Consider the following 839,487-nt stretch of genomic DNA (forward strand, 5'->3'; position numbering starts at 1 on the left):
ATCGCCATTGGGGCCGACAAGCCGCTTTGCGAAACGTTGCAATGCAGGTAGATGCGCCTCTATTTCGGTGTGAACAGCCGTTGTAAATGCCATCGCGCCGCCGTTGCCAGCGCTGTCCTCGAAAGTTGCCATGAAACAGATCTCCTTCTGCGGGCATCAACGAGCACAGGGCCAGGTTGTTTCTGTACGATACCGCACGAAAGAACTGTGACGTTTGCCATCGGGGTTCTGGCCATGAAAACAAAAAGGCCGCACATTGGCGGCCTTTCAGGGGGAAGAAACCTTTCGCAACGGCGAAAGGTTCGTCCAAAGATCACGCTGCCTTGCGTGCGCTTTTCTTGTTGGCGCTACCTTCGCCAAGCGCCGTCAGTTTTTCGTCCGTGGCGATTTCTTCCTTCAGGGTCGCGTCCAATAAGGCAGCGGCCTCCTTCATACCGAGCTGCAACGCCCAGGCCTTCAACGTGCCGTAGCGGGCAATTTCATAATGCTCGACTGCCTGCGCCGACGAAATCAAGCCAGCATCAAGAGCGGGAGACCCCTTGAAATCCTCCATGATCTCTTCGCCTTCGGCGATGATGCCCTGGATTGCCTCACAGGTCTTGCCCCGGGCATTCTTACCCAGAAGTTCAAAGACCTGTTCAAGCCGCTCGATCTGGCCTTGGGTTTCTTCGCGATGATGAAGAAATGCGTTCCGGCCTTCTTCCGATTGGGCTGCGCGTGCCATTTTCGGCAAGGCCTTCAAGATTTGCTTCTCAGCAAAGTAGATGTCCTTAAGCGTGTCCAAGAACAGATCATTCAATGTTTTCTCAGCCATTTTTTCCTCCGGGGAATGGTGCAATTCCATGGCGTCTTTCCTGTGGCTTTCGTCTGGAACTGCGTGAAAAGTCGGGACGCTTTTTGAAGGCTCCCATGTAGGCCACCCTTCCCAAACCAGGGTTGCAACCTAAAAGTTCCCCGAAATATCAGGCAAGAAACCCGGCGGGTGAAATGGCACCGCAAATAGCCGTTCAACGCAATGGCACCGAAATATCCAACACCATCGTCTTTGCCACGGCGTGTTTAACCGGATTTGGGAACCCGAGCGCGCTTTCGCAGTTCAATATGAAACCAGGCACACCACAACATGCGCCCACACCAAGACCGCGCCTCAAAGACGGGCGCGCCCAAGGCCTTGGTGCCCAAGGCATCGGTGAATGTGGCAAGCCCAGGCGAATTAAGGAAAGGAACCGGATGGACAGGATTGCCGCACAGTATAGCGAAAAACCGGATACCGATGAGATGAAGGCAGCGGTTTTCACCGGGCCGGGACAGATCAACATCGTATCCAATACTCTGCCGCAACCCGGACGGAGCCAAGTACGAATCAGGCTGGAGGGCTGTGGTATCCTCGCTTGCGACCCTCTCTCTCGCGATGGACAAGAGCGAACGCTGACATCTGCCGAACCGGTAGGATTAGATGGCGAAGGATGGGGCGTTATCGACGCGATCGGTCCCAATGTCAGAAGCCTGTCGGTCGGAGACCGGGTGGCGTCACTTGTGCGGTCCGCTTATGCCAGCCACCATCTGTCGGATGCAGACAGTGTCATTTCCCTTCCCCCATTGCTGGATGGCATGCCGTTTCCAGGCAGGTCCCTGAGCCGAGCGATGAACGCCTTTCGCTGTAGCGATATCAAAGCCGGACAAAGGGTGGCCATTATCGGCATAGACTTTGTCGGCGCCCTTCTCGTCCAGCTCGCCTCAAGAGCCAAGGCGCATGTTACAGCCATTTCGCGCCGTCCAGCATCCTTGGCGGTGGCCAAGCGTATGGGAGCGGCAGAGGCATTTACCATAGACGAGCATGGTGCGGCGGACGATTCCGTGCGGATCATCGAAACCGTGCATGAGCTTACGGGCGGATATCTTTGCGACCGGGTAATCGACGTTACCGGCGAGAGCGGGCTGGTCGACCTGGCGGATAAATTGACCAACTCGGCAGGTCGCCTGATCATGGCCAGTCGCCAACAGTCCGACCCGCGCGGAGGAATTATACAGTCATGGAAAAAGCGCGAAGCCGCAGTAATCCAGACAGATAAACACAGTCACGGAATCGGCCCAGAAATCAGCCAGGAAATCTGCGTCGATGGCATGCTTGAAGCGGTGGCGGCAATCATGGACGGACGGCTCGATCCCACATCCCTTTATACCCATCGCTACCGATTGGAGGAGTTGGGTCAGGCGCTGATCGCCGCCCGCGACCAGCCGGATGGATTTATGAAAGCACTGGTGATCTATTGATGAGTGACAGAATTTTGAAAAATGGCCGCGCGGCTGAGGATCGCGCCGTTTCAGCATCGACGATCCTAGCCCAGCACAATGGCGGCCGAACTGGTGCGGAGACAGCCATGCCCATACGTAATCGTCTTCTCAACATGCTGGCGCCTGATGATCTCGCCGCTATCGCGCCCGCTCTCGAACCTGTCGATTTACCGCAAGGGCTGGTTTTGTCGCAGCCTCACGACATCGACCACTCCTGTTATTTCCCTCTCTCGGGCGTCGGCTCGACGGTGATCGTTTCTCCGACAGGCAACCAAAGCGAGGTCGGACTGTTTGGCCGCGAAGGCATGTCGCCCGCCTCTGCCCTGCTGGACAGTGACCGCAATCCCTGCCGGGTGATCATGCAGGTCGCAGGCACTGGGTTGCGCCTGGAAACAGGCCGATTGGTTGGCCTGATGGATAGCAGGCCAACCATGCGCCGCCTGCTGCTTCGATGGGCCTATGTGGTCAATATGCAAATGGCATTCACTGCCCAGTCAAACGCCATTCACTCTATCGATAAGCGGTTGGCACGCTGGATCCTGATGTGCCACGATCGGCTGGACAGGGATGAATTATCGCTGACTCATGAATTTCTGTCGATCATGCTGGCGGTGCGTCGCTCGAGCGTCACCGCCTCCTTGCATGTGTTGGAAGGCGAAAGATTGATTTATGCGGAGCGCAAGGAAATCCGCATTCGCGACAGAGCAGGTCTCGAAGCCTTTGCCGCCGATGCCTATGGCCCCGTGGAACGGGAATATCAACGGCTGTTAGGGCCTATGAGAGATCCACCGCTTGAGGTTTGACTGAGAGCATATCGGCGAGAAGACTGCGAAACGCCGATATGCTTTAACTGGAGGCCAGATTAGCGAGCGACTGTCGCAGGCGAGATCCGCGCAAAGGGCCCGGCAGCGCTGCAAACCAGACCATCCTCTGCAAATTGGATATCCGGCGCAGTTGCAAACAGCGATGCAAGGGCGGAGGTAACATAGCGTGTCCCATAGCCTTGCCGAGCCGGTGTACGGACAGGCGGTCCATTGCTCTCCTGCCAATGGAACTGGAAGGTCGGTTTCTCACTACCATCAACCTCCCAGCGAAGAGCAACGCGTCCCTCCGGGACCGACAGGGCGCCATATTTGATCGCATTGGTGATTAATTCATGCAGGCAAAGCGCCAGCGTCGTTCCGGCTTCACGACTGACAAGCAGATCACTACCGTCAACGGCAATCCGCTCGGTGCCATAGGGCGAAACGATCAGATCAACCACAGCCAAAAGCGAAACATCCTCGCCCCCGGCCTCAAAAACTGCCGTATGGACATTGGACAGCGCCAGCAGTCGCCCATTGAAATCCGTCGCAAGATCGTCAAGGCTTTCGGCACCGCGCCGTGTCATGCGAAAGATTGATGTCACCGTTGCCAGGATATTCTTGACCCGGTGATTAAGCTCCGCCCGCAGTTCCCGCTCCCGCTCGATGGAATCGCGCACCTGCCGCTGGCGCAAGCGCACCAGCAGGTTGGACTGGATGCCGCTGACCAGTTCCAGCGGCGCCACGGGACGTGTATAGAACAAAAGCCGCGCGCCCGGCCAGGCGGAAAGCAATTGGCTGCGGATACGTGTCAGGGGTGCGCCCCGCTCCAGAAGAACAATGATCGGCACTTCAGACCAGTTCGGCTGCCGGGTGAGATGCGCGGCGGTCAGGGCGACGATCTGCGGCGTCAGAGCTTCATGTGACACAATCACAATTCCCGGTGAAGCATCCAGCAACTGGGCGAAGCCCTTGGCCTCCATTACCGCCCGCACCTCGATCAGATGTTCGCGCAAAAGCGCGCCGACATAATCGGCATCCTTGCGAAACGGTGCGCAGACCAGCACCCAATCCAGCTCATCCTGGACCAGTTCCTCCTGGGGCGATAGCGATGTCATTTCGGATCAGGAAGCGGGTTATAGGAAACGACGCTGACGCTACCGCTTTCGATCAGCAGCTCTCGGACATCCAGATCATGGGGACCGTGGCGCTTCTTGACCACGGTGATGCTGCGCCGCAGCCGGCCTTCATGCTCCATGATTCTCAAGAGAAGCACGGTATCGCCGAGGAAGCTGACATCGACGTCAATGCCGACATTCTGACCTAAAAGCCCATGCTGAGCGACAATCAGCATGGTGAGGACACCGGATCTCGCAAGGTATTTCAGCAGGGACTGGATATCCCGCACCGCCTTTTCCCGATGCGGCAATGAATTCAGATAACCCGTCAGGCTGTCGATGACCACGACACGCACCTTGTTCTGAACGACGGCATCCTGGACAATCTGGCCGAACTCGCCGGGTGAGACTTCATTCGGGTTGAAATCACGCAGGATCAGTTTGCCATCCTTATGGAACTGCCGCAATTGCATGCCCAAGCCTTCAGACCGGCGGAAAAACGTTTCCAACCGCTCCTCGAACAGGAAGAGAGCGACGCTTTCACCGCGCTCAAGCGCTGCCGTTGCATAGAGCGACGACATGGTGGATTTGCCCGTTCCGGCCTGGCCGATGACCAGGGTCGTCGTTCCCGCCTCCTGCCCGCCGCCGAACATGTCATCCAACTCGCTCACGCCGGATTTGATCAATTGCGGCTTGGTCGCTTCTGTCGCCGTGCTGGGCATGATGCGTGGAAACACGACAACGCCTGCGCCTTCGCGGATCGCCATGTCATGATAACCGTCAGCAATCGGCACGCCGCGCATTTTAGACACCTCAATCCGGCGCCGGACACCGCCATACTCTTCCAGCGACTTGTCGAACCGGATGACGCCATGGGCCAGACCTTCGACCTCCTCGCCGCTGCGGTCAAGACCGGGCGACTGAGTGTCGAGAAGCAGCGCCACGACCTTTCGTTTTGACAGGAAGGACTTGAAGCCGATCAATTCCCGGCGGAAACGGGGGGAGTCGCCGGTGATCAACCGGATTTCCAGCAACGAATCATACACCAGGCGCTGCGGCTTATGCTCATCGATAGCAGCTTCTATCGCCTTGCGGGTTTCATCGAGCCGCAGGTCGGCGGTCATGAAAATGCTCTGCTCGTCGGCCTCGTCGATACTGCCTGTCGTCGAAAGTTCCTCGACATGAATACCGTCCAGCGTCCAGCCATGGGAAACCGCAATAGAGCGCAATTCGGCAGCACTTTGGGACAGCGTCACATAAAGACAGCTCTCGCCCGCTTCAACACCGGCCCGCAGGAACTGTATGGCTGCGGTGGTTTTACCCGATCCGGGAGCGCCTTGAAGCATGAACAGGTTCGGTAAGGGCAATCCGCCGCGGAGAATTTCGTCCAGTCCTGCGATGCCGGTACTGGCAACCGCAGCTTTTTTGCGTGGTGGCATATCTGTCTTCCATGACCATGCAGGCAAATGCATCGTTCAAAAGAGGGGGAATAATATCTCGATGCCGCATAGTTCCGTTAACCCGGGACGATTGCGGGAATTCTACGGCAGAATTTTTTAGCTTTAAGTCAATGTCCACCCTGATTCAAACCCGCCCTCAATGAGCGATGCGGGAACTTTATATTTGTCTTGTGCAAAATTTCAATAAAATCCGCAAAACCGGCCAATGAGGGGAACCATATCCGGGCGACAGCTTTCCCCGCTTGGCAGACCATTCAGGATGAACCATCTTTCAGGCGACCGCAGGCCGCATTTCAAGCCTCCAAAGCGGCGAGTGTTTGCGGCTTATCCAAAGCACCGGCTTGCGCTGTCTCGGACTGCCCTGACAGCGACGACTGTCCTAACCCTGGCTGGACCACAGCGAAGGAAAGATGGAAGCGAAGACCATCGGGCCGGAAATCGCTGCTGATCTTGGGAGACAGGCTGCGAGGGAAAGCACTGCGGATCAACCGCGACCCAAACCCTTCGACGCCGGGCCCTTTGAGACCATGGGGATCAGAACCTTGAAGAGTGGGATCAACAACCGGCGGCCCCTCTTCTTCCCGCCATTCCAGCTCGATCCGATCCTGCTCTTGCCGCCATTCTACCTTGACACGTCCATCGCGTTCGCGAAGAGACCCGTATTTCACGGCATTTGTGGCAAGTTCGTGCGCGATCAGCGATAGCGCGACAGCAGCCTCCGGCGGCAAGGTGCAGGCTGCCCCCTGGAGAACAATCCGCCTGTCACCCTCGCTATCGAAAGGTTGAAGCGCCCGCTCGAGGACATCGCGCAACCCGGCACTTTTCCAATCTTCCGACAAAAGGATATCATAGGCTCCCGCAAGGGCTGCAACGCGCCGGGCAAAAACGCCATTTTCCTGCGAGCGGTCCTTGAACGTCTGCCTTGCAATGGCCTGGATCATCGCCATCGTATTCTTGACACGGTGCGCCAACTCTCTGGCCACAAGTTTGCGGTTTTCTTCAGCGCGCGCTGCCTCACATCGGCGTGCTTCCAATTCGTCCAGAAGACTATCGACCGTGGCGCCAACCTGTCCCAATTCGCTGGAGCGCCCGGTCATCCCGGTTCTGGCCGCGAGATCCCCTTGGCGCCATCGCTGAAGAACGGCAACGATGTGAGTGATCGGGCCAAGGATTAAACGATTTCCGATAAAAAAGGCGGCAAGGAGAGCGAGACCTGCGCCCACAGCGATCATCGCCAATCCCAAGAGAGAGGCCCGATCAATCGGCGCGAAAGCCTGGTCCGCCGAAAATCCAGCGCTGACATAAAATGGATTGTCGGGTGAAACGGGAACATAACCCATAATCCGGCGTATTCCGTCCTGACCTACACGTTCCGTCGTGCCGGGTTGTTGGGCTTGAACCAGCGTGTGATAGGGCGGTAGAATCTGGGTGCCAACGAATTTTTCAGGCCCCGGGTTGCGGGCAAGCACGATACCGTTGCGGTCAGCAATGGTGATCCAACCGCCAGGCGGAAGGCCTCGCTGAACGATGCGCTGTTCCAGCCACTCAAGATGCACCGCCGTGGCCAGCACACCAACTGTCTCGGAGCCTCGCTTGATGGCCAGCGCCATTGGCACGATTGGTGCGTTCGAGATCCGGCTGACCGTGTAATTGCCAATCGACAACGCATCGGAACGAAGGGCTTGCCGAACATAGTCGCGATCGCTGAAGTCGCTGCCGACCTCCCAGCCCATATTGTCGCAGACCAGTTTGCCGTTGCGATCGAGAACGACGATATTGCGGACCTGCGTCACCCTGGCGGCTACCGATTTCAGCACGTTGGTACAGGCCTGTTTATCCTGACCGGCCACCACCGGAATAACCGCGGTGGCAATCAGCAGGGCCTTGACGCCTTCCACGACGCTTTTCACCTCGGACGCCGCCTGCCGGGCAGTTTCGAATACCTGACGATGAACTTCGGCATAGCGTTCGGCACGCGCACTCACTTCATTGTAAACCAGCATTCCCAATGCCGGTGACAACGCCGTCAAGACCACAGCGACCAGTCTCTTTTTCACGCCACCCCTCCCCACCCGCAAGAGATCAAGACGCTTTTCGGCCCATGTTTCGCACCAAGACCCGTATGCACAAAGGCCTGGCGAAACTGCACAACCGTCGCCCTCCAAGACACGACCGCGCCAAGCATCCCATGGGATGCACAGAACCCGCCGCCCTAATTCTATACTTGCTGCATGGCTTTCTCCTTGAGCCTTTCAGCCCAAGGAATCATGCAGCAGTTTATCGGGTATTCCCGCAGCGACAATAGAGGGTCAATGCATTTCCGTCACACTGGCAACAGAGCGCGATCCACATCATCGCCACTACAGCAAAACGACAGTCGGTCAGGTTCAATGTGAACCTGACCGACGAAAGCTTTTCTTGGTTTTGTTTGTCGTTTCGGGGAACCCGGACTTCAATTCACCCGACAACAGCTAGAGAATCGGCTTGCCACCTGTGACTGCGATGGTGGCGCCGGAAACATAGCTTGAAAGGGGGTCGGCCAGCATCACATAGGCCGTTGCAAGTTCAGCCGGTTGGCCCGGTCGTTTCATCGGCACCTGCTCGCCAAAGCTCGAGACCCGTTCCGGCGGCATGGTTGAAGGGATGAGTGGCGTCCAGATCGGGCCGGGCGCAACGGTATTGGCGCGGATACCTCTTTCCGCCAGAAGCTGGGCGAGGCCTGCCGTGAAATTCTGGATGGCGCCCTTGGTCGTTGCATAAGCCAGCAAAGTGGGGCTCGGCGTATCGGCGTTGATCGAGGCGGTATTGATAATCGCCGCACCGGGCTTCATATGCTTGACGGCAGCTTTCGTCAGATAGAACATTGCGTGGATATTGACCCTGAACGTCAATTCCCATTCCTCATCGCTGATATCCTCGATCTGCTCGAAAGTCTTTTGATGGGCGGCGTTGTTGACGAGAATATCGATACCGCCAAGCTCGGAAACCGCCTTGTCTATGATGAGACGGCAATGGTCGGCCTTTTGCAAATCGCCCGCCACCAGCACGGCCTTGCGACCCGCCTCTTCCACAAGGCGCTTGGTTTCCTCGGCATCCTCATGTTCGCTGAGATAGGAGAGCAGCACATCAGCACCCTCTCGGGCATAGGCCAGGGCCACAGCCCGCCCGATGCCACTATCAGCACCTGTTATTACCGCCTTCTTGCCGGCAAGCCGCCCCGAACCCTTATAGGTCGTTTCGCCGTGATCGGGCACGGGATCCATGTCGCGGGTCAGTCCCGGAATAGACTGTTGTTGCTTGGAAAAGGGTGGCGTCGGTTTATCGATCATCGGATCAGCTCTCATTTCTAAAGATTATTGCTGGATAGTCGAGGGCGCGCATCCAAGCCGCACTCTCAAAACCCCACAGTTTGCAAACAAAGAGAAAGCGCCACCGTTCCGAATTTTAATATTTCGTGACCTGAATAAACGCTACGGATATGGGCTGCCGAAAACATCGGACCCCAAATTTCCAAAGGCGACCGCCATCGCTTACTCATGCATTTGACGCATGGGTGGCGTGAGACCTTGTCTCTGTTAGGACGATGAAAGAACGCCTATATTCCAATCATCGAAACGACGCCGGAACCGAACAAAGGTTGCTGACGTCAGACAGTCCTCAGAAAGGGCATTATCATGAACGTAGCACGCTCCTTGAACAACTGGCGCAAGTATCGTCAGACCGTTTCCGAACTTGGCCGCATGACCAGCCGCGAGTTGCAGGATCTCGGCATTGAACGGAGTGACATCCGTCGCGTTGCCCGGGCCTCCGTTGCCGGTTGATCGATATCGACATTGCTGCTTGAACGACGCCCGCCGATGACGCGGGCGTTTTTGCGTCTGGGAATTGCTCTACGCAAACCGGTCCGATTTGGATCTCAAATCATTGCAAAATACCCATGCATTTAACGCATATCTGCACTGCAACAAAATGACTATGAATTGGGCATTTGTCGCGTATTATCTATCTCAACGAAGCGATGCATCCTCCTCCCGCAAAGCTTCGTCTCTCGGACGACCCACTCCTCCTCCCTAGGGGCGTCCGATGGAACGGTGGCACTCCTCCTCCCAGCCGCTGTTCACTCTTTTAAAAAGCCTGCCGCACCTCCTCCCGCGGCAGGCTTTTTTGTTTCTTCACTTCAATTCGACATTTTTCGCTCGATTGACTGAAAGTGCCAATGACCTCCATCAATTGGCATCTATTGCATAATTCTTTAAACCGGAATCGGTTTAGAGAGAAAATTATGCAACAAATATAGGGAGCTACAGCGAACCTTTGTGCGCCACATATGGCGCACGGTGCTGTAGCGTCGCCTCACCGCTTTGATGATCTCATCCGTTGACCGCCATCCACAACAGGTGGCGCGCCCCGCCGCGTTTACCGTTGGCGCGCACCTGGACTTCCTCGGTGACAAATCCTGCCTCCCGCAACCTGCGGGTAAAGGCGGCATCCGGTGCAGAAGACCAGACGGCCAGCACGCCTTTAGGCCGCAAGGCAGCTTTGGCGGCACGCAGTCCAGCGGCATTGTAGAGACTGTCATTGGAGGCGCGGGTCAATCCGTCCGGACCATTATCGACATCAAGCAGAATGGCGTCATAGGCGGCGCGCTTTGAGCGGATCAGCGCGCCAACATCGCCGACATGAATATCGACACGCGGATCATCGAGACTGCCCTTATGAACCTCCGCCATCGGCCCACGCGCCCAGGCGACCACAGCTGGCACCAATTCGGCCACGGTCACGCGGGCATCGGCTTGCAACACGCCGAGGGCTGCACGCAGGGTAAACCCCATGCCAAGCCCGCCGATCAGCAGGCTGGGCTTCTCGCAGGCCCTTATCTTCTCGCAGGCAAGCGTCGCCAGCGCCTCTTCCGAGCCGCTCAGCCGGCTGTTCATCAACTCGTTGGCGCCAAGCATGATCGAGAATTCCTGGCCCCGCTGCTTCAGGCGCAGGTCGCCGCCGCCATCGGGAATGGCGGCACTGTCAAGCTGTATCCAGGGAAGCATCGGGCCGTCTCTTTATCCTGTAAAAGCCGCCCAATAGCATAGCCACGCCCGCCAACCAAGGCGCAAAGCTTTTGCACGCCTGCCCTGCCTATCGGTTCACACCACCGTTTACCCGGTTTCCGGCATCGTCGAACAAATAGCAGCGTTTCGAGTCGATATGGATCGTCACCTTCTCGCCCTTGCGGATCGCCTGCTGGTCTTCCATCACCATGGCAATCGACTGACCGTCCTGCATGGACAAATAGAGAATGGTCTGCCCGCCCAGATGTTCGACCAGATCGACATGCGCCTCACCAAGGGTAATTTCGGCTGGACGCAGACTGAGATGTTCGGGCCGGACACCGACGCTGACCTTTTGCCCGACCTGTGCGCCAAGGCTTGTCCGTGCCATATCGACCGGCTTGCCGTTCAGCTCAACAGCGGTTCTGTCTCCGGCCTCCACCAGCCGGGTCTCGATGAAATTCATGCGCGGCGAACCGATGAAGCCGGCGACGAATTTATTTTTCGGGTTGTTATAGAGATCAAGCGGCGCACCAACCTGTTCGATATAGCCGCCTTTCAGCACCACAATCGTATCGGCCATGGTCATGGCCTCGACCTGGTCATGGGTCACATAGATCATGGTATTGCCGAGGCTCTGGTGGAGCTTGGCGATCTCGACACGCATCTGCACCCGCAATTCGGCATCGAGGTTAGACAGGGGCTCGTCGAACAGGAAGATATTTGGCTCGCGGACAATGGCCCGCCCGATGGCGACGCGCTGGCGCTGCCCGCCGGACAAAGCCTTGGGCTTTCGACCCAGCAGCGGCTGGATCTGCAAGATATCGGCAGCACGCTGGACGCGGGGCTCGATATCCTTCTTCTTCATGCCAGCCGTTTCCAGACCGAAGGCCAGATTTTTATAAACCGTCATATGCGGATAGAGCGCATAGGACTGAAAGACCATGGCAATGCCGCGCTTGGCCGCCGGCACTTCGTTCATCCGTTGCCCATCCAGCAGCAGAGTGCCACCGGAAATCGGCTCAAGCCCAGCGATCATCCGCAGCAGCGTGGATTTTCCGCAGCCGGACGGGCCAACAAACACCACGAATTCTCCTGGCGTGATCTCGAGATCCACGCCATGGATCACTTCAAGCGCGCCATACCGTTTGAAGACCTTTTGCAGGGTGACGCTTGTCGCCATCAGTTATGCCTCCAGCTGTCGTAATAGGCATTGTCGCTACCAACTGGGAAATGCACCTCCTGCTTATGAGTGGCGCTCCAATAGCAAGCGGTGAGAAATTCCAGCGAGCGGCGGGCATCTTCCGTCGTGACCGGCGTCGGCGTGTCATTGACCAGGCAGTCATGGAAAGCCTGCATCTGGCCGGAAAACAGCTGGGCCATCGGCACCCAACCCTCAAGCAGGGCGTCGATCTTCTGCCCGATCTCAGGATTGGCCGGAATGATCCGCCAGGGATCGCCGCCGGGATGGTAAGGCGCATGGCTGCTTTCGAAGGTCACATGTTCAAAGCACAGCTTCAGCCGCGAGGTTTCCTCCGCCGAACCCAACGTCGCCGACACGGTTGCCAAGGCACCGCTTGTCATTTCCAGGCTGAGGCTGACGCAGTCCTCCACTTCAATCGGATTGACGCGAGTAGCGACTCGGGCATAGAGCGAGGCGACCGGACCCAGAAGATAGCTCAACATATCGTTGATATGGATGGCATGGGTCATCAGCACGCCACCCAGTTCTGTCGCCCATTTGCCTCGCCACGGCACGGCGTAATAGTCCGACAGCCGCGTCCAATGGGTTTCTGACGTAGCGATATAGGCTTTGCCGGCCAGACCCGCCTCGATGATCCGGCGCGCCTTGTGGACGCCGTCGCCGTAACGGTACTGGAAAATCGGCATCAACCGGCCTTTGGCGGTCTTCTCATGGATCATCAACCGGTCGATTTCCGCAAGCGAGCCGACAAGTGGCTTTTCGCAGATCACATGCTTGCCCGCGTCCAACGCCCTAAAGATCAGCTCGTAATGGGTGGAGGGCGGCGTGCAGATATCAACAATGTCGATGGATGGATCGTTGAGCACGGCGTCGAAATCGTCGGTCCGGCCAGCAACGGAAAATTCCTCGCCAAACTGAGCCAGACGGGCGGGATCGAGATCGCAGATCGTCGCGACCCGGAACAGATCCGTGTTCGGCATATAGCCCTCACGGATATGACGGGCGCCGATACCAAGGCCAATGACGGCAACGTTGAAAATCTTAGACATTGCCAGCACCCTTCTGCTTTGCCGCATCCGCGAAAGCCTGGGCTTTCAGCGCCAGTTCCATGGCCTTGAAGCAATGCTCCTGGCCCATGGCTGTTTCGGTCCGATCCCGGATATCGGCCAGCAATTGCCGGCCATAGGGCCGCTCGGTTTTGCTGCAATCGATATAGCGCGTACCGGTTTTGTCGGTCAGGAACAGATGGTCGGCACCGGGGCGGCCCTCGATATCGAGGTATTTCCGAAGCTCTATTGTCCCTTCCGTGCCAATAATGAACAGCCGTCCATCACCCCAGGTCGGCAGGCCATCGGGGGTGAACCAATCGACCCTGATATAGCCGGTGGCCTTGCCGGTGGTCAGGTGAATATCGCCGTAATCCTCAAGGCCGGGCGTGTCGGGATTGGCGCGGTTCGCGGTGCTCGCCGACAGGATTTGCGCGTCTTTTGCGCCGGTGAAAAACAGGAATTGTTCGCATTGGTGCGAGGCGATGTCGATCAGCACCCCGCCATAGTGCGCCCGGTCGAAAAACCAATTGGGCCGATGCGGCTTGCGCAGCCGATGCGGACCAAGGCCGGTCGTGTGGATCACCTCGCCGATCATTCCGGCCTTGACCAGATTGCCTGCCTCCACTGTGCAGGCCGTCTCGAAATGTTCGGAATAGAGGATGGAAACGATCCGCTTCGTTTCCGCCTGGACCTTTCGCACCGCTTCCAATTGCTCAAACGTCGTCATGCCCGGCTTGTCCAGCATCACATCCTTGCCATGACGCATGGCGGCAATAGCGATCTCGGCGCGGTTGGCGGGAATGGCCGCCGACAGGATCAGGGCAATCGATGGATCTTCAAGGATCTGTCTGTGGTCGGCAACGCGGCGCGCCTGTGGGTAGCGTGCTGCAAAGGCCTGGGCCAATTCATCTTCTTCTGCAAAAAACGTCGAAAACTCCGCTCCGGCGTCCAGCATGAAAGCGATCTGGCCGAAAATATGATCATGATTGATGCCGATAACGGCAAAACGCAAGGCACTCATAGTCGCAAGCTCCTATTAGAAAATCATCTCAACGCTTCAGACCGGCCGTGGCGATACCGTCGATCAGCAAGCGTTGGCAAAACAGGAAAATCAGGAAAATCGGCACCAGCGACAGACTGGACATGGCAAACAGTCCGCTCCAGTCGGAACTGCCGGTCGAGTCCACGAAGGACCGCAACCCAAGCTGCACCGTGTAGGTATTGATATCGCTCAGATAGATCAGCGGACCGAAGAAATCATCCCAGCTCCAGATGAAGGAGAAAATCGCTGCCGTTGCCAAAACCGGCAGAGAGAGCGGCATCATAATCCGCCAATAGATCCGCCAGGGGCTGCACCCGTCCATCATTGCCGCCTCGTCCAGTTCGCGCGGAATTCCACGGAAGAACTGCACCATCAGGAAGATGAAAAACGCATCGACCGCCAGAAACTTCGGCACGACGAGCGGCAGGATGGTCTTCACCCATCCCATTTCGAGAAACAGGATATATTGGGGGATGAGCGTGACGTGATAGGGCAGCATCAGCGTCCCCAGCATCAGCGCAAACCAGATATTTCGGCCCCGAAACTCCAGGCGGGCAAAGGCGTAAGCCGCCAGCGAGCAGGAAAACAAATTGCCCACCACCGTCAGCACGGCAATGACCAGCGAGTTCCAGAAATAGGTGCCGAAACTGACCTGGGTGCTGAACCAGCCTCGCATATAGGCACTGAAATCCACTTTCGAAGGGATCAGCGAGGCCTGGCCGAAGATCTCGCTCTGATCCTTGATCGAGCCGGACAGCATCCACAACAGCGGATAGAGCATGACCAGCGAGGCTGCCGCCAGAACGATATGCAGGATAAGGGAGACCGGCCAGCGCCGTTTTTCCTGCGCATGGATGTCCGGGGAGGAAGCAAGTGCTGCATCAGTCATCGTAATGCACCCAATAGCGCGAGGACAGGAAGGAAAAGGCCGTGAACAGCGCTATGATGATCACCAGGATCCAGGCAAGCGCTGCCGCATACCCCATCCGGAAATAGCCAAAGGCTTCCTGGTAAAGGTAGAGCGTATAAAACAGCGTGGAATCGATCGGTCCACCGGTGCCCGACGAGATCACATAGGCGGGCGTAAAGGCCTTGAAGGCATCGATGGTCTGGACCACGGCATTGAAGAAGATCACCGGCGTCAGCAAAGGCAGGGTGATCTTGAAGAACATCCGCACTTTGGAAGCCCCATCCAGGCTGGCCGCCTCATACATATCGACCGGGATCTGTCGAAGGCCAGCCAGAAAGATGATCATCGGCGAGCCGAATTGCCAGACAGCCAGGATGACCAGCGTATAAAGAGAGTAGTCCGGATTGGAGATCCAGCTTGGCCCTTCGATGCCGAAGGTATTCCAAAGCAGCACGTTGACCGCACCGTCACCATCGAACAATTGCCGCCAGACCACAGCGATGGCGACGCTGGAGCCCAGAAGCGATGGCAGGTAGAAGACCGCCCGGTAGAGCGGCAGGCCACGAATGCCTTTATTGAGCAACAGGGCAACCAGCAGGGCGAAGGTCAGTTTCAGCGGCACCGACAGCACCACATAAACCAGCGTCACCCGCATGGAGGACATGAATTTTTCGTCAGCCGTGGCGATGCGGATGTAATTGTCCAGGCCGACGACATTAGGCGATTGCAGCAGATTGTAGTCGGTCAGCGACAGCCAGAAGGAAAACAGTGCCGGGCCGAGCGTGAGTACGAAAAAGCCGATGAACCAGGGCAGGAGAAATAGATAGCCCGGCGCATTGCGCGCCAGACTGGCCCTGAACGGCGACGGTGTCGAGATAGGCTGCATCACTGGCGCGGCACCAGAGGTGCCGGCCATTCCATCGCGAGTGGTGTTCACGGTTTCAACCCCGTTTCAGATTGGCAGCCGCCTGATCGACGAATTTCGCCGCGCCGTCTTCCGGCGAAAGTCGCCCAAAGCCGACTTCTTCGCCGATCTTCTTGATCAACATCTGGTTTTCACCCGCGCCATTTGGCGGCGGCGGCGGAAGCGGACCGACATGCGGCGTCAGCCGGGCGATATAGTCAAGAATTTCCTTGGACTGGTCGTTCAGCGTCGGCTCCAGGGCCTCGCGCATGGTCGTCGATGCCGGAATACCACGCTCGATCCCGAGTGCCAGCGCCGCATCCTTGTCCTCGACCAGGAAATTGACGAAATTGACAGCAGCATCCTTGTTGGCGGATGCGGCGGAGACCGAAATCAGCATAGAGGGCTTCAGATAATGCCCAGGCTTGCCACCCTTGGTTTCGGGATAGCTCATCAGCGTCAACGGGTCCTTGTTGACAGCCTGGAAGGCGATGAACTGATTTGAATTGACGAAGCCAACGGCCGCCTTGTTCAATGTCACCATATTATTTTCGACATTGAGCTGGTCGAGCGCCTGGATATCGGCGGGCACGCAGGCCTTGATTTTGCGCATCCAGGCCCAGAATTTGAACCATTCCGTTATATCGCCCTGGTCGAAACCAATGGTGCCATCCGCCGTATACAGCGCCTTGCCCCGCTGACGCAGCCAGCATTCCAGATTGCTTTCGCCGACGCTGCCGTCCTGCGTTCCATAAAAGCCCCGGCGCTTTTTGGCAGAAGACACCTTGGCGCAGGCCTCGCCGAATTCTTCCCAGGTCATGCCTTCATGCAGCATATCGACGCCGGTTTCCTGCCAGGCCGCCTTATTGACCAGGGCAGTAACGGAATTGACGCCGAGATTGACACCGTAAAGCTTGCCGCCAACTTTGCCTGCATCGATATTAGCGGCACCGAAATCGTCGATTTTCAGCGTTTTTCCCATATAGGGCGTCAGATCAAGCAGCGTACCGCGCCGCGCATATTCGAAAATATAGCGGTAATCCATCTGGATCAGGTCGGGCGCATTGCCGCCCGCCGTCTGAGTGGCCAGACGTGTCCAGTAATTGTCCCAGCCAAAAGACTCGCCATCGATGGCTGTGCCGCTGTTCTTGGCCTTATAGGCTTCGATGACCTTGAAGGTTCGGTCGTTGCGCTCCTTGGAGCCCCACCACAAAAACCGCAGGTTGGTGGCCGCTCTTGCGCCAACTGCACCCATGCAGATCAGCGGCATCGTCAGACCCATGCCAGCAAGCAGGGTTCGTCTGCTGAATTTTGTCATCATTCTGGTCTCCTCCCCAGTATCCAGATGAATTCAAATCGCTTGCGTTATGACCAGAACCTCCCTCCCGAGGTTACAGAACAGTCAACGCAAGGAAATGAAAAAATTTTCATGGCCTCTACTTATATACACTATCCAAGCTGCCGATATCTCCCGAAACACGGCATTTCTTATACAAATTGTCGATGTTTCCACCGCCTGTCAAGCCGTGAAAATTTCATGCCGACAAACAATCTCAGCATGACAACGGCAAATGATATGCTAGCATAGCAGTTAAGTCGGGTCGAAGGAAATGATTTTGCATCATCACCAAAAGAGTGGAGGCGGCCAGAAGCGCGCGAGCCCTTGGAGGGAGTGTTGCGCGCCGGATTCCTTGGCACTCTCGTGCAAAAAAACCGGCCCTGACACCATGATTGAGTCTTGAACAACCACGCAGCCCATGGAGGAGGTTTGTGGGCGCCCTGTCCGCCGGAGACGGCGTGATAGCGCCTGCAGGACACCAAGGCTGTAGCCAAGGAGGATGGCATGCAAGTCATACGCAAGAGACGCTTTGCTCTGGTCGGCGCCGGCCATCGGGGAACGACCATGTGGGGCCGCGATATTGTCGAGCGCTGGGGCGACCAGGTCGAGCTGGTGGCAATCTGCGACCTGAACGGATTGCGCGCCGAACAATCGCAAGCCCATATCGGCTCCTCGGTGCCGATCTACCTGGATTTCGACCAGATGCTGGCCGTTGAAAAGCCGGATCTGGTGATTGTCTGTACCCGTGACAGCACCCATGACGAGTTGATCGTCAAGGCCATGGAGGCGGGTGCCGACGTGATCAGCGAAAAGCCGATGACCACCACCGCCGCCAAGATCAAGCGCATCCTGCATGCCGAAAGGCGCACCGGGCGGCGGCTGGACGTCTCCTTCAACTATCGTTTTGCGCCGACCGCTGCCCGTATCAAGGAACTTTTAAATTCCGGCGTCATCGGCGATGTCACCTCGGTCGATTTTCATTGGTATCTCAACACCAGTCACGGTGCGGACTATTTCCGCCGCTGGCATGCCTATACCGAAAATTCCGGCAGCCTGTTCGTCCACAAGGCCACCCACCATTTCGATCTATTGAACTGGTATCTTGATTCAGATCCCGATCTTGTGTCCGCCTTTGCCGACCTGAAGCATTACGGGCGCAACGGACCGTTTCGTGGCGAGCGCTGTCGCACCTGTCCCCATGCGCAGCAATGCGATCATTATTTCGACATGCGCAAGGAACCTCTGCTGGAAGCGCTTTACGAAGCGCCATCCAAGCAAGATGGCTATGTCCGCGATGCCTGCGTCTACCGGGAGGATATCGACATTCCCGACACCATGGTCACCAATATCCGCTACAAGAACGGTGTCCATGTCTCCTATTCCCTCAATACCTATATGCCAATCGAGGGCCACCATATTGCCTTCAATGGCCACAAGGGGCGTATTGAGCTTCGCCAGTATGAAAAGCAGCCCTGGACCGAGCCGCCAGCCGATGAAATTGTGCTGATGCGCAATTTCGGCGAGGTCGAGCGCATCTGGGTGCCGCATTCCTCGGGCGGCCATTACGGCGGCGACGACCGGCTGCGCAATATGCTGCTGAAGCCCGGCATGAATGACGAATTGCGCCAGCGCGCTGGCGCAAGGGCTGGTGCCATGTCGGTTCTGTGCGGGATTGCCGCGCTGGAAAGCAGCCGCAGCGGCAAGCCCGTCACTGTTGCCGATGTCTGGGGTGAGGATGAAGGGATCGGCCTTCTGGAGCAGATGACTTAAAATCGATAGGACAAAGGCACCGCACGCCTCAGGCCAGCAGAACAACATCGGATACAGACGCCGCCATGAAAACCATACGAAAGCTCGATAGCCTGCTCGCCCGATTGGCCGATCTTATCTTTCAACCCATCGGTGTTTCGGTGCCACTGCGGTTTCGGGCGGCACATTATGACGAGCGAGCCATCGTGCTGAACGAAAGCCGCGAGCACTGGGTGGCAGTGACGCCTGACCATATCTGGGGCGAACCGGATGGCTATTACTGGTTCGGCGGCAACACCACCCTGCCCCAGGGCGTGGATGGGAAGCGGATCGTCGGACGCATCGAGGCGGCGTTTGGCAATGTCATGGGCCGCAGCGATCCGCAATGCCTGGTGCGGATCGATGGAACGATCACCCAGGGCGGCGATGCTAACCACCGCGAATTCCTGCTGTCACCGTCTGCCTATGCCGGTCAGAGTTTCGACATCCTTATCGAAGCGGGGACGATTGAGGATCGGCGGCAACTTGGCTTTGCCGTCAGCCTGCATCACCATGATCTGGAGGTGGAAGAGGCCTATTACGACATGCGCGTGCCGCTGGACGTGGCCCGCCTGCTGGCAGAAGACGACCCGCGCCGCCATTTCATATTGCGCACGCTGGATGATGCCATCAACGCCGTGGATTTTCGAAAGGGCAATGAGAACAGGTTCAAGGCCTCGCTTGCCACAGCGCGCACTATCACGGCGGCCATCTACAATGCCGTTGATTTCGAGGAAAAGCCGGTCGTGGTGGCAACCGGCCACACCCATATCGATGTCGCCTGGCTTTGGCGGGTGCGCGAAACCCGGCAGAAGATGGCGCGATCCATGGCAACCGCCCTTGCCCTGATGGAGGAGTTTCCCGACTACCGCTTCATGTATAACCAATGCGTGCTACTGGATTATCTGGCTGACGACTATCCGCAACTGTTCGAGCGTATCCGCGCCCATGTGACGACCGGGCGGTTTGAAATCGAAGGCGCGCTCTGGCTGGAGCCTGACGTTAATATCGCTGGTGGCGAGGCGCTGGTGCGCCACATCCTCTATGGCGTCGCCTATCATCGCAAGACCTTTGGTGTCGAGCCGCGCATGGTCTGGTTGCCGGACACGTTCGGCTATTCGGCAGCCCTACCGCAATTGATGCGCAAATCCGGCCTCGACAGTTTCGTCACCCATAAACTGTCCTGGAACGACACCAACCGGATGCCTGACGACAAGCTGTTCTGGCAGGGCATCGACGGCAGCAAGGTGGCAGCCTACTTCCTGACGACGCAGCCCTATGATTCCAAGCTGATCAACACCACCTACTGCCCCAACCTGAAGCCGACCCATGTAATGGGCACCTGGAAACGCCATGGCCAGCAGCGGCTGGGTAAGGAACTGTTCCTGGTCTATGGCCATGGCGATGGCGGCGGCGGCCCAACCCGCGAAATGCTCCAGAACATCCGCCGGATGGAGCGCGGCATACCCGGTTGCCCGAAGGTCGAGCACGGGCAGATGCGGCCTTTCTTCGAGCGCCTGATTGCTGACATGCAGGCCAATCCAGACAGCTATCCGACCTGGGTAGGCGAGCTTTACCTGGAATTCCATCGGGGAACGCTGACCTCCGTCGCCAAGAACAAGCGCTTTAACCGCAAAGCCGAAATCGCGCTTCGGGAATTGGAGACGCTGGCGGTGATGGCGGGGCGGCAGGCCGGTCATGCCTATCCCACACAGCAATTGCGCGACCTTTGGGACATTATCATGCTCAACCAGTTCCACGATATATTGCCGGGATCATCGATTGGCGCTGTCTATGAAGACAGTGACCGCGATTACGCCAGGCTATTTACTGAGGCGGAAGCCTTGCGAGCCGAACTCATGGCGCTATTGCCAACCCATGGCGGCGATGTCGTGTTGAATATGACCGGTCGCCACCGGGCCGGTCTGGCTCTGACCCACCAACCTCATGCCTCGGGTCAGACCCTGGTTCTGGCGGATGGATCGAAAACCCACGCCGTCCGGCTGGAAAACGTGCCGCCGCTGTCCTTGTCCGCCGCCCTGCCCTGCGGCCTGCTATCGCCCGGCGCCGTGGACGTAGAACCATTTCGGCTTGCCAACCGCTTTCTGGATGTGGTGTTCGACCCCAAAGGTCGCATCCTGTCGCTGCATGACAAGGCGAGAGACCGCCATGTCTTCAAGCGCGGCCACACTGCCAATCGCCTCCAGGCCTTCCGGGACATGCCAGCAGAATATGACGCGTGGGATATCGATAGCGATTTCGAAGACCAGAGTTTCGAGATCGATGATCTGGTCAGTGCCAAGATTGTCGAAACCGGGCCTTTGCGCGCAGCAATCCGGTTTGAATGGCGCTATGAGGCGTCACGCATTGTCCAGGTCGTTTCGCTGGAAACCGACAGCAGGAAGCTGGAATTCGATACGTTCATCGACTGGCATGAGCACAATACGCTGGTCAAAACCGGCTTCCCGATGGCGCTCAACACCGCGTCAATTGATGCGGAAATCCAGTTCGGCCATGTCCGCCGCGCCACGCACCGCAACACCTCCTGGGACCGCGCCCGGTTCGAATGCTCCATGCAGCGCTGGATTGATGTCAGCGAGCCGGATTTCGGCATCGCCTTCCTCAACGATTGCAAATATGGTTATGACGCAAAGGGCAGCGATATTCGCCTGACCCTGCTGCGCTCACCGACCTATCCTTGGCCGGATGCCGACCAGGGCGAGCATCGCCTGCGCTACGCCTTGCTGCTGCATGATGGCGACAAGGCCGTGGTGCATGAGGCCGCCGAAGATTTCAACATTCCATTACAGATCGTCGCGGCCGGACAGGCTAATGTTGTATCAGGAGATCAAGCGCCGCCACTGCTGTCGATAGAAACAGATGGCATTACGCTGGAGGCGGTGAAGCAGGCCGAGGCGGGCGATGGTTATATCGTCCGCCTCTGGGAAACCACCGGAAGCAAGCGCCACGCAAGGATTAAACTCGGCAACGGAATCACCCAGGCCGCTCTTGTCGATCTGCTTGAGGAAAATCCGGTGGCGATAGACATCAACGAAAAAGGGCTGGATCTTGCCTTCCAGCCCTTCGAAATTCTGACGCTGAAACTCTACAGATAGGTTGCTGCGTCAAACTCTAAAGCAAACCCTCAACGAGGGCTGGGATAGCGAGCTTCGTACCAGGACTTGAACAGCGCGTACTGATTTTCCAGATGGGCGCGCTGCGAGGAACTCAAAGCGTCGGTCTCGTTGAAATGCAGCGTATATTCGGTCTCGCCGTTCAGGACCATGAGATATTTATAGTGCAGCACCAGGTCCGGGCCTTCGTCATAGGTCGAAAGCACCATCAGCGCCTCTTCCAGCTCCTTGGCCTCGCGGCGTGCCCGTGGGTCGCCTTTGGCCGCCTCTTTGGAGAGGGCTAGCAGGTGCAGAACTTCTCTTGGCAGCGCATTGCCGATCCCGGTGATTGCGCCAGCCGCACCGCAATTGACGAAGCCGTGATAGACGCCAGTATCGACGCCGACCATCAGGATCAGGCCGTCATCGCCAGAGGTGATGTTTTCGGCCGCATAGGTCATATCGCCCTTGCCACCGAACTCCTTGAAACCAATCAGGTTGGAAAAGCGGGCGCGCAGCTGGAAGAACAGGTCGGCGCGCGTCGCAAAGCCATAATAGGGGCTGTTATAAATCACCGAGGGCAAATCCTTGCCCGCCTCCAGAACAGCGGAAAAATGGTCGCGCTGAGCGGCAATCGAAGAGCCGCGCGACAGAACCCGTGGAATGACCATCAACCCGCTTGCCCCGACTTTCGCCGCGTGAGCCGCATGGCTGACGGCGGAGCGGGTGTTGACCGCGCCGGTTCCGACCACGGTCGGCACACCAGCCTCAACCAGCCGACGCACGCCTTCCTGACGCTCTTCATCGGTCAATAGCGGCCAATCCCCCATCGAACCACAATAGACCACGCCCGACATGCCAAGAGCGACAAGCTCTTTGCCCTTGCGCACCAGCCCGTCGAAATCGGGGGTTCGGTCCGCTTTGCAAGGCGTCATCAGAGCGGGAATGCATCCCTTGAAAACCAGTTGGGTCATTGAACTCTCCCAGATTGACCGCAGGCAAAGACGCGGTTCGTCGCCGATGAAAGCGAACTATCATCTCCACGACTTTTTGTCGACAAATAAAATACAAGACATCAAGTCGCAGAAACTCTTCTCGTCCTGATATCGACTTCGGATTAAAGCTTGAGATTTGCGGTCTGGCGTCGATCAGCGGTAATATAGGAGCGGATCTGCCGCACGATTTGGTCGGCATGGGCGGTGGCCAGTGCATCGGAGCGATCAGCATCACGCTCGATGATTGCCTGGATCATGTCTTCATGCTCGGTGACATATTGCCTTGGCAGCACATCGTTGAAGGACGAATAATAGAGCCGGAGAATCCGGCGGCCCTCATCCAGCAATCGCGTGAAGAGATCCTCGTAATAGCGGTTTTTGCCGGCCTTCGCGATGGCGACGTGGAAATCCCGATTGCTGGCGATCATTGCCAGCACATCGCGCCTCTCGACTGCCTCCGCGAAAACCTCCTGGAACTGGCGGATCTGCTCGATATGATCAGGCGTATGATTGAGTGCTGCCAACCGTGTCGTCACCCGATACATCAAGGTCAGCGCATCGAAAAATTCCGAGAGGCCTAGAAAGTCGATGGAAGAGACAATTGTGGCGCGGTTGGTCAGCGTGGTGATCAGGCCTTCGGCCGCAAGCCGTACCAGTGCTTCGCGGATCGGCGTGCGCGACAAGGAAAAACGGTCGGACAGTTGCTGCTCATCGACAGGACTGCCGGGCGCCAGCGTCAACTCAATGATCTCATTGCGCAAAGTCTCATAGACTGTCGAGACTCCATAGCCACGCCTGTGGATTGGTTTTTCCGTGTCGACCGTTTTATCGTCCAAGAGCCTGTTCCCGATTGCTGCTGATTCATTCCAATCTATCATTTTCGCCGAAAAAAGCCCGAATTGCATTCGGTCCCACTTGATTTGCCAATCTCGCATCCAACTTTCTGGAAGAGTGCGACATGTCATCGTCTCGAAATTGCCAAGCTTGGCACTAAGATACATCAACATATTCGGTGCCTTATATTCGATGGCATTGGATGAGGTGTCCCAGGGGGAAGCGACACCAAGGGGGCTTGCAGCCATCAGGCTGCGGATTTTTCACGGATGGAAATGTCAACCGATAGGAGAAGCGCGTGACGATCAAGACGGTTGTCTGGGGTGAGAACATTCATGAGCACCTCAATGAAGTGGTGGGAAATCTTTATCCGGAAGGCATGCATACAACCATTGCCAAGGCTTTGAACCGCGACAGCGACATCGAGGCCACGACCGCAACCTTGCAGGAGCCCGAGCATGGCCTGAGCACTGAGCGCCTGGAGCAGACCGACGTGCTGATCTGGTGGGGCCACAAAGATCACGGCAGCGTCCGCGACGAGATTGTCGAGCGGGTTGTGGCCCGTGTTCACGAAGGCATGGGCCTGATCGTCCTGCATTCCGGCCATTTCGCCAAGCCGTTCAAACGGCTGATGGGGACGCCCTGCGCGTTGAAATGGCGTGAGGCCGGTGAGCGCGAGCGCGTCTGGACCGTCAATCCCGGCCATCCGATTGCAGCCGGCATACCAGAACAATTCGTGCTGGAAAACGAGGAAATGTACGGCGAGTTCTTTTCCGTACCCGAGCCTTTGGAAACCGTGTTCATCTCCTGGTTTTCCGGCGGCGAGATTTTTCGGTCCGGCCTGACCTGGCGGCGCGGCGCTGGCAACATTTTCTACTTCCGACCCGGCCACGAAACCTACCCGACCTATCATAACGAAACGATACAACAGGTGATCTCCAACGCGGTAAAATGGGCGTATAATCCGCGCCCGGCGCTGAAATCCATTCATGATGCCCCGAATGTGCCGGTCGAACAGGCACTTGAGCCGATAAAGGAACGGGGTCCGAAATTGCACAAGGCCGGGGAGGCCGGCTATCGATGAACAAGCCCGTCCGTATTCTCATTCTCGGCACCGGCGGCATGGCGAACCGTCATGCCATAGAATTCGCTACCAATAGTGACGCCCAACTGGTCGGCGCCGTCGATGTCGATATCGCCAAGGTGCGGGGCTTTGCGCTGCGCCATGATATCGCCAATACCTTCACCTCGCTGGAGGACGCGCTGGCCTGGGGTGAGTTCGATGCTGTGGCCAATGTCACCCCCGACCGGGTGCATTATCCGACGACCCTGCAATTAATCGCGGCAGGCAAGCATGTGTTCTGCGAAAAGCCGCTGGCGGAAAGCTTTGAAAAAGCCGATGAGATGGCCCGCAAAGCCAATGCCGCCGGGCTGGTCAACATGGTCAACCTGACCTATCGCAATGTCGCACCGGTGCAGAAGGCTCGGCAGATCGTCCAGGCTGGTGAGATCGGCAAGGTGCGCCACATCGAGGCCTCCTATTTGCAAAGCTGGCTGGTGTCCAAAGCCTGGGGCGACTGGGCGACGGAAGACCAATGGCTCTGGCGGCTGTCCACTAAGCACGGTTCGAATGGCGTGCTGGGCGATGTCGGCATCCATATTCTCGATTTCGCCGGTTATGGCGCAGCAACCGATGTCGAGCATATCTTCGCACGGTTGAAGACATTCGAGAAAGCGCCCGGCAACCGGATTGGCGATTACGATCTCGATGCCAATGACAGTTTCACCATGACGGCGGAATTCAGCAATGGCGCCATTGGTGTCATACATGCCTCGCGCTGGGCGACCGGCCACCTCAATGAATTGCGCCTGCGCATGCATGGCGACAAGGGAGCCTTGGAGGTCACCCACACCCCGACCGGCAATACATTGCGCGCCTGCTTAGGCGACGATGTGGAAAAAGGCGTATGGACGGAACTGGATGCTGGCACCGTTGCCACCAATTACCAACGCTTCGTTGCCGCGGTCCAGGAGGGCAAGACCCGCGAGCCCGACTTCCGCCACGCCGCGGACCTGCAAAAAGTGTTGGATCTGGCCATGGTGACCGAGTTGGAACGGCGCGAGCATTCCATTCGTCACACCGATACGACGCCATCACTGGCTGCGGTATCATCGGGTTGATCGTCTGGCTTTTGCGGCGGTCTGATGCTTGTCCTGACGTCCAGTCTTGCGAGTAAGGCTGGACGAAATCGAAATTGGCTCTTATAGAATGCCGTCATAACGAAAGATGCCCGTAGATACATGAATTTCTGCGTTTACCAAGATACTGGAGCGGAGATACAGGGCTATATTGTCCCTGACGGCTTTTCCGCGAAACCCTGCATTCGCGTCCGGCTGAATGACGAGGACAGGGAAACCGAAATCTTGCCGTGGGTTTACGTTGATGGCGCTCGTGCTCAAGGCGCCCACGAGACCGGAAATGTTGGCTTCGTTCTGAACGAAGATAACATTCCGGGTATCAGCACCGCGTCGAAGCTGGAGATTTACGATCCTGAAACACGGCTCATCATCTATCGGCGAGCCCAGCCAGAATATATTCCCAAAAAGGTCTTGAGAATCGAAACGGCCTATCTGCCTCACCGAGAACTGGATATTGGGGTGAAGCCCTATTTCCAGTTTTTCGAATGTGGTGTCGAACGTTTTGGTTTCGAAACCGTTCGCCAGATGCTGGAGATCATTCACCAGCCTTCGGTGTATGTTTCGGGCCGGATTCTGCTGAAAGCCTATCTGGTTTACATCGGCTACAATATCGACACGACAATGCTTGCCTTGCGTGACCCCTTCTATGAGTTGGCGACGCGCATAATCGTTTTCAGCCGATCCAACAAGCATGAGTTTTCCTTCGTTTCGCCGCGCGATAAATTGCTGTTCAAGCCGATCATGAACCTGTTTGAGGGCTTGGCCTTTCAGGATGAAGAGGCGGTTATCACGGCCATCCGCCACGCCCCGAAAGAAACCCTGAATCTACTGGCCTCCCCCTTTACCCATCAACTGGTTGCCGCAAACCCGACCGACGTCCCCTCTCTTGATGACGTCACCAAGGCCCTCGATGCTCTGTCGCAATTTACGGTTTTCGATCCCGGACAGGACGATACCAGTTACCCCAAGCTGATTGCGGCAACCCTGGGCGTGCCGGAAAATTTGGTGCAGATGAAACCACCCGTGGAGACCATCCATCAGCTGGCCGATGTGCTGCGAAAAATCAGCCGCGTCCAGCATCTCCTGGAAGTCGATCTTCTGCTTTACCATTTCATCCAGAGAGCGTGTAAAGATGCAACAGCCGCTTGAGCCGCGGAAACTCGGCTATCGCTCCCATAAAGTCTTCGCTGTCGCCCCGATGATCGACTGGACGGACACATTCTGCCGGCGGTTTCACCGTTTGCTGACCCGCCATGCGCTGCTCTATACGGAAATGATCGTTGCCGATGCCATTCTTCATGGCAAGCGGGAGCGCCTGCTGGCTTTTGATGCCAGCGAGCACCCGTTGGCACTGCAACTTGGCGGCTCCGATCCGCATAAGCTGGCAGAAGCCGTGCGGATTGCCAATGACTGGGGCTATGACGAAATCAACCTGAATGTTGGCTGTCCATCGGACCGGGTCCAGGCCGGAACCTTCGGCGCCTGCCTGATGCGCGAACCGCAAACCGTCGAGGCCTGTATCCAGGCGATGAAAGCGGCTTCCACCGTTCCCGTCACCGTCAAATGCCGGATCGGCATCGACGACCAGGAACCGGGTGACGTTCTGCCCGATTTCATCAAGCGGATGATCGGCGCTGGTGCGGACGCCCTGTGGATTCATGCACGCAAGGCCTGGCTTCAAGGACTTAGCCCGAAGGAAAACCGTGACATTCCGCCGCTGGATTATCCGCTGGTTCACCTGATGAAACAGGAGAACCCGAATGTCTTTCTTGGGATTAATGGCGGTATTACCGATCTGGATCAGGCCAGTGCGCATTTGCAGGTCATGGATGGTGTTATGGTCGGCCGTGCCGCCTATAACAACGCCACAATGCTGACCGAAGTCGATGCTCGCATTTATGGCGAACCCGTCAAGACTTCCAGCATGGACCTCGTTCGCGACACGATGATGGACTATGCCGCCCGCCATATCGCCGACGGCGGACGTCTGGTGCACCTGACTCGCCACATGGTCGGGCTGTTTCAAGGCTATGCCGGAGCACGGCGCTTTCGCCAGATCCTTTCGGCAGACGCACCCAAACCGGGGGCTGGCCCTGATGTGATCGCGGCGGCCTTTGCTGCGGTGGATATCGATGCTGGGCCTGTGCGGGCCGCCTGAAGTCTCACCTCAGATTTTTTGCGCGCTCCTCATCGAAGGGATGAAAACCAGACGCAATAAACGCAAAACGGCGCTCCTTGCGGAACGCCGTTCAAATTCATCCGCCGTGAAGGACGGAGGCGAAACAATCACGCAGCGCGGATGTTTACAGCCTTAGGGCCCTTGCCCATGCGGTCAGCTTCGGTGTCGAAGGTAACTTCCTGGCCATCACGAAGCGTCTGGATGCCAGCAGCCTGGAGAGCGGAAATGTGAACGAAAACGTCCTTCGCGCCGCCTTCCGGGGTGATGAAGCCGAAGCCCTTGTCCTGATTGAAGAATTTTACGGTGCCCTTGATGGCCATGGGAGAAGTCCTTATCCCTTGAGTTTTTAGTTTCGCCACGCCCGGCGGCGGCCGGATGAAGCATGCATCGTCCCTTCGCGAAGAGACAGGTCGGTAAGTCGCGATAACGGGGAAAAGACGTCTACCAGCGGAGGTTAAGCCCCCAAAGCCGAGCAACCCAGAAGATTAAGCGCGGAGATACAATCAGTCCAGTCTCCGGGATCATAAATACCCGAACGCGAAATTATCTACAGGAAATCGCTCAAAGCGGCAAGCATTTATGCGTTTTTTCTGCTGAAATACCCGCTGGAATAGCGGTTTCCATCGCGGCCATAATTGGGTTCAATAGACTACCCCTCAATATCTAGGGGCATTCATTCGCGGTCAGATCCAGGCGCATTCCGACATGTTTCCAAAGGCAGTCGGTGTGGTTGTTTGAGTCTGCCTTTTCGAGAAAAGTGGCGACCAGTTTTCTCTTACCCACCTCTAGCTACCCTCTTTTGTTTTGGGTCTTTCCTCTCGGACGGCCTCGACGATCCGATTGAAAAGGGTGAACCCGGTCAGATCCTCACAGGCGACCGAGAGCTTCGGCTGCCAATTGGGATAGCTGCTGCTGGTTCCCGGAATATTGGTCGGGTTTTCCTCGTCGGTAAGGTCGGCAAGCCTGACAGAGACCAGCATGGAGGCTGTTTTCGCCATGAACCGATGAGCCGCCACGACGCGCTCATGCAGATCCGGCTGTTCGACACCGTGATCTTGCAACTCTATCCCGGCCAACTCAAAGGCCCGTAGCAGGTCGGCTCGTTCCTGAATGCGGGCGGCCTGCTCCTGGAGTCTTGCCGCTTCCGGCACCAATCCATGGGCCGCGCGTGCTTCGATATCGGCACCGCGCCACCATCCCACCAACGTCTGGTGATCGTGGGTCGAGATGCAGGCAAGCGCCATAACCGGATATTTGTCCGGCGCAATAAAGCCGCGCTTGTCCCTTTCATAAGACAGAATGCGATAGGACAGGAGATTGGCATCCGCCATCTGCTGTCGTAACCCCGACGGCACCAGACCGAGATCCTCGCCAATGACCAGGCATTGGTTGCGCACGGAGGCTTCAGCAATCACACCCTGGATCTCGCGGGCGGGATAATCGACATAGGCCCCCTCCTCCGGCCCCATATCGGCTGGCACCAGGAACAATCGCTGAATGGCGGCGGCATGATCGATACGCACCGCACCCGCGTAGCGCATCGCGACATCGATCATCTGCCGATAGGGCGACCGGCGAGAAAAGGCGATCAAGGCCGGCTGCAAGGCGGCCAACCGCCAATCCTGGCCTTTGACCGCCCAGGGATCGGGTGGGCTGCCGATGCTGGCGCCGCGCAGATAGATATCCGGTTCGCTCCAGGTCGCCGAACCATCCAACGCTTCGCCGACCGCGAGGTCGAGGTAAAGGCCGATCCTCAAGCCCGCTTTGCGCGCTTGGGCAGCAACCATCTCCAGCTGCCGGTGCGCAACCCATTGAAGCCACACATGAAATGCGATCTCCTCGGCATTCTGGCTACGGAAGGCGCGAACGGAGGGATGATCGATATCCTGATACTCCGCAGGCCAGGACATCCAGCCTGCACCATGGCCACCTTCGCTCATCAACCGGGATAAAGCCTCGAAGAGACCGTGATTTTGGAGAGCATCACCGCTTTCATCGCAGAAACGCCTGAAATCGGCTCTGTCCTGATCTTCATTTCGCTCCAACCGTCTTGAACCGTCCCAGATCCGCCGCAGAACCTCAAGCTTCACACCGGCGACCGCTTTGTAATCGACAAGTTTGGATCGCCGTAAAGCGTCGAGCGTCTCTCTGTCGCTCATGCCTGGATGATAACCCGGCACCAGATCGACAGCGATATAAAGCGGGTTGAGAAAGCGCCGGTTGGATGGTTCATAGGGACTGCACCGGGCAGGGTCGGCCAGAAAAGGCGCGTGTAGCGGGTTGAGCCCGATAAAATCGGCACCTTGATCGGCGGCGAGCATCACCATGCTCTGCAAATCGGCAAAGTCGCCGATCCCCCAATTTCGTGCCGAGCGCAGTTCATAAAGCTGCAGGCTGATGCCCCAGACACGATCCCGAGCAAGGCAATCGGGCAGATAGCTGCGACCAGGCTCACCCGCTTCCACGTTGAGAGCCACCAACAACCGGCGTTTTGTGGCGTCTGAAATCGGAACTTCCGCCTGTTCTATTCCCGGTCTGGCGAGGTTGATCCCATGTTTCTTGGCAAGTCTGTTGATCATTGACGTCATGATTGGGTCCATCCTGAGCGATCGTTAGCGTCTGCGGCAGAGGCCTTGCCGCAGACAGCGTCGCGATGTGTGCAGTCACACCACCAACCCATCCTCAGGGTAACGGTTCCATCCGCCGGCAACGATTGTCAGCGCCGGAGGACCAAAGCGCTTCAACCAACGCCTGCAAAGGACCTCCCCCCGCCCTTCGCCTGCACTCTCAACGGCATATGTTTTATTGAATGGAACCACCTGCCGCGTGAGGTGTTTGGCCTTGGTAAACAAATTATGCGGGTGGACGATGACGCAATCACATTCTGCCGAACAACAAGACACCGCCCGGGATTCTTTCGCTCCCAGAGCACCAAAGATTTATTACGTCCATCCGCTGCTGCTGAAAGGCATGTCGGACTGGAACACCCTGTTTGAGCATGTCCGAGGACTCGGCTTTGATACGGTACTCAGTGCGCCGCCATTTTCGCGTGCATGGGGTGCGAGCCTATTCATATCCAAATCCTTCGACACTTTCGACCCCGCCCTGAACCTCCCAGGCAGCAGCGATGATCGCTTGCGAGAGTTAACCGAGGCCGCCCGGGCGCATGGCCTGGACTTGATGCTCGATCTGGTGATTGACCGGATTGCGACGGAAACACCGCCCGGGCAGGTTGCCGATCCAAGGATTTCTCCTTTTCATTCCGGTAGCCGCCCCGTTGATTTTACCAATAACGATGAAGCAACTCATCTGCTGGGTGAATGGCGCACGCGCATTGCACGGTTTACTGCTGCTGGCGTGGCTGGTTTCCGCTGTATCGGCATCGATGCCGCGCCCGCGTCCTTCTGGCGCGACCTGATTGCAGCCGGTCCATCGGCCCGGTTCTTCGCCTGGACGCCGGGTACGAGTTTCGAAGCGCGACGGGCCTTGCAAGGCACAGGCTTTGACGGCTGTTTCTCATCCTTTGCCTGGTGGAATCTAGAGGAGCCATGGTTTGCGGAGGAATACGCGCTGCAACGCGCCCTCGGCATTCAGATTGCTTTTCCCGAAGCCCCTTTTGCCCGGCGGATCGCCCACGGCACAGAAAGCCGTGAGATCATTGAGCGAAAGGCGATCCGCGCCCTGAACCTTGCCGCAGCGTTCGGCCCGTTGATGGTGCCGATGGGTTTCGAATTCGGGGTGAGCACGCCGCTCGATCCCATGCATGGCGATGGCCAAGGTATCAGGGGCCTGAAAGACCAGGGCAGTTTTGATCTGTCCGCCAGCATCCGCGCCCTCAATGATCAAGCCGGACAACGGCAGGTTTTTCTCGGAAAACCTTTGCGGATCGTTGCCAAAGCCGGTTCACCGGCTTGCGCTCTGGTCCAATCCGACCAGGAAGACCTTCGGTCGTCGCAGCGCATTCGGATCGTCGCCTTCAATCGCGATTTACGCACATCAGCGACCCTACCGCTCCATGCGCTGCACGAACTCGCCTCCGGCTTCCTGCCACTGAAGCTCGACCAAGGCCAAGCGCCGTCCGCGATCCTGGAAACAGGAAAAATCGGCCCGGGCGGGCTCTGCCTGCTCACCGGCGCACGGGCAGATGCCATCGTGTTCGAGCCTGCAACGACGGCAGGCGATGCCGCCGCCGCTCCCCGTCTGGCGATTGAAAATATCCAGCCCTCCGTGGATGACGGGCGTTTTCCCATCAAGCGCATTGTCGGCGACCGGATCACGGTTGAGGCCGATATTTTTGGGGATGGTCATGACCCGCTGTCTGCTGCCGTACTCTGGCGGCCCTGCGATCGGGATGACTGGACCGAAATCCGCATGGAACTGGTCGAAAACGACCGGTGGCGGGGTGAGTTTTCGTTGTCACGGCTCGGGCGGCATGAGTTTGTCGTCGAGGCCTGGCGCAATCCATTTGCTATTTTTCACTACGAGCTTTCCAAGAAGCATGAGGCACGGCTGGATCTGAAGCTGGAATTGCAGGAGGGCATCGCCCTTGTGCGAAAGGCTTTGGCAAGAGCCGATGGCCAACTGGCTTCAGAACTCGAACAACTAATCGCTCGTCTGGAACAGACCCCGGAACAGCAACGCGCCGACCTGTTGCTGCAAGCCGACACGTTCGCATTGATGGACCGCGCCGATGCCAGGCCTTTCCGGTTGCGCTCGCAGCCACTCCCTGTCGATGCGGAGCGGCTGGAGGCGGGTTTTGCCAGCTGGTACCAGCTTTTCCCCCGCTCACAAAGCGGCGACAAGGACCGTCACGGCACATTCGCCGATATCATCAAGCGCTTGCCGGCCATTCGTGCCATGGGTTTCGACGTGGTCTATTTCCCGCCGATCCACCCCATCGGCACGACCAACCGCAAGGGCCGCAACAATAGCCTGAAGGCAGGGCCGAACGATCCCGGCAGCCCCTATGCCATCGGCTCGCCGGATGGTGGCCATGACGCCATTCATCCACAGCTCGGCACATTTGAGGATTTCAGAACACTGGTTGCCGCTGCGCGCGATGAAGGGTTGGAGATTGCGCTCGATCTCGCCATCCAGGCCTCACCCGATCACCCATGGCTGACGCAGCATCCCGGCTGGTTCGATTGGCGTCCGGATGGCACGATCCGCTATGCGGAAAACCCGCCGAAGAAATACGAGGATATCGTCAACGTCGATTTCTATGCCAAGGACGCTGTTCCCGCGCTTTGGCAGGCCTTGCGCGACATTGTCGATATGTGGGTCGGTGAAGGCGTCAAACTGTTTCGCGTCGATAATCCGCACACCAAGCCGTTTCCGTTTTGGGAGTGGCTGATCGGCGATATCCGCGCCCGCCACCCGGAGGTGGTCTTCCTGTCGGAAGCCTTTACCAAGCCAAAGGTGATGTACAGGCTTGCCAAGATCGGCTTTTCGCAATCCTACACCTATTTCACCTGGCGCAATCTGCGGTGGGAACTTGAGCAATATATGCTCGAGCTGACGACGCAAGCGCCGAAGGAATTCTTCAGGCCGCATTTCTTCGTCAACACCCATGATATCAACCCGGATTTTCTGCAGAACGCGCCGCGCTCGGCGTTTCTGATCCGGGCGGGCCTGGCTGCGACACTTTCCGGGCTTTGGGGCGTCTATAACGGTTTTGAACTGTGCGAAGGCCGCCCGGATGCCAAGCGCAAGGAATATGCCGACAGCGAAAAATACGAGATCACCGCCTGGGATTGGGACCGGCCCGGCAATATCATTGCCGAGATTGCCATGCTGAACCGCATTCGCACCGAAAACGCGGCGCTGCATTCCCATCTCGGCCTGACGCTGCTGCCCTCTTCCAACGACCAGGTGATGTTTTTCGAAAAGGCCAGTCCGGGCCGCGAAAACGTCTTGCTCGTGGCAGTCAGCCTCGACCCGCACAATGACCAGACCAGCTCAATCGAGCTGCCTTTGTGGCGCTGGGGCCTGCCCGATAGCGGCAGTCTCGCGCTCGAGGATCTGGTGACAATGAGAAAATTCACGTGGACAGGCAAATGGCAGACGGTCGGCTTCAACCCGCATGTCCTGCCGTTCAGCATTTACCGCGTCAGGTGAGGAGATTTCCAATGGAACAGCAACAGCAGCAGGCCGAGACAGACCCGCTTTGGTATAAGGATGCAATTATCTATCAATTGCATATCAAGTCCTTTTACGATGGCAACGGCGATGGGATCGGCGACTTCAAGGGCTTGACGGAAAAGCTCGACCATATCGCCTCGCTTGGCATTACCGCCATCTGGGTTTTGCCGTTCTTTCCCTCGCCCCGGCGAGATGATGGCTATGACATTGCCGATTACGGCAATGTCAGCCCGGACTATGGCACGATGGACGATTTTCGGGCCTTCGTGGATGCCGCCCATGCCCGTGACATGCGCGTCATCATCGAATTGGTGATCAACCACACATCCGATCAGCATCCCTGGTTTGAGCGCGCCCGCAATGCGCCCGCCGGTTCGCCGGAACGGGATTTCTATGTCTGGTCAGACACCGATCAGAAATTTCCGGAAACCCGGATCATCTTTCTCGATACGGAAAAATCCAACTGGACCTGGGACCCGGTGGCTGGCGCCTACTACTGGCACCGCTTCTATTCCCATCAGCCGGATTTGAACTTCGACAATCCGGCTGTGCTGGACGAGTTGATCACGGTTATGCGCTTCTGGCTCGATACCGGCATTGATGCCTTCCGGCTCGACGCCATTCCCTACCTTGTCGAGCGCGAGGGGACCAATAACGAGAACCTGCCGGAAACCCATGCGATCCTGAAGAAGATCCGCGCGGCAATGGACGAAGGTCATCCAGGCAAGATGCTGTTGGCCGAGGCCAATCAATGGCCTGAAGATACCCAGGAATATTTCGGCGACGGTGACGAATGTCATATGGCCTTCCACTTCCCGCTGATGCCGCGCATGTATATGGCGATTGCCAAGGAGGATCGTTTTCCGATCACCGACATCATGCGGCAAACCCCTGAGATCCCCGATAATTGCCAATGGGCAATTTTCCTGCGCAATCACGACGAACTGACGCTGGAAATGGTCACAGACGCCGAGCGGGACTATCTGTGGAATACCTATGCCGCTGACCGCCGGGCGCGGATCAATCTCGGTATCCGCAGGCGTCTCGCACCACTGATGGAACGCGACCGCCGCCGCATCGAGTTGATGAACGCGCTGCTTCTGTCGATGCGCGGCACGCCGGTGATCTATTACGGCGACGAGATTGGTATGGGCGATAATATATATCTCGGTGACAGAGACGGGGTGCGCACACCGATGCAATGGTCCCCAGATCGCAATGGCGGGTTTTCCCGCGCCGACCCGGCCCGTCTGGTCCTGCCGCCGCTGATGGACCCTCTCTACGGCTATGAGGCAGTCAATGTTGAAGCACAGTCGGCTGACGCCCATTCTCTGCTGAACTGGAGCCGCCATATGCTGGCGCTCCGGCGTAAATTTACCGCGTTCGGACGCGGCACATTGCGGTTCCTGTCACCGGCCAACCGCAAGATCATCGCCTATCTGCGCGAATATGAGGGCGAAGTGCTGCTGTGCGTCGCCAATTTGTCGCGCCTGCCGCAGGCGGTCGAGCTGGATCTGTCCGAATTTGAAAAGCGGATTCCCATCGAACTGACTGGCATGTCGGCCTTTCCCCCAATCGGCCAGCTGACCTACCTGCTGACCCTGCCACCCTATGGTTTCTTCTGGTTCAAGCTGTCGGGCGAGACGGATGCGGATGGGCCAACCTGGCGCACCGAACCGCCAGAGCAATTGCCGGATTTTGTCACCATCGTCATGCGGCGCGAACTGCCGCAATTGCTGGACGAGGCAACCATCCAGAACACGATTTCGCGTGAAATCCTGCCTTCCTATCTTGCCAAGCGCCGCTGGTTTGCCTCCAAGGGCGAAAGGGTGAAGCGTGCCTCGCTGATCTCGACCATTCCGATGCCCTTCGGCAATGACCTGCTGCTGGGTGAGTTGGAAACCGAGTTGGAAGATCGTATTGAACGGTATTTTCTACCGTTCGCCATCGCCTGGGACGATGAAAACCCCCATGCGCTTGCCCAGCAATTGGCCTTTGCAAGAGTGCGCAAAGGACGGCGGGTGGGCTTTCTGACAGATGGCTTTGCCATGCAAAGCATGGCGCGTGGCGTCATCAGGGCTTTGCGCGAACGCTCCAGCATTTCCAGTAAAAGCGGCTCCATCGATTTCATCGGTACCGAGCAACTCGACGGCATGGACCTGTCTGAAGACATGCAGGTCAAATGGCTCTCGGCTGAACAATCCAACAGCTCGTTGATCATCGGCGATATGGCGATGATCAAGCTCATCCGTCATATCCATCAGGGCATCCACCCGGAAGTGGAAATGACCCGCCACCTGACGCGGCTTGGCTATGCCAACACTGCCCCGCTGCTGGGAGAGGTTGTCAGGGTTTCACCTGAAGATGAGCGCTCGACATTGATCATCATCCAGGGCGCCATCCGCAATCAAGGCGATGCCTGGACCTGGATGCTCGACACGCTCAGGCAAACGCTCGAACAAAGCATGGTTGCCGGTCAGGATGACGATGCCGAGCAAGAGCGGTTCAACCCGCTGTTCAATCAGGCCGCTGTGATCGGCAAACGGCTTGGCGAGTTGCATGTGGCACTGGCAAAGCCGACAGACGACCCGGCTTTCGCGCCGGTCGCAATGAGTGATGAGGATGTCTCCGTTTGGGCGCGTTCAGTCATGGCTCGCGTTGCCGACTGCCTGGACAGGGTGTCTGAGATGAGCCATCGCAGCGACAGTGATGGTCTCGACACTGAAACTATCAGGGTCAGCGCCATGCTGGCCGACCGCCGGGAACAGATCTTGAGCGCGGTTGGTACGCTGGCCGGTGTTGCCAGGGACACACTGATGATCCGCAACCACGGCGATTTCCATCTGGGCCAGATCCTGGTTGCCGAAGACGATGTCTATATCATTGATTTCGAAGGTGAACCGGCCCGCCCGCTCGCAGAACGGCGAGCAAAAACCAATCCGCTGCGCGATGTGGCCGGGCTGATCCGGTCCCTGAGCTATCTTGCCGCCTCGGCAGATACAGGTCGCGAGATCGTCGTTCAAGGCGACAGCGCAGCAAGAGCTGCGCTGGTCGAAGCCTTTCGCAAGAAGGCCGAGACGTATTTCCTCGACAGTTATTTCGCGGCGGTCGATGTGGAACCCGCGCTGGCTATGGATTCTGAAAAGCGTCGCAAAGTCCTCGACCTGTTCCTGCTGGAAAAGGCCGCCTATGAAATCGGCTATGAAGCCAGCAATCGGCCCGGCTGGATCGCCATTCCACTCGCTGGCTTTGCCGATATTGCCGCACGGCTGACGGAGAATTCCCTATGACGATTGCCACGAGCGACTTGCTATCCGGCATCGATGCCCAGGCGGTTCAAGCCCTGATCGACGGCAGGCACGGCGATCCCTTTTCCATTCTGGGACCGCATCGGGCGGATGGAGAAACGGTGGTCCGGGCGATTTTTCCGGGTGCGCTCGGCGTGGAAATGCTCGACAGAAACAGCAATGCCCCGGTAGGCCGGCTGAACCTGGTGCATCCGGGTGGCCTGTTTGCGGGAGAGCTTCGCTCCTCCTCGCGCTACCGGTTTCGGATCGAATGGCAGGGCGCAGTGCAGATTGCCGAAGACCCCTATGCCTTCGGCCTACTGCTGGGCGATATGGACCTGCATTTGATCGCCGAAGCCACCCATTACGATCTCGCCCGCACGCTGGGCGCCAACCCGAGAGAGATGGACGGGGTGGCAGGGGTAGGCTTTGCCGTTTGGGCGCCAACCGCACAGCGCGTCTCGGTGGTGGGTGATTTCAATTCCTGGGATGGGCGGCGCAACCCGATGCGCCTGCGCCAATCCGGCGGCATCTGGGAATTGTTCGTTCCGGGCCTCGGCCCCGGCGAGCGGTACAAATATGAATTGATCGACGCGCAAGGCAATGTCCTGCCGCAAAAGGCCGACCCGGTCGCCAAAGCCAGCGAAGCGGCACCGGGAACGGCATCCATCGTCGCGTCAAACACACCTTTCGCCTGGACGGACCAGGCCTGGATGACCCGGCAGAACGCCGATTCCGCCGCGCGTGAGCCGATCTCTATCTATGAAGTGCATCTCGGCTCATGGCTGCGGATCTCTGAAGATGGCAATCGCTGGCTCGACTGGGTGGAACTGAGCCAGCGGCTGGTGCCCTATGTCAAATCGATGAATTTCACCCATATCGAATTGCTACCGATCACCGAACATCCGTTTGGCGGCTCCTGGGGTTATCAGCCGCTTGGCCTGTTTTCCCCCACCGGACGCTATGGCACGCCGGAGGATTTGGCCTATTTCATCGACCGCTGCCATGCGAGCGGTGTCGGCGTCCTTCTCGATTGGGTACCAGCCCATTTTCCAACCGATGTCTGGGGCCTGGCGCGCTTCGATGGTAGCGCGCTTTATGAGCATGAAGATCCGCGCGAGGGCTTTCATCGGGACTGGAACACGCTGATCTACAATCTCGGTCGCAAGGAGGTGAAGGGCTTTCTGATTGCCAGCGCCTTCGAGTGGTTGGAGCATTTTCATATCGACGGCCTGCGGGTCGATGCTGTCGCCTCAATGCTGTACCGCGACTATAGCCGCAATGACGGCGAATGGATTCCCAATCAATTCGGCGGACGGGAAAACCTCGAATCCGTCGAATTCTTCAAGCATTTGAACAGCGTCGTTCACAGCCGTTGCCCGCATGCGCTAATGATTGCCGAGGAATCAACCGCCTGGCCCGGCGTGACCAAATCACCGGAAGATGGCGGCCTTGGCTTCGATTTCAAATGGAACATGGGCTGGATGCACGACAGCCTGTCCTACATCGAAGAAGATCCGGTCTATCGCAAATATCATCACGGCACGATGACCTTCAGCATGATCTATCAATATTCCGAGCGGTTTGTACTGCCGCTTTCCCATGATGAGGTCGTGCATGGCAAAGGCTCGTTGCTGGGGAAAATGCCCGGCGATCACTGGCAGAAGCTTGCCAATCTCAGGGCCTATTATGGGTTCATGTGGGCGCATCCCGGCAAAAAACTGGTTTTCATGGGCTGCGAGATCGGCCAGGATATCGAGTGGAACCACGATCAATCGATATCCTGGGATTTGCTGGACCGACCGGATCACGCTGGCATACAGAAACTGGTCGCCAAGCTGAACACACTGTATCAGCAGGAAAAGGCCCTGCAATTCAGCGATCTCGACCCATCAGGATTTGAATGGGCGATTGCCGACGATGCCGAAAATTCGGTCATTGCCATGCTGCGCTATGACGAGAACCGTGAGAGCTGCATTCTGGCGATTTCGAATTTCACCCCGATCTTGCGTCATGACTACCGTGTCGGCGTGCCAAGGCAGGGTCGCTGGATTGAAATCCTCAACAGCGATGCAAATGAGTTTGGAGGATCAGGACAAGGCAAGGGTGACGTCTCAGCAGAGCCTCATCCGGCACATGGCAGGGAATTTTCGATAAACCTAGCCCTGCCACCGCTGGCGACACTCTATCTGAAATGGGTGGCCTAGAGCATCGGACCGAAAAGTGGGAACCGGTTTTCGGATAAATCCGATGCGCAAACAAAAACTGAGAGCATCGGACCGATGCTCTCGTGACATCAATGCCGGTCATGGCGGCATTGATCGTGATCGGCCAGCACCTCAATCACCCGGCATTCGGCAATCGTGCCATGCGAACAGCCGGTGATCATCCGCTCCAGCTCGGTTTTCAATGCCTTTAGCCGGTCGATCCGTTCCTCGACATCGGCAAGCCGTTGTCTTGCAATCGAATCAGCCGGTGAGCAGGACTGACCCGGCTTATCCTGAAGGTCGAGCAGGGTGCGGATGGCATCGACCTCGAAGCCAAGCTCGCGGGCATGGCGAATGAAGGTCAGCCTCTGCAAATGGGCAGCGCTGTAAAGCCTGCGGTTTCCATCGGTGCGCGGCGGCTGCGGCACAAGGCCGACCTGTTCGTAATACCGGATCGTCGCAACCTTGACGCCACTGATCCGCGCCGCCTCGCCAATTGCAATAGTCATCAATTTTGCCCTTGCTCCTCTAGTCACTAGAGAATGTAGGATCGGTTCGACACAATGACAAGGACGAACCGATGGCAACCGAACAGACCACCCGTTTTCGCGTCGAGGGCATGGATTGCGCCTCCTGCGCGGCAAAAATCGACACGGCTGCACGCCGAGTGGCCGGTATTACCGATGTCCGGGTTTCGGTAACGGCGCAGACCATGGCAGTCGTCCACGACGGCGACGCCGATCTGGTCACGCTTGCCGATAGGGTGACCGGCCTTGGCTACAAGACCACCCGCCTCGCCGCCTCCGTCCCACAACACGATCATCAGCATGAGCACGCGCATGGCCAGGCCTGCACGGGCCATCATGATGGCGAAGCGCATGACCATAATCATGAAGAGCATAGTCACAAAGGACATGACCACGCTTCGCATGGCGGCAGCCTGCACAGCCATCAGCATGATGCCGAACCCATGACAGTCGCTTGGTGGCGCACGAAAAAGGCCCAGCTGGTCGCAACGAGCGGCATTGCTCTCGTTATTGCCATGCTCATCGGCCATTTCGTGCCTCCTCTCTCTTTCTGGGCTTTTCTGGTCGCCATCGCCATCGCCATCGTGCCAATTGCCCGCCGTGCGGCGATGGCCGCGCTGGCTGGCACGCCGTTTTCCATCGAAATGCTGATGACCATCGCCTCTATCGGCGCCATCATCATCGGCGCGACCGAGGAAGCGGCCACAGTGGTCTTCCTGTTTCTGGTCGGTGAATTACTTGAGGGCTTTGCGGCTGGGCGGGCGCGAGCCAGTATTCAAGGCCTGACCAAGCTGGTTCCCGATACGGCGCGGATCGAGCGGAATGGCCGCCTTGAAGACGTGGCTGCCGCAAGCCTGACACTCGGCACCATTGTCATCGTGCGGCCCGGCGACCGGGTTCCTGCCGATGGCGAGATTATCGATGGCACCAGCGCGATCAATGAAGCCCCTGTCACCGGAGAGAGCCTGCCGAAAACCAAGGGTGCCGGGGAAGGCGTTTTTGCCGGAACGGTGAATGGCGAAGGAACGCTTCGCGTCAAGGTGACGGCCACCGCCGCCGACAACACCATTGCCCGCGTTGTCCGTCTGGTCGAGGAAGCCCAGGAGAGCAAAGCGCCAACCGAGCGCTTCATCGACCGGTTTTCGCGCTACTACACACCCGCTGTAACGCTATTGGCCGCGCTGGTGGCAATCCTGCCGCCGCTGTTCTGGGATGGGGACTGGAGCCTCTGGCTCTACAAGGGGCTGGCAATCCTGCTGATCGGCTGCCCTTGCGCCCTGGTGATTTCGACACCCGCTGCCATTGCCGCCGGTCTTTCCGCCGGTGCACGTCGCGGCCTGCTGATGAAGGGCGGCGCGGTTCTCGAAAATGTCGGACGGATCACCGCCATCGCGCTCGACAAGACGGGAACACTAACGGAAGGCAAGCCGAAGGTGACGGATATCGTCGCTTTTGGCAGTGCCGCGGAAGAGACGGTGCTGGCCGGTGCGGCAGCCCTGGAAATGGGGTCGAGCCATCCGCTGGCCCGGGCGATTATCGAGGCCGCCACTGACCGCGCCATTTCCGTGCCAACGGCAACCGAGACCGGCGCTATCGCTGGCAAGGGCGTGCGCGGCACGGTGGGTGGCATCAGCCTCTTCCTCGGATCGGCCAGTGCCGCCGCCGAACTGGCCGCAGTGTCCGCTGAGATCGTCACCAGGATCGAAAAACTGAGTGCGGAAGGGAAATCTGTCTCTCTCCTGGTGAAGAACGGGTCAGTCACGGGGCTGATCGCGCTGCGCGACGAGCCGCGTCCCGATGCCCGCCAAGGATTGGACGCGTTGAAGGCTGCCGGTATTCGCCCGGTCATGCTGACCGGCGACAATGCCGCCACGGCCCGGGCCATCGCCACGCTGCTTGACATTGAGCCGCGTGCCGATCTGCTGCCGCAAGACAAGCAGGCTATCGTCCGCGACATGCAGGCGAAAGGCGAGCGGGTCGCCAAGGTCGGAGACGGCATCAACGACGCTCCGGCGCTTGCCGCCGCCGATATCGGCATCGCCATGGGCGGCGGAACGGATGTGGCATTGGAAACCGCCGATGCGGCCATTCTGCATGGAAGGGTGATGGACCTAGCCGACATGGTCATGCTGTCGCGGCAGGTGATGGGCAATATTCGCCAAAACATCACCATTGCCATCGGGCTGAAAGCCGTCTTCCTGGTGACGACAATCATCGGCATTACCGGTCTCTGGCCGGCGATCCTCGCCGATACCGGTGCCACCGTTCTCGTCACCGCCAACGCCATGCGCCTGTTGCGCTGGCGCGGCAGCACAAAGGCCGCCTGACGTGTTGAATGCGGAGTGACCGTCCGATACAAATCACCCCGATCTCAGCATTTCGTCACCCTCGGGTCCGTCCCGAGGGTCTGCCATCGATAAACAATCCATTGACATTACCAAATAAATTAATGTGCTTAGATGCTCGGCACAAGGCCGAAGCATGACGTCGAGGATAAATGCAGGCTTTGTCAGCAGTCTGACCCCGATATCCAAGAGATATCGGGGTCAGACTAGGATGGGTCTATGACAGCACCGAGCGTTTTATACATCACACGGCGCTGCAACACTTTCGATCTACTGAAAAATTCCAGCAGATCATTTTCTCTTTGTCCGCCAGCTCTCGGCATAGGTCTCGCGGGCCTGGCGCGCATAAGGTGTCGGAGAGATCCGCACGCGGATTTTCGCCTGCTTGTGTGGGCGCTCGGTGGAGGTCTTGCCGCTGCCGCCGTCCGGTTCACCCCAGATCAGCGTCAGAACATCGCCTTCCTTGACATCAGCATCGACAATGCCGAGCGACAGAATGCAGCGCTCATTATAGGAATAACCGCCAAACATTGACAGCCCCACCGTCTTGCCCGCGTCGTTGACGATCATGTCGGCGCTGGTTGAGGCGTAGTTCAGCACGGGGAAATCGATCCACTTGTAGCTGTCTTCGCCCGGACGGAAGGCAGAGGCGATCACCTCGACAACATCCTCGGCATTCCATTCGAAGGTGACTTTCTTGCGGTTGGTCTGGCCCTTGAACTTTTCAAGCGCCGCCTTGCCGATGAAATCATCCTTCTTCCAGCCGATGTAAAAATCATAGCCAAGCTCGAATGGATTGACGTAATAATCCTCGATATTGCTGGAAACGAAGCTGCCACCAATCGGACCATTGGCCTCATAGCTGTCGGCGCCCAACCATTGACGATAGTCAGCGAGCATGCCATCGCCGGTATAGATGCCCGGAAGCGGCGATGGAATCCAGCCGCTCTCCAGCGTGTTGGTAGAATAGGCGCGGCTGCCGCAGCGCACCAGATCGACATTGGCATCCTTTGCCGCTTCGAGAATGCAGGACAGGATGTAATTCTTGTCCTCATACGGCCCCCAGATTTCCAGACCCGGCGCGCCGGACATGCCATGGCGAAGCGCCTGCACCTTCTTGGAGCCGACATTGATCCAATCGACATGGAAAAACTTGATCTCCGGAACCGGCCCGCCATTGATCTTCTCGAAGATCTTCGGGGCTTCCGGCCCCTGGATCTGGTAGCGATAATGGGTGCGCAACACCCGTTCGCCTTCCGGACGCGACGGTGAACGCGGATCGTGCTTGAGGCGGACGTTCCATTTGCCATAGGCGGCGCAGAACATCAGCCAGTTCGAGGTCGGGGCGCGGCCCACCAGGATGAACTTGTCCTGTCGCTCGCGGAAGATAATGTGATCGCCGATCACATGACCGTTCGGCGTGACCGGAACGAAATGCTTGGCGCGGTTGAGATCGAAATTCGCAAAGGAATTGATGCCGTGATGGCTCAAAAATTTCTCCGCGTCCGGCCCTTCGACAATCAATTCATCCATGTGGTGGGATTGGTCGAACAGCACGGCGGAATTGCGCCAAGCCACTTGCTCGGAGCGCCAATTGCTGAATTCGGGTGTCACAACAGGGTATACATACATCCCGACCGGCGAATTGCGCAATCGGCCGACAATGTCGGGATTATCCTGCAAAATATCGTGGAGACTGCTCGCTGCCATCGTTTCCTCCCAAGGCGTTGTTCAGTGTGTATACATTGATGCCAGCCCGCGAGCAGAATGCAAGCCCGTTTCTGAAGCTTTTTTGTGGCCATCACGATTAACACACAACACTGCGCGAAACGGTCAGCGGCGAATAAGCGCCATGCCCGGGATCTTGTCGATCAATCCAGGCGCTTCCTTGAAAATGTAATCGAGATTCCGCCGCGCGGTCCTGGCATGTTCACGGGCGATAGCTTCCGCGCGCGCGCCCTCGCGGGCTGTGATGGCCTCGATCAGACCGCGATGCTGCTCCTGCGCCGACCGCAAGGAGCGGCGGAAAGCCGCAATATCCATCCGGTTGGGCAGGAAAGCGGAGGGCGAGGCGAAGGGCAAGGCGCAGGCCCGCTCCACCTCGCGGCGCATCACTTCGCTTGCGCAAAGGGCGGTCAATTGACGATGAAAAATTTCGTTGAGATCGGCATAGGCATCGAAGTCAACGTCATCGACATAGGGACCAAAACACTGATCCAGCTTAACAATTGTCTCAGAAATTGTAGCGAGCGCCTCCGCGTCGGCCCCACGCTCTGCGGCCAGCCTTGCTGCCGTCCCCTCCAAGACACCCCGCAACTCGATAGCATCAATAACATCATCATAACCAAACCGGCGCACCACAAAACCGCCATTCGGCAAGCGATCAAGCAGGCCCTCTTCGGCCAGCCGTGACAGGGCTTCGCGCACCGGCGTGCGGGAAATATCGAGTTCCTCCGCCAGCGACACCTCAAACAACCGCGTCCCGCCGGTGAGATGTCCGCTGATGATTTTTTCACGCAATTCAATCACCGCACGGCGGCCATGGGTGGCGGCGTCCACCAGTTTTACCGAGGATTTCGTGTCCTTCTGCATCCTGATAAAGCCCCTTTCCGAACCAATCACTTCCCCCGACCCGCTGCCGCGCAGCGGCAAGCAGCAGACGCAATTTTTCTAATTTAATGTATACATGGAAGAGCTGCAATGACGATCATATCAGTTCGCAACGGCAGATGTCTAAACAGCCGGACGGTGATCCAGGCTCTTCCCAGCTTTGGTTTTCGCGCCAAAGCGCGCCGACAGACGCGCAAAAATCAAATAGATGATCGGCGTGGTGTAGAGCGTGAGGGCCTGCGACACGATAAGGCCGCCGATGATCGTCACGCCGAGTGGTCGATGAAGATCGGCACCCGGACCGGTCGCCAGCACCAGCGGCAGTGCGCCCATGAAGGCGGCAAGCGTGGTCATCATGATCGGTCGAAACCGCCGCAGGCAGGCTTCGTGAATGGCATCCTGTGGCGACATGCCGTGCTGGCGTTCGGCTTCGAGCGCGAAATCCACCAGCATGATCCCGTTTTTCTTGACGATGCCGATCAACAGAATGATGCCGATAAAGGCGACGATGGTCAGTTCCGTGCCGCTGATCCACAGTGCCAGCAACGCGCCCAACCCGGCAGAAGGCAGCGTGGAAATGATCGTCAGGGGATGAATAAGGCTCTCATAGAGAATGCCCAGCACGATATAGACAGCCAGAAGGGCGGCGAGAATGAGCAGCGGCTGGCCGCCTGAGGAACTCGATGCATTGGCGGCGTCACCGGCAAATTCGGCATGCAGCGTATCGGGCAGATGCATGCCAGCAACGGCAGCCTTGACCGCATCATTGGCCTCGGACAGCGTGGTATCCGGCCCGACATTATAAGAAATCGTCACCGCCGGAAATTGCCCCTGATGATTAACGCCGATGGGGGCCAATGTCCGCTCGATTCTGGCAAAAGCGCTGAGCGGCACCTGCGTGCTGCCGTTTCCAGGCACGTAAATCTTCAGGACATGTTCCGGGTCCTTGGCGAAATCCAGATAGGTTTCAAGGATGACACGGTATTGGTTACGCTCTCCATAGACGATAGTGACCTGACGCTGGGCAAAGGCATTATTGAGCGCCGCATCGACCGCCGTCATCTTGACGCCAAGACGCGACGAGGCGGTGCGGTCAACGACGACATTGGCCTGGAGCCCGCTCGGTTGACGGTCGCTATTGACATCGGTCAGCAAGGGTTCCTGACGCAGACGCGCGAGGATGCGCGGCGCCCAGGCCACAAGTTCATCGTAATCGGCATCCCAAAGCGTGAATTGAAATTCCGAATCTGATGTCCGTGCGCCGACCCGGATATCGCTTGGCGAAAAGAACGAGGTATCGAGGCCGGGAATGATGGCAACCGCACGGCGCAGCCGCTCGATCACCACATCCGTTGCCTCTCGTTCATCCGGCGCTTTTAGCGCGATCAACATCTGGCCGCGATTGGCTGTTCCCAAAAAGCCGCCACCGACGGAAGCGCCAATGCTCTGCACCGCCGGATCGCGCTCGACGATGGCCAAGGCGCGCTTTTGCAATGCCAGCATGGCCGGATAGGATATGTCGCTGGCAGCTTGGCTATTGCCCATCACAAAACCGGTATCGTCGCGCGGCATAAAACCCTTTGGAACCTTAGCATAGAGAAAACCGGTCAGCACGATGCAGGCGATGGTGATGACCACCGCAAGAAAACGGTGATGCAGAACACCCTTCAGCGTACGGTCGTAAAAGGCAACGGTCCGCTCCAGGCTGTGTTCGATAGCGCGATCAAAGCGGCCCTGCCGGGCGTCGAGATCCCGCGCCTTGATCCGGTGGCCGCAGATCATCGGCGTCAGGGTCAGGGAGACCACGGTTGAAACGGCGATGGTGAAGGCAAGCGTCAGGGAGAAGGTCAGGAAGAATTTGCCGACAATGCCGCCCATGAAAAACAAGGGAATGAAGGCGGCCATCAATGAAATACTGATGGCGATCACCGTAAAGCCGATCTGCCGGGCACCCACGTGGGCCGCCTCAAGCGGCTTCATGCCTTTTTCGATATTGGCGTAAATCGTCTCGATCATCACAATCGCGTCGTCCACCACGAAGCCGCTGGCCACTGCCAGCGCCATCAACGACAGATTGTCGATGGACAGCCCCGTCAGCCACATGGCAGCAAATGCGCCTGCAAACGACAGCGGCACGGTTAAACCGGCAGCCAGCGTCGGGACCAACCGGCGCAAGAAGACGAAAACCACGGCCATGACCAGCGCCACCGTCGCCAGCAGGGTAAACTGCATATCCTCAACGCTGGCATGAATGGTCTTGGTACGGTCATTGAGGATATCGACTTCGATACCAGCCGGGATCAGTTGCTTCACTTCAGGAATGAGCGCCTTCACCGCATCGACCGTGGACATCACATTGGCATCCGCCGCCTTGGTGATATTGAGAAGAACGGCGGGCTTGCCATTGAACCAGGCATCGGAACGGCGGTTACGCACGCCGGGCTCCACGGTGGCGATATCGGCCAGCCGGACGGCGATGCCGTTGGAGGCATGGATGACAAGCTGGCCGTAATCTTCAGGCGTAATCAATTGCGCATTGACTGACAGCGGGTAGAAAGCCTGGCTTCCATCAATGGCACCAATCGGCGCAAGCGCATTGCCATTGACGATGGCAGTGCGCACATCATCCGCCGAAAGCCCGATGGCCGCCAGCCGATCCGGGTTGAGCCGAACGCGAACGGCGGGCTGGTCAGCGCCGCTGACCGAGACGTCGCCAACCCCTTCCACTTGCGAAATCCGCTGCACGACGACACTGTCAGCGGCATCGTATATGGCACTGGCGGGAATGGTATCGGAGGTCAAAGCCAGTGTCAGGATTGGCGATGCGGCAGGATTGGCCTTGCGCATGGACGGAAGCGACGGCAGGTCACTTGGCAGATCGCCGACAGCGGCATTGATGGCCGCCTGGACATCCTGGGCGGCGCTATCGACATTGCGGGAAAGGTCGAATTGCAAAAAGATATTGGTCGTGCCGAGCCCGCTGGTCGAGGTCATTTCGGTCACACCGGCAATCGCACCGAGATGGCGTTCCAGCGGTGCTGCAACGCTGGAGGCCATGCTTTCCGGATCGGCACCGGGGCGGCTGGCTGTCACCCTTATGGTGGGAAGATCGACGGCAGGCAGGCTTGCGACCGGCAGGAACCGGTAGGCGACCAACCCAAGCATCATCAGGCCGATGGCCAGCAAAGTGGTGCCAACCGGGCGGCTGATGAACAGGCTTGAGATATTCATACCGACCCTCCGCTCTCGGACGCCGCACGCTTTCCCTGCATCCTGGCGCGCACTCCATCCAGCGCCAGATAGATGACAGGCGTGGTATAGAGCGTCAGCAATTGGCTAAGCAGCAGGCCGCCGATGATCGAGATGCCGAGCGGGATGCGCAGTTCCGCGCCGGTTCCCTGGGCAAGCGCCAGCGGCAGCGCCCCGAACAGGGCCGCCAGCGTGGTCATCATGATGGGCCGAAAGCGCATAACGGCGGCCTTGATGATGGCATCGCGGGCGCTAAGCCCTTCCTTGCGCTCTGCGTCCAGCGCGAAATCGATCATCATGATCGCGTTTTTCTTGACGATCCCCATCAGCAAAACGATGCCGATCAAGGCGATAATCGACAAATCCTGACCAAACAGCATCAGCGCCAGCAGCGCCCCGACGCCCGCCGAAGGCAGCGTGGACAGAATGGTGATCGGGTGGATCGTGCTTTCATACAGCAGACCCAGCACGATATAGATGGTGACGATCGCCGCCAGAATCAGCCAGGGCTCGCCTGCCAGCGAGCGGTCGAATTCCTCGGTATCGCCGCTATAATGACGCTGGATGGAGGCGGGCATGCTGATGTCACGCTCAGCACTCTTGATGGCGGCAATCGCCTCGCTCAACGATGCGTGGCGGGCAAGATCGAAGCTGATGGTGACGGCGGGGAATTGATCATCGCGGCTGATCACCAGCGGTGCCGTAGTAAACTTGACCGATGCGACCGCATTCAGCGGCACGATGGCACCGCTCGTGCCTTTGACATAGAGTTTTTCCAGGGATTTCGGATCGCCCTGAAAGCGCTGCGCGGCCTCCAGAATGACGCGGTACTGGTTCGCCTGCCCGTAGATGGTGCTGATCTGGCGCTGGCCGAAGGCATCGTAGAGCGTATCGTTGATCGCCTGCATGGAGACGCCAAGGCGGGCTGCGGTCTCACGGTTGACGGTGATCGCCAGCCGCCCGCCGCCCATTTCCACTTCGGATGTGACATCGATCAGCAGCGGGTTCTGCTGTAGCCGCCGGGCCAGCCGGTCGGCCCAGTCGGCGACGGTCGCGGTATTGGTGCCGGTCAGGGTATATTGATAGGGCGCTCGGCTGGCCCGCGTGCTGATGGAAATATCGCGAATGCTCTGAAAGGTCGGATGGATACCAGGAATATCGGCAACGGAGGCCCGCAGCCGGTCGATCAATTCCGTCGCCGAGATGTCTCGCTGGTCGAGCGGCTTCAGCACGATACTGTAGCTTGCCGTGTTCAGCGTCAAGTTGGAGGCACTGGTGCCGATCACCGCAATGACGCTTTGCACCGCCGGATCGGCGCGCAGCCGGTTGCCGACAAGGGACTGGGTCTGCCTCATCGCGTCGAACGAGCTGGTCGGCTCGGTTTCCACGACGGCAGAAATCAGCCCGGTATCCTGCACCGGCAGGAAGCCCTTGGGGATGGTGACATAAAGCAGGCCGGTGATCACAAGCGTGATCCCCGTCAGCACCAGCATCAGCCAGCCGCGATTGACAGCCCAGACCACACTGCGCCGGTAGCCCTCGTTCATCCAGTCCATGCCCCGGTCCACCATGCCGAGCACGCCAGAATTGCGCTCCTTCGGCGCCCGCAGAATGCGCGCGCACATCATCGGCGTCAGCGTCAGCGAAATCACCGCCGAGACCACGACGGCAATGGTCAGTGTCAGGGCAAATTCGCGGAACATCCGCCCGACAATGCCGGTCATGAACAGCAGCGGAATGAAGACCGCGATCAGCGAGGCCGTCAACGAAATGATGGTGAAGCCGATTTCGCCCGCCCCCTTAAGGGCGGCCTGCATAGGGCTTTCACCCTCCTCGATGTGACGGGCGATATTTTCGATCATCACGATGGCGTCGTCCACCACGAAGCCAGTGCCGATGGTCAGCGCCATCAGCGACAGGTTGTCGAGGCTGAAGCCGGCAAAATAAATGATGCCAAAGGTGGCGATCAGCGACAGCGGCAGGGCGACGGCGGCAATAATCGTCGCGGTCAGCGTGCGCAGAAACAGAAACACCACGAGAATGACCAGCCCGACGCTGAGCGCCAGCGTCCATTGCACATCGTGAATGGAGGCGCGGATGGTGTCCGTCCTGTCGTTGACGATATCGAGCGAGACCCCGGCAGGAAGCGCCTGTTTCAGGCGCGGCAACTGCTTTCGGACATCCTCGACAGTCTGGATCACATTGGCGCCGGGCTGGCGCATGATATCGACGATGACTGCGGGATGACCCTGATACCAGGCACCGACGCGGCTGTTTTCCAGCCCTTCGACCACATCGGCGACATCGCGCAACCGGACAGGCGCGCTATTGCTGTAGGTGACGATGGTGTCGCGGTAGATTTCCGGGTCCTGGATCTGGTCATTGGCCGAGAGCGTGAAGGATTGATAGGTGCCGTCCACCGCCCCCTTGGCACCGGAGACATTGGCATTGGTAATCGCGGTACGCAGATCCTCAAGCGACATCCCATAGGAGGCAAGCCGGGTCAAATCGGCCTGGATGCGGATGGCTGGCCGCACGCCGCCTTGGACGCGCACATCGCCAACGCCGGAAACCTCACTCAGCCGCTGTGCCATGATCGTATCGGCAAAATCGCTCAGATCACGAATGGGATAGGTATCGGAATGCAGGGCAAGCGTGATGGTCGGCGTATCCGCCGGGTTCACTTTGGCATAGGTCGGCGGATAAGGCAGGGTTTTCGGCAGACTGCCGCTGGCCGAGTTGATTGCCGCCTGCACGTCCTGCGCAGCACCATCGATATCGCGGTCAAGGTTGAATTGTAGCGTCACCTGGCTGATGCCGAAGGCGCTGGAAGAGGTCATCGAAGCCAGTGCCGGGATCTGCCCCAAGGGCCTCTCCAGCGGTGCCGTCACCAGGGCCGCCATGGTCTCAGGGTCGGCGCCTGGCAATTGCGTGGTGACGCGGATCGTCGGAAAATCCACCTGCGGCAATGGGGCTACGGGCAGCGAGGCATACCCCAGCAATCCCCCCAGCAGGATGGCGATCCCCAGCAGCGAGGTGGCGACGGGGCGCGCGATGAAGGGGGTCGAAATACTCATTTCGCTGCGTCAGCCGGTGGGGCTGCGGTGGCGCCTGTGTCTTTTCCTTCTGCTGAAGACGGTTCCGCTTTGCTGTTCGATCCAGCCTGAGGTTTTTCACCGCCATTTTTCGGCGAGGCTGGGTCATGGGCGTTTGGCCGGGCCTGGCCATTGTTACGGTTGCCACCATGGCGTTGACGCGGCTTGTTGTCGTCCAGCGGCACGGCCATGTTGGCCGGATCGGCCTCCTGCGGTGTCGAAACCCGCACCAGCGCGCCATCCTGTAGCCGGGCGAAACCGGTCGTCACCACAGTCTCACCGGCATTGACCCCTTTGGCGATCACCGCCATCTGGTCGTCCTGCATGTCAACCGTGACCGCCTGGATCTTCACCGTCTGGTCGGGCTGGACAATATAAGCGTAGGTTCCCGCAGGACCGCGCTGGATGGCGGCGGACGGAACCGTCAGCACATTGTTCTTTGTCTCGACGAGAAGCCGGGCATTGACGAAGGCGCCAGGCCAGAGCCTTAAGTCTTCATTGGGGAATTCAGCCCGCAAGCGGACAGTGCCGGTGGTGGTATCCACCTGGTTATCGACCACCGTCAGCGTGCCGTTGGCAACGACCGTCTTGCCGTCATCGCCGAGGGCATCGACCGAAAGAGCGCCCCTGGCATTGGCGGTATTGACACGGGCCAGATCCTGCTGCGGAATGGAAAACACGATGGTGATCGGCTTTATCTGCGACAGGGTGACGATGCCGGTCGTATCACCGGTCGAGACGATATTGCCGACATCGACATTGCGAATGCCCGTGCGTCCATCCATCGGCGCCTTGATCACGGTATAATCCAGCTGAGCCTGGGCCGCCTCGATGGCTGCCTGGTCGGACTGTACCTGCGCCTTATATTGCGCCACCAGCGCCACCTGGTTGTCCAGTTGCTGCTGAGTGGTGGCGGAGTTGCCGATCAGGCGCTGCAAACGCTCCATTTCCAGAATGGCGTAGGTCAGTTGAGCCGAGTCCTGGGCCTTTTTGCCAATTGCTTCATCCAGTTGCGCCTTGTAGAGCGCGTCATCCAGCGTGGCGATCAACTCGCCCTTCTTCAGGTCCTGCCCCTCCTGAAAGCCAATTTTTGTGATTCGCCCACTGACTTGCGGCTGGATAACAACAGTGTTCAACGGTTTGACGCTGCCGACGCCCGTCACGTAAACGGGTACATCCGTCTGGTTCACCGGAGAGGCTACAACGGGAATCGCGAGATCGCGGCCCCGCTGCCGGTCGCCCTGGGGCTTGCCCAGCCAGCCTGCAGTGATCGCGGCAAATTGCGGTTGGCGGGCGGCGTAAGCCAGGCCGGCACCCACAACCACAAGGCCGACCAGGACGATCTTCGTCATTCTCTTCATAGGCATCGCTCACGCATTCTTCATGGCCCGTCATGGATGGTCCTTCGGGGATAGTCCATCCGGCAGCAATCCTGTCTTTTCCCACAGAAGGACAGAACCGGCTTCATAGCACTCGCTAATCAAACTGTCTTACGGGATAAAGACAAGCCAATCACATCTTTGAAAAGACGGGTTTATCGAGGACCTCATTCCAAATTTTGCGAAAACGGCAATGGCGTGAAAACGCCAAAGCCCGGAAGAGACTTCCGGGCTTTGGACCTGCTACACATTTCGGGCAATCAAGCGGCAATTCCCCAATCGCTGCAATTGCTGTGGGCAAACATCCGTTCGAGATTGAGAAAACAGATCATGCTCGCGCCCTGCACAATGATGCCATCGGAAAAATCTGTTCCGGTGCTGGTGGCTTGCGGCACGGGTTGCAGGCTGTCCGCGGGAACCGTCAAGATGTCGGACACGGCATCGACAAGCAGGCCGACGACCGCACTGTCCACTTCCGCAACGATGATGGCGCTGCGCTCATTGGCCACCATGCCCTGCATTCCCAATTTGACCGCGAGATCGACGATGGGAATGACCGTGCCGCGCAGGTTTATCACCCCGATGACCTCAGCAGGGGCATGCGGCAAGGATGTGGCCGGTGCCCAGCCGCGAATTTCGCGGATGGACGTAGTCTTGACGCAGAATTCCTGTCCATGCAGCCTGAAGGCTAGGATTTCAAGCGCATCCGCCTGGCTGGTCGAGGCCGTCCGCATCAAAATTCCTCCCAGTTATAGGCCTTGGCCGCTGTCTGGAGACCCATGGCGCGGGCCACCTGCCCCACCATCCGCCGGGCCGGAGACGCAACCGGGCGGTGCTGTTCATGCGCAGCAGCCGGCTTTTTGGATGTCCAGCCAGCAGCCGAAGAGGCAGGCATGGTCTGGGACCCGTCGAGGTGGAATTGCGAAATCAATTGACGCAACCGGCCCGCTTCCGATGCCAACGAAGAGCTGGCTGCCGTCGATTGCTCGACCATGGCGGCATTCTGCTGGGTCACCTGGTCCATCTGGTTGACGGCGGTGTTGACTTCGGCAAGGCCGACCGATTGTTCGCGTGACGACAGAGCAATGGCATCAAGCTGGCTGTTGATGGTAACGACGTGCGCTTCGATGGCCTTGAGTGCCTCTCCGGTCGCCCGCACCAGTGTCACACCATTGCTGACTTCACCGGCAGAATTGCGGATCAACTCTTTGATTTCCTTGGCGGCACCGGCAGAGCGCTGGGCAAGTTCGCGCACTTCCTGGGCGACGACCGCAAAGCCCTTACCAGCCTCCCCGGCGCGCGCTGCTTCCACGCCCGCATTCAAAGCGAGAAGATTGGTCTGGAAAGCAATTTCGTCGATGACGCCGATGATATTGGAAATCTGGTTGGACGATTGCTCGATCCGCTGCATGGCATCGACAGCGTTGGAGACGACAATGCCGGATTCGCGGGCCGACTGGTTGGCCTCGATCGCCACATGCCGGGCTTCTTCGGCGCGCTTGGAGGAATTGGCGACATTGGTGGTGATCTGGTCGAGGGCGGCGGCGGTTTCTTCCAGCGATGCGGCCTGCTGTTCGGTGCGCTTCGACAGATCTTCGGCAGCCTGGCTGATTTCCCGCGAACCGCTATCGATAGAGCTGGTGGCATTAGCAACCGCACCCAGCGTATCGGACAATTGTGCAACGGCAGCATTGAAGTCATTGCGAAGCGCTTCGAACTCGGTGGCGAACGGCTGGCTCAAACGGAAGCCGAGATCGCCATTCGACAGTCGCTTCAGGCCATCGGCGAGGCCAGACGTCGCCTCTGCCATTTCTTCCGCACGCTTGCGGTCCATTTCTGCAACACGAGCCCGTTCCGCCTCGCTGGAATTGCGCACGCTTTCTGCTTCCCGTTCCAGTTCCCGGGCACGCAGGCCGTTATCTTTGAACACTTGCACGGCCTTGGCCATCCCGCCAACTTCGTCACGGCGCTCGGTTCCCGCAACATCCACAGAGAGATCGCCACCGGCCAGAGTTTCCATCGTTGCCGCAACCTTACGGATCGGCAGGACAAGCCACGAGCGGATTGCGAAGAAGCCGATGGTCAGGACGAGTGCCAGACCGGCTACGATGCTGGCCACCGTGACCATAGCGGCATGGCTTGAGCTCACGGATAATGCATCACTTTTCTGATCGGTGGCATTGTTCAAATCATCCACCAATTGCACGGTTTTTGGTGTAATAACGCGAAACGCCGCCTGACACTCATTGATAAAGGCGGCTTGCGCGAGCGCCACGCCCTCTGGCGAATTGCTGGCATTGCCAAGAGCAATGGTATTGGCACAAGTATTGTCGATGATGCGCAGACTTTCCGTCTTGGCATCGGCAACATCACGGCGCTGGGGAACCGCAGCAATGGCAATATCCATGAATTTTACGAAAGCGGCTCGCGAGGACTGAAGGTCCTGCTGAGAAGCGGCTTTCTCTTTGTCGGAGCGAGCGATCGTCAGTTCCGCGATTGCCGAGCGTGCACCCTGCAAGGCCCGGTTGGCGCGCGATATCGCTGTCGCAGCGGCAGTATCCTGAGATATGAGGTCGCTATAGGATGTGTCGATATCCATAATGCGCGTTCCAGCATAGCCCGCAACGCCCAGTGCAAACACACCGAACAGCGCCATTATAGTTAAGAATTTACCAATGATTGGCAGGTTTTTCATCGCAAAAATCCAGTTTTGTTTCGTTTCTGGCGCGATAATTCGCCATGACCGATCTGGTTCCTGGGCAATTTTTCCTATACTTAATGATTTATGTATAAAATTGAGACGTATCTGTTATCGAAATAGTGTACTACATTATTTCTACTCGTTGATCGGGAAATACATGAATTTCGAATTTTTTGAAGCCAATAAAAACCTGAAATAAAATGTATTTCTTTTTTTAATTTTGCAGAAAAATGCGATAAAAATATTGAACTACAAATATATAAATCAAAAAATCAAGACGGCCTTGATGCAATGGAGCTGCGCTCGATAAGCTCGGTCGTCAGAATGACATGCCGAGCTGGGTGGTTTGCGCCTTTTATTCTTTCCATCAAATGGGCTGCTACGGTTTTTCCCATATGATAAACCGGCTGGCGGATAACGGTGATCGGTGGAGAGGTCACAGCAGTCCAGTCGGCATCATGAAAGGCGATCAGCGAAAGATCCCGCGGGATCGATAGACCGAGATGCCGGGCGACCTTGAAGACCTCCAAAGCGATCAGACTATCCGAGGCGATGATGGCACTTGGCCGGTGCGCCGATTGCAGCAGATCAAGCGCCAGCGCCTCACATTTTTCCCGGCCATTCGCCCCGAGACGCACGGCCTCCAGCGGCGATGGCAGTCCTGCGGCAGTGCAAACAGCGATAAAACCTTCAACACGATGCCGGACCGATGCTGTATGAAGGTCGTCAAGGCTTTTCATTCGGTGATCAGCCGTATCGCAAGCCGTGATATAAGCGATCTCACGGTGGCCATTGCGAATAAGGATTTCTGTCGCCTGTTGAGCCGCCTCACGGTCATCCGTCGTCACCGTGTCAACACCCAGCGCCGGAAGGGCGCGATCAAGCAGCACGAGGGGACAGCCCGATTGCCGGATCTCCTGCAAGTGCTCGAAATCCAGCGTGCTTGCAGCCGAGATAATCAGCCCATCGACCCGTTTTGCCAGCAACGCCCTGACCGCAGCCTTCTCCGCCGCAACATCTTCGCCGGAATTGGTGAGGATAACAGTATAACCTGCCATCCGGGCCACATCGGCAATGCCACGCACGGCGGAGCTGAAAAACGGATTTTCAATATCCCCGACCACAACACCAATGGTGCCGGAGCGGCCCGTTGTCATGCTACGGGCCAGCTCATTGGGTCGGTAGTCCAATGTGGCCGCAGCCTCCAGAACCAGCATCCGCACCTTGTCGCTGACGGTGCCATAGCCGCCCAATACGCGCGCGGCAGTGGCCTTAGAAACGCCTGCGGCTCTGGCCACGTCGGCAACGGTGGCGGATGACTTCCTGATCGGCGGCTGTTCCATGACATTAGCTCTATAAGGGATATTGACGGACGGTCAATGCGAATATAACAATTGTCAAACCAAAAGAGACCGGTCTCTTTGAAATAGAGACCGGTCTCATGTTCAATAACAAGAAAACGGCATGCGACAAGCATTTGCCGGATGGGTGGTTGCCGCCATTCATCCGGATGGGAAACCGTGCACACCCTCACAAGGACAGCGCGGCATATAAAATAATCACCAGAGCGGAGAACAACGACAATGAACATAACCAAAGCAATTTCACAGAAGGCGCGTGGCGCAATGATCGCGGCGGCGCTCGCCTGTGCCGGATTGATGGCGCAGCAGGCCGTTGCAGCTGACAATCCTTACGGGCTGATTGACCCAAAGGTCATTAGCGTCGGCACCATGGGCGATTCCAAGCCCTATACATTCATCACTTCCGATGGCCAGTTCACCGGCTTCGACATTGAACTCTTTCTCAATGTCGCGGAACGCATGGGCTTCAAGAAAGATCAGGTTGTCTTTACCGGTCAGGAATTTTCGGCCCTGATGCCATCCGTGGCCAATGGCCGTTTCGATGTGGCCGTGGCGGCCATTGGCACCACCGAGGCCCGCAAGAAAACCGTCGATTTTTCGGATGGTTATCTGGCCGGTTATCTCTCGGTGCTGACGCCGGACACGAAAATTACCGATGCCGCCGGCCTGAAAGGCAAGCGGTTGGGCGTGGTACAGGGCACGTTGCAGGAAATCTATGCGACCAAGAATTTCAAAGACACCGATCTCGTCAAATTCCCCGACAATAATTCCGCCGTCTCGGCCCTGAACAATGGGACAGTCGATGCCCATTTCCTCGATTATGAGGCCGCCAAGGACTATACGGATCGTTTCAAGGCACTGAAAATTGCCGTCAACATTCCAAGCTTCGATGCGCCTGCCGGTTTTGTGATCCGCAAGGGCAATGATGGGCTGCGCGAGGCCTTCAACAAGGGCCTGCACGCCGCCATGCAGGACGGAACCTGGAAGAAGCTCTACGAAAAATGGTTCCCCGGCTCGCCGATGCCTGCCGAATATCTTCCCAAGCCCTGAATGTGGCTTCACCCGGTTGGCCATGAGCGCCAGCCGGGTGGTTACAGGCACATGATCAACACTGGGAAGGACTTTTGAATGGAATGGCTTGAAACACTGCGTCGCAGTTTTCTCGACTGGGACGCGATGGCCGAAGTGCTGCCTGCCATGATTACGGTCGGCTTGAAAAATACCCTTATCCTCGCCTTCGCCTCCACCGTGATTGGCGTGGTGATTGGCATGATCCTCGCCATTATGGGTATTTCGCGCTCGCCGTGGCTGCGCATTCCGGCGCGGCTTTATACGGATATTTTTCGCGGTCTGCCTGCGATTGTGACGATTTTGTTGATCGGCCAGGGTTTTGCCCGCATTGCCCGCGAAATCTGGGGACCATCGCCCTATCCGCTTGGTATTCTGGCGCTGAGCCTGATTGCCGGTGCCTATATTGGCGAAATTTTTCGTTCCGGCATTCAAAGTGTCGATCGGGGCCAGTTGGAGGCCTGCCGGGCGTTGAGCATGAGCTATGGTCAGGGCATGCGGCTTATTATTGTGCCACAGGGCGTGCGCCGGGTGTTGCCGGCACTGGTCAATCAGTTCATCGGCAATGTGAAGGATTCCAGTCTCGTTTATTTTCTCGGTCTTTTGGCATCCGAGCGCGAAATTTTCCGCGTTGGGCAGGATCAGGCTGTTGTCACGGGCAATCTCTCGCCGCTGTTGTTGGCGGGCATATTCTATCTGGTCATTACCGTGCCGCTGACCCATCTGGTCAACACCATCGATACCCGGCTGCGGCTTGGGAAAAAGCCAGCTGCCGAAGCCATCAGCGGTCTTGCTGAAGTGAGCGAGTTGGAGAAGGCGGTGGATGGTGCAAATGCGCCTGTCAAGGAGATCACCTTTACAGGTGGCAGTCTGGATGTGCGCGAGCTGACCATGGCCTATGGCACGCTGGATGTGCTGAAGGGCGTTGATCTTACCGTTAAACCCGGCACGGTTACCTGCATTATTGGCCCATCCGGCTCTGGTAAATCGACGCTGCTGCGCTGCCTTAACCGGCTGGTGGAACCAAAAGGCGGCGATGTTCTGCTTGACGGCAGCAGCATTCTGGCGATGAAACCGGAAAAACTGCGCCGCAAGGTTGGCATGGTGTTCCAGCATTTCAACCTGTTTCCCGATCACTCGGCGCTCGACAACGTGATGCTGTCGCTGACCAAGATCAAAGGCATGTCGCGGCAGGAAGCCGAACGGATTGCGCTGGCACGATTGCGCGATGTTGGGCTGGAAAGCCGCAAACATCACCGCCCCGGCGGCCTCTCTGGCGGTCAACAGCAGCGGGTGGCCATTGCCCGGGCGCTGGCGATGGAGCCGGAGGTCATCCTGTTTGATGAAGTCACGTCGGCGCTTGATCCCGAATTGGTGAAAGGCGTGCTGAACCTGATGGCCGATCTGGGCGAGCGGGGCATGACCATGGTGGTCGTGACCCACGAAATGGGCTTTGCCCGCCGCGTCGCCGATCAGGTGATCTTTATGGATGAGGGCAAGGTGGTGGAAGCCGGTTCACCCGAGGCCATTTTTGACCATCCCCAAAGTGCGCGGTTGAAGCACTTTTTGGCGGAGGTTTTGTAAGTGATAAATAGAAGGCAGAAACAAGCATGAAAAAGCTCAGATGGGGCGTGCTGGGAGCCGCCAATATTGCCCTCAAGGCCGTTATCCCGGCCATTCAAGCGGGAGAAACCGGTGTTGTTGCGGCGATTGCTTCGCGCTCATTGGCTAGAGCGCAGAGTGTGGCGGCAGACCTTGGCATTGCCAAAGCCTATGGCAGCTATGAGGAATTGCTACGCGATCCCGATATTGATGCCATCTATAATCCGCTGCCCAACCACCTGCATATGCCGATGACGCTGGCTGCCATCCGGCACGGCAAGCCGGTGCTGTGTGAAAAGCCGATTGCCCTGACGGCAGAGGAAGCAGAGCAGATTGCTTCAGCTTCCAGCGCTTCCGGTGTGCTGGTGGCAGAGGCCTTCATGGTGCGCCACCATCCGCAATGGCTGAAGGTGCGCGATCTGGTGAACGCTGGGCGGATTGGCGAGGTGCGGAGCATCCAGACGATCTTCTCCTATTATCTCGATGATCCCGCCAATGTGCGAAACCAGAAAGATATTGGTGGCGGCGGACTTTATGATGTCGGCTGCTACGCCATCAACACTGCCCGCTTTGTGTTTGATGGTGAGCCGGAGCGTGTGATTGGCCTGTTTGATCAGGATGAGACATTCCAGACAGACAGGATGATGAGCGGCCTGGCGGAATTTTCAGCGGGTCGCCACCTCACGTTTACTTGCGCAACCCAGCTTTCCCTTTGCCAGAAGGTCACGGTGCTCGGCACCAAAGGCCGCATCGAAATTGCCATTCCCTTCAATGCACCAACCGATGCGCCCACCACCATCACAATTGATGATGGCCGTGACCTGACCGGTGGCGGCTGTGAAGTGATCGAGATTAGCGCTGCCAATCAATATGGCCTGCAATGCGATGCTTTTGCCCGTGCGGTGCTGGCGGGCGAGCCTTTGTCATCCGGGCTAGGCGATGCCGTGGCCAATATGAAGGTCATCGATGCGTTTTTCCGCTCAAAGGCAAGCAATGGCTGGGAAAAGCCCTGAACCAATTTAAATCCTGACGATTGAAGACTGAGAGAAAACCATGTCGAAAAACAAGATATCAAGCGCTGTCATTATCGGCGGCGGCATTTTTGGAACGTCCACGGCGGTGCAGCTTGTCCGCAAGGGCGTCAATGTCACCCTGATCAATGACGGACCGGTTGGAAATGGCGCGTCCGGACGGTCCTTGTCCTGGCTTAACTCATCGCGGATGCGCTCAGATCCCTACCACCGCCTGCGCATGGCGGGCATTGATCGTTACCGCACACTTGCTGAGCGCTTTCCAGGGGCCGATTGGCTGTCCTTCAAGGGTGGACTGACCTGGGACGCCGACGACGCCAGCAATGAGATTGATGCCGCCTATGACCATGAGGTCAGGCTCGCCTATGATGCCGTTCATCTGGCCGCAGACGAGGTCAAGGCTGTGACGCCTGGCGTCGATGCGGACGCGGTCACACCACAGGGCGCTATTTTCAACGCGGCCGAGGGTTGGGTGGATTTGCCTGCCCTGATCAAAATTCTCGTCGATGAATTTAAGGAGCGCGGTGGCACGCTCGTCACAGATGCCGGGGCGGCCAGCGTGATAATTGAAAACGGTCGCGCCGTTGGTGCTCGCGCAGCAAACGGTGCGACCTATCCTGCTGATGCGGTCCTAGTGGCAACGGGACCGTCTGTTCCCAAAATGGCCGCTGATGCAGGCCAGAAAATTGACGACGGCACACCGATTTCGCTGTTGGTCACCACCAAGCCTCTCGGCCTTCCCTTGACAGCCGTGCTGAACAGCCCCCGCATCGCTATTCGTCCCGGCCCGAACAACACGTTCGCACTGGATTCGGCATGGTCCGAGGAAGAAGTCGGCACTTTATCCGATGGCAGCTATCAGGTGAAGCAGGAAACTCTTGATGGTCTGCTGGCGGAGGCCTCCAAGGTGCTGGAAGGCAATCCGAAGCTCGAACTGGCCAGCTATGGCGTCGGCCGCAAACCCATTCCCGGCGACGGTGAACCGGTCCTTGGCGAATTGGCGGCCATTCCCGGCTACTTTGTTGCCTTCAGCCATAGCGGCGCAACGCTGGGCCTGATTGTCGGCGAACTTCTCGCCTATGAAATCGCCAGTGGCGAACGCCATCCGATGCTGGCCACGTTCCGGCCTGAGCGCTTCGCCTGACGCGAACGTCACGCCGCCGGTCCAAACCGGCGGCGGATGTCTTTGGCTGATTGTCTTACAGTCTGTTCAAGAATTGCTGTTGGCCTGGCGAAAATGGTGATTTCGAGAACCAGAACGCAGCGTACTTAATGTACGTGAGGACAAGCATTCCAGGAAAAGTGCGAAGCGGTTTTCCGTTTGGAAATGCGAATCAAGCAGGCAAGCGCAGAAATCGCCATTTGCAGACGGTCAGCGGCGATTATTGGATAGACTGTCAGCGCGTCACATATTTGCGCCAGGGATGCGCTTCCTTGAAGCCGAGCATCTCGCGGGCCTTTCGGTTGGAAATCGGTGCCTCATTCTCACCCATCTCCCGTAGAACCGGCGTGTCGGGGCAATATTTGGCGAGAAATTCACGAGTCGGCAGATCGGCGGTGATCGTGTCGTTGACGGCATTGAACACCTGGAAACCGAGGCCGTCCTTTTCGATGCACAAATGGACGATTTCGCCGAGGTCGCGGGCGTCGATATAGCTCCAGGCATTGCGCTTGCGCGACATTGGGTTGTCGAGATAGCCAGGGAAATTGGCATAGTCATGCGGCTCGATCACATTGCCAATCCGCAGCGCATAGATATCGGCCTTGTAACGCATGGCAAAAGCCCGGGCGGTCTTTTCATTGACCACCTTGGACAGCCCGTAGCTGTCCATCGGGTCGCTGTCATAGTCTTCGTCAAGCGGAAAGCTATGGAAATCCTTGTCGCCTTCGGCAAAACAGACGCCATAGGTGGTTTCGCTCGACGCAATAATCACCTTGCGCACGCCAAGCTTCATGGCCGCCTCGATGACATTATAAGTGCCGACGACATTGGCCGAAAAGGTAGAATTGTCAGGCTCGATCATCACCCGGGGAATGGCAGCGAAATGCACGACGGCGTCGGGCGCAGATGGCGGCGCGCCGTGGTCGTATCCATCAAAACCGAAATGCGTCGTCAGCGCGTTGAACACCTGGCCGCTATCGGTGATATCGGTGATCAGCGTATTGACGCCAGGGCAGTCGAGCGGCTTCAGATCAAGGTTGAGGATCGAATATCCCTTGGCTAGCAGATGCGGAACGGCATGGCGTCCAGCCTTGCCGGTGCCGCCCGTAAAGACGATACGCTTGTTCATAATCTCTCTCCCTTATTTTCGGACGCGGATGTGTTCCACACAGATGTGTCAGGACAACGATCTCCCGGCGTTTTCGGCGCACACGTTTATGCGCTCGTCGCCGGCGCGGCAATGCAGGCCAGATGAACCGTGGAGACCAGTTGCTCGGCCCCATAGGGCTTGGTGAGCACACGAGCATCCGCTTCATCGCGCACGCAAGACGCATCACCCGTGGCAAAGACAATGCCTGCCGCTGGCCGGATCTGCCTTGTTCTTGCGGCAAGGTCCCGACCCGACATGCCCGGCAGGTTAACATCTGTCACCAGCACGTCAATCGCCAGGGTTTCAAGCGCGGCCATTGCCTGTTCCGCGCTGCCGACATCGATCACCACAAAACCGGCATCCTGAAGAATTTCCGCCGTATCCATCCGGATCAGCGCATCATCCTCAACCAATAGGACCGTCAGCGGCGCGGTTATGTCAGGTGCAGCCACAGCCGGTTTCGGATCAGTGATCCGGCCTGTCAGCCGTTGACGCTGATTGGCCAGAACATGCCGAAATTTTCGCGCCAGCGCCTCTTTCGTATAAGGCTTGGACAAAAGCTCTACGCCCGCATCCAGTTTGCCGCCATGCACGATGGAATTCTCGGTATAGCCTGATGTGAACAGCACGGCGATATTGGGCAGGCGTTCGCGGGCCTTGCGGGCCAGTTCAGGGCTTTTCAGGGTACCCGGCATGATGACATCGGTAAACAGGATGTCGATGGGAATACCGCTTTCGATCACGCTCAGCGCACTGCTGGCATCGACGGCCTTCAATACCCGGTAGCCAAGATCCGACAAGAGCGCCACGACCGTGTCGCGAACAGCCTCGTCGTCCTCCACCACCAGCACGGTCTCGCTGCCTCCGGTGATCGGCCCGGTATCGACGGCAATTTCCACGTCTTCGGCCTGCATGGCGCGCGGCAGATAAAGCCGGATTGTCGTTCCCTGGCCAATCTCCGAATAGATCTTCACATGGCCGCCCGATTGTTTGACAAAGCCATAGACCATCGACAGGCCAAGGCCGGAGCCCTTACCTTCCGCCTTGGTCGAGAAAAACGGTTCGAATACCTTGTCGATGATCTCAGGCGCGATTCCCGACCCGGTATCGCTGACGGCCAGCATGACATATTGACCGGCGATGACCTCGTCATGCGCCATGGCGTAATCGTCATCCAGATGCACATTGGCAAGCTCGATGGTCAGCATGCCGACCCCATCCATGGCATCGCGGGCATTGATGGCCAGATTGAGAAGCGCGTTTTCGATCTGTGCCGGATCGATGAACGTATTCCACAACTCTCCTGGAAACACTGTTTCGAGCTTGATCGCCTCACCGACGGCGCGCCGCAGCATGTCATCCATAGCCTGGATAAAGCGGCTGATATTGACGACCTTCGGCTCCAGCGCCTGACGCCGGCCAAAGGCCAGCAACTGGCTGGCAAGTTTTGAGCCGCGCGACACTCCGGCCATGGCATTGGCTACCCGGGTTTCAGCACGCTCATTGCCCGCCACATCTTTCGACAACAGTTGCAGATTGCCGGAAATTACCTGCAACAGATTGTTGAAATCATGGGCGACACCGCCGGTCAGCTTACCAACCGTTTCCATTTTCTGCGCCTGCGCCAGCTTGGCCTCGGCTTGCCGCCGTTCGGCAATTTCCGCAACAACACGCGCTTCCAGCGTCTCATTCAGATGGCGCAATTGCTCTTCCGCCTGCTCGCGGTAACGCATCTGCCGCGCCAAGGTCTCTGCCTGCTGTCGCAATGTCTCTTCGGCGGCGCGCTGGTGGGTGATATCGGTGTGAACGCCGACCCATTCGATGATTTCACCCGCATTATCCAGAAGCGGCAGCGCCCGGATGGCAAACTGGCGCCAGACGCCATCGGCCCTCAGGACACGGTGCTCATGGATAAACATAGTTTTACTGTCAACCGCCGCCCGCCAGGCGCCAATGGTGGCGGTAACATCGTCCGGATGGACGGCATCGGACCAACCATAGCCCTGGTATTCCGCCATGGACTGGCCGGTCAACGCCGACCAGCCGGCCTGTTCTCCCTCCATCCGGCCATCGCGGCCATTGGTCCACAACACCCCGTGAACGGCGTCCATGGCGGTGCGGAACCGGCGATTGCTGATGATCAGGGCCGCTTCGCGCCGCGCATGCTCCTGCATATCGATGCACAGGATATGAACCCCCGGGATCGAGCCATCCGCCTCAACATGCGGGATATAGCGGATTTCCAGACGATGCTCCGCGCCGTTGCGCAGGAGGGTGGCTTGCGAGGTAAAGCTTTCACCCGCAAGGCCACGCTCAATAGAGGAGCGGCGGTTGGCATAGGACAAATCGCCAAGCAGTTCGCGCACATGACGCCCAACCACCCGCTCAGGCGCAATGCCGAACCAGTCTTGATAGGTGGCATTGACGAAACGATAGATGTGATCCCGGTCAACATAGGAAATCAACATGGGCACGGCATCCGTAACCCGCCTCAACTCCGCCTCGCGCTCAGCCAGCCGCCTCTCTACCGACAGACGCGCGCTGTTATCGACAATCGTACACATCACGCCACCGACCTTGGCGTCGGCATCGTAAACCGGAGTATAGAAAAGATCGAGAAACAGTCTTTCCGGTCCCGACCGGCGATTCAGCACAATCGGCTGATCCCGATACACCACCGTTTCGCCCCTGAAACCAGCCTCCAGAATACCACGGTTCCAATCCCAGACTTCCGGGAAGGCGGTGGCAACAGGCATGCCGAGCGCTATCGGGTGGCGATCCGCAGCAATGACACTATAGGCATCGTTATAAATCATGATGTGGTCTTTTCCCCACATCAATACAGTCGCAACCGGTGAATTGACCACATTGGCGACCGTTGCCCGCAACTCTCCCGACCACGAACACACCGACCCGAGACTGGAATTGCGCCAATCCCGCCCCCGGATCAGATCGCCGCAATTGCCGCCACCTTTTGGCCATTCCACGTCTTGCATGCCCATATCTTGCCCGCCTATGGGCGAGGCCGCGTTGCGCAGTCCGTCAAGAGCTGCGCACACCATGTCGTTTGCGTTGGCATAGGCGCCGGACGCAAGGCTGGCATGAATGAAACCCTCGAGTTCGGGGGTGAGCGAAACGTTACGCAGGGGGCGACTGATCATAGGATTTCGTGACATGCTAAACTACCTCTGTCAATCAATGTCGTCCCGCCTGTTCAGGCTTTTCTCATCTGTCGTAAAGGAGGAGGAAATTTTGCTGTCAGCCATGGTATTTTACCGCAAAACTTGCTTCGGTTTCAGGGAATTTTTGCCTTAGAATTTTCAGGCATTTTTTTTGCTCTTCCCCCGCGTCCGACATCGCCTTATGTAGTCGTCAGAGAACGTTGATAGCCCGGCACTCGTTGATAGAAAGCAAGCAAGATGATCGCTCCAGCCCGCTGCGGTGTCGCATTTTGACCGCCCCCTTGCTTGCAACGCTCGGCTGGTCGGAGTTTTTTGCAGACCAGATCGGCCCGGATGAATCGACACTGACGCCTTGGCGTATCGCCTCCGTTCACCGCGCCCGGGTCGAAGCGATCCATGCTGGCGGACACGGTGATCTCGGACTGCCTCCACACAGCAATACCGCCGATTTCGCGGTGGGAGACTGGGTGCTTGCCAATCCGGCAACCGGGGAATTCGTCCGCAGGCTGGAGCGCAAGACCGTGTTGCAGCGGCGCACGGAAGGCCGCAACGGCCAACAGCTTGCTGCGGCCAATGTCGATACGCTGTTTATCGTCACGTCCTGCAATGCCGATTTCAATCCGGCCCGGCTGGAGCGCTATCTGGTCATGGCCAACCAGTCCGGCGCCCATCCGGTACTGGTTTTGACCAAGGCCGATACGGTTGACGATGCTCAAAGGTTCGTCGATGAGGCAGCAGGGCTGCAACGCGACCTGCCCGTGGTCACGGTCAATGCTCGCGCCCCGGATGCCGCAGCAGCGCTTGCGCCCTGGTGCGGCATCGGCGAGACAGTCGCCCTTGTCGGCTCGTCGGGGGTTGGAAAATCGACGCTGGTCAACACATTAGCCGGTTTTAAAACGGGGGCCGATTTCGAAACGGGAACCGGTTCGGAAACGGGCCTGCCCCAGAAAACTGGCGGCATCCGCGAGCATGATGCCAAGGGACGTCATACAACGACGGCGCGATCTCTGCATGCCATCAGCGGTGGCGGCTGGGTCATCGACACGCCGGGAATTCGTACGCTCTATGTCAGCGACGTGACGGATGGGCTCGATACCTTGTTCAGCGAAATTACCGATCTTGCGCCGCAATGCCGTTTTCGCGACTGCACCCATGCCCATGAGCCCGGCTGCGCCGTGCAGGCGGCCATTGCCAAGGGCAAACTGGCACCTGAACGCCTGGATCGCTGGCGTATCCTGCTGACGGAAAGCCGCAAGAGGACGCCGGTGACAACCGGGCCACGTGGCAATAAAATCCCGCGCAAAGGAAAATAAGCCATTTCCGCGGTACCGGGAAATGCAGAAATGGTCTATTGGCCCGCTTAGACTAATCTCAGCATTGAAGTTCGCGACATTCATCGCCATATACAGCCCATCGGGGTAAAATACCGACCATGACCGCCACACTGCCGGTCTCTCGGTCCAGACGCCCACATTCTCCCTCTTCAGAATGTCACAGATTTCAACCCACACTCTGGCGCTGCGCCGGAGCAAGCAAGATCGGACACCCATCATGGCTGAGAAGAAAACCAACGAAACGACCGCGCAAAAGCCTTACGAGCCTGTTTCCTTTGCCAAGAAGCACCGGATATCGGTCGAGGATGCCCGCAGCATCATCGAAAAACACGGCGCCGACCGCAAGAATGCCGATAAGGAAGGCCGTCGCGTCAGCGTCTGATACCAGCCAGGTGTCACCACGACGCTGGCAATATGACATTGGCATTTGGCCTGGCGACCTCAAGCCCGCGACGCGGATTTGAGGTCGATGCCATCAACCGTGCTGGGTCTCCGGCGCCATCACCAGACTTGGCGGGGCCTGCACGTTAGCCTCGCCCCGCAGCCGCTTGCCGATATAATCCAGGGCGTTCTGCAAGCCATTCATGGTATAGGGCTTTTCAATAGCGCCCACCGCACCGACGAAATCCGGCGGTATCCGCCGAAGATTGCCGGTGACGAAAACATAGGGAATACCCCGCTCAGTCAAATGCCGCCCAACCTCGATCCCGGTTGGTCCATCGAGAAGATGAACATCGACAAAGGCGAAGTCCGGTTTTTCCCGGTCGATGATTTCAATAGCCTCAGCACGGCTCATCGCCTGTCCGACGACAGTGTGGCCAGCTGCCTCCACTTCCGCTTCAAGTTCGAGCGCAAGCAGGGTCTCGTCTTCGACGATCATGATTTCCAATTTTATGCTCCAGATCAGCTATCAACCATCAGGGTGACCCGCACGATGGTCTGGCGGCCCTCAGTCTTGCGTTCAAGTTTGGCATCAACCTGCCGAATGCAGGTTTCCAGCATCAGGCGTCCGAAGTCGTCATCCTCGCTATTGACCGGCACCGGATCAGCGGTATCGCGCACTTCGATGACGAAATGACCGTTCGGCTGGTTGACGGTCAGGTGGATTTCGCCGCCGCCATCGCTCAAGCCACGACGCACCGCATCGCCGATCAGCTCATTGACGATCAGCGCCAGAGGCGACGCTTTCACGGCGGGAACGAAGACCGGAGAAAGATCCATGGTGATATTGATATCGCCCCGTTTCAGCGCATTGACAATGTCAATCACCAGTTCGCGGGCAAAATCCGCGACATCGAAACGCCCGACATCGCTCGAGGTAAACAGCTTTCGCTGTACCGTGCTCAGCGCTTCGACGCGATTAAGCACAGAGCGCAAGGTATGGCGCACCGTGTCGTCCTTGGTCATCCTCGCCTGCAACTTGACGATGGAGGCAATCGTCAGGAGATTGTTCTTGACGCGGTGATCGACCTCATGGACGAGCGTGGTTTTTGCCTCCAGAGCATCGACAAGATCCTGCGTACGCTGGGCAACGGCTGCTTCCGCCTGCGATTTTGCCGAGGCCAGCTGCACTTCCTTGCTTTTCACATCGGTAAAATCGAGTTGCGAGGCAAAGAAATAAATCACTTCACCCGCACTATCGCGCACCGGGCTGATGAACAACGCGTTCCAGAACGTCGTGCCGTCCTTACGATAGTTGAGAATATTGACAGAGACGTCCCGCTCGGCCTCTATAGCCTTGCGGATCTGCAACACCGCTTTGGGGTCGCTGTCAGGGCCTTGCAGGAAGCGACAATTTCTGCCGATCAGATCGTCAGAAGCATAGCCCGTCAGCTCGCAAAACGCATGATTGGCAAAGATGATCGGATTGTCGGCCTGCCTGGGATCGGTAATGATCATCGGCATGCGGGTCGCCTTGAAGGCGGCGGCAAATGGATCTTCCGATGCATGCTCTGCCAGAAGTCTGCGCCCGGCGGCCTCGGCACCGCGTCTAGCTGAGCTGTCGGTCATAAAACTTCCTGTTGTCGTTAGGAACGCGAAACGAGAAGAAATCCTATATGTTCCATCTGTTAAAAATAAAATTGATGTCCTGACATCGCAGAAAGCACCGCAACAGGACCTGCATTTCCAATCTTGCAAATTCTATAAAAAATGCCCAGATAATGCCCTTATAAATCAGTGAATCTCCAGCCCAGCGGGCAAACGTCATGGAAAGTTTACCCTCTCCGCATATTCACATCCTGCTTTGTCCCCCCGGATGAAATGGACAAGAATTTCTCGGTAACGAAGGTGCAAGCGCATCTTCACTCTAAAAAATGCAACCCTCTCGGCAAATCCCGCCCGGTCCAGAATTTGAGCCGGCACGACAGAACAAGATCCATGCGCCAATTATTAAACGACGACCAGGCCGAGCAGCGGGAGAGACGGCGCCTTGAGGCGCTCAGGGCCTATGACGTGCTTGACACGCCGCGCGAGAAGGATTTTGACGATATTGCCGCCCTCGCCTCTCGGATCTGCGCAACACCGATTGCCGTCGTCAACCTGATTGATGACAGAAAACAATTCTTCAAGGCGGAAGTCGGCCTTGGCGTGCGCGAGACACCGTTCGACAGTTCCTTCTGCGCCAAGGCTATCCTGGAAGATGATTTCCTGATGATACCGGATGCCAGCAAGGATAGCCGGTTCAATTGCAATCCACTCGTCACCGGCGAACCCCATCTGCGGTTTTACGCAGGAGCCGTCCTGAAAACCGCCGATAATTTGCCCATCGGCACCGTCTGCGTACTGGGTTTTGAACCCAAGCAACTGGATGAACTTCAGCAGGACACGTTGAAGGTTCTGGCCCGACAGGTGATGGTGCAGCTGGAATTACGAAAGGCGCTGAAGGAAAAAGCGCGTGAGGCCGAGGTACAGCGCCGGTTGAGCGAGCGCAGGCTGGCGCGCGTCACGGCCATGGAACAACAGGACGAGCGCTCGCGAAGCGCCCAGGCTGCCGGTCGGGTCGGCACGTTCGAATTGGACATCGCCACCAATACCATGACAGTTTCCAGCGAGTTCTGCCGGGTCTTCGGCATTCCGGTACAGACGTCCTATCCGGCTTCGGCGATTGAGGATCTGGTGCATGAGGACGATCGTGGCCTGCGCTCAAATCCGGTCACCCGGCGAGACGGTTCGGCCAGCCCTGACGTGGATTATCGGATCATCCGTGCCGACGATGATGAATTGCGCTGGATTTCGCGGCGGGCGCGCTTCGTTCACAATGAAGCAGGCGAGATCACCCGCATGGTCGGCGTGGTCTTCGACACCACCGATGCCAAACTGAAAGAAGCGAAAAAGGCTGCATTGTTAAAGCTGGGAGACGAACTTCGCGCCGCCAGCACTGTGGAAGAGATCACCCGGAGCGCCGCCGCCATCCTGTCGGACGGCCTCGGTGTTGCCCGCGCAGGCTATGCCGTGGTGGATCGGACAGACAATAGCTTTGCAGTTGCCTTCGACTGGACATCCCAGGGCACTGTCTCGCTGGCGGGGCGCCATTCTCTCAAGAGATTTTCAGAAACAGTTGAACGCCTGGGCAAGGGGGAGACATTGTCGATCCCCAATGTCGCCTCAAGCGAATGGCTGACCACTGAAAGGGATGCCTATGCCTCCATCGGGGTTTCGTCGTTCATCAAGGTACCGATCCTCAAAGGCGGAAACCTCGTCGGTATTCTCTTTGCCCATGACGATAAGCCCCGGACATGGAGCCAGGACGAACTGGACTTTACGCGCGGCATTGCCGACAGAACCTATGCAGCCCTTGCCAAGGTTCAGGCAGAGGAAGAACAGGAACTTCTCAACCACGAACTGAGCCATCGGCTGAAAAATACGCTGGCCATGGTCCAGGCCATTGCCGGGCAAACATTGAAGGACGTCTCGGAAAAGGAAGCCGTCAACGCCTTCCTGGCGCGTCTTCATGCCCTGGGCGCCGCCCATGACGTTCTGCTGCGGCAAAACTGGTCAGCGGCAAAAATGCGCGATGTGATCGAGAAGGTGTTGGCATTGCATGCCGACGGCGACCGTATTTGTGTAGACGGCCCCGATCTGGCGCTTGGCCCGAAGGCCGGGCTCTCGCTATCGCTTCTGCTGCATGAACTGGCGACCAATGCCGTCAAATACGGTGCGCTTTCCAACGCTAGCGGCCGCGTTTCCGTCAAATGGTGGATCGCTGACAATGACGCCATTCCAACCCTGTCGATGACATGGACGGAAATCGGCGGGCCGACGGTGAGCGAACCGACCCGCAAGGGCTTCGGCTCGCGCCTGATCCGCATGGGACTGGCCGGAACAGGCAATGCCCATAAGGACTATAGGCCCTCCGGCCTGACGGCCACATTCCATGCACCGCTCACGACAATCCAGGAAACCGGAGACTAGAGTTTGTCTTGTTCAGATGGAACTTGAGAGGCTCTTGCCATCGTTTGTGTTTTCAGCGGAAACGGGAACAAATCCCCAGACATTCCCATCCCCAAAACGATGGCAGCATCCAGTCCTGACATCAACCATGCGGTTCGCCGGGATCATTGGCGCGGATATCGGCCAAGGCCTTGAGAGCGGATGTATTGCCGACATCTGATAGTGTCTGGAAGATCTGGCGCGCCTCACCGACATAACCGAGTTTCTGATAGGCATAGCCCCGCAACAAAAGCAGATCCTGCGGTTCGGGCATCAGGCGCGCGCGCTGGTCGAGCGCAATCAGCGCCTCACGGGCACGGCCAAGCTGGAACGCGCCCACAGCGCGGTCAGCCAGGATCGCCAATTGCAGCTCACGCGCCCGTTCCTTGCCAAGCGGCACGGACGCGGCAGCAGCAGCAGCTTTATCGGTCAACTTCAAGCGCAGCAGCGCCAGGCTCTTGCCATAGGCGGCATCCTGACGAAGCGGCAGGTCGCCGCCGCTGAATGCCCTGTCGAACGCCTCGACTGCCTCCATCGGACGCTTGAGATCCATCAGGCACCAGCCGCGCATCAAAGCCTCTGGCGGCGACAATTGTCCGGCAGGAAGGGTTGATGAGCAGCCAGACCGCCTGGTTCCGGTTTCTTGCTGCAAGACCACCATGGTCGGTCTTGAGCGTGTCTGGCTGACAACCCCGGACGGGGAACTCCCCATCTCGGCACCAGCCGATCGGTCGGCAGACCGCACCGCTTGTTTTTCCGCAAGCCGGTCTCTGGAAGGTCTGGTTTCGCCGACTGCGGCGATCCGGTCGGACTGGCCGGCCCATTTGGCCTTGATCTGCGCCACGCCGGTCTTGTCGCCCAGAGTGTCGAGGGAAAGGGCCAGACCATAGGCCGCAGGTTCATAGGTGGCATCCCAGGACAAAACCAGCCGAAACCAGTCCGCCGCCGTCGACATTTGTTGCAACGCTCTCGCATACCAGCCGAACTGCTCGGCTGCCGCCGCATTGCGGGCTGCAATGACGACAGGCGCCATACGGGACAACACGCCATTGTCGATGACCTTTGGCGGGTCCTGCGACAGCAATGCGGCAACCGCCGAAAGATAGACAGCCCTCGCCTGCTGATCGGTGCCGTAAAAGCGGAACATGGTATTTTCCGCCTCGCCCGGTGTGCCAAGCGCCACCTGCGTCAGGGCCAACCCTTGAGCCGCCGAGGCATTTGGCTCTTTTGCGTAGGAACGGTCAAACCACTCCTTCGCGGTGGCCATGTCGTTGCGGCGGTAATGATACCAGCCGAGCAGCAGGGCATCGCTGGCTTTTCCTTCGCGTTCGGCAGCCTTTTCCAACCGCTCCAGCTCAACGCCCGGCACGGCAATCGCGACATCCTGTCCGGCGCGCGCCACGATCTGGCGGGCAATATCGTCACGAATGCCGTCGAATTCCGGGTGCCCGTCAGCACTGGGCTGTTCGAGCTTCAGGAGGTCTTCAAGCAGAGCGGGCTGCAACAGAGTGCTTGCCTTCTGCATGGATGCCAGTCGCAATTGTGGGGTCCGGCAGGTTTTCAGCACATAGGCATAGACATCGCGGGCGCGTTCCGGCTTGCTCGTCCTGGCGAAAGCCTCGGCAACGCGCCACAAAACATCGACCTCCGTACAGGTCAGCAGTTCCGGCGCCCCCGAGGCCAATGAAATAACACTGTCGTAACGCTTCTCATCGGACGCCTTGACCAGGCTTTGGCGCGCCTCAGCCAGCCTCAGGCTTCCCAGCAATTCCTCCGGCGGCATCCAACCGGGTTCATTCTGCTGGCGCCCGGCAATGGCTTTGCGCACCTCATCATAGCGACCGTCGGCATAGGTCTGCCAGAGAGACTGTACGAAACTATCGACCCCGGTTGTGATGGACATTGGATTTTCCGGCGGCTGCCAGCCGGGATAAAGCATGCGCAGGCGGGAAATCTCAGCCTGCAACCGAACCGTATCTCCACGGGCCGCAAAGTAACGCAGCGCGCTCTCATCAACCGATGGGCGGCTGGCATCAACCGATGGACGACTGTTTTCGCCAGACCCTCCACCTTCGGCAGGCTTTGCCGGCGCAGCAGACTGTGGGCCAGCACCAGGGGCAAGCGGCGAACTGGCTCGGGTGGGCGCTAACTGGTCGGGCGCGCCGGCCTCTGCCAGCAATTGCACCGGCATGGTCCGCGGCGCGGGCAGGCGCTCGGACTTTCCAGACTGAACCTGCTCGCCAGCATCCTCGCCCTCACGGCCATCCTGGCCGGAGACCTGCGAATTTTTCGAAACACTCGCAAGATCCTCATGGCCCGGAAGAACCCCCACGGCACCCACGGCTCCGGCCGCAATCGCTATAAGCGCTATGAGTGATGTACGCATGAGAACTCCGTCCGCATTATCGGCCGAAATGCAAAGCCAATAAGATCTGACTTTTAACTGTTAGGGTAAAGAAATGGTTTATTTTGATCGGATCGGGAGGGAAGTCTTGCACTTTGAAAGGTTTTAAATTTCGTCAGTGCAATTTCTGGCGTAAGACGAGTCTATGATTCTAGACCGACCGATTCTAGCGGGACTGTTGCGGGGCACACTCTGCTCGCCCGCTCTTGTTCTTGTGGCTTTTCTGTCTGCCTGCGCTGGCAATCCGGTGCGGCTGAACGACGAAACGCGGGCGCTCTCTGCAGACCAAGCCATGCTTTTACCACCGCCTGGCGACTTCTCCATCGTCGGCGTCACGCAAAAGCGCTTCAGCAATGCGGTGCAGCAGGAAATTGCCCTGTCGACCAATTCGACGGTTCCGGGACAAAATGTCGTGCAGGTACGGTTTTACGGAACGGAAAATCCCAGTCGCTACGGCGATAACGCCCTCTCCTCGGCCTCATTGACCGACGCCCGGATCAATTCGGAAATGCGCGGCACCTTACCGGGCCTCGCCATGACCCGAGCGCCTTACGTGGTGCAGAATGATTTTGGGCCTTTCGGCTATGCGGTGGGCCGCTCAAGCGGTAACGACCTCTGCCTTTATGCCTGGCAGCAATTGCGCGCCCGGCAGGGCCAGCGTGGCCCCTTTGTCGATGGCGGAACCGTTCAGATTCGTATGCGCCTTTGCGACAAGTTGGCAAGCGAACAGCAGCTTCTGTCGCTGATGTATGGCTTTACCCTTGCCGGCACCGTCGATAGCCCTGGCTGGAACCCTTACGGCGGCCCTCCCCCGCTCGACGCCCGCCTGGGCGGCAGCAGCGCACCGATCTATCCTCCGGCAACGCCCATTCTGCCGGTCCCGGCAGCCTCAGCTGTCACTCAGTCTCAATATCCCACCGAGCGTCGCGCGCCGCGTCCGGCCCAGACAAACGCGGCGATATCACAGTCTGCCGCTCCTGGTTCCCTGACACCTAATCCCCGGCCATTACCAGCGGGTACGCAAAACACGATCGTTCCGTCACCCGGCCAGATCGGTGGCGCTCTCGGTGGCGCTCATGGAGCAATGCCTTCGCCAAACCGATCGGGCGCGACAAGCCCGTCCGCACAGACCGCAAGACCCGGTTCTGTCGTGCCATCGCCCGCATGCATGGGCGCAAACTCGGACCAATCTGGCTCGGCCCAATCTGGGGCAACCCAAGCTGGACAATGCCCATGAGCTGGATGGCGCCCATGAGCTGGATGGCGCCCATGAGCTTGGTGGCCATAAGCGAAAAATCCGCTACATCGCGTTGGCCACAACGCGTCCCCTTTGACCGGGATTTTGAGGATTAGACAATGGTGTTTTTGGTCCGCTTCCTGCTCTGGCTGATCTGCGCGGCGGCGATGCTGGCCCTGACATTTTTGCCCATCGACACCCGGACACAACTGGTGACGACATTCATCATTCTCATCATCGTCTCGGTGATGAGAATGATGCGGATCGAAGGACGCGGACGGATTGTTTTTCTCGCGCTCTCTACTGCTATTGTGCTGCGTTATGTCTATTGGCGCACCAGTAGTACCTTGCCGCCGGTCAACCAGCTTGAAAATTTCATCCCCGGCCTGCTTGTCTATCTGGCCGAGATGTACAGCGTCCTGATGCTGTTTCTCAGCCTGTTCGTGGTGTCCATGCCGCTGCCGCCACGCAAGCCTTTTCGCACGCTTGCCGCTGAAGAACTGCCAATCGTCGACATCTTCGTGCCAAGCTATAATGAAGACGAAGCCTTGCTGGCCAATACGCTGGCTGCGGCCCGCAATCTCGATTATCCGACTGACAAATTCACCGTTTGGCTGCTGGATGACGGTTCGACCGAGCAGAAGCGTCAATCCACCGACCTGCTGGCAGCAAAATTCGCCGAGCAACGTTATCATGCGCTCCAGGCGCTCTGTAGCCAGCTTGGCGTGCGCTATTTGACGCGCGAGCGCAACGAACATGCAAAGGCCGGTAATCTCAACAATGGTCTCGACCATTCCAGCGGAGAACTGATCGCCGTCTTCGACGCAGACCACGCTCCGGCCCGCAGCTTTCTCAAGGAAACCGTCGGCTATTTCGGGGATGACCCGCGTCTCTTTCTGGTCCAGACGCCACATTTCTTCATCAACCCGGACCCGGTAGAGCGAAACCTCAACACGTTCAACAAGATGCCGAGCGAGAACGAAATGTTCTACGGCATCATCCAGCGCGGCCTCGACAAATGGAACGCGGCATTTTTCTGCGGATCAGCCGCCGTGCTGCGCCGCGAGGCGCTACTTGAAACCAAAGGTTTCAGCGGCCTTTCCATCACCGAGGATTGCGAAACCGCGCTTGAGCTGCATTCGCGCGGCTGGAACAGTGTTTTCGTCGATATGCCGCTAATCGCCGGGCTGCAACCGGCCACCTTTGCCAGTTTTATCGGCCAGCGCAGCCGCTGGGCGCAGGGCATGATGCAGATCATGCGGTTCCGTTTTCCACCACTCAAGCGCGGCCTGACCCTGCCACAGCGGCTGTGCTACATGTCATCGACGATGTTCTGGCTGTTTCCCTTTCCCCGGGCGATCTTCCTGATGGCGCCGCTGTTCTACCTGTTTTTCGATCTGCAGATTTTCATGGGCTCGGGCGGCGAATTCATGGCCTATACCCTGTCCTACATGCTCGTGAACCTGATGGTTCAGAACTACCTCTATGGTTCCTTCCGCTGGCCATGGATTTCGGAGCTTTACGAATATGTGCAATCGATCCATCTGCTGCCGGCTATCCTCTCGGTAATGTGGGACCCACGGCGACCGACTTTCAAGGTCACCGCCAAGGATGAAAGCGTGACGGAAAGCCGTCTGTCTGAAATCAGTCGGCCGTTTTTCCTGATTTTCTTTATCCTGCTGCTTGCTTTTGCGGTGACGGTCTACAGGCTCTACAGCGATCCCTACAGGTTTGACGTGACACTGGTGGTCGGTGGCTGGAACCTGGTCAATCTGATCATGGCCGGATGCGCACTGGGCGTCGTCTCGGAGCGGGGAGAGCGACAGTCGTCGCGTCGTGTGCAGGTCAGCCGGCGCTGCGAGTTTTCCGTGGGTGGAAAAACCTATCCGGCAATGATCGATGATGTGTCGGTCAACGGTGCCAGCCTGCAAATTTTTACCCGTGACCGCGAAATCTTCAAGCGGGACACTTTGGCCGCCGTGACGTTTCAACCGCATGGTACAAACCAATGGGCCGAACTGCCTGTCAATATCCGTCATTTTCAGTTTAATGGTGACATCGTCTCAATCGGCTGCCGCTATCTCCCGGAAACCGTGCGCCATCATGAATTCATCGCTGATCTGATCTTTGCCAATGCCCAGCAGTGGAGCCTGTTTCAACAGTCGCGGCGGCGCAATCCTGGCCTTTTAGGAGGAGCCTGGATGTTCCTGCGCCTGTCTCTCACACAGACACTGCGTGGCCTGCATTATCTGCTCCTGCTGCTTTCTTCGAAAGCCAAAAACGACGCAAAGCAGGAGGGCGAACAGTGAAAACAGCTTTTGCCCTGATTTTGATGCTTTTGGCCGGCGCTGGGTCAGCACTTGCCCAGATGGCGCCTTTCGACATGAGCCCCGAAAGCAATACAATGCCGGGCGCGCCGATACCTGGCCTGCCCGCGACCAAGGCACCTGTTCCCGTCCCGACTACGCCTATCCCCGGCATTCCCCTGTCCAACCGCCCGGCACAACAGCAAAGCGAGAGCCTGTCACGCCGTTACCTGCTGACGACGCCGGTTCTCAAACTTCAAGGCGAACTGGCCCGGCAGGCGATGTCGATTTATCTGACACCGGAACAAGCCTCAGCCGATGCAAAGCTGGTGCTGAGTTATAGCAACGCGCTGGTGGTTGCGCCGGAAGCCTCCAACATTCTTATCACCATCAATGACACGCCGGTTCTAAACCTGCCGATCAGAGGCGGCCAATCTGCGCAGCAAAATACGATTTCCGTGCCGCGAGGCGTTCTTGTTCCGGGCTTTAACCGGATCGGTTTTGCCGCGGAGCAACGGCACCGCACTGACTGCACCATCCAATCCACCTATGAATTGTGGACGGAAGTGGATGCATCAAAAACCTATCTGACCTTTGCGGACCCTGACGCCAACGGCATGAAACGTCTCGACGATGTGCGCGCACTTGGTGTCGATGAAAAAGGCCGCAGCCATTTCACCATCGTTTCACCGGATCTCGAACAGCCATCTGCCACTCCCGCTTTGCTCCAGTTGGCCCAAGGCCTGTCACTGCTGAGCGGCGTGGCCAACGGCTCCTTCAGCTTCACGAAAACCATGCCAGCACGACCGGCACCCGGGGAGCTTGTGGTCGTGGCGGCCACCACATCGCAAATAGCGGGCCTGATCGGCATCAACAATACCGTAAACACAGACGCCAGAAAGCTCAACGGCACGATGGCCGGCTTCATGGCGCTTCCGGGCCGGCCAGGATTGTCGGTCCTCGCCTTCAGCGGCCCGGATTGGCGCGACATCAAGGCGATTGCCGATAACTTTGTCCAGTTTGCGCAAGACGGCGAGCGGCGGATGTTGAAAACCTCGGCCTGGCGCGGTGTCGATACACCTATTCTGGACAAGGCCGGGGCGCTGTCCTTTGCCGCACTCGGTCTTCCCGACCAGGAATTTTCAGGTCGCCGCTTTTCCACGGATTTCACGGTGGGCATGCCAGCCGATTTCTACGCCAACCATTATGGGACCGCGACCATATTGCTGGACGCCGCCTATTCGAGCAAGGTCTTGCCGGGTAGCCAGATCGTGGTGACGGTCAATGGTCATCTGGCGACCACCGTTCCGATCACGTCCAAGGGAGGCGCGGTTCTCCGGCATTATCCGATCCGAGTTACCCTGCGCCATTTTCATCCGGGCGTAAATGTCATCGGGCTGGAAGCCGTGATGATGACCCAGGAGGACAGCGTCTGCGCACCTGGTGAGACAGCGGACAAAACGGCGCGGTTTGCCTTGTTCGGCTCTTCGCAATTCATCATGCCACCGATCGCGCATCTGACTCAGGCCCCCGATCTTGCTGCAACAGCGGGTCTCGGCTTTCCCTTTGCGGCGGCAAAGACCCCGACAATGGTTGTTTTAGGCCGCAATGACGATGTGACACTGGCCGCCGCCGCAACCGTGCTTGGCAAATTTGCCGCATCGGCCCGGCAAACCCTTGCCCTCGAAATGGCGTCATCGCCCCCACGCTTTGCCGGTCGCAATGCGATTTTCATCGGAGCCGCACCGGACCTTCCTCCCCAGGCATTTGCCAATGTGCACCTGAAAGCCAAAGGCGCCGGAGATGGCGATCTCAGCACCGACGTAAAGCTCAAATCCTGGCGCGACAAAATCGATGCCGGCACGGTCATGGAATTTTTTTCCAGCGTCGACACCTGGATGAAAGAAACCTTCGATCTCAATCTGGCGACCGTCAGCCTGTGGCCGAGTGCCGAGGCCGCCTATACATTGCCCCAGGCATCCAGTGCATTTCTGTCCCAATCCGTCGATGCCGACGGTGCCATCCTGACGACATTCAGCGCCCCTGATCGCGCATTGTTACAAACAGGCGCCATTGATATGGCCGATCTTCGCAACTGGGCCGCGATCTCGGGCCGCGTCAGCGTTTACGATGCAAGGAAACAGGAGATCGTCGTCAATGAGCCAACCAGTGTCAGCCTGTTGTCTATGCAGCCCTTGAGCATCAGCAACATGCGATTGGTCGCGGCAAACTGGCTCTCCGGCAATTTCGTGATCTATGCAGGCGGGCTCGTCCTGTGTGCGATCCTGCTGGGACTTGCCACGAATGCGTTGATGGCGCGGCTGGGGCGCGGCCATGGCTCAGACAGGCATTAAACCTTTCGGAAATTCGTTACCCCCTTCTCGCCGCAATATCTTATGCTATCAATTTAACTGTCACTTCAAATCCACTTTTGCTTAAGGAAACAAGGAGGGAACCAGCAAGATTCTCGCAATGTCCTTGACCAGGCCTGTCCGACAGTTCAATGACATTACCGGACTGTAAACTTGCCACCGCTGTTCAACAGAGGTGCAATTCTGGACAGATGTATTGTCTTGCGTCACAAATCCTAGAGCTGCTGTAATTGCTGGTTGTCTGTCGGGCCTGCTGTTTTCTTTCCATAACAGCCATGCCGCCGACACGAGTGCCGATACGGACAGCCGCTGGACAGTCACGCTTGGAGGCGCGGTCGAACTGGCGCCCAGCTATCCCGGTTCCAAGCAATATACGTTCGGCGTCATTCCCTCCTTCGATATACGCAGGTTCGGAGAGCCCGAGGAAAACTCAGCCCCTGATGACAATCTAGATTATACGGTGTTCAGTGGGCATGGGTTTGAAGTGGGGCCGGTCGTTGGCTTTCGTGACAGCCGCTCCTCCAAATCGACCAATCTCGACGGGCTGAAAAACATCGAATTTGATATCGATGCCGGTGTCTTCGTCCAATACTGGATCAAGCCGGATGTCTGGCGTGTCCGCTCGGAAATCCGCCAGGCGCTGTCAAATGGCAGTGGATTGGTGGTCGATATCGGCTCGGACTGGTTTCAGCCGCTTTCGGAAAAATGGTTGCTGTCCGCCGGGCCGAGAGCCACCTTTGGCGACACATCCTACATGAACAAATATTTCGGCGTCTCCACAGCCGAGGCCAGCCGCAATGGCCGCATCAATGCTTTCGATGCGAGCGCCGGGATCAAATCCGTGGGCTTTACCGTCTCGGCTACCTATACGATTTCGCCAGATATGTCGGTGCAACTCTATAATCGCTTCGAGCGGCTGGTGGGCGATGCCGCCGATTCTCCTGTTACCTCTGAGCTCGGGACCAGAAACCAGAACACCATTGGAATTGCCTTCAACAAATCCTTCGATATTTCATTCTGAACGCAGCCTCAGGTCCCAGACTTCGACGCCGTCGCGATGCACCAGGCACCGGTCAGAATTGCCGCCGTGCCGATCAGTGTCAAGAGCGTGACCGGTTCGTCAAACATGAACCAGGCCATCGCCATGATCAGCACATAGCTGACAGCAGACAAGGGAAATGCCTTGCTGAGCGGCAAATCGGCCAGCACCGACATCCAGACGATAAAACAGACGATTTCCGCGACGACTGCGGCAAGAAACCAGTGCGACAGGAAGACATGTTCGAAAAACGCTGATCCATGCGCGGTATCGGCTTGATCTGCGCCAAGCTTCAAAAACATCTGCTGGGCCGTGTTGAGTAACGGCACGGCCAGCCATGACAGGCGAAGCAGTTTCATGCCTCACCCTCACTCATTTGAATTCCGCTCGCTTCATCTGCGGCGAAATAGGGCGCGATTAGGCGCAACAGACGTTGAACGACGGGATTGCGGTGGCGGAAATACATTTCATTCAGCGTTAGCCTGCTGCCCAGCCGTACCTTGTTGGTATAATAGGCCTGACCGCTTTGATAACGCGTCAATCCGTTCTTCAGGCAGTAGCCGATATTCTCAAACCAACTGAGATAATAGAGATTGTAGGGACGACCCGCCTTTTCATCCATGCAGAAAAACTTGTCGATTAGGGTATGATCGTTATGGACCATCAGGTTGGCGGCCAGTAGCTCGTCTCCGACAAAATAGAGAGTGCAGAACGACCGACCGGGCATAGTCCTCAAAATGCCTTCGAAATAGGCCGGCGTCAGCTCCTCGAACTGCCATTCGCTCCGGGTTCGCGTCTCGTTGTAAAGCTGCATGATCCGTGGCAGATGGTCACCGAATTGCGTGTGGTATTCGACCCTGACCTTTTCGCGCGCGCGCAACTTGCGGCGCATGTCCTTGCGCGTCGATGATGAGAGACGAGCAAAATAACTGTCCATATCGTTGAAATCGATGGCAAGCCAGGCAGTCGGCATACCGCCCAGCGGCGCATAGCCATGGCCCTTGATCACGCGGTCAATCCCGGCATCCACCGGCTGAGGAATGTCCTTCAATGCACCCAACACGCATTTGCGTGTCCGGGCGTAATCCTCAAAGCTGGTCAGCATGGCCTGAAACAGCATTTCATAACGGTCCGGCCTGACCGAGGGGTGAAAACCAAGATTGCCGGTCTCTGTACAAGGCGAGCCCAGGCAGGCGAGCGGCAAGGTCAGAAAACTCGGGAAGATGCGGCGCAGCCTGCCGATCATGGCCCGGACGCGGCCCGCCTCAAGCGTGGTGTCCAAAGCATAACGGGTGATGAAGGCCGGCATGGCCGCGACAAGATAACCGCCTTCATAGACCGTGGCGTAACACCATTCGAAACCCGATATCCCAGCGATTTCGACGGTCAGCAGGTAATCATAGGCTTCCGGCTCGCCCGGAAAGCACTGGTCCCAATCGTCGCGATCAATATCGGCAATAGAGGTTGCAATGCGAGTATCCAAACTGCGAGCCACATCAAGCATGACAGGGTTCGGTGTGACATTGATTGGAGCCGTGGATTTCACCGCCATGTTTTCGGGCATGTTACGCTCTGTTCGGTACATAATGAGCCTCGAAAAAATCAGCTGTCAGATCGGCGACGTGTCGATGCTGTCGGTCCATATGGATCATGTGATAGCTGTCCCGTAGCCAATGCAGTTCATGCGGCCCACCAAGATGGGACGAAATATATTGGGCATGGCTTGGGCTGCTGACATCGTCCTCAAGCGAATGAACGATCAGCGTCGGGGTCTGCATAGACGGCAGCCGGGATTTCAGCACCCGCCCGAGCTTGTCCATTTCCACCAATCCCTTACCAGGAAAACTCTCCAGCACGCCGTCACCACTCATGGCGGCAATCTTGTTGCGCAGCCGGTCGTCCTTGATGCCAAGCGAACGGGTTTCGTGAAACCTCAGCCGGTCCAGGAACGGGATCTTCGCCAGCCAGCGGATGTTGTGGGCCATGAAATTGTAATGGCGGGGAATGTCCCAGCCATCGTAATGAAAACAGGGCGAATAGATGGCCGCCGCCCGAAGGGTCAGCGGCTGGCGATCCGCCGCCATCAGCGCCAGCTTTCCACCGGCGCAGATACCAGCGGCAAACGCCGCATCGACCCGTGAGGCCAGAACCTGTCCGGCCTCCTCGACGCTCTCAAGCCAATCCTGCCAGCGCGTCTTGCGCAAAGCCGCTTCGTCCTTTCCATGCCCTGCCAGCAGCGGGGCATAGACTGAATATCCGCGCCGGTGCAATTGCCGGGCGACCAGCCGCATTTCCGCAGGTGCTCCTGTCAGACCGTGAACAAGAAGGATGCCGCTGCCATTGCTTCCTTCCTGAAAAAACGAGAGCGCATCGGTGCTCATCGCACACCCTCGCCTGGCATGGTCTCTTTGGCCAGGTTCTCCTTGGCAATGAAGCCGAGCGCGTGGCAGGTGCTGATCACATGAGTGCCGGCTTTTTCCTGTTCATCCTTGATCCGGTCATGCAGCAGCGGCAATTGCGTCCAGTGCGTTTTGGGCCGGTAATGATGTTCGGCGTGATAGCCGTTGCCGAACCACAGCCAGTTGTAGAAGCTTTTGTAACTGCTGACGCCCCAGGCAATCGGCTCATCCGGATCGCCATGCAGATGCTCGTAGTAACCATTGAGAGACGACAGGCAATTGCCGAGATAATAGAACGGCACGAGGAACAGCGTCGCCTTCCAATCATAGGCCAGGGCCGCCAGCGCGACGACAATGAAGCTGATCAGTTCGATCCGCCCCCACTTGGCTTCAAACGGTCGCTTGGCAGCGATAGCCCGATGGATTTCGCCCAGATCGTCCCGGAAAAAGCTCAGAAACGTGTAGGAAAACACATTTTCCGGCTCGCCGTTCTTGCCGTGCTTGTAAATCGACAGCAAATCAACGGTCTTGCCGCTCTCATCCGGCCGGTCGCTATTGCCGGAATGATGGCGCATATGGACCCAGTGATAATAGGTCTGAGAAAAGCCGATGGTGATCGATTCCAGCAGGCTGAAGGCATAATTCATCCAGCCCGGCTTGAAATAGGGCGTATGGATGAAGTTATGGGAAATGCTATTGATATTCCAGGAAATCGACAGCGCATAAATGCAGGCAAGCACAAAAGAAAGCCAGAGTGGCCGGCTCTCGAACCCGGCAATCAGATAGATGTTGAAGGCCAGATGCAGCAATGCTGCGGCGACAGACACACTATCCCATTTCGAATAGGCAAAAAGTTTCATAGTCCTGTTGCTCCGACACAGACCACACCGGCAGTCACAAGCGCGACCCCGACGGCATGGCGAAGGTTGATGGATTCCTTGAAGATCACCGCACCGGCAATCGTGATAGTGGCATAGCTCATCGCCATGATCGGAAAGGCGACGGACAGCGAGACACTGGCAAGCACCCGGCTCCAGGCAAGGAGTTCGACGAGCCAGAAGCAGATCCCGGCCCAGACGACGGGCCGCAGAACCATCTGTCTGGCATCGCCCACACCCGCCCCTTTTTTGAAGCAGATCTCACGGCCTGTCTCCGTCAGGATACAGAACAGGATCAGCGCCAGCATCGACAGATCGAGGCCTTGTTTCATCACATCTGCTCCCCGAAGATATCCAGCAACGCGAGGTTTGCGGCGCTGTTGATGGTGCAGATCTGCGGGCTGGGACATGTATGGCGGGGTTGATCGATCAGGATCTCGCCCTTTTTCAACATCCGGGTCCAGAGAGTGCCGCTATAATCGGGACGGGAATAATCCCCCGTTACATCGGCGCCGATAATCCGATGGCGCTCACCAATCGCGCTGATGATCGACAGGACATAGGGCATCTGCATTTGCCCCTGGTCCCAATTGGTCACCGCATCGCCCTGAACCAGAACATCCTTGTCCAGAGTGATGTAGACACAGTCGGTCTGAATACTGGCCAGCAGCCGGTCGATGAAATTCATCTCGCCGATCTCGGCGATGGTCTGCCAATAGAGATCACGGGCATGCTGCCTGTAGGATTGCCCGGAACCGTAACTGGCCTTCACCCGGCTAGGCGGATGCATATAGGGATAAAGCTCCAGCCGTCCGCTGGTCAGCAGGTCGAGATTTGCGCCCTTGCGCTCAGGCGTCTCCAGATCATTGCTACAAACGCCGATGGTGATGACTTTATCGACCTGCGGATTGGCAAGGGTGCGATTTACCCAGGAACCACAATGCATGCCGCCATCGAAATGCACCCAGTCGGGATGATTATCGATGTGAATGACGGTCACGCGCTCGCTGCGGCGTTCCAGGGCCTGGTCAATCAGCAGTGATGTGACATGATGAAAATCGCCCGACCCCATGAAGCAGAGGCGCGGTTCGGCAGACCCCTGCCGTCCCGCTTGGCTGATCTTCCGCCACAGCGTATCGAGCGCGGCTTGCCGCCCCCAAAGACGCACAGCCCTGCCGCTTTGCTGTTCTTTGAGTTCATGCGCGCCTGCCATTTTGCAGGTGCGCATGAACTCGGGCTGCAACTCCAGCGCGTCATCGAGATGAAGAAGCAGGAGTTGCACGGCTCTATCTCCGTGCAGCGCGGGTCAACAGCTGATCGAGCAGGGTGAGGGCCAGATCGATTTCGCTGTTGCTGATCATCAGGTTGGGAGCGAGCGTAATGACGTTCTTATGGTAGCCGCCGACATCGAGCACCAGACCATAGGTCTTGCCATCGACAACCATATCACCCTTCATGCCCTCGTCCGACATCCAGTCGAGCGTTGCCTTGTCGGGGGTAAACCCGTCCTCCTTGCAGACTTCCATCCGCAGGGCGAGGCCGAGACCATCGACGTCTCCGACGATGGCGTGACGCTTTTCGAGAACCTTCAGGCCATCGAGGAAGCGGGCGCCTTTTTCCATGACGCTGGCGCCAAAATCACCCTCGCCGACCATTTTCATGGTTTCCAGCGCAACGGCGGTGCCCATCGGATTGCTGGCGAAGGTCGAATGGGTCGAGCCGGGCGGGAAAATCGTCGGATTGATCATTTCCTCGCGCGCCCAGATGCCGGACAGCGGATTGAGACCATTGGTAATGGCCTTACCGAATACCAGAACATCAGGCGACACGCCGAAATGCTCGATCGACCACAGCTTGCCAGTGCGATAGACGCCCATCTGGATTTCATCGACGACCAGCAGGATGCCGTGGTCATCAAGCACTTTCTTCAATCCGGTGAAGAAATTCATCGGCGGAATGACATAGCCACCGGTACCCTGGATCGGCTCGACATAGAAAGCGGCATATTCGGATTTACCGGCCTTGGGGTCCCAGACGCCGTTATATTCGCTTTCGAACAGGCGGGCGAATTTCTGTACGCAGACCTCACCATATTCTTCCTTCGACATGCCCTTTGGGCCGCGGAAATGATAGGGAAACTCGATGAACTGGGCGCGGTCGCTGAAATGGCCGTAGCGGCGGCGGTAGCGATAGCTTGAGGTAATCGCGCTCGCGCCGAGCGTGCGGCCATGATAGCCGCCCTCAAAGGCGAACATCAGGCTTTTGCCACCGGTGAAATTGCGCACCAGCTTCAGCGAATCCTCGACAGCCTGTGAGCCGCCGACATTGAAATGCACCCGGCCCTTATGGCCAAACTTCTGCTCGGCATCGCGGGCAATCAGCGCGGCAAGCTCGACTTTTTCCCGGTGCAGATATTGAGATGCCACCTGCGGAAGCTGGTCGAGCTGACGATGGGCCGCATTGTTCAGCCGCTCGTTGCGATAGCCGAAATTGACGGCGGAATACCACATTTGCAGGTCGAGAAACGGCGTCTGGCTGGCATCGTAGACGAAGGAGCCTTCGCAGCCTTCGAAGAATTTCGGCTTATCCGTATAATGGACGGTGTCGCCATGAGAACAATAGAGGTTCTCGAGTTCTCTCAATTCGTCTTCCGAAGGTGAGACGACAGGTGGTTCGGCAATCTTGAGCGTTGCACGCATGCTCTTGTTTTCCCTAAGCTATTTTTGATGCAGGAACAGTGGTCACAGCAGCACCAGCCCCAATCGCCAGGGACTTGGTCTTCAAGGTCTTGAGTGCGGCTGTGATATCGGTGAAATCGCGGTAGGCGATGAAGGGGATCCGGTTTTCCTGGCAATGGACCGCCAGTTTGTATTTGGCGAAGATCAGCTTGGCGGCATGGCTGGAGACGCAGAAATCCGAGCGGCCATCGCCGATATAGATGTGATCCGCATCGCCGGAGCGGATGACGTTGCATTTGCAGACACCCGATCCGGTGACGCAGTTTTGGCTGGCAAAGGGATGGTCGAGGTCGAAAACCGTCGGGTTGCCGCAGGAGGGTTCCAGCATGCGGTTGGCAACCACTTCGATATCGTTGATGCCGTGATGGCTGAGAACACGGCGAATGAAATAATCGACACCGTCGCTGACAATGGTCAAACGAATATGGTTCTGGAGGCAGAACCGGCGGAATTCGGGAAAGCCAGCGTCGATTTCGACGTCGCCGAGAAACCGATCAATCTCATGGCGATAGGCTTGCAACAGACGGATCTGAGCCCGCATGCATTCAGCGGAATTGATCTCTCCCGCTTCCCATTGTTGTTCGATATCGGTCCATTCAGGCAGGGCGAACCGCTCCAGGACGAGGTCAGTGACGTCCTGTTTCGATATCGTGCCGTCAAAATCGCAGAAAGCTTGCATGGTGGTTCCTTCAATCTGTGAAAGAACCCTAGAACCGGGACCTGAAAGCTGGATTAGACGAAAATGAAGTGAAACTTAAATGTCGATTTTTTTTGCCAACCAGCCTCGGCGTGTCTTCGTTGACTTAAAAATTATGCTTTATAATCATTTACTTGCATCCTATGACTGCAACCCGCCGATCAAGCCGCAGTGAGCGTCCCCGCTGGCACAAGCAGGTCCATGCGCAAGCCATAGCCCCAGTCCGGCACACCCAATTCGATATCAACCGAAAGGCGGCCCGCAATTGCCGCAGCAATGGCAAGGCCAAGCCCGGTCCCCTCACGCTCTGTTGTCGGCAACCGGTAGAATTGCTGGAAAACCTTGTCGCGATGCTGAACAGGAATGCCCGGTCCGCTGTCATTGACTGAAACGCACCAGCAGTCCTCTTTGGACGTAATCATAACCTCGATTGCACCGGCATCCGGCGAATATTTGATGGCATTGTCAACGACATTGTCGATCATCATTCGCAACAAGGTGCTGTCAGTCGCCACCAATGCCTCTTCATCGCCAGAAAGCTCTACCTGCAAACGTCTGTCGTTGAAGATTGGTCCGAAATCCGCCAGCGCCTTGGCAACCAGATCGAAGAGATTGGTCTGTTGCAGGTTCAGAGGCTGGTGGCTAACGCGGGCCAGATTGAGCATCTGCTCGATCAGATGCATGGCTCGCTCATTGCTGGCGGTCAGATCCTTCATCAACGCCTGTCGCTCTTCTTCTGAATCGGACCGTTCGATCAATTGCAGCAGCAGTTTTATGCCAGCCTGCGGCGTACGCAATTGATGAGCGGCGAGATCGGCAAAGCGGCGCTCGAGCGTCAGGGATATGCGCAGCTTTTCCATGAACTGATTGAGCGAGCCGACCAGAGGAATGAGGTCGCGCGGCAAACCATCGGTGGAAATTGCCGAAAGATCGTCCGGCGTACGCGACCTGATCTGACGGACAAGCACCCGGATATGATTGAGGCCGTTATGAATGACGAACCACACAACAATGGCGATGGCCGGAACCAGGATCATCAATGGAAAGGACAGATTGAGAATGATATTGGCGACCAACCCGTCGCGCAGTGCCATTTTCTCGGCAACTTCAATGGTCACGGGAGAATTGGGAATGGGCAATGTATAAACCCGCCAAGCCTCACCGTTTAGCTTGAAATTGGAAAAGCCGCGTTTGAATTCCGGGACGGACTCGGGAAAGGAATTGCTGCTGACCATGACCAGATGCCCATTTCTCCAAGCCCGAAAGGCGTGAGCATCGGCGTAGTCGTCCGCATCCTCGTTCAGGGACAGCTGGTCGTCCATGTTGAAATCCAGATCTGGGATCTGGACGATCGGCTTGTCCTCATTCTTGGCCAGCGGATGGTTAAGCAGGACCCAAAGCGTGTTGGCGTCGTTGATCAACTCCGCATCATAGATATTTTCGATCTCGCGGTCGGCGCTTCGATATGCAAAGGCGCCGACCAGCGCAATTGTAATGATCAGTGTCGGCAGAATTCTCAGGAACAGTCTTTGACTGAGTGTCACGTGTCACCGCTCGACCATATAGCCGACGCCTCTGATGGATTTGATGAAATCGGCGCCCAATTTTTTGCGCAGACTGTAGATCGTCACTTCTATCGTATTGCTCTCAACCATGGCCGAAATATCGTAAAGAGCGTATTCGATATCGCTTTTGGTGACGTAGCGCCCAGCACGCTCCATCAGCAGCTTGAGCAGATGGAACTCCTTGCCAGCCACATGCAGGGGCGTGCCATTCTGGCGGGCGATCATCGCGGATGGGTCAAGCTCGACATTGCCGCAACGGATCAAGGTCTCGGTGCGCCCTTCATACCGGCGGGCAAGCGCTCGAACACGGGCCAGAAGCTCGTCCAGATCGAAAGGCTTGACCAGATAATCGTCGGCCCCTTCATCCAGCCCCTCGACCCGCGAGCGGATACTGTCGAGCGCCGTCAGCAGCAGAACAGGAACCTTGTTGCCGCTGGCACGCAAGGTTCGAACCACCTCGAAACCGCTGGCCTTCGGCAGGTTTACATCCAGAATAACAACGGCATAGTCATTATCCTGAATGGCCAGCAGCCCGGTTTCGCCATCCCGCATCAGGTCCACGCCATAGGCGTGTTTCTCAAAGGCCTTCTTCAGGGAAGAGCCCAGAATGACGTCGTCTTCGACCACCAGAATCCGCAATGCCGATACTCTCACATATGCTGTGCCCGGCACAGAAACGTCCAAACGTCCACTCCAGGCTAATCGCGCATTCTACTGCACAGTTTGTGCTGCAAATCGAGTCACATTTACGCAAGGAGCTGGATCGGCGCAGGGTCATCGTCTTTCGTGAGCCTTTCAGCGAACACCCGCCAGATCCAGTTCCGCGGCACGATGGCAACGCACGGCATTATCGCTGCCAGCTAGCGCCTCCAGCTGCGGCTCCACCTGGCGGCAAATGTCGGTGGCATAGGGACAGCGGGGATGAAAAACACAGCCGGAGGGCGGCTTGGCGGCATTGGGGATTTCACCCTTGAGGATGATCCGCTTCTTGGCGGCATTGGCGCGGGGATCGGGCTGCGGCACAGACGACAGCAAGGCCTCAGTATAGGGATGGCGCGGCCTGTCAAACAGGCTTGCCGTATCGGCAATTTCCACCAGCCTGCCCAGATACATGACGCCGACGCGGTTGGCGATATGCTCGACCATCGACAGGTCATGGGTGATGAACAGATAGGTCAGGCCGAACTGTTCCTGCAAATCCTGCATCAGGTTGACGACTTGGGCCGCGACCGAAACATCCAGCGCCGAAACTGCTTCGTCGGCGGCGATGAAACTGGGATTGACGGCAAGCGCCCGGGCAATGCCGATACGCTGGCGCTGACCGCCGGAAAAGGCATGCGGATAACGGCTCATGAATTCGGGGCGAAGACCAACGAGCTTTAATAACTCTGCCACCCGGTCCTCGATTTCCGATTTCGCCACCTTCTTGTTGATCAGCGGCTCACCGATAATTTCCAGCAGCCGCAGGCGCGGATTGAGCGATGAATACGGGTCCTGAAAGATCATCTGGACCTCGTCACGCAGCTCGCGCATCTCGGCATTACCCGCCTTGGCGATATCGATCAGCGAACTATTGCGGCGACGGAATGTCACCCGACCCTCCGTGACCGGAAAAGCCCGCAGCAGCAGCCGGGCGACAGTGGATTTGCCCGAGCCGCTTTCGCCGACCAGTCCCAGGGTCTCCCCTCTGCGCAATTGAAAACTGACATTCTCCACCGCACGCACGGCGCCGGTCTGTCGTCCGAGAAAGCCGGAATGGATCGGGAAATGTTTCTTCAGATCGGCGACATCCATCAGGAGGTCAGGTGCCATGGATAGCTCCGTCATCGCGCGGCACTCCCTGCTTGCATCGCTTCCGCAACAACATGACAACGGGCCATCCGCTCGTCATCAATCCGGGTGACGGCTGGGTATATCCGGCGACAGTCCCCATCCCTGGCAAGCCCGCATCTGGGATGAAACACGCAACCGTCGGGCAGGTTGAAGGGATCGGGGATCATGCCGGGAATGGTGTTCAGCCGGTGCTGTTTTGCGGCCCCAAGCCTTGGAATAGAATTGAGCAATGCCCGCGTATAGGGATGTTTCGGATCGTAGAAAATATCCTCCGTCCTGCCCGTCTCCACAACATTGCCGAGATACATCACCGACACCCGGTCAGCGATATCCGCAACCACACCGAAATTATGGGTGATGAAGATGATCGACATGCCAAGCTCTGCCCTCAACTCCTTCAGCAAATCAAGGATTTGCGCCTCGGTGGTGACGTCCAGAGCTGTCGTCGGCTCGTCGGCAATCAGCACCTGCGGGCGGCAGGCGAGCGCAATGGCGATCATGGCGCGCTGGCGCATGCCACCGGAAAGCTGGTGCGGATAGCTGCGCATCATCTCATCGATGCGCGGCAGCCGAACCATATCGAGCACTTCCCTGGCACGCTTTTCGGCATCCGCCTTGCTGCCTTGGCTGTGCAGCAGGATCGGCGTCATCACCTGATGGCCAATGGTATGGACCGGCGACAATGCCGTCATCGGCTCCTGAAAGATCATGCCGATCCGGCCACCGCGCAGGGCGCGCATGTCGCGGCCATTGCGATCCAGCTTGGCGATGTCGGTCGTCTTGCCGGGAACCCCATTGAACAGAATCTGGCCATCGGAGATCTTGCCGACCTTGGGCAGCAATTGCATGATGGCCCGCACCGTAATCGATTTTCCAGAACCACTTTCCCCAACGATGCCAAGCACTTCGCCCGGCATCAGTTTCAAGCTGACGCCATCGACTGCCCTGACCACGCCTTCTCTAACCTGAAAATGAACCTTGAGATTATCGATCTCGATAACAGGCTTTTCGTTCTCTGCGGGCATGTCTTCACTCATTTGCTATAGGGATCGGCTGCGTCGCGCAGGCCGTCACCAAGGAAATTGAAGGCTAGGACGACAATGACGATGGCCGCCCCCGGTGCCAGCAACCAGGGTGCCTGCGAGATTGTCCGCAGGTTTTGCGCCTCTTGCAGCAGCACACCCCAGCTGACCACCGGCGGACGCAGGCCAAGGCCAAGAAAGCTCAATGCCGTCTCCCCAAGGATCATGTCCGGCACGGAAAGGGTCAGCGCGGCGATGATATAGCTGGTCATCGAAGGCAGCATGTGCCGGGTGATGATCTTCGCTTCAGATGTCCCGCAAAACCGGGCGGCCAGCACGAAATCCTCGTTCTTTACCGACAGGAACCGGCCCCGTACGGTGCGGGCCACATAAGTCCAGCCGATCAGCGACAACAGCAGTGTCACGAGGAAATAGACAAACAGCGGGTCCCAGGTGATCGGCAGAGCTGCGGCAAGCCCCATCCACAGCGGGATGGTCGGAATACAGCGCAGAAACTCCATGCTCCGCTGGACGATATTGTCGGTGATCCCGCCGAAATAGCCCGAAATCGACCCCAATGTCAGCCCGAGAACGAAGCTGACGGCAACGCCAATCAACCCGACCGATAGCGAAATGCGCCCGCCATAGATCAGCCGCGACAGCACATCGCGTCCCAGCGTATCGGTGCCGAGCAGGTTGATCTTGTCCTGCCCCGCAGCACCAAACAGACGCAGGTTCCCCTCGATCAGGCCCCAGAATCGATAGGTCTGTCCCCGGACGAAAAATCGGATTGGCACGATCTTCGACGTATCCGGCTTGTACATCGGCTTCAAGGTTACGGGATCGCGGGTGCGGGTCGTCGCATAGACGAAGGGACCGTGGAAATTTCCTTCCTCGTCAAACAGATGCAGTGCCTGGGGCGGCAGCAATGTCGTACGGGCATTGCCCTGGAATGCATCATAGGGCGCCGTGAATTCGGCTAGTCCGGTGACCAGATAGGCCAGGATGAGGATAATCCCCGAAACCATCGCCACTTTATGGCGCTTGAAGCGCCACCACATCAATTGCCGGGGGCTGGCCTGGTAGAGTTTTTCCGCGCGCCCCGCCTCGGGTCGGGCCTCATCCATGTCGTTGAGCGTTACATTGGTCATGGTCTGCTCCTATCGGTAGCGGATGCGCGGATCGGAGATCGCCAGCAGGATATCGGACACAATGGTGCCGAGGATCGTGAAGACGCCGAGAATGAGGATGAAGCTTCCCGACAGATACATATCCTGGCTTTGCAGCGCGCGCAGCAGCAGCGGTCCGGTGGTCGGCAGGTTCAGGACCACGGATGTGATGACATCCCCGGAAATCAGCGCAGGCAGCGCCCAGCCGATTGTGGAAATGAACGGATTGAGCGCCACCCGCACCGGATAGCGCCAGATAACGCTCCATTCCGTCAGGCCCTGCGCCATCGCGGTTTCGACATAGGGCTTGTTCAGTTCGTCCAGCATATTGGCGCGCACAATGCGGATCAGGCCAGCCGCACCGCTGGTCGAAAGCACCAGCAGCGGAATCCACAGATGGCCAAGCATGTCGATGACCTTGGCAAGGCTCCAGGGCGCATCCTGCATCTGTGGCGAAAACAACCCGCCGACATTCATGCCCATCCAGGAATAGGCCAACCACATCAGGATCAGGGCCGAGAGGAATTCCGGAAAGCCTCGGCCGAGAAAGCCGAAAACGGTGAAGAAATAGTCAAGGAACGAGTATTGGCGTGCAGCCGCATAGACACCAATCGGGATGGCGATCACCCAGGTCAGCAACAGCGATGAAAAGGAGATTGCCAGCGTCAAGGCCAACCGGCCCCAAATCAGGTTTGAGACCGGCTGATTGTAGGTCAAGGAGGTGCCGAAATCGCCGTGCAGAACGATATTGCCGATCCACTGCGAATATTGCTCATACATCGGACGATCCAGTCCGAGTTGATGGCGCAACCGTTCCTCGGTGCCGTCAGGCGGGGTGTCGCCATTCGCCCGCATTTCCGCGACAAGCGCTGTGGCGTAATCACCCGGAGGCAGCTGGATGACCGTGAAGGCGGCGATGGAAACCAGGAACAGCATGGGAATGGCCCAGGCAAACCGGTTCAGGATATAGGATGTCATCGCGTCCTCTCGACAGTTGGCACCGTTCGGTCACGCCCCGGCGGAAAAACCCGGCAAGGCAGCGGCCTGCACAGGGCAGGCCACCGCTGCCCGATCACTTCTTGAAGTAGAGTTGGGCGGGAATGGCGTTGCCTTCATTGCGCAGCGCCTCTTCATTGGTCATCACATCGGGGAAATTGCCGATCTTGTTGCTGACCACGAAGGGCGTCACGGATTCGCCGACGATACCGATCATCCAGACATTAGCCTTCATCACATCGATCATCTCTTTCATGTGCTGATTGGCTTCGTCCATGGTCTTGGAGCTTGCCGCCGCCGTCCAGGCTGCAAATAGCTTGCGGATCGGATGGTCCTTCGGCGGTTCCGTGCCGCTCTTGCCATTGGAATTATACCATTCGAAATAGGCGTTGGCGTAGGATTCCCGGCCAAGCAGCAGGGTCGGATCGGCCTGCGGCATTAGCAAGCGGTCGGCATAGGCGGTGATAATGTCGAAATCGCCAGTCTTGATGTGCTGAAGGCTGGCGGTTTCATCGACGGAGCGGATCAGCCCTTCGATACCGATCTGCTGCCAGCCCTGGCGGATCACCTCGACCATCTCAGGCGGGATGTTCTCATCGATGGTCTGGATCACCAGGCTGAGTCGCTTGCCGTCCGGCCCGGTGCGGAACCCGTCGGCACCCTTTTTCAGGCCGATCTCATCCAGCAGCGTATTGGCGCGGTCCACGTCGAGAGCTGTCCATTTGGTCTCGAATTCCGGATCGTAATAGGGAGAGCTTTTGGCAGGCGCCGCTGCCCTTGGCACGGCCAGGCCGGAAAACACGGTTTCGTTGACCGCTTCACGATCGATGGAGATACTGAGCGCTTCACGGAACCGGATATCGTCGAACAGCTTGCGCTTCACCTCGTCCGTATCGTTGATATTGGGAATGATCGCCAGGTTTTCGCCGCTCTTCCAAGGGTGAACGGTGTAATTGCCAGCCTTTTCATTCTCTTTAAGCAGCGGGTAATCCCGCGCCTCGACAAACCGCGACTGGAAGTCGATCTGGCCCTGGACGATCATCAGGCCAACCGCCTGATGATCCTGAAAGAGCTTTGCTTCGATCCGGTCGATATAGGGAAGCTGGTTTCCGGCCTTGTCGGTTGCCCAGTAATAGGGATTACGCTCGAAAACAATGGTGCTGGCCGGTGGCGGCGTCACCACCTTCCAGGCGGTTACGACAGGCAGATCCGGGTTCAGCCACCAGGCCTGGATCACGCCCTTCAGATCCCAGAGCGCCCGCCAGTTGGGAACACCCTTGGCCTTGACGATGGCATCCAGCTCTGCCGGCGTGCTGTATTTCGGCAGAAATTTCTTCAGATAATGGGCTGGCTGGATAAAGCTTGGCTTGTCGAGGCCCGGCCATCCCGTCGATTGAACCGCCAGAACATAGGGAAACAGCGCATAAGGCTGGGCGAAGCTGACCTTGAACGTATGCGCATCGACAATATCAAGCTTCATCGGCTTGCCGCCGGAAAACAGGAAGCCGGGAGGGCTGGGATTGAGATCGGTATTGAGGAACAGATCCTCATACCAGAATTTCACATCTTCCGTTGTGACCGGCACGCCATCGGACCATTTCATGCCATCGAGCAGCGTGAAGGTAAATTCGGTGGAATCGGCATTGGCCGACCAGCTTTCAACGAAACGCTGCACCAGATCGACCTTGCCGTCGGACGATTGCTGCAACTTCAAGGCGCGTTCTTCAATCAGCTTGGTGGAACCCATGCGGTCGCCGATGCCGCTATAGGCGCGCCGGAGCGTGCCGCCATAGGTGCCGATCTCGTTATAAACAGGGATTATGGCGGGCTTCTTGGGAAGGCGCTGTTCGACCGGCGGGAGCTTGCCCGCATCGACCTGGCTCTTCAGCATCGGCGCCTCGCCGAACGCATAGGCATTGCTCAGCGACAGCATGACGCCAAACCCACCGCCAACCCATTTCAAAACGCTTTTCTGCATCGAACTTCCTCCTGATGGCCGCCGGTGAACGCAAGCTTTGGTTCACGCAATTGCACGGGCCGGTTTCACCTTGCTGTTCCCTTGCAGGTGAGACGGCGAATGATGGGAAATACAGCGCCATGCGGTCACCACATCCACAAAATCGCTGTAGCATTTTCTTTCGCCTGCATAATCTCCCGCTCGAATCCTGAAGACCCGACGCAATCATGCAGTATGTCATCGTCTTGTCCGGACACCTCCGCCAGGCAAAACCGGATCACAAACGCCCTGGAACTTCTTAATTGGTTCGTTGACATGACGAACGAAATAGGATTTGCCGTTATGTGTCAAGCGAATTCGTGGAGCGGCGTGAAAGCCCGCCAACCAGCGCGATTGCATTGGTCGGGTCGAGATTTGAGTGGCAACCAGGCGATGTCCTGCCTCTTAGCGAGAGAGACTTGACAGGGCAAATATCACCTCATAATAGTTCGTCAACACACCGAACAAAACAGGAAATGCAATTGTGCCCAACTCGGCGAAGCATTTGCTAACCACCGAAAGCTCCCGCGAAAACGCTAGGGGGCGTGACCGGGTCTCTGGCCGCAGCCTCGGCAATGGGTGGGTTATCGGCATCGACCTTGGCGGCACAAAAATTCTGGCCGGTATTGCCCGTACCCAGGAACAGATCATTGCCACACGCGAAGAGCCCACCCAGCACGGTGAAGATGCACCTGTTCTCGCGCAAATGGCAAGACTGATTACGGCTCTCCTGTCGGACGCCGGTGCGTTGGCGCAAGAGTTGGACAATGTCGTGATTGGCGTTCCGAGCGCCGTCGATCCTCAAACCGGCCTCTCGTCGCTTTCTCCCAATCTGGCTCTGCCGGTTGACCGTCCCCTCGCGGACCTGATGTCGCGCTTCGTTTCCTGCCCGGTGACGGTGGAAAATGATGTCAATCTCGCGGCCTATGGCGAAGCATGGGCAGGTGCGGGTCAAGGGCTTGGCTCACTTGTATTCGTTTCGTTCGGAACCGGCGTTGGCATGGGCATTGTCCTGGATGGAGAGCCCTGGCGTGGGGCGGCTGGCCGGGCTGGCGAAATTGCCTACCTGCCTGTGGGCGCGGCACCTCATGAGACAGCCCCCTTGTCGGAAAACGGACTTTACGAGGATGGCGTCGGCACCAGCGGCATCCGCCAAAGGTTCGCAACAGACGGCGAGACCGTTGCCGAACTGTTTTCGCTGGCACGATCAGGCAATAAACAGGCCCGGTCTGCTATCGATAGCGTGGCAAAACAGGCATCGATCGGTATCGCCGCCGTGCATGCGCTGCTGGACCCGGCAGTCACGGTGATTGGCGGCGGCATCGGCTCCCAGCCAGAATTCTTCACGCTTCTACAGGCGCATCTGCAACCCTTGCTGCCCTTCGAAAGCCCGTTGAAACAAAGCAAGCTCGGTGTGCAGGCAGGGATGATTGGCGCTGTGGCGCTGGCCTTGAAAAACCGCGTCCCGCATCCCGGACAATCCGATGCGAAAAACCTATAACAGACAGGGGAGAGACATGGATAAAGCCAAGGCAAAGGCACGGCCAGACGGACTTGTCGAAAGCGAATTGCCCCTGCAATTGGCGTTCATGGCACCGCGCCTGCAAGGTGATTTTCTGCCGGAAGGACGGCTTGAACTGTCACTCTGGGGTTGCGGCCGGATCGCAAACATCGCCCTTCACCCTTGGACCGGGCCGTTCATCTACGCGCCGAACCAAATGACTGGCAAAGACCATGGCCTCTATGTCGCCCAATCCGCCCCGGTCCTGGTGCTGACCGGCAGCCATTTAAAATCCGCACGCCCGGCCCGCCGCTGCGCCTGGTGGGGCACGCTGACCAAGCCGGAAAAAGTGACGCGCAGCGGGGCAAGGCGGATCATCCGTACACCATGGGGCGTGGCCATTGTCGAAGACAAAGGCGACGGCGTGATCGTCATTGCCGCAGGTGCCAGCGACGCGGAAGCCGAACGGGGCATGGCCCTGCCCGTTGAGACGATCATCGCCGAGAGCAAAGCGCATGTCACGCGCTGCGACCTGCTGCCCCAAGCCCCACCGTTGATGCGCAGCATGGCAATCCAGAGCGCCCACGCCTCGCTCTCCAGCATTCGCCGTGCCGAAGACGGTTCCTTTCTGGGGCTTGCCGCAGGCCAGGCCTATAGCGCCCCGACCCGCACCTATTACCGCGACGGCTACTGGACCTTGCAGGCCCTGCTGCATCTGGAACCGGAGGCCGTCCGTGGCCAGATCGACCTGCTGGCAACCGGTATCCAGCCCGATGGCGAAAGCCCGAGCGGCGTCATTCTGACCGGTCCGAAACAGGGCGAGGAGTGGGAGAAATTCCGCACGACGTCTGATGACTACAAGATGGAACATCTGCGGCGCACCGATTGGTGGAGCGATCATTTCGACAGTCCGCTGTTCTTCATCCTGACGATTGGCGATTATATCCGCACCACCGGCGACACAACCGTCCTTACCCGTCACTGGAAAACCATCGAAGCGATTTTCCGCCGCTATCAGGGCTTCGACACGGCTGGAAACGGCTTGCCCATCAAGCCACGGCACGACCGTGACTGGGCCGACAATGTCTATCGCCATGGCTATGTCGCCTATGATCTCGGGCTCTGGCTCGGCGCGCTGGATGCGATTGCTAAATTCGGCATTCATCAGGACGAGGCTTTGGCCAAAGAGGCAAAGCAGACGGCAATCACCGCCCGCGCATCGCTGGACGAAGCGCTTCTCACCCCCCATGGCTGGTATGCCGATTACGGCCTGAAAAGCGATTTCGTCGAAGATCACCTGACACTCGACAGCCTGACGCTCCTGCGGTTCGATGCCGTTTCGGATCAACGCGCCAAAACCGTGCTTGACCATGTCGCCGCCCTGCTGGAAACCCGCAACAATGCCCGCCAGCCCTATGGCGACTGGGGTGTGATGTGCGCCTGGCCGCCCTTCAAGCGACCCGCTGATACCCGCGCCAAGTCCGCCTTTGCCTATCGCTATCACAATGGGTCCGACTGGCCCTATCTTTCCGGTCTCTATGCCGAACAGCGGCTAAAATATGGGATGGATGGCTGGGATTATCCGATGCTGCGCTGGTGGCAGACCAGCCTTGAAAACGGCTGGATCGGCTCGGTCGAGTATTTCTCACCGCCCTTCGGGCGCGGTTCGCTGCTTCAGGGCTGGACCGGCATGCACGCCGCCGCCATCCTGCAATACAGACCGCAGGTTGAAGCGGCGATTGCCACTGGCCACATCGCCTGAGACGAGGAGCCATTTGCAATGGCTACTCGGGCTTATGGGGCTCCTATTGCCTTCTCCCAGGGCAGCTCTGAATAGCAGGATATATGTCGTCACGATAATATGCCTGCATCTATACGTTGACATCAAGTCGCATACTAACATATCACTATCTTCGGGAGCCCTTTCTGAGGGTGGAAATCTGGGAGGATATGTTGGTGACGATCAATAGAAGAACATTCATGGGCACGGCTGCTGGTGTGGCCGGGCTCGGCCTGTTGCCGCGTCTTGGCATAGCGGCCCCCAAACAACCGGCAAGTCCTGTCACGGTTACCGTCGCTGATGTGGCCGGCAATCTGGCGCTGACCCAGGGCATGTTTGAGAAATATGCCGCGGCAAAGCCGCAATGGGTGTCGCGCTTTGCCTTCACAAAGGCCCCGGCCCCGGAACTGCCATCAAAGCTCAAGGCGCAGCAGGCAGCCGGAAAAGTCGATATCGACCTGGTACTGACCGGTACGGATGCGCTGGCCGCTGGCCTTTCTCAAGGGCTTTGGGTCGATTTGTCCGCCCATAAGGCAGACCTGCCCGATCTTGAGAAAATTCTGCTGCCGCAGGCCTTCAAGATGCAGGCGCTGGCCCAGAACCAGGGCGTCGTCGTCACCTATTATCCGTCTGGGCCGTTGATCGAATATATGCCTGACAGGGTCAAGCAGGTGCCGGGCACTGCCGAGGAACTGCTGGCCTGGACAAAGGCCAATCCCAAGCGCTTCATGTACGCCCGCCCCGCCAATTCCGGCCCAGGCCGGACATTCCTGATGGGCCTTCCTTACCTGCTGGGTGATAAGGACCCGAAAGATCCGGTCAATGGCTGGGCCAAGACCTGGGATTACCTGAAGGCACTCGGCGAAAACGTCGAATATTACGGCACCGGCACCACGCAGGTGATGAAAGAGCTTGGTGAAGGTACCCGCGATATCGTCGTCACCACCACCGGCTGGGATATCAATCCCCGCGTGCTCGGCATTGTGCCGGAAGAAGCCAAGGTGGCGACCCTCAAAGGCTTCCATTGGGTCACCGACGCCCATTACGCCGTCATTCCGAAGGGTGTTTCGGAAGAAAAGCTCGCCGTCCTGCTGGATGTGATCAATTTCATTCTTCAGCCGCAGCAACAAGCGATTGCCTTTGATGATGGCTATTTCTATCCCGGCCCGGCGGTCAAGGATGTGACGATTTCCATGGCGCCCCAGAAGAGCCAGGACGCCATCGCCGAATTTGGCCGCAAGGAATATGACGGCTGGATCGCCAACAACCCGCTTGAAGTCCCGCTCGACCCGTCGAAAATCGTCGATGCCTTCCGCATCTGGGACGAAAAAATCGGCGCCGCCAAGGGCTGAGCTTTTGCCCCGCCGGGCCTTTGCCCCGCAGAGCCTTGGCGCGGCGGGGCCTATACGCAGTCTCTCACATATTTTTCCCTCGGATCTCCGGGTTCGGGGAAGCTTGCCTATGATTTTTCCGCAGACAGGAGAGTAACGTGGTCGCGCCAGCCCCCTTATCGACGCAGGCTGCCCAGCCCAAACAGGGGGCAAAGCTTGAGCTTGTCGCCCTTCGCCGCGCTTTCGGCGCCTACAAGGCGCTGGACGGTATTGATCTCGCCATCGAGCCGGGCGAATTCATCGCGCTGCTCGGCCCTTCCGGCTGCGGAAAATCCACGGCGCTGAACTGTATCGCCGGGCTTCTGCCGCTAACCGGTGGCGAAATCCGGATCGGCGGCCAGCGCATCGACCAGTTGGAGCCGGAAAAGCGCGGGTTTGGCATGGTCTTCCAAAGCTACGCCCTGTTTCCTCATATGACCGTGCGGCGCAATGTTGGCTTCGGCCTGTCCATGCAAGGCATCAAAGGCACGGAAGCCGACCGTCGCATCGAAGCAGCCCTCGATCTGGTGCGTCTCGGTTCGCAGGCGGATAAATTGCCGGGACAACTCTCCGGCGGCCAGCAGCAGCGTGTCGCCATTGCCCGCGCTATCGTCATCCGCCCGCCGGTCGTGCTGATGGATGAGCCGCTTTCCAACCTGGATGCCAAGCTGCGGCTGGAAATGCGCGCCGATATCCGCGCCATTCACGACCAGATCGGCTCCACGACCATCTACGTCACTCATGATCAGGACGAGGCGCTGTCGATGGCCGACCGGATCGTGGTGATGAGCCAGGGCCATATCCGCCAGATCGGCACGCCGGAAGATCTTTACATGCGCCCAAACCATGTCGATGTCGCCGATTTCATGGGCTTTCGCACCCGGATTGCCGGGCGGGTCACAGCCGTATCCGGTGATGAGGCCCAGATCGAAGCGGCGGGCGCAACCACTGTCGGCACCCCCCGCCAGCCGGTTCAGGTCGGCGATGCGGCTGTGCTCAGCGTCAGGCCCGAGGATATGATCGCCGTCCGGGATGGCAGCGGCATTCCAGTGACCGTCAAATCCATGGAATATCGTGGCAGAGCCTATTTTGGTGCCGCAGAAGCCAGCGACGGCGCAGAGGTTCATTTTCGCTCGGATATCTTGCTACCACGCGGCACCGTCACCAGCGTGCGTCCGGCAGAAGGCCGGGCGCTGATCTTTAAGGGGGATGCATGAGCCAGTCTTCCCTTCGTGTCTCGCTTGCAGCCAGGGGAATAGACGGCACGACGCTGCTGGTCCTGCCGGGCCTGCTGGTCATCCTCGCCTTGTTCATCTATCCGTTCATCTATGGTGTGATCGACTCGCTGACACCCACCGACGGCGCATGGTACACCAATTACGTCACCTTCTTCACCGATCCGTTTCAATACAAGACCATTTCCGCCACGCTTTGGCTGGCGCTGCCGGTCACGGTCGTGAATCTGGCGCTTGCCTTGCCGATTGCCTTCCGGGTGCGGCTGATGACACGCCAGCGTTTCCTGACCACCATTCTCGTGCTGCCGGTGACGCTCGGCACCGTCTTCATTGCGGACGGCCTGCTGACCTTTCTCGGCCCCCAAGGCTGGTTCAACCGCAGCCTGATCCTGATCGGCATTCTCGATACGCCAATCAAGCTCACCAACAATTACTGGGGCGTGTTTGCGTCGCTGCTGATTTCAGGCTTCCCCTTCGCCTTCCTGCTGACGCTCTCCTACGTCACCGGCATCGATCCGGCTATTGAACAGGCAGCGGCGACATTGGGGGCCAATGCCCGCAAGCGCTTCATGAGCGTGTTTTTGCCGCTGCTGGTGCCGGGTCTTGCCGTCACCTTCTGCCTGTCCTTCGTGCAGGCCTTCGCGGTGTTTCCGTCCGCCGTTCTGCTTGGCGCACCCGCCGGGCCAACGCGGGTGATCTCGATTGCTGCCTATCAGGCCGCTTTCGAGCAATATAATCATTCGCTGGGCTCGGCCATCGCCATCATCATGGGCGTTATCGAACTGGCAATCGTCGCGGCCATCCTGGCCTTGCGCTCCCTCTTCTATCGCGGCCCCGTCGCCGGAACGAAAGGCTAGATCATGATCCGCGATCAGGGCATCGGCTCAAAACTCTGGCGTATGGCCGTCTGGGCGCTCGCCGGGTTGTTCATTCTCAACCTCGTGGCGGTGATTGCATCCGTGGTGGTCAATTCCTTTGCCCGGCGCTGGCTGGGCACCTGGCTGCCGACCGGCTGGACGACGCGGTGGTATTCCGATGCCTGGAGCGAGTTTCAGCTATCCAGCGTCGTTGCCGTCACCTTCCAGATCACTTTTACGGTGGTGATCATTTCCGGCCTGCTCGGAGTGATGACCGCCTATGCGCTGGCGCGGCGGGATTTTCCCGGCAAAAAGCTGGTCATCCTCACATTCCTGCTGCCGCTTCTGGTGCCGCCGCTTACCTATGGCATTCCATTGGCAACGGTTCTCTATCAGGTCGGCCTTGGCGGGAGCTTCTGGGGCGTGGTGCTGATCAATCTCGTGCCGTCGCTGCCCTTCGTCATTCTAGTGATGATCCCCTTCATCGAGCAGATCGATCCACGCATCGAGGCCGCCGCGAAGGTCTTCGGCGCCGGTACCTGGAGCCTGTTTACCCGCATCCTGCTACCGCTACTGTTGCCGGGCATGCTGGCCGCCCTGCTGCTGGTGCTGGTGCGCACCATCGCCATGTTCGAGCTGACCTTCCTGATTGCCGGGCCGACGACGCAAACGCTGGTCGTCTCGCTCTACTATGCAGTCTTTGCGTCCGGGGTTCGCGCATCGCAATCCATTGATGCGATGGCGGTGGTCTATATGGTCACCACCCTGTTCTGGCTGGTCATTGCCCTGCAATTCGTTAGCCCGACGCAAATCGTCGCCAGAGCAAAACAGCAACCGACGGCGTGAAGCTTTCTACTGCGCCGTGCTAGACAGGCGACGCAGTAGATTAGCCTGTCATCAATCAGACGAAAAATCTTCACGCAAGCGTCATGGAAGCGTAGTCGAGCCATCACAAATGCCCGCTAGAAACCCCTAAATTTCCGGGGGTAAAGCGGAATTGTTTTCCTGAAAACGAGGCATTTGCGATGAAAAACTACGCTTTGAAAACCGTGCTGGCCGGCCTGCTGGCTGCCACGACGCTGGGGGCAGCACCGGCCATGGCCGAAAAGGTCAAGTTCGAATTCTGGCATGGCCTGAGCGGCGACCTTGGCGAGCGCGTCCAGGACGCCTGCCGCAAGTTCAACGACAGCCAGGCCAATTTCGAAATCGTCTGCACCTCTCAGAACGATTACGATACCACGCTGCAAAACACCATTGCCGCCTACCGCGCCAAGAAGCAGCCAGCCATTGCCCAGATCTACGATGCCGGCACGCTGGACCTGATGTTGTCCAAGGCCTTTATTCCAGCCAAGAAGCTGATGGCCGACAATGGCTACAAGATCGACTGGAACAATTATTTCGGCGGCATCGCCAATTACTACGCCACGGCTGGCGGCGAATTGCAGTCCTTCCCGTTCAACTCCTCGACCGCGATGTTCTATTATAATGTCAGCGCGTTTGAGAAGGCTGGCATCACCTTCAAGCCGGATACCTGGGAACATGTCGAGGAAGCAGCCCGCAAACTGAAGGCCGCTGGCTATGAATGCCCGCTGGGCTTCAATTTCGATCCATGGTCGATGCTGGAACAGTTTTCCGCCATCCATAACCAGCCAATCGCCACCAAGGCCAATGGCTATCAGGGTCTCGATTCCGAACTGGTGTTCAACAAGACCAAATTCGTCGATCATGTAAAATTCTTCAAGAAGATGCAGGATGAGAAGCTGTTCGTGGTCAAGACCAAGCAGCTCGGCATGGATGTCGTTCCGGCCTTCACCTCGCAGACTTGCCAGATGATCCAGTCGTCGATTGCCGACCACGGCACCGTCGGCAAGACACTGCCCGCTGACGTCAAATGGGATGTCGCCATGCTGCCGGTCTGGAAGGGTACGGAGCGCCAGAATTCGCTGGTGGGCGGTGCTTCGCTCTGGGTTCTCGCCGGTCGTCCGGAAGCCGAATACAAGGGGGCAGCCGCCTTCCTCAACTTCCTCGGTCAGCCGGATATGGTACAATGGTGGTCAACGGTCACAGGCTATATTCCTGTCACCAAGACCGGTTTCGATGCCATGAAAGCCAATGGTTTCTACGATAAGGCACCTTACAAGGGCCGCGAACTGGCCATTGCCAGCCTGACCTACACGCCGACATCCGATACCAGCCGCGGTATCCGCCTGGGTAGCTTCACCCAGATCCGCAAGGAAGTCTCGACCTCGTTTGAGGCGATCTTCATGCAGAATGCCGATGTGCAAACCCAGCTGGACCAGACGGTCGAGCGCGGCAATGCCATCCTGCGCCGCTTTGAGAAAACCTATGCCGGTCAGAAGCTGAACTAAGCCTCAGCTGCCCTTGCTCCCGGAAGCCTGCCGCATCGGCAGGCTTCCTCCTTCATTCCAGCATATTGGTCACGACATGGAACAACGCGCCGTTTTCAAGAACTGGTGGCTGCCTATCCTGTTTGCGCTGCCGCAGATCATTCTGATCATCCTGTTCTTCTACTGGCCAGTGGCTGCCGTGGTGAACTGGGCCTTCACCCTTGAGCCTCCATTTGGCGGTGCGGCGGAATTCGTTGGCTTTGCCAATTTCAGGGAAGCGCTGACCGATCCCTTTTACTGGAATTCGGTCACTGTCAGCTTGATCTTCGCGACACTCGGTCCTTTCTTCGCCATTCTGATCGGACTTGTGCTGGCGCTTGCCGTTGACCGGCAATTGCCAGGAACCGGCTTCTTTCGGTTTTTCTACATCCTGCCCTTCGCCATTGCCGGACCGGCTGCCGGTATCGCCTTCCGCTTTATCCTGGCGCCCGATCGCGGGCTGGCGGCTATGGTCAATTCCTTTTCTCCAGATCTCTGGAACCCGGCCAAATACGGCAGCCATGCGCTGGCGCTTGTTATCATCGTCTTCATCTGGAAATGGTCGGGCTATACATTCATTTTCCTGCTGGCCGGCCTTCAATCTGTACCGCGCGCGCTTAGTGAAGCGGCCGCCATGGACGGCGCCGGTCCCTTGCGCCGTGCCTTCGATGTGCAGGTGCCGCTGCTTGCGCCCACCCTGTTTTTTCTGCTCGTCACTATGATGACGGAAGGCTTCGTTGGTGCTGACACATTCGGCATCGTCCATTCGATGACCGGCGGCGGACCGAACCACGGCACCGAAGTCATGGTCTACCGGATCGTCGATGAGGCGTTCAAGGGTCTCAACTATTCCGGCGCATCGGCCCAAAGCATCATTCTGATCGGGCTGATCATGATCTGCACCTTCATCCAGTTCCGCTTCATCGAGAAGCGCGTGCATTACAAGTGAGGCCGGAATGATCCAGCGCACACCAATTGCCAATGCCTTCACCTATCTCATCATGGTCCTGGGCTTCCTGCTGCTGATCGGACCATTCATCGTGGTGATCGCTGGCGCCAGCCAGACAATGCCGCAGGTCAATGCCGTTCCCTTCAGCTTCCTGCCGCAAGGCGAGTTCCTGACCAATGCCAAACAGGCCTGGTCGCGGGCCGATCTCGGCACGGCAATGACCAACAGCCTGATTATGGCGGCCCTGGTGACGCTCGGAAAGGTCGCGCTGTCAGCCATGACCGCCTTTGCCATCGTGTTTTTCCGCACGCCGCTGAAACACGTGTTTTTCTGGGGCGTGTTCATCACCCTGATGCTGCCGCTCGAAGTCCGGGTCGTGCCGACCTATGCGGTGGCAGCCGATCTGTTGCAGCCGGTCAAATCCATCCTGTCCACGCTGTTTGGCATCGACATCAAGATCGAGTGGAACCTGCTCAACACCTATGCGGGCCTGACCCTGCCGCTGATCGCCACGGCAACCGGCACCTTTCTCTACCGGCAATTTTTCATGACTCTCCCCAATGAATTGGCCGAGGCGGCGCGCATGGACGGGTCCGGGCCGATCCGCTTCTTCTTTGAAATGCTACTGCCGCTTTCGCGCACCAACATGCTGGCGCTGACCACCATCATGTTCGTCTATGGCTGGAACCAGTATCTCTGGCCGCTGCTGATGGTGACCGATCCGAACTACAAGACGGTGATGATGTCGCTGCGCTCACTGCTGCCGTCCGATAACGGCATCCCCGACTGGAACGTAACCCTCGCTGGTTCCCTGATGATCATGGCCCCGCCGCTGGTTGTGGTTGCCGTGCTGCAACGCTGGTTCGTGCGCGGTCTGGTCTCCACGGAAAAGTGACGCTGAAAAGCGCCTGCAACAACAAGGTTCAAAGACAATGGCTGATATCGACATCCGCGCGGTGCGCAAAAGCTACGGCAAGACGCCAACCCTGCATGGCATAGATCTGCTGTTTGGATCAGGGGAATTCGTGGTCATTCTCGGTCCCTCCGGCTGTGGCAAATCCACGCTGCTGCGAATGATCGCCGGGCTCGAGGACATTACCTCAGGCGAAATCGCCATCGATGGCCGTGTCGTCAACACATTGGAACCACGCGAACGCGGTTGCGCCATGGTGTTTCAGAATTACGCGCTCTACCCGCATATGTCGGTGGCTGGCAATATCGGCTACGCCCTGAAAGTGGCGGGCGTTGCCAAAGCCGAGCGTGACCGGCGCATTACTGAGACCGCAAAAATCGTCGGCTTGCAGGATTATCTTGACCGTCGGCCCGCCGCTCTTTCCGGTGGCCAGCGCCAGCGTGTCGCCATGGCCCGCGCCATCATCCGCGAGCCGAAGGTGTTTCTGTTCGATGAACCACTGTCCAATCTCGACGCCAAGCTGCGCGTCACCATGCGCGCCGAAATCCGCAAACTGCACCAGCGTTTGTCAGCCACATCGGTTTTCGTGACCCATGACCAGGTGGAAGCGATGACACTTGCCGACCGGCTGGTGGTGATGAACCGTGGCCATGTGGAACAGGTCGGCAAACCACTCGACATCTATCATCGCCCGGCCACGACCTTCGTTGCCTCGTTTATCGGTTCACCAGCCATGAACCTCTTCGATGCCCGCGTCGAAGTGGAAACCTCCACCATTCGCATCAGTGGTGCAGCGGTCGAAATCGATCCGGTCGTCGCTCATGCGCTGAGAGGACGAGATGTGATCGTCGGTATCCGCCCGGAACAATGCCGTCTTGCCAGCCACGGCCAGGGCGTCCCGGCACTCATCGAATTCGTCGAAGAACTGGGCGTTGGCCGCGTCGTCCATTGCGAATTGGCTGGCCAGCCCTTTGCCATTGCTGTCCCCGAAGAAGCGCAGGTCTCGGCTGGTGACACGATCGGGCTGTTGCTGCCGCGGCAGCAATTGCACTTCTTTGACGCCGAGAGCCAGAAGCGGATCGACTTTTCTCCCGTGACGGGCGCGGCAAACAGCCTCGCCAACAGCCAAATACCATCGCATCAACCCTCTGGAGTTCTTTCATGACCGACATCATTTCCGCCATCGGCTTTTGCAATCGCACCGGCAAGGGCGACCTGACGACACTGGACGTCTCACTACGCGAAATCGCCGATTCCGGTGCGACGGCCTGCGAAATCGGCATTTATGGCGAAGAAATCATCTCCGGTGGCCGTATTATCGAAGATCGCACCCAGCGCGTCGCTGACATTGTCAGCCAATACAGCTTCAAGAAATTATCCTTGCACGGCCAGGTCAGCTCCAATTTCATGGACCGCGAGCATCTGCATCTGCAAAAGAACGTGGTTCGCGCCATGCTGGAACTGTGCGATCGTCTTGGCGCCGGCATTCTCGTCCATCATTCGGGTGCCGCCCAGCCGGTAGAAGGTGTTGACGGCGCGGATCTCGACAAGATGGAGCGCGAGGCCCTGTTGGAAATGGCCGATATCGCCAAGGGTTATGGCGTGCGCATCGCGCTTGAAAACATCTTCACCACCGAGACCGGCCAATATCGCCAGACGCCGAGCCAAGTGGCTGAAACGGTCAAGGCCATCGGCCATGACCATGTCGTCGCCCTGATTGATTTCTCCCATGCCTATATCGAATCCACCTTCAAGGGACTGGATTTCCGCGAGCAGCTGCGCGCCATGGCACCGGTGACCGGCCATCTTCACGTCCATGACAGCTTTGGCCTGCCCTATACGATGAAGGAATTCTTCCATAACGCGGAAGCAACGGCACTCGGCATCGGCGATCTGCATCTTCCGCTCGGCTGGGGCGATATCGCCTGGGACGAGATCTTTGCCGAACTCACCTTCCTGCCCGACACCATGCTGATCATGGAAATCGGCGCTGAACGCTTCCTCGACCAGCAGCCCCGCTGCCTGGACTGCGCCCGCGACCTGGCAAAGCTGGTGAACCTGCGCTGATCTGGTGACGACTGATAATGGTGCCGCGCTTGTCTAGGGCGCGGCGCTGTCCTCTCAATCCGGCACCGCCAGCCGATCCCATATCCGCACCAGATCGGCGACGGATTTGGCATTGAGTTTGCGCATCAACTGGGCGCGGCGAACCTTGACGGTGATTTCGCTGACACCGAGATCACCGGCAATCTGTTTGTTGAGACGCCCCTGAACAACCAGTTCCATCACCTCCCGCTCACCCGGCGTCAGCGTTTGCCATAACTCCCGCAAGCCGGAGGACAGATGATCCTGCCGTCGCTGCGCACGATCACTTTCGATGCCCTGCTGAATAGCGTCCAGCAGGTCCTGATCGCGGAACGGCTTGGTCAGAAACTCTATGGCACCGTTTTTCATCGCCTTGACCGACATGGGGATATCCCCATGACCGGTAATGAAGATCACCGGCAGCCGTATACCCAGTTTCGCCATCTGCTGGTGAAACTCAAGGCCACTCTGGCCGGGCATCCGCACGTCGAGCACCAGGCAGCCGGGCGCATCGGCAAGCGGCATTGCCATGAATTCCTGGATTGATCCATAGGCGCAAACCGCAAGGCCGACGGAGGCAAGCAGATCCTCCAATGCGGCGCGCACCGAGGCGTCATCATCGATCACATAGACAACCGGCTCATGTTCATCCTGTTGAGGTGGGTTGGCCATCATGCCTTATTCTCTTCGCTTAAGGGCAGACTGAATTGAACGACCGTCCCCATGCGATGCGCAGATGTCACGGAAATACGCCCCCCATGCGCCTCGATGATCGAACGGCTGATGGCAAGGCCGATGCCCATGCCACTTTCCTTGGTGGTCCAGAACGCTTCGAACAGATGATCCAGCGTCGATTGCTTCATGCCGGGACCTGAATCGGCAACGGCAAGCACGATCCTGTCATCGCCATCGACAAAGGTCGAGATTAAAAGCTCCCGCTTGAAACTGGGAACAGCCGCCATGGCTTCGATGGCATTGAGCAGGAGGTTGCCGATCACCTGCTGGATCTGGATACGGTCGGCCAGCACTGGCGGCAGATCTTCCGCAAGCGCCATCTCCAGCGCAATATTGTTGCGCTCGATCTCATGTTCGGCCAAGCCGATGGCTTCGGTCGTTGCCGCATTGAGGTCGAAGCTTTCCCGTTGCGGCGGTTCGCTTCTGGCCAGTCTGCGTACACGCACGATCACATCGCTGGCGCGTTTCACGTCGCTGGTAATTCGCTCCGCCGCCTGACGGGCACGATCCAGATTGGGCGGCGTATGATCAAGCCAGCGGCGACAGGCATCGGCGCTGGTGGCGACGGCAGCCAGCGGCTGATTGACTTCATGGGCGATGGAGGCGGTCAATTCACCCAGCCGCGTCAGCCGCGCCATGCGGGAAAACTGCGCCTGCGCATCGTAAATAGCCGCCTGGGCGGCAACGATTTTCAAGGCGAGATAGGTCGTCACCCCAATGGCGCAGGTGCTGATGCCGCAATTCAGCAGCCCGGATTCGAACGATCCGCGCCGGGTGAGAAACAAGCTTAGTACCGTCAGGCCAATGCAGATCATTGCCAGTGCGACGACGCCGCGCATCGACAGGAAGCCGATGGCGATCAGAATGACCGCGATATAGAAGACAGCAAAAGCGATCTCGAAATTGGTGATCGTATCGGCAGCAAAGATGCAGACCAGCAGGAACAGGATGAACACCGCCCTCAGCTTTGGCCGGTTCTGATGCTGCGAAAACAGAATGTGTTTCATCCTTCGGTGGCCATGGCTGTTTCTTTGCGCAAAAGGTAGACACCCTCTCGCAAAACATCGAGGGCCGGATCGGCCCAAACCAAATTACGCAGGAAAGCGCCGCAGCGACAGTCCCGCAGGGCTGAATATACAAAAGTATATCGAGCCTATGCCTAAGCCGTGCCTGGCTTTCCTTAAGCGCGGTGGCGTCAGATGTTCGGCCATTCTATAGGATTATCAGGCCCTTCGGGGATCTGCGGATCAATCATCCAGCCTGAAACTGGCCAGCCTGAAATTGCCCACCCCTACAATTTCAGCGTCATCCTTCATGGATACGCTTTGCGAAATATAGGCCCGTCCCATGATCCATCCAAAATTCGCTCCGCTTGCCACCCGCCGCTCCCATCTTCCGAACCATTGGGACCTGATGGCGCTGCTGTTGATCATCGGCGTCATCGTGCTGTTTGCCTATGGCGAGCGGGTGACGACTATTCCGCTGTCGGCGCTTGATGCCGCTCCGCTATCGCTCGATCCCACCAATCTGCCGATCTATGCATTGCGCACCATTCTGCGCATGCTGGCAGCCATCGTGTTTTCGCTGATCTTCACCTTGATCTACGCCTCGGTTGCCGCCAAAAGCCGGCGTGCGGAAATGGTGATGATCCCGGTCCTCGACATCCTGCAATCGGTGCCGATTCTCGGCTTTCTGACGTTTACCGTCACCTTCTTCCTCAACCTGTTTCCAGGACGTGTGATCGGTGCGGAACTGGCGGCGGTGTTTGCGATTTTCACCAGCCAGGCCTGGAACATGACCTTCAGCCTCTATCAGTCGATGCGTAGCCAGCCGAAGGACTTGGAAGAGGCGACCCGCAGCTTCCAGCTCAGTGGCTGGCAGCGGTTCTGGCGACTTGACGTGCCCTTCGCCATGCCCGGCCTGGTCTGGAACACCATGATGTCGATGTCCGGCGGCTGGTTCTTCGTCGTCGCCTCCGAGGCCATCACGGTGGGCAATACCACGGTTACTCTGCCGGGCATCGGTTCCTATGTTGCGCTGGCGATCAAGCAGCAAGACATTCTGGCGGTCTTCTATGCCGTCATCGCCATGCTCGCCGTCATCCTTCTCTATGACCAGTTGATGTTCCGTCCGCTGGTGGCCTGGGCCGACAAGTTCCGCTTCGAGACCACCGCCTCGGGCGTGGCTCCCAGTTCCTGGATGCTGGACCTGTTGCGCAAGGCCCGTGTTACCCGCCTGCTGCTCGCGCCTCTGAACTGGGTAGCCCGCCAACTCTGGACCTTACGCCTCCCCAAACTGCGGAGCACCGGTTCAAAAACTGCCAGCCCTGCCACCTCGCGTGTCATCGACGGAATCTGGATTGCCATCATTGCCGGTGCAGCAGCTTGGGCCGCCTATATCAGCTTCGACTACCTGCGGGCCAGCATCGGCTGGTCGGAAATACCGACCGTTATCCTCTATGGCTCTATCACCCTGCTGCGTGTCATCGTACTGATGGCCATCGCAACCGTGGTCTGGGTGCCGGTCGGCGTGTGGATCGGCCTGCGTCCGAAGCTCTCGGAAAAAGTCCAGCCGCTTGCGCAATTTTTGGCCGCCTTTCCAGCCAATATCGCCTTTCCGGTGTTCGTGGTGGTGATCGTGCATTTCGGTCTCGATGCCGATATCTGGCTGAGCCCGCTGATGATCCTTGGGACGCAATGGTACATCCTGTTCAATGTGATCGCCGGTGCCAGCGCCTTTCCAAGCGATCTCAAGGAAGCCGCCCGCAGTTTCCACATCACCGGCTGGCGCTGGTGGTTCAAGGTCATCCTGCCCGGTATCTTTCCCTATTACATCACCGGAGCGATCACGGCTTCGGGCGGCTCCTGGAATGCCAGCATCGTTGCGGAAGTGGCAAGCTGGGGCGATACCCAACTGACCACCCCCGGCCTTGGCTCCTACATCGCCAATGCGACAACGGCAGGCGATTTCCCACGGGTCGTGCTCGGCATCATCGTCATGTGTACCTTCGTGACGCTGTTCAACCGGCTGGTCTGGCGCCCGCTCTATGCCTATGGCGAAAGCCGCCTGCGCCTGGGTTAATGCCGTTCACCATCAATCGGGAATGTTTCGGCATTCCCAAACACCACAGACATAACACCACAGACATGATGTCATCCGACAAAAGGATTGTTCCCATGCTTGATCTTATCACCAAGAACCCGCTGATCGATATCGCCCAGGTCTCCCGTTCCTTTCCCAAGGCCAGCGGCAACGATGTTGTTGTGCTCGAAAATGTCGATCTCGCCATCAAGGAAGGCGAAATCGTCGGCTTGCTCGGCCGCTCTGGCTCCGGAAAATCGACACTGCTGCGCATCATTGCCGGCCTGCTGTCGCCGTCTTCGGGCAGCGCCCGCTATCGCGGCAGCGAAATCGACGGGCCACCGCCCGGCATCTCCATGGTCTTCCAGTCCTTTGCCCTGTTTCCCTGGCTAACAGTGCTCCAGAATGTCGAACTCGGCCTGGAGGCAAAGGGCGTAGACCGCACTGAGCGACGCTCGCTTGCCTTGGCCGCCATCGACCTGATCGGCCTCGATGGGTTTGAAAACGCATATCCGAAAGAGCTGTCCGGCGGCATGCGCCAGCGTGTCGGCTTTGCCCGCGCTCTTGTTGTCCACCCTGATCTGCTGTTGATGGACGAGCCATTTTCCGCCCTCGACGTGCTGACCGCCGAAACCCTGCGCACCGACATGATCGACCTGTGGATCGAAGGACGCCTGCCAATCAAATCCGTGTTGATCGTCACCCACAATATCGAGGAAGCGGTGCTGATGTGCGACCGCATCCTGGTGTTTTCCTCCAATCCGGGCCGGGTGGCGCGCGAATTGAAGGTCGATCTGCCGCATCCGCGCAACCGACTTGACCCGGTGTTCCGCCAGCTTGTCGATAGCATCTACGCGCTGATGACGGCGCGCGCCGAACCGCGCCTACCCAGCATGGACGGCATTCCCGGCACCGGCATGGGCATGGTGCTGGAGCCGGTTTCGACCAATATCCTGTCGGGCCTGATCGAGGCGCTCGCAGGTGCACCCTATCATGGCCGCGCCGATCTTCCGGTACTGGCCGGCCAGTTGCAACTGGAGGCAGATGAGCTGTTTCATCTTGGTGAAGCACTCCAGCTTTTGCGCTTTGCCCATCTGAGCGAAGGCGATCTGGTGCTGACCGAGGCCGGAACCCGCTTCGCCCATCTGGAAACCGATGCCCGCAAAAAACTGTTTGCCGAGCATCTGGTCAGCTACGTGCCTCTGATGGGCCTGATCCGCCGGGTTCTAGATGAGCGCCCAAGCCACACCGCACCGGCAGCGCGGTTCCGCAACGAGTTGGAGGATTACATGAGCGAATCCTACGCCGACGATACGTTGAAAACCATCGTCTCCTGGGCGCGTTATGCCGAATTGTTCGCCTATGACGAACGCACCGAAATGTTCAGCCTGGAAAACCCGGAATAGGCTGAACAGCCACGATTAGACATGCTGCGCCCGTGTCTTTTATGACGGCGGGCGCAGCAGGTTGGCATACGACGAAATTGTCTTACAGTCTGTTCAAGGATTGCTGTTGGCCTGGCGAAAATGGTGATTTCGAGAACCGGCGCGGAGCGTACTTAAAGTACGTGAGCCGAGGTAAGCGCAGAAATTGCCATTTGCAGACGGCCAGCGGCAATTCTTGGATAGACTGTTAACCCTCAGGGAAAATCGCCACGGCACGGCACCAGCCAGCCGACCCGCCCTTGATCTTCACAGGCAGGCAGGAGACGGTGAAGCCGGAACCCGGCAATTCCTCCAGCCGTGTCAGCTTTTCCATATGCAGGAAAATGCCTTCACGGGCGGCTTTATGGCCTTCCCAGATCAATCCTGCATCTCTGGTTTCCGCAAACCGTTTGGCAGTGACCGGAAAGGGCGCATCCCAGGACCAGGCGTCAGTTCCAGCAATATGAACGCCTTGCGCCATCAGCCAATGGGTGGCCTCACGCCCGATACCGCAGCCACGACCCAGGTAATCCGGTCGCCCATAGGCGGCACCAGCGGCGGTGTTGACCAGCACCACATCGAAAGGCTGAAGCGTATGACCGGCCACCGCCAAGGCTGACTGAAGATCGGCTGCCGTTGCGATAGAGCCATCCGGCAGATGGCGCAGATCCAGTTTGACGCCCGGACGGATGCACCAGTCGAGCGGCACTTCATCAATGGTCCAGGCACGCTCGCCATTATTCATCGTCGAGGCGAAATGCCAGGGCGCATCGAGATGTGTACCGGCATGGGCGGTCAGGTTCAACTGTTCGACTGCCCAGCCTTCCCCACCGGGAACATCGCCAATGTCGAGGCCGGGGAAGAAGCGCAAAACCTCTTCCGAGCCTTCCGCATGGTTCGTGTAGGTGATTTTGGGACCAAGGCCCGGCGGATCGGCAGGAATGTCGTTTTCGATAGCAACGGACAGATCGATAATCTTCATCATGACTCTCCTGAAATTGCGGCTTTGGCAAGCGCGTCGAGATCAGCATCGGCCTTGAAGCCCGCCGCCAACGCCGTGGCAGCATCAACCTGCGGCATCGCACCAAACAGGCGGCGAAGCGTCTCGTCCTCGCCCCATTCGACCAATGCGGTTTTGCCCACATGGCGGGCCACCGCAGCAGCCACGTCGCCGGTCGTTGCAAACAACACCGGCGGCTGGACAACGGTTACGGCACTATCCTTCAGCCCTGCGGCATGTAGCAGCATGTCCACCGCCGCCTGACGCGACACCCACCAGCAGGTGCTGCTGGCCGGAACCGGGCAGGCATAAGCCTCTCCGGCAGCGATCCGATGGAAAAGCTGGCTCATAAAGGCCGAACCATGCCCGCTGTCGGTCGCAGGCCGTGCGACAATGCCGGGAAACCGCAGACTGATGGCTGAAAGCGCACCGCGTCGCGTCATGTCGGACAGCAGAATTTCGGTCATCAACTTGTGGGCGCCATAGGTCAGTTGCGGCGCGGCAAGCGTCTGCTCCGTGACGGTTGCCGCTCCAAGCGCACCATAGACCGCGATGGAGGAGGCAAAAACCAGCCTCGCGCCGGGACGCCGAAGGGCTACGCCTTGCGCCAAAGCAATCGGCGCAAGCAGGTTTGCACCATGTCCCAGTGCCTGTTCCCGCTCGGCAAGTCCTCCGGGAACGCTGGCCAGATGGAAGACAAGATCGAAACCGGGTTCCAGCAATGTGTCCAGAAAGCCGGGATCGCCGAGATCGCCGACCAAGGCCTCAATCCCGTCAGGGACAGGTTGAGCAAAGGCTCGGTCGGTGACAACGATCCGCTTTGCCTGGTGAAGAGCGAACGGGAGACGAGCCACAAGCCCGCGCCCCAGAAAGCCATCAGCACCGGTGACAAGAATACGCATCAGGCCTTCACCACCGCCTGATCGATCACCCCGAAAGGCGTGCTTCCATTCGGCAGCCGAGCTTCCATCCGCACCTGATCACCCCAGGTCAGAAAGGGCGTGCGCGCCTTGCCTTCATCGAGAAGCTCGATCACCCGGATTTCGGAAATGCAGGATGAACCGGCGGCCCGATCTGCATTGGACACTGTGCCGGAACCCAGAATGGTTCCAGCCGACAAACGCCGGCTGCGGGCGCAATGAGCGATCAATTCACCGAAGGAGAAATGCATTTCGCCGCCATGAGCATCCCCGACCCGTCGTCCGTTGATCTCCACATGCAAAGCCAGACCCGTCCGACCGTTGGACCAATGCGGCCCGATCTCGTCCGGCGTGATGGCGACCGGTGCAAAGGCCGTCGATGGTTTGGCCTGGAGAAACCCGAAGCCCGCCCGCATTTCCCGCGGCCCAAGGGCGCGCAGCGACCAATCGTTGATCTGCACCAGCAGACGCACATGATCAATGGCATTTTCCGGTGCCACACCCATTGGCACATCGGCAAGAATAACGCCGAACTCGCCTTCCATGTCGATCAGCAGCGCGTCGTCGAGAAACTCCACGCCTGCCAGCGGCCCGCGGAAATCGTCGCTCGCCCCTTGATAGATCAAGGGCACTGTCTCGAAGTCCGGGTTAACCGGATTGTCGAAGGCCTTATCCATCAACCGGCCATGATTGAGGAAAGCCGACGCATCCAGCCATTGCGGCGCACGCGGCAAGGGTGCCAGACACCGTTCCGGCTGGAAGCTGGTGGCAAAAGGTTCGTTCCCTGCATTGAGCCGTTCATACAGCTCGAGAAGGCGGGGAGCGACGGCATCCCAATTCTCCAGCGCAGCAAGCAGGGACACTGCGATGCCAGTGGCCGGGACTGCTCGTTTCAGATCACGCGAAACGATCCAAAGTTGGCCGTCGCGGCTTCCATCGTGATAGGTTGCAAACTTCATGATGACCTCGTTCCTGCTGTTATTGGTGGCACCCGGCTATCATGGTCCGGCAAGACTTGCGGCGATGGCGGGATCGTAGACCCCTGCGACAAGGATGAAGAGCATCCGGCAGGGTTTACCGGACCGATTGGCCCAGGCATGATTGGTGCCACGCTGGATAACGACAGACCCCTGCTTCAAAAGCACGTCGCCATCATCAAGCACCAGGGTCATCTCTCCTTCAATGACAATGCCATAATCGACAGATTCCGTGCGATGCATCAGCGGATGGGGAGAATCTTCCTCCACCGTGGAGGCAGCTTTGTCGCCCAGTTGCTCGAAGGCCACGTTCATTCGTTCTGCACCGGTTTTCAAAAAATCCTCGGTATCCGGCGGAATATCGACGAAACGGATGCGCGTACCGCCAGCTGGAGGGGGAAGGATAAGGGGACCGATGGTTGGATCAGCCCCATTATCGATCCGCACAGGGCTTTCGCCAGTCTGCCAGACTTCGTGAAACAGGGTGCCGGGAATGGCATCGATTTCAACCACTTTGGGCAAAGGCCCGACTTCGCTGAGGATGGAGCGGCCATCACTCGCATGGCCGGTAACGATACGGATAATGTCAGGAAACTGTGTCATGCTGTTTTCGCCTTGGTAAAGAAGCCGATAGAGACCGCGCCGACCGCCACAGCCGTCACACCCAGCGCCGCGAAGCCAAAATTTTCGCCCAATGCGCCGCCGACAATGGGGCCAAGTGCGGCCCCCATCATCAGCATGGCCGGGGTCGCAGCAACGGCACGTCCGGTCGGATCGAGTTTTGCCAGGCGGCCGAACGCAAAGTTATGCGTGAAGATCTGCACGGAGACGAACAGGGAGGCCGCGACCGCCCAGACCGGAAAAACGGTGACCGAGGTCACGATGATTGCCAGAATGACCTGCACCGCCGGTCCAATCTGGGTGACAGTCGTGGCGGAAACGCGGGTCTGCAAAAAAGCCGCCAGTGGAGACGGCAATATGAAGTTGACGCAGCCCAGCGCGATGAGAACGGCCAGCACGCTCTCTGCGGAAAACCCACGCGATTTACCGATGACCTCAACGAAGGAAAATACCATGGATTGGTTGAAGGTCAGGATGCTGATGCCAAAGATTGTGAACCACATTGCCCGGCTAAAGGGCTTTTTCTCCGGCTCAACGGCATGGACGGGATTGCGAAACAAGAACGTAGAGGTAAGGGCGGCAATCACCATGATGCCCGTGAACACATAGAAGAGAACAGAACCGCCATAGACGATCAACAGCTGTGGTATGGCTGCCAGGAGAACAATGGCGAAAAGTCCAAGGGCTATGCCAGCCATGGCGAATAGCCGATGCGGATTGGTTGCCTGGCCGATCGTTCCATGCACCATGGAAAGAGCTGTCCCAACCGCGAAACCGGCAGTCAGATGCAAGAGGGCAAGAGGAAGCAAAGCCGTCTCTCTCGAGGCGCCAAAAAAAGCGGCAGCGGCAACGGCAAAAGCCATGGAGGCCCAGAGCCTCTGGTTCATCTGGTTGAAGCGGGGCGCGACAATGAGGCTCGCAACAACCGCACCAACCAGGAACAATGTGACGATCCCGCCTGCCTGTTGCGGGCTGAACCCGAAGCGTTCGACAAGCGCGCCAACCCAGACGGGAAGAGCAATCAAGTCAAGCATGCCCGAGAAGTGACCGATGACGAGAGCAATCGACCCGGCCACTCCAAATTTCTGTCCTGACATTCCATCTCCTCCGGTTCTTTTCATGCGCCGACAAAAGCATCCAATCTCCCAATCGGAACGCTGTCGAAAATATGTAAATAAAATCAATTATTTAAGTGATTTTAAAATCGAGTATCGACTACCATTTGCAATGATTTCTGGTGTCAGATCGCTTCCGCCAGGGTTTTCATCGAAACTGTCATGATCGAAGCGTGCTCTTCACGGCTGCCGCCATGGATCTCGATATCGGCCAGCCGGCCCGAATTCTCGACCACCATCCGACACCGCTCCCAGCGCCTTGCCTCGAAAGCGGCAAGCGCGCCATCGACATCGCTGCCCTTCACCAGTTCCTCGGCCAGCACCATGGCATCCTCGATACCGATACAGGCACCGGCGGCCAGATGCGGTGTCGTGGCATGAACGGCGTCGCCAATCAGAACCACCCGCCCCTGAAACCAAGGACGCGGCAGCAACATCTGCTCCAGTGGCCGGTAAATGATCCGATGCTCCGCCGACAATTGCTTGGCAATTGCTTGGATGATTGGCGAGCTGAAGCGCTCCATCAAGCCGCGCAGGGTATCGACGAAAAGCTCCGGAGCCACAAAGTCATTGGTGGGGCGATCTTCGGTCAGGAACAGATAGGCTTGGGTTTTGTTGACGCCATTCAAACCGACCTTGAGTTTCGGCCCCATCCACATGGTGATGGTTTCCAGCGCCTCCGGTCTCGGCAAAACTGCGCGCCAGACCGACTGGCCGATGAAGCGGGGCTTTGGCGCATGGGGAAACGTCTTGGAACGGACAGCGGAAAATAGCCCGTCCGCCCCAACGACAAGATCGAACCGGTCTGAACTGCCGTCGCTAAAGCTGACCTGTACTCCGTCTTCGCTCTGGACGATCTCGGTAAATGTCACGCCCAGGCGAACCTTGGTCGTGGAAGCCCGCACCGCCTCCGACAGGATTTTGGCAAGCGCCGGGCGCATGATGCCGCCGCCGCCGGGAATATCGTCGCCCGCCACCCGGGAGGTAGGCAATGTGAACAGCACGGCATCATCCGGCCCGCGCAACTGCACGCCGTCACTGGCATAACCCTCTTCCATGAAGCGATCCAGGAGGCCGAGTTGGCGCAGCACCCTGAGCGTCGAGCCGTGCAGGCTGATGCCTGCCCCATAGGAGCGCCATCCTGCATCGATCTCCACGAGATCGACCTCAAACCCCTCTCGCGACAGCTGAAGTGCCGCAGTCATTCCCGAAAAACCACCGCCAATAATCAGGATCTTCTTGATACCCGAATTCATGTTTACTCCTCCTCCGCAGTTACCAAAGCGAAAACCTCGCCTTCCTCACCCACTGCAATATTCACTCGTGTCAGTCCTTGCCCCAGGCAAGGGCCAAGCACACATTCTCCCGTCTCCAAATCGAACAAGGCGCCATGGGAATGGCAGGCGAGATGAGTTTTCTCGCCGTTGAAATAGGCATCCGTCTTCCAGGCCATCGGCGTTCCGCTGGAATAATGCGGGCAAGCATCGAGCCAGGCGTGGAGCTTGCCGTCACGTCTGACCACGATGATCTTGCGACGGAAGCCTTCAAGCGGGCCGAAGCCTTTAGCCTCGCCCTCGCCAACGGCATCCTGTCGGCAGAGGAACTGTCGGGATGGCATGGCGCTTTTCCATCATCTCAGGATTTAGCGCCGGGCGGTGGTCCGCCGCCGGGCATCCACTTCTCACGCATCTCGAACAACATGATCTGAGACGCCTCTGCACTGATCGGCACGTCGCGGCCCACCCAAGTCTCATCGTGCTTGTCCATGTCGGCGTCGTATTCGAAATGACAGCCTAGTGGACTGTTGAAATACCAGAACCAGTTCGATCCGAACTTATGACGGCCGGGACCCCAGAAACTCTGATAGCCCTTTTTAACGAAGCGCGTTCCCGCAACCATCAGCTCAGTCGGGCCACCCATATGGAAGGCAAGATGCTCACAGCCTTTCATGTAATCCGGCGTGCGAATGAAGAAGAGCGTGTGATGATCGTCATTTGCCTTGGGCCGCAGGAACGGACCTGCCCCGCTCAAGGTATCCGTGACGACGAAGCCGAGGCGATCACAATAAAACTCGGTTGCGATCTCAATATCGGGAACGAACAACACCACATGGCTGAGCGAGCGAGGCAGCGCCGGCATCTCTTCCCAAACGCCGATTTCGTTCGGTTTGCGCTGGGCGGGTGCGCCGGGAGCGTTGATCTTTTCCGCGGGCATATCAAGTTCCCGGCGGATCGACACCTGGAACTTGAGCTCGAAACCATGGGTATCCTTGACTTCGATCGAACCGTCAGACAGCCGCGTGACGCGGCGATCCTTGGACAGCTCGGCTTCGATCGCATCCAGATCTTCGGCTGTGCGCACGCCATAAACCTGCTGGCGCAGCATGTTCGAGGTCGGCAACGGCGGCGGCAAGGACGGATCGGACGTGTGGCGAACAATGACCCCCGTGCCGTCCAACGCTTCGAACATGCCGCCAGCATCCGTCACATCAATCGGCTTCAAGCCAAAAGCCGTGAGATATTCGCAGCTGGCGGCGACATTATCGACACCAAAGACAAGATAATCAGGTCCAATGATATTCATGGGACATTCCTTTCTTTCAGGACGTCTGGTCGTTGTTTTGCGGGGTTGGCTTAACCGGCGTGCAGAACATATTCGCGTGCAATGGTCAGGCTAAAACGGGTATCGTCGGGGCGAAGACTATTGATGGCGTCGCGGCAGGCTGTTGCGAAAGCGATGCCAGCGGCCTCATTCGGCAACCAGTATTCATCGATGGCGCCGAGCGGGCTGGGAAACAACGGTGTGTTGCGGCAATATCCAAGCAATCCGTGAGAGGATGTACCGGTGGCGTCCACAACAGCATTTGCAGCGAGCGTTTCACCGAACCAGGCCAGAAATACCTTGACCGCGCCCTCATGCGGATGCACCGGAATGATTGTCTCTTCAGAACAGGGAGTACCAATGAGGGTGGTATCATCGACCATTTCCGGCTCGTCGGGCTTGAGATTTTGCAGATAGAATGGCGTCTCGCGTGACGCCTTCAAGTCTGCGAGATCCTCAGCCCAGACCTCGGTGACGAAATCCACGCCAATTGCCAGAGCCTTGCCCTGCGGCTCACCGCCAAAATAGACACCATCGAAAGCATGGTTCTGAACATAGCGCTTTGGCGCGTTCACCGGATCATGCGCAATATAATCCAGCACGAGCTTGCCATGATAGTCCTTCATATGCGTGCGGTGTTCGGCGAGGGTCTGGCCCAGCCGCCGGCGGCCACAGATTAACAGTTTGATGGTCATGATTTTTTCCTGACTGCGATGCGTCCACCCAGCACCTCGGCTACCCAATCGGCGATATAAGCACCGGCATTTGCCGAATTGTCGAAGCTGGAATGCTGGATGCCTCCGGTACGCTCGTCGAAAATCTTCAGTTCGCGGTTGGGACTGTTGACCAGCTGGTCATAGGTGGCATGAGCCCATTGCAGGGGAATCTGGCTGTCTTTTTCACCGTGGGTGACCAGGAATGGAACACGAATCCGATCCAGAGTGCCATTGAGATGAACCTTTTCGGCAATCTCCATGAAGTCGTCCATGTCCTTGGCGCCCCAGACCCACATGACGTGGCTCCAGTAATGAGGAACGGGGAGATTACCTTCGCGGGCGAGGCGCTTTTTCTGAACATCGCGCCAATCGTGATTGGCACCCCACACCACGCCGCAGGCAAAGCGTGGTTCGAAGGCGACAGCGCGGGGACAATAGTAACCGCCAAGCGAAACACCTTCCATGCCAATCCGCTTGGCATCGATATCCGGCTGACCTTCCAGCCAATCGACCACACGGCTCGCCCAGTGCTCGCTGTCGTAGCGCGCCGTCAGTCCTTGCAGGCGAAGGGCTTCTCCCGTCCCTGGCTGATCGACGATCAGCGACGCGACACCGCGCTTGGCAAGCCACACCGGCAACCCGACCAAAAACTTCATTTCCTTGGTACTGTCGAGACCATTGACCTGGAGCAGAAGCGGCGCGGCACCTTCGACACCTTCGGCAGGTACGTAAAGAGCGGACAGATGCTTGCCTTCATAGGGAATCTCAACCCGGCGACAGGACGAGCCGGAAAGCTTCAAGCCCTTTTCGAACGCATCCAGAAAGCGCTTGTACAAGGCTACCCGGCCCTCAGAACTATGGGCAAGCAACCGTTCCGCGGTCAGCATGTAATTGGCGGCGCGGATCAGCTTGTCACCCGCAGAAATCAACCGGCCCTTGGCTTCGTCTTCCTCGGCGAGGGAAACCAGCTTGTCCGCCATCTTGATCCAGGTCTCGCGGAAAGCTTGTGTCCCGGCTGCGTCCGGCGCCTTGGCCGCCTCCTGCAACGGGGCGCACATTTCTTCGATCTCGCCCATCCGGGCACCCATCTCGATCGACAGATCGACAGACAGGTTCCAGACATAATTGGTCGGAAAATACTTAAACATCGGGTCTCCTCGAACTCGCCTCCTCGGGCGATTTAGGCGATGGGAGAACCGCGCTGCCAGCGTTAAGGCCAAGCAACGATATTTCCTCCCTGACCCAAGATGTACTGAAGAAAAACTCGTTTACAAAATTGCATTGATGAATGATTTGTATTTTTAAAATAAATACATGAATCGATTGACCCACCGATAATTTGTTTGGTTATTCGAGGGATTCCTTGGGAGGGGGACAATTATGCGCTTCAAGAATCTGGACCTTAATCTGCTGGTGGCGCTCGACACGCTGATCAGGGTTCGCAATGTCAGCCGTGCCGCAGACGAAATGTTCATCACCCAATCGGCGATGAGCAACGCACTTGGGCGCCTGCGCGATTATTTCGACGATCCGCTGCTGATTCAGGTCGGGCGATCCATGGAATTGTCGCCGCTCGCCGCCTCATTGGAATTGCCCTTGCGCGACATTATCGTGCGCATCGAGGCGGCCGTCGTTTCGACGCCGTCCTTCATTCCCCATGAATCGACACGCAGTATCAACCTCATCGTGTCTGACTATACCCTCAATACGATCATGCCGCCGTTTCTTCGGCAGGTGTCGGCGCTGGCCCCGGGTGTGCAAATCCATTTCCAACCACAACAAAATTATCCCCATCTCCTTCTCGAGCGCGGAGAAGCGGATCTATTGGTGGCGCCAAGCGATTTTTGCTCGACCAATCATCCATCGGAACCTTTCCTGGAAGACCAGATCTGTTGCGTGGTGGATGCGGACGGGCCGCTGGCACAAGGGCCTATGACAAAAAAGGATTTTCTTGAGGCCGGTCATGTGGTGATGCAGCCGCCGAATGGCGGAGAAACCTTTGCCCAGCGGGCTTGCGACAGGCTCGGCCTGAAGATCAAGGTGGAGGCTTCAACCTTTTCCTTTTCATCTCTGCCCTTCCTTATCCGTGGCTCGAAACGCATTGCCATGGTTCAGCGCAGCCTGGCGGAATGCATGCTCAATCTGGGCGGTATCCGCATCATGGACCCGCCTTTCCCTCTGCCACCATTACTACAGTGCCTGCAATGGCACAGCTATCGCACCCGCGATCCCGCACTGGTCTGGTTCCGATCCCAGATGCACGAGGCAGCAGCGAGAGTTCGTCAGGAAAAAATGGAGCCCGATCGGCATAAGGAGCATGACATCGTTTCCGGCTGATCGCTGTCGTCGAACCGTAAGAATAGAAGATAAACAGCGACGTGCCGCTGCGCCTCAGAAGCGCAACGGCACATCGTTTGCCTTACTCGGCCGCCATGCGCATCGGCCTGTCATTGTCCTGCTCATGGTCATCGTTGACATGCTGCACCAGCGGTCGATTGCTAGCCAGTTTGCGGATCAGCACGTAAAAGACCGGCGTCATGAAAATGCCGAAGACCGTCACGCCAATCATGCCGGAAAACACCGCAATACCCATGGCCGCACGCATTTCGGCCCCAGCACCGGTTGAGGTGACCAGCGGTACGACGCCCATGATGAAGGCCATGGATGTCATCAGGATCGGGCGCAGACGCAAGCGGCTGGCCTCGATAGCCGCCTGAACCGGGGTCCTGCCTTCAAATTCCAGCTCCCGGGCAAATTCGACGATCAGGATGGCGTTTTTGGCTGAGAGCCCGACAAGCACGATCAGGCCGATCTGGGTGAAGATGTTATTGTCTCCTCCGGTCAGCCAGATACCGGTCAGCGCCGCCAATACGCCCATCGGTACGATCATGATGATCGCCAAAGGCAGAGTCAGGCTTTCATATTGCGCGGCAAGCACGAGATAGACCAGCAGCAAAGCCAGTGGAAACACCAGGAAGCCTGAGCTTCCCGCCAGGATTTGCTGGTATGTCAGATCCGTCCATTCGTAGCCGATACCTTTTGGCAAGACATCCGCTGCGATCTTTTCAATTGCCGCCTGGGCCTGACCGGATGAGAATCCGGGGGCCGGACCCCCATTGATATCAGCAGCCAGAAAGCCGTTATAGCGGTTGGTGCGTTCCGGCCCCGTGGTCGGATCGACCCGCAGCAGCGCAGACAGCGGGATCATCTGGCCCGATGCGGAGCGAACCTTCAACTGACCAATATTGTCGGACGTGGCCCGAAATTTGGCATCGGCCTGGGCGCGAACGCTGTATGTGCGGCCAAAAGCATTGAAGTCATTGACATAGAGTGAACCCAGATAGATTTGCAGGGTCTGGAACACATCGGTAACGGAAACACCGAGCTGTTCGGCCTTGGCGCGATCAAGATCGGCATAGAGCTGCGGCACATTGATCTGGAAGCTGGAAAACAGGCCAGTCAGCGCCGGTGTCTGATAGGCCTTGGCCAGAAACGCTTTGGTGGCCTCGTCCAGCGCCTGATAGCCCAATCCAGCCCGGTCTTCCAATTGCAGCTTGAAACCGCCGGTCGTGCCGAGACCCTGGACGGGTGGCGGCGGGAACATGGCGATGAAAGCATCCTGAATGGAGGAAAACTTCTGGTTCAGCTGCATGGCAATCGCCCCACCGGACAGATCAGGCGTCTTGCGCTCGTCGAAATCCTTCAGGGTGACGAAGACAATGCCGGCATTGGAGGAATTGGTGAAACCATTGATCGACAGGCCCGGAAAGGCAATGGCGTGGGCCACGCCCGGCTGGGCAAGCGCAATGTCGCTCATCCGCTTGATCACATCTTCCGTACGGTCAAGGCTGGCCGCATCCGGCAACTGGGCAAAACCAATCAGATATTGCTTGTCCTGCGCCGGGACGAACCCGCCCGGAACAGCATTGAACAGGCCATAGGTGGCACCGGCCAGGGCCAGATAGACCACCATGACGATGCTTTTGCGTGAGAGAAGACCGCCGACGCTTTTTCCGTAAGCATTGGAGCCTGCGCCGAACACCCGGTTAAACCCTCGGAAAAACCAGCCAAGCATAAAGTCCAGGCCGCGTGTCAGCCGGTCCTTCGGTGCATGATGTCCCTTCAGAAGCAGAGCGGCAAGCGCCGGTGACAGGGTCAGCGAATTCAGCGCCGAGATCACGGTCGAGATGGCGATGGTCAAGGCGAACTGGCGGTAGAACTGGCCCGACAGACCGGAAATGAAGGCCAGCGGCACGAAGACCGCCACCAGAACCAGGGCGATGGCGATAATCGGCCCCGACACTTCCTTCATGGCACGGTAGGTCGCCTGACGGGGTGACAGGCCGTTTTCGATATTGCGCTCGACATTTTCGACAACGACGATGGCATCATCCACGACGATGCCGATGGCCAGAACCAGTCCGAACAGGCTGAGGGCGTTGATAGAAAAGCCGAAGGCATACATCACGGCAAATGTGCCGATGATCGACACCGGAACCGCGATCAGCGGAATGATCGACGCCCGCCAGGTCTGGAGGAAGAGGATGACGACCAGCACGACCAGCGCTACGGCTTCCAGCAGGGTATCGACGACTTTTTCGATGGAAGAGCGGACGAATTTGGTGGTGTCGTAGACGATTTCGTATTTCACGCCTTCTGGCATCGCCAATTGTAACTCATCCATCGTCCTCACCACTTCATCGGAAATGGTGATGGCATTGGAGCCGGGCGCTTGGAAAACAGGAATGGCGACTGCGGCCTTGCTGTCCAGCAGGGAGCGGAGCGCGTAATCGGAAGCGCCAAGCTCGACGCGGGCGACATCGCGCAATCGGGTGATCTGACCGTTTGCGCCACTCTTGACGATGATATTGCCAAAATCCTCTGGCGTTTGTAGCCGCCCCTGGGCGTTGACGTTCAATTGTACATCGACGCCCGGCAGGCTTGGCGAGCCACCGATGATCCCCGCGGCGGCCTGGACATTCTGGGCGCGGATGGCCGTGGTAATATCGCTGGCCGCCAAGCCATGTTCGGCCGCCTGCTGCGGATCGATCCAGATACGCATGGAATAATCGCCGGAGCCGAAGATCTGCACCTGACCGACGCCTGCAATCCGGGCGAGCCGGTCCTTGATGTTCAGGACGCCGTAATTGCGCAGATAGGTAATGTCATAGCGATTGTCTGGGGAGATCAGGTTGACGACCATCATCAGGTCGGGAGAGCTTTTCACCGTGGTCACGCCGAGGCTCTTGACCTCTTCCGGCAGACGCGGTTCGGCCTGAGATACCCGGTTCTGCACCAGTTGCTGGGCCTGATCGGGGTCAGTGCCGAGCTTGAAGGTCACGGTCAGCGTCATCACGCCGTCCGAGGTCGCCTGGCTCGACATGTAAAGCATGCCCTCGACGCCATTGATCTGCTCTTCGAGCGGCGTTGCCACGGTTTCGGCAATCACCTTCGGATTGGCACCGGGATAGGTGGCCCGCACGACAATCGACGGCGGCACGACATCGGGATATTCGGAAATCGGCAGCGACCGCATGCCGATCAACCCGGCCACGACGATCAATACCGACAGCACCCCGGCAAACACCGGTCGGTCAACAAAAAATCGGGAAATGTTCATTTCAAAGCCCTCTCCGGCGTGAAACAACTCCGCCCTCGGACAAAAGCGATGTTTCGTCCGGCAAACGGTGGATATGGATATGACAGTCCTGCCCGGCGGCCTTTGCTGCCGGGAGGATATTGGACCTGATCAGTGCTCGCACCTTGCGGTGCAAGGGCATCAGGTCGATGCAAAGGCTATGACTATTTCGACGCCGCGAGCTTTTCTTCCGGCTGCGGCGCAACAATCGCGCCTGGTTTGATGCGTTGCAGACCGTTGACGACGATCGTATCGCCAGCAGCAAGCCCGCTTTCAACCACACGCTGGCCTTCGGCCACGGCGCCCAACTGGATCTGGCGGTAATTGACCTTGTTATCGGCATCGACAACGAAAACGAATTTCTTGTCCTGATCGGTGCCAATCGCCCGTTCACTGACCAGGATCTTGTTTTCCGGCACAGGCTGGCCCATCCGCACCCGCACGAACTGGCCAGGAATAAGCCTGCCGCCCGGATTGTCGAACACGGCGCGCACGCCAATCGTACCGCTGGCGGCATCGACCTGGTTGTTGATCAATTGTAGCTTGCCTTTGATCGGCATGCCGTCATCGGCCAACGTGCCGATTTCGACAGGGATACGGTCGATGTCGGCCAAGGCGGCTCCAGTTTGTGGGAGCTGCGACAGAGCCTTGGCCACCAACTGCTCGCTGACATTGAAGCTGGCATAGATCGGATCGACAGACACCAGTGTGGTCAAGACGGAAGAAGAAGACCCCGAGGCCACCAGATTGCCTGCCGTAACCTCGAGCTTACCGACGCGACCCGAAACCGGGGCGCGCACCTGGGTATAATCCAGCTCCAGTTGAGCCGATTGCAGCTGGGCTCTGGCGGTTCCCATGGCAGCTTGAGCCTGGGTAAAGCTATTGCGGCGCTGATCCATATCGCTTTGCGAGATCGTGCTATTGCCCGATAGTTTCAAGCCGCGATCCAGTTCGATCCTGGCAAGATCGACCTTGGCTTCGGCTGAAGCGAACTGGCCTTCCGCCTGATCGACAGCGGCCTGATAAGGAGCGGGATCGATAGTGAACAGCAGATCGCCTGCCTTGACCAACGCGCCCTCACGAAAATGGACGGATTGGATGGCTCCGCCGACCCGTGGCCGCACATCGACCCGTTCAACGGCCTCGAGACGGCCGGAAAACAGCTCCCAATGGGTGAAATTCCGGCTGGAAACCTTGGAAACCGTGACCGGCACGGCAGGAGTCGATGCGGCCGCCGAGGCCGCCGTTGCAGCAGCACTCATCGGCAATTGAAGAACCACGGATACGGCTGAAATGGAAACAACAAGGCCCAGGCCGGCGCCCATAAGGGCCCAGCGTTGTTTTCTGGATGACATTGGCAATCTCCTTGCGGCCCCCACAGGCCGCCATTGTTCATTCAGGTTTCACGACATTCTAGCGAATGCTGATCTGTTTAACGAAGTCCTCGAACTGGCTTTCAAGCTCAGGCTCCCATGCCGATGCATGGATCTGTTGACTGCTATAGATGGATGACCAGCCCTTCCCCGAAGACAGGACATGGCGACAGGTTTTAACGCCCGCCTGTTTCAGGCTTTGCGCGAACGCAAGACTTTCATCACGCAGCGGATCGTCCTCTGCGCTCAAAACCAAAGCAGGCGCGACGCCTGCAAGGCGCGAACAGAGACAAGGTGCCGCATAGGGATGGCATCCTCCACCACTGAGATAGCGGCTCCAGCCTTCCGCCCAGCGCTCCCGCATGCCGATGGCTTCCGCTTCACGAATGGAAGCCGTCCCCATGAATGGATCGAGCAGCGGCGACAGCAGGATCTGGCCGTCGAGTTCGTTGGCGAAATGATCCCGTGCCTTCAGCGCGACGCTGGCGGCAATATTACCACCCGCCTCAACGCCTGCCAGCAACAGCAGCGATTTACGGTCGCCAAGCCCGGCACGCTTGTTGGCGAGATAGGAGAAAATCGAAAAGCCCACCTCAAGCGGACTTGGAAAGACCGGCCCAAGCGGCGCATTGTAGTCCGGCACCACCACGATAGCGCCGGTCCTCGCCAGACATGCCGCAACCGAACTGTCCACCACGCCGGATGCCATGAAGGCACCTGCGTGAAAGAACAACACGACCGGCGGCCCCTTGCCATATTCGGCACCCTGATAGACACGTGCGGACACCGGCCCGACGGCCAGTTTGTCCAGCACCATATCTTTCACTTGTACCGACATTGCTTAGACTTTCCTTAAGCCCCAACATTCGGGACCTCTGATTTTGCCTGGTCCGACCAGCGGCACCCGAGACGAGATATGATATGCACGCTTGCAATTTCATGTAAAATCTATTGTTATTCGCTAATTGGAACAAGCGGGCGTTTTCTTACTACACTGTTCGTATTTTCGAATAATAGTGCAACGCACATCAACAAGGCCAACTCCCATGGACCAGCTCTCGGCAATGCGCGCCTTTATTCGCGTGGTGGAAACCGGCAACTTTACCCGTGCGGCTGAGCGGCTTGATATGCCGAAGGCAACGGTCACCAATCTCATCCAGGGGTTGGAAGCCCATTTGCAGACCAAACTGCTCAACCGGACCACCCGTCGCGTCATGGTGACCACAGACGGGGCCTTGTATTATGAGAGAGCCGTCCAGATCGTTTCGGAACTGGCTGAGCTGGACGAAAGTCTTTCCAATGCGCAAAGCACACCCCGCGGACGTTTGCGTGTCGAAATGTCCGGCGCCTTTTCCGACTGGATTGTCGTGCCGTCGCTCTGCGACTTTCATCAGAAATTTCCAGATATGCACATCGATCTCGGCGTCAGCGACCGGATGGTCGATTATCTTGCCGAAAACGTCGATTGCGCCTTGCGGGCCGGGACGCCGTCCGATCAGTCACTGATCGCCAGACGGGTTTGCGACGTCGAAATGATCACCTGCGTCGCACCCCGATATATCGAAAAATTCGGCATCCCGGCCCATCCGCGCGAGCTGGAAAACCACCACTATTGCGTGAACTATTTCAGCAGCAACAATAGCCGGAAAATGCCCTTCAAGTTCAAAAAAGACAAGGAAGAGTTGGAGATCAGCGCCCGCTACATCGTTTCTGTCAACGATAGCCGCACCTACATGACCTGCGCCCAGAACGGCCTCGGTATTGCGCCAATTCCCCGGTTCATGGCCGCCAGCCTCCTTGCATCGGGCGAATTGGTGCAGGTGCTGGCGGATTGGAGGCGTGAGCCGCTTCCTCTCTATATCGTCTATCCGCCGAACCGGCATTTGAGCAACAAGGTCCGGGTCTTCGTTGATTGGCTGGTAAAACTTCTGCTCGAAGCCAGACTCAATGAGGGCTGAAACAACGACGTCATAGACCCCACAACCCTTTGAAAAGGAAACTATACAAAATCTATCGATATGATAATATCGTTTATTGCCCACCTGTTTGGCGGGTTCCGGCTCTCGTGAATCGGGAAGAGACGTCACTAGAGCGTTTCTGCTCTACATGTAATCGCAGTAACGCTCTAACTCTTTGTTTTTACGCATTTCCGAACGGAAAACCGGTCTCCACTTTTCCTGGAAATGCTCTGGTCCTGAATTTCGAAATCGAGACAAAAGGGAGATGCCGTCATGGGAACATTCTCGCCCGTTTTCGACCGACTGGCTAGACCAGTTGCCTTCATCAAAGCCGAAGACGAAGCCCTTGGCTGTGCGCATCTCCTGGCCGAAAGTGCAGTGTCGGCAGATGACGGGTCCTATGAAAAAGCAATCCTCGACCATCTGCTCAGGTCGGGGCTTCTCGGCATTTCCGTCTCGACCGATTATGGCGGGATCGACGTTTCGAATGTGTTGTTATCGACCATTTGCTGTGTTTTGGCAAAGGCTTGTCCCACATTGGGGGCCATGCTTGCGGGCCATTATAGTGCATTGGAGCTGTTGCGCAGCCATGGCAGCGAAGCGCAGAAATCCTATTTCTTTGCTGCCGCACTGGCAGGCATGCGTCTGGCACGCGTCAAAGCACCGTCTGCGGCAAGCCTGAAAGACAGGGGCCTGCACCTTTCCTATAACGGACTTGGCTGGTCATTGAATGGCACCGGCATGGCGTCACCGAACGCTACTTCTGCCGATTGGATCATGGTTTCCGTCCATGACCAGGTTGAAGAGCCAGCTCATCTGTTTTTTCCTGGGGGAACGGCGACGATGACGCCGATTGCCAATTCCCTTTCAGACAAAAGCCAGCCGGATCGAGGTGAGCCCGTGCTGTTTCGCGACCAGAGAGGCGAAAAGGACGCGCAATTGCAGACCCGTCGTCCGGCACAGGGGCCGGATGTGCCTCAGGCCATGGAGCTGCTTTTGCAGGCAGCGGTGGAACTGGGGAGAGGCAAAGCTGCATTCAGCCAATTGTTCGGAAGCCCGGTATTGGCCCCCTCTCATCTGCCTGATGACACGTTCGAACCCGATTTTGACCCATCAAAAACCGGCGCCATCGCCGATGCCGCCCTGCGATTGGCAACAGCCGAAGCCGTAATCGAGAAAGCCGCCAGCGCCATCGATGCCGCCCAGATCGGCACACAGGACCGTCATCGACATACCGCCTTCCTGATCGCATCGGCAGCCAATGCAGCCGCCGTAGAAGCCGCGACAATCGCTCAGTCGGTCGCAGCGGACCCACGCTTTGCACATGCAACCACGCCTCTCGGCGGCGTCGAGTTCCAAAGTGCTGAAGCCGCTATCATCGTTTCGCTTTTGCGCAAGGGCACACTTGGCTTGAGCGGTTTTTCAGATGATGATTCCAACGGATAACTTGCCGATGAATGCTGCCAGCAGTTTGCGTTAGAGCATTTCCGGACGCAACCCCGCTGCGCATTTTTGCTGAAAATGCTCTCGGAAAAGTGGACTCCGGTTTTCGTGAAAAGACAACTGAAACCTAGAGAAGTGAGAGCCCATCTACTTTCAGTCCAAATCTGATAGGCTCTCCCGTTTATAGCACATTATGTCGGCAGCATGTCGGCCTTGAAAGGTTTACGGGTCAAGGAATGCAAAAGACCGCCATTTTTTAGAATTTTCTTCTCATAATTTAATCTATTGAAATTATGGATTACTTTGACAAAAGAGCCGTGAGATTCCATTTTGACCGGCAGGAAAAGACAGCCAATTGGAGATTGCTCATGACGATCCTCACCATGCCGCGCAAGGACGCCAACGCTACGCCTTATCCGCAGCCGTCCGTCGATCCGGGTCTGCTGAAATCGGCCATGCGCCACGTCAGCGGCCAGGTTTCGGTGATCACGGCGGGCCAGGGGCCAGAGCGCACTGGTGCAACCGTGACCTCCGCCACCGCTTTGTCGGTCGATCCTCCAACGGTTATCGTCAATATCAACCGGACCTCTTCCAGCTATCCGGTGATCCGGAAATACGGTCATTTCGGCCTCAACATCCTTGCGAGCCATGACGAGCCTGTCGCCAATCGTTTTGCCGGCGTTGGGGGGCTGAAGGGAGAGGCCCGCTATGACGGGTCAAATTGGCTGGTCGGGCCGAGCGGCGCATCGCTGCTGGTCGGCGCGCTCGCCGCAATCGACTGCGAAGTGGAAGAGATCATCGACCGCCATAGCCATGGAATCATCATTGGCCGGGTCATTTCGATCCAGCTCGGCGAAGGCAGCCCGCTCGCCTACCAGAACGGCCGTTACGGCAATTTCACACCGATTTTGGGCTGACTTTGCGGCCAAGACAAAAAATCAGCCTGCCGGATTATTCAGATCCGGCAGGCTGATTTCTGTATTCGACGGACATGTTTCATACTAGAGGTCTGCCGTAGCGCTTTACATCTGCTGCATAATTTTAGCCATAAATCCAAGCCGATTTAAGGAATTATGCAGTAGCGCGCTTTTCCTGCTGCTCATCCTGCGTCAGTTCATTCAGGCTTGGCGTAGCGACGAATTGTTCCAGTGTCATATTGTCGAGAATAGCCGCGATGGCGTCCCGCACCTGGGTCATCGACCGCCGGACCTGACAGTTGACCGGATCGGCGCAATCGTCGCAAGCTTCAAAAGCGGTGCGGCTGGCACAACGGATCGGCGCAAGCGGCCCATCCAGCAGGCGAATGGCGTGGCCAATACGGATTTCGCTGGCGGGATGCGACAAGGAGTAACCGCCGCCCGGGCCTTTTTTCGACCGCAGGATGCCGCCATTGCGCAATTCGAGCAGAATGGTGTCGAGAAACTTCTTCGGAATGTTGTTTCTGAGCGCAATCTCGCTGATGAACGCTGTTTCACCCGGTCCAAGCTGAGCCAGATCCACCAGCGCTTTCAAACCGTATTTGCCTTTTTTCGTCAGCATGACTGTCTGCTTTCCCAACATTCCGGGCCGACAAATCTCGGCCCCATCCGCATTTCACCATGGCAATAAAGCCAAACTACAGCGTGAACTTTAAAAACATATAAAAATTATGTATTTCATATTCAAGCTTTGCCGCAAGGGATTGTGGCTGGCAAACGTCAGATCGACCGACGTTTCACCGCCGTTCGTTGCATGGAAGCATCAAAAAAGGCAACACCGCCCCGGCTTGAACCGGAGCGGCATGGCGCATGAGCGACAATTAAAGGGTCTCAGGAGCCGGAAACGACCCGGAAACCACCGGAATGGCCTCCGCCGGCAAAAACTTTCGAATCGGCGAAGTCGCTGTGTTTAATGTCGTTTTCATTCGACCTGCCCAGACCAAGCTTCGGAAACAGCAGTTCCGCCACACGGTAAGCTTCTTCGAGGTGCGGATAGCCGGAGCCGATCACCGTATCAATGCCGATGGCCTGATATTCCCGCAGGCGCTCCGCCACCGTTTCCGGCGAGCCGACCAGGGCCGTACCGGCCCCTGCCCGCACCAGCCCCACCCCGGCCCACAGATTGGGCGAGACTTCGAGTTTGTCACGCCGGCCATTGTGCAATTCCGTCATGCGGCGTTGGCCGACAGAATCGGACTCCTTGGCAAAGCGGGCCTGGGTTTCGCGGATGGTTTCATCCGACAGTTTCGAGATCAGCTTGTCTGCGGCGGCCCAGGCCTCTTCATCGGTTTCGCGGACGATAAAGTGCAGACGGATGCCAAAGGAGACATCCCGCCCGCTGCGGGCAGCGGCAGCACGCACGGCCTCGACCTTTTCCTTGACCTGCGCTGGCGGTTCGCCCCAGGTCAGGTATTTATCGACGCGACGGGCGGCAAAGTCGATCCCGGCGTCCGACGAGCCGCCGAAATAGAGCGGCGGACGCGGAGATTGCACCGGCGGGAAGCCCAGGCGCGCCCCTTCGGCGCGAATATATTTGCCATTCAGATCGGCATGGCCCTTGCCCAAAAGATCTTCCCAGACAGTGAAAAACTCGTCGGCATGGGCATAGCGTTCGTCATGGGAGACGAAAATACCGTCACCCGCCAATTCCGTCGGGCTGCCGCCGACAACGATATTCAGCAGCGTGCGGCCGTTCGAGACCCGGTCCAGGGCGACGGCCAACCGCGCGTAATAGGCGGGCGACGCCGTGCCGGGGCGAATGGCGACCAGAAATTTCAGTTTCTGCGTATGGGCAGCCAACGACGCCGCCGTGACGAAGGATTCCTCACAGGCGACCCCGGTTGGCAACAATACGCCGTAATAGCCGAGCCGGTCGACAGCGCTGGCAATCTCACGCAGGTAGCCGTGATCGACCGGGCGGGTCAGATCGTTGGAGCCGAGATAGGTGCCGTCACCCGACGTGGGGATGAACCAGAGAAAATCGATGGGCCGCGCATTTTGCGCATTGGTCGTTTTAGACATGGACAAGTCCTTTCATGGAAATGGTTCAGCTTGCCTTCGGGCGCCAGACGATCTCGGCAATCTTCAAAGGCTTCGGTAGAATTTGCAGGGCGTGAAATTCGTCGGCCAAGGCCTGCTGATAGGCGATGGCTTCATCGTTCAGGGTAGACACGCTGCCGAGATCGGCGCCGGGCCGGGTCAGCACGGTCTTTGTCGTGTCGCGCGGCACGCCAGTGATTTCGGCGAGCGCTGTAATCGTCTCATCCAGATGGCTCTGCGCCCAAACGCCGGTCTTGCGCAATTCATCGATAACATCGGTGATCACCTCCGGGTTTTTACTGGTGAAATCACCATTGCCGAAATAAAAGCTCCAGCTATCGACAATACCGCTGGCGGTCGTCAACACCCTGGCATTTGGATCGGTCTCGGCCACCGCAAAATAAGGGTCCCAGATTGCCCAGGCATCGACATTTCCAGATTTGAATGCCGCCCCCGCATCGGCAGGCGACAGATCCGCTGCCTTGACATCTGATGGCGTCAATCCCGCCGTTTTCAGCGCCTTGACCACGAAATTATGAGCGCTCGAACCGCGCTTGAAGGCAAGCTTCTTGCCCTTGAGATCGGCAATCGACTGGATGGGTGAATCCTTGTGCACAAGCAATGCCGTGCCGGAGGGTGCTCCCTTGTAGGTGCCAACATAAAGAAGATTGCCGCCCGCCGCCTGGGCAAACAGTGGCGGCACATCGCCTGTCGGACCAAAATCGAGCGCACCGGCCCCCAGCGCTTCCAGCAGCGGCGGGCCTGAGGTAAATTCAGCCCAGGTCACCGTGACGCCGCGCGCAGCCAGACGCTTTTCCAGCGCGCCCGTGCGCTTGGCCAGCGCCAGCACACCATTCTTCTGCCAACCGATGCGCAATGTCGTGATTGACGCCTGGGCGGTACGGATTGCCGGCAAGGCGAGGATGGTGCCGGCAGCGCCAAGCAAGCCAAGGGTCTGTCTGCGGTTGATCATCAGCGGTCTCTTTCTTTGGTCGGTCGCAATCGTCAGGCCTATATGATGATTTAGTCTATGGAATTTGTAAGCAATATTTTTCGCTTTATGGGCCGCTGCGGAAATTTCCTGCCGCCATTTCGCCGTCTCAAGGGGTCGGAATTTCGTCTCTTCCGAAGATGCAGAGACTGAAGTCAGCCACGGGGGTCGGTTTTCGCCAGCCCAGGTCCAACCCGCCAGACTAGGTCCAACCCGAATGAGGGCGTCATCGCCGCACGCTGCATCCCGGAAAACTGTCAAATGAGGAAAAATGTTTTCGCAGTTCGGGGAATATTGATCGATTTTATCTCCATTATTTCCATAGACTATATACTCTAACCTAAGGCGCCATCGCCCGGAATTGAGTTTTCAAGAGACGCACCATGACAGAATTGACCCGCCGCCTGTTCACGACCGGTGCCCTTGGCTCCCTTGCTTTATCCCTGACGCTTGGCGCTGCCTTCCGCGCGCGGGCAGAAGAACTGAGCGTCTTGAAAATCGGCTACCAGAAAACCGGCCTGCCGGTCATCGCACGCCAGCAGGGCGTGATCGAAGCCGCCCTCAAGTCGCAAGGAACCTCGGTATCCTGGGTGGAGTTCGCCGCCGGGCCGCCGCTGGTCGAGGCCTTGAATGTCGGCTCCGTCCATGTCGGTTGGACCGGAGATGCGCCACCGATTTTCGGTCAGGCATCCGGGGCAGCCATCGTCTATGCTGCGGCACTGCCGCCGAATGGCAAGGGCGAGGGCATCGTCGTCAAGGCCAGTTCCGGCATCAAGGATCTGGCCGGCCTCAAGGGCCGCAAGGTCGCGGTCGGAAAAGGTACCAGCGCCCATAACCTCGTTGTGGTTGCCCTGGAAAAGGCCGGGATCGGCTTTGACGAGATCACCCCGGTCTATCTGGGTCCGGCGGATGCGGCGGCGGCCTTTGCCAGCGACAAGGTGGACGCCTGGGCCGTCTGGGACCCGTTCCTGGCGATTGCCGAGACCCGATATGATCTGGTGACGCTCGCCCGCTCCAGCGAAGTGCTTGACGTCAAAACCTATTTTCTCGCCAATCGCGACTTTGCAGCAAGCCATCCCGACACATTGGCGACCGTATTGAAGGCGCTCACTGTTGCAGCGGAATGGTCCGCCAACAATCGCGATCAATTGGCCGCCGCCCTGCATGAGATTACCGGCGTGCCGCTCAACGCCCAGACTTTGGCCGCCAACCGGGCCGAGTTCGGCATTTTCAAGATTACCGACGAGATCGTGGCAACCCAGCAAGAGACGGCCGACCGTTTCTTCCGGCTTGGCCTGATCCCGAAGAAAATCAACATCAAAGACGCCGTGTGGGTTGCGCCAACCAATTGAAGACCTGGCCAACTGAAGACCCAGGCAACTGAAGATAATGATCCGGAGTTGAAGCGATGCAGAATTCAAACATCAGACAAGATGCCGGACATGCCCCCTCGCTGGCCCCCTCGCTGGGACTTGCATGGTTTGGGGCTGGCCTGTCACGACTGGCTGGCAACAGCATCGGCTGGGCGCTGCCTTTGCTGATCCTGATTGCCTGGGAAGCATCGTCGCGCGCCGGATTGTTGCAGCAAAACATCTTGCCGGCACCGTCTGCCGTCGCCGAAGCCTTCTGGCGCCTGACATTATCAGGCGAATTGCCAACCAATATCGGCGTCAGCACTGTACGGGCGTTGGCTGGCTTTGCGATTGGCGGCGGCATCGGTTTCGCACTCGGTCTGCTCAACGGCCTGTCGGCCCTTAGCCGGGGCATTACCGATACGACCTTGCAGATGGTGCGCAATATTCCCCATCTGGCACTGATCCCGCTGGTTATTCTTTGGTTCGGGATTGATGAAGAGGCCAAGCTCTTTCTTGTCGCGCTTGGCGTGTTTTTCCCGATCTATGTCAACACCCTGCTGGGCATCCAGAGCGTCGATCCGCAACTGGTGGAAATGGGCCGCCTTTACGGCATGAAGCCATACCGGCTTTTTCGCAAGGTTATCCTGCCGGGCGCCCTGCCCGCGATCTTTGCCGGACTGCGCTATGGTCTTGGCATCATGTGGCTGACGCTGATCGTGGCAGAAACCATCGCCGCATCTTCCGGCCTTGGTTACATGGCCATGCAGGCGCGTGAGTTCCTGCTGATCGACGTGGTTGTTCTTTCCATTCTCATCTATGCGCTGCTCGGCAAACTGGCGGATCTGCTTGCCCGTTTCCTGGAGCGCGTGTTCCTGCAATGGCATCCGGCCTACCAGACAGCGAGGTAAGACCCATGACCGCAACAACAGTGACACGGCTTCGGCCAATTCAGGAAGCACATCCTGCAACAAGACAGGAACAGGCATCCCAACCGGTGCTTGCCAGCGCCCGCCCAGCGTTTTCCTTCCGCAATGTCCGAAAGAGTTTTGGGACACAGACCGTGCTGGATGGCATAAACCTCGATGTCGCCGAAGGTGAGTTTCTGGCGATCATCGGCAAGAGCGGCTGCGGCAAAAGCACCCTGTTGCGGTTGCTGGCTGGGCTGGACAAACCAAGTTCCGGCGAACTTGTCCATCATGCCGACAAGAGCGATGCTGCCCGGGTTCGAATGATGTTTCAGGAGCCGCGCCTTCTTCCCTGGGCAAAGATCGATGACAACGTCGCCGTTGGACTGACCGGAATTGCCAAGGGCAAAGAAGCGCTTTCGGCGGCCCGCGCCCTGTTGGAAGAAGTCGGCCTTGGCGCACGGGCCAGCGAATGGCCCTCCGTTCTCTCAGGCGGCCAGAAACAGCGCGTCGCGCTTGCCCGCGCCTTGGCGGCGCATCCGCATATCCTGGCCCTTGATGAACCGCTGGGCGCGCTCGATGCGCTGACCCGGATCGAAATGCAGCAATTGCTGGAACGGATCTGGCAAAAGCAACGGTTCACCGCAGTGCTGGTCACCCATGACGTGTCGGAAGCCGTCGCCCTCGCCGACCGGATCGTCGTTATCGACGCCGGACGCATTGCGCTCGATCTCAAGGTTTCACTGCCACGCCCAAGGCGGCATGCCACAGCGGAATGCGCGGCAATCGAAGCACAGATATTGGAGAAACTGCTGGGAGACGCGGCCCAAGCGTGAGGAATACGCCAGCCCGGCATCAATGCGACCGGGCTGGCAACACAATGCTATCGCACTTCGACGCTATGGCTTACCATACTGCGGCTCATCATAAGGGTATTGGCGATACGATCTGCCACCAGTTCGGACTGGCGGGAGACTTCCGGAACGCCCATAAGCTCACCAAACGTACCGCGTGCCAGCGGGCCTGCAATAAACAAATCCGCTTGCGGTCGCCCATCAATACCAATGGCCTGACCGGTCTCATCACAGGCAATACCCAGCCCATAAGCATCGGCCTGGAGGTGGCCCGTGCTTTCCAGTGTCAACAACATCGATTGCGATTTCAGGACGCTGGCATGATCGGGACCTGTCGCCAGCACCACCCAGTCGAACAATTTCCGCTCCACCAGCCCGGTCGAGGCCACCACGAGATCAATAGCGATGGTCTCGATACCCCGCTCGATCTTGATCATCCGGCCTGAGGCAAGCGTCAGACTGCCTTCAGCCAACCTCTGCTGCCAAATGGCTTGTGCCTGGGGTGGCAGCCGGTAGCGATGCACGTCCCAAAGACGGCGGGCGTGGCGCAACAGCCGTTTTCTTTCCGTCGCATTGAGCCGCGCCCAGATGGTCTGACCCTGTTTACGCAGGGCGTCGGTCACCGCATGCCAGGTCACGCCATGGGCCTGCGCATCGGCCACCGCGCGCCGCACGGCTCGTAACAACGACCTTACCGAGCCACAATCATCCTCGCTGAACGAACAAGACCAGTCCTGGGGCTGAAGAGTATGGCCGCGAGACGACATGCCGCGCCTTGAAAAGGCGGTGATCTCGCCGCGATGGCCACGGACACTCAAACTGGCGACAATATCCGCTGCCGTCAGACCCATGCCCACGACAAGAACCCGATCCGTCGCACGGACACCGCAAAGGCTCTGGCCCGCGACGGGATTGGTAAGGAAGCGTGGATGGCCTTGCAGGGCTGATTGCAATGCCCGCGGCGCCTTGGGAGCCGGGTGGGTGGCTGCCATGACGACGATATCGGCCTCGATCCAGGCACCCAAATTGCCGGTCACCAACCAGCGGCTCCCGATCCGGGTCACGCTTTCCACCGTCTCCCGGATGTGCTGAATCCTACCCTCTTCAAGATAAGGCGCCATCCGCTCCGCCATGAAACGACCGAAGGCTTCACGGCGGGCAAACACCTGCGGGACATCACTGCCTGTGCATTCGACCTGCGCGTCAGGATCGTCCGCAAGCGCGCCAGATTGCCGTAACCACTCGGCAAAGGCGAGTGGCTCCCTAGCATCGGCTATCATCCGGTTTGCTTCAACATTGAGACGAAGTGCCGGATCTTCCGTGTCATAGGCAAGACCGGCCCCCAGCGTGGCTCTCGGCTCAAATACCAGAATTTGCAGATCCTCGTCCTGCCGCTCCGCCAGAAACCGCGCTACTGACGCGCCGGCAAACCCTCCACCGACAATAACGACTGTCTTGCGGGCGGGCGAAATGCTGCTTTTCGCTTGGTACGCCCCCAAGTGAGAAACCCCTGAAATAAACTGGAGCATGATGCCCTCCATCAAGCGGCCTTCAGGATAGCCATACAGGCATGCCCTGAGTGCCTGTTGAATTTGCCAGTCCTCGACTCCTGCCACTGCATATTGACTATAAAATATATAGATTTAAATTGAAAGATGTCCACTGGACCTATTTGCATCCAGGATAACACGACCTGTCCTTGTGGAAAAAAGAAGGTGTTAAGCGCCTATTTATGCAGCGCTTTTTCAACAACACACCATCTCAGGAGCGTATTGTAAACGGATGCTCCTAACCCTCACCTGCCATTCAGGCGTCATTATGCGGTCGCCCGTTTGGCCACCCTATCACCCCAAAGACCACATATCACGCGCAGAACGGATTTCGTCTGCGATCAGAGACGCGACAGAAGATCGGCCTTTTTGTCCTGATATTCCTTGTCGGTCAGGATGCCTCGGCCATGCAGGGCGGCGAGTTTCTCGATCTTGGCAAAGATCTCATCGTCACTGGCTGCCGGGGAAGCGGCTAGAGGCATGGGAGAAGTCCCTGCCGAAAATGCCTGGATTTCCGACGCAAAAGGCTCACCCGCTGGTTCTGGATCGTCAAAAACAGTGGCGACGGGTGGCATGACCGGCGCAGTCGTGGCCTCGCCTATCCCATTCGTAACGGGCGCAGCCGCACCGGGAGACACGACTTCAAGCTCTGATATCCGCACCAAACCGTATTGGGAGGTGAAGCTCAGCGTCTGGTCGCCGCCCTGTTGCTGGGAAAATCCGCCGATCTGGTGGTCTCTGGTATCATAGACTGTCGTGCGCCCGCCAATATCGATTGCCAGTCTGCGGCTTGACGGGAAAAACGCATAGCGCAAATTGTTCTGGGCACCGGTCGAAGCCGGAAAGCCAAGATCGGCTGGCCACCAGTTTGCCGCCGAAACACTGCCGGGGACGAAAAGACTGACGCCGCTCGAAAAGCTACCGAACCCGCCATTTCCCTGCGACTGTGATTGCGAGGATGAGGCATAGCCGGATGCAGGGCGGTGCAGATCGCTGGTTTGCAGCAACGTGGCGATATCCGAGCAAAGATTATCAACCCGGGCCTTCAGCCCGTTGTTGAACATATCGCCCACCATGGTCATGCCACCTTGCGACCATTGCCCCATGCCACCGAGGTCCGGGTGGTTGAACTGAGCCTGATAGCCATTGCCAGCCATCAGCGCCATCAGCAAATGTTCGACCGCCCCGAAGCTCACCCCATGGCGGGTGGCAATGTCGCTCAGACGCGCTTGGCCCTCGTCACTCAGTGTCGGCATAACGGCGTCCCTCGCGGTTGGCAGCGATCGGTGATTGTCAAGCTGCTGAGTGTGCCTAGCACGTGCCAGCCGGTGATCACAGGGGCTTTAAAGGACGGCGATATCATCTCTTGAAAAAAGCGCAAAAGCCCGGCCTAGCATTCAAGCCAGACCGGACCTAGACCACCCAGGATAACAGGTTATCCCAAGGTAACGCTGGTCGTTATCCCAAGGTAACACTGAGGCTGATTGGCACGGCGGCCAGAGCCTTGGAAACCGGGCATCCCGCCTTAGCCTGATTAGCAATATCCGTAAACCGGGCTTCATCGGCACCGGGCACCTTGCCCTTCAGGACGAGTTCGATGGCCGTGATGGCAAAACCGGCCTCCAGCTTTTCCAGGGTCACGTTGGCTTTGGTTTCGAGGCTTTCGGCGGTCAGTCCAGCCTCGCCCAGCATCATCGACAACGCCATGGTAAAGCAGGCTGCGTGGGCCGCACCGATCAGCTCCTCCGGGTTGCTGCCGGTGACGCCTTCAAAGCGGGTGTTGAACCCGTAAGGATAGGCATCCAAGGCGCCGCTCTGCGTTGAAACCTTGCCTTTTCCGTCTTTCAAACCACCGGACCACTGGGCCGAACCGTATTTTTCGATCTTCATGGCATTCTCCTTGTTCTATGCAAATAGGCCCAACTATGGGACTCCGCCGCTCCATTCATAAGCGGGCCATTGGCCGGGATGATGGGTTAACACCCCGGCGCAAGATCGGTTCCGCTATCCCTGAATGTCGATTGCAGTGAGTGAAGGCGTCACCAGCAGGGCGATATCTTTGCCGTCGAGCAGATCTGACACCAGCATCTGTTCACGATTGAACGACCGGCCCGACAGAATATTGTGCAACGGTCCCTGCACGCTCTCAGGCCAAACAATCCTGGTATCCGCCCAGAACGCCGCAGCAACCCTTGCCGTCTCAGGATCGATCCGGCCAAACACCAATCTTGGCGCGATGGTCAACGCGATATCATTGCCTTGTACCCGAGCGAAAGCGATGACGTTATCCCGGGCATGACCAGTGACCTCCAACGGCACGTAATCACCGTCAGCGAACAGGCTGGCATGGCGGCTGCGAAGGGCAAGCACCTCCCGGATCAGCCTTTGCTTGCGCTGAATGAAAGAGACGGGGCGCTCATTTGCGGGCGCACTCAGCTCGGCTGCCAGCGCATGATAATCGATGATGCGACGATTGTCCGGATCGACCAGACTGTCGTCTTTGCCCTCGGTTCCCTGATAAATATCCGGCACGCCCGGCGCCGTGAGCTTGATCAGCGTCTGGGAAAGACTGTTGACCTCGCCCGCCGCCATGAAGGGCCGAAGCGTATCACTGAAATCCGTCAGGAAGCTTCGGTTTTCCGGTGACACCAACTGTTCGGCATAGGTCCGAACCGCCTGTTCGAAAGCCTCGTTTGGCTCGGCCCAGTCCGTTCGCACCTTGGCCTCCCGAAGCGCTTTTTCAGTATAGGCCAGAAAGCGGTCGGTCAGCGTGGCAGGATCGGTAGCTTCGGTCGGCGCGAGCCAGATCCCCGCCAAAGCCTGGTACAGCATCCACTCCACATTCGGATCGGGCGCGGGACCGTCTAGTAAAGAGGTGAGATTGCCGCGATGCATCTGGCGCCAGCGGCTCACACCGTCGATCCAGGCATCCGCCCCTTCCGACAGAGTGTAGAGACGGGCGCGCGCATCCTCGCCACGCTTGGTATCATGGGTCGAGCTTGCAGTGAGACCATGCTTCTGGGTCTGCAAGCGCTCAGCCATAGCGGCGTGGAAGGCGCTCACACCACCCGGCGGATGGGCTGGTTCACCACCAACCTCGTTTGCGGCAATCAGGCGGTTGTAGCGGTAGAACAGCGTATCTTCCAACGCCTTAGCCATGACAGGACCGCTCAACTGCTGGAAACGGGTGCGGAACTCATCTGCCGCCTCCGCCTCGAACCCGCCGAGCAACAGGCGTTCGATAGCACCAAGCGCTCCCTCGTCCACGCCCCAGAGCCGAGCCTGCGCAACGACCTGTTCCAGGACGATTTTGTCCTGCGCATCAAGGCCACCGTGATAGCCATAAGTCCGGTAGACTGGGAAAGCGATCAGCAATTCCTGTATCGCCTTGCGCAACTCGTCTTCGCCGTGGCCGGTGCCAATCGATTGCGACAGCGCCACCAATCGGGTGACTTCACCCTTGAAATTGCGTTGAACCATCCGGGTCTTGGCATCCCGCAGGCCTTTGACATAGTCCGCAGCGCCTGCGTCGGTGTCGTTATAGGCCTGCTGAAGACGCTCCAGCCCGTCGCCATCGATGTAGAGCTGCGACAGGGCGGTGATGAACTCATAGCCCGTCGTGCCGGACACCGGCCAGCTCGACGCAATCACCTCGCCTGCCCCCAGAATTTTCTCGACAGTGATATAGGTCTGCGGCCCCGCCGCCTCGCGCAGGCGGTCGAGATAACCAGCCGGATCGGCCAACCCATCGACATGATCGATCCGCAATCCTTGAACCTGCCCTGACCGCACCAGATCGAGGATCAGCTGGTGGCTGTCTTCAAACACCTGCGGTTTTTCCACGCAGACACCCACCAGGCCGGTGACTTCGAAAAAGCGGCGATAACTCAGGCTTTCGGCGGCCTGTTTCCAATGTTGAAGCTGCCAATGCTGGGCATCGAGTAAAGCCCTGATTTTTTCAGGCGAGGCGAGCACCTCGGCCAAGGTCGCCCGGTCGGTCTTTTCAGAGACAAGCATCTGCTCAATGCTTTCGTCACTCAAGGGAATATGCGTTTCGAAATAGGCAAGACTAAACCGGTCAGCGTTATCATCCCGTATGATCGTCAGCTCACCATCGCCAAGCGCATCCTCAAGGGTCTTGCCAAGCACCGGTAACGTCAGCTTCCGGCTCCAGTCAATATCGAAATGCCCGGCATAGGCGCTACGGCTGCCATTGCGCAGCACGTCGTACCACCAGGCGTTTTCAACCGAAGCCGCCATATGGTTGGGAACGATATCGAGGATCAGACCGATATCCGCCTTTGCAAGCGCCGCGCACATCCGATCGAAACCGGCTTTCCCGCCAATGACCGGTTCGATCTCGTTGGCGTCCACCACATCATAGCCGTGGGTGGAGCCCGTGATGGCCGTGAAGATCGGGGATGCATAGAGATGGCTGATGCTCATCGATTTCAAATGGGGAATCAGATCGATAGCATGATCGAATGTAATGCCGTTTCGAAATTGCAGGCGGTAGGTCGCTGTTGGGATGGTCATGCTGCCCTCTTGATGGTGTTTGGCAGTAACACGGCTGGCCGCCATCGGTTCCACGCACTACCGACCAATAATGGCGGGGGAATTCCGATAAAGGCAGCATCCAATACCGGGAAGACGGAACACCGGAGCACTTTGGAAGTTAACGCCTCGGTTTGCCCGATCACGGATCGATATGCGCAGGAGACACGATGCAGGACATGACATTTGGCCCGGTTCTTTCCGACAACGGCACGATCTTCAGCCTTTGGGCGCCGCTTCAGGAAAAGGTTCTGCTGAAGATCGAGGAACAGGAGCCTTGTCCCATGACAGCCGGTGAAAATGGGTGGCACAGCGCCGAAGTGTCTGGGGTCGGGGCCGGATGCCGTTATAATTTCATCCTGGCAGATGGTCTTGCCGTTCCTGACCCCGCCTCACGATTCCAGCCCGACGATGTGCATGGGCCAAGCGAGGTCATCGACCCCACCTATGCCTGGCAGCAGACCCAATGGCAGGGACTACCCTGGGAAGAGATCGTCATCTATGAATTGCACGTTGGAAGTTTTACGCCCGCCGGGACGTTTACAGCGATCATCGAACGTCTGGACCACCTGAAAAACCTCGGCGTGACCGCGCTGCAACTCATGCCAATCAGCGACTTTCCAGGATGCTGGAACTGGGGCTATGACGGCGTATTGCCCTATGCGCCCGATAGCAGCTATGGCCGTCCTGAGGATCTGAAGCGGCTGGTGGACGAAGCCCATGCACGCGGCATCTGCATCTTTCTCGATGTGGTCTATAATCACTTCGGTCCTGATGGTAATTATCTGCCCGCCTATGCGCCAATCTTTACCGACAAGCACATCACGCCCTGGGGACCGGGTGTCAATTACGATGGCGACCAGTCGGAAGCCGTGCGTGAATTCGTCGTGCGCAATGCCATGTACTGGGTGGACGAGTTTCGGGTTGACGGACTGCGCTTCGACGCGGTTCACGCCATAGAAGACGAGCGCAAGCCCCATATCCTGCATGATATCGCCAGGCGGACACGCGCTTGCGCACCCGGACGCGCCGTGCATCTGATCGTCGAGAATGAAGACAACAATGTAGCCCTGCTCGAACGTAATGAAAATGGTGCGCCCATCCATTTCACCGCGCAGTGGAATGACGACATTCACCATGTCCTGCACATCACGGCCACCGGTGAAAATTTTGGCTATTATCAGGATTACGCAGACGACACCTCTAAGCTCGGTCGGGCGCTGGCAGAGGGCTTTGTCTACCAAGGCGAGCACATGCCCTATAGCGGGAAGGAAAGGGGCATGCCGAGCACCCACTTGCCACCGACCGCATTCATTTCCTTTATCCAGAACCATGACCAGATCGGCAATCGCGCCATGGGCGACAGGATGGCCGCATCGCAACCATCAGAGGCGTTGAAAGCACTGGCGGCGGTTTATCTGCTGGCCCCGCAGATCCCCATGCTGTTCATGGGAGAGGAATGGGGCGCCAAGACCCCGTTTCCGTTCTTTTGCGATTTCAACGAAGAGCTGAATGAAGCGGTAAGGCAGGGACGGCGCAAGGAATTGTCAAGGTTGCCCGGCTTCGATGCCGATGATGCATCCGACCCAACAGCACAGACAACATTCAACAGCGCCAAACTGTCATGGGAGCCAGACCAGCAAGACGCAGATATTTTGAAATTTTACCGCGAATTGCTGGCGTTGCGTAAACAGAAAATCACTCCTCTGCTTCGTGATACGTACGGCCATGTCGCCAGCCATAGCAGTCAGGGACCCGTGACAACTGTGCGCTGGACGTTCCGTGAACAGAAATTGACACTCACCGCCAATCTGTCTGCCGAGACTGTTAAAACCCCTGTAGTGGCAAGCGGCGAATGCTTCTTCACCTTCGGCCCCCAGCCAGACAACCAGCTCGGTCCCTGGACCGTTGCTTGGCATATCGAGCCTCGCTGAGGCAAAGCGTGTCTATGCCTATCTGGACTACAGCGCCGGGAAAAATATGGACCCGGCGCTGCATCTCAAGAAACCACCTCTCCTGATCGCATAAATATCTCCTTTACGAAGGTATCGAGTACAGAAAGAGTCTGTGCTGACGTCACTTTTCTGCACAATGATATAAGTCCGCAATCTATATTACATGGCGCGGACAGAAGGATTGTTACAGTCACCTCTCTCACCAGCTTCCCACTCCACATGAATTTAACGCATCGACGCGGCAGAACCGAATCTGGCCACCTCCAATTCAGGTCGAATGAAGACGAGGCCGGACGTGAAATGGTGCAGTTCCTTTCGCGCTTGAAACACCCAAACAGAGTGAATCAACATCAATTGATCTTTTGCAAATCATATTGCCTAAGTATGAACTAACTGGTACAAACATATTAACGACGGAGGTTGGGCGCGAGGAGAGAGCGCCACGACCCGCGGAAAATAAAGGGAACGTGCCCGCCTTATCGGCTTGCATGGGGAGCTTTAAAGCCTTGTCAGTCAGGGCTTAGACAATGCCTGGGAGGGAAAATGGGTTACACTCTCGACTTTTCGGTTGTGATCGAGCGTTTGCCGGAATTGATCCTGGCATGCCTCGCAACCATTGGTCTTGCCATCGCAGGCATGTCCATTGCCACCATCATTGGCATTTTCGGGGTTGTTGCGCGCCGGTCACCCTCGCGTATCCTCAGGGGCGCCACGATCGGTTTTGTCGAACTGATCCGAAATACGCCCTTCCTCGTCCAGATCTTCTTCATCTTCTTCGCCCTTCCGCAAATCGGCGTCCGGCTCAACCCGACCGTCACGGCAATTGTCGCTCTCGGCCTGAACGGCGGGGCCTATGCCATTGAGATCATTCGCGGCGGTGTGGACTCCATTGGCAAGGGGCAAGTGGAGGCGGGTCTTGCGCTCGGCCTGCACCGGGCGCAAATCCTGCGCCACATCATTCTCAAGCCAGCTTTACGCGCCGTCTACCCTTCGCTCACCAGCCAGTTCGTCATGCTGACGCTGACAACCTCGGTCTGTACGTCAATTGCAGCTTACGAATTAACGTCCGTTGCCCAGAAAATCGAAGCGGATACGTTCCGGTCCTTCGAGGTCTATTTCTCGATCACCCTGCTTTACCTGGTGATTTCCTCGCTGATGATGGGGGCTTTTGCGCTCATTTCCCGCATTTTCTTCAGTTACCCGGTAAAGTGAGGCAAAGACGATGGCTTCTATCGGACCCAATGAACTGTTCTTCCTGCTGCAAGGTTTGAAATGGACGCTGGCATTGACCGCCATCGGCTTTGTCGGCGGCGGATTCTTCGGTCTTTGCGTCGCTTTGGCCCGGGTGGCCGAGAACGCAGCTCTGCGCAAGGCGACCGCTGGCTATATCGCTGTCTTCCAAGGCACGCCGCTGCTGATGCAACTCTTCGTCGTCTATTACGGCGTTGCGTTGCTCGGTCTGGACGTGGATGCCTGGATCGCCGTCGCCATTGCCTTCACGCTGCATGCCAGCGCCTTCCTGGGCGATATCTGGCGCGGCGGCATTCAGGCGGTTCCCAAGGGACAGACGGAAGCCGCCAAGGCGCTCGGCCTGCATTACGGATCGATCATGAAGGACGTGGTGCTGCCGCAGGCTTTCAAAGTCTCCCTGCCCGCCACCATCGGGTTTCTGGTACAATTGATCAAAGGGACTTCGCTCGCCGCCATTGTCGGCTTCGTGGAACTGTCGCGGGCGGGGCAGATCGTCTCCAACCAGACATTCCGGCCGCTGACGGTCTTTGCCATCGTCGGCATCATCTATTTCCTGATTTGCTGGCCGCTTTCACTCTGGGGCGCCAGAAAAGAGAAACGGCTGCAAGCCGCCGCCCGGTAAGATTTACCAGACGACGTGTAGAAACCGGCTTTCCTCAATACAAAATCGAAAACAAGGAAAGCACAACAAAAGACGACATCAAGTTTGGTGCCAAGCACCACTCTCATCAGCTTTGTAAGGAGGAGCAAATGATGAAATCCACGACAACGACAATCAAGCGCCGCACAGCGCTCGCCCTCATCGCGGCAGCGGCGGCCATGCCGCTCGTCGCCCCCGCCACGGCCTTCGCCGGGACGCTGGAACAGGCCAAGGCCAAAGGCAAAGTGGTGATCGGCATTCAGGGCGACAATTCGCCTTGGGGCTTTGTCAATTCCAGCGGCGTGCAGGACGGTCTGGATGCCGATATCGGCAAGGCCTATGCAGACTATCTCGGCGTCAAGGCCGAATTCGTGCCGCTGGCCGTGGCAAACCGCATTCCAGCCCTGATGACCGGCAAGGTCGATATCCTGTTTGCAACAATGGGTATGACTGCCGACCGCGCCAAGACCATCCAGTTCTCCAAGCCCTATGCTGGCAACGTGCTGTCGGTCTACGGTCCGAAGGACAAGAAGATCGGAAGCTATGACGATCTGACCGGCGTTTCCGTCGGCGTGCCGAAATCCAGTGCCATGGATACCGCCATCACCGCTGGCGCAGGCAGCAAGGCCAGCATCCTGCGTTTCGATGATGACGCAGCAAACATCCAGGCTCTGGTTTCAGGTCAGGTCGAGGCTGTTGGTGGCAACCAGTTCTATGGCGATCGGCTGAACGCTGCCGCTGCGGGCAAGTATGAAACGAAGTTCGACCTCGTCACGCTCTATAACGGCGCGGGCATGCGTCCGGGCGAGAAGGACTGGAACGAAAGCATCAACAGCTTCATCGACAAGATCAAGGCCGATGGCCAACTGGCAAAGATCTACGCCAAGTGGATGAAGCGCGATGTTCCGGCATTCCCGGATTCGCTTCCGGACATCCCGTTCACCGCGAAGTGATGGAGAGGCTTCCATGCAACAATCCACCGCACAGGTTCCACTGATCGCACTTGAAGGCGTTGGAAAGTGGTATGGAGCCTACCACGCGCTGAAAGACATCAACCTGACAGTCCGCAAAGGCGAAAAAATCGTCCTTTGCGGGCCGTCCGGCTCCGGAAAATCGACATTGATCCGCTGCATAAACCATCTGGAGGAAATCCAGGAGGGCAAGATCACCGTCGAAGGCACCACGCTCACCAGCGCGAGCCGCACCATCGACGCAGTACGCCGCGAGGTTGGCATGGTGTTCCAGAGCTTCAACCTGTTTCCGCATATGACGATCCTGGAAAACTGCACCCTTGCCCCAATGCGGGTGAAGGGGCTTCAGAAGCCACAGGCCGAAGAGGTCGCCCGCAAATATCTGGATCGCGTTCACATTCTGGATCAGGCCGACAAATATCCCGCCCAGCTTTCCGGCGGTCAGCAGCAACGCGTCGCTATTGCGCGCGCACTTTGCATGGAACCGAAGGCGATGCTGTTCGATGAACCCACCTCGGCTCTTGACCCTGAAATGGTCAAGGAAGTGCTGGATACGATGATCGGTCTTGCCCGCGACGGTATGACGATGATCTGCGTCACCCATGAAATGGGCTTTGCCCGTCAGGTTGCAGATCGCGTTGTTTTCATGGCCTCCGCGCAGATCATCGAGGAAGGACCACCGGAAGAGTTCTTCCGCAATCCGCAGCATCAGCGCACCCGCACCTTCCTGGGCGAAATTCTCGCCCATCACTGAGCGGGACTGCCGCAGAGATAACGTAACAGGCAGGTAAGAGCTTTCACCAGACCGCCCAAGTGGACGCAATCATGACAGAAAAACCCATTCTTCACGTCGGCCTGATCGGCACCGATATCCAGCTCTCCAAATCCCCTGCCATGCATATGCGCGAAGGAGCGGCCCATGGGCTGGATTATCGCTACGAATTGATCGACATTCATGTGCGCAACCTGCCGGAAAGCGCACTGCCTGACCTGCTGGACGAGTGCCAGACACGCGGATTTGCTGGCACCAATATCACCCATCCCTTCAAACAGGCGGTCATTCCCTTTCTCGATGATCTCTCGGAAGATGCCCGGATGCTGGGCGCCGTGAATACGGTGGTCTTTCGAGATGGCAAGCGGATCGGCCATAATACCGACTGGTCAGGCTTCTACGAAAGCTTCCGGCGCGGCCTGCCGAATGCAGCGCTGAAGCGCGCCTTGCTGATCGGAGCAGGCGGTGCAGGCGTGGCCGTTGCCCATGCCGCGCTGAAATTGGGGATCGAACAGTTGGACATTTTCGACCAGGACCGGACAAGAGCCGAAGGGCTGGCAGCGGCACTCAATGACAGATTCAACGCGGGACGCGCCAATGCTGTCACCGATCCAAGCCAGTCCTTAGCCGAGGCCGATGGCCTTATTCATGCCACCCCGGTCGGCATGCCGGCTCATCCGGGACTGCCGGTCGCCGCGGATCTGATCGAGCCGCGCCATTGGGTTGCCGACATCGTCTATATGCCACTCGTCACCGAACTGATCGCAACGGCGCGCGACAAGGGCTGCCAAACACTGCCCGGCGGCGGGATGGCCGTGTTTCAGGCAGTCGGCGCTTTCCGTCTGTTCTGCGGCTACGAGCCAGATGCCGAGCGGATGAGCGCCCATTTCACTGAACTTTGTGTTTCGGAGGCAGCCGCATGAGCCTGTTTTTCATCCTGAACGGTCCAAACCTCAACCTTCTCGGCCAACGTCAGCCTGAGATTTACGGTCGCGAAACCCTTGTCGATGTCGAGGACAATTGCCGCGCGATTGCCGAGGCGGCAGGACATTCGATCTTTTTCGCGCAGAGCAACCGGGAATACGAGATCATCGACTGGGTCCACGAGGCACGCGGCAAGGCGGCTGGAATCGTCATCAATCCCGGTGCCTTCACCCATACGTCGGTGGCGATCCTCGATGCCCTCAACACCTTTGAGGCACCGGTCATCGAAGTGCATATTTCCAACATCCACAAGCGGGAGGTGTTCCGGCATCACTCCTACGTTTCAACACGGGCGGAGGGCGTCATCGCGGGACTGGGCATCGAGGGCTATGAAATGGCATTGCGCCATCTTATCAGCCGCGTTGCTCGATCGGGCTGATATGCTCGGCACGCAGCACATAGCGCAGCACCATGTCGGCCACGTGGCGCGACAAGGTCTCCTGGCCGTCCGCCGTGAACAGCGCATTGCCGAAAATGACGGAAAAGCTGGCCGCGTTCGACACATTGAAAAACGACAGCGCGCTGATCTGCCAGTGCAATTCAAGCGGGTCGATGCCCTGCCGGAACAGTCCCTGCTCCTGTCCGCGCCGCAAAACGCCGTGCAGGGCCTCGATTGCCGGTTGGTTGAGACCCCTGATCGTCTCGGACAATTGCATATGGCGACCGTGATGAATATTCTCGATGATCACCATACGGATGAAGGCAGGGTTGCGGCGGTGATGGTCGAAGGTAAACCGACAGAGCTTGTCGAGGGCGGCGATGGGATCGAGCCCTTCCAGCTCCAGGTCCATTTCTCCGCCGCGCACTTTGCCATAGGCTTCCTCCAGAACGCGCTGGTAAAGCCCTTCCTTGTCTCCGAAATAATAGTAGATCATCCGCTTGGACGTGCGGGTTCTGGCGGCAATCTCATCAATCCGCGCACCCGACAGGCCGTTTTGCGAAAACTCGTCCATCGCCACCGACAGAATGTCGCGGCGAACGCCTTCGGGATCCCGTTTGGCCGGGTCCCGTTTGCCAGACTCCCCTTTGGCCGGGCGAGCCTCTTTACCGTCTTGCGTGGTTGCGTCCCGTTTCATCATCCATCCGCCGCCAGGCCGCAGCGCCAGGCTCTACTTCTTAACCAAGCAGTACATAAAGCCGGAAAGGAAGCAATATGGCAAGCCCAGACAAAAGCGACCGGACGAGCACCCATGCCAGCACCCATTCACGCCCCGGGACAGTAACCATGCGGACATCGATTGCCACCGTATCGATCAGTGGGGAATTTCCGGAAAAGCTGGCAGCCATTGCCAAGGCTGGCTTTAGCGGCGTCGAAATTTTCGAAAACGACTTCCTGACTTATGACGCCTCGCCCCGGGATGTGGCGAAAATGGTCGCCGACCACGGCCTCGACATCACCCTGTTCCAACCCTTCCGCGATTTCGAAGGCATGCCGGAACTGCACCGCGCCCGCGCTTTCGAGCGGGCCGAGCGCAAATTCGAGATCATGGATGAGCTTGGCACCGACCTGATGCTGATCTGCTCAAATGTCTCGCCAATCTCGCTGGGCGGCATCGACCGGGCCGCCGCCGATTTCCAGGAACTGGGCGAACGCGCCGCAAAGCATGGCGTCCGCGTCGGCTACGAGGCGCTCGCCTGGGGCCGTCACGTCAACGATCACAGGGATGCCTGGGAAGTCGTCCGCCGGGCAAACCATGCCAATGTCGGCCTGATCCTCGACAGTTTTCACACCCTGTCGCGCAAGATCGATCCAAACTCGATCCGTTCGATTCCCGGCGACAAGATCTTCATCGTCCAACTGGCGGATGCGCCGCTTTTCGACATGGATCTGCTCTACTGGAGCCGCCATTTCCGCAATATGCCCTGCGAAGGCGATTTGCCGGTGGTCGATTTCATGCGCGCCGTGGCAGCCACAGGCTATACCGGGCCGCTATCCCTGGAGATTTTCAACGACCAGTTCCGAGGAGGATCACCGCGAGCCATTGCCGAGGACGGCCACCGCTCGCTGGTCTACCTCATGGACCAGGTCCAACGCCTCGAACCCGATATCCGGCTCAGCGCCCCTGCCATGCCAGCCCCTGTCGAAACCCAGGGCGTCGAATTCGTGGAATTTGCGACATCGGTCGAGGAAAAACAGGATCTGGCAGCATTCTTAGCGACGCTCGGCTTTTCGAAAACCGCGACCCATCGCAACAGGGATCTTGACCTCTACACCCAGGGCGACATCCGCATTCTCATCAACACCGATACGACGAACAACAGTTTTGCCGGCGCGTCCTACGCAATCCACGGAACCAGTGCCTACGCCTTCGGCATGAAGGTGGGGCACGCAGAGGACGCCTTGAAACGTGCCACGGCGTTGGGGGCAACCAGCTTCTCCGAACCACGCAAACCGGGCGAAGTACCCGTGCCCGCCATTCAAGGCGTGAGCAATGGCGTCATTTATTTCCTTGATGACACGCCTGCCCTGTCCGGCATCTGGAAACAGGAATTCAAAGACGTAGACGCCGATCAGGCTCCGGCAAATACCCGCCTGACCCGTATCGACCATCTCGCCCAGACAACCCGCTATGACGAGATGCTGACATGCCTGCTGTTTTACGGCTCGATCTTCGCCACGCGGCGCACGCCCATGGTCGATGTGGTCGATCCGGGCGGGCTGGTGCGCAGCCAGGCCATCGAAAGCAAGCCATATCCTCGTTTCAGGGTGACGTTGAACGGCGCGGATAACCGGAAAACCGTCGCCGGAAAGTTTCTCGAAGAAGGCTTCGGCACCAGCATCCAGCATATCGCCCTGGCGACCGACGATATCTTTGCGACGGCGCAGGCACTCTCAGCCTGCGGCTTCCAGGCGCTGACCATCTCGCGCAACTATTATGACGATCTGGAAGCCCGCTTCGGTCTGGAGCCGGATTTTGCCGATGCACTACGTTCGGCCAGCATCCTTTACGACCGCGACGACAATGGCGAGTATTTCCAGATCTACAGCCGCACCTTCGGTGAGGGCTTTTTCTTCGAAATCGTCGAGAGGCGCGGCGCCTATGGTGGTTATGGTGCGATGAACGCCCCGTTCCGTATAGCAGCACAAAGACGGCAACTGCGCCCGGATGGCGTTCCGAGATAACAATGACTGCCGTCATCGCAGACGATTTGTTCGCCTCAATCTGAACCGGACAGATCGTCTTTGCTCTTGTTTTTTTGCCTTTTCGGGAAAATCAGGCCCCGCTTTTCCTAAGGCAAACTTTAATGCGTCACGGCCAGCATATCCTCGATCTCGGTCCAATCCTGGAGCAAGCTTTCACGCGAACCGCTGACGCGGACCTGGCCGCGTTCGATAACCATGCCCTGTTCGGCGATTTCAAGCGCCAGTTTCGCATGCTGTTCAACGATGATCATCGACATTTCGCTTTCCTTGCGAAGCTTGATAAGCGCTTCAAGCAGCATATCGACAATAACCGGCGCTAAGCCCTCAAAAGGTTCATCCAGCAGGAGGCAGGTCGGTTGGCTCATCAACGCACGGCCTATCGCCAACATCTGCTGCTCTCCACCGGAAAGCTGGTTGCCACCATTTTTCCGCCGTTCTGCAAGACGGGGAAAAAGATCGTAGACCCGCTCCATCGTCCATCCTCGGCGAAGATCGGCGATGCGCAGGTTTTCCTCGACGCTCAAGGTGGCAAAAATCTGCCGCTCCTGCGGCACGAAGCCTATGCCAAGCCGGCAGCGTTGGCTGGGAGAAAGCCCGCCGATTTCCGCAGAGTTAAAACGAATGCTGCCTTCCTTGAGCGGCAAGCGCCCGGCAATGGTGCAGAGCAGTGTGGTTTTGCCAGCGCCATTGCGCCCAAGCAGCGCGAGCCCACCCCCCATGGGCAGGGTCAGGTCAATGCCATTGATAATGCGGGTCGGGCCGTAACCGCTGACGACATTTCGGATTTCGAGCAGGTCTGCGGTCATGAACGGTTCCCCAGATAAGCGGCACGGACATTGGCGTCATGGCGAATTTCCTCTGGCGTGCCACGCGCGATGATGGTTCCCTCGGCCAAGACCGTGATGTCCCGTGCAAAGCGGAAAACCAGCGGCATATCGTGCTCGATCAGCAAGACGGCAACATCGGCTGGCAATTCATCGAGAATAGTGAGGATCACCTCATGATCCGCCGCAGGCAGTCCAGCGGCAGGCTCATCCAGCAACAGCACTTTCGGGCGCAGGGCCATGGCGACCGCCAGTTCCACGAGGCGCTGCTGGCCATAGGCCAGATCGCGGACCGGAACATGGGGGACATTGGCAAGGCGCATACGGCTGGCGATCTCTTCTGCTTCCGCGACCACTTTTGCCGGGAAGCCATGATGCCCTGCCATCGAAAACCCAAAGCCTTCACGTTCGCCAATCGCAAGCGCGATATTTTCAAGGGCTGTGAAGGAGGTAAACAGATTGGTGACCTGGAAATTGCGCACCAATCCCAGCCCAACGCGCTTGTGCTGCGCCATGCCCTTGAGGTCGATACCATCGAGAAATATCGCCCCCTTGCGTGGGGTCAGCCTGCCGGTGATGAGATTGATCAGCGTCGTCTTGCCAGCACCGTTTGGCCCGATCAATGCGTGGCGTGCACCCTTCTCAAGCACGAGCGACACATTATTGGTGACCACCAGTCCACCGAATTGCAAGGTAAGGTTTTCAAGCTGCAAAGCGCTCATCGACCGATCCTTCCGCGCAGTTGAGCCAAAATCCGCGTAATGCCCCCTGGTGCGAACAGAACGAGCACCACGAGGATGATCCCCAGCCAGAGCTGCCACATGACAGGATTGTCTTTCGACAAGATGTCCTGGGCGATGAGGTAGACAGCAGGTCCAATAATCGCGCCGTAAAGCCGCCCTGAGCCACCAAGCGCCAACATCACCAGGATGGTTGCCGACAGTTCGAAACTCATATCCTTCAGGCCAACGAATTGATTGACCTGGGCTTGCAGGGCACCGGCGAGCCCGGCCAGCAAGCAGGAAATGACGAAGATCAGCAAGGTGCGCGGCCGGACCGCGATGCCGATGGCAGCGGCGCGACCGGGATTGTCGCGAATCGCCATGATCGACTGCCCGAAAGGCGAATGCACCAATCGGCGCACCCCAAGCCAGACAAGCAGAAAGACCAGGGCCGAGAACCAATAACCGACCTGGCCAAGCAGATCGAATTCGTAAAGGCCGAAAACCGGCCAGGTCTCCATGCCCACCAAGCCATCGACGCCACCGGTCAGCCAGGTCGCCTTGTTGGCGATCTCGCCAAACAGAAACACCGTACAAAGCGTCAGCATCAGCAAGGTGAAGCGTGCCGTGCGTAAAACAATGGCTCCAACGACCGCGCCCATCAGCCCGGCTGCCATTGCGCCGATCAACAGGCCGCTCAATGGCTCACCCCAACCGTATTTGGAGGCAATGCCGGTGGCATAGGCGCCAACCCCGAAAAAGGCGGCGTGGCCTAGGGTGACGATCCCGGCATAGCCGACCAGAAGATCGAGGGACAAGGCGAAGATAACGGTGATCAGGATTTGCGAACCGAGCGCGTAATAATCATCGCCAAGCAACGGCACCAGCACCAACGCAAGGACGATCAGGCCATCAGCCGGGTTGAACCCATGCTTGCGGCGCAAGAAGCCGGCAAACGTCGATGGTGGAGAGACAAAAGTGGAGCGATCTGACATTTTCAACTTTATACCCTTCCAAACAATCCGCGCGGCCTGACCAGCAGCAGAATGAAGACCAGGAGAAACAGCATGACGGTGCCGAAAGCTGGCACATAATAGGCCGAAACGGTTTGGACTGTGCCGACCAGAAGTGCTGCGACGAAAGAGCCCCGCAGCGTGCCAAGGCCAGCGACAGCCACGACGATTTGAACATAGACGAGAATATCAAAGGCATAGGACGGATTGAGCCCGAAGACATCCGCCCCCAGCATGCCGCCTAGGGCCGCGAGCGCGCCCCCAAAGGCGAAGGTCGCCATGAACACATGTTTGGTGCGAATGCCGATCGATTCCGCCATGCCCCGGTTTTCAACGGAGGCCCGGATGATGGCGCCGATCCGGCTGCGCTCAAGCACAAACAGAATGAATGCGGCAGTCATGATACCGATACCGATCACCACCAGCTTGTAGAGATAGAATGAGAAAGGCCCCACCGTCAGATTTTGCGCCAGAAACTCGGGAATGACGACGGGGCGCATCAACGGCCCGAAAAACAACCGCGCCAGCGCACCGACGATGAAGATCAATCCGATGCAGAAGAGAACCTGATCCAGCTCAGACCGACCGTAAAGCCGGGCATAGAGCAGCTTTTCCGCCACCGCCGCCAGGAGCGCAACAACAAGGGGAGCGCAGATCAACATGAGCGGCCAGGGCAGGCCCCAGGCGCTGATGGCGGTGGCCGCTATATAGCCACCGGCCATGGCGAAAACGCCGTGCGCCAGATTGACGAAACCCATCAGACCGAGGGTTACCGACAGGCCGACGGATATGAGGTAAAGCACGCTTGCATAGGCAAGCGACTGGAACGCAACTTCCACCAGTGTCATGACAAGCCTCCTCCCTGTCATCCGGCAATATTGCGGGATGACTCCGAGAGTCCGTCAGGTTCAAATCGAACCAGACGGACTCTCGTTTCCATTGTTTTCATTTGTCTTTTAGGGAAAACGGGTTCCAGTTCCCCAGACAAGCGCTAGCCGGACGTGCTGAGCGACCGGAGATCAGAGAGGATGCTCAACCTTCCAGGGGTCTTTGACGTCTGGAATAGTTTCGAGTTCCACATTGGCAAGCTCGCCGTTCTTCTCGCGCACTTCACGGATGTAGATATTCTGCACAATGTCGCGCGTCTCGGGGTCGATCGAAATTGGCCCACGCGGGCTTTGCTCTGCTTTGAAGGTCTTCATCGCGGCCATGGCACCGGCGGCATCGGAAGCACCCTTGGTGGCGGCAATAGCTGAGCAGATCAGATGCATGCCATCATAAGCGCCGACGGCCATATAATTGGGCCGGACGGGATTGAACGTATAGGCTTTCTTCCAGGCCTCAACAAAAGCGGTATTGGCGGGGCGATCACCGGCCATGCTATATTGGCCAGCGGTGATGACGCCGAGTGCTGCTGCGCCGATATTCGGCAATTCCTCGTCGCTTGTCAGGTCTCCCGGACCAATCAACTGAATGCCCGCGCCGCGCAGATCGGCTTCCTGATAGGCCCGCATGAACGCAGAGGCTTGCACACCGCCGGGATGGAATGCAAAGACCACATCCGGCTTCTCCTGCTTGGCTGCGAGCAGAAAGGGGACGAAATTTGTGCTCTGGATCGGCATTTTCACCGAGGCGACAATGCTTCCTCCCTTGGACGTGAAGCCTTTCGTAAACGCTTCCTCTGCATCGTGGCCAGGGGCAAAATCCGTGGTCAGCAGGTAGGCTCGCTTGAAACCGCGCTTGGCCGCCGCCCATTCGCCCAATGGCTGGTTCACCTGCCAATGGGTAAAGGCCGTGCGCACATACCAGGGCGCAAGCTGTGTGGTATTAGCGCCTGCCGCATTGAACAAGACGCAGGGCATCTTGGCCTTCATCAACAATGGAGCCACAGCATTGGCGTTGGGCGTCCACTGGAAGCCGCCAAGATATTGCACCTTGTCACGCGTCACCAGTTCTTGAACCAGTCGTTTGGCCACATCGGGATTGGCACCGCCGTCGTCGCGGATGACCAGTTCGACCGGAATATCCCCCAACACGGACTTACCCTCAGTCTCCAGGTAGAGTTTCGCCGCATTGGCCATGATTTGTCCGCTCGATGCGAACGGACCGGACATGGTCAGCACCAGCCCGATTTTGATCGGCTGGCTGGCGGCTCGTCCCTGCCCGGCCCAACCGGCCAATGGCGCAGCAGCCAGCAACCCAAGGGCACCTCGGCGTGTAAACTTCAGTTCGGTCATCATAGTGCTCCTCCACCAATGATCGTCAATTGTGCCTCCCCCTTTGGCTAGCCCTCGAAAAACGACAGCGCAAAAGGCACGACGCTGCCGACAAATCCGGAAAACAGACCCGATCGAAGGCAAAATTGTTCAATGAACTGATGATGCTAGATCGCGAGCCCTGCGCTGATAACGGCAAGGCATGTCCTGCAGATTTGGGCGTCGTCTTTTCTTATCGCCGCGAACTTCTTCTGACGTGTCTGACGACATTTCCCGATGTCCCAGGCTCTCCACGACGACAAGAACGATTATTATCAATTCCTGCGCTTTATCAAGTTTATTATCATAAAATCTAATAAAATTTCGTATTTAAAATTTTAATTATCATTTTATGATATTTTATAACTAACTGCGAAGATATGAAGAGCAGTATTCTTATTGCCTGAATTGGCGAACTTCTGCGGCAAACACCATGCTCTCCACACGGGCGCTCAACAACAGGCTGATGCGCCGGTATCTTGCAGATTGGCTCTCGAATAAACGCTAGTGCATCGATCCAAACGGAGGCCTCAGCCGAGTTTGGAAAAATCGATGCATAAACAAAAAATGAGTGCACGAAAGCATGAACGAAGTGAATGCGTCAGTGCACTAGGATGCCGCAGCCAAAGAGTTTTTTACTTCTGCCCGGATCACCGGGCGTGGACCAAGCATCCCCAGCTTTTCCACCAGATGCAGGGCATCAGCGATAGGCGTGGCTGCCGCTATATATCGGTCACGGCGCAGCAAAAGGACATGGCCAAGATAGGATTTCATCGGACCGGCGCTGAACAGTCGCCCAACATCCCGGTGAACCGGGAAAATGCCGTCAATGGGATTCATCCATTCAGGGGTCAAACCGACCACAGTTGCACCCGCCGCCTCCAGAGCCCTGATAACATCGATGGACAAAGCACGGTCAGGGAATTCATCAAAGACCAGAGCAACCGGTCCATCCGGCAAGACGCGGTCAAGCAATACGCGGTGCCGGTGGCTGTCTTCCACCACGGGCTGCGGCACGAGGCGACCCACCATGGTTTCCTTCTCCGGTCTGGAGTCGGGCCATAGAAGTCCCTGGCGAAAGCGTGGCTTTGGCTTGTAGCGCATTTGGGCGAAATAATCACGGACAGGCGGATAGAGCCCAAGGATACGAAAAGCGGCCCTCGTCAAAAGGGCCTTAATGCCATTTTCCGGCATCATCACCTGCCCCATGCGCAGCGCCAATGCTATCATTTCCCAGGCATGCGGACGCCGCTCAATCTCGTAGCTATCCAGGAAATCGGACGGCATATCGCCACGCAATGCTTCCGCCAGTTTCCAGGCCAGATTATGCGCATCACGCAGGCCGCTATTCATTCCCTGCCCCGCAAATGGAGGCGTCAAATGCGCGGCATCGCCGGCGAGAAAGATATTGCCGTCCCGCCAGCGATCAGCCAGACGGGCATGGAATGTATAGACCCGCACGCGGCGAAATTCACAATCCCGGTCAGGTCCAACACGCTCCAGAAGGCCACGGACAAAGGCCTCCTCAGTCGCGTCCTTCTCGTCCTCATTGGTATGCAGCATGAATTCGTAACGACGGATATTGTCCGGGCCGGGCAGCGATATACACGGGCGAGCAGGATCGCAATGGACCTGCGTATGACGAAAACGATTTTCCGTCCGTACCAGATCGACAATCAGCCAACGCTCCACAAAGGTGGAGCCGACAAGATGGACGCCGAGTTTTCCACGTGTTGGGGAACGTCCTCCGTCACTGGCGACCATATAGCGCGCCCGGATGACGCGGGTTCCTTTCGCCGCATGGGCGATTTCCACGGTAACGGAATCCGCAGTCTGGGAAAATGTTTGCATATCCCAGCCAAAAAACTGGATCACATTGGGATAACGGGCTAGCCCCTCGCGCAAAAGCGCTTCCAATTCCGGCTGTTGAAATGCATTGCGCTTGTCGAAACCATAATCGCGCGACGTCGGCTCCACGGTCAGAAACAACTCGCCGGCCGGCGAAAGATAACGTGAGCCATAGCCGCGCACCACGATTTTCTCTACCGCGTCCTCCAACCCGATAGCTTGCATGGTTCGCATCGACTCGTCGTCGATGGATACGGCACGCGGCTCCTGAACCGTGGTCAGGTTGCGCTCGACAAGCGCCACCGACACACCCATGCCGCCCAGAAGATTAGCCAGGGTCAGTCCGGTTGGACCCGCCCCGACAATGACGACCTCGACTTCGGTCTCAAGTTCCTCGGCGTTCATCAGGCCCTCCTCTCCACGCTGAATGTTACAGCGCCCGCATCGTGTTCTGTCTATTAAACTTCACTGCAACACCCTACAAATACAGAGTTTTTCGTCCCTGGGTCCGAATGAACCCAGGGCGCCATGCTGTAGATGGGTGGCGCAGTCCTCCCGCCCCGCGCCCCAGGGCCGTGCTGCTAAGGGCTGCGCTGTTCAGGGCTCCGTGCCGACAGCGTTGACCAGCAAACCAACGCCGGGAATATCCACTTCGAAAACATCCCCCGCCTTCATGAACAGGGGTGGCTCCCGGCGATCTCCAACACCACCTGGCGTGCCCGTGAGGATCACGTCGCCGGGCTGCAACGGCGTGAAGTGCGAGCAATAAGAAATCAGGGTGGCGATGGGGAAGATCAGATCGGCCAGTGTTGCATCCTGCATCACCTGACCATTGAGACGGCCGGTGATTTTCAACTTCGTGTAATCGCCAACTTCATCGGGGGTTACGAGCTGCGGTCCAAATGCACCGGTTGCCGGGAAATTCTTGCCCGGCGTGAATTGGAACGTATGCCGCTGCCAATCCCGGATGGTTGCATCGTTATAGCAGGTATAGCCAGCCACGTGATCGAGAGCATTTTCCTCGGCGATGTAGCGTCCGCCGCGACCGATGACGACAGCAAGTTCGGCTTCATAATCCAGATGATCCGATACACGGGGCTTCAGGATTGGCTGGCGATGAGCGATCTGAGTGTCAGCGAAACGGGTGAAGATCGTCGGATATTTGGCGTCGGGCCGCTTGGTTTCCGCACGATGGGTTTCATAGTTCAAACCGACGCAGAGGATTTTGCCGGCATCCGGCACAACGGGCAGAAGCGCGATATCAGCCTCAGTAAACTCTGCTCGCCGCCCGGAGATATAATCCTGAGCGCTCTCGAGCAGACCGGCTTCGATGGCTTGTTTCAGCGTGACGACATCGGCGGCGAGCCTGCCGGTGAGATCAACGATACCGTTGTCGACGCGAACGCCGAAACCGGCCCGGCCAAGCCGGGTGTAACTTAAAAATTGCATGTCACTAATTCCTAGAATTGGTCTTGGAAGTGAGATCTGACAACCGGATCACGAGCGAAGAATCGCTTCGCCCCATTTGTTGAGCGTGCGCGGATGCTGCGGCCAATCCATCGTGTCGCGATCGTAGATAACTTCCAGTTCAGCCGAGATCTCGATCCAATTGCCATCCGGATCCGTGATGAAAATGAAGAGATTGTTGCCAGGACCATGGCGACCGGGACCCCAGCTGAGCTGGATATCATGAGTTGCCAGATGATCGCACCAATCACGGATATAGTTCCATTCCCCAGCCTCGTAGGAATGGTGATCGACGCCAACGCGGCCCGGCGTATAGAAGCAGGCGATGGTGTGATGCTCGTGATTGGAGGTCGTGAAGGCGGTGGCAAGCCGGCCATCTTCATGCAGCACACGGTCTGTCAGCTGGAAACCCAGCTTGCCGACGTAAAAGTCGACAAACGCGGCCACATCCTCGGATGCATAGGTCAGATGCTGCGTTGGCCCCTGGATACCCTTGGCGCCCGGCTTGTCTGGCTTGGCCACACCGAAGCACACCATACGTCCGTCGGGATCGCGAACCGCGAATGCACCATCTTCAAAATAGGGCGAAGGGCTGGCCAGCACCGCAATGCCTTCGGCATCGACTCGGGCCCGCAGAAGCGCAAGCCCTTCGACATTGCGGCAAGCAAGTCCGGAATAAGCCAGCTTTTTGTCAGCTCCAGCAACGGCGATGAAGCGGCGCTTTGGCCCTTCACAAATCCACTCGTCTCCAACCTTTTCGAGCTTCATGTCCATGGCATCGGCATAGAACCGCGCCAGACGCTCAGGATTGGAGCTTTCGAATGCAACGTGATGCAGGTACGCACCTGCTTGAACGGCTGTGAATGCCATTTGATCCTCCCTGATGATGTTTTTATAAATTATCGTTTTTTGATAATTATTCAATACGGAAAATTGATAAAATAAAAAATTTGATAAATACACACCGTATGGCGCATGAACCCCATTCCTACGGGAATTGACGGAACGCAACCATGCACAGCTATCGGAAGACATCAAAGGAAACGTGCGGACGACAGAGACGTGACATTTGCTGTTCCAAAACGTCAATATCACCATTGATCAATGGGCACCTCAGCTGTTGGCCACAGGCGCCTCATCCATGCCCCGGCAAAGAGGGACATGCGGAAAAGTCATTGCAAAAAATTCACGCGACCAACGTGATCCAAGCCGACCTCCGTCGAACCCCATGTGGATCTTCCGCAAAACCGGCTCCACGTTTCCTAAGGCAAACTCTGGGTTTTCAGAGGCCACGCACCAGGCTATCGGGTGAGATTTCGGCGATAGAACGCGCGCCGGTCAGCGTCATGGCAACCCGCATTTCCTTGGCGAAGAGATCGAGCAGATTCTCCACGCCCGCCTGCCCGGCAGCGGCCAATGCATAGACGAAAGCGCGTCCGATCAACACGCCATCGGCTCCCTGCGCGATCATCCGCACGACATCCAGACCCGAGCGAATGCCGGAATCGGCAAGGATCGTCAGGTCACCTTTGACCGCAGCGGCAATGGCTGGCAAGGCACGGGCGGAAGACAGAACGCCGTCCAGCTGGCGCCCGCCATGGTTCGAGACGATAAGGCCATTAGCGCCGAAGCGCACGGCATCTTTCGCATCCTCCGGATCAAGAATGCCCTTGATGAGCATCGGTCCCTTCCAGAAATCCCGGATCCATTCGAGATCCTTCCAGCCAATCGAGGGGTCGAAATTTTCGCCGAGCCAGCCAACATAGTCGGCCAGATTGGTTTTTTGCTGTCGATAGGCCGAAACATTGCCAAGATCATGCGGCTTTCCCAACAGGCCGACATCGATAGCCCATGTGGGGTGCATGACGGCCTGGATAAGGCGGCGCGCAGAAGCATTCGGGCCGGACATGCCGGAATGGGCATCACGGTAGCGGGCGCCGGGTACAGGCATGTCAACGGTGAACACTAGCTTACGGATACCTGCCGCCCAGGCCCGCTCCAGCGCATTTTTCATAAAACCACGGTCCCGTAGCACGTAGAGCTGGAACCAGATGGGACGGTTGCTGGCCGCCTGCACCTCCTCGATCGGGCAGACGGATACCGTCGAAAGCGTCAGCGGAATGCCTTTTTTCTCCGCTGCGCGGGCTGCCTGCACTTCGCCGCGTCTTGCATACATCCCCGTCAGTCCCACGGGCGCGAGAATAACCGGCATAGACAGCTCTTCATCGAAAAGCGTCGTGGAAATTTCAACTGTGCCCACGCTTTTCAGCACCCGCTGACGCAGAGCCAGATCGGCAAGATCATCAATATTGCGGCGCATCGTGTGCTCGCTATAGGCGCCGCCATCGATGTAATGAAACAGAAAGGGCGGCAGGCGGCGGCGGGCCGCCTCGCGGTAATCAGTCGAGGACGAAATGATCATGATAGGTTTTCCCCTTGAAATTCGGGTCTTTGCAAAGCCTCTGAGGCTCGCTGCTCCCGCGCGCGGTTGTCCTCGATGACACGAAGGTTTTCCTCAACGAAGGCAAGGTGATCTGCCGCTGCCTTGCGGGCCTCATCCGGTCGACCGGCCAGGATGGTGTCCAGAATCAGGCCATGCTGGCGCTCTAACGCTGGCCCAAGGTCCGGCTGGCGATAGAACTGCATCAGGCTTTGCGCGATGCTGTGCTGTAAAAGCTCGGATAGTCCGGCGACAATCTGGCGCAGAACGACATTATGCGAGGCCTCTGCAATCGCCATGTGAAAAGCCGCATCAGCCCGCGCCTGGCTCTGCGGATTGCCGCCTTCCGTAGCGCTCATCGCTGCAAAGGCCACTGTCATCCGCTCCTTGTCCAGGTCCGTGGCCCGCAAGGCCGCGTAATAGGCAGCATCCGTATCGAGCGATTTGCGAATTTCCATCACATCGCGCCAATACCCCGCCTCGCCCTGAACCATCGGCAAAAGCGGTTTCAGCGCCCGTTCCAACGATTGGGCGGCGTCCTCAATGGCGACGAAAGTGCCCCCACCCCGACGGCTGACGACGATTCCACGGCTGATCAACTGCTGGATTGCCTCCCGAAGCCGCGACCGTGAGACGTCAAGCTCCGCCGCCAGGCTGCGCTCCGGCGGCAGACGATCTCCCGGACTGAGCTTGCGCTCAGCAATCATGGCTTCGATGCGCCCGATCAGCGACATTGGTAGAACCTTTTGTTTTATTGGTCGTACCAAAAATCTACGAATTAAGCAATATTCGGATTAATGCTCAAATATCACGATTTTTTCACTAATCGCTCATAAAATTGGTAGGACCAATTTTATGAGCGATCTCTTTAGAGGTCACGACTGCCCAATAAAAAAGCCCCTACAGCGTCATAGTCAAACGCTGTAGGGGCTTTGGCATGATTGGCTTGAAGCCTGGGTTAAAGGCCTTCGGCGATCTCGAAAGCAGCTGTGGTCTTGGCCTGGACATCGGCCACGGTAACCTCAGGCGCCAGTTCCACCAGTCGGAATGCTCCGGCACGATCAGACCGCACGAATACGCAGAGATCGGTAATGATCATGTCCACAACATTCAGCCCGGTCAGCGGCAGTGTGCATTCGGGAATGAACTTGGACTCGCCTGCCTTGGAGCAATGCTCCATGACCACGATGACCTTTTTGACACCGGCCACGAGATCCATCGCGCCGCCCATGCCCTTGACCATCTTGCCGGGAACCATCCAATTGGCAATATCGCCATTGGCCGAGACTTCCATCGCGCCCAGCACCGTCAGGTCGATGTGGCCGCCACGGATCATTGCAAAACTGTCGGCGGACGAAAAATAGCTGGATGACGGCAATTCGCTGATCGTCTGCTTGCCGGCATTGATCAAATCAGCATCCTCTTCACCCTCAAAGGGAAACGGCCCGATCCCCAGCATTCCGTTTTCGGATTGCAGCGTCACCTCGACACCAGGCGGAATATGATTTGCCACCAGCGTCGGAATGCCGATGCCAAGATTAACATAGAAACCGTCCTTGAGCTCTTTTGCGGCGCGTGCCGCCATCTCATCTCTGCTCCAGGACATCAGGCTGCTCCTCTTACTGTAACGGTGCGGAATTCGATCTTCTTGTCATAAGGCGAACCATTGATCATCCGCCGGACATAAATGCCAGGGAGATGGATGGCATCGGGATCAAGGCTTCCGACCGGCACGATCTCCTCGACCTCCGCAACACAGACCTTGCCGGATGTGGCCGCAGGCGCATTGAAATTGCGGGCTGTCTTGCGGAACATCAGATTGCCAGCCTCATCGGCGCGCCACCCCTTGATGATCGACAGATCGGCCCGGATGCCGCGCTCCAGCAGATAGACTTCGCCATCGAAAATATGCGTTTCCTTGCCCTCGGCCACCTGGGTGCCGACGCCGGTTCGCGTATAGAAGCCGGGAATGCCCGCGCCGCCAGCCCGCATGCGCTCGGCCAGCGTTCCCTGCGGGCAAAATTCGACTTCCAGTTCGCCGCTCAGAAATTGCCGCTCGAATTCCTTGTTTTCACCGACATACGAGGAAATCATCTTCTTGACCTGGCGGGTGCGCAGAAGTTTTCCAAGCCCATGCCCATCGACGCCGGCATTGTTTGAAGCAATCGTCAAATCCTTGACCCCGGACGCGACAATCGCATCAATCAGGCGTTCGGGAATGCCGCAAAGCCCGAAACCACCGGCGCAAATCGTCATGCCATCGAACAACAATCCGTCCAAGGCCGCGCTTGCGTCACCATATATTTTCTTCATCTGTATCTCCCGCCTGAATAATCAGTCCTGAAACCTGTTTGAGCTGGCGCCTCCAGAGTAACTTTAAACTGCATCACACTGCGTCCGGCAAGCGCAAAGCGGCGCACGGTGGAAAGAAACATCGTCAACATTGATCTCAAAAGTAGAAAAGCTTTCAACGTTAAATCAACGCACAGACCGTCTTGGTTTCCAAATAATTTTCCAGGCCTGGCGCGCCATTCTCATAACCCCAGCCGGATTGACGGTGTCCACCCTTCGGCAGTTCAGGTGAAAAATAGGAATGGCAATTGATCCAGATCGTCCCCACCTTGACCTGCGCCGCCAATCGGTGGGCCTGGGAAAGATCCCGGGTCCAAACACTACCCGCCAGCCCATAAGGGCTGTCATTCGCAAACGCTATGGCATCCTCGACATCGTCGAAGGGTGTTACCGCAACGACAGGACCGAAAATCTCCTCGCGCATCAACCGCATGTCGGGCCGCACGCCCGTTACCACGGTCGGCGCATAAAACGTGCCTGTTTCCCCTGTCTGGCTGCCACCCGCCGCGATTTCAGCACCCTCTGCCTTCCCCTCCGCCACATAGGCCGCCACACGGTCAGCCTGACGGCGATTGACCAGCGGCCCCAGATCAACGGCGGGATCAAGCCCATGACCCAGACGCAACGTGGAAGCGGCCTTTGCTAACCCTTCCACCACCTGTTCGCAAACCGAGCGATGGGCATAGACACGTGAGGCCGCAACGCAGACCTGACCGGAATTGCTAAAGATGCCGCCCGCAATGCCCTCGACGGTCAGGGCCATGTCGGCATCCGGCATGACGATCGCAGGCGATTTGCCGCCCAGTTCCAGCGTCAGCTTTTTCAGATTACCGGCAGCAGCAGTCACAATCAGCCTGCCGACCTCGGTCGATCCGGTGAAAGCCACCTTGTCAACATCGGGATGGGTGCACAGAGCCGCCCCCACCGTTTCGCCAAAGCCGGTGACGATATTGACCACGCCGTCAGGCAGACCCGCCTCCAGCATCAACTCGCCCAGCCGCAGCGCCGTCAGCGAGGTTTCTTCCGCCGGTTTTAGCACCACCGTGCAACCGGCGGCCAGCGCTGGCGCAAGCTTCATGGCCGCCATCAGCAGGGGCGAATTCCAGGGTGTGATTGCCGCGACCACGCCGACAGGCTCACGGGTGGTATAAGCAAAGATCTGCTTGCCCTGCGGCTGATAGCCGATAGAGGTCGGAATGGTGGTGCCGAGGATCTTGGTGCAGAACCCAGCAAAATAGCGGAACTGTTCGGCGCTGGCCGGAATTTCGGCAAACCGGCTGGTCCTGAAGCTCTTGCCTTGATCAAGGGTTTCGAGTTCCGCCAGTTCCTCCGCATGGGCATCGATCAACTCGGCGATTTTCCACAACAGCCTGCCCCGCTGGGAGGGTGTCAGCCCTTTCCATGCCTGAGAGGTGAGAGCGGCACGGGCGCTGGCCACGGCCTCGTCTACATCGGCAGCCGTTCCTTCGGCAAGCTCGGCAAGAACCTCGCCAGAGGCCGGATCGGCTGTCTCGAACCATTGCCGGGAACTGGCATCACGCCAGATGCCGCCGATCAGGATCTGCTTACGGCGACGGGCCAGAAAGGCTTTGGCGCCCTCGTTCTTCGGGCCGATAGGGTCGAGTGCCAGGGTCATGTCAGTCTCCGGAAATGGCGTGTGCGGCGCGAATGCGGCAAGCGGCGTTCAACGCCCCTCTGATGATCGAATGATAGCCGGTGCAGCGGCAGAGATTGCCCTCCAGATCGGCGCGAATGTCCTTTTCCGCAGCCTGCGGGTTGTCGGCAAACAAGGCCACCAGCGCCAGCGAAAAGCCCGGCGCGCAATAGCCACATTGAAAGGCGTTTTCCTCTGCCAGCCCGGCGCGCACCGCCTGTCCCAGTGGATGTGAGGCCAGCCCTTCCGCCGTCAAAATATCGGCACCGTCGATCTGCCAGGCCATCAGTAGGCAAGCATTGGCAAGCCTGCCATCCAACAGCACACTACAAGCGCCGCAGCGGCCAATGGCGCAGGCTAGCTTGGTGGCGGTCAGATGCAGCTTGTCACGCAGGATTTCGGTGAGCCCCGTCTCCGGCTGGCACTCCACAGCGACCCTCTGGCCATTCAGTGTGAAGCCCAGGTTCATGCCGTCACCGAGAGATGTGCGAGAAGCGTTTCCGGCACGACAGGCATGACCGGTGGCCAATAGCCGGTGGCAGCCGCAATAGCATTGGCAATTGCCGGTGTGACTGCACCGATACCGAGTTCGCCGACCCCGCGCGGACCAAGCGCGTCGCCGGGGTCGAGATCCTCAAGTGCAAAGACATGCAGACCGAGCGGGGCATCCTGAATGCCGGGCAGCATATAAGTGTCGAAATTGCCGGTCAGATAGGCGGCCTCCTGCATCGGGCAATCCTCCGTCAGCGTGAAACCCAGTCCTTGCACCGCACCGCCCTCCAATTGACCGAGATAAGCGGCAAGATCGATGATCGGTCCGGCGGCAGAATGCTGGTGAAGATCAAGCACCCGCACTTCTCCCGTCACCCGGCTGACCGCGACACGCGCCAGCGACGCGCCGAAGGCAAAGACAAAGCGGGCATTGGCATCCATATAATCGGTCTTTGGAAAATCAAACGCCACCGTGACGCTTGGCAAATCCTTCTCCGGCAAGCTTGCGGCGAGATCAGCATAGGACAGCAAAATTGTGCCGCTATGGCTGCCCGGCTCCGCAAATCCGCCGGGTGCCAGAACGAGTTGTGCAGGGTCGCAGCCAAGCAGTCCTGCCGCCGCACGGCACATCCGTGTGCGAAATTCAGGAGCGGCCAGCCGCACCGAGGCCCAAACGACATGGCTGCCACGCGAGGCGGTGGTGGAGCCGGAATCCGGGGCCAGCCGCGTATCGCCAGTCAGCGGGAGCACATCTTGGCGCGCGCAACCTAATTCTGCGGAAATGGCCGCGCAGATTGCCGGTAAAAGCCCCTGCCCCATTTCGTCCAGCCCGAATGCACCTTCGATAAAACCCTGCTTCGTTAGCGCAAGCCTCCCCGCCGCTGGATCGGGAATGACCGATCCGAGGCCATTGCCCTGATAATTCAGCGCCATGCCGGTGCCAATCATCCACTCCTGATCCACACCGCAGCCCTGCGGCTTGCGCCAAAGCACGGAGGCCGTGGCTGCGGCCAGCATTTCTTCCAGTCGTTCGCTGCTCGATACCACCTGTCCCAGAGTGCCGGGAGTACCGGGCTGTCGCAGATTGCGCCTGCGAATCTCCAAAGGCGAAAGGCCGCAAAGAGTTGCCAGCCTGTCCATCTGACACTCGACGGCAAATGTCATCTGGTTGGCGCCAAACCCGCGAAAAGCGCCGCAAAGTCCGTTATTGGTATAGGCGAGACGGCCCCGCGTGGTGATATTGCCCACCACATAAGGGCCGATGGCATGTTCAAGCGCCGTTTCCAGAACGCTCGGGCCAAGCGATGCATACGCCCCCGCATCCGCCACAAGATCAACCTGCTGGGCCAGTAGAATACCTTGCGCGTCGCAGGCGGTTTTCATGCGGATCTTCATCGGGTGGCGCTTCTGTCCTGCAAGCATGGACTCCGCCCGCGACAAATGAAGCCTGACAGGCCGCCTTGCCTTCAGCGCCAGAAGCGCCAGCACCGGCTGGACAGAAAGCTCATCCTTGCCGCCGAAAGCACCGCCGGTCGGCGACGTCACCATCCGGATATCGTCTTCGTCCAAGCCAAGGATACGCGACAATTGCAGCCGGTCACGCCCGCCATGCTGGCCGCCAGCACACATGTTCAGCCGCCCATCCGGCTCGACAAAGGCATAGCCACCCTCGGTCTCCATGAAGCCATGCATCTGGCGGGGCGTGATATAGGTTTCTTCGACGACATGGGCGGCCTTGGCGAAACCCTGGACACTATCGCCACGGGTAAAGAGAATTTCCCGCTGGAGATTACCGCTTTCGTGCACCTGTTCCGCCTGCGGCTCCAGAGCCGCTTCCATATCATCCACCACAGGCAGTGGTTCGTAGTGGACGTCGATCAGCGCCAGCGCCTTTTGCGCCGTCTCGTCATCGACGGCCGCCACCGCTGCGACCGGATCGCCACGATGGCGCACCGTGTCGAAACAGAGCGCTGGCTGGTCCTGCACCACGATGCCAAAAGCATTCAGCCCCGGCACGTCAAGATGGGTGACAACCGCGATAACGCCCGGCAGTGCTTCTGCCGCCGCCGTCTCGATGGACAGGATCCGCGCATGGGCAATTCCGGCGCGCAGGATGCGGCCGACCAGCATGCCCTCCTTCCGATAATCGGTCAGATAGGCCAGTTCGCCCCGGATCTTCTGCTCCACATCCGGGCGAATATGCCAGCGATCTGGCATCCGCAGGCGCTCCAACGCCAGTTCACCTTCGGGCGGGCGGGCAAAGGCAATGGGCGGAGCGAGAGAAGCGGATGGCGCACGACCCGGCAGAAATCCACCAAGCCCGAAACACAGCATATTCGCGGCAATCAAGCGCCGATAGGCACCGGAGCGAAATCCATCGCCCGGGGCCTGGATCGTCTCCATCAAGGCGTGATGAACCCCGACCCAATCGATTCCGTCCTCGGCAACCCCAGCCGCAAGCGCTTCGGCATCATAAAGGCGAGCGGGCGGCACGATGCCGCCGCCGACGGCAAACCGCGCAGCATCGATACCGCGCTGCCCCGCCCGAAGACGACCAGCGACATTGATGACGCTCGGGCTGAAGGCAGCCCTCAAGCCGATCTTGCGAAAAATGAAACGCTCCCCAGCCTCCTGCGGCGCAATCAGGATGGCCGTAAGGATTGCGCCTGGCTGCGGCGGGAGCGCCAACCACTCCACCAAGGATATGGTGATAGGGTCTGACAGGGCGGCAAATTCCAGGATGGCATCAAGCACCAGGAGAGCTGGCAAGAGACAACCAGTGCGCCCAGCGATATTGCCCCCTAGGGTCGCCAAAGTGCGCACCCCAGGACTGGCCACCAGCTTTACGGCAGCGTGCAACAAGGGCAGAGCCGTAACGATCTCCTGCGAAGCCAGGAGATCGGCAAGCCGTGTCATCGCACCGATGCGGACATGCCCCCCGACCTGCGCAATGCCCGACAGCTCTGGAGAAAGCCCCGCAAGGCTGATCATCCGCTCCGGCTTCGCCAGACCCTTTGCCCATTCCAGTTGCAACGCCGTTGCTCCGGCGACGATGCGCGCGCCCGGCTGCTGCGCCTCAGCGATCGCCAGCTCCAACGTCTCCGGGGCCAGTACCTCCATCAGGCGGCTCCTGCGGTCGTGCCGAAGCGAAGGCCTTTTTCCTTCAGCCAGCGGCGATAGGCAATGGAGGAGGAATCGGCCCTTGTCGGAATTTCAGCCCGCGGCTCCAGCGGCAGCAGTAAAGGACGCTGGTTTTCGACAATGATCCGATCCTGAAGGAAGATCACTTGCTCGAAATTGAGCAATGCCGTGTGCGGCGAGACGGCATCGACCAGATACATCACCGGCTGGGCGCGGCAAAGTCCGTCTTCCATCGGCTGGATGAACAGGGCAATCGCATCCAACCGGTTCGGCGATGTGGGACAGACCCGGTAGAGCATCACCACGAAGGGCGATGGCACCCGGTAGGTCAATTGGACGAAATCGCCATCGCTTTCGGTTGCGGCAATACGCGGCTGGAAAAAGGTGCAATTGGTCGCCCAGACCTCATCCACATCGCGGCGGATTTCAGACAGATAGTGCGGCACTTCGGTATGTGGTTCGGAGCCGAGAATATCGGTATGCACGAAGGGAAAATGCGCCATATCGAGGAAATTCTCGACGACGCGCAGGCCCGATGCCCGCATCGTCACCCAACCGCACAGCACGAACCGGCGATCCGCCTCTTCTGCTTCCACGATATCGACAATGTCCTTCCCCGGTGTGCCAAGCGTGGTAAACAGGCAACCGTATTTCACCTGGAACGGTAGGGCCGGTCCATAGCAGCCGTCCGCGCCCACCTCTCGCACCAGCGGCGCACCATTCGCACCCAGCCGGTATTCGATCTCCTGGCCCAGCAGCCTTGTCCTCACCGGCTGGGTCGTGACATCCCCGGCAGTGGCGATCGCATACCAATCGTCAAGCGCGACCCGGTCGGTCGTCTTCATTTGACACCCTCCGCTTCGCTGATCCATTGCTTGGTGCCGCCGCCGTTTTCGGCAAGCCATGCGGCGCGGCGGGCAAAATGTGAAGGTGCCATGCCATGGATATCGGCAATGATCGCCTTGACGTCACCGGTCTTCAGCACGCCATCTTCCACGATCACCTGACCATCCACCATGGTCATGGCGACATCACCGCCGCGCACCGCGTGGACGAGATTGTGCTGCACATTGAAATAGGGACCCTCGGCAAACAGTGGTGTCATGCGCGGCGTATTGGTGCGCACGGCAATGATATCGGCGCGCTTTCCAACTTCGATGGAGCCGATTTCATCCTCAAGACCGATAGCCTTGGCGCCGAGAATGGTCGCCATGCGCAGACATTGCCAGCTATCCATAGCGGCGGCATCGCGGTGGCGCAGTTTGCCGAGCAGGGATGCGGTCTTCATTTCCTCGAACATGTCGAAATTGTTGTTTTCCTTTTCGCCATCCGTGCCAAGACCGACCGGAATGCCAGCGGCCAGCATATCGGCAATCGGTGCAATGCCGGAGGCGAGCTTCATGTTCGACACCGGATTATGGGCGACCGAGACATTGTATCTGGCAATCAATTCGATTTCAGCCTCATCCAGCCAGACGGCATGGGCCAGCATGGTGCGCGGCGTCTCGAAGAAGCCGAGATCCTCCAGAACATGCATGGGGCGCTTGCCATAGGTGTCGATAAAGCCGCCAACCTCGACTTCCGCTTCCGAACAATGGGTGTGAAAGCCGGTGTTATACTGTTTGGCCATGGCGATAGCCCGCTGCTGGCCAGCCGCATCGGCATAAAACAGATGTTCCAGACCGACCCAGACATTGATGCGGCCTCCCGCCTTGCGGTGCCAGGTCTCAATCATCGCCGCATTGTTGTCGAGCGTTTCGAAATAATTGTAATCGGGATGCTCACCAACATACGGAACAGCAACAAGGCGCGTGCCGATGGACTGTGCGGCCCGGGCGCTGCCATCCATATAGCGCCACATATCGACAACAGTCGTCGTGCCAGACAATGCGGATTCGGCGTAGCACAGAAAGGACGCCGCCTCGGCTTCATGCGGCAGAAGCGCGCGGTGCATCGGGTTTATATGGATGGTCAGCCAGTCCCAGACCGGCAGATGTTCCGCCGTGCCGCGCAGGAAGCCGGAATGGGCATGGGCGTTGATCAGCCCCGGCATCAGCAGGGCGTTGTCGATCTTCTTGACCGGCAGAGCCGGATGGCTGGCCTTCACTGTCTCCAGCGAACCGACCGCCAGGATACGACCCTCTTCGATAGCGACCGCGCCATCAGGGATGACGCTGTTTTTCGCATCCATGGTCAACAGAGTGTCGGCGGTGACGATCATTGCGCTCGAAGTCATGCTCATCTCCAGGGTCTTCCTTCTGCCCTTCAGGGCAAGCAAATTTCACGCCGCCTGCATCAGAAAGGCGGCGGCACGCTCACCAATCATCGTCACCGGCGCATGAGTATTGCAGGTTGGAATGATGGGAATGACCGAGGCATCGGCAATCGTCAGCCCGGCAAGGCCATGCACCCGCAACCGGCTATCCACCACCGCCATCTCATCACTGCCCATCTTGGCCGTACCAACAGGATGAAAGAAAGTGGAACAGCCATTGCGGATGAAATCCCGAAGACCGTCTCTTGAAAGTTTTGCGTCCGGCGCGGCAAAGCCATCAAACAGCCCGGCAAAAGCCGGTGTCTGCGCCAGCGCCATCACCGTCTCGACGGCCAGAAGTGTCGCATCCAGATCGTCAGGGTCTGCGAAATAATTCGGCTGGATCTCCAGCGGACCAAGAGGGTCGGCAGACAGTAGGCGCAGATACCCGATGCTTTTCGAGCGCATCAAGCCTGCCCCCATCGAAAACACCGGGCCGGACATGTCGTAGAGCGCGCGTAGCGCAGGCGTAGCGCTATTGCCCTGCACGGGAAAGGCATGCACATCCGGTTGACCAAGATGGGCCGACGATTTCCAGTTCATCATCGTGCCGCCGCCATTGTCGAGCACATCGCCCAGCGGCATTTTCGACCGGCAGACCACGGCCTGCACCAACGGGTGATCCTGAAGATTGCGTCCGACGCCGGGAAGGGCATGGATGAGCGGAATGCCCAGCCGTTTCAATTCCTCGGGATCACCAATGCCCGACAACATCAACAGGCGCGGCGTATCGAAAGCGCCCGCCGCCAGCACCACCTGACTTTGGGCAAGCGTCTCAACTGTCTTGCCTTCCACCAGATGGCGAATGCCCGTGCAGCGACCCTTTTCAACCATCAGGCCGATCACCTGTGAACCGGTCAGCACAGTCAGGCGCGGATGATCGAGGATCGGATAGAGATAACCCTCAGCCGAACTCCAGCGCTTGCCATCGACAATATTGAAATTCGAGGGGCAGGCGCCCTCATTGCTCGGCCCGTTCGGATCGTCAATCACGGGAATGCCGAGATCGGCAGCACCCTCCATCATCGCCCGGGCCACCGGATGGAGTGTCTTGCTGGTCGTGATCTTCAGGGGACCACCAGCACCACGCCAGCGGCTTTCGCCCCCTTCCCAATCCTCGGCCTTCTTGAAGAATGGTAACACATCCTCAAAGGACCAGCACTCGCAACCGGCGGCCTGCCAGGCGTTATAGTCATTAGGATGGCCACGATACCACATCATCGCGTTGATCGCCGAGGAGCCGCCCAGCACTTTGCCACGCGGAATACCAATCGTATGGCCGTTGACGCGAGAGGTGGGCGTATAATCATAGCCCCAATCCCAGCGTCCGCGCCCCAACGGCACCCATTGGCGGGGATCGTCAATCTCGGCCCTGCCGATTCCCGGCTCGCCCGCCTCAATCAGCAGGACGGTCGCATCCGTGCCATCGATCAGGCGGCGCACCACCGGCAAGCCACCGGAGCCAGCGCCGACGACGATATAGTCATAGGCTTTTTGCAGCGAGCGTTGTGGCAAGAGGGGCCGTGCTTCAGTCATCGTATTGGACATGGGGACACCGGCCTCAATTGTGCTCGCTCGGCCCCATGATGACGATGCCTTCTGAGGCCTCGACATGGCGCACGAAAATATATTTGTCCTCGCGTCCATCCGAATGCTTGCGCTTGATGTCCGGCTGCACGGTGCCTGCCACCTTGGCAACCAACACATAGGGAACATCCGCCTTCAGTCCCGCCTCGCAATGGGCCTCGAACTCTTCCAGCGTGCGGGCAGTAAAGGCATTGTCGATCCCGGCGCCGCGAGCAATGGCGGCAATATCCACCCGCCCGAAAGCCGTGTGGGTCGGCGGCCCGCCAATCGACTGGTAGCACTCATTGTCCCAGACGACGATGAACAGGTTTTTCGGTTGTTCATTGCCAAGGGTGGCGAGAATGCCGAGGTTGAACATCATGCCGCCATCGGTATCGAGCGAGATGATCCGGCGATGCGGAAGCCCGGCTGCCAGCCCAAAGGCCTGCGGCGTGACGCAGCCAAGCTGCTGCTGGAACAGGCTGGCCTGGCGCATATGCGGGGCGGCGTTGTACCATTCATCAACGGAGGCCCCGAGCGACAGGATGACAAGCTCGTTTTCCAGCCGTGCGGCCAGCAGCTTCATGCAATCATATCGCTTCATCGGACGATGCTCCCGCCAAGGGCGATGGCCGAGTGGTAGTAGGCATTGTAGGACCAGTTATAGGCATCGATAATCGATTGCTCGATTTCGTCTTCCTCGCGCACCACCCGGTAGGGAATGCGCAACGCATTCAGCACCGGCTCCATGGTGATGCCATGGGGAATGGCCCACCAGTTGTTTTCGCCGAGTTCGCCGCGATAGCTCATCAGCATGACGACCGGAATACCAGCCCCCAGCCCCATGCGGGCCAGCGGTTCAACGGAAGCCCGCAGACCAGAATTTTCCATGACCAGCGCCGCCCGCTTGCCGGAGAGAAACACGCCACCGCAGATTGCCGCCCCCTCACCCTCATTGGTGACACGGATGGTGCGGATCTCAGGATCGGCATCGAGTGCCGGATACAATTCCTTGAACAGCGAGTCGGGCAGGTAGCAAACGACGCTGACCCCGGCTTTCTTGAGGCCGCTGATGACGGCATCGACGGATGATGGTTTCATGGTGATCCCTCGTTTCCGTATGAGGTTCGCAAACCGAAAGTGTTTCGAATAGACGGCATTTTTCGACGTAAGTGATGCGCAAAAGGCAACATGTTACGATAGGTCTCGCGGCACGTGTGCTGCCGCCTGGGCAAGCTGTTCGACCGATTGCTCCAGCAGCCGTCCCAGCGCCGAGGCCGCATCCGACATCTCCTTGGCGGAGCGCGACAGCAACAGCAGCTTGCGGTTCGGCAAGCGGCTATCGGAAAGCGGCACAAACACCAGTGACCCCTCGGCCAGTTCCTGTTCCACGCCGACCCGGGTCTGCAAGACAAGGCCGAGATTGCGCCTCGCCAATTCCACCATCAGGCCGATGGAGTTGGTGCGTGAGCGGTGCGAGAGATCCACCAGCGACCGGTTTAAAGCCTCCTCTACCGAAGCGCCCAGCGTCAGGCTGGCATCCGAGAGGATCACCCGCAGATTGGCGAGATCAAACAGCTTGATTTCCGTGCGCTTGGCCATGTCACTGTCCGGCAAGGCCAGAACACCGATTGGCAGCGAGACGCTGGCAATACGACGCACGGTGCGCGGTACGCGCACGTCGAAAAGAACGGCGAGATCGCATTCGCCCTCGGCCACGGCATTGGCCGCCTGCTGCGAGGCCATGACCTTGACATCAACGGTTATGGCCGGATGCCTACTCCAGAATGCCTCCAGCGCCGCTGGCAAAAGGCCCCGCGCCACGCTTTCCACCACAGCCACCGAGACGGTGCCTCGATGCAGCCCGTGCAGATCGTTGATTTCGGCGCAGGCGCGGCTGAGTTCCGACAGCGACGCTTTGGCGTGATACAGCAGCAGCTCACCGGCGCTGGTCAGTTTCAGGCGCTGGCGCACCCGGTCAAACAGCGGCGTGCCGATTTCCTCTTCCAATTGACGCAGGATGCGGCTGACGGAAGAGGGTGCCACATTGAGGGCAAGGGCTGCCTGGCGGATCGAGCCCAGCCGCGCCACCAGCTGGAAATAATGGATGCGCGTTGCAACCAGGCCCAGCCGGTAGGCATCCATCACGCAACCTCAAAGGGCGGCACGATCACCATTTGCGGCACCGTCACCAGCCCCTTGTCGGTCATGCGGATTTCCGGGATTACCGACAGCGGGATCAGGTTGAACCCCATATAGGGAATGGTGCAGCCTGCCTTTTCCCACTCCACTTTCAGCGCCTGGACTTCGGCTGCCACTTCATGCACCCGCTTGTCGGACATCAGGCCCGCCACCGGCAGCGGCACCATGGCCGTCACCGTGCCGTCCTGCACCACACAGACCCCGCCCTGATGCGATTCAATGGCGCGCAAAGCCACCTGCATATCGGCCTCATTGGTACCGGCGATGATGATATTGTGGCTGTCATGACCGACGGAAGAGGCAACGGCACCGCTTTTCAGCGCGAAATTGGAAAGAAGCGCATGCGCCACATTGCCCGGCGATTTGCCGTGCCGTTCGATCACCGTCACGAAGCACAGGCCGTGGCGGGCAAAATGCGTTTCCCAGTCATTGGCTGGTTCCAGCTCGATCTTTTCATGTCCCAGGATAATACCCGGCAATTCGGTGCGGATCGTGTTGGCGATGACTTTGCTACTTGGCAGGTCCGGGGTCAGCTTCACAACCTCTGGCAGCTTGACCGTGTGATAAGCAGCATCGGGATAGCGCCAGCGGTTGGAAAGGGCGGCATCGAGAACAGGAGTTATCTTTTTGTGGTCAACCACCAGTTCGCCGCCATACCAGGTGCTGACCGGTTCAAGATCGTCATTCAGGAGCACCAGATCGGCCCGGCGACCGCCGCCCAACCCGCCGATCTCCCCGTCCATGCCAAATCGCGTTGCGCCATGCAGTGAGCCCATGGCCCAGGCCTGCTCCCGGCTCATGCCCGCACGCCGTGCCTCGCGCACCACCCAGTCGAGGCCGAAGGCCAGCAGGTCCTCGGCGTCGCGGTCGTCGGTGCACACAGCGATGCGCTTATGCGAAGCGCCAAGCTCCGTCACCGTGCGGATCGCCTCCGGCAGCGAATGCCAGGGCGTGGTTGGCGGGCCACCGCGCAGGAAAAGCCAGATCCCCGCCTCCAGCAGATCATCGGCAATGTCGCGGTCGATGGCTTCATGCGTATCCGTGACGCCGGATGCGGCATAGGCCGAGACGAATTCACGGCCATAGACATGGCCCGAAACCGGCCTGCCCCGGGAAAGCGCTGCGGCCAGAATGGCATGGGCGCGCTCATCCCCCATGGTGACGGGGACGAAATCCATCTTCTCACCCAGCGCCACCGCTTCCGGCCATGTGTCGAACAGGGCGGCGATCTTTTCCGCTGTCAGATCCCCGCCTGCCGTTTCCAGCTCCGGCGAGGTTGCAGGCACGGTCGAGGGAACGGTGAGGAAAATCGATAGCGGCGCATGGCGGGCGTCTTCCAACATCGCCTCGACACCGGCGACATCCATGACATTGCCGATTTCGTGGCTGTCGCAGAAAATCGTCGTTGTGCCGTTGAGAAGGGCTGCCTCGGCATAGGCGCAGGCTGTGACCATGCTGGATTCAATATGGATATGCGGATCGACCAGACCCGGTGCAAGAATACCGCCCTGCGCGTCGTAGCGTGGCACGCCCGAAGATTTCGAGCTGCCAGCCGGTTTGACGGCAGCGATCCGTCCGCCTGTGAGCCAGATTTCCCTGTTCGGCAAAATACGCTCGGAATAGGTAGAGAGAACGCGGGCACCGGTTATCACCAGATCCGGCGCGGCTCGCCCGGACGCCACATCAGCCAAGTGCCGTGTCATGCCCGCCAGCGGGGCAATGGAAAATCGGGTTAAAGCCATCGGCATAAACTCCTCTGATGGACAGAATGGCTAAGACCCTGCTTGCGTCCTGCCGTCACAGTCTGTTCAAGAATTGCTGCTGGCCTGGCGAAAATGGTGATTTCGAGAACCGGAACGGAGCGTACTTAATGTACGTGAGTAGCGGAAGCGAAGAAATTGCCATTTGCAGACGGCCAGCGGCGATTATTGGATAGACTGTTAGTGGTAATCAGGTATGCCCGGCATGGTCCGAAAGCCAGCAACGGTGCGAAATCGCCTTATCCATCGCCGCAACGCTGGAAATTCATCGTGATCGATGCCGTAGTCGCGGCTGAGGGCAAAGCTTGGAAACAAGGCGAGATCGGCAATGGTCGGCCCTGCCCCAGCGAACCATTCGCAGCCATCCATCTGGCGCAGCGTCATATGGTCGTCCATGATCCGGAACGCGGCGCGCGAGGACGCTTTCAACACCTCAAAATCACCCGGTCCGCCAAACAGCGCCACCCGCCGGGCCGTGACAGCACAGCCGAGCGGCGCGGCTGAAAACAGCGTCCATTGCATGACGCCGCCAAAGATAGCCGGATCGAGCGGCAGCCATGTGCCGGAGGGATCATAGACCCTGGCCAGATGGGCAAGAATGGCCTGCGTGCCGTAAAGCACCTGCTCGCCATCCTTCAGCACCGGAAGCTCCCCCAGCGGATTGAGCGCCAGCATTGCCGGGGACTGTTCCTCCCGGCCCGGCACCATATCGATGGCGAGGGTTTCATAGGCTACATCAAGACAGGACAGCAGCAGACGCACCCGGTAGCAGTTCTCGTCCAGATCGTAATTGTAAAGCGTGATCGCAGACATCAGGCCACCTGTGCCAAGGCGGAAGGTGCCTCAAGTGTCAGGCGTAGCGCCTCTGCCCAGCGGGCAAGCGCCGGTCTCAATGCCGCAGACCCTGCATCTGTCACCAGATGGAGGGCAAGCCTTCCGGCGGAGATCACTTGAACTGCAATCGCAACACGTAGATCACCAGCCACAAGCCGCCAGGCGTTGGCAGTAAGAATCTCGAAACTTGCAGGCAGAATTCCTTCTTTGGTGGGGAGTTGCGCTTCCTTCAGCACATTCATGGCCTGTTGCATGGTACAATCGGCATAAAGGCTACGCACGCTTAAGCCCACACCAAGATCCGGGATGATGGTCACGTCGGCACGATCGGCAAGCGCTGCCCAGATCACGCCATTGCGCTCCTCGGCGGCATAGGTCGTCACCCGGATGGTCTTCGGTACATCCAGATCGGGATGGGCCGGGATATGGGTGCATTGTCCCGCCGTATCATAGGACCATCCGTGGTAGAGACAGGCAATATGGTCGCCCCGCACGAAGCCAAAGCTCATCCGCATGCCGCGATGCGGACAGCGGTCTTCCCAGACATGCACGGTCCCCTTGGCATCGCGCCAGACGACGATTTCCGCACCATCAACGACAGCACCAGCCGAGGTTCCCGGCTCGATAGATGAAGACAGTGCCACTGGCACCCATGCTGTTTCAATGCTCATGACCCCTTCACCTTTCAAAAACTCCCTGTCTCGCACTCTCAAACCTGTGCCGTCATGAAAGCCGCCGGACATCGCGCACGATGCAGTCGGTCGGGCCAAGGCTACAGGCCATTTCAAACATATCGACCAAGGCCTCCTGCCCGATGACGCAAACCGCAACGCGGCTTTCGCTGCAAGCCTCGACATCAATGCCGATATCGAGCCTGCCAGCGCGATGGCGGGCAAAGTTCAGGAAACTGTGGCAGTTAAAATCTCCCTCGAACACCAGATTAACCGTCAGGCTCATCGCGGATCCACCATTGCTGGCACAGCATGTATTGACTCAACCTCAGGCTCAATCCTGCGCAATATTTCGTCTCCGATTGACCGTTTCAAACGCATAAGATTAAATCTTGTGCATGCCTGATTTTTATTCAGTCTAACGTCAGGAGAAGCAGGCTTACAAGCATTTTTTTCAGCCAAGATGTTGCCTTTGACGCATCATCTTGATCGATTTTTTTCGACTATGCGGAACACCAGCGATTTGAAAAGGTCAAAGCCGATTGGAATGGGGTTGAACATCAGCGCGATGAACAACCCAGCATGGATGACCGCGTCCGACCAAGACCGATGCTGATATGGATACCGAAGTGTCGGTCGTTGAATTTCGCCATCTGGCACGGTTGTTGCGTCAGAAAGCACGGCAGGTGGATGCGGATCGCCGCGTTCCAACCGGTAGAGTTCGACAAAACCAGTTCAACAAAAACATATGGGGGTTCCAATGATCGACCTGCGCAGCCTTTCCCGTCGCGGTTTTCTCAACATGGCGGCAGCCGGCAGCGCCTCGCTGGCGCTTCCCGGCATGGTGCGCTCTGCCGCAGCCGCAAGTGCCCTGCCTGCTATAAAGGAAGAGAATGCTGTGATCGGCTTCGGCCATGTCGGCCCGGTGACGGATGAAGGCTGGACCTGGTCGCACCATCAGGGTGTTCTCGCCGTCAAGGAAAAGTTCCCTAAGCTGAAGAAGATCCTCGAAGTCGAGAACGTGCCCTATTCGGCGGATGCCACCCGCACCTATCGGCAATTCGTGTCGGAAGGCGCGAACATGATTTTCGATACGTCGTCTACCGGCGACTTCCTGCATGACGTGGTGCGCCGCGCCAAGGACACCGCCTTCATGGAATGCAATGGCCATGTGACGATGGACAATCTCGGCTGGTATTATATGGCCCATTGGTATCCAACCTATGTGGTCGGCGTTGCCGCCGGGCATCTGTCGAAAACCGGCAAGCTCGGTTACGTCGCCTCCTTCCCGGTTGCCTCGGTCTATGCCTCGACCAATGCCTTCCTGATGGGCGCACGCACCGTCAACCCCAATGCCACCTGCCAGACCATCACCATCAATTCCTGGTTCGATCCGCAGGCCGCCGCCCAGGCTGGCACCGCGCTGATCGACAATGGCTGTGATTTCCTGTTCGGCATCATGGATGAAGCCGCCTATCTCCAAGTGGCCGAAAAACGCGGCGTCTGGGCTGCGATGTGGAACACCGACATCCGCCGCTATGGCCCCAATTCCTACGTGTCCTCGATCATTATCGACTTCAAGGAGTTCTATATCGATCAGGTCCGCAAGCGGCTGGCAGGCGAATGGTCGCCTTCGGAAAGCATCTTCGCCATGGGCGCAGGCGTTGACCGCGATAGCTGGGGCGCCAAGGTTCCCGCCGAAGTCGGCAAGGCGGCAGACGATATACGCACGAAAATCCTCGGCGGCTGGTCGCCGTTTGTCGGCGAATTGAAGGACGCCAAGGGTGCGGTGCGGGTGGCCAAGGGCCAGAAGATGACCGAACTCGAGCTTTATAATTGGGATTGGTCGGTGGAAGGCGTCACGGGGCTTTAAGGCACCCGACGAAATATAGAGGCCGGGCGATGATGCCCGGCCCTTCGCAGTCTCTCATGCCGGTGTGCCGAGAATGAATGAACATCCTGCGAAATTTGCAGTGCCGACGGGGGCAGCCCCTATCGTCCAGTTGAAAGGCATTGCCAAATATTTCCCCGGCGTCATCGCCAATCGCGATGTCGATCTTGAGGTCATGCCTGGTGAGATCCATGCGCTGCTGGGGGAAAATGGCGCTGGCAAATCGACGCTGATGAATATCCTGACCGGCATTTATCAGCCGGATGCGGGCGAGATCATCATCGAGGGCTATGCAAGGCAATTTACCGGACCGCAACAGGCGATTGCCGCAGGCATTGGCATGATCCATCAGCATTTCAAGCTGGTGAATGCCTTCACCGTTGCGGAAAACATTCATCTCGGCTGGAGTGAGACACCCCGCCGTGCCTCGGCCCTAGTTCTGGAGGAACGCACCGCAGAGCTCGCAGCCAGGTTCAACCTTCAGGTCAAGCCTTCGGCGCGGATAACAGAGCTTTCGACCGGCGAACAGCAGCGAGTGGAAATCCTGCGGGTACTGGCCCGCAAGGCCCGTGTGCTGATCCTCGATGAGCCGACTGCCGTGCTCACACCGCTTGAGGCGCGTGAACTGTTCAAGGCCTTGCGCGATTTCGCCTCCACCGGCAATGCGGTGATCTTCATCTCCCATAAGCTGGATGAAGTGCTGGAAATTTCCGACCGGGTGACGATCCTGCGCGGCGGGCAAAAGGTCGGCACCGAGCTTTCCGCCGATTGCAGCCCGGCCAAGCTGGCACGGCTGATGGTTGGGCGCGATATCGTGCTGGCCGATATGCGGGGCCGTCCGCAAGGGGGCGCCGCGCTATCGTCTGCTCCTGTCATGCGGGTCAGCACAGTGACGGCGCTGGACGATAGCGGACGGCAGGCCTTGCACGATATTTCCCTTGATCTGCGTGCAGGCGAAATCCTCGGGATTGCCGGGGTGGCAGGCAATGGTCAGCGTGAACTGTCGCAGGTCCTGACCGGCACGCGGCCCATTGCCTCCGGCATGATCGAGATCGACGGCGAAGCGGTTGGCCACGCGAATGCCGCCGATTTCGTGCGGCGCGGCATCGGTCATATCCCGGAAGACCGGCTCCAAAGCGGCTTGGCACCGGGGCTGTCGATCACCGTCAATGCTGTGATGCGCGAATATGGCAAACCGCCAGTCACCGTTGGCGGGCTGTTTCGTCCCTCCGCCGCCAAGGCACTGGCCCGCAGCATCGCCAGCGTCGCAGAGGTCGCCATCCCGGATTTCGCCATGCCGATCCGCAATCTGTCCGGTGGCAACCAGCAAAGGCTGGTGGCGCGGCGTGAAATACGGATCGCCACGAAAATCCTGGTCGCCGCCTATCCGAGCCGAGGGCTGGATGTCGGGGCGATCAATACCATGCTGCGCTATATCGTTGACCTGCGCAATGCAGGCGCAGGTATCCTGCTGATCTCGGAGGAGCTTGAAGAATTGCTGAACCTCTCCGACCGCATCGCCGTGCTCTATGAGGGGCGGATCATGGGCATCGTCGAGAATGACAGCACCGATATCGAGCAGATCGGCCTGATGATGGGCGGGCGACAGCTTCAGCCGGGCCAGTTGGCAGGAGGCACGCAGCATGGCTAGTCTTCGCCTGCAACGCTTCCCTTCAGCAACGCCCACTGCCGCCCTTGGCGCACGCGTGGCGGCTATCGCGCTGGCGCTGTTGATCGCGGGCGTCATTCTGGCTATCGCGGGCAAAAGCCCTGTTAACCTTGGCATTCAGGTGGTTTCGTCCTCGCTCGGCTCCAGCTTCGGCCTGGAAGATCTCGGCCTTCTGGTTATCCCGCTGATCCTGACCGGCCTTTCCGTCACGGTCGCGCAACAGATCGGCGCCTGGAATATCGGGGCGGAAGGGCAATTTTACGCAGGTGCCTTCGCCGCAAGCGCCGTAGGCCTTTTTGTACCGCTGCCGGAAGGCTGGAGCCTGGTGGCGATGTTTTTCGCCGGAGCGGTTGGCGGAAGCGTCTGGATCGTCATTCCCGCCCTTGCCCGTGCCTATGCCAATGTCAACGAGCTGATCACCACGCTGCTGCTGAATTTCGTTGCTATCCTGATGGTCTATTACGTCTCCACGGATGCCTGGCGCGAACGCGGCGGCGTCGCCAATTCTGCCACGCCGCGCATCAAGGCCGAAATGCCGGAATTCTGGGGCCTCGTGCATTGGGGCCTGCCGATTGCCGTGCTTCTCGCGCTGGCCATGGCGGCGCTGCTGGCCTTTACCCGCTGGGGTTATGAGGTGCGGCTGATCGGCTCCAATCCGCACGCCGGAGACTATGCGGGCATTGCCGCCCGCCGCCATCTGATCACCGTCATGCTGCTATCGGGGGCAATCGCCGGTCTGGCGGGCATGTTGGAAGTGGCCGGAACAGTGCATCGTCTTCAAGGCGGTATTTCCAACAATTACGGTTATCTCGGTATCATGGTCGCGGTGCTGGCGCGGGGTTCGTGTATCGGGGTTATCTTTGCGGGCGCGCTGATGGCCTTCATTCTCAATTCGGGCATTATCCTGCAAACGCAGGGACTGACCACTTCGACCGTACTGGCAATCACCGGCCTCATCCTCTTCCTGACGGCCATCGGCGACGAGATCTCCCATTACCGCATCGTCCGCGACAAGACCTGAAAGGACCCGCAATGGAACTGTTGACCGGACTTCTGACCACCGCCTTTCTGGCTGGCGGCGTCTTGGCGCTGGCGGCCATGGGCGAAGTGCTGGCCGAGCGGGTCGGTGTCGTCAATCTCGGTGTCGAAGGGCTGATCGCCATGGGAGCGATCACCGCTGTTGCCACCGTCACCGCCTTTCCGTCGCCCATCCTCGGCTTTTTGGCGGCGCTTGCCGTCGGTGCCTTGTTCGGCGTGGTGTTTGCCTTGGCGACGGTAACGATCAGGGCCAATCAGGTGCTTTGCGGGCTGGCATTGACCTTGATCGGCACCGGCCTTGCCCAGACGATTGGTAAATCCTATTCCGGCATGCCGGTCCCGGCGACATTCCAGGGCATCAAGATGCCGATCCTCTCGGAGATCCCCATCCTCGGACCGGCCTTTTTCAGCCAGAATATTCTCGTCTACCTGATCTACATCATCCTGCCGCTGGGCCTGTCCTTTCTGATGTTTCGCACCCGCCACGGGCTCAACATGCGCGCCGTTGGCGAAAATCCGGCGGCTGCCGATGCGGCGGGCATTCCGGTCCATCGCATCCGCTTTGCCTATGTCTGCGCGGGCGCGGCGCTTGCCTCAGGTGCGGGCGCCTATCTGGTTCTGGCTTTCGTGCCATCCTGGTCGGATGGCGTGGTGGCCGGGCGTGGCTGGATCGCCGTGGCGCTGGTGATCTTTGCCGGATACCGGCCCATTCCAGCCGCTCTATCCGGCCTGCTGTTCGGCTTTATCACCGCGCTTGGCTTCGTTGGACAGGCGCGCGGCTGGCCGATTGCTCCGGCCTTTTTGTCGATGCTTCCCTATGCCGGAACCATCGCCTTCATTATCGTGCCTGTGATCGCCTGGCAGCGCATGCGCCGGTTGATGGCGGCACCCGCCGCCCTTGGCCTGCCCTATTACCGCAGCCTTCGTTGACCAAGGATGCAGGGAGAAACCCAATGATGGCAATCGACAAAACAAGCCTCGATCAATGGTATCCCATCGATACCGAAACGCTCATTCCCTATGGCACATCCGCAAACCGGCTGCTGGGCATCGACCTCGTCGTAACCCGCACCCAGAACGGTGACGTGACTGTGAAAGCGCAAGAAAACAAGCTGCCAATCCGGCGGCGCTACGGCTATATCTGGACAACGCTCGGCACCCCGGACAAGGAGATTTTCCCCATTGAGGAAGCCGATGAACCGGACCGCCGCATCGTGCCCTGCGGTGCTGTCACCGTGAAGGCATCAGGCCTGCGGATTGTTGAAAACTTTCTCGACATGGCGCATTTTCCCTTCGTCCATACCGATATTCTCGGCTCCGAACCGCATACGGAAGTCGAGCATTATAATGTGGAAATCCGCCGCGATGTCGATGAGGTCTGGGCGACCAACTGCCAATTCTTCCAGCCACAGGCCGCCCTTTCCGCCACGGACGGGTTGATGACCCACTATATCTACCGGGTGATGACGCCGTTCACGACGCTGCTCTACAAGACCTGTCCGAATTCCGACAGCCGGTGGGATGTGATCTGCCTGTTCGTGCAACCCCTTGACCCGGATCGCTGCCGCGCCCATCCGATCATGTATCTGATCGACGACCAATCAACCACTGCCTCGCTGATCCAGTTCCAGCAGCTGATTTTCCTGCAAGACCGGATCATCCTTGAAAACCAGCGCCCGGTTCTCTTGCCGATGGAGCCACGCTCGGAAATTCCCACCCGGGCTGACGCCACCTCCATCGCCTATCGCCGATGGCTGAAGGAAAAGGGCGTGACCTATGGCACCTCGCTAAAGGCCGTTGCATGACCAATACCACGCACCAGCCATGAGCGATTTCAGGAACAGGGTGCTGATCGCCAGCGGTTTTCATGCGCCGGTGGCTGACGAAATCGATGTATTGACGGATTGCCTGATCGCTATTGATGCGGAGGGCATGATCCTCTCTGTGCAGCGCCCCGGCGATGAAGGATACGGATTGGTAAAAGCCGAAGCCGACCGCCAGGGCCGGCTTTCACGCCTGCCCGCGGGTTGTCTGCTCCTGCCGGGGCTAGTGGATTGCCATGTGCATGCGCCACAATATCCGCAGCTTGGCACAGCGCTGGATGTGCCGCTCGAAACCTGGCTGCATGCCCATACCTTCCCGCTGGAAGCCCGCTATGCGGATTTGGCCTATGCAAGGCGCGTCTATGGCCTGCTGGTCGATGATCTGCTGGCCAATGGAACGACGACGGCGCTGTATTTCGCCACCATTCACCAGGATGCGACCCGCGTGCTGGTCGATACCTGCCTTGAAAAAGGCCAGCGCGCCCTGATCGGCAAGGTCGCCATGGACAATGCAGAGCAATGCCCGGACTATTACCGGGACGCCTCACCGGACGCGGCTTTGCAGGGGACACAAGCGCTGATTGACTATGTCAGCACTCATCCCGACAACACGGCCTCCCGTGTCTGGCCGGTGGTGACGCCACGGTTCATTCCGGCCTGCACGGATGCGACGCTGGAAGGCTTGGGTGCGATGGCGCGGGACTGCGGCTGCCATGTGCAGACCCATTGCTCGGAAAGCGATTGGGAACACGCCTATGTGCTATCGCGCCACGGCATGACGGATGCGATGAGCCTTGATCGCTTCGGCCTTCTCACCCGCCGCAGCATGCTTGCCCATGCCAATCTGCTGACTGCTGATGATATGGACCTGATCAAGCTGCGACAGGCAGCGGTTGCGCATTGCCCGCTCTCCAACGGCTATTTCGCCGGAGCGGTCTTTCCCCTGCGGGCTGCCCTGGAAAAGGGCCTGAATGTCGGGCTGGGCAGCGATATTTCCGGCGGACCGAGCGCCTCGCTTCTGGACAATATGCGCGCCGCCATTCTCGTTTCCCGCATGCTGGAAACCGGCGTCGATCCGGGCCTCCTGCCGGAAAAGCGCGCAAGCGGTGCCAAGGCCCGCATCGACTTTTGCCACGCCTTCCATATCGCCACCGCAGGCGGCGGCAAGGCATTGGATTTGCCTATCGGCCAATTTGCCCCGGGTTATCGCTTCGATGCAATCATTGTTGATCCGCAGGCCGCCCAAGGCACGCTGCGGTTCTGCGAGAGTGATGAAATGACTGAGACCCTGCTCCAGAAAATCGTCTTTACTGCATCGCGTGCCAATATCTCTGCCGTGTTTATCGACGGATGCAAGGTGGCCTGATCAGCACGGAAAAGCGGCGACATAGCTGCTGCTGGAACCGAATGGGTTCTCGATAGTTTAGCCTGCCGTGCGAGCGTCCACCCCTATTCAATCAGGGATGATGAGAGAGCACGCTCGGCAGTTTTACCCCGGAAAGACAAGAATGCCTGATATCGCCGAACAGGAAGCCGCCCAGGAGGCGCAGCCGTCCAACGCCATGTCGGAGGAAGACAAGCAGGATATCGGCGAGCGAGGGTCCGGGTCGGCCAAGGTGGTTCATGAAGTCGTTCGCCTGCAAGGCGACGAGGAACTGGGCCGCCCGCTTCAGTCCCTGCTTTTTTCAGGCTTCGCTGCCGGTGTGGCAATCTGTACATCGCTGCTGGCGGAGGCCTTTCTGCACGTGCGGCTTCCCGACATGCCTTGGCGGGAGCTGATCGTTTCCCTTGGCTATACGGTCGGCTTCGTGATCGTCATTCTGGGCAATCTGCAACTGTTTACCGAAACGACCGTTACCGCCGTGCTTCCTATCGCCGCCCACCCGACACGTCGCAACTTTTATCGGCTTCTTCGCCTATGGGTGACGGTCCTCGCGGCCAATCTGCTCGGAACATTTTTCATAGCAGTGCTCATGGAAAAACAACTGATAATCGGCGCTGAACAGCGGGAGGCGATACTGGATATTTCCAGAGCGATCCTTGGGCATGATTTTGCAACGACATTGCTGCTTGCCACGCCTGCGGGCTTTCTGATTGCCTCTATCGCGTGGATTCTCCCCAATGCCAAAGGCAATGAGTTCTGGGTCATCGTGATGATTACCTATACAGTCGCGCTCGGCGGATTCAGCCATGTCGTCGCCGGGTCCGGGGAGGCGTGGCTGCTGATGCTGGCGGGCGAAACAAGCGTCTGGGGTGCAATTGGCGGCTTTATCCTACCCACACTGATCGGCAATATCATCGGCGGCACCGGACTGTTCGCCGTTGTTGCCCATTGCCAGGTCCGCGATGAACTCAAGCCGGATTGATGTGGAAATCCGTTTTCAGGCAGGCAGGCGCATTTCGCTTGGAAGATCCTGCGGGGAAAACAGCGCATTGTGAAGCTGGTTGAGCGCGATGGCCACCGCGCCAACCAAGGTGGCGCGGGACGCAAGCGTGCTCGCCTCAAGCGAGATATTGCTGCGGGTCGAGGTTGCCAGCGCCTCCTTGACCATGCGCACCATCAACGGATTGCGACCGACATTGCCGCCGAGAATGATCTTACCCGGATCGAGCATGGCGTGAACCGAAACCACCAGCAAAGCGGCCAGCCGAGCGGTTTCCTGCACGGTCGCCAGCGCCTTTGCTTCACCGTTTTCGGCAGATTCGAGAATGTCACGCACAGTGAGACCCACGTCTCCGGGGTTGCCATAGCGCTCCAGAATGCCGCGGGCACCAATGGCGCATTCGAGTGCGCCGCGCTCCAGACTTTCCGAGTTGTACGGATCGGCTCCGAACGGTAGATAGCCGATTTCGCCTGCCGCTCCTTTAGCCCCGCGCATCAACTTGCCATTGAAGAGGACGCCAAGGCCAATACCGGTTCCCAGCGACACGAACGCAACCGAATCCAGACCGACGCCGCTGCCTTTCCAGCTTTCGCCAATCACCGCCGCATTGACATCGTTTTCGATGATCACATCGCAGCGGAAAATGCCCTGCAAGGCCTTGATCACATCGAGACTGCCAATTTCTGACAGGTTCGGCGCCAGCGAAAGCCGACCGGTTTCAGGATCGATGACGCCAGGCATGGCCACGGCGGCCAACAGAACCTTGCTGCGGGAAACCCTCGCCTTTTTAAGCGACGCTTCGACAATCCCGCTGACATGCGACAGAAGGGCCTCCCCACCACGCTCTCCGGCCGGCTTCTCGGCCTCCTGCACAATTGTCCCTGCAATATCGGCAATCGCCACCCGAATGGTCGTTGCACCGATATCCATACCGATGACAAAACCTGCATCCGGTGCGACTTCATAGGTCACGGCACTGCGCCCGACCTTGCCGGACACGATTCCCTTGACCCGGACCCAGCCCGCCGTCTCAAGTGTGCGGATAACCTCGGACATGGTCTGTTTCGACAATCCGGTCTTTTTTGCCAGATCGGCCCGCGAGGTCGGGCCTTGGTGCAGAAGGATGTCCATGGCGGCGCGAACGGAGATCTGGCGTAACATCGGCGGTGTGCTTGTCCACAGATTCATCCGCAATCACCTCATCCTATCGACAACAGACATGTTGAAATATTGATGGCACGTATCGCACGACCGGGTCACGGACGCAAATAGTTCGTCCCCATGACGAATTATCTCGCCCTGCCACAATTCGTCCTCACCCCGTTGATACGCGAGAACAGGAGCACGATCAATGCCACCGCAAATTGCCGGAGGAAAATGCAACCTGCACCAGCATAGGATTTTTTTATCGCCGCGATCGAGTTCCCCGTGTTCAAGACTTTTCTTGTCTTTCAAGCTTCTTTTGCGCGCAAAAAAATCGATAACACTTTATAGATGTTGGATATTTTGCCACTATCCGATTCCGGTTTCGCTTGTAATATGATAAGAGACACTGGTATTATGAGTTATAATAGACGTCCGGGAGGGACATGTGACGACCAATACTCTGCCTGCTAAAGCACATCTCGATTGGCTTTCCGATCCCAAGGTCTTTGCCGTCGGGCGGCTGCCTGCCCATTCCGACCATATCGTCTATCCCGATGAAGCCTCCGCCACGGCGGGCTCTGCCTCTCCGCTTCGCCAGAGCCTTGATGGCACCTGGAAGTTCCTCTCCGCCATATCAGCCGCTGAGCGCCCGGAAGGCTTCCACCATCCGGATTTCGACCGCAGCGGCTTCGGCGACATCACCGTACCCGGTGCCATGCAATTGCAGGGCCATGGCCGCCCGCAATATGTCAACACCCAATATCCCTGGGACGGCCATGAGGCGCTGGCGCTTGGGCAAGCTGCCGAGGCCAACCGGGTCGGCTGCTATGCCCGGACCTTCCAGCTTGACCCCGCCCTTGCCGGACAGCGGATCATTTTGACCTTCGAGGGCGTAGAGACCGCCTTCTATGTCTGGCTGAATGGCCGTTTTATCGGCTATGCCGAAGACAGTTTCACGCCCTCACGCTTCGATATTACCGACGCGCTGATTGACGGCGATAACCTGCTGGCCGTTGAGGTCTATCATCGGTCTTCCGGCGCCTGGCTTGAGGATCAGGATTTCTGGCGTCTGTCGGGCATCATGCGGCCTGTCCGGTTGGAAGCCTGGCGGAGCCTGCATATCCGCGATCTATTCGTCACCACAGATCTTGCCGATGATTTCAACAGTGGCTCCCTGCGCTTGCGGCTGGCCCTCGACCTGCCTGGTGCAGAGACGGCCAGCCTTGGCGTGACGCTGTACGATCCAAACGGCGAAACCGTGCTGTCCGCTGCCTTCGATGCCGCAGCCGAAATGGATATAGCGCTGCCCATCACCGCCCCGGATTTGTGGAGCGCCGAGACGCCGCATCTCTATCGCCTGCTGCTGGTCGTAAAGGACAGCAACGGCGCGACGGTCGAGGCCGTACCGCAACCGGTCGGCTTCCGCCGATTTGAAATGCGCGACGGGGTGATGCGTCTCAATGGCCAGCGCATCGTTTTCCGTGGTATCAACAGGCATGATTTCCATCCGCGCCGTGGACGCGCGTTGACGGTTGAGGACATGCTCTGGGATGTGCTGTTCTTCAAGCGCAACAATATCAATGCGGTGCGCACCAGCCATTATCCAAACCGCAGCGAGTTCTACGCGCTCTGCGACCAGAACGGCCTCTATGTCATCGATGAGGCCAATCTGGAAACCCATGGCACATGGTCGGTTGAGACCCTGGACCTGGACAAAGTCCTGCCCGGCGACCGCGACGAATGGCGACCCGCCGTGCTCGACCGCGCCGCCAATATGCTGGAACGCGACAAGAACCATCCTTGCGTGCTGATCTGGTCCTGCGGCAATGAGAGCTATGGCGGCAGCGTGATTGCCGATATGGCCGATTGGTTTAGGGACCGCGATCCCTCCCGCCTCGTCCATTACGAAGGCGTGTTCCACGACCGCCGCTTCGATGCGCGCTCCAGCGACATGGAAAGCCGGATGTATGCGCGCCCGCAGGACATCGAGGATTATCTGCGCAGCAATCCATCCAAGCCTTTTGTGTCCTGCGAATACACCCATGCGATGGGCAATTCCTGCGGTGGCATGCATCTCTATACCGACCTCACCTATCGTTATGATCAGTGCCAGGGCGGCTTTATCTGGGAATATATCGAACAGGCTCTCTACGGCACCCGCCCGGATGGCAGCGAAGGCCTGCTGTTTGGCGGCGATTTTGGCGACCGGCCAACCGATTACAGCTTCTGCTGCGACGGCATTATCACCGCTGACCGGCAATTGACCCCGAAAGTCCAGGAAATCAAGGCGCTTTACCAGCCTGTCCGGCTGGTGCCGGACGCGCACGGCGTCAAAGTCATCAACGACAACCTGTTCTTGAGCCTCGACGCTTTCTATCTCTCTTACAACCTGCTGAAGGATGGTGTTGCGGTGGCCGAAGGGCGGGCCGATATTGCGCTTGCGGCCCAGGAACAAACCTATCTGCGTCTGTCCGTGCCTGTCACACAGCAGCCGGGCGAATATGCCTTGCAATGCTCCCTGCGTGAACGCCATGACCGCGCCTGGGCGCCGGCTGACCACGAAGTGGCGTTTGGCGAACACATCTGGACGGTGGCAGGCGAAAAATCGAGCCCGGTTTCCCGCCCCCTCACCCGCGCCGAAGGCAGCTACAATCTCGGCATTTCCGATGGCCACAGCCGCACCTTGTTCTGCCGGCGCTTTGGCGGGCCGGTGTCGCTGGTCAATGCGGCGGGCGTGGAATTCCTGGAACGGCCACCCCTGCCGATCTTCTGGCGCGCGCCGACCGACAATGACCGGGGTGCAGGCTTCGGCTTCAAATTCGGCAGTTGGCGTCGCGCTAGCCTCGACCAGAAGCAGGCTTCCTATGCCTATCGTGACAGCGGGGCCGATTATCGCTTTGCCCTGCCTGATAGCAGCATGCAGGCCACGGTGTCCTACCGCTATGAAGAGGATGGCGCGATTGCCGTCACCGCCCATTGGCCGGGCGATGCCAGCCTGCCGTCGCTGCCGCTGTTCGGCCTGACGATTCCCATGCCCGCACGCTTCGACCGCTTCCGTTATTATGGCCTTGGACCGGAGGAAAATCACATCGACCGCGCCCATGGCGCACGTCTGGGCATTTACGAGCGCGCGGTGGCCGACAATGTCACGCCCTATGTCATCCCGCAGGAATCCGGCAACCGAACCGGCGTGCGCTGGACCGATCTGTTTGACGCTGAAGGCAACACACTGCGCTTCGAGGCGGTGGATATGCCGTTCGAGCTGGGCGTTTCGCCTTATACGGCTTTCCAGCTGGAAGCCGCGGCCCGGCCCTATGACCTGCCGCCAGCCAACCGCACCATCGTCACGCTGATGGCGAGGCAGATGGGTGTCGGCGGTGACGATAGCTGGGGCGCGCTGCCTCATCCTCAATACATGATCGAGCCGGGCGAGCCTTTGACGCTCACCTTCCGGATCAGAGTGATGGGGTGAGAAAGGGCAATTCGAGCTCCCGATAGGATGGCAACACTGCCTCGCTTAACCTGCCTGCCCGCACGATCACCCGATCGGTTTGCGGGCGGGCAATGACCTGGTCCATGCTCCAGGCCTCAAAGATCATCAGATCCGCAGGACGCCCGGCACCGATGGTTCCAGCGGAAAAACCGGTCATCGCGGCGGGTTGGGTGGTCGCCAGTGCCACGGCATCGTCATAGGGATGGTCGAGATGCAGAATGCGCACTGATTGGCGCCAGGTATCGACCATATCATGGTCGCCATAGGCAAAAAACGGATCGCGGCAATTGTCACCGGCAACCGCGACGCGGATACCGGCGGCGCGTAGCTCCTTGACCGGCGTGACACCCCGCCAGCGCGGGGTTATACCCTGCGCCCGGCCCTGCAAATACATGTTGACGGTTGGAAGCGTGACGATGGACATTCCGGCATCGACCAGAAGTGCGATCCGCTCGCGGATTTCCGCCTCACTGAACAAAGCCAGCGAACAGCAATGGCCGCAGGTGACGCGGCCCCCATAGCCGTGACGGATGGCGGCGCGGGCCACATGCGGCAGGGCGTCGGCCTTTTCGGCTTCGTCCACATGCAGGTCGATATCGAGATCACGCTCGCGGGCCAGCAGAAAAAGACTGTCGAGCAAAGCATCGATGTCATCGAGACCTCGACCATGAGTTCCGCCCGAGGCGCGGGTCACCCCGCCCAATAGCCCGCCCTGACGGGCAATCAAGTCGGCAAGCTGCTTTCCATGGTCGGTGCGATAGGCATCCAGCGGCACAAGGCCGACCGCCTGTAACGCGATACGCCCCGCCCAACGCGCCTGCACCTCATCAAATGCCGCCCAGGTGGTTTCCGCCTGCCCCGCATGGCTATCAAGATGGGTGCGGAGTGCGGCAACGCCATGCGCATCCGCGCAGGCGAGGCCGAATTCCATGCGCCGGACCAGGTCGTCGTGACGCCAATGGGCCTGCCGGTCGGCTGTCGTCGCCGCGCGGGCGCTGGGATGCGTGCCATCGGAGGCTGGCGCCCGGCTGATCGTATGGCCCTTGTCGAGATGCACATGCATGTCGATCATCAACGGCCAGAGATGGCGGCCTTCCAGATCGATACCATCGCCGGTCACGCCGCTTGCCGCGGGCAGCACGGCTGCAACACGTCCGTCGTCCAGCAGAATATCGACCAGAGCACAGCCGTCGCGGTCGAGAGCGCTGCCCGGCGGCAGGCCGTCCGCAAGACAGGCCGTTGGCACGCGGGCCTGACGGATAATAATGCGGCCATGGCCGGTGAAGCTGGAACGCGCCAGCGCGCGCGCGGAACTGTCAATCATGATCGATCTCGATAGGGCATAAGTCGAATTTCAAGGTGTAGGGGACGGCAACATCGTCGAACACCGCCGTCAGCGGCTGTCTTCCACCATGCGCAGCCGTTCCTGGGCGTAGTGCATGAAATGGCTGGCAGCAGGCGAGAGCGAACCGCGCGCCCGGTGAAGAATGTTCAGCCTTTGCAGTCCGGCAGACCCGGTCAGCGGAAGAAAGACCAGTTCTCCGCTTTGCAGTTCGCGGTCCACATCGACGCGGTTGAGAAAAGTGACATGCGGTGCGCCATGCACCAGCCGCTTCATCAATTCCATGGAATTGGTCTCGACAACAGGCGTCAATTGGGCCTGGGTTGGTGTCAGGTTTTCAACCACCTCCCGCAGCGACAGGCTCTTGTCAGCCAGCACCAGCGGATAGATCAGACAATCGGCGATCCGCACCGTCTTGCGCACCGCCAACGGATGGTCCGGCGCAACCACAGCGCCGAGCGGATGCATAAATTCCGCCGCGCGCTGCAAGCGATTATCCTCCGGCAGATTATAGGCCAGTGCCAGATCGGCCGCCCCTGAAGCGACCATGTCGCAAACCGCGGCGCGATCTCCGACCTTGATGCGCAGGCTGACCTGCGGAATATCGGCACGGTAAGCGGCAATGATGTCGGCAAGCCTGCCCGCCGCCAGCGTTGCCATGGTGGCGATCACCACCTCGCCTCGGCTGAGGCCACGCAGGGCCTTGATCTGCACCCGCATCGTGTCATGCGCTTTCAGCGTCTCGCGGATATGGGCAATCAGGATTTCCCCGGAACTGGTCAGCTTCAACCCACGCGACAACCGCTCGAAAATCGGTGCATCCAGTTCCTGCTCCAGGTCAAGGATATAGCGATTGATGGCAGAGGCAGCGACATTCAGTGTCTTTGCCGCCTTGCGGATCGAGCCCTGCCGGGCGACTTCGTCGATATAGCGCAAAGCGCGGCCATGAAGCATCAGCGTTCCCGTCGCAGAACAGGGGCGTTTGCCCCTGTCCGCTGTCTGTCTGGCCACGATGGCATCATGGCTCGCCGGGTTCAACATCATTTCCGGGCGAAGTTGGCGTTGATGCGCTGCGTCAGGTAATCTCCAGCGGTGATCGCCTCATATTTGCCGAGCGGACCCTGCATGACCGCATCGCGATTGGCCTGGCAGAAGAAGGGAAGCGACAGACGCCGGCCCAGATATTCGCCTGGACGCGGCATGCGGACGCGGTGAAGCGTCGATTGTAGCTGATCATCAGACCAGCGCATCAGCATGTCACCGATATTGCAGGTGATGTAGCCATTTTTCGGCGGTACATCTGTCCACTCGCCGGAGGCCGCATCCTTGCCGGGGCAGACCTGCAAGCCGCCCTCGCCTTCCTTCTGGTGCAGGATGGTCAGGCAATCGAAATCGGAATGGGCACCAGCCCGCCAGAACTCGAAATCCTCCGGCTTGGCATGTTCCATCGACATGTAATGGATCAGCCGCTGCGTCGATTGGTACTCACTGGAGGCCGGATCATGCGCCTTGGTGAAGAAGTCCTCGGCAAAACCCATCTTCAGGGCAAAGCAGGAGAGAATGCGCATGCCGAGTTCCCAATTCTGCCGCTCGAAGCGCAGCATTTTCTCCTTGAAATCAGGCAGTTCTTCTTCACTCGGCCACAGTCCGCCCATCATCGGGCGGGTAATCTGATAACTTTCCTTGTTATCCGGCGTGCCGGTGGAAGGACGCACCTGCGCCTTGAATTCCCATCCGGCATTGGTTCCCTTGGGCATCGGATACTGGGCTTTGACCTCGGCTGGCAATTCAAAGAAGGACCAGGCGGTCTCAAAAGCCGCGTCGATATCCTGCTGCGGGATACCGTGGTTATAGACCTGGAAAAACCCGATACCAACCGAGGCCTCCCACAATTGATCGGCGATCTCAGCCTTGCGATTGTCGAAATCGGCGAGATCAATGACAGGCACATCGCGCTCGACGGTCTTGCCGACGCCGCCAATGGTGGTTTCCTTGTTCAATTCGGCAAGGCTGTAGCTTTGCATGGTCATGGCAGTCTCCTTGAGGTTGGGCCGGATACCGGCCGTTGAGGAGCAATGTCCGGGCATGCCCGACTGCTTCTACTCCGAAAAGAACGGGGAATTTTCCCCCGGCAAAAGGCTTCAGCTGTTCTTCGGCAGGCTCCAGGGAAACAATAGTTTCTGTACGAGCAGCACCGCCTGAAACAGAATGAGCGACAGCGCCGCCAGCACGAACAATCCGGCCCAGGCCTGGGGCAGTTTGAACAGCGATGTCGAAAACTGGATGAAATAGCCGACACCCGCTTCGGACGCGCAGAATTCCGCAACCACCGCCCCGATGACCGCCAGCGTGATCGAGATTTTCAGCGCCGAGAAGATGTAAGGCACGGCAAAGGGCAGCCTGATCTGGGTGATTTCCCGAAAGGCGGGTGCCCGCAAGCTTCTGGAAAGCTCGATCAATTCCGGCGGTGTCGCGGCAAGCCCGGTCGCCGTCGAGACGACCAGCGGAAAGAAGGTGATGAGACAGGTGATCACCACCCGTGGCGCATCGCCCGCCCCCAGCACGACGATGATGATCGGTGCCACCGCCACAACCGGCGTTGACTGAATAACCACCAATAGCGGGTAGAGCGTCTTTGACAGAAGCGGTGAGCGCATCATGACGATGGCCAGCGGAATGGCGATGGCAATCGACAAGACATAGCCGATCATCGCCACCCGCAGCGTCGCCCACAGATGCAGGCCCCAGCGGTCGATTCCGATGGACGAAAACGCATTGAAAATCGAGGACGGCGATGGCAGCAGATAGGACGGAACAGCAAATAGCCGCACGGCCAATTCCCAAAACAGAATAACACCCACCAGCGAGACAAGGGCTGCAAGGCCCGGCAGGCCCATGAGCTTGGAGACAGTACTGCGCAACAGCAGACGTTGGCGAGTTCCAGCCACCGGCTCAGGCCGCCTGTCGCTTGAGGAGGAGGTCGCGGAGATAAGCGGTAAGGTCATGAATGGCTCTCTCGTTGGCTGTTTCGGGACCACGCGGACGGCCGACTGGCACGGCAATATCGGTCAGCACCGTGCCGGGACGGCCAGTCATCACCAGCACGCGGTCGGCCAGTAGTGCCGCCTCGTTGACGGAATGGGTGATGAACACCACCGTCTTTGGACGTTCGGTGAAAATTCGCAGCAGATCAAAGCCCATCACCTCGCGGGTCAGCGCATCGAGCGCCGAAAACGGCTCGTCCATCAAAAGGATATCCGGGTCCATCAGCAAGGCCCGCGCAATACCAACCCGTTGCTGCATGCCGCCGGACAATTCATCTGGAAGCCGGGAGGCAAAGCCCCCCAGGCCGACCATCCGCAACAACTCGCCTGCCCGCTGCCGCTCCTCGGCGCTCACCCTGCCGCGCTTGTGGCGGGCCGGAAACAGCACATTGTCCTCGACTGTCGCCCAGGGCAGCAGTGTCGGCTTCTGGAAAACGATGCCGATATCGTCGCGTGGTTCGGTCACCGGATGACCGAACACCTGGAGCGAACCGCTGCTGGGCGCTAAAAGCCCGGCGATCATCCGCAGCAAAGTGGACTTGCCGCAACCGGAGGGGCCAAGAATGGCTAGGAATTCGTGCCGCGCCACCTCGAAGCTGACATCGCGCAGCGCTTCCGTTTGTCCTGAGCGGGTCGAAAAGACCTGACCAAGCCGGTCAAAGCGGATTGCGGGTATCGTCATGCTCTTCACTCCGTTGGAATGAAGCTGCGGTTGACCACAGTTTCCGGGTCAAGCTTGGCCGGATCAATGGCTTGGGCGGCGGCAACCCGGCGCCAGGTTTCCGTCAGGCGCTTGGGCTCGAACACGCCCAAGCCATCCTTGTCCGTGACCTCGTTGAAGATCAGCGGCAGCGTGTCATTGATCGATCCCTTGACGTCTTCCGACCCCAGTTCCGGCACGACACTGGTGACGGAGGTGACGGCGGCATCAGGATTGGCGCGGGTGAATTGCACCGACTTCTTGTAGGCGTCGATGAAACGTTTGGCGACATCCGGGCGCTTGGCAAGGAAATCCTCGCTGGCGATCAAAGAGGCCGAATAAAGCTCCAGCCCGGCAGCCGACCACGGCAGCGCGACGATTTCCTTGCCCGCTTGGCGGGCCTGATTGGAATAGCGGGTGAAATCCGTCATCCAGGCAATGATCCCATCAGCATTGCCGGTCATCAGCATCGGACCGAGCGCGCCGGGATCGGCCTTGATCAGCTTGATCGCGGACGGATCGATGGACTGGTCCTTCAACACCAGCGGCAGATAGACATTGGACGAGGTAAACGGCGATGTGGCAATGGTCTTGCCCTTGACGTCGGCAACACTGGCGATAGAGCCACCCTTGATGACATAGAAGGCGTGCGGTCCCTTGTTGAACACCGACAGAACGCCAACAACCTTCACGCCTTCATTGGCACGGGCTGCCATTAAGGCGCCGATATCCGAAACACCAATATCGGAAGACCCCGCCGCCAGTTTCGAAATCGCCTCGGTCGAGCCTCGGCCAGAGGCAATGGTGACATCCAGCCCCGCGTCTCGACAGAAGCCCTGATGAATACAGACATAAATCGGCGCCTTGTCGCCACCCGGCAGCCAGTCCAGCTGAAACGTAACCTTGTCGGCGGCAAGGGCAGTCCCGGAGAAAAGGCCAAGAGTGAACAGCGTGGACGCAAGCTTACGACGAAACATGGGACATTTCTCCAAGGCTCAGTGTTCGATTTTCAAGGACGGCAGACAGGGGGAAGCATTGAACATGGCGGACGTGCGATGGCGCGCCCCGCGTCCAAAAGACAGGGTTGTGACGGTGGATTTTCGACAATTGATGACAAGAACAGCGACATGGAGGCATCTCTTCGACAGGGTTCACCGTCGAGCAATGCCCAGAGCCTCAGGCTCAGACCGCTTCTACTCGCGTCCAAACCATTTCATGCAAGCACGTATTCTGCAAGAGTTTTAAACAATGCATAAAGCTGCATATAAAATAGGCGAAACCCGCCTGTGTCGCTGACAGCCTCTCGGTTCGCAGACCCCGATCCTTATATTTCAACAGGCTGCGGCACGAACTTGCCACACGCGAAAAACCGGCATCGGTCAAAAAATAAGCGCTCTAATAAATAGAACACAACAAGCGGAAAATTCTTATCACACGCCCTCGAAATCCAGCCGCAAACCGGTCTGCGCATCATAAAGATGCACGGTCTGCGGATCGATCCGGACACCCAGCCGGTCGCCGGAGCGCAGGCCGCGCCCGCCCGAAACGACAATGGTTAATTCCGGCTCGGTTCTGGTCGTCACATAGGTTGACGATCCCGTCGATTCGACCAGCGCCACCTCGACGTCGAAAGCCCCTTCGCCAGGAGCCGTCAGCGACAGGTGTTCCGGCCGGAGGCCAAGCGTTAGTGGCTGGCCTGGCGCAAGGCCATCAGTCATTCCGGCGGCAAATGTCAGAATCTCCGCCTTCCCAACGAAATCAAGTTCCAGACCAAGCCCATCCGGCGAGACCCGCGCAGGAATGAAATTCATCGCCGGGGAACCGATGAAACCGGCAACGAAGCGGTTTGCAGGCCGGTCGTAAAGGTCCAGAGGACGCCCCTGCTGCTCGATCACGCCGTCGCGCATCACCACGACATGATCGGCCATGGTCATCGCCTCGACCTGATCGTGGGTGACATAGACAGAGGTGGCCTTCAACCGGTCATGCAGCAACCGGATCTCCTTGCGCATATGCACTCGGAGGGAGGCGTCGAGATTGGACAGCGGCTCATCGAACAGGAAGGCCTTGGGATTGCGGATGATCGCCCGGCTCATGGCAACGCGCTGGCGCTGACCGCCGGACAATTCACGCGGATAGCGTTTCAACAGCGGCATCAGCCCTGTTGTTGTCGCCACCGCCTCGGCGGCCTGGCGCGCCTCCGCCTTGCCCACCCCCTTGATGCGCAGGCTATAGGTCAGATTTTCCTCAACCGTCATATGCGGATAGAGCGCGTAGGACTGGAACACCATGGCAATGTCGCGCTTGCGCGGCGGCACATTGGTCATCAGGTTTCCAGCAATCTTCATTTCACCGGCGGAAATCTTTTCCAATCCGGCCAGTGACCGCAACAGTGTGGACTTGCCGCAGCCGGATGGGCCGACCAGGGCGACGAAACTGCCCTTTTCGATGGCGAGATTGATGTTCTTCAGGGCATGGAAAGCGCCATAATGCTTGTTGACGCCGTTCAATTCGATCTGGATGGTCATTTCAGGGCTCCCGAAGTGAGGCCGGAGACGATGCGGCGCTGTAAAAGAACGAAAATGGCGAGGATCGGCGTCACATAGATCGAGGCATAGGCCATGATCCCGTTCCATTCATTGGTATTGGGGCCCATGAAACTGTTCAGCCCGACGCTGGCCGGTTGCAGGTCCACCGATTGGATCATTGATTTGGAATAGACGAATTCCCCAAAGGCCTGCATGAAGATCAGGATGGCGCTGACGAGAATACCATTGCGGGCCAGCGGAAGGACGATGCTGAAAAACGCCCCGATCCGCGAATTGCCATCGACCATGGCTGCTTCCTCCAGCTCGATCGGCACCGTCATGAAGCTGGAACGCACCAGAACCACGAAGAACGGCATGCTTTTCGCCGCCACCGCCAGCATCACGGCAAAGCGCGGCGTGTTCAGCAGGCCAAGCTGCGAAAAGCCGACGAAAATCGGGGTAATCATCAGCGAGGCCGGTAGAACCTGGAGCATCAGGATCAGGAACAGCCCGGCATCGACCCAGCCATTGCGATAGCGTGCCAACACATAGGCGCAGCCGGTGCCGAGAACGCAGATAATGCTGACCGAACCCAGCGCAATCACGGTCGAATTCCACAGATAGCGGCCCATATTGCGGCTTTGCCAGACATCAGCATAGACGCCCCATTGCGGATCGTCCGGCCAGAAATGCGGCGGGGTGGCAAACATCGCCGAGCCGGTTTTCAGTGCTGTGACATACATCCAGTAGAGCGGAAAGAGATAGATCGCCGCCATGATGAGGGCGATGGCAAGCATCAGGCGGTTACGAACTGTTTCGCTCATCCTCGCACCTCATGACGTGTGGAGCGGACATAGACGAGCGATGCCAGAAGCACGAAGACGGTCATGATCACCGACACGGTCGCACCCTTGGCGAAGTCATATTGCCGGAAAGACAGGTCCCAGGCCCAATATTGCGCCACATTCGAGGCATTGGCCGGTCCGCCGGAGGTAATGGCGGCAAACAGGTCAAATTGCTGCAAGGTAAAGATCAACCCCAGCGACACCAGCGCACCGATAGACGAGCGCATCATCGGCAGGGTGATGGTAAAGAACCGTTGGAACACGGTCGCGCCATCCAGTTGCGCCGCTTCATAGAGATCCTTGGGAATGCCTGATAGCCCGACCGACAGCAGGATCATGTTGAAGGACGTGCCAAGCCAGATATTGGCGATAATCACCGCCCACAGCGCATAAGCCGGATCGGACCGCCAGAAGATATTGGCGCTGATCAGCCCGGTTTCGCGCAGCATATAATTGAACACGCCGAAATCGCCTGAGAGTATCCAGTTCCAAGTCGCGCCGACGACGAGGCCGGGCATGATCCATGACACCAGAAACAGACCGCGCAGCCAGGAGGAACCGGGAAATCCCACCCCGAAAAACAGCGCCAGACCAAAGCCCAGAAGGAATTGCCCGGCAATCGACGCCACGACGAAAATCGCCGTATTGGTGAAAATAGGCAGGGTTTCCGGCTGCGCCATCAGGTCGATATAGTTCTGAAAACCGACAAAGGGACGGGAGAAGGTTCCAAGGCTGAACATGTCAACCTCCTGAAAGCTCATCACAATATTATAGAGCAGCGGCAGACCCGACATGACCACAAGAAAGGCCAGCGGCACCCCGGCAAGACCGAAGTCAAAGCCACGCCCATCGACAATACTCGACATGATCCGTTTCATGAGACCTATTTCTCCATTCGGAGCGCCGTCCAGGAACCGCATTCTCACAGGAGAAATGCAGCCCCGGCCGGGAGGAAGGGATAGTCATGCCACCGCATTGACGGCGCATGGCATGATCGCTGGGTGGTCTTCACGCTCAACCCAAGGCGGCTTTGATCTTTTTCTGCGCCTGATCCAGCGCATCCTTGGGCGTCATCTGGCCGGTCAGTGCCGCCTGGATGGCATCCTGGATCGCCTTGGATATTTTTGGCCAGGCCGGATGCGGCCCGCGCGGCTTGGCATATTTCATCTGCTCCAGAAACACTTGCAGCGCCGCATCCTTCAAAGGCGAACCCGATGGCGGAATGGCGATGTCGGACCGGGCTGGCAACTGTCCGAAATTCTTGAACATATCCTTGTCCTGCGAGGCGAAGAATTCCAGAGCCTTGAAGGCTTCCGCCGGATGCTTGGTGCTGGAAAAGATTGCCCAGTTGAAGTCACCCATGCCGGAAGACCGTTCAGCGCCCGGGCTCGGCACCGGCAAGAGCGCGACGCCCCAGTCGAATTTGGCCTCTTTCAGCATCCGGTCCAGCTCCCAGGGACCCGAAATCGCCATGGCGGCATTGCCGGAATTAAACGTGCCGGTCGAATCCCACTGGCCGCGCGTTAGCGTATCCGGCGAGGCCAGTTTTTCGGTCATGATGGTTTTCCAGGTCTCCAGCGCCTTTACCGCGCCCGGAGCATTGATATGGTCATAACCGCCGCCACCCATCTGCGCCCAGGGCAGGAATTGGAACGTTCCCTCTTCACTTGCCTTGGCGGAAAACGCGAGGCCGTAGACATTCTTGGCCGGGTCGTTCAGCTTGCGGGCAGCGGCCAGAAGTTCGTCCCAGGTCTGCGGTGGCTTCAGTGGATCGAGACCCTTAGCCTTGAACATATCGCGGTTATAGTAGAGCGCGATGGTGTTGGTGGCTTTCGGCACGCCGAAATAGCGGTCTTTCCAGGTCACAGACGCCAACGGCCCCGGAAAATAGTTCGCGGGCTTGATCACATCCGACTTGGCGATCATGTCGGTTAGATCAAGGAACGCGCCGCGCGAGGCAAACAGCGCATGTTCCGGATTATCGACGGCGATGATGTCAGGTGCCTGTCCGGTTGAATAGGCGCGCATCGCTTCCGTCACGACATCGTCGAACTGAAGGAGCCGATACTCGATCTTGATGCCATTGTTGAGCGCGTTGAATTGCTTGACCAGATTGGGTGCCGGCTGGATATCCTTGTCGAGCGACCAGAGATTGAGTGTCACGTCGTCCGCCCGGGCGGTCGATGCAAGCGGACAAGCCGTGGCAAGAGCCAGCACAGCGATCAAGGCACGTCTGTTGATGATCATGGGTTTCCTCCTCCGTTTCTATCCCGGCCTCCAATCTCGCCCGGCACCTCCATGCCAGACGAAACCAAGACCTTATTCTATTTCAGCGAGGGATCGCCTCCGCCATAAGCCGCCATCTCGTCGATAAAATCGCCGCCACGCGCCTGTTTCAGATGGTTGAGGGCGTGAACCTGACCGGTCATTTCCAAGGCATCGCGGTAGACCGGATCATGCCAACCTTCGATATCGATAGAGCCGCTATAGCCAGCCAGCCGTAATTCGCTGATCACATTGGTCCAATTGCTGTCGCCAAAGCCCGGTGTGCGCATGAACACGAACGGCTCCCTGCCGAAAATGCCGTGTTCACGAATAACGTCCCAGCGAATGGTGGCGTCCTTGCCATGCACGTGAAAAATCTTGGATGCCCATTTGCGGATCTGCGGCAGGGGATCGATCAGATAAACCATCTGATGGCAGGGCTCCCATTCAAGGCCGATATTGTCATCCGGGGTCTCGTTGAACATCAACTCCCAGGCGTCAGGATTATGGGCGATATTCCAGTCGCCGCTCTGCCAGTTGCCGTCCATGGCGCAGTTTTCAAAGGCGATGCGAATGCCCTTGTCGGCAGCGCGCTTGGCCAACTCGCTCCAGATTTCGCGGTAGCGTGGCAGGCTGTCGGTCAACACCTTGCCTCGCAGCCGCCCGGTAAAGCCTGCAACGCAACTCGCACCGAAATGATGGGCATTATCGATACACTGTTTCCAACCTTCCAGCGTCTCAAAGTCGATGTCGGTTTCCTCAAGCGGATTGCCGAACATGCCGAGCGTTGAAATGGTAATATCGCGGTCGCCGATGGCATCGACGCAGCGCTTGCCAAGTTCGGCAAGGTTCTGACCTTTGGTCGTCTGCCAGAAAAACGGTTCGAAGCTTTCAAAGCCAAGACCAGCAATTTCCCGGATGCGGGTGGCCGCATCGCCGTTATTGCCGCTGATCATGGTGCCGATACGAATGGATTTTGCAGGATTGCTCACAGTCATGGTCCTTATAGCGAAGCTGAAATGTCGATACGCTTGCCGCTCTGCGCGCTTTCGATGGCGGCAAACACCATGGCAAGACTGTTGATATTGTCGAAACCGGCGGTCTCGGGCGGCTCGCCACCGGCAACCGCCGCAATGAAGCTTTCCAGCACGCTGGCATGGCCGTGCGTCTCGCCAGGTACAACATCATCGGAAACGTTTACGGTCGTATATCCACGCAACAGGCCGGGTTCGTCTGCGGCAATGGAGGCCTCAAACATCTCTTCCCCGTCCCAGGTCAACATGCCCCTGCTGCCGACCAGCCGCCACGCACTTTCCCAACTGGTCCTGCGCCCTTCAGCGCACCAGGAGCCGCGATAGGTGAAAACCACGTCGTCAGTGAACTCGAAGATCGCATTGGCGCTGGCGCCATGGGCATACCAGGAGCCATGCGGATTGCGCTCCACGCAATAGGCCGCCAGCGGCTGACGATTGGCAATGAAGCGCGCCGCATCGAAGGTGTGAATTGCCATGTCGAGCAGCAGGACATGCTCCATCTCATCCCGGAACCCGCCGAAATGCGGTGCCAGAAAGAAATCGCAATGCACCGCCGTCAACTCGCCGATCACACCGCTGTCCAGGAATTGCCGCATCCGGCGGACCCCTTGAATGAAGCGGCGGTTCTGCACGACGGCATGGATACGTCCGGTCTCAGCGGCCAGTTTAATCAGGGCCTTCGCCTCTTGCAGCGTATTGGCCATGGGCTTTTCGCTGAGCACGTGGCATCCGGCCTTCAGCGCGGTGGAGACGATATCGAAGCGGGCAGCCGGAATGACGACATCGAAGACCAGATCGGGGGCCGTCTGTTCGAGAACATCGGCAAGACTATTACCCGTCACCGCACCTTCCAGGCAGAATTCCTCTGCCAAGGCCTCGGCTGCCGAAACGTTCACGTCAACGAGCCCGACAACAGAAATTCGCTCGGCAAGCGAAGGCGTGTCGGCAATGGCCCGGAGCCAGCCCTTGGCCATAGCTCCGCACCCGCATAAAACGGCTTTGAATTGCAAGATATCCTCCCTTGCATCCCATCCGGTCGCTATCGCGCCAGACATGGTTCCAGTTTCCGGTAGGCCGAACCAGCAAACGCTCTTCCGGAAACCTCCCGCCGCGCAAACTCCTCTTTGCATCGGCTTCCGTAAACGTTTACGATACTAATCGTGGTTTTCGTCTCATGTCAATACGCGACGCTGTTATTGCACTCGGCAGCACGATAAACCGCATCAGGATCAAGGGAAAAACCGATTCCTGCTTGCGAAATTTTGCAGTACACCGGACAAGGCAGAGCATGAAATTTACAACCCGCTTGCTATTCATAGCGTCACTTGGTGACGTCGCTTCTGGGAGAGATTATCTGACATGAAGGGCATACATCAGCTTGCAAAACATCTCGACATCTCCATCGGGACGGTGTCGCGCGCGCTGAATGGACGCCCCGACGTCAACGCGGAAACGCGACGGCGGGTGCTGGAGGCCGCCGAGCAGCTGGGCTATGTCGCAAATCAGTCGGGTCGCAGCCTGCGTAAAGGAACGACTAATGTCATCGGACTGATGATCGAGTCCGGCAAGGACAATGTGGACAACAGCGACAACTTCTTTTTCGGTGTCATGGACGGTTTGCAGACGGTGTTTGCCCGGCACAATCTCGACCTCGTCCTGCTCCCCTGCCCCGCCGACGAAGACCCCCTGGAATATCTTCAGCGCATGGTCGCCCGCCGCCTGGTTGATGCGATGATCATTTCGGCTACGCAGCGGGTCGATAAGCGTATCGATCTGCTGATCAAGACGAAGATACCCTTTGTAAGCCTGGGCCGCAGCACATCCGGCGGCAGCCATACCTGGATCGACCTGGATTTTGCCGGTGTCGCCAATTCCGCCGTGGATCGACTGGTGTCGAAAGGTCACCGTCGCATCGCCATCGCCGCCCCCTGCACCGATATTAACCTCGGCACCGTGTTTACCGACGCCTATCAGGCCGCGCTGGAGCGCAATGACCTGACCTTCGATCCGGCCTTGGTCCTGCGGGCGAAATCCAGCGAAAGCGGTGGTTATAGCGTGGGCAGCGAGTTGCTGGCGCTCGATCCGCGCCCGACCGCAATCATCCTGATTTACGAACTCATGGCAATCGGCCTGTACCGGCGGCTGGCTGAGGCTGGCGTCATCCCTGGCCGGGACATCGCCGTTATCGGGTTTCGTGAAGCGCCCCGCGCCCGGTTTCTGCAACCCACTCTGACCTGCTACCGCCTTTCCCTGGAGGATCTTGGGGTGGAACTGGCCGAAACCTTGCTCGCCTCAATGCCGGATTATGCGGAAACATACAGAACCCATGCCCGCAATAGCCTCTGGCCGCTAGAACTGGTGCCGGGCGAAAGCGATGCCTTCGACCTGCTGACATAGGCGGGAAGACCATGCTTGGAGATCATCCTTGACCGGCGCCGCAAAAATCCTCCCCGCCTCGCTGGAATTACGCTTGAAATTGCTAAGTTAGCAGCGGCCAGAGGCAAGTTCTCTCTCGAACTGGCCTTGGTCGTTGACATACTCTACAACCTCAATAGATTTTGAAGTCTTAGGGGTTAAGGAGATCGCAATGTCCCGTTTTAGAACCGTGAAGATCATTGCCACGCTGGCGATAGCCGCAAGCCTCGCCATGCCCGCTGTTGCGGCCAATGTGACATTGCTGAACGTCAGCTACGACCCGACGCGCGAGTTGTACAAGGATTTCAATCCAGCCTTCGCCGCCTATTGGAAGCAGAAAACCGGCGATAGCGTTTCTGTGAGAATGTCGCATGGCGGTTCGGGCGCTCAGGCCCGCTCGGTTATCGACGGTCTTGAGGCCGACGTGGTGACGCTGGCGTTGGAAGCGGATATTTCCGCCATTGCCGAAAAGACCGGCAAGATCCCCGCCGACTGGAAAACCAAACTGCCAAGCAGCAGTTCGCCCTATACATCCACCATCGTCTTTCTGGTGCGCAAGGGCAATCCGAAAGGCATCAAGGACTGGGCCGACCTCACCAAGGACGGGATTGAGGTGATCACCCCCAATCCGAAAACCTCTGGCGGTGCCCGCTGGAACGTGCTGGCCGCCTGGGGCTGGGCGCTGAAGGCCAATAATGGCGATCAGCAGAAGGCCAAGGAATACCTCAGCGCTCTGTTCAAGCATGTGCCGGTGCTGGATACCGGTGCGCGCGGCTCTACCACCACCTTCGTGCAGCGCGGCATTGGCGATGTTCTGCTCGCCTGGGAAAACGAAGCCTTCCTGTCGATCGATGAACTCGGCCCCGACAAATTCGACATCATCGTGCCGTCCGTTTCGGTCAAGGCAGAACCGCCGGTCGCCGTCGTCGAGGGCAATGCCAAAGCCCATGGGACCGAAGAAGTCGCCAAGGCCTATCTCGATTATCTCTATTCCGACGCCGGGCAAAAGATCGCTGCAAAGCATTACTATCGCCCTGCAAAGCCGGAGCTGGCCGATCCTGCCGATTTGAAGCGGTTCCCGTCGGTTGATCTCGTCACCATCGAGGATTTCGGTGGCTGGGCAAAAGTACAACCGCAATTCTTCGCTGATGGTGGCCTGTTCGACCAGATCTACCAGCCCGGAAAATAAGTCAGCCAAGAAAGTAAGAAAAACAGAATGGCCCATAGTCCTGTTCAAGGCAGGTGGCAATTCCGTCAGCCGAGCGTTCTTCCCGGATTTGGGTTGACGTTCGGCTTTACGGTGTTTTACCTCGCCCTCATCGTTCTCATTCCCCTGTCCGGTCTGGTCTGGCGTTCCGCCGAATTGGGCTGGGCGGATTTCTGGCATATCGCGTCTGACCGCAGAACGCTTGGCGCCCTGAAGGTCAGCTTCGGCTCGGCCATCCTGGCGGCGATGCTCAATGTCGTATTCGGCGTGCTGGTCGCCTGGGTGCTGGTGCGCTACAATTTCTGGGGACGGCGGATCATCGACGCGATGGTCGATCTGCCTTTCGCGCTGCCAACCGCCGTTGCCGGTATCGCGCTTGCCTCGCTCTACGCGCCGAACGGTTGGATCGGCTCGCTTCTTGCACCGCTTGGTCTTAAAGTCGCCTATACCCAGGCTGGCATCGTCGTTGCCATGGTGTTTATCGGTCTGCCCTTCGTGGTGCGCACCGTGCAGCCGGTCATGGAAGAAATCGACCGCGACGTGGAGGAGGCCGCCGCCACGCTGGGTGCCAGTCGCTTCGCAACGATTTTCAAAGTGCTGCTGCCAGGCCTGGCACCGGCCATCATGACCGGCTTTGCCCTTGCACTGGCGCGTGGGGTCGGGGAATATGGATCGGTGATCTTCGTGGCCGGCAATGTCCCTTATGTATCTGAAATCGCACCGCTTCTCATCGTCATCCGGCTGGAGGAGTTCAACTATGCGGGCGCAACAGCCGTCGGTGCGGTGATGCTGGCGATTTCCTTCGCCATGCTTCTGTTGATCAATCTCATTCAGGCTGCAAGCCGGAGAAAATATGGCAATGACTGACCGCCGCTCCCCTACCTTTCATCGAGCGACGACCGAAACGCCCGTCGTCCAATGTCTGCTCATCCTCGTCTCGCTGCTATTCCTATTGCTGTTTCTCATGCTTCCGCTGGTGGCGGTGTTTTCCGAGGCATTCCGCAATGGCGCCAGCGCCTGGCTGGAAGCGCTTGTCGAACCAGATGCCCTCTCGGCCATGCGGTTGACGTTGCTGGTTGCGGTAATCGCCGTTCCCGCCAACGTGATCTTCGGGGTCGCGGCCGCGTGGGCGATTGCGAAATTCGAATTTCGCGGCAAGGCCTTCCTGATCACCCTGATCGACCTGCCATTTTCGGTGTCGCCGGTGATTTCAGGTCTGGTCTACGTGCTGCTGTTCGGCTCCAATAGTCTGCTTGGTCCATGGCTGCGCACGCATGGCGTCGAGATCCTGTTTGCCGTGCCGGGCATCGTACTGGCGACGATTTTTGTCACCTTCCCTTTCGTGGCGCGCGAACTGATCCCCGTCATGCAGGAACAAGGCACTGGTGATGAAGAGGCCGCGATCAGCCTCGGCGCCAGTGGCTGGCAGACCTTCTGGCGGGTCACTCTGCCGAATATCCGCTGGGGATTGCTCTACGGCGTGCTGCTGTGCAACGCCCGGGCCATGGGCGAATTCGGCGCGGTTTCGGTGGTATCAGGCCATATCCGGGGCGTGACCAATACCATGCCGCTGCATATTGAAATTCTCTATAACGAATATAACTTCGCCGCCGCCTTCGCGGTCGCTTCACTGCTGGCAGGGCTGGCATTGGTCACCCTCGTCCTCAAGACAACCATTGAACTGCGCTATGCCGACCAATTGTCGGCTGCCCGTGGGCATTGATCGGGAATTCGCTCATGGAACTCAATATTCGCAATATCCGCAAGGACTTCAACGCGACCGCCGCCCTCCACGAACTGTCGCTGGACATCCGTTCCGGCGAGTTGATCGCGCTTGTCGGCCCCTCCGGTTCGGGAAAAACCACCTTGCTGCGGCTGATCGCCGGGCTTGAACGGCCAAGCGCCGGCCAGATTTTCTTCGGCGACGACGATGCGTCGCGCAAGACCGTGCAGGAACGGCAAGTCGGCTTCGTGTTCCAGCACTATGCGCTGTTCAAGCATATGACCGTGCTGGAAAATGTCGGCTTCGGCCTCACCGTTCGGCCAAAGGCGTCGCGTCCGCCCAAGGCGGAAATCCGCAAACGGGCCTTGGAGCTGCTCGATTTCGTGCAGCTGTCGGGCCTTGAAAAGCGCTATCCCGCCCAACTTTCCGGTGGTCAGCGTCAGCGCGTCGCGTTGGCCCGCGCCATGGCAATCGAGCCAAAGGTGCTGCTGCTGGACGAGCCTTTCGGCGCTCTCGACGCCCAGGTCCGCAAGGATTTGCGGCGCTGGCTGCGGGAAATTCATGATCGCACCGGCCATACCACCGTATTCGTCACCCACGATCAGGAAGAGGCACTGGAACTTGCCGACCGCGTCGTGGTGATGAGCCAGGGCCGCATCGAGCAGGTCGGCACCGCCGACGACGTCTATGACAATCCGGCGGCCCCCTTCGTTCACCGCTTCATCGGTGAATCCTCGGCGCTGCCGGTGCGCATCGAATCCGGCGAGATCTGGCTTGATGACCGGCCGACCGGGCTTAAATCCGAAGGCAACGGCAATGCGACGCTGTTCTTCAGGCCGCAGGAAGTCGAGATTGTCGATGGGTGTGGCGGTTGCTTTGCCGGAACGGTGATCAGCAGCCGAAGACTGTCGGGAACCCGCCGTCTGGAACTGGAGCTTGGCGGCGCACGGCATCTGGCGGAAATCGACGTTCCCGTCGATCATCCCGCCGCCACCCGAACCGGGATATCCTTCCGCCCCAAACGCTGGAAAGTCTATCCGGCAAGCGCCTGACCCAGGCGTCACAAGGCATCAGCATCGTGCGGCAAACTGGAAACCGCACGATGCTGGAGGATGTTTACACATCTTCGCCTTGTATAAATTATCAATATCTCAAACACATGGAGAAAACCGGGCCGAAAGGCTCGGTCCCTCAAATTGCACGGGATTACACCCTGCATCTTCTTGCGGTGCCCTATCAGGAGCGATAAGCCAACAGGGCTTACAACTGATCGTCCTCCCAAGCGGACAGTTGTCAGTCGCGGTTGCCCGCAGCCAACACGCCGAAATTACGGTCAGGCTTTTTTGCGGAACAATCACGTTCTCCTCCGCGTTGCGGGCCGGCACTTGCGTATTCAAGCCGCAGCCACGGCCATCGCTCCGCCAGATCGTTAATCCATGCCGCAGTATTCCCGCTGCGCCGCATCAAGAAAAAAGAACCGAAAATGGCAGGAATTCAAACAGGCGCGTCGCAAACCGCGCACGCAGGAGCCAGCCGCTCCTATACCGGTCCGCTGATCGCGCTGACCTCTCTTTTCTTCCTCTGGGGCTTCATCACCTGCCTCAACGATATTCTCATACCGCATCTGAAAAACGTCTTTCAGCTGAATTACACACAGACCATGTTGATCCAGCTGTGCTTCTTCGGCGCTTATTTTATCGTTTCCTTGTCCGCAGGGGCCCTGGTCAAGCGCATCAGCTATAAATGGGGCATCGTCACGGGTCTCCTCGTTGCCGCCATCGGCTGCGCTTTGTTCATCCCCGCGGCAAGCCTGCGGGTCTATGGCCTGTTTCTCGGCGCGTTGTTCGTGCTGGCGGCAGGCGTCACCATTCTCCAGGTGGCGGCAAACCCCTATGTCACCGTGCTGGGCGCCCCTGAAACCGCTTCCAGCCGTCTCACCCTGACCCAGGCCTTCAATTCGCTGGGCACCACCGTTGCACCGATTTTCGGTGCCTTCCTAATTCTGTCTTCGGCAACGGCTGCCGTTGAAAACGCCACACCGGAGCAGATGGACGCCCTGCGCATGGCGGAAGCCGCAGCGGTCAAATTTCCGTATCTGATGCTGGCCATCGCCTTCCTCGTTCTTGCTGCCATTTTCGCGGCGCTGAAACTTCCGGCTGTAGAGGCCGAGGAAGATGCCAAATCCGGCGATGTTTCCGGCTCAGCCTGGGGCTATCGCCACCTGGTTCTCGGCGCAGTCGGCATTTTTCTTTATGTCGGCGCGGAAGTCAGCATTGGCAGCTTCCTGGTCAATTTCATGGCCGAACCCAGCATTGCCGGGCTGCCTGAACAGACGGCTGCCCATTACGTCTCCTATTTCTGGGGTGGCGCCATGATTGGGCGTTTCATCGGTTCCGCCGTGATGCGCTATATGGATGACGGCAAGGTTCTGGCCTTCAATGCGGTCGCCGCAGGCATCCTGCTGCTAGTGACAGTGCTGACAACAGGCCATGTCGCCATGTGGTGCGTGTTGTCGATTGGTTTCTTCAACTCGATCATGTTCCCGACCATTTTCAGCCTGGCGCTGAAGGGCCTGGGTCGCCATACCAGCCAGGGTTCCGGCATTCTTTGCCTCGCCATTGTCGGCGGCGCTTTGTTGCCCCTGGTACAGGGCGGGCTTGCCGATACGGTCGGCATCCACCTCGCCTTCCTGATGCCGATCCTCTGCTACGTCTATATCGCCTATTATGGCGCTTTAGGCTCCAGAACAGCTGCATAAACTGATGAGCCATTGCATGTCGCCGCGCGTCCCAGCGCGGCGACATGCCCATAAATTGCCTTTACGACGTGCGTTCCGGCATTGCCGAAGAGTGATGGGAGGAGATCAACCATTTTCCGCCATCATAGTCATAGGTGAAGGTGTAGCGGGCCGGAACCTTTGTGCCATCCCCCAGGGTGAACGTGTAGACGCCGGTATCGATGGCCGCGTTGCAGCCCAGCTTGATCGTCCGGTTATCGACCACGCCCTGAGGCTTCTTTTTCAGAAAATCGACAAAATACGCGCGGCGCTCTTCCTGCGTCAGCCTCGGCTGGTTCGACAGGGTCGCGAGGAGAACTGCGTCATCCTCATAATTCGCGACAACTTTATCCGGATCGAGCGTCGCAAGGGATGCATTCCAACGGTCAAACAACTTTTCCACCTGCTGCTGGGTCACTGGCGCGCATTCCTGTGCCATCGCGGGTGCGGCAAAAGACGATACCGCAAGACCGGCGGTTACACCGAATGCCAAAAGAATTTTCTGCATGAGACAGCTCCTTTATCAAGCCCGAGCCAAGCCCAACGCCGGTCGGTTGCTTAGAAAAGTGGCTATGAAGAAGAGCCGTTACGTCTGCCGCATGGTGTCGAAAGGATATGCCGAATGGCCTATGTAAACTGGTCCCATGATTTCTTATCTCTCCCCTCGGATACCTGAACGCGCCTTGATACAGGAGCATGATGACGAATGACGACCGCGACGGACCCGGAACACATTGCCTCTCCCATCCAGGAATTGCGGAAACTTTACCGGGAGGCGGAAGCCCGGGCCAGCCGGTTGCGTCTCATCGTCGAAACACGCGCCAGCCTTGATCAGTACCCTCTCCCCCGGGCGATCACTGATATCACCAGATTGATCGGCAGCTTTTGCGGCGGTGCGGCAATTCATTTGCGCGACCCAACAGATCAACACCAGACGATTGCCGATAACGCCATGGCCAGTAAGGATGGCCGGGTGCTCGTCATCTTCGAGGATCAGGCCATCGCAAGGATGGGCGACGAGGATAAAACCAGCCTTCAGATCGTCGCCGACCTTGTCGCCGCAGCCGTTTTCGCCGATGACAGAGAACAGGAGCGGGAAGCGCTGCTCCTGATGCTTGCCGAGCGCGAAAAGCAGCTTGCGCAATTGGTCGCCGCCATTCTCACCACACAGGAACGGGAGCGCGCCCATATTGCCTATGACCTGCATGATGGCGTGGCCCAGACCCTTGTCAGTCTGCTGCATCACTTACAGGCATTGGAAGCTGATCCGGGCTTGACAACGGTCCTTGCAAAAAGGGTCGATCAATGCAGCGAGATTGCCCGCATGGCGATCCAGGATATCCGCCACGCGATTGCCGACTTGCGGCCCGCCGAACTCGATGACCTTGGCCTGCCAGCCGCCATCAGTGGAAAGCTCGACACCGTCGATGAAATCGCCTGTCGGCTGGACAACCGGCTACCGGATGGCCGTCTGCCTCAAGCCATTGAGATCGTTCTTTATCGTGTCGCGCAGGAAGCGATCACCAATGCCAGGAAGCATGCGGGCTGCCAAAACCTGCGTCTGCAATTGCGGATCGATGCCGACCACCTCATCCTTGAGGCGAATGACGATGGCTGCGGTTTTCCCCTTTCCGCAGGGCAAGGCGAAAACAAACCCGTCCGTGGCTTCGGGATCGGTCTGTCGGCAATGCAAGAGCGACTATCGCTTGTCAATGGCACACTGGATATCATCAGCGCCCCCAATCAAGGCACAAGGCTGATTGCCCGGGTTCCTCTGACCGGCAAAGGCGAAAGCCGATGACCAAAGCGCGTATTCTGATTGCTGATGACCATGATCTGGCCCGATCCGGCATTATTTCGGTGCTGTCGGGTGCGCCGGACGTGGAGGTCGTGGCCGAAGCACGGGACGGCCTGGAAGCGATCGCGCTTGCCGCACAGTTTTTGCCTGACATCGCCTTGCTCGATGTCCGGATGACACCGATGGACGGGTTGGCGGCAGCGACAGAAATCCGCCGCGTATCTCCCTCGACGCGGATTATGATGCTGACGATGCATGACAGCCTTGACTATCTGGAGGCGGCGGTCAAGGCCGGAGCCAGTGGCTACGCGCTGAAGGATGTGCGGCGTGATACATTGCTGCGGATGATCCGGGCCGTTCTGGACGGCCAGGAATTTTTCGATACCGGATTGGTGCGGCGGATGCTGACCCGCGTATCGCGTACATCGCCAGCCGAGGACGCTATTTCTCAACTGACCACCCGTGAGCGGGAAATTTTACAGGAAGTGGCGCGGGGCGCGACCAACAAGGAAATCGCCCGCAGACTGTCCATCGCTCCGGGCACGGTCAAGGTTCATGTCGAGCGCATCATTGCGAAATTGCGGGTGGGCGATCGAACCCAGGCAGCGGTGCTGGCAGCCCAGGCCGGATTGGTTGAGGGTGAGGCATGATGACGGAGTTCCCGGCAAAGACGATGATCTCCGCCAACAGTCGCTTTCGCTTTCTCAACCAGCCTTTGGCCGTCAAAGGCCTGATCGTAATCGCATTGCCTCTGGCCTGTCTTCTCATTGCCCTCGGCTCCGTCTTTCTCGCTGACCGTGAAAGCCGAAAGGCAGAAAATTACGTGCGCGTCACCTTCGCCATTCAACAGGACATTCTGGAGCTGCACGCTTTGCTGGCCGAAGGTGCCTCCGGCGTGCGAGGATATCTTCTCACCCGCGATGAGACGTTTCTGGCCCCCTACAAGAAAGCCGTAACGGAATTGCCTGCGGTGTTTGCCGCAATGCGGCCACTGATCATTGATGCGGAACAGCTTGAGCGGCTGAACCGGATGGAGCCTCTGGTTGACAAAAAGCTGAAGGGTCTTGCCTCCCTGATGCAAGGTTCGGTTTCGAATAACCAGATTCCGGAAGCTTTGCGGCAGACATTGATTTCCAACAAAGCCTTCCTGGACGAATTGCGTCTTCAGATTGCCGAGATGCGGCTAAGGGAGGACGCCCTTCTGGCGCAACGAACGGCAAAGGCCGATGAAATCCGGGCGCTGTCGCAAAGAATTACCCTATTGGGCGCGATCGCTGGTGTCATCGGATGCATCGGTGCCATCGTCCTGATGTCGAAAGGCATTGTCCGGCGGGTCGATAGGCTGAAACAGGCCGCCAACCGCCTCGCCCAGGGCCAAAGCCTGAGACTGGCAGAACATGCAACGGACGAAATTGGCGAATTGTCGAGCGCCCTCGAAGAGGCAAGCCGCCTGCTGACGGCGCGCGAAGAGGCCCTGCGGGAAAGCGAGGAACGCTTCCGGCTGCTCGTCGATGGCGTCCATGACTATGGTATTTTCGGGCTGGATACCGATGGCACTGTGGTGAGCTGGAATGCCGGTGCAGAGCGTATCAAGGGGTATCGTGCGGACGAAATCATCGGCCAGCACTTTTCTCGCTTCTACCCTCTCGAGCATCGAGACACACGGCCGCTTCAGGAAATGGCGCAAGCCGCCGCTTTTGGCCGCGTCGAAGACGAAGGATGGCGGTTGCGCAAGGATGGCAGCCGCTTCTGGGCCAATGTGGTGATGACAGCTCTGCGCGATAAACAGGGCCAATTGCGGGGCTTTTCCAAGATTACCCGCGATGTAACGGACCGGAAACGAACCGAAGAGGCACTGCTGACGGCACGGCGCGACGCAGAACGGGCCAGCCAAGCCAAAAGCGAGTTTCTGTCGCGCATGAGCCATGAATTGCGCACGCCGCTGAATTCCGTTCTGGGCTTTGCACAGATCCTCGATATGGACATCGAAGATCGGGACATGCGCGAAAGTCTGGCGCAAATCCTCAGAGCTGGACGGCATCTGCTCAGCCTGATCGATGAAGTTCTCGATATCGCCCGGATCGAGGCGGGCCGCATGGAACTGTTGATAGAGCCGGTCGGATTGGACGATATCGTCACGGAAGCCATTGCCCTGGCGGCTCCCTTGGCCGAACCGAAGCGATTGACGATCAGAGTGGAGATAGAGGGAGCGGGCCAAACCATTGTCGCGGTGGATCGTCGCCGTTTTTTGCAAGTGCTACTGAACCTGCTTTCAAATGCGGTGAAATTCAACAGGGATGGTGGTGAGATCCGATTATCCGCTCAATTACTGACTAACACCATGATCGCAATTGATATTGCCGACACGGGCTGCGGAATTGCGGATGTGGATAGAGACCGGCTCTTCAAGCCGTTCGAGCGGCTCGGTGCCGACCGAAATGCAACGACCGGCACAGGCCTTGGCCTTGCCCTGTCGGTCAATCTGATGCAGGCCATGGATGGCGATCTTTTCTTGACCGAGAGTGACGCGACCGGCTCGGTGTTCTCCATCCATATTCCCGTGTCACACGCCCCTTACGCCGTAGCAGAGGCGGTGAAAACGGACGAGAAACGGGCAGTGGCAAGCGGACCGACAGGCAAAGCCACGGTCCTTTGCATTGAGGACAATCTTGTCAATCTCAACCTGATCGAGAACCTCGTAAGCCGCCGTTTAAAGACCAGGATCATTCCGGCCATGTTGGGTGGTCTCGGTCTGACGCTTGCCTTTGAGCACCGTCCCGATCTTGTTTTGCTCGATGTCGATCTGCCTGACATGAATGGGCTATCGGTGCTTGCCGCCTTGCGTTCAGATCCTCGGACGCAAACCACCCCGGTCGTTGTGATAAGCGCGGATGCCACGGAAAAAACACGCATGCTGGCGATGGAAAAAGGCGCAACGCATTACATGACCAAACCGCTGGATGTGCGTCGCCTGATGAAAACCCTGGATGAGGTTCTGACGTGAATTTTCCCTTCGACCTTGCCTCAGCGGCGCAGATACTGATCATCGATGACGAACCCGCCAATATTGCCCTGTTGGAAAGGCTTTTGCGGCGCGAGCGTTTCGACCGGATTGCATCGACCACCGACCCGCGCGAGGCCACCGCTCTTTTTACAAGGCACAAAGCCGATATTATCCTGCTCGATCTTCTGATGCCGCATCTGGATGGTTTTGCCCTGCTTGACCAATTCACGCGGCTGATCGGACCGGATGATTTCATCCCCATCCTTGTGCTGACAGCCGACGTGACAACAGAAACACGCCGCCGCGCCCTCTCCCTGGGCGCAAAGGACTTCCTGGTCAAGCCGATCGATACGGTGGAGACGGTTTTGCGTATCGTCAATCTTTTGGAAACGCGCTTTCTGTTCAAGGCGTTGAAGACGGCAACCCTGGAAAATCCGGCTACCCAGCCTAACGATTTTCCAGGGTTGAAATAGTCGCAAACAGACCCCGGATTATTTGGCCGGGCACGTCCATGTCAGATTGTGAAAATTATAATCCCAGCTTTGCATTGGCACAAATTTATAGCCAGAGATGCACTTGCTGAAGGCCACCTTCTGCACTTTCGTCAGCAAATTCACGTCCGGTGCCTTATCAGAAATCGCCTGCTGAATCTCCTTGTAGATCGCATTCTGCTTGGCACTGTCGGTGGTGGAGCGGGCCTCATCGATCAATTTATCGACCTCGGCATCCTGCAACCATTCCATTGAGGCCCATGTTCCCGCTGATTTGGAGTGATATTGCACGTAGAACACGCTATCCGGCGACGGATAGGTTGGGCCATAGAACACTTGCGTGGCCGCAGGCGTGGTTTCCGGCTTGGCGGCCAGTTCGGTGATGCGATTCCAGGGTTCGGGTTTGATGTCCACATCCACGCCGATCTGCTGTAAATTGGACTGCATCAGAAGTGCGATATCCTCTTCAAACGACAGGCCTGCCACGTAGGTCAGCGTCAGCTTGATCGGCTTTCCCGCGTATTTGGATTGGGCAAGTTCCTCCTTGGCCTTTTCAAGATCAAATTCGGGCGCTTTCAGCGTATCGAGATAGGCATCCTTGAACACCGGAGCCAGCGGCCCCGCCAGCGTGTCACCGGTCATGATCTGCGTCTGGATGGTTTTGTAATCGGTGGCATATTGCAAGGCGCGACGCACATGCACATCGTCTGTCGGCGTGGCTTTGGTGTTGAGTTTCAAATAAAAACCGGTGGCCGTTGGCGTGGTCTGCACCACATAACCGTCGGTTTTGGCCAAAGCATCATAGGTCTCGTTGGCTTGTGTGGTGGACGAAATACCCAATTGGCCTGATGTGGCAAGCGCCTTGACGGTTGCCTCGTCATTGGTCTGCACAAAGCGCACTTCATCAATCGGGTTTGTTGGCCAGCCCGCGTAATATTTTTCATAGCGGCTGATGACCATTTCCGAGCCGCGCTGCCAGCTGGACAGCACATAAGGCCCTGCCCCCATGGATTTTTCGCCAACAACATTCTCTCCCCAGGGCTGCTTGGAAGCGGCCTTGACGGCATCCTCGTTGATGACAAGCAGAAGCGGTGTGGTGGTCAGGAATGGCGCATAGACCTTATTGAGGGTGATGGTCACGGTGTGGGCATCCACCGCTTTCACATTGTCGGGGTTGATCAGCGTTGCAAATAGATAGGCCGGTCCCTTGTTGATCGCCAGCAGGCGCTGGACAGTATAGACGACATCCTTGGCCTCAACCGGAGAGCCATCCTGAAAACTTGCGTCCTTGCGCAGATGGAAGGTGTAGGTCAGGTTATCGCTGGACACATCCCAGCTCTCGGCCAGTTCCGGGATGATCTTGCCGGTGCTGTCCACGGTGGTCAGACCATCGTAAAGGTTAACAGCGGCCAGATACTGGGTGTAATCGGTGATCTTGGCCGGATCGATGGTGCCAAACACCTGCGTTACATTCATCACGGTGGAGGTTTTTGCCATGGCCACGTGTGGCGCGACAATGGCGGTTCCCATCGCCAAAACCACAGCAAGGTGCCTTAAAGTCTGTGTTGCGTTCATCTCATTCCCCTTTTTTTGACAGTTCGCTGTATTTTAAAAAATCATGCAGAGAGTGGCTTTGCGCTGTCGCCGTAGCCAAAATAGCCCGGCCCCGCGAGCGCCAGTCCTTCTGGCGTATGCCATTGCGGATCGGCGGGGATGCCGGTGAATTCCACCATCAAGCCGTAGCGCATCTGTTCGGTGGTGACAGGCAGGCCCATATCGGCATCAAGGGCGCAGATCAGGTCGGGCGTTGCCCAGACGGTTTCGCCATTTTCACCCTCGGCCAACAGAAACTCGTTTTGAAAATGCACGGCAAAACGCTGGCCTGCAAAGCGATCCACACCGCGCAAGATCAGCTTTCCACGGGCAAAGCCACCCGTTGTGGCGCGCTCCACATCCACCACGCGTCCGGTGAAGAGATGGGTTCCACCGAGTTTTTCCCGAAGCGCCGCTCCGGCATGGCGGGAGCGGGCACGTTCATTCAAAATGGTCTCGCCTATAGTACGGATCTGCGTCATCGTGCCATGCAACAGCGCCTGCTTCATCTGCTTGCCACTCATGGCATAGGCGGCAACCAACGCGGCACCACCCATTTGAATGGTCACGGCGCGGGCCATTTTCTCAGTCCACAAATTGGAAACGGCGGAAAACAACGAGGAATTGCCCTTGTCATCGGCCAAAACCAGCGGGCTTGCCGAGATCCCATGCAGGGTAAAACTCACCATCTGCAATTCCGGAAAAGCCCGGCCCATGCCATCACCATCCACCAAGGGGAGACCAGTCACAGCCGCGACCATATAGGGAATGGTGGAGTTCAACCCGCCCGCCTCAACGCAAAGAATGGCTCCGGCTTTGCGGCCTAAAAACTGCTCCAGCTCATGCAGGGCTTTCAGCACTTCCGCACCAGATGGCAGTTTTTCCAGCATCACGGTGGGCGCACCCATCATGAAGACGGAAATGCATAGGGTGTCGTCATCCACTTCATCTGCGGCAACCACTGTGACTGGCCCATGCTCGCGAAGGGCCGCTTGTGCCATCAGCTTGCCAATATAGGGATCGCCGCCGCCGCCCGTGCCGAGATAGGCACCGCCAAGGGCAATGGCCTCCAGATCATGTTCTTGCACCTGATAGGCCATGATCACGATCCTTTCATCGGGGTGTAGACAATGCCATCCAGCCCAAAAGCTTTGGGGCCAACCACATCCAGTGCTTCGCGTGAGCGCAACAGCCCATGGCACGGCAAGGCAACGATGGCGACGCGCTGGCCATAGCGCAGCATTTCGGTGGTGATGGCTTCGCCGCTATCCACATCCAGCACCAGGATCAGGTCCGGCACGCAGCATTCCATCTCACCATCGTGGAAGAACACCAGATTTTCATTCTGGATCAGCACCGAACCGGTTTCGCCATTGTGGGCATCAATGCCGGAAAGCTGCACTTCGCCGCGCACAAAACCGCCGCGCAAATGGCGTTTCAAATCGCTGATTTTACCGGTGAACAGCTTTTTGCCGTTCTCCTTTTTGCAAATGGCTTCAATCGGGTCATCATGGTTTTTCTGCGCAAGCCTGACCACCTGCCCAAGGCTGACGGCTTGCGTGTAGGAATTGGGAATGCCGAATTGCTTGACGAAAGCCCCGGTCATCGGCGCGGACGCCAATGTGGATGCCCCCCCTTGGGCCACCACGCAGGCCCGAGCCATGCGCTCGTGCCAAAGCTCTGACACCGCATGCTGGAACAGCACAACATTGCCATGCACATCGCACATGGCCGATGGCGTAGAGCTGTGGCCGTAGATGGAAAACGTGGTCATCTGCATTTCCGGGAAGGCCCGGCCCATGCCGTCGCAATCAATGACAGGAACACCGGTAAGAGCGGCCACGACCAATGGCTCCATGGAATTAGACCCACCGATTTCCTCGCAAGCGATGGCGTCAATGGTCATATCCAGATGCGCTTCCAGCGCGCGGATGCAGCGCAGACCCTCGCGGCCTTCACGCAAGCGCTCAATACCAACGACAGGCGCACCAATGCCACCCACGGAAACGCAAAGCGCATCATCATGGATTTTCTGATGTGGCAGAACCGAGAGTGTATAGCCCTCATCCAGCAATTGGCGGGCACGCAGCTTGCCAATATAGGGATTGCCACCGCCGCCTGTGCCCAGAATGCCAGCGCCGATTTCCAGCGAGGTCAGATCATCGCGGTCGAAAATCCAGAGGTCTTTCGGGTCAAAATAGTCTTTCGGGGAAATGATCGCGCTCATGCTTGCCCTCCCATCTCGCCCACGACTTTCACGTGGATGCGGGTGGCATTACCGGGCAGATAGGCCAGCGGCACATCTTCACGCTCAATCACCTGAATGGTGGTGGGATCAGCGCCCGCGGCAACGGCGTTTTTCGTGGCTTCCTCTTCGGCCTGCTTCAGGCACAACTCGCGAGTGAGGCCATTTTCAAGCGCAAAAACCCGGTCTACTTCGCCAGAAATCTGGGCAATGGCAGCACCAACGGCATTGGCAACGGAGAAGTTTTCTGGCCGGATGATCTGAAAATCACCCAGCTTATCCGGCATCAGAATAGAGCCGCCGCCAACGGCGATGACAGGGATTGGCTCTGGCGAGACCCGGCTGCGCTCAATGGCATTTTCCAGCATCTGATGGATACGGGCAAGCGCTGCCTTGGCAAGCTCTGGTGAGACATCAGCCACCTTGCTCTTATCGCCCACATCGGCGTGGCCAGCGGCCACAGCAATATCGGTGGCCGTCAGCGTTGCGCCGCCAAACACCTTGGCCTCAGAAGTGATGCGATAGCCCACCGATTGCGGACCAACCGTAACCGTTTCCGCTTCACCACGCACCAGCGAACCGCCGCCCAGACCAATGGAAAACACATCCGGCATACGGAAATTGGTGCGCACGCCGCCGACATCCACCACCGTTGCCGCCTGACGCGGAAAGCCCAGATGCAGCGCGCCGACATCCGAGGTCGTGCCGCCAATATCAACCACAATGGCTTCCTGCACCCCGGTGAGGAAGGCCGCACCGCGCATGGAATTGGTGGGGCCGGAGGCAAAGGTCAGAACCGGGAAATCCTTCACCGTCTCAGCCGCCATCAGCGTGCCGTCGTTCTGGGTGATGTGGAAGGGGCAAGTGAGACCAGCACTTTTCAGCGCTTCGCCAAAGGCCCGCACGGTTTTGTAAGCCAGTTCCAACAGGCTGGCGTTCATGATCGCCGCACTTTCGCGCTCCAGCAACCCGATGCGGCCAATGTCGGTGGACATGACCACGGGCAGGCCCGGGCAATGTTCCTGCAAGATCGCTTTGGTCCGCTGCTCCATCGCCGCATTGATCGGGCCGAACACGCAGGTGACGGCTGCGGCTTTGAGGTTGTTGGCGCGGATTTCACCGGCAATACGCTTGATCTCATCTTCATCCAGCGGCGAAATTTCGCGGCCATCAAATTCATAGCCGCCGCGCACCATATAGCCGTGCTTGCCCACCACGGGCTTCAGGTCTTCCGGCCAATCAATGGCAGGCGGCAAGCAGGCGGTGGCGGGCAGGCCGAGGCGGATGGCGGCAACCGGGGTCATATGCTTGCGCTCAATCACCGCATTGGTGAAATGGGTGGTGCCGATCATCACATTGGTCACAAGGCTGCGGTCAATGCCTGCGGCCTTGATGGCCCCTTCCATGGCCTCGACCACGCCGGTTGTAACGTCCTCCGACGTTGGAGCCTTGATACCGGACAGAACCTTGCCGCCCTGCATGACAACGGCATCCGTATTGGTGCCGCCCACATCTATTCCCAATCGGTACACGTGTGTTTTCCTTTCAACAACGGGTTCACAGTCCGGTGCTTTGCACCAGAAAGCGGCCTCGTTCCTCTTCACTAATGGTGGGTTTCAACGCCTCTTGCGTATCGGTCAGAACCGGAATGGCGGCAATCAGGGCGCGGGTGTAAGCGTGGTGGGCTGTCGTGAACACTTCGGCAGGCGTGCCCTGTTCAACGATTTCGCCCTTGTACATGATGACAATGCGCGAGCAGAAATTGCGCATCAAAGACAGATCATGAGAAATGATCACATAGGTCAGGCCAAGCTTTGCCCGCAGGTCTAACAGCAGCTCAATCACGGTTTTCTGCACCGAGACATCCAGCGCCGAGGTTGGCTCATCCAGAATGATGATCTGCGGATTGGCGGCCAAGGCGCGGGCAATCGCCACCCGTTGCTTTTGCCCGCCTGAGAGTTCATGCGGGTATTTTGAGACGAAATTGGCGGGCAGACGCACGAGGTCCAAAAGCTCGACCATGCGCGCTTTGCACTGGCCTTTATCAAGGCCCACATGGGCCAGCGGCACAGCCAAAATCTGCTCCACCGTGCGCTTCGGGTTAAGCGATGTGCCGGGATTTTGATAGACGATCTGGCTGAGGCGCAAAGCGCCATCTCTGGGCGTGCCGCGCACAACAATCTCGCCATCGCTGGGCTGCAACAGGTTCATCATCATCCGCGCCAGCGTGGTTTTGCCAGAGCCACTTTCTCCGGCAAGGCCAAAAATTTCGCCCTCATTGACCTGAAGATTGATGTTGTTGACCGCCAGATGGCCGCGCTTTGCGCCAAACAGCGCCCGCTTGGCATAGAGTTTACGCACATTGCTCAGGGTAATGATCGGGGCCTTGTCGCTGACCGGCTGATCAACCACACCCTCGCCATAGAGCGGCGGCACCGCCGCCATCAACTCACGCGTATAGGCTTGCTGCGGGGCCTGAAACACGGATTTCAACACCCCCTGTTCGACAATGCGGCCATGCTGCATAACGATCACCCGGTCCGCCGTCTGGCGCACCACGCCGAGATTGTGGGTGATCATCAGCAGCGACAGACCTTCTTCCGACACCAGCCGATTGATCAGCCGCAAGATTTCATCCTGCGTGGTCACATCCAGTGCCGTGCCCGGCTCGTCGGCAATCAACAGATCCGGCTGATGCAAAAGCGCCAGCGCGATCAACACCCTTTGACGCATGCCGCCCGACAGCTCAAATGGCCAGGCGTTGAACACCCGCTCCACATCGCCCAATTGCACCTTGCGCAACACCTCGAAAATCCGCTGTTTGCGGCCCTTCGGCGTGTCATAGATGCCCTGATTGCGATCGGCATAATGCATCACGTCTTCCAGATGCCGACCAATGCGAAACACCGGGTTGAAGGAGGACAGCGGGTCCTGCATGATGATGGAAAAGGCAGTACCTTTCAGCTTGTTGCGTTCACCGGATGGCAGGCTCAACAATTGCCGCCCGCGATAGGCTATCGAGCCCGCCTCCACCTTGGCATTGCTAGGCAACGTGCCAAGAATGGCCTTGGAGGTTACGGATTTGCCCGATCCGGTTTCGCCAATCAGCGCAACCCGCTCTCCGGCATCGATGGTGAAAGAGATGTCGTGCAACACACGGTTCACCCGGCCATAGCCAGAGAAGGCAACGGTCAAATCCTGCACGCGCAGCAAGGGATCAGCCATGGTCACGCCTCCACATCAAACATGTCGCGCAAGCCATCGCCCAGCAGGTTGAAGCCAAGGGTGGCGTAGAAAATCGCGCCACCAGGGGCCAGCACTTCCCACCATTTTTCCGGCAAAAACTGACGGCCATCGGCCACCATCGAGCCAAGGTCTGGCGTTGGCGGCTTCACCCCAAAACCGAGGAAGGACAGCGTTGCGCCAAAAAGGATGACAAAAGCCGCATCCAGTGTGGTCTTCACCGAAATCACGGCAATGCAATTGGGCAGGATTTCCCGAAACAGGATATGAATGGGGCCAGCACCGGCGAGACGCGCCGCCTCGATAAAATCTTCACCGGCAATGGACACCGTGACGCGGTAGACAAGCCGCGCATGCCAGGTCCACCACAAAAGCGTAATCGCAATCATCGCATTGATCAGGTTTGGCTCCAGCACGTTGCCAATCGCCAGCGCCATCACCAGCGGCGGAATGGCCAGCATGATATTGGTAAATCCGGTGATCAACCGCTCGGTCCAGCCGCCGAAATAGCCAGCGCACAGACCCAGTACCGCTCCAACAGGCACCGAAATTCCCAACACGCCAAACACCAGCAGCAATGAGACACGAAAGCCAAAAATGGTGCGGGTGAACAGATCGCGGCCCACCTTGTCGGTCCCAAACCAGTTGGTGAGGTTTGGCGGATTGTGGCGATGACGAAAATCGACAATAGAACCGATGTGACTGGGAAAGAGTGTGATCAGTGGTGCAACTACGGCCATCACGACCACTGAAATCACAATCAACGCGCCGATCAAGGCGGCAGGATTGCGGGAAAAGCGGTACCAGCTCATGTAACCGGCGGAGAGATCTTGTTCGCTCATCATTGGCCTCCCCGAAAACGCAGACGCGGATCAATCAGGCTGACAACCAGATCGATGACAAGATTGGCGAGGATGAAAAACAGGCCGGAAATCAGCACCACGGCCATCAGGGCGTTCAGGTCTTTTTGCAAAATGGCGTTGAGACCGTAAGACGCAAACCCGCCCCAGCCAAACACCATTTCCACCACAAAGGCATTGCCAATCAGCGAGGCAAATTCCAGCCCCATGATGGTCAGGGGCGCAACAGACGACAGCTTGAGCAGGTAACGAAAGGTCACAACATAATCCGGCACGCCAAAACTCAGCAGTGTCAACACATGGTCCTTGCGCTGATTTTCAATCATCGCCGAGCGCATGATGCGGGTAATCTGGCCAATGCCAGCCATGGCCAGTGCCAATGCGGGAAAAACCAGATGCTGAAGGGCATCGGTGAACACATCAAACCGGCCATGGATCAGGCTATCGACCAGTAGAAAGCCGGTTGGCCCGGCGGGGGCGTGTAGATCGAAATTCACCTGCCCCAACAAAGGCCAGCCCGGTAGAAAATTCGCGGCAAACAATTGCAGGCCGATGGCAAACAGAAAGGACGGCACCGTGACGCCAATCATCGAAAATAACCGCCCGATATTATCGATCCAGGTGTTGCGGTGGCGTGCGGTGATGACGCCAAGGGGAATGGCAATCAGCAGATCGAGAATGACCGTCACCACCACAAGCTCCAGCGTGGCGGGGAGAAATTCAACAACATCATGAATGACGGGACGATGTGACGACAGCGATTGGCCAAGATCACCTTGCAGGGCATTCGTGATGTAGCGGCCATATTGCACGAGGACAGGCTGATCGAGCCCCATTTCACGGGCAAGCGCCGTGACCTGTTCCAGCGATGCCGATGGCCCCAGCGCCATGCGGGCCGGATCGCCCGGCACCACGCGGGCCAGCGCAAAAATCATCAAAGACAGCACGAACAGCACCATGACAACGGAAAATACCCGCCTCACGATCTGCTCGACAATATGCAAAATCATCCCGCCATTCCCTCTTTGCGCCATGGTGGCTCGGAAGGACTGGCAAGAGCAATGTGGGCGAAGGATAGGTTTTTACAAAATAAGGATAGGTTTTAGGGCATTTCAAGCCATGATCGGAACCGCTTTGCGGGCGGTGCGCAAGACAAGGAGCTAAAGTATTTCAGCAGGGAACGATTAGCGCACCCAACCCAGCGCCCTCGCCGCCGCAATCGCCTCATGACGCCGGGAACAGCCAAGTTTGCGATAGAGATTTTTCAGATGAAATTTCACCGTAGGCTCCGAAATGCCGCTGTTGCGGGCAATCAGCTTGTTGGAGGCACCTTCCGCCAACATGGTCAGGATTTTCAGCTCCTGCTGGGTCAGCCGGGTTCGGGCCGCAGCAAGACTGTTGTGACGCCCCTTGTCCAGCCGCCTTAGGATGGCCCGCGCCGGGGTCGCCGCCATCACGAACTCGGACATGCGCTTGTCTTGCAGCAGGTGATCGAGAAACAGCCATTCCTCTGAAAGGGCCGTCAGTCCGCCATGGCTTGCGCAGCGTTCAAACACCTGTCGCAGCAGAGTGCGGGCTCTGGAATTTTGCTGCGTTTGCCGCAAGACGAAGGCCAGCCAGAGGGAAACCGCAATTTCCTGCCTGACCAGCAGATGCGGGTTGGTCAGCATCACCTCAAGCTTGCGGTCGAGATGGGGAAAGGCCGGACGCTCGTAGGAGATTTGCCGCAGCCAGCTCAAGGCCAGCGTAATCTCGTCTCTACCCGCCAGGCGGGCCAGAGCCTCCTGCGCACTTTCAATCCACACCCGATCAAACCCGGCCCGCAACGGCGCAAGCAGACGGGTCGCATCGCCCCAGCAATTGCCGCTTTGCAGGATCTGCGCCTTACGCACATCCAGCGAGAGACGAAACTGCCGATTCATCGGTTGGTAAACGCTCCAGCCATCGAGAAAGCGAAGAGCGACGCGGGTGGACATGTGGACGCTCAAGGCGTGGCTGCCGTAGTAGATGGCGACATCGGCCAGACTTGGCCATAACTCGCCCGCAATCATTGCGGCCATCTCTTCCTGCAAAAAGCCAAGCAGCACCGCTGGCTCGCCGTTTTCATAGGCCATGCAAGCTGTCACCAGGTCAAGAAAGCGACGATCTCCGGGACTGTCAAAGTCTGTTTTTGCCAGCATGTCCTCGGCAAGCCGCAGAGACTGGCCCATCCGGTTGAAATCAGAGGTCAAAAGGCTGAGCACCGATTGATGCAGCGCTATATAGAAGCACAGAATGGGACAATCCGCCTGCCGATAGGCCTTCATGGCCTTTGCGGCCATGCCATTTGCCTCTTCATAGCGCCGGAGCCGAAGGAAAAACTCCAGCATGGCATTGTAAAACGATCCACGCTGCTCCGGCTCGTCCAGGGGCAACTCCCCACCAATCTCAAACAGCGCTTCCAGCAATCTGTCGGTCGGCGTAACATCCTCGTAAATCAGCACCGTGATACGAAACAGCCTGACACGCAGGGAAAGCACGCTATCGCCCGAGAAAACGGCCATGACATTGCGCATTTCAACCCCGAAGCGCTGGACCAGAAATTGCATTGCCCATGCGACATCACCGGCTTTGATCATCAGAAAGGCGTGACTGATGGCCAGTTCTTCCGGCAGATCATCACAGCCCGCCTCAAGACCTGTCACCACCCGCAAGAACGCATCATGGCCCAGCCGATAATAGAGAAACCAGCCGCCTGCCTTGCAAAACAGGGACAGTGCGTCCTTGCCCTGACCGCACGCCAGCAACCGCAGGATCACCGCCTCCAGATTTCGCGGGTTGCAGCGTAAAGCCTGCGCCAGAACCCCGGATGGATCGGCAGCCCGTGACGGATCGGCAAGACGTCGGAGCATTTCTTGCTCCAGCGCGCCGGGCAAAGCGCTCTTGATTCTTTGGCAGGCTGCGGTGGCGGGATGGGCAAGCGGAGGCAGACGCATGGCAAGCCAGGACGGCCAACTCTCTCCACAGACCAGAAGCGCCGACATATCAGCATCATCCAGGCCAGCCAGACAGTCTTCGGCCAGAAACGTCGAAAGCCGGCTCTGTCCAGCAAGCGCATCCTGACACTCTATCCCCGGCGACAACAGGACCGGCCAGCCGGCACATCTGTCCCAATCACGTCTGCTCAATCCGCCCTGCGGCAGCAGAAGATCCTCACCATCAAGATCCAGCACCTGACCATAGAGGCGCAGCCGGTCCAGCCCGGGCAAGCTCTCGCCGGGGCGCAGGGCAATGGCATAGCGGTTTCCTTGCTCAAGCCGCGAAAGGTCAGGAGAGATGGTTGGGCGATCATAGACCGTCCACCGGGCGGCATCAGCCCCAAGCGCCGCGATCAGTGCCTGGAAAAGCCAGGTCTTGCCAAAGCCTGGGGGCGCAGTCACGACGATAACAGGGCAGATGTCATGGACAATGCGCGCGATCAGATCGCTTCGCGCAATCGGCGCATTGAGTGGTTGGGTCATGAATTTCGCATCATACTTCAACATCAGCGCTTACAGTCTGCCCAAGAGACCAAAACGCCATTATGACATTCTAATCACAGTATGACATATCAATCACCGGGCGGCCATGTTGGCAACGAGGTCGCTGAACCTTTCACCCTGAACGGCCACATGCATTCCGAGCAACCGTCTTGTCTCCTCGACATCGCCTTTGAAAAGCGCCTCGACAATCGCCCCATGTTCGGAAAATGACGTCGACAGGCGGTTGCGCACCCGCAATTGCAGCCGCCTGTAGGGTCGCAGGCGACGATGCAACTGGTTGCACTGCTCCTCCAGAAATTCGCTCCGGCTTGCCGCATAGATCGCCTTGTGAAAGGCTTCGTTGTCATAATAATAGCTATCGCTGTCGCCAGCGCCCGCGGAGATTTCACACCGCTTATGGGCCTCAAGAATGGCCTCTTTGGACTGCTCATCCAGCCGGCGGGCAGCAAGCGAACCAGCCAGACCTTCCAGTTCGGCCATGACCTCGAACATTTGATAGATACGGTGCGGCCCCGGATCGATGACGACGGCCCCACGGCGCGGACGGATCTCGATAAGGCCAATGGCGTTCAGCTGTATCAGCGCCTCGCGCACGGGTGTGCGCGACACGCCGAACCGGTTGGCCAGCAAGGTCTCATCCAAGCGGAGACCGGGCGCAAATTCATGAGACAAAATCGCATTTTCAATTTCGTCTCGCAGCCAACGCCCCGCGTTTTCAGACATGCATCTGGCCTCCATAATGCAATTTTTCCATTCTTGTATACAAGACTGTTGACACCGTGCACATTCTGGGCCAGCTTACATACCATATTGCGGTGGATATTGAATAGACAATGATAATAAAAGGGGCAGCGCGGGGGGCGCCGTCCTGATGATCGGAGGAATTTTGGATGGCCGGAACCTCTTTTCTCAGTGACCTGCTTTCGGGCGTCACCGAACGCGGTCGCGCGCTGTTGTTTTCGGGATCGAAGGCGCGCGACAGGGTCGTCGATACCGACATCGAAACCCTGTGCGAAATGCTGCTTTCAAGTCGCGGCGAAGCTTCAGGCATGGCAATCGCGGCGGAAATCCTGGATCGCTGGAGCCGTTTCAATGCCGCAGAGGCCGTCCAGTTTCTGCACATGCTGTCTGACCGTTTCGGCGCGGAAGCCGCAGCGCTCGACAAGGCGATAGACGCCTATCGGACCGACAAAAGCCCCATGGCCGTCATCGCGCTGCACAATGCAGCCGAACCGCGTCGGCAGGAGCTTTTACGCCGCCTCAACCTTGCGCCCAACGGCACGCAAAAGCTTGTCCGCATGCGCGAACGCCTGCTGGAAACCAAGGAGGATCGCGCCGATCTTGGCGCTGTCGATACCGATTTCGCCCATCTTTTCAGTTCTTGGTTCAACCGTGGCTTTCTGACGCTGCAACCCATAGACTGGACGACACCGGCGCATATCCTGGAAAAGATCATCAAATACGAGGCCGTACACGAGATTGCCGGCTGGGAAGAATTGCGGCGGCGGCTCGCACCGGCAGATCGGCGCTGCTTTGCCTTTTTCCATCCGCGCCTGCGGGATGACCCGCTCGTTTTCGTGGAAGTCGCGCTGACCCGTTCGATACCAAGCGCCATCGCCGATGTGCTGGACGAAAGCCGGGATCATATCGGCGCCGATACCGCAACGACTGCGGTCTTCTATTCGATTTCCAACTGCCAGGACGGGCTTCGCGGCATTTCCTTCGGAAACTTTCTCATCAAGCAGGTGGTGGAAGACCTGCGGCGGGATCTGCCCGGCCTCAAGGAATTCGTCACGCTCTCGCCGGTTCCGGGGTTTGCCCGCTGGATTTCGAAGATCAGGGATCCGAAATCCAGCTTCCCATTGTCGCAAGACGACCGCAACACGCTGGCTTTGCTGGATGATCCGACATGGCCTGAAGATAAGGCCAGAGCGGACGCTGTAGAGCGGATCTTGCTGCCACTCGCGGCGCGGTATTTTATCACGGAGAGAACGCCAGACAATCGTCCGGTGGATCCCGTTGCCCGCTTCCATCTTGGCAACGGCGCCAGACTGGAGCGGCTAAACTTTCTAGGCGACCGGTCAGTGAAGGCGATGCGGCAGGCGCATGGGCTGATGGTCAACTACCTCTACAAGCTGGAGGACATCGAGACCAATCATGAGGCCTTGGCACAGCGCGGAGAAGTGGCAGCATCGCCAGCCGTTAAAGCCTTGCAGGGAAAAATCGAGCTAGGCCTTCCTGAAAAAACCAAGGATATCAAAAAAGCGGAGAGCCTGTCCGGTTCTTAAACAAACTGGAGAGAGACCCGCACGCTGCTTGGAGCCAGGACGGATTTACGGTCCACGGCACAGACGGCGATCACCATGATCGGAGGAGTAGAGTCATATGAGCAACCATCTTTTTGATGCCATCAAAGCCGCAGCACGGCCCAGTTCACCATTCATTCTGATCAATGGCGGAAGGATCTGGACGTATGACGATGCGATTGCGCTTTCCGGACAGATTGCTGGCGCTATTGCCAAGCTCGGCATTCAGCCCGGCGACCGGATTGCCGTGCAGATCGAGAAAAGCCCGGAAGCGCTGATCCTTTACCTGGCGTGCCTTCGCGCCGGTGCGGTCTACCTGCCGCTGAACACGGCCTATACGCTTGCCGAACTGGACTATTTCATTGGCGATGCCGAGCCGAAGCTGGTGGTTGTCTCCTCCTCCGCGCTGGAACCCATCAGAAAAGTGGCTGCCCCCTATGGAGCGCATGTCGAAACGCTGAATGCGGACGGCTCAGGCTCGCTGATCGATCTTGCCCGCATAGAACCGACCGATTTCGCCAATGTCGCCCGCGCGCCCGACGATCTCGCCGCCATCCTTTATACGTCGGGAACGACCGGTCGCTCCAAGGGCGCGATGCTGACCCATGACAATCTCCTGTCGAATGCCTTGACCCTGCGCGATTTCTGGCGCGTCACAAGCGATGACCGGCTGATCCACGCCCTGCCGATTTTCCATACGCACGGGCTATTCGTCGCAACCAATGTGACCCTGCTGTCTGGCGCATCAATGATCCTGTTGCCAAAATTCGATCCCGACGAAGTGCTGTCATTGATGCCGAATGCCACACTTCTCATGGGCGTTCCGACCTTTTACGTGCGCCTCCTCCACAGCCAGAAGCTGGACCGGGAGATCACGGCCAATATACGCCTTTTCATCTCCGGTTCTGCACCGCTGCTGGCCGAGACCCATGTCGAATTCGGCAAGCGCACAGGCAAAGCGATCCTTGAGCGCTACGGCATGACCGAAACCAACATGAATACGTCCAACCCCTATGACGGAGACCGGGTTCCAGGCACAGTCGGCCTGCCGCTGCCGGGCGTGACCGTGCGCATCACCGATCCCGCAAATGGCACAATTTTGCCAGCGGGTGAAACAGGGTCCATCGAAATCAAGGGGCCGAATGTCTTCAAGGGCTATTGGCGGATGCCTGAAAAGACCGCTGCTGAATTCACCGCCGACGGTTTCTTCATCAGCGGAGATCTCGGCAAGATCGACGAGAACGGCTATGTCCATATTGTTGGACGTGGCAAGGATCTTGTGATCTCAGGCGGATACAATATCTATCCCAAGGAAGTCGAAAGCGAGATCGACCAGCTTGAGGGCGTCGTCGAAAGTGCTGTTATCGGCGTACCCCACCCGGATTTTGGCGAGGGCGTAACCGCCATTGTCATCTGCAAGCCGGGCGTCTCGCTGGATGAGAAGGCAATTCTCAATGCGCTTCAGGATCGGCTTGCCCGCTATAAGCAGCCCAAGCGCATTATTTTCCTGGAAGACCTTCCGCGCAATACGATGGGCAAGGTCCAGAAGAATGTTCTACGCCAGCAATATGCCGATCTTTACGCGGCAGCCTGATTAAACCTGGGAGCGCGCTCCAATTGCTCCCAGGTTAAGCCGCGTCATTTGGGAGGGGCGCGTGCAGAGATATCCAATCTGAATACACACACGCTGCCGGCGCTCATCACGCCGCAGGGAGGGGACCTATGAATATTGAAATCCTATCTATAGGGCTGTTGGTTGCGATCTTCATTATCGCTACGATTCAGCCAATCAATATGGGTGTTCTGGCCTTTGGCTGCACCTTCGTGCTGGGCTCGCTGATTATCGGCATGAAGCCCGCCGACATTTTTGCGGGTTTTCCCGCCGACCTGTTCCTCACACTGGTGGCCGTCACCTATCTCTTTGCTATCGCTCAGATTAACGGAACCATCGATTGGCTTGTGGAACGGTCTGTCCGGATGGTTCGCGGGCGGGTCGGGTGGATTCCCTGGGTGATGTTCCTCGTTGCTGCGATCATCACCGGATTCGGTGCGCTGGGTCCAGCCGCCGTTGCCATCCTCGCGCCTGTGGCACTCAGCTTTGCCGTTCAATACAGGATACATCCGGTTTTGATGGGCTTGATGGTCATTCACGGCGCACAGGCCGGTGGCTTCTCGCCGATCAGCATCTATGGCGGCATTACCAACCAGATCGTTGCCAAGGCAGGTCTTCCTTTTGCGCCGACCTCGCTGTTTCTCTCCAGCTTCTTCTTCAACCTGGCGATTGCCGTTCTCATCTTCTTCATTTTCGGCGGCCTTTCCATCCTGAAACAGAGATCCTCTGTCAAAGGCCCCCTGCCCGAACTTCATCCTGAAGGCATCTCGGCCTCTATAAAAGGCCACGGCGGCACGCCTGCAAAGCCGTTCCGTGAACATGCCTATGGTACCGCCGCAGACACGCAGTCAAAGGTGCGGCTGACGACCGAGAAGGTGACGACGCTTATTGGCCTTACCGCGCTCGGCGTCGGAGCCCTGGTCTTCAAGTTCAATGTTGGTCTGGTGGCAATCACCGTTGCGGTGCTGCTGGCTCTGCTTTCGCCCACAACGCAAAAGGCCGCCATCGACAAGGTCAGTTGGTCAACCGTGCTGCTGATTTCCGGCATCATCACCTATGTCGGCGTGATGGAAAAGGCAGGCACGATCGATTACGTCGCCCATGGCATCTCCAGCCTTGGCATGCCGCTGCTGGTAGCCTTGCTGCTGTGCTTCACCGGCGCCATCGTGTCGGCCTTCGCCTCATCGACAGCTTTGCTTGGGGCGATTATCCCGCTCGCCGTTCCCTTCCTGCTGCAAGGGCATATCAGCGCTGTCGGCGTGGTGGCGGCCATTGCGATCTCGACGACGATTGTCGATACCAGCCCGTTCTCCACCAATGGAGCCCTGGTCGTTGCCAATGCGCCAGATGACCAACGCGACAAGGTCATGCGCCAGATGCTGATCTACAGCGCACTTATCGCGCTGATCGGACCGGTCATCGCCTGGCTTGTCTTCGTCGTACCGGGTATTATTTAATGCAAAAACCGGGTGGAACGTATCAGCGTCCACCCGGATTGTTTTGGATTCTCTCGACTTGATTTCTTTGCCAGAAGGCAGGAGTCCTCCCTAGCGATCAACCTTCTCAGTGGGCGCAGGCAGAAGAACCTGGGCACTGGAACCGCTGGGGGCCATCAACTGCTTCAGCACATCGTCCGCCGATTGGCTGGAGCCACCGATGCCTGCTTCCCGCAGTTGGCGATCAAGATCGCTGCCATTTTCCAGCGCCGCCAGTTCCGCACCGGCCTCGATACGGCCTGCGGTGATTTCCTGGCGCTTCTTGATCCGTTCAAGGCTTTCCACCGCGCTGCCAAGACGGGTATTGATGCCCGACTGGCTATGTGAAATCGCCGATTGCGCCCGCAGCAGCGATTCATTTGCCTTCACATTTTCCACTTCGCGCTTCATCTGGGTAATGCGCGCCTCGGTGTCCTGGATGGTGCGCAGCATCTGTTGCTGGCGCGGCAGCAGACGGTTCAGTTCCTCTTCGTCGCGCTGGATCTCGCCGCGGATAGTGGCGATGCGCTGCGCAAGACCTTGAGCAAGGTCCATACGGCCGGCGTTGACGGCGGCGCGCGCGCTGTCGCTATCCTTCAGCTCTTTGGCGCGTGCCTCTTCCAGCCGGCGCATGACACTTTTGTTGGATGCCATGATCCCGGCCAAATCCGAACGTGCCCGGCGCAAGGACTGCTCGGCGTCCCGAAGTTCCTGATCCAGAATACGCATGGACTGACTATCGGCAGCAGCCTCTGCCACTTCGTTGACGCCGCCGCGAATGGCGGTGAAAATCTTTGCCCAGGTGCTCATGCCGCCATCTCCCCGTTCTTCCATTCGTCGATCATGACAGCTGCGTCCACCGCATTGGCAGCCAGAATAGCCACTTCCTCAACGACCGTTTCGGCCCGTGAGCGGGTCGAGAGCGAACCGAAAAGCTCATACCATTCCTCACCATCGATAATGGTAATGCCAAAACTGGACAGCGGCACGAATTTATGGGTTTTCAGAACCATGCGCTCGAAATCCGCGCGGTTCGGCACGTCATCACATGGCACCAAAACGATGCTGGCGAGAATATCGCGCTCGCCGCTGACGGCGACGAAGACATCCATGTCTCCCTTTTCCTTTAGCGTTACGCAGATCACGTCGCCGCTCTGGGGAACGGTCACATCGACATCGCCCAGCGCCTCGGGATCGGCTGCAAACAGACGGGTCAAGCTCGTCAAAGTCCAGGGTTCCAAACATTCCTCCATCGGTTGAAATTCTGAGCATTATCTGGGTATTCCGGCAGGCAGTTAAAAGCCTGTTATGCTAAATAGTTTGCGTGGAAAACGCCGTAAAGACAGGGGCTAAGTGATGACGTCTGTGCCCTTGCTGGTCTTTCCCTCTCCTTGTTTTCAAGGGCCGGTCTCCATCTTGCCGCTCAATCCTGCCGGTTTTCCACGACGATAGAATGATGGTCAAGGTTGCTCTTTTCAATCTTGATGCGATATTCACCGCAGCTATCGATTGTGCCTTATAGGAGATGCTTGATGTTGGGCTGGTTCAGCGGACGCAAGACGGAAAAGCCGATGCAAAAGGAACTCGGCCCGCTGGGTGCCGTGATCGGTGGTGCGCTCGATCTTGATTTCCTGTCACTGGAAGCCGACGCGCTGGGGGCTCAACCCGCGATGCCGCTACCTCAAAGCGGCGCTTTCATCATTGCCGCTTATGGCGAAGTCCGGCTCGATGCAGCATCGGTGCTGTCGCGCTATTACGATGAAAATCACCATATGATTCAGGTCATGTCCCCATCCGGCATGCCGGGCGATGGCATAGAAGATATCAGTTTCTACCGGCCCTGGGATAGCGTCGTGCCGGTCAGCCAGAGCGAATGGAACCGCTGGACAGGGCCATCAGGTATGATTGGCGCACCCTCTTACGATGCTGACGGTATCCTGTTTAACCGCTTCTGGGGCGAAGGTCCAGAGCGGGCCGAGACCGTTCAATTCGTCGAAGAGGTAGAGGATGGCGAGACCAGTCGCTCGATCCACCAATCCTGCATGCTGTATTACCGCCCCCTTGGGACCACACAGGAAATGCTGTTGATCAATGTGGAGCGGGATCTCGATCCCTCCCAGGCCCAGGCGGGCCGCTCTGTCGAATTTCTGATTGGCTATGGTATCGGTGCCGCCGATGTCCGTCGCGTCTGACCAAAATCTTTACCAAGGGGCATATGAATGCTGAATTACATGGCGGGACTTCCGGCTTTTCTGGGCTATTTCTTCATCGGCATTGCCGCCTATGGTGTTTTTGCCGCGATTTACACGCGCCTGACGCCTCATAAGGAAGTCGAATTGATCCGGGCAGGCAATCTGGCCGCCGTCACCGCATTTCTGGGCGCTCTCATGGGGTTCAGCCTGCCGCTTGCCTCGGCAGCCGCCAACTCCGTCAGCATCATCGACTATATTCTCTGGGCATTTATCGGCATTCTCGTGCAGATTTTCGCGTTTTTTATCGCCAATTTCACCATGAAGGATCTGCATGAGAAAATCACCGCCGGTGATATTGCCGCAGGCCTTTGGGGCGGTGGCATCGCGCTGATCATCGGCATTCTCAATGCTGCCTGCATGACCTATTGAGGAGGCCAGGATGCGCAGACGTTTAAGCGGGCGAACGCCCCCGATCCTCGCCCTTGGCACGATCGCCGCCTCCAGCCTGCTGCTCTCCGGCTGCGGCGAGGATGCGCCCACCGAGCGCACCTTCACCTCCGTCGATCAATGCATCTCTCAAGGGATGGACAGGCAAGTCTGCCAGACGGCTTATGACGACGCCGTCAAGGCCCATATGGCCAACGCACCGCGCTTTGATGGCATGGCCGCCTGCGAGGCCGAATTTGGCGCAAAACAATGCGTGCAGCAGACAGCGCCCAATACCGGTGGCACAGGTGGTGGGGGCAGCTTTTTCATGCCCTTCATGGCCGGATACCTGCTGTCTTCGACCATTAACAATATTGGCGACTATTATCGATACCAGCGGGAAGCGACGCAAGGCAGCAGCTATGGCGGAGGAGGCTATGGTGGAGGCAGCACGCCGATTTATCGCAACCGCAGCGGCCAGACCGTGACCATCAACAAAGGCCGCGACACGATCCTTGCTCCGTCAAGCCAAGGCTCCAAGCCCGCCAATGTTAATACCCGGACAGTAAGCCGCCAGGGCTTCGGGGGACGGTCCTCTTTCAGTTTCGGCGGCTGACATGAAGCGCATCACCATTGCGGAACGTTCCGATTGGCGCGATAAGGCGCGCGCCGTCGGTTTTGGTTTTCATGAAATGTATGGCGAGCCCTATTGGGTGGACGGTGCCGCCTATGTGTTTTCCCTGGAAGAGATTGAAACCCGCATAGAGACGCCAAGTCAGGAGCTGCACGATATGTGCATCGACCTGATCGGCGATATCGTCGGCAACGAGGAGGTCCTCGACCGGATGGCCATTCCAGACGATCTCCGCGACGTGGTCCGCAGATCTTGGCAACGCCAGGACCGACATCTCTATGGGCGTTTCGATCTTGCCTATGATGGCGAAGGCCCCGCCAAGCTGCTGGAATATAACGCCGATACGCCTACATCCGTCTTTGAGACCGCCTATTTCCAGTTCAATTGGCTCACCGATCAGCAGGCGCTTGGCGCGCTTCCAGCCGATGCCGACCAGTATAACCTGTTGCAGGAAAGCCTTGTGGAGGCATTCGAGCAGTTTCCGAAAAAGCCGATTTTCCATTTCGCGGCGATGACCGAGAATGAGGAAGATCGCGGCACCACGGTCTATCTGATGGATTGCGCCCTCCAGGCCGGGCACCGCGTCGAGCTTCTCGATATCGGCGATATCGGCATCGATGCAGAAGGGCGCTTTACGGATCTACAAGACCGGGTGATCGACCAGTGTTTCAAGCTCTACCCCTGGGAATTTATGCTGCGCGAGCCGTTTTCCCGGCAATTGGCACGGTCCGGCGATGTGTTTGTCGAACCCGCCTGGAAATCAATCTTGTCCAACAAGGGGCTGCTGCCGCTGCTGTGGCAGCGCCACCCCAACCACCCCAATCTATTGCCTAGCTTTTTTGCCGACGATCCCGCCGCCTCAAGTCTTGGCGACTACGTGCGAAAGCCGCTTCTGTCGCGCGAGGGCGAAAACGTCACGCTTTTCCAAGGTGGCACAGAATCTCTTGTCTCCCCAGGTGGTTACGGCGAGGAAGGATTTATCGTTCAAGCCTATGCGCCTCTGTTTAAGAGCGAGGCGGGCTTTGCCGTGCTCGGCAGCTGGATTGTCGGTGACAGAGCCTGCGCCCTTGGCATCCGCGAGGACAGATCCCGCATCACCGCCAATCTCTCGCGCTTTGTGCCGCATGTGATTGTCTGACATTTTCAGCGGATTTGTCCGAAATCCTATCATACCCTCGCTTCATCCCGCATAACCATGTGCCCAGGAGACACCAATTCATAGCGTCTTTTGGGCGGTTGATAGCCGAGCGGGCGCACCGGGCTTTTCAGCTCTTCGCTGTCCAGATCGCGCCGGATATTTCGGCGGGAAGGATCGGGCACCGGCACGGCTTTCATCAGCTTTCGGGTATAGGGATGTTGCGGATTGGAGAAGACAGCAGCTCTCGGGCCGATCTCGACGATTTCGCCGAGATACATCACAGCGACCCTATGGCTGACCCGCTCCACCACTGCCATGTCGTGGGAAATGAACAGAAAGGCGATTTTCAGGCTGGCTTGCAGATCCATTAGTAGATTGCAGACCTGCGCCTTGATGGACACGTCAAGCGCCGACACACTTTCATCGGCGACGATGACTTTCGGGTTCAGCGCCAGCGCCCTGGCAATGGCAATGCGCTGGCGCTGCCCGCCGGAAAATTCATGCGGATAGCGGTTGGCCATATCGGCGCTGAGGCCCACCCGCTCCATCAGGTCGGCAGCTTTGTCGCGCGCCTGCCGGTGCGTGGCAAGCCGGTGAGTGGTGATCGGCTCGGCCACCGAAGCACCCACCGTCATGCGTGGATTGAGGCTGGCGAAAGGGTCTTGAAAAATCATCTGAATGGAGCGGCGCATCCGGTTGATATCGGGGCCTCGCAGCGACAGAACATCGTAACCATCCAGTTGGACCGAGCCGCTGAGTGGATCGATCAACCGCATGACGGAACGTCCGGTGGTCGATTTTCCGCAGCCCGACTCTCCTACAAGCGATAGTGTTTCGCCCTGGAAAAGATCGAAGGAGACATTCTCCACGGCATGGATCACGCCGGTTTTTCTGCCGAACAACCCACCCTTGATGTCGAACCGCGTCACCAGATCCCGCACCTGGAGAACCGGCGTCAAGCCCCGCTCGACAGTATCGGCGACGACTGTGGGCTCCACCCGTTCGCCGGTCGCCATATCGACGACCGGAAAGCGCCGTGGCCAGGCGGCATCGCCCATTTCCCCCAGGCGTGGAACAGCAGAGAGCAGGGCGCGGGTATAGGGATGCCGGCCCTTGTGAAAAACATCGCTCGTCGTGCCGGTTTCCACCACATCACCGCGAAACATCACCATGGTGCGGTCAGCAATTTCGGCCACCACGCCCATGTCATGGGTGATGAACAGCACCGACATGCCCTCTTCCGCCTGCAATTGCTTGATGAGATCAAGGATCTGGCCCTGGATCGTCACGTCAAGGGCCGTGGTCGGCTCGTCGGCGATCAGGATTTTCGGTTTCAGCGCCAGCGCCATGGCGATCATCACCCGCTGGCGCATTCCGCCCGAAAATTGATGCGGATAATCATCAAACCGCGCCTTGGCATTGGGAATGCGAACCTTGTCCAGCAGGTGGATGGTCTGCGCCCGCGCCTCGCCTTTGGACAGACCTCCATGGGCAATCAAGGCCTCGGAAATCTGCCGGCCGATGGTGAAAATCGGATTGAGGCTGGTCATCGGCTCCTGAAAGATCATCGCCATGTCCCTGCCCCTCACAGCCTGCATGGCCTTGCGCGACACGGTCAGAAGATCGCGGCCCTCAAGAAGAACCTTGCCCGTCATCCGGCTGCTCTGTTCAGCCAGCAGCCGCATGATCGATAGCGATGTCACGCTTTTGCCCGAACCGCTCTCGCCGACAATGGCGAGCGTCTCGCCCGCCATCACATCGAAGGACACATCGCGGACCACGGTTTTCCAGCGTCCATCCACCAGAAACGCGGTATTCAGCCCCTGTACGGACAAGATCGGTGCAGGTGTTTGCGTTTTCATGACAGGTCCTCATTGGTGATCGGGTCTACAGCCCCAGGCGTGACTTATCGTCCAACCGCATAGGCCTGCATCAATCTGGGCGTGGCCGCTGCCCGCAACAGTCCATCGGCATCGCGCCGCGCAGCCGTCAACCGGCCAATAGACCATGGTTCGGCAACGGTCAGGGCATGGCCTCGTCTGGCCAGTTCGGCAATCGTCGCGTCCGGAAAATTCTTCTCCACCATCAGGCTGCCCGGCTCACGGGTGCGCGGATAAAACGATCCGGGGAAATGCGAAGTATGGAACAGCGGCTGATCGATGGCAGCCTGGAGATTGAAGCCATGATGAACATAGCGCAGGAAGAACGACAGCTGCCATTGGTCCTGCTGGTCGCCGCCCGGCGTGCCAAACGACAGGGTGGGACGGCCCTCATGCAACGCGATCGATGGCGTCAGTGTCGTGCGCGGGCGCTTGCCAGGTTGCAGTGAGGTGGGCAGTCCGGGTTTGAGCCAGAACATCTGCGCCCGTGAATTGAGACAGAAGCCCAGCCCCGGCACGATGGGCGAGGATTGCAGCCAGCCGCCGGATGGCGTGACGGAAACCATATTGCCGTCGCGGTCGATCACATCGATATGCACGGTGTCGCCGCGCTTTTCGCTCAAATGCGCCATGGTCGGTTCGAACACCGCCCCGGTTTTCGACGTGGCACCCAACATCTCCATGGTGCGGGTATATTGATCTTCAAAGCCCGCAACCCGGCCCGGCACCAGATCGAAAGACGCCGTCTCACCGATCAATGCGCGACGCTCAGCGGCATAGGCCTCGCTCAGCAAATGCTGCATCGGCACCGTGGCGAAGGCCGGATCGCCATAATAAATCTCCCGGTCGGCATAGGCCAGCTTCATGGCCTCGGTGACGGTGTGAACAAAATCCGGGCCATCGGAGGCCATGGCCGCAATATCGAAGCCTTTCAGGAGAGAAAGAGCCTGCAACAGCACCGGCCCCTGCCCCCATGGTCCGGTCTTGGCCACGGTCCAGCCATGATAGTCAAAGGTTTGCGGCTCCTCTATGGTCGCAGACCACTGCGCCATATCGTCAGCCGTCAGCACGCCTTTGTGGCACGCGCCACTCGCATCCATCACCGCCGTGGATTGGACATAGGCATCAATGCGTTCGGCGACGAAACCACGGTAGAAGGCGTCGCGCGCTGCTTCAATCTGCGCCTCGCGACCGGATTTGGCCTCAGCTTCCGCAATGATCCGCTTCCAGGTCTCGGCCAGAACCGGATTGGTAAACAGGCTATTCGGCTCCGGGGCGAAGCCGCCCGGCAACCAGGTCTGGTGCGAGGTTGGCCAATGCTGTTCGAAGAAGCTGCCAAGTCCCTTGATGGTGGCCGAAACTCTGGCCAGAACCGGATGGCCCTTTTCGGCATAATAAATGGCTGGTTCCAGCACGTCGCGCACGCTCATCGTGCCATAATCGCGCAGCATCAGCATCCAGCCGTCGAAGGCGCCGGGGATAACGGTTGCCAGCAGGCCATCGCCGGGAATGAGATCCAGCCCTTCCACCGTGTAATGCTGGATGGTGGCGCCCGCCGGTGCTGTCCCCTGGGCGCAAATGACCTCCACCTTGTCCTTGTTTTTCGAATAAATCACGGCTGGCATATCGCCGCCCGGACCGCACAGATGCGGCTCGACAACTTGCAGCACGAAACCGGTGGCGACGGCAGCATCGAAGGCGTTGCCGCCCTTTTCAAGTACGGCCATGCCGACGGCAGAGGCAATCCAGTGGGTGGAGGTAACAACGCCAAAGGTGCCGAGAATTTCAGGCCGGGTGGTAAAGTCAGTCATAGCATATATCCCAGAATTGAAATGATGATGTATCTTAGCTGTTTGCGTCAGGACGAGCGCGGATCGAGAACGTCACGCAGCCCGTCCCCCAGGAGATTGAACCCAATGACGACGAGAAAAATCGCACCGCCCGGCCAAATGGCCATCCACGGCGCCTGACTGAGAAAATTCTTGGCGACATTCAGCATCGAGCCCCAGCTGGGCGCTGGCGGCTGCTGTCCAAGCCCCAGAAAAGACAGGCTGGCTTCAGCGATGATCGCAGTGGCGACCGTCAGCGTTGCCTGCACCAGAACCGGCGCCAGGATATTGGGAAAGATGTAACGGCTCATGATCGCAACATGCCCAAGGCCAATGGAGCGGGCGCCCTCCACGTAATCTTCCGTCTTGACGGCCAAAACCTGACCTCGGCTCAACCGGATGAAAGTTGGCAGTGCCGAAAGCCCGATGGCGATCATCGCATTGGTCAGGCTTGGCCCAAGAAAGGCGGCAAGAGCGATGGCCATGATCAGAAAAGGCATTGCCAGGAAGGCCTCGGTGACGCGGGAAATCACCATATCGATCCAGCCGCCGAAATAACCGGAGAGGATGCCAAGCGGAACACCGAGGATGGTGGCAATCGCCACGGAGAAAATTCCTGCGGCCAGCGAAGCACGCGCCCCCCAGATCATCCTGGACATGATATCGCGGCCAAGGTCATCCGTGCCGAACGGGTGGGCCAGCGACGGTGCCTTGCGAATGGCTGACCAGCTCGACGCCAAGGGATCGGCAATGGGCAGCAACGGCGCCAGCAGCGCCACCGTAAGAAAGAACAGGATGATGCCAAGGCCAACCAATGCCGCCTTATTGGCTTTCAGTTTTCGCCAGCCTCTTCCGGATTGGTAGGACGGGGCGGTTGCGGCCTCACTCATGGCTGTCATAGGCTGGCCCTCATGCGAGGATTGAGAAGAAGATAGAGACAATCGGCCATCAGGTTCATGAGGATAAAGCCGATGGCAGTGCAGAGCACGACGCCCTGCACGACGGCATAGTCGCGATTGAACACCGCATCGACGATCAGCTTGCCAAAGCCGGGAATGGTGAAAATCTGCTCCGTCAACACCGCACCGGCCAGCAATTCGCCAAACAACAAGGCCGTCAGCGTGACAATGGGCAAAACGGCATTGCGAAAACTGTGCGACAGGATGACCGAACGTTCGGCCATGCCCTTGGCGCGGGCGGTGCGCACATAATCCGAACTGAGAACCCCCAGCATGGCGGATCGCGTGTGACGCATGATCGATGCCGCCAAGGCATTGCCCAGCACGAAAGACGGCATCAGCATGGTTTTCATCGACATCCATGGGTCGGAGAAGAACGGTTGATAGCCGGAGGCCGGCAGCCAACCAAGCCGGACCGAAACCAGAAGAATGAGCATGATGCCAAGCCAGAAATTCGGGATCGACAGACCAGACAGCGCCACCACGCTTGCCAGGTAATCGATCAGCGTATTCTTCTTGACCGCCGCCAGAATGCCGAGGGCGAGAGCAAAGATCATCGACATGATGGCCAGCTGGCAGGTGACGGGCAATTTCTCGCCGATCAATTCCAGCACGGGCTGGTTGGTTCGCAACGACATGCCGAGATCACCCTTCAGCGCGGCGCCAAGCCACATTACATATTGAACGGGCATCGCATCATTCAGGTGGTATTTCTCGCGCAGGCTTTCCATCACAGCGGGATCGCGGTCTTCTCCCGCCATGATCAGCACCGGATCTCCCGGCAGAAGCTTTTGCAGCGAAAAAACGAAGACAGAAATGATCAGCAGCGTCGGTATGGCCAGCAACAGACGCCGGGCAAGGAAAGTGGGCATGACGGTCTCCGCATGAATGAGGCGTTTGTGTCAGGCGGCGCAGCTGCCGCCTGACAAACATCGCTTCCGGGACAGGATCATCAGAGCGACAAGAAAGACTTCAATTGGCCTTATGCAGGTCCGTCAGGCGGATCATTCCATCCGGTGAAGGCACAAAGCCGGTGATCTTCTTGCTGGACGCCCAGAGCCAGGATTGATGACCGAGATAGATGATCGGCAGATCGTCGTTCAGGATTTCATCGGCCGCATCGTATTTCTGCTTGCGCACGGCTTCATCGGTGGACTGACGTGCTTCGTTCAACAGCGTATCGACGGCGGGATTGCAATATTTGGTATCGTTGATGCCACCCTTGCAGGTGACGAACTGATACAGATTGCCATCCGGGTCCACGCGCCCGGACCAATCCGAACGGCTGATCTGGTAATTTCCAGCCGTCTGCTCGTTAAGCATGGTGGCAAATTCCATCGTCTTCAGTGTCACGTCAAAACCTGCCTCAGCGACCATCGATTGCACGACCTGCATCATCTGTAACACCGTCGCGCTGTTGGAAACCTGCAACTCAATCGGCACCCGGTCAAATCCAGCGGCTTTGACCAGGGCTTTCGCCTTTTCGACATCGCGGGCAGGCACGGGAATCCGCTTATCATACCAAGGGCTAACCGGTGGAAAGGGCTGATTGCCCGCCAGAGCCGTCCCCTCAAAGACGATCTGGTTCAATGCTTCGCGATCAATGGCCAGCGAAAAGGCCTGCCGCAGGCGCTTGTCCTTGCCAAGCGGGTTATTGGCGCGAGGACCATTGCCGATATTAACATACATCGCCATGTAACCGACGCCGACCGCCTGTTCAAAGTCCAGCTTCCCATCGGACTTGATGGAGGCGGCATCGGTCGGCGCCACCCGCTCGATCATGTCGAGATCGCCGGAGCGCAGATTGGCGAGACGCACCGTGCTATCGACAATCGGCAGATAGGTGAGCTTGTTGATGAAGATCTGATCCTTGTTCCAGTAATCGGCAAATTTCTCCAGCACGATCCGGTCCTGCTGCACCCGCTCGACGAATTTGAACGGCCCGGCGCAGACCGGATGGCTTCCGAAATTAGCGCCCAGTTCCTTGGCGGCCTTGGGCGAGACGATCATCCCGGCCCGGTCGGACAATTGTGCCAGCAGGGTCGAATCGGGGGCCTTGAGGGTGAATTTCACCGTATCGCTGCCGATAGCCTCGACCTTTTCAACCGAGGCAAGCTCGCTCTTGCGGCGCGATTCCGGCATGGTCATGTTGCGCTGGATGGTGGCGACAACCGCTTCGGCATTGAAGGGTGTTTCGTCGTGAAATTTCACGCCCTGGCGCAGCGTCATGGTCAAAACCTTGCCGCCTTCGCTCCAGGCCCAGCCGGTGGCAAGCTGCGGGATGATTTTCAAGTCGGGCGAGACATCGACCAGTTTATCGCACATCGCCGTGTAGACAATACGCCCCACGAACGTGCGCGACTGCGCCGGATCGAGCACGTCAGGGTCTTCCGACAAGCCGATCTTCAGGTCAGCGGCCATCACAGGTGCGGCAAAAGCGGCGGTGACTAGCAGCGCGGTCAAAACTCTGTTCAGTTTCATGCCATTCCCCTCATTGTTGTTTTTATGCTGATGATAGGCAGTTCTTGGCCGTCATGCCTCTGCGACGTGGACGGCGGTATCGATCGAGGTAATGCGGATCAGGCTCTCTTGCAGGGTGAGAAGGTGGGTCCGCATGGCTTCGCCCGCTCCGATCGGGTCGCGCGATGCAATCCGGTCGATAATGGCGAGATGCTGGCCATGGGTGACTGGGCGGGTTTGGGCAAAAGCCCGCGCCTGTTCACGAATATTCTGCCAGGCCGGGTCCTGCCGCGTCCGGTTCATCACATCGAACAGCGCCAGGAAAAGGCTGTTGCCAGCGCATTGGGCAATCTTTCGATGCAGCGCCCCATCCCAAAGCTCCCGCCCATCGGCATCCTTGCTGGCGCCGATCTTTGCCACCAGATCATACATGGCCTGCACATCCACGGCATTGGCCCGCATAGCCGCCAACTGCGCCAGTTGCGGCTCAAGCCGGAGACGCACTTCCATGACTTCCAACGGATCGGTTCCAGCAACCAGGGCACCGACATAGTCATCAAATGCGTCAGGGCGCGCACCGGCAAACGTACCAGACCCCTGCCGCCGCCAGATAAGCCCTTCTGCTTCCAGAACCTCCAGGGCCCCGCGAACGGAACGGCGGCCCAGGCAAAGTTCCTCGCACAATGACCGCTCCGTCGGCAGTTTTTCCCCTGCACTGAACCGGCCGGAGCTCAGCAGTTCACGCAATTTGTTCAGCGCGAGATTGGAATTGTCGTGATCGTCAATCATGCATTGGTTCGAACCAATTGATAATTGGTTCATACTCAGACGAACAAAGAGATGAGTCAATCCGACTCTGCATATTTTTTCATGCTGCTTTTATTTTAGGCAGACAGATACTGTCCTTATCCCGGGCAAGGCTCCGTCGGCCCCTTGGCGGGTTGGGTAAACCATTTCGGCCCATCCGAGGTCATGTAAACGATGTCTTCCAGACGCAGGCCGAATTGTCCGGGCAGGACAATCATCGGCTCGCAGGAAAAGCACATTCCCGCTTCAAGACGAACAGTGTTGCCGCGCACGATATAGGGCTCCTCATGTCCCTCAAGGCCAAGACCATGGCCAGCGCGGTGGGGCAGTCCGGGAAGCTGGTAATCCGGGCCGAGGCCATAGCGGGTCAGCACCTCGCGGGCAGCATCATCCAGGCTACCACAGGTCACGCCAATCCGGGCCGCATCGAAAACAGCCTGCTGCGCTGCCCGCTCGATCTCCCAGATGCGAACAAACTCGGCAGTTGGCTCCTCCAGCATATAGGTGCGGGTGATGTCGGAGTTATAGCCATCAATGCGGCAGCCGGTATCCACCAGCACCACATCGCCCGGCTGGTAATATTGCTCACCATCCGCCCCATGCGGCAGGGACGTGGTCTCGCCAAAGGAGACGATGCAGAAGGTGGAGCCGTTGCTGGCGCCCAGCCGCCTGTGTTCGTCATCAATAAAGCGCACGACCTCCGAGGCGGCAATGCCGGGGCGGATCATGGCATGGGCTTTGCGCTGAACATCCAGCGTCAGGTTCATCGCATATTGGATGATGGCGATCTCGGTTGCGGACTTTCGAAGCCGCTGACCGCGCAGCAACGGCCCGCCATCGGTCAGCCGGTCTGCCGCGATTTCGCGCTTGAGCGCATTGTAGACGAAAAGCGGCACGGAATCGTCCACGGCAAGCGTGCTGCCGTGTGGCAGGAAAGACGCCACCAGCGCCGCACTGCTCTCGTCCTCTTCCCAGACCCTGATCTCGCCGGGAAGATGCGGCAATGTCTCCACCCGGCTGCGCTCAAAGCCCGGCACCACATAAACGAGATCGGATGCTGTAATCACCGCACCCACAAGCCGTTCGCTGCCATGCCAGACCAGCCCGGTGAAATAGCGCAGGCTCTCGGTGGAGCCGATCAGCACCGCGCCGATATCCTTTTCCGCCATGGTTTTCCGAAGGGTCTCCAGCCGGAGAACCCGCTCCTCCATGGATATTTTCGGGGCTGACAGGGGTGAGGACATGGTCTGTTTCCTTGGTATAATTTAAGCCCGGCCTTCTTCAACCGCATGACAGGCCACCTGGACGGTATCCGTCATGGTCATCAGTGGCATTTCCGCCTTGCAGCGATCATTGGCCAAGGCGCAGCGGGGATGAAAGGGACAGCCGGTTGGCGGATTGAGCGGGGACGGCATTTCACCAACCAGCTTGATCCGCTCGCCGCGTCGGTCAGGATCGGCAATCAGCGTCGCTGAGAGAAGGGCCTTGGTATAGGGATGGCGCGGATTGGTAAACAGCGCTTCCACCGGACCAAGTTCCACCGCATGGCCAAGATACATCACCACCACATCATCGGCAATGTGGCGCACCACGGCCAGATTGTGGGAAATGAACATCATGGTCAGGTTGAGCTGAGTTTTCAACCGCTTCAAAAGATTGAGGATTTGCGCCTGCACCGACACGTCGAGCGCCGAGGTTGGCTCATCACAGACCAGAAATTCCGGCTGGAGAATGAGGGCGCGGGCGATGCCAATGCGCTGGCGCTGGCCTCCGGAAAACTCATGCGGATAGCGGTCAGCGGCCTGCGGTGGAAGGCCTACCAGTTCCAGCATGTCGGCAACGGCCTTGCGGCGGCTGGCCTTGTCACCAATGCCATGGATGACAAGGCCTTCGGCAATGGAATCGCCAATCGGCAGCCGTGGATCAAGTGAGGAATAGGGGTCTTGAAAGACAATCTGGATGCGGCGGGAAGAAGCGAAGTCAACGCCCATGCCGGGTCCGGCAATCTGCTTGCCATCAAAGATGATTTCGCCTGCGGTCGGGGCAAACAGGCCCACCACGATACGGGCCAGCGTGGATTTTCCGCAGCCGCTTTCACCGACCACACCCAGCGTGCGCCCGCGCTCAATGGTCAGGCTCACATCGTTGACGGCGTTGACATAGCCTTTCACCCGCTGGAACGCCCCGCCAGTCACGGCGAAAGCCATTTTGATGCCGTTCATTTCGATCAGGGCGCTCATGCGGGCTGAACCTCTTGTTCGCCGGCAAGCGTGGCCGGTTCGGTCAGCCAGCATCGACAGTGATGGGCCTGGTTGATTTCAGTCAGTGCTGGAACATCGGTCAGACAGCGCGGCTCGTTGGCCTCGCGCCGTGCTGTGCAGCGCGGCGCGAACAGACAGCCCTGCGGCAGATGGGTCAATTGCGGCACGCGGCCCTCAATGACTTCCAGCATCTCAGGAGATTCGCCCAGCACTGGCACCGAGCGCAGCAAGGCTTGCGTATAGGGATGCTTTGGCGATTTGAACAGAGTTCTGACATCGGCAAGCTCCACCACCTGCCCTGCATACATCACGGCGACATGATCGGCCATTTCGGCGACAACGCCAAGATCATGGGTGATCAGAATGATGGCGGTGCCGAAATCACGCTGCAAATCCCGCATCAAATCCAATATTTGCGCCTGAATGGTCACATCCAGCGCGGTGGTCGGCTCATCGGCGATCAGCACTTCCGGCTGGCAGGCCAGCGCCATGGCAATCATCACCCGCTGCGCCATGCCACCAGACATTTCATGCGGATAGGCCTTCATGCGTCGCTGGGGATCGGGAATGCCAACGGCTTTCAGCATGGCGATTGCCGCCGCTTCGGCCTCCTGCTTGCCCATGTTTTTATGCAGGCGGTAGGCCTCGGCAATCTGCCGCCCCACGGTGTGGACCGGATTGAGCGAGGAGGACGGATCCTGAAAAATCATCGAAATCCGGTTGCCGCGCACCTTGCTGAGGTCCATCGGTGACATGCTGCGCAGATCAGTTCCATCCAGCAGCACTTCACCGCCGATGATCGTACCGGGATAAGGTACCAATCCCATGATGCTAAGGGACGTGATGGATTTGCCGCAGCCGCTTTCGCCAACAATACAAAGCGTTTGTCCGGCTTCCAGCTTGAGAGAAACCTTGTCCACCGCACGCGCAGTGCCGGATCGGGTTTGGAAATGGGTGGTGAGATCGCGGATCTCCAGAATAGGCCGGGTCATGCTGTCCTCACGTATGGAGCCGCGGATCGAGGGCATCGCGCAGCCCGTCTCCGAGAAGGTTGAAGCCAAGCACGGTCAGCATGATGGCAAGGCCGGGAAAGAACACCAGATGCGGCGCGGAGAAGATCTCGTTGCGGGCAGCCCCCAGCATCGTCCCCCATTCCGGCGTTGGCGGCTGTGCGCCAAGGCCAAGGAAGCTGAGACCGGCGGCATCGAGAATGGCGGTGGCGACCCCAAGCGTTGCCAGCACGACAATTGGCGTAATGGCATTGGGCAGCACTCTTTGAAACAGGATGCGCCATTTGCTGCCGCCCAGCACCCGTGTGGCGGCTACGAAATCAAAGGTTTTCACCGACAGCACACTGGCGCGGGTGACGCGGGCATAGGCAGGAACCGAGACGATGGAAATGGCCAGCAATGCATTACGAATGCCCGGCCCCAGAACCGCAACAATGGCAATGGCCAGCAGCAAAGACGGAAAACCGAGGATCACATCCATGATCCGCATGATGATATTGTCCACCCAGCCCCGGAAATACCCGGCAATCGCCCCCAGCAGCACGCCAAAGAACAGCGCGCAGGTAACGGTGGTGAGGCCAATAACCAGACTGACGCGCGTGCCATAGAGAATACGCGAGAAGGAATCGCGGGCATTGCCATCGATACCCATGATGTGCTGCGGACGGCTGGCGTCACATCCAAGCAGATGCACACAGGGCGGCTCGCGGCGCTTGACCTGCTCGACACCGATCAACACCTGATCGGGATCATAAGGAGCAAGCACTGGTGCGAAAATGGCAATCAGGATCAGCATGCCAATGATGAACAACCCGACCTGCCCGGAGCGCAGTCTGAGCAGCCGTCCCCAGGTTCGCCGCCATTGGGCGACCGGTTCACCAATCAGGCCATCTTCGAGAATGGCCTCTGCTGCACTGGCCGATACACTATTCAAGCGCGTCATGAACTGTCCTATTGTGGGCGAATGCGGGGATCGAGATAGGTGTAGGAAAGGTCCACCAGCAGGTTGATGGCCACGTAAGACACGGCAATCATCACCGTGAAGGCCTGCACGACAGGATAGTCCCGCGCAAAAATCGCCTCAACCAGCATACGCCCCACGCCGGACAGGCCAAAAACTGTTTCGGTCAACACGGCGCCACTGAGCAGGGCGCCCATTTGCAAGCCCAGAATGGTGACCACAGGCAACAACGCATTGCCCAGCGCATGTTCGCTGACCACACGTTTTTCCGGCACGCCCTTGGCGCGGGCGGTGCGGACATAATCACGCCCCAGCACATCCAGCAGCGAGGAGCGGGTCATGCGGGCAATCACCGCCATCGGAATGGTAGACAGCGCCATGACCGGCAAGATCATATGGCGTATGGCATCCCAGAACACCGTCCAATTGCCGGTGATCAAGGCGTTCAGAATATAAAAGTTGGAGAAGAATTCGAGCACCTTGCTCCAGCCGCTATCGGCCGCCAATTGCCAGTGCCAGACCTCGTAAAAGGGAATGGAATTGACCCCGGCGGAAAGCCGCCCGGATGGCGGCAGCCAGAAGGGCGTGCCGCGCAGCATCACCCCGAACAGATAGGCCAGCATCAGCCCCAGCCAGAACACCGGCATGGAAATACCGGCATTGGCAACGATCATCGTGCCGACATCGGCTGCTGAATTATGACGACGGGCAGCAATAACGCCAAGCCCGACACCGAGAATGGTCGCGGTGATCAGCGCCAGCATGGCAAGCTCGGCGGTCATCGGCAGGCGCTCGATAATGATCTGCGTCACAGGCCGCGAGAAGCGCACCGATGTGCCGAAATCACCCCGCAGCATATCGCCCATATAAATGAAAAACTGCGTTGGCAGCGGCTTATCGAAGCCATAGCGCGTGATGAAGGCGGCGCAGGTCTCGGCGGTGGCTTTTTCTCCCAGCATAGCCTTGCAGGGATCGCCAGGGATTAACCGGGCAAGCGCGAAGGTCACGATCAGAATGCCGAAAATCACCGGGATGGAAATCAGCAGGCGTTTGGCTGCATATCCAAGCATCGCAGGTCCTTATTACCAGATTTTACAGCGCCGTTTGGCTTGGTCAGGTGTCATCAACAGGCGGCTGCGCCAGGATACCCCCTCTGGCTTGCCGGGCATCTCCCCCTCAAGGGGGGATGCCCGGCAAGCCAGAGGGGGTAAGCGGCATATAAAAACGATCAAGCAAGGCGCCACAGGCCAGACATTTACGCCTAGCCCGAAGCGTCGAAATCCTCAGATTACTTCTTGGCGTTCATCAACCCGCCCCAGAGGGAGGAGAAATAGTCGAAGGAGCCGGTATTGCCGACATGGGCCGGATTGGATGCATCAATGCCCGCCGCCCAGGATACCACCACATCATTGGCGGTAAAATCAGAGCCGTCGGTGAATTTCACGCCGGTCCGCAGCTTGCAGGTCCAAACGGTCGAATCCCCATTGGCATCACAGCTGGTGGCCAGAGCGGGAACAATATCGCCGCTGTCTTTCGCGTAATCCAGCAGAGTTTCGGTGATTGGCGTGCAGGCGTTCAACGTTTCGCCATCCGTTTCATCGCCGCAATAGAGGCTGATCGGTTCGGCATTCTGCATGAAGACCAGCGTATCCTTGCCCGGATCAGAATCTTGCAGCCGTGGCGAGCCGAAGGGACGGACGATGGCATTCTTCAAGGTCGCACGCGCGGCATAGGCGGCAGCGCCATGGACAATCGGCACCATCGGCACATGCTGGCGAATTGCATCGTTGACAGCCGCATAGATTGGTTCCGCGGTCTTTGTCTCAGCAATCGTTCCGCCCTTGGTCAGCCCCTCGGTAATTTCCGGGAAGGTGGTGCCGAACATTTTCGATGTCTTGCCGAAGTGATAATCGAGGAAGTTGGTGACATGCGGATAGTCAGCCCCCCAACCCAGCAGATAGAGCCCATCGATCCGGCCAGCGGAGGTATCATCAATGAATTTACCCGATTCAATCGGAACCACTTCCGCGTCGATGCCGAGATTTTTCTTCAGCTGCGTCTGGAACTCGACGGCCACAACGCTTGGTTCCGGCAGATAAGCGCGGAACACATCTCGGTAGTAGATCTTGGTCTTGAACCCATTCGGGAATCCGGCATCGGCCAGCAGTTTTTTGGCCGCACTGGCATCAAACCCATACCAATCCTTGCCAGCGCAACCATTGGGCAGCGAACAGGGGGTGAAATGCGTGGCGACGACCGAACCCTTTGGATAGAAATTATCGACGATGCGCTGGCGATCGATGCCCATGGCAATCGCCTGACGCACCTTCTCATTCTCGAAGGGCTTGGCGGTGTTGACCATGCCGAGATAGAGAATGTTCGGGCTTTCCTGCGGCAGGAATTGCAGGTCCGCGTCGTTCTTGACGCTGTCGAAATCATCAGGGCTGATATTGGTGATTTCATCGACGGTGCCGGAGCGCAATTCGTTCAGGCGGCCCGCGCCGGACTGGTTCCAGCGAAACACCAGCTTGTCATAGGCTGGCTTGGCGCCCCAGTAGTTCTCGTTGCGGGTCATGGTGATGGAATCGCCGCGATTCCAACTTTCCAGCTTGAACGGCCCGGTGCCGATCGGATTTTCGAGCAGCTTTTTCTTCGGACCAGCCTCTTCGATATGCTTGGCGGGCTGGATGCCGAAGGGCACGAAGGCTGCCTTGGCTTTGAAGGCCGGATCAGGCGAGCACATGGAGAAGGTCACCGTGTGCTCGTCGGTCGCAATGATGGACTTGATCTTGCCACCATAGTTGCAATCAGGCGCCACAACGCTTCTGCCTTCAAAAGCAACAGCCGGGCTGGTGAGCAAAGCGGCAACCGACACGGCCACAGCTCCGCCGAATAGACGAAATTTCATGCCTTTAATCCCCAGTTTGTTTGTTCGCGCCTTTGCGGCACCCTCATTTTTTATGTGTGCGGATAAATTATTGTTTTCATTTCTTCCGCCGTATCCGCGACGATGAAATTCAGTTTTTGGAGTAGACCAAATGCCCCTTCGGTCGCCTTGACATTGTTCGTGGGCGGCATACTGCTAAGATGTCAGACCAATTGTCAAGCGGTCGGCAGGAGGAAGAAATATCAATGACGATGCGCACCGGAAACGCGCTGAACGACACCCAGCATATCGCCGCGCTGCCACCGCTGGACCGTGTCCAGCAGGTGAGTGGGGCCATGGTCGGCTATATCAACAAGGCCGGTCTCAAGCGTGGAGATCGCCTGCCAACGGAACGCGAACTGATGAACGCGCTCGGTGTTGGCCGTTCAACAGTGCGTGAAGTGATCGGGCGGTTTCAGGCCTTGGGCGTGGTGGAGACCCGAAAAGGCAGCGGAACCTATCTTTTGCAGCCCGTGAGTGCTGCCACGGTCCACATGCCCTTGATGCTGGAGACGGTGAATTTACGCGACGCTCTTTTGCAAACGCTGGAAGTGCGACGCGGCATTGAAGTCGAGGCCGGAGCCTTGGCTGCGATGCGCCGAACGGAAGAGGATTTGCGGATCATCGAGGAAAAGCTCGATGAAATGGAGCGGGTGCATCTGGCCAAGGGAACATCCGGCAAGGAAGATCTGGCTTTCCATGTGGCGATCTACGATGCCACGCATAACCCACTGTTCAAACAGCTTCTGGAGCAGATGCGCGAAGCCTTCGAGCGCTTCTGGACAAAGCCTTTCGACAGGCCGGACTTTGCCCGCCGCTCCTTCCCCTATCATCGCACCTTGTTCAGCGCCATTGCTGACCAGGACAGTGAAGGTGCGCGCCGTGAAACCCTCAAAATTCTTGCCGTGGTGGAAGAAGACATCAAGGAAATGTCCAAATGAGCGACGCTCTCGATTATCTGCAACAGGCATCGCTGATCACGGCGCATGATGAGGCCAATGCTTATGATGCGGTGGTGCCGCCGATTGTGCAGACGTCGCTGTTCACCTTCAGCGACTATGACGAGATGGTCGCGACCTATCGCGGTGAAAAACTTCGACCGGTTTATTCACGCGGGCTAAACCCCACCGTGCGGATTTTCGAGGAGATGCTAGCCAAACTGGAAGGCGCGGAAGATGCGCTGGCCTTTGCCAGTGGCATGGCGACGATATCCTCGACCGTCCTCAGCTTTGTCGAGCCGGGAGATCGGGTCGTTGCCGTTCGCCACCTCTATCCCGATGCCTACAGGTTCTTTGAGACCATGCTGAAGCGCATGCGCATCGAGGTGACTTATGTCGATGGCCGCGATGAGGATGCCGTGGCCAAGGCGCTTCCGGGCGCAAAGCTTCTCTATCTGGAAAGCCCCACCAGCTGGGTGATGGACGTCCATGATGTCGGCGCGCTGGCCGCTCTTGCCAAACAGCACGGCGTGTTGTCGGTGATTGACAACAGCTGGGCAAGCCCGGTTTTCCAGAAGCCATTATCGCTCGGCGTCGATCTCGTCCTGCATTCGGCCTCGAAATATCTCGGCGGTCACAGCGATGTTGTCGCCGGTGTGGTGGCGGGTCCCAAGGAACTGATCAATCGTATTCGCAATGAAACGCTGCCATATCTCGGCGGAAAACTATCTCCCTTCGATGCCTGGCTGCTGATCCGGGGTATGCGCACATTGCCGATCCGCATGAAGGCGCATGAGGCCTCGGCGCTGGAGATTGCCCATCGCTTGCAGGCGCTCGATATCGTCGAAAAAGTCTGCCATCCGGCGCTGAACAATGGTTTGCCGCCGGGCCTGCATGGCACGTCCGGGCTGTTTTCCTTCATCTTCAAGGATGTCATCCATATTCAAACCTTCTGCGATCATTTGCAGCTGTTCAAACTGGGCGTCAGTTGGGGTGGTCATGAAAGTCTCGTCGTCCCCGGCGATGTGGTGGCCAACCAGAAAGCGCCGCCGAGTTTCGCGGATGCCTTCGGCGTCGATCCGCTGTCTGTGCGTCTCCATGTCGGGCTTGAGGGGACCGAGGCACTGTGGAGCGATTTGCAGGCGGCGATGGCGGCGGCTCGAACAGACTGATCTTTTGCAAACACCCATCCCATAACCGACTGGAAATCTGCCCATGACCGATCTTGAAACCGTCCTCGCCCGGGTCGATGACAATCTGCCTTCCAGTCTGGAAACACTGTTCGATCTGGTGCGTATCCCCTCGATTTCCACCGATCCGGCCTACAGCCGGCATTGCCGCAAGGCTGCGGATTTCCTAGCGACCTATCTGACCGGACTGGGCTTTGCAGCATCCGTGCGCGACACGTCAGGCCATCCGATGGTGGTTGCTCATCATGAGGGCCAAACCGCGGATTGCCCGCATGTTCTGTTCTACGGCCATTACGATGTTCAGCCGGTCGACCCGCTCGCTTTGTGGCAGCACGACCCGTTCGACCCAGCCATTCGTGACGGTTCAACCGGAGAAAAGATCATCACCGGACGCGGTACTTCGGATGACAAGGGACAGCTCCTGACCTTCATCGAGGCTCTACGCGCCTTCAAGGAAACCAAGGGCGGACTGCCGGTGCGTGTGACCATTCTCTTCGAAGGCGAGGAGGAATCGGGATCGCCGTCGCTTCAGCCTTTTCTCGAGGCCAATGCCCAGGAGTTGAAGGCTGATTTTGCCATGGTCTGCGACACCGGCATGTGGGACACGCAAACACCGGCGATCTGCGCCAGCCTCCGCGGTCTGGTTGGCGAGGAAATCACCATCAAGGCCGCCAACCGTGACCTCCATTCGGGCGGATATGGTGGCGTCGCAGCCAATCCGTTGCATGTGCTGAGCGATATCATGGCTGGCCTGCATGATGAAACCGGTGCCGTGACCCTGCCCGGCTTTTACGATGGCGTTGAAGAAACACCGCCCGATATCAAGGCCGTCTGGGCAGATCTGGAGAAGACCCAACCCGCGTTCCTAACGGATATCGGTCTTTCCGTACCCTCCGGCGAAAAGGGCCGTAGCGTTCTGGAATTGCTCTGGGCCCGCCCGACCGCCGAGATCAACGGCATGTCCGGCGGCTATACTGGCAAGGGCTTCAAGACCGTGATTGCTGCCGAGGCCATGACCAAGGTATCCTTCCGTCTGGTGGGAAAACAGGACCCGCAAAAAATCCGCGACAGTTTTCGCGCCTATGTAACCTCAAAGTTACCTAGGGATTGCCGGGTTGAATTTCACGCCGAAGGAGCCTCGCCTGCCATTCAATTGCCCTATGACTCGCCGATCCTCGCTACGGCCAAGGCGGCTCTTTCACAGGAATGGCCAAAGCCCGCCATTGTTGTCGGCGGCGGCGGATCGATCCCGATTGTCGGCAGCTTTCAGTCCATGCTCGGCATGGACTCCTTGTTGGTAGGCTTTTCGCTGGACGATGACTGCGTTCACTCGCCCAATGAAAAATACAACCTCACCTCTTTTCACAAAGGCACCAGATCCTGGGTGCGGATCTTGCACGGCCTGAGCGATGAGGCGATCAACAGGCTGTAAAGCCACCGTCAATTGGGAGAGAGACACCGGTGATCATTGACGCCTCCTCACTCAACAAGAAGCGGATCGGCTTTGCGATGTCATCGACGGTCGCCCATCGTCCCAACGGCATTTTTTGCAGGAAGGGTTCGCCGATCTCCGGGCGGCCCCAATAAAATGCGGACATCTCCGTCATGACCACCGTGGGATTGACGCTATTGACCCGAATTTTGTATTTGCCAAGTTCAAGCGCGCTGACACGCGTGATACTATCCAGTGCCGCTTTGGAAGACGCATAGGAGACATGGCCCGGCAATGCCGCCAGTGCTGCCTGGCTCGAGACATTGACGATCGAGCCACCCTTGCCTTCTTTGATCATCGAGCGCGATGCGTATTTGGTGACGAGAAGCGCGCCTCTCACATTGATGGCAATGGCTTTGTCGAAGATAGAGATGTCGGTTTCCTGCGGGGTGGCGATTTCGCCACCAAAGCCACCACAGTTCACCACGCCCCACAACGGCAAATCCTCTACTGCCCTGCGAATTTCGTCCTCCGAAGTGAGATCGAAAATCAACGTCTCACAACCGGTCTGCGCGGCCAGCTTGTGAAGCTCGTCTCGTGACCTTCCGGTCGCATAGACCTTGGCCCCGGCGTCTTTCAGCTTCGTCACCGTCGCGCCGCCGATTCCACCGCTGGCACCGGTGACGAGGATTGCTTTCCCATCAAGTTCCCACATGAGTATAATCCCGCGTTGATTTGCTTGCTGACTTCTAGGATTACCCACCAATCATCAGCTTGACGATTTCGTCGTGGTTGGTATCGGCAATATTGCGCGTTCCAGCGACAACACCCCGTCTCAGGACAACGATACGGTCCGATACCGCGAATATGTCCTGCAAATTATGGGAGATGAAAATAACGCCCCGCCCTTGGGCTTTCAGCGACTTGATCAGCGCAACAACCTTACGCTGCTCCGGCACGCCCAGCGCTGCTGTCGGTTCGTCCATGATCAGGATCTTGGCATTCCAGTAAACGGCCCGACCGATTGCCACCGCCTGGCGCTGTCCGCCCGAAAAATTGCTGACCGGGGCATCCAATCGCTTCACGTGGAAGTCGAGGAGAGCCATCGTATCGGCTGCGGCCTTGGCCATCGCCTTGCGGTCGAGGACTGGAATAAAACCAAAAGCGCGTTTCATTGGCTCACGGCCGAGAAAAATATTGGCGCCAATGGACAGATTATCGGCAAGAGCCAAGTCCTGATAGATCGTCTCAATCCCTTTTTCCCGCGCATCCTGCGGCGAGGAAAAGGCAACCGGGGAGCCATCGATCAGAATTTCGCCCGACGTGGGCGAATAGACCCCGGAGATCGCCTTGATCATGGTGGTCTTTCCGGCGCCATTGTCTCCGGCCAAGGCCACGACTTCACCGGCACCGACAGTCAGCGAGCAATTATCAAGAGCTTTCACAGCGCCGAAATGCCGGGAAAAATTGCGGACTTCAAGAAGGGGTGCGACATTACTCAGCATGTTTGACTCCACTGAAGCGGCGTTGCGCCTGGTCGATAAGAACGGAAATGATGATGACGACGCCAACGGCAATGAATTGCCAGAATGGCTCAACATTCATGAAGACCAGGCCATACTGGATGACCGCGATGACCAGGGCTCCCGCCACCGTTCCGATGATTGTTCCCGAGCCTCCAAACAGGCTGGCACCGCCAATCACGACAGCGGCCACGCTGTCGAGAAGCAAGGGTTCCCCGGCCTGGGCAGCGCCTGCCGTGAAGCGCGCCGCATATAATGCGCCGCCAAGGCCCGCGCAGACCGAGGACAGGATATAAAGCCGCAAAATATGGCCTTTGATATCTATACCTGCCCGGCGAGAGGCCTGGGCATTGGCACCGATTGCATAATTATGCTGCCCAAACCGCGTCTGGCTGAGAATATAATGCATCAGCAACACGAAAACGGCGGTCACCAGAACGAGATAAGGGATACCTTCTATCCGTCCATTCCCAAGCGCTGCGAAATAGGAGTTTTTGACGGGTACCGTTGTTCCTCCGGCAAGAAGGAAAGCCGCTCCTCGGGCAACGCCAAACATGCCGAGCGTGCCGATAAAAGGAGGTACGTTGAGCCTGGAGATCAGCAGCCCGTTGATGATGCCTGGAATAGTCGCGGCGAGGATGGCGACGAGGATGCCGCATACCATCGCAGCCGGCAAGGGCATGAAAACCCCGAAATAATTGGTGGCGTGGGCAGCGACGACCGCCGCAAGCCCCATGATGAAACCCGCAGAAAGATCGATGCCGCCAGAGATGATGACGAAGGTCTGGCCGATTGCCAAAAGAAGGGGCGCAACGGCAAAGACCGCAACCGATTGCCAATTGAAGGGTGAACCAACGAACGTCCCTCCAAAATCTGTCTGCGCCCAAATCTCGAAGATCACAATAAGGGCAGCCAGAAAGACCCACGCCCGCAACTGAGCGATACGCTGCACGATCGTCTTGGTAACGTCGGCGTGGTCTGCCTGAGGTGCGACGGCGTGGGTGTTCTCGGGCGCCATGGTCTGGTTTTCCAGCATGAATTCCATCCTGAGTTCTGGTCAGCTATCAATGAAGGGACCTAGTGCACTGACGCATTCACTTCGTTCATGCTTGCGTGCACTAGACTTTTGTTTATGCAGCGATTTATCCAAACTCGCCTGAAGCCTCCGTTTGGATCGATGCACTAGCAAGCCTTATCCTGGCGTCCGATCAGCCGTGGCTGACGTTTTAACGAGGCCGTGGAGGTCTATTCAGCGTAGATGAACCGAGCGACGGCTGGATCCGTCACGTTGCTTTTGTTGATGACAGTAAAGCCAGTCCCAATCTTGGTTGGGATGGACTGCCCGGTCAGGTGCGCATAGGCGGAGATCACCCCGTAATACCCGATTTCCGCAGGATGCTGGGCGATTGCAAAATCGATAAGGCCGGATTTCAGATTATCCACCACTGACCCTGGCGCATCGAAAGCCACAACCTTGATTGTGCCGGATTGGCCAGCCTGCTGGACACCGTTCGCCGATCCAAGCCCGGAAAAGAGATTGGCACCAAATACCCCGGCCAAATCGGAATTGCGGGCGTAGACCGCCTGGAGCTGAGATGCAGCTTTGTTAGCGTCATTGTCATTGAACTGCGTTTCGAGAACCGTAATGCCGGGATGTTTGGCCATCTCGGATTTGAACCCTTGCTCTCGCTGGTCCGTCGTCGAAACTCCTGGCTTTACATTGGAGACGTAGACCTTGCCTTTGTCCCCAATGGCCGACGCCAGAGAGCGCGCTGCAATTTCGCCGCCTAGAACATTGTCCGATGCGATATAGGACAACGGAAAGTCCCCGTCCCCTGCGCCCGTTTGATAGTCACCGGTCCCGATGAATGTATCGACCGTGATCAGCGGAATGCCCGCATCCGCAGCCTTTTTCAACGGCTGCACCAGCTGTGTGGTATCGGTGGGTGCGATGAGAATGGCATCCGGCTTTTTCGCAATGACCGCATCAAGAACCGGAACCTGTGTCACAGGGTTGAAATCTGGAGCGCCTTGAAAAATAATTTGCGCGCCGATGGCAGCGGCGGCGGCTTCTGCGCCCTTATGCATCGTGATATAAAACGCATCGGTCGTCAGACCTGGAATCAGCGCAATTCTGAATTTTTTATTTTCGGCCTGAGCACGCGTAACCGCCAAAACAGCCGGTGCGGACAAGGCAAGCGCGGTCGCAGATTGAAGAAAACGCCGACGTTCCATGTTTCTCTCCTCCCAAATCGAAACAGTCATCTCCCGTGAATTAAGCACTCAATTCACGACAGCATCATCACGCCGTTTTCAGTCTGCCGTCAAGAAATTTTTTTCAGAAACTTATTTCTTTTTCGCTTTCGTTTGTTTTTCCTCGCCCTGAGAAGGCCCGTTCTGTTGGAGAAGATTGAGAATTGCGATGCAGGTATTGGCGTCGGTGACCAGGGAATTGATCATTCCGGAACGGACGGCGCCGATGATTCCAGCCGCTTTTTCAACGGTCGCGGCCACACCGATAGACAGTTTGGCCTTGCAAAGCTGCTGGCTGGATGCCGCAATCATTCGCTCCTCCCCATCCCAGGACAAAAGCTTGCCGTTGATATCGACATAGTGCCTGATAACGTCACCAACCGCGCCTCCAATGGCGCGCTCATTCACTGTCGCGGCACTCGCCTCAGGCGGATTGATAGCATGCGGCAACCCTATGCCGACAATCGCGCAATCCAGGCGATCCCAAAGTTTCGTCGTTTCCTGCACAAAGGCATCGGCAAGAAAGGCATCCTTCAATTCGGCGGAGGAGAGATAAGGCGCGTGCAGGAAATGGGCGCTTCCACCCAACTGATCGGCGGCCTGGCGGACAAATTCGCTAATCTGGAAATGCGGCGCTGATTGCTGGAGACCACCGTTCAACGCAACGGCGATAATGCCAGGAATACGCGGCAAGCCAGCGGCAATAACTTCACGTATGGCACGACCCCAACCGATACCGATGACCGACCCTGCGGCCAAGCCTTCTTCCTTGAGCAGATCGCCCAACGGTTTTGCCAGCGCACCCAGAACACCTGTCGATGGCGTATCGATCACCGCCGCCCTCTTCAGGGACAGCGCCTCAATCAATTCCTGGGTCAAACCGGCGGGCGAGACAAGGTCAAGCACCTCGATCTTGACGATCCCAAGCACCCTGGCCCGTTGAAGCAAACGGGAGACGGTCGCAGTCGAGATTCCAAGCTTGCGCGCGATCTCAACCTGAGACATGTCAGCTTCATAATGCAGCTTTGCGACCATATGCAATGTCGCCCGGGACGCCGTATCCTGTGAAGTTTGCGGAAGCAGCTTGCAATTCCTTTCTGAAATGTGTTACACGAAGCGGGAAGGCTACACTGAAACGGCTCCGGACTCAATGCAATACGGCGCCCTTCCCTGTGACTTCCCAGGCCCTATGACGTCCAAGGCCCTGCGACTTTCAAGGCATCATCAAATCACCTGACGCAGGAGGGCTCGCGCATGGCTAAAGCTTTGCGCTGTCCGCTTTTGCCTGCAATTTCTTTCGGAGTGGACACATGACGGCAATGACAACGGCAGAAAGACGCGGATACCATCAGATTTGCAACGGTAGCGGATCCATGATGGTTATTGCATGCGACCAGCGCGGCGGTATGCGATCCATTCTTGCCACGACCCCGGAAGAACAAGCGAAAATCGGCAATGATATTCTTGGAGAAACCAAGGCTGACATTGCACGCTATCTGGCCTCTCATGCCGGCTGCGTGCTTGTCGATCCGGTCTGCGCGGTGCCGGGGTTGATCGATAACGATATTCTTCCAAGGGATACAGCTCTTCTGATCGGCATCGATGCCTCCGGATGGGACACGTCGCCAGAAGGCTATCGCATTTCCAAGATGGTGGAAGGTGTCGATGCGCGGCGCGTTCGCGCTCTTGGCGCCACCGGTGGCAAAATCATGGTCTATCTGCGGATGGATACCCCGGCAGCCAATGTTGCAAACCTTGAAACCTTGAAGAGGACCATTGAGGATTTCGCCCGCGAGGACTTTCTTCTGGTCGTTGAATTCCTGACCTACCAGCTTGAAGGCGAAAGCCGTGAAGACTATCAGGCCAAGATTCCGCAGCTTATCGTCGAAGGTTCACGTGCCTGCCTGGAACTGGGCTCCAAAGTTCTGAAAATCCCTTATCCCGGCTCCGAAGAAGCCTGCGCCGAGGTCACGAAGGTGGCAGGCGATGTGCCTTGGGCCGTGCTATCGGCTGGCGTCGATCATGATACCTTCCTTCGCCAGGTCGAGGCTGCCATGAAGAACGGGGCCTCCGGCGTCATCGCTGGCCGCTCCCTTTGGAAAGACTGCATCGACCTCGACCGAAATATCTCGAAAGAGAAACTTTCGACAATTGCCGTGTCCCGATTGCATGATATTCAAGACATTATCGGGCGCTATCGCAACAAGCAGAGAGTTGCGGCGTAAGATCGGCGGATGTCATGTCTCTTCCATTGTTTTCTATCGGCATCGACGTCGGCGGAACCAACATGCGTGCGGCACAGATTTCGCCCGAAGGCGAAATCATCCGTAAGACGTCGGTTACAGGCAGCCGCGACCCCTCCAAGGCTGTCACTCTTATAAAGAGCCTGATCCATCAGATGGACGGCGACCGCGCCGCGGCGATTGGAATAGGAATACCCGGCCGTGTCGATGGCTGGACAGGAGAGATCATATCGGGTGGATTTCTGAATTTATCCGGCTGTGATCTCCAGTCTGAAATGTCAGCGACATCAGGTCGTCCGGTGACCGTTGCAAACGATTGCAGCATGGCCCTGATTGGCGAGGCCCGCGTGGGTGCTGCGCGGGGCATGAACAGTTCTGTCATGCTGACCATCGGAACCGGGATTGGCGGCGCCGTCATGGAAAATGGCCGGATCGTCAATGGCAGACGATGCGCTGGCCAATTGGGCCATCTTGTCGTCAATCTCCATGGCCAGCCATGTCCCTGCGGTCAACGCGGCTGTATTGAAACGGAATCCTCAGGAACCGCCTTGCAACGTCATCTCCGCGAGGCAGGCTACGCACCTGAAACACGATTTGAAGCCATCCTGGCTCTTGCGGAATCAGGAGATAAGGTTGCATTGCAGGTGATGACGGCATGGGCCGCCCCTCTGAAATCAGCCATAAACACGCTCTCCGCCGCCTTCGACCCGGACGTAGTTCTGCTAGGGGGAGGCATGGGTAAGGCAGCGTTAGCCGCCCTCAATTTTCTGCCTCGCAGCGAGACCTGGTATGAAGCGGATATAAGGGGAGCGCGCCTCGATGACGATGCCGGTGTCATCGGTTGCGGGCTGGCGGCCTTCGATCTCCTCAACGCCGATCATCATGGCAAACCTGCCCATGGCAAGAGACTGGTCATGGTAAACGGCGTACCCGCCTCCGGCAAAAGCGCGATCTCCCATAAAATCGCCGGTGAAACCGGCTGGCAGGTGTTGAGCCTGGATGAGATCAAAAACCCTTTTCTGGAATTGATTGACGATGTCGATCGCCCCTTCAATCGCCTCCTGGGACGCGCGAGCTACAAGTCGATTTTTTCCATCATCCGCGATGCCGCTCCGGGAACCACCTTCATCGTCGATGCCTGGTTTGGATTTCAGCCAGCAGATGTTCTGAAAGAGCATATCGCGATGGCTGGCATCACGCAGATCGTTGAACTCTGGTGCCACGCCCCCGCAGAAACGATAGGAGAGCGCTATAGATCAAGACTTGAAAACCGCCTTCCCGGACATCCCGGCGCCTCCTATATCCCGGAACTTATCGAACTCGCGCAGCGTGCGAAACCCATCGGGCTCGGTCCGGCTTTGAATATCGACACGACACAACCAAAGGACGCCAAAACCATCCTGGATTGGGTGGAGAATGCCTTTGAAAACCCCGAGGAACTATCCAGAACCGATTTCCTCTAAGGAACGGAAAAGCGCCCAAGCTATGAGCCTCTAAAAAGCGAGAGCATAAGAGACAATGGACTGAGCGCTTTATAAAATCATTTATTGATACAATAAAAATTATGAATTACCATTTTTATCATAAATCAATAATTGATATTGATTGACTGACGCTTTCGCCGTATTCTTCCCGCCGCAAAGAGATAGACCGCCTTCGTTTACCGCCATCCTATGCTGGCGGCATTGGCGTGGCGAAGGCGCGTAAAACCGGCAAGAGGAGGAGACGTCTTGCAACAGAATATTGGTCAGTCCGCATTCCAACCACAGGCCTATGAAGGGTTTTCCGGGCAGTATATTGCCGGTCGCTGGGTGGAAGGCACCGAGGGAAAGACCGCCGTTGATCGTAATCCTTACGATGATACGGTTGTGGCGGAAATCGCTCAGGCAAGTCTTGATGACCTCGATCGTGCCTTCGGTGCAGCCAAGGCTGCCCAAACCGAGTGGGCGCGGGTATTGCCGAGCGAGCGCGCAGCGGTGTTTCTGAGAGCGGTCTCGATTCTTGACGCCCGCAAGGAAGAAATCATTAGCTGGATTATTCGTGAATCCGGCAGTACACGCATCAAGGCTGGCATAGAATGGGGCGCAGTGCGCGCTGGCATGCTGGAAGCCGTCACCTTGCCCGCTGCCGCCCAGGGACATATCATTCCCGTCGATAAGCCCGGCAAGGAAGCACGGGTCTACAAAAAGCCCGTCGGCGTCGTCGGTGTTATCAGCCCGTGGAATTTTCCGCTGCATCTGTCGAACCGTTCTGTCGCGCCGGCGCTTGCACTTGGAAACGCCGTCGTTTTGAAACCGTCGAACGACACGCCGGTCACAGGCGGCCTTCTGTTGGCCAAGATCTATGAGGAAGCTGGCCTGCCAGCAGGCTTGGTCAATGTCGTGGTCGGTAGCTCGAGCGTGATCGGCGACGCTTTCTCGCGTCATCCGGTTCCTCGCGTCCTCACCTTTACCGGCTCCACGCCCGTCGGACGCCATATCGCCCAGGTGGCGGGTGAATCCTCCCTGCTGAAGCGTGTCGGCCTTGAGCTTGGCGGCAATGCACCGCTGGTGGTTCTCGATGATGCCGATCTGGAAAAGGCTGTTGGAGCAGCCCTGATCGGTCGCTTCATGCATCAGGGGCAAATCTGCATGAGCACGAACCGCATCATCGTCGATGCCTCGATTTATGACAACTTCGTCGAGGCTTTTACTGCTGCGGTAAAGACGATCAAATTCGGAAACCCGAACGAGCCGGATACCTTGATCGGCCCGCTTTGCAACGACAGCCAGCTGCGCAGCGTGACCGCAAGCATTGCGCGGGCGCGCGACAGCGGCTTCCGCGAATGCGTATCCGGTCCGATTGAGGGACGGGTGGTGGCACCGCATGTCTTTGCCGACGTGACCAACGATTCCGACTTCGCCCGCAATGAGATCTTCGGCCCGGTCGCACCGATCATCCGCGCTCAAGACGAAGCCCAGGCTTTGGCCTTCGCCAATGATACCGAATTTGGCCTTTCCAGCGCCGTCTTCACCCGTGACGAGGCCCGTGGATTGGCCTTTGCTCAGCAGATTGAAGCTGGAATGTCTCATATCAACGACATCACCATCCATGACTATCCGCATGTGATGTTTGGTGGAGAGAAAAACTCCGGTCTCGGACGCTTTAACGGCAAATGGGCCGTTGAAGAGTTCACAACGGATCATTTCATCTCGGTACAGCGTTAAGACGATAACGAAAACCGCACCGCTGGAGACAGCGGTGCGGTTTTCGGATTTAAAAAATGCGCGCAGAGAAAAACGACGATCCGCGATTTATCCTGGCCCGTGATTTATCCTGGAATGAGTGGCAGGAATTCGATCACGGTCCTTCGCAAATGGATGCTTGTCCGAGGATAGCCTCACCCACTTCGGCGCTATAGGCACGCAGTCCGTGATCATCGAGGCAGATGATCCGGTAGCAGGGATTGCCGCCGGTCCAGAGCGGGTCGGGCGCATCGAGATCGGTGATGAAGCGGTGCGCGCAGGCCTGGCCGGAACTGTAGCTGATACCCTCGGCGCTTGTGCCGGCAAGCGGCACGTGGATATGGCCGAACACAATATGACGTATCCCTGCGCTGTGAGCGCTGAGGCGGCGCATCAGCGCGCCATCGTCATGCAGACCGATCTTTTCGAAATGCCGGATACCGCAGTCCATCGGGCGATGATGGATGAAAACCGTGACGGACAAATCGCCAGCGCTTTCCAAGGTGGCATCGAGCCATGCAAGGCGGTCGGCACCATACATGCCGCCGATCACCCCTGCTTCGTGACTGTCGAGGAACAGGAGCCGTCCGAATTCCGTATCCCAAAAGGACTGGACATAACCATTGCTATCGGATGGCTGCCCCGGAAAAGCAGCCTGGAATTCCGGCCTGCGGTCATGGTTGCCCAGCATCAGGCGGATGTCGAAGGACACCGGCGCCAGAATGTCGCGCAGAAGTTCATAGGCCTCGGGATCACCGTGATTGCAGAGATCACCGGTCATCACCAGAAGATCTGCATCGGCATGCTTTTCAACAATGTCGCCCACTGCCGCACGCAGCTGCTTTTCAGGATCGACGCCGTTGACGACGATGCCCGAGGGCATAAGATGGGTATCGGTGATCTGAATGATCTTCATTATCCGTCTTTCTGGAAAATGGCTGCGGAGAACATTCCCCGCAGCCTTGCCGGTCTTCAAAGAGGACGATGCGCGAGCATCGTCAATGTCCTGAACGATTGGCCTATTTCAACAAGGCATTGGTCTGATCGACCATCTGCTTCAGGCCAACCTCCGGCGTCACTTCACCGCGCATGACCGTGCCGATAATGTCGCGCTGGGTGCGCCAGACGCGAACGGAATCGCCGCCTGGATAACCGGCCCAAGGCAAGGACCGATCTGCCTGGAGCGAGGCGGTCTTTACATTCGGATGCTCGGCATAATAGGGCGCCAGATAGTCGGCACCGGTGGCAAGCTTGTTGGTCGGCAGATAGCCGGTGATCCGCACGATGGTGTTCTGCGCCTCAGGACCGGTGATCCATTTCAGATATTTCCAGGCGGCGTCCTGCTTGGCCTTGTCCTGCGTCAGGATCACGGCTGAGTTGCCGCCCGTTGGCACGCCACCCTTTTCCGGGTTGTCCAGAGGGAAGGTGGCCGTCTTCAGCTTGAAACGGTCGCCCACCAGTCCTTCGATTGTTTGAACATGGGCCGGTGTCGAGAAGATGAAACCGGTGAGACCAGCACCGAATTGCTGGCGGGACTGGTCCCAGTCAAGCAGGGTCTGGCCGCCTTCGGTCACGAACTGGCGAACCATTTTCAGAGCATTGAGGCCAATCTCGTTGTCAAAAGCCACAGTCTTGGTCTTTTCGTTGACCAATGTGCCGCCCTGCTCGAGAACCAATGCCTGCCAAAGCCAGTCATCCGGCCAGCCATTGATGTCGTAGCCCATGCCGGAGATTTTCGGATCGAGCGCGTGGATCTTCTTGGCCAGCGCGATCAGTCCGGGAAAGGTTTTCGGCATATTGTCCGGATCGCCACCAGCCTTCTTTACCAGATCAGCATTGATATAGATGATTGGCGAGGAGGCATTGACCGGCAGGCCGTATTGCTTGCCATCGATCTGGCCGAGAGCGGCCATTTTCGGGCTGTAGTTCTTGTCGAGAAAGGCCTGGCCGCCTTCCGCCGCGATGAAGGGCGCCAGCTCAGTGATCTGGTTGCGGGGTGCCAGTGTGTGAACCAGCTCCGCGGTCAGGTTGAAGCCTGAGAAATAAACATCCGGCAGATTGCCGGTCACGGCGGCGCGAAGGACCTGTTGCTGACCCTCGTTATAGCCTGGAGCGGGCGCCAGAAAATTGATCTTTACATTGGGATTGTTCTTCATGAACGCATCGGCCAGCGGCTGATGGAATTTCGTGAAGCCCGGCAGATTGTAAAGCACGTTGAGCGTGACTTCGTCGGCAGCCAGCACGGGCGTGGAAAGCCCGGCAGCAGCCAGGCCCAAAGCCAGACCGCTCACCACGGTGCGTCGGTTGATTTTCATTGTCGTCTCCGAAAAGGTTGGGAGGAGGAGCATGTGAACGCCGTCACTTGACGCCGGTCATTGTGATACCCGCGATGAAGTGCCGTCGTGCCAGGAGGAAGCACAGCACCATCGGCGCGGTAATCAGTGTGGCGCCAGCCATCAGCGCACCGTAATTCGCGCCGGATTCAACATCCGCGAACAACAGCATGCCCAGAGGCGGCGGAGCCAGATTGGTGTCGGAAATCACGATCATCGGCCAATAGAGATCGTTCCAATGGGCAACCAGCGAAAAGACCGCAAAAGCGGCAAGCGACGGCAACGAGCCGCGCAAGACCAGGCCCCAGCAGATTTCCATCTCGGAAAAACCATCCATCCGCGCCGCCTCGATGATTTCATCGGGATAGCTGCGGAAGGATTGGTGGAACAGGAAGATTGCGAAAACCGACAGGAAGAAGGGCGCCATCATGGCGAAATAGGTGTTGAGGAGCTGGGCCTTCGCCAGTCCGACAAACAGCGGCAGAGCCAGCGCCTGGATCGGCACGCAGAGCGCGGCAATCACCAGCGTCAACAACAGTTTTCGCCCCGGAAAGCGAAGTTTAGCCAAAGCATAGGCTGCGGGAACCGCGGTTACGACCTGGACGAACAGGATGCCAAAACAGACGATGACCCCATTCAGCATGAAGCGGGCCATCGGCACCTGACTGGCGGCCCTTGCGTAGTTTTCCACGCCCTCGAATTTTTCCGGGATCGGCCAGAGGGAAACATTGAATATTTCCGATGGCGAACGGATCGAGGTCAAAACCATCCAGTAGAACGGCAAGAGCATAACGAAAGCGCCAGCGGCCAGGACAACATGCGGAAGATAGGTACGAAACCGGGTCATCAATAATGTACCTTCCGGTCCATATGCAGAGTCTGGCCAATCGACAGGATCAGGACGATGGCGAGGAAGAGCAGTGTCAAAGCTGCGGCGTAGCCGGTATTGGAATACTCGAACCCTTCGAGATAGAGATCGAACAGCAGGGTTTCCGAGCCGGACCGGCCCTTGGTCAGTACCGCCACTGTCTCGAAAACTTTGAAAGCCGAGATCGATGTTGTGACGACCACGAACAAGGTCGTTGGTCCCAGCATTGGCCAGGTGACGGTGAAAAACCGGTCGATGGAATTTTTGGCGCCGTCCAACCGCACCGCCTCATGTAGATCTTTAGGAATGGCCGTCAGCCCGGCAAGGAACAGCACCATGTTGAAGCCGAGAACCTGCCAGACACCAATCCATGCCATGGTTGGAATGAGCAGCATCGGATTGGACAGGAAGGCGACGGGCTCGAAGCCCAGCCATTTGATTGCCGCATTCACCGGCCCGAGTGAGGGGTGCAGTAGGAATTGCCAGACGGTTGCCATCGCCACGAGCGTCGCGGTAACCGGAAGGAAATAGGCGACTTCCCAGAAGGCCCGGCTGCGCTTGCGATTGTGCACCAACAGCGCCACGCCAAGCGCCAGGAACACGCCGAGAGGAATGACAATCACGGCATAGATCGCCGTATTGATCACCGCCCGAATAAAGACGGGATCGTGAAACGCCTTGATGAAATTGCCGAGCCCGACAAAGTGAATGGTGAGAGCACCGAGTTGGTAATCCGTGACAGAAAAGGCGGCCAGCACGAGCATCGGAACGATATAAATCGCCAGCAACAGCAAAACGGCCGGGGCCGCAAACAACAGACCACGGCGAACCATCCGGCGCTCGGCTGTTTGCCGGCTCGCACGAGGCTTAGCCGTAGGCACCATTGAGGGCGAGCCAGCAGTCATGCCGCCACCCGTTCACGAACAGAAACGGCGCAGCGCGTGCCATCTGCGCCAAACAGATGAGCCCGCTCAGGTGCAAAGCCAATGGTCATCAGACCATGTGCATCAGCACCAATAGCCTCTCTCGCGCCTTGCCGCATGGTCACCACGACCGTTTCATCATCAACAAGGCGGCAGGTTACGAACCGGTCGGCGCCATGGGTCTCGCTGCGCTGGACGCGCACGGCAAAGCCGTTGCCGCTTGCACGCAGATCTTGCGCCCTAAGATCTTGGACGCGCAGGTCTTCTGCCCGAAGCCCAAGCGTTGCCGGTCCGTCATCCTGCTCTGACGCCCGCAGGTCGAGGTCTTTTCCGAAAGCGGTAACCTGTCCCTGCATGCCGATCATGACAGGCAGAAGGTTGATCGATGGGGTGCCGATGAAGCGCGCCACCGTCAATGTCGCTGGGCGGTGGTACAGTTCATCGGGTGTACCCAATTGCTCGATCCGGCCCTCATGCATCAGCGCGACACGATCCGACATGGTCATGGCCTCGATCTGATCATGGGTGACATAGATGAAGGTAGCGCCAAGGCGGCGATGCAGGCCGACAAGTTCTTCGCGCATATGGGCACGAAGCTTGGCATCGAGATTGGAAAGTGGCTCATCCATCAAGAAGGCAGCAGGCGAACGCACCAGCGCCCGCGCCAATGCTACACGCTGCCGCTGACCACCCGAGAGCTGGGCCGGTCTGCGGTCCAGAAGATGCGCAATCTGCAATGTCTCCGCAGCCTCTTCAACGCTGCGCTTGATGTCCTTGACAATCTCGGAAGGCGCGACCAGACGCCCGATCAGCGGCAATCGACCCGCAAGCGACAAGCACCGCATCCGCAACGGCGTGGCGATGTTCTGCCGCACGGTCATGTGAGGATAGAGCGCATAGGACTGGAACACCATCGCCAGATTGCGGTCGCTCGGATCCATGTCGGTCACATCCGAATTATCGATCAGAACCTGACCGCGATCGGGCCGCTCCAATCCAGCGATGATCCGCAACAGGGTCGACTTGCCACAGCCGGACATGCCCACAAGCGACAGGAACTCGCCGGGATGCACCTCGAGATCAATATTCTTCAGAATATCATCAGCCGCGAAGCTTTTTCCAATTCCAGCCAGCTTTAGAGAATGTTGCATCATTATGCGCTCCTTCGACGGAGCGTGTAATGGGGCGGCATTATGACAGCCAAACAACGGATCTGCGAATGTTTAGTGAAAGGTCACGGCGCAATGACAATAAATATACTTATTGCTCACTCACGCTTTGAAACAGAAGAAACAAGCCGCCTGTATGACTTTGGGCAACCACAAATTAAATAATCGCTTAAATTGTATCCATCTCAACCACTCAAATTTCCGGAAAGGGTTTTGCTTACCCAACGCCTAGAATAAATGCGCTTTTGTAGTCACTTCTTTCATTGAAGAGAAAGCCTGTGGCGAGGTGGGTGTCATGAAAGGTTCACTCAAAGCCGCCAAAACTCCTTAACAAATATCAAATGTGAGGACCTTGAATGGCTGAATTAGCGCCTTCGAATTCGCCGCTCAACAGCGCGGGTCATCCCCTTGATCGGGCGCATGGATCGGGCAAGTGGTTCATGCCGGTGTTCGGCGTGGTACTGTTGGTCGGACTAGGCTATATCGGCTACGCTCTTGGCCAGGATCTGACCAGCACCGTCGCGGTTCCCTGGATATTTTTGGGGCTTGCGCTTCTGATCGCGCTCGGGTTTGAGTTCGTCAACGGCTTCCACGATACGGCCAATGCAGTCGCCACCGTGATCTACACACGCTCGATGCCCGCTGAATTTGCTGTCATGTGGTCAGGATTCTTCAATTTTCTCGGCGTTCTGACATCCAGCGGCGCCGTTGCCTTTGGCATCCTTTCCCTTTTGCCCGTAGAGTTGATCCTTCAGGTCGGCTCCGGCTCCGGCCTTGCCATGGTGTTTGCCCTGTTGATCGCTGCCATCGTCTGGAACCTTGGCACTTGGTATCTGGGCCTGCCCTCCTCCAGCTCACACACCCTGGTCGGCTCGATTATCGGCGTCGGTCTCGCCAATCAGTTTCTGGCACCAGCCGGTTCGGCAACGAGCGGGGTAGACTGGTCGCAAGCGACCAATATCGGCCTGTCCCTACTGGTCTCGCCTCTGATCGGCTTTGGCTTTTCCGCGATCCTGCTTTTGGCCATGAAGCTGTTCGTGAAGAACAAGGCGCTCTACCAGGAGCCGAAAACCAATCAGCCGCCGCCGCTCTGGATACGGGGCCTGCTGATCTTCACCTGTACCGGCGTCAGTTTTGCGCATGGATCGAACGACGGCCAGAAAGGCATGGGCCTGATCATGCTGATCCTGATCGGCCTGGTGCCGACGGCTTTCGCGCTCAATCGCACGCCGGATGTGAATTATCTCGAAGCCTATAAATCTTCCTCGGCGCAGGTTGAGACCGCGCTCGGCAAATATATCAAGCCGGGGGTGTCGTTCGTGGATGCAAAAGCAACCGTCGCGGAGGCTGTCAAATCCAAAACCTGGAGCGATGCCACCACGCTCGCGCTCCAACAATATATCCATGCGACCAGCGCGGAAGTCGCCGCTTTCCCAACGCTGGAAGCCGTTCCAAACCATCTGGTGCAAAATATCAGAAACGATATTTACCTGATCGGTGAGGCCTTGAAGCTGATCGACAAGCAGAAGCTGCTGCCGATGGAGGCAAGCGATCTTGCTGCCGTCAGCGCCTATCATAAGGCGGTCGATAATGCGACGAAGTTCATTCCGACCTGGGTGAAGGTTGCTGTCGCACTGGCGCTCGGCCTGGGAACGATGATCGGCTGGCGGCGCATCGTTGTCACGGTCGGTGAAAAGATCGGCAAGACCCATCTTACCTACGGCCAGGGAGCTGCGGCTGAAATCGTCGCCATGGTGACGATCGGAGCAGCCGACCATTTCGGCCTTCCGGTATCAACAACCCATGTCCTGTCATCAGGTGTCGCCGGTACAATGACCGCCAACGGTTCGGGCCTGCAATGGTCCACGGTCCGCAATATGCTGATGGCCTGGGTCTTGACACTCCCTGCCTCGATTGCCATCGCCTTTGTGCTTTACGTAGTCCTGCGCCAAGTGTTTTGAAGCCATCCCAAACAGAGAGAGCCAGGCACCATTTCTGGTGGTGACGGAATGCGACGCGGCAGATGTCCGCGTCGCATTGTGACCGGTTGCGGGCGAAAATAATGGAACCAACAGCTGCGTATTCAGTTCGCTTTTGTACATCAACAAAATCGCGGAGAGAATATGCCAAAGCAACGGTCCCAAAACCAAGGCAAGAATGCGGCTGCAATCTCGAATGAGGCCACCATCCACGATCAGAAACTCGTGCGCGGCAAGGGCGGCGAACTTCACCAGGTCGCTGACGGCGAACAGGTTTTGACGACGGCCCAGGGCGGGCCTGTCGCAGACGATCAGAACTCCCTTCGCATCGGGGATCGCGGTCCACTTGTCGTTGACGACTTCCATTTCAGAGAAAAGATTTTCCACTTCGACCATGAGCGCATTCCAGAGCGCGTCGTTCATGCGCGTGGCTACGGTGCCCACGGTTTCTTTGAAACCTACGAATCCCTGGCAGATTATACGCGAGCCGACGTGTTTCAGCGCCCCGGTGAAAAAACCCCTGTTTTCGTTCGGTTTTCGACGGTGGCGGGAAACAAGGGCTCAGCCGACCTTGCTCGCGACGTGCGCGGCTTTGCGGTGAAAATGTACACGAAGGAAGGCAACTGGGATCTGGTCGGTAACAATATCCCGGTTTTCTTCATCCAGGATGCCATCAAGTTTCCTGATCTTATCCACGCCGCAAAACAGGAGCCGGACCGGGCATTTCCCCAGGCACAAACCGCCCATGACAATTTCTGGGACTTCATTTCTCTGACGCCCGAGAGCATGAACATGATCATGTGGATCATGTCGGATCGGACAATCCCAAGATCATTGCGCTTTATGGAAGGTTTCGGCGTCCATACGTTCCGCTTCGCCAATGCCAATGACGAATCCACCTTCGTCAAGTTTCACTGGAAACCGAAGCTCGGCCTTCAATCGGTGGCCTGGAACGAAGCGGTCAAAATCAATGGCGCCGATCCGGATTACCATCGACGTGATCTGTGGCATTCAATCAAGTCTGGAAACTTTCCCGAATGGGAACTTCAGGTACAGCTGTTCGACCAGGAATTTGCCGACAGCTTTGATTTCGACGTGCTCGATCCGACAAAAATCATCCCGGAAGAAATCCTGCCGCCGAAGGCAATCGGTCGTCTGGTGCTGGATAGGATGCCGGACAATTTCTTTGCAGAGACCGAGCAAGTGGCATTCATGACCCAGAATGTTCCGCCGGGGATCGACTTCAGCAACGACCCTTTGTTGCAAGGCCGCAACTTCTCCTATCTCGACACCCAGCTGAAACGTCTGGGCGGACCGAATTTCACCCATCTGCCGATCAACGCACCAAAGTGTCCCTTCGCGCATTTCCAGCAGGATGGCCATATGGCGATGCGCAATCCGGTCGGCCGTGCGAATTATCAGCCGAACTCATTTGGCGAGGGACCGCGGGAATCGCCAACGCGCGGCTATCGTCACTTTCCTGCGGAAGAACAGGGTGCCAAGGCCCGCCTGCGCCCGGAAAGCTTCGCCGATCATTACAGCCAGGCCCGGCAATTCTATATAAGCCAAACGCCCCCGGAACAGCGCCACATTGCAGCCGCTCTTACTTTCGAGCTAAGCAAGGTGGAAATGTCTGTTATCCGGGAACGGATGGTGGCGCATCTGATGAATATCGATGAAACGCTCGCCAATACCGTGGCAGAAAAACTGGGCTTCAAAAGCATGCCCAAGCCGGCTGATGCTGCTGTGCCGACACGCGACGACCTTGAGCCGTCCCCTGCACTCAGCATCATCAAGCGAGGCCCCAAGCGCTTCGAAGGCCGCAAACTCGGCATCCTGATCACCGATGGCGTCGATGTGAAGCTCCTTAAGGCACTGACGGACGCTGTCACCGCGGCACAAGCCGAATTCGAGTTGATCGCACCAAAGGTCGGCGGCGTGACGGGTTCCGACGGCACCTGGATCGAAGCGCATCATATGATCGATGGAGGACCATCCGTCCTGTTTGACGCCGTGGCGCTTCTGACCTCTGATGCGGGCATGGCAGATCTTGTGAAGGAAGCAACGGCACGGGATTTCGTTGCCGACGCCTTCCAGCACTGCAAATTCATCGGTTATACCCAAAGCGCCATGCCCCTTTTGGAGAAGGCTGGCATAACCGAAGACCTCGATGAAGGCACCATTGGTCTTCCCGGTGAAGATGGTATTGCCGATTTCATCGAAAAGGTGGGCAAGCTTCGCGTCTGGGCGCGGGAGCCTTCTGTAAAACTCGGGAAAGCATCCGTGCCTCTGGACGATTGATCGGAAAAGTCCCATCTCCGCTCCCAAAATGAGCGTAACCGCTGATGTCAGCGGTTACGCCAAGCGAGAAACGGGTAGAATAACTTGGAAACCCATGATGGAGGGATGTGCCACGAGATAAATCACAATCGCGCCTTGCAATCTCGACGCAGAACCCCACTTCTATCCTGATGTCAGCCATTGTAAGGGCACTGTCATTTTCTGGGCGGCACGCACCCTGGCCCCAATAAAGGAGGACAACATGTCTTCCGACACACCTTTCAAGTCAATCGACCCTTTCAAGCCAATTGGCAACGTGCGCCTCGGCCTGACACCAACGGCTTCACAAAGCGCTTGCCTAAAATCTCTCACGACTAAACCGGGTCTGTGCCGAAACGTCACTCGCTTTATGTTGGCTCCATCTGCGCAAGGCGTTCGCTTTGTCGGTCATGATGGCATTCGATAAAACAGTTTCAGCCGCGCTACGGAACGGCCGGATTTCAGCTCCCAGATTGCAGCACACAGTCTATAGATGCGGCGCCTCCATTGTTGGAATTGCGCAACACGGTTCATGCCGTGCCGAACCCGCTGTGCCAGCTTGCTATTCTGTCAAGCCAGTTCAAGGAAGCCAGATCGATGTTTACCAGAACCAAGACACGCATCGTGCATTTCAAATGTCCCTTCACCTTTCCTGGCCTTGAGGGTACGCAGCCCGCCGGTGACTATCAGGTCAAGGATGATGAGGAACAGATTACTGGCATTTTTTGGCTCGCCTATCGGCGGGTGGCAACGCTGATCGAAATTGCCAAGGGATCGACAACAAGCCTTGTCGCCATCGACAATTTGGATCTGGACGCAACCATCGAGAAGGATCGGGCGACATCCATCACCGCAACTGGATATCCACGCCAAGTTCAAGAGGAACCGGAAAGATACTTACTGTTAACACCATCGCAGGCTCCCAGTCCAGGGACGAGCCGGCAGTCAACCCACCGGCGACGGCGTTCTGAAGGGAAACTCTGATGATCAAGACCAAGCGTATCGCATTTATCGGTAATTCGCTTCCAAGGCAGTGCGGGATCGCCACGTTCACCACCGACCTCAGCCACGCCATGTCCAATCCGGCAGAGGGTATAGAGACCAGCATCATCGCGATGACCGATGACAAGTTGAACTACGCCTATCCGGCCAACGTGGTGTTTGACGTCCGCGATGGTGAGATTGAGGACTATGTGACTGCGGCCCGTATCCTCAATAATGGAGATTACCGGGCCGTTTCCTTACAGCACGAGTTCGGCATCTTCGGTGGCCCGGACGGCGACTACATTCTCGCCCTGCTGTCCCATCTGCGAATTCCCGTCATCACGACATTTCACACCATCCTTGCCGAGCCGACGCCATCCCAGAAACGGGTGTTGCAGCAAGTCGCCGGGGCATCGAGCCGTGTCGTGGTCATGGCAGACAAGGGACGGGAGTTTCTCGAAAATGTCTATGGCGTGGATTCCGGCAAGATTGATGTCATCGCCCACGGCATTCCCGACAAAGCCTTCCACGACCCGGAGCTTGCCAAAGGCAAGATGGGCTATAGCGGACGGCAGGTCATTCTGACCTTTGGACTTCTTTCCCCCAACAAGGGTATCGAGGTGGTCATCGATGCCATGCCAGCCATTCTGAAAATGCAGCCCGACGCGCTGTATATCGTCCTTGGCGCAACGCATCCCACTCTGCTGCGCCGGGAGAAGGAGGCGTATCGCGACAGCCTGCGCATCCGCGCTGAACAGCTCGGCGTCGAACGATCCGTCGTGTTTCTCAATCAGTTCGTCGATGTGCCGACGCTCCTCGATTTCATCGCCATGTGCGATGTGTATGTCACGCCCTATCGTGATGAAGCGCAAATGACGTCGGGAACGCTCGCCTACAGTTTCGGCATGGGCAGCGCCGTGGTTTCGACCCCTTATTGGCACGCCCGTGAGCTTCTAGACGACCATCGCGGCATTCTTGTCCCGTTCAGCGATGCGCAGGCGACTGGCGAGGCAATTGCACGATTGCTGGGTGACGATCAGGCGCGTCAGGCGATGCGCAAGGCTGCTTATGAGACGGGCCGGTCGATGATCTGGCCGCAGATCGCATCGCTCTATCTGAAAAGCATCGAGACGGCCCGCGCAGCCTACCGACCGCGCCTGATCCGCGATCTCATAACGCAAAGCATGACCCGCCCGCAGCACGGCACCAATTTGAAACTCGGTCATTTCAATACCATGTGCGACGACACTGGCATCTTTCAGCATGCGGTCTTCTCCGTGCCGGACCGTGCGCATGGCTACTGCGTCGATGACAATGCGCGCGCGCTGATCCTTGCTTGCCATCTGGCGGGAGCCGGAGAAACCGGCATCCATGACGGCAGAACCGCCTCTTTCGCCAGCTTCATCCAGCATGCCTGGAATCCTGACCTGAAACAGTTTCGCAACTTCATGAGCTTTGACCGCCGGTGGCTGGAAGACAAAGGCTCCGAAGACAGCCATGGCCGAACGCTCTGGTCGCTCGGCATCTGCGCCTCCTCCGACAGCGACCGGCCGCGCCGTCGCTGGGCAGCGGCCCTGTTTGCCAAAGCGGCCCCTGTGGTCGAACATTTCCATTCGCCACGGGCCTGGGCCTTCACTCTGATCGGCCTCGATGCCTATTGCAGGGTCACGCCAGAGGACGACGCGGCAGCACAGCTGCGCACAGTACTTGCTGAGCGTCTGATGAGGCTAGAACGCCAGGTATCGACAGCCGACCGCCATTGGTTTGAAGAGGGGCTTTCCTATGAAAACGCCCGAATTCCGCAAGCCCTGATCGCCACAGGCATGGCAACCGGCTCGGACGAACTCATGGATACCGGCCTCAGAACGCTAGGCTGGCTCATGCAGCAGCAGACGGCTTCCGGTGGCCAGTTCAGGCCGGTCGGCACCGCTGGCTTTTTCGATGTGGGCGAAGCGCCCAAGCTCTTCGACCAGCAGCCGGTGGAAGCGACAGCCACAATTTCCGCCTGCCTTGCCGCCTATGATGCTACCCGCGACAAAACATGGCTAGAGGCCGCCACACGTACCTTTACCTGGTTTACCGGCAGCAACGATCACGGGGTTTCCCTTGTCGATCCGGAAACCGGCAGTTGCCGGGACGGACTGCATCCGGATCGAGCCAACGAAAACCGCGGAGCGGAATCCGTGCTCTGCTACTTGATCTCCTGCTTTGAAGTTGGCCGGGCATCCCGCCTGACGCATGCCGCACCGAAGCTGGCAGAGCTCCAGCAGCTTTCTTAAGCACTCTTCCAGCGCCAATCAAAAAAGGATCAGCCTTGCCCAATTCAAGTCTCCTCAATCGGCAGGCCCTCTATCTCCGGCCTGATCCCACCCGTGTCATCGTCCGGCCATTCAAGCCATCGACGGAACCACGACACCTGAACCCGCGCGATAAAAACCGGGCCAATGAAATTGTTGACCGTGTCCTGTCTCTCGATCCGACCGGTACGACTAACCAGTTGCGAGACATTCTCGATAATTTCGAAGGCCGGCACCGTAACCTATTACGGCAGTTCGAACTGCGCGCCGATGCGATGGAGGATGCTTTCTCCCAGCATGAAAGCTTCAGCCAGCAACAGAGACAATTGGTCGGCGCGTATTTCATGAACGAGTATTCGTTCGAATCCGCGGCCCTCTTCAATCCAAGCATCGTTGCGCATCCCGACCAGACCGGCATGACGCAAGGATGCTGCCGGGTGATCATCAGCCTGCGGGCGGTTGGCGAAGGACACATTTCCTCACTGACTTTCCGAACTGGTATGATTGATGATGAAGGAGCCGTCACCATCGATCCCCCGGTTCGTTTGGCGGGGCTGCCCCAGGTCCATGCCCATGACGGCTTGTCACCGGCAGGCTGCATCGGCATCAGCTTTGACAGCGAAAGCGATCTTAGCGAACGCGTGATCTTTCCGGTGACAGAAGCACAATCGAACGGGATAGAGGATGCCCGGTTCGTGGCTTTCGATGACGGCGGCAAGACCGTCTATTTTGCCACCTACACGGCCTATAGTGGTTCCTCGATCCGCTCAGAACTTCTGGAAACCCAGGATTTTCTGAATTTCACACTGACGCCACTGCGCGGTCCGGCAGCCCGCAACAAGGGCATGGCGCTTTTTCCTCGGCGCATCAACGGGCGCTTTGCGATGATTGCACGTCAGGACAGCGAAAATCTTTTTCTGCTGTATTCAGACGACCTGCATCACTGGGACGAGGGTCTTGTTCTGATGAAACCGGAATTCTCCTGGCAGTTCGTTCAGATCGGCAATTGCGGATCGCCCGTCGAAATCGATGAGGGATGGTTGCTCTTTACCCATGGGGTCGGCCCGATGCGCAGATATTCTATCGGCGTCACCCTTCTCGACAAGGAGGACCCCAGCATTATCTTAGCGCGCACAGTCGAGCCTTTGTTGCAACCGGAACCGACCGAACGTGAAGGCTATGTGCCCAATGTCGTCTATTCCTGCGGCGCCATGCGTCACGGCGATCTCATCGCCCTGCCTTATGCCGTATCGGACACCTACTCAAACTTCAGCACCGTGCAGATCAGCGCGCTCCTGAGTTCAATGCAGACCGTCGGGCAAACCGGGTGACGATCACCAATAATTCTTCACCCTTTGACGGGCGTCAAACGCAATAGGCGCCCCTCACTATCATCTTCGATAACCCACACCGCCCCATCAGGGGCGACCGCGACATCGCGGATGCGCGCCTCCATATCGAAGCGATCCGCCTCTTCTGCTCCACCAGCACCGTTGAATGTCACCCTGACCAAAGCCATGGATGCAAGGCCACCAATCAGGGCCGAGCCGCGCCATTGCGGAAACATCTGACCATTGTAGATCGCAAGCCCAGCCGGAGCGATCACCGGGTTCCAGTAAAGAGCCGGGGCGATAAACTCCGGCCTCGTCGAATGGCGCGGTATCCGCGTGCCGCTGTAATTGTCGCCATTCGACACCAGCGGCCAGCCATAATTGCCATTGGCTTTTATCAGATTGAGTTCATCGCCGCCCCGTGGTCCCATTTCATGCAGCCACAGTTTTCCATCAAGCCCGAAAGCAAGACCGTAGGGATTGCGATGACCAGTCGTAAAGGTTTGGGCTTTCACGCCGCCTTGATCCGCTTGTGGGTTATCCGCAGGCGTTGAGCCATCCAGATTAAGCCGCAGAATCTTGCCGCGCGCCTGGTTGGGGTCCTGTGCCGTATCCGGACGCATCCGGTCGCCGACCGTCAGGTAAAGATGCGTGCCATCAGGATCGAAAGCGATGATGCCGCCGGATTGCCCGCCACCGCCAGCTGGCGTCTGGCGCCAAATCACCGTCATGTCTTCCAGCGATGCACTTGTACCGGATGCGGCCAGCTTGGCGCGGGAGAGAACAAGGCTGCTGCCGGACGCTCCCGGTTCCGAATAGGTAAAATAGACCTCGCGGTTCTTTTGAAAACCGGGTGAAATGGCAATGTCGAGAAGACCGTTCTGGCCTTCGGCGGCCACGGCGGGGACATTTGCCACCGGGGTTTTCCGCCCGTTTTGAAGCACAAGAAAGATCAGGCCCGGCTTTTCTGTCACCAGCATTCGACCATCCGGCAGAAAGGCAATCGCCCATGGGGTGTCGAAGCGTGCGACCTCTTTGGCAGTGAAGGGTTTGGTCGAGGAGACAGGGTGATTGCCGGCATTGATGCTTTGTGCGTGAGCCGATGTGACCCATGCAGCCCAGACGATCATCACAGATAGAAACTTCATATCTCCTCCCCCTACAAAAGCGAAGATGCCAACGCATCCTCGCCTTGAAGAAGGCATTGCAAATATCTCAATTGCATCAGAAGCTTGAGATATTTGCAAAAAGAATACGAAATGCCATCTTTAATGACTCTTCGTAGGATGTAGTGCGTTATGGTTTGGATTAAACCAGACGGGTCCTAGTTTTCCGCAACGCAACGGTTTTCAATGCCCCCTAAGCCCTCCACCTCAACGCGGAGGACGTCGCCGGGCTTCAGAAATGTCTGGGTCGCAATTCCGACGTTTGATGGTGTCCCTGTGATAATGACGTCGCCGGGCTCCAATGTCATGACCGTCGATAAATAGACGATCTGGTCATAGATGTCGTAAATCATGTCGCCTGTCGATGAGCGCTGGCGCTCCTCTCCATTCAATGACAAGGTCAACGTGAGGTCATGCGGATCGGCAATTTCGTCATCCGTGGTGATCCAGGGGCCGATGGGGCCATGGGTATCGAATGATTTGCCCAATGTGTAGGTGGGCGAACGAAATTGCCAGTCGCGGGCAGTCACATCGTTTGCGACAAGATAGCCGGCGATCACACTCCGAGCATTGTCACGGCTCACATGGCGGCAACGTTTACCGATCACGAAACCAAGTTCTGCCTCGTAATCCACCATCTTTGAAACACCGGGCACGACGATGTCACCGTAAGGTCCGTTTATACAACTGACCTGTTTGTTGAACCACAATTGGCTTTCAGGGGTCTTGATACCCGCCGCAGCCGCTTCTTCGGCATGGGCCTGATAATTCATGCCGATGGCCAGGAATTTTTGTGGATCGGCAATCGGCGCTTCCAGCCGCACATCCGCAAGCAGGTAAGACGGATCTGTGACCGCTTCCAGCGCTGGCCGTAGTCTCGGATAGGCCTCCAAAAGCAGGCGCATCGAATGGCCATATTCTGGAACAACGGCCGTCAGATCGACGATACGCTGATTATCGATCTTGCCCAGACGGGTGACGCCGTCGATTGTGAATCTTGCCAATTTCATAAAAATATTCCCTGTCTAAGACGGATCGACTGCGCGCATTGAATTGACTGAAACTGCGATACCGGGGCCGGAAAAGGCCACCATTTGCACTTTCGTGACTTCAAGAATATCCAGATCGGCCATTCCATTGACGACATGCGCACTGAGCGGTAATTGTTCAAATGTCGCCCGGTGCCAAGCCACGCTGCCTTTTGCCGTCCAGCGTTTGAAATCGAAGCCATCGAAATTGATATTGCTGACCCTGCCGCCAGTCTCGGGCGGTGCTGCTGCGGTGGTCACATAAGCAATATCGGCACCCTCCCGTCCGCCGGGACTGGTGCGTGGTACATATTTATAATACATCGACGGACCATTATCCGCTCCGGGAAGTGCTGGCTCATTGCCAGCCTCAACCAGATCCGTCAGGGCGATATCGAAGAATTTAAAGCCCATCCAGGACGCAGAGCAGGTGGCGGTGCCTTGTGCCTTGTCGTGCTCGATTTCCGGAATGTCGGCAAACATCTTGGGAAAGCCAAGCTCATCTCGCCCGGTCATGATGGCGTCAGGCGCGCCTTCCCACAGGACGGGGCAGAAGGTGCCTTCAAGAGTCTCGGTCTTTCCGCGATAGGTAACGGGAAAATCAACCACGACAATCCCGTAGCCGCGACCCGCAAGCCAGTAGAGATTTTTGAACCATGCGCAGGATACCGTCACCAGGGGTTCGCCGCGCAGTTCCATGCCTGGCGGAAGCAATGCCTCCAGCTTTTCAGGCAAGGTTCTGTAGGTAACGGCCATCCATTCGGCGTTCATTCGGCCTGTCTCCTCGGCCGCCCACATGCCCCCGCCGGGCTTTTGGCGCGGTCCAGGAGCTGGTCCGAAGGACAGTGGCATTCGATACCGGAATGCAGGATTTAATGTAAAACTCATTTTTTAACCTCTCCCAGCCAGCCAGGACGCCGGCACGCCGTTAAATACCAAGTCTCGACGATATTGACCACATCCAGACCCTGAGAAAACTTCGAATATCTCAAATCTATCAAAGCCTTGAGATATTCAAGAGCGAAATACGAACTACCATTTTCAGTGATACTTCGCATAAATCTCAGCCAGAAAGCGCCGAAACGGCCTTCCCTGAAAAAATCTAGATGGTCGGATCGAAAGCGATCCCCGGACGCAGGAACGAAGGCGTGGGTGGCGTGCCCCAGAGATTGAGCCAGCGACCCGCCAACCCCTCCGAAATATCCCAGCTCCGCGGTTCATAGGTTGCATCATTGTCGATCCGATCGAGTTCGATGGAGTTCTCGACCAGGCATCCATGCGGATCGGCATAATAGGTGAAGACATTGCCACCCGCCCCGTGACGGCCCGGACCCCAGACCAGAGCGCGCTCTTTTCCGGCAAGATTGTCGGCGATCGTCTGAAGATCCTGGAGCGAATGCAAGTCGAAGGCATAGTGATGCAATCCGCTTTCGCCCGGCCCCATGGCGATGGTGTGATGGTAGCCGTCTTCGGCGCGGTACCAGCGCAAGGCACCGTCTTCCGTCATATCCGACAGCTTCAGACCCAGAACTTTGACGCAGAAATCCCCGTAGGCCGCAGTATCAGGTGCGAAGGAATTGATGTGCTCGATCCGGCGCGGACGGGCGCCCGGTGTGGAATAACTGTAGTGACGGGGCTGGTTGCGAGTGATTGGCGTATGGACTTCGAAAATCGTCCCGCCGGGTGCAACCAGACGAACAGCGCGGTCATAATGCTTGCCCAAAGGCCTGTCCGACAATATCTCCAGTCCATCGGATTTTGCGCGGCGATAGACCTCGTCTACGGCATCCGCATTGACAGCCTCCAGCCCGCAGGCAACTGCCTTTCCGTCGCCCTTGATATAGGTGACTTCGTGGTGGCGGTCGTTGCTGGAAAGATAGACGGTCTCGCCTTCGACTTCCGTGATCCTCAAGCCAACGACATCGCAAAGATCCTGTGCCGCGCCCAGAGGATCCGGCGAGGAGATGATCACGTGGCCCATTTGTCTGATAAGATAGGTCATGGCTTTCTCCACTTACTGTAGTGATTGGACGGATGGACGGCTCTCTATCCGCTTGAGATAGGCCTGGATGTTCGGCCAGGCCGCCAGATCGATGGCCTGTAGCTTTGCCCATCCGAGAATGACGAACGCATAGGCATCCGCGATCGAAAATGTTGCCCCGGCAAGATAATCGCTTAGCCCCAGACGGCGATCGAGAGTGCCGAAAACCCGCGGCAACAACGCCGTTTTGGTGATTTCGGCAAAGTCCGCTGGCGTATTCGGCCGCATCAGGGGGGTGAAGGTCTTGTGCAATTCGGTTGCCACGTAATTGGTCCATTCCAGCACGCGGTAGCGGGCAAGATCGCCGGGCGGTGGCAAAAGGCCGCTTTCCGGGGCCTGATCAGCCAGATATTGCAGGATGATCGCGCCTTCCGTCAGCACGTCGCCATCGTCGAGCACAAGGGCGGGAACCTGGCCCTTCGGGTTCACCTGAAGATAGCTCGTTCCATCCGGAAGCGTTTTCTCCCGAAGATTGACTGGAATGGAGGAGGCGGCGATACCGGTTTCCTGCAGAACGATGCGAGATGCCGTGGAGCAGGTGCCGGGCGTATGGTAGAGTTGCATGCTTTAATCCTGATGAATGGTGATCGATAGTTGCCGGTATGCTGCCTGCGATGACAGCATACCGCTATGCCGTCAGGGCTGTTTTGGGGGCGCGATCTTGTTCACGCCGCTCCAATGCTCCGCCAGACGCTCGTCTCGAAGCCGATAGGCATCGAAAACGAAATAGTCGTAGGTTTCGCCCGGCTTGTCGGGGTCTGGCTGCGGCAGATAGGCAGCGACCACGACCATGTCGCCTTCGGCCACCATGAAGGCGGGAGGGATGCGCATCTCCGCTGGCTCGGGGACTGGCCCGTTTGGAAATACTGATTGCACAAACCGTTCCAAACCTTCGCGACCGGTCGGAATATGGCGGCTATGCTGCTTATAATCCTCTGTGACGAAATCCTTGACGGCTGCCGGGTTTTGGCCATCGAACACCCGGCGGTAGAACTCCCGGACCAGATGTTTGTGGCGCTCAAGCTTGGCGTGGTCATGGCTCTTCGTGTCGTGCATGACGTCGATCTCCTGTCGATAAAGTGATTGTGAAAGGCCGCCGGTTCAGATCGAACCAGGCTCAAGGACCCTTGCGGGGGGAAAGACCGAGGCTGCCGCCCAGGTCGAAAGCCAATGCCGCGTAAATAACGACACCGTTCTTTTCTCTTCCGGTTGAGTAATCAGCCAGAATGGAATTGTTTGGATTGATGATATAGGCGGCACCAAAATCGAGAATCCCGTTGCCAAAGAAGCCTGTGCTCGCATGGACGTCGACCATGAACGTATCCTGCGGCTGTTTCTGATTAACACCAGAAAAGAACCGCCTGGCATTCTGTTCATACTGCGCGCGCTCTTCACTCAAGCGAATGTAGTGAACGGACGCACCGAGTGTTGCGAGCGGGTTTTCCTTCCAGAAGCCTGAATATTCGACACCGGCATAGGCCTCCCAGGGATAAGCCTGGCCATCGCCGAACGTATGGAACAGGCCGCCATAGACGGCGAGGTTTTCGGGAATAGGGCTACCGGACGGCTCACTCCACACCACCTTGCGAACCTGCCCGTAAACGCCGCTCGTTCCGCCGTCATGATTGACAATCCTGGTGTTGGCTCCAAAGGTCGGATTGCCCCAACCGCTATTGTAAAGTGCGTCTTCATACGAGGTGGACCGATGATAAGCGCCAACCTCGTATTTCAAAGGATTGGAATTCTGCATGAAGGTTTCGTCATGGCTGATATTGGCAATGGCGATATAGCCTTTGGCATCGCCGGTTCCCCAATCCCATCCATCACCATTCTGCCAATTGTCAGAATTGTCCTCGATGGCTCCAAACCCCAGCGTCGTGGTCTGATCGAGCCGATAGGCCAGTCTCCCTCCCCAGACAGACAGTGCTTCGCCTGGCATGTTGAGGGTGATTGCCGGCGTAGAGGGCACGCAGCCAATGCCGCCACAGAAGCCTTTTTTCATGAAATCGCGGTTCAGACCCATCCGCCCCGCTTCAACAGTCAGCCGATCGTTGAAAAGGTCGCCTTCAATGGTGAAACGGGTCAGATCGGTGTCCGAATTCACGATCGGGACGGGGAAAAAGGCATTCGAAAGATCAAACAGATAATTGTCGACATTTTGAGTCGGGGCGTTGATTGTCTCGACCAGATTGACCCGAAGATCCGGTGTCAGATTGCCGGTAACACCCAAGATGAACATCCCGTAATTGGCTGATGAGCCACCCGCAGCCCCAAAAGACGGCGCATTCTGATAGAAATCGACAAAATCGAGTTGAAGGTCGATACCGTTGTCATGCAGCGTTCTACCCACGCTGGCCAAGGGGCCGGAATAGACCGGACCGGGCATGCCTCCCTCGCCAGGTGGTGTGTCGCTTGACGGCAGCGCCGTATCGGCTGCTGCGGCCGGCAGCAAGGATGCAAGCAGCAAAGGCACTGCCAGCAGATTTAAAGTTCGCATTGTCACCCTCCCATTTTTATCATTTGTTATTCCGCTGCGATTGGACTGCCGGAGACCTCCTCTTTGTTTCCCCGGTTTTGCGGTGGTGATGCTGCAAGAATGGCAAAGAACGCGACCACGCAAAGGGTGATGATCGTGATAAACACCCATTCATATGTGCCGGTTTGATCGAAAACCGCCCCTGCCGACCCCGCGCCAATCGCAGCGCAGAGCGTCGATACCGGCATCATCGAACCCAGAATGGCGGAAAACGATGCCTTGCCAAAATAATTGCCCAGAAGAGCCATCAGGCAGACCTGCGAGGCACCGTAGCCAATGCCGGCAGGAAGCGCGTAGAGCAGGATGCCGGTAAAGCCAACGGGCTTGATGACCATGCAAAAGCCGAAAACAATCAATGCCATGCTGGCGGCTGAGATGAGCGATGGTGAAATACGATCACCCAGGAAACCAGCGGTCATATTGCCAATGAACGAGGCGACGATAATGACCGCGACGGCGTTAGCGGCTTCAGCAGGCGAATAGCCGATATCACGCAGATGCACCACGCCATGAGCCATCAGGAAAATCCAGGCGACCCCGGCAATGCTCATGTAAATCAGAATAAGCCAGTAAGCCTTGGTTCCCAGTGCTTCCCGAAGGGTCCAGTGGGTCGTGCTTTTGAATACCTTGCTGTTTTCGCGTGCGAAGGAAGGAGCAGGATTTCGGGAAATGTAATTTTCGACCCGCCGCTCATCGAGCGCTATATAGGCCGTTATCATCGCGATGAGCGCCGATCCGGCAATAAGCCACCAGGCTGTGCGCCAATCGCCTGATATCGCCATCAATCTTTCAAGCGCCGGTGGAGAAAAGAAACCGCCAATTTCGACTGCTGAAAATACGATGGAGACAGCCAAGGCCCGGCGGGCGTGAAACCATCTCGTTACGATTGTCTGGGCTGGCAGCATGCCGGCAATGCAGACGCCGGAACCGGCCAACAGACCAAAAGCCAAGGCATATTGCCAGCCATTATGCACGACAGTCGCCATGGCAACCGACCCCAGGAACAGCACAAGGCATCCGAAAGCAACCGTTGACCGATAACCGAATTTGCGGATCAACACCGCGACGACAGGGGCCTGAAAGCCCATCATCATCACGAAAAGCCCAAAACCCATACCGAAGACCGCTCGATCCATATTGAGATCGGTGATCATTCGGGCGTTGACGACGGCGGTACCGATACTTGGCACCGCCACGACCAGCAGCACGATTGCCCATAGCGCGCCCAGAACCTTCGCAGCCTGAAAACTGTATTCGAAACCTTTATTTGCCCGAAAATTGGCAGGGGCATGCGTCTTATTCGACTGCATAAAAAATCCTCCTCTTGTTAACCGTCGACGGGCCGCCTCCACAGCCCGCCTACAGCTCAAATCCGTCGCGGGCTAAGCGGCGCGATCAGGCAATCCACCTGCAAACATCGAAAATGGCGCAAGTCCCATCATCCGGCGCCCGAAAATCTCGGCTGTTGGCTCCAGCCTGACCGCCCCATGCAGCATTGCCACCCGGATATCGCGCACGAACCGTTGGAACGGATTGCTTTCATGCGCGGTTGCGGAGCCAATATTGAGTTGCAGGATGCTGACGGCATTGTCCAAGGTGTGCGCGGCGTAGACGTTTTCCATCATCGTCGCCTGTTCCAGCTCTTCCGAGACCTCGCGTCCTTCCGTTGCGTGGCGATCCAGAAGATCGGCGGCGCAAAGGGCAGTGGTTTCCGCCATCTTGATCATCGCATAGGCTTTTGCAGCACAGACCTGCGTTGATGCCATTTCGGCCACCCGGGGATAAGGCAGATTGAAGGGTTGCTGCTTTCTGGCCATGTCGATGTAGGATTCCAGCGCGCCACGAGCCATCCCCAGCACGATCGCCATGTGGGTGAGATTGGTCATGATCATCAGGCCACGGCCATCGAACTTGCTGGCAAAGCCCTGGAAACGCTTGCGTGTCCCATCCATGCGAACCGGGAAATCGGCCATATCCATAAAACGGTGATCGGGAACGAACTGCTCTTCGGTCACCGTCAGGCTATTGGAAGACGTGGCCTTCATGCCCATGACATGCCAGTTGTCGATGATTTTGACCTGCTCGGCCTTCAAAACCGCCATGGCGCGGCCCATGTGACCCGGCGCAACCTCATAATCAACGCCAACGGCAATCCATTTGGCATGTTTGCAACCGCTGCCGAAATGCCAGGAGCCGCTGACCATCCAGCCGCCCTCGACCCGCCGCGCCGAGCCAACCTTGGTGGCAAAAATCGATGCGCCGGCAGCCAGAGGGCCGACCCAATCGCGTCCATCCGCAAAGATTTCATTCACAGCCTGATCGGGAAACGCCAGGATATTGCGAAGGCCACCGGCGACAAATGCCATCCAGCCCGCCGCGCCATCGCCTCTGCCAAACTCGGTGACGATTTCGACCACGTCGCGCGCTCCAAGCGCATGCCCGCCAAAATCCGTTGGCAATGTAAGTTTGAACGCACCAATATCGCTCAAGGCTTTCAAACTTTCAGGCGCCAGAGCACCCAATTCCTCGCCTTCCTGGGCGTGTTTGCGCAACAGTGGCACCAATGCTGCGGCTTTGGCACGGATCTCACGGCCAACCTCAGTGCTATAAGGAGAGATGGGTGGATTGGGCAGTACATAGTCAAACTGCTTTGCGTTCATTTCCATGGGATTTCCTCACTTTAAAACAGGAATTTTCGAGTGCGCACGACCATGGCACTGGCGCAAGCACGCCATGCATACCATCGTGTACCGGATATTTTTGAGCGAATGTCTCCAAGCACGGCGACAGCCGGGTTCGGATCGATGCACTAAAGTCTGTTGTTTTCGTTTGTCTTTTCAGGAAAATTTGGCTTCACTTTTCCTGAAGCAAGTCTAGGCGGCAGCTCTAGGTGCCAAATCTAAGCGCCAAAACTAGACGAGGGCGCGCGGCTCGCAGATGTGAAAACGCCGATTAAACCATGCGACGGGTGTTGTGTCCCGCTCTACTGTCGATACATCGACAATACGGCCGATCAACAGTTGATGATCCCCTTCCGACTGGGCCCGCTCAAGGGCACAGTGAAAACACGTGTCGAATTCACTCAGAATCGGCACGCCGGATGGCGATAATTTAAAATCGATATCGCTGAACTTGTCAGCACGGCTGGACGCAAAGCGCATAGCAATATCCTGCTGCGGCTCAGCAACGACATGGACCGCGAAATGCCCATGGTCGAGGATGGCAGAAAGCGTTGTGGAACTTTGCGCCAAACCAAGCATGACGAGAGGGGGTGTGAATGACAAAGAGGTGAAACTGCTCACAGTTGCACCAACCATCTCACCGCCACAACCCTGGCTCGTCACGATGACAACGCCAGATGGAAGCTGGCCAAACGCGATCTTCAAATTATCAATATCAGGAAAATTTGCTGCTGATCCCTCCTCCGGATCATGCAGCTTCGCCGAACTCGAAACCATCGAATATCTCCTCCATATTCCTTAGAAGTATCTTAGCACTAAGATAACTTTCGTCAATTGAAAATGTTTGGAGGGGTCGCGTTCTTATGGCGCATTGCGTGAAGCGCCCGAAAACATTAAGAAGTTTAGGACGTCACAAAATGACGTGTTTTAGCCATGAGATAAAAGTGAAGCGCAATGCCACAAGCCGAAGGATTATTTTCGGACCTTATTAGTCAGTGGGAAGAGGATTTCCCGGGGGAAGACAGCAGTCCCATCGCGATTGCCATGAGGCTTCGGCATCTTTATCTCCTGGACCAGGCCTCCCTGGAGGAGGTGCTGGTGGCATTCGATATCGGCATCGGCGAAGTCGATGTTCTCACCCATCTTCGGCATCAATCCCCACCCTACCGGTTGCGACCAAGCGATCTTGCCGAACTTTGCATGGTCACGACCGGGGCGATAACAGGCCGTATCACCAGATTGGAAGACAAAGGGTTCGTCGAGCGCGTCCCGTCTCTGTCAGATAAACGCACGGTCTATGTACAAATGACCGAAAGCGGTGAAAAGCTGTTGCGAGAGACCCGGGTTCAGGTGGCCAGGTCCTCGCATTTTCTGGACGGCATTCGCAGCCTTTCCGCGCCTGAACGCACCCGCCTGGACCGGCTTCTTGCCAAATTGATCCAGGTTTTGTGACGCCCATCCTGTCAGAATGGGCGACAAACAAAGCTCGGAGCTATCAACGCATCCTCACGCCTTGAATAGTAGGCATCAGTGCAGCCGGAAATACGATCAGGATGGCAAGATCCTGAAGTCGGCCCCCTCAGGCAGAAGTTGTCCCCCATCGACAACGATGGTCGTGCCGGTCACGTAGCTTGCGTCATCAGAGGCAAGGAACAGAAATGCATTGGCCACATCCCGAGGGGACCCCAGACGCGCAAGCGGGATCGCGTCCTCCATATTCTTGATAAAGGCGGCACTTCGATGCAGCTGGATGGCCTCTGTCATGATGTTGCCCGGCTCGACACCGTTCACATTGATGCCATAGGACGAAAACTCCAGTGCCGCCGAGCGAATGAACCCGTTGATACCAGCCTTGCTTGCCGCATAATGGCCATGGCCCGGACTGGTGACATGCGGACCGGTGATCGAAGAGGTAAAGAGAATGCGCCCCGATCCTTGCGCCTTCATAGGCGCAAGTGCCGCCCGCGCGGCATTGAAACAGCCCCGCAGATTGACCGCCATCACCTGATCCCAATCATCCGGACTGGTATGCTCGATCAATTGCCAGGGATAGATGCCGGCATTCTGGACGATGATATCGATCCGACCATGGCGTTCCACAGTGAATTCAACGGCGGCAATCGCGTCCTCCATCCTGGCGATATCGGTGCGGATAAAATCGATGCCGAGTTCGTCGGCTGCGGCCTTGCCTTCCTCCGCATTGAAATCAGCGAGCACGAGTTTCGCGCCCTCCTCTTTGAAACGCACGGCAATCGCTTTGCCGATGCCGCGAGATGCACCGATCACCAGTGCGACCTTGTCTTTCAATCTGTCTGTCATGCGAGCCTCTGGCGGAGCCTTTGTTTGAACGTATCGAGAAGAACGGCTGCGAGCACCAGGAAACCATGAATGACCTGGGTATAATTCGCCGGCAGCCCCATCAGGTTGATGGCTGTATTGATGGAAGAGAGCAGCAGCACCCCGGCATAGACGCCCGGCAGAGCGCCGACGCCGCCCTTGAGGCTGACACCGCCAATCACCACCGCTGCAAAAGCATTGAACAGCAGACCAACGCCGAGATTGGCGGTCGCACCCGATGTGCGAACGGCCAGCAGCCAGCCGGCAAGACCGGCAATAGCACCGGCCATGACGAAGGCGATGATCAGATTGCGGGTGACGCGAATGCCAGCCCGAAAGGTTGCCGTCTCATTGCCGCCGATCATCACCAGATGGCGGCCAAACGGCGTCTTCGCCATCATCACCGAAAAGATCAGAAAGCAGGCGATAGCGATCCAGGCCGTCATCGGGATGCCGAGAAAGCGCTCGATGGCGAACCAGCGGATAGCAGGGGCGAGATCCTGGGCTGAGCGTCCGCCGGAAACGGCCAGCACGATGCCGCGCACCCAGATGAAGGAGGCGAGCGTGATGATGAAAGCGCTCATCTTCAGTTTGACGACGAGAACGCCGTTGATAAGCCCGATCAGTCCACCGATGGCGCAGGCCACCAACAGCGAGACCGGAATCATCAGCCATTCGGGGGAAAGCTTGATACCAAGCCCTATGCCTGCCGAGCAGAACAGAATGCCGACCGCCATGGCCGACAGTGCTGCGACCGACTCGACGGAGAGATCCATATGACCGGTGATGATCACCAGGGCGAGACCAATCGACATCACACCCAATACGCTCGATGCTTCGATGATATTGGTGAAGATACCGATCTGAAAATAGTTCGGGATCAGCATTGAGAACATGGCCAGCACCAGAATGAGCATGAACCAGACGAGATTGTCGAGGACGAATTCAAGAGTTTTGCGGGTATGAGGCGTCATGCGGCGCATCCGGATTGGAGAAGGGAAGTCCGGGGCCATCAGGCCCCGGAATGAAGGCCGTTCACTCGACGGATTTGATCGCAGCTGTCGGCGGCTTCAGATTTCCCCAAAAGGATGGGTTATCGACATTCTCTTTGGTGATGGCAGAGCCAGGGATCTTGATATTCGGTCCCCAGGTTTCCATGGTCACAACGCTCTTGAGACCGAGCACATCATAGTCTCCAGCCTTGATCGGCTTTTTGCCGACGACCTTGTCCATGAACATCGCAATGGCTGCTGCCTGTGCATAGAGCGGTTGCTCGACTTCGACATTCAGCCAGCCCTTACGGATCAGGTCGAGGCCAACGGGCGCACCGTTGGAACTCATCAACATCACGTCGCCCGGCTTCTTGCCGGCAGCCTCAAGCGAGGCAACGGCCGCGACCGAAAGATGGGCAGCATGCAGAAAGATCAGATCGATGTCAGGATTGGCAAGCATCTGGTCGGAAACGATTGTTCCGGCGGCACTGGCTTCCCACTGCACGGCGGGTACCGAGATAATTTTGACGCCGGGGAAGGCCTTCATTTTTTCCTCGAAACCCTTCTGGATATCGAGCGTGTAGGGATCGCCGGGATCACCGAGAACCTGAAGGATCTTCCCCTTCACATCGCCATATTTGCCCTTGAGCAAGCTGATCGCGTGGTCACCGGCGATATGGCCAATCTCGACCGTACCCGCAACCGAGGTGAAATCCGAGGGTGTCGATGTGATCTGCCGGTCGAATTCAACGACGGGAATGCCTGCGGCGCGTGCTGCCTCAATCGACGGCTTGAGCGCGTTAAAGTCTACGGCCGCAAGGATGATGGCTGCGGGTTTCAGCGCAATCACGTCATTCATCTGCGATTGCTGGGCGTCTGTCTTGTTGTCGGCATTGAGTGTTTTCATCTCATAGCCGACCTGACCCAGGAACATGCTCAGCGCGTTGACCGATCCGGTCTGGAATTCATCCAGCAAGGTCGGAACGAGGTAATAAACCATCCCTTTTGTTTGGGCGGCAGCCGATGTCCACGCCGCGAGGTTGAGCATCAGAATGCCCAGCAAGACCGTTAATAGTCGTTTCATTGGTTTCTCTCCAGTTCACCGGACCCCTTTTCATTGTTATTGGCTCACCGGTCCGGCTCCGGCGAGGGTTTGCCCTGTGATCATTTCGATCACTGCATCCGGGCTTGTCTGGCTGCGCTCCACATCACCGGCGACAACACCGTGGCGGATGACGACAATGCGATCTGCGACCTGAAAGGCCTGCTGCATGATATGGGTGATGATGACGACGCCGATGCCCTGGCTGGCGACATGACGGATCATGTCCAGCCCGCGCCGGGTCTGTTCGACGCCAAGCGCTGCAAACGGTTCGTCGAGCAAGACCAGCTTGCCACCCCAATGCACGAAGCGATTGAGCTCGATGGCCTGGCGCTGGCCGCCGGACAGGTGCTCGACCTTGGTGCGCATGGAGGAATACGGGTTCCCGCGCTGGCCAGCGCCTTGGCTGTAATGTCTTCCATGGCGCGTTCATCCAGGAAGGGAATGCCCGCCACCTTGCGGGTCAGCTCGCGGCCCATGAAGAAATTGCCGACCACATCGACATTGGTGCAGAGCGACAGGTCCTGATAGACGGTTTCGATACCGGCACCCTTGGCCTCGGCGGGCGTCTTTGCCTGAAAAGGCTCACCTTCGAACAGCATGCGTCCCGAGGTCGGCTGCAAGCCGCCCGAAATGATTTTCACCAGCGTCGATTTTCCCGCACCATTATCCCCGAGTAGGGCCACGACTTCGCCCTTGGCGATAGAGAAACTGATGCCCTTCAGGGCTTCGATTGCGCCGAAATTCATGCGGATATCGTCGAGGACGAGGAGGTTTTCGGTCATACGGCAATCCCTTTCTCTGAGGTTTCAAACATCTGACCGAAGCGCGGCGACAGAACACCGAAGACCGCGAGGGCCGCAGCCCCCCGCAGCGCCGAGCGCTGACAGTCGCTGGCGACAACAACCCGTGGGACGGTGCGGTTAGTGCGGGCGGAAATCGAGTTGGTGAGCCCCTCCCCAAGCGTCGCCAGCCGCTCGATCAGGGATTGCGGCGCAAGCCCGCCCAGCACGATGGTTTCCGGGTCGAACAGGTTTTCGATCGTGCGGATTGCGCTGCGGAAAATCGGCGCAATCACATCGACCCAATCCTCCTCAGACAAACCACTTCTCTTGAATGCATCAAGCGACAGATAGCGCTCCAGGCAGCCCTGGTTTCCGCAATGACACAACTCACCATCGGGAATGGCGGCGATATGGCCGATTTCACCGGCATTGCCCCAGGCTCCCCGCATGACGACACCGTCATGCATCATGGCACCACCCAGACCGACGCTGAAAAACAGATAGAAATAATCCGAAAACTGTTGTCCGAGACCATAAAGCTGCTCGCCCAAAGCAGCCGCTGCCATGTCGTTTTCCATGAAGGCTGGCAGATCCGTCGCATCGGCAAGCCGCTGACGGATATCGACATTCTTCCAGCCCGCCATGGTGGTCGGCCCAACGAAGCTCATGGAGTCCACATCGAACGGGCCAGGCAGGGCCAGACCGGCACCGAGCAACCGGCCCTGGCGCGGGCTTGCCTTCAGGTCTGCGACCATGTCGCCAATCAAGGCAAAAGCCTCGTCCGGCATGGCATTCGGCGCCGAGCGCTGGCGACTTTCGACCACTTCGCCACGAAGATTGACGAGTGCCGCTTCAATGCCGAGCGGCGTCAGGTGAATGCCGACAGCATGCCCACCTTCCGGGTTGATGGTCAGTGCCGATGGCGGAATCCCACGCCCCTTTGGTTTTTCCCGTACCGAAAGGAGAAGCCCCTGATCCTCAAGTTCGCGCACAATGGTGGAGACAGTCTGGACCGTCAGGCCCACCCGTTCGGCCACATCGCCGCGTGTTGTCGGCCCATGCAGCCGGATCGACTCCAGCACAATGCGCCGATTATACGGCCTTCCCGATTCCTGATTGGTGCCACGCAAAGCCATGTCAAAAGCCCCCTGGATGACAGAAGAGTGACACCGGTCATTTATTTAGTCAAATGGTTTTCAAAAAAGAATCTAGAGTCTTTCAGTTTCGGATTGAACCTGACAGACTCTCGCTTTTCTTGTTTTCGTTTGTCTTTGCGGGAGCATCAAAAAAAGAAAGCTGGCTTATGGATTGTCGCTGCGCGCGTCGAGCGCATCACGCAAACCATCGCCAATGAAGTTGAAGCTGGTGACGGCAAGCGTGATGGCGACACCCGGTACGATGGCGAGCCAAGGCGCACTTCCCAGATATTGCTGCGCACTGTTGAGCATATTGCCCCAACTCGGCAAGGGCGGCTGGATACCATAGCCGAGGAAGCTGACATAAGCTTCGAGCAGGATGGCGCGGGCCACCGTCAGCGTGGCGGCAACGATGATTGGACCGACCGCATTGGGCAGGAGTTCGTGGATCATGATATGGGTGTTGCGCAGCCCCAGCATACGGGCGGCCAGCACGAAATCGCGCTCGCGCAGCGAACGCACCTCCGCCTCCACAATCCGGGCAACTTCCATCCAGCATGTGACCGCGATGATGACCGTGATCATCAATGGGCTTGGCCTGATAAAGGCGGCAAGTGCCAGCAGCAAAAAGATCGACGGAAAGGACAGAAAGGCATCGACGAAGCGCATCAGCACCGTGCCAATCAATCCACCGCGATACCCCGCGACAACACCGACGACGGCACCGATAGCGGTGGACAACAGCATGGCGAAGAAACCAATCAACAGCGAAATACGCCCTGCATTGAACAACCTTGCGGCGATGTCACGCCCCAGCGGATCGGTGCCGAAGATGTGGGCGCCGGTCAGCGGCGGCGCAAAGCGGGCGCGCAGATCGATAAACAGCTCGTCATAGGGCAAAAGAGAGGGACCGGCCACACAGGCAAAGATCAACAGCGTGATCATCACCAGGCCGACAAGGGCGAGTTTGTGACGGAAGAACCGGCGTGCGACGCGGCTCCGCCACCAGCGCGAAGGCCGCGCGGGCGGGACCGGAGACGGAATAGCAATGGACATGGGCTTCTCCTTCGGTTCGCGACAGGGTTTCGTCAACCGAGCCGAATGCGGGGATCGACGAATGCGACCAGAAGATCGGCGACAAGGCTGCCGATCAGTGCGAAGACGGCTGTAAACATCAGCAGGCCCATCACGACCGGATAGTCATGATAACCGAGGCTGTCGAGAAACAGCCGTCCCATACCCGGCCAGGTAAACACCGTCTCGGTCACAAGCGCGCCGCCGAGCACGATGGGAAGCTGCATGCCGGCGAGCGTGATCATCGGCAGTAGCGCGTTGCCAACAACATGCTTCATCAGCACCCGTCTGGGCGATACGCCTTTTGCCTTGGCGGTGCGCACAAAATCCTGGTTGATCACCTCAAGCGTAGCAGACCGCATATAGCGGCTCCACACGGCGATATCGACCAGCGCCAGCACAAGGCTCGGCATGACCAGATGGATGGCATAATCGGACAAGGAGCCATTGCCGATCGTATACATGTTGCCAGCGGGTAACCATTTCAGCTTCAAGGCGAACACATAGATCGCCACAAGTCCGAACCAGAATGTCGGGATGGAAAGTGCCACCATCGCCCCGACAGTCGCCGCATAGTCGAAAAGGGAATAGCGACGGGTGGCGCCCTTGATACCGATCCAGACACCGAGAATGACGGCAATGACGGTCGATGTTCCCATCAAGAGCAGGGTGGCGAAGAAATGACTTGATATGATCGACAGCACCGGCTGCTGGTCACGGTAGGACTTCCCCCAGTCGCCTTGCAGCAGCCGCCAGACCCAGTCGAGATACTGGATTGGTAGCGGCCGGTCGAGACCCATCTGATGGGCGATCCGGTCCATTGCCTCGCGCGTCATGCCCGGCGTCAGCGCATATTGCGACAGCGGGCCGCCGGGCGCGAGATTGAGGATGGCAAATCCGATGATCGAAACGAGCAGCAGCAGAACGAGGCTCTGCATCAGCCGGTTAAAAAGATAGGAGAGCATAGGCAGGCTCCGCTTCATGGGTGAACGGGCTCAGGCATGCCGGACGCCTCGGCGTCCGGCGCACTACAGCGCCATGCGCCATATATGCGCAAAAAGGTTTGCTGTAGCTCCTTATATTTGTTGCATAATTTTCTCTTTAAACCGATTCCGATTTAAAGAATGATGCACTATGTCGTCAGGCCCAGCGCCAGGTGGCGACGTTCCAGGTGTCGATACGCACATTCACGTTGGGCGTCACGTTCTCGACGCCCTGCTTGTGGCCGCGCACGGTCGCATACTGGAACATTGGCAGGAGCGGCAGTTCCTTGCGCATGATCTCCTGGATCTTCAGGTAGACGGCCTTGCGCTCCTCCGGTACGAACAGCTCGCCGCCCTTGGTGAGCAGCTCGTCTACTTGCTGGTTGGAAAACTGCCAGGTGTTCTGGCCGGAACCGCCCTTGGCCGGGATGGCCGTGGAACGGAAGAAATTGGAGGTGTCAGGATCGGACCCCGTCAGGAAATCCAGGCCAACGATGACGGCGTCGAACTTTGACAGCGTCCAGTAATCGCCCCACATCACAGCGGGAGGCAGGTTGGAAATGGTCATTTCCACGCCGATATCCTTGAAGGACTGTTGCAGGAATTGCTGGACCTGTTCGCGGATATGGTTGCCCGCCGTCGTTGAGCAGGTGAAGGACAGTTTCACCCCACCCTTGGCGCGAATTCCGTCGTCCCCAGTCACCCAGCCAGCATCATCCAGCAGCTTCTTGGCCTTGGCGATGTCATATTCATGCTTCGGCAGGTCTGGATTGAAGTAGAAGGACTGCTGCGGCACATAGCTTTCGGTGGGGGTTGGCAGGCCGTAATAGAGCGCTTCGATAATCGACTGCTTGTCGATGGCGGCATACAGCGCCTCGCGCACCACCGCTTCCTTGAACTGTGGGCGCTCCATGTTGAAGGTGAAGGATTCAACCGTCGAACCCGGCACCACATTGACCACCTTGCCGTCCAGCCCCTTGGCTTCCTCGTAGTGATCGGGCGTGATCCACTGCAACCCGACCACATCAATATCGCCCGTCTTGAACTGGGTGTACATGACATTCAGATCGGGAACGTATTTGTAAATCAGCTTTTCGACATAGGGGCCGTCACCAAAATAATCCGGGTTGGCAGCCAGCAGGATATGATCTCCGGCGACCCGTTCAACCCATTTGAACGGACCAGTGCCAACAGGCGCGGTGTTGAACGGCGCATTGTTCGGATCGGCGCTGGCCGACAGAAGATGTTTCGGCGTGATGAAGGTCGAGGCGAGGATGGAGGGATAGGGCGCGAAGGGCTTGTCCATCCGCCAGGTGATTTCCGTGGGCGATACGACAGTCAGGTCGCGGACGAATTCATGGCCGGTTTTACGCCAACTGCGGAAATTTGCATCGACCAGCAGTTCGAGCGTTGCCTTGACGTCTTCAGCGGTGAACGGCTTGCCGTCATGCCATGTTACGCCATCGCGCAGCTTGATCTTCCACTTCAGGCCATCGGCTGAGATGCCGCCGTTTTCGACGCTCGGTACGTCCACGGCCAGTCCCGGAACGAATTTGCCGGCGGCATCAACGCTGAACAGCGTATCGAATATGCTGAAATGAATGCCTTCATCCACTTCGATATGAGGCATATGCGGATTGAAAACCGTCGGCTCCTGGGAAAAGCCGACAGTCAGCTGCCCCTTTATCGATTTGGTCGCGGCACTGGCCGCGCGAATGCCTATAAGCTCCGAGATTGGCAGCCCCGAGAGAAGCACGCCGGACGCTCCAAGCGCCATGAGGCCAAGCGTCTGACGACGCGTGGGATGCGGTATCGAATTGCGTTCCTTATCGGACATTGCATGTTCCCTTTTTTCTGGTGGTTATCGACCTTCATCCTGCTCGCTCTCTGCCGGAGCGATTTAATATGGCAAACCATTGAAAATGGTGCGCCGTATTGCATTTTCGAATATCTCAAGCCTCTGATGCATTTGAGATATTCGAAGTATGAAGGCGAGGATGCGTGAGCATCTTCGAAGCCTTCGCATAAGCCATGCCGCATTCAAAAGCCGCTGATCAGTTCGATTTTCGAGCCATCGCTAAAGCGGCTGAACCGGAAATCCTTGCGGTCAACAATCGGATTGCGTCCCGTGACGATATCGGCCATCAGCCGACCGGCAGCCGGTCCGATGCCAAAACCATGGCCGGAAAAGCCAGTGGCGACGTGAAAACCGGGAATGGCGTCGATGGCATCGATAACCGGAATGGCATCGGGCGTCACATCGATCATGCCGGCCCAGCGCTGCGAAATCTCCGCCTTTTCGAAGACGGGGAAGGCCTTCTTGAGCTGGGCCAGCGCACCGTCGGTCATCGCCTTTGATGGCACAGGGTCCAGCACGCGGTTGTATTCGAACGGGGACGCCTCATCCAGCGACCAGCGGCGCGGAATGCGCCATTCATCGAAGAACCGGCCCGTCAGCCGCAGATCGAGAGAACGCCATTCATGGCGCAGCGCGGGCAGGAAATTGCGCGCATACCGGAAAGAGGCTGGCACGATATCGACGATATTCTGAAAGCCGTTGGCAATCGTGTAGCCGCCATCCGACCGCTTGCGAATGGCAAAGCCGTTTGACCAGATCGCCTCCTCCGGGCCACCCTCCAGCGGTTTGGTGCGCAGCACGGAATTCATCACCTTCAACTGCGGAAGGTCGAGGCCGTTATTGCCGCAGAACAGGTTTGACCATGCACCGCCAGCCAGAACGACGGACTGGCAGGCAATCTCACCGCGCTCCGTCACCACACCAGACACCTTGCCGCCGGAAAGCTGAAGACCGCGCACCGCGCATTCGGTGAGGATAAAAGCGCCCCGGTCGCGGGCCGCCTCGGCAATGGCGGGTGCGGCCTTCTGCGGTTCGGCGCGGCAATCACCCGCTGTGTATAGCGCGCCTGCAATATTCATGTCGGAGCCTGGATATTTCTCCCGGAACTCCTTGGCGCTCAGCATCCGGCTTTCGATCTGGTAGCCGTCCAGATTGCTGTTCCAGCGCTCGTGTTCGGCAAATTCCTTCTCGGTGGCGCAGGTAAACACGATGCCCGAACGCTTGAAGCCGGTTTCCCGGCCCGTGCGGCGGTTGAGATCGGCCCAGATGCGCAGCGACTCGGCCATCAGCGGCACTTCGCGCGGATCGCGTCTCGAAATCCGAACCCAACCCCAGTTGCGGCTGGACTGTTCGTGGCCGATGCCGCCTTTTTCGCAGAGCGCCACTCTCAATCCCTGATCGGCGAGTTCAAGTGCGGTGGATGTGCCGATAATGCCGCCACCGATAACGACGACATCCACGTGGCTCGGCAGTTCCGCATCCCCGTGGACGGGAACGACATAGGGACCTGGCATGTCAAAAAGCTCCTCAAGCTGGCAGTTGTTGTTTGTCTTTTCAGAAAAATCGGCTTCCACTTTTCCTAAGGCAAACTCTAAACACCAATAATGCGCCGATAGGTACGCCCGAGTACCGAGATCAGCATCTGATGTTCTTCGTCGGTAATATCGGGAAAGAAATCCCGAGATTGTTTCACGACGAGGGGACGAACACGCTTTGCCAGCGCAGCACCCTTGGGCGTGATGAACAGGCCTTGGGCACGGTTGTCGTCGTCATCCACCTCGCGGCGCAGGAGTTCCTGCTCTTCCATCTGATCAACCAGCCGCACCATGGCAGAACGATCCTTCAGGATCAGTTGCGCGATGGCGGAGGACCGGATGCCTGGATGGCTATCGACCAACAACAGCGTGGTGATCTTGCCGGTCCCCTTGGCGACCTCGAGCTTACCAAGTTTCTGATCGAGATCGCGGGACACCGCCATGTTGATCGTACGGATGTAATAGCTGAGGACATTTTCCAGAACATCCAGTTCCACTGCCGCCATCTGGTCGCCCTGTCCCATTGTCATCAACAAAAACACCCCGACGCAGAGCTATCCAAGCGAAAGACACAATTAACCGATTTCCAGTTAACTACCGAAAACATAATTTTGTCAGCGCGTTGAATGCCGGATATGGACGAAAGAGTGTGGGGCCATTCTATCGTCTATTCTTTGCTTGAGAGGATTGAACGCCCATTAATGGACATTTGCAACTATTTTTTTGACATTGAAGATGCAAATTTACGCATCCGACAATACCGCCCAAAATATAGCCGCCCAGCCAGAAGACATACCCTTTCCTGCACGATTGGCAAGCAGACGCGCCTCGTTCAAAGACAGGCGTCCAAGGTCATTTCGAGCTGAATCCAGGTCAGGCCAATGTGGGAATTACACCATCACGGCAGGCTCCCATTCGGTTCCGGGAATAGCGGAAACCAGTTGGCGGGTATAATCATGGGTAGGGTTGCGGAAGATCTGCGAGGGTGGTCCGTATTCAACAATACGGCCCTTATACATCACCGCGATCTCATCGCAGATCTGGCTGGCGACGCGCAGATCATGGGTGATAAAGGCCATGGCCAGTTTCATTTCCTGTTGCACTTCCGTCAGAAGCTGAAGGATCTGCGCCTGGATCGAAACATCGAGCGCCGAAACGGCTTCATCCGCGACGATCAGCATGGGGTTGAACATCAATGCGCGGGCTATACCGATACGCTGGCGCTGACCGCCTGAAAACTCATGTGGATACCGATCATAGGCGCCTGCATCCAGGCCGACCCGCTCCAGAAGCCGCATCGCGCGTGTTCGCGCCTCGTGAATGGGCGTCGCCTGAGCCACTGGTCCGACGGTCAAAATCCGTCCGATGGTCTGGCGCGGATTGAGGGAGGCGAAAGGATCTTGAAAGATCATCTGGATATAGGGCCGCATCGGACGGAAAGCCTCTTCCGACAGGGGTGCAATATCACGGCCACCGAAGAGGATTTCGCCGGAATCGCTGTTCATCAGTTTGACGAGAAGACGGCCGAGCGATGATTTCCCCGACCCGGATTCCCCGACAATACCAAGTGTGCGGCCTTTGGCGATCGTGAAGGAGACATCATCGACCGCCTTGATCACCCGGCCCTTCGACAGGAAACCTGACCCTGTGCCATAGGTCTTGCAGAGATTGCGGGCCTCCAGAACAACAGGGGTATCCGCCTCATTCTCACGGTCGCTTGCGCGCATCCGGGGCACGGCCGCGATCAGCCGTTGCGTATAGGGATGATCAGGGCTTTTCAGCACCACGGAAGCCGGCCCTTGTTCGACGACATGCCCCTTTTCCATGACAATCACACGGTCGGCAATCTCGGCCACCACGCCGAAATCATGGGTGATGAACATCACACTCATCTGCTTGCGGCGCTGGATAGACGCGATCAGCTCAAGAATCTGCGCCTGCGTCGTCACGTCGAGGGCGGTGGTCGGCTCATCCGCGATCAACACCTTCGGTTCAAGCGCCAGCGCCATGGCAATCATCACGCGCTGTCGTTGACCACCGGACAATCGAAAGGGATATTGATGCTGCATCAGTTCCGGGTCCGGCAAGCCCACCTCGGTGATCAGGTCGAGAACACGCGCCCGGCGCTCCTGCTGCGTGCCAATACCGTGGGCTTCCATGACCTCGGCGATCTGATCGCCGACGGTCATCAAAGGGTTGAGCGCCGACAAAGGGTCCTGGAAAATCATCGAAACGATCCGGCCACGCAACGCGCGCAAGGCGGCAGCATCCGCCCCCACCAGTTCCTGGCCCTCCAGCACGATGCTGCCGGACACAATGTGCAAAGATGACGCCAGAAGTCCCATTGTGGCATTGGCCGTCACGGATTTGCCCGAGCCGGACTCGCCGATAATGCAGAGAATTTCTCCAGCCTTCAGATCGAAGGACATATCTTCCACCGCATATCGACGGTCCATGCCCGGCGGCAAGCCGACAGTCAATCCTTGCACGGACAGCAGCTTATCTGCCTCGCTTGCATCGTCTTGAACAGATTTCGGCATGAGTTACCCCTTATTGTTGCGCGTCACGTTCTTTTGAAAAGAGAGATGCAAGAAAGGTGCCGTAATACCGCAGGGGTCTCCAATCCCTTACATAGGGCTATGCGCCAAGACCCAATGGCCGGGCGAAACCGCCTCATAGGGATCACCATCACCATGGGTGGGCAGCGCGACTGACACACGTCGCTCGCCGCTACGGCGGCGGCCAAGGCGCGGAACGGCTTCAAGCAGGCTCTTCGTGTAAGGATGCTGGGCATTTTCAACAATCGCTTCGACCGGGCCATATTCCACGATACGACCATGATGCATCACGGCGACCCGGTCGCAGAGATACGCGACGACGGCCATGTCATGCGAGATGAACAGGTAGGAGAGAAAATTCTCTTTCTGCAAATCAGCCAGCAGGTCGAGAATCTGGGCCTGAATACTGACATCGAGGGCAGACACGGGTTCATCGGCAATCACCACCTGCGGCCCTGGCGCAAGCGCACGGGCAATGGCGATACGTTGGCGCTGGCCACCGGAAAACTCATGCGGATAGCGATCCGCATAATCCCGCTTGAGCCCGACTTTTTCCAGAAGATCCGCAACGCTCTCACCGATTTCTTTCCAATTGCCGACGCCAGTGGCGTAGATCCCCTCCCCGATCTGGCGACCGATCTTCAGTCTGGGATTGAGGGAGGAATACGGATCCTGAAAGATCATCTGACAATGGCGAAACGCCTCACGGCGCAAGAGCGCGGAAAGACCGGCAATATCGGTCCCGCCGATGCGGATCGTGCCTTTATCAGCGGTTTCAAGCCCGACGGCGATACGGCCCAGCGTCGATTTACCGGAACCGCTTTCGCCGATCACCCCGAGCGTTTCGCCGCGCCCAAGACTGAGAGAGACACCGTTGAGCGCCCTCACCTCTCGCCCGTTCGCGGAAAATACCTTGCGGATATTCTCAAGGGCCAGGATTGGTTCTGTCGTCATCTGGCATTGGCCTTTGTCTTGTCGCGGCGCTGCCGCATCGCCCGTTCGACGGTCAGATGCGAGGACAGGAACGCTTTGGTATAGTCATGCTGCGGCGCGGAGAGAATTTGCTCGACCGGGCCTGTTTCAACGATGCGCCCGCCGCGCATGACCGCCACACGATCCGCCGTTTCGGCAACGACACCAATGTCATGGGTGATCAGCAGAATGCCTGAGCCATGGCGCAGTTTGAGATCAACAAGCAGATCCAGCACCTGCGCCTGGACTGTCACGTCAAGCGCCGTGGTCGGCTCATCGGCAATCAGCACGCCGGGTTTCAGGGTCAGGGCGGCAGCAATCATCACGCGCTGGCGCATCCCGCCGGACAGTTGATGCGGATACTGGCCGAGAATACGCCGGGGTTCGGGAATGCGGACATCCTCAAGCGCGGCAATGGCGTGCTCCAGCGCCAGACGACGCGCAATGCCTTTATGGCGGATCAAGCCTTCACTCATCTGGCGGCCAATGGTCAGGACCGGATTAAGCGACGTCATCGGCTCCTGGAAGATCATGCCGATTTTGGCACCACGCACATCTTCCATGTCCCGACGTTGAAGCCCGGCAATATTCTGCCCATCGATCTCGATCGTGCCTGACATTGTCCCCGCCTCTGGCAGAAGACGCATGATCGACAGTGACGTCATGCTCTTGCCGCTGCCGGATTCCCCGACAAGGGCGAGGATCTCTCCCCGGGCAAGGTCGAACCCGACACCATCGACAGCGGCGAACGGCCCTTGTCTGGAGGGGAAGGCAACCTTGAGATCGCGGACTCGCAGATATGGTTGCGTCATGGCCTTGCCTTTCGGCGGGGGTCGATGAGGTCCCTGAGACTGTCACCGATCAGATTGAAGGAAAGCACGGTGAGGCAGATCGCCAATCCCGGAAAGATCAATATCCACGGGGCTTTGGTGATATAATTGCGCCCCGAGGCAAGAATAGCACCCCATTCCGGCGATGGCGGCTGAACTCCAAGCCCCAGAAACGAAAGCCCGGCGGCGGACAGGATGGCGGACGAAAATCCAAGTGTTGCCATGACGATCAGGCTTTGCACAATATTCGGCATGACATGGACGCGAACCAGCCGGGCGGACCGGGTGCCTGCAAGTCTGGCGGCCTCGATATAGGGTTTTGCCCGCTCGGCAGCCGCAAGGCCGTAGGCCACCCGCGCGTAAAAGGGAACGAGGCTGATCGCAATCGCCAGCGTTGCGTTCTCTATTCCCGGCCCGAGAAAAGCGACCAGCGCAAGGGCGATCAACGTATCGGGAAACGAGTAGAGCACATCGATAAGCCGCAGAAGCAAAGCCTCGACAACCCGGCCACCGAAAGCGGCGATCAGACCAATGAGACCGCCGATCACCAGACCGCTGACGACAGCGCTGAGGCCGATGCCAAGCGACAACCGTCCACCGAGCAGCACGCGGCTGAAAAGGTCGCGGCCAAATTCGTCGGTTCCGAAAAGATGCGCTGCCGATGGCGCCGACAACCGGGGCCCTGACGCCATCCTCATCGGATCAAACGGAGCAATATAGGATGACAGCAGAGAAAGCAGCACGATGACAAGTGCCAAGGCCAGCCCTATCGTCACACTGACAGGCAATCTGAGAGAGAACATGCTGCGTTTTGCTATGCTGGTCATCTTTGCCTCATGCGGGGATCAAGAAAGCCGTAGAGAATGTCGATCAGCATCGAAACGATAACCACCGAACTGGCGAAGACAACAATGAAGCCCTGGATCATCGGATAGTCACGCTCCAGCATGGCCTGGACGGCCAGGCGGCCGATGCCATTCCACGAAAAGACGTTCTCGATGATCACCTGACCGCCGAGAAGATAGGCAAAGACCAGCCCGACCACCGTGACAATACTGATCAGCGCCGGCTTCAGGGCATGAACCAAAAGCACCTGATACTCACGAAGCCCGCGCGCGCGGGCCGTGCGGATATAATCCTCGGCCAGGACCTCAACGAGGGCCGAGCGTGTCATGCGCGCCACCAGGGCGCAGTAGGTCAGACCCAGTGTCAGGGCGGGCAGGATGATGTTGCGCAAACCCGAACCTGCGACTGGCAACCAGCCGAGCTTCAGCGAGAAGACCTGAATCATGATCAACCCCAACCAGAATCCGGGGATGGAGACACCCAGAACCGCAATCACCATGACCGCCGTATCGGTCAGTTTTCCGCGGTGGATTGCCGCCAGAAAACCGAGCGGTATGCCAATGGCAAGGGCAACGCCGAGCCCTGAAACCGCCAGAGCAAAGGTGTTTGGCAGCCGCTGGAGAAGCAACCTTGCGACAGGTTCGTTGCCGCGGATTGTCATGCCAAGATCACCCTGGAAAACGTGCCAGGTATAGAGCCCCACCTGCTGCCATACGGGCAGGTCGAGCCCCAGCTTGGCCCGCATTTGCGCCATCGCTTGCGGACTTGCGGTTACGGATTGCGCCATCATCGCAGTGACCGGATCGCCAGGGACGATATGGATGAGAATGCCCGACAGGATAATGACAGACACAATCGTCGCCAGGGCAATGAGCAGCCGTTTGAAAATGAGAACAAGCATTGGAACCCGTCTGTATCGGAAGGCTGCCCCGGCCAGGCCGGAGCAGCGGCTCCCATTATGGCTTAACGCTCACGTCGTTGAAAAGCAGCGAGACCATGAAGCCCATCTTGAAGCCATCGACTTTCGATGTCGATGCCATCAACCAGCCCCAACCAGGCGACAGCAGCGGGATCGCATAGGCATTCTGCATCAGATATTTTTCAATATCATGGATCTTTGCGGCCCGTGCATCGCCTGAAAGCTTGCGCTGCTCGTCCAGCATGCCATCGAGGTCGGCATTGATGCCCATATTGACAAAGCCCGGACGTTTCCAAAGGAAATTGAGGTAGTCCGGATCGACACCCGACATGCCCATGGTCCAGACGGCAGGTTCGCCCTCGGTGCGTTCGTTGACGCCCTTCATATAGTCGAAATAAGCGGCCACTTCGCGGGTCTCGATCTCGGCCTGAACGCCGATGGCCGCAAGATCCTGCTGCATGATCTGGTGCATCTGGTCCCAGCCCGGCAGCTTGTGAACGAGAAGCTTCACCTTCAGCGGTTTTTCCGGCGTGTAGCCCGCCTTGGCCATCAAAGCCTTGGCGGCTTCGGGGTCAAATTTGACGCCCCAGCTGGCGCAAAGTGCCTCATCCGTCGAGAACAGGTTCGGTGCCACGGGGCAATTGGCGGTGTTGACGAGGCCTTCAAAGGCAATCGACGCATAGGCGTCGCGGTTCATTGCCATGCCGATTGCCTTGCGGATATCCGGGTTGTCGAGCGGCTTGATCTTCCAGGTGAAGGCGGCCAGCATTTGCTGGCCGGACAGCTCGGCTGCATAGACCTTGAAATTGCTGTCGGCCTTCAGGTCGGCGGCCTCTTCCAGAGACGGCTCGACCATATCGACTTCGCCTGAGCGCAAGGCGGCCATTCTGGCCACGGCTTCAGGAATGACCTTGAAGGTCAGCTTGTCGATATGCGGCTTGCCGGGATTTTCGATCAGTGGGTTGGCGTTCTGGTAATCGGCATTCGCCTCCAGCTGGATGCTGTCATTGCGGGTCCAGTTGACGAATTTGAACGGGCCGGTGCCAATCGGCTTGAATTCCTTGGCCGATGCCGAGGACGGGCAGATAAAACCCGCCTGGATGCTGGTCAGGAACGACGTGAAGGGACCATAGGGTTCGGACAGAGTGACTTTCAGCACCTTGCCCTCGACGCTGCTTTTGGTGATCGGACCCCAGGCCGAGAGGTTCGGATTGACGGTCGCGGGATCAAGCGCCCGATCCAGGCTGGCCTTGGCCGCCGCCGCATCAAACGTGCTGCCATCGTGGCATTTAATGCCATCGCGGATGGTGAAATCATAGGATTTGCCATCCGGCGCCATGCTCCAGGCACTGGCAAGGCCCGGATGAACGGAACCATCCTTGGCCATCGTCAGCAATGTATCGAAGATCAGGTTGGTGATCTGCAAGGACTGTGTCGTACTTGCCTTTTGCGGATCGAGGCCATCGGCATCGACAGAGCGCGCAACAGTCAGCTCGGCAGCGCTGGCTGAAAACCCGGTGAGAGCTGCGGCAAGTGCGACCACGGCAACGGTGCTGCGGGCAAGCGGAGATTTGTCTGGTTTGTGGTTCATGCATCGTTCCCTTTGTTTTGTATTTTTATGCGTTTCAGTTTCACGCGACCGAAATCTGTGGTCGCCGATTGCTCCATGGACGAGCGGCCTCCAACTGCGCGGCAAGTCTGAACAACAGACCTTCGCCAGTCGGTGCAGCCGCAAACTGAACACCAATCGGCAGGCCTTCGTCGTTCCAGACGAGCGGCACCGACATGGCCGGTGATCCATTGACGTTGAAAATATGCGTATAAGGCATCCACGACAGATAAAACGCATAGTGTCCGCGCATTGAGGTCGAAGCCGGAAAAGCCTCATGCGGAAGCGGTGGCTGGGCAAGCGTTGGCGACAGGAAGACATCAAAGGTTTCGAATGTCGAGGAGACGGCTGAGGCCACTTCATGCAGGCGCGTCGTGGCGATATTGACATCAACCGCGCCGATGCGGTTTCCAGCCTCGATCATGTCCCACAGCATCTGCGGAAAATCGTCCTGAGTCAGCTTGCGCCCGAGGACGCCTTCCTCAAGGCGCATATCGGTTGCGTATTCGGCAAGAATATAGGTCTCAAAAGCATCCCAGCCGTCATCAGGCAAGTCGATATCGAAAGGCTCGCAATGATGACCCAGGCTTTCAAGCAGCTTGACGGTCTCGGCGACCGCGGCCTTGCAATCGGCATGGGTTTGTGCGCCGTAGGGCGCCCTGGTCGAAACGGCAATTCTCAGCTTGCCGGGATCGCGTCCCACCTCGGCCGCGAATTGCCCGCCTGCGGGACTGTTGAAGAATTGCCCTCTATGCGGTCCGGCGGTCGCATCCAGAAGGGCGGCGCTGTCGCGGACGGAGCGGGTTAGCGCATGTTCCACCAGCATGCCCTGCCAGGTGCTTCCCGCAGGCGCAACCGGATTGCGGCCCCGGCTCGGCTTCATGCCGAAACATCCACAGACGGAGGATGGCACACGGATCGAACCGCCGCCGTCATTGCCATGTCCCATCGGCACGATGCCCGCGGCAACCGCCGCTGCGGTGCCACCGCTGGACGTCCCCGCAGTGCGACCCGGATTCCATGGATTATTGGTGACGCCATGCGCCCGCGAACGGGTCGTCCAGTCCATGGCAAGCTCCGGCACAGCCGTCTTGGCAAAGGTGACAAGCCCGGCCTTCTTGAAGCGACGCACCAATTCGCTGTCTTGCTGCGGCGTAACAGAGGCGCGAGGCGGCCATCCAGCACCCGTTGGCTGTCCAGCATAATGCGCGGTGAGGTCCTTCAGAACGAAAGGGACGCCTTTGAACGGGCCATCCTTCAGCTCTTCCTTTATGAAGCGGCGAGCCTCGTCTTCGAATGTTGCGACAATGGCATTCAATGCAGGATTGGTCGCCGCTACGCCGGCAAGCGCGGTCTCCAGCAGTTCGGTTGGCTGAACGTCTCCCTTTCTAACAAGCTCTGCCAATCCAGTCGCATCATAGGTTCGATATTCGCTTAACTGCAATTTTCCGGTCTCCAATGGCGAGTTGCCTAAAAATACGGCCAGCACTTATTTTTGGCATGATCCCGAAGGGTGAGATGTTAAAATTTTCCAATCTCACCCTAAAGAGTGATAGGCTCAGCGAACTCAATGATTTTCAGGGGGACCTGTGCAACGAACGCGCCTTTTAAACAGACGATCTGTGCCGCCCAGCGCTTCGACAGGCCTGATCGACCGTCCGCGCCTGACGCGACTGTCGCAGCTTCTCAGCAAACACCGGCTGGCGCTCGTCCATGCCCCGGCTGGCTCCGGCAAGACCACACTTCTGGCACAATGGCATCGGAGCCTGTCGGATGCCGGGTTTTCGACCGTCTGGTATTCGGCAAGCGAAGACGACAAAGATCCGTTAAATTTCGCCGAGGGCCTGCTCCAGGCACTTCAGCAATCGATCGCTGATAATCGCGATCATCTGCCCTCCCTTGATCGCGCCGACGCGCTGCAACGCTTGACGGCTCTGCTCACCGATCAATCCATCCGCCAGCCACTGGCTTTGTTTATCGACGATTACCACCTGGCCGAAGGCGGCGATGGTGGCGAGGCGATCAATACGATCCTCGCCAGCCGCTTGCCGAGCCTGACCGTCGTGCTCGCCAGTCGCAACCGGCCTGCCATACCCGTTGGCCGGTACCGGGCCAACGGCGAGATGATCGACATTGCCGTGGAAGACCTGCATTTCAGTGCGGAGGAGACCGAGGCGTTTTTTCGCACCGCCTCCAATGTCGCCTTAACGGCAGACGAAAGCCGCCAGATGCATGGTCATACCGAGGGTTGGGCGGTCGGCTTGCGGCTGGCAGCGCTCGTCACAGGGCGAGCGACGGGCAATTTCGTCGCCGCTGCGCCATCTGGAAGCCATCGCGCATTTGCCGACTATTTCCTGGAGGAAGTCATTGCCGGACTGCCTGCCGAGGTTTGCGACTTCCTCGCCAAGACCTCCCTCTTGGAAACGCTGAATGCCGACCTCTGCAACGCCGTGACCGGTCGGCTTGACGGGGACCGAATGCTGGCCTTCCTGGAGCAAAGCCAATTGTTTGTCGTTGAGCTTCCGGGAACGCAGCGTTGGTACAAATATCACCATCTGTTTCAGGAGTTTCTGCAAACCCGCCTTTATGGCGATGACCGGCCTGCTGTCGAAGGCATTCACGCCCGCGCCGCGCAATGGTTCATCGACAATGGGTCGCCCGTTGATGCCGTCCGTCACGCCTTTCTCGCGCGCCAGTCCAAATGGGCGGCGGAGCTGATCGAAACCTATTGCCTGTACGACTATCTCAGCCATGGCCGTTTCGACACCTATTCCCGCTGGATGCAGCAACTGCCCCGAGAGGCCCGCGAGGAAAGGCCGCTGCTGCTTTTTCTGCACGTGTGGCGATCCATCAACATGCGCCGCTTTCTGCAAGCCGAACAAACCCTTCAGACGATAGAGGTAGCGGCCAGCGACCCGAACAGTCCAGTGTCCGTCATCGCGGCCCGAACGGGTCTCGATATCAGCGGGCGGCTCCATCTCATGCGGGCGCTTATCGGTGCCTATGGCGGTGATTTCACAGGCGGAAGCTTTCACCTCTCTCAACTGGCCGGAAAAGAGCTTGACCGGCTGGCTTTCGGACAGGTCGATCTCGATTCCATTCACAGCTATTTCGCCTTCAATCTGGGCAAGCTCGATCTGGCGGAACGACTGACATGGCGGGCAAACGGCGTCTATGACGACATGGCCTGCCATTGGGGCGGGATTCATTCCCGCTGCATTGCCGCCATGTCCTACCTCGCCCGTGCGCTGTTTCAGGAAGCCCGGCATGTGATTATCGAAGCCCTGGCGATTGCCGAACAGAATTTCGGGGAACACTCCTACATGGTCGCCCTGCCCTCGGCGCTTTTAGGACTGATTGCCTATGACGACAATGACCTTGAAAAGGCCGAGCGCCTGTGGCGGCGGGCGATCCCGGCGGAAAAGGCAACGGATGTTTCCGGGCTGTGCGAACGGATCCTGATTGCCACAACCGGTCTCGTGCGGCTTCTCGATATAACTGGTCGGGTCGAAGAGGCAACGGCACTTCTGGTTCGTGCCAGCAGGAGAGCCTATGAGGCGGAAGATTTTCGCCTGGAATTTCAGCTCGGTATAGAGCGGGCCGACCGGGCGTTTCGTCTCAACAGCCCCGCAGAGGGCCGCCGCGAATGGGAACGGCTGTCCCTGCAATTGCCCGAGGCGCGCAACCGGTTTCCCTCTTCGGCCTGGCAGATATGGGACCCATTTCGCATTGTCGAGGCCAGAATCCTGTGCAATGCAGGGCAGATCGATGCGGCAGCGGAAAAGCTGCGGGTGCTTGCCGCAGGGGCGCGGCAGGAAGGCCGTATTCTGATGGCGCGACAGGCAGAGGCGCTCGCCACGGTTATCGCGCCCGCCCATGAGGCCGAGGGGACGCAGCCTGCGGATCTTCAGGATGACATCATGGCGACGCGGCGCATCTTGCGCGATTTCGTTTCACCCGTTGCCGCGTCTCCGAGCCCCAGCGGAGGGCAAAGGCAAGAGGCCCGTCTCAGTCTGCGTGGCTCCCTCACCGAGTTGACGCAGCGGGAAGACGACGTGCTGCAATTGATGCGGTGGGGGCTTTCCAACAGCGAAATCGCCACCAGGCTCGATATCAATTTGAATACCGTGAAATCGCACGCCAAGAACATTTTTGCCAAGCTCGGCGTGAAAAGCCGAACCCAAGCCGTTTTGAAGGCCCTCGAATAGTGGGTGAGATTGCCGCGAAGTGTCCTTTAGAAGCTTTGCTCGCGACGGCTGTGTCGCGCATAAACAATGGCTCAAAAGCCAAAACGCTCCAGTTTCCAGGTCAGCAACTGGCATAGAAAATGCTTTTCATCAAGTTACTCACCCCAAAGGAGTACGAGCATGTCAGAGCAGGCCTATGCAAATCTCGATATCCGTCTGATGCGCACTCTGCGCTTGCTGTTGACGGAATGCAGCGTATCGCGCACTGCCGATCTGCTGGGCCAGGCGCAGCCGACCGTCAGCCTTTCGCTGAAGCGGCTGCGCGATATTTTCCAGGATCCGCTGCTGGTGCGGTCCGGCAGCACGCTTGTGCCAACCGAGCGAGGGCTAGCGCTGCGCTCAGCCATGAATGATATTCTCGGTCGGATCGATACCCACCTGATCTCTCCGACTGCTTTTGATCCCGCCGTATCCGTTCGACATTTTCGCATTGTTGCCAGCAATTGTCTCGGCACCGTGTTCATGCCGCAATTGATCGGCGCGATCACCGATATGGCCCCCGGTATTTCCATCGATGCGTCACCAATGCCATCCCAGGAGGACCTGCTATCGGGACTGTCTGAGGGCCGGATCGATGCGGTGATCGGCAATTGGCCCCACCCGCCGGAGCACCTGCGCATCGCGCCAATGCTGAAGACCGATATCGTCTGCATGGTCAGATCCACGCACCGTTTTGCCCGCCGGGGCCGAGATCGCATCCGGCTTGATGAATATCTTGAGGAAAGCCATCTGTCACCGACGTCAGAACGTGACGCACAATTCAGCCCCATCGACGGACGCTTGCGTGATCTTGGCGTCAAGCGGCATATCCGCGCCACAGTGCCGGAATATTCCATCGCGCCCTACGTCCTTGCCCGCTCTGACCTCGTCTTCACCACGGGCAAGCACTTTGCTGAACAGGTGGCGCAAACCTTCCCCTTTGCGGTTCTGGACGCTCCGGTGGAATTGGGGCAGATGCATTTTTATACACTCTGGCACGACCGCAAACATCACGCGCCAGATCAGGCGTGGCTACGCCGGATGATCAAACACGCCTCAGCCGAAATGCAAGCACTCGACCGCGTTGGCCCCTTGCCTCTTCCACCGATGCACCACATGCAGCCCAGTTGGTAGCCAAGCTGACGCCCGCCCCATCACCAACAAAGGCAATAGACACTATAGCCTTTGCCTTATGGCCGTTTGGATCGAAAGTCCGCACACTGTCCTCATCGCAACAAGAACCGGATGGGGCTCCATGAAACGGACAGGTATCACACGGCGTGACGTGCTGGCGGGAATGGCGGCGGGTGCTGCCGCAGGGGTGGTTTCAAACGCGGGCATTGCACGCGCTGCGGTCTCCGACATGGTCTGGGCAACCTGGGACTCCAACGGCCATCCCGAATATGTCGCTGCCTTCGAAAAGGAAACCGGCGTCAAGGTCAAACTCTCCTATCTCTCCAGCGAAGATGCACAGTTTGCCGCGCTGAAAACCGGGGCCGCCGCCGATTGGGACATGATCAACCCCTCGCTGAACGGCAGCTGGCGCTATATCAAGGCCGGTCTGCTGAAGGAGCTGGACCTGTCGAAAATCCCCAATGCCAGCCTGATGTATGATGTGTTCAAATCCACGCCGAAGGTGATGGATGAGGCCGGCAAGACCTTTGCCATTCCCTATCTCTGGGGCCTGAACCCGATCGTCTACCGCAAGGACAAGTTCGACAAGGAGCCGGACTATACGACGCTCTTCGATGCGAAATATTCCGGCCAACTCGCCATGCGTGATTACGCCCTGGAATCCATCGCCATCGCCGGGTTGGTTGCCGGTGTGCCGCGTGACAAGGTGTTCGTCATGGAGGCCAAGGAACTGGCCGAGGCGAAAAAACTGCTGATTACCCAGAAGCCGCTGCTGCGCACCTACTGGCAGACCATCGGCGACCTCACCAATCTCTTTGCCACAGGTGAAGTCTCCTGCGCCTTCTCCTGGCGCGTACCCTATGACGAGCTACAGGCCAAGCTGCCAATGGGCATGGCCAAACCGAAGGCTGGCGTGATGGGCTGGTGCGATTGCTTCGGCATGCCTGCCAATCTTTCACCGGAAAAGACCGAGATCGGCTATAAATTCATCAATTATCTGCTCGGGCCGAGCTATTCCACCGATGTGGCCCGGATCGGCCATTATGCCACCACCTCCTCCGTAATCCGTGACAAGCTATCGCATGAGGAACAGGCAACGATCTTCGTTGACGATATGGACGTGATGAAATCCTTCATGTGGCCGGTGGCGCCGCCCAATTATTCCGACTGGCTGAAAATCTGGAACGAAGTCAAGGCGAGCTGAGGCATGACGCAGGCATGGGATACGACAGCAACGGACAAAAACGTCGGAACCGGTTTGCCGATGCTCTTGTCCGCAAGGGGCCTCGTCAAGTCCTATGGCCGCAACCGTGCGGTCGATGGCGTGGATCTGGACATTCCAGAGCGCGCCTTCACCACCTTTCTCGGCCCCTCTGGCTGCGGCAAGACGACGATCCTGCGGATGATCGGCGGTTTTGAAACTCCCGATGCCGGATCGCTGGTGCTCGACGGGCGCTCGCTCACCGGCGTGCCACCGGAGCGGCGACCGGTGAACACGGTGTTCCAGAATTATGCGCTGTTTCCGCATCTGACCGTGTTCGAGAATGTCGCCTTTTCGCTCACCCTGCGCCGTGGTGCGCAGGACCCGGCACCGCGTGTGAAGCGGGCGCTGGACGCCGTTCATATGGGCGAATTCACCAGCCGCTATCCGCATCAGCTATCCGGTGGCCAGCAGCAGCGGGTGGCCGTGGCCCGCGCCATCATCGCAGAGCCGCATCTGCTGCTGCTCGATGAGCCGCTTTCGGCACTGGATCGCAAGATGCGCGGGCATTTGCAGATCGAGCTGAAGGACCTGCAACGCCGCCTCGGCATTGCTTTCGTCTATGTCACCCATGACCAGGAAGAAGCCTTTGCGCTGTCAGATATCGTCGTGGTGATGAACAAGGGCAGGATCGCCCAGAAAGCCGACCCGGTCACGCTCTATGCCCGCCCGTCCGACACGTTCGTGGCAGATTTCATCGGGTCAGCCAGCCTGGTGGAGGGCGAGATCCTGGCGCTTGGCACAGAGACGGCAACCATCGGGACGCCGCTTGGAACCATCACCGCCCCCGCAATCCATGGTCTTGTGAAAGGTGAGCGCGCCGCCCTGGTGATCCGGCCTGAGCATTTACGGCTTGGCAACGCGGACGGTCAAGGCCTTGTTCTTTCCGCCGAGGTTCGGCATGTCGTCTTCAAGGGCGACCGCTACCTGATCGAAGCGGATATTTCCGGCGTGACGGTACGACTGATGGCAGACCGACCAGCGGAGCCGGGCTCGACAATCGCGATGACGCTCGATCCCGCTTCATGCTTCATCACGAGGCTTGCATCATGACGCTCGTTCTCAGCCGCGCCCATCTGGCGCTTCCCGTCTCACTGCTGCTGGTTCTGGGCTGTCTGTTGCCACTTCTATTGTTGGTGGCCTTCAGTCTGTTCACAGTGGATCTGGATGCTTTCGTCATGGTGCCGGGCCTTTCCCTGCACAGCTGGGGCCAGATGATGTCCAACCCGGTCTTTGCCCTGTTGATTGGCAAGGCGGTCCTGTCGGGGCTGGCAACGGCATTTCTGGCCGCAATTCTCGGCTATCCCGTCGCTCTTTCCATTGCCCGCCTGCCAACCGCCTGGAAAGGCATAGCCCAGATCGTGTTGTTGACGCCGCTTTATACCGGCGAAATCGTCCGCATCTATGCCTGGCGGGTGGTTCTCGGCTCCGAAGGGCTCGTGAATACGGTGCTGAAGGGGCTTGGCCTGGTCGATCAGCCCGTCAAATTCCTGCTGTTCTCGCCCTTCACCACCCATCTCGTCCTTCTCTATAATTGCCTACCCTTTATGGTGCTGCCAATCTGGATTTCGGCGGAATTGATTGATCGACGGTTGATCGAAGCGGCCCGCGACCTGGGTGCCCGCCCGTTCGATGCCTTCACAAGGGTGATCTTTCCGCTGACGGTGCCGGGCCTTGCTGTCGGCCTGCTGGCGGTCTTTGCGCTCGCCGCCGGTGACATGCTGACACCAAGCATGCTGGGCGGCACCTCCGGCGCAACCCCGATGGCGATGATCGACAACCTGTTCGGCACCGCCTTCGACTGGCCGCTTGCCTCTGCCTTGGCGTTGAGCCTGTTGATCGCGCTGTTTGCAACGGCAAGCGCTATGGCCTGGCTGCTGCTGCGGCTGAAAGGCGCGCGGGCTGTTCTTCAGGGAGGCTTGAAATGAACCGGCGGATCACCCTGACTCTTGGCCTCGCTGTCGGCTTCTTCTATCTGCCGATCATCGTTCTGGCACTGTTTTCCTTCAATGCATCCAGCCTGATGGCCTTTCCCTTAAGCGGCTTCACGCTGTCCTGGTACAAAGACCTGTTCAGCAATGCGACCTTTATCAACGGCTTCCTGACCAGTTTCCTGATCTCCCAGCCGGTCGGCATCCTGGCGGCCTTAATCGGACTTTGCGCGGCCCTGGCACTTGCCTCGCCCAGGCTGGCCTTTCGCCCGGTCTTTATCTTTCTGATCATCCTGCCGTTTCTGGTGCCGAAAACCGTATTGTCAATTGCCCAGGCCATGCTGATGAACTGGATAGGACTTGGGCGCGGAGCCGGCGCTCTTATCGCTGCGCAAACATTGATCGCCATCCCCTTTACCACCACCATCATTGCCGCCACCGTCATCCGCCTCGATAAACGGCTGGAAGATGCCGCCCGCGATCTGGGGGCCACCCCTTGGCAAAGCTTTCGCCGGATCGTGCTGCCGCAGTTGAAGGGTGCCATCGGTGCTGCCTATTCCATTGGCGTTATTCTATCGCTGGCCGATCTGACCATCTCGATGTTTCTCGCCGGTCGCACGCAGCCGCTCTCGTTGATTATCGCCTCGCAATTCCGGCGAGAGCTGAAGCCCGACCTCAATGCGATGCAGGTCGTGGTGCTTTTGCTGACAGCCGTGATCGTCATTGTCAGCGAGCTTTATCGCCGCAACCGGCACAAACACAGTATTTCAGGACCCTCAGACCATGCTTGACCCTCTCCCCGATGCCGTGGCCGCACTTGCTCGTTTAAAGGACGCAGCGAGGGCCGATCTTGCCGCCCTCGCCTATCCGGCGGCTCCCTGGCTTGCGCCACTGCCCATCTCGGCCCTATCCGTCTGCGATGTCGCCATCGTTGGCGGGGGACAGTCGGCGATCACCATAGCGGCGGCGCTGAAATGGGATGGGGTCCAGCAGATCCGCCTGTTCGACAGCGCCCCGGCTGGCTCGGAAGGACCATGGACCACCTTTGCCCGAATGGAAGAATTGCGCACCCCCAAAACGGCGGTGGGCAACGAATTCAACGTCGCCAATCTCTCGGTGCGTCGCTGGTTCGAAACCCGCTATGGCATTGAGGCCTGGCAGACGCTGGGCCGCATCCCCCGCACCGACTGGAAGGCCTATCTGGACTGGTATGCCGAGGTTTTCGACATTGCCATCACCAATGAGACCAGCGTTACGGACGTCTCGCCCGAAGGCGACCTGATGGCCGTCACCACTCTGCGGCAGGGACATGTCGAGCGCCATCTGGCGCGGGCCGTGGTTCTGGCCACCGGCTTTGACGGTGCCGGTGCCTGGCGGGTGCCACGCTTCATTTCCGACGCTTTGCCATCGCAGCGCTATGACCATACCAATGGACCGGTGGATTTTAAGCGTTTGAAGGGCAAGCGGATCGGCATTCTCGGTCACGGCGCTTCAGCTTTCGACAATGCCGTCACCGCACTGAACAGCGGTGCTGCCTCGGTCGATCTCTGCTTTCGCCGGACACGTCTGCCCCGCACCAATCCGCACCGTGCACTGGAAGCACCACCGCTTCTCAGTGGTTTCGGGGCGCTGTCCGACCAAACCCGCTGGCAAATCGCGCGGTTTTTCCGCAGCACAGACCAGCCGCCACCGGTGCGCGCCTTTGAGACAGCAATGGCGCTGCCGGGCTTTACCCTGCGCCCCGCCACACCGTGGCTGGAAGTGTGTGAAAAGGACGGCGCCGTCTCGGTGAAAACGCCCGATGGCATGCTGGTCTTCGATCACCTGTTGCTGGCAACCGGCATGGATGTCGATCTCTCAGCGCGCCCGGAACTGCAAACCCTGACACCAAAGGTTGCGCTTTGGGGTGAGCACTTCACGCCTCCCGCCGGAGAGGAAGACGCGCGCCTGTCGCAATTGCCCTATCTCGATCCCTATTATGCGTTCCTGCCGAAGGTGCCGGAAGACGGCTGGGTCAGCCGGGTCTTTGCCTTTAACAGCGCGAGTTTCATCAGCCACGGCCCGCATTCCACCTCGATCAGCGGCCATCGTTATGCATTGCCAAGGGTGGTGCGCGGCATCGAGCGCCGGCTGCTGCTGGATCAGGAAAACGCAATCTTGCCGGGGCTGGAGGCCTATTGCTCGCAGGACCTGCCGGTCAGTGATGATTTCGAAGCTGATATTGCTGCCCGAAATGCGGCACGGATGATGGAAAAAGCATCATGATCAGGTCTTTCTACTGGGTGGATCATTCAACCCAAGCCTTTACTGAGCGTGATCTCTCAAAAACCGTGGTGGTGCTTCCCATCGCCGCTGTCGAGCAACACGGCCCGCATCTGCCCGTCGATGTCGATTCGGCCATCAATGCCGAGATCATCCGGCGCACGGTGGAACGCTTGCAGCCGGACACCGATGTCCTGTTCCTGCCGCCCATGGCGGTGGGGAAATCCGACGAGCACATCGCCTTCCCCGGCACGCTGGCAATCTCCGGCGAGACCCTGCGGCAAGTCTGGCTGGATCTGGCCCGCAGCGTCAAGCGTGCGGGTGCCGCGAAATTGATCCTGTTCAATTCCCATGGCGGCCAGATGGCGCTGATGGACATCGTCTGCCGCGATATCCGTATCGAGCTTGGCATGTTGGCGGTTTCCTGTTCCTGGTTTCGCATCGCCCCGGTGGACGACCTGTTCTCACGCGACGAAATCGACCACGGCATCCATGGCGGCGACATCGAAACCAGCATAATACTGGCAATCGCGCCGGAGCGGGTGGCCATGGACAAAGCCGAGGATTTCATCCCCCTGACGGTGGCAATTGAGAAATCCGGCAGCATGCTGACAGCAGAAGGTGCCGTTGGTTTCGGCTGGCAGGCGCAGGATCTTCATCCAGCAGGCGTCTGCGGCAATGCCAGCAATGCAACCGCACAGAAGGGCCAGATCGTGCTTGATCGCGCCGCCGACGGACTTGTCAGCCTGATTGCCGCGACACAGGCCTTCGATCTCTCGCAACTTGTAGCGCAGACGCGCTTTTCGAACCTGTGCTGAGCGAGGAGAATACCATGATGGCACCAGCCAAAGCGGCGGAGGTCGAAGCACTGCTCGCCGAAATGCCCGCCTGGGGATCGGAATTTACCGGTACTTTCGCCAACCACGCGCCGATGGTGCTCTGCGCCCTGGCCGAAATTGGCGGCACACCGGCCCAGATGCGCCGTTTTTTCGACCATTATAAGGGTATCAAAAAACTGCTGCCCTTCGGCCAGCCATCCACGCCGCTCGATGCAACAACATGGCGCTCCGTTCTCGGCCAACGAGAGCGGGAGCCGGATCTGCGGCTGTTTTTTTCCGCTGAAGTCTCCCGGCTTGGAATAGAGGCAGCGCTCAAGCACTATCTGCCTGATCTGGCGCCAGGCGTGGCGGCAAGCGCCTTTCATGCCCTGATGCGCACGGCCTATGGCGTGTTGCGCCAAAACGAAGGTGATATCGCCATTGCGCTTGCCTATTGGGCGGCGACCTATCTGGCGCTGCCGCCAGCGACCGGCGCAAGCCCTGTTACAGACGATCCTGCCGAAGTGCTGCGCCGGGTCACACTGATCGCCCCCATGCACACGCTGACGCTTCATGATCTTCTGTGGCAGAATATGCGTGATGCCGCCGCCCTGCCGGATTTTGTTCCTGTTGTAGACTGGCTGGAAATTGGCCCCGATACGATGGAAAAGATGGCCGCTGTTGCCATCCGCTTATTTGCTGCCACTCAGCATTTTGCCGCTTTGCATGTGGTCACGGGCCTGCATTGGATACGCCTGCTCACCCCCACTTGCGATCGGCAGACCCGCGACACAATGCTGCGCGTGTTCTGGCAAGCGATTGCGGCGCTGATGCGGGAACTGGACTTTCCAACCCTACCGCCAGAGGAGGAGATCTCGCGCTGGCGCGCGCTGGCCGCCCCGGACTGGCCGGAGATTTTTGCAGCAGCAGCGGCCAGCTATGACGAACACGATATCAGCCTTGCCTATTCGGCAGCGCAGGAAATGACGATCTATGCAGACTCGCTTTACCGGGTGGCCGCGGCGCGGCGTCTCGGCCTGATTGGAGACTATCGGATATGATGCAGGCCATTGTGATGCCGGACAATTCCGGCGCAGACTGCATCATCGAGGCCGGCACCGTGCTGACCGGCATTGATGCCGGCACCGTGCTGACCGGCCTTGGCACGGATGGCAAAATGACCATGCGCCACGATGTCGGCATCCGCGTCGAGAAGGGCATGATCGCCCAGATCGGTCCGATGGAAGCGGTCGGCTATGGCAACGACCACCTGCCACGCTTTGGCTCGCGCCGGATGATCGCCATGCCGGGCCTGGTCAACGCGCACCACCATTTCGGTGTGACACCACTGATGCAGGGCGTGCCTTTTGCGCCGCTGGAACTATGGCTGCCGCAATTTCGCGCCATGCGCCGCATCGACCAGCGGCTGGATACGCTTTATTCAGCCATCGAAATGCTAGAGAGCGGCACGACCACCGTACAACACATCCATAGCGGCTTTTCCGGCACGCCGGACAGTTGGATGCAGACGGCAGAAGCAACCATCTCGGCCTATGGCGAAATCGGCATGCGGCTCGGCTATTGCTTCATGATCCGCGACCGCAATATTCTGTCCTACGAGCCGGATGCCCATATCTTGAGCCGTCTGCCCGCAACGGCGCGTGACTGGATTGCGCCGCAGCTGGCCGCTGCCGATATTCCGGTTCCCCGGCTGATGGAATTCTATACCGATCTGCGCGCCCGTTTCATGAAGGGTAGCCCACAGCATATCCGCATGAATCTTGCGCCCGCCAATCTGCACTGGTGCAGCGATGATGCCTTGCAGACGATTTTCGAGACGGCCAAGGCGGCAGGTGGAAATGTCCACATGCATCTTCTCGAAACCGAGCGGCAGGCGGAATTTGCCCGGCGCACCTATGGCCGCAGCGCCGTTCAGCATCTGCAAAAACTGCAATGTCTCGATGCCAATGTGACGCTTGGCCACGGCAACTGGATGAGCGGCGAGGATCTCGACATCATCGCTTCCTGCGGCTGTACCATCTGCCACAATGCCTCTTCCGGCCTCAGGCTCGGCAGCGGGATTGCGCCCGTCAACGAGATGCGACGACGCGGCATTCCGGTTGCCCTCGGCATAGACCAGTCGAATATTGCTGACGACCGCGACATGACACTGGAAATGAAACTGGTCTGGGCGTTGCATCGGGAAACCGGGCTTTGGAACGATAGGCCGGATGCGGGTGCCGTGTTGCAAATGGCCAGCGAACATGGTGCGGCCTCCGCCGGGTTCGGTGGATTTACGGGACGTCTGGAGCCTGGCTGGCAGGCCGATATCGTGCTGATGGACAAGGACCGCATCGCCCGCCCGGCTATCAATTCACGAACGCCACCCGTGGAAGCGCTGCTGCATCGCGGTGGGCGTCACGCCATAGAACAGGTCTTCGTCGGTGGGCGGCTGGTGGTGGATGGCGGTCGCGTGACGACCGTGGACCGCGATGCTGTCATGGCGGAAATCGCGGCTATTCTATCACACCCGGAAACGGATGCGGAACGGTATGCCTGGCAGGCGGTAGAAACCCTGCTGCCGCATCTCGAATCCAGCCTGCAACAGTTGGGCCTTGGGGCTGGTTATCGTCGTTACCGCTACAATTCAATGTCGGATCAGTAAACCGGCACGTAATCGCGTCCGCTATCGACAGACGCAGGGCGGCCTTCCAGAAACAACTCTCCAATGCGGGGCGCAGTGCGGGAAATCACCTTGCCGCCCTTGACCACAAAAAGGCGCGATGGCTTGAGGCGAAGGGCTTCAAACACGTCAGCGGCCTGCAACACCACGAGATCGGCCTTGCAGCCGACCTCTAAACCATAGCCTTCGAGACCCATGGTTTTTGCCGAATTGACGGTGAGGGCGTCGAAAATCTGTCTCTTGTCGTCCAGCCCGCCCATTTGTGCAACGTGGATGGCCATATGGCCCACCTCCAGCATGTCGGCCGATCCCATTGAATACCATGGATCCATGGTGCAATCCTGACCAAAGGAGACGTTCAGCCCTGCCGCCATCAGTTCGCGGACCCGCGTCATGCCACGACGTTTCGGATAGGTGTCGTGGCGGCCTTGGAGCATGATGTTGATCAGCGGGTTGGGGATGACGTTGATCCGGGCTTCCGCCATCAGCGGAATGAGCTTGGAGACGTAATAATTATCCATGGAATGCATGGAGGTGAGATGCGAACCTGCCACCCGGCCTTGCAGCCCATGGCGGATGGTTTCTGCAGCGAGCGTTTCGATATGGCGTGACATCGGATCGTCGGTTTCGTCGCAATGGATATCGACCGGCAAGCCCCGCTCGGCAGCAATGCGGCAGAGAGCTTCCAGCGACAGCCTTCCCTCCTCCATTGTCCGCTCGAAATGCGGAATACCGCCGACGATGTCGATGCCCATATCGAGTGCGCGGTTGAGCGAGGAAACGCCGCCTTCGGCGCGGTAATAGCCGTCCTGCGGAAAGGCCACGAGCTGCAATTGAATATAGGGCGCTACCCGTTCGCGCACCTCAATCAAGGCTTCTGCTGTGACCAGTCTTGGATCGGAGGTATCGACATGGCTGCGGATGAACAGCAGACCTTGGGAGACCGCGAGATCGCAGTAGCGCAGGGCGCGTTCAACCAGTGCCTCCTTCGTCAAAAGCGGCCGCAGCTCGCCCCAGAGCGCTATGCCTTCCAGCAATGTGCCGGACACATTCATGCGCGGCATGCCAAGTGACAGCGTTGCATCCATGTGAAAATGCGGATCGCAAAACGGTGGGCTGACGAGACGGCCCGTTGCATCGATCTCGTCGCCGCAGACTGCATCCAGCCCCTTTTCGATGGCAGTGATCTTTCCGCCGGAAAGGCCAATATCGAAACCCTGGCGGCCATCTGGCAGGTTGGCATTGCGGATGATGAGATCGAACATGGTGAGTTTCCTTGGTTCAGCGCTCGCCGCGCCGATAGGGTTGCATCAACGCTTGCGGCACGCGGGCGCGCCGCGCCATCACTGCAAGGGCTGCGATGGACAGGATGTAGGGGGTCATCAGAAACAGTTGGTAAGGCACGGCACCACCCAGCGCCGTTTGCAGGCGCAATTGAAAGCCATCGAAAAATGCAAAAAGCAGCGCACCCAGCAGCGCCCGGCCCGGTCGCCATGAGGAAAACACCACGAGTGCAATGCAGATCCAGCCGCGGCCCTGCACCATGGTCGGGAAAAAGCTGTTGAAGGCAGACAGCGTCAGAAAAGCGCCTGCCATGCCCATCAGGGCCGAGCCAGCAATCACGGCACCATAGCGCACCGCCATTGGGTTGATCCCTTGCGCTTCCGCTGCATGCGGGTTTTCACCTGTTATGCGGATGGCAAGGCCCAGTGGGGTGCGAAAGATGACATAGGCAAAAATGACAGCCAGCAGAATGGCGATATAAGTTGGCGGTGTCTGCACAAAAAAGGCAGGTCCGACAAAGGGCAGATCGCTGAGGCCCGGAATGGCAATTGGCTTGAACGGGATAATGGTTGGCGGTGAGCCTGCGACTGGAACCGCCAGACGGAAAGTGTAATAGCTGAAGCTGGAGGCAAACAGCGTGATCCCGAGGCCACAGACATGTTGGGATAGACCGAGCGTGACCGTCAAAAGCGCATGTAAAGCGCCGAAAACTCCACCTGCCAGTGCAGCGATCAGCAGGCCGGTCCACAGATCAGCGCCGTGATAGACGGATAGCCAGCCGATCATGGCACCGAATGTCATGATGCCTTCAATGCCGAGATTGAGCACGCCCGCCCGTTCGCATAGCAAAGCGCCGAGTGTGCCGAAAATCAACGGCGTTGCAATTCTCAAGACGGCAGCCCAGAGACCCGTTGAAGCAAGGATGTCCATCATGGCGCTCATCGGACAATCCTGTATTGGGTGAAAAACAGCGCGGTCAGCATGGTCAATAGCGAGAGCGCCACCGTCACATCGGCAATATAGCTGGGAATGCCCATGGCACGACTCATGCCGTCGGCACCCACGAACATGGTGGCCGTAAACAGCGCCGCCAGCACAACGCCGAGCGGATTGAGATTGGCGAGCATGGCCACCACAATGCCGGAATAGCCATAGCCGGGAGAGAGATCCGTGGTCACATAGCCCTTGACGCCCATGACTTCCACAGCACCTGCAAGCCCCGCAAGACCACCGGAAATGCAAGCAACAGCCACCAGCGTGCGGCCAAGCGGCACGCCAGCAAAAACGGCCCCTGCCGGGTTGAGACCCGCCGCCCGTGAGTGAATTCCAAACACTGTGCGCTGTTGAACAAAATGCAACACAAGCGCCAGCACCACGGCAATGACAAGGCCCAAATGCAGGCGTGAGCGCGCCAACAGCTTTGGCAGCATGGCAGCATCAGCCACCGATTGCGATTGCGGCCAACCGAAAGCCATCGGGTCTTTCAACACGGTATCAATCAGCATTGAGACAAACAGCACGGCAACGAAATTGAGCAGCAGGGTCGTCACCACCTCGTCCACGGAAAAACGCAGGCGCAGCCAAAGCGGCACGAGCAGCAAAACCATGCCCGCGAGCGCACCGAGGATAAGCAGGGCGGGAATCTGGATGGCAGGCGGAAAATCGCTCAATAGATGCGAACTTGCCGCCGCAACGGTGATGGCACCGAGATAAAGCTGGCCCTCGGCCCCAATGTTCCACAGCCGCGCCCGAAACGCCACTGCCGCCGAAAGACCTGTCAGCATCAGGGGCGTCGCGCGGGTGAGAGTCTCCGTGGTCGAGAGCCGCGAGCCGAACGCACCTATGACAATCCGCCAATAGGCTTCCAGAACCGGCGCACCCGCAATGGCAATAAGAATGCCTGAGATCGCCAACGCAGCGACAATGGCCATGATCGGCGTGGCGATGACAAGCACAAGAGGTCGATGTTCGCGTCGCTCAAACCGCATGGGACACCTCCGCCTGCCATTCGCCAGCCATCATCAGGCCGAGTTTGCGGGCATTGGCATCTTCGGCATTGATCGGCGGCGACAACCTGCCGCCGACAATGGCTTGAATGCGGTCGGCAAGCGCCATGACTTCGTCCAGATCCTCGGAAATCAGCAGCACGGCAGTTCCAGCCCGGCGGGCTTCGAGAATGCGCTCGTGCACGGAGGCAACGGCGCCTTCGTCCAGACCCCGCGCGGGTTGGGCGGCCAGAAGAATACGGGGGCGATTGATAAGGTTTCTGCCCAAAATGAGTTTCTGCATATTGCCGCCGGACAGCAGCCGGATGCGGCTGGCGGGCGTGCCGCCGCGCACATCGAATTGCTCGATGATGGTGCGGGCAAATTCCATCCCCGCCTTTCGATTAACAAGACCGTGCCGTGAAAAGGCCGGGAGCCGCTCAAGAATGGCATTTTCCCAGATCGCCATCTCGCCGATCACGCCTTCCTTGTTGCGGTCTTCGGGAATGCGGCCGATGCCTGCCGTCACGGCGTCCGCCACCGACAGGTTCTCCACCGGGGTGCCAAACAACAGAAGGTCGCCAGCCGTATGCGGCATAGTGCCGGAGAGCACTTGCGCCAAAACGCCCTGACCATTGCCGGAAACACCAATGATGCCAAGAACCTCGCCAGCCCGCAGCCGGAAATCGATGGCCTTCAGCACATCGACCCCGTCTTTGCGGACGGTCAGGTGTGCTGCTTCCAGAACAATATCACCCGGAGTGGAGACGTCACGCACGGGTCGGGTCACAGTGCGTCCCACCATCAGTTCGGCAAGCTCTGCCTTGCTGGTCTCGGCTGCCTTGCGCTCCGCCACCCGCCGTCCACCGCGCAGCACCACGATCCGGTCAGCGGCAGACATGACCTCATCGAGTTTGTGAGAAATGAAAATCAGCGAAAGGCCCTGTGCCGCCATATCTTTCAAGGTCGCAAACAGCATCTCCGCTTCAATCTGGGTCAGAACGGCAGTCGGTTCATCCAGCACCAGAATGCGGGCATCATTGTATAGCGCTTTGAGAATTTCGACCCGCTGCTGCTCACCCACCGAGAGATCGCCAAGACGCGCATCTGGATCAACTTTCAGGCCAAAGCGACTGGAAATGGCCATGAGCTTTTCCCGTGCCTGCGCACGCCGCGACCTCAGGGACCATAAACTTTCCGTGCCCGTTGTGACGTTTTCCAAAACGGTCAGGTTTGGGGCCAGTGAAAAATGCTGATGCACCATGCCAATGCCTGCCCGAATGGCAGCACGCGGCTTGCCGGGCGGCAATTCCTTGCCATCGACCAGAACCTTGCCGGAATCTGGCATGTAATGGCCAAACAGGATGCTCATCAAGGTGGTTTTTCCAGCCCCGTTTTCACCCAGTAGCGCCAGAATTTCGCCCTTCGCCAGTGACAGCGAAATGTCATCATTAGCGAGATTGCTGCCAAATCGTTTGCTGACACCCATAATGTCGAGCACGGGCACGGTCATGGCGTGAATCCAGCAATCGGAAATCTCTGCTGGAACCGTTGGTCACTCTCAAGGCGGGCCGCCAGTTGCAAAAGCAACAGCTCACTGCCCATCGGAGCCAGCATTTGCACCGGAAGCGGCAAGCCGGAAGCATCGCTTCCATAGGGCAGGGTAATGGCTGGGCATCCTGATGCATTGGCAAGGGCTGCGAGCGGCGCAAAGCGGGCCATGCGATCGAAATGCAGATCGGTATCACGATGATCGCTGGGGAAAGAGCCAATCGGCAAGGGTGCCGATGACAGCATCGGGCACAACAAACAATCGACATCGTCGAACAGCCGCCAGAGATCGCGGCTGACAAGCACCATGGCGTTAAGGCTGCGCCACAGATGGGCGGCGGGCAATGCCAGTCCGCGCTCAATGGTCGCCTGTGTCAGTGTTTCGGTCTTGGATGTATCAAGGTTGAATTTCGAAAACGTCTCGGCAAGATTGGCGCAGACGATATTGACAAAGGCATCGTTGCTTGCCGCCGCTGGCTGGGCGATTTGTGAAAAGGCAATGGGCACGAGCTGATGACCATCGGCTTCCAATGCCCGCCCTGCCTCATCAATGGCCACCAAGCGGTCACTGTCGGTGGCATATTGATCGCCCGTGTCGGTGAGAATGCCGATGCGCAAGCGGCCAGCCTTTGGCGGCGTGGGTGAAAATGGCGGGAATGGACCTTTCACATTGCCACTGAGCACAGAAAAGCTGGTTGCCGTGTCGCGCACGGATCGGGAAACGACCAGCTCACTGGCAATGCCGCCCAAATGATTGCCAAAGCTGGGGCCTGAGGGCATGGCCCCTCGGCTGGGTTTCAGGCCAACAAGGCCGCAGCAGGCGGCGGGCACGCGGATGGAGCCGCCCGCATCGGTGGCATGGGCAATGGCCACAATGCCAGCAGCAACAGCCGCCGCAGCCCCACCAGAAGATCCGCCAGCGGTGCGGGCGCGATCCAGCGGATTGCGGCAGATAGGCCCAATCTGGGGTTCGCTTGCCAGCGAAAGGCCAAATTCCGGGCTGGTGGTCAGGCCGAAAACGCAAAAACCTTTGCTGCGGAACCGCTCCGCCAGATCGGAGTCAACCAATCCGCCACGGCGCGCCATGAGCCTTGATCCCGCCACCACCGGAAAACCCGCAAACGGCCCGCCCAGATCCTTGGCAAGCGTTGGCACGCCTGCAAAGGCCATGGCAGAGCGCGGCTTGGCGTCTATCGGCAGGGCATCTATAGCCCCCGCCGCCTCAAGGCCCTTTTCCGCATCGATATAGGCAATGGCACCCAGATCGTTGAACGCCTCCGTGGCAGAGATGGAGGCCTGCATTGCCTCGGTGGCAGACAAGCGACCGTTTGCGATCGCTTGGGCCAGAGCAGTAGCATCAGCTTGCATGGTTGGCTTACTTTGGTTCGGTCATAATCTTTGGCACTTCAAACGTTCCGGCCTTAATCTCGGCGCGCTTGGCTTCCATTGCCGCTTCGGCATCAGCGGGTGCCACACCCTTGACGAAAACAATATCGCTGCCGCCTTCCTTCATCAGGCCATAGGCGGTGTAATCGCGCCCGGTGGGCTTGCCTGCTGCAACATCGGCCAGCGCGGCATTGAGGATCGGGCGGAAGTTCCACAGCGCGTTGGCAAACACCGTGTTGGGATAACGGGGGGTGTAATCAATCAACGAACCAACGGATTTGATACCGCGCTCCTTGGCGGCATCTGCCGTGCCAATGCGTTCGCCAAACAGGATGTCTGCGCCTGCATCAATCTGGGCAAGGCCCGCTTCGCGCGCTTTTGGCGGATCAAAGAACGTGCCGATGAAGGTCACAAGATGCTTGGCATTGGGATTGACGGCTTTTACGCCTGCGCCAAATGCATTGATCAGCATGTTGACTTCTGGGATCGGCATGGCACCGACAGAGCCGACGATGTTAGACTTGGTCATCTTGCCAGCCAGCATGCCCGCCAGATAGGCACCATCGAAATTCCATGTGCCGAAAACCCCGAAATTATCGCCAGATAGCTTGCCGCTGGAGCCCATGACAAAGGCCGTCTTCGGATAATCGGCGGCCACTTCGCGTGCCTGCTTTTCAACGGGAAAAGTTTCGCCAATGATCAATTTGGCATTCTGCTCGGCATATTCGCGCATTGCGCGCGGATAATCGGTGCCGGACACGCCTTCGGAAAACACATATTCAATCACGCCTTCCTTGGCGGCATCCTGCAAAGCCTTGTGCAGCACCGAGTTCCAGGCATTTTCCACCGGAGAACCATGAATGCCCGCCACCTTAATCGGCGCTGCCGCCCGCAAGGATGGCGCAAAGGCGCTGACACCCAGAGCCATGCTCGACGCCAGTACGGACCGACGCGAAATCAAAAACTGCTTACCCATTCTGAACCCCCTTTTTTTTACCATTTGGTAGAAATTGTTAAGGGTGGCCTAAAAATGTGTCAAGCACGTTGAGCGATTATAAAATAAGCAGATCAGCAGTTCTGCAACCGGACAGATATACTGCGCAAGACGACGGGACAACGAAACTTCAATCAGAAACTAGGGCAATAATTCTAACTTCCGCCGGGAAGAAAGCCTTCTGGCCGCATCAATGTCATTATCATTTGGAGCATAGCCCAACTTTGCCATCATCAAGGTGAAGGAAGACGACGCCTCCCCCTTCCAATGCAAGGTTCAACTGGGCTGCGGTGGCACGATGGAGATCGTGACGACAGTTTTCGTAATCTTTAATGGTGCTACGTGAGACACCCGCTCGCTCGGCAAGGTCCTGTTGCGTCCAATCCAGAAGGCCACGTGCCGCGCGACACAGCGCTGGTGTTAAAAACTTGGACTCGTTTCCTTGACCCATCGCCAAGTATCACCCATATTGATTGATATCCATCATATAGCGCAATAAAGCGCGGGTCGCTAGATGCCAATCCGTTGTGCGGCATAGGCATTCCGGGCTCGAATCAAAAAGGAACACAGCATTGGGATAACAGCTGGACCGTCTCTGCTCGTTGTTCTCCTGCTTCTGCCTTTCGTCGGAAGTCTCTTATCTGTATTTTTGCTGAATACGCCGTCTCGCCGCCTTCCGGCAGGCTCGGCCGCTATTGTCATGCTCATTTCGCTGGCGCTGACGGCAAGTCTCTATCCGGCGGTCGCCGATGGCGGCGTCGTAAAGTTCAACATGCCATGGCTGCCGCAGCTTGGTCTGGATTTCACGCTGCGGATGGATGGCCTGGCCTGGATCTTCACCATGCTGATCGCCGCCATCGGCTTTCTGGTCGTGCTCTATGCCCGCTATTATATGTCGGAAGAAGATCCTGTTCCCCGGTTCTTCTCCTTCCTGCTGGCCTTCATGGGCGCGATGCTTGGCATCGTGCTCTCGGGCAATGTTATCCTCCTGTCAGTCTTCTGGGAACTGACAAGCATATTTTCATTCCTGCTGATCAGCTATTGGCACAACAACCCCAATGCGCGCGACGGCGCCCGAATGGCGCTGACCATTACCGGGATCGGCGGTTTCTGCCTGTTGATCGGCCTTATTCTGCTCGGCAATATCGTCGGCAGCTATGATCTCGATACCATTCTCGATTCCGGCAATGTCATTCGCGAACATTCCCTTTATGTCCCCGCCCTGGTGTTCATATTGCTTGGCGCACTGACGAAAAGCGCCCAGTTTCCGTTTCATTTCTGGCTTCCCAACGCCATGGCCGCTCCAACCCCGGTTTCAGCCTTTCTCCATTCAGCGACCATGGTCAAAGCCGGGGTGTTTCTGCTGGTGCGTTTCTGGCCTGTGCTATCAGGCACCGATGAATGGTTCTGGATCGTCGGAGCCGCCGGGATCACAACTTTGTTGCTCGGTGCCTATTTTGCGATGTTCCAGCAGGATCTGAAAGGACTGTTGGCCTATTCGACCATCAGCCATCTCGGACTGATCACCACATTGCTCAGTCTTGGCAGTCCATTGGCGACGGTGGCGGCGATTTTCCATATGCTGAACCATGCGACCTTCAAGGCGTCGCTGTTCATGGCAGCAGGGATCATCGATCACGAGACGGGAACCCGTGACATGCGGCGGTTGAGCGGGCTGTTCCGGTTCATGCCGTTCACCGCAACGCTTGCCATCGTCGCCAGCGCGGCGATGGCGGGCGTTCCGCTTCTCAACGGCTTTCTGTCAAAGGAAATGTTCTTCGCCGAAGCTGTCGAGACCCATGCGGATTCGATCCTGGATACCATCCTGCCCTATGTCGCAACGCTTGCCAGTGCCTTCAGCGTCGCCTATTCGCTGCGGTTCATCCATACCGTATTCTTTGGCCCGCCTCCTCAGGACTTGCCCGTTGCCCGTCCACACGAGCCGCCGCGCTGGATGCGGTTTCCCGTCGAGTTTCTTGTGCTGGTCTGCCTTATCGTCGGTGTCATTCCGGCGATCTCGATCGGCCCTTTTCTTCACGTCGCCGTCGTCAGTGTTCTCCGGGCCGATACGCCGGAATACAGCCTGGCAATCTGGCATGGCGTCAATCTGCCCCTGGTGATGAGCATGATCGCCCTTGTCGGCGGCGGACTGATCTATTTCCTGTTGAAGGATTATCTCGCCCGGTGCCACGATGGTCCGCCGTTTTTTCGTAAATTCAAAGGCCAGCGCATTTTCGAGCGCGTTATCGTTGAAGTGTCCTGGCACTGGGCGCGTATCGCCGAACGTCGCCTCGGCACCCGCAAGCTACAGCCGCAACTTCGCTGGCTGGTAACAGTGGGTTTTGCAGCAGGAATGCTGCCTCTTTATATCAGAGGCTTCGAGGTTCGCCCGCTTGTCTATTCCGGTGCCGATCCGGTATTTGCAGCCCTTTGGGCCATCGGCATCTGCCTTGCCATCGGCACCGCCTATCTGGCCAAATACCACCGTCTCGCATCATTGGTGATGCTCGGTGGCGTCGGTCTTATCGTCTGCCTCACCTTCGTCTGGCTCTCGGCACCCGATCTGGCCATCACGCAATTGCTGGTCGAAATCGTCACCACAGTCCTCATCCTTCTCGGCCTGCGCTGGCTTCCCAAGCGATCCGAAGGACTTGGCGAGACCATGACCTTGAGCGCGCGCTTTCGCCGGTTTCGGGATTTCGCCCTTGCAGTTCTCTGCGGGGTCGCCATGTCGTTCACCGCCTATGCGGTGATGACCATGCCGGTTCCCGATGCCATCGCCAGCTATTTCCTGGAAAACGCCTATTCGCAGGGCGGTGGCCGCAATGTGGTCAATGTCATCCTGGTGGATTTCCGCGGTTTCGATACGCTGGGCGAGATTGCCGTTCTCGGGGTTGTAGCGCTGACGGTCTACGGGCTTCTGCGCCGCTTCCGCCCCGCAGAAGACAGCATGGGCATGCCGGAACAGCAGCAGGCGCAAAACCGCTTCGATGAGGAGCGGCCAGAGCGGTCAGCGGGCGATACGGTGCGCGATTATCTTCTGATCCCCTCGGTCATCATGCAATGGCTGTTTCCAGTTATCGTCACGTTGTCGGTTTACCTGTTCATGCGTGGACATGACCTGCCGGGCGGTGGTTTTTCTGCGGGGTTGACGCTGTCGATTGCGTTTCTGCTGCAATACCTGGCCGGTGGCACGCGCTGGGCGGAAGATCGTATCCGTATCCTGCCGCTGCGCTGGATGGGTGCAGGCCTGTTGACCGCCGTCGCCACTGGCATCGGTGCCTGGTTGCTCGGATATCCGTTCCTCACCTCGCATTCCCGCTATATCGATCTCCCGTTGATCGGCAAGATCCCGGCGGCAACGGCGCTGCTATTTGATCTCAGCGTGTTCGCCCTGGTGGTCGGCTCCACGGTTCTTATTCTCGTCGCTCTCGCGCATCAGTCCTTGCGCATCAATCGCCTGCGCATGATTGATGCCTCGAAATCGGAGGAAGGGTGATGGAGCTTGTTCTATCGATCGCCATCGGCGTCATGACCGGCTGCGGCGTCTGGCTCATCCTGCGACCGCGAACCTATCAGGTGATTGTTGGGCTTTCGCTGCTGTCCTATGCCGTGAACCTTTTCATCTTCGGTGTCGGTGGCGTCAAAGCGAACGTCCCTCCCATTCTCGGCGACGACGGGGCTGGCCATCTGGCGGACCCGGTGCCGCAAGCGCTGGTTCTGACGGCTATCGTCATCGGTTTTGCCACCACCGCCCTGTTTCTGGTGGTGCTGCTGGCCTCGCGTGGTCTGACGGGAAGCGACCATGTCGATGGGAGGAATGAACCGAAATGAATGGCTGGGCCCACCATCTGATCATTGCGCCCGTGCTGGTGCCATTGGTTGCCAGCGCAGTGCTTCTGCTTGTCGATGAGCGGCAAAGACTGACCAAGGCGATGATCAGCCTTGTCTCCGCGGTCATGCTGGCAGCCATCGCCATCATTCTGTTTCGCATCGAGAGCGGGCCGAACAGCTTTGAGAATGTCTATCTGGTCGGAAACTGGGCGGCGCCGTTCGGCATCGTGCTGGTTCTGGATGGTCTATCGGCCCTGATGCTGCTGCTGACGGCCTTGCTCGCCATCCCGGCTCTGGTGTTTTCCTTCGCCCGCTGGCATGCGGTCGGCGCCCATTTTCACAGCATGTTCCAACTGCTGCTGATGGGCGTAAACGGCGCTTTTCTGACAGGTGACCTCTTCAATCTCTTCGTGTTTTTCGAGGTGATGCTGGCCGCGTCCTATGGTCTCCTGCTGCATGGGTCCGGCCCCCTTCGGGTCAAGGCGGGGCTGCACTACATTGCCGTAAACCTGGTGGCCGCCCTGCTGTTTCTGATCGGCGTCAGCCTGATTTACGGCACGGCTGGCACCCTCAACATGGCTGATCTTGCGGCCCGCATTCCCGAAATGGAGCCGGATCGTCGCATGTTGATGGAGGCCGGCGCTGGCATATTGGGTGTCGTCTTCCTCATCAAGGCAGGCATGTGGCCGCTCTGCTTCTGGCTACCAACCGCCTATAGTGCGGCAGCGGCTCCCGTGGCCGGAATTTTTGCCATCATGAGCAAGCTCGGGATCTATGTCATCCTGCGGCTGACCATGCTGTTGTTCGCAGAAGGCCCGTCAGCTGGCTTCGGCGCGGGCGTGCTGCTCTATGGCGGCATGGCAACGCTTATTTTCGGGACGATTGGTGTCCTCGCCTCCCAGGCCCTTGGGCGGCTGGCCGGGTTTTCGGTTCTGGTGTCTTCGGGCACCTTGTTGATGGTGGTCGGGATCAATGACGGGGCCGTCTCCTCAGGAGCTCTGCTTTATCTTGTCAGTTCGACACTGACCATCAGCGCATTCTTCATGCTGATCGAGCTTGTCGAGCGCGGACAGGATGCCGGTGCCAATGTCCTTGCCGTGACGATGGATGCCTATGGCGATGCGGATGAGCAGGCGCCTTATGAGGAAGAAGGCGTCACGATGCCCGGCACCATGGCCATTCTCGGCATTTGTTTTGCGGCCTGCGGAATATTGCTCTCCGGCCTTCCGCCGCTGTCCGGCTTCATTGCCAAATTCGCCATGCTATCGGCAATGATGGGCACCGGTGCCATCGGTTCGCCGCCAACCATGGCGATCTGGGCGCTGATCGTCCTGGTCATCCTGTCGGGTATCGCCGCGCTGATTTCCATGACGCGCGCTGGCATCCGCACATTCTGGAGCTCGATCGAAGGCACTGTTCCGCGTGTCCTTGTTATCGAAATCGTTCCCGTAATGTTTCTGCTGGCGCTCACGCTCGCTCTCACTGTCCAGGCTGGGCCAGCGATGCACTATATGGACACCACGATCCGCGCATTGAGCAACCCGGCAAATTACATCGACGCGGTCCGCAATGCGACGCAAATTCCTGCTTTTAAAAACCTGCCCAACACCGGAAAGGACAGCGAGTAATGTTGCCCTATCCGGTTCTCACCCTATCGCTTGTTGTCATGTGGCTGCTGCTGAACGGCTTCACCCTTGGCCATTTGATCCTGGGCATATTCGTCGCTGTCTTCGCAGGCTGGGCCATGGCGTCGCTGCGTCCTGAAAAGCCGCACCTGAAAAAATGGTATCTTCTCCCCAAGCTGTTTCTTGTCGTGCTTTATGACATTGCCAAGTCGAACATGGCCGTGGCCGCCATTATCATCAGGAGCGGATCGCGACAGCATGATCCGGGATTTGTCATTATTCAGCTGGAGATCAAAAGCCAGTTCGCACTGGCCGTGCTGGCGGTCATCCTGACAAGCACCCCGGGTTCGGCCTGGCTTGAATATGATTCCAACGACAATTCCGTGCTTCTTCATGTGCTCGATATCAAAGACGAAACCATCTGGCGCGATATGATCAAGAACCGCTACGAAAAACTGCTATTGGAGATATTCGCATGAGCGCAATTATTCTCTTCAGCGCCGTCTCGCTTGCCCAATTGATGCTCGTGGCCTCCATGGCCATCGTGTCAGTGCGAATGTTCATCGGACCCCGCGCCCAAGACCGGATCATCGGTCTCGACACGTTCTACATCAATGCCATGCTGCTCCTGGTGACCTTCGGTGTCGGCACGGGCCGGGAGATTTATTTTGAAGCCGCCCTGGTGATCGGTATGTTGGGATTTGTCGCCTCCGTTGCCCTGGGTAAATTTCTGATGCGTGGGGAGGTGATCGAATGATCTATTCCGCAACAGATATTCCCGTTTGGGCCGCCATATGCGTAGCCTTTTTCCTGCTGGCTGGCGCAACGCTGGCGCTGATTGGCGCCATCGGATTTCTGCGCCTGCCAACATTCTATGAACGCATCCACGCGCCCACGCTTGGAACCAGCTGGGGCGTCGGCGGGATCATGCTTGGATCGATGATCTTTTTCTCAGTTGCATCGTCGCGCTTAGCGATCCATGAAATTCTGATCGGCATTCTCGTCACGGTCACAACGCCGATCACGCTGATGATGCTGGCCCGTGCGGCCCTTCACCGGGACCGGGTCGAGAGAAATGGAAATGTTCCCCCTAAACAGATTGCAAAGACTCAAGCGGAGTAAAACTCCGCTTTCCGGCCCTCATGTGGCGGCGAGTTGGCCGCCCACATCAACGGATACAGCCACCTGACCTTGCTGCATTTTCCAGAAATCACGGTCCAGCCAACGGCTTTCGGAGCGATAGAGGCTTTGCCGGCGGGTGTTATAGATTGCGCGAACACGCGCTAGTTCCTCGGCATAAGATGACAAGCCCGTCGCTGGAGAAGCAAGAATGCCCTCGGCGGCGGCTATTCCAGTGCGCAGGGCATTGAACAGGCCTTGACCTGCAATCGGATCAAAGGCCAGCGCGGCATCCCCGACAGCATACCAACCTTCACCGCATGGGGTGATGGCGTTAAGACTACGGGCATCACGGACAAAGACCGGCCCCGCCCATTCCAACGCCCCCAGACAGGAGGTCAGATGGGGTGCTTCGGTAAAAAGTGTAGCCCGGTAATCGGGAGATCGCCGCAGCCGCACAGCCTCCTGGGGCAATGTATGATAGCCAACGGCCCAAAAGCCATCGGCAAGTCGGCCCGCATAGATCCAGCCATCAGGCGTGGCCTCAATCAGCGTCCGCTCCAGATCAGCATTTTTTTGGGGTTTTGCAACTTGATACAGCGAGACCAGCGCCGTACCGCGTTGCTGCGCAACACCAAGCAGGCGGACAATCCGCGCCGAGCGCCCCGTCGCATCGATAATATAGGAAGCGCGGAGGATGCGCCCGTCATCAAGCCCGATCACCCACAACCCGTCTTGCCTTTTAATGCCGCTGACATTCGCCTTCCACCAGAAGCAACTGGCTTCAAGGCTCGCCTGCCGCAGATCGGCATCGAATTGGGCGCGGTCCAGGCGCAGACCAGGCCCATAGGGGTCACGCAAAGTATCGCTTGCCACCACATGCCCATCGCCCCAGACCGTCAGTCCACCGCCAACCCGTGCATGCTGCGGCCCCGGCACAGCAAGATCGGCAAGCCCCTGCTGAACCAAAAGCCTTTGCGCAGCACCCGGCAATGTTTCGCCCAGACGGGGCGCATGAGAACGCAGCCGGTCGAGCATGGCCACAGACCGGCCCGCGCGGGCAAGGTGACGGGCGGCAATGGCACCTGCCGGTCCCGCCCCGGCCACAACGACGTCAAACACAGCCCCGTCGCCCTGCGGCGAGGCTGTGAGAGTCTGGTCTTTAACGCTTTTGGACACGCACAGCTCGAAATGCTTCGAGTTGCTCGCGGCTTGCCCAACCGGCCTTCTCCAGCTTGGTCAGCGGCTGCGGTGCCTCTGCAAGCAAGCGAACCGCATGATCGGCGGCACGCTTGAGTTTGCTGACGGCCAATGTCTCGACATAGATATATTCAGGAAAATCAGGATCACCCTTGACGCCCGGCCGTGCCTCGACAATGCCAAGCTGCCCGAATTCAGCGATCATATCCATCATGACTTGCGCCGTATCGTGGTTCATGATCGCACGCAGCCAGTTGACGCGGCGGCTATAGGCCGCAATACGCTCCGCGCGCGGCAAAGTTTCATCAATGACCTTGTTGTAATCCTCCTCGCTCAACACCTGATTGGGTACGCGCGCCGCCCAGAACGTTGGCAAATAAGGATCAAATTCAGGATCATAACCCGAGCGGCAGAAGGCCGTATCGCCCTGCCAGGGGATTGCCATCCACCGGGTAATGCCGCCCGGCGGCTGATCGTAGAGCGGCCCGCCGACCTTTTCCACCAGAATGGGCGTCATGGTCGTTCCATAATCCGGCTCCGGAGTACCTGCTGGACGCAGACGGATGCGGAAGGGCGCAGAATACAGGCTGGCGTGGCGCATTGGCCAGGTCATCTCGCAGCCCGGGTGGAATGTATCGGAGAGGCAATAATGCAAGGCGGCCTTATCCAGCATATGCGGTTGCCCCGGAAGAGGAACCTCTTCAATCTTCGAGACCGGCTTTATCGCCTCCGGCCAATCGTCAATGAAGCTGCCCTCCACCCATTTACGCAGAATGGCTTCTTGCAGACCCGTCATGGTCAGCATGTTGCCGGGGCCAGTTTCCGAGAAACTGCCGAAGGCGTCGCCATAGATCCAAGGCTGCACATGCGGCCATTGCACAGGCTCGGCAACAATAGGCGCGGACGGGCGGAAGCCGTTGAACAGCGTGCGGCGCAACTCGCCATAGGGGTCATCGCCCTCCCTCAATCCTGCCGGTTTCTGCGACAGCTTGGCAAGCAGATCAGGATTATTGAAATCCAGCGGGCAGCCCTTGCCGAAATAAGCAGCAAAGCCCTTGTTGACCCATTGCAGATTGCTGAGGCGCTGCAATATCGGCAGGATGTCCGTCGAGAAGGATGGTTCACTCGGCATCGGCATCCAGCCTGCCTGAACCGACACATCACACATCAGGTCATACATCGTACGCCAGCTGATAATATCGGGCGCGTAATTCGGCGGTGCGACCACCACCCAGGCCGATTCGACCGGGATCGGCTGACCATTGATGGAAATCTCCGCCATCACAGGGCCGTCGGACGTATCGTCATACCAATCATTGGCATTGTTAAAACTTGGCGGGTTATCCGGATCATAGACCGGGGCATTGGTTGGCGAGGCCGATTTACCATGCCCGCCCAGGAAGATCAGCCGTCCTTCTTCATCCGTCCGCAGTTCACCCAGCGGCACGACAACCGGCTCGGCAGCTGCCGCCTTGAAGGTGCCAGTGTCGAAAGCATAGGCCGGGCCAGACACACCGCGGCCTGAAATACTGCGGGGGCCGGGATCAATGGCGAGTGTCGAACGATCCATGACTTTGGGATTGCGCAGGGGAAAGGCATTGTCAGGCGCATTGATTGCCTCTGGAATATCCAGAGCATACTGGAACTGGTACCATTGCGCTTTGCGATTGGCGACATGCACGGTCCAATGGATATCGGCATTGTCGCTGGTCAGTTCGCTCACGACGTCGCCGGCAGCATTATAGCCATAGATACGGAACCGAGCGGCCTGCCGCTTGATGGCGCCCGTCTTGTCTCGGTAAAATGATGGCGGCGGTGCATTTTCAGGCGGCGCATCGGTGACTTCGGGACCGATGAAATATTCGGTTTTGGCATCACCAATCCGGGCTATACCAATGGCGGGATGGATTGCGGCACGCACAATGACCGTGTCTGTGCCTTTTGGCGCAGTACTCTCCGCAGATGCTTTCATGTGATCCATGGCGCTTTCCTCCTCAATTGCCAATAAATTACATCCATAAGAAGAATATTTCAAAAATAATCAACTAAAAGTTATCGTTACTGCGAATGGCTGACCTCCGTCAGTTCACCTCAACTCCCTTGGGTTTGCCTTAGGACAGTGGAATCTGGTTTTCCCGAAAAGACAAACGAAAACAAGAGAGGCTAGAGTCTGTCTGGTTCAATCTGAACCTGACGGACTCTAGTAAAAAGTGCTGACATCCATCTGTCATCTCAGAGGATCACAGAGCCAGCCAAATAACAGCTCTCTACGGCCTGTAAATTCATGCCTGACCCTGCAACCGGTGCTGTTTCAAAACAGACCAGAGAGCATATCGTGAACCGAGGCTGACCATCCGCAGCCAGGCTCAGCTCACAATTCTGCCTCTCCGACTAGCGTCAAAACTTCCGCGACAATCCAACCTTCGCACCGACCGATTTTTCGCCCTCGCCTTCGATGTTGAATAGAAGGCTGCCTTCAATCGCCCAAGCCTCAGTGGTTTGCAGTGACGCGCCAGCCGTGACCGATCCGAATAAACCGGACCCGTCGAGGCCAGAAAAGCCGGTGGTGATACCAAGTTTTGGCGTCATGGTTGAGCCGCTTGCAAGTGTAAAGGAACGGGCAACTTCAGCGCCGAGGCTCACCCTGAACTGCTCCGAGGTAAACCCGTCGAGGTCGATCGTGTCGCCCGAACTGTTTTTCACGGCGTAATCATCGACGGTTTCGGAAAAATAAACCGCTCTTAGCTTCGGCGTCACCACGGTCGCTTCGTCCAAAGACCATTTTCCCTTGATGGACGTATCCAACATCCAGCGCTGGGTATCGAAATTGCCGTCCCAGAGCTGGGTATCGATGGTGTTTGAGGACCCGCCATACAGCAGGCTCGCATCCCAGAACACGCCTTTGGTGACTTCGAAAGAGGTATAGGGGCCAGCCAGCCAGCCATTGCCGGTCAACATGGCATCTTCATCCGTCGGGTCCGTCATCCGGTCGTAGTGAAACGAAAGACCCAGCAGCGCCTTGTCGGTTAGCAGATAGTCGGCCCCCATGTTGATCATGGCAAAGCTGCCCCACTTGCTGCCATTGGTGTCCTTGTCGTTATGAGCCAGAACAGCACCATCAATCCAGATATTGAACGGTGAAGAATAGCCGCCAGCAACGCCGTCGGCACTATCACGGGCCGATTCCATCTGTGCAAGACTGGTGGAAAAACCGAACGTCATTCCTTGCGTAGACGGAGACATCCTGGTTGTCACCGGGGTCGTCGCCCTGGCCATCCGGCCCCGTTCCATCAGACCGGGCACTTTGATCGCGGAGGAGATCATGTTTTGACGGGTCTGTACGAAGCTGTGTACAAGGTTGTCGATATCCGTCGCGACTTGCTCTGCATTATAGTTGATGTTGTAGATGACGGTGCCCGTGTTGGAATTTCCAAGCGAACTTGCAAGGCGGTAGGCGATACGGGCCTGGCCCGAATAGGCCGGATTCGGAGTGAATTTCAAATACCAGCCGACAGGTGAAGCTGACGAGACGGCTGCAAGCTCACCTTGAATAAGGGTTGCCGTCCCTGCCTCGGGTGGCTCAACGGAGACAATATCGGCCTCGGTAAACGGACCTCCGGTAGCGTCTTTGTTGAGATAGACATTATTCGGCGTGGCGCCTGCGGGAACGTCGACAACATGATCCGCCACGGTCACCGCGCGCGTGGTCACTTTGACGGTATAGCTTGCAGTGCCAGTCGTACCATTGCTGTCACGAGCCTGGATGGCAAAGGAATAATCGCCTTCCGTACCCGCATCGAGCGGTCCATTGAGCGCGCCGGTCGAGATATTCAGCACCATGCCTTTCGGCAGGCTTCCAGAGGAAAGGCTGTAGATCAGCGATCCCGTTCCCCCTGTTGCTGAGATCTGCTGGCTATAAGCCTCGCCCGCCATAGCTTCTTTCAGCGCTCCGCCAGTTGGCGAGAAGGCGATGGATGCGGCTGCGTTCACCGTCAGCGTATAGTTGCCCGAGCCATGATTGGCGGGTGACGCGCTATCGGTGACCGTCACGGCGATAGCATAGCTTCCAGCCGTCGTCGGTGTTCCGGTGATTGTTCCGGTACTTGTATCAAGGGCGAGGCCATCCGGCAGGCCGGTTCCAGAGTAGGTATAAGGAGCGGTACCACTCGTTGTCGTCACGGACTGGCTATAGGCAGTGCCCACCGTTGCTGTGGTGAGAGCCCCTGACGACGGAGAGAGGCTCAGCGTGACTGATGGCTCCGTGACGGCAAGCGAATAACTGACCGATCCTGTAGCGCCGTTGGCATCCGTAGCGGTGATGGTAAAGCTGGTATTGGCAGCGGTCGTCGGCGTGCCGGAAATCGCCCCGGTCGATGTGTTGAGGCTCATGCCAGCAGGAAGTGTCCCTGATGTAACCGCATAGGTATAGGGCGATGTTCCGCCAGAAGCCGTGACCGTCTCGCTATAGGCTGTTCCAACAGTGGCCGCTGTCAAAGTGCCGGAGGCTGGTGACAGGGTGAAGGCCGGGGCTGTAATGGTGACGGTCACCGTGGCCGGAGAGGATGTTCCGGTGGCATTAGTGGCAGTATAGGTAAAGCTGTCGGAGCCGGAATAGCCAGCCGTCGGCGTATAGATAAAGTTGGTGCCGGATACCGTTGCAGCCCCATGGCTTGGCGAGGAGGCAATGGTGACCGCCGTCGCAGCACCGCCGGTAATGGAGGGAGCCAGAACGTTATCCGAAGAGTTTGCCGTCACCGTTGCCGTCAGGGCGTTGGCGATCGGCGCTGCTGCATTAATGGTGATGGAATAAGATGCCGTGACCGTTGCACCATAGGCATCGGAAACTTTAACCGTGAAGTTACTCGTTCCGGCCGCCGACGGCGTGCCGGAAAGAATCCTGGCAGAGGCGCCACCGCTTGACGTTATGGACAGGCCAGCTGGCAAAGATCCCGACAGGAATTCGTAATCATACGGCTCTGCGCCACCGGATACTGCGACGGTTTGGCTGTAGGCAGCACCCACCGTGCCTGCTGCAAGGGTACCAGCCGAGGGCGAGAGGACCAAGGTTGGCGCCGTAACCGTGATGGTCACGGTAGCTGGCGAGGATGTTCCGGTGGCATTGGTGGCAGTGTAGGTAAAACTGTCGGAACCGGAATAGCCAGCTGTGGGCGTATAGGTGATCGACGTGCCAGAGGCCGAGGCCGTTCCATGCGATGCCACTGAAGCGACCGCAACGGACGAAGCCGTGCCGCCGGTCATGTTGAGAGTGATCACGTTGGCCGACGAATTGGCCGCAACTGTTTCGGAGACGGCGTTGGCAACCGGGGCCTGGAGAACGGCAGACGGGGTGACCGAGTTCGAAGCAACCGAGGCCGAACCGGTTCCGGCACTGTTGGTCGCGGTGACGGTAAACGTATAGGCCGTGCCATTGGTCAGGCCGGTCACGGTGATCGGGCTTGCTGATCCGCTTGCAGTCGCCCCACCCGGGCTTGCCGTCACGGTATAGCTTGTAATGGACGCGCCACCATCGTTGGCCGGGGCGGTAAACGAAACGGTCGCCTGGGCATCACCGGCAGACGCCGTCCCAATCGTCGGCGCGCCGGGAACGTCTGCTGCCACAGCAAGCGAATAGCTCGCCGATCCTGTCGCGCTATTGGCATCGGTAGCGGTTATGGTGAAGCTGGTATTGGCAGCGGTCGTTGGTGTGCCGGAAATCGCCCCGGTCGATGTGTTGAGGCTCATGCCAGCAGGAAGTGTCCCTGATGTAACCGCATAGGTATAGGGCGATGTTCCGCCCGAAGCGGTGACCGTCTCGCTATAGGCTGTTCCAACAGTGGCCGCTGTCAAAGTGCCGGAGGCTGGTGACAGGGTGAAGGCCGGAGCCGTTACCGTTATGGTCACCGTGGCCGGAGAGGATGTTCCCGTAGCATTGGTAGCAGTGTAGGTAAAACTGTCGGAACCGGAATAGCCCGCTGTGGGTGTATAGGTGATCGACGTGCCGGAGGCCGAGGCCGTACCATGTGACGCGGGCGTGGCAATGGCAACGGAAGAGGCCGCACCGCCGGTCATGTTCAGTGTGATCGGGTTATTCGACGAGTTCGCACTGACCGTGTCGCTGACCGCGTTAGCAATGGGAGCCTGGAGTGATGCCCCCGGCGTGACCGAATTCGATGCCGTTGAAGCCGTCCCGGTTCCGGCACTGTTGGTCGCGGTGACGGTAAACGTATAGGCCGTGCCATTGGTGAGGCCAGTCACGGTGATCGGGCTTGCTGATCCGCTTGCAGTCGCTCCCCCCGGACTTGCCGTCACGGTATAGCTTGTAATGGAGGCGCCACCATCGTTGGCCGGGGCGTTAAACGAAACGGTCGCCTGGGCATCACCGGCAGATGCCGACCCAATCGTCGGCGCGCCTGGAACGTCTGCTGCCACAGCAAGCGAATAGCTCGCCGATCCTGTCGCGCTATTGGCATCGGTAGCGGTTATGGTGAAGCTGGTATTGGCAGCGGTCGTTGGTGTGCCGGAAATCGCCCCGGTCGATGTGTTGAGGCTCATGCCAGCAGGAAGTGTCCCTGATGTAACCGCATAGGTATAGGGCGATGTTCCGCCAGAAGCCGTGACCGTCTCGCTATAGGCTGTTCCAACAGTTGCCCCAGTCAAAGTGCCGGAGGCCGGGGAAAAAGTGAAGGTTGGCGCTGTTGGGGTGACAGCGCTCGTTGCTGCCGAAGCCGTCCCGGTTCCGACGCTGTTGGTCGCGGTGACCGTGAATGTATAGGCTGTACCATTGGTGAGACCAGTCACGGTGATCGGACTTGCCGATCCGGTTCCCGTCGCTCCACCCGGACTTGCCGTCACGGTATAGCTTGTAATGGACGCACCGCCATTGCTGGCCGGAGCGGTGAAGGACACGGTGGCCTGGCTGTTTCCAGCTGTAGCCGTTCCAATCGTCGGCGCACCAGGAAGGCCTGCGGCCACGGCAAGCGAATAGCTCGCCGATCCTGTCGCGCTATTGGCATCGGTAGCGGTTATGGTGAAGCTGGTATTGGCAGCGGTCGTTGGTGTGCCGGAAATCGCCCCGGTCGATGTGTTGAGGCTCATGCCAGCAGGAAGTGTCCCTGATGTAACCGCATAGGTATAGGGCGATGTTCCGCCAGAAGCCGTGACCGTCTCGCTATAGGCTGTTCCAACAGTTGCCCCAGTCAAAGTGCCGGAGGCCGGGGAAAAAGTGAAGGTTGGCGCTGTTGGGGTGACAGCGCTCGTTGCTGCCGAAGCCGTCCCGGTTCCGGCACTGTTGGTTGCGGTCACAGTAAACGTATAGGCCGTGCCATTGGTGAGACCAGTCACGGTGATCGGGCTTGCCGATCCGGTTCCCGTCGCTCCACCAGGACTTGCCGTCACGGTATAGCTTGTAATGGACGCACCGCCATTGCTGGCCGGAGCGGTGAAGGACACGGTGGCCTGGCTGTTTCCAGCTGTAGCCGTTCCAATCGTCGGCGCACCAGGAAGGCCTGCGGCCACGGCGAGGGAATAACTTGCCGAGCTCGTCGCGCTATTGGCATCCGTGGCTGAGATGGTGAAGCTAGCGCTTTCCACGCTTAACGGCGTGCCGGAGATCTCGCCGGTCGTCGTGTTGAGGCTCAATCCGTTGGGAAGCGTGCCAGCGGTGACGGCATAGGTGTAGGGCGAAGTTCCGCCTGAAGCAGTGACTGTCTGACTATAGGCCGTCCCCACAGTTGCCGCTGTCAACGCGCCGGAGGCCGGGGAGAAGGTAAAGGTTGGCGCTGTCGGCGTGACCGCGCTCGTTGCTGCCGAAGCCGCACCGGTTCCAACACTGTTGGTGGCGGTGACTGTGAATGTATAGGCCGTACCATTGGTCAGGCCGGTCACTGTGATCGGGCTTGCCGAGCCGGTTGCCGTCGCGCCACCCGGACTTGCCGTTACGGTATAGCTGGTGATCGCCGCACCGCCATCGCTCGCCGGGGCAGTGAAGGACACTGTGGCCTGGCTGTTGCCAGATGTGGCGGTTCCGATTGTCGGGGCACCGGGAGACGTCGGCGCGCTTGCATAACAGGCAGCGCTGAATGTGAGCGTGTTGTAATTGGAAGGGCTAGCCGAGTTATCTTGAGTGACATCAAGGATAATCTGCAGATTATCTACCGAAGCGCTGGCTGTAAAATTGCCAGATTTATTAATATTTCCACCAAGATTACTCTCATTGACAAGAAGATTATTATAGTTGTCGCTGTATATCACAATTGCTGATGAGGTGCCGCCAGCTGCTGTTCCAGTGGTCGAAAAGCTCCAGGAGATATACTCGCCAGCGGTCAAATTTTGATAATCGGGGGAAAAGTTGTCGGTGTTGGTGAGATAGCGTGGCGAACTGAAGTCTGAATTGACCTGACTGCATGCCGACGAAAGAGCGGCACTCGCCGACGTTGTGAAACTCAAACTGGTGATCAGGATGGTGAGGAATCCGATGATAGCGCTGACAACAGGACCAGCCGATCGCTCGAGCCGGGTCCATGCCAACGTCTTTGTAGCTGCCAGAAAATGCGCGACACCAAACGATTTACTGAATTGCATTCTTCTCTAAACCCCAGCTCGCCCAAGGCAGCGATGATCGATCGTGTCGTCTTGCCGACCGAAAATACGCCGCCCTTGAAACGAGCGCCCACCACAAGGCGCCCGTCATTCGAGCATTATTCGAGCCATAGTTGAATGACAATATCCGCAGATGAAAAGCATCACTCTCATCCATTGTTTTCTTTTAACTGTGACTAAAACACATCGCCCTAAACGCCTGGGTAGAGCATTCAGTACAGGCAGGCATCATGAGAAATGTGAAATTTACCCTGACAGGCCTTCCCAAAAAATTGAAACAATATAATTTACTAAGTTATGGTTGAGAAATATGTTCTGACCTCATGAACCCGAATCAGTTCTCGATTCGCAATGTTCCGAGCCCCGTGGAGGATTATTATGGATGCGTTTCTTGCGACTATCTTGCCGGTCGGCTTCAATTATGCACCTGACGGCTGGCTCATGTGCTGGGGTCAAAAACTAACGGTAAATCAATACAATGCCGTCTATTCACTTATTTCAAATTTCTACGGCGGCGACCAGCAAACTTATTTCAACCTGCCGGACCTGCGCGGTCAAATGCCCATCGGATATGGACAACGTACGCCCACCAGCCCGAATTATGCGATCGGCAACAAAGGCGGAAATGATACCGTTTCGTTGAATTCAAGCCAAATTCCGGCCCATACCCATGCGGCTGTCTTTACACCCACTGGCAACGCCACGGTGAATATACCAGCGCAGACAGGAACGCAGACTGCAACCATGAAGGCAAGCCCAGTTGCGGGAACTTCCCAGTTGCCAACGGCGGGTTCTGCCCTTGCTGGTGGAAATACGGCAGCCACAAGGATCTACGGCGCTGCTTCAACGACACCAGTCACTCTCGATAGTAGCAGCGTTACCATTTCCGGAAATGCGCCGACGGCGGCTCAGAGCATTGCCACCAATGCGATCACAGGCGGAGCTGTTACGGTGCAGCCATTTGGCACCGGTGCTGCTATCGACGCCAGGTCTCCTTACCTGGCGATCAATTTCATTTTCTGCGTTCAAGGCCTCTACCCGGTTCGTCCATGACTGGTCTCATTCTGGATGCAGCAAAATTCACGCCCTATATCGGGGACGATTTCACACTGACCGCGCAGGAGACAGTGATCAACGCGGTGTTGGCCAAGGTTGTCGAATACCCAGCCAGCACCGCACCGGGAGCAGCGCGAACGGCTTTCAGCCTTTTTCTCTGCGTCCAGCATAACGCGTTTCCTGACATTCAAAGCGGAGACTACGCTATCGAGCATCGCAGTCTGGATAAGATCGGGCTTGCGTATATTGAGCGTATCCTCAGCCCGCAGCCCGACGTCATCCGTTTGGAAGTTGCATTCAATTGATGGCCGCGTTGAGTTGGATGAGACATATATGAATGGTTTTACCGGCTCTTTCGCATTCGGAAACGGTTTGAATTTACGTCTGGTTCGAGCGAGTGATCAGGACCTCATTTTCAAACTGTTTATCGAAACCCGCCCATGGCTCGCATGGGCGGAAGGAAAACCCGATTTCATTCGTGATCTCTATGAGCAACAATTCAAGACCCTGCGGGCTGGTGCTGAAAGCGTCTATCCCGATCATCTCGACTTCATCATTGAGCGACTTGGTTCCGCAGTCGGACGCACCATCATCGACCTTGGATATGCAGATTGGCGGATTTCCGAGTTGCAGGTTTTAAAGCAAGCCCGAGGTAGCGGAATAGGCTCCAATGTCATCAGAGGATTGCAGGCGGCAGCCATAAAAGGCAATATTCCGTTGACGCTTTCAACGCCGGTCTTCGGTTCGAATGGTTTTCCGATTTACCAGCGGCTCGGTTTTCAGGTCGTCCAGGCTCAGCCGCCAATGATTCACATGGCATGGTTTCCTCCTGGTCATCCCAATCGAAGGGAAATGTCGCAAGGCAATGGCCTCGGCGGCTAGCGTCGGTCAAGTTCAGAGTGAACCGGCCATGATCTGATTTTTCGTGTTGACGATGCAATCAATCATCCAGCCAACCATCAAAATCTGTGCAAGCGGCGAATAATTCCAAAAACCTGGTAACATTTCGCGACACTCCCGTCCCTACGAGATCTTGTGATCTTAGGTGCGTGACGAGATCACGATAGAACACTACCCTCTCTGCTGGAATTTCTCCCAAGGCATTTCGTCCGGCAGCCCGCAACAGGTAGTATTCCTCGACTATCTGCCGAAACGGCTGGGACATAGCCTCCGAATATCCGACTGCAAGGCCCGCCAAACGGCTATCCTCACAGAATAGATGCCCCATCGTCACGTCGAGATATGCCAGAAGCTCAGGCGACCAATCATCGGGAATATGTTTCGTTTCGATCAGATTTTGCAAATGGGCCCGTAGAAACTCTGCATAGGTCGCACAGGAAAGCAGCTTGGGAAACCAGGTGCGATTGTTACCGCCGGACTGCACTTGATAGGCGGGGAACGCAATATCGAAACCTTTGGCCACGTTCATCTGAACGGTCTCGATGTCAATCTGCTTGGCTTTGGCAGTGACGACAACGTAGCCTCCAGGATAGGCGACGGGCGAAGGGACGGCGATGTTGACGAGACCATCCAGTTCAACCCGCCCGGCGACATGCATGTGGCCGCTGAAATGCCATCGAATCCCGGCGCATGCAAGGCGGCGGCTGGTTTCCGGCGATGGCATGCGCTTCGACCAGTCCGGCGTGCTCGCCGCCCGCACGTCACTGCCTTCTCCTGTCAATGCCAAGGCCAAGGCCGGGTAGTGAGAAAAGGCCAGCAAGGTCTTGCCCAAACGGTTGGCGCGCTCAGTCACATCCTTTATCCATGTCAGGAGAGAGGGACGTTCCGCCAGAACATGATCCCATGCGGCATCCGCCCTCACCTGCCAGGTATCGCCAATTTTGTGAAAAACATTGGCGTCCAGCATCAAAAGCCAGAGCCCTTCCTGCGGCTCGACAAGATAAGAGGCGTCACAGTTCAGGTCGTCGCCGCTAGACAACTGGCGGAGTGCAAGGTCCTCCAGACCGTCATGAGGCGTCTCCCAATGGAGAATGGTCTCGGGACGCGTGACGCCGTAGAGTGCCATGGCCGCCACGGCCTCAGCCATCGACATGCCACGCATCCCCGGGCAGACAATTGCGGGTGCAGGCGCACGATCATCGCTTGTTACCATTAGCGGTTCCAGCCCATCGGCCTGTGTCAGCAGCTTGGCGAGATGACGCGGCGCTGGTCCGTAGCAATCATGATTGCCGAAGGTGGCGAAAAACCGCAGGCCATGTCTGTCTTCGTAGTCGGAAAGAATCCGTTTAACGGCTGCAACCGCGCCGACCTGACCATCATCGGAATAATCGCCAAGAAGTACGACATCACGGATACCGCGCCGGACGATATCGTCCAACACGGCAAGAAAGGCGGCATGGCTCTCATTGAACACGCGGGTTGACGCCATGGTGTCCGCCAGCGTGCGAAGGGCAAGTCCGCCGCCCTCCTCCACCATGCCATACCCGCCGTACAGATCATGCAGATGGACATCGGCGACAACTGCGATCTGCATCAGGCGGCGGCTTCCACATGGTCGCAACGGGCAGCATTAAACAGATCCGGACGGTCGAGATTGATGTAATCGACACCGGCTTTGGCGATTTCGCGGTGAATGGCCATCTCGTCCCCTGCGTAATAGATCATCACCTCAAGCCCGGCTTTGCGGCACGCTTCGAGTAAACCTGGCCGCCGCATGTGTTCAACAGTCATCTCGATGATCTTGGCGTGATGCACCGCACCGACCAGAGACGGCGACTTGGCAATATCAAGCGTCATCATCTTACGGAATTCCGGCGCAATCAATTGCAGATCGCGGCGCATGTCTTCGGAAAACGAAAAATAAAACGTGTCGCCCACCATGCCAAGGCTTCGCACCAGTGCCACCACTTTGGCTGGATCGCAATATTTCAGCTCGATATAGACACCGGCGCGGCCACGCAGGTGCTGGAGATAGGCATCAAGCCTTGGCACGACCGCGCCCTTGAATGCAGGGGAGAACCAGCTTCCGGCGTCCAGCGCATCGATTTCGTCCGACGTTGCATGGCCAATGGGGCCGGTGCCATTGGTGGTTCGGTCCAAGGTTTCATCGTGGAAAACATAGAGTACACCATCGGCACTCTCGCGCACATCAAGCTCGATGTAATCGGCGCCCTGCTGAAGGGCGAGGTCGGCAGCTGCGAAGGTATTTTCCGGCGCAAACTGGTTGGCCCCGCGATGGGATACGATCTTGGTCATTGAAAAATCCTGTCAGTTTGCTGGTTCTAATGTTTTCACGAGCCTATCGGAGTGATGCAAAAGCTTGGCGTAGAGATCAACAATGCGGTTGCCGGAGGCGTCGAACAACAGCGTGTGTTCCGGCTTGCAGACAATGCCAACCCTGGCGCCGGGTGCATGGCGCACGGCTTCTCCATATTCCAGCGCATGGATGACGCCAGCGGGCGTGTCGATCATGTAGAACACTTCGCGGCCCATCGGCTCCACGCTGATAATCTCCCCACTGAGCAGTGCATCCGCATGGGAAACAAGGGTGATGTCTTCAGGTCGCAGGCCAAGCGTCACCTCTCCATCACGCTCTCCAGTCAGGGTGACGGATGCCTCGCCAATCCGCACTTGACATCCATTGGCATGGCCCTTGAGAAGGTTCATCGGCGGCGTGCCGATAAAGCCTGCCACGAACAGATTGCTCGGACGCCGATAGAGATCATCCGGCGTACCAACCTGGGCGATCTCGCCATTGTTCATGCAGATGATCCGGTCGGCCATGGTGATCGCCTCGATCTGGTCATGGGTGACGATCAGCGTGGTAAAGCCGAGCCGCTTCTGTATGCTTTTCAACTCAGCCCGCATGGTGATGCGCAGGGTGGCGTCAAGATTGGAAAGCGGCTCATCGAGCAAAAGGATATTCGGTTCCTTCACCAGCGCCCGCGCCAAGGCGACGCGCTGCTGCTGGCCGCCGGACAGCTGCGAGGGACGGCGATCAAGCAGCGCGCTGATCTGCACCAGGTTTGCTGCCTCTTCGACACGTCTGGCAATCTCGTCCTTGCGCATGGTTTTGAAGCGAAGTGGAAAGGCGATATTGTCGCGCACCGTCAGGTTCGGATAGAGCGCGTAGGACTGAAAGACGATGCCGACATTGCGGTCGCGCGCATCGACGCGGTTGACATTGTGTCCGTCGAAACCGATCTGCCCAGACGTCGGCGCATAAAGACCGGCGAGCAGAAACAGCGTGGTCGATTTTCCGCAGCCGGAGGGCCCGAGAATGGCGACGAGTTCGCCATCCTCGATCATCAGGCTCATCGGTTTCAGGACCTGGGTCTCGCCCCAGCTTTTGGTGATATTGTCGAGAGTGATCTTGGCCATGTCGGTTATCCTTTGATCCCGCCGAAGCTCATTTGCGTGATGTACTTCTGCGTGAAAATGTAGAGGACCAGGACGGGCAGAAGATAGACGATGCCGACGGCAGCAATCATGCCGTAATCCGCCCCCATATGGTCCTGGGCGACGAAGAACAGGTAAAGGCTCATCGTCATCTGGTTCTTTTCGATCAACAGCGTCTGGACGAAGACATATTCCTCCCAGCCACGCAGAAAGGTAAATGTGGCAACAGCAATCAGGCCGCTGCGGATCTGTGGCAGGATCACCATGCGAAATGCCTGGAAGCGCGTTGCACCATCCGTCACGGCGCTCATCTCGATGTCCCATGGCACGCCGTCGAAAAACCCTTTGAGGACAAAGATCGCAAACGGCAGTTCAAGCGCACTCAACACCAGCACGACACCCACCAAATTGTTGAGCAGGCCCATATAGTAGAGCTGGATGAAGATCGCGACCGTGAGCGCCAGTGCCGGAAAAGCGTGCAGCAGAAGCAGGCCGCGCAGAATGTTTTCACGGCCCGCGAAAGCGAACCGCGACAGCGCATAGGCGGCTGGGGTGGCGACGAGTGTGACGATTGCCGTCTGGGAAATCGCAAACACCAGCGACGTGCCAAGCGCCGACCAGATCGATGGCATCAGGTCCATGCGGTTGGTGCCGATTTTGGCAATGTCAGGGTTCCACAGAAAGCGGTAATTGTCGAAACTCAGATGCGGGACGAGGAAAATAGCCGACAGAATGACGATCACCATGGCAAGCACAGCCCAGTTGATGGCAGGCCTACGCAGCCGATCCGCCAGCAGCGCCAGCGCAATCGCGCCGAGATAACCGACCCCGGCGATGGCCGTACTGTGCCAAAGAACCAGCCGGCTAACAGCGCCATCGGACGAGGTGAGCGATTTCACCAACAGCCAGAGATAGGGCAGCAGGATTGGGATGGAGACAATCGTCAGGAAGAGGATGAGCGCCGACAGAAAACCGGCACGATTGACAATGCCCCGACGTTCGAGACGTGCCCAATCGGTGGACGGCATGGTATCGGTCTGGACCAGCGACATCACAAGACCTCGATCTTTGGAGCGGCAAAGGTGGAGCGCATATTGGAGACACGCCATTGCACCAGGGTCACGGCGATACCGATGACCATCAGGCCCAGCGCCAGCGCCGCACCATAGGCATAGGCGCCGCTTTCGAAGGCGCGCCGATAAATGTAGAGCGCATAGGGTGTGGAATCGTAGAGCGGGCCACCACCGGTGATCAGCAGGATATATTCATAGGTCGTCATCAGGGAGAGTGCCTGGTAGATGGTGATGAAGCGGATCGGCTGCGAGAGCGCTGGCACCACGACATGGCGCAGAACGCCCCACTCGCTGGCACCATCGACACGTGCCGCATGGGCGAGGTGTGAAGGGATCGAGCGGATCGACGAGGTCAGGATGACCATCGCAAAGGAAGCCCCGACAGCGCCATTTGCCAGAATGACCAGCAGCAGCGGAAAATCATTGCGCAAATTGACCGGTGGCAGGCCGAATGCGCCCGTCACCTGGTTGAGCAGCCCTAAAGGCGTTGGATCGGCGATCCATATCCACAAGATCCCGTAGAGCACAGCCGGGCTCATGCGTGGCAAAAGCCATAGCCCGCGAAAGAAATTACCCAGCCGATCGGGGATCGCGGTCGAGGTCATCGCCAAAAGCGCGCCGAGGCCAACATTGAAGATGAAAAGGGTGACCGTGACGTAGATCAGCGTTGTCAGCAGCACCATGGGGATCCGCGCATCACGCTGCACGATCCGCTCGAAGTTCTGCAATGTGAAATGGCCGACTCGCAGGTTCGACCCCATGTCCGTAAAGGCGATCACCGCGTTGACCAGGATCGGCGCCAGAAAAAACACGGCAAGCAGCGCGATTGCCGGCGCGAGGTAAAGAATTGGCCGAGCCGGTCGATGCGCTCGAAGCTGGAATTGGGACATTATGGACTACCAATGAGAATGAAATGTGCCGCCCGATGAAGAGACGGGCGGCACGCAGCAGGGCCGAGTTTAGTTGCTGGCGGTATCGCGGATTTCAACGTCCGAGCCGAATTGCGTTTCAAGTTCGTCGGCAATGAACTCAACGGCATCGGCCGCCTTCATTTTTCCGGTTTCCACGGCCTGCAAGCCGCTGAACAAGATCTTGTTGTAGCTGCCGAACTGGGTGTGGTTCGGCACGAACCCAGCGTGAGCCATCATCGGCGATGCCGCCGACAGAACCCAATTGTCCTTGTATTTCGGCATTGCCGTCTGGGCGTTGCTAATTGCTGTATGGTAGGAAGTGACAGCATGCTGGTTGTTGAAATACGGCAATGTCGCAAGCGCTACGAGATCAGCGGCAATGTCAGCATTCTTGCTCTTGGCATTGACGGTATAAAGCAGCGGATGGGAAAGATTGGCGGGCTTGCCGCCCTTTTCTGCAGCCGGGGCCGGAATCCAGCCGATCTTGTGGAAATAGCCGTCGCGATCCGTCGGCCAGGTGGCACCGTTCATCTCACCCAATTGCCAGGCAACCGCCCAGACGCCCTGATGGAAGATGAAAGCCTTTTCCTGCTTGAAGGCGCCCTGGATCGCATCCCAGCTCATTGCTGTGTTATCGACAGGGGTGACGCCTTGCTTGGCATTGCGCTCGTACCAGCCGAGAGCCTTGGTCATTTCCGCTTTCGGAAACACCAGCTTGCCGGTTTTCTCATCCAGGAATTTGACGCCATAGGACTGGAAGACCATCAGATAATCGATGCCGACATTGGGGCGATGCAACATGCCGTATTGAGCAGCCTTGGCATCGACCACTTCCTTGGAGAGCGCCGTCAGATCATCAAGCGTGAATTCGCCAGCCTCGACCTTGGCGGGCAAGCCTTCGATAAAGGCCTCATCCTTGCCGATCTTGCGCAGCATGTCCTTGTTATAGAAGAACATACGGATCTCGGCATCCTGCGGTATGCCATAGATCTTGCCATCATTGCCCTTGGCGGCCTTCCACAGCACTGGCAGGATGTCGCCATAGACCCATGGGGCAGCGGCAATCCTCTCGTCCATCGGCAGCGCGTCGCCATCCTCGGCGAATTTGCTGATCCATTCATGCGGCACGACATAGATGTCCGGCCCCTGACCGACTGCAAATGCCTTCAGCGTATCGAGGGCGAGGTCGTCCCAGCCTTTAACGGTGCTGTTATTGGCTTCGATGACAATATGTTTATCGACGCCCGCCGCCTTGAACTGCTTGTTCATGATGTCTGCGGCGGCTTCGATATTGGTGATGCGCGCGGGAGCCGTCTTATCGGCCAGCGTCGAAAGCTTGATCTTGATGTCTTCTGCATGCGCCCATCCGGTGGCAAGCGCAGAAATCGCCACGGTGGCGAGAAGGGCGAGGCATTTGGTCATGGCTATTGATCCAGTTGGTGATGATTATTTAATTAACTTGCTTAAGTAACTGATTTATGACATCGCCGGATCAGTGATGGAGAGGGACCGAATCCGGTGCTGAGAAGACAACGGCCTTTGCACGGCATCGGCACCACGCAAGCGGCGGTGCTGAAACACTTGCGGCGAAACGGCATTGCATCGCGTGCAGAACTCGCGGAATTGTGCGGCGTGACCCAGGCTGCCGTCAGCATGATGACCCGTGACTTGATCGCGCGCGGCATCGTTATCCAGGGAGCCAGACGGCAAAGCCAGCGCGGGGCGCCTCACATCGACCTCATGCTCGCCGGAAACATCGGATATGCGCTTGGGGTGCATGCCAACAGCTATTCGCTGACAGTGACGTTGCTCGATTTTTGCGGCAACCGGATTGGCGAACAGCAGCTTGAAGGGCCTTACGACAGATTTTCCGACATTCAGACGGCGATCAAATCGCTCAAAACCGACTTGCTGACATCAAACGGCATTGATGAAGGCCTGCTGATCGGCGCCGCTGTGGCCATGCCAACCCGTTTCCGTCACGGCACTGCCTTCCTCGATCTCGCGGAGGAAGTCGTTTCCTGGGCAGGCTCAGATCTTGCCTCGACCCTGAGAGAGACACTTGACTGTCCGGTGATGATTGAAAACGACGCCAATGCTGCGGCCATGGGCGAGCTTGCCTTGGGCAATGCCAGCGGACACGATAATTTTGCCTATCTTTACCTGTCCGAGGGCATTGGCAGCGGCATCATCATTGACAAGGAACTTTATCGCGGCAATCTTGGAAATGCTGGCGAAGTGGGCGCGCTTCGCGCGCGCGGATTATCGCGCCCCTCTTTTGACGACTTGGCAGCCTGGTGCAAAGAGCATCAGGGAAACATCCCGAAAGGCCGGTCTTGCGACCAATGGACGGCATATCTGCAAGCAAACCCGACAGTTCTTGATGCGTGGCTGAGGAAAGCCGGACCGGAATTAGCCACGCTCGCCTTTATGGTGACAGCCGTTCTTGCGCCATCGGCGATCTATATCGGTGGAACACTGCCCAGACTGGTAAGGGAAAAGCTAGCACCATGGCTTGATTTCTCAACATCGAATCCGTTCGATGGAGCGCGGGTCATTCAACCTGATATCCTCATCCCGCAAATCTCAGCGGTCGATGCCGTCGCGTTTGGCGCCGCAGCTATGATCCTTCATAGCGTGCCGGGCAATCCGGGTCTCTGATCTCTTTCCAAATTTGGAGAGAGCCCAGAAGGCATCGAGACCCAAGGCGATGGGAAAATAAAAACCGCCCGGAGCTGCCTCCGGGCGGATTGCTGTCATTGGATTATTTTCAGTTCGGCAAGGCGTAAGCGATGACGTAATCGCCACGATCGGTCGACTGGCGCGCGCCGCCTGCCGAGATCACCACATATTGTTTGCCGGTCTTGGGCGATTTGAAGGTCATCGGGCCACCCTGGCTACCGACCGGCAACCGGGCTTTCCAGACTTCTTCACCAGTCGCAGCACTATAGGCACGCAGATAATAGTCCTGGGTGCCAGCAATGAACACAAGACCACCCTGCGTGGCAAGCGTGCCACCTAGTGTTGGCATGCCGATCGGAATGGGCAGGCCCATCTTGATGCCAAGCGGCCCCTGGTCCATGACGGTACCAACCGGCACCTGCCAGACGATCTTCTGGGTTTTCATATCCACCGCTGTCAGCGTACCAAACGGCGGCTTCTGGCAGGGAATGCCTGCGGCGGAGAGGAAGCGATCCTTGAGAACCGCATAAGGCGTCCCCTTCATCGGCACCAGGCCCATGCCGGTATTGACGCTTTCGCCGCCATTTGACGTCTTGGTCGTGGGTGCCGCTTCCTGCATTTTCACCCAAAGACCGACGCGCATGTCGTTCACGAAAATCAGGTTATGGACCGGATCAGTGGAAAGACCACCCCAGTTCATCCCACCGAGCGAGCCGGGGAATGCCAGCGAGGTATCTGTGCCGGGAGCCGTATAGAGGCCTTCATAGCGCATGGATTTGAAGGCAATACGGCACATCAGTTGGTCGAAGGGTGTTGCACCCCACATGTCGGACTCGGTGAAGGGACCGGTACCGATCTGCGGCATGCCGACCGATAAAGGCTGCGTGAGAGAGTAAGGCTCGTTCGGAATGTTTGCCGCCTTGACCGGGATCTCCTTGACCTCCGTCAGCGGCTGGCCGGTTTGCCGGTCGAGAACGTAAAGCTGACCGGCCTTGGTGCCGAAAACCAGGGCCGGAACCTTTGTGCCATCCGCCTTCGGGAAATCGATGAAGGACGGCTGCATCGGCACGTCGAAATCCCAGAGGTCGTTGTGAACGGTCTGGTAGACCCATTTTTCACGGCCCGTGGTGGCATCGAGTGCCAGCATGGAAGCACCATATTTATGATCGAGCGGTGTGCGGGTCGTGCCGTAAAGATCAACCGAAGGGCTGCCAACCGGCATGAACACCGTATTAGAGGCCGGATCGTAGGACATCGCCGCCCAGACATTCGGCGTCGAGCGCGTATAGGTTTGGCCTGGAGGCGGCAGCTTGGTGATCTCAGGATTGCCGGGATCAAACGCCCAGCGCAATTCACCGGTGACGGCATCGAAACCGCGCATGACACCGCCTGGCATATCGACCTGGACGTTGTCAGCAATACGGCCACCGACCACGACAGTGGTTCCGGCAAGCGTGGGTGCCGATGTCAGCACATATTGCGGATCGGGCGCATCGCCCATGCCGATCTTCAGATCGACACGGCCATTGGTGCCGAAATCAGGGCAAAACGCGCCGGTATCCGCATCGAGTGCAATCAATTGAGCCTGGATCGTGTTCATCAGGATACGGCGTTCGCAAAGCGCGCCCGGAGCAACAGTCACCGCAGAGACAGGTGTGGAGCCAGGAACCGTAGGCTGATCCAGCGGACGGGTCGCGTCGATAGGCAAGACCGCGGCACCGCATCCACACCGACGACTTGGCGTTGATTTCAGCCTTCCAAAGCTGCTTGCCGCTATCGATATCGACGGCGATGACGTTGTTATGGGGGGTGCAGAGAAACAGCTTTTCGCCGACCTGCAACGGAGTTTCCTGATCTTCCGCGCCGTTGTTGCCGGGGCTGATCGGGGTATCGCCGGTATGATAGGTCCAGGCGACCGTCAGAGCTTTGACATTATCGACATTGATCTGGTCGAGCGCGGCAAAGCGGCTCCCGCCTGATGTATTGCCGTAATGTTCCCAGTTCTTCTGTTCATTTGCCGGATCGACCGGTACACGAGCAATCGGAGTGCCGGTAAAAGGCACGGAAGGATGGGGCATGAACATGCCGGCCACACCGCCTGCGGACGCCAAGGCCAGAACTGCCGCAAGCGTGAGTGAACCGGCGTAGCCGGGTGCCAGGCCGCGCGCCTTGCGCAGAAGCGGCAGCGACAGCAGCACCACGGTGGAGCCGATGCCGAAGGCCAATAGGCGCGAGATCAGCGGCCAGAAATCAAGACCGGCATCCCAGATCGCCCAGACGGCGGTCAACAGCGTGACGATGACGAACAGCACCGCGCCGAGCGGGCGCCGCATCAAAACCAGCAGGCCGGACAGGACCACGGCAATACCGGTGATGATGAAATACCAGCTACCGCCGAGTGTGATCAGTCGGTAGCCACCGATGGCAAGACATAAACCGGCGAGAACGAGCACCGTACCCAAAAGGATCAGCCAGAGTTTGGCAACCGCCGAGAGGGCGCCTTTTTGTTGGACCATCGTATTTCAGCTCCTTGAAAGGTTGGTCGGATCGACAGTCAACGGATCGCATGAGGTTTCGCCAGATCGACACGAGCCCGAACGCCTTCTATGGTTGGATTTCCGGGGACACTGCCCTCCCGTCACAGGGTTCGCCGGAGGCATGTCTGCCTGCCCCGCTTATCCTTCGTCCGCGCCTTTTTGACAAGAGACAACAAACTGCGCATGGAAAAGTCATCGCTATAGCGGACGAAACCGTTCCTCATGTTCGAATTAACCGATGTTCTCGTTGCAACACCGGGCCTTGCTCCTGTAAGCGACGGAGATCAGATAACATTCACTTCAGGAGCAGGGTCCGTGGCTGGCGATAACGACGATTACATTTATGATGAAGCGACCGGCGAATGGCGCCCCGCCTCCGAAGTGGCAGCCGCTGCCGCTCAGGCATCGGAGGTCCGTGATGCCTCCGGCAACATCTTGCAGGATGGCGATTCCGTCACCCTCATCAAGGATCTGAAGGTCAAGGGCGCTGGCCAGACGCTGAAACAGGGCACCGTCATCAAGTCGATCCGCCTCACAGACAATCCGGAAGAGATCGATTGCCGTCATGACGCGATCAAGGGACTGGTGCTGCGGACGGAATTCGTCAAGAAGCGTTGATGATCGGCGGGCCGGGCGAAAACCCGGCCCGCATTCCCGGGGCAGCAGCCCTGGACGCCGGGCCAAGCGCCGGATATTCGCCAAAAAAATCTCAGAATGAGCGACGGAATTGCGTTTCTCCCGCGTTGAAGATCCATCGATTGAGCTGTCCTATCTCATCTTCGGGAGAAAATTTGATCCACCTCACCTTGATGCTTCCCAGGTCCTTGCGCATTTTGACCTCCAATGAGGCAAAACAGAGCAACCGTGTCCGCGGAACTGCCCGGGTTGCGGTGGATGGGTTGCGGTGAAAAGGACATGACCGACGATCCCGATGAAGAGTTGGTCAAGCAAGTTGCGGCGGGCGATCAGGCTGCGATGCGGACCATGGTGGCGCGCAAACTGCCGCGTTTTCTGGCGCTTGCCAATCGCATGCTCGCTGACCCGGCGGAGGCGGAGGATGTGGCGCAGGAAACCTTTCTGCGCATCTGGAAACATGCCGGAGGCTGGCGGCAGGGCCGTGCCCGCTTCGATACCTGGGCGCACCGCGTAGCAATCAACCTTTGCTACGACCGGCTGCGCAAGCGGCGTGACGTGCTGATGGCCGAGCCGCCGGATCGGATGGACGACGCGCCTCTGCCGGATGCCGGACTGACGGGACATGAAACAGACAGCCAGCGGGTCACCGAGGCTTTGCAGGCGCTCGCGCCCCGGCAACGGGAAGCAATCGTTCTGGTTTACTACCAGGACATGTCGAACCTGGAGGCAGCCAATGTGATGCAGATCAGTGTCGATGCGCTGGAAAGCCTTTTGGCGCGTGGACGACGGTCTTTGCAGAAGATGTTGACCGCAGACGGCCTGACCAGCGACGGGATGAACGGAGATGGGATGAACGGAGATGGGAATGAGTGACGACAGCAAGCAAAGCATGGATGCGGAGCGGTTTCGCGCGCTTGTCGAAGCCTATGGTGGCGACCGCAAACGCTGGCCCGAAGACCGGCGCGGGGCGGCTGACATCTTTGCCGCAACCGAAGCCGGTCGCGCCATGGTGGGAGAGGCGTCCCGCTTGGATGCGTTTCTCGCCCTTTCGGCCCCACCCTCTGCGTCCGCTGCCCTGACAGGCCGCATCCTGCAATCGGCAGACAAGCGCGTCACACTGCGCCGTAGGCTGCATCGCTGGCTGGTCGGCGCGGGGCTTCTCGGCGTCGGCCTTGCGGGCGGCCTGACCGGTGCGCTGGCGGTTGCAATAGTTGCACCGCCCACCCAGATCCCGATGATTGATACCGCGACCGCGTTTGGCAATATCATGACCGAAGGCGAAATTGCCCAGGAGATACGATGACGGAAAACGGTTTCAAGCGGCTGGCCATCGGCCTTCTGGTGCTCAACACCTTCCTGATCTGCGCCCTTGCCGGTGCCGGGTTTTTCTATCTCTATGACACTGCCACGATCCCGCCTTCGCGTCTGCCGCTGGCGGGCGAGCAGCTTCCGTCAAAATTGCGCGGTGAGTTTCAGAAGGCCCTGAACGATGCGCGCCGTGATGTGCGCTCCACCGGACTTGAAGCGCGCCAAGCGCGTGTCGAGGCCGCCGCCCTGATGGGCAAGCCGGATCTCGACGGTGTGGCGCTGGCCGATGCGCTAAAACGCGCCCGCGAGGCCGAATATGCGGTGCGAGCCGCCACCGAGCAGAAGGCGATCGATTTTGTAGCCAGCCTTTCGGTCGATGAACGACGCCGTCTGGCGGATGGATTGATCCAGCGGGAGGCACCCCGGCCTGCCACGAAATGATCATATTTCAAAAGCGACGGATTTGAACCTATAGCGACGTTGAAAGGCCGATGATGAAACGGAGTTCATATCGGCCATGTCCAATTCCAACGATGTCGATGCCGCATTGGCGCTCTGGCGCTTCGGCCTTGGCGCTGCGGATGGCGGGATCACCGCCATCAAGGATGCCCCCCGCGATCTTTTGAAGGAAGAGATCACAGAGCTTGCTGTGCCAACGCCCGTCGGCGCGCAATTGCGCTCCAGTTCCGATCTCCTGGTGGCGCTTTACGAATACCAAAAACAGGTCAAAGCCGAACGCGACAAACAACCCGCAGCCGGTGCAATGGCGGGCGCGGCCATGGCCGGCGCGAATACGATGCAGGGCGCAGGCGGCCCGCCCCGAGCTTCCGGCATGCAAGGCAATGCTATGCAGGGCAATGGCATGCAGGCGGGTGCCATGCCGCCCCAGTCGCAACCCCAACCGCAGGCCCAAGCTCAGGTCCAGGCCCAACCCCAGTCCATGGACAAAAAGCCGGATATGCCGGTTTCCAAGCGTCCCTATTTTCCGCAGCAGATCCTGCTTGCGGAGGCCGATGCCCGTTTCAACGGAACGATCCACCAACCGTTGATCGGCTTTGGCGAACGGCTGGCGATGTTCTGGGCTAACCATTTTTCGGTGGCGATCAGCAAGGGTGGCGAAGTGCATATTCTGGCCGGAGCTTTCGAGCGGGAGGCCATCCGTCCCCATGTCTTTGGGAAGTTCGAAGAGATGCTGCTGGCGGTCGAAACCCATCCGGCCATGCTGGTTTTCCTCGATAACCAGCAATCGATTGGCCCGACCTCGCCCGCCAACAAGAATGGCAAGCGGGGCCTCAATGAAAATCTTGCCCGTGAGATCATGGAGCTGCACACGCTCGGCGTCGATGGCGGCTATAATCAGGCAGATGTGACGTCGCTGGCGCGGATCATTACCGGCTGGACATTCTACCGCGATGAAAAACGCCCAGGCCCACAGGGCAAATTCATCTTTAACGCCAATGCCCATGAACCGGGCGACCACACGATGATGGGAATGACCTATGCCGAGGGCAATGTGGAACAGGGCCGCACCGCCTTGCGCGACCTCGCCCGCCACCCGGCAACCGCCAGACATATCGCCACAAAACTTGTCCGGTATTTCGTCGCTGACCAACCGCCCCCGGCCCTGGTGGCGAAACTGGCCGCCGCCTATACCAAGTCGCAGGGCGATCTCTCAGCTGTCTATACTGCCCTTATCGATGCCGACGAAGCCTGGAACCCGACGCTGACGAAAATGCGCATGCCGCAGGATTATGTGGCGGCGATGCTGCGCTGCAGCGGGATCAGGCCGAAGCCGGAGCAGATCATTTCCATGCTGAATGCGCTTGGCCAACCGCTGTGGAACCCCGCCGGTCCCAACGGTTTTTCCGACGTTACCGATGCCTGGGCATCGTCGGAATCGCTGGCGACCCGCATCGATGCGGCAAATCTCTTTGCCCATCAGATCCAGGGCCAGATCGATCCGCGTGCCTTTGCCGGTGACCGGCTGGGACCCCTTCTCGCCGCCGATACATTGCAGGCGATTTCCCGGGCGGAAACCCGACCCCAGGGCCTGTCGATTGCTTTCCTTTCCCCCGAATTTCAGAGGCGCTGAACCATGCTGTGCGAAAACCTCTCCCCCACCCGCCGCGCCGTCCTTGGCACATCCGGCGCCTTGTTTGCCTGGGCCTTCATGCCCCGCTTTGCCCATGCGGCTGGCGGACGCGATCCCCGCTTCGTCACCATCATCCTGCGCGGGGCGCTGGATGGGCTGACCGCCGTGCCGCCCATCGGCGATCCCGATTATGAAGGCCTTCGCCAGTCGATCGCGCTGAGGCTGGATGGCGACAAGCCGGTGCTGCCGCTCGACGGCTTTTTCGGATTGCATCCCTCGATGCCGAATTTCCAACGCCTGTTCCGCGCCAATCAGGCCGCCGTAGTCCATGCCAGTGCCACCGCCTACCGTGAACGCTCGCATTTCGATGGACAGGATGTGCTCGAATCCGGCTTTCCGACGCCGGGACATGTTGAAACCGGCTGGATGAACCGTATGCTGGAGGGCTTGCCAGCCGGGGACAAGATCGCTCCTGGTGCGGCAGAACGCGTGCAGGGGCTTTCCGTCGGGGCAACCTCGCCCCTCGTCATTCGTGGCAAGGCACCTGTACTCGGCTGGGCGCCGTCCGTGCTCAGGCCCGCAGATGGCGATCTCGCGCTGCGCCTGATGGATCTTTATGGCCGTACGGACCCGATGCTCTCGAAGCTTCTGATTGAAGGCATCCAGACCGGAAAGATCGCATCCGGCCTCGACATGAAGTCGAAAGGTGGCCCCGGCGACCCGAACGGCATGGAGCAAATGGCCCGCGGCGCGGCCCGGTTGCTGGCCCAACCGGATGGTCCGCGTGTCGCAGCCCTGGCTTTTGAGGGATGGGATACCCACGCGCAGGAAATCGACCGGTTGGCAAAGCTTCTGGCTGGGCTCGACAAGTCTATTGCCGCTTTCGAACAGGAACTTGGACCGGCGTGGAAGGATACGGCGATCATCGTTGCAACGGAATTCGGTCGCACAGCACGCATCAACGGCACTGACGGAACCGACCACGGCACCGGCACGACTGCCTTCCTCGCTGGCGGTGCCGTGCGGGGTGGCCGCGTCATCACTGACTGGCCGGGGCTGAAGCAGAACCAACTGTTTGAAGGCCGGGATCTGGCCGCCACCACCGACATCCGCGCCGTGATCAAAGGCATGGCGGTCGATCTTCTTGGTGCCAGTGCGGGTCATCTGGCCAGTGTTGTGTTTCCAGGCTCGGACAGTGTTCAGCCGATGAAGGGCTTAATCGTCTAACGGCAGAGATGTCAGGCACGAGAGTGTGGCAGGAACCCTTTGACGTTTCGATAGGAGGATTCATTTTCAATGAATCTTCCTAGTCCTCATTCCGTCATCAACAAAACGGCTCACCAGTTCAAATACTGAATATTCAATCCGTTGGCGTCGAATTTCTTTCTTTTCCTGGAGGAACTATTAATGGCAAACGCCCGTGTCGCCCGCATTAAAATCGGCAGATCATCTAAGCTGTCCGTGTAGGCCGCAGTCCATCTCCCCTGAAATCCAATGCCGCCAAGCGCTATGCATTTTCTTCCATGGCGACAATGATCGCTGAGAACCCAGCCACCGAGAACGCGGTGTAATCCCGATCCAACCACCTGAATACGACTGTCGATGTACGCTGCAAACGGCGCAGCAATCCACAGCGGCGCTCCGGTTGCGACGGCCACTCGACTGCCTTGGTTCAAATAATGCCGAAGCTCGGCCAGGCCTTTCTCATGCCAGGCTAGCCTTGGCTGTTTGCCTGCGTTAACCCTGTCGGCAAAACGCACGAAAGAGACTTTCAAGGCATATTCGGAAAGTCCGAACGTGGCGATCCAGAGAAAGACCGAGGTTCCCCAACGCCGCAGCGGCGGAAACACAATCAATGGACCGGCGAAAGGCAATGCCAATGCCGCCAGCACAAAGCGCCAGCCTGATTGACCCACCCGCTCCAGAATCCAGGCGGCGGTTGAATCCCAGTCGAGCAATGTTTCATCAAGATCGAAAACCGCGGACTCGATGTCTTGCATCAGGATGCATTACCTCATTGTTGATCTGTCGGCCTTGATGGCCGATGCAGTATTCGTCCAGTGATGAGGCACTCGAAAACCGCCTATCAGGTCGATATCGGTTGCGTATGTCCGATCTCGTGTAGGGCTGGCATCGACTTGCCCAAAATCCAGAGCATCAGAGGCTTGGGCAGAATATGGGCCAGCCGGATTAACCAGCGCATCGTGAAAGGGAATAGATAATCCGCCTTCTCATTCCTCAGCGCATACAGAATGTGGTCAACGGCCTTGTCCGCCGAAATCTCAAGGGGCGCCGGCATCCCATCACCAGCCGTTGCCTCGGTGGCGACAAACCCCGGATAAACGGTGGTGAACTTGATGCCATAGCGGGCAAATTCGACGCGGCAGGTGTCGATGAGCAGCATAGCCGCTCCCTTGGCTGCTGAATAAGGGCCTTGAAGCGGCACGCCGAGCAAGCCTGCGAGCGAATTGGTATGGGCGACATAACCCCCGCCCTGTCGCATCATCTGCTTCAAAACCGGGAAGAGATAATTGACCACGACATCGTAATTCAAACGCATGCAGGCGTTGACGTCACTGGCGCTCATCAGCCGCATATCCAGGGCTGGCGCACCACCAGCATTCAGATAGATCATGTCGATCCGGCCATAGTGATCGATCACCGTTTTCACCACCTCGGCGGCGGCCGCCGCATCGGTTGCATCAGCCGCAATGGCGAGGCAATCGCCACCGGCGCTGCTGATATCCTCGGACAATTCGATGAGCATCGGCTCGCGCCGCGCCGTAACGATCACCTTGGCACCCTCGCCTGCAAGCCGCAGGGCAAGCAGCCGCCCCATGCCGGAGGAAGCCCCGACGATCAGAATAATTTTTCCTGAAAAATGCATGATTGATCTCCTGCCTGATAACTGCATCATTCCTTAAATCGGCTTCGGCTTGGGAAATTATGCCATCGCGCCACGCTGTTGCGCCCAACCGTGATAATGATCCGCCATCGTCTGCTCGAATGGCCGGTAGGCGATGCCCAACTCAGATTGGCTGCGCCTGTTATCGAGAGCAAAGCGAATGCCGAGATGGTTCGTCATATATGCCTGCGTCAGGCCAAACAGCGGCCCGATCAGCCGAACCACCAGATTGGGGATCTGCCAGGAGGGCAACAGATAGGGCTTGGGGTGAACCCGGCGTGCGTATCCGGCGATTTCCAGGAAGGTCCGGGTATGGTTTTCCGCGAGAATATAACGCCCCTTTGCGTCCGGGTTCAGCGCCGCCCGGATATGCGCCTGCGCCACGTCGCGAACATCCACACATGCGAGGCTGAGATCCGGCATGCCGTAGAAAAAATATCCCTTGAACATCTCGTCCAGCAGAAAGAGCGAGCCGGATTCAGAAGCAGGCGTCAAGGAAGGGCCGAGGATCATGCCTGGATTGATGGTTGTCAGGCTCCAGCGGCTTTGCTCACCCTGGATTTTCCAGGCTTCCTTTTCCGCCAGAACCTTGGAATAATGGTATGGATTGTTTTGAACATTGCTCGACGTATTGAAATACTCCTCGGCAACCGTGTTATTCTTCATCGACCGGACATCGATATAATCGCCAAAGATGGCGCCAATCGTCGATGTCATCACCACGCGCCGGACACTTTCGGTTCTGTTGACGCTGCCAAGAACATTGCGGGTGCCTTGAAGGGCTGGCTCCACCATTTCGCGCTGCCCATCCTTGATTTTTTCCGGCAGCTTGAAAGGCGATGCGACGTGGAAAACAATCGCGCAGCCAGCCATTGCGGCATCGAAAGAACCAGGGGTCAGAAGGTCGGCCTCATAGAGCGTCAACTTCCCCGGAAAGCGAGCCTGCATATCGGTCAACGGCTTGATCTTGGCCACATTGCGCAGGCTCCTGACCGTGGCATGCACAGCGGCATCCATTTCAAGAAGCTGGAGAATGAGATGGCAGGCAACAAATCCGCTCCCGCCCGTGACGAGCATGGTGTCTTGCATTCTGAACCCCTGTTTTTTTATGGGACTGATCGTAACAGATGGAAGAAACGGTTCGAAATATGCGGATACCGGCTTGGCCTGAGCTGATCAAAAAATGACCCCAAAAGATCCTATGCTGATATCCGGCGATGCAAAAAGATAGCTTCCACGCAGCAATCGCACCATTGGCCTGCCGCCCACCAAGGTTGGAAAGGCGCTGTCGCGCTTTAGTCAGTATCCAGCCTTCATGATTGATCGTTCCCCGCGAAGATGCCGAGCTGCGGCCTCTTTCTGATCTTTCTTCAAACGGCCATTGGCAATGAACCTGATGAGCCATGGGATATGCTTGACCTTGACCGTGGCACTGTGCGCAAGAATGAAGCATTCGGCACATTTTTCCAGGATCTCGATATTCAGCAGCAGGCGCTCAAGCCCCATGCCGAAGCACAGCGCCATGTCATCAAGGCAATAGGCGTTAGCGCCGTTCGACAAGGCCTTCGTCGGGTCATCGGTCGAGCACATGCCTAAACGTTTTGCCTCAAGGCCGAGGTGACGGATCTGCTCATCGAACACCGCCGGCAGGGAAAGGTCGAGGCGCGCCAGTGCAAATGTCCAGGTCAACCCGCCTGAGGCAATGGCACCCACATCCGGCCGCGCCCGGTAGATGCGATGATGCAAGTCCCCCGGTATCGCGGAAAGGCCCGGTGTCGCGGAAAGGCTTGTCCATTCGAATGCATCCGGCACGTCCTGTCCAGAGTTGATGCGGACACTCACAAAGGCATTTTGTTCGGGAATCCGCTGCGACAGCATATCGCCCGGTTTGAGAAGCCCTTTTCCCGCAAGGCGTGCCGCCGCCCGGCCAAGAGCCTCTTCGATATAGGCATTATTGACTTTCATAAGCATGTCACACCAAACGGAAAACGGTTTCAAAACGCTCAAGGGCATCGTCGATCACCTCATCGGTGTCCGCCATACTGGTATAGATGCGGCTTCCCGCCAGGGTTAGAATGCCATGCGCCATATAGGCCGCCCCCATCTCTTCCATCAGGTGTTTACGGGGATTGGCCTCGCGCATCAGCTTGATCGGGTTGCGCATGCTCATCAACAGCACGGCGGACGTCTGCAGATGAACGATGGAGCCCATATTATAGACCACATAGGGAAGGCCGAGCCGGTTGAGGATCTCCTTCAAGCCCTTGGCCAGCCGGTCGCCAGCTCGTCCGGCAACAACCGGCGCATTGGTGCGCGCCATCTCCTCGATCGCATAGTAACCAGCAACGCAAGACAGCGGATTGGCCGAAAGCGTGCCGCCGACAAAGGCGCGCTTACTCGAGGTGCCGATACCCCCGACCAGGGTCATCATGATGTCCTTGCGACCGCCGATCCCGCCTGCCATCAGATACCCCCCGGTGAGGCACTTGCCGAACACGGTGATATCGGGCGTCACGTTGAAATAGCCTTGCGCACCGCCCATGCCGACACGAAAACCGGTGACGACCTCATCGAAGATCAGCAACGCGCCGAATTCGTCGCAGAGTTTGCGAACTTCGCGGTTGTATTCGGGCGTCACAGGCCGCGTGCCGCTTTCCGGCCCAAGAGGCTCGAGGATGACCGCTGCCGTGCCGCCGCGAATACGGTTCAGCATCAGCTTGCGCCGGAGCGTGCCGATCTCATTGGGGAAGACTTCCTGAGTATAACCCGTGACACCTTTCGGAATGCCCGTAGCTTCGCGCCGGCCGGTGCCAGGCACGCGCATGCCGTAGACCATCTGGTCGCTCCAGCCATGATAGTCGCCGCCAACCTTGATCACCCATTTTTTGCCGGTATGGGCGCGGGCTAAGCGGATAGCACCCATGCAGGCTTCCGTGCCGGAACCGAGCATGCGGAACATTTCGATACCAGGCATAAATTTACGGATGATCTCGGCGAGCTTGAATTCGTATTCGTGAAGGAGGCCAGTCACCGGACCGCATTCGTCGATCAGTTGATGCACTTTTTCGCGCACCGGCAGATAGTTGGAGCCAAGCAATGTCGGTCCGCCCGCCTGCAGAAAGTCAGTATAGCGATTGCCGTCCGCATCCCACATATAAGCGCCATCGACCTTGGTGGCCGCTATGGGAAACGGATAATTGAAGGCGAGATTATGCTGGACCCCACCCGGAATAACCTCCGCCGCCCGTGCAGCCCAGGCCTTGGAGGTCTGGCATTTCTGTTCGAAATAATCGAGCACCTTGGGCATATTGGCCTTGGAAATACCTTTGGGAGGCTGCTTGAGCAGGGCGTTCAGCCGGTCCATGAGGTCTTTGTTATCTGGCCAGGCACTGATGCTGTAGGAAAGTTCAGAGTTACGAGCTGCCATGTTCATTTCAAGCTCCCTTGGTCTCAGCCTTGTCCAGAACGTTCAGAATGAGCGCCTGGAGTTGCCGATCGAGGTTGACGTGTTTGTTGATGCGTTCGCGCAGGTGGGCGGCGGCGGCGGCTTCGATCTTGCGGATCATGCCCGCAGCGGTCTTGAGATCGGCCCCCGCACAGATGACGCCGTGACTGGCCAGAAGATATGCAAAGATGTCGGGCCGCAGGGACTTCGCAAAAATCTTTGCCAGCATTCCCGTGCCCGACGGCCTATAGGGAATAAGCGCGACGTGAGGACCAAGTGCCCCAAGATCGCTTCCCCTTGGCCAGGGCAGAATTTCATGCAGCAAGGCGACAGCGCTTGCGATCGGTTGATGTGTATGAACACTGGCATGACGGTTAGGATGCATAAGGAGCATCCTGGCATGCAGTCCTTTTTCAATGGTCGGCGTCTTGTCACCCTCGACAATGTCAAGGGTCTCGATATCGAGGATCACCACGTCTTTAGCCTCAACCGTGTAGTAGTCGGAGGCCGAGGGGGTGACCGCCATGAATTTTCTATCGACACGGACGCCGATATTGCCGCCGGTTCCGGCAAAATAGCCATTATCCGCGAAATAGCGGCACATATCGGCAATCTCCTGCCGCTGGGCCATGAATTTAGCCATGAATCTTGCCCTTTGATCCGTTTAGACGTTTGTAAAGCGGCGCCAGGCGCCGATGGAGTTCCGTGAAGATACCGAAGCGCTCGTCATAGAGCCGCTGCGTCGCCGGATCAGGATCGTAGACCCGGTCGATCACCACATGGCGTGCGACGTCATCGAACTGGATGAGGCCGAGTCCCACAGCCCCGATGAAGGCCGCACCGCGTGCATTGGCTTTCATCGGATCATGTGGCTGGCGGATCTGGACACCCAGAACATCCGCAAAGATCTGGCACCAGGCGGGCGACATTGCGCCGCCGCCGATCATGGTGATTGCCTCAGGCCTGCGGCCAAGAAAGCGGGAGACCGGCTTCATCATCCAACGTGTATTGAGCGCCACGCCTTCGAAGACCGCTCTCACAAGGGTTTCGCGGTTATGCTCCATGCTCATGTTGAAGATCCCGGCCCGAAGGGTCGGGTCATCCACCGGGCAGCGTTCGCCGAAAAGCCAGGGCAGATACATCATGCCAGCCGCTCCGGCAGGTGTGCGGGCGGCAATCTCATCGAGAAGCCTGTAAGTATCAGGCGTCGGTTCGGAATCGATCAGGCCATCGTCATGGAAGACAATGCGGTCCTTCAGGAAGGCGATATTGCTCGCACCGCTCGATTGCATGGCGATCATCAGGTATTTCGATGGTACCGGACAAGGAACCGATGTGATCTGGTCCATGACACTGGTTTTCTTAAAAGGCACATGGGCCGAGATCCAGGACGATGACCCCATGTAGAGATGGGCGTCATAATCGGCCAGCGTTCCAGCGCCGATCGCGGCGGCGGAATTGTCGATAGCACCGGCGACAACCGGCGTTTTCGACGACAGACCCAACAGATCGGCAACCGAAGGCAACAGGGTTCCAACGACATCCGTACATCTGATGAGATCGGGAAATTTCCACTTGTCGATGCCGCTGGCACCGATCAACCCGTCGTCGTAGCGGATATGATTGACATCGCGGTTATCGGTTACCCAGGAAGTAAGAATGGAATCCTGCGTGGCGCAAAACCGGCCCGTCAGACGCAGATTGAAGAAATCGAGAACGTTGAGAAACTTGTAGGTCTTCTCGTAAATGTCAGGAAAAGCATCGCGGATCAGCAGCATGTGGCCCGCTGGGTCCTTGCCGGACAGGGCCGGAGCGCCGCCACACAGCCTCAACCATTTCTGCAACTTGATCGCGTCATAGCCTGCGACCTTCATTGCCCCGCGCATTTCCTTCTTCAGGTAGCGGGCGCCGCGCATGTCGAGCCAGATAATCGCGTTCATCAGCACATTGCCATCACGGTCAACGGCAACGGTTCCCTCCCCTTGCGTGGATGAGCAGATCGCGACGATATTCTGACGCAATGCAGCACTCTGGTGAAGCACGTCCTGGCTTGCCTCGATGAAGGCGCTCCACCACTGTGAGGGGTCCTGCTCTGCCCCGATCGTATCGATTACCTGGAGCGGCACCGACCGGAATGCCCAGGCAACCACGTGTCCGGTAATCGACACCAATCCGACTTTGCAGCCACTGGTGCCAAGATCGATCGATAAAACATATTGGTCAGACTTGGCCATCTATCGCCGTGCATGCAGCCTGGATATAGTCCAGGTCGCTCCCCATTTTTATTGGATATTGCACGTATGATAGGGGAGAAAACCGCCATTTGCGTAGCGGTGAAGCTGTCCTTTGAGGGGTCTTTACCGGTCAAATAGGCGATAGATCCGCACGAAGCGCACCGGGCGTGGTACCTGTCCAACGGCGGAAGGCGCGCCGGAAATTATGAGGGTCCGAAAATCCGACCGCAAATGCGATCTGCTCGACAGACATGTTCCTGTTGCCCAACAGTTCGAGCGTGCGGTTCTTGCGAAGATCGTCCAGAAGCGATTGGAAGGAAACCCCGCTTTCGGCAAGTCTGCGACGCAAGGTGCGCTCGCTCATGCCAAGCGCACGGGCCACCTTGGAAATATGCGTGCGGTTGTGCAGCTTCTGTCGCAGGACCCTTTCGACGGATTCGATGATTTCAGCCGCCTCGCGGCTTCGGGCGCGGTTATAGGCCATGAATTCAAGAAGCTGGCGATGGCTAAGAGGATCGGATGTCAGGAGCGGCTGCTTGTACCAGGCGGCATCATAGATGAACGCATTTTCCATCTGGCCAAATCGAACCGGACAGCCGAAAACCCGTTGATATGCTTCCGTATGCGCTGGCGCAGGATAAGCAAAATCGACCCGGACCGGCTTGAAGCCCTCCCCGACAAGGCCGTGGGCGACCCCCATGAAACTGGCAAAAGCCTCTTCCACCAGGAAAACATAGATGTCGGGATCGTGAAAACGGCTCGCCGCCGTGACGACGACACCCTCCGGGCTTTCCCTGGTGTCGAATTCCAACATGCTGCCGGTATCTTTTTGCAGATCAAGGCCAAGCTTGACCGCGTCACCCACAGTCGCTGCTGTCACCATCACATAACCGACCAGGCCAACAGAGGTAATCTTTTCGCGAATCCCGGTCTCCAATCCAAGCGCCTTGCCCTTGGTCATTTTCATGGCCCGCAGGATGACTTCGCGTCCCTGGCGAAACGAAATCCGGCAGGCCGGGTCTGAGAGATCCTCCATGGGAATGCCAAGACCTGCCGTTAATCGCGAGGCATCGAGACCAAAATCCGTAAGCGTCATGACGAGGCTGCGGATGAGAAAAACCGGGATATTGGCCGTCATATAACGCGCATCGACTGTCTTCATCGGACCCCCCTTAAACGTATCCTTCACGTCCATTTCCGCGACGACAGCCACGCAGGAATCCTGCTCGATTCTCCTCTAAAAGAGCCGGTTCCTCCCAAAAATAGCAGGGATTATGCGATATTTGCCCTTACCGTACAATAATCATTTGCTGGCGGCTGGCTGTTGTGGCCGCGTGCAGCGGCTGCGCGGAACATGAAATACAAAGACACCAGCATGACCGCAGTCAATGCCGGGGAGCCTCCGGGAGATTAGATTGGCCGGATATGACACCACAGTGTCCCCGAATTCCCTTGTGATGCAGCCTCACCCTCCTATTCTGAGCTTCACCGCGCTCTTCAAGGGCCGGACAATAATAACAGGCGGAACAATGGGTATGCGTAAAGCAACCCGACCTCACTGGCCCGACCTCTCTGGGGAGCACCCTCCGTGAGGGCCAAACTCTCTGGGAGAATGACGATGCTTTTGTGGATACTCGGCCTGAGTGCTGCCTATGCGGTCGCGCTGAATGGGACAATGGTCATGCCCGTCGTCGTTCTGTCGATGAGCAAACTGACGGGCTATAACGAAGCAATGGCGACAATCGTCGCCAGCGCCGAACTCGCTGGCATTGCGTTTTACGGAATATTCCTACCCAAACTGGCCCTCAGATCGTGGAAAGCGGTGGCGATTGGCGGCATTGTCGCGGTCATGGCTGGCGAAGCACTCAGTTTCTGGCTGCAAAACCCTTACAGCCTTGGCGCGGCACGATTTGCGACCGGCCTGGGAGAAGGTGCCTTGTTCAGCCTGGTTTCGATGAGCCTCGCCTCGCTTGCCAATGCCGAACGATACTGGGGCGCGCTTAGTCTGATTGGCGGAACCGCCATGGGACTGCTGCTTTTCGTGGTGTCACTCATGCCACCGGACGAAGCGGGAGCGCCGGTTTTTCTGATGCTGGGCGCGTTCACTGCCATTATGGCGCCGTTCCTTCTTTTCGTCGCCAGGCGTTCGTCACGGCTTCCTGTGGCAACCCATCATGCCAAACTCAACAATGGGAAAATGCTGCTTGCAATGATGGTTGTATTTCTCGTTTATGGAGTGCAGGCGGCGCAATGGGCAGTCTGCGGCTATGTGGGGGAAAAAGTGGGGCTCAGCAATGGTGAAGTTGGCTTCTATCTCGCCTTATCATCGCTGGTGGGCTTCCTGGGTGCGGTCATTCCCTCCTTCACGCATGACAAGGCCAAGAGACTGCCAGCCGTGCTGCTGGGATTTCTGATCATGGCGATGTCGATCTATTTCCTGTTCACCGTTCTAACACCCCTGGTTTTCGTCATCACACAGGTTCTGGTGAATATCGGTTTCTATATCGTGACCCCGTTCATCACGGGTATACTGACCGAAAACGACCCCGATGGGTCGGTGATGTCACGAACGCTGGTTGTCGCCATCGTGGGGGCTACGCTGGGAACCGCAATTGCCGGGCCAATCTTTGAAGGCTACGATTCAAGCCTTTTTGCTTGGTCCTGCCTCCTACCCCTGGCCATCGCGGCGATCTTTGCCGCATTGATCTTTGGGCATCTGCACCGCAGCTTTCCAGCAACTGTCGCCAATAAATAAATAGCGGAGTGAACCTTGTTCGATATGACCATTGAAACTCTCCCGCTTATTCTGGAACGCCAGCGTCAATCCTTCCAGCATGACATTTCTCCGTCACTGCCCCTGCGCCGCGACCGTCTGAACCGGATCGGCCGGTTGTTGAAGGAGAACCGGCAAGCGCTGTGCGATGTGGTTTCACGCGATTTTGGTCATAGATCCCATCATGAAACGGTGCAGTTGGAAATCGCTCCGCTGATGGGCGCGCTGCGCCATACCCGATCCCATCTGCGCCAATGGATGAAGCCCGAACGCCGAGGGCGCTCGATTGAGTTTCTCCAGCTTGCAAATTGGGTTCAATACCAACCGCTCGGGGTGATTGGTATTATGGTGCCGTGGAACTATCCGCTTCTCCTGGCGCTTGGGCCGCTCATCGACATTCTGGCTGCCGGAAACCGGGCGATGATCAAGCCATCGGAATTGCTGCCGGAAACCTCGGCTCTGCTTTCCACGCTTGTCGAGGCTTATTTCAGCCCTGAGGAGGTTACCGTTATCCAAGGAGGGGTGGAGATTGCCGCAGCCTTTTCTGCCCTGCCGTTCGACCATCTTATTTTCACCGGCTCAACGGCAGTCGGTCGCAAGGTTATGGCGTCAGCGGCTGTTAATCTTACACCACTCACCCTGGAACTCGGTGGCAAGTCGCCCGCACTCATCGCCCCGGATTATCCAATTGCCGATGCGGCCCGTGACATCGCCTTTGGAAAGCTGATGAACGCGGGCCAGACTTGCATTGCACCGGACTATGTTCTGGTCGAGAAATCAAAACTTGGAGACCTTGCATCCGCGCTGATCTCTCAGGCAGAGGCTTTTTATCCACAACATGCGGGGCCACAACACGCGGGGCAGGAACAGTATTCAAGCCTTGTCGGCGCTCGAGCGCATGAACGGTTGCTCAAAGGCATTGAGGAATGCCGCACCCGTGGAGCCAAACTCATTACTGCTGATATCGCCATGCCCTCTCAAGGGCGCGTGATCGCACCCACGCTGGTAATCGACCCGCCTGCGGATTGCTTGCTGATGGAGGAAGAAATCTTCGGGCCAATCCTGCCCCTTATTCCCTATGAGGGTTTTGACACAGCGTTGAAATTTGTCCGCGAGCGCCCGCGCCCTCTGGCGCTCTACATCTTCACGGGAAACCGGGCAACCGAGAAAAAAGCACTGTCGAACACGATTTCCGGCAATGTCACTATCAACGGTACCCTTCTGCATATCGCTCAAAACGACCTGCCCTTTGGCGGTATCGGGCCAAGCGGCATGGGGGCCTATCATGGCCATGAGGGCTTCAAGCGTTTTTCGCACGCCCGCGGCATTGCGAAAGTCCGTCTTTTCAATCCCGCACGCCTCGCCATGCCTCCTTACGGACGGCTGGCACAATTTCTGGCCAGGTTCATGGTGCGTGACTAATATGAAGAGTCATTTTCCATCATTTTCGTGTCATGCCGGTGAGTATAGGGTCCACTGCGGCACACTTCTGCGTAAGCTATCGGTTTCCTTGAAGACTGATGATGACCTTGCCGCGTCATTGGTTGGAGCAAGCGTCTGAACCCAATACCAGACAAGCAGCATCGTCCTGCCCGTTAGGTAAGACTTGGCCCCATATGACACCAATATGACCAGGTTTTCCCTTGATGGAAACGAGGTCCAATTTATCGTCGTTAAATTGGGGAACCGCCATATGCTGAGCAATTTCAGTTCGCTTTGACGAGGGAGAAAGCAACGAATTACCGGTCCTTGATATGTTGCAGTTCGGCCATCCCTCCTCTGGAGGAAGCGACCTGTTTAAAGACATGAATCGAGACAGGCACCGAATGAATAGCACCCTAAACAGTACCAAGGGTGATCGATACTGAGAATGCAGGCAAGCATCAAACCGAAAACTGGGAAATAATAATTTCGGGAAATCGATGTCGTCGATGCTACATAAAAAAGGGAACGAAATGAGCAAGCAATATTCTTGGCAAGCACCTCAATTTGCGCTGGCAATGTGGGTAGGTGCACTATCGTTTGCGCCTTGCGTTGCAGTCGCGGGCGGCTTCAGCAGAGGTGAGGCCGATACTGATATTCTCTTCACCGATGGAAACTATAGTTTACGCACCGGAGCAATATATGTTTCACCAAGCCGCTCATTTTCAACCCTGAACGGCGCCCGTGCCTCTGATAAAGCCTATTCGGATGAGTTTTGGATACCAAGCGTCGCCGTCAAGGCAACGCTTGGTTCCGGTATTGCCTGCGCTTTGACATATACGCAACCATTTGGCGCTTCTGCCACATATGGAAGCCAGGCGCAGAACGCTGAATTTACAACGGCTTCGAGCCAGGGATTGGCACTCGTTAATCCCACCTCAAAAATGCAGTTTTCGACGGATGAATACGGTGCAACCTGCGATGTGCGGGTGGACGCCGGGCCGGGCCGCTTTTACATGATCGGCGGCGTCTTTGTGGAAAGCTTCGAATACAAGGAAAACACCCTTTACGGTAACATTCGGCTGAAGGATGACGGTGCGTTAGGCTACCGAGTGGGCGCCGCTTACGACATTCCCGAATATGCCATGCGCTTCCAGCTCATGTACCGGTCGCAAGTCTCGCATGATGCGGAAGGGACATTCACGCCCTCAGCGCTGGCCGCCGCCGCCGGGGTGACAGACACGGCATCTGCTAACGGAACCGGAACCCTGCCGCAGTCGATCAAGCTCTCTGCCCAGACCGGCGTAGCGCCGGGTTGGCTGGTTTACGGTTCCTTGACCTGGACAGACTGGAGCGTTCTTCAAAACTTCAGATATGACGTCACCGGGCTTGGCACAAGCAACAAGGCCTTCAACTACAAGGACGGCTACACGGTGCAGATTGGTGTTGGTCATGAATTTACAGAAAAACTCTCTGGAACGGTCAACGTGACCTGGGATGAAGGCGTCGGAACCGGAGCAGATATAACCACCGACACTTGGTCCCTCGGACTGGGCGCAGAGTACAAAACCAAATTCGGTAAATTCGATCTCGGAACCTCCGTCTCTTACCTCACTGCCGGTTCACAGAGCGTCAGCGCCGGAGCGACTTATGACGCAACCGCCAAGCATGATTGGGCGGTCGCCGTTGGATTGGGGTATCTGATCGAATTCTGAGCATGTCAATGGTCGCTCGGAATAGAACCCAAGTCTGAAAGGATCACAAACCTCTTCCGTCAACCCGGCGGAAGAGTGGGCCAGGTTTCGATAATCCGGCCTTTGGAAAGAACGTGAATTCCATCGAAATGTTGCAGCACCGCCTCGCTCTGCGTCGGGCGAAAGAAAGCAAAATCATCAGGTTTCAAGGTGCTTTCGTAAGGCAGAGCCATCATTTGCTGATTGGATGAAAGCCCCCAGATCTTGTTTTCCCGCATGCCTTTGGGAAAAACCGGTTTGGCCATCCACTTGCCGCCATAAAGAAAACACCCCTTGCGCGGGAAAAGGCCGATAGCCTGCATTAGACTTGTCAGCAACGGAGGCCCCGGCAGGCGAACCTCCTCCACTTTCAACACAGGCGTGGCAATAAAGACGGCAGGCTGCACAGCCTCAAGAGACGGCATATCGAAATCCGTCGGCTTCAGGAAAGCCGAGCCCACGGAAACTTCATTCGCGGCACCGGCATCATGATAGGAAAGCGCAGTTTTACTGCCACCCGTATTGGCGATGGCGCACGTGCCATGCGGAAATACCGAAACAAATGCCCTGATGCGGGATATGACTTTCTCCCTTTCCGCAGCGCCTCCAATGAGGTGAGCAACCTCCGGGATATGCGCCTCATAGCCAACAAGACCCTCTATTCTCAATTCCTTTTGCTGAATGGCACGTGCGCAGATGGCAGCCAGCGCATCAGGCGTTTCGAACCCACCGCGATGCATGCCGGTATCCGTCTCAAAAGCGATTCTGATTGTTTGTCCAGCTTCGCGCGCCAGTGCCGCATATTGGTCAAGCCGGTCCGGGCTATCGATCAGAAACACCGTGCGTCGCAGAAGATCCTCGACCAGATACGGAGAAGCGAGCCGCATCCATGCCGCAAGCGCTCTTGTCGGGAGCGGTTTCCCGTAAAGAATTTCTGCCTTCGGGAAAGCCTCCAATACAGCACAGGTCATCGGCAGATGGAAACTCATCAGTCGCATCGTTCCGGCTTGTGTCAGAATGCGCTCAAGCAATGGGATCGATGACAGAGATTTATCAACGACCCGTAAGCCAAGATCCGGCGCGAGACCGCCCGCAATCGTGGCAATATTTGCATCGAGCCTGTCTCTGTCAACCACAAGTACCGGACGAAACAATTCGGCTTGAGAAAGCGCTTCGGAGAGCATCCGGAAATAGTCGGCTTCAGCCATTATCGAACCCCAAGCAGCGTCGCCATGTAAGGCGAGATAAAGCGATTTTCTGGATCTATTTCTGATCTGATCTCCATTGCATCTTTAAATCGCGGATAGATGCCGACCAGATCGGCAGCCCGCAGGTTATGCAATTTACCCCAATGTGGTCGCCCACCCCGCTTGCGGAACACAGCCTCCGCAGCAAGGAAGAACGCTGCCGGATTTTCACCGATGCCGTGATGAATGGCTATGGAACACGTGTCACGCTTGTAGAAGGGACTGAGCCAGAATTCGTCCCCTTTGACGCTGCGGACTTCAATGGGAAAGTAGATTTCCGGAAAGCGCTTCTCAATCAGTTCGATGATCTCCGCCAGAGCCCCCGCTCCCTCCTCAAACGGCAGATGATATTCCATTTCGTTGAACTTGGTCTGGCGGTCGGTGACATAGACCTTCATCCACTCACCCACGGCTTCCTCATCGGAAAGTTTCGCCATGGCATTGCCGATCAATTTGCGTCGCAAGCCGGGAAACCACCGCAGAAAGGTTCTGAGTTTCTTCAGCGTCGCAAGACCGTCTTCGTCCTCCGAGGTCACTTGAAAATCACCAGGCTCGTCAGTGATATCCAGTGTCTGAAAAAGCGCATGATTGGCAAAGGGAACAAAGAAAACCTCCGCCGATCGATGGGCTGACATCAGGGTTTCGAAGTTTTCAAGCGTATTACCGATCGACAGCATTGTCCGCTTGCGGCGCAGATTATAAGCCGGGACATTCTGAAAGGTAACGGCAGTCAAGGCTCCGAAACTACCAAGCGTCACGCCGGTCGCATGGATCATCTCGTCATCGCGTCCGGCTGTAAATTCCCGGTGCGTGCCGCGACCATCAATGAACTGCATGCCTTTCAGCAGGGTGTGATAAGCCCCCAGACCCAGGCCCGAGCCATGCGTTGCCGTACCAAGGGCGCCGGCGACAGACTGCTTGTCGATATCGCCCATGTTAGGCAGTGCTTGACCGATCCCGGCGAGCAATTCTGTGAGACTGCCAAGCTTCGTCCCTGCTCCAATCGTTGCTGTCAGAGCGTCACTGTCATGATCGATCAAACCGGATAGAGCCGACAGATCGACAATTGTTCCAGGTGTCGAGACAAGCGGCGTAAATGAATGGCCCGAGCCAACGAGCCTTAGCGGTCCCGGCGCCGATCGGATCACGTCCTGTAGCTCTTCCTTGGTCCTGGGACGAAGAATTGCTTTCAGTTTGGTCTCCACGCTGCCCGACCAATTACTCCAAGACAGATTGTCGCCTGGAATCATCGTAACCTCCCCTGTTTATAAGAGTCCTCTTTGGCCACGCCGATAGGCAAGCCTTGAGGCCATAGTCATGCAACTCCAATCATTTTCGCTTTCTCGCTATGCATCGGCATGCCATTTATTATGGTAATTGAGAAAAGCTGACACTATGTCAATTTTTACTTTGGCGTATGTCACAAATTTGTCAACTCGAAAGCGGAGCACGCCATGACGAGCGACCAAAAGGCATTGCGGAGGCAGCCCCGCCAGGAACGCAGCAGAGACCGTATTGACGATATCCTTTCGGCAGCAATGGAGCTCATTGGTGAAAAAGGCAGCGCCGCTGTCACCATGCGCGGCATTGCCACTGCAAGCGACATGTCTCTGGCGACGGTCTATCATTACTTTCCAAACAGAACCGCAGTCATCGCTACGCTTTTCGAGCGATATTCAAAGGGAACGCGCGAAGTCATCGATACGGCTCTTCAGGATATCAAGGATGCGTCTGGTATTGGCGATGCTGCCGAAATGATCGTTGATTTTTACTATAACCGCCTTCGGGGCGATCCAGCCGTGCAGGACCTGCTGGATGCCATTCATGCCGACAAAGCGCTTCATGATCTCGATATCGAGGAAACCCATAAGCAAGCCGATCAGTTCAGTCGGAGCACAGAGGCCTTTCTGGCGGAAAGTTGCAGGCAGGAATATGCGCGCGCCGTCTATTTGCTGTTCCAGCTCGCCAGCGCTGCAATTCGTTTGGCTTTGCATGAGAGTGAAGAAAAAGGCGCCGTGATCATTGATGATTATCGACGTCTTATTCGTGGCCGGTTCAGCCAATTCGAACAGCTATAAGATCTGGAATGGGTCGGCCCTTCTGCGTTTTGACAGCAAACTGCCGGACACCAAAGGGTGGACAATGTCTATGTCGGAGCACCCATAGCCTCACCAGTAAACGCTCGGCACCGCGCTGTTTTCACGAGGGCCAACGCCGGCAAAAAGCGCTTGACATTTCTGTACTGTACCGTTTAGATCAGTTTCGGAGGGATTGATCTAAAAAGCGCCTTTGGGTGCGATCAATCAAAGGAGGAGTTCAAATGTCCACACAGTCGCGCAATATGCGCCCTATGCTTGGTAAGCCGTGCGATGTCCGGCGATGCCCTTCAGCTGAAATGCCAGTCGACCGGATTGAACCGCAACGTCCGCGAAAAGCCTAGGACAAATCATTACCCACTATTCCGACGCCGTGTCACGGTGAGCGGATTTGTGCGCCGACTTAGATGTCGTCATTGCGCTTTAGCGCCTTACAATACCAGAAATAAAGGACCCAAGACAGTGAGCGGATTCACAATTGTCAACGGCATCGCTGAGATCAGCGATCCTGCTATCTACACGAACTGGCTTGACAACGAAGAGTTTAAAGCCGCAGTCGCGGCGGATCCATCGCCAGAGCGCACAGCGATCAAGCGCTTGCTGATCGAGTTTGAAGCCGATCTTTCCCGGATCGTCCGCGACAATGTCGTGAAAGAGCGGGTCGTTGAGGTGATGACGAAATACATCGCCGAGGACTACATCCAGCACGACCCGAATGCATTCGGCCATGGCCGTGAAAAACTCATCGAGCAGTTCCGATTGGTGCCGATAGCCGGCTCGACTCCGCCGCCCGTGGTGAGCGTCATTCTCGACGGAGAGGTCGGTTGCCTCATGATGCGCGAACTCGCGCCGGATCCGGTCGTGCCGGGTGCGGTTTACGAGTGGAACATCCTGACTGTCTTCCGGGTCCACAACGGCAAGATCGCGGAACATTGGAGCACCTTCCGCAAGGTCGTCCCCGGTCAAAACCCGATGGGGAACTGAGAATGTCGAAACCGATCGCAGCCCGAATCTAAGGACGCCTTGTGCCTGGGGTTGCAGACATCGCCGATGAGAGTTTGCCTTAGGAAAAGTGAAGCCCGATTTTTCCGAAAAGACAAACGAAAACAAGAGAACCGAGAGCTTGTTCGGTTCAATATGAACTTGACAGACACTCGTAAAGTGGAGCAACCGATGACCTTGCAAAACAAACCACCTTTAGGGGGTCTTCCTCCGGAGTTTCCACCGCAGGCAGGCGGCCCTCCTCACCAGCCGAAGTTCCCGGACTCGCCGTATCTCAGCGACGTTGGGCGTCGGATACGCGACGACATCCTCGATATGCTACCGCTGTTGCGCAAACATGCGGCTGAGAGCGAACAGCTCGGCGCGCTTGCGCCAGCGACACTAGCGGCTGTCGATCGCTCCGGTGCCTTCAAGATCACCATCCCGGTCGAGCTTGGAGGCTATGCACTGGGCGCACGCGATTCTGCGGAAATCGTCAAAGCGCTCGGCCAGGGCGATGCTTCCGCCGGTTGGCTGGTTATCGTCTCGAGCGCAGCCCGAAACGCTCTGGGTTTCGATCCAAAGGCCCGCGACGAAGTCTTCGCCAGCATCCAAGACTGGGTTGGGCCAATCATGTTTGGTGCCACCGTCTTTGCGCCGAAGGTTGGCGATGGCCGCAAGGTCGACGGTGGCTACATGGTGAAGGGGAAATGGTCCTTCGGCAGCGGTTGCAAACATGCCGCCTGGGGAGCAGTCGGTTTCGAATATGACGACGCGGCAAGCGGCGCACGGCTGCGCGCCATGGGTATCCTGTCACGCGACCAATATGAAATCGTCGATGACTGGCATGTCATGGGCCTGCAAGCGACAAATTCAAACAGCGTCCGGGCCGAGCAGGAGATTTTTGTTCCCGACTACCGCGTCGTTCACACCAATGATCTGCCGCGGGTCATGGACTCATTGAAGGGAAAATATTCCGGGGTAGCCTTCAAGCACAGCCCGATTGGCGGCATGGTCGCCATGACATGCACCTTCGCGGCCCTGGCGGTCGGTATCGCGCAAGGTGCCCTCGACTCTTTCCTCGAACAGGCAAAGAAGCGACCACCCTTCAACCTTCCCTATAAGACGATGTCGGAAATGGCCTCGATCCAAATGGTTGCCGGTAAGGCGCGCGCCGTCATCAACGGAGCGAACGCCGTGCTCTGGCGCCACGCCGACGAAATCGACCGGCGTGCGATTGCAGGCGAAGACTTCTTCCCCTGGAACGAACCCGAGATCACCATGGACCTCGTCCACCAGATCCATGAATGCCTGCGCGTGGTGGACGGGCTCCTACTCGCACTTGGATCGTCCGCTGTCGTCCTCAGCAATCCGTTGCAACGCGCCTTGCGCGATATCCATGTGCTGGCGACGCATGGTGCGTTCCGGATCGATCCAATGGCAGAAATCAACGGACGCGACATGTTCGGTCTCGAACCTTTCCCGATGATTGCCGCCCTGAGTTCACCTCCTCCGGGCTCACCTCCTACCGGTAAGGGTCCATCGCATATGCCTCCTGCGGGCATGACACCTCCAGCAGGCATGGCCCCACCACCAGGCATGGCGCCCCCACCAGGCATGACACCCGCGCGAGGTTAAGCCTCCCTACCGGTCGCCATCATCAATTTCGGATAGCGCGGTTATCACCGTCGGCGTCCGCCTTCACTGAGTTCAAGGAGTTCCGATGTCTCAAACGGATCTATCTATGGCGAAGGGGATTCCCACTACGCCCTATTCAAGTGGAACAATGCCGGCGCGCGATGGCGCTCCGCCGAAAATCAGCTGGAAACAGTATATCGCCGACTTCGTAAAGGCCCCCAGCCGAGCAAAGGCCGCACTTGTCGGCAGTCTTCTTCTTGTGGCCATGGGGCCGGCTGGCCTCTCGGCACTCACTCCCTTCGTGGTGCCCGCATTCGCGATGAAAACCGGGACGCCGCTGCCGGAAGCCATGCTGATGTTTGTTGCTTTGCCGCTGATTATCGGTCCGCTCGTCCTGCCTTTCGCCGGACAATGGGTCGATCGGTTGGGTGCACGACGTGTCGCTCTTCCCGGGATCGTCCTCTACGCGCTTGTCACGGCGATCATACCACTTGCTGCGGGCAAGCTCTGGCTGATGGGAATACTTCTCGTTCTCGCGTCGATTTTTGGATTCGGGTCCAGTTTGGGTATAGCGTTCAAGGTGATTTCCGAGTGGTTCCCCAAGCATCGGGGCGTCGGTTTCGGTCTTATCGGGGTCGCATCCAGCCTGTTCAGCGCCATCTTTTCTCCCCTGTTCCAATGGCTCGTAAACGGCAATGCGCCGGTGTCACTACCAATGATGCCGGGCATGAGCACTGAAGCCCCATCCAAATCCGCCGCGGTAGTGGCGGCCATCGACCCCGGCATATATGCCGGGCTTGGCTGGAACGGCGCCTATTACGTGATCGCAATCGCGATCGCCGTCATCGGCATCCCCGCCGCCTTTTGGCTTATCTCCGAACCGAAGGTGAGTACGACTGCGGAAGTGCCGAAGACCGTGGATGTCAATCTGCCCGGCGTCCCGTTCAAGGAGGCAATTCCGACGCGCGCCTGGATCTCGATCACGCTGTTCATCGCATTCGCCGCCGCAGGGCCGATTGCCATGCGCCAGAACGCAGTGGATTTCTATGGCCAGACCGGCATCGATCCGGCGACCGTGTCTCTCGCGCTGTCCTTGTGCTTCAGCACGTCGGTTATCGGGCTGCTCGCCGCCGGAGCCGTGCTGGACCGGGCAAACCATCCATGGGTGGTCGCGGTTCTCCTGGCGACAGTGCCGATCGGTCTGGCACTTGCCCTCGTCAATAGCGGCAATCCTGCGCTTCTCTACCTTTCCATGGCGCTTCTCGGCTTCGCAACCGGCGCAGAATCCACTCTCGGTCCGACATTGATCGCCAGGTATTTCGGACTGAAGTCCTTCGCCGCCTTGCAAGGTCTCAGCCTCGCAATCACCTCCCCGGCCCTGGCACTGGCCCCATTCCTCGTCAGTGTGGTCAAGACAAGTTCGGGCAGCTACGTCGGTCCACTGCTGATGCTGACTGGGATAGCCCTGGTCGCGGTCATTCTCGCCGCCATGCTGCCGAGATACCCGAAACCATGGGTGCTCCATCAGCCCTCGGCAGACACAGCTCCCGACCGGTCAACAGCGGCGACCTCATAACCCTAGTGCATCGATCCAAACGGAGGCTTCAGCCGAGTTTGGAAAAATCGATGCATAAACAAAAAATGAGTGCACGAAAGCATGAACGAAGTGAATGCGTCAGTGCACTAGCATTTTTGGTTTGACCCGAAAGGGCGTTGTTGAGACGGGATGGGTGGCTCGATTTGCCTGAAGAACGAGTGTCTTTCTCCCGCATCATTCGTTAAATCGGGCCAACCCAGCAGCAGGACTTGTTACATAATACCAGGAGTCATTGAAATTGACTCCTGGTATTCCTTTGAAAAGGTCTCACGCCGCTGATAGAATTGAGCTATTTTCAATATCCTCATGACTGAAAATGTGGTAGGGTCTTCAATGCTTTGGTATCACGCCACTTTTGCAAGGGGCATCATGTTGCGGTCGAAATAGATCAGCGGCAGCTTGTCCTTGTCACCGGATGCGACATGGACATTGCAGATGAAGATCGTGTGCGTGCCTGACTGCATCGTTTCATGCACAGAACAGGTGAAATGCGCACAGGCACCGCGAAGCGATGGTTGCCCACATTCATCCTCTGTCCATTCTCCAATGTCGAAGCGCTTTTCCTGAGTGACCTTGCCAGCAAAAGCCATTGCGATCTCCTGCTGATCGGTGGCAAGGATGTTCAGCGTTAGCCTGCCATTCTGGAGCAAGAACGGATGTGCCGAGGCGGTCCCGTTCACGCAGACCAGCAATCGTGGCGGATCCTGGCATACCGAACAGGCGGCGGTTACGGTCAAACCGGCCCGACCGGCGGGACCGCTGGTTGTGACCACTTTTACGGCTGCGGCCATCATAGCCATTGCGTCCTTAAACTGCGCGTCGTCCGCAGTCACCCTATGGATTGTTTTACACATTCTATCCCTCCAGATTTGACAAAGCGGGGAGCCGGGCTTGGTCAGGCTCCCCTGCGACATTATTCAGCTGCAACCTGAGTGGATTGGGAAAACGCACCGCGATGTGCGGCACCCGGATGGTTGTCTGGAAGGCGCGGGCCGTGACCGAACAGTTTTTGCCGCAAAGGACCTTCGGCATAGTCACGCTGGGCAAGGCCACGGTCCTGCAAGACCGGCGTGACGTGATCGATGAAATCGATGTAGGTGTCGGGATGCAATTGGCAGATCATGTTGATGCCATCAATGCCCGCATCCTGCCAAAGCGCCAATTCGTCAGCGATACTTTCCGGCGTGCCGACAATGCGGCAATTGTAGGAAAGCGCGTTTGCCACTTCCTTGACGGTGGCCTTTTCGCCATTGGGCTTGCCCATCTCGATCATGCGTGCGTAACCTTGCAGGCCATCGAGACCGGACTCATCGACCGGCTTGTCCGGGTCGAGATTGGAGAGATCGACACCCATGTCGCGGCTGACATGCGCGGCAAGGCCTTCATAGCTGACCCATTCGTCAATCTCCGCAGCCTTTCGCTCCGCCTCTTCCATCGTGCTGCCGACGACAAAGGACAGGCCTTGAATGAACTTCAGGTCTTCGGCACCGCGCCCCACCTGCGCCGCCACCGCCTTGGTGCCAGCAATCCCGATCCGGGCACCGTCTACATTCGGATAGAGAACGAAAGTTCCTTCCGCATGCTGCGCCGCGAACTGGCTGCCACGCTTGGAGGCGCCCGCTTGGTAAAGCATCGGCGTCCGTTGCGGAGAAGGGCTGACCAGATGCGGCCCCTGCACCTTGTAGCGGTCTCCGACATGGTTGATGCGATGCACTTTGGTATGATCGCTGAACACGCCGCTTTCACGGTCCGCGATCATCGCGCCGTCCTCCCAAGACCCTTCCCAGAGCTTGTAGAGAACGGACATATATTCGTCCGCCCAGTCATAGCGCTGGTCATGCGGAACAATCTTGTCATAGCCGAAATTGCGGGCGGCATTGTCTGTCACGCTTGTGACAATGTTCCAGCCGATGCGGCCGCCGCTGATATGGTCGAGGGTCGAGGCCTTTTTTGCAAACGCGAAAGGATGCTCGGACAGGATCGAACTGGTGAAAACGAGACCAAGGTTTTTCGTCACCCCTGCAAGGGCCGCGCACAAGGTGAAGGTATCGTTGCAAGGCATATGGAGGCCTTGCTGGAAATAAGCATCCCACTTGCCATCATAGGCCGGATCGATGCCGAGAATATCCGCGAAGAACATCGCGTCAAATCGCCCCTCTTCGAGTTTCATTGCCAGCTTGGACCAGGTCTCGAACTCATTGAAGTGAGCAAGTTGATTGTTCGGATGTCGCCATGTCCCGTGGTAGATGTGCGAGGGAACATTCATCGTGAAGCAATTGAAAATAAGCCGTTTGCGCATGTCTGCTGCTCCTGTTGATCTTTGTTGCTCCTCCCAGGACAAAGACTATGAGACAGGTCGGCTTGCGTCTTGGCTGACAGTGAACACCGACTATGCTGACCGTGCAGGGAGGCCACCAGCCTTTGGAATTCGCAGCGCTGCCGTTTGCCTGAGCGTGCCCAAAGTTCACCGTCGCCTCTCTTAAGCGCTCCACGAGATGATTGGCATGATAATTGCTTTAAATTCGGGAATAGTGCCCCGGAGGCGATTACATGGCAGTCTGGAACGCGAACGAAATGCCGGAGCGGGACCGCTTTCCCTATTGGCGGGAGGTTCTGTGCGAAGCCTATATTGCCCTCAATCCCATTCTTGAGGGCGAGCAGCGCTTCAAGGGAGAAGTTCGGGCCAATCTTCTCGATTGCATCAACGTGACAACCATTTCGTCAAGCCGGCAGAAGATACATCGCAGACGTCTGGATATCAGCCGTATGCCGCACGAAGTCTACTTTCTCAATCTTCAGGTCAAGGGACAGTGCCGGATGATGCAAGGATCGCGGGAAGCGCTGCTGGAGCCGGGTGATTTTTCGCTTGTGGATTCAACCGAGCCTTATCTCAACGATTACTGTAGCGATGACTGGACCCAATATTCCTTCCGCATCCCGCGAGCCATGCTGAAACCATTGCTGAAACAGGCAGACAAGCAGACGGCAATCCGCTTTACCAATGCGCATCCCATAGCGTCCGTTGCCATCGACTATCTGAAATCCGTCGCGCAGAATGCGGAACACATTGGGACTGCCTCGACGCCGATTGCAAATCACATCGTCGATCTCGTCGCCATGGCGGCAGGCGTATCCACGACCGAAGAAGACCGCGCCCGTGGGACACTCAGATCGCAACTTTCACGGTCGGTTATTCAGTTTATCGGCGCGCATGCCGCAGACCCCACACTGACCCCCGCCAAAGCGGCACAGCACTTCAAAATATCGGTCCGCTACGTCCACCGTCTTCTTGAGGAAAGCGGCGAGACCTTTAGCCGCCTGCTGCTCAAGCGGCGGCTGGAGCGATGTGCCGACGATCTACGTGCTGAGACCGCTATTTCGATTAGTGAGATAGCGTTCCGGTGGGGCTTCAACGACCTTTCGCACTTCAGTAAAACCTTCAGGCACCATTTCGGAGTGCCTCCTCGCGACTATCGGGGTCAGTAGGCGGCGCTTACGGCACCGCCTACTGGCCGAAACAATCGACAATGGCGCCCCTCCGGTTCACTGAACCAAAAGCAGACATCACTTGGTTGGGTGATCTGTCCAGGACGGTGGAGCACCAACGACACCAGACAGAACGCCACCGAGACCCGGCGCCCGCCCAAACACCTCACACGCCGCATATTTAGGCTTTCCACCCAGCTGCGACTTCATTTTTTGGCCTGAGGGCAAGGAAAGGTCCAAACCAGAGGGCTTGCGGCCTTTTACGAGTATCTCTGAGAACTGGCTGGCAAATGAAGATGCAAGGCCATAGGCGTCACCGACTTCTGAAACACGCGCAGTATTGGTGATGGAATTTGCACCGCGGGACCAGACGATGGCCGCTCGTTGTTCCCCTTTTGAATCAACCGCTTCCGCCTCGACAGCCAGGCCTCCCAGTCCGATCGGCAGACGCGGGACACCCACGGGAAGAACAAAGGAGGTTCCTAATGTGACTGCGGTCGATAGGCCCGCCACGGCTTTGCTGGTCGGGACTATGTCGGTTATCACAGCGTGAACAGTGAGATCAGCCGCCTCTCCGGGACCAACAACCCGGTATTTATCACTGAGATCGATACACATAGCGCGATCCAGAGCATTTGAGACCAACCTGTCATTCCCGGCGTCATGGAGCCTCGAAGAGGCCAGAGGCGACAACCGTGTGGGAGCAATGGAAACCGTTTGCGCCGCCACTATAGCCGGGGTATCCGCGAAACTGCGCGATTTGCTCAAGCGACCATCAACAGGCCCCAAGCCTTTATAGGATGACAGCGTACCGGACTGGGTGAGCGGGACGGAGCTACACCCAGCCAATGCCAGCACAAGAAGGAGGCCCGCCACCGTCCCTTTTGCTGAATGTCCATGGCAAACAGGTGAGTTGGGAGCTTTGCTATCGGCAAGGTATGTCTGCATTTTCGTGACTTTCATGGAATGGATAGCAGGGGAATGGATGGTTTTTCGAAATTGTGTTTCCGGCAGGTGTCGGGCAACCGTCTTCACGGTTGAACCTCCGCTTTGCCGTCCGGGTCAGTTTTCGCTCGCGACTTTTGTTCGGCATTCAGCAACAACGACATCGCACAAGGCAGCAGCGTCAGGGTCAGCATAGTTGCCACCGCAAGCCCGCCAATGATCGCAAAGGCCATGGGGCCCCAGAAAATCTCGGCAGCAATCGGGATCATGCCGAGAATGGCGGCACAGGCGGTTAGAACAATCGGACGGGCGCGATGGATCGAGGCCGCGATGATGGCGTCTTTGGGCGATTGGCCAAGCGCGACGTTCTGGTCAATCTCCTGAATGAGGATAACGGCGTTGCGAATGATCATCCCGGACAAGGCGATGACACCGAGTTGCGCAACAAAGCCCATGGGCGTGCCGGTCGGCCACATAGCTGCAACCACGCCAATGAGACCAAAAGGCGCCATCAACACAGCCAAGGCCATTCTGGAAAAGCTCTGCATCTGGACCATCAACAGAACTGCAATAGCAAACAGCATCACAGGAATAACGGCGTAGATTGACGAATTGCCTTTCTCGGATTCCTCCGTGATGCCGCCTGCAATGATGGAGTACCCCATGGGAAGCTCCGCGCGCAGAGCATTAAGCTGGGCATCGGCCTGCATGGCGACGGTGGCGGCCAGGGCATTCTTTTGAACGTCAGCCTGAACAATAATCATCGGCTTTCCTTGCTGGCGCCAGATGATCGGGTCTTCCATCCCATAGGCGACCGAAGCGACTTGCCGAAGCGGCACATAGTTTCCATCGCCGGTGCGCAGTTCCAGATTGCCGATGGTCGGTACCGAGTTACGGTCAGCCTCAACCCCTTTGACCATGACATCAACGAGTTTGTCTTTGTCGCGAACCGTGGTGACTTTCGACCCCGAGAAGACCGCCGCAATCTCACTGGCGATCGATTCCGAACTCATGCCCAAGGCACGGGCCTCGATCTGGTTCACCTTGATCGTCACACTTTTCTGCGGTTCTCCCGCCGTGAGATTGACGTCACGGGTATCTGGATTTTGACCGATGATCGCAGCGACTTTTGCCGACAGGGCGCGGACCTGCTGATAATCCGGCCCCGAAACCCGAAACTTCAGCGGCCATCCGACGGGAGGACCGAGTTCAAGAGGGGAAACGCGTGTGACGAGATCGGAAAAACGCTCATTGAGCACAGCTTCGATCTTGCGGCGGACGGCCTCCCGTTTTTCAACGCTTTTGGCGACGACGACTGTTTCCGTGACATTGTCGTTGTCGAGTTGCAGATCCATCGGCAGGTAAAAGCGAATAGAGCCTGAACCGACATAGGTGATGAAATGATCGATGTCGCGGTCGGTTCGCAAGATCGCTTCCAATTCGCGCGCACGGATGTCTGTCGCGGCCCGCGATGCATTTTGCGCAAGCGTGAGACTGACCAGCAGTTCCGGTCTGTCGGAAGCCGGGAAGAACTGCTGCTTCAATTGCCCAAGCCCAGCAAGAGACAGGACAAAAGCGCCAATCGCAAACAGGATTGTCAACCACCGATGCTGAAGGTTCCAGCCCAGTATTTTGCGATAGGCGGCCATGATCATACCCGTCTTCTTATGGGTATGCGCGAGGCTGCGGGGCAATATCCAGGTGCCAAGGATCGGCGAAAACAGCACCGCAACGATCCAGGATGACGACAGAGCAATCAGGATCACCATGAACAAGGAGAAGGTATATTCTCCAGCACTTGAGGCGGCAAAACCCACCGGAATGAAGCCGGCGATCATCACCAATGTGCCGGTCAGCATCGGAAATGCCGTGGTCTCATAGGCATGGGTTGCCGCAACCAGACGCGACCTGCCCTTTTCAAGGCAGGAAACCATGCTTTCGACGGTGATCATCGCATCATCGACCAGAAGGCCCAACGCGATGATCAAAGCACCCAGCGAAATTCGCTGAAGTCCAACGCCGGTCAGCTCCATGCCAAGGAATGTCAGAGCAAGAACGAGAGGAATGGACGCCGTGATAACCAACCCGGCCCTTGCCCCCAAGGATATAAAGGAAACGGCCAGCACGATGACGATCGCCTCCACCAGAACCTTCATGAAGCCGTTGACGGCATCTTTCACAACAGTCGACTGATCCGCGACCTGGATCATCTCGATCCCGTAAGGGAGCTTGGAGGCAAGCGCCTGCATGCGATCTTTCAAGGCCTCGCCGAAGGTGAGGAGATTTCCATCCTTCGCCATCGAAACGGCCAGAGCAATGACCTCCTTTCCGTTGACGCGCACCGAGGCGGCGGGCGGATCGGTGATCGTGCGGGAGATCGTCGCGATGGAGTCGAGCCGGAAATATCGGCTGCCAAGCTTTAAGGTGATGTCTTTCAGGCTGTCTTCGGAGGCAAATGCTCCGGTGACGCGAACCGAGATCTTTTCTTCACTGGTCTGAACGGTTCCAATCGGATTGACGGAATTCTGGGCACGGATGGCTTCGATTGCGCTGGACGGATCGATGTCCAGGCTAGCAAGTTTGCTCTGCGAGAATTCGATGACGATCTGCTCGTCCTGCGCACCGAGAATGTTGACTTTGCCGATGTCAGGCAGGGACAGGATTTCACTGCGGATTGCCTCCACGCGGTCACGCAGTTCGCGTTGACTAAAGCCCTCCGCACGAAACGCATAAATGCTTCCATACGTATCGCCGAATTCATCGTCGAAAGCTGGTCCTTCGACCCCCTCCGGCAATGTCGAGGAAATGTCCGCCATTTTTTTGCGAACCGTGTACCAGATGCCCTCGACCTCGCTGGGCGGGGTGTCATCACGCAGGTTGACCATGATGACCGACTGGCCGGGCCTCGTATAGCTTTGCGTATAATCGAGATGTGGCGTCTCCGAGAGCTTCTTTTCGAGCTTGTCGGTCAGCAGATTGACGGTGTCGGCTGCACTGGCGCCTGGCCAGCGGGCACCGACAACCATCGTCTTAATGGTGAAGGGTGGATCTTCGTTGCGCGAGAGCTTTTGATAGCTGAGGATGCCACTGATGACTGCGGCAAGCATCAGGAAGATGACAAGCGATTGATGGTCGAGCGCCCATTTCGACAAATTGAAACGGGGACGCGACTGGGATGATTGTTCGCTCACGATTGCGCTCCCTTCTCAAGGGTGACCGCCTCGCCGTCACGCAATTTGGTGACACCAGCCGTGGCGACGATGTCGCCATCGGCCAGTCCTTCTGAAATGAGCATGTTGTTTTCGCCATATCGTTCGATCTTGACCAGGCGAGCCTGGAGTGTCCCGGTTTTCGGCAGGTAGACGAAAACCGCCTGGTCCTGCCCCCGGCTGGTCAGTGCAGATGCCGGAACCTTGAAAAGACGCTTTGGCGAAAGGGTGACTTTGCCGGCAACCGCGGCGCCCAGAGGCGCGCCGCCCAACGTCCCATCCAGCGTGACTTTGACCCGGTAGGTCCGCGTCGCCGTGTCAGCGGAAGGCGTGACTTCACGAACCTTTCCTTTGGCGGTAAGGGTCGGATTGGACAGGAGACTGACCTCCACATCGCTATCGTTCAGATTTTCGATCAACATCTGTTCCGGCACGTCGAAGACGGCATCAAGTTCAGTGTCGGAGCTGAGGGTCAGGACCGTTTGCCCCGTGGTCACGACCTGACCCACATTGATGGAGACGCCTGAAACGACCCCGTCTCGTCCCGCTTTCAGATCCGTATAGGAAAGGTTCTGTTGTGCGCTCGCCAAAGTCGCATTGGCGACTTCAAGCTTTGACTTCGCCGCTTGCAGATTGGCATCGCTCTGCTGGACCTGGGCGCGCGACACCGCATTCTTGGCGATGAGGTTCCAGTTGCGGGCCGCGTTAACATCCGCCAGCGTCAAATCCGATTTTGCCGCATCGACTTGCGCGGATGCGGACGCGACATTGATCAAGGCTGGCGTCTTTTCTACCGTTGCAAGCACATCGTCTTTTTTGACGGATGATCCCGTCTCGACGCGAAAAGCCACCAGTCCATCGATCCTGAAGCTCATCGGCGTTTCATAACGTGGACGGATCTCGCCGGTCTGGCGAAAGACTTCCCCGATAAGCTCCGATTTGACTGTGACCCCTTTAATGGCGCGAGGTGTCTTTGGCGTGCTGGCTTCATCCGAACAGGCGGTTAGAAACACGGCAAGAACGCCTGTGGTACATAGGATCATTCGTCTCAGCATGAGCACTCCAGTGTTTGCTGGCGTGCCTCCGGTAAAAGAGGCAGCAGATTGACTGCCGTTCTCTCCCACATGGATGATCGGTTGGGTGTTTCATTCTGTTAAGTTTTGTTAAAGACCTGCTGTCAGCTCCGGTCGAGTACAACAAATCTTAATATATAAGACGTCCGAAGCCGGAAATGATTATGGTAAGAGAATGCCTTGAAGGGGAAGCGACCCTTTTTACAAGCGACAGTGGATAAGCGATGTCAGATGCGCCCAAGATCCTGATTGTAGAAGATGACGAGCAGATCGCCGGCATGGTCCGCGATAGCCTCAACGAGCAAGGAATGCTCGTTGAGGTCGCTTCAGATGGCGCCGCCATGGACGCCAAGATGCGCGCACTGGAATTCGATCTCGTCGTCCTCGATGTGATGCTGCCTGGAGAGGACGGGTTTAGCATCTGCCGCCGGCTTCGAGGCAGCGGCGATATTCCCATCCTGATGTTGACCTCGGTGAGCAGCGATATCGACCGTGTCGTCGGTCTGGAAATCGGCGCGGACGACTATGTCACAAAGCCTTTCGTTCTCCGGGAGTTGACCGCACGGATCAAAGGTCTTCTCAGGCGCTCCAGAGTGACCTCTCAGCGGCCAGACAGTTTACGGAAAAGCTTTTTCCGCTTCGATGGATGGCAGGTCGATCCGGCTCGGCGGCAGCTTCATGATCCAAGCCATGCGCGCGTTGCGATGACGACCCATGAATTCGATCTGCTGCTGGCTTTCTGCCAAAATCCTGGACGGGTGCTGACCAGGGAGCAGTTGCTGAGCGCGACCCATGCGGGCTTGGCAGGCCCGATTGAACGCAGCATCGATGTGCATATCAGTCGCTTGCGACAGAAGATCGAAAAAGACCCGCGTGATCCAGCGCTTTTAAAAACCGTTCGCTTGGGTGGCTATGTCTTCACCGCCACTGTGGAAGAGGTTCATGTTTAGCAATCTCCGTGCGGTACCAAGAACCCTTCGTGGCCAGATCACCGTTATCATTCTCTTGGCATTGGTCACTGTCATCGCGACCGGCAGGGCATTGGAAAATGTTGCGAAGAATGACTACGCCATCCCCAATCTGGAAAACACCGCCACACAGGTCAGAACCCTCTCGCTTCTGTTAGCTAAGGCCTCTCCTGAAGAACGCACCTCCATTCTAACCAATGCGCAACGCGCAGGCTTGGAGGTCTCGCTTCAACCGATATCGCTGGCAGACAAGTTCAAGACCTCCTCGGAGTTCCAGGGCTTTGCCGAGACATTCGTTGATTTTCTGTTTCCGCCTGATGGAGAGCCGCCCCTTGGCGGCTGGCGCGCTTTTTTGGATGGCCGTCGTGTGTTTGCCGAGAAAGTGGATGACCGGACAATGCTTGTATTTTTCGGTCTTCCCGATACGATTCTGACGACTTCGTTTCTCAGTCAAACGACATATTACTTTATCGCCGTGGTCGTCTTGATCGCCTTTTTCTTTGCCTTTGCGATCAGGGCGGTAACCGAGCCGATCAAGAGAATATCCGAGGCTGCAATAAAATCGGATATCAACACTAGCTCCCAGATCTTCGAGGAACGCGGCACGGTTGAGATCCTGTCGCTGGCCCGTGCCCTAAACGGTATGCGAAACCGTATTCGCATCATGGTGGACGGCCGGACCCGAATGCTGCGGGGGATTAGCCATGATGTTCGCACTCCCTTGACGCGGCTCAGATTGCGCTCGGAGCGCATGGAGGCCGGTGCCTTGCGGGAAGCCCTGCTGACGGATATCGACCATATCGATGATCTTCTGACCGAAAGCCTGAACTATCTCCGGGACGATTTTGCAACCGAGAGCATTGAACGCGTTGACGTTGCGAGCATTCTGCAAACCGTTTGCAGTGACTTTTCAGACATAGGCTTCGATGTCGAATATCAGGGGCCGAACAAGCTGATCGCCAACTGCCGACCGCTCTCAATCATGCGGGCAGTCACCAACCTTTGCGACAATGCAACCAAGTTTGGAAAGACCATCCTCGTCAAACTACAGGTCAATGGAACGGTTTTTTCGATCTTGGTGATCGATGACGGACCAGGCATTCCCAAAGATCTCAGAGAAAAAGTTTTCGAACCGTTTTTCAAAGGAGATGCTTCCCGCAGCAAACGCGCCGGTTTTGGCCTCGGCCTGTCGATTGTCGCAGATATAGCACATGCCCATCAGAGCAAAATTACCCTGCTGTCCAATCACCCGACGGGCCTTATTGTACGGATCGACATACCCCAGCTCGCGCTTTAGGGACGTCGTGAGATACGTGATACGGAATGGTATTGGAAATGCCCCTTCTTACCGTATGGTGAAGGGCTTTTCCTCAATGGGTCTGGCGTGCGCTCCGCGTATGGCTGTGATCCAGCGCAGACCCAACCGCTTGCGTGCCATCTTCATTACGGGCCTGTCATCCCAGTTCCGGCGCAATTTTGGTGACAAAATCCTGTAGAATCTGCCGGTATTCGCCCTGCTCGAACTCATAGGGCAGTTCCAGACGCAGCTCCGTCACCTCGCTCAGGATCGGGTCGGCATGGAGCCATTCGAGAATATCGTCGGAACTGCCAACCAGATCACGCGGGAAAAGCGTACGGCGCTCCCCATTCGGGTGCAGCGTTCGCTCCAGACGCCCAGCGGCAAAATCGAGATATTTGCGCCGGGTCGGTGCATCGGCACTGTCGAGCGGCACGATCACCCGGCCTAGCGCCACCCGGCTAGCACTCCCGCCTGCTGCACGGTAAAGACTGAGTTGCCGGGCCTGCGCCTCATAGAAATTGTCGGTGTCCTCACCGGACGTGACATTGCCGATCAGCAGGTTGAGACCGTTGCTGCCTGCCCATCTGGCCGAAGCGATGGAACCGCCGCCATACCAGATCCGGTCGATCAACCCTTTCGCATGCGGTTGCAGCCGGGGGCGCTGCAGACCGAACGGCGTTTTCAGCCTTGTATCTTCGCCGCCAAGATAGTCGCTGCGCAGATTGTCGATCAATCGCAAAACACGGTTATGGGAAAAATCATAGGTCGTCCAATCGCCATCGAACACCTTTTTGCCGATCAGTTCAAGATGGGCGGGCAGGCCAGCGCTGACGCCGATATTCAACCGGCCAGCGGAGAGCACATCAGCAAGCGCCAGATCTTCCGCCAGCCGAAAAGGACTTTCATAGCCCAGCGGAATGACCGCCGTACCAATCTCGATCCGGCGGGTCCGCTGACTGGCGGCAGCCAGGAAAACCGCAGCAGAGGAAATACCCGGCTCCAGATGGCGATGGCGCACCCAGGCCGAGTCGAAGCCGAGGTGCTCGCCGAATTCAAACAGGTTCAGCGTGGTTTCCAGACCGGACAATGGGTCCCTTTCCGGATAATTACCCGGGATCAGGAAACCGATATGATTGATCGCAATGGCCATGGAGCGGTCCTTTTACGCGAGAGAAATGAGCGCCGCAGGCGCTTCAATAGCTTGGCAGGCCAGGCGGATTGACCTGCGATTGCGTCAGTCCTTCCTGGGAAAGACCCCAGCGCGACAATGCTGCCTGATATGTCCCGCCCGCAATCAAGTCGTTGATGGCAACGGCGATCGGTTCCGCCAGACCACTGCCCTTGCGGGTGGTTACGCCGACATCTGCCGTCAACGGCCAGCCAGCATTGACGGTACCCACCAGCCGCTTGCGGTGCAGCGTTGCCGCCTGCCAGGCCTGCATAGCGTTGGGTCCGAAATTAGCATCGGCCCGGCCCGATTGCAGCGCCAGATCGGCGGCAGCCTCGTCATCGTAATATTGCAGTTCCAGCGGTTTCAGGCCGTTTGCCCTGTTCTGCTTGTCCCATTCCAGAAGAATGCGCTCCTGGATCGTGCCGGAGGCGACGATGATCCGCAAGCCGGCGACATCCTTCTGCTCCTTCAGCGCTGTGATCGGGCTGTCGTTCTTGACGTAAAAGCCATGCAACCCGTACCGGTAGGTGGAGAAGTCGAATTTCTGTTTGCGCTGCTCGGTGACACCGACATTGGAGATAACCGCATCATATTTGCCAGAGGCTAGTCCCAGCGGCCAATCCGCCCAGGCAACCGAAACCAGGTCCAGCTTCAGACCAAGGCTTTCCGCCACCAGAAGGGCAAGATCTGGATCGAAGCCAACCACCGTGCTGGCATCAGTTGCATAGGCCGCAATCGGCGGAGAACCGACTGCAACGGCAACTGTCAGGGTTCCAGGGGAGACGAATTTATAATTCGACGGAAGAGCGGCTACGGCCTTTGCATCCCGGTCTACATGCAGGCGGCCCGGCTGCTGCGGCGACAGATCGAAGGGTTCGGCCAAGACCGGCGAAACCGCTTGCAGAAAGAGCATCAAGGCGGCAAGAGTCCGGCTTACCCGCCGCATGGCATTGTGCATGGAAACCTCCTGAAAAAATATGGGGCGGAGCTGATGACCGCCCCAAAGCTGTAGAGGTTACGAACCGCTCTTCGGCAGGCCAGGCGGGTTGGTGCGGCTTTCCGGAATGGCTTCCGCCGTCAGGTTCCAGCGCTTCAGCACTTCACCATATTTGCCGTCTTTGATCAGGGCGTTGGTGGCAATGGTCAAGGCATCGGCAAGTCCCGCATCCTTGCGGGTCACGGTGGCGATATCCGCCGTCAACGGCCAGCCGCCATTGACATTGCCGACCAGCCGCGTGTTGCCCTTGATCAGCGAACCGTAGGCCTGGCTGGCATTGGTGTTGAACCGCACATCGGCACGTCCCGACTGGAGCGCCAGATCGCTCGCGGCGCTATCCTCGTAATATTGCACCTCGATCGGTTTCAGGCCGGCGGCGACATTCTGGCGATCCCAATCCAGAATTATCTTTTCCTGGTTGGTGCCGGATGAGGTGATCAGCTTCAGGCCCGCGACATCCTTCGGCTCCTTGATGTCGGTAATTGGGCTGTTCTTGGCGACGTAAAAGCCCAGCAAGTCACGACGATAGGTGGAGAAATCGTACTTCTCCTTGCGCTGCTCCGTCACGGTGACGTTGCTGATCACCGCATCGTATTTGCCAGAAGCGATGCCGAGCGGCCAATCCGCCCAGGCGACCGGGACAATTTCAAGCTCTAATCCCAGTGAATCCGCCAGCAATTGGGCAAGATCCGGGTCAGCCCCAAGAATCGTTTTGGCATCGGAAGCATAAGTAACGACCGGCGGATCGAAAGGGCTGACAGCCACCGTGAATTTGCCTGGTGTGGTGAATTTGAACCCGGGCTTGATCGCTGCAATCGCCGCCTGATTTTTCTCGGCCCGCACCCGGTTCGATATGTCAGGGCTCAGATCGAATTTATCGGCGGCAAAGGCGCTGTTTGCCGCAAATGCCGTGAATGCCGCCAGTGCCAGGCCCGGCAGGATTTTCCGAAATGTCATGCTGCTCTCCAGTCAGAAATGAGGTTGATGAGTTTGAGTTTCAGTGCGAACGCTCACAACACCTTGGCCAGGAATTCCTGGGTGCGCGGGTGAGCGGCATGGCTGAAGATCCGTTCCGGGGTATCGACTTCCAGCACACGTCCGCCTTCCATGAAGACGACCGTATCGGCGACTTCACGGGCAAAGCCGATTTCATGCGTGACGATCACCAGCGTCGTACCGGTGCGCGCCAGTTCCTTGATCACGTCAAGCACTTCTCCCACCAATTCAGGGTCAAGTGCTGAGGTCGGCTCGTCGAACAGCAGAACCTTGGGCTTCAGCGCCAGCGCCCGGGCAATCGCCACACGCTGCTGCTGGCCGCCGGACAATTGCCGGGGATAGGCATGGATCTTGTCGCTGAGGCCGACACGGGCCAGCAGGTCCTGGGCCAGCAGAATGGCCTCGTCGCGCGGCAGGCCAAGCACGGCAATCGGTGCTTCGATCAGGTTTTCAAGCACCGTCAGATGTGGGAAGAGATTGAAGCTCTGGAACACCATGCCGATCTCGACGCGGCGTTTCAGGATGTCCTTCTCCTTCAACTCGTAAAGCACATTGCCGCGTCTGTTATAACCGACCAGTTCGCCATCAACGGAGATGAAGCCGTGATCGACACGCTCCAGATGGTTGATGCTGCGCAAAAGCGTCGATTTGCCAGAGCCTGAAGGGCCAAGAATTGCCGTGACGCTTCCGGCTTTCAGCGTCAGATCGACACCATCCAGAACCTTGAGATGGCCAAAACTTTTCGACACATTCTGGATGCGCACCACGCCACCCTGGCGAAGCGCTGTCAAATCCTTGAGGGCAGACCGGCGATTGGCCGCCACCGCTGGCACCGTCGATACCCTACGCCCGAAAAAAGACCGGAATGGCAGGGGCTTCGGATTGCGCAGGGCACCTTTGGAAAAATGCCGCTCGATATAGTGCTGGGCGACCGAAAGCACGGTCATGATCACCAGATACCAGGCCGTGGCGACCATCAGCAGCGGAATGACTTCCAGATTGCGGCGATAGATGACCTGCACGGTATAGAACAATTCCGGCAGCGCCAGCACATAAACAATGGAGGTGGCCTTGGCCAGGCCAATGATCTCATTGAAACCGGTCGGTAGGATGGTGCGCATCGCCTGGGGCAACACAATCCTGAAGGCCTGACGACGGCGCGGCAGGCCAAGAGCAGCCGCCGCCTCCAACTGCCCCTGATCGACCGAGAGAATGCCGCCGCGAACGATCTCGGCAAAGAAAGCCGACTGATTGAGCGTCAACCCGATAAAGGCGGCGGCAAATGGCGTCAGCAATTGTACGGTCGGGTAATCCACCAGCACCTGGCCGGTAAAGGGTACGGCAATGTGAATGGTTTCATAGAGATAGCCGAGATTATTGAGCACCAGCAGCAGTACGATCATCGGGATGGAGCGCAGCAGCCAGATATAGCCCCAGGACAGGCCAGACAGCAGCGGTGAGCGCGATACCCGGGCCAGTGCCAGCGCGGTCCCCAGGACCGAGCCGCTGATGGTCGCCAGCACAGTCAGCAATAGGGTCCGGCCCAACCCAGCCAGAACCGGCTCCGCAAAGAACCATTGCGCAAAAACGCTCCAGCCCCAGCGTGGATTGGTAAAGGTGGAATAGAGCCCGGCAATGATGACAACAGCCGCAAACACCGTGCCGATGATCCTGGCAGGGTAGCGGGCAGGAACGATCTTCAACCGTGAAAGATCATGGGGTTGATCGCTGGCGACATCCACATGCCGGATGCCTGGAAAGTCCGAAGTGAGAGCCATGACGCCATCCTTTCTGAAGAGGGTGGGCTGAAAGGTTGAGAAGAACTATACGGAGACCGCACGGCGCTCCGGGCGAAGCTGCGGCTTTTCATCGCCTGCCACGAGATGGCGGATGTCCTTCTCGAAAGGCAGTGTCCGATGGATTTCGGGATCGACCGCCGGATCGAACAGGGCGCTATAGCCATTCTTCAGGTAGAGCCCGACCGCCTCCGGCTGGCGAAAACCGGTGGTGAGGTAGATGCGTTCATAGCCCTGCCGCGCTGCCTGGGCTTCCAGTTCTTCCAGTACGATGCGTGCAAGCCCCTGGCACCGATAATCGGGATGGGTCCAGATGCGTTTGAACTCGGCGGTGGTCTCGTCATAGAACTTGAAGGCACCCCCGCTGATCGGCTGGCCATCGCGCAGCAGCAACAGGAAAGTGCCGAACGGCGGCTGAAAAGCTTCCGCAGGATAGCGGTTGATTTCCTCTAGCGCGCCCTCCGCGCTGAAAAACGTCCCGTAGCGGCTGTCATATTCACGGATCAGATCGTCGATCAGCGGCTTGGCCAAGGGATCGAGCGGCGAGGTGTAAACGAATGTATCGGTCATGGCGGTGCACATCCTCTAGAGAGTGGCGGTCGAAACCGGGGATGACAGGTAGCTTTCCACCAGCCGCACCCAGTAGTGAGCGGCGGGCAGAATGATCTCGTCGTTGAAGTCATAGGACGCGCTGTGCAGCGGAGCGCTGTCACCATTGCCGACGAACAGATAGCTGCCGGGCCGCGCCTGCAGCAGAAAAGCAAAGTCCTCGCTTGCGGTGCGCGGTTTGAAATCGGCAATCACCCTGTCATCACCGAAGGTTTGCACCGCCACCTGGCGGGCAAAGGCGGTTTCATCGGCATGATTGAGAACGGGCGGAAAACCGAAGCGATAATCGACCTCTGCCCTCGCCCCGAAGCTTTCGGCCTGGGCACGCGCCAGTGCCGGGATGCGTTCGCTGAGCTGTTGCCTGACATCTTCGCTGAACGTGCGCACCGTCAGCTTCAACTCGACACTTTCGGGAATGACATTGGACGCCGAACCGCCATGGATCGAGCCAACGGTAATTACCGCCATTTCACGCGGATCGACATTGCGCGATACGATGCTTTGTAGGGCGGTGATCAACGAGGCCGACGCCAGTACTGGATCGACGCCCCGATGCGGTTCCGCCCCATGGCCACCCTTGCCGACCACGGTGATATGGGCCTGATCGACGGAGGCCATGGCGGGACCCGGCACGAAACCGAAATGACCGGCGGGAACATCCGGCCAATTGTGCAGGCCAAACACTGCATCGACGGGAAAGCGCTCGAACAAGCCCTCGGCCAGCAGTTTTTTCGCGCCCGCGCCGATCTCTTCGGCGGGCTGAAAAATCAGCCGTACCGTGCCATCGAATTCACTTGTCTCGGCCAGATAGCGGGCCGCCGCAACCAGGATGGCGGTATGCCCATCATGGCCGCAGGCATGCATGACGCCTTTGGTGCGGCTGGCATGGGCAAGCCCTGTCGCTTCTTGAATGGGCAAGGCGTCCATATCAGCGCGAAGACCGATAATACGGCTACCACTCCCCTTTTTCAGGCTGGCGACGATACCCGTTCCGGCAATGCCATGCTCCACTTGATAGCCAAAGGAGGCCAGATGGGAGACGACCAAATTGCTGGTGCGCTTTTCCTGAAAGGCCAATTCCGGATTTTGATGGAGTTCCCGCCGAAAGGCGATGATCTCATTCAAATAGGTACGGATCTTCCTTGCCGCCCGGTCTTGGACCAGGGGACTGTCAATGGCGATGTTCATGGTTGCTTTCAGCCGATGCGCTTAGGCGCTGGCTGCCCTTGTTGTCTGGTCATCAGTCTTGGCCAAATAGCGGCTTTCACGGAAAGGCAGGCCGAGATGATCGCGCAACGTGTCACCCTGTAGAGGGCGATCAAAATAGCCCCGCGCTTCAAGACGTGGCAGCACATGCGCGACAAAGTCATCCAGTCCTTCCGTGATGACCGGAAAGCCCAGAATGAACCCATCGGCAGCACCGCCATCGACCCAGCGGATGATCTCATCAGCAATCCGGTCGGGTGTTCCGACAAAGGTGCTGCGCGGCGTTGCGGCCTCCAGCGCCACGTCGCGCAAGGTCTGGCCCTTTTCTCTGGCGTTTTTCTTGATCTTGTCGGTGGTGGAGCGGAAACTGTTCTTGCCGAGATCACCAAGCTCCGGGAAAGGCTCATCCAGCGGATACTGGCGGAAATCATGATGATCGAAGAACCGGCCCAAAAACAGCAATGCTTCTTCAATCGTCACCAAGGCGCTGATGGCCCGATATTTTTCATCCGCTTCTTCCTGCGTTGCACCAACAATCGGCCCGATGCCGGGGAAAATCAGCACATCGCTGGCGCTACGGCCTTGGGCAATGGCGCTCTGCTTGACTTGCTTGGCAAAGGCCTGCCCTTCTTCGAAACTCGCACCATTGGTAAAGACGGCATCGGCATGTTTGCCCGCCAGATGAATGCCTGAATCCGAAGACCCAGCCTGAAACACCACCGGTTGACCCTGCCGGGAACGGCCAATATTGAGCGGCCCCTCGACGCGGAAGAAGCGGCCCTTATGGTCCAGCCGGTGCAGCTTTTCCCGGTCAAAGAATGCACCCGTATCGCGGTCGCGCACGAAGGCATCATCGTCCCAGCTGTCCCACAATCCCTTGACCACGTCCAGATATTCCTCGGCAATCTGGTAGCGCAGCGAATGCTCGGGATGTTCGCGGCTGTAATTGCGGCCAGAGCCTTCCAGCGGCGTTGTCACCGCATTCCATCCGGCCCGTCCGCCGCTGATATGATCGATAGAGGCAAATTGCCGGGCGACGGTAAACGGGTCCGAATAGGACGTGGAAATCGTCCCAACCAGCCCGATTTTCGAGGTGGAAGCGGCCAGCGCCGAGAGAATGGCAATCGGTTCGAACCGGTTGAGAAAATGCGGAATGGAATGCTCGTTGATATACAGTCCGTCAGCGACAAAGGCGAAGGCGAGGCCTGCGGCTTCCGCCTTGCGGGCCGTCTCCACATAAAAGGAAAAGTTGACGCTGGCGTCAGCGGGAACGCTTGGATGTTTCCAGGCATTCATGTGACCGCCCGGACCGTGCAACATCACGCCAAAATTGATGGATTTCTTGCTCATGGGAACATCTTTCTCTAAAATCAGGCGGCAAGAGACAGGCGCGAACCAGCAATCAACTCAATGGCATTCAGCCGAAGAGCCGACTGCGGAACGGGGATGTCGATGATGAATTCGCTCACTCCAAGCGTGGCATGAAGGGCATCGAGCTCCTTGCGGACTTGCTCGCCCGTGCCTGCCAGAACATGCGGGTTTTTTTCTTCAACCCGGTAATCCGACACGCCGGACTGACGAGCAAACTCGGCGGCCTGTTCGGGATTACCGACATTGACGCTTTGACCATTGGCCAGAATCACCTTGAAGATCTTGATGTCAGCGACGAGGCTTCTCGCCGTCTCTTCCGCGTCGGTCGCCAAAGCGGCCAGAGCCAGAACGGGAACTTTGCCACCGGTTTCACGACGATAAACATCGAAGGTCTCCTGCAGATTGTGCTGGTCGCCATTCAAATGACCGGCGAAAACCAGCGTCCAGCCTTTTGCCGCAGCCAGCTTTGCGCTCGCGACACTGGCACCAAGCAGGAAACGCTCTGCCGGAACGGGCGGCACCGGCGTTGCCAGCAAGGCATTGGCAGCAGCGGCATCCGCCAGCAGATAGCGGTTCAAATCCTCAAGCTGTTCCTCGAAATCGGCAGGGGCAGCCGCTTTCCGACCGGCTTGCAGGGCATGGGTGGCGTAGGGAAATCCACCCGGCGCCTTGCCGACACCCAGATCAACCCGGCCCGGCGCCAGCGCCGCCAGCAGGTTGAAGGTTTCTGCAACCTTATAGGCGCTGTAATGCTGAAGCATGACCCCGCCGGAACCGATTCTGAGCCGCGACGTCCTGGCCAGGAGATAGGCAATCAGCGCCTCTGGCGCCGAACTGGCAAGCGCCGGCAGGTTGTGATGTTCCGCAAGCCAGAAGCGCCGATAGCCAAGGTCTTCGGCGCGCAAGGCAAGAGCGACCGTGGCTTTCAAGGCATCAGCGGCGACTGCACCCGGTTCGACCGGGCTTTTGTCAAGCAGGCTAAGGGCATAGGTCATGGTAGATCGTCAGCTCCAATTCTTATTTATCCATTAAATAGGTAGATTTAATGTTTTATAAGAAATGGTTTTTCATTTTTTCCCGTGATGGTGGAAAATTGCAAGGCAAAAGGAGGATGTGGAAAACCGGACAAGAGAGACGACAGGCGGCACTGAATGTGTTGAGGGCCAAAGCTCCGCCATGGAGGTGCTGGTGAAAGCCGCTGGCAAGTTTCCAAATTCAACAGAGAACCGATCACGTTGGCTCGCTCGTTACCGATGTGAGCACGACCGTTGGGCCAAATCACTCGGCATCCGATACTGGCATCGGCTGGAACAGGATTTAATCGGTACGGTACAATCGTCATTAGCAATCAGACCGGTCTACAGGGCAAACAAATTGTCACCCATTCTTATAACGGCAATTCTGCTGCTAGTGCATCGATCCAAACGGAGGCTTCAGCCGAGTTTGGATTGATGCATAAACAAAAAATGAGTGCACGAAAGCATGAACGAAGTGAATGCGTGGGTGCACGAGAGTCTGTCAGGTTTAGATTGACCGGCCATTCCTCTTTGTATCGTTGGCCGCTCCGGGCAATCACCATCGATTGGCAAGTCTGTCACCCGGCACGCTGATACAGTCTATCTCGTTGGCGGGGCCGCTGTACTTTCCCGAATATGCAAGCTGACCGATATTTCCCGGGATTGAGGCGAGGCTATCTCGCCTCCAAGACACAGAACGAGTTGTTCTGCGGCAATGCGACCGATTTCCTTATTATCGACAAACATCGTGGTAAGTGCCGGAGACAGTCGGGACGAGAGTTCCAGATCGTCGAAACCCGTCACCGAAAAATCGCCGGGAACGCTTGCTCCCATCTGTGCCAGGCCCATCAGCACGCCGAGTGCCAGAGTATCGTTTCCACAAATGATCGCAGTCGGACGGATGTCCGTTGGCTCTTGCGCGAGCCGCTTGGCGCTTTCGATGCCAAAATCCAGACTGGCCTTGTCGCTGATCAAATGATCGGGCGAAAGTTCCAATCCTGCTGCGCTAAGAGCAGTTGTGATGCCACTGAGGCGCGCGACCACGCGGTCATTATTGTCTTTGGGCTGCATGACGACAGCGATGCGTCGATGGCCAAGGCCTAGAAGATAATCGGTCATCCGGGCAAAAGCTGCGGCATTGTCGAAGCCCACCATGGCATGCGAGGCACGCTGTCGATAGGCATAGGTCAGCACATAGGGAATGCCGAGATTGTCCAGATTGTCGTAGAGCGCCTGAGGATGGGATTCGCCAGCCAGCGCCAGCGCCTCCACACCGCGCTCGATCATGGCTTTCGCCTGCTGGAAACCCAGTTCAGGATCGTAATTCGAACAGGCGATGAGAAGGTTCAATCCGTGTTCAGCAAACACCCGCTGCATTGCACCGACCTGATGGGAGAAGATTTCATTGTCCAGCGTTGGGATGATGACGCCGGCAATATGGGTGCGATTCGATGCCAAAGCCCGGCCCGCAGCATTGGGAACCCAACCCAGGGCCTTGGCGGTTGAGAAAATGCGCTCGCGTGTTTCAGGAGAAACCCTTTCGGGCGTGTTGAACGCACGAGAAACCGTGGCTGTCGAAACGCAAGCCCGGCGCGCAACCTCCTCCAGCCTTGCCCTGCCGCTGCCTTCACGGGTGCGTTTCACAGGCGATCCAGGCTGCTCGGGCGTTCCAGTCATTACGTCTTCCACTTATACCAAGCGTCGAAGATGCTCCCGCATCCTCACCTTGAAGGCATTACCGTATATCGTTTCGGGAAAGTCGGTTTCCACTTTTCCTTTGGAAACTCTAGCTTGAAAAACATCCGCCTGAAATGCCACCGCATCTGAAGGTGGCGCAATACTAACCGATTTAAAGTTGAACGCCGGTCTTTTGGAGCAAAAAGCCCGTTGACAGATTTTTGAAATAATCTCATGTAAGCGCTTACATACAGTCGCGGGGAGGAGCTTGCGATTGCCATGGGGGAGATCTTTCAATCCCCACAGCACGGTAATCCAAAGGCGACGCCGGATACTCCAACCGCAACGGACATCCAAGGAGGAGAGACGTCATGAGCACCATTGTCAGTTCCGAGCCCTCGGCCCCGCTGGGGTCGATCCAAGCCAAGGCACCGCCGCGTGTCCGGCGCATGCAGATCACCTCGCTTTGCCTGCTGGTGGTGGCTGGCGTCATCAATTACATGGATCGTGGGACGCTGGCGGTTGCCAATCATCGGATCACCGAAGACATGGGTTTGACCCTCGGTGAAATGGGCCTCCTGCTCTCGGCATTTTCCTGGAGCTATGCGCTGGCGCAGCTTCCGGTGGGAGCAATGGTTGACCGTCTTGGACCACGTCGCCTTTTGGGTTTCGGTCTGGTGTTCTGGTCGCTGGCCCAGGCTGCCGGAGGTTTTGTCACGTCCTTTACCCAGTTTATCCTGAGCCGTATCGGTTTGGGCATTGGTGAAGCGCCGCAATTTCCGTCGGCTGCCCGGGTTGTCAGCAACTGGTTCCCGGTGAGTAAGCGCGGCGTGCCAACAGGCATCTTCAATTCAGCCTCTCCACTGGGCACAGCTATCGCGCCTCTGCTCCTGACACAGCTTCTGATCGTTCTGGATTGGCGCTGGGTCTTCATCATCACCGGTGCCGCTGGCCTAGTCATGGCCGCACTCTGGTTCCTGTTCTATCGCGATCCAAAGGACATGGGGCTGACCGCTGCGGAGCGCTCGTACCTCTCTTCGGAAACGGAAGAAAAGCAGCAGAAGGTGACACTTGCCGATTGGGGCCAGCTGTTTTCCTATCGCGCCACCTGGGGCATGATCCTTGGCTATTTCGGCAATGTCTATCTCAATTGGGTCTATCTCAGCTGGTTGCCTTCCTATCTGGTCAATGAACGGCACATGAGCCTTGCCCGCACCGGTTTCATGGCCTCTGTGCCGTTCTTCTGCGGCTTTATCGGCTGCCTCGTGGCTGGCTGGCTGTCGGACAAGATCATTAAGAAAACCGAGGCTTCACCGGTCCGTGGTCGTCGCATTCCTGTTGTCATCGCCATGCTCGGCATGGCTGCCTTCACCGTGCCTGCGGCGCTGGTTGCCGACAACAACATCGCGATTTTCTGCATTTCCGTGGTGATCTTCCTCACCAATGCCGCCTCTGCCTGCTCATGGGCGCTGGTAACTGCTGTTGCCCCGAAAAACCGGGTGGCATCGCTGGGGTCGCTACAAAATTTCGGCGGCTTCCTGGGTGGCTCGCTGGCTCCGATCGCAACGGGTTTCATTGCGGAATACTCGTCTTTCGTACCCGCCTTGCTCACCGGAGCTGCCATCGCATTCGTTGGTGCCGCCAGCTACTTCTTCCTGGTTCGTGAACCGATGGACCAGTCATGAGGCCAACCGCTTTTCCCTGACATACCGCTTTCCGGGAGATCCCGGAAAGCGCATTCGAAATCCAATAACGGACATTGATGATGACCAGCAAAGCTCAATCTATCCAAGGCATTATTCCCGTCATGCTCACGCCTTTTCTTGAGGATGGGCAGATCGATTACCCCGGTCTGGAACGCCTCATCGAATGGTATGTCGCCAATGGCTCCGGGGCCTTGTTCGCAGTGTGCCAGTCCAGCGAAATGATGTTCTTGTCGCTGGATGAGCGTGTGGCGCTGGGCCGTTTCGTGGTGGAAAAGGCGGCGGGCCGACTTCCGGTCGTTGTATCCGGTCATATCAGCGACGATCTGGACAAGCAGATTGAGGAATTGCAGGCCATGAGCCGGGTTGGCGCAGATGGGCTAATCCTCGTGACCAACCATCTCGACCCCAAGAAAGAAGGCACAGCTGTCTTCAAGGCAACGCTGGAGAAGCTGCTGTCCGTGCTGCCGGAGGACCTGCCGCTTGGTCTTTACGAATGCCCGGCCCCCTATCGCCGTTTGCTAAGTGATGAAGAGCTGACCTATTGCGCCCATACTGGTCGTTTCATCATGCTCAAGGATGTCAGCTGCGATCTTGATACGGTCAAGCGTCGCCTCGAACTGACCAAAGGCACACCGCTGAAAATCCTCAATGCCAATGCGGCCATTGCCTGGGATGCGATGAAGGCTGGCGTGCCGGGCTTCAACGGCGTTTTCACCAATTTCCACCCCGATCTTTACAACTGGCTGTGGCGTGAGGGTGAAAAGCATCCACAACTCGCTGAAGAGCTGGCCACCTTCCTGGTGCTGTCGGCTGTTTCGGAAGCTCTCGGCTATCCGGCGCTTGCCAAGCTTTACCACCAGCGGATTGGCACCTTTGACAGCATTCGCTGCCGGGTGATCGATTATGACATTCGGGAGCGCTTCTGGGCACTGGATGCCGTGCTGGACAAAATTATCGACGGTACGAAGCATTTCCGCAACCGGATCGCCAAACTCTGAGGCGAGTGCCGTCATCGAGATCAGAAGCGCCAAACGCGTTCTGATCTCGGCTTCAACCCGCATTCCCTATTATTTCAGGAGATTTCCCATGATCACCGGCTCTCTTCATCATTGGCAATTTTACCGCGCCACTTTGCCGGCCTGTATCATCAGCGCCATAGAGGCCGTCACGGCTCTCGATCTGCCCAACCTGCCCACGGGACGACATGAGATCGACGGCGAGGACATTTTCCTGCTGATCCAGGAACTATCGACCAAACCGGCCAACCAGCTTCGGCCAGAGGCTCATCGCCGCTATATCGATATCCAAATCCTGCTTGAGGGACGGGAAGCCTATGGCGTAGCCTTTCCCGACCCTCACCTTGTTCCGATTGACGACCGACTGGAGACGCAGGATATCGCCTTTTATCCCGCACGACCCAGTGAGTATTCTGTGGAGCTTAGCGCCGACGATTTCATCGTGTTCTTCCCGGGAGAGTTTCACCGTCCTTGCTGCGAGATCGGAGCCCCCTCGGCGATCCGCAAAGCAGTCATCAAGGTCGATGCCAGGCTGCTGGCGTCTCATTAACTTTTTCAATGATCCAAGCGGATGATAGAGCCATAGCGCGCAGGCTATAATTTCGTCGCAAAGGCACCGCTTGCGCGACAGCGTCTTATACCAAGTCTCGAAGATGCTGACGCATCCTCGACTTGAAAAATTGAAAATACCTCAAATGCATCAGAGGCTTGAGATATTTTCAAAGGGAATACGAAGAGTCATTTTCAATGATTCTTCGTATTAGACGCCTGTCAGGTTCGCGCTCAACCAGACAGGCTTTATTGGTTAATTAAAGCGGCCTTACCAATTGCTTGCCGGATCAGGAAACGCGATTGGAGTAGTAGAGTCCGAAATTCAAAGCCAGCATGACCAGCAAAATTCCGATCGCCACCACAATAAAATAGCCGATCCTTTTAAGAGCACTCCAAGGTTTGTTCTTTCGACTGAAAGCTGCAAAACCAGCAGCGCCGAGTGAGATACCGAGAATGGCGGGGAGTGACAGCATTTTCATCATCTTTCTTCATTTCTAGCACCGGTTTGGTTTTATTCAGTACACAAACCAACTAACTGGAGCATGCTGTCCGCAGCCTGCCGAATGCCGACGTGCAAACGCTATCTGTCCATAGGTGTGAAGTCCCCCGATCCCCCCTGTCGTGCTCAATAACGCGGTGGGTGGAAAGCGGCAAACGGAAATTTCAGCCGAACGCATCTCGCTACGAACAACCAATTCTGATCACGTTGGTTGCAAAAGAACTGAGCAGTTTTAACATAACGCCGCTGATAGGTTTTGCTTATCGTGCCTATCAATAAATCCAACTTAAATTTAACATCGACCTCCTCTATGAAGAGGCTAGGGATAATTTCCGTCAGGCCCTTTATGCCATTTCCCGGTGAAAATCGGGCGAACCGTCATACGAGAGCACATAATCGAGATTATGAAATTGAACGGTCGACGGAAGATGCCCCTGAATGGATGACGTATTAGGATATCAAGGGAGAATCCTATGGATACCAAGGTTGAAACTGCTGGAAAATGTCCGGTTGCGCACGGGCCAGCTGGCGCGAAGGGTCGGGGCAACCGCGATTGGTGGCCTGAACAGCTCGATGTGCAGATCCTTCATCAAAAGAACAAGATCGCCGACCCGATGGGTCCTGACTTCGACTATGCCGAAGAATTCAAGAAGCTCGACTATGAAGCCCTGAAGAGTGATCTTCATGCGCTGATGACCGATTCTCAGGATTGGTGGCCAGCCGACTTCGGCCATTACGGCGGCCTCTTCGTCCGCATGGCATGGCACAGCGCCGGCACCTATCGCATCACCGATGGCCGCGGCGGCGCAGGTGCCGGGCAGCAGCGTTTCGCGCCGCTCAACAGCTGGCCGGACAATGCCAATCTGGACAAGGCACGTCGTCTGCTCTGGCCGATCAAGCAGAAATACGGCAACAAGATTTCCTGGGCCGATCTCTTCGTTCTGACCGGCAACGTTGCGCTGGAATCCATGGGCTTCAAGACCTTTGGTTTCGCTGGCGGCCGTGCTGACACATGGGAACCAGAAGAACTGTTCTGGGGCCCGGAAGGCACATGGTTGGGTGATGAACGCTACAGTGGCGAACGCCAGCTGTCCGAGCCGCTCGGCGCCGTGCAGATGGGCCTTATCTATGTCAACCCGGAAGGCCCCAATGGCAATCCGGATCCGATCGCTGCGGCCCGTGACATTCGCGAAACGTTTAGCCGTATGGCAATGAACGACGAGGAAACCGTCGCGTTGATCGCCGGCGGTCACACATTCGGAAAGACGCATGGCGCGGGCGACCCGTCTTTGATCGGTGCCGAGCCGGAAGGCGGCGCGCTTGAAGATCAGGGCCTCGGCTGGAAAAGCAAATTCGGCACTGGCTTTGGTGCCGACACGATCACCGGCGGCCCTGAAGTCACCTGGACACAGACCCCGACTCGCTGGAGCAATTTCTTCTTCGAAAACCTCTTCAACTTCGAATGGGAACTGACAAAAAGCCCGGCTGGCGCCCATCAGTGGAAGGCCAAGAACGCCGAAGCTTCCATCCCGGATGCCCACGATCCGTCCAAAAAGCATCTTCCAACCATGCTGACGACAGACCTGTCGTTGCGTTTCGATCCGGCTTACGAAAAGATCTCGCGCCGCTTCCTGGAAAACCCCGATCAGTTCGCTGATGCTTTCGCCCGCGCCTGGTTCAAACTGACCCACCGCGACATGGGGCCAAAGGTTCGTTATGTCGGTCCGGAAGTGCCGTCAGAAGATCTCATCTGGCAGGATGTCATTCCTCCCGTCGATCATCCGCTTGTCGACGATAGGGATGTGGCCGATCTGAAAGCCAAGGTTCTGGCTTCCGGTCTTTCGGTGCAGGAACTGGTTTCGACGGCATGGGCATCGGCTTCGACCTTCCGGGGTTCTGACAAGCGCGGCGGCGCCAATGGCGCCCGTATCCGTCTTGCGCCGCAGAAGGACTGGGACGTCAACCACCCTGCGCAGCTTACCAAGGTCCTTGGCGTTTTCGAAGGGATCCAGCAGGAATTTAATGCTGCGCAATCCGGGGGTAAAAAGATTTCCCTGGCCGATCTGATCGTGCTTGCCGGTGCCGCAGGCGTTGAGAAAGCAGCCAAGGCTGGCGGTCACGATGTTATCGTGCCGTTTACACCCGGCCGGACAGATGCGTCGCAGGAGCAGACCGATGTCGCCTCCTTCAATGCATTGAAGCCACGCGCCGATGCTTTCCGCAACTATTTGAGCGGGCATCAATTCATGAAGCCGGAAGAAGCACTTGTCGACCGTGCACAGCTTCTGACCCTGACAGCACCTGAAATGACCGTTCTCATCGGTGGTCTGCGCGTGTTGAAGGCCGGCCAGCCGGAACATGGTGTTCTCACACGCAATCCCGAGACGCTGACGAATGATTTCTTCGTCAACCTGCTCGACATGCGCACACAGTGGGCGCCGGTTGCAGGCAAAGAGGGCGTTTATGAAGGACGAGATCGCAAGAGTGGCGAACTGCTTTGGACCGGGACGCGCGTGGATCTGATCTTCGGATCGCACTCGCAGCTTCGCGCCTTGGCGGAAGTCTATGCGCAGTCGGATATCAAGGAAAAGTTCGTCAAAGACTTCGTTGCGGCCTGGACGAAAGTGATGAACGCCGATCGTTTCGATCTGGTCTGATCGATGACATCGATGGGACGCGGCATCTGCCGCGTCCTGTCAGTTTGATGGCATCCCCTGCCGACCTCGCGGCAATGCCGCCTTGGCGAAATACAGCGCCTTATCGCCTTACCCTTTGTATCCCCTTCACATTCAAAGCCAGGCGCACCGTTTACTGCCGCGCCGAGTGGAGGCGTATTGCTGAGCCGGAAAGGCCTTTGCAACAATTTTCTCCAGTTACCCGAAATTGACCATCGGCGGATGAAGTCGCACTGGCAACCGGGCACACCATCCTCGATAAGCTACACTTTAGCGGTACAGCAACGCAGCAGGTTACGTCGCCATTGAATCCTGATTGCACTAAGGGTTAAACAGGGATAGCGCCATGCCTGTTGGGCAAGAGACGACACCAAAGCGGATATTGTAGAGTCAACCAAACGGAAAAATGATTTGAAATCCAACGGTTTTATCCGGCTTTTCGGCATGCGCAACGACGCTTCGTTCGATACCGAGCGGGCGCAGGCGATCATGCGCATTGCCGTCATCTTTATCATCGTTGCCTACGTCATGCCTCTGGTTGCAAATGGTGCAACGCCTCCCGAAGCGCGCAGTTTTTATTGGCTGTTTTCGATCTACATCCCCTATTCCTTCTTGCTGCTCCTGTGGATCGTTCTGCGGCCAGGCGTCAACGTGCTGCGGCGAACCATCGTGACGCTGCTCGATTATGCGTTCACGACATTTGCGATGTCCGTCGGCGGGGCGCCACTTTTTCCGATTGCAGCGCTTGTCGTCTGGCACACGGTTGTCAGCGGCTTACGTTTCGGCCCCAAGCATTTGCTCCCAGCGACGGCATTAGCGTTGAGTTCTTTCGCAATCGCCACCTATTTCAATGTCTATTGGCAGCAGAACCCTTATGTCGTGCTGACATTCATAATGATGGCAATCCTCGCGCCGTCCTACACATTGGCATTCTTGCTTCGACTTCAAAGTGCCTATGCCGCCGAGCAGGAAGCAAACCTGTCGAAATCGCGGTTCCTTGCCCATGCAAGCCATGATCTTCGCCAGCCGATCCACGCCATCAGCCTGTTTACGGCTTGCCTGCGCGACGCAGGGCTGAAACAGGAAGAACTGGCGATGGTCGACAATATCGACCGGTCGCTGCAAAGCGTGTCACGGCTCTTCAAATCCTTGCTCGACATTTCCACCCTGGATAGTGGCAAACTGATCCCACAGATGGAAACGGTGTCCATTGCCGATATCCTCAACGAGGTTGTCGATCAGAATATGGAGGCCGCGCAAAAAGCCGGATCACAGTTACGGCTCGTCAATTGCACGCATTTTGTTGCGGTTGATCGGTCGCTGCTGAATACGATTCTGCAAAATATCCTGAGCAACGCGATTAAATATGCCGGGGGCCGTAAAATCCTGATCGGCTGCCGCCGCAGGGGCGGCAGCCTGACCATTCAGGTCTATGACCAAGGCCCCGGCATTGCGCCAGAGCATCACCTTCGCATATTTGAGGAGTTTTATCAGGTCCGTGAGCGTGGCGACAAGGATGTCGACGGGGTCGGCCTGGGCTTGGCAATCGTCAAGCGCCTCGGCACCCTGATGGGGTTGCAGGTCTCATTAAAGTCGGTCGTCGGAGCGGGAACGGCGATCTCCGTGTCGGGGTTGAAGATTGCCGTCCCCATGAAAGTTTTGAGCGCGGAGCAGATAACCTCGCCCGTTGCCAATCCGGCTCATGGCCTGCGCGTGCTGCTAGTTGAAGACGATGAGGCCGTGCTGCTGGCCACAGCCAGTCTGCTGCGCAAATGGGGGTGTACGGTTCAGGCAGAAACAGCGATACCCTCCGTGCTGCACCATTGCGATCTGCTGATAACGGATTTTGACCTCGGCGGACGCATGACCGGCACGGAATGTATCGCGAGGGTGCGCCAGCTTGCCGGTTGGAAGGTTCCGGCTGTGGTGATGACGGGACACGCTCCGTCAAGAGTGATCGAGGATATCGCCGACAGTGACATACCGATCCTCTCGAAGCCGGTTCGCCCCGCTGAGCTTCGCTCGGCAATCCTGCTACCTGGAATCGGAGTTCCGCTCCGATGAGCCAGAAGAGGTCGGCACCAATCCCATGGCAATCCCCTTGGTCACGGCTCCGGCGCGGGTCGCCACGCCAAGTGCGCGGAAGATAGCCGAGACATGGATGCGAACCGTAAAAGGGGAAATACCAAGAATGATGGCGATCTCCTTATTGGTCCGGCCCTCGGCAAGGAGGTGCAAAACATCGAGTTGGCGTTGGCTTAGCGCCGGGCTGGCATAACTGGCAAGGGCATTCGTCGATACCGGCACCTGAACAACGACGTCACCTTCGCGAACCGCCCGCAGGATTTCCTTTATCTCATCCGGCAGGGCTGCTTTATTGATGAACCCGTTGATCCCGGCATTCATGACGGTATCGACCAAAGCTTTGTCGCTGGCCATGGTGACCACGACAATCGACGCCAGGCGAAATTCTTCGCGAAGCGCGCGCAAATTCGATACGATGTTGTTTCCCTCAAAAAACAGGTCCAGGATGAACATGCTGGGCGGGAAAGGATTGGCTCTTGCAATTTCAAGAGCGGCGTCGAGAGTATCGGTGGACGCAATTTTTGAATGCGGCAAAAGCTGCCGAACCAAAGCGAAAATGCCCTCCCGGAATATCGGGTGATCATCAGCGATAATAATGAATTCGTCAGTCATATAAATTTATGATCCGCTTCATCTCCATGTACACCAGGGCTTGAAGATGCTTGCGCATCCTCGCCTTAAAGGCATTGCCAATATCTCAAATGCATCAGGTACTTGAGATATTTGCAAAGGGAATACGAAGTGTCATTTTCGATGACTCTTCGCATTACACAACGCGTATCGCTGAATGTCCATTCCTGTCGGATGAAAACAGCCGGGCGTGTCCTTTGTATCATATGCGACACCTTCATTTCGACAGAACAGCGATCCTGTCGAGCCCGCTTGCCAGACCTTTCAAGGAAATCGTGAACGGAACCTCTGCACCGCCGCCATATGCGTAAGCAATGAGTTTTAACGATTTACCACTTTTCAATGCGTTAGCCCCCTTATCTGTAAAGGTCAGGGATACGAGGCAGCCGGAGGGAAGGCATGTCGAGAACCGCGAGGACTTGCCAGGTGGCGTATCGTCTATCGCAAATGCGACCCCCTTATCCAGGTCCAGCCCAAAAGGCAGAACCAGCGAACCCTTTATGCTCTTGTCGGCGGCAGGCGTGAGTTCGATGCCAAGAACCTGCTGGCCATTTTGCTGCACCTGTCGTTGAAATGTCGAGCAGACACGGCTTTCGTTGCGCTTCGAGCAGGCAACCGTCCAGTCCTCATAGGTTTCGGAAAGCGAAGACGGAGCATTGGGGCGACCATTGCTGTCTTGTGAAAAAGCGACGGTGGACGCCATAGCAGCGGCCACCATGATCGCGACAATTTTGGCGATCTTCATCAGAAACGGACATCCAGCTTTGCGTTGATGCTGTTTGAGGTTTCATTGCTACCGAATTCACCGGAATAGCCAATGCCGATCGTGGCGGTATCGCTGAGCCCGACATCGAGCCCGAGTTCGACAACGGCCGCATCCTTGGTCAGCGGCGTGCCGGAGACGACGTAGCTCTGGCTACCGACAAATGCCAGGCGTGAGGTTGGGTCTGTGTCACCAAAAGCGTGCTGCCAGCCAAGCATGCCTCTGGCTTTTGCGATATAGCCGCCCAGCATGAAATCGGAAGACGCGCGCAAGCCAAGGGTCGTCAGTGTCGTGTCCAGGCTGTCGCTCGGGCTCGACAAGGCCGCAATCCCACCACGCTCATTAAAGCCGTCTCTCTGAACATTAACATGGGTAAGGTTGGCAAATGGCTCGAAAGCCACGGTGCTGACATCAATGCGATAACCAAGTTCACCAAAGGCCTGGAAGCTGCCAGCGTCGTAATCAGCTTTCAGATGGTCGTTGAAACCGGAGAATGCCACGGATCGATTGGTCGAGACCTGATGCCAGGTATAGGTAAGGCCTGAGCGGAAGGACAATTCACCATATTGCGCTCCGGCATACATGCCGAGATGATAGTTATCGCTATGGCCAAAGGATGAGCGGTCATTGGCATCGAAGCTGGACCGGCTATAGCCGCCGACAGCACCCAATCTCCAATCGGCGGAGACTGGAATGTCGAGACCCGCCACGAAACCGCCGGTGGACGAACTCAGGTCTGCGGCATTGCCATTGCCGTCGATGCTGTTCCATGCGCCGAAGCCTTGGCCCCAGGCCGTAAAGAGCGGCATGTCCTTGTAAGCCGTGTCGAATTTGGTATCACCGTCCGCATAGGCCATGACCGGCGCCGAACGAGCCCCGACCGTATTGAACGATGCCCGCATCCGATCATTGACCGAATTGCGCAGCAGTGTGCTGCTGGTGACCAAGGTTCCCAGGGCAGACGCATGGACTTCGCCTGATAGTGCTTCAAAGGCATGCCGCGCTTCTTCTGCGCTTAACGGCAAGAGGCTGTTATAGAGCGCAAGCGACTGCCCGCTCTGCTGCAAGGTGTTCAAAGCCCGGGCCACATTACGCTGGTTGCCGGTTACGGCAACGGAATCGAACAGGCCAGGCGAAGGATTTGGCGTCGGCTCCGGCGTTGGGGTTGGCTCTGGCGTCGGGGTCGGGGTCGGCTCAGGGGTCGGCGTTGGGGTTGGCTCCGGTGTCGGTTCCGGCGTGGGTGTCGGTGTTGTGGTGTTTTTGACCGCGATTGTCAGGTCAACTTCATTGGTTTTTTGAGTTAAGGCAACATCCAGAAATGCGGATTTGGAAATCGCCTGGGCAAACTGCCCCTGGATGCCGCCAGCCGATGACAGGATCGTATAGGTCTGGCCATCCTGATAGCTGGTTGCTGCGTCGAGAGCCGTGACCTGCACGGACACGTTTTGGCCAATTAGCGTTTTGCCACCAGAATCCGAGGTCTGCCAAACGCCGTCAACAATATTTCCATTGGCTGTCTTGAGTGTCTCCACAGACACCCTATCGCTTTGGCCGTTGCCAGCGACGTCCACCGCATAATTCGCACCATCATTGAAAGCAAGTTGACCGCGCACCACCATGCTTCCAATTGGATTGCCGCTGTCCCCAGGCGAAAGCGTTGCACCCGTATCAATAAAAGTGGTTCCTACAGTGCCATTGCCCGCCAGAGTTCCATAGACTCCTTTGGAAAGCCCTCTATAATCACGGATATAGTCTCCCCAAACTTGAACTGAACTCGTGTAGAATTCTGTTCCCATATAGTTGGTGACGAGACTGCCCGTTTCGCCGCCGATGACGAGCGTGCCATTTTTAACCCAGAACTGATTGCTCGATGGAAGTGTAGTACTATCGGGCGCGACCTTGGTGCCAAGATCGCCCTTGATCGTGAGCTTACTGCCGCCATCCACGATCACGCCGCCGGAAACATTATCACGAGCGCTGAATTCGGTGAGATCGCCGCTGACAGTGGTATTCCCTGCGAGGCTGGCAATGGACCCATTACCGGTGAGTTTGTTGGAGAGTAGATAGCCACTATCGGTGTGATTGAAGACGATACGCGCTGTTTCCGTCTTTCCGAAATCGATAACGGCTTCAGAGTTGATGCTCCCGGCTGCCCGGGTGTCGATAGCAACGGGATCTGCCCCAAGCTTTGTATTGTCGACGCGTCCGCCAAAGATCAGAAACGCATCCTTCGTCATCTTGATGGTGTTGGCAACGTTCAGCTTGCTCCCGTCCGCAACGACGAGCCTGCCATCCAGGTCGATCTTGTCCGTCACCGTCATTGTCGTGTTGGCGCCAGAACTCAGCACTTCGCCTGAGGAGCCTACATCAAGGTATTTCGTTTGAAACGTCGCACCGTCGCTAACCGTGAGCGCACCATTGGCATAGGCATTGCCGCTATTGATCCAGCTCGTGCCAGCGCCGCGAATATTCATATTCGCGACACCGTCGGTATCTGAGATGTTAAAACCGGCTGAATTCGTCGAAACGGTAGCGCCATTCTCCACGGTAAAGAAAGAGGAAGGCCTCGATGCTAAAGTGGCGTCTGCGTCCAGGCTAGAATTTGCTGAAAAGCTATCGGCGGAAAGGATTGAGCCGGCACCGGACACAGTCAGATAGCCGCGCGAGTTCACCCCTGAAGCCAATGTAATTTCTCTGGCATCAACCTTAGCGCCGTTCAACACATTCAGCGTCCCAACCCCTCCGAACGGGCAATTAATCGAGAGGCAGTTTCCTCCGATTGTCAGCGTGTTACCCAGCACCGCATTTGTGCGCACCACCGTCAGTTCGGAGCCCGCGCCAGACACAGTAACGGTTCCCTCAGAGGTGTCGGAACTGCCGATCATCGCGTCTGAACCGACCGATACCTTTGCGCCATTGGTAATTGTCGCGCTGACACCCTTATTGTTCAATCCGATGATCATGTCGCCGGTGATAACCTGGTTGGTCGTCCACTCGACGCTACCACTGTCCAGTATATAGTTGACCTGTTGTGCCAGGCTCACGCCTGAACACGATACGACAACGGTTAGCGTGAGAGATGATAAGGCAAGAGGCTTCGAAAGTCTTGGAACGACACTGGCTAATATGCTTCTCTGTACTAGAATTGCATTACTGTAATTCTTACTGAATTCTTTGATCATCGTGTCGCCCCGTATTCCAGTGAATATTTGCAAGCAACATTGTTTTCCACAATAACAATATTGCCCATATTATTTGTCGACATGTCTATGTCGCATTCAGCACAGAAACGGGGCAGAGGCCATTAGTGCAGATGTGCTATACGCGACATCGAACTTCGCAGAGCGATCAACCTCTCCACGTTTGCGCCTGTATCGGAGCCGTATTCTTGAGGTTTGGAGCCGGTGGGAAGGGGTCGGTTTTATACCAAGGCTCTGACATGCTGACGCATCCTCGCCTTGAAGGCATTGCAAATCTCTCAAATGCATCAGTCGCTTGAGATATTTGCAAAAGGAATACGAAGAGTCATTTCAATGACTCTTCGTATTAGACCTTAAAACGAACCTGAAAGACCCCGGCACGCCTTGGGCTATGCATTGATAAACTGGTCTTCGCAGGCGCGTGATGAGCTTTATTGAGCGCCCTCATTTCTCTTCACCCATTGAGAGAGGAAAAAAACCAAGCTACAGGCGCATCAATTGAATAATTAAAATCTATAACATCGATAGATTAAGAATGATAAATCTTTCCCTGATTTCCATGCTCGTTTAGCTTGTTGTTACAGCTTCTCACCAATCAAGGCAGGAATGCACCGTGACCATCGCAGCGACAAAGCGTGCCACCTGTTTGCGCTCGCAATCAAAATAACCTCCGCAAATGAGGCTGTCCGTCAGTCCCAACATAAGACGCCACCCGACCAGGACCTATTTCATGATCAAACATTCCGATTCTCTGGCTCTTTCTCGACGCAGGTTGCTGCTTGCCGGTTCAGCAATTCTCTCTGCCATGCTTGTGGAATCGGCTAGCTTGAAGCCCGCCCATAGCGCGGGCAAGCCGCATGACGGCGGCGATATTACATTTCTGATCGACTCTCTGGGCAATACCTGGATACCCAACAACAGCGCGATCTCCAGCTTTCAGGGGCATGTCTGGGGCCACGTGGCCGACAAGCTCGTCTATGTCGATGCCGATGGCAAAGTGAGCCCGTGGATTGCCGAGCGCTGGGACCAGAATGAAGGTGCCACCGAGTTCACCCTCCACCTCAAAACGGGCGTGACCTTTTCCGATGGTACCCCGCTCGATGCAGCCGCTGTCGTTGCAAATCTCGACATCTGGTATGCAGGCCGCAAGAGCGAAGGTATCAACCCGATCGGTCTTTTTCCCAAGACCTATGATCATGCAGAGGCGATTGATCCCTCCACAGTGAAAGTCTTTTTCAAAAAACCGACGCTCGGCTTCATTCCGACCCTCGGCTATCACGGCTCGATCCTGATTTCCCCCAAGACCATCAGCCAACCGGCGACCCAGCAGGCAGACCTTGGCAAGACCTTTGGCAGCGGCCCCTATGTGGTTGAAGCCTGGAAGGAAGGCGATTTCGTCAAACTGGTGAAGCGCAAGGATTACAATTGGGGACCGGCCGCTGTTGGCCATACCGGACCGGCGTTTCTGGAGAGCATCACCTACAAGCTGGTCGCCGAACCATCGCTTCGGGTTGCGGCGGTTCAGTCCGGGCAGGCCGATATTGCCTATAATGCCTCGCCCCAGGAGTTGAAGTCACTCAAGGACGAGGGCTTCACCGTTGCCACGCCACGCTATCTCGGGTTCGTCAATGGCTGGGCGGTGAATACCAAGCTCGAGCCCTATAACGATGTCAGGGTGCGCCAAGCCCTTCAGTCTGGCATCGATCGCCAGGAAATCATCGACACCGTCTATACATCGGATTGGAAGCTGGCGACCTCGTTCATCCAGAGCAATGTGCCGGGCGCAACCGACCAGAGCACGCTTTTGGCCTACGACTCCGCCAGGGCGGAAAAGCTGCTGAATGACGCAGGCTGGACGAAAGGCGCCGACGGCATCCGCGCCAAGGATGGAAAGCCGCTTCTGCTGACGCTTTACTCCAACCCCTATCTTGCCACGTCGAAGGCGGTGGATGAACTGATCGCCCAACAGCTCGGCAAGATCGGTTGGAAGGTCAATATCCGCGCGTATGACGTGGTGACCTTCACCGAAAAGGTCAAATTCGCAGGCCCTGCGGTCCCGGCCTATGAAGTTACCCGCAGCTTTATCGATGCCGGCACCGTGGCCAGCATTCTGACCGATGCCAATAATGGCGAGAACTGGTTCGCGCTGGACCAGAGCGACCAGAAAATCAATGAGCTGCGCGATAAAATTGCCGGCGCCCCTTCGTTAGAGGTGCGTGACCCGCTGCTAAACGAGCTACAGAAATACGTCATCGAGCAAGGGTATTTCATCCCTCGCACCCAGATCGTTCAGCGCATTTATGTCCAGTCCCCGAAGCTTTCGGGTGAGGTCTATAACGGCATTGCCTATGCCAGCTACTACACTGCAAAAATCAGCCAATAACCTGCAATGTGAGGAGGTCTCAGTATGCGCAACGCCTACTTGACATACGCTGCAAAACGGCTGACCCAGGCTTTTGTGGTCATTTTGCTGGCCTATGTCTTTACATTCGTGGTGGTCAGCATTCTGCCGGGTGATCCGATCACCTCCGTCCTGCGTGATCCGCAAAACGGCTTCACCGAGGCGGAGATCGCCGAAATCATCGCCGCCCAGGGATTGGACAAGCCGATTTCCGTCCAGTTGTGGACCTCACTCTCTCACTTCGTCACCGGCGATTTCGGCCTGTCGATGCGCTCCAGCCGCCCGGTGACGGCGCTGATTGCCGAAGTGCTGCCCTCAACGCTGATCCTTGCATCGACGGCCCTTGCCTTCGCGCTTGTCCTGGCGCTGCTGATTGCCTACGGCACGCAGTTCCTGCCAAAACGGTTCGGACAGGGCCTGCTGCGGGGCTTTCCCTCCCTGTTTCTATCGGTCCCCAATTTCGTCATCGGGCTGGCCCTGATCCATATTTTCGGCTTCCAGCTGGGCATTTTCCGGGTCATTGAACCGGATAGTGTCTGGGCAACCCTGTTTGCGTCAATTGCACTCGCCATTCCCGTCTCGGCCCAGATCGCAGAAGTCCTGATTGCCAACCTCGATCATGAGGCGAGCCAGGACTATGCCACTGTGGCGCGGGGTCGAGGTCTTTCCCAAGCGCAGCTGTTTTTCAAACACCTGGTGAAGCCCTCATCATTGCCGGTAGTGACAGTGATCGCCCTGACCGTCGGGGAATTGCTGGGTGGTTCGTTGATAACCGAAACGGTCTTCGGGCGAACGGGCATCGGCAGTCTGGTGCAGCGCTCGGTCACAACCCAGGACCTGCCTGTTCTTCAGGCGGTCGTATCGCTGGCGGCGGTTGCCTTCGTGCTCGTCAACCTGATCGCAGACCTTGTCTATCCCCTGCTTGACCCGCGTGTGAAACTGCTTGGCGTCCAACCGTCTCGCACGCCCGCTGAGGACACAAGCTCTACTGAAACCTCCCGTGCGGTGACGATATGACGATCGCTTTTTCCTCCTCGAATGGTGGTATGCAGGCAGCCAAAAAATGGTCGGCAGTCCACATGCCGCCAACGGTGTTCATCTCGTTTGCCATCATTGCCCTGGTGATCGCATGGGCGCTCGCCCCCGGCTTGTTCACAAGCCATAGCCCCGTCATCGGCGTTCCCGCTCAAAAACTGCTGGCACCCAGCGCCCAGCATTGGTTCGGCACAGACCAGCTCGGGCGCGACCTTTACACGCGCGTCGTCTATGGCACGGCGTCTTCGGTGACCAGTGCGCTGATCGCGGTTGTCATTGGCGTTGTCGTCGGTGGCCTCATTGGCCTTCTGGCCGGCTTTCTCGGTGGCTGGGTCGATATCGTGCTGGCGCGCCTGGTCGATATGCTGCTGGCGATCCCCAGCTTCCTGCTGGCGATTATCGTCGTCACCGCACTCGGCTTCACCACCACCAATGCCGCCATCGCGACCGGCGTCTCCGCCGTGGCGGTCTTTGCCCGGGTGATGCGGGCAGAGGTGATTAAAACCCGGCAAGCGACCTTCGTCGAGGCGTCGTTTCTGCTGGGTGGGTCACGCTGGTATATCCTTCTGCGCCACGTGTTTCCAAATGCTTCACGGTCGCTTCTGACGCTTGCCGTCCTGCAATTTGGTCTTTCCATTCTGGTGATCGCCGGTCTTGCCTTCCTCGGCTATGGCGATCCGCCACCCGCCTCGGACTGGGGTCTGCTGATTTCAATCGGCAAGGATTATCTCAAATGGCCGTGGCTGGTTTATGCACCTGCGTTCGCCGTGATCGCAACCGTCCTCTCCGTCAACAGGATCAGCCGATGGCTCCGCAAGACAGACTGAACACCACCCTCCCCGGCCTTGGAGCTTTTCCTCAATTGCGACAGCCATCCGCTCCGCTGCTAAGGGTGGAAGACCTGTCGGTATCCTACGGGGCTCGCCAAGTCGTGACGGCTGTCGGGTTCGAGCTGGATCGCGGCAAGAGCCTTGCGTTGATTGGAGAATCCGGCTCGGGCAAATCAACCATCGCGCGGGCCATTCTGAGGCTATTACCCCAAGGCGGACATGCGACGGGAAAAATCGAGTTTAAAGACCAGAACATCTTAAGCCTTGCCGAGCGTCAGTTCCGGCCTCTGCGGGGGCGCGCTATCGGCTTTGTTCCGCAAGATCCCGGCAACGCGCTCAACCCCGTGCGCACCATCGGCGCGCAAGCCATGGAAGCGGCGGCCCTTCTTGGCGAACAGGACAAAGCCATCCGCAAGGCGCTGATCCTGGAAACATTCGCGGAGGTCGGCCTCGACAAGCCGGGTCGCGTCTACGATTCCTATCCGCATCAACTGTCAGGCGGCATGCTTCAACGCGTTCTGATCGGCCTTGCCGTACTGCCGCGCCCGGCCCTTCTGGTGGCGGACGAGCCGACCTCCGCACTGGATGTAACAATCCAGAAGCGCATCCTCGACCTTTTGACGCGGCTTCAGCAGGATCTGGATATCAGCCTTCTGCTGATTACCCATGATCTGGCAATCGCTTCGGAGCGGGCAGATCAACTGGTCGTGCTGAAGGATGGCGTTGTGCAGGAGGCGGGCAATACCCAGACTGTCTTTGCCGCACCGGCTTCGGCCTATGCCAGAAAGCTGCATGCCGATGTTCCCGCCCTCAATCCTGACCGCTATGCCAAGCTGCGTGATAGCGGGTTTCGTAACATCGAGAATGCTGCAGGCGTTGATGCCAAGATCGAGGTCAAAGGTGTGACAAAGACCTTCACGGTCGATGGCAAATCCCTGACAGCTGTCGATAATGTAACATTCTCCGTACCATCAGGCACTACACACGCGCTGGTTGGTGAATCCGGCTCTGGCAAGACAACGACGATCCGGCTGCTTCTGGGCCTTGAGGAACCCGATAGCGGCCATATCTCGGTCGCCGGTGAGCAGTTTTCAAGCCGTAATCCCCAGTCCAGACGAGCCGTTTGGCGCCATCTTCAACTCGTCTACCAGAACCCGTTCACCTCCCTCGATCCCACCTGGAAAATCGAGAATCTGGTACGCGAGCCGCTGGACCGGTTCAAGATTGGCACTGCGCGGGAGCGAAGCGAGCGGGTGCGCGAAGCCTTGTCCAATGTCGGGCTTGGCGAGCATCTGCTTGGCCGCAAGCCGGGCGCACTGTCCGGTGGCCAGCGTCAGCGCGTCGCCATTGCCCGATCGCTGGTTTTAAAGCCTGATGTTATCGTGCTGGATGAGCCGACTTCAGCGCTCGACGTCAGTGTCCAGGCCGATATTGTTGACGTGCTGTTGACGCTACAGGCCAATCTGGGTCTGACCTATGTGTTCGTTTCCCACGATCTCGCCCTGGTGCGCCAGCTGGCCCATACCGTCTCGGTCATGCATCGCGGACGCATCGTTGAGCACGGCACCGTCAAAGCCGTCTTCGACACACCTCGCCAGTCCTATACCCGTTCGCTGCTGGCTTCGATCCCCTCAGGTAGCACCCACGCGACGCGCTCGGGTGCCCGCGCTGTTTTCAAACAGGACGAACTCGCGTGATCGCAGTTGGCCAGGACAGGACCTCAGCATCACTTTCGCCAAAGACTCAAAACCAAATGGAGTATGCACAGAATGGCTGCCGAATTCATTAGCGCAAGTTTCGCCAACGGATCGAATGATCTTCGCCCCATCCCCGATGCGCCGGTGGACCCCGATTTCCTGCAACGCTACGCGCGTGCGCTGGACGATTACGGTTTCAACTACACTTTGATCCCGTATTCTTCCGCTTCCTTCGATCCTTTCACGCTGGGCGCGACCATTCTGGCCCACACGAAGAAAATCAAGATCATTGTCGCCCTTCGTCCGAACACCGTCTACCCGACCGTTGCGGCGAAATCGCTGGCAACACTGGACCAGTTGAGCGGCGGCCGTGTTGTGGTCCATTTCATCGCCGGCGGCAGTGATGAGGAGCAGGCCCGCGAGGGTGATTTTCTGACCAAGGAGCAACGCTATGAGCGCCAGGAAGAATATATCCGCATTCTGCGTCTGGCCTGGACCTCGACAGAACCCTTCGATTTCGATGGGAAATACTACCAGTTCAAACAGTTCCGCAGTGCCGTGCGCCCGACCAACGGCCTGATCCCGATCTCGCTCGGTGGCTCGTCGGATGCTGCCTATCGGATCGGCGGCTCGTTATGCGATATTTTTGGCCTTTGGGGCGAGCCTTTGGCAGAAACCAAACAACAGATCGACCGCATCTATGCGGAGGCCGCCAGGGCCGGACGCAAGGACCGCCCGCGAATCTGGGTCACATTCCGTCCGATCATTGCCGAAACGGACGAACTGGCCTGGCAGAAAGCGCACCGCATTCTCGACACACTGAACGAAAACCGCGAAAAAGGCTTCAGCAGGACACCCTTGTCCGCACCGCCTCCAGCCAATGTCGGCTCACAACGTCTTCTGGATATTGCCAAACGTGGCGATGTTCACGACCGGGCTCTCTGGTATCCGACAGTGACGGCCACCAACGCCAGCGGCGCAACCACCGCTTTGGTCGGTTCGCCTCGCACCATCGCCGATTCCATACTTGACTATATCGACCTTGGCGCCGATCTGATCTCGATCCGTGGGTATGACAACTACAATGATGCCGTGGATTATGGGCGCTACGTCCTACCGCTGGTCCGCGACGGCATCCGTGAACGCGAAGAAGCAAAGAAGAAGGCCGCCGCATGATGAGCGTCACCCGGCGGCTTTATGGACAGACATTCAAAAGGCTTCAAAACCATGGCCCATGATCAAACCCTGCTCGACGCAACCGTACGGATCGTTGCAGAGGCAGCGCCGGATGCCGACCGCAGCGGACAGTTTCCCTGGGCAGGCATTCGTGCTGTTCACGAAAGTGGACTTCTCGAAAGCACCGTTGCGACGCGATATGGCGGCCAGGGTGGGACGCTCTACGATGCCGCACATATTCTGGCGGCTCTTGGCCGTGGCGATCCATCGGTTGCTCTGATCAGCGCCATGACGATCTTCAATCACCTCGGCCAAGCCTCAAGAAACCATTGGCCTGAAGATCTCTATCAACGGCTCCTTGCCGAGGCAAAACAGCGCCCCTTGCTGCTCAACGCTGCCCGGGTCGAGCCGGAGCTTGGATCGCCAGCCCGTGGCGGCCTGCCGGCAACACGTGCCCGCCGCACCTCGACAGGCTGGTCGATCACTGGTCGTAAGCGTTTCGTAACGGGTGCGCATGGCCTCACGCATTTCCTGGTCTGGGCGCATACGGACGAAACGCCAACCCGCGTCGGAACCTTTATTGTGCCGAATGGACTGCCCGGCATAAGCGTCATCGAAAACTGGAACAGCCTCGGCATGCGGGCGACAGGCTCGCATGATGTTGACTATAGCGATGTCGAAATCCCTCTCGAAAATGTTCTGGATCTGACTGGTACAGAAACCGCCCAGCAGGATAATCGCGGCCACGCGGCGATTACACTTGCGCTGACAGCGATCTATCTTGGGGTTGCCGAAGCGGCACAAGCCGCCTTCAATCACTTCGTCCATGCGCGTGTTCCGAGCAATCTGGGCCATCCCATCGCCCGTACCGAGCGGTTCATAACGCTATCAGGCGAAATCGACCTGCTGGTCGGCGGCGCCCGCCAGATTATCTTCGATGCGCTTCTGTCCGGCCAAGACGATGCGGAACGCCTGATGCGTGCCAGACTTATCGCTGGCCGCCAGGTGCGAAGCGCCGTGGAAATTGCCGTGCGTGGCATCGGCAATCCCGGCCTTAATGCCGATATCGGGCTGGAGCGCCAGTTCCGTGACATTCAGGCTGTACTTGTTCATGCTCCACAGGAAGATACGTCCCTGTCGATCCTTGGCCATGCAGCGTTTGATCGCTGGCAGCGCCAGGAAGCAACACCGACAAAGCCTGCTGTAAAACAATCCGTCCTGAAAATCGCCTGATAGCGAGTCATACGAAGGTCATTGAAAATGACCCTTCGTATGACACTTCCAAATATCTCAAGCCTTTGATGCATTTGAGATATTCGAAACGCCTTCAAGGCGAAAATGCCTTGGTATAACCTTTCTCCATCACGACAACAGATTTGGTCGGGATACGCCCAGATGATCACGCAAGGTCACGCCGCTATAGTCTGTGCGGAAAAGGCCGCGTTCCTGAAGGATCGGCACGACCAGACGGGTGAAATCCTCCAGACCCTCCGGGAAGAAAGGCGGCATGATGTTGAAGCCGTCGGCGGCGCGTGTTTCAAACCATTGCTGCATACGGTCGGCGATATCTTCGGGCGTGCCGAGCACGATATGATGTCCCCGCCCGGCAGCAACCCGCAGGGCCAGTTGCCTTATGGTCAGATTCTCCCGCCGGGCCAACGCGGTCAGCAGTTCGGCGCGGCTGCGCAGCTGGTCGGAAATCGGCAGGTCCGGCAGCGGACCGTCAGGATCGTAATCGGCAAGGCTATGGCCGATCCGCTCCTCAAGCAGCGGCATGGCGCTTTTCAGTTCTGTCCATTGGTCGAGTTCGGCCAGCTTGTCGGCAGCCTCCCTTGCCGTGCGACCGATGACCGGCAGGAAGCCCGGCATGACAGCAACATCGTCGGGATGCCTGCCAAACCCGGTGACACGATCCTTGAGGCTTTTGTAGAAAGCCTGCGCTTCATCGAGGCTTTGCTGGGCCGTGAACACCACATCAGCGGTCCGGGCCGCGAGATCCTGTCCCGGACCGGATGAGCCAGCCTGAATCAGAATCGGATGGCCCTGCGGCGACCGGGGAATATTGAGTGGACCCTTGACCGAGAAATATTTGCCCGTGTGGTCGAGGAGATGCACCTTGTTGGGATCGGCATAAATGCCGTTCTGCTTGTCCTTGATGAAGGCATCATCATCCCAGCTGTCCCAAAGGCCGCGCACCACATCGACGAATTCTTCGGCGACGGCGTAGCGTTCGTCATGGCCGGGATGGGATTTGGAAAAATTATTGGCGGTCCGGGCATAGGATGTGGTGACGATATTCCAAGCGGCCCGCCCCTGGCTCAGGTGGTCAATGGAGGAAAAGGCGCGGGCAACATGGTAGGGCTCGCCATAGGTGGTCGAAGCGGTTGCGGCAAGACCGATCTTTTCGGTCACCATGGCAAGTGCCGCCAAAAGGGTCAGCGGTTCGAACCGGGCGATGGTCGAGGGATGCGCATCGACGCCACTCGTCAGCCCGTCAGCCAGGAACACCATGTCGAATTTTGCCTGTTCGGCGAGCTGCGAGACGCGGCGCAGCAGGTCAAAATTTTCGCTGCCGGCTTCCGCATTCGGATGCCGCCAGCCGGAGACATGGTGGCCAGCCCCTTGCAGGAACAGGCCGAGGTGAATTTCTCTCTTGCGGGTCATGGCACAGTCTTTCATCACGTGTGGGGCTGGCGTCATTTACGGTTATTGGAGACGTCCTGGTTGAGAAGGGCAAGCAGGCGGCGCAGATCGGCACTGCTGCTCATATCCCGGACGAGCGAAGGGATTTCGGCAAAGGAGGCATCCGCCCCAGTCGCCTCGCGGAATTTGTCGGCTGGATCGGCAAGCCCCGGCAGGCCGTCGAACCGGCGCTGGATGGTACCGCCATCTTTCAGCACGATATCGAGGATCACAAATCGCGTCGTCGGATCACTCGACATCCGGGGAGCACTCTCCTGATGCAGACGACCGGCGCGGGCAGCGAGGGCCATCAGCCTTGGCTCCACAGGTCGCTCATCGAAATGGTCGAGCCGCAGGGCTCCATCAATCAGGCAGGCGGCAAAAACATATTCTGGGCTGAAGCGCGCCTCAATCCCATTCGTCGGCTTGGTAACGACGAGTGCGGCATCGGCACCGGGCGGATAGGTGAAGGTGATCCTATCGATGGCGTCAGCGGCAAGGCCCTCGCGATGCAGGTCTATGCCGAGGGATGCGACCGGATGGCTGGCCGTGCAGCAAGGATAGGCTTTCAGCGTCAGGCCCGGCGAAACGATCTGCCAGGGCGCACCCCAGTTCTCAACCACGGTTTCCGGATGCCCTGCCCCGAAGGCATAGGCAGAATGAAAGCCAACCGGATTGTCTAGAAAATCAGGCGCCCCCCCGAAACCCGCCGAGGCCAGCCGCGCCGCCAGCAGGCCGGAGCGCGCCGCCATGCCGGCATGATAGGGCTTGGCGTCGAAACCGAACTGCAATCTGAGCCCGGAGGATTGCGTTGCGGCAAGGCCAAGCGCCACCGCTGTTTCTTCCGGCGATGCCTGCGTCACATGGCAGATCGCCGCCGCCGCACCCACCGTGCCGAGGGTCGCCGTAGCGTGGAAGCCGTTTTCGTAATGCCGGGCACCGAGCGACAAGCCCAGCCGCGCCATGGCCTCCAGCCCGACAACATAGGATGCGACCATTGCGTCGGCGGTAAAATCGCGCTCCTCAGCCAGGGCAAGCAATGCCGGAACGATCACGGTCGTCGGATGGCCGCGCACGCTGGAATGCACATCGTCATAGTCAAGCACATGACCCGCATAGGCGTTGACGACAGCCGCAACCAGCGGATCGACGCGGCGCGCGCTGCCGATCAGGATGGCATCGCCGCCGATTTTCCCGCCGAGTGCGGTCGAGACGATAGCCGTTGTCCGCTCCCCTGCGCCAGCAATCGCACAGGCCAGAAAATCAATGATCGCGGTGCGGGCCGCTGCCATGGCCGCATTGTCGCGGGCGGGTTCAGATTGCACAATTGCCCGCGCGAAAGCGCTGGTCAGTGGCGCGGCTGTGGTCGTCGTCATGGCAGCTCCTATATGCCTTCGCCTTCGCGCACCGTACCCCGGCCCGACAACCCACCGACGAACTGGCGGATGCGCGGATTATCGCTCTTATGGAAGATCTCTTCCGGCGAGCCTTGTCCGACGATGCGGCCATTCTCTGTGAATACCACGATGTCGCTGATCTCTTCGGCAAAGCGCATTTCATGGGTGACGAGAATGCTGGTCATGCCATCGCGGATCAGGTCACGGATCACCCACAAGACCTCGCCGACGGTTTCAGGATCGAGGGCCGACGTAACCTCGTCGAACAGCACGAGATCGGGTTTCATCGCCAGCGCCCGGGCAATCGCCACGCGCTGCTGCTGCCCACCGGAGAGCTGGCCCGGATAAGCATCAGCCTTTTCGCCAAGCCGCACCTTGTCCAGCAATTCGCGCGCAACCTTTTCCGCTTCGCGTCTTGCAGTCCCCAAGATGCGGGTCGGTGCAAGCATGATATTGTCGAGCACCGTCAGGTGTGGAAAGAGATTATATTGCTGGAAGACGATGCCGACCCGTTTGCGCAGCGCGATACGTTCGCTTTCCTTGGTCAACTGGTCCACGCGGGTCCCCGCCACGGTGATGCGACCGCTTTGGGCCGTCACCAGCGCGTTGATGCAGCGCAGGATGGTGGATTTGCCCGAGCCGGACGGACCGATGATCGACACGGCATCGCCCTTGTTGACCGTCAGGTCGATGCCCTTCAGCACCTGCGTCTGGCCGAAGGACAGGTGCACGTCTTCCAAGCGGACGATGGCATTGTCGGTATTTGCAATCATTCTCTCAAATCCTCAGGCCGCCTTGAAACGGCGCTCCAGGCGGCGGGTCAGGCCGGCGATCGGGTAGCAAAGCGCGAAGAAGGCGGCCATCACCACGACATAGGCAATGACGGTAAAATCAAGCCGGCGTACGGATGTGCTGGCATCGGTGGCGGCATGGAGAAGTTCATGAACGCCGACCAGCGAGGCCAGCGACGTCCCCATGGTGATCGAGGCAAGCACATTCATCCATGGCGGCAGCGACCGGCGCAGGCATTGCGGCAGGATGATCCAGCGCAGCGCCTGCCAGCGCGAAAAGCCCAGGCCTTGTGCCGCCTCCCATTGCGCGGTCGGAATGGACAGGATGGCACCACGGGTGATTTCGGCGATATAGGCGCTTGCCGGGATGGCGAGACCGACCATGGCTTTCACCCAATCGGGAAAGGATAGATAATTGCCAAAGACGATGATCTCGAAAGGAAAGATATAGGTTGTCGCAAAGATCAGCACCAGATGCGGCGCATTGCGAAACACCTGCACATAGACCGCAGCCGGGTAGCGGACCAGCCGGAATGGCACCATTTGCAGCATGCCGAGCAGGATGCCCAGCACGCTTCCCAGCGTCATCGCCGACAGGCTGATGACGATGTTCATCGCAAAGCCGGAGCCGAGATAAGGAAGCCATTGCACCAGTTCACGGCCAAGCGACAGATCGGCCAATGCCCAGATAAGGATTGCTAGCGGCAAGGCGACAAGAGCTATATTGCGCAGCGCGGGGCTGCGGCCCGCATGGTTGTGAAGCATTGGCGACATCATAGCCCATATCCCGGAATGGCGAGCTTGCGCTCGACCCAAAGGCCGACGCGGGCGACGACCAGATTGATGAGGCTGAAGAAGGCCAGGATAACGATCATCAGTTCTATGACATTGTCACGCTGCGTCCAGACCATGATCGACGCATAGGTGATTTCGCTGACGGCAATCGCATTGCCGACCGTCGTCAGCTTGACGAGATTGATCAGGTTATTGACAATGGCCGGTAGCGAAGCCCGAAAGGCGAGCGGCACCTCGACATAGCGCAGAATCTGGAACTGGCTGAAGCCAATGCCGCGAGCCGCCTCGATGGTCGAGGCCGGTACAGCTTCAATCCCGGCGCGGATCGCTTCGCAATGCAAGGCCGCCACATGCAGGCCCACCACCGCAACCACCCAGAAAAACGGCGTCAGCGGATTGTTCTGCGCGCCGCCGACAAGATTGGACACAACCGTGTTCAACACCAGAAAGCTGAACATCAACTGCACCAGCGTCGGCGTATTGCGGGTCACCTCCACAAATGCCCGCACCGGCGCGGAAAGCCATGACCTTCCCGATGTCAGGCAGGCGGCAAACAATAGACCAAACAGCAAACTGACGGGAATGAGCAAAGCCACCAGATAAAGCGTGGTCAAAAAACCCTCCCGCCAGATCTGCGCCTCATATCCCGTTGCCAGGAACTCAAAATTAAGCCCGATACTGCCCGTCAGACGGACGAACAGATCGGTGAGATTGATATCCTGCATGTGTCTCTACCGTTGCGCCGCTGATACAACGAGTCTTGTACCATAAGTCTTGGAAAATGACGCGCCGTATTTGGTGTTCGAATATCCCAAGCCGTTGATGGATTTGAGATATTCGAAATCTGTTGAAAGCAAAGATGTGGTACACATCTTCCGGCCTTCGTCTTACTTGGTCGCAGCGAGTGCCTTGTGTTCCTGCTCGAGATAGTCGGTATTCAGCAGGCGGCTGGACTTGGCGAAATCGAGCAGTTTGCCGGAAACATGCAGTTTTTTAACGGCGTTGTCGAGGGCGGCCTGGGTATCCTTCTCGCCCTTGCGCAGCCAGATGACCGAGTCCGAAGGAACCAGTTCGGTTGGGAACGGAATAGCATAATCCTTCCATTCCTCCGGGCGATCCTGCAACAACAGCCCTACAGTTGCGCCGACATGCACGGCCGCCACGCAATTGCCGCCTTGCAACGCCAGCAGCGATTCCGGCTGGCTCGGCAGCGCCTTGACGATGGCACCATATTCCTCGATCAGCGGCTGGGTATAGTTGGAGCCCTGCGAGACGCAAACCGGTTTGCCCTTCAGGTCCGCCCAATCCTTCAGGCCGCTATCCTTGCGCACCACGGCAGCACCACCGCTGCGATCATAAGGCGTCGGCACAAAATCCAGCACCTTGGCACGGTCTTCGGTATACTGCATATTGGCGATCAGGATATCAACTTTGCCCTGCTGGAGAAACTGCACGCGGTTGGGCGGCGTGACCGTCACCGTCTCCAGCTTGACGCCGAGATCATCAGCCAGTGCCTGGGCAATATCGACGTTAAAGCCTTTCTGCTCCTGGCTTTTCGGATCGATATAACCAAAAGGTGCGCCAGACAGGATAACACCGACAGTCAGCTTGCCACGTCCCTTGATGCGGTCAAGCGTGGCATCCGCCGAGGCTTGGGTTGCGACGAGGGCGGATATCGAGAGAACAAAACCGAAGATTGTCTTGGTCATGGTGGCGGCAAGCATGGCGAGGCTCCTTATTTTGGCGACACCGTATTAAAGAGCCGCAACGATCACGAGCAATGGTGTTCCTCCATACCCAGCCTTCAAGGATCGGTCTACCGGAGATTACGACTAAAGTAGAATTTTCTTCATGCCTGGCTGGCCTCCCGTCCCTCGCCGCATCCCCTTCCTGTTAATCTTGAGGCGACAGCAACAAAGGCAGCAATTGCTTTCCCTGCCGTTCGATTTCCGCAAGATAGGGGGTATCGGACAGAATGAAGTGGCTGATCCCGAGATCGCGATAACGACTGAGCGCGCGGGCGACATCCTGTGCGGAGCCGACGAGCCATGTCGTTCCAGCCCCGCCGCCGCCGAATTTTCCCGGCGCCGTATAAAGGTTTTCGTCCAGAACGTCGCCTCGGGAATGAAGATCTAGAAGCCGCATTTGTCCGATCGCCACGTCCCGCTTGTGGTCATGCCAGCCAGCGCCGCTGGTTTTCGCCATTTCCGCCACTTTGGCCTCAGCATCGGCCCACGCTTGCTCCGTTGTGTCACGAACGAGGGTGGTAATCCTGAGACCGAATTCCAAGGGCGGAAGATCGCGGTCCAATGTCCGGCTGAGCGCCTTCAATCGGTCGATCCGTTCCCGAACCCCGTCAAGCGGCTCTCCCCAGAAAAGCTGAACATCCGCTTGGCCGGCGGCGACATGTTCCGCCGCTTCCGATGCGCCACCGAAATAGAGCTTGGGATGCGGGCGTCCTTTCCTTGGCCTGATCCGTGGCTCCACCGTGGAATTCGCAACACGGAAATGCGTGCCTTCGAAGCTGACATTCTCTTCGGTCCATAGCCGGCGCACCAGCCGCATGAATTCTGCTGTGCGGGCGTAGCGATGGGCAGAATCGCCTTCGCTATCGCCATAGGCAGCAAGATCGTCCTTGCCCGAAACCACATTGACGCGGACGCGACCATTGCTCAAATGATCCAGCGTTGCGGCTGCGGAGGCGAAATTGGCCGGTTTCCAATAGCCGGGCCGAATAGCGATCAACGGTTCGAACCGGGTCGTGCGTGCGGCCAGTGACGTTGCCACTGTAAACGTATCGGGCCGCCCCCAACCGGTACCGATCAAGGCGCCCGCCCAGCCATGGGCCTCCAAGGCTTTGGCATGAGCAGTCAAGCTATCAAGGCTGTTATGATCCTCGCCAGCGATATCACCGCGATGACCTGCCTTGACGTCGTTGGGGATATACCAGAGAAATTCCGTCTTACTGGTCATGCGCCCATCCGGTTTTCCAACATACGCGGTTCAAAAGCGCCGCCCATTGGCTGGCGACTGTGTTTACGATCACGGTGTTTGCGATCACGACGGGCGCGCCGTCTTAGAACTCAAGGCCAGCACAGAGAAAATCAGCAGGCCCGTTGCAACCTGTTGCCAGTAGAAATTCAAGCCTGATAGCAGCAACCCGTTCGAGACGAGGCCAAGCAGCAGAACGCCGAGCACCGTGCCAATCACATTGGGCCGACGCAGCGGATGGAGCGTGGTGCCGATAAAGGTCGCGCCAATGGCATTCAACAGGAAGGCGTTGCCGGATGACGGAATGTAGACATTGACCGTTGCCGTCAAAAGAATGCCAGCAATTGCGGCAATCAGCCCGGCCAGAATATAGGCGCTCGCAACAACTGAGGCGACAGACAGGCCGGAATAGCGCGCCACGCTGGCTTGGGTGCCGATGGCCGTCAGAGCCCGCCCGAAGCGGGTCATTGACAATAGCACGGCAGTCAAAACAATCAGCAGGAACGTGACGACCAGCGGCACGGGTATGCCGAGCAATTGTCCATGGCCGATGAACGAAAAGCCTGACGGAATGGCGGCTTGGGACAGATAGACCGGATTGCCGCCATTGGTGAGCAATTGCTGCACGCTGCGGCCGATGAACAGCGTTCCAAGCGTTGCCAGAAACGGCGAGATGCCAATTGCTGAAATCAACAGGCCATTCAAGGCACCGACCAGTCCGCCGGCGAAGATTGCCGCCAGCACCGCGAGGCCGACGGGCACACCACCCAGCACCAGCGAGACGAAGGTGAAACTGGCAAAATCCACCGCCGTTGCAACCGAAAGATCGATGCCGCCGGAGGCGACGGCAAAGGTCATCGCAATCGACACGATGGCGAGCAAGGCGACATTATTGACCAGCACACTCATCAGGTTAGCACCGGTCAGGAAACTTGGCGCCACCGTTGAAAATATCGCAATCACCGCGAGGATAGCGAGGATTAGCGCATAACGCGCCAAATATCCGATCCGCAGGTGACCGGACGCCAAAGCCCCAGCCGTCTGCGTTTTGGTGTTAACCGTTGACATGATGATCCTACCTCCTGCGCAGCAAAGTGGTGGCCGAGACGACCAGAAGGATCAGCGCGCCCTGGACGCCAGCCACCAATGTGCTCGACAGATTGAGCAGTTGAAATCCATTGATCAGCACACCGACAAAAATCGCCGAAACCAGCGTGCCGGGAATGGTCGGCACCAGCCGCCGTGAAAAGACAGAGCCTAGCAGAGTGGTTACCACGACGGGCAGCAAGATATCGCCAGCACCGGTGGAACTGCCGCTGAGATAAGACGTATTGAGGATGCCAGCGATACCGCCCAGCAGACCGGCGGCGATGAAGGCACCTGCCGTCAGGGTTTTAACCCTGAGGCCCGCCGCCCTTGCGGCTTCCGGAAATTCACCGACCGCGTAAAGCCTCAAACCCAGCGCGGTATATTGGACGACAGCTCCAACCAGCAAGGCCGCTCCCAGCAGGATATAGGCCAGCACAGGCAGGCCAAACGGCCCCGTGGCTGAAAGCGCCGAGAGAAAATCGGTTGATGCCGGAATGACAGTGTTTTGGGTCAGCACCAGTTCGAGACCCGCCACCACATTCATCACCGCAAGCGTTGCCAGAAGCGGCACAATACCGACAATGACCACAGCCAAGGCATTGACAAGACCGATGATCAATCCGGTGGCCAGCGCCCCCAAAACGGCAACACCATCGCTCCATCCCAGCTGCACAAGACTGGCATAGACCGCAGCACTAAGGCCCATATTGGCGGCCAGCGACAGATCGATCCCGCCCGTCACAACATTCGAACCGCCCGCAGTGATCACCACCGTCAGCCCGAAGGCCAGCACCCCGAGAATGGCCGACTGCGCAAGAACATTGCCCAGATTGCCGAGGCTAAAGAAGAAGGGAGCCGTCAGCGAAAAGAACAGGAAGACGCCAAGGATTCCGAGGATGGACCCGGTCCGCAGCAGCCAGGCAGCCCCCCACGCAGCACCCTTGCGGGGCTGGGCAAAGTCGCGCGCCTCGGAAGAGCCGTTTTGACGTGTGCCGGTGGGTATAGGCGACCTCAAGTCAATCGAAACGGAATTGACATCAACCGACATGGCGCAATCCTTCCCCCAAGCCCGTTGCGGCATCCGACCCCGTTGTGGCGGCGAAAACGGCGTCCGCTGTCGTCTGGCTCGATGTCAGTTCTGCCGTGATCCGGCCCCGGAAAAACACCAGAATCAGGTCGGTTATGCCAACCAGTTCCGGCAGGTCGGACGACAGGATGATGACGCCTGCGCCCTTTTCGACCAGCTCGCCGATCAGCTGGTAAATTTCGACTTTCGCGCCGATATCGACGCCAACAGTCGGCTCGTCCAGAAGATAGATTTCCGATTGACGGCTCAGCCATTTTGCAATCGCCACCTTCTGTTGATTGCCACCGGACAGCGTTCGTACCGGCGCATCGCGGCCTGCCGTCTTGATCTGCAATTGCCCGATCAGCCTGTCCACTGCATTCTTTTCAAGACCGGTCTTCAGAAAACCCGCCCTCGAAAAACGGTCGAGACTGGCAAGCGTGATGTTTTCCGCCACCGTGAGATCAAGGGCTACGCCGTTGCCGCGCCGGTCTTCCGGAACAAGCGCCAGATTGCGCGACACGGCTTGACGTGGGCTGTCGAATGACACCGCTGTCTCGCCCGTTTGAATGGTACCCGAGCCTGCTGTTTCCAGACCAAACAGTGTCTGCAACAGTTCCTTGGCACCGGAGCCTAAAAGACCGGTGATACCGAGCACTTCGCCCCGGTGCAGGCTGAAGGACACGTCCTCATACTGGCCTTCGGCTGTCAAGCCACGAACGTCCAGCAGGCGCTCGCCCTTGGCGACGACCGGTTTTGGAAACATCTCGGCAATATCGCGCTCCACCATCAGGGTTGCAATCTGTTTTGCCGAAAGACCGGCAAGCGAGCGGCTGGCAACGACCTCACCATTGCGCAGCACGGTCACGTCGTCGCAAAGCGCTTCGATTTCGGCCAGGTAATGCGAGATATAAACGATCGTCACCCCCTCATCACGCAACCGCCGGATCAGGGAAAACAGCATGTCGGCCTCGCGCCGCACCAGCGCCGCCGTCGGCTCGTCGAACACCAGCACCTTGGGCTTGGCCAGCAGCGCGCGTGTGATCTGCACGATCTGCTTTTGCGCGGTGGTCAACTCGCCGATCAATGCATTGGTCGGCAGGCTCAGGCCGAAATAGTCCTGCAAAATCGCCTGCGCCTGGCGTTTCATCGCGCGCCGGTCCAGAAATGGCGTGCCGGCAATCTTCGGTTCGCGCCCCAGAAACAAGGCCTCGCCAACCGTGAAGGACGGGACCAGAAGGCGATCCTGATGAATGAAATGGATGCCAAGCTTTTCGACCAGCGGCGGTGTCAGATCCTGTATTGCGACCCCGTCGATCTTGATCGTTCCGTCATCCTGCCGGTGAAGACCGGCGAGAATCTTGATCAGGGTCGATTTTCCCGCACCATTCTGGCCGACAAGCCCATGGATCGTTCCAGCGCGAATGCCAAACGATACCTCGGCCAGCGCTGTTGCTCCGCCAAACCGTTTGGAAATGCCATGAAAGCGGATTGCATCGCCCTCCGCAGGCTGTCTCTCACGCATAAAAATGTCCTTCGCAAAGCCGCTTGTCGCCCCCGGCATAAGCTGTGGCGTTCCAACACCCTGCCTTGGCGATCAGCCGATCCCGAGCTTCTTGGTGACCTCGTTGACAGTCTGCTTGTTGGCCAGCAGGGCTGGCACATAGCTCTCACGCGGCAAGGTCTTGCCGGACAGCAGCAGCGCCACATTCTGAATGGCCTGGCGACCGAGTTCGGCGGGCTGTTGGGCAACATCTGCAGCGGCAGGCGAGGCCGGGTCCGCCACCAGTTGCAACACTTCAGGGCTGCCATCGACGCCGTAGGTCTTGATTTCCGTGCGCCCGGCTGCCGCCAGCGCCTGGGTTGCCCCCAATTGCGGAATATCCCAGGCGGACCAGATGGCTTTGATCGAGCCTTTTTCCGGATATTTGTTGAGAATGGCGGTGACCTGGGCGAATGCCTCCTGCACGGTATTGGGGATGACGTCGCGCAGTTCCGGCTGGATAATCTTGACCTTCGGGAAATACTTGATGACGTTAACAAGCTGGTCATAGCGGATGGCGCAGGGCGTCACGCCATAAAAGCCATTGAAAACCACGACATTGCCTTCACCGCCAATGTCAGAGACCAGTTGCAGGGCCAGATCCTTGCCGATACCCCAATTGTCGGAGGTCGAATTGTTCAGCGAATGGCTGGAGCCGACATCAATGGTCAGAACCGGAATGCCAGCGTCGCGCGCCCGTTTCAGCCAGGGGTCGATAACCGTCAAGGTGCCGAGCAATTGCACGATGGCATCCGGCTTTTGCGCGATCAGGGTTTGGAGTTGAGCCACCAGCTTGCCATCGCTACGGCCCGCATCGACGGCAAGAGGTTCGCCGCCCAGACGCTTCACTTCGGCAATCTGGGCATTATAGGCCTGGAGGTCAAAGAAATGGTCGGTCCCTGCCGTGCTGATGCCGATCCGTTTGCCCTTCAGGCTGAGAGCTTCATCTGCTGCATGGGCAGCATTGACACCAAGCAGGCTTGCCCCCGCAACTGCTGCGCCAGCAAAGGCCGCGAGCTTGATGAGCTGACGCCGTCCAATTTCAGTGTTGAATTCGTCGTCCGACATGTCGTCTTCTCCGGTTGTCTAGTTTTTCTATAGAGTAAGATTATTTGCTGTTTGGCCGAGAAAGGATTTTGCGTCTTGATAAACCAAGTGGGAAAAACAGACCCAATCAGCACCGAAATGGCGCAGCGATCATCCCAGCCAGCTTTTCGCTCAGACGTTAAGAGGCAGCAGACGACCGGCTCTTCCCTCAGGCGCAATTTCTAAGCGGTGTCGAAAGAAGGGAAGAATATTTCTCTACTTAATCGATGGATTATTCCATCATGCAACCGTCACAGAGGCCAAAGGCATAGCAAAAATCCAGGGCGGTGACTGGCGGAAATTCAACACAGGACGGGAGTTACAGATGAGCAGCAAACCATTGCATCCAGAAACGCTGGCCCTTCATGCCGGCTGGCGCGCCGACCCGACGACGGGGGCTGTCGCCGTTCCGATCTATCAGACCACGTCTTTTCAGTTCCGAGATACGGAGCATGCGGCCAATCTGTTTGCCCTGAAAGAGCTGGGTAATATCTATAGCCGCATCGGCAACCCAACGGTGGATGTGCTTGAGCAGCGCATTGCAGCAATCGAAGGCGGCGTTGCGGCATTGGCGCTTGCCTCCGGTCAGGCGGCGTCTGCCTTTGCGATCCAGAACCTTGCCAAAGTCGGCGACAATATCGTCAGCTCCACCGATCTCTATGGCGGCACATGGAACCTGTTTGCCAACACGCTGAAAGATCAGGGCATTGAGGTTCGTTTTGTTGATCCGACAGACCCGGAAAACTTCCGCCGCGCCACAGATGAGCGCACCCGCGCCTATTATGCAGAGACCCTGCCCAACCCGAAACTGACCGTTTTCCCGATTGCCGAAGTGGCAAGCATTGGCCGCGAATTCGGCATTCCGCTGATTGTGGACAATACCGCAGCCCCCTTGCTGGCGCGGCCCTTTGATCATGGCGCTGCTGTGGTTGTTTATTCCTCCACCAAATATCTTGGCGGCCACGGCACGTCCATTGGCGGCTTGATCGTTGATGGCGGCAATTTCGACTGGGAAGCCCACAAAGAGCGCCAGCCAGCCTTGAACACACCAGACCCAAGCTACCACGGCGCCGTCTGGACGGAAGCCACCAAGCCGCTTGGTCCTATTGCCTATATCATCAAGGCGCGTGTGACCCTGCTGCGTGATCTTGGGGCTGCACTCTCACCCTTCAACGCCTTCCAGCTGTTGCAAGGCATTGAAACCCTGCCGCTTCGCATTGAGCGCCACGTTAAAAACGCCGCAGCCGTTGCAGACTATCTGGCCAAGCGGCCAGAAATTGCCAAGGTGATCTATCCATCCCAGCAGAGCGGCGTATGGCGTGAGCGGGCCGATAAGTATCTCAAGGGTGGTTACGGCGGTCTTGTCGGCTTTGAGCTGAAAGACGGGCTGGACGCTGGACGCCAGTTCATCGACGGGCTCGAATTGCTCTATCACGTTGCCAATATTGGTGATGCCCGCAGCCTCGCCATTCATCCGGCCTCGACCACCCACTCCCAGCTGACCGCCGAAGAACAGGCCGCAAGTGGCGTTTCGCCGGGCTATGTGCGCCTTTCCATCGGCATTGAGCATATCGATGACATCATCGCCGATATCCAACGTGGTCTCAATGCGGCATCTTCTGGCGTGCAGAACAGCAAGGCAGCCTGATCAAACATGGAAAACGGAAGCACCGCGAGGTGCTTCCGTTTTTGTCTGCGCAGAGCCTGCTTGGGAGGGAGGTGCTCAAAAAGCAGCAGACGGAATCCAGCTTGCCGTGACAGCAGAGCTTGTCGAGAAGCTTGGAATTTTCTTGGCCAAGTCTTCGATGCTCTTGACGTTGGCATCCCGCAATTGCTTTTGCGTCACCAGAACCGGATCGACAATAATCTGATGCGGCACCGTTTCGCCGGCAATCTGCAAGGCGGCAGCGCGAATGGACACGGCACCCACCACAGCTGGATTGGTGGCAGCGGTTGCAACCCACGGGCTGCCATCCTCAACAATTTCCTGAATGTCAGCGGTGGAAATATCCGCCGAATAGATTTTCAACTTGGCGCTGATGCCCAGATCGGCGGCAGCGAGTTTGACGCCACGGGCGAACTCATCATAAGGCGCAAACACCACGGAAATATCCGGGTTGGCCCGGAAAACCGCTTTGGCCTGATCGGCGGTGGAGGTGGCCGTGATGTCGCTGACCGTGCCGAAACGTGCTTTTTCAACAATGCCGCTGTTGGCAGCTTTCACCTTGTCCCAGATTTCATTGCGGCGATCCAAGGGTGCAAAACCAGCGACATAGGCATATCCAGCATTGAAACTTTTGCCATTGTCCTTGATCGCCTGATCCAGCGTCAGTTCGGCCAGTTTGTGGTCGGATTGTTCCACCTGCGGGATTTTCGGATTGTTCAGGTTCACATCGAAAGCCACGACCTTTATGCCCTTGTCGAGCGCCTGCTGGACGACATCGCTGAGCGATTCCGGCAGGCCGTGGTCAATGACAATGCCTTTCACGCCGAGATTAATGGCCTGTAAAATCTGTTCGCGCTGCTCGGTAGCATCCTGACGACCGGGGAAAATCCGCAGATCAACCCCCAGCGCCTTGGCCTGCGCCTGTGCGCCCGCCTGATAGGCCTGAAAGAAATCGCCAGCGGAAATATAACTAATCAGCGCCAGCTTGACGCCGCCTTGGTCAAACGGCGCAGGTGCGCCAGCAATGCCAGCCGCAACAGCCGAGTGCGTTAAAACCAAAGGTGAAAGAGCGGTGAATGCCAGAAGGCGCAGGATCGATGTCATCGGGTTCCCCATGTTGAACAAAGGCCACCAATCGGGCCACATGGGGATTATTATCAATAAAATCTACCGTTTATAGATTTTTAAAACGTGAAATTCCGGTCAAGAATAGATTTCTTTGCCCTTTGTGCCGCATTCTTCGGTTATTTTATCCGCGGAGTTTGCGATGACGGCTGCTCCAGCAATTGTTGATAAATGCCAGTTCTGATCGCGCTATGCGACAGTATAATGATCGGCACACCACAGCAGGCATCGTTCGGCCCACCTGTTATGCAAATTTATTCTATATATTAAATGATGTTTGAAACTGCCATTCTTGCTGGCGGTCACCAAGGGTTTATCACCTGATCAACACAATTGGTGAGCCCACAATGCCCCTTCTTGACGTCAAAGACATCTCCCGCTCCTTCGGCTCGACCAAGGCCTTGATCGACGCATCGCTGGTCATTGAGCCGGGCGAGATTGTTGCACTGATGGGCGCAAACGGGGCCGGAAAATCTACGCTGGTAAAAATTCTCTCCGGTGTGCAATCGGCGGATTCCGGCAGTATTTTACTAAACGGTCAGCCTTTTGCCCCGCAAAGCCCGGCAGACGCCGGCAAATTTGGCGTGGTGACGGTTCACCAATCCACGGACGTGGTGGGCATTCCCGGCTTGAGCGTGGCCGATGCGCTGCTGCTCAATCACTATGTCGATGGTCGTCAGCCGTTTTTTCTTTCAACCAAAAGCGTGCGGCGTGAGGCAGCGCGCATTTTGAGTGATGCGGGTTTCAACCTGCCTCTCGATCGCGATTTTGCTGATCTGGGTGCTGCGGATCGGCAAATGGTGGCCATTGCACGCGCCCTTGCCAACAAGGCTGAATTGTTGATTTTGGATGAGCCAACCGCCAGCCTCTCAACGCAGGAAGCGGAACGCCTCTATGCCATTCTCCTGGGCTTGAAAGCGCGTGGCATCGCCATTCTCTATATCTCGCATCGCACGGCCGATCTGGCCGCCCTTGCCGACCGCGTGGTTATTCTCCGAGGCGGGCGCAATGTCGGGTCGCTCCGTCGCCCGATTGATTTCGATGCGGCGCTTGAGACCATGATTGGCCGCGCATTGAACACGGCGCGCCCGGATCGACGCACAGAATTTGGCAAAACCGTGCTGGATCTGCGTGGCATTCGACTACTGAACAGCAGCAAACCCTTTGATCTCACCGTGCGCGAGGGTGAAGTGGTGGCCATAACAGGCGTGCTGGGCGCGGGCAAAAGCAGGCTGCTATCAGCATTGTTTGGAGCGGGGCAATTTGCGGCAGGTAAAGCCGTTGTGGATGGCAAGCCCTATGCCCCCAAAAGCCCGGCAGAGGCTATTGCCGCCGGAGTCGCGCTTGTTGCGGAAGATCGCCACCGTTCGGCCCTGATGCCTGCCGATTGGCCGGGTGAAAGCGTGGCAGCCACCATCAGCCTGCCGCATCTCAAGCGCTGGTATCCTTCGGGTTTTCTGGCGTCGGATGCTGAACGGGTGAAGGCAAAGGCTGCCATTTCCCGGCTTGGCATCAAGGCGGCAGGACCAGATGCTTCCGTCTGGTCTCTGTCAGGCGGAAACCAGCAAAAGACGGTGATTGCCCGCTGGGAAGTGGAGCAAAGCCGCCTGCTATTGCTGGATGAGCCGTTTCAGGGCGTCGATGTCGGGGCCCGGCAAGATATTATCACCACCATTCGCAGCCACGCGGATCGCGCAACCCTGATTGCCACCTCGGATTTCGAGGAAGCACAGGAAGTAGCCGACCGTATTTTGCTGATTGATCAACATACTCTGATTGAGCTGACGCCTTCGGCTGCCTCAACCCATCACCACAAGGAAATCGCCTGATGACGACGGTGAATGACATTCCCAAAGAGACGCTGGCCCAAACGCATGATCGCCAAAGCGTGGCAAGTCTTGTGCGGGAAACCATCCGGCGCGGTGCGGTCTTCATTTTGCTGGCGGGATTGATTGTGATCTTCAGCCTTGCCCAGCCCGCCTTTATCAATATCAACAACCTGATGAGCATTTTGCAAGCGGTTGCCGTGGTGGCTATCATTGGGGCAGGCGTGACCGTGACGCTGGCGATTGGCGGCTTTGATCTCTCCGTGGGTGCGGTGGCAGCCTCCAGCGTGATGGCATCCAGCTATGCGATGATTGTGCTGGGGTTGAATGCCTATCAAACCGTGCCGCTGGTGCTGGCCTTTGGCGCGTTGATTGGCTTTGCGAATGCGTTTTTGATCGTCAAGCTCAAGGTGCCAGACCTTCTCGCCACGCTGGCGATGATGTTTCTTCTGTCCGGTCTGCAATTGATCCCGACCGCAGGGCGTTCCATTTCGGTCGGTCTCATTCTGCCCAATGGAACGACTGCAACGGGCAAATATGATCCGCTGTTTCTGACCATCGGTCGCTCCAGCCTGTTTGGCCTGATCCCCTTCCCGGTCGTTCTGTTGGCCATTGTGGCCCTGACGCTGTTTATCCTGACTGAGCGCACCCGTCTTGGTCGGCTGCTGTTTGCCACTGGCGGCAATGAGGTGGCAACACGTTTGGCCGGAGCCAATACGGCAAAGATCAAAACCTTCGCCTATGTGCTCTCCGGTACGCTGGCGGCCTTTGGCGGCATTATCGTGGCGGCGCGGGTTGGCAGGGGTGACGTCTCCTCCGGTGCCTCGCTGCTGATGGACTCGGTTGCAGCCTCACTCATCGGCTTTGCCGTGCTGGGCCTGCGCCGTCCCAACGTGCTGGGCACCATCATTGGTGCGGTGTTTGTTGGCATTTTGCTCAATGGCCTGACCATGCTCAACGCGCCCTATTACACCCAGGATTTCGTCAAGGGTTTCGTGCTGGTTGGCGCCCTTGCCCTCACCTATGGCGTCAGCCGCGCCCGCACATAAACATCGACCTTCTCATCTGAATGGAACCAACATGATCAAGTCTCTTCGCACCCTTGGCGCAGTTCTTCTGGCCGGATCGATTTTTGCCACCACGGCCTCAGCCGCTGGCATTGCGGGTGCGCCCGCCCCGTTTGATAAGAAAACGGTCAACATCGCCGTTGTCAGCTATCTCGGCGGCGGTGATTGGCTGCAAGCCTTTGAGGCAGGCGTCAAGCGGCAGGCCGATGCACTGGGCATTAACCTCACGGTTTCGCAGGCCCGCAATGACAATGATGCAGAACGCGCGCTGATTGAGCAGGCCATCAACCTGAAGGTCGATGGTATCATCATCAACAATGGCCGCCCGGAAGTGTTGCAGGACGTGGCCCAAAAGGCGCTGGATGCAGGCATCAAGGTGGTGGCCTATGATGTGAACCTCGACAATCCCAACATTCCGCAAATTGAGCAGAGCGATGCCGATATGGCCAAGCTGGTGCTGGATCAGGCGGTGAAGGACAAGGGCGATGGCTTCAACGGTGGTGCAATCTATGTCGCCGGGTTTGCGCCGCTGGATCGCCGCTATGCGGTGTGGAAAGACTATGTGGCCAAGCATAATCTGAAGGAAAAGGCCGTCTGGGGCGTGGTCAATGACACGGTTCCGGCCACCGTTGCCGACCAGACCAAGGCTGTGCTGCGCGCCAACCCAGACATTTCGGTGATTTTTACCCCATGGGATGAATTCGCCAAAGACGCAAAGCTGGCAATTGACGAGCTTGGCCTATCCAGCAAGGTCAAAATCTATGGTGTCGATATTTCCACTGCCGATATTCAGTTGATGATTGAGCCAGACAGCGCCTGGGTGGCAACCGCTGCCACCAATGCTGCCGTGGTTGGTGAGGTTTCGGTGCGGGCCGTTTCGCTTGGCATTGCAGGGCAAAACCCCGGCCATTCGGTGTTGCTCAAGCCCACGCTGATCACCCGCGATGATCTGGTGAACAACAAGATCGGGTCGATTGAGGAATTGCAGCAGAAATTCCCGGCGTTTTTGAAGAGCGATGCCGCGACGGCTGCGTGGATTCCATCAACCGTCAAGTAATGCCGCAAGCCGACTGAAAGAGAGAAGCCCAATGACCACCATAGACCTGCCAAAGCCAGACTTTGCCCGCAATATGAAACTGATCGGCCATAACGATATTGGCGGACGCGGCGATGGGCTACAATTGATGGTGCATCATGGCCATGCCTATGTGGCGCATCCTTGGTCGCAGGGCTTCTCCATCATCGATGTGCGTGATCCGAAACATCCGAAAACCGTGAACTATGTGCAGGCCCCCGCCAACACATGGAACATCCATCTGCAAACCCACGGCGATCTGCTGTTGGTGATCAATGCGCTGGATTTGTTTGCCGACGTGGAGAGTTTTACCGATGAAAAGGCCTATTACACCCAATCGGTCGGTGAAACGGTCGCTGCCAGCAAGCGCGAACGGGCGTGGACGGCGGGCATGACCGTCTATGACATTTCCGCGCCAGCCGCCCCGCGCAAAATCGGCCAATTGGACGTGGATGGCGTGGGCTTTCATCGGCTCTGGTATGTTGGTGGGCGTTATGCCTATGCATCGGCGCTGCTGGATGGTTTTTCCGATTATATATTCGTCACCATCGACATGGCCGACCCCACCAAGCCAGAACTGGTTGGCCGCTGGTGGCTGCCGGGCATGAACACGGCAGCAGGCGAAAGCCGCACATGGGCAGATGGCAAGCGTTATGCCCTTCACCACGCGCTGGTGCATGGCGACACCGCCTATGCCTGCTGGCGCGATGGTGGACTGACACTTCTCGACATCAAGGACCATGTAGCCCCCAAATTGATCAAGCACCACAATTGGTCCCCACCCTATGGCGGCGGCACGCATTCGCCTTTGCCACTACCGGGGCGTGATCTGCTGGTGGTGGCCGATGAAGCGGTGTTGGATAATGAAGAAGATGGCCGTAAGCACACATGGGTGTTTGATATCCGCGTGCCGGAAAATCCGATCAGCATTTCCACCTTTCCGATTCCGAATGAGATCGATTACACCCAGAAAGGCGGCCATTTTGGCCCGCATAACCTGCATGAAAACCGGCCCGGCTCGTTTGTGTCAGACACGCTGATTTTCGCCACCTGGCAAAATGCGGGGATTCGCGCTTTTGATATTTCCGATCCATACCATCCGGTGGAAACCGGCGCTCTGGTGCCTGCCGCCCCAACCACGATGACCGACCGCAGACCCGGTCGCCCCAAGGTTATCCAGTCGGCCGATGTGTTTGTGGATGCCAATGGCCTGATTTACGCCACCGATTACAATGCGGGGCTGGAGATTATTGAATATAGTGGGTGACAAAATGTGCGGATTGATGACGCCCCAATCCATCCTCGACGTCATGCTCGGCCCTGTGCCGAGCATCTGCCACATTCAATTTAGCAATCAAGATCAGTGACATAATCGCAGGAAGCAGACCCTCGGGACAGGCCCGAGGGTGACGTTGAGTATGACGACTGGTCCGATCTGCCCTTACACCACTTGATCGTGGGAAGGTTTTTCCCAGAGGTTGATTCCACCTTCGACGGCGTAGCGATCAATCTCGGCCAGTTCTTCGGCTGTGAAGGAGAGATTGTTCAACGCATCAACATTTTCCTGAATCTGCCGTGCAGAACTGGCTCCAATCAGCGCCGATGTCACGCGCGGATCACGCAGCACCCAGGCAATCGCCAACTGCGCCAGCGATTGACCACGGCGGGCGGCAATTTCATTCAAGGCGCGGGCGCGAACAATGTTTTCTTCCTTCAAATGCTCGGGCCGCAGGAAATCCCCGCCGGGGCGGTTGACGCGTGCATCTTCTGGAATGCCGTTGAGGTATTTGTTGGTCAGAAGGCCTTGTGCCAGTGGCGTAAACGCAATGATCCCCGCACCAACATCATCGGCAGCATCAATCAGATCCTTTTCAATCCAGCGGTTGAACAGGTTATAGGCAGGCTGATTGATCAAAAGCGGCACCTGCCGCTCTTTCAAAAGCGCAGCAATCTCGCGGGTCTTGGTGCCGGAGTAGGATGAGATACCAACATAGAGCGCCTTGCCCTGACGCACGGCCTGCGCCAAGGCATCGGCGGTTTCTTCCAAAGGCGTTTCGGCATCATAGCGGTGGGAGTAGAAGATATCGACATAATCAACACCCAACCGCGTCAGGCTCTGATCTAGGCTGGAGAGCAGCGCCTTTTTCGAGCCACCGCCGCGACCATAAGGCCCCGGCCACATATCCCAGCCTGCCTTGGTGGAAATAATCAGCTCATCGCGCAGACCTGCAAAATCCTCGCGCAGGATGCGGCCAAAATTGATCTCGGCGCTGCCTGCCGGTGGGCCGTAATTGTTGGCGAGATCGAAATGGGTAATGCCCAGATCGAAGGCCTTGAACAGAATGGAGCGCTGGGTTTCCACAGGCGTGGTATCACCAAAATTATGCCAGAGGCCAAAGGAAAGCGCTGGCAATTTCAGCCCACTTCGGCCTGTGCGGCGAAAATGGGCGTTATCATAGCGCTTGGGATCAGGCTGATAGGTCATTTTATGGTTTCCTATGGTCAAGAAAAAGCCGGGCGCAGGAAGATGCACCCGGCGGATAGAAAATCTGAACGTCAGATGGCCCCGTGGCGCGGGGGCAGCTGATCATTCAGGTAGAAATTGCCGATATGGTGATATTTCCAGCGCACCGGATCATGCAGCGAATGGGTGCGGGCATTGCGCCAATAGCGATCCAGCCCATAAGCCTCCAACGTGGAGCGCGCACCGCCAAGCTCGATCAGCTTGGTGGCGGCCAATTGCGCCACTTCCGTGCCCAATGCTTTCACTTCGGCCACGGCAATCGAGGCTTCCGCCACGGTTTGCGCGATGGGATTGGCCGTTGCAATATCCAGAATGCGCCCGGCCCGCGCCAACAGCGCATCGGCGGCATGCACACGGATGGAGACATCACCCACGGCATGGATGGTGTGTGGGTCTTCATAGCCATGCTCAATACTCAGTTCGAAAAACGGCCTTGCATGGGCGCGGACATAGGAAATGGTTTCGGCCAAAGCACCCCGTGCAATGCCCACTTGCACCGCCGAATGGATGATCTGGGCAAACGGCCCCATTGCTGTTGGCTGTTCAAAAAGTTCATCATGATCCACCACCTGAAACGGGGTGATTTCCACATCATCAAAGGTCACCGTGCCGCTGCCGGTGGAGCGTTGTCCAAAGGAGGTCCAGTCATCCACCAGATCAAGGCCCGGTGTGGCGCGATCAATAAACACCAGATGCACGCGGCCATTCGGCCCCTTTGCTACCGCGACAATGATATGGGCAAACAACGATCCAGTGGCATAGAATTTTTGCCCGTTTAACAGCAGCTTACCATCGCGTTCCGCAAAATGTGTCTTGTAATCCACCGGGGTTTTGGTGCCGATTTCGGTAAAGGCATTGCCCAGCCGATCCCCATTGAGAACCCGCTGAAAATAATAGGCCTTCTGTTCATCGGAACCAGACAGCCGCAGCGCTTCCACCATATAGAAATGGTTTTGCGGAATCTGCCCAATGGAGGAATCTGCTGCCGAGATGATCGCCGTCACCTCCGCCAGTGTCACCGTTGAGACACCAGCGCCGCCATAGGCCTTTGGCACCGTAATGGCCCAAAGGCCGCTTTGCGAAAAGCGCTCAATCTCGGCCACGGGCAAACGCCGCTGCCGATCACGCTCTGCTGCGCCCACGGCAAAGTCACGCGCCAATTCCTTGGCAATTGCAATGGCCTCAGCATCATCCTTGATCACATGCGCCTTGATCCGGCGTGGCGGAATATGGGGCGCTGGGCGGCCAGCCGTGAGAGCCGCCTGACGGTGGAGTGTACGATCTGTCGTGCTCATCAGCCTGCCTCAGTTCCACGCATGGCGCGGTGGATGCTCGCCATTCAGGTAATAATTGCCAACGTGATAGAATTTCCAACGCACCGGATCATGCAAAGTATGCACCCGCGCATTGCGCCAATGGCGATCCAGACCATGTTCCGCCAATGTCGAGCGGGTTCCGGCCAGTTCAAACAGTTTGTTGGTGGCGAGAATGGCAATCTCGGTGGTCAGCACCTTGGATTCGCCGGTCTTGATGGTTGCTTCAGAGACCGTGTCCAGCGTGGTATTGGCCCGTGCGGCATCAATGCTGCGTCCGGCAATCTCCAGCAAAGCTTCTGCCGCATGCAGGCGGATTTTCAAATCACCAATGGCGGCGATGGTGAACAGGTCTTCGCTAGCCTTTTGCTTGCCGCTATCAATCCACGGACGGCTCAGGGTTTTGACAAACGTGATCGTGTCATCAATCGCCCCACGGGCGATGCCCGCATCAATGGCCGATTGGATGATTTGCGACACAGGACCACCGACGGTGGGATGCTCAAACGAGGTGACTTTCAAAGCCCGCACCTTCGGCACCCGCACATTTTCGATCTTCACCGAGCCAGAGGCCGTGGTGCGCTGACCAAAGCTGGACCAATTGTTGGTCACGGTCAGGCCGGGTGCATCGCGGTCGGCAAACACCAGATAGCCTTGCCCGGTTTCGTCAACACCAACAATTGGCACCACATGCGAGAGAAGGGCTCCGGTGGTGTAGAATTTCTCGCCATTGACGATCACGTCATCGCCGTCATGCACCACCTTGGTTTCAAAATCGGCAACGGTCTTGCTCTTCAATTCAGAAAACGCATTGCCGTAGCGCAAGCCCTGCAAAGCCCAGCCGAAAAACAATTGTTTCTGCTCTTCGGTGCCATCGAGATCAACGGTTGCGACAATGGCCAAATGGTTTTGCGTTACCTGCGCAATGGCCGGATCGGCGCTCGCAATGGTTGAAATCACCTTGGCAAGCGTGGCATAGGACACTTCCGGCCCGCCATAGGCCTTTGGCACGTTGATGCTCCACAGCCCGCTTTGGGAATATTCATCCAGCTCAGTAATCGGCAACAGTCCTTCGCGGTCACGCAAGGCAGCATTGACCTTGAAGCGCTCGGCCAGCCGCTTTGCAATCTCAATCGCCTCGGCATCGGATTGCACAATATGGGCTGGCACGGCTGGGCGCGGGCGCGGCGCTACCGGATCGCTGGAATTAACGCGCGGGTGAACGGTGTAGTCGATCTTGGTGTCAGTAACGGTACCCATAATCGTGCCTCGTTGCTTGAAATTGGGATGAGAATTTAGCTGGCATTGGCCAGCGGAGCCTTTTGGGCGCGTTTGAACGCCTCAATATCGCGGTATTGATCGGCGGGATGGTTTTGCGGCAAATACGGCCCTTGGCCGAACAGCTTTTCGCGCAGCGTTCCCGGCTTGTAGGCGGTGGGATAGGCTCCGCGCTTTTGCAGTTCTGGCACAATGTAGGTGACCACATCCTCAAAGCTGCCGGGCGTGACGGCATAGGCAATGTTGAAGCCATCCACATCGGTGTCATTCACCCATTCTTGCAAAATATCGGCTACCTGATCGGGTGCACCGACAAACACCGGACCCAACCCGCCAATGCCGCCGAATTTTGCCAGTTCTTCAATGGTCCAGGATTTGTCGCCCCCTGCGATATGTTCCACAAACGAATGGATGGCGTTGGTCTCGACCTTCTGGATCACATCGGTTGGGGCATATTGGCCAAAATCAATACCGCTCCAGCCGGACATGAACACCAACGCTCCATCGTAAGAGACATATTGTTTGTAGTCTTCGAACTTGGCCTTGGCTTTCGCCTCACTCTCATCGGTGATGATGGTGATCAGCGTGTAGATCTTGAGGGCATTCGGATCACGCCCTGCGGCAGCAGCCTGCTGGCGAATCTCGGCCACATAGGCTTTCAGAACCGATTTGGTGGGTGCGGCCACAAACACGCATTCCGCATGCTCTGCCGCAAATTTCTTGCCCGGACCAGAGGCCCCTGCCTGATACAGCACCGGGGTGCGTTGCGGTGAAGGTTCGGTCAAACCATAACCGGGCACATCGAAATGCTTGCCCTTATGGCCGATTTCATGAACCTTGGCCGGATCAGTAAAAACCCGCCCCTTCGGGTCACGGATGATAGCTCCCTCTTCCCAGCTGCCTTCCAGCAGTTTGTAGATCACCTCAAGATATTCATTGGCAATCTCATAGCGATTGTCGTGGCGCTTCAGGCCGGCTTGGCCGACGTTTTTCGCACCGCTTTCGAGGTAGGACGTCACAATGTTCCACCCTACGCGGCCCTTGCTGTGATGGTCCGCTGTCGCAAGCCTGCGGGCAAACGTAAAGGGGTGCTCAAACGAGGTTGATGCGGTAATGCCAATGCCCAGATGCTCGGTGGCCAAAGCGATGGGTGCCGCCAGTTGCAACGGATCATTGACCGGAATTTGCGCAGCCTGCTGGATGGCGTGGAAATTGGAGCCTTTGTAAACGTCATAATAGCCAATGACATCGGCAATGAAGATGCCATCAAAAATCCCACGCTCCAGGGTACGCGCCAAATTCTGCCAATAATCCAGATCCTTATAGGTATAAGACCGGTCATCCGGATGCGCCCACAATCCAGGCGATTGGTGTCCGACGCAATTCATATCGAAGGCGTTGAAGTGAATTGTCCTGGTCATCGGCGCCGTCCTTTGCTGCAAACATGCCGAGGCAGCATCGCAGACATTGACGGTTATTGAAGTTAATCTATGTTTTTTATGCACTAAATGAAGGTATGTTTTTCTCTCTGGCTTACCCATTGAGAAAAACATGATTCCGATACAGCGAACTCGTCATGGGCGTTGAGGAAAGCCTTCAGGTGCCAAGCCTTCAGACAGCAAACAACGCCCGGCATAAAAGTTCTGGCCGCAACGTCGTAGCGCTACCTGTCCGTGTGGCGATAACAGCCGCCGGCATGACGGGCGGGAAGCCGGTTGCCTTCACCAAACAGCCGATGGCGCAAGGAGCCGTCACCATAGCTGGTCTTGTAAGCGCCCCTGCTTTGCAATTCCGGCACCACAAACTCGATAAAATCCTCGTAGCTTTCCGGCGTCACGGTGCGGGTGAGATTGAAACCATCGATATCGCCTTCATCGATCCAGGACATCAGCTCCTCTGCCACTTCGCCAGGCGAACCGGTGATCAGCGGATAGCGTCCACCGATGGAAAGCTCGTTCAGCAATTGCCGCTTGGTCCAACCCTTCTGTTTGGCAAGCTGCGTGACGGACTGGATGGCGTTGGTGGGGCCGTACTGGATAGGATCATCAAGCTCGTAGCGGGAGAGATCGATGCCGCTTCCGGCCGAAAAATGCGCCAGGCCCGCTTCCGGGCTGGCATAGCGGCGATAATCCGCCAGCTTGTCGGCGGCGGCTTCCCGACTTTTGTCGGTCACCACAGTAACACCGAGAAAGATCTTGATATCATCAGGACGACGCCCTGCGGCAATCACCTCTTCCCGCAGAGCTTGGGAGGTTTTACGCGCCGCGGCCTTGTCAGTGGCACCGATAAACACGCATTCGGCGTGGCGCGCGGCAAATTTCCGCCCCCGGCCCGATGTGCCGGCCTGATAGAGTACCGGCGTACGCTGGATAGAGGGCTCACTCAGATGGTAGCCCTCGGACTGGTAATAGGGCCCTTTGTGCTGCACCTTGTGAACCTTGGCAGGATCGGCATATATCCGTGCCTGTTTGTCGAGGCGCACGGCCCCCTCCTCCCAACTACTTTCCCAAAGCTTATACAGCAGGTCCATATAGTCATCGGCCTGGTCATAGCGGGCGTCATGCTCTGTCATGCCGGTCTTGCCCAATGCCTTGGCGGCGCTGTCGAGATAGCCGGTGACGATATTCCAGCCGATACGGCCCGAGGTGAGATGATCGAGCGTCGAGATTTTCCGGGCAAAGGTATAGGGCGCCTCAACACTGGTATTCACGGTAATGCCGAAGCCAAGATTGTCGGTCACAGCAGCCATGCCAGATACCAGCAACATCGGATCGTTGACTGGTAGCTGGATCGATTCCCGCAATGTCAGGTCGGCCGAGTTCTGGTAAATATCGTAGACCCCGACAATATCGGCGAGAAACAGCCCATCGAACAGACCACGCTCCAGTGTGCGGGCCAGATCAGTCCAGTAGCGCAGAGATTTATAGTCATGCGAACGGTCGCGCGGATGCGCCCAGAGCCCGTGATTGATATGCCCCACGCAATTCATGTTGAAGGCATTGAGGATGATCTGTTTTCTGGGAGACATATTGAACATTCACCCGGATGAATTGAGGTTAAAAATTATCCCGCTCGCAGGCGGCCAGCGATGAAATCGCCAAGAAACTTGTAGCAAGAAGATGGTGCGGGTCACAATGACAATGAGTGAAATCACAACTGCCGATCGAACTGCTGATCAAATGATGAGACACTTTACATACATGCAAAACTCACGCCACTGGCCGCTTTGAGGCCTCTATACCCGAGCGAATGGCGAGACTGGCAATTTTATACGGAAAGACGTCATAAAAAGCCTGATGGCGTTAACCGCAGTTTATCCAAATTGGCTTTCAATGAGTTGAAATTTGCAACCATTGGAACTTACCATGACGCTCTCCATCAGAAATGTGCTCATTAGCGTTTTCGCCCTGCTCAGCCTCATGCTGAATGTGCTGGTTGGAAATTCCATGCTGTCTTCGTACCGCACCTATCAGGTCAATGCCGAAGTTTCGGAACTGACCGGTTTTGACAAGGCGTTGTTCAAGGCGCTTTTGGCATTTCGCAGCGAGCGCGGCGACAGCGCGTCCGCCCTGTCGATCTCCATTGCCGATGGCGCTGGCTCCGTCCAATCGGTGCAGAAAAACCGGGCGGTTGTCGATGCTGGTATGAATGAGGCAAAAGCAATCGCTGGAGCGATCACGGCTACCGAATTGTCGGCGCCGATCGCAACGGTGTTGGCCACTTATGAAAAAGTCGCGACCTATCGCCAAACTATCGATGCCGAACTGGCAAAGCCGCTCGAGGCTCGCGACGCAAGCATCACCAAGGCGTCAATGGATCTGGGCGGAACGTTCCTGGCAGATCTTGAAAAGGCGTCCGAGGCTGCGGAAGGCCGCATGCGCACGCTCGACGCGGCGTTGATGCCTATGATCCAGATGCGCGCCTATGCATGGTCGACCCGTGCCCTTGGCGGCGGAAGCGCCCTGATCCTCAACAACGCCGTGACCTCTGGCCAGCAGATTTCGGCTGAGAACCAGGTCAAACTGGCCGCGGGAGACGCCAATGTCGCCTATGCGTGGAAAGCTGTTCGGGTGCTCGTCGATCATAAGGATACGCCCCAGGCCATCAAGGATGGTTTCAAGATCGCCGATGCAGCGTATTTTACCGGTGACTACGCTAAGATGCGCGCCGACGTCATTGCCAAACTGAGTGCGGGCGAAAAGTCGCCGCTGACAATCGATCAATGGAGAGCGCCGACCACGGCTGCCCTGGGGAAGGTTGCGGATATCGCATCGCTTGCCATGGATACGCTGAACGCCAATGCCGTAACTGCCAAGTCAACAGCGCTGACCCATACATTGTCGTTCCTGGCGCTCTTCCTGTTGGTACTGGCGCTCGGCATCATCGGCTTGGCCGTCATCGTCCGCAAGGTCATTCGCCCGATCGGCGCGTTGACACGTTGTATGGGCGCATTGGCCGACGGCGACCTGTCGGTTGTCGTTCCCGGCGCCAAACGCCGGGACGAAATGGGCGAAATGGCGCGTTCCGTGGAAGTGTTCCAGATTGCAGCCATCCGCAACAAGGAGCTAGAGGCCAACGCCGAGGAAAACCGCAGGATCGCCGAGCGCGATCGCATCGAGACGCAGCGCCGTATAGAAGAGGAGGCCGAGGAGCGACTGACCCGCGCCACCGGCGCGCTGGCAAGCGGTCTGCAGAAACTTGCCTCCGGTGATATGCTCTGTGAGATTTCCGAGGAGTTTGCGCCGCGCTTCGAGGAACTGCGCCAGGACTTCAACGCCTCCGTCAGCCAGTTGCGCACCACACTTCTGGCCGTCGGTGGCTCTGCCCTGGCCGTGTCGGGTGGCAGCAGCGAAATCTCGCATGCATCGGACGACCTGGCCAAGCGAACCGAGCAGCAGGCTGCTTCGCTCGAAGAGACCGCCGCAGCCCTTGAGGAAATCACCGCCAATGTGAGAGCGACCTCGAAGCGAACCGGCGAAGCCCGCGATCTGGTGCGTGATACCAAAAGCCGTGCCGAGCAATCGGGTGTCGTCGTCAATAATGCTGTCACAGCAATGGAGCGCATTGAACACGCCTCCCGCCAGATCGGCCAGATCATTGGCGTGATTGATGAGATTGCCTTCCAGACCAATCTACTGGCATTGAATGCCGGGGTGGAAGCCGCCCGCGCCGGTGAAGCAGGTAAGGGCTTTGCCGTCGTCGCCCAGGAAGTCCGTGAACTGGCGCAACGTTCGGCCAATGCCGCCAAGGAAATCAAATCGCTGGTCTCCAATTCGGAAGTCGCCGTCAGCGAAGGCGTCAAACTGGTCAACGATACCGGCGAAGGGTTGACGGCGATCGCCAGCCTCGTCCAATCGATCAATCAGCATATGGATGCAATCGCCACGGCAGCGCAGGAACAGTCCGTCGGCCTTGGCGAAGTCAATACCGCTGTCAACCACATGGACCAGGCGACGCAGAAGAATGCGGCCATGGTCGAGGAAATGAACGCGGCCGGCGCTGGCCTGGCGCAGGAGAGCGGCAAACTGGCCGAATTGCTCGGCCAGTTCCGCACAGGAGATAACCGTCAGGCCGGACACGCGCCCACTGGCCGAGCCCCTGCCAGACCTGCAACTCGGCCCGCCACACCATCGCGCCAGACCTATGCCACTCAGGGCAATGCTGCGCTGAAGGGCGAGAGTTGGGAAGAGTTCTGAGGACGGCTCTGTTTACAATGGACACCGTCCTGATGCTGTCCAGTTGGTGAGCGCGTTTCACGCCTGACAGAAATGGTATAGATGCCCGCTGAAACGCCGCCGAACACGCGGAAACCGTGTCAGCGGGCATCGATGATGCAGCGCAAACACCTTAAACCCCGCCTGAGCGAAAGCCTCGCTTCGACATTCTGTTTCAGAGGCCTTCGGTTTACGATACCCGTCAGACGCGCTCATATGACATGGTCATTCGCAAGCTGATTGTTCTGCCCGAGATAAAAGGATTTCACATCGTCTCGCTCGCGGATCTCGCGGGCAGTGCCCGTCAGCACATCCTTTCCATTTTCGAGAATGGTAGCGCGGTGGGCATAGGTGAGAGCAATCGCTGAATTTTGGTCGGCGACGAGAATGGATAGCCCCTCCTCCCGGTTCAATCGGCGCAGGGTACGAAATATGTCCTGCACCACGATGGGGGCAAGACCCATGGACGGCTCGTCAAGAACAAGCAGACGGGGACGCGACATCAGAGCCCGGCCAACCGCCGTCATTTGTTGCTCGCCACCGGAGGTGAGGCCCGACAGTGTCCAGCGTTTTTCTTTCAGTCGGGGAAAGAGCCCATAGATACGCTCGAGATCATTGGCGATTTCCGCCCGCGAACTGCTGCGTCCCAAACCACCGCATGTCAGATTTTCCTCGACGGACAGGCTATGGAAGCAATGGCGCCCTTCCAATACCTGTACAAGGCCGGCGCGCACCAGCGCCGCCGGGCTTGTTTTGGTGACATCTACGCCGTCAAAATGGATAGACCCGGCATTGATCTGTCCGCGCTCTGCCGAAAGAAGGTTTGACACCGCCTTCAGCACCGTCGTCTTACCCGCTCCATTCGCGCCCAAAAGGGCTAGAATCTCGCCCCGCGCAAGCGAAAAGCTGACACCATGCAAAGCGGTGATAGCATGATTGTAGGTGGCTTGCAGCCCATCCACCTGCAACAATCTAGCGTCTTTCATGGGATCGATTCCTCGTTGTTCTGGCAAAAAATTGCCCCGTCACGGCGTCACTTCAATTGAGCGCTGAACCGCGAAATCAGCCCATCTCGTTGTCGATGGGCTGATTTTCCAAGGCAAATATCTCAAGTCCATCAGATGCTTGAACTATTTGCAAAAGGACCAGGAACTGACATCTTCAGTCCCTGTTGGTGTTAATTGGTAACGCCATCCGCATCGGCAGCCGTGCGGATCTTGATGCCTTTATCCTTGGCATAAGCCTCGGAGGACTTTTCAATGATCGGCCGCAGCAACGCCCAATCCGGTGCAATCCAATCAGACACGACGTTCCATTTCTTGCCGTCCCATTGCTGGAAGGTCACATAACCATTGCCCTCGTGATTGTCCCAGGTGACATTGATGGAGTGAAACAGGTCTTTGGCGCCAAGTTCCTCAACGCGCTTCTGGTCCAGTTGCAAATGCTCGAAGCCCCAGCGTACTTCGTCGCCGGTCAGCGTGCGCTTGCCGAATTTTGCCTGCGCGATGCGGATCGCCTCGACATTCAGGATGCCATTGACGATACCCAGGTTGTGATAGACGGAGCCGATGCGTTTTTTGTCTTCCAGGTTGCCCTTGCCACTATCATAAAGCGTCTTGACGATTTCCTTGACGACTGGATACTCGGCACCGGACGCCTGGGTGGTGATGGCGGTATAGCCTTTGGCGGCATCGCCTGCCGGGATCACATCTTCTTCAGAATTGGACCAGACATTGCCAATGATATGGTCCACCGGAAAGCCGGTTTTGGCAGCTGTTTTCAGGGCCACCGGGTTCATCACGCCCCAACCGCGCAACACGACGTAATCAGGTTTGGCGCGACGAATGGTGAGCCATTGGGCTTGTTGTTCGTTGCCGGGATGCGGCACCTCGATCTGCTGGACATCAAAACCGTATTTCTTGGCCAGCAATTCATAGATCGGAATGGTTTCCTTGCCATAAGGCGAGCCGTGATAGAGAACCACGATCTTCTTGCCCTTCAGGTTTTCGATCCCGCCCAGCTTGGAGCCAATATAGTTCACGATACCGGAGGTTTCGCTGTAGGGATTGAGCAACAAGGGGAAAACATAGGGAAATACGCGGCCATCGGTGGAATCCGTACGACCGTGGTTGATGGTGATCAACGGTGTCTTGTCGGCGGTAATGCGGTCGATCATCGCATAGGCGATGCCCACGGATAACGGGTTCCAGGCGGCGACGTTCGGATTGCTTTTCAGGCGCTCATAGGCTTCGACGCCACGTTCGACCTCGTATTGGGTTTCGGCCTCCGACCAGGTGAGCTTGACGCCATTGACGCCGCCATCCCGGGTGTTGATCAGGTTGAGATAGTCGATAAACCCGCCAAAGAAACCGGTTCCACCTGCGGCATAGGGACCGACGCGGTAGCTCTGCAAGGGAAAATACTGCTCATCGGCATGCGCTACGGGAAGCGCGACACTCAACGAGATGCCGATCACCAATGCCGTGGCCTTGAATTTCGAAAGAATGCTCATGCTTGGATACACTCCTGGTATTGCCCGGTGCGATGCGCATCGGACGTGTTCATGGATGATGGATGGATTGCGGATAAACGGCGTGCGGAGAGAGAGAGCCGGATCAGGCTGGCCAAACCGGCACGCCGAAGCGTTTTCGGATCCTGTCGATAAGGGCGGCAAGCCCATCTGGCTCAAGGATCAAGAAAAGAATGATGAGTGCGCCGAGCACGATACGCTGCGTCATATCGAGCACGCCGCTATCGAACAGGTCACCAAAGACGAAGGCCCCAACCCGCGACAGCACCACCGGAAACACCACGATCAGGGCCGCCCCGAAAAAGGCACCGCGCAGCGAGGCCAGACCGCCAATGATGATGATGAACAACACCTGGAATGAGCGATCCAGGTTAAAACCCGCCGGTTCGACGGTGCGCAGATAGGCAAAGGCCCAGAGCACACCGGCGATACCAATGATGAAAGACGACACGGCAAAGGCCAGAAGCTTGGTGCGTAACACCGGAACGCCGATAATGCGCGCCGCCGTTTCGTTATCTCGCACCGCGATGAAATTGCGACCCGTTTGAGAAATCACCAGCCGATGAGCGAGAAAGGTGACGAGTGTAACGATGATCAGCGCAAAATAGTAGCGCCCGACCGGCCCCTCGAAGGTAAAACCGGCAAGCGTCAGCGGCGGCGCATCGATGACACCCGAAGCGCTATCGTTGGAAAACCAGCTGAATTTCGTCAACGCCCACTGGACGAAGAACTGTGCAGCAAGGGTGGAAACCGCGAGATAGAAGCCGCGCAGCCTAAGGCTTGGCAAGCCGAAGACAATGCCAATGGCCGCAGCGGATAGACCCGCGAGCAGGATGCTGACGATAAGCGGCAGGGAACCAGCCCGCAGGTCAAAATTGAAGCAGGCAAACGCGCCAACCGCCATGAAGGCCGCGCTGCCAAGCGACACCTGGCCTGCATAACCGGTCAGCAGATTGAGCCCGACCCCTGCGAGGCTAAGGGCCAGAAAGGGCAGCAGGATACCATCGAACAGGTAGCTCGTGCCGATCACTGGAAGAATGCCATAGGCCACCAAAAGCACCAGCAGGGTGGCGACAGAGATCGGCATCGCTTTTGCTGGCGTGATCCTCGCAGGCGTCACGTTGGGCGAAACAGCAGACATGGATCAAACCCTTTCCACGAGCTTTTGGCCGAAAAGACCGGAGGGGCGCACAAGTAAAAACAGCAGGGCAATCACATAGGCGAACCACCCTTCAATCCCCCCGCCAAAATAGGCCCCGATATAGACTTCGGCCAATTTCTCAGAAGCGCCAATCAGCAGCCCGCCGATAATCGCCCCCAGGATGGAATCAAAACCGCCCAGCACCAGCACAGGCAGTGCTTTCAGCACGATCAAGGATAAGGAAAACTGCACGCCGGAGCGCGCGCCCCACAAGAGCCCAGCAACCAGCGCCACAAGCCCGGCGGCGGCCCACACACTTGCCCAGATCCAGGGAAGTTTCAGGCCAACGGCTAGTGCCGCAAACGGATCATCGGCGACCGCACGAAAACCAAGCCCAATGCGGGTATAGCGAAAGAACACGGACAGGACGACAACAAGCCCAAAGGCAACGACCGCTGCGAAAATATCGAACTTGCTGATAAACACACCCGCGATATCGAAAGGAACATCTTCAATGCCCAGATCAAGCCCATGCACCTGCGTGCCCCAGAGCAGTTGGGCTGCTCCTTCAATCATGTAGGACAGGCCAAGCGTGGCCATGAACATGGTAATCGGCGGCTTGTTGGTGAGCGGACGAAGGACCGTCCGCTCAATGCCAATGCCGAGCAGGATCATGATGGCGAAGGTAACCAGGAAGGCGAGCGGAAAACCAAACCCGCGCTCTGTGAGGCTGACGAAGGTCAGCGCTGCAAACAGCAGCATGGCACCCTGTGCAAAGTTCAAAACACCCGATGTCTTGTAAATCAGCACGAAACCGATTGCCACGAGCGAATACATCACGCCGGACAGCAATCCGCCGACAAGCACTTCGGTAAAAAACAACCCGTCAAAATCGGCCATCAAATGCCATCTCCGTCTTCATTCTCTGGTGCAACACCGAGATAGGCATCAATGACTTTCTGGTCAGCGGAAATTTCCGCTGGTGTGCCATCGGCAATTTTCCGCCCGTAATCCAGCACCGCCACATGGTCGGAAAGGCCCATAACGACGCCAATATCGTGCTCGATCAACACCACAGTGGTGCCAAATTCATCCCGTGCGGCGCGCACATAATGCGCCATTTCGTTTTTCTCGGTGGCTGTCATGCCAGCCATTGGTTCGTCCAGCAGCAAGATGTCGGGCTCTGCGACCAGGGCACGGGCAAGCTCCACCCGCTTTTGAAGACCGTAAGGCAAAGTACCCGCAAGGCGATCCCTGAGGTCGGTGAGATGCAGAAAATCGAGAATTGCCACCGATTTGTCGCGGGCATCCTTATGCTCACGGGCAGCCCTGCCATAGCCGATGATCTGCTCCACAAAACTGGATCTATTGCGGTAAACGCGGCCCGCCATGACATTGTCCAGAACACTCAACCCCTTGAACAGGGCGAGGTTTTGAAAGGTTCGGGCAATACCAAGCTGCGCGAACCTCTGGGTCGGCACGCGGCTGAAATGGAGTTCGCCGATGGAAACGCGGCCGTGATCCGGCTGATAGAGACCGCTGATCACGTTAATGATGGAGCTCTTACCAGCACCATTCGGGCCGATAATGGCGCGGATCTCACCTTTGCTCACCTTCAGATCAATATCGCTGAGCGCTATAACGCCTCCAAAAGACAGAGTGACCCCAGAGAGGGCCAAGGCATTTGAGGAAGCCTTTGCACTGTTGACCGCAGCCACATCATCCACCGATGCGCTCAGATCAGCCAAGAAAATGGCACCAGATCGGGCCGCCTGCATAGCAATCGTCATGTTGTAAGCCCTCCTCATCTCCAGATCGCTGCGCCCAAAGAGCGATTTACTGTGCTTGTCTGGTCTCAGAGTCTGTCTGGTTCATATTGAACCTAACGGACTCTCAGTTCTCTTGTTTTCGTTTGTCTTTTCGGCAAACCCAGGTTCCACTTTCCCCTGACAAACTTTGGCGCACAGCAAACGTTTCCGTGCCGTCCGATGTCTCCAGATCTTATGGAGGCGGCATTTGGCCGGTTTGATAAAGTCCCTTCAGAACGCACCCGTGCAGGATGTACACTTGGCGAAATGACAGACGTTTCCTGCTGTCTGCGAGCGGCACAAACCGACATGATGCAAGCCGAACAACCGCGTTGATCCGATTTTCACCATTCAATAGAGCCGCAATAGATACATCCGCACATCAATCAAAAGCCTGTTTCGCACCCAGAAAGAAACCGGTCTTTATTTAAGGTCAGAACCAACACTTATTGAGGTTAATTAGAAACACAGCATACGAAGCGCGTGGAAAACAAAATATATTTTCATTTTCCTATACTTTTGACTGCCGACGCCCCCTTTTCAATTCCGTACTTGTTCAGCGCGATTATTTATCTATAATTTCCATAGATTTTAAAGGTTTTATTTTCTAATTTTTGCGCTTAGCGAAGAATGACCGTTGGGCTGAACGCGCCACCAAACGCGCTATAATCTAAGCTGGAAACCGATGCGCCTTGTCACGAGATTTCGCAAAATCCACTGAAGGCGTTGAGATCAAATCCATACATATCAACGCGAATGGCAAGGTGCCCGTTGATCGCATAGCCCAAATCGCCTGTATCCAGGTTTTTTTAAGAAAGGCACATCATCGGGATGATCGGCGAAAGTGGCTTGATCCGCGCAATATCAAATTGCAATCGAGAGTGCGCGTGCGTATGTCCGGAACATTGTCTTGTGTTAACCGCGACAAAACATAAGCGCTGATCGATTGCGCTATTTTTTCAATAGGTTGAGCGATGGCGGTCACTCCGTCATCATAGAGGCGAAACAGTTCCACATCATCGAAACTGACGATGGCGATGTCTTCCGGCATCCTTGCCCGGTGTTCCCGGACCCATTCCAGAATGCCGTAGGTCATTTTATAATTGGCGGAGAAGACCGCTGTTGGCGGCTCAGCCAGCGCCATGAATTTCTGAATGGCAGAATATCCGCCTTCTTCGGTCCAGTCGCCGGAATGCAGGTAGGAAGGGTTGAAAGGAATCCTGCCCTCTTCCAGGGCCTGCTGATAGCCATTCAGGCGCTGCAATCCCGATGATGTATCCAATGTGCCAAAGGCCGTGGCGATCCGTGTATGACCGAGATCGATCAGATGGCGGACAGCACGGTAGGATGCCTTGGCATTTTCGACGAACACGCGATCAACGCGCAACCCCATGATATCATTATTGTAGACGGTTACCGGAATACCGCGTTCCACGAATCTCTCGACTTCATTGGGAATGTCTCCATGTCCCGCAAGAATGAGCGCATCGACATTCTGCCCAGCAAAATAGGAGAGGGATTCACTCAGCAGCCTGATGTCACCATCATGGCAATAGGTCAGCAGCGTTCTGCCGCTCTGACGAAACAAGCGCGCCAGATGATTGAGGAGCTGGGCATGAAACTCATCCAGCTCCGGCGTCAAAAAGCCAATCACATCGGTCTTGTCGCTTTTCATCGCCCGCGCGGCGGCACTGCGTTGAAAAGACAGGGCCTCAATGGCCCGCTCAATTTCGGCGCGGTTGCCATTGCGCACCGTTTGCCCATTGAGATATCGGGACACCGTGCCGATGGCCACACCTGCGGCCTCGGCCACATCGTGGATGGTTGCCTGTTTTCGCTTGCCGGTTATTTCCACAGGCCCTCTCCGCAGCTCCAGTCTTGGCCCTGGCAAGGACACACGAGCAATCGTCTCACATCATTTGGGCACCACGCCGTCAATCACAATCGCACGGTGAATGGAAAGGCCTGGCAGATCAACCGTGATTGCGCCATCTGCTTGTTTTTTCCAAGCAAATGTCTCACCTGAAATCGCATCATAGACCGATGATGGCGTCCCAGGCAGCCGGACCGTGAAGGATAACGGCCCGATGGAGGGAATATCCTCGATCATCTCCATGGGTCTTGCTGTCGGCTGCCAATTGATCCGCACCGACTGACCGCGGATCTGTGGGATGCCGCAGAGAAGGTGAACTATGCTGCGATTTTCATGGGCCTGTACCGTCAGCGTCGCACGGCCTGCGGATGGCAAAGTGGTTTCCAGCATCCGCCCCGGCATTAGCCGTTCGATCAGCGCATCGACCAGATATTTGTAGAGAGGCTGCCCCATGGCGCGGTAAAGTGCAAAGACCGGATAGGCGATGGTGCCTACCTTGCCATGCACTGCGCAGGCCACGCCAATAGCATCCGCCTCAGGATCATCTGGCGTATGCTGATGCGAGCAGAAATGGTTGAAGGCACGATTGAAATAGGGCGGCCTTATGCTTGCCAGAACAGTGGCGCCCGCCGCTTGCAGTTTTTCGGCCTCGGCATAGACCACGAAGGGGCTTGCCGGCAGGCGCGCATCGGTCAATGCTTCGGTGATCTGCGCATAGGATGGCTCGAAGGCGATGTTTTCGCCTGTGAGTGTCAGGCCCGTCTCAAAGGCAAAAGCGCCGGTATTCGGTGTGCGGCCAGACTGGCCGGAAATGAGGACCGCGCCACCCGAGGCGAGATAGGCATCGAATTTTGCCTTTAAGGCAGCATCCACCGGGATCGTATCGGGTAAGATAATCAGGCGATGGCGGGAAAAATCCATCTCCGGGTCGATGACGTCGAAACATCTATGCAATTCCAGCAGCATCTGCACCGCACCGTCATCGCTATCGCGCACACGCTCCACACCGTCCCGATGGAAATATTCGGTGGCGAGAATGGCGATGTCAGAGACCTGTTCCGCACCCTCCAGAAAGGGTTCAAGAGCAGCGATCCGGCGAAAGGCCGGGGCGATGCTGCGATAGGTATCGGCATTGATCCGGCCATTGGGATGGAGCTGATCGCCAACCAGGCATTTAGACCCAAGCGCCACCATCATGGCACATTCATATTCCAGCGCATCGGGATGTTTGAATCCGCCGAATTCGCCCCAACTGGTGTGGAATTTGCCGGTATGACTGACAAAATCCAGGCCAAGCCGCGCCGCATAGCGGGCGCTGGAGGGAAAGTGATTATAGCCCCAACCGCCCGTGGGCAGGCTTTCCAGTTCAAGATGGGTGTAAGGCGCGAAACGGTCTTTGCCATATTTGTTGATATGGCCGCTGTTGTAAAAGATCCGCGCCTGCGGAAATTCGCGCCGCAGAACGGTGCTCATTTCCTCGCGGAACTGCGCATTGACGGCCTCGTCATTGGCCAGCCGATCCACCTTGTTCAGCGGGTCGAGATTGAGGCGTGCCATGCGCGCAAGACAGGCAGTGCAGACGCAATCCGGCGTCTGGATAATGTCGAAGAACAGCCCGGCAGTCGGATAAAGCGTCAGAACCTCTCTGGCTTCGGCCATCAAGTAGCTACGAAAATCATCTTGGTTGAGGCACAAGGTGTGCCAGGCCGCGCTTAACTGGTTCTGGGCCGAACGATCATGGTCATCGGCATGGTCAAGATGATTATTGGCCTTCATCACCCGCCATTCGGGATGCAGGCGGGCAGTCCGCTCATCCCACTGCACCGAGAGATAGATGGGCGTTTCAATATCAGCAGCGTTGCAGGCGGCAATCATCTCCCCCAGCAGATCGGGGCGAGACAGATTGGGATGCGGCGCACCCACCTTGGTCGGATAATAGGACCAGCCATGGTGGCATTTGGCAAACAGCGTGATGGAATTGACATGCGATTGCTTCAGCGTGTCAACGAACGCTTCAGCGTCAAACTGGCTGCCAATGCCCGGAATATGCTCGGATGTGTGAAAATCGAGATGAATTTGACGATAGCGCAATGGACGCAATGAATTCTGCGACATGATGGCTCCTTTTCTCCGGCACGAAAGCCGCGAAAATCCTGTTAGAACACCTGAAAATGGATGGTGAAATATCTGCTATCGACTTTCCCAAACCTCGCCTTCCCTAAGTTGAACCTCAAGGACATCAGCAGGTTGGCGGATGGTGAGTGGCCCGGAGTGGCCAGCCGTGATGCGGAGTGAAGACAGTTTTCCTGCTTGCCAGCTGAGATCAACCGTGTGACCGCCACGGATGCGCACCCCCTTCAGGCTGCCACTTGACCATTGTTCCGGCAAAGCAGGCAGAAGGCGAAGCTCGCCGGGGCGCGATTGTACCAGCATTTCCACAATCCCAGCCGCTCCCCCAAAATTTCCGTCGATCTGGAAAGGCGGATGGGCGTCCATGAGGTTCGGATAGGTGCGCTCCGGCGTCAAAAGCTTGGTCAGAACCTGGGCAGCCCGATGGCCATTACCCAGTCTGGCCCAAAGGTTCAGCCGCCAGCCAATGCCCCAGCCCGTTGCATCATCACCGCGCCGCTCCAGAACAATCTGTGCGGCCTTAGCCAGTTCAGGCGTTTCCAATGGGTCGATTTGCAGGCTCGGATAAAGCCCATAGAGATGAGAGACATGGCGATGCTGCTGCTCTGGCGCGTCCAGATCCCAGTCGTCCATCCATTCCTGCAATTGACCTCCTTTGCCGATACGGTCTTCCGGCAGGCGGGCACGGGTGGCGACCGCTGCTGTACGAAGCTCGCCGTCCCGGCCAAGCGTGGCGCTGGCATCCGCGAATGCCTCAAACAAATCGCGGAGAATCTGGTTGTCCATGGCCGGTGCGGCGCAGAGTGAAGAACCAAAAGGATGGGAGTTTTCCGGCGACAGGGATGGGCAAGTGCCGAGGTAATTGCTATCAGGCAGGGCTACCAGCGTATCCAGCGCAAATTCCACCGCCCCCTTGATCAAAGGATAGATGCGCTCCAGCACGGCGCGATCCGGATTGAAGCGATAGTGATCATAAAGCTGGGCGCAGAGCCAGGCACCGCCCATCGGCCAGAGACCCCAATGGGGTCCATCAATCGGGCCAGTAGCACGCCAGATATCGGTGTTATGGTGCAAAACCCAGCCGCGTGCGCCGTAATGGGCCTTGGCCATCTCGCGGCCGGTGTCGGCCACATCTTCCACCAACTCCACCAGCGGCAAAAAGGTCTCGGACAGATTGGCAACATCGGCCAACCAGTAATTCATCTCCAGATTGATGTTGACGGTATATTTACTGCCCCAGGCTGGCAGAATATCTTCATTCCAAATGCCCTGGAGATTGGCGGCCTGCGTGCCGGGTCTGGAACAGGAAATGGCAAGGTAGCGGCCATACTGCAAATAGAGCGCGGCCAGTGAGGGATCATTGCCTTCGGCATAGGCGGCAACGCGCTTGTCGGTGGGAAGCGTTGGCACGGGCTTATCACCGAGGGAAATTTGCATCCGGTCAAACAGGCGGCGATGCTCTATGACATGCGCTTCCAGCAGCGCCTCATAGGGCAGCATAGCCGCTGCATCCAGACGTGCTTTGATCTGCGCCTGCGGATCACCATCGACATTCCTGTAGTTTTGAAAGCTGGTGCCTGCATCGATTAGCAACACGACGCTGGACGCTTCACGCACCCGAATGGTTTCCTCGCCAATATCGACAAAGCCCCCCTCGGACAGCACCCGCACCCGGAAAGCGAAGCGCAACGCGCTATCAATGCCGTTTTGCCGACGATTACGCCCGTCATAGCCAAGGGTGGCATCGGCGATATCAATCGGATCGCCATTTTGCGGGCTGCTCAGCATCACCGTCATCGACAAGGCACCGGGCTGATCCACGGCAATGCGGCAAACAATCACGTCCTGAATGGCGCTGGCAAACACATCGCGGCGAAAATGCACGCCGTGGCAATCATATTGCGTGATAGCAACAGCCGTTTCCAGATCAAGCGAGCGGCGATAGTTGGTGACGGTCATATCATGATGCAGGTCGAGCCAGACATCGCCAATCGGCTGATAGGAGGTCTGTCGATCCGGCTTGGCCATGGCCCCTTCATAGGCCTTGCGGTCTGCCTCCTGATACCGTCCGGCAAGGATCAGATTACGCACCTCAGGCAAGGCAGCGCGGGCATCGGGATTGATCGGCTGGTAAGGGCCACCGCTCCAGAATGTGCTCTCATTGATCTGAAGGCGTTCATTCCAGGCATCTCCGAACACCATGGCCCCCAGCCGACCATTGCCAACGGGAAGGGCCTCGGTCCAGACAGATGCGGCACGGTCGTACCAGAGTTCATTATCGCTCATGATTAGAAATCCCATTGAAAATATTAGCTGAATGACGTGTCACCGAAGGCGCGCACCGGTGGCCGGATCAAACAGCAGGGCCTTGGACGGATGAAAGCCGGTGTGGATCGTATCGCCGGTCTGCACGGACCGGTCGCCCTTCAGATCAACCGTCAGGGCGTCTTCGCCCCGCATATTGCTGTAGCCGTAGGAAACGCCGCCAAGGCTCTCCACCATGTCCACCCGCAGGTCGAACTGGGCTGATCCGTCAGAGGAAAAATTCTCTGGCCGCATGCCAATGGAAATCTTTGCGCCGGGGGCAAGATCCGCACCCAGTGCAAGCTCGAATTCCACGTCCTTGAACTCGCTGAGCTTGACGCGGATTGCCGCTGTGCTGCGCGCCACCACATGACCCGTCAGAAAATTCATGCGCGGCGAGCCGATGAAACCGGCCACGAACATGTTGTCGGGGTCGTCATAAAGGTTGATCGGCGTACCAATCTGCTCGACATTGCCCGCCCGCAACACCACGATCCGATCAGCCAAGGTCATGGCTTCCACCTGATCGTGGGTGACGTAAATCATGGTTGACGCCAGTGACCGATGCAGTTCGGCAATCTCAAGCCGCATCTTCACCCGCAATTCGGCATCGAGATTGGAGAGCGGTTCATCGAACAGGAACACATTGGGATCGCGCACGATGGCCCGCCCGATGGCCACCCGCTGGCGCTGGCCACCAGACAAGGCCGCTGGCTTGCGCCCCAGAAGCGGTGTGATGTGCAAACGGTTTGCCGCCTGTTCCACCCGCCGTCCGATGTCGGCGCTTTTCATGCCCGCCATGCGCAGTGGAAAACCGATATTGTTGCGCACGGTCATATGCGGATAGAGGGCGTAATTCTGAAACACCATGGCCACACCGCGCTCGGTGGGCGTGGCATCGTTGATGCGTTGACCATCGATGAGAATGTCGCCGCTAGTGATCGGCTCAAGCCCGGCAATCATCCGCAGCAGGGTGGATTTGCCACAGCCGGATGGCCCCACAAAGACGGTCAGGGAGCCGTCTTCAAGGTCAAGATCAATGTCATCAATAACCTTCAAGGCACCGTAGCGCTTAGCCACACCTTTGAGTTCAACGGTTGCCATATGATTTCTCCTCCCGATGGCCAGTTTTTGGCCGGGACATGAACACTGTGGATGACACGATCATTCCTTGCCTCCCGAGCGATTGCGGGCGTCTGCCGCGAAGAAGCGCTGAAACACGATGAAGACCACCAGAGGCACCGCCATGGTGACGATGGCCGCCACCGATTGTTGATCTAGGTTGGGCTCAAACGAGCCTGCGATGCGGGCCAACAGCACCGTCAGCGGCACATCGGAGCGCAGATACAGCATGGGCAGCAGCATGGAATTCCAGCACCACAGAAATTGCAGAATGCCCACAGTTGCCATGGGTGTGAGGGAATTGGGTAGAACGACATAAAGAAAGGTGCGGATCGGCGTACAGCCATCAATTTTTGAGGCCTCGATCAATTCACGTGGAAATTCCGCCAGAAAGCTCTGCACCAGAAAGATCGACCAGGCGAAAGACAGCCCGACAAAGGGAATAAGCACGGCCCAGACATTGTCGATCATGTGCAGATCACGCCAGAGCGTAAACAGCGGAATGATCACCACCTGCTGCGGCAAAACGAAAGAATTGACGATAACCAGCAACAGAATGCGCCGTCCGGGAAACTTGAGAAACTGAAAGGCATAGGCCGCAGCCGGTGCCAGAAGAACCGTCAACAACGTCGCAAGCCCTGTCAGTTTCAGGGATGACAAAAAGGCGGGCGCCAGCGGATACTTTGTCCAGACCGTCTGCCAGGCCTCCAGCGTGAAGCGCAGGGTGTGCAGTGACCACCAGCCACCAACGGCAATATCACCGGCAGGCCGGATTGAGGTCAGAACCAACCCGACCACGGGCACAATCCAGAGAATGGCCAAAAGACCGACGAGAACCGGAATCCAGAGAGGAGCACGGGCGTTCATGTCGCCTCCTTGGTGCGCTGACGCAGCAATGGGATCGAGACGAACAGCACGACGGCCAGCAACACGACGGTGGCTGCCGCGCCATAGCCAAGCTTGAACTGCATCATCGATTCCCGAAACATGAAATAGCCAACCGTCTCGGTGGAGCGCACCGGACCGCCGCCCGTCATAACGAAGATCATGTCAAAGGCCCGCAAACTGCCGAGAAGATTGATGAAAACTGCCACTTTCAGCCCCGGCAGCGACAAGGGCAAAATGATGTGGCGCATGATGGAGAGCGGCTTGGCCCCATCAATATAGGCCGCTTCCTTGATGCTTTTGGGGATGGTCTGGATCGAGGCAAAGCAGGTCATCAGCGGCAAGCCCACTTGGGTCCAGGCATAGGCAATCACCAGACATGCGAGGGCCGTGGACGTATCGCCCAGCCACGCGCGGGTCAGGTTTTCCAGACCGAGCGTGTTCAAGACGGCATTCAGCAAGCCGCTTTCTCCCGGCCGGTAGATGCCGAGCCAGATGAAGCCACTGACGGCCTCGGCAATGCCATAGGCGCAGAAGATCATCACACGAAACGGCAATGTGGTGCGCGGGGCCAGCGAACACAGCACCGCCAGACCCCAGCCGATGCCCACGGACAGGGCTGTTGTGCCGACCGTCCAGACGATGGTGGTGATCACAGCCACCCGAAAACTGGCATCCGCCAGCAGGTTTGCGTAGTTGGAAAGCCCGACCCATTTTGCTGGGGCAAGACCGCGAATATCGAAAAACGATAGACGGATCGTATCGATCAACGGATAGACGACAGCGCACAGAAACAACAGCACCATCGGTGCCAGCAGGACGAGAGCCGCTCCCCCATCCGTCTGGAAGAAGCGCCGGCTGGCGCTCCCTCCCGTCCGTGGCAGATCGCTGATGGCCCGCATCAATACGATCCCTTTGCCTTGGCCTCGATCGCCGCCGTCACCCTGTCGATATTGGCATCGCTGGGATCGCCCAGAAATTTCTGAAGCTGAATGCGATACTCATCCGCCAGATCGCCGGGCAGGCCATCACCCAGCACGAAGGCCGTATCCGCCCCGGTCACAAAGGTATTGGACGCCTGAATGGCAGGGCTATAAAGTGCAACATCAACCGCTTTGGAGGAGGATGCTAACCCGCCCTTGGCAATGATGTTGGCACCTTCACGGCTTATGGTGAAGTCCATGAAGGCATCAGCAGCCTCGCTATTGCCGCCGGATGCCAATGCGACAAACTCCTTGGCATCGACACTGGCGGCAGTGTCATGCCCCTGCCCTGTGGCGGGAAACTGGAAAAGGCCAAACTGATCCGGCGCAAGTTTGTAGACGGTCTCGGCGCGGTTGTTGATCCACATTCCCATCTGGAAGAAGCCTGCTTTGCGCTCTTTCAAAACCCGGTCGGAAGCGTTGTCCCACTCTGTTCCAAGCATTGTGGAGGCATCGCCGCAGCAACCGGCGCTCAACAGCTCGCGCCATTTGCGAAGGGCCGCCTTGACGCGATCATCGGTCCAGGGGATCTCGTGGGCCACCAGCTTGCGCGAAAGATCCGCACCGCCCTCGCGTAAGATGAGGGTTTCAAACACTTCGGCATGCGCCCAGGTCTTGGCAGGGACGGCCATTGGCACCACACCGGCACTCTTCAGCTTGGCGATAGTGTCCAGAAATTGCGCCCAATCCTTAGGCGGCGTGGCAATTCCTGCCTTTTTGAAGGTTCCGGTATCATACCAAAGACCGCTACGGTCGCCATAAGTGAAGGTAACGCCGTAGAGTTGGCCGGAGACAGAGCCAAGATCCTTCCAGCTGTTGTCAAGTCGCTCTCCCCATTTCATGGCGGAATAGGCATCATCCAGCGGGCGCAAAAGGCCGGCGGTGACAAGTTCTGTGCGGAAAGCAGGCCACGTATTGATCATCAGATCGGCCTTTTCGCCGCCCATCAACGAAGTGCGAAGCCCGCCACGCGGATCGCCAGACCATGTCACCGGCACTTCCTTGATTTTTACATCCGGATATTTGGCCATGAAGGCTTTTTCCAGATTTTGGATCACCTCAAGGTCAGACCCCGCCATCCATTGCAGGATGACCAGATCGCCTTTGGGCTGGGCGAGCACCGAACCGCTTGAGGCCAATGCAAGAGTAAATGCTGCCAAAGTGAGACGCGCGCAGCGTGACGCATCCCCGGCGATAGCCGTGAAACTGGTAGTCATCATAGGGGCTCCTCCTCCCGTTATGACGCCATACTGTCATCTAAAATGAAACGATGTCAACTAAATTGACTCTGCCGAAGACAACTGGTGAACTCAGGCAAGGCTTGGGCAAAGCCAAGCTGTCCAATTTCATGGCTTATTTGTTTATTTTTCAATATTTTGAAGCAGAACAGGCGAGCCGAGAGATCATACTGCCAGTCAACTCTCCAACCATCGCCGTCGTGATGCCGTCAGATGCGCATACATTGCAGCCTGTGCTGCGAGCGGGTCTCGCGCTTCCAGCGCAGTCAGAATTGCCTCATGCTCGATCAGCGCCAGTGACCAGGTTTCGGGCGTCTCAAAACGGCCCCGTATATGGTCCGAGATAGGACTATGGCGTTCGTCAAAGAGATTGGCGACGATCTCCGCCAGAACCGAATTGCCCGATTGTTCGGCGATGGTCAGATGAAACTGGCGGTCCTGATCGATCGGCTTGTGACCCTCGGCAATCTCCTGACGCATCTCTTCGACAATCCCGGCAAGCGCCGCAAAAACCGCATCGGTCATTGCGGCAGCGGCCTTAACGATAACGGCACTTTCAATGACGGCACGCGCCTGCATCAACTCTGTCGGGCTCTCCCCCAATGAGCGCCCCGCGACGGCGGACTTGCTGGCGGATAAGACATAAATACCCGACCCCATACGAATCTCGATGGTTCCGTCAATTTCCAGCGCAATCAACGCCTCGCGCAAGGACGGTCGCGAGACCCCAAGGGTTTGCGCCAGCTCACGTTCCGGTGGCAGCCGCGACCCTGCCGGATAAGGGCCGCTTTGGATCAGATGCCGAACTTGATCAGCAATCTGTTGGTAAAGACGTTTGGGCAATGTCATTTTGGTCAGTCCAATTTAGAGAATTTCATCAATAAAACGATATTTATCCGAGATATTGCCACGCATGCAAGCACGAAAGAATAATTGGCTTGACCAATTATTGCGGCATGCCCTATGTCTGTTTATTGAAAGTCTGGGAGGCTTTCACGAACTGGAGGACATCGCGATGGGAGGAGTGTCGCTTGCCGCTGGCGAGTGCAAACCCGCGCCGCTGCTTTTAAAACTGGAGGGCGTCACCAAGGAATTCCCTGGTGTGAAGGCCCTGCAGGACGTCAGCCTTGATGTCAGGGCCGGTGAAGTCCATGCGGTTTGCGGAGAGAATGGAGCCGGAAAATCCACGCTGATGAAGATCATCAGCGGCGTCTACCAGAGAGACGCTGGCAACATGATCTACAAGGGCGAGACGGTTCATTTCACCTCCACATTGCAGTCGGAAGCAGCCGGAATTGCCATCATCCATCAGGAACTCAACCTTGTTCCGCATCTCTCCGTTGCCGAAAACATCTATCTTGCGCGGGAACCACGGCTAAGTTTTTTGGGTGGGGACTTCATGGTCAACAGGCGCACGCTGCGCCAGGACGCCAAGCGATGCCTGGACCGGCTGGGGGTCGATATCAATCCCGATGCGCAAGTGCGCACGCTCTCCGTCGCGCAGCGGCAGATGGTCGAGATTGCCAAAGCCCTTTCGCTCAACGCCTCCGTTCTCATCATGGATGAACCGACCTCCTCGCTGACGCAACAGGAAGCCCAGCTTCTGTTTCGCGTCATCCGTGACCTGAAACGCGAGGGAACCGGTATCATCTACATCTCACACCGGCTCGACGAAATGGCAGAGATCGTTGACCGTGTCACGGTGCTGCGCGATGGGCGCTACATCTCGACGGATGATTTCGATGCGATCACCGTGGACTATATCGTCGCCCGCATGGTGGGCCGCTCGCTGGAAGAGAAATTCCCGGCACCGACCCGTTCGCCAAGCAATGACACCATCTTTTCCGTTTCGGGTCTTACCCGCCATGGCGTTTTCTCCGATATCGGCTTTGAACTGCGCCGCGGCGAAATTCTAGGCTTTGCAGGATTGATGGGTGCAGGCCGGACGGAAGTGGCCCGCGCGATCTTCGGAGCCGATCCGTTCGACAGCGGATCAATCCTGCTCGAAGGCCGGCCCCTTTCGATTTCCGACCCGCGTTCGGCCATTGACGCAGGGCTTGCCTATCTTTCCGAGGACCGCAAGGCGGGAGGTCTGGCCGTCAAGATGCCGGTCGATGCCAATCTGATGATGGCCAACATGGAGGCCGTCTCCAATCCTTTCGGCGTGATCGACAAGGAACTACACCGCCAGTCGAGCCAGCACTATGTCGATCTGCTCAATATCAAAACGCCCAGCTTGAACCAACCCGTCCGCCTGCTGTCGGGCGGCAACCAGCAGAAGATCATTATTGGCAAGTGGCTGTTCCGGCAGCCGAAGATCATGTTCTTTGATGAGCCGACGCGAGGCATTGATGTGGGTGCCAAGCTCGCCATCTACCGGCTGATGGATGAGCTTGCCGCCAAAGGCATCGGCATCATTCTGATCAGTTCCGAGCTTCCAGAAATCCTCGGACTATCGGACCGCGTTGCGGTTTTCCACGAAGGCCGCATCACCGCAACACTGACGACGCGCGAGACGTCGCAAGAAGAGATCATGCTGTATGCCTCCGGCCGTGTCCGGGAGCGCGCGCGAGGAATGACCCATGGCTGAGATCATCACCGACAAGCCACCGCAGGCGGACCAGAAAAAGGGCCAGACAAAAGGACTGAGCGACCGGCAGAAGGATATCATACAGAAATTTGCAGCGCTTGGCTGCCTGGTCGTTCTGGCCGCCGTGTTTGCTCTTACATCCAATGCCTTCCTGAGCGTCAACAACGGCATGACGATTGCGCTTCAGGTAACGTCGATTGCCTTTCTCGGCATCGGGGCAACCTATGTCATCATCACCGGGGGCATTGATCTTTCGGTCGGCTCCGTGCTGGCGCTGGCCGGGGTGGTCGCCGCCCTTGCCGTCAAGGAACTCGGCGCGCCGGTGTGGATCGGCATGTTGCTCGGCGTTCTCACCGGCACGGCCTGCGGCGTCATCAATGGCCTGGTGATTACCAGGCTGAAGCTGCCGCCGTTCATTGCCACCCTTGGCATGATGCTGATTGCACGGGGCGTAGCGCTGCAAATTACCGGCGCACGGGCGGTCTCAGGCCTTGGGGAATCCTTCGGCGTTCTGGGCAACGGCTCGCTGCTGCGCTTTGAAAGCATCGACGATCAAGGATTTCCGCTGGTCAGCTTTCCGGGCATTCCCTATCCCGTGGTACTGATGGTCATCATTGCCGTGGCCGCAGCCTTCGTGCTGAACCGAACCGTGCTTGGCCGGCATATCTATGCCACCGGCTCGAATGCGGACGCCGCCCAGCTTTCAGGCGTCAATGTCGCCCGCGTCACCGCCTTCACCTATATCGTTTCCGGCACGCTGGCCGGTCTCACCGGCTGCGTGCTGATGTCTCGTCTCGTCACCGCCCAGCCGAATGAAGGCGTGGCCTATGAGCTGGATGCAATCGCTTCGGCAGTGATAGGCGGAACCTCGCTGATTGGCGGTGTCGGCACGATTTCCGGAACCTTCATCGGCGCCTTTGTCATCGGCATCCTGCGCAATGGCCTGAACATGAACGGCGTCTCCGCCTTCACCCAGCAGATCATTATAGGCCTGGTCATTCTCGGCACCGTCTGGATCGACCAGATCCGCAATCGAAAATAATACCCGCCGTCAGGCGGGGACAGAACGAACATGGGAAGGGAGGAGCCTTCCCCCGCATCGGTCCCCGGCAGGGCCCGTCACACTGAGGAGGAAAAATATGCGTAAACTAGCCTTGGCCCTTGCGGCTTCAGTCTTTACACTGTCGGGCGCGCTCACCGCTTCGGCGGGCGAAATCGCCGTGATCGTCAAGACCGTCAACTCCACCTTCTGGCAGAACGTCCAGAAGGGCGCGGATGCCGCGATTGGCAAGCAGAAGGCGCACACGATGACCTTCCAGGGTCCGGCTGCGGAATCCGCCATTGCCGATCAAGTCAACATGGTCGAAAACGCCGTGAACCGGAAGGTCGATGCCATCCTGCTTGCGCCATCCGACCCGGACGCACTGGTTCCGGCGGTGAAGAAGGCCTGGGAAGCCCGCATTCCCGTCGTCATCATTGACTCGATGCTCTCGAAGGATGCCGAGAAATATTACCAGGCCTTCCTGGCAACGGACAACAAGGCCGCCGGCGAACTGGCGGCCAAGGCGATGATCCAGAAGGTCGGAACCGAAGGCAAGATCGCCGTGATGTCGTATGTTGCAGGTGCCGGTTCCGAAATCGGCCGTGTTGGCGGTTTTACCGACTATATCAAGGCCAACTCGAAACTCCAGATCGTCGGTCCCTACTATTCGCAGTCGCAAATGGCGACCGCATTGAACCAGACGACCGACGTTCTTGCTGCCAATGCCGATCTGAAGGGCATTTTCGGAGCCAATGAACCTACTGCCATCGGCATGGGCCGGGCGATCAAACAGGCTGGCAAGACTGGCAAGCTCGTCGCTATCGGCTTTGACGGCAACCAGGACCTTCAGGAATTCGTCAAGGACGGCACGCTGGAAGCCACCGTCGTCCAGGGTTCCTATCAGATGGGTGAAAAGGGCGTGGATACGCTTTTGAAGCTTCTCTCGAAGGAAAAGGTCGAAAAATTCATCGATACCGGCGTCGTGGTCGTCACCAAGCAGAACATCGACAAGCCAGAAGCCAAGAACGTTCTTTACTAATGTAATTGCGGCACGCGGGTTTCTCCCGCGTGCCGTTTCCCCGGATTTTCCAGTGTATAGGCAGGACAATGCAGGTCAACGACAGGCGCACGCTGCGCAATCGCGATGTTTCCTTCACGGTGATGGGTCTGGGCTGTGCGCAGATGGGCAATCTCTATCGCTGGACGAGTTATCAGGAAGCGCTCGGGGCCTTCGATGCCGCCTGGGATGCGGGCATTCGTTACTTCGATACCGCACCCTTCTATGGCTACACCCGCTCCGAACGCAGGCTCGGAACGATGCTGACCGAGCATGAGCGCGCAGACTACGTGCTCTCCACCAAGGTGGGCCGCGTGATGGTCCCCGATGAGACCGTCGGACCAGAGGAAGACACCTATATTCAGCCCCTGCCCTTCCGTCCGGTCTACGATTACACCTATGACTCCATTCTGAAATCCTTTGAAGCAAGCCAGCAGCGCACGGGCGTGCTGAAGCCTGACATTCTCTATGTCCACGACATCGGCCAGATGACGCATGGTGACAAGCACGGGCATTATTGGGAACAGTTGACCAAGGGCGGCGGTTTCAAGGCGCTCGGTCAATTGCGCGACGCTGGCCTCGTCAAGGCCATCGGCCTCGGTGTCAATGAGTGGCAGGCGGTCTGGGATGCCATGGATGCCTTCGATATCGATGTCGCCATGCTGGCCGGGCGCTATACGCTGCTGGAACAGGACAGCCTGACGCTGCTTGACCGGGCGGAAAAAGCCAATGTTGGGATCGTCGTGGCCGGGGTCTTTAATTCGGGCCTGCTGGCGGGAAACCGCAAGTTCAACTATGCCGAGGCACCCGCCGACATTCTTGCCCGCGTCGCCGAAATCGAAGCGGCATGTGCCGCTGAAGGCGTTTCGCTACAGGCGGCGGCCTTGAATTTTCCGCTGCTGCATCCCGCCGTCGTCTCCGTGGTATCCGGCGTCCGCAACGCCGAGCAGATCAGTGCCAACGTCGCCTGGATGCAGGAAGACGTCCCCTCCTCCGTGTGGCGATCCCTGAAGGACAAGGGCATTATCGCCGATGGCGTCCCAATCGGAGCGTGACCATGATCATCGATGCCCATCAGCATTTCTGGCTCATGAAAAACCGGCAAGGCCAATGGCCTCCGCCGGAGCTTGCCGCCATCTACCGGGACTTCGGGACCGTAGACTTAGAGCCGCAACTGTCAGCGACGGGCGTTGGGGGAACGGTTCTGGTTCAATCACTGCCGAGCATCGATGACACGCAATTCCTGCTGGATCTGGCGCAACACCATGATTTCATTCTCGGCGTGGTGGGCTGGATTGACCTGAAGGCGGCGGATGCGGCCACTCTCATCACGGAACTGGCGACCTATCCAAAGCTGAAGGGCCTGCGCCCGATGGTGCAGGATATTGCCGAGGATGACTGGATCGACGATCCCGCACTCGACCCGGCCATCGGGGCGATGCTGGCGTCAGATCTCACCTTCGATGCTCTGGTTCTGCCCCGCCATCTCGCACCATTGGAGAGGTTTGCGCGCCGTCATCCCGCTCTGCCTATCGTCATTGATCACGGTGCAAAACCCGTCATCGCGCAAGGGCTCTACAGCGACTGGCGCACGGCCATGACACGGCTTGCCGATCTGGAAAACATCTCCTGCAAACTGTCCGGCCTGCTGACCGAAGCCGGTTCGCAGCAGCCCGAAGCCATTCGCCCCTATGCCGAAACGATCCTCGAACTTTTCGGGGCGGACCGGGTGATGTGGGGCAGCGACTGGCCGGTACTGAACCTCGTCAGCGATTACCAAAGCTGGTTTGCCCAGGCCCGGGCCATCGTGCCGGAAGCCACCCATGATCGGGTGTTTTGTGAAAATGCCCGCCGCTTCTATGGCCTTTGAGGGACTCATAATACCAAGTCTCGAAGATGCTCACGCATCCTCGACTTGAAAAAGTTTCGAATATCTCAAATGCATCAAGGGCTTGAGATATTCGAAAGTGGTATACGAAGAGTCATTTTCAATGACTCTTCGTATAATGACCCGTTTTTAAGTGAGCAGAAGAAGGCACCAATGCTTGTTTCAATTTGCAGGCCCGGCTCGAAAGCGCATCATCGCTTTGCAGACCTGCCCGAGAGGCTGATATGACCCGCATTACCAATCTACATGTTTTCGACCTGCGCTTTCCGACATCCGCAAGCCTCGACGGCTCCGATGCCATGAACCCGGACCCGGATTATTCGGCAGCCTACGTGGTCCTCGAAACGGATGAGCCGGGCCTGGAAGGCCATGGACTCACCTTCACCATTGGCCGCGGCAACGATATCTGCTGTATGGCAATCAAGGCCATGCGCCATCTGGTGGTGGGCGTGGATCTCGCAGAAGTGCGCGCAGCACCTGGCCAGTTCTGGCGAAAGCTGACCGGCGATAGCCAGTTGCGGTGGATCGGACCTGATAAGGGTGCCATGCATCTGGCAACAGGCGCTGTCGTCAATGCCTTCTGGGATGCCATGGCAAAGCAGGCCGGTCTGCCGGTTTGGCGGTTCGTATCGACCATGTCGCCGGAGGAAATCGCCGACATCGTCGATTATCGCTATCTCACCGATGCACTGACCCGTGAGGAAGCTGTCGATATCCTGCGCAAGGCGGAAGACGGCAAGGGGGACCGCATCGCGCTTCTCAAAAAGCAAGGCTATCCCTGCTACACAACCTCGGCCGGATGGCTGGGATATGACGATGACAAGCTGCGCCGTCTGGCACAGGACGCCATCGACCAGGGTTTCAATCATATCAAGATGAAGGTTGGACGTGATCTCGAGGACGACATTCGTCGCCTGACGATTGCCCGCGAGGTGATCGGGCCGGACCGTTATCTGATGGTCGATGCCAATCAGGTCTGGGAAGTCGGACAGGCCATCGACTGGATGAAAAAGCTCGCCTTTGCCAAACCTTTTTTCATCGAGGAGCCAACCAGCCCGGACGATGTGGCAGGGCACCGCAAGATCCGCGATGCCATTGCGCCGATCAAGGTCGCAACCGGCGAGATGTGCCAGAACCGCATCATGTTCAAGCAATTCATCACCGAGGGGGCGATCGACATCGTGCAAATCGATTCCTGCCGGATGGGCGGGCTCAACGAAGTTCTGGCCGTGCTGTTGCTGGCTGCGAAATACGAAAAGCCCGTCTGGCCACATGCTGGTGGCGTCGGGCTGTGTGAATATGTCCAGCATCTTTCGATGATCGACTACATCGCGGTCTCCGGCAGCAGAGAGGGCCGCGTGATCGAATATGTAGACCATCTGCACGAGCACTTCATCGATCCCTGCGTCATCCAGAACGCCGCCTACATGCCACCGTCCCGTCCCGGCTTTTCCATCGAGATGAAGCCGGAATCGATTGCTGGCTATACGTTCCCCACGCCAAAGGCAGTCTGACGCGTCAGCTTCCCAACACGCGACCCGTCATCCACTGAATAAAGGACATCCTGATGAAAGCGCTCATCTGCGAAGAACCCGGCCGCCTCTCCCTTATCGAGCGCGCGCCGCCACCGCGTGCAGAAAACGAGGTTCTCGTGCGCATCCGCCATGTCGGTATCTGTGGCACGGATTTTCACATCTATGCGGGCAAGCATCCCTTCCTGGAATATCCTCGCGTCATGGGACATGAATTGTCGGGAACGGTTGCGGAGGCGCCCGCAGGCAGCCGGCTGAAGACCGGGGATGCCGTCTATATTGTCCCCTATCTGTCCTGCGGTGCCTGCCATGCCTGCCGCAAGGGTTTGTCGAATGCCTGCCAGAATATCCGGGTTCTTGGCGTTCACTGTGATGGCGGCATGGCCGAATATGTGAGCGTGCCAGAAGAAAACGTCGTACCAACGGGTGGCATTTCACTCGCTGACGCCGCGATGATCGAGTTTCTGGCCATCGGGGCTCATGGTGTCAAACGCGGTAACATCGGACACGAGGATCGTGTTCTCGTCACCGGTTCCGGGCCGATCGGCATGTCGGCAATCATCTTTGCCAAGGCAAGAGGCGCGCATGTGACTGTTATGGATACCCGCGAGGATCGCCTGGCCTTTGCCGTGGATCGCCTCATGGCGGATCAATCGCTGTTTGCCGATACTTCCGCCGAGGCCGAAGTCGAGCGGATGACGGGTGGCGATGGTTTCGATGTGGTGATCGATGCCACCGGCAATGCCATTCCGATGCAGCGCGGTTTCAATTTCCTCGCCCACGGCGCACGCTACGTCCTGCTCTCCGTCGTTCGTCAGGACATCACCTTCTCTGATCCGGAATTCCACAAGCGCGAGGCAACGCTGATTGCCAGCCGCAATGCCCAACCCGACGATTTTGCCGAAGTCGTCCGCCAGATTGAGGCTGGCAAGGTGCCGACGCGGGCTTTGAACACCCATACCGGCCACCTTGATGATGGCGTCAAGCTTTTTAAGGAATGGTCCCAGCCTCAAGCCGGTGTGATCAAGGCCATCCTGGAGATTGGCTAGGTTCAGTGATTGGCAATTCGGGAGAAAGACCGCACTTGAACCTGCCTGTTCTTTCGTGTCCTACACTCAACAAAATCCGTTGAGCTTAAGGATTTTATGGGCGTCGATCGAAGCCTGAAGCTTATCCTCGGAGTTTCGATCGCCGTTATTTGCATCCGGATGATGCATTTTGAGCTTCTGCTTATAGCGGCTTCTGATCTCTTCCGGCGTTGCATCCGGCGAAAGGCCAAGGGTCTCGAAAGCCTTTGCTTCCAGCACCTTGAGCTTACGACGCTGAGTATCCAATTTTTCCGCCTGGCGCTGTGCAGCGCTTTTACGTGCGTTTGTCGCCTTTGCAGAGCCGGAGCGGGCCGTAGAAGGGAGCGGAATTTCCGACGGCTTATTGACGCTGGTCCCCCACGTCTGCAGCTTGCCGCTCGCCGCATCCTTCTGATAGCGCGCCGTTACAGGGTCGGAGAGATTCGGTGCGAAATTGTAACCTTTGGTGTAGGTTTTCACATGATCGGCACAGAACAGCAGATAGAGGCCCTCGGCAATTTGGCCGACAGGAGCGCGATGCGTTCCAGCCTTGTCGCAGCCATCCCATTGGCATTTCGGGCCTGTCGATCCACGGTCTGGAGCAGGCTTTTTACGTGTCGACCGGAGGCCAACAAAAATCTTTGAATCAGAGGTCATGCTGCCTTATATGGCTTTACCGCTGCGGTCGGCAAGGAATTTGGACAAGGGTGCTTTACAGAAAATGCGTCAGCCGTCACGATTGGTTGACCAGTCAAGATAAGCGGCACTTCATCAGGTTATTGGACGGAACCTTTGGCGGCTGGAAGTGCAAGCACCGCACGCAGGCCAGTCGGGTCAATCCGCTCCAGTTCAAACGATCCCCCATAGAGACCGGCCATTTCCGTTACAATCGTCAGACCAAAACCATCGCCAGGAACCCGTTCGTCTTCCCGAACCCCAGGCAGTAGAACTGTATGGAGACGCTCCAACGGGATGCCGGGGCCATCGTCTTCGACGCTGATCCTCACCATGGGTCCATCCCGCTCAGCAAGAACTGAAACATGCTCCGATGCCCACTTGAAGGCGTTGTCGATCAGGTTGCCCAACATCTCCTCGACATCCTTGTCGTCGCAGGCGACACACAATCCATCCGCCACTTCGGTTTGAAAGGTGATGCCACGATCCGCATGGATCAGGCTGATCGCGCCATAGACGTCGGCAATTGACTGAGCCACATTGGTGCGCGCAACCGAAGCCGCCGATGCCATCACCCGACGGGCGGCACTGAGATGGTGCTTGATCCTGTTGTCTATTTTAGCGACGAGGTCGCGCAGCGAACCGTCCTGATCGTTGCCGCTATCAAGCGCCAGCAGCAGGCTGGCGACGGGTGTCTTCAATCCGTGCGCCAGATTGGCAAATTGAATGCGTGTTGCGGCCAGTCTCTCGTCATTGGCCTCAATCAACGCATTGGTCTTTGATGCCAGTGGCGCGAGTTCGATGATGGGCATATCGGGAAGCCGAGACCTTTCTCCACGATTGATGGCGTCGATGTCGGCTGCCATCGATGTGAGGGGGCGAAGGCCAAAGCGGATCTGCCAGAGCGTGCCGATCATCAGCACAGCGCCCAACAGCAGCATGCTGGGTGCCAGCCACAGCAAAGCGCGAATAGCGGGATCGGCGAGCGCTGCTTGAGGCGCGGACACTGTAATCGTCATGATGGCGCCACCGACATCACGGGTGCTCTGACGCAAATAGAGCGTTCGCCCATGGTCATGACCCTCTCCAGGGGTCGGCGTGGCGGTGATCATCTGGAAGAAATCTTGGCTTAGTGGCGGAGTGTCTATGGTTCCACCCAACAGCGAACGTGAGGTGAGCTGCTGCCCCATGCTCTCGATCTGCCAATACCAGCCTGATCCGGGGCGATCGAACGGCGGTGCGTCCAGCGGTGTGGAAAGCGTGAGCCTACCGCCTTTATCCCGCACCACCGCACTGGCTAGCGCGCTGATCTGGGTATCGAGGCGCTGATCGATCTGCTCGCGGATGACGGTTTTGAGCGCCAACCACAGAACGGCAGACGCCACCACGAGGGCCAAAGTCACGAAGATGCCGGAAAAAATCAGCAGTCGTCCGGCAATTGATCTGGGGCGGTTGAGCGTAGGAAATGTCATGGTTGCACTGGCGCTGTCAGCATATAGCCCCGACCGCGGACGGTCTCGATAATGTCAGAACCAAGCTTCTTGCGCAGCCTTGCGATGATGACTTCGATGGAGTTGGAATCCACCTCAGCGTCTCCGTCGTAAACCCGCTCATTCAACTCGCGCCGATCAACAACCATCTCCTTTCGGAGCATGAGGCACGATAATACCCGCCATTCCAGCGCAGTCAGTTTGACTGGAAGCCCATTCAGCTCAAACGTGCCGAGTTGAGCATCAAACATCAGCGCGCCACAGCAAATGCGCGAAGAAGCATGGCCGGTTGCGCGGCGAACCAAGGCCCGCAGCCTCAGCACCAGCTCTTCGATTTTGAACGGCTTTGCAAGGAAGTCGTCGGCACCGGCCTTGAAGCTCGATACCTTGTCCGGCCAGCCGTCACGCGCCGTCAGGACAAGAACAGGGAGATTGCGTTCGCTTTCGCGCCACCCCTTTAGAACCGTGACGCCATCGATCTTCGGTAACCCGAGATCAAGCACGGCAATATCGAACAACTCGGTCAGTCCGGCATGGAGCGCGTCCTCGCCATTGCGGGCGATGTCGACCACGAAGTTCTCCGACCTCAGCGCAGTGGCGATCCGGCCACTCAGGTCTTCATCGTCTTCGACGAGCAGTACGCGCATGAGAACTAACTTTCATTTGTAGGAGAAGAGCCAGACTTATCGAAAATGGCTGAACTGAATCTGAACCAGAAGGTTCAGCGGGGTAACGGCAGATGGAGCGTAGATTGCCCTGGAGTTTGTCAGGGGAAGTGGAAACCGGTTTTCCTGAAAAGACAAACGAGCACGACAGACCCTAGTGCATCGATCCAAACGGAGGCATCAGCCGAGTTTGGAAAAATCGATGCATAAACAAAAAATGAGTGCACGAAAGCATGAACGAAGTGAATGCGTCAGTGCACTAAACCATTTCCAACACAGTATGCAGCGGTTTTGCAGTTGGAAATGCTCTGGTCAATCACCAAGGAGAATGAACGATGACGGTCGAACATCCCAGCGACGAGCATCCGGAAAAGGCTGGCAGGCCTGCTCCTCCGCACGAGCGACGAAAACGATACTGGATGACGCTTCCTGCAATCGCCGTGGCGCTCGCCATCGGCGCGGTTGGAGGTGCCGGTGCCATGAAGCTGGTGCACCCCGCTCCCGAAATGGCCCCCTTGTCTCCTGTTGCTATCTCAACGATGCCGACATCAAGCCTGGTCACCATCAAGGGAAAAGTTGTCGATATTTATGGCAACAAGTTCATCCTGCAGGACGACAGCGGCAAGGCCCTGGTCGAAACCGGTCCTGCTGGAGACAGTGGCGACCTTGTCACGAAGGATGACGTCGTGACCATCCAGGGTCGGTTCGACGACGGTTTCGTGCGTGCGAGTTACCTGGTCGATAGCAGCGGGAAAACCGCGGCTCTTGGTCCTCCCGGTCCGCCGCCCCATAGGGCGTTCGGTGACTTTGCTCATAGACCTGCCCCCTGAGCAATTTGAACCAAAACTGGTTTGTCACGTTAAGTGATGGGCTTTCCACCCCACCAAAGGATAGAACCTATGAAACGATACATTCTTTCCGCCGTCGCTCTTGCTGCCCTTGCCAGCACCGCATTTGCCCAGCAGCCCCCAGCACCACCACCGCCGCCGCCAGCCCCGCCCATTGCAGGCGGCATGGCTCCCGACGCCGATGTCGCACCACCACCACCACCACCGCCAGCGGGCATGCCCGGTGGACCGGAAGAGCGTGCAGGACCTCCTCCACGTGGCCCAGAAGGCCCGATGGGTCCCCATGGCCATCGCCCACCACCGCCGCCAGCACCCTCAAAGGCAGCGCATTTCCGGGTCGAGGATGGCGACACCAGAATTGATATCAAATGTGCTGACGACGAGCCGATGAAGGCCTGTGCCGATATCCTGCTTCAGGTTATTGATCGGTTGAACGGCCCTGCGCATCCCTAAGCATTTAGAATCCTTGTTGTCGCACGGTTCGGTAGCCGTGCGACAACAAGCCCCGACAAAACTGGTAAAACCGACTGCGCCTCATCATTGGCTCAGGTCAGGCCTATGAAATCAAGCCGGTTTTGTCTCGGCCTCAACAACGCTCTTCACCATGCTCGAGTACATTCCGGTCGTCCGGAACTCGGTCGGACTGGCGCCGAAATGCCGCCTGAAAACCTTGGAGAAATAGTTCGGCTCTTCGAAGCCGCACATCGTTGATATCTCCTTTACGGAGAGATGCGAGCCTTTTGTCAGCAGTTTGACTGCTCTTTTCAGACGTTTGTGTAGCACGAATTCCGCTGGCGGCATGCCTTCGCTCGCAGCAAAGACCCGTGAGAAATGGGCCCGACTGAGACCAGACACTGCCGCCAGTTGCTCAACGGAGAGAGACTGATCCAGATTGGCCGAGATATGATCGATCACATGCTGCATTGTGCGATATTCTGCGCTCAAGGCCGGGTGTGAGCCGAAAACATCGTCATAAAGCGCCATGGCCGCCTCATAGGCGATTGCCGAGGCCCGCCCCGGCGTGTCCGCGCCTCCGGCAATGAGACGTTGGCTGCAATCGGCAAGATGCTCGACGGTCTGCTGGTTCAGGTTGAGAATAGGTCCCATGGCCGTGAGGATCGCGTTATGGATTCGCAGCGCTTCCTCGCCATTCATCGAAATCCAGAAGAACTCCCAGCGTCCTCCGGGCTCCAGCCAATATCGATGATTATGCGGCACCACGAGCAGCAATGTCTGGCCCGGCGTGACCCGATAGATGCTGTTTTCATAGCGCAGGTTTCCAGCACCCGAGATCGTGTATTGAAGAACGGTAAACGGTGTTTGCCCACGCTTCCTGCCATCCCAGTCATAGGTGGCATCGCTGCGCACTTCATAGCCTGTGCTGGTGGGCATTGTATGCAGGCTATGGCGGCCCCGAGGCAGCGAAACGGTGCGCATGATCGGCCCAGCGTCAATCATCATCTTTAGCACAGAATTACCCATGAAAGCATAATACCTCTCTGGTGGTCTGAACGATTTTACAGATAATGCCGATCAAGAGGAAAATATACATTGATCCTAGCAATATTCGCAAGGAATGCGACCGGCACTTGACGGGACGCTTCATTCCGCCTGTGCGAATCAATTTTACCCTCTCGGGACAAAACGGTCTAACACATGTGGAGGAGCATTGTATGAGCAGCTTCAAGATCGCCATCATCGGGGCTGGTAGCGTCGGCTTTACCAAGAAACTTTTCACCGACCTTTTGAGTGTGCCGGAGTTTCACGATGTGGAATTTGCGCTCACCGATATCAGCCAGCACAATCTTGATATGATCAAGACAATTCTGGACCGGATTGTCGAGGCAAACAGGCTTCCTGCCAAGGTGACGGCGTCTACGGATCGCCGCGATGCCATTTCGGGTGCGCGCTATATTATCAGCTGCGTGCGCGTCGGCGGTCTTGGGGCCTATGCCGATGATATCAGAATTCCGCTGAAATATGGTGTCGATCAATGTGTGGGCGATACGATTTGCGCCGGCGGCATTCTCTATGGCCAGCGCAATATTCCGGTCATCCTGGATTTCTGCAAGGATATCCGTGAACTGGCCGAGCCGGGAGCAAAATTCCTCAACTATGCCAACCCCATGGCGATGAATACCTGGGCGGCGATTGACTATGGCAAGGTCGATACGATCGGGCTTTGCCACGGTGTGCAGCATGGTGCAGAGCAGATCGCCGAGATTTTGGGTGCCGGTCCGGGCGAGCTGGATTACATTTGCTCCGGCATTAATCACCAGACATGGTTTGTCGATGTGCGCCTCAAGGGCCGCAAGATTGGCAAGCAGGAGCTGATCGATGCCTTTGAGGCCCATCCGGTGTTCTCGCAGCAGGAAAAACTGCGTATCGATGTCTTGAAACGCTTCGGGGTCTATTCAACCGAGAGCAACGGCCATCTGTCGGAATATCTGCCTTGGTATCGCAAGCGGCCTGAAGAGATTACCCGTTGGATTGATATGTCCGACTGGATTCACGGCGAAACCGGCGGTTATCTGCGCTATTCCACTGAGACCCGCAACTGGTTTGAAACCGAGTTTCCGCAGTTTCTGGAAAGTGCGGGCAAGCCGCTGGACCCCGCCAAGCGCTCCAATGAACATGCCAGCCATATTCTGGAAGCACTGGAAACCGGGCGGGTTTATCGCGGCCATTTCAATGTGAAAAACAATGGCATCATCACCAATCTGCCGTTGGATGCGATTATTGAATCGCCCGGATTTGTGGATCGCTTCGGCATCAATATGGTGGCGGGCATAACCTTGCCGGAGGCCTGTGCGGCCACCTGCATTTCGTCAATCAATGTGCAGCGCATGTCGGTCCATGCCGCCATTTCGGGGGATATTGATCTGTTGAAACTGGCGGTGCTGCATGATCCGCTGGTGGGGGCGATCTGCACGCCGGAAGAAGTGTGGCAAATGGTGGATGAGATGGTGGTTGCCCAGGCTGAATGGCTACCGCAATATGCCCATGCCATTCCTGAAGCCAAAGAACGGCTGAGCCGAGGTACCGTCAAGACCCGCGATTGGAAGGGCGTTGCCCGGCGCGATGTGCGTTCCATTGATGAATTGAGGGCCGAAAAGGAAGCGACAAAGCTGAAGGCCACAAGCTGATCCAGACATAGACATGTCATCCGGTTTCTGAGGAGGGGCCGGATGACATGACCCGCGAGGGAGCGCCGCGCATTTTGCGGCACAGCTATAAGAAGTGAGGAGGGAACAACCATCATGAAAAGCGTCACCCATACCGCAAAGACTGCTGCCCTGTTGCTGGGCGTGTCGGCTTTTGCTGTTGCAGCCTTTGCGTCTGAGCCCACCGTCGTGCCCGAGGCTCCTCCCTTTCCGGGACAAGGCAAGATCACCTATGTGCCGCGGGATTCCATTGAGGAGTTCAAGGCTCTTCCGAGTTACAGCGAGCCGGATTGGGTGACAGAAAAATTCGTCAAAACTGGTAAACTGCCACCGGTGAAGGAGCGCCTACCGAAAGAGCCACTGGTGTTCAAGACCGGCAATATGCCCGATGGCATCGGTGTCTATGGCGATACCTTGCGCCACGTGATTGGTGGCAGGCCCGAGGGCTGGAACTATTCAGCGGGCCAGACCCAAGGCTGGGGTGGTATCGACATTGCCATGTCGGAATGCCTGACGCGTACAGCTCCGCTGTTTCAGGTGAAGGCCGATGATGTTGAGCCTTTGCCCAATCTCGCCAAGAGCTGGGATTGGTCGGCGGATGGACACAAGTTGACCATGCATCTGATTGAGGGCGCAAAATGGTCGGATGGCGTGCCGTTCACCTCCGATGATGTGATGTTCTACTGGAATGACAATGTTCTGGACAGAAATGTCACGCCCTTGAACGGCGCAACGCCCGAAACCTTTGGTGAAGGCACGACACTGAAGGCCATTGATGATTATACCGTCGAATGGACCTTCAAAGAGGCATTTCCGCGGCAATATCTGTTCGCCATGGCTTACGGAACATTCTGCCCCGGCCCTGCCCATATTCTCAAAACCAAACACCCCAAATATGCCAAGGACTTCACCTATGATCAGTATAAAAACGGCTTTCCGCCTGAATATATGAACATTCCGGTGATGGGGGCCTGGGTACCATTGTCCTATCGTTCTGATGATATGATCGTGCTGCGCCGCAATCCCTATTACTGGAAGGTGGATGAGCAGGGGCATCAACTGCCCTATATCAATGAGCTGCATTACAAGCTCTCCACATGGGCCGACCGCGATGTGCAGGCGATTGCTGGCTCCGGCGACCTGTCCAATCTTGAGCAGCCGGAGAATTTTGTCGAAAGCCTGAAGCGGGCAGCGCAGCCATCTGCCCCTTCCCGCCTTGCCTTTGGCGCGCGTCTGATTGGCTATAATCTGCGGCTCAACTATTCGGCCAATGGCTGGGGTGATCCCGATGCGCGTGGCCAGGCCGTGCGCGAGCTGAACCGCAATCCCGATTTCCGCAAAGCCATTACCATGGCACTGGATCGTAAGAAGATCGGGGAATCGCTGGTCAAGGGACCGTTCACCGCCATTTATCCGGGCGGATTGTCGTCAGGAACGAGCTTTTATGATCGCCAGTCAACGATCTATTATCCCTTCGATCTGGCCGGTGCCAAGGTGTTGTTGGCCAAGGCCGGGCTGAAGGATACCGATGGCGACGGCTTCGTCAATTTCCCGGCGGGCGTGGCGGGTGGTCAGGATGTGCAGATCGTTCTTCTGTCCACCTCAGACTATGGAACCGATCGCAATCTTGCCGAAGGCGTGATTGGCCAGATGGAAAAGCTTGGCCTAAAAGTGGTGTTGAACTCAATGGATGGTGTCAAACGTGATCAGGCCAATTTTGGCGGCCGGTTCGACTGGATGGTCCGCCGCAATGATCCCGACATGACATCCGTGGTGCAAAACACCGCGCAATTGGCGCCGACCGGGCCACGCACCAGCGGGCATCACCGCGCGGGGAAGGACGGCACGGTTGATCTGATGCCCTATGAGAAGCAGCTGGTTGCCATCGTCAACAGGTTCATCTCGTCTCAGGACAATGTTGAGCGACGGGATTTGATGAAACAATATCAGAAAATTGCCACCGAAAACGTCGATACCATCGGACTGACGGAATATCCGGGTGCGCTGATCATCAACAAGCGGTTCTCCAACGTTCCGGTGGGTGCGCCGATTTTCATGTTCAACTGGGCGGAAGACACCATTATCCGCGAACGCATGTTTGTGACCGCCGACAAGCAGGGTGATTTTGAGCTGTTCAAAAACCAGCTTCCCGGCAAACCCGGTGAAAACAAACCTCTCAACTGATCAGCAGCGCTTCAGCCTGTGACTGTTTCGCAGGCTGAAGACACCCCTCTGAAACATTGGAGAGTGTGTTCCCATGTTCCGATTTCTGCTTGTGCGCATTGCTTCTGCCATACCTGTGCTGTTTGTTCTCAGCGTTGTGACCTTTGCCATCATCAAGGCCCCTCCGGGGGATTACAGCGACTACATCCGTTCCCAGATGATCAATCAAGGCGGCGCATCGTTTGAAGCCGCCGATGCGCAGGCGCAGGCCTATAAAATTGCCAATGGGTTGGATAAACCGATCCCCATCCAATACATCAACTGGATCACCGGCATCGTCACCCGGGGCGATTTTGGCCATAGCCTGTTCTACAACAAACCTGTGTCGGAAGTGGTGGGCGAGCGCTTGCCCCGGACATTGGCGCTGGCGCTTGTCTGCCATATCCTTGCCTCCATCATTGGCATCACCTTCGGCATACTGGCAGCAACCCGGCAATATACCTGGGTGGATAGCCTGCTCTCCGGCATCTCGTTTCTCGGCATGACCGTGCCACGCTTTTTGATGGCGCTGATCATCGTCTACATCATGGTGTTCCATTTCAATGCTACGGAAATCAACAGCTTCAACTCTGCCAAATATGGTGGAGCGCCATGGTCCTTTGCCAAATTCCTCGACCTCTTGCAGCATGTATGGCCGGTGATTGCCATCGCCACCTTTGGCGGGCTGGCCTATAATATGCGGGTCATGCGCGGCAATCTGCTGGATACGCTGAACGCGCAATATGTCGAAACCGCCCGCGCCAAAGGCCTGAGCGAGCGACAGGTGATCTTGCGCCATGCGGTGCCAAATGCGCTGCATCCGCTGATCATGTATCAGGGCGTCGTGCTGCCCTATATGCTCACCGGCGAGATTGAAACCGCGATTATTTTTGCCCTGCCCACCGTTGGCCCGGCCATTGTTGGCTCCATGTGGGTGGGCGATGTCTATGTCACGGCAACCTTCATGCTGGTTTTGTCGGCCACGTTGATTGTGGGCAATATCATTGCCGACATGCTGCTCGCACTCCTTGATCCACGGGTAAGATTGGGCGGAGGAGCGCACGCATGAAAGCCGATGTTCAAACCGTAGCCATGTCCTCTCCCGCCAATAATTCACACAGCAACGAAACCTATCTGGCGCTGGTCTGGCGGCGTCTTCGGCGATCGTGGACTGGGATGATGGGCCTTGTGCTCGTCTGCCTGCTGATGCTGATGGTGGTATTTGCCGAGTTTTTCGCTCCCGTTGATCCGAAGCTGACCGGCACAGCCTTTGCGCCACCGCAGACCATCAGCATCACCGACCAAGAGGGCAATTTCGTATGGCCCCGCACTTATCCACTGGGAGAAAGCACGGCGTTTGACCCTATTACCTTCCAACCCATTTCTGGGCTGGACTTTGAAAACCCCGTCAACCTTGGCTTTTTCGTCAAGGGTTTCAGCTATAAACTGTTCGGTCTTTTGCCCACTGATCGCCATTTCTTCGGTGCAACGGATGGCACACCAGTGAATTTTCTTGGCACCGATAAATTTGGCCGCGATGTGCTGTCACGTATCTTTTACGGCTCCCGCGTGTCGTTGATGATTGCCTTGACGGTGGTGTCTATTGTCACCGTGGTGGGTACAACGGTCGGCATGGTCTCTGGCTATTATGGTGGCCAGTTCGATACCTGGATGCAGCGTTTTGTGGAGCTGGTTCTGGCCTTTCCGCAATTGCCGCTTTATCTGGCACTGACGTCGCTGATCCCGGTGACCGCTCCCACCAATGTGTTTCTGGGCTTTGTCATCATCGTCATGTCCGCACTGGGCTGGGCGCAGATGTCGCGCGAAGTGCGCGGCAAAACACTGGCGCTGGCGCGCATTGATTATGTGCGGGCTGCCATGGCCATCGGGGCCACGGATCGGCGCATCATTCTGCAGCATATTTTTCCCAATGTGATGAGCCATGTCATCGTGTCCGTCACACTGGCCATTCCAAGCGTAGTTCTGCTGGAATCCTTCCTTGGCTTTCTGGGTTTTGCGGTCAAGCCGCCGCTGATTTCCTGGGGCCTGATGTTGCAGGATACCTCGACCTATTCCGTCATTGGGTCCTATCCGTGGATCCTGTCTCCCGTGGCCTTCGTGCTGATCACCGTCTTTGCGTTCAATGCGCTGGGTGATGGGTTGCGCGATGCCGTTGACCCCTATTGAGGAGGCCAAGTCATGGCAAACACCACCAATGCATTGGCACCTGATCAGAGGCACGATCACACCAGCCTTTTCGGCACGCCGATTATCGATGCCCGCCAACTGGCCGTTTCCTTCAAGGTGGAAGGTGGCACAGTCGAGGCGGTCAAGAACGTCTCCTTCCAACTCTACCGGGGCGAAACCATTGCCGTTGTTGGCGAATCCGGCTCTGGTAAGTCGGTCACGGCCCGCAGCATCATGGGGCTGTTGACCAAGCGCGCCACCTTGTCGGCTCGTTCCAGCATTGCCTATGACGGGCAAAACATCCTGAAATTCTCGGATCGTCAGCGCCGGGCGCTGCGTGGCAATCGCATCTCGATGATTTTTCAAGAGCCGATGAGCTCGCTCAATCCGGTCTACACCATTGGCGCACAGATCGTGGAAGCCATCCGCGTGCACCAGAAAATGAGCAGCAAACAGGCTTTTGCGCGCGCATTGGAGCTGTTGCGTCAGGTGCAAATCCCGGAGCCGGAGGCCCGCCTCAACCAATATCCGCATCAATTGTCCGGCGGTCAGCGCCAGCGCATCATGATTGCCATGGCACTGGCCAACAACCCGGATGTGCTGATTGCCGATGAGCCAACCACGGCGCTGGACGTGACCGTGCAGGCGCAGATTCTCAACCTGATCCGCGATTTGCAAAAAAAGCTTGGCATGGCGGTGATCCTGATCACCCACGATCTCACCGTTGTTCGGCAATTCTCGGATTATGTCTACGTGATGCAAAACGGCGAGGTGAAGGAGCACAACACCACAACGGCGCTGTTTGACCATCCGCAGCATCCCTACACCCGCCATCTGCTAGCATCGGAACCCAAGGGCATGGCCAATCCCATGCCGATTGACTCCGCCATCATTCTGGAAGGCCGCGATGTGCGTGTGTCTTTCATGCTCAAGCATGGCGGTTTTTTCAAGCCGCAACTAAAAGAGCTGGTGGCCGTGAACAGCCTTTCCATCACCCTGCACCGCCATGAAACACTGGGTCTGGTGGGCGAGAGTGGTTCCGGCAAAACCACCTTTGGCCAAGCCCTCGTGAAACTCATGAGTGTTGATAGCGGCAAGATCCTGTTTGACGGCCAAGCGATAGAGAACAACAGCCGCGAACAGATGCGGCCTTTGCGCTCCCGTATGCAGGTGGTGTTTCAAGACCCGTTTTCTTCACTCAACCCGCGCATGTCGGTGGGCCAGATCATTGAGGAAGGCCTGACTGTCAACACTATTGGCGCAAGCCGCAGTGAGCGGCTGGACCGCGTGCGCGAGGCGCTGATCAGCGCCGGAATGCCCGGCAACATCCTGTCGCGGTTTCCGCATGAATTTTCCGGCGGCCAACGCCAGCGGATTGCCATTGCGCGGGCGGTGGCGCTCGAGCCGGAATTCATCCTGCTGGATGAGCCGACATCGGCGCTCGATCTCTCCGTTCAGGCCCAGATTATCGACCTGTTGCGCAAGCTTCAGGATGAGAAGGGCCTGAGCTATCTCTTCATTTCCCATGATCTCAAGGTTGTCCGCGCGCTTTGCCACCGGGTTGCGGTGATGCAGCACGGGCAGATCGTCGAGCAAGGACCTGTTGAGGACATTCTCAGCCATCCCAAAACCGCCTACACCCAGCGGCTCGTCAGAGCTGCTTTCAACGTCGCCACATAATCCCTAAGACAGCGAGACCCCATCATGACAAAACAGCCCAAAATCACCTTCATTGGTGCCGGTTCCACCGTGTTCATGAAGAATATCATCGGCGACGTTCTGCAACGTCCGGCACTATCAGGCGCGCGGATCGCGCTGATGGATATCAATCCACAGCGTCTGGAAGAAAGCGAAGTTGTTGCCAGAAAGCTGATTTCCACCTTTGGCGCATCCGCCACGGTTGAGACCTTTGCCGTTCAGCGCAAAGCGCTGGAGGGGGCCAACTTCGTGGTCATCGCCTTTCAAATCGGCGGTTATGAGCCTTGCACCGTCACCGATTTCGAGGTGCCGAAGAAATACGGTCTGCGCCAGACCATTGCCGATACACTGGGTGTTGGCGGTATCATGCGCGGTTTGCGCACCGTGCCGCATCTGTGGCGCATTTGCGAGGACATGATGCAAGTCTGCCCGCAGGCCATCATGCTGCAATATGTCAACCCGATGGCCATCAACACCTGGGCGATTGCCGAGAAATATCCGGCGATCAAACAGGTTGGCCTGTGCCACTCCGTTCAGGGTACGGCTATGGAACTGGCAGAGGATCTGTCCATTCCCTATGAGGACATCCGCTATCGCTCTGCTGGCATCAATCACATGGCGTTTTACCTCAATTTCGAGCACCGCCAGCCGGATGGCTCCTACCGTGATCTCTATCCCGATCTGCTGCGCGGCTATCGTGAGGGCCGCGCGCCGAAGCCCACCTGGAACCCTCGCTGCCCCAACAACGTGCGCTATGAAATGCTGACGCGCCTTGGCTATTTCGTCACCGAAAGCTCGGAGCATTTTGCCGAATACACGCCCTATTTCATCAAGGAAGGCCGTGAGGACCTGATTGAGAAATTCGGCATTCCGCTGGATGAATATCCCAAGCGCTGCATTGAGCAGGTCGAGCGATGGAAAGATCAGGCAGCCGCCTATCGTTCCGCAGACAAGATCGAGGTCAAACCATCGAAGGAATATGCCTCCTCGATCATCAATTCGGTCTGGACGGGTGAGCCTTCGGTGATTTACGGCAACCTACGTAACAACGGCTGCATCACCTCGCTACCGGACAATTGCGCCGTGGAAGTGCCCTGCCTTGTCGATGACAACGGCATTCAGCCCACCACCATCGGCGCCCTGCCGCCGCAGCTCACAGCCCTGATGCGCACCAACATCAACGTACAGGAACTGACGGTGGCCGCCTTGATCAGCGAAAACCCCGAACATCTCTATCACGCCGCGATGATGGACCCGCATACGGCAGCCGAACTCGACCTCGACCAGATCTGGTCATTGACGACCGACCTGTTGAAGGCTCACGATCAGTGGATTCCGCAATGGGCCCGCATCGGAGGGGTGGCGTAATGACGACAACCTGTCAGGTTCAGATTGAACCTGACAGACTCGAGGGAAAACCAGTGTCCACTTTTCGCTGGTGCGATCGTTCAATTCTGTCTCATCGGCGCTGATACGGGCAAACGATGACACATCGTTTTGCGCTCGCGTCAGATCACGGCGAGATAGCCGTGATCTCAAGCTCTTGATCACCAAGACTGACGAAATCACCGACAGCCTTGCCCATAAGCGCCCTTGCCACCGGGGAGACATAGGAGATCGATCCCGCTTTCGGATCTGCTTCATCTTCGCCGACGATACGATAGGTTTGGACGCGTCCATCATCACGGGTGAACGTCGCGGTCGTCCCAAAAACAACACTATCAGCGGTGATCGGATCGGGCATGACCTGAGCCGTGTGAACCCTCTCTTCAAGGTAGTTCAAATCCCGAAAAGGGCCGGCCATCTGCCGACGCCGTTCATTGACGTCTTCAATTGCCCGCGCGGCATCATAGGCGTCACGTGCTTGCACACGTTGCCGCTCCAGCGCTTTTAGTCCCGATTCCGTCACAAGATTCGGATGTGGGGAAATCGGACGCTCGGGCAGTAGCGTTTCAGCTGCTGTTTCCGCACTGTCTTCCTTGGTAAATGCAACACTCATATTCGATCTCTATTCAGACTTTTCGACGCCTACAGTTTAATGTCGCCCTTCAAGGCATTGACAACCAGTGCGAACGCCACGGACACCGGCGCTTTGAGCGAACGGCAATCATCGTACGGGATAGTGTAGCATGACGCACGGTGTGCTCGTAGCGCCCACAGCAGAAAACTATCGCTGTTGCAGGAAACCTTGAAGGCGCGCATCACCCCGACGATCGTGTAATACGATGGAAAAACTGTGGGCTGCCCATCTCATTGGGCGTTAATCCCACCGGTAGGCGAGCATGCACAACCGGAAAAGTCGCCGCGTTCGCGTTAATCATCGCGACGCGGTTGTCGCCGAGACCCTCTCCATTATTTCAATAATCGCAATTAAATCTCAATTAATAATGCAATTGTTGGCAAGGATGTTTGGCGGCAATATGCCCTCATCAGACGAACAAAGGGGTCTGACGATACAGAAACAAGATCGCAGGACGCGAACATGGCCGACACCACTCTTCTTTCCCTGACACGTCGTGGCGTCCTGCTTTCCGGATCGGCCGTCGCCGCAACCGCGCTCACCAACACCTCAACCGAAGGAAACAAGACCATGGGTACCATTACCACCAAGGACGGCGTTGAAATCTTCTACAAGGATTGGGGCTCGAAGGATGCTCAGCCGATTGTATTTCATCATGGCTGGCCGCTGTCATCCGATGACTGGGACGCACAGATGCTGTTCTTCCTCGCCAACGGTTACCGCGTGATTGCACATGACCGGCGCGGCCACGGCCGCTCGGCGCAGGTTTCCGATGGCCATGACATGGACCATTATGCAGTTGATGCCTTTGCGGTCGTTGAAGCCCTCGACATCAAGAACGCCGTCCATATCGGTCACTCCACCGGCGGAGGCGAAGTCGCCCGGTATGTGGCCAAGCATGGCCAGCCAGCCGGTCGCGTCGCCAAGGCGGTTCTCGTGTCTGCCGTCCCGCCGCTGATGCTGAAGACTGACGCCAATCCCGAAGGCCTGCCGATGGAGGTTTTCGACGGTTTCCGCTCAGCACTGGCTGCCAACCGCGCGCAGTTCTTCCGCGACGTCCCCGCCGGTCCATTCTATGGCTTCAACCGTGACGGCGCCAAAGTCCAGGAGGGCGTGATCCAGAATTGGTGGCGTCAGGGTATGATGGGCAGCGCCAAGGCGCATTACGACGGCATCAAGGCTTTCTCTGAAACCGACCAGACCGAGGATCTGAAGACGATAACCGTCCCGACTCTCGTCCTGCATGGCGAGGACGATCAGATCGTGCCCATTGCCGATGCAGCACTGAAAGCTATCAAGCTGCTGAAGAATGGTACGCTCAAGACCTATCCCGGCTTCTCGCACGGTATGCTGACCGTCAATGCCGACGTGCTCAACGCCGACCTGCTGGCTTTTGTGAAGTCCTGATCCAAAGGCGTGGCCGCGGTGAAAAGCCGCCGCGGCCACGCTTCTCTTGTTGTCGTTTGTCTTTCGGGAAGGTCGGGTTCCACTTTTCCCAAGGCAAACTCTCATCACTCGTCAGAATGCGGATTGATACGATGATGCAGTTAACGCCCGAGCTTGTTGCCCTGACCATCAGAGGCGTCCGCGACGACGGCCCGGAGCCCGGCTGGACACCCCTTAAGGAAGCTGAACTTGATGAACTCGTCGACAGGATTGAAAAAGAGGCAGGCGGCGATCCTCTGCTGGTTTTTGCTTACGGCTCGCTGATCTGGAATCCCGAATTCGAACCAGCCAGTCGCCAACGCGCCACCGCTTACGGATGGCACAGGTCGTTTTCCCTCAAAATCGAGCGCTGGCGTGCCACCAGCACACAGCCCGGATTGATGCTGGCCCTGGAGCGCGGTGGACAGTGCGATGGTATTGTCTTCGAGCTGTCGGCTGAACGATGCCGCCTGGATCTGCGCGCCCTCGTTGCTCGGGAGATCAAGTATCGGGAGGTGAGGAGCATGGTCCGTTGGGTTTACGTGAAAACGGCAAACGGTGTTCAACGCGCCCTGACATTCTGGGCAAGCACCAGCCGGCTTGGACTAACCAAACCCTTGCCGGACGAGCAGTCAGCGTCCTTGATAGCCAGCGCCTGCGGCCAGGGCGGCTCATGCGCCGAGTATCTCCACAAGACCATTATCGACCTTCAGGCCGAAGGGATCCGTGACCGCAATCTCTGGCGTTTGCAAGCGCTGGTCGCTGCGGAAATAACGGCGCGGCACAGGGCCATCCCACAGTAAGGCCTGTCACAGAGAGAGCAGGAGATACGTCCCCAGATCTTCGACAGGGGATCCCTCAATTGAGCGTAACCATTTGAGCGGCAACCTGCTCCTCGAAAAATTTAGAGAAAGACGCGATCCGCGGTGGTAGAGCCTGATAGGGCGGATAATAAAGCGTCAGCCATAGATCGGGCGGCGACCACCCTCGCAAGACGTGAACCAGGCGCCCTGTTTTCAAATGTTCCGAAACATGAAATCCTGGCAGCATCGCCACCCCGGCGCCATCTGCCGCCATATCAGCCAGAACTTCTCCACTGTTGGCGCTGAACGCCCCTCCGGCTGAAATCGTCATGCTTGATCCGCCGTCCGACAGAACCCAGTTTTCCCGCCGACTCTCGCCGCTATAGGCAAGGCAATCGTCGGGTGTCAGTTCGCCAGGATGCCGCATATCGACGAATTTGCTTGCCGGTGCTGCCACAAGAATACGCGGCACGATGTGGATCTTCCGCCAGATGGTGAACTTATCCGATGGCTGCGAGGAGATGCGGATCGCAAGGTCATAATCGTCGTCAACAATGTTCACCAGGCCATCCGACAAGGAAATCTCAAAGCTCATTTTTGGATAGAGCGTCCTGAATCCAGAAAGGATCGGCGGCAGCATGGCCTTGCCGAACCAGGTTGGAACGCTGATCCGCAACCGTCCCTCATCACTCTTGTTTGCGTTCCTGATATCGCGCCGCGCACTATCCAAGGCGGCCACCGCTGGCTGGACCTGAGCGGCAAAAATAGCGCCATCTGTCGTCAGGGCAACCTGACGGGTCGTTCGAACGAAGAGCTGGACGCCAAGATCACGTTCCAAGGCAGCTATTGCCCGGCTCACGGCGGCTGGTGTCATGTCGAGTTCGCGGGCGACCTGCGCAAAATTCCGCTTTTCGGCAGCCAGCAGAAACACTTTCAGCGCTTTATAGTCATTCATCTCGATTATTTCAAAATAGACATCTTATTCCGAATAAATATTGTAATTCTGCACACCAATCAATCCATTCGCCACGAAGAGCCCGGTGTGACCGAACCGGCTAGGAATTTGTCTCTCTCGTCCTGCGTGTCTCAAGCGCCGCGACCATGACCACCGAACGAAGCTCTGCCGGTCGCACGGGCTTTGACAGGATTGGAATATCAGCCGATCCCAGGTCCTCTCTGACCCGCCCCTCGTCATGGCCACTCATCACCACTGCGGGCATCTGCCGGCCGATCAGGTCCTGGACGATCTGGATGCATTCCGTGCCGGTGACGCCACCGCCGAGATCAAAATCGGTGATCAACAGGTCAAAATCCCCCACATGCCCGGGTATTGTCGCCTCGGCCTGGACGTGGCATCCCCATTTTCGCAACAGGCTTGCCGTGGCAATCAATACGGCCTCGTCGTCTTCCACCAGCAATATGCGCAGCCCATTGATGGCCGCCGGATAGTGTCCCGCCGCCAAGGGCGATTGCGACCATTCTTGTTTATGCGTGATACGCAAATTGCCGAGCGTGACGCTGGTTCCCTTGCCTGGATCCGACTTCAAATCCACATCAATGTCGAGCAGGCGACCGAGACGCCGCACGATCGGAAGACCAAGGCCAACCCCATCAATGTCCTTGTCGCCACGCTCACGCACCTGATAGAATTCCTCAAACACCCTGGATTGATGGTCCCGGGGAATACCGGGTCCTTGATCGCAGATCTGAACGGCCAGCCGGCCACCACGATGCCGGCAGCCAATGACGACATCGCGTCCCGCCGCATATTTGATGGCGTTGTTGACGATGTTTTGCACCATGGTGGTCAAAAGAGCCCTGTCTATCTCCACAACCGCGCTGCAACTGACCGTCCGCAATGTAATGCCGCTCTGCTGCGCCGCTTCCCGGTTCTGTCGCAACACGTCATCGATCACTTCGGCAATTGCAATCCTCTCATATTTCGGAGTAACCCTACCACTATCCAGGGTCGAAATATCCAGCAGCGACTTGAACAGGCGCGATACGCTCTGGAGCGATCGGTCGATATTTTCAACCATTTGCAGTTCTTTCGGCTGCAGGTTGGCATCGCGCAGACAAGCAGTGAACAAACTGATGGCATGGATCGGTTGCCGAAGGTCATGGCTCGCTTGCGCCAGGAACCGCGATTTCGACAAGCTGGCCTCCTGGGCAATTTCATAGGCTTTGCGCAATCGTCCAAGCAAAGCATAGATATAGGCGGGTACGAGGACGGTCGTGGCCACCAACGTGAGGACCATGAACGGATTTTCGCGCCAATAGGCATTGAAGTAAGTGATAATGCCAATCCCGGCGAGCGTGGCTGCCGTTGAAATTTTGAGATATGCTGGTCCAAAGCGCAGACCGTTGCCGACTGTCACCCACAACATGATGGCAAACAGCGGCAGAAACGTTTGACCTCCAACGGCAATGGTAAAGGTCAGAGCACCAAGGTCATGGGTAATGGTAATAGCGCGGCGCACTCTGTTTTCGCCGGGCCAACGTGCTATCCACCAGTATGCCGCAAGAGAAAACAGAAAATAATAGCTGAGAAGAGGCACGACGCTCCATGCCTCGACCGGTGTCGCTCCGATTATTATCGCTGGCAGAACGTAACTGATTGCCCCGGTGACAATAATAATACGAACCAGCGCTTGCGCCTTCTCCGTATCAAACTCTTCATCCGCTCGACCACTACGCACCGGCGCCTTGATACGAAAGGCAGTCTTCATCACGTTGCGAAAGTCGATCATGTGCCGTTACCCGTTCATCGACAAGGCCTTACCCCGGTTCGCACGGAAACGATCATCTGGCTAGTAGCACATATGGACTGTGGATCGGAACAAGCGTTGCTCCAAATGCTGCGCACGAGTCCGTCAAGCTCTAAAGTAAAGGGATGAGAAGAGCCATTTTTCATTGGCCCTTCTCATAACAAGCTGGGGCGAGCGAGCTATTCAGCAGGCGAAAATCATGCCTGTCATGAGACCCTCGCCAAGCAAAACACCAGCGCCGAAACGCTCACAAACACTGTCGGACAAGCTCAACTCGACATCAGGCAATGTCAGGCAAGCCACCGATCAGTTTATCGAGCGTGATCGGATAGTGCCGCACCCGAACGCCCGTCGCGTTGTAGATGGCATTGGCGATTGCCGCAGAGACACCACAGAGCCCGAGTTCCCCGATACCCTTTGCCTTCATCGGCGATGACATCGGATCGGTTTCGTCCATGAAGATAACCTCCTGAGGCGGAATGTCCGCATGAACCGGGACCTCATATCCGGCAAGGTCGTGATTGACGAAAAAGCCTCGCTTTGCATCGACCACCAGTTCTTCCGACAGGGCGCCTCCGGCTCCCATGGTCATTGCACCGATCACCTGGCTGCGCGCCGTAATCGGATTGAGGATACGACCAGCCGCGCACACCGCCAACATGCGCCGAATGCGTGTTTCGCCAGTGGCGACATCGACGCCAACCTCGACAAAATGCGCACCGAAGGTGGATTGCTGATGCGTCTTGGTGAGATCGCCCCACTCCATCGTATCTTCGCCGACCAGACCGTCAGGGCCAGCGGCCTCGGCAAGGAGAACCGACCGGTTTCCAGCTTTGACGACACCATCCTCGAAGACAATATCATCGGAATTGAACCCAAGTTTTTGGGTAATGGCCTCACGAAGCTTGACGCACGCCGCATAAACGCCCGATGTCGCCGAATTGGCCCCGAACTGGCCACCGGAACCCGCCGAAATCGGGAACCGAGAGTCTCCGAGATGCACGGCGACTTTATCGACATCAACGCCCATCATTTCCGCGGCGGTCTGGGCGATGATCGTGTAACTGCCGGTTCCGATATCGGTCATGTCGGTCTCGACTGTAACAACGCCCTGGTTATCGAGTTTGACCCGAGCGCCGGAAGGAAGGACCATGTTGTCGCGGAACGCGGCGGCGACGCCCATCCCGATCAACCAATTGCCCTGCCTGCGAGATCCGGCCTTCGGTCGATTATCCCAACCAAAGCGATCGGCACCGCGCTTCAGACAACCAATCAGGTCCCGATGCGAGAATGGGCGCTCGGGATTTTCCGGGTCGACCTGGGTGTCATTGGCGATGCGAAACGCGATCGGGTCCATGCCAACCTTTTCGGCCATTTCATCCACGGCAATTTCCAGCGCCATCAGGCCGGGCGCCTCGCCAGGAGCCCGCATGGCGTTGCCCTCTGGAAGATCGAGGGTCGCAAGACGCATGGCCGTCATCCGGTTTGCGCCGGCATAAAGAAGCCGCGTTTGATTGACCGCCACCTCAGGACCACCTCCGGCAAGATCGCCTGACCAGCTCTCATGCGCGATGGCAGTGATCTTTCCGTCCCGCTCAGCGCCGATGCGGATGCGCTGGATCGTTGCCGGACGGTGGGTGGTGTTATTGATCACCAATGGACGCGGCAGGGCGACTTTGACAGGTCGTTTCGCCGCCCTTGCCGCGAAGGCGGCCAAGACAGCGTCGGCCCGGAGAAACAGCTTGCCGCCGAATCCGCCGCCGATAAACGGCGACATCAAGTGGATCTTCTCCTTGTCAACGCCGAGGGTTGTGGCGAGATCAGAGCGCCACCAATCGATCATCTGGCTGGATGTCCACACGGTCACCTCATCACCATCCCACGCGGCGATCGAAGCATGCGGTTCCATCATCGCATGAGATTGGTCAGGCGTTGTATAGGATTGCTCGATGGTGACTGGAGCGGATCGGAAGGATGTTTCAAAATCGCCGACTGCCGTGTCGGGCTTTTGGGACTCATCCGGCTTTTTGGCCGTCTCTCGCGCCGCACTGAGATCAAATGTCCCCTTCTCCTCATCATAGTCCACTTTGATCAGTGCAGCAGCAGCCCGCGCCTGCTCGAAAGTCTCCGCGACCACGACGGCGATTGCCTGATGATAATGCTGAACTTCATCGCCACCGAACAGGTTTGCAGTATTGAACTTGCCCTTCTCGCGCTTACCGACATCCAGAGTTGTCACCACAGAAATCACGCCATCAGCTTTCCTGGCTGCTGTTACATCCATGGCTTTGATCCGGCCTTTGGCAATCGCTGCCCCAACCGGGTAGCCATAGGCATAACGCGTGTTTGGATCCCGCCACTCATAGGCATACATCGCCCGACCGGTTGTCTTCAATTGACCATCGATGCGGTGAATCGGCTGACCGACGACCTTGAGGCGGTCGATTGGATTGGTTGTTGCAGGTGTATCGAACTTCATGGGTCACCCCCTTGCTTCGGAAAGGACAGCGCCAAGCGTACGCTCGACAAGATCGACCTTGAACCGGTTCTGTTCAGTCGGACGGGCATCGGCGAGAATGGCTTTCGCCGCATCGCGCGCGCCTCTTGGCAGTTCCGCTTCCGCGGCTTCGATCCGCCAGGGCTTATGAGCGACACCACCGACGGCAACACGCCCCGTACCATCCGCTTGAATGACAGCGCCGACTGAAATCAGCGCAAACGCATAGGACGCCCGGTCCCTGACCTTTCGATAGATATGCTTTCCGCCGATCGGTGGTGGAAGCAGGACGGCGGTCACGAATTCGCCGCGCTCCAATACGCTTTCGATATGCGGGGTCTCTCCCGGAAGACGATGGAAATCAGCAATCGGAATAGATCGGCGGCTGCCATCTGCTTTTACTGTTTCAATGGTCGCATCGAGTGCCCGCATGGCGATTGCCATATCGCTAGGATGGGTGGCGATGCAGGCATCACTCACCCCGACAACCCCATGTTGACGGCTGAAACCGCCAATGGCCGAGCAGCCGCTGCCCGGCTGACGCTTGTTGCACGGCTGGTTCGGATCATAGAAATACGGACAGCGGGTGCGCTGCAACAGGTTACCGGCCGTGGTCGCCTTATTGCGAAGCTGGCCGGAGGCACCGGCAACCAGGGCTCGTGACAACAGTCCATAGTCGCGGCGAACAGTCGTGTGCGCGGCAAGATCGGTGTTTCGCACGAGGGCACCGATGCGCAGACCGCCGTCATCAGTGGATTCGATTTTATCGAGACCAAGTCCATTGACATCAATGATATGGGTTGGCGTTTCGATCTCGAGTTTCATCAGATCGAGCAGGTTGGTGCCGCCAGCGATAAACCTGGCGTCTGGGTTGGCAGCAGCCGTCTTCACTGCCGCCTCGATCGAGGGCGCGCGCTCAAAGGTGAAAGCTTTCATGCCTTGATCCCTCCAACTTCAGAAATGGCATCGATAATGTTGGAATAGGCGCCACATCGACAGATATTTCCGCTCATCCGCTCGCGGATTTCGATGGCTGTCAATTGTGCAGGCCCGTTAAGGTCGGACGTCACGTGACTCGGGATATTCGTCTTGATTTCCTCAAGCACCGCTATGGAGGAACAGATTTGGCCGGGCGTACAGTAGCCACACTGAAAACCATCATGCTTGACGAAGGCTGCCTGCATTGGATGAAGGTGGCCAGGCTGACCGAGGCCTTCGATCGTGGTGATCTCGTCGCCCTCATGCATAACGGCCAGCGTCAAACAGGCATTGATCCGCCGACCATCGACCATGACGGTGCACGCTCCGCATTGACCATGGTCACAGCCCTTTTTCGTGCCCGTAAGATCCAGGTGCTCCCGTAGAGCGTCGAGAAGGGTCGTGCGGTTATCGACCTCAATCTCACGGCGCGCTCCATTGACGTTTAGCGTCACAGGTGTCGTTAATTTCATCTTGTCTCCTGCAGGCTGTGCTGCCACGCTCCTTTCGCCGGCTCCTGTGACCACGGCCGCTACAGCCGATGAGATAAGAAGATCCCGGCGGGAAAGATCCATTTGGTTGCTGTTCGACATGTCCGCTCCCCTTTGCGGTGACGTGGAATGAGGTCAAGACCACAGAACTCTTGCGTCATTTTCTAACGTAGGGTTGCGGACTTTCACGATGAGGTGCTGTTCACGAAATGAACTTGTCGCTCCGTTTCCTAAATGGAGGTCCGGCAGGATAGTTCCCGCGATGGCGATATGAATGCAACGCCAAGGCGCATGCCACGAATGTGGTCAGGTCGGTTGGAGCGCCGTGCGGTTTATAAAACGCACGGCGCTCCAACGTCCATCAATTGCAGATAAACTCATAGGGCCTGAGGTCCCTGAATGTCTTCCTCGCCAAAAACTCTAGGCATCAATGATCGGCCTGCGGCAAGCGTGACATGGCAGGGCGCTGAAGACGTCATGGTAACACACGAGATCAAACAGCTTGTCTGCCGTTCGATACCACAATCTATAACTCGATGGTTGTCACTTCAAATTGCGTCAAGATAGCCGGGCCAAAGGCAGTTGAAAGCGCCACGTCCGTGGCATCCCGTCCGATGGCCATGAGGATGCGGCCGATCCGGGGCTTGTTGTGTCGGGCATCAACCGTATGCCAGCGACCGCCGAGATAGACTTCAAACCATGCACTGAAATCCATCGGGTTCGGATCATCAGGCACGCCGATATCCCCCAGATACCCGGTGCAATAACGCGCCGGAATATTCATGCAACGGCATAGCGTAATCGCAAGATGCGCAAAATCGCGGCAAACGCCGGTTCGATCGGTAAAACCTCCGAAAGCCGTGCGGAGAAGATCAGCCTTCTGATAGTTGAAGGTGATGTGATTGTGGACGAAATCCAGGATCGCCTTCACCCGCGGCCAGCCCAAAGGGGTAAAGGAAAAGGTCTTCCAGGCGAAATCGGACAGACGATCCGTATCGCAATACCGGCTGCCGAGCAGAAAGACGAGCACCTCATCTGGAAGATCCTTGATGTCATGCTGCCACGCATTCTCAGGCACCGGATCTGGAAGACCGCCATCATAGATCTCGAATTCCGTAGAAATCGTCGTCAGTCCCGGCGGTGCGACGATGCGGCTACAAGCATTACCAAAGCCATCGAAATAACCCCAAGCCTCAATCGGCCGGTCGAAACTCAGGACCTGATCCTGCAGAAGATCGGTGCGACGGGATGGATGGATATTGAGCACCAGCAGCATAGCCGTCTCTTGCTGGCATTCGTAACCTATGCGAAATCCCGCGCGTATTTTCATGATGAATAGGCATCCTTTGATAAAAAACTTCGGACATGCGGGCTGCGAATGTTCGTTAAGGCAGCAAACGCTCAGGCGACCGAGCTGTTCCATCTATGCTGCAGTATCGCTCAGCTCATCGGTTGTAACGTTGACCTGGACGGACATCGTGTCGAAATCCGACGCGTCGCCATCGTAGCTTCCGGAAAGCGGCACCGCTTGTTTTGGGTCACGCGCCACACCGACACGGATAAGATCGCGGTTTCCGACAATCCCGTTGGTGGGATCGAATTCCACCCATCCGGCACCGGGAAGATAGACCTGGCACCAGGCATGGGTGGAGCCACCGCCAAGCTTGGTTGAGCCGTCGCGGTCGGGTACATAGATATAGCCTGTAACGAAACGGGCAGCGAGCCCGAGCGACCGAGCCGCCTCCATCATCAGCAGCGCAAAATCACGGCACGTGCCACGGCGAAGCCGGAGCGTCTCAAGCGGCGTCTGCGTTCCATGCTCCAAGCGCCGAGCGTAGATGAAACTCTCGTGGATCGCATAACAAAGGGTCATCAACAGGCGACCAGTTTCGGTCGGCTGACCGATCCGCACGAACTGCCGTGTCCATCTGCCAACCTCATCGTCTGGATCCGCAAAATGCCGTTTGATTGTCCGTTCCAGGTCAACCACTTCCTCCGGATCATATGCGAAAGGGTAGTGGAGAGCTTCTGCATCGATCTGCAGATCCATTTCAACCTGCTGGGTATGGTCCAGGCGGATATTTGTCCCAAAGCAGAGTTCCCGCGCCTTGCCGGTAAACCCCACCAGCGCAACGCAATTGCCAAACACATCATGGATCCACCTGACATAATCGGGTTTTGGACTGACATCCAGATGAGAACTCAGAAGTGTCTGGTCAAAACTGTCCCGCGGCCGGAACATCAATCTGTGCTCACCGAATTCGACCGGTCTCTTATACCGATATGAGGTAATATGCCGGACAGAAAATATCGTCATTCAATCGCCAAACTGGAGTAGCAATGGCACAGAATATCGTGGAAAGCAGCACGACTGCTGTAACACGCCCATCGTCTTATCCAGGCATTAGACTCCACCAACGGCTTTGCTGCAACGGATATTCCTGAGATACGGCGTGTTTGCGCGTCTTTGATGTTTGATGCAAACAGGAGGCGAGCGGCTGAGACCATCCAAAGTCAACGGCTGTCGGGGCGCTTGGCGATCGAAAGGAGATCAGGAGCTGTCTGGATACAGTCCCTTCCCGCCGCCTTGGCTGCATAAAGCGCCGCGTCAGCCTGCAGAAGGAGGTCCGTCTTGCGCAGGCCCGGCATCGATTTCAGATTGGCGGCACCGACGCTCACTGTGACGATGCGCTTTTCGCTTCCAACATGCTCGATGGCCAGAGTACGCACGGCTGTACAAACAAGCCGAGCGACTGCCTCGGTTTCGGATATTGATGCGTTCGGCAACACGACGGTCAATTCCTCCCCACCATATCGCGCCACAATGCTTCCCGCAAATGACCTGGACGTCGCATGAACCGTGTTGGCGACAATCTGAAGACATTTATCCCCGGCGGGATGGCCATAGGTGTCGTTATAAGCCTTGAACCAATCGACATCGATAAGAAGAAGGCCAATATTGGCGCCCTGATCCTTGGCTCGGTCAAAAGCTTGATCCATGGACGCTTCCAAACCACGGCGGTTCATCAAACCAGTCAATTCGTCCGTATCGGCCAACGCCGACAAGCGATCGTTCAACTCGTGCAACCGCGCTTCTCGTTGGCAATGAAGAGTGATATCCGCGTAAACGATCATCGCCTCTCCCTCGCCTGTGATACGTGTTCTTGCCTCAATTGAACGTCCGTCGGCCAATTGGATCAAGCGATCGCTGGGCCGGAACAGGCCTTCCGCAACACGATCAATGACAGGATCGACATTCGATTCCACCCGCGCTTCTTCATTACGGTCAAAGGATGTCCGCAAGATTTCCCGGATGTTTTTCCCGGGCACCCTGACATCCGCCGTTTCTTTGAAGATATCGAGGTATCTTTGATTGGTGAAAACCAACACCCCATCGCGGTCGAAAAGTGCCAAGCCATCCGCCATTGTCGCAAGCGCATCGGCGAGACGGATCTGTGCCGCGGCCAAATCCCTTTCAAGTCTCGTCCGCTTCATCTCCTGCGCAATGGCAAGAGCGGATAACAGAGTGGCTCCAAACAAGACCACCATGAATGGACCGACAGTCACGACGATCAGATTGCCCCAGACCTCAAAGGGACGAACAAAGAAGAAGCCGGCTACCCCGCTGACTGCGACGAACAGAGCAAGTGCTGCGATCTGCGGGAAAGTCGGGATCTTGCCGCGAAGCAATCGGCTTGCGACGACACCGATGCATGCAGCCGCGATGATTTGCGGAATGCCAACCGTTATACCCATACCTCCGACCATCAATCGCCTGATAATTCCCACGATAAGCGGTGGAAAGGCCGCAATAGGGCCGCCGAAGAAACCCGATATAGCGAGAAATGTATACCGGGTGTCCAGGAAAACACCGTCGGTGAAGCGAAACGGCAAGGCCATGGTCGCGATCAACCCAACCGCCATAAGGCAGCCAAAAATCAACGAAAGAGCGCGTGGTCCTTGGCAAGAAAGGTGTGGCCGGACGAATGTCCAGGTGGACGTTGTGATGGCAACGATTGCTAGGTTCGCAAGAAGTTCAGACCAGGGATACATTCAGTGCTCGCACGGTGATGCGATATTTATATCCAACCGCCCTAAATAAAGCGATAGCGTGAATGGTTAAGAAGCTTTCGACCAAGGATAGCGTTGGCGAGGGGTCCTGAAATCGAACGTTTTCTGGGTGACATCGTTACTGAGGACGGCGAAAATATCGACCTCAAGGAGGCTGTTTCCATCCTATCAAATTCAAATGGAAGTATGATCGGTAATTTTGCCGATCATAAGAGTTTGTCAGGGAAAGGTGGAACCCGGTTTTCCCGAAAAGACAAACGAAAACAAGAGAGCATCGAGTCTGTCAGGTTCAATTTGAACCTGACAGACTCGAGAGAGTAATCGCACAAAACCCCTGAAGGGTGCAGTAATCCAATCCCGCGATGCTGCCTTCAGCAACTCACAGACGAACAATGGACGGCGGTGATCAATCCGGCCAGCGCAGCATGGAATCAAAGCGATGGCGACCCCAATCTTCATGTGGTGTGTTGATCACTTCGTTGGAGGCTCTGGCCTTATCAAGTTCTTCCACCAGACGGTCACGCACAATGACCTCTTGCCCCGGATGCAGATTGCAGGGATCAAGGTAGAAATAATGATGTTCTGCTTCGTGGTCGCGAACGATGATCGGCGGATTGCCACGGGCCAGCGCGCCTGCCAGATCATAGGCGCTGATATGCGCTTCTTGCGGTGAGAGGATCACCCGCAGGCGATCCAGAGGATTGTGGGTTGGGTCGGGTTCAATCAGTGCCGTTACGCCGGGGCGGCCATCCAGGGCCTCTTTCCACAGATGCAGATAGCCGGTTTCAGCGGCGCGCACGCTCGCATGGTCACGCTTTTCCCAGGCTTCCAGCGCTGCCATGACGCCAAAGATGCTTTCCTTGCCCACTTTCATGCCTCGGCCAATGCCCATGTTTTGCAAATAGGCATGGCGCACCAGATCCTTGCGCCCGGCAACAATGCCCGATGTGGGGCCGCCGAGGAATTTATGGCCGGAATAGAGCGCGATATCGGCTCCCTGATCGAGGAAAATCCGCAGGTCATATTCCGATGCGGCATCGACAATGACAGGCACGCCGCGCGCATGGGCAATTTCGACAAACTCTTTCAGGTGCAGAAGCCCATAATGCACCACATGGTGAGAAACGACATAAACGGCAGCGGCAGTGTTTTCGGTAATGGCATTTTCCATATGGTAGCGATGCGCAGACGTTGCCTGCCCCACCAGCACCACCTTGCCACCACCCAAACGAATGGATTGATCCACCGGGGCACCATAGCTGACCAGATGACCCATCTGAACCAGCACTTCATTCTTGGCCGTGCTGACATCCGGCAGTTTTTCAATGGCCAGCAGATCCGGCCCGGTAATGGTGCCTGCCACGGCAAGGCTGATGCCTGCCGAGCATGAGGCGGTGATAAAACCTGCTTCAGCCCCGGTTAGCCTTGCAATAATGGCGCTGGCTCTGCGCTGAAGATCACTGATTTCCACAAATTGCGGCAGAATAGCCGTCATGGCGGCAATGGCCTCTGGCACCACAATGGATGCGCCAAGGCTGGTCATGGTGCCGGAAACATTGATCACCGGGCGTAGGCCGAGCTGGGTGCGAATATCGTTGGTCATAAGCTTTTCCACTTGTTGTGGGCAAAGGCCCGTCATTTCTACAATCGACAGCTATGCCGTTATAATGTAATAGCCGATCATTCAGGTAAGGATCGCAGGATGGATAGCAAGGCGCGCACGGTATCGGTTGCCGCAGATGGCCAGCCCGTTGAGGCCACGGCAGAACGGCGCTCGCGCGTCAGCGGCATGGACCGCGCCTTGCAGGTGCTGGATCATCTGTATGAAACGGGCGCGCCCGTTGGCCCTTACGCCATTGCCAAGGCGGTTGGTGCGCCGCTGTCCACCATTTACACCATCATTGATGATCTGGTGGACAAGAACATGCTGACCCGCAGTGGTGACGGAGCCATCTGGCTCGGCCCACGGCTTTACCATTATGGCCTTGCCTATTCCCGTTCGCTGGACTTCATCGGCATTGCCACGCAGGAAATGCATGATCTGTGCCGCGAAGCGGGTGAAACCGTACAAGTGTGCGGGCGTGACAATGACCATATGCTGGTGCTGGCCATGGCCGAGGGGCCAAGCCATTTTCAGGTCGCCTCGCGGGTTGGCACCCGTGTGCCGCTGAACTGGACGGCGTCTGGCCGCCTTCTCGTTGGCCATTTGCCGGAGAAAGAACGCATAGAACTGTTTGCCCATTGCGCCCGCTCGTCGCCAACCGGGCGTGCGGAGGTGGATGCGCGGACCCTGTCGGATGCGGCGGTACGGGCCTTTCAACAGCGCCTGTCGATTCAGGCCGGTGAATCCGATTATGCGGTGGCTTGTATTGCCTCGCCGATTTGTGATCGGGATGGCGTTTGCGTCGCCACCATTTCTATCGTGCTGCCAGAGCAAAAGGCGTTTTCTGACGGCAATCCCTATGTGGGCCATGTTCAGGCCTCGGCGGAGCGCATTGAAAAGCGCATGGGTTGGCGCGGTCACTGAGAGGGCCTTTCTCATTCGTGCAACGCCACAATCACTTCGATTTCCACGGTGATATTTCCGGGAAGCGAGCCAAAGCCAACCGCCGAGCGGGCGTGTTGACCCGCCTGGCCAAACACCTCCATGAACAGGTCTGAACAGCCATTGATTACCTGCGGATGATCGCGAAAGTCCGGCGTGGCATTGACCATGCCGAGCATTTTGACAATTTTGCGCACGCGGGCGAGATCACCCAAGGCATCATGCATCACGGCAATCAGGTTGATGCCCGTGAGCCGGGCGTGGCGATAGGCATCTTCCAGCGGCACGTCGTCACCAACTTTGCCGGAATAGAGAAAGCCATTTGCCTCGCGTGGGCCTTGACCGGAGAGAAACAGCAGATTGCCCTCGCGCACATGGGTGACGAAATTGGCGATTGGCGGTGGGGATGGCGGCAGCGCAATGCCCAGAGCGGCAAGGCGCTCATAGGGTGTTGGCAATCCGGCATCGGTGGAGGGGGAAGTCATGCTCACGCGGTTTCCAGTTCTAGAATTTTTGAATGCATTTCAGCGCCACGAATACCCATGGCTGTGGCGCACCAGTTTGCGGGCGCGCGGAACATAGCGGCTGGCGGCAATGGCCTCGCGGCCAATCACGGCATGGCGCGGCTCAAACAGCTGGGTGAGACGGGCAACATCGCCATTGGAATCGGTGGCTTCGAGATCGGAATCGACCAGATCGAAAATGGTGAAATCGGCCCGCGCTCCCGGCACCAGCCGATCCTGCATCGACAGGCGGATAACGGAGGCCGGTGCATGGGTCACGGCTTCCACCACCTTCTCAAACGGCATGCCCACCGAGAGCAGTTTGGACATGGTGGTGGCCAGATCCCAGACTGGGAAATTCATCGAATGACCATGCAGATCGGTGGAGATGGAAAAGGGCAAAAGCCCCCGTTTAATCGCCGCTTCTGCCACTTTGAACGAGAAGGAGGCACCGCCATGGCCGATATCCAGCCGGATTCCTTCGCCAGCGCAGCGCTCGGCGAGGTTATAGAGGTCTTCGTCTTCCATGATGCTGGACCCGGCCTTGCCGTTGAAGCAATGGGTGATGACATCGCCGGGGCCGAGGATTTCCAGCACTTCATCGTAAAGCGCTGGCGGTTCGCCCACATGCACCATCATCGGAATTTTCAGGATTTTGGCGATTTTCTTGCCGAGTTTGACCGGAGTTACACCCCATGATCCGGTGATGACGTGGCTTGCCCGCACTTTCAGGCCCACGATATGCTCGCTGTTCTCGGCATAGCATTCCAGAATGCGGTCGAGATCAATATCCTTGATGTCGCGCAGTTCCGGCACGCGGTTGCAGGCCACCAGACCAATGGAGCCGAGGTTCAAGAAGGCTTTTATCTGCTCGCGCGATGGCTCAATGATATATTCGCGAAAGCCGTGGAAATTGGCCTCTCCGGCAGAGCCTGCATCGACCAGCGTGGTGACGCCGCGCTCGGCCCCGCATTCTGATGGGCGAATGGAAATATCCGTGCCGCCATGCCAGATGTGCACATGCAGATCCACCCATCCGGGAGAAACCCAGGCACCTTTTCCATCGATCACTTCGGCATCTTCTGTCAGGGCAATATCTTGCCCAACCTTGATGATCTTGCCATCCGCGCCGATCAAAATATCGATGGCCTGCGTGGGTGTTGCCTCGCCAAAGGCCAGAGGACGAAGGTTTTTCAACAGCAGGAGGCCCAAGCCTTGTTCCTGAGGCAGCATGGTCAAATATCCTTTTGCAGTCTTGGGTCGAGCATGTCGCGCAAACCGTCTCCGACGATCTGAAGCGACATCACAGAGAGAATGATGGCAAAGCCGGGAAACAGCGTCATCCAATCGGCCTGATCGACATATTGCCGACCAGCCGCAATCATCGTGCCCCAGGTGGGGATTTCCGGGCTAACGCCAACGCCCAGAAACGACAATCCCGCCTCGGCCAGCATGGCGCTGGCAAACAAAAATGTAGCCTGCACCAGAATGGGCGACATCAGATTGCGCAGCACATGCCGCACCATGATGTGTGTGGTGGAAATACCAAGCGCACGGGCCGCTTCGATATAGGGCAACTCACGGATCACCAGTGTGGAGGCGCGCACGATGCGTGCTAACCGAGGTGCATAGACCACCGAAAGAGCAATGATCACTGTGGTCAGCGATGGCCCAAGCGCGGCCACAAGGGCGATGGCGAGAAGAATATCCGGGAAAGCCATCATCGCGTCGATCAACCGGGCAATCGGCGTATCCAGACGGTGAAAAAAGCCTGCGAGCAGCCCAAGCGTGACGCCAATCAGGGATGATAGTACCACGACTGACGCCCCAACCAGCAAAGACAGCCGCCCCGCATAAATCGTGCGTGAAAACACATCGCGTCCAAACTCATCGGTGCCAAACCAAAAGGTTCCGCTTGGTGGTTTCAGCCGGTTCATGATCGAGAGTTTGTAGGGAGAATAAGGGGCAATCCACGGTGCCAGCACCGCCAGCAGCACGAAGATGGCAAGAATGCACAGGCCAATCGCTACCGTCTTGCGGCGTAAAAGGCGGCGCAGAAAGCGCAGGGTTTCTGATTGCGGTGGGGCTGTGCTCTCAAAGGATATGGGTTGGGTCATCAGTAACGCACCCTCGGATCAATCAGCAGATAGAGCATATCGATGGCGAAATTCACCAGCACATAGAGACCAGCAATCACCAGCAAGGCCCCTTGGATAACCGGATAATCGCGGCGCAACACAGCAGAGACCACGAGGCTGCCAATGCCGGGCAGGCCAAACACCGTCTCGGTGACGACGGCTCCCGAAATCAGCACCGCCGCCGTCAGCCCCACCACGGTGAGGATCGGGATCAAGGCGTTTTTCAGCGCATGGCGCAGCACCACATTCCGCTCTTGCAGGCCTTTGGCGCGGGCGGTGCGCACAAAATCATCGCCCAGCACATCCAGCATGGAGGCACGGGTAAAGCGCAGGATCAGGGATGAAGAGACAAGACCCAGCGCAATGGCTGGCAAAGCCAGATGGTACATCCGCTCCAGAAAACTTGTTCCCGGCCCGCCATAACCGGAGACGGGAAACAGTTGCAGCTTGACCGCAAAGAACTGCATGAGGATCAAGCCAAGCCAAAAGCTGGGAATGCTGGCCGCCAGCATGGCAATGGCCGTCACCGCTTGATCGAGCCATGAGCCGCGTCGGTATGCGGCATAAATACCGATGGGAAGCGCCAGCACGCAGGCAATCAGCAGCGCAAACAGCGTGAGGAAAAAGGTTGGCTCGGCCCGTTGCAACAGGGCGGCCCCCACAGGCATATCGAGGAAGATCGAGCGGCCCAGATCACCTGTCAACAAGGCCCCGATGTAAAACACGTATTGCGAGATCAGTGATTGATCCAGCCCCAGCTTGGAGCGCAGATCGGCAACATCTTGCGCTGACGCATCCGGCCCCAGCATGACGGCGGCGGGATCCCCGGGGGTGACGCGCACGATGATGAACACAATGGTCACCACCAGAAACATCACCACAATCATGCCAAGCAGGCGCTTGACGATATAGCTGATCATGATCTGCCCTCTCGTCGCTTGGATTTATAGGGCATTGGCGGCAATCACATCGCTGAGCCAATGATAGGATTGTTTGGGAATGCGTTGCAGGGTGGGATAATCGACGTAAACCAAGCCAAACCGCTTGGAATAACCGCGACCCCATTCGAAATTGTCCATCAGCGACCAAGCGAAATAGCCTCTGATGTCATGGCCTTCGTCAAGCGCATCCAGCAGGGCATTCAGATAGCCATTGAAATAGGCGATGCGGTCATTGTCGATCACCTTGCGGCCTGGACCGAGCGCATCCGGGTAGGAGGCACCGTTTTCGGTGATGTAAATGGTTGGCTTGCCATAGCGCTCGCTGGTGTCGCGGATCTGCTCCAGAAAGGCTGCCGGATCGACCACCCAGTTGACATCGGTGAGTGGTCCCATGCCTGTCGGGGGTGCTGTTTCCGATACGCCAAAACTGGTGTTTTTATTCGGGCCAACAAACACCGGATTATAATGATTGAGGCCGAAGAAATCCATTTTTTGCGAAATGGCCTCCATATCACCGGGTTGAATGAAGGGCTGCATGGCATCCGCAATCGGCTCCGGGTAGGTGCCAAGCCAGAGCGGATCAACCGTGACCCTGCGCCAGAGGCAATCGCCGAGAATCCGTGCTTCTTCGTGGGCGGCATCGTCATAATGTGGGCGCACGGGGCCAAGGGAGACGATGTTGCCCACCTCAGCTTGCGGCGCTTCAGCCCGAACCGCAGACACGGAGTAACCATGGGCAAGATTGAGCGTGTGGATAGCCTGAAGGCTGGAAGGATAATCCTGCTTGCCGGGCGCGTGACGCCCGACATTATAGGCCACCCACGGAATCACATTCGGCTCATTGATCGGCGCAAAGCGTTTGACCCGATCACCAAAATGCCTGGTGACAACGGCGGCGTAATCGGCAAAAATCTTCGCCGTATCTCGATTGCGCCAGCCGCCATTCTCTTCCACAGCGACCGGCATGTCCCAATGATGCAGGCAAATCCACGGCTCAATGCCCTCATGCAAGGCCAGATCGATCACCCGATCGTAGAAATCCAATCCCCGTTGATTCACCTGCCCACTGCCGGTTGGGAAAATGCGCGGCCATGCGGTGGAAAGCCGATAGGCCTTCACCCCAAGCCCGCGCATCAGCGCGATGTCTTCCGGGTAGCGGTGGTAATGGTCGCAGGCAATGTCAGCCGTATCGCCATTGGTGGTGCGTCCCGGTGTGTGGCTGTACACATCCCACACGCTGGGTCCGCGCCCATCGGCATGGACAGCACCTTCCGTTTGAAAGGCAGAGGCCGCCACGCCCCAGAGAAAATCAGGAGGAAAGGATCTCGACATGATATGTTTCTTCACTCAGAAGGTAAGAGATGACTTACTTTTTGGAGCTGACATTCCAGAAGTAAGGCCATGGCGATGGATGAAAGCCCTCAAGCGTCTTGGCCTTGGCCGAGAGCGCATTGAAATCACCCACCTTGAACACTGGCGCATCCTCATAGAAGGTCTTTTGAATCTCCGTGAAAAGCTTCTGGCGCTTGGCGGGATCAGATTCTGCAATGAATGGCTCAATTGCCTTGGTCTTTTCAGGCGTTGACCACCAGCCGGGGTAACTATCCGACATCCAGCCGTTCAGCACAGGCTCTGGCGGGAAGGGACCGTGGGTGATGAAAATATCCCAAAGGGCCGGATCCGCACGGCGCGTTGTCAGGGTTGCCCAATCATAGATTTGCAGATCAACCTTGAAGCCAGCGGCTTTCAGATATTCCGCTGCTACCTGCGCCATTTTGTAATGAAACTCATATTGGCGGCTGGTGAGAATACGCACGGGCTTGCCATCGTAGCCCGCCTCTTTCATCAGCTTGGCAGCGGCTTCAGGATCGCCACTGCCATAACGGGCAATACCTTCCTTGGTGTGCCAGGCATAGCCTTCAGGATAGAGTGCTCCATCAACGGCAAAGAATTCCGGGTTGCCAAAGGCGGCCAGCAGCATGTCCTGCGGGTTCAGCGCCACCTGCACAGCATGACGCAAGGTCTTGCTGGTCATGATGCCCTGTTTGGTGTTCATCACAAACACAGGCGCACCATATGGCTTCAGCACCACGGGATCAGAGGCTTTTGAGTCTTTCAGGCGGTCATAGCTCTCGGGTGCGAGAGAATCCGTGTAATCAAACTGACCGGAGACAGCGCCCTCAAGCCGGGTGTTGGCATCTGGCACGGGAATAAAGCGGATTTCATCCAGAATGGCTTTGCGCGCACCCCCAAAGCCGTTTGCGGCATCGGTTCTCGATACATAGCCATCAAACCGCACCAGCTGAATATATTGGTCAGGCTTGCGCTCTTTCAGCATATAGGGGCCGGTGCCGATAAATTTCGTCAAAGGATCGGCAATGGTGGATTTTGGAATGATCACCGCTGCGGAATTGTTGAATGCCAGCAGCGACAACAGCGGCGCATAGGGCTTTTTCAGCGTGATGCGAATGGCATTGTCGCCCTGCGCTGTGACCTTGTCGATATAGGCCACAACCTGTTTGCCGCGCGATGCCGTTGCAAGCCAGCGCTCAATCGAGGCCACCACGTCAGCGGATGTCATCACCGAGCCATCATGAAATTTCACGCCAGCGCGCAAGGTGATGTCGTAGGTTTTGCCCTCATCACTGATGGTGGGCATGGTTTCAGCCAGCAGCGGAATGACATTCCATTTATCGTCGAAGGTAAACAGCGTTTCAAACATATGCTGTGTGGTCATACCGACCAGATCTGCGGTGGAGGCCATCGGGTCCAGTGTTGGCGGCTCGCCAATGGTTGCGACGTTGATGACCCCGCCCTTGTCCTGCGCGAGACCATGCCCCGGCAGAAGTGCGAGCCCTGGTAAAAGTGCAAATGCCAGCGTTGCCAGCAATCCCAATTTAGATTTCATGACGTTCCCCATTTATTATTCTATAATTACGCAATATAGATCATAATTAAAGACTATCGGAACATCGCAGTCTGTCAATGCCTGTTAGCAGTGATGCACGAACTCAAAACAAAAAGCCGCATTGCCCCAACGGACCGAGCAAACCGGCAAAAAGGCAGAACCGGTCTAGCGAGGAGCTTCAGCGTGTTTGGCTGAGTGTCGTTTCGGTCAGAAACGTGCGGTCAACCAAATTCGTGACAAACAAAAAGATGTCTGAATCAGAAAAACCAATGAAGGCCTCCGGATTGTGCGTGCTTTTAGCTCTGTATATACAGAACCTCGAAAAATATATTTTCACCGAAATAAGATAGAAGTGTTGCGATGACAGTACGATCCCGCACCCTCGAAACCTATGAGGTTCTGCGCCACGACTTGCTCAACGGCCGCTTTATCCCTGGGTCGAAGCTCAAGATCGATACTTTGTGCCGGCAACTTGGCGTCAGCCCAGGGGCGGTGCGAGAGGCTTTGGCGCGTCTGACATCAGATGGTCTGGTTGTCGCAGAGGCTCAGCGCGGATTTCATGTTACCCCGATCTCGATCGAAGATTTACAGGATTTGACCGAGGTACGGATAGAAATCGAACTTCGCTGCCTTCGCCGATCGATTGCCAAGGGGTCCTTGGCCTGGGAAGGTCATATCAAAGATGTCAGCCATCAACTGCACCATACCTCGATGTCTGATCCTGATGGCAGCGATACCGTTAGTCCTGCCTGGACTGAACTTCATGCGGTATTCCATGATGCCTTGGTTCTCGCATGCGATAGTCGCTGGTGGCTGAAGCTTCGGGACTCCATGTTCTGGCAGGTCGAGCGATATAGACGCATGGCCGTCCCATTCATGAAAGAGCCCCGTCACGTTGACATTGAACATGCAGAAATCGCTGAAGCCGTCCTGGCGCGTGACACAGAACTCGCATGTTCCCGGCTTGAAGCGCATCTCCGCAAGACGAGTGATCTCCTTTTGCGTCTAGACGGCCCCTTTGAAGGCCTCTTTTCAAAACCGGGAAGCAACGTCAGTCATTCACTTTCACAAGCCGGATCGCCAGTTCGCACATCAACGTAAACCCCAGACAGTTCCCCACCATCAACGCCAGGCATTGTCATGCAATTTGGCGGCTTCCTCGCTCAGCAAAGGGCCGATAACCTCAACGCGGCGTTGGCCCGCCTCGAAAACCACACGGCATGGCAGGTCGAGTGTCGGATTTTCAGGATGATTGCCTGTCATCGCCTTCAATTGGCTCTCGCTCAAACCAAAAACCACCCGCCCAATCCCAGCCCAATAGGCCGCACCGGCACACATGGCACAAGGCTCGGCTGACGTGTACATGGTGCATTGATTCAGACGTTCGGGCGTGTAGGCTTGCGAGGAACGGGTCATCAGAACCCGCTCTGCATGCCCCGTCATGTCGCGCGTCGGATTATAGGCGTTTTCCTGTTCCATCAGCACCTTACCATCCGGCCCGACCAGAATAGCACCGAAGGGATGATTGCCTGTTTCCTGGGCCCTCAGCGCGACCTTGAAGCTGAGACGAAGGAAGTATTCGTGATCGAGACCGGTCATGGGCGAAAACGTCATTGTCATACTCCTTGCAAAATCGGCTTGAAGGTGCGCGATGAAAAGTCGAATGACAAGCACAGTTTTCCGGCTTTATCGTTCGAGAAAATGAAACGGTGGGCCGCCAAATGCAACTCATCTCCTCTTCCGTAATCCTGCTGGATGCCGTTGCCCGCGCTGGTTCTTTCCGGGGAGCCGCTGAAAAACTGAATATGTCCGCCTCGGTGATCAACCGGCAGATCATCATCTGGAGCACGACACAGGACTGCCCTTGCTGGAAAGATTGCCGCATGGTGTGCTGCCCACAGCAACGGGGGAGCGTCGGCTGGCGGTATGTAGTTTTCGCAGGAGGAATTCAGGGATTGAGGAGAGAGGGCCTGCTTTCTCAGCTGACATAGGGTCGTGCGGTTGCAAGGGTCTGGCCGGTTCAGGTTGAACCAGACAGACCCTAAAAGCAGGAGGAACTCAATCGGCTATCTGCCAATCGACATTGATGGATTATCCCTATTCAGCAACGAACCGGTTTTCGATTGAACCCAGCCCGTTTACTTCGACGCGAACGACGTCGCCCGGCTTCATGAAGGTATCGGTTGCAATCCCGACATTGGACGGTGTTCCGGTTATGATGATGTCACCCGGTTCGAGAGTCATAACGGTTGAGAGATAGGAAATCTGATCCCAGATATCGTAGATCATGTCGCCCGTAGACGTGCGCTGTCTTTCCTCGCCATTCAGAGAGAGGGATAGCGTCAAATTGTGCGGATCCGGAACTTCATCCGCCGTCGTGATCCAGGGGCCGATGGGGCCGTGGGTATCAAAGCTCTTGCCGAGCGTATAGGTCGGTGAACGGAACTGCCAGTCTCTGGCGGTGACATCATTGGCAACGAAATACCCGGCGATCACCGATTGCGCGTCTTCGCGCTTTACATGGCGGCACCGCTTGCCAATGATGAAACCCAGTTCAGCTTCGTAATCGACCTTTTCGGACACGCTGGGCAGCACCACGTCGTCATAGGGTCCATTGATGCAAGTGACCTGTTTGTTGAACCACAATTGTGACTTTGGCGTGGGTATTCCTGCGGCTGCCGCTTCCTCGGCATGGGCCCTATAATTCATCCCGATGGCGAGAAACTTCCTGGGATCCGTGATTGGTGCAGCAAGCTGAACATCAGCCAGCACAAAAGAAGGGCTATCAAGCGCTTCCAAAGCCGGTCTCAATTCATCCAACCGCTCAATCAGCGCCTTCATTGAGCTTCCGCATTCAGGAGCCACGGAACTCAGATCAATGATCTCAGAGCCCACGACTTTACCGAGCCGAGGCTTTCCCTCAACAATAAATCTTGCCAGTTTCATTCTATTATCCTTATTCCTGATCACCCGGCTCTACGGGACGAATGCTATTGACCGAAACGCCAATTCCCGGACCTGAGAAGGCCACCATTTCGGTTTTGACGATTTCAAAACACGGCATATCTGCCACGGCATTGACGATATGAAAGGTTGTCGGGAGTTGTTCAAACGTCGCCTTGTGCCAGTTGAAGCTGCCCTTGGCCCGCCAGCGCTTGAACTCGTATCCATCGAAATTGATGGCATCCGGCTTGCCCGCCCCCGGCGGTGGCGCTGGCGTCGTGATATAAGCGACATCGGCCCCTCCACCCTGAAACGGGTTCGTCCGAGGTACGTATTTATAGTACATGGCAGCGCCGCCCCCGGAACCAGGCAGGCTTGGCGGGGCGTCATCCTCTTCCATTTCACCGAGAGCGATGTCGAAAAATTTAAAGCCGAACCAGGATGCTTCGCAGGATGCCGTGGTTTTTTCCTTATCCCAGGTGATTTCCGGCATGTCGCAAAACAGTTTTGGAAAGCCCATTTCATCCCGCCCGGTCAGGATTGCATCGGGAGCACCCTCCCAGATAACCGGGCAGAAAGACCCCTCCAATCGTTCGGTCTTGCCTTGATAAGTTACGGGGAAATCAATCGACAAAATGCCGTAGCCACGCCCTGCCAGCCAATAAAGATTCTTGAACCAGGCACAGGAGACACTGATGAGCGGCTCACCGCGCAAGCTCATCCCGGGAGGCAGAAGCGCCTCTAACTTATCCGCACTGGTGCGATAGGTAATAGCCATCCATTCCGCATTCATCGTACCGGTTTCTTCCAGCGCCCACATGCCGCCGCCCGGCTTTTGGCGGGGACCTACGGCCGGCCCGAATACCGTGGGCATCCGATAGCGGAACTCCTGATTGAATTTGAACCCCATAAATCGATCTCCCATCACATATGACAGATGCCTCTGAATGGTGACGTAACCATCCAACTGGCCTCTGATAACTGGCTACACGTCTCAACAATCCGCGCTCGCAAAATGCGGGTGGCATTACACTGATTGGGGGTAAATCAGATAAGTCATAGGAACCTCCCTTCCTATTATAAATATTTTATCATAAAAAATATATTTTTTATCGCCTCGTCAAGCAAAAAGGTTAAAGATGGTTCTCTGACTTTCCTTAGGGACCTCTCCGAGGAGAAAGCCCAAGGACGGTACTCAAGTCGAATGCGAGCGCCGCATAAATGACAACACCATCCTTCTGCCTTGCGGTAGAAAAATCAGCGAAAGCAGAGTTCGGATTGATGATATAGGCCGCGCCAAAATCGAGAATGCCATTGCCAAAAATGCCTGTGCTTCCATGCACGTCAAACATGAACATGTCTTGTGACTGCCTCTGATCGACGCCTGAGAAGAACCGCCGGGCATTGCGCTCGTACTCAGCTCGCTCTTCACTGATACGAATATAGTGAACAGAGGCACCTACCCCAGCCAGTGGATTGGCTTGCCAGAACCCGGAATATTCCACGCCTGCATAGGCTTCCCATGGGTAGTCGTGACCTTCACCGAAGTAATGTAGGATACCGCCATAGAACGCGATGTTTTCCGGGTTGAAACTATCCGACGGCCTGCTCCAAACCACCTTGCGGGCATGCGCATACATTGCGGTCGTTCCGCTGTCATGCGTGACGATCTTTGTATTGGCTCCGTATGTCGGGTTGCCCCATCCACTGTTGTAAAGCGTGTCCTGATAGGGCGTGGAACGGAAATAGGCTCCGGCTTCAAGTTTAAACGGCTTGTCACTGTCCATAAAGGTTTCGATATGACGAACGTTGGCAGCGGCGATATAGCCTTCGGCGTCTCCAGATCCCCAAGTCCAGCCGTCGCCATTCTGCCAGTTGTCCGGATTATCCTCGATCAAACCGAACCCTAACGTCGTGTTTGCCGTGAGCTTATAGGCTGCCCGCGCACCCCAAACGGAACGCACATCGTCTGGAAGGTTCAGGCTCTTGCCCTGGGTTGCGTTGATACAACTGATGCCGCTGCAAAAGCCCCTGATCGAAAAATCCCGTGCCAATCCAATGCGGCCCGCTTCTATGGTCAAGCGGTCATCCAGAAAATCAGCCTCGAGCGAAAACCGGGCGAGAGCTGTGTCAGTAGTGCCGGTCACAGGCGGAAGAAAGGAAGTCAAGTTGCCGGTGACATTGTTGTTTGGCATATTGACCACTTCAGCGAGCCTGATCCGCAGATCAGGCGTAATATTACCGGTCAGATCGACGAGGAACGACCCATAGCCTAATTTTTTGAATCCATAGGCAGGCGCACTCTGAGCGATGTTGATATAGTCAATTCGAAGATCGACCCCATTCTCATGAAGCCACCGTCCGGCTTCTGCGAGCGGGCCAGAATAGACTGGCGGTGGGCCATCCAGAAAAGGTGGTTCTTGCGTACCGATCTCCGGATCGATGGCAAAAGCTGGAGCAGCCGTCGCAAACAGCAACGGTATAGTGATCATGTATAGAATTCGCATTATTATCCTCCCCTAAGAATCGAACCTGCTCACTCCGTTGCATTTGGTTTGATTGACTGCTCCTCATTGCGACTGTGCTGCTGTGAAGCCTTCGACAAAGCGGTGACACAGACTGACACGTCGATCAGGACCACCTCCCGTATGGCCCTTATGAAGCGATGACGGCTATGCTGATCCGACGCCGATCGCCTGAAAATGGTGGGATCGACATCATCGAAACAATGCTCGCAACGCTGCGTATGAAAGATGAGACAGAGGATGCCGAAAGATTGGCCGTCCTTTCGACCAACACCAGCGCAGCGGTCTGGGTTACCATGGCTTCGGCTGTTTCATCCGGTGAACGTCCGACAACAGCGCGGTGCCTTTAGCGCGGTAGCGAATAACGGTCGAACACGCGGTTCCGCCCATTTCCTCAGCATGGAGATTATTGTCGAAATGACTATTCGTCCCAGGATTGGCGACGGCATGCGTCATCGTTGCCTGTTTCAAGGCTTCCTCCTCCTCTTCTTTTAAATGTGGCGTGCGGCCTCCCAGCGCACGCTTATCCTCGGTCGGATCGACCGCTAAGCTGGTCGATCCGCCACCCCTCCCCGAATAGCAGGGAAGGGTTTACCCAAAAGCTGCTATCCGAGGTTTCCGAACCAGCATTGTCAGCAGTAATATTAAGTCACAGCGTAATGACAGGTCGTCTCTCGGATACCGTGCTCCTCAACACAAGCCCCAGGAAAATCCATCGCCGAGCCGGGTAACCGCAAAACGTATAGGCCTCTTCTTTCCCGACCACGCCTGCCAATCAATCGTCCCTCGCGCTGCCCGATCAGACCTTAGGATCAAAGGCTATGCCAGGACGCAGGAAGCCTGGTGTGGGAGGCGTACCCCAGAGATTGAGCCAGCGTCCTGCCAGACCCTCCGAGATATCCCAGGTCCGTGGCTCGTAGGTCGCGTCATTGTCGATGCGATCAAGCTCGATGGAGTTTTCCACCAGGCAACCATGCGGGTCGGCATAATAGGTGAAGATATTGCCTCCGGCCCCGTGACGGCCCGGCCCCCAAACCATCGCCCGGTCCTTGAGGGTAAGATTGTCAGCTATTGCTGCGAGATCCTCAAGCGAGTGAAGGTCAAAGGCATAATGGTGCAGCCCGCTTTCACCCGGCCCCATCGCGATCGTGTGATGGAAACCGTCTTCGGCGCGGTACCACCGCAAACCGTCTTCGCCCGTCATGTCCGAGAGCTTCATACCCAGCACCTTTGCGCAGAACTCGCCGAAAGCATGAGTATCGGGCGCGAATGCGTTGATATGCTCGATCCGGCGGGGCCTGGCACCGGGCGTCGAGTAGTTATACCGGCGTGGCTGATTGCGGGCGATCGGCGTATGCACTTCGAAAATTGCCCCCCCTGGGGCGACGATCCGCACGGCCTTGTCGTAGTGCTTTCCAAGCGGCTTATCGTCGAGAACGGTCAACCCGTCGGACAGAGCGCGACGCTTGACCTCGTCCACGGCGTCGGCGCTGACGGCTTCCAGGCCGCAGGCCACGGCCTTGCCATCGCCCTTGATGTAGGTGAGTTCGTGATGGCGGTCGTTGCTGGAGAGATAGACCGTATCGCCGTCCTGCTCCGTGATACGAAGGCCAACTACGTCACAAATATCTTTGGCCGCACCAAGCGGATCAGGCGAGGAGATGACAACATGTCCCATCTGCCGAATTAAATAGGTCATTTTCGTTCCTTCTATTTCACATCAATTGCCAGGCTTTTCAAATCAGGTTCCGGCAACAAAACCACCGAAAGCACCACGGCAGAACAACAAGGGCGGTCGATCCCTGACCACACTCAGTGTGAGCACATTGCCCATGACGAAGAGGTGATCTCCCGCCTCATGCGCGCTATGCAGGGTGCAATCGATCCAGGCGACAACGCCGTCGAATACCGGCAGATCAAGGCTGGAACGGCTGTGCGCAATATCCTGAAAGCGATCGGCATCCCGTTTCGCAAACCGCCCCGGAAGGTCGGATTGATCATCGGCCAGGATATTCACGCAGAATGCACCAGCTTTCGCGATCAACGGCCAGGTTTGCGAGCTATGCGCAGGTAAGAAACCAACAAGCGGTGGGTCCAGGGACACCGACGTGAATGAGCCAATTGTCATGCCAATCGGCTTATTGTCATGGTGCGCAGTCACAATGCACACGCCGGTAGGATAGTGACCCAGCGCGCGGCGAAATTCCGCCTGGTCGTGAGGGCTGAGATTCTCAGCGGAGGCTCGTGCTTGGTTCAACATAGGATACCTCTCGTTATTATGTCGCCAATCATGGGAAGGGCTGTTCGGGAGCGCGCCCTGATCCGGCTTTTGCTGTGCGATACCGGGTCATCGCACCCCTTCCCCTGACCCTGGTTTACTTTCCAGAGACTTCCGCCCCGGTCGGCCATTCTGGTGGGTAATTGGGTAAAAGGGCTCCCAGCGCGACGGCAACCATTGTCAGCCCGGTCAAAATGGCAAACGGGACGAAATAGCTTCCAGCTGCAGTCGCCATTGCGCTGGTAAGGAATGGCGTCAAGCCGAAGGACAGTGAGCAGATTGCCAGCGTCAAACCTTGAATTTGAGCAAAGGCTTTGGGTCCGAAATAACGGGCAACCAGGAATGGGCCGAGTGCAGACTCCGCACCCGTCGCAAATCCGAGAGAGCTCATTGCCACATAGAGCAGGAAAACCGAACCGTGGTTGAAATAGGCAATCGTTAGGCCGATCGGAACCATGGCGAGCAGGGGCGCGATCACCCAAGGGCGTCGACTGCGATCAAGGATCATGCCGCCGAGAAAAAGACCGACGACCGAAGCCACGAACAAAACAGATTGCGAAAATGCGATGTCGTTCAGATCAAAGCCACGCTGCTGAAAGAAATCGACGGAGTTCTGTCGGACAGTCATCGGGCCTGCAGCGGTGATCGCCAGAAAAAGCGTGATGAATATCCAGGTCTTGGTCCTGATCGCCATCTTGAGAGGTATTCCGGCTGCATTCTCCATATTCAAGTGAGACCCAGGCATGGGCAGGCGCTTGGCAGCAGACGGCTTGGCGGGTTCCGAGATGAGAAAGAGCGCTGAGGGAATGCCAAGAATAGCAATGGTTCCTGCGACGACGAAATAGGAGCCGCTCCAACCGATGCCGCCCAGTTGGTGGAGGCCCGAAGCCGACCCATCACTGTTCGTCACTCCATAAATCAACCACTGGAACAAGGGAGAAAAGAGCGCATTGGCGAAGCTTGAAAGCACCCCAACCAGTGCAAATCCGATCCCCCGATGCTCCGGAAACCAGCAAGTGATGATTTTGAAAATCACGGCAAGACTGGACATGAAGCCGAATAATGCGGCCAGGATGATCATGGGAGTCAAGATCCAGATCGTTCCGCTGACCAGCGGGATCATCGCGGTTGTCACGGCGTATAAAATGACTGCGGGAATAGCAACTGCTCTTGCACCCCACCGATCTACCCATGCGCCGGCGAGCGGCAGGATCAGGGGGGAGAGCAGCAATGGCAGCGCCACAAAAATCAGCAGCGCATCGGCCTGAGCACGATGGGTCTCCGCCGAGAAAGCCGCGATCACAAAAGGTGTCATAGCCGAAAGACCGGCAGGACTAATAACCATCAAGATCAGGCATCCACTCAAAGCCATCCTGGCTTTCCTGGGCGCACCAACCAAACTTTTGAAATATGCTCTTAGCGTATTTCCCTCGAAAGGTGAAATAGTAGAAATTTGCGCCTGTTCCATGGAACATATGCCCCTTTTTAAATGCAGACACCTGGCGATCCCTCCTCCAAAGACGGGGCTCGGCGCTGGTTTTATTGTCGACGATTGCGGCTGTCTGTTTCCTATCAGTAAGAGATTATCCGCCCACCCATCGGGCCGCTCAGCCGGCAAGCATATCCGAGCCGGCATTGGCCGACGTGGGAATGGCTCAAGGTCAAACAGACCTTGGCCGTAGCGCAAATGGGGTCGATCAAACACACTCGCGACATGTGTTCACGAGAGTACGCGAGCCTGCTGATTTTATCAGTCTAGAACGCGCCCTGCACAATTGCTGGATCGAAACCGTGGTGCAAATTATCCAGGGCTTATGCACTCCGAAATGAGTTTGCGCGTCTTATTACGCTCAACACTCAACAGAGGTTGCCAGGGGAAACTGGCAACCGTCTTCTCTAAAAGACACTCTCTAACAAAGAGCTCAAACGGCTGCCTGGTTCAGCATGAACCTCACAGACTTTAGTGTGGCGGCTTTTGCGGTATCATGGGTGCAGCCATCTTCTGGAAGGCACTCCAATGCTCACGCAGCTTTCCATTCCGTACCCGAAAGACGGTGAGAATATACCAGTCGTAGGTTTGCCCTGGGGCGGTGGGATCAGGCATCGGATGCTTCATCATCACGCATCCCAACTCCCCCTCGACGACGACGCTGACCACCGGAGGCGCCGGACCTCTGTCCACGGGCACTTTTTTGAAATACTCGATCAGATTGGCCAACCCATTACCGTTCGCATTCGGATCATGCTGAATATAGTCGTTGTCGGCATATTTCGTCATGATATCGACGACATTCTCTTCGACCGCCCTGGCGCGCACCATCTTGGCAAGGTCAACCTGAAAATCGACAAGAAGGCGCTTTTTTGCGGCAACTTCCGGTGACGGCGATGCCGACACGGCCGCAATATAGTCCTCCCTGTCCAGCCAGGTTTCGTAAAGCTTAGGCTCGTGGATATGGGCGACACCGTCAATGATCGTGAAATCGCTCATGAACTTACAACCCCTTGCCTTCCAGATTAGCGCGTTCCGGCACGGCACCGGCAAACATTGGGAAAGGTGTGATGCCCAGTAGGCGACGACCATTCACCTCCGCTTGCGGATCAAGCCGAACGGCACCGTGGGATGCCAGCACACGAACGTCGCGAACAAAGCGTTGGATAGGGTTGTTGAGCGACATCGTCGATGAACCCAACGTCTTCTGCAACAGATTAATGGCGTCTTCGCAAAGGCTTGCAACGTAAGCGAGGGTCAAGCTGGCCTCGGAGTCCTCATCATGCGTAAAATCTTGACCCTCCGCTGTCCTGGCATCGACCTGGTCTGCGTAGCTTTCAATTGTCGCCTGGGCGACCTTGATCATGGCAAGTGCCTTGCCGGCAGCAACTTGCGCCGACGCCATGTCCGAGATTGTCGGATACGGAAGTGAAAAAGGCGGACGCTTCTTGGCCTGCTCCGCGAAACACGAAAGTGCCCCCCGCGCCATACCGAGCGCAATCGACATATCACACAAGGACACGGTCGCCAGATTAGCAAGCCCGCGCTGCTGATATCCAAAGCCCTGGTATCGCGTATGCAATTGCTGGAAGCGCAGAGGGTATTGGCTCAGATCGAGAAACCGACGATCGGGAACAAAGACTTCTTCCTTGATGGCAAGGCTGTTGCTGGCACTACCAGACAAGCCCATGACGTGCCAGTCATCCAAAATCTCATATTTCGAACGATCAACGACAACAACGCCGCGCCCGGTACCACCAGCAACCTTCGGATCATATTCTATGCCCAGCATCGCCCATTTGGCGTGCTTGCATCCACTACCGAAAGCCCAGCGACCCTTGACCATCCAGCCACCTTCGACTTTGCGACCTTCTCCGACTTTCGTCGCAAAAACGGACGCACCGACAACGGTAGGGCCAGCCCAATCTCGGGTGTCTTCAAGAACTTCTCCGACAACCTCGCCATCAAGGGCCAGCAGGTTCTTCACTCCAACGGCGACGAAGCCGGCCCACCCAGCCGATCCATCCGCCTCGCCCAGCGTGGCGATAATCTCGACCAGATCCCGCGCACCAAGAGCATACCCACCCCATTCAGCAGGCATGGCCATCTTGTAGATACCGATATCACTGAGCGCCTTGAGAACCTCCGGCGTCAAGGCACCAATCTTCTCGCCTTCGCGCGCCTGCTCCCGAATAAGGGGAATGAGCGCCCTGGCCTTATCGCGGATATCACGACCCTTATCGGTCAACCATTTCGACTCGACAGGCGCTGAAGGCACTGCGGGCGGCATTGGGGGAAGGCCGGACATAGGCGGCAAACCGGGCATGGGTGGCATCCCTGGAGCGGGCTGCCCACTGGGCGCGGGCGGCATGTCGGGCATGAGCGACAAGTCACTAGAAAGTGCGGACATCCTTGAATTACCTCCATATTTCCAAGACGTGATACTGTTCTAAACGGTACAGTACAGTTATGTCAATTGATTTTTTTCAAAGCCTCGGAGATTGCGCTTTTGTGAAGGAAGGTTAAGAAACTAAGCCCTTGATTGCCCCTCTTTTTGGACAGAGACCACGCGCCGTGCCTGTGACATGCCTCCCTTGGGGCCTTGAATGGACTGCTGCGCTCATGTAGGAGCTGAGGTATGCCTCATCCACGAAACAAGAATTCTAGATCAAAACGAGAGTTGATCATGGCCGCTGCCGTCGATCTACTTTTGGCCAATGGATATGAGAGAACCTCTATGGATGCGGTGGCCGCCAAGGCCGGCGTTTCAAAGACGACTGTCTATGCGCATTTTTCCGACAAGCTTGAATTATTTCATGCTGTCATGACACATGCCGCTTCCGATTTCGCGCTGGACCTCGGCAGTGTTGTGGAAAGTCGATCCGTCGCAGATCCCCTGGAGCAACTCACAAGCGTGCTGCTTGAGGTCGTCAAAGCCGCATCCGCCCCTGAGCTGACCGCCTATTTCCGGGTTCTCATTGCAGAAATCGACAGGCGCAGTGAACTGCAAGCCATGTCTGATCAGGTCCAGTCAGATATGCCTGACGTGATCCGCATCATTGCCTCGCTCATCGTGAAAGTTGCCACCTCCCGCGGCTATGTCGTTGAAGATCCTGAACGCTATGCCACATTGCTGGTGCGCATGACAGCACCAGGAACTCAGTTCGACATCCTCGTCGCCAACTTCCGGCCCTCGGACGAAATCCTCGCAGCCCATATCGGCCTCATCGTCAGCATCTTCTTCGATGGCATAGGACCGAAAGACAGCGACACCAAGGTCGTAAACCTACCCCCGCTCTATCTCTATCCAATCAGACGATAAAATTCGGGCCTGGGTTTCTAACAGCATCAATAATCGACCGGCATCCACAAATCGTGCTTGCTGTCCACCGGGCTTTCCACAAGGCGACAACTGTATTATCAAAAAGATGATCATGTCGTTCTCGTCGAATGGACTTGACATTTGCTAGGCCAAATGTGGCAATCTGGAGTGCGCGCAAACGGAATCAAATGTTGAAGTGGGACCACTGGAGCATTTCGAGGAAAAGTGGCGCGCGGCTTTACATCTAGAAATTTATAAAAACAAAGATTTAGAGAATTTCTGCGTTTCAACCAAATGCAGAAAGTCTGTAGCATCCGACATCAAAGGCCGTGGGAGGTTTAATCAGCCTATCGAATGATTGGGAGCAGTATATTCGCAGACAAGCACGGGGAGGAGACCGGGTGGAAAAGAATACGAGTGCGACTTCGATCATCTGCGTATCATCTCATGACGCTGCGCCAAGTGTGGGCACGGCAGACACAGAATTGGCAAGCCCGACACCGGGACAGATACGCGAGGCGCTGGATCAACTCTGCAACGGCAATACGTTCGCAACGGCAAAGCGCTCCCGACAGTTGCTACAGTATCTTGTCGAGGAGGCGCTCGCAGGTCGCGCGAATGCCATTGGCGAACATGCGATCGCTCAGGACGTATTCGGCAAAGATGAGCATTTCGATCCGCGGATCGATACATGTGTCCGGACCGAAGCCTGGCGTCTTCGCAACAGATTGCAAAGCTATTACGAACATGAGGGACGCTTCGATGTGGTGAGGGTGGCCTTCATGCCCCGCTCACTTGTGCCGATCTTCTCCTCGCAGCCATCCTTGCCCGCGGCGGATATAAAAGATTTTCCGCGCCGGATTGCCATTCATCTGGACAGCGAATCCAATGCGGGCGAGAACGAGCAGCGCTTGGCGCGACAGCTACCCGAAGAGATTGCCAGCAGCCTTTTCAAGCTTTCTTCGATAGTCCCGGTCCTTCCCGGTGGAGCGAGTAGATCAGAGCTGGAATTACGCTGCGCCATTCGCTCAGATGAGCAATGGATCAGGATCGTGACGACAATGGTCGATCTGGATGGCTTGGTTCAGGGAAGCAAAACATTTTCTTTCCCACAAAATTCCGAGAGACCCTCTCCCACCTTGATAGCCAATGCCATCGGCGAAATGGTTTCAGATTCGCTGTCACGCAGCATCCCGGGTCAGGCGGTGAACATACCATGCCATTCTGACGAGAACGAGAACCGGTTTCTTGACCAGCTTCTGCGCGGTTCCCACATCAACCGGCGTGAACGGCTGATCGAGCTGCGCGCCGCCGTCTTGCGCTATGAGCAAATCATCTCGGACGACCCCCTGGATCAATTGTCCCACCGAAGGCTTATTGGAGCTTTAGGACAGTTTTTATCGCTTGCGCCGGGCTCGATATCCAGGGTGATGCCCAAGTTGGCCGCCTCTGCCCACAGCGCTTTGTCGCTGAATGGCAACCTCAGCGACGTCTGGCTGATCTTGGGTTGGGCTTCGAGCTACGCCTATGACTGGCCACAGACCGAAGGCGCATGCCGCCAGGCCATTGCCATCACCCCGCTCGACCCTTCGCCCTATATATTGCTTGCATTGACCTACCTGCAAAGCGGACAGATCGTTTCTGCGCTGCAAATAGCGGAGGAAGCGATCAATCTCGATCCTTATTCCCCCATGGTCGCCAATGTCTATGCGCTGACCCTGAATGCAGCCCGCCGTTTCAGGGAGGCGGCGAAAGTCGCACGCGACGCCCTTGAAGCCGAACCCGGATTTGTTAAGTTACGACTTACCTATGGAGAAGCCAAGCTCAACATGGGTCAGATTGATAGCGCTATCGAAGAATTTACCGCCGCCTCACGCATCATGACCGAAGATGCCACGGCCTGTGGGCTGCTAGGACTAGCCTATGGGCTTTCAGGCGAAAAATCAGAGGCGGGTCGTCTTCTTTCCAGGGTGAAGCAGTCACCAAATCTGCGAGGCCAAGCTGTGCATGCGGAGGCGATGATCCATCTCGGACTAGGCGCTCGCGATGAAGCCATTAGCGCTTTGGAGCTGGCGGTGACACGAAGAGGCACACCAGGGCTGTTTCTGGCAAATGCCGTCTTCGACCCCATTCGGGATGACAGCCGCTTTTCCAAAATTCAGCACCAGATGGAGCTGGCACATTAGGCCCAGGACGTCGACGACAGGGCCGTGTGAGCACCCTAAAACACATCGACCGCAGGAAGCAGTCATGCTGCCACTGGGGTAATTGCACTATGCCGATCTCATGGCGCGCTCCACCAAGGTCTTCGCTGACGCAGTGGTCGACGATATAAAAACCCTTTCGATCAGACTTTCACACGCTGCACGCCGATTGCGATAATGGAGGCCAGCACTGTGTATACACAGCACGCCAGCGCCTGCCATGACAAAGGAAAGCCGGCATCAATCAGCAATCCCATGATCACAGGTGAAGCACCGCTTGCTATAACGGATCCGGCTTCGACCGCAGAGCGCACGCGTGCCAACTCAGTGGCTCCAAAAAGCTCGACCCAAAGGGCGGTGGCAAGCGTCGACCCGAAGGCGGAGGATATGCCCATCAGAACCATATAGACCAGCGCAACCCATGACGATGAAAGCAATCCCAGCGCAAGCATTCCAATGGCTTGTGGCAAGAGAAAATAAGGCAGAATTCGCTTCGTCCCAAAACGGTCGATGACGGGACCAATCACCACGACCGAGACCGCCTGTACAATGGCAAAGACCACAAATCCGGCAGCGAGCCATGTGATGTCCCAATGCTTCTGCTCGGCCAGGCGGCCTTGATGGAAGAAGAAGCCTGTAACGATGAAGGGGCTTGCCAGAACAGCTGGCAGGGTCATGAGGAGCCGTCGGTCGAGCAACAAGGATGCCCGCCTGGGCTCGGTTGAGGCCTGTCCTTTGGGCCTGCGCTGACGCAAAGGCCGATCACCCGCCCTTGGCAAGACCGCGAGTGCTACGCCGACACCGGCGATGACAAAGAGCGCGTTGATAGCCCAGGATGCACGCCAACCGAACGTGTCGTTCATCGTCACTCCGGCCAGTGGAAAAGTAGCCTGCGCGACAGACATGCCCAGAGCGATAATGCCGAGCGCTTTACCCGCATCTGCTGGAAACGTGCGGGCTGTTGCAGTCAGCGCCGTATGAACCATCAAGCCCTGGCCGCCCAGGCGCAGGAGGTAGAACGCAAGTAGGAGCACATAGACATTGGGGCTGAACGACACCAATCCACATGCGCAAGCCAGCAGAACGGCCACCGCCCAACTGAACGCTCTAACCGTTGTGTAGTCGATCAGGCGCCCAGCCCAGGTGAGTGTCAAGGCGCTTAAAAACGTGCCTATTGCATAGACAGTGCCCAAGCCACCGTCGCTTAAACGAAAAGCGTCTCGAAAATGCGCCCCCGAGATCGAAATGAAATAGGTTTGGCCGAAGCTCGAAATGGCCAGAAGCATTGCGCCAAATGTCAAATGCTGCCAATTGCGACTGAAAAATTCCCAATAGTTTTTGATCATTCTGGACTTCAAACAAGGACAATGGCGCTAGCCAGAGTTCCTGCATGTTACATTACAGCGCTGTGCGTTTTAAAAAACGCACAGAAAAGAGTGTTCGCTTCGAGATCAGCGGAAAATCAACACAGGCACTTTGCAGGCCCGGATCATTTCCGTTGTCGTTGACCCGAGGAAAAGTGCGCGCAGCCTGGAATGGCTATAGGCGCCCATCATGAGCAGGTCGTATGCCTCACGCTCGACAATATCAGAAATCGCCTTATCCGGTTGCCCTGCAACAATGGCGGTCTCAACCGGCACATCCGCATCCGTAAACCTACGCTTACCTTCAACAAGGGCTTGATGGGCTTCCGGCGTATCGTCCCCCACCGTTACCAGTTTGATAGAGAGCCCGGCAAACATCGGATTCCCTGATATATAGTCAACCGCTTTCATCGCCATCGCGCCGCCATCATAGGCGATCAGCACTTTACGGATCGGCTTGAAGGCACGTGATGCGATGGCGATCATCTTGTGACTGGAGCGGACCACCCGTTCGAGGTTTGAGCCAAGGTGCAATTGCGCAAAATCGGCGCCTTCACCACGCTTGCCGATCACGATGAGGTCGGCGCTTTCCTCCAGCTCTTGCAGGGTTTCAGCCAGATCGCCATTGCGCAGCATAGTGTTGACGCTATTGATGCCCACGGCTTGAAGACGCGCCTTTGCCTCTTCCAGCAAAAGCCGTCCACGGTGTTGGGTCGTTCTTGCTTTTTGCGCGTCCAGTTCCGCCAGTTCCGCCAAAAGCGCCGTTCGGGCGCCCAAGCCGATATTGCCGCTGAGATTGACCGGTTCCGTGGAAAGGTCTCGACGGCCAATGACGTGCAGAATGTCCACGGACACCTCGGATCGGCCAGCAATCCATGCGATATGATCGCAGACGCTCTGGGCATATATCGAACCGTCTATCAGTCCTATGATCTTGATCATGATTGTCTCCCTCAATGGCCCATAAGGCGCTCCATGGCGCCGGGCTTGTCGTGAATTGCGAGCTTGTCAACGATCGTCTCGCTTGCCCGGTTCAGTCCGAGGATAGAAACCTCGGCTCCCTCTCTGCGGAATTTCAGCACGATCATATCCAATGCCGCGACACTGGATATGTCCCAGATATGGGCGCGGGATACATCGATGATGACGTTTTCCAGCGCTTCCTTGAATTCGAATGCCTGGTTGAAATCCTCGACGGAGGCGAAGAAGATTTGACCTTCGACCTTATAAGTCCGCGTTTTGCCATCCGGTGAGAGGATCGAGGTGATCTGGAATATCTGGGCGATTTTCCAGGCAAAGAAAACGGCTGACAACAGCACACCGACCAGGACACCAATGGCCAGATTATGGGTGGCGACAACGCCGATCACCGTGGCGATCATCACGAAAGAGGACGAGCGCGGGTGATCCTTCAAATTGCGGATCGATGACCAGGAAAAGGTGCCGATGGAAACCATAATCATGATCGCCACAAGGGCGGCCATGGGAATTTGACGCACCCATTGCCCAAGCACGAGAATCATGAACAGCAGGAAAACACCGGCGCACAAACTCGACAATCTGCCGCGCCCACCGGATTTCACATTGATCATCGACTGGCCGATCATCGCGCAGCCTGCCATGCCCCCAAAAAACCCGGTTATCGTATTGGCAATTCCCTGGCCGATACATTCGCGGTTCTTGTTGCTCGGCGTATCCGTCAATTCATCGACAATCGCAGCGGTCATCAGCGTTTCAAGCAGGCCGACAACGGCAACTGCGGCGGAATAGGGCAGAATGATCAGAAACGTTTCAACATTCAGAGGGATATTGGGAAGGAGCAGGACCGGCAATGTCGAGGGCAACTCACCCATGTCGCTGACAGTTCGAATGTCCAATCCGAAATAGATCGAAACCGCCGTCAACACGACAATACAGACAAGAGGCGACGGAATGGCCTTCGTCACATAAGGAAATAGATATATGATCGCCAAACCCGCCGCCACCAGCACATAGGTCGGTGCGGGGACATGGATCAGCTCCGGCAGCTGGGCCATAAAGATCAATATTGCCAATGCATTGACAAAGCCCGTCATGACGGACTTGGACACGAAACGCATCAGGCGGCCGAGTTTCAGCAGACCGGCAAAAATCTGGATGATGCCGGCCAATATGGTGGCGGCCAGCAGATATTCCACGCCATGGGTTTTGGCCAGCGTGATCATCAACACGGCGGTGGCGGCGGTGGCGGCAGAAATCATCCCGGGCCTGCCACCCACGAACGCGATCAGCACCGAAATGGAGAAGGATGCATAAAGGCCAACCTTGGGATCGACGCCAGCGATGATGGAAAAGGCGATGGCTTCTGGAATGAGCGCCAGGGCCACGACGAGGCCAGCCAGCGCATCGCCTTTGATATTGCCGAACCACTCTGTTCGAGCTTGATGTAAACTATTGCTAGACAATGATATTTCTCCTGACCGCCATATATTTCGGCCAATCTTGAGCAAAGCGCTGAATGCCCTGCAGGTGTAACGATGAATGGATGAATGCCCGCGCCTATTCGGCGACACGGCTTAAGGGAACGGGCTTGCAGATCTCCAGCTCCCGCAGGCGGTTTTCGGCAGCATGAATATAATCGCGCCGCAGAGGAGCCGCGGACTGATCGCGCGCCAGCTGAATTTGAAAAACCATCATCCCCTGATACCGAAATGCGGTCTCCGATGACGCCAGATAGAATTCCCACATGCGGGCGAACCGCTCGTCATAAAGGGCCACCGCTTCGTCCCGCCGGGCTAGGAACCGCTCGCGCCAAGCTTTCAAGGTCTCGGCATAGTGAAGGCGCAATATCTCGATATCGCAGACCACCAGCCCCTGCCGTTCGATTGCCGCCAGCACTTCTGAAAGAGATGGAATGTAGCCGCCTGGAAAAATGTATTTCTGTATCCAGGGATTGGCATGAGAGGGACCATCGAACACGCCGATGGAATGCAGCAGCATCAACCCGTCAGGCTTGAGCAAAGCCCGTATTTTTGCAAAAAATTCATCGAAATGACCAATCCCGACATGTTCAAACATGCCGACGGAAACAATCCGGTCGAATTGTTGTTTGATATCCCGATAATCTTGCAGCAAAAATCGAGGCCGACGCGACGATGCAATGTCCTTGGCACGACCATTGGAAATTGCATGCTGATGTTGCGACAACGTAACGCCGGTGACGTCCGCCTGGGTCATCTCCGACAGATAGAGCCCAAGTCCGCCCCATCCTGATCCGATATCAAGAATACGATGCTCCGGCTCGATCAGCAGCTTGGCAGCCAGATGCCGTTTTTTGGCAAGCTGTGCTTCTTCCAGCGAACTGCCCCGCCCCTCGAAATAAGCACAGGAATACTGACTGTCGGAATCGAGAAATAACCGATAGAGCGAGCCATTGAGGTCGTAATGGTGCGCCACGTTACGCTTTGATCGCCCGACCGGATTATACTGCTGCATACGCCGTTTCAAGCGTGTGAAACGCCGCATAAATCGAGGGATGCCCGTCAGGCGATCCACGCCCGTGTTCTGAAATACCAGTTCAAGCAGTTCATAGATGGTGCCTTGCTCAATGCCCAACTTGCCATCCATAAAGGCTTCGCCAAGCGCGAGCTCGGGATTGAACATAATGGACCGTTGGGTTGCACGGTCTGCGAAACGGATAACGATCGGCTTGCCGCTTTCGTCTCCGATACGCGTATGTTGACCATCGCAGGAGATGACAATGAGGTTGCCCACCTTGATGTGGTGGGACATGAAACGAGTGAAAAACGAAGACATTCAATATCCTGAAATGCGTCGTCGTACCCTGAAAACATGCGTCATCGAACTGAAAACCCATATACGGGCTGATCAGTGGAGACTGATAATGTTAGACATGATCAAGCCGCTGTGTGGAGACGGCTATCGATCCCAACAGATATCAAGAAATTTTCATTTTCATGGGTTTAATCAACGGATAGCTCATGACGCCTGAAATGACGTTCGTGAGTTAACTGTGGCCGGGGGATAGGCGCCCGGAGAAGCCACTCGTCAAAACGAGTCCGATGCAGAAAAATTACTGCTACAAAATCTTGCCGATTGCAAGACACATATGTGTTGTTTTTTATACGCGAGATAGGAAATCTATACGCCATGAGCAGACATGCCACTCCATAATTCCTTAGATCGGAATCGATTTAAGGAGAAAATTATCTAGCAGATTTAAAGTGTTACATCGCCATGCGTTTTACAAAACGCATGGCGATGTAACGTGCCCCCAGTGAGAAACCAGTGCATCGTGACCAACTGGTAGAAACGATAGGATCGAGGCGTTACGCGGATCGATACACCTTACCGGCGCTTCCCCAATGCTCGGCAAGCTTTCCATTGGAGATGCGGAACGCGTTGAAAACATACCGCAGACACATCTCACCGGGGTGCTCGGGATCGGGCTGAGGCATGACGGCCGAAAGAACCACCATGTCGCCTTCCGCGACGATAAATTCCGGCGGATGTTGGAGTTGTGGAGGCGTCGGCACCGGGCCGTCAGGAAAAATGGTGCGAACAAACGCTTCCAGCGCGGCTAGGCCACTCGGAAGCTGGTCGGTGTGCTGGATATAATCCTCGGTAACGAAATCGCGTGCGGCATCCGGGTTGCGCGCCTCGAAGACACAGCGGAAGAAGTCGAGCACCAGGCGTTTGTTGGCAGCGGCGCGATCGTCGCTCATAGCATACCCCAATCGATGTCATTTGAGGGTGGATTGGTAAAAAATTTAAATGCGCAGCAGTTCACCAATGCCTGTGCTGCTGCGCCTATGTCACTCGACAGAGAGGCAAACCTTTCAGCCGATGAAACGTCCTTTCATAGCCGACTCCTGGAGCGGACGACGCCCGTTTGGCTGCTCGCGCTCCTGCAGGGGCGGCGGCAACAAGCTCTTGTCCCCGATCCTGCCAATCGCGATGACGGCTTCAACCCGAAAGCTCTCCGGGACCCCAAGCACTTCGTAGCTGCGTGGAACATCAAACCCAGCCATGCCATGCGCATACCAGCCGAGGCGCGTCGATTGCAGTGCGAGATAGGCCCAGGCAGCGCCAGCGTCGAAGGAATGGCTGTAAGAGGGAACCGGCTCAGTCTGCATCGGCATGATCGCTGTATTTGCCGAAACAATCACCACCAATACCGAAGCACGCGATGCCCACGCCTGGTTCATTGGCGCGAGCAGACCGAAAATATTCTGCCATTCCGGCGTATCGCGCTGCGCGTAAATGAATCTCCATGGCTGGGCATTGAATGAGGACGGCGCCCAACGAGCCGCCTCCAAAATCGTCATCAGATCTTCCTCTGACATTGCCTGGGGATCAAGCGCCCGAGGAGACCAGCGATCCAGGAAAATCGGATCGATATCGTAATCCGAAGAGCGATTATTTGAAGAAATGGACAACTGAGTATTCTCCTTGGACTGTGGACACAGCACTGCGCTACGATCAGCCGATGCGCAGCGTTTCTAGATTTTGCCTTCGGAAATTGGAAAGCCGTTTTCCCGAAAAACAAACGAAAACAACAGAAGCGAGAGCTTTTTTGGTTCACTCTGAACCTGACAGAGACTCGCTGTTATTTTTGTGGAAGACCGCCCGCGAACATCTTGAAGGGCGGCAGGCCCAGCACGTGCCGGCCAGCGATTTCGGCGGCCGGATCCTGACGGATAGCCCCGTGCGAGATAAGAACCCGTGCGTCACGCGCAAACCGCTGAATGGGATTCTTCAATGTGACCGTCGAAGAACCGAGGCAGATTTGCATCATATCGATCGCATCGGCGCACAGGCGGGCAGCGAATACCAAGTTCATGGTATTCAAAGCCTCTTCACGCGGCTCGAAATCGAGACCGGAAGCTGCACGCCTGTCCACCTCGTCGGCCACACCATGGATCAGTGTTTCCGCTGCATTGATCATTGCGTTCACCCGTCCGGCAACAACCTGGGTCGAAGGCGTTTCCGCGACAGTGTCATAAGGAAGGTTGAACGGTTTGCGGGCATTTGCCTGTTGGGAAAATTCCTGCAAACACCCTTTTGCCATACCAAGCGTGATCGCCACGTTGGAAATGGTGACTGTCAACATCATTCCAAAGGCACCGGTCTGGTAGCCGACCCCCTCAAACCGGTTGCGGATTTTCGCGAGGCGGATCGGCATTTCGGCCGAAGCCATCGTGCGGCGCGTGGGTACAAACACTTCATCGAGGGCAGTGATACTGTTGCTCGATGTACCCTGAAGACCCATGACGTGCCAGTCGTCGACAATTTCATACTGGTCACGGGAAAGCAGTGCGATCCCCCGATGGGGAACGCCCCCCTCCTCCCACTGGATTCCGACAAAGGCCCATTTCGCGTGTTTGCACCCGCTGCCGAAGCTCCACTTGCCGCGGACCATAAAACCGCCATCGACCAGTCTTGCATCGCCGACAATCTGCGAAAACACCGATGCGCCAACCATGAGAGGCCCCACCCAGGAGCCGGCATCCGCCATCAACTCGGAAACAGTTTGCTCATCAAAAACAAATGCGTTTCTGAGGCCAACCGAGACAAAGCCTGACCATGCTGTCGATCCATCACCGGTCGCCGCTGCACCGACAACCTCGGCAATGTCACGGGCGCCAAATCCATAACCACCATATTCGCGTGGCAAGGTGATTTTGAAAAATCCGACTTCATTCAGCGCGTTAACGACCGCAGGCGTCATTGCACCCAATTTCTCACCGGCTTCGGCTTCGCGTCGGATCAAAGGCACCAGCGCCAGCACTTTGTCGCGCATGATCTGTCCTGCCTCGCTTGGGCCAACAGACACAGCAGCGTAAGGTTGCCGGGCGCTTTCCTCATGCCGAGGCGCAGATGCCAAATTCATAGACTCTCTCCCTGCATGACGACATGCGTTCTTCTCAATCCTCACCGAAACAACGCTGTCGCCTGTTTTAATGCCTGACTAATGGGCTTTCACCACCGCCTGCAAAAGTCACGAGAGGTTACAGATGCCATGTAACAATGAGCTGAGGCTTCAAATTTAACGCCTATAGACTGCATATCGTCGCCGCAGACATCAGGGCGGTCGGCTCCCGTCAATCAGCGTACAGATCGCGAAATGCAGCAGATTGAAAGCGTTACAGCGCCGTTTGTGCGTTTTATAAAACGCAGGGCGCCGTAGAGGCGACGAGGGTATTTTATCAGTGTTGGCAAAAAGGTCAGCGACGACGTCAAGCGCCCAGCCAAGCGTGAAGCACCGGCTGGACGTTGGCAAACGACTGAGACGAATACAGCTCAACGTTCACTTGCGAATATAATCCGGGTATTCCGCGCTGATGAGATCGATGATCGAAAGCGTACCCGACAGGTGTTTTCTGAGCGCCGAGGCCGCAGCCTCGGGATTACCGGATGCAATGGCTGCGACAATCGCTTCATGATCCTCGAGTACGGTCTGCATCTTGCCGGGCATTGGCAGGTTGAGACGCCGCAGCCGGTCGAGATGGACGCTTTGTCGTCGCACATTTGCCCACAGCTGGAGAATCCCGCTTTTCTCATAAAGTTTACGGTGAAACTCGCGGTCTATGCTATCAAAAGTGTCATAGGTCTCCTGCGTGGCCACTTCTTTTTGACGGGCCAGGATGGCGCCCAACTCCTTGGCGGTCTCGCCTGGCGCCTCATCAGTCAGGCGCCGGACTGCTTCGAGTTCGATCGACAGCCGAAGGAACTGCGCCTGTCTGGCGTGATCGATATCGATCTTGGCAACGACCGTTGCATATTGCGGATAGACTTCGACAATGTCCTCTTCCTGCAAGCGCATCAGCGCATCGCGCACCGGTGTCTGGCTCACTCCGAATTCCAGTTGCAATGAGGCACGCGACAAGATCGTGCCCGGCACCAATTGCACCTTCAGGATCCTGTCGCGCAGAATTTCATGAACCTGCAATGCCACCTGTCGCGAGCGGTCCAACTGTCCGCCCCTGATCGTTCCGTTCATGCATCCATCCATACTTGTAGCCGTTAAAAACATTAGAGCACATATTCGGGGTTGATGCACTGATGTTTTAGTGCTTCAATGCATTTGTCCGCTTTGGGAGAGAGCGGCAAGCGTCAACCATCGACTTGAAAATGGGAACCGGCTTTCGCAACATCTGATGCGCAACAAAGGGCGAGCATGATGAAGCGATCCTGTTTCCGGCTGCAAAGCGTTCAATCTGCATCCTTGGGAGGAAAATCATGCGTTTCTTTATCGGCGGAGTGACCGCCATTGCCCTTGCTTTGGGATTGGCCTGTCCAAGCCAGGCAGAGGAGAAAACCACCCTGTCCATCACCCGCCAGCCTGGGATTCTTTACCTCGCAAGCCATGTAATGGAGACCCAGAAGCTTATCGAAAAACAAGCGGCAGCCGAAGGTCTTCAAGGCATTACCGTCGAGTGGCGCACCTTCAGCGGTGGCGGCGCGCAGACCGATGCGCTGCTGGCCGGCAATGTCGATGTCGTCAATACCGGCACCGGCAATCTTCTGCTTCTATGGGATCGCACCCGCGGCAAGGTGAAGGGGATCATCACCAGTTCGGCCCAGCCGGTAATCATGGTGTCCAACGACCCGCGCATCAAGACGCTGAAGGATATCCAGGATGGCGATAAGATCGCCGTGCCGACCGTCGGCGTCTCGACCCAGGCGATCCTGTTGCAAATGGCGGCAGCGAAGCTCTATGGCGACGATCAGGTCAAGAAGTTCGACAAGAACACCGTGCAGCTTGGCCATCCCGATGCTGTGGCGGCGATCGCCAATTCGCAACATGAGGTCAAGAACCACTTTTCCGCGCCCCCCTTCCAATATGTCGAGTTGAAGCAGCCGGGCGTTCATAAGGTCACGGATTCCCGCGAAATCATCGGGGGAGCACTGACCCAGGCGACCTTCTTCACCACGACCAGTTTTGCCGAGGCAAATCCGAAACTGGTCAAGGCATTGCGGGTCGCAACGGAAGAAGCCATCACTTTTATCAAGAAAGATCCGAAGGCTGCACTTGAAGCTTACAAAACCGTGTCCGGTGACAAGACCAGCCTTGATGACCTGATGGCCATGATGAAGGAGCCGGGCATGGACGAGTGGCGCACCGATCCGCAAGGCACGATGAAATTTGCCGAACATCTTCATAAAGTCGGCACACTCAAATCCATGCCGAAGGCCTGGACCGACTATTATCTGCCCGACAGCGCCTATCTTAACGGGAATTGAGCCTCGTTGCGCATGCAGCGGCATCGCCTGCCGCTGCACTTTCCTTAGGCTTGTGAGGGATTGAGTTTCCCGGGCCTTGGATATGCAGGAAGACGTTGAGTTCAACCTTCCCGAAAGACAACCGACACCACAGAGATCGAGAGCCTGCCCGGTTCAGTAAAGATCTGACAGACTGTAGGGAGTGACTATCATGATGCAGGCAACTGCTGCTGCCGAGCGCCTCGCACCGGTCCCCGAAAAAGCGCCGCTTCTTTCCGTTGATCGCGTCACGCTGCGTTACAAAACGCCAAATCTGCTGATTACCGCCACCGAAGATGTCAGTTTCGATGTGCGGGAATCCGACCGCTTCGTGCTGCTTGGCCCGTCCGGCTGTGGCAAGTCCACGCTGCTGAAAGCCGTTGGCGGTTATATGACACCGGTTTCCGGAACGATCCATATCAATGGCCGTCAGGTGAAAGCCCCAGGACCGGACCGAATGATGGTGTTCCAGGAGTTTGATCAGTTGATGCCCTGGAAGACCGTGCTGGAAAACGTGATGTTCCCGCTTCTCGTCGCCCGTAAAATGCCGCGAACCGAAGCGGAGGCGCTGGCCCGCCATTATATCGACAAGGTCAAACTGACCCGGGCCGTCAACAGCTACCCGCACACGCTGTCGGGTGGCATGAAGCAGCGCGTGGCGATTGCACGCGGCATGGCCATGCAGCCGGATATCCTGTTGATGGACGAGCCTTTCGCCGCACTCGACGCGCTGACACGGCGGCAGATGCAGGACGAATTGCTTCAGCTTTGGGAAGACACCAAATTCACCGTGATCTTCGTCACCCATTCGATTGCTGAAGCGATCAAGATTTCCAACCGCATCCTGCTGCTGTCACCGCATCCGGGGCGCGTGAAGGCCGAGGTCGTCGATGTCGACAAGGTGAGCCAGGCGGATGGCAGCGCCGCAGCTTTGGAGCGCGATATCCATAACCTGCTGTTCTCCAACGAACCCGGTCACAAGGAATAGAACCATGCTGTCCCCCAACATCATCCTTGCCGCCGATGTCGCAGCGGCCAAGCCCTATGACAATATCAAGCCGGTCGAACAGAAACTGAGCGTCTTTGAAACGCTGTGGGGCATCAGCGCCTTACGCAAGACGCTGTTGATCGTGGTTCTGGCAATCATCTGGCAGGTCTATGCCTCCTTTCTCGACAATCCACTGCTTTTTCCCACCTTGAGCGACACATTGGTGACGCTGACCGACCGCTTTGCCGACGGCACCCTGCCCGCCCGTATCTGGACGACGCTGCAAGTCCTGTTCATGGGCTATACTGTCGGCACTGTGCTTGCCGCGCTGCTGACGGTGCTTGCCATCAACACCCGCATCGGCACCGATTTTCTGGAAACCATGACAGCGATGTTCAACCCGCTGCCAGCCATTTCCCTGCTGCCCTTGGCGTTGATCTGGTTTGGGCTCGGTGCCTCCAGCCTGGTCTTCGTGCTGGTTCACTCGGTCCTGTGGGCCGTGGCGCTCAACACGCATTCCGGCTTTCTTGGCGTATCGCGCACCTTGCGCATGGTCGGCGCCAATTACGGACTGACCGGCATTTCCTATGTGCTGCGCATCCTCGTTCCGGCGGCCTTTCCTTCGATCCTCACCGGCCTGAAAATCGGCTGGGCCTTTGCCTGGCGCACGCTGATTGCTGCCGAACTGGTGTTCGGCGTCTCCTCGGGACAGGGCGGCCTTGGCTGGTTCATCTTTGAAAACCGCAACCTGCTGGATATTCCTGCGGTGTTTGCAGGCCTGCTGACCGTCATCATTATTGGCCTGATTGTCGAAAACCTGGTCTTCCAGACGATCGAGCGCCACACCATCCAGAAATGGGGCATGAAGGAATAGCGTTGCCGTATTTCGCTTTCGCCCCCGCAGAAGGTCAGTTCCATGACAAGCAAGAAAACCCCTGAAACGCTGCGCAGCGCCCGCTGGTTCGCCCCCGACGATCTGCGCAGTTTCGGTCACCGGTCCCGCATGATGCAACTCGGCTACGCGGAAGAGGATTTCCGCGACAAGCCGGTGATCGGCATCCTCGACACATGGTCCGAACTCAACACCTGTCACGCCCATTTCAAGGAGAGGGTGCAGGACGTGAAGCGCGGCGTCACCCAGGCCGGTGGCTTTCCGGTCCAGATGCCGTCGCTATCCGTTGATGAAAGCTTCACCAAGCCAACCTCCATGCTCTACCGCAACATGCTGGCGATGGAGACGGAGGAAATGATCCGCTCGCATCCCCTTGACGGCGTGGTGCTGATGGGCGGTTGCGACAAAACCACCCCCGGCCTGGTGATGGGCGCGATTTCGGCTGGCGTGCCGATGATTTACCTGCCAGCCGGCCCGATGCTGCGCGGCAATTATGCCGGCAAGATCCTGGGTTCCGGTTCGGATGCCTGGAAATATTGGGACGAGCGGCGCGCCGGACATATTTCCGACGCGGAATGGCTCGGCATTCAGGGCGGCATCGCCCGCTCCGCTGGCACCTGTATGACCATGGGCACAGCCGCGACCATGACGGCAATCGCCGATGCCATGGGCCTCACCCTGCCGGGCGCCTCCTCGATCCCCGCGGTCGATGCCAATCACCAGCGCATGTCGGCCTCCTGTGGCCGCCGCATCGTCGAGATGGTCTGGGAAGACCTGACACCGGACCTGATCATCACCGACGCCGCCTGCCGCAACGCCGCTATCGTCGCCATGGCCACCGGCTGTTCCACCAATGCCGTCGTTCACCTGATTGCCATGGCCCGCCGGGCCGGTGTCGATCTCACCCTCGACGACCTCGACGCGCTGGGCCGCGTCACACCTTTGATCGCCAATGTCCGCCCATCCGGCAAGGATTACCTGATGGAGGATTTCTTCTATGCGGGCGGCCTGCGCGCCTTGATGAAACAGCTCGAAGAGCGGCTTGACCTTTCAGCCATGACCGTTACCGGGAAAACAATGGGCGAAAATCTCGAGGGCGCAGAGGTTTATAACGACGACGTCATCCGGCCGCTGTCCAATCCGGTCTATCACCAAGGCTCGCTCGCCGTGTTGCGGGGCAATCTCTGCCCTACCGGCGCGGTCATCAAGCCGGCGGCTTGCGATCCGAAATTTCACGTCCACCAAGGCCCGGCATTGGTGTTCGACAGCTATCCCGAGATGAAGAAAGCCATCGACGACGAACATCTCGACGTGACCCCCGATCATGTTCTGGTGTTGCGCAATGCCGGGCCGCTGGGGGGGCCGGGCTTTCCTGAATGGGGCATGCTGCCGATCCCCAAGGCGCTGATCAAACAGGGCCACCGCGACATGCTGCGGATTTCGGATGCCCGGATGTCCGGCACATCCTACGGCGCCTGCGTGCTGCATGTCTCGCCCGAAAGCTATATCGGCGGGCCGCTAGCGTTGTTGCGGACCGGTGACATCGTCCGGCTGGATCTTCCCAATCGCAGTCTGGACATGCTGGTCGATGACGCGGAACTTGCCCGCCGCAAGGCCGCATGGACGGCGCCGGAACCGCATTTCCAACGCGGCTATGGCTGGATGTTCTCCCGGCATGTGACGCAGGCCGACAAGGGCTGCGATTTCGATTTTCTTGAAACCAGCTTCGGCAAATCAGCCGGTGAACCGGATATCTATTAGGCAAAGAAGGAACGACAATGACAGACTATGTGCTGAGCGACGCGACCCGCGCCAAATACAAGAAGATCTCCACCGCATCGATTGCCACCGCGCTGTTCAAACGCGGCCTGCGCAACCAGTTCATTCAAGGCGTCGTGCCGGTGGCGCCAAAGGCCGTAACCATGGTCGGCCAGGCGTTTACACTGCGCTATATTGTGGCGCGCGAGGACCGCAATCCGATCACCGTGTTCCGAGACCAAAAGCATCCGCAGCGTGTCGCCATGGAAATCTGCCCTCCCGGCCATGTCCTGGTGATGGATGCGCGCAAGGACGCCCGTGCGGCCACCGCCGGCTCGATCCTGATCACCCGTCTGGCTCTACGTGGGGCAGCCGGCGTCGTTTCCGATGGCGGTTTTCGTGATGCGGAAGGGATTGGCGCTCTCGACATGCCCGCCTATTACGCAAAACCATCGGCACCGACCAATCTGACGCTGCATGAAGCCATCGATATCAACGTGCCGATCTCCTGTGGCGATGTCGCGGTATTTCCCGGCGATGTGCTTGTTGGCGACCGTGATGGCGTCATGGTCATTCCCGCCCATCTGGCGGACGAACTGGCCGACGAATGCACCGATATGGAAAGCTACGAGGATTTCGTCCTGGAACAGGTCAAGGCCGGAGCGGTGATTATCGGCCTTTATCCCTGCACGAAGGACGAACATCAGCAGAAATACGAGGCTTGGCGCAAGGAACATGGGCGCTGAAGTTTTTTGAGGGAAAAGTAGAACCCGCTTTCCCGAAACACAAACGACAACAAGAATATAGAGCATTTCAGCGTTTCCGTTAAACGCTGAAATGCTCTCCAGATGCAATACAAGCAAGCCACCCAACACCGCTGAAGTCAGGGCCAGTCATGATAGTCCATATTGGTCCCGAGGCCGGGATTTGCCGATGATTGCCGGACCATGCGCCGGTAGGCTGCCGGGGAAAGGCCGGTTTTCCGTTTGAAAAAATGGCTGAAATGCGCCGGATCCCGAAACCCGAGTGCTTCTGAAATGTCGCGTGCGCTGCTATCGGAGCGCTCCAGCCGGATACGGCCCTCCTGCGCCAACCGCTCATGCACAAGCTCAATGGGCGCGCGGCCGAGATGTTTGCGGCAAAGCGCATGCAAACGGTCGGTCGAGATCCCCAGGCGAGCGGCATAATCGGCAACGGGCCGGTGATGCCGGTAGTCCGCCTCCACCAATTGACGGAATTGATGCAGGATTGGTGCAGCACCCCCGGAAGACAGCGATGCAGCTGGTCCGGAAGGCATGGTGTGGCGCCAGGCCCAATTGATCAGCAGCCGAAGATAGGCTGACACCACCATATGCGAAGGTTGTCCATCCCGGTTCAATTCGTCGATGAGGCCCCGCATGTGCTGTTCCAGTCCGCTTGCCTGCTGCGGCAAAAGCCCTGTCATGATCGTTGTCGTTGCGATGAACAGTCTAATAGGCTGGGATTCCGGATAATCGCCGATGGCATCGCCGATAATATCCATGGCCGCGCCGATAACATGGCCGCATGAGCCAGCAGAAAGGCGCAACCTTGCCAGTTCCGAAGACGGTAGCAGCAGCAGGCACGGGCCCTGCAGCACGCCCGCAGTGTCACCGGTACCAAGCCTGACCGTACCCAGCCGAATGAAGACCAGATGGGTAAACCAACGATAGGGATGGTTGCCAATACCGATGATGCGTTGTGAAAGCGTCGGCTCCAGGCTCTGGCCCCAGGCCCGCCGCATCAGCGCGTATTCCTCCACCATAGACACAATCTCCAAATTGTGGCAATTGACCAGAAAACGACAATAAGAACCCAGATATCTACATTCTTCTTTCTGTGCAAATCGTTAGAGTTGGCCGCAATACATGTCTGACGGATTTTCTCACCATGAAGAATTCCAGAAAAACAGCCTGAAACAGGCGGTTTCGGATCAATGGTGAAAACGCTGTCGGGGACACGCCTTTGGGAGGAGGCATTGCATATGGCCATGGAACGGTCCGCAACACCTGGAAATTCCAGTCTGGACTGGATGGATATGGCAAGTGGCACTCCCACGCCTTTTGCAGCCTCCCTGCTGATCGGAGGAAAGTCCATCGACGCGCAAGGAGACAGGATCTTTACAAGAGCCAATCCCCTGACCTCGCACATCGTCACTGTCGCTGCCGCCGCAAGTCTTGCGGATGCCGAAAACGCAGCACTTGCTGCTGCTGCTGCCTTCCCAGGCTGGTCAGCATCGCCTTGCGCCATGCGCCAGACTATTCTGGAACAGGCAGCCATCCTCCTGATCGAAGCGACCGAGGTTTTCACCCGGACAATGATGGCCGAAACGGGGGCCACCCGTGATTGGTGCCGATTCAACATCACCTATGGGGCAAAGATCTTCCAGGACGCCGCTGCCATGGCCGTGCATGTGCCGGGATCGATTTGCCCGGATGATTTGATCGTTGGAACGTCCTTTTCATTGCGCCAACCGGCTGGCGTCTGCCTTGCCATCTCGCCTTGGAACGCACCAATCCTGCTTGCTGTCCGTTCGATTGCCTTGGCACTGGCCTGCGGAAATTGCGTGATATTGAAAAGCTCGGAATTGGCGCCCGCCACGCAGCGGTTGCTGGGCGATCTGCTTCAGCAAGCCGGTCTGCCCGATGGCGTTTTGAATATCATTTCCAATGCGCCTGCCGATGCAGCGGCGATTGTCGAAACCCTGATTGCCCATCCCGTTGTTCGCCGGGTCAATTTCACCGGCTCGACCCGGGTCGGCAGGATTGTTTCGCAAGTCGCCGCCCGCCATTTAAAACGCTGCCTGTTGGAACTTGGCGGCAAAGCGCCGCTGATCGTGCTCGATGATGCCGACCTCGAACAGGCCGCCCGCGCCGCAGCGTTTGGGGCTTTTTTCAATCAGGGACAGATCTGCATGTCCACCGAGCGGATCATTCTGGTCGATGCCATCGCCGATGATTTTCTGTCGCTGTTCGTCAGCAAAGCGAAAACGGTCAAGGCCGGTGATCCGGCACTTGGCCTGACACCGCTCGGTTCATTGATCTCGGTAGAATCCGGCCGGAGAATTGCCGGCATGATCGATGATGCCGTTGCCAGGGGCGCGCATGTTCTGGCAGGCGGACGCGTTCACGACACGTTGATGGATGCGACTGTTGTCGATCATGTCCTGCCCGGCATGCGGCTCTATCGTGAAGAAAGTTTCGGACCGGTCGTGTCGATTATTCGCGTCACAGACGCCGACGAGGCCGTGACCGCTGCCAATGATTGCGATTACGGCTTATCCGGCGCAGTATTCTGCCGCGACCTGCACCGCGCCCTCGACGTCGCACGGCGGGTGGAAACCGGCATTCTCCATATCAACTGCGCTACCGTGGCCGACGATCCGTCCATGCCGTTTGGAGGCGTAAAGGCCTCTGGCTATGGCCGGTTTGGAGGCGAGGCGGCACTGGACGAATTTACCGAATTGCGGTGGGTGAGCCTTGCCTCAGGCCCGGCGGATTATCCGATCTGAACGCACAACTCCCGCAAAATGAAGCGAGCTTACCAACAAAGACTGCGACAGGGGTCGCACACAAGTGGAGGAAGAAGATATGCACGAAATTCAGCAAATCATTGGTGGCAAGAAAGTCGGAGCCTTGTCGGGCAAGACCTTCGACCGGATCGATCCATTCAATGGCGAGATTGCTTCCCGCGCCCCGGCCTCCGGCCTGGACGATGTCAAGGCAGCGATTACCGCAGCCCAGGCGGCCTTTCCCGCCTGGTCACGCACCGGCCCCGGCGAAAGGCGGGCACTGCTGCTGAAAGCCGCCGACATCATGGCCTCAAAAGCGGCAGACTTCACCGCGCTGATGATCACGGAGACGGGTGCAACCGGTCCCTGGGCCGGTTTCAATACCATGCTTGCCGCTGGTGTGCTGCGGGAAGCCGCCAGCATGACCAGCCAGATCCAGGGCGAAGTCATCCCTTCCGACAAGCCCGGTACATTGTCCATGGCGGTGCGCCAGGCAGCAGGCGTCTGCCTTGGCATTGCGCCCTGGAACGCACCGATCATTCTGGGCACACGCGCCATTGCCATGGCAATTGCCTGCGGCAACAGCGTCATCCTGAAGGCATCCGAAGCCTGCCCCGGCGTCCATGTCCTGATCGGCCAGGTGCTTGTTGAAGCAGGCCTGCCGGATGGCGTCATCAATGTCATCACCAATGCGCCCGAAGATGCTGCCCAGGTGGTGGAGGCGCTGGTCAGCGCACCGGAAGTTCGCCGCGTCAATTTCACCGGTTCCACCAAGGTCGGACGCATTATCGGCGAGTTGTGTGGTCGCCACCTGAAGCCCGCCCTGCTTGAACTGGGTGGAAAAGCACCCTTTCTGGTGCTCGAAGATGCCGATATCGACGCTGCCGTCAATGCGGCGGTGTTTGGCTGCTACATGAACATGGGCCAGATCTGCATGTCCACGGAGCGGTTGATTGTCCATGAAAAGGTTGCCGACGAATTCGTAGAAAAGCTGGCCGCCCGGGCAGCCTCGCTTCCCGCTGGCGATCCGCGCGGCCATGTTGTACTGGGCTCGCTGGTCAATCCTCAGGCCGCCGTCAAAATGCAGGAATTCATCGATGATGCCGTCGGCAAGGGCGCAACCCTCGCCGCTGGCGGCAAGGTCACGGGCAGCGTGGTGGAAGCAACGCTTCTCGACCACGTCAAGGCTGGAATGCGCAGTTTCGATGAGGAAAGCTTCGGCCCGGTCAAGCCGGTCATCCGGGTCAAGGACGAGGAAGAGGCCATCCGCATCGCCAATGACAGCGAATACGGCCTGTCCTCGGCGATTTTCAGCCGCGATATCCAACGCGCCCTGGCGATTGCGGCCCGTATCGAAGCCGGCATTTGCCATATCAATGGCCCAACTCTCGCAGATGAGGCACAAATGCCGTTTGGTGGGGTGAAAAACTCCGGCTACGGACGGTTTGGCGGCAAGGCGGCGATCAACGAATTCACCGACCTGCGCTGGATCACCATCGAAGATCCGAACCAGCATTATCCGTTCTGATCTATTGGGTTGAATGACAAGATGGCATGCATTGTCAAAATGCATGCCATCGCCCATCTTTGAGCGAATAAATTACGACATCCGTGCGCGGTCTTGCTCGATGGTGCCGATCATCGCCGCTGCTGCCTCTTCGGCAAGGCCGCGCTCAATGGCGGCGACGAGAGCCCGGTGGCTTTGCAGCACAGAGCTAAGATCGCAGACTTTCCCGTCGCGCACGGCGGGCAAATAAGCGAGCGCATGCGACAGTTCGATCACGCCCTGCAAGGCCCGCAGGAACGGATTGCTGGATGCCTCGGCAATGATCCTGTGGAGCTCGAAATCAGCCAGGCTGAAGCTTTGCGGCTCATCCAGGGCAAGCTCCATCTGCCGCAGCCAGTAATGCATCAGGCGGATCTGGTCGCCGGTATGATCGCTGGCAGCATCACTTGCCGCCAGCGGTTCCAGAGAGCGCCGTACCTCACCAAGCCCGCGCAAAAATTCACCATCCGGCTGGGTTTCGAGACACCAGGCCAAGACTTGGCGATCATAGAGGTTCCAGCGACTTTTCTTGGCAACCTTGGTGCCGACCTTGGGCCGGGCTTCCACCAGTCCCTTGGCTTCGAGTGTTTTCAACGCCTCCCGCAAAACGGTACGCGAAACGCTGAATTCATCCATGAGAGCAGCATCGTTGGGCAGGATGGAGCCGACCGCGAAGCGGCCGGAGATGACGCCCGCTCCGATTTCGTTGATGACGTGAGAGTGGAAATTGCGCGCCGTGATCCGCCCGGAAAGGGAGCGAAGCAGGCTGCCTGGTTCAATCATGCAGACGCCTTTTTCGTCCTCGTCCGTCCACTTCCGGCATGAAATACCAGCTTCTGCAACAGAATGAACATAAACAGCAAAGCACCGATGGCAATCTTCGTCCACCAACTGGAAAGCGTGCCTTCAAAAACAATATAAGTCTGCACCAGCCCTTGTAGCATGACGCCAATCAAGGTGCCGAAGATGAAACCATATCCTCCAGTCAGCAATGTGCCGCCTATCACTACCGCCGCGATGGCGTCAAGCTCGATGCCAACCGCTGCAAGTGGATAGCCAGCCGAGGTATAAAGCGAATAGACGATACCTGCCAGACCGGACAGGAAGGCAGAAAGCGCATAGATGCCAATCGTCACCGGCCCGGTGGGCACACCCATCAGCGCTGCCGAAACCGGATTGCCGCCGATAGCATAGACGTAAGAGCCGAACCGGGTGCGGTGGGCGATAAAGCCGCAGACCAGAAACGCCGCCAGCATCAACAAACCGATAGCGCTCAACCGGCCTCCGCCGGGCAGGCGAAAATAGGCCTGCGAAATAGCACGGTAAATCGGATGATCGATAGGGATGCTGTCCTGGGTCAAAACCGAGGCGATGCCCCGTGCCAGAAACATCCCCGCCAGGGTGACGATAAAGGGCGGCACCTTCAGGAAATGGATAACCGCCCCCATCACCGCGCCGAAACAGGCCGAAAGTACCAGCACCAGCAGAAAGACCACAAGCGGATCGAGCCCCACATGGCTGATCAGCAGGGCGGTGATAACCCCTGTCAAGCCAATGACGGCGCCGACGGACAGATCGATGCCGCCCGACAGGATGACAAAGGTCGCCCCAACAGCAGCAATGCCCAGAAATGCATTATCCGTCAGGAAATTACCCAGGACACGGGTTGAAAACATGCCGGGATAGCTTATCACGCAGAGGGTATAGGCGACGATGAAAATCAGGGTCGTGGCAGCAAGGGGCCGATAGCGCGGGTTCATCCTGTTTTCTCCGGGGCCTGGATTGTAGTCTGAGTGTTTTTGGGCAAGACGGCGGGCCGGTGTTTCCAGAAACTGACCAACTCGCTGACGCGGTCCGATTGCAGGATCAGGATGATAATGATCACGCTGGCCTTGACGATGAGATTGAATTCCGGCGGCAGGCCGGACACCAGAATGCCGGTATTCATCGCCTGGATGATCACCGCCCCCAGAACCGACATCGGAATGGAAAATCGGCCACCCAGAAGCGAGGTACCGCCGATAACGACCGCAAGAATGGCATCCAACTCTAGCCACAGCCCGGCATTGTTGGCATCGGCGCCGCGAATATCGGCAGCGGCGATGGTGCCAGCGATGCCCGCGCAGAGGCCGCCAAACGCATAAACCCCAAGAATCAGCGCGCGACTGCGAAGACCAGTATAATTTGCCGCCGACAGATTGGTGCCGATAGCCTCGATGAACAATCCGATAGCGGTGCGGCGCATGAAAATATGGGCTGACAGCATCAGCACCAGGGCAATCACCACCGGCATCGGGAAACCAAGCAGTGATCCTGTTCCCACGAAAATAAGAGCTGGATCGCTGAAAGTGACAATCGAGCCGGATGTGACCAATTGCGCCAGCCCCCTGCCCGCCACCATCAGGACCAGCGTCGCCACAAAAGGCTGAATGCCGAGATAGGCAACCAGCAGGCCATTCCAGATGCCGCAGGCGAGCGCCACGGCAAGCGCTGCGGCCAAGGTCACCACCAGCGGCTGGCCTGCGACGGCGCAAGTCGCGGCAACGGCACCCGCCACGGCCATGACCGCGCCGACGGAGAGATCGACACCGCGTGTTGCAATGATGGCTGTCATGCCGATGGCGAGAATGGCAACCGGTGCGCCACGATTGAGCACATCGATCAGGCTGCCAAACAACCGACCATCGCGCCAGGCGATATCGAAGAAACCCGGAAACACCATCCAGTTCAACAGCAGGACGGCGATAAGCGCTGCAAATTGCGGCTTCAAGACGGACGACATGGAGCGAATTTTCATGAGAATGCGCCTTCGGACTGGGCAGGCGTGTTAGATTGGGCGGCAATTGTCTGAACGATAACGTCAGGGGCAATATCAGCGCCGTGCAGTTCGGCCACCATGGCCCGGTCCCGCATGACGACGATCCGTGATGAATAGCTCACGACTTCGTCCAGTTCTGACGAAATGACGATCAGCGCCAGGCCATCCTCGCGCAGGCGGCTGATCATTCGGACGATTTCTGCATGGGCTCCGACATCGATACCGCGGGTCGGCTCATCAAGGATCAGGAAGCGAGGATCGGTTGCCAGCCACCGGGCCAGAATAGCCTTTTGTTGGTTGCCGCCAGACAGAAGCTTGATCGGCAATTCGGCAGACGCGGTGCGAATGTCCAGCGCCTCGATGAACTGCCCGGCGATTTCCATCTGCTCATCATAGCTCAATGTGCGCAACCAGCCGAGCTTGGCCTGCATGGCGATGATAATGTTTTCCCGAACCGAGAGATCCCCGAAAATACCGTCAGCCTTGCGATCCTCCGGGCAGAAACCAAATCCCAGATCGATGGCCTGACGCGGCGAGCGGATCTTAAACGACGCTCCATTCAAGGTAAGTTCACCCTTGTCAGCGGAGTCGATGCCAAACATCAGCCGAGCCATTTCCGTGCGCCCGGACCCGAGCAATCCGGCCACGCCGATTACCTCACCCTTGTGAATGGTGAGCGTGAAGGGTTGCACCTTTCCGTCAAGCCCGTAGCCGGTAAATTGCATGAGGCTTTCGCCAACCTCCGCCTCAATCCCGGCGACGGCGTCGTGGTGCAGGGACAAGTCCTTGCCCAGCATCATCCTGACCAGCGTCGTCCGGTTGAGGGTGTCGATCGGTTTGCTGCCGACCAGCTTTCCGTTTCGCAATACGGTGGCGTGGTCGCATAGCTCGAAAACCTGATCCAGAAAATGGGTGATGAAGACGATGGCAAGCCCCCTCGCCTTCAGGCCTCGGACAATTTCGAAGAGCTTCAACACTTCGGACCGGTCTAGGCTTGCCGTCGGCTCATCCAGGATCAGCACCTTGCCGGAAAGCTCCACAGCGCGGGCAATGGCGATGATCTGCTGTACAGCAACGGAGAAAGTTGAAAGCTCGGCGCGAACGTCGATCTCCAGACCGTAGCCGGAAAGAATACGGCGCGCTTCACGCTCCATGGTGCGATGATCGACCAGACCGAAACGGCGCGGCTGGCGCCCAATGAACAGATTGTCGGCCACCGTCATATTCGTCAGGAGATTGACCTCCTGATAGACGGTGCCAATGCCGGCTGCCTGGGCCTGCTGCGGAGTGGAAAAACTCATGGGCGCGCCATCGACAAGCACTGTCCCGGCATCGGGCGTATAAGCTCCGGTCAGGATCTTGATCAGTGTCGATTTGCCCGCGCCATTTTCGCCCAGCAACGCATGGACTTCACCGGGACGGAAGGCAATATCGATAGTGTGCAAGGCGACATGGGCGCCGAATGTCTTGGTAATGGCCATCGCGGCCAGCACCGCCTGTTGGCTGATCGTCATCGTTTCACCCGGCTATGCCTGTCGATAAAAGAGCAATCCGCGCCCGGCGCATATCTGCAACCGGACGCGGTCTGGTTTGGATATCAGTAGCCTAAGCCCTTGCGGCGCTCATATTCACCCTTTGGATCATCCGAGGGAGTGTAGAGCTTGGACTCGGTGATGATGAATTTTTCCGGCTGCTTGCCGTCCTTCAGATAGGCAGCGAGAACATCAAATGCCGGACCGGCCATGTTCGGGGTCAGTTCGACGGAAGCGTTGGCCTCACCGGCCACCATGGCCTGGAAGATATCCGGAACGCCATCAATGGAGACGACTTTGATATCCTTGCCCGGCTTCAGACCGGCATCCTTGATTGCCTGAATACCGCCGACGGCCATATCATCATTATGGGCATACATGGCGCAAATGTCCTTGCCGCCATTTTCCGCCTTCAAGAAACCTTCCATCACTTCTTTGCCCTTGGCGCGGGTGAAATCGCCAGTCTGGCTGCGGATGAGGGTGATATTGGAATGGCCCTTGATCGCGTCTTCAAAGCCCTTCTTGCGGTTGATGGCCGGTGTGGAGCCAACGGTGCCTTGAAGTTCGACGACCTTGCAGGGCTTGTCGCCGACTGACTTCACCAGCCAATCGCCGGCAACCTTGCCCTCCTTGACCTGATCGGAGGCGACGGATGTCAGATAGAGATCCTTCGGTGCATCAATACCGCGGTCCAGCAGGATCACCGGGATCTTGGCTTCCTTGGCTTCGCTCAGGACGTCTTCCCAACCCGTCGCAACAACCGGTGCGATGAGAATGGCATCGACTCCCTGGGCAATAAAGCCACGGATAGCCTTGATCTGGTTTTCCTGCTTCTGCTGCGCATCGGCAAATTTCAAGGTGATTTTGCGCTTTTCGGCTTCCATCTTGGTAACCGATGTTTCCGCCGCGCGCCAACCGGATTCCGAACCGATCTGCGAGAAACCAACCGTCAGATTGGCAGCCACAGCTGAAGAGCAGGCAAGCGCCGTCATGCTCACGCCAAGCGCGAGTTTGCAAAGCTTATTCATGGATGTCCTCCCAAAAAAACGTCACCTCCATGACGTCTGCTTAAATTCATAAGCAGAAATATGAGAGCTGTAAAGCTGATTAGTAGTATTATATATGCTGCATTGCAGCATATACTTTCCACCGCATCATTACAGAATACCCCAGGCACGGTAGCGCCCTCGTCCGGTCAATTCGCGCAGCGGCAATTGCCGGATCAGGCCAAGCGCTCCTTGCGGCGTAATCTCCAGATACTTGGCGACAAGGCCCGCCGACACGAGTGGACGCGACAAGACCAGATCAATCAGGTCGGGTAGCTTTGACGAGCCACGCTTGCCAATAGTCCGCCGCTCCAGATTGCCCCGGGCCAATATCAGCCGGTCATGTTCCTTCAAGCCCAATTGCGCGCCTTTTTCGAATGCCTCAAGAATGGCGAGCAGCCGCTGGGTGCGGTTGGGAGATTGGCGCTGTTCACGCGGTACAGCCCGCAATCCGACCGATAGTGCCGGAAGATGAAATTGCGCCACGCCGGCCTTTTGAAGATAGGCTGCCGCCAAAAGACGGCCAAGCCAGGGACTATGCTCACTGACCTCCTGGCTCTGCCAGGCATCAAGCAGGCAGGCTGCGGCAAGCACTGGAGGAAGCGCCTGAACGTCGCCTAGCAGGGTCTGCCACTCTGCAAGCCGCGCCTCCTCATTCCAGTCCGGATCATATACCACAGCTTGCGGATCTTCGGCACGCGGTCGTAACCGCATCTTGCCGACGTCATCGAGTACGGTTTCACTTCGCTTCAAAACCGCATCGAAACGATCCAGTTCTGCCTGGAAGGCATCATCGACGCTGCCTTCGGCAGCAGGTTCCTCAGGCTCGGATATGGCCTGCGGCATAGGCAGCGTCATCTCCTGCGAGAGCCAATGGTCACGGCCACGAAGCCGTAGCAAACCCAACGCGCTGAACGCCCAGGAGGGCTCATGCTGAACAAGCTCTCGACGGCTTCGCAAAATTAGATGGGCAATGGTCAGTTCGTGGGTGGGCGTGCGCGTGTCCATTCGGGCATCATGAAAGACCAAATCTTCCATATGAACCAATTCTCCATCCACCCATAACGAGGCAATGGCATCGGCATAATGCAGCCGTTCACGCAATCCGCTTCCGACAGCTGAACGAGCAGCGCGCTCATCCAGACGCACAAGTGCTTCACCTGCCGCTGCGAGCGGCAGAACAAGCTTTTGCCAGGGCAATGAATCGATCACGTAACGCATTGAATTTACGTTACACGAATGAGACAACGAAAAGGAAGGGGCTCTTAGCTTTCGTCAGGAATATTGTCAAAATCTATGAGAATTAGCGCCCTGACGTTTTATAAGCCTATTATGCCACGGTTGGCACCGGATGGAAAGCCCATTTTCGCTTTTCACCAGGCAATGGCGAAAAACATATGCCTACACCTTTTCATGTAGGTTACGGCAAAGGTAGAAAAACTCCTACCTTTCCGTAATAGATTTATCCTCATGGGAACGAGTAAAAACGTAGAATCTTGAGTGATGCAGCATGTTGTTTATATCGCTTCGCGAGCACGATCCACTTTAAGGTATCGATTATCCGCTCACTGGAAACCTATGAATGGCATTGGGCGATTCTAGTCCCTTGGGGGTTAAAATGAACCCTCCGTCACTGCTGCAGAATGAATTTATAGCACCCTACCCTGATCGGCTCCCGTTGCCGGTACTAAGGCAGCACGATCTTAGAGGCCATGATGAGGGACAAAGGAAGCCGATCGCGCGGGTACAGGTCAGCTATAAGATTGAAAAAGGGCTTCTTCGCATTCCGAATACGCTTACAACGCCTACAGCATAATGCGGGTTTCACCCGCACCATGCTGTTGCATCTTGAATCACTCGAGGTTGGAAGCAGATTGTAACGATATGATTTGAGGTGGCTGGACCTGAGCGGACATCTTCGCCAATCTGAATTACTCTTTAGTACCGAAATTTTCAGCGCCCTGTGAAAAAAGCGATCCAATCATCACGTTTTGCTCGTCGTCATTCTCCGTTGACGACGGACCCATGACTTTCCTTTCGGCAGCCTCAAGAAGGTTCGCCTGACTTTGGCGCAAATCAAGATGACGGAGAATATCTGCGGCGTAGACCGGATTGCTGCGGGGATCATAAAACGCGGCGACCGACACACCCATCTCTCGCCGCTGGGTTTCCAGACGAACCCTTAAGGCACGCGCTGCATCACGCACTTCGAAAAATTGCCGCATAATATCGGCCAGTTGGTCTTCATGATCGAAACGAGCCATAGACCCACTCCTGTTTTTTTATTGGAGCAGTGCGCTGACACGATTCGCATGGCAAAGTCGAGGCAGACCTTAAAAAACTAGGGATATTTTATCGTGGAGGACAGGGACACCCTGCTGGAGCATAAAAGCCAATTGCCTCTGCTCAGAAAAAAACCGCGCGTACGCAACACATTTCGCGCTTGGCTGAGTTATGCACTGGCAGGAGTAAAGAAGTGGTGAATTTTGCGCGCGCTCCCCATTTTTTTGTTTGCGCACGCACCCAGACCACACACCCAAAACGATACGGAACGCTTAGAGTGAATGGCGGCTTTTGATGTTGCATCTTTGCGAATAGAGCTCCCCATGGGTAGCTTTTTCATTACAACGTCGAAGCCCGTTTACTGACGTTACGGCTGACAGAAAGTCACTGTTGACAGCTGTCAACGCCGCGCACTTTCTGACGTTGACAGCTGTCAACAGCGCAAGATCCCCCTCCTTAAAATGCGCCTTCCGCAAAACAAAAAAACGACTGACCTTCTCTGATTTCCAGACGATCGAAATCTCAGCTCGGGTCAATAGAAACACGCGACGTACGCGCATCCATAGCAGCACATTCGTTTACGCGAACCATTGAGCCACGGGATCAAGCCTCCGCATAAAAACCTGTTTAAAAGGAAACGTTAAACTCTACGAATTTAGACACCCGGCAAGCAAACGAGCAAGAACCTGACAAATTAAAGGCCGCAAAATCACGATCACCCAACCATGGCAATCCAACGCATGTCCAACAAGACCACGGGTAAGGGCAGGGCAGGGCAGGGCAGGGCAGGGCAGGGCAGGGAGGAAACCATCCGTTACGTGGCGTCCAATGAACCAACACAAGATCGAAACATCTCACGCATTAAACACAAACGTCATCGTGATGAAGTACGTTAAAGTCGCCGTAATAAAAACCAGCGCGCTGAGTTCAGCGCAAACAATTACGACGCCAATAATCGAGAGAGGCACGACCCATGCCTATTTAGATCTTTGATGAACACCAAAATTGCTCATCAACATTCAACATACAAACACTCCCGCGCCCACAGCGACGACACGCTGGAAACCAGCTGACAACATCACCTTCATCAAGGCGCCTTTTCTCTCCATAGCATCGTTGAAAACGAACCAGGCAAGACCGAAGGTTTTCGCAAAGCCCATCCGCTCGACCCCTACTTATCGCGGCACTTCTGAGCCCAGCGCACATCTGTATAAGCAAAGCACGACGGAAAAACAGCAACAAAGGCTTGTGAAGAAGAGAGACCGAAGCTTTCATGGTTGGTGAATTAAAGCATCGCCTCCGAAGGGGCAGTTGTTTCAGTTTGCCCTTCGGACCACATGGCTCAAATTCTCCTAGCTTGCGACCGCCTATATCTACCGTAAAGGTTGTAAATATAACTTTACTACTTAAAGTAATTCCTGTTCGCAATCTACCTTTACGTGCTTCTTAGAAGGACACTTGACGACATGTTATCGATAACATACGCTACGTTTCTGTGACTTTGGGAGGAGTAACGATGGTCGACGAAAAACTACTGGAATTTTGTGCGATCACAAAAACCTTCGGCGGAACGCGCGCCCTGTCCAATGTCTCCCTTGACCTGCGACCCGGTGAAATCCTGGCACTGCTTGGCGAAAACGGTGCTGGAAAATCAACCCTGATCAAGACCCTCGCAGGTATTTACAAGCCAGACAGCGGTGAAATCAGATTTCGTGGACAGATCTATAATCACAGGCCACCAAAGCCAAACCAGCGCCAGCCTGTTGCCTTCATTCATCAAGATCTCGGCCTGATCGAATGGATGACCGTAGCCGAAAATGTCGGCCTTGCCCAAGGCTATTCATTACGCAACCGCCTTATCAATTGGAAACAAACCGAACGGCGGACCGCCGAAGCCCTTGCCCTCGTCGGCTGCAACTTCGATCCATCCACACGTGTTCAGAGCCTGACGCGGACAGAAAAATCACTGGTCGCCATTGCCCGTGCGCTCGCCGTCGAAGCCGACGTGCTTGTACTGGACGAGCCGACTGCCAGCTTGCCGGCTGATGAAGTCGAAAAACTCTTTGCGGCGATCCGCCCGTTAAAAGAACGTGGCGTGGCGATGATCTATGTCTCACATCGCCTCGATGAAATCTTCCGCATCGCCGACCGCGTCGCCGTCCTGCGAGATGGACAGCTGGTTGGTGAAAAGCCCGTAAACCAAACAACGCCTGATGAATTGATCAGGATGATCGTCGGGCGCAAGGCCGACCAGCTCTTCACCAAAAGCACAAGTCCAGCAGGACCCGCCATCGTCACCGTCAAAAATCTCGCCTGCCACCGCGCAGGGCCGGTATCTTTCGACATCCGCCAAGGTGAATTGCTCGGACTTGTCGGACTGCGCGGCGCGGGTCATGAATTGGTCGGTCGCGCACTATTCGGCGCTGAGCCCGCCTCTGGCTTCGTTACGATTTCCGGCCACCCTGTCGATCTCACCAACCCCTTAACAGCCATGGCAAGCGGGGTCGGATTGATAGCCCGCGACCGAACAGAAGAATCGGTCGCCATGTCCTTGAGCCTGCGGGAAAACACCTTCATCAATCCTGCCGCTTCGGGACGCCGTCTCCTTTCCTTTCTAACCCCTGCCAAGGAAGCCGCGCAAGCCTACGCGATTGGCGCGCGCGTCGGCTTGCGGCCCAACGATCAGAGCCTTGCCATAGAAGCACTTTCCGGCGGCAACCAGCAAAAAGTCGTGGTGGGTCGCTGGCTGGCAACAGGACGCCGCCTGCTGGTGGCCGAAGATCCGACCGCCGGTGTCGATGTTGGCGCCAAGGCCGATATCTATCGCCTAATCGCCGAGGCCGTCGAAGGCGGATTGGCCGTCCTTGTCGTCTCCACCGATTTTGAGGAAATCGCCCATATCTGCCAGCGCGCGCTGGTATTTTCTCGCGGACAGATCCTGCGAGAGTTGAGCGGGCCGGACCTGACAACAGAAGCGGTGATCGCCGCAGCCTCCGCCTCGGACGCGGCCTGAACCTGGGAGAAAACCAATGCAATCCATCGAATCCAACGCGCTGGAGCCAACGCGAGCCGAGCTTTCCGGCATGAGCACAGCGCAGAAAATCCAACGTCTGCTGCCAGTTTACGGTCTCGTCATATTGACCGTCGGGCTCATCCTGCTGTTTTCCATTCTCTTGCCGCAGACCTTTCCGACCGTTCTAAACCTGCGCTCAATAATCTCCGACAAGACAATCATCGCCATACTATCACTGGCGGCCATGATCCCAATGGCCGCCGGACGCATAGACCTCACAATCGGCTATGGAATCGTGCTCTGGCATGTGCTGGCCATCAGCCTGCAAACCATGTTCGGCCTGCCTTGGCCAGTGGCCGTGCTGATCGTCATTGCACTCGGTGCCTTTACTGGCTTTCTCAATGGCCTTCTGGTCGAAGTCGCCAAGATCGATAGTTTCATTGCCACACTTGGCACCGGCACAGTGCTTTACGCTATCGCGCTCTGGCATACCGGTGGACGTCAGGTGGTCGGCATGTTGCCGCAAGGCTTTTACAGCCTGAATGGCACCATGGTTTTCGGCCTGCCGATTACCGGCTTCTATGTTCTGGTGCTGGCAGTCATAATGTGGCTGGTCCTCGAATACACACCGCTTGGACGATACGTCTACGCTATCGGAGCCAACCCAAAGGCCGCCGCGCTGAACGGCATTCCCGTTCGTCGCTTCGTTATCGGTGCCTTTGTCACGTCAGGCACACTCGCTGCGGTGGCCGGCGTGCTGCTCGCCTCCAAGCTGCGGATCGGGCAGGCCAGCGTCGGCTTGGAATATCTGCTCCCAGCTCTGGTTGGTGCTTTTCTTGGGTCCACCACCATCAAGCCTGGCCGGGTCAATGTCTGGGGGACGATGATCGGCGTGATTATCCTGGCCGTTGGCATTGCAGGCATCCAGCAGATCGGTGGGTCCTTCTATGTCGAGCCGCTGTTTAACGGCGTCACTCTGCTGGTCGCAATCGGCATTGCTGGCTACGCACAACGACGGCGCAGCCTGTCCGGTCGAATGGCGCCCGTCACCAAGCCGCAAACCACACAACAATAACAGCATCCAGTTCAGTAATTTCCAGAGGGAGGAATGAACATGAAACGCAGACATATCCTGCAAGCAACCGGCGCCTTGATACTGTTCACGGCAGGCAACGCCTGGGCCGATCCGATGGCCGAAGCCAAGGCCGTGGTCGATAAATATGCCAGCAAGGTGACGACTTGGGACGGACCGAAAAGCGCCCCAAAACCACAGCCGGGGAAAACCATCGTTGTTCTCGCTGGTGACCTGAAAAATGGTGGTATCCTGGGTGTCAGCAATGGTGTGGAGGAAGCCGCCAAGGCCATCGGCTGGCAGGTCAAGGTGCTGGATGGCGCAGGCTCGATTGGCGGCCGCACCGCCGCCTTCGGTCAGGCCATGGCCTTGAAGCCTGATGCCATCATCATCGACGGTTTCGATGCCGTGGAACAGGCCCCGGCGCTGGAACAGGCAAAAGCCGCCAAGATACCATTGGTCGCCTGGCATGCCGGTCCCACCATAGGCCCCGACGAAAAGAACGGCCTGTTTGCCAATATCAGCACGGACGCTATGGAAGTTTCGAAGGCCGCCGCCAACTGGGCCTATGTCGATGCCAAGGGCAAGCCGGGCGTCATCATCTTTACCGACTCCACCTATGCGATCGCCATCGCCAAGGCTGACAAGATGAAGGCCGAAATCGAGCGGCTGGGCGGCAAGGTTTTGGCCTATGTCGATACGCCGATTGCCGAGACCTCGCAGCGGATGCCGCAGCTGACCACCTCGCTGTTGCAGAAATACGGCGACAGCTGGACACATTCTCTGGCCATCAACGACCTTTACTTCGATTTCATGGGGCCGTCGCTCGCCTCGGCAGGGAAGGGGGGAACCGATGCACCGATCAATGTTGCCGCAGGGGATGGTTCCGAATCCGCCTATCAGCGCATCCGCGCTGGCCAGTACCAGAAGGTGACGGTGGCCGAACCCTTGAACCTGCAAGGCTGGCAATTGGTGGATGAGCTGAACCGCGCCCTCAATGGCGAAAAATGGTCCGGCTATATGTCGCCACTGCATGTGGTAACCGCCGACAATGTCGAATTCGATGGCGGACCCAAAAACAGCTTCGATCCCGACAATGGCTATCGGGATGCCTATAAGAAGATCTGGGGCAAATGAGTTGAAAACCACGCCATGCGCCCTCGCTGGCGCATGGCTTTACCGTTAAAGGCTGCTGTCACGCAGGATTAGTTCCGGCGTGATGGTAATGTTTCCGGCCAATGGCCGTCCGTCCAGCAGATCCAGGATCAGCCGCGCCGCTTTTTCGCCGATGTCCCGGGAAAAGGCATTGATTGTGGTAATCGTCGGCACGGAAATCGCGCCGATTTCATAATTGCCAAACCCGGCAATGGCGATCCCCTCTGGCACGGCGATGCCGCGCCGCTGACATTCCGTCAAAGCGCCGAACGCCGACAGGTCGGATACACAAATCACTGCTTCGGTATCTGGCAGGGTTTCCAGCAGCCGAGTCATCGCGTTCGCGCCTTCGCGCATCGAGATCGGTGGCGGTCCGGCGGCGATCAACCGGGATGCATCCAGCCCGTGGCGGGTCATCGCGGCAATAAATCCGTTGCGGCGATCGCTACCGCGCGTGTCTCTTCCGACATCCCCGCCAATGAAGGCCAGGCGCCGATAACCGACAGCAACGAAATGATCGACCATGGCGCAGACCGCACCGGCATTGGAAAAGCCGACATAGTGGCCAATCGGCTCGGAGGGAACATCCCAGGTCTCGATCACTGGAATATGGGCATTGGCCAGCAATTTGCGGGCGCGGGGTGTATGCTTGCCACCGGTCACAACAATGGCCTGCGGCTTACGGCGCAGCAATTGCTCGATCAGCCGTTCTTCTTCCTGCATATCGTAATTGGTATAACCAAGCAGAATTTGCATTTTCCGGGTGGCGAGCGTTTCAGAGAGACCACCAACCGTATCGGCGAAATTGGCATTGTTGATCGAAGGAATAGTAACAGCAACGAAGTCGGAGCGCTGCGACCTCAGATTGGAGGCCGTGGAATCGAACACATAGCCAAGATCTTCTGCCGCTTGCAGAATCGCATCGCGGGTTTCCTTGCTGATCAGGCTATCGGTTTTGAAGGCCCGCGACACCGTCATCGGCGACACACCCGTGACGCGGGCAATGTCGGCCATGGTTGGCGGTTTGCGGAAATCAGTCACCCAATGGCCCCCGTTATGGTTATCAGCGCGTTACACTGTGTTTATAAGGTGAATAAAAGCCAGCTAAAAGCTTTTCCAATCGGCAAACCCACCCCAAACAGGGGAGGGTACCCCACGAGCGCCTGATCAGAGCACAAATTCGTTGGCAAGCGTCACGTGATGGTGGATGCGTCCATCGAAAAACTGCGAGAGCACTGCTTCTGTTGCCGCACGTGCCTCGGCGCGAACCGGGCTGGCCAGCGCGGCCTCGACCGCCTCCAGATCCGGATAGTTGATCGCCAGGATCATCGGAAATTCCGGTGCGCCATCATCACGGGCCTCGGCAAAAGAAACCCTGACATCCATCGCCTTCGGAAACTGCTTCCATTTCGGCAAGATGGTCTCGATAACAGCAGCGCGGAATGCCTCCGTCTGCCCAGGCTTTACGGTACCTTCAAACAAGGCATAACGTGTGATCATCAGGAGATCTCCCTTTTTGCTCCAGTGAAAAATTCCATCAGCATGGCCTGGTCTTCTCCACCCAGACCCGCCGCTGTCAGCATCCGATGCACTTCGGCGCAAACTGCCGTCAGCGGCATCGCCGTATTGGTGCGCCGCGCCAAATCCTGTGCGCCGTTGAGGTCCTTGACCATATTGTCGATCCGCCCCGTGCGGCGATAATCCTTAGTGACATAACGCGGCATATATTCCTGGAGAATGGCACTATCGGCCCGACCGCCCTTCAATGCCTGCGGGATTTTCGCGGCATCGACCCCGGCGTCCAGCGCCAATTGCGTCGCCTCGGCCACGGCCAGAAAATTCAAGCCACACAGCACCTGGTTAATCAGCTTGGTGGTTTGGCCAGCACCCACCGGACCCATATGCGTATAATTGGAGGCGACATGCTGCAAAACCTGATGGGCATCGGCCACGTCCTGCTCTGTCCCGCCAGCCATCAACGTCAATTCACCAATTGCCGCCTTGGGCGCGCCGCCAGAAAGCGGGCTATCGACCCAGCGCAAACCCATTTGCGCCGCATCCCCAGCCAATTGCCGGGTTGCCTCCGGGTCGATGGAGGACATGTCGATAATCAACGTTCCGGGCTTTGCCCCCTCCGCCACTCCGTCCGTGCCGAACACCGCGGCCCGAATGATATGCGGCGCATTGAGGCTGAGAATAACATAGTCGGAGCGCGAAACAGCTTCCGCCGCTGTCTTTGCAGACGTCGCGCCAAGCGCGGTCAACTCCGCCACCTTTTCAGCATTGAGGTCAAAGACAGTCAGTTGGTTACCGGTTTCAACCAACCTCCTGCCGATTGCGCCACCCATGGCGCCCGCGCCGATCAGCGCCACTGTGTTGGTCATGATCATTCCTCCCCTATTGCCGAAACAATCGCCACGACGAGACTGTCAAGCGGCTGATCGATATCGACGGTCACCGCATGTTCATCGGCCCCCGGCGGCTCAAGCGCTGCAAATTGGCTGTCGAGCAGCGAAGCGGGCATGAAATGCCCTGGTCGCTCAGCGACACGTCTGGCAATCACAGCATGGCTGCCAGCCAGATGGATGAAACGCACAGAACCACAAGCCTTTTCCCTGATCCTGTCGCGGTAAGCCCGTTTCAACGCCGAACATCCGATAATGGTCACGCCTTGTTCCCCGGCAAGCCGTGTTCCGACCGCATCCAGCCATGGCCAGCGATCCTCGTCACCAAGCGGAATGCCCGCCTGCATCCGGGCAATATTTTGAGGCGGGTGCAGATCGTCGCCGTCGATATAGACCGCGCCGAGCCTTGCCGCCAATGCGGCGCCAACGGAGGATTTCCCGCAGCCTGACACGCCCATGAGTACAAGTTTCATCGCGGCATTGCTCCTAGAGCGAGGCCGTGATGCCGCCATCGACATACAGAACATGGCCGTTGACAAAGGACGAGGCTCCAGACGCCAGGAAGATGCAGGCACCCACCAGTTCCTCAACCTTGCCCCAGCGCCCTGCGGGCGTACGTTTTTCCAGCCATGTGGAGAAATCAGGATCGGCAACCAGCGCTGCATTCAGCGGCGTATCGAAATAGCCGGGCGCAATGGCATTGCATTGCAGCCCATATTTTGCCCAGTCGGTCGCCATGCCTTTGGTCAGATTGCCGACCGCGCCCTTGGTGGCCGTGTAAGGGGCAATCGATGGCCGGGCCAGCGCCGTCTGCACACTGGCGATATTGATGACCTTGCCCGCGCCGCGCTTGATCATGTGGCGAGCCGCCGCCTGGCCGACATTGAAGACGCTGGAAATATTGGTGCGCAGCAGCCGCTCGAAAGCATCAACCGGAAACTCCTCCAGAGGGCCGCGAAACTGCATGCCTGCATTGTTGACGAGAATGTCGATCGGCCCTTTGGTGGCCTCGAAGCCATCGACGGCATCGCGCGACGCCTGATGATCGGTGACGTCGAAAGCCAGAACATCGCAGCCATCGCCGATCCGGGCAGCGGCTGCGGCAAGCTTAGCTTCATCGCGTCCGTTGACGATGACAGTTGCGCCCGCCGCCCGCAAACCTTGCGCCAGGGCAAAGCCAATGCCTTGCGAAGACCCCGTCACCAACGCGCGGCGACCCGTCAGATCGAAAAGACCAAGCGACATGGCATCCTCCACTTTTATCTCGACAACATTTGTTGAACCTGTTTATGTTATCGATAACATTGCCTGTCAAGTTTTTTAGAACAGGTTCATCAAGGAGAGGAAAAGAAAGTGGCAAAGCCGGAGATTTTGCAGGTCGGACCCTATCCAGCCTGGGATGAAGGCCCTTTGAACGACCAGTTCACCGTGCACCGCTATTTTGACGCAGCCGACAAGGTCGCTTTTCTCACCACCGTTGGACCGCGCATTCAAGGCATTGCCACAAGGGGCGAACTCGGTGCTGACCGCGCCATGATCGACGCCTGCCCGAAGTTGGAAATCATCTCGGTCTACGGCGTCGGTTATGATGCTGTCGATCGGAAGGCCTGCCGTGACCGCGGCATCCGCGTCACCAATACACCCGATGTGCTGACCAATGACGTTGCCGATCTGGGCATTGCGATGATGCTATGCCAATCGCGGGGCATGATCGGTGCTGAGACCTGGGTGAAGGATGGCAGCTGGGCTGCAAAGGGTCTTTATCCTCTGAGACGTCGGGTCTGGGGCAGGCGGGCAGGGGTGCTGGGCCTTGGTCGTATCGGCTTTGAGGTGGCCAAGCGCCTCAAAGGCTTCGAGATGCAGATTTCCTACAGCGATGTCGCCGCTAAGCCTTATGCCGAGGGCATGACATTTATCGCCGATCCGGTAGAACTGGCAGGAAACTCGGACTTCCTGTTCGTCACGTTGGCCGCATCCGCCGATACACGACATATCGTCGGACGCGATGTGATCGAGGCGTTAGGGCCGGAGGGTATGCTGATCAACATTTCCCGCGCCTCGAATATCGATGAAGCAGCCTTGCTGGAAGCACTCGAAGCCGGACGGCTGGGCTCTGCTGCGCTGGATGTTTTTGAAGGTGAGCCCAAGCTAAATCCACGCTTCCTGGCGCTGGACAACGTCCTGCTCCAGCCCCATCACGCCTCCGGCACGATTGAGACCCGCCAGGCCATGGGCCAGTTGGTCCGCGATAATCTGACCGCACATTTCGCTGGCTCGGCTCTGCCAACCCCGGTTCTATGAGGATAAATCCATGAAAGCCATTGTTGCCCATGCGGCAAAAGACGTTCGCATCGAAGAAGTGGACGAGGTCGAGCCCGGTCACGGCGAAGTGAAACTACGGCTTGCCACCGGCGGCATCTGCGGCAGCGACCTGCACTATTACAATCACGGTGGTTTTGGCGCAGTCAGACTGAAACAGCCGATGATCCTTGGCCATGAAGTCTCGGCCTATGTCGAGACACTGGGGGCAGGGGTCACAGGACTGGACATTGGCCAACTCGTCGCCGTCTCACCGTCACGACCCTGCCACACCTGCACCTATTGCCAGGAAGGTCTGCACAATCAATGCATCAATATGCGGTTTTACGGCAGCGCCATGTCCTTTCCCCATATCCAGGGTGCGTTCCGGCAAAGCCTTGTCGCCGATGCCAGGCAATGCGTGGTCGCGGATGGACTGAGCGCGGGGGAGGCGGCGATGGCCGAACCGCTGGCCGTGACGTTGCACGCAACGCGGCGGGCAGGCGAAATGCTCGGCAAGCGGGTTCTGGTTACAGGTTGCGGCCCGATTGGCGTTTTGTCGATCATTGCCGCCCGCAGAGCCGGGGCGAAAGAAATCGTTGCCACCGATCTCTCGGACTTCACGCTAGCATTGGCCAAGGCGGCGGGCGCTGACCGGGTGATCAACACCGCAACCCAGCCGGACGGCCTTGCAGAATACGCTGTGGGGAAAGGCACATTCGACGTGCTCTACGAATGCACCGGCGTCGCCTCGGCGCTGGCTGGCGGAATTTCCGCCATGCGTCCACGCGGCGTCATCATGCAGCTTGGTCTTGGCGGCGATATGACCTTGCCAATGATGGCCATTACCGCCAAGGAACTCGACCTGCGCGGCTCCTTCCGTTTCCACAGTGAATTTGCGGTCGGGGTGGAGCTGATGCGCAAGGGGCTGATCGACGTAAAGCCGCTGATTACCCACACCGTGCCTTTGGAAGACGCGCTTTCCGCCTTCGCCATCGCATCTGACCGGAGCAAGGCCATGAAAACTCAAATTGCCTTTTCCTGAGTGTGCCTTCAATGCGAGGCGGCACCAGCATCCTCGCATTGATATAAAAGTGCCTCAGGCGGAAGCAAGCGCCACTTCGGCTTCTTTCAACTTGCGCTTTTCCGCATATTTCTGGGCAATCACCGCGCAGGCCATCAGCTGGATCTGATGAAACAGCATCAACGGCATGACGATGGCGCCAATGCTTTGCCCGGCAAAGATCGCGCTGGCCATCGGCACGCCGGAGGCCAGGCTTTTCTTTGAGCCACAAAAGGTGATGGCGATTTCATCCTCCTTGGAAAAACCGAGCAACCGGCTGCCGAAGGTAGTGATGATCAGCGCCAACGCCAGCAGGACGATATCGACCACCACGACCGCGCCGATATCGGCCAGCGAGAAATGCTTCCAGATCCCCTCGATGACCGCCTCGCTGAAGGCGGCATAAACAACCATCAGGATCGAGCCGCGATCAATTGGCGACAGCAAGGATTTGCGCGCCCTGACCCAATTGCCGATAAAGGGTTGCAGCAACTGCCCCACAATGAACGGAAGCAGCAGTTGCACGAAGATTTGCAAGACAGCGTCGAGCGAAATCCCCCCATGGCCACCGGCCGATAGCAGCAGCCCGCAGAGCAGGGGGGTGAGGATCATGCCGAAAATATTCGAGGCCGAGGCTGAACAGATCGCCGCTGGTACATTGCCGCCTGCCATGGAGGTAAAGGCAATCGACGACTGGACGGTCGATGGCAGGACACAGATATAAAGAATGCCAAGATAAAGCGAAGACGGCAGGAAACCCTGCACGAAAAATCCCAGCCCGAGGCCGAGCAAAGGAAAGATCACGAAGGTCACGGCCAGGATCGACAGATGCAAGCGCCAATGCAACATGCCAGCAATCACGACATCGCGCGACAGGCGGGCGCCATGCAGAAAAAACAGCGCCGCAATCGCAACTTTCGTTGCCCAGCCGAAATAAACCGCCGGCTGCCCGCTGATCGGCAAGACTGAAGCCAGAGCCACTGTAAGCACAAGCATCAGGGTGAATTTATCGGGTAAAAACCGCGTCATGATCGCCGCTCATCCATTCTTCACTGACAACGCGAGGGCAATGGCGCCTCTTGGCAATTGTCATATGTCAACTATTTCATGCATTAGGGAGTAGGCCATTCATCTCAACGATGCAAACCCCACTGGTGCACACCTGCCATCACTTTTCAGCGTTTCAAACAAATCCGGTCCTGCGTCCGGCTCGTTTTCTGAAGGCGTATCAAAGGGATCAAAGGCTTGAACTATTCGCAAACACAATACCTCACCCAGGTTCAACGCAGCGTGACAGCCCCAAGAGGAACAAATGCCGTGAAGTGATGTTGATAGCAGCAACGCATAATTGCCGCATAGAAAGCGCAACAAGCAAACAGTCCAGAACCATCACCTGGAGAGGAGCCTCATGAGGCAAGGGAAAACGTCATGCAATGCGCCGGACCGGAAACTCTAGAAAGCGGGAACACATTGCCGTGACCACACAGGCTCTTGCAGATACGGACTGGCTGACCCAATGGCAACAGCATGGCACAACGGGCGAAGAAGCAATTGCCAGGTTTCTCCAACTGCCTGCCCTTGAAGTCGATGACATGATCGGCATGTGGGTCGGGCAGGAGTTAGCGACAAATCATCCGATAGATGGCCTGATGCCGCCTTTCGGTTGGCACGGCAAGAATTTTGTCTCCGCCGACGAAGGTCATCCGCTTATCATGCGCGACCGCTTCGGTTTCTATCCGTTAAATCCGTTCTTCATTCCACTGCGGCTTTTGCTGGCATCACCCGGATTGTTCGATAACGCGGTGGGAAGAGCAGCAGTTCGTAATCTGGGACGGTTCTTTGCCTCTGGCCGGCCAAAAGCAAGGTTAAGGCCCGTCGCACTGGGCGGCACTGTCAGTGCTGCGATGATCTATGACGAAAAGCCGATTATTGACCATTTTCGCCGTATCGATGACCGCCGCTGTCTCGGACTGATGGAGCATCGTGATTTCGACAGGCCATTCTTCTTTTTGCTAACCCGCGAGTGACTTATGCTGTTGCTGCGCCCGTCGGCGTTGACAGATGTCAACCTGTCAACTTTTGGCCAACCGCCATCATGCGATGATCAGTTGTCGTTATTTCCCGTCCCACCAATCGTGCTGGACGTTGCCATTGACACTGGATCACTGGCAGGAAAGGTATCTTCCAGCGCATCGTTGAGATCACGGTCGCCCTCGTCCCGCCGGGCTTGGTCGGCGTGACGTGTACCGCCCTCAACAACCTCTTTCGTGCTGATTTCCTTCAGCAGGGACCTGGCTGCTTCCGGCGCATTTTCGCGTGTCAGAGACCGTCCTTCGCTTTGTTTCAGTTGGACGGAGACCACATCGCCACTGTCGGAAACGAACTCGACATTGTATCCAGACCGTCCGCCCTTTTCAGGATGCACCAAGGTGCCAATCAATTCCATTGCCTTCTCCTTTGTCGCGCTGTCTTTTCTTTGTATTTGACGCTCAGGTCGAAAACAGATGGGCAAGGGTTATTGTTCCTGAAAAAGCGATAATTCCTTGTCTGCCAAGGGCGTTGATGGATGGTTCCTTTATCCCATTCTGCCTATCCGCAAGTCAGCGATGAAAATTTCACGAAACGACCATTGCGCGGGGAACAGAAACGGCCGATTTCACGTTAGAGGGGTGGTCAATGGGAGATAGACGATGAAGCCATCCGACAAAGAGTGGATCGAAAAACGAGCCTATAGCCTTTGGGAAGAAGAGGGCAAGCCACACGGGAAGGACGATGCCCATTGGCAGCAGGCGCATCGCGAATTTCAAGAACTTTCGCAATCCGCGCAAAAGGCCAAGGCAGGCGCTCTGAAACGCGCGAGCCAAGCCGCGAACACCAAAACTGCGAAAGCCCCAATTCACAAGGAACAGGCTGCCAAGACCAGACAAAGCCCAGAAGCTGAGATGGCCGATGCGCCACAAGATCCAAAGCCTGCCGCAGCGACGAAACGCAAGCGAAAGATAATCTGATGGCACCTGTTTTTTCAGACCGGCAGGACATGGCGACCGCTGCGGCTGGAATCCGCTGCCTTCCGCAACGCATGCAGAAAGGCAATGTCATCGATCAGAGTCTGCGATCGCTCTCCGTCACCTCGGAAATTTTTCCACTCGTTAAAACTGGCGGTCTCGGCGATGTGACGGGCGCTCTGCCAAAGGCGCTCGCCAATTTTGGTGTAGCCACCCGAACACTGATTCCAGGCTATAGCAATGTCCGCAGATTGATCCGGGACCAACCGCCGCTGTTGGTTTTCGAAGACCTTCTTGGCGAATCCGCCGCGCTCTATGCCGCAAGCATTCATGGTCTCGACCTTTTCATACTCGATGCCCCACAATTGTTCGACCGTCCGGGTGGCCCTTATGTGGACGAGAACGGCCTTGACCATCCCGACAATTGGAAGCGATTTGCGGTCCTTTCTCTGGCCGCCGCCGAAATTGCCGCTGGCAGCCTGCCAGGCTGGGTTCCCGATGTCGTTCACACTCATGACTGGCAAACCGCTCTGACCTCAGTCTATTTGCGGCACATGGATTGCGCGACACCTGTGGTCTTGACCATTCACAATCTGGCCTTCCAGGGCCAGTTCAACGCTGCCCTGCTGCCCTCCATCGGACTACCGCCAAGCGTGATGTCCACGGATTGCATGGAGTATTATGGCGATATCAGCTACCTGAAGGGTGGGTTGATGACGTCGAGCATGATCACCGCCGTCAGCCCGACGTATGCCCGGGAAATCCTTTCGCCACGCTTTGGCATGGGCCTTGAGGGCGTTCTCAGACAGCGCAAGGACAAGCTACGCGGCATCGTCAACGGGATCGATCCGGAAATCTGGAACCCGGCCACCGATCCGCATCTATTCACGCGCTTTGACCAGAAAACCATCGGCCTCAAGCGGTTGAACAAGGTGGATTTGCAAAACCAGTTCGGCCTGGACAATGATGATGGTCCGCTCTTTGCCGCCATTACCCGTATTACATGGCAAAAAGGCATGGATATGCTGGCAGAGGCCGCCAGCGAGATCATCGACGGCGGCGGTAAGCTGATCGTTCTCGGGCAGGGGGATCGCGCCCTGGAACAGGCGCTGATCGAGACTGCGCAGCGCTTTCCTGGCCGCATGGCCGTCAAGATCGGTTATGACGAGGAAACCGCGCATCGCATTCATGGTGGTGCCGATTCCATCATTCAGCCATCGCGTTTCGAACCCTGCGGCCTGACACAGCTTTACGCCCTGCGCTACGGCTGCGTACCCGTGGTGTCACGCACGGGCGGGCTGGCGGAAACCATTATCGATGCCAATGATGCGGCAATGTCGGCCAAGGCGGCAACCGGCTTCCAGTTCGACCAGATCACCACAGAGGGCCTGCGCCACGCGCTTCGCCGGGCGTTGGACGCCTATGCTGTACCCCGCCATTGGCGGCGGTTGCAGCTTCAAGCCATGCGGGCGCATTACAGCTGGGAGCGCAGCGCCGAACAATATGCCGCTCTTTATAATGCGGTCACCCATCGCCGTACTCCGGCGCGGACCAAGCCGGCTCGGAGCCTGCATTCATGACGGACGCAACTCCGGAAACAATGCGGGGGCGTATCAACGCCCACCGCGAGTTGCTGATTTCCCTGCTGACGGCAAGCCTTCAAGGACCTGAGGCCTTCAAGGATTTGATCCGTAGTCTCGAACAGGAGAGCCAGCTTAGCGACGGCCAGGAAGATCCTGGCGCTGTTCCAAACCGGGCGCTTTCAGAAGCGGTTGCCAAGGCGCGCGAAACCCGCGACATTCTCCAGGCAGCCAAGGCCCGCGCGGCAGACACAAGCACGGAACCGCTATCCTGAAGCAGAAGAGCGGCGCTGCAAGTTTCCATCACATAATCACATTTCCTGGGAGAGCAACGGCATAAAAGCTTGCTGTTGAGCGCCAAGCTTTTATGGTCAGCAGCTGTTTATTGTCAAAGGTGCCCCCATGACCGTTTCCCCCAATACATCCGCCGCACTTTGGTCGATCATCGATACCAAGACGCCTGATTTTATCGCCTTGAGCGACCGGATCTGGGGCATGCCGGAAACCTGCTACATGGAAGAATCGTCCGTTGCAGAGCATGTCGCCATGCTGAAGGCCGAAGGATTTCGTGTCAGCGAACAATTGGCCGGCATACCCACCGCCGTGATGGGCGAAGCGGGGGAGGGCGGCCCCATCATTGCGTTTCTGGGCGAATATGATGCTCTTTCCGGGCTCAGCCAGGAAGCGGGCGTCGCTGAACATAAGCCAATTGCCGCAGGCGGCAACGGCCATGGCTGCGGCCATAATCTGCTCGGCTCTGCCGCTCTCTTGGCGGCCTCGGCCCTGAAAGACTGGTTGAAAGAAAAAGGCTTGCCCGGACGGGTGCGCTATTATGGTTGCCCGGCCGAAGAGGGCGGAGCCGCCAAGGCCTTTATGGTCAGGGCAGGGGCCTTCGAAGGTGTCGATATAGCCATTAGTTGGCATCCAAACTCCTTCGCTGGCGTGCAGCGCACCACCTCGCTTGCCAATTCCCGTGTCGATTTCACTTTCCGGGGGAGGGCGGCCCATGCCGGATCAAACCCCGATCTGGGGCGCAGCGCTCTCGATGCGGTCGAGCTTATGAGCGTCGGCGTCAATTATATGCGCGAACATATGCCATCCGATTGCCGCGTACACGCCGCGATTCTCGATGCGGGCGGCATTTCACCCAATGTCGTCCAGGCCTATGCCAAGGTTCGCTATCTGATCCGCGCCCCGGAATTGCAAGGCATGAAGACCCTCGTGGAGCGGGTGAAGAAAATTGGCGAGGGTGCGGCATTGATGACCGAGACCCGGCTGGAAACACAGGTAATCAGCGCCGTTTCCAACGTGCTGACCAATGGTCCGCTGATGGCGGCCATGCAGGAGGCCTGGGAAGAACTCGGCCCACCACCCTTCGATGCGGCGGATCGGGCTTTCGCCGAAACAATCCGCGCCGTCTTAACGCCGGAAGAAAAGTCGGCGCCCTGGCGTTTTGAAGGCCTGCCGGAGCGCGATATCCCGCTTGCCGATTTCATTCTGCCCGCCCATGACCGCACGCCGCTGCTAACCGGGTCAACCGACGTCGGCGATGTCAGCTGGGTGGTGCCAACCGTCCAGGCCGATGGGCCAACCTGCGCCATCGGCACACCGTTCCACACCTGGCAATTGGTGACGCAGGGGAAAAGTCCGCTGGCTCACAAGGGCATGGTGGCTGCGGCAAAGGTCATGGCCGCCACAGGCCGCGCCGCCTTCGAAAGCGAACAGTTACGCGAAGCGGCCCTTGCCGATCTGGTCGCCCGTCGCAAGGGCCAACCCTATCAAAGTCCCTTGCCCGCCGACGCCGAACCGCCAATCGTTGAAATGGGTGGCCGTAAGTAAGAAGCCATATCCAAGGTTACTTTCAACGGTCTGCGTCCTTAACACCTAAAGCTTGTCCGGATTTGTTCGGCTTGGCACCAAGCCAACCAAACAAATCCACGCTCTTTAGCTTGACCCATTTTACGTAACGTTATAACAAAACCTAATTATCGATATAGTTTGAAAACAGACTTGTGCGGAACCGCAACCCATGTCAGTGATAGATCCAAATGGTGCTGTAGCCTTGCAAAGAAGGCTGCGGCTGAAAAGGGAATACGGTGAGGCTTACCCAAAAGGGACCGAAACCGTGGCTGCCCCCGCAACTGTGAGCGGCGAGTGGGCCTGCACGATGCCACTGGCGATAAGCCGGGAAGGCGCAGGCCAACAGCGACCCGCAAGCCAGGAGACCTGCCATTTAGATGTTCAACCGCAACGGACGGGGTGTTCCGATGGCAGCGATAAGACTTCAGGTCCGCCGAGAGGCGTGGCCATTCGTTCCTTTTTCAGACGATCCGGCCCGAGGCGCGGCACGCCTGATGTCCGGTCAACCGATGCAGGCTCCTGCATGAGCTGTGACGGTCATGGTGCCTCGCTTGAGGTGAGGGGGCTCAGCTATGGGCCAACTGGCGCGCGATCCCTGATAAAAAATATCGATTTTACGCTTACCGCTGGTGAGCGCCTGGCCATTCTCGGCCCGAATGGGGCGGGTAAGACAACTCTGCTGCGCTGCCTTTATCGTGCCGTGCGCCCGGGTGAGGGCAGGGTGCTACTGGACGGGCAGGATGTATGGACAATCGATCCGCGGACGGTCGCCCGCCGGATCGCCGTCGTAGTCCAGGAAATGCCGGCAGATTTCCCTTTTACCGTCGAAGATATCGTCATGATGGGCCGAATTCCCTGGCAGAAAAGCGCCTGGAAAAGGTCGCAGAGCACCGGAGACGACAAAGCCAGAGCGCTGCATGCCATGGATCACCTCCATGTCACCGATCTGGCGCGACGTGATTTTGCAACTTTGTCAGGCGGCGAAAAGCAACGCGTTCTCGTCGCCAGGGCGCTGGCGCAAGACCCGCAATTGCTCATTCTGGATGAGCCATCCAACCATCTCGATATTCGCAACCAGTTGGAAATTCTCGATCTGTTGCGTGGTCTCGGCATTACCATCGTCACCACACTGCATGACATCAATCTTGCCGCAGGTTTTGCCACAAGAGCAATCATTCTGAAGGATGGACAGATGATTGCCGAGGGCTGTCCGCGCGATGTCCTGACCGCAGACCATCTGTCCGCAGCCTTCACCGTTCAAACCCATGTCCACAGCCTAGATGGCGGCGCCACCCGCAATTTTTCCTTCGCGCTCAGTGCCTGATCCGCAACCCATTGGACCATACATGAAAAACGCTCTTCTCATTTTCACACTTTCAACCTTTCTTGCCGCAGTCAGCCTCACCGCAGCCACAGCGGAACCCGTTACCGTCAAGAGCTGTAACCGTGAGGTTACCTTTGATACAGCCCCGCAACGCGCCGTCTCCAATGACGTCAACCTGACCGAAATGATGCTGGCGCTGAAATTGCAGGATCATATGGTCGGCTATACCGGGGTTTCCGGCTGGAAGACACTGGACGAAAAGCTGCGCGAGGGTGTCCGCCAAATGCCGGAACTGTCGCCGAAATATCCGAGCAAGGAAGTCCTGCTCAATGCCAATGCGGATTTCTATTTCGCCGGCTGGAACTATGGCATGAAGGTCGGCGGCGAGGTGACACCGGACACCCTCAGCCCGTTGGGCATCAAGGTCTATGAACTGACGGAAAGCTGCATTCACATCATGGCCAAGGCCAAGCCGACCATGGACGATATGTTCATCGACCTCATCAACTTGGGCCGGATATTCCGGGTCGAAGACAGGGCAGAGGCATTGGTTGCCGGCTATCGCCAGCAATTGGCAAAAATCCAGGCCAAAATCAGTCCAACAGACAAGCCTGCAACCGTTTTTGTCTATGATTCCGGTGAACAGAAGCCGTTCACATCCGGTCGCTTCGGTATTCCCACCGCAATGATCGAGGCGGCTGGCGGCGTCAATATCATGGATGACGTGGAGAAAAGCTGGACGGAGGTGTCCTGGGAACCGGTGATCGAGCGGAATCCGCAGGTGATCATCATCGTCAACTATGGCGAAGTAACCGCTCAACAGAAGATCGATTACATGAAGCATAACCCGGCCTTCCAGAATATCGACGCCGTGAAAAATGATCGTTTCGTTGTGCTTGACTATGTCGAGGCAACCCCAGGACCGCGTAATATCGATGCCATCGCCCGGCTGGCCCAAGCCTTTCATCCGCAAAGTCTGTAAGCATTGACTTTCATTAAACGCTTATCTGTGCCGATCCTGCTGGTTCTGACGATCATCATCGTTGTCAGTGCCGGCATTTCGCTGGGTGCGGCTCCCATTCCAGTTGCCACCGTCTGGAAAATCCTTGCCAATCACCTGGTTCCAGGCAGTTTTACGGTGGACTGGCCGGCGGGGCGGGTGAGCATCGTCTGGGATGTTCGATTTCCACGGGTGCTGCTCGGTGGACTTGTCGGGGCTGGGCTGGCGCTAACCGGGGCGGTCCTGCAACCAGCGACCCGCAATCCGCTCGCCGATCCGCATCTGCTCGGTGTCTCCTCCGGCGCCGCCTTTGGTGCAATCCTCGCGTTGCTGCATACCGGCATGATCTTCGGACTGCTGACCGTGCCGCTTTTCGCATTTGGCGGGGCGCTGCTCGCCACCGCCACGGTGGGACTGGTGGCGGGATTGACCCGCAGCCTTCAGGCCGACCGGCTGGTGCTGTCGGGCGTGATTGTCGGATTTTTCTTTACCGGGCTCGGCAATCTGCTGGTCTTTCTCGGAGATCCCCGCGCCACCCAAACCGTAACCTTCTGGATGCTCGGTGGGCTTGGCCTTGCCCAATGGCAGCACCTGATTTACCCCGCCGCTGTGCTCGCCGCCGGGCTTTGCTATTTGCTGCCCAATGCGCGTTTGCTGAATGCCTTGGCGATGGGCGATGAGACGGCGACAACCCTGGGCGTGCCTGTCGCCCGGTTTCGCATGATATTATTTGTGATCTCTGCACTCATCACCGGGACAATGGTCGCATTTTCAGGTGCCATCGGCTTTGTCGGCCTGATGGTTCCCCATATGGTGCGCGCACTGGCGGGATCAGACAATGTCCGTGTCCTGCCGCTCTCGGCGCTGACGGGCGCATTGGTGCTGATCCTCGCCGATCTCGTGGCAAGACTGGCCGTTGCACCGGAGGACATGCCGATTGGCATCGTCACAGGTCTTGCCGGATGCCTTGCTTTTCTCTGGATCATGCGCAAGGCCAAACCCGGCGCATAGACGTTTAGACTAAGCAGAAAGAGCCTTCGCCAATTGGTGTATATGCGCCGCGCCAATGCCGCAGCAACCGCCAATCATCGTCGCCCCCGCGTCAGCCCAATCGCAGGCAAAGCGGCAATAGGCATCATCAGTCAGGTCGGCGCGGGTCTCATGCAGGCCTTCATTCGCTGCGGCCTCACCCTGCTCACCTTCAAAAGCATTGGCATAGACACCAATGTCCAGGGAAACACCTTTTTGCCTGAATGTCGCTGCCGCCACATCCACCGCCGCCTTCATCACTTCCGGCTTGCTGCAATTAAACAACAGCGCCGATGCGCCAGAGCCAGTTGCCCAAAGCGCGGCATCCTGGACCAATTCGCCGGAGCGAAGCTTCGGTGAGCCGCCAATATCCTGTCCCGCTTCATCAGCAAGCGTAAAAGAAATCCAGAAGGGCTTGCCTGTTGCGGCAACCGCTTTTTGAACGGCTTCGCCTTCGGCAATCAGACTGAGCGTTTCACCAAGCCACACATCGACGAAGGGCGCAAGGTTGGCAACCAGCACATCCAGATAGGCATCAACCGTCGATGGATCAAAATTCTGCGGCTCATAGGAACCGAAGATCGGTGGCAAAGACCCGGCTACAAGCACCTTTCGACCTGAAGCATCCGCCGCCTGCCGCGCCAACTCACCCGACAGAGCAATCAGCGATGGGCCTTCACTCTGGAAACGCTCTTCCCCGATGTGAAACGGCACCAATGCATAAGAGTTGGTCGTCACAACCTCGGCACCCGCCGCAATGAATTCCGCATGCACCTGACGAACGATGTCAGGGGCATCAATCAGCGCCAGCGCCGACCATTCCGGCTGCTTCAACTCCGCACCGAGCCGAAGAAGTTCACGGCTCATGCCGCCATCGAGAATGCGAACCTTTGTCATACATATAGTCCTGTTGGTTATCGCCGGATTGGAACCTGCGCCTCGACCACCCGGAAGCAACGGGCAATGATCGCAGTGAGAGCAAGATAGAAGAGGGTAACGACGATCAGCGGTTCATAGACAAGCAGCGTATCCTGGCGCACCTTGTAAGCGACCGCATAGAGATCCATGACCGTCACGGTAAAGGCGAGGGGGGTGGCCTTCAGCTGCATGACCACTTCCCCGGCGATGGTGGGAAGAGCAATCCGGATCGCACGCGGCAGCCAGACCCGCCGAATGAGCGTGAAGCGACCCATGCCGAAAGCACGGCCCGCCTCAAGCTCGCCCTTAGGCACGACTAGCAAAGCTCCGCGCAAAACTTCGGCCTCATAGGCCGCGTAATTGAGCGTGAAACTGACTGCCGCAAAGAAAAATCCTTCCCGCAACAGCGGCCAGATCAAACTTTGACGAATGCCGGGGATCATCGGCAGCAATGATCCGACGCCGTAATAAAGCAACCAGAGCTGGATCAATAGCGGCGTGCCACGGAAAAACGTCGAATAGCCGCGCGCAAGGACCCGCGTCACCGGTCCGCCGCTGACCTGAGCGAAGGCAAGGCCAATGGCGATTGCAAAACCAAAGACCACCGAAATCACCAACAAAGCAAGAGTTTGCCATGCTCCGGTGAGCAGCAGAGGCCAATAATTGCCTATCCAGGAGAAATCCATCGCATCTCCTAGGACAGCAGCGGCTGACCGCGCCGCACCCGGCGCTCGATCAGCTTGAAGAACAGGTTGGAAACGAGAGTGATGGCCAGATAGAGCAGGGCGGCAGCCAGGAAAAACAGGAAATAATGCTTGGTGCTCGCCCCCGCCAGCCGGGTCGCCAGCGCCAGTTCCTGATAGCCGACGACGGCAACCAGCGCGCTATCCTTGGTGACAGCCATCCACAAATTGGCAAGGCCGGGCAGGGCGTTGGGCAGCAGCGCCGGCAAAGTAACCCTGTGAAACCGCTGGATCGGTGACATGCCGAAGGCTTTTGCCGCCTCACTTTGACCAATCGGGATCGCCAGGATAGACCCCCTGAGCACTTCGGTCATGTAAGCACCCTGGACGACACCCAGAACCGCAATCGCGGCAATCAACCCATTCACCTCGACCACTGGCATGCCGAATGCCTGCAATAGTCGGTTAAGCCCATCAGTGCCTGCATAATAAAGACCGACAATCAGGATCAGTTCCGGCACGGCGCGCACCGCTGTCGTATACACATCGAGCAATCCGAGCAGCAGGCGGTTGCCAGACAGCTTGCCCAAAGCCCCGCCAATCCCAATCACCAGCCCTATCAAAAAAGCGCCCGCCGAAATGACAAGCGTTGCCCCGGCACCCCATAGCAGCGTCCCGCCCCATCCAGGTGGATAGGGGGAAAGCAGATCGAATATGCCGGGGGACACTGCCATTTACGTAAGCTACCGTTTACTTACCGTAGATGTTGAAATCGAAATATTTCTTGGTGATCTCATCATATTTGCCGCTGGCCCGGACAGCAGCCAGCGCCGCATTCAACTTTGCCTTCAAAGCGGTGTCGTCCTTGCGCAAACCACCACCGACGCCTGAACCAAGCACGGCGGCATCATCGGCGACATCGCCCATATTGGCGCAGCAATCCTTGCCAGCATCACTCTTGACGAAAGTGTCGAGTACGATGGAATCGCCGAACACGTAATCGATCCGTCCCGCTGCCAAGTCCTGAAAGGCTTCATCAAGGGTTTGATAGGTCTTTTCAGAGGCCACCTTGGCAAAATACTTTTTATAATATTCTGACTGAACGGTGGACACCTGAATACCAATGGTCTTGCCCTTGACATCATCAGCGCTGGCACCCGGCTTCATATCCTTCATGCCGATCAGCCGGCTGGGGGTATTGTAATATTTGTCGGTGAAATCGATCACCTTTTTGCGCTCATCGGTAATCGACATAGAAGACCAGATCACATCGAACTTCTTGGCGCCCAATGCCGGTATCAACCCATCCCAGGATAGTTCGACGATAGAGCATTTCTCTTTCATCTCAGCGCAAACAGCATCCATCAGGTCGTTTTCCCAACCCTGCCACTTGCCGCCCGCATCCTTTGCGAAGAAGGGTGGATAGGATTCGTTCATAACACCAAAGCGCACATCGGCCTGCGCCGAAAAAGCGGAAAAGGCAAAGGCAGCGCTGGCCAACAGCAGCGGAAACAATTTCATAAAAGGCTTTCTCCTGGTTGAATTCTAAATTTTCAAAGATGCCGTCAGGCGCCGATCCCGCCGGTAAATTCCCGACAGCGGTCGCTGAGCGGATTGCCGAAGACCTGTTCAGGCGGTCCCTGCTCCTCAATCCGGCCCTGATGAAGAAACAGGACATGGCTGGAAACATCCCGGGCAAAGCGCATCTCATGGGTGACGAGCAGCATGGTGCGGCCTTCCTCGGCCAGATCACGAATGACCTTCAGCACTTCGCCAACCAGTTCCGGATCAAGCGCCGACGTAGGCTCATCGAACAACATGACGGCAGGTTCCACGCAGAGTGCGCGGGCAATGGCGGCACGCTGTTGCTGCCCGCCCGAGAGGAAAGCCGGATAAGCATCGCGCTTATCGTAGAGACCGACCTTATGCAGCAAGGACTCGGCGCGTTCGATGGCTTCCGCCCGCTTAACGCCCATCACATGCACCGGCGCTTCGATAACATTCTCTAAAACTGTCCGATGCGCCCAGAGATTGAAGTTTTGAAACACCATCCCAAGTCCGGTCCGCAACCGTTCGACCTGACGCCAGCTGGCAGGCTTTGGCTCACCACGCCGCCCCAGCTTGATGGCAACCTCTTCACCATTGACGACGACGCGCCCTCGGTCCGGCATTTCCAGGAAGTTGATGCAGCGCAGGAACGTGCTTTTTCCAGAGCCCGACGAACCAATAATTGAGATTACATCGCCCTTAGCAGCACGCAGAGATACGCCCTTCAGAACGGGATTCGCTCCGAAACTCTTGTGGATGTCTTCCACCTCCAGGGCGAAAACGCCGCCATCTGTCATATAGGCTCCACTCTCCAAATGCATGTCACAATAATCGCTTACTCAAGCAGTTTATGCGCGCAATTTCGAACTAGATTGCATATTTTCTGCAGAAAATCCTTGCATCAAGCGGATAATCCTTAAAAAAATAACATGAAATGCACGCTTGGAGGATCATCCCATGGACCAATTGGATCGGTTCGATCGCCAGATCATCGATATCATTCAGAGAAATTGTCAGCTGAAGGCTGAGATTATTGCCGAACAGATCGGACTTTCTCTGTCTGCGGTACAAAGACGCCTGAAACGGCTGCGGGAAGAGGGGATCATCAAAAGTGAAGTGGCGGTGGTGGACCGCAAGATAACCGGCCATCCCATGGTGTTTATCGTCGGCATGGAGATTGAGCGCGACAATTACGATGCGCTTGCCCGCTTTCGCACCTGGTCGGAACGTCAGGATCATATTCAGCAGGTTTATTATGTCACTGGTCAGGTCGATTTGATCGCAATCGTCACCGCCCGCGACGTTGAGCATTACGACGATATCGCCGCCCTTATCATGGCTGAAAACCCGCAAATACGCCGAATGCATACCAATGTCGTGCTGCGGGATATCAAACTCGGGCTATTCGTACCGATGGCAAAATAGAGACAATCTCCTTCGCCACCAGCAGAAGCGCTAGAATGCCCAGGTCAGCAGGTTTCCAGCGGCGGTGACGAGATAATAGGTCACGACACCGGCGCCAGCTGCAACGAAGAGCGAAAAAATCACCACTAGGCCATCGCGCTCGGCAAGAGCGATAGCAATCAGGATGATTGCCAGCGCTGGAGCGGTATTGCCAAAGGGAATTGGCAGGGAGATCAGCACTGCCAGCACGAGAATGGGCAGCGCCAGGATCATTCGCGCCGTCTTGCCCGTGAGAAACGGCAGACGCCCGGCGATCAGCCAGCTTTCGAGTTTCAGCACCCAGGGCCGTCCGAGCCGCACCATTGTTTCCACAACCTTGAGCGACACCGTTCGCCGCGCAATGAAACCCGGGAGCCAGATCCGGTCCGCACCATACAACATTTGCACAGCAACGAATGCCAGGCAGGTGCCGAAAACCATCCCGAAAGGACCGGGCAGGGGGACCAGGGTCGGCAGGCAAAGCACCAGCAAGGTGAAGGCTATCCCAATTCGACCCCGCCGACCGATCAGTTCACCAATGGAAATACCACCACGCAAACGAGCAGTTTCCAGCACCTCCAACAGGAAGCCGGATCCCCGCACAATGTCGTCACCTGCGGCAGGACCGGGCTTTCGAGACATCATCATCATCTTAATCCGTGCAACCGCTATCCCGTAGCGCTTGCTGATGCGCCGAGCGCAACGCAAGGTGAATATCGGCTGTGCTGATTACCACTTCAGCCGACGCGAAATCTGCTTGAATTTTTTCAACAAGATCGAGATCACCAGGCAATCGATGATCCTCCACATGCAAGGCCTGGGCGTAAAGCACCAATTCCTGGCCGCGCAATCCCAGGCGCTCTCCGGCCCAGAACCCCGTCAAAACATTCCGACGGGCGCGGATTGTGAACGTGGTATCGTCCTTTGGGCACCAATCCAGCCCTGAAACGCTCTGAACCATCGCATGTCCTCTGTCGTGAAGTTTTGTCATAACCTGTCCTTGTTCAAATCGTCTATACATCGCCGCCGGTCTCAGATCCAAGCAGTGAGAAGGCGGTCCGGCATTCGGGAGAAATTTCCGAGACAACCGCAACCGGCGTAGTCCAGCCAAAAGAAATCCGTAAGCCAGAGGCAACAGCCCAGCTTGGATCATCAAGCGCTTGTTGTAGTAACTTCGGAGCTGAATCTCGCACGCATGTTTGCACCTGTTCTATTGTACTTGCCGATGAATTCATCGACGCCAGGCGACTGCGAAGATCCGCCTCTATCGGGTCGATCAGAAAAAAGCTGATCAGAGTGGCAAAGATTTCTGTAAACATAACCCTGCTCCTAGCGTAAGATATTCAAAAGCTTAGGGGCGGGGATACGGTAACGGCAGTCACGACCGGCGCGGTGCGAGATGTTTATCGCCATCGATGACAAGCAATTGACCTGGGAAAAAGCGCGCGAACCACCTGACAGAACCAAGACCATGGCTACAATCCTATGCCGGCGCATGTGTCGAAAACGGTCCGACATCGCAGAAGCGCCGGCGGCTGCTGCCAGAGGGGCCCGGACCACGGGTTGACCTGAAGATGGAGCCGTAAGTCGTCTGTTTCAAGGCGTTTGCTCGGCAATTTCAAGGATTTTTCAGCCCAGAAAATCCACGACTATCCAAATTCCATATCCTGCAAAGCAGGTTTTCAAAGGAAAAGACTTAGGTTCACGATTCCTGTTGCTCGGTTTATGCGATACAAGACAAAGGAACTCATCCGGAGAAAAACCGAGGCCGCATGACCCAGAACAGTTATTTCACCAATTATGGGGGCCTGCCGCCCCAGACGCAGTTGCTTTCGGGCAAGGCTGTTTTCAAAACCGCCTATGCGGTCATTCCCAAAGGCGTGATGAGTGACATCGTCACCAGTCTTCTGCCGCATTGGGAAAAAACCCGCGCCTGGATCATCGCCAGACCCATGACAGGATTTTCGGAAACTTTTTCGCAATATGTAATGGAAGTCCAACCCGGAGGAGGCAGCATAAGACCGGAACCAGATGCTCAAGCCCAAACAGCGATCTTCGTAGTAGAAGGTGCGTTTAGACTTACTCTTGAAACCACTGAGCATGATCTTCGTGCCGGATCTTTCGCTTTTCTGCCGGCCGGTTCGACATGGGCAGTTCTCAACACCAGCGATGCGCCTGCAAAATTCCATTGGGTTCGCAAGACATTCCAAGCGGTAGAGGGATTGGAGCCACCACCGGCAATCTTCACCCATGAAGACGAGCATGAAATTGCCATGATGCCTGACACCGGCGGAGCCTGGGGGACAACCCGGTTCGTCGATCCCAATGATATCCGCTATGACTTCCACCTGAATATCGTCAGCTTCCAACCTGGCGGCATCATTCCGTTCATGGAAACCCATGTGATGGAACACGGCCTCTATGTCCTGGAAGGCAAAGCCGTCTACCGACTGAACGACGACTGGGTCGAGGTCGAGGCCGGTGACTTCATGTGGCTGCGCGCCTTCTGCCCACAAGCCTGCTACGCTGGCGGTCCCGGCAGGTTCCGCTATCTGCTTTACAAGGATGTCAACAGACACGCCCGTTTGTGGCCCTGAGCCAGATCACAGTTCAGTTCATCGGTAGGAAAATCGAAATGCGGGGGATTGATATCCCTTCGCACTTCATCCTTGAACCCACCCCCCTTACGTCGTAAATATTGATAATCAACATTATGGAACTAAATCAATATTATCATGCGAAGTGCAATCAAATTTGCATTGTAACAAGAAGCGGCAGATGATCTGAGGCCCGCCGTGCCAAAGGTGTATCGATAACCCGTGCTTCAAGGATATTTAATCCACCTGATATTAGAACATGATCCAACCGCAGGAATGGAAAGCGAGATGGAAATGTCGGCTTCGACCGACTGAGGCTGTCGGACTTTAGGTTAGCTTTCGTGGCATCGGCCAATCTTGCCACCAGGAGTTTGAAAGCTTTTGAATTTGGGACAGCATTCAAGTCGGCTGCGACCACAATGGGAGCATCTGCCTCCAGCAAGGGTCCGAGCCATTCCACGCCCAAAAGCGCCCTTGCCTGCTCTGCTCGCTCACCCGCCCGTAAGCCGAAATGTGTCACGCAGACGTTAACAGCAATTTCTCCAATCGATACCTCTACCAACAGCGCGCCCCTTTGCTCACCGCGTGATGGCAACATGCCCTGATGGACGATCCGGGTCGGGAACCTGGTCAAAAGTGCATCGCCATATCGTTCCTCAGCAATATTCAAGGCGGAATGAAAATGTGATTTCATGGTGAGATAGCCAGCAATCACGTCCGCTTGATCAATTCCTGAGGTTCGGTTTCGTCCGACATCCACTTCCTGAAGGCAGACAATATCTGCTTCGGTGGTTGCGATCACTTCGGCAATTCTGGCTGGATCAAGTCTTCTGTCTGTGCCGATACAGCTATGAATATTATAGGTAAGGAGACGAAATATGGAGCTCATGGCGAGGGAACACCTTAGGCGGGAAATCGTTCCCTGTACGAAGAGCAACCTCGGAACGGATTTGATGCAAAAGAAGATTTTGTTGAATGGCATTTTCCTTGCTGCGACAGCAATAGCCCTCTGGCTGAGCTACCGGGCGCTGAGCAAATTCTCCCTCAACGATATCGAAATGTCATTGTCTGCCATCCCTTGGACAGGTTTTGCTCTGTCATTATTTTTTTGTGCCATCTCCTACCTTTGTCTGACTGGCTTCGACTATCTTGGCATTCTCTATGCCGGTTCTCGTTTGTCCTGGCGAAAAGCCGCGGTCGCGTCTTTTGTTAGCCTCTCTATCGGACATAATGTCGGCTTGGCGGCGCTGTCCAGCGGTGCGGTGCGCTATCGGTATTATCGGCGCTGGGGCCTCAAAAACGAGGAAGTCGCCAAAATCATTCTCTTTTGCGGCGCAACCGTCGGAATCGGCTTGATAGGATTGGCCGGCATTTGCCTTGCCCTGTTTCCGCAGAGTGCGGCCAAGCTCGGCGGCATGGGGAGTTTCGCTGCGAGGCTGATTGGATTTGCCTGTCTGGCTGCAATTGGCATCTATCTCGTGGCCTCATCCTGGCTGCGAGGTGAAATACGAATATACAAATGGCGCTTCTCACTGCCAACCCTGCCTATCGCCCTTGCCCAGGTCGCTGTTGGCATCGCCAATTTCACCGCCGTCGCCGCTTGTCTTTTTTGGTTGGCAAGATCGTCCGCAGGTTTTTTTGAAACGACAACCGCCTATGTCATGGCTAACCTCTCGGCGCTGGTTGCCCATGTTCCTGGAGGACTCGGCGTAATGGAAGCGACGATCTCTTTCATCATGGGCAAAGACGCATCGATCGGCGCGCTCATTGCATTTCGCGTTGTGTATTTTTTCATTCCGCTGGCAATCGGCATCCCGGTCTTTGCCATCAGTGAATGGTATTATTCGCGCCGCGAACGCCGGGATAATTCCTCGTCAAATGAGACAGTGAAAGCAGCAACTCTTTGACGATGTCATAGGCTGCATTCATAAGAATACTAAGCCTCGCCATAGAAAAAGCTCTTGTGATTTACAAATCACAAGAGCTCTCGGTGGGGCTCAAAAATATAATTTAACTGTTGTTGGCAGATATCCGCTGCTGTTGTCCATCGGCCTGGCTCAGTCCTGACTTCGCCATCGCCATGCGTCGGATTTTCTTGAGAATCGAGAATGGAATAGAAACCAACTGCAACGGCCACCAAGGTGCTTTTGGGTCCACAAGGCCCGTAGCAAAATGCAAACCTGTTTTGCCGTTCTCGTCACCGACAGGAAAAGTCCGCAGCCCACGCAATCCAACGTTCACTCGATCCAAGGCGCGCACCAATGATCCAGCTTCTTGATGGGCTTTTGCCAAATCAGTGCTCGGCAGACCAAGATGCTCACCAAGGAGACCATTTCGCATGTCGGCCAGGATCTGTCGTTCTTTGTCGCTATGCATTTCGATAGCGACGTCAAGTTCCGTATCAAGGCCCACCGATCTCTGGTTCAGGTTCGACGATCCGACGCGAATGAAAACATCATCGATGATGATCAACTTGGCATGGACCAGGACTTCCTCGCACTTAGTATTGCCGCTCTCATCTGGGACAACTGGATAGAAAGCACGAAACCGACCAAATCTATCAGCTTGTCTAAGCTTGCGGATCATTCGGTCTCGATTTTCCCCCAGTACTTTTCTCTCGAGAAATCCATGCGAATTCAGGGTCGAAATCAATACGACCTCAGGACCATCCGGCTCACTCAATCGAGAAGCCAAAAGATCGGCTACATCTTTCGATGCAAAATATTGGCTTTCTATATAGATAAGCTTCTCTGCTCGCGACAGGCAGTCAAGGGTCAGTTGTAACGTCTCACGAACGGATGTGCTTCTGCGAATTGCCGGTTCGGTCCGCGCAAAAGCGATGTCACAATTGCTAAATACATAGCGTGCAGCCGGCGGAAAAGAATGAGAATAGCAGCGTGGACGCACAAGATCGTCACCTGTCGCCTGCCACCACCGGCGCCTGGCGATTTCAGCCGCTACTTCGGCCGCTTCACCATCAACTGTCATTTGCACATCGTGAACCGGCTCATACCGTTCGCCTTTCGGCGTGCAGCGTAAAGGTTGATCGGCGCGGTGTTCAGGCGTATCCCAGCGCTTGGCAGTCAGATCGATGCCGCCAATAAACGCCAGCGCATCGTCGATAACCACCATTTTCTGATGATGAGAACCTCGAACGGCATGCCGCGTATCAAGCCGCAAGTCGATCCTGGGATGCGACTTCAGTTCGGTTTTCCCAAGCATGCGCAGGGATTTTCCAGAATAGATTGGACCCATCGCCCAGACAAGAATGTGAATGGAGAGCCGGCTATTGTTTTCGACAAGCGAAATAAGGAACTCACCTAATGTGGGTGAAGCTTGATCTTCCGGTATAAGCTGGATGTCAGGGTTAAAGTCCCAACCGATGATGAATATCTGCTCTTGAGCGCGAGATAGAGAATCCGCAAGTGCGCGAAAATATTGCGCACCATCAATCAAAAATCCCGCCTTAGAGGCAATACCCGTCTTCCAGGCATTATAGCCTACCCTGATCACCTGATCCGATCCAATGCGGTGATGGCTGCTGGCCTTCTTGAAACCCTGCATATTTCTGTATCCCAGCCGGATGATCGCGTACCCGAATTACGCTTCACTTGCCTGCTGCATAGTTACGGCCGTTGTCACGGTCGGAGTTGTCTACTTACGCTTCAGGACCATAAGGTTTCGCGTCATAGGCAAACGCACTGCCGCGATATTTGTTCCACCTCAATGCGCCGAAATTCCAAGCTCAGTGGAGCGAGCCGCGGAAACCTAAACTTCAAAAGGATGCGACGGAAAGAAAGTCTCTGTCGCATCACCCCATTCAGATTTTCTCAACGACACCCAGCTTTAAGATTGGCTACGCGGCAGGTTTTTCTCGAGCGCTTGCAGCATAGGATAAACGCTGAACTGCCCTTGCTCGGCCTTATCGGTCAATGTCCGGAGATAACCGCCTGCGGAACGAATTGCTTCGGCGCGTTCAAGCATGACCGAAACTGTAATTGCGGCGGCCTGTTCACCCATTGCTTGTTTCGCCTTCAACCAGGCATCAGGGGAGATGCCCAACATCGTCCTCACAGTGTCAGCCGCCCTGATCAAATCGCTCCATTCAGAAATCCCATCTTTGGCGTAATCGTTGATTTGTGGGCAAAGCGTTTTCAACCTTTTCAGGCTTACAGCCAATCTGCGTTGGTCGAGGGGAGGTGATACCTGCTCCGCTGTTTTATGTTCATAGCCGCTTTTATCAAATTGTAGTTCTGATTTTGAATTCTGTTGATGACGCTCATTTTGACGATCATTGCCGCTCATTTCTTCCTCAGAAAGGCTTGAAAGATAATCATTTTCCACCTTTGACAGCAGTGCGCGCAGCTCCTCTGCGAGAATTTGCATATCGCTGCTGAATTTCATTCTTGTGCGCGTTTTGCAAAAAGACTGATAGCAAAGCAAATAGCTTTCCCAATCCCCTGCTCGCCCTTCTTCAAGGGCGAGTGTGATTATTTTGGAAATATCACGGGATAGAACAGTAACTTCTCCTCGCAAGGCGCGGAACTGCTTGGCTTCAGCACGGGCGCTTTCGGCCGCGCTGTAAATTTCTTCTGCTTTCAGCACAAACGGCGCTAGATCGAAGCCAAATGCATCCTCGACTTCACCAGTTTCATCTCTCCGGCAATAGCGCTTGCCATTGGCGCTATCACGCCGAAAGATCATGCCTGCATCGACAAGGCATGCCAGGTGCCTGCGTATGGTCGCTGGCGCCATTCCTCTTGCTCTAAAAGCCAATTCCCGGTTGGATGGAAAGACAATAACCGGTTCCCGGCCATCCAGTTCGCGCTCGGTGGTGAAGCTGACAAGCGCTTCAAGCAAGCAAATTGTCCGGTCACCCAGACCATAAACAACACGCGCTTCGGTTAAGGCGCGAAGCAATTGCCATTTGTCAGCGCGACCAGAAGAATTTGCGCCTTCGCTTTGCCGCAGAGCAGCTTGGCGTTCGCCAATGCGTGCTTGTCGCGCTAGGACGCGACCAGACATCCGTCCGCCGCCAAAGGGTGTTGTTGCAGCTCGTTCCATAATGTCGCGTCCCCTCTACAAGGAGACAAGCAGGCCCAAATGACAAACACTGAAACTCAATCAACCCACCATGACGGGTTAACGATCACCGGAAGTGGATGGACTGAGCCCCGTTCACTCTGTCGGTAATCCATCAATCGACTGCGCAATTCCTGACTTAAGACACATGACCAAGAGAATATTTCGCAGCAGATTGAAGTGATACGGCATCCTATTGATAAAACGCAGGGATCCCGTCCGCACACGAATTCATTGCTTGGTATCTCAAGGATCCAAGACAATTGAACTCACCACAGTATCGACAACCAACTGGTCGTATAAGCGAAATTGACCGTGTCCTGCGCTATAAAGCGAGATTTAAGACCAATCTTATCTCTTATAGAAACCACAGGTTTCCCACCTGAAATCCGAGGAATTCAGCATATTATGCAACGGTCGATCTAACGCATAACTCCATAAATCGAACCCGACTTACGGAGAAATTGCGCAGCAGATCTAAAGATTACAGCATCTTATAAGCATTTGATAAAACGCACGACGCCGTAAGCACCGCCACATTGTGGTCGATACTGTTCCATCATTTTGTCTAGGCACCATTATGGCCTGACGCTGCTACCAGCGCCGTAAAATCAAGACGCAAAAAGATACATCATGACCCACGAATATGAGGTCATGTCTTGACTTTTGGGGCCAGAAGTGATTCTCTTGAATTGCTACATAGAAGAGGGCTTCCGAAATGGTGACGTTTTGGGGCCTTTTTTCTTGTCTCGTATTGCTTCCTTCTCGTTGCACTTTACGGCGTCTTGCGTTCGATAAAACACAACGCGCCATAACCCGTTGTAACCTCTGCATAGTGTCCTCTTAAAATCCCTTGGGATTAAAGGGGCATGCAGTAGTGCTGCAAAAATGCAGGTCTAAAGTATCCAGCAAAAGCCGGATACAAACCCATTCTAGTCGTGTTCTCCGTCCAAATAGGCGGCATAAGCCGCCGCCAGACGCATTTCGAACTGATCGACAAACCCCGGATTGGCCTCCGCCAGAAATTCAATCTTCAGCCGCCGCCCTTGCCGTCCAATACGGGCGAAGACACGGCCATCTGGCCCCCTGATGTCCTCAGGTTCTGGTCGCTCCACAGGAGCCTTACCGGACAGCGTATCGAATAGTTTTTGAAACCGCTCATCTGTGGCGGCGATCCGAAATCCGTCTGTAGACACCAATCCAGCCGCTTTCACCTGCCCCTGCTCGCTCGAAAGCAATTGGCCAAGTGCCATCCATCTCTCGCGACCCGCCTTCGGCGCTGGTCCAACGGCACGAGCAAAGCGCTCTGGTACGCTTTCCGCGACCTGAATAAGCCGCGACAACTCGCTTTTTTGCACCGAAAGCGCTTCACCGATAACTTTTCTATCAAAACCACGATCGGCCAACGCCTTGGCAAACAATGCACGCTCGATGAAGGTGAGATTGCGTCGCTCGGCATTTTCCTTGCCTTGCGCCAGCACAAGCTCGTCGTCGCTCAAGGGCCGGATAAGCGCCTTGACCGCGATACCGAGGCGCTTGGCAGCACTTAAGCGGCGGTGACCATAGGCAACCTGATAGCGGTCGTCATTAAGAGGATGACGCCGCACGAGGATCGGAACCTGCTGGCCACTCTCGCGCATACTGGAAACCAGCGCGATGAAATCGGGATCGTCTCGTTCCTCATCACTCAGACGATCTGAAACGAAGGACGCATCGATCTTATCCGTAGCAAGGGAAATGACCCTTTCGCCCTCATCAATCGCCTGCCGCAACGCACGCGCTTCCTCCGCCTCTCTGGTGATGGAGGACAACGTCAATCCCATTGCCTTTATCGCCCCGGAGGCTGCGCGCGCCACAGGCGCTGCGGGGGACTGTTCTTCAACAGTGTCTGCGCTACGCGGTTCGCCGGACGCCGTTGGTTGCGAAACAGAGGGTTCCGAAGTCTCTGAACTTGCCCCCGATCCTGGATCGGAAAACAGCGCGCGCAACTCGCTTTTTCGGTTTTTTCCAATCATTCTTTGCGTCCCCACGCCGTGTGGATCAACTGTTCGATTTCGGCATTTACCGATTCCAGCGCTTCAATCGCACGGTCGTAAGTACCGCGACTGAAATTCTCGCGCCCGACTTCGTAAAGCGTCTGTTTGGTCAATCCGGCATCGGAAATCGCCGTGGATTTGACCATCGGAGAGGTCAACACGCGTTCCCCGAACAGCGACCGCAGAAAACCGACAATTTGCGCCTGAGGGCCATCATTCGGCTCAAACCGGGTCACAAGATAGCGCAGAAAGTCGAAATTCAGCGTGCCGCCCGCTTCACGCACCACCCCGAGAAGATCCGATGTCATGAACAGGAACTGGCTCATGGACGCCACATCCAGCATTTGCGGATGCACGGTGACAATCACCGATGTTGATGCACAAAGCGCCGACAATGTCAGATACCCAAGCTGCGGCGGGCAGTCGATGACCACGACATCATAATCATCCGCCACGCTGTGCAAGGCATTCTGGACACGGGCGAAAAACAGGCTCTTGGCATCGCCCGTCTTTCGCTCCGCCAAGGCACGCGGCGTCACATGCTCAAATTCCTGCAATTCCAGATTGCCGGGCAGCAGGTCGAGATTGTGAAAATAGGTCTTGCGGATGATCTCCCGCAACGGCCTGACTTCATCGTCGTAGCGAATGGCGCCATAAATCGTGTCATTGCCGACCAGATCGAGTTCCGGCTGATAGCCGAACAAAGCCGAAAGCGATGCCTGCGGATCGAGATCGACCGCTAGAACCCGGTGTCCGGTCATGGCCAGATATTGCGCCAGATGGACGGCCGAGGTGGTTTTACCGGAGCCACCCTTGAAATTTGTCACGGAAATGATCTGCAAATGCTCACCACGTTCGGCATCACGCCATTTCACATAGGAACGGGCCTTGGAAACATTGCCTTTTATCATCGCCTGTTCTGCCAGGTAATGGCGTAGAGCGTCAATATCAGAGAGCGAATAGTAACGGCGCCCCCCTGCCCCAACGACCGGCGCAGGGCCTTCACCGGCTAGCGACAATTGCCGCAAGTAGCCGTCCGAGACTCCTACGAGACGTGCCGCCTCTCCAGATGTGAAAGTCCGCAGGGTTTTGCGCGACGATGGCGCAAACAACCGCTCCCGCATGGCCTTCAACTGGGCTGAAAGGGCGCGCGCGTCTTCGGCAATGGTCTCATCGGCGGGGCGCAAATTCGTCTCCTGTTGTTCAGTCGCCGTGCTGGACGCAACCGCCATGTTCATTCTCCCGATAAAGCGCCGGCCCTAGCTTCGAACGATTCGACCATTCCACGCTTGCATCCGCCTAAACTTTCGTCACCGCGCAAACTGACTGATTCTTTTCTGAAATGATATACGCGTCAGCGGAAAATTAACAGCATACACAGCTTGTTACGGCAACAGAAGGCATATCAAGCATTTCATCGTAAATGTGCCGCATACAGCGAGTCGCGTCAAGTCCGCCCCTGACGCTCAAGAAAAGCTGGGCTAATCAAAGTGCTCAGAGATTAAAATTATTTTTTATCAGTTATTTAGGTCAAGGATTTCGCGCCATGCGGGAGTGAGATGCCATCCACGGCGTTTTCCTTCAGGTCAACACCTGAGAGTTTCAACCGTAAGGCCTCCTTCACCAGCCAGGAAATCTTTTCCGCCGCCGATTCATAAGACAATCCGTCGTCATGAATATTGGAAATGCAGTTGCGCTCACTATCGCGTCGTCCTTTACGCGGCCCAAACGTAATATAGGCGCCAAGACTATCGGGAACGCTGAGACCGGGCCGCTCCCCAATCAGAACGATAGCCACTTGCGCGCCGAAAGCCGCCGCGGTTTCATCGCCGAAAGCGACACGCGCCTGCTTTCCAAGGATAACCGGGGCGACTGAAAACCCTCCGAGCCGGCGCACCGTGGCTTCATAGACCGAAACGGCATGGCGCTCCACCGCAGCTGCCGAAAGACCATCGGCGATGATGAAGGCGATTTCGTAGGTCTTGCCCGGTGCCGGAAGGTCATGGCGATCCGGCATACGTCCAAGGTCGGGCCGGGTCAGGTAGGTTGCCCGATCTTTTGCCAAGGAATGGACCAGCACTGTTTCGATGGGAGCCAGCGCGGTCGCCAGTTTCTCGAAATCCACTTCCCCATGGACGGCATCGCGCGCCCTGGCGTGGGCCAGTTGAAACTCCAGAACGGCATGTGTTGGCATCGCATCGCCTGCCCGGCCAAGGCCTATGCGCGCCCGAGTGGCGCTGCGAAACCTTGCAAACGGGTCGAAATCGACGGAATTGCTCATGCCGATGCCTTGTAAGATAGAAGGTTACGAGAAAAAGCATTGGATTGGGGCAATGGCGCCAGTCGACCGGACCGATCAATCATCCCCATCCGCTTCAGCCAGGCTTCGAACTCCGGCGCGGGCGGACGGTTGAACTGGTGACGAAGACCGACAATATCATGATAGGACAGGCTTTGATAATTGAGCATGACATCGTCTGCACCCGGCACGGCAATCAGGAAATTCACACCAGCAACCGTCAGGAGCACCATCAGATTGTCCATGTCGTCCTGATCAGCTTCGGCATGGTTGGTATAACAGACATCGACGCCCATCGGCACGCCCAGCAATTTGCCGCAGAAATGATCTTCAAGACCGGCGCGGATAATCTGCTTGGCATCGTAAAGATATTCCGGCCCGATGAAGCCAACGACCGTATTGACCAGCAGCGGTTTGACCTCCCGCGCCACGGCATAAGCCCGCACCTCCAACGTCTGTTCATCGACGCCATGATGGGCATCAGCCGACAACGCGCTGCCCTGCCCGGTCTCCAGATACATGACATTGTCGCCAACGGTGCCACGTTTCAGCGACAGCGCCGCCTCGCGCCCTTCGCGTAACACCGCGAGATCGACGCCAAAGCCCTGATTGGCGGCCTGCGTCCCCGCCACCGACTGAAAGACGAGATCAAGCGGTGCGCCTGCCTCAATCGCCTGGATTGAGGTTGTTACATGGGTCAGGACACAGGACTGTGTCGGTATTTCGAAGCGCTCCCTGAGTTTGTCGAACAGATGCATCAACCTTGTACAGGCTTCGAGATTATCACTGGCCGGATTGATGCCGATCACCGCATCGCCAACACCATAGAGCAGACCATCCAAGGTCGAGCCAGCCACCCCCTCCGGATCGTCGGTCGGATGGTTGGGCTGCAACCGACTGGAAAGCCGGCCCGAAAGCCCGATTGTCGAGCGAAATGCGGTGATAACACTGCATTTCGCCGCAACCGTGATCAGATCGTGATTACGCATCAGCTTGGAAACAGCCGCCACCATTTCTGGTGTGAGACCGGGGGCAAGCGCGGCCAGAACCTCGCTCGTTGCCTCATAAGACAGCAACCAGTCACGAAATTGACCAACGGTCATATGGGAGACAGGCGCAAACGCTGCGACGTCATGGCTATCGATGATCAACCGGGTAACCTCGTCGATCTCATAGGGGATGAGCATATCCTGAAGAAAAGTCTTCAAGGGAAGATCGGCAAGCACATAGCGGGCCGCGACCCGGCGTTCATTGCTGCTTGCGGCGATCCCGGCTAATTGATCCCCGGACTTTGGTGGGGAAGCGCAGGCCATCAGGCTTTTCAGATCGTCGAATACATGGCGTTCCCGCCCCAGGATGATCGAATAAGCTGCCATCACCGTTCTCCTTGCCGGACGAAGCGGACAAATGCTGCCCATACGCCTGCCCTTGCCAATCCGCCTCATGATTATCATGAGGCGGCCGTACGACCTACTGTAAATGCTATAAAGCAAAGTGCATGCCATACGAACAGAAGACCGTCGGAATTCAGGTTCAATATCCGGTCATTTCAAGGTAGCCTGTACCAGCATGACTGCCCGAAAAGCGGATCGGGCCTTCCCAATAAGGAAACGCCAGGGGCATCCAGCTTTGCGCATTTACGGGCGTCGTGCGGATCGACATGGCTTTTTCGGGCAGTTCCAGTTGCCACTCCACTGGCATGGTGCGACCCGCGACCTGCGTTTGTTTTACCACCGTCAGCTTGAGCGCACCGGGGCGCATTGGCTCCGGCACACCCTGTGGCGTGATCCAGGTGGAGACGGTATAATCGTCACCCTTGCCACGCAGATGATAACCCATCAGTTTTGCACCGTTCTCGAAGTGGAGGGAGAACCAATCCCAGCCTTTCTGGTCGGCGGAGAGCGGTTGCGAGGACCACTCCCGGTCCAGCCAAGCCTTGCCCGTCACGGGGACAGGGCCGTCAGGCAGGTTCAAGATACCGTTCACCTCATAGAAGGGCTGGGAATAATAATAGCTCGCCTGCCCTTCCGCTGATTTCACCGAGTAGCCATGATCTCCCTGAGCCACTAGGGGGCCAGTGGCCTGCAAAGAGAGATCGTAGGAAAAATCGGCGCCCTTGGCCTTCATGGTCAGGGAAGACAAGACATCGCCATTGTTTCCCGTCTGTGGTCTTGTCGTGAGCGACCAATCATCGATCCAGGCGGAAAACGGCCCAAGCGCCACGCCCGCCTGACCTATTCCTCCACGCGCAAATTTTTCCGTAGCGTAATGATGGTCCTTCGTTGTCAAGGCCGCATGGCCCATCCAGATTTGTGGACTGTTCCAGCCCTCCGCCTCGCCCGGTTTCAATGCTGAACGAAACAGCGTCCATTGGACTCCGTAATCACGCCCATCCGGCCCGGTCAGATTGGCCGTCACATACCACCACTCGATCCGGTAATTCGGGTGCGGGCCATGATCCATTGGAAACGCAAGCGGTTGGCCTGGCTGCGGCAAGGCGAAACCATCGCCAGCCTTCGCACCAAGACCGGCAAAGCCCTGGGCGAAAACCGGATTACCGCCAAGCAGCAGCGCCAGAACGAAAATCATGAACCGACGAATGTTAGCGTTCATTGGCAAAGACTTTCAATAAATCCGATGGCTTCAATCGGGCAATACCAGCAAGTGGGATCAGTGCCGAGAGCAGCGAGGCCAACAGTGCAAACCCTCCCAACCATAGCCACTGGACTGGAAACACATGCATTGGCAAGCGCCAACCAAAGGCCTCGACATTGACTATCGCCAACAAAACCCAGGCCAGTCCAAGTCCCACAGGCAGCGCGGCAACGAGTGTAAAGCCTGCGAGGATAAGAGTACGGGCAAGTTCCAACCCGGTTATCGCGCGACGGGTCAGACCCATTGCCCAGACCGGGGCGATCTGGGGCAGCCGCATGCCTGACAGCGTCATGAGGCTGGCAAACATCGCAAGCCCCGCGACCCCCAGCGTCAACACATTGAGAGCGGCTGTCACAGCGAAGGTCTTTTCGAAAATCGCCAGTGATCGCGCCTCGATCACGGCCTGATCCACGACGTTATCGGGCGGCAAGCCGAATTCAGTCATTAAAGCCTCACGCAGCGCGCCGGTCTGTTCTGGCCGTATCCGCAGCCCGAACCGCAAGCGCGAGAGATCGGAAAAACGGCTGACCAATTCCGATTGAGCGACGATCACATCCTCATTGGGATTACCGTAATCGGAATAGACACCGAGAATACGGGGCTTCCAGCCACCGGGCAGCGTGATCTCATCACCCACCGCCAAGCCCTCGCGGCGCATCATCTGTTCATTGATCAAGGCCCCTTCACCTCGGGCCAACCTGCCCCACACATCCGGCGTGGCGGCAAGCATCGGCCAGTGATCGCGGTAGGTCGCATCATCGACCACGCCATGAATAACCGCGGTTTTACCGCCGACTTCTCCTTGCGCATTCCAGATTGGCAGCACAGCCTTTACCCGAGGGGCAAGCCAGGCCTGCAAACGCTCGGCCTCGCCATCGTTGCGCGCCGTCACGTATAGCTCAGCCGCCAGTCTTTGATCCAGCCAGCCGACAAAGGTTAGACGAAAGCTGGAAACCATGGTTCCAACCCCGACATTGGCCGATAACGCCAGAAGAAGCGCCATCAAGGCGAGGGACAGGCTGGGCAATTGCTGGCGGGTATCGGCCCAGAACCATTGCCACACCGGTCGTTTTGCCAGGGACTGCATCAACCGCAACACGGGCACCAGAATGACCGGCAAGGCCAGAGCCGAGGCCAGTAAAAGCGCTCCCAGTGTAGCAAAACCAGCCACCAAGCCATTGCCGAATTTCATCAAGATCAGCGTCACCGCAAATAGCACGGCGGACGCCAGCGCCTGGAGAAACCAGGCACGCTCCGATGCGATGGCCCAGGCGCGCGGTTTGGCCGGGGCCAGCAAGGGCATGCGCCAGACCTGCCAGAGACTTTGCCCGGCGGACGCCAGCGTGCCGACCACGGCAATACCGATGCCTGTCACCCACCATTGGGGCCGAAAAGCCAGCGTACCAGGAACATCGGCGCCATAAAGGCCCCTGAGTGTCAGTGCCACATCCGGCAGCAAGACAGAGGCTACGACATAGCCAAGCGCCACGCCCGCGACGCCCGCGGCCAATGCAAAGACCAGCAGTTCCAGGAAAAGCAGGAGCATCAAGGTGCTGGCCGAGAGACCAAGAGATCGAAGCGTGCGAAAGGTGGGCCGTCTCTGCTCGAAAGCCAGCCGCACGGCCGCATAGACGATGAACAGGCCGACCACGAAGGACAGCAGTCCGAAGGCCGTCAGGTTGAGATGAAAACTGTCCGTCAACCGGGCAAGATCCCCTTCACCATCGGGGGATTTCAGGCGCAGATCAGGCGCCAATGCCGCCAGTTGCTGTTGCGAAATCGGCTGTTCCGGCGAGACGATCAACCGGGTCAACCCATCCCGCTGCCCCAACAAGGCTTGCGCCCTGCCTATATCGGTAAAGCCGGTCGCAAAAGGCAGATCCTTGACGATATCAAGTGGCGGCAGCGATTGCCCCTGGAGGGCATCTGCGGTCGCTTGCGAAACAGCAATCTGCCCTGGGGGCAGCAGGAAACGATTGATATTGCCATCACCACGCAAATCGACAGGCTGGGCTACCGACGGGATCGTTAGGGGATCTATGCCGATCAACCGCAGGCGAAACGTTCCAAGTCGCATCTCCCCTTCAAGAACCGGGGAAACCAGCAGCCCCGCTCGACGCAGCGCGACATAGGTCGAGATGGGTATGGGCCTGCCATCCTTGCTTTGGATATCCGACAGGCGATTTTGCCCAAGCATGGCGGCGGCCCGCGCATAAGAGGCCCGCGCTTCGGCATTGATCGCCTGCACCCCCGACCAAAGTGCTGTCGCCAGCGACAAACCGAGGAGCAGCATGGCCAATTGAAGCGGCTTGCGCCGCCAATGCGACAGCAAAGCCAGAAAAGCGGTGCGCAGCATCAGGCCACCCGCCCGGCACGCAAATGCAAGTTTTCATCCAGCATGGCAGCCAACCGGGGTGAATGTGTCACCATCAACAAGGCCGCACCCGTCTCCCGCACCAGAGATAACATCAAAGCCATGACCGCATTGCCCGTCTCTTCGTCGAGATTTCCCGTCGGCTCATCGGCCAGAACCAGTTTTGGCCGAACCGCAAGCGTCCGGCCGATGGCGACACGCTGTTGCTGGCCGCCGGAGAGCTGCTCGGGATAGCGCGACAGAAGCGCCGCAAGCCCAAGGCGTTCCGTCAATTCCGTCTGCCATTGCCCATCGTAACGCTCACCCAGCCGGGCATGAAAGGCAAGATTGGCCCGCACATCCAATGAAGGGATCAGGTTAAACTGTTGAAAAATCAGCCCGACTGTGCCACGGCGCAACCGTGCCCGACCTTTATCATCGAGCGCATCGATATCTTCCCCATCCACGCAAAGCTTCCCGGCATCGGCGCTGTCCAGCCCGCCCGCCAGATGAAGCAATGTACTTTTTCCGCTGCCGGATTCCCCGGTCAATGCCATGGTTCGCCCTGCGGCCAGGGTCAGGCTGACACCTTTGAGAACCTCCAAAGGACCTTCCGATGTGCGGTATGTTTTTTTAACGGCATCCAGTACCAGCACCATCAGCTTATCCAGTCGTTTGCATGCTCATCAACACGAAACCATAATCCGTCTGGCGGATATGGCGCTAGAGGGCAGCCGGGAAAGGCTTGCTTAGAAATTTAGACCCCGCCAAACCGAAGCGCCACGGGTGATCTATCGCTTTGGTAATGCCAATGCGAGGACCAATCGCCACGCTTGGAAGGGTTTTGGCAGGCACAAGCTGAAATGGTGGTAAGGCGAGAGGCAAGCCATTATGTTGAACGGTTATGCCCAATGCCTGAGCCAGACGGCCCGGACCTGCACATAGAAAACGTGGCGCCACGTTGCCACGCCGCGCTTGCATGACATCCAAGCCGTGGCTTGGCGCGAGCGCCCGGATCAGAACCGCACTGCCGGGTCGGCAAACGATGTTAAAGCACCAGTGGATGCCGTAGGAACGGTAGACATAGATATGTCCGGCTGGACCAAACATTGCATTATTGCGCGGTGTGAGCCCTCGAAAGCTATGGGATGCCGGATCGTCACGTTCATAGGCCTCGGTTTCGACAATCATGCCGCCGACACCCTCCACGAAAAGCTCGGCGCCAATCAGGTCGCGAGCAATATCGACAGCACTGCTGTTGAACTCAATCATGGCCTGCTGTTGAACTTTTCCACATGCGGTACGCTTCTGAGTGCCGGTCAGGCGAATTCCACGCCGATTTCCGTTATTTTCCGCCACCGGACGACACAATGGACCTTGCGCCCGCCATCCATCAGTAAATCGAACTCATCGGGAACATTGACAAAATTATCTCCAGCCAGTTTCGCGCCACCGGAGGAAATATTCTTGACGGTGCAGCTAAAGGTCGAAAACCCGTTTTTCAAGATTATGCGCGCCGCTTGTAAGGTTCGGACTCGATGATCTCTACGCTTATTCTCCATTTCCAACCCCCGCCGATCCCAGACCTAGACCATCCAGCAGTTATTACAATTTCATATAATTCCGATCACATCTGACCGGTCTAGCAAGTCTTTATTATCTCAGCAAAGTCGTAAATATTTCATCCATCTGCATGGCCATTGCTTTTGGGCTGACTTGATCCAGAAAATGGTCCATGGCGCGGCGGGCGCGCAGCCAGTCATTTTTACCATGGGTGCTTCGCGCCCGTTGCAAAACATCGATAATCTCGTCCTCCCCTTCTCCTTGGACGAGATAGGGATAATCCTCACCCAGAAATGCAAGGGCATCGTCCTGAGCCGCATTCACCAGCACATTTGCACCACAGGCCGCCGCGATCACACCCTTGGTAAAGGGTTTATAACACCTCGCCAACGTTTCCGTCTGGGGCGCGCGAATGCAGTAATGCAAACTATAGTCCCCCATACGCGCGATGATCTGGCGCATGGAATCGCTGAAAGCCGCGTCATGAAAATCGACTGATTTTTCAATTTGAGGCGTCCTGACGGTATTTTTCAGAAAGCCGAAATAACCGGCGCGATAATCGGTATGGCGCTGGTTGCCCATGGCGTAGATGCGTTCATCGGCACCATGCAACAGCAGTCCAACCTGCCCTTTTGCACCAGGCGTGTTTGTCAGTCTGGCGTGCATTGCATCACGCGCCATATGTGAACTGGCGAGATGCATATCGACATGATTGAAAACCATCTTATCCAGCGGCGTATCGACATAGTCGAAACATATGCCCCGGCTTCGGCCATGCAGAATTTCCAGCGCCGATGCGCCAATGGAAAGCGCCGCACGCTTGGTAAACACATAAATCGCATCTTTAGGCTGAAGGCTAGCCCATAGCATTTGCAATACAGGTATTCGCTTGTTCGGCAGGGCCGCCATTTCAAACCGGTATTTGTCGCCGAGATAGGGCCTCGTCAACCTGGACAGTTGAAATGACCGCATGGTCGTACTGCCGAATTTAACCGAGGACCGACGATAGACGAACCTCACTGGATAGAGCATTTCAAAAACCCGCCGCACTATTTTGATCTGTCAGGCGGTGGAATCGCTGCCCAGGACAGACTATTCTCTCCAATACCAAATTCAAGATCTACGACTCGCATCCTTGCCTGACTAGCACCTGAAACATTAAACGCTGACTTGAGCCTGACAACTCGTCCATAAAAAGGCCAAAACGGCGCTAAAGTCCCAAGGCATCCTTCAATGCCAGACCTTCCCGCACCCGCAAATCCAGATCCGCTTCGATATGATCAATGTGATGCAGCATCAGCGCACTTGCACGCTTGGCATCCCGCTCCACAAGAGCCTCAAGTATCTGTTCATGCTCATTATGACCGCAACTGGAAACGCCAGATCCACCATAAAGGGCGATGACCAACGATGATCGGGCCACCAATTCATCCATGAATTTTTGCAGGATGGCATTGCCGGCAACTTTGGCCAGCATCAGATGGAAATCGCCCGAGGCCTTTATTTCGGCGCGCCTCGCCGCAGGCCCGCGCTGGTGCAGATGGCGTTGTTCATCTTCCAACTGGGCACGAAAAGCGACCAGATCGTCCTCCGTCAGCCGCTCGACAGCTGCCAGAACAATACCAGGTTCGATCATTCGGCGGCAGGCGAAAACCTGCACTGCTTCTTCGGGGCTTGGATTGGATACAAAAGCACCCCTATTTCGTTCCGTCTTTATCAGCCCTTCGAATGCAAGCATTTGCAGAGCACTGCGCACAACGGTGCGACTGACATCGAACAGAAGGCCCACTTCCGCCTCGGAAAGCTTGGTTCCGGGCGTTAAACGCCGGTCGATAATCGCATTTCGTAGGGATTCGCGGATGGTGAACGCACGGTCTTCCAAATTTGAATCGTGAAAACTGATTTTTTCGTCAAGCTTCATAGCGTCACCCGTGCTGATGCCTGCCTTTGTACATTGAACTGACAAACTCGGAAAGTCACTGATTGCTGACAGGCAAGAAATCTATTGCGTACAATTTGACCAATGAATGCAAACAATCGCACGATTTTTGCGCAACAGTGATGACGACCCGAAAAATTCCGTGGGTATTCAGTGGAAGCCGACAGGATTTTCTAGGTTTTCCAAAGGCCACAAGCATCTGGCACGTAAGATGCATGTAAAGCAGCGGTCATCAAGGGATCGCAGCATGAAACAAGCCGCCGCCATCGATATTGCCGCCGTTACCAAGGTTTACGGCCATACGACAGCCGTCCACAGCATCAGCCTGAAAATTCCAGCTGGCACCTATTGCTGCCTGCTCGGCCCTTCCGGTTGCGGCAAGACATCGACGTTACGGATGATTGCCGGACACGAGACCGTCACGACAGGTGATATCCTGCTGGGCAACACCAACATCACCGATCTCGCGCCCGCCGCACGTGGCACGGCGATGATGTTCCAGTCCTATGCGTTGTTTCCTCATCTCGACCTCACTGAAAATGTTACTTTCAGCCTGAAAATGAAGGGCATCGACAAAGCCACCCGCCGCGCCAAGGCGATGGAGATGCTGCAATTGATGCAACTGGAGGCCTATGCCGACCGCCGCCCCGCCCAGCTTTCCGGCGGACAGCAGCAGCGTGTGGCGCTGGCACGCGCCTTGATTACCGATCCGGAAGCGCTTCTTCTGGACGAGCCACTGTCTGCACTCGATCCGTTTTTGAAAATCCGCATGCGGGCCGAACTGAAGAAACTCCAAACCTCGCTCGGCATCACCTTCGTGCATGTGACCCATAGCCAGGAAGAGGCCATGGCGCTTGCTGACCTGATCGTTATCATGAACGATGGCCGCATCGAACAGGCTGCCGATCCCCGCACCGTGTTCGAGCGCCCGGCCTCAGCCTTCGTCGCCCGTTTCATGGGCGATCACAATGTCATTTCAGGCCGAGTCACCAGCGTTTCCGATGAGATCGCAATGATATCAGTCGCAGGGGGGGCGGATTTCGCAGCTTCCGGCAAAGCCGCCATCGGAGAACCCACCGACATAGCGGTGCGCACTGACCATGTGCGGATCGGCCAGAGCCAGGTCCCGGGCCTTGGCTTCACCGGCTCTGTCACCAATGTCGAATATCGAGGTTCCACCGTGAAGCTGATGCTGAGCGGTGCGGGCATTGAAGACTTTACCGCCATCCTGACCGATGCCGCCTTCCACGCACATCCGGTCAAGGTAGGCGAAGCCATTGCCGTTTGCTGGGAGGCCGATGACGCCATCGTTCTCGGCAAACCGGCGTTGAAATAATCAACCAATAACCAGAGGAGAACTTCCATGACTGATACCAAAAAGCCAAAATCCGGCGTGACCCGCCGTTCACTTTTGAAGACTGGGGCCGCCGCAGCGGGTCTTGCCGCCGGTTCCGGCGCCATCACTGGCTTTCCCACCATCTGGGCACAGACCAAGATCACCCTTCGTCAATTCGGCACCGGCGTTTCAAACATCAATGCCATCGCCGAAAAATGCAAGGCCGACCTCGGCATCACGCTGGAAATGACGGCAACGGATTCCGACGCCGCCGCCCAGCGCGCCGTGACCCAGCCGAACTCCTATGACATTGCCGATGTCGAATACTGGATCGCCAAGAAGGTCTTCCCATCAGGCGTCTTGCAGCCAATGGAAGTCAAGAAGCTCAAATATTACGACAAGATCGTACCGCTGTTCATCAACGGCAAACTGAAGCCGGATAGCGTCATTGCCCAGGGTACAGCGCCACACACCGTCGGCTTCATCGAAAAGCCCGGCGCGAAAACCTTCGCCAAGGCTCCGACCGAGTGGATGACGATGGTGCCGACCATCTACAATGCTGACACGCTCGGCATTCGCCCAGACCTCGTTGGCCGCGACATCACCAGCTGGGCCGATATCATGGACCCCGCTTTCAAGGGTAAGACGTCGATCCTCAACATTCCATCGATCGGCATCATGGATGCCGCGATGATCATGGAAGCCATGGGCAATATCAAATATGCCGACAAGGGCAACATGACCAAGGCCGAGATCGACAAGACCATCGATTTCCTGATCAAGGCCAAGCAGAGCGGCCAGTTCCGCGCCTTCTGGAAAAGCTTCGATGAAAGCGTCAACCTGATGGCCTCTGGTGAAGTCGTCATCCAGTCCATGTGGTCGCCAGCCGTTGCCGCTGTTCGCTCCAAGGGCATCGCCTGCAAATATCAACCGCTGAAGGAAGGCTACCGCGCCTGGGGCGGCGGACTGGGTCTTGCTGCGCATCTGAAGGGCGCGCAGCTCGATGCAGCCTATGAATACATCAATTGGTACACGTCTGGCTGGGTCGGCGGCTACCTGAATCGCCAGGGCTATTATTCGGCCTGCATGGAAACCGCCAAAAACTTCATGTCCGCGGATGAATGGGGTTACTGGATCGAAGGCAAGCCAGCCCAGGGCGACATCATGTCTCCTGAGGGCAAGGTGATGGAAAAGGCCGGTGCCGTACGCGACGGCGGCTCCTTCGAAGAGCGCATGGGCAAGGTTGCCTGCTGGAACTCTGTGATGGACGAGGACCGTTACATGGTCCGCCGCTGGAACGAGTTCATCGCCGCCTGATCATATCAATAGAACCCATGTCTTCCCCGTTCGCGGGGAAGACATACGGCAGCCCCGAAGACGACAGGGAGACGAGCGATGGCAACAGTGCGGTTTATAGGCGTCGGCAAGCCAAAGCCAAGGCGCGAAATCCGCGTGCCTGCCTGGCTGACAGCCTATCTTCAAGCAGCCCCCCTGGCGCTTATCCTCGGCGGTTTCCTGCTGTTGCCAATCCTGATGATCGTCATTGTCAGCTTTTGGGATTATGACTTCGCCCAGATGTATCCCGGTTTTGTCACCTTCAATTATACGGAAACGCTTGGTTCCTGGGTCACCTGGAAAACCTATCTGAACACGCTAAAATTCGCAGGCATTGTCTGGCTCCTGACGCTGTTCATCGGTTTTTGGGTCGCCTATTTCCTGGCTTTCCAAATCCGTAGCGCCGCCATGCAGAGCGTGCTTTTCCTGATCTGCACGGTACCGTTCCTGACGTCGAATATCATCCGGATGATTTCCTGGATTCCGGTTCTGGGCCGCAATGGATTGGTGAACCAGGCGCTGGTTGGCACCGGCATTATTCCCCAGCCGCTGGAGTGGCTACTTTATTCAGACTTTGCCGTGGTGCTGGCCATGGTGCATCTCTACACCCTGTTCATGGTCACGCCGATCTTCAATACGCTGATGCGGATCGACAAGGCGCTGGTGGAAGCCGCAAGGGACGCAGGTGCTTCGAGCCTGCAAATCCTCACCAATATCATTCTGCCGCTGGCCAAGCCCGGCATGGCTATCGGCACGATTTTCGTCGTCACTTTGACCATGGCCGATTTTTCCACCGTGCAGGTCATGTCCGGCGGCCAGAGCGCCTCGGTGGCGCTGATCATGAAAAACCAGATGTCACTGCTGCAATATCCAGCCGCTGCCGCCAATGCCGTGGTGCTGCTGATCCTCGTCCTGCTGATGGTCGCGGGGATCTTGCGCATCGTCGATATCCGCAAGGAGCTGTAAGCCATGATCAGGGAAAAACGCAGCCGCGAATTCTATCTGCTCGCCATATTCTTTGCGCTCTTCGTGCTGTTTCTCTATGGCCCGCTCTCGGCGATCCTGATCTTGTCTTTTCAGGGCGAAAATGGCGGACTGACCTTTCCGCTCAATGGCGTCTCGCTGCATTGGTTCGCCAATCTGTTCGAAACCCAGGCCGTCGGCGATTTTGGCGGCGCCATCAAACGCTCGATCACACTCGGGGTGATGGTGATGGTGGTCACCGTCCTGGTGTCACTGCTGGCAGGGTTAGCCTTTCGCCGCAAGTTTCATGGCGCGACAGTGTTGTTTTATCTGGCCGTTGCCAGTCTGGTCGTGCCGTCGATCATCATTTCGCTCGGCATCGGAGTCGTGTTTCAGCAATTGGGCTTCCAGCCAAACTGGTACAGTTCCGCCTTCGGCGCCCATTTGACCTGGACCTTGCCCTTCGGTGTGTTGATCATGTTCGCTGTCTTCAACCGCTTCTCACCCGCCTATGAAGAAGCAGCCCGCGACCTTGGCGCATCCTCATGGCAAACGTTTCGCTACGTTTTGCTGCCGATGATCGCGCCCAGCCTGATCGGTGTTGGCCTGTTTGGATTCTCGCTCTCCTACGACGAATTCGCCCGAACGCTGATGACGTCAGGCAGCTTCAACACCCTACCCCTGGAAATCTACGGCATGACGACCAATGTCACCACACCGGTTCTCTATGCGCTGGGTACGGTGACGACGGTATTTTCCTTCCTGGTCATTGCCCTGACGATTTTCCTCATTCGCCGGGTCAGCCGGCCTCGTGGCCATGCCTGAGTGGGCAACCCTCGATCGGATTTTCATGCGCATTCTGCTTATCAACCCCAATACAACAGCAAGCATGACGGCAACGGCTGCGGACGCCGCACGCCGGGTTGCCCATGCAGGCACCGAAATCCTGCCACGCACCTCGCAGATGGGTCCGGTTTCCATCGAGGGTTATTATGACGAGGCGCTGGCTGTTCCGGGCCTGCTGATGGAACTCGCCGACGGGGAAAAACAGGGCGCGGATGCCGCCATTATCGCCTGTTTCGATGATACCGGTCTTGATGCCGCCCGTGCATTGGCCGGCATTCCCGTCATCGGCATTTGCGAGGCAGCGATTGCGACGGTCAGCTTTATTGCCCGGAAGTTCAGCGTGGTAACGACAATGGAACGGTCTCGCTTGCCCATCGAGCACCTCGTTCGCCGCTATGGCGCATCCGACCGCTGCAAGGTGCGCGCCGCCGATATTCCTGTTCTCTCGCTGGAAGATCCATCCTCGAACGCACGGGAGCGGCTGCGGGCGGAGATTGCCAGAGCGCTGGCGCAAGACGATGCGGAAGCCATCATTCTTGGATGTGCCGGTATGGCCGATCTGACGGAAGCCTTGAGCAAGGAATTCAGCGTCCCTGTCATTGATGGCGTCGCCTGTGCCGTCAAGCAGGCGGAGGCGCTGGTTTCTCTCGGACTGCGGACCGCAAAAAACAATGCCTATGCCACGCCCGTCAACAAGCCCTATCTCGGTTTGCTTAAAGCGTTCGAACCGGCTGTTTTATCGGCAGACAAAGCTGCCGAGAATCAGCAGATAGGTCATTGAAAAAGCGTGAATTTAAAGAGCTGCGCAATACCGATGGAAGTTGGCCAAGAGACTTGCGGCGCAACATGGCTGCGGCTTCCTTGCGATCCACCGCCTTGGAGAAGAGATAGCCCTGTCCGTCCTCGCATCCCAGCCTCAAAAGCAAATCACGCTGTTCCTCTGTTTCGATACCCTCCGCGATAACGCGGAAATTCAAACGGTCAGAAATCGACAATAACCCGCCGACGATGACCGATGCTGGCTCTTCCTCCAACAACCGGGCAATGAAAGAACGATCGATTTTGATGATATCGAGCGGAACGGTCAGAAGATGTGTCAATGAAGCAAAACCGGTGCCGAAATCGTCGAGAGCCACAAGCATGCCTGCCTGACGCAATTGCTTGATCTGGTCCACAACATTGCGCTCGCGATTGCCCAGATAAATCGACTCCGTCAACTCAACGACAATGCGATCGACCCCGACGCCAACCTTGTCCATTACGCCGACAATTCGCTCGGTCAGGGAGCCGTCCAGAAAATCGCCTGCCGATACGTTCAAACCGATGCGACCGAATTCAAGTCCGCTGTCCAGCCAATCGCGAGCATCACGCGCCACATTTTCCAACACGCAAGCCGTCAATGCCCGAGCCAGACGAACATCGCTGGTCGCTTCATGGAAATGCGAGGCGGAAATGATATCGCCGTTACGGCTGACAAGCCGGCTGAGAGCCTCAAACCCGACCAGGGAACCGGAGGCAAGATCGACCACCGGCTGATAATAGGTCTCGATCCGATGTTCCCGCAATGCTTCGCTGACTTGCTGGAAAGAGCGAAACCGGCGGGCTATCGTCGAAACTGAACTGACCGAATATTCAACAAATTGACCGCGACAGCGTTCCTTGGCTTCATAAAGCGCGAAATCGGCATTCTGGCGAACATCGTCAACGCTCTGCCCATTGCGCGCGACAGCGCCGCCGATGGTTCCGGCTGGATAAACCGTCTGGCCCGCGCAAATGCAGGGCTCTTTCAGCACGGCCAGGACATGAGCCGCATGGTAGCCGAGATCCACACAATCGACCCCACGGACGATCAGAGCAAATTCGTCTCCACCGAGCCGGAATGCGGTGTCGCAATCTGTCATCGCTTTCAACCGTAAGCCAACGGTGCGGATCAGATCATCGCCAGCCTGATGGCCGAATGTATCGTTCACCTGCTTGAGATTATCGAGATCCACCAGCAGCAATCCCCAGGGATTGCGCCCAACGTCTTCATTGATCACCGCTTCATTGAAGCCGGTACGATTTGGCAATCCCGTCAACACATCCGTATAGGCAAGCCGTCTGCGCTCTCTCAACCGCAATTCACGCTCCAAGCCGATTGCACAGAGATGCACACAAGCAGAAACAATACCTTCTTCAATTTCGCTTGGACCGCGTTTTTGGCGGAAATAGAACGCAAAGGTTCCCAATACCCGACCATCGGAAATAATTGGCGTCGACCAGCAAGCCAAAAAACCCAACGGTAGGGCGAGGCCCTTGAACGCAGCCCAGAACGGATCATTTTCAATGTCCGTGACCAGAACCGGGCGACCACGAAACGCTGCTGTGCCGCAAGAACCAACACCCTCGCCGCAGGCCACACCATTGATAGCCGAAGAATAATGTTCGGGAATGGACGGCCCGGCAAGATGGTGAAGGCGCCCCACATCGTCCAATGTCAAAACAGAACAGACAATGTCATCAATCATCGTCTCAACGGAACAACACAGGAAATCGACGGTCTCGGCCAAGGGGTCGCCTCTGGCGATCTTTTCCAAGATCCTGTTTTGCAGCTTGATCAACATATATCCCCATTCCCTTTCACTGACCGAGCTTAACCAATAGGAATTAAGGGGCAGTTACAAATATGCGAACTTTCTTTAATACATGATGTAGCGTAGAAAAGCCGGCTGGAAAGTGAGGCTCCCGGCTCTGTTCTAACAATGATTTACGAATTGAAAAAAATTCCGCTCCATTTTTGTGGGACGGAAGACATGGCCAGCGCGTTCAATCGCCGCACGTCCTGACGGCGAATGCGTCGCCGCAAAGGGTCTTTCTGGACAGGCTAGAGCAAAACCCGCCCAGAAAAAGGACATCGACTTAAAGCGCGCCGATCACAGGGTTGGCGAGCAGGCCGACACCAGGAATATCCACTTCAAAAACGTCACCCGCCTTCATGAACAACGGCGGGTCGCGTCTTTCACCGACACCACCTGGAGTTCCGGTGACAATTACATCACCTGCCGACAGCGGTGTGAAGGCTGAAAGATAAGCAATCAGCGCCGGAATGGGAAAGATCAGGTCGGCCAAAGTGGCCTGCTGAACGACCTGTCCGTTCAGGCGCCCCGTGATGGAAAGCTGCGTATAGTCCTCAATTTCATCCGCCGTCACCAGAGCCGGACCGAACGCACCAGTCGCGGGAAAATTCTTGCCCGGCGCAAATTGTGAACTATGGCGCTGCCAGTCGCGCACCGAACCGTCATGATAGCAGGAATAACCAGCAATATGCTGCATGGCATCTTCCTCAGTGATATCCCGTCCACCGCGCCCGATCACCACAGCAAGCTCGGCTTCGAAATCGAGGCAATCCGACTGGCTTGGCTTGATGATCGGCTGGCCATGGCCAATCTGGCTATCGGCAAAGCGAATGAAGACGGTTGGATGGCCAACTTCGGGCCGCTTGGTTTCCTCTCGATGGGCGACATAATTAACGCCGATGCACAGGATCTTGCCTGGATCAGGAATGACCGGCAGCAGGGTAACATCCGAAAATGCCAGTTCCGGTTTGCGGTCACCGGCATAGTCGGCGGCGATTTCCAGGAGATCGTCCAGGATCGCCTGTTTCAGGGTCAGGCAATCATAGCTGAGACGACCGGTAAGATCGACGATGCCACCGCCGACCACCGCGCCGAATCCGGCCCGGCCAAGTCGGGTAAAACTGACGAATTTCATAAGGATGTCTCCGATCTGCATGCTGAAATGACGATGCGGCAGGTCCTATCTGAACAAGCCACCACCACCGCATGTCTAGCAAGCCGGCAAACGCAAACCAAGCGGGTAAAATCACCCGCACTTCACGTTGGCGTGGAGGCTTCAGGAAAGACGACGCCACACCGATCCTGAAAATCCTGAAAATATCTTTTCAAATCAAGATGATCTGGAGCAAACCGCATCTCACTCGGAATAGGCACCGTCATGCCTGTCAACAGCGCCGCGCCTTCCGCCGTCCCGGTCGGCGTGCCGCCTTCAGCCACCACAACCTCACGCCCGGTACAAGCAGCAAGAGCGCGAAGGTAGAGACGGTTTTTGGCAAACGGCCCTTCCACAAGAACAGGACCTGTCGCGCCGATCAAAGATAGCGATAACGCCGTCATCATCGCCGTATAAAGGCTCGCCGCCGCATAGAGCTGTGCCGCACCTTCCGGCACCAACGTCCATCCTCCGTTTCGGGTCGGATAAGGACCGGAGCCCTCGACCACGCATGGCAGGCGCATGACATCACCACTTATCATCTGTTCTGCCGCCCGCTCGATCTCAACCTCATCCGGGGCCTCCAGTCCCTGGGTCAGTATTTCGAATTCCCGTCCGCCCATATAGCGGCACGAGGGTACGGCTTGGCCATGTGCATCGACATTGGCCAAGGTATCGCGAACCGGATCGAGATGGGCGACCGTGCTGCCGACCGCAAATCCGATGATCCAGGTGCCAGTGGAAACAACAGCGAAAGGCTTTTCACGCCGCAACAGATGCGGCAGCAGCGACGCATTGCTATCGTGAATGCCGCAATAGACAGGAACAGGGCGTGAGAGACCTATCTGTTCGGCCAGTGATTGCTTGACCTCTCCCAAAGCATCGAAAGCCGACCGCAAGGGGGCGAGATCTGGACCAAGCTCCAACCGCTCGACCAGGCTTGAATAACAACCCTGTTGGGGCCTCCATAAATCCGTATGGCATCCCAGCGATGTCGCCTCATTCGCCGCCACGCCGGTCAGTCTGAAAGCCCAATACTGCGGATAGGTGACAATGGTCGCAACCCCGGTAAAAAGCTCGGGAAAGGCCGTTTTCTGGTAATGCAACTGGGCGCCGAGGTTTAGACCGCCTGGCAGGCGCGGTGAAAATGTTTCATCAAAACTCGGTCGCAAGGCATCATAGGCAAGAGTGATCGTTTCGGGATAGCGGTATTCGTAATCCAGCACCGGCATTGCCAGCTCACCGCCGCCGTCAAGCAAAGCAGCACTTGCGCCATGGGTGGTGATGGAAATTGCATCGAAACCCGGTCCTGCGGCAAAGGCTTTCAAAGCATCCAGGATGAAGGACCACAGCTTGTTCGTATCGAAATGCGGATAAGGCCCCTCCCCGACAACTGTATTTGGCATACGCCGACAGCCAAGCTCCAAGCCCGTCGATGCCTGCAATATGACGACCTTGGCATTGGTCTTGCCAATATCGATGACGGCGACGGTTTCGGATATCGTGCTCATGGCATGTAAAACACTCATGGCATTGAAAACACCTGCACGAGATCGACAGCAACCGGCGATCCATCCGGGTTGGTGGCCATGATATCACCCATATGCGCCCACCAGCGCTGCATGACCGGGTGCTCTGGCAGCGCGGCCATGCCGTGGCCTTTGGGCCGGGTCAGCAGGCCGAAGAGCGTGTTTGTTTCACGGTCGAGATGGATGGAATAATCACTGACGCCAGCCTCATGCAACAACGCCACCAGTTCCGGCCAGATCGCATCATGGCGCTTTTTATATTCGGCCTCCATGCCGGTATGGAGCTGCATCTTGAAGGCATATTTTTCAGTCTCTGCCATGCTCATGTCCTCATATCCCGCATCCGTCGCGCCAAAATCGGCAAGGCGATGGTGATGATCAGCAACAGACCGATGAAGATCGACATGACGATGCCCGGCACGTTCAACAGCCCCAGCCCAAATGTCACCAGGCCCATGACGAAGGCGGCAATCACCACGCCGCCAATCGTGCCAGCCCCGCCGACAATCGACACGCCGCCCAGCACCACCATGGTGACGGCTTCCAACTCCCAACCCTGGGCAATCGATGGCCGTGTCGAGCCCAGCCGGGAGGTGAGGCAGACGGCAGCAATGCCGCTCATCAATCCGGTCAGCATAAACAGGATGAATTTAACCCGATCAACGGGAATTCCTGAAAATCTGGCTGCCAGCGGATTATTCCCGATCACATAGACCTGACGCCCAAAATTCGTGGCGTGCAGCAGCAACGCAAACAGCGCGGCCAACACAAGGAAGAGGACGAATTCGAAGGAAAACACCCAGGCCACATAGCCCTGACCAAAATAAGCGAAGCTTTCAGGATATTTTCCATAGGCCTGATCACCAAGCACGATATAAGAAATGCCGCGAAACAGGCTCATCGTGCCAATGGTGACGACGATGGAGGGCAGTTTCAGCCCGGCCACCAGCACCCCATTGAACACCCCGCATAAAAGCCCAACGCCGATACCGATCATCACCAGGCCGGGCGTGCCGACACCCACTTGGGCTGCCGCACCCATGGCCGTCGAGGCCAGAGCAATGATTGCAGCGACCGAAAGATCGATCTCACCGGCAATGACCAGCAACGCCATGGCAAAGGCAATCATCGCCTTTTCAGTGAAATTGAAGGTGGCGTCCGACAGGTTCCAGGCGTCCAGAAAATAAGGGGAGGCCAGCGCGTTGGCGATGAAAATTGCGACTGCGACACCCAATAACAGCACTTCCCAACTGGCCAGCAGGCGGCGTATCGGCGTGCCGAGCTTGTCGGGAATACGGCGCTTGGCCGGGGTTTGTTCAACGGGTGCCATTGTCATGCCGCAACCTCCTGAACCGTGCTGCCCGCGGCCCTATCGCGCAGGATGATCCGGCCCTTTCTGCGTTCGGCCCGGGCGTTGAACACCACGGCCAAAACAATCACCACACCCGATATCGCCATCTGAGCGAAGGGGGAAATGCCGATGACAGGCAATGCATTCTTGATAACACCCAGGAATAAAGCCCCCAGCACGGTGCCTGCGACCGAGCCGATGCCCCCGGCAATCGAAATGCCGCCGATAACGCAGGCCGCCACGCTGTCCAACTCAAAACCGCTGGCAATATCCACATAAGCGACCGCGTAGCGCGACACCCAGAGATAGCCGCAGAGGCCTGCAAGCCCACCTGACAGTACGAAGGCCAGAAATCGCGTCCAACCGATATCGATGCCCGCATAAACCGCAGCTGTCGCATTCCCCCCAGCGGCATAGGTGGCGCGGCCAAATGTGGTACGCCCCAGCACAACAGCCATGGCGATAACCACGATCACTGCAATCCATGCCAGAACCGGAAGCCCCATGATGACAATGCGCGGCAGATTGAGGAAATCCGGCGTCATCTGATGAGCGTTGACCCAGGCGCCGCCGGACAGCACGAAAGCCATGCCGCGATAGATCGTCAACGTACCGAGCGTCACGACGATGGGCGGGATCTGCAACAGCCAGACGAGATAGCCATTGATTGCGCCGAGCGCCGCGCCGATCAGCACCGCCGCCGCGATCAGCAGTACCAGCGGCAGGCCCGGAAAATTCGAATCCATCATCGCCACCGCCATGCCGGAAAAGGCCAGATTGGCCGCAACCGACAGATCGATCGATTTGGTGAGGATCACAGTCATCTGCGCCAGCGCCAGAATGATCAGGATCGATGTATCGTTAAAGATCGTCGCCAGATTGCCGGGCGAGGCAAAACCGTCTGCCCGGGTGGCGAACCCGGCGATCAGCAACAGGATAATGACACCCAATGCGATCTCGCGGTGTTTCAGCAGGCTTTTCATTGTCACACCTCACGCATTGCCGGTTGCAGCGCGCACCAGAACTTCCGGTGACAGCGCCTCCCGCTCAAAAATTCCAGCCTGCAATCCCTCGCGCATCACCATTACCCGGTCGGACATGCCGAGGATCTCCGGCAGTTCAGAGGAAATCATGATGATCGACAGGCCCTCTGCCGCCAGTTCGGAAATAAAACCATGCACGGCGGCTTTGGAGCCGATATCGATCCCCTTGGTCGGCTCGTCGAGAATGATGACTTTCGGCTTGGTCGCCAGCCATTTGCCAATCACTACTTTCTGCTGATTGCCACCCGACAGCGTGCCAACCGGCACGGACAGGGCCGCCGCCCGCAGGTCCAGCCGCTCGGCATAGTGGCGCGCGAGAGAGAATTCGTTGACGGCCTTTAGAAAACCACGCGCCGAAACACGCGCCAGGGAAGGCAGCGACATATTCTGGTAAATCGGCATTTGCAGCGCCAACCCATGGCGCCCGCGCTCTTCCGGCACATAGACGATGCCAGCGGCAATGGCATCCGCAGTCGAGCGGATATCGACAACCTTGCCCTCCAGCGTCACTGTTCCTGAGGCCGGGCGGGTAATGCCAAACAGCGACTGGCACAGTTCGGAGCGGCCTGCACCGATCAACCCGTAAACGCCAAGAATTTCGCCCTTGCGCAATTGGAAGGAGATGTCCCGAAACTCGGTTTCATGGCAATAATGTGAGACGGAAAGCACCGGAGCGCCGATGGCAACGTCGATCTTTGGAAAGGCGTCATGCACATCTCGGCCGACCATCAACCGGACGATCTCATCCTGCGGCGTCTGTTGCAACAGGCCGGAACCAACCATCTTTCCATCGCGGAATACCGCGTAATTCTCGGCGATTTCATAGACTTCATCGAATTTGTGACTGATGAACAGGATTGCCTTGCCGTCTCGTTTCAGCCCCTCAACGATGCGAAACAGATCATCGATTTCCTTACGCGACAGGGCCGCCGTCGGCTCGTCCATGATAACGATCCGCGCTTCAACCGAAAGTGCGCGCGCAATCGCCACCAGATGCCGCTGGGCAATCGAGAGATCCTTCAATTTAATGGTTGGATCAATCCTGCTTTCCAGCCGGTCCATCAGCGCTCTGGCTTTGGTGTTGATGCCGTTCCAGTCGATGAAGCCGAAGCGGGTTTTCGGCGCATGGCCGAGGAAAATGTTTTCCGCAACGCTCAGTTCGTCAAACAGCACGGTTTCCTGATGGATGGCCGTCACGCCCGCATCGATGGCGGCCTGGGCATTGGCGAAGGTCACCGGCGAACCATCCATGACGATCTCTCCCTCATTGGGCCGGTAAATGCCCGTCAGGATTTTGACCAGCGTTGATTTACCGGCACCATTTTCGCCGATCAATGCCGTCACCTCGCCGGGATAAAGGGCGATATTCACGCCATCCAGCGCCTTCACACCCGGAAAGATCTGCGAAATGCCGCGCATCTCCAATATCGGTGCGCGATCACCGAGCGGTACGGCATCAAGCTTTGTGGTTTGGACACTCATCATCGATTGCACCAAATCAGGCCAAAAAGACCAGGAACAGATAAGGGTTCCCGGCGGCAGCTGCCGCCGGGTTCGATTGCCTCAGACTTCAAAAAAAAGAGATCCAGATCAGAATATTTTTGAGAACTGATCGATATTCTTGGCATCGTAGACGAAAGGATCGGCCATCGCCGCTTCACCATTGTCGCCGATCTTGATCTTGCCCATTCTTCCAGCCGGAACCTCGCTGCCGGGCTTGCCGGTCGCGTCACCTTTCACCAGATGATAGGCGATCTGGGTGGCGGAATAGCCGAGATCGATGGGATTCCAGATAGCGAATTCCTTGGTGGCACCGGACTTGATCGCGCCAGCCATTTCCGATGGCAGGCCAAGACCGGTCACATAGACCTGACCGATCTTGCCTGCGTCCTTGACCGCCTGCGAGGCCGCCAAGACGCCAACCGTGGTCGGAGCAACGATAACCTTCACATTCGGATGGGAGGTCAGGATGCCATTGGCTTCACGGTAGCTCTTGTCGGCAAGGTCATCACCATAGACAGTGGTGGTGAGGTTAAGGCCGGGGAAATCCTTCAACTGCTTCTTCATCTCGGCAATCCAGATATTCTGGTTGGTCGAGGTGGTGGTGGCCGACAGGATGGCAAAATCGCCCTTGCCATCAGCCAGATGGTCGGCGGCCAGTTTCAGGCACATCTTGCCGATCAACTCGTTCGAAGACGGATTGAGATGCATGATCCGTCCAGCAGGTGCCACGCCGGAATCCCAGGAAATCACCTTGATGCCGCGTTGTGCAGCTTTCTTCAAGGCAGGAACCACAGCATCCGGGTCATTGGCGGAAATGGCGATGGCATCGACGCCCTGGGCGATCAGGGAATTGATCACCTCGATCTGGCCTTCAGCCGTTGTTGTCGTCGGACCGGTATAGATGATCTTGACGCCACCCAGTTCCTTGGCCGCCTCTTCCGCGCCTTTGTTGGCCGCCTCGAAGAAACCATTGCCGAGCGATTTGACCACGATGGCGATTTTCATGTCGGCGGCATGCGCCATGCCTGCCGTCGTGACGAAGGCAATCGCCGCCGCACCGAACAATCGTCTTGAAATTTTCATGTCTTTATCCTCCCAGATGTTGAACCCGTTAGCCCCAACCGGCGTACCGCTTCCTCAAGCGACCGAAGGGGCGTCCTCCCTGTCGGCCGAGGTCGAAGCCCGGACCGTCAAAAGCTTTATTCCAGCCGCCTCCACCATATGAGCGGCCTCTTCAGGCACGCCGTCATCGGTGATGATGGTTGAGACGGCATCTAGCCCGCATAAAATCATGCTGGACCGCCGCGTAAATTTCGTCGAATCGACCATGACGATCAGCTCGTCGGCCTGGCGCATCAACCGTTGCTCGCTCTGGATCACCAGCGCATCCGGCTCCATCACGCCCAGCGCGGAAATACCCTGCGCACCGATGAACATCCGGCGGGCATAAAAATTGCGGATCGCATCATTCTCGAAAGGCGACAGGATCAGGCTTTGATCCCGGTAGATCGCGCCGCCCGGCACATTGATCGTACATTTCGAATGCTTGACCAGATGCTCGGCGATCGCAAAGGAATTGGTCATCACCTGCAAGCGACGCGCTGACATGAAATGCACCATCTGAAAGGTTGTGGTTCCACCATTGATGATGATCGAATCGCCTTCCTCGCAGAGTTCAACAGCGGCGCGCGCAATTGCGCGTTTCTTATCGATATTGACCGATTCCGACACCCTGAACGGTCGGGCAGCCAGATTGCCCTGCTGCGGTGGGTGCACCGCTTCCGCACCACCCCGTACCCGACGTAACTTCCCCTGGACATGCAGGGATGCAATGTCGCGCCGGATGGTTGCTTCGGACGCATCCGTCAATTCGGCAATATCTTGCACCGTCACCACAGGCTTTTCCTGGATGGCGCTGAGTATAATGCGATGGCGTTCGCGTTCGTGCATGGGGTCCTCCTGAGCGAGTTTTAGGCCTAACAGATTGAAGATGTCAATCATAAACGATCAAAATAGATTATATTGCAACGCACAATGAACATTTATGATCGTTTATGATTGACACACGCGATAAATTTGCGCGATACCCATAACAGGATGGAGCGTTCGCTGATATGGCGGGCCTTAAAATCACATTTGGGAGGATTTCCATGACGGGCCAAACCGCAGCGGGCCAACCCCGCCTTCTCGACAATCGCTGGGATGACGTCTACGCCGAAACGCTGGATGAGGCAGGCAAGCTGCTTTACCGGTCCAACCTGCTTGGCGCTGACAAGCGCATTACCAATTATGGCGGCGGCAACACCTCGGCCAAGGTCATGGAAACCGATCCGCTCACCGGCCAAATGGTCAAGGTTTTATGGGTCAAAGGGTCCGGCGGCGATGTCGGCACCATCAAACTCGACGGTTTCGCAACGCTTTACCAAGACAAGCTTGAGGCGCTGAAAGGTATTTACCAGGGCGTTCATGACGAAGACCGCATGGTTGGCTTCCTTCCTCATTGCACATTCAATCTCAATCCGCGCGCGGCGTCCATCGATACGCCGCTGCATGGTTTCGTGCCGTTTACCCATGTCGATCACATGCATCCCGACGCGATCATCGCCATTGCCGCGTCGAAGAACTCGAAAGAGCTGACAAAAGTGATCTTTGGCGATGAGATCGGCTGGCTGCCCTGGCGCCGCCCCGGTTTTCAGCTTGGGCTTGATCTGGGAGCCTTCGTCAAGGCCAATCCGCAGGCCAAGGGCGTCGTGCTGGAAAGCCATGGCCTGTTCACCTGGGATAATGACGCCAAGGCCTGCTACGAGCTGACGCTTGATATCATCAACAAAGCCATCCAGTGGTTTGCTCGGGAAACAGAAGGCAAGGTGATTTTTGGCGGCGCGGCCACGCAAAGCCTGCCTTCCGCCGAACGTCGCGCCATTGCCGCCAGGCTGATGCCGGAAATTCGCGGGCGGATCGGCAAGGCGGAGCGCAAGCTTGGTCATTTCGACGATCAGGATGCCGTGCTGGAATTCGTCAATTCCAATCATCTCCAGCCACTCGGCGCGCTGGGCACCTCCTGCCCCGACCATTTCCTGCGCACCAAGATCCGGCCGCTGATCGTGGATTTCGATCCGAGCCAACCGGATGTGGATACAGTGCTTACCGGTCTCGATGCAGCACTCGAGGCCTATCGCGCCGATTACAACAGGTATTACGACAGCTGCAAACACGATAATTCTCCAAAAATCCGTGACCCCAATCCGGTGATCTTCCTCATTCCGGGCGTCGGCATGCTGTCTTTCGCCAAGGACAAAGCGACGGCCCGGATCGCCGGCGAATTCTACGTCAATGCCATCAATGTCATGCGTGGCGCATCCACCGTTTCGCAGTATCAGGGCCTGCCGGAGCAGGAAGCCTTCGATATCGAATATTGGCTGCTGGAAGAAGCAAAGCTGCAACGCATGCCCAAGCCGAAAAGCTTGGCCGGAAAGGTGGCTTTTGTCACCGGCGGCGCGGGCGGCATTGGCAGGGCTACTGCTGAGCGGCTGGTTGCGGAAGGGGCTTGCGTGGTTCTGGCCGACATTGACGCTGCCGCACTTTCTGAGACGACCGCTGATTTCACCAAACGCCATGGCGGTGATGCCATACGCTCGGTTCAACTGGACGTCACCCGCGAAGATGCCGTCATCAGCGCCTTTGCCGAGGCCAGTGTCGAGTTCGGTGGGGTGGATATTCTGGTCTCGAATGCTGGTATTGCCTCGTCCGCCCCCGTTGAAGACACCACACTTGCCATGTGGAACAAGAATATCGATATTCTCGCCACCGGTTACTTCCTGGTGTCGCGGGAAGCCTTCCGGCTATTCCGCAGGCAGGCATTGGGGGGCAATGTGGTGTTTGTCGCCTCGAAAAATGGTCTTGCCTCCTCCCCTAATGCCTCGGCCTATTGCACGGCCAAGGCAGCGGAAATTCATCTAGCGCGTTGCCTGGCGCTGGAAGGCGCCGATGCCGGAATCCGCGTCAACACCGTCAATCCGGATGCCGTGCTGCGCGGCTCGAAAATCTGGAACGGCGAATGGCGAGAACAGCGCGCGGCATCCTCCAAGATCGAGGTAGACGATCTCGAGGAACATTATCGCAAGCGCTCGATGCTGAAGCTGAACGTATTTCCTGAAGATATTGCCGAAACCATCTACTTCCTGGCTTCGGATGCGTCGGCAAAATCGACCGGCAATATCATCAATGTCGATGCGGGCAACGCCCAGAGTTTTACGCGCTAAACCTCTGGTAAAAGAGAATGCATCCTTGGGAGGAAAGCATGACAGACCTGAACATCACTGCGGACGCGGTTGCCGCAGACAATGACAAGCGGGCAAGCGCGCTAACGTCAGACTATACGGCGCTTGGCGAAAAGCTGGCGCGCAGCAATATCGACATCGACGCCATCACCAAATCCGTTTCCGCGTTTTTCGTCGCCGTCCCCTCCTGGGGGGTCGGCACCGGCGGCACCCGTTTTGCCCGCTTTCCCGGACTGGGCGAGCCGCGTCATATCTTCGACAAGCTCGACGATTGCGGGGTCATCCAGCAATTGACCCGCGCCACACCGAAAGTCTCGCTGCACATCCCCTGGGACAAGGCCGATCCGAAGGAATTGTCGGCCAAGGCCGCCACTCTTGGTCTTGGCTTCGACGCTATGAACTCCAACACGTTTTCGGACGCCGTTGATCAGGTATATTCTTATAAATATGGCTCGCTCAGCCATGTCGATGCCGCAACCCGGCAACAGGCCATCGAACACAATATCGAATGTATCGAACTTGGCGATCAACTCGGCTCGAAAGCTCTGACCGTCTGGGTTGGCGACGGCTCCAACTTTCCAGGCCAGAGCAATTTTACCAAGTCATTCGAGCGCTATCTCGCGTCGATGGCCGAGATCTACAAAACGCTGCCGGATGATTGGCGGCTATTTTCCGAACACAAGATGTATGAACCGGCCTTCTATTCCACCATCGTTCAGGATTGGGGCACCAACTACCTGATTGCCCAGACGCTGGGGCCGAAGGCACAGTGCCTTGTCGATCTCGGACACCACGCGCCTAATACCAATATTGAAATGATCGTGGCGCGGCTGATCCAGTTCGGCAAGCTGGGCGGCTTCCACTTCAACGACTCGAAATATGGCGATGACGATCTGGATGCCGGTTCCATCGACCCTTACCGCTTGTTTCTGGTGTTCAACGAGCTTGTCGATGCGCAGTATCGCGGCGTTGAAGGCTTCCACCCTGCCCATATGATAGACCAGTCGCATAATGTGACTGATCCGATTGAAAGCCTGATTGCCAGCGCCAACGAAATCCGCCGGGCTTTTGCCCAGGCCCTGCTGGTGGATCGCGCCGCACTGGACGGCTATCAGAATGATAATGATGCGCTGATGGCAACCGACACGTTGAAACGCGCCTATCGCACCGATGTGGAGCCGATCCTGGCAAAGGCCCGGCTGGACGCAGGCGGCGCAATCGATCCGGTCTCGGCTTATCGTGCCTCCGGTTACCGCGCCAAAGTTGCGGCAGAACGGCCAGCGGTCAAAGGAGGCTCTGGCGGCATAGTATAGTTACACGCTCACAAACGGTTCTTGGTTCCAGTGAATTTTGAAGCTATGCATCAAGGGGCCGGGGCGGCAATTTTGTCGCGCCCGGTCTTTTCTGTCGGAGCCCTGCGTGTCCAACATTTCTCCCACATCCAGCCATCAGTCGCATCAATGCTGCCTCTGCCATAAAACCGTTCCGCCAAGGCATTTGCATGCCGTCAACTCGATGCGATCTTCGTTGATAGAATTGATCGAGGCGCAATGCGGCCCCGTGGCCGCCGATGCCCGGATCTGCGACGACGACCTGTCAGCACTGCGTCGCCAGCGGGTCGAAAAACTGCTTCAGGAAGAACGCGGTGAGCTTTCGGACCTTGACCGACGCGTGATCGCCGATCTTGGCCGCGATGTTTCCACGGTTCAGACCGCTGCGGCGGAGAACGAAAGGCCGCTTCGGTTTGGGGATCGCGCCTCGGACGCCGTCGCCTCTTTTGGCGGTTCGTGGCGATTCATCATCATCTTTTCCATCATCCTCGTCACCTGGATGGCAATCAACTCTATCGGGCTATTTCTTCGGCCTTTCGACCCCTATCCCTACATCCTCCTGAATCTGCTACTGTCCTGTGTCGCCGCAATGCAGGCGCCAATCATCATGATGAGCCAGAAGCGCCAGGAGGAAAAGGATAGGCAGCGGGCGGAAAACGATTACATGATCAACTTGCGCGCCGAACTGGAAATCCGCCAATTGCATGAAAAGATCGACCACCAGATGGCCCATCAATGGGCGCGCTTGGCAGAGTTGCAGCAGATACAGATCGACCTGCTTGAGGGACGGATTTATAAAAAAGATATATGAGGCTCCATTTTATTAGATTTATTTAATATTAAGGTAAGAAACTGGTTCTACATTGTTTCTCACAGGGAATGGATCTTCCTCCGGCGTCCCCTCTGCCATTCTGAGATCCATTCGCCCAACCTGTGGCCGCCCGAAGAAGTCCCCTCGACTTCGGGAATTGATTTAGCGCCGCGCCTCAAAACGCGGCGCTTTTTTTTGCCCAACGTTGTGGTTCCGCTATGGAATGGGGCAATAGATGACCGTATCAAAGCGCTCAGTCTTTCTGGTCAATCGGCTTAAACGTTTTCGGATCGAAATAAGCTTCGACGGCGTTGCCGCTGGAATCGACAGCGTGGGCCTCATAGCACCCGTCGCCGCTCCTGATGGAGCGAACATTCCAGCCCTCTCCTTCAAGCTTTCTCTGCAAACTCTCTCGGGGTTGCCATTCTTTCAGCGGCACCGCGCATTTTTCCCCAGCCAGAATCGGGCCTGCCAGAGCCAGAGTGATAGACAACGCAATCAGCACAATCTTCATATCGACCCTTCTGTCTACCAACCCATCAACTGCTTCGGGGAACTGTCGCCGCACGCAGATAACGAACGTAGAAAATGCCGTTTATCGACGCGACTGCCCTTTATCGTCGGTTGCGCTGACACCAAGCTGAAGATCCGCTGTGTGCAGCCTTCCAAGATTTTTCTGAAATTTCGACCCGCTTAAGCTAGGTGTCATAAAGAACGTCAAAAGCTTTTTATTTCGGGCGTCTCGCGCCTCTGCCGTTCTGATCGGAGATATGCATGCGGGTATTACTTGTAGAGGACGACGCTGTTCTGGGTCAGGCCATTCGCGATCATGTCGGGGCAGCCGGTCATGCGGTGGACTGGATGAAGGGGCTACAGGACGCTGAGGCCTGCACCAGAACCGTTGCCTATGGCCTGATCCTGCTCGACCTGCGTTTGCCTGATGGCAACGGCATCGACTTTCTGAAACGGTTGCGCGAGCATGGCGACGTGACCCCGATCATCATCCTCACCGCCCATGACCAGATCTCGGATCGGATCGAGGGCCTCAACTCCGGCGCTGACGACTATCTGGTCAAGCCATTCAATCTCGATGAGCTGACGGCGCGCATATTGGCGGTCGCGCGTCGCTATGCAGCAAAGCCAAATCCGGTCATTCGGATCGGCACATTGGAAATCAACCCCGCAGAGCGACGTATTGCCGATGGTGCCGAGGCCATTAGCCTCTCCAGCCGTGAATGGGCGGTGCTTGATGCGCTTTTGGCAAGGCCTGGTGCCGTAGTCTCCAAAGCCCGCATTGAGGAAGCCCTCTATGCGTTCGGATCGGAAATCGAAAGCAATACGGTGGAAGTCTATGTCAGCCGGTTGCGCAAGAAGATCGGTAAGGATCGCCTGCTAACCGTCCGAGGCGTCGGCTACAGCATTGCGGGAGCGGCATGACCATGCCAAGCATTACCCGCAAACTTCTCTTGTGGCTTTCCGGCGCGATTACCGTGCTTTGGCTGGTCGCGGCAAGCTGTGGCGCCATCGTCATGCAGGCTGAGTTTGGCGAGATTTTCGACAGCGCTCTGCAGGAGACCGGTGACAGGCTTTTGCCATTGGTCGTTGATGACATCATGCAGCGCGACCCGCTGAAAAGCCCCGTGCAAATCCTCAGCACTGTCGATCCCAATTCCGATGGATATCTGATCTATCAGGTGAGGGACGCAAGCGGTCGAGTGCTGATGCACTCCCATGCCGAGGCAGCAGCCCCCCTGCCCGCGCCGCTGACACCCGGCTTCTGGCAAAACGACAAATACCGGATCTATACGACCACAGCGGTCAGCGACACGATCATCGTTCAGGTGGCCGACTCGATGAAACATCGGCATATCTCGGCTCTTGCGGCGGGTCTTGCCATGTTGCTGCCGGTGATTGCGCTCGTCCCACTCAGCGTTTTAGCAGCATGGCTGATCATCCGCCGTTCGCTCCTTCCCGTTGAACAGTTTCGACAGGAAATCAGCGAGAAAGATCACGGCAATCTGGCGGAAATCGACCTTAGCCCACTGCCCAAGGAATTGCAGCCCATAGGACGTTCCGTCAATCTTCTGCTCACCCGATTGCGGGCCGCTTTGGATGCCGAGCGCGAATTTACCGCCAATAGTGCCCACGAATTGCGCACCCCCATTGCCGGCGCCCTGGCGCAAACGCAATTGATGCTGGCCCAGTTGAAGGAGCCGGAAGCCCGTGCCAGGGCGAGTCAGGTGGAAACTTCGCTGCAAAAGCTAGCCAGCCTCGCGGAAAAACTGTTGCAATTGTCTCGTGCAGAAGCGGGCATCGGCTCGACCGGGCAGCCTGTCGATCTCGTACCCGTGCTCGATCTTGTCGTGGAGGATTTCCAGCGCGCCACGGGAAATGCCATTGTTTATCGACACCCGCCAACAGCAACCCTGCCACGCGCCGTCAGCGAAGACGCCTTTGCCATCGTCATTCGTAACATGATCGAGAATGCTGTGCGACATGGAACACAGGGTGCGCCGGTTGAGGTGACACTTGGCGAAGACGGCACGATCCGCGTCGTCAACGGTTCACCGGTTTTGCCACCCGAACAATTGATAGCCATCCGAAAACGCTTCCAACGTGCCAATGCAACCACGCCCGGATCGGGCCTCGGCTTGTCGATTATCGAGCGTTTGTCAGAGCAGATGAATGCCCGCTTCGACATCCTGTCACCCGCCAGCGGACGACAGGATGGATTTGAAGCCCGGATAAGGATTTAAGCCTCCGATCAGATCGCCCTGTCGTCAACAGCACAAAGCCATTCCTGCGGATTGTGAATCGTGATCGTGCTGCGGATGTCCTGTGCATGGGCGCCGATCAATAGCCGATACTGACCCGCTACCGCCCGGAATGCCGCTGCATCGACATCGTAATAACTCAGGTCGCGCGGGCTGATTTCAAGGGTCACTTCGCCGCATTCACCTGGCTCCAGGGCAATCTTGGCGAAGGCCCGCAACTCCTTCAATGGGCGTCCAACACCAGAGACAGGTGCCTCGACATAAAGTTGCACCACATCGGACCCTGCCCGTTTTCCGGTATTGGTGACCCTGACGGAGACTGTCACGCCGGATGCGGTCATTTCGGAAACGGAGCCCTGAGGCTGATCCCAATGAAAGCTGGTATAGCCTAGCCCGAACCCGAAGGGAAAAAGCGGCTCGATGTTACGGCTGTCGTGATGACGGTAACCGACAAACACCCCTTCCTCATAACGCACATGGCCATCCTTGCCGGGATAGATCGACGGGTCATTTGTGATGGCGGAATTATCCGACAACCGCTTTGGAAACGTCTGCGGGAGACGCCCGCCCGGCTCCTGATCGCCAAACAGCATATCAGCCACGGCATTGCCAAGCTCCTGGCCTGGATACCAGACCTGAAGCACCGCCTTGACCTTTTCCAACCAAGGCATTTCAACCGGCCCACCCGTTTGCAGCACAACAATGCAATTCGGATTAACGGCGCTAACGCGCTCGATCAATTCTTCCTGACGGCCCGGCAGGCGCATATCGGGCAGATCGAGACCTTCCGTATCCCATTGCCCCTCGCGCCCAACAAAGAGCAACGCCACATCCGCGCCTTTTGCGCATTCTACTGCTTCCACCATCGCGTCTTCACCGAGAATTCTTTCGATGCCGAAGCGAATCGCGGTGATATGGATGCCGTATTCTTCTGGGGGTGGCGACAGGTATTCAACTTTGATTGCGTAACTACGGCCAGCCTTCATCTCCACCGAGTGCCGAATTTCATCATTGGCGGTGCCAAAGAAATTTTCGCCGCGCTTCCAATCGGTATAGCCGTCAACTACCAGTTCTTCATCGACATATAGCTTGGCAAGGCCGGAGTTGGTCATGCCCAGCAGATGCGGACCATCCTCCTGCGGCATGAAGGTGCCGGTGAAACGCACTGAGAAATCCGTCAGAGACAGATCCGGCGACGGCAATTCGAACCAGAAAAACTCCCCTGTCTGCACCGCATCCGTTGCAACAGGAGTACCCTTACAATTGACGCCCTTGAAATACTCGACAGTGACCGGCTGCGAGAACAGCTTGACCAACCGGCTATTGCCGCAGGCCACACTGTGCTGCACATCAGCAGTGCCTTGCAAAGCCGCGCGAATGCCCTCCAGCGGGCTGATTGTATAATGGGCATTGATCTGGGCGCTGCCGCCGCCCATCACCCGGGCAACAGCCGCATTTGGCCCAATAACCGCGACACGCTTCAGGGAAGCTTTTTCCAACGGCAGGATGTTGTCATTCTTCAGAAGGACCGCACCTTCAGCGCCAATTTTGCGGATTAACGCCCGATCAGCGGGAAGATCTTCGGCATGCTCGGACAGGTCAGGCGCGGACGAAAACGCCCCGACACGCTCCAACAGAGTGAGAATGCGCCCCGCCGCTTCGCGCACCGTTTCTGGCCTGACGGTGCCGTCGCGAACCGCCTGCACCAGCTTTTCACCACGATCACGAGTTGGGCCGGGCATTTCCAGATCAAGCCCGGCATTGATGGTGTCTGATGTGGAATGCGAGCCGAACCAGTCAGACATGACAATGCCGTCAAAGCCCCATTGCTCGCGCAGCACATCCGTCAACAACCAGTTATGTTCGCTTGTATAGGTACCGTTCAGCCGGTTATAGGAGGACATAACCGCCATAACACCCGCCTTTTTCACCGCCTGTTCGAAGGGCAGAAGATAGATTTCGCGCAAGGCGCGTTCATCGATATCCGAGGACATCGTCTGCCGTTCGATCTCGGATTCATTGCCGGCGAAATGCTTGATCGTGGCCGCCACGCCCTGGCTCTGCACGCCTTTGATATAAGCAACAGCCAAAGCCGCCGTCAGCATCGGGTCTTCGGAATAGCATTCGAAATTGCGCCCGTTCAACCCGGACCGATGGATATTGACGGTTGGCGCAAGAAGGACGCTCGCACCCTTGCTCTTCACCTGTCCCGCCAAAGAGACACCCATCGCCTCGATAAGCGCCGGGTTCCAGGTGGCACCAAGCGCAATCGCCACGGGATAGCATGTCGCCTTCACACCACCCACCAGTGACCCGCCGCCGCGCGCGCCGTTTGGCCCGTCAGTCACCTTGATCTTTGGAATACCGAGCCGCTCCACCGGCACAGTGGTCCAGAAATCCGCACCTGATAGCACGGAAACCTGCTCCTCAAGGGTCATCTCATCAAGCAGACTGTCGATCATGTGATACTCCTCCCTATTTACCTACCAACTACTCGGTATTATTATTTCTAGCAAGAGATCCTGTCTGCCTTCACTCGGTTTTCGATTGAGCTCCAAAGGCGATCAGGTTCGGATTGAGCCATCACCCTTGGCCTCTTACGTTTTCGTTTGTCTTTTCAGAAAATTGGGTTCCACTTTTCCCAAGACAAGCTCTAAGGAGGGCATGCGATGCAACCTGAAAGTGAGATAAATGGCAAGACAGGACATATCCGATGCAGGCCTACCTCCCGTCGATACAGTCGCAGGCCGCCGCCGGAATTCGGTGAAAGGGGCCGCGCGGCGAGAAGAAATTCTGCAGGCTGCGCTCAACCGTTTTGCCAAGGATGGCTTTCAAAATGCTGCAATCGCAGACATTGCTGAGGATGTCGGCCTGTCTCTTCCTGGTCTTCTGCATTATTTTCCGACCAAGGTTGACCTTCTCCTGGCGATCCTGGAACGACGAGACAAAGAGACAGCGCCGGACTTAAACAAGAAAACCCCGCATTGGCGCGATTTCCTCGGCCTATTGGTTGAGGTCACCAACCAAAACATGCAATCGGAGGGGGTTGTGCGGGCATTTTCGATCCTTAACGCCGAAAGCCTGCTTGCAGGGCACCCGGCCCAGGCGTGGTTTCACAAACGTAGCCTGCAACTGCGCCACAAACTGGCCAGTATCTTTGCAGAAGGCATTCTGAATCATGAGATCAAATCCGACATCGATCCCCAAGGGATAGCAACGGAAATTATCGGCCTGATGGATGGCCTACAAATGCTCTGGCTGCGGCTGCCCGATAGTACAGATATGGGCGTCCTGTTTGCCGCTTATGTCGAGCGGCTGATCGCATCGATTGAGGTCGCTGAAAAGCCTTAAAATCGGAAGGTAAAGCTTTTCAGCAAAGCCGCAGTGTCGCTGGCGCATGCCTGCGCTCTCGACCTTTCCCCCCTGAGAGCCTATTTCTCATTTCGATTAGATGGAGGATTGCGGCGATAGCGCAGAGTCCACCATCCTCTAGGCGAAAGTTGGAAGACAATGACTGAGATTGACGAGCCTCAGGGCGAATTGACATTACGCACACTCGCGATGCCAGCCGATACCAATCCCGCCGGAGATATTTTTGGTGGCTGGGTTCTGGCGCAGATGGACGCAGCTGCTGGCATCCGCTCTTCCGAGCGTGCGAAAGGCCGCACGGTCACAGCAGCGGTCAAAGAAGTCAGCTTCAAGCGGCCGGTCAAGGTCGGCGATACCGTGTGCATCTACACATCCATCAGCCACGTCGGTCGCACCTCCATGACACTCTATGTCGAATGCTGGGTCCGCCGGCAGTTTACGCAGGAGCGCCAAAAGGTCACCGACGCCCATTTCATCATGGTGGCGCTGGACGAAAAAGGCGCGCCGCGCCAGGTGGAACCGGCAGCCGTATAGTCCATCAAGGCAGGGTACGGCAGTTTCCGATTGCCTCGGCAAGTCTCCGGACCACATCACTGTCGGTCTGCATCTGCCCTGCCTTGGCAAAACCAAACTCGACCAGAACCGGATCAGCCTCGATCGGCGCGCTGCAAGAGGCGTGAAACTCCCGCAGGCCTGCCTGCCAGAACGGCGCAATGCGATCAGGCCTCAACCCGCCACCGGGCATGATGACGATCCTGCCATCTGCCGCCTTTGAAAGCGATTTCAGTCGATCGAAACCGGAGACGACGGATTGCGCGCCACCGGACGTGAGAATTCGGCCAAACCCCAGCGCAATCGCCTGCTCCAGCGCTTCCTCAAAGTCCGGCACAAGATCGAAAGCCCGGTGCAATGTCATGGCGAGGCCAGACGCGACCGCCGTAAGTTTGCCAAGCACCTCAAGGTCCAGCCGTCCATCAGGCAGAGACGCCCCGAGAACGACACCCGCCAGCCCTGCCTGCCGCGCAGCTTGGATATCCGCCCCCATGACGGCGACCTCATCGGTTGAGAACACGAAACTGCCTGCCCGTGGCCTGATCATCGCAAAAACCGGGATCGGTGCCTGAGCGGCGCGCTGCATCAGACCTGACGTCGGCGTCAGCCCCCCGCAGTCAAGAGCGGCGCAAAGCTCAATCCGATCGGCGCCACCGACAATCGCCGCCTCCAGCCCTGCAACGGAATCGACGCAGACTTCCAGCAAACCGCCATGGTTCTTTTCTGGTTCACGTTCTGCCATGATGGTTTCTTCTCTGTATTCCGGTCATTGAGCGCCCCTGAAGGACCGTGGCTTTTCCAGTATCAGCAACAGCAAAATACCGCAGAAGCCAGCCAGGGCACCGAGCATTGCCGTGCCTGAATAATTGCTGACCCCGGTGCCAAATGCAAAGAGCAGCGAGTTCAATCCACCGCTCAGGAAGATATTCACCGCAATGAGCGAACTACCAAGGCCCGCGCGGTCAGCGATCAGGTTTTGCAGATAGGTAATCGGCACGCTGATAATCGCCGCCGCCCCGAAACCCGCAATGCCGGAGAGCAAATAGACATGTTCTGGCCGCGAGGCGAGGCCGAGGCCCAGCAGATAGACGCAATAGATCAGCGCACCGGCGACAAGCGTTGCCACGCTGGAGGTCTTGCGCTCCACCCAGCCCCAGAACAGAATGAAGACGATTTCCAGAAAGGCGACGATACCGACGATAATACCGACATCACCGGTCGTGCCATGTGCTGGCCCGGTCATGACAAGGGGCAGCACGACGCCGTTCATTTGCAGCATGGCGGTGATCAGCGCGATGGCGCCAAGCCGCAACAATAATCCTGGCGAAGCGATTTTCGACAAGGATGAAAAAAACGCCAGACTTGCGGAGGGTTCGGCCCGTGCCTCCGCCTTCGGCAGCCAGACCAGAAACAGCACGAAGCAGGCGAGTCCGCCAAGGCTGGCAAACAGAAAGGCAGGCAGCATGCTTTTCTGACCTGCCAGAAAGAAGCCCACCAGACCCGGCACCAAGACCCAGGAGGCCGAGATAACGGCCCGCACCCCGGAATTGACTGCAATCAACTCACGCACCGGCATATCCTTGGATGCGGCCCGCACATTGGCAAATATCAGCGAATTCAGGGCGTTATAAACCGGCAGCAATAAGAGCGCGGAGCCGACGAAGATGATCTGGTTCGGTTCGAGAAACACGACCCCATAACCGACCACGCCAAACAAGCTGACAATCACCATCGGCATACGAAAATGTCCAAGCCTGTCGGCCAATATCCCCACGGCGATGCTGGCGGCGACATTGACGCAAGAAGCGATGAAAATCAGCAGCGAGTAATGCGCATTGCTCAATCCCAACTCGTGTATGCCGATGATCGACATATAGGGAGCCGTGGTCGCACCGGACAAGCCGAAGAAGAAAATCGCAATCGCGCTAATCCGGATACCCGGATTGGCGGCGATGATGGAGAGAACTGGCGGCATGAACGCGCTATCTTTGTAAAAACAAGCTGCCGCTGGCTTTACCGGCGGCACCTTTGAGGAATGAGACGCTTATCTCTCGTTTAAAGTTTGCCTGAGCGTCTGACGGGTTCAATCTGAACCTGAACGATTATCGCTACCCGTCCACCGTGCTGAGGTCACCGCTTGCGGCTGATAGTCGAAATCCTTGACGAAAGGGTAGATCGGTTGCTTGCGACGCTTGCTCGGCAAGGCCTCGATATCCTGGTTGATCACCCCATCGGTCAGCGCCATCAGGTTCGGATTGGAAATTGGCTGAAGCTCGGGAGAAAGATAGCCAGACTTTACCACCAGCAACCGCACTGTCTTCGGATCAATGCCATGCCGGGTGAAATCGGCCAGATTGTGGTAGGGCCTGCGCTTACTGGCGAGAATAAGGGTAATACCACCGATTTTGACGATCGCCTGGCGCTCTGTCGCCGCACCCGGATCATCCAGTTGAAGCACCTCGCAATCAACCTCAACCGACGGACTTGCCGGATCGAGTGAGCCACCGACCTTCAGCGCCAATTTCGCCCCCACGCCTGCGGAAAAACAGGCATCAACTGCGGGCTTGTCGGTAATCCCACCAATCACCGCCCCATCGAAATTGCGGGCGATCAAGGCCGCCAGCACGTCTGCACGGTCACCCACTCCGCCGCCAGTGGGGTTGTCGCCAGAGTCAGCGAGAACAATCGGCCGGTTCTGAGTTGTTTCTGCGATGTCGAGCATATCATTCAGTGCCCCCGTCATCGGGCCGAACCGGAAGGCGTTACGCGCCTCCCAGTAAGACTGTGCGATCTCTTCAGCCACCTTTTGCGCCTCGCCTCGATCCACGCCTGTGACGACGGCACAGGCCGTGGCGCGGGGCTCGTCGGCCCAGACATAACCAACCATCAGATTGGCATCCCATATGCCGGGACGCTTGTCATGCTGCGGCAATTGAAGGTAGAGGCTCTTGGCGGGTTCATCTTCGGTAGAGGTTCGTTCCCCTGGAAGAAGGACAGGCACAGGCGCCCAGACGACACCGGGTTTCTCGCCGGACCGCAGCGCCTTCATCAGCATCTCCCAGGCCCGGACCATGGTTTCGCGCACATCGATATGCGGCGCGGTCCGATAACCAGCGAAAATATCCAGTTGATCGATGATTTTCTGGGTAACATTGCCATGCAGATCGTAACTTGCCGCAACCGTGCAATCCAGTCCAACCACAGCGCGGGCAGCCGAAATCCAGTCACCCTCGGCATCGTCCATGCCCTCGACATTCATGGCGCCATGCATGGCGAGATAGAGCCCGTCCAGCGGCAGAGTGGCTTGTAACCGATCCAGGAACTCGGCCTTGAAACTTTCATAGGTCTGACGCGAAACCGGGCCGCCCGGGACGGCACGGGCATGCAGCAAGGGAAAAGCGTTGACCCCATCCGTGCCAAGAAAGCTGAAATAATCTGCACCTAAGAGATCGTCACCGCGCAGCACGCGAAAATCCTCGGTCTGCATCAAAACCGGCGATGACGTACTGCATTCCGTGTGAATGCCACCAACGGCAATTCGAAATTCCATGTCCGATTTCCTTAAAAACGTGGCATCAGCGGTGCGAGAGCTGCAAAGCGCAGCCAGTTCTTCTGATCCCTAGGTGCCCAGGCAGCCTCGGCAACAGCCGGTAGGCGCGGAAAGACCAGGTGGTTGAAGTAATCCCGGTTCAGAAAATGCTCCGACCAGATACAGGCCTGCACACCCCGCATCCTCGGCTTTAATTCCTCAGGAAATTCCGCGACGGCTTCATAGGTATAGGTATGGTGCGGCGGCACGGTGCCGGCCCAGCTGGCGCCCGGCTCCTGCCACGCCTCGTCCTGCACCATGTCGAGATAATAGGCCTGACCCGGCGTCATCACCACGTCATAGCCCTGCCGCGCCAGATCCAGTCCTACCTCCGGCTTCTGCCAGGCCATCAGCAGCGTTCCCTGCGGATCGACACCGCCGCCGTGGGAGACTTCGTCCCAACCAGCCAGTTTCTTGCCGCGGTCTTTCAACATCTGCTGAATGCGCTTCATGAAATGGCTTTGCAGCCCGAATGTGCCGTCAATGCCCTCCTGCTCCATCAGCTTTTTTGCCAATGGCGAGGCCATCCAGGTATTGGCCGCAACCTCATCCCCACCGACATGCACGAGATCGGATGGAAAGAGCTTGGCCATCTCATCCAAGACCTTGCCGAGAAACACATAGGTCTGCTCAATGGCCGGGTTGAGCGCGTTATTCGGATAGCCTTGGACGGAGCGGTAGCTGTCAGGCGCTTCCTGGCCATCGACCAGTTCAGGCAAGGCCGTCAAGATCGCGGTGCTATGACCGGGAATATCGATCTCAGGCACGATTTCGACATGCAGCAAGGCGGCATGGGCGACGATGTGGCCAACATCCTCCTGGGTGTAAAAACCACCGACCGGCTCCGCGCCATTGCCAAGCTGCGGCAACATCGGCTCATCCGGGCCACGCAGCACACCAACTGTCGTCAGTTGCGGATAAGCCTTTATTTCCAACCGCCAAGCCTCGTCATCGGTCAGATGCCAGTGGAAAATATTCAGCTTCATCCAGGCCATGATATCGATCAGCCGCAGCACGTCCTGCGTCGGATAAAATTGCCGGGACACATCCAGATGGCAGCCGCGCCAGCCATAACGCGGCGCATCCTTGATCTGGCCGGAGACCGGAAACCGGAACTGAACGGGGTCCTGTCTTGCTCCATGCAGCATTTGCGCCAATGCTGTCAGTCCATATTGCCGTCCCGCCTCATCGCTAAAGGAGAGCGTAATCTCCTCAGCAAAATCGAGCCGATAGGCGGATACGCCGATAGCAGGATCATGGGCGAGGCGCAAAGCCTTGCCCTGATCGACCGGGGCCAGCGAAAAAGGCACATGGCCAACTGCAAATAGCCGCCGGTAAAGCGCATTAACCCCCTCGATCGCACGCAAACCAGCAAGATCCGTAGTCTTTTCGGGATAGATCGCTACGGGAAAACCATCGCCTGCGGCAAGGTGCGCCTCGGCAGGCCAGGGCAGAAGAAAAAACGGCTCAGTGACCTCACCTTTGGGAAGCAGGATAGGAGCAGGCTCGCTCACCCGGCCTTGCAACATCAGGTCATCGACGGAGACGGTGACATGCCGCCCATCCGCAAGGGTCAGATAAGCGGATTTTGCACCATCAGTGCGGTGCCGGGCGGGCCGCCAAAGGCCCTGAACCGTAAACCGCCAGCACGCTCCTGGCGCCAAAACCAGGCCTTCCGGTGGCGCAAACTGGTGAAAATTGGCGTTGCGCCGCAGGAAAACCGCGTTGTCGCAGACCGGACCATCTTTCACCCGCGTCAAAGCGGTATAGGCAAGTTTGAAACCGCTGACAGGCTCGGACGACAAATTGTAGAGGGTGAAGACGAAACCACCGCCGTCATCGCCCTCGACAGGATACCAAGCATTGTCCAGACGAAAAGCTGCTTCAGCCATGACGGTTCCCCTAAGGTCTGAATGGATGGAGGATCAATAATGCTCGGACTGCGAAAATGTCCGGGCGAGTTCGCTTTGGCCTGCTGTCAACCCGCAATCGACGGGAAGGCAAACGCCGGTAATGGCTGCGGCCTGATCGCCAGCCAGAAAATACACTGCATTAGCAACATCCTGCGCCGTGGCGATCCGTTGCAGCGCATACCAGCGCTTGGCCTCTTCAAACACGGCAGGATTGGCGGCGGCGCGCGCTTCCCAGGCCTGGGTCCGCACCGTGCCGGGTGCCACAGCATTGGCGCGAATGCCGAACTTGCCATATTCCACAGCGATCAATCGGGTTAGATGGATCAGGCCAGCCTTCGCCGCGCTATAGGCTGGATGGCCGAACACGGCCATGCCATTGACCGACGCAATATTGATGACCGAGCCTTGCGATTGCTTCAACTGACCTTCCAACGCCCTGAAGGTCAGAAATGCAGCTTCCAGGTTGAGCGCATTATCCTGACGCCAGATCGCCGCATCGGTATCGTGCAGACTGACGGCCCTTGCAGCCCCGGCATTGTTGACAAGAGTTTTGGTGACGCCAATCTCCTGCACCGCAAATACCAGCGTTTTGATACTGACCTCATCGGTAACATCACAGACCAGCGGTACGAATATATTTGACTCGCCGAGGCTTACCGCAGCCGCATTCACCGCGGTCTCATCGATATCAGCCAGCACCACCACATCGTGGCTTGCGGCCAGACGGCTAGCAATCGCCCGCCCGATGTCACCAGCGGCACCTGTTACCACAGCCACGGATTTCGCCATCCTAGTCTCCGAGAATCTGACGGTCGTCGCCATCGCGATGTTCGACCAATTGTTGTTTGATATGGCGCAGCGTCACCATGGAAAGCTTGCGATTGCGATAGGCAACCAGGCTGGCGATGACATCGACCATCGCCAGATAGGCAAAACGGGTCGAAGTCGGACGAAAGATATTGTCGCCCTCTGGCAGATCGATTCCAACAACCAGTTCAGCCGTCTTGGCGACAGCGCTGTCACTCTGGGTCAGGGCGATCGTGGTAATGCCATTGTCGCGGGCCAGCTCGAAACAGCGTGCCAGTTCCAGATTGCGGCCAGAGAAGGATGATCCGACAATGATATCATTGCTGCGTGCCGCCGCCGTCAACATCAGCTGCATATGGTGATCGTTACAGGCCGTGACCCGCGACCCCAGCCGAAACAGCCGGTTTTGCAATTCCGAAGCAATCATCGAGGAATTGCCGCCCGAGCCGAACGCGTAGATCATCTCAGCCCGCGAAATCCGGTCCGCAACCTTTTCGATCATAACTGCGTCGAGAGAGCGATGCATCATGAACAGCGCGTTCTGCGCCTTGGTGATCACATCCTCAGCAACATCCGGCGGCTCAGTGCTTTTCGCTTCCGGGTTCAGGTAACGCACGCCGACATAGGCGGTCTTGGCCAGATTGACCTTGAAATCCGAAAAGCTCTGGCACCCAAGCCTGCGGCAAAAACGGGTCACCGTCGGCGGCGACACTTGCGCCCTTTCCGCCAGCTCGATGATCGATGCGCCGACGGCAAAATCCAGCTCGCTCAGGAGAATGTCGGCAATCCGCTGTTCGGAAGGCGAAAATTGCGCGCGATCTTCCTGTATGGTGGCAAAGATATCCATAAGCCCTCACAAACCAACCTTATTTGGTCGCCTTATAGGCTATGCAGTCGATCTCGACCTTGCAATCGACCATCATCGAGGCCTGCACGCAGGCGCGGGCTGGCGGATGTTCGCCGAAATAGCCCTGATAGATCTTGTTGAAGCTCCAGAAGTCACGGGGATCATCAATCCAGACACCGCAGCGCACGACATGCTCCACGCCGTAGCCAGCCTCATGCAAAATGGCGATCAGGTTGCCAATCGCCTTATGGCTCTGCTCGACAATGCCACCCTGGATGATCTCGCCGTCTTCCATCGCCACCTGGCCGGAGACATGCAGCCAGCCATCGGCCTCAACTGCTCTTGCGAACGGCAGTTTCTGCCCGCCAGCACCTGCTTTTTCCGCGCCATACCGCTTGATCGTCATCTCGACCTCATGCAAATTATTTTCGTGATCAATTGACAATTCATCATAGAAAACCGATTTTGCCTAGAGATTTTCATAGAAGATGAAAATAATTTAGACAAAGGCGGCTGAGATGCGCGATCCCTTCAAAAACCCCTTCCCGGAAACCGATACTGCGCGACATTCGATCTGGGAGATGCTGGTTCCCCGCGACATCAATGCTTTTCTGGCCGCAGACTGGTCGATGGTGGAAGGTGATTTCGTCGAGGACGGCTTCATCGGTATCAACGGCAATCGCGATCCCAATCCGGATCATTGGCGTCTTACTTTCCCCAATCTCGCGGCCTATCGCGACGAATGGCTGCGCCAGGCCAAGGATTTTGCCGGTCAGAGCCATGGTGAAGATCCGCGCACGGCGATTTTCTTTACCACCACGCTGGAAGAGATCGAAATCGAAGGCGAAACCGCTTTGGTGCGTAAGAAATTCGACGGCGGCATCAAAAAAGCCGATGGCGGTTTCGATACCATGCTGTGGCAAACGCTCTATTATTGCCGCCTGCATGAAGGCCGCTGGAAAATTTCAGGCTTTACCGGTTATTTGCCCAACCCGATGGGCGTAGCCTGAGAAATATTCGTTCCATCAACCGTGATTGGAGGCCACTCCGTGCGCATTTTTACAGCCGCCTTTGCAACGGAAACCAACACGTTCTCGCCGATCTGCATCGACCGGCGCGCTTTCGAGGCTTCCCTTTACGCGCCACCCGGCCAGCACCCGGCAACGCCGACCCTCTGCACCGCGCCGATTACCGTTGGCCGGGAGGTATGCAGCCAGAAAGACTGGATGTTGATCGAAGGCACCGCCACCTGGGCCGATCCGGCTGGGTTGGTCAATCGGCAGACTTATGAGAGCCTGCGCGATGAAATTCTTGACCAGTTGACAGCCGCGCTTCCCGTTGATGCCGTTGTGCTCGGCCTGCATGGTGCCATGGTGGCGGATGGCTACCTAGACCCAGAAGGCGATTTCCTGAGCCACATCCGCGCCATTATCGGGCCGGATGTGCTGCTTGCTGCAGAACTGGACCCGCATAGCCACCTGACAGCCAAGCGGGTTGAAGCGGCGGACGTGCTCGTTGTCTTCAAGGAATTTCCCCATACGGATTTTGTTGACCGCGCCCGTGACCTTTGGCGGATCGTCATCGATACGCTGGAAGGTCGCATCACCCCCGTCATGTCGGTCTTCGACTGCCAGATGATCGATGTCTTCCCCACCTCGCGCCAGCCGATGCGCGCCTTTGTGGACAAAATGATGCAGATCGAACGGGAAGATCCCGACGTCCTGTCGCTATCGGTTATTCACGGCTTCATGGCCGGAGACGTGCCGGAAATGGGGACGAAAACCATCGCCATCACCAATGGCAATGCAACAAAAGGCGAGGCGCTGGCCCGCACACTTGGCCTTGAACTGTTTGAAAAACGCGGCACGTTCATGATGCCGCAGATTAACGAAAAGCAGGCCGTTGCCCAGGCGCTTGCAAATCCCGCCGGGCCGGTGGTGATTGCCGACATGTGGGACAATCCCGGCGGCGGCACAGCAGGCGATGCGACTGTGCTGCTTGAGGAACTTCTGGCGCAGGGTGCGACGAATACCGCCGTTGGGATGATCTGGGACCCGATTGCCGTGCAGATCTGCATGGCCGCAGGCGAAGGTGCAGAAATCCCGTTGCGTTTTGGGGCCAAATCCGCGCCGGGAACCGGCAACCCAATCGATGGGCTGGTGAAGGTGGTCAAGGTCGTACCCAATGCCGAAATGCAGTTTGGCGAAAGTGTCGCGCCTTTTGGTGACGCCGCCCATATCCACCTGAACGGTATCGATATCGTGCTCAGTTCCGTTCGGGTGCAAAGCTACGACCCTTCGCTGTTCACAGCGCTCGGCATCGATCCAACGTCCAAACATATCCTTGCGATCAAATCCACCAATCATTTCTACGCGGCATTTTCGAAGATCGCCTCTGACATCCTTTACTGTTCAGCGGGATCGCCTTATCCCAATAATCCGGCTACCAACCCTTATCGGCGGGTTCGCCGCGACATCTGGCCGATCAGCGCCGATCCTTTCAACCTTGTCCAGGACACGGAGACTGCCTGAGATGGACCGCCCAATTGACATTCCTGGTCCAAGACCCGGCGATCCAGTTCTCTCGCTGTCAACACCGCTGCCGTTAATCGACGAGGATCGGCTCGCCGCCAATATCGCCCGGGTTCAATCCTATATGGATGTCCACGGCTTAGCCTTTCGCCCGCATATCAAGACCCACAAGATTCCACCCCTCGCCCGCCAGCAGCAGGAGGCCGGTGCGACCGGTATCAATTGCCAGAAAATTACCGAGGCGGAGGTGTTTGCCGGTGCCGGGTTCGAGGACATATTGATTACTTTCAATATCCTTGGGCCTGAAAAGCTCGTGAGGCTCGCCGCCCTGAATGAGCGGATTTCCGGCCTGAAGGTAGTGGCCGATAGCATCGTCACCGTCGAAGGCCTTGCAAGCTATTTTTCAAACCGCAAACCTCTGACCGTATTGGTGGAATGCGACACCGGTGCCGGACGCTGCGGTGTGCAGACACCAGCAGACGCCGTTGGCCTGGCGCAAGCGATTTCCGCCAGCAAAGGCCTACGGTTCGGCGGAATAATGACATATCCCAAGGCTCACACCGAGCTAGCAGTCGAAAGCTTTTTTACGCAAATCCTCACAAGCCTTACCACTCTCGGTATTACCTGTCCGATTGTCTCGAATGGAGGAACGCCAAGCCTGTTTTCCGCCCATCTTGTGCCATCGGCCACCGAACATCGCGCCGGCACCTATATCTATAGCGACCGGAGCATGGCGAAGGCTGGACATGGCACGCTTGACGATTGCGCAATGCATATCCTAGCCACCGTCGTGTCGCGCCCGACACCGGATCGTGCCATTCTGGATGCTGGCTCTAAAGCGCTGACATCCGACCTGCTCGACTTTAGCGACTACGGCCTGATCGTTGACTATCCGGATGCTGTCATCACCGGCCTGTCCGAAGAACACGGCACCGTCGATCTCTCGAAGATTAGCGGTAAGCGGCCCGAGATCGGCGAAAAAGTGCGGATCATTCCCAACCACACCTGCGTCGTGTCAAACCTGTTCGACATCATGACATTTCACCGGAATGGTGTGGTGACGCGGGTGGAACAAGTGGCGGCACGCGGCCTGGTCTGGTAGCCGCGGCTCCGCCTATTTTTAGTCCTGAACTGCCCTCAGCGCGTCCGGCAATGTTTCTGCCTGCCAATTGATATGGCGTTCCAGCGCCTCACCATCGGCATCGAACAGATGGCAGTCGCTGGCCTTGATGACCGTCGTCATCGGCTGGTCAGGCTGAACGGGAGCAGATCCAGGGAAGACCGCACAATAGGGCTCACCATTTGCGAGCGACGCATAGGCGATTGTGCTGGCACCGAGCCGCTCAACGACACTGGGTGTCACAGTGATGGAAAAATCACCTTTGCCGAGCGCCAGATGTTCTGGACGGATGCCAAGCGTCAGCTCCTGACCCAGCATATCGGGGCGTCCGGAGACAGGAATAGTCACCAACCGGCCTTCGTAGGCAACGGTAACGCCATCAGGCCCAACGCCCTTGCAGGAAACCGGCACGAAATTCATCTTCGGATTGCCGATAAAGCCAGCAACAAACAGGTTTTGCGGTTTGTGGTAAAGCTCCAGAGGTGCGCCCACCTGGGCAATATGACCACCATGCAACACCACGATTCGGTCGGCCATGGTCATTGCTTCGATCTGGTCGTGGGTGACGTAGATCATCGTTGCTTTCAACTGCCGGTGCAGTCGCGTCAGTTCGATGCGCATGTCGGCACGCAAGGCGGCATCGAGATTGGAAAGCGGTTCATCGAACAGAAAAATCTTCGGTTCGCGCACGATGGCCCGGCCAATCGCCACCCGCTGCCGCTGTCCGCCGGAAAGCTGGCCCGGCTTCTGCTGCAAGCGCTGATCTAGCTGCAAAACCTTAGCCACTGCGCCGATCTTTTCACGGATCTGCGCCTCGGGCATTTTCTCGACCCGCAGCGGAAAGGCGATATTTTCAAACACCGTCATATGCGGATAGAGTGCATAGGACTGAAACACCATGGCAATGCCGCGCTCAACCGGCGGCAGCGCATTGACCCGAGCCCCATCGATAACGATATCGCCGCTGGTCGTATCGTCCAGTCCGGCGATCATCCGAAGCAGCGTGGACTTGCCACAGCCGGATGGGCCGACAAAAACCATGAATTCGCCGTCCTTGATGTCGAGCGAGACGCCCTTGATGACATCGAAATGGCCAAAGGATTTGACGACTTTGTTGAGATAAAGCTGGCCCACCGCGCTGCGTCTCCATACCGACCGGCGACCAAACGGCGACCGGCGAAATTCCAAACAAAAACCGGCTGCGAACCCGTATGATCCGCAGCCGGAGCCCCGATGTTTACTTGTACTGGTCGATAGCAGCCGAAGCCTTCTTCAAGGCGTCCGCAGGCTCGGCCTTACCCGTGACGACAGACTGGACCATTTCGATCATCACATTCTGGAAGCCTTTGTAATCCTTGAACAAAGGTTCAGGTCCACCGAAGGCGATACCATCAATCAACGGCTTCCAGTAAGGCTTATCCTTGATCAACTGATCGACCTTAGCGGAAGGACGAAGCGGCGTCAGGCCGGAATCGGTCGTCAGTTCGTATTCTTCCTGCGGTTCTGGCGAGGTAATGTATTTGGCAAATTCCGTTGCCTTGTCCTCGACACCGGAGCCCTTGAAGATCGCCAGGCTATCGGTGATCAACAGCGTGCCGGGGCCCTTAGCCGAAGGACCAAGTGGCAAGGTCGTCACGCCCCAGTGGATATCGGTCTTCAGCAGGCGATAGGCAGCGCCTGAGCTGTTCTGGATCATCCCGGCCTTGCCGTCGAGAAAGATGGCGCGGATTTCGTTCTGCTCGTAAGCGGTTGCCCCTTCAACCGAATAGGGAGCGATGTCCTTGTATGCCTGAAGCGCTGCCAACACTTCCGGGCTGTCCATGACGATCTTGCCGTCCTTGTCCATCACCTGACCATTATTGGTGTAAACCCAGTGCATGAACTGGTGCATGGTGTTGTCGAAGGTTTTGGCAGGCAGGCCATAACCGGCAATACCGGTCTTTTCCTTGATCTGCTTGGCAAAGGCAATTTCCTCAGCCCAAGTCTTCGGTGGGGTCTCCGGGTCAAGACCAGCTTTCTTGAACAGGTCCTTGTTCCAGAACAGTGCCTTGGTGGAGAAGGCAATCGGCACGCCCCACTGGGTATCGTCAAAGGTCACGGTATCGACGATGTTCGGATAATAGCTCTTCTTTTCGGCATCCGTCATCGGCACCTTGACGATCAGGTCGTTCTCGGCGAACTCCTTCAATGTGCGCGAACCAACATAAGCCATGGCAACCGGCGTCCCGGCGGCGGCCAAGGTGGTTGCCTTGTCCTGGCACTGTTCCCAGCCAACCACTTCAGGCGCAATCTTCCAGCCCGGTTTTTTGCCTTCCCAGACCTTGATATATTTCTCATGGATCGGGTCGATCTTGTCGCCACAATAGATCCAGCTGATTTCCTTATCCGCCGCAAAACTCGACAGAGCCGAGCTTGCCAGCAGCGCCAGCGCGCCCGCCATGATGGTCAAAGTGTTTTTCATCGATGGTTCCCCTTTGTTGACATTAAACGTGTCTTGGTTGTTTCGAAACCGGCTGCCTACTTGACTGCTCCCGCCGTCAGGCCACTGACCAGATAGCGTTGCAGGAAGAAGATCATGATCATCGCCGGCGCAATACCGACGAAGCTTGCGGCCATCAACTCGTTCCAGATCACTTCCTGACGGCCGAAATAGGCAAACAGGCCAATCGGCAGTGGCATGTATTCCGTCTTCGAGTTGAAGGTCAGTGCGAAGATGAAATGCTGCGCATAGGCGGTAATGAAGGTGGTGATGCCGACGACGGCAATCCCCGGCATGGCAAGCGGCAGAACCACGCGCCGGAACGTATAGAAATAGCTTGCCCCGTCCACATACGCCGCCTCCTCAAGCTCCCGTGGAATCCGCATCATATAGGTTCTCAGCAACCAGATGGCGGTCGGGATCAGGAAGGCGATCAGCGGCACGATCAGCGCGAAATAGGTGTTCAGCATTCCCGAAATCCGCATCAGCCGAAAGATCGGAATGAGCAGGACCGCGCCTGAAAACATGTTGACGGCGAGGAACGTCCCCAGCAACACACCCCTGCCACGGAATTCGAAACGGGCAAAGGCATACGCTGCCGGGACGACGAGCAGCAGAACCACCACCGTTGCCGTGATCGAGATAAAGAACGAATTGAAGATATAGCGGCCAAAGCCCGGAACGTGGTCCCACATGGTTCGGTAGGCTTCGAATGAACCATTTTCCGGCCAAAACCGATAAGGTGACGAAAACAGCTGGCTGAGCGGCTTCAACGACACCAGGAACCCTTCCACGAAAGGCGCCAGCACGAAAGTGAGAAACACCGCGACACCGCAATAGATGCCGATGATTTCATACCATTTGTAGCGATTGATCATCGCCTGCCTGTTGGTGCTCATCGGGAATGCTCCTGCGAAAGACGGCTGGTGACGCGGAAGTAGAAATAGCTGAAGATCGACAGGAAGATGCAGATCAGCACGGCGCGCGCCGCCCCTTCACCGTATTTGTACGACCCAATTGCCGTCTTATAGGTATCGATGATCATCGTCGTCGTGCCGCCGCTTGGGCCACCTCGGGTCAATATCCAGATGATATCGAAGGAATTGAAGGTCGAGATTAGCGAAATCATTGACATGGTGATCATCGCTGGCATCAGCAGCGGCAGGGTGATGCGGCGGAACCGGTAGAACCGCCCGGCACCGTCCGTCCAAGCCGCCTCATGCAGATCCTGCGGGATCGCCTGCATAGCTGCCAGCAGATAAAGCGTCACCATCGGCACGCCGATCCATACATCGGTGAAGATCGTAGCCCAGAACGCCGTCGATCCATAAGCAAGGAAGGCGACAGGCCCATCGACCAGACCGAACCGCTGCAACATGCCGGAAATCATCCCGAACTGGCCGTTATACATCCAGCCCCACATGAAGATGCCGATAGCCATCGGCACGATCCAGGGTGGCATGGTCAGGATGCGGAACAAGGTTCGCCCCGGCACGGCAGTGTTCAGAAGCGTCGCGCCGAACGTGCCGATAATCATCTTGAACAGCACGGAGAAGAACGTCCACACGAAGGTGCGGATAATGACATCCGCGAAGGTGGCGTTGAAAATCTTGTTGTAATTATCCCAGCCGACCCAATTCGTCACCCGCTTCAGCGACGCATCGGTGAAGGACAGGATGAAAGTATCGACCAGCGGATAAGCAACGATGATGGCGATATAGATGGTTGCCGGCAACAGCAGGCACCAGGCGAAGAAAACGGCTCTGCGTTTCGCCTCCATGACCATCCCCTATGCCGACTTTGCAGGGGCGGCGGACGCCTCGCCATGCAGGCAGGCATCGTAACGCGCCCAGACAGGCGCGAGGTCCACCACTTTACGCTCAGCTCGGGCCTGATCCAGCGCCAGGGCCAAAATGCCCGCCTCAATGGCGTCGAGAGCCGAAACCGGTTGCTTCGCTCCGGTTTCAATGAAGGCCAGCACGTCGGCTGCCATTTGTTCGTCGGCACCGTAATGCTGCGACTTCTCGGACGGCGCACTATAGGTTTTGGCAATGACCTTGCCATTGTTGCGGGCATTGTGGACATCGAGGAATCCACGCACGAAATCACCCTCAGCCATGCCCTTCGAGCCGATCACGCAGAAACGGCGAAACTGATCGGGCACATTGAGATTGGTGTGAAATGTCATCGCCACGCCATTCTCATATTCGATGATCGCGGTCTGATAATCGATAATGTCGGCATCGCTATCAAAGACCTTGTCGGAACCCAACCAACCGCTTGGCTTGCGGTGATAGACTTCCATGTCGTTGACGCCATCCTGCTCCGGCGCGTTTTCCGGAATGAAGCTCTTGCGACCACCAAAACTGGCGACGAAACGGGGCCGTGCGCCCACCACACCATTGTAAAGATCAAGGTCGTGGCAGCATTTCTCCAGCATGAAGCCGCCGGTATAGCGCCCGTAACGACGCCAATCGCGCATGAAGAACGCGCCATGATAAGGCTCGATATGCTCCGAAGCCTCAATGGAGACGACATTGCCAAGCAGGCCATCCGCCTGCGCCTGACGCAAATCGCGGTAGAGCGGCGAATAGCGAAGAACAAGACCAACCAACAACCGGTCATGACCATAGGTATGCAGAAGCGAGGCGAGTTCGAGGCTTTCCTCGATGGAAATCACGATCGGCTTTTCGGTAAAGACTGTCAGTCCGGCTTCAAGTCCTAACCGGATATGCTGGATATGCAGGTGATTGGGCGAACCGATCATCAGCAGATCGAAGCCGCCCCCGGTAATCAGCTGTTCTGGTGTTTCATATGCCTTGCCTGCCGATACACCCGCCTCGACCAATCCAGGCAGGCCTGCCGGATCAGGATCGACATAGCCGACAATCTCGAAAGACGGATCGATCTCACTAAGCACTCGACCGAGATAACCAAGCCGGAAACCAAGCCCGATAATGGCGACTTTCATGCTGGAACTTTCCCCGTTCACGTAATTTATTTTCTTGAGACTGCGAATTTTTGGCGGTTTCGTCAATAGAGAAAGCAATTCTCCGCAAGGTCGTGAAATTTATTTTCACAATCAGCGAAACCACCTCAAGGCCTTCACAAGTGCATCACCAATTCCGCACACATCCGGGAACATTGAGTTCGACGAGCTATGCACGATTGTTCCATTTATTTATTCTTGTTAATGAATAATACCAAAAAAATGCCAATCGTCCAGACTGAATGATAATTTCCCCTATTTTTTGAGGGAAATATCTGTTTTTTCAGCACAATTTACGCTGCCATCCTGAACTTTGAGAAGACCAATGAAACATTATTGCCAAATTGGTATTGCCTTGGTACTGTAATCAAAAAATAACCATCAGCATTCGGCTAGGATACGGGGAACGTGACATGCAGACGGATGTGCTTGCTTTTGCGAGCCTGCAATCCAGCCGGGGCGGCCCGCTTTATATCAAGTTAAAGACGCTGATCGAAGATGCCATCGAAGCTGGACAGCTTAAGCATGGCGACGCCCTGCCTGCGGAGCGCGACATTGCCGAGGCCGCAGGTATCAGCCGCGTCACCGTGCGCAAGGCAATAGACGACCTCGTTGCTGAAGGCCTTTTGGTTCGGCGCCGGGGTGCTGGAACCTTTGTCGTCAAGCCAGTCAAGCGCATGCAGCAACCGCTGACACGGCTGACATCCTTTACCGAGGATATGGCCCGGCGCGGCATGGTCAGCGGTTCACGTTGGCTGGAGCGCGGCTTGTTTTTGCCAACGCCGGAAGAAACCATGGCGCTTGGGCTTTCCGGCACCGCGCGAGTGGCACGGCTGGTGCGGCTGCGCACCGCCAGCGACATGCCGATTGCGTTGGAACGTACCAATCTTCCAGATGATCTGCTGCCAGATCCCTCTCGCGTCGAGAACTCTCTCTATGCCGCACTTGGCAGTGTCGGGATTAGACCCGTGCGCGCCAATCAGCGCATTTCGGCGGTCATATTAACGGATGAAGATACCAAATTGCTCGGCATGCCGCCGGGTTCTGCCGCGCTTTCGGTGCAGCGGATCGCCTATCTCGACACGGGCCGGGTGATGGAAGTGTCGCGAGCGCTATATCGCAGCGACGCCTATGACCTGGTTGCAGAATTGACCATCGGTTCCTGATCGGAAGCCGCAGGATAAGGAAAATACGATGACGACGACTATGCGCCAGGAAATAAACGAGATTCCGCAAGCGGTCAGTAGACTGCTACGCGATAGCCGGGAGAGTTTGGAACAAGCGGGTGCAGCACTCCGCAAGCGCGATCCTGCGGTGCTGGTCACTATTGCGCGTGGTTCTTCAGACCACGCCGCCCATTTCCTGAAATATGCTGTCGAACTGGAGCTCGGGATCGTCGTTGCCTCGCTCGGCCCGTCTCTCGCCTCGATTTATCAAGCGCCGCTGAAACTGGACCGGGCTGCGGCACTTGCGATCTCGCAATCCGGGGCCAGCCCGGACCTCGTAGCGCTCGCCAAGTCTGCCGTAGCCGGTGGGGCAACGACAATTTCGCTGCTCAATACTATTTCTTCGCCGCTGGCCGCAGCCTCTGATATCGCTATCGACATTCAGGCCGGACCGGAAATTGCGGTTGCGGCGACAAAATCCTTCGTCAATTCCATTGTTGCTGGCCTGTCCTTGATCAGTGCCTGGAGCGACAACGCTCGCCTGGCAGCCGCAGTCGAAGCCCTTCCCACGCATCTTGAAAAAGCGCTCGCCCTGGATTGGAGTAGCCTGGTCGAGGTGTTGAAAGACGCCGATTCGCTCTACATGCTCGGGCGCGGCCCAACGTTGGCCATTGCCTGCGAAGCGGCACTGAAATGCAAGGAAACCTCTGAACTGCATGCGGAGGCCTATTCTTCGGCTGAAGTGTTGCATGGTCCGGTCTCCCTGGTGTCTGCAAATTTCCCGATCATCGCCTTTGCCGCCCGTGACAAGGCGGAAGCTTCTATCGCCGCGACGGCCAATGGACTGGCCGCCAAGAATGCCTCTGTTTTCCTGACATCGTCTTTGGCAAAGGAGTCCAACCATTTGCCCTTCATCGAAACCGGCCACCCGCTGACCGATGCACTGGCATTGATTGTACCGTATTATGGCATGGTGGAATCACTATCGCGCGCCCGTGGCCTTGATCCGGACAAGCCAGCCGCTCTGAAGAAAGTAACGGAAACCCGATGAACTCGTCTCTTGCGGCTCCCTCCTCATTCGCTGTGACAGGCGGCCGGATTTTTGACGGCACGCGTTTCCATGACGATCAGGCCCTGATTGTCGATCAGGGGCGAATCGCTGATATCGTCTCCAACAATGCCGTGCCTGCTAGCCTTGCCAGAATCGAGGTAGGGTCGGCTCTGGTCGTGCCTGGCTTTATCGATCTGCAAGTCAATGGCGGCGGCGGTGTGTTGCTGAACAACCAGCCGGATCTTGATGGTATCCGGACGATTTGCGCCGCCCATGCAAGGTTTGGCACCACAGCGCTATTACCGACATTGATTACTGACCATCCTGCCCTGCGCGATCAGGTTTTGAGCCTTGGCAGCCAAGCCCTTGCCGAGCGGATACCAGGCTATCTGGGGCTTCACCTGGAAGGTCCACATCTATCGCTGGCGCGCAAGGGTACCCATGATCCCGCCCTGATCAGGCCCATGAACGACGATGATCTGGCAAAGCTTATTGCCGCCGCCGGCACATTTGGCACTGCACTGATCACCATAGCGCCGGAAAGCGTTACCCCGCAGCAGGTGAAAACCCTGCGAGCAGCGGGTTATCACATCAGCCTGGGCCACACGGATGCGAGTTGCGCGCAGATTGGCGCCTATGTCGAGGCCGGCGCGACGCTCGTCACTCATTTATTCAATGCCATGAGCCAGATGGGCAATCGCGAACCGGGCCTTGTCGGAGCAGCCCTTGCTTCAGACACACTGTTCTGCGGGATTATCGCTGACGGTTTCCATGTCGATCCGGTCTCGATGGGCATTGCCCTTCGCGCCAAACGCGGGTCTGGCCGGATTTTCCTGGTCACCGACGCCATGTCGAGCATCGGCACCGATGAAACCGGCTTCATGCTGAATGGTCGCCCGGTCTACCGCCAGGGCGGACGGTTGACTTTAGCCGATGGAACCCTGGCAGGTGCCGATATCGATATGCTGTCCTGCATTCGGTTTGTCCATGAAAAGCTCCAAGCATCGCTTGAGGAGGCGTTGAACATGGCGTCGCTTTATCCAGCCCATGCGATTGGATGCGAGACGAAAGGTCAGCTTGCGCCTGGCAAGGACGCCGACTTCCTGTTGCTCACCCCGCAACTCGATCTGGTTTCCACCTGGATCGCTGGAACATGCGTTCATAGCACAGCAACACATTCCGAGGCCCGGCGCGCATGATCGTCTGTTTCGATATTGGCGGAACCGCCATCAAGGGCGCAATTGCCTATTCGCCTGAGGATATTCGTCCCTTTCCACGCCAGCCAACGCCGGGACAGGATTTCGATGCATTTGTCAGCGTCATCAGGTCCATCATTGCCGAGGCGGGAGAGATACCAAGCTGCGTGGCAATTTCCATCTGCGGCATTATAGATGTGGATACCAGCCGCGCTGTTGTCGCCAATATACCCTGCATCCATGGCCGTTTGCTGCAACACGATCTGGAAGAGGCCTTGGGCCTGCCTGTGCTGATTGCCAATGATGCCGATTGTTTCGCAATCGCTGAGGCCGGATTGGGCGCGGGACGCGGCCACCGCGTGGTGTTCGGCGTCATTCTCGGCACCGGCGTCGGCGGCGGACTGGTAGTCGATGGCAAACTGATCAATAGCGACGGCGGCTTTGCCGGAGAATGGGGCCATGGACCAATTGCCGCAACCGAGGTCGGCGAACCGCCCGTCACCATCCCTCGGCTTCCGTGCGGCTGCGGTCAGAAAGGTTGTATCGACACAATCTGCAGCGCGCGCGGCATGGAAAAGCTCCATACGCACCTGACCGGCGAAAACCGAACGAGTGAGGATATCGTCAAGGATTGGGAAACCGGCGAACCAAAGGCAAGCCAAACCATCGCGGCATTTGTCGAATTACTTTCCAGTCCGTTGGCTCTGGTCGTCAATACGACGGGGGCGAGCATACTGCCGGTCGGCGGCGGCCTGTCCAATGCGACAAAGCTCGTTGACGCCATCGATTTAGCCGTCAGAACCAAGATCTTGCGACGGTTCAACCATCCTATTGTGGTTCCAGCGCAATGCCGACTGGAGCCGGGCCTGATCGGTGCAGCCTTGCTCGGGCTTGCAAGGCCAAATTAAAGGCCTGCCGTCAATTTCCGCTTTTCTTGTCAAATCCCGACGATCATAGCCCCGACAAACAGGAAGGCGGCTGCGCAAACAATAAAGGGAATGGCACGGCCGACCTTTTCACGCAGGCCAATCGAATGGTCCGTGACAGACTGGGTGGCAGATTGAGTGGCTCCGGCACTGGCCAATATAGGCGAGACGGCATCAAGCATCAGACGTTCAACAATACTCATCACAGCCTCCTTCACAAACGTGCTTTTTACAAAATCGGGAAGAAACCACCGAGGAGAATTGCGTGGCAATTCTTCCGTTCTTCCCGGAGCTTTTCCTCCTGCTCGGCATCTCGATCCTTGCCGGGCTGATCGTTAGCTGGGTTGTCGTTCCAGAACCTCGAAAACAACGATGATTTCTTGACCTTCCGGGTCATTACCGACTTTGCCACAACAGGCTTCTGTGTATGGCCCTCACCGCAAGATTTGCTGTTTTCAACCAGATCGTGGGGAACCCGTGTCAACCCAAACAGGTCGTAAGAAAACATATTTACAGCTATCGGCATCGTCACCCCTTTTGAAAATTGCAGGATATTTGTCCCGTTTATTTTCACTCCAACGCTGTGCAATGGTGACAGTGGCAAGCGTTTCCGTCAATATAGTCTATAAAATTACTATTCTACTTTTGCAGACAAATGGAGAAATTTTGTTTTCAAAACATCGAAAAGCCTAAAAGACGCTGTCCACATCGGCGCACCCGCATCTTAGCCGATCATTCACTCCGAATTCACAGCCCCCAATCACAATTTACAGATTCTGCATGCACGTAATTAACCGACGCGATGTATTTCATGTAAATCTAATTTTGAATTTCGAAATACCATAAAGTGAGATTCCCATGACAGGCCAGCGGCTGGAACAGACTTTCGAGGAAGTGCCTGATCCTGAAGCGGAAAGCCCAGCACCCGCGCAATGCCGTCAGGGGCGTATGATCCGCCATCCCGATGCGACCCGAGCAATCATTCTGGATGCGGCGATTCAAGAGTTTGCCGCAAAGGGTTTTGCAGGCGCCCGAGTCGACGCCATCGCGTTGCGTTCGAAAACCAACAAACGAATGCTCTACCATTTCTTTGGAGACAAGGAGGGCCTTTACGTCGCGGTTCTCGAGGTGATTTTCTCCAATGTCACCGCGGCTGGAAAAAGCCTTCACCTGTCGCGACGTCAACCGCTTGATGGCATACGCGAACTGGCTTTACACACCTGGACCTATTTTCTGACCCACCCGGAATTCGTCAGTCTGCTGGCCACCGAAAACATTCTGAGGGCTGAATATTCGAGCCGATCAAAGACCATTCCCTCGACCCATGGTCCATTGCTCGCGGAAATCGAAAAGCTTTTGCAGCGAGGGATTGAGCAAGGTGTGTTTCGTGCCGATGTCAATCCGGTGACGGTCTACATGACGATTGCTGGCTTAAGCTTCTTCTACATCAATAATCGCTACACGCTGGCGCTCAATCTTAACCCGGACGTCTGGCAACCGACCGCCATCGACGCCTGGGGCGAACATATTGTGACGGTCACACTGGCTTTCCTTGCACCGGCAACCATACCCGGCACCTGACTGTTCCTCATCACATTGTTGATTGCTCAGCCTTCTTCCCCACCCGCAAATGCCTTGCGGACAATGCCATGACGCTGAAGTTTGTCGTAAAAGGTCTTGCGGGGAATTTTCAGAGCCTCGATGGTCTTGCGTACATCACCCTCATAGTGGCTAAGGGTCTCACGCATGATATCCGCCTCATAGCGATCAAGCCGTTCCGGCAAGGATAAACCAGGCCGATCGGCGGCAACCACACTCCCGCCGCCCGAATCCATATCTTCCAACCCAAGAACGAAGCGTTCGGCAAAATGCGTTAATTCTCGCACATTGCCTGGCCAGTCATGATCTCGCAAATAACGCTCAACACCGGCTGACACCGGCGGAGGCTCACGCCGGAACCGGCTAGCGGCCCGCTCGATGAAATGGGCAAACAACAGTGGCACGTCATCACGGCGTTCGCGCAACGGCGGGATGGTCAATGTCACCACATTCAGCCGGTAATAAAGGTCCTCACGGAATTCACCGCGCTGGGCAGGATCACTGAGATCAACTTTGGCCGCAGCAACCACGCGCAGGTCCACCGGGCGCACGTCGTTGATGCCGAGCGGCGAGACTTCCCGCATTTCCAGCACTCGCAGCATCTGCACCTGGGTCGCCGCGGGCATGCTCTCGATTTCGTCGAGAAACAATGTGCCGCCGCTTGCATGTTCGATCCGACCGATCCGCTTTTTCTGCGCACCGGTAAAGGCGCCGGCCTCGTGGCCAAACAACTCGCTTTCGATCATGCTTTCCGGCAGGGTTCCGCAATTCAAGGCAACAAAATTGCCCTTGGCGCGTCGGCTCCAGCTGTGTAGCAGGCTCGCCACCACTTCCTTGCCGCTGCCGGTTTCGCCTGTCACCAGCACATCGACGTCGGTATCGGCGATCTGGCGCAAAGTGCGCCGTAGCCGTTCCATGGCAGGGGTCTGGCCAATCAGCGGCAATCCATCCTGGGCCGCATCGGCCACCTGTCGCAGCTTGCGATTTTCCAGCACGAGCCGTCGCATTTCCGCGGCGCGATGAACACTCTGTTGGAGCCTGTCGGTGGCAAAGGGCTTCGTGATGAAATCATAAGCGCCGTCCTTGATCGCCTGTACCGCCATGGCGATATCGCCATGGCCGGTGACCAGAATGACCGGCAATTCCGGATCCAGTGCCTTGACCCTGCTGAACAATTCCAAGCCGTCGATATCAGGCATTCGAATATCGGAAACGACAACGCCGCGAAAATCATTGGAAATCCGACGCAGCGCATCCAGCGGCGCTGAAAACGCCTGAACGGAAAATCCCGCCAGCTCAAGGGTCTGCCCCGTGGCCGCCAGTAGATCTCGATCATTATCAATCAGGATGACATTATTGGTCGCCGTCGCTTGCGATGACGTCATGATATATCCGCTTTCAAAAGATGGATGGTAAAGCATGTACCGGATGGCGTGCTTTCGACACCAATCCGGCCGCCATAGTCACTGATAATGTCACGGGAAATCACCAGGCCGAGACCAAGACCTTTTTCCTTTGAGGTGGTGAAGGGGGTAAAAAGCAGACGCCTGATATCCTCTGGAATGCCCGGGCCGTTGTCCTCAATGGTCACCACGACATGTTGCTCCGTCTCTTGAACCGAGACCTCGACCCGGCCATCGCTGCGCTGCTCCAATGCTTCGAGCGCATTCTGCAGAAGATTGATCAGGACCTGCTCCAGGCGAACCCTGTTGCCCTTCACCGTCAGATCCGGCGCCACATCGGGAAGGGAAAGCGCCTCCAGCCGCCCGGCAAAACGGCTGCGCAGCAGCATGACCGCGCCCTCGATCGCCGCTCCAAGCGGCACTGGTTCCGGCGCGGTCCGCCCCTTGCGCGCAAAAGCCTTCAATTCATCGGTGATCGTACCGATCCGCTCCGTCAGCGAGGCAATGGCGCCAAGATTGCTGTTTGCCTGCTCCGGCTGGGCACGCTCCAGAAACACCCTGGCATTTTCAGCATAGGCCCTGATCGTTGCGACAGGCTGGTTGATTTCATGGGCAACGCCCGCCGCCACCTGCCCCAGGATAGCCAGCCGGTTGGCCTGGACCAATTCCTGCTGGACACCTTGCAGCCGCTGTTCGGTAGTCTTGTGGCCGGCGATCTCCAATTCCAGCCGGTCTCGAGCCTGTGAAAGGTCGTGGGTTCGTTCATCCACCCGCCGCTCCAGCTCCAGCTGGTCAGCCTCCACCCGCGCCAGACGGATAACCGTTGCCTGTCGCCGCCAAAGCACCAGCGAGACGACGAGGAAAAATGGCGCCAACAGGGCCAAGGTCAACAGTCGCCATTCCCGCGTCGAGGCTGCGATTGCCGGTTCAGTCGGGACGAGATAATTGAGATGCCAGTTGGTGGTCGGCACGGCAACCGATAGATCAAGATAGTCAGCGGGTATGGCACCGGGAAAAATCGTACGCACCAGAAGCTCATCCGGTATAGCACTCCCTGGTACCTGCTGGGCGCGATTGATCGGCAAGGCCTGCAAAGGCGCATCGCCGAACTGCAAACTGTTGCGTATTTGGGTCAATTCCTCTGGCTGCAACATCGACAATGTCATGAAGCGCCAAGACGGAAGACTTGAAATTAGCACTACCCCATTCCCGTCGGTGACAAAAGCCGCTCGGCCCTCCTCTCGCCAATCGCTTTCCAATTGCGCGAACTCTGCCTTCACGACCACAACACCCAAAGGGGCATTAACCGGACCGACACGCCTTGAAATATAGAGGCCTGGACGCTTGCTAATGTTACCGAGCGCGAAATGTTCGGCGGCACCGACCGCCATGGATCGACGAAAATAGTCCCGAAAAGAATAATCGACACCAACAAAGCTCACCGGCTCGCGCCAATTGCTGGAGGCAATGGCATGTCCTGTCGCGTCCGTGACGTAAAGGACTGAAGCACTCGTACCGGCAACCAAACGCTCGAGCTTGTCGTTCAAACGTTCCGTTGCAGCGACTGTGCGCAGGCTCAAGGCATCGACAACCTGCTGATCCTCCGACAAGAGCAGTGGCAACGAGCGCGGTCGCTCCAACACCGCCCGCAGGAAGGCAACCTTGAGATTGGCACTCGTGCGTGCTTGCTCGGACAAATCTTCCAATGCGGCAGTGCGGGCATAAAGCCCAGCCAAATAAAGCGCAAGGAGGGTGACAACACAGGCTAGGAACGCCAGCAAAAGCCATGGCCTTCGTGGGCGTCTCACATTGGCAGGGACGGATCTGGGCTTGTCATGCACGGTCATCATCATCAACTTTGTGCATTTTTCCGCACAACACACAAGGCACTGAGCGAAAATTCGCGCGAAAATCCGCCACGGATCATGGCTGAAACGCGGCTTTTCAAAGGCTTGGCACGAAGCTACACTCTGGCACGGCGATTGCATTGACGAAACCGAACATCGGTGTCGATGTTGACACGTTGCATAAGCTCCCGGGAGGCCGATGACATCGGTTGGGAGCACCTACCGGAGGATCCGATGCATATTTCTACCACCACCGCCCCGCAGGGCGGAAAGCTCCCATTTTACCGTCATTTGTATTTCCAGGTTATCGTTGCGATTATCGGCGGCATCCTGCTCGGTCATTTTTATCCACAAACTGGCGAAGCCCTCAAACCGCTCGGTGATGCTTTCATCAAGCTCGTCAAAATGGTCATCGCGCCGGTTATCTTCCTGACCGTGGCCACCGGCATCGCCGGCATGTCCGACCTGAAGAAGGTTGGTCGCGTCGCCGGCAAGGCGATGATCTACTTCCTGTGCTTCTCCACGCTGGCGCTCGTTGTCGGCATGCTGGTGTCCAACATCCTGCAACCTGGCGCAGGCATGCATATCAATCCCGCGACGCTGGATGGCAAGGCTGTTGCCAGCTATGCCCAGCAGGCCCATGATTCGACGATCACCGGCTTCCTGATGAACATCATCCCCGACACGATTGTCGGCGCTTTTGCCAAGGGCGACATTCTCCAGGTCCTGTTCTTCTCAGTGCTGTTCGGCTTGGCTCTCGCCATGGTCGGCGATCTCGGAAAGCCGGTCACCAACTTCTTGCAGGCGTTGACCGCGCCGGTCTTCAAGCTGGTCGCCATCCTGATGAAGGCCGCACCAATTGGCGCTTTCGGCGCAATGGCCTTCACTATCGGTAAATACGGCATTGGCTCGATCGCCAACCTGGCTTTCCTGATCGGGACATTCTACCTGACGTCGCTGTTATTTGTTCTCGTCGTGCTTGGCGGCGTTGCCCGCTATAACGGCTTCTCCATCCTGGCCCTGATCCGCTACATTAAAGAGGAACTGCTGCTGGTACTGGGAACCTCGTCTTCAGAAGCCGCCCTTCCCGGCCTGATGGCCAAGATGGAACGGGCAGGCTGCAAGCGCTCGGTTGTCGGCCTGGTCATTCCAACCGGCTATTCCTTCAACCTTGATGGTACCAACATCTACATGACCCTGGCGGCCCTGTTCATCGCCCAGGCAACGGATATCCAGCTTTCGCTTGGCGACCAGATTCTTCTGCTGCTGGTGGCCATGCTCAGCTCCAAGGGTGCTGCAGGCATCACTGGCGCCGGCTTTATCACCTTGGCTGCAACACTGTCCGTTGTCCCTTCGGTCCCGGTCGCCGGCATGGCGCTGATCCTCGGTATCGACCGTTTCATGTCGGAATGCCGGGCACTGACCAATTTCATTGGCAATGCCGTCGCAACAGTGGTCGTCGCCCGCTGGGAGAACGAACTCGATCAGACACAGTTCCGCGCCGCCATGGCGGGTGAATTGCCGGAAGAAATCGATGTCGTGGCCGAACCGGTTCCAACCGCCGCGTGATAAATTTCTAGTGCATCGGACCGAAAAATGGGAACCGGTTTTCGGATAAATCCGATGCGCAAACAGAAATTTAGAGCATAGATCCGATGATCTAACGCGCAAACACAAAAAGCCCCTGCAATCCAGCTGGGGCTTTTTGTTTGAGGAATGCAGGCCTGATTAAAGAAGATGATCGGTGGTCGCTGTGGTGGCCGCCGCATACTCATCAAGGGAATAGGCCTTGATATAGTCAATCTTCAACTCTGAGCCATCGCTGAAATCAGAGCTGCTTGGCGTCCCAGCCATCCCGCCAACCGCCAGATTGACCACCATATACATGGGCTCATTCATATCTGACGGCGTATCTGTTTGATGCACGGCAACGTCATCAATATACCAGGTCAACGTCGTTTCCGTCCACAACACGCCGTAGGTATGATAGCCTTCGGTATCGGTGTAAACCGTCGTGGCATCGGATGTCTGCTCGCCAGTTTCATTGCTGTGCGCGGTGACAATTACCTCGCCTTGATTCTGGCCACGCATTTCAACCACATCCAGTTCCGGTGGCCAGCTCCCGTCCGCCGGCAGCAGCCAGAATGCCGGCCATGCGCCCTGATCATCAGGCATATCCGCGCGGATTTCAAAATAACCATAGGTCTGGCTAAACGTGGACTCAGTGCTGAGCATGCCCGAGGTATACTCATAGCCATTGATCTGGCTCTGGATATCTTCCGAAGCAACGGATGCGGTGATGGTCAACACGCCGTCAGAGATGGAGAAAGGATTGACCGACGACGTCCCCTCATAGGAGGGATTGATATACCACTGCAATTCGCTGTTATCGACCAAAGTGCCGCCATTGGACGCAAACCAGCTATAGCCCGTATCCCACGTTCCGCTCGTTCCGTCATGCAGGGACAAGCTGTTGAAATCATCTGAAAATGTTTGCGTGAGATTAGTGCGATCCAGTGTCAGCTGAAACTGGTCGGAGGTAAAATCAGAAATTACCGTATCGCTGAACAGGATGCTTTCACCATTACCGAGATCAAGTGAAACATCACTTCCTGTCTGGGTCATATGACTTTGCACCTCGGTAAAGTCCGAGAAATCATAATTCTGCAGGCGCACGGTATCATCGCTGGAAAAATCAGTGATCCTGTCGCTACCATTGCCGCTGCTGAATACAAAAGTATCGGCACCACCGCCGCCGATCAGGACATCGTTGCCACCATAACCGTCAATAGTCTGGATGCCAGTACCGCCGGTGATGATGTTGTTCAGGCTGTTGCCGAAAGCATATCGGTTATCGCCTGTCACGACCAGGTTTTCAATGCCATCACCAAGCGTGTAACTCATCCAGGTATTGACTGTGTCAACACCCGCCCCCCCTGATTCACTGGCTCGATTAATACTGGAATAGAGATAATAGACATCGTCGCCCGCACCACCATTCATGGTGACATTGACCGAGCTATCGCCATACATTGCGTCGTTGCCGCTTGATCCATTCAGCGTCAAGCCACTTCCCGTTGCTGAATACCAATGGGTCGGATCACCACTATAATAAAGCGCCTCGCCCAAGCTGTTGAGAAGATATTTGCTGGCCATGCGAACCTCTTTCAGTTGCAGTCAACACCTTACCCCTTTGGGAATGATAGGACTTTATTCGCCGAGAACCAAACGATCTTTCCCATAATGGTAATGTTTTTTCAATTTCGCAGGCCCTGAATGAGACATCTCGGATTGTTTCAAAGCAATTGTATCAAAATAGAACGACTATCTTGTTTTAAACCCCGTAGAGCGCCAGCAGCAGAGGATCGACATCGAACAACACCTCATGGAAGGCAAACAGCAAAGCGAAGGTGCCGGCTGCGGTCAGCACAAGCGCGATCGCCATGTCGCGGTCCAGACGCAATCTGGCACGGCCAGACAAAATGGCGGCGAAGGGCAAAACTGACGTTGCGGCACCCACTTTCGGGCTGGCTACGTCAATAGTTTTCCGGCTTCGGCGGTCCAGTATCGCCATTCCCACCAGCGAGAAAAGCGAAAATCCGCCGAATAGAATAACGCCACGCATTTCACCATTTGGGAAAACATGACCGAAAGCCCAGAGAAAAAAACCCCACAAAACCGGATGACGGGTTATCGAAACGATAGCTCCAGGCTTTCGCCCTGCCCTGAAGGTCACCGAATATGGATTGGGGCTGATCAATCCGCACACCACCAGATAAAGGCCGATCGGTACGAGTACCAGCGTCAACCATGCTTGCCAGGCCCTGTCCATCCAAAGTGCCACATCATCGGCCTCCATGAAGGCAACGAAAATCCACAGCAAGCCTGCCAGCGACAGGATGGAATAAAGAACCATATAGCTCGTCCGACCCAGACGGGACACAAGCCGACCTTTGATGCTGGGTATTGCCGGGACGGAATGGGTCAACACAAAGAAAATCAAAGCAAGGACCAGGTTAGCCATGGAACCATCCCGTAACACACACATCAATGAGAGACAGCAAACCACACACTCCTACGGCCGAGGCGCTGCACCATCACCGCAGGGAAACTGCGAGGTCCAGTCTGGACCTTGCACCCCCAGGCTTCTTGATAGCACGTCTCTTTTCTAGGAAACCGCATTCCACCTTTCCCAGATAAACTCAAGCCAAGCCCCCACCTTTTGAGGGTCACAAATGCGCGATTTGCGCAAGATCAAAGTGATGCCGTATCCGGTGATTTAAAAGCGTTAGCGAAGAGACACAAAAGAGAGTGAAACACCATGCATATCGCCTTGAAGCGCCTCGCCGCCCTGACCATCATCGGCGCGATCTCAACGGCATCCGCCTTCGCCGCTGATTACGAAATTCATATGCTGAACAAGGGCGCCGATGGCACAGCCATGGTATTCGAGCCCGCCGCGCTGAAAATCGCTCCTGGCGACACCGTAACCTTCATTCCAACCGACAAGGCCCACAGTGCCGAAGCCATTACCGGCCTGGTGCCTGAGGGTGCGGAGGTCTTCAAAGGCAAGATCAATGAAACTGTGAAGGTGACATTCACCCAACCCGGTGCTTACGGCATCAAATGCGCACCGCATGTTGGCATGGGCATGGTGGCTGTTGTGGTGGTCGGCGATGTGCCGCCCGCCAACGCTGCCGCCTTTGCAGCCTCCACCCTGCCCAAAAAAGCCAAGGACAAATTGCTGGCTGAACTGGATACCCTGCACTGAAAATCGACTGCGCAGGCCGAAGGGCCACTATCAACACAAAGCCGCCGATCCCTCAGGACCGGCGGCTTTATTGTCTCTATTGCATTTCAGCCAAGACTATTCGCGTTCAAAGACTATTCACGTTCACCGGTGAAATTCAGCAGAAGCTGGAAGATGTTGACGAAGTTCAGGTAAAGCGACAGGGCGCCGAATACCGCCAGTTTCTGGCGCGATTCCTGATCGATATTTTCGGCATATTGCTCCTTGATATTCTGGGTGTCCCAAGCCGTCAGGCCGACGAAAACCAGGATACCGATCACCGAGATCGCAAATTGCAGCGCGCTGGAGCCTAAGAAAATGTTGACGATGGAGGCGATGACCACGCCGATCAGGCCCATCATCAGGAAGGAGCCGAATTTCGACAGGTCACGCTTCGTGGTATAGCCGTAGAGGCTCATGGAGCCGAACATGGTGGCGGCGATGAAGAATGTCCGGGCGATGCTGGTGCCGGTAAAGACCAGGAAGACCGACGCCATAGACAGGCCCATGACCGCACAAAACGCCCAGAATGCCATCTGCGCCGCACTGGCCGACATGGTCTGAATGCGGAAGGAGAAGAAAAATACGAAGGCGAGCGGCGCCAGCATCACCACCCATTTTAGCGGCGACTGGAAAATCGGCACATAAAGCGCCGGCGTCGAACCGACGATAAACGCCACAATGCCGGTAATAACTAGGCCAAGGCCCATATAGTTGTAGACGCGCAGCATATGTTGACGCAGGCCCTGGTCGAACAAGGCCCCCGCCTGCGCCTGCGCGCCGAAGGGATAATGTTTATTCACAGGTTCCATGATCGAGATCTCCTTGATGTTCAGGCTGACAATCGATGTCACGCCGTAAGTCATTGCAGGCACACCGCTTTTTAACGCGGTGCCAACCCGGTTTCAGTAAAGCGTCCTGGCAAGCTGGCCCGCCACATCTGTCAATTCGTCGCCCGAGCGGTCCTTCGACACCAGCGCGTAAGCCACTTCGCCGATCTGCCAATAAGCAGCCTTTGCACCATCCGTCTGAGCGAGCGTGACATTCTGGACAGCGAAGGAGCCGGTGCGGGCGGCAAACAACGTCACCTCTGAGCCCCGCTTCGGCTTGACGGCGATTTCAACACTCGGCCCGTAATCCGAAGGGAAAATCTGGCTATCGGCAATCGTCCAATTGCTGGGCAGATCTGGCATGACGATGCCAGTGGCAGAGCGAATTTCCTTGCGATCAAACATCGGCGACCCAGATCGGCCCTGACCGACTTGATCTTGGGCGATCTGCTGAGGATGAAGACTTTCGCGCAGCAAGGTCGTTTCATGGGCTTGCAGTGCTTCCCGCACAAAAGCTGGTGTCGGTACGGAGGCTATGACCTGCGTCGCCGCGAATGGATTGATAACGGAATGCGCGACCCAACCGACGCCAATGAAAATTGCTATGGCAGCCGCCCGGCGGAGCACCGTCATACGGCCTGCGCGCGTCAAAGCCTGCTCCAGCCGGCGAGCCGCATCACGTGTTGCCGGCCGTGCCGCCCCCATATCAAGTGCCATTCGGTCATGGGCCAACCCCAAGCGCAACTCGTCTCGCACGCGCAAGTCGGCCATCATCCGCGCAGCCGCATCGGGATGCCTGGAAAGATAGGCCTCGACCTCGATCCGCCGCTGAACATTCAGCTGATCGTCGATATAGGCCTGTAGATCGAAATCCAATATCGGATCAGGATGGTGTGTCATCAGAACCTCCAACGATGCGAAGGCCAGCCGGTTTCGAGCCGCCCTGCCCTCTATGGGCTGGTTTCTCAACCGGCGGCGGTAGCGCCCGCCGTCCCGCATCTGTCATTTCAAGATCGCGCAGCCGAGCCCGAGCCCGCGACAGCCGTGACATCAGCGTGCCCATGGGAATATCCAGAACCTCCGCAGCCTCCTGGTAAGAGAGCTCTTCGATCGCCACCAGATGCAGGGCTTGGCGCTGCTCTTCCGGCAAGTCCAGAAATGCGCGGCGCACCTGGGCAAGCCGCACTACGTGCTCCTGCTCTGCACCGATGACCGGATCGACAAGATCGGCTGCCAGCGCATCGCGTCTTGCCGCAGATCGCCTCCGTCGCAAGCTATCCACGTGGGTATTGTGCAGGATCGAAAACAGCCAGTGACGAATATTGCCCCCACGCCGGAAGCTGTTCTGGTGCTCATAGGCCCTGACCAGCGCGTCGTTGACGAGATCCTCGGCTTCATCGGCATTGCGCACAAGTGACAGGGCATAACGCCTCAGCGCTGCCAATTGTCCAATCACGTCAAAGGGGCCGGATCTGTTGTTCATACCCCTATATACGCAGGAGGAACCTTTCTTATTCCCGGGTGCGAATAATTTTTTCTGTTTTTCCGATTCCCGGTGAAACCGTTAGCCCACTCGCGATGGTCAGCCAATTTTTCAAGGGTGCGACAATTTGATTATTGCCATTTCGGACTGCTCACAACGACAAAAACTGGTATTTTTCATCTCGCAACTGCGAAGAGAACTTGGATAGAACCCACTGATTCGCAAGGGTTATTGAAAAGCGAACTCTTGACACGACGATCCAACACAACAACCATAGGAGGATATATTTCCTATATTAGCGACACTCCCTGCGACAAAACGCGCATTTAATCTCACCGGAAAAGGATTAATTCGCGCTTATGCGCTTGATGAGAGTCAAAGTAATGAAAAAATTCCCGATCCTATCCTCCCTCCTGCTTTTGCCCATGCTGCTGCTTTCGGGCTGTAACATGGTGGTGATGTCCCCCGCTGGCGACATTGCAGCGCAGCAACGCGACCTGGTGGTCTTCGCCACCGTGTTGATGCTGATCATTATCGTCCCAGTGATCCTGCTGACGTTTTTCTTTGCTTGGAAATATCGCTCTTCCAACACATCGGCGGTCTACCTGCCGGATTGGAACCACTCCACAAAGATCGAAATTCTGATCTGGTCGGCGCCGGTCGCCATCATTCTGGTTCTGGGAACGGTAACCTGGATCTCCACGCATAAGCTCGATCCTTACCGCCCCCTGGAGCGGATTGATGCCGAGCGGACCATTCCCGCCGACGTGAAGCCGCTGACGGTTGAAGTCGTCGCTCTCGACTGGAAGTGGATGTTCATCTATCCAGATCTCGGGATTGCCACGGTCAACGAACTGGCAGCACCTGTCGATGTTCCGATCAATTTCAAAATTACCGCTCAGTCGGTGATGAACTCCTTCTATATCCCAGCGCTTGCTGGTCAGATCTACGCCATGCCCGGCATGCAGACCAAGCTGCACGGTGTGATCAACAAGGAAGGCGTTTATGACGGCTTCTCGGCCAACTATTCCGGCGCTGGCTTTTCCAACATGCGCTTCAAGTTCCACGGCCTGAGCGATCAGGGCTTTGCGGACTGGGTGGCACAGGTCAAGGCGAAGGGCACCGCACTCAACCGCGACGCCTATATCAAGCTTGAAAAGCCTAGCGAAAAAGATCCGGTGCGCTACTACGCATCCGCCGACAATGACCTTTTCAACGCCATCATCAATATGTGTGTCGATCCTGCCAAGATGTGCATGAGCAACATGATGCATATCGACATGATGGGTGGAGCTGGCAAGGAAAGCGCCGAGAACCGCGAGAAACTGAAATACGACAATCGTGGTGTCGATCTGAGCGTCACTCCAGGCCATGGAGCCGACGCGAATGCGCCACAGGATCATTCGCAGGCCGCTCCTGCTACCGATAGCATGCCCGTCGCCTCCACAACCGACGCAGGCAGCCACGCGATGCATCACTCCATGGCCGATCATTCCATGCCTGGAATGGACATGCCTGACACAGATAACGGCGCGACCGCACTAGCTCAGCCCAAAAACTGAGCCGGTAATCTCGCGATATTCAACTTAAACGGGGCCTCCCATGTTCTCAAACCCTGACCTTATGAAGTTCATCTTCGGCCGGTTGACCCTAGATGCGATCCCGTATCACGAACCCATTCTCGTGCTGACCTTTCTGGCTGTCGCGATCGGTGGCATTGCCGTGCTCGGCGCCGTTACCTATTTCCGCCTCTGGGGCTATCTCTGGAATGAATGGTTCACCAGCGTCGACCACAAGAAGATCGGCGTGATGTATGTCATTCTGGCGCTGATCATGCTGTTGCGCGGCTTTGCCGATGCCTTGATGATGCGTGGCCAACAGGCCATGGCCTTCAATGGCAATGAAGGCTTCCTGCCGCCGCATCACTATGACCAGGTCTTCACCGCGCATGGCGTGATCATGATCTTCTTCATGGCCATGCCGTTTGTAACCGGTTTGATGAACCTCGTCGTTCCCTTGCAGATCGGCGCACGCGACGTGTCCTTCCCGTTCCTCAACAACTTCTCCTTCTGGATGACGGTTGCTGGCGCGGTGATCGTAATGATTTCGCTGTTCGTCGGTGAATTCGCTCGCACCGGCTGGCTGGCGTATCCGCCGCTTTCGGGTGGAGATTACAGCCCCGGCGTCGGCGTCGATTATTATATCTGGGGACTTCAGGTGGCCGGTGTCGGAACGACATTATCAGGCATCAACCTGATCGCCACTATCGTCAAAATGCGCGCTCCGGGCATGACGATGATGAAGATGCCAATCTTCACCTGGACCTCGCTCTGCACCAACGTGCTGATCGTTGCCAGCTTCCCGATCCTGACCGCGACGTTGGCCCTGCTGACTCTCGACCGTTATGTCGGCACCAATTTCTTCACCAACGATCTCGGCGGCAACCCGATGATGTATGTGAACCTGATCTGGATCTGGGGTCACCCGGAAGTCTATATCCTGGTTCTGCCCGCCTTCGGCATTTTCTCGGAAGTGGTCTCGACCTTTTCCGGCAAGCGCCTGTTTGGCTATACATCGATGGTTTACGCCACGGTCTGTATTACGGTCCTGTCCTACCTGGTGTGGCTGCATCACTTCTTCACCATGGGTTCGGGCGCCAGCGTCAACTCGTTCTTCGGCATTACCACGATGATCATCTCGATCCCGACGGGCGCGAAGATCTTCAACTGGCTGTTCACGATGTATCGTGGCCGTATCCGGTTCGAAGTGCCGATGCTGTGGACCATGGGCTTCATGGTGACCTTCGTCATCGGCGGCATGACAGGCGTTCTTCTCGCCGTGCCACCAGCTGACTTCGTCCTGCACAACTCGCTGTTCCTGATCGCCCACTTCCATAACGTCATCATCGGCGGCGTGGTATTCGGGCTGATGGCTGGTGTCACCTTCTGGTTCCCGAAAGCGTTCGGCTACAAGCTCGATCCGTTCTGGGGCAAGATGTCCTTCTGGTTCTGGTTGGTCGGCTTCTACTTCGCCTTCATGCCGCTTTATGTACTTGGCCTGATGGGTGTAACCCGCCGCATGAGCCAGTTCGACGATCCATCGCTGCAAATCTGGTTCATCATCGCCGCATTCGGTGCCTGCCTGATTGCGCTTGGCATCGCCTCCTTCGTCATCCAGCTTGTGGTCAGCTATTTCAAGCGCCATGAACTGGCCGACCTGACAGGTGATCCCTGGAATGGACGGACTCTGGAATGGTCTATTTCATCTCCACCACCGGCTTATAACTTCGCCTTTACGCCTGTCGTCCATGACACCGATGCCTGGGACGACATGAAGAAGCGCGGCTATAGCCGTCCTCTGCTGGGCTTCAAGCCGATCCACATGCCGAAGAATACCGGCACGGGTGTTATCCTTGCGGGCCTCAGCGTTGCTATGGCATTCGGCCTGATCTGGTACATGTGGTGGTTGGCGATCGTGTCTTTCGTGGCGATCGTTGCAGTGTCGATCTCGCACACGTTCAACTACAACCGCGACTTCTATATTTCCGCCGAAGAGGTGGTGAATACCGAGGCAACGCGGACCGCGCTTCTGGCAAGGAAGGGGTGATCAAATGGATCCCAGAACTTTAAAAACCGCAAAGCCGGAATTCTATCTGGTCGAAGAGCATCATCCGGAAAGCAGCACGAACCTTGGGTTCTGGCTCTATCTGATGAGCGACTGCCTGATCTTTGCTATGCTGTTCGCTACCTATGCGGTGCTCGGTCGCAATTATGCGGCTGGTCCGGCTCCGGCTGACCTGTTCGACCTGAAACTGGTCGCGATCAATACAGCCATGCTGCTGTTTTCCTCGATCACCTATGGCTTTGCCATGCTGTCGATGGAGAGGAACAACAAGGCCGCCACGCTGATCTGGCTGGGCGTAACCGGTGTATTCGGTGCAATCTTCCTGGCGCTCGAACTCTATGAGTTCGTTCACCTGATCCATGAAGGTGCAGGTCCAAATCGCAGCGCCTTCCTGTCGGCCTTCTTTACCCTGGTCGGCACACATGGATTGCACGTGACCTTCGGCATTATCTGGCTGGTGACCCTGATGGCCCAGGTCGGCAAGCATGGACTGATCGAAGCAAACCGCCGTCGCCTGATGTGCCTGTCGATGTTCTGGCACTTCCTCGACGTTATCTGGATTGGCGTATTCTCCTACGTCTACCTGCTGGGAGTAATCGGATGAACGACCAAACGCACGCACATCCCCACGGCCACGGCCATGGTCATAACCATGGCGGCCATGAGGCCAGCCACGGCTCGATGAAGACCTATATGATCGGCTTTATTTTGTCGGTCATCCTGACGTCGATACCGTTCTATCTGGTGATGAGCGGCAGCCTGACCAACAAGGCCTTGCTGGCTGGCATCGTCATGGGCCTTGGTGCCATCCAGGTCGTGGTTCATATGATCTACTTCCTGCATATGAATACAAAGTCGGAAGGCGGCTGGAACATGATGGCGCTGATCTTCACCATCATCGTTGTCGTTATCGCACTCTCCGGCTCACTCTGGGTCATGCATCACTTGAACACCAATATGATGCCGATGAGCCCCGAAATGATGCGTAACGTCCCGTAAGGACGCCGATATCCGATCGGGCGGCATAACGCTTATCGCCCGATCCGTACCAGGATGATTGGAAAATGTCAGACCAGCAGGCCATCAGGCATATTTCGATAAAGAAGGTTGCACTATCCAGCTTTCTCCTGCTGGCAACAGCCTTATTTATCGCGCTCGGCATCTGGCAAATCGAACGCCTTGGTTGGAAACAGGCATTGATCGCTCGCGTCGATGCGCGTGTTCATGCCGAGCCGGTAGATGCACCATCACCACCGCAATGGCCTGCCGTCAATCGCGACGCCGATGAATACCGCCATATCAAGGCCTCTGGCATTTACGAGCACGACAAGGAAACCCTGGTCTACGCCGCCACGGAATTGGGCGCCGGCTATTGGGTCATGACCCCTCTCAAGACCGAAAGAGATGGAACCCTGTTAATCAACAGGGGCTTTGTGCCGATGGACCGCAAAGACCCGTCACGCCGGGCGCAAGGCCAGATCCCTGGAAACGTGACAGTAAGCGGCCTTTTGCGCATCAGCGAACCGAACGGAACCTTGCTCCGCTCCAACGATGCGAATGCCGATCGCTGGTATTCACGCGACGTTTCAGCCATTGCCGCCAAACGCAATCTGACGCAAGTAGCGCCGTTTTTTATGGATGCCGACAAAAGCGATGTGCCGGGCGGCTATCCGGTCGGCGGCTTAACCCAGATCCGTTTTCCGAATAGCCATCTCCAATATGCAATAACCTGGTTTGCCATGGCCGCCATGAGCCTGGCATTCCTGTGGTTCCTGCTGAAACGCAGAAGCGCTGCACAAGACACCCACGACATGTGATCGCGACCAAGGACGTAGGAAACGCAGCGCTATTTCATAATGATACAATCACCCAAGACGCCCCTCCCCTTCGAAGTAGGAGGGCGAAACGAGAACATAAAGTGTCAAACCGAGCCTAATAGCTTGACAATTCAACGCGTAACCAACTGATTTTATTGATCTTTTTTTCAGAATGGCGGAAGAGGTGGGATTCGAACCCACGGTACGGTCTCCCGCACGCCGGTTTTCAAGACCGGTTCCTTAAACCACTCGGACACTCTTCCTAAGCCCGACGCCGGATGCCGACATCCAGACTCTGTCTGGTTTGCAACAGAATCTCTGGCAGGCGTTATATCCAGCCAAACAGGAACGTCAACCACTTTACAGCGCGTCAATGACACAACATGCGGACCGGATTTACCTTCAGCGCTGCTTTTGGGAGGAATAGTCCTCAAGCATCGGATAGAGAGCGGCGAGCGCCAGAGGTATCGCCAGAAACGCCGCTGCGGAAACGCCGATTCGTTGAAACAGGATAGCCCCGACCACGCCTCCGCCGAAAAACAATCCAACCATGCGCACCAGCAGCCAAAGCTTGGCTAAATCGGCCCGGACCGGTGGGTATGTAACTTTACCATTTGAGTATCCGTTCCAATACAATAGTTTGCCAAGTTCGATGCCGGTATCGGTGACCAAGCCCGTCACATGGGTCGTTCTAATGCGCGCACCGGAGAGTTTTGTGATGATGGCATTCTGCAAGCCCATGATGAAGCAGAGAAGCATAACGACAAAAGCCACTGCCTCGCCCTTTTCGCTGAAGTTGATTGCCCCGGAAAGGGCAAACACCCCCATCAGCCACGCCTCGACCGCCAACGGCAGCGCGTAGACCGACCTCAAATCTCGTCTGCGGCCCCAATTGATCAAAATTGCAGAAAACCCAGCGCCTGCAAGAAAGAAACAAAGCGCGAGCAATCCCATCATCAAAAGTTTTAAATCGCCCAGCACCAGATTGTCCGCCATGGACGAGACAATGCCAGACATGTGAGAGGTATATTGACCGACCGCCATAAACCCGCCAGCATTGGCCGCGCCGGCAATAAAGGTCAGATAAAATGCCAGATGGCGGTCGCTCGTCTCGGTGCGGTCGCGATGGGCAAGACTTTTCAAGTGGCTTTTCATGATGGATACGAGTCGGGCAAGCGCCAAGTCGGCGGGTTAAAGATGCGATTTTCCGTCCGGCCTGATTGATTTGCAAGCCCAGTCATGGGCCGCTGGAGCCGCCGTTAACATCATGGCGACTCTAAACGTGCATGAACTGCTACCACATGTCGGGACAACATCTACCATAAGCACGTAAACTTATGTAAAACTTGAACCCCTTGGTCGATTTTCACTTATAACAGGCCACCGCCACGAAGAGCTGAAAAATGACGCGTGTTCTTTTGATTGATGACGACCTGGAATTTACCGGTTTGCTTTGCGAATATCTGACGGATGAAGGGTTTGATGTACTCGCGACAGACGATGGCGCCAAGGGCCTTGCTTTTGTCGACAGTGGCGCGACCGATATCATCGTTCTCGACGTCATGATGCCGATCATGAATGGTGTCGATGTCTTGCAGAATATCCGAAAATCGAGTGAAATTCCTATCGTCATGCTGACAGCCAGGGGGGATGACAAGGACCGGATTACCGGGCTAGACCTTGGTGCCGACGACTACGTCTCCAAGCCCTGTTCGCCTGGTGAACTGGTGGCGCGGCTGCGGGCAATATTGCGTCGGACCGGCAAGACACCCCCTGAACATCCATCTCAACCGCTCAAAAGCGGCGAGCTCGTTCTTTATCCGACGAGCAGGCAGGCGCATATCAATGGTGAGGCTCTCGCCTTGACCGGGACGGAATACAATCTCCTGGAACTTCTGGTCCGCAATGGTGGCAAGGTCGTTTCCAAACATGACATTTCCCAAAGTGTATTCGGCAGGCCCCTGACGCCTTTCGACCGGCGTATTGACGTTCATCTCAGCAGTATCCGACAGAAACTCGGCCTCAGAAAAGACAGACAAAGCTGGATCCAGTCTGTTCGGGGGCAGGGTTATATTCTGCTACAGGATAGCTGATGCCTCGGCTTTTCTGGCGTTTTTTCGTCATTGTCTGGCTGACAATCACGCTGACAACCATGCTGGGCATATCGCTTCCACGGTTCAACGGCCAGCTGCCGCCGCATATGCGCATTGCTGAGACGCAGAACAATATCATTGCCGCGCAAATCGCCGAGATGCTCCAGCGTGTCGGGCCGCAGGAAACACAGGCGTTTATCCGCAGCATTACACCCACAGGAGACGATGGGCATTTCCAACTCCAGGCAGTACCAGCCGCTGCCCAACAAGCCTGCGCAAAGGATCAATTTCCGGGCAGCATTGCCATATCCTACGCCAACCATTGTTATACGCTCACCATTGATGAATCGACTATCGGCAATAACTGGCCACTTGTGTTGCCTTGGCTGATAGGCCTTGTCGCCAGCCTGTTTTCCGCCTACCTGCTGACGAAATATCTGCTGACACCCATTGAGCGGCTTCGCCATGGGCTAAAAATGCTGGCAGAAGGCCACTTCAGCATCCGCATCCACGATCCTGTCAAAAACCGAAAGGATGAAATTGGAATTCTGACACAGCATTTCGATATCAGCGCCATGCGCCTGCAGGAACTGCATGAGAGCCGAGAACGGCTGTTTCATGATATTTCCCACGAACTCCGTTCACCCTTATCGCGTCTGCAAGCCGTTACCGGCATCCTGCGGAAAAACCCTGTCCGTCTCCCAGGCCTGCTGGATCGCATGGACCACGAAATCGAACGGCTAGACCGGCTGGTTGGTGAGATCCTCACCTTAGCCAGGCTGTCCTCGAAGACAGATGAAGAAAATCAGCTCCTGGTTATCGATATTCTCGATATTCTCGATGAGATTGTTCAGGATGCGACTTTTGAAGCGCAGGAAAAGGCCGTATCAATTGACTTTCAGCGGAGTGGCAGTTTTGTCGCAGCTGTCAATGGAGAGCTTATCTATCGCGCCATCGAGAATGTCTTGCGAAACGCGATCAAATATACCGGAGAAGCGACAGTAATCCGGATTTCGGCAACCGTTTCACCGAATGGCCTGACACTCACCTTCACGGACGAGGGTCCTGGCGTCAAAGAAGATGATCTTGAAAGTATTTTTCGCCCCTTTATCAGTTCAGGCAGCAGCGGCAGTGGATCCGGATACGGCCTTGGCCTGGCAATTGCAAAGACCGCCGTCGAACGGCATGGCGGCAAGGTCTTTGCCGGCAATGTCAAGCCGAAAGGCTTGCGGATCACCATGATATTGCCTGGCGATAGCGACACACGGTCGGAATGCCACAACGCTATGCGGCAGACCTGAACCAAGGGCCATTTTCAATGGCCCTTGGTATGACGCAGAGCGTTTTTGTCCTAGAAAAAGCCTATTCTCCGAAGACCATGCCCTTGGTCAATTCCAACGCCTGACGCTCGAAGAGACCACGGTAAATGCCTGACTTCATCCTGATCAAGCTCTCATGCGTCCCCTCCTCAGCGATCCGGCCGTGATCGAAGACCAGCAGCCGGTCGAGCGCCCGCACGGTCGACAACCGATGCGCCACGACCAAGGTGGTTCTGCCTTGCATAAGTCGTTCCATAGCTTCCTGGATCAGCATTTCCGATTCCGAATCCAGGCTTGACGTTGCCTCGTCCAGAATAAGAATCGGCGCATCTGCAAGGAAGGCACGGGCGATCGCAATCCGCTGGCGTTCACCACCCGAAAGCTTGATGCCACGCTCACCTACCAATGTACCGTACCCCTTCGGCAAGGCCTCGATAAAGCCGTGGGCGCTGGCAAGCCTTGCAGCGGTTTCGATGTCCTGCTGGCTGGCCGAGGGCCTTGCATAGGCGATGTTTTCCGCAAGCGAGCGATGGAACAGGATCGGCTCCTGCTGCACGATGGCGATCTGCTGGCGTAACGAGGTTTGGGCAACGAGTGCGATATCCTGACCGTCGATCCGGATCGCCCCACCGTTGACATCATGCAAACGCTGAATGAGCTTGATGAACGTCGTCTTGCCGGAGCCGGAATGGCCAACCAGCCCAACCTTCTCACCGGGCTGGATTACAACGGAAAAGTCCTTGTAGAGCGGCGCAAAATGATTGCCGTAATGAAAGGACACCCGATCGAATTCGATCTTGCCGCGTTCGATGACAACAGGTTTTGCACCGGCCACATCCACGACGCCAAGGGGTTGACCATGCAGGAAAACCAGTTCCTCCATATCATTGACTGACCGTTGCAAGTTACGGATATGCATACCAATTTCCCGCAGATAGCCCTGTAGGATGAAAAAGGCTGTCAGCACGAAAGTGATGTCACCGGGGCTGGCCTTTCCCGCACTCCATAGCCAAAGGGCCAGACCCAAAACCCCACCGCGCAGCACCATCAGCAAGGCCGCTTGCAGGCTGCCATTCAGTGTGCCGCGCGTCCAGGTGCGACGCGTCCGGTCCTGCCATTTTTGCAGCACCCAGCTCAGGCGGGTTTCCTCCCGGCTTTCCCCACCGAAGGCCTTGACCACAGCATTACAGGTCACCGCATCGGCCAGAGAACCACCCAGCTTGGTATCCCAACTATTGGCCATGCTGGCCATTGGCGCGACGTAACGCAGAGCCATGATTGCCGTAAACAACACGAAGCAAACGGACCCGACCCCGACCAACAGGCCCATCATCGGCCAATGCCACGTCATCAGCACTGTGGAACCGATCAGCATGACCAGCGAGGGAAACAGCGCCACGAAAACCGTATCGTTCAGCAGATCGAGTGCCCACATGCCGCGCGTTACTTTGCGCACCGTCGAACCAGCGAAGCTATTGGCATGCCAATCGCTGGAAAAGCGTTGAATGCGAGAGAAAGCATCAGCGGCAATGTCCGACATGGAGCGCAGCGTAAAGCCGATGATGGTCGTAAACGTTGCATGGCGCAGCAAGACCGCTCCGGCGGAGAGGGCCATCAACCAGGCGAAAGCGGCAATGGCGCTGTCCCAGGCTAGGCTGTCATCGGCACGACCGGAGACGACCGCGTCAACCAAACGACCGGAGAACAGTGGCGTCAACACATCCGCCAAAGTGGAAAGCAATACTGCAAACAGCATGAAGACAACACGCCCCGGCTGCCGGCGCCAATGAACCGCACAGAAACCGAAAACGCTGCGAAATGCCCCGCCACGGCGAGATTTATAACCTAAAGCCATAGGAAAATTCCGGCGCGAGCCGGCTCCGACATATGAATAGAATGGAAACCGCGCGGAAACGCGATAAAGTGGCGTTAGAGGGAGAAAATTCTATTCCCGGACAAACCGGATTCAACACAAAGTAACGGACTGATCGTTACGTACACGCAGATTAACTGCGGTTGGCGCCTGCCAACATGAAATTGGCGCTGGCCACCGGGGAGGTGGAAAAATATGCCATAAAGCCTCCCTGATTGGTGTTGAACATAAATAGTTTTTAGATCGACTCGATTTTGAAGCCAATAAGTGATTTGCAATTTTGGAATAAAACGCAATGACTGCGGTATTTCCGCAACAGCCGCCCTTTCTAAAGGGAAGACTGTTGCGCCGAGAGTGGATGATTTCAGAAACGTCATTGACGAAGAGCGATTGCACGACAATGCATTATTTTCGCTTGTATATCTGAAATATCTACTTCTAGCATCTCGCTCAGATGCTGAAAGAAAAGATTACGGATTGGTTTGGCTTGAGCTGTTGAGTGGATTTTCCGGTTCCACTTCACCGGGATGGTAGCCAATCACATAGTAGCCACCGATAAGGCAGCCAATGATGAAAAGGGAGCCGACGAAAATCTGCATGCGACGTCTTGGTTTGCTAGCGTGTTGAGTCATATCACCTCAAAATTGTGTTTGGATTTATTTGCTTTTGTCGGGCGCGCTTACCCACGCTCTGAAATGCCACCATCCTCTTGGCAACGCTTCAAGGAAATGCATCAGAGCTGCTACTTCCTGTTCATCAACGCCTGCATTTCCTCGAAACGGCGGCGACGGTCGTCGGCGCGCTCACCTTGCGAATAGCACGTGCTGGAGATGCAGAATTTTGTCAGGCCGAAAGGTGCGGTCGCTTTTTGAAACTCGCAATCGATGACGTCATCCATCTTCGTGGCGTCCACGTCCTGTCGCTCGGAAAAGCTGATTCGTGCTCCTGGAGGGGTCAATTCAGGAAAGCTCTGCGTCTGGCCGATTTTCACATCCGGCTTCATCAGAAAATTTTGCAGCACCATATGACAAGCCTGCTCGAGCTGCGGCGATTGGGCCATGGCCGGCATGGCTGTGGCCAATAGAATTGGGAGAACATATTTCATCGAGAACCGCTCGCGTTTGTGAAGTCCGCAATAAAGCCTCCACAGAGGATTTTGTTCCCGAGAACGTGAGCTGGCGGCGATTTTCATTTCGATGGCAAGAAACCCTCCAGAGGCAACTGCACACGCCCTAAATGCAGAACCAAGGAACTTTTTGTATTGGCAAACAGTTTACGGGTTAATTCAAAGACGGAAACAGGTGAGGAAATGAAAAAAATTGCCGCAATTCTGCTGTCAGCCGCGACACTGCTGACAGGTATGGTGCCGGTGGGCGCATCCGCCGCACCAACAGTGCTTTCGCAACCTGCACAGATGCAGAGCGTTCCCGGCGCCACAGCACAGGGCGGCGTCCAGGTCGCGGAAAATAGTTGGGCTGACGATCGTCGCCAGCGTCGCTATGTTCCTGGTCCACGTCGCCATAGCGATCGCAATTGGGACGGTCGTCGCGGCTATAACCGCTATGATCGTGACAGATATCACCGTCGCCATAACCGCAGCAATGCGGGCGCAATTATCGGTGGATTGGCCGCAGGTGCAATCATTGGCGGCGCCCTCAGCGCACGGCCACAGGGTGGAAACTCGCACACTCAATGGTGCTATAATCGCTACCGGTCCTACCGGGCCTCAGACAATACGTTCCAGCCCAATAACGGCCCACGCCGCCAATGCGTTTCACCGTAAACATCTCCTCATAACTGGAAAATGGCGCGAGACTGGGTTTCGCGCCATTTTTGCATGAAAATTCCTGTCGCATCGCGATGGCTTTGCTGATTTTTCAGAAAATCGCGCTAATACTTCCCAAGGCATAGCATAGCCGGATGGCTAAACGCCGGGGGGAAGAGATGACACAGCTTATCGCAAGGTGCCGGCATACCGGCCTGATCATCGCCATCCTCCTCCTCACAAGCCTTTCCAGTGGATTAATGTCAGGGGTTGCCGCGCAAGACAGCGCTAAGGGTCCGGCCAAAGCTGCAGCGGAACAGAACAATCTAGTGCCCCAGCAAGCCCTACCCGCTACCACCCCTGGACCATCCCCATCACCCGAAGTAACCACTGCCCAAACTGCGCAGACCAATTCCGCCACCATGGAAGCTGACATGATGACTGCTGCCTACGGGGAAGTGGCAACTGCCCTTCGACGCGGCGGGACCGTCGCATTGACCGGCCTGCAAAGCTTGCCGGCTGCGTTTAGCAACAGCATGCAATCGTTGCATGAAGAGCAAACGGGGATGAAGGAACTCAGCCTGACAGCCGCCGGTGCCATCGTTGCCGGGCTCGCGACATCAGCCGTGTTTCTGATGGCGTTCGCAAGGCTCATGCCGCGTCTTGGGCCAGATCGTGGCCCACTTGCCAAGGCCTTATTTGCAGGCCTGCGCCTCGCGGGAGATCTACTTGCGGTCGTCATATTCGTGGTTTTGGCACGCAATGGCGCCCAAATGGGCCTGGTCTCCGGCTCATTTGGCAAAGAGGTTACCTCCAGCTTCATTCATATTGCCATGACGACCGCGATTTTTGCCAGTTTCGGACGCCTGCTCTTTGCCAGGATCAATGGTTTCGAACCGTTATTCGATATTGCCGACCCGTCCTGGCATCTGAAAATGATGGTGGGCTTCGGCTTTTTGTCCGGCTTTACCCATAGCAGCCTCAATCTGGCCGATGCCCGCGGGCTAGCCCCGATGGCGGTGGATGGCTGGCTGTTCCTCAGCTCCACCATCATCACCGCCTATCTGCTGGTCTGGTTTATCGTCGGACGGAGCGACATCGCCAATTCTCATTCCGGCCATGCCAACGGATGGCAGCGTATTACCGGCAATCTCATCGCCAATTTCTACATCGTCTCCACAATTGTTATATGGCTGCTTGGTCTTCTGGTGGCCGGAACGGCTCAAAACGTCCTCTGGGTGCGCGTGTCGGGCATCAGCCAGATAGTGTTCATACTGATTCCCATCCTGCATCGCGGTGTCTCTGGCTTGTTTCAATATCTGGCAATACGACGGGAAGCCGTCTATGGTCCGGGCTTCCATTCGGTCCTGCTCTGGGCCTTGCGCATCCCATTTACCGGGGCAATCTGGCTGATCGGAATTCACATCACCGTCATCTTGTGGCAACCGCTTCTGGCCAATGCCGGGGTGGATGCTTCCTACTGGCTGAACCATTTACAGCAATTTGGCATTACCATTGTCTGTAGCGCCTTTGTCTGCGGCTTCCTCTGGAAGTTTTTCGAGACTATATCCCCGGTCAATACCGTCAAACTTCCGGGTCACGAGGATGATGGCGAACAGAAAACCACCAGCCGGTTATCGACGGTTCTGCCTGTCGTGCGCAATTTGGTTATGGGTGCGGTGCTCGCCGTCGCACTCCTGGTCATCCTGTCCTCGCTCGGCGTCAATGTCGCGCCGCTTCTCGCGGGCTTCGGCGTGCTTGGCCTTGCCGTCTCTTTCGGATCGCAAGCGCTCGTCAAGGATGTCGTTTCCGGCATATTCTTTCTGGCAGAAGACGCCTTCCGGATCGATGAATATATCGATGTCGGCAAGCTTCAGGGCACTGTCGAGCAGATTTCCCTGCGCTCCGTACGTTTGCGCCACCACAATGGACCCGTGCATACGGTGCCTTTTGGCCAGATTGCCGCCGTTACAAATTTCAGCCGTGATTGGGGTACGATTAAATTCGAATTGCGCTTCGACCGCGACGCCGATCTGGAAATGATCCGAAAAACAGCAAAGAAAGTCGGTCTGTCACTGCTCGAAGAGCCAGAATTTGCGGGCGATTTTCTTATACCTCTCAAAATGCAGGGCATTCAGGAGGTCAATGAAAATTCCATGGTCATCCGCTTCAAGTTCACTTGCCGGCCCGGCAATCCCAGCCTGATCAAGCGCGAAGGTATCAAGCGTCTGCTCGCCGCCTTCAAGGCCGCAGGGCTCAATCTCGCTTCCAATGCTGTCGTCGTACGCTCCGATGGAACCGCAATCAATGATGCCGCTGCGGCCTCAACCCTATCCGCAAAGGCCGCCAACACCCCTTGATAGGCGTCTGGATTGGCCCTCCCAAATCAACGTTTCCGTTCTCCACATTACAATTCATTGTGATCCGGAACGCAGAACCGGTTGCACCCATAATGCGATAGCGTGCGATAAAAGGGCATCGAGCCCTTCATTCCCACGGCCATAGGCGTATCCAACAGTCGTTTTAGGCGCCGGATACAGCTAAGCCGTTCAGCGGCCACACACTTCCCAACCGAGAGTAACTTGACTTTAATACTCAGCTTACCTAACCAAGGTCCAGATTTGTAACTTCCTTCTGCCCTTCGACAAGGAGACTGACTTGAAAATCTCTCGTATTTCCAACCTCCGCGCTATGGCTGTTCTTTCCGCCCTCTTCGCCACGACTGCAATTGTGCCGGCTTTCGCCGCCGACGGCGACGGCATTGTGGTTTACAATGCCCAGCACGAAAGCCTGGGCCGGGAATGGGTCGAGGCCTTTACCAAGCAGACGGGCATCAAGGTGACGATGCGCCAGGGCAGCGACATGCAATTTGCCAATCAGCTCTTGCAGGAAGGCGAAGCCTCACCAGCCGATGTGTTTCTGACGGAAAATTCGCCAGCCATGACGCTGGTTGATCAAGCTGGCCTGTTTGCTCCTGTTGATGCCGATACCCTGGCGCAAGTGCCGGAGGAGTTTCGTCCAGCCAATGGCCAATGGATCGGCATTGCTGCCCGCTCCACGGTGTTTGCCTATGATAAGACCAAGCTCAGCGAAGATAAGCTGCCAAAATCCCTGCTCGATCTTGCCGATCCGGCTTGGAAAGGCCGTTGGGCAGCCTCTCCATCAGGTGCGGATTTCCAGGCCATCGTCAGCGCCCTCCTGGAGCTGAAGGGTGAGGAAGCGACCGCCAAGTGGCTGAAGGCCTTGAAGGAAAATGCGACCTTCTACAAGGGCAACAGCGTTGCCATGAAGGCCGTGAATGCCGGTGAAGTCGAAGGCGCGGTGATCTATCATTATTACTGGTTCGGCGATCAGGCCAAGACCGCGGAAAACAGCGGTAACGTGGCGCTGCATTATTTCAAGCATCAGGACCCGGGCGCCTTTCTCAGCATTTCCGGCGGCGGTATCATCAAGTCCACGCAACACATGAAGGATGCCCAGGCCTTCTTGAAATTCATCACCGGCAAGGAAGGCCAGGCGATCCTGAAAACCGGCACATCCTATGAATATGCCGTCGGCAAGGGTGCGGAATCGAATGCCAAGCTGGTGCCGATCAAGGATCTGGATGCACCGAAGGTGGAGCCGACCAAGCTGAACAGCAAGAAGGTCACGGAAATGATGACGGCTGCCGGAATTCTGTAATACGGGAATTCTCTAAAACAGTCGGCATGCGTTAAGGCAACCGGCCAGGTCCGTTGCCAGATGCCGCCGTCACTTCGAAACTATTGTCTTTCTCTCAAGAAAGGCTTAGGGCAATCGCCAATCGGCGATTGCCTTTTTTAGAGTCATTTTGGCTTTTCCAGACACGCCCGCATCGATATTGCCATAACAAGAAGATCGAATACCGTTGTTGCAGGACAATAGGCGAACAGCGCCCAAAGCGCAGACAGGGATGACGGCAGGGCGCCAGCACCGGCCTGCCGGGCATATCGGTCTTCTGGCGATTGCAGGATTCGTCGCCGCCTTCAGCCTTGTGCCACTTGGCTTTATCGCCTGGGTGACGGTCGATGTCGGCTGGGAGACGGTGAAAGCCCTGGTCTTTCGTGGTCGTGTCGGCGACCTACTGATCAACACGGTCCTGCTGGAAGCGGCAACCATTCCCATTACCATCGTGCTTGCCGTGGCCCTCGCCTGGCTGATTGAGCGGACACGCCTGCCCTGGGCCGGGCTTTGGTCCTGGCTGATGGTGACGCCGCTTGCTGTTCCAGCTTTTGTGCACAGCTATGCCTGGATCGGCATTTCGCCCGGTATGCATGGGCTGTGGAGCGCGGTGTTTATTTCGGTGCTCGCGTATTTCCCGTTTCTCTACTTACCCGTCGCCGCCTCTCTTCGCCGGCTCGATCCGGCCATAGAGGATGCAGCAGCCTCGCTCGGCCTTGGACCGTGGCAGGTCTTCTTCCGCGTGGTCTTGCCGCAATTGCGTCTGGCCATTCTCGGGGGCGCATTGCTGGTGGCGCTGCACCTGTTGTCCGAATACGGCTTGTTCGTGATGATCCGGTTCGACACCTTTGCGACCGCCATCGTCGATCAGTTTCAATCGGCCTATAACAGCCCTGCCGCCAATATGCTGAGCGGCGTTCTGGTTTTCTGCTGCTTGCTGCTCTTGGGTCTTGACGGAGTTCTGCGCGGCAGCGAACGCTATGCACGCGTCGGCTCTGGCGCCATTCGGCCGTCTCCGCGCCACGAGCTGGGCGGCTTTGTCGTTCCAGCCTTGCTGCTGCTGCTCACCGTAACGGTTCTGGCGCTTGGCGTGCCTGTCTATACGCTGCTGCGGTGGCTCTATATCGGCGGTTTCCGTGTCTGGCAGAATGACATGGTCGGCGCAGCCTTCGTCGAAACCATCGTGCTGGCACTGACCGGCGGCATCCTCTCGATGCTAGCCGCAGCGCCGATGGCCTGGTTGTCGGTGCGCGCACCGGGACGCCTGCAAAAGCTGCTGGAGGCCTGCCATTATTATGTCGGCTCTCTGCCCGGCGTCGTCGTGGCGCTGGCGCTGGTGACCATCACGGTGCGGGTAGCGCTGCCTTTCTACCAGACATTCGCCACGCTCATCGCTGCCTATATCCTGCTTTTCCTGCCGCGCGCCATGGTAGGTTTGCGTTCCAGCATTTCGCAGGCTCCGATGGAACTGGAAAGGGCCGCCATGAGCCTTGGTAAAAGCCCGACCCGAGCGGTCTGGCTGACAACGATGCGGTTGGCAGCACCGGGCGCCGCCGCAAGTATCGCGCTGGTTGCCATGGGCATCACCAATGAACTGACCGCAACGCTGATGCTGGCGCCCAACGGGGTCGACACACTTGCCACCAAATTCTGGTCACTGACCAGCGAAATCGACTATGTGGCAGCGGCTCCCTTCGCCTTGATGATGGTGGTCCTCTCCCTGCCCCTTACCCTGCTTTTGCAGTCGCAATCCAAACGCACGGCTGGCCAATGACCTTTCTCGATATTCAATCCGTCAGCAAACAGTATGGTCATGTGCAGGCATTGAACGATGTCTCGCTGGCTATTCCCGCCGGTAGTCGCACCGCCATCGTCGGCCCTTCTGGCTCAGGGAAAACCACACTTTTGCGGTTGATCGCTGGCTTCGAAATGCCGGACGCGGGCCGGATCAGCCTTGGCGGCGCCCTTCAAGCCGAGCCGGGCTTCATGCAGCCAGCCCATAAACGCGGCATCGGCATCGTCTCTCAGGACGGCGCCCTTTTTCCCCACCTGAGTGTTGCCGACAATATCGGCTTCGGCTTTGAACGCGGGTTGAAGAACCGCGTTGAGCGGATCAGCAATCTGGCCGAAATGGTCGAACTCGATCCCACCATGCTAACCCGGCGTCCTCATCAACTTTCAGGCGGCCAACAGCAACGGGTGGCCCTGGCGCGCGCCCTTGGCCGTCAACCTCGACTGATGTTGCTGGATGAGCCGTTTTCGGCACTCGACACCGGCTTGAGAGAAACCATGCGCAAGGCAGTATCCAAACTGCTGGCCGCCGCCGGGATCACCACCATTCTTGTCACCCACGACCAGACAGAGGCACTGTCCTTCGCGGATCAGCTTGCTGTATTGCGCGATGGCAAGCTGGTACAGGCTGGCGCGCCCAGAGAGCTTTACGAGCGACCGATTGACCGCCAAACAGCGCTTTTCCTGGGCGAAGCCATCATTGTTCCCGCAATATTTGCAGGTGAGAAAGCCAATTGTGCGCTTGGAGTGATCCCGATGGAAGGCGCCAACACCGGCAGTGGCGACATTATGTTGCGACCGGAGCAGATATGCATCAAACCGGCAATGACAGATGCAAGCATACCAGTGCGGGTGCTGGATGTCGAGTTTTCAGGTGCAAGTGGAACGGTCACCTTGCAATTGCAGGGTAACGATGTGGCAATGCCGCCTCTTTCCGTGAGGATGTCACGCCTTGATCTGCCAAGGCCGGGCGATCTGTCTTATTTGACCGTCATCGGCAGCGCCCACGTCCTGCCGCCCGAATAATCCGTTCCGAATAGCCGTTGAAATGCAAAACGCCGTGCCCCTAGCAGAGGCACGGCGTTGGTATCTATTATGCGCCTAGACTTTGTCAGGTTCAGATTGAACCAGACAGGCTCTTGTTTCTTTTGTTTTCGTTTGTCTTTTCGGGAAAACCAGGTTCCACTTTTCACTGACAAACTCTAATCATCTCCATCATCAAGAATGACGCAGTCGTCATCGGTCTCTCGCGTCAATCGACGTCATCAAAACCAATGCCACTCCCAACTGGTTCAGATGAAGAACCGGCGATAATTTCCCGCTTGCCGACATGGTTTGCCGGACCGACGAGACCTTCGCGCTCCATGCGCTCCACCAGCGAAGCCGCACGGTTATAGCCAATCGAAAGACGGCGCTGGATGTAGGAGGTCGAGCATTTTTGATCCCGAAGCACCACCTTGACGGCCTTTTCATAAACCTCGTCGCTCTCTTCGCTACCACCACCAACCGGGGCACGATCATAGCTCTCCTCAACAGCGGGTGCGCTCGCCATAGGTTCGCCGCCATCTTCCTCAGTTACCGTGCCGAGATATTCAGGGCGACCCTGCGTCTTCAGATGCGCTACGACTTGCTCGACTTCGGCATCCGAGACGAACGGCCCGTGGACGCGGCAGACCCGGCCACCGCCAACCATGTGCAGCATATCGCCCTGGCCCAGCAGATGTTCAGCACCTTGCTCGCCCAAAATGGTGCGGCTATCGATCTTGGATGTCACCTGGAAGGAAATCCGGGTCGGGAAATTCGCCTTGATCGTGCCGGTGATGACATCGACGGACGGCCGCTGGGTCGCCATGATCAAGTGAATGCCCGCCGCACGCGCCATCTGCGCCAGACGCTGGATCGCGCCTTCAATTTCCTTGCCGGCCACCATCATCAGGTCGGCCATTTCGTCGACGATGATGACGATATAAGGCATATGCGACATATCGAGATCCTGATCCTCATAGAGGATCTCGCCTGAATGACGATCAAATCCGACCTGAACGCTGACGGTAATCACCTCGTTCTTTTCGCGTGCCTGGGCAGCGCGGGCATTATAGCCATCGATATTGCGCACGCCGAGCCGCGACATCTTGCGGTAGCGGTCTTCCATCTCACGAACCGCCCATTTCAACGCCATGACGGCCTTTTTCGGATCGGTCACGACGGGGGTTAGCAAATGCGGAATGCCATCATAAACAGACAGTTCCAGCATTTTCGGGTCAACCATAATCAACCGGCATTCCTCCGGCTTTAGACGGTAGAGCAGCGACAAGATCATCGTGTTGATCGCCACGGACTTGCCTGAACCCGTCGTGCCTGCCACCAGAAGATGCGGCATCTTGGCGAGTTCGGCGATAACAGGTTCGCCGCCAATCGACTTGCCGAGGCAAAGCGCCAGCTTGAACCGGCTTTCCCAATAATCCTCGCATTCGATCAATTCGCGCAGATAAACGGTTTCGCGCACGGCATTGGGCAATTCGATGCCGATGACATTGCGACCGGGTACAACAGCAACACGGGCCGAGAGCGCTGACATTGAGCGAGCGATATCATCAGCAAGGCCGATAATCCGAGACGATTTGATGCCGGGGGCCGGTTCGAATTCATACAGCGTTACGACAGGGCCGGGACGCACGTCGATGACCTCGCCGCGAATGCCGAAATCCTCCAGCACGCTTTCCAGCAAACCGGCGCTCTGCTCCAGTGCTTCCGGCAACATGGCTTCGGCGCGAGCAGCCGGCGGTTCCTGCAACAGGCCGATCGACGGGAAAACGAAATCACCATCGAACGGATGATGACGGTTCATTTCCAAGCCGCCAATGGCACGATTGGCTCGAATAGTTTCCGAAACGGGACGAGCAATGGCCACCGGTGCCAAAACGACCGGTTGAGCTTCAACAAACGACAGGGCTTGAACCACCTCAGCAGGCTCGACCGGCTCTTCCCAAGGGGCGAGATCGACAGGAGCCGCTTCCGTTACGTCAACGACAATTTCAGGCTCCGCGGCGAGTTCGACTGTCTGCTCCATGACTGGCGCAGGCGGAAAGAGCTGCGCGGCATTCTCTTCGACAACGATGGCAGGAGCAGGCACCGAAATCGCCTGTTCCGCACCATGGCGCACCCGGATTTCCCTATAAAGTGCTGCCACCGAGCCACTAACCGGCTGCGATACAGGTTCCACTGCGGGAATGGGCGTCCATACCGGCGCCAAAGCAACCTGGGGAGCCTCCACCTCGACGGGAAGATCAAAGGGATCGGCGAGCATTTCAAAAAATGCAAAATCGGACACCGACAACTGGGCTGTAGCGACAACAGGCGCCGCCTGCCCTCTATCAGCTGGAATTTCGGCAGCAGCAGCCACCAACAGGCTCTCATTGCGCAGGTTCAACTCGATATTCTCTGCCATGCGCATGGCTGCCGCAGCCTGACGCAAACGCAGCGCCTCCGGCAATTGCGGCAGGTCCGCACCGATAGATTCGGCTTTCTGTGCGTTCGGCAAGGGCCGCACCAGTGTCTCCGGCGAAAATTGCGGGGCGATAACGATCTGTGGCACTTGAACCATCTCAGCCTGGGCAGCCTCATGTTCCTGAACAGGTTCAGCCACTGACACATCGGCAACGGGCTGCGGCGGGCGCGCATTCACCGGCCTTGGTGGAGGCGCACGGCGCGGGACGATCAACGGACTGCCCGTCTTCGGCAATCCGAAAAAGCCCGTGTTCTGCGCTGCTGAATCAGGAGCGATAGAGGTAGGCATCGCCGTGGTCGAGGCCAGATCGGGGGAGGCGGAGACCACAGGGGTGGATACGCGAGCCTGATCTACAGCCTTCTGCAAGGCGGCGACGACTGCCGCCTGCTCGGCTGCAGCTTCTGCTTCCCGGCGCTTGTTGATGGCGGCTTCCGGTGTGCGGGTAAAGCGCACATTCGGGCCCAAGACGAAGGCCGATTGCCAAGGCTCCAGCGGTCCGTTCGGACCGGACTGGCGGCCCTGATCGGATGAAGACACCGCGCCAGACTGCGGATCGTCATGACCGGACTGATCGGAAGAACGGGGACTATTCTGTGTGGGAACGCGCATGATGCCTAACAGTTCATTTGGAATGGCTCTTATCCCCTATAGAAGTAAAAAATAAAGGTTAATCACTCCTTTCCAAGCCGCATCATAACTGGGCGAAACCTTGCGAAACCCCGCGTATAACCCATTGTTTTTCAATGCGTGGCTGGAAGAGCACAGATCAACGCCCGCCCTCAGCGCCTTGAAAACAGGGGATAATCGCAGTCAGAATTTTTTTCGCCCCGGATAGGCCAGCGGACGCATTTTATTCGTCCGGCGAGAGGCACAGCGATGGGCCACACCCCATTCTTCATCGTTCTCAAAGGAATGCCGCTGGTTTGCCCATTCATACCCCAACCCGCTTAGACGAATCGACAGTAGCCAGGCCGGACTGGACATGGCAGTTTCCACGACACTGATAGTGAGGAGACAATCATGACCGAACCATTCACCGCAATCGTCATCGACACCATTGACGGCAAGCCAAAAGGCGTCTTTCGGCAATTGACACTGGCCGATCTGGCCGATCACGATGTGCTGGTGGAGGTTTCCTATTCGACCTTGAACTATAAGGATGGATTGGCCTTTACAGGCGCCGGTCGGATTGCCCGGCGCACCCCCATCATCGCCGGTGCCGATCTTGCTGGAACAGTGGTAGAATCGCGCTCGCCGGGTTGGAAACCCGGTGACCGCGTGGTCGTCAACGGGTTTGGCATGACCGAGACAGAAGGCGGCGGCTATAGCCGCTACCAGCGGGTCAAGCCTGAATGGTTGCTGCGTTTGCCCGAAGGCTTTTCCTTGCAGGAAGCAATGGCCATCGGCACAGCTGGCTATACCGCAGCGCTGGCCGTGCTGGCTTTGGAGGATTGGAGCGCAATCCAGCCGGGGAGTGGCGAGGTTCTGGTAACAGGGGCTGGCGGCGGCCTTGGCTCCATGGCCGTCAGCCTTTTGGCTTCGCGGGGCTATCAGGTGACGGCATCCACTGGCAGGCCTGAGACCCATGATTACCTGAAAGCGCTTGGGGCCAGCCAATTCGTGGACCGTGCCGAGTTGGCGCAAAAGGCCGGCGCCTTGCAAAAAGAACGTTGGACCGGTGCCATCGACAGCGTCGGCTCAACCACGCTTGCCAATGTTATCGCCCAAACCGTTTACAATGGCGCTGTCGCAGCCTGCGGGTTGGCGGGTGGTGCCGACCTGCCTGCCACCGTCATGCCGTTCATCCTGCGTGGCGTGGCGCTGCTGGGTATCGATTCCGTCATGACGCCGATGGAAAAACGCATCCGCGCCTGGGATTTTCTCGATAAAACCCTCAACCGCGACCACCTCGCAGCCATGACAACCATCGAACCAATGTCCAATTTGCCCGCGCTGGCAGAGGCTATCCTTGCCGGGAAAACCCGTGGCCGGGTGGTGATTGATGTGACGAGATAATCGCCCTTGCAATCGACGGACATCGTTTTTCCGCTTGATATCAGGCCGATTTGCCAAGCCGGGCGATGGCACCGATCAATTGCAGACCGGTTTTTGTGGCGGCCCCTGTCGCCACAACCATCTGTGGCAGCAGCAACCATTCCAAGGCCCAGGCAGCGCCGGACCGTTCCTGCTCATGCACAAGGCTTTGATGTAGGCCAGCCACCTGGACGGCATTGAAACGGGCAAGCGTCACCAGCGTTTCAGCCCCCACCGGGTTTTGCTTATGCGGCATGGCCGAGGAGCCGCCGCCGCCGGTCAATTGAATTTCTCCACCCATTTCCGCCAGAAGCGCCACGTCCTGCCCGAATTTGCCAAGGCTGCCTGAGATCAATGACAGGAGATCGGCAAAGGCAACGATCCGGTCACGCTGGCTATGCCATTGGAGCGCATCCTCAAGGCCAAGCAGTTCAGCCAGTCGGGCGCGCACCGCAGGGCCCTTATCGCCAAGCTTTTCCAATGTTCCGGCAGCACCGCCAAATTGCAGGGCAAAACCATCACCAAGCAAAGCCCGCAGACGGGAGCGGTGCCGTTGCAAAGGTCCGACCCAGGCGGCGATCCGATCTGAAGCTGTAATCGGGATGGCCGCCTGCATGCGTGTATGGCCCATCAGAGCGTTCTGCCCAAAAGCGGCATCGAGCTGTTCAAACCCGACAATCAATGCCGCCAACCGCTCATCAAGGTGTTCCGCCGCCATCTTCAGGCGCAGCACGAGGCTGGTATCGATGACATCCTGACTGGTGGCACCGAAATGCAGCTTTGCAGCGCTTGTCCCGCCGACAGCTTTGCGCATCTGGCCGACCAATTCGGGAATGACCACGCCATCGCGTGCCGTGGCCGTTTTCAAGGCATCGAGATCCGCTGTGAAGCGGGCGAGGCCCGCCTGGATCGCCGTGGCATCCCCCACTTCGATCACCCCGGCCTCACCTTGAGCGGTGGCCAGCGCCGCCTCAAAGGACAACATGGCCGCAATATCTGCCTGCTCGGCAAACAAGGCAGAAAAGGCCTCATCGCCAAACAGGCCGGACAGGAAGGAATGTTCGAAAGGAGAAATGCTCATGTTACCAATCAAATATCGAAGAACACAGTTTCGTTTTCACCCTGGAGGTGAATATCGAACACGTAGTCATTGCCCTGCTTTTTGGCAATCAATGTCGGAACCCGTACCTTGTGCTCGATACGCGCCAGAAGCGGATCTTCAGCATTAGCCGCCTCTTCCTCCGGGAAATACATGCGTGTCTGCAAGCCGATATTAATCCCGCGTGCCACAACCCAGAAGGTCACATGCGGCGCCATCCATCGGCCTCCGGCAAAGGGAACCTTGCCCGGCTTGATGGTGTGAAACACGAATTCTCCGGTTGCCATATCACCTGGGCAACGAGCCCAACCGAGGAAATTCGGATCGGCCTTACCGCCGGTTTCCGACGGACTGTTGTAAAGCCCGTCGCTATCGGCCTGCCAGATTTCGATCAGCGCGTCTTTCAGCGCATTCCCGCCGCCGTCATAAACGAAACCGCGAATGGTGATGCGTTCACCACGGGTTTTGTCGTTATAAAGCGGACCAGAACCGAGATCTTCCTTGAAAATCCCCTCTATGCCACAGAAATTCGGTGTGCAACCGATATGAACATAGGGGCCTGCCGTCTGCGACGGAGATTCCTTCAGATAACCGAGTGGTTGCACCATATCAGTTGCCCTCCTTGCGATTTTCAAACAGTGTGGAGCGGCGTCCGCGCAACACGATATCGAATTTGTAGGCGCGCATGTCCATCGGGATGGCCGCATTCATATCCAGCGGTGCCACCAGGCGTTTGATCGCCTCTTCATCTGGAATGGTTTTGACGATCGGACACAGCCAGATCATCGGATCGCCTTCGAAATACATCTGGGTGATCAACCGCTGGGCAAAGCCATGACCGAAAATGGAAAAATGAATATGCGCCGGACGCCAGTCATTGACGCCGTTCGGCCAGGGATATGCACCCGGCTTGATGGTCTTGAACCAGTAATAGCCATTCTCGTCGGTGATGGTGCGCCCTACCCCGCCGAAATTCGGATCGAGTGCCGCCAGATAGGTTTCCTTCTTGTGGCGATAACGCCCACCGGCATTGGCCTGCCAGAATTCAACCAAGGCACCGTTTACGCCGACTCCACGCTCATCCAGCACCCGGCCATGCACCAGAATGCGCTGGCCAATCGCCATTTCACCTGGTTTGGCATAGTTGAGGATCAGGTCGTTATCGGTCTCGTTCAACAGGCCGTGCCCGAAGACAGGGCCGGTAATTTCACTCTTGGTACCCTCAAGCGAAATCAACGCACGCTGCGGTGAGCGCAGCACACTGGTCTTGTACCAGGGGGCATAGGCCGGCGGATGCATATCCCGGTCACGGGCAAAAAACGGCCCGGTCTCCGGCAGGGAATTCTTCATATCTTTCCTCCTCAAGTTTCACCTTTGCAGTCATCCTGATCCCGGTCAGGCTCAAACTGCTTCGGCATCCATCTGCGCGTAAACGCCCTTGGCAATCTTGAACGCGTGGTTTGCGGCCGGAACGCCCGCATAGATCGCCACATGCATCAGCGCTTCGCGTATATCCTCGCGGGTTGCCCCGGTATTGACCGTGGCGCGAATATGCATGGCCACTTCCTCGTCCTGACCAAGGGCGGCCAGCAGCGCGATGGTCACCATCGACCGCTCGCGTTTCGTCCACTGCTCACCCGACCACACCGTTCCCCAGGCGCTTTCCGTAATCAGCGTCTGGAAGGGCTGATCGAAGGCGGTTGCCGCCGCTGTTGCCCGATCCACATGGGCGTCGCCAAGCACGGAGCGTCTGGTTTTCATACCGCGCCGATGTGCCTCTGATGCTGTGTCTGTTTTATCCGTCATGTCCGCTCTGTCTCCGCGACGATCTCGTTTGTTGTTTTTTGGTTAGGCCAACTCATCCAAAAACGGCAGCAAGGCCGCCACATAGGCGTCCGGTTGCTCAACGCAGGGAATATGGCCCGCATCAGCCACGACTGAAAACCGGCTACCGGCGATCAACTCCGCTAGCGATTGCACCAGGGACGGCGGGGTCGAGCCATCTTGGTCGCCAACGACACAAAGCGTCGCAACACCGATAGCCGCTGCCTGCTCCGTGAAATCGGCATCGCGCAGCGCAGCGCACGTGCCGCAATAACCTTCTGCTGACTGGCGCAGCAACATGGTGCAGCACCCCGAATAGACCGAATTATCCCTCGTGCGGAACGGTGCCGTAAACCATCTCTCCATGATCGGTTCGAGTAAGGAGCCAATGCCGTTGTCTTGAATTGTCGCAATACGGTTGTTCCACATCTCGGCAGAACCGATCTTATGGGCGGTGTTGCTGAGGATAAGCGCCCGCACCAGATCAGGACGGCTGGCGTAAAGGCCCTGAGCAATCAAACCGCCGACAGAAAGACCGACGACAATCACCTGTTTCAACGAAAGATGATCCAGCAATGCGGCCATGTCATCGACATGGGTGGCCATCGAATAGGGAGGATTTCCGAGATCCGACAGGCCATGACCGCGCTTGTCGTGCAGCACGAAGGCGAATCGATCCTTGAGACGTTCGATCACCTCGTCCCAGATCCGGAAATCGGTGCCGAGTGAATTGGCAAACGCAATCACCGGCTTGCCACTCTCCAGGCCAATCGCGTGATAATGAATAACTGCATCCGTGGTCTTGAGAAATTTCATCACTTATCCTCCGAAAGCGATCTTGCAGCAGCCGATCGGTTAAGTAAAATGACATTATCGCCACTAACGATAACCTGTAGGTTATGAAAAATATGATCGATCAGCGCATTAAGTTTCGTCATCTTCAAACCTTTGTCGAGGTTGCGCGGCAAAAAAGCGTGGTGAAATCCGCCAATCTGCTGCATGTCAGCCAACCCGCTGTGACCAAAACGGTTCGTGAGCTGGAAGAAATCTTGGGCGTCAGCCTGTTTGAGCGCGAGGGCCGCGGCATCCGCATCACCCGCTATGGTGAGGTCTTTCTGCGTCATGCGGGCGCAACCCTGACTGCCCTGCGCCATGCGGTCGACTCGGTTTCTCAGGAGGCAGCCAAGGCCGGGCCACCCGTGCGGGTCGGCGCGTTGCCAACCGTCGCAACCCGCATCATGCCTCAAGCCATGACAGCGTTCCTGAAGGAAAACACCGGAAGTCCGATCAAGATCGTTACCGGCGACAACTCAGTCCTGCTCGAACAATTACGGATTGGCGAGCTGGATCTTGTGGTCGGACGGCTAGCGGCACCGGAGAAAATGACAGGATTTTCCTTTGAACATCTCTATTCGGAACCTGTGGTTTTCGTTGTCCGGTCGGGCCATCCATTGCTGACGGGAGAAAGGGCGCCGTTTGAGCGGATGCGAGAGTTTCCGGTGCTGATGCCGACCCGCAATTCGATCATCCGTCCCTTGGTTGACTATTTCCTGATCGCCAATGGCGTCGCCACCCTGCCCAACCAGATCGAAACGGTCTCCGATTCCTTTGGTCGAGCCTTTTTGAAAATCAGCGACGCCGTCTGGGTGATTTCCGAGGGTGTTGTGGCGGGCGACATAGCAGAAGGGACGATTTGCGCCCTTCCGATAGACAGCTCCCCGACGCGCGGCCCGGTCGGGTTGACCATCCGCGCCGATGCCGTGGCAACGCTGCCGCAATCACTGCTCATGCAAGCAATCCGTGATGCGGCAGCAGCCATTATGCCTGCTCAGTACGGCAGGCCGACATAGTTTTCAGCCAACGACGTAGACGCCGCACGAGAATGAACGAGATAATCCAGCTCGGCTTCCTGAATGCGCTGCCCGAAATCGCCGGTATCAGGAAAGCGGTGCATCATGGTGGTCATCCACCACGAGAACCGCACGGCCTTCCACACGCGGGCCAGCGCCCGTACCGAATATTCATCAATCCCAGCGCTGGATTTATCACCGTAGAATTCAATCAGGCCTTCACTGAGATAATGAATATCGCTGGCAGCAAGATTGAGGCCCTTGGCACCAGTCGGCGGAACGATATGCGCGGCATCACCGGCCAGGAACAACCGACCAAACCGCATGGGTTCGGTGACGAAAGAGCGTAGCGGCGCAATCGATTTCTCGAAGGATGGCCCGGTCACCATGGCTTCGGCATGTTCTGCCGGAAGGCGACGGCGCAGCTCATCCCAGAACCGGTCGTCGCTCCAATCTTCAACCTTGTCTTCCAGCGGGCACTGCACATAGTAGCGGCTACGGGTGTTGGACCGCATGGAACACAGCGCAAAGCCGCGCGGATGGTTGGCGTAAATCAGTTCATGGGCCACAGGCGGCACCTCTGCCATCACACCCAGCCAGCCGAAAGGATAAATCCGCTCGAATTCCTTGATGGCGCCCTGGGGCACGGACTTGCGGCTAACGCCATGGAACCCGTCACAGCCAGCGATGAAATCGCAGTCGATCCGGTGGCTGACACCATCTTTCTCATAGGTGACATAGGGGCTTTCGCCCGAGAAATCGTGCGGTTCGACATTGGCGGCATCGTAGATGGTCAAGGCACCGGCTGCATCGCGCTGGTCCATCAAATCGCGGGTCACTTCAGTTTGGCCATAGACCATAACCCGGTCGCCGCCGGTCAGATTAAAGAGATCGATGCGGTGATCACGCCCATCGAATGCCAGCGAAAAACCGTCATGCGGCAGGCCTTCGCGGTGGAGGCGATCGGCAGCACCGGCCTTTTCCAGCATGCCCACCATGCCCTGTTCCAGCACGCCTGCGCGGACCCGACCAAGAATATAGTCGCGGCCAACACGGTCGATGATGACGGTCTCTATGCCTTTGAGATGCAACAATTGTCCCAGCAACAAGCCAGAGGGGCCTGAGCCAATAATGACGACTTGAGTACGCATGAATTCCTCCCGAATTTGCTCGTGGTCAAGAAATTGATCGTTTCGGGTCGTCAGCTCAATGGACTTTTCAATCCAAAACTTGCACTATTTGACCATCAACGAAGGATACTGCGACCATGGCTGCCATACCGACTTACAAGCTATATGGTGAGAAAACCGAGGTTTCCGGTGAGTTTTTGCTGCATTGCGAAACACTTTTTTCCCGCAGCAGCCTCTATCGCTTCGAGATCGACCTCCACCGCCATGAGAACTTTCTGCAAATTCTGTACATTTCAGAGGGTCAGGGAGATGCAACACTGGACGGCAAGGTGATAGCCATTACCCCACCCGCCGCCATCGTCGTTCCACCGCTGTTTAGCCATGGATTTCGGTTCTCGCGTGCAATCAAGGGCATGATCATCACCGTTTTGCCAGCCGCCCTGCCGCTTGCCGTTCGAACCAGCCTGAAACAGGCTTTGCCCCTGCCTCTCCATATGCCTTTGGAAGGCGAGCCGTGCGCAATCGAAATCGGCCTGTTGATGGAGCGGATCGCCGAAGAATATGCTGGCGCAAAGCCGGGCCGCAACGGATTGCTTGAGGCTTATCTTGCGACCGTCGTGCTTCTGCTGGCAAGGCAGGCCGCGCCGGACGCATCCCAAGACCTGATGACACTGACGGCCAATGACCGGCGGATGGAAAAGCTTGCGGCACTGATTGCTGCCAATTTTCGCAGCCACAAGACTGCTGCTTTCTATGCACGGGAAATGGGCCTTTCGCCGACCCATCTGAACAGGCTTGCCAAAGCGGGAACCGGCGCAACTCTGCAACAATTGATCGCTCGCAAGCAGTTGGAAATCGCCCAGCAGGAGTTGATCTTCAGTCAAACCAGTATTCAGGCTATCGCGCTCAACCACGGCTTTACCGATCCCGCCTATTTCACCCGTTTTTTCACCCGGGAAACCGGCCTCACACCGCGGGCCTGGCGCCTCGCGGAACGACAAAAACTCCAAAACCTGAGCGACCGAGCGCAGGCGGAGATCAGCGCAGCAACGCTTTTAGAATAGCTTGTGTCGCCAACAGCGCTGGAAGGTAACGCTCAGCCATTTCCGACGCGGGGATAAGAGCGGCTGGCGCGCCGATATTGATCGCCGCTGCCATCTGGCCGCGACTGTCATAAACCGGCACGGCAATAGAGCACAAGCCGATTTCCAGCTCCTGATCGATGATTGCATAGCCTTGGTGCCGCACATGGGCAATTTCGGCCATGAGGTCTTCCGGATCAGTTCGGGTGAAGGCCGTATTGGCCTTCAACACCGATGCCTCAAGCACGGCCCTGACCTCCGTATCGCTCACTCCGGCCAGCAAAACCCGCCCCATGGAGGCGGAATAGGCTGGCAAGCGGCTTCCCGGCATGAGGTTGATGGACATGACGCGCCGTTGTGACGCGCGAGCGATATAGACGATCTCCGTCCCATCGAGAACGCTCGCCGACGCGCTTTGACCGACTTTTTCACTGAGCTGATCGAGATGCGGCTGTAGAATGGCAGGCAATGGCGTGGCGGAGAGCCAGGCGTGACCGAGCCGCAAGATCTTTGGTGTCAGAGAGAAGAATTTCCCATCATAATCGGCATAGCCCAATTGGGAAAGCGTCAGCAGACATCTGCGGGCTGTTGCCCGGTCCAGGCCCGACAGCTTTGCTGCCTCTGCGATGGACAGGCGCGGGGCTGCCTCCTCGAAAGCCTCGATGATCTTCAGGCCTTTGGCAAACCCGCCCATGATATCCGTTTCGCGCATCACGCCCTCCTCGTTGATATGCACTTTGTGCGTTATTCGAACAAATGTCAATTATCGCACAAATTTGTTGCGAGGTCATCGGTCCGGGCCTATCTTCCATGTCGGAGGCGCGCCCGACTTTTCTCTGGCGCAATCGCAAACGGGAGAATCCCATGGATAAGACTATCGCCAGCACGGCAGACGCCGTTGCCGGTATACATGATGGTGCCGTCGTCATGATCGGCGGCTTTGGCGGCTCCGGCGCGCCTATCGAACTCATTCACGCCCTGATCGACAAGGGGCCGAAGAACCTGACGGTCATCAACAACAATGCCGGTAATGGCCGGATTGGCATCGCGGCAATGATCGATGCGGGCATGGTCAAGAAGATGATCTGCTCCTTTCCGCGCTCTTCCGATCCACGCGCCTTCACTGACCGCTATCTGGCAGGACAAATCGAGCTTGAATTGGTGCCACAAGGCACGCTAGCGGAGCGCATTCGCGCTGGCGGGGCTGGAATTCCAGCTTTCTATACGCCAACCGGTTACGGTACGGAACTCGCCGAAGGCAAAGTGATTGCCGAGTTCGATGGCCGCCATTATGTACAGGAACGCTGGCTGAAGGCGGATTTCGCCATTGTCAAAGCCCATCTCGGCGATTTGCATGGCAACCTGACCTATAGCAAGGCGGGCCGCAACTTCAATCCGCTGATGTGCATGGCTGCAACCAAGGCCATTGTACAGGTCTCCAAAATTGTTGCGCCTGGCGAGATCGATCCTGAAATCATCGTCACGCCTGGCATTTTCATAGATGGCGTCGTTGAGGTCGCCAATCCGCAACAGGAAGAAGCGCTGATCCGCGCCGGAGTGGCCTACGCATGACAATAGACACTCGCGAAGACATCAAGCTTTCCAATGCCCAGATCGCCTGGCGCGCCGCCCAGGACATTGCCGACGGCGCCTATGTCAATCTCGGCATCGGCTTTCCCGAAATGGTGGCGCAATATCAGCCGCCGGGCCGTCAGGCGATTTTCCACACGGAAAACGGCATCCTGAACTTCGGCGAAGCACCGCCGGAAGGCGAGGAAGACTGGGACCTGATCAATGCCGGCAAAAAGGCGGTCACCCTGAAACCGGGCGCTGCCTTCTTCCACCATGCCGACAGCTTTGCCATGGTACGCGGCGGCCATCTGGATGTCGCCATTCTCGGTGCCTATCAGGTCTCGCAAAATGGCGATCTCGCCAATTGGCGGGTCGGCAGCAAGGGCGTGCCTGCTGTGGGCGGTGCGATGGATCTTGTCCATGGCGCAAAACAGGTTTTCGTCATCACGGAACATGTCAGCAAAAAGGGCGAGTTCAAGCTTTTGGACAAATGCACCTTCCCGTTGACCGGCGTTGGCTGCATTACCCGTGTCTATACCAGCCATGCCGTGATCGATATCGACAAGGGTCACTTCGTGGTGCGTGAAATGCTCGCCGCCATGACGCTGGACGAATTGCAGGCAATGACTGGCGCAAAGCTGCATGTCGATGGGCCGATTGCCGATCTCACCGTACCCGCGCTTTGAGGAGATCCCGATGACCGAAGCTTTTATCTGCGATTATATCCGCACGCCCATCGGCCGATTTGGCGGCGCACTTTCCTCGGTTCGCGCCGATGACCTTGGCGCGGTGCCGCTCAAGGCCCTTCTTGCCAAACACACCAATCTGGACTGGGAAGCAGTCGATGACGTGATCTTCGGCTGCGCCAACCAGGCCGGTGAAGATAACCGCAATGTGGCGCGCATGTCGCTGTTGCTGGCAGGCCTGCCGGTTTCAGTGACCGGCACGACCATTAACCGGCTTTGTGGCTCAGGCATGGATGCCGTGATCGCAGCAGCCCGCGCTGTTAAATCCGGCGAATCAGAATTGATGATTGCCGGTGGCGTCGAAAGCATGAGTCGGGCGCCTTTCGTCATGCCAAAAGCAGAGACCGCCTTTTCCCGCAATGCCGAAATCTACGACACCACCATAGGCTGGCGCTTCGTCAATCCGCTGATGAAAAAGCAGTATGGCGTCGATTCCATGCCGGAAACCGGCGAAAATGTTGCTGAAGATTACAAGATCTCCCGCCAAGACCAGGACGCCTTTGCCGTCAGAAGCCAGAACAAGGCATCGGAAGCGCAGACCAATGGTCGATTGGGCCGAGAAATCACCCCGGTGACCATTCCCCAGCGCAAGGGTGACCCGGTCATCGTAGACAAGGACGAGCACCCCCGCGCCACGACAATTGAAACGCTGGCAAAGCTTGGCACGCCTTTCAAGAAGGAAGGCGGCACAGTCACCGCTGGCAATGCCTCCGGCGTCAACGATGGAGCCGCCGCGCTGATCATCGCCTCGGAGGCTGCTGCTCGCAAATACGGCCTGACGCCAATTGCCCGAATTCTGGGCGGAGCGACTGCCGGTGTACCGCCCCGGGTGATGGGCATTGGCCCGGCTCCCGCCAGCCAGAAGCTGCTGGACCGGCTCGGCCTGACCCAGGACCAGTTGGATGTGATTGAGCTGAACGAAGCTTTTGCCTCCCAAGGACTGGCCACCTTACGTCAACTCGGCATTGCCGATGACGATCCACGCGTCAACCGCAATGGCGGCGCAATTGCCCTCGGCCATCCACTCGGCATGTCCGGCGCGCGGATTACCGGCACGGCGGCACTAGAATTGTCTCTGACAGGCGGACGCTACTCGCTGTCCACCATGTGCATTGGCGTCGGCCAAGGCATCGCAGTAGCGCTGGAACGGGTATAATCCGGTTTCTAACCAGCAAGATGACAGATGAAGGTGGAGGAGGATTTCTCCACCTTTTTTGGCTTTAGGTTCGTTTCATCAGACGTTGCACAATGCCTATCTATGCGATGGTTGTTGGCATTTACACAACAGCACTTGACCTTGCTCGCATGGCTGGTAGTTAACATATGCTGCCGCATTGCCAGACATCGGTCTGTGCGGAGTGAACTTATGGTGCCGGGCCCCTCTGGCGAGAGTTTACGGCGCTCTCGTGATGTCGGTACCGCCAGCAATCATGGCCGGCGGATTATAACGCAATGACAATTTCATCCACGTGTTTTTCGCGTGATCGATCCGGCATGGCCGGTGCTCGTTCACGCGCCACCCCGCTTTTCCATCGTGTTTTGGAGGTGCGGACATGAGCACGGCAACCTCGTCCAATTCCGTTCTCAGCTATTTCAAATGGGCCTTCATCGTCACCATTGCCGGTCTTGCTCTCGGTGCCTGGCTCGGCTGGAACATGACAGGCACGCTTGGCGGCATGGCCAGCGTGTTCTTTATCTGCACGGTGCTGGCCGTTCTGGAAATCTCGCTTTCGTTTGACAATGCTATTGTCAATGCGAACAAGCTGAAGGAAATGACCCCGGTTTGGCAGCAACGCTTTCTGACCTGGGGTATCCTGATCGCCGTGTTTGGTATGCGGATCATTTTTCCCTTGGCAATCGTCGCCATCGCGGCCCAGATTGGTCCGATCGAAGCGCTGAAACTGGCGGCCGCTGAACCGGCGGAATACGCCAGAATCATGAATGAAGCGCATCTGCCGATTGCGGCCTTTGGCGGCACATTCCTGATGATGGTTGGTCTCAACTACTTTTTCGATCAGGAAAAAGACGTCCACTGGATCGCCTTTATCGAAAAGCATATGGCAAGATATGCGAGCATCAAGGGTATCGAAGTGGCGTTCGTCCTGGTGCTGATCCTGCTGTTCTCGTCCTTCCTGGAGGGAGCGGAAGCGATTACCTTCCTTTACAGCGCCATCTATGGCCTGTTGACCTTCCTCGCCGTCGAATTGGTCGGCGGCCTGCTCGATGCGTCGCAACAGACGATGAGCGCTGCGGCCAAAGGTGGCCTGGGCGCTTTCATCTATCTTGAGGTGCTCGACGCCAGCTTCTCCTTCGACGGTGTGATTGGTGCGTTTGCACTCACGCAAAACCTGTTCGTGATTGCCATTGGCCTTGGCATCGGTGCCATGTATGTCCGCTCGATGACGATTATGCTGGTCGAGAAAGGCACACTTGCGGAATATCGCTATCTGGAACACGGCGCTTTCTACGCAATCCTGATACTCTCGGTGATCATGTATTGCCAGACGCTGGTGCATATTCCCGAAGTGATCACCGGCCTTGGCGGTGCAGCGCTGATCGGCATCTCGCTCTGGTCATCGATCCGTTACAACAAACGCGAACACCAGAAGGGCTGACAAGCTTCACTGCATAAGACAAAAGCTTTTCCTGCAACAAAAAGCCCGCCAGTTGGTTCAACTGGCGGGCTTTTACATGCGGATATGAAAAAATTCAGTCAGCGCGCTTGATATTGCGGAAGCTTAGGGGATCGATACCCAGAAGACGCAGGTCGCGGTCACGCGGCTGGCGATGCCCATCTACAGCCGCGGCAGCGGCGGTTGCTGCGCCAAACACGGCGATGGCACGACCGATAAAGCCTTTACGGGGGAGGGAAGCCATTTTCGTTCTCTTTCCTTGTTAAATCTTACAGAAGAAAGATGGGCCTTCCATTAGCTTGTTTCAATGCACACAAACGCACTGTAGCCATGCAACCTGAACAGATCGAACTGATTTACCCGTACGATTTTATGGATATAACCAATAGCATCGCTTCCTTTGCGCCTGGAAAGGCCTGAACTCGCCCATTTTGGGAGAGATTTGCAGAGAATTTGCCCGAATGAAACAAAACAGCCCCCTGCGCCATAATGGCGCAGGGGGCTGTTGGCTGTTCATTTTTGCCGAGACTGAAACTCAATCTTCGTTGGCAGCAAGCTGCGACAGAACCTGCCCACGCCCTCTGATTCTCATAATCAGCGGAATCAAGAAGGCCGCCGCGGCCACGAGGAAAAGGCCAACAGCGATCGGTGACATGAACAGCACCGTGAAGTCGCCCTGCCCTATCGCCAGCGCCCGACGCAATTGTTGCTCCGCCAGAGGTCCAAGAATGAGGCCGATAACCACAGGTGCAATCGGATAACCGAAGATGCGCATGACATAGCCGAGAATTCCGAACGCCAGCAACATGCCAAGCTCAAACACCGACGGATTGGCGCCAATCGTGCCGAGTGTGGCAAACAGCAGGATGCCAGCGTAAAGCCAGGGCTTCGGGATGGTCAGCAGCTTTACCCAGAGACCAATCAACGGCAGGTTCAAAACCAGCAGCATGAAATTGGCAATCAGCAGGCTGGCAATCAGGCCCCAGACCAATTGCGGATTGGTGGCAAACAGCAAAGGACCAGGTTGAAGGCCGAACTGCTGGAAACCGGCCAGCATGATGGCCGCCGTCGCCGTAGTCGGCAAGCCCAGCGTCAGCAGCGGCACCAATGTTCCGGCAGCCGACGCATTGTTGGCCGCTTCAGGACCAGCCACACCTTCGATGGCACCATTGCCAAACTCCTCAGGATATTTCGTCAGCTTTTTTTCAGTGGCGTAAGACAGGAAGGTGCCAATCTCGGCGCCGCCAGCTGGCATCGCGCCAATGGGGAACCCGATAGCCGTGCCGCGCAACCAGGGCTTCCAGGACCGCGCCCAATCCTGCGCACTCATCCACACGGAGCCTTTGACCGCTTCGACCTTATCGGGGCCAAGATTACCCTGGGCAACGATGTACAGGGTCTCGCCAATGGCGAACATGGCAACCGCCAGCGTCGTGACTTCGACACCATCCAGAAGATCTGGCACGCCGAAACTCATCCGGGTCTGGCCCGTCAATTGGTCGATGCCAATAATTGCCAGCGTGAAGCCAATGAAAAGTGAGGTCAGTCCCCGCAATGCCGAGTCACCGAATGCAGAAGACACGGTCACGAAAGCCAGAACCATCAGCGCGAAATATTCGCGTGGGCCAAACACCAGTGCAAGCTTGACGATTGTCGTGGCAACAAGCGCCAAGGCAATCGTTGCCAGAAGCCCGGCCACGAACGATCCGATGGCAGCCGTTGCCAGAGCGGGGCCACCGCGCCCGGCCCTGGCCATCTTGTTGCCCTCCAATGCCGTGACAATCGAAGCGCTTTCTCCCGGCGTGTTGAGTAGGATCGACGTGGTTGAGCCGCCATACATGCCGCCGTAATAAATGCCGGCAAACATGATCAGCGAGCCAGCAGGATCGAGCTGATAGGTCACGGGCAGCAGCAGCGCCACGGTCAGGGCGGGTCCGATACCCGGCAACACGCCAACGGCAGTGCCAAGCGTCACCCCGATCAAGGCATAGAACAGGTTCATGGGTTGCATTGCAACGACAAGACCCTGCATCAGGAATTCAAATGTACTCATGAAGGTAAGTCCCTGTCGGGTATCAGAAAAACAGATTTTCCAGCGGCCCGGCGGGCAGCGACAATTGCAACAGGCCAGCAAAGACCAGCCAAACAGCAAGGCTAAGCGCTATGCCTATGGGTATCGAGAACCACACTTTACGTTTGCCGAAGGCCCTTGCTGTCGCTGCAAAAAGCAGGCCGGTTGCAATGGAGAATCCAGCAACATCGAGCAGAAGCATCTGCGCGGCAAGGCCACCCACGACCCAGATCACCGGGGCGATTTCCTGCTTTTCGCGCTCAGGAAATTCACCGCGCCATGCCTCAAACACGGTCCAGATCGCCAGTCCGATCAAACAGATCGCGATTGCATAGGGAACGGTCGCGGGGCCGACGGGCGAGTAGCCCGCCACAGCACCAAGCCGGGCAGAGTCCCAAAGAATGACACCGGCGATGGCAACGAGAAACACTGCGATGGCAAGCGCCGCCCAGTCAGGGCGGCGCTTCTCATTGGTCAAGGGGTTAGGGCCGGTGCTCATTTCACCAGACCGATATCTTTGAGGATTGTCGAGGTCGAGGCGATGTCCTTGTCGAGCTGCGCGTTGAAAGCATCGCCCGCCAGATAGGTATCCTGCCAGCCCTTGGTCTTCAGCAGGTCTTTCCAGCCTTCGGACTTGGCCAGTTTATCAATATCGGCAGAAACAGCAGCTTTCTGTTCGGCCGACAGCCCAGGAGCGGCAGCCACCATGCGCCAATTTTCAACCACGACATCAAGACCGGATTCTTTCAATGTCGGCGCATCGATGCCAGCGATCCGCTCGGCGCTCGAAATGGCGATCAGCCGCAGCGTTCCCGACTTGACCTGGGATTCGAATTCCCCGTAGCCGGAAATACCCGCCGTCACCTGCGCACCGAGAATAGCCGCCAATGCCTCACCACCACCGGAATAGGCGATATAGTTGATCTTGGTCGGATCGACGCCAGCAGCCTTGGCGATCAGGCCAACAGCGATATGATCGACACCACCGGCAGAACCACCTGCCCATGAAACCTTGGCCGGATCTGCCTTCAGCGCAGCAACCAGATCCGCAGCATTCTTGATCGGCGAGGAAGCTGGCACAACGACCGCCTCATATTCGCCGGTCAGGCGAGCAATCGGCGTTACGTCCTTCAGCGTCACCGGCGCATTGTTGGTCAGGATTGCGCCCACCATGACATAACCGCCGACGATCAGGGCATTGGCTTTGCCCTTTTGTTGGCTTGCGAATTGCGCAAGACCAATGGTGCCGCCCGCACCCGGTACATTTTGAACCTGCACCCGCTTTGAGATGCCTTCCTTCTGCATGACAGTCTGGAGGGAGCGGGCAGTCTGGTCCCAGCCGCCGCCAGGATTGGCAGGTGCGATAATGGTGTAATCGGCCGCTGCGACCGGCAGCGCCATGGCTCCGGCCAGGATGGTTGCGAGAATGAACTGCTTCAAAATAATGTCCTCCTGCGAGTGCGCCTCTATGCGCAGTGTTCGTCGATGCCGAAGGAAGAGTGTGTCACGGGACCCTCCTGCAAGCCGCGGCAAGACACCGTGCTCGTCCATCCCTTGAGTATCCTCCCTCAAGCCGCAATCATCCGCCTCCACGGATAATCGAGATCTGGAACGCACCATACAAAGCTGTCATCGAGCTGACATTGCACTGCGTTTTATCAAGCGGCGGCGCACGCCCCACAATTCAATGGGTTATTGCAATCGCAAAACCTCGTTCCAGCGGGCGATGAGACGCATACGCTTGACCTGATCGAGATAGACCATCAGGCCGGGACTGACGGGGACGGGCCGCAGCTGAGCGCCCAGCACGGATTGCATGGTGTTGGCGGTATTTTCGCCACCAACATCGGGACTGACCGCCGCAATTTGCAGTTCGCGCGCCATGATGCCCTGCCCTTCCTTCGACATGAAGAATTCCAGATAGCGCCGACCAAGTTCCGGCGATGCGGCCGCCTGTGGCACGAGCCCGATTCGTGACATCACCACGGTGTAATCCTTGGGCAGCACAATGCCGACATCGGGATGGCGCGAAGCCCAGTCGGCAGCGTAGGACCCCAGAATATTATAACCAAGCACGAATCGCCCATCGGCGACCCGCTCCAGAATGGCCGAACTGTTGGAGTAGAGCTTGACGCCCGCCGTACCCATGCTGCGGATCACCGACCAGATATCGCCAAACTGCTCCTGGTCACGGGCCATAAACAGAAAGCCGACCCCTGAACGCTCGATATCGTAGGTTCCAATCCGGCCATAGACGGCATTTCCTTGGCTTTTCAGGTAATCCACGAATTCCGCTCGTGTCGAGGGCGGCTTCTGATTGGCGAAACTCGGCTTGTGATAGACGAAAACCGCAGGTTCGAATGTGAGAGCATAGGCGGTGTTGCGCCAATTCGCCCAGGCGGGCCAGCTTGCGCTCATCGGCAAATCACTGCGCTGGGCATAACCATCGTTGCTGAGCTTGACTTGCAGGTCCATGGCCGATGAAAAAGCAAAATCTGCTGTTGTCTTGCCCGCATCGGTTTCCTGAACGATCCGATCGTAGATTTCGCTGGTCAGCATATCCTCGTAGCGCACCGCGATATCGGGATTTTTCGCCTGGAAGCCCGCAATGATCTGCTTTGCCATCGGCTCATCAAGAGAAGAATAGACAAGCAGCTCGGGAGATTTCGCATTACCCGACAAGGCAGGAAATAATACGGGGCTGGCAGCCGCTGTCCCGGCCACGTATGGCAAGGCAAGGCCCAGCAGGATTGAAATACACAAGATAAAACGCATAGACGGATCATGCCGCAGCCCAGCGTTGTTCACAAGCACCATGGACGGCACCATAGCATAAATGCTTCAAAAGACCTCGAAGTGGAATGCAAAGTATCATTTTCAGCGTTTCATCGTATTCCAGACCAAATATAAAATGCTAGAGCAGTGACTCAGGAGGCATTCCCCAGTGCGCATCTTGCTCGTTGAAGACAATAAGGCTCTCGCCGATGGCCTGTCTGCCATTCTGCGCGGCACCGGCTATGCGGTCGATACCGTCAGCGACGGCGCGTCTGCTGACGCCGCGATTGCGACGGAAAACTTCGATCTTGTCATCCTGGACCTCAACCTGCCGGAAATGGACGGCATAGAGGTGCTGCGCTGCGTACGCGCCCGCCATGACAAGGTGGCAATCCTGATCCTGACGGCGCGCGGCACACCGGAAGACAAGGTCAAAGGCCTGGATCTCGGCGCTGACGACTACATGATCAAGCCTTTCGATATTGGCGAATTCGAAGCACGGGTGCGCATGTTGTTGCGTCGGCAGGCCGGACTGCGGTCTTCGATGGTCAGCTACGGAGCGGTTTCGCTCGATTTGAATTCGCGCAGCTTTTCGGCAGCAGGCGTGCCCCTCGACATTCCCGCCCGGGAACTGGGACTGCTGGAAGTGCTTTTCATGCGGGCGGGCAAAGTCGTGGCGAAGGAAGCTATCATTCAGTCGCTGGCGGCCTTTGACGACGATCTCAGCGCCAATGCCATAGAACAATATGCCAGCCGGTTGCGCAAACGGCTTGCGCCTCACGGCCTCACCGTGCGCACTGCGCGCGGCATCGGCTACTACCTCGAAAAAACCCTGACCGAGACGGCATGACCGGGGTCGCCTACTCGCTCCGTCGCCGTTTGCTGGGCTGGTTGCTGCTATCAACTGCACTCATCGGTGCCGTCGCCCTGATCGATACCTATTACGAGGCCGTCAAAACTGCCGATACAGTCTCCGACCGGGTTCTGGCCGGGTCCGCATTGGCGATTGCCGAACGGGTCATCGTCTCGGAAAATGGAGAGTTGGCGGTTGATATTCCCTATGTTGCACTGGAAATGCTCACGTCAGGGGCGCAGGATCGGGTATTCTACCGCGTCGATGGCCCTGGTGGCCGCTTCATCACCGGTTACCAGAACTTACCGACAGTTTCCGATTTCAAGGGGCAATCGGCTGTGTATATGGACGCAGCTTTCCGCAACGAACCGATCCGCATCGCGGCCCTGCAACGGTCTGCCTCGACCGGTATCGATTCGCTGCCCTTCGTGGTGACCGTGGCTGAGACGACGATTGCGCGCAATCAGCTCACCCAGGCCATTCTGTTGCGCTCGGCTTTGCGGCTTTTGCTGATGATTGCCGGTGCTGGTGCCATTGTCTGGGTTGCTGTCACCTATTCGCTACGCCCGCTTTACCGGCTGGGAGAGGCCATTGCCGAGCGCAGTCCGAACGATCTGCATCCCATCGAGCAATCCGTTCCAAGCGAAGTCGAAAACCTTGTCGAAACCGTCAATTCCTTCATGGTCCGGCTGCAATCGGCGTTGGATGCGCTTCGCCATTTCACCGGCAATGCCAGCCATCAATTGCGCACGCCGCTGGCGATCATTCGAACACAGTTGGCGCTGTCTGCCCGCGCCACAAGTCTTGGTGATGCGCAATCGGCAGCGCGCAAAGGCGATGAGGCACTCGCCCACGCTGAACACATTCTGGCGCAACTGCTGTTGATGGCCCGTGTCGATGCCGCAGGCTCCAACGACCCGCAAACGCTGCCCCGGATCGATCTGGCCCAACTGTCGCAATCGATCACCGCCGATCATGTGCCTCGCGCCGCCGATGCCGGTATCGATCTCGGGTTCGAGGGGCAGGATGGCCCTGCTTTCGTGCTGGCTGAACCCTTACTGATCGGAGAATTGCTCAGCAATCTGATCGCCAATGCCCTTGCCTATGCAGGGAATGGCGCGGAAGTCACTGTGCGCATCCGCCACGACATGCGAAACGTTTCCCTGATCGTCGAAGACAATGGTCCGGGTATTGCTCCCGAACGGCGCAGCATCGTGCGCCAACGATTCGCCCGGGGTGAGCAGAGCCCATCTCCCGGACTTGGACTTGGCCTGCCGATCGTTGAGGAAATCGCCAATCTCTTCAATGCCAAACTCACGCTTCAAGACACATCCGAGGGGCGTGGCCTGACGGTATCGGTCACATTTCCCAATGCCGCAAAAGTAGCGCAGGCATAAGCCTTCCAAGGTCTTGCAGGAGCATCAAAGCACCCTGTCCGCCCTCGACTGCTTGCGGGTCTCGGCCAGTTTACTCGCTGTCCAGATGCAATCTGCAATCAGTCGCGGTGTCAGTTTAACCGGGACAGAGTGAATGACGCTGGCTGGAGCCATGGCGATCTCACCGACTTTCAACAGGTCTTCCGCTGTGACCGTCTCCAGCCCGAGATCGCCAAGCATTGTCGGCAATTTCAGGTCCTGGCAGAAGTCGATGGCCTCGTTGATCTCATCCAACGGACGGTTTTCCAGCACCAGCAGGCCGATAATGCCGAAAGCAACCTTTTCGCCGTGGAAGAAATGATGGGTCGGCTCCAGCACGGTCAACGCATCATGGATGCCGTGGGCACCGGAGACACCGCAATTTTCAAACCCGAGACCGCTCAAAAGCGTATTGGCCTCAATGATATTTTCAACCGCTGGCGTCAGCTTGCCATCGATGGCGGCAGCGTAAGCGGCCCGGCCATCGCGCATCAGCACCTTATGGCAACGCCGGGCAATGGCTGCCCCCGCCGCCGTGGTTCCATAACCATCGCCGATATAATTGTTTGAATGGCTTTCGAAATTAGAGCGCGCCTCATACCAGGTCGATAGCGCATCGCCCATGCCGGAAACCAGAAACCGGGCGGGGGCCTTGATAATCAAGGCACTATCGACCAGAACCACATCCGGATTACGGCCACAACGCACCACCCGGTCATAGACGCCATCCTCACTGTAAATTACGCCCAGCGCACTGGTCGGGGAATCGGTCGAGGCGATGGTGGGGACAGTTACAGTGCGCGCACCAATATGAAGCGCAGAAATCTTGGCCGTATCGAGCGCCTTGCCGCCCCCGATGCCAATCACAACGCCAGCACCAGCAGTTTTGCCGAGGCTCACGGCCCGCTCAACTTCCTTATCCGTGGATTCGCCGCAAAATTTCATGAAATGGCTTTTCACCCCATGGGCATAAAGGTTTTTCTCCACTTCGGGCCGCAGATTATCCCAGAAAAACCCATCGATGACGATCAGTGCCGAGTTTGACAGCGGCGCGATGTAAAGCCCGATTTCATCAATGACACCCGGTCCCTGAACATACCGCAGCGGTCCGCCATAGCCTCTTGAAGTCATGGTTTTATCCTTTTTCTAAAAATGCATTGATCAACGCAGCGTCAAGCCGCCATCAATGGTGATAATTTCACCTGTGGTGAAGGAACTGGCGTCGCTAGCCAGATAAACGACCGAACCGGCCAGTTCCTCGACGGAACCGATTCTGTTCTGCACGGCACCTTTTGCCCAATGATCCCTGACGACATCGGGATGCTGCCGCAGCACGTCATCGGTCAGCTCGGTGCGAATATAGCCCGGAGCAATCGCGTTGACGCGGATATTGTGCTCGGCCCATTCCGTTGCCAGCGCCTTGGTCAACATATGGACGCCAGCCTTGGATACATTATAGGCGGCGTGACGAAAGGGCCAGTTGACGATCCGCCCCGACATCGAGCCAATATTGATGATCGAGCCGCTTTTCTGCGCGATCATTTGCCGTCCAACATGTTTGGAGGCAAGGAAAACGCCGTCCAGATTGACCGCCATGGTCTGACGCCACTGGTCGAGGCTGCAATCTTCTGCTGGCGCGGGCAGCACAATACCAGCATTATTGATGAGAATGTCGATACGCCCGAAGCGATCAACCACCGACTGGGTCATGCGCTCGACATCTGCCTCCTGTGCGACATCGGCTTGCAGGGCAAAACTGTCGCGCCCTTGTGCCCTTATACTGGCGGCCAGTTCCTCGGCGCGATCCAGCGTCGAACGCACAACAATGGCGACATCTGCCCCATGGGCTGCGAGCGCCTCGGCCAGCGCCTTGCCAATGCCCCGCGACCCACCGGTCACAATGGCCTTACGTCCGGTCAAGTCGAACATTTGACGGTAATCGGATGCTGTGTTTGACATGTAGGCTCCTCCCTGTCTGTCTTGTTTTTGCCGATCAGGCCACGGTTGGTGAAGCCTGTGGTGTGACGGCGGTTTCGCCCCATTGGGCCAAAATATGTTCAGCGGTGCGCTGCGCCTGCGCGACAATGGTCAGCGATGGATTGACAGCGGTGGAGGACGGCAGGAAGGACGCATCGACGACATAGAGATTATCGACATCCCAAACCTTGCAATGCGTGTCCAGAACCGAGGTTTCCGGTGCCTTTCCAAAGCGCGCGGTGCCGCATTGATGCATGGACACCTTGATATCCATCTTGTTGGTGATGATCAGCGGATAGCCCAACGCGCGCATATGCCGTGACCAGACCTTCACCAGTTCATTGTGCGATTTGAGATTGTTGGCCGTATAGCTCAAACGGATGCGGCCATCCGTATCGACGGTGACGCGGTTTTCAGGATCGGGCAGGTCTTCCGACATCAGCCACCAATCGACACTGCGATCGGCGAAGATCGACATCAACCATTCAGGCGCCCAGGCCGCACCAGCGGTCAGCATGCCGCCCTGCAATTTGCCAAGCCCCTGGATATTGCCGAGTGGATAGGGTTTTTCGGCATTGGCGAGATAATAATCGTTGATCGCCATGGATTTCTGGAAGATGACCCGGTTCTTCTTGAAGGGCGAAATCGCCATCAACGCCGTATTGTTATGCGCCATGTAATTGCGGCCGAGCTGGTCGGACATGCTGTTGCCGATGCCGCGTTTATGGGACTGATTGGCTGATCGCAGCAGCAGGGCTGCTGAATTGATCGCACCTGCACTGGAGACGAACAGATCGGCTTCAATCAGCTTTTTCTCACCGCCATGGGTCAGTTCAACGCCCGTCACCCTCTTGCCAGTCGGATCGGTCAGCAAGCGATGCACAAAGGCTTCCGTGACAAGCTCGATCTTACCTTTACCACGGGCGAGCGCCGGATTGACGAGACGCACTTCCGCATCCCCCTTGGCGCCCAGCTTGCAGGCAAAACCGTCACAGGTCCGACATCGGATACAGCTGCCGCCTTGGTGGTAATCGATGGCAATCGGCAACGGAAAGGGATGAAGCCCTCTTTCCTTCAGTTTCTTTTCAAAGAAGGCAATTTCCGGTTCATGGCCGATAGCCGGATGCGGCATGGGGCCGGATCGTGGCGGCTCGGTCGGGTCGAGGCCCGCCGTTCCATGCGTCCCCATCAACCGTTCGGCCACAGCATAATAGGGTTCGAACTCGTCGTAGGAAACCGGCCAGGCCGGGGCAATGCCGCCTTCATGCGGCAAATCCTCAAAATCCTCCCGGCGAAAGCGCAGGGTCGCCGCACCAAAGAATTTGCTGTTGCCGCCGACATAATAAAACGTGCTGGGCCTGAAGGACTGACCATCCTTGTCGCGCCATTCTTCCGTCGTTGCATATTTTTTCTGGTGGAAAACCGCATCGACGCTCCAGTTGTCGTCTTCGCGTGGCAGCCGTGGGCCACGTTCGACCATCAGGATATTGCGGCCCGACTCTGCTAACCGGTTTGCCAGCGCTCCACCGCCGACACCTGATCCAATAATGATCACGTCGTAAAATCGCTTCAACTCACTCATGTCTCTCTCCCGTGCCTGCCCTTGGCTGCACCTGCGTCTGAATGAATGCCTTTCTCCTCCGAAAGGCGCTTTTCGACCAAGGCTTGAAGATGCTCCAATGCTCGTTGGTGTTACATGATCGCGCCGACCTGCCAGGGGACGAATTCGTTGTCGCCGTAATTGTAGATCTCGCTCACGGTCCGTTCTCCCGAGGCTGTAGCGATCACAGCCTCGAAAATCCGCTGCCCGACCGCCTCCACCGTCTCATCGCCGGTGACGATGGTGCCGCAATTGAGGTCCATGTCTTCCTGCATCCGCTCATACATCGGCGTGTTGGTGGCTAGCTTCAGCGACGGCGCCGGTTTGAAGCCAGACACCGAACCGCGCCCGGTGGTGAAACAGATGACATTGCAGCCGCCCGCCACCTGGCCGGTCACTGCAATCGGGTCATAGCCAGGGGTATCCATGAAGACGAAGCCGGGTTCCTTGATGCGCTCGGCATATTCATAGACGGCGTTGAGCCTGGTCGTGCCACCTTTGGCCACCGCACCCAGCGACTTCTCCAGAATTGTGGTCAGCCCACCGGCCTTATTGCCATGGGATGGATTGTTGTTCAGCTCGGCCCTGCCCCGCGCCGCATAATCGCGCCACCATTCGATGCGCTCCAGCAGCTTTTGTGCCACATCAGGGCTTTTTGCCCGCCGGGTCAACAAATGTTCAGCACCGTAGATTTCCGGCGTCTCGGCGAGGCAAGCGGTTCCACCATGGCGGACCAGTAGGTCGGCGGCATAGCCAAGCGCCGGATTGGCGGAAATGCCGGAATACCCATCAGATCCGCCGCATTCGAGTGCCAATTTCAGCTTCGACACCGGTTGCGGCGTGCGCTCCAAGGCATTGATGGCGGGCAGCATTGAATCGATGGCCGCAATTGCGGCTTCAATGGATTTGCGGGTGCCGCCGGCTGCCTGAATGGTCAGCGTGTGGAATCTGCCGCTCTCGATGAGGCCATGAGCGGCAAGCAAAGCCGGAACCTGGTTGGTTTCGCAGCCAAGGCCAATCATCACCACGCCGCCGACATTGGCGTGGGCGGCATATCCGGCCAGCGTGCGGGTGAGATAGAGATAACCCTCGGTCGCGGTATTGATGGCACAGCCGCCAGCATGGGTGAGTGCAATGACCCCATCGACATTGGCGAAATCGTCAAGCCTGCCCGGCTGGGCGTAATGCTGCGCCACGGCCTTGGCTACGGTGGCGGAACAGTTCACGGAAGAGACGATGGCGATGTAATTGCGCGTACCGGCCTCACCATTCTCCCGCTGATAACCCATAAACGTTGCGGGCTGTGGCACAAAAACAGGCTCCTGCGCATCCACGCAAAACTCGTGGGCCAGTTCCACATCCCCCATCGCCATATTGTGCGTATGAACATGATCGCCAACGGCAATAGGCTGCATGGCAAAGCCGATGATCTGGCCGTATTTGATAATGGCCTGCCCCGGCTGAAGGTCCGTGATGGCAACCTTGTGTCCCTGGGTGATCCGGGCCGAAAGCCGCACACCGCCAAGCTCTGGAAGCGTCACCGGCTCCAGCGTCAGCCGAGCAACGGCAACATTGTCGCGCATATTGAGCTTAAGCAGCGGCGAAGAAACCGAAGTCACTGTCATGGTCCTTCCTTTCCATCAAAGAGCGCGCCCTGATCCTCATGCATTTTGGCCATGACGGCGAAGGAGGAATCGAGGTGGATGCGCATGGCCAACTCGGCCTGATCAGCGTTGCGGCTGGCCAGCGCCCGCACGATTGTGTCGTGTTGCTCGGTCACAACAGCCAGATGGCCCGGCACAGGTGCGCTGAGCTGGCGCATCCGGTCGAGATGAACCTTGGCGAGCGTTATGAACTTCCAGATACGCGGATAGCCGCTGATCGTGGCAATGGCACTGTGAAAGGCATCGTCACAATCCAGGTATTTGTCCAGCTGGTCGCTATCGAGGATGGCCTGCATCTGCGTGATGATCGACTTCAGCTGCGCGACGTCGCGATCTGTTACATTGGCCACAGCCTTTCGGACACTTTCGATTTCCAACGCACGGCGAATGACAAAACCCTCTTCCGCGACGGTGAAGGAAATACGGCTGACATAGGTGCCGGAATGGGGAAACACATCCACCAGCCCTTCATCCGCCAGCCGCTGCAAGGCCTCTCTAACCGGGGTACGAGACACACCAAACTCGGCGCAGAGGTCCTTTTCGGAGATAATCGCGCCCGGTTGCATCTCTAGATGGACGATGGCTTGCCGCAACAACCAATATATCTGTTCAGCCTTTGGAACTGTCTTCATTTTTTCCGTACGCATATCAATCTCGTTATTATCAGGGCTTTTAGCACGAGAAGAGAAGTTTTCGAAAGCCTGTTGACAGGCGAATAATCATCTGACTTAGATAACTCATATATTGGTTGATGGCGCAAGTGAAATTTTCAGCCCGCAGCCAGGAGGACTAAACCGAGCTGGCAAGGAGGCCGGCAGGCGCTTTCAAAAATTGGGAATGACGATTCTGGCCGACACTGTTTGCGCGTTGCGTGATGCAATGGCGACGGGAGATCTGTGTCTCACTTCGGCTGACAAACTATGGATGCAAGCGGATCATGGCGACAATCAATTATCTGACGCGGATTGAATTCAACGAGGGCGCAATTTCCACACTGCCTGTGTTGCTGACTGAACTTGGCGTGAAAAAGCCGCTGATCGCAACAGACAAAGGACTGGTTTCGACTGGTCTGGTTGCGAACGTCCTCCGCCTGTTTGATGAAACACCCGCGGTGTTTGACGGCACTCCGGCCAATCCGACGGAAGAGGCTGTTACCCAAGCTTATGACCTCTATAAAAGCGCCGGATGCGACGGCATTGTCGGCCTCGGCGGCGGATCATCACTCGATCTGGCCAAGGCCGTCCGGCTTCTGACTGGCCACGCCGCACCACTGGCGCAATATACGGCGGTAGAAGGCGGCGCCTCGAAAATCCATGGGCGCATCTGTCCGATGATAGCCGTACCGACCACATCAGGCACCGGTTCGGAAGTGGGGCGCGCTGCCGTCATCATCACCAGGGAAGGCCGCAAGCTTGGCATATTGAGTGGCCACATGCTGCCCTCCATTGCACTCTGCGACCCGGAACTGACTTATGGCCTGCCGCCCTTCCTGACGGCGGCAACCGGCATGGATGCCCTCTCCCATTGCCTGGAAACCTATATGGGACCCTCCGTCAATCCGCCTGCTGACGCCATTGCGCTCGACGGATTGAAGCGCGGCTTTCCTGCCATTCGCAAGGCGGTTGCCAATGGAGGCGACCGGCAAGCGCGCTGGGACATGATGATGACTGCGCTGGAAGGGGCCATGGCGTTCCAGAAAGGTCTCGGTGCTGTCCATGCCCTGACCCATCCGCTGGGCGCGATCCGCGAGCTTAATCTGCACCATGGCACGCTGAATGCGGTGCTGATGCCCGCCGTGTTGCGCTTTAACCGCTCGGTCATCGGCGCGAAATGGGAGGTGATGGCCGACATCATGGGCGGTGCGCCGGATGAGGTCACCGCAGCGCTGAACCAGGATATCGGCATGCCCTCCGGCCTGAAAGCCATGGGTGTGACGGACGCGATGATGGAAAAAATCGCCGGAGAAGCCCTGAAAGACCATTGCCACGCCACCAATCCCCGGCTCGCCAGCCGTGAGGATTACCTGGCGCTATTACAGGAATCGGCCTGAAAACCGAGGAAAACGACAACAATCGAGTGGGAGGAGAACACAATGTCTGACTTTGAGGAAACCAGGGATCGCGGCCGGTTTATGGGCGATCTGAAACTGAGCCGTCGTGGCGTGTTGAGCGCCGGTGCGGCACTCACCGTGGCCGCCGCCCTGAGCAGGCCACGGCTAGCCGGTGCAGAAGACCTGAAATTCTGCGCCTCGCTGGGCTGGACCGTCTGGGAATCCGGTCGCCATATCGTCAATGGCTATAAGGATGCCGTCTCGCGTCTGGGCGGAACCTTGACTATCGCCGATGCCAATTACGACATCAAGAAACAGGCCGATCAAATCGCCTCCTTCGTGGCGTCCAAGCCAGCGGCCATCTTCATAACACCAGCCGATGCCGCCGCGATCTCGCCTGCCGTACAGGCTGCGGTTGCCTCCGGCATTCCGATTTTCTGTGGTGACAGCTATGTGCCCAACACCACGGTAACATCCACGGCCATGTCGAATAATTTCGGCCTCGGGGCAGCCGGGGCGGAATATATTGCCAAACGGCTGAACGGCAAAGGACAGGTCGCGCTCGTCAGCCTGCCCTCCAACGAGTCCTGGGACCAGCGCACCTTGGGCGCAAAGTCGGTTTTCGTCCGCTTTCCCGATATCAAGGTCGTCTCGGAAATCGCCTTTGCCTTGGGCGGTACGACAACGCCCCGTCAGGTGGTGGACAATATCCTGACGGCCAACCCTGAATTAAACGCCATCTGGTGCGCCTGGGATGGCGCAGCCTCCGAAGGCACGCTCGCCATTCGTGCGGCAGGCCGCAAGGTGTTCATCACCGGTATCGATGGTGGCCGCCAGTCGTTTGAATATATCAAGGCCGGTTCACCCTTTGCCATGACCATGGCGCAGAGCTTCTACGAAATGGCCTATATGAACGCCTTTTATGCCCATGAAGTCGTGGCAGGCCGCAAGGCGCCACGATTCGTCATCACGCCGTCCTATGCGGTGACCGAAGACAGCCTGAAGCCCCTCAAGGACATTCCCGACAATTACGACCAGCCGGGCGAAGCCATCAAGCTTGGCTGGGCGCGCGCGCTTTAATCTGTCACTCCGGCAGGCCAGCAGGCCTGCTGGCCCCATGAATACAGCCGGCCAGAAATACTGCCGGAAAGGTGTGAGTGCAGGATATGACGGCCATTCTCGACATGAAGGGAATCGAAAAACGGTTCGGCGTTGTCAAAGCGCTGGACAATGTCGATTTCTCGCTGGACGCGGGCGAAATTCACGCTCTGCTCGGCATTAATGGCGCGGGCAAATCGACGTTGATCAAGATCCTCTCCGGCGTCTATTCCAAGGATGCCGGTACAATCGCCATTGCCGGGGAGACGGTGGAACTTGGCAGCCCGGCAGCAGCGATTGCCTGCGGCATCGCCTCTGTGCAGCAGCATCCGGAACTGGTGGATGACTTCACCGGGGTGGAAAACATTTTTCTCGGTCAGGAGGCGGCGACGGCCGGTATTGGCCGCCGCATAGACCGCAAAGTGCTGAAGAGCGAGGCGGCCTTGTTGCTGAAACGCTTTCCCATCGACGTCGATCTTGACCAGCGTGTCGGCGAAATGCCTGCCGTTGACAGGGAAATTGTCGCCATTCTGCATGCGCTCAGGCGCGAGGACATCCGTATCCTCATTCTCGATGAGCCGACCTCGACACTGACAGAGCGCGAAAAGACCTCCCTGTTCCAGTTGATGCGACATCTGAAGGCCGCAGGCATCGCCATTATCTACATCACCCACCGGCTGGAAGAGGTTTTCGAGATCGGCGACCGCTTCACGGTGTTCCGGGCAGGCAAACGCGTTGCCACCTTCACCTGCCGTGAGGCGCGCGACAGCAACATATCCATTCCCGAACTGATGCTGGACGAAAAGCCGGGCAATATCTTTCCTCCCAAGGCCGAGAGCGCCGCAGGGGAAGCACTTCTGGAGGTCGAGGGTCTTGAACGACCGGGCCTATTTTCCGGCGTAAGCTTCACCCTGCGACGCGGCGAAATCCTTGGTATTTTCGGCTTGGTTGGCTCCGGTGCCGATGAATTGTCGAAAGCGCTGTTCGGCGTCATCCGGCCCGACACCGGCACGATCCGCATCAAGGGCAAGCCGGTGACGTTGAAAGACCCGCATGACGCCTTACGCAAAGGGATTTTCCTGGTTCCCGGTGATCGCCGCACAGAAGGCCTGACCCTGTCACGCAACGTGATTTTCAACATGACGCTGGCCCATTTGAAGAAAGCCTCGTTTTTAGGCGGGCTGTTGAAATTCTCCTCCAGCCGCAAGATTTCCGAACAATTGGCCCAGCGCGTCGCTCTTCATCCGCTGACGCTGGACCGCCCGGCCAGTGCCTTTTCCGGCGGAAACCAGCAGAAGATCGTGATCGCCAAAGGCCTCTACCGCGATGCTGACATTTATATCTTTGTTGAGCCGACGGTGGGCGTCGATATCGGCGCACGAGCAACGCTCTATGCGCTGATGCGGGAATTGTCGCAGCATGCAGGCGTGCTGGTGATTTCATCTGACTGCGACGAAGTGCATGGCGTCGCCGACCGGATGATCGCCCTTTACAAGGGCCGCCCTGTCGCCGTCGCCGACCAGCGCCCCAGCCGCGATCAGCTGCTGTCCGCCGGAATCATGGGAGCACGTTCATGATTGCCTCGTTCAAATCCTCACCACTCGCCTTGCGGCTTTCCGCCTTCCTGATTCTGCTCTGCGTCATCGCTGCGGTCTTTCAGTCCTTCGCGCCCGCCTATCTGACCGAAAACAACCTGCACGCCCTGCTGCGCCATATGTCGGTCAACGGCTTGACGGCCATCGGACTGACCTTCGTCATCGTCGTTCGCCATTTCGACCTCTCCTTTCCGGGCGTTGCGTCTTTGGGCGCAATGACACTCGGTTGGCTGCTTGCCAATGACTATAGCCTGTCTGCAAGCGTGCTGGGCGGCATCGGCGTCGGGCTGCTGGCCGGGCTGATCAACGGCACGGTCATTTCCTATCTGCGGCTGCCTGATATTGTCACCACTATCGCCACCGGCGGCGTGGCAGTCGGATTGTCCTATTTCTACAGCAACGGCACATCGATTTCGGAAAACTTCTTCATGTCGGGCATTCTCGACCTGAACGATTCGAAATTCCTGGCGCTCGACATGCCCGTGGTCATCCTGCTGGCAACGGCGATCGTGGCTTTCGTTATCCTGCATTGCACCCGCTTTGGCAGGGCGTTTTATGCCACTGGCGAAAACCGGCGTTCAGCTGTGTTTTCCGGCATCCGGGTAAAAACATATATCCTTGGGGCCTTCGGTCTGTGCGGCGCGCTGAGCTGTCTTGCCATCACGCTGCTGGTTGCCTCATCGGGGGCGGCCAATGTCACAGCGGGCAACCAGTTGATGATGCCAGCCTTTGCCGCTGTTTACCTGGGGGCTGCGCTTTTCGGTTCCCCCTCCATTCCAGCGACGCTTGCCGGGGCGCTATTGATGTCAGCGATGCTGAACGGCTTCACCCTGCTTGCCATTCCCTACTACTACAGCGACGCCATTGTCAGCACCGTGCTGATCCTTGCCATTGGTATTTTCGATCCGAAGCTCACCACACTGCTTGGCGACATTTTTGGCCGCAAGGCCGCGAGCAAAGACGGGAGATAGTGGATGAAAAACGCAACGGATATCACCATGACGACTCTGCAAAGCGCGGCAACTCCTGGCCGTTTAGACATTCAGGGATTTTTCCTGCGCTACGGACTGTTCCTTCTCTTAATATTGCTCATTCTGCTATTTGCTTGGCTGCGGCCCAGCTTCGTCAGTGGTGGTAACATCAATGACATGCTGCGCTCGGCCAGCATCGCAGCCCTGATGTTTTTGGGGCTGACCTGGATCATTGCGGCAGGTGAAATCGATGTCAGCTTCATGTCCGTTGCAGCGCTTGCCAATATGGTCGTGGCAGCGCTGGTTGCGGCAGGCCAGGGCTGGGCGGTGGCCTGTCTTGTGGGCCTGTTGGTTGGTCTTGTCTTTGGTCTCGTAAACGGATTGCTTGTCGCGATCTTCAAGCTCCCGGCCCTCGTCATCACCATTGCCACGGGCGGGCTGGCCGGATCGATTGCCGCCGCCATCGGGCTTGGCACATCGATTTCCCTCTCCTCCACCGGCTTTGTCGGCTCTCTCCTGCATGTCAATTTCGGCATCATGCCGCTGCTGACAGTGATCGTCGCGCTTCTCTATGCCGGTGCCTGGTTTATCCAGGAAAGGCTGACCTTCGGCCATTATCTCTACGCCATGGAGCAGAACCGCGCCGCCGTGATTGAAGCAGGCGTGCCAGTCAACCGGTTATTGCTGATGCTTTATGTGCTGTCTGGCCTTGTGTCGGCGCTGGCGGGCATCCTGCTGACAGCCGATCTCTCGTCCGGTCAGCCCTATATCGGCAGTTCCTATTTCATTGACGGCCTGACCTCGGTTCTGCTGGGGGGCATGGCGCTGAAATATGGCAAGCCCAATGTCATCGGCACCGTCACCGCCGTTCTGCTGCTGGCAACGCTTCTGAGTGGTGCCGCATTGTTGGGTTGGACGGATGCGCAACGCCAGATCGTGCGTGGCCTGCTCCTCCTGTGTGGTGTCGCCACGGTTGTCTGGGCAAGGCGCAAAACACGCGCCCACATTTAAAGCCAAGGAAAATAGCATGAAAGCGACTGAGAAACGCCCCATCGGCAAGACCGGCCTGACTGTCACCGCGCTTGGCGTCGGCACGGCCCCGCTTGGCGGACTATATGCAGCGGTCTCCAAGGACGATGCCACCGCCATGCTGGATCGTGCCTGGGAGGCCGGTATCCGCTATTTCGACACCGCCCCCATGTATGGCAATGGCCGTTCCGAACATCTTGTCGGGGAATTATTGCGAGAGAAAAATCCCGAGCAACGAGACTGGACGATCAGCACCAAGGTCGGACGATTGATGACAACGGAGCGGGCGGGCCGAAAGCTTCCCCCCGCACCGCCGAAAAACCCGCTTGATCCCGGCTGGTGGAACGGCTTGGATTTCCGAGAGGTGTTCGATTACAGCTATGACGGCATCATGCGCAGCTTCGATGATAGCCAGCAGCGCCTGGGCTTTCCCAATCCCGACATTCTCTATGTGCATGACATTGGCAGCGTTACCCATGCCGATCTGCACGACCATCATTGGTCGGCGCTGACCAAAGGGGGTGGCTTCCGGGCACTGAGCGAATTGCGCGACGCAGGCGATATCAAAGGCTTCGGCCTTGGTGTCAATGAATGGCAGATCATCCGCGATGCGCTGGAAGAGGCTGACCTCGACTGCTCGATGTTGGCGGGCCGCTATACGTTGCTGGACCAGGATGCGGAACAGCAGTTTCTGCCATTGGCCCATAAACGCGGCATGGCGCTGGTGGTCGCAGGCGTCTTCAATTCCGGCATTCTTGCCTCCACAACCGGTCGTCGGAAGTTCAACTACGCCGATGCGCCGCAGGACATAATCGACAAGGCCGAAAGGCTGAGGGCAATCTGCGACAGTTTCGCGGTCCCACTGCCCGCCGCCGCCATCCAGTTTCCGCTACGCCATCCGGCTGCGACCTGCGTGGTGATCGGCGCGAAAACCGCAGAGCAGATCTCCACCAATATTGCCTGGTTCGAACAGGACATTCCCGAGGATCTTTGGGCGCAACTACGCGCTGAAGGCCTTATAAGTCATTAACCTGTCCTGGAGGACGACCATGCTGAAAACCATCAACCCGCTTTTGACCGGCGATCTGCTCGCTATCCTCGCCGATATGGGCCATGGCGATGAAATCGTTATCGCTGATGCTAATTTCCCGGCAGTCACCGTCGCCAACCGTCTGGTGCAGATGCCGGGCATCGACGCTTGTGCTGTGCTGGAGGCTATTCTCTCACTGATGCCGCTCGATGATTTTGTCGAATATCCGGCTGGCGTCATGGACGCGCCGGGCGAGCGGCCCTCCATCTATGCCGAGTTCGATGCACTGATTGAACGCGCAGAAAATCGGAGAATCGAACTGGATCTCATCGACCGCTTCGCTTTCTACGACCGGTCCAAAGCCGCCTTTGCGGTGGTCTCAACCGGCGAGCGTCGGCTGTACGGCAATATCATCCTGAAAAAGGGCGTGGTTCGTCCCGCATAAGCCAGAGTGGAAAGCTTCCGATGCTCGACAGTCATCAACATTTCTGGAAAGTCGACCGTGGCGATTACGGCTGGCTGACGCCTGATCTTGGAGCGATTTATCGCAATTTCCTGCCAAAGGATCTGGAACCCGACATGCGCCGGGCCGGAATAACCCGGACCATTCTGGTCCAGGCGGCGGAAACCCAGGCAGAAACCGATTTCCTGCTGACGATTGCCGCAAAGACTGATTTCATCGCAGGTGTTGTCGGCTGGCTCGATCTGGAAGCCGATGATTTTTCCACGCGCCTGAAACACTACCGCGCCAATCCTGATTTCATCGGCATCCGTCCCATGCTGCAAAGCTTGGCCGACGACGTCTATATCCTGCGCCCGAAGGTGATCGATAGCCTCAAAGCCATCGCTGACAGCGGTCTGCCTTTCGATATCCTGACCTTCCCACGCCATTTACCGCATGTGATCGCGGCATTGAGACAGGTGCCGGATCTGACGGCTGTGGTCGATCATATTTCCAAGCCGGAAATTGCCAAAGGCACACTTGATCCCTGGCGCGACCATATGGCGGAAATTGCCAATTTCGACCAAGTCTACTGTAAGGTTTCCGGGATGGTCACAGAAGCCAGTGCCGATTGGGCGCTTGAAGATTTCCGGCCTTATGTGAATCATGTTGCCAAATGTTTCGGTCCCAACCGGCTGATGTTCGGCAGCGATTGGCCGGTTTGCACGCTGGCCGCCAGCTATGGCGAAGTTGCCAATCTGGCCCGCACCTTATTGTCCGCCCATTTCGGCCCTGATGATCTCACGCTGATTTTCGAGACCAATGCGCGCCGTTTTTACGGTGTTTGAATCGGAAGTCTCAGCGAACTTTCGCAACGTCCCTTTACGTCGAACGCCCACCTCGATCTTATAAACAGACCGAGGTGAGCGTTTGATTTTACGTGCTAAAATCAGAAAGGTGCATCGATATCCACGACATCAATCAGCTTGTGATTGACGAATTCCTTGATGCCAAGGCCCAGCAATTCGCGGCCATAGCCCGAACGTTTGACGCCGCCGAACGGCAGGTCCGCCTTGACCATGGTCGGATGGTTGATGAACACCATGCCCGTGGTGATCCGGTGGGCAAGAGCAACCCCGCGCGCGGTGTCACGGGTGAAGATCGAGCCGCCCAAACCATAGGGCGTATCATTGGCGATGCGGATCGCATCATCATCATCCTTGGCGCGAAACAGCATGGAGACAGGGCCGAAAAACTCCCAATAACGGGCCGGATTGTCATCGGCCAGATCGGTCAGAATGGTTGGCTGCACAAAGGCACCCTGGTTTGGCACCGGCGGCCCGACTTCGGTTGCCGTGGCCCCATAGGACACCGCTTCGGCAATCTTCTGACGGATCTCGTCGGCAGCACCTTGCGAGGACAGCGGCGCAAGCGTCGTTTGCGGATCGAACGGATCACCGGCTTTCAGCCCAGCGACACCGGTTTTGTATTGTTCCAGAAAGGCATCGTAGACCGCATCGACGATAATCATCCGCTTGGACGAGACGCAAACCTGACCGCCGTTCCAGTGACGACCGAAGACTGCCCATTTCACGGTCTTTTCCAGATCGGCATCGGCCAGAACCACGAAAGCATCGGCGCCTCCCAGTTCCATGGTGGATTTTTTCAGCGCCTGTCCCGCCTGCGCGGCAATCGTGGCGCCCGCGCCTTCCGAACCCGTCAAAGCAACGCCATGGACGCGCGGATCGTTGAGGATCATTTCTACCTGGGTCCGCGTCGCATAAAGATTGGTGAAGGCCCCTTTCGGCAGACCGGCCTCCAGCATCAACCGCTCAAAAGCTGCTGCGCATTGCGGCACATTCGACGCGTGCTTCAACAGCATGGTATTTCCGGCCGACAGCTGCGGTGCGATGATCCGGGCGATCTGATAATAGGGGAAATTCCAGGGCTCGATGGCCAACAGCACACCGAGCGGCTCATGCACCAGGACCGCCTCACCTTCAGCCTTGTCGGCGACGGGTAGCTGTTCAGGCTTCAACAGGCGCTCGGCATTGACAGCGTAGTAATCGAGGATATCGGCAGAAAGCCCCACCTCAGCGCGTGCTTCAGACATCAGCTTGCCCATTTCCAGGGTCAGCAGCTTGGCATAATCATCCGTCTGGCCGCGCAGGATTTCGGCGGCAGCATGCATGACCTTGGCGCGCTCGGCAAAGGATGTCTGTCGCCATTGCTGAAATGCGGCATCCGCCGCCGTGATGGCCGCCTGAACGGCAGCGTCGGTTGCTTCGGGAAAAGTGATAAGAGTTTCGCCAGTATAGGGATTGGTTGTTGCGTAAGCCATGGAACCGTCCTTTGCAGTCATTGCTGCGGCGCGCATTAAACCGACATCGGTCGCGTCGATGAGGCAATGATAGCGCTGAAGGTGGTTCTGACTGTTGATCCTAATCAAGATCGCAAAAGTTGTAGATTATAGCATTTTCAGGAAGCGGTTCTCCCAAAACGCTAGTCTGCGAAAACATGCGCCGACGCCGGATCGAACCCCAGCGCAACCGGCGCACCGATCGTCAATCCATCCAGTGCGGCATGGCCGAAGGGCAGACGCACGGACAGGCCATGCCCGCCTTCGCTCAATAGCGCGATATGAATCGTATTTCCCAGAAACGTAATGTCCTCAATCTTGGCCGCAAGCGTTCCCGGTCCTTGAGCCGAAAGCAGGGTCAACCGCTCTGGTCGCAGCATCAGCATGGTATTGCTTCCACTCTGCGCTGATCCATGCAGCGGAATATTTCCGATTGCCAGATGATCACCAAGGCGAATTTCAGCCTTACCGTCCCCGGCATCCGTCACGACGCAGGGCAGAAAATCGCTGTCCCCGATAAACTCCGCCACAAACCGCGTCGCCGGATTGGCATAAAGCTCGGCACCGGTGCCGATCTGGTCGATCACCCCTTTGGAAAACACCGCAATCCTGTCGGAAAGCCGCAGCGCCTCTTCCTGGTCATGGGTGACGTAGAGGATGGTGACATCCGTCTGGTGATGGATGCGGCGGATTTCGTGCTGAATTTCCTCGCGCAGTTTCTTGTCCAGCGCCGAAAGCGGCTCGTCCATCAACAGCACAGGCGGATCGTAAGCCAGCGCCCGTGCCAGTGCGACACGCTGCTGCTGACCGCCCGACATTTGCGCCGGTTTGCGATCCTCATAGCCTTCCAGCCGCACCAATTGCAGCATCTTGCGGACGCGCTCGGTGATATCAGCCTTCGACCAGCCGCGCATTTTCAGCGGAAAGGCGATGTTCTGACCAACAGACAAATGCGGAAACAGCGTATAGCGCTGAAACACCATGCCGATATTGCGTTGGTGTGATGGGGTCTGCAAGACGCTCTTGCCCGATAGCAGCATATCGCCCGCACTCGGCTGCTCGAAACCGGCAAGGATATAAAGTGTCGTGCTCTTGCCGGACCCGGATGGGCCGAGAAAGGTCATGAACTCGCCCTTTGCCACCTCAAGATTGACATCCTGCACGGCGACCACCGGGCCATATTGCTTGCGGATACCGCGAATTTCCAGAAAAGGCGTCATGCTTTCAGTCCTTTGCGCACCAGGGCGGTGATCAGCATCAACGCGATGGTGACGACAATCAGAAGGGTGGAGGCGGCGGCAATCACCGGTGTCAGATCCTGACGCAGCGTCGCCCAGATCTTCACAGGCAAAGTTTGCAGCGTTGGGCTTGCCATGAAGATCGCCAGAACAACCTCATCCCAGGAGGTCAGGAAGGAAAACACCGCCGCCGAAAACAAGCCGTGGCCGATGCAGGGCAGCGTTATCAACAGCCGCGCCTTCAGCGGCGAGGCACCGCACAGTACCGCCGCATCCTCGATAGATTTGTCAAAACCTTCCAGCGCGTTGGTCAGCGCCAGAATAGAGAATGGCAGTGCGACAACCAGATGGGCGATGACGAAACCGAGTGTCGTGCCGTTCAGACCGATGCGCAGGAAAAACGCATAGAGCGCCACGGCCAGCACCACAACGGGCAGGATCATCGGCGTCATGAACAGTGCGCGCAGCGCGTCCCGCCCCAGAAACCGGCCACGCACCAGGCCGAACGAGGCACAAAGCCCAATGAGCACCGACAGGATGGTGACGATGACAGCGATGCGAAAGCTGGTCCAGGCGGCATCCAGCCAACGCGGATCGGCAAACAGCTGGCCATACCATTTTGTGGTCCAGGCCGGTGGCGGAAAAATCAGCCATTGCGAGGAGCCGAAGGACAGGGCCGCGATAAACAGGATGGGCAGCAAGAGAAAAGCCGCCGTCAGCAGCGTGATGACCAGCAAAATCCATTTCCAGGTGCCAAGGCTGTTGAAATTCAAAAGCATGTCAGCGCCCTCCCTCACCGGCTGCACCGAACAGCTTCAGTTGCAGGGCGTAGAGGCTCAGCGTCACCACCAGCAGCACCAGCGCCGCCGCACCGCCCATGCCCCAATTGACCAGCGATTGGACGAATTGAGCGATCAGTTCGGCCAGCATCATATTGGATGTGCCGCCAAGCAGCGACGGCGTAACGAAATAGCCAAGCGACATGACAAACACCATCAACCCGCCCGACACCATGCCCGGCATGGCGAGCGGCAGCAGCACCGTCACCAGTGCCTGCCAGCGGGTCGCGCCGCACAGTGCCGCGGCCTGCAACAGCGCCGGATCGATCTTGCGGATCACCCCATAGAGCGGAATGATAATGAAGGGCAGCATGATATAGCTCATACCAATAGTCACACCGACGAGATTGTTGACCATCACCAGCGGCGTATCGATCACACCGAGGCTGATCAGTGTCTTGTTGATGACCCCGGTGCGCTGTAACAGCACCATCCAGGCATAGGTACGGGCCAGAAGGTTGGTCCACATCGACAGCAAGACGATGGCAAAGATCACTGAAGCCAATCGTTGCGGCATGATCGACAGCGCCCAGGCGACGGGAAAGCCGATCAGCAGCGAAATTACTGTGACCAAGGCCGAAACGAAGAACGTGTTGAAGAAGATTTTCAGATAAGTCGCACTTCCCAGCAATGCGGCATAATTGCCAAGGCCGAGAACCGGCTCCGTCACCGAGCGCGTGAGCAGTGCCAGCACCGGCAGGACGAAGAAAATCAGGATCAACACCAGCGCCGGCAGGGTCGCGGCTTTATTGCCGAAACCAAACCGGTTCCTACTGGGCTGCTCAATGGTCGAGATCGGGGACGCCATGCCGTTTCCTTGCGAAACCCGTCCGGCATCGTGCATTTGGAAGATGCAACATGCCGCAACGCTGAGGACGCTCCGGCACCGGATGTTTACGGTGCCGGAAATGCCTTACTTTAGAGTATGGCTTATTTTGACTGCCAAGCGTACCAGCGCTCGCCAATCTCGTCACGGTGCTTGGCCCAATAGGCCATGTCAGCATTGACCTGCGACGCGGTCTGCTGGTCCGGCAAGGTCTTGGCGATAGCGGGGTCCATCAGCGCTGGTGACTTGGTATTCACAGGCGCATAGCCGGTCCCTGCCGCCATCTCGGCCTGGCCAGCGGGTGAAGTTGCGAAAGCGATGAATTTCATCGCCGCTTCCTTGTTCTTGGTACCCTTCGGTGCCACCAACGCATCGGCTGCCGTGATGTTCTGCGCCCAGGAGGTTTCAACCGTAACACCGGTCGCGGCCAGCGCCGTCAACCGGCCATTCCAGAAGGAGCCGAACGGGGCTTCGGCAGAGGCCAGCAATTGCTGCGACTGCGCACCGCCCGACCACCAGATGATGTCGGATTTGATGGTGTCGAGCTTCTTGAAGGCGCGGTCGAGATCGAGCGGGTAAAGCTTGTCCGGGGTTACACCATCCGCCAACAGCGCGGCTTCAATCACGCCCGGTGCAGACCATTTATAGAAGGTTCGTTTGCCCGGAAATTTCTTGGTGTCGAACAGGTCCGTCCAGCTTTTCGGGCAGGCGGCAACAGCGTCCTTGTTGCAGCCGACCACGAAGGAATAATAAAAGCTGCCGACCGAATAATCCGTCACGAAGCGCGGATCGAGTGTGGTCTTGTCGATGGTCTTGAAATCGAGCTTTTCCAGCAGACCCTTGTCGCCAGCCTGAATGGCATAGTCGCCTTCGACATCGACGACGTCCCAGCTCACGCCCTTGGCCTCAACCATGGCTTTGATCTTGCCGTAATCGGTCGGGCCATCCTGGAGAACGTTGATTCCTTCTTTGGCCGTGAATTTATCCGCCCAGGCGGATTTCTGCACATCCTGCGTGGTGCCGCCCCAACTGGTGAACACCATGTCGGCGGCCACAGCCTGGCTGGAGACGCCCAAGAGCAAAGCCAGCGATGCGATAATGGTTGTGTTTTTCATGTTCCCTTGTCCTTGTTTGATTGTGCCTTACCCGGATGCCGGTTGCTTCTTTTGGGCCATCCATCCGGGGCATGTTCTTAATCACCGCATCACGAACGGATCGGGAAACGGGTCATCTGAGGTTTTCAGCCAGACTGTCTTGGTGCGGGTATAATCCAGCACCGCGGCCATGCCGCCTTCCCGTCCATGTCCGGACAGGCCAAAGCCGCCAAACGGCGCAATCGGCGAAACAGCACGGTAGGTATTGACCCAGACGACGCCAGCGCGAAGCGCCCGTATCATCCGGTGAGCACGTGTCAGGTTTTGGGTAAAGACGCCGGATGCCAGGCCATAGGCCGTGTCATTGGCCAGATGCAGCGCCTCCGCCTCACCCGCGAAAGACACCACCGACAGGACCGGTCCAAAAAACTCCTGCGCCAGCGACGGAGAGTTGACGCCATCGCAATCGAGAATGGTCGGCGGATAGAAATTGCCTGGACCATCCGGGCGCTGCCCTCCCGTCACCAGCCGAGCGCCTGCGGCGACCGAGGCCATGACCAACGCATCGACATGATCCTGCTGGCGTCTTGTGGCCAGCGGTCCGACCTCTGTTGCCATATCCAGTGGACTGCCGATGCGGATTGCTTCGGCCTTGTCCTTCAACCGGGCCAGAAATGCATCCTTTACCGAGCGTTCGACAATCAGCCGTGATCCGGCAACGCAGGACTGGCCGGTCGCGGCAAATATGCCGGAGACCTGCGCATTGGCAGCACTTTCCAGATCCGCGTCGGCAAACACGATAAGCGGTGACTTGCCGCCCAGTTCCAGCGAGGTCGAGGCCAGATTTTCCGCCGAATTGCGCACCACATGCCGTGCTGCCTCCGGCCCGCCGGTAAAGGCCACATGGGCAACCCTGGGATGGCGGGTCAGCGCTGCACCGCAGGACGGGCCAAATCCGGTGATGATATTAATGACACCGGGTGGGAACCCCGCCTCATGCACCAGCCGGGCAAATTCCAGCATCGGGGCCGGACCGTCTTCCGAGGCTTTCACCACCATCGTGCAGCCAGCCGCCAGCGCCGGGCCGATCTTGACCGCCGAGAGAAACAACTGGCTGTTCCACGGAATGACCATGGCGACCACACCGACCGGCTCTCTCCGCAGCCAGACATCCATATCCGGCTTGTCTATCGGCAGTGTCGAGCCTTCGATCTTGTCAGCGAGCCCCGCATAATAGCGATAGTAATCGGCGACATAGGCAATTTGTGAGCTTGTTTCTCGGATGATCTTGCCGGTATCGCGGGTTTCCAGCTCTGCCAGCCTTTGCGCATTGGCGGCAATCAGGTCGGCCAGCCGGTAGATCAACTTGCCACGCTGGGTGGCGGTCATTTTTGCCCATGGCCCGTCATAGAGTGCTGCATGGGCCGCCTCCACTGCGCGGTTCACATCCGCTTCGCGCGCTTCCGGCATATCCGCCCAGACCTCGCCGGTGGCCGGATCGAGGCTTTCAAACCGCGCTTCGCCGTCACTGAAGGCACCATCGATGTAAAGCTGGAAACGCTGCATCGCCTTACTCCGCAAAAGCCGGCATGACATCAGCAATGAAGCGCTCCAGCGACGCTTTCTTGCGCTCGAAGCTCATGCCGGTGTCGATCCAGAAGGAAAATTCGTCATAGCCCAGCGCCTCATAGCGTTTCAGCCGGGCGATCACCTCATCCGCCGTACCAACAGCCATATTGGCCCGCATCACCTCTGGTGCCAGCATGGCATTGGCGTCGATATCCTCCTGGCTCAACCGCTCGATCAGGCCTTGATGGATTGGACGCTCGTTTTTGAACCACGCGAAGAAGTAATTGTAATAGGTGCTCAATTCCCTGGCCGCCTGGGCAATATCGGCCTCACTGGAACCAACATAGCTATGCAGCAGCAGCATGATTTTCGGACGCGGCAGATAGGGGGACTTCTCGCAGGCGGCATTGAATCGCTGCATCAGAGTTTCGATTTCGCCATCACCATTCCACAGCGGCGTCACCTGTACGTTGCAGCCATTGGCCACGGCAAAATCATGAGAATTGGGGTCACGTGCCGCCACCCAGAGCGGGATCGGTTCCTGCAAAGGTTTCGGTGCCGAGGTTGTCGCCGGGAAGGACCAGAACTCACCCTCATGGGCATAGTCGCCAGCCCAGACGCCTTTGATGGCGGGAACAAGTTCGCGCATCCGCTGCCCGGCGGTCCAGGCATCAAGGCCCGGCATCAGCCGCTCATATTCAAAGGAATAGGCACCCCGGGCGATGCCGATATCCAGCCGGCCATTGGTGATCAGGTCGGTCATCGCCGCCTCGCCTGCCAGCTTGATCGGATGCCAGAAGGGCGCAATCACCGTTCCGGTTCCAAGGCGGACGTTTTTCACCCGGTTGGCCAGATCGGCAATGGTCACGAACGGGTTGGGCGCAATGGTGAAGTCCATGCCATGGTGTTCGCCGGTCCAGATCGCATGCATGCCACCCTTATCTGCTATCTCGCAGAGTTGCAGAAATTCCTCATAGAGGCTCTTGTGGCTCTGGCTGGCATCGAGCCGTTCCATATGGACGAAGAGAGAGAACTTCATGGATCAAGCCTTCCTGGCAATGGAGTGAACCCGGCCTGCCGTCTCGTTGCCAACATAGACGCCGAAATTGCCAAGCGAGCTTTCCGCCGCGAACCGGTTGAGAATATCCGCCGTCGCCGCGCCGCCCGGACCGGAAAGCTGGTCAACCGGAACGAAATTGCCGTATTTCGGCGCGCCGGGACCCGCAAAAGCCCGGTAAACGATATGCTGGCATCCCTCGCTCTTGTCTTCGTAGACGGAATACAGAAACCCGATGGTAATGCCGAGCCCTGTCACCTGTTCGAGATGGGATTTCAGATCCTGCAAAGGCTCGCCGCTGACCGCATGACAACCCGGCAGGCTGCGCCCACCCTCGCCCACCACAAGCACCTCACCGTCCCGCTCGATAACGGCGCTCAGATGCAGTGGGCCATCGCTGGCGGCACTGACAGCTTTTTCGGCAAGAGCGGGCGTAAAGTAACCGCCGCGCACATAGCCAAGCCCGTTCAACTCGCTTTTGTCGAATGCCTGTACCCGCCCCAGCAGCACGACATGATCACCAGCCTCGATCACCTGTTTCAGGCTGCAATCAAACCAGGCAGACGTCCCGGAAAACACTGGCGACCCATGAGGACCAAGCTGCCACTCCACGCTTGCAAAACGATCTTCGACCGGTCGGGCGAAGGTGTTGGACACGTCCTTCTGCGCATCAGACAATATATTGACCGCAAAGCCTTTGGCCTTGGTCATCACCTCAAAATTGCGCGAGGTTCTGGCGAGACAGACCAGCAGCAGAGGAGGATCGAGCGACACCGAAGTAAAGGAATTGGCGGTAAAGCCGATGGGAGAACCATGAGGGTCAAGCGTGGTGACAACGGTGACGCCAGTGGCGAAAGCGCCGAAGGCATCGCGCAGGCTGCGGGGGTCGATTATCGCTTCGCTCATCCGCGCACCTCACTGTTGGTTTTCTCAGCACTCATGGATGTGCCTCCGGTAAAGCCAGCCACGCGGCCATGATGTTATGCACCTCTTGCGGTGCCGTAAGGTTGACCATGTGGCGATGGCCGGGAACGATTTTGGCAATACCCTGCTGCGCCTGCCCCGCCATGGTCTGCGCCATTTCAGCCGTCGAGTTCGGATCACCGGCACCCGTCAGGAATAGCGCCGGACAGGTAACCTGCGGCCAGCAGTCGGCGTAGGTTTCATCCCCATTGGCAAAGGCACGGTAAGCGGTGGCATAGGCATCGACATTCATCTGCCGCAGGCATTGCTCGGTCAGGGCGCGAGCTGCAAGGCTGACGGCATCGGTGTCGAACCAACGCTTCAACGGCCCTTCAATATCAATGCCGTCGGCGGCAATCGACTCTGCGCGGGCGATAACCGCCGCCTTGGCCTGTGCATCACGCCGGTAGACGCCGTTGACCAATGCCACGCGCCGGATTTTCTGCGGAAAGCTGGCGACGGCACCGCCTGCAATCAACGCGCCCATCGAATGACCGGCCAGATTGATCGGTCCAAGCTTCATTTCCTCCAGGAAACCGCCGAACCAAGCCACGAAATCCGGCAGTTCGCTGCCTTTCGGCAAGGCAAGACTCTGACCATGGCCCGGCATATCGACCGCAATGACGCGATGACTGGCGGACAGGCTTTCCATTTGCGGCCACCATGCTTCCAGTCGCATGCCGACGCCATGAACCAGCACCACCGGCTCACCGCTACCTTGCTCCACATAAGCGGAGCCATTAGGGGTAATCTGGCGCTCGACCGCCGGAAATGGCGATGGGGCCGTGCCACGCATTGCTGCCATCTCCATCTCGCCGCCCCCGCTTATACGCCCGCCGGGTTGGCGACATCCTGGCCCAGATCTTTCAGATCCTGATAGCGGTCGCCGATCCGGTGATGGGGCCTTCCGCCGACAGACGCCCCAAGCCCGACAACGATTTCGTCGGCAGCTGGTGCATCGGCAATGGCCGTCTGGATCGTCAGGTAATGAGAGCGGCGGCCTTCGTCATTCTTGTCCATCAACGGAATCATGATCGGCGCATTGGCCGGACCGCGGGTGTTACAAAATGCGAGATAGGATTTTGCCCCCACCGCCGTGCGGTAATGGTTGCCGAACCGCAACGTATGGATCAGCGCCGAAGCATGCTCGATCTCGCCATCAAGACCGACAACGGCAACTTTGCCATAGGCCTCGACCGCTTCGCCGGAGCCAACGGCTTCCAGAATCATGCCTGTCAGAAGCTCGCCGAGAACCGGGGCGCATTGATGGATTTCCGGTTTCAGATCCTCAACAAACCCGCGTCCGGCCCAGGGATTTTTAACGACAGCAAAAGCCGCGTAGAGCTTCAATGGTGTCGGCGCTGCCTTACCTCCTTCCACCAGAGTGGTTTCCACATGGAGTAGGGTTTTGCGGATGTGCAGGGCCATGGCTTACCTCAAATATCAATCTTGGTATTATGGTATGCCAAGCTATTTCAGAGTCAAGCGACTTGTCGAGCAGGAATTATTTTTTCTTTTAAGGAATATACCTATTCGACCTCAACGGCGGATCGGGCCTGCTGCGCAAGCACCGCGACGGCAATAGAGGAGGCGCGCTGAACATGATCAATTGCCGCCTGTTCGGCGGCTGGTCCATCGCCATTGCGGATCGCCTCGACAATCCGTTGCATCTGGGCTGGTCCCTCCGTCGCCCGGCCATCGGTCTTGATGGTCATAGAACGCAAATGGTTGATCCGCACGGTCATTTGCCGCACCACGCCCCAGGCGACCTGCCTATCAATCCGGGTAAACAAGGTCTCGTAAAATCGCGTCGTTTCCTTCAAGACATCAGCCATGTCCTGGCGAGCATAACTGTCCTTGATCGCGTCCAGCGCGTCTGACAAGCCAGTCACAATAGCCGGATCACCCCTCTCCGCACAAAGCCGCGCCGCCATGCCTTCCAAAGCCGCACGGATTTCATAGATCTGCCGGGCTTCATCAACGTCTAGCAGCGCCACCATCGGCCCCTTGCTTTGGGGATTGCTGACCAGACCCTCGGACTCCAGGTGCCGCAGCACTTCGCGCACCACCGTTCGGCTAACCCCAAGCTGCGCGCAGAGATCACGCTCGACCAGCCGGTCGCCCGGCTTGAAATAGCCGCTGATGATCGCGTCGCGGACTTTTTCAAGCGCCAGTTCCCTGAGCGTCTTGGACGGGCGCTCCACTTTTATGGTCTCTGTCATTCCCTCAAGCCTTCCCGGCAACCAGACCACTCATCAAGAGCAGGCAATTCACCCGTATTATGGTCTACCAAAAGCCAAAATGACAAGCGGGAATGAATTCCTCACGATTTCGGCTTGGCATGGCGGGTTTTCAGTACATTGCGAATGGAAAAGCTGGAGTGGATGCGCGCTACGCCCGGCAGTTTGGCCAGGATTTCCTTGTGGATTCGTTCAAAATCATGGGCGCTTTCGACTTCCAGTTTCAAGAGGTAATCCGATCCGCCGGTCATCAGGAAACATTCCTGGATTTCCGGATATTTCCGGATCGCCGCCTCAAAGCGGTTGAGATGGTCCTCGGTCTGCCGGTCCAGTGTGATGTTGATGATGACGGCAATACCATCGTCCTTATCAGACTTGCCGAGAATGGCGGTATAGCCGCTGATATAACCCTGCTTTTCAAGCAGCGCGACACGCCGCAGGCAGGCTGAGGCGGAAAGCCCGACAGCCGCCGCCAGACTGGCATTGCTGATGCGCGCATTCAGCTGCAATTGGCGCATAATGGCCCGGTCGATGGCGTCGATACCACTCACGCAACAATCCTCGTTTTCTTCGCATAAAATTGCGCAGAAATTCACAAAGCACAAGAGTGGCCGATAACCCGCCCGGAAATTTCGCGAATCTTTCAATATCATCGGAGAAAAAACGGGGTGCAGTTATGGACATGTCTATCAGCCAGGATCTGAATGCCGATGCGTTTTCCGCCCGCCTCGTGATCGACCTCGACGCGCTTGCCGACAATTACCGCCAACTGGCCGCTGAAGCCGCCCCGGCGGAAACCTCCGCTGTTGTCAAGGCCGATGCCTATGGCCTTGGAGCCGCCCGCGTCGGCCCCGCGCTCTACCGGGCTGGATGCCGGAAATTCTTCGTGGCGCATGTGCAGGAAGCAGCCGCGCTGAGGCAGCATTTGCCTGGGGATGCCGAACTATTCATTCTCAATGGTTTACAGCCGGGCGCAGAACCCTTTGCCGCAGCAAACGGCTTCATACCGGTGCTGAATTCCTTGGACCAGCTTGCCAAATGGTCGAAAATGGCAAGCCAGTTTGGACGGCCCCTGCCCGCGATCCTGCAATTTGATACCGGCATGTCGCGGCTCGGCTTTTCACCAGAAGAAGCCAATGTTCTCGCTGGCGACCCCGCCCTGTTGTCCGGCCTTTCCATCCGCTATATCATGAGCCATCTCGCCTCAGCCGATGACAGCGCCAGCACCCAGAATGCCGCGCAATTTGCTGTCATGCGCGGGCGATTGGCGCAATTTCCAGGCATTGCCTTGTGCTTTTCCAATTCAGGCGGCATCTTTATCGACAAGCAGTTTCACGGCGCGTTGGTGCGCCCCGGCGTTGCCCTTTACGGTGCGGTGCCCAGCGATCTGGCGGGAAGCCGTATGAAGCCGGTGGTGCGGGTCGATGCGAAAGTCATCCAGACACGAACGGTACCAGCCGGGGCCTGCGTGGGCTACGGCGCGACCTATGTGGCCACCAAGGAAACCCGGCTGGCCACCATCGCCATCGGTTATGCTGATGGCCTGCCGCGTTGCTTGAGCGACCGGGGTGCCGCTTATTATGGCGACATCCGTTTGCCGATTGTCGGGCGGGTGTCGATGGACAGCATGACACTCGATATTTCGGACTTGCCGCCCGGCATGTTGACGCTGGGAAGTCTGGTGGAGATGATTGGTCCGCATCAGAGCCTGGAGGATGTGGCGCAAGCGGCGGGCACCATCGCCTATGAAATCCTGACCAGCCTTGGTCACCGCTATCACCGCGACTATATTTCAGCATAAAAAATTGGGGAACGACATGAAAGTTACCATTCTGGGCGCGGGCGTTATCGGGGTCACCAGTGCTTACTATCTCGCCAAAGCTGGCCACGAGGTCACGGTCATCGACCGGCAGACGGGTCCGGCCCTGGAAACCAGCTTTGCCAATGCAGGCGAAGTGTCCTTCGGCTATTGCTCGCCGTGGGCGGCACCGGGCATTCCGCAGAAGGCATTGAAATGGCTGTTCATGGAACATGCCCCGCTGATCCTGCGGCCCAAAATCGATGCCGCCATGCTGGGTTGGATGTTGAGAATGCTCTCCAACTGCACCTCCGGGCGCTACGCGATCAACAAAAGCCGGATGCTGCGGCTGGCCGATTACAGCCGGATTGCACTGGCGCAGCTGCGCACCGAGACCAATATCGACTACGACCAGCGCATGCAGGGGACTTTACAGCTGTTTCGCACTCAGGCGCAGCTGGATGCCTCGGCGAAAGATGTGAAAGCACTGGCGGCAGACGGTATTCCCTATGAAGTGCTGGACCGCGAAGCCTGCATCCGGGTCGAGCCGGCCTTGGCGGCAGCCCGCCACAAAATCGTCGGCGGCTTGCTGACGCCGAAGGACGAGACCGGCGACTGTTTCAAATTCACCAACCAGCTCGCTGAAAAGGCCGCATCGCTTGGCGTGGTGTTCGACTATGGCCGCAGCATAGAGCGGTTGGTGGTATCGGGAGACAAGGTCACCGGCGTTGTCACCGACAGGGGAACCGAAACCGCCGACGCCTATGTCGTGGCACTCGGCAGCTATTCGCCGCTGCTGCTGAAGCCGCTCGGCATTACGCTGCCAGTCTATCCGGTCAAGGGCTATTCGCTGACCATCCCGATTGTCGATCCGTCGAAATCACCCGAATCCACCGTGATGGATGAGACCTATAAGATCGCCATCACCCGATTGGGCGACCGGATCCGGGTGGGCGGCATGGCGGAAATTTCCGGCTATACCAATGATCTGGGTGCCGCACGTCGCCGCACACTCGAACATTCCGTCACCGACCTGTTTCCCGGCGGCGATATGGCGCGGGCCGATTTCTGGTCCGGACTTCGCCCAATGACGCCGGATGGCACGCCAGTGATCGGCGCAACCGGCATCAGCAATCTCTATATCAACAGCGGCCACGGCACGCTGGGCTGGACGATGAGCTGCGGTTCAGGCCGTTTGCTCAGCGACATCGTCAGTGGCCGCCAGACCGAGATCGACAATGCCGATCTGGCACTCAGCCGCTATGCTGCCGGCCGCGCCGGATAGAAAATGCTCTATTTCAAAGGCCGGACATGTTCCGGCCTGAAGCCAAGGCCGATCAGCCGCCCGGCAATATGGGCAAGCAACGGCCAGCGGGCAATGGTCTTCAGGAATGCGGGCGGGCCGGAGGGCTTGGCCGGTGCTTCGTTCGCGACCGTCTCATCCTCGGCCTTCGGCTTGCGGCGCATCATCAGTTGCAGTTTCTGCGTCGCCTTGGTTGGAAACAGTCGTCGTTTCTCGATGGCGGCGAGATGAGTGTCCAACGGCGCACCTGATAGCAAAGGTTTTGCCAGCCGGTTTGCCGCGGCCACGGCATCCTGAATGGCCAGGTTGACGCCAACACCACCAATCGGCGACATGGCATGGGCCGCATCGCCAATGCAGATCAGCCCCGGCTTCCACCAGCGTTTCAGGCGGTCGATACGGATGCTGAGAAGATAGAGATCGTCAAAGGAGGTGACTTCCTCCACCCGCTCCGGCGGTAGCGGCGAAACCAAAGCCACGGCTTGACGGAAGGCGTCGATCCCCTTGGCTTTGACCGTATCGAAACTGCCTTTGCGGACGATATAGCCGCATTGCCAATAGTCGCCTCGATCAATCATCACGAAACCCTGTCTTGGGCCGCCATGGCCCATTGTATAGGGCGGGTCTTGCGGCTGATGCGACAGCTTGAACCACAGCACATCGCTTGGACTGCCAAAACTTTCGACCTCCAGCCCCGCCTTGGCGCGGGTGACGGAATGACGGCCATCGGCACCGACCACCAGCCGGGATCGCAGCATCACCGACCCTTGCGGGGTGGAAGCCGTCAAACCCATCACCCCAGTGGGCCCCTCCAGCAATGTCTCTACCCTGGCATTCATCAACAGCCGAAAATTGGCGTATTTCCCAGCTTCCCGGGCTAGGAAATCGAGAAAATCCCATTGCGGCATGAAGGCAATGAAGCGGCAGCGGGTCGGCAACCGGGAGAAATCAGCCATCGTCACATCGCGTCCGCCGATTTCCGCATGCAAAGTCGGTGCCTGCACATGCGGCAGCTTCAACAAATCTTCCAGCAGGCCAAGTTCATGCATCACTTCCAGTGTGGAGGGGTGAAGTGTGTCGCCGCGAAAATCGCGCAGGAAATCGCCGTGCTTTTCAACTACCGTGACATTCACCCCGGCGCGGGCGAGCAACAGGCCGAGCATCAGCCCGGCAGGCCCTGCACCGACAATGGCGCAATCGCAGTCAATCGTCTCCTCGATGGGGAGAACAGAGGCGAGGTCTTCCTGTTCATTCATGATCCGTGCCTCTCATCATCGCTCATGCGCCTGGATAACCTCCAGGAAAGCATCGCCATAGCGTTCCAGCTTTGATTGGCCGACGCCAGAAATACCCAGCAGCGCCTCCCGGCTATCAGGCCTTTCCGTTGCAAAGGCAATCAGCGTCGTATCCGGGAAAATCATATAAGGCGGCAGGGCAATTTCCTTGGCAATCGCCATTCGCGCCGCCCTGAGCGCCTCAAACAATTCCATATCGGCCCCCTCCAGCGCCGATTTCGCCTTTGCGGCGGCGGGCGAGGCAGTGCGTGCTGCCTTGCCCTTGGTCGGGCGGTCCTTGCGGAACCGCACTTCACGCTCCCGCTTGAAGACGGCGCGGGCATCCGGTTCCAGTTTCAATGCGCCGAAAGCGTCATGATCAACCCGGATCAGACCGGCGGCCAGCAATTGCCGGAACACCGATTGCCAGGTTTTCAATGGCAGATCCTTGCCCGCACCGAAAACCGGCATATCAACGTGACCGAAACGGACCGTCTTGTCATTTTCATTCCCCAGCAGCACATCGATAAGATGGCCGGTGCCGAAACGCTCCCCCGTCCGGTAGATTGCCGCCAGCGCCTTGATGGCCGCATCGGTTCCGTCCCAGGTTTCCACCGGCTTCAGGCAGGTGTCGCAATTGCCACAGGAACCGGGATGCACTTCGCCGAAATGCGCCAGAATTGCCTGGCGGCGACAGCCGGGGGTTTCGCAGATTGCCAGCAGCGCATTCAGCTTGGCCCGCTCGACCCGCTTGACCTCCTCAGCCGAGGTGCCGCCATCGATCATCCGTCCGCGCTGGATGACATCGGCCATGCCATAGGCCATCCACACATCCGACGGCAGCCCATCACGCCCGGCCCGCCCGGTTTCCTGGTAATAGGCCTCGACGGAACCAGGCAGATCAAGATGCGCCACATAGCGCACATTCGGCTTGTCGATGCCCATGCCGAAGGCAACGGTTGCGACAAGGCAAAGGTTTTCCTCCTTCAGGAACGCATCCTGATTGGCATCACGCAACACCCGGTCCATGCCCGCATGATAGGCGAGTGACCTCACCCCTTGCGTGTTGAGCCATTCCGCCGTTTCCTCCACCTTAGCACGCGACAGGCAATAGACAATGCCGCTCTCGCCTTCATGGCGGGCAAGAAACCGCAGCAGCTGCTGGCGCGGCTGGTCGCGCTCGACGATTTCATAGGCGATATTCGGACGGTCGAAGGAGGTGGTAAACACCTTGGCCGATTGCAGGCCGAGCTTGTCGATAATGTCATCGCGCGTATGGGGATCGGCAGTCGCCGTCAGCGCCATGCGCGGCACGCCGGGATAGGCCTCGGCAAACTTGCCCAGTTCACGATATTCCGGGCGGAAATCATGGCCCCATTGAGAGACACAATGGGCCTCGTCTATGGCAAACAACGCAATTTTCGCAGAGCCTATCACATCCTTGAAGGCAGGCGTGACGATCCGCTCCGGCGTGACATACAGTAGATCGAGCGTGCCATCTGCAATGGCGCGCCGCACCTCGACAAACTCCTCCCGCGACAAAGACGAATTCAACGCCGCCGCCCGCACACCCACCTGCTTCAACGCCTCCACCTGGTCGCGCATCAACGCAATCAGCGGCGAAACGACAACGCCGACTCCATCGCGGCACAGAGCCGGGATCTGGAAGCACAGGGATTTGCCAGCACCGGTCGGAAACAGCACGACCGCATCACCGCCAGCCACAACCTGCTGAACCACCTCGGCCTGCTTGCCGCGAAAGGCCGGATAGCCATAGACCCGCTTCAGAATGGACAGCGGGTGTCTTTCGCCATGATCGAATGTCGGTTCGTGGCGGGGCTGGCTTGACGGCATGGCATTGCTTTCGAGACATTAAGGATGCCCAACAGGGCTGTTTAATCGGCTGCCGGATGGCAGCGAAAGCCAAGAGATAGAGTTATATCAGGCCCCGTGCAACCTGGATGACCTTAGGCAGGGTGGGATGAAAACAGCTAAGGTCAACAAACCTGAAACGCAACCAAAACGAGATTCACCTTCACAACGCAAGCAAAACCTCTGAACACGGCAGCCAGACCGGATTTGCGCGGTGCAGCAGACATCAGTCTTCGACACATGAGTCATGCAAACTCGCCTGAGGTATCGGGCGCCTGTCTTTGATAGAATTTTCCATCAGCATGCATTTGGAAATGCTATCAGAAATGTTAAACGGGGCGACTAAAAATCGTGAAAACTGTCCTTGGCTTGGCGATGACATCAGATACTGACAAATCACGCCGCCCTTCAGGACATTGGGTTCGCCGCATTGCGCGCTGGCTGGAACTGCGTGCAATCGGGTTGACGCCTGAACATCTCGACATCATCGATGGCCTGCGCTCGGCCTTTATCGTCGGCGTTCCCGTCCTCATCGTCGCGGCAGGGCAAAGCCAATTTGGCTGGTCGATTTTTGCGGCTTTCTGGACCTGCCTTGCCGATACCGGCGGCGAAAAACGGTTCCAACGGCGGATGCTGGCGACCTTCGCGCTGCTGGGCAGCCTCACGGCTTTCCTCGCATCCTGGCTTGCGGGTTTCGGGTCCATAGCAGGGCTTGCCGCCGGCTCAATTCTCGTCGGTTTGACCGCATTGCTGCCGCTGCGCTGGCCTGTCGTGCCGCTTGTCGCCACACTCCTTGGCGTGGTTGGCGTTGTGGCGGCGGGTTATCCTCACACGGCACCGCAAGCGGCACTGCTCGCCTGTTCGTTTCTGGCTGGCAGCGCCTGGGCCGCGCTGGTGCTGACTGTCCTGTGGCCAACAGATGCCTGGCGCCCAGCACGGCGCGCCATTTCCGCCGTTTACGCCCGGCTGGCCGATATGACGCTTGAGCTCGACACCATATCTCAGCCCGCAGCCATGCAAGCCTGGACCTTCAAAAGCAGCCAGCATCGGCGTGCTGTGCGCAATGCGATGGAGCGCGCGCGGTCTCACCTTGCCCGCGCAGCTCGTCCCTCGGAGCAGAGCGACAAGACCGCCCTCCATATCGCGCTTTTGGCGGCGGACGATATTTTTCACGCGCTTCTGGCGCTTGACCATCTGCGTTCATCCGAGCGTCAGGCAGATATCGGCCAGCTTTGCGCCGAGGTTATTCGGCCAAGCCTGATTGCGGCTGCCCAAAATCTCACCCTGCATACGGAGCCAATGACGGAGCTGCAAAATCGGCTTTCAGTGCTGGAGCAGAGCATTTCGGACCGCCATGACGCCGTCGCGGGCGCGGTGCGGAGCATTGCAACAGCACTCCAATGGCAAGCAGCACCAGACGTTATTGAAACGGCGGGACCAGAACAGGCCGTTTTGGACAAGATGGCACAGGCCCGGCAGCGACAGCATTTTCTGCGTGGCGCGGTTCGCAGCGCCGTGGGGGTGACGGTTGTCACCGTCGTCGCCCATCTGCTGGCCTTGAACTATCCCTATTGGGCTGCCATGGCCGTGGTCGTGGTTTTGCAGCCGGACCGGCGGATGAGCTGGAGCCGGGCGCTGGAGCGTATCATCGGGTCGGTTGTGGGCAGCGCCTTGGCGCTGGCGCTTCTGACCAGCATACCGGCATCAGGGCTGCTTACCGCCATCATCATTCCCCTCGCCGCAGCAACCATTGCCCTGCGCTCCGTCAGCTATACGCTGTTCGTCACCGTGCTGACCATGCTGTTCGTTCTCACCATGGACATGTTGCATCCAGGCGCTGGCATTGCATCGGCTCGAATGCTCGACAATATCATCGGAAGTCTCGCGGCAATCATTGTCACCTTCCTCGTCTGGCCTGAAAAAGCGCCGTCCCTGTCAGAGCTGGCAGCCCGGGCGCTGGAGGCCAATCGCGCTTACCGTGAAGCCGCCGAACGCGGCGACGCGGCGCAGATCGCTCTCACGCGCCGTGCTGCCGGAATTGCCAGCACGGAAGCCGAGATCGCTTTCCATGCACCGGATCGATACCTTGGGAAAACGCCCCCTGCCTCCGATGTCGAGACACTGGCAAAGGCGCGGCAACTCGCTGGCGAAGCGGCGGTTCTGTGGCATAGCCGGTAGCGGCATGGAGCCGGAGTCATTCAAACCTGTTCCCGGAAACGCTCTCCTTTGCACAACATCTTTATAAAATCCTTATCTCCCGCCACCGCATTCCCTATGGAGATTTAATGTCATTCGGGTGGATTGTGCATGTCTGACCATAGACAGGAGCACAATGTGACTGACTTGCTATTCATCGCCATCGGACTGGGGAGCTTCGTGGCTCTCGCGGTCTATGCCCGCGCCTTAAACAGTTTGTGAGGCGACCATGTTCGAACCTCTGCTCGGTCTTGCCGCCGCCCTGTTCATCTGCGTGTACCTGCTGATCACGCTGATCAGGCCCGAACGTTTCTGAAGCGACACCCGCTTCGGCCATTCTTGCCGCGTTTGTCTTTTCAGACATCGGACAGCTCTCTTTCCTGCCAAGCATCAGACGTCCCGCATCGCGTCGCTTCATACTCGTAGCGACGATGGCGTGGGACGCAATCCCTCTTTCCGGAGAACATCATGTCTTCCAACGGTTGGCTGCAAATCGGCTTGCTGCTCGCTCTCGTCTTCCTCACCATCAAACCGCTTGGGCTTTACATCGCCTGCGTGTTCGAGGGGCAGCGGACGTTTCTCTCTCCCATTCTAGGCCCTCTTGAGCGGCTGCTCCTGCGCATATCCGGCGTTGATGCGCGCCGCGAACAAGGCTGGCTAGCCTATACGGTTGCCATGCTCGCCTTCAATGCCGCTGGCTTTCTGGCGCTTTATGGCATTTTGCGGCTTCAGGCCTATTTGCCCTACAATCCGCAGGGTTTTGCTGGCATGACACCCGATCTGGCCTTCAATACCGCAATCAGCTTCGTCACCAATACCAATTGGCAGGCCTATTCCGGCGAACAGTCCGCCAGCCATTTCTCGCAGATGGCCGGCCTTGCGGTCCAGAACTTCCTGTCGGCGGCCACCGGTATTGCCATCGCGCTGGCCGTCACCCGGGCCTTTGCCCGCTCGGCTGCCAACACACTCGGCAATTTCTGGGTCGATATGACCCGCTCGACGCTGTATCTGCTGCTGCCAATGTCGATTGTGCTGGCCCTGGTTTTCGTCTGGATGGGCATTCCTCAAACCCTCGATGCATCTGTGACGGCCACGACACTGGACGGCGCCCAGCAGACCATCGCTCTTGGCCCGATTGCCAGCCAGGAAGCCATCAAGCAGCTTGGCACCAATGGCGGCGGTTTTTTCAATGCCAATGCGGCACATCCGTTTGAAAACCCCTCGGCCATCAGCGATTACCTCAATATTCTCGCGATGATGTCGATCACCATGGCGCTGATCTATGCCTTCGGCAAAATGGTCGGCGACCTGCGCCAAGGCTGGGCGCTGATTGCCAGTGTTGCCGTGCTGCTGATATCAGGCATCGCCGCCGTCTACATCGCTGAAACCGCAGGCAACCCCATCCATCTGGCACTTGGGCTCGATCCTTCACTCGGCAATATGGAGGGCAAGGAAGTCCGCTTTGGCCAGGCAATGAGTGCGGCTTATACGGCGATCACCACAGGTATTTCCAACGGTGGCGTCAATACCATGCATGGCTCCCTCACCCCGCTTGGCGGCCTGGTGCCACTGTTCCTGATCCAGCTTGGCGAAATCCTTCCCGGTGGCGTCGGCTCCGGCCTTTACGGGCTGATCGTCTTTTGTGTGCTGACTGTCTTCGTCGCTGGCCTGATGGTCGGGCGCACGCCGGAATTCCTGGGCAAGAAGATCGAAGCCCGGGAAATGAAATTTGCCATGCTGGCCGTACTGGTCCTGCCCTTTGCCATCCTGGGATTTTCGGCGATTGCTGCCGTACTCCCCAATGCGCTGGCCTCGCTTGGCAATGCCGGACCGCATGGTCTGTCAGAAATCCTCTATGCCTATACGTCGGCGGCTGGCAATAACGGCTCGGCATTTGCAGGGCTTTCGGCCAATACCGCCTGGTATAATACCACGCTCGGTATTTCCATGGCGCTTGGCCGCTTCGCCTATGCGGTTCCCGTCCTCGCCATTGCCGGTTCTCTCGCCGCAAAGACAAAAGGCACAGCGTCGGCCGGCACATTCCCCACCCATACGCCGCTTTTCGTCGGCCTGCTGGTCGCCATCATCATCATACTGGGCGGGCTGCAATACTTCCCAGCATTGGCACTTGGTCCCATTGCAGAACATGTCGGCATGCTCGCCGGAACCCTTTATTGATTGAAAGAGGCTGTCATCATGACACAGTCACAATCCACCACAGAGACCAGGCCCGCCCAACGGCTGTTTGAACCGTCGATCCTCAAGGGCGCGTTCAAAGATGCCTTCGTGAAGCTCGACCCACGGCAACTGATCCGAAATCCGGTGATGTTTGTCACCGAAATTGTCGCCATGGTCGTCACGATCCTTGCCGTCCGCGACCTGATTACCGGAAATTCAGCGGTGTTCTCCGGCCAGATTGCCGCCTGGCTCTGGTTTACCGTGTTGTTTGCCACCTTCGCTGAAGCCGTTGCCGAAGGCAGGGGCAAGGCGCAGGCCGATAGCCTGCGCCGCACCAAGAGCGAGCTTTCTGCCCGCAAAGTGTCAGGCAATGCCGCCAGCAGCCGGGAAACAACCACGGTTGCCGCCACCACGCTGAAGATTGGCGATGTGGTACTGGTCGCGGCTGGCGAACTCATTCCCGGCGATGGCGAAGTGATTGAAGGCGTTGCCTCAGTCAACGAAAGCGCCATTACCGGCGAATCCGCACCAGTCATCCGCGAGGCTGGCGGCGACCGCTCTGCTGTGACAGGCGGAACCCAGGTTCTTTCGGACGAGATCCGCATCAAGATCACCACAGCTCCCGGCTCGTCCTTCGTTGACCGGATGATTGCGCTGATCGAAGGGGCCGAACGCCAGAAAACCCCGAATGAAATCGCTCTGTCGATCCTGCTCTCCGGGTTGACATTGATCTTCGTGATCGCCGTCGTCACACTCTGGGGTCTTGCCAGCTATTCCGGCGTGGTGCTGACGGTTACGGTCATGGCCGCCCTTCTGGTGACGCTGATCCCGACCACGATCGGCGGCCTGCTATCGGCCATCGGCATTGCTGGCATGGACCGGTTGGTGCGCTTCAACGTCATCGCCACCTCAGGCCGCGCCGTGGAAGCGGCGGGCGATGTCGATACGCTGCTGCTCGACAAGACCGGCACCATCACCTTCGGCAACCGCATGGCCAGCGATTTCATCGCCGTGCCTGGCGTCAGCGCCACTGAAATCGCCGAGGCTGCCCTTCTTGCTAGCCTTTCCGATGAAACCCCTGAAGGCCGCTCCATCGTCGCCTTGGCGACCGGCGAATACGGCCAATCCGCCCCCGATGCGGCACCGGATGCGGTCATCCCGTTCACTGCCGAAACCCGGCTTTCCGGCGTCGATATCGGGGCTAAGCGTCTGCGCAAGGGTGCGGTGGATTCGGTCCTGGCCTTTACCGGTCTCGACGCGGCATCCGCACCACGCGCCTTTACCGACGCCGTTACCCGGATCGCCCAATCGGGCGGCACGCCGCTGGCCGTTGCCGATGGCAGCCGGTTGCTGGGGGTCATTCACCTGAAGGACGTGGTCAAGCCCGGCATCAAGGAACGCTTCGCCGCCCTGCGCGCCATGGGCATCCGCACGGTGATGGTCACGGGTGACAACCCGATCACCGCCGCAGCAATTGCCTCTGAAGCCGGTGTGGATGATTTTCTGGCCCAGGCGACGCCTGAAGACAAGCTTGCCTATATACGCAAGGCACAGCAGGGCAGCCGGTTGATCGCCATGTGCGGCGATGGCACCAATGACGCCCCGGCGCTGGCCCAGGCCGATGTCGGTGTCGCCATGCAAACCGGCACGCAGGCCGCCCGTGAAGCCGCCAATATGGTCGATCTGGATTCCAGCCCGACCAAGCTGATCGAGATTGTCGAAATCGGCAAACAGCTGTTGATGACACGCGGTTCGCTGACGACGTTTTCGATTGCCAATGACGTCGCCAAATATTTCGCCATCATTCCGGCTCTGTTTGTCACCGCCTATCCGGGGCTTGCCGCGCTCAACATCATGCAGCTCGCCTCGCCGCAATCGGCCATCCTCTCGGCAGTGATCTTCAACGCGCTTATTATCGTTGCGCTGATCCCGCTTGCCCTCAAGGGAGTTGCATACCGCCCGGTTGGGGCCGCAGCACTGCTGCGCCGCAATCTTCTGGTCTATGGGCTGGGCGGATTGGTCCTTCCCTTTATCGGCATCAAGATTGTCGATCTCGCCATTACAACGCTGCATTGGGTGTAATCATGCTGTCCCATCTTCGTCCCGCCATCACCATGACCGTGCTGTTTACCGGTCTTTGCGGCCTCGCCTATCCGCTCGCCATGACAGGCGTTGCGCAAGCGGTGCTTCCCGCCCAGGCCAATGGCAGCATTGTTAAGAAAGGCGATGCCGTGGTCGGCTCGGCTCTGATCGGCCAAACCTTCACGTCGCCACGCTATTTCGCCTCCCGTCCATCGGCCACCAGCAATTCGCCCTATAATCCGCTGGCCTCAGGCGGCACCAATCTTGGCGCCACCTCGCAAAAGCTGAAGGACCAGATTGCCGCCGCTGTCACCGCCTGGCAAGCGAACGGTCGCAGCGGGCCGGTGCCTGCCGATGCCGTCACGTCATCCGCTTCCGGGCTTGACCCGGATATCTCGCCTGAAAATGCTCGCCAACAGGTGGCGCTGGTTGCCAAAGCCCGCAACATGCCGGAAAAGGATGTGGCAGCGCTGGTGGAAGCCCAGGTGCAACCACGGCTTTTGGGCGTGATCGGTGAGCCAAGGGTCAATGTATTGCGGCTGAACATGGCGCTCGATGCGGCAGGAGCCACTCAATAAGGTCTACTCATGTCCGACGCCCAGCGCGACACCAACCGCCGTCCCGATCCTGACGCCCTGCTTGGGCTCGCCAACCGGGACGGACGGGGAAAACTGACGATTTTTCTGGGAGCAGCGCCCGGAGTTGGAAAAACCTATGCCATGTTATCACGTGCCCGCGGTCAAAAGACGGCGGGCATTGATATCGTTATCGGCCTGGTCGAAACCCATGGTCGCAGCGAAACCGAATTGCTGACGGACGGGCTCGAAACCCTGCCGCGCAAGCAGATTGCCTACAAGGACCGTGTCCTAGAGGAATTCGACATCGACGCGGCGCTTGCCCGCCGTCCTGCGGTCATCATTGTCGATGAGCTTGCCCATAGCAATGTCCCGGAAAGCCGCCATCCGAAACGCCACCAGGACATCGAGGAACTTCTGGCTGCCGGAATCGACGTCTGGACCGCCTTGAACATCCAGCATCTCGAAAGCCTCTCGGACATCGTCACGCAAATCACCGGCGTCCAGGTGCGGGAAACCGTGCCAGACCGGGTGTTGAAACAGGCCGATGTGGTCGTGCTCATCGACCTGCCACCGGAAGAACTGATCGTCCGGCTACGAGAGGGCAAGATCTACCTGCCTGACAATGCCCGTCGCGCCACCGACAGCTTCTTTCGTCTTGGCAATCTGACCGCGCTGCGCGAACTGGCCTTGCGACGCACTGCCGACCGGGTCGATGACCAGATGGTCGATTACCTCAAACAGAATGCCATTGAAGGACCGTGGCGCACGGGTGAGCGGCTGCTTGTCTGTATCGGCCCGGATGCGCTCTCGGAAAAAGTGGTGCGCACCGCCAGCAATCTCGCGTCGGGGATGAATGCCCGCTGGTTGGTCGTCTCTCTGGAACAGGCCGACCAGGCGGATGAAAATCCCGGCGACCAGACCCGGATCGAAGAGCTGTTTCGGCTGGCGGAGCGGTTTGGTGCAGAAACCCGGCGCGTCCAGGGCCGCGATTTCGTTCACGAAATCCTGCGTCTCGCCAAGAAGGAACACGTCACCCAAATCGTCATCGGCGCACCGAAGCGTTCCCGCTGGCAAAGGCTTTTCCGCCATTCCCTGCCGGATGCCTTGCTGGACGTCAGATCCGGCATGGGCATTCATCTGATCACCGGAGAAGCAGCGCCAGAGTCCGCAAAGCATGTCCAGCGGACGAAAGCCTTTTCCCGGAAGACCTTGCCGGTTCGGCCAAGGGACATCATCACCGCTCTGCTCACCACCACGGTGGCCGCCATCGGCGCACGCGGCATCATTGAGTTCGTGGCGCTACCCAATGTGTCGATGCTGTTTCTGCTGGCCGTGCTGGTTTCAGCTCTGCGCGAGGGCTATGTCGCCGCCGTTCTGACCTCCGTTCTGTCGGCGCTGGCCTATAATTTCTTTTTCATCTCACCGGTTTTCACCCTGACCATCGCCGCGCCGCATGAAGTCTTTGCCTTCGTCATGTTCATCGCCGCCGCGCTGATCGCCGGTGGCATTGCCGCACGGATACGCGCCCAGGGGCAGATTGCGGCCCGTCGCGCCACACAGACGCAGATCCTGTACGACGTCTCTTCAAAACTTGCAGGCACGGTGGATGCCGATGGCGTGGTCTGGACCGCCGTCAGCCAGTTGAACGGTATTATCAAGCGGCCTGTCGCCTTGCTCTCGCCGCAGAATGGCACACTGGCTTTACGTTCCTGCTGGCCGCCGGATACCGAGCTTGGGGTGGCGGAAATGGCAGCGGCCCGTTTTGCTCTCGAAAAAGGCGAGACAGCGGGTGCCGGCACCGGCACTCTACCGAATTCAAAACTGCAATTTCGGCCCTTGCGCAGTCCTGCCGGTACACTGGCGGTCTGTGGCCATGAAATGACTGGGGAGCCACTCGATCCGATGGAGGAGCGGGCGCTGTCCGCCATTCTCGACCAGGTGACGATTGCTCTCGACCGGGCCAACCTGACGATCCGCAGTGTAGAGGACCAGGCGCGCTTGGAGCGGGAACGTTTCCAGTCAACGCTCCTGTCTTCCATCTCCCACGATCTGCGCACGCCGCTTGCCACGATTACCGGCGCTGTCACCAGCCTGAAGGAATTTGGCGAGCGCATGCCCGTCGAAAGCCGCCGCGACCTGCTGCAATCCATCGAGGAAGAGGGTGAAAGGCTGTCGCGTTTTGTCGGCAATCTCCTGGACATGACCCGGATTGAGGCCGGGGCATTGGAAGCCAAGCACGATTGGGTAGATTTGAACGATGTGATTTCGGACAGCATCGCCCGTGCTCGCCGTGTCGCACCAGCCACAGAGATCAGCGCCAGCATTGCCAAGGACCTGCCCTTGCTGCGGGCGGATAGCCTGCTTCTGGGTCAGGTGTTGTTCAACCTGATCGACAATGCCTGTAAACATGGCGGTGGCGAGCCGGTCACCGTCTATGCCCGCGCCGATGATACAGTGCTATCGCTTTCGGTAACGGACATGGGCAAGGGCATTTCGGAAAAAGACATCGACCGGATCTTTGAAAAGTTCTACCGTCGCGGCAAGGGAGCGGATGGCCGCAAGCCGGGGACCGGCCTTGGCCTTGCCATTGCCAAGGGCTTTGTCGAGGCGATGGGCGGCACGATCACCGTCGAAAGCCCGGCAGTGAAACGGATAGGCACGCGGTTCACCCTGCGTTTTCCGTTGGAGAATATGGAAAAGGACCGGACTGAGGCATGAAAGGGCAACGCATTCTCGTCGTCGATGATGAGCCGCAGATCCTAAGGTTCCTGCGCCCTGCACTTGCGGCGGCCGGTTACGAGGTGATTGAAGCCGATACGGGCAAGCAGGCATTGGCGCTGGTGGCAACCGCCGTGCCGGACCTGCTGATCCTCGATCTCGGCCTGCCTGATATGGATGGCAAAGAGGTGATCGCCCAATTGCGCCACTGGAACCCGATCCCGATCATCGTGCTGTCTGCCCGCGACCGTGAGATCGAAAAAATCGCAGCCCTTGATCTCGGTGCCGACGACTATCTCGAAAAACCGTTCGGAATCGGCGAATTGACGGCCCGCATTCGCGTCGCCCTTCGCCATAAACCGCAAGCGGAACCGGCCCCATCCATCATCCGCAGTGGTGAACTCGTCATCGACATCGACCGCCGCCTCGTCACAAGAGCGGATCAGCCGGTCAAGCTGACGCCGAAGGAATATGACCTGCTGCGCCTGCTCGCCACCCATGCGGGTCGCGTCTTGACCCATGGTGCCTTGCTGAAAGAGGTATGGGGCCCGGCCCATGCCCACGACCTTCAATATCTGCGCGTCTTTATTCGCCAGATCCGCGCCAAGATCGAAAAAGACGAAAGCCAACCGGCAATCATCCTCACCGAAGCCGGGGTTGGTTATCGCTTTGTGCTGGTGTGACGGCTTTGAGGCCCCGAGAGACTATGTTGGCATTGTGCGCTGACGCTGGGCCAAATGTGCAATTGCCAGGAAGGCAAGGACCGCAACACCGCCAATGGCGGTGTTGATTGCAAGAGCGAGATCCGTACCCATGTTTTCCATCATCCATGCGAAAGCGAAAGGGGCCGTCGAAGACACGACCAACCGAACGGCGGTGACTTGCCCCTGGCGCCTGCCATAGCCGGCGCTGCCGAACAATGCTAGTGGCAGGGTTCCCTGGACGATGCTGCCAAGGCCGGAGCCCAAGCCGAATAGGATCGCAAAAATCAATGCGCCTGAAAACGACGGCGCCGTCAACAAAAGCACAGCAACCGCCCCCGGCATCAGCAGTGCCGAAACCAGTGCCAATGTCAGTTGAGACAGATCGCGGCCAAACATCATATTGGTGAAGCGACTGAGAACTTGCGATGGGCCAAACAGGGTTCCGACCAGGATAGCGGCGGAGCCAAGGCCAAGCGCCGTCAACAGCGGCACCATATGCACGAGCAAGGCCGCATTCACGAAGCTTTCAAGCGCAAAACCTGTCACCATCAGGAGAAAGGCGATAGGTCGCAACCTGTCGGGCAGCCCGCCTTCCACGATACGATGTTGCATCGCGCTGGGAGCGATAACTGGTGTATAACGCTCACCCACCCGCCGTGCCAGCCACCGATGAAGCGGCAAGCAAACGGCAAGATGCAGAAGGGCGTAAACCAGATAGACTTGCCGCCAGCTGAGATCGGCATGAAGGGCTGAGGTCAATGGCCAGAAAATCGTTGAGGCAAAACCGGCGATCAAAGTCAGATAGGTGATATTGCGTTGCGCACTCTGAGGCCGAAACTGGACAAGAAAGGCAAAAGCCGCGGTATATTGCACCAGGGTCGATGCCATCTCAATGACGATCAGCGCCATTACAAATGTAATCTCGCCCGGCGCAAGCGCGCAAGCGGCCAGGGACAGCGCAGCGATCATTGATCCCACCGTCAGGACCCGACCTGCACCATGATCATCTATGATGCGTCCTACCCAAGGTGCTACCAGTCCGCCTGCCAGCAGAGCAGCGGAAAGAGTTGCAAAAATCCATTCGCTCGACCAGCCAAGATCCGCCGCCATCGCGGGGGCGAGAATACTGAAACTATAATAGAGCGTGCCGTAACCGATGATTTGCGTCAGCCCCAAAGCGATGATCGCAAAGATCTCGCCCCGGTCGGTCGAGAGCAACAAGCGGCTGGGACTGCTCCTATTCAGGCTCATGATGTTGTGTTGCCCGTGAATGTCTCGCGCTTTTCAGCCGCTTCCTTCCGCTCGCTGTAGCGGTCGGTCAGATAGCCAGATGCATCTCGTGTCAGGAGCGTAAACTTCACCAGTTCCTCGCAGACATCAACGACCCGGTCATAATAGGAGGAGGGTTGCATGCGCCCGTCAGCGCCAAACTCCTGGAATGCCTTGGCAACGGAGGATTGGTTGGGAATGGTAATCATCCGCATCCAGCGGCCAAGAATGCGCATCTGGTTGACCGCATTGAAGGACTGCGATCCACCCGAAACCTGCATGACAGCCAGTGTCTTCCCCTGGGTCGGACGCACGGCACCGATGGAAAGCGGAATCCAGTCGATCTGGGATTTCATGATACCGGTCATCGCACCATGGCGTTCAGGGCTGACCCAGACCTGACCTTCCGACCATGCCGACAGATCACGCAATTCCTGGACTTTCGGATGACTGACCGGCTCGGCATCGGGCAAGGGTAAGTCCGTCGGATCGAAGATACGCACTTCGCACCCGAAATGCTCAAGCAGCCGGCCCGCTTCCTGCGCCAATAACCGGCTGTAAGACACAACCCGCAGAGAGCCATACAGGATAAGGATTCGAGGCTTGTGCGTGGAGACCGGAGGCCTCAAGGCTGCCATGTCTGGTTGCTTCAAATGCTGTTCGACAGCTGCTAGCAAATCAGACAAGGCGTTTACCCTCGCCATCCAAAACCTTTTCACCGTCTTCCTTGGTGAACGCTCCATGATGGGTATTGGGCAGGATCTCCAGGACCCGTTCGGAGGGCCGGGTCAGGCGCGTCCCAAGCGGGGTGATCACGAACGGACGATTGATCAGGATCGGGTGTTCCAGCATCGCATCCAGCAATTGCTCGTCGGTGAGATCAGGATTGTCCAGCCCGAGCTGGGCATAGGGCGTACCCTTTTCCCGGATCGCTTCACGCACCGAAAGACCGGCATCGGCAATCATCCTGGCCAGTTCGCCTCGCGTTGGTGGGTTGCTCAGATATTCGATAACCAGCGGTTCGATGCCTGCATTGCGGATCATTGCCAGCGTGTTTCGTGACGTGCCGCAGTCGGGGTTGTGATAGATAGTGGCGTTCATGACCGGACCTTCTCCTGGGTATTTGTTTCATGACTATTGGCTTGGGAAAGACCGGCAGCCTGCACCGCCGTGCCGCGCTCGTACCAGCCCTTGCTGCGATTGACGATCCAGACGACAGACAGCATGACTGGCACTTCGATGAGAACGCCGACGACCGTGGCAAGGGCAGCACCGGAATTGAAGCCGAACAGGCTGATGGCAGCGGCAACTGCCAGTTCGAAGAAATTCGATGCGCCAATCAGGGCTGAAGGACCGGCAATGCAATGTTGCTCACCCGTCATGCGGTTCAGCAGATAGGCGAGGCCCGAATTGAAATAGACCTGGATCAGGATCGGCACGGCCAGCAGGGCGATAATGGTTGGCTGGGCAATGATCTGCTCACCCTGGAACCCGAACAGCAATACCAGCGTGACCAGCAACGCTACAAGCGACATCGGTTGCAGCACCTTCAGCAAACGGTCGAGCAAGGCCGAAGAGCCGGACGAGGTCAGACTGCGCCGCAAAATCTGCGCCGCGATCACTGGAAGGATGATGTAGAGCACCACCGAAAACACCAGGGTATCCCAAGGTACGGTGATGGCAGACAGGCCAAGCAACAGGCCGACGATGGGTGCAAAGGCCACGACCATGATCGCATCGTTCAATGCGACCTGCGAAAGGGTAAAATGAGGCTCGCCCTTTGTCAGGTTCGACCAGACGAAGACCATGGCGGTGCAGGGTGCCGCAGCCAGGATGATCAGTCCGGCAATATAGGAATCGATCTGCACAGCCGGAAGCAAGGGCCGAAACAGGGTGCCGATAAACAGCCAGCCAAGCAGCGCCATAGAAAAGGGTTTGACCGCCCAATTGATGAACAGCGTAACACCGATGCCGCGCCAATGGCGGCCAACCTGCCCAAGCGCTGCGAAATCGATCTTGATCAACATCGGGATGATCATCAACCAGATCAGCACCGCAACCGGGATATTAACCTTGGCGATTTCGGCGGCACCGATGACCTGAAACACACCGGGCATGGCATGTCCAAGCGCTATCCCTGCAAGAATGCAGAGAAAAACCCAGACCGTCAGATAACGTTCGAATGTGGACATCTGTTTATCGCTCCAATGACGTGGCGACCGGTGGCTTCGATCCCGGAGCACAGCAGACGGCAAGCTCGGCAACGGGCACGCAGATGTCAGGATGTCCTGAACAGCAATCCTCCATCAGAAACCGGACAAGTCCGCCCAGGGCGGCATAATTGGCGGTATAAATAATCGACCGTGACTGCCGTTGCGCGCCAATCAATCCGGAATGTTCAAGCTCCTTGAGATGGAAGGAGATATTGGAGGGAGACACGTCGATCTTTTCGGCGAGCGCACCGGCCGCCATGCCATCTGGCCCAGCCACAACAAGCATACGGACGATCAGCAGCCGGGTTTCCTGGGAAAGAGCGGCGAAGGCGGAGAGAGCCTGTTTTTGATCCATATTTCAATATTCCTTGAATAGTTGAATTTATCTATTCAAGATTCCCAACAAATGCAAGAGAGAAAAACCGGGAGCTACACGGCTGCATTGTAAGGCTCCGAAGCAGCAAGACCCGTCTCATCCGCCGGACTTTTTGAGCAAATTATTCCAACTGGCCTCTACCGGACAGCGTATATGACCTTTGATTTATTATCTACTATTTCTATCGTTTATAAATACTGCGCGATGCGGCCAGCGAGATCGCATGCAATGTTGCAGGTCACTTTTGAAACCCAATGGAGGAGACGGATATGCCACACCAGAAAAGAGAGCCGCTGAAATTCGCCTATTGGGTTCCCAATGTCTCCGGCGGATTGGTCATCAGTTCCATCGAACAACGGACCCATTGGGGGATAGAGTATAACCGCAAGCTGGCGCAGATTGCCGAGCAGAGCGGCTTCGATTACGCCCTTAGCCAGATCCGCTTCACCGCCGGTTATGGCGCCGATAACCAGCACGAATCCGTGTCTTTCAGCCACGCCCTACTGGCGGCGACGGAAAAGCTGCGGGTCATCGCCGCCGTGCTTCCCGGCCCCTGGCACCCGGCCCTGCTTGCCAAGCAGATCGCCACAATCAGCCACCTCACCAACGGGCGCGTCGATGTGAACATTGTCTCCGGCTGGTTCCGGGGTGAATTTACGTCGATTGGCGAACCATGGCTGGACCATGACGAACGGTACCGTCGCTCAGAAGAATTCATCCGGGCCATTCGCGGCATCTGGACCGAGGACAGCTATAATCTGCGCGGCGATTTCTATCGCTTCAACGACTATTCCATGAAACCGAAGCCGGAAGGCGGCGTTCCACAGGTCTTCCAGGGCGGCTCCTCACGCGCTGCGCGAGACATGGCGGCCCGCGTGTCGGATTGGTATTTCACCAACGGCAACACGCCGGAAGGCCTGCAATCCCAGGTCGATGACATCCGCGCCAAGGAAAAACTATTCGGCAAAACCTGGCGCACCAGGATTGGCATGAATGCCTTCGGCATTGTCCGCGACACCGAGCAGGAAGCTCAGGACACCCTGAAGGAAATCATCGACAAGGCCATTCCAGATGCCGTCAATGGCTTCAAGCATGAAGTTCAGAATGCCGGCAATGCCTCGCCGGAGCGCGAAGGCAATTGGGCAAAATCCACCTTCCAGGATCTGGTCCAATATAACGATGGCTTCAAATCCAACCTGATCGGCACGCCGCAACAGGTCGCAGAACGCATCATCGAGCATAAACGCGCCGGTGCGGACCTGATTCTGATGGGCTTCCTGCATTTCCAGGAAGAGGTGGAGTTTTTTGGCAAAAAGGTCATTCCGTTGGTGCGCGAACTGGAAGCGCGGGAAGACGGCGCACTGCAAGCTGCCGAATAACCGATCACCACACGCACTTGCCCGTTAACCCAGGGAGATTTTCATGAATATCATTGCCAAGCCGGAAACATCAGGAATACCCGCCATTCCGCGCCCCATTGAGCCCGCGCATGTGATCAGAAGCGATGCGGAAGCCATCGAGATCGCCCATCGCCTCGCAGCAGATTTTGCCAAGGATGCGGCGATCCGGGACCGGGACAGAATTTGGCCGGTTGCGGAACTCGACGCTTTTTCCCAAAGCGGCCTCTGGTCGATCAATGTCCCAAAGGAATTTGGTGGCCCCGAGCTTTCTTATGCCACGCTGGCGAAGGTCGTCGAAATCATTTCGCAGGCCGATTCCTCCATCGGACAGGTGGCGCAGAACCATCTGGGCGTCGTGGCGGCAATTCGCACCGTGTCCGACAAAGCCCAACAGCAATTGATCTTCGGGGAAGTGCTGAAAGGCTTGCGGCTGGGCAATGCCTTTTCGGAATTCGGCTCGAAACGGGCCGCCGATTTCGAAACGAAATTTACCGATCACGGTGATCATGTCATCGTTAACGGCAAGAAATTCTACTCCTCCGGCGCATTGCTTGCCCATAAGGTGCCAATCGTCGCGCTCGATGAGGAGGGCCGCGCCTGGTACGCCATCGCCGACCGCGATGCACCGGGCCTGACGGTTATCGACGACTGGTCCAGTTTCGGCCAGCGCACCACGCTATCAGGCACGGTCATTCTGGAGAATGTCAAGGTGGACAAGGCCTGGCTGGTTCCAGGCTACAAGGGCTATGAGGTGCCGACTGCCGACGGCGCAATTTTCCAGATCATTCAGGTTGCCGTCGATACCGGCATCGCCCAGGCGGCAATTGTCGAAACTATCGATTTCGTCCGCACAAAATCCCGCCCCTGGGTGGATTCCGGACTGGATCGCGCCAGCGACGACCCGTATACGATCCAGGCTGTTGGCAGCCTGTCGCTGCGCCTGCATGCGGCCCAGGCATTGCTTGAAAAAGCCGGCAGAGCCATCGACGTCGCTGTTACCAATCCCAATGCCGACACCGTCGCCCAAGCGCAAATCATCACCGCCGAGGCGAAAATTCTTTCAACCGAGATTGCTATTGAGGCGACCAATAAATTGTTCGAACTCGCAGGCACGAGATCGACTTTGGCCGAGCACAATCTGGACCGTCATTGGCGCAATGCCCGAACCCATACGCTGCATGACCCGGTGCGCTGGAAATATTCCATTCTCGGCAAATATTACCTGAATGGCGAGAAACCACCACTGCATGCCTGGAGTTGATAAAAGCATCGCACCGTTTCCGGTTTTCTGCGCGATGAAGTAGCCTGATGCCGATGAAATCTCGTGGAGAAACTTCCATGCCTGCCGCCAACCTGCCTCAGGCCAAAAAGTCGCCAATAATCGCCATCATTGGAGGCGGTTTTACAGGTGCGGCCGTCGCCTGGAATCTGGCCCGCAAGATACAGCCCGGCCGTGTTCGCATCGTCATTTACGAACCGCGTGCCAGACTTGGCGGCGGACTTGCCTACGACACGGCCGATCCGGCTCATCGCATCAATGTCCCCGCAGACCGGATGAGCCTCGACCCGGACGAGCCTCTCGACTTTCTCGATTGGGTCGGCAAGCACCGTCTGGATGAGGACGACAGGCAAGCGGCTTTGGACGATGGCAGGCTATTTCCGCGCCGTCGCGATTTCGGTGCTTATATCGCCTCGAAGCTGGTGCCTTATCTGGCCAATGGCCGGATAGAGCATGTCAAATCCGATGTCGTTGCGCTGGACCCGTCCACCCGAGGCTGGCGCTTGACACAAGCGGATGGAACAACACTGGAGGCAGATGATGTGGTGATTGCCACCAGTCATCCCTCCCCCAGGCCACCAAAGGCGCTTGCCGCCGTTCTGGAAGGACACCCACGCTTCATCCCCGATGCGACCGTGTCGGATGCGCTCAACGCCATTCGCCAGGAAGACAATGTATTGATTGTAGGCAACGGCCTGACGGGTGCCGATATCGCTGCGTCCTTGCTGGCGCGAAATCATCAAGGGCCGATCACCAGCATTTCAAGGCGCGGCCTGCGTTCCAGAGGCCATGCCGGGACGGTACAGGAGCCCTATGGGGACTTTATCGACCCGCCCAGTCGGTCGATCCGGCAGCTGACCCGCCGCATCCGTGAACAGATCAACCATGCCTCAGCGGAAGGCATCAGCTGGCATGCCGTGCTGGATGCGGTCCGCGCCCAAGCGCAGGAGATCTGGGGTGGATTGCCGCTCGATGAAAGGCGGCGCCTGGTGCGCCACCTACGCCCGTTTTGGGATGTGCATCGGTTCCGCATCGCCCCGCAAATCGAGGGGTCCATCAACCAGGCGATCAGCAGGGGCCAGATGGAGATACTGGCAGCGTCGGTACAAACGGTATCCTATGATGGCTCGAAAATTCGTGTCTCTCTACGTCTAGCGCGCAGTACCGAAAAGGTGTCGCGTGTTGTCGATGCCGTAGTCATTGCCACCGGTCCGGCGCATGGTGCCATCATCGATAACCAGCCTTATCTCCGCAACCTTGCGCTTAAGGGCTTGATCGGCCTCGACCCCACCGGTCTTGGGCTGCATTGCGACCGGCAATCGCGCCTTCTCGACCAGCATGGCGTGGTAATGCCGGGCCTGCTGGTCGCCGGACCGCTTGCCCGTGGTACCTTTGGGGAATTAATGGGTCTGCCCCAGGTTGCGCATCATGCCCGCGACATTGCCGATCAACTGTATGCGCGGCTTGAGGAAGCGCGTCACGATGCGACAGCAACTGCCGAAGACGCAGCATAAGCTGGAAAACCCGGCTGCCTTCCGAGGATGGCAGCCGGGACCTGTTGATCAAGCCTCGACGGAACCGGCTGGCTTTTCCGGAACTGCTGCCCGCTTGCGACGCCAATCCCCAAGAAACAGCAGGATCGGTGCGGCAATAAACACAGACGATGAGGCCGCAATGGCAATGCCGAAAATCATTGGCACGGCAAAGCTCTCAACCGCGCTACCGCCCCAGATGGCCATGGGCAGCAGAGACAGAAAGGCGGTGGCCGATGTGTAAAGGCTGCGGGCCAGCGTTTCATTGATCGACAGATCGATCAGTTCGCGCAGCGGCATCGTCTTGTAAAGCCGCATATTTTCGCGCATCCGGTCATAGACGACAACCTTGTCGTTGACGGAATAACCGACCAGGGTCAGCAGCGCCGCGATGGCCGTCAGGTTGAAATCAAGCCCGGTGAGCGCGAAGAAGCCAATCGTCTTGGTGACGTCGAGAACGAGTGTCGCGATAGCGCCAACCGCGAAAGGCCATTCGAACCGCGCCCAAATATAGGCGAGCATCGCCAGGCTGGCGAGGACGACCGAAAGGATACCCGCCGTCGCCAATTCCCCCGAGACTTTCGGGCCGACAACTTCTGTGCGCTCTACCGACGCCGTTGCATCGATAACCTTTACCTCGGTTCTCAGCCGCTCCACCGCCGCAGTCTGCGCCTCTTCCCCGCCCGGTTGCCGCTCGACGCGTACCAGCAGATGACGAGCATCGCCGAATTCCTGAAGCGTGACATCGCCCAGCCCAAGCCCGTCCAGCCCCGAGCGGAAGGCCGCGAGATCGGCGCGGTCCTGGGTCACCACTTCAAGCTGGATACCACCACGAAAATCGACGCCGTAATTCAAGCCCGGCGTGAAGAACAGGATGAGAGAGGCAATCGACAGAAAGGCAGAAATACCGATACCAAGGAAACGCGCCTTCATGAAGCGAATGCGTGTTCCGTCAGGGATGAGCTGGACAGGCAGCAGCGGCTTGATATCGAGACGCTTCAGCTTGTACCGCCGGACAATGGCAAGCATGACGACACGCACCACCGAAACCGCTGTAAACATCGATATGGCAATGCCCAGACCCATGGTGATCGCAAAACCGCGAACCGGGCCAGAGCCGAACCAGAACAGCAGCAGAGTGGCAATCAGTGCCGTTACATTACTATCGATAATGGTAGAATAGGCCCGGCGGAAACCGGCATCCAGCGCCGCCATGGCACCACGACCCTTGCGGGTTTCTTCTCGAATCCGCTCGTTAATCAGGACGTTGGCGTCAACCGCAAGGCCAATGCCGAGCACGATGCCGGCGATACCCGGCAGGGTCAGCGTCGCGCCAATCAGCGACAAGCAGGCGAAGGTCAGGATAACGTTGAGACCGAGTGCCAGATTGGCGATAATTCCCCAGCCACCGTAGAGCACGATCATGAAGCCGACGACTAGGGCAAAGCCGATCAGCCCGGTATAGACGCCCATCTTGATCGCGTCCGCGCCAAGGTCAGCGCCAACCGTCCGCTCTTCAATGACCGTCAACTTGACGGGCAGCGCCCCGGCGCGCAGCAAGGCCGCAAGGTCCGTTGCGCTTTCAACCGTGAAATTCCCGGAAATCTGGCCGGAACCACCGGTAATCGGCTCACGGATGACAGGGGCCGACAGAACCTTGTCATCCAGCACAATGGCAAAAGGCTTGCCGACATTGGTACGGGTGATTTCGGCAAAACGCGCCGCACCTGCCGTATCGAAGCGGAAACTGACCAGCGGCTCATTGGTGTTCGGATCGAAGCCGACGCGGGCATCGGTCAGGCGGTCGCCTGCCAGTTCCACCCGGTCATCAACCGGATAGGTGCGGCCCTCATCGTCCTTCAGCATCGTGACGCCGCGTGGTACAGCTGTACCATCCGTGGCGCTTTCCGACAGCATGTGAAAGCTCATCTTGGCGGTGGAGCCAAGAAGTTCACGAATGCGCGCCGGGTCCTGCGTACCCGGAAGCTGCACAAGAATACGATCGCCACCGATGCGCTGGATCGTCGGTTCGGCAACGCCAACCTGGTCGATACGCTGGCGAATGATTTCCAGGCTCTGTTCAACCCCGGCATTGGCCCGGTCGGTAATTCCGGCCTCGGCAAGTGTAATGGATATGGTGGCGCCCTCACCCGTAAACGCCAGATCAGGCGCGCCCGTCAGGCCGACCGGATGGGCAAGCTTACCCAAGGCGGTCAATGCTGCGGCTCTTTGCTCCGCCGATTGAAGGGTCACGACCAGCGAGGAGCCGCTCTTGCGCACTGTCGCCGCATCGACACCATCATCGCGCAGCGCCCGACGCGAATCCTGAATCAGGCTTTGCAGTCTTTCCTGCACCAGATCGGCGCTATCAACCTCAAGCACCAGATGAGAGCCGCCGCGCAGGTCAAGGCCAAGTGCGACCTTGTCCTTCGGGAACCAGGAGGGAAAGCTATTGAGAGTGTTTGTCGAGAGAATATTCGGCAGTGCCGTTAGAATGCCAAAGGCGATGATGACCACATAGGTGGCCACAAGCCAGGGAGAGGTTTTCATAGAACAGTATCCATGCCTGCGCCGCTGCTTGCCGAGGCGTATTCACATGCCAAACGCCGAAAAAAGGCTTTAGGCTTTTATGAAACACCTGATGTCTACGGCATAGTCCTGATCACAGGGATTGCACGGCAGACGGTCGGCGCGCGGTCGCGCGTTGATCGAAAAACGGGATTAGGCAGACAAGGATGGCGGCGCCCTGGCCAGGTTAGCCCGCGAAATCCGCCCGGAAACCAACGGCGAATAACGCTCGACACGCTGGACAGAAGACCGCCCGACAAGCAGGAAATGCTCAGCCCCCAAGCTCAGTACAGCCACAGGCGGCGGCACTGGAACTCGTGGATCGGGCCGGGACGCAAGTGCAACAGCCCGGCTGCCATTTTCCCGTGCCGCCAGATGCTGTGTCTGCTGGGGCGCATGTAAAAGTGCAGACCCGTGCGCGCCAAGCGACGCGGGCAAAGGTGACGCAAAGAAAAACCCGAGATAGGCAACCGCAAGGGCGATAATGGCAACGAGAACACCAGGTCTCAGATCTTTTGAAAAAATCTGTTCCTCGTCCCTCGACATTATATTTTGGTTAATTGCCATGGCCGTGATTACCAGAGCATCAACACGCTGTCGAGCCTCGCGAGGTTTGGAGAGGAATCGCAACTGCCATCCGGCTGGGTCAAACGACAGTTCACCGCGATGCGTGCTCGATTTCGTAATGAATCATCACGCCGATGACATGGCTGCGGACAACAGACGAATATCTGTTCTTCGCATTTCTCACAGCAGCCCCACAGTCTAACACCACGGCGCGAAAATGCTGACGCATCCTCGCCTTGAAAGCATTCGGTGCAAACGAGATGCGAGACCTCAAAATGTCAGAGGCGCTCGCCCACCAGGTAGGCATAGCGGAACTTGATCGAATTATTGGGACGTTGCGCATCGATCTTTGGGCCATACATCAGCTCTGGCGTCAGTATCCGCCCCGCGTCAGAAACCTTTGGCACGGTACCAAGCAGATAAATATCGCGGCTAAGATAGGTTCGGGTCTCATTGGCGTCCGATTCCATGTAGTTCACTTGAACGACAAAGGCGCCATCGCCGGTTTCCAAAAGTTTTGCGAGGATTTTGGTTTCGTTGTTTTCCAGCCACTTCTTTGCCCAATGGGTCAAGGCATAGCTGTTTAGAGCCTCCGATCCCATGCGCAGCGCAGATGCAGCAGCGCCTCCAACGGCGTTGCGAGAGGCAACCTCGCGCGGGCCGGGTGCATAGGTAATATAATCCAGTGACGGACCTCGTCCCATACGGCTCATGGGCTGGGAAACATCATTGCTGTTAAACGGCTTCATCTTCAAACCTGATGAAGATACATCGAAATCAGGCATAGCCTTCTCCTTGGATCACGATAGACTTGCTTGACACCGAAGGCCGAAGTTGCTCACGCACCCTCACCTTGAAGACGCTATCAGGGAACATTCGCTCAAACGGCGCATCCGAAATATCGGCATCACGACAAATACGGCACCGCCCGAAGGCGGTGCCGCTGCAGGAGAAAGGCGGATTACGCAGCCTTTGTAGTCGAAAGATCGTAAGATGCGATCATCGGCGACTTCGGGTTGTTCTGGTCGTCGTAAGGCGTATACTTCACTTCGATCTTGGTGAAGTTCAGCTTAATGGTTTCGACCGGACGATCACCACTGGAATCGACGGAATAATTGGCGATCAGCGTGTTGGTGAGCGTGTATTCGATATAGGTATTGCCGGGATTGCCGGTAGTGACCATGTGGATCACCGCTTGCTTGCCAGTGCGGCCAGCGCAGGCTTCCTGGAACAATTTCGTGGAAGAGGAATCGCTGACCTTGGTCAGGATAACTTCGGAAATTGCGGGTTCAGAGGCTTCACGGTTGGCAGTCGAGCCAGCCGTGGTGTTCATGGCGCGGCTAACGTTCCAGTGAATAGCCTCGATGTCCATCCAGTTGCGGTGCTCTTCGTGGGTCGCATCACCCTGGATACCATCGACCTTCAGATAAATCGGCATATAAATTCTCCTATATAAATTGAAATCACCTCGTTCACGGCGAGGTATGGTTCACCTTTCACTCACTGCCGCATGCGTCTGGATACCCCTTCCGACGCGGCATCCTTATCCATCGATAGACCAGAGGCATCGACGAATTCCTCGTTTCCCCCAGCGGCCCCGGCGCGAACGCCGAACCCTTTTTCATCATGGGTTACCTGCGCTTCGGCAACCTTTCCGCCGGATGCGACCAGCTCAAGGAAAAAGCTGGAAAGCGGCGGCAACAGATCCCGGCCAATCATGATTTCGATGGCACGAGCTCCGATCTCACTTGCAACGGCGCGTCCGACCAGCGCATTGCGGGCCTCTTCGGACAGAACAAGATCTGTGCCATAGGCCGAAGAAATCCGTTCCCGAATGCGGTCGATCTGAATATCGACGATCCGCGACAGGGCATCCTTGCCCAGCGGCATGAACGGCAACAGCAGCGTGCGCCCAAGGAAGGCCGGCTTGAACTGCTTTTGCAGTTCCGGCATCAACAATGCTTCCAACGCCTCACCTTCGGGCATGGTGTCTGGATCAAGGGCCAAGGAGGCCAGCAATTCCGAGCCGGTATTGGCCGTCATGAAAATCGTGGTATTGCGGAAGTCAACATCGCGGCCTTCGCCATCGCGCAACATTCCCTTGTCGAAGACCTGATAGAAAATATCCTGAACGCCGGGATGCGCCTTGTCGATTTCGTCCAGCAACAGCACGCCATAGGGCCGACGCCGCACGGCTTCGGTCAGCACTCCGCCTTCGCCATAGCCGACATAGCCCGGAGGGGCGCCAAGCAGCATGGATACTTTATGCTCTTCCTTGAACTCCGACATGTTGATCGTCGTCAGATGCTGGCTACCACCATACATCAGGTCGGCCAGGGTCAGCGCGGTTTCAGTTTTACCGGTTCCCGACATGCCGACCAGCATGAACACGGCAGGCGGACGTCGCGGATCGGAAAGCCCGGCGCGTGCGGCGCGCATGGCATCGCCAATCCTTTCCAGCGCGGCATCCTGGCCGATCACCTTTTCCTTCAACCTCATATCGAGGCTTTTTGCGCTTTCAATCTGGTCGGCCAGCAGTTTGCCCAGAGGAATGCCGGTCCACCGCGCCAGGACGGCGGCAACAACATTGCGATCGACCTCATGTGGCACAAGCTTTTCCTCCCCAGCGGAAGTCGGCGCCAAGGACGCCGCGCGGCGGGTAAGCCCCCGTGTCCGCAGAGGAGTGATCAATGGGGTGACGTTCACATCAGGCGTATCCTTGGAAGCCGTCGTACCACTGACTACAGTTGACGCTTCATCCCTCGCTGCCAGCGTTGCAATTTCAGCATCATAGCGAGCTTGGAGGCTATCGATTTCCTTAGCCAGACGCTCCATTTCAGTGGTCACGGCCTGGCGGCGCTCCTGCACATCCGTATTTTCCGGCTCACGGGCAAGCCAGTCGGTCTCTACCGTGAGATGCGCAAGCTCGCTTTTAAGAAGCAGCAACTGTTCCGGCACCGTCTGGCGCGCCAGCGAAACCGTGGCTGCGGCGGTATCGATCAGGCTGACCGCCTTATCAGGCAATTGGCGAGCGGGCAGGAAGCGCGCAGAAAGTTGCACGGCAGCAACGATAGCCTCGTCACGGATCTTCACCCCATGATGGGCCATGAAGGTCTCAGCTATTCCGCGTAACATTCGGATCGCGGTTTCCTCGTCCGGCTCACGCACATGCACAGGCTGGAAGCGTCTGGTCAGTGCGGCATCTTTTTCGAAATACTTCTTGTACTCGCTCCAGGTCGTGGCAGCGATGGTCCGCACTTCGCCCCGTGCTAGCGCGGGCTTGAAAATATTGGCGGCATCGCCCTGCCCGCTTGCCCCACCGGCACCGATCAGACCATGCGCTTCATCGATAAACAGGATGATAGGCTCCGGCGAACGTTTCACCGCTTCGATAACGCCGGTCAATCGCCGTTCGAACTCACCCTTCACGCCAGCGCCTGCCTGCAACAGAGTCAGATCGAGCATCAGCAGCCGTACGGATTGCAATTTTTCCGGCACGCGTCCAGCGGCAATCTCCAGCGCCAGCGCTTCGGCCACCGCTGTCTTGCCAACACCCGCTTCACCGACCAGGATCGGGTTATTCTGTCGCCGGCGCAACAAGATGTCGATCATCTGGCGAAGTTCGCCATCACGGCCGACGACCGGATCAAGCCGGCCCGCACGCGCATCCTCGGTAAGGTCATGAGTGTAAAGCCGCAGGAACTCGTCTTCCCGGGCGGAGGCAGGAGACAGCGAAGACTTTGGCGTCTCGGCGACAACGTCTGTCTGCAAAAGCGTTTCGAGTGCCGTTCGGTCCAGCATCCTCAGCGACGGGAAACGACCACGGGTCAAGGCCCGAAGCGACGGCTCATCGTCCATGGCCGCAAATATATCGGCAAGCGTAATCGCACGTCTTCCAGACTGGAGCGAAGCACAAATCCAGGCTTCACGACCCAAAGTCAGAATATTCTGGGATAAAGCGAGCTGACCGGACCCGGACACCACGGTGTCATCGAGCGCATCGCTCACTTCGCGGCGAAGCGCTGCAATGGGCAAGCCCAATTGCTCCAACACAGGTTGAAACGACGCCGCGTCCATGACGGCGGCAAGCAGATGAGCAATATCAACTTGTCCGTGTCCGCGCCCGGCTGCTGTGGATGCAGCCGTCTCAAGCGCGACACGCAAATTAGGCTCAAGCGATTCGATCAATCGATTGAGGTCAATATGCGACATGCAAAAAGCCTCCCCAGCAACGACCTTACCTTCGTTGGAATGAACAACTAAGGCGATTACCCCAACCTGTCCAGAGCGCGAGATAAATTTTTTAAGATATGCAAAGTCAGGCATCACCCCCGACATCAAACAAATGACCTCAGGTTGACAAAAATATAACTGCGCCCCACATTAACAAGTAGCATATATTAGTTAATTCAAAATGGGGCTAGTCTATCGTTGATCGACAATGAATTGGCTACAGCATTAGTAGAAAACGGACCTTGCGGAATAAATATTCGCGTGGATGCTAATTATCGTGAGGTATACTACAGAATTAAGGACGCAAGAAACCAAGCAAGGACGGAAGAAAGATCTACGACACCTGGAGAGGTTATCAAAGTTTCCCAAAGCTGGAACCTAGTGAGCAATCTTGGATTGCAAATTACTTCTTCCGTCAGCAAAGATCTCGAAGTATTGGCTTGGCTTGCAGAATCCCGTTTGCGACTTGAGGGGTTTCCCGGCCTGAGTGAAGTTTATGAAGCGACGGCGTCGCTTATAGAACGACATAGCGACGAGCTTCATTCGATTGATGATGACGATATCGAGGAAAAGCTGGCACCCTTTGCCGGATTGAACGGTTTTGGTGCCGAGGGAACATTGATTCAGCCCTTACGCCTGTCTTCACTTTTGCCGCTTGGGAAATTCGGTGAATTCACGCTTTGGGATTATCAACTTGCCCAGCGCAGTGATGAAACGGGTTTGCGCGATAGCCTGCATCAGGCCGCAGCCGAGGCCGGAATAGCTGCTCTCTCCGCTCATCTGGCCGAGGTCAACACATGCCTCGCCGCCTTCAATAGCTTCAATGCGCTCGTTACCCAGCGCTACGGACAGTTTGCCCCACCGGCATCCAATATCCGCAACGTGCTTGAGGAAATCATTGCTGCAATTCGCAGTCTTGGCGGGCGCGACGACGCGACATTGCCTGCCAATCAGAATGCCACCCCTTCAGGTGAAGATGGACAGACGACCCAAAAGAATGCTGCGGCCGGCGCAATCCAGCCCGCTGCCCGCTCAGCCGAGGGCCCTGAAGGCATTGCTTCGCGTGAAGACGCCTTCGACCTCCTGATGAATGTCGCCCGCTATTTCCGCCGCACGGAACCGCATTCGCCGATTTCGCTGTCGATTGAAACCCTGGTGCGGCGCGGACGTATGGATTTTTCCGAATTGCTGACGGAGTTGCTGCCGGAAGTACAGACCAGAAATGCCATTCTCATTGCTGCCGGCATCAAACCGGCCAAAGAGAGCGGAAACTAACACGCATCGGCGGAAGCTTCGGCATCCGCCTACCGGATTTTTTGATGCCCAGGGGGCACGCAAGGAGGGTCAGTGATGGCAAGTGTGCATGAAAAGCTAGAGCGGGTTCGCAAGCCCAGGGTCCACATCAAATACGAGGTGGAAACCGAAGGTGCGATGGTGATCAAGGAACTGCCTTTCGTGGTGGGTGTGCTCGGCGATTTCTCCGGTAACCCGACCCAGCCGCTGAAGCCGTTCAACGAGCGGAAATTCGTCCAGATCGACCGGGACAATTTCGACGATGTGATGCGCCGCATGACGCCCGGCCTGAATATCCAGGTGAAGAATACCATTGACAATGACGGCACCGACATCGGCGTCAATCTGAAGTTCGAAAGCATGGACGATTTCTTGCCGGGATCTGTGGTGCAGCAGGTGCCAGCGCTGAAAGCGCTTCTGGATGCCCGCAATGAGTTGCGCGACCTGCTCAGCAAGGCGGACCGTTCCGAAGACCTCGAACGGCTTCTCGAAGACATTCTGCAAAACCGTGGTGATCTTTCAAAACTCGTCGCCGAGCTGAAAGACAGGCCCGACAGCAACGGCCAGGGCTGATACCAGCCGGTCCAACCGAAAACTCTTTGACTGGCGGCCCTTATGTGACGCCGCTTTGAAAGGATTGAAGAGATGAGCGCTGAAAGCGTTTTGAAGCCGAATGAGCCGACCGCCGCCACCGAGGAACAGGGGCTGTTGTCGAAGGTCGTTGCCGCCACCCGTCAGACGGAGCCGGACCGCGCCCGCAACCTTTTGAGCACCCTGACGGATCAGGCCCTGAAAGGCACGGTCAAATACGACCGCAACCTGACGGTCACCTTGAACAATGCCATTGCCGAGCTGGACAAGGTGATCTCCACCCAGCTCGCCGCCATCATGCAATCGCCGGAATTTACCAAGCTCGAAGGCAGCTGGCGGGGGCTGAACTATCTGGTCAAGAATTCTGAAACCAGCGTCAACCTCAAAATCCGGGTGCTGAACGCCTCCAAGCGCGAACTGTCGAAAGACCTGGCCAAGGCAGTCGAATTCGACCAGTCGCGGCTGTTCAAGTCGATTTACGAAGACGAATTCGGCACGCCTGGCGGTGAGCCGATGGGTGCTGTCGTCGGCGATTACGAATTCGATAATTCTTTCGAGGACGTTCAATTGCTTCAGGGCGTCTCCTCGATTGCCGCCGCTGCCTTCGCACCGTTTGTCTCGGCAGCAAGCCCGCGGATGTTCGGCTTTGACGATTTCCGGGAATTGTCGCGGCCCCGCGATCTCGAAAAGATCTTCGAGACGGTGGAATATGCCAAATGGCGCAGCTTCCGCGAAAGCGACGATTCGCGTTTCGTCACGCTGGCCCTTCCCCGGGTGTTGGCGCGTATGCCCTATAGCCCGAAAACCAGCCAGATCGACGAGTTCGGTTTTGATGAAACCCTGGGCGAGGCAAGCGGCGAGCTGCATCACGATAGCTATTGCTGGATGAATGCCGCCTACGTCATGGGGACACGCCTCACCGAAGCCTTTGCGAAGAACGGCTGGTGCACAGCCATCCGTGGCGCGGAAAACGGCGGCAAGGTGGAAAACCTGCCTATGCATGTGTTCTCCAGCGATGATGGCGACCTCGACCTGAAATGCCCGACAGAAGTCGGCATTACCGACCGTCGCGATGCCGAGCTGGGCAAGCTGGGCTTCCTGCCACTCTGCCACTACAAGAACACCGATTACGCCGTGTTCTTCGGCGCGCAGACCGCCCATAAGCCGAAGCTCTACGACAAGCCCGAAGCGACGGCCAATGCCGCCGTTTCCGCCCGCCTGCCCTATATGATGGCGACCTCACGGTTCGCTCATTATCTGAAGGTCATGGGCCGCGACAAGATCGGCTCCTTCATGGAAGCAGACGATTGCGAGGTCTGGCTCAATCGCTGGATCTCCAACTACGTCAATGCCAATGACGATGCTGGAGAAGATTCGCGCGCAAAGTATCCGCTGCGCGATGCCAAGGTGACGGTACAGGAAATCCCCGGCAAACCGGGCTCCTACAATGCGGTTGCCTGGCTGCGTCCATGGTTGCAGATGGAAGAGCTGACGACTTCGCTGCGCATGGTTGCTCGTATTCCATCGAAAAACTGATTGATCATCAAAGGTCTGCGCGGGTGCTTCGCGCAGACCTCTATCGTCAACGTCATCAAACATGCGCGTCCACCGGGGGGTATTGTGAGGACATCGTCACGGATGCTGGCGGATCGGTTGATCGCGGAAATCGACGCGGTTTTGAACCGGCAGGTGAATGCAATTCTACATCATCCCGACTTCCAGGCGATGGAAGCGCGGTGGCTTGGTCTTGACTTGCTGGTCCGCGAAGCCGGACGCAGCGCCGAGGTGAAAATCAAGCTGATCAGCGCCAGCTGGAAAGAATTGGCGCGCAGCATGGAACGCGCCACCGATTTCGACCAGAGCCACCTGTTCGAACTGGTCTATAACCGCGAATTCGGCATGCCGGGCGGCGAACCATTCGGGCTTTTGGTTGGCGATTACGACCTCTCTCCCGCCGCCATCGACGGCACCGATACCGTCAGTACACTTGCGCGCCTTTCAACGGTAGCCGCAGCGGCCTTTTGTCCCTTCATCGCCGGTGCATCGCCGCAGGCCATCGGGCTTGAAACCTTCCGCGAACTGAACCGGGTTTCCGATTTTTCCTGGTTGCAACAGGACAAGACGCGGCTGCGCTGGAATAGCTTGCGCGGCAATGACGATACCCGTTTCCTGGGCCTGGTTGCACCGCGGGTGCTGATGCGCCCGCCGCACAAACCATTCTGGCGCAAGCGCAATGACGGTTTTCCGTTTCGTGAACATCTCGCCGAAACAGGAGAGACTTTGCTCTGGGGTAACAGCGCCTTCGCCTTTGCGGCGATTATTCTGCGCACCTTTATCGATTCCGGCTGGTTTGCCGACATGCGCGGCGTGACCCAGGACGAGATCGATGGCGGCATGCTGGCGCCCTGGCAATTGCCGGGCCTTGATATCGGTGTGGAAAGCGAGGGCCTGTCCGCCCAGCCGCCCGTCGAGGTCAAACTGACCCGCTCCCAGGAATTGCAACTGTCCGATCTCGGCATCGTGCCGGTTGCCACGACTTATCTTTCATCATCCGCGATTTTCAACGCCAACCAGTCGCTGCACGCGCCAGGACACTATTCCAGCGAAACTGCCCGGCAAAATGCCCGGCTGGCGGCCATGCTGCAATATGTGCTTTGCGCGTCACGCTTCTCGCATTATCTGAAGGTGATCATGCGCGACAATATTGGCCAGCTCAGCACCGCCAATGTCATTCAGCGCCGGCTGGAAGACTGGCTGTCAGGCTACACGCTGGGCAATGACGATGCGGATGTGTCGCTCAGAAGCCGTTATCCGCTGCGTTCAGCCGGCATCCACGTCACGGAAATTCCTGGAAAACCCGGTGCCTTTTCCTGCACGGTCAGATTGCAGCCGCATTTCCAGCTCGATGATATCTCCACCAGTTTTCATCTCGTCGCCGAAACCTCGGCCACTGCCGCGATGGGCGCTACCGCCGGGCAGACGGAACCGAAAAGGATAGTTGCATGAGTACCGCCTCCCGCCGCATTGCCAGCCTGCTCGATGATGCAGATCTTGCCCAGGCTATGGATGCCGTCAAAGCCGAATTGAAAACGGCGGCCAGCGATCATGACCTGCGCCATCTCTATATCGACCTGCTGATTCTGGCTGGCGATTATGAAAAAGCCGACAGCCAATGCGAGCTGGCTGTCCGCTTCCAGCCGCAGGATGCCGTCGGTTTTTCGATGCTGCGCCAGCAGATCCGTGGGATGGCAGCCCGCAAAGCATGGTTTGAAACCGGTGCGCTGCCGGATTTTCCCGGTGGCCCCACCGTCAGCGACCAAATTGCGCTAAAGCTCAACCTGGCTCTGAAGGAAGGAGCGGCAAGCGAGGCCGCGGCCCTGCTTGCCGAACTGGAAGAGAGCCGAGGCACTGTGCCAATGCTGTGGAACGGCGCCGCCGTTGCCGATATCCGCGATCTCGACGACCGTATCCCTCATGCGCTTGAAGTGCTGACCACCGGCGGCGCCTATCTCTGGGTCGATTTTTCAAGGATCGCGTCTGTTACGCCTCAACCGATACGCCGCCCCCGGGACACGGCCTTCCGCCCGGCCGAACTGACACTGGAAAGCGGAGCAGAAGCCACCGTGCTTCTCCCCGCCATTTATTACGGCGCTGATGCCAGCCCTGCCCTGCAACTCGGTCATCAGACCGAGTGGTTGGATGCGGTGGACGGGATCGTCACCGGTCTTGGCCAGCGATGCCTGCTGGCGGGCGACGAACTGGTGTCGTTCCACGATCTTGAAAGCTTGCAATCGGATGCGACCGGCGAAAGGCAGGCTGCCCATGGTTGATCCATTACAGCGGTTTCGCGCCTCTGAACGAGTATTGAACCGATCCGTCCTGGACCGGCTGCTGGACGATACGCCTGATATGGACAGTGATCCGCAAACCAGCGTCAGCGAACAGGTCCGCGAGATGCGCGAAGTGATCCGTCGCGACCTGGAAGCGCTGCTCAACACCCGCCGCTGCCCGCAAGCACCACCGGATGGCCTTGGCGAGTTGCAGGACGCGCTGGTCTCCTATGGCGTCGATGGTGTTCTTTCGGCCAATCTTTCCACCGACGAATCCAAACTTCGGCTGGCAAGACTGGTGGAACGGCGCATTGCGCTGTTTGAGACCCGCCTCGCCGACGTCAAGGTCACGATCCTCAAAGGCAATACAGAGGGCGACCGCGCCTTGCGGATGCGCATCAACGGTACGTTCCGCCTTTATGACGGGATGCCACCGGTCAGTTTCGAATCCCGCATCGACCCCTCCACCCAGGCTTTCCGCATCGAGGCGTCGAATGGCTGAGACCTTTCTGGAACGCTATAATGACGAGTTGTTCGCGCTGCGCAGGCGCGCGGAAAAATTCGCCCGCGCCTTCCCGAAAATCGCCGGTCGGTTGCGTCTGTCGGGTGATGTGGCCGACGATCCGCATGTAGAGCGGATCATCCAGAGCTTCGCCTATTCCGCCGCCCGCGTTCGCCAGAAACTGGATGATGAATTTCCGGAACTGACCGACAGCCTGCTGGAAACGCTTTACCCCCATTATCTGGCACCGGTGCCGCCGATGAGCATCGTGCAATTTGCGCCAGGCGCCACGCTGGCCGGCATGCAATTGCTGCCGCGCCATACCGACATCGTCACCGAGCCGGTCGGCGGCGATCCCTGCCAGTTCCGCACCACGCAGGATGTGGAAATTGTCCCGATGACGGTCAGCAATGCCAGCCTGACCGGCTTGCCGCTCGATGCGCCAGCGGCACCCTTTGCAGGTGCGGCAGGCGTGTTGCGTCTGTCCCTGCGCTCCACCGCACCCAAGCAGGACAGCATGGCCGGGCTTGGCGTCAAGCGCCTGACTTTTTTCATTGCCTCCGCATGGGCGCAGGCCGCCGCCCTGTTCGAGCTTCTGGCCAATCATTGCATCGGCATGGCGCTGGCACGGCATTCGGAGGATCGCAATGCGGTCTTTCTGCCAGCGGAAAATCTGCGTCCGCTGGGGTTTGCGCCGGAGCAGGCGATGCTTCCCACGGCACCGGGCAGTTTTGCCGGATACCGGCTGCTGACCGAGTTCTTCACGTTGCCGCAAAAATTTCTGTTCCTGGAAGTATCCGGCATGGATCGCTGGCAGGGCGATGATGTCGAGCTTTACATCTATCTGGACAGCAGTGACGCGCGACTGGAGCGGATGATTTCCGCCAGCGACATCGTCCTCAATGCCACACCGGTCATCAATTTGTTCCGGCAAAGCTCGGAACCGCTGACATTGGATGGCAGCCGCACGGAATATTCGCTCCTGCCTGACAGCCGCCGCCAAACCACCCGGGAAATCTACATGGTCGAACAGGTCCGGCTTTCGGCGGCGTCCGGCGAAGAACAGGATGCCCGGCCGTTTTTCGGGAGCAGCCAGCGCGGCGCCAATAGCAGTGTGTTCTGGCAGGCGGTTCGCCGGTTCGATGAGGATGACGGCTCCTCGGATACCCAAATCGCCTTCGTTGACCGCAATCGCGGTCCGCTTGAGCCGACCGGACTGACGGCCAGCGTCGATACCCTATGCCTGAACAGAGACCTGGCCAGCCAATTGCCTTTCGGCGGCGGTCACCCGCACCTTCAATTGGTCAAGCGCAGTGAAAGCGTGGCCGAGATCAAGGCGCTTTTACCGCCAACGCCCGCCATTCGTATCCATGAAAAACTGGCGCGCCAGTGGCGGCTGGTCTCCCATCTGCTGCTCAATCATCTGTCACTGTTCGACAATGACGGTTCGGCGCTGAAGGATATTCTTTCGCTCTATGCATTGCGCGATGCGCCGGAAACGCGACAGCTTGTCGAGGCTATCAGCCGCGTCGAGGCCAAGCACGCACTCGCCCGGCTTGGCCCCGCCATGGTGCCAGGCACCGATGTCACGATCGAATTTGACCCGGCTATGATCGACCGGGCAGCCGCCTTCATCTTCGGCAGCATCATTGATCATTTCTGCGGGCTCTATACCTCGGTCAACAGTTTCACCCGGTTGACCCTGACCATGCGCGGCCAGTCCGAGCCAATTGTCCGCTGGCCCGCCCGGGCCGCCGAGCGGCCTTTGCTGTAGGGGTGGTGATGAATATCCAGATCAAACCCAATGAGGATAAGCTGGCCCGCCTGCTGGAGCAGGACCCCGGCCATTTTGAACCGACCACGGCATTTCGGGTGGCACAACATCTGTCGTCGGGAACGGAGCTGGACGTCGGTCCCCATTCCGGCATTCAGCCAGCCCCACTTGCCGTCAGCGGTTTTCGCCGCAAGTTGCAGGGCAATGTCGTCAAATCGGCTTTTGCGCCGCTGGTTGGACCGCTTGGCGCGCTGCCGCCGGAATATAACGAATTGCTGCTGCGCGAAGAGCGGCGCCGTTCCCGCGCCTTGATCAGCTTTCTCAACCTGTTTGCCATCCGGTTTTCGGAACTGTTTGTGGCGGCCTGCGAGAAATACCGGCTGGCACGGCGGCTGCGCTGGAGTACCACCAAGGAACAAAACACCTTCCGCAAGGTGTTGCTATCGCTGACCGGCTTCGGCACCGCCGGACTGGTGGAAAAAGCCGGCATCAATGAAGATGTGATCCTGCGGTTTTCCGGATTTTTTGCCGACCGTACCCGCAATGTCGCCAGTCTTCGAGCCATGCTGGAGGAGTTTACCGGCATGGCGGTGGCAATTGAGCAATTTCGTCCGCGTTGGGTCTCCATTCCGTCGGCGGAGTTGAGCCAGATGGGCAAGGGGTCCGGCCCAAGGCTCGGCGTCAACGCCATGGCGGGTGCATCCGTCATGGACCGGAGCGGGGCGCTGAGGCTGGTCATCGGTCCGGTTGGCTATGACGATTATATCAGCCTATCGCCTGGCAAGCCGCGTCTTGCGGAAATCTTCGCCCTCACCCGCCTGTTTATCGGCAACGGCTTTGATATCGATGCCCAGGTCGTCCTGAAAAAAGAAGACATTCCTTTTTGTCAGATGGGGTCTGCGACCATGCCTGCCCGGCTCGGCTGGAACAGCTGGGCGCGGCTGGCCCCAGCAAGCAGTGACAGCCGCGATGCCGTGGTTACCGAATATCAGGCCATGCCGCAGGGAGGTCTGGCATGAAGCTGGAACTTCGCCCCGAAAAACCAGTTACCAAGGGCCAGACCACCTGGACGCTGGACTATGGTCGCCGGACCATTGGCCGCGCCCCTGCCTGCGATTGGCAAGTCACGGACAATGAATGCCGCGTCTCTAAACTGCATTGCACCATCAGCCGGGACCGGGACGGCTATATACTGAGCGACCAGAGCGCCAATGGCACATTGGTCGATGGCAAGCTGCTGCTGGAAGGCGATACGATCCGGCTCACGCACGGCGCCAGCATCGATGTGCGCGGCTACCGGTTTACCGTTTCGATTACCGGTGAGGCGACGCCTGAGGCGGTCGATCCCGATCCAACCATGCCGGTTAGCAGTGAGACGCTGACCATTTCCTCGATCCTTGCCGATATCGCCCCGAATGGCACCACTGCCCGCGGCCTTCTGGGAGACCGGCAGGTGGAGGAACCGTGGAAGCAACCCCGGCCATCAGAGCGAGGCATGTCTGGAGGAGCCACACAATCTGACCGTCGGGCGGACAAGGAAAAGAGTTTTACCCGTCATGTCGATATCGGCTGGAGCGGTCCGCCGCAGACCGATGGCATGAAACCCGTCCTGCCGGACAATTGGTTCGATGAGGATGCCGGTGGAAGCGCCATGGAACATCTGGCCGCGCCGAAAACCTTCGTGACCATCGCGCCACCCGTTCGCCGTCCGCCGCAGGACGTGCCCCCTCCGCAAGAGGAGCGGTCAAAACCGCAGGACGAATTTGACGCCGTGTTCGCCGATCCTGAGGATCAGGAGCCGGATGCGCGACAGAGCCCATCGGCTTCAGATCTGCAAGCGGAGCGGATGATGGCGGCGCTCTCCCGCGCCCAAGAGGCTCTGGCCGAAAGCATCGCGGCCTTCGACTTGCCGGGTGATGCTGTGCCTGCCCTGTCGCCCAGCGGCGGAACCGATCTTGCCGCCCGACTTGAAGCCTTTGCCGGACAGCAGGAGGCCTTCGCGGCGATTTTGCAAACCATGATGCAGGCGGCAGGCCGCTCGCTGGACCCACGCCTGCTGGAGGCCAAGGTGGACGCAAACTCGCCGGTGCGGCTGCCGTTCCTTGCCGAGCGCGATTACTGGGCGGCCTATCGGCAATTGTTTCAGGCCGAGGGCCGTATTCTTTCATTCAGAGATTTCATGCGTCGCGCCGCCATGGGCGAGCAGGCCGAAGAGCCAGCCGTACCGGTTCAAGCCGACAGAGTAATGGGGGTAAAAACAACCGATGAGACATGAAAACCGGGTTGCCTGGACCGAAGGCATGTTCCTTCGCGTCCAACATTTCCAGCAGTCCGACCGCTGGACGGAGCGCCTGGTGCGCTCGGTGGCGCGCAGCCTTACGCCTTATCCCTGGGGTATTCTGGAGATTGGCCTGGACCGCAGCGCCCTTGCCATCGGCCAGTTCGCCCTGTCGGGCCTGCGTGGGATGTTGCCGGATGGCACGCCCTTCGATGCGCCTGAGGATACCGACCTGCCAGCAGCCCTTGAGCTGGACGAGTCCGTCAAGAATGCGGTGATCTATCTGGCCCTGCCCGCCCGTCAGCCCGGCAAGGCCGACATGGCCCAGACCGGCACCTCAGCGGTCAACAGTGTGCGGCTTGTCGCCTCACCCTATGAAGCGCCTGACGCCAATGTGGAAACCGATTTCCTGGCACCCATCGATGTTGGTCGCCTGAACCTGAAACTGTTGAAGACCGGCGACGATCTGGCCGGTTATGAACTGCTCGGGCTTGCCCGCGTGGTCGAGGTACGCTCTGACAAGGCTGTCCTCCTCGACCCGGATTTCATTCCAGCCAGCTTGAACTGCACGGCTTCCTCAAGACTGCATGAATTAATGACCGAATTGCTGGGCATCGTCCGGCACCGGGCGGAAGCGATTGCCGAGCGGATCGGCGATCCGACAATTCGCGGCACCGCCGAAGTCGGTGACTATTTCCTGCTGCAGATCCTCAACCGCGCCGATCCGCTGTTGAAACATGCGCTGGCCAATGCCACACGGCTGCACCCTATTCAGTTTTACGAACAATGCATTCAGCTAGCCGGCGAGCTTGCGACGTTCACCATGGAGAGCAAGCGGGCGACGGATTTTCCGGCCTATCGCCATGACGATCTGAAGGCGACGTTTGGTGCTGTCTTCGAGGATTTGCGCACCTCGCTGTCCTCGGTGCTGGCGCAATCGGCTGTCGCCATCGAGCTGGTGGAACGCCGCCACGGTGTAAGGGTCGGCACGATCAACGACCGCAGTCTGCTGCGCGATGCTGGTTTCGTGCTGGCAGTGCGGGCGGACATGTCCGCGGAAGACGTGCGCCGTACCCTACCCGCTCGTATCAAGGTCGGGCCGGTGGAGCGGATTGCCGAACTGGTCAATGTCGCGCTGCCTGGCATTCCGGTGCGTCCGTTGCCAGTTCTGCCACGCCAGCTGCCTTACCGGGCCGGGACCATCTATTTCGAGCTGGATACCAAGACGCCGCTCTGGAAACAGCTTGAAACATCCGGGGCGATTGCCCTGCACCTGGCAGGTGACTTCCCTGGTCTTGAACTCGAAATGTGGGCCTTGAGAGAATGAGCAACGAACGGCCTCCTTCCTGGCAGGATCTGCCGACCGTGGTGGAAGTCACGGAGGAAAAACGCCTCCAGGACGACAACGCCCGCAAGGTCGCCGACCTGCTCGACGGCGAAACATCGCAACCGGTGCCAGCCGGTAGCGGGACGCGGATGCCTGTCGCACATCTGATCGACAATTTCCGCTTCGGCAGCAGCGAAATGCCGGTGCTGGTGCGCTCGGCGGCACCGTTGCTCAATCTTGCGCATGCGCTGCGCTACCGCTCGGAACAACCGGATATCGAGGAACTGCGCCAGGTCTGCATCAATGCGGTCAACCGCTATGAGCGTGATCTCGCCAGCGCCCGTATCAGCCCGGAACGGGCGCGCGCCGCTCATTATGTCGTCTGCGCCACAATCGACGATGTGGTTTTGTCCACGCCTTGGGGCGTGCGGGCCGGATGGGCGCGCTCGGGCCTGGTCTCCACCTTCCACAATGACGTGACGGGCGGCGACCGGGTGTTCGATATTCTCGATCATTTCCATCAGTCGCCCGGGTCTGCCAAGGATCTGCTGCTGCTGATCTACCTGTCCCTGTCCCTGGCGTTCGAAGGCCGTACCCGCGTTTCCTCCAAGGGACCGCTTGAGCTTTCCCGCATTCGCGACAGTCTCTACAAGACCCTGCTTGGCCAATATGGCGTGTTTGAACGGGAGCTTTCGCCCCATTGGCAGGGGGTCCATGCCCGCCACAAACCGCTGCGCACCATGGCGGCGCTGTGGACCGTCCTGTCGCTGCTGGCCCTGGCGCTTGGGCTTGGCTACCTATTTTTCACCTTGACCCTGAACGACAGCTCCGACCGGACTTTCGAGCGGCTGGCTGGGCTTGGCCCACATGAGGCGCCGGGTGTAATGATCACGGTTCCCGTACCTGAACCACAGCCCCAGCCCCAGCCAACCGTTGCGCAGCAGGAACCGGAACCGCAGCCGGTCAAGCCACCGGAGCCACCGCCGCCAAGCCGTCTAAAAAACCTTATTACCTTTCTTCAGCCGGAAGTTGAAAAGAAGCTGGTATCGCTGTCGGATGCCAATGGACGGCTGCGCGTTCGCATCAACAATTCCGGTCTGTTTGACACCGGAAGCGCCGATGTGAAGGGCCAGTTCCGCGATCTGCTGCAACGCATCGGCGGAGCGCTGGCGGCGGAAAAATTCAGGGCGGTGGTGATCGGCTATACCGACAATGTACCGATCAAGACCGTGCAGTTTCCATCCAACTGGCACCTGTCGGAGGCTCGCGCCAAGGCAGTCGGCGAAATCCTCTCCAGTTTCACCGGGCCGGATGCCATTCTGACCGAAGGCCGTGCGGATAGCGATCCGATTGCCGGTAACGACACGCCGGAGGGCCGTGAAATGAACCGGCGCACGGAAATCCTTGTTCTGACCAATCCTGACGAGAAAATCACCGATGCCGGTATCCTCACCCCGCCCGTTGAAAACATCGACAATGGTCAAAATAATCAAGTGCCGAACGCAGATATAAAGACGCAGCAGGGGGCCAAGCCGTGATCAATCCACTCAGCTGGTTTTATACCATACGCTCCTATGTCGATTCCTATGCGGGTGTCGTGGGGCGGCGCTTTATCTCGCTGATCTGGGTCATCGCCCTTTGCGTGCTGATCTGGTTCTACGGCTATCTGGCCGCCTTCGGCAGCTTCAAGCCACTCGCCAGCGTTTCCGCCCGCATCTGGACCATGGTGGTGATCTTTGCCATCTGGGCCGCCTATATGATTGTCACCATGGTCCGCGCCAAGCGCCAGGACAAGGAACTGGTCGACAGTATCGAGACGCAGGCGCTGGCCAACCAGCAGGCCGAAGTCAGCGAAATCAGCAACCGGCTGAAAGAAGCGCTGGCCTTGCTGCGGCGGATTACCAAGAAGCGCTTCGGCTATATCTATGAACTGCCCTGGTATGTGATTTTTGGAGCGCCCGGCTCCGGCAAAACGACGGCGCTGACCAATTCCGGCCTGCAATTTCCGCTTGGTGACGCACTTGGCAGCGATGCCGTTAAAGGCATCGGCGGCACGCGCAATTGCAATTGGTGGTTCGCCGATCAGGCGATCATGATCGACACCGCTGGCCGCTATACGACCCAGGATGACCTCGATGGATCATCGAAAGCCGGATGGGAAGGGTTTCTCGGCCTGTTGCGCCGCTATCGCCGTTCGCAGCCGGTCAATGGCGCGCTCCTGACGCTTTCCATCGGCGACCTGTTGACCCGAGACCCGGAAGCCCAGCGCGAAGAACTGCGTGCGATCCGCAAGCGGCTGGCCGAACTGGACGACCATCTCGGTGCCCGCGTTCCGGTCTATATCCTGCTGACCAAGGCCGATCTTCTCACCGGTTTCGTGGAATTCTACGATAGTTTCAACAAGAGCGACCGCGAACAGGTCTGGGGCACGACCTTCGGCCTGGAGGAAAGCTACGGCGCAAAGACATTGCCGGAGCGTTTTACCGAGGAATTCGCCCTGTTACAACAGCGTGTCGATGCCATGTTGATCGAGCGGCTGCAACAGGAACAAAGTGCTGATATCCGAGGCCGGATTTTCCGTTTTCCGGCCGAGCTTGCCAGTTTGCAGGAAAAGCTCGGTGAGGCGATCAGCGAGCTTTGCACCGGCTCCTCACTGGTCGAGGCTCCGCTGATCCGTGGTATCTATTTCGTCTCCGCGACACAGCCGGATGAAACCCTGGCCCGCACCACGACAAACCGGACGCGGCGCAGCTATTTTCTGCCGAAACTGTTCAGCGAGGTGATTTTCAACGAAGCGGCCCTGGTTGCACGCGACAAGCGCCTTTCCTCTCGCCAAGTCCTGCTGAGACAGGCTGTTTGGGGTTTGGCTGTGGCGGCGGTGGTCATTGTGTTTGCCGGATGGACCATGACGTTTTTCCAGAACCGGGCCGCTCTCGCCCAGGCCGAAGAGCATCTGAACGCCTATGATAAGCTGATCCAGGATGTGCCGGTGCGCAATGTGTCAGATGCCGATTTTCTGCGCGTCCTGCCTGCGCTGGACAATCTGCGTGCGGTTCCAACCGGCTTTGACACCCGCTATGTCTGGGCCGCAAGCTTCGGTCTCAGCCAGCGCGACAAGATTGCCGGTCGCCAGCGCGACGCCTATCAGCGCGCACTGAACAGCCTTTTGTTGCCCCGTATGCTGGTGCAATTGCAAAAGGACCTGACCGGTGAAAGCGATGTGACACGAACCTTCAACGCGCTGAAACTCTATGAAATGCTGGGTGGACTGGGGCGGCTTGACCGGGAATTCGTCTCCGCCCAGGCAACCCAGATGTTTAACGCCCTTTATCCGGGCGAAGGCCGGACAGCGGCCCGCAAAGCGTTGATCCAGCATGCCAGTGCCATGGCAGCCGGCGTCTTGCCGCCAGTCGAAATCGACAGACGGCTCATCGAAAAGGCCCGCGACACCATCCGCAACCAGACCGTTGCCGAACGCGCTTTCGACATCCTGGCCGGATCGAAACAAGCGCAGGCTTTGATGCCCTGGCAGCCGTCGCTTGCCTTTGGCGCGCTGGGTGAAAAAGCCTTCATCCGCAAGTCCGGCGCGCTGCTGACGGAAGGGGTCGAGGGACTGTTTACCGCGACCGGCTACCGCAGCGTTGTCCTACCGCATATTGCCGACGCCGCCCGCGAAGCGCTGCAAGAGGAATGGGTGCGCGGCTCCAATGCGCAACTACGGGGGCAAACGCTGGAGTCAGTGGCCCAGGCGGCCTTGCAAATCTACTATGACCGGCTTGAACAGCGTTGGGCGTCCGTGCTGGGCGATCTGGCCGTCAGGCCGTCGCAAAATCTGGGCGATGCGGTGGAAACCACCCGCATCCTTTCCAATGACCGCAATATCGTCGCCCAGGCCGCCAGATCGATAGCCGATGCGACGGATCTGCGCCCGAAGGGCGATACGGCGGGCATGACCACGCTGGTGTCATCCGCCAGCGGCGACACGGTTGCCGCCATGCTGGCATCCTCCATGGCCGCCCCTGATCCCTATAGCCGCTTGCGCGAGGCGCTGGACACGCCTGCCGCAGACGATAGCCGCAAGGCCACGACAGGCAATCAGGACAAGCCCGCCTCCCAGGTCGATGCGATATTGCCTGTTATCACCGCCCTTCATGATCAGCTGGCCCGCTCGGTTACGTCCTCAGCAGAGGTAGCAAAAGTCTTCGATGTCGATAGCCAATTGACACGAGCCAATCAGGACCTGCTCCAGGATGCCCGCCGTCTGCCTGGACCATTGGATGGCTGGATGGCCGGACTTGCCGCCGATACCGGCTCACTCGCCGTCAAATCGGCCCGCAGCCGGATTGGCGACCTGTGGTCCAGCGAAGGGGCGGGCCTGTGCAGCTCCATCGTCACGGGCCGCTACCCCTTCGACCGCGCTTCCAGCCGCGATGTCGCTATGAACGACTTCATCAGGCTTTTCGGACCGAAGGGCCTGTTCCAGACGTTCTTCAAGCAAAGGATGGAGCCCTTCGTCGATCAGTCGGTCTCCCCTTGGGGTTGGAAGGGCACCTTCGGCGCGGCAGGCATTCCCAGCGAGGGTATTGCCGAGTTTGAAAGGGCCGACCAGATCTTCCGCGCCTTCTTCCCGAATGGGAGCGAGACACCGGCGATTGCCATCAATGTCAAGCCGGTGTCGCTTGGCGAGACCTCGACGGCGGTGATGCTGGAAATCCAGGGCGAACGGGTGGTATATTTCCACGGCCCAGTCCAGGCGAAAACCATAACCTGGCCATCGAAGGATGCCGCCAGCATGTCGCGCATCGCCTTCCAACCGGGCGGCTGGCAACAGGCGAAAACCGAAAATGGCGATTGGTCGCCTTTCCGCCTGTTTGACGATGCAAATATCCAAAACCAAGGCGACGATCTGTTTAGGGCGAAATTCACCAACGATAACCAGGTGGCGGAATTCGATGTGCAGTTTGGTTCGGTGTTGAATGCCTTCAGCCTGAAGGCGCTGTCCGAATTTACCTGCCCGACCCAGTTCTGAACCGCTATCGTAGGACCCAGCTTGATGGCCGGGTCCTACCTCCCTGTCAAAGGCACCCCGGATCACTCTGTCGGGATGCATCCTGAGGAAGAGGCAAGCCATGGCATTGCGACCTGCCCAGACAGAAAAGCCCGCCAGTCAGGACCGGATCGGGTTTTTTGGCAAATTACCAAGCCATGGCGACTTCCTCTCGGATGGCCTGGAACGGGAGATGGTCGCGACGCTCGATGGCTGGATCCGAGGCGGCTTGCACGCCTGTGAACAGGAATTCGGCTCGGCTTGGCCGGAGCTATTCAGCGCCTCCCCTCCTTGGCGGTTCATCGTCGAAAAAGGTGTCTGGGGCCAAGTGGCTCATGCGGGTGTCATGCTCGCCAGCCGTGATCGGGTTGGTCGCAGTTTTCCGCTGATCATCATGGCGCAGATGCACCGCTTCACCCATCACCCCCGCACGCTGTTTCTGGACCATACTTGGTTCATGGCCGCCGAAGGCTTGGCTGAATCGACGATGACGCGGGAATTTGACATCAACCGCTTCACTGAAACCCTGAAGCGCATGCGTATGCCCCGTCCCCAGGAGGAAGAGGGCACCGCCACAGCCAGCAAGGATGGCACTGCGCTCTGGTGGTATATCGACCCGCAGACCTCAAAACCGCAGGGTCTCCGCTTTTCAAGCCAGATGAAGGCCGAGGACTTCCTGCGGCTTTTCCGGCAAAGCGCCGGCCTTACATCCCGACCACAAGACACGACCGCCCCTGCCTCATCCCGTGCCCAAGGGCCAGTCCCGATAAAAGCCGAGGCAAGACCTGCGCCTCAACGGACCGCTCCAAGCCCGGATAAGCCGCCCAGAGACCAACAAGCAGCTGAGCCGCAAGCAGCAGGGCTACGGTATAGTTATGCCACCCATGCCGGCACACGATTTTCGATCAATGCGGATGGGCTATTCATCTGCGAAAAACCGAGGATTTTCGCCATTGCCGATGGTGTTGGCGACGACACCGCGTCACAGGAAGCCGCACGCTATACTGCGGGCCAACTGGCCGAAATCGGTGAAACCGCCGATCTGGATACAATGTTGCAGGAAATCAAAGGCAAGCTTGGCAGGGCCAATAGCCTGTTGCAAGCCCGCACGCAACGCACAGACGGAACCGCACCCGCCGCCAGCGTTGTTGTCGCCGCCTTGGTGAATCATCAACTTCTGCTCGTTTGGGCGGGGGATGCCCGGGCGTATCTGTTGCGTGACGGCACAATGGTACCACTGACCCGCGACCATATCGCCATCGGCCTGCAAAAACGACTGCGGCGCGGGGTTGGATTGGATCAGCAATTTTTGCCGGAAACGCTGACCACCGACATATTACCAGGCGACCGCCTGTTATTATGCAGTTTTCCGCTGATCCAGGTCCTGACGGAGCGAACCGTCGCGGAAATTCTGCACCAATGCACCGATACAGAAAGCGCCGAACGGTTGGTTCAGGAGGCTTTGATTGCCAATGTGCGCGAAAATGTGAGCGCTATCGTCGTTAGCCTGGCGCGTACCGATGCCTCTGCCTGACGGTTTCAGCGACGTCGCCGCCCGTTTCAACGCCCTGATGCAAGCCGTGCGCGGGCATGTCGGGACACCCAATAGTGACGGGGAACAGCGGCTGCTGATCGACCAGTTGAGAAACGCTCTCGACCGACGGGCCGAAACATTGGCTCCCTCGGACCCCGCCTTCATTGCAGGAACATTTGCCGTCGAAAACCTGCTCTACGAGGGGAGTCATAGCCGCGTTCTCAAACTGCGCCATCGGGATCTGGAAACCGCCTATGTCCTCAAAACACTGACCACCGATGGAGCTTCGTCAGCCAGTCAGGCGGACCTCCTGATCCGTGAAGCCCGGATCGGCCTCAACCTGGACCACCCCAACATGGTCAAAACCTCAATACTATTGCGATTGGCCGATGGCAGCCCAGGCCTTATCCAACCCTGGTCTGGGTATTCTCTGAGGGAGAGCCTGGAGAGGGAGGGAAGAACCGGTCTCGACGTAGCGCAAATCATGCATGATCTGCTGACCGCACTTGAGGCTTTGCATAACCGCGGCCTTGTCCACGGTGATGTTACCCCCAGCAATGTCATTCTCGATCCGCAGCGGCGGATAGCAAGATTAGCCGACTTTGGTTTGACCATAGAATGCGGTGCCAGCTGGGCCGATCTCGGTCTTGCAGAGGTTGGCTCCCCGGACTATTGCGCACCGGAACAGAGTGCTTCTAGCAAGGCAGCGACAGCGATGGATCTCTACGGCGCAGGCCGCGTGCTCTTGCGAATGCTCAACACTGTGCCGCAAGGCCAGAACGCCGATCTTGCACAGCTCGCGGATCATCTCTGTAACATCGATCCTGGAAAAAGGCCCGAAACCGCCAAAGAAGCCTTGGCGAACCTGTCGCGGATAGGGACAAGGGAATGATAGCAAGGCGTAACAACGCTTAAGCTTTCTAGCCATCAAAGCATTAAAGACATCTCAAATCCATCAAGAATTTGAGATGTCCAAGACCGGAATTTTGACAGCCACTTCAATCATAGAACCGGCACGCTGCAGGTTCAGCCTATCAGGATCAATTGGAGGAGCCAGGGAGAGGTGCCGCCGATGTTGACGGCACTTTCTGGTAAACGGTCAGCAACTTGGCCGCATCAACCATGCCCGAATTGCTGGCATAGAGCACATCGCCCTTCTGCATCTGGAACAGTTGCATCAGCATGATGCTGGAGGCATCTTTCATATTCACATGATAGATTACCGGCTTGCTGCTGGTGGTCATGGCTACCGGTCCCTTGACGCCACTTGCCGTCACCGTCGATGCCGGAACCTGGATCAACTGGTTGCGGAACACGTAGACATTGCGGGCATCGGCCCGATCATCCAGCAAACCGCCAGCCCGGCCAACCGCCTGAGCCAGGGTAAGCTTGCCGGTTTCGAACTGGAATTCACCCGTGCTTTTGAAGGCGCCTAGGGCCGTATAGCTGGCCGGTTCACCATCGACGATCACCTGGTCGCCGGGCAGCAGGACGATATTCTGTTTTTCATCGCTCATCACCCTATCCAGCGTCGTCGTTGCGCGTTCCCGACCGCGCACAACGGTAACCTTGGCGGCCTGCGGTGCAACAGACGCCCCGCCTGACTGCGAAATGATATCCAGAACCCGCTCACGCCGCGCTGTCAGCGCCACTTTTCCGGGGGTCTTGACGCCACCGCTGACCAGAACGGCGCTGGACGGTTTGTCGACAACTGTCACGACGGCCTGTGGGTTAACCGCCGAGCCTTTCATGCCCTGGACAATACGATTTTGTAGGCCTTCCGGGGTGGAATCCGTCACCCGCTGCTTGCCAACGAAAGGCATGGTGACGCTGCCCTGCGGATCAACAGTGAAGCGACCAAGATTAAGAGTACTACTATGGGTGGAGGAAAAAAGACCTTCCTCGCCGGTATCCAGCAAGGTCACGTCAAACACATCGCCCGGCCGCAGTCTCTGTTGATTATAGGCGCCGCGAAGCACCGACAAACCCGGCTCGGAGGCTGAATAACCAGACTGTGGTGCGGCAGCCGTGACCGCTGGTGCCTTGGAAAGCTCGATCACCGGCACTTTGCTTGAACTGCCCGGGAACGTCGCAGACCGGATGGCCCCAGCACTTGGTCCATCCGATGGTTTTGCACAGCTCGACAAAATCGCAATCAAAAGAACTGGCAAAACCTTGCGCATGCGCTGCTCCAAAATCCAAGAATCAATAAAAAAATAGATAGCAGCAGATGCCTAACTAACAATTGTAAAAAACGGCAAATGCCGCAAAAACGACATTCAAAAAACACATGTTGCTTTTGCGCAACCCCAAGAGTGGAAATTGAAGGTAACTCGCGTCGCAGCAATTGCTACGATGGCATGCATCAGCTCGAAGCCCTTGTTGATGTCTTTGAGTGGCATGATATGGGTGATCACCGGGGCGATCAGGATTGAATAGCCCTTAGATTTGTAGGCACCTTCTTTCCTAATTTTGAGGCAAGAATCTCATCATGAGCAAATCGAATTTCAGCGAAGAGTTTAAAATCGACGCTGTGCGTCAGATCACCGAATGGCGCTATCCCGTTTCAGAGGTTTCGCAGCGGCTGGGTGTCAGCCAACATTCCCTCTACGAGTGGAAGAAGAAATTCTCTTCGCCGACGGGTGACCAGGGCAGCAACCAGGCCGAGGAGATCAGGCAGCTTAAAAAGGAACTGGCGCGCGTCACCGAGGAGCGCGACATGTAAAAAAAGCGACCGCGTATTTCGCCAGGAATGCAAAATGAAGTACGCGTTCGTTGCCCAGCATCAGAATCTGTTTTCGGTGCGAACGATATGCCGCCTGTTGCGCATTCATCCCAGCGGCTTTTACGCTTGGCTCCGGACACACTTGAGCAAGCGGGCTTGTAAAGACGACCGGCAAATCGGTCTTCTGCGGAAAGCCTAAGAGGAAAGCGGCAAGGTTTATGGCTACCGCAAGCTTCATGACGGCCTGCTCGACCACGGCAAGACTTGCTGCCTCAACAGGGTTGCCCGGCTTGCGCGGGCCGCCGGGATAAAGGCTCAGATCGGCTATAAGCGCCCTACTGGAATTTATGGCGGCAGACCCTCCATTGTCATCGATAACACGCTGGATCGACAACTCGACGTGGCCGCTCGGGACAAGGCCTGGGTCACCGACATCACCTACATCCGGACGAACTAGGGCTTTGCCTATCTTGCTGTCGTCGTTGATGGCTGTCTGGCGACGATAGCCAAAGGAAAAGGTTCTGGTGCGCTCGGATCAGGGTTCACAATTCACCAGCATGGACTGGGCATCGTTCCTGAAGCATCACAATCTGGTTCACTCGATGAGCAGACGCGGCGATTGCCATCACAATGCTGTCGCCGAGAGCCTCTTCAATCTTCTGAAGCGGGAGCGGATACGTCGCAAGGTCTACCGTTCTCGCGATGAAGCTCGAAAGGACATGTTCGACTACATCGAAATTTTCTACAACCCGAAACGCAAGCACGTCAGAAACGGAATGCTGTCACCTGTCGCGTTCGAAAGCAGCAAAAAACGTAACCCGGGGGTGTCTACGAAACTCAGGGCTATTCAGAAGAAAGAGCTTGCTGGCTTGCTCAATGGTGCAGAAGAACCACCTGCCCCGCTACATCCCAATCTGGCGAAATATTATCATGAGGAGATCGCCGCTCTCCTTGACCAGTTGAGCAATGAAGAAACGCGGGCGATGGTGGCCAACAAACTCCGTGCGCTGGTCAGCCGCATCGATCTCGTGCCCAATGGTAAGCAACTGGTGATCGTGCTGCGAGGCGATCTTGCCGCGATCCTCACCTTTGCATCCGGCAAGAAGAAGCCTAATACGTCGCCTTGCTGATGTTGACTCTTTGGGCTTCCCAAATCGCGGTGAATCTGAATCTCTGGGGCAAACCGGAGGTTTACGATGCGATCAGGGATTTCGTTGCGTGAAGATTTTGATGGAGACCATCTCCGGCGGCTGGCGCGGCAGACGAAGGACGCGGCCCAGGTAAGACGCTTGTTGGCGCTCGCGTCGATCTATGACGGCGGCACGCGGTCAGATGCCGCCCGCCTCGGCAATGTCACGCTCCAGATTATCCGGGACTGGGTCCTGCGCTTTAACGAACGCGGCCCCCAGGGCCTGATCAATGGCAAGGCTCCCGGTCAGCAGTCGCGGATGAACGATCAGCAGCGTGTGGCGCTGGCGCAGGCCATCGAGCGTGGTCCGACGCCCTATCTCGACGGCGTCGTTCGCTGGCGTCTGTGCGATTTGGCGCAATGGCTCTGGGAAGAGTTTCGCGTTTCTGTGAGCGAGCAAACGCTGAGCCGTGAAGTACGAGCCATGGGCTATCGCAAGCTGGCTGCCCGGCCCAAACATCACGCGCAGGACCCTCAGGCCATTGACGATTTTAAAAAAGTTTCCCAGCCGCAGTGGCAGAAATTGTTGCCGGAGCAGCCCAAGGAAAACGAATAGAGATTTGGTTCCAGGACGAGGCCCGGATCGGGCAGAGTGAGGCGGAAAAGCAAATGATCCAGTGAATCATTTGCCCGACGAACGAAGATCACGCGCCGTTGGGCCAAGCGCGGAACGCGACCGTCCGCGCCGCATGATCAACGCACGAGATCGGCCTATATCTTCGGTGCCATCTGCCCGAAGCTCGGCAAGGCCTCCGCGCTGGTCATGCCATGGTGTGACACCTACGCAATGACCCAGCATCTGGCTGAAATCGCCCGTCATGTCGATGACGGCGCGCACGCCATCCAGATCATGGATCAGGCTGGCTGGCACATGTCCAACACGCTCGTCGTGCCCGACAACATCACCATCCTGCCGTTGCCGCCGAAGTCGCCGGAGCTCAATCCCGTCGAAAACCTTTGGCATTTCATGCGCGAAAACTGGCTCTCAAACAGGATCTTCAAATCTTACGACGACATCGTCGCTCACTGCTGCGATGCCTGGCGAAAGCTCGAAAGCCAGCCGTGCCGCATCATGTCCATCGGACGCAGAGAGTGGGCAAATGGGTTTTGATCAATGAGACGGCGTATAAGTTCTTCAACGAAAGCGCGATCCTGGAAGACCTCATGAGAAGACTCGCATCGACTGAAGCCAAGAAACGCGAAAAGCCCCGTGACGCGGCTGTTCTGGGTCAATTTTGTAATCGTTGTAATTATTGGTTGCGGGGGTTCGCAGCCAACGATTCCTGAGATTGGTTGAAAAGCCTCTACCGAGGAGAGCGGCATAGGCTCTCGACTATGTCCGGTTCGAATCCCTGCCGGCCCGCCATTTCAGTCCGCCTCTGGGCACGCCAATCGCCGCCGATAGCCGCCCTTGATCGGCAATAAGCGTCTTTAGCAGCTCCGTTTTTGATCCCATGATGCGAATTGAGTCGTCTGCGACCTCGACGCGCTGCGCCAGGGCGCGCAGGTGATCCCGCCCAAAGCCGCCCTCATGGCCGCGAATGCGCTCCCGCGCGCGGCGTGCAAACCCTTCGATCATCGCGGGACTGAGGCTGGGCTTGTCTCAAATCCTTTTCATCAGCATCGGCTACATTGGATGGAATTGAGGTCGCCCATATGATCAGAAAGGGCCAATTCCAAACAGCAGGCCAATCCGCCTTTCAGCAATTTGCTGAACTCGCTGCATAACTGCGTCCGGCGATATCCACATCTGCGACCATTTCAAAAATTTGCGACAGAACCTACTCTGCCGCAATCCTGATAAGCGCCGATGCGAGCCCGCCTTAATCGGCAAGCTGCACAGCGGCGAACGGTGGCTCGACCGGCGGCACCAAGACAGTACCCACCCAATAGGGTTTGCATTCAAAGGGATAGGTCGGCAAGCATAGCTTGCGCACAGGTCTGTCCCGAAACGCCTGCCAATCGACAGAAAGACCTTCAACCCAAGCTTCGCTCGCACGGCGAAGATCCCTTGCCCGCGCCCATTTTGCTACCAGAGAGTGCAAATCATCGGCACGCATAAGCCGTTGTTTACGCCGGGCTTGTCCTGCATAGACGCTTGCATCGGCGGGCGCGAGGTGCCCGTCCAGCCAAGCTCGTAACGTCACTGCCAGATGATCAACGTCGCGCACCACCATTGCCAGCCGATACGTCATGCCATCGCGCCCGTCCTGAAGCGTAACCGCAATCCGTGCCAGAAGTCCGGCTTCGGTCAATGTCCAGGGACGATCGGCGATCCACGCCGATAGATTTTCGACCTGGGCACGCAATGCCGCTTCGGTGGCGGCAGATAAGAGAACAGCCTGTGGGGCAAGATCAACCGAAGCATCATGCGACAACGCCGGCGGTTCCTCCACCAGGACATGGGCATTCACGCCACCGAAGCCAAAAGAACTGATTCCAGCCCGCAGCGGCAAAGGATGCCCGTCCGCATCTGTCGGTGTCCAGGATTCAGTGTCCTTGGCCAGCCGGAAAGGGCTTCCTTCAAGCCGAAGCAGCGGATTGACATTCCGGCAGTGCAGGTTGCCGACAATCTGGCGGTGCTTCATTTGCAAGAGCACCTTGATCAAGCCGGTCACACCTGCCGCAATCTCCAGATGGCCGACATGGGTTTTCACAGTGCCGATTGCACAAAACCCCGGCTGGCAAGGACTATCTTTGCGCGCAGAATCAAACGCCGATTTGAGGCCTTCTATCTCAATCGGGTCTCCCAGCGCGGTTCCTGTGCCATGCGCTTCGATATACGAAATGGTGGCAGGGTCCATTCCTGAACGGTCGATGACCTCGTGGATCAAGGCAGCCTGCGATTGCGGATTGGGAGCGGTCAGAGAAACGGCCCGCCCCGCATGACGAACACCTGTTGCGCGAATGACCCCGAGAATTTCGTTGCCGTCCCGCATGGCATCTTGCAACCGACGCAACACAACCACGCCGATACCTTCGCCCCGAACGTAGCCATTGGCATCCTTGTCAAAGGTTTTGCAAGCGCCATCGACGCTCAACATTCCGGCAGCAGAGAAGGCGACGTGCAGGTCTTCGTTCGGCATGGCGTTTACCCCACCCGCGACAATCATGTCACAGACACCGCTGCGGAGATCCTCAATGCCGCGATGAAGGGCCACCAAACTGCTGGAACAAGCGGTCTCGAACGGTTCGCTGGGTCCGCGCAGGTCAAGCATATGGCTGATACGGTTCAGTCCCATGGATGCCACATTCCCCATGACCCAGCGCGGATCGGTACTCCGTCCAGCCCGATCGACCATCATGGAGTAAGACGCTGAAGACACCCCCATATAGAGACCAGTCTTGGAACCGCCTAGGCTTCGGGGAGCATAGCCAGCGGATTCCAGCGCCGACCATACATGCATCATCATCAACCGCTGCTGGGGATCCATAATCTCGGCTTCTGCCCCGGAAAGGCCGAAGAAAGCAGGATCGAAATCCGCAAGCCCGTCGATAAAGCCACCCCAGTGTACATTCGTGCGCCCCGGTGACAGTCGGGGGTCGCCATCGATACGCTTCCAGTCCCAGCGCCACTCGGGCGGACGGGTGATCGCATTTTTGCCTGCAAGCATGTTCTGCCATAAGCTCTGCGGATCGGCGGCACCCGGAAACTTACCGCTCATGCCGATAATCGCAAAACCGTCAATCCCCTGTTCAGATAGTTTGCTCGCAGCGGTCTCAACCACTGTGGCAACAACTGCGGGCACGCCGGGGGGAGACGCGCGCACCGGAACGGCAGCGGTTGGCGCATATGCAGCTTGCACGTCCTGCGCCAAGCGGGCAGCCAAGGCCGTCACGTTGGTGAGGCCATAGAATTCATGCGGCTCAATCGTTACATCAAAACTAGCCTTGATCCGCGCCGTCAGTTCGGCATAGTTCACACTATCGAAACCCAAGTCCGCAAAAGCGGCTTCGCTATCAAGATCGGCGGCTGAAAGATGCGCCAGCCCCGCGACGATCTCCAGCAAGTCGGATGTCAACGAGGCTTGCGGAGCGGGCGGTGTAGCAGCCGCCATATCGGATTTCGCTTCAGCGATCTGCTGCACGTCCGCTACGCGGCGCAACAGGGCCTCAATCGTCGCGCATTCATATAGAATCGTAGGAGAGATATCCTCACACAGCAAGACGGATAGCCGGCCAGCCAGTTCGGTAAAGGCAATGGAATCCAGCCCGATTTCGGAAAACGCCGTGTCGTCGGTCAGATCCGAAGGCAGCAGATGCACGATATCGGCGATCATCTTGATGACGGCATTCTGTATAGCCGCATCAGGTGCCGGTCTGGCCGAGCTGCGCATGACACCCGCCTGCATTGGGGCCGTCCCGGACGAAAGAGCAGCTCCGACCGAATGATCAAAAACCGTTGTCGACGTGGCACCCTCTCCGAGATTTGGTGAAAGACGGCCAGTCGATTTGTCGGGAATGTCACAATCCTGTTCGAATTCCGCAGCGGTCTCAACCACTGTGGCAACAACTGCGGGCACGCCAGGGGGAGACGCGCGCACCGGAACGGCAGCGGTTGGCGCATATGCAGCTTGCACGTCCTGCGCCAAGCGGGCAGCCAAGGCCGTCACGTTGGTGAGGCCATAGAATTCATGCGGCTCAATCGTTACATCAAAGCTAGCCTTGATCCGCGCCGTCAGTTCGGCATAGTTCACACTATCGAAACCCAAGTCCGCGAAAGCGGCTTCGCTATCAAGATCGGCAGCTGAAAGATGCGCCAGACCCGCGACGATCTCCAGCAAGTCGGATGTCAACGAGGCTTGCGGAGCGGGCGATGTAGCAGCCGCCATATCGGATTTCGCTTCAGCGATCTGCTGCACGTCCGCTACGCGGCGCAACAGGGCCTCAATCGTCGCGCATTCATATAGAATCGTAGGAGAGATATCCTCACACAGCAAGACGGATAGCCGGCCAGCCAGTTCGGTAAAGGCAATGGAATCCAGCCCGATTTCGGAAAACGCCGTGTCGTCGGTCAGATCCGAAGGCAGCAGATGCACGATATCGGCGATCATCTTGATGACGGCATTCTGTATAGCCGCATCAGGTGCCGGTCTGGCCGAGCTGCGCATGACACCCGCCTGCATTGGGGCCGTCCCGGACGAAAGAGCAGCTCCGACCGAATGATCAAAAACCGTTGTCGACGTGACACCCGCTCCGAGATTTGGTGAAAGACGGCCAGTCGATTTGCCGGGAATGTCACAATCCTGTTCGAATTCCGCAGCGGTCGCGCCGGAGGGGAGCTCGTCCATCGCCATATGGGCCAGTTCTGCAACAACTTTGCTGATGCGTTTTTGCAGGTGCGCTTCAGCTTTCGCTTCCGCAACGGCAGGCGGTCGCACCGGCAATCCGGCAGGATGGCTTCGGCCTCCGCCAGTCGGCACCGGACCAACACGTGCAGCGATGAAACCGTGCAGATCCACAAGAACCGTTCCATCTGGTGCACACATGGCAATATCGCAGGCCCGCCCACCTGAATCCGGTGATTGTTGTGCCAAAACGACAATGTCGGTCCCCAACGGGGCATAGATGTCGATCCTGTTGATCTTGACTGGAACCATCAGTTGGACCGAATTCATGGTCTGCATCAAAGTGAAGCCAAGCGTGGACTGTAGCGCTGCATCCAGCAGATTGGGTGGCAGATGCAGGCAGGCATACCCGTTGTCATGCGGCCAGACCTGCTTAAGCATCGTCAGGACAAAGCCGTCTCCACCCACTGCCCCTTCGATGAGCCTGAAGCCAGGACCGTAATTCAGCCCCATGCGCGCAAAAAGATCGTAGAAGGCGCGGCCATCCAACTGTGCAGACACGCGGGCGCGATAAGCGGCAAGGTCGATCCTGCGCTGCTGACCATAGCCCAGCCGCGCCACACGACCGCGAGCGTGAACACCGGAGGCGCTCTCAACGCTGAACTTTGAGGAATCGGCGTGTTCATTTGAGAGACGCAACGTCAATGGCGGCGACAGATCACCAGCGCGCGCCATGCGTTCAAAACTCAGATCGCGGATCGTCAGAACGGTGGACCCAAAATAGTTGGATGCGGCGGCATGGACCATGGCGGCATATGCCGCACCCGGCAGCACCGCATCATCCTGAACGCGATGATCTTGCACGAAGGCGGCTGTTGCATCAAACAGAGCCGCATAGACCGCGCCACCTGCATGCTGCTCCGGCGTCCGGGCCATCAGTCCGCCATTCGCAGACGCGGCATTGATTGCTTTGTCTGGGACGGTTGCGGAGACAGGCGCCAGCGTTTCCGGCCCGCCCGTAAACCAGCAACGGCGCATATCCATCGCGGTTGGAGGCAATGCCAGGCGCGGCAAGCCGACTGGTCGGTCTGGCCACCGCACCGCACGCCCGACCACCCAATCGCGAGCAAGCTGATCCGGCAATGCAGCTGCATCGGATGGGCCAAGGTTGGCGTTTCTACTTTCTACGCCAAAGAACACAGTCGTTTTATCAGCCGTGCCATTGACCACTTCAGACAACCGCTGACACATTTCGGTTATGGAGCCAGCTGAAAACGCAAGTCGGTGTCTTAGGGCGCTGCGACCAATCTGTAGCGTTGCCGCCAGACTGTCGAACGCCGGTTCGGATGGTTGCGTCTGGGTCCAGTTCAGCAATTGTCGAGCCGTCGCCATCAACGCGTCGGAAGATTGTGCGGACAACACAATAACCTCCGGCCCATTTGAACGGCTCTGGCGTCGCACGGAAGGCGGGGCTTCCTCGATCACCGCATGAGCGTTTACTCCGCCGAAACCGAATGAACTGATGCCGGCACGTCGCGGCAATGCTTGACCGCCTTCGCCCTTAATCCGTGTCCAAGGCTCTGACTTATCAACCAGACGAAAGGGGGTTCCGTCCAGCCGGATCGCGGGGTTCACCCGACTGCGGTTCGCGTCAGGAATAAGGACACCATCGCGCATTTCCAATAGAAGCTTGATCAAGCCTGCCATGCCGGCAGCAACCTCGCCATGGCCGATCCAGCTTTTGACACTCGACAGGGCAATCTGACCCGGCTGCGGCCCATGACGTCCAGAGCGGGAAACGGCGAGATCGAAGCCTTGTTTCAAGCCTTCGATCTCGATGGGATCACCGACCAGGGTTCCGGTACCATGCGCCTCAATGGCGGTGACGGTCGCAGGATCTATATCCGAGGCCAGCATCACGTCAGAGATCAACCGCGCCTGCGCCTTTGCATTTGGAGCGAACAGCGAGACACTGCGCCCGCCGTGATTGACGCCGGTTGCACGGATGACACCATAGACCGGCAAACCTTCCCGGCGAGCATCCCGCATATTGCGCAAGAGCAGGACAGCAACACCTTCGCTACGGACATAACCGTTGGCATCGGCGGCAAAGCTACGGCATTGTCCATCGGGACTGAGCATGCCCGAACGGGCAAAGCTGATATGTGCATGTGGCATCAGCATGGTATTCACCGCCCCGACCAGCGCACCCTCGCAGCCACCACGAATGGCTTCCACAGCGCGATGGAGCGCGACCAACCCGCTGGAGCAGGCAGTTTCGACGGGTTCGCTTGGTCCAGCCAGATTGAGGAAGTGACTGATACGGTTGGGTCCAAGCGATCCGACAACCCCGGAGGCGCTCTTTTGCTGTAGCACCAGGCCGGCTTCACGCGCCATGGCTGCGTATTCACTGGCGGCTGTTGCCATGAAGACGGCGGTATTGGTGCCCGATAGCGCGGCGGGGTCCATGCCGGCATTCTCGATGGCACGCCAGGCATGGGTCAACAGCAATCGCTGATGGGGGTCCATGGTTTCGGCCTCTCGCGGCGAGATGCCGAAAAACAACGGGTCGAAACTGGCAATATCATCCAGAAAACCGCCCCAGCGAATATCCGTCTTACCCTGTTCGGTTTTGGGATCGCCCATCAGCGCCCGCCAATCCCAACGCTCTGGCGGGATTTCGCTGATCACGGCACGCCCTTCAACCAGGTTGCGCCAGAAGGTGGCAATGTCAGGCGCACCAGGGAACGCTCCGCTCATCCCGACGATTGCGACGGCATCATCCGTTTCCTGCGTTAACGCTTGTGGTGCGGCATAAGCCTGATCACGGGGGCTTTCCTTTTCCATGTCAGACACATCAGGAGTCCTTACATTTCCAATTTCGGTTGCCAGATGCCCGGCGACTGCACGCAAGGTTCCAAAGCTGTAGAAGAGTGAAGGATTAATGGGGACGCCAAGGCGGCCCGTGCATTTTTCTGCCAAATCGGTCAGCGCAATCGAATCAAACCCGTAATCGCTCAGTTCGGCATCGGACTGGACCTCAGAGACAGGAACGCGCAGAATTTCGGCCACAAGTTCAGTCAACACCGCGTTAATCGCCGACGCGGCATCCAGCGTGGCAACCGCCGCCACAGGAGCGACTGTAACCGGATTATCCTGTCCCTTGGTCCGGCGGGCACTGCCACCGTCCAATGTATCGACAATACGTTCGGATTGACCGAAAGCGACGATAACCTGCCGCTCTACCAGGCTCAGGCACCGCCACATTGCCTCTAGCCCCGCGACGGCTGGCATGGGCAACAGCCCGTAACCGTCAAGCATCCTGCCACGCACCGCCGCCGGCACAGTCATTCCACCCTCGGCCCAAAGTGGCCAATTGAGCGAAAGCGTCCGCCCCGGTCCTTGCCGAACGGCAGCAAAGCCGTCAAGCCATGCGTTGCCAAAGGCATAATCCGCCTGGCCAACATTGCCCGTCACCCCGGCCAGAGATGAACACAGCACAAAAGCCAACAGCGGATCATTCTGCGTTGCCTGATCCAACGCCTGCACACCGGCGACTTTGGTGGCAACGACCATGCGGGCATCGGCGGGCGATTTTGACATCACCATACTATCACGCAGAATGCCTGCCGAATGGATGACCATCTCTACCGGCCCAAATTCATCCCGTGCATTGGCGATGGCCACGGCCACGGCCTGCGCATCCGTGATATCGACAGTGGCGTAAGACATCCTATGCGCACCGATCTGGCGCAACTTTGCCTCCATAGCCGCGTCAAGCGCCCTGCGCCCCAACAGCAAGATCGGCGTATCCGGGCTGCGAGCAGCAATATCCGCCGAGAAGATCTGTCCGAGCCCTCCCATGCCACCACTGATCACGACTAAGCCTCTGGGCGGGGACATGCTCTGCGACGGCAGATCGATGGACTGCAAATGGCGGATAAAACGCCAGTCATTGCGCAAACGGATCACGGCATCAGCGGTCGCCGCCTGCTCGGCCATCAGCTGCTCCAGATTGTCCGACCAGGACGGGACGCCCAGCTCGACAACCTGTGTGGCAAGCTCGCGACGCTCCTGCGATAAGGTTCCTGCAAAGGCGGCAAGCGCGGATGATAACGGAGCCATATCGGTAGGCAGTGCAAACTGGACAAGTCGTGGCGTCTTTGCACCCGCCATCATGGGGCCAAGTTTCGCCACAAGCTGTTCCACAAGCTGTTCCGGCGATGTCAGTGGCAAGGACATGCACATGTCGCCGTTGGTTTTCATCCGGCCAGTCAAATCCACGACCAGACGATTGTGCACATATTCAGCAGCATCGGATCGCATCGTCGGGCTTTCGTCCCGTGACCAGACCGGATGAAACAAAGTCAACATCGCGGAGGGCAGAGCCGCTAAGCCAGACTGCGCCGTTTGCGCATGTCGAAATGCCGGTTCTGCCAGGCGTTGGGTCGGGGCGGCAACAGGCTCGACCACCGCCGGGGGCTCATTCTTGCGCGGAACGCCCCAATAGGATTTGCGCGCAAAGGGATAAAGCGGCAGATGCACCCGCTGCGGCGGCGTTTGATAAAGCGCGTGCCAATCCACACGCTCGCCTGCCAACCAGCGCCGCAGAGAGTGCGCGGTCAGGTCATCTCCTGTAATGGCCGATAGAGCCCCCTGCGAAAGCTGCCGAAGGGCGAAGATCGCCTCATCGACGGAGGCAACGATCACACCTGCACGCACTGGCTGCGGACGACGACCCGTTTGAAGCGTATAGGCCACAGCCTCCAGGGATGGATGGTCCTTCGCCAGCCGGTCCGCCAGCGCCGTTGCCATTTGCGCGATCTGTTCCGGCGAGCGCGCTGACAACACCAGTGCAAAGGGTCCTGCGGGTGTAAGCGTCGCGGGTTTTGCCTTTGGTGCTTCCTCCAGCACCAGATGGGCATTGCTACCGCCTGCCCCGAAAGAGCTGATTCCCGCCAGCAAACGCCCACCGGCGGCGGTCCATGGGGTCAGCGACTGATCGATGACAAAGCCCGTGCCTTCGATTGCCAGATCGGGGTTCAAATGGTCGGAATGCAAACTGGGCACCCGCATGCGATGCTGCATCTGTAGGATGACCTTGGTCAGCCCCGCGACACCGGCAGCACTTTCACAATGGCCGATATTCGACTTGACCGATCCCAACGCCAGCGTCTGTCCTGCTGCGAAAACACGCTTGAGGCCCGCAATCTCGATCGGATCGCCCAGTGCGGTCCCCGTTCCGTGGCATTCGACGTAGCTGATCGCCGCGGGATCAACCTGCCCATCGACAAGCGCGTCGTGGATCGTGGCCGATTGCGCCACAGGATCGGGAACAGTATAGCCGTTCGACCGACCACCGTGGTTTACAGCCGAACCACGAATGACAGCCCAAACCGGATCCCCATCGGCCAGCGCCTTCGACAGTGGCTTCAAAACCACCGCGCCAACACCTTCGGACGGCACATAGCCTGTGCCGCCCGCGCCGAAACTGCGGCAACGCCCGTCCGTCGCCTCAAAACCACCGTGGGCCATCATCAGATATTTGTTCGGGTGAAGCGACAAATTCACGCCACCCGCGATTGCAGCGCTGCACTCGCCGGACCGGATTGCGCGAACCGCCAGATGGATCGCCGTCAACGACGAGGCACACATCGTATCCACCGCCATGCTGGGGCCTTGGAAATCAAAGAGATAAGATATCCGATTTGCGATGGAGGCCGGGCTGGCAGACAGTGCCGTGGGATGACCGAGCGCCGTTTCTTGTGCGCCCAGCAACTGATATTCAGAATACATCACACCAACGAACACGCCAACCTTGCCGTTTTGCGAAAGGGATTCGGGGCAATGTCCGGCATCTTCCAGCGCGTGCCATGCCGTTTCGACAAACAGCCGCTCTTGCGGGTCGGTCAGGTCCGCATCCTTGGGCAAGATGCCAAAAAAGGCGGCGTCGAACAGATCGACACCATTCAGAAAGCCACCCCATCGGCTGCGGGTCTTTCCTGCTGCCCGAGTGGAAGAATAGAAACGGTCATGATCCCACCTTTCGGCCGGAACCGTGGAGATGCAATCGCGCCCGGTGCTAAGGACCTGCCAGAAATCCTCAAGCGTTTCAGCCTGCGGGTAGCGTCCGGCAAGGCCGATGATCGCGATCGGGTCATCTTCAGTGCGCTCCGCAACCCGTGTGGGCGAAGCCAAAGGCAAGCTATTCCCGAATGTCTGGCTTAGATGATCAGCAAGAGCGTTCAGGCTGCGATATTCGTAGAACAGGGTTTTCGCAAGGGGTCCAAACACTGCCTCCAGACGGTCCGTCGCACGGATGACCATAACAGAATCAAGCCCGTAGCTATCCAGTGGAGCATCAGCATCCAGACGGTCTGGCGCTATGCCGAGGATCTGGCCAACAGCATCGACAACAAGCTCCAGGGCTGGTTTTCGGCTCGCCGTGACGGGTGTGGGTACCACATCGGTGACGGCGGTCTCGCTGGTAGTTTCGCCAAGCCAATAGGATTCTACCGCAAACGGATAGACCGGCAATGCAACGCGGCGCACGATCTGGTCCGACCAAAGCGATGCCCAGTCCACAACATCACCCTTCAGCCAGGCCTGCGCCAGTGGATGCGTAGCGCTACCCGCAGGCTGCGCCCGTTCAGCCAGAAAAACACGCAGGGCTGTCGCAAGGCCTGATAAATCAGAGACTTCGCAAAGCCAACGCGTAGGTTGGGAATCGCGTCCCATCTGGAGGGTAAAGGCAATATCGACCAGCCGGGGCGCATTGCCGGATTCAATCCGGTCCAGCAGGCCGCGCGCCAATATCTGGAGCTGTGCGGAGCTCCGCGCGGAAAGCGGAACAATCCACCGCCCTGCAATATCAGGCAGCTGCTGGAGAACGGACGGCGCTTCTGCAATAACAAGATGCGCATTCGCGCCGCCTGCACCAAAAGAGCTTAAACCTGCCAGCCGTTCATATCCCTGTTTTGCAGGCCAAGACTGGGCATCGCGCGGGAAATACAACCCGCAATCCGACAGATCGATTTCGGGATTTGCCTGACCGAGATACGGCACTGGCGCAATCTGGCCTTCGCGCATCTGGGCGATGATCTTGAACAGCCCTGCCATAGCAGCTGCGCTTTCCGTGTGGCCGATATTGGCCTTGATCGAACTCACGGCGCATTGCGTATCCTTGCCCAAGGCGCGACGCAGCCCCTCCACCTCGATAGGATCGCCAAGTCGGGTCCCTGTTCCATGGGCTTCGACCAGACTGATACGATCGGCCGTCACACCCGCGTCCGCCAGGGCCAAAGTGATGACCTCGGCATGGGCCGCAGGGCTTGGCGCGGTGTAGCTGCTTGATCTTCCACCGCTATTCAGCGCCCCTCCGCGCAAGACCGCTTCGATCCTGTCGCCGTCGGCCAAGGCACGGTCCAGCGTCTTGAGGACAACGACCCCCACACCTTCGCCGGAAAGCATGCCGTCCGCCTCCGCTGCAAAAGGCAGAATCTGCCCCTGTCGTGACTGGATGCCCAAGGCGGCCAGATTTCCGAGATGGCGCGGGTGTGAAATCACGTTGACGCCCCCCGCGATCGCCAGATCGCACCGGCCGGAGCGAAGCATGTCGAGCGCTAGCACCAACGCCGCACCAGACGAAGAACACGCCGTATCGCAAGAAATGCTGGGCCCCTTGAAATCGAAGAGGAACGACAACCGGTTCGCCAACGACCAGAAAGCTGCTCGTGTGGGATAATGAGCGTTCATCACGCCCGCCAGCACCGCGACGCGCCCCTGCCGTGACAGGGCCTGCGGCGCATAGCCAGCGTTTTCGATCGCATGATAGGCTGTTTTCAGGAAAATCCGCTCTTGTGGATCCATCTGCAACGCCTCGGCAGGAGAGATGGCAAAGAACAGCGGATCAAATTGATCAGCCCCATCCATATAACCGGCAGGTTGCGGATCGCGCGACGGCCAGGCCCTGCCGTCCTCAGGGGCTGGCCGGAACAGTGTTTCTCCGCCGCCGACCGTTTCCCATAATTCTTCAAGGTTGCGGCATCCGGCAAATTGCCCCGCAAGACCGATGATTGCGACATCACGCGAAGAAGACCGGGCCGGCGCGATGGCAGGAAATTGTTGCGCTATAGCCGGTTGGCTCATCATCACGGGTGCAACCGCCGCTAAAGGCGCGCCAGCCAATGCCAGTTTGCGCACGGCATCCGGCTGGGTACGGGCCAGATACTCCGAAAGCCGTGCGACCGAGTTGTATTCGAAAAGAACGGTCGAGGTTATCTTTGGAAAGTCTGGACGCAGCGCATCAACGATCTGTAGGATAAGGATCGAATCCACACCATAGCGTTCAAACGCCGCTTCATCTTCGATACGGGCCTCGTCAACCTCGATCGCGGCGGAAAGTTTCGCACGCAGATATCGCCGTAGATCAACGGCAGCTGCGGGCGACGCTTCCGGCGCGGCAAAGGGTTTGGACAATAGCTTTTCGGGGGCAGAAACAGCCGTTTGGACGACTTTGGGGGGAGCATCCGGCAGGCGATTGGTCACGATTGCACCGTCGCTCTGGCCAATAAAGACCTGCTGGGTCAGCACCTCGGCTTCGGGACAAAGCCGTGCTACCGGGCGGAATCCGGCCATCGCTAACACTGTTCGCCAACGCGCTGAAGACAGCGCCGGTGTACCCTCGAGCCGCATGTGCGGATCGTCATAGGCCCACCAGCCCTCAAGCAAGCCAAATGTCAGATGGCTGAACAGGGACTTCTGGATCAGCTCGTTAACCAGGATCAGACCATTCTGGCGCAGCAAAGCCTTGGTGTGCGACAGGCTTTGCAGGATATCGCGTGTGGCATGCAGCACATTGGTCGCAACCGCAATGTCATACCGTCCGGCATCCAGCCCTTGCACATGTGGCGGCTTCGAAACGTCGAAAATCCGTGTCTTCAGGTAGGGTGCCTGCTGTAGATAGTTTTGCTTTGCATTGATCAGGAAGGCTTTGGACAAGTCCGTGAATAGGTATTCCTCGATATTGGCAGCATAGGGCTGGAGCCGTTTGAACAGCACGCGAGCCGTGCCTCCCGTACCAGCACCGACCTCGGCCATGCGGAGCCGGACCTGTGGGTCCAAAGCGATGCGGGCTCGGACGGCAGCTTCAACGGCATCTGCCAACAGATCATTAAAGAAATCCGCCACACTGTTGCCGTGATAGACGCCATTGACCAGATCGAAGCGTCCGTCCGGGAACATGAACTGGGTCGCCGGAACGCGCCCTTCCAGAATGTGAGGCAATCCGCGCAGCATGGCCTCGGCCAGGCGGACGTGATCGCGTAAATCCGGCTCGTCCGCAACAGCTGCCGTTGCCGATTGCCAGCGTGCCAACGCCTCATCCATGCTGGGGCAAGGACGATCGGGGTGCCCGTCGGCGGTCAGATATCGTGCCTGCGTCAGTACACGGGCAGTTTCATTCCACCATTTGGCAAAAATGCCAGGCAGACCGCGCACATGGGCCCTCGCTTCGGGATGAAGCAGGCCCGCAGCCTTCACACTTGCGGCAAGAATATCTGTCATTTCTGGATCGAAGCGGTCCATCTGCGCACCAAGTCGCGCATGAATAGGCCGCCAGCGGCCCGATGCATCGGACAAATCCAGCCCGACCATCAGAGCGGGCGCATGACCGTCGGCCAGCACAGTGGAAAGCACGGCATTTTCCGATATTGAATCGCGTTCCGTTGTCACTTTTGCCCCTATCTGAAGCTCTGCAATTGCCATTTGGCCGGGACCACCGCTGATCAGCGCATCAAGGGCGGCAAAAGCGTGTTCCGCATTCAGGCCAAGCTGCCCGAAACGCTGCATCCGGCGGCGATGTTCTTCGGTTGCGACAATCCCGGCATCCGCCCAATAGCCCCAGTTCACCACCTTGATCGGCAATCCGAGGCGGCTCGCCTGTTCCAGAGCGAAGCTGTCGGTGAAGGTGCATGCGGCGGCATAGTTTCCCTGCCCTGGCATCCGCGCAAAGGACTGAAGAGAGGAAAAGACAAGCCCGAATTCACGCATGTCGCCGCCGAAAACAGCGATCATGTTATCCAGCGTATCGAGCTTGGCCGACAGCGCCGCATCCATGCGCGGCCAATCCATTCCGGCCAGTCCACCGTCTGCCAAGGTAATCGCGGAATGGACGACACCATCGATCCGTCCGAACCGCGCGAGGATCTCGGTACGGGCCGACGCCAAGGCGGCCACATCCCTGGCGTCAGCCTGAAGATAGAGCGGCCTCGATCCCAGAGAGGAAAACCTTTCGAGATGGCCTAAAATCGCAGCGTCCAAAGGTGAGCGACCCAACCAGACCAACTGCGCGCTTGCATGGCTCAGGACATGTTTGCTCCATTGCCGAGCCACACCGCCCGCGCCGCCAATGACGACATAGACCGAGCCGTCCCTGTAGGGCGCATCGCTTAGGGGCAAACGGGCGAGCCGTTGCAGACCCTGTTCCAGCCACAGGCCGTCACGGCTGAGGAGCACGCGGCGGTCGGGCAGGATTTCCGGATTCACCCCCAGCGGACTATCCAGATCCGCCATCCGGACGGCCCAAGCTTGGTATTCCCGAGCCAGCGAGCCAAACAATCCCGGCAAGGATGCGCCGTAGCCGGTTGAGACAGCATTGGCAAAGTGCAAGGCGTGCTGGGTTAGCACCGTCCAGGAAATCGCGCGCGCTTCGCCGCCAGCGGCCAGAACAGCCTGCACAAGTTGCAAAACCTGCGCCAGCAATGCCTTTTCAGCGGTGATCAACGGCACTGGCTGACCAGACACCCAAAGCCCGATACGGTCACACCGTACCCACTCTTGCATGGACGACAGCGGAACACGCGGAACGGTTGGCCAAAGTTCCGCCGGAACGGGGCAATCGTCTGGATGGAACACAACCTCGGGCAGCAATGTCTCTGCCGCAGCATCACATCGGGTTTGCGTCCAGACTGGCAGCAAGGCATGGGTGGTGTCGCCTGATTGAGCGGCAACAGGCGCAACGGGCAACGCCTCCGGCGTCGGAATCGGACGTGCGGTTATGCCACGCAGGTGGATCGCCACCCGGCCATCGGGCAGAACCAGGTCTATATCCAGCCCACCCAGTGTGCCCATCCCCATGGCGCGCGGCGCGACAAGATACGCGGTCATCTGGTCGGCAGCAGGAACGACCAAGGTGATGTCTTCAACCGCAAACGGCATGGTCGTGGCCGCACCATCGCCAAAAACGGTGGCGGCCTGAACGGCACTGTCGAGCAGCACGGGGGAGAGCGGCAATACCGGCCCAGACGGAGCGGCCAGTTGCGCCGTGGCTCCATATCCGGCCTGCTTTACCGAAACCAGCGCCTGCATCGACGGGCCATGGACAATTCCACCGGACACCAGCCGGTCGCGGATGCGGTCGCTGGCAACGACCACGCCATCCTGCGCGATGGTGAGGGGTTGTTTTGCATCTGCGTGCCGCAAAACCTGTGCCTGCGCCAGGACAATCTCGCCGGATGAAAACTTGACGCGGCTCCCGTGGCCCAATCGATCCGGTTCAATATCCAGCCGCAAACCGTCAATCACCGACACGTCGATGGCCCGCAGCCAGCAAAGATCGCGGATGGTCAAGGCGATCACATCCTTGCCGTCGATAGCCGACATCGCCTGACGGATCATCTCGGGCAGGGCGAAACCCGGCAGAACGGGGAGGCCGGAAACGTGGTGATCACGCAGCAGCGGGCTCTCGGCTGTCAGGTCCACCGCAAATGTGCCCTTATCCAAACGGCGCAGCGTGAAAGCGGCCATGTCCTGCGGCGGTGCCTCCCCGACCCAATAGCTTTGCCGTTCAAAAACCGCACCCGGCAGGGCAATCCGGCAAGGGCGGTCCTGCGGAAACAAGACCTGCCATTGCGGTGCTTTGCCTGCGACGAAATCAGCAAGCGTCGCCGCATGCTGCCTTGCAGGCGGCAGTGCCTCACCGGCCAGCCACGCACGCATCTGGGCCAGAAGGTCTGCAAGGGAGCGCGCCTCGAAACCGCAGCGCTGTTCGAAATGCATCCGGCCAGCCATCAGCGTATAGGCGACATCACCCAGCGCGGCGTCGGGATTACCCTCGCACCAGTCGGCCAGATTGCGGACCAGCGCGGCCAGCGTTGCTGCAGAACGCGCCGAAACCACGACAGGATAGGAGTCCGCATGGTAAAGCCCGTCCCGGCACGGCGGGGCCTCGCGAAGGATGATATGGGCATTGGTGCCGCTGGCACCGAAGGAACTTACACCTGCCAGTCGCGCTTGCCCCGGCATCCAAGCCGTGTTGACAACCGGAACGGTAAAGCCGCTTTGTGCCAGACCAAGCAACGGATTTTCGCGCTCGTGTAAGAGATTGGCGGGAATGACACCGGATTGCAGCGACAGCACGGCCTTTTGCAAGCTGGCAATGCCTGCGGCAAACTGCGCGTGACCGATGGCTGGCTTCACGGATGTCAGGGCGACAGGCGTTGCGCGCACATTTTCAAAAACCTCTTTCAAGGCGTCGAATTCGATCGGGTCGCCCAGGGAGGTTCCCGTACCATGAGCCTCGATCATCCCGATTTCTGCCGGGTTCACGCCAGCATTCCGGTAGCAGGTTCTCAGCAGATCAGCTTGCGCGCGGCTGCTGGGCGCAATCAAACCATTGGTCTTGCCGTTGCTGTTGACGGCGGACCCCTCGATGGTGGCGAGGATAACATCGCCTACGCAGACCGCATCGGCCAGACGTTTCAACACGACCACGCCCACACCTTCACCCGGAACAAAGCCGTCCGCACGGGCATCGAAACTGTAGCTTTCGCCGGTGGGCGACAACATGCCCGCACGGTCGGCGGCCAGATAAAGCCGCGGCGTAACCTGCAGGAATATCCCGCCTGCGACCGCCATATCCACCTCACCCTGTAACAAGGCCTTGCAGGCGGCATCGACAGCAACAAGAGAACTCGAACACGCGGTATCAAAGGCCATGGCAGGCCCGCGTAGATCGAGATGATAGGCAATCCGGGCCGGGATGACCGATCCCATATTCCCCCAAAGCGACTGTGCCGACGGGGTCGCGGTGAAGAGATCCTGATAGTCGCCAGTATAACAACCGACATAGATCCCGCATCGCTCGCCCGCAATGGCATCGCCGACATATCCTGCCTGCTCCAGCGCTTGCCAGCTTTCCTCAAGCAGCAGGCGTTGCTGGGGGTCCATATAGCGGGCCTCTGCGCCGGAAATGTTGAAAAAGGTGGCGTCAAACTGATCGATCGCATCCAGAAAACCCCCTTGGCGGCAGCGCACGGATGGGGGCAGAGGCCACCGCGATACGGGCCGAACCGCCTTGTGCCCCGATATAAGGTTCGCCCAGTAGCTCCGCAGATCGGCTGCATCCGGATAGCGTCCGCTTTGGCCAATAATGGCAATCGGCCCGTCATACCGACCCGCGCTCGCAGCGACCGGCTCGCGAGCAGCCAAGACCGATATCGCTGGCACAGATCCTGACACGGACAGCGGTTCAGCAGCACGCACCGGGGCTTTGAGCGCCGGGGTCTTGGACACCGGGATCTTGGACACTGGGGCCTTGTCCAGCACATGCGCAGCCAGTCTTTGCAATGTTGGATAGTCAAAGATGGCGGTCGTCTTGATCGCTGTCGCCAAAGCGCGATTGACGGCATCGACGAACCGTATGCCAAGAATGGAATCCAGCCCGTAATCAGCGAAGGACTGGGTATCGTCTATCTCTTCGATGCTGATATCCATCGTCTGCGACAGGACAAGTCGCAACTCGTCGATGATCATGGCGAGATCCATCATTGATGGTATAGCCAGTTCAGACGATATCGCCTGCCCATCCGTTACAACAGGTGGCGGCGCAGCGGTCTGGGTTTCGGGTAAATCCCCCATCCACAGCCGGCGGGTTTCGAACGGATAGCCGGGCAAGGAGAGCAGCTGTGGTCTGCTGACATAAAGCCCCTCCCAGTCAAGCACGACGCCCCGCCGCCACAACCCCGCAATGCGGGTCAAATGACGCTGCGCGAGCTGCGTCTGCGCAATCTGCTTGAAAGCGGGATTGGCCGCGAGCCGTTCGAGGTCTGCGCGGTCTGTACGGGCAATTTCGGAGATTTCGGCAGCATCAGGATTGGCCAGAATCGCACGCAGGGCCTGTTCCGCTTCGCCAACCGAAGCGACCGGAATGGCCAAACGGACAGGCATTGCCACACGCCCCTTCTGGAGGCTGTAGCACAAGGCCTGCAAGTCCACCGACCAATTGCTGTAAGCCGGATCGGCGAGATCGCAAAGGCGGCTATCCAGCGTCAGATGACCTGCGTTGGTTTCCAGTGCCAACCAACGCAGGTCATCGGCTGTCAGGCCAAGCTCTGCCAGGCAGGCATCGGGGAGTATATCGCTCGCATCCACGCCCAGACGCAGTGCCACCAGCTGGCGCGCGGCATCCAGATCGCCCGCCGCACTGTGTTGGCCTTGCAGCCAGTCCAGCAGGTTGGCAACCTGCTGCAACAGGGCCGGTCGTGTTTTGGCGGAAAGAACGAGAATGTTCGGCAGATCGGCACCCTTGCCGGACGTTATCGGGGTCTGGGACGGTACCGCTTCGATCAGGGCGCAGGCATTTGCACCGCCAGCACCAAACGAGTTGATGATGGCCCGTCGCGGCCCCGTCCACGCGCTGACCCCTTGCGGCAGACGGAACGGCGTGCGGGAAAAATCGATGTCGGAATTGGTTGTCGCGCTGTGCAGGGTCGGGACAATAAGACCATGACGCATTTGCAGGATCGATTTGATCACTCCGCTGCATCCGGCAGCCGCTTCGAGATGTCCGATATTCGACTTGACCGAACCGAGATAGCATTGCCCTTCGCCTGAACCTGCAAAGGCAGCGGTCAGACTTTCCACTTCGATCGGGTCACCCAATGCCGTGCCTGTGCCATGGGCCTCGACATACCCGATGTCTTGGGACCTACACATCGCCACACGCAGAACAGTTTCCGCAAGCGCCCTTTGGGCGGCAGGATTTGGCACGGTGTAACCGTTCGCTGCGCCGCCGTGGTTGACTGCCGTTGCGCGCAGCACCGCCTCGATCCTCAAGCCAAGGTCAACGGCCGTCCGCCGTGTGGTCAGCACCAGGCAGGCAACCCCCTCGCCCGGCACGAAACCCGTCCCACCTGCGCCGAAACTACGGCACCTGCCGTCGCGGGCCAGCATTCCCGACTGGCACAATTCGGCATAGCTGCTTGGATGCTGGTAAAGGTTTACGCCGCCCGCCAGAGCCATAGCGCATTCGCCGCGCAAGATGGCTTCGCGTGCCTGATGCAGTGCAGTCAGAGAGGATGAGCACATCGTATCAACAGGAACGGATGGCCCACGCAGATCCAGCGCAAAGGACACGCGATTTGCAACAGAACTGAACGAGGCACGCGGATGCACAACACTGCCATCAGCGTGGCGTCTTGAGCCAAGACGGGCATGATCAGCCTTGGTGACGCCTGCAAAAACCCCGACCGATCCGCCCAGCCTGTCGAAAAGCACGGCAGGCGGCAGGCAAGCATCTTCGAGGGCATGCCAAGCTGCGGTCAGGAACAGACGCTCCTGCGGATCGGTCTCGATCGCTTCGCGCGGAGTCATGCCAAAGAAGGTGGGATCGAAATCCGCGAAACGGTCCAGAAAACCGCCCCAGCGTGCATAGCTATAGCCGGCATGGGCACGGCTTGGGTCAGCATCGAAATGCGCGTCGATATCCCAGCGGTCGGCGGGCACTTCCGAAATGGCATCATGTCCAGCCAGAAGATTCTGCCAGAAATGCTCAAGATCGGGCGCGTCGGCAAACTGGCCTGCCATGCCGACGATGACAATATCATCGGCATCCGAACCTGCCGACAAGATCGGTTCAAAGCTGACTTTGGTTGCATCACAGGCGGCTATCTGCTCTCCCCGATACCCCGTCCAGCCCTGCGCTGCGGCCGCGTGGGTTTCGCTCAGCCAGCGCGCCATGCGCTCCACCGTGCCGTGTTCGAACATCACAGCGCGCGGTAGGTCGCCGAAGACTGGGCGCAGACGTTGCATGACAGTGACAATCATCAAGGAATCCACGCCATAAGCGGTGAATGGCTCCAGAAGATCAATCTCTTCGGGCTGGCGTCCGCATGCCTCCCCCAGAACAGCCCGCAAACGCAAGGCCACCGCATGCACCATATCGCTATTGCTTGTCTGTGTTGTCCTGCCCGGAGAAGCAGGCACCGCTGCTCGACCATTCGCCGCGCGGTTCAGGCGTTCGAGAATCCGGTCGCGATCACCGCAAGCAACGGCGATCTGTTGCGCGCCGCTGGCGATACCGTGCGCCAGTCCCCGCAAGGCCATGTCTGTGGAGATCGGCTCCAGACCATCCCGCTGCTTCAAGGACGCCAGAGTTTGTGCCTCCAGCTGCATGCCGCCTGCGGCCCAATATCCCCAGTTAAACGTCACACTTTGCCCGCGCCGCAAGCCCTGCTGCACAAGCCGTTGGCGCTCAGTCAGAAAGCCGTCCAGCATTCCGTTGGCGAAAGCATAAAGCGCTTGACCTTCATTGCCGCACACCGAAGCGAGCGAGGAAAAGCCTGCGAAGACCTGAAGGGGATCATCACGGGTTGCCGCGTCCAGATCACGGGCCAAACCTAGCTTGGCGCGCAGGATCGGCCTGGATGACGGCATGCCCGATCCGGCCAGCAGACCGTCTGCCCGCAACCCGGCCGTATGCAACACCGCAGAAATGGGACCAGCGACGGCACGGCATGATGTGAGCGCCAAGGCCAGTGCATCGGCATCCTGTGGGTCAGTCAGCCAGGTCGCAGTGATAGCGTGATCACGCAACAAGGATAAAAGCCGATCCGTTTCAGGCGAAGGATGCGACCGACCGATCAGGGTTACACCGGAAACAGACGCCCCCTGCTCCAGGAATGCTCGGGACAAGAGGTGGGTTATGGAACCATTGCCGCCAGTGAGCACGATATGGCCCCGTGGCTGCCAGGCCGCCAGAGGCGATGCGCCAGCACAAGGTTCGCTTGCCGCCGGGCCGAACTGGCGCACCAGAGGACGTCCCGCAGCCGTTGTTGCCCGGGCATCGACGAAAACCTCGTCCGGCACGGTTTCGGCCAAGGCTTGCATGCGCTCGGCAGGGACCGGGTCCAGAAGCAGAATTTGAACAGCAGCGTCAGGCGCTTCGATGCTCAGGCACCGCGCCATAGCGCACAATCCATAAGCCAGCAGCGGATCGGTGGTGACGATCTGGGTTGCCGGTTGGCCCGATATCATCCGCGCCATAGCGGTAAAGAATTCAAGCGTATCCTGTCCGACGTCCTGCGCGTCAGCCGACACCGACAACCGTAGAGCGGCCCGCCAGTCTGCCGGGCATTCTCCGGTAACCAGATGACGAACGGGCCGAAATGGGCCGCGACCGGACGGTGCCCAACGGGCTGGGAAGAGGTTAACTTGCCCTATCATATTACATCCTCGGATACGCGAAGCAGGGCTTCGGCTGCATCGACCTGTCCATCAATAAACCGATCAAGAAGATCCATCGTGAACCTGTGGGCAGGGTCCGCTTGCGGCAAGCGCCGGACGGCTGCCTCGGTCACGGAGGCACGGAACCAATGCGCTTGACCTTCAAACGCATAGATTGGCAGGTGCAAGCGGGATCCTGTCTCATCAAGTGGCAGAATTTCCGCGCCCGCGCACCATGCCGCGGCTGTGGCGGCATCGGCATTCGGTGGCAGCGATGCTGCGACCCGTGCAGCCGGATCGAAGAGCGGACGACCTGCCACAGCGCCCCGCACCCAACCGCTATCCTGTCCGACCGCAAGCGCGGCAAGGGCTGTGCGCAGGTCGGACAGATCCCGAGACACAAAGGCCGCGCGTATCCGCATCGGTACTCGCCCCGACTGCAACGTATCGGCGAAGCAGTGATGCAGGTCTGCCGTCATCGGCTGACGGTCGATCCAGGCCGAAAGGTCACGTGCCCGTGCCCGAAGGGCGGTTTCAGTCTGCGCGCTGAGGACAATCAGCCTCGATGACGGTTCCCTTGGTTGCGACTTGCTGGAAACAGGATCATTCGATGCAGGTCCAATCACGACATGGGCGTTCACACCGCCAAAGCCGAAACTGCTGACACCGGCCAGCGGTCGCTCGGGCGGCCAGTCTTCGGGCTGTGACAGCGTGCGGAAAGGACCCTGAGAAAAGTTCAGATAAGGGTTTTCAGGCTGCCCCAGAAGGCTTGCGGCAATGCGGCCTCTTTTACGGCACAAAACCAACTTGATGAGACCCGCAATGCCCGCAGCGGCCTCAAGATGGCCAATCGCCGGCTTGACCGCCGAAAGCATGATGCTACCCGGCGAAAGAACTCGGCCCGTTGCCGCTGCAAGCTCTGCATAGGCACGGTTCAGGGCATCCAGTTCGACCGGATCACCCAGTTCCGTGCCGGTGCCATGCGCCTCGACACAGCCGACGCGCGCTGGATCGATGCCAGTCATCGCCGCACGAATGACGGCAGACTGGGCACCGATCCGAGGGGCTGTGATTGATCCTGCCCGACCACCATGGTTTTCGGCTGAACCATAAATCAACGCATGGATTGGGTCGCCATCCGCCATGGCTTGCGCCAGCGGCTTGAGAACCACAACTCCCACGCCTTCGCCACGCACATACCCATTGGCGCGCGCCGAGAATGTTCTGCATTCCCCGTCGGGGCTCAGCATGCCGCCCTGCATGGGGCCCATGAACCCTTCGGGAGTAAGCGCGATATTGACCCCGCCCGCCAGAGCCAAGGCGCAATCGCCGCGTCGCAATGCGAGGACCGCCCGGTGGACAGCCACCAACGAACTAGAGCAGGCGGTATCAATCGCCGAACTTGGTCCTGTCAGATCCAGCAGGAACGATATTCTGTTGGCCAGCATCGCCAAGGATGTGCCCGTCGCTACATATCCGGAGGCCGGGACGCCCGCACGCTGCATCATCTCGCGATAGTCATTGCCGGACACGCCAATAAACACGCCTGTTTCCTGCGGCAGGCTGGCAGGAACCAAGGCAGCATCTTCCAAGGCATGCCAAACGGCTTCCAGCATCAGGCGATGCTGGGGGTCAGTCACATCGGCCTCGGCAGGAGACATCTGGAAAAACTCGGCATCAAAGCGGGCAATATCCGACAGGAAACCACCTTTTGGAGGCAATCCAGCTGCCGCAATGCTCTCAAGCTCGGCCCTTCCATAGCGGATTTCGGGCATTGAGCTGAGACCGAAGCGAGACGAGAATAGAAGATCGTCAAAAGCCTCCGTTCCGTTGGCACCCGGAACACGGCATGACATGCCGATGATCGCAATCGGCTGTTCGGTGCCCGCCACCGGGGTCGGCACGGTTCTTGCCACCTCGGTGAACCGTCCTGCCATTTCGGTGAGTGCAGGCCCATGGGCCGTAACCGGCTTGGCTGCGGCGGATCGCGATTGTCGTTGAATCGGATCGCCCAATTGTGCGGCAAGCTGGGCGATATTGGCCACATCGTAGAAAACGGCTGGCGTCAGCTTTGAGCCGAAACGTTGGTTCACAGCATCCGTCAACGCCGTCAAAGAGATGGAATCAAAGCCGAAATCGTAGAACCTGGTAAAAATATCCACCTTTTCAATATCGAACTTCATTGTCCCGGCGACGATTTCACGTAGGGCCGTCTGACCTGACTGCCCATTCAGGGCAGCGCCGACATTCGATGGCGCTTGAGTATCATCGACCGGACTGGAAACAGTCCGATACTCTCGCCTCTTGTTGTCGAACCCGATTTTTCCGAAAGCTGGTTCCCGGGTCTCAGACCGATGCTTTCGAATTTCAGGTTGGTCGCCGGAGCGGGCGTAGAGGCCAGTCAGTTGCGCCACAAGATGTCCGGTCGCGCAGGTCAGGGTCAAATCAACGCGAACCCCACCATCCTTGGCAAGCAGAATTCCGTCAATCCGGACAGTTGCAGACTGAACGGCATCGATCAGCAACTCGTCCACTGAGACGAGGTTCAAAGCGGCCCAATCGGCCAGCCCTGCCGCATGGGCGGCAAGACGCACGCAATCCTCGATCGCCGTGATTGCCTCCGGCGCAAGCCGGGTGTGCTTTCGGTCATAATCCTGCCGATGGGTTGCAGCGACAACCGTAGCGGCAAAACGGCCATCGGACGTCACAGTAAAATGTTCAATCCCACGTTCATAGGGGCGATGGCTGATGCCTGCCTCGGCGAGAAGAGGCCCGGGATCTGCCTCCGGCACAAGCAAGGCCTTCGAACCGGCGATAGGCGTTGCAGAATTCGTCGCGGTCGCACGGAAGATGGTTCGGTCCCCCTGCCGGATTTCGACAGCACCGCCATCCGCAACGAACAGTTCGATCGTCTCCGCCTCGGCAAGGTTTTCAATCGCCATTTCGATTGCTGTAAGCCCGCAAGCGGGATGACCGGCAAGATCAAGCGCCGCAAGTGCCGCATCCGTCAATAAAAGCGGACTGATCCATTCCTCACCGTTCCGGCGGGAGACATAATCCAGCACATCATCCGCATGCAGCAGGGTTTGGAAATGCACACCTTTCAGATTGGATTGGTTGGTCCCGATCAGCGGATGCAGGCGGCGGCGGAATACTTCGGGCCGCAGCACGCTGGGAGCATCCGGGTCCACCTCATACCAGCAACGGATGCGTTCAAACGGGTAGGCAGGCAATTCGATCCGCAGCGGCCGCGTTGACCATTCTGCGGCCCAGTCCACCTCTTCGCCCCTTACCCAGTTGCGCGCAAGGCTTTCTGCATCCCGACCCGTTAACGGTGCACGCGGCGGTTCTGCCATCACGTCAGCGCAATAGGCAACCTGCGTCATGTCTCCCTCGCGCATCTGGACCAGGCGCTCACGCAGGTCTGACAGCGTTTGCGCAACGACAGCCGCACGGCAGCGCAGGGCAGTCCGACCCATTTGCAATGTGTAGGCCACCCGTTGCGGATCGATAGACGGATTGGCGTCAATCCAGTCGATCATACGGGAGATAATCTGTCCCAGCCGTTCCAACGATAGGGCTGAAAAGGGCATGACCACGGGACGTGCAGGCAAATGCGGCGCAACCGCCGTGCGATATTCCTCCACGATCATGTGATTGTTCATGCCGCCTGCCCCGATTGAGGTAATCCCGGCGCGACGTGGAGCATCGGACCCGGTCCACGGACTGAGGGTCTGGTTGACCCGGAACGGAGTTTTGTGGAATGGAATCGCAGGATTCAACTGGTCTGAATGCAAGGACGGCGCAATCTGGGCATTGCGCAATTGCAGGACCAGCTTGGTAAGGCCCGCAATGCCCGCGGCGGCGAGAAGATGGGCGATATTGGACTTGACCGAGCCGAGGGCAACCTCTGTCGAAGAACCAAAAACCTCCTGCAATGCCGCGATTTCGATCGGATCACCCAATTTGGTGCCAGAACCGTGGGTTTCGATATAGCTGATATCGGCGGGCGACAGTCGCGCATCCGCCAATGCACCGCGAACCGCCCGCGCCTGCATGGCAGGGCTTGGCACGGTAAAGCCGTTGCGCGGTCCGGCATTGGCCATGGCTGTCCCGACAATGACCGCCTGAATCAGATCACCGTCGCGCTCGGCCGCTGCAAGCGGTTTCAGCAGCGCTGTCCCGACACCTTCGCCCAGGATGGTGCCATCCGCCCCGAGCCCGAAGCTGCGGATAATCTCTGCCCGGTTCGACGTGAAATGTTCCTGGGACGAAGAAATGAGGTTGTAGGGATGCAGGAGCAGATTCACCCCCCCAGCCAAAACCATCCGGCATTGTCCCTCGCGCAGCAGGCGCACCGCCAGATCCAGCGCCGTCAGGGAGGCAGAACACATCGTATCCACAAAGATCGACGGGCCAGTCAGCCCGTAGAAATACGAAATCATATTCGGCATGGTGCCGGTGTAACTGCCCGAAGCGCGCGCCCCGTGCATCAACATATTCTGAAAGCCATAAAGATTATAATGATTGCTCATTGTCCCAACGAGCACACCGACATCCCCGCCATATTCGGCCTGCAACGTCTCGCGCGAATAGCCCGCCTGCTCAAAGGTTTCGACTGCGCATTCCAACAATAGCCGGACTTCAGGCGACATGCGTTCTGCTTCCGCCTGCGAAATGTTGAAATAGCGCGGATCGAACTTATCGATATCGTCAAGAAATCCACCGGTCTGGATCGTGGATTTTCCCAGAACCTCGCGTTCGGGAAAATAAATATCCTGATGTGGCCAGCGGTCCTGAGGAACTGGGGCAAAGGAATGGCGGCCTTGCGCAAGGTTCTCCCAAAAGCGGTCAAGGGTGGCAGCACCCGGATAGCGTCCCGCCAGGCCAATTACGGCGATATCACGATCACGCGGACGGGTATGAACGGACGGCGCGCCGATGTCCGGTCTGGCGGGTGATGCTGCAACAGAGGCGGCCATGACAGGCTCTGATGCGGCGACGGTTTCTGCATGGTTCGTTGGAGTTGCCAAAGCCTGTGCTGGACGTGCGGCGATGACGGTGGGCTGTAGCAATCCGGGCAAAATCTCCGGGCATTTGCGCAGCAAGTAATCGGCAACGCCATTCAGGTTGATCGTTTCAAAAAACAGCGTAGCGGACAGATCGGTCCCCAGCCATTTTTCAAGTTTTTCAACCATTTCAACCGCCAAAAGCGAATCGAAACCATAGCGCTCGAATGCAATGCCAGGACGGATGGTTGTGGCATCCATGCCCAAGGTTTCAGCCAGCATTCTCACCAGCCTGTCCAGCAAGGCAGTGCGCAGTTCGGACGCCTCCGGCTGGGCCTGATCTGGACGTGCAGGCACAGACGCAGGCGCTTGCGCCTGTGTGGGCACGGCGACGGGTTCATCACCCTCACACAGAAACCGGATGAAACGTTCGGCATCTCCGTAACCGGCCTGGATTCGTGGGGGTAGCGCCCCATCCAGAACATCCAGAAAGACGCTCAATGCATCTTTCAAAGGGAGAGGATCTGTTCCCATCCGGCGTTTCATGCCGCGCATCACGCGGTCACTGACCTGCATCCCGCCACCGGCCCACAGGGTCCAACCAATCGACAGGCTATGCCCGGAGCGCTCCTTTTGTGCGACCCGCTCAGCGCGTTTCTGCATGAAGCGGTTCAGATAGGCATTCGCCGCCGCATAGTCAGACTGGCCGATTGCACCGTGAACCGCGGCAATAGAGCTATTGACCAGAAAAAACCGCAGGGGCATTGCTGCGGTTGCAGCATCCAGCGCCAACAGGCCATCAATCTTCGGGGCAAGAACGCGATCAAAGGACTGGCGCTCCTTAGTCCGGGCCATGCCATCCTCGATAAGGCCAGCACTGTGAATCACCCCATCTAGACGACCATGGTCACGGATAATCTGCTCCAAGGCGGCCCGCAAGCTGGAAGGGTCTGCAACATCGCAGACAACAAACGGAAAATCGGTATCACGGGGCGAAGTCCGCCCGGCAAGAATGACTGTTTTCGCCTTGCGCTGCATCAGGCTCTGCGCCATGGCGCGGCCAATCGCGCCAGCACCACCAGTGATAAGAACCACTGCGCCTTCAACATCATCACGCCGCGCCGCGCTCTGCTGCGCCCGCGCAAAGGACACCTCGGGCGGGGTATCGCTCAGGGCGACGGCGATTCCTCCGCCTTCAAGCGCCATCGTGCGGATCAGGGGAATGGCGCAGGCTCCAAAATCCGATGCCCCCGGCCGGATCCAAAGTCCTGTCAAATCGCCTGCGCGCATCCAATCACGCAAGGTGGACAGAACAAGCCAAAGGCCGTCATGCAGGCTCTGCGCGTCGTCATCTGCGGTTTGGGCGCTGGGAAGCGACAGCAAACGGGGCGTGTCTGCCGATGTCCCCACCAGCACGAAATCGTCTGCGGGAGATGCATCGATCAACCCCTGCACCGCCGCATCCGGCACGGAAACCCGACTGACCATCGCCGCTTGCGGCTCTGCCACCACAATCTCCGACGCCACAGCTGCGGACACAGGCCGCGTCGCAAGACCGTAAATCCGGGCAAGGGTCTGACCATCGGCCACCACGTCCACGTCATGTCGGCCGTCCATGCGCCGACGGCACAGCGAAACAGCCTGGCTGGCGGTGATATTGGAGATCTCAAATCGTTCGACGGCAAAGGGCACGCCCGGTGCTTCGCCCGGGAAAAGCGCGGAAACGATGGTCTGTAGCGCTGCGTCGAGCAAAACAGGATGCGCAGCAGTTTCGGGCAAGAGGGCGTCCGCCGGAAGGTCCAGCTTGCCGACCACCTGCCCTGCCGCAACCGCCATCGTGCGAACGGCGCGGAATGCGGGGCCGTGTTCGATCGCAACGGAAATCAGTCTTTCATAGGGCAGACCGAGATCAGTGCCGGATTCGGACGGCACGTCTGCCACGGGCTGCGGTTCCTGAAGGCTCGTGCGGCCTCGGACCACGACATCGCCCAGTTCATCGTGAACAATGAAACCATCTTCGCCCTGGCGACGGATCGTGAGATCGACGCCGGTTTCCGTTGCGCGCGCCGGTCTTTGCCAAACCACATCGCGTAGAGCAGCAAAATCGCTTCCCGACACGGATGCAAAGGCCCGGGCAACGTAAGACAGCGTTACAACACCGGGCAGGATGGCCACACCACCAATAATATGATGCGACAGGTAAGGATGTGATGCAGGAATGTGCAGATGGGCACCATCCTCGGTCAGATCAAACCGCAGATCCTCCACAGCAGGTGTGATGGCGGGAGCAGGCGCAACAAGCGGCTCGAACCAGTGACTGGTACGCTCAAAGACGTAACCCGGCAAATGCAAGCGTGGGAGAACGGGCACCTGCGCCGTCCAATCAACAAACGCGCCGTTAACCCAAGCCGCAAGCTGATCAGGCATATCTGCCGAAACCACGGTCTCAGTTGCCTTTTCCTCGTCGGCATGGCCAGTCCAGACATCCGCAGGCAAAGCGCTTCCCGTGGCAATGGCCATAAGCTGATCACGCAACTCCTCGCCCTTGGTCAACATCGCCGCTCGGTGGGCCATCGTCTCGCGCCCGTGGGTCAGGCTGCTGGCAATAGCCGCAACCTCGGCGGTGGGATTGCGCTCCAGCCAATGGGCCAGATCGCGGCAGCGGCGCTTCAGCGCGGCTTCGCTGCGTGCTGATAGCACGATAGGCCAGCCCGATTGGGGCATGGCGGTCTGAGATATGGCCGGTTGGGACATTCCCGCACCGGCACGAAACTCCTCGATCAGGGCATGGGCGTTGGTTCCGCCAAACCCGAAGGAACTCACCCCCGCACGACGCGGCATATCCTCTGAAGCAGGCCATGGCTCAAGCCTGTCGGCAATGCGCAACGGGGACCCGGCAAGCCGCAAAAGCGGATTTGGCTTCTCGAAGCCAGCAGTCGGCGGAATCTGCGCGTGTTTGAGTGCAGCCACCACTTTTGCAACACCGGCAATACCGGCGGCGCCTTCCAGATGGCCGATATTGTTCTTGACAGAGCCGATCCGGGTCACGCCTTCGGCGGGTGTTAGCCCGGCTTGGGCGTAAAGTGTTTCCATCGCGGTTTTCAGACCCCGAATCTCAATCGGGTCGCCGATAGGGGTGCCGGTTCCATGGGCTTCGACATAACCCAGTGTTTCGGGCGAAACTCCTGCGCGTAACAATACGCGTGTGATCAGCGCTGCTTGCTCCGTCGGATTGGTGACGGTCAGACCGGCACTGTTGCCGCCATGGTTCGACGCCACTTCGCGGATGACCGCATGGATGGGATCACCATCGAGCAAAGCCTGTGCCAGCGGTTTCAACACGACCACAGCGGCACCTTCGCCACGGACATATCCGTCCGCCCGGGAATCAAACGCCCTTGAGGTACCGGATTTGGACAACATTCCGGCCTTGGAAAACGCCAGAAAATGATCCGGCGACCAGATCAGGTTGGCACCGCCCGCAAGTGCCACCATGCAGGAACCTGCCCGCAAAGCCTGCACCGCCTGCTCGATGGCAACCAATGCACTGGAGCACGCCGTGTCGTTGGTGACGCTCGGTCCGGTGAAATTGAAAAAATAGGAGACACGGTTCGACAGCACCGCCTGAGAAATGCCGGTGGCCATGTGGGCCTCAACCTCAGGCATGGCGCGGGCCTGCATTTCCAGATAATCCCAATGGCATGCCCCCATGAACACACCCACTTGTCGCGATGACAGACGCGACGGGGCAATGGCTGCATCTTCCAGCGCGTTCCAGGCCACTTCCAGAATGAACCGCTGCTGTGGGTCCATCCTCTTGGCTTCGCGGGCCGAAATGCCGAAGAACAGAGGATCGAACTCATCCGCTGCATCGATAAATCCGCCCCAGAATGTACGATCCGGTGGAAAACCCGCGCTGCGACGCAGTTGTGGCAGTTCCGTGATCTTAACCTCACCGGACGCGATGATGTCCCAGAAGGCCTCCAATGTTTCGGCCCCAGGAAAGCGAAGCGCAAGACCAATGATCGCGATGGGTTCGGGCATAGCGGTCATGCGGCCAGCCTTTCTTCGATACTGACCGTGAGGCGCTCTCGCAGATACGCTTGCGAAACGGCAGGCAGGCCTTCGCGCCGGACATATTGATGCTGCAACATCTGGAAACTGAGAAGTGAGACAAACGCCTGGTTTTCGCTGACGCTGATACGGTCACTAGGCTGCGTCATGATCTTGGTGACCAGACGTTCGGCAAAGCGCGTGTCGATCAGTCCCGATCGACCGAGCTCTTGGGCGGACAACACCATTTCCAGATAGTCTGGTCGCTCCAGCACAAAGGATTTGCTGTCTGCGGCACGGTAGGGATGTTTGTGACGGGTGCGGATCTCCTCCGGCAGTTCAGGAAAGGCATGTTTCAGCACAGCTTTTTCCGTCCAACCGTCATCATGTTTGAGATTCACCGAGCCGGCCATGGCCACGACATTGGGATCGAGAAATGGGCAGCGGTTTTCGACACCATGTGCCATTCCCATTCTTTCCCCCTGCGTGGACAGAAGATATCCCGGAAGCAAAGTGTTGAATTCCAGCCATTGCGCCTTTTCAACGGCGGTCATGTCCACAAATCCGGGAGCTTGCGCCGCCGCAGTCATCAAAGGGTTCAGCGCACGCGCCGCAAGCGCGCGGTCAGCGAGGAGACGCAGGGACAAATTGCCATTTTGATAGCGGATTTCGTGTGAAAACAGCCCCGGCAGCCGCTCGGTTGCAAACTGGTCGTACAGCCCCACCATGCCCGCGCCGGGCGCGTTGGCGAAATGCTTGAGATAAGGATTAAGCCGCGACACCCGCATCCTGCGGGTTTCCGTGTCCAGCCCGGCCCAGCTTTCCCGCAGCATGGTTTCCCGGAACAGATCATAGCCAAGGAAAACCTCGTCCGAGCCCTCGCCGCTCAGAATAGTCTTGATGCCATCGGACTGCACCCGTTGCGACAAAAGGAACATCGGCACAAACGCCGTGCGGAACACCGGTACCTCGGCATGATAGACCGCCTGCGCAAAAGCATTGCAGATGTCGCGGTGGCTTGCGCGCACTGTTGTATGGCGCGTGCCGAAACGTTTGCTGGCAAGGTCCTGGAACGGGCCTTCGTCAAGCCCCTCGTCCTCAAACCCGATGGAATAGGAGGATATGGGTTCAGCCTTGGGCAAATCAGCCAAAATAGCCGCGATGATCGTACTGTCCAGTCCGCCTGACAGATAGAGCCCCACCGGCACATCACTGCGCATACGGATGGTCACGGCGCGGATCAGGGCAGCGCGAACCGCTTCTGCGGCATCGGCCATCGATGAGAACTCTTGCCGTGGCTTGAAGTCCAGCGTGGTATAGCGCCCTGACTTGACCGTTCCATTGGCAGCGATTTCCATCCAGCCACCAATGGGCAGGGTTTCTATACCTTTCCAGCCGGTCTGGTCGGGCGATGGGGTCCAGCTCGCCAAAATGGCGGCGAAATGCGCGGGATCCGTTTCAAAACTGATACCACTGCACCCCAGGAAAGCCTTGATTTCCGAAGCGAAAACATAGCGTCCGTTCGTCTTCGCCCAAAACAGCGGTCGTTTTCCGAACCGATCGCGTGCCAAAACCAGAGCCTTCGTTTCGCGGTCATAGATGGCAAAGGCAAAAGCACCGTTCAGCCGCGGCAGGCATGCGGCCCCCCACGCTTCCCATGCACGCAGCAGCACTTCCGTATCACCATCCGTGCGGAACTGCATGCCATGCAGTGACTGCAATTCCTGCCGCAGTTCGACGTAATTGTAGATTTCACCGTTAAAGCAGCACCAATAGCGCTGAGAGGGGCTGGCCATTGGTTGCTGGCCCGAGGCAAGATCGAGAATACTCAACCGCACCATGCCAAGGGTGCAGCGGTCGTCCCGATAATACCCGGCCTCGTCAGGGCCACGATGGCCGATGCGGGCCAGCATGGCCACGATCTCATCGGGGCCTTGAGGATTACAAGCTCCATCGGGTGCATATGATCCGGCGATACCACACATGGCTCATCTCTCCTGTTGCTGCACCAATTTGGCTGACGCAGCGACCGCCATGCGCCGCAGGCTGGACATCACATTGGTCAGGAATTCATCATCTTCCAGCGTGAGCTGGAACTCTGACTGTAGAAAACCGAGCAGTTGGACATAGCCGAAACTGTCCATGATGCCTGCTTCAAAGAGATTGGTATCGACATCGAAATCCTCGCCGAAAATAACGAGAAACTGCTCTTCGATATATTTTGCTATCCGCGGCGCAACGGTATCCATAGAATTTTAAGTCCTTGAAAAATCTCGGATTGCACGTTCGATCCTGTCGGCGGTTGCCGTCAGAAGCTGTGAATTGACCGCAACAACTGTGCGGTTTTGCCAATCGGCCAGGCTTGTACCCGCAACCCACTGGTTGAACGCGCCCATGGCGGGGCCGCAGTGGATCTGAAAATCGACTTTCCGCTCTGCCGCACCTTGCAGGGCCAACCGCCCCGACAGGCCGAAATACCAGCGAAAAATGTAGGCCATCTTCTGTTTGGGCACCGACAGCGCACGTTCGATGGCCGCAGGCGGCCAATAGGCCAGGCAATCCTGCCAGACCTGATCGAAACCACGCTGGAAATAGCGTGTTTCGATCTGGTCGCGGGTCTGATTATCGATATCCTCGATCCGATCATGATGCATGTAGAGATCGAAAAGCCGGTTGGCGCGCGCCGGAAACAGCACGCCCCGCCGCAAGACTTGCACCTGCGCGCCGATTTCAAACATATCGCCAGCGGGTGCATAGGCTGTATCTTGAACTTCGGCCTCGGCCAGCATTTGCTTGACCAGCGTGCTCGTACCCGCTTCCTGCGTGCATTGGTTGATGGATCCGGTCACGGTGAACTCGGCCCCAAGAACCAGTGCCGAGGCTGCGGCATCGGGAGTGCCAATGCCGCCACCCGCACCAATACGCACTGGGCGTGCATAGCTCATTTCCGCCTGCACGGCATCCCGCAAACGGCAGATCGCCGGGATCAGGACCGTTGCATTTCCCTGATCGGTATGACCGCCAGAATCGGCCTCGACGCAGATATCGTCGGCCATTGGAATCCTTTTGGCCAATTCCGCCATTTCAGACGTAATATCTCCCTTGGCCAGCAGCGATTGAACAATCTGATCCGGTGCTGGCAGGAGAAAGATCCGGGCCACCTCGGGGCGGGACAATTTTGCCACGACGCGGTTGCCGATAGCGACACCTCCCGGTGAAAGCGCGTCGCGTGAAAGCCCCAGCAAGCGGTAGCGTACCAGTTCGGGAGTCATTTTGATAAAGGCGGAAGCCTCAATCGTCCGAATGCCATACCGCAGGAACAAAGCCACATTGGCGGCCTCGTTCGATCCGCTCAACAGGTTCACACCAAAAGGCTGGCGTTGCGGGATACGTGCTGTCAGATCGGCCAGGGCGGACTCAACCCGTTCCGACGACAAACCTCCCGTTCCAAAGAAGGACAGAATGCCCGCATTCGCGCAGGCAACAACCCAATCCACACTGGCAATGCCATGCACCATGCCGCCACAAATATGAGAATACCGAACACCATGAACGGCACGGAATGCCGCCGAGCCCAGCGTTTCCGCTCCCAGGCCACTGCCAGTCTTTTGCACGATTGGCACGGCGGACGGTGCAAGGATTGCAATTTCGGGTGCAAGTGACGGTACAACAAGCGGTCCCGGCATGGCCGCAACATGCGTGCGGCGGATCTCCGCGATCATTTGCGTCAGAACCGGCTTCGGAGCAAGCTCGACAAAGTCGCGCACGCCCATATCCAGCATATGCCCAACGGACCCAACCCAATCAACGGATCGCGACAGCAGACCGGCGATCTGGCCACCGATATTGATTGCGGAATACGGACGCGCCGTCACATTCGACACCACCGGCACCAAGGGCGGGGCGAACCGGAAAACGGACAAATATTCGGCAAAAGCTGCTTCCGCCTTGCGCATCAGCCGTGAATGGAACGCGCCGCTGACCGGCAGGGGAATGCAAGCCTTTGCACCTTCAGCCTGAATGATCCCCGCCGCCGCGCGGATCTGATCCGCATCGCCGGAAATCACAATCTGCCCGGGCGTGTTCAGGTTGGCGATATCGACCTGATCGAAACCTGCATTGTCGATAATCTGTTCAAGGCGGGGACGATTCAGTCCGAGGACCGCAGACATCGCACCGGCAGGAGCCTCTGCCATCAGTTCGGCTCGCTTCTTGACGATGCCAAGCGCAGTCTCGAAATCCATGACGCCCGCCGCATGGAGCGCGTTCATCTCGCCAAGCGAGTGCCCGGCCAGAACATCGGGCATGCCGTGATTTGCAACATGGTGTTGCCACGCCAGCGCATTGACGCAAAAAATCAAAGGCTGGGCGTAACGCGTATTGCCCAGTTTACCCGACGGGTTTTCATGGCAGACATCGGCAATGGAATAGCCGAGAATGCGGTCAGCACTGGCCACCAGATCCGGAAACCGCGAGAAGTGTTCCTCGCCCATTCCGGTGACCTGCGACCCCTGCCCCGCAAAGACCACCGCCTTACCCCATCGACCACCCCGCTGCGAAGAAGGGATTTGTTCAAGGTTTTTCATGCTCACCTCGTCCAGCGCCTTGAGGCGGTCCAGTTCGCTCTGACCCGCCGCGAACGGTGAAAGGATACGCTCTTGCGGCCACTCTTGCGCCGCGCGCAACGACCGTGCCGCCAAGGTGGCAAGGCTGCCCGAAGGCCCGACATCGATGAGACGGAAAACCTTGCCCAGCGACTCCAGCGTTTGTACAGCCATACGGAAATTGATCTGCCCGCGCCCGACGCGGGCGAAATGGGCGGCATCGGGCGCAGCGATGATCCTGCCGGTCATGGCCGAAATCAGCGGCACTTGCGGAGATCGGTAGTGACGATTGGCAAAAACCGCAGCAACGTCAGCAGCGACGGCGTCCATAGCAGTGGTGTGGAAGGCCCTTGCGATCGGGGGCGTGACCACCAGATGTCCATCGGCCCGCAGCTTGTGTCCAGCCGCGTCTATAGCACCTTCTGGGCCTGCAATAATAAATTGATTGTCTGCTTGCTCTCCAACGAATTCCACGCCGATGAGGCCATCCACTGCCGATATCGGCCCAAGGACGGTCATCATCCGTCCAGCAGCACACCCGTTCTGAATGATGCGGGCGGTTTTGGCGATGCAGCACAGCATTTCCTCGGGCGGCAGGACGCCTGCGAACGCGGCTGCCGCAAATTCGCCCAGGGAGACGGCAAGGCAAATGTCTGGCCGGGTTCCACCCGCTTGCAGCCGAAGGGCCAGTCCCAATTCCACCATCAACAGCGCTGGGTGGGTAAAACACAGGTCTTCGCACAGCGCGTCCCGCCCGATGTTTTCCGCGTAAAGCCGCTCCAGAACAGATTGATTTCCGTCAGCAACCAGTGCGCCGTCCAACCGCAAGAGTATATCACGGAAGACGGGATCGTTTCGGAACAGTTCGGCACCCATCTGGAAGTACTGGACACCCTGCCCCGGAAAGAGAAAAGCCGTTCCTTGCGCTGTCTGAGACGTGATCTCGGCCGGAATATTCTTCATCTCAGGCCCGCCAGTATCCTACCACAACCGGAACTCTCACCGAAACCGCGCAAAGGCCGCGTAACATCCTGTGGCTGCCCCAGATAGGCGATCCGATCATAATCACCAGGCAACAAAACCTTCGACACCGCGCTTAACGCTTGCATCTTTTCCACGGCCCTGAGCCCGGCATTGACGCCAATTAGCCGAAGCAGCCTTAGAAACACTGCAAGCGCGTTAATCTGCACATTGTTCCGCGTGCTGAATCCGGCAAGCGCAAGCGTCCCACCCGTGCGCAAATGACGGTCAAGCCAGTTCACCAGCCCCCCAGTCACATTGAAGGCCGCGTCAAAGATTTCCGCACCAAACGTGTCTGCGGAAAACGCGGCTGCATCCGGCACATTCCCAACCGACGCAACCCTACGTTCTGAAAGGACATCCGCCCGAGTGGGATCACGGGTCATGGTTTGAACCTTATGCCCGCTGCGTACAAAATAGGTGGCGGCAAATCGTCCGGTGACGGCCCCGGACATGCCCTCAGGCAAACCATTCGCACCTTCATTGCCGGGAACGTGTCCTTCTGGAGCCGCGCCTAGAGCATCGGACCGAAAAGTGGGAACCAGATTGTGGATAAATCTGGTGCGAAAACAATTTCTTAGAGAATCGTAGCGATTCCTATTTTCGGTCCGATGCAATAATATTCCGGATGCCGTCACGGGGTCGCGAAAGTTCAACCTGGCATATTCAATCTTGACCCGAAGCAAGGGCAGTACCCTATAATCCAGAGCCATAGAATCCGGGCTTTTCACGAGAAAGAGCTTGGTTGGCACTTTTTCAATCCCAAAAAAATAAATAAATAAAGGCAATACTACTATTACGTGAGCATCGCGCTATCTGAGGTGGCTTGTCAAGCAATTATTGCGGGATTTTTTGCATTGTTCGCGCGGTTCCTAGTTGTTTGATCCTGGACTTTAATGGTGCATTATTTTCCCTCGAATGGAAGGAAGCACTATGGGCCAGGTTCTACACGGTCGCGCCACAACGACAGAGGCAATCCGTCGAGCAATACAAAATAGTCAAGAGAGCCTGAGAGCGCTCTCAAAGCGGTATGGGATCAACCCGAAGACCGTTGCCAAGTGGAAGAAGCGCACATCGGTTGCCGATTTGGCGACCGGGCCGAAGGAACCGCATTCGACAGTCTTGAGCCTCGAGGAGGAGGCCGTGATTGTCGCCTTCCGCAGGCACACGCTTCTACCTTTGGATGATTGCCTTTATGCCCTTCAGCCAACAATCCCGCATCTGACGCGCTCGTCCTTACATCGATGCCTACAGCGCCATGACATTTCACGACTGCCGGAAGTCGAGGGCGACAAGGAGCCAAAAAAGAAGTTCAAGAGTTACCCCATTGGCTACTTTCACATCGATATCGCTGAAGTCCAGACCGCTGAGGGCAAGCTCTATCTGTTTGTGGCCATTGATAGAACGTCCAAGTTTGCCTTCGTCGAGCTTTACGCCAAAGCCGGAAAGATGAATGCAGCCCAATTCCTGCGCAATCTGGTCAAGGCTGTGCCCTATGCCATCCATACGGTTCTGACGGACAACGGCATTCAGTTCACCAATCGGGCCTGCGATCTCTACGCCTTCCATCACATCTTCGACCGGGTCTGTGACGAGAACGGCATTGAGCATCGTCTGACCAAGCTGAAGCACCCATGGACCAATGGGCAGGTCGAGCGGATGAACCGGACGATCAAGGAAGCGACCGTCAAGCGTTTCTACTACGACGATCACGACCAACTCAAAAGGCATCTCGCCGACTTCATTGATGCCTATAATTTCGGGCGAAGGCTCAAGACCCTAAAAGGCCTCACGCCCTACGAATTCATTTGTAAACGATGGACTTTGGAGCCGGATCGTTTCATCATTGATCCGATCCATCAAATGCCGGGACTAAACACCTAGACTGTGCCATGGCCATCATCCTTAATTATGTCCAGAAGACATAAGCCTTCTAGACACAGATGACTGATGGTGGCTTATATCGCTTTGCGCTACGTCAACCGTCTAGAAAGTTTCACAAAGCAATTTCGAAAGGCGGTATCATCTCAACCGTGAGGACTTACGGAGTAAGCCGCAGGTTCGAAACTGTGCGCACCCTTCCTTGTAACCTATAAACAGAGCTGAAAGCCCGGGGATCTCATTCCCCAAACGCAAAAATCCCGCAGCATTTAAGGCTACGGGATTTTGTGTAACTATTGGTTGCGGGGGCAGGATTTGAACCTGCGGCCTTCAGGTTATGAGCCTGACGAGCTACCGGGCTGCTCCACCCCGCGTTATATATTGTTATTCGTTAACGGAATAAGGGTCGCTTGAGCGACCCTTTATGTTTTCGGCTGGGCCGATGTTTTTGAGAGAAGATGATTGATTTGAGTATGAACATTGCGCTTAGCAGACCTGGCAGCGACCTACTCTCCCGCGTCTTAAGACGAAGTACCATTGGCGCAGGGGCGTTTCACGGCCGTGTTCGGAATGGGAACGGGTGCGGCCGCCCCGCCATGACCACCAGGTCAGCTAAGGGCAATGTTGATGCTTCGCATCAACATTGTTCCCTTTTCTTTGGCAAACCTTTCTTCAACACTGACGTGTTGAAGGGTGCCAAAGGACCATACGGAACCGTATTGATGCTTTGCATATTTGAGAAGCTGGATTTTTTATGAACACGTCTTTTTTCGTTTTCGTGGCACTCATCGGACAAAGTCCGCAAGGCCAAGGGCCGTCGCACCTGATGGTGCTGGCCGTCCGCAGCGAAGGCTCAAAGAGCCGACAGCGTCAGGACAAAACAGATGGCATCATCAAAGCCGAAGGCTTTGATGAGCATGGTCAATGAGAACGATTAAGCCAATCGAGCTATTAGTAACGGTAAGCTTCGCAGGTTACCCTGCTTCCACACCCGTCCTATCAACGTGGTCGTCTTCCACGGCTCTGATAGGGAATACTCGTTTTCAGGTTGGTTTCCCGCTTAGATGCCTTCAGCGGTTATCCATTCCATATATAGCTACCCTGCTATGCCGTTGGCACGACAACAGGTCCACCAGAGATATGTCCATCCCGGTCCTCTCGTACTAGGGACAGATCCTGTCAATATTCCTACACCCACGGCAGATAGGGACCGAACTGTCTCACGACGTTCTGAACCCAGCTCACGTACCGCTTTAATTGGCGAACAGCCAAACCCTTGGGACCTGCTCCAGCCCCAGGATGCGATGAGCCGACATCGAGGTGCCAAACAACCCCGTCGATATGGACTCTTGGGGGTCATCAGCCTGTTATCCCCGGCGTACCTTTTATCCGTTGAGCGATGGCCCTTCCACGCGGGACCACCGGATCACTATGACCGACTTTCGTCTCTGCTCGACTTGTCAGTCTCGCAGTCAGGCGGGCTTATGCCATTGCACTCGACGACCGATTTCCGACCGGTCTGAGCCCACCATCGCGCGCCTCCGTTACTCTTTCGGAGGCGACCGCCCCAGTCAAACTACCCACCATACACTGTCCCGGATCCGGATAACGGACCGCGGTTAGACATCCATGACGATAAGGGTGGTATTTCAAGGATGGCTCCACTCGAACTGGCGTCCAAGCTTCAAAGCCTACCACCTATCCTACACATGCCGACACGAATGCCAGTGTAAAGCTATAGTAAAGGTGCACGGGGTCTTTCCGTCTGACCGCAGGAACCCCGCATCTTCACGGGGAATTCAATTTCACTGAGTCTATGTTGGAGACAGCGGGGAAGTCGTTACGCCATTCGTGCAGGTCGGAACTTACCCGACAAGGAATTTCGCTACCTTAGGACCGTTATAGTTACGGCCGCCGTTTACTGGGGCTTCAATTCAAAGCTTGCACCTCTCCTTTTAACCTTCCAGCACCGGGCAGGCGTCAGACCCTATACGTCGTCTTGCGACTTCGCAGAGCCCTGTGTTTTTGATAAACAGTCGCTACCCCCTGGTCTGTGCCACCCCTCTCCACTTGCGTAAAAAGGGGTCACGCTTCTTCCGAAGTTACGCGTGCAATTTGCCGAGTTCCTTCAACATAGTTCTCTCAAGCGCCTTGGTATACTCTACCTGACCACCTGTGTCGGTTTCGGGTACGGTCTATACGGTGGAGCTATTTCCTGGAACCACTCCACTGCACAATCAATCCAGTAAGACTGTACAATTTGTGTGATCCGTCACTACCACCAGGCCCACGAATATTAACGTGGTTCCCATCGACTACGCATTTCTGCCTCGCCTTAGGGGCCGGCTAACCCTGCTCAGATTAACTTTAAGCAGGAACCCTTGGTCTTTCGGCGAGGGGGTCTCTCACCCCCTTTATCGTTACTCATGTCAACATTCGCACTTCCGATACCTCCAGGATGTCTCACGACTGTCCCTTCACAGGCTTACGGAACGCTCCGCTACCACGTGCATTACTGCACATCCTCAGCTTCGGTGCATGGCTTTAGCCCCGTTACATTTTCGGCGCAAAGACCCTTATTTAGACCAGTGAGCTGTTACGCTTTCTTTAAATGATGGCTGCTTCTAAGCCAACATCCTGGTTGTTTTGGGATCCTCACATCCTTTCCCACTTAGCCATGACTTGGGGACCTTAGCTGGAGGTCAGGGTTGTTGCCCTCTTCACGACGGACGTTAGCACCCGCCGTGTGTCTGCCGATTAGTACTCTCAGGTATTCGGAGTTTGGTTAGGATCAGTAAGACGGTGAGTCCCCATAGCCCATCCAGTGCTCTACCCCCTGAGGTATTCGATCGACGCACTACCTAAATAGTTTTCGCGGAGAACCAGCTATTTCCGAGTTTGATTGGCCTTTCACCCCTAACCACAAGTCATCCCAATCTATTGCAACAGATGCGGGTTCGGTCCTCCAGTTGGTGTTACCCAACCTTCAACCTGCTCATGGCTAGATCACTCGGTTTCGGGTCTAATGCAACTAACTCAATCGCGCTATTAACACTCGCTTTCGCTGCGCCTACACCTACCGGCTTAAGCTTGCTAGTTACACTAAGTCGTTGACCCATTATACAAAAGGTACGCAGTCAGGCTTTCGCCCTCCTACTGTTTGTAGGCATCCGGTTTCAGGTTCTATTTCACTCCCCTTGTCGGGGTGCTTTTCACCTTTCCCTCACGGTACTTGTTCGCTATCGGTCATGCACGAGTACTTAGGCTTGGAGAGTGGTCTCCCCATGTTCGAACAGGATTTCACGTGTCCCGCCCTACTCTAGGACAATGAGTGTTCTACGCGTACGGGGCTGTCACCCACTATGGCCAAGCTTTCCAACTTGTTCCGCTTTATTCCTCAGTGCCACTGGCCTGGTCCGCGTTCGCTCGCCACTACTTGCGGAGTCTCGGTTGATGTCCTTTCCTTCGGGTACTTAGATGTTTCAGTTCCCCGAGTTCGCTTCTTACCCCTATGTATTCAGGATAAGATACCTTATTTGCGATATCTAGAAACCTCTTTTGCTGAGCCCTATCACCCGGACGTTCCGGGTGTTTTTTTCCTGTCTTCACGCTGTCGCGATCTTCGATCGCTGCGCTACAGACGGTGCGCCAAACGATTGGCGTGGCCTATCGGCCTGTATGGAAGTTCCATACCATCGTCTGTTGAAGAAACAGATTGTTGGTCTAGCAAAACAGATTTTCTAGATATCTAAGGTGGGTTTCCCCATTCGGAAATCC

The 839,487-nt window shown here is 57.5% G+C and carries 669 protein-coding genes, 2 tRNA genes, 2 rRNA genes, 6 pseudogenes, 1 riboswitch and 1 other annotated feature (2 of these 681 cut by a window edge); of the genes and pseudogenes, 270 read left to right on the forward strand and 409 right to left on the reverse strand.

Annotation, left to right across the window (positions count from 1 at the left end; all coding sequences use genetic code 11):
- Both H1Y61_RS18230 and H1Y61_RS18235 read right to left on the reverse strand, forming a co-directional pair.
- Positions 1 to 132: the beginning of a sigma-70 family RNA polymerase sigma factor gene (locus H1Y61_RS18230; protein WP_234626604.1), read on the reverse strand. The gene continues 393 nt to the left of window position 1, outside the view; only the first 132 of its 525 coding nucleotides appear in the window; its start codon is at positions 130 to 132; the stop codon falls past the left edge of the window.
- Between the two features lie 181 nt (positions 133 to 313).
- Entirely contained in the window at positions 314 to 814 is a 501-nt protein-coding gene (locus H1Y61_RS18235) for a YciE/YciF ferroxidase family protein (protein WP_070165407.1), read from the reverse strand.
- A 416-nt stretch (positions 815 to 1,230) separates the two neighbouring features.
- On the opposite strand from H1Y61_RS18235, the gene H1Y61_RS18240 reads away from it, so the two are divergent.
- Together H1Y61_RS18240 and H1Y61_RS18245 are read left to right on the forward strand one after the other, a co-directional pair.
- On the forward strand, positions 1,231 to 2,274 hold the full coding sequence (locus H1Y61_RS18240; RefSeq protein WP_180574955.1) for an MDR/zinc-dependent alcohol dehydrogenase-like family protein: 1,044 nt from the start codon (positions 1,231 to 1,233) through the stop codon (positions 2,272 to 2,274).
- Positions 2,274 to 3,098: a Crp/Fnr family transcriptional regulator gene (locus tag H1Y61_RS18245; RefSeq protein WP_322790785.1), complete on the forward strand. Its 825-nt coding sequence runs from the start codon at positions 2,274 to 2,276 to the stop codon at positions 3,096 to 3,098. The genes H1Y61_RS18240 and H1Y61_RS18245 overlap by 1 nt, the downstream gene beginning before the upstream one ends.
- A 59-nt stretch (positions 3,099 to 3,157) precedes the next feature.
- Here the strand turns inward: H1Y61_RS18245 and H1Y61_RS18250 are convergent, their stop codons facing one another.
- The 4 genes from H1Y61_RS18250 to H1Y61_RS18265 form a co-directional block, all read right to left on the reverse strand.
- Complete coding sequence (locus H1Y61_RS18250) at positions 3,158 to 4,216, reverse strand: sensor histidine kinase (RefSeq protein ID WP_180574956.1); 1,059 nt, start codon at positions 4,214 to 4,216, stop codon at positions 3,158 to 3,160.
- A complete protein-coding gene (locus H1Y61_RS18255) occupies positions 4,213 to 5,655 on the reverse strand; it encodes an ATPase domain-containing protein (RefSeq protein ID WP_071203998.1) in 1,443 nt (480 codons plus the stop codon). The genes H1Y61_RS18250 and H1Y61_RS18255 overlap by 4 nt, the downstream gene beginning before the upstream one ends.
- A 314-nt stretch (positions 5,656 to 5,969) precedes the next feature.
- Positions 5,970 to 7,733 (reverse strand): sensor histidine kinase, encoded by a 1,764-nt coding sequence (locus H1Y61_RS18260; protein WP_180574957.1) that lies wholly within the window; start codon positions 7,731 to 7,733, stop codon positions 5,970 to 5,972.
- Between the two features lie 414 nt (positions 7,734 to 8,147).
- Positions 8,148 to 9,005, reverse strand: a complete 858-nt coding sequence (locus H1Y61_RS18265) for an SDR family oxidoreductase (protein WP_180574958.1) — start codon at positions 9,003 to 9,005, stop codon at positions 8,148 to 8,150.
- A 345-nt stretch (positions 9,006 to 9,350) separates the two neighbouring features.
- On the opposite strand from H1Y61_RS18265, the gene H1Y61_RS18270 reads away from it, so the two are divergent.
- Complete coding sequence (locus tag H1Y61_RS18270; RefSeq protein ID WP_012653926.1) at positions 9,351 to 9,497, forward strand: DUF1127 domain-containing protein; 147 nt, start codon at positions 9,351 to 9,353, stop codon at positions 9,495 to 9,497.
- 549 nt (positions 9,498 to 10,046) lie between these two features.
- On the opposite strand, the gene H1Y61_RS18275 is transcribed toward H1Y61_RS18270, so the two are convergent.
- From H1Y61_RS18275 to H1Y61_RS18305, 7 genes are all read right to left on the reverse strand, one after another.
- The gene (locus H1Y61_RS18275; protein WP_174112553.1) at positions 10,047 to 10,721 is read right to left on the reverse strand and encodes a spermine/spermidine synthase domain-containing protein; all 675 of its coding nucleotides are present in this window, start codon (positions 10,719 to 10,721) and stop codon (positions 10,047 to 10,049) included.
- Positions 10,722 to 10,809: 88 nt separating this feature from the next.
- Positions 10,810 to 11,904, reverse strand: coding sequence for an ABC transporter ATP-binding protein (locus tag H1Y61_RS18280; RefSeq protein ID WP_180574959.1), 1,095 nt, complete (start codon positions 11,902 to 11,904; stop codon positions 10,810 to 10,812).
- A complete protein-coding gene (locus H1Y61_RS18285; protein WP_180574960.1) occupies positions 11,904 to 12,974 on the reverse strand; it encodes a Gfo/Idh/MocA family protein in 1,071 nt (356 codons plus the stop codon). The genes H1Y61_RS18280 and H1Y61_RS18285 overlap by 1 nt, the downstream gene beginning before the upstream one ends.
- Positions 12,967 to 13,995, reverse strand: coding sequence for a Gfo/Idh/MocA family protein (locus H1Y61_RS18290; RefSeq protein ID WP_180574961.1), 1,029 nt, complete (start codon positions 13,993 to 13,995; stop codon positions 12,967 to 12,969). The genes H1Y61_RS18285 and H1Y61_RS18290 overlap by 8 nt, the downstream gene beginning before the upstream one ends.
- A gap of 28 nt (positions 13,996 to 14,023) precedes the next feature.
- The gene (locus H1Y61_RS18295) at positions 14,024 to 14,905 is read right to left on the reverse strand and encodes a carbohydrate ABC transporter permease (protein WP_180574962.1); all 882 of its coding nucleotides are present in this window, start codon (positions 14,903 to 14,905) and stop codon (positions 14,024 to 14,026) included.
- Positions 14,898 to 15,812 carry a carbohydrate ABC transporter permease gene (locus H1Y61_RS18300; RefSeq protein WP_180575198.1) on the reverse strand — a complete coding sequence of 305 codons (915 nt, stop codon included), beginning with the start codon at positions 15,810 to 15,812 and terminating at the stop codon, positions 14,898 to 14,900. The genes H1Y61_RS18295 and H1Y61_RS18300 overlap by 8 nt, the downstream gene beginning before the upstream one ends.
- Before the next feature lie 55 nt (positions 15,813 to 15,867).
- Positions 15,868 to 17,151 (reverse strand): ABC transporter substrate-binding protein, encoded by a 1,284-nt coding sequence (locus H1Y61_RS18305; protein WP_180574963.1) that lies wholly within the window; start codon positions 17,149 to 17,151, stop codon positions 15,868 to 15,870.
- 522 nt (positions 17,152 to 17,673) lie between these two features.
- Here H1Y61_RS18305 and H1Y61_RS18310 point away from each other — a divergent pair.
- Positions 17,674 to 18,939 carry a Gfo/Idh/MocA family protein gene (locus H1Y61_RS18310; RefSeq protein ID WP_156636013.1) on the forward strand — a complete coding sequence of 422 codons (1,266 nt, stop codon included), beginning with the start codon at positions 17,674 to 17,676 and terminating at the stop codon, positions 18,937 to 18,939.
- A gap of 65 nt (positions 18,940 to 19,004) precedes the next feature.
- Positions 19,005 to 22,073, forward strand: coding sequence for an alpha-mannosidase (locus H1Y61_RS18315; RefSeq protein WP_180574964.1), 3,069 nt, complete (start codon positions 19,005 to 19,007; stop codon positions 22,071 to 22,073).
- Between the two features lie 29 nt (positions 22,074 to 22,102).
- On the opposite strand, the gene H1Y61_RS18320 is transcribed toward H1Y61_RS18315, so the two are convergent.
- Positions 22,103 to 23,044 (reverse strand): dihydrodipicolinate synthase family protein, encoded by a 942-nt coding sequence (locus H1Y61_RS18320; RefSeq protein WP_180574965.1) that lies wholly within the window; start codon positions 23,042 to 23,044, stop codon positions 22,103 to 22,105.
- A gap of 143 nt (positions 23,045 to 23,187) precedes the next feature.
- Positions 23,188 to 23,901, reverse strand: a complete 714-nt coding sequence (locus H1Y61_RS18325; RefSeq protein WP_180574966.1) for a GntR family transcriptional regulator — start codon at positions 23,899 to 23,901, stop codon at positions 23,188 to 23,190.
- A gap of 296 nt (positions 23,902 to 24,197) precedes the next feature.
- Here H1Y61_RS18325 and H1Y61_RS18330 point away from each other — a divergent pair, with 296 nt between their 5' ends.
- The 4 genes from H1Y61_RS18330 (at position 24,198) to dusA (ending at position 28,256) form a co-directional block, all read left to right on the forward strand.
- Positions 24,198 to 24,983, forward strand: a complete 786-nt coding sequence (locus H1Y61_RS18330; protein ID WP_180574967.1) for a ThuA domain-containing protein — start codon at positions 24,198 to 24,200, stop codon at positions 24,981 to 24,983.
- Complete coding sequence (locus H1Y61_RS18335) at positions 24,980 to 26,080, forward strand: Gfo/Idh/MocA family protein (RefSeq protein ID WP_180574968.1); 1,101 nt, start codon at positions 24,980 to 24,982, stop codon at positions 26,078 to 26,080. Before H1Y61_RS18330 ends, H1Y61_RS18335 begins: the two co-directional genes overlap by 4 nt.
- A gap of 243 nt (positions 26,081 to 26,323) precedes the next feature.
- A complete protein-coding gene (locus H1Y61_RS18340) occupies positions 26,324 to 27,247 on the forward strand; it encodes a hypothetical protein (RefSeq protein ID WP_174112542.1) in 924 nt (307 codons plus the stop codon).
- Positions 27,231 to 28,256 (forward strand): tRNA dihydrouridine(20/20a) synthase DusA, encoded by a 1,026-nt coding sequence (dusA, locus tag H1Y61_RS18345; RefSeq protein WP_180574969.1) that lies wholly within the window; start codon positions 27,231 to 27,233, stop codon positions 28,254 to 28,256. Before H1Y61_RS18340 ends, dusA begins: the two co-directional genes overlap by 17 nt.
- A 128-nt stretch (positions 28,257 to 28,384) precedes the next feature.
- Here dusA and H1Y61_RS18350 read toward each other — a convergent pair whose 3' ends face one another.
- Both H1Y61_RS18350 and malQ read right to left on the reverse strand, forming a co-directional pair.
- Positions 28,385 to 28,597: a cold-shock protein gene (locus tag H1Y61_RS18350; RefSeq protein ID WP_012653910.1), complete on the reverse strand. Its 213-nt coding sequence runs from the start codon at positions 28,595 to 28,597 to the stop codon at positions 28,385 to 28,387.
- Between the two features lie 465 nt (positions 28,598 to 29,062).
- On the reverse strand, positions 29,063 to 30,865 hold the full coding sequence (gene malQ, locus H1Y61_RS18355; protein ID WP_235680931.1) for a 4-alpha-glucanotransferase: 1,803 nt from the start codon (positions 30,863 to 30,865) through the stop codon (positions 29,063 to 29,065).
- Between the two features lie 280 nt (positions 30,866 to 31,145).
- Between malQ and H1Y61_RS18360 the strand changes: the two genes are divergently transcribed.
- The 4 genes and pseudogenes from H1Y61_RS18360 (at position 31,146) to glgB (ending at position 39,912) form a co-directional block, all read left to right on the forward strand.
- Positions 31,146 to 34,394: an alpha-1,4-glucan--maltose-1-phosphate maltosyltransferase gene (locus H1Y61_RS18360; protein WP_180574971.1), complete on the forward strand. Its 3,249-nt coding sequence runs from the start codon at positions 31,146 to 31,148 to the stop codon at positions 34,392 to 34,394.
- A gap of 11 nt (positions 34,395 to 34,405) precedes the next feature.
- Positions 34,406 to 35,992 (forward strand): annotated as a pseudogene (treS, locus tag H1Y61_RS27095) (maltose alpha-D-glucosyltransferase); the annotation flags it as partial.
- A gap of 138 nt (positions 35,993 to 36,130) precedes the next feature.
- A complete protein-coding gene (locus H1Y61_RS27100) occupies positions 36,131 to 37,708 on the forward strand; it encodes a putative maltokinase (protein ID WP_409364002.1) in 1,578 nt (525 codons plus the stop codon).
- Complete coding sequence (glgB, locus tag H1Y61_RS18370) at positions 37,705 to 39,912, forward strand: 1,4-alpha-glucan branching protein GlgB (protein WP_180574973.1); 2,208 nt, start codon at positions 37,705 to 37,707, stop codon at positions 39,910 to 39,912. Before H1Y61_RS27100 ends, glgB begins: the two co-directional genes overlap by 4 nt.
- An 89-nt stretch (positions 39,913 to 40,001) precedes the next feature.
- Here glgB and H1Y61_RS18375 read toward each other — a convergent pair whose 3' ends face one another.
- Positions 40,002 to 40,424 carry a MerR family transcriptional regulator gene (locus H1Y61_RS18375; RefSeq protein ID WP_197971659.1) on the reverse strand — a complete coding sequence of 141 codons (423 nt, stop codon included), beginning with the start codon at positions 40,422 to 40,424 and terminating at the stop codon, positions 40,002 to 40,004.
- A 68-nt stretch (positions 40,425 to 40,492) separates the two neighbouring features.
- Between H1Y61_RS18375 and H1Y61_RS18380 the strand changes: the two genes are divergently transcribed.
- Positions 40,493 to 42,766 carry a heavy metal translocating P-type ATPase gene (locus tag H1Y61_RS18380; protein WP_180574974.1) on the forward strand — a complete coding sequence of 758 codons (2,274 nt, stop codon included), beginning with the start codon at positions 40,493 to 40,495 and terminating at the stop codon, positions 42,764 to 42,766.
- A 309-nt stretch (positions 42,767 to 43,075) separates the two neighbouring features.
- On the opposite strand, the gene ligM is transcribed toward H1Y61_RS18380, so the two are convergent.
- The 8 genes from ligM to H1Y61_RS18420 form a co-directional block, all read right to left on the reverse strand.
- Positions 43,076 to 44,494, reverse strand: a complete 1,419-nt coding sequence (ligM, locus tag H1Y61_RS18385; protein ID WP_180574975.1) for a vanillate/3-O-methylgallate O-demethylase — start codon at positions 44,492 to 44,494, stop codon at positions 43,076 to 43,078.
- 123 nt (positions 44,495 to 44,617) lie between these two features.
- Positions 44,618 to 45,376, reverse strand: a complete 759-nt coding sequence (locus H1Y61_RS18390; RefSeq protein WP_180574976.1) for a GntR family transcriptional regulator — start codon at positions 45,374 to 45,376, stop codon at positions 44,618 to 44,620.
- 141 nt (positions 45,377 to 45,517) lie between these two features.
- Positions 45,518 to 48,625 (reverse strand): efflux RND transporter permease subunit, encoded by a 3,108-nt coding sequence (locus H1Y61_RS18395; RefSeq protein ID WP_180574977.1) that lies wholly within the window; start codon positions 48,623 to 48,625, stop codon positions 45,518 to 45,520.
- The gene (locus H1Y61_RS18400; RefSeq protein WP_180574978.1) at positions 48,622 to 51,720 is read right to left on the reverse strand and encodes an efflux RND transporter permease subunit; all 3,099 of its coding nucleotides are present in this window, start codon (positions 51,718 to 51,720) and stop codon (positions 48,622 to 48,624) included. Before H1Y61_RS18400 ends, H1Y61_RS18395 begins: the two co-directional genes overlap by 4 nt.
- Positions 51,717 to 53,090 carry an efflux RND transporter periplasmic adaptor subunit gene (locus H1Y61_RS18405; RefSeq protein ID WP_235680932.1) on the reverse strand — a complete coding sequence of 458 codons (1,374 nt, stop codon included), beginning with the start codon at positions 53,088 to 53,090 and terminating at the stop codon, positions 51,717 to 51,719. Before H1Y61_RS18405 ends, H1Y61_RS18400 begins: the two co-directional genes overlap by 4 nt.
- Positions 53,091 to 53,377: 287 nt before the next feature.
- On the reverse strand, positions 53,378 to 53,851 hold the full coding sequence (locus H1Y61_RS18410; RefSeq protein WP_012653898.1) for a chemotaxis protein CheW: 474 nt from the start codon (positions 53,849 to 53,851) through the stop codon (positions 53,378 to 53,380).
- Positions 53,851 to 55,812, reverse strand: coding sequence for a methyl-accepting chemotaxis protein (locus tag H1Y61_RS18415; RefSeq protein WP_180574980.1), 1,962 nt, complete (start codon positions 55,810 to 55,812; stop codon positions 53,851 to 53,853). Before H1Y61_RS18415 ends, H1Y61_RS18410 begins: the two co-directional genes overlap by 1 nt.
- A gap of 278 nt (positions 55,813 to 56,090) precedes the next feature.
- Entirely contained in the window at positions 56,091 to 57,161 is a 1,071-nt protein-coding gene (locus H1Y61_RS18420; protein WP_180574981.1) for a LacI family DNA-binding transcriptional regulator, read from the reverse strand.
- 282 nt (positions 57,162 to 57,443) lie between these two features.
- Between H1Y61_RS18420 and H1Y61_RS18425 the strand changes: the two genes are divergently transcribed.
- The 4 genes from H1Y61_RS18425 (at position 57,444) to H1Y61_RS18440 (ending at position 62,024) form a co-directional block, all read left to right on the forward strand.
- The gene (locus H1Y61_RS18425) at positions 57,444 to 58,229 is read left to right on the forward strand and encodes an ABC transporter substrate-binding protein (RefSeq protein WP_235680959.1); all 786 of its coding nucleotides are present in this window, start codon (positions 57,444 to 57,446) and stop codon (positions 58,227 to 58,229) included.
- 78 nt (positions 58,230 to 58,307) lie between these two features.
- Positions 58,308 to 59,831, forward strand: coding sequence for an amino acid ABC transporter permease/ATP-binding protein (locus H1Y61_RS27025; protein ID WP_180574983.1), 1,524 nt, complete (start codon positions 58,308 to 58,310; stop codon positions 59,829 to 59,831).
- 26 nt (positions 59,832 to 59,857) lie between these two features.
- On the forward strand, positions 59,858 to 60,862 hold the full coding sequence (locus H1Y61_RS18435) for a Gfo/Idh/MocA family protein (protein ID WP_180574984.1): 1,005 nt from the start codon (positions 59,858 to 59,860) through the stop codon (positions 60,860 to 60,862).
- A gap of 40 nt (positions 60,863 to 60,902) precedes the next feature.
- Positions 60,903 to 62,024 (forward strand): NAD(P)/FAD-dependent oxidoreductase, encoded by a 1,122-nt coding sequence (locus H1Y61_RS18440; protein ID WP_180574985.1) that lies wholly within the window; start codon positions 60,903 to 60,905, stop codon positions 62,022 to 62,024.
- 253 nt (positions 62,025 to 62,277) lie between these two features.
- On the opposite strand, the gene H1Y61_RS18445 is transcribed toward H1Y61_RS18440, so the two are convergent.
- Complete coding sequence (locus tag H1Y61_RS18445) at positions 62,278 to 63,171, reverse strand: NAD-dependent epimerase/dehydratase family protein (protein ID WP_235680933.1); 894 nt, start codon at positions 63,169 to 63,171, stop codon at positions 62,278 to 62,280.
- Positions 63,172 to 63,257: 86 nt separating this feature from the next.
- Positions 63,258 to 66,194, reverse strand: coding sequence for a PAS domain-containing protein (locus tag H1Y61_RS18450; RefSeq protein WP_180575200.1), 2,937 nt, complete (start codon positions 66,192 to 66,194; stop codon positions 63,258 to 63,260).
- A gap of 449 nt (positions 66,195 to 66,643) precedes the next feature.
- On the opposite strand from H1Y61_RS18450, the gene rsgA reads away from it, so the two are divergent.
- On the forward strand, positions 66,644 to 67,687 hold the full coding sequence (gene rsgA, locus H1Y61_RS18455) for a ribosome small subunit-dependent GTPase A (RefSeq protein ID WP_235680934.1): 1,044 nt from the start codon (positions 66,644 to 66,646) through the stop codon (positions 67,685 to 67,687).
- 238 nt (positions 67,688 to 67,925) lie between these two features.
- Complete coding sequence (locus tag H1Y61_RS18460) at positions 67,926 to 68,090, forward strand: hypothetical protein (protein ID WP_180574986.1); 165 nt, start codon at positions 67,926 to 67,928, stop codon at positions 68,088 to 68,090.
- Between the two features lie 93 nt (positions 68,091 to 68,183).
- Here H1Y61_RS18460 and H1Y61_RS18465 read toward each other — a convergent pair whose 3' ends face one another.
- Both H1Y61_RS18465 and H1Y61_RS18470 read right to left on the reverse strand, forming a co-directional pair.
- Positions 68,184 to 68,597 carry a response regulator gene (locus tag H1Y61_RS18465; protein WP_174112522.1) on the reverse strand — a complete coding sequence of 138 codons (414 nt, stop codon included), beginning with the start codon at positions 68,595 to 68,597 and terminating at the stop codon, positions 68,184 to 68,186.
- Positions 68,598 to 68,611: 14 nt separating this feature from the next.
- Positions 68,612 to 69,718 carry a PAS domain-containing protein gene (locus H1Y61_RS18470; RefSeq protein WP_174112521.1) on the reverse strand — a complete coding sequence of 369 codons (1,107 nt, stop codon included), beginning with the start codon at positions 69,716 to 69,718 and terminating at the stop codon, positions 68,612 to 68,614.
- A gap of 369 nt (positions 69,719 to 70,087) precedes the next feature.
- On the opposite strand from H1Y61_RS18470, the gene H1Y61_RS18475 reads away from it, so the two are divergent.
- Positions 70,088 to 72,121, forward strand: coding sequence for an HWE histidine kinase domain-containing protein (locus H1Y61_RS18475; RefSeq protein ID WP_180574987.1), 2,034 nt, complete (start codon positions 70,088 to 70,090; stop codon positions 72,119 to 72,121).
- Between the two features lie 121 nt (positions 72,122 to 72,242).
- Here H1Y61_RS18475 and H1Y61_RS26725 read toward each other — a convergent pair whose 3' ends face one another.
- Entirely contained in the window at positions 72,243 to 74,525 is a 2,283-nt protein-coding gene (locus tag H1Y61_RS26725) for a tetratricopeptide repeat protein (protein WP_222192612.1), read from the reverse strand.
- Between the two features lie 163 nt (positions 74,526 to 74,688).
- Here H1Y61_RS26725 and bcsN point away from each other — a divergent pair, with 163 nt between their 5' ends.
- The 4 genes from bcsN to H1Y61_RS18500 all read left to right on the forward strand — a co-directional run bounded on the left by bcsN (position 74,689) and on the right by H1Y61_RS18500 (position 81,479).
- The gene (bcsN, locus tag H1Y61_RS18485) at positions 74,689 to 75,780 is read left to right on the forward strand and encodes a cellulose biosynthesis protein BcsN (RefSeq protein WP_180574988.1); all 1,092 of its coding nucleotides are present in this window, start codon (positions 74,689 to 74,691) and stop codon (positions 75,778 to 75,780) included.
- Between the two features lie 119 nt (positions 75,781 to 75,899).
- Entirely contained in the window at positions 75,900 to 78,089 is a 2,190-nt protein-coding gene (gene bcsA / locus H1Y61_RS18490) for a UDP-forming cellulose synthase catalytic subunit (protein ID WP_174112518.1), read from the forward strand.
- Positions 78,086 to 80,440 (forward strand): cellulose biosynthesis cyclic di-GMP-binding regulatory protein BcsB, encoded by a 2,355-nt coding sequence (locus H1Y61_RS18495; RefSeq protein WP_180574989.1) that lies wholly within the window; start codon positions 78,086 to 78,088, stop codon positions 80,438 to 80,440. Before bcsA ends, H1Y61_RS18495 begins: the two co-directional genes overlap by 4 nt.
- A 214-nt stretch (positions 80,441 to 80,654) precedes the next feature.
- Positions 80,655 to 81,479 carry a MipA/OmpV family protein gene (locus tag H1Y61_RS18500; RefSeq protein ID WP_235680935.1) on the forward strand — a complete coding sequence of 275 codons (825 nt, stop codon included), beginning with the start codon at positions 80,655 to 80,657 and terminating at the stop codon, positions 81,477 to 81,479.
- A gap of 8 nt (positions 81,480 to 81,487) precedes the next feature.
- On the opposite strand, the gene H1Y61_RS18505 is transcribed toward H1Y61_RS18500, so the two are convergent.
- The 15 genes from H1Y61_RS18505 to H1Y61_RS18575 form a co-directional block, all read right to left on the reverse strand.
- Positions 81,488 to 81,856 (reverse strand): EamA family transporter, encoded by a 369-nt coding sequence (locus tag H1Y61_RS18505; protein WP_180574990.1) that lies wholly within the window; start codon positions 81,854 to 81,856, stop codon positions 81,488 to 81,490.
- Positions 81,853 to 83,001, reverse strand: a complete 1,149-nt coding sequence (locus H1Y61_RS18510; RefSeq protein ID WP_180575203.1) for a GNAT family N-acetyltransferase — start codon at positions 82,999 to 83,001, stop codon at positions 81,853 to 81,855. Before H1Y61_RS18510 ends, H1Y61_RS18505 begins: the two co-directional genes overlap by 4 nt.
- A 61-nt stretch (positions 83,002 to 83,062) precedes the next feature.
- A complete protein-coding gene (locus H1Y61_RS18515) occupies positions 83,063 to 83,878 on the reverse strand; it encodes an alpha/beta hydrolase (RefSeq protein ID WP_174112515.1) in 816 nt (271 codons plus the stop codon).
- A complete protein-coding gene (locus H1Y61_RS18520; protein WP_180574991.1) occupies positions 83,875 to 84,756 on the reverse strand; it encodes a fatty acid desaturase family protein in 882 nt (293 codons plus the stop codon). The genes H1Y61_RS18515 and H1Y61_RS18520 overlap by 4 nt, the downstream gene beginning before the upstream one ends.
- Positions 84,753 to 85,106 carry a DMT family transporter gene (locus H1Y61_RS18525; protein ID WP_174112513.1) on the reverse strand — a complete coding sequence of 118 codons (354 nt, stop codon included), beginning with the start codon at positions 85,104 to 85,106 and terminating at the stop codon, positions 84,753 to 84,755. The genes H1Y61_RS18520 and H1Y61_RS18525 overlap by 4 nt, the downstream gene beginning before the upstream one ends.
- Positions 85,106 to 86,056: an arginase family protein gene (locus tag H1Y61_RS18530; RefSeq protein ID WP_180574992.1), complete on the reverse strand. Its 951-nt coding sequence runs from the start codon at positions 86,054 to 86,056 to the stop codon at positions 85,106 to 85,108. The genes H1Y61_RS18525 and H1Y61_RS18530 overlap by 1 nt, the downstream gene beginning before the upstream one ends.
- A gap of 4 nt (positions 86,057 to 86,060) precedes the next feature.
- Positions 86,061 to 87,473: an aspartate aminotransferase family protein gene (locus H1Y61_RS18535; protein WP_180574993.1), complete on the reverse strand. Its 1,413-nt coding sequence runs from the start codon at positions 87,471 to 87,473 to the stop codon at positions 86,061 to 86,063.
- Positions 87,474 to 87,486: 13 nt separating this feature from the next.
- Positions 87,487 to 88,191, reverse strand: a complete 705-nt coding sequence (locus tag H1Y61_RS18540) for an MtnX-like HAD-IB family phosphatase (RefSeq protein ID WP_174112511.1) — start codon at positions 88,189 to 88,191, stop codon at positions 87,487 to 87,489.
- A 179-nt stretch (positions 88,192 to 88,370) separates the two neighbouring features.
- Positions 88,371 to 89,753 carry a sensor histidine kinase gene (locus tag H1Y61_RS18545; protein ID WP_180574994.1) on the reverse strand — a complete coding sequence of 461 codons (1,383 nt, stop codon included), beginning with the start codon at positions 89,751 to 89,753 and terminating at the stop codon, positions 88,371 to 88,373.
- 3 nt (positions 89,754 to 89,756) lie between these two features.
- Positions 89,757 to 90,413, reverse strand: a complete 657-nt coding sequence (locus tag H1Y61_RS18550; RefSeq protein WP_180575204.1) for a response regulator transcription factor — start codon at positions 90,411 to 90,413, stop codon at positions 89,757 to 89,759.
- A gap of 156 nt (positions 90,414 to 90,569) precedes the next feature.
- Positions 90,570 to 91,601: an ABC transporter ATP-binding protein gene (locus H1Y61_RS18555; protein WP_180574995.1), complete on the reverse strand. Its 1,032-nt coding sequence runs from the start codon at positions 91,599 to 91,601 to the stop codon at positions 90,570 to 90,572.
- Entirely contained in the window at positions 91,598 to 92,632 is a 1,035-nt protein-coding gene (locus H1Y61_RS18560; RefSeq protein WP_235680936.1) for an ABC transporter ATP-binding protein, read from the reverse strand. The genes H1Y61_RS18555 and H1Y61_RS18560 overlap by 4 nt, the downstream gene beginning before the upstream one ends.
- Before the next feature lie 8 nt (positions 92,633 to 92,640).
- Positions 92,641 to 93,780: an ABC transporter permease gene (locus tag H1Y61_RS18565; protein WP_180574997.1), complete on the reverse strand. Its 1,140-nt coding sequence runs from the start codon at positions 93,778 to 93,780 to the stop codon at positions 92,641 to 92,643.
- 9 nt (positions 93,781 to 93,789) lie between these two features.
- Positions 93,790 to 94,776, reverse strand: a complete 987-nt coding sequence (locus tag H1Y61_RS18570; RefSeq protein ID WP_174112506.1) for an ABC transporter permease — start codon at positions 94,774 to 94,776, stop codon at positions 93,790 to 93,792.
- Positions 94,777 to 94,870: 94 nt separating this feature from the next.
- A complete protein-coding gene (locus H1Y61_RS18575; RefSeq protein WP_180574998.1) occupies positions 94,871 to 96,772 on the reverse strand; it encodes an ABC transporter substrate-binding protein in 1,902 nt (633 codons plus the stop codon).
- A 502-nt stretch (positions 96,773 to 97,274) separates the two neighbouring features.
- Here H1Y61_RS18575 and H1Y61_RS18580 point away from each other — a divergent pair.
- From H1Y61_RS18580 to H1Y61_RS18630, 11 genes are all read left to right on the forward strand, one after another.
- Positions 97,275 to 98,291 carry an ROK family protein gene (locus H1Y61_RS18580; protein ID WP_235680937.1) on the forward strand — a complete coding sequence of 339 codons (1,017 nt, stop codon included), beginning with the start codon at positions 97,275 to 97,277 and terminating at the stop codon, positions 98,289 to 98,291.
- A gap of 16 nt (positions 98,292 to 98,307) precedes the next feature.
- Complete coding sequence (locus tag H1Y61_RS18585; RefSeq protein WP_180574999.1) at positions 98,308 to 100,053, forward strand: amylo-alpha-1,6-glucosidase; 1,746 nt, start codon at positions 98,308 to 98,310, stop codon at positions 100,051 to 100,053.
- 194 nt (positions 100,054 to 100,247) lie between these two features.
- Positions 100,248 to 101,423, forward strand: coding sequence for an extracellular solute-binding protein (locus tag H1Y61_RS18590; protein ID WP_174112503.1), 1,176 nt, complete (start codon positions 100,248 to 100,250; stop codon positions 101,421 to 101,423).
- Between the two features lie 137 nt (positions 101,424 to 101,560).
- Complete coding sequence (locus H1Y61_RS18595; RefSeq protein ID WP_180575000.1) at positions 101,561 to 102,658, forward strand: ABC transporter ATP-binding protein; 1,098 nt, start codon at positions 101,561 to 101,563, stop codon at positions 102,656 to 102,658.
- Positions 102,655 to 103,533, forward strand: coding sequence for an ABC transporter permease (locus H1Y61_RS18600; RefSeq protein ID WP_180575001.1), 879 nt, complete (start codon positions 102,655 to 102,657; stop codon positions 103,531 to 103,533). The genes H1Y61_RS18595 and H1Y61_RS18600 overlap by 4 nt, the downstream gene beginning before the upstream one ends.
- A 3-nt stretch (positions 103,534 to 103,536) precedes the next feature.
- Entirely contained in the window at positions 103,537 to 104,379 is an 843-nt protein-coding gene (locus H1Y61_RS18605) for an ABC transporter permease (protein ID WP_180575002.1), read from the forward strand.
- Between the two features lie 179 nt (positions 104,380 to 104,558).
- Positions 104,559 to 105,902 (forward strand): extracellular solute-binding protein, encoded by a 1,344-nt coding sequence (locus H1Y61_RS18610; RefSeq protein ID WP_180575003.1) that lies wholly within the window; start codon positions 104,559 to 104,561, stop codon positions 105,900 to 105,902.
- A 76-nt stretch (positions 105,903 to 105,978) separates the two neighbouring features.
- Entirely contained in the window at positions 105,979 to 106,869 is an 891-nt protein-coding gene (locus tag H1Y61_RS18615) for a carbohydrate ABC transporter permease (RefSeq protein ID WP_180575004.1), read from the forward strand.
- A gap of 7 nt (positions 106,870 to 106,876) precedes the next feature.
- Complete coding sequence (locus tag H1Y61_RS18620) at positions 106,877 to 107,764, forward strand: ABC transporter permease subunit (RefSeq protein WP_180575005.1); 888 nt, start codon at positions 106,877 to 106,879, stop codon at positions 107,762 to 107,764.
- Between the two features lie 37 nt (positions 107,765 to 107,801).
- Positions 107,802 to 108,947: a sn-glycerol-3-phosphate import ATP-binding protein UgpC gene (locus H1Y61_RS18625; RefSeq protein ID WP_180575006.1), complete on the forward strand. Its 1,146-nt coding sequence runs from the start codon at positions 107,802 to 107,804 to the stop codon at positions 108,945 to 108,947.
- Positions 108,944 to 109,849 (forward strand): sugar phosphate isomerase/epimerase family protein, encoded by a 906-nt coding sequence (locus H1Y61_RS18630; RefSeq protein WP_180575007.1) that lies wholly within the window; start codon positions 108,944 to 108,946, stop codon positions 109,847 to 109,849. The genes H1Y61_RS18625 and H1Y61_RS18630 overlap by 4 nt, the downstream gene beginning before the upstream one ends.
- Positions 109,850 to 109,903: 54 nt before the next feature.
- Here the strand turns inward: H1Y61_RS18630 and H1Y61_RS18635 are convergent, their stop codons facing one another.
- Both H1Y61_RS18635 and H1Y61_RS18640 read right to left on the reverse strand, forming a co-directional pair.
- On the reverse strand, positions 109,904 to 110,542 hold the full coding sequence (locus H1Y61_RS18635; protein ID WP_180575008.1) for a response regulator transcription factor: 639 nt from the start codon (positions 110,540 to 110,542) through the stop codon (positions 109,904 to 109,906).
- Positions 110,539 to 111,609 (reverse strand): sensor histidine kinase, encoded by a 1,071-nt coding sequence (locus H1Y61_RS18640; protein ID WP_180575009.1) that lies wholly within the window; start codon positions 111,607 to 111,609, stop codon positions 110,539 to 110,541. Before H1Y61_RS18640 ends, H1Y61_RS18635 begins: the two co-directional genes overlap by 4 nt.
- A 340-nt stretch (positions 111,610 to 111,949) precedes the next feature.
- On the opposite strand from H1Y61_RS18640, the gene H1Y61_RS18645 reads away from it, so the two are divergent.
- Together H1Y61_RS18645 and H1Y61_RS18650 are read left to right on the forward strand one after the other, a co-directional pair.
- Entirely contained in the window at positions 111,950 to 113,683 is a 1,734-nt protein-coding gene (locus H1Y61_RS18645) for an ABC transporter permease (RefSeq protein WP_180575010.1), read from the forward strand.
- Positions 113,684 to 113,778: 95 nt separating this feature from the next.
- A complete protein-coding gene (locus H1Y61_RS18650) occupies positions 113,779 to 115,089 on the forward strand; it encodes an ABC transporter ATP-binding protein (protein WP_180575011.1) in 1,311 nt (436 codons plus the stop codon).
- Positions 115,090 to 115,315: 226 nt separating this feature from the next.
- Here the strand turns inward: H1Y61_RS18650 and H1Y61_RS18655 are convergent, their stop codons facing one another.
- The 10 genes from H1Y61_RS18655 to H1Y61_RS18700 all read right to left on the reverse strand — a co-directional run bounded on the left by H1Y61_RS18655 (position 115,316) and on the right by H1Y61_RS18700 (position 124,205).
- On the reverse strand, positions 115,316 to 116,092 hold the full coding sequence (locus H1Y61_RS18655) for a cyclase family protein (protein ID WP_180575012.1): 777 nt from the start codon (positions 116,090 to 116,092) through the stop codon (positions 115,316 to 115,318).
- Positions 116,089 to 117,009, reverse strand: coding sequence for an NAD-dependent epimerase/dehydratase family protein (locus tag H1Y61_RS18660; protein WP_180575013.1), 921 nt, complete (start codon positions 117,007 to 117,009; stop codon positions 116,089 to 116,091). Before H1Y61_RS18660 ends, H1Y61_RS18655 begins: the two co-directional genes overlap by 4 nt.
- Entirely contained in the window at positions 117,009 to 117,986 is a 978-nt protein-coding gene (locus H1Y61_RS18665; protein ID WP_180575014.1) for a fumarylacetoacetate hydrolase family protein, read from the reverse strand. The genes H1Y61_RS18660 and H1Y61_RS18665 overlap by 1 nt, the downstream gene beginning before the upstream one ends.
- Positions 117,987 to 118,025: 39 nt before the next feature.
- Positions 118,026 to 118,607 carry a cupin domain-containing protein gene (locus H1Y61_RS18670; RefSeq protein ID WP_180575015.1) on the reverse strand — a complete coding sequence of 194 codons (582 nt, stop codon included), beginning with the start codon at positions 118,605 to 118,607 and terminating at the stop codon, positions 118,026 to 118,028.
- Complete coding sequence (locus tag H1Y61_RS18675; protein ID WP_180575016.1) at positions 118,604 to 119,722, reverse strand: MFS transporter; 1,119 nt, start codon at positions 119,720 to 119,722, stop codon at positions 118,604 to 118,606. The genes H1Y61_RS18670 and H1Y61_RS18675 overlap by 4 nt, the downstream gene beginning before the upstream one ends.
- A gap of 143 nt (positions 119,723 to 119,865) precedes the next feature.
- A complete protein-coding gene (locus tag H1Y61_RS18680) occupies positions 119,866 to 120,996 on the reverse strand; it encodes an FAD-dependent oxidoreductase (protein WP_180575017.1) in 1,131 nt (376 codons plus the stop codon).
- Between the two features lie 2 nt (positions 120,997 to 120,998).
- A complete protein-coding gene (locus H1Y61_RS18685) occupies positions 120,999 to 121,358 on the reverse strand; it encodes a Rieske (2Fe-2S) protein (protein ID WP_180575018.1) in 360 nt (119 codons plus the stop codon).
- 17 nt (positions 121,359 to 121,375) lie between these two features.
- Positions 121,376 to 122,323: a VOC family protein gene (locus tag H1Y61_RS18690; RefSeq protein WP_180575019.1), complete on the reverse strand. Its 948-nt coding sequence runs from the start codon at positions 122,321 to 122,323 to the stop codon at positions 121,376 to 121,378.
- Between the two features lie 50 nt (positions 122,324 to 122,373).
- Positions 122,374 to 123,036 (reverse strand): EthD domain-containing protein, encoded by a 663-nt coding sequence (locus H1Y61_RS18695; protein WP_180575020.1) that lies wholly within the window; start codon positions 123,034 to 123,036, stop codon positions 122,374 to 122,376.
- Positions 123,033 to 124,205 carry an alpha/beta hydrolase family protein gene (locus H1Y61_RS18700; protein ID WP_180575021.1) on the reverse strand — a complete coding sequence of 391 codons (1,173 nt, stop codon included), beginning with the start codon at positions 124,203 to 124,205 and terminating at the stop codon, positions 123,033 to 123,035. The genes H1Y61_RS18695 and H1Y61_RS18700 overlap by 4 nt, the downstream gene beginning before the upstream one ends.
- A gap of 232 nt (positions 124,206 to 124,437) precedes the next feature.
- Here H1Y61_RS18700 and H1Y61_RS18705 point away from each other — a divergent pair, with 232 nt between their 5' ends.
- Positions 124,438 to 125,394, forward strand: coding sequence for a LysR substrate-binding domain-containing protein (locus H1Y61_RS18705; protein ID WP_180575022.1), 957 nt, complete (start codon positions 124,438 to 124,440; stop codon positions 125,392 to 125,394).
- Between the two features lie 82 nt (positions 125,395 to 125,476).
- On the opposite strand, the gene H1Y61_RS18710 is transcribed toward H1Y61_RS18705, so the two are convergent.
- From H1Y61_RS18710 to H1Y61_RS18720, 3 genes are all read right to left on the reverse strand, one after another.
- On the reverse strand, positions 125,477 to 128,677 hold the full coding sequence (locus H1Y61_RS18710; protein ID WP_180575023.1) for an efflux RND transporter permease subunit: 3,201 nt from the start codon (positions 128,675 to 128,677) through the stop codon (positions 125,477 to 125,479).
- 182 nt (positions 128,678 to 128,859) lie between these two features.
- The gene (locus H1Y61_RS18715) at positions 128,860 to 130,050 is read right to left on the reverse strand and encodes an efflux RND transporter periplasmic adaptor subunit (protein ID WP_180575024.1); all 1,191 of its coding nucleotides are present in this window, start codon (positions 130,048 to 130,050) and stop codon (positions 128,860 to 128,862) included.
- 58 nt (positions 130,051 to 130,108) lie between these two features.
- Positions 130,109 to 130,906, reverse strand: coding sequence for an alpha/beta hydrolase fold domain-containing protein (locus H1Y61_RS18720; protein ID WP_180575025.1), 798 nt, complete (start codon positions 130,904 to 130,906; stop codon positions 130,109 to 130,111).
- A 208-nt stretch (positions 130,907 to 131,114) separates the two neighbouring features.
- Between H1Y61_RS18720 and H1Y61_RS18725 the strand changes: the two genes are divergently transcribed.
- From H1Y61_RS18725 to H1Y61_RS18735, 3 genes are all read left to right on the forward strand, one after another.
- A complete protein-coding gene (locus H1Y61_RS18725) occupies positions 131,115 to 132,026 on the forward strand; it encodes a LysR family transcriptional regulator (RefSeq protein ID WP_174112482.1) in 912 nt (303 codons plus the stop codon).
- A gap of 273 nt (positions 132,027 to 132,299) precedes the next feature.
- Positions 132,300 to 133,472 (forward strand): acyl-CoA dehydrogenase family protein, encoded by a 1,173-nt coding sequence (locus H1Y61_RS18730; protein ID WP_180575026.1) that lies wholly within the window; start codon positions 132,300 to 132,302, stop codon positions 133,470 to 133,472.
- A gap of 365 nt (positions 133,473 to 133,837) precedes the next feature.
- Positions 133,838 to 134,386 (forward strand): flavin reductase family protein, encoded by a 549-nt coding sequence (locus H1Y61_RS18735; RefSeq protein ID WP_180575027.1) that lies wholly within the window; start codon positions 133,838 to 133,840, stop codon positions 134,384 to 134,386.
- A gap of 154 nt (positions 134,387 to 134,540) precedes the next feature.
- Here H1Y61_RS18735 and H1Y61_RS18740 read toward each other — a convergent pair whose 3' ends face one another.
- The 3 genes from H1Y61_RS18740 to H1Y61_RS18750 form a co-directional block, all read right to left on the reverse strand.
- Positions 134,541 to 135,008: an RrF2 family transcriptional regulator gene (locus H1Y61_RS18740; RefSeq protein ID WP_012653833.1), complete on the reverse strand. Its 468-nt coding sequence runs from the start codon at positions 135,006 to 135,008 to the stop codon at positions 134,541 to 134,543.
- Positions 135,009 to 135,277: 269 nt separating this feature from the next.
- Complete coding sequence (gene ssuD, locus H1Y61_RS18745; RefSeq protein ID WP_180575028.1) at positions 135,278 to 136,468, reverse strand: FMNH2-dependent alkanesulfonate monooxygenase; 1,191 nt, start codon at positions 136,466 to 136,468, stop codon at positions 135,278 to 135,280.
- Between the two features lie 25 nt (positions 136,469 to 136,493).
- Entirely contained in the window at positions 136,494 to 137,459 is a 966-nt protein-coding gene (locus tag H1Y61_RS18750; RefSeq protein WP_180575029.1) for an aliphatic sulfonate ABC transporter substrate-binding protein, read from the reverse strand.
- A gap of 401 nt (positions 137,460 to 137,860) precedes the next feature.
- Here H1Y61_RS18750 and H1Y61_RS18755 point away from each other — a divergent pair, with 401 nt between their 5' ends.
- Genes H1Y61_RS18755 through H1Y61_RS18765 form a run of 3 tightly spaced genes read left to right on the forward strand, consistent with a single transcriptional unit; the run spans position 137,861 to position 140,573 of the window.
- On the forward strand, positions 137,861 to 138,829 hold the full coding sequence (locus tag H1Y61_RS18755) for an aliphatic sulfonate ABC transporter substrate-binding protein (protein WP_174112477.1): 969 nt from the start codon (positions 137,861 to 137,863) through the stop codon (positions 138,827 to 138,829).
- A gap of 56 nt (positions 138,830 to 138,885) precedes the next feature.
- Positions 138,886 to 139,740 (forward strand): ABC transporter permease subunit, encoded by an 855-nt coding sequence (locus tag H1Y61_RS18760; RefSeq protein ID WP_234903440.1) that lies wholly within the window; start codon positions 138,886 to 138,888, stop codon positions 139,738 to 139,740.
- 5 nt (positions 139,741 to 139,745) lie between these two features.
- On the forward strand, positions 139,746 to 140,573 hold the full coding sequence (locus H1Y61_RS18765; RefSeq protein ID WP_180575030.1) for an ATP-binding cassette domain-containing protein: 828 nt from the start codon (positions 139,746 to 139,748) through the stop codon (positions 140,571 to 140,573).
- A gap of 47 nt (positions 140,574 to 140,620) precedes the next feature.
- Here the strand turns inward: H1Y61_RS18765 and H1Y61_RS18770 are convergent, their stop codons facing one another.
- From H1Y61_RS18770 to treY, 4 genes are all read right to left on the reverse strand, one after another.
- Positions 140,621 to 142,120, reverse strand: a complete 1,500-nt coding sequence (locus H1Y61_RS18770) for an FAD/NAD(P)-binding protein (protein ID WP_180575031.1) — start codon at positions 142,118 to 142,120, stop codon at positions 140,621 to 140,623.
- Between the two features lie 362 nt (positions 142,121 to 142,482).
- Entirely contained in the window at positions 142,483 to 143,397 is a 915-nt protein-coding gene (locus H1Y61_RS18775; protein ID WP_174112474.1) for an SHOCT domain-containing protein, read from the reverse strand.
- A gap of 202 nt (positions 143,398 to 143,599) precedes the next feature.
- Positions 143,600 to 144,031 (reverse strand): OsmC family protein, encoded by a 432-nt coding sequence (locus H1Y61_RS18780; RefSeq protein ID WP_087729982.1) that lies wholly within the window; start codon positions 144,029 to 144,031, stop codon positions 143,600 to 143,602.
- A gap of 114 nt (positions 144,032 to 144,145) precedes the next feature.
- Positions 144,146 to 146,677 carry a malto-oligosyltrehalose synthase gene (gene treY / locus H1Y61_RS18785; RefSeq protein ID WP_180575032.1) on the reverse strand — a complete coding sequence of 844 codons (2,532 nt, stop codon included), beginning with the start codon at positions 146,675 to 146,677 and terminating at the stop codon, positions 144,146 to 144,148.
- 188 nt (positions 146,678 to 146,865) lie between these two features.
- Here treY and treZ point away from each other — a divergent pair, with 188 nt between their 5' ends.
- The 7 genes from treZ to aroQ all read left to right on the forward strand — a co-directional run bounded on the left by treZ (position 146,866) and on the right by aroQ (position 153,647).
- Positions 146,866 to 148,629 carry a malto-oligosyltrehalose trehalohydrolase gene (gene treZ / locus H1Y61_RS18790; protein ID WP_180575033.1) on the forward strand — a complete coding sequence of 588 codons (1,764 nt, stop codon included), beginning with the start codon at positions 146,866 to 146,868 and terminating at the stop codon, positions 148,627 to 148,629.
- Positions 148,630 to 149,193: 564 nt separating this feature from the next.
- Complete coding sequence (locus H1Y61_RS18795; protein WP_180575034.1) at positions 149,194 to 149,862, forward strand: amino acid ABC transporter permease; 669 nt, start codon at positions 149,194 to 149,196, stop codon at positions 149,860 to 149,862.
- Positions 149,863 to 149,872: 10 nt separating this feature from the next.
- Positions 149,873 to 150,523: an amino acid ABC transporter permease gene (locus tag H1Y61_RS18800; protein ID WP_180575035.1), complete on the forward strand. Its 651-nt coding sequence runs from the start codon at positions 149,873 to 149,875 to the stop codon at positions 150,521 to 150,523.
- Positions 150,524 to 150,654: 131 nt separating this feature from the next.
- Entirely contained in the window at positions 150,655 to 151,494 is an 840-nt protein-coding gene (locus H1Y61_RS18805; RefSeq protein ID WP_180575206.1) for a transporter substrate-binding domain-containing protein, read from the forward strand.
- Positions 151,495 to 151,507: 13 nt separating this feature from the next.
- Positions 151,508 to 152,266 carry an amino acid ABC transporter ATP-binding protein gene (locus H1Y61_RS18810; RefSeq protein ID WP_071205889.1) on the forward strand — a complete coding sequence of 253 codons (759 nt, stop codon included), beginning with the start codon at positions 151,508 to 151,510 and terminating at the stop codon, positions 152,264 to 152,266.
- Between the two features lie 71 nt (positions 152,267 to 152,337).
- Positions 152,338 to 153,207 carry a shikimate dehydrogenase gene (locus tag H1Y61_RS18815; RefSeq protein ID WP_180575036.1) on the forward strand — a complete coding sequence of 290 codons (870 nt, stop codon included), beginning with the start codon at positions 152,338 to 152,340 and terminating at the stop codon, positions 153,205 to 153,207.
- Positions 153,204 to 153,647 carry a type II 3-dehydroquinate dehydratase gene (aroQ, locus tag H1Y61_RS18820; RefSeq protein WP_012653816.1) on the forward strand — a complete coding sequence of 148 codons (444 nt, stop codon included), beginning with the start codon at positions 153,204 to 153,206 and terminating at the stop codon, positions 153,645 to 153,647. The genes H1Y61_RS18815 and aroQ overlap by 4 nt, the downstream gene beginning before the upstream one ends.
- On the opposite strand, the gene H1Y61_RS18825 is transcribed toward aroQ, so the two are convergent.
- A complete protein-coding gene (locus H1Y61_RS18825; protein ID WP_409364003.1) occupies positions 153,622 to 154,344 on the reverse strand; it encodes a TetR family transcriptional regulator in 723 nt (240 codons plus the stop codon). The genes aroQ and H1Y61_RS18825 overlap by 26 nt on opposite strands.
- A 149-nt stretch (positions 154,345 to 154,493) precedes the next feature.
- On the opposite strand from H1Y61_RS18825, the gene H1Y61_RS18830 reads away from it, so the two are divergent.
- A complete protein-coding gene (locus tag H1Y61_RS18830) occupies positions 154,494 to 156,392 on the forward strand; it encodes a sugar phosphate isomerase/epimerase and 4-hydroxyphenylpyruvate domain-containing protein (protein ID WP_180575207.1) in 1,899 nt (632 codons plus the stop codon).
- 119 nt (positions 156,393 to 156,511) lie between these two features.
- Here the strand turns inward: H1Y61_RS18830 and H1Y61_RS18835 are convergent, their stop codons facing one another.
- The 25 genes from H1Y61_RS18835 to H1Y61_RS18955 all read right to left on the reverse strand — a co-directional run bounded on the left by H1Y61_RS18835 (position 156,512) and on the right by H1Y61_RS18955 (position 184,254).
- Positions 156,512 to 157,219, reverse strand: a complete 708-nt coding sequence (locus H1Y61_RS18835; protein WP_180575038.1) for an ABC transporter ATP-binding protein — start codon at positions 157,217 to 157,219, stop codon at positions 156,512 to 156,514.
- Positions 157,216 to 157,959: an ABC transporter ATP-binding protein gene (locus H1Y61_RS18840; protein ID WP_180575039.1), complete on the reverse strand. Its 744-nt coding sequence runs from the start codon at positions 157,957 to 157,959 to the stop codon at positions 157,216 to 157,218. The genes H1Y61_RS18835 and H1Y61_RS18840 overlap by 4 nt, the downstream gene beginning before the upstream one ends.
- Positions 157,956 to 158,954, reverse strand: coding sequence for a branched-chain amino acid ABC transporter permease (locus H1Y61_RS18845; protein ID WP_180575208.1), 999 nt, complete (start codon positions 158,952 to 158,954; stop codon positions 157,956 to 157,958). The genes H1Y61_RS18840 and H1Y61_RS18845 overlap by 4 nt, the downstream gene beginning before the upstream one ends.
- 8 nt (positions 158,955 to 158,962) lie before the next feature.
- A complete protein-coding gene (locus tag H1Y61_RS18850) occupies positions 158,963 to 159,820 on the reverse strand; it encodes a branched-chain amino acid ABC transporter permease (RefSeq protein ID WP_174112463.1) in 858 nt (285 codons plus the stop codon).
- Between the two features lie 171 nt (positions 159,821 to 159,991).
- A complete protein-coding gene (locus H1Y61_RS18855) occupies positions 159,992 to 161,209 on the reverse strand; it encodes an ABC transporter substrate-binding protein (RefSeq protein ID WP_235680938.1) in 1,218 nt (405 codons plus the stop codon).
- Between the two features lie 627 nt (positions 161,210 to 161,836).
- Positions 161,837 to 163,480: a bifunctional 3-(3-hydroxy-phenyl)propionate/3-hydroxycinnamic acid hydroxylase gene (locus tag H1Y61_RS18860; protein WP_180575040.1), complete on the reverse strand. Its 1,644-nt coding sequence runs from the start codon at positions 163,478 to 163,480 to the stop codon at positions 161,837 to 161,839.
- A gap of 192 nt (positions 163,481 to 163,672) precedes the next feature.
- On the reverse strand, positions 163,673 to 164,524 hold the full coding sequence (locus tag H1Y61_RS18865; protein ID WP_071204215.1) for a fumarylacetoacetate hydrolase family protein: 852 nt from the start codon (positions 164,522 to 164,524) through the stop codon (positions 163,673 to 163,675).
- Positions 164,525 to 164,572: 48 nt separating this feature from the next.
- A complete protein-coding gene (locus H1Y61_RS18870; RefSeq protein WP_180575041.1) occupies positions 164,573 to 165,412 on the reverse strand; it encodes a VOC family protein in 840 nt (279 codons plus the stop codon).
- A 412-nt stretch (positions 165,413 to 165,824) separates the two neighbouring features.
- Positions 165,825 to 166,964 (reverse strand): FMN-dependent L-lactate dehydrogenase LldD, encoded by a 1,140-nt coding sequence (gene lldD, locus H1Y61_RS18875; protein WP_180575042.1) that lies wholly within the window; start codon positions 166,962 to 166,964, stop codon positions 165,825 to 165,827.
- Positions 166,961 to 167,716, reverse strand: coding sequence for an FCD domain-containing protein (locus tag H1Y61_RS18880; protein WP_180575043.1), 756 nt, complete (start codon positions 167,714 to 167,716; stop codon positions 166,961 to 166,963). Before H1Y61_RS18880 ends, lldD begins: the two co-directional genes overlap by 4 nt.
- A gap of 224 nt (positions 167,717 to 167,940) precedes the next feature.
- On the reverse strand, positions 167,941 to 168,588 hold the full coding sequence (locus H1Y61_RS18885) for a 3-oxoacid CoA-transferase subunit B (protein WP_070147720.1): 648 nt from the start codon (positions 168,586 to 168,588) through the stop codon (positions 167,941 to 167,943).
- Positions 168,588 to 169,295: a CoA transferase subunit A gene (locus H1Y61_RS18890; RefSeq protein WP_087729969.1), complete on the reverse strand. Its 708-nt coding sequence runs from the start codon at positions 169,293 to 169,295 to the stop codon at positions 168,588 to 168,590. Before H1Y61_RS18890 ends, H1Y61_RS18885 begins: the two co-directional genes overlap by 1 nt.
- 160 nt (positions 169,296 to 169,455) lie before the next feature.
- The gene (locus H1Y61_RS18895) at positions 169,456 to 170,970 is read right to left on the reverse strand and encodes an aldehyde dehydrogenase family protein (protein ID WP_180575044.1); all 1,515 of its coding nucleotides are present in this window, start codon (positions 170,968 to 170,970) and stop codon (positions 169,456 to 169,458) included.
- 1 nt (position 170,971) lies between these two features.
- Positions 170,972 to 171,457: a (2Fe-2S)-binding protein gene (locus tag H1Y61_RS18900; RefSeq protein WP_180575045.1), complete on the reverse strand. Its 486-nt coding sequence runs from the start codon at positions 171,455 to 171,457 to the stop codon at positions 170,972 to 170,974.
- Entirely contained in the window at positions 171,454 to 174,600 is a 3,147-nt protein-coding gene (locus tag H1Y61_RS18905) for a molybdopterin cofactor-binding domain-containing protein (protein ID WP_180575046.1), read from the reverse strand. The genes H1Y61_RS18900 and H1Y61_RS18905 overlap by 4 nt, the downstream gene beginning before the upstream one ends.
- A complete protein-coding gene (locus tag H1Y61_RS18910; RefSeq protein WP_180575047.1) occupies positions 174,600 to 175,466 on the reverse strand; it encodes an aromatic ring-hydroxylating dioxygenase subunit alpha in 867 nt (288 codons plus the stop codon). Before H1Y61_RS18910 ends, H1Y61_RS18905 begins: the two co-directional genes overlap by 1 nt.
- Positions 175,463 to 176,857 carry an amidohydrolase family protein gene (locus H1Y61_RS18915; protein WP_235680939.1) on the reverse strand — a complete coding sequence of 465 codons (1,395 nt, stop codon included), beginning with the start codon at positions 176,855 to 176,857 and terminating at the stop codon, positions 175,463 to 175,465. Before H1Y61_RS18915 ends, H1Y61_RS18910 begins: the two co-directional genes overlap by 4 nt.
- A 45-nt stretch (positions 176,858 to 176,902) precedes the next feature.
- Complete coding sequence (locus tag H1Y61_RS18920) at positions 176,903 to 178,483, reverse strand: GMC family oxidoreductase (protein WP_235680940.1); 1,581 nt, start codon at positions 178,481 to 178,483, stop codon at positions 176,903 to 176,905.
- 13 nt (positions 178,484 to 178,496) lie between these two features.
- A complete protein-coding gene (locus H1Y61_RS18925; RefSeq protein WP_180575049.1) occupies positions 178,497 to 179,105 on the reverse strand; it encodes a thiamine pyrophosphate-dependent enzyme in 609 nt (202 codons plus the stop codon).
- Positions 179,102 to 179,602, reverse strand: a complete 501-nt coding sequence (locus H1Y61_RS18930) for a thiamine pyrophosphate-binding protein (RefSeq protein WP_180575050.1) — start codon at positions 179,600 to 179,602, stop codon at positions 179,102 to 179,104. The genes H1Y61_RS18925 and H1Y61_RS18930 overlap by 4 nt, the downstream gene beginning before the upstream one ends.
- A 93-nt stretch (positions 179,603 to 179,695) precedes the next feature.
- Positions 179,696 to 180,646 carry a LysR family transcriptional regulator gene (locus H1Y61_RS18935; RefSeq protein ID WP_180575210.1) on the reverse strand — a complete coding sequence of 317 codons (951 nt, stop codon included), beginning with the start codon at positions 180,644 to 180,646 and terminating at the stop codon, positions 179,696 to 179,698.
- On the reverse strand, positions 180,646 to 182,445 hold the full coding sequence (locus H1Y61_RS18940; RefSeq protein WP_180575051.1) for an adenine deaminase: 1,800 nt from the start codon (positions 182,443 to 182,445) through the stop codon (positions 180,646 to 180,648). The genes H1Y61_RS18935 and H1Y61_RS18940 overlap by 1 nt, the downstream gene beginning before the upstream one ends.
- A gap of 198 nt (positions 182,446 to 182,643) precedes the next feature.
- A complete protein-coding gene (locus tag H1Y61_RS18945) occupies positions 182,644 to 183,276 on the reverse strand; it encodes a glutathione S-transferase family protein (RefSeq protein ID WP_180575052.1) in 633 nt (210 codons plus the stop codon).
- The gene (locus H1Y61_RS18950) at positions 183,276 to 183,968 is read right to left on the reverse strand and encodes a Rieske (2Fe-2S) protein (protein ID WP_180575053.1); all 693 of its coding nucleotides are present in this window, start codon (positions 183,966 to 183,968) and stop codon (positions 183,276 to 183,278) included. Before H1Y61_RS18950 ends, H1Y61_RS18945 begins: the two co-directional genes overlap by 1 nt.
- A 52-nt stretch (positions 183,969 to 184,020) precedes the next feature.
- Positions 184,021 to 184,254: a hypothetical protein gene (locus tag H1Y61_RS18955; protein ID WP_180575054.1), complete on the reverse strand. Its 234-nt coding sequence runs from the start codon at positions 184,252 to 184,254 to the stop codon at positions 184,021 to 184,023.
- A 474-nt stretch (positions 184,255 to 184,728) separates the two neighbouring features.
- Here H1Y61_RS18955 and H1Y61_RS18960 point away from each other — a divergent pair, with 474 nt between their 5' ends.
- The 7 genes from H1Y61_RS18960 (at position 184,729) to H1Y61_RS18990 (ending at position 192,755) form a co-directional block, all read left to right on the forward strand.
- On the forward strand, positions 184,729 to 185,841 hold the full coding sequence (locus tag H1Y61_RS18960; RefSeq protein WP_180575055.1) for a BMP family ABC transporter substrate-binding protein: 1,113 nt from the start codon (positions 184,729 to 184,731) through the stop codon (positions 185,839 to 185,841).
- A 73-nt stretch (positions 185,842 to 185,914) separates the two neighbouring features.
- Positions 185,915 to 187,510 (forward strand): ABC transporter ATP-binding protein, encoded by a 1,596-nt coding sequence (locus H1Y61_RS18965; RefSeq protein ID WP_180575056.1) that lies wholly within the window; start codon positions 185,915 to 185,917, stop codon positions 187,508 to 187,510.
- Positions 187,503 to 188,549: an ABC transporter permease gene (locus tag H1Y61_RS18970; RefSeq protein WP_180575057.1), complete on the forward strand. Its 1,047-nt coding sequence runs from the start codon at positions 187,503 to 187,505 to the stop codon at positions 188,547 to 188,549. The genes H1Y61_RS18965 and H1Y61_RS18970 overlap by 8 nt, the downstream gene beginning before the upstream one ends.
- An 11-nt stretch (positions 188,550 to 188,560) precedes the next feature.
- Entirely contained in the window at positions 188,561 to 189,496 is a 936-nt protein-coding gene (locus H1Y61_RS18975) for an ABC transporter permease (protein WP_180575058.1), read from the forward strand.
- Positions 189,497 to 189,519: 23 nt separating this feature from the next.
- Positions 189,520 to 190,371 carry an aromatic ring-hydroxylating oxygenase subunit alpha gene (locus tag H1Y61_RS18980; RefSeq protein WP_180575059.1) on the forward strand — a complete coding sequence of 284 codons (852 nt, stop codon included), beginning with the start codon at positions 189,520 to 189,522 and terminating at the stop codon, positions 190,369 to 190,371.
- Between the two features lie 19 nt (positions 190,372 to 190,390).
- Positions 190,391 to 191,755 carry a guanine deaminase gene (gene guaD, locus H1Y61_RS18985; protein ID WP_180575060.1) on the forward strand — a complete coding sequence of 455 codons (1,365 nt, stop codon included), beginning with the start codon at positions 190,391 to 190,393 and terminating at the stop codon, positions 191,753 to 191,755.
- A 142-nt stretch (positions 191,756 to 191,897) separates the two neighbouring features.
- Positions 191,898 to 192,755: a formate/nitrite transporter family protein gene (locus tag H1Y61_RS18990; protein WP_235680941.1), complete on the forward strand. Its 858-nt coding sequence runs from the start codon at positions 191,898 to 191,900 to the stop codon at positions 192,753 to 192,755.
- 15 nt (positions 192,756 to 192,770) lie between these two features.
- On the opposite strand, the gene H1Y61_RS18995 is transcribed toward H1Y61_RS18990, so the two are convergent.
- Entirely contained in the window at positions 192,771 to 193,961 is a 1,191-nt protein-coding gene (locus H1Y61_RS18995; RefSeq protein ID WP_180575061.1) for an ROK family transcriptional regulator, read from the reverse strand.
- A 403-nt stretch (positions 193,962 to 194,364) separates the two neighbouring features.
- Between H1Y61_RS18995 and H1Y61_RS19000 the strand changes: the two genes are divergently transcribed.
- Positions 194,365 to 197,391 (forward strand): glycoside hydrolase family 2 TIM barrel-domain containing protein, encoded by a 3,027-nt coding sequence (locus H1Y61_RS19000; protein WP_197971660.1) that lies wholly within the window; start codon positions 194,365 to 194,367, stop codon positions 197,389 to 197,391.
- Here the strand turns inward: H1Y61_RS19000 and H1Y61_RS19005 are convergent.
- The 12 genes from H1Y61_RS19005 to H1Y61_RS19060 all read right to left on the reverse strand — a co-directional run bounded on the left by H1Y61_RS19005 (position 197,375) and on the right by H1Y61_RS19060 (position 210,180).
- Positions 197,375 to 198,736, reverse strand: a complete 1,362-nt coding sequence (locus H1Y61_RS19005; protein WP_180575062.1) for a cytosine deaminase — start codon at positions 198,734 to 198,736, stop codon at positions 197,375 to 197,377. The genes H1Y61_RS19000 and H1Y61_RS19005 overlap by 17 nt on opposite strands.
- A gap of 69 nt (positions 198,737 to 198,805) precedes the next feature.
- Positions 198,806 to 199,708, reverse strand: coding sequence for a LysR family transcriptional regulator (locus H1Y61_RS19010; protein ID WP_180575213.1), 903 nt, complete (start codon positions 199,706 to 199,708; stop codon positions 198,806 to 198,808).
- 86 nt (positions 199,709 to 199,794) lie between these two features.
- Entirely contained in the window at positions 199,795 to 200,778 is a 984-nt protein-coding gene (locus H1Y61_RS19015) for an isopenicillin N synthase family dioxygenase (RefSeq protein WP_409364004.1), read from the reverse strand.
- A gap of 117 nt (positions 200,779 to 200,895) precedes the next feature.
- A complete protein-coding gene (locus H1Y61_RS19020) occupies positions 200,896 to 201,651 on the reverse strand; it encodes an ABC transporter permease (RefSeq protein WP_174112640.1) in 756 nt (251 codons plus the stop codon).
- A 55-nt stretch (positions 201,652 to 201,706) separates the two neighbouring features.
- The gene (locus H1Y61_RS19025) at positions 201,707 to 202,480 is read right to left on the reverse strand and encodes an ABC transporter ATP-binding protein (RefSeq protein WP_174112439.1); all 774 of its coding nucleotides are present in this window, start codon (positions 202,478 to 202,480) and stop codon (positions 201,707 to 201,709) included.
- A 5-nt stretch (positions 202,481 to 202,485) separates the two neighbouring features.
- Positions 202,486 to 203,475, reverse strand: a complete 990-nt coding sequence (locus H1Y61_RS19030) for an ABC transporter substrate-binding protein (protein WP_087729952.1) — start codon at positions 203,473 to 203,475, stop codon at positions 202,486 to 202,488.
- Between the two features lie 453 nt (positions 203,476 to 203,928).
- Positions 203,929 to 205,026: an ABC transporter ATP-binding protein gene (locus tag H1Y61_RS19035; protein WP_180575063.1), complete on the reverse strand. Its 1,098-nt coding sequence runs from the start codon at positions 205,024 to 205,026 to the stop codon at positions 203,929 to 203,931.
- The gene (locus H1Y61_RS19040) at positions 205,023 to 205,850 is read right to left on the reverse strand and encodes a carbohydrate ABC transporter permease (RefSeq protein WP_087729950.1); all 828 of its coding nucleotides are present in this window, start codon (positions 205,848 to 205,850) and stop codon (positions 205,023 to 205,025) included. Before H1Y61_RS19040 ends, H1Y61_RS19035 begins: the two co-directional genes overlap by 4 nt.
- Positions 205,847 to 206,749 (reverse strand): carbohydrate ABC transporter permease, encoded by a 903-nt coding sequence (locus H1Y61_RS19045; RefSeq protein ID WP_180575064.1) that lies wholly within the window; start codon positions 206,747 to 206,749, stop codon positions 205,847 to 205,849. Before H1Y61_RS19045 ends, H1Y61_RS19040 begins: the two co-directional genes overlap by 4 nt.
- A gap of 136 nt (positions 206,750 to 206,885) precedes the next feature.
- A complete protein-coding gene (locus tag H1Y61_RS19050; protein ID WP_041698482.1) occupies positions 206,886 to 208,118 on the reverse strand; it encodes an ABC transporter substrate-binding protein in 1,233 nt (410 codons plus the stop codon).
- 77 nt (positions 208,119 to 208,195) lie between these two features.
- Positions 208,196 to 209,128, reverse strand: a complete 933-nt coding sequence (locus H1Y61_RS19055; RefSeq protein WP_180575065.1) for a sugar phosphate isomerase/epimerase family protein — start codon at positions 209,126 to 209,128, stop codon at positions 208,196 to 208,198.
- Between the two features lie 11 nt (positions 209,129 to 209,139).
- Positions 209,140 to 210,180 (reverse strand): Gfo/Idh/MocA family protein, encoded by a 1,041-nt coding sequence (locus tag H1Y61_RS19060; protein WP_180575066.1) that lies wholly within the window; start codon positions 210,178 to 210,180, stop codon positions 209,140 to 209,142.
- Positions 210,181 to 210,529: 349 nt separating this feature from the next.
- On the opposite strand from H1Y61_RS19060, the gene H1Y61_RS19065 reads away from it, so the two are divergent.
- The 6 genes from H1Y61_RS19065 to fucP all read left to right on the forward strand — a co-directional run bounded on the left by H1Y61_RS19065 (position 210,530) and on the right by fucP (position 217,273).
- On the forward strand, positions 210,530 to 211,567 hold the full coding sequence (locus H1Y61_RS19065; RefSeq protein WP_180575067.1) for a LacI family DNA-binding transcriptional regulator: 1,038 nt from the start codon (positions 210,530 to 210,532) through the stop codon (positions 211,565 to 211,567).
- A 250-nt stretch (positions 211,568 to 211,817) separates the two neighbouring features.
- Entirely contained in the window at positions 211,818 to 212,774 is a 957-nt protein-coding gene (locus H1Y61_RS19070; protein ID WP_409364005.1) for a sulfate ABC transporter substrate-binding protein, read from the forward strand.
- Positions 212,775 to 212,801: 27 nt separating this feature from the next.
- Positions 212,802 to 213,659, forward strand: coding sequence for a sulfate ABC transporter permease subunit CysT (gene cysT, locus H1Y61_RS19075; RefSeq protein WP_174112431.1), 858 nt, complete (start codon positions 212,802 to 212,804; stop codon positions 213,657 to 213,659).
- Positions 213,646 to 214,515: a sulfate ABC transporter permease subunit CysW gene (gene cysW / locus H1Y61_RS19080; protein ID WP_087729945.1), complete on the forward strand. Its 870-nt coding sequence runs from the start codon at positions 213,646 to 213,648 to the stop codon at positions 214,513 to 214,515. The genes cysT and cysW overlap by 14 nt, the downstream gene beginning before the upstream one ends.
- 14 nt (positions 214,516 to 214,529) lie before the next feature.
- On the forward strand, positions 214,530 to 215,567 hold the full coding sequence (locus H1Y61_RS19085; RefSeq protein ID WP_156532594.1) for a sulfate/molybdate ABC transporter ATP-binding protein: 1,038 nt from the start codon (positions 214,530 to 214,532) through the stop codon (positions 215,565 to 215,567).
- Between the two features lie 431 nt (positions 215,568 to 215,998).
- Positions 215,999 to 217,273 carry an L-fucose:H+ symporter permease gene (gene fucP, locus H1Y61_RS19090; protein WP_180575068.1) on the forward strand — a complete coding sequence of 425 codons (1,275 nt, stop codon included), beginning with the start codon at positions 215,999 to 216,001 and terminating at the stop codon, positions 217,271 to 217,273.
- A 61-nt stretch (positions 217,274 to 217,334) separates the two neighbouring features.
- Here the strand turns inward: fucP and H1Y61_RS19095 are convergent, their stop codons facing one another.
- Positions 217,335 to 217,730, reverse strand: a complete 396-nt coding sequence (locus H1Y61_RS19095; protein ID WP_235680960.1) for an SgcJ/EcaC family oxidoreductase — start codon at positions 217,728 to 217,730, stop codon at positions 217,335 to 217,337.
- Positions 217,731 to 217,997: 267 nt separating this feature from the next.
- Here H1Y61_RS19095 and H1Y61_RS19100 point away from each other — a divergent pair, with 267 nt between their 5' ends.
- From H1Y61_RS19100 to H1Y61_RS19115, 4 genes are read left to right on the forward strand one after another with little or no spacing between them, the layout of a single operon-like run.
- Positions 217,998 to 219,092: a sensor histidine kinase gene (locus tag H1Y61_RS19100; RefSeq protein ID WP_180575070.1), complete on the forward strand. Its 1,095-nt coding sequence runs from the start codon at positions 217,998 to 218,000 to the stop codon at positions 219,090 to 219,092.
- Entirely contained in the window at positions 219,089 to 219,739 is a 651-nt protein-coding gene (locus tag H1Y61_RS19105; protein ID WP_180575071.1) for a response regulator, read from the forward strand. Before H1Y61_RS19100 ends, H1Y61_RS19105 begins: the two co-directional genes overlap by 4 nt.
- On the forward strand, positions 219,736 to 222,093 hold the full coding sequence (locus tag H1Y61_RS19110; RefSeq protein ID WP_235680943.1) for a PAS domain S-box protein: 2,358 nt from the start codon (positions 219,736 to 219,738) through the stop codon (positions 222,091 to 222,093). Before H1Y61_RS19105 ends, H1Y61_RS19110 begins: the two co-directional genes overlap by 4 nt.
- A complete protein-coding gene (locus tag H1Y61_RS19115) occupies positions 222,090 to 222,566 on the forward strand; it encodes a response regulator (protein WP_180575072.1) in 477 nt (158 codons plus the stop codon). The genes H1Y61_RS19110 and H1Y61_RS19115 overlap by 4 nt, the downstream gene beginning before the upstream one ends.
- Positions 222,567 to 222,584: 18 nt before the next feature.
- On the opposite strand, the gene H1Y61_RS19120 is transcribed toward H1Y61_RS19115, so the two are convergent.
- The 9 genes from H1Y61_RS19120 to H1Y61_RS19160 all read right to left on the reverse strand — a co-directional run bounded on the left by H1Y61_RS19120 (position 222,585) and on the right by H1Y61_RS19160 (position 234,769).
- On the reverse strand, positions 222,585 to 224,159 hold the full coding sequence (locus tag H1Y61_RS19120; RefSeq protein WP_180575073.1) for an ABC transporter substrate-binding protein: 1,575 nt from the start codon (positions 224,157 to 224,159) through the stop codon (positions 222,585 to 222,587).
- 41 nt (positions 224,160 to 224,200) lie between these two features.
- The gene (locus tag H1Y61_RS19125) at positions 224,201 to 225,277 is read right to left on the reverse strand and encodes a DUF917 domain-containing protein (RefSeq protein WP_180575074.1); all 1,077 of its coding nucleotides are present in this window, start codon (positions 225,275 to 225,277) and stop codon (positions 224,201 to 224,203) included.
- 2 nt (positions 225,278 to 225,279) lie between these two features.
- The gene (locus tag H1Y61_RS19130) at positions 225,280 to 226,404 is read right to left on the reverse strand and encodes a DUF917 domain-containing protein (RefSeq protein ID WP_180575075.1); all 1,125 of its coding nucleotides are present in this window, start codon (positions 226,402 to 226,404) and stop codon (positions 225,280 to 225,282) included.
- On the reverse strand, positions 226,401 to 227,954 hold the full coding sequence (locus tag H1Y61_RS19135; RefSeq protein ID WP_180575076.1) for a hydantoinase/oxoprolinase N-terminal domain-containing protein: 1,554 nt from the start codon (positions 227,952 to 227,954) through the stop codon (positions 226,401 to 226,403). The genes H1Y61_RS19130 and H1Y61_RS19135 overlap by 4 nt, the downstream gene beginning before the upstream one ends.
- A gap of 25 nt (positions 227,955 to 227,979) precedes the next feature.
- Positions 227,980 to 229,647 carry a nickel ABC transporter ATP-binding protein NikE gene (nikE, locus tag H1Y61_RS19140; RefSeq protein WP_180575077.1) on the reverse strand — a complete coding sequence of 556 codons (1,668 nt, stop codon included), beginning with the start codon at positions 229,645 to 229,647 and terminating at the stop codon, positions 227,980 to 227,982.
- Between the two features lie 2 nt (positions 229,648 to 229,649).
- The gene (locus H1Y61_RS19145) at positions 229,650 to 230,510 is read right to left on the reverse strand and encodes an ABC transporter permease (RefSeq protein ID WP_180575078.1); all 861 of its coding nucleotides are present in this window, start codon (positions 230,508 to 230,510) and stop codon (positions 229,650 to 229,652) included.
- Positions 230,507 to 231,535: an ABC transporter permease gene (locus H1Y61_RS19150; protein ID WP_180575079.1), complete on the reverse strand. Its 1,029-nt coding sequence runs from the start codon at positions 231,533 to 231,535 to the stop codon at positions 230,507 to 230,509. The genes H1Y61_RS19145 and H1Y61_RS19150 overlap by 4 nt, the downstream gene beginning before the upstream one ends.
- 174 nt (positions 231,536 to 231,709) lie before the next feature.
- Complete coding sequence (locus H1Y61_RS19155) at positions 231,710 to 234,025, reverse strand: helix-turn-helix transcriptional regulator (RefSeq protein WP_180575080.1); 2,316 nt, start codon at positions 234,023 to 234,025, stop codon at positions 231,710 to 231,712.
- Between the two features lie 93 nt (positions 234,026 to 234,118).
- On the reverse strand, positions 234,119 to 234,769 hold the full coding sequence (locus H1Y61_RS19160) for a GntR family transcriptional regulator (RefSeq protein WP_180575081.1): 651 nt from the start codon (positions 234,767 to 234,769) through the stop codon (positions 234,119 to 234,121).
- A gap of 167 nt (positions 234,770 to 234,936) precedes the next feature.
- On the opposite strand from H1Y61_RS19160, the gene H1Y61_RS19165 reads away from it, so the two are divergent.
- The 3 genes from H1Y61_RS19165 (at position 234,937) to H1Y61_RS19175 (ending at position 239,421) form a co-directional block, all read left to right on the forward strand.
- Positions 234,937 to 236,334, forward strand: a complete 1,398-nt coding sequence (locus H1Y61_RS19165; protein WP_180575082.1) for a malonyl-CoA decarboxylase — start codon at positions 234,937 to 234,939, stop codon at positions 236,332 to 236,334.
- A gap of 97 nt (positions 236,335 to 236,431) precedes the next feature.
- Positions 236,432 to 237,946: a malonate--CoA ligase gene (locus tag H1Y61_RS19170; protein WP_180575083.1), complete on the forward strand. Its 1,515-nt coding sequence runs from the start codon at positions 236,432 to 236,434 to the stop codon at positions 237,944 to 237,946.
- A gap of 128 nt (positions 237,947 to 238,074) precedes the next feature.
- Positions 238,075 to 239,421, forward strand: a complete 1,347-nt coding sequence (locus tag H1Y61_RS19175; protein WP_180575084.1) for an SLC13 family permease — start codon at positions 238,075 to 238,077, stop codon at positions 239,419 to 239,421.
- Positions 239,422 to 239,511: 90 nt separating this feature from the next.
- On the opposite strand, the gene H1Y61_RS19180 is transcribed toward H1Y61_RS19175, so the two are convergent.
- Both H1Y61_RS19180 and H1Y61_RS19185 read right to left on the reverse strand, forming a co-directional pair.
- Complete coding sequence (locus H1Y61_RS19180; protein WP_174112416.1) at positions 239,512 to 240,249, reverse strand: PspA/IM30 family protein; 738 nt, start codon at positions 240,247 to 240,249, stop codon at positions 239,512 to 239,514.
- Complete coding sequence (locus tag H1Y61_RS19185; RefSeq protein ID WP_012653745.1) at positions 240,246 to 240,692, reverse strand: YjfI family protein; 447 nt, start codon at positions 240,690 to 240,692, stop codon at positions 240,246 to 240,248. The genes H1Y61_RS19180 and H1Y61_RS19185 overlap by 4 nt, the downstream gene beginning before the upstream one ends.
- Positions 240,693 to 240,971: 279 nt before the next feature.
- Here H1Y61_RS19185 and H1Y61_RS19190 point away from each other — a divergent pair, with 279 nt between their 5' ends.
- The 4 genes from H1Y61_RS19190 to H1Y61_RS19205 are packed head-to-tail and all read left to right on the forward strand — an operon-like array spanning position 240,972 to position 243,829.
- Positions 240,972 to 241,631, forward strand: coding sequence for a YjfK family protein (locus H1Y61_RS19190; protein ID WP_180575085.1), 660 nt, complete (start codon positions 240,972 to 240,974; stop codon positions 241,629 to 241,631).
- 27 nt (positions 241,632 to 241,658) lie between these two features.
- Positions 241,659 to 242,060, forward strand: coding sequence for a DUF350 domain-containing protein (locus H1Y61_RS19195; RefSeq protein WP_180575086.1), 402 nt, complete (start codon positions 241,659 to 241,661; stop codon positions 242,058 to 242,060).
- A 10-nt stretch (positions 242,061 to 242,070) separates the two neighbouring features.
- Positions 242,071 to 242,673, forward strand: coding sequence for a DUF1190 domain-containing protein (locus H1Y61_RS19200; protein WP_180575087.1), 603 nt, complete (start codon positions 242,071 to 242,073; stop codon positions 242,671 to 242,673).
- 1 nt (position 242,674) lies between these two features.
- Positions 242,675 to 243,829, forward strand: coding sequence for a glutathionylspermidine synthase family protein (locus H1Y61_RS19205; protein WP_180575088.1), 1,155 nt, complete (start codon positions 242,675 to 242,677; stop codon positions 243,827 to 243,829).
- A gap of 29 nt (positions 243,830 to 243,858) precedes the next feature.
- Here H1Y61_RS19205 and H1Y61_RS19210 read toward each other — a convergent pair whose 3' ends face one another.
- The 12 genes from H1Y61_RS19210 to H1Y61_RS19265 all read right to left on the reverse strand — a co-directional run bounded on the left by H1Y61_RS19210 (position 243,859) and on the right by H1Y61_RS19265 (position 258,904).
- Positions 243,859 to 245,691: an ABC transporter ATP-binding protein gene (locus tag H1Y61_RS19210; protein ID WP_180575089.1), complete on the reverse strand. Its 1,833-nt coding sequence runs from the start codon at positions 245,689 to 245,691 to the stop codon at positions 243,859 to 243,861.
- 44 nt (positions 245,692 to 245,735) lie between these two features.
- Complete coding sequence (locus H1Y61_RS19215; protein WP_180575090.1) at positions 245,736 to 247,520, reverse strand: gamma-glutamyltransferase family protein; 1,785 nt, start codon at positions 247,518 to 247,520, stop codon at positions 245,736 to 245,738.
- Between the two features lie 47 nt (positions 247,521 to 247,567).
- Positions 247,568 to 248,437: an ABC transporter permease gene (locus tag H1Y61_RS19220; RefSeq protein WP_180575091.1), complete on the reverse strand. Its 870-nt coding sequence runs from the start codon at positions 248,435 to 248,437 to the stop codon at positions 247,568 to 247,570.
- The gene (locus H1Y61_RS19225) at positions 248,434 to 249,369 is read right to left on the reverse strand and encodes an ABC transporter permease (RefSeq protein WP_180575092.1); all 936 of its coding nucleotides are present in this window, start codon (positions 249,367 to 249,369) and stop codon (positions 248,434 to 248,436) included. Before H1Y61_RS19225 ends, H1Y61_RS19220 begins: the two co-directional genes overlap by 4 nt.
- A gap of 100 nt (positions 249,370 to 249,469) precedes the next feature.
- Positions 249,470 to 250,978: an ABC transporter substrate-binding protein gene (locus tag H1Y61_RS19230; protein ID WP_180575093.1), complete on the reverse strand. Its 1,509-nt coding sequence runs from the start codon at positions 250,976 to 250,978 to the stop codon at positions 249,470 to 249,472.
- A 51-nt stretch (positions 250,979 to 251,029) separates the two neighbouring features.
- Positions 251,030 to 251,746: a FadR/GntR family transcriptional regulator gene (locus tag H1Y61_RS19235; protein ID WP_180575094.1), complete on the reverse strand. Its 717-nt coding sequence runs from the start codon at positions 251,744 to 251,746 to the stop codon at positions 251,030 to 251,032.
- 116 nt (positions 251,747 to 251,862) lie between these two features.
- Entirely contained in the window at positions 251,863 to 253,008 is a 1,146-nt protein-coding gene (locus tag H1Y61_RS19240; RefSeq protein WP_180575095.1) for a M24 family metallopeptidase, read from the reverse strand.
- Positions 253,009 to 253,029: 21 nt separating this feature from the next.
- Entirely contained in the window at positions 253,030 to 254,004 is a 975-nt protein-coding gene (locus H1Y61_RS19245) for an ABC transporter ATP-binding protein (protein ID WP_180575096.1), read from the reverse strand.
- Positions 254,001 to 255,017: an ABC transporter ATP-binding protein gene (locus tag H1Y61_RS19250; protein ID WP_235680944.1), complete on the reverse strand. Its 1,017-nt coding sequence runs from the start codon at positions 255,015 to 255,017 to the stop codon at positions 254,001 to 254,003. Before H1Y61_RS19250 ends, H1Y61_RS19245 begins: the two co-directional genes overlap by 4 nt.
- A gap of 7 nt (positions 255,018 to 255,024) precedes the next feature.
- Positions 255,025 to 255,978 (reverse strand): ABC transporter permease, encoded by a 954-nt coding sequence (locus H1Y61_RS19255; protein ID WP_012653731.1) that lies wholly within the window; start codon positions 255,976 to 255,978, stop codon positions 255,025 to 255,027.
- 8 nt (positions 255,979 to 255,986) lie between these two features.
- Positions 255,987 to 257,066 (reverse strand): ABC transporter permease, encoded by a 1,080-nt coding sequence (locus H1Y61_RS19260; RefSeq protein WP_180575098.1) that lies wholly within the window; start codon positions 257,064 to 257,066, stop codon positions 255,987 to 255,989.
- Between the two features lie 218 nt (positions 257,067 to 257,284).
- A complete protein-coding gene (locus H1Y61_RS19265) occupies positions 257,285 to 258,904 on the reverse strand; it encodes an ABC transporter substrate-binding protein (protein WP_180575099.1) in 1,620 nt (539 codons plus the stop codon).
- A gap of 230 nt (positions 258,905 to 259,134) precedes the next feature.
- On the opposite strand from H1Y61_RS19265, the gene H1Y61_RS19270 reads away from it, so the two are divergent.
- Genes H1Y61_RS19270 through H1Y61_RS19280 form a run of 3 tightly spaced genes read left to right on the forward strand, consistent with a single transcriptional unit; the run spans position 259,135 to position 262,482 of the window.
- The gene (locus H1Y61_RS19270; protein ID WP_180575215.1) at positions 259,135 to 259,863 is read left to right on the forward strand and encodes a FadR/GntR family transcriptional regulator; all 729 of its coding nucleotides are present in this window, start codon (positions 259,135 to 259,137) and stop codon (positions 259,861 to 259,863) included.
- Positions 259,860 to 261,032: a PLP-dependent transferase gene (locus H1Y61_RS19275; protein ID WP_180575100.1), complete on the forward strand. Its 1,173-nt coding sequence runs from the start codon at positions 259,860 to 259,862 to the stop codon at positions 261,030 to 261,032. Before H1Y61_RS19270 ends, H1Y61_RS19275 begins: the two co-directional genes overlap by 4 nt.
- Positions 261,033 to 261,075: 43 nt before the next feature.
- Positions 261,076 to 262,482 (forward strand): M20/M25/M40 family metallo-hydrolase, encoded by a 1,407-nt coding sequence (locus tag H1Y61_RS19280; protein WP_180575101.1) that lies wholly within the window; start codon positions 261,076 to 261,078, stop codon positions 262,480 to 262,482.
- On the opposite strand, the gene H1Y61_RS19285 is transcribed toward H1Y61_RS19280, so the two are convergent.
- From H1Y61_RS19285 to H1Y61_RS19305, 5 genes are all read right to left on the reverse strand, one after another.
- On the reverse strand, positions 262,469 to 263,197 hold the full coding sequence (locus tag H1Y61_RS19285; RefSeq protein WP_180575102.1) for an SDR family oxidoreductase: 729 nt from the start codon (positions 263,195 to 263,197) through the stop codon (positions 262,469 to 262,471). The genes H1Y61_RS19280 and H1Y61_RS19285 overlap by 14 nt on opposite strands.
- A gap of 40 nt (positions 263,198 to 263,237) precedes the next feature.
- Positions 263,238 to 263,987 (reverse strand): ATP-binding cassette domain-containing protein, encoded by a 750-nt coding sequence (locus H1Y61_RS19290; protein WP_174112399.1) that lies wholly within the window; start codon positions 263,985 to 263,987, stop codon positions 263,238 to 263,240.
- Positions 263,977 to 265,023, reverse strand: a complete 1,047-nt coding sequence (locus H1Y61_RS19295) for an ABC transporter permease subunit (protein ID WP_071207248.1) — start codon at positions 265,021 to 265,023, stop codon at positions 263,977 to 263,979. The genes H1Y61_RS19290 and H1Y61_RS19295 overlap by 11 nt, the downstream gene beginning before the upstream one ends.
- A gap of 227 nt (positions 265,024 to 265,250) precedes the next feature.
- Complete coding sequence (locus H1Y61_RS19300) at positions 265,251 to 266,240, reverse strand: ABC transporter substrate-binding protein (RefSeq protein ID WP_156617157.1); 990 nt, start codon at positions 266,238 to 266,240, stop codon at positions 265,251 to 265,253.
- Between the two features lie 111 nt (positions 266,241 to 266,351).
- A complete protein-coding gene (locus H1Y61_RS19305; RefSeq protein ID WP_180575103.1) occupies positions 266,352 to 267,293 on the reverse strand; it encodes a sugar-binding transcriptional regulator in 942 nt (313 codons plus the stop codon).
- A 275-nt stretch (positions 267,294 to 267,568) separates the two neighbouring features.
- Here H1Y61_RS19305 and H1Y61_RS19310 point away from each other — a divergent pair, with 275 nt between their 5' ends.
- The 3 genes from H1Y61_RS19310 to H1Y61_RS19320 all read left to right on the forward strand — a co-directional run bounded on the left by H1Y61_RS19310 (position 267,569) and on the right by H1Y61_RS19320 (position 271,707).
- Positions 267,569 to 268,483 (forward strand): tagatose-bisphosphate aldolase, encoded by a 915-nt coding sequence (locus H1Y61_RS19310; RefSeq protein WP_180575104.1) that lies wholly within the window; start codon positions 267,569 to 267,571, stop codon positions 268,481 to 268,483.
- A gap of 14 nt (positions 268,484 to 268,497) precedes the next feature.
- Positions 268,498 to 269,964, forward strand: a complete 1,467-nt coding sequence (locus tag H1Y61_RS19315) for an ROK family protein (RefSeq protein ID WP_180575105.1) — start codon at positions 268,498 to 268,500, stop codon at positions 269,962 to 269,964.
- Positions 269,965 to 270,231: 267 nt separating this feature from the next.
- Positions 270,232 to 271,707, forward strand: coding sequence for an aldehyde dehydrogenase family protein (locus H1Y61_RS19320; RefSeq protein ID WP_235680945.1), 1,476 nt, complete (start codon positions 270,232 to 270,234; stop codon positions 271,705 to 271,707).
- Positions 271,708 to 271,840: 133 nt separating this feature from the next.
- On the opposite strand, the gene H1Y61_RS19325 is transcribed toward H1Y61_RS19320, so the two are convergent.
- The 5 genes from H1Y61_RS19325 to H1Y61_RS19345 form a co-directional block, all read right to left on the reverse strand.
- Entirely contained in the window at positions 271,841 to 272,641 is an 801-nt protein-coding gene (locus H1Y61_RS19325) for a phosphodiesterase (protein WP_180575106.1), read from the reverse strand.
- Between the two features lie 103 nt (positions 272,642 to 272,744).
- Positions 272,745 to 274,040 carry an ABC transporter substrate-binding protein gene (locus H1Y61_RS19330; RefSeq protein WP_180575107.1) on the reverse strand — a complete coding sequence of 432 codons (1,296 nt, stop codon included), beginning with the start codon at positions 274,038 to 274,040 and terminating at the stop codon, positions 272,745 to 272,747.
- A 43-nt stretch (positions 274,041 to 274,083) separates the two neighbouring features.
- The gene (locus H1Y61_RS19335; protein ID WP_180575108.1) at positions 274,084 to 274,905 is read right to left on the reverse strand and encodes a carbohydrate ABC transporter permease; all 822 of its coding nucleotides are present in this window, start codon (positions 274,903 to 274,905) and stop codon (positions 274,084 to 274,086) included.
- The gene (locus tag H1Y61_RS19340) at positions 274,905 to 275,831 is read right to left on the reverse strand and encodes a carbohydrate ABC transporter permease (RefSeq protein ID WP_180575109.1); all 927 of its coding nucleotides are present in this window, start codon (positions 275,829 to 275,831) and stop codon (positions 274,905 to 274,907) included. The genes H1Y61_RS19335 and H1Y61_RS19340 overlap by 1 nt, the downstream gene beginning before the upstream one ends.
- Complete coding sequence (locus tag H1Y61_RS19345) at positions 275,828 to 277,003, reverse strand: ABC transporter ATP-binding protein (protein WP_180575110.1); 1,176 nt, start codon at positions 277,001 to 277,003, stop codon at positions 275,828 to 275,830. The genes H1Y61_RS19340 and H1Y61_RS19345 overlap by 4 nt, the downstream gene beginning before the upstream one ends.
- Positions 277,004 to 277,374: 371 nt before the next feature.
- Here H1Y61_RS19345 and H1Y61_RS19350 point away from each other — a divergent pair, with 371 nt between their 5' ends.
- The 5 genes from H1Y61_RS19350 to H1Y61_RS19370 all read left to right on the forward strand — a co-directional run bounded on the left by H1Y61_RS19350 (position 277,375) and on the right by H1Y61_RS19370 (position 285,928).
- Entirely contained in the window at positions 277,375 to 278,979 is a 1,605-nt protein-coding gene (locus H1Y61_RS19350) for an inorganic phosphate transporter (RefSeq protein ID WP_180575111.1), read from the forward strand.
- 162 nt (positions 278,980 to 279,141) lie between these two features.
- Positions 279,142 to 281,298: a catalase gene (gene katE, locus H1Y61_RS19355; RefSeq protein ID WP_180575112.1), complete on the forward strand. Its 2,157-nt coding sequence runs from the start codon at positions 279,142 to 279,144 to the stop codon at positions 281,296 to 281,298.
- A gap of 615 nt (positions 281,299 to 281,913) precedes the next feature.
- The gene (locus H1Y61_RS26730; RefSeq protein WP_235680946.1) at positions 281,914 to 282,300 is read left to right on the forward strand and encodes a hypothetical protein; all 387 of its coding nucleotides are present in this window, start codon (positions 281,914 to 281,916) and stop codon (positions 282,298 to 282,300) included.
- Positions 282,300 to 284,579, forward strand: a complete 2,280-nt coding sequence (locus H1Y61_RS19365) for a glycosyltransferase family 4 protein (protein WP_180575113.1) — start codon at positions 282,300 to 282,302, stop codon at positions 284,577 to 284,579. Before H1Y61_RS26730 ends, H1Y61_RS19365 begins: the two co-directional genes overlap by 1 nt.
- A gap of 35 nt (positions 284,580 to 284,614) precedes the next feature.
- Positions 284,615 to 285,928, forward strand: a complete 1,314-nt coding sequence (locus tag H1Y61_RS19370) for a glycoside hydrolase family 130 protein (RefSeq protein ID WP_180575114.1) — start codon at positions 284,615 to 284,617, stop codon at positions 285,926 to 285,928.
- A gap of 17 nt (positions 285,929 to 285,945) precedes the next feature.
- Here the strand turns inward: H1Y61_RS19370 and H1Y61_RS19375 are convergent, their stop codons facing one another.
- The 10 genes from H1Y61_RS19375 to H1Y61_RS19420 all read right to left on the reverse strand — a co-directional run bounded on the left by H1Y61_RS19375 (position 285,946) and on the right by H1Y61_RS19420 (position 296,157).
- On the reverse strand, positions 285,946 to 287,076 hold the full coding sequence (locus tag H1Y61_RS19375) for a PQQ-dependent sugar dehydrogenase (protein WP_180575115.1): 1,131 nt from the start codon (positions 287,074 to 287,076) through the stop codon (positions 285,946 to 285,948).
- 176 nt (positions 287,077 to 287,252) lie between these two features.
- Complete coding sequence (locus H1Y61_RS19380) at positions 287,253 to 288,104, reverse strand: fumarylacetoacetate hydrolase family protein (RefSeq protein ID WP_180575116.1); 852 nt, start codon at positions 288,102 to 288,104, stop codon at positions 287,253 to 287,255.
- Positions 288,105 to 288,119: 15 nt separating this feature from the next.
- Entirely contained in the window at positions 288,120 to 288,893 is a 774-nt protein-coding gene (locus H1Y61_RS19385) for an acetoacetate decarboxylase family protein (RefSeq protein WP_409363998.1), read from the reverse strand.
- A gap of 331 nt (positions 288,894 to 289,224) precedes the next feature.
- Positions 289,225 to 290,124, reverse strand: coding sequence for a VOC family protein (locus tag H1Y61_RS19390; protein WP_180575117.1), 900 nt, complete (start codon positions 290,122 to 290,124; stop codon positions 289,225 to 289,227).
- 12 nt (positions 290,125 to 290,136) lie between these two features.
- Positions 290,137 to 290,727, reverse strand: a complete 591-nt coding sequence (gstA, locus tag H1Y61_RS19395; RefSeq protein WP_180575118.1) for a glutathione transferase GstA — start codon at positions 290,725 to 290,727, stop codon at positions 290,137 to 290,139.
- Between the two features lie 72 nt (positions 290,728 to 290,799).
- Positions 290,800 to 291,219, reverse strand: coding sequence for a nuclear transport factor 2 family protein (locus H1Y61_RS19400; RefSeq protein ID WP_060717227.1), 420 nt, complete (start codon positions 291,217 to 291,219; stop codon positions 290,800 to 290,802).
- A gap of 61 nt (positions 291,220 to 291,280) precedes the next feature.
- On the reverse strand, positions 291,281 to 292,660 hold the full coding sequence (locus H1Y61_RS19405; protein WP_180575119.1) for a carbohydrate porin: 1,380 nt from the start codon (positions 292,658 to 292,660) through the stop codon (positions 291,281 to 291,283).
- A gap of 26 nt (positions 292,661 to 292,686) precedes the next feature.
- Complete coding sequence (locus tag H1Y61_RS19410; RefSeq protein WP_180575120.1) at positions 292,687 to 294,009, reverse strand: MFS transporter; 1,323 nt, start codon at positions 294,007 to 294,009, stop codon at positions 292,687 to 292,689.
- Positions 294,010 to 294,081: 72 nt separating this feature from the next.
- Positions 294,082 to 295,365, reverse strand: coding sequence for an acyl-CoA dehydrogenase family protein (locus tag H1Y61_RS19415; protein WP_012653700.1), 1,284 nt, complete (start codon positions 295,363 to 295,365; stop codon positions 294,082 to 294,084).
- 246 nt (positions 295,366 to 295,611) lie between these two features.
- Positions 295,612 to 296,157 (reverse strand): flavin reductase family protein, encoded by a 546-nt coding sequence (locus H1Y61_RS19420; RefSeq protein WP_180575121.1) that lies wholly within the window; start codon positions 296,155 to 296,157, stop codon positions 295,612 to 295,614.
- A gap of 321 nt (positions 296,158 to 296,478) precedes the next feature.
- Between H1Y61_RS19420 and H1Y61_RS19425 the strand changes: the two genes are divergently transcribed.
- The gene (locus H1Y61_RS19425; RefSeq protein ID WP_234617656.1) at positions 296,479 to 296,832 is read left to right on the forward strand and encodes a MarR family winged helix-turn-helix transcriptional regulator; all 354 of its coding nucleotides are present in this window, start codon (positions 296,479 to 296,481) and stop codon (positions 296,830 to 296,832) included.
- Between the two features lie 96 nt (positions 296,833 to 296,928).
- On the opposite strand, the gene H1Y61_RS19430 is transcribed toward H1Y61_RS19425, so the two are convergent.
- From H1Y61_RS19430 to H1Y61_RS19510, 17 genes and pseudogenes are all read right to left on the reverse strand, one after another.
- A complete protein-coding gene (locus H1Y61_RS19430) occupies positions 296,929 to 297,699 on the reverse strand; it encodes an SDR family NAD(P)-dependent oxidoreductase (RefSeq protein WP_180575122.1) in 771 nt (256 codons plus the stop codon).
- Complete coding sequence (locus H1Y61_RS19435; RefSeq protein WP_180575123.1) at positions 297,696 to 298,691, reverse strand: ABC transporter permease; 996 nt, start codon at positions 298,689 to 298,691, stop codon at positions 297,696 to 297,698. Before H1Y61_RS19435 ends, H1Y61_RS19430 begins: the two co-directional genes overlap by 4 nt.
- Positions 298,692 to 298,752: 61 nt before the next feature.
- A complete protein-coding gene (locus H1Y61_RS19440; protein WP_180575124.1) occupies positions 298,753 to 299,793 on the reverse strand; it encodes a sugar ABC transporter substrate-binding protein in 1,041 nt (346 codons plus the stop codon).
- A 36-nt stretch (positions 299,794 to 299,829) separates the two neighbouring features.
- Positions 299,830 to 300,596: pseudogene (locus H1Y61_RS19445) on the reverse strand (ATP-binding cassette domain-containing protein).
- On the reverse strand, positions 300,593 to 301,732 hold the full coding sequence (locus tag H1Y61_RS19450; RefSeq protein WP_180575125.1) for an ROK family transcriptional regulator: 1,140 nt from the start codon (positions 301,730 to 301,732) through the stop codon (positions 300,593 to 300,595). Before H1Y61_RS19450 ends, H1Y61_RS19445 begins: the two are co-directional and overlap by 4 nt.
- A 165-nt stretch (positions 301,733 to 301,897) precedes the next feature.
- Positions 301,898 to 302,788 carry an ABC transporter permease gene (locus H1Y61_RS19455; RefSeq protein ID WP_180575126.1) on the reverse strand — a complete coding sequence of 297 codons (891 nt, stop codon included), beginning with the start codon at positions 302,786 to 302,788 and terminating at the stop codon, positions 301,898 to 301,900.
- A gap of 32 nt (positions 302,789 to 302,820) precedes the next feature.
- Positions 302,821 to 303,771 (reverse strand): ABC transporter permease, encoded by a 951-nt coding sequence (locus H1Y61_RS19460; protein ID WP_087729880.1) that lies wholly within the window; start codon positions 303,769 to 303,771, stop codon positions 302,821 to 302,823.
- A gap of 175 nt (positions 303,772 to 303,946) precedes the next feature.
- Positions 303,947 to 305,626 carry a peptide ABC transporter substrate-binding protein gene (locus H1Y61_RS19465; protein ID WP_180575127.1) on the reverse strand — a complete coding sequence of 560 codons (1,680 nt, stop codon included), beginning with the start codon at positions 305,624 to 305,626 and terminating at the stop codon, positions 303,947 to 303,949.
- Between the two features lie 203 nt (positions 305,627 to 305,829).
- Positions 305,830 to 307,161, reverse strand: a complete 1,332-nt coding sequence (locus H1Y61_RS19470) for an NAD(P)/FAD-dependent oxidoreductase (protein WP_180575128.1) — start codon at positions 307,159 to 307,161, stop codon at positions 305,830 to 305,832.
- A gap of 77 nt (positions 307,162 to 307,238) precedes the next feature.
- Positions 307,239 to 307,712, reverse strand: a complete 474-nt coding sequence (locus H1Y61_RS19475) for a MarR family winged helix-turn-helix transcriptional regulator (protein WP_235680947.1) — start codon at positions 307,710 to 307,712, stop codon at positions 307,239 to 307,241.
- A gap of 360 nt (positions 307,713 to 308,072) precedes the next feature.
- Positions 308,073 to 309,722 carry an ABC transporter ATP-binding protein gene (locus H1Y61_RS19480; RefSeq protein WP_180575129.1) on the reverse strand — a complete coding sequence of 550 codons (1,650 nt, stop codon included), beginning with the start codon at positions 309,720 to 309,722 and terminating at the stop codon, positions 308,073 to 308,075.
- Positions 309,723 to 309,809: 87 nt separating this feature from the next.
- Entirely contained in the window at positions 309,810 to 310,694 is an 885-nt protein-coding gene (locus H1Y61_RS19485) for an ATP-binding cassette domain-containing protein (RefSeq protein ID WP_180575130.1), read from the reverse strand.
- Positions 310,691 to 311,524, reverse strand: a complete 834-nt coding sequence (locus H1Y61_RS19490) for an ABC transporter ATP-binding protein (protein ID WP_180575131.1) — start codon at positions 311,522 to 311,524, stop codon at positions 310,691 to 310,693. Before H1Y61_RS19490 ends, H1Y61_RS19485 begins: the two co-directional genes overlap by 4 nt.
- Positions 311,521 to 312,369, reverse strand: coding sequence for an ABC transporter permease (locus tag H1Y61_RS19495; protein ID WP_071206860.1), 849 nt, complete (start codon positions 312,367 to 312,369; stop codon positions 311,521 to 311,523). Before H1Y61_RS19495 ends, H1Y61_RS19490 begins: the two co-directional genes overlap by 4 nt.
- The gene (locus tag H1Y61_RS19500) at positions 312,366 to 313,289 is read right to left on the reverse strand and encodes an ABC transporter permease (protein ID WP_174112366.1); all 924 of its coding nucleotides are present in this window, start codon (positions 313,287 to 313,289) and stop codon (positions 312,366 to 312,368) included. Before H1Y61_RS19500 ends, H1Y61_RS19495 begins: the two co-directional genes overlap by 4 nt.
- Positions 313,290 to 313,344: 55 nt before the next feature.
- Positions 313,345 to 314,898, reverse strand: coding sequence for an ABC transporter substrate-binding protein (locus H1Y61_RS19505; protein WP_180575132.1), 1,554 nt, complete (start codon positions 314,896 to 314,898; stop codon positions 313,345 to 313,347).
- 40 nt (positions 314,899 to 314,938) lie between these two features.
- Positions 314,939 to 316,360: an amidase gene (locus tag H1Y61_RS19510; protein ID WP_180575133.1), complete on the reverse strand. Its 1,422-nt coding sequence runs from the start codon at positions 316,358 to 316,360 to the stop codon at positions 314,939 to 314,941.
- A 178-nt stretch (positions 316,361 to 316,538) separates the two neighbouring features.
- Between H1Y61_RS19510 and H1Y61_RS19515 the strand changes: the two genes are divergently transcribed.
- From H1Y61_RS19515 to H1Y61_RS19560, 10 genes are all read left to right on the forward strand, one after another.
- The gene (locus H1Y61_RS19515) at positions 316,539 to 319,124 is read left to right on the forward strand and encodes a LuxR C-terminal-related transcriptional regulator (RefSeq protein ID WP_180575134.1); all 2,586 of its coding nucleotides are present in this window, start codon (positions 316,539 to 316,541) and stop codon (positions 319,122 to 319,124) included.
- Between the two features lie 159 nt (positions 319,125 to 319,283).
- Entirely contained in the window at positions 319,284 to 320,276 is a 993-nt protein-coding gene (locus tag H1Y61_RS19520) for a LysR substrate-binding domain-containing protein (RefSeq protein WP_180575135.1), read from the forward strand.
- A 121-nt stretch (positions 320,277 to 320,397) separates the two neighbouring features.
- The gene (locus H1Y61_RS19525) at positions 320,398 to 321,480 is read left to right on the forward strand and encodes an extracellular solute-binding protein (RefSeq protein ID WP_012653678.1); all 1,083 of its coding nucleotides are present in this window, start codon (positions 320,398 to 320,400) and stop codon (positions 321,478 to 321,480) included.
- A 3-nt stretch (positions 321,481 to 321,483) separates the two neighbouring features.
- Positions 321,484 to 322,590 (forward strand): ABC transporter ATP-binding protein, encoded by a 1,107-nt coding sequence (locus H1Y61_RS19530; protein WP_180575136.1) that lies wholly within the window; start codon positions 321,484 to 321,486, stop codon positions 322,588 to 322,590.
- Positions 322,587 to 323,465, forward strand: a complete 879-nt coding sequence (locus tag H1Y61_RS19535; protein WP_180575137.1) for an ABC transporter permease — start codon at positions 322,587 to 322,589, stop codon at positions 323,463 to 323,465. Before H1Y61_RS19530 ends, H1Y61_RS19535 begins: the two co-directional genes overlap by 4 nt.
- A complete protein-coding gene (locus tag H1Y61_RS19540) occupies positions 323,462 to 324,259 on the forward strand; it encodes an ABC transporter permease (RefSeq protein ID WP_180575138.1) in 798 nt (265 codons plus the stop codon). The genes H1Y61_RS19535 and H1Y61_RS19540 overlap by 4 nt, the downstream gene beginning before the upstream one ends.
- Positions 324,252 to 325,733 (forward strand): SidA/IucD/PvdA family monooxygenase, encoded by a 1,482-nt coding sequence (locus H1Y61_RS19545; protein ID WP_180575139.1) that lies wholly within the window; start codon positions 324,252 to 324,254, stop codon positions 325,731 to 325,733. Before H1Y61_RS19540 ends, H1Y61_RS19545 begins: the two co-directional genes overlap by 8 nt.
- Positions 325,730 to 326,548, forward strand: coding sequence for a creatininase family protein (locus tag H1Y61_RS19550; protein WP_180575140.1), 819 nt, complete (start codon positions 325,730 to 325,732; stop codon positions 326,546 to 326,548). Before H1Y61_RS19545 ends, H1Y61_RS19550 begins: the two co-directional genes overlap by 4 nt.
- Positions 326,549 to 326,562: 14 nt before the next feature.
- Positions 326,563 to 327,609 (forward strand): questin oxidase family protein, encoded by a 1,047-nt coding sequence (locus H1Y61_RS19555; RefSeq protein ID WP_235680948.1) that lies wholly within the window; start codon positions 326,563 to 326,565, stop codon positions 327,607 to 327,609.
- The gene (locus H1Y61_RS19560; RefSeq protein WP_180575141.1) at positions 327,606 to 329,213 is read left to right on the forward strand and encodes an amidohydrolase family protein; all 1,608 of its coding nucleotides are present in this window, start codon (positions 327,606 to 327,608) and stop codon (positions 329,211 to 329,213) included. The genes H1Y61_RS19555 and H1Y61_RS19560 overlap by 4 nt, the downstream gene beginning before the upstream one ends.
- Here the strand turns inward: H1Y61_RS19560 and H1Y61_RS19565 are convergent.
- The 7 genes from H1Y61_RS19565 to H1Y61_RS19595 form a co-directional block, all read right to left on the reverse strand.
- The gene (locus tag H1Y61_RS19565; protein ID WP_156552770.1) at positions 329,207 to 330,496 is read right to left on the reverse strand and encodes an amidohydrolase family protein; all 1,290 of its coding nucleotides are present in this window, start codon (positions 330,494 to 330,496) and stop codon (positions 329,207 to 329,209) included. The two genes, H1Y61_RS19560 and H1Y61_RS19565, sit on opposite strands and share 7 nt — an antisense overlap.
- A gap of 16 nt (positions 330,497 to 330,512) precedes the next feature.
- Entirely contained in the window at positions 330,513 to 331,457 is a 945-nt protein-coding gene (locus tag H1Y61_RS19570) for an ABC transporter permease (RefSeq protein WP_180575142.1), read from the reverse strand.
- Positions 331,454 to 332,503: an ABC transporter permease gene (locus H1Y61_RS19575; RefSeq protein ID WP_180575143.1), complete on the reverse strand. Its 1,050-nt coding sequence runs from the start codon at positions 332,501 to 332,503 to the stop codon at positions 331,454 to 331,456. The genes H1Y61_RS19570 and H1Y61_RS19575 overlap by 4 nt, the downstream gene beginning before the upstream one ends.
- Positions 332,493 to 334,013 carry an ABC transporter ATP-binding protein gene (locus H1Y61_RS19580; protein WP_180575144.1) on the reverse strand — a complete coding sequence of 507 codons (1,521 nt, stop codon included), beginning with the start codon at positions 334,011 to 334,013 and terminating at the stop codon, positions 332,493 to 332,495. The genes H1Y61_RS19575 and H1Y61_RS19580 overlap by 11 nt, the downstream gene beginning before the upstream one ends.
- On the reverse strand, positions 334,010 to 335,419 hold the full coding sequence (locus H1Y61_RS19585; RefSeq protein WP_180575145.1) for an amidase: 1,410 nt from the start codon (positions 335,417 to 335,419) through the stop codon (positions 334,010 to 334,012). Before H1Y61_RS19585 ends, H1Y61_RS19580 begins: the two co-directional genes overlap by 4 nt.
- Positions 335,420 to 335,426: 7 nt before the next feature.
- Positions 335,427 to 336,413, reverse strand: a complete 987-nt coding sequence (locus H1Y61_RS19590) for a BMP family protein (RefSeq protein ID WP_180575146.1) — start codon at positions 336,411 to 336,413, stop codon at positions 335,427 to 335,429.
- A gap of 220 nt (positions 336,414 to 336,633) precedes the next feature.
- Positions 336,634 to 336,882, reverse strand: a complete 249-nt coding sequence (locus tag H1Y61_RS19595) for a helix-turn-helix transcriptional regulator (RefSeq protein ID WP_180575219.1) — start codon at positions 336,880 to 336,882, stop codon at positions 336,634 to 336,636.
- A gap of 126 nt (positions 336,883 to 337,008) precedes the next feature.
- Between H1Y61_RS19595 and H1Y61_RS19600 the strand changes: the two genes are divergently transcribed.
- The 6 genes from H1Y61_RS19600 to mnhG are packed head-to-tail and all read left to right on the forward strand — an operon-like array spanning position 337,009 to position 343,012.
- Entirely contained in the window at positions 337,009 to 339,930 is a 2,922-nt protein-coding gene (locus H1Y61_RS19600) for a monovalent cation/H+ antiporter subunit A (protein WP_180575220.1), read from the forward strand.
- Positions 339,930 to 340,265 carry a Na+/H+ antiporter subunit C gene (locus H1Y61_RS19605; protein WP_012653663.1) on the forward strand — a complete coding sequence of 112 codons (336 nt, stop codon included), beginning with the start codon at positions 339,930 to 339,932 and terminating at the stop codon, positions 340,263 to 340,265. Before H1Y61_RS19600 ends, H1Y61_RS19605 begins: the two co-directional genes overlap by 1 nt.
- On the forward strand, positions 340,262 to 341,893 hold the full coding sequence (locus H1Y61_RS19610; RefSeq protein WP_180575147.1) for a monovalent cation/H+ antiporter subunit D: 1,632 nt from the start codon (positions 340,262 to 340,264) through the stop codon (positions 341,891 to 341,893). Before H1Y61_RS19605 ends, H1Y61_RS19610 begins: the two co-directional genes overlap by 4 nt.
- On the forward strand, positions 341,893 to 342,369 hold the full coding sequence (locus H1Y61_RS19615; RefSeq protein ID WP_180575148.1) for a Na+/H+ antiporter subunit E: 477 nt from the start codon (positions 341,893 to 341,895) through the stop codon (positions 342,367 to 342,369). Before H1Y61_RS19610 ends, H1Y61_RS19615 begins: the two co-directional genes overlap by 1 nt.
- Positions 342,366 to 342,647, forward strand: a complete 282-nt coding sequence (locus H1Y61_RS19620; protein ID WP_060717187.1) for a K+/H+ antiporter subunit F — start codon at positions 342,366 to 342,368, stop codon at positions 342,645 to 342,647. Before H1Y61_RS19615 ends, H1Y61_RS19620 begins: the two co-directional genes overlap by 4 nt.
- Positions 342,644 to 343,012: a monovalent cation/H(+) antiporter subunit G gene (gene mnhG, locus H1Y61_RS19625; RefSeq protein ID WP_180575149.1), complete on the forward strand. Its 369-nt coding sequence runs from the start codon at positions 342,644 to 342,646 to the stop codon at positions 343,010 to 343,012. The genes H1Y61_RS19620 and mnhG overlap by 4 nt, the downstream gene beginning before the upstream one ends.
- Positions 343,013 to 343,030: 18 nt before the next feature.
- Here the strand turns inward: mnhG and H1Y61_RS19630 are convergent, their stop codons facing one another.
- From H1Y61_RS19630 to H1Y61_RS19640, 3 genes are all read right to left on the reverse strand, one after another.
- On the reverse strand, positions 343,031 to 344,188 hold the full coding sequence (locus H1Y61_RS19630) for an NAD(P)/FAD-dependent oxidoreductase (protein WP_180575150.1): 1,158 nt from the start codon (positions 344,186 to 344,188) through the stop codon (positions 343,031 to 343,033).
- Positions 344,172 to 346,190, reverse strand: a complete 2,019-nt coding sequence (locus H1Y61_RS19635; RefSeq protein ID WP_180575151.1) for a LodA/GoxA family CTQ-dependent oxidase — start codon at positions 346,188 to 346,190, stop codon at positions 344,172 to 344,174. Before H1Y61_RS19635 ends, H1Y61_RS19630 begins: the two co-directional genes overlap by 17 nt.
- Before the next feature lie 416 nt (positions 346,191 to 346,606).
- Positions 346,607 to 352,201 carry a putative Ig domain-containing protein gene (locus H1Y61_RS19640; protein WP_235680949.1) on the reverse strand — a complete coding sequence of 1,865 codons (5,595 nt, stop codon included), beginning with the start codon at positions 352,199 to 352,201 and terminating at the stop codon, positions 346,607 to 346,609.
- Positions 352,202 to 353,185: 984 nt separating this feature from the next.
- On the opposite strand from H1Y61_RS19640, the gene H1Y61_RS19645 reads away from it, so the two are divergent.
- The 3 genes from H1Y61_RS19645 to H1Y61_RS19655 are packed head-to-tail and all read left to right on the forward strand — an operon-like array spanning position 353,186 to position 354,745.
- A complete protein-coding gene (locus tag H1Y61_RS19645; protein WP_174112345.1) occupies positions 353,186 to 353,860 on the forward strand; it encodes a phage tail protein in 675 nt (224 codons plus the stop codon).
- A complete protein-coding gene (locus H1Y61_RS19650; protein WP_180575153.1) occupies positions 353,857 to 354,168 on the forward strand; it encodes a DUF6916 family protein in 312 nt (103 codons plus the stop codon). Before H1Y61_RS19645 ends, H1Y61_RS19650 begins: the two co-directional genes overlap by 4 nt.
- A 28-nt stretch (positions 354,169 to 354,196) precedes the next feature.
- The gene (locus H1Y61_RS19655; RefSeq protein WP_180575154.1) at positions 354,197 to 354,745 is read left to right on the forward strand and encodes a GNAT family N-acetyltransferase; all 549 of its coding nucleotides are present in this window, start codon (positions 354,197 to 354,199) and stop codon (positions 354,743 to 354,745) included.
- A 58-nt stretch (positions 354,746 to 354,803) separates the two neighbouring features.
- Here the strand turns inward: H1Y61_RS19655 and H1Y61_RS19660 are convergent, their stop codons facing one another.
- The 6 genes from H1Y61_RS19660 to H1Y61_RS19685 form a co-directional block, all read right to left on the reverse strand.
- Positions 354,804 to 356,357: a metallophosphoesterase family protein gene (locus H1Y61_RS19660; RefSeq protein ID WP_180575155.1), complete on the reverse strand. Its 1,554-nt coding sequence runs from the start codon at positions 356,355 to 356,357 to the stop codon at positions 354,804 to 354,806.
- Positions 356,357 to 357,079: a glycerophosphodiester phosphodiesterase gene (gene ugpQ, locus H1Y61_RS19665; protein ID WP_180575156.1), complete on the reverse strand. Its 723-nt coding sequence runs from the start codon at positions 357,077 to 357,079 to the stop codon at positions 356,357 to 356,359. Before ugpQ ends, H1Y61_RS19660 begins: the two co-directional genes overlap by 1 nt.
- A gap of 12 nt (positions 357,080 to 357,091) precedes the next feature.
- A complete protein-coding gene (locus H1Y61_RS19670) occupies positions 357,092 to 358,204 on the reverse strand; it encodes an ABC transporter ATP-binding protein (protein WP_180575157.1) in 1,113 nt (370 codons plus the stop codon).
- A gap of 5 nt (positions 358,205 to 358,209) precedes the next feature.
- Positions 358,210 to 359,274, reverse strand: coding sequence for a carbohydrate ABC transporter permease (locus tag H1Y61_RS19675; protein ID WP_180575158.1), 1,065 nt, complete (start codon positions 359,272 to 359,274; stop codon positions 358,210 to 358,212).
- Positions 359,274 to 360,185: a carbohydrate ABC transporter permease gene (locus H1Y61_RS19680; RefSeq protein ID WP_180575159.1), complete on the reverse strand. Its 912-nt coding sequence runs from the start codon at positions 360,183 to 360,185 to the stop codon at positions 359,274 to 359,276. The genes H1Y61_RS19675 and H1Y61_RS19680 overlap by 1 nt, the downstream gene beginning before the upstream one ends.
- 69 nt (positions 360,186 to 360,254) lie before the next feature.
- Positions 360,255 to 361,628: an ABC transporter substrate-binding protein gene (locus H1Y61_RS19685; protein ID WP_156540000.1), complete on the reverse strand. Its 1,374-nt coding sequence runs from the start codon at positions 361,626 to 361,628 to the stop codon at positions 360,255 to 360,257.
- Positions 361,629 to 361,724: 96 nt separating this feature from the next.
- On the opposite strand from H1Y61_RS19685, the gene H1Y61_RS19690 reads away from it, so the two are divergent.
- The gene (locus H1Y61_RS19690; RefSeq protein ID WP_180575160.1) at positions 361,725 to 362,867 is read left to right on the forward strand and encodes an ROK family transcriptional regulator; all 1,143 of its coding nucleotides are present in this window, start codon (positions 361,725 to 361,727) and stop codon (positions 362,865 to 362,867) included.
- A 109-nt stretch (positions 362,868 to 362,976) separates the two neighbouring features.
- Here H1Y61_RS19690 and H1Y61_RS19695 read toward each other — a convergent pair.
- Positions 362,977 to 365,404, reverse strand: a pseudogene (locus H1Y61_RS19695) (glucose/quinate/shikimate family membrane-bound PQQ-dependent dehydrogenase).
- Positions 365,405 to 365,740: 336 nt separating this feature from the next.
- On the opposite strand from H1Y61_RS19695, the gene H1Y61_RS19700 reads away from it, so the two are divergent.
- The 6 genes from H1Y61_RS19700 (at position 365,741) to H1Y61_RS19725 (ending at position 370,688) form a co-directional block, all read left to right on the forward strand.
- Positions 365,741 to 366,043: a zinc ribbon domain-containing protein YjdM gene (locus H1Y61_RS19700; RefSeq protein ID WP_041698808.1), complete on the forward strand. Its 303-nt coding sequence runs from the start codon at positions 365,741 to 365,743 to the stop codon at positions 366,041 to 366,043.
- Positions 366,044 to 366,340: 297 nt separating this feature from the next.
- On the forward strand, positions 366,341 to 366,934 hold the full coding sequence (locus H1Y61_RS19705; RefSeq protein ID WP_180575161.1) for an RNA polymerase sigma factor: 594 nt from the start codon (positions 366,341 to 366,343) through the stop codon (positions 366,932 to 366,934).
- On the forward strand, positions 366,927 to 367,364 hold the full coding sequence (locus H1Y61_RS19710; RefSeq protein WP_180575162.1) for a hypothetical protein: 438 nt from the start codon (positions 366,927 to 366,929) through the stop codon (positions 367,362 to 367,364). Before H1Y61_RS19705 ends, H1Y61_RS19710 begins: the two co-directional genes overlap by 8 nt.
- Positions 367,361 to 367,810 carry a periplasmic heavy metal sensor gene (locus tag H1Y61_RS19715; RefSeq protein WP_180575163.1) on the forward strand — a complete coding sequence of 150 codons (450 nt, stop codon included), beginning with the start codon at positions 367,361 to 367,363 and terminating at the stop codon, positions 367,808 to 367,810. The genes H1Y61_RS19710 and H1Y61_RS19715 overlap by 4 nt, the downstream gene beginning before the upstream one ends.
- Positions 367,811 to 367,886: 76 nt before the next feature.
- Positions 367,887 to 369,461, forward strand: coding sequence for a DUF1800 domain-containing protein (locus H1Y61_RS19720; protein WP_180575164.1), 1,575 nt, complete (start codon positions 367,887 to 367,889; stop codon positions 369,459 to 369,461).
- 3 nt (positions 369,462 to 369,464) lie between these two features.
- Complete coding sequence (locus H1Y61_RS19725) at positions 369,465 to 370,688, forward strand: DUF1501 domain-containing protein (protein WP_180575165.1); 1,224 nt, start codon at positions 369,465 to 369,467, stop codon at positions 370,686 to 370,688.
- A 110-nt stretch (positions 370,689 to 370,798) separates the two neighbouring features.
- Here the strand turns inward: H1Y61_RS19725 and H1Y61_RS19730 are convergent, their stop codons facing one another.
- From H1Y61_RS19730 to H1Y61_RS19765, 8 genes are all read right to left on the reverse strand, one after another.
- Entirely contained in the window at positions 370,799 to 371,461 is a 663-nt protein-coding gene (locus tag H1Y61_RS19730) for an HAD family hydrolase (RefSeq protein ID WP_180575166.1), read from the reverse strand.
- A gap of 86 nt (positions 371,462 to 371,547) precedes the next feature.
- Entirely contained in the window at positions 371,548 to 372,348 is an 801-nt protein-coding gene (locus H1Y61_RS19735; protein WP_235680950.1) for an SDR family NAD(P)-dependent oxidoreductase, read from the reverse strand.
- Positions 372,349 to 372,405: 57 nt separating this feature from the next.
- Positions 372,406 to 373,455 (reverse strand): NAD-dependent epimerase/dehydratase family protein, encoded by a 1,050-nt coding sequence (locus H1Y61_RS19740; protein WP_180575167.1) that lies wholly within the window; start codon positions 373,453 to 373,455, stop codon positions 372,406 to 372,408.
- 210 nt (positions 373,456 to 373,665) lie between these two features.
- Entirely contained in the window at positions 373,666 to 374,331 is a 666-nt protein-coding gene (locus tag H1Y61_RS19745; RefSeq protein WP_180575168.1) for a hypothetical protein, read from the reverse strand.
- A gap of 7 nt (positions 374,332 to 374,338) precedes the next feature.
- Positions 374,339 to 375,799: an aspartate aminotransferase family protein gene (locus H1Y61_RS19750; RefSeq protein WP_156532054.1), complete on the reverse strand. Its 1,461-nt coding sequence runs from the start codon at positions 375,797 to 375,799 to the stop codon at positions 374,339 to 374,341.
- Between the two features lies 1 nt (position 375,800).
- Positions 375,801 to 376,454 carry a class II aldolase/adducin family protein gene (locus tag H1Y61_RS19755; RefSeq protein ID WP_180575169.1) on the reverse strand — a complete coding sequence of 218 codons (654 nt, stop codon included), beginning with the start codon at positions 376,452 to 376,454 and terminating at the stop codon, positions 375,801 to 375,803.
- Positions 376,447 to 378,045: a xylulokinase gene (locus H1Y61_RS19760; protein ID WP_180575170.1), complete on the reverse strand. Its 1,599-nt coding sequence runs from the start codon at positions 378,043 to 378,045 to the stop codon at positions 376,447 to 376,449. Before H1Y61_RS19760 ends, H1Y61_RS19755 begins: the two co-directional genes overlap by 8 nt.
- A gap of 130 nt (positions 378,046 to 378,175) precedes the next feature.
- Entirely contained in the window at positions 378,176 to 379,207 is a 1,032-nt protein-coding gene (locus tag H1Y61_RS19765; protein ID WP_180575171.1) for an AraC family transcriptional regulator, read from the reverse strand.
- A 456-nt stretch (positions 379,208 to 379,663) separates the two neighbouring features.
- On the opposite strand from H1Y61_RS19765, the gene H1Y61_RS19770 reads away from it, so the two are divergent.
- The 3 genes from H1Y61_RS19770 to H1Y61_RS19780 all read left to right on the forward strand — a co-directional run bounded on the left by H1Y61_RS19770 (position 379,664) and on the right by H1Y61_RS19780 (position 383,955).
- Positions 379,664 to 380,800 (forward strand): MFS transporter, encoded by a 1,137-nt coding sequence (locus H1Y61_RS19770; RefSeq protein WP_235680951.1) that lies wholly within the window; start codon positions 379,664 to 379,666, stop codon positions 380,798 to 380,800.
- A 24-nt stretch (positions 380,801 to 380,824) separates the two neighbouring features.
- Positions 380,825 to 382,240 (forward strand): coniferyl aldehyde dehydrogenase, encoded by a 1,416-nt coding sequence (locus H1Y61_RS19775; RefSeq protein ID WP_235680961.1) that lies wholly within the window; start codon positions 380,825 to 380,827, stop codon positions 382,238 to 382,240.
- A 500-nt stretch (positions 382,241 to 382,740) separates the two neighbouring features.
- A complete protein-coding gene (locus H1Y61_RS19780) occupies positions 382,741 to 383,955 on the forward strand; it encodes an OmpP1/FadL family transporter (RefSeq protein WP_235680952.1) in 1,215 nt (404 codons plus the stop codon).
- Positions 383,956 to 384,014: 59 nt separating this feature from the next.
- Here H1Y61_RS19780 and H1Y61_RS19785 read toward each other — a convergent pair whose 3' ends face one another.
- Positions 384,015 to 385,181, reverse strand: a complete 1,167-nt coding sequence (locus H1Y61_RS19785; RefSeq protein ID WP_180575174.1) for an alanine racemase — start codon at positions 385,179 to 385,181, stop codon at positions 384,015 to 384,017.
- Positions 385,181 to 386,470 carry a D-arabinono-1,4-lactone oxidase gene (locus H1Y61_RS19790; protein ID WP_180575175.1) on the reverse strand — a complete coding sequence of 430 codons (1,290 nt, stop codon included), beginning with the start codon at positions 386,468 to 386,470 and terminating at the stop codon, positions 385,181 to 385,183. Before H1Y61_RS19790 ends, H1Y61_RS19785 begins: the two co-directional genes overlap by 1 nt.
- A 204-nt stretch (positions 386,471 to 386,674) precedes the next feature.
- Here H1Y61_RS19790 and H1Y61_RS19795 point away from each other — a divergent pair, with 204 nt between their 5' ends.
- From H1Y61_RS19795 to H1Y61_RS19810, 4 genes are all read left to right on the forward strand, one after another.
- Positions 386,675 to 387,298 (forward strand): TetR/AcrR family transcriptional regulator, encoded by a 624-nt coding sequence (locus H1Y61_RS19795; RefSeq protein WP_180575176.1) that lies wholly within the window; start codon positions 386,675 to 386,677, stop codon positions 387,296 to 387,298.
- A 480-nt stretch (positions 387,299 to 387,778) separates the two neighbouring features.
- Positions 387,779 to 388,300, forward strand: coding sequence for a hypothetical protein (locus tag H1Y61_RS19800; RefSeq protein WP_071584492.1), 522 nt, complete (start codon positions 387,779 to 387,781; stop codon positions 388,298 to 388,300).
- 189 nt (positions 388,301 to 388,489) lie between these two features.
- On the forward strand, positions 388,490 to 389,935 hold the full coding sequence (locus H1Y61_RS19805) for an acyl-CoA dehydrogenase family protein (protein WP_235680953.1): 1,446 nt from the start codon (positions 388,490 to 388,492) through the stop codon (positions 389,933 to 389,935).
- A gap of 106 nt (positions 389,936 to 390,041) precedes the next feature.
- Complete coding sequence (locus H1Y61_RS19810; protein ID WP_235680954.1) at positions 390,042 to 391,511, forward strand: MFS transporter; 1,470 nt, start codon at positions 390,042 to 390,044, stop codon at positions 391,509 to 391,511.
- A 365-nt stretch (positions 391,512 to 391,876) separates the two neighbouring features.
- Here the strand turns inward: H1Y61_RS19810 and H1Y61_RS19815 are convergent, their stop codons facing one another.
- Positions 391,877 to 392,386 carry a flavin reductase family protein gene (locus tag H1Y61_RS19815; protein ID WP_235680955.1) on the reverse strand — a complete coding sequence of 170 codons (510 nt, stop codon included), beginning with the start codon at positions 392,384 to 392,386 and terminating at the stop codon, positions 391,877 to 391,879.
- A 59-nt stretch (positions 392,387 to 392,445) separates the two neighbouring features.
- Positions 392,446 to 393,831 carry an NtaA/DmoA family FMN-dependent monooxygenase gene (locus H1Y61_RS19820; protein WP_180575178.1) on the reverse strand — a complete coding sequence of 462 codons (1,386 nt, stop codon included), beginning with the start codon at positions 393,829 to 393,831 and terminating at the stop codon, positions 392,446 to 392,448.
- A 251-nt stretch (positions 393,832 to 394,082) separates the two neighbouring features.
- Between H1Y61_RS19820 and H1Y61_RS19825 the strand changes: the two genes are divergently transcribed.
- Complete coding sequence (locus H1Y61_RS19825; RefSeq protein ID WP_174112319.1) at positions 394,083 to 395,018, forward strand: helix-turn-helix domain-containing protein; 936 nt, start codon at positions 394,083 to 394,085, stop codon at positions 395,016 to 395,018.
- Positions 395,019 to 395,096: 78 nt separating this feature from the next.
- Here H1Y61_RS19825 and H1Y61_RS19830 read toward each other — a convergent pair whose 3' ends face one another.
- From H1Y61_RS19830 to H1Y61_RS19840, 3 genes are all read right to left on the reverse strand, one after another.
- Entirely contained in the window at positions 395,097 to 395,894 is a 798-nt protein-coding gene (locus H1Y61_RS19830) for a DUF3313 domain-containing protein (RefSeq protein ID WP_180575225.1), read from the reverse strand.
- Positions 395,895 to 396,049: 155 nt separating this feature from the next.
- Positions 396,050 to 399,070 (reverse strand): efflux RND transporter permease subunit, encoded by a 3,021-nt coding sequence (locus H1Y61_RS19835; RefSeq protein WP_409364006.1) that lies wholly within the window; start codon positions 399,068 to 399,070, stop codon positions 396,050 to 396,052.
- An 80-nt stretch (positions 399,071 to 399,150) separates the two neighbouring features.
- Positions 399,151 to 400,227, reverse strand: a complete 1,077-nt coding sequence (locus tag H1Y61_RS19840) for an efflux RND transporter periplasmic adaptor subunit (protein WP_180575180.1) — start codon at positions 400,225 to 400,227, stop codon at positions 399,151 to 399,153.
- 242 nt (positions 400,228 to 400,469) lie between these two features.
- Here H1Y61_RS19840 and H1Y61_RS19845 point away from each other — a divergent pair, with 242 nt between their 5' ends.
- The gene (locus H1Y61_RS19845) at positions 400,470 to 401,195 is read left to right on the forward strand and encodes a response regulator transcription factor (protein WP_180575181.1); all 726 of its coding nucleotides are present in this window, start codon (positions 400,470 to 400,472) and stop codon (positions 401,193 to 401,195) included.
- Entirely contained in the window at positions 401,188 to 402,510 is a 1,323-nt protein-coding gene (locus H1Y61_RS19850) for an ATP-binding protein (RefSeq protein ID WP_180575182.1), read from the forward strand. The genes H1Y61_RS19845 and H1Y61_RS19850 overlap by 8 nt, the downstream gene beginning before the upstream one ends.
- A 157-nt stretch (positions 402,511 to 402,667) precedes the next feature.
- On the opposite strand, the gene H1Y61_RS19855 is transcribed toward H1Y61_RS19850, so the two are convergent.
- The 9 genes from H1Y61_RS19855 to H1Y61_RS19895 form a co-directional block, all read right to left on the reverse strand.
- Entirely contained in the window at positions 402,668 to 403,663 is a 996-nt protein-coding gene (locus H1Y61_RS19855; RefSeq protein WP_180575183.1) for an LLM class flavin-dependent oxidoreductase, read from the reverse strand.
- A gap of 43 nt (positions 403,664 to 403,706) precedes the next feature.
- Positions 403,707 to 404,630 carry an ABC transporter substrate-binding protein gene (locus H1Y61_RS19860; protein WP_180575226.1) on the reverse strand — a complete coding sequence of 308 codons (924 nt, stop codon included), beginning with the start codon at positions 404,628 to 404,630 and terminating at the stop codon, positions 403,707 to 403,709.
- Between the two features lie 69 nt (positions 404,631 to 404,699).
- A complete protein-coding gene (locus H1Y61_RS19865) occupies positions 404,700 to 405,638 on the reverse strand; it encodes an ABC transporter substrate-binding protein (protein WP_174112313.1) in 939 nt (312 codons plus the stop codon).
- A 53-nt stretch (positions 405,639 to 405,691) separates the two neighbouring features.
- Positions 405,692 to 407,455 (reverse strand): amino acid ABC transporter permease/ATP-binding protein, encoded by a 1,764-nt coding sequence (locus H1Y61_RS27030; RefSeq protein WP_180575184.1) that lies wholly within the window; start codon positions 407,453 to 407,455, stop codon positions 405,692 to 405,694.
- A gap of 45 nt (positions 407,456 to 407,500) precedes the next feature.
- On the reverse strand, positions 407,501 to 408,043 hold the full coding sequence (locus tag H1Y61_RS19875; protein ID WP_180575185.1) for a GNAT family N-acetyltransferase: 543 nt from the start codon (positions 408,041 to 408,043) through the stop codon (positions 407,501 to 407,503).
- A gap of 15 nt (positions 408,044 to 408,058) precedes the next feature.
- A complete protein-coding gene (locus H1Y61_RS19880) occupies positions 408,059 to 409,270 on the reverse strand; it encodes a M20 aminoacylase family protein (protein WP_180575186.1) in 1,212 nt (403 codons plus the stop codon).
- Positions 409,271 to 409,291: 21 nt separating this feature from the next.
- The gene (locus H1Y61_RS19885) at positions 409,292 to 410,638 is read right to left on the reverse strand and encodes an LLM class flavin-dependent oxidoreductase (RefSeq protein WP_180574552.1); all 1,347 of its coding nucleotides are present in this window, start codon (positions 410,636 to 410,638) and stop codon (positions 409,292 to 409,294) included.
- A gap of 20 nt (positions 410,639 to 410,658) precedes the next feature.
- Complete coding sequence (locus H1Y61_RS19890) at positions 410,659 to 411,654, reverse strand: MsnO8 family LLM class oxidoreductase (RefSeq protein ID WP_180574553.1); 996 nt, start codon at positions 411,652 to 411,654, stop codon at positions 410,659 to 410,661.
- A gap of 621 nt (positions 411,655 to 412,275) precedes the next feature.
- On the reverse strand, positions 412,276 to 413,352 hold the full coding sequence (locus H1Y61_RS19895; RefSeq protein WP_174112308.1) for a LacI family DNA-binding transcriptional regulator: 1,077 nt from the start codon (positions 413,350 to 413,352) through the stop codon (positions 412,276 to 412,278).
- Between the two features lie 371 nt (positions 413,353 to 413,723).
- Between H1Y61_RS19895 and H1Y61_RS19900 the strand changes: the two genes are divergently transcribed.
- The 3 genes from H1Y61_RS19900 to H1Y61_RS19910 all read left to right on the forward strand — a co-directional run bounded on the left by H1Y61_RS19900 (position 413,724) and on the right by H1Y61_RS19910 (position 416,624).
- Positions 413,724 to 415,037: an MFS transporter gene (locus H1Y61_RS19900; protein WP_174112307.1), complete on the forward strand. Its 1,314-nt coding sequence runs from the start codon at positions 413,724 to 413,726 to the stop codon at positions 415,035 to 415,037.
- A gap of 77 nt (positions 415,038 to 415,114) precedes the next feature.
- Positions 415,115 to 416,056 (forward strand): dihydrodipicolinate synthase family protein, encoded by a 942-nt coding sequence (locus H1Y61_RS19905; protein WP_197971654.1) that lies wholly within the window; start codon positions 415,115 to 415,117, stop codon positions 416,054 to 416,056.
- Positions 416,057 to 416,144: 88 nt separating this feature from the next.
- Positions 416,145 to 416,624 (forward strand): YhcH/YjgK/YiaL family protein, encoded by a 480-nt coding sequence (locus H1Y61_RS19910; RefSeq protein WP_174112306.1) that lies wholly within the window; start codon positions 416,145 to 416,147, stop codon positions 416,622 to 416,624.
- Between the two features lie 289 nt (positions 416,625 to 416,913).
- On the opposite strand, the gene H1Y61_RS19915 is transcribed toward H1Y61_RS19910, so the two are convergent.
- Positions 416,914 to 417,108 (reverse strand): hypothetical protein, encoded by a 195-nt coding sequence (locus tag H1Y61_RS19915; RefSeq protein ID WP_041698435.1) that lies wholly within the window; start codon positions 417,106 to 417,108, stop codon positions 416,914 to 416,916.
- A gap of 490 nt (positions 417,109 to 417,598) precedes the next feature.
- Here H1Y61_RS19915 and katG point away from each other — a divergent pair, with 490 nt between their 5' ends.
- Positions 417,599 to 419,782 (forward strand): catalase/peroxidase HPI, encoded by a 2,184-nt coding sequence (gene katG / locus H1Y61_RS19920; protein WP_174112305.1) that lies wholly within the window; start codon positions 417,599 to 417,601, stop codon positions 419,780 to 419,782.
- Between the two features lie 429 nt (positions 419,783 to 420,211).
- Positions 420,212 to 421,864 (forward strand): ATP-binding response regulator, encoded by a 1,653-nt coding sequence (locus H1Y61_RS19925; RefSeq protein WP_234903427.1) that lies wholly within the window; start codon positions 420,212 to 420,214, stop codon positions 421,862 to 421,864.
- Here H1Y61_RS19925 and H1Y61_RS19930 read toward each other — a convergent pair.
- The 3 genes from H1Y61_RS19930 to H1Y61_RS19940 form a co-directional block, all read right to left on the reverse strand.
- Positions 421,835 to 422,497, reverse strand: a complete 663-nt coding sequence (locus H1Y61_RS19930; RefSeq protein WP_174112304.1) for a response regulator transcription factor — start codon at positions 422,495 to 422,497, stop codon at positions 421,835 to 421,837. The genes H1Y61_RS19925 and H1Y61_RS19930 overlap by 30 nt on opposite strands.
- A 235-nt stretch (positions 422,498 to 422,732) precedes the next feature.
- A complete protein-coding gene (locus H1Y61_RS19935) occupies positions 422,733 to 423,260 on the reverse strand; it encodes an invasion associated locus B family protein (RefSeq protein WP_174112303.1) in 528 nt (175 codons plus the stop codon).
- Positions 423,260 to 426,322 carry an autotransporter domain-containing protein gene (locus H1Y61_RS19940; RefSeq protein WP_180574554.1) on the reverse strand — a complete coding sequence of 1,021 codons (3,063 nt, stop codon included), beginning with the start codon at positions 426,320 to 426,322 and terminating at the stop codon, positions 423,260 to 423,262. Before H1Y61_RS19940 ends, H1Y61_RS19935 begins: the two co-directional genes overlap by 1 nt.
- An 886-nt stretch (positions 426,323 to 427,208) precedes the next feature.
- On the opposite strand from H1Y61_RS19940, the gene H1Y61_RS19945 reads away from it, so the two are divergent.
- The 6 genes from H1Y61_RS19945 to H1Y61_RS19970 all read left to right on the forward strand — a co-directional run bounded on the left by H1Y61_RS19945 (position 427,209) and on the right by H1Y61_RS19970 (position 434,850).
- Entirely contained in the window at positions 427,209 to 428,861 is a 1,653-nt protein-coding gene (locus tag H1Y61_RS19945; RefSeq protein WP_180574555.1) for an ABC transporter substrate-binding protein, read from the forward strand.
- Between the two features lie 24 nt (positions 428,862 to 428,885).
- Complete coding sequence (locus tag H1Y61_RS19950) at positions 428,886 to 429,896, forward strand: ABC transporter permease (RefSeq protein WP_180574556.1); 1,011 nt, start codon at positions 428,886 to 428,888, stop codon at positions 429,894 to 429,896.
- Positions 429,893 to 430,741, forward strand: coding sequence for an ABC transporter permease (locus tag H1Y61_RS19955; protein ID WP_180574557.1), 849 nt, complete (start codon positions 429,893 to 429,895; stop codon positions 430,739 to 430,741). Before H1Y61_RS19950 ends, H1Y61_RS19955 begins: the two co-directional genes overlap by 4 nt.
- Positions 430,720 to 432,441 (forward strand): ABC transporter ATP-binding protein, encoded by a 1,722-nt coding sequence (locus tag H1Y61_RS19960; RefSeq protein ID WP_180574558.1) that lies wholly within the window; start codon positions 430,720 to 430,722, stop codon positions 432,439 to 432,441. The genes H1Y61_RS19955 and H1Y61_RS19960 overlap by 22 nt, the downstream gene beginning before the upstream one ends.
- A gap of 72 nt (positions 432,442 to 432,513) precedes the next feature.
- On the forward strand, positions 432,514 to 433,617 hold the full coding sequence (locus H1Y61_RS19965; protein WP_180574559.1) for an LLM class flavin-dependent oxidoreductase: 1,104 nt from the start codon (positions 432,514 to 432,516) through the stop codon (positions 433,615 to 433,617).
- 51 nt (positions 433,618 to 433,668) lie between these two features.
- Positions 433,669 to 434,850, forward strand: coding sequence for an acyl-CoA dehydrogenase family protein (locus H1Y61_RS19970; RefSeq protein WP_180574560.1), 1,182 nt, complete (start codon positions 433,669 to 433,671; stop codon positions 434,848 to 434,850).
- Between the two features lie 129 nt (positions 434,851 to 434,979).
- Here the strand turns inward: H1Y61_RS19970 and H1Y61_RS19975 are convergent, their stop codons facing one another.
- The 11 genes from H1Y61_RS19975 to H1Y61_RS20025 form a co-directional block, all read right to left on the reverse strand.
- Positions 434,980 to 436,281 (reverse strand): LLM class flavin-dependent oxidoreductase, encoded by a 1,302-nt coding sequence (locus tag H1Y61_RS19975; RefSeq protein ID WP_180574561.1) that lies wholly within the window; start codon positions 436,279 to 436,281, stop codon positions 434,980 to 434,982.
- A gap of 32 nt (positions 436,282 to 436,313) precedes the next feature.
- Positions 436,314 to 437,675: an MmgE/PrpD family protein gene (locus H1Y61_RS19980; protein WP_180574562.1), complete on the reverse strand. Its 1,362-nt coding sequence runs from the start codon at positions 437,673 to 437,675 to the stop codon at positions 436,314 to 436,316.
- A gap of 8 nt (positions 437,676 to 437,683) precedes the next feature.
- Positions 437,684 to 438,469 (reverse strand): amino acid ABC transporter ATP-binding protein, encoded by a 786-nt coding sequence (locus tag H1Y61_RS19985; protein WP_180574563.1) that lies wholly within the window; start codon positions 438,467 to 438,469, stop codon positions 437,684 to 437,686.
- A 12-nt stretch (positions 438,470 to 438,481) separates the two neighbouring features.
- A complete protein-coding gene (locus H1Y61_RS19990) occupies positions 438,482 to 439,264 on the reverse strand; it encodes an amino acid ABC transporter permease (protein ID WP_180574564.1) in 783 nt (260 codons plus the stop codon).
- Positions 439,261 to 440,007 (reverse strand): amino acid ABC transporter permease, encoded by a 747-nt coding sequence (locus H1Y61_RS19995; protein ID WP_180574565.1) that lies wholly within the window; start codon positions 440,005 to 440,007, stop codon positions 439,261 to 439,263. The genes H1Y61_RS19990 and H1Y61_RS19995 overlap by 4 nt, the downstream gene beginning before the upstream one ends.
- Before the next feature lie 162 nt (positions 440,008 to 440,169).
- A complete protein-coding gene (locus tag H1Y61_RS20000) occupies positions 440,170 to 441,006 on the reverse strand; it encodes a transporter substrate-binding domain-containing protein (protein WP_156617249.1) in 837 nt (278 codons plus the stop codon).
- Between the two features lie 169 nt (positions 441,007 to 441,175).
- Positions 441,176 to 442,255: an LLM class flavin-dependent oxidoreductase gene (locus H1Y61_RS20005; RefSeq protein ID WP_180574566.1), complete on the reverse strand. Its 1,080-nt coding sequence runs from the start codon at positions 442,253 to 442,255 to the stop codon at positions 441,176 to 441,178.
- 84 nt (positions 442,256 to 442,339) lie between these two features.
- Entirely contained in the window at positions 442,340 to 443,341 is a 1,002-nt protein-coding gene (locus H1Y61_RS20010) for an ABC transporter permease (RefSeq protein WP_235680909.1), read from the reverse strand.
- Between the two features lie 7 nt (positions 443,342 to 443,348).
- Positions 443,349 to 444,410 carry an ABC transporter permease gene (locus tag H1Y61_RS20015; RefSeq protein WP_180574567.1) on the reverse strand — a complete coding sequence of 354 codons (1,062 nt, stop codon included), beginning with the start codon at positions 444,408 to 444,410 and terminating at the stop codon, positions 443,349 to 443,351.
- Complete coding sequence (locus tag H1Y61_RS20020; RefSeq protein WP_180574568.1) at positions 444,400 to 445,953, reverse strand: sugar ABC transporter ATP-binding protein; 1,554 nt, start codon at positions 445,951 to 445,953, stop codon at positions 444,400 to 444,402. Before H1Y61_RS20020 ends, H1Y61_RS20015 begins: the two co-directional genes overlap by 11 nt.
- A gap of 72 nt (positions 445,954 to 446,025) precedes the next feature.
- Positions 446,026 to 447,039, reverse strand: coding sequence for a sugar ABC transporter substrate-binding protein (locus tag H1Y61_RS20025; RefSeq protein WP_180574569.1), 1,014 nt, complete (start codon positions 447,037 to 447,039; stop codon positions 446,026 to 446,028).
- 343 nt (positions 447,040 to 447,382) lie between these two features.
- Between H1Y61_RS20025 and H1Y61_RS20030 the strand changes: the two genes are divergently transcribed.
- The gene (locus H1Y61_RS20030) at positions 447,383 to 448,705 is read left to right on the forward strand and encodes an O-acetylhomoserine aminocarboxypropyltransferase/cysteine synthase family protein (RefSeq protein ID WP_180574570.1); all 1,323 of its coding nucleotides are present in this window, start codon (positions 447,383 to 447,385) and stop codon (positions 448,703 to 448,705) included.
- 75 nt (positions 448,706 to 448,780) lie between these two features.
- Here the strand turns inward: H1Y61_RS20030 and H1Y61_RS20035 are convergent, their stop codons facing one another.
- Positions 448,781 to 449,827, reverse strand: a complete 1,047-nt coding sequence (locus H1Y61_RS20035; RefSeq protein WP_180574571.1) for a substrate-binding domain-containing protein — start codon at positions 449,825 to 449,827, stop codon at positions 448,781 to 448,783.
- A 368-nt stretch (positions 449,828 to 450,195) separates the two neighbouring features.
- Between H1Y61_RS20035 and H1Y61_RS20040 the strand changes: the two genes are divergently transcribed.
- The 4 genes from H1Y61_RS20040 to H1Y61_RS20055 are packed head-to-tail and all read left to right on the forward strand — an operon-like array spanning position 450,196 to position 455,083.
- Positions 450,196 to 451,677: a sugar ABC transporter ATP-binding protein gene (locus H1Y61_RS20040; protein WP_180574572.1), complete on the forward strand. Its 1,482-nt coding sequence runs from the start codon at positions 450,196 to 450,198 to the stop codon at positions 451,675 to 451,677.
- On the forward strand, positions 451,677 to 452,723 hold the full coding sequence (locus H1Y61_RS20045; protein ID WP_180574573.1) for an ABC transporter permease: 1,047 nt from the start codon (positions 451,677 to 451,679) through the stop codon (positions 452,721 to 452,723). The genes H1Y61_RS20040 and H1Y61_RS20045 overlap by 1 nt, the downstream gene beginning before the upstream one ends.
- Before the next feature lie 31 nt (positions 452,724 to 452,754).
- Complete coding sequence (locus H1Y61_RS20050) at positions 452,755 to 453,798, forward strand: substrate-binding domain-containing protein (protein WP_180574574.1); 1,044 nt, start codon at positions 452,755 to 452,757, stop codon at positions 453,796 to 453,798.
- Between the two features lie 31 nt (positions 453,799 to 453,829).
- Positions 453,830 to 455,083 carry an LVIVD repeat-containing protein gene (locus H1Y61_RS20055; protein ID WP_180574575.1) on the forward strand — a complete coding sequence of 418 codons (1,254 nt, stop codon included), beginning with the start codon at positions 453,830 to 453,832 and terminating at the stop codon, positions 455,081 to 455,083.
- 174 nt (positions 455,084 to 455,257) lie between these two features.
- Here H1Y61_RS20055 and mgrA read toward each other — a convergent pair whose 3' ends face one another.
- From mgrA to H1Y61_RS20080, 5 genes are all read right to left on the reverse strand, one after another.
- Positions 455,258 to 456,301 carry an L-glyceraldehyde 3-phosphate reductase gene (gene mgrA, locus H1Y61_RS20060; RefSeq protein ID WP_180574576.1) on the reverse strand — a complete coding sequence of 348 codons (1,044 nt, stop codon included), beginning with the start codon at positions 456,299 to 456,301 and terminating at the stop codon, positions 455,258 to 455,260.
- A 71-nt stretch (positions 456,302 to 456,372) separates the two neighbouring features.
- Positions 456,373 to 457,635: an SfnB family sulfur acquisition oxidoreductase gene (locus H1Y61_RS20065; protein WP_180574577.1), complete on the reverse strand. Its 1,263-nt coding sequence runs from the start codon at positions 457,633 to 457,635 to the stop codon at positions 456,373 to 456,375.
- Between the two features lie 9 nt (positions 457,636 to 457,644).
- Positions 457,645 to 458,913, reverse strand: coding sequence for an SfnB family sulfur acquisition oxidoreductase (locus H1Y61_RS20070; protein WP_180574578.1), 1,269 nt, complete (start codon positions 458,911 to 458,913; stop codon positions 457,645 to 457,647).
- Between the two features lie 35 nt (positions 458,914 to 458,948).
- On the reverse strand, positions 458,949 to 460,352 hold the full coding sequence (locus H1Y61_RS20075; RefSeq protein ID WP_180574579.1) for an LLM class flavin-dependent oxidoreductase: 1,404 nt from the start codon (positions 460,350 to 460,352) through the stop codon (positions 458,949 to 458,951).
- Between the two features lie 242 nt (positions 460,353 to 460,594).
- A complete protein-coding gene (locus H1Y61_RS20080) occupies positions 460,595 to 461,959 on the reverse strand; it encodes an LLM class flavin-dependent oxidoreductase (protein ID WP_180574580.1) in 1,365 nt (454 codons plus the stop codon).
- 337 nt (positions 461,960 to 462,296) lie between these two features.
- On the opposite strand from H1Y61_RS20080, the gene H1Y61_RS20085 reads away from it, so the two are divergent.
- Positions 462,297 to 464,627 (forward strand): methyl-accepting chemotaxis protein, encoded by a 2,331-nt coding sequence (locus tag H1Y61_RS20085; protein WP_180574581.1) that lies wholly within the window; start codon positions 462,297 to 462,299, stop codon positions 464,625 to 464,627.
- Between the two features lie 230 nt (positions 464,628 to 464,857).
- On the opposite strand, the gene H1Y61_RS20090 is transcribed toward H1Y61_RS20085, so the two are convergent.
- The 13 genes from H1Y61_RS20090 to H1Y61_RS20150 all read right to left on the reverse strand — a co-directional run bounded on the left by H1Y61_RS20090 (position 464,858) and on the right by H1Y61_RS20150 (position 481,508).
- A complete protein-coding gene (locus H1Y61_RS20090; protein WP_180574582.1) occupies positions 464,858 to 465,631 on the reverse strand; it encodes an ABC transporter ATP-binding protein in 774 nt (257 codons plus the stop codon).
- 191 nt (positions 465,632 to 465,822) lie between these two features.
- Positions 465,823 to 467,157 (reverse strand): ABC transporter substrate-binding protein, encoded by a 1,335-nt coding sequence (locus H1Y61_RS20095; RefSeq protein ID WP_156633170.1) that lies wholly within the window; start codon positions 467,155 to 467,157, stop codon positions 465,823 to 465,825.
- A 103-nt stretch (positions 467,158 to 467,260) separates the two neighbouring features.
- Positions 467,261 to 468,262, reverse strand: a complete 1,002-nt coding sequence (locus H1Y61_RS20100; protein ID WP_409364007.1) for a branched-chain amino acid ABC transporter permease — start codon at positions 468,260 to 468,262, stop codon at positions 467,261 to 467,263.
- A gap of 57 nt (positions 468,263 to 468,319) precedes the next feature.
- Positions 468,320 to 469,216 carry a branched-chain amino acid ABC transporter permease gene (locus H1Y61_RS20105; RefSeq protein ID WP_174112269.1) on the reverse strand — a complete coding sequence of 299 codons (897 nt, stop codon included), beginning with the start codon at positions 469,214 to 469,216 and terminating at the stop codon, positions 468,320 to 468,322.
- Positions 469,216 to 470,106, reverse strand: coding sequence for an ABC transporter ATP-binding protein (locus tag H1Y61_RS20110; RefSeq protein WP_180574583.1), 891 nt, complete (start codon positions 470,104 to 470,106; stop codon positions 469,216 to 469,218). The genes H1Y61_RS20105 and H1Y61_RS20110 overlap by 1 nt, the downstream gene beginning before the upstream one ends.
- Positions 470,107 to 470,947: 841 nt before the next feature.
- Positions 470,948 to 471,979, reverse strand: a complete 1,032-nt coding sequence (locus tag H1Y61_RS20115) for a LacI family DNA-binding transcriptional regulator (protein ID WP_180574584.1) — start codon at positions 471,977 to 471,979, stop codon at positions 470,948 to 470,950.
- A gap of 60 nt (positions 471,980 to 472,039) precedes the next feature.
- Positions 472,040 to 474,112 carry an alpha-L-fucosidase gene (locus H1Y61_RS20120; protein WP_180574585.1) on the reverse strand — a complete coding sequence of 691 codons (2,073 nt, stop codon included), beginning with the start codon at positions 474,110 to 474,112 and terminating at the stop codon, positions 472,040 to 472,042.
- A 75-nt stretch (positions 474,113 to 474,187) separates the two neighbouring features.
- Positions 474,188 to 476,413, reverse strand: a complete 2,226-nt coding sequence (locus H1Y61_RS20125; RefSeq protein WP_180574586.1) for a glycoside hydrolase family 95 protein — start codon at positions 476,411 to 476,413, stop codon at positions 474,188 to 474,190.
- Between the two features lie 39 nt (positions 476,414 to 476,452).
- Positions 476,453 to 477,535, reverse strand: coding sequence for an ABC transporter ATP-binding protein (locus tag H1Y61_RS20130; RefSeq protein WP_180574587.1), 1,083 nt, complete (start codon positions 477,533 to 477,535; stop codon positions 476,453 to 476,455).
- 60 nt (positions 477,536 to 477,595) lie between these two features.
- Positions 477,596 to 478,420, reverse strand: a complete 825-nt coding sequence (locus H1Y61_RS20135) for a carbohydrate ABC transporter permease (RefSeq protein ID WP_180574588.1) — start codon at positions 478,418 to 478,420, stop codon at positions 477,596 to 477,598.
- Entirely contained in the window at positions 478,417 to 479,340 is a 924-nt protein-coding gene (locus H1Y61_RS20140) for a carbohydrate ABC transporter permease (RefSeq protein ID WP_235680910.1), read from the reverse strand. The genes H1Y61_RS20135 and H1Y61_RS20140 overlap by 4 nt, the downstream gene beginning before the upstream one ends.
- Positions 479,340 to 480,641, reverse strand: coding sequence for an ABC transporter substrate-binding protein (locus tag H1Y61_RS20145; protein ID WP_180574589.1), 1,302 nt, complete (start codon positions 480,639 to 480,641; stop codon positions 479,340 to 479,342). The genes H1Y61_RS20140 and H1Y61_RS20145 overlap by 1 nt, the downstream gene beginning before the upstream one ends.
- A gap of 195 nt (positions 480,642 to 480,836) precedes the next feature.
- On the reverse strand, positions 480,837 to 481,508 hold the full coding sequence (locus tag H1Y61_RS20150; RefSeq protein WP_174112261.1) for a FadR/GntR family transcriptional regulator: 672 nt from the start codon (positions 481,506 to 481,508) through the stop codon (positions 480,837 to 480,839).
- 166 nt (positions 481,509 to 481,674) lie between these two features.
- Between H1Y61_RS20150 and H1Y61_RS20155 the strand changes: the two genes are divergently transcribed.
- From H1Y61_RS20155 to H1Y61_RS20185, 7 genes are all read left to right on the forward strand, one after another.
- On the forward strand, positions 481,675 to 483,249 hold the full coding sequence (locus tag H1Y61_RS20155; RefSeq protein WP_180574590.1) for a sugar ABC transporter ATP-binding protein: 1,575 nt from the start codon (positions 481,675 to 481,677) through the stop codon (positions 483,247 to 483,249).
- On the forward strand, positions 483,242 to 484,291 hold the full coding sequence (locus H1Y61_RS20160; RefSeq protein ID WP_197971655.1) for an ABC transporter permease: 1,050 nt from the start codon (positions 483,242 to 483,244) through the stop codon (positions 484,289 to 484,291). Before H1Y61_RS20155 ends, H1Y61_RS20160 begins: the two co-directional genes overlap by 8 nt.
- 97 nt (positions 484,292 to 484,388) lie before the next feature.
- The gene (locus H1Y61_RS20165; RefSeq protein ID WP_070147936.1) at positions 484,389 to 485,330 is read left to right on the forward strand and encodes an ABC transporter substrate-binding protein; all 942 of its coding nucleotides are present in this window, start codon (positions 484,389 to 484,391) and stop codon (positions 485,328 to 485,330) included.
- A gap of 68 nt (positions 485,331 to 485,398) precedes the next feature.
- A complete protein-coding gene (locus tag H1Y61_RS20170; RefSeq protein ID WP_180574591.1) occupies positions 485,399 to 486,403 on the forward strand; it encodes an aldo/keto reductase in 1,005 nt (334 codons plus the stop codon).
- 2 nt (positions 486,404 to 486,405) lie between these two features.
- Complete coding sequence (locus H1Y61_RS20175; RefSeq protein ID WP_180574592.1) at positions 486,406 to 487,218, forward strand: amidohydrolase family protein; 813 nt, start codon at positions 486,406 to 486,408, stop codon at positions 487,216 to 487,218.
- 242 nt (positions 487,219 to 487,460) lie between these two features.
- Positions 487,461 to 488,750, forward strand: a complete 1,290-nt coding sequence (locus H1Y61_RS20180; RefSeq protein WP_180574593.1) for an L-fuconate dehydratase — start codon at positions 487,461 to 487,463, stop codon at positions 488,748 to 488,750.
- Between the two features lie 53 nt (positions 488,751 to 488,803).
- Complete coding sequence (locus tag H1Y61_RS20185; protein WP_180574594.1) at positions 488,804 to 489,817, forward strand: zinc-binding alcohol dehydrogenase family protein; 1,014 nt, start codon at positions 488,804 to 488,806, stop codon at positions 489,815 to 489,817.
- Between the two features lie 66 nt (positions 489,818 to 489,883).
- Here H1Y61_RS20185 and H1Y61_RS20190 read toward each other — a convergent pair whose 3' ends face one another.
- From H1Y61_RS20190 to H1Y61_RS20200, 3 genes are all read right to left on the reverse strand, one after another.
- The gene (locus H1Y61_RS20190; RefSeq protein ID WP_070163452.1) at positions 489,884 to 490,492 is read right to left on the reverse strand and encodes a J domain-containing protein; all 609 of its coding nucleotides are present in this window, start codon (positions 490,490 to 490,492) and stop codon (positions 489,884 to 489,886) included.
- A gap of 119 nt (positions 490,493 to 490,611) precedes the next feature.
- On the reverse strand, positions 490,612 to 491,982 hold the full coding sequence (locus H1Y61_RS20195; protein ID WP_174112253.1) for a sensor histidine kinase: 1,371 nt from the start codon (positions 491,980 to 491,982) through the stop codon (positions 490,612 to 490,614).
- The gene (locus H1Y61_RS20200) at positions 491,979 to 492,647 is read right to left on the reverse strand and encodes a response regulator transcription factor (protein WP_071206971.1); all 669 of its coding nucleotides are present in this window, start codon (positions 492,645 to 492,647) and stop codon (positions 491,979 to 491,981) included. The genes H1Y61_RS20195 and H1Y61_RS20200 overlap by 4 nt, the downstream gene beginning before the upstream one ends.
- Before the next feature lie 353 nt (positions 492,648 to 493,000).
- Between H1Y61_RS20200 and H1Y61_RS20205 the strand changes: the two genes are divergently transcribed.
- On the forward strand, positions 493,001 to 493,495 hold the full coding sequence (locus H1Y61_RS20205) for a hypothetical protein (protein ID WP_180574595.1): 495 nt from the start codon (positions 493,001 to 493,003) through the stop codon (positions 493,493 to 493,495).
- Between the two features lie 69 nt (positions 493,496 to 493,564).
- Complete coding sequence (locus tag H1Y61_RS20210) at positions 493,565 to 493,966, forward strand: hypothetical protein (protein WP_180574596.1); 402 nt, start codon at positions 493,565 to 493,567, stop codon at positions 493,964 to 493,966.
- 111 nt (positions 493,967 to 494,077) lie between these two features.
- Here H1Y61_RS20210 and H1Y61_RS20215 read toward each other — a convergent pair whose 3' ends face one another.
- Entirely contained in the window at positions 494,078 to 494,995 is a 918-nt protein-coding gene (locus H1Y61_RS20215; RefSeq protein WP_180574597.1) for an AraC family transcriptional regulator, read from the reverse strand.
- A 191-nt stretch (positions 494,996 to 495,186) separates the two neighbouring features.
- Between H1Y61_RS20215 and melA (H1Y61_RS20220) the strand changes: the two genes are divergently transcribed.
- From melA (H1Y61_RS20220) to melA (H1Y61_RS20245), 6 genes are all read left to right on the forward strand, one after another.
- Positions 495,187 to 496,659, forward strand: a complete 1,473-nt coding sequence (gene melA, locus H1Y61_RS20220) for an alpha-glucosidase/alpha-galactosidase (RefSeq protein ID WP_180574598.1) — start codon at positions 495,187 to 495,189, stop codon at positions 496,657 to 496,659.
- A gap of 114 nt (positions 496,660 to 496,773) precedes the next feature.
- On the forward strand, positions 496,774 to 498,861 hold the full coding sequence (locus tag H1Y61_RS20225; RefSeq protein WP_180574599.1) for an ABC transporter substrate-binding protein: 2,088 nt from the start codon (positions 496,774 to 496,776) through the stop codon (positions 498,859 to 498,861).
- Between the two features lie 73 nt (positions 498,862 to 498,934).
- The gene (locus tag H1Y61_RS20230; RefSeq protein WP_012653539.1) at positions 498,935 to 499,948 is read left to right on the forward strand and encodes an ABC transporter permease; all 1,014 of its coding nucleotides are present in this window, start codon (positions 498,935 to 498,937) and stop codon (positions 499,946 to 499,948) included.
- On the forward strand, positions 499,945 to 501,066 hold the full coding sequence (locus H1Y61_RS20235; RefSeq protein ID WP_180574600.1) for an ABC transporter permease: 1,122 nt from the start codon (positions 499,945 to 499,947) through the stop codon (positions 501,064 to 501,066). Before H1Y61_RS20230 ends, H1Y61_RS20235 begins: the two co-directional genes overlap by 4 nt.
- Before the next feature lie 12 nt (positions 501,067 to 501,078).
- Positions 501,079 to 502,746, forward strand: coding sequence for an ABC transporter ATP-binding protein (locus H1Y61_RS20240; protein ID WP_180574601.1), 1,668 nt, complete (start codon positions 501,079 to 501,081; stop codon positions 502,744 to 502,746).
- A 24-nt stretch (positions 502,747 to 502,770) separates the two neighbouring features.
- Positions 502,771 to 504,132 (forward strand): alpha-glucosidase/alpha-galactosidase, encoded by a 1,362-nt coding sequence (gene melA, locus H1Y61_RS20245; protein ID WP_180574602.1) that lies wholly within the window; start codon positions 502,771 to 502,773, stop codon positions 504,130 to 504,132.
- Positions 504,133 to 504,277: 145 nt separating this feature from the next.
- On the opposite strand, the gene greA is transcribed toward melA (H1Y61_RS20245), so the two are convergent.
- The gene (gene greA / locus H1Y61_RS20250) at positions 504,278 to 504,763 is read right to left on the reverse strand and encodes a transcription elongation factor GreA (RefSeq protein ID WP_180574603.1); all 486 of its coding nucleotides are present in this window, start codon (positions 504,761 to 504,763) and stop codon (positions 504,278 to 504,280) included.
- 591 nt (positions 504,764 to 505,354) lie between these two features.
- Between greA and H1Y61_RS20255 the strand changes: the two genes are divergently transcribed.
- Together H1Y61_RS20255 and H1Y61_RS20260 are read left to right on the forward strand one after the other, a co-directional pair.
- Positions 505,355 to 506,191 (forward strand): alpha/beta fold hydrolase, encoded by an 837-nt coding sequence (locus H1Y61_RS20255; RefSeq protein WP_409364008.1) that lies wholly within the window; start codon positions 505,355 to 505,357, stop codon positions 506,189 to 506,191.
- Positions 506,192 to 506,325: 134 nt separating this feature from the next.
- On the forward strand, positions 506,326 to 507,012 hold the full coding sequence (locus H1Y61_RS20260) for a gamma-glutamylcyclotransferase (protein ID WP_180575230.1): 687 nt from the start codon (positions 506,326 to 506,328) through the stop codon (positions 507,010 to 507,012).
- A 55-nt stretch (positions 507,013 to 507,067) separates the two neighbouring features.
- Here the strand turns inward: H1Y61_RS20260 and H1Y61_RS20265 are convergent, their stop codons facing one another.
- The 9 genes from H1Y61_RS20265 to H1Y61_RS20305 all read right to left on the reverse strand — a co-directional run bounded on the left by H1Y61_RS20265 (position 507,068) and on the right by H1Y61_RS20305 (position 519,420).
- Positions 507,068 to 507,967: a LysR family transcriptional regulator gene (locus H1Y61_RS20265; RefSeq protein ID WP_180574605.1), complete on the reverse strand. Its 900-nt coding sequence runs from the start codon at positions 507,965 to 507,967 to the stop codon at positions 507,068 to 507,070.
- Positions 507,968 to 508,067: 100 nt separating this feature from the next.
- The gene (locus H1Y61_RS20270; protein ID WP_235680911.1) at positions 508,068 to 509,762 is read right to left on the reverse strand and encodes an ATP-binding response regulator; all 1,695 of its coding nucleotides are present in this window, start codon (positions 509,760 to 509,762) and stop codon (positions 508,068 to 508,070) included.
- Positions 509,763 to 510,060: 298 nt separating this feature from the next.
- Positions 510,061 to 512,259, reverse strand: coding sequence for an aldehyde oxidoreductase molybdenum-binding subunit PaoC (gene paoC / locus H1Y61_RS20275; protein ID WP_180574606.1), 2,199 nt, complete (start codon positions 512,257 to 512,259; stop codon positions 510,061 to 510,063).
- Positions 512,260 to 512,262: 3 nt separating this feature from the next.
- Positions 512,263 to 513,213: an FAD binding domain-containing protein gene (locus H1Y61_RS20280; RefSeq protein WP_180574607.1), complete on the reverse strand. Its 951-nt coding sequence runs from the start codon at positions 513,211 to 513,213 to the stop codon at positions 512,263 to 512,265.
- Positions 513,210 to 513,848, reverse strand: a complete 639-nt coding sequence (gene paoA / locus H1Y61_RS20285) for an aldehyde dehydrogenase iron-sulfur subunit PaoA (RefSeq protein ID WP_180574608.1) — start codon at positions 513,846 to 513,848, stop codon at positions 513,210 to 513,212. The genes H1Y61_RS20280 and paoA overlap by 4 nt, the downstream gene beginning before the upstream one ends.
- A gap of 424 nt (positions 513,849 to 514,272) precedes the next feature.
- Positions 514,273 to 515,076: a transglutaminase-like domain-containing protein gene (locus H1Y61_RS20290; RefSeq protein WP_180574609.1), complete on the reverse strand. Its 804-nt coding sequence runs from the start codon at positions 515,074 to 515,076 to the stop codon at positions 514,273 to 514,275.
- A 93-nt stretch (positions 515,077 to 515,169) separates the two neighbouring features.
- Positions 515,170 to 516,063, reverse strand: coding sequence for a transglutaminase family protein (locus H1Y61_RS20295; RefSeq protein WP_180574610.1), 894 nt, complete (start codon positions 516,061 to 516,063; stop codon positions 515,170 to 515,172).
- Positions 516,064 to 516,260: 197 nt separating this feature from the next.
- Positions 516,261 to 517,658 carry a diguanylate cyclase gene (locus H1Y61_RS20300; RefSeq protein WP_180574611.1) on the reverse strand — a complete coding sequence of 466 codons (1,398 nt, stop codon included), beginning with the start codon at positions 517,656 to 517,658 and terminating at the stop codon, positions 516,261 to 516,263.
- Positions 517,659 to 518,223: 565 nt separating this feature from the next.
- Entirely contained in the window at positions 518,224 to 519,420 is a 1,197-nt protein-coding gene (locus tag H1Y61_RS20305; RefSeq protein WP_180574612.1) for an aminotransferase class V-fold PLP-dependent enzyme, read from the reverse strand.
- Between the two features lie 99 nt (positions 519,421 to 519,519).
- Between H1Y61_RS20305 and H1Y61_RS20310 the strand changes: the two genes are divergently transcribed.
- Positions 519,520 to 520,344, forward strand: a complete 825-nt coding sequence (locus H1Y61_RS20310) for an IclR family transcriptional regulator (RefSeq protein WP_180574613.1) — start codon at positions 519,520 to 519,522, stop codon at positions 520,342 to 520,344.
- A gap of 11 nt (positions 520,345 to 520,355) precedes the next feature.
- On the opposite strand, the gene H1Y61_RS20315 is transcribed toward H1Y61_RS20310, so the two are convergent.
- The 6 genes from H1Y61_RS20315 to H1Y61_RS20340 are packed head-to-tail and all read right to left on the reverse strand — an operon-like array spanning position 520,356 to position 526,852.
- On the reverse strand, positions 520,356 to 520,847 hold the full coding sequence (locus H1Y61_RS20315; RefSeq protein ID WP_180575232.1) for a RidA family protein: 492 nt from the start codon (positions 520,845 to 520,847) through the stop codon (positions 520,356 to 520,358).
- Between the two features lie 39 nt (positions 520,848 to 520,886).
- Positions 520,887 to 522,098 (reverse strand): amidohydrolase/deacetylase family metallohydrolase, encoded by a 1,212-nt coding sequence (locus H1Y61_RS20320; protein ID WP_180574614.1) that lies wholly within the window; start codon positions 522,096 to 522,098, stop codon positions 520,887 to 520,889.
- 2 nt (positions 522,099 to 522,100) lie between these two features.
- Complete coding sequence (locus tag H1Y61_RS20325) at positions 522,101 to 522,982, reverse strand: ABC transporter permease (RefSeq protein WP_180574615.1); 882 nt, start codon at positions 522,980 to 522,982, stop codon at positions 522,101 to 522,103.
- A complete protein-coding gene (locus H1Y61_RS20330; RefSeq protein WP_180574616.1) occupies positions 522,982 to 523,923 on the reverse strand; it encodes an ABC transporter permease in 942 nt (313 codons plus the stop codon). Before H1Y61_RS20330 ends, H1Y61_RS20325 begins: the two co-directional genes overlap by 1 nt.
- Positions 523,924 to 523,947: 24 nt before the next feature.
- Positions 523,948 to 525,276, reverse strand: a complete 1,329-nt coding sequence (locus tag H1Y61_RS20335) for a GH1 family beta-glucosidase (protein WP_180574617.1) — start codon at positions 525,274 to 525,276, stop codon at positions 523,948 to 523,950.
- Positions 525,277 to 525,310: 34 nt separating this feature from the next.
- Positions 525,311 to 526,852, reverse strand: coding sequence for an ABC transporter substrate-binding protein (locus H1Y61_RS20340; protein WP_235680912.1), 1,542 nt, complete (start codon positions 526,850 to 526,852; stop codon positions 525,311 to 525,313).
- 360 nt (positions 526,853 to 527,212) lie between these two features.
- On the opposite strand from H1Y61_RS20340, the gene H1Y61_RS20345 reads away from it, so the two are divergent.
- Positions 527,213 to 527,953: a GntR family transcriptional regulator gene (locus H1Y61_RS20345; RefSeq protein ID WP_180574618.1), complete on the forward strand. Its 741-nt coding sequence runs from the start codon at positions 527,213 to 527,215 to the stop codon at positions 527,951 to 527,953.
- Between the two features lie 21 nt (positions 527,954 to 527,974).
- Here H1Y61_RS20345 and H1Y61_RS20350 read toward each other — a convergent pair whose 3' ends face one another.
- Complete coding sequence (locus tag H1Y61_RS20350) at positions 527,975 to 528,466, reverse strand: nucleoside deaminase (RefSeq protein ID WP_409363995.1); 492 nt, start codon at positions 528,464 to 528,466, stop codon at positions 527,975 to 527,977.
- Between the two features lie 107 nt (positions 528,467 to 528,573).
- Here H1Y61_RS20350 and H1Y61_RS27105 point away from each other — a divergent pair, with 107 nt between their 5' ends.
- On the forward strand, positions 528,574 to 528,843 hold the full coding sequence (locus H1Y61_RS27105) for a helix-turn-helix domain-containing protein (RefSeq protein WP_197971656.1): 270 nt from the start codon (positions 528,574 to 528,576) through the stop codon (positions 528,841 to 528,843).
- A 106-nt stretch (positions 528,844 to 528,949) separates the two neighbouring features.
- On the opposite strand, the gene H1Y61_RS20360 is transcribed toward H1Y61_RS27105, so the two are convergent.
- The 9 genes from H1Y61_RS20360 to H1Y61_RS20400 all read right to left on the reverse strand — a co-directional run bounded on the left by H1Y61_RS20360 (position 528,950) and on the right by H1Y61_RS20400 (position 538,413).
- Positions 528,950 to 529,798, reverse strand: a complete 849-nt coding sequence (locus H1Y61_RS20360) for a fumarylacetoacetate hydrolase family protein (RefSeq protein ID WP_180574619.1) — start codon at positions 529,796 to 529,798, stop codon at positions 528,950 to 528,952.
- Positions 529,799 to 529,808: 10 nt separating this feature from the next.
- The gene (locus tag H1Y61_RS20365) at positions 529,809 to 530,705 is read right to left on the reverse strand and encodes an acetoacetate decarboxylase family protein (protein ID WP_156617301.1); all 897 of its coding nucleotides are present in this window, start codon (positions 530,703 to 530,705) and stop codon (positions 529,809 to 529,811) included.
- A gap of 247 nt (positions 530,706 to 530,952) precedes the next feature.
- Entirely contained in the window at positions 530,953 to 532,272 is a 1,320-nt protein-coding gene (locus H1Y61_RS20370) for a carbohydrate porin (RefSeq protein WP_235680914.1), read from the reverse strand.
- Between the two features lie 339 nt (positions 532,273 to 532,611).
- Positions 532,612 to 532,791, reverse strand: coding sequence for a hypothetical protein (locus tag H1Y61_RS20375; protein WP_180574620.1), 180 nt, complete (start codon positions 532,789 to 532,791; stop codon positions 532,612 to 532,614).
- A 328-nt stretch (positions 532,792 to 533,119) separates the two neighbouring features.
- Positions 533,120 to 534,019, reverse strand: a complete 900-nt coding sequence (locus H1Y61_RS20380) for a VOC family protein (RefSeq protein WP_012653509.1) — start codon at positions 534,017 to 534,019, stop codon at positions 533,120 to 533,122.
- Positions 534,020 to 534,061: 42 nt separating this feature from the next.
- The gene (locus H1Y61_RS20385) at positions 534,062 to 534,580 is read right to left on the reverse strand and encodes a flavin reductase family protein (RefSeq protein ID WP_174112223.1); all 519 of its coding nucleotides are present in this window, start codon (positions 534,578 to 534,580) and stop codon (positions 534,062 to 534,064) included.
- Positions 534,581 to 534,695: 115 nt separating this feature from the next.
- A complete protein-coding gene (locus tag H1Y61_RS20390) occupies positions 534,696 to 536,066 on the reverse strand; it encodes an MFS transporter (protein WP_235680915.1) in 1,371 nt (456 codons plus the stop codon).
- A 492-nt stretch (positions 536,067 to 536,558) separates the two neighbouring features.
- A complete protein-coding gene (locus tag H1Y61_RS20395; RefSeq protein ID WP_180574621.1) occupies positions 536,559 to 537,086 on the reverse strand; it encodes a nuclear transport factor 2 family protein in 528 nt (175 codons plus the stop codon).
- 4 nt (positions 537,087 to 537,090) lie between these two features.
- Positions 537,091 to 538,413 carry an acyl-CoA dehydrogenase family protein gene (locus H1Y61_RS20400; protein WP_234903423.1) on the reverse strand — a complete coding sequence of 441 codons (1,323 nt, stop codon included), beginning with the start codon at positions 538,411 to 538,413 and terminating at the stop codon, positions 537,091 to 537,093.
- A 360-nt stretch (positions 538,414 to 538,773) separates the two neighbouring features.
- On the opposite strand from H1Y61_RS20400, the gene H1Y61_RS20405 reads away from it, so the two are divergent.
- Together H1Y61_RS20405 and H1Y61_RS20410 are read left to right on the forward strand one after the other, a co-directional pair.
- Complete coding sequence (locus tag H1Y61_RS20405) at positions 538,774 to 539,409, forward strand: TetR/AcrR family transcriptional regulator (RefSeq protein ID WP_234903422.1); 636 nt, start codon at positions 538,774 to 538,776, stop codon at positions 539,407 to 539,409.
- 401 nt (positions 539,410 to 539,810) lie between these two features.
- Entirely contained in the window at positions 539,811 to 541,595 is a 1,785-nt protein-coding gene (locus H1Y61_RS20410; RefSeq protein WP_180574622.1) for a tetratricopeptide repeat protein, read from the forward strand.
- 161 nt (positions 541,596 to 541,756) lie between these two features.
- Here H1Y61_RS20410 and H1Y61_RS20415 read toward each other — a convergent pair whose 3' ends face one another.
- The 8 genes from H1Y61_RS20415 to H1Y61_RS20450 form a co-directional block, all read right to left on the reverse strand.
- Positions 541,757 to 542,959, reverse strand: coding sequence for an MFS transporter (locus H1Y61_RS20415; RefSeq protein WP_180574623.1), 1,203 nt, complete (start codon positions 542,957 to 542,959; stop codon positions 541,757 to 541,759).
- Positions 542,960 to 543,064: 105 nt separating this feature from the next.
- Entirely contained in the window at positions 543,065 to 543,919 is an 855-nt protein-coding gene (locus tag H1Y61_RS20420) for a universal stress protein (protein ID WP_180574624.1), read from the reverse strand.
- Between the two features lie 11 nt (positions 543,920 to 543,930).
- On the reverse strand, positions 543,931 to 545,421 hold the full coding sequence (locus H1Y61_RS20425; protein WP_180574625.1) for a SulP family inorganic anion transporter: 1,491 nt from the start codon (positions 545,419 to 545,421) through the stop codon (positions 543,931 to 543,933).
- A gap of 94 nt (positions 545,422 to 545,515) precedes the next feature.
- The gene (locus H1Y61_RS20430) at positions 545,516 to 546,772 is read right to left on the reverse strand and encodes an SAM-dependent methyltransferase (RefSeq protein WP_180574626.1); all 1,257 of its coding nucleotides are present in this window, start codon (positions 546,770 to 546,772) and stop codon (positions 545,516 to 545,518) included.
- A gap of 215 nt (positions 546,773 to 546,987) precedes the next feature.
- Positions 546,988 to 547,040 (reverse strand) — a sequence feature (sul1 is cis-regulatory element that is thought to sense ions involved in sulfur or methionine metabolism; They are found in Alphaproteobacteria).
- A gap of 265 nt (positions 547,041 to 547,305) precedes the next feature.
- Positions 547,306 to 547,701 (reverse strand): nuclear transport factor 2 family protein, encoded by a 396-nt coding sequence (locus tag H1Y61_RS20435; protein WP_174112216.1) that lies wholly within the window; start codon positions 547,699 to 547,701, stop codon positions 547,306 to 547,308.
- A 114-nt stretch (positions 547,702 to 547,815) separates the two neighbouring features.
- Positions 547,816 to 548,415 carry a nitroreductase family protein gene (locus H1Y61_RS20440; protein ID WP_180574627.1) on the reverse strand — a complete coding sequence of 200 codons (600 nt, stop codon included), beginning with the start codon at positions 548,413 to 548,415 and terminating at the stop codon, positions 547,816 to 547,818.
- A gap of 170 nt (positions 548,416 to 548,585) precedes the next feature.
- The gene (locus H1Y61_RS20445) at positions 548,586 to 549,767 is read right to left on the reverse strand and encodes an acyl-CoA dehydrogenase family protein (protein ID WP_234616585.1); all 1,182 of its coding nucleotides are present in this window, start codon (positions 549,765 to 549,767) and stop codon (positions 548,586 to 548,588) included.
- A gap of 519 nt (positions 549,768 to 550,286) precedes the next feature.
- Positions 550,287 to 550,991: a GntR family transcriptional regulator gene (locus H1Y61_RS20450; RefSeq protein WP_180574628.1), complete on the reverse strand. Its 705-nt coding sequence runs from the start codon at positions 550,989 to 550,991 to the stop codon at positions 550,287 to 550,289.
- A 227-nt stretch (positions 550,992 to 551,218) separates the two neighbouring features.
- On the opposite strand from H1Y61_RS20450, the gene H1Y61_RS20455 reads away from it, so the two are divergent.
- The 5 genes from H1Y61_RS20455 to H1Y61_RS20475 all read left to right on the forward strand — a co-directional run bounded on the left by H1Y61_RS20455 (position 551,219) and on the right by H1Y61_RS20475 (position 556,625).
- Positions 551,219 to 552,223 carry an ABC transporter substrate-binding protein gene (locus tag H1Y61_RS20455; RefSeq protein ID WP_180574629.1) on the forward strand — a complete coding sequence of 335 codons (1,005 nt, stop codon included), beginning with the start codon at positions 551,219 to 551,221 and terminating at the stop codon, positions 552,221 to 552,223.
- 190 nt (positions 552,224 to 552,413) lie between these two features.
- The gene (locus tag H1Y61_RS20460; protein ID WP_180574630.1) at positions 552,414 to 553,229 is read left to right on the forward strand and encodes an ABC transporter ATP-binding protein; all 816 of its coding nucleotides are present in this window, start codon (positions 552,414 to 552,416) and stop codon (positions 553,227 to 553,229) included.
- A 4-nt stretch (positions 553,230 to 553,233) separates the two neighbouring features.
- Positions 553,234 to 554,103: an ABC transporter permease gene (locus tag H1Y61_RS20465; protein WP_012653492.1), complete on the forward strand. Its 870-nt coding sequence runs from the start codon at positions 553,234 to 553,236 to the stop codon at positions 554,101 to 554,103.
- Positions 554,104 to 554,145: 42 nt separating this feature from the next.
- Positions 554,146 to 555,882: an L-arabinonate dehydratase gene (gene araD / locus H1Y61_RS20470; protein WP_180574631.1), complete on the forward strand. Its 1,737-nt coding sequence runs from the start codon at positions 554,146 to 554,148 to the stop codon at positions 555,880 to 555,882.
- A 17-nt stretch (positions 555,883 to 555,899) separates the two neighbouring features.
- Positions 555,900 to 556,625, forward strand: coding sequence for a ribonuclease activity regulator RraA (locus H1Y61_RS20475; RefSeq protein ID WP_180574632.1), 726 nt, complete (start codon positions 555,900 to 555,902; stop codon positions 556,623 to 556,625).
- Between the two features lie 137 nt (positions 556,626 to 556,762).
- Here H1Y61_RS20475 and H1Y61_RS20480 read toward each other — a convergent pair whose 3' ends face one another.
- The gene (locus tag H1Y61_RS20480) at positions 556,763 to 557,662 is read right to left on the reverse strand and encodes a helix-turn-helix transcriptional regulator (protein ID WP_174112211.1); all 900 of its coding nucleotides are present in this window, start codon (positions 557,660 to 557,662) and stop codon (positions 556,763 to 556,765) included.
- Positions 557,663 to 557,935: 273 nt separating this feature from the next.
- On the opposite strand from H1Y61_RS20480, the gene H1Y61_RS20485 reads away from it, so the two are divergent.
- The gene (locus H1Y61_RS20485) at positions 557,936 to 559,408 is read left to right on the forward strand and encodes an aldehyde dehydrogenase family protein (RefSeq protein ID WP_180575236.1); all 1,473 of its coding nucleotides are present in this window, start codon (positions 557,936 to 557,938) and stop codon (positions 559,406 to 559,408) included.
- 79 nt (positions 559,409 to 559,487) lie between these two features.
- Complete coding sequence (locus tag H1Y61_RS20490; RefSeq protein ID WP_180574633.1) at positions 559,488 to 560,936, forward strand: aldehyde dehydrogenase; 1,449 nt, start codon at positions 559,488 to 559,490, stop codon at positions 560,934 to 560,936.
- Positions 560,937 to 561,008: 72 nt separating this feature from the next.
- Here the strand turns inward: H1Y61_RS20490 and H1Y61_RS20495 are convergent, their stop codons facing one another.
- The 8 genes from H1Y61_RS20495 to H1Y61_RS20530 form a co-directional block, all read right to left on the reverse strand.
- Positions 561,009 to 561,737 carry a FadR/GntR family transcriptional regulator gene (locus tag H1Y61_RS20495; protein WP_180574634.1) on the reverse strand — a complete coding sequence of 243 codons (729 nt, stop codon included), beginning with the start codon at positions 561,735 to 561,737 and terminating at the stop codon, positions 561,009 to 561,011.
- Complete coding sequence (yjfF, locus tag H1Y61_RS20500) at positions 561,734 to 562,714, reverse strand: galactofuranose ABC transporter, permease protein YjfF (RefSeq protein ID WP_174112208.1); 981 nt, start codon at positions 562,712 to 562,714, stop codon at positions 561,734 to 561,736. Before yjfF ends, H1Y61_RS20495 begins: the two co-directional genes overlap by 4 nt.
- A complete protein-coding gene (locus tag H1Y61_RS20505; protein WP_174112207.1) occupies positions 562,711 to 563,751 on the reverse strand; it encodes an ABC transporter permease in 1,041 nt (346 codons plus the stop codon). The genes yjfF and H1Y61_RS20505 overlap by 4 nt, the downstream gene beginning before the upstream one ends.
- Positions 563,748 to 565,286 (reverse strand): sugar ABC transporter ATP-binding protein, encoded by a 1,539-nt coding sequence (locus H1Y61_RS20510; protein WP_180574635.1) that lies wholly within the window; start codon positions 565,284 to 565,286, stop codon positions 563,748 to 563,750. The genes H1Y61_RS20505 and H1Y61_RS20510 overlap by 4 nt, the downstream gene beginning before the upstream one ends.
- 83 nt (positions 565,287 to 565,369) lie before the next feature.
- Positions 565,370 to 566,332 carry a galactofuranose ABC transporter, galactofuranose-binding protein YtfQ gene (ytfQ, locus tag H1Y61_RS20515; RefSeq protein WP_180574636.1) on the reverse strand — a complete coding sequence of 321 codons (963 nt, stop codon included), beginning with the start codon at positions 566,330 to 566,332 and terminating at the stop codon, positions 565,370 to 565,372.
- Positions 566,333 to 566,461: 129 nt separating this feature from the next.
- The gene (locus tag H1Y61_RS20520) at positions 566,462 to 567,571 is read right to left on the reverse strand and encodes an RHE_PE00001 family protein (protein ID WP_174112204.1); all 1,110 of its coding nucleotides are present in this window, start codon (positions 567,569 to 567,571) and stop codon (positions 566,462 to 566,464) included.
- A gap of 710 nt (positions 567,572 to 568,281) precedes the next feature.
- Complete coding sequence (locus H1Y61_RS20525) at positions 568,282 to 568,614, reverse strand: hypothetical protein (protein WP_174112203.1); 333 nt, start codon at positions 568,612 to 568,614, stop codon at positions 568,282 to 568,284.
- Positions 568,615 to 569,652: 1,038 nt separating this feature from the next.
- Positions 569,653 to 569,793, reverse strand: coding sequence for a hypothetical protein (locus H1Y61_RS20530; protein ID WP_174112202.1), 141 nt, complete (start codon positions 569,791 to 569,793; stop codon positions 569,653 to 569,655).
- A 356-nt stretch (positions 569,794 to 570,149) separates the two neighbouring features.
- On the opposite strand from H1Y61_RS20530, the gene H1Y61_RS20535 reads away from it, so the two are divergent.
- The 3 genes from H1Y61_RS20535 to H1Y61_RS20545 are packed head-to-tail and all read left to right on the forward strand — an operon-like array spanning position 570,150 to position 573,855.
- On the forward strand, positions 570,150 to 571,646 hold the full coding sequence (locus tag H1Y61_RS20535; RefSeq protein WP_174112201.1) for a sugar ABC transporter ATP-binding protein: 1,497 nt from the start codon (positions 570,150 to 570,152) through the stop codon (positions 571,644 to 571,646).
- A 16-nt stretch (positions 571,647 to 571,662) separates the two neighbouring features.
- Positions 571,663 to 572,721, forward strand: coding sequence for an ABC transporter permease (locus tag H1Y61_RS20540; protein ID WP_071207024.1), 1,059 nt, complete (start codon positions 571,663 to 571,665; stop codon positions 572,719 to 572,721).
- Positions 572,722 to 572,760: 39 nt separating this feature from the next.
- Positions 572,761 to 573,855 (forward strand): ABC transporter substrate-binding protein, encoded by a 1,095-nt coding sequence (locus H1Y61_RS20545; RefSeq protein WP_174112200.1) that lies wholly within the window; start codon positions 572,761 to 572,763, stop codon positions 573,853 to 573,855.
- 45 nt (positions 573,856 to 573,900) lie between these two features.
- Here H1Y61_RS20545 and H1Y61_RS20550 read toward each other — a convergent pair whose 3' ends face one another.
- The 5 genes from H1Y61_RS20550 to H1Y61_RS20570 all read right to left on the reverse strand — a co-directional run bounded on the left by H1Y61_RS20550 (position 573,901) and on the right by H1Y61_RS20570 (position 577,523).
- Positions 573,901 to 574,887, reverse strand: coding sequence for a LacI family DNA-binding transcriptional regulator (locus H1Y61_RS20550; RefSeq protein WP_041698406.1), 987 nt, complete (start codon positions 574,885 to 574,887; stop codon positions 573,901 to 573,903).
- Positions 574,888 to 575,040: 153 nt separating this feature from the next.
- On the reverse strand, positions 575,041 to 575,373 hold the full coding sequence (locus H1Y61_RS20555) for a hypothetical protein (RefSeq protein ID WP_180574637.1): 333 nt from the start codon (positions 575,371 to 575,373) through the stop codon (positions 575,041 to 575,043).
- On the reverse strand, positions 575,373 to 576,257 hold the full coding sequence (locus H1Y61_RS20560; protein ID WP_180574638.1) for an NAD(P)-dependent oxidoreductase: 885 nt from the start codon (positions 576,255 to 576,257) through the stop codon (positions 575,373 to 575,375). The genes H1Y61_RS20555 and H1Y61_RS20560 overlap by 1 nt, the downstream gene beginning before the upstream one ends.
- A gap of 2 nt (positions 576,258 to 576,259) precedes the next feature.
- Positions 576,260 to 576,751, reverse strand: coding sequence for a gluconokinase (locus H1Y61_RS20565; protein ID WP_234903418.1), 492 nt, complete (start codon positions 576,749 to 576,751; stop codon positions 576,260 to 576,262).
- Between the two features lie 13 nt (positions 576,752 to 576,764).
- Positions 576,765 to 577,523 (reverse strand): SDR family oxidoreductase, encoded by a 759-nt coding sequence (locus tag H1Y61_RS20570; RefSeq protein WP_180574639.1) that lies wholly within the window; start codon positions 577,521 to 577,523, stop codon positions 576,765 to 576,767.
- A 108-nt stretch (positions 577,524 to 577,631) separates the two neighbouring features.
- On the opposite strand from H1Y61_RS20570, the gene H1Y61_RS20575 reads away from it, so the two are divergent.
- Positions 577,632 to 578,579 (forward strand): 2-hydroxyacid dehydrogenase, encoded by a 948-nt coding sequence (locus H1Y61_RS20575; protein WP_180574640.1) that lies wholly within the window; start codon positions 577,632 to 577,634, stop codon positions 578,577 to 578,579.
- A 10-nt stretch (positions 578,580 to 578,589) separates the two neighbouring features.
- On the forward strand, positions 578,590 to 579,621 hold the full coding sequence (locus tag H1Y61_RS20580; RefSeq protein ID WP_180574641.1) for an L-idonate 5-dehydrogenase: 1,032 nt from the start codon (positions 578,590 to 578,592) through the stop codon (positions 579,619 to 579,621).
- A 54-nt stretch (positions 579,622 to 579,675) separates the two neighbouring features.
- Here the strand turns inward: H1Y61_RS20580 and H1Y61_RS20585 are convergent, their stop codons facing one another.
- Positions 579,676 to 580,668, reverse strand: coding sequence for a bile acid:sodium symporter family protein (locus tag H1Y61_RS20585; protein WP_180574642.1), 993 nt, complete (start codon positions 580,666 to 580,668; stop codon positions 579,676 to 579,678).
- A gap of 446 nt (positions 580,669 to 581,114) precedes the next feature.
- On the opposite strand from H1Y61_RS20585, the gene H1Y61_RS20590 reads away from it, so the two are divergent.
- Positions 581,115 to 581,666, forward strand: a complete 552-nt coding sequence (locus H1Y61_RS20590) for a DUF4334 domain-containing protein (RefSeq protein ID WP_197971658.1) — start codon at positions 581,115 to 581,117, stop codon at positions 581,664 to 581,666.
- 77 nt (positions 581,667 to 581,743) lie between these two features.
- On the opposite strand, the gene H1Y61_RS20595 is transcribed toward H1Y61_RS20590, so the two are convergent.
- Positions 581,744 to 582,085 carry a hypothetical protein gene (locus H1Y61_RS20595; protein ID WP_174112192.1) on the reverse strand — a complete coding sequence of 114 codons (342 nt, stop codon included), beginning with the start codon at positions 582,083 to 582,085 and terminating at the stop codon, positions 581,744 to 581,746.
- 244 nt (positions 582,086 to 582,329) lie between these two features.
- Here H1Y61_RS20595 and H1Y61_RS20600 point away from each other — a divergent pair, with 244 nt between their 5' ends.
- From H1Y61_RS20600 to H1Y61_RS20630, 7 genes are all read left to right on the forward strand, one after another.
- Positions 582,330 to 582,647, forward strand: a complete 318-nt coding sequence (locus H1Y61_RS20600) for a DUF2934 domain-containing protein (RefSeq protein ID WP_180574644.1) — start codon at positions 582,330 to 582,332, stop codon at positions 582,645 to 582,647.
- A 101-nt stretch (positions 582,648 to 582,748) separates the two neighbouring features.
- Positions 582,749 to 584,224, forward strand: coding sequence for a glycogen synthase GlgA (glgA, locus tag H1Y61_RS20605; protein ID WP_180575237.1), 1,476 nt, complete (start codon positions 582,749 to 582,751; stop codon positions 584,222 to 584,224).
- Positions 584,221 to 584,499, forward strand: coding sequence for a hypothetical protein (locus tag H1Y61_RS20610; RefSeq protein ID WP_156552912.1), 279 nt, complete (start codon positions 584,221 to 584,223; stop codon positions 584,497 to 584,499). The genes glgA and H1Y61_RS20610 overlap by 4 nt, the downstream gene beginning before the upstream one ends.
- Positions 584,500 to 584,626: 127 nt before the next feature.
- Positions 584,627 to 586,063 carry an amidohydrolase gene (locus tag H1Y61_RS20615; RefSeq protein WP_180574645.1) on the forward strand — a complete coding sequence of 479 codons (1,437 nt, stop codon included), beginning with the start codon at positions 584,627 to 584,629 and terminating at the stop codon, positions 586,061 to 586,063.
- A gap of 193 nt (positions 586,064 to 586,256) precedes the next feature.
- Positions 586,257 to 586,472, forward strand: a riboswitch (cobalamin riboswitch).
- Between the two features lie 135 nt (positions 586,473 to 586,607).
- Positions 586,608 to 587,408, forward strand: a complete 801-nt coding sequence (locus H1Y61_RS20620) for an ABC transporter ATP-binding protein (protein ID WP_180574646.1) — start codon at positions 586,608 to 586,610, stop codon at positions 587,406 to 587,408.
- A gap of 22 nt (positions 587,409 to 587,430) precedes the next feature.
- On the forward strand, positions 587,431 to 588,390 hold the full coding sequence (locus H1Y61_RS20625; protein ID WP_180574647.1) for an ABC transporter substrate-binding protein: 960 nt from the start codon (positions 587,431 to 587,433) through the stop codon (positions 588,388 to 588,390).
- 3 nt (positions 588,391 to 588,393) lie between these two features.
- Positions 588,394 to 589,419: an iron ABC transporter permease gene (locus H1Y61_RS20630; protein WP_235680918.1), complete on the forward strand. Its 1,026-nt coding sequence runs from the start codon at positions 588,394 to 588,396 to the stop codon at positions 589,417 to 589,419.
- A 9-nt stretch (positions 589,420 to 589,428) separates the two neighbouring features.
- Here the strand turns inward: H1Y61_RS20630 and H1Y61_RS20635 are convergent, their stop codons facing one another.
- Genes H1Y61_RS20635 through H1Y61_RS20655 form a run of 5 tightly spaced genes read right to left on the reverse strand, consistent with a single transcriptional unit; the run spans position 589,429 to position 593,383 of the window.
- Entirely contained in the window at positions 589,429 to 590,334 is a 906-nt protein-coding gene (locus H1Y61_RS20635) for a homocysteine S-methyltransferase family protein (RefSeq protein ID WP_180574648.1), read from the reverse strand.
- Positions 590,335 to 590,351: 17 nt separating this feature from the next.
- On the reverse strand, positions 590,352 to 591,041 hold the full coding sequence (locus tag H1Y61_RS20640; protein ID WP_180574649.1) for an ABC transporter permease: 690 nt from the start codon (positions 591,039 to 591,041) through the stop codon (positions 590,352 to 590,354).
- Positions 591,042 to 591,049: 8 nt separating this feature from the next.
- On the reverse strand, positions 591,050 to 591,772 hold the full coding sequence (locus H1Y61_RS20645) for an ABC transporter permease (protein WP_174112184.1): 723 nt from the start codon (positions 591,770 to 591,772) through the stop codon (positions 591,050 to 591,052).
- A 16-nt stretch (positions 591,773 to 591,788) separates the two neighbouring features.
- A complete protein-coding gene (locus tag H1Y61_RS20650) occupies positions 591,789 to 592,559 on the reverse strand; it encodes a transporter substrate-binding domain-containing protein (RefSeq protein WP_180574650.1) in 771 nt (256 codons plus the stop codon).
- A 44-nt stretch (positions 592,560 to 592,603) separates the two neighbouring features.
- The gene (locus tag H1Y61_RS20655; protein ID WP_174112182.1) at positions 592,604 to 593,383 is read right to left on the reverse strand and encodes an ABC transporter ATP-binding protein; all 780 of its coding nucleotides are present in this window, start codon (positions 593,381 to 593,383) and stop codon (positions 592,604 to 592,606) included.
- A 160-nt stretch (positions 593,384 to 593,543) separates the two neighbouring features.
- Here H1Y61_RS20655 and H1Y61_RS20660 point away from each other — a divergent pair, with 160 nt between their 5' ends.
- Positions 593,544 to 594,011 (forward strand): Lrp/AsnC family transcriptional regulator, encoded by a 468-nt coding sequence (locus H1Y61_RS20660; RefSeq protein ID WP_174112181.1) that lies wholly within the window; start codon positions 593,544 to 593,546, stop codon positions 594,009 to 594,011.
- Positions 594,012 to 594,041: 30 nt separating this feature from the next.
- Here the strand turns inward: H1Y61_RS20660 and H1Y61_RS20665 are convergent, their stop codons facing one another.
- From H1Y61_RS20665 to H1Y61_RS20675, 3 genes are read right to left on the reverse strand one after another with little or no spacing between them, the layout of a single operon-like run.
- Positions 594,042 to 594,677 (reverse strand): exopolysaccharide biosynthesis protein, encoded by a 636-nt coding sequence (locus H1Y61_RS20665; protein ID WP_180574651.1) that lies wholly within the window; start codon positions 594,675 to 594,677, stop codon positions 594,042 to 594,044.
- 4 nt (positions 594,678 to 594,681) lie between these two features.
- Complete coding sequence (locus H1Y61_RS20670) at positions 594,682 to 594,990, reverse strand: ATPase inhibitor subunit zeta (protein ID WP_180574652.1); 309 nt, start codon at positions 594,988 to 594,990, stop codon at positions 594,682 to 594,684.
- 52 nt (positions 594,991 to 595,042) lie between these two features.
- Entirely contained in the window at positions 595,043 to 595,348 is a 306-nt protein-coding gene (locus H1Y61_RS20675) for a hypothetical protein (RefSeq protein ID WP_174112179.1), read from the reverse strand.
- Positions 595,349 to 595,801: 453 nt separating this feature from the next.
- On the opposite strand from H1Y61_RS20675, the gene H1Y61_RS20680 reads away from it, so the two are divergent.
- On the forward strand, positions 595,802 to 596,626 hold the full coding sequence (locus H1Y61_RS20680) for a bifunctional allantoicase/(S)-ureidoglycine aminohydrolase (protein WP_180574653.1): 825 nt from the start codon (positions 595,802 to 595,804) through the stop codon (positions 596,624 to 596,626).
- A gap of 151 nt (positions 596,627 to 596,777) precedes the next feature.
- Here the strand turns inward: H1Y61_RS20680 and H1Y61_RS20685 are convergent, their stop codons facing one another.
- Positions 596,778 to 597,515: an endonuclease/exonuclease/phosphatase family protein gene (locus H1Y61_RS20685; protein ID WP_180574654.1), complete on the reverse strand. Its 738-nt coding sequence runs from the start codon at positions 597,513 to 597,515 to the stop codon at positions 596,778 to 596,780.
- A gap of 64 nt (positions 597,516 to 597,579) precedes the next feature.
- Between H1Y61_RS20685 and H1Y61_RS20690 the strand changes: the two genes are divergently transcribed.
- Positions 597,580 to 598,533, forward strand: a complete 954-nt coding sequence (locus tag H1Y61_RS20690) for a putative bifunctional lysylphosphatidylglycerol flippase/synthetase (protein ID WP_180574655.1) — start codon at positions 597,580 to 597,582, stop codon at positions 598,531 to 598,533.
- Positions 598,534 to 598,636: 103 nt separating this feature from the next.
- Here H1Y61_RS20690 and H1Y61_RS20695 read toward each other — a convergent pair whose 3' ends face one another.
- The 13 genes from H1Y61_RS20695 to H1Y61_RS20755 all read right to left on the reverse strand — a co-directional run bounded on the left by H1Y61_RS20695 (position 598,637) and on the right by H1Y61_RS20755 (position 614,535).
- Positions 598,637 to 600,190, reverse strand: coding sequence for a phospholipase D-like domain-containing protein (locus H1Y61_RS20695; RefSeq protein WP_180574656.1), 1,554 nt, complete (start codon positions 600,188 to 600,190; stop codon positions 598,637 to 598,639).
- Positions 600,191 to 600,472: 282 nt separating this feature from the next.
- Entirely contained in the window at positions 600,473 to 601,651 is a 1,179-nt protein-coding gene (repC, locus tag H1Y61_RS20700; protein ID WP_235680919.1) for a plasmid replication protein RepC, read from the reverse strand.
- Positions 601,652 to 602,640: 989 nt separating this feature from the next.
- Positions 602,641 to 603,723 (reverse strand): plasmid partitioning protein RepB, encoded by a 1,083-nt coding sequence (gene repB, locus H1Y61_RS20705; RefSeq protein ID WP_180574658.1) that lies wholly within the window; start codon positions 603,721 to 603,723, stop codon positions 602,641 to 602,643.
- Positions 603,720 to 604,982 (reverse strand): plasmid partitioning protein RepA, encoded by a 1,263-nt coding sequence (gene repA, locus H1Y61_RS20710; RefSeq protein WP_174113201.1) that lies wholly within the window; start codon positions 604,980 to 604,982, stop codon positions 603,720 to 603,722. The genes repB and repA overlap by 4 nt, the downstream gene beginning before the upstream one ends.
- A gap of 287 nt (positions 604,983 to 605,269) precedes the next feature.
- Positions 605,270 to 606,025 (reverse strand): ethanolamine ammonia-lyase subunit EutC, encoded by a 756-nt coding sequence (gene eutC / locus H1Y61_RS20715; protein ID WP_180574659.1) that lies wholly within the window; start codon positions 606,023 to 606,025, stop codon positions 605,270 to 605,272.
- Positions 606,022 to 607,419: an ethanolamine ammonia-lyase subunit EutB gene (locus tag H1Y61_RS20720; protein ID WP_180574660.1), complete on the reverse strand. Its 1,398-nt coding sequence runs from the start codon at positions 607,417 to 607,419 to the stop codon at positions 606,022 to 606,024. The genes eutC and H1Y61_RS20720 overlap by 4 nt, the downstream gene beginning before the upstream one ends.
- A gap of 157 nt (positions 607,420 to 607,576) precedes the next feature.
- Positions 607,577 to 608,656 (reverse strand): lipocalin-like domain-containing protein, encoded by a 1,080-nt coding sequence (locus H1Y61_RS20725; RefSeq protein WP_180574661.1) that lies wholly within the window; start codon positions 608,654 to 608,656, stop codon positions 607,577 to 607,579.
- Positions 608,646 to 611,054 carry an ABC transporter permease gene (locus H1Y61_RS20730; RefSeq protein ID WP_180574662.1) on the reverse strand — a complete coding sequence of 803 codons (2,409 nt, stop codon included), beginning with the start codon at positions 611,052 to 611,054 and terminating at the stop codon, positions 608,646 to 608,648. Before H1Y61_RS20730 ends, H1Y61_RS20725 begins: the two co-directional genes overlap by 11 nt.
- Positions 611,054 to 611,710, reverse strand: coding sequence for an ABC transporter ATP-binding protein (locus H1Y61_RS20735; protein ID WP_012654494.1), 657 nt, complete (start codon positions 611,708 to 611,710; stop codon positions 611,054 to 611,056). The genes H1Y61_RS20730 and H1Y61_RS20735 overlap by 1 nt, the downstream gene beginning before the upstream one ends.
- A 64-nt stretch (positions 611,711 to 611,774) precedes the next feature.
- A complete protein-coding gene (locus H1Y61_RS20740) occupies positions 611,775 to 612,323 on the reverse strand; it encodes a DNA-3-methyladenine glycosylase (protein WP_180575239.1) in 549 nt (182 codons plus the stop codon).
- A 47-nt stretch (positions 612,324 to 612,370) separates the two neighbouring features.
- Positions 612,371 to 612,613: a PilZ domain-containing protein gene (locus tag H1Y61_RS20745; protein WP_041698735.1), complete on the reverse strand. Its 243-nt coding sequence runs from the start codon at positions 612,611 to 612,613 to the stop codon at positions 612,371 to 612,373.
- Between the two features lie 94 nt (positions 612,614 to 612,707).
- Positions 612,708 to 613,523, reverse strand: coding sequence for a hypothetical protein (locus H1Y61_RS20750; protein ID WP_180574663.1), 816 nt, complete (start codon positions 613,521 to 613,523; stop codon positions 612,708 to 612,710).
- Positions 613,524 to 613,824: 301 nt separating this feature from the next.
- A complete protein-coding gene (locus H1Y61_RS20755) occupies positions 613,825 to 614,535 on the reverse strand; it encodes a GntR family transcriptional regulator (RefSeq protein WP_180574664.1) in 711 nt (236 codons plus the stop codon).
- Positions 614,536 to 614,800: 265 nt separating this feature from the next.
- Here H1Y61_RS20755 and H1Y61_RS20760 point away from each other — a divergent pair, with 265 nt between their 5' ends.
- From H1Y61_RS20760 to H1Y61_RS20780, 5 genes are all read left to right on the forward strand, one after another.
- Positions 614,801 to 615,889 (forward strand): ABC transporter ATP-binding protein, encoded by a 1,089-nt coding sequence (locus H1Y61_RS20760; protein WP_180574665.1) that lies wholly within the window; start codon positions 614,801 to 614,803, stop codon positions 615,887 to 615,889.
- A 27-nt stretch (positions 615,890 to 615,916) separates the two neighbouring features.
- Positions 615,917 to 617,206, forward strand: a complete 1,290-nt coding sequence (locus tag H1Y61_RS20765; RefSeq protein WP_180574666.1) for an ABC transporter substrate-binding protein — start codon at positions 615,917 to 615,919, stop codon at positions 617,204 to 617,206.
- Positions 617,207 to 617,284: 78 nt separating this feature from the next.
- Positions 617,285 to 618,190, forward strand: coding sequence for an ABC transporter permease (locus H1Y61_RS20770; protein ID WP_180574667.1), 906 nt, complete (start codon positions 617,285 to 617,287; stop codon positions 618,188 to 618,190).
- 3 nt (positions 618,191 to 618,193) lie between these two features.
- Positions 618,194 to 619,012 carry an ABC transporter permease gene (locus tag H1Y61_RS20775; protein ID WP_180574668.1) on the forward strand — a complete coding sequence of 273 codons (819 nt, stop codon included), beginning with the start codon at positions 618,194 to 618,196 and terminating at the stop codon, positions 619,010 to 619,012.
- A gap of 25 nt (positions 619,013 to 619,037) precedes the next feature.
- Positions 619,038 to 619,814 carry an aspartate/glutamate racemase family protein gene (locus H1Y61_RS20780; protein ID WP_180574669.1) on the forward strand — a complete coding sequence of 259 codons (777 nt, stop codon included), beginning with the start codon at positions 619,038 to 619,040 and terminating at the stop codon, positions 619,812 to 619,814.
- Here the strand turns inward: H1Y61_RS20780 and H1Y61_RS20785 are convergent.
- The 9 genes from H1Y61_RS20785 to H1Y61_RS20825 form a co-directional block, all read right to left on the reverse strand.
- On the reverse strand, positions 619,747 to 621,636 hold the full coding sequence (locus H1Y61_RS20785; RefSeq protein WP_180574670.1) for a bifunctional diguanylate cyclase/phosphodiesterase: 1,890 nt from the start codon (positions 621,634 to 621,636) through the stop codon (positions 619,747 to 619,749). The two genes, H1Y61_RS20780 and H1Y61_RS20785, sit on opposite strands and share 68 nt — an antisense overlap.
- A 295-nt stretch (positions 621,637 to 621,931) precedes the next feature.
- Positions 621,932 to 622,783: a fumarylacetoacetate hydrolase family protein gene (locus tag H1Y61_RS20790; protein ID WP_180574671.1), complete on the reverse strand. Its 852-nt coding sequence runs from the start codon at positions 622,781 to 622,783 to the stop codon at positions 621,932 to 621,934.
- A gap of 122 nt (positions 622,784 to 622,905) precedes the next feature.
- Positions 622,906 to 624,312 carry an FGGY-family carbohydrate kinase gene (locus H1Y61_RS20795; RefSeq protein WP_180575240.1) on the reverse strand — a complete coding sequence of 469 codons (1,407 nt, stop codon included), beginning with the start codon at positions 624,310 to 624,312 and terminating at the stop codon, positions 622,906 to 622,908.
- Between the two features lie 14 nt (positions 624,313 to 624,326).
- The gene (rhaM, locus tag H1Y61_RS20800) at positions 624,327 to 624,650 is read right to left on the reverse strand and encodes an L-rhamnose mutarotase (RefSeq protein WP_180574672.1); all 324 of its coding nucleotides are present in this window, start codon (positions 624,648 to 624,650) and stop codon (positions 624,327 to 624,329) included.
- Positions 624,651 to 624,652: 2 nt separating this feature from the next.
- Positions 624,653 to 625,660, reverse strand: a complete 1,008-nt coding sequence (locus H1Y61_RS20805) for an ABC transporter permease (RefSeq protein ID WP_180575241.1) — start codon at positions 625,658 to 625,660, stop codon at positions 624,653 to 624,655.
- A 2-nt stretch (positions 625,661 to 625,662) separates the two neighbouring features.
- Positions 625,663 to 626,664, reverse strand: a complete 1,002-nt coding sequence (locus tag H1Y61_RS20810) for an ABC transporter permease (protein WP_180574673.1) — start codon at positions 626,662 to 626,664, stop codon at positions 625,663 to 625,665.
- A 9-nt stretch (positions 626,665 to 626,673) separates the two neighbouring features.
- A complete protein-coding gene (locus H1Y61_RS20815; protein ID WP_180574674.1) occupies positions 626,674 to 628,209 on the reverse strand; it encodes a sugar ABC transporter ATP-binding protein in 1,536 nt (511 codons plus the stop codon).
- Between the two features lie 105 nt (positions 628,210 to 628,314).
- Entirely contained in the window at positions 628,315 to 629,310 is a 996-nt protein-coding gene (gene rhaS, locus H1Y61_RS20820) for a rhamnose ABC transporter substrate-binding protein (protein WP_070149263.1), read from the reverse strand.
- A gap of 54 nt (positions 629,311 to 629,364) precedes the next feature.
- The gene (locus H1Y61_RS20825; RefSeq protein WP_012654477.1) at positions 629,365 to 630,177 is read right to left on the reverse strand and encodes a DeoR/GlpR family DNA-binding transcription regulator; all 813 of its coding nucleotides are present in this window, start codon (positions 630,175 to 630,177) and stop codon (positions 629,365 to 629,367) included.
- A gap of 200 nt (positions 630,178 to 630,377) precedes the next feature.
- Here H1Y61_RS20825 and H1Y61_RS20830 point away from each other — a divergent pair, with 200 nt between their 5' ends.
- From H1Y61_RS20830 to H1Y61_RS20840, 3 genes are all read left to right on the forward strand, one after another.
- Complete coding sequence (locus tag H1Y61_RS20830) at positions 630,378 to 632,489, forward strand: bifunctional rhamnulose-1-phosphate aldolase/short-chain dehydrogenase (RefSeq protein ID WP_180574675.1); 2,112 nt, start codon at positions 630,378 to 630,380, stop codon at positions 632,487 to 632,489.
- A gap of 38 nt (positions 632,490 to 632,527) precedes the next feature.
- The gene (gene rhaI / locus H1Y61_RS20835) at positions 632,528 to 633,820 is read left to right on the forward strand and encodes an L-rhamnose catabolism isomerase (protein ID WP_180574676.1); all 1,293 of its coding nucleotides are present in this window, start codon (positions 632,528 to 632,530) and stop codon (positions 633,818 to 633,820) included.
- A 106-nt stretch (positions 633,821 to 633,926) separates the two neighbouring features.
- A complete protein-coding gene (locus H1Y61_RS20840) occupies positions 633,927 to 634,649 on the forward strand; it encodes a DUF1003 domain-containing protein (protein ID WP_235680920.1) in 723 nt (240 codons plus the stop codon).
- Between the two features lie 253 nt (positions 634,650 to 634,902).
- Here H1Y61_RS20840 and H1Y61_RS20845 read toward each other — a convergent pair whose 3' ends face one another.
- On the reverse strand, positions 634,903 to 635,163 hold the full coding sequence (locus H1Y61_RS20845; RefSeq protein ID WP_180574678.1) for a PepSY domain-containing protein: 261 nt from the start codon (positions 635,161 to 635,163) through the stop codon (positions 634,903 to 634,905).
- Between the two features lie 260 nt (positions 635,164 to 635,423).
- On the opposite strand from H1Y61_RS20845, the gene H1Y61_RS20850 reads away from it, so the two are divergent.
- Positions 635,424 to 636,086, forward strand: coding sequence for a response regulator transcription factor (locus tag H1Y61_RS20850; RefSeq protein WP_180574679.1), 663 nt, complete (start codon positions 635,424 to 635,426; stop codon positions 636,084 to 636,086).
- Positions 636,083 to 637,405, forward strand: coding sequence for a sensor histidine kinase (locus H1Y61_RS20855; protein WP_180574680.1), 1,323 nt, complete (start codon positions 636,083 to 636,085; stop codon positions 637,403 to 637,405). Before H1Y61_RS20850 ends, H1Y61_RS20855 begins: the two co-directional genes overlap by 4 nt.
- 8 nt (positions 637,406 to 637,413) lie before the next feature.
- Here H1Y61_RS20855 and H1Y61_RS20860 read toward each other — a convergent pair whose 3' ends face one another.
- Positions 637,414 to 639,885: a beta-glucosidase gene (locus H1Y61_RS20860; protein WP_180574681.1), complete on the reverse strand. Its 2,472-nt coding sequence runs from the start codon at positions 639,883 to 639,885 to the stop codon at positions 637,414 to 637,416.
- A gap of 229 nt (positions 639,886 to 640,114) precedes the next feature.
- Here H1Y61_RS20860 and H1Y61_RS20865 point away from each other — a divergent pair, with 229 nt between their 5' ends.
- On the forward strand, positions 640,115 to 640,774 hold the full coding sequence (locus tag H1Y61_RS20865) for a TetR/AcrR family transcriptional regulator (protein ID WP_174113179.1): 660 nt from the start codon (positions 640,115 to 640,117) through the stop codon (positions 640,772 to 640,774).
- A gap of 159 nt (positions 640,775 to 640,933) precedes the next feature.
- On the forward strand, positions 640,934 to 641,326 hold the full coding sequence (locus H1Y61_RS20870; protein ID WP_180574682.1) for an acyl-CoA thioesterase: 393 nt from the start codon (positions 640,934 to 640,936) through the stop codon (positions 641,324 to 641,326).
- Positions 641,327 to 641,330: 4 nt separating this feature from the next.
- Here H1Y61_RS20870 and H1Y61_RS20875 read toward each other — a convergent pair whose 3' ends face one another.
- The 7 genes from H1Y61_RS20875 to H1Y61_RS20905 all read right to left on the reverse strand — a co-directional run bounded on the left by H1Y61_RS20875 (position 641,331) and on the right by H1Y61_RS20905 (position 648,906).
- Positions 641,331 to 642,086 carry a copper homeostasis protein CutC gene (locus tag H1Y61_RS20875; RefSeq protein ID WP_180574683.1) on the reverse strand — a complete coding sequence of 252 codons (756 nt, stop codon included), beginning with the start codon at positions 642,084 to 642,086 and terminating at the stop codon, positions 641,331 to 641,333.
- A gap of 24 nt (positions 642,087 to 642,110) precedes the next feature.
- Positions 642,111 to 643,319, reverse strand: a complete 1,209-nt coding sequence (locus H1Y61_RS20880) for an MFS transporter (protein ID WP_180574684.1) — start codon at positions 643,317 to 643,319, stop codon at positions 642,111 to 642,113.
- A gap of 108 nt (positions 643,320 to 643,427) precedes the next feature.
- Positions 643,428 to 644,894 carry a M81 family metallopeptidase gene (locus H1Y61_RS20885; RefSeq protein ID WP_180574685.1) on the reverse strand — a complete coding sequence of 489 codons (1,467 nt, stop codon included), beginning with the start codon at positions 644,892 to 644,894 and terminating at the stop codon, positions 643,428 to 643,430.
- A gap of 11 nt (positions 644,895 to 644,905) precedes the next feature.
- Entirely contained in the window at positions 644,906 to 646,825 is a 1,920-nt protein-coding gene (locus tag H1Y61_RS20890; protein WP_180574686.1) for a beta-N-acetylhexosaminidase, read from the reverse strand.
- Between the two features lie 33 nt (positions 646,826 to 646,858).
- Positions 646,859 to 647,635, reverse strand: a complete 777-nt coding sequence (locus tag H1Y61_RS20895; protein ID WP_180574687.1) for an SDR family oxidoreductase — start codon at positions 647,633 to 647,635, stop codon at positions 646,859 to 646,861.
- A 1-nt stretch (position 647,636) separates the two neighbouring features.
- Entirely contained in the window at positions 647,637 to 648,500 is an 864-nt protein-coding gene (locus tag H1Y61_RS20900; protein WP_180574688.1) for a MurR/RpiR family transcriptional regulator, read from the reverse strand.
- Between the two features lie 19 nt (positions 648,501 to 648,519).
- On the reverse strand, positions 648,520 to 648,906 hold the full coding sequence (locus tag H1Y61_RS20905; protein WP_012654461.1) for a RidA family protein: 387 nt from the start codon (positions 648,904 to 648,906) through the stop codon (positions 648,520 to 648,522).
- 112 nt (positions 648,907 to 649,018) lie between these two features.
- Between H1Y61_RS20905 and H1Y61_RS20910 the strand changes: the two genes are divergently transcribed.
- Genes H1Y61_RS20910 through H1Y61_RS20920 form a run of 3 tightly spaced genes read left to right on the forward strand, consistent with a single transcriptional unit; the run spans position 649,019 to position 652,133 of the window.
- Positions 649,019 to 649,510, forward strand: a complete 492-nt coding sequence (locus tag H1Y61_RS20910) for a hypothetical protein (protein ID WP_180574689.1) — start codon at positions 649,019 to 649,021, stop codon at positions 649,508 to 649,510.
- A gap of 39 nt (positions 649,511 to 649,549) precedes the next feature.
- Positions 649,550 to 651,031 (forward strand): M81 family metallopeptidase, encoded by a 1,482-nt coding sequence (locus tag H1Y61_RS20915; RefSeq protein ID WP_180574690.1) that lies wholly within the window; start codon positions 649,550 to 649,552, stop codon positions 651,029 to 651,031.
- 1 nt (position 651,032) lies between these two features.
- On the forward strand, positions 651,033 to 652,133 hold the full coding sequence (locus tag H1Y61_RS20920) for a D-TA family PLP-dependent enzyme (protein ID WP_180574691.1): 1,101 nt from the start codon (positions 651,033 to 651,035) through the stop codon (positions 652,131 to 652,133).
- An 18-nt stretch (positions 652,134 to 652,151) separates the two neighbouring features.
- Here the strand turns inward: H1Y61_RS20920 and H1Y61_RS20925 are convergent, their stop codons facing one another.
- The 5 genes from H1Y61_RS20925 to H1Y61_RS20945 form a co-directional block, all read right to left on the reverse strand.
- Positions 652,152 to 653,285, reverse strand: a complete 1,134-nt coding sequence (locus H1Y61_RS20925) for an ABC transporter ATP-binding protein (RefSeq protein ID WP_174113170.1) — start codon at positions 653,283 to 653,285, stop codon at positions 652,152 to 652,154.
- 103 nt (positions 653,286 to 653,388) lie between these two features.
- Positions 653,389 to 654,591, reverse strand: a complete 1,203-nt coding sequence (locus H1Y61_RS20930; RefSeq protein WP_409364009.1) for an extracellular solute-binding protein — start codon at positions 654,589 to 654,591, stop codon at positions 653,389 to 653,391.
- 77 nt (positions 654,592 to 654,668) lie between these two features.
- The gene (locus tag H1Y61_RS20935) at positions 654,669 to 655,529 is read right to left on the reverse strand and encodes a carbohydrate ABC transporter permease (RefSeq protein WP_012654455.1); all 861 of its coding nucleotides are present in this window, start codon (positions 655,527 to 655,529) and stop codon (positions 654,669 to 654,671) included.
- Positions 655,526 to 656,410: a carbohydrate ABC transporter permease gene (locus H1Y61_RS20940; RefSeq protein ID WP_060716174.1), complete on the reverse strand. Its 885-nt coding sequence runs from the start codon at positions 656,408 to 656,410 to the stop codon at positions 655,526 to 655,528. Before H1Y61_RS20940 ends, H1Y61_RS20935 begins: the two co-directional genes overlap by 4 nt.
- Before the next feature lie 9 nt (positions 656,411 to 656,419).
- On the reverse strand, positions 656,420 to 657,601 hold the full coding sequence (locus H1Y61_RS20945) for a Gfo/Idh/MocA family protein (RefSeq protein ID WP_180574693.1): 1,182 nt from the start codon (positions 657,599 to 657,601) through the stop codon (positions 656,420 to 656,422).
- 431 nt (positions 657,602 to 658,032) lie between these two features.
- Here H1Y61_RS20945 and H1Y61_RS20950 point away from each other — a divergent pair, with 431 nt between their 5' ends.
- From H1Y61_RS20950 to H1Y61_RS20965, 4 genes are read left to right on the forward strand one after another with little or no spacing between them, the layout of a single operon-like run.
- Positions 658,033 to 658,785: a GntR family transcriptional regulator gene (locus tag H1Y61_RS20950; RefSeq protein ID WP_180574694.1), complete on the forward strand. Its 753-nt coding sequence runs from the start codon at positions 658,033 to 658,035 to the stop codon at positions 658,783 to 658,785.
- A gap of 28 nt (positions 658,786 to 658,813) precedes the next feature.
- Positions 658,814 to 659,836 carry an SIS domain-containing protein gene (locus tag H1Y61_RS20955; RefSeq protein WP_180574695.1) on the forward strand — a complete coding sequence of 341 codons (1,023 nt, stop codon included), beginning with the start codon at positions 658,814 to 658,816 and terminating at the stop codon, positions 659,834 to 659,836.
- A complete protein-coding gene (nagA, locus tag H1Y61_RS20960) occupies positions 659,833 to 661,035 on the forward strand; it encodes an N-acetylglucosamine-6-phosphate deacetylase (RefSeq protein ID WP_180574696.1) in 1,203 nt (400 codons plus the stop codon). Before H1Y61_RS20955 ends, nagA begins: the two co-directional genes overlap by 4 nt.
- The gene (locus H1Y61_RS20965; protein WP_180574697.1) at positions 661,032 to 661,940 is read left to right on the forward strand and encodes an ROK family protein; all 909 of its coding nucleotides are present in this window, start codon (positions 661,032 to 661,034) and stop codon (positions 661,938 to 661,940) included. The genes nagA and H1Y61_RS20965 overlap by 4 nt, the downstream gene beginning before the upstream one ends.
- A 29-nt stretch (positions 661,941 to 661,969) precedes the next feature.
- Here H1Y61_RS20965 and H1Y61_RS20970 read toward each other — a convergent pair whose 3' ends face one another.
- Positions 661,970 to 662,161 (reverse strand): hypothetical protein, encoded by a 192-nt coding sequence (locus H1Y61_RS20970; protein WP_180574698.1) that lies wholly within the window; start codon positions 662,159 to 662,161, stop codon positions 661,970 to 661,972.
- Between the two features lie 26 nt (positions 662,162 to 662,187).
- On the reverse strand, positions 662,188 to 662,562 hold the full coding sequence (locus H1Y61_RS20975) for a hypothetical protein (RefSeq protein WP_210282107.1): 375 nt from the start codon (positions 662,560 to 662,562) through the stop codon (positions 662,188 to 662,190).
- A gap of 254 nt (positions 662,563 to 662,816) precedes the next feature.
- On the opposite strand from H1Y61_RS20975, the gene H1Y61_RS20980 reads away from it, so the two are divergent.
- Positions 662,817 to 663,539: a TetR/AcrR family transcriptional regulator gene (locus tag H1Y61_RS20980; protein ID WP_180574700.1), complete on the forward strand. Its 723-nt coding sequence runs from the start codon at positions 662,817 to 662,819 to the stop codon at positions 663,537 to 663,539.
- Between the two features lie 26 nt (positions 663,540 to 663,565).
- Here the strand turns inward: H1Y61_RS20980 and H1Y61_RS20985 are convergent, their stop codons facing one another.
- On the reverse strand, positions 663,566 to 664,942 hold the full coding sequence (locus tag H1Y61_RS20985) for a sigma-54-dependent transcriptional regulator (RefSeq protein WP_180574701.1): 1,377 nt from the start codon (positions 664,940 to 664,942) through the stop codon (positions 663,566 to 663,568).
- On the reverse strand, positions 664,939 to 666,741 hold the full coding sequence (locus H1Y61_RS20990) for a sensor histidine kinase (protein ID WP_180574702.1): 1,803 nt from the start codon (positions 666,739 to 666,741) through the stop codon (positions 664,939 to 664,941). Before H1Y61_RS20990 ends, H1Y61_RS20985 begins: the two co-directional genes overlap by 4 nt.
- Before the next feature lie 300 nt (positions 666,742 to 667,041).
- Here H1Y61_RS20990 and H1Y61_RS20995 point away from each other — a divergent pair, with 300 nt between their 5' ends.
- A complete protein-coding gene (locus H1Y61_RS20995; protein ID WP_012654444.1) occupies positions 667,042 to 668,376 on the forward strand; it encodes a dicarboxylate/amino acid:cation symporter in 1,335 nt (444 codons plus the stop codon).
- Between the two features lie 159 nt (positions 668,377 to 668,535).
- Here H1Y61_RS20995 and eglC read toward each other — a convergent pair whose 3' ends face one another.
- Complete coding sequence (eglC, locus tag H1Y61_RS21000) at positions 668,536 to 669,963, reverse strand: endo-1,3-1,4-beta-glycanase EglC (protein ID WP_174113158.1); 1,428 nt, start codon at positions 669,961 to 669,963, stop codon at positions 668,536 to 668,538.
- A 178-nt stretch (positions 669,964 to 670,141) separates the two neighbouring features.
- A complete protein-coding gene (locus H1Y61_RS21005) occupies positions 670,142 to 670,831 on the reverse strand; it encodes an NnrU family protein (protein ID WP_235680922.1) in 690 nt (229 codons plus the stop codon).
- A 297-nt stretch (positions 670,832 to 671,128) separates the two neighbouring features.
- On the opposite strand from H1Y61_RS21005, the gene H1Y61_RS21010 reads away from it, so the two are divergent.
- Positions 671,129 to 671,578, forward strand: a complete 450-nt coding sequence (locus H1Y61_RS21010; protein WP_174113156.1) for a pseudoazurin — start codon at positions 671,129 to 671,131, stop codon at positions 671,576 to 671,578.
- Between the two features lie 113 nt (positions 671,579 to 671,691).
- On the opposite strand, the gene H1Y61_RS21015 is transcribed toward H1Y61_RS21010, so the two are convergent.
- The 3 genes from H1Y61_RS21015 to H1Y61_RS21025 all read right to left on the reverse strand — a co-directional run bounded on the left by H1Y61_RS21015 (position 671,692) and on the right by H1Y61_RS21025 (position 673,909).
- Positions 671,692 to 672,408 carry a Bax inhibitor-1/YccA family protein gene (locus H1Y61_RS21015; protein WP_156632229.1) on the reverse strand — a complete coding sequence of 239 codons (717 nt, stop codon included), beginning with the start codon at positions 672,406 to 672,408 and terminating at the stop codon, positions 671,692 to 671,694.
- A 93-nt stretch (positions 672,409 to 672,501) separates the two neighbouring features.
- Positions 672,502 to 673,326, reverse strand: coding sequence for an anti-sigma factor family protein (locus H1Y61_RS21020; RefSeq protein WP_180574704.1), 825 nt, complete (start codon positions 673,324 to 673,326; stop codon positions 672,502 to 672,504).
- Positions 673,310 to 673,909: a sigma-70 family RNA polymerase sigma factor gene (locus H1Y61_RS21025; RefSeq protein WP_180574705.1), complete on the reverse strand. Its 600-nt coding sequence runs from the start codon at positions 673,907 to 673,909 to the stop codon at positions 673,310 to 673,312. The genes H1Y61_RS21020 and H1Y61_RS21025 overlap by 17 nt, the downstream gene beginning before the upstream one ends.
- 383 nt (positions 673,910 to 674,292) lie before the next feature.
- Here H1Y61_RS21025 and cyoA point away from each other — a divergent pair, with 383 nt between their 5' ends.
- The 5 genes from cyoA to H1Y61_RS21050 all read left to right on the forward strand — a co-directional run bounded on the left by cyoA (position 674,293) and on the right by H1Y61_RS21050 (position 679,350).
- Complete coding sequence (gene cyoA / locus H1Y61_RS21030) at positions 674,293 to 675,471, forward strand: ubiquinol oxidase subunit II (protein WP_180574706.1); 1,179 nt, start codon at positions 674,293 to 674,295, stop codon at positions 675,469 to 675,471.
- Positions 675,472 to 675,511: 40 nt separating this feature from the next.
- Entirely contained in the window at positions 675,512 to 677,515 is a 2,004-nt protein-coding gene (gene cyoB / locus H1Y61_RS21035) for a cytochrome o ubiquinol oxidase subunit I (protein WP_012654436.1), read from the forward strand.
- Between the two features lie 4 nt (positions 677,516 to 677,519).
- Positions 677,520 to 678,137, forward strand: a complete 618-nt coding sequence (cyoC, locus tag H1Y61_RS21040; protein ID WP_180574707.1) for a cytochrome o ubiquinol oxidase subunit III — start codon at positions 677,520 to 677,522, stop codon at positions 678,135 to 678,137.
- On the forward strand, positions 678,134 to 678,532 hold the full coding sequence (gene cyoD / locus H1Y61_RS21045; RefSeq protein ID WP_180574708.1) for a cytochrome o ubiquinol oxidase subunit IV: 399 nt from the start codon (positions 678,134 to 678,136) through the stop codon (positions 678,530 to 678,532). Before cyoC ends, cyoD begins: the two co-directional genes overlap by 4 nt.
- Before the next feature lie 65 nt (positions 678,533 to 678,597).
- On the forward strand, positions 678,598 to 679,350 hold the full coding sequence (locus H1Y61_RS21050; protein ID WP_180574709.1) for an SURF1 family protein: 753 nt from the start codon (positions 678,598 to 678,600) through the stop codon (positions 679,348 to 679,350).
- 173 nt (positions 679,351 to 679,523) lie between these two features.
- On the opposite strand, the gene H1Y61_RS21055 is transcribed toward H1Y61_RS21050, so the two are convergent.
- Positions 679,524 to 679,613, reverse strand: a tRNA-Ser gene (locus H1Y61_RS21055).
- 139 nt (positions 679,614 to 679,752) lie between these two features.
- On the reverse strand, positions 679,753 to 680,532 hold the full coding sequence (locus H1Y61_RS21060) for a YoaK family protein (protein ID WP_235680923.1): 780 nt from the start codon (positions 680,530 to 680,532) through the stop codon (positions 679,753 to 679,755).
- A 221-nt stretch (positions 680,533 to 680,753) separates the two neighbouring features.
- Between H1Y61_RS21060 and H1Y61_RS21065 the strand changes: the two genes are divergently transcribed.
- Entirely contained in the window at positions 680,754 to 681,443 is a 690-nt protein-coding gene (locus H1Y61_RS21065) for a response regulator transcription factor (protein WP_174113136.1), read from the forward strand.
- Positions 681,443 to 682,744, forward strand: coding sequence for a HAMP domain-containing sensor histidine kinase (locus H1Y61_RS21070; protein ID WP_174113135.1), 1,302 nt, complete (start codon positions 681,443 to 681,445; stop codon positions 682,742 to 682,744). The genes H1Y61_RS21065 and H1Y61_RS21070 overlap by 1 nt, the downstream gene beginning before the upstream one ends.
- Before the next feature lie 61 nt (positions 682,745 to 682,805).
- Here H1Y61_RS21070 and H1Y61_RS21075 read toward each other — a convergent pair whose 3' ends face one another.
- The 3 genes from H1Y61_RS21075 to H1Y61_RS21080 all read right to left on the reverse strand — a co-directional run bounded on the left by H1Y61_RS21075 (position 682,806) and on the right by H1Y61_RS21080 (position 685,827).
- Positions 682,806 to 684,617 (reverse strand): ABC transporter ATP-binding protein, encoded by a 1,812-nt coding sequence (locus tag H1Y61_RS21075; protein WP_180574710.1) that lies wholly within the window; start codon positions 684,615 to 684,617, stop codon positions 682,806 to 682,808.
- A 488-nt stretch (positions 684,618 to 685,105) separates the two neighbouring features.
- A complete protein-coding gene (locus H1Y61_RS26975; protein WP_267889532.1) occupies positions 685,106 to 685,234 on the reverse strand; it encodes a hypothetical protein in 129 nt (42 codons plus the stop codon).
- A 143-nt stretch (positions 685,235 to 685,377) separates the two neighbouring features.
- Positions 685,378 to 685,827 (reverse strand): hypothetical protein, encoded by a 450-nt coding sequence (locus tag H1Y61_RS21080; RefSeq protein ID WP_234903490.1) that lies wholly within the window; start codon positions 685,825 to 685,827, stop codon positions 685,378 to 685,380.
- Between the two features lie 117 nt (positions 685,828 to 685,944).
- Between H1Y61_RS21080 and H1Y61_RS21085 the strand changes: the two genes are divergently transcribed.
- The 5 genes from H1Y61_RS21085 to H1Y61_RS21105 all read left to right on the forward strand — a co-directional run bounded on the left by H1Y61_RS21085 (position 685,945) and on the right by H1Y61_RS21105 (position 692,916).
- A complete protein-coding gene (locus H1Y61_RS21085) occupies positions 685,945 to 686,418 on the forward strand; it encodes a BA14K family protein (RefSeq protein ID WP_174113133.1) in 474 nt (157 codons plus the stop codon).
- Between the two features lie 416 nt (positions 686,419 to 686,834).
- Positions 686,835 to 688,760 carry a mechanosensitive ion channel family protein gene (locus H1Y61_RS21090; protein WP_180574711.1) on the forward strand — a complete coding sequence of 642 codons (1,926 nt, stop codon included), beginning with the start codon at positions 686,835 to 686,837 and terminating at the stop codon, positions 688,758 to 688,760.
- A 331-nt stretch (positions 688,761 to 689,091) separates the two neighbouring features.
- Positions 689,092 to 690,081, forward strand: coding sequence for an iron ABC transporter substrate-binding protein (locus H1Y61_RS21095; protein ID WP_180575242.1), 990 nt, complete (start codon positions 689,092 to 689,094; stop codon positions 690,079 to 690,081).
- A gap of 250 nt (positions 690,082 to 690,331) precedes the next feature.
- Complete coding sequence (locus H1Y61_RS21100) at positions 690,332 to 691,873, forward strand: ABC transporter permease (RefSeq protein WP_180574712.1); 1,542 nt, start codon at positions 690,332 to 690,334, stop codon at positions 691,871 to 691,873.
- On the forward strand, positions 691,870 to 692,916 hold the full coding sequence (locus H1Y61_RS21105) for an ABC transporter ATP-binding protein (protein WP_180574713.1): 1,047 nt from the start codon (positions 691,870 to 691,872) through the stop codon (positions 692,914 to 692,916). Before H1Y61_RS21100 ends, H1Y61_RS21105 begins: the two co-directional genes overlap by 4 nt.
- Before the next feature lie 226 nt (positions 692,917 to 693,142).
- Here the strand turns inward: H1Y61_RS21105 and H1Y61_RS21110 are convergent, their stop codons facing one another.
- Positions 693,143 to 696,007, reverse strand: coding sequence for a DNA translocase FtsK (locus tag H1Y61_RS21110; RefSeq protein WP_180574714.1), 2,865 nt, complete (start codon positions 696,005 to 696,007; stop codon positions 693,143 to 693,145).
- Positions 696,008 to 696,418: 411 nt separating this feature from the next.
- Between H1Y61_RS21110 and H1Y61_RS21115 the strand changes: the two genes are divergently transcribed.
- Entirely contained in the window at positions 696,419 to 697,414 is a 996-nt protein-coding gene (locus H1Y61_RS21115) for an MDR family oxidoreductase (protein ID WP_180574715.1), read from the forward strand.
- 40 nt (positions 697,415 to 697,454) lie between these two features.
- Here the strand turns inward: H1Y61_RS21115 and H1Y61_RS21120 are convergent, their stop codons facing one another.
- The 5 genes from H1Y61_RS21120 to pcaD are packed head-to-tail and all read right to left on the reverse strand — an operon-like array spanning position 697,455 to position 701,171.
- On the reverse strand, positions 697,455 to 698,513 hold the full coding sequence (locus tag H1Y61_RS21120) for a 3-carboxy-cis,cis-muconate cycloisomerase (RefSeq protein WP_180574716.1): 1,059 nt from the start codon (positions 698,511 to 698,513) through the stop codon (positions 697,455 to 697,457).
- An 8-nt stretch (positions 698,514 to 698,521) separates the two neighbouring features.
- Positions 698,522 to 699,139 carry a protocatechuate 3,4-dioxygenase subunit alpha gene (gene pcaG, locus H1Y61_RS21125; protein WP_156540153.1) on the reverse strand — a complete coding sequence of 206 codons (618 nt, stop codon included), beginning with the start codon at positions 699,137 to 699,139 and terminating at the stop codon, positions 698,522 to 698,524.
- Between the two features lies 1 nt (position 699,140).
- Positions 699,141 to 699,881, reverse strand: a complete 741-nt coding sequence (pcaH, locus tag H1Y61_RS21130; protein ID WP_012654371.1) for a protocatechuate 3,4-dioxygenase subunit beta — start codon at positions 699,879 to 699,881, stop codon at positions 699,141 to 699,143.
- A 51-nt stretch (positions 699,882 to 699,932) separates the two neighbouring features.
- Entirely contained in the window at positions 699,933 to 700,337 is a 405-nt protein-coding gene (gene pcaC, locus H1Y61_RS21135) for a 4-carboxymuconolactone decarboxylase (RefSeq protein ID WP_071207110.1), read from the reverse strand.
- A 42-nt stretch (positions 700,338 to 700,379) separates the two neighbouring features.
- Entirely contained in the window at positions 700,380 to 701,171 is a 792-nt protein-coding gene (gene pcaD / locus H1Y61_RS21140) for a 3-oxoadipate enol-lactonase (protein WP_180574717.1), read from the reverse strand.
- 92 nt (positions 701,172 to 701,263) lie between these two features.
- On the opposite strand from pcaD, the gene pcaQ reads away from it, so the two are divergent.
- On the forward strand, positions 701,264 to 702,205 hold the full coding sequence (gene pcaQ, locus H1Y61_RS21145) for a pca operon transcription factor PcaQ (protein WP_180574718.1): 942 nt from the start codon (positions 701,264 to 701,266) through the stop codon (positions 702,203 to 702,205).
- On the opposite strand, the gene pobA is transcribed toward pcaQ, so the two are convergent.
- The gene (gene pobA, locus H1Y61_RS21150; protein ID WP_156553011.1) at positions 702,184 to 703,356 is read right to left on the reverse strand and encodes a 4-hydroxybenzoate 3-monooxygenase; all 1,173 of its coding nucleotides are present in this window, start codon (positions 703,354 to 703,356) and stop codon (positions 702,184 to 702,186) included. The genes pcaQ and pobA overlap by 22 nt on opposite strands.
- A 116-nt stretch (positions 703,357 to 703,472) precedes the next feature.
- Here pobA and H1Y61_RS21155 point away from each other — a divergent pair, with 116 nt between their 5' ends.
- A complete protein-coding gene (locus H1Y61_RS21155) occupies positions 703,473 to 704,399 on the forward strand; it encodes a helix-turn-helix domain-containing protein (RefSeq protein ID WP_180574719.1) in 927 nt (308 codons plus the stop codon).
- On the opposite strand, the gene H1Y61_RS21160 is transcribed toward H1Y61_RS21155, so the two are convergent.
- Positions 704,374 to 705,129 carry an IclR family transcriptional regulator gene (locus H1Y61_RS21160; protein WP_180574720.1) on the reverse strand — a complete coding sequence of 252 codons (756 nt, stop codon included), beginning with the start codon at positions 705,127 to 705,129 and terminating at the stop codon, positions 704,374 to 704,376. The two genes, H1Y61_RS21155 and H1Y61_RS21160, sit on opposite strands and share 26 nt — an antisense overlap.
- A gap of 152 nt (positions 705,130 to 705,281) precedes the next feature.
- Between H1Y61_RS21160 and H1Y61_RS21165 the strand changes: the two genes are divergently transcribed.
- From H1Y61_RS21165 to H1Y61_RS21180, 4 genes are all read left to right on the forward strand, one after another.
- On the forward strand, positions 705,282 to 705,989 hold the full coding sequence (locus H1Y61_RS21165; RefSeq protein WP_180574721.1) for a 3-oxoacid CoA-transferase subunit A: 708 nt from the start codon (positions 705,282 to 705,284) through the stop codon (positions 705,987 to 705,989).
- Positions 705,986 to 706,675, forward strand: a complete 690-nt coding sequence (locus H1Y61_RS21170) for a CoA transferase subunit B (protein ID WP_180574722.1) — start codon at positions 705,986 to 705,988, stop codon at positions 706,673 to 706,675. Before H1Y61_RS21165 ends, H1Y61_RS21170 begins: the two co-directional genes overlap by 4 nt.
- 10 nt (positions 706,676 to 706,685) lie before the next feature.
- Positions 706,686 to 707,891, forward strand: coding sequence for a 3-oxoadipyl-CoA thiolase (gene pcaF, locus H1Y61_RS21175; protein WP_180574723.1), 1,206 nt, complete (start codon positions 706,686 to 706,688; stop codon positions 707,889 to 707,891).
- 397 nt (positions 707,892 to 708,288) lie between these two features.
- Positions 708,289 to 709,350, forward strand: coding sequence for a DUF475 domain-containing protein (locus tag H1Y61_RS21180; RefSeq protein ID WP_174113117.1), 1,062 nt, complete (start codon positions 708,289 to 708,291; stop codon positions 709,348 to 709,350).
- A 94-nt stretch (positions 709,351 to 709,444) separates the two neighbouring features.
- On the opposite strand, the gene H1Y61_RS21185 is transcribed toward H1Y61_RS21180, so the two are convergent.
- The 5 genes from H1Y61_RS21185 to H1Y61_RS21205 form a co-directional block, all read right to left on the reverse strand.
- A complete protein-coding gene (locus H1Y61_RS21185) occupies positions 709,445 to 709,612 on the reverse strand; it encodes a hypothetical protein (RefSeq protein WP_087729627.1) in 168 nt (55 codons plus the stop codon).
- Between the two features lie 291 nt (positions 709,613 to 709,903).
- Positions 709,904 to 711,421 carry a tripartite tricarboxylate transporter permease gene (locus H1Y61_RS21190; protein ID WP_174113116.1) on the reverse strand — a complete coding sequence of 506 codons (1,518 nt, stop codon included), beginning with the start codon at positions 711,419 to 711,421 and terminating at the stop codon, positions 709,904 to 709,906.
- Positions 711,422 to 711,443: 22 nt separating this feature from the next.
- The gene (locus tag H1Y61_RS21195) at positions 711,444 to 711,938 is read right to left on the reverse strand and encodes a tripartite tricarboxylate transporter TctB family protein (protein ID WP_174113115.1); all 495 of its coding nucleotides are present in this window, start codon (positions 711,936 to 711,938) and stop codon (positions 711,444 to 711,446) included.
- Positions 711,935 to 712,879 (reverse strand): Bug family tripartite tricarboxylate transporter substrate binding protein, encoded by a 945-nt coding sequence (locus tag H1Y61_RS21200; RefSeq protein WP_180574724.1) that lies wholly within the window; start codon positions 712,877 to 712,879, stop codon positions 711,935 to 711,937. Before H1Y61_RS21200 ends, H1Y61_RS21195 begins: the two co-directional genes overlap by 4 nt.
- Positions 712,880 to 713,131: 252 nt before the next feature.
- Positions 713,132 to 714,214, reverse strand: a complete 1,083-nt coding sequence (locus H1Y61_RS21205; protein ID WP_180574725.1) for an ABC transporter substrate-binding protein — start codon at positions 714,212 to 714,214, stop codon at positions 713,132 to 713,134.
- A 169-nt stretch (positions 714,215 to 714,383) separates the two neighbouring features.
- Between H1Y61_RS21205 and H1Y61_RS21210 the strand changes: the two genes are divergently transcribed.
- Both H1Y61_RS21210 and H1Y61_RS21215 read left to right on the forward strand, forming a co-directional pair.
- The gene (locus H1Y61_RS21210) at positions 714,384 to 715,064 is read left to right on the forward strand and encodes a response regulator (protein ID WP_012654355.1); all 681 of its coding nucleotides are present in this window, start codon (positions 714,384 to 714,386) and stop codon (positions 715,062 to 715,064) included.
- Positions 715,061 to 716,464, forward strand: coding sequence for a sensor histidine kinase (locus tag H1Y61_RS21215; protein ID WP_180574726.1), 1,404 nt, complete (start codon positions 715,061 to 715,063; stop codon positions 716,462 to 716,464). The genes H1Y61_RS21210 and H1Y61_RS21215 overlap by 4 nt, the downstream gene beginning before the upstream one ends.
- 24 nt (positions 716,465 to 716,488) lie before the next feature.
- Here H1Y61_RS21215 and H1Y61_RS21220 read toward each other — a convergent pair whose 3' ends face one another.
- From H1Y61_RS21220 to H1Y61_RS21240, 5 genes are all read right to left on the reverse strand, one after another.
- Positions 716,489 to 717,613: a glycerol dehydrogenase gene (locus H1Y61_RS21220; RefSeq protein WP_180574727.1), complete on the reverse strand. Its 1,125-nt coding sequence runs from the start codon at positions 717,611 to 717,613 to the stop codon at positions 716,489 to 716,491.
- 30 nt (positions 717,614 to 717,643) lie between these two features.
- Positions 717,644 to 718,441: an SDR family NAD(P)-dependent oxidoreductase gene (locus H1Y61_RS21225; RefSeq protein WP_180574728.1), complete on the reverse strand. Its 798-nt coding sequence runs from the start codon at positions 718,439 to 718,441 to the stop codon at positions 717,644 to 717,646.
- Positions 718,442 to 718,475: 34 nt separating this feature from the next.
- Positions 718,476 to 720,041 carry a GMC family oxidoreductase gene (locus H1Y61_RS21230; RefSeq protein WP_180574729.1) on the reverse strand — a complete coding sequence of 522 codons (1,566 nt, stop codon included), beginning with the start codon at positions 720,039 to 720,041 and terminating at the stop codon, positions 718,476 to 718,478.
- Positions 720,042 to 720,151: 110 nt separating this feature from the next.
- A complete protein-coding gene (locus H1Y61_RS21235) occupies positions 720,152 to 721,684 on the reverse strand; it encodes a UxaA family hydrolase (protein ID WP_180574730.1) in 1,533 nt (510 codons plus the stop codon).
- Positions 721,681 to 722,370 carry a GntR family transcriptional regulator gene (locus H1Y61_RS21240; RefSeq protein ID WP_180574731.1) on the reverse strand — a complete coding sequence of 230 codons (690 nt, stop codon included), beginning with the start codon at positions 722,368 to 722,370 and terminating at the stop codon, positions 721,681 to 721,683. Before H1Y61_RS21240 ends, H1Y61_RS21235 begins: the two co-directional genes overlap by 4 nt.
- 290 nt (positions 722,371 to 722,660) lie before the next feature.
- Between H1Y61_RS21240 and H1Y61_RS21245 the strand changes: the two genes are divergently transcribed.
- The 8 genes from H1Y61_RS21245 to H1Y61_RS21280 all read left to right on the forward strand — a co-directional run bounded on the left by H1Y61_RS21245 (position 722,661) and on the right by H1Y61_RS21280 (position 730,786).
- Entirely contained in the window at positions 722,661 to 723,773 is a 1,113-nt protein-coding gene (locus tag H1Y61_RS21245) for an iron-containing alcohol dehydrogenase (protein ID WP_180574732.1), read from the forward strand.
- A gap of 42 nt (positions 723,774 to 723,815) precedes the next feature.
- Complete coding sequence (locus H1Y61_RS21250) at positions 723,816 to 724,853, forward strand: sugar ABC transporter substrate-binding protein (protein WP_071207140.1); 1,038 nt, start codon at positions 723,816 to 723,818, stop codon at positions 724,851 to 724,853.
- Positions 724,854 to 724,939: 86 nt separating this feature from the next.
- Complete coding sequence (locus H1Y61_RS21255) at positions 724,940 to 726,448, forward strand: sugar ABC transporter ATP-binding protein (RefSeq protein ID WP_180575243.1); 1,509 nt, start codon at positions 724,940 to 724,942, stop codon at positions 726,446 to 726,448.
- Positions 726,445 to 727,437 (forward strand): ABC transporter permease, encoded by a 993-nt coding sequence (locus H1Y61_RS21260; RefSeq protein WP_180574733.1) that lies wholly within the window; start codon positions 726,445 to 726,447, stop codon positions 727,435 to 727,437. Before H1Y61_RS21255 ends, H1Y61_RS21260 begins: the two co-directional genes overlap by 4 nt.
- A 3-nt stretch (positions 727,438 to 727,440) precedes the next feature.
- On the forward strand, positions 727,441 to 728,448 hold the full coding sequence (locus tag H1Y61_RS21265) for an ABC transporter permease (protein WP_180574734.1): 1,008 nt from the start codon (positions 727,441 to 727,443) through the stop codon (positions 728,446 to 728,448).
- Between the two features lie 16 nt (positions 728,449 to 728,464).
- Positions 728,465 to 729,496 carry an aldo/keto reductase gene (locus H1Y61_RS21270; protein ID WP_180574735.1) on the forward strand — a complete coding sequence of 344 codons (1,032 nt, stop codon included), beginning with the start codon at positions 728,465 to 728,467 and terminating at the stop codon, positions 729,494 to 729,496.
- Between the two features lie 19 nt (positions 729,497 to 729,515).
- The gene (locus tag H1Y61_RS21275) at positions 729,516 to 729,941 is read left to right on the forward strand and encodes an RbsD/FucU family protein (protein ID WP_180574736.1); all 426 of its coding nucleotides are present in this window, start codon (positions 729,516 to 729,518) and stop codon (positions 729,939 to 729,941) included.
- Positions 729,942 to 729,961: 20 nt separating this feature from the next.
- Complete coding sequence (locus H1Y61_RS21280; RefSeq protein WP_180574737.1) at positions 729,962 to 730,786, forward strand: amidohydrolase family protein; 825 nt, start codon at positions 729,962 to 729,964, stop codon at positions 730,784 to 730,786.
- 101 nt (positions 730,787 to 730,887) lie between these two features.
- Here the strand turns inward: H1Y61_RS21280 and H1Y61_RS21285 are convergent, their stop codons facing one another.
- From H1Y61_RS21285 to H1Y61_RS21340, 12 genes are all read right to left on the reverse strand, one after another.
- Positions 730,888 to 732,279 carry an NAD-dependent succinate-semialdehyde dehydrogenase gene (locus H1Y61_RS21285; protein WP_180574738.1) on the reverse strand — a complete coding sequence of 464 codons (1,392 nt, stop codon included), beginning with the start codon at positions 732,277 to 732,279 and terminating at the stop codon, positions 730,888 to 730,890.
- A 161-nt stretch (positions 732,280 to 732,440) separates the two neighbouring features.
- Positions 732,441 to 733,517 (reverse strand): ABC transporter ATP-binding protein, encoded by a 1,077-nt coding sequence (locus H1Y61_RS21290; protein WP_180574739.1) that lies wholly within the window; start codon positions 733,515 to 733,517, stop codon positions 732,441 to 732,443.
- On the reverse strand, positions 733,514 to 734,314 hold the full coding sequence (locus tag H1Y61_RS21295; protein WP_071207164.1) for an ABC transporter permease: 801 nt from the start codon (positions 734,312 to 734,314) through the stop codon (positions 733,514 to 733,516). The genes H1Y61_RS21290 and H1Y61_RS21295 overlap by 4 nt, the downstream gene beginning before the upstream one ends.
- Position 734,315: 1 nt before the next feature.
- Positions 734,316 to 735,218, reverse strand: coding sequence for an ABC transporter permease (locus H1Y61_RS21300; protein ID WP_180574740.1), 903 nt, complete (start codon positions 735,216 to 735,218; stop codon positions 734,316 to 734,318).
- Between the two features lie 86 nt (positions 735,219 to 735,304).
- Positions 735,305 to 736,315, reverse strand: a complete 1,011-nt coding sequence (locus tag H1Y61_RS21305) for an ABC transporter substrate-binding protein (RefSeq protein WP_180574741.1) — start codon at positions 736,313 to 736,315, stop codon at positions 735,305 to 735,307.
- Positions 736,316 to 736,396: 81 nt separating this feature from the next.
- The gene (locus H1Y61_RS21310) at positions 736,397 to 737,860 is read right to left on the reverse strand and encodes an aldehyde dehydrogenase (RefSeq protein WP_180574742.1); all 1,464 of its coding nucleotides are present in this window, start codon (positions 737,858 to 737,860) and stop codon (positions 736,397 to 736,399) included.
- A 4-nt stretch (positions 737,861 to 737,864) separates the two neighbouring features.
- Entirely contained in the window at positions 737,865 to 738,902 is a 1,038-nt protein-coding gene (locus tag H1Y61_RS21315) for an LLM class flavin-dependent oxidoreductase (RefSeq protein WP_180574743.1), read from the reverse strand.
- Between the two features lie 3 nt (positions 738,903 to 738,905).
- Positions 738,906 to 739,826, reverse strand: coding sequence for a flavin reductase family protein (locus H1Y61_RS21320; RefSeq protein WP_180574744.1), 921 nt, complete (start codon positions 739,824 to 739,826; stop codon positions 738,906 to 738,908).
- Positions 739,827 to 739,857: 31 nt separating this feature from the next.
- Complete coding sequence (locus H1Y61_RS21325) at positions 739,858 to 740,679, reverse strand: alpha/beta fold hydrolase (protein ID WP_235680924.1); 822 nt, start codon at positions 740,677 to 740,679, stop codon at positions 739,858 to 739,860.
- Between the two features lie 29 nt (positions 740,680 to 740,708).
- Positions 740,709 to 741,311 (reverse strand): amino acid synthesis family protein, encoded by a 603-nt coding sequence (locus tag H1Y61_RS21330; protein WP_087729605.1) that lies wholly within the window; start codon positions 741,309 to 741,311, stop codon positions 740,709 to 740,711.
- Between the two features lie 101 nt (positions 741,312 to 741,412).
- Positions 741,413 to 742,105: a GntR family transcriptional regulator gene (locus H1Y61_RS21335; protein ID WP_180574746.1), complete on the reverse strand. Its 693-nt coding sequence runs from the start codon at positions 742,103 to 742,105 to the stop codon at positions 741,413 to 741,415.
- A 101-nt stretch (positions 742,106 to 742,206) separates the two neighbouring features.
- Positions 742,207 to 742,674, reverse strand: coding sequence for an Lrp/AsnC family transcriptional regulator (locus tag H1Y61_RS21340; protein WP_081363393.1), 468 nt, complete (start codon positions 742,672 to 742,674; stop codon positions 742,207 to 742,209).
- Positions 742,675 to 742,799: 125 nt separating this feature from the next.
- Here H1Y61_RS21340 and alr point away from each other — a divergent pair, with 125 nt between their 5' ends.
- Both alr and H1Y61_RS21350 read left to right on the forward strand, forming a co-directional pair.
- Positions 742,800 to 743,924, forward strand: a complete 1,125-nt coding sequence (alr, locus tag H1Y61_RS21345) for an alanine racemase (protein WP_180574747.1) — start codon at positions 742,800 to 742,802, stop codon at positions 743,922 to 743,924.
- A 16-nt stretch (positions 743,925 to 743,940) separates the two neighbouring features.
- Positions 743,941 to 745,206, forward strand: coding sequence for a D-amino acid dehydrogenase (locus tag H1Y61_RS21350; protein ID WP_180574748.1), 1,266 nt, complete (start codon positions 743,941 to 743,943; stop codon positions 745,204 to 745,206).
- An 8-nt stretch (positions 745,207 to 745,214) separates the two neighbouring features.
- Here H1Y61_RS21350 and H1Y61_RS21355 read toward each other — a convergent pair whose 3' ends face one another.
- Both H1Y61_RS21355 and recQ read right to left on the reverse strand, forming a co-directional pair.
- A complete protein-coding gene (locus tag H1Y61_RS21355) occupies positions 745,215 to 746,480 on the reverse strand; it encodes an FAD-dependent oxidoreductase (protein ID WP_180574749.1) in 1,266 nt (421 codons plus the stop codon).
- 15 nt (positions 746,481 to 746,495) lie between these two features.
- Complete coding sequence (gene recQ / locus H1Y61_RS21360; protein WP_180574750.1) at positions 746,496 to 748,352, reverse strand: DNA helicase RecQ; 1,857 nt, start codon at positions 748,350 to 748,352, stop codon at positions 746,496 to 746,498.
- Positions 748,353 to 748,745: 393 nt separating this feature from the next.
- Here recQ and H1Y61_RS21365 point away from each other — a divergent pair, with 393 nt between their 5' ends.
- The 7 genes from H1Y61_RS21365 (at position 748,746) to H1Y61_RS21395 (ending at position 758,805) form a co-directional block, all read left to right on the forward strand.
- Complete coding sequence (locus H1Y61_RS21365) at positions 748,746 to 750,548, forward strand: FUSC family protein (protein WP_180574751.1); 1,803 nt, start codon at positions 748,746 to 748,748, stop codon at positions 750,546 to 750,548.
- A gap of 247 nt (positions 750,549 to 750,795) precedes the next feature.
- On the forward strand, positions 750,796 to 750,882 hold the full coding sequence (locus tag H1Y61_RS27110) for a potassium-transporting ATPase subunit F (RefSeq protein ID WP_070148480.1): 87 nt from the start codon (positions 750,796 to 750,798) through the stop codon (positions 750,880 to 750,882).
- A 152-nt stretch (positions 750,883 to 751,034) separates the two neighbouring features.
- Positions 751,035 to 752,744, forward strand: coding sequence for a potassium-transporting ATPase subunit KdpA (gene kdpA, locus H1Y61_RS21375; RefSeq protein ID WP_180574752.1), 1,710 nt, complete (start codon positions 751,035 to 751,037; stop codon positions 752,742 to 752,744).
- 18 nt (positions 752,745 to 752,762) lie between these two features.
- Entirely contained in the window at positions 752,763 to 754,826 is a 2,064-nt protein-coding gene (kdpB, locus tag H1Y61_RS21380) for a potassium-transporting ATPase subunit KdpB (protein WP_180574753.1), read from the forward strand.
- A gap of 2 nt (positions 754,827 to 754,828) precedes the next feature.
- Positions 754,829 to 755,404, forward strand: coding sequence for a potassium-transporting ATPase subunit KdpC (gene kdpC, locus H1Y61_RS21385; RefSeq protein ID WP_180574754.1), 576 nt, complete (start codon positions 754,829 to 754,831; stop codon positions 755,402 to 755,404).
- 9 nt (positions 755,405 to 755,413) lie between these two features.
- Positions 755,414 to 758,122, forward strand: coding sequence for a sensor histidine kinase (locus H1Y61_RS21390; protein WP_180574755.1), 2,709 nt, complete (start codon positions 755,414 to 755,416; stop codon positions 758,120 to 758,122).
- Positions 758,119 to 758,805, forward strand: coding sequence for a response regulator (locus H1Y61_RS21395; RefSeq protein WP_180574756.1), 687 nt, complete (start codon positions 758,119 to 758,121; stop codon positions 758,803 to 758,805). Before H1Y61_RS21390 ends, H1Y61_RS21395 begins: the two co-directional genes overlap by 4 nt.
- Positions 758,806 to 758,826: 21 nt before the next feature.
- On the opposite strand, the gene arsK is transcribed toward H1Y61_RS21395, so the two are convergent.
- Genes arsK through H1Y61_RS21420 form a run of 5 tightly spaced genes read right to left on the reverse strand, consistent with a single transcriptional unit; the run spans position 758,827 to position 762,663 of the window.
- Positions 758,827 to 760,077, reverse strand: coding sequence for an arsenite efflux MFS transporter ArsK (arsK, locus tag H1Y61_RS21400; RefSeq protein ID WP_180574757.1), 1,251 nt, complete (start codon positions 760,075 to 760,077; stop codon positions 758,827 to 758,829).
- Positions 760,074 to 760,799 (reverse strand): arsenical resistance protein ArsH, encoded by a 726-nt coding sequence (gene arsH / locus H1Y61_RS21405; RefSeq protein WP_180574758.1) that lies wholly within the window; start codon positions 760,797 to 760,799, stop codon positions 760,074 to 760,076. Before arsH ends, arsK begins: the two co-directional genes overlap by 4 nt.
- Complete coding sequence (gene arsC / locus H1Y61_RS21410) at positions 760,774 to 761,196, reverse strand: arsenate reductase (glutaredoxin) (protein WP_180574759.1); 423 nt, start codon at positions 761,194 to 761,196, stop codon at positions 760,774 to 760,776. The genes arsH and arsC overlap by 26 nt, the downstream gene beginning before the upstream one ends.
- Complete coding sequence (arsB, locus tag H1Y61_RS21415; protein ID WP_180574760.1) at positions 761,193 to 762,287, reverse strand: ACR3 family arsenite efflux transporter; 1,095 nt, start codon at positions 762,285 to 762,287, stop codon at positions 761,193 to 761,195. The genes arsC and arsB overlap by 4 nt, the downstream gene beginning before the upstream one ends.
- Positions 762,288 to 762,291: 4 nt before the next feature.
- Positions 762,292 to 762,663, reverse strand: a complete 372-nt coding sequence (locus H1Y61_RS21420) for an ArsR/SmtB family transcription factor (RefSeq protein WP_180574761.1) — start codon at positions 762,661 to 762,663, stop codon at positions 762,292 to 762,294.
- 290 nt (positions 762,664 to 762,953) lie between these two features.
- On the opposite strand from H1Y61_RS21420, the gene sfnG reads away from it, so the two are divergent.
- From sfnG to H1Y61_RS21435, 3 genes are all read left to right on the forward strand, one after another.
- Entirely contained in the window at positions 762,954 to 764,063 is a 1,110-nt protein-coding gene (gene sfnG, locus H1Y61_RS21425) for a dimethylsulfone monooxygenase SfnG (RefSeq protein WP_180574762.1), read from the forward strand.
- A 43-nt stretch (positions 764,064 to 764,106) separates the two neighbouring features.
- Positions 764,107 to 765,345, forward strand: coding sequence for an SfnB family sulfur acquisition oxidoreductase (locus tag H1Y61_RS21430; protein WP_180574763.1), 1,239 nt, complete (start codon positions 764,107 to 764,109; stop codon positions 765,343 to 765,345).
- 77 nt (positions 765,346 to 765,422) lie between these two features.
- On the forward strand, positions 765,423 to 766,877 hold the full coding sequence (locus H1Y61_RS21435) for an FAD/NAD(P)-binding protein (RefSeq protein ID WP_180574764.1): 1,455 nt from the start codon (positions 765,423 to 765,425) through the stop codon (positions 766,875 to 766,877).
- Positions 766,878 to 766,925: 48 nt separating this feature from the next.
- On the opposite strand, the gene secD is transcribed toward H1Y61_RS21435, so the two are convergent.
- From secD to tssH, 5 genes are all read right to left on the reverse strand, one after another.
- On the reverse strand, positions 766,926 to 769,445 hold the full coding sequence (gene secD, locus H1Y61_RS21440) for a protein translocase subunit SecD (protein WP_180574765.1): 2,520 nt from the start codon (positions 769,443 to 769,445) through the stop codon (positions 766,926 to 766,928).
- 171 nt (positions 769,446 to 769,616) lie between these two features.
- Positions 769,617 to 770,030, reverse strand: a complete 414-nt coding sequence (locus H1Y61_RS21445) for a hypothetical protein (protein ID WP_180574766.1) — start codon at positions 770,028 to 770,030, stop codon at positions 769,617 to 769,619.
- Positions 770,031 to 770,308: 278 nt separating this feature from the next.
- Entirely contained in the window at positions 770,309 to 770,815 is a 507-nt protein-coding gene (locus H1Y61_RS21450) for a hypothetical protein (protein WP_180574767.1), read from the reverse strand.
- 176 nt (positions 770,816 to 770,991) lie between these two features.
- Positions 770,992 to 771,468, reverse strand: coding sequence for an Hcp family type VI secretion system effector (locus H1Y61_RS21455; protein ID WP_012654308.1), 477 nt, complete (start codon positions 771,466 to 771,468; stop codon positions 770,992 to 770,994).
- 62 nt (positions 771,469 to 771,530) lie between these two features.
- The gene (gene tssH, locus H1Y61_RS21460) at positions 771,531 to 774,242 is read right to left on the reverse strand and encodes a type VI secretion system ATPase TssH (protein ID WP_180574768.1); all 2,712 of its coding nucleotides are present in this window, start codon (positions 774,240 to 774,242) and stop codon (positions 771,531 to 771,533) included.
- Positions 774,243 to 774,461: 219 nt separating this feature from the next.
- Between tssH and tssA the strand changes: the two genes are divergently transcribed.
- The 14 genes from tssA to H1Y61_RS21530 all read left to right on the forward strand — a co-directional run bounded on the left by tssA (position 774,462) and on the right by H1Y61_RS21530 (position 793,331).
- Positions 774,462 to 775,538: a type VI secretion system protein TssA gene (gene tssA / locus H1Y61_RS21465; protein WP_180574769.1), complete on the forward strand. Its 1,077-nt coding sequence runs from the start codon at positions 774,462 to 774,464 to the stop codon at positions 775,536 to 775,538.
- A 75-nt stretch (positions 775,539 to 775,613) separates the two neighbouring features.
- A complete protein-coding gene (gene tssB / locus H1Y61_RS21470) occupies positions 775,614 to 776,129 on the forward strand; it encodes a type VI secretion system contractile sheath small subunit (protein WP_156553084.1) in 516 nt (171 codons plus the stop codon).
- Positions 776,130 to 776,201: 72 nt separating this feature from the next.
- The gene (gene tssC, locus H1Y61_RS21475) at positions 776,202 to 777,683 is read left to right on the forward strand and encodes a type VI secretion system contractile sheath large subunit (protein WP_012654304.1); all 1,482 of its coding nucleotides are present in this window, start codon (positions 776,202 to 776,204) and stop codon (positions 777,681 to 777,683) included.
- 84 nt (positions 777,684 to 777,767) lie between these two features.
- Positions 777,768 to 779,153 carry a type VI secretion system contractile sheath large subunit gene (tssC, locus tag H1Y61_RS21480; RefSeq protein ID WP_235680925.1) on the forward strand — a complete coding sequence of 462 codons (1,386 nt, stop codon included), beginning with the start codon at positions 777,768 to 777,770 and terminating at the stop codon, positions 779,151 to 779,153.
- A complete protein-coding gene (locus H1Y61_RS21485) occupies positions 779,150 to 779,977 on the forward strand; it encodes a type VI secretion system accessory protein TagJ (protein WP_174113065.1) in 828 nt (275 codons plus the stop codon). Before tssC (H1Y61_RS21480) ends, H1Y61_RS21485 begins: the two co-directional genes overlap by 4 nt.
- A complete protein-coding gene (gene tssE, locus H1Y61_RS21490) occupies positions 779,970 to 780,479 on the forward strand; it encodes a type VI secretion system baseplate subunit TssE (protein WP_071207205.1) in 510 nt (169 codons plus the stop codon). The genes H1Y61_RS21485 and tssE overlap by 8 nt, the downstream gene beginning before the upstream one ends.
- Entirely contained in the window at positions 780,472 to 782,253 is a 1,782-nt protein-coding gene (gene tssF, locus H1Y61_RS21495; RefSeq protein ID WP_012654300.1) for a type VI secretion system baseplate subunit TssF, read from the forward strand. The genes tssE and tssF overlap by 8 nt, the downstream gene beginning before the upstream one ends.
- An 8-nt stretch (positions 782,254 to 782,261) precedes the next feature.
- Positions 782,262 to 783,272: a type VI secretion system baseplate subunit TssG gene (gene tssG, locus H1Y61_RS21500; protein WP_180574770.1), complete on the forward strand. Its 1,011-nt coding sequence runs from the start codon at positions 782,262 to 782,264 to the stop codon at positions 783,270 to 783,272.
- Complete coding sequence (locus H1Y61_RS21505; RefSeq protein ID WP_180574771.1) at positions 783,269 to 784,528, forward strand: FHA domain-containing protein; 1,260 nt, start codon at positions 783,269 to 783,271, stop codon at positions 784,526 to 784,528. The genes tssG and H1Y61_RS21505 overlap by 4 nt, the downstream gene beginning before the upstream one ends.
- Positions 784,518 to 785,858: a type VI secretion system baseplate subunit TssK gene (gene tssK / locus H1Y61_RS21510; RefSeq protein WP_070148419.1), complete on the forward strand. Its 1,341-nt coding sequence runs from the start codon at positions 784,518 to 784,520 to the stop codon at positions 785,856 to 785,858. Before H1Y61_RS21505 ends, tssK begins: the two co-directional genes overlap by 11 nt.
- Positions 785,855 to 787,396, forward strand: coding sequence for a type VI secretion system protein TssL, long form (gene tssL / locus H1Y61_RS21515; protein WP_180574772.1), 1,542 nt, complete (start codon positions 785,855 to 785,857; stop codon positions 787,394 to 787,396). Before tssK ends, tssL begins: the two co-directional genes overlap by 4 nt.
- On the forward strand, positions 787,396 to 790,887 hold the full coding sequence (gene tssM, locus H1Y61_RS21520; RefSeq protein WP_180575245.1) for a type VI secretion system membrane subunit TssM: 3,492 nt from the start codon (positions 787,396 to 787,398) through the stop codon (positions 790,885 to 790,887). Before tssL ends, tssM begins: the two co-directional genes overlap by 1 nt.
- Before the next feature lie 100 nt (positions 790,888 to 790,987).
- Complete coding sequence (gene tagF / locus H1Y61_RS21525) at positions 790,988 to 792,439, forward strand: type VI secretion system-associated protein TagF (protein ID WP_180574773.1); 1,452 nt, start codon at positions 790,988 to 790,990, stop codon at positions 792,437 to 792,439.
- Positions 792,426 to 793,331 carry a protein kinase domain-containing protein gene (locus tag H1Y61_RS21530; protein WP_180574774.1) on the forward strand — a complete coding sequence of 302 codons (906 nt, stop codon included), beginning with the start codon at positions 792,426 to 792,428 and terminating at the stop codon, positions 793,329 to 793,331. The genes tagF and H1Y61_RS21530 overlap by 14 nt, the downstream gene beginning before the upstream one ends.
- Positions 793,332 to 793,479: 148 nt before the next feature.
- On the opposite strand, the gene H1Y61_RS21535 is transcribed toward H1Y61_RS21530, so the two are convergent.
- The gene (locus H1Y61_RS21535) at positions 793,480 to 794,622 is read right to left on the reverse strand and encodes a polysaccharide biosynthesis/export family protein (RefSeq protein WP_174113059.1); all 1,143 of its coding nucleotides are present in this window, start codon (positions 794,620 to 794,622) and stop codon (positions 793,480 to 793,482) included.
- Positions 794,623 to 794,930: 308 nt separating this feature from the next.
- Here H1Y61_RS21535 and H1Y61_RS21540 point away from each other — a divergent pair.
- Positions 794,931 to 795,964, forward strand: a pseudogene (locus H1Y61_RS21540) (IS3 family transposase); the annotation flags it as partial.
- A gap of 396 nt (positions 795,965 to 796,360) precedes the next feature.
- Positions 796,361 to 797,464: pseudogene (locus H1Y61_RS21545) on the forward strand (IS630 family transposase).
- 222 nt (positions 797,465 to 797,686) lie between these two features.
- Here H1Y61_RS21545 and H1Y61_RS21550 read toward each other — a convergent pair.
- Positions 797,687 to 797,932: a hypothetical protein gene (locus H1Y61_RS21550; RefSeq protein WP_180574775.1), complete on the reverse strand. Its 246-nt coding sequence runs from the start codon at positions 797,930 to 797,932 to the stop codon at positions 797,687 to 797,689.
- 26 nt (positions 797,933 to 797,958) lie between these two features.
- On the opposite strand from H1Y61_RS21550, the pseudogene H1Y61_RS26750 reads away from it, so the two are divergent.
- A pseudogene (locus H1Y61_RS26750) lies at positions 797,959 to 798,081 on the forward strand (IS6 family transposase); the annotation flags it as partial.
- Between the two features lie 95 nt (positions 798,082 to 798,176).
- Here H1Y61_RS26750 and H1Y61_RS21555 read toward each other — a convergent pair.
- From H1Y61_RS21555 to H1Y61_RS21580, 6 genes are read right to left on the reverse strand one after another with little or no spacing between them, the layout of a single operon-like run.
- Positions 798,177 to 819,143 (reverse strand): SDR family NAD(P)-dependent oxidoreductase, encoded by a 20,967-nt coding sequence (locus H1Y61_RS21555; protein ID WP_180574776.1) that lies wholly within the window; start codon positions 819,141 to 819,143, stop codon positions 798,177 to 798,179.
- Complete coding sequence (locus H1Y61_RS21560) at positions 819,140 to 828,205, reverse strand: SDR family NAD(P)-dependent oxidoreductase (RefSeq protein ID WP_180574777.1); 9,066 nt, start codon at positions 828,203 to 828,205, stop codon at positions 819,140 to 819,142. The genes H1Y61_RS21555 and H1Y61_RS21560 overlap by 4 nt, the downstream gene beginning before the upstream one ends.
- Positions 828,202 to 830,190, reverse strand: coding sequence for an asparagine synthase (glutamine-hydrolyzing) (gene asnB, locus H1Y61_RS21565; RefSeq protein ID WP_180574778.1), 1,989 nt, complete (start codon positions 830,188 to 830,190; stop codon positions 828,202 to 828,204). Before asnB ends, H1Y61_RS21560 begins: the two co-directional genes overlap by 4 nt.
- Positions 830,191 to 830,193: 3 nt before the next feature.
- The gene (locus H1Y61_RS21570; protein WP_174113055.1) at positions 830,194 to 830,454 is read right to left on the reverse strand and encodes a phosphopantetheine-binding protein; all 261 of its coding nucleotides are present in this window, start codon (positions 830,452 to 830,454) and stop codon (positions 830,194 to 830,196) included.
- A 6-nt stretch (positions 830,455 to 830,460) separates the two neighbouring features.
- Positions 830,461 to 833,772: an ACP S-malonyltransferase gene (gene fabD / locus H1Y61_RS21575; RefSeq protein ID WP_180574779.1), complete on the reverse strand. Its 3,312-nt coding sequence runs from the start codon at positions 833,770 to 833,772 to the stop codon at positions 830,461 to 830,463.
- Positions 833,769 to 834,617 (reverse strand): MDR/zinc-dependent alcohol dehydrogenase-like family protein, encoded by an 849-nt coding sequence (locus H1Y61_RS21580; RefSeq protein WP_180574780.1) that lies wholly within the window; start codon positions 834,615 to 834,617, stop codon positions 833,769 to 833,771. The genes fabD and H1Y61_RS21580 overlap by 4 nt, the downstream gene beginning before the upstream one ends.
- Before the next feature lie 145 nt (positions 834,618 to 834,762).
- Between H1Y61_RS21580 and H1Y61_RS21585 the strand changes: the two genes are divergently transcribed.
- On the forward strand, positions 834,763 to 835,713 hold the full coding sequence (locus tag H1Y61_RS21585; RefSeq protein ID WP_180572729.1) for an IS481 family transposase: 951 nt from the start codon (positions 834,763 to 834,765) through the stop codon (positions 835,711 to 835,713).
- A 294-nt stretch (positions 835,714 to 836,007) separates the two neighbouring features.
- On the opposite strand, the gene H1Y61_RS21590 is transcribed toward H1Y61_RS21585, so the two are convergent.
- Both H1Y61_RS21590 and rrf read right to left on the reverse strand, forming a co-directional pair.
- A tRNA-Met gene (locus H1Y61_RS21590) sits at positions 836,008 to 836,084 on the reverse strand.
- Between the two features lie 119 nt (positions 836,085 to 836,203).
- Positions 836,204 to 836,318 (reverse strand): 5S ribosomal RNA (gene rrf, locus H1Y61_RS21595).
- Between the two features lie 146 nt (positions 836,319 to 836,464).
- Between rrf and H1Y61_RS21600 the strand changes: the two genes are divergently transcribed.
- Positions 836,465 to 836,638, forward strand: a complete 174-nt coding sequence (locus tag H1Y61_RS21600; protein ID WP_174113773.1) for a hypothetical protein — start codon at positions 836,465 to 836,467, stop codon at positions 836,636 to 836,638.
- Between the two features lie 2 nt (positions 836,639 to 836,640).
- Here H1Y61_RS21600 and H1Y61_RS21605 read toward each other — a convergent pair.
- Positions 836,641 to 839,487 (reverse strand): 23S ribosomal RNA (locus H1Y61_RS21605); it runs 108 nt beyond the window's last position.

The sequence above is a fragment of the Agrobacterium vitis genome (genome assembly GCF_013426735.1).
Taxonomy (GTDB): domain Bacteria; phylum Pseudomonadota; class Alphaproteobacteria; order Rhizobiales; family Rhizobiaceae; genus Allorhizobium; species Allorhizobium vitis_D.

Coding starts and splice junctions, on each gene's coding strand:
- H1Y61_RS18235 (WP_070165407.1), bottom strand. CDS start 814: ATGGCTGAGAAAACATTGAATGATCTGTTCTTGGACACGCTTAAGGAC.
- H1Y61_RS18240 (WP_180574955.1), top strand. CDS start 1,231: ATGGACAGGATTGCCGCACAGTATAGCGAAAAACCGGATACCGATGAG.
- H1Y61_RS18245 (WP_322790785.1), top strand. CDS start 2,274: ATGAGTGACAGAATTTTGAAAAATGGCCGCGCGGCTGAGGATCGCGCC.
- H1Y61_RS18250 (WP_180574956.1), bottom strand. CDS start 4,216: ATGACATCGCTATCGCCCCAGGAGGAACTGGTCCAGGATGAGCTGGAT.
- H1Y61_RS18255 (WP_071203998.1), bottom strand. CDS start 5,655: ATGCCACCACGCAAAAAAGCTGCGGTTGCCAGTACCGGCATCGCAGGA.
- H1Y61_RS18265 (WP_180574958.1), bottom strand. CDS start 9,005: ATGATCGATAAACCGACGCCACCCTTTTCCAAGCAACAACAGTCTATT.
- H1Y61_RS18270 (WP_012653926.1), top strand. CDS start 9,351: ATGAACGTAGCACGCTCCTTGAACAACTGGCGCAAGTATCGTCAGACC.
- H1Y61_RS18275 (WP_174112553.1), bottom strand. CDS start 10,721: ATGCTTCCCTGGATACAGCTTGACAGTGCCGCCATTCCCGATGGCGGC.
- H1Y61_RS18280 (WP_180574959.1), bottom strand. CDS start 11,904: ATGGCGACAAGCGTCACCCTGCAAAAGGTCTTCAAACGGTATGGCGCG.
- H1Y61_RS18285 (WP_180574960.1), bottom strand. CDS start 12,974: ATGTCTAAGATTTTCAACGTTGCCGTCATTGGCCTTGGTATCGGCGCC.
- H1Y61_RS18290 (WP_180574961.1), bottom strand. CDS start 13,995: ATGAGTGCCTTGCGTTTTGCCGTTATCGGCATCAATCATGATCATATT.
- H1Y61_RS18295 (WP_180574962.1), bottom strand. CDS start 14,905: ATGACTGATGCAGCACTTGCTTCCTCCCCGGACATCCATGCGCAGGAA.
- H1Y61_RS18300 (WP_180575198.1), bottom strand. CDS start 15,812: ATGCAGCCTATCTCGACACCGTCGCCGTTCAGGGCCAGTCTGGCGCGC.
- H1Y61_RS18305 (WP_180574963.1), bottom strand. CDS start 17,151: ATGATGACAAAATTCAGCAGACGAACCCTGCTTGCTGGCATGGGTCTG.
- H1Y61_RS18310 (WP_156636013.1), top strand. CDS start 17,674: ATGCAAGTCATACGCAAGAGACGCTTTGCTCTGGTCGGCGCCGGCCAT.
- H1Y61_RS18315 (WP_180574964.1), top strand. CDS start 19,005: ATGAAAACCATACGAAAGCTCGATAGCCTGCTCGCCCGATTGGCCGAT.
- H1Y61_RS18320 (WP_180574965.1), bottom strand. CDS start 23,044: ATGACCCAACTGGTTTTCAAGGGATGCATTCCCGCTCTGATGACGCCT.
- H1Y61_RS18335 (WP_180574968.1), top strand. CDS start 24,980: ATGAACAAGCCCGTCCGTATTCTCATTCTCGGCACCGGCGGCATGGCG.
- dusA (WP_180574969.1), top strand. CDS start 27,231: ATGCAACAGCCGCTTGAGCCGCGGAAACTCGGCTATCGCTCCCATAAA.
- H1Y61_RS18350 (WP_012653910.1), bottom strand. CDS start 28,597: ATGGCCATCAAGGGCACCGTAAAATTCTTCAATCAGGACAAGGGCTTC.
- malQ (WP_235680931.1), bottom strand. CDS start 30,865: ATGACGTCAATGATCAACAGACTTGCCAAGAAACATGGGATCAACCTC.
- H1Y61_RS18360 (WP_180574971.1), top strand. CDS start 31,146: ATGACGCAATCACATTCTGCCGAACAACAAGACACCGCCCGGGATTCT.
- H1Y61_RS27100 (WP_409364002.1), top strand. CDS start 36,131: ATGCGGCGCGAACTGCCGCAATTGCTGGACGAGGCAACCATCCAGAAC.
- glgB (WP_180574973.1), top strand. CDS start 37,705: ATGACGATTGCCACGAGCGACTTGCTATCCGGCATCGATGCCCAGGCG.
- H1Y61_RS18380 (WP_180574974.1), top strand. CDS start 40,493: ATGGCAACCGAACAGACCACCCGTTTTCGCGTCGAGGGCATGGATTGC.
- ligM (WP_180574975.1), bottom strand. CDS start 44,494: ATGGCAGCGAGCAGTCTCCACGATATTTTGCAGGATAATCCCGACATT.
- H1Y61_RS18390 (WP_180574976.1), bottom strand. CDS start 45,376: ATGCAGAAGGACACGAAATCCTCGGTAAAACTGGTGGACGCCGCCACC.
- H1Y61_RS18395 (WP_180574977.1), bottom strand. CDS start 48,625: ATGAATATCTCAAGCCTGTTCATCAGCCGCCCGGTTGGCACCACTTTG.
- H1Y61_RS18400 (WP_180574978.1), bottom strand. CDS start 51,720: ATGAGTATTTCGACCCCCTTCATCGCGCGCCCCGTCGCCACCTCGCTG.
- H1Y61_RS18405 (WP_235680932.1), bottom strand. CDS start 53,090: ATGACGAAGATCGTCCTGGTCGGCCTTGTGGTTGTGGGTGCCGGCCTG.
- H1Y61_RS18410 (WP_012653898.1), bottom strand. CDS start 53,851: ATGCGGACGGCCTCGACCAGCCAGGCGGATGCGCTTGAAATCCTAGCC.
- H1Y61_RS18415 (WP_180574980.1), bottom strand. CDS start 55,812: ATGAAAAACCTGCCAATCATTGGTAAATTCTTAACTATAATGGCGCTG.
- H1Y61_RS18420 (WP_180574981.1), bottom strand. CDS start 57,161: ATGGAACAGCCGCCGATCAGGAAGTCATCCGCCACCGTTGCCGACGTG.
- H1Y61_RS18425 (WP_235680959.1), top strand. CDS start 57,444: ATGATCGCGGCGGCGCTCGCCTGTGCCGGATTGATGGCGCAGCAGGCC.
- H1Y61_RS27025 (WP_180574983.1), top strand. CDS start 58,308: ATGGAATGGCTTGAAACACTGCGTCGCAGTTTTCTCGACTGGGACGCG.
- H1Y61_RS18435 (WP_180574984.1), top strand. CDS start 59,858: ATGAAAAAGCTCAGATGGGGCGTGCTGGGAGCCGCCAATATTGCCCTC.
- H1Y61_RS18440 (WP_180574985.1), top strand. CDS start 60,903: ATGTCGAAAAACAAGATATCAAGCGCTGTCATTATCGGCGGCGGCATT.
- H1Y61_RS18445 (WP_235680933.1), bottom strand. CDS start 63,171: ATGAACAAGCGTATCGTCTTTACGGGCGGCACCGGCAAGGCTGGACGC.
- H1Y61_RS18450 (WP_180575200.1), bottom strand. CDS start 66,194: ATGGGCATGCAAGACGTGGAATGGCCAAAAGGTGGCGGCAATTGCGGC.
- H1Y61_RS18460 (WP_180574986.1), top strand. CDS start 67,926: ATGGCTGAGAAGAAAACCAACGAAACGACCGCGCAAAAGCCTTACGAG.
- H1Y61_RS18470 (WP_174112521.1), bottom strand. CDS start 69,718: ATGACCGACAGCTCAGCTAGACGCGGTGCCGAGGCCGCCGGGCGCAGA.
- H1Y61_RS18475 (WP_180574987.1), top strand. CDS start 70,088: ATGCGCCAATTATTAAACGACGACCAGGCCGAGCAGCGGGAGAGACGG.
- H1Y61_RS26725 (WP_222192612.1), bottom strand. CDS start 74,525: ATGCGTACATCACTCATAGCGCTTATAGCGATTGCGGCCGGAGCCGTG.
- bcsN (WP_180574988.1), top strand. CDS start 74,689: ATGATTCTAGACCGACCGATTCTAGCGGGACTGTTGCGGGGCACACTC.
- bcsA (WP_174112518.1), top strand. CDS start 75,900: ATGGTGTTTTTGGTCCGCTTCCTGCTCTGGCTGATCTGCGCGGCGGCG.
- H1Y61_RS18505 (WP_180574990.1), bottom strand. CDS start 81,856: ATGAAACTGCTTCGCCTGTCATGGCTGGCCGTGCCGTTACTCAACACG.
- H1Y61_RS18510 (WP_180575203.1), bottom strand. CDS start 83,001: ATGCTTGATGTGGCTCGCAGTTTGGATACTCGCATTGCAACCTCTATT.
- H1Y61_RS18515 (WP_174112515.1), bottom strand. CDS start 83,878: ATGAGCACCGATGCGCTCTCGTTTTTTCAGGAAGGAAGCAATGGCAGC.
- H1Y61_RS18520 (WP_180574991.1), bottom strand. CDS start 84,756: ATGAAACTTTTTGCCTATTCGAAATGGGATAGTGTGTCTGTCGCCGCA.
- H1Y61_RS18525 (WP_174112513.1), bottom strand. CDS start 85,106: ATGAAACAAGGCCTCGATCTGTCGATGCTGGCGCTGATCCTGTTCTGT.
- H1Y61_RS18535 (WP_180574993.1), bottom strand. CDS start 87,473: ATGCGTGCAACGCTCAAGATTGCCGAACCACCTGTCGTCTCACCTTCG.
- H1Y61_RS18540 (WP_174112511.1), bottom strand. CDS start 88,191: ATGCAAGCTTTCTGCGATTTTGACGGCACGATATCGAAACAGGACGTC.
- H1Y61_RS18555 (WP_180574995.1), bottom strand. CDS start 91,601: ATGACGGAGCTATCCATGGCACCTGACCTCCTGATGGATGTCGCCGAT.
- H1Y61_RS18560 (WP_235680936.1), bottom strand. CDS start 92,632: ATGCCCGCAGAGAACGAAAAGCCTGTTATCGAGATCGATAATCTCAAG.
- H1Y61_RS18565 (WP_180574997.1), bottom strand. CDS start 93,780: ATGACCAATGTAACGCTCAACGACATGGATGAGGCCCGACCCGAGGCG.
- H1Y61_RS18570 (WP_174112506.1), bottom strand. CDS start 94,776: ATGACATCCTATATCCTGAACCGGTTTGCCTGGGCCATTCCCATGCTG.
- H1Y61_RS18575 (WP_180574998.1), bottom strand. CDS start 96,772: ATGCAGAAAAGCGTTTTGAAATGGGTTGGCGGTGGGTTTGGCGTCATG.
- H1Y61_RS18585 (WP_180574999.1), top strand. CDS start 98,308: ATGGATAAAGCCAAGGCAAAGGCACGGCCAGACGGACTTGTCGAAAGC.
- H1Y61_RS18600 (WP_180575001.1), top strand. CDS start 102,655: ATGAGCCAGTCTTCCCTTCGTGTCTCGCTTGCAGCCAGGGGAATAGAC.
- H1Y61_RS18605 (WP_180575002.1), top strand. CDS start 103,537: ATGATCCGCGATCAGGGCATCGGCTCAAAACTCTGGCGTATGGCCGTC.
- H1Y61_RS18610 (WP_180575003.1), top strand. CDS start 104,559: ATGAAAAACTACGCTTTGAAAACCGTGCTGGCCGGCCTGCTGGCTGCC.
- H1Y61_RS18615 (WP_180575004.1), top strand. CDS start 105,979: ATGGAACAACGCGCCGTTTTCAAGAACTGGTGGCTGCCTATCCTGTTT.
- H1Y61_RS18620 (WP_180575005.1), top strand. CDS start 106,877: ATGATCCAGCGCACACCAATTGCCAATGCCTTCACCTATCTCATCATG.
- H1Y61_RS18625 (WP_180575006.1), top strand. CDS start 107,802: ATGGCTGATATCGACATCCGCGCGGTGCGCAAAAGCTACGGCAAGACG.
- H1Y61_RS18630 (WP_180575007.1), top strand. CDS start 108,944: ATGACCGACATCATTTCCGCCATCGGCTTTTGCAATCGCACCGGCAAG.
- H1Y61_RS18635 (WP_180575008.1), bottom strand. CDS start 110,542: ATGATGGCCAACCCACCTCAACAGGATGAACATGAGCCGGTTGTCTAT.
- H1Y61_RS18640 (WP_180575009.1), bottom strand. CDS start 111,609: ATGAAACACATTCTGTTTTCGCAGCATCAGAACCGGCCAAAGCTGAGG.
- H1Y61_RS18645 (WP_180575010.1), top strand. CDS start 111,950: ATGATCCATCCAAAATTCGCTCCGCTTGCCACCCGCCGCTCCCATCTT.
- H1Y61_RS18650 (WP_180575011.1), top strand. CDS start 113,779: ATGCTTGATCTTATCACCAAGAACCCGCTGATCGATATCGCCCAGGTC.
- H1Y61_RS18655 (WP_180575012.1), bottom strand. CDS start 116,092: ATGATGAAGATTATCGATCTGTCCGTTGCTATCGAAAACGACATTCCT.
- H1Y61_RS18660 (WP_180575013.1), bottom strand. CDS start 117,009: ATGCGTATTCTTGTCACCGGTGCTGATGGCTTTCTGGGGCGCGGGCTT.
- H1Y61_RS18665 (WP_180575014.1), bottom strand. CDS start 117,986: ATGAAGTTTGCAACCTATCACGATGGAAGCCGCGACGGCCAACTTTGG.
- H1Y61_RS18670 (WP_180575015.1), bottom strand. CDS start 118,607: ATGACACAGTTTCCTGACATTATCCGTATCGTTACCGGCCATGCGAGT.
- H1Y61_RS18675 (WP_180575016.1), bottom strand. CDS start 119,722: ATGTCAGGACAGAAATTTGGAGTGGCCGGGTCGATTGCTCTCGTCATC.
- H1Y61_RS18680 (WP_180575017.1), bottom strand. CDS start 120,996: ATGAATTCGGGTATCAAGAAGATCCTGATTATTGGCGGTGGTTTTTCG.
- H1Y61_RS18685 (WP_180575018.1), bottom strand. CDS start 121,358: ATGCCATCCCGACAGTTCCTCTGCCGACAGGATGCCGTTGGCGAGGGC.
- H1Y61_RS18690 (WP_180575019.1), bottom strand. CDS start 122,323: ATGAATATCATTGGACCTGATTATCTTGTCTTTGGTGTCGATAATGTC.
- H1Y61_RS18695 (WP_180575020.1), bottom strand. CDS start 123,036: ATGACCATCAAACTGTTAATCTGTGGCCGCCGGCGGCTGGGCCAGACC.
- H1Y61_RS18700 (WP_180575021.1), bottom strand. CDS start 124,205: ATGTTTAAGTATTTTCCGACCAATTATGTCTGGAACCTGTCTGTCGAT.
- H1Y61_RS18705 (WP_180575022.1), top strand. CDS start 124,438: ATGCGCTTCAAGAATCTGGACCTTAATCTGCTGGTGGCGCTCGACACG.
- H1Y61_RS18710 (WP_180575023.1), bottom strand. CDS start 128,677: ATGAACATTTCCCGATTTTTTGTTGACCGACCGGTGTTTGCCGGGGTG.
- H1Y61_RS18715 (WP_180575024.1), bottom strand. CDS start 130,050: ATGTCATCCAGAAAACAACGCTGGGCCCTTATGGGCGCCGGCCTGGGC.
- H1Y61_RS18720 (WP_180575025.1), bottom strand. CDS start 130,906: ATGTCGGTACAAGTGAAAGATATGGTGCTGGACAAACTGGCCGTCGGG.
- H1Y61_RS18725 (WP_174112482.1), top strand. CDS start 131,115: ATGGACCAGCTCTCGGCAATGCGCGCCTTTATTCGCGTGGTGGAAACC.
- H1Y61_RS18730 (WP_180575026.1), top strand. CDS start 132,300: ATGGGAACATTCTCGCCCGTTTTCGACCGACTGGCTAGACCAGTTGCC.
- H1Y61_RS18735 (WP_180575027.1), top strand. CDS start 133,838: ATGACGATCCTCACCATGCCGCGCAAGGACGCCAACGCTACGCCTTAT.
- H1Y61_RS18740 (WP_012653833.1), bottom strand. CDS start 135,008: ATGCTGACGAAAAAAGGCAAATACGGTTTGAAAGCGCTGGTGGATCTG.
- ssuD (WP_180575028.1), bottom strand. CDS start 136,468: ATGTCTAAAACGACCAATGCGCAAAATGCGCGGCCCATCGATTTTCTC.
- H1Y61_RS18750 (WP_180575029.1), bottom strand. CDS start 137,459: ATGATCAACCGCAGACAGACCCTTGGCTTGCTTGGCGCTGCCGGCACC.
- H1Y61_RS18755 (WP_174112477.1), top strand. CDS start 137,861: ATGACAGAATTGACCCGCCGCCTGTTCACGACCGGTGCCCTTGGCTCC.
- H1Y61_RS18760 (WP_234903440.1), top strand. CDS start 138,886: ATGCAGAATTCAAACATCAGACAAGATGCCGGACATGCCCCCTCGCTG.
- H1Y61_RS18765 (WP_180575030.1), top strand. CDS start 139,746: ATGACCGCAACAACAGTGACACGGCTTCGGCCAATTCAGGAAGCACAT.
- H1Y61_RS18770 (WP_180575031.1), bottom strand. CDS start 142,120: ATGCTCCAGTTTATTTCAGGGGTTTCTCACTTGGGGGCGTACCAAGCG.
- H1Y61_RS18775 (WP_174112474.1), bottom strand. CDS start 143,397: ATGCCGACACTGAGTGACGAGGGCCAAGCGCGTCTGAGCGACATTGCC.
- H1Y61_RS18780 (WP_087729982.1), bottom strand. CDS start 144,031: ATGAAGATCGAAAAATACGGTTCGGCCCAGTGGTCCGGTGGTTTGAAA.
- treY (WP_180575032.1), bottom strand. CDS start 146,677: ATGACCATCCCAACAGCGACCTACCGCCTGCAATTTCGAAACGGCATT.
- treZ (WP_180575033.1), top strand. CDS start 146,866: ATGCAGGACATGACATTTGGCCCGGTTCTTTCCGACAACGGCACGATC.
- H1Y61_RS18795 (WP_180575034.1), top strand. CDS start 149,194: ATGGGTTACACTCTCGACTTTTCGGTTGTGATCGAGCGTTTGCCGGAA.
- H1Y61_RS18800 (WP_180575035.1), top strand. CDS start 149,873: ATGGCTTCTATCGGACCCAATGAACTGTTCTTCCTGCTGCAAGGTTTG.
- H1Y61_RS18805 (WP_180575206.1), top strand. CDS start 150,655: ATGAAATCCACGACAACGACAATCAAGCGCCGCACAGCGCTCGCCCTC.
- H1Y61_RS18810 (WP_071205889.1), top strand. CDS start 151,508: ATGCAACAATCCACCGCACAGGTTCCACTGATCGCACTTGAAGGCGTT.
- H1Y61_RS18815 (WP_180575036.1), top strand. CDS start 152,338: ATGACAGAAAAACCCATTCTTCACGTCGGCCTGATCGGCACCGATATC.
- aroQ (WP_012653816.1), top strand. CDS start 153,204: ATGAGCCTGTTTTTCATCCTGAACGGTCCAAACCTCAACCTTCTCGGC.
- H1Y61_RS18825 (WP_409364003.1), bottom strand. CDS start 154,344: ATGAAACGGGACGCAACCACGCAAGACGGTAAAGAGGCTCGCCCGGCC.
- H1Y61_RS18830 (WP_180575207.1), top strand. CDS start 154,494: ATGCGGACATCGATTGCCACCGTATCGATCAGTGGGGAATTTCCGGAA.
- H1Y61_RS18835 (WP_180575038.1), bottom strand. CDS start 157,219: ATGACCGCAGACCTGCTCGAAATCCGAAATGTCGTCAGCGGTTACGGC.
- H1Y61_RS18840 (WP_180575039.1), bottom strand. CDS start 157,959: ATGAGCGCTTTGCAGCTTGAAAACCTTACCTTGCAATTCGGTGGACTG.
- H1Y61_RS18845 (WP_180575208.1), bottom strand. CDS start 158,954: ATGTCAGATCGCTCCACTTTTGTCTCTCCACCATCGACGTTTGCCGGC.
- H1Y61_RS18850 (WP_174112463.1), bottom strand. CDS start 159,820: ATGACACTGGTGGAAGTTGCGTTCCAGTCGCTTGCCTATGCAAGCGTG.
- H1Y61_RS18855 (WP_235680938.1), bottom strand. CDS start 161,209: ATGACCGAACTGAAGTTTACACGCCGAGGTGCCCTTGGGTTGCTGGCT.
- H1Y61_RS18860 (WP_180575040.1), bottom strand. CDS start 163,480: ATGAACGCCGAGGAACTTGAGACCGAAGTCGAGGTCGTCATTGTCGGG.
- H1Y61_RS18865 (WP_071204215.1), bottom strand. CDS start 164,524: ATGCAATTTTTAAGTTACACCCGGCTTGGCCGGGCCGGTTTCGGCGTT.
- H1Y61_RS18870 (WP_180575041.1), bottom strand. CDS start 165,412: ATGGCATTCACAGCCGTTCAAGCAGGTGCGTACCTGCATCACGTTGCA.
- lldD (WP_180575042.1), bottom strand. CDS start 166,964: ATGATCATTTCGTCCTCGACTGATTACCGCGAGGCGGCCCGCCGCCGC.
- H1Y61_RS18880 (WP_180575043.1), bottom strand. CDS start 167,716: ATGTCGCTGATCGGGCGCATCGAAGCCATGATTGCTGAGCGCAAGCTC.
- H1Y61_RS18885 (WP_070147720.1), bottom strand. CDS start 168,588: ATGTCCTGGAGCAGAGATGAGATGGCGGCACGCGCCGCAAAAGAGCTC.
- H1Y61_RS18890 (WP_087729969.1), bottom strand. CDS start 169,295: ATGAAGAAAATATATGGTGACGCAAGCGCGGCCTTGGACGGATTGTTG.
- H1Y61_RS18895 (WP_180575044.1), bottom strand. CDS start 170,970: ATGACCCTGGCACTCGACCCTATCGGCCCGAAGAACGAGGGCGCCAAA.
- H1Y61_RS18900 (WP_180575045.1), bottom strand. CDS start 171,457: ATGAACCTGGGCTTCACACTGAATGGCCAGAGGGTCGCTGTGGAGTGC.
- H1Y61_RS18905 (WP_180575046.1), bottom strand. CDS start 174,600: ATGGAGGTACTGGCCCCGGAGACGTTGGAGCTGGCGATCGCTGAGGCG.
- H1Y61_RS18910 (WP_180575047.1), bottom strand. CDS start 175,466: ATGAAGACGACCGACCGGGTCGCGCTTGACGATTGGTATGCGATCGCC.
- H1Y61_RS18915 (WP_235680939.1), bottom strand. CDS start 176,857: ATGACTTCGAGCGCAATGATCGTCACCGCCGACACTCTGTTGACCATG.
- H1Y61_RS18920 (WP_235680940.1), bottom strand. CDS start 178,483: ATGTCCAATACGATGACTGAAGCACGGCCCCTCTTGCCACAACGCTCG.
- H1Y61_RS18925 (WP_180575049.1), bottom strand. CDS start 179,105: ATGAAGCGATATGATTGCATGAAGCTGCTGGCCGCACGGCTGGAAAAC.
- H1Y61_RS18930 (WP_180575050.1), bottom strand. CDS start 179,602: ATGAAACCATCATCCGTCGATGCCGTCATCAGCGGCCTCAAGAAAGCC.
- H1Y61_RS18935 (WP_180575210.1), bottom strand. CDS start 180,646: ATGGATGCCTACCGGCTGGGCCTGGTTGCAACGCGCATCCATTATTTC.
- H1Y61_RS18940 (WP_180575051.1), bottom strand. CDS start 182,445: ATGGCTTTAACCCGATTTTCCATTGCCCCGCTGGCGGGCATGACACGG.
- H1Y61_RS18945 (WP_180575052.1), bottom strand. CDS start 183,276: ATGTCTGCGATCACGCTTTACAATTACGATCTGGACGAGAACTGCTAC.
- H1Y61_RS18950 (WP_180575053.1), bottom strand. CDS start 183,968: ATGAGCATTGAAACAGCATGGGTGCCAGTGGCACTGTCTTCATCTATC.
- H1Y61_RS18955 (WP_180575054.1), bottom strand. CDS start 184,254: ATGAGCCTGACGGTTAATCTGGTGTTCGAGGGAGATTTTAACTGCCAC.
- H1Y61_RS18960 (WP_180575055.1), top strand. CDS start 184,729: ATGATCGACCTGCGCAGCCTTTCCCGTCGCGGTTTTCTCAACATGGCG.
- H1Y61_RS18965 (WP_180575056.1), top strand. CDS start 185,915: ATGAATGAACATCCTGCGAAATTTGCAGTGCCGACGGGGGCAGCCCCT.
- H1Y61_RS18970 (WP_180575057.1), top strand. CDS start 187,503: ATGGCTAGTCTTCGCCTGCAACGCTTCCCTTCAGCAACGCCCACTGCC.
- H1Y61_RS18975 (WP_180575058.1), top strand. CDS start 188,561: ATGGAACTGTTGACCGGACTTCTGACCACCGCCTTTCTGGCTGGCGGC.
- H1Y61_RS18980 (WP_180575059.1), top strand. CDS start 189,520: ATGATGGCAATCGACAAAACAAGCCTCGATCAATGGTATCCCATCGAT.
- guaD (WP_180575060.1), top strand. CDS start 190,391: ATGAGCGATTTCAGGAACAGGGTGCTGATCGCCAGCGGTTTTCATGCG.
- H1Y61_RS18990 (WP_235680941.1), top strand. CDS start 191,898: ATGCCTGATATCGCCGAACAGGAAGCCGCCCAGGAGGCGCAGCCGTCC.
- H1Y61_RS18995 (WP_180575061.1), bottom strand. CDS start 193,961: ATGAATCTGTGGACAAGCACACCGCCGATGTTACGCCAGATCTCCGTT.
- H1Y61_RS19005 (WP_180575062.1), bottom strand. CDS start 198,736: ATGATTGACAGTTCCGCGCGCGCGCTGGCGCGTTCCAGCTTCACCGGC.
- H1Y61_RS19010 (WP_180575213.1), bottom strand. CDS start 199,708: ATGCTTCATGGCCGCGCTTTGCGCTATATCGACGAAGTCGCCCGGCAG.
- H1Y61_RS19015 (WP_409364004.1), bottom strand. CDS start 200,778: ATGCAAAGCTACAGCCTTGCCGAATTGAACAAGGAAACCACCATTGGC.
- H1Y61_RS19020 (WP_174112640.1), bottom strand. CDS start 201,651: ATGGGCCTGCCGGGCCTTGCAGCCCTTGTCTCGCTGGTGGGTGTTATT.
- H1Y61_RS19025 (WP_174112439.1), bottom strand. CDS start 202,480: ATGACGATACCCGCAATCCGCTTTGACCGGCTTGGTCAGGTCTTTTCG.
- H1Y61_RS19030 (WP_087729952.1), bottom strand. CDS start 203,475: ATGTTTCGTCGTAAGCTTGCGTCCACGCTGTTCACTCTTGGCCTTTTC.
- H1Y61_RS19035 (WP_180575063.1), bottom strand. CDS start 205,026: ATGACCATCCAGATCGAATTGAACGGCGTCAACAAGCATTATGGCGCT.
- H1Y61_RS19040 (WP_087729950.1), bottom strand. CDS start 205,850: ATGAGCGAAACAGTTCGTAACCGCCTGATGCTTGCCATCGCCCTCATC.
- H1Y61_RS19045 (WP_180575064.1), bottom strand. CDS start 206,749: ATGAAACGGATCATGTCGAGTATTGTCGATGGGCGTGGCTTTGACTTC.
- H1Y61_RS19050 (WP_041698482.1), bottom strand. CDS start 208,118: ATGATCATCAACAGACGTGCCTTGATCGCTGTGCTGGCTCTTGCCACG.
- H1Y61_RS19065 (WP_180575067.1), top strand. CDS start 210,530: ATGAAGGGCATACATCAGCTTGCAAAACATCTCGACATCTCCATCGGG.
- H1Y61_RS19070 (WP_409364005.1), top strand. CDS start 211,818: ATGCCCGCTGTTGCGGCCAATGTGACATTGCTGAACGTCAGCTACGAC.
- cysT (WP_174112431.1), top strand. CDS start 212,802: ATGGCCCATAGTCCTGTTCAAGGCAGGTGGCAATTCCGTCAGCCGAGC.
- cysW (WP_087729945.1), top strand. CDS start 213,646: ATGGCAATGACTGACCGCCGCTCCCCTACCTTTCATCGAGCGACGACC.
- H1Y61_RS19085 (WP_156532594.1), top strand. CDS start 214,530: ATGGAACTCAATATTCGCAATATCCGCAAGGACTTCAACGCGACCGCC.
- fucP (WP_180575068.1), top strand. CDS start 215,999: ATGGCAGGAATTCAAACAGGCGCGTCGCAAACCGCGCACGCAGGAGCC.
- H1Y61_RS19095 (WP_235680960.1), bottom strand. CDS start 217,730: ATGGCACAGGAATGCGCGCCAGTGACCCAGCAGCAGGTGGAAAAGTTG.
- H1Y61_RS19100 (WP_180575070.1), top strand. CDS start 217,998: ATGACGACCGCGACGGACCCGGAACACATTGCCTCTCCCATCCAGGAA.
- H1Y61_RS19105 (WP_180575071.1), top strand. CDS start 219,089: ATGACCAAAGCGCGTATTCTGATTGCTGATGACCATGATCTGGCCCGA.
- H1Y61_RS19110 (WP_235680943.1), top strand. CDS start 219,736: ATGATGACGGAGTTCCCGGCAAAGACGATGATCTCCGCCAACAGTCGC.
- H1Y61_RS19120 (WP_180575073.1), bottom strand. CDS start 224,159: ATGAACGCAACACAGACTTTAAGGCACCTTGCTGTGGTTTTGGCGATG.
- H1Y61_RS19125 (WP_180575074.1), bottom strand. CDS start 225,277: ATGGCCTATCAGGTGCAAGAACATGATCTGGAGGCCATTGCCCTTGGC.
- H1Y61_RS19130 (WP_180575075.1), bottom strand. CDS start 226,404: ATGAGCGCGATCATTTCCCCGAAAGACTATTTTGACCCGAAAGACCTC.
- nikE (WP_180575077.1), bottom strand. CDS start 229,647: ATGGCTGATCCCTTGCTGCGCGTGCAGGATTTGACCGTTGCCTTCTCT.
- H1Y61_RS19145 (WP_180575078.1), bottom strand. CDS start 230,510: ATGATGAGCGAACAAGATCTCTCCGCCGGTTACATGAGCTGGTACCGC.
- H1Y61_RS19150 (WP_180575079.1), bottom strand. CDS start 231,535: ATGATTTTGCATATTGTCGAGCAGATCGTGAGGCGGGTATTTTCCGTT.
- H1Y61_RS19155 (WP_180575080.1), bottom strand. CDS start 234,025: ATGACCCAACCACTCAATGCGCCGATTGCGCGAAGCGATCTGATCGCG.
- H1Y61_RS19160 (WP_180575081.1), bottom strand. CDS start 234,769: ATGTCTGAAAACGCGGGGCGTTGGCTGCGAGACGAAATTGAAAATGCG.
- H1Y61_RS19165 (WP_180575082.1), top strand. CDS start 234,937: ATGGCCGGAACCTCTTTTCTCAGTGACCTGCTTTCGGGCGTCACCGAA.
- H1Y61_RS19170 (WP_180575083.1), top strand. CDS start 236,432: ATGAGCAACCATCTTTTTGATGCCATCAAAGCCGCAGCACGGCCCAGT.
- H1Y61_RS19175 (WP_180575084.1), top strand. CDS start 238,075: ATGAATATTGAAATCCTATCTATAGGGCTGTTGGTTGCGATCTTCATT.
- H1Y61_RS19180 (WP_174112416.1), bottom strand. CDS start 240,249: ATGAGCACCTGGGCAAAGATTTTCACCGCCATTCGCGGCGGCGTCAAC.
- H1Y61_RS19185 (WP_012653745.1), bottom strand. CDS start 240,692: ATGGAGGAATGTTTGGAACCCTGGACTTTGACGAGCTTGACCCGTCTG.
- H1Y61_RS19190 (WP_180575085.1), top strand. CDS start 240,972: ATGTTGGGCTGGTTCAGCGGACGCAAGACGGAAAAGCCGATGCAAAAG.
- H1Y61_RS19195 (WP_180575086.1), top strand. CDS start 241,659: ATGCTGAATTACATGGCGGGACTTCCGGCTTTTCTGGGCTATTTCTTC.
- H1Y61_RS19200 (WP_180575087.1), top strand. CDS start 242,071: ATGCGCAGACGTTTAAGCGGGCGAACGCCCCCGATCCTCGCCCTTGGC.
- H1Y61_RS19205 (WP_180575088.1), top strand. CDS start 242,675: ATGAAGCGCATCACCATTGCGGAACGTTCCGATTGGCGCGATAAGGCG.
- H1Y61_RS19210 (WP_180575089.1), bottom strand. CDS start 245,691: ATGAAAACGCAAACACCTGCACCGATCTTGTCCGTACAGGGGCTGAAT.
- H1Y61_RS19215 (WP_180575090.1), bottom strand. CDS start 247,520: ATGACTGACTTTACCACCCGGCCTGAAATTCTCGGCACCTTTGGCGTT.
- H1Y61_RS19220 (WP_180575091.1), bottom strand. CDS start 248,437: ATGACAGCCATGAGTGAGGCCGCAACCGCCCCGTCCTACCAATCCGGA.
- H1Y61_RS19225 (WP_180575092.1), bottom strand. CDS start 249,369: ATGCCCACTTTCCTTGCCCGGCGTCTGTTGCTGGCCATACCGACGCTG.
- H1Y61_RS19230 (WP_180575093.1), bottom strand. CDS start 250,978: ATGAAACTGAACAGAGTTTTGACCGCGCTGCTAGTCACCGCCGCTTTT.
- H1Y61_RS19235 (WP_180575094.1), bottom strand. CDS start 251,746: ATGATTGACGATCACGACAATTCCAATCTCGCGCTGAACAAATTGCGT.
- H1Y61_RS19240 (WP_180575095.1), bottom strand. CDS start 253,008: ATGTCCTCACCCCTGTCAGCCCCGAAAATATCCATGGAGGAGCGGGTT.
- H1Y61_RS19245 (WP_180575096.1), bottom strand. CDS start 254,004: ATGAGCGCCCTGATCGAAATGAACGGCATCAAAATGGCTTTCGCCGTG.
- H1Y61_RS19250 (WP_235680944.1), bottom strand. CDS start 255,017: ATGACCCGGCCTATTCTGGAGATCCGCGATCTCACCACCCATTTCCAA.
- H1Y61_RS19255 (WP_012653731.1), bottom strand. CDS start 255,978: ATGACGCGCTTGAATAGTGTATCGGCCAGTGCAGCAGAGGCCATTCTC.
- H1Y61_RS19260 (WP_180575098.1), bottom strand. CDS start 257,066: ATGCTTGGATATGCAGCCAAACGCCTGCTGATTTCCATCCCGGTGATT.
- H1Y61_RS19265 (WP_180575099.1), bottom strand. CDS start 258,904: ATGAAATTTCGTCTATTCGGCGGAGCTGTGGCCGTGTCGGTTGCCGCT.
- H1Y61_RS19270 (WP_180575215.1), top strand. CDS start 259,135: ATGCGCACCGGAAACGCGCTGAACGACACCCAGCATATCGCCGCGCTG.
- H1Y61_RS19275 (WP_180575100.1), top strand. CDS start 259,860: ATGAGCGACGCTCTCGATTATCTGCAACAGGCATCGCTGATCACGGCG.
- H1Y61_RS19280 (WP_180575101.1), top strand. CDS start 261,076: ATGACCGATCTTGAAACCGTCCTCGCCCGGGTCGATGACAATCTGCCT.
- H1Y61_RS19285 (WP_180575102.1), bottom strand. CDS start 263,197: ATGTGGGAACTTGATGGGAAAGCAATCCTCGTCACCGGTGCCAGCGGT.
- H1Y61_RS19290 (WP_174112399.1), bottom strand. CDS start 263,987: ATGCTGAGTAATGTCGCACCCCTTCTTGAAGTCCGCAATTTTTCCCGG.
- H1Y61_RS19295 (WP_071207248.1), bottom strand. CDS start 265,023: ATGGCGCCCGAGAACACCCACGCCGTCGCACCTCAGGCAGACCACGCC.
- H1Y61_RS19300 (WP_156617157.1), bottom strand. CDS start 266,240: ATGGAACGTCGGCGTTTTCTTCAATCTGCGACCGCGCTTGCCTTGTCC.
- H1Y61_RS19305 (WP_180575103.1), bottom strand. CDS start 267,293: ATGGTCGCAAAGCTGCATTATGAAGCTGACATGTCTCAGGTTGAGATC.
- H1Y61_RS19310 (WP_180575104.1), top strand. CDS start 267,569: ATGACGGCAATGACAACGGCAGAAAGACGCGGATACCATCAGATTTGC.
- H1Y61_RS19315 (WP_180575105.1), top strand. CDS start 268,498: ATGTCTCTTCCATTGTTTTCTATCGGCATCGACGTCGGCGGAACCAAC.
- H1Y61_RS19325 (WP_180575106.1), bottom strand. CDS start 272,641: ATGAAGATCATTCAGATCACCGATACCCATCTTATGCCCTCGGGCATC.
- H1Y61_RS19330 (WP_180575107.1), bottom strand. CDS start 274,040: ATGAAAATCAACCGACGCACCGTGGTGAGCGGTCTGGCTTTGGGCCTG.
- H1Y61_RS19335 (WP_180575108.1), bottom strand. CDS start 274,905: ATGACCCGGTTTCGTACCTATCTTCCGCATGTTGTCCTGGCCGCTGGC.
- H1Y61_RS19340 (WP_180575109.1), bottom strand. CDS start 275,831: ATGACTGCTGGCTCGCCCTCAATGGTGCCTACGGCTAAGCCTCGTGCG.
- H1Y61_RS19345 (WP_180575110.1), bottom strand. CDS start 277,003: ATGATGCAACATTCTCTAAAGCTGGCTGGAATTGGAAAAAGCTTCGCG.
- H1Y61_RS19350 (WP_180575111.1), top strand. CDS start 277,375: ATGGCTGAATTAGCGCCTTCGAATTCGCCGCTCAACAGCGCGGGTCAT.
- katE (WP_180575112.1), top strand. CDS start 279,142: ATGCCAAAGCAACGGTCCCAAAACCAAGGCAAGAATGCGGCTGCAATC.
- H1Y61_RS26730 (WP_235680946.1), top strand. CDS start 281,914: ATGTTTACCAGAACCAAGACACGCATCGTGCATTTCAAATGTCCCTTC.
- H1Y61_RS19365 (WP_180575113.1), top strand. CDS start 282,300: ATGATCAAGACCAAGCGTATCGCATTTATCGGTAATTCGCTTCCAAGG.
- H1Y61_RS19375 (WP_180575115.1), bottom strand. CDS start 287,076: ATGAAGTTTCTATCTGTGATGATCGTCTGGGCTGCATGGGTCACATCG.
- H1Y61_RS19380 (WP_180575116.1), bottom strand. CDS start 288,104: ATGAAATTGGCAAGATTCACAATCGACGGCGTCACCCGTCTGGGCAAG.
- H1Y61_RS19385 (WP_409363998.1), bottom strand. CDS start 288,893: ATGAACGCCGAATGGATGGCCGTTACCTACAGAACCTTGCCTGAAAAG.
- H1Y61_RS19390 (WP_180575117.1), bottom strand. CDS start 290,124: ATGACCTATCTTATCAGACAAATGGGCCACGTGATCATCTCCTCGCCG.
- gstA (WP_180575118.1), bottom strand. CDS start 290,727: ATGCAACTCTACCATACGCCCGGCACCTGCTCCACGGCATCTCGCATC.
- H1Y61_RS19400 (WP_060717227.1), bottom strand. CDS start 291,219: ATGCACGACACGAAGAGCCATGACCACGCCAAGCTTGAGCGCCACAAA.
- H1Y61_RS19405 (WP_180575119.1), bottom strand. CDS start 292,660: ATGCGAACTTTAAATCTGCTGGCAGTGCCTTTGCTGCTTGCATCCTTG.
- H1Y61_RS19410 (WP_180575120.1), bottom strand. CDS start 294,009: ATGCAGTCGAATAAGACGCATGCCCCTGCCAATTTTCGGGCAAATAAA.
- H1Y61_RS19415 (WP_012653700.1), bottom strand. CDS start 295,365: ATGGAAATGAACGCAAAGCAGTTTGACTATGTACTGCCCAATCCACCC.
- H1Y61_RS19420 (WP_180575121.1), bottom strand. CDS start 296,157: ATGGTTTCGAGTTCGGCGAAGCTGCATGATCCGGAGGAGGGATCAGCA.
- H1Y61_RS19430 (WP_180575122.1), bottom strand. CDS start 297,699: ATGACAGACAGATTGAAAGACAAGGTCGCACTGGTGATCGGTGCATCT.
- H1Y61_RS19435 (WP_180575123.1), bottom strand. CDS start 298,691: ATGACGCCTCATACCCGCAAAACTCTTGAATTCGTCCTCGACAATCTC.
- H1Y61_RS19440 (WP_180575124.1), bottom strand. CDS start 299,793: ATGAAACGACTATTAACGGTCTTGCTGGGCATTCTGATGCTCAACCTC.
- H1Y61_RS19450 (WP_180575125.1), bottom strand. CDS start 301,732: ATGGCTTTGCGTGGCACCAATCAGGAATCGGGAAGGCCGTATAATCGG.
- H1Y61_RS19455 (WP_180575126.1), bottom strand. CDS start 302,788: ATGTCCATTGCTATTCCGTCTCCGGTCCCGCCCGCGCGGCCTTCGCGC.
- H1Y61_RS19460 (WP_087729880.1), bottom strand. CDS start 303,771: ATGCTCTCCTATCTTTTTAACCGGCTGATGCAGAGCCTCGTTCTGCTG.
- H1Y61_RS19465 (WP_180575127.1), bottom strand. CDS start 305,626: ATGTCCGATAAGGAACGCAATTCGATACCGCATCCCACGCGTCGTCAG.
- H1Y61_RS19470 (WP_180575128.1), bottom strand. CDS start 307,161: ATGCCAGGTCCCTATGTCGTTCCCGTCCACGGGGATGCGGAACTGCCG.
- H1Y61_RS19475 (WP_235680947.1), bottom strand. CDS start 307,712: ATGACAATGGGACAGGGCGACCAGATGGCGGCAGTGGAACTGGATGTT.
- H1Y61_RS19480 (WP_180575129.1), bottom strand. CDS start 309,722: ATGCCGAAATCTGTTCAAGACGATGCAAGCGAGGCAGATAAGCTGCTG.
- H1Y61_RS19485 (WP_180575130.1), bottom strand. CDS start 310,694: ATGACGACAGAACCAATCCTGGCCCTTGAGAATATCCGCAAGGTATTT.
- H1Y61_RS19490 (WP_180575131.1), bottom strand. CDS start 311,524: ATGACGCAACCATATCTGCGAGTCCGCGATCTCAAGGTTGCCTTCCCC.
- H1Y61_RS19495 (WP_071206860.1), bottom strand. CDS start 312,369: ATGACCAGCATAGCAAAACGCAGCATGTTCTCTCTCAGATTGCCTGTC.
- H1Y61_RS19500 (WP_174112366.1), bottom strand. CDS start 313,289: ATGCTTGTTCTCATTTTCAAACGGCTGCTCATTGCCCTGGCGACGATT.
- H1Y61_RS19505 (WP_180575132.1), bottom strand. CDS start 314,898: ATGAACCACAAACCAGACAAATCTCCGCTTGCCCGCAGCACCGTTGCC.
- H1Y61_RS19520 (WP_180575135.1), top strand. CDS start 319,284: ATGTCAGAGCAGGCCTATGCAAATCTCGATATCCGTCTGATGCGCACT.
- H1Y61_RS19525 (WP_012653678.1), top strand. CDS start 320,398: ATGAAACGGACAGGTATCACACGGCGTGACGTGCTGGCGGGAATGGCG.
- H1Y61_RS19530 (WP_180575136.1), top strand. CDS start 321,484: ATGACGCAGGCATGGGATACGACAGCAACGGACAAAAACGTCGGAACC.
- H1Y61_RS19535 (WP_180575137.1), top strand. CDS start 322,587: ATGACGCTCGTTCTCAGCCGCGCCCATCTGGCGCTTCCCGTCTCACTG.
- H1Y61_RS19540 (WP_180575138.1), top strand. CDS start 323,462: ATGAACCGGCGGATCACCCTGACTCTTGGCCTCGCTGTCGGCTTCTTC.
- H1Y61_RS19545 (WP_180575139.1), top strand. CDS start 324,252: ATGCTTGACCCTCTCCCCGATGCCGTGGCCGCACTTGCTCGTTTAAAG.
- H1Y61_RS19550 (WP_180575140.1), top strand. CDS start 325,730: ATGATCAGGTCTTTCTACTGGGTGGATCATTCAACCCAAGCCTTTACT.
- H1Y61_RS19555 (WP_235680948.1), top strand. CDS start 326,563: ATGATGGCACCAGCCAAAGCGGCGGAGGTCGAAGCACTGCTCGCCGAA.
- H1Y61_RS19560 (WP_180575141.1), top strand. CDS start 327,606: ATGATGCAGGCCATTGTGATGCCGGACAATTCCGGCGCAGACTGCATC.
- H1Y61_RS19565 (WP_156552770.1), bottom strand. CDS start 330,496: ATGTTCGATCTCATCATCCGCAATGCCAACCTGCCAGATGGCCGCCAG.
- H1Y61_RS19570 (WP_180575142.1), bottom strand. CDS start 331,457: ATGAGCGCCATGATGGACATCCTTGCTTCAACGGGTCTCTGGGCTGCC.
- H1Y61_RS19575 (WP_180575143.1), bottom strand. CDS start 332,503: ATGCGGTTTGAGCGACGCGAACATCGACCTCTTGTGCTTGTCATCGCC.
- H1Y61_RS19580 (WP_180575144.1), bottom strand. CDS start 334,013: ATGACCGTGCCCGTGCTCGACATTATGGGTGTCAGCAAACGATTTGGC.
- H1Y61_RS19585 (WP_180575145.1), bottom strand. CDS start 335,419: ATGCAAGCTGATGCTACTGCTCTGGCCCAAGCGATCGCAAACGGTCGC.
- H1Y61_RS19590 (WP_180575146.1), bottom strand. CDS start 336,413: ATGGGTAAGCAGTTTTTGATTTCGCGTCGGTCCGTACTGGCGTCGAGC.
- H1Y61_RS19595 (WP_180575219.1), bottom strand. CDS start 336,882: ATGGGTCAAGGAAACGAGTCCAAGTTTTTAACACCAGCGCTGTGTCGC.
- H1Y61_RS19605 (WP_012653663.1), top strand. CDS start 339,930: ATGGAGCTTGTTCTATCGATCGCCATCGGCGTCATGACCGGCTGCGGC.
- H1Y61_RS19610 (WP_180575147.1), top strand. CDS start 340,262: ATGAATGGCTGGGCCCACCATCTGATCATTGCGCCCGTGCTGGTGCCA.
- H1Y61_RS19615 (WP_180575148.1), top strand. CDS start 341,893: ATGTTGCCCTATCCGGTTCTCACCCTATCGCTTGTTGTCATGTGGCTG.
- H1Y61_RS19620 (WP_060717187.1), top strand. CDS start 342,366: ATGAGCGCAATTATTCTCTTCAGCGCCGTCTCGCTTGCCCAATTGATG.
- mnhG (WP_180575149.1), top strand. CDS start 342,644: ATGATCTATTCCGCAACAGATATTCCCGTTTGGGCCGCCATATGCGTA.
- H1Y61_RS19635 (WP_180575151.1), bottom strand. CDS start 346,190: ATGGATCACATGAAAGCATCTGCGGAGAGTACTGCGCCAAAAGGCACA.
- H1Y61_RS19645 (WP_174112345.1), top strand. CDS start 353,186: ATGGATGCGTTTCTTGCGACTATCTTGCCGGTCGGCTTCAATTATGCA.
- H1Y61_RS19650 (WP_180575153.1), top strand. CDS start 353,857: ATGACTGGTCTCATTCTGGATGCAGCAAAATTCACGCCCTATATCGGG.
- H1Y61_RS19655 (WP_180575154.1), top strand. CDS start 354,197: ATGAATGGTTTTACCGGCTCTTTCGCATTCGGAAACGGTTTGAATTTA.
- H1Y61_RS19660 (WP_180575155.1), bottom strand. CDS start 356,357: ATGCAGATCGCAGTTGTCGCCGATGTCCATCTGCATGATCTGTACGGC.
- ugpQ (WP_180575156.1), bottom strand. CDS start 357,079: ATGACCAAGATCGTATCCCATCGCGGGGCCAACCAGTTTGCGCCGGAA.
- H1Y61_RS19670 (WP_180575157.1), bottom strand. CDS start 358,204: ATGGCCAAGATCACTCTCGACAATATCACCAAAAGCTGGGGCGAGACC.
- H1Y61_RS19675 (WP_180575158.1), bottom strand. CDS start 359,274: ATGTCGCTGGTCCAGACCGATACCATGCCGTCCACCGATTGGGCACGT.
- H1Y61_RS19680 (WP_180575159.1), bottom strand. CDS start 360,185: ATGTCCCAATTCCAGCTTCGAGCGCATCGACCGGCTCGGCCAATTCTT.
- H1Y61_RS19685 (WP_156540000.1), bottom strand. CDS start 361,628: ATGACCAAATGCCTCGCCCTTCTCGCCACCGTGGCGATTTCTGCGCTT.
- H1Y61_RS19705 (WP_180575161.1), top strand. CDS start 366,341: ATGACCGACGATCCCGATGAAGAGTTGGTCAAGCAAGTTGCGGCGGGC.
- H1Y61_RS19710 (WP_180575162.1), top strand. CDS start 366,927: ATGAGTGACGACAGCAAGCAAAGCATGGATGCGGAGCGGTTTCGCGCG.
- H1Y61_RS19715 (WP_180575163.1), top strand. CDS start 367,361: ATGACGGAAAACGGTTTCAAGCGGCTGGCCATCGGCCTTCTGGTGCTC.
- H1Y61_RS19720 (WP_180575164.1), top strand. CDS start 367,887: ATGTCCAATTCCAACGATGTCGATGCCGCATTGGCGCTCTGGCGCTTC.
- H1Y61_RS19725 (WP_180575165.1), top strand. CDS start 369,465: ATGCTGTGCGAAAACCTCTCCCCCACCCGCCGCGCCGTCCTTGGCACA.
- H1Y61_RS19730 (WP_180575166.1), bottom strand. CDS start 371,461: ATGCAAGACATCGAGTCCGCGGTTTTCGATCTTGATGAAACATTGCTC.
- H1Y61_RS19735 (WP_235680950.1), bottom strand. CDS start 372,348: ATGCATTTTTCAGGAAAAATTATTCTGATCGTCGGGGCTTCCTCCGGC.
- H1Y61_RS19740 (WP_180575167.1), bottom strand. CDS start 373,455: ATGCAAGACACCATGCTCGTCACGGGCGGGAGCGGATTTGTTGCCTGC.
- H1Y61_RS19745 (WP_180575168.1), bottom strand. CDS start 374,331: ATGAAAGTCAATAATGCCTATATCGAAGAGGCTCTTGGCCGGGCGGCG.
- H1Y61_RS19750 (WP_156532054.1), bottom strand. CDS start 375,799: ATGAACATGGCAGCTCGTAACTCTGAACTTTCCTACAGCATCAGTGCC.
- H1Y61_RS19755 (WP_180575169.1), bottom strand. CDS start 376,454: ATGGCTAAATTCATGGCCCAGCGGCAGGAGATTGCCGATATGTGCCGC.
- H1Y61_RS19760 (WP_180575170.1), bottom strand. CDS start 378,045: ATGGCCAAGTCTGACCAATATGTTTTATCGATCGATCTTGGCACCAGT.
- H1Y61_RS19765 (WP_180575171.1), bottom strand. CDS start 379,207: ATGAAGACAGTCGATGCGCGTTATATGACGGCCAATATCCCGGTTTTT.
- H1Y61_RS19770 (WP_235680951.1), top strand. CDS start 379,664: ATGCTTTTGTGGATACTCGGCCTGAGTGCTGCCTATGCGGTCGCGCTG.
- H1Y61_RS19775 (WP_235680961.1), top strand. CDS start 380,825: ATGACCATTGAAACTCTCCCGCTTATTCTGGAACGCCAGCGTCAATCC.
- H1Y61_RS19780 (WP_235680952.1), top strand. CDS start 382,741: ATGTCGTCGATGCTACATAAAAAAGGGAACGAAATGAGCAAGCAATAT.
- H1Y61_RS19785 (WP_180575174.1), bottom strand. CDS start 385,181: ATGGCTGAAGCCGACTATTTCCGGATGCTCTCCGAAGCGCTTTCTCAA.
- H1Y61_RS19790 (WP_180575175.1), bottom strand. CDS start 386,470: ATGATTCCAGGCGACAATCTGTCTTGGAGTAATTGGTCGGGCAGCGTG.
- H1Y61_RS19795 (WP_180575176.1), top strand. CDS start 386,675: ATGACGAGCGACCAAAAGGCATTGCGGAGGCAGCCCCGCCAGGAACGC.
- H1Y61_RS19805 (WP_235680953.1), top strand. CDS start 388,490: ATGACCTTGCAAAACAAACCACCTTTAGGGGGTCTTCCTCCGGAGTTT.
- H1Y61_RS19810 (WP_235680954.1), top strand. CDS start 390,042: ATGGCGAAGGGGATTCCCACTACGCCCTATTCAAGTGGAACAATGCCG.
- H1Y61_RS19815 (WP_235680955.1), bottom strand. CDS start 392,386: ATGTGTAAAACAATCCATAGGGTGACTGCGGACGACGCGCAGTTTAAG.
- H1Y61_RS19820 (WP_180575178.1), bottom strand. CDS start 393,831: ATGCGCAAACGGCTTATTTTCAATTGCTTCACGATGAATGTTCCCTCG.
- H1Y61_RS19825 (WP_174112319.1), top strand. CDS start 394,083: ATGGCAGTCTGGAACGCGAACGAAATGCCGGAGCGGGACCGCTTTCCC.
- H1Y61_RS19835 (WP_409364006.1), bottom strand. CDS start 399,070: ATGCTTGCCGCAGTCATCAGTGGCATCCTCAGCTATCAAAAGCTCTCG.
- H1Y61_RS19840 (WP_180575180.1), bottom strand. CDS start 400,227: ATGCTGAGACGAATGATCCTATGTACCACAGGCGTTCTTGCCGTGTTT.
- H1Y61_RS19845 (WP_180575181.1), top strand. CDS start 400,470: ATGTCAGATGCGCCCAAGATCCTGATTGTAGAAGATGACGAGCAGATC.
- H1Y61_RS19850 (WP_180575182.1), top strand. CDS start 401,188: ATGTTTAGCAATCTCCGTGCGGTACCAAGAACCCTTCGTGGCCAGATC.
- H1Y61_RS19855 (WP_180575183.1), bottom strand. CDS start 403,663: ATGGCCATTGCGATCAATCATATCGGTTTCCTGATCCCGGGTAATTAT.
- H1Y61_RS19860 (WP_180575226.1), bottom strand. CDS start 404,630: ATGCGGCGGGTAAGCCGGACTCTTGCCGCCTTGATGCTCTTTCTGCAA.
- H1Y61_RS19865 (WP_174112313.1), bottom strand. CDS start 405,638: ATGACATTTCGGAAAATCCTGCCGGGCCTGGCACTGGCGGCATTCACG.
- H1Y61_RS27030 (WP_180575184.1), bottom strand. CDS start 407,455: ATGGCTCTCACTTCGGACTTTCCAGGCATCCGGCATGTGGATGTCGCC.
- H1Y61_RS19875 (WP_180575185.1), bottom strand. CDS start 408,043: ATGACCGATACATTCGTTTACACCTCGCCGCTCGATCCCTTGGCCAAG.
- H1Y61_RS19880 (WP_180575186.1), bottom strand. CDS start 409,270: ATGAACATCGCCATTGACAGTCCCCTGGTCCAAGACCGGGCGGCAAGG.
- H1Y61_RS19885 (WP_180574552.1), bottom strand. CDS start 410,638: ATGAGCAAGAAATCCATCAATTTTGGCGTGATGTTGCACGGTCCGGGC.
- H1Y61_RS19890 (WP_180574553.1), bottom strand. CDS start 411,654: ATGACCTATGCCCTTAGCCTGCTTGACAAAAGCCCGGTCGAACCGGGT.
- H1Y61_RS19895 (WP_174112308.1), bottom strand. CDS start 413,352: ATGACTGGAACGCCCGAGCAGCCTGGATCGCCTGTGAAACGCACCCGT.
- H1Y61_RS19900 (WP_174112307.1), top strand. CDS start 413,724: ATGAGCACCATTGTCAGTTCCGAGCCCTCGGCCCCGCTGGGGTCGATC.
- H1Y61_RS19905 (WP_197971654.1), top strand. CDS start 415,115: ATGATGACCAGCAAAGCTCAATCTATCCAAGGCATTATTCCCGTCATG.
- H1Y61_RS19910 (WP_174112306.1), top strand. CDS start 416,145: ATGATCACCGGCTCTCTTCATCATTGGCAATTTTACCGCGCCACTTTG.
- H1Y61_RS19915 (WP_041698435.1), bottom strand. CDS start 417,108: ATGATGAAAATGCTGTCACTCCCCGCCATTCTCGGTATCTCACTCGGC.
- katG (WP_174112305.1), top strand. CDS start 417,599: ATGGATACCAAGGTTGAAACTGCTGGAAAATGTCCGGTTGCGCACGGG.
- H1Y61_RS19930 (WP_174112304.1), bottom strand. CDS start 422,497: ATGACTGACGAATTCATTATTATCGCTGATGATCACCCGATATTCCGG.
- H1Y61_RS19935 (WP_174112303.1), bottom strand. CDS start 423,260: ATGAAGATCGCCAAAATTGTCGCGATCATGGTGGCCGCTGCTATGGCG.
- H1Y61_RS19945 (WP_180574555.1), top strand. CDS start 427,209: ATGATCAAACATTCCGATTCTCTGGCTCTTTCTCGACGCAGGTTGCTG.
- H1Y61_RS19950 (WP_180574556.1), top strand. CDS start 428,886: ATGCGCAACGCCTACTTGACATACGCTGCAAAACGGCTGACCCAGGCT.
- H1Y61_RS19955 (WP_180574557.1), top strand. CDS start 429,893: ATGACGATCGCTTTTTCCTCCTCGAATGGTGGTATGCAGGCAGCCAAA.
- H1Y61_RS19960 (WP_180574558.1), top strand. CDS start 430,720: ATGGCTCCGCAAGACAGACTGAACACCACCCTCCCCGGCCTTGGAGCT.
- H1Y61_RS19965 (WP_180574559.1), top strand. CDS start 432,514: ATGGCTGCCGAATTCATTAGCGCAAGTTTCGCCAACGGATCGAATGAT.
- H1Y61_RS19970 (WP_180574560.1), top strand. CDS start 433,669: ATGGCCCATGATCAAACCCTGCTCGACGCAACCGTACGGATCGTTGCA.
- H1Y61_RS19975 (WP_180574561.1), bottom strand. CDS start 436,281: ATGACCCGCAAGAGAGAAATTCACCTCGGCCTGTTCCTGCAAGGGGCT.
- H1Y61_RS19980 (WP_180574562.1), bottom strand. CDS start 437,675: ATGACGACGACCACAGCCGCGCCACTGACCAGCGCTTTCGCGCGGGCA.
- H1Y61_RS19985 (WP_180574563.1), bottom strand. CDS start 438,469: ATGATTGCAAATACCGACAATGCCATCGTCCGCTTGGAAGACGTGCAC.
- H1Y61_RS19990 (WP_180574564.1), bottom strand. CDS start 439,264: ATGATGTCGCCAATGCTTCACAACCATGCGGGCCGCAGCCCCGCGCTG.
- H1Y61_RS19995 (WP_180574565.1), bottom strand. CDS start 440,007: ATGCAGGATATCAATCTCACCGATCTGTTCGTCCGTCTGACGGGCAGT.
- H1Y61_RS20000 (WP_156617249.1), bottom strand. CDS start 441,006: ATGCTTGCCGCCACCATGACCAAGACAATCTTCGGTTTTGTTCTCTCG.
- H1Y61_RS20005 (WP_180574566.1), bottom strand. CDS start 442,255: ATGACCAGTAAGACGGAATTTCTCTGGTATATCCCCAACGACGTCAAG.
- H1Y61_RS20010 (WP_235680909.1), bottom strand. CDS start 443,341: ATGTCAACGGTTAACACCAAAACGCAGACGGCTGGGGCTTTGGCGTCC.
- H1Y61_RS20015 (WP_180574567.1), bottom strand. CDS start 444,410: ATGTCGGTTGATGTCAATTCCGTTTCGATTGACTTGAGGTCGCCTATA.
- H1Y61_RS20020 (WP_180574568.1), bottom strand. CDS start 445,953: ATGCGTGAGAGACAGCCTGCGGAGGGCGATGCAATCCGCTTTCATGGC.
- H1Y61_RS20025 (WP_180574569.1), bottom strand. CDS start 447,039: ATGTCGGACGACGAATTCAACACTGAAATTGGACGGCGTCAGCTCATC.
- H1Y61_RS20030 (WP_180574570.1), top strand. CDS start 447,383: ATGAGCAGCAAACCATTGCATCCAGAAACGCTGGCCCTTCATGCCGGC.
- H1Y61_RS20035 (WP_180574571.1), bottom strand. CDS start 449,827: ATGACATCGATCCTGCGCCTTCTGGCATTCACCGCTCTTTCACCTTTG.
- H1Y61_RS20040 (WP_180574572.1), top strand. CDS start 450,196: ATGCCCCTTCTTGACGTCAAAGACATCTCCCGCTCCTTCGGCTCGACC.
- H1Y61_RS20045 (WP_180574573.1), top strand. CDS start 451,677: ATGACGACGGTGAATGACATTCCCAAAGAGACGCTGGCCCAAACGCAT.
- H1Y61_RS20050 (WP_180574574.1), top strand. CDS start 452,755: ATGATCAAGTCTCTTCGCACCCTTGGCGCAGTTCTTCTGGCCGGATCG.
- H1Y61_RS20055 (WP_180574575.1), top strand. CDS start 453,830: ATGACCACCATAGACCTGCCAAAGCCAGACTTTGCCCGCAATATGAAA.
- mgrA (WP_180574576.1), bottom strand. CDS start 456,301: ATGACCTATCAGCCTGATCCCAAGCGCTATGATAACGCCCATTTTCGC.
- H1Y61_RS20065 (WP_180574577.1), bottom strand. CDS start 457,635: ATGAGCACGACAGATCGTACACTCCACCGTCAGGCGGCTCTCACGGCT.
- H1Y61_RS20070 (WP_180574578.1), bottom strand. CDS start 458,913: ATGGGTACCGTTACTGACACCAAGATCGACTACACCGTTCACCCGCGC.
- H1Y61_RS20075 (WP_180574579.1), bottom strand. CDS start 460,352: ATGACCAGGACAATTCACTTCAACGCCTTCGATATGAATTGCGTCGGA.
- H1Y61_RS20080 (WP_180574580.1), bottom strand. CDS start 461,959: ATGTCTCCCAGAAAACAGATCATCCTCAATGCCTTCAACATGAATTGC.
- H1Y61_RS20085 (WP_180574581.1), top strand. CDS start 462,297: ATGACGCTCTCCATCAGAAATGTGCTCATTAGCGTTTTCGCCCTGCTC.
- H1Y61_RS20090 (WP_180574582.1), bottom strand. CDS start 465,631: ATGAAAGACGCTAGATTGTTGCAGGTGGATGGGCTGCAAGCCACCTAC.
- H1Y61_RS20095 (WP_156633170.1), bottom strand. CDS start 467,157: ATGAGCATTCTTTCGAAATTCAAGGCCACGGCATTGGTGATCGGCATC.
- H1Y61_RS20100 (WP_409364007.1), bottom strand. CDS start 468,262: ATGCCGATCTCTGTCGCCACCCTGCTGGTGCTTTTGGTGGCCTATGGC.
- H1Y61_RS20105 (WP_174112269.1), bottom strand. CDS start 469,216: ATGGCCGATTTTGACGGGTTGTTTTTTACCGAAGTGCTTGTCGGCGGA.
- H1Y61_RS20110 (WP_180574583.1), bottom strand. CDS start 470,106: ATGACGATTGCTATGCAGGCGGCCCGATCTGGTGCCATTTTCTTGGCT.
- H1Y61_RS20120 (WP_180574585.1), bottom strand. CDS start 474,112: ATGTCGCAGAATTCATTGCGTCCATTGCGCTATCGTCAAATTCATCTC.
- H1Y61_RS20125 (WP_180574586.1), bottom strand. CDS start 476,413: ATGAGCGATAATGAACTCTGGTACGACCGTGCCGCATCTGTCTGGACC.
- H1Y61_RS20130 (WP_180574587.1), bottom strand. CDS start 477,535: ATGGCAACCGTTGAACTCAAAGGTGTGGCTAAGCGCTACGGTGCCTTG.
- H1Y61_RS20135 (WP_180574588.1), bottom strand. CDS start 478,420: ATGAACGCCCGTGCTCCTCTCTGGATTCCGGTTCTCGTCGGTCTTTTG.
- H1Y61_RS20140 (WP_235680910.1), bottom strand. CDS start 479,340: ATGCGGGCCATCAGCGATCTGCCACGGACGGGAGGGAGCGCCAGCCGG.
- H1Y61_RS20145 (WP_180574589.1), bottom strand. CDS start 480,641: ATGATGACTACCAGTTTCACGGCTATCGCCGGGGATGCGTCACGCTGC.
- H1Y61_RS20150 (WP_174112261.1), bottom strand. CDS start 481,508: ATGACATTGCCCAAACGTCTTTACCAACAGATTGCTGATCAAGTTCGG.
- H1Y61_RS20155 (WP_180574590.1), top strand. CDS start 481,675: ATGGGAGGAGTGTCGCTTGCCGCTGGCGAGTGCAAACCCGCGCCGCTG.
- H1Y61_RS20160 (WP_197971655.1), top strand. CDS start 483,242: ATGGCTGAGATCATCACCGACAAGCCACCGCAGGCGGACCAGAAAAAG.
- H1Y61_RS20165 (WP_070147936.1), top strand. CDS start 484,389: ATGCGTAAACTAGCCTTGGCCCTTGCGGCTTCAGTCTTTACACTGTCG.
- H1Y61_RS20170 (WP_180574591.1), top strand. CDS start 485,399: ATGCAGGTCAACGACAGGCGCACGCTGCGCAATCGCGATGTTTCCTTC.
- H1Y61_RS20175 (WP_180574592.1), top strand. CDS start 486,406: ATGATCATCGATGCCCATCAGCATTTCTGGCTCATGAAAAACCGGCAA.
- H1Y61_RS20180 (WP_180574593.1), top strand. CDS start 487,461: ATGACCCGCATTACCAATCTACATGTTTTCGACCTGCGCTTTCCGACA.
- H1Y61_RS20185 (WP_180574594.1), top strand. CDS start 488,804: ATGAAAGCGCTCATCTGCGAAGAACCCGGCCGCCTCTCCCTTATCGAG.
- H1Y61_RS20190 (WP_070163452.1), bottom strand. CDS start 490,492: ATGACCTCTGATTCAAAGATTTTTGTTGGCCTCCGGTCGACACGTAAA.
- H1Y61_RS20195 (WP_174112253.1), bottom strand. CDS start 491,982: ATGACATTTCCTACGCTCAACCGCCCCAGATCAATTGCCGGACGACTG.
- H1Y61_RS20200 (WP_071206971.1), bottom strand. CDS start 492,647: ATGCGCGTACTGCTCGTCGAAGACGATGAAGACCTGAGTGGCCGGATC.
- H1Y61_RS20205 (WP_180574595.1), top strand. CDS start 493,001: ATGACGGTCGAACATCCCAGCGACGAGCATCCGGAAAAGGCTGGCAGG.
- H1Y61_RS20210 (WP_180574596.1), top strand. CDS start 493,565: ATGAAACGATACATTCTTTCCGCCGTCGCTCTTGCTGCCCTTGCCAGC.
- H1Y61_RS20215 (WP_180574597.1), bottom strand. CDS start 494,995: ATGGGTAATTCTGTGCTAAAGATGATGATTGACGCTGGGCCGATCATG.
- melA (WP_180574598.1), top strand. CDS start 495,187: ATGAGCAGCTTCAAGATCGCCATCATCGGGGCTGGTAGCGTCGGCTTT.
- H1Y61_RS20225 (WP_180574599.1), top strand. CDS start 496,774: ATGAAAAGCGTCACCCATACCGCAAAGACTGCTGCCCTGTTGCTGGGC.
- H1Y61_RS20230 (WP_012653539.1), top strand. CDS start 498,935: ATGTTCCGATTTCTGCTTGTGCGCATTGCTTCTGCCATACCTGTGCTG.
- H1Y61_RS20235 (WP_180574600.1), top strand. CDS start 499,945: ATGAAAGCCGATGTTCAAACCGTAGCCATGTCCTCTCCCGCCAATAAT.
- H1Y61_RS20240 (WP_180574601.1), top strand. CDS start 501,079: ATGGCAAACACCACCAATGCATTGGCACCTGATCAGAGGCACGATCAC.
- melA (WP_180574602.1), top strand. CDS start 502,771: ATGACAAAACAGCCCAAAATCACCTTCATTGGTGCCGGTTCCACCGTG.
- greA (WP_180574603.1), bottom strand. CDS start 504,763: ATGAGTGTTGCATTTACCAAGGAAGACAGTGCGGAAACAGCAGCTGAA.
- H1Y61_RS20255 (WP_409364008.1), top strand. CDS start 505,355: ATGGGTACCATTACCACCAAGGACGGCGTTGAAATCTTCTACAAGGAT.
- H1Y61_RS20260 (WP_180575230.1), top strand. CDS start 506,326: ATGCAGTTAACGCCCGAGCTTGTTGCCCTGACCATCAGAGGCGTCCGC.
- H1Y61_RS20265 (WP_180574605.1), bottom strand. CDS start 507,967: ATGAATGACTATAAAGCGCTGAAAGTGTTTCTGCTGGCTGCCGAAAAG.
- H1Y61_RS20270 (WP_235680911.1), bottom strand. CDS start 509,762: ATGATCGACTTTCGCAACGTGATGAAGACTGCCTTTCGTATCAAGGCG.
- paoC (WP_180574606.1), bottom strand. CDS start 512,259: ATGAAGTTCGATACACCTGCAACAACCAATCCAATCGACCGCCTCAAG.
- H1Y61_RS20280 (WP_180574607.1), bottom strand. CDS start 513,213: ATGAAAGCTTTCACCTTTGAGCGCGCGCCCTCGATCGAGGCGGCAGTG.
- paoA (WP_180574608.1), bottom strand. CDS start 513,848: ATGTCGAACAGCAACCAAATGGATCTTTCCCGCCGGGATCTTCTTATC.
- H1Y61_RS20290 (WP_180574609.1), bottom strand. CDS start 515,076: ATGAAAATACGCGCGGGATTTCGCATAGGTTACGAATGCCAGCAAGAG.
- H1Y61_RS20295 (WP_180574610.1), bottom strand. CDS start 516,063: ATGACGATATTTTCTGTCCGGCATATTACCTCATATCGGTATAAGAGA.
- H1Y61_RS20305 (WP_180574612.1), bottom strand. CDS start 519,420: ATGACCAACGATATTCGCACCCAGCTCGGCCTACGCCCGGTGATCAAT.
- H1Y61_RS20310 (WP_180574613.1), top strand. CDS start 519,520: ATGGATAGCAAGGCGCGCACGGTATCGGTTGCCGCAGATGGCCAGCCC.
- H1Y61_RS20315 (WP_180575232.1), bottom strand. CDS start 520,847: ATGACTTCCCCCTCCACCGATGCCGGATTGCCAACACCCTATGAGCGC.
- H1Y61_RS20320 (WP_180574614.1), bottom strand. CDS start 522,098: ATGCTGCCTCAGGAACAAGGCTTGGGCCTCCTGCTGTTGAAAAACCTT.
- H1Y61_RS20325 (WP_180574615.1), bottom strand. CDS start 522,982: ATGACCCAACCCATATCCTTTGAGAGCACAGCCCCACCGCAATCAGAA.
- H1Y61_RS20330 (WP_180574616.1), bottom strand. CDS start 523,923: ATGATCAGCTATATCGTCAAGCGCCTGCTTGGCATGATTGTGGTGATG.
- H1Y61_RS20335 (WP_180574617.1), bottom strand. CDS start 525,276: ATGTCGAGATCCTTTCCTCCTGATTTTCTCTGGGGCGTGGCGGCCTCT.
- H1Y61_RS20340 (WP_235680912.1), bottom strand. CDS start 526,852: ATGAAATCTAAATTGGGATTGCTGGCAACGCTGGCATTTGCACTTTTA.
- H1Y61_RS20345 (WP_180574618.1), top strand. CDS start 527,213: ATGACAGTACGATCCCGCACCCTCGAAACCTATGAGGTTCTGCGCCAC.
- H1Y61_RS20350 (WP_409363995.1), bottom strand. CDS start 528,466: ATGACGTTTTCGCCCATGACCGGTCTCGATCACGAATACTTCCTTCGT.
- H1Y61_RS27105 (WP_197971656.1), top strand. CDS start 528,574: ATGCAACTCATCTCCTCTTCCGTAATCCTGCTGGATGCCGTTGCCCGC.
- H1Y61_RS20360 (WP_180574619.1), bottom strand. CDS start 529,798: ATGAAACTGGCAAGATTTATTGTTGAGGGAAAGCCTCGGCTCGGTAAA.
- H1Y61_RS20365 (WP_156617301.1), bottom strand. CDS start 530,705: ATGGGGTTCAAATTCAATCAGGAGTTCCGCTATCGGATGCCCACGGTA.
- H1Y61_RS20380 (WP_012653509.1), bottom strand. CDS start 534,019: ATGACCTATTTAATTCGGCAGATGGGACATGTTGTCATCTCCTCGCCT.
- H1Y61_RS20385 (WP_174112223.1), bottom strand. CDS start 534,580: ATGTTGAACCAAGCACGAGCCTCCGCTGAGAATCTCAGCCCTCACGAC.
- H1Y61_RS20390 (WP_235680915.1), bottom strand. CDS start 536,066: ATGGAACAGGCGCAAATTTCTACTATTTCACCTTTCGAGGGAAATACG.
- H1Y61_RS20395 (WP_180574621.1), bottom strand. CDS start 537,086: ATGAGCGATTTCACGATCATTGACGGTGTCGCCCATATCCACGAGCCT.
- H1Y61_RS20400 (WP_234903423.1), bottom strand. CDS start 538,413: ATGCCCGGTTTGCCGCCTATGTCCGGCCTTCCCCCAATGCCGCCCGCA.
- H1Y61_RS20405 (WP_234903422.1), top strand. CDS start 538,774: ATGGCCGCTGCCGTCGATCTACTTTTGGCCAATGGATATGAGAGAACC.
- H1Y61_RS20415 (WP_180574623.1), bottom strand. CDS start 542,959: ATGATCAAAAACTATTGGGAATTTTTCAGTCGCAATTGGCAGCATTTG.
- H1Y61_RS20420 (WP_180574624.1), bottom strand. CDS start 543,919: ATGATCAAGATCATAGGACTGATAGACGGTTCGATATATGCCCAGAGC.
- H1Y61_RS20430 (WP_180574626.1), bottom strand. CDS start 546,772: ATGTCTTCGTTTTTCACTCGTTTCATGTCCCACCACATCAAGGTGGGC.
- H1Y61_RS20435 (WP_174112216.1), bottom strand. CDS start 547,701: ATGAGCGACGATCGCGCCGCTGCCAACAAACGCCTGGTGCTCGACTTC.
- H1Y61_RS20450 (WP_180574628.1), bottom strand. CDS start 550,991: ATGGATGGATGCATGAACGGAACGATCAGGGGCGGACAGTTGGACCGC.
- H1Y61_RS20455 (WP_180574629.1), top strand. CDS start 551,219: ATGCGTTTCTTTATCGGCGGAGTGACCGCCATTGCCCTTGCTTTGGGA.
- H1Y61_RS20460 (WP_180574630.1), top strand. CDS start 552,414: ATGATGCAGGCAACTGCTGCTGCCGAGCGCCTCGCACCGGTCCCCGAA.
- H1Y61_RS20465 (WP_012653492.1), top strand. CDS start 553,234: ATGCTGTCCCCCAACATCATCCTTGCCGCCGATGTCGCAGCGGCCAAG.
- araD (WP_180574631.1), top strand. CDS start 554,146: ATGACAAGCAAGAAAACCCCTGAAACGCTGCGCAGCGCCCGCTGGTTC.
- H1Y61_RS20475 (WP_180574632.1), top strand. CDS start 555,900: ATGACAGACTATGTGCTGAGCGACGCGACCCGCGCCAAATACAAGAAG.
- H1Y61_RS20480 (WP_174112211.1), bottom strand. CDS start 557,662: ATGGTGGAGGAATACGCGCTGATGCGGCGGGCCTGGGGCCAGAGCCTG.
- H1Y61_RS20485 (WP_180575236.1), top strand. CDS start 557,936: ATGGCAAGTGGCACTCCCACGCCTTTTGCAGCCTCCCTGCTGATCGGA.
- H1Y61_RS20490 (WP_180574633.1), top strand. CDS start 559,488: ATGCACGAAATTCAGCAAATCATTGGTGGCAAGAAAGTCGGAGCCTTG.
- H1Y61_RS20495 (WP_180574634.1), bottom strand. CDS start 561,737: ATGATTGAACCAGGCAGCCTGCTTCGCTCCCTTTCCGGGCGGATCACG.
- yjfF (WP_174112208.1), bottom strand. CDS start 562,714: ATGAACCCGCGCTATCGGCCCCTTGCTGCCACGACCCTGATTTTCATC.
- H1Y61_RS20505 (WP_174112207.1), bottom strand. CDS start 563,751: ATGAAAATTCGCTCCATGTCGTCCGTCTTGAAGCCGCAATTTGCAGCG.
- H1Y61_RS20510 (WP_180574635.1), bottom strand. CDS start 565,286: ATGACGATCAGCCAACAGGCGGTGCTGGCCGCGATGGCCATTACCAAG.
- ytfQ (WP_180574636.1), bottom strand. CDS start 566,332: ATGAATAAGCTTTGCAAACTCGCGCTTGGCGTGAGCATGACGGCGCTT.
- H1Y61_RS20520 (WP_174112204.1), bottom strand. CDS start 567,571: ATGCGTTACGTGATCGATTCATTGCCCTGGCAAAAGCTTGTTCTGCCG.
- H1Y61_RS20525 (WP_174112203.1), bottom strand. CDS start 568,614: ATGGCTCGTTTCGATCATGAAGACCAACTGGCCGATATTATGCGGCAA.
- H1Y61_RS20530 (WP_174112202.1), bottom strand. CDS start 569,793: ATGGGCTTTGCGAAAACCTTCGGTCTTGCCTGGTTCGTTTTCAACGAT.
- H1Y61_RS20535 (WP_174112201.1), top strand. CDS start 570,150: ATGGTCGACGAAAAACTACTGGAATTTTGTGCGATCACAAAAACCTTC.
- H1Y61_RS20540 (WP_071207024.1), top strand. CDS start 571,663: ATGCAATCCATCGAATCCAACGCGCTGGAGCCAACGCGAGCCGAGCTT.
- H1Y61_RS20545 (WP_174112200.1), top strand. CDS start 572,761: ATGAAACGCAGACATATCCTGCAAGCAACCGGCGCCTTGATACTGTTC.
- H1Y61_RS20550 (WP_041698406.1), bottom strand. CDS start 574,887: ATGGCCGACATTGCCCGCGTCACGGGTGTGTCGCCGATGACGGTGTCG.
- H1Y61_RS20555 (WP_180574637.1), bottom strand. CDS start 575,373: ATGATCACACGTTATGCCTTGTTTGAAGGTACCGTAAAGCCTGGGCAG.
- H1Y61_RS20560 (WP_180574638.1), bottom strand. CDS start 576,257: ATGACCAACACAGTGGCGCTGATCGGCGCGGGCGCCATGGGTGGCGCA.
- H1Y61_RS20565 (WP_234903418.1), bottom strand. CDS start 576,751: ATGAAACTTGTACTCATGGGCGTGTCAGGCTGCGGGAAATCCTCCGTT.
- H1Y61_RS20570 (WP_180574639.1), bottom strand. CDS start 577,523: ATGTCGCTTGGTCTTTTCGATCTGACGGGTCGCCGCGCGTTGGTGACG.
- H1Y61_RS20580 (WP_180574641.1), top strand. CDS start 578,590: ATGAAAGCCATTGTTGCCCATGCGGCAAAAGACGTTCGCATCGAAGAA.
- H1Y61_RS20585 (WP_180574642.1), bottom strand. CDS start 580,668: ATGACGCGGTTTTTACCCGATAAATTCACCCTGATGCTTGTGCTTACA.
- H1Y61_RS20595 (WP_174112192.1), bottom strand. CDS start 582,085: ATGGAATTGATTGGCACCTTGGTGCATCCTGAAAAGGGCGGACGGTCT.
- H1Y61_RS20600 (WP_180574644.1), top strand. CDS start 582,330: ATGAAGCCATCCGACAAAGAGTGGATCGAAAAACGAGCCTATAGCCTT.
- H1Y61_RS20610 (WP_156552912.1), top strand. CDS start 584,221: ATGACGGACGCAACTCCGGAAACAATGCGGGGGCGTATCAACGCCCAC.
- H1Y61_RS20615 (WP_180574645.1), top strand. CDS start 584,627: ATGACCGTTTCCCCCAATACATCCGCCGCACTTTGGTCGATCATCGAT.
- H1Y61_RS20620 (WP_180574646.1), top strand. CDS start 586,608: ATGAGCTGTGACGGTCATGGTGCCTCGCTTGAGGTGAGGGGGCTCAGC.
- H1Y61_RS20625 (WP_180574647.1), top strand. CDS start 587,431: ATGAAAAACGCTCTTCTCATTTTCACACTTTCAACCTTTCTTGCCGCA.
- H1Y61_RS20635 (WP_180574648.1), bottom strand. CDS start 590,334: ATGACAAAGGTTCGCATTCTCGATGGCGGCATGAGCCGTGAACTTCTT.
- H1Y61_RS20640 (WP_180574649.1), bottom strand. CDS start 591,041: ATGGATTTCTCCTGGATAGGCAATTATTGGCCTCTGCTGCTCACCGGA.
- H1Y61_RS20645 (WP_174112184.1), bottom strand. CDS start 591,772: ATGGCAGTGTCCCCCGGCATATTCGATCTGCTTTCCCCCTATCCACCT.
- H1Y61_RS20650 (WP_180574650.1), bottom strand. CDS start 592,559: ATGAAATTGTTTCCGCTGCTGTTGGCCAGCGCTGCCTTTGCCTTTTCC.
- H1Y61_RS20655 (WP_174112182.1), bottom strand. CDS start 593,383: ATGACAGATGGCGGCGTTTTCGCCCTGGAGGTGGAAGACATCCACAAG.
- H1Y61_RS20660 (WP_174112181.1), top strand. CDS start 593,544: ATGGACCAATTGGATCGGTTCGATCGCCAGATCATCGATATCATTCAG.
- H1Y61_RS20665 (WP_180574651.1), bottom strand. CDS start 594,677: ATGATGATGTCTCGAAAGCCCGGTCCTGCCGCAGGTGACGACATTGTG.
- H1Y61_RS20670 (WP_180574652.1), bottom strand. CDS start 594,990: ATGGTTCAGAGCGTTTCAGGGCTGGATTGGTGCCCAAAGGACGATACC.
- H1Y61_RS20675 (WP_174112179.1), bottom strand. CDS start 595,348: ATGTTTACAGAAATCTTTGCCACTCTGATCAGCTTTTTTCTGATCGAC.
- H1Y61_RS20680 (WP_180574653.1), top strand. CDS start 595,802: ATGACCCAGAACAGTTATTTCACCAATTATGGGGGCCTGCCGCCCCAG.
- H1Y61_RS20685 (WP_180574654.1), bottom strand. CDS start 597,515: ATGAGCTCCATATTTCGTCTCCTTACCTATAATATTCATAGCTGTATC.
- H1Y61_RS20690 (WP_180574655.1), top strand. CDS start 597,580: ATGCAAAAGAAGATTTTGTTGAATGGCATTTTCCTTGCTGCGACAGCA.
- H1Y61_RS20695 (WP_180574656.1), bottom strand. CDS start 600,190: ATGCAGGGTTTCAAGAAGGCCAGCAGCCATCACCGCATTGGATCGGAT.
- repC (WP_235680919.1), bottom strand. CDS start 601,651: ATGTCTGGTCGCGTCCTAGCGCGACAAGCACGCATTGGCGAACGCCAA.
- repB (WP_180574658.1), bottom strand. CDS start 603,723: ATGATTGGAAAAAACCGAAAAAGCGAGTTGCGCGCGCTGTTTTCCGAT.
- repA (WP_174113201.1), bottom strand. CDS start 604,982: ATGAACATGGCGGTTGCGTCCAGCACGGCGACTGAACAACAGGAGACG.
- eutC (WP_180574659.1), bottom strand. CDS start 606,025: ATGAGCAATTCCGTCGATTTCGACCCGTTTGCAAGGTTTCGCAGCGCC.
- H1Y61_RS20720 (WP_180574660.1), bottom strand. CDS start 607,419: ATGGCAGCTTATTCGATCATCCTGGGGCGGGAACGCCATGTATTCGAC.
- H1Y61_RS20725 (WP_180574661.1), bottom strand. CDS start 608,656: ATGAACGCTAACATTCGTCGGTTCATGATTTTCGTTCTGGCGCTGCTG.
- H1Y61_RS20730 (WP_180574662.1), bottom strand. CDS start 611,054: ATGCTGCGCACCGCTTTTCTGGCTTTGCTGTCGCATTGGCGGCGCAAG.
- H1Y61_RS20735 (WP_012654494.1), bottom strand. CDS start 611,710: ATGGTGCTGGTACTGGATGCCGTTAAAAAAACATACCGCACATCGGAA.
- H1Y61_RS20740 (WP_180575239.1), bottom strand. CDS start 612,323: ATGATTGAGTTCAACAGCAGTGCTGTCGATATTGCTCGCGACCTGATT.
- H1Y61_RS20745 (WP_041698735.1), bottom strand. CDS start 612,613: ATGGAGAATAAGCGTAGAGATCATCGAGTCCGAACCTTACAAGCGGCG.
- H1Y61_RS20750 (WP_180574663.1), bottom strand. CDS start 613,523: ATGGCGGCCCTGCCGAACAAGCGAATACCTGTATTGCAAATGCTATGG.
- H1Y61_RS20755 (WP_180574664.1), bottom strand. CDS start 614,535: ATGAAGCTTGACGAAAAAATCAGTTTTCACGATTCAAATTTGGAAGAC.
- H1Y61_RS20760 (WP_180574665.1), top strand. CDS start 614,801: ATGAAACAAGCCGCCGCCATCGATATTGCCGCCGTTACCAAGGTTTAC.
- H1Y61_RS20765 (WP_180574666.1), top strand. CDS start 615,917: ATGACTGATACCAAAAAGCCAAAATCCGGCGTGACCCGCCGTTCACTT.
- H1Y61_RS20770 (WP_180574667.1), top strand. CDS start 617,285: ATGGCAACAGTGCGGTTTATAGGCGTCGGCAAGCCAAAGCCAAGGCGC.
- H1Y61_RS20775 (WP_180574668.1), top strand. CDS start 618,194: ATGATCAGGGAAAAACGCAGCCGCGAATTCTATCTGCTCGCCATATTC.
- H1Y61_RS20780 (WP_180574669.1), top strand. CDS start 619,038: ATGCGCATTCTGCTTATCAACCCCAATACAACAGCAAGCATGACGGCA.
- H1Y61_RS20785 (WP_180574670.1), bottom strand. CDS start 621,636: ATGTTGATCAAGCTGCAAAACAGGATCTTGGAAAAGATCGCCAGAGGC.
- H1Y61_RS20790 (WP_180574671.1), bottom strand. CDS start 622,783: ATGAAATTCGTCAGTTTTACCCGACTTGGCCGGGCCGGATTCGGCGCG.
- H1Y61_RS20795 (WP_180575240.1), bottom strand. CDS start 624,312: ATGAGCACGATATCCGAAACCGTCGCCGTCATCGATATTGGCAAGACC.
- rhaM (WP_180574672.1), bottom strand. CDS start 624,650: ATGGCAGAGACTGAAAAATATGCCTTCAAGATGCAGCTCCATACCGGC.
- H1Y61_RS20805 (WP_180575241.1), bottom strand. CDS start 625,660: ATGGCACCCGTTGAACAAACCCCGGCCAAGCGCCGTATTCCCGACAAG.
- H1Y61_RS20810 (WP_180574673.1), bottom strand. CDS start 626,664: ATGAAAAGCCTGCTGAAACACCGCGAGATCGCATTGGGTGTCATTATC.
- H1Y61_RS20815 (WP_180574674.1), bottom strand. CDS start 628,209: ATGATGAGTGTCCAAACCACAAAGCTTGATGCCGTACCGCTCGGTGAT.
- rhaS (WP_070149263.1), bottom strand. CDS start 629,310: ATGAAAATTTCAAGACGATTGTTCGGTGCGGCGGCGATTGCCTTCGTC.
- H1Y61_RS20825 (WP_012654477.1), bottom strand. CDS start 630,177: ATGCACGAACGCGAACGCCATCGCATTATACTCAGCGCCATCCAGGAA.
- H1Y61_RS20830 (WP_180574675.1), top strand. CDS start 630,378: ATGACGGGCCAAACCGCAGCGGGCCAACCCCGCCTTCTCGACAATCGC.
- rhaI (WP_180574676.1), top strand. CDS start 632,528: ATGACAGACCTGAACATCACTGCGGACGCGGTTGCCGCAGACAATGAC.
- H1Y61_RS20845 (WP_180574678.1), bottom strand. CDS start 635,163: ATGAAGATTGTGCTGATTGCGTTGTCTATCACTCTGGCTCTGGCAGGC.
- H1Y61_RS20850 (WP_180574679.1), top strand. CDS start 635,424: ATGCGGGTATTACTTGTAGAGGACGACGCTGTTCTGGGTCAGGCCATT.
- H1Y61_RS20855 (WP_180574680.1), top strand. CDS start 636,083: ATGACCATGCCAAGCATTACCCGCAAACTTCTCTTGTGGCTTTCCGGC.
- H1Y61_RS20860 (WP_180574681.1), bottom strand. CDS start 639,885: ATGATCGACAGTCTGCTTGATGAGATGACCCTTGAGGAGCAGGTTTCC.
- H1Y61_RS20865 (WP_174113179.1), top strand. CDS start 640,115: ATGGCAAGACAGGACATATCCGATGCAGGCCTACCTCCCGTCGATACA.
- H1Y61_RS20870 (WP_180574682.1), top strand. CDS start 640,934: ATGACTGAGATTGACGAGCCTCAGGGCGAATTGACATTACGCACACTC.
- H1Y61_RS20875 (WP_180574683.1), bottom strand. CDS start 642,086: ATGGCAGAACGTGAACCAGAAAAGAACCATGGCGGTTTGCTGGAAGTC.
- H1Y61_RS20880 (WP_180574684.1), bottom strand. CDS start 643,319: ATGCCGCCAGTTCTCTCCATCATCGCCGCCAATCCGGGTATCCGGATT.
- H1Y61_RS20885 (WP_180574685.1), bottom strand. CDS start 644,894: ATGGAATTTCGAATTGCCGTTGGTGGCATTCACACGGAATGCAGTACG.
- H1Y61_RS20890 (WP_180574686.1), bottom strand. CDS start 646,825: ATGGCTGAAGCAGCTTTTCGTCTGGACAATGCTTGGTATCCTGTCGAG.
- H1Y61_RS20895 (WP_180574687.1), bottom strand. CDS start 647,635: ATGGCGAAATCCGTGGCTGTGGTAACAGGTGCCGCTGGTGACATCGGG.
- H1Y61_RS20900 (WP_180574688.1), bottom strand. CDS start 648,500: ATGGATATCTTTGCCACCATACAGGAAGATCGCGCGCAATTTTCGCCT.
- H1Y61_RS20905 (WP_012654461.1), bottom strand. CDS start 648,906: ATGACGATCAAGCGGTATGGCGCGGAAAAAGCAGGTGCTGGCGGGCAG.
- H1Y61_RS20910 (WP_180574689.1), top strand. CDS start 649,019: ATGCGCGATCCCTTCAAAAACCCCTTCCCGGAAACCGATACTGCGCGA.
- H1Y61_RS20920 (WP_180574691.1), top strand. CDS start 651,033: ATGGACCGCCCAATTGACATTCCTGGTCCAAGACCCGGCGATCCAGTT.
- H1Y61_RS20930 (WP_409364009.1), bottom strand. CDS start 654,591: ATGGCGGGCGCGCTGGCGCTGCTGGCAAGCTCGGCTCTGTCGAGTTTT.
- H1Y61_RS20935 (WP_012654455.1), bottom strand. CDS start 655,529: ATGAGCACCAACAGGCAGGCGATGATCAATCGCTACAAATGGTATGAA.
- H1Y61_RS20940 (WP_060716174.1), bottom strand. CDS start 656,410: ATGGAGGCGAAACGCAGAGCCGTTTTCTTCGCCTGGTGCCTGCTGTTG.
- H1Y61_RS20945 (WP_180574693.1), bottom strand. CDS start 657,601: ATGAAAGTCGCCATTATCGGGCTTGGTTTCCGGCTTGGTTATCTCGGT.
- H1Y61_RS20950 (WP_180574694.1), top strand. CDS start 658,033: ATGCAGACGGATGTGCTTGCTTTTGCGAGCCTGCAATCCAGCCGGGGC.
- H1Y61_RS20955 (WP_180574695.1), top strand. CDS start 658,814: ATGACGACGACTATGCGCCAGGAAATAAACGAGATTCCGCAAGCGGTC.
- nagA (WP_180574696.1), top strand. CDS start 659,833: ATGAACTCGTCTCTTGCGGCTCCCTCCTCATTCGCTGTGACAGGCGGC.
- H1Y61_RS20965 (WP_180574697.1), top strand. CDS start 661,032: ATGATCGTCTGTTTCGATATTGGCGGAACCGCCATCAAGGGCGCAATT.
- H1Y61_RS20970 (WP_180574698.1), bottom strand. CDS start 662,161: ATGAGTATTGTTGAACGTCTGATGCTTGATGCCGTCTCGCCTATATTG.
- H1Y61_RS20980 (WP_180574700.1), top strand. CDS start 662,817: ATGACAGGCCAGCGGCTGGAACAGACTTTCGAGGAAGTGCCTGATCCT.
- H1Y61_RS20985 (WP_180574701.1), bottom strand. CDS start 664,942: ATGACGTCATCGCAAGCGACGGCGACCAATAATGTCATCCTGATTGAT.
- H1Y61_RS20995 (WP_012654444.1), top strand. CDS start 667,042: ATGCATATTTCTACCACCACCGCCCCGCAGGGCGGAAAGCTCCCATTT.
- eglC (WP_174113158.1), bottom strand. CDS start 669,963: ATGGCCAGCAAATATCTTCTCAACAGCTTGGGCGAGGCGCTTTATTAT.
- H1Y61_RS21005 (WP_235680922.1), bottom strand. CDS start 670,831: ATGGCTAACCTGGTCCTTGCTTTGATTTTCTTTGTGTTGACCCATTCC.
- H1Y61_RS21010 (WP_174113156.1), top strand. CDS start 671,129: ATGCATATCGCCTTGAAGCGCCTCGCCGCCCTGACCATCATCGGCGCG.
- H1Y61_RS21015 (WP_156632229.1), bottom strand. CDS start 672,408: ATGGAACCTGTGAATAAACATTATCCCTTCGGCGCGCAGGCGCAGGCG.
- H1Y61_RS21020 (WP_180574704.1), bottom strand. CDS start 673,326: ATGACACACCATCCTGATCCGATATTGGATTTCGATCTACAGGCCTAT.
- H1Y61_RS21025 (WP_180574705.1), bottom strand. CDS start 673,909: ATGAACAACAGATCCGGCCCCTTTGACGTGATTGGACAATTGGCAGCG.
- cyoA (WP_180574706.1), top strand. CDS start 674,293: ATGAAAAAATTCCCGATCCTATCCTCCCTCCTGCTTTTGCCCATGCTG.
- cyoB (WP_012654436.1), top strand. CDS start 675,512: ATGTTCTCAAACCCTGACCTTATGAAGTTCATCTTCGGCCGGTTGACC.
- cyoC (WP_180574707.1), top strand. CDS start 677,520: ATGGATCCCAGAACTTTAAAAACCGCAAAGCCGGAATTCTATCTGGTC.
- cyoD (WP_180574708.1), top strand. CDS start 678,134: ATGAACGACCAAACGCACGCACATCCCCACGGCCACGGCCATGGTCAT.
- H1Y61_RS21050 (WP_180574709.1), top strand. CDS start 678,598: ATGTCAGACCAGCAGGCCATCAGGCATATTTCGATAAAGAAGGTTGCA.
- H1Y61_RS21065 (WP_174113136.1), top strand. CDS start 680,754: ATGACGCGTGTTCTTTTGATTGATGACGACCTGGAATTTACCGGTTTG.
- H1Y61_RS21070 (WP_174113135.1), top strand. CDS start 681,443: ATGCCTCGGCTTTTCTGGCGTTTTTTCGTCATTGTCTGGCTGACAATC.
- H1Y61_RS21075 (WP_180574710.1), bottom strand. CDS start 684,617: ATGGCTTTAGGTTATAAATCTCGCCGTGGCGGGGCATTTCGCAGCGTT.
- H1Y61_RS26975 (WP_267889532.1), bottom strand. CDS start 685,234: ATGCAGATTTTCGTCGGCTCCCTTTTCATCATTGGCTGCCTTATCGGT.
- H1Y61_RS21080 (WP_234903490.1), bottom strand. CDS start 685,827: ATGAAAATCGCCGCCAGCTCACGTTCTCGGGAACAAAATCCTCTGTGG.
- H1Y61_RS21085 (WP_174113133.1), top strand. CDS start 685,945: ATGAAAAAAATTGCCGCAATTCTGCTGTCAGCCGCGACACTGCTGACA.
- H1Y61_RS21090 (WP_180574711.1), top strand. CDS start 686,835: ATGATGACTGCTGCCTACGGGGAAGTGGCAACTGCCCTTCGACGCGGC.
- H1Y61_RS21095 (WP_180575242.1), top strand. CDS start 689,092: ATGGCTGTTCTTTCCGCCCTCTTCGCCACGACTGCAATTGTGCCGGCT.
- H1Y61_RS21100 (WP_180574712.1), top strand. CDS start 690,332: ATGACGGCAGGGCGCCAGCACCGGCCTGCCGGGCATATCGGTCTTCTG.
- H1Y61_RS21105 (WP_180574713.1), top strand. CDS start 691,870: ATGACCTTTCTCGATATTCAATCCGTCAGCAAACAGTATGGTCATGTG.
- H1Y61_RS21110 (WP_180574714.1), bottom strand. CDS start 696,007: ATGCGCGTTCCCACACAGAATAGTCCCCGTTCTTCCGATCAGTCCGGT.
- H1Y61_RS21115 (WP_180574715.1), top strand. CDS start 696,419: ATGACCGAACCATTCACCGCAATCGTCATCGACACCATTGACGGCAAG.
- H1Y61_RS21120 (WP_180574716.1), bottom strand. CDS start 698,513: ATGAGCATTTCTCCTTTCGAACATTCCTTCCTGTCCGGCCTGTTTGGC.
- pcaG (WP_156540153.1), bottom strand. CDS start 699,139: ATGGTGCAACCACTCGGTTATCTGAAGGAATCTCCGTCGCAGACGGCA.
- pcaH (WP_012654371.1), bottom strand. CDS start 699,881: ATGAAGAATTCCCTGCCGGAGACCGGGCCGTTTTTTGCCCGTGACCGG.
- pcaC (WP_071207110.1), bottom strand. CDS start 700,337: ATGACGGATAAAACAGACACAGCATCAGAGGCACATCGGCGCGGTATG.
- pcaD (WP_180574717.1), bottom strand. CDS start 701,171: ATGAAATTTCTCAAGACCACGGATGCAGTTATTCATTATCACGCGATT.
- pcaQ (WP_180574718.1), top strand. CDS start 701,264: ATGATCGATCAGCGCATTAAGTTTCGTCATCTTCAAACCTTTGTCGAG.
- pobA (WP_156553011.1), bottom strand. CDS start 703,356: ATGCGTACTCAAGTCGTCATTATTGGCTCAGGCCCCTCTGGCTTGTTG.
- H1Y61_RS21155 (WP_180574719.1), top strand. CDS start 703,473: ATGGCTGCCATACCGACTTACAAGCTATATGGTGAGAAAACCGAGGTT.
- H1Y61_RS21160 (WP_180574720.1), bottom strand. CDS start 705,129: ATGCGCGAAACGGATATCATGGGCGGGTTTGCCAAAGGCCTGAAGATC.
- H1Y61_RS21165 (WP_180574721.1), top strand. CDS start 705,282: ATGGATAAGACTATCGCCAGCACGGCAGACGCCGTTGCCGGTATACAT.
- H1Y61_RS21170 (WP_180574722.1), top strand. CDS start 705,986: ATGACAATAGACACTCGCGAAGACATCAAGCTTTCCAATGCCCAGATC.
- pcaF (WP_180574723.1), top strand. CDS start 706,686: ATGACCGAAGCTTTTATCTGCGATTATATCCGCACGCCCATCGGCCGA.
- H1Y61_RS21180 (WP_174113117.1), top strand. CDS start 708,289: ATGAGCACGGCAACCTCGTCCAATTCCGTTCTCAGCTATTTCAAATGG.
- H1Y61_RS21185 (WP_087729627.1), bottom strand. CDS start 709,612: ATGGCTTCCCTCCCCCGTAAAGGCTTTATCGGTCGTGCCATCGCCGTG.
- H1Y61_RS21190 (WP_174113116.1), bottom strand. CDS start 711,421: ATGAGTACATTTGAATTCCTGATGCAGGGTCTTGTCGTTGCAATGCAA.
- H1Y61_RS21195 (WP_174113115.1), bottom strand. CDS start 711,938: ATGAGCACCGGCCCTAACCCCTTGACCAATGAGAAGCGCCGCCCTGAC.
- H1Y61_RS21205 (WP_180574725.1), bottom strand. CDS start 714,214: ATGCGTTTTATCTTGTGTATTTCAATCCTGCTGGGCCTTGCCTTGCCA.
- H1Y61_RS21215 (WP_180574726.1), top strand. CDS start 715,061: ATGACCGGGGTCGCCTACTCGCTCCGTCGCCGTTTGCTGGGCTGGTTG.
- H1Y61_RS21220 (WP_180574727.1), bottom strand. CDS start 717,613: ATGACTTCAAGAGGCTATGGCGGACCGCTGCGGTATGTTCAGGGACCG.
- H1Y61_RS21225 (WP_180574728.1), bottom strand. CDS start 718,441: ATGTCAAACACAGCATCCGATTACCGTCAAATGTTCGACTTGACCGGA.
- H1Y61_RS21230 (WP_180574729.1), bottom strand. CDS start 720,041: ATGAGTGAGTTGAAGCGATTTTACGACGTGATCATTATTGGATCAGGT.
- H1Y61_RS21235 (WP_180574730.1), bottom strand. CDS start 721,684: ATGACAGTGACTTCGGTTTCTTCGCCGCTGCTTAAGCTCAATATGCGC.
- H1Y61_RS21240 (WP_180574731.1), bottom strand. CDS start 722,370: ATGCGTACGGAAAAAATGAAGACAGTTCCAAAGGCTGAACAGATATAT.
- H1Y61_RS21245 (WP_180574732.1), top strand. CDS start 722,661: ATGGCGACAATCAATTATCTGACGCGGATTGAATTCAACGAGGGCGCA.
- H1Y61_RS21250 (WP_071207140.1), top strand. CDS start 723,816: ATGTCTGACTTTGAGGAAACCAGGGATCGCGGCCGGTTTATGGGCGAT.
- H1Y61_RS21255 (WP_180575243.1), top strand. CDS start 724,940: ATGACGGCCATTCTCGACATGAAGGGAATCGAAAAACGGTTCGGCGTT.
- H1Y61_RS21260 (WP_180574733.1), top strand. CDS start 726,445: ATGATTGCCTCGTTCAAATCCTCACCACTCGCCTTGCGGCTTTCCGCC.
- H1Y61_RS21265 (WP_180574734.1), top strand. CDS start 727,441: ATGAAAAACGCAACGGATATCACCATGACGACTCTGCAAAGCGCGGCA.
- H1Y61_RS21270 (WP_180574735.1), top strand. CDS start 728,465: ATGAAAGCGACTGAGAAACGCCCCATCGGCAAGACCGGCCTGACTGTC.
- H1Y61_RS21275 (WP_180574736.1), top strand. CDS start 729,516: ATGCTGAAAACCATCAACCCGCTTTTGACCGGCGATCTGCTCGCTATC.
- H1Y61_RS21280 (WP_180574737.1), top strand. CDS start 729,962: ATGCTCGACAGTCATCAACATTTCTGGAAAGTCGACCGTGGCGATTAC.
- H1Y61_RS21285 (WP_180574738.1), bottom strand. CDS start 732,279: ATGGCTTACGCAACAACCAATCCCTATACTGGCGAAACTCTTATCACT.
- H1Y61_RS21290 (WP_180574739.1), bottom strand. CDS start 733,517: ATGACGCCTTTTCTGGAAATTCGCGGTATCCGCAAGCAATATGGCCCG.
- H1Y61_RS21295 (WP_071207164.1), bottom strand. CDS start 734,314: ATGCTTTTGAATTTCAACAGCCTTGGCACCTGGAAATGGATTTTGCTG.
- H1Y61_RS21300 (WP_180574740.1), bottom strand. CDS start 735,218: ATGCACGATGCCGGACGGGTTTCGCAAGGAAACGGCATGGCGTCCCCG.
- H1Y61_RS21305 (WP_180574741.1), bottom strand. CDS start 736,315: ATGAAAAACACAACCATTATCGCATCGCTGGCTTTGCTCTTGGGCGTC.
- H1Y61_RS21310 (WP_180574742.1), bottom strand. CDS start 737,860: ATGCAGCGTTTCCAGCTTTACATCGATGGTGCCTTCAGTGACGGCGAA.
- H1Y61_RS21315 (WP_180574743.1), bottom strand. CDS start 738,902: ATGAAGTTCTCTCTCTTCGTCCATATGGAACGGCTCGATGCCAGCCAG.
- H1Y61_RS21320 (WP_180574744.1), bottom strand. CDS start 739,826: ATGAGCGAAGCGATAATCGACCCCCGCAGCCTGCGCGATGCCTTCGGC.
- H1Y61_RS21325 (WP_235680924.1), bottom strand. CDS start 740,679: ATGCGTGGCACGGCCCCATCGCCATTTCCGGCGGTCGAGCGCCAGATT.
- H1Y61_RS21330 (WP_087729605.1), bottom strand. CDS start 741,311: ATGGCCCTGCACATCCGCAAAACCCTACTCCATGTGGAAACCACTCTG.
- H1Y61_RS21335 (WP_180574746.1), bottom strand. CDS start 742,105: ATGACAGAGACCATAAAAGTGGAGCGCCCGTCCAAGACGCTCAGGGAA.
- alr (WP_180574747.1), top strand. CDS start 742,800: ATGGACATGTCTATCAGCCAGGATCTGAATGCCGATGCGTTTTCCGCC.
- H1Y61_RS21350 (WP_180574748.1), top strand. CDS start 743,941: ATGAAAGTTACCATTCTGGGCGCGGGCGTTATCGGGGTCACCAGTGCT.
- H1Y61_RS21355 (WP_180574749.1), bottom strand. CDS start 746,480: ATGAATGAACAGGAAGACCTCGCCTCTGTTCTCCCCATCGAGGAGACG.
- recQ (WP_180574750.1), bottom strand. CDS start 748,352: ATGCCGTCAAGCCAGCCCCGCCACGAACCGACATTCGATCATGGCGAA.
- H1Y61_RS21365 (WP_180574751.1), top strand. CDS start 748,746: ATGACATCAGATACTGACAAATCACGCCGCCCTTCAGGACATTGGGTT.
- H1Y61_RS27110 (WP_070148480.1), top strand. CDS start 750,796: ATGTTCGAACCTCTGCTCGGTCTTGCCGCCGCCCTGTTCATCTGCGTG.
- kdpA (WP_180574752.1), top strand. CDS start 751,035: ATGTCTTCCAACGGTTGGCTGCAAATCGGCTTGCTGCTCGCTCTCGTC.
- kdpB (WP_180574753.1), top strand. CDS start 752,763: ATGACACAGTCACAATCCACCACAGAGACCAGGCCCGCCCAACGGCTG.
- kdpC (WP_180574754.1), top strand. CDS start 754,829: ATGCTGTCCCATCTTCGTCCCGCCATCACCATGACCGTGCTGTTTACC.
- H1Y61_RS21390 (WP_180574755.1), top strand. CDS start 755,414: ATGTCCGACGCCCAGCGCGACACCAACCGCCGTCCCGATCCTGACGCC.
- H1Y61_RS21395 (WP_180574756.1), top strand. CDS start 758,119: ATGAAAGGGCAACGCATTCTCGTCGTCGATGATGAGCCGCAGATCCTA.
- arsK (WP_180574757.1), bottom strand. CDS start 760,077: ATGAGCCTGAATAGGAGCAGTCCCAGCCGCTTGTTGCTCTCGACCGAC.
- arsH (WP_180574758.1), bottom strand. CDS start 760,799: ATGGCGAGGGTAAACGCCTTGTCTGATTTGCTAGCAGCTGTCGAACAG.
- arsC (WP_180574759.1), bottom strand. CDS start 761,196: ATGAACGCCACTATCTATCACAACCCCGACTGCGGCACGTCACGAAAC.
- arsB (WP_180574760.1), bottom strand. CDS start 762,287: ATGTCCACATTCGAACGTTATCTGACGGTCTGGGTTTTTCTCTGCATT.
- H1Y61_RS21420 (WP_180574761.1), bottom strand. CDS start 762,663: ATGGATCAAAAACAGGCTCTCTCCGCCTTCGCCGCTCTTTCCCAGGAA.
- sfnG (WP_180574762.1), top strand. CDS start 762,954: ATGCCACACCAGAAAAGAGAGCCGCTGAAATTCGCCTATTGGGTTCCC.
- H1Y61_RS21430 (WP_180574763.1), top strand. CDS start 764,107: ATGAATATCATTGCCAAGCCGGAAACATCAGGAATACCCGCCATTCCG.
- H1Y61_RS21435 (WP_180574764.1), top strand. CDS start 765,423: ATGCCTGCCGCCAACCTGCCTCAGGCCAAAAAGTCGCCAATAATCGCC.
- secD (WP_180574765.1), bottom strand. CDS start 769,445: ATGAAAACCTCTCCCTGGCTTGTGGCCACCTATGTGGTCATCATCGCC.
- H1Y61_RS21445 (WP_180574766.1), bottom strand. CDS start 770,030: ATGGCAATTAACCAAAATATAATGTCGAGGGACGAGGAACAGATTTTT.
- H1Y61_RS21450 (WP_180574767.1), bottom strand. CDS start 770,815: ATGCCTGATTTCGATGTATCTTCATCAGGTTTGAAGATGAAGCCGTTT.
- H1Y61_RS21455 (WP_012654308.1), bottom strand. CDS start 771,468: ATGCCGATTTATCTGAAGGTCGATGGTATCCAGGGTGATGCGACCCAC.
- tssH (WP_180574768.1), bottom strand. CDS start 774,242: ATGTCGCATATTGACCTCAATCGATTGATCGAATCGCTTGAGCCTAAT.
- tssB (WP_156553084.1), top strand. CDS start 775,614: ATGGCAAGTGTGCATGAAAAGCTAGAGCGGGTTCGCAAGCCCAGGGTC.
- tssC (WP_012654304.1), top strand. CDS start 776,202: ATGAGCGCTGAAAGCGTTTTGAAGCCGAATGAGCCGACCGCCGCCACC.
- H1Y61_RS21485 (WP_174113065.1), top strand. CDS start 779,150: ATGAGTACCGCCTCCCGCCGCATTGCCAGCCTGCTCGATGATGCAGAT.
- tssE (WP_071207205.1), top strand. CDS start 779,970: ATGGTTGATCCATTACAGCGGTTTCGCGCCTCTGAACGAGTATTGAAC.
- tssF (WP_012654300.1), top strand. CDS start 780,472: ATGGCTGAGACCTTTCTGGAACGCTATAATGACGAGTTGTTCGCGCTG.
- tssG (WP_180574770.1), top strand. CDS start 782,262: ATGAATATCCAGATCAAACCCAATGAGGATAAGCTGGCCCGCCTGCTG.
- H1Y61_RS21505 (WP_180574771.1), top strand. CDS start 783,269: ATGAAGCTGGAACTTCGCCCCGAAAAACCAGTTACCAAGGGCCAGACC.
- tssK (WP_070148419.1), top strand. CDS start 784,518: ATGAGACATGAAAACCGGGTTGCCTGGACCGAAGGCATGTTCCTTCGC.
- tssL (WP_180574772.1), top strand. CDS start 785,855: ATGAGCAACGAACGGCCTCCTTCCTGGCAGGATCTGCCGACCGTGGTG.
- tagF (WP_180574773.1), top strand. CDS start 790,988: ATGGCATTGCGACCTGCCCAGACAGAAAAGCCCGCCAGTCAGGACCGG.
- H1Y61_RS21530 (WP_180574774.1), top strand. CDS start 792,426: ATGCCTCTGCCTGACGGTTTCAGCGACGTCGCCGCCCGTTTCAACGCC.
- H1Y61_RS21535 (WP_174113059.1), bottom strand. CDS start 794,622: ATGCGCAAGGTTTTGCCAGTTCTTTTGATTGCGATTTTGTCGAGCTGT.
- H1Y61_RS21550 (WP_180574775.1), bottom strand. CDS start 797,932: ATGATCGAAGGGTTTGCACGCCGCGCGCGGGAGCGCATTCGCGGCCAT.
- H1Y61_RS21555 (WP_180574776.1), bottom strand. CDS start 819,143: ATGATAGGGCAAGTTAACCTCTTCCCAGCCCGTTGGGCACCGTCCGGT.
- H1Y61_RS21560 (WP_180574777.1), bottom strand. CDS start 828,205: ATGACCGCTATGCCCGAACCCATCGCGATCATTGGTCTTGCGCTTCGC.
- asnB (WP_180574778.1), bottom strand. CDS start 830,190: ATGTGTGGTATCGCCGGATCATATGCACCCGATGGAGCTTGTAATCCT.
- H1Y61_RS21570 (WP_174113055.1), bottom strand. CDS start 830,454: ATGGATACCGTTGCGCCGCGGATAGCAAAATATATCGAAGAGCAGTTT.
- fabD (WP_180574779.1), bottom strand. CDS start 833,772: ATGAAGAATATTCCGGCCGAGATCACGTCTCAGACAGCGCAAGGAACG.
- H1Y61_RS21585 (WP_180572729.1), top strand. CDS start 834,763: ATGGGCCAGGTTCTACACGGTCGCGCCACAACGACAGAGGCAATCCGT.
- H1Y61_RS21600 (WP_174113773.1), top strand. CDS start 836,465: ATGAACACGTCTTTTTTCGTTTTCGTGGCACTCATCGGACAAAGTCCG.